The organism is Microbacterium thalli, from assembly GCF_028737325.1.
In the GTDB taxonomy this organism is placed as follows: domain Bacteria; phylum Actinomycetota; class Actinomycetes; order Actinomycetales; family Microbacteriaceae; genus Microbacterium; species Microbacterium thalli.
In genome coordinates this window covers 453,290-1,289,718 of sequence record NZ_JAQZCH010000002.1, presented here as the reverse complement: position 1 = coordinate 1,289,718, position 836,429 = coordinate 453,290, and the positions used below count along the sequence as shown (strand labels likewise).

The following is an 836,429-nucleotide window of genomic DNA, read 5'->3' as shown; positions in this document are numbered from 1 at the left end:
AAGCTAAGCCTCACAGCGCCGATGGTACTGCAGGGGGGACCCTGTGGGAGAGTAGGACACCGCCGGACTTCTTTCGTGAATTGGCCACCCAGTGTTGGGTGGCCTTTTCTCGTTTCCGGACGAAAGGAACGTCGTGACTGAAGAAGACCGCCCGAGATCAGAGCGCAAGCCCCGATACAACGCCGCGGATTCCAGCGCACGGCGCGCACGTCGCGACGACGGCTCCCGTCCGGAGGGCGCGAACGATTCTCGTCCGCGCCGCGACAACAACGAGCGCCCCCGCCGAGACGGCGATGAGCGTCCGCGTCGCGATGGGGATTCGCGTCCACGTCGAGATGGGGATCGTCCGTCGTACCCGCGTCGGGATGGTGACGCGCGCCCCGCTCGCGATGGCGATTCGCGGCCCCGTCGCGACGGCGACCGGCCTTCGTACCCGCGCCGTGACGGTGACCGTCCCTCGTACCCGCGTCGCGACGGTGACGCGCGCCCCGCTCGTGATGGTGAATCGCGCCCCCGTAGTGACGGTGATCGTCCGTCGTACCCGCGCCGCGATGGTGACCGTCCCTCGTACCCGCGTCGCGATGGTGATCGTCCGTCGTACCCACGTCGCGACGGTGACGCGCGCCCCGCTCGTGATGGTGAATCGCGCCCCCGTCGTGACGGTGATCGTCCCTCGTACCCGCGTCGCGATGGTGACCGTCCCTCGTACCCGCGTCGCGATGGTGACCGTCCCTCGTACCCGCGTCGTGACGGTGATGCGCGCCCCGCTCGTGATGGTGAATCGCGCCCCCGTCGTGACGGTGATCGTCCGTCGTACCCGCGTCGTGACGGTGATCGTCCGTCGTACCCGCGTCGCGATGGTGACCGTTCCTCGTACCCGCGTCGCGATGGCGATCGTCCGCGCCGCGACGGCGACCGGCCCGCCTACTCGCGCCGCGATGACCGCGACGGGGGCGAGCGCGCCTCGCGTCCGCCGCAGGGCTCGGAGCGCCGTGACATCCCTCGTGGTCCCGAGATCCCAGACAGCGTCACCGCTCGTGATCTGCCCGGTGCCGCGCGCAACGAGTTGAAGACCCTGAGCAAGGAGAATGCGGAGCAGGTCGCTCGTCACCTCGCGATGGTCGCGCAGCTGATCGAGGACGAGCCGGAGCTGGCGCATGAGCACGCGCTGGCGGCATCCCGTCGCGCCGGCCGCGTCGGCGTCGTGCGCGAGACCGTCGCCATCACCGCCTACGCCGTGGGTGACTACGCACTCGCGCTGCGCGAACTGCGGACCTACCGGCGGATCTCCGGCAGCGACGACCAGATCGCACTCATGGTCGACAGCGAGCGGGGCGTTGGTCGACCCGATCGTGCGCTCGAGGTCGGGCGCGCAGTGGACCGTTCGACGCTGCCGGTCGAGGTCCGCGTCGAGCTTGCCATCGCGATGTCGGGTGCGCGACTCGACCGCGGCGAGACCGAGCGCGCGCTGCAGGAGCTCGACATCCCCGAGCTCGATCCCGACCGGGCGTTCTCGTGGAGCCCCGCGCTGTTCGCCGCTCGTGCCGCCGTGCTCGAAGACCTGGGCCGCAGCGGCGAGGCCGCTGTCTGGCAGCGCCGCGCGTTGGTGGCCGAAGAGGCGCTCGGCGCCAGCGAGGCGGACCGGGAGCTGATCGTCGTCGACGACATCGACGAGTCGGACGGCGAAGACGAGGTGCCCTCCGAGAATTCGTCGGACACCGACCACGCGTCGGACACGGAAGACGCCTCGGACGCCGAGCACGACGCCGATGCGGAGAACGCTCCGGACGCTGATGACGACGCCGATGCGGAGAACGCGCCCGACGCCGAGGAGGCGCCGGCCGCCGGCATCCACGAGTCGGATGCCGCAGACGAGTCGGATGCCGAGGAGGGTGAGTCTTCGGCGCCCGAGGAAGGGGAAAACCGCTGATGGGACTGTTCTCGCGCTCCGGAGCGACGCCGCTCGACGGCGTCGACGCTGTGCTCGCGGACCTGGACGGTGTCGTGTACGCCGGGCCGGGCGCGCTGCCGCATGCGGTCGAGAGCCTGAATCGCGCGGGGGAGTCCCGCCGGTTGGGATACATCACCAATAACGCGTCGCGTCGCGATGCCGTCGTCGCCGAGCACCTGCAGCAGCTGGGTCTCACCGGCACGCGACCCGATGATGTCATCACGAGCCCGCAGGCGGCGATGCGACTGCTCCGCGAGCGGGTGCCGGCCGGCGCGACGATCCTCGTCGTCGGCGGCGACGGCCTCGTCCACGAGCTCGAGAAGGCGGGCTACGTTCCGACGCGATCTGCTGAAGACGCGCCGGCCGCGGTCGTGCAGGGCTTCGCGCCCGAGGTGGGCTGGGCGCAGCTCGCCGAGGCCGCTTATGCCCTGGCCCTGCCGGAGGATGAGGGCGGGATTCCCTGGATCGCGACGAACACCGACTGGACGATCCCGCAGGCACGCGGGATCGCTCCGGGCAACGGCACACTCGTGTCCGCGGTCCACACGGCGGTCGGTCGTCTCGCGACCGTGGCGGGCAAGCCCGAGCGGCCCATCTTCGACGAGGCCGTCGCGCGCTTCGGCGCCGCGAACGCGCTGTTCATCGGCGATCGGCTCGATACCGACATCGCGGGCGCGCAGGCTGCCGGTCTGCAGTCCGCGCTCGTGCTGACGGGCATCGACCGACCCAAGCACGTGCTCGCAGCCCCGGCGAACTCGCGGCCGACGTACATCCTCAGCGATCTGCGCGAGCTGCACGAGCCGTACCCCGAGACCCGAACGAAGGGTGACACGACGACCGTGGGTCGGGCGTCGGTGCGGATCGACGGCGCTGACATCGTCGTGCTCGACGAGGGGGATCGTCCGATCGACCTCGTGCGCGCGGGTGCCGCCGCGATCTGGGCGACGGGGCGAGCCATCTACGGCTTCCGGGTACCGGAGCGGCTGTACGCCGATCCGTTCCACCGGCCCTGATCCGTTCCGCCGGCGCCGGCGCCGCGTATCGTGGGAGTCATGTCGATGGATGCCGCTGACCCCGCCGACGGCGCTGCACGTTCCGCCGACACGTCGACCGAGGCGATCGCGGAGCAGTGGCGCGACGACCTCGTGTCGGCTCTCGACGTGATCGAGGACCAGCCGCTGAGCGAGCGTGCCGCGTCGTACGCAGCGCTGCACGACGAGCTCGCCCGACGCCTCGACTCCGGTCCGACCGGAGCCGCGTGACCTCGCGACTCGACGCCGCGCTGGCCGCTCGCGGCCTCGCACGCTCGCGTACCCATGCCGCAGGCCTCATCACTGCGGGGCTCGTCTCGGTCGACGGGCGCGCGGTGGTCAAAGCGTCCGCCCCGGTCCGCGACGACGCCGAGATCACGGTCGCCGGCGCCGACCACTACGTCAGCCGCGCCGCGCACAAGCTGATCGCGGGGCTCGACGCTTTCCACATCGCCGTGGACGGGCGGCGTGCCCTCGACATGGGCGCTTCGACGGGCGGTTTCACGCAGGTGCTGCGCGAGCGCGGCGCGCGGCCGGTCGTCGCGGTCGACGTCGGTCACGGTCAGCTGGCAGCCGAGATCGCGGCCGACCCCGAGGTCGTCGCGGTCGAGGGGTTCAACGTGCGCAGCCTCAGCCCGGTCACCCTCGCGGAGCTGTCGGGCAGCGATGAGCGCCCCGGCATCGTCACGGGCGACCTATCGTTCATCTCGCTCGGTCATGTGCTCGCTCCGGTGGCGAGCGTGTGCGCCGCCGACACCGACGTCGTGTTGCTGGTGAAGCCGCAGTTCGAGGTCGGGCGCACGGCGGTCAAGGGCGGCCTCGTGACCGACCCCGGGCTGCGTGCGGACGCGGTCGCCGGCGTGCTGTGGACGGCCTGGGACGAGGGGCTCGGCACTCATGGCGTCGTCTCCTCCCCCCTCCCCGGAACACACGGCAATCAGGAGTACGTCATCCACCTGCGACCTCGCGTCGACGACGCGGGCAATCCGACAGAATGGATGCGAACCGTGGACGAATTGGCGGGAGCCCGATGATCGACGCGCAGCGCAACATCCTCGTCGTCGCGCACGCGCGCCGACCGCATACGGTCGCCGCCGCCGAGCGGGTGCTCGGCGCCCTGATCGCCGCCGGAGCGACCCCGGTGCTCGCGGCCGACGACCGCGACGAGCTGGTCGCCGCGCTCGGTGAGCTGGAAGGCGTGCTGACGCTCGACCGCGATGTGACGGTCGCGCAGCTGGAGCTCGCGATCGTCCTCGGCGGCGACGGCACGATCCTGCGCGCCGTCGACCTCGTCCGCGGCGGCACCGCGCCCGTGCTCGGCATCAACATGGGACACGTCGGCTTCCTCGCCGAGATCGAGGCGGACGACATGGACGACGCCGTGCGCCGGGTGATCGCCCGCGACTACGAGGTCGAGGAGCGGATGGCGCTGTCGGTGCGGGTGAAGGACGAGACCGGCGCCGTCGTCTACGAGACCTGGGCGCTCAACGAGGCGACCGTCGAGAAGGCGAGCCGCGAACGCATGCTCGAGGTCGTGCTCGAGGTGGACCGGCGGCCGCTGTCGGCCTTCGGCTGCGACGGCGTGGTCATCGCGACCCCGACCGGCTCGACCGCGTACAACTTCTCCGCCGGCGGCCCCGTCATCTGGCCGACGGTCGAGGCGGTCGCTGTCGTCCCCTTGTCGGCCCATGCCCTCTTCGCACGGCCGCTCGTGATCAGCCCCGAAGCATCCGTGGCGATCGAGGTCGTCGCCGGCACCAACGGCACCGGCATCCTGTGGGCGGACGGACGGCGCTCGCGCGACCTGCCGCCGGGCGCCCGCGTCGTGGTGCGCCGCTCCAGCACCCCCGTGCGCCTCGCGCGGCTGCATCCGGCGGCGTTCACCGACCGCCTCGTGCAGAAGTTCCGGCTGCCCGTCGTGGGCTGGCGTGGACCGGCCATCGAGCAGCGCGAGGGTTCGTCGTGATCGAGGAGATGCGCCTGCGCGGTCTCGGCGTGATCGCCGAGGCCACGCTTCCGATGGGCCCCGGTTTCACGGCCATCACGGGCGAGACCGGCGCCGGCAAGACCATGGTCGTGACCGGGCTCGGGCTGCTGCTCGGCCAGCGCGCCGACTCGGGTGCGGTGCGGGCGGGGGCGGCGCAGGCCTCGGTCGACGGCGTCTGGATCGTCGACGAGAACGGGCCCGTGGCCGAGCGCGTGCGCGAAGCCGGGGGAGACGTCGAGCCCATCGGCGGCGGACGCTCGGAGCTCTACCTCGGCCGCGTGCTCTCGAGCGAGGGCCGCAGCCGCGCGAGCGTCGGCGGTCGTCCGGCGCCCGCCGCGGTGCTGGCCGATCTCGCCGAGCAGCTCATCGTCGTGCACGGTCAGTCGGATCAGCTGCGGCTGAAGTCGGCGGTGGCCCAGCGGGACGCGCTCGACCGGTTCGGCGGCGCCGACCTGGTCGCCGTGCGCGAGCGCTACCGCGCGGCCTTCGACGCGTGGCGGGCCGTCGACGCCGAGCTGTCGCAACTGACGGCCGACCGCGACGCCCGGCGCCGCGAGGCCGACGAGCTGCGCGCTCGCATCGCCGACATCGAAGAGGTCGCCCCGCAGCCGGGCGAAGACCTGGCGCTCGCCGAGCGCGCCGAGAAACTCGCGAACGTCGAGGGGCTGCGCGCGGCGGCGGCCACCGCGCACGACGCGCTGTCGAACGACGACGACCTGCCCGACGCGGTGTCGTTGCTCGCCGAGGCGCGGCGGGCCATCGAGCGTGCCTCGACAAGCGACCCCGCGCTGGCGGAGTTCGTCGAACCGCTCGCCGACCTCGGCTACCGAGCCGCCGACCTCATGACCGGCCTGAGCGCCTACCTCGCCGATCTCGATGAGGGCGGTCCGCAGGAGCTCGCCGCGGTGGAGGAGCGGCGTGCCGCCCTCGGTGGGCTGCTGCGCGTGCACGGCACGCTCGACGAGGCCCTCGCCCTGCTCGAATCGGGCTCGGCGCGGCTCGTCGAGCTCGACGACGACGGCGACCGGATCGACCGCCTGACCGCGCGGCGCGACGAGCTGGCCGCCGAACTCGACGCTGCAGCCGGCGCCCTCACCGCAGCGCGCACCGCCGCGGCGGAGAGCCTCGGCACCGCGGTCACCGCCGAGCTGCGCGAGCTCGCGCTGCCGGATGCCCGTCTCGTCGTGCGCGTGGAGCCCGGCACCCCCACGGCCGCGGGGCGCGACGACGTCACGATTCTGCTGGCACCCCACCCCGGCGCCGACCCGCGCCCGGTGGCACGCGGCGCGTCGGGCGGAGAGCTCAGTCGCGTGATGCTCGCGATCGAGGTCGTGATCGCGGGCACCGACCCCGTCCCGACGTTCGTGTTCGACGAGGTGGATGCCGGTATCGGCGGCGCCGCCGCGATCGAGGTCGGTCGTCGGCTGGCCCGGCTCGCCGAGACGAGCCAGGTCATCGTCGTGACCCACCTGGCGCAGGTCGCCGCCTTCGCCTCGAACCACCTGACGGTCGTGAAGTCGAACGACGGCTCGGTGACGGCATCCAGTGTCCGCCGGCTGGAGGGCGCCGATCGCGAGGCCGAGATGGCCCGGTTGCTGTCGGGTCTGCCGGATTCGGATGCCGCGATCGAGCATGCGCGCGAACTGCTCGGCCTCGCCCGCTCCTGACTGATAGAATAGAAGCCCGTGACGGACACTCATCGCGCGGCCTCTTCCCAGAACACCACCAAGCAGATCTTCGTGACCGGTGGTGTGGTCTCTTCTCTCGGTAAGGGACTGACAGCCGCCAGCCTCGGCAACCTGCTCACCGCCCGCGGTCTGCGCGTGGTCATGCAGAAGCTCGACCCGTATCTCAACGTCGATCCGGGCACGATGAACCCCTTCCAGCACGGTGAGGTCTTCGTCACCGACGACGGCGCCGAGACCGACCTCGACATCGGTCACTACGAGCGCTTCCTCGACATCGAGTTGAGCCAGGCCGCGAACGTGACGACCGGGCAGATCTACTCGCAGGTCATCGCGAAGGAACGTCGCGGCGAGTACCTCGGCGACACCGTGCAGGTCATCCCGCACATCACCGACGAGATCAAGCGCCGCATGCGCTTGCAGGCGACCGAGGAGCCCCGCCCCGACGTCATCATCACCGAGGTCGGCGGCACCGTCGGCGACATCGAGTCGCAGCCCTTCCTCGAGGCCGCGCGGCAGCTGCGGCACGAGCTCGGCCGCGACGCCGTCTTCTTCGTCCACGTCTCGCTCGTGCCGTTCATGGGCGCCTCGGGTGAGCAGAAGACGAAGCCGACGCAGCACTCCGTCGCCGCCCTCCGCCAGGTCGGCATCCAGCCCGACGCCCTCGTGCTGCGCAGCGACCGGCCGGTCAGCGAGAGCAACCGCAACAAGATCGCGCTGATGTGCGACGTCGACGTCGAGGGTGTCGTCAACACCGTCGACCTGCCGAGCATCTACGACATCCCCTCCACGCTGAACGACCAGGGCCTCGACGCGTACATCGCCCGTCGCCTGGGTCTGGCCGAGAAGGCCGAGGAGGTCGACTGGACGCGTTGGAGTAAGGTGCTCGACGCCGTCCACAACCCCAAGCACGAGGTCACGATCGGCCTGGTCGGCAAGTACATCGATCTGCCCGACGCGTACCTGTCGGTGACCGAGGCCCTCAAGGCCGGCGGTTTCGCGCAGGAGACCAAGGTCAACGTCACCTGGATTCCGTCGGACCTGTGCGAGACGCCCGAGGGCGCCGCGAAGGCGCTGGCCGTCGTCGACGGCATCGTGGTCCCCGGCGGGTTCGGCATCCGCGGCATCGAGGGCAAGCTCGGTGCGCTGAAGTTCGCGCGCGAGCAGGGCATCCCCACCCTCGGCATCTGCCTCGGCCTGCAGTGCATGGTCATCGAGTACGCCCGCAACATGGCCGGCCTCGCCGGCGCGTCCTCGAGCGAGTTCGACCCCGAGACGGAGTTCCCGGTCATCGCGACGATGGCCGAGCAGGTCGACATCATCGCCGGCGGCGACCTCGGCGGCACGATGCGTCTGGGGCTGTACGAGGCCGACCTGGCCGAGGGGTCGCTCGCGGCCGAGGTCTACGGCGCCACGAAAGCGTCGGAGCGTCACCGCCACCGCTACGAGGTCAACAACCGGTACCGCGACCAGATCGCCGAGGCGGGCCTGGTGTTCTCGGGCCTGTCGCCCGACCGCAACCTCGTCGAGTACGTCGAGCTGCCGCGCGAGGTGCACCCGTACTACATCGCCACGCAGGCGCACCCCGAGCTGCGGTCGCGCCCGACCGAGGCGAACCCGCTGTTCCGCGGGCTCATCGCCGCCGCCCTGGACCGGCACCGCGCAAGCGAGCTGTTCGAGGTCGAGGATGACTGAGCTGCGTGACGAACCGGTCGACCCGGACGTCGTCTCGAGCGAGCTCGTCTACTCGGGCCACGTCTGGGACGTGCGCAGCGAGACGGTGCGCTTCGGCGAGGGGGAGATCACCCGGCAGTTCGTCGACCACCCGGGCGCTGCGGCGGTCGTGGCGATCGACGACGACGAGCGCGTCGTGCTCATCCAGCAGTACCGCCACCCCATCCGGCACCGCGACTGGGAGATCCCGGCGGGGCTGCTCGATGTGGCCGGCGAGCCGCCGATCGAGACGGCTCGCCGCGAGCTGGCCGAAGAGGTCGACCTCGTCGCCGCGTCGATCGAGCCGCTGCTGAGCATCTACACGACCCCCGGCGGCAACGACGAGATCATCCACATCTTCCTCGCGCGCGGACTGAGCCCCGCTCCGGACGCATACGAGCGCGAGGACGAAGAAGCCGACATGCGGGTCGAACGGGTGCCGCTGACCGAGGTCATCGACGGCGTGCTGGCCGGCCGCCTGCGCAACGGCATCCTGGCCTCCGGCGTGCTGGCTGCGGCCGAACGGCTGCGTCGGGGCTGAGGTGCGCCTCGAGCGTGCCGTCACGGCGTACCTGCGCCACATCTCCGTCGAACGGGGGCTGTCGGCGCACACGGTCGCGGCGTACCGGCGCGATCTCGACGCCTACACGACCTGGCTCGGTGAGCAGGGTATCGACGACGTCGCGGCCGTGACCATCGAGGTCGTGACGCGGTTCGCCGAGCAGGCTGCGGCGGCCGATCCGCCTCCCGCCGCCACGTCGCTCGCGCGCCTGCAGTCGTCGCTGCGCGGCCTGCACCGGTTCCTCGCCCGCGAGGGGCTGGCCGAGGGCGACCCGACGCAGCGGTTGCGGCCCCCGAAGACGCCGCGCCGACTGCCGAAGGCGCTGACGATCGATCAGGTGGAACGGCTGCTGGATGCCGCGGGCCCGGCGCCCGGCGATGCCGTCGACACCGATCTCGCGGGCCTGCGCGACCGGGCCCTGCTCGAGCTGCTCTACGCGACCGGGGCGCGGGTGTCGGAGATCGTGCAGCTCGACGTCGACGACCTCGCCCTCGGCGACGTCCTGCGCGTGCGCGGCAAGGGGGCGAAGGAGCGCGTCGTGCCGGTCGGGTCGTACGCGCGGGCCTCGGTCGACGCGTACCTCGCGCGGGCACGCCCGGAGCTCTCGCGCCGCGGCCGCGCGACGCCGCGTCTCTTCCTCGGCGTGCGCGGGGCGCCGCTGTCGCGCCAGAGCGCGTGGCTCATCATCCAGCGGGCGGCCGAGGGCGCCGGCCTGACCGCCCACGTGTCGCCGCACACCCTGCGCCACTCGTTCGCGACCCACCTGCTGCAGGGAGGCGCCGACGTCCGCGTCGTGCAGGAGCTGCTCGGCCACGCCTCGGTCGCGACGACGCAGATCTACACGCACGTGACCGTCGACGCTCTGCGCGAGATCTACGCGACATCCCACCCGCGAGCGCGCTGAGGTCGCCCGGCGCGCTGACGGAGCCACCCCGGACGCGCTGTCCTGCGGGGTTCCTCCGGGGCCGGTTTTTCCCGGTGATCGGGCGGATGCCGCCGGAGCGCCGCGACGGAGGATGGCAGCATGACCCCCGGCCGCGCGGTGCGCCCCGGTCGTGCGCTCGCGATCGGGTGGACCGTGGCGGGCGTGCTCGGGTGGGTCGTGTCGTTCTTGCTCTACCACGAGTACATCGGCCAGCTCAGCGGCGCGGACGCGCTGATCGCATGCGACATCAGCCCCATCGTCACGTGCGGGCCGAACCTCCTCAGCCCCGGCGGAAACCTCCTGGGCTTCAGCAACGCGATCATCGGCATCGTGCTGTTCCCGGGCGCCGTGTTCGCCGGCGTCTCGGCTCTCGCTGCACCGACGGGCCTGCGCCCCTGGTACTGGCGGGTGTACGGGGTGTTCGTCGCGGGCGCGTTCGTCTTCGTGCATGTGCTCGCGTTCCGCAGCATCGTCGAGTACGGCTCGCTCTGCCCGTGGTGCATGGTCGTGTGGCTCGTCACCATCCCGCTGTTCTGGTCGACCTTCGGCTGGAGTCTGCGCGAGGGGCTGTGGGGAAGCGCCGTCGAACGCGCCGGTGCCGTGCTGCTGGCGTGGACGCCGCTCGTCGTCGTCGTCGACTACCTTGCGATCGCCGTGGCGGCGCAACTGCGCCTCGATGTGCTGGGGAGCCTCTGATGCTCGGGGGACGCCTGCGCCGCCGCGCCGATCCGCAGCCGCCGCGGGCGCTGCCGGATGCCGCTGGTGCACGCGCATCCGCGCGGCGCGAGGGGTTCGCTCACGTGCCAGCGACCCGGCTGGCGTTCGACTCCGCGTGTCAGACGCTGCGTCCGCAGCCCGTGCTCGACGCCGTCCTCGCGCACGACCGTGACGGCGGCGCGTGCGGCGGCCGCGTGCAGTACGACGCCGGGCGCCGCGTCGACGCCGAGATCGCCGACGTCCGCCGTGCGGTGCTCGACGCGTTCGCCCTGTCGCCGCGCCGGTACGCGTGCGCCTTCACGGCCAACACCACCGCCGGCCTCAACGCCCTGCTGCACCAGCTGCCCGCCGGTCGTTTCACCCGCGTCATCACGACGCACACCGAGCACAACGCCGTGTTCCTCTCGACGATGACCTTCGCGCGTCGCGCCGGCATCCCGCGGATCGTCGTCGACCGGGCGTCCGATGGGTCACCGGTCATCGGCGACATCGACCTGACGGACGCCCTCCTCGTCGTGTCGGCGATGGACAACGTCGACGGCACCGTCGCGGCGGGGCTCGCCGACCTCGTCGAGCGCGCGCATCGCCGGGGCGGGGTCGTCATCGTGGATGCCGCGCAGGCGGCGCCCCACGCGCTCTCTCGCCTGCGCGGGGTCGCGGCCGACGCGTTCTGCTTCTCGTCGCACAAGATGTACGGCCCGACGCTCGGGCTCGTCGTCGCGACATCCGCGCTGCTCGACACGCTCGAGCCGATGTTCCTCGGTGGCGGACAGGTCGCCCGCGTGGGCGAGGACGACTACGAGCTGCTGCCCGACCTGCACACCCGCCTCGAGCCCGGATCGCTGCCCGGCAGCGCGATCGTCGGGTTCGGCGCTGCGCTGCGGTGGTTCCTGCCACAGCTGTCGGCGATCGAGGCCGACGAACGGGCGCTCGCCGAACGGCTCGCCGCCGGTCTGGAACGGATGCCGAACCTGACGCTCGAAAGCCCCGCTCCATCGCCCGTGATGTCGGTGCGGCCCCACCGTGTCGACGCCCACCGGCTCGCGGTGTTCCTCTCGCGTGCGGGGGTCGAGGTGCGCAGCGGCCACTTCTGCGCGCACCACTGGCTCGCCGAGCGCCGCGGGCTGCCGCCGCTCGTCCGCTTCAGCCTCGGCGCGCACAACACCGCCGACGATGTGGACGCCGCCCTCGCCGCGCTCGAGCCGATGATGCGGGGTCTGTGACGTGGTCTGCATCGTCGCGTTCGTGGTCGTGCTCCTGGGCTCGGCGGTCTCGGCGCGATACCGGCGCCTGCTGCGCCGCGCCTGGGGCTGCACGTGGCGGCGCGTGACGTTCCGGGCGTGCGACACGACGTTCCGCGACGACGTGAAGTCGTCGATCCTCGCGCCGCTCGCGACCCGGGCGCCGCGGCTCGTGCGCCCTGCGAGCATCGCGATCGAGGTGGTCGCGTGGCTGCTCGTCCTGTCGATGATCCTCAGCGTCTATCTGCTCGGCCGCAGCGGCCTGAACCTCTACGTCTACGGCACGTGCGACAAGCAGAGCGCGCAGTCGTGCTCGCTCGCCGCCGAGATGTGCTCGATCGACACCGCGCCCGGCTTCGCCGAACTGCTCGGCCGCGGCGACGTGATCGGGGCGGTGGGGGCCGAGGTCTCGTCGCTCGCCGAGACGATCGCCGCGGTGCCGAGCCGGCTGCGGACCTGGGATGCCGCCGACTTCACGCCCGTCGCGCCGACGTACCTCGGGGGCTACCGCGCCGGTCTGCCGACCGCCGTCGAGATCATGGACCCCGGATGCCGCTTCTGCGCGCAGCTGCTCGAGAACGTCCACGCATCGGGGTTCACCGAGGCCAACAACCTGACCTACCTCGTGTATCCGATCGAATCCGAGACCGGCCCGCGGTTCGCGAACTCGCCGCTCGTCGCGCGGGTGCTCACCGCGGTTCGGCTGCACGAGCAGGACCGGGCGGCCCTCGTTGCGGCAGCGGCATCCGTTCAGACCCCCGACTGGTTCGTGATCGAACGCCTCTTCACCGGCACCGTCGCGGACGGGACCGCCGCGCAGACCTGGATGAACGCCGCCGACCCGGTCGCAGCGCAGCGCCAGCTCGACGCCTGGCTCGTCGAGGCCGGCTACACGCCCGACGATCTCGCCGCCGTGCACGCCCTCGCCGACTCGCCGGCCGTCGCCGCCGAGCTCGAGCGGGTGCGGGACGTGGTCGAGAACGACATCCGCACGCTCGCGATCCCGAGCCTCATCGCCGGCGGTTCGCTGCGCTCGGGGCTCGTGGACGTCGACACCCTGCGCGGCATCCGGTAACGCCGCGCCCGGAAGGTCTCCCCGCGGGGCGTGCATGCCTGTGCGAGAATCGATCGCACGCTACGGAAAGCAGGAGTCTCGGTGACGGACAAGTCGCGGAAGGCCGGGAAGGCCCCCACGGAAGACACCCCGATCGGACCCACCGGTCGCCCCTACCGGGGTTTCCCGACCCCGCCGAAGCTCAACGGTCACGGTCCGGCGCGCATCATCGCGCTGTGCAACCAGAAGGGCGGCGTCGGCAAGACCACGACGACGATCAACCTCGCCGCCGCGCTCGCCGACTACGGGCGCCGTGTGCTCGCCGTCGACTTCGACCCGCAGGGCGCGCTGTCGGCGGGTCTGGGCATCGCGACCCACGACGTGCCGACGATCTACGACCTGCTGCTGGACACCAAGCGCGACCCGCACGAGGTGATCGTGTCGACCTCGGTGCCCGGGCTCGACGTCATCCCCGCGAACATCGATCTCTCGGCCGCCGAGGTGCATCTGGTCAACGAGGTCGCGCGCGAGACGATCCTCTCGCGCGTGCTGCGCAACGTCTCGGCGGACTACGACGTGATCCTCGTCGACTGCCAGCCGTCGCTCGGACTGCTGACCGTGAACGCGCTGACGGCGAGCCACGGCGTGCTCATCCCGCTCGAGTGCGAGTTCTTCGCGCTGCGCGGCGTCGCGTTGCTCATCGAGACGATCGACAAGGTGCGCGACCGACTGAACCCGTCGATCGAGCTCGACGGCGTCCTCGCGACGATGTACGACCCGCGCACCCTGCACTCGCGCGAGGTGCTCGAGCGCGTCGTCGAGGCCTTCGGTGACGACGTCCTCGAGACGGTCATCGGCCGCACCGTCAAGTTCCCCGACGCGTCGGTCGCCGGCGTGCCGATCATCACCTTCGCGCCGGAGCATCAGGCCGCGCAGGCCTACCTGCGCCTCGCGCGGGAGCTCGTCGCCCGTGGCGCCGTCGCCTGACGGATTCGCCGACGCGGTCGCCCCGACCGAGCCCGACCCGACCCGCGCCGATCGGAACGACGCTGCTCGGAACGACGCCGAACGGATCAACGCCGGCGCGGAGGCTTCCGGGGCGGATGGCGTCGCCCCGACCGAGCCCGACACGATCGAGCCTGACACGACCGAGCCTGACACGACCGAGGCGAACGGGCCGGGGTTCCGCGTCTCGCTGACGAACTTCGACGGGCCGTTCGACCTCCTCCTGAACCTCATCGGCAAGCACGAGGTCGACATCACCGAGGTCTCGCTCAGCAGGGTCACCGACGAGTTCATCGGGTATCTCCGCGGGCTGGAGCCCGAAGAGCTCGACGCGGCGTCGGAGTTCCTCGTCGTCGCCGCCACGCTGCTCGACATGAAGGTCGCGGGGCTGCTGCCGCAGGGCGAGCTCATCGACGCCGAGTCGGTGGCGCTGCTCGAGGCACGCGACCTGCTGTTCGCCCGCCTGCTGCAGTACCGCGCGTTCAAGCAGGTCGCCGGGTGGTTCGCGGAGCGCGTGGTGGCCGAGGACCGGCGCCACACCCGCTCGGTCCGCCTCGACGAGAAGTACCGGGCCGCCGTGCCCGAGCTGAAGTGGACGCTCACCGCCGACGACTTCGCCGCTCTCGCGATGATGGCCTTCGCCCCGAAGGAGATCCCCGTCGTGGGGCTCGATCACCTGCATGCGCCGCTCGTGTCGATCCGCGAGCAGGCGGCCGTCGTCGTGACGCTGCTGCGAGGCGCGGGTACCCTGAACTTCCGCGAGCTCGTCGCCGGGGTCGCGCAGCCCGGCATCGTCGTGGCCCGTTTCCTCGCCGTCCTCGAGCTGTACCGGCACGCGGCGCTGTCGTTCGAGCAGCTCGAGCCGCTCGGCGAGCTGACGCTGCGCTGGACCGCCGAACGCTGGTCCGAGGAGAACCTCGCCACCCTGGGAGCCGACTATGACCGATGACACGACGTTCGCCGTCGCCGACGTGGCGCGACGCCTCGAGGCGATCCTGCTCATCGTCGACGAACCGCAGAGCCTCGTCGCCCTCGCCGCCGCCGTCGGCGCGCCGGTCGCGGCGGTGCGTCAGGCCGTCGCCGGTCTCGTCGCCGACTACGACGGCGAGGCGGGCGGACCGCGTCGCGGGTTCGAGCTGCGCGAGGTGGGCGGCGGATGGCGCATGTACGTGCGCGGCGAACACGACGCGCTCGTGAGCGAGTTCGTCAACACGCAGGCGCCGTCGCGACTGTCGCAGGCAGCGCTCGAGACGCTCGCGGTCATCGCGTACAAGCAGCCGGTGTCGCGCGGCCAGGTCGCGTCGATCCGCGCCGTCAACGTCGACTCCGTCGTACGCACGCTGCTCTCGCGCGGCCTCGTGACCGAGGTCGGCCAGGACTCCGAGACCGGAGCGATCCTGTACGGCACGACCGACGCGCTGCTGGTCAATCTCGGCATCAACTCGCTCGACGAGCTGCCGCCGATCTCGCCGTTGCTCGACGACGGCACCGCTGGGTTCGAAGGAGAGGGAGTCCGATGACGGATGCCGAGGGCGTACGCCTGCAGAAGGTGTTGGCGAACGCGGGGGTCGCGTCGCGACGGGTGTGCGAGCAGCTGATCGTCGAGGGACGCGTGCGGGTCAACGGCACGGTCGTGACCGAGCTGGGCAGCCGCATCGACCCGGAGAACGACCGGGTCGACGTCGACGGCACCGCGGTGCAGCTGGACACGACCAAGCGCTACGTCATGCTCAACAAGCCGACCGGCGTCGTCAGTTCGATGAAGGACGAGAAGGGCCGGGCCGATCTCCGCCGGTTCACCACGGACTGGGACGAGCGCCTCTACAACGTCGGGCGGCTCGATGCCGAGACGAGCGGTCTGCTCGTGCTCACCAACGACGGCGAACTCGCGCACGTGCTCGCGCACCCCTCGTTCGGTGTCACCAAGGTCTACATCGCCAAGGTGCGCGGCCGCGTCACCCCGCAGACGATCGCTCGGCTGACGAAGGGGGTCGACCTGGAGGACGGCCCGATCGCGGCCGATAAGGCGCGGCTGCTCGACACCTCGGGCGACACCAGCCTCGTCGAGCTGACGCTGCATTCGGGGCGCAACCGCATCGTGCGGCGCATGATGGCCGAGGTGGGGCATCCGGTGCTCGAGCTCGTGCGTCGGCAGTTCGGGCCGCTGCACCTGGGAACCCTCCCGGCCGGCCGGGCACGCGAGTTGACTACAGTGGAGCGAGGTGCGCTGCTGACGCTTTCGCGCAGCGCCGATGGTGCCGCCCCGCACCCGACTTCTCCGGAGACCCCGTGACCGATCTTTCGCCCGCGCCCGTGCGCCCCGGCCGTGCTGCGCGCACGGCCGGCACCGTGCGCATCGTGGGCGCGGGTCTGCTCGGCTCGAGCATCGGCCACGCGCTGCGCCTGCTGGGCGTCGACGTCGTGCTCGACGACGCCTCCCCGGCGCAGCTGCGGCTCGCGGTCGACTACGGCGCCGGTCGGCTACCCGCCGGCGACGATCGGCCCGTGCTCGTCGTCGTCGCCGTGCCACCGGATGTCACCGCCGACGTCATCGAGCGCGAGCTGGCGGCTCACCCGGGCGTCGTGGTGACGGATGTCGCGAGCGTCAAGCTCGAGCCGTACCGCGAGCTGCGTGCGCGCGGCGTCGACCTCACGCACTACATCGGCTCGCATCCCCTCGCGGGCCGTGAGCGCGGCGGCGCCATCTCGGCGCGCGCCGATATCTTCGTCGGGCGCCCCTGGGTGGTCTGCCGCGACGACGAGACCCTGTCCTCCGACCTCGCGATCGTCGAGGGCCTCGCGCTCGACCTCGGTGCGATGCCGCTGGAGATGACGCCGCAGGAGCACGACGAGGCCGTCGCGCTGACCTCGCACGTACCGCAGCTCGTCGCGAGTCTGCTCGCCGGCCGTTTCGTCGCCGCCCCCGAGGGCTCGCTGCGGCTGACGGGTCAGGGCGTGCGCGACACGACGCGCATCGCGGCATCCGCCCCCGAACTGTGGGTGCAGATCCTCGGTGCCAACGCGGCCCCGGTCGTCGCTGTGCTCGACGCGCTCGCCGACGATCTGCGCTCCGTCTCGGACGCTCTGCGCGAGCCGGGTGCGCCGGGAGCCCGACGGGCCGTGGCCGACACCATCCGCCGCGGGAACGAGGGCGTGGAGCGGCTGCCGGGCAAGCACGGACAGAACCGCCGCTTCGAGCAGGTCGTCGTCCGCGTCGACGACACCGCGGGCCAGCTCGGACGCCTGTTCGGCGACCTCGGCGAGCTCGCCGTGAACGTCGAGGACTTCCGTCTGGAGCATTCACCGGGAGCACAGTTCGGGCTGGCCGAGCTGAGCGTCGATCCCGGGGTCGTCCACCAAGCCGTCGCCGGGCTCGAGCAGCGCGGCTGGAAGATCGCGAGCGTGCCGCATGCCTGATACCCCGTTCGCCGAGACCGGCGTGCCCACGACCGAGGCCCCGGTCACCGTCGCGATCGACGGTCCCGCCGGCAGCGGCAAGTCGAGTGTCTCGAAGCAGGCGGCGCGCGTGCTCGGCTACGGCTTCCTCGACACCGGTGCGGCCTACCGCGCCCTGGCCTGGCGCGTGCTCGAGCAGGACCGCGACACGGCGGACGCCGACGCGGTCGTCGCTGCGCTCGACGGCTTCGATTACGCGATCTCGCTCGACCCCGACGACCACTGGGTGCGCGTGGGCGACACCTTCGTCACCGATCAGATCCGCGAGCCGCGCGTCTCGGCCGCTGTCAGCGGCGTCGCGCGCGTGCCCGCGGTGCGCGAGCGGGTGAACCTGCTCTTCCGCGCGCTCGTCGCGGCGTCCGGCGCGGCGGGGGTCATCGTCGAGGGGCGCGACATCACCACCGTGGTCTTCCCGGATGCGCCCGTGCGCATCCTGCTGACCGCCAGTCCCGAGGTGCGCGCCGCGCGCCGCAGCGCCGAGCTCACGGGAGAGGATGCCGCGGCTGTCGCCGAGGCGCTTCACCGCCGTGACGCGTCGGACTCGCAGGTCGTCGACTTCCTCACCGCCGCGCCGGGCGTCGTGGTGGTCGACTCGACGGATTTGGACTTCGATCGGACCGTGGACGCCGTCATCGACGTCGTCCGCACCGCGACAGGAGAGAACTGATGGCTACGACCGAAGACGAGTACGAGGGCGGTCCCGACCAGCTCGAGGAGAAGCTCGCGAATCTCGACGAGGAGCTCGCCGACCAGCGGGCCGCCGCGCTGCGCGCGACGCTCGCCGACTACGAGCTCGACGATGAGGACGCCCACCTGCTCGCGGGCCTGACCGCGGGTGGGGAGGTCGTCGAGGTGCTGCCGGCGCTGCCGGTCGTCGCCATCGTGGGGCGCCCGAACGTCGGCAAGTCGGCGCTGGTCAACCGCATCCTGGGGCGGCGCGAAGCCGTCGTCGAGGACACCCCGGGTGTCACGCGCGACCGCGTCAGCTACAAGGCCGAGTGGATGGACCGCCGCTTCACGCTCGTCGACACCGGCGGCTGGGAGCCCGACGCGCGGGGCATCGACCGTTCGGTCGCCGCGCAGGCGGAGGTCGCGATCGACCTCGCCGACGTCGTGCTCTTCGTCGTCGACGCCATGGTCGGTGCCACGGCGACCGATGAGGCCGTCGTCCGGCTGCTGCGCAAGACGAGCAAGCCCGTCTTCCTCGTCGCGAACAAGATCGACGACGCGCGCCAGGAGCCCGAGGCTGCTGCGCTGTGGAACCTCGGTCTCGGTGAACCGCATCCGGTGTCGGCCATCCACGGACGTGGCGTCGCCGACCTGCTCGACGCCATCATGGAGATCCTGCCGGAGATCTCGGCAGTCGCGAAGAACGAGCTCGGCGGTCCGCGCCGGGTCGCGATCCTCGGTCGACCGAACGTCGGCAAGTCGTCGCTGCTGAACAAGGCGGCCGGCGAGGAGCGCGTCGTCGTCAACGATCTGGCCGGCACGACCCGCGACCCCGTCGATGAGGTCGTCGAGCTGGGTGGCAAGCTGTGGCGACTGGTCGACACCGCCGGCATCCGTCGCCGCGTGCACCTGCAGCAGGGCGCGGACTTCTACGCGTCGCTGCGCACGTCGGCCGCCCTCGAAAAGGCCGAGGTCGCCGTCGTCGTCCTCGACGTCACCGAGTCGATCAGCGTGCAGGACCTCAACATCATCGACCTGGTGTTGGAGTCGGGCCGCGCTCTGGTGCTGGCGTTCAACAAGTGGGATCGCCTCAACGACGTCGACATGGACAACGCCGACCGTCGTCGGTACCTCGAGCGCGAGATCGAGCAGGACCTGGCGCACGTCACGTGGGCGCCGCGGGTGAACCTGTCGGCACGCACCGGGCGGCACCTCGACAAGCTGGTGCCCGCGCTCGAGACGGCGCTGGAGTCGTGGGATCAGCGCATCCCGACCGGCAAGTTCAACGCGTTCCTCGCCGAGCTCGTCGCGGAGCACCCGCACCCGCTGCGCGGCGGTAAGCAGCCCCGCATCCTGTTCGGCACCCAGGCGTCGACGCGTCCGCCGACATTCGTGCTGTTCACGACCGGCTTCCTCGACCCGGGCTACCGGCGCTTCATCCAGCGGCGCCTGCGCGAGATCTTCGGGTTCGAGGGCACGCCGATCGTCACGAACATGCGCGTGCGCGAGAAGCGCCAGCGCTGATTCGGCCGCCGGCGGCGGCGATCCCGTCGCCGCCGGGTCCTGCCACCGCCGGGTCGTGCCTGGGTGTCGGTCGCGCCTCGGCGCCGGTCATGCCCCGCGGGATCGCGGCGTCGTCGGTGTCACCTCGTCGCGCTGGCGTCGATGGTCGGCTTCGATCGTCGGCTTCGCCCGTGCGCGGGCGGGCGACGCCGGTGCGATCCGGCGATCAACGTGCGGGCGGACGAAAGCGTCAGAACGGCGGCGACTCGTCTGGTGGTGCAGCGCCGGATGGGCCGGCTACGGTGAAGGCGACCACGGGCGGTGGCGCGTCTTCGCGGTAGACCCTCCCGGTGGGGGAGGTCCACACGAGCAGTCCTCCTGCCAGCTGTCTGACGCGCCAGCGGGTGTGGTGTTTGACGTCGTGGTGGCGTTTGCAGAGGTGGGCGAGGTTGCCGACGCAGGTGGGTCCGCCGTCGGATGCCGCGTGGGTGTGGTCTATCTCGCAGCGGATGGCGGGCTGCCGGCATCCGGGGAACCGGCAGTGCCGGTCCCGTGCCCGGAGCAGGCGTCTCATTGCGGCGGTGGGTTGGTAGGCGTCGCACTCCAGCACCGTCCCGGTGACGGGGTGGGTGAGGAGTCGGTCCCAGGCGGTGTTGTCACCGGCGAGTTCGCGGGCGGTGGCGGCGTCGATGGGGGAGCGGCCCACGAGGTCGGCGGGCCCGTCGTCCTGACCGGTGAGGGTGAGTGCCGAGACGACGACCTGTACCTTCGCGCGGATCGCCCCGAGCGCACCATTGCCATCACCGTCAGCGGTGGGGTCGAGCGCGGGTGCCCCGGCGAGGAGGAGGTCGGCGAACACGTCGGCGCGGACCTGGTCCATCGTGCGGGTGTCCGCCGCGAACGACGAGCCGTGCGGCGCGTCTGCGTCTGCGTCGGCTTCCGCTCCCGCCGCGTCCGCCTGCGGGCGGGCGTCGATGATCTCGCGTGCCTGTCGCGTCAGCCGGTCGACCACGCCCTCGGCGATCACGGTCGGGAGCGTCGCGATCAGGTCCGACATCCCGTCCGGCCCCGGTTGCACGCGCACGCACCGCCCCGCGGCCGCCTGCTCGTGCCGTTCGCTGAACGAGCGCGGATGCAGTCTCGCCGCGAGATGCACCAGCGCATCCCGCACCCGGTTCGGCGTCTCACCGTCGCACCGCTCGATCGCGACCCGCTCGAACTCGCCCCGCACCTCGGCCGGCACGACGCATCCGGTGTCCTGAATCACCCGGACGTGCCCTCGCGCGATGCGCCCCGCTTCCCAAGCGTCCATCGTCGCGGGGTAGTGCTCGACCAGGTCTCGCGCTTCGTCGATGCGGCGTTGCAGCGTCCGGTCCGTCGTGACGAATACCCCCGCGAGCTCGGCCGCGATGCTCCGCAGCGTCATCTCGCGGGCCGTGACCCGCTCGTCCGCCCTCGCCGACTGCTGCTCCGCCAGCCGCCCCGCCGCGGCGAGCACGCGCACCTCGTGGATCTGCGCGGCGCGCGCGGCATCCGTCGCCCGCTCGGCGTCGGCGACGAGTTGCGCGAGCGCGGCGACATCCGCGTCGCTCCCGCTCCCGACCCCGCCACCAACCGCGCCATTCGAAGACATGTTCGAATAATGTCACGGACCTCCGACATGGCGCCGCGACCATCCACAGCCCGGCGAACTCAGCGCTTGTCGGGCGCAGCGCGGCGCACCATGGCAGTCTCGTCCGGCGTCTCGAAGCCGAACTCGGCGTACAGGCTGTGCGCGTCGCGGGTGAACAGCGTCCAGCGGAAGTCGTGTCCCGGTCCCTCGTCGATCATCCGTCGCAGGATGCGCCGCGCGACCCCGTGGCCCTGGTGTTCGGCGACGACGAAGACGTCGGCGAGGTAGGCGAAGCTCGCCCCGTCCGATGCGGCACGCGCGAATCCGACCTGCTCCCCGGTGTCGACGCGGTACGCCCCGACGAGACGCCAGGCCGCGTCGAGTTGCGCCTCGAGCACGGCGCGCTCGCGCCAGCGCCCCCAGTACGCCTCGGACGACAGCCAGCGCCACACCACCTCGCGTTGGATGCGGGCGGGGGCGTCGTCGATCTCGTACTCCACATGCCCAGTGTGAGGGCGATCCATCCACAGCCCCGCTGGTAACACGATGCCAATCACGGCCGCGTGGACCCGGGCTATGTCAGGCTGTGGGGATGACCGATCCCGCCTCCGCCGCACCGCGCCCGCCACATGGCCCGCGCGATCCCGGTGACGCCTGGGTCGTCGCGCCGACGGGCGAGCGGTACTGGGGGCGCTTCGGCGCCGCGGGTCTGCTGGCCGTCGATGCCGAGCGGGGGATCCTGCTGCAGCACCGCGTGTCGTGGAGCCACTTCGGCAACACCTGGGGGCTGCCCGGCGGTGCGCGCCACGCGGGGGAGTCCGCTCGTGACGGCGCCCTGCGCGAGTCGGCCGAGGAAGCCGGTGTGCCCGCCGACGCCGTCACACCTCGCTTGTTGAGCATCCTCGACGTCGGTGTCTGGACGTACGGCACGCTCGTCGCCGATGTCACGACGCCGTTCGAGCCGGTGATCAGCGATCCCGAAAGCCGCGAGCTCGCGTGGGTGCCGCTCGACGACGTCGATGCGTATCCGCTGCACCCCGGGTTCGCTGCCTCGTGGCCGCGCCTGCGCGGGCTGCTCTCGGTGCGCCCGACCGTCGTCGTCGACGTGGCGAACGTCGTCGGGTCGGTCCCCGATGGATGGTGGCGCGATCGCGCCGGTGCATCGTCGCGCCTGCTCTCCGAGCTGGCCGCGCTCGCCGCGGAGGGAGTGGATGCCGCGGGGCTCGGGCTCGACGAAGACATCTGGTTCCCGCGGTTCGTCGCCGTCGTCGAGGGTCAGGCCCGAGGGGTCGACGACGTCGATGCCGTCGGCCTCGTCCGGGCGACCGGGTCGGGCGACGACGCGATCGTCGCCGAGGTCGCGCGGGCCGTCGCCGCGGGCGAGCGCGTGAGCGTCGTGACGGCCGACCGCGAGCTGCGCGCGCGGATCGAGGCGCTCGGCGCCGCATCCCTGCCGCCCTCGTGGCTTCGCGACCGGCTGTGAGAGCGCACTCCACCGGCCGGCCCGTTCCCTCGCCCACGCGGCGTCGTGTCGCGGCGCTGATCGCGGCCGCGGTCACGGTCGCCGCGGGCCTTCTCGTCCATCGTGCACTGCCCGACTCGGCGGCATCCGACATCGCCGGCGACGCCCTCTACGCCCTGCTCATCTACGCGCTCGCCGTCGGGGTGGCGCCGCGGGCGCGGGTGGGGGTCGTCGCTGCCGCCGCGATCGGCTGGTGCGTCGCCGTCGAACTGCTGCAGCTGACCGGCATCCCCGAGCGTGCGGGGGCGGTGTTCCCGCCCGCGATGCTCGTGCTCGGCACGGCCTTCGACCCGCGTGACCTCGCCGTGTACGCCGTGACGGTGGTCGCCGCGGCAGGAGCGGATGCCGCGCAGCGCAGCATCCGCTCGCGGTTCACCGCACGACGACCTCGCTGAACCGGTCGCGGGGCACCGCGTCGAGGTTCGGCGGCTCGGCTCGGGCGGGGCCGCACCGGGTGCCGGTGGCGCGGAAGCGTTGCAGCGCCCACCGGCGCACCCCGCGCTCGGCGAGCAGGTCGCCGAGGGTCGCGAGGCGCGCCTCGTCGATGAGGTCGGGGTGGACGGTCGTCCGCACCTCGACGTCGAGTGGGTGCGCCGTCGTCGCTCGGCGTCGCTGCTCGGCGAGCACGAGGTCGAGCGAGCGCAGCGCGCCCGCGCCACTCGGGCCGCGGCCGGTGACCTCCTCGTAGTCTTCGGGCAGGGCCTTGATGTCGAGCCCGATCCACGACAGCCCGGGCAGCAGCGGAGCGAGCAGCGTCGGGTAGGCGCCTCCGGTGTGCAGCCCCACTGCGAAGCCGAGCCCGCTCACCCGCGCGATCGCGCCGGCGAGGCCGCGCTGCATCGTCGGCTCTCCGCCCGAGAACACCACACCGTCGAGCAGTCCGACCCGGCCGCGCAGGAACGCCGCGACCTCGTCCCACGCGATCCGCCCGGGCTCGCGCGGATCGATGAGCGCGGGGTTGTGGCAGTAATGGCACTCCCACGGGCAGCCCTGCAGGAAAACGGTGGCCGCGAGGCGCCCCGGCCAGTCCACCGCCGAGAACCGTGAGAGTCCCGCGATGCGCAGCTCCTCCGGCGGATGCGGCCGGGTCGCCGCGCCCATCAGACCGCGCCCATCAGACCGTGACCGGCTCGGACCGGCCGTACGAGAAGGGCACGCGCTCGGCGGCTTCGCCCTTCTTGCCGATGTTGAACGACGCGACGGGGCGGAAGTACCCCATGACCCGCGTCCAGACCTCGCACTCCGCGCGGCACTGCGGGCACAGGGTGTGGTCGCCGGAGAGGTAGCCGTGCTGCGGGCAGATGGAGAAGGTCGGCGTGATGGTGATGTACGGGATGCGGTAGCCCGCGAGCGATCGCCGCACGAGCGCTTTGCACGCCGCGGCCGAGGGGGCTGCCTCGCCCATGTACAGGTGCAGCACGGTGCCGCCGGTGTATTTCTGCTGCAGCGGCTCCTGCAGGCCCATCGCCTCGAACGGGTCGTCGGTGAACGCGACCGGCAGCTGCGACGAGTTCGTGTAGTACGGGTTCGCGCTCGTGCCGGCATGCCGGATGCCGTTCCCGTCGCCGTTGCGCTCGCCGAACCGAGCGATGTCGCTGCGGGCGAAGCGGTAGGTCGCCGATTCGGCCGGGGTCGCCTCGAGGTTGTACAGGTGCCCGGTCTGCTCCTGGAACTCGACCATGCGGGCGCGCACGTGGTCGAGCAGGTCGGCGGCCAGCCGCATCCCCTCGTCCGAGGTGATGTCGTGCCGGTCGTCGGTGAAGTTGCGCACCGCCTCGTTGAGCCCGTTCACCCCGATCGTGGAGAAGTGGTTCGCGAGCGTGCCGAGGTAGCGCCGGCTGTAGGGGAAGAGCCCGGCGTCGAGATGCCAGCCGATGACCGCGCGCTTGGCCTCGAGACTGTCGCGGGCGATCTCGAGCAGGCGGTCGAGCTCGGCGTACATGCCCGCGCGGTCGCCCGCGTGCACGAATCCTAGTCGGGCGCAGTTGATCGTCACGACGCCGATCGAGCCGGTCTGTTCTGCCGAGCCGAACAGGCCGTTGCCGCGTTTGAGCAGCTCGGTCAGATCCAGCTGCAGGCGGCAGCACATCGAGCGGATCATGCCCGGGTCGAGGTCGGAGTTCACGAAGTTCTGGAAGTACGGCAGGCCGTACTTCGCGGTCATCTCGAAGAGCGCGTCGACCTCGGGGGTGTCCCAGTCGAAGTCCTTCGTGATGTTGTAGGTCGGGATCGGGAAGGTGAACGCGCGGCCGTCCGCGTCGCCCTCGGTCATCACCGCCAGGAACGCCCGGTTGATCATCGCCATCTCGGGCGCGAGGTCGCCGTAGGTGAAGTCGGCGATGCGTCCGCCGACGAGGGGGCGCTGGTCGGCGAGATCGTCGGGGCAGGTCCAGTCGAAGGTGAGGTTGGTGAACGGCGTCTGCGTGCCCCAGCGCGACGGCACGTTGAGATTGAAGACGAGCTCCTGGATGCCCTGACGCACGGCCGCGTCGTCGAGTCCGTCGAGGCGTACGAACGGTGCCAGGTAGGTGTCGAACGAGCTGAACGCCTGCGCCCCGGCCCATTCGTTCTGCAGCGTGCCGAGGAAGTTCACGATCTGGCCGAGCGCGCTCGAGAAGTGTTTCGGCGGACGCGACGCGATGGCCCCGGGAACGCCGTTGAAGCCCTGCTCGAGCAGCGTGCGCAGAGACCATCCCGCACAGTAGCCGGCGAAGACGTCGAGGTCGTGGATGTGGATGTCGCCGTCGCGATGCGCCGCGCCCGCCTCGGGCGCGTAGACCTCGTCGAGCCAGTAGTTGGCGATGAGCTTGCCGGAGGCGTTGAGGATGAGCCCGCCGAGGCTGTAGCCCTGGTTCGCGTTGGCGTTGACGCGCCAGTCGCGGCGCTGCAGGTATTCGTCGACGGTCGCGGCGACGGGGATGGACCGGGCGGGGGTGGGGGTGGTCATTCATGTCCTCTCGAGTCGTCACCAGATGTTGTGGTGTGAACTCGATTCAGGCACTACATGCTGTACGGCCCGCCCCCGCCGCGCCGGAATTAATGCGTGCTCAGCGAGCGAAGCGAGCGCCGCCAACCGGTCGGCGAGGCCGTGACACGACGAAGGCCCGCCCGGCGAACCGGGCGGGCCTTCGTGAATGACAGGTGGCGTCAGTTGTTGCCGCGCAGGATCGCGATGATCCGCAGGATCTCGACGTACAGCCACACGACCGTGACCATGATGCCGAACGCGCCGACCCAGCCGAAGACGCGGGGAGCGCCGTTGCGGACACCCTGCTGCACCTGGTCGAAGTCGAGCACGAGCGAGTAGGCCGCCATGATGACGACGAGGACACCGATGATCAGACCGAGCGGGATGCCGGCGATCGTGGCGCTGTGCAGACCGAACATCATGTTGCCCGGGATGACGTTGAACAGCATGAGGCCGACGTTCAGCAGCGAGAAGACGAGGTAGCCGACCATCGCGATCATGAAGATCTTGGTGGCCTTGGCCGACGCGCGAACCTTGCCGCTGGCGAAGAGGGCGAGCGTCACGCCGACCACCGAGACGGTGGCGAGCGTCGCCTGCATCACGATGCCGGGCCAGATGAACTCGAAGTAGGCCGAGATGCCGCCGACGAAGAGGCCCTCGAAGGCCGCGTAGGCGAAGATCAGACCGGGGCGGACCTTCTTGCGCGAGGTGAAGATGACGGCCATCGCGAGGACGAAACCGCCCAGGCCGCCGATGATCCACGGCATCATCGTCGGGTTGGGGTTGGCGACCGACACCGGCGAGAGCGTCCAGATCCAGCCGACCACCGCGGTGGCGAGGAGGATCGCGAACAGGCTCAGCGTCTTGACGACGGTGTCTTCGGTCGTCATGCGGTCGGTCTGGTGGGCGCCGGCTGCCGGGGCCGCGTACAGGCCCTCGAGCTGAGCCTGCGTCGCGGCATCCATCGACGCGTGCTGCGCCGATGCGGTCTGGGCACCGGCGGGCGGCGGCGTCAGACCCGGCCGCTGCTCCTTGAAGGCCGGGCTGTCGAATGCGGGGTTATTGAGGGCCACTGCTCTCACACTCCAAGTCGAGGGGTCGACACAGCTAGATGCCGTGTCTCCCCAGCCTACGGGAACCGGTTCCTCGCGGGTATGCGCGGCGCTGTGAGCAGACTATGAAGGCGATCGCCCTCAGCGGAATCTCCCCGCTCGGCCCTAGCCTGAGGGGCGTGACTCGCCCCCTCGTGATCGGTCACCGGGGTGCGCCCGGCTATCGCCCGGAGCACACCCGGTCGTCGTACCTGCTCGCGCTCGACGCGGGGGCGGATGCCGTCGAGCCCGACATCGTGTTCAGCCGCGACGGCGTCGCCATCGTGCGGCACGAGAACGAGATCGGTTCCACCACCGACGTCGCCGAACACGAGCGGTTCCGCGAACGCCGCACGACGAAGACGATCGACGGCGTCGCCGTGACGGGCTGGTTCGCGGAGGACTTCACGTGGGACGAGCTCGCGCAGCTGCGCTGCCGTGAGCGCGTGCCGCAGCTGCGCCCCGACAGCGCCCGCCACGACGGTGCCGAGCCGATGCTGCGGCTGCGCGACGTGCTCGATCTCGTGGCGCACGAGCGGGAGCGGACCGGACGCGCGGTCGGCGTCGTCCTCGAGATCAAGCATGCGACCTTCCTCGCGAGCGTCGGCTTCGACGTCGCGGCCCTCGTCGCCGCAGAGCTGCGCGACGCCGGGTGGGACGCCGGGCAGCACCCGCTGTGGATCGAGTCGTTCGAGCTCGACATCCTCGACCGGCTCGGCGCGTCGGGCGTCGCCGGCACCCGCGTCTTCCTGCTCGAGGCCACCGGCGCGCCATTCGACCGCGTCGCGGCGGACGGGGCGCAGGCCCGCACATACGACGACTGGGCGTCCCCCGCCGGCCTGGCCGAGCTGCACGGCCGTGTGGACGGGATCAGCGTCGACAAGCGGATGATCCTCGCGCCCGGCCGATCGCGGCAGGGTGGATCGGTCGTCGCGGACGCGCACGCGCGGGGCCTCTCGGCCTTCACGTGGACTGCGCGCCCGGAGAACGCCTTCCTCGTCCGCCGCCATCGCCGGGCGGGCGGTCCGGCCGCCTGGGGAGACTACGCCAGCGAGTGGGCCGAGCTGGCGGCATCCGGGATCGACGGCGTCTTCGTCGACCACCCCGACCTCGGCGTCGCGGTCTTCGGTCGAGAGGCCTGAGGCGAAATGCTCAGCAGACCCCAGATCCAGCCGTACGCCCAGTTCCTGATGGGAGCGTCGGCCGGGATGATCACGGCCACCGTGGCCATCGTCGAGCCCGCGCGGATCACGCCGGCCTACCTCGTCGGCTTCGCGGTGATCGTGGTCAGCTGCGTCGTCATGGCGCTCGTCTGGCGGGCGCAGCCGACGGTCGCGACGGAGTGGATCTGCATCGTCCCGCTCGTGACGATCCTCGCGTGCGCGCCGCTGCGCAGCAACGCCATCGACGTGCTGCCGGTCACGGGGATGCTCGTGATCTTCCCCGTCGCCTGGCTCGCCTTCGCCTTCCCCCCGGCGGTCGCGGCGCTCGGGGTCGTGGTCGCGGGCTCGCTTCCGCTCGCGACGTCGCTGCCGCGCACGCCGGGGGAGTGGATGGCCCTGCTCACGGTGCCGGCGCTGCTGGGCATGTTCGCCGCCGCGAGCCGTTTCGTGGCGGTCGACCTCGGACGCAATCGCAACCGGGCGCAACGTGCGTCGCACCGCCTCGCCGCGGCGCTCGACTCCTCGACGCGAACGGATGCCGCCCTGCGGCAGCTGCTCGACACGACGCCCGAGGCCGTCGTCGTGTTCGGCGACGACGACGCCGTGCTGCTCGCGAACGCCCCGGCGCGCGAGATCGCCCGCCGCGGCGGCATCCGCATCTCGCTCGAGCAGGACGGCACGACGCACGTCTACGGCGAGGATCGGGTCACGCCCGTCGCGGTCGGGCCGGGTCTGCGCGACGCCACCGTGGCGGGCGCCTTCGCCGAGCCGCGGCGCGTGTGGGTGGGCGAGCCCGGCGACCAGGTGGCCCTGCGGTTCGTCGCGCGCCCGATCGTGCTCGACGACGAGCCCATCGGCGTCATGGTCGTGGCGCAGGACGTCACCGAGCTCGTCGACGCCGTGGACGTGCGCGACCGCTTCCTCGACACGGTGGGTCACGAGCTGCGCACGCCCCTGACCGTCATCCTCGGCAACGCCGAGCTCGCCGTCGCCGGCGCGATGCCCGAGCACCGCGAACGGTGGGAGACGGTGCAGCGCGCCGCCGAGCGGCTCGAGCACACCGTCGAGTTGATGCTCGCGACCGGCCGCGCACACCTCACACCCCGCCCCGGCCGCAGCGATGTCCGGGCTGTCGTCGACGAGGCGGTGGCCGGGCTCGAGGACGACCGCGGCGTCTCGATCTCCGTGACCGGCGATGCGGCCGCCGTCGAGGTCGCACGCGACGACCTGCACGCGGTCGTCGCCGAGCTCGTGCGCAATGCCGTCCAGGCCTCGCCCGACGGCGGTGCCGTGTCCGTCGACATCCGGAGCTCCGCGGATGCGGTCGAGATCGCCGTCACCGACTCGGGCCCGGGCATGACCGCGGCCGAGCGTCGCCAGGCCTTCGACCGCTTCTACCGCACGGCGCGCGCGCGACGCGGCGCGGTGCAGGGGCTCGGGCTCGGCCTCGCCCTCGCTCGGGCCCTCGTCGAGGCGCACGGCGGCACCGTGCAGCTTCACCCGCACGCACCCGGCGGGACGAGCGCGATCGTCGCGCTGCCCCGGGCGACGACCCTCCCCTAGGGTGTGGGCATGGTCCCCGCAGGTATCGCCGCCGTCGACGTCCGCCGATCCTTCGGGGGCGTGCACGCGGTCCGCGGCGTGACCCTCGAGGCCCCGGCCGGAGCGGTGACGGGGCTGGTCGGTCCCAACGGCGCCGGCAAGACCACGCTGCTGTTGATGCTGGCGTCGCTGCTCGCGCCGGACGGCGGCAGCATCCGCATCGCGGGCGTCGATCCGGTGGCCGATCCTGCGGGCGCGCGTTCCCGCCTGGGCTGGATGCCCGACAGCCTCGGCGCCTGGCCGTCGCTCAGCGTCCGCGAGACGCTCGAGACCACGGGCCGGCTGTACGACCTCGATCGCGCGGCCGCCGCCCGTCGTGCGGAGGAGCTCATCGACGAGGTCGGGCTGCGCGATCTGGCGGACGCGCACGCGCGCGTGCTCTCGCGCGGTCAGAAGCAACGTCTCGGGCTCGCGCGCGCGCTCGTGCACGAACCGTCCGTGCTGCTGCTCGACGAGCCGGCATCGGGCCTCGACCCGCAGGCGCGCGTCGACCTGCGCGTGCTGCTGCGCCGCTACGCCGCGGCCGGCAAGACGGTGCTCATCTCCAGTCACGTCCTCGCCGAACTCGAGGAGGTCGTCGACGACGCGGTGTACATCGTCGCGGGTGCCACCGTGAGCGCTGACCGTGTGGCGATGGCCGCGGGGCGCCGGCGGCCGTGGCGCATCCGGGTCGCCGACCTCGACGCCCGTGCGGTCGCGCTGCCGGTGGCGACGGCCCTCGGACTCGACGTCGCCGGGGTCGGCGTCGATCGCCGCGACGTGCTCGTGCCCTTCGCCAGCGAGAGCGACGCCGCCGCAGGGCTGCGCGCGCTCGTGGACGCCGGCATCGCGGTCGCGGAGTTCTCCGCCGCGACCGGACTGCTCGAGCACACCTTCCTCGATCTCGGCACGTCGGACGGAGCCCGCTCGTGAACATGGCCCGGCTCTGGACGGTCGCCCGTCTCGAACTCCTGCAGCGCATCCGCACCGTCTCGTGGTACGTCCTGCTGGGAGTCTTCGCCGTCGTTCTCATCGGTGTCACGGCGCTCGCCTTCCCCGCGTTCGGAGGCGTCGTGTCCGACTCCGGTCAGCGCGGGTCGGGCATCTACTCCACGATCGTGGTGATCACGCTGCTGCTGGTCGTGCTGGTGTCGCCGACGCTCAGCGGCAACTCGATCAACGGCGATCGGGATGCCGCGACCCTCGCTCCCGTGCAGGTCACGCTCGCCCGCACCTCCGAGATCCTCCTGGGCAAGGTGCTGGCGGGGTGGATCACCGGACTCGCGTTCGCGGCGGTCGCCGCCCCGTTCCTCGTGATCGCGACGTTCGCGGGCGGTGTGGATGCCGCCGTGGTCGTGGTCTCGCTCGTCGTGCTCGTCATCGAGATCGGGGTCATCGCGGCCGTCGGCGTCGGGCTCAGCGGCATCCTCGCCCGCCCCCTGTTCTCGGTGGCCGCGACATATCTCGTCGTCGCGGCGCTGGTGTTCGGGACGCTCATCGCCTTCGGCCTGGGCGGCGCCGCGCTCTCGAGCGAGACGACGACGACCTATCGCGGGCTGCAGTACAACGTCGACGGGACGCCGGAGTGCCGGGGCGGCTCGTCGGACTGCGCGAACGACCCGAGCCGGATCGCGTGCGCCGAGCCGGTCGTGACGACGAACACCGTGCCGCGCTTCGATCGCGTCTGGTGGATCCTCGCGGCGAACCCCTTCGTCATCCTGGCCGACGCCACGCCGGCCGAGTACGACCGCAACGGCTATCCCGTCGACCTGTTCGGGCAGATCACGGCCGGCGTCCGCGCCGCGCAGATCGCACCGGACCTGGAGACGTCCTACGACGACTGCGACGGGTCCGCGATGACCTACGACGGCGGGCCCACCGCCCAGGAGATCCGCGCCCAGACGGTGCCGAGCTGGTTCGTCGGCCTCGGAGTGCAGCTCGTGCTCGCGGCGCTGCTGCTGGTCGCCGCCGGATCGCGCACGCGGACGCCCGCACGAGCCCTGCCCCCGGGAACCCGGATAGCGTGAGAGGACCATGGTCTCTCAGCTCGACATCACCCGCCGCGAAGCCATCGACGCGTACCACGTCATCGGCGAGGCTCCCGCACCCGACCTGCAGGGCATCGTCCGCCTGGCCGCGACCGTCTGCGGCGTCGACACCGCGGTCATCAACATCATCGACGACCGCTCGCAGCACCAGATCGCGGCCGTCGGCATCGAGCCGGCCGTCTGCTCGCGCGAGGACTCGATGTGCGCGGCGGTCATCGCCCGCCCCGGTCGGGTCGTCGTCCCGGACGCGCGCCTCGACGAACGGTTCGCGCAGAACCCGTTCGTGACCGGCGAGATCGCCCACGTCCGGTTCTACGCTTCGAGCCCCCTCATCACGCCGTCGGGCGTCGCGATCGGCACGCTGTGCGTGTTCGACGAGGCGGTCGGCGACCTCGACGAGTCCAAGCGTGAGGCTCTCGACCTGCTCGCGCACCAGATCGTCGACTTGCTCGAGCTGCGCCGCATCGGTCGTGCGCTGAGCGCGTCGAACGACCAGCTGTCGCGGTTCGCGGGGCAGATCAGCCATGATCTGCGGAACCCCCTGACCGCGCTGACCGGGTTCCTCGAGCTCGCGATCGACAGCCCCGACATGGCGAACGCCCCCGACGCCGCCCGCGTGCTCGCACGCGCCGAGTCCGCGGCGGAGCGCATGGATGACATGATCTCCGACATCCTGGCGTATGCCCGCGCCGGTGGTGCCCGGCCGCAGCAGGCCCGCGTCGACCTCGCCGCGGTGATGAGCGCGGTCACCGACGACCTCGACGCGCAGATCACCGCCTCGGGCGCCGACATCCGCTCCGACGTCGACATCGAGCCGGTCGGCGACCCCACGCTGCTGCGCGCGGTGCTGCAGAACGTCGTCGCGAACGCGCTGAAGTTCACCGCGGTCGCCGACCGCGCGCCCGAGGTGCACGTCGACGCCCACGCCGTACCCGGCGGCTGGCGCATCACCGTCGACGACAACGGCCCGGGTGTGCCCGAAGCCGACCGCGAACGCGTCTTCCGGCTGATGGAGCGCGGGAACTCGGATGCCGACGGCCTGGGCATCGGGCTCTCGACCTGCCGTCGGGCGGTCGAGGCGCACGGCGGGCGCATCGGGATCGACGAGTCGCCGAGCGGCGGCACGCGCGTCTGGATCCTGTTGCCCGATCCGGCGGCGGCCGGCCTCGACGACTGACCCGGGGAACGGCATCCGCCGCCGCGTGCGTCAGCGGCGCAGGGTGTGCGACGGGTGCTCGCCGTACATCGCCGCGTACAGCTGAGCGAAGCGGCCGGTGTGGGCGAAGCCCCAGCGCTGGGCGACGTCCCGCACCGTCGTCGAACCAGGGTGCGCGGCACGCAGCTCGTGGTGCGCACCCTCGATGCGCAGGCGTCGGAGGTACGTGCTCGGCGGGATCTCGTACGCCTTGTGGAAGGCGCTCTGCAGCGCCCGCACGGAGGTGCCCGCGGCGACGGCGATGTCGGTGATGCTGATGGGGTTGCCGACGTTCTCCTCCATGAACGTCACCGCTCGCCGCACGGTGCGCGCGGTGGGACGCCGCTGATCGGTGTCGTCGACGTCGATGATCGGAAACGCCGTGATGAGCGAGGCGATCGCCTGATGCATCAGTTGCGTGCGCATGAGCGGCGAGGCGGCGACCGACTCGTCGGCGAGCACTGTGGCCTCGAGGAACCGCAGCGTCTCGGCGATCAGGCGGGGGTTGCCCGCGCGTCGGTTCAGGCCTGAGAACTGCAGCCGGCGGGGCTCGTCGCCGAGCAGCGCTCGAACGACATGGTCGATCGTCTCGGTCGCGACACTGAAGGTGCGCAGGTGCAAGTGCCCGAACTCGGCCACGAACTCGGTGTCCGGGGGGACGACGAAAGGCGTGCGCCCGTCGCCGGACTCGCTGCCCACCTGCCACCGGTGCTGGCCCTGTGCGGCGTGCGCCACGATTAGCCGCGGGAAGGAGCGGGCGGTCGAGCGCATCGTGCCCGTGAAGCGCACCGCGGCAGCTGCCGCCGCGGGGTGGGCGACGGCCGCCATCTCGTACTTGAAGGTCGTCGGCGAGTCGACCGACAGCGACATCGGTGTCTCGTACAGCGAGCTGACCGACTCCTCCGCGCGGCGGGGGTCGTCGGTCCGCAACCCTCGCCGGACCGGCTGGCTATTCAATAACCAGCTTGTCGGTCGGGGACTCCGCGGGCTCGGGGACGACGTACAGTCCGGTGGGCGAGTTGGCGGTGTACATCAACGCTTCGAGCCAGGCGCGGTTGATCGCGGGCGTGCGGCTGCCGTGGAACGTGAACACGAGGGACGCGCCGGCGTGCATCCACACGGTGGTGCGTCCCTTGCCCACGCTCACGTCGTCCTTCCACGTGAAGAAGAACGCCTCACCGCGACGGAGCTTGGCCCCGATCGTCATCTGGAGGTGTGCGAGCGTACGGTCCTCGATCTCCAGCCGATTGCTGCCGTCGTAAACGAACCTGCCCAACATTCCTCCTCGCGCCCTGACACAGGCGATCACCAGCCTCTGCGATCCGATCGCGGGCCCGCGCGGAAGAGTCCGTTCCGCGCGCGGACGATCCGCGACGCGCACAGCCGTGCTGTGCTTCGGCAGGATCGAGCGAGTGATTCAGGTTGGGGAGGGGGTTGACTTTGTGGCGTAGTTCCGATCCCTCCGGCTCTCAGCCCTCCGGGAGAGCCGCCAGAGTGACATCGACGCCGTGCGTGATCAGCAGCTCGGTGCCCTGCGCGACGCCTTCGCCGTCATTGACCGACAGCCATCCGTGGCCCGACTCGAGTGCGTCGGCGATCTCAGCGCGTACGTCCTCGAGGTCACGACCACCGATGGTGTACGCCCGCCCGCCGTAGAAGACGTCGATCCGTTTGGCCATGGCGTTCGCCCCTTCGTCGCACAGACGCGGCCGCGTCCTGCGCAGCGACACTACCCGCCGTGCGCGGACGCGCAAGGGCTTAAGGAAAGCGCTGAGCTTCACTAGAGTCGCCACGGAGCAAGGGGAGGACCCATGGGTCGGTTCATCTATGAGAATCAGGTGCGCGCGGACTTCGAGGACCGGACGCTCGCGCACCTCCAGACCGTCATCACCGCCAAGCTGCGCCGCGGCGAATCGTTCACGCTGACATGGAAGGACGACGTCACGATCGGCGATGGCCGCACCACGGTGTGGCTGCATCCCGGATGCGGGCTCGTCTTCAAGTTCTACGGCAGCCGCCAGCCCGCGCTGAATCGCGCCTGGCTGGAAGCTCTGACGTACACCGCCAACTCACCGACCGGGCTCTACGTGGTGCCCGAGCCACCCGACGTGCCGCGCCCGAGTCCCGTGCTCGACGGCGTTCACGAGGGCTGACACCTGACCATCGGCTGAGCGAAACCCTTGCATCGTCCGTGCAGTCGGTCATATGCGCCCAGGGTGATCCGAGCCTCCGTAGTGTGAGCCACAGCGAGCGGTGATCACCGCTAGCTTCCGGCCCCCGGGCCTCGACCGAACAGCAGGTACTCCCATCGCTTCAACCGCTGTCGAGCCGCGTCTCGGCCCCGTCCGCACCACCTATGCCGGGACCGCCGACTTCCCGCCGATGACAAAGGCGTTCACCGACGTCTCGCGGGTCGTCCGGGAATCCGGGCTGCTGCGCCGCACCCCGTGGTTCTACAGTCTCGTCGGCCTCGCCCTGATCCTCGCGATCGGCGGCTGCGTCACCGGGTTCGTGCTGCTCGGCGACAGCTGGTTCCAGCTGCTCATCGCCGCGGCCCTCGGCATCGTGTTCACCCAGGTCGCGTTCCTCGCACACGAGGCAGACCACCGCCAGGTGCTCGCCTCCGGCCCCGGCAACGACCGCCTGGCGCGCTTCCTCGCGGTCGGCGTCGTCGGCATGAGCCTGTCGTGGTGGACCTCGAAGCACGCCCGGCACCACTCGAACCCGAACAAGGTGGGCAAGGACCCCGATATCGAGATCGACACGATCTCGTTCATCGAAGAGGACGCAGCCACCGCCCGCGGCATCCGTCGCTTCATCACGCAGCGGCAGGGATGGCTGTTCTTCCCGCTGCTGCTGCTCGAAGGCCTGAACCTGCACGCCCTGTCGGTGCGACACCTCGTCAGCCGCGGCCCGGTCAAGAAGCGCGCGCTGGAGATCACCCTCATCCTGGCTCGGTTCGCGATCTTCGTCGCCCCGGTCTTCATCTTCCTGCCGATCGGCATGGCCTTCGCGTTCTTCGGCGTGCAGGTCGCCGTGTTCGGTCTGTACATGGGCGCGTCGTTCGCTCCCAACCACAAGGGCATGGCGATCATCGCGCCCGACGCGAAGATCGACTTCTTCAGCAAGCAGGTGCGCACGTCGCGCAACATCGGCGGCGGCTGGTGGGCGACGTGGCTCATGGGCGGCCTGAACTACCAGATCGAGCACCACCTGTTCCCCAACATGCCGCGCCCTGCGCTGGCCCGCGCCCGCGAGATCGTCAAGGAGCAGTGCGCGTCGCTGAACGTGCCGTACACCGAGACGAGCCTGTGGCGCTCGTACGCCATCGTCATCGACTACCTCAACCGCGTCGGCCTCGCGGCCCGCGACCCGTTCGACTGCCCCATGGTGTCGGAGTATCGCCGGGCCTGACCCGCGTATCCGTCCACATCGGCTACGGCTCATACTGAGTCCGTGGCCGATGTCGATTCCGAGCGCTGGCTCGTCATCGACGGGCGCCGCTGGCGGCGTACCGACCCGTCGCTTCCAGCCGAGCTGGTCGCGGCCCTGAAGTCGCATCTCGGGCGCGGGCGTTCGGCGGTGGGCGCGGCGAAGCGACGCGCGGACGACGACGCCGTCGCGGCGGCACGCGAGCGCGTGGGCCTGGCCAAGCACGGGCTGGGCGAGCGGGGGCCCTACTGGTGGGACGAGCCCGAGGCGGATCGCCTCGCGCGCGCCGAGGACGCGCTGCGCCGACTCGACGAGCTCGACGCGGGCTGAGCCGGCAGCGACGACTCGAGGGTGGACGCGACGGCGGGAGTCGAACCCGCAACGCACTCGGGTATGAACCGATGCCCGGGACCGCCCGGATCGCCGCGATGACCTCACGCTACGGGCCGCATCGGCCGGACGCGATGACTGTGAAGGCACGGGTCGCCGTGCTACCGCGTGTGACGCTTCGGCGTCACGAGAGGTCGCGCGGACCGGTGTCGGTGGGCGAACGTAGAATCGTCAGGTCATGCCAGACCCCATCAAGCCCGTCATCGTCGGCTCCGCCGCATCCGTGCGCCCCGGCGCCCCCGCAGGCGAGCGTCCCGACGCCGACCTGCTCGAGGGGCTCAACCGGCCCCAGCTCGAGGCGGTCACCTACCGGGGCCCCGCTCTGCTCATCGTCGCGGGCGCCGGTTCCGGCAAGACCCGCGTGCTCACGCATCGCATCGCGTCGCTGCTGCGCACGCGCGAGGCGTACCCGAGCCAGATCCTCGCGATCACCTTCACCAACAAGGCCGCCGGCGAGATGCGCGAACGCGTGCAGCACCTCATCGGCGACAGCGCGCAGGGCATGTGGATCTCGACCTTCCACTCCGCCTGCGTGCGCATCCTCCGCCGCGAGGCGCAGCAGTTCGGGTTCACGAAGAGCTTCACGATCTACGACTCGGGCGACTCTCGCGCGCTCATCAAGCGGCTCGTCAAGGAGCACGAGGCGGATGCCTTCGGCCTGACGCCCGCGGGTGTGCAGAGCCGCATCTCGAAGCTCAAGAACGAGCTCGCCGACGCCGACTCCTACGCGCGGCAGGCGAACATGTCCGACCCCGCCGAACGGGTCTTCGTCGAGATCTTCGGCGCCTACCAGTCGGCGCTGCAGCGGGCGAACGCCTTCGACTTCGATGACCTCATCGCGCAGACGGTCTACCTGTTCCGCGCGTTCCCGCACGTCGCCGACGTCTACCGCAAGCGGTTCCGCCACATCCTGGTCGACGAGTACCAAGACACCAACCACGCCCAGTACGCGCTCATCCACGAACTCACGCGTCCGGTGCAGGGAGGGGGCGGCGATTCGTTCTCGTCCGGCGGCATGATGATCTTCGAGCCCGAGACCACGCCCGAGATCGCGGGCGCCTCGCTCACGGTGGTCGGCGACTCCGACCAGTCGATCTACGCCTTCCGCGGCGCCGACATCCGCAACATCACGGAGTTCGAGCGCGACTATCCCGGCGCGAAGGTCGTGCTGCTCGAGCAGAACTACCGCTCGACGCAGACCATCCTCTCGGCCGCGAACGCCGTCATCGCCAACAACTTCGACCGCAAAGACAAGAAGCTGTGGACGGATGTCGGTGCGGGCGAGGCGATCGTCGGGTTCACCGGCTACTCGCAGCACGACGAGGCCCAGTTCGTCGCCGACGAGATCGAGGCGCTGCACCGCGCCTCGGTGCCGTACTCGCAGATGGCCGTGTTCTACCGCACCAACTCGCAGTCGCGCGCGCTGGAGGAGATCTTCATCCGCGCGGCCATCCCCTACAAGATCATGGGCGGCACGAAGTTCTACGACCGTGCCGAGATCAAGGATGCGCTCGCCTACGTCGTCGCCGTCGCGAACCCTGCCGACGAGCTCGCGGTGCGCCGCATCCTGAATCGTCCGCGCCGGGGGATCGGTGACGTCACCGAGACCTCCATCGCCCGCTTCGCCGCCGAGCGGGAGATCACCTTCCGCGACGCGCTCGGCCACGCGCCCGAGCTGGGCGTCGGGCCGAAGATCCAGGCGGCGATCGCGCAGCTCGACGCCGTCCTGACCGAGGCGACCGAGATCATGCTGCCGAGCTCGGGCGAGATCGCCCCGCCCACCTCGGTCACCGAGGGACTCAGCCTGCTGCTGAACAAGTCGGGCTACATGGATGCGCTGCGCATGAGCCGCGATCCGCAGGACGAGGCGCGGCTCGAGAACCTCGACGAGCTCATCGCCGTCACGCGAGAGTTCGCGCGCAACAACCCCGACGGCACGATCCTCGACTTCCTCACCGAAGTGGCGCTCGTCGCCGATGCCGACGACCTCGACGACGCGTCGGGCACCGTATCGCTCATGACGATGCACACGGCGAAGGGCCTCGAGTACGACGCGGTGTTCGTCACCGGCGTCGAGGAAGACCTCATCCCGCACCGCATCTCGGCCAACGAGCCGGGCGGGCCGCAGGAGGAGCGACGACTGTTCTACGTCGCCCTCACGCGGGCGCGCAAGCGCCTGCACCTGTCGCTCGCCATGACGCGGGCACAGTTCGGCGAAGTCTCGGCGGCGATGCCCAGCCGGTTCCTGCAGGAGATCCCGCACGACCTCATCGACTGGCGGCAGTCGCCCGGCGACGTCAACTCGCGTGGCGGCATGCAGTCGCGGGCGCTCAACTCGCGGCGGCCGGGTGGCGGACCCGGTGGCTCGGGCAAGCGCTACGGTGACGACCTCGTTCCGCTGCCGCGCCGCGAGAAGACGGGCGACATCGCGAAATTCGCCAACCGCATCCCGGCGAAGGTCCGCGACAACGGCGACCTCGTGCTGGCTCCCGGTGATCGCATCCGGCACGACGACTTCGGCGAGGGACGCATCGACGCAGTGACCGGCGAGGGCGCCAAGCGCGTCGCGCATGTCCGCTTCGACTCCGCCGGTGCGAAGAAGCTCCTCATCAAGATCGCTCCGATCGTCAAGCTCTGAGATCGGCCCGCCCGGCGGCGGGCGTGCGGGTTAGGCTCGACGCATGGCGATCTTCAAGCGCTCTGCGCGAGACACCACGAGCCAGCCCGCGGAATCCGGCCCGGTCGACGACGAGGTCGCCGGCGCCACGGAGTCGGATGCCGTCGCGTCGGGGGATGCCGCTGCGACGACGGACGCCGCCGCGCCCGTGCCCCACGTGGGCATCTCGGTGTCGACCTTCGGAGCCTCGGCGCCCGCCGCCGCTCAGCCCGCCGCCGCCCAGCCGGGGCGCGCGGTCACGCGGCCGCCGGCGGAGGCGCCCGAACGCACCGAGACGGTCGCCGGCATGCCTGACAACACCCTCGTGCAGGCGGCGCTCGCGTCACTTCCCGAGAAGCCCGGCAACGTCGACGTCATGAACGTCATGCGGCAGAGCATGCAGGGCACGATGTACGTGCGGGTCCGCGGCGACGCGCGTGCGCTGACGGCCGAGGGCAAGCCCCTCACGCTCGCGGTGTCTCAGGTCGACGGTGCCCGGTTCCTTCTCGCCTTCACCGGCGGAGCGTCGCTGCGCGCCAGCGTCGAGTCCGACGGCGACCGCGACACCTCGGCGCTCGGCCTGCCCATGGTGAACGTGTTCCGCAACGCGATCGAGGGTCCGTACGAGGGCCTCATCATCGACCACGCGGTGCCCGGTTCGCGCATCGTGCTTCCCGCGCCGCTCATCAAGAAGGCCTTCGAAGAGGGCGATCCCGCGTTCGCGATCAAGAACCTGCTGGCCGGCCCCCGCGACGAAGACACGGCGGCCGCGGTCGGCGCGGCGCTCGCGACGGCGCCGCTGTGGGTTGCTGCCGGTCCCGCGGGCGACGGCGGTCAGCTCGGCCTCGCCGAGTCGCGTACGACGTCGGGTGAGCGCCGGCTCGAGGTGTATTCGCACCCGCTCGAGGTCCTCGTGCTGCAGCGCGGCGACCGGCCGGTGCCGGTGACCGCGGCGCAGATCGCGCGGGCGCTGGTGGCGAACCCCGCGCTGACGGGCGTCATCGTCGACCCGGGCGGCCCCTGGATCCACGTCGACCGCGCCGACCTCGGCCCGGTGCTGGCGCGGGCCGACGAGCCCGACGACGCGGCCCCGGCGGCAGCTGCCACCGCCACCGACGCCGACGGCGATGCCGGAACCGAGGCGGCACCGGCATCCTGACGGCCTCGCCGTCGTCCCGGTCGCGCCGGACGATCCGGCGGGTTGTCCAGGGGCTGTGCGATCGGGGCGCCGCGCCCTAGGGTCGGGGCATGGCGAGCGAGCGCATCACCCTGACCGTTGCCGGACCGGACGGCGACCGCGAGGTCGGTCTGTCGAGCCCGAACCGGGTGCTGTGGCCCGAGCTCGGGATCACCAAGCGCGAGTACGCCGATTACATGCTCGCCGTCAGCGATCCCTTCCTGCGGGCGAACGGCCACCGCCCCATCTCGCTCGAGCGGTTCCCCGACACCGTCGAGGGGGAGCGCTTCTTCTCGAAGAACCCGCCCAAGGGGGCTCCCGGCTTCGTGGGGCAGGTCGTCTGCACCTACAACAGTGGTCGGCGGCATCCGCAGGTCGTGCTGGATGAAGCAGCCGCGCTCGTCTGGGCGGTGCAGATGAACACGGTCGTGTTCCACCCGTGGGCATCGCTCGCGCAGAACACCGACAATCCCGTCGAGCTGCGCATCGACCTCGACCCGCAGCCGGGCACCGACTTCGGGGACGCCGCCGAGGTCGCGCCGGTGCTGCGCGACATCCTCGCCGAGGCGGGGCTGACCGCCTTCCTCAAGACGAGCGGCAACCGCGGGCTGCACGTGTTCTGCCCGATCGAGCCCACCCACGAGTTCCTCGACGTCCGTCACGCCGTCATCGCCGCCGCCCGCGAGCTCGAGCGACGTCTGCCCGAGCGCGTCACGACGAACTGGTGGAAGGAGGAGCGGGGCGAGCGGGTCTTCGTCGACTTCAACCAGGCCAACCGAGACCGCACGATGGCCGGGGCCTACAGTGCCCGCGCGCTGCCGGCTGCCACGGTCGCGACGCCGATCACGTGGGACGAGCTGGATGCCGGCGTCGACCCGGGATCGTTCACCGTCCGGACGGTGCCGCGGCGTCTGGCGGACGTCGGTGACCCCTGGGCCGACCTGCAGGCAGCACCGGGCCGCATCGACACCCTGCTCGAGTGGTGGCAGCGCGACCTCGACGCCGGTCTCGGCGAGCTGCCGTTCCCGCCCGAGTTCCCCAAGATGCCGGGCGAGCCGCCCCGCGTGCAGCCGAGCCGCGCGCGGCATCCCGAGGACTGAGCGCCCGGGTCAGCGTGCCGAGGGGCGCTGCCACTCCCGCTCGGTGACGACGCGGGCGACGGTCAGACCGACCGCGAGCGCGACCACGACGAAGACCGCTGTGACGCCGTACTGCACGGCGCTGATCGTGTCGCCCTCGATCGTCCCGACGATCGCGCGGTAGGCGGAGGCACCCGGCACCATGATGAGGACGGCCGGCACCGTCAGCGTGATGCGCGGCGACCGGACGAACCGTGACACGGCGAACGCGCCGAACCCGACCGCGACGCCGGCGGCGGCTGCGGCCACGGGCTGCATCGCACCCTGGTCGATCATCAGCAGTCGGCCGACGTTGGCGATCGTCCCGATCGCGGCCGCCGCCAGCGCGGTGCGCCACGGTGTCGAGAACAGCAAGGCGAAGCCCATCACGCCGACGAATCCGGCGATGAGGCGTCCGAGCGACAGCAGCGGTTCGGCGAGGGCGGGTGCGGCGACGGCGACCGCGCTCGTCTGGAAGATCGCCGCGACCGCCCAGACCGCGCACCCGGTCGACAGCAGCACGAGCCCGGCGTAGACGACGCGGTTCACGCCCGCGTTGAGGTCGAGGCGGGCGAGGTCGAGGGCGCCGGTGACGAGCGGGAAGCCGGGCACGAGGTACAGCACGGCGCTCGTCAGAGCTGCACCGTACTGCGGCGACGGGGCGCCGAGCAGCTCGATCAGGTGCGAGACCCCGAGGAAGGTCAGCAGCGCCGTCGCGGCCGACAGGAACACGAGCAGGAACTCGTTGACCTGCAGGCGCGCGCCGCGGATCCGCACGTACTGGCCGAGCGCCACCGCGATGGCGACGCTCAGGCATTCGGCCCAGCCGCCGTTGTTGAGGAACGCGAACGCGGTGCACGCGGCAGCAGCGGCAGCCACGCGCACGGCGGCGGGGTAGCGCGGCGGCATCCGTTCGATGCGGTCGAGCTCGCGCTGCAGTTCGTCGGCGGTGACCCCGTCGGCCACCCGGTGCGACAGGTGCATGACCTCGGCGATGCGCTCGGAGTTCACGACCGGATGCCGCACCTCGGCCACACGGGTGCGGAACAGCTGCCCGCGCTGGGCCGTGATGACGATGTCGGTCATTCCGACGCGCGACTCGAGCCGTTCGAGGCCGAGGGCCCGCGCGGTGCGGTCCATCGTGTCGCGTACGCGCGCGGAGGATGCCCCCGCTCCGAGCATGAGAGTGCCGAGCCGCAGCACCGCGTCGGTCCGGGCGATGAAACGGACCGGTTCGAGGTGCAGCTCGGCGGTGCCGTCGGGCACGGCTTCGCGGGGATCGTCGTGCATGCTTCGATCCTCCCACCCGGACGCCGGGCCCGGGCGGGAGGTCGCGCCGGACGAATCGCCGGCGCGCCGAGGCGTCAGCGCCGCGCGGGCCGGCGCGAGAGGAGCACGACGCTGCCGCCGGCGGCCAGCAGGAAGCCGCCGATGAGCAGGCCGGTGGGCGATTCCTCACCGCCCGTGCGGGCAAGGCGCTGGGCCGTCGCGCTCGGAGCGGGAACCGCACCGGGCAGGGTGCCGGGCGCGGTGCCGGGCTCAGCGGGCACGACCGGCGGCTCGGCGCCGACCGGCGGCTCGACCGGGGCGGCGGCGGGGACGAGGTACACGCCGTCGGCGCGGTAGTCGAGCGCCCCGGCGAACCCGGCGGCGGCGTCGACGATCTCGACGCTCGAGAAGGTCGATCCCGCCTCGGTCGCGCCGACGGCGATGAGGCGCTGCGGGGCGTCGGGTGCCGCGCCGCCCAGGTCGACGCGCAGGGTGCCGCCGAAGGTCGCCGAACCCGCGACGGTGAGCGCGGGGGCGTCGCCCTCGACGGACAGCTCGAGCGTCGCGCCCGCCTTCTGCGCGAAGTCACCGCCGACGAGCAGGCCCTCGGTGGTCTCGACGAGCGCGCCGGCCGCAAGGGTGACGTCGCCCGTTCCCAGGGCTGCGGGGGTCGCGGCGACGAGGGCGCCGCCGTCTACGACGGTGCCGCCGGCGTACGCGTTGTCGCCGGCGAGGGTGAGGGCGCCCGAACCCGCCTTCGTCAGCGAGCCCGCGCCGTCGATGTCGTTGCGCCACGTGTCCGCGGCCGAGGCGCCGCCGGCGGCGGCATCCATCGTCACGGTGACATCGGTGTCGAAGGCGCCGTACCCGTTCGAGGCCTCGAACAGGTTCAGCCGGCCCCAGCCCTCGGCGTCGTCGAGCACGGCGTGACCCGAGGCGATCGCCGTCGAGTGCAGCACCCACCGTCGCTGCTGCGCGTCGAGGTAGGGCAGCCGGTGCTCGAGCAGCACCTCGGCGCCGGCGGGCACGCGCGCCGGCCGCGTGGTGTCGCCGGTCGCGGGCAGGCCGTAGGTCATGCGCTCGCGGTACGCGGCGGCGAGCGCGTCGTAGTCCTGCTCGCTCGGGGCGGGAAGCGTGGCGAGCAGCCCCTGCGCCTGCGAGAACGCGCTGTCGCGCAGTGCCGCGTTGGCGGGGTCGTTCAGCGCCGCGGCAGCGAGGGCCGTCGCGAGCACCCGGCCGCCGATCACGTCGAGCGGCGAGTGCATGCCGGCGACGATGCGGCTGTCGCCGATCTCAGCGGCGTTCGCGATGAGCTGCGCCTGATACTGCGGAGCGGCGTCGGCGAGGGCGAACGAGGCCAGGAACGCCGCGTTGGTGTGGCCGCTGGGGAAGCCGCCGTCGCTCGCGGCCTCGGCGTCGGGCTTTCGCACCGGCAGCAGCGACGGCACGATGATCGCGTCGTCGACCCAGCGGAACGGGCGCTTGTAGGCGTAGAAGTTCTTGGACGGGTTGGAGGATGCCGCCGGCCCGCGCACCGCGTCGACGAGCCCGACGACCGCGCCGAGCGCAGACCCGGCGTCGGCCCAGCGCCCCGCAGCGTTGCCGCCGTCGTCGTACTTCACGGTCGTGGCGTCGGCGGGAACGACGTCGGGGATCGTCGTGCCGGCGTTCATCGCGTCGCGGAAGGCGGGGGCGGCGGCGCCGAGGCCGTCGATCGCGCTGTAGCTCTGGTGGCGGCGGTCGAAGACCCACGCCGCGGTCTCGTCGGCCGCGGTGCGAGCCTCGGCGACGCGGACGTTGTGGGCGATGTTGGCCTCGAGCACGGCGGCCCCCTCGGCCGTCGCCTGACCGGAGTCCCACGTGGCGCCGGGCTGCCACAGGTCGAGCATCCCCGACAGCACGCCGATGCCCGGGTTGGTCGTGGGCGAGGTGTTCGACGAGGTGTTCGCCGTGTACGTGTCGATGAACCTGCCGTAGGCGGCCGTCGGGGGAGCGATCGCGCTGTCGTCGAGCAGAGCGTCGCCCGGCGCGGCGGCGGCGGGCGCGGCGGCACCGAACCCGGCGGCACCGACAGCGATCGTGACGGCCGTCAGGGCGGCCAGCGCAGCGGTCGGGACGACGGGACGTCGGCGAGACGGGCGGGAGCAGGGGGCAGCGGCGGGCATGCGCGTCCTTCGAGTGGGGGAGGGATGTCGCGCACCGGCGGGGGCAGGGGTCCACCCCGCGATGCGACCTCCGAACGCTAAGAAGGCACGAGCAACGGCTCGTGTCCGCGACGTGAACGCGGGGTGTCGGCCTGCGGGTCAGTCGAGGACGTCGGCGAGGTCGTACGCCGCGACCGTCTCGAGCTGCCCGAAGGTGCACGAGCGGGCGTCGCGGTCGGGGCGCCACCGCTCGAACTGCACCGTGTGACGGAAACGCCGGCCCTCGAGCTGGTCGTAGCGAACCTCGAGCACGAGCTCGGGCCGCAGCTTCACGAACGAGACGTCCTTCGACGCCGCGAAGCGCGAGCGGTCGGACTCACCGGTGACGGCGGCGCCCGCGGCGTCGCGCTCGACGAGCGGCTCCAGCTCGGCGACGAGTTCCTGCCGGCGCTTGTCGCTCCACGCCGCGACGCCGCCGACACCGTGCAGTTCTCCGTCGTCGTCGTAGAGCCCGACCAGCAACGAGCCGACGCCCGAACCGGACTTGTGGATGCGGTACCCGAGCGCCACGACGTCCGCCGTGCGGGCGTGCTTGATCTTGAACATCGTCCGTTTGCCCGGCGCGTAGGGCTGCGCGAGGGGCTTGGCGACGACACCGTCGAGGCCCGCGCCCTCGAACTCGGCGAGCCAGCGACGGGCGGTGTCGACGTCGTCGGTCGCGCGTGTCACGTGAACCGGGTCGGGGACGCCCTGCAACAGGTCGACCAGCTCGGCTCGACGCGCCGCGAACGGTTCGTCGCGCAGATCCCGCTCGCCCCGCGCGAGCAGATCGAACGCGATGAACATCGCCGGCGTCTGTTCGCTGAGCAGAGCCACCCGCGACGCCGCGGGGTGGATGCGCTGCGACAGGGCCTCCCATTGCAGGCGCTGGCCGTCACCGGCATCGGTGGCCACGACGATCTCGCCGTCGATCAGGCACGGCTCGGGCAGCAGCCGCGAGAACGCGTCGACCAGCTCGGGGAAGTACCGCGTCAGCGGCTTCGAGCCGCGGCTGCCGATCACGACATCCGCGCCATCCCACGACACGAGCGCGCGGAAGCCGTCCCACTTGGGTTCGAACGACAGCCCGCCCGGCGTGCGGGCCGGATCGGGGACCGCGGACACCGACTTCGCGAGCATCGGGGCGGGGATGTCGTAGGACATGGTGCTCCGCTCAGGCGTCCTGCAGCCGCTCGTCCGGCTGGACGACCGCCCGGCGGGGTCGCGCCCAGCGGGCCGGCAGGTTCGGTCCGTCCCAGACCTGCACGATGCCCCAGGCCACGGCCGTGACGGGAACGGCGAGCAGGGTGCCCAGGATGCCGCCGATCGCGGTGCCGGCGGCGAGGGCGACCAGCACGACGAACGAGTGCAGCTTCATCGTGCGACCCATGAGCACCGGCTGCAGGAAGTTGCCCTCCAGCTGGTTGACCAGCACGACCGCGCCGACGACGAAGAGGGCATTGACCGGCCCGTTCGCGACGAGCGCGACGAGGGCGGCGAGGATGCCGGCCAGCGTCGCACCCACGATCGGGATGAATGCCAGCAGGAACACCAGGACCGCGAGCGGGATGGCGAGGGGCACCTGGAAGATCAGCAGGAAGATGTAGATGCCGATCGCGTCGACGGCGGCGACGGTCGCGGTGCCGCGGATGTACGAGCCGAGGACGACGACCGTCTTGTCGCCGATGCGGCGTGCGCGCCGCTCGTCGTCGCCGCGGAAGGGGCGCAGGAGGAACTCCCACATGCGCGGGCCGTCCTTGAGGAAGAAGAACAGAATGACGACCATCAGCACGGCGCCGGTGATGAAGGTCGCGACGGCGCTCACGCCGGCGAGCGCGCCCGAGCCGAACTGGGCGCTCGTGACGAAGTCGCCGAGGGCCGCGAGCCACTCGTCGATCTGAGCCTGATCGATCGCGAACGGCAGCGTCTGGGCCCAGGTGAGCAGCTGCTGGAAGCCCTCTTCCGCCTGCGAGTACAGGTCGTCCCACTGGTCGCGGACCGCCCACACGATGAGCCACGACAGCCCGGTCAGCAGCACGACGATCGTCAGCAGGGTGATGATCGTCGCCAGCACCGACGGAACCCCGTGTCGCCGCATCGCGTTCATCGCGGGGGCGAACGCGCACGCGAAGATCAGCGCGAGGATCAGCGGGATGGCGACGACCGACACCTGGCGCAGGACGTAGACGACGCCGATCGCGACGATCACCAGGATGATGATCTGCATCGACCGGATCGCGAGGCGGCCGAAGCCGTCGGCCCACAGATTCGTCGGGGGGCGCTCGGCGTCCCGCTGCACGGCGGCGGCCAGGACGGTCTCGGGCGCAGGACGGCGGCGGAACAGGCTCATGCTCCGACGGTAGCGGACGCGCCTGTTTCCAGACGGGGGTTGCGCTCGGAGGTCCGGGCGGCAATGCCTCGGTGCGGCGGCTCGCGTCACCGGGGTGCTCGCGGCCGTTCACCGACGCGTTTCCTGCCGGTCGCGGCGTCGTCACCGAGGGCGGCGAGCGTGGAAGGGCCGCTGGCTCAGCGGCATCCGATCGATCCCCCCCCCGATACGAAAGAGGATTCTCCATGCCTCGGAGAGCACACGCGCGCGCCTGCGCACTGACGGCCACGAGCGTCGTCGCCGGACTGGTCGTCGCCGCGGTTCCCGCCGTCGCGGCCACCGCCGCCGACGACGCCCCGGCCACCCCGAAGAACGTCATCCTGCTCATCTCGGACGGCGCCGGCTACAACCAGTTCGATGCCGCCAGCCTGTACGAGAGCGGCACCAGCGCGCATCAGGTGAGCGTCGACCCCGCCACCGGCGGCGTCGCCCACGCTCCGGCGACGCCCGGCCAGGTGTACGAGACCTGGCCGGTGCAGGTCGCCCAGTCGCACTACTCGGCCTCGGGGCGGGCGGAGTACGTCACCGAGAAGGCGTGGGGCGACTTCGGGTGGGTGGCCTCCGGTGCGACCGACTCCGCCGCCGCCGGCACCGCGCTCGGCACCGGCGTGAAGACGAACAACGGCATGCTCGGCATCACCCCGGGCGGCGACGAACTGCTCACCGTCGGACAGCAGGCGCAGGCCGTCGGCAAGAAGGTCGGCCTGGTCACCTCCGTGCCGTTCAACCACGCCACCCCTGCCGGCTTCATCGCCCACAACGCCGACCGCAACGACTATCAGGGTCTGGCGACCGAGATGATCGACAGCGGCGTGGACGTGCTCATGGGCGGCGGGCACCCGCTCTACACCGACGCGCACCAGCCCCGCGAGGCGAACTGGACCTGGATCTCGCAGCACGACTACGAGCGGGTCTCGACCGGCGCCACGCCCTACAGCTTCGTCGACGACACGGCCGACTTCGAGGCGCTCGCCGCCGGCACGGCCGTTCCCGACAAGGTGTTCGGGCTCGCGCAGGTGGCCGAGACGCTGCAGTACAACCGCCCCGGCCTCGCCAACGACGAGGTGCTCCCGCACACCGACCCCGCCAACGACGTCGCCGACCTCGACACGCTCGCGCTCGGCGCCCTCAACGTGCTCGACAAGGGCGACGAGGGCTTCTTCCTCATGGTCGAGGGCGGCGCGGTCGACTGGGCCGGGCACGCCAACCAGACGACGCGCCTCATCGAGGAGCAGATGGCCTTCAACGAGTCGGTCGAGGCCGTCGAGGCCTGGGTCGAGAAGAACAGCAGTTGGGACGAGACGCTCGTCATCGTCACCGCCGACCACGAGACCGGCTACCTCGCCGGCGCCGGCGCGGGACCCGAGGTCGGCTGGACGCCGATGACGGGCACCGCGGGTCAGCTTCCCGACCTCACCTGGCACTCGGGCGGCCACACCAACGCCCTCGTGCCGGTGTTCGCGAAGGGGGCGGGCGCCGAGGTCCTCGACGCGCGCGCCGACCAGTGGGACCTCGTGCGTGGCGCCTACCTCGACAACACCGCCATCGGCGAGACGCTCTTCGACTTCCTCGGTCATGGCGAGCGCAGCTCGGCGGATGCCGTCGCCCTCGAGGCCACGGTCGCGGGGCAGCAGGCCGACGGTGCGCTGAGCCTGAGCGTCGCGCACTCGGGTGAGCGGGTGGCCTTCGCCGGGTCGGGCGCCGACCTCGACGCGACCCTCCCGCTCGTGACGGTGGCCGACACCCGCAACGAGGTGCGTGCGCAGGGTCGAGGCTGGACGCTGGCCGGATCGGCGAGCGAGTTCGTCGCCGGCAACCGCACGCTCGAGGCGAAGAACCTCGCCTGGACGCCGCGCATCGTGCGCTCGGAGTCCGGCGCCGCCGCGGGCGGACGCGCGACGCTCGAGGGTCCGGCGACGCTCGCCGCAGCCGACCGCATCTCGCGCCTGGGGTCGACCGTCGTTGGGGCCGACCTCGACCTGTCGATCCCGGCCGAAGCGGCCGGCGGTCGTTACGGCAGCGAGATCACCCTCACCTTGTTCGCGCAGGACTGACGTACCGATGGGGGCGGGCCGCCGTGCCCGCCCCCATCCTCGACTCGGAGATCCCCCCATGTTCCGCTCTCGTTCCCGTCGCGCCGTGCTGCCCGCAGCCGGCGCTCTCGCCCTCCTGGCCGCGCTCGTCGTCGGCGAGGCGGCCCTGCCTTCCGCGGCGGCCGTCGCGGCGCCGGCATCCCTCATCCTCGCTGCGGCCCCCGCGTCGTCTGCCGCTGTGGTCACCGAGGCGGTCGAGCCGCCCGCCGTCGAGTGGGGCGTCGTCCCGGCCGACGACGCCGGACCCGACGGGCGCGTGTCGCTGCGGCACGTCGTCGACCCCGGCACGAGCGTGCGCGACGCCATCGCGGTGACGAACCACTCCGCCGAGGACGCCGCCTTCGCCGTCGCGACCGGGGACGGTGTCGTGGGCACCGACGGCGCCTTCGACGTCCGCACCGACGACCCCGCCGCGGGTGGAGCCTGGCTGCAGGTCGACGGCCTCGACGGCGGGGCGCTGACGCTCGCGTCGGGCGAGACCCGGGTGCTGCCGGTGACCATCGCCGTGCCCGCCGACGCGACGCCGGGCGATCATCCCGCCGGCATCGTCGTCGCGCTCTCGACCGAGGACGCCGGGGTGACGCTGACGCACCGGGTCGGCGTGCGCGTGCACCTGCAGGTCGCCGGCGAGATCGCCCCCGCGCTGCGCGTCGACGCGGCGACCGCGAGCTACTCGCCGTCGTGGGTTCCGTTCGCCCCGGGCACACTGACGGTGGAGTACCGCGTGACCAACACCGGCAACGTGCGGTTCGGCGCGAGCGCCGCCGCCGACGCATCGGGTCCGCTGGGGCTGATGCCCGGCGCGGGAACCGGCGAGGCGTTCGAGGTGCTGCCCGGCGGCACGGCGACGCAGCGCATCGAGGTGCCGCTCGCGCCGATGTTCTTCGCCGCCGGCGAGGTCACCGTCACCCCCGTGTCGCTCGGCGACGACCGGGTGCCGTTGCCCGAAGCGGCATCCGCGGGGTTCTCGACTCCGGCCGTGCCGTGGTCATCGCTCGCCGTCGTCATGCTCGGTGCGGGAATCGCCGCGCTCGTGGCGATGCTCGTCGTGCGCGGGCGAGGCCGCACGCAGCGCCGCATCGACGCGGCCGTCGCCGCTGACCGCGCCGGTCGCTGACGCGATCGGGCGCGGCTCAGGTGAACGCGCCGACGCCGGTGATGTCGCGGCCCAGCAGCAGGGCCTGCACGCTCTCGGTGCCCTCGTAGGTGTGGATCGCCTCGATATCGGCCATGTGCTGCATCACCCCGTTCTCGAGCAGGATGCCGTTGCCGCCGAGCAGGTCGCGCGCGGTCTGGGCGATCCGTCGCGCGGCGCGGGTGTTGTGGTACTTCGCCAGCGAGGCCTGGGTCGGCCGGAGTCCGCCGGAGGTCTCGAGCTCGGCGAGGCGGCGGCAGTACAGCTGCATCGCGGTGAGTTCGTCGAGCATCTGGGCCAGCCGCTCCTGCACCATCTGCGAGCGCGCCAGCGGACGACCGAACTGCACCCGCTGCATCGCGTACTGCAGCGCGGCCTCGTAGCAGGCGGTGGCGTGGCCGAGCGCCGACCACGCCACTCCCGAGCGGGTGGCGTAGAGCACGGTCGACGCGTCGCGGAACGAGCGGGTGCCCTCGAGCACCGCGTCGAGCGGCAGGCGGACATCCCGCAGGGCGATGTGGGCCTGATGGATGCCGCGCAGCGACGCCTTGCCCGTGATCACGGTGCCGGTGTATCCGGGGCGATCCTGCTCGACGAGGAAGCAGCGCACCGCGCCGTGCAGCTCGTCGCCGTCGTCGTCGACGCGCGCCCACACGAATGTGATGCCGCCCGAGGCGCCGTTGCCGATCCACTTCTTCGTCCCGCGCAGCACCCACTCGTCGCCCTCGCGCCGGGCGACGGTCTCGAGCGAGACCGAGTCGGAGCCGTGGTCGGGTTCGGTGAGGGCGAAGCTGCCGAGCACCTCGCCGGTCGCGAGCGGTCGCAGCCATCGCTTCTGCTGCGCGGGCGAGCCGTACAGCGCGAGCGTGCGCACCGAGAGGCCGCCCTGCACCGCGAGGATCGTGCCGAGCGAACCGTCGCCGCGCGAGATCTCCATGTTCACCAGGCCCGCCCCGAGCGGCGAGATGCGCGTCAGCGCGGGGTGATCGACGCCGTCGACGTAGAGGTCGAGTTCGCCCATCCGGCGCACCAGGTCGACCGGGTACGTCGCGGTGTCCCAGGCGTGCTGCATCCGGGTGTCGACCTCGTCGACGAAGGCGCGTGCGCGATCCCACGCCGCCCGGTCGGCGGCGGGCACGTCCGCGAAGATGCCGTAGTAGTCGGTGTCGCGACGGCCGGTGACGTCGTACGACGCCACGCTCTCGCCGGGCAGGAGGTCATCACGGTGGGCATCGGTGCTCATGACATCCAGTATCACCCGCGGCGACACCCAGTGTCACCGGTTTCACGATGCCGATCAGGGCAGGTCGTCGCGCAATCGGCGGGCGACCTCGGCGAGCGGCATCCGGCGGGGGAAGACCGCCACGACGAGGTCGTCGGCGGCCGGCGGTTCGCCGTCCGGGTGCACGCCGAACCGGTGCAGCAGGTCGTCGAGCGCGCGGGCGAGGGTTGTGCGCGAGACGCCCGGCTCGTCGCGGATCAGCCGGCGCAGCACGTGGTTGTGCACGGCGGTCACGGCGGCCCCGAACGCGACGGCGTCGACCGGTTCGAGCCCGGGGGCGCGTTCGCGCAGGTGATCGGCGAAGAGGCGCTCGTACCGGAACACCGTCACGATCTCGCGGTCGCGCAGCGCCGGGATGCCGCGCACGACGCGGTATCGGCGGCGGGCCAGGTCGAGGTCGCCCGCGAAGTGGTCGAACGCCGCGAGCGCCGCCGCGCACACCGCACGCCATGGGCTGTCGTGCGGTGCATCGAACACGGCGCGCAGCGCGCCGAGCACGACCTCGTGGTCGGCGAAGACCACGTCGTCCTTGCCGCCGTACTGCCGGAAGAAGGTCGAGCGCGAGACCCCGGCTGCGCGTGCGATGTCGTCGACCGAGGTCTGGTCGTACCCCCGCTCGTCGAACAGCGCGACCGCTGCCGCGACGACCGCGTCTCCGGCGGTGCGGGAAGCGTCGGTCATGGGCACCGAGCCTAGTGTCAAGTCGTTGTCGCGCCGGGTGCGGACGCGTTGACTGCGGAGCATGACGCCCCTCTGGAAGACCGACTCGCCCGCCGTCGCCGGAATGCCGCTCGAGGCCGGGCGTCGTCACGACGTCGTCATCGTGGGCGCCGGGCTCACCGGTCTGGCGACGGCCCTCGAACTCGTCCGCGCGGGAATGGATGTCGCCATCGTCGAGCGCGGCGGCATCGGCGAGCTCGCCTCGGGGTCGAACACGGGCAAGATCTCGCTGCTGCAGGGCACGACGCTCTCGTCGCTGCGGCGGCACCACCCCGCGTCGCTCGTGCAGGCCTACGTCGAGGCCAACCGCGACGGATTCGAGTGGGTGACGAGCGCCGCCGACGAGCTCGGCGTCGCCACGACCGAACGCACCGCGTACACCCACGCCGCCGGCGCCGACGGTGTCGCCGCTGTGACCGAGGAGTACCGGGCGGCCCGGGAGGCGGGCCTCGACGTGCGGCTGGCCGACGCCGACGAGCTCGCCGCCGGTCCCGTCCGCATGACCAGCGCCGTCGCGCTGGACCGGCAGCGCGCGATCGATCCGATGAGCCTGTTGACGGCACTGGCAGGAGCCTTCGTCGCGGCCGGCGGGCGCCTGCACCTGCACACCGCCGTGAGTCGCGTGCGCGTGCTGCCCCGTGCCCGCGTCGACACCGACGCCGGCCCTCTCTTCGCCGACCGGGTCGTCCTGGCGACCGGCACCCCGATCCTCGACCGCGGACTGTCGTTCGCGAAGGTCAGCGGAATGCGCTCCGCCTGCGTGTCGTTCGACCTCGAGGGTGCGGTACCGGGCGGGATGTACCTCTCGGCCGACAGCCCGACTCGTTCGGTGCGCACCGTGAGCGCCGCCGACGGCCCCGCGGGACGACCGCAGCTGATCGTCGGGGGAGCCGGGCACCCCGTCGGGCGGGCCGACAGCGAGCGGGCCATGCTCGACGAACTCGTAGCCTGGGCCCGCGAGACGTTCCCCATCGGTGCCGAGACCCACCGGTGGTCGGCGCAGGACTACACCTCGCACAACCTCGTGCCCTTCATCGGAGCCATGCCGCGCTCCCTGGGGCGGGTGCGCTTCGCGACCGGGTACGCCAAGTGGGGGCTCACCAACGCGCCCGCTGCCGCGCTGCGCATCGCGAGCGAGCTGCGCGGCGAGAAGTCGCGCGAGAAGCCGACGTGGATGACGGTGATCGGGACGCGACTCACGGTTCCCGCCGACCTCGCGCGGGGTGCGGTCGAGAACGCCAAGGTCGGCGCCGTCGCGGCGCGCGGCTGGGCCGGCGCGCTCACCCGCTCGACGCCGGTGCCCCGGCCCGCGGAGGGCGCCGGCACCGTGGCCCGCAGTCACGGGCTGCCCGTCGGGGTGTCGACGGTGGGCGGCGAGACCCGTGCCGTCAGTGCCGTCTGTCCGCACCTGGGCGGGGTGCTCGAGTGGAACGACCTCGAGTGCACGTGGGACTGCCCGCTGCACGCATCGCGATTCGCTCCCGACGGCGCGCGCATCGAAGGCCCCGCCTCGACCGGGCTGCGACGTCTGGGCTGATCCGGATCAGTCGGCGAGCAGCTGCTCGCGCACCTGGCGGCGCAGCACCTTGCCGATGAGCGAGCGCGGCAGCTCGTCGACGGCGACGATCCGGCGCGGCACCTTGTACGCGGCGAGACGCGTGCGACAGAAGTCGCGCAGGCCTTCGACGTCGAGCTCGGCGCCATCGCGCAGCACGACGGCGGCGACGACCTCCTCGCCGCCCGAGCTGCGCGGAGCGGCCACGACGGCCGCACCCTCGACATCCGGGTGGGCGTGAAGGGTGTCCTCGACCTCGCTCGGCGAGACGTTGAAGCCGCCGGTGATGATGAGCTCCTTGAGGCGATCCACGATCGTGACGAATCCGTCGGGGGAGACCACCGCGATGTCGCCCGTGCGCAGCCAACCGTCCGGAAGCAGCACGTCGGCCGTCTCGGTCGGTCGTCGCCAGTAGCCCGAGAAGACCTGGGGACCGCGCAGCAGCAGCTCGCCCTCCTCACCCGGTCCGCGGTCGACGGAGGGGTCGTCGGGATCGACGACGCGGATCTCGGTGCTCGGGAACGGCACGCCGACCGTACCCGGGCGCCGCGACGGTCCGATGGGGTTGCCGAGCGCGACGGGCGAGGACTCCGTCATCCCGTAGCCCTCGACGAGCAGGCCGCCGGTGGCCTCCTCCCAGCGCGCGACCGTCGCAACGGGCAGGCTCATCGCACCCGAGATCGCGAACCGGGTGCGGGACAGGTCGATCGTGCCGCGCGCGGCAGCCCGGGCGAGCTGGTCGTAGATCGGCGGCACGGCCGGCAGGAAGGTCGGCGGGCTCGTGCGGGCGGCATCGGCGAGCAGGCCGACGTCGAACTTCGGGAACAGCACGAGCTTGGCCCCGATGCTCATCGCGAACGTCAGGCACAGCGTCATGCCGTAGGCGTGGAACAGCGGCAGCACACCGTAGAAGGTCTCGTCGCCCGGGGTCAGACCGGGCACCCACGCCCGCCCCTGCATCGCGTTCGCGCGCAGGTTGCGATGCGTCAGGACGGCACCCTTGGGCAGCCCCGTCGTGCCGCTGGTGTACTGCAGCAACGCGGTGTCGTCGAGGCTCGGACCGGCGACACGGTCGGAGATGCGGCGCCGGTCGAGCAGCTTCGACCAGGGCAGGGCGTCCTTCGTGCGGGGCTTCGCCGTCAGCTGCGCACGCGAGGCGCGGGCCTTCGCGATCGGCAGACGCAGCAGCATCCGCTTGCCGCGGGGCAGCGCCTCGGTGACGTCGACGCTGATGATGCGCTCGACCCGCAGATCGGTGGGGAAATCGGCGATCGTGTCGACGATCTTGTCCCAGACGATCGCGAAGCGGGCGCCGTGGTCTTCGAACTGGTGACGCAGCTCGCGTGCCGTGTAGAGCGGGTTGTGCTCGACGACGATCGCGCCCAGCCGCAGCGCCGCGTAGAAGGCGACGACGTGCTGCGGGCAGTTCGGCAGCACGATCGCGACGCGGTCGCCGGGGGCCACGCCGATCCGGCGCAGCCCCTCGGCGGCTCGGTCGATGCTCTCGCCGAGCTCGCGGTAGGTCGTGGTGGCACCGAAGAACTCGAGGGCGACGCGCGGACCATGCTCGGAGACGCTCGCGGCGATCATCTCGGGCAGGGTCTGGGTCACCTCGTCGATCTCGGCGGGGACACCGTCGGCATAGGCCGACAGCCACGGGCGGGACTCGAGCGCGCTCATGCACCCATCCTGCATCCCGTGGCATGCCGGCCGCCGAATACGGCGCGGGGGTTGCGCTCAGAGGGCGATGTAGAGCACACCCGTGATGAATAGGGTGATGAGGGTCGTCCACAGGACGATCGCCGCGCCCTGCCACGCGAGCACGCGACGCGGCGGCACCCCGGTCGCCGTCAGCGCCGCCGCGGTGAACTGCGTGGGCAGCAGTAGCGGTCCGAGCAGGCTCACTCCGGGTGTGCCGTACCGGTGGTAGGCCTTCTGGAACTTCTCGTTGCGCGCGGACTTCGGCTTCTCGGCGGCGCCGCCGCGGGTGGTCACGGCGGTGCGCACGCGCGAGGCCACGAGCACGACGACCGCGACGCACAGGAAGTTGCCGATCGCGCCGGCGACGGCGGCGACGGCCGGATGAATGCCGCCGACGATGCCGATCGCGGCGGCGCCCTCGCCCTCGATGAAGGGGACGGCGCCGGCGAGGGCGACGATCACGGGGCGGAGAAGGTCGGGCATCTGCGTGACGAGGTCTTGGAAGCCGAGGACGAGGTCGGAGAAGGGATTGGACATGACTCCATCCCAGCGCCGGGGCGCGGCTCGCGGCAGTGTCGCGACGTCACCCGTGGACGGGAGCTTCCGCGGGCCGGGGCATGACAAACGTCATGGCCGTACTCTGGCGGCGTGAACAACCCCGAGCCCCGCCCCGCGTCGGTGTCGAGCCCCGCCGTGCTCGCCCGCGAGGTCGTGGCCACCTCGTGGTACATCGCCGTCTCGATCGTCTTCTTCACGGCATCCGCCCTCGCCGTCTGGGGTCTGTGGGTGCTCGTGATGACCCGGCGCCTCGACCAGCCGCTGCTCGCGGCGGGTTACGCCGTGGGCGCCGCCGTGGTGCTCGTCGCGACGATCGTGCTGCTCGCGCGCTATCGGCGAGACGGCGACGTCAGCGACGCCGACCGCGTGCCCCGCCTGCGCCGTTTCGCATCGTGGCCCGTGGCCCTCGGGATCGTCGGGTCGGTCGTGCTGAGCGTCACGACGATGTCGTTCCTCTTCGGCGCCGCGGTGCTGGCGACCGTGCTGTGCCTCGTGCGCTGGGGGCCGGGCGTGCGCTGGCGGGGCGTCGTGCTCGTCGAGATCGCCCTCGTCGTGCTCTGGTTCGCCGAGCGGGCGCGGCTCGACGCGGCCGTGCCCGGGGGCGCTTCCATGGGGTTCGCGCTCGCGACCTTCAGCATCGCCCTGCCGGGCGCGATCGCGCTGTCGCTGTGGTCGTGGGACGTGGTGCTCGAACTCAACCGCGCCCGCGCCGTCGAGTCCCGTCTCGCGGCGACGCAGGAACGCTTACGCCTCGCCGGCGAGCTGCACGACCTGCAGGGCCATCACCTGCAGGTGATCGCGCTGCAGCTCGAGCTGGCCGAGCGCATGCTTCCGCGCGATCCGGATGCCGCGGCCGAGCAGATCCGCCTCGCCCGGGCATCCGTCGACGCGGCGCGGACCGGCACGCGCGAGCTCGCCGGGAGGTTCCGCGGTGTGCCCCTGCCCGACGAGCTCGCCAACGCCGCCGACCTGCTGCGCGCCGCGGGACTGCGCGTGCGCCTGGACGTCGCCGCCGACGCGGTGCTCGCGCCCGCCGACATCCTCGGTCCCGTCGTGCGCGAGTGCACGACGAACGTGCTCAAGCACGGCGGCGGGACGTGGGCCGAGCTGAGCCTGGGGCGGGACGGCGGATTCTGGCGGATGAGCGTCGCCAACGACCGCGGCGCGGAGTCGGCGCTCGGCTCCGGAGCCGGTCTCGAGGGCATCGCCCACCGCATCGGCGCCGTCGGCGGCAACCTCACGACCCGCCGCGACCCCGACCGCTTCACCGTGGTCGTGACCGTCCCCGCGGCTCCGGCGCGCGACGGCGGCGCATCCGCGGACACCACCGCCGAGGGGATGCCGCGATGATCCGGGTGCTGATCGCCGACGACGAGGACATGATCCGCTCGGCCCTCGCGGCGCTGCTGCGGCTCGAAGAGGACCTCGACGTCATCGCCGAGTGCCGGGACGGCGAGAGCGCGGTGGAGCAGGCCCTCGCCCTGCGCCCGGACGTCTGCCTGCTCGACCTCGAGATGCCGGGCATCGACGGGGTCGAGGCGGCCGCCCGCATCCGCCAGCGCGTGGCGTCGCGGTGCGTCGTCGTCACGCGGCACGCCCGGCCCGGGGTCCTGCGCCGCGCGCTGAGCGCGGGAGTGGACGGCTTCGTGCCGAAGTCCCGCCGCGCCGACGACGTCGCCGCCGTCATCCGCGAAGTCGCGGCGGGACGGCGCTACGTCGACCCCGAGATCGCCGCCGACGCGCTGAGCGATGAGCGCAGCCCCCTCACCGACCGCGAGCTCGACGTGCTGCGCGCCGGCGCCCGCGGGGAGACGATCGCCGAGATCGCGGCATCCCTGCACCTGTCGGCCGGGACCGTGCGCAACCACGTCTCGTCGGTGCTCGGCAAGCTCGGCCTGGCGACGCGGCAGCAGGCGGCGATCATGGCGCGCGAGCGCGGCTGGATCTGATCCGGACCCCTCCATCCGGCGGGATCCGGGCACGGGCCCGTCAGGCGCGGGTAGTAGGCTTTCCGATCGGGCGATATCTCGACATCGAGATTGTTCCCGCCCCTCACCCACCGTCGCCCAGCGAAGGATTGCAGTGGATCTTTACGAGTACCAGGCCCGAGACCTGTTCGAGAAGTACGAGGTGCCGGTACTCGCCGGCATCATCGCCGACACCCCTGAGGAGGCGAAGGCGGCTGCCGAGAAGATCGGCGGTGTCGTGGTCGTCAAGGCTCAGGTCAAGACCGGAGGCCGCGGCAAGGCCGGCGGCGTCAAGGTCGCCAAGACCCCCGACGAGGCTTACGCCGCTGCCGAGGCCATCCTGGGCCTCGACATCAAGGGTCACGTCGTCCAGCGCGTCATGGTCGCCCAGGGCGCCGACATCGCCGAGGAGTTCTACTTCTCGGTGCTGCTCGACCGCGCCAACCGCTCCTACCTGAGCCTGTGCTCGGTCGAGGGCGGCATGGAGATCGAAGAGCTCGCCGTCGAGCGTCCCGAGGCGCTCGCGCGCGTCGAGGTCGACCCGCTGCAGGGCATCGACAAGGCGAAGGCCGTCGAGATCGCCCGTGCGGCGAACTTCCCCGACGACCTCGTCGAGAAGGTCTCGGACGTGTTCGTCAAGCTCTACGCCGTCTACACCGGCGAGGGCGCCACCCTCGTCGAGGTGAACCCCCTCGTCCGCACCGGCGCCGGCGACATCGTCGCGCTCGACGGCAAGGTCTCGCTCGACGAGAACGCCAGCGAGGTGCGTCACCCCGAGCACGAGGAGCTCGAGGACAAGGGCGCCGCCGATCCGCTCGAGGCCAAGGCCAAGGCATCCGGTCTGAACTACGTCAAGCTCGACGGCCAGGTCGGCGTCATCGGCAACGGTGCGGGACTGGTCATGTCGACGCTCGACGTCGTTGCCTACGCGGGTGAGAAGCACGGCGGCGTCAAGCCCGCCAACTTCCTCGACATCGGCGGTGGGGCGAACGCGCAGGTCATGGCCTCGGGCCTGGACGTCATCCTCGGCGACGAGCAGGTCAAGAGCGTCTTCGTCAACGTCTTCGGCGGCATCACGTCGTGCGTTGCCGTCGCGGAGGGCATCGTCAAGGCGCTCGAGATCCTCGGCGACTCGGCCACGAAGCCGCTCGTCGTGCGCCTCGACGGCAACCAGGTCGACGAGGGCCGCGCGATCCTCGCCGACGCGAACCACCCGCTCGTCACGCTCGCCGCCGGTATGGACGAGGGCGCCGACAAGGCCGCCGAGCTGGCCAACGCCTGAGCCCCGGACGCGAAAAGGACCAACGACATGTCTATCTACCTCAACAAGGACTCCAAGGTCATCGTCCAGGGCATCACGGGCGGTGAGGGCACCAAGCACACCGCGCTGATGCTCAAGGCGGGCACCAACATCGTCGGCGGCGTCAACGCGCGCAAGGCCGGCACCACGGTCTCGCACACGGATGCCTCCGGCAACACCGTCGAGCTGCCCGTCTTCGGCTCGGTCGCCGAGGCCATCGAGAAGACCGGCGCGGACGTGTCGGTCGCGTTCGTGCCGCCGGCCTTCACGAAGGACGCCATGGTCGAGGCCATCGACGCCGAGATCCCGCTGCTCGTCGTCATCACCGAGGGCGTGCCCGTCGGCGAGTCGGCCGAGGCGTGGGCCTACGCGAAGTCGAAGGGCAACAAGACCCGCATTATCGGGCCGAACTGCCCCGGCATCATCACCCCAGGTGAGGCGCTCGCGGGCATCACTCCCGCCAACATCACCGGCAAGGGACCGATCGGCCTCGTGTCGAAGTCGGGCACCCTGACCTACCAGATGATGTTCGAGCTGCGCGACCTGGGCTTCTCGACCGCCATCGGCATCGGCGGCGACCCCGTCATCGGCACGACGCACATCGACGCCCTGGCGGCGTTCGAGGCCGACCCCGAGACGAAGGCCATCGTCATGATCGGCGAGATCGGCGGCGACGCCGAGGAGCGCGCGGCCGAGTACATCAAGGCGCACGTCACCAAGCCGGTCGTCGGCTACGTCGCGGGCTTCACCGCGCCGGAGGGCAAGACGATGGGCCACGCCGGCGCGATCGTCTCGGGCTCCGCCGGAACCGCGCAGGCGAAGAAGGAGGCCCTCGAGGCCGCCGGCGTGAAGGTCGGCAAGACCCCGAGCGAGACCGCCGCGCTCATGCGCGAGATCATCGAGAAGCTCTGACGCTTCCCGGACACGACGGAGGGGCGGATGCTGCGGCATCCGCCCCTCCGCTGTATCGGGAGCTGCGCGGGCGGCGTCAGACGCCCAGCAGCGCCTCGAGCGGACCGCGCGCGAAGAACACCACGAAGCCGGCCGCGACGACCCACAGCAGCGGGCTGATCTGCTTCGCCCGGCCCGACAGCGCGTTCACGAGCACCCAGGCGATGAAGCCCGCGCCGATGCCGTTGGCGATCGAGTAGGTCAGCGGCATGACGGTCGCGGTGAGGAAGACCGGCAGCAGCACGCGGAAGTCGGTCAGGTCGATGTGCGCGATCTGCGACAGCATCATCGCACCGACGATGACGAGCGCCGCGGCGGCGACCTCGGTCGGGACGATGGACGTCAGCGGCGTGAAGAACATCGCCAGCAGGAACACCAGACCGGTCACGACGTTGGCGAGGCCCGTGCGGGCGCCCTCTCCGATGCCCGATCCCGACTCGACGAAGACGGTGGCCGACGACGAGCTCGTCGCACCGCCGGCGATCGCGCCGACGCCCTCGACGATCAGGGCCGACTTGATGCGCGGGAAGTCGCCCTTCTCGTCGGCGAGGTTCGCCTCTTTCGCAAGGCCCGTCATCGTGCCCATCGCGTCGAAGAAGTTCGAGAAGACGAGCGTGAACACCAGCATGACGAGCGTCACGATGCTGACCTTGCCGAGGTCGAAGCCGAAGTCCACGGCGCCGATGAGGCTGAGGTCGGGGACGCTCACCGGCGATCCGGTGAGCGCGGGCACCGTCAGGCCCCAGCCGCCGGCGTTGTCGGTCGCCGGGCCGAGGTGCCAGATCGCCTCGACGACGACCGACAGCACGGTGCCGGCGACGATGCCGATGAGCATGCCGCCCTTGACCTTGCGCGCGACGAGGATGCCGGTCAGCAGCAGGGTGATGACGAACATGAGGGTCGGCACCGAGGCGACCGATCCGCCCACGCCGAGGCCCACCGGGGGCGAGGCCTGGCCGGTGGCGGTGACGAAGCCGGAGTTGACGAAGCCGATGAAGGCGATGAAGAAGCCGATGGCGACGGTGATCGCGAGCTTGAGCTGCACCGGCACGGCGTCGAAGATCAGCTTGCGCAGGCCCGTGGCCGCCAGCAGCACGATGATGACGCCGTTGATCATGACCAGCGCCATCGCCTCGGCCCACGTGACCTCGCCGACGACGCCGAACGCGACGAAGGCGTTGATGCCGAGGCCGGCCGCGAAGGCGAAGGGCAGGCGGGTGATGAGGCCGAACAGGATCGTCATGACACCGGCGGTCAGGGCCGTCGCCGCGCTGACGGCGGCGAACCCGAGCGTCGTGCCGTCCACGTCGGGCTTACCCGACAGGATGATCGGGTTCAGGATGACGATGTAGGCCATCGTCACGAAGGTGACGAGACCTCCCCGCACCTCGGTGCCGATGGTCGAGCCGCGACGGCTGATGTCGAAGAAGCGGTCGATGGCACCCTGCGGCGCGCGGTCGTGCGTAGTGTTCACAAAATCCTCCGAGAAGACGGTAGCGCCCCGCGCGCGTCCCGTCCGACACGCACAGGCTCGCTGGGTAGGGTCGATCAGGCATGAATCGCCTGCTTGTCGCCCTCCTCTCCGCCGTCGACGCCCTCGTCGCGGTGGCCGTCGGCGTTGTCGCCGCGCTCGCTCCGCTCACCGTGCTGTGGGCCGTCGCCTTCGGGGCGGGAGCGGACTGGTCCGCGCTGTGGCCGGCTGCCGTGCGCCTCTGGCAGTTCGGCAACCTCGTCCCGCTCGAGATCACGCTGCCGCAGGAGTACACGGTGGCCACGGGCATCGCGCCCGACGCCGTCACGATGCCCCTCTCGCTCGCTCCGCTCGCCGTCGCGGGCCTCATCGCGATGTTCGCCGCGCGTTCGGGCGGCCGGGCCGCCGCGTCGGGAGCGGGGTTCACGGGCGTCGCCGTCGGAGCCATCACCGTCGCCGCGCTGTCGGCTGTGCTCGCGACGACCGCCCGCACCCCGTTCGCCGCGGTGATGCCCTGGCAGGCGGTGCTCTTCCCGGTGCTCGTCTTCGCGGTGCCGGCCCTCATCGGCGCGCTGGTACGAGCGTGGCGCGACGGCGACGACGGACCGGTCGACTCCCTCTTCGTCCGTCTCGACCGCAGCGGATACGCCGCCGCGGTGTCGGCAGCCGGTCGCGCCCTCGCCATCAGCGCCCTCGGGTTCGCGGCGGTCGGCGCGCTGCTGGTGGGCGTCGCGGTGCTCGCCCGCGGCGGCGCCATCATCTCGCTCTTCCAGGCGGCCAACGTCGACGCGCTCGGCGCGACGGCGTTCACCATCGCGCAGTTGGCCTACCTGCCCACCCTCATCGTCTGGGGCGCGGCCTTCGCCGCCGGGCCGGGGTTCGTCGTCGGTGCGGGGTCGACCGTCGCGGCATCCGGGACGCAGCTCGGCGTCATCCCGAGCATCCCGGTCCTCGCCGCGATCCCGCCCGCGACGCCGTCCTTCGCCCTGCTGCTCGCCCTGCTCTTCGTCGCGGTCGGCTTCGTCGCGGGGCTGGCGGCGCGACGCCGTCTGCCCGCTCCGGCCTCGCCTCTCGCCGCCGAGCCGTTCGGACCGCGGCTCGCCGCTCTCGCCGGCCTGGTCGTGACCAGCGGGCTCGTCGCGGCGTCGCTCTCGGCGCTCGCCTCCGGCGCGCTCGGTCCCGATCGGTTGACGCAGGTGGGTCCGGCCGCCGGTGCGGTCGGTCTCGCCTTCGCCCTCGAGATCGGCGTGGGGGCGGCGATCGCGCTGCTCGGCCCGCGTGCGTCGCGGTCGACCGATGACGTCGAAGCCGACGACCGTGACCGCGAACGCGCGGGGGCTCGGGACGCCGATGCGCCGTGGGTAGAGTAGGACGGTGCTGACGGTCGCGGTCCTCATCTCCGGTGGCGGCTCCAATCTGCGGGCGCTGCTGGATGCCGCGGCCGAGCCCGACTTCCCGGCCCGCATCGTCGTTGTCGGTGCCGACCGTCCGGCCGACGGGCTCGCCCACGCCGACGCTTACAACATCCCGACGTTCGCGGTGCCGTACCGCGAGTACGCGACACGCGAGGAGTGGGGCGAGGAGCTCGCCCGTCAGCTCACGGCGTGGCGTCCCGACCTGATCGTCCTCAGCGGCTTGATGCGTCTGCTGCCGGCCGCCGTCGTCGCGGCGTTCGCGCCCCGCATCATCAACACCCACCCGGCCTACCTGCCGGAGTTCCCGGGTGCCCACGGCGTCCGCGACGCCCTCGCTGCCGGAGCCGCGCAGACCGGTGCGAGCGTCATCGTCGTCGACGACGGCGTCGACACGGGGCCGATCCTCGCCCAGGAGCGGGTGCCGGTCCTGCCCGGTGACGACGAGTCGTCGCTGCACGATCGCATCAAGCCCGTCGAGCGCCGCCTGCTGATCGACGTCGTCCGCCGCATCGCCGACGGCGAGCTCGACCTCGCCGCCCCCGCATCCTCGACCCCACCCGCTGCCACCGCCTGACCCGCACCACAGGCCCACACCCGCACCAGGAGTATCGACATGGCCGGACCGAGCCACGACCCCGCCCTCTACCGTTCGCGCGACCTCGTGGGCGTGCGCCGCGCGCTCATCTCGGTGAGCGACAAGACCGACCTGCTGCCGCTCGCGCAGGCGCTGGCCGGGGCCGGCGTCGAGATCGTCTCGACCGGCGGCTCGGCCGCGCTGCTGCGAGACGCGGGCCTGACCGTCACCGACGTCTCGGAGGTCACCGGCTTCCCCGAGTCGCTCGACGGCCGTGTCAAGACGCTGCATCCCGCGGTCCACGCCGGTCTGCTCGCCGACCTCCGGCTCGAGAGCCACGAGAGCCAGCTTGGCGACCTCGGCATCGCGGCGTTCGACCTCGTCGTGGTGAACCTGTACCCGTTCGTCGAGACCGTGGCCTCGGGCGCGACCGGCGACGACGTCGTCGAGCAGATCGACATCGGCGGTCCCGCGATGGTGCGGGCGTCGGCGAAGAACTTCGCGAACGTCGCGATCGTCGTCTCGCCGACGTCGTACCCGGCGATCATCGAGGCGGTGCAGGCGGGCGGCACGACGCTCGCGCAGCGCCGCGACCTCGCGGCTCGCGCCTTCGCCCACACCGCCGAGTACGACCGGGCCGTGGCGACCTGGTTCGCCGAGTCGACGCTCGAAGGCGACGAGCTGCCGCAGCACCTCACCATCCGCGCGGAGCGCCTGGCGACGCTGCGCTACGGCGAGAACTCGCACCAGCGTGCCGCGATCTACACGCGCGCGGGTGGCCGCGGCATCGCTCAGGCCGAGCAGCTGCAGGGCAAGGAGATGTCGTACAACAACTACGTCGACGCCGATGCCGCGCTGCGCGCCGCGTTCGACATGGTCAAGCCCGCCGTGGCGATCATCAAGCACGCCAACCCCTGTGGCATCGCCGTCACGGCTCCCCAGGCGCTCGACCCCATCGCGTCGGCGCACCTGCGCGCCCACGAGTGCGACCCCGTGTCGGCCTTCGGCGGCGTGATCGCGGCCAACCGCACCGTCACGCTGAAGATGGCCGAGAACCTCCGCGACATCTTCACCGAGGTGATCGTCGCGCCCGACTTCGAGCCCGAGGCGCTCGAGGTGTTCAAGCTGAAGAAGAACCTGCGTGTGCTGCGCCTGCCCGCCGACTGGCGACAGGAGCGCATGGACGTCCGGCTCGTGTCGGGCGGACTGCTGCTGCAGGATGCCGACCGGTTCCCCGACGACATCGAGTCGGTCGCCACCAACTGGCAGCTCGTCTCGGGCGAACGCCCCGACCCCTCCGAGCTCGAGGGCATGATCTTCGCGTGGAAGTCATGCCGCGCCGTCAAGTCGAACGCGATCGTCCTCGCGCAGGGGTCGGCCACGGTCGGCATCGGCATGGGACAGGTCAACCGTGTCGACTCGTGCCGCCTCGCCGTCGAGCGGGCCGGCGATCGCGCGGCCGGATCGGTCGCGGCATCCGATGCGTTCTTCCCGTTCGCCGACGGTCCGCAGGTGCTCATCGACGCCGGGATCAAGACGATCATCCAGCCCGGCGGATCAGTGCGCGACCAGGAGGTCATCGACGCGGCGCGAGCGGCCGGAGTCACGATGTTCTTCACCGGCGAGCGTCACTTCTTCCACTGAGGCAGCGCGTGTCCCGGCGGGGCGGCTGCGAGCGATAGGGTCGCTTCGGGGAACAGCCGGTTCGGGGAGGAACGTGTGATCTGGGAGATCGATGAGCGCGCTCGTACGATCGAGGGGCTCGACGGTGCCGGGCGACCGAGGCCGGAGTACGCCGCCTCTCTCGGCCTGATCCGCGCTCCGTACGGCCGGCGCGTGCTCGCGACTGTCATCGAGGCGCTCGTTCTGCTGCTCGTGCAGCTGCCGATGCTCCTCGTCGTCCTGCCGGCGGTCACCGGCGCAGCCCTCGACGCCGATCCCGTCGCAGCCCTCGCCGGCCGCGACGACCTCGTGCTGCTGATCGTCCTGGGGGCCGCGAGCTCGGTGCTGTCGACGGCCTTCGTGCTCGTGCAGCTCATCCTGCTCGGGCGTCGCGGCGTCACCCTCGGCAAGGCCCTCACCGGCCTGCGCACGGTCAACGTCCGCACCCTCGAGCGCCCCGGATTCTGGCGGGGCGCCGTGGTGCGATACCTCGTGATGGGGGCGAGCATGCTGGTGCCGGCCGTCGGCCCGCTCCTCGTGATCGCCCTCTCGCCGCTGTTCGACCCGGCCCGCCGGGGACGCAGCTGGGCCGACCTCGCCGCCGCGACGTGGCTCGTCGACGCGCGGCGCGGGCTCAACCCCTACGACGAGAAGCGCATGCGCATCGCGCGCAAGACGGTCGCCACCGACCTGCTCGACGTCAAGACCGAGCTGCCCTCGCTCGCGACCCCGGTCGCCCCGACGGGGGCCGGCGCCTACGTGCCGCTCGCGCGCAATAAGGGCGGCGTTCTCGGAGCGGTCCGCTCGACCCCCGGCAACGTCGTCATCGGCGAGACGGATGCCGCCGACGACGAGCCCCGTTCCGGCATCCCGACCATGGTCGCCCCGGCGCCCTTCGCCACTCCCGACCCGGCGCCCGCGGCCGAGCCGCCGCTGCCGGCCGGCGTGCCCGCGCCCGCGGCCGTCGCCCCGGGAGCGATCGTGGCTCCGGCCGCCGGTGCCGCCGCGTGGTCGCCGCCGCCGCTGCTCGAAGAGCCCGCCGCTGCGCCGCCCGCGCCGGTGGCCCCGGCGGCGCCGCAGGCTGCGGCATCCGTCCCGCCGATGGCCACACCCCCGACGGCCTCGGATGCCGTCGCGCTCACGCTCGACTCCGGCGACACGATCGCCGTCTCGGGCGGCGGGGTCGTGCTCGGTCGTGCTCCCGCCACCGGGCCCGGCGACGTCGACGTGCTGCCGGTGCCGGTCGTCGACCCGACCCGCTCGATCTCGAAAACGCACTGGGCGCTGCTGCGGCAGGACGGGCGCGTCGTCGCGCTCGAACGCGGCTCGACCAACGGCAGTGTCCTCGTCCGCGGCGGCGCGGAGCAGGCGCTCGAGCCGGGTCGCCCCGTCGAGGTCCGCGACGGTGACACCATCCGCTTCGGCGACCGCCACGCGGTCGTCGCCATCCGCTGACGCCGGCACACCCGCTGACAGGAGCCCTCGTTGAGACTCAAGCTGACCCTCCAGCGCCGTGACCACACCGGCACCGACATCGTCGTCACGTCGGACTCGACCGCCACCGTGCAGGACGTCGCCCGGCGCATCGTCGACAGCGACCCGCGGCGCGAAGTCGCCGCCGGACCGAACGACGTGCTGACGCTCACCGTCGCGCCGCCGACCTCGCCCGACTTCGTGATGCTCGACCCGCACATGCTGGTGGGCGATGCACCGGTCGGGTCGGGCTTCGTCGCGTCCGTCACGAACCTCGGTGCCGACTACGTCTCGAGCCGGGGCGCCGGTGGCCCGGTCGCCGCGCTGCTGCACGTCGTGGGCGGCCCGCTCGCCGGGCGCGAGTTCTCGCTGCCGCAGGGCCACTTCACGATCGGGCGGTCGCAGGGCAACGACATCGTGCTCGACGACCGTCTGGTGTCGAAGCGCCACGCTCGCATCGAGATCGGCGCGTCGGTCGAGCTCGTCGACCTCAACTCCGCCAACGGCATCGTGATCGACGGCGGCCTGGTGCAGCGCCTGCGCGTCATCCCCGGGCAGCGCTTCCAGCTCGGTGACACCGAACTGGTCATCTCGATGGCCGAGAGCTTCGCGCCCGTCGAGCAGGACCCCGTGCTCGAGCGCGGCGGCAGCCTGCTGTTCAACCGCAGCCCGCGCGTCGAGGCGCGGTACGTCGGCGAGGAGCTCGACGAGCCGCGGATGCCGAAGGACCCGGTGTCGCGGCTCTTCCCCTGGCCGATGCTCGTCGCGCCCCTCATCCTGGGCATCGCGCTGTTCTCCATGACCAATCAGCCGCGCACGCTGCTCATCGTCTTCATGACGCCGATGATGCTCCTCGGCAACTTCATCTCGCAGCGCACCCAGCTCGGGCAGAAGCAGCGCAAGGAAACCGAGATCTTCGAGCGCACCTTCGAGGAGCTCGAAGAGAAGCTGTACCGGCTGCGACCGCGCGAGCGCGAGGTGCGCAACGCCGAGGTGCCGCCGGTCGCCGTGGTGTTCGAGCAGTCGATGCAGCTCGGCCCGATGCTCTGGACGCGGCGACCCGAGCACTGGAACTTCCTCGCGGTGCGGATGGGAACCTCCGAGGCGCCCTCACGGACGAGCGTCAAGCGGGCCGAGAATCCGGACGCCCTGCAGGAGTACGTCGAGCGCGTCGACCGGTTGCGCGACCGCTACCGGATGATCGACGGCGTCCCCGTCCTCGAGTCGCTGCAGAGCGTGGGCGTCATCGGTGTCGCCGGCGGCGCCCGCGAGGCCGCGGATGCGCTGCGCGGTCTGGCCGTGCAGCTGTTCGGGCTGCACTCGCCGAACGACCTCGCCGCCGTCGCCCTCACCGAGCCGGAGTGGGCCAAAGAGCTCGAGTGGCTCAAGTGGCTGCCGCACACCTCGAGCGAGCGCAGCCCGTTCCGCGAGATGCCGCTGTCGGACTCCGCGTCCACCGGTGCCGCGATGCTGTCGGGCCTCGAAGAGCTCGTCATGCGCCGGTCGAAGGCGGCGGCGGCCCCGCGGCTTCCCTTCGACGACGACTGGGACCCGATGCGTTACGGCACCGATGTGCGTCGCGCCGCCGAAGAGGCGACGTTCCCCGGGCAGACCGCGGTGCTCGTCATCGTCACCTCCGATGCGCCCGTCGACCGTGCGCGCCTGACCCAGGTGCTCGAGCGCGGCGCGGACGTCGGCGTCTACGGCATCTTCGTCGCTCCCGTCGTCGACGCGCTGCCGGCGGTCTGCCGCACCTTCGTCGACGTCACCGACGGTCTCGACCGCGCGCGCGTGGGCACCGTCCGCAGCGGTGTCGAGTACGCCACGACGGAGGTCGAGGGCGTGTCGAACGAGCTCATGACCGTCCTGTCGAAGCGGCTCGCGCCGGTCGCCGATGCCAGCACGATCATCGAGGACTCGTCCGACATCCCGAACTCGGTCATGTTCCTCTCGCTCGTGGGCTCGGAGCTGGCCGCCGATCCGTCGTTCGCGATCGACCGCTGGCGCGAGAACAACACGATCCTCGACCGCAGCGGGGGAGCACTACCGCGCCTGAAGAAGGCCGGCAACCTGCGCGCGATCGTGGGTCAGGGCGCGACCGACGCCATGACGCTCGACCTGCGCACGCAGGGTCCGCACGCCCTCGTCGGCGGTACCACGGGCGCCGGCAAGTCGGAGTTCCTGCAGGCGTGGGTGCTCGGCATGGCGGCGGCGCACAGCCCCGACCGCGTCACGTTCCTCTTCGTCGACTACAAGGGCGGATCGGCATTCGCCGACTGCGTGGAGCTGCCGCACACCGTCGGGCTCGTGACCGACCTCAGCCCGCACCTCGTGCGCCGCGCGCTGACGAGCCTGCGCGCCGAGCTGCACCACCGCGAGCACCTCTTCAACCGCAAGAAGGCGAAAGACCTGCTCGAGCTCGAGAAGCGTCGCGACCCCGAGACGCCGCCCGCCCTCGTGCTCGTCATCGACGAGTTCGCCGCGCTCGCCGGCGAGGTGCCCGAGTTCGTCGACGGCGTCGTCGACATCGCCCAGCGCGGTCGCTCGCTCGGCATCCACCTGATCATGGCGACGCAGCGTCCCGCCGGCGTCATCAAAGACAACCTCCGCGCCAACACGAACCTCCGTGTCGCGCTCCGCATGGCCGACGAGTCGGACTCGAAGGATGTCGTCGACGATCCCGTGGCGGCTCGGTTCGATCCCAGCATCCCCGGCCGCGGTATCGCGAAGACAGGGCCGGGCCGTCTGGTTCCCTTCCAGTCCGCGTACGCCGGTGGCTGGAGCAGCGACGAGGTCATCGCCGCGGATGTGAGCGTGGCGGAGCTGCGGTTCGGATCGGTGCAGCGCTGGGAGGTCGACGAGCAGCCCGAGGATCCGGCCGCCGAGGTCGACCCGGGGCCGAACGACCAGAAGCGCATCGTGGCGACCCTCGTCGCGGCGGCGAACCAGGCGCGCATCCCCGAGCCCCGCCGGCCGTGGCTCGACGACCTCGAGACCACCGTCGACATCCGGTCGCTGCCGTCCGGCCGGGCCGGCGCCATCCTCATCGGCAAGAGCGACATCCCCGAGCGGCAGCTGCAGGAAGCCGTCTACTTCGAGCCCGACCGCGACGGGTCGCTGCTCGTGTACGGCACGAGCGGTTCCGGCAAGTCGACCGTTCTGCGGACCATCGCGATCGCGGCGGCCACGACCGGTCGGCGCGCCGAGAACATCGAGGTCTACGGGCTCGACTTCGGGTCGGGGTCGCTCAAGAGCCTCGAGATCCTGCCGCACGTCGGCTCGGTGATCCCCGGCGACGACGCCGAACGCGTGCAGCGCATCATGCGCTCGCTCGGAAAGGTGCTCGACGACCGCGGCAAGCGCTTCAGCGCCGCCAACGCCTCGACGATCGGGGAGTACCGCGAGCTGACCGGCCGCGACGAGGCGCGCATCGTGCTGCTGCTCGACGGGCTGCCGCAGTTCCGGGCCGAGTGGGAATCGACCACGGCGCGGATGCCGTTCTACCAGGCCTTCATGCGGATCCTCGGCGAGGGTCGCCCGCTCGGCGTCCACGTCGTCGCGACCGCCGACCGCTCCGGCTCGGTTCCGACGGCGGTCAGCTCGAACATCTCGCGCCGGGTCGTCCTGCGCCTCTCGGACGAGAACGCCTACGGCCTGCTGAACGCGCCGAAGGACGTCCTCGACGAGCGCTCCGCGCCCGGACGCGCCATCGTCGACGGCTTCGAGACGCAGATCGCCGTCCTCGGCGGAACGCCCAACGTCGCCGAACAGACCAAGCTGCTCGGTCAGCTCGCCGACGAGCTGCGCTCGCGCGGTGTGCGCGAGGTCGCCGAGATCGGTTCGCTGCCCACACGTCTCGCCCACGCGGACCTTCCCGACCGGATCGGCGAGTTCCCGGTGCTCGGTGTCGCGGAGGACACCCTGGCCGCGCGCGAGTTCGACCCCGTGGGGACCTTCGTCGTGGCAGGCCCGCCGATGGCCGGCAAGACCACCGCGATGAAGGCCCTCATCACGTCGATGACGCGCCTCGACCCCGAGGTGACGCTGTTCCACTTCGGCGGGCGCCGGTCGCAGCTGCGCGAGTTCGCGCCCTGGGTGCGCAGCGCCACGACGCCCGACGACGCGAAGGAGCTCGCCACCGAGCTCGCCGAGCTCGTCACGGACGAGACGCTGGGGCGCCGCATCCTCATCGTCGTCGAGGATGTGCCGCAGTTCGCCGACTCGCCGGCGGAGCGTCCGCTGAAGGCTCTGTTCCAGGCGGTCAACCGCAGCGACCACCTGCTCATCGGCGACGCCGACGTCACTCAGGTGACCAGCGGATTCGGCCTCGTGGGCGACTTCAAGGGCGGTCGCAAGGGCATCATCCTCAAACCGGATGCCTTCGACGGCGACGCCGTGTTCAAGGTGCCGTTCCCGAAGGTCAAGCGCAGCGACTTCCCCGAGGGCCGCGGCATCTTCGTGCAAGCGGGTCGCGCCGTCACGGTGCAGATGCCGCTCGTCGAGTCCGAGACCGTCGCGGCATCTGTTCCTGCCGCGGCCAGCGCCGCGGAGGCCGTGTCGACCGACACCGTCACCGAGACCATTCGCTGAGCGGGATGTCGTCGGGGCGAGGGCGTGCCTCGCGGGCCACTGCGGGCGGGCAGTGGTGGGCCTGGGTCGCGGGCATCGGGATGTCTTCCGCGGTGGTCTCGGCTGCGGTCATGTACCCGCCGCTCCGCGGCTTTGCAGACGGAACACCCCGGACGGTGATCGACCAGCAGATCGTCGCCCGCTGCCCCGCTCACGCCCTAGGTTGCATGAGATGGTGGACGCCACCGGGGAGGACGTCGCGGCATCCTCGCTCGTCCGGGCGTCCGTGAGGAGAAGCACGTGAGCACACGCACCGTTCGGCTGGCAGGTGACGATACCGCGGTCGTCGCCGTGGCGCGGGCCGCCCGCGATGCAATCGCCGTGGATCGCAATCTGTCGAATCGACTCGTGCCCGCGGTCATGCGCCTCGCTCGGGATCGGCAGGCGTTCATCGCCGTCCCGCCTGACGCCGCGGAGAGCCGTCCCTCGCCGAAAGCGACGGGCTCCGCCAGCGGGGATTCCTCTCGTGAGGTGTGGCCGTGGATTCTCGGCGTCGGCCTGCTCGCCGTGAGCGCATCCGCATCGATGTTCCTCCCACCCGTGCGCGGGGTGGTGGTCGAGGTGGAGATTGCCCTGCCTATTGTCGTGGTCGCCACGTCGCTCGCTGTGGTGCTCCTTCCGGTCGCCGCGTTGCTCGCGCGACGAGCCAGAACATACCCCGCGTATGTCGGAATGGTGATATCGGCGATCGTGGCCACCATCCTGGCGGCGATGGCGGTCTATCGGATGATCGTCGGCACGGCGTCGCGCGGGGTGCCGTTCTCGGAAGAGCAGCTGCGTCTGTGGTTCATCGCCGCGGGTGTCATGCTCATCGAACTCGTCGTGCTGATCGTTGTGCTCCGGCGCCGTCACGCGGCCGGCGCGGTACGCACTCGCCCCCGTGCAATCGTGGCCGGTCGTCGCCGGACGGACATCGAGTTGCGTCGAGAGGCCGCACGACTGGCCTCGATGACCCCTCGCACCGCGGCGGACGCCGCCGCGGTCGAACGTCATTGGCTCGACGCGATCGCGGCCATCGCTCCGCCGCCGGAGACCCTCGAGCAAGCGCGCCGTCTGGGGCCCGTAGCCTGGTTCGTCTGGACGCACTTCGACGGCGACATCGACGTCGCGGCGTTGCGCGGTGGGTGACGGGGGCCGCGGCCGGGGACGAAGAGGGGAGACGGGGCCGGCGGCGCGGTACGCGGCCACGCGGCGCACGTGGGAGCCGATCGACTGGTGGCGTCTCGAGGCGCGTGCTTGGCAGGAGGCGCCCGCGGTGCGACGGGTTCTTGCTCGGTTCGCGCCGACGGCGGTCTTTCGCGAGCTCGCCGGCCGCTCCGGGCGGAACCCGGTGGTGACGGTGTTTCTGCTGGTCTGGAACCTCATCGGGCTCGGCGCTCCCGTCTTCGGTGCCGCGATGTTGCTCGGCTGGGTGTTCGGGCGAGCGGATGCAGCGGCTGTCGGTGCCGCGGGGATCGCCTTCGCGGCCGGCGCGGTCGTCGCCGGCGCCGGCCTCGTGACAAGCGGTCGTGATGCCGGTCGTGTCGACGCCGGGTCCGCGCACGCGATCGGATGGGTTCATGTGCTGGCTGCCGGAGCTGCGTTGGTCGTGTCGATACTTGCCGTGCTCCAGAGTCAGGCGACGGGTGCTTGGGGCTGGGGTTCATCGTGCTCGATCTTGTCGTGGGTGCGCTGTACTTCGTGGTCTTCCGGCGGAAGCCGACCGACGGTTCGAAGCGTTGGAGGCGAGCGGTGGATCAGCTGGCAGCCGCCGTGTCGGCGCTCGACGACGACACCCGCGCCCGCATCCTGGCCGACATCGGCGACGCTATCGATGAGCTCGAGACCGCCGGTCGCATCCCGGAGTCCGTGGCCGCCGAGGCCCGGCAGGCACCGCCCGGTATGCTCGGCGCCCGCTTCGCCCCGCGCGAAGCCTGACGCCTACCGGAGAGCGGTTGCCTGGCAGATTCCGAGATGGGGAGTTCCTCCCATCTCCTTTCCCGCGACTCGGAGTCATTCCGTAAATTTGCGAGCATCGTGGCGAATGGTGAGGTGCTGCAGTGAGCATGCGGAGAAGTCTGTTCGGTGCGACGGCGGCCGCGTTCGCGGTCACCGTTCTGACGGGATGTGGGGCGACGGTGGCAGAACCGACAGGTGAGGAACTGTTCGAGCGGGCGGAGAGCCTGTATCTGGATTTCCGGGAGACGACGAACGGAGTGCTTGCGGCGGTCCACGACGGGCCCTGGGAGGTGGGGACGTACGGGATGCTGCCGTCGGGAGTCGGGTGCGGCGACGGGTGGAAGTTCGATCTGACCCGGACGGTGAGCATCGATCCGGCGGAGATCCTGGGCAAACGGGAGGCGGTGTCTCAGCATCTGGTCGAGGCAGGTTTCGAGGTCGAGGGTATGGATCTCGCGTCCGGGACGGTGTCGTCGGGTGATGTGATCGTGCGCAAGCAGGGGGTGTACTCGCTGTTGACGGTGACGTTGATCGACAACGGCAACGTGGTGCTGACCGCGACCTCGCCCTGCCAGCCCGGCGACATCGAGGAATTGGATCGGATGATGTATGGCGACGATCCGATTCCGGATTGGCCGGTCCCAAAGCAGGAGGCGCCCTCCGACCCGATTTTCTTCGGCATCGCCGATGGTGAGCCGCGGCTGCCCTCTTCCCCGCCGCCCGCAGACTGAGCGGGCCTCCGAGGCCCGCGGCACCCGTCTGTGTTCGCCCCGGCCGTCGTTCTGACGGAGAGCGATTGCGTAGCAGATTCCGAGATGGGGAGTTCTCCCCATCGCCCTAGACCTCAGGGTTCAGTAAGTTCTTCAGTGTCGGCTCCGGAGGGGGGTCGGGAAGCGAATTCTTGGGAGGGCCGTCATGGCTGATTTCGGTGCGTCTTATGGCGAGATGGAGCAGGTTGCGAGCTCGCTGTCGCAGGCTCGTGATGACATTCAGGGGCAGCTGGACACCCTGAAGTCGCAGGTCGACACGCTGCTGGGTGATGACTTCAAGACGCAGCACGCGTCGGGCAAGTTCGGTGAGGGGTACTCCGAGCTGACGACGGGTCTGAAGAACGCCGTCGATGGCATCAACGACATGTCCGAGTCGCTGCTGGGCATGATGCGCGCGATCCAGGACCTCGACCAGCAGCTCGCCGGCAGCTGATTCACATTCGAGGCGTGGCGGATACGGCATCCGCCACGCCTCGATCATGATCAGGTCGAATCCGGAGGAGGGGAATCATGGGTAACGGGGTCAAGGTCAACTACAGCGAGCTGGAGCCGCTGACGGTCGCTCTGGACGACATCATCGAGGAGTTCAACCGCGCGGGCAGCCGCAGTGACGCGCTCCGCGACGGAGTGGCACGTCCATACGGGTTGAGCGACCTGTACGACGCTGCAGACAACTTCGAGGGTCGGTGGGACGACCGTCGTAATCGTCTGATGGGCAACTGCCAGAAGGTCCGCGATCACGCTCAAACCGTGATCGACGGTTTCCAGGAATTCGACAGCGAGGCGTCAGCCTCATTCGAAGAAGCGTCCTGAAGGGACCCGCCACATGAGCATGATGATGCCTTCGTCTCCGCGAGGACGCGAGATCGACTATCTCGACGGCAACCCCGGCGACGTTCTGGCGCGAGGATCGGAACTGACCTCGCTTGCTGAGGCCATGGCTACCTCCGCGGACTTGCTGGACCGCTTGGCCACTGATGGATCTGACATGGAGGGCGACGCGATCGACAAGCTTCGCGAGCTCTCGGAAGAGGTCTACTCGGAGCTGCGGCGCGCAGCTAATCTCTACCAGGCAGTCGGGCCTCATATCTCTGCCTACGGGTCGCAGCTTGAGTCATCGCAGCCGCGCATCCGCGACCTGGTCGACGAGCTCGAAGAACTGTGGGCCGCCTACACGCAGGCACAGCAGTCTGCGGATCAAGTCGCTGGATCTACTCCCTCGTACCCCCGAGGCGAGGACGCGGACGACCCTGTTCTTCGGCAACAGGCCGAGGACGCATACGAGAGCGATCGGGCCTCAGCGGCCGCCGCAGCGGCGAATGCGCGTGGCGATTGGGACGCTCGAGCAGCGGACTTCGACGCCGAGTACGACACGTGGTACGACGCCTTCTCGTCAGCGGCAGCCGGTATCCGCGAGGACACGAGTGACGCGATCGAGGACACGTGGGACGACAACGTCCGCGGGTTCCTTGAGACGGCATCGGCCGTGCTCGCCGTCGCCGGCATGGTTCTCGCGGTCCTCGCCATCGTCGTCGGTGGGCCGATCATCGCGCTCATCGGAACGATTGTCGCAGTGGCAGCTCTCGTCGTGACCATCGCCCAGATGACGTACGGCGATGCCGACGGGTGGGACCTGGCCTTCGCAATCATCGGAGTGATTCCCTTCGGGTCCATTCTCGGCAAGTTCTCCGGCGCAGCCGGGGAGAGCATGACCTTCGCTCAGGACGCAGCGCGCTGGAGCGGTCGCGGCGCAACGAACGCGGGCGAGTATTTCGCGGGACTGAACGCGTTCCACGGCATGTCGTTCGTCGAAGGCGCTGGCAACTTCGCCTCGCAGCTTCTGAGTGGCAAGACAATCGACGAATGGTCCCGTGTACCGGGCACCGCAATCGGCGCCGTCGACACGCTTGTGAGTACGGCGCATGCCCAGTACACCGTCGTGTCCGACGTCGTGGGATGGGCAAGCGGCTCACACGTCAGCACCATCAAAGACGCGACCGATTGGCACCGTCTATTCTCGTGAGTGCGCGTATCAACAGTGATGACGATGAGTACGACGGAGGCTGATGTGGTGGGGCTGCGGTCAGCGATTCTCGGCGAGGTCGAGAGCGGTCGACGGTTCAGGATGATGCTTCCCCCGGGATGGGAGACACATGACCTGAGCGAGAAAGCGCGGGATGCATTGCTCGAGCGCGCCGGCGCGCGTTTCGCCCGACATCACCGACCGGACTTGTTCGCGTCTCTCAGTGCGCAGGTCGAACGGGCCGTCGAGGAGATGCGCTCGCAGCAGGCGGTGGCATTGGCGTTCGCCGGCGACGAGTCGCCGACCTGGTCGCTCGGAACCGCCAGTCTGCTGGGTACGGTGCGTGTTGGTACGCCCGAGATGCCGCTCGACAGCATCGTGCGTCGCGCGATTGACCGGGGCGGGGTCGCGATCGACGAAGACTTCCGCATCGTCCGGTGGACGGAGCGACGTGCGGTCTCCATGGATGGCGTGGATCTCGACACGACGATGGTGAACTACCTGATCCCGGTGCCCGGCACGCAACGCGGCAAAGCCGTGCAATGGACCCTCACTATCCCGCATGAACAGGACCTTCCGGTGGATGACCCGCGGCTCGAGATGTGGGTGGAATTGATGGATGCTCACGTTGCCACATTCCAATGGGACGCCAAACAATGAACGTTCGATACCGCTACGACCGCGATCGAGTGATCCCCGTGGCGGTTAAAGGTGAGGACGACGAGGCGCGGCGTTCCTGGGCTTTGAACGCTGCCGCATCGTACGCCGAGCACATTCGCACCGAGGTGGACCTCGATGCGACGGCGGTCGCGCGGGTAGCGGACCTGGCCGCGGAGCTGGCTCGTGTCGCGGGGGGCTCGCGCGCAGCAGCGCTTCTGTTTCTGCCGGAACCGCAGATTGCCGCGCCGATGACGATCATGTTCTCGCCGGAGCAGCCGACGAAAGCGGACCAGGAGGATTTCCTCTGGCCTCGCTCCTCTCTGCTACGTCCCACTCACCGGAAGATCTCGACGGATGGTCTCGGCGCGGGCTCGACCGTGGCGATCGTTCACCGTGAGCACCATCGCGCCGTGGCCGAGCGCCGCTGGCTGTTCCTCGGTGAACACGGGTCCGTGGCGGTCGCCCTGGGACCGATGGCGGTTCCGTTCCTGGCTCTCGTCGAGCCGGTGAGCGATCTGATCATCGACTCGCTGTCCATCGACGGGTACGTCGCGGACCCGAGCGGCCGCGCCGCGACCGAGATCGCCGACGCCTTCCAACAAGACGAGGAAAGATGGGCGGTATGACGGCACGTCCTCTCGAACCTCTGATCGATGAAGCGACCACGTGGGACGCGGTGCTTTGGTGGCGCTTGGAATTGCGGTCTTTGGATGACGCCCCCTTCACGCAGCGCACCGTTGCGGTGCTGGGTCCGAAGGGTGCGTGGGAGAAGGAGTACGGGCGGCCGTCTGTGGGCGGGTGTCTGCAGACCCTGCTCTACGTTCTTTCTCTGGCCGCTCCGACGGCGGGCGCGGGGTGGATGCTGCTGTGGGCGCTCGGGGGCGGGGGCGGGGAGGCGCCTGTTGATGTCGCCGGTGTCGCGTCGCTGTTGAGCGTCGTGATCACTGTCGTTTCGGAGTTTGTGTACCGGAATCGTCCGCGGGCGACCGCGATGGCCGCGGTTCGGAAGGTCTACTTGGCTCACATCGTGCCGGGTCTCATCACGATCGGCATCGCCGTTTCGGGGTCGCTTGCCGACCCGGAGGTGGGCGGGTCGTTGTGGTGGTTGATCCCGGTTGTCGCCGATGTTCTCGTGCACGTCGCGCTGTGGGTGAGGCGTGTCACGGTCAAGACCGGCCCGCGCAACCCGATCGAGAACGTGGAGCAGTCCGTCCGAGAGCTGACGCCGGCGGTGCGAGAGCGAGTGCTCGCGAGCAGGAACGCCGCCGTGGATCGTCTACTGGGGCAGGGCAAGATCGACGCAGAAACGGCGTCGCGTGCCAAGCTCAGCGCTCTCGGGATGATGTCGTTGACGGTCGCCGGAGAGGCGCGTTCGTCGTACTACCCGGAAGCGCACGAAGGTATAGATCCTCGCTGATGCAGAACCGCACCGATCGAACACGATGGGTCGCATGAGCGATCGGACGGTGCGCGCGCTGCTGGATGAGTCCGGCGAGTGGGACGCGGTGAAGTGGTGGCGGCTCGAGCAGAGGGCGTTCGCCCGGGAGCCCTTCGTGCATGCTTCGATCGCGACCCTGGGGCCGCAGGAGGCACGGCGCCCGGAGACGCGGGTCACTCTCGGCAGCTTCCTGAAGAGCCTCGCCATCCTGCTCAGCATCGCGCTGCCGACACTCGCCGCCGGGATGATGATCCAGTGGGCCACCCGGGGGCAGAGCCCGTGGGACATGCCGCTCGGCTACGCCGGGCCGATACTCGCCTTCGCCTTCGTCGTCAGTCTCTTCGGAGCGTTCGAGTCTCTGCGGCGCCGCCGCGCGAGCGCCTGGGGTTCGCTCATCGTCATTGCCATTGTCAACATCGTTCCCGCCGCGATCGTCCTCATCATCGGTCTCACGGCTGCCGCCCCCTACCTGGAGGGCACCGGATACTGGCTGGCCGTGGCCGCGGCTCACATAGCCCTGCATGTGTTCCTGCTCGCGCGCGGTCCGATTCCGCGGGGTGGCCCGCGCAACGAGGTCGAGAACGTGGATCAGGCCCTGACGGAAGTCCCCGAGACTCGCCGTGAGGAAGCGCGGGCGGAGCGGGATGCGGCGATCCGGGAGCTGGTCGCGCGCGGTTCGATCTCGCCCGATGAAGCGGAGCGCGCCTCGGCGGCTCCGCTCGGAAAGCTCGGGATGACGATGGCGCCGGAGGCCATGTCGCCTCGGGCGAAGGCCGCGCTCGCGGGCGTCGGCCACCTCAGCTGAGGCGGCCGACCGTCAGGATGGTCGATGTGGGTGATCGGTCCGTGCGAGCTCTCCTCGACGAGTAGGGCGACTGGGACGGCGTGAAGTGGTGGCGACTGGAGCTGCGCACGCTGGTAGACGCCGCGCCCGCTCAGGCGAAGGTCGCACTGGTGGGTCCGCGCGAGGCTTGGCGCGCAGAGGTGCCCAAGTTCGCGGCGGGGAGTTGCTTGCAGAGTCTCGCCTTCATGCTCGCGCTGGCGCTGCCGACGCTGTCGGCGGCGACGATGGTTCAATGGCTGGTGATTCAGGGCGCTAGCCGCTGGGACATGCCATTGATGTATGCCGGCCCACTGACAGCGTTTGCGCTGCTGGTGAACGCACACGGCGAGGTGCAGGAGCTCAGGACTCCGCGGTACCCCGGTGCGACCATCACGTGGACCCTCGCGCTGTGGAACATCATCCCGGGCGTGCTGGTCTTGGGTATCGGTCTGACTGCTGCGCGGCCGTTCTGGGATGGGAGCGAGGTGTGGCTGTGGGCGGTCGCCGCGAATGTCGCTCTCGCGGTGTGGACGGTGATTCGCTTGTCGTGAGCAAGAGCGGGCCGCAGGACGACCTCCAGAATGTCGACCAGGCGGTCAGCGAGATGCGCCCCGATGCCCGCGCGACGGCGTTGCAGGAACGGGATGCCGCGATTCGCGAGCTCCTCGCTCAGGGCCGCATCACGCCCGAGGCCGGCGAGATGGCGCTCGCGGCCCCGTTGGGCCATCTCGGGCGCACGGTTGCGCCCGAGATGATGTCTCCCTTCGGTCAGCGCGCCGTGTCACAGGCCGGGTCGGGGCGAGCCTGACGCGTCGGGCTCGTAGCATCCTGTCCATGGCGTTCGCTTTCATTCGGGCCGCGTCCCGCCCGCTTCTCACCGCAGGCGAGGCGGGGGAGCCAGCGGCATCTGTTCCGCCCGCTGAGGCCGATCGTGCCGCGGCCGCGTTGCGCGCCGACTACGAGCGGTGGTCGCGCTGGGCACTCGGTGTCGTCGGTTTCGTCGCCGCCGCGGGGGCAGGCTTCGTCGCCGCGGGAATGGTCGCGGCGATGGCCGCCGCCGGATGGGTAGGCACCGTCGATGTGATTGCGACCCTGATCGCCATCGTGATCGCACTGGCGGGTTCGACGTTGCTTGTCGCCCTGTGGCGGACCGGTCGCGCGCTCACGCGCGCCGCCTCGTTCTGGCTCCGCGCCCCCTACGCCAACGGCCGGCGCAGCCCGCGTGCCGCCGGCTGGGTACAGGCGCGCACCGTCAACCTCGAACCGCGCATTCTCGTCCGCCTGATCACGGCATCCCTCGCCCTGCTGGTCGCCGTGGGCGGACTCGCGCTGTTCATGCGCGATCTCGATGCCGGCGTCACCATCTTCACGGCGCCATCCCTGGTCGTCGGTGTGTGCGGCGCCCTCAGCGGTATCGGTCAGATCGGCGGCGTTCTGCGCATCGTCAGTGGTCTGAGCGCGGGGGACCCGCTGAGGTCGAGGCTGACGCGCTCAGCACGCGCTCGGTGACGCGGCTACCCCCGTGCTGCGTACGCTGAGCCCGTGATTCTGCTCGGCGGTATCGCCGAACCGCGTGCACGCGATCGTCACGCGTGCCTCTGCGATCGGCGCTGTGCTTCTGCTGGAGCAAGGCAAGATCGACGCCGAGACGGCGTCGCGCGCCAAGCTCAGCGCCCTCGGGATGATGTCGTCAACGGTCGCCGGAGGAGCGCGTTCGTCGTACCGCCTCGAAGCGCACGAAAGTATCGCTCCCCGCTGAGCTCGTCGACGTTGGTCTGAGCTGTTGTGAAGTGGGGAGTTCTCCCCATCGACCTCGGGTGGTGCTGGTCGATAGGTTCTGTGTGTCGGCTCCGGAAGGGAGTCGGAACACCAACTTTCAGGAGGGCCGTCATGGCTGATTTCGGTGCGTCTTATGGCGAGATGGAGCAGGTTGCGAGCTCGCTGTCGCAGGCTCGTGATGACATTCAGGGGCAGCTGGACACCCTGAAGTCGCAGGTCGACACGCTGCTGGGTGATGACTTCAAGACGCAGCATGCGTCGGGCAAGTTCGGTGAGGGGTACTCGGAGCTGACGACGGGTCTGAAGAACGCGGTCGATGGCATCAACGACATGTCCGAGTCGCTTTTGGGCATGATGCGCGCGATCCAGGACCTCGACCAGCAGCTCGCTGGCAGCTGATCGCACTGGAGACATTCCCGGGGACTGTGGCGCCGGCGGTGAGGATGAAGCTGCATCCTTCTCTGCCGGCCCATCCCCGGGGAGAAGCCGCGCCCCCCCCGGGACGGTTCCTCCTCGACGCCGAGCGGCACGCGTGGCGCAGCGGGCGAGGCGATCTCCGGGTCAGGTGGTCGGGCGGCCGTAGGTCTCGAGGAAGCGCAGCCAGATCTCGCTGAGCGTCGGGTAGGACGGCACCGCGTGCCACAGCCGGGCGAGCGGAACCTCACCGACGACCGCGATCGTGGCGGCGTGCAGGAGCTCGCCGACATCCGCCCCGACAAAGGTCGCCCCGATGAGGATGCCGCGATCCTCGTCGACGATCGCGCGCGCCTGACCGGTGTACGCGTCCGAACGCGTGGACGCTCCGGCGACCGCCGAGAGGTCGTAATCGAGGACCCGGATGCTGCGCCCCGCAGCGCGTGCCGACGCCTCGGTCTCGCCGATCGACGCGACCTCGGGATCCGTGAAGGTCACCTGCGGCACGGCGGCGTGGTCGGCGGTCGCGACGTGCGCGCCCCAGGGAGCATCGTCGACGGTGCCGCCGGTTGCGCGTGCGACGATGACGTCGCCCGCAGCCCGCGCTTGGTACTTGCCCTGGTGGGTCAGGAGTGCGCGGTGATTGACATCGCCGACCGCATACAGCCAGTCGGAACCGCGCACGAGCATGGTGTCGTCGACGTCCAACCAGGAGCCGGGCTCGAGGCCGACGGCATCCAGTCCGAGATCCTCCGTGCGGGGCACGCGGCCGGTCGCGACGAGCACCTCGTCGGCGCGGACGTGCGTGCCGTTCGACAGCTCGAGCTCGACCTGGCCGTCATCGACCCGTCGCGCCGAGACAAGGTCGGTGTGCAGCAGCACCCGCGCGCCGTGGTCGGTGAGCGATTGCCCGACGAGGTCGCCGGCGAAGGGCTCCATCGGTCCGAGCAGCCGGCTGCGCGCGATGAGCGTCACGTCGCTGCCGAGATCGACGAACGCCGTGGCCATCTCGGCCGCGACGACACCGCCGCCGACGATCGCGAGCGAGCCCGGGACTTCTTGCACAGCGGTGGCCTCGCGACTCGTCCACGGCGACACGTCCGCCAGGCCGGGAACGCCGGGCAACAGGGCCGCCGAGCCGGTGCACACCGCGACGGCGTGACGCGCGATGAGCGTGGTGACCACGCCATCGGCATCCGTGACGCTCACGCGCTTCTCACCGGCGAGGCGTCCGTGTCCGCGCACGAGGTCGACTCCGGCGCCCTGCAGCCACTCCACCTGTGACGCGTCGTTCCAGTCCGACGTCAGCGTGTCGCGGCGGCGCAGCACACCCGCGACGTCGATGTCGCCGGTGACGGCTTGCTTCGCGCCGTCGACGGCCTTCGCCGCCCGGATCGCCGCACCCGCCCGCAACAGCCCCTTCGACGGCATGCATGCCCAATACGAGCACTCGCCGCCGACCAGCTCGCTCTCGACGATCGCGACGCTCAGGCCGCCCTGCACAGCTCGGTCGGCGACGTTCTCTCCGACGGGACCGGCTCCGATGACGACGAGGTCGTAGGTGCGTTCGCTCATGCCGCGACGCTAACCCGGCGAGGGGCGCGGACGCCAGCGCTTGCGCGGCAGGGGAGGGGAGATCTCCCCATCGACGCGGCGGTGGCGCCCTCGATAGCGTGTCACCGTCGGCCGGAGCGAGTCGGCTTTCGAGAGAGGGCGTCATGTCGGATGTCGAGATCTACTACCACGCGCTCACGAGCGCGGCGGATGCCATTCAGACGCGCGTGTCGAGCGCGGTGATGGACAACGCCGACATCCAGGGCGACGACACCGGTGTCGAGAACCCCGCGCACCGCGTGGCGCTGCGCCTCGAGATCAACCGGCGTCTGACCGGCCTGCATCAGGCCGTGCTGGACCGCACGGGCGCGGCATCCGGGGTCGGAGCGTCCCTGTCGGAGATCGCGGCGCGCTACTCGGATCTCGATGTCGAGCTGACGGGCAGGAACCAGCCGTGAGCCTCACCTCGCCCAACCGGGGCTATCCGCTCGAGCGCCTCGAAGGCAGCGCCGGGTCGATGAGCTGGTGGAGCGGCGCTTTCAGCCGCGTGGCCGGCTCGCTCGGCGACCTTCGCACCACGGTCCAGTCCGCGACCGACCTCGACGGTGTCGGCGCCGCGATCACCGCGGCCCGTGCCGACGCGCAAGAGGTCGCCAACGGGCTCGCTGCGGAGATCGCCGAGGCCGAGCTGCTCGCCGGGGTGCTGCAGCGCTATGCCGACGCGTTCTCGTCGTCCGCGGAGGCGGCGAACCGGCTCATCGACGACATCGAGTCCGCCCATGCGGCGTGGAGCTCAGCGGCCGCGGACGCAGAGGAAGCTGCGCTGAGCGCGCTGTCGACCTCTCGCTCGGGTGAGCCGGCCGACGTCCGCCGCGCGAACGACGCGGCGCAGGATGCCGTAGCCACACGGGATGCCGCCGCCGGCGACCTCGCGGATCTGTGGGAGCAGTTCGAGAACCACTACTCCGCCTGGGACACCGCCTACGACGCCGCGCTCGCCGAGCTCGCCGGCGGAGCGGGGCCGGCGCTGACATCGGAGGCGCGGAGTCTGCTCGATCAGCTGCTCGCGGCGGATACCCCGCAGGCGGTGCTGGAGCTGTGGCTCGCGCATCCCGAACTGCACGACGAGATCGCCCGCGCGCACCCGGACATCATCGGCAACCTCGACGGCATCCCGTACGACGTGCGCGCGCGGGTCAACCGGGAACGCCTCGAAGCGCTGCGCGCCACGAACCCGGGCGGCGCGCTCGGCGACGACGTCGCGGCGCTCTGGGAGGAGCTGACGGACGGTCCTCCCTTCCCGCTCCTGATCTCGTTTGACCCCGGCGGTTCGGCGCAGACCACCGCAGCGCTGGCGTACGGCGATCTCGCTTCTGCAACGGACATCAACGTGCTCGTTCCCGGTATGAATTCATCCGTCGCGGGCATCGGCGAATGGGGAGACTCGGCTCGCGCGCTCAACAACGCTGGACCGGGCCTGGCGACGATCGCATGGTTCGGCTACGACTCTCCCAACGAGCTCGAAGAGCCCGGGATGGACAGGGCGCGCCACGGCGCGGCAGCGCTCCGCTCGTTCCTGCTCGGCATCGACGCGGTGCACCCTACCGCGGAGAAAGCCGTCATCGCGCACTCCTACGGCAGCACGACCGCTGCCCTCGCGATCGGGTCCCGCCCGGACGCGCTCGGCGTCGACCAGTTCATCGCGGTGGGCTCGGCTGGCTTCCCGAGCGATCCGCAGGTGCTGTCAAACCTCCAGAACGCCGACGACCTGCGCATGTACGCGACGCTGTCGGAGAACGACGCATGGGCCCGCATCGGCCGTGACACGAGCTGGGGAGGCGCGCACGGCACCGTGCCCGAGACGCTCCCGGGGGTGACCGAGTTCGGCAGCGACGGCGGTTACGCGGGCGGCGAGCAGCTTGCGCCCACGCCCGGACACGGCGCTCACGAGGGCGGCAACGGGCCGCTTCCATCGGGGGACGGGGAAGGGTACCTCGTGCAAGGATCGGAATCGTTCTACAACATCCAGCAGATCATCCTGACCGGCGAGCCCGGGACCGAAATGGACGGCGACGGCAGTGAGCGCGGCTTCTGGGACCTGCCCGATTGGCTGGAATGGCTTCCCGTTGACCCCTACCGGACGTGACTGATGAGATCGACCTCGCGGATGACAATGACGGCCTTCGCCGTCGGATTGGTGTTGATGATGAGTTCGTGTGCGGCGACGCCGGGTGACGAACAGCCGGCCGCGGATCAGTACACCGAGGCGCGGGAGCAGTTCGCGGCAATGGCCGACGAGTTGCATACGGTGATCATGGCGATCGAGCCGACCGACTGGCGGGTCGACCAGGGACAGTACGGAGCCCGCCCGAGCGGATGTCAGCTGGGCGTCAGCGCGGACACGGGGTATTCGTTCACGGCAGTGCGCGCAATCGAGCTGCCGGGACGGGATGCCGGGGAGATCGCGGCTGCGGCATCCGAGGGTTTCACCGAGCTCGGAATAGACGCGGAGACCGTGCAGCGGGGCTCCGGGGAGGCAAGGGAGGTTACCGTCGTGGGTGAGAGCGAGGCTGCCCGCACCGTGGTGGTCATCCGTCCCGTCGATGGCCGTGTGCTCGTCTCCAGCGAGACCGCCTGCACGGCCGGGTCGAGTTCAGACATCCTCACCGCGATGTTCGGTGAGGAGCTGTACCCGGATGATGTCTGGCGACGGCTCCCCGCGACGGAAGGCCCGTCGTCCGTGCCGCAGTTCTACTTCCCGCCCGACGGCCCTGTCTACTACAACGAAGACGGGACGCCGGTCCAGCCCCAGCCGCTCGTGACGGACGCGCCGGTCCCGCCTCGGTGAGTCCCGACCCGCGCGCAGATGATTCGGAGGACGAGCACCGGCCGTCTCGGCTTCGCCGCCGGCGCGCTCCTGATGATCCCGCTGCTGCTGGTGAGCGGATGCGGAGACCCGGGCAGGCTCGGTGACGGCGAGACGTACGCGCAGGCGCGGGAGCGCTTCTCCGCATTTGCGGCCGGTGTGCACTCGGTGATCATGGCCATCGAGCCGACCGAGTGGAGCGTCGTCGACGGGGCCTACGGCGCGCACCCGACCGGATGCCAGCTGGGGCTCAGCGAGGAAGGCGGGTACCGTCTCGTCGCCGTCCGCGGTCTCGAGCTGCCCGGTCGCGATCCGCTGGATGTCGCCGCCGCGGCGTCGGAGGCGCTCGCCTCGCTCGGTATCGAGAGCGACACGACGGAGCGGGGTCAGGCGGACGCGCGCGAGGTGACCGTCGTCGCCGAGGGCGGCGTCGCCGAACGCACCGTCGTGACCATCCGTCCCGCGACGGGGCAGGTGCGCGTCTCGTCCGAGACGGAGTGCGCGCCCGGCTCGGCCCACGACCTCGCCACCGAGGTGTTCGCCGAGGAGCGGCTGCCCGCGGACATCTGGCGCCGGCTCCCCGCCACCGAGGGGCCGTCGTCGGTGCCGCAGTTCTTCTTCCCGCCCGACGGCCCGGTCTACTACGACGAGACCGGCGTTCCCGTTCAGCCACAGCCGCTCGTGACCGACCCTCCGATGCCGGCCGGCTGATCGCGGCATCGTCGAGTCTCCGGAATCTAGGGACCTGGGAGGGGCGGCATCGGCGCCACGCGGCGAGTCGACCGGGGGAGGACAGCCGGGCAGAGTCGTGTCCGATTTCCGCGAGCCGGTGTCGGTGGGGCGTGTCAGGGTGGAGGCATGACGATCGCTGCGATGGGCTTCGACGAGCGCTACCGCGCCATCGACGCCCGCGACACCCGTTTCGACGGGCAGTTCGTCACCGCCGTGCGTTCAACCGGGATCTACTGCCGGCCGAGCTGCCCGGCCCGCACGCCCAAACCCGCGAACGTCACGTTCTATCCGACGAGCGCGGCCGCGCACGAGGCCGGTTACCGCGCGTGCAAGCGCTGCCTGCCCGAAGCGACGCCCGGATCGCCGCAGTGGAACCTCCGCGGCGACCTCGCCGCGCGGGCGATGCGCCTCATCGCCGACGGCGTCGTCGACCGCGACGGGGTGCCCGGACTGGCATCCCGTCTCGGCTACTCGTCGCGGCACCTCACCCGGCTGCTGACGGCCGAGCTCGGCGCGGGACCGCTCGCCCTCGCGCGAGCCCATCGAGCGCACACCGCGCGCACCCTGCTCGTCGAGACCGACCTGCCGATCGCCGACGTCGCCTTCGCATCGGGCTTCGCGAGCGTGCGGCAGTTCAACGAGACGATCGGCGAGGTCTTCGCGCTGCCTCCCGGCCAGCTGCGCGCACGCCGGCAGACGGGGGAGCGCGCGCCCGGCCGCATCGACCTCGTGCTGCCGGTGCGCGAACCGTTCGACGCCGCGGGCCTGTTCGGCTGGATGCGGGCCCACGCGATCCCCGGGGTCGAGTCGGGCGACGAGCGGTCGTTCGCACGCGTGATCCGTCTCGCCGGGGGACCGGCCTGGTTCGAGGTGCGCCTGGATGACGCGGGCCGCGTGCGGCTGCGCGCCGAGCTCGCCGCGCTGTCGGATCTCTCTGCCCTCATCACGCGGGTGCGGAGGCTGTTCGACCTCGACGCCGACCCGACCGCGATCGATGAGGCGCTCGCCCAGCATCCCGAGCTCGCGCCGCTTGTCGCGCGGATCCCCGGGGTGCGGCTTCCCGCCGCCATCGACCCCGATGAGATGCTCATCCGCGCCATGATCGGGCAGCAGATCAGCGTCGCCTCGGCCCGCACCGTGCAGGGGCGGCTGACCGCCGAGCTCGGTGACCCCGTCGAGACGGCGGCAGGCCCGGCCACGCTCTTCCCGACGATGCCGGCGATCGCCGAGCACGGCGCCGACGTCCTGCGCGGCCCCGGCGCACGAATCCGTGCGATCGTCGGGGCCGCCACCGCGCTGGCCGACGGATCGCTGCGCCTGTCGCCCGGCGACGACACCCACGAGCAGCGCGCCGCCCTGCTCGCCCTGCCCGGCATCGGCCCGTGGACCGCCGACTACGTGCGGATGCGGGTGCTCGGCGACCCCGACATCCTGCTGCCCGGCGATGTCGCGGCGCGAGCGGGGGCTGCCGCCGCCGGCATCCCCGCCGGGCCCGCCGAGCTCGTCGCGTGGGCCGAGCGCGCGGCGCCGTGGCGCAGCTACCTCATGGCGCACCTCTGGTACGCCGCCCCCGTCACGCAGGCCTGGCGCGAAAGCGCGACCGAGCCGACCCTCACTCCGCCGCGAAAGGCCCGAGCATGACCGACATCGTCGACGTTCCCCCCGTGACCGGCACAGCCCTCATCGAGACCGTGACCACCCCCGACGGCCCATTCACGATCCTCGAGGCGAACGGTGCGGTGCTCGCTTCGGGCTGGACCTCCGACCCCGCCGCGATCCTCGACCGCCTACGCCCCGCGGCCCGTCCCACGCGCGTCATCGACGGACGTACGGATGCCGCCGCGGCCGTCACCGCGTACTACGCCGGCGACCTCGCCGCGATCGAGGCCGTCCCGGTGCGCCAGACCGGTACGGCGATGCAGAGCGCCGGTTGGCAGGCCCTGCGGCGCATCGCGCCCGGCGAGCCGCTGACCTACACCGGCTTCGCAGCGGCACTCGGGTCGCCCGGAGCCGTCCGCGCGGCGGCATCCGTCTGTGCCCGCAATGCCGCCGCGCTCTTCGTGCCCTGCCACCGGGTTCTCCGCACGGGTGGGGCGCTCGGCGGCTTCGCGTGGGGGACCGAGGTGAAGCAGAGCCTGCTGGCGCGTGAGGCCGAGCTGCGCGGATGACGCTGCCATTGCTCTTGCACTCAGCGAAATCTCAGGTATAGCCTGGAGGGCTCCCGTGCGTGCAGGGGGCGCTCTTTCCTCCCCTCGGGCCCCGGCCCACCTCGACGCGCTCGCGCGCGTCCCGCGCCGCGCCACCGCGGCATCCGCTCGACACACCTCAGGATCATGACCTCCTCGACGCCTCCCCGTCTGTCCACGCCGCGCGCGCTCGCGCGACTGCTTCCCTTCGCCAAGCCCGTCCTGCCGCGCCTGAGCCTCGGGTTCGTCAGCGCGCTCATCGCGAGCCTGCTCGCGCTCGGCATCCCGCTCGTGCTCGAGGTGATCGTCGGCCCCGAGGGCCCGATCAACTCCGGCGACCCGTGGCTCATCGTGCTCGGCGCCGGCGCCGTGCTCGCGCTCGGTCTCTTCGAAGCGCTCATGGTCTGGGCCCGCCGCTGGTTCGTGCTCGCGCCCGCGACGAAGGTCGAGTACGAGCTGCGCACCGACTTCTACGCGCGCCTGCAGCGCCTGCCCGTCGCCTTCCACGACCGGTGGCAGTCGGGGCAGCTCCTCAGCCGCATGATGCAGGACATCAGCCTCATCCGGCGGTGGCTCGCCTTCGGCATCGTGCTGCTGGTCGTCAACATGGTGACGATCGTCGTCGGCTCGATCATCCTCTTCCGCTGGCACTGGCTGCTCGGCACGATCTTCGTCGTCGTGTCGGCGCCGCTGTGGATCGCCGGCTTCGTCTTCGAGAAGCGCTACGGGATGCTGTCGCGCCAGAGCCAGGACCAGGCGGGCGACCTCGCCACCGCCGTCGAGGAGTCGGTTCACGGCATCCGTGTACTCAAGGCGTTCGGTCGGGGCGGTCACGCGCTGCAGAAGTTCGCCCGCCAGGCCGAGACGCTGCGCGAGACCGAAGTGCAGAAGGCGCGCGCCGTCGGTTGGATCTGGTTCTGGCTCGTGCTGCTGCCCGACATCGCCTTCGCGCTGTGCCTCGGCGCCGGCATCTACCTCGTGCAGGCGGGGGAGCTGGGCGTCGACTCGCTCATCGCGTTCTTTGCGATGGCCACGATCCTGCGCTGGCCGGTCGAGTCGATCGGGTTCCTCTTCTCGTTCCTCGTCGATGCGCGCACCGCGACCGACCGCATCTTCGAGGTCTTCGACGAGCAGAACACCATCGTCGACCCCGAGAACCCGACGACCATCGCGCAGCCGCGCGGCGAGCTCGTCTTCGCGGGCGCGCGCTTCCGCTACCAGGACGCTCCCGAGACCGAGCGTGACCTGCTCGACGGCATCGACCTGGCCCTGCGGCCCGGCGAGACGATGGCGCTGGTGGGTCTGACCGGCTCGGGCAAGACCACGCTGACGACGCTGCCCGGCCGCCTATACGACGTCACGGGCGGCGCGGTGCTGCTCGACGGCGTCGACGTGCGGGAGCTGCGGCTGAGCGAACTGCGCCGTCACGTCGGCATGGCCTTCGAAGACGCGACGCTGTTCTCGCAGACCGTGCGCGAGAACATCCTGCTCGGACGCGAAGACCTCGACCGCGGCAGCGCCGAAGCCGAGCGGGTCCTGCGCGAGGCGCTCGCGGTGGCTCAGGCGAGCTTCGTCGACGACCTGCCGAACGGCGTCGACACCGTGATCGGCGAAGAGGGACTGAGCCTCTCGGGCGGTCAGCGCCAGCGCCTGGCACTCGCGCGTGCCGTGGCTGCCCGCCCGGCGGTGCTCGTCCTCGACGACCCCCTGTCGGCCCTCGACGTCGACACCGAGGCGCTCGTCGAAGACGCGCTGCGCGAGGTGCTCGCCGACACGACCGCGCTGATCGTGGCGCACCGCCCCTCGACGGTGACGTTGGCCGACCGCGTCGCGCTGCTCGAAGACGGCCGCGTCACGGCGGTGGGTACGCACTCCGAGCTGCTGCGCACGAGCGAGCACTACCGACACGTCATCTCGAGCCTCGAAGACGAAAACGAACGACGCGACGAAAGGGAGGTGACCCTGTGAGCACCGTCACCGGGACGAGCGGCGAGGACCGCTCCGACTACACCCGCGACGAGAGCCGCGAGATCCGGCGCCGTTCGCTGCGCCTGCTCGGGTCGCTCGTGACGCCGCTGCGCATGCAGTTGGCGCTCGCCGCCGTCGTGCTCGTCATCTCGACGGCGCTGCGCGTGGCCGGTCCCGCGCTCGTCGGCTGGGGCATCGCCAACGCGCTCCCGGCCGTTCAAGCCGAGGCCGACTGGATGCCGACGATCCTCGTGGTCGCCGTCTTCCTCGCCACCGGCATCGGCGGCGCGGCGCTCATCGGCTGGTACGCCGTCGTCGCGGCGCGCCTGACGCAGGCGGTCATGATCGACCTGCGCAAGCGCATCTTCCGCCACACGCAGCGCCTGAGTCTCGAGTTCCACGAGTCCTACACCTCGGGCCGCATCATCTCGCGGCAGACGAGCGACCTCGACACGATCCGCGAGCTGCTCGACGGCGGTCTGAACGAACTGGTCTCGGGCCTGCTGTACGGCGGGTTCACGCTCGTCGCGCTGCTGCTGCTGGACTGGCAGTCGGGCCTCATCCTCGCGGTCATGGGGCTGCCGCTGTTCCTCCTCATGCGCTGGTTCTACCTGCGCTCGCAGGTCGTCTATCGCGAGTCGCGTGTGATCAGCGCGAAGGTGATCGTCAAGTTCGTCGAGTCGATGACCGGCATCCGCGCCGTCAAGGCATTCCGCAAGGAGCCGGCGAACGACGAGGAGTTCGGCGTCCTGTCGAGCGACTACCGCGACGTCAACATGCGCTCGATCCGCCTGTTCGGCACCTTCGAGCCGGCGCTCATGGCCGTGGCATCCGTCTCTCTTGCCCTCGTACTGGCGTGGGGCGGCTTCCGGGTGGTCGAGGGGTCGCTGAGTCTCGGCTTCCTGCTGTCGGCGGTGCTGTACGTGCGGAACTTCTTCGCGCCTATGCAGGAGGTCGCGTTCTTCCTGAACTCGTACCAGTCGGCCACCGCCGCACTCGAGAAGGTGTCGGGCGTGCTGGAGGAGGAGCCGACGGTTCCCGACCCCGACGACCCCATCGAGCTGCGCGACGCCCGCGGCCACCTGCGGTTCGAGGACGTCACGTTCGGGTACTCGGACGACCGCGTCATCCTGCCGGACTTCGCCCTCGACATGCCGGCGGGGCAGACGATCGCGCTGGTCGGCACCACGGGTGCGGGCAAGTCGACGCTGGCGAAGCTCGTCGCCCGGTTCTACGACCCCACGCGAGGCCGAGTCACCCTCGACGGCGTCGACCTGCGGCGCCTCGACCCGCGGGATCTGCGCCGCGCGATCGTCATGGTCACGCAGGAGGCGTACCTGTTCAGTGGGACCGTCGCCGACAACATCGCCCTCGGCAAGCCCGACGCGACGATGGACGAGATCCGGTCCGCCGCGCAGGCCGTCGGTGCCCACGAGTTCATCGAGCGCCTGCCGGACGGGTACGCCACCGACGTCAACAAGCGCGGCGGCCGGGTCTCGGCAGGACAGCGTCAGCTGATCTCGTTCGCCCGCGCCTTCCTCGCCGACCCCGCGGTGCTCATCCTCGACGAGGCGACGGCGTCGCTCGACATCCCGAGCGAACGGCAGATCCAGCAGGCGCTGGGGACGCTCCTCGCCGACCGTACGGCCATCATCATCGCGCACCGTCTGTCGACGGTGGCGATCGCCGACCGGGTGCTCGTGATGGAGCACGGCCGCATCATCGAGGATGACACCCCCGCCGCCCTCATCGCCGGCACCGGCAAGTTCGCGCAGCTGCACGCCGCCTGGCGCGAGTCGCTCGTCTGAGGCGGGCTAGCCGCCGAGAACGCACCGACGGTGCGCTCTCGGCGGCTGCCCTCAGCCGGTGACGTCGGCGAGGTCGACCGTGAAGGTCTCGGTGCGGCCCTCCGGGGTCGTGACGGTGACGTCGCGCGTGCCGGAGCCGCCGGCGAACACCCGCAGCGTCAGGCCGTCGAGATAGTCGTAGTCCGGGCGGTCGGCGCGGGCGCCCCACGGGATGACCGCGCCGGGTCGGGCGTACAGCGGCAGCGAGAAGACGTCGTGGGTCTCGCGCCGCCAGCTGCCGCCCTCGACCGTCTCACCCGTCAGCAGGCTCGTCCATATTCCGGTGGGCAGGTAGAACTCGACCTCGCCATCGGCGGACATCACCGGGGCGACCATCAGTTCGGACCCCAGCATGAATTGGCGATCGAGGTAGGCGGTCGCGCGGTCGTGGGGGAACTCGAGCTGCACCGGCCGGAAGACCGGGATGCCGGTGGCCGCGGCGTCGCGCCCGGCCTGGTACAGGTAGGGCATCAGCTGCAGCTTCACCTGCGTGAATCGGCGGGTGACCGCCACCGCCTCGTCGTCGAAGTTCCACGGGACGCGATACGAGCTCGACCCGTGCAGACGGCTGTGGGTGCTCAGCAGGCCGAACGCGGTCCAGCGCTTGTAGACGAGCGGGTCGGGCGTGCCCTCGAACCCGCCGATGTCATGGCTCCAGTGGGCGAACCCGCTGAAGGCGAGTGACAGGCCACCGCGCAAGGTCTCGGCCATCGACGGGAACGTCGAGGTGTTGTCGCCGCCCCAGTGGACGGGCATCTGCTGGCCCCCCGCCGTCGCCGATCGGGCGAACAGCACCGCCTCGCCCGCGCCGCGCGCAGCCACGAGCACGTCGTGCACCGCCCGGTTGTAGAGCTGCGTGTAGAGGTTGTGCATCCGCTCGGGGTCCGAGCCGTCGGCCCAGGCCACGTCGACGGGGATGCGCTCGCCGAAGTCGGTCTTGAAGCAGTCGACGCCCTGATCGACGAGGGCACGCAGTTTGCCCTGGTACCAGCCGGTGGCATCCGGGTTCGTGAAGTCCACCAGCCCCATTCCCGCCTGCCATTTGTCCCACTGCCACACCGTGCCGTCGGGGCGCCGCACAAGGTATCCGGCCTCGGCCGCCTCGGCGAACAGCGGCGACCGCTGGGCGATGTAGGGGTTGATCCAGACGCTGACCCGCAGATCCTTGGCGTGCAGACGCTCGAGCATGCCGTCGGGGTCGGGGAAGACCCGCGGGTCCCACTCGAAATCGCACCAATTGAACTCGCGCATCCAGAAGCAGTCGAAGTGGAAGACCGAGACGGGCAGCTCGCGCCGCGCCATCTCGTCGATGAACGAGGTCACCGTCGCCTCGTCGTAGTCGGTCGTGAACGACGTCGACAGCCACAGGCCGTACGACCAGGCCGGCACGATCGCGGCGCGCCCGGTGAGCTCGGTGTACCGGGCCAGAACGTCCTTCGGCGTCGGGCCCGCGAACACGAAGTACTCGAGCGCCTCGCCCGACACGGCGAACTGCACGCGCTCGACCGCTTCCGAGCCGACCTCGAACGAGACGTGCCCGGGGTCGTTCACGAGCACGCCGTAACCGCTGCTCGTCAGATAGAACGGGATGTTCTTGTAGGCCTGCTCGCTCGAGGTGCCGCCGTCGGCGTTCCAGATGTCGACGGTCTGTCCATTCTTCACGAGCGGTCCGAACCGCTCGCCGAGCCCGTAGACGAGTTCGCCGACACCCAAGTCGAGCTGTTCGCGCACGTAGCTCGCCGCGCGGGGCAGGTTCATGCCGCTGACGGTCTCGCCCGGCATCCCGGGGTCGACCTGTGCGTCGTCTGCGATGCCGAACCACGCCGGCGCGCGGAAGCCGCTGCCGGTGATGCGTCGCCCGTCGACGTCGAAGTCGAGGCTCCACGGTGCGCCTCGGCGGATGCGGGCCCTGAGCGGTCCGCTCTGCAGCATGCCGTCATCGCGGGTGACGGACGCCGCACCGGCGCCGCCGGAGACGGCTCCCGGCAGCGCGAAGCCGTCGTGCCGACGCCCGCCGACGTGACGCTCGATGCGCACCCGGACCACCCCCTCGAGGGGAGAGGACAGCGTCACGGTGAGCACGGGCCGGTTGAGGGTGTCGCCGCGCTGGCCGATGATCGCCGTCGTCGCCGAGACGACGACGGCCTCACCGTCGGTCGGATGCGAGCCGGGGTCGATGTCGTAGGCCTCTTGCGCGTAGAGCGGGCTGACGCCCGGACGCAGCTGCCAGAAACCATCGGTGAACTTCATTACTTGACTGCTCCTGCGGTGATGCCCCGGGTGAGGGTGCGTTGGAAGACGAGGAAGAAGATGAGCGTCGGGATGATGCCGAGCAGCGCCGACGCGCTGGTTGTCGTCACATCCATCAAGCGGTCGCCCTGCAGCACGCTGATCGCCACGGGAACCGTCTGGTTCGCGTTCGAGGCGAGGAAGGTCAGCGGGATGAGGAACTCGTTCCACGTCCAGATGAAGAAGAAGATCAGCAGCACCGACAGGGTAGGGCGGCTGATCGGGAAGATCACCCGCCACAGGATCTGCCACCGGCTCGCGCCGTCGAGGGATGCCGCTTCGAGCACCTCTTTCGGAAAGGTGCCGTACACCGCGCTCAGCAGGTACGTGCCGAACGCCGCCTGCACCACGACGAAGATGATGATGACCGACCACACGTTGTCGTAGAGGCCGACCTCCTTGAACATGTAGTAGAGCGGGTACAGCAGCGCCTCCTGCGGCAGCAGGTTCGCGAGCAGGAACAGCAGCACGATCGAGGTGCGGTACTTCACGCGGCCGATGCCGATCGCGAAGGCGTTCAGCATCGAGATGAGCACAGCCAGGACGGCGACCACACCCGAGATGAAGATCGAGTTCCAGACCTTCTCGGGGAAGTTCACCCGCTCCCAGAACCGGCCGAGCCCGGTGAAGTCGAGCGCTTGCGGCAGCGCGAGCGCGCCCGAGGTGGCGTAGTCGGTGGGGGACTTGAAGGAGTTCACGACGACGAGGTAGAACGGCGCGAGCACCGCGAGGGCGCCGAGCCCCACGAGGGCGACGACGATCCAGTCGCGTCCGCGGGGCTTCGTCATCCCGCCACGGGGGCGCGTCCGCCGCGGTGCGGTGCGTGTCGCGGCCGGGGGAAGCAGAGTGGAGGTCGCCATCACAGGCCCGCCCTTTCTTTGCGCTCGAGCGAGTTCTGCACGCGCACGAAGATGATCGACACGATCACGACGAGGATCGTGAGCACGGTGGCGATCGTCGCGCCGTAGCCGACGTCTCGCTTGGTGAAGAACTCCTGGTAGGCGTAGTACGCCGGCACGAGCGTCGAGCCGGCCGGTCCGCCGCGGGTGATGACGTAGACCGGGCCGAACACCTTCAACGCCGCGATCGTGCACGTGAGGGTGACCACGAAGATCTCGGGCCGGATGATGCTCATCGTGATCGCGACGAAGCGCTGGCCCCAGTTCGCGCCGTCGAGCTCGGCGGCCTCATAGAGCTCGGGGTCGACGCGTTGCAGTGCGGCCATGAACACCACGACGGGGTAGCCGATCTGCACCCAGACGAGCACGACCATGAGCACGATCAGCGCGGAGGGCATCTGCCCGAGCCAGTCGATCGGCCCGATGCCGACGGCCCCGAGGATCTGGTTCAGGGCCCCGTCGCCGCCGGGTCGGACGATCCAGCCGATGACGATGCCGGCGACGGCTGCCGGAAGGATCTGCGGCAGGTAGTAGGTGGCGCGGAGGAAGCTCGCGACCTTGCCGCCGAACTTGCGTCCGATGACGTCGAACAGCGCGGCGGCGACGAAGAGGCCGACGACGGTGGGCACCACGACCATCGCCAGCACCATCCACACGGAGTTGGCGAACGAGGTCCAGAAGTCCTCGTCGACGAGGATGGCCGCCCAGTTCTCGAGACCGATGAACTCGGGGGTGCCGACGCCGCGCCAGTCGGTGAAGGTGAGCACCAGGTTCCAGACGAGCGGGACGATGATGATGACGATGAGCAGGGCGAAACCGGGCAGCAGGTACGGCCAGTAGCCGCCGCGGCCCGAGCCGCGCTGGGGGATGGACGGCTCCTCGGGCGGGAGCGCCGTGCGCAGAGCGCGCGTTTCGGTGACGGTCATGAGTGACTCCGGGGTCGGGGGAGGGACGGATGCGGCATCCGTCCCTCCCGATCGGATCAGCGGTAGTCCGCCGTGCCTTCGTCGTACTGTTCGCCGAGGTTGGTCGCGGTGGTCGCGGCATCCTGGGCGCCGGTCACGAGCCCCTGGAGCTCCTGAACGAGGACGTCGTAGAAGCCGGGCGCGGGCCAGTCGGGGTAGAACGAGAGGCCGTCGTCGTCGAGGATGCCGTTGAAGGTCTCGATCAGTGCCGCACTCTTCTCGTCGGTGATGTCGGCCGCGTCCGCCGCCACCGGGACACCGCCGTTGTTGCCGATGATCGCCTGGATCTCGGGGCGCATCGTGATGTCGATGAACTCGTAGGCGAGCTCGGCGTTAGCAGCGTTGGCCGGGACGACCCACAGGTTGCCCGACGACCCGAGCGAGAGCTGCGACTCGGGGAACGACTCCAGCGACCAGTCGAATGCGCTCGCCTCGCTGACGAAGCGGCCGTACCACCACGAGCCCGACACGAAGATGGGAGACGTGCCGTTGATGAACGAAACGCCCGCGTCTTCGGCGACGACGGAGGAGACGTCCTTCGCGATGTAGCCCTTGTCGACGTACTCCGCGAGGGTCTCGGTCGCGTAGGTGACCTCGGGGCCCGACCAATCGACAGGGTTCTCGTAGAGCTGGTAGTCGTCGACGAACGACCGGTCTGCCTGCGACAGCGCCAGTTGGTACCAGAGCTGTCCGAGCGGGTATTCGGCCCCGGCTTCGGCGAGGGGCGTCACGCCGCGCGCGACGAATGCGTCGAGCACGCTGACGAACTCGTCGTAGGTGGTGGGGACCTCGAGCCCCGCCTCGGCGAACATGTCGAGGTTGTAGTACACGCCCACGAACTCGCCGTAGTTCGGGATGCCGTACCAGGCGTCGCCGCCCATCACGCCGTCCTCGGTGTACTTCGCGGTCGTCTGCAGCGAGGGCGCGAGCTTGTCGGCCCAGCCGTACTCGTCGACCGCGTCGGAGATGTCGGAGATCAGCCCCGTGCTGGCGAGGAACCCCGCTGTCGCGTTGCCCTTGTTGAACTCCATGAGGTCGGGCGCCGCGTCGGTGTCGAGCACCTGGCTGGCGGTCTTCTGGATCTGCTCGAAGGACTTCTCCTCGAACTCGACGGTGGCGCCGGTCTCCTCTTCGAAGATGCGGATCGCCTCGTCCCAGGCTTTGCCCATCGCGCTGTCGGCGCTCTCGTAGTGCCAGAGGCGCAGGGTGTCGCCGTCGCCTCCGGCGTCGCCGCCGCCGCCGCTGCAGCCCGCCAGCGCGAGGCCGGCGGTGGAGAGGGCGGCGACCGCGGAGAGGGTCGCGGCGCGTCGTGTCGTGCGTGCCATCGTTGGCACTCCTTTCTCGGTGACCAGGACGGTCGGTACTTCGGATGGGTGGTGCAGGGGGTCAACGGATCCACGCCATGGTCGAAGCGCTTCGACGATGGGCGTGAAAGAGCAGCCGCCGTGCGGGCCGTCAGGCGGGTGCGGGAGCGACGGATCCCGCCGAGCGGTACTCCGGTGGGATCAGGTGGAGGACGGGAGCGCGACTCGCGTCGTGCAGTCGCGCGATGGCGAGGTCGACGGCGGCGTCGCAGGACACCGCCGGCACCAGGGGGATCGTGTCGAGCGGAGTCGACAGTCGAGTGGCGTCGAAGACCGACGCCACGGAGACGAGCGAGACGTCGCGGCCGATGACGAGCCCGCGCTCGGCGATGGTCTCGAGGACGACCTCGTGGGCGTCTTCTGCGGCGTGCAGCACGAATGCGGTCGTGCCCTCGTCGAGCGCACGCGCGGTCGCGGCGCGGACGACGGCCGGTTCGGTGGCCGTCGCACCCGCTGCCGTGAATGCGAGACGGATGCCGCGGGCTGCGGCGCGGGCGGCGGCTGCCGCCCGGACGCGCGGCGGGAAGTTCGACGCGCGGTAGGCGATCTGGCTCTGCCCGATCATCGCGACGTGGCGGTGGTCCGCATCCGCGAGGCGGTCGACGGCGAGCTCGGCCGCGGCTTCGAAGTCGAGGTCGACGCAGTCGAGGCCGGCGTGGTCGTCGGGGATGCCGATGAACACCGTGGGGATGCGGATCGACCGTGCGATCGCGACCCGCGCGTCGTCGGGGGCGACGTCGAGCACGAGGATGGCGTCGACCAGATCGCTCGCGGCGACGCGGCGCATTCCCGTCGAGGCCTCCTCGTCGGTCAGGAGCAGGATGTCGTAGTCGCGGCGACGCGCCGCCACCGACGCGGCGAGCACGAAGGCCATGTGCGTCGGCGCGTGGGTGTCGGCACGCAACGGCTCGGTGAGCGCGAAGATCTGCGTCCGGCGTCCGGCCAGCGCCCGGGCGCCGGCGTGGGGCTCGTAGCCGAGTTCGCGCGCGGCCTCTTCGACCCGGCGCCGCGTCTCGGCCGAGATCGACCGCTTGCCGCTGAGCGCATAGGACACGGTCGAGATCGACACGCGGGCAGCGGCTGCCACCTCGTCGATACGAGCCATGTCCACCTCTTCGTCGATCGCGGATCAGAACGCCGAGCCCATTCTCGAAGCGTTTCGACAGCGAGTGTACGTCCGCGCTTTCGGTTACCGCAAGCTTTTTGTCGTCGCCTTCAACAAACGGCGGCGCATACCGGAAACGCGGTGCGATCTCGGCGTCGTCAGCGGGCGAGCCCGGCCCGGTGCACGAGGGCGCCGAGCGGGTGGGTGTCGGTGAGATCCGCGAGGGCGACAACGCCGTCGATGCCGACGCCGACCGGGTCGACGAGGCGGACGGAGTCGTCGCTGCCGTGCAGGTCGGCGACGAAGTCGGCGTGCAGCAGGGGCGACCCGAAGACGCCGCCGAGGGCGCAGACGGGGAAGGTCGCCTCATCCGTGCGCACCTGCGCAATCGATGCGCGCACGCTTCCGGCGAGTTCGTGCGCCGCCCGCGCCGTGATGCCGCGGGCGACGGCGTCGTCGGCAGCCGCGGCGCGCGCCACGACGGCGGCGAAGCTCGCCACGATGCGCACGCGATCGGGGTCGGCCTGCAGGCTCATATACGCCTGCGACAGATCAGGCCACCGATCGGATGCCGCGGCCGTGAGCATCGTGCTCGGCCCACGGCCGTCGTACGCCCGCATGATCGCGTCGAGCGCCTCGCGCCCGATCCAGTAGCCGCTGCCGGCGTCGCCCATGATCCAGCCCCAGCCGTCGACGCGCGCGGTCGTCTCGGCGCCGACGGCCAGGATGACGGAGCCGGTGCCGGCCGCCACGACCGCTCCGGCGCGATCGCCCAGCGCGCCGAGGAACGAGGTCGTCGCGTCGTGCGCGAGCAGCACGTCGCGGACGCCGAGGTCGCGGACGAGGTCGAGCATCGCCGCGGCATCCGCGTTCGCGTCGGTCAGCCCCGAGATGCCCGCCGCGACCGTGTCGACCGGGGTGCCGGTGCGCTCGCGCGTGGCCGCGACGACGGCCGCGAGCTGGGGGAGCAGCGGCTCCCCGGTGCGGATGCCGTCGAAGACGAGGTCGTCGCCGCGGACGCCGTGCGGCAGGCGCACCTTGATGCCGCTCTGGCCGGCATCGATCGCGAGGACCGCCGGGGTGCTCATGCGGACACCTCTGCGGCGGCGTCGCGCTCGAGCAGGCGTGCCAGGAAGGCGGCCTGCACCTGCCATTGATGTCCGAGCCCGCCCTCGTGCTCGTTGAAGGGGTAGACCGTGATCGCCTTGTCGGGCCCCGTGTACGCGTTGAATGCCGCGTACACGGTCGAGGGCGGGCACACCGGGTCGAGCAGTCCGACCGAGAAGAGCGCCGGCGCGGTCGCGCGGCGCGCGAACGAGACGCCGTCGAAGTACGACAGCGTCTCGAAGACCTGGTCCTCGGCGCCGCGATGCACCGCGAGGTAGCGCACGACCTCCTGGTACGGGTCGCTGCCGGTGAGACCGATCGCGCGCTCGAAGTGACAGAGGAAGGGGACGTCCGGCATGACCGCGACGAGGTCGTCGCTCAAGGCCGCCGCCGCCAACGCGATGCCGCCGCCCTGGCTGCCGCCGCACACCGCGACGCGGTGGGCGTCGATCTCGGGCAGTCCGCGGACGGCATCGATCGCGCGGACGGCATCCGTGAACACCCGCCGGTAGTAGTAGGTCTCGGGGGAGTCGATGCCCCGGGTGAGGAACCCCGGCACCGCCGGACCCGAGCCGTGCGGATCGGGGGTCTCGCCGCCGCTGCCCCACACGCTGCCCTGGCCGCGCGTGTCCATGACGAACGAGGCGTACCCGGCGGCCGCCCACGAGAGGCGCTCGGCGGGCAGTCCGCGCCCGCCGCCGTAGCCGATGAACTCCACGACCGCGGGCAGCGGCCCCTCACGGTGGGCCGGCAGGATGAGCCAGGCCTTGACCGGCTCGCCTCCGAACCCGGGGAAGGTGACGTCGTGGACGTGCACCGTCGAGAACAGCTCGGATGCCGCCGACACGGTCACCTCGCCGGCCGCCTGCCGCGAGCCGGCGAGCGTGGCAGCCCAAAAATCGTCGAAGTCACGGGGTTCGCTCACCGTCGGGCGATAGGCCTCGAGTTCGGCGAGCGGCAGGTCGAAGCGCGGCACGCGCTCACCCTAGCGCGAAGGATCGTGACCCCGAGAGATATCTCGACATCGAGAGATATGCCCCCGTGCGATACGCTGAGCACCGACCCTCGACGCGCTTTTTGGAGAGACGACACGTGCCCGACTCGACCATCATCTACACGTACACCGACGAGGCGCCGGCACTGGCCACAGCCTCCTTCCTGCCGATCGTCGAGGCCTACGCGGGCAAAGCCGGCGTGGCCATCGAGACCCGCGACATCTCGCTCGCGGGCCGCATCCTCTCGGCTTTCCCCCAGAACCTGACGCCCGAGCAGCAGGTGGGCGACGCCCTCGCCGAGCTCGGCGGCCTCGCGACCCTCCCCGAGGCGAACATCATCAAGCTGCCGAACATCTCGGCGTCGATCCCGCAGCTGAAGGCCGCGATCGCCGAGCTGCAGGCCGCCGGCTACGACATCCCGGACTACCCGGACGAGCCGCAGAGCGACGCCGACACGGATGTCCGCGCCCGCTACGACCGCATCAAGGGCTCCGCCGTGAACCCGGTGCTGCGCGAGGGCAACAGCGACCGCCGCGCGCCCCTGTCGGTGAAGAACTACGCCCGCAAGCACCCGCACCGCAACAAGCCGTTCGCCGACGGGTCGAAGACCCGCGTCGCGACACTCGGACACGACGACTTCAGGTCGAACGAGGTCTCGACGGTCATCGGTTCGGACGACGTCCTGTCGATCCGTTTCACGGCCGAGGACGGTGCGACCACCGAGCTGAAGTCCGGCCTGAAGGTGCTGCCCGGCGAGGTCGTCGACGCGACCTTCCTCTCGGCTGCCGCGCTCGACGCCTTCCTCGCCGACACCGTGGCGCAGGCCGCTGAGGAGGACGTGCTCTACTCGGTCCACCTCAAGGCGACGATGATGAAGGTCAGCGACCCGATCATCTTCGGTCACGTCGTGCGTGCGTTCTTCGCCGACGTCTTCGCCCGGTTCGGCGACGACCTCGCCGCGGCGGGCCTGACCTCGAACGACGGGCTCGGCGCGATCCTCGCGGGTCTGCCGCAGCTCGAGCGCGGCGACGAGATCCGGGCCGCCTTCGAGGCCGCGATCGCCGCCGGCCCGCGCCTGTCGTACGTCAACTCCGACAAGGGCATCACGAACCTGCACGTGCCGTCGGACGTCATCGTCGACGCGTCGATGCCCGCACTGATCCGCAACGGCGGCAAGCTGTGGGGCGCCGACGGCGGCGAGGCCGACACGATCGCCGTCATCCCCGACTCGTCGTACGCCGGGGTCTACCAGGCCACGATCGACGACGTCATCGCCCACGGTCCGCTCGACCCGGCGACGATCGGCTCGGTGCCGAACGTCGGCCTCATGGCGCAGGCGGCCGAGGAGTACGGCTCGCACGACAAGACGTTCGAGATCGCCGCGGCCGGCACCGTCGAGGTCGTCGACTCGTCGGGTTCGGTCCTGCTGTCGCACCGGGTGCAGCCCGGTGACATCTGGCGCGCGACGCAGACGAAGGACGTCGCGGTGCGCGACTGGGTCAAGCTCGCCGTGACCCGCGCCCGCGCCACCGGTGTGCCCGCCGTGTTCTGGCTCGACGAGAACCGAGCGCACGACGCGAACCTCATCGCGAAGGTGCGCGAGTACCTTGCCGAGCACGACACCGACGGGCTCACGATCGAGATCCTCGCCCCGGCCGACGCCACGCGCTACTCGCTCGAGCGCATCCGTCGCGGCGAAGACACCATCTCGGTCACCGGCAACGTCCTGCGCGACTACCTGACCGACCTGTTCCCGATCCTCGAGGTCGGCACGAGCGCCAAGATGCTCTCGATCGTTCCGCTGCTCGCCGGCGGTGGACTGTTCGAGACCGGCGCCGGGGGATCGGCTCCCAAGCACGTGCAGCAGCTGGTGGCCGAGAACTACCTGCGCTGGGACTCGCTGGGCGAGTTCTTCGCCCTCGCGGCCTCGTTCGAGCACCTTGGCGACTACACCGGCAACGCCCACGCGAAGGTCCTCGCCGACACGCTGGATGCCGCGACCGGCACCTTCCTCGAGCAGGACAAGTCGCCGGGCCGCGCACTCGGCACGATCGACAACCGCGGCAGCCACTTCTACCTGGCGCTGTACTGGGCCCAGGAGCTCGCGGCGCAGACGGTCGACGCCGACCTCGCCGCTGCGTTCGCCCCGATCGCCGAGGCGCTTGCCGCGAGCGAGACGACGATCGTCGACGAGCTCATCGCGGTGCAGGGATCGCCGGCCGAGATCGGCGGCTACTACCGACCGGACGCCGCCCTCGTGGCATCCGTCATGCGTCCCTCCGCGACGCTGAACGGCATCATCGACGGGATCTGACGCCCCGCACGACGAACGCCCCGGCCGCTCGCGCGGTCGGGGCGTTCGTGCGTGCAGAGCGGGGTGTCAGAAGCGGATCTCGGCGATGACCTCGCCGTACTCCGTCTCGCCCACGGGCGTGAAGCCCACGCGCGTGAAGAAGGCCTCGGGGCCGCCCTCGCCCGCCTCGTAGATGACGTCGAGGCAATCGAAGCCATGCGTCCGGGCCTGCTCGACGAGCTTCTCGACGGCGAACCGTCCGACGCCGCGGCCCTGGTCGTCGGCGTCGACGTTGATACGCCACAGCACGGAGCGGAAGTGCTCCACCGGAGCCTCGGGGTCGAACCCGGCGCTGACGAAGCCGACGACCTCCTCGCCGTCGAGGATCACGCGCTGCCACGTCGTCGCGGGGTTGACGACGGTCGCGGCGATCGCGTAGCTCTCGGGCACGACGAAGCGTTCCTGGCCCGGCTTGAGCGACAGGTTGTTCACGGCGACGATCGTCGACGCCGACAGTTCTTCTACGCGGAGGTCAGCCATGGTCACAGGCTAACGGTCGCGCATCCGGAACGCACGGGTCGATCCGCGAGGCGTCAACGACCCGCCGCGCGCGCGAACCGCGAGCTCAGGAGTGGACCCACACGTCGGTGCCGGCGACAGCCCATTCGTAGATCTGCGCCGCGCGCGAGTCGGGCATGCCGACGCAGCCCGCGCTCATCCGGGTGCCCCAGTTGCTGTGCCAGTAGACACCGTGGAAGGCCTGGTCGCCGTTGAAGTACATCGCCCACTTCACGTCGGGCTGGACGTAGGCGACACCCGAGTCGGGGGCCGTGCCGCGCATGTTCTGGCGGGGCGTCTTCCAGCCGATCGTGTAGCGGCCGGTCTGGGTGTCGGCGCCGGGGCGGCCGGTCGAGACGAGCCACGAGTCCACGGTGACGCCGTTCTCCTTGAGGTAGAGACGCTGCTCGCTGAGGTTGACCTCGAGAAGGCGCGTGATGGTCTCGGTCGTCACCGGCACGACGTCGACGGGCAGCCGGTAGGCGGCATCCCCGTTCGCGAGCTGCTCGGCGAAGCCGGCCGCGATGCCATCGGTGGACGGCAGCGCGCGTCCTTCGACGCCCGCGTCGGAGTCGTCGATGATCGTGCCCGCGGCGTTGGCGAAGACGACGCCGTTGACGGGTGCGCGGTTGACCAGGTCGGGCAGCGTGTCGACGACGGGCTGGATCAGCGCCGGGTCGGCGGCGACCGAGAACGACCCGTCCTCGGCGGTGGTCACCGTCATCCAGCTCGCGGCGACCGCGCGGTCGACGGGCACGGTGCGCTCGTCGCCGACGTAGAAGCCGACCCATTCGAGCATGCCGTTGAGCGAGGCGGCCGTCTCTTCGGCGGCCGCGGTCGTCGTCGCGGAGGTCACGGGCGCGATCTGCGGCTCGATGACGGCATCCGTCTCGCCGGAGTCGAAAGCACTCTGCAGGGCGCTGCGCGTCGCCTCGACGTCGATGCCCGAGCCGGGCACGTCGGGCGTGACGACGAAGTTCGAGCCGTCGAAGGCGATCGACGATGCGACCGGCTCGACGTAGAGGTCGGGCGCTGCGTCCCGAAGCGCCGAGGCGGCCCCGGCGTCATCGACGGTGACCGGCGCCGCGATGGGGTCGCCGAACCACTGGGTGACGTTCCACGCCGGGCGGGCGTCGAACGCGGATGCCGCGAGGGCGGTGCCATCGACCTGGGCGCCGAGGTCGGCTCCCGACACGCGGGCGCCACCGTCGCCGAAGGTCACCGTCGTGTCGTCGAGGCGGTCCTGCACGGCGGCGGCCGCGGCGCCGGGGGTGAGGAAGCCGACGGGAACGCCGCCGATGGTCGTTCCCGGAGCGATCAGGAAGAGCGAAGCTGCGGCGGCTCCGAGGGCGACGAGACCGACGGGGATGCCGATCCACAAGCCGAGGCGCCGCTTCTTGCGCGCCGGCTCGGTCGGAGCCCATTCGACCCGCTGGTCGGCGTCGGCCGACGGCGCAGCCTGCTCGGCCGCGCTCGCGTGATCGTGCTTCGAAGCGACATCCGTCACCGCTCTACCCCCGTCTGTGCGCGTGCGCACTCGCGGTTCATGGTACGCGACCCATCGCCGGGAGCGGCCTGAGTGAAATCAGAGCGTTATCTCCGGCGCGATTCGGCTCGCGAACGTCGGATCAGTTGCCGCCGCAGAGCTCCGTGTAGCTCTCGATGCTGCCCTGGACGTCGGTGAGCGCCGTGTTCAGCTCGGTCGCGCGCTCGGTGTCGCCGGCTGCGACGGCCTCCATCGACTCGGCGGCGGACGAGAACGCGGTCTGCAGATCGGGCAGGATGCCGGAGACCTCGGCGTTGGTGACCTCGCCCGCAGCGTCGCCCATGCCCTCGGCGATGGTGCGCAGGGCCTCCGCCGCGGTCGCGGGGTCGGAGGGGTCGATCTCCTGCAGGCCGGCGGTCGCCTCGGTCATGACGTCGTCGACCTGCGTGCACGCGTCCTCGACGGACTGGTTGCTGGCGGCGGCGTCGCCGCCGTCGGCGCCGCCCGCCGTGCAGCCGGTCAGGGCGAACAGGGCGACCGCGGTCACGGTCAGGGTCAGGGCGGTCAGGCGGCGGTTCATGGTGGTCTCCTCGGTGCGACGACGCTCCCCACCTTAGGAGAGGCGGCGCCGGCACGTTCGCCCTTGACAGCGAGCGCTGTCCGGTCGTGACCGTGTAACGAGTTTGTAAACACTGCTTGCAAAACCCGATCCGAGTCTTGTCGAGATACGGTTCGTAAGGTCTACTAACAAACATGACGAGCACCGAGACCGACGGCGGTCGCCGCGCGATCCGCACGCGACGCCCGGGGGCGAAGATCCTCCCCGAGCATGCTCGCGCCCACAATCGGTCGCTCGTCCTGCAGAGCCTCTTCCACGGGGGCGCCATGAGCCGTGCCGACCTCGCCCGCGAGACGGCGCTGACCCGCGTGACGATCTCCGACCTCGTGTCCGAGCTCATCGCCGACGGCTTCGTCGCCGAGCAGGGTGTGCGCGAGGCGTCAGGCCCGGGCAAGCCGGCCATCCTCGTCGATCTCGCGCGCGACGGCCACCGGATCGTCGGGCTCGATCTCTCGGGCAGCGAGAGCTTCACGGGCGCGGTCCTCACGCTCGACGGCGACATCGTCGCGCGTCACGACATCGCGGTGCCGGCCGAGCCCGGTGGCATCCTCGAGGCGGTCATCGGTCTCGCGCGGGTCCTCATCGCCGACGCGCACGCCCCGGTCCTCGGTGTCGGCGTCGGCACGCCCGGTGTCGTCGACGACGCGGGCGTCGTGCTGGCCGCTCCCGGACTCGGCTGGGAGCACCTCGACCTGAGCGGCATCCTCGGCGACGCACTGGGCGTCCCCGTACTCGTGGCCAATGACGCCAACGCGGCGGTGCTCGCCGAGCACACCTTCGGCGGCGCCGGCGATGACATCATTCTCGTCAAGGTCGGTCGCGGCGTCGGCGCCGGTCTGCTCACCGGCGGCGAGCCGCTGCGCGGAGCACGATCGGCCGCCGGTGAGATCGGTCACGTGACGGTCGGGACCGACGGTGGCCCCGTCTGCGCCTGCGGCAAGATCGGATGCCTCGAGGCCTGGCTGTCGATCCCGTCGCTGTCGTCGCGGATCGACAGCGGTGCGGTGGCCGACCGCGAGGGGCTGCTGCGCGACGCCGGCGAGCGACTGGGCATCGCCCTCGCTCCGATCGTCGGCGCCCTCGACCTGTCGGAGGTCGTGCTCTCCGGCCCTTCAGAACTTCTCGACGGCACGCTCGCGAGCGCCGCCGCCGAGACGGTGCGCACGCGCACGCTCGCCACGTTCCACGACGAGCTGCAGGTGCGGATGACGGAGCAGGGCCAGGACATCGTCCTGCGCGGTGCGGCCGTCATGGTCCTGTCGGGACGCCTCGGCGTCTCCTGACGAAGCTCCACAGCTCCACAGCTCCACAGCTCCACAGCTCCACCGCTCCCACCCGACCGAGCCATCCGACTCGTCGACACCAGAGAAGAAGGAATGACCATGAAGAAGAGCCTCGGAGCACTGTCGCTCCTCGGTGTCTCCGCCCTCGTGCTCGCCGGCTGTGCGAGCGGGGAAGCGGGACAGTCCTCGGCCACCGGTGACCTCACCGTGTGGCTGGTCGGCACCGACACCCCGCAGGATGCACGCGACTACCTCGTCGAGACGTTCGAAGCCGAGAACGAGGGCTGGACGCTGACGATCGAGGAGAAGACCTGGGCCGACACCGCAGACAACTACGTCGCCGCGCTGTCGTCGAACGATGCCCCGGATGTCGTCGAGATCGGAAACACCCAGTCCGCCGGCTTCATCGCGCAGGGTCTGTTCTCGGACCTGTCGGGCATCGAGTCCGAGCTGGGCGGCGACGAGATGCTGCAGAGCTTCGTCGAGCTCGGCTCGGAGGACGGCACGCTCTACGCCGCTCCGTACTACGCGGGCTCCCGCATCGTGTTCTACTCGCCCGCGTCGTACAGCGGCGCGGTGCCGACGACGCTGGAGGAGTACGTGGCAGCCGGGGTCGCCGCGACCACGCCCACCAAGTCCGGCATCTACGCCCCGGGCAAGGACTGGTACAACGCCCTGCCCTACGTCTGGGCCAACGGCGGCGAGATCGCGACGCAGGAGGGCGGCACGTGGACGGGCGGCTTCTCGAGCCCCGGCGGCATCGCGGGCCTCGAGATGCTGCAGGACGTCTACGAGAACGCCACGATCGCGCCGGCCGACGCCGACGAGACCGACCCGCAGGTCCCCTTCTGCGCTGGAGAGGTCGGGTTCCTCTCGGCGCCCGCCTGGGTCAAGTGGTCGATCCTCGCGCCCGCGGATGCCGCCGAGGCACCCGGATGCCCCGACACCGTCGGCGCCGACCTCAAGGCGTTCGCGCTGCCCGGCATGACCGCCGGCGAGGTCGCGCCCGTGTTCGCCGGGGGATCGAACATCGCCGTGGCGGCGAAGTCGGACGCGCCCGACAAGGCGGAGGCCGCCCTGAAGATCATCCTGTCGGAGGGATACCAGAAGATCCTCGCCGAGAACGGCCTGATCCCCGCCCTCACCTCGTTCGCCGACTACCTGCCGGACGACGAGATCACGACCGAGGCCGCCAAGGCCGTCGCCTCGTCGAAGGCCGTGCCCGCGAGCCCGCAGTGGTCCGAGGTCGAGTCGTCGGGGGTCATCAAGGACGCCCTCGTGAAGATCGCGCAGGGCGGCGACGTGACCGAGATCGCGACGGAGCTCGACGGTCAGATCGAGGCCATCCTCAACAAGTAGTCGTCGGGTGGAGCGCGGGGTCACTGCCCCGCGCTCCACCGCGACGCAGAGAGGACAGGACGATGACAGACCTCCTCACGCGGGAGCCGCGGCAGCACCGTCGGCCCGACCGGCCCGCACTCACCGCGCGCGAACGCTCGCGCCGCCGGCGCGACGGCGGCAGCGCCCTGACCCTGCTCGCCCCCTCGCTGATCATCCTCGGGGTCATGGTGCTCTACCCGGCCGTGTCGATGCTGGTGCAGTCGTTCACCGACTACTCGATCCGCAACAAGGTGCAGGGCACGCTGCCGAACCTCGTCGGGATCGAGAACTACCTCGAGGTCTTCACCCAGTCCGACTTCCCGGCCGTGCTCGTGCGCAGCCTCGGGCTCATGGTCGCCATGACCGTGCTCATCGTCGGACTCGGAGCGCTCATCGCGGTGCTCATGACGCGGCTGCGACGCGGCTGGCGCATGCTCGTCTCGCTGGGGCTGCTGCTCGCCTGGGCCATGCCGCCGCTGGCCGCGACGACCGTGTGGGGCTGGATCTTCGATTCGCAGTACGGGATCGTCAACTGGGCGCTCAACACCGTCTCCGGCTCGGGCGACTGGACCAATCACTCCTGGCTCGCCAACCCGTGGTCGTTCTTCTTCGTCCTGACCGTCATCGTGGTGTGGCAGGGCATCCCGTTCGCGGCCTTCACGCTGTACGCCGCGCTCGGCCAGGTGCCCGGCGAGGTGCTCGAGGCGGCCTCGCTCGACGGCGCCGTCGGATGGGCGCGGTTCCGGCTCGTCGTCTTCCCGTACCTGCGTAACGTCGTGACGGTCGTCGTGGTGCTGCAGGTCATCTGGAACCTGCGCATCTTCACCCAGGTCTACGCGCTCCAGCAGCGCGGCGGCCTCGTATCCGAGACGAACGTGCTGGGCACGTACATCTTCCGGCAGGGGCCCGGTGAGTTCGGCGTCACCAGCGCCATCGGCGTGCTCACCGTGGCGCTGCTGCTGGCGCTGTCGTGGGGGTACATCCGCACGACCCTCAAGGAGGAGGAGCTGTGAGCACCCAGGTCACCCCGGCCGTCCAGCTCGGCACCGTCGGTGTCGAAGAGGTCGTCGGCGACGGCGGCCGGCTGCCGCGTCCGCGCCCGCGCTCGCTCGCGGCCCGGCGGCCGCCGCGGCGACGGCTGTTCTCCCGCGCCGCGCTCAACCTCGCGGCTCTGATCGTCTTCGTCTGCTCGGTGTTCCCGGTGTACTGGATGCTGAACATGTCGTTCACGCGCGGCGAGAGCATCATCAGCCGGACGCCGAGCTTCCTGCCGTTCGACTTCACGCTCGGCAACTACGCGACCGCGTGGACGCGCGAGGCGGCGCCCGGGCAGACGGACTTCGTGCACGGGCTGGTGTCGTCGACGCTCGTGACCGTCGGCGTGCTGGTGGTGACGCTGCTGTTCGCGTTCTTCGCGTCGATCGCCGTCGCCCGGATCCGGTTCCGCGGGCGCCGCTCGTTCATCGTCGCGGTGCTGATCGTGCAGATGGTGCCCGGCGAGGCCATGATGTTCACGATCTACGGGATGATCGACGACTGGCGTCTGATGAACACCCTGCTCGGACTCGGCATCGTCTACGTCGCCGCCGTCATCCCGTTCACGATCTGGACGTTGCGCGGCTTCGTCGCCGGCGTTCCCGCCGACCTCGAGGAGGCGGCGATGATCGACGGCTGCACCCGTACGCAGGCCTTCTGGCGGGTGACCTTCCCGCTGCTGGCGCCGGGCCTGGTCGCGACCGGCATCTTCGCGTTCATCCAGTCGTGGAATGAATTCACCATGGCTCTGCTGCTGATGAAGGGGTACAACCTCACGCTGCCGCCGTGGCTGCTGTCGTTCCAGTCGGCGACCGCCGCGACGAACTGGGGCGCCGTGATGGCCGCCTCGACGCTCATCTCCATCCCGGTGGTCATCTTCTTCCTGATCGTGCAGGGGCGGATGTCGGGCGGCCTCGTGGCCGGCGCGGTGAAGGGATGACGCTGCGCATCGGCGTCGACGTGGGCGGCACCAAGATTCTGGGTGTCGCCGTCGACGAGACGGGGCGCGAGACCGCGAGCGTCCGACGCCCGACCGGCTGGGGCCCGGATGCCGTCGCCGACGGGATCGCGGTCGTCATCGACGAGCTCGCCGCTTCGGCCGGCAGCGTCAGCGTCGGGATCGGCGTACCCGGACAGATCCTGCCGGGAAGCGGTGTCGTCGAGCACGCCCTGAACCTGGGGATCGAACGGAGCGATCTCGCCGCCGCGGTCGCCGCGCGCACCGGCATCCGTCCCGCCATCGACAACGACGTGCGCTGTGCGGCCGTCGGTGCGCGCGCCCTGCTGCCGGCGCTCGGGTCGCTCGCGTACCTCAACCTCGGGACCGGGATCGCCGCCGGCATCGTCGACGCCGCCGGCCCCCGCCGCGGAGCCCGCGGTGCAGCGGGTGAGATCGGCCACGTCTCGATCGATCCGGCCGGACCGTCGTGCCGCTGCGGCCAGCGCGGGTGCATCGAGGCGCTCGCCGGTGGTGGCGCTGTCGCGCAGCGATGGGGGCGCCCCGCCGACCTGCCCGTGCGCGACGTCTTCGACGCCGCCGACGGCGGTGACGTCTGCGCTGTCGCGCTGCGCGCGGACCTCGTGCGCGGTGTCGCGGGCGCCGTGCAGCTGCTCGTGCTGACCACCGACGTCGACGCCGTCGTCCTCGGCGGGGGTGTGGCCGGACTCGGCGACCGGCTGCTGGCGCCCGTACGGACCGCGCTCGCCGCGTCGGCGGCCGCTTCGCCGTTCCTGCGGTCGTTGCGCCTCGCCGACCGCGCGGTGCTCGTCCCGGCCGGGGCTGCCGTGGGCGCGCTGGGGGCGGCCCTCACCCCGGATGCCGTACCGCACGACCTCGCCGCACGCCGCGCCGCGGTGGGCTGACCCGCGCGGTGACGCGAGCGACCGCGTGGCTGCGTCAGCGCCAGGCGAGGGGCAGCAGGTGCTCGGTGCTCAGTGGCGCAAGCGGCAGCTGAGCGGCCTCGTCGGCGGTGAGCCAGCGGGCCTCGGCGATCTCGGCCGCCGCCTCGACGCCTGACGGATCGAGGCGGACCGCGAACGCCTCGGCGACGACCCGGAAGCCCGGCTCGTTCGCCGCCTCGGACTCGAATCGTCCGAGGTAGTCCAGGTCGGATGCCGCGACGTCGACTCCGAGTTCCTCGTGCAGCTCGCGTGCCAGAGCCTCCGCGGCGGTCTCGCCCGGCTCGGGCTTGCCGCCGGGCGCCATGAAGCGCTCGGTGCCCCGCTTGCGGACGAGCAGCGTGCGCCCCGAGCCGTCGGTCACGACCGCGGCGCTGACGTAGACGATGCGCGGCTGCGCCGGAACGGTCACGGGGCGAACACCTTTCCCGGGTTCAGGATGCCGGCGGGATCGAAGACGCGCGCGATCCGGCGCTGCAGCTCCCACTGGTCCTCGCCGAGCTCATCGGCCAGCCACCGCCGCTTGAGCACCCCGACGCCGTGCTCGCCCGTCAGGGTGCCGCCGAGACGGAGCGCCGACTGGAAGAGATCCTCGGCGGCATCCCAGACGAGATCGGGCACCTCGGTGCCGTCGAAGACGAAGTTGGGATGCAGGTTGCCGTCGCCCGCGTGACAGACGGTCGGGATCGTCAGGCCGAAGCGCTGCTCGATCCGCGCGATCTCGTCGAACATGGCCGGCAGCGCGCTGCGCGGCACCGACACGTCCTCGATGAGGGTCGTTCCGAGCGTCTCCATCGCCGGGTGCATCGACCGGCGGACCGTCCACAGCTGCTGCGCCTCGGCGTCGTCGGCCGCCAGACGCACCGTGCCGCCGGCCTCGGTGAGGACGGCGACGATCGCCTCGGCCTCCGCGTGCGCCGCGGGGCCGTCGGTCTGCACCGTCAGCTGCGCAGCCCCGGGAGTGGGCGCGGGCAGCCCGAGCAACCGGTGCGCCGCCGCGAGCGAGGTCGCGTCCATCAGCTCCATGATCGCCGGCTGCACGCCGGCCGCGGTCACCGCCGACGCCGCGACGGCGGCCGCGCGGACGTCGCCGAACGTGGCGGCGATCGTGCGGGTGTCGCCCGGAACGAGCCGGCGCAGCTTGAGGGTCGCGCCGACGACGACGCCGAGGACGCCCTCCGAGCCGATGACGAGCGACGTCAGGTCGAGCCCCGTGACCCCCTTCACCGTGCGATGCCCCAGGCGCAGCAGACGCCCGTCGGCCAGGACCAGGTCGACGCCGAGCACCGCGTCGCGCACGACGCCGTACTTCGCGCACAGCAGACCGCCGGCGCCGGTGGCGATGTTGCCGCCGACGGTCGAGATGTCGCGGCTGGCGGGATCGGGCGCCCACCACAGGCCGTGCGGGGCGAGGGCGGCGTTGAGGTCGGCGTTGAGGATGCCCGGCTCGACGACGGCGATCAGGTCATCGGGGCGCACCTCGAGGATGCGGTCCATCGCTCGCAGTGACAGCGCGATCTCACCGGCGCCGGTGTTGGCGCCGCCGGCCAGACCCGTGCCGGCTCCGCGCGGGACGACCGGGGTGCCCGTCTCGGATGCGATGCGCATCGTCGCCTGCACGTCGGCCGTCGAGCGGGCCGTCACGACCGCGAGCGGAGACCCGGATGCCGCGTGGCCCGACTTGTCGGCGCGGACCGCCGTGCGAGCGGCATCCGACACGTCGACGCGATCGCCGAGCTCGGCGACGAGGCGCGCGACGACGTCGGGATCGGTCATGCCAGGCGGCGGCGTCCGGAGAGCAGGCCGAAGGTCACCGCGACGACCCCGAAGACGAGGCCGATCCATGCCTGGCCCATGCTCCACCACGCGATGGTGGCCGAGGCGTAGACGAGGAGCTCGACGAGCGCCCGCACGAACGGGTGCACGACGAACACGGCACGCGGCGAGACGAACAGCGCCCACAGCAGGATCGCGGCGACCGGCGCGGCGATGCCGGCGACGATGTTGCCGGGGAAATCCCAGGCCGCGAAGCCCCAGATCGCGAAGGTCACGAACGCGAAGAGCTGGCAGACGAAGGCGAGCAGCTCGATCGCCGACAGGGCGGGCCGCGTGCCGGGCGCCTGCTGCGGCGCTTCGGGCTGAGCGGGACGCACGTTCGGCAGATCGGACATGACTCCGATTCTAGGCGCCCGCCGGCGCCGTCCCGGCGGCGGTCAGGCTCGCCCGGTCCAGACCCGGCTCACCCGCAGCGCCTCGTCCAGCAGCACGGCGTCGGCGGGGGCGCCGGGCTGCAGCGAGCCCAGGTCGGGGCGGCCGATCGCGCGCGCCGGCGTCGCGGTGAGCGCGCGGACCGCCTCGGGCAGGGGTACGCCCGCGGCGACCGCAGTGCGCAAGGCGGCATCCTGGGTCAGGGTCGAGCCGGCAATCGTGCCGTCCGCCAGGCGGGCGACGGTGTTCTCGACCTGCACGCGCAGCGCGCCGAGCAGGTACTCGCCGTCGGCCGATCCGGCCGCCGCCATCGCGTCGGTCACGAGCGCGACGCGGCCGGGGGCTGCGGCGAACACGATCCGCAGGATGTCGGGGTGCAGGTGCACCCCGTCGGCGATGACCTCGACCGTGACCCGGGGGTCGCCGGTGGCCGCGCCGACGGGACCGGGTGCACGGTGGTGCAGCCCGGGCATCGCGTTGAAGGCGTGCGTGAGGATCGTGGCGCCGGCGTCGAAGGCGCGTCGGGTGACGTCGGCGTCGGCGTCGGTGTGGCCGACCGCGGCCGCCGCGCCCGCCGTCGTGATCCGCTCGATCGCCGCGAGCGCGCCCGGCAGCTCCGGGGCGATCGTCACCTGCCGCACGGTGCCGCGCCCGGCCTCGAGCAGGCGGCCGACGGCGTCGGGCGCCGGGGCGGCGAGCAGATCGGGATCATGCGCGCCGTGGTGGCCGGGATCGAGGAACGGGCCCTCGAGATGCGACCCGAGCACGCCGGGGTCCGTCTCGATGAGGTCGGCGATCATCGCCACGCGGCGCGCGAGGTCGTCGAGCGACGCGGTGACGAGCGAGACGACCGCGCGGGTCGTGCCGTGCGCCCGATGCAGAGCCCGCGCGGTGCGGATCGCCTCGGCACCGTCGTCGTACGCGGCGCCGCCGCCACCGTGACCGTGGATGTCGACGAACCCGGGGGCCAGCACGGCGCGCGGGCCGGCCGCCGCGGCGGCATCCGTGATCTCATCGGCCGCGGTGACGTGGGCGCGCCACCCGTCACCGGTGCCGCGCTCGGCGACACGGCCGTCCCGGACGAGCAGCCACGCGTCGGCGATCTCGTGCCCGTCGTCGACGAGCCGGGCCGAGTGGACGAGGTGGTTCACAGGGTCCACGAGACCTCCGGGGAAGCGGGGAAGCGGATGTCGAGCGTCGTCCACAGCGGGCCGAGTCCGCCCACACGCGAGCGGAACGAGTCCCACGTGCGACCCGGCGCAGCACCCGACCGCGGCGACCAGGCCGCCTCGGCCGCGGCGGCGATGCGCGGGAACATCAAGGCGTCGATGTCGTCGAGCGTGCGCACGGTCTCGGTCCACAGCGGCGCCTCGACTCCGAGGATGTCGTCCTCCGACAGGCCATCGATGACGTCGGCGGGCTCCCAGCGGTAGGCGCGCTCGAGGATCGTCGGCCCGTTCGCCCACGTCAGGCCGAGCGTGGCCGTCTCGTCGGGCTTCATGTCGAGGTAGACGGCATCGGCGGGGGAGAGGATGACGCGTCCCCCGGCGGCCGTGAACGCGCGGGTCTTCTCGGCGGCGCCCTCGGCGGGGCGGACGAAGCTCCAGTACTGCCCGACGGTGCCGCGCGCGAGGCCGCCCGCCGCGCCGGCCTCGTGCCAGGCGACCGGAGTCTTGCCGAGGCGCGCGATCAGCGCCGAGGTGCGCTCGACGAACGCGGCGAAGTCGGCCGGGGCTGTGCCGTGCGCCTCGTCGCCCCCGAAGTGCAGGTACGGGCCGGGGGTCAGGGTCGCGAGCTCGGTGAAGACGTCCGCAACGAAAGCGTCGGTCGCCGCGTCGCCGATTCGCAGCGACGAGAAGCCGACGCCGATGCCGGTGTAGGGCTCGCCGGCGACGGGCGTCGGGCCGCCCGCGTTATCCCATTCCTCGAGCGCCGGGGCCGCGGCGACCGCGGGGTACGCGATCCCGACCGCGTGGGTGTGCCCGGGCATATCGAACTCGGGCACGACCGTCACGTGGTGCGCCGCGGCGTGGTCGATAATCCGGCGGTAGTCGTCCTGCGTGTAGAAACCGCCCGGGTCGCCGCCGACAGCGTTCGCCGCGGTGCGGGCTGTGAGCTCGGGCCGGCTGCGCAGCTCGAGCCGCCAGGCCTGGTCGTCGCTCAGATGCAGATGCAGCACGTTGAACTTCAGGCTCGCCGCGCGCTCGAGGAACGCCGTCACGGTCCCGACATCGTGGAAGTGCCGGGCGACGTCGAGCATGACGCCGCGGTAGGCGAAGCGGGGAGCGTCGTCGATGTCAGCCGCGGGCACGGTCCAGCCCGTGGCGGATCCGGCGACGAGCTGGCCGAGCGTCTGGATGCCGTAGAAGAGGCCGGCCGCGTCGGCGGCGCGGACCTCGATGCCGTCATGCCGCACCGCGAGCCGGTACGACTCCGCGGGGCCGGAACCGTCGACGGTGAGCGCGATGCGAGCGGCATCCGGTGCGGCGCCGTCGTCGGCGTGACCGAGATGCAGTCCCGTGCGGGTCGCGACGAGGCGGCGCAGGACCCCGGCGGCCACCGCGTCGCCGCCGATGCGGACGTCGGCGTCCAAGACGAACGGCGGACCACCCGGGGCGCCGACAGCGGCGGGCAGAGGCACGAGCGGCAATGTCGTCATGGCGTACCCATCTGTAAGGAAACCTAACAAACTGATTCGGGCCAGCGTACCAGCGCGGCATCCGTTATGCTCGGACGCGTCGCGACTGGCGTTGAGGTGGGCCACCACCGGGGAGCGACCGACACGGCATTCGACCGCACGCCTGGGCCGATGCGGAACCTTCTCTGCTTGTGAAATCCGTCCCGAAAGCCGTCGTCTGGAGATCGTCATGACCGATTCGTACTTCAACGCCCCGCTCGCCGAGGTCGACCCCGAGATCGCCCAGGTGCTCGAGCGTGAGCTCGACCGCCAGCGCGGTTACCTCGAGATGATCGCCTCCGAGAACTTCGTGCCCGTCTCGGTGCTGCAGTCGCAGGGCTCGGTGCTCACGAACAAGTACGCCGAGGGCTACCCCGGCCGTCGCTACTACGGCGGCTGCGAGGAAGTCGACGTCGCCGAAGAGCTGGCGATCTCGCGGGCGAAGGCGCTGTTCGGCTCGGAGTTCGCGAACGTCCAGCCCCACTCGGGTGCGACCGCCAACGCCGCGGTGCTGCACGCGATCGCCCGTCCCGGCGACACGCTGCTCGGCCTCTCGCTCGACCACGGTGGTCACCTCACCCACGGCATGAAGATCAACTTCTCGGGCCGGCTGTACGACATCGTCGCCTACGGCGTCGACGCCGAGACCTCGCTCATCGACATGGACGAGGTGCGCCGCCTCGCGCTCGAGCACAAGCCGAAGGTCATCATCGCCGGCTGGTCGGCCTACCCCCGCCAGCTCGACTTCGCCGCGTTCCGCGCGATCGCCGACGAGGTCGGCGCGTACCTGTGGGTCGACATGGCGCACTTCGCCGGCCTCGTCGCCGCGGGCGTGCACCCCTCGCCGGTGCCCCACGCGCACGTCGTCTCGTCGACGGTGCACAAGACCATCGGCGGCCCGCGCTCGGGCATCATCCTGACCAACGACGCCGATCTGGCGAAGAAGATCAACACCGCGGTCTTCCCCGGCCAGCAGGGCGGCCCGCTCATGCACGTCATCGCCGCCAAGGCGACGGCGTTCAAGCTCGCCGCGACGCCCGAGTTCAAGGAACGCCAGGAGCGCACCGTCCGCGGCGCGTCGATCATCGCCGAGCGCCTGACGCAGCAGGATGTCGCGGATGCCGGCATCGCCGTCCGCTCGGGCGGCACCGACGTGCACCTCGTGCTGGTCGACCTGCGCGACGCCGAGCTCGACGGCAAGCAGGCCGAAGACCTGCTGCACGAGATCCACATCACGGTCAACCGCAACGCGGTTCCCAACGACCCGCGCCCGCCCATGGTCACCTCGGGTCTGCGCATCGGCACGCCCGCTCTCGCCACGCGCGGTTTCGGCGACGCCGAGTTCACCGAGGTCGCCGAGATCATCGCCCTCGCGCTGCAGCCGGGCGCCGACCTCGAGGCTCTGCGCGCCCGTGTCGCGACGCTGGCCGACGCCTTCCCGCTCTACCCCGACCTGCAGCAGTAACCCGGCCGTCGCCGGTCGCCGAGCGCGCACCCTCGCCGCGAGCACGCACCCCGAACGGCGCGTGCCCGCGAGAGCCCTGCGTTCTCGGCGACCGCGATCCCCTCGAACGGAGAACGACATGACCGCGCAGAAGCTCGACGGGCGGGCCACCGCCGCTGCCATCAAGACCGAACTGGCCGAGCGCGTCGCCGCGTTGACGGCGAAGGGCGTGACCCCCGGCATCGCGACGGTGCTGGTGGGAGCCGACCCGGCATCCCAGCTGTACGTGGGGATGAAGCACCGCGAGTCCGAGGCGATCGGCATGAACTCGATCCAGATCGAGCTGCCGGCCGAGTCGACGCAGGCCGAGGTCGAGGAGGTCATCGACCGCCTCAACGCCGACCCGACGTGCCACGGCTACATCGTGCAGCTGCCGCTGCCGAAGCACCTCGACACCGACCGCATCCTCGAGCGCATCGATCCCGCGAAGGATGCCGACGGCCTGCACCCCGTCAACCTCGGACGCCTCGTGCTCAACGTCAACGACCCGATCACGACGCCGCTGCCCTGCACGCCGCGCGCCGTCATCGAGCTGCTGCAGCGCAACGGCTACGACCTCGCCGGCAAGAACGTCGTCGTCGTGGGCCGCGGCGTCACGATCGGCCGGTCGATCGGCCTGCTGCTGACCCGCCGCGAGATCAACGCCACGGTGACCCTGACCCACACCGGCACCGCCGACCTCGGCGCGCACCTGCGCGAGGCCGACGTCATCGTCGGAGCGGCGGGTGTGAAGCACCTCGTCACGGCCGCCGACGTCAAGCCCGGCGCCGCCGTCCTCGACGTGGGCGTCACACGCGAGAGCGACCCCGAGACCGGCAAGTCGAAGGTCTACGGCGACATCGCACCGGATGTCGCCGAGGTGGCGGGCTTCCTCTCCCCGAACCCCGGCGGCGTCGGCCCGATGACCGTCGCCCTGCTGATGACCAACGTCGTCGAGGCCGCCGAGCGCGCGACGGCCTGACCCCGCGCCTCGCCTCGGCGAATCGGCGGAGGCTCAGAGGAAGCGGGAGAGGAACGCCCGGGTGCGGGCCTCGCGCGGGGCGCCGAACACCTCAACCGAGCGGCCCTCCTCGACGATTGTGCCCTGATCGAGGAAGACGACACGGTCGGCGACATCCCGGGCGAACGCCATCTCGTGCGTCGCCATCAGGATCGTCGACCCGCCCTCGGCCAGGTCGCGCACGAGCTCGAGCACTTCGCCGACGAGCTCGGGGTCGAGCGCCGAGGTGATCTCGTCGAGCAGCAGCACCTCGGGGTCGGTCGCGATCGCGCGGATGATGGCCGCGCGCTGCTGCTGTCCGCCCGACAGACGGTCGGGGTGCTCGCCGGCCTTGTCGGCCAGCCCGATACGTGCGAGCAGCTCGCGCGCCCGAGCCTCGGCCTCGCGCCGCGGAACGCGGTGCACGACCCGCGAGGCGAGGGTCACGTTGTCGAGAACCGACAGGTGCGGGAAGAGGTTGTAGCTCTGGAACACCGCTCCCAGGCGCGCGCGCACGGCGTTCGCGTCGACCCGGGGATCGGAGATGTCGTCGCCGGCGAGCAGGATCTGGCCGTCGTCGATGGGCTCGAGCAGACCAAGGCAGCGCAGGAGCGTCGACTTGCCCGAACCGCTCGCCCCGATCAGCGCGACGACCTGGTGCCGGGCGAGCGACACGTCGACCCCGCGCAGCACCTCTTTGTCGCCGAAGGACTTGCGGATGCCGCTGGCCCGCAGGACATGGCCGGGGACGGTGCCGCGCTCGTCGGTGCTCACAGGATCGATCCCGTCTGCTCGCGGCGTCGGAGCCTCGCGGTGTACCAGTCCGTCAGGCGGATCGTCGGGATCGCGAGCAGCACGAAGAGCACGCCCGCCACGACGTAGGGCGTGAAGTTGTAGGTCGTCGCGACGACCCCCTTGGCCTCGGCGATCGCGTCGAACGCGGCGAGGATCGAGATGAGACCGACATCCTTCTGCATCGAGATGAAGTCGTTCATGAGCGGGGGCGTCATCTTGCGCAGCGCCTGCGGCAGCACCACGCGGCCGAGCGTCTGCGGGTAGCTCAGCCCCAGCGCCCGCGCGGCGAGCCGCTGCGAGGGATGCACCGACTCGATGCCCGCGCGCACGACCTCGGCGACGTAGGCCGAGTAGGTGAGCGTGATGGCGAGCACGCCGAGCACGACGGGGTCGATGCGGGTGTTCAGGATCGTCGGCAGCCCGAACCCGACGAGGTACAGCACGATGACGAACGGCAGTCCGCGGAAGAGGTCGGTGTAGGCGGCGGCGATCAGCCGCAGCGGGAAGAACACCGGTCCGCGGAGGGTGCGCAGCAACGCCAGCACCAGGGCCGCCGCGCTGACGGTGACGACCGAGAACGCGAGCACGCGCAGGTTGACCAGGAAGCCCTTCCACACCTCGGGGAGCGCCTGCAGGGCGACCTCGGGGTCGAAGAAGCCCTGCTGGACGGTCGCCCACCCCTCGGTGTTGATGACGGTCACCCAGACGACCGCCGCGAACGCGATCGTCGAGGCGACGGCGATCAGCACGGATCGGCGTTCCCGGCCGCGCCGGTAGGCGCGGCGTTCGAGCTCGAGCGCGCTCGGAGTGAAGGTGGTCACGGATAGACGCTAGCCCGCTCTCACTGGAGGAGCGTCACGCCCTCCGTCAGCCCCGACAGCCACTCCTTCTCGAGCTCGGCCAGGGTGCCGTCGGCGCGCAGTTCGTCGACGGCTTCGGTCACGGCGGGGGTGAGCGGCGAGTCCTTCGCCAGCAGCAGACCCCATTCGTCCTGGATGCCGGCCGGGGGCAGCTCGCCGACGAAGAACGAGTTCTCGATGTAAAAGTTCACCGCGAGGTAGGCCGTCGGGGTGTCGAGCACGATGGCGTCGATCTGACCGGCGCCGAGGGCGGCGACGGCATCCTCGTTGGAGTTGTACAGACGTTCCTCGGCGTCGGGGGCGACCTGCTCGAGGGTCTGGGCGCTCGTGGAGTTCGCCATCGCGCCGATCGTGAGGTCGGCGAGGCCTGCGATGTCGCTGACGCCGTCGGCGGCACCGCCCTTCAGTGCGACGACGGACTGGCTCGCGGAGTAGTACGGCGACGAGAAGTCGACGCCCTGCTTGCGCTCGTCGGTGATCGTGTACTGCTGGATGTTGACGTCGAAGCTCTTCGGTCCCGGTGCGATCGCGGCCTCGAAGCTCGTCCGGACCCACTCGACGTCCTCGGCCGCGAACCCGAGCTTCTCGGCGACGGCGTACGCCACGGCGGCCTCGAAGCCCTCGCCGGACTCGGGGTCGTCGTCGATGAAGTACGGCTCGTACGCGGTCTCGCCGGTGGCGATGGTGAACGTGCCCGGCGTGACGTAGTCCTCGGCGGCGGGCCCGCCGGCGGCGTCGCCCGAGGCGGCGGGTGCGGGTGAAGACGAGCAGCCGGCGAGGACGAACGCGAGGGCGGCGACACCGACCGAAGCGGCGCGGACGAGGGAGCGGGACATCGGGGACCTCCGGGTGCGGATGCCGCACATCGGCGTGCTGTCACCGGCGGCTGCATCCATTCTCTCCCGGTCCGGATGACGATCGTGTTGCGCGTCCCCGTGTTACGGGTGACCGATGCCGCGACGCGGGCCCCGCTATGCGGCTCGGCGATGCGGCAGGATGAGCGGCATGCCGACGGTGGAGTTCGCAGCGCAGCGGATGCGTTCGCACCTGCTCGGCGAGCCCGCGCCGACGCTGGCCGGTGCCGCCGGGCACATGCTCGCCGTGCAGGCTCAGGAGTTCTGGGCCGGTCGCTGGGCGCTGGCCGTGCGCACCGCGGGCGATCCGGTGCTGCGCGAGGTCGACGCGGCCTTCGAGGACGGCACGCTCGTGCGGTCGTGGACGCAGCGCGGAACGCTGCACATCGTGCGCTCGACCGACCTGCCGGCGCTGCTCGCGGTCACCGCCGACCGTCAGCAGCGCGCGGCGGCCGGCATCCTGCGCGGGCTCGCGGTCGACGACGCGGTGCTCGCGCGGGCCGAACGCGCCGCACGGAGCGCCCTGTGCGGCGGCGGCCGGCTGACCCGCGAGGCGTTCGCCGACGTCCTGCGGGGTGCGGGCATCGACCCGGCGGCGTCGCGCGGCAACCACATCCTCTCGGCGCTCGCGGTGCGCGGCGTGCTCGCGTTCGGGCCCGTCGTGCCCCGGGCGGGTGGACCCACCCGCGAGCAGTTCCTCGTCGCAGTCGACGAGCTGCCCGCGGCGCGAGGCGTGGCGGATCCGCTGGCCGACATTTTCGCGGGCTACGTCCGTTCGCACGGGCCCGCGCGGGTCGAGGACTTCCGGTGGTGGGCGGGCCTGCCGATCGGTCTGTCGCGCCGGGCGGCGGAGACCGCGGGGGACCGCGTGGTCGAGCTCGAGCCCGGGCTCTTCGCCGCACGCGAGCCCGCGGCAGAGGTGCCGGTTCCCCGCCCGTCCGCCATCGTCGCGCTGCCGCCGTTCGACGAGTACTACCTCTCGTACGCCGACCGCACGACGCTCTGTACCCGCGAGCTCGCGCAGCGCATCGGTCCGACGCTGAACGGACAGGTCGCGCCGGTCCTCGTCGCCGGGGGCCGGGTCGTGGGTGTCTGGCGTCACTCCGTCGCCCTCGGCCGGCACCATCTGCCGCCCGAGCCGGTGGTGGTGACCGATCCGGAGGTCGCGGCATCCGAGGTCGCAGCCGCGCTGGCCCGCGTCTCCCGCTTCCTGACCGGCTGAGCCCCGGCCTGCCGGGCTCACCCGGCGGCGTGGCGGTCGAGGAAGGCGTAGACCTCGCTGTCATCGACGCCGGGGAAGGCGCCGCGGGGGAGCGGGGAGAACATCTGCATGTGCACGCGGGCGCTGGGCCAGGCCTTGCCTTCCCACCGCGCCGTCAGGTCGCGGTCGGGGCGGCGGCAGCACGCTTCGTCGGGGCAGGTCGACACGGCGCGCTTCTGCGTCTCACGGCCGCGGAACCAGCGGGCGTCGTCGAACGGCACCCCGACGGTGATGGAGAACTCGCCCTCGGCGGTCGTCCCGGTCTGGCTCGAGCACCAGAAGGTGCCGCCGGGGGTGTCGGTGTACTGGTAGTGCTCGACCGTGCGGTTCTGCTCTTCGAACGCCGAGCGCGCCGAGAACGCGCGGCACACGATCTGCCCCTCGACGCTGCCGGTGACATCCATGGGCAGGGGCAGGCCGTCGTTCTCGTAGACGCGGGTGATCGCCCCGGCGCCGTCGACGCGCAGGAAGTGCAGCGGGATGCCGAGGTGGGTCGTCACGAGATTGGTCATGCGCATCGCGGCGGCCTCGTGGGTGACGCCGAACGCGTCGCGGAAGTCCTCCACGGCGAGGTTGCGGTCTCTCTTCGCCTGCGACAGGAACGCCACGGACGCCGTCTCGGGCATGAGGCAGCACGCGGCGTAGTAGTTGATCTCGAGGCGCTGCTGCAGAAAGTCGGCGTAGTCGCTCGGGGGCGTGTGGCCGAGCAGCCGGTGCGCCATGGCCTGCAACGCCATGGACCGCAGGCCGTGGCCGCCGGGGATCGAGGCGGGCGGAAGGTAGATGCGGCCGTTCTCGAGGTCGATCACCGATCGGGCGGAGTGCGGCAGATCGGCGACGTACAGCAGCTCGAAGCCGAGCTGCTCGGCCATGATGCTGACCGTCCGGTGGGTCAGGGCACCCGAGGTGTGGCCCGCCGCCTTCAGCTGCTTCTCGGCGAGGCGCTCGATCTCGGGCAGGTAGTTGTCGGCGTCGCGCATCCGCAACCGCAGCTCGGTGTTGGCGCGGCGGGCCTCTTCGGGCGTGGCGATGGCCTCGCGTTCGCGGCGCTGCAGCTCACGGTGCAGCCCGAGGATCGACTCGAGGGTCTCGTCGCTCATCGTCTTGCCCGCTCGCACGGGAGCGATCCCGAGGCGCCGGAACACCGAGCTGGCCTGCGCCCGCTCGAGTTCGAGCTCGAGGGCGGCACGCCTGTTCGGCGGCTCGGGCGAGAGAAGATCGGCGACGTCGGTGCCCGTCGCCGAGGCGATCGCCTGCAGCAGGGAGAGCTTGGGCTCGCGCCGGCCGTTCTCGATCAGGCTGAGCTGGCTGCCGGCGACGCCGACCCGCGCGCCGAGCTCGTCGAGCGTGAACCCGCGGGCCAGGCGGTGGTGGCGGATGCGATGCCCCAGCGTCGCGAGTTCGATTCCGGATGCGGCCATTCCTTCACCATACGAAAAGATTCGGTCTTCTTGAAGACCCGGATGCCCACAAGAGGCGGGTTTCGTGCGATGGAATCGGAAAACGAACCGACCTCACCGCCGACGGAGGAGACCGACATGGCCATCGCCGACCTGTTCACCCGCCCCGCTGCGGGCAGCGCGCCCGCCCGCCCCGCCCGCCCCGCCCGTGCCGCTCACGGGACACCGCCCGCGCCGACCGGAGCGCTCGCCGACCTCGTCGCCTGGGTGGACAAGATCGCCGCGCTCACGCGGCCCGACCGCGTCCACTGGGTCGACGGCTCGGCGGCCGAGAACGACGAGCTGCTGCGGCAGATGGTCGACGAGGGCAAGCTCATCAAGCTCAACCCCGAGTGGCGGCCGGGCTCGTACCTCGCGCGCTCGCATCCGAGCGATGTGGCGCGCACGGAAGCGCGCACCTTCATCGCCTCGCGCGACGAAGCGGATGCCGGTCCGACGAACAACTGGGCCGACCCCGACGACATCCGAGCGACGATCACCCCGCTGTTCGCCGGCTCGATGCGCGGGCGGACGATGTACGTCGTGCCGTTCTCGATGGGGGCGGTCGGCGGTCCTCTCTCGCACATCGGCGTGCAGGTCACCGACAGCGCGTACGCGGTGGCATCCATCGGGATCATGACCCGCGTCGACTCGGCGGTGCTCGACGAGATCGCGGCGGGCAAGCCGTGGGTCAAGACCGTGCACTCCGTCGGAGCGCCGCTCGAGGCGGGCGAGGCCGACGTCGCGTGGCCGTGCAACGACGAGAAGTACATCGTGCACTTCCCCGACACCCTCGAGGTGTGGTCGTTCGGATCGGGCTACGGCGGCAACGCGATCCTCGCCAAGAAGTGCTTCGCGCTGCGCATCGCCTCGGTCATCGGACGCGACGAGGGATGGCTGGCCGAGCACATGCTGCTCATCCGGGTCATCGACCCGCGGGGCCGGGCCTACCACGTGGCGGCGGCGTTCCCCTCGGCCTGCGGCAAGACCAACCTCGCGATGCTGCGCCCGACGCTGCCGGGCTGGCGCGTCGAGACCCTCGGCGACGACATCGCGTGGCTGCGTCCCGGAACGGACGGGCGGCTGTGGGCCATCAACCCCGAGGCCGGCTTCTTCGGCGTCGCACCGGGAACCGGTGAGTCGACGAACGTCACCGCTGTCGAGACCCTGTGGGGCAACACGATCTTCACGAACGTGGCACTGCGTCCCGACGGCGACGTCTGGTGGGAGGGCCTCACCGACGAGGCGCCCGCCGAGCTCATCGACTGGCGGGGCGAACCGTGGACGCCGGAGTCGGGCCGGCCCGCGGCGCACCCGAACTCGCGTTTCACCGTGCGCGCCGCCCAGTGCCCGCAGATCGCGCCGGACTGGGATGCCGCCGAGGGCGTGCCCCTCGACGCGATCCTCTTCGGCGGAAGGCGCGCGACCAACGTGCCGCTCGTGGTCGAGGCGACCGACTGGACCCACGGTGTCTTCATCGGGTCGAACATCTCCTCCGAGCGGACGGCCGCCGCCGAGGGGACCGTCGGGGAGCTCCGCCGCGACCCCTTCGCGATGCTGCCGTTCTGCGGCTACAACATGGGCGACTACTTCGCGCACTGGTTGAAGGTGGGCCAGAAGCTGCGGTTCGACCGCGCGCCCCGGGTGTTCCAGGTCAACTGGTTCCGCAAGGGCGCCGACGGGCGGTTCCTGTGGCCCGGGTTCGGCGACAACGCGCGCGTGATCGACTGGATCGTCCGGCGCCTGAACGGGGAGGCGGGGGCCATCGACACTCCGATCGGCCGGGTGCCGCGCACCGACGAGCTCGACCTCACCGGCCTCGACCTCCCGCAGCGCGACCTCGACGAGCTGTTCGCCGTCGACCCGCAGTCGTGGCTGCGCGAGGCCGACCTCACCGAGGAGTTCTACGGCACCTTCGGCGATCGCTTGCCGGCCGCGCTGCGTGCCGAGCTCGAGGCGCTGCGCTACCGGCTCGGGCGCCGCGGCTGAGGCTGGCCGGCGGGTGGCCGAGCGGCGCGGCGGGGTCAGACGAGCAGCTGGTGCTTCGCGAGGTCGCGGTACAGCGGCACGGATGCCACGAGCTCGGAGTGCGTGCCCTGACCGACGACCCGGCCGTGGTCGAGCACGACGATCACGTCGCTGTCGACGACCGTCGACAGGCGGTGGGCGATCACCACGAGCGTGCGACCTGTCGCCACGGCGTCGATCGCCTCGCGCATGCGCTGCTCATTGAGCCCGTCGAGCGACGAGGTCGACTCGTCGAGCAGCAGGATCGGCGGGGCGGCCAGCAGGGCACGGGCGATCGCGAGCCGCTGACGCTCGCCGCCCGAGAGCATGACGCCGGCCTCGCCGACGGGCGCCTGCAGGCCCAGCTCGCTGCGCTCGAGCACGTCGCCGAGGTTGACGGCGCGCAGCACGCGCTCGCATTCGGCATCGGTGGCGTCGGGCGAGGCGAGGCGCAGGTTGTCGGCGATGGTGCCCGCGAGGGTCGGGGCGTCCTGCTCGACGTAGCCGAGCCGGGCGCGCAGGTCGGCGCGGGGGATCGACCGGATGTCGCTGCCGTCGACCAGCACGCCGCCGCCGGTGACGTCGTAGAAGCGCTCGATGAGCGCGAGGGTCGTCGACTTGCCGGCCCCCGACGGGCCGACGAGCGCGACACGCGCCCCGCGCGGCACCCGGAAGCTGACCCCGCGCAGCACCTCGCCGTCGGCCGCGACAGCGGTGGGGTCGTCGACGGCGGCGTCCATCCGGGCGTCGGCGAGGGTGCGCTGCGCCTCGTCCGATGCGGATCGACGGGCGGCGACGACGGCTTCGGGATAGCGGAAGCGCACGTCGCGGAACTCGATCGCGGCGTCCGTGTCGCCGGCGCCGGTCGCCGCCGTAGCGGCATCCGTGTCGAGCGCGTCCTCGGTGGGGAGGTCGAGCACCTCCTGAATACGGCCGAGGGCACCGAGAGCCTGGTTGACCGACGTCACGGCGCCGAGGAACGACGCGAGCGGCTGCACGAGGAAGAACAGGAACATCACGAACGTCACGAGGCTCGCGATCGAGATCGCGCCCGCCGCGACGCGGTATCCGCCGACGCCGAGGACGACGAGCAGCGACAGCTGCAACGCGATGCCGGCGACGGGCACCACGAGCGCCGACGCCTTCGCGACGCGCACGCCCGCGTCGTAGGCCGCGCGCGCGGACCCGGCGACCGCCGCTTCCTCACGCTCGGTCGCCCCCGCGGCGCGGATGGTGCGGATCGAACCGATCGCGCGCTCGACGCCCGACGCGAGCTCGCCGACGCGCTCCTGCTGTTCGCGGGTCGCCCGGCGGATGCGGGTGCTGAGGGCCACCACGACGGCGACCGAGGCGCCGATGACGATGACGATCAGCAGCAGCAGAAGCGGGTCGATGAACAGCATCGCGACGATGGCGCCGACGAAGATCAGGGCGTTGCCGACCGAGTCGGCCAGGCCCTGGGTCAGCACGGCGTACAGCAGCGTCGTGTCGGTGCCCACGCGCGAGACGAGGTCGCCGGTGCGGCGCGCGTCGAACTCCGAGATCGGCAGCCGCAGCAGGCGGGCGATGAGCCGGCGGCGGCTCGAGAGCACGACGGCGGTGCCGGTGCGCTGCAGCAGGTAGTGCTGGAAGGCGCCGATGGCCGACGAGACGACGACGAGGATGACGAGCGCCCAGACGAGGATGCCGAGGGTGTCGCCGGCCTGCACCCGCTCGATGACCTGCCCGACGACGAGCGGCTGGCCGAGCGTCGCGACGGCCTCGATCACGCTGAGCACCGCGACGGCCACGAGGACGCCCTTGTGCTCGAAGAGGTAGGGGAGCAGCTGCGACAGTCGCGCGCGCGGCCCCTCCTCGGTGCGGCGGCGTCCGCGCGAGCGCGTGCGGGTGTCGGACATGCGGTCCCCTCGGTTCTGCGATGGTGTCACCTTCGACGGTACTTCGTCCGAGCGGTGCCCCCGCGCGGCGGCCGGAGTCAGGCGCCCGTGTCGACGGGCCGGTCGGGATGCTGCGACCACTGGCTCCACGAGCCGGGGTAGAGCACCGGCTCGTACCCGGCGAGGCTGAGGGCGATGGCCTCGTGCGCGGCAGTGACCCCGGACCCGCAGTACACACCGACCGCCGCGCCGGGCTGTGCGCCGAGGGCGGCGAAGCGGGCGCGCAGCTCGCCGGGGCTGCGGAAGCGCCCGGCGTCGTCGAGGTTGCCGGCGGTGGGCGCCGAGACGGCGCCCGGGATGTGGCCGGCGCGCGGGTCGATCGGCTCGACCTCGCCGCGGAACCGCTCGGCGGCGCGTGCGTCGAGCATCAGACCGTCGCGGGCGTGGTCCAGAACATCGTCGATGCCGAGCGCGGGCAGCGTGCCGGGAGAGACGACCGCGGAGCCGGGGCGGACGGTATCCCCGTCGCCCTGTTCGAGGGCGAAACCGGCGTCGGTCCACGCCGCGAGGGCCCCGTCGAGGACGCGCACGTCGGCGATGCCGGCATCCCGCAGCACCCACCAGGCGCGGGCGCTCGAGAGGTTGTTCACGTCGTCGTAGACCACGACCGTGTCGCCCGCGTCGATGCCCCACTCGCGTACCGCGGCCTGCAGCCGCGAAGCCGAGGGGAGCGGATGCCGCCCGGCAGTGGCTTCGCCGTGCTGGGCGAGCTGCGTGTCGAGGTCGGCGTAGCGGGCCCCGGGGATGTGTCCCGCCCGGAACGCGGGGCGCCCGTCGGGTCGATCGAGCCGCCACCGCACATCGAGGACGCGCACGGGGCCGCCGTCGGGGTAGCGTCCCGCCCCGAGGGCGGCGTGCAGGGCGGCGGCAGTGGTGAGGATCGAGGCCATGCCCCGATTCTGCCGCGGGCAGCACCCGGACGCGGCGCCGGAAACGACGGATGCCGCGAGCCCGAGGGCCCGCGGCATCCGTTCGTCCGGCGTCGGGATCAGCGCGAGAGCGCCGCGTCGCCGACGTTGGTCTCGTACTCGGTGTCCTTCGTCTCCTTCGACAGCCACAGGGCGATGAAGGTCAGGACGGCCGAGCCCGTGAGGTACACGCCGACGAGCCAGGTCGAGCCGTCCGCGAGCGCCCACAGGGTGGTCGCGATGCTGGGCGCGACGGCGGCGCCGAGGATCGAGGCGACGTTGTACGAGATCGCCGAGCCGGTGTAGCGGACGTTCGTCGGGAACAGCTCGGGCAGCAGCGCACCCATCGGCCCGAACGTGGCGCCCATCAGCATGAAGCCGAGCACCAGGAAGGCCTGGACGAGCGCGCCGGTGAACTTCGGGTCGAGCTGCGGCGAGAGGAAGACGGCGAAGAGCAGGCCGAACACCGCGATGACCCCCGTGACCCACAGCAGCAGCTTGCGGCGGCCGATCGAGTCGGCGACGGGACCCGAGAGCAGCGTGAAGATGCCGAAGAAGACGACGCCGACGATCTGCATGATGACGAAGTCGGTGAAGCCGAACCCGAGGCCGGGCACATACGCGGCGGCGTCGAAGGGGGCGCCGGTCGACTCGGCGGTCGCCTGCGCCGCCTCGAGCGTCGGCTTGGTGCCGTAGGCGAGCGTGAAGCTCGTCATCAGGTAGAAGAGCACGTAGGTCGCGAGCATGATGAACGTGCCCAGGATCAGCGCGCGCCAGTGTCCGCGGATGACCGATCCGAGCGGGAACTTGCGGATGGCGCCGGTCTTCTCGGCCTTCGAGAAGGTCTCGCTCTCGACGAGCTTGAGTCGCACCCACAGGCCGACGATGACCATGACAGCCGAGAACAGGAACGGCACGCGCCAGCCCCAGGCGAGGAACTCCTCGGAGCGCTGGGCGGGACCGTCCGGATGCGGCAGCGCGAAGTAGATCGCGAGGAACACCGAGTTGGCGATGATGAAGCCGATCGGAGCGCCCAGCTGCGGGAACGTGCCGTACCAGGCGCGCTTGCCCTTGGGGGCATTCTCGGTGGCGACGAGCGCCGCGCCCGACCACTCGCCACCGAGGGCGAAGCCCTGCGCGAGGCGGAGGACGAGCAGCAGGAGGGCTGCCCACCAGCCGATGTCGTTGAAGGTGGGGAGGCAGCCGATGAGGACGGTCGCGATGCCCATCGTCAGCAGCGACGCGACGAGGGTCGCCTTGCGGCCGAACTTGTCGCCGAAGTGCCCGAACACGACGGCGCCGATGGGGCGGGCGATCATGGCCGCGCCGAAGACGGCGAACGACGCCAGCAGCGACGCGGTGTCGTCGTCGCTGGGGAAGAAGAGGATCGGGAAGACCAGCACCGCGGCGGTCGCGTAGACGTAGAAGTCGTAGAACTCGATCGTGGTGCCGATGAGGCTGGCGGTGATGACGCGGGAGCGGGGGTTCGCGGGCGCGGCGGGCGCCGCGGTGGCGGAGGACATTGCGAAGGGGTGCCTGTCTGGGAAAACGGGGAGCGCCCTCGTGGGAGCGCGCCGGTGGGCGGGCGTCCGGGGCGGGGGTGGTGCGGCGGGCGTCCTGCGCGGGTGATTCACCGGCGGCGTCGGCGGTGTCGACGACGCACGATCGTCCATCCTACGCGCGGATGCCGCGGCCCGATGTTCCGAGCCGCGGCATCCGCGTGGAGGGAGTCGTCGAGATCAGCGCCAGAGGACGGCGATGGCGACGTTCGCGACGGTCGCGGCTCCGATGAGCCAGAAGATGGCCGCGGGCAGCGTCTTCGTGCGCTTCTGGCGCGCCGACCCGATCCCGAGCAGGGCGCCGATGGCGAGCAGCACGATGAGCTTGACCGCGATCTTCGCGTAGTTCAGATCGTGGTCGATGCCCCACGGCGCGGCCAGGGCGAGGCCGGCCACCCCCGCGACGAGCAGTCCCCAGCTCATGATGCGGGTGATGCGACGGGCGCCGAGAGCTTCGACCGCCCAGGCGCCGAAGAGCACAGCGAACCCGATGAGGTGGACGATCAGGACGATTCCGCGCAGTGTTTCCATACCCTCAGCCTAACTGAAGGTGTGGAATCCGTCAGCCGCGCAGCGAGCGGAGAGTCAGCGCGGTGCGCAGCGCCGCGTCGGCGGCCTCGGCCCCCTTGTCCTCCTTCGACCCGGGCAGCCCGGCGCGGTGGATGCCCTGCGCCTCGTCGTCGAGCGTGAGCACACCGAACCCGACGGGCTTGCCGGTGTCGAGCGCGACGCGGGTGAGCCCGTCCGTCGCCGCCGCCGAGACGAAGTCGAAGTGGGGCGTTCCGCCGCGGATGATCACCCCGAGGGCGACGACCGCGTCGGCGCCGGCGTCGAGCGCCGCCTTGGCCACGACGGGCAGCTCGAACGAGCCGGGGACGCGCACCAGCCGCCACGCGGCGCCGGACTCCTCGAGCACGCGCTCCGCGCCGGCGATCAAGCCATCGGTGATGACGTCGTGCCACTCGCCCGCGACGACGACGACCTTCAGGTCGCCGGCGTCGATGCGCTGCCGATCGGGGGCTCCGTGTCCGCTCATGCGATGTTCTCCGAGTTCTGTCGGTCGTCGGTGGTGTGGTCGTCGGCTACCGCGCCGCGGGCGAGGGCGGCGTCGAGCGCGGCCTCGTCGATGATGTGCCCCATGCGGGCGCGCTTGGTGGCGAGGTACTGGTGGTTGTTCGCACCCACACCGACCAGCAGCGGCACCTGCTCGGCGATGTCGAGCCCGAGCGCGCGCAGCTGCGACACCTTGTCGGAGTTGTTCGTCAGCAGCCGGATGCTGTCGACGCCGAGATCGGCGAGGATGCCGGCGGCGGCCGCGTAGTCGCGGGCGTCGGCGGGCAGGCCCAGCGCGAGGTTCGCGTCGAGCGTGTCGAGGCCGCGCTCCTGCAGCTGGTACGCGCGCAGCTTGTTGATCAGGCCGATGCCGCGGCCCTCGTGTCCGCGCATGTAGATCACGATGCCGCCGTCGCGGTCGATCGCGTCGAGCGCCGCATCGAGCTGCGGGCCGCACTCGCACTTGAGCGACCCGAAGGCCTCGCCGGTGAGGCACTCGGAGTGCACGCGCACGAGCGGGGCGTCGCCCGTGAGATCGCCCGAGACGACGGCGATGTGGTCGGTGCCGGTGACGCGGTCCTTGTACGCGAGGAAGCGGAACGTGCCGTGGGACGTGGGCACCTGGGCTTCGGCGCGCAGGCTCACGCGCCGGCGGTGCACCGCCTCGGCGCTCGTCGGCCGGGGGTCGACCTCGTTCAGGTGCGCGATGAGCTGTTCGATCGTGATCACCGGGATGCCGTCGCGCGCGCCGAGCTCGAGCAGGCCCGGCATCCGCATCATCGAGCCGTCCTCGGCGACGATCTCGGCGATCGCACCGACCGGCTCGAGGCCCGCCAGCTGCATGAGCTCGACCGCGGCCTCGGTGTGGCCGCTGCGCTCGCGGACGCCGCCGTCGACGGCTCGCAGCGGCAGGATGTGGCCGGGGCGGAGGACGCTGCTCGGCGTCGAGGCCGGGTCGGCCAGGACCGTCAGCGTCCGCGCGCGGTCGGCGGCGCTGATGCCCGTCGTCACGCCCTCGGCGGCGTCGACCGACACCGTGTATGCGGTGCCGCGGGCATCCTCGTTCGTCTCGACCATCGGCGGCAGGTCGAGGCGATCGGCCCACTCGGCGGGCATGGGCGCGCAGATGAAGCCGCTCGAGTGCCGCACGGTCCAGGCGATCCACTCGGGGGTCGCGAGAGCGGCCGAGAGGATGACGTCGCCTTCGTTCTCGCGGTTCTCATCGTCCGCGACGATGATCGGCTTGCCGGCCCGCAGCGCGTCGAGCGCGTCGGAGAGGGGAGAAAGGCTCATCGCGAGCCTCCTTCGTTCGAAACGGGTGAGGTGAATGCCAGCAGTCGCTGGACGTGACGGGCGAGGATGTCGGTCTCGAGGTTCACCGTGTCGCCGGCGGCACGGTCGCCGAGGGTCGTCGCGGCGAGGGTCTCGGGGATGAGCGACACCTCGAACCACTGCTCGGGGGCGTCGGCGGGGCTGACCGCGCTGACGGTCAGCGAGACCCCGTCGACGGTGATGGAGCCCTTGTCGACGACCAGCGGCGCCAGGTCGGCGGGCAGCGAGACGCGCAGCACACGCCACTGCTCGCCGGGACGGACCTCGAGCACGCGGCCGAGTCCGTCGACATGTCCCTGCACGATGTGGCCGCCCAGGCGGGTGTGCGCGGCGAGGGCACGCTCGAGGTTCACCGCCCGGCCGGGTGCGACGCCGGCGAGGCTCGAGACATCGAGCGTCTGACGCATGACGTCGGCGGTGAACCAGTCCGCACCCTGGTCGACGACGGTCAGGCAGACGCCGCTGACGGCGATGGAGTCGCCGTGGGCGGCATCCGACACCGCCTTCGGCGCGCGCACGGTGATCCGCACGCCGTCGCCGGACGGGTCGGTGGCGATGACCTCGCCGAGCTCTTCGATGATTCCGGTGAACATCAGGCGTCTCCTTCTGCCGGGGATGTCGCGGGGGTGGCGACGATCAGCAGATCATCGCCGAGCGTCTGGACGGATGCCACGCGCAAGCGGCGCTGCTGCGCGATCGTCTGCACGCCGAGTGAGCGCAGAGCGGGACGGTCGGTGCCGTCGGGGCCGAACCCGAGCAGGGTCGGCGCGACGTAGGCGAGGATCTCGTCGGCGAGTCCCGCGCGCAGGAACGCGCTCGCGATCGTCGGGCCGCCCTCGACGAACACGCGCTGCACGCCGGCGTCGCGCAGTTCGGTCATGAGCGACGGGGCGTTCGGGCTCTCTCCGCCGAGGTTCTCGCCGTCGCGGTGCAGGAGGGGGCGCGGATGCCGTCGCACGAGCGCATCGTCGGGGATGCCGCGGGCTCCGAGCACGACCGGCATCGGCTGGTCATCGTAGAGCGAGCCGTCGGGGCGCCGCGCCGTAAGGGCGGGATCGTCCGAGAGCAGGGTGCCCGTGCCCACGACGATGGCGTCGGCCTCGCTGCGCCGCCGGTGCACGTCGGCGCGGGCGGCAGGACCGGTGATCCACTGGCTCGTGCCGTCTGCGGCCGCGGCCCGGCCGTCGAGCGACTGCGCCCACTTGACCGTCACGTGCGGCCGCCCGAGGCGCTGCACCGTGAGCCACCCGTCGATGAGCGCCAGGCCCGCGGCTTCGAGGGCGCCGCCGACGACGTCGACTCCGGCCTCGCGCAGGCGGCGGGCGCCGCCCGACGACGCGTCGCCCGGATCCGACACGGCGTAGACGACGCGCGCGATGCCCGCCTCGAGAAGGGCGACGGCGCACGGGCCGGTGCGGCCGGTGTGGTTGCAGGGTTCGAGGCTCACCACGGCGGTCGCGCCACGGGCGTCGCCGGGCGCGATGCGTGAGAGCGCGTCGACCTCGGCGTGCGCGGTGCCGGCGCCCCGGTGCCAGCCCTCCGCGAGCACGGTGCCGTCCGCGCGCAGCAGCACGGCGCCGACCTGCGGGTTCACGCCGCGGGGACCGCGCCGCGCGAGCTCGAACGCACGCTGCATCGCCGCGGCCTCGCGATCGGTGATGCCCGGCATCCTTCGTCCTTCGGTCAGTCTCCGGGGACGCGGGCGGGCGCGCGCAGCGCGAACGCTGCCGTGCTGCCTCTCATCCGGACTCGCGACTCGCGTCGCATCACCGTCGGTCCCGGAATTTCACCGGATCAACCTCTCGGCCCGAGGGCCTGGAGGGTCGCGGACTCTCACCGCCGGTTCGGATTCTCACCGACCCCGGAGCACGTTCAATACTCCGATCGTACTCAACGCGGCGGGGTCGGCCGCATTCCCGACTTCCGCCGCTCACTTGAGCAGGCGCGACAGGCGGCGGTCGGCGAGCAGCTTGCCGCCGGTCTGGCAGGTGGGGCAGTACTCGAGGCTGTTGTCGGCGAAGAAGACGCTGCGCACCTCGTCGCCGCAGACCGGGCACGCCTCGCCGCGGCGCCCGTGCACGCGCATGCCGCGACGCTTGGCGTCCTTCAGATCCGCGGGGGGCTTGCCGGATGCTGCAGCGACGGCCTCGGCCAGAGTGGCCGAGAGCGCGGCATACAGGCGGTCGATCTCGCCGTCGTCGAGGTTCGCCGCCAGCGCGTACGGCGACATCTTCGCGGCGTGGAGGATCTCGTCCGAGTAGGCGTTGCCGATGCCCGCGATGACCGACTGATCGCGGAGCACGCCCTTGATCTGGGTGCGGCGGCCGGACAGCAGCCCCGCGAAGGCCGCACGGTCGAAGGCCGGGTCGAGCGGGTCGGGTCCGAGGCGGGCGATGCCCGGCACCTCGGTGATGTCGCGGACGACGTACACGGCGAGTGACTTCTTCGTGCCGGCCTCGGTGAGGTCGAAGCCGGAGTCGTCGTCGAAGCCGATCCGCAACGCGATCGGGGTCTTTCCGGGGCGGATGACGGTCGCCGGCAGCGCGTCGTACCAGCGCAGCCAACCCGCCTTGGCGAGGTGGAACACGAGGTGCGTGCCGGCGTCGGTGGTCAGGTCGACGAATTTGCCGTGCCGGGAGGCCGCGACGACCGTCGCGCCCTCGAGCGACTCGATCGGCGGGTCGTAGGTCTTCAACGCCGAGATGGCGCTGACGCGGGCCTTCGTGATGCGGCGACCGGCGAGGCGCTCGCCCAGGTAGTCGACCAGTCCCTGCACTTCCGGCATCTCGGGCATGGCGTCATCCTGTCACGCGCCGCCCCCGCGCGGCACCGGGCTTGCATCGTCGCACCAGACCAGCCACGGCTGCGGGACACGGTCATCGGAGCGGAGGATCGCGGCGATCCAGCCGTCGTGGCGCCCCCGCGCATCCGACAAGCCCTGGCGGAGCAGGCCCTCGTAGCGGAAGCCCAGGGCGCGCGCCGTCCGCGCGGACGCGACGTTGCCGACGATCGCACGCCATTCGATGCGCGCGAGCGACAACGGCTCGGCGAACCCGAACGCGATCACCGCGCGAGCAGCCTCGGTCACGTAGCCGCGACCTCGCGCTGCGGCATCCAGCCAGAACCCGATCTCCGCGGCCCCACCCGGGGTCGCCGCGTGCAATCCGATCATGCCGACCCAGGCTCCGTTCGCGCGGATGCCCCACGTCAGCTCCCTCTGTTCCTCCCACCCGGTCGCCGCTTTCGCGATGAACTCCTCGGCATGTGAACGGTGGTAGGGCGAGGGCAGGGTCGTCCAGCGCGGCACCTCGGGGTCCTGCGCGGCCGCCGTGATCGCGTCGACGTCGGCGCTCGTCGGGATCGAGAGCTCGAGCCGGGCGGTTCGCAGGGTCGCCGGTTGCATGTGCCGACCCTATCGAGCCGGGGGATGCCGGTCAGGCGGGGTTCCGCTGTGGCAGGCGCCGGGTGTGCCGTCCGCAGGCTCAGCGCCCGATCAGGGCGGGAGGTTCGGTGGCGGGTGGCGTCGATGGTCGTCGGCCGAGCTGCGCGCTGACGGCCTACGGAACCGCGACATCGCCGAGGCGTTCGCCGCGGGGCGGCTCCTCCGTCCGCGTCGCGGGTCGTACGTGACCGCTGACATCCCGGAGCCCGTGGCTGCGGCCGTCTCGCTCGGAGCTGTGCCGTGCACAGGCTCAACGCGGCGTAGGCGCCGCAACGGGCGACCAGTCGGGCGCTCAGCCTGTTGGCGGGACATCTCCGTTCGGGCACAGCACCACGACCGACCCTCTCGAGCCGGGGGATGCCGGTCAGGCGGGGTTCTGCGAGATGTAGACGGCCATCGCCGCGAGGTTCGCCAGCGGAGCCATGGCACCGTTGCTGGGCGCGTCGAAGACCATCGCCTCGACGCCGGACTCGGCATACGAGGCGACCCACGCGGCGGCGCCCGGCAGCGGGACGGCGAGCATCCGCGCGGCCTCGTCCTCGGGCAGGCCGAACTCGAGCGCGGCGGCGTGAGCGCGGTCGGCGGTCGAGAACGCGAAGATGACGGCGCCCTCGTCGGTGCGCAGCGCGAACGGCGTGGGCTCGTCGTCGGAACCGCGCGCGAGGAACAACCACCGATCCAGCGCGAAGGCCGCGCGCCAGAGACGCTCCTGCACCGCGGCGTCGGACGGCGCGCTCTTCGACGCCGCGGCGGCCGCGTCGAGCTCGGCGACAAGCTCCGGCGCGGGCTCGGCCGGAGGCGCGACGACCTGGGGTTCGACAGGCTCGAACGTCCCGGACTCGGATGCGGCGGACGCGGATGCCTCGGGCTCAGACACGGCGCAGGAGTCCCATCTTGTCGTAGACGTCGGCGAGGGTGCGGTCGGCCACCGCGTCGGCACGGGCGGCGTTGGTCGCGAGGACGCGGTCGAGCTCGGCGGGGTCGTCGAGCAGCTCGAGCGCGCGTTCGCGTACGGGGCCGAACTCGGCGACGACGACCTCGGCGAGGCCCTTCTTGAAGTCGCCGTACCCGCGGCCGGCGTACTCGTCCTCGATGGCGGGGATCTGCCGGCCGGTCAGGGCGGCGTAGATGACGAGGAGGTTCGAGACTCCCGGCTTGTTCTCACGGTCGTAGCGCACCGAGCCCTCGGAGTCGGTCACGGCGCGCATGATCTTCTTCGCCGACACCTTCGGGTCATCGAGCAGCCACAGCACGCCGGCATCCGACTCGGCGGACTTCGACATCTTCGACGTCGGGTTCTGCAGGTCGTAGATGCGGGCGGTGTCCTGCTGGATGACCGGCATCGGCACGTGGAAGGTCTCGCCGTAGCGGGCGTTGAATCGCTCGGCGAGCGTGCGGGTCAGCTCGACGTGCTGCTTCTGGTCGTCGCCGACCGGGACGATATCGGTCTGGTAGAGCAGGATGTCGGCGGCCATCAGCACCGGGTAGGTGAACAGGCCCACCGATGTCGCCTCGGCGCCGTAGCGCTGCGACTTGTCCTTGAACTGGGTCATGCGGCCGGCCTCGCCGAATCCGGTGAGCGTCGACAGGATCCAGGCCAGCTCGGCGTGCGCGCGCACGTGCGACTGCACGTACAGCGTCGACCGCGACGGCTCGATGCCCGCGGCGATGTACTGCGCCGCCGTACGACGGGTCTTCGCGCGGAGCTCGGCGGGGTCGTTCGGCTGGGTGAGGGCGTGCAGGTCGACGACCGAGAAGAACGCGTCGTAGGTCTGCTGCAGGTCGCGCCACTGCATGAGAGCCCCGATGTAGTTGCCGATCTGGAGCGAATCGGCGGACGGCTGCATTCCGGAGTACAGGCGGGGCTTGGTCACCACACGAGTCTACGGGCGGGCCGGGCGGCTGCGGGGCGGGCCGGGAGCCGGCGCGCTCGGCCGGTGCGGGCCGTCAGCCCGGGAAGACGTAGTCCGCGACGACGGGAGCGTGATCGCTCCATCGCGTGTCCCACGAGGGTGCGCGCACGACGCGGTAGTCGGCCACGCGCTCAGCCAGGGCGGGAGTCGCGAGGTGGTAGTCGATCCGCCAGCCGGTGTCGGTGTCGAACGCCTTGCCGCGGTTCGACCACCACGTATACGGACCGTCGACTTCGCCGGCGAACCGACGGCCGACGTCGATCCAGCCCAGGCCCGTCCCGGTCTCGCCGTCGACCGTCGCGACCGGCTCGCCCGCCGGTCCTGTGAACCGGTCGAAGTACGCGCGCTCGCGCGGCAGGAACCCGGCCTTCTTGCGGTTGCCGCGCCAGTTGCGGATGTCGAACTCGCGATGCCCGACGTTCAGGTCGCCCGTGATGACGGCGAGCGGGCCGAGGTGCGGCATCCGGCTCTCCATCGCGTCGAGGAACGCGTACTTCGCCACCTGCTTGTCGGTGTCGGCCTCGCCTGTGAACACGTAAGCGCTCACCACGGTGAGGTGCTCGCCCGCGACCTCGATGTCGGCCTCGACCCAGCGTCCCTTGGAGTCGAGGTCGTCGTCGCCGAGCTCGATGCGCCAGACGTCGAGAGGTTCGCGGGCGGCGATCGCGACACCCGCGCGGCCCTTGGCGAGGGCCTCATCGGCGACGAAGTGCCAGCCGGGCAGCGCCGCGGCGAGGTCGGAGGCCTGCGCCCGGACCTCCTGCAGCGTCAGGATGTCGACGTCGGCCGTCTCGAGCCACTCGTGCATGCCTTTGCGGGCGGCGGCGCGGATGCCGTTGACGTTGACGGAGGCGATGCGGAGCTGGCGAGACACGCGTGTCAGCGTATCCGGGGCCGGCGACACCGCCGATTCCGGCGCCTCAGCCGGGCGTGCCCGCTTCGTGCTCGTCGAGCCGCGCGAGCAGGGCGCGAGCCTGGCGGACGGCACGGCGGGCCGACGCGCGTCGCCACCACCGGGCGTCCGCGAGTGCGCGCTCGGCGTCGCGCACCTGTGCCTCGGCGATCAGTCGCAGCGCGCGGCGTTCATCGGCCCGCCGTTCCGCGTCCGTCTTGATGACGAGCGGGATGCCGTCGTCGGCCGCCGACACGGCCACCCACGACGCCGCGACGAGCATGACGATGCCCGCCAGCCGCAGCCACAGGAGGAAACCGATCAGCACCGAGAACGTCGCCAGCAGCGGATTGGTGGGGGAGTAGACGGCGAGAAAGCCGGCACCGAGCTGCAGGAGGCTCAGCGCCACGCCGCCGAAGAGGGATCCCGGCATGATCGTGCGCCACGGCAGCGACGTCCCGGTGAGGAACCGGATGAGCCCGGTGAGAGCCGCGGCGTTGAGGACGATCGCGACCAGCACCGACGCCAGTCGGCTCAGGACGTCGATCGTGGTCGACTCGTACGGCACGTCGAAGAAGTCGAAGAGCTCGCGGACGACACCACCGGCGACCAGACCCAGCGCAGCGCCCAGGACGAGCGCGAGACCGAAGAGGATCGCGGCGCCGAAGTCTCCCAGCTTCAGCAGGACGTAGTTGCGCGTGTCGAACGGCAGCCCGAAGATGTCGCGCACCGCCCGGCGGGTGAACGTGACGAACCCGATCGTGGTCCAGATCGCGACCGCGAGCGCCACCGCACCGGTGACGGCGAGCACATTGCCGCTGTCGCGCGCGATCGCGGCGACGTCGTCGGGCGAGACGGGACCGCCGGTCGAGATCAGCTCGGGGATGTAGGAGTTGACGACGCGGATGAGTGCATCGATGGCCATCGACGAGCCGCCGAGCCAGAGGCCCACGACCGCGAAGGCGGAGTACAGCGTCGCGAAGAGCGCGAACAGCGACTGATAGCTGATGCTCGCGGCGAGCAGGAACCCGTTGTGGCGCAGGAAATGCCGCCAGACACGGATCGGGAACCAGCCGAGCGTGCGACGGGTGATCGTCGTCGCACGCTCGATCGGCTGGTCGAGGCGCTCGCGCAGCCGCGAGGAGTCCCACCGGTCACGCAGCGCTTCTGCGCTCGGTGGATCGGTGGTCACACCTCGAATGTACCGGCCGCGAGGCGCGGCGACGGGTGGCCTCGATGGGCCGGGCCCGTCACCGGCCGCGCAGAACCGCCTGCTTGACCTCGGCGATGGCCTTGGTCACCTCGATGCCGCGGGGGCATGCCTCGGTGCAGTTGAAGGTCGTGCGGCAGCGCCAGACGCCTTCCTTGTCGTTCAGGATGTCGAGACGCACATCGCCCGCATCGTCGCGCGAGTCGAAGATGAAACGGTGCGCGTTGACGATCGCGGCGGGTCCGAAGTACTGCCCGTCGGTCCAGAACACGGGGCACGACGACGTGCACGCAGCGCACAGGATGCACTTGGTCGTGTCGTCGAAGATCTCGCGGTCGGCGATCGTCTGGATGCGCTCCTTGCCCGCCTCGGGCTTGGAGTTCGCGATGAGGAAGGGCTGGACGTCGCGGTAGGAGGCGAAGAACGGCTCCATGTCGACGACGAGGTCCTTCTCGAGCGGCAGGCCCTTGATCGCCTCGACGTAGATCGGCTGCGAGATGTCGAGATCCTTGATCAGGGTCTTGCACGCGAGCCGGTTGCGGCCGTTGATGCGCATCGCGTCCGAGCCGCAGATGCCGTGCGCGCACGAGCGGCGGAAGGTCAGCGAGCCGTCGACCTCCCACTTGATCTTGTGGAGCGCGTCGAGCACGCGGTCGGTCGAGTACAGCTCGACGTCGTAGTCGACCCAGCGCGGCTCGCTATCGACCTCGGGGTCGAAGCGACGGATGATGAAGGTGACGAGGAACGACTGGATGCCGGTGTCGTTCGTGACTTCCGTCTCGGAGGCGACGAGGGTCATCAGTACTTCCTTTCCAGCGGCGGGTAGCGCAACTCGCCCGCCTCGTTCTTGGTGAAGACGACGGGCTTCCAATCCAGACGGATGTGGTCCTCGGCGTGCGACGAGTGCGGGTCGCCCGAGAGGTAGGCCATCGTGTGCTGCATGTAGTTCTCGTCGTCGCGCGAGGGGAAGTCGTCGCGCATGTGACCGCCGCGGCTCTCCTTGCGGTTGCGCGCGGCGACGACGACGACCTCGGCGATGTCGAGCAGGAAGCCCAGCTCGACGGCCTCGAGCAGGTCGGTGTTGAACCGCTTGCCCTTGTCGTCGACGTGGATGTTCTTGAACCGCTCGCGCAGGTCGGCGATGACGTCCATGACGTGCAGCAGCGACTCCTCGGTGCGGAAGACCTGCGCGCCCTTGTCCATCTCGTCCTGCAGCGTCTTACGCAGCACGGCGATGCGCTCGGTGCCCGCGTTGTTGCGCACGCCCTCGATGAGGTCGCGCACGCCCGCCGCGGGGTTCTCGGGAAGCGGCACGAAGTCGGCCGTCTTGACGTACTCGACCGCGTTGCGGCCGGCGCGCTTGCCGAAGACGTTGATGTCGAGCAGCGAGTTGGTGCCGAGGCGGTTCGAGCCGTGCACCGACACGCAGGCGCATTCGCCGGCGGCGTACAGGCCGGGAACGACCGTGGTGTTGTCGGAGAGGACCTCGGCCTTGACGTTGGTCGGGATGCCGCCCATGGCGTAGTGCGCCGTGGGCATCACCGGCACCGGCTCGACGACGGGGTCGACGCCGAGGTAGGTGCGGGCGAACTCGGTGATGTCGGGGAGCTTCGTCTCGAGCACCTCGGCACCCAGGTGGGTGCAGTCCAGCAGCACGTAATCGCGGTGCGGGCCGGCGCCGCGCCCCTCGGCGACCTCCTGCTGCATGCAGCGCGAGACGATGTCGCGCGGCGCGAGGTCCTTGATGGTCGGGGCGTAGCGCTCCATGAAGCGCTCTCCCGAGGCGTTGCGCAGGATCGCGCCCTCGCCGCGCGCGCCCTCGGTGAGGAGGATGCCGAGTCCGGCGAGGCCGGTCGGGTGGAACTGGAAGAACTCCATGTCCTCGAGCGGGAGGCCCTTGCGCCAGACGATGCCGACGCCGTCGCCCGTGAGGGTGTGGGCGTTCGAGGTCGTCTTGTAGATCTTGCCGAACCCGCCTGTGGCGAAGATGACGGCCTTCGAGTGGAACACGTGCAGGTCGCCGGTGGCGAGGTCGTATGCGACCACACCGGCCGTCTGCGTGCTGCCGTCAGGGGCGGTCACGGTGATCAGGTCGAGCACGTAGTACTCGTTGAAGAAGTTGATCCCGAGCTTGACGCAGTTCTGGAAGAGCGTCTGCAGGATCATGTGGCCCGTGCGGTCGGCCGCGTAGCAGGCGCGGCGGACGGGGGACTTGCCGTGGTCGGCGGTGTGTCCGCCGAAGCGACGCTGGTCGATCTTGCCCTCGGGCGTGCGGTTGAACGGCAGGCCCATGTTCTCGAGGTCGATGACCGCGTCGATCGCCTCTTTCGCGAGGATCTCCGCAGCGTCCTGGTCGACGAGGTAGTCGCCGCCCTTGACGGTGTCGAAGGTGTGCCACTCCCACGAGTCCTCTTCGACGTTGGCCAGCGCCGCCGCCATGCCGCCCTGCGCCGCACCGGTGTGCGATCGCGTCGGGTACAGCTTCGAGATCACCGCGGTGCGGGCGCCCGGACCGGCCTCGATCGCGGCACGCATGCCGGCGCCGCCGGCGCCGACGATCACGATGTCGAACTGGTGGTAGTGGATGCCGTCCTTGACGACGACCTCAGGGGTCTCGGTGCTCACTCGGCGAGCCTTTCGTTGCTGTGATTCACGTCGTCGGTGCGCGGGCTCAGCCCTGGCACATCTCCCAGAGCATGCTGTCCGCGGTGACGCCCAGGCAGGGGTCGAAGGTGAACACGACGAGCGTGCCCAGCAGGATCAGCAGCGCGGCGGAGAGCCCGATGGCCCAGACGAGGACCTTGCGGGCGGTCGCGCCCGTGACGTAGTCGTTGACGATCGTCCGCATGCCGTTGGCGCCGTGGATGAGGGCGAGCCACAGCATCAGCACATCCCACCACTGCCAGAAGGGGCTGGCGAACTTGCCGGCGACGAACGCGAAGTCGATGCCCTTGATGCCCTCGCCGAGCATCAGGTTGACGAACAGGTGTCCGAAGATCAGGACGACCAGCAGCACGCCGGAGGCGCGCATGTAGACCCAGCCCCACTTCTCGAGGTTGGTGCCCTTCTTGCGGACCTGCGGGCTGCGCGGTGCGGCCAGGGTGTCGGCGGTCATCAGTGACCCCCTCCAATCTCCGAGAGAACGATCGGCACGTGGCGAGCAGCGAAGCCGAGGACCGTGACGGCCCATACCGCGAGCACGCCCCACCACAGCTGACGCTGGTGACGGGTCGCCCACGGCCACAGGTCGACCGCGATGATGCGGAGGCCGTTGAACGCGTGGTAGACGATGGCGGCGACGAGCGCGACCTCGCCGAGACCCATGATCGGGTTCTTGTAGGTGCCGATGACGGCGTCGTAGGCCTCGGGCGACACACGGATCAGCGCGGTGTCGAGCACGTGGACCAAGAGGAAGAAGAAGATGGCGACGCCGGTGATGCGGTGAAGCACCCACGACCACATGCCCTCGTTGCCGCGGTAGAGCGTGCCGCGCGGCGTCTTGGAGGTGGTCTGAGCCACCGACGGTGTGACGCGTGCTGGTGCAGACACGGTCGTCCTCCCTGGATCGAACACGGTTCGTTGGGGGCGATCGATGCCCCGGTGGGGTTGTGGCAACCCCCGGCGTCACATGGGCGCACCTCGATTCTAGGCCGGGAAAATCGAGGGGGGCGACGAAGGGCACCCTAAAGAAACGAGGTTCTTGCGCCGGGGGTCGCTCGCGCGCGCCGGTACTCTCGGAGCATGGTCGATGAGATTCAGGACTTCTATGCCGTCATCCCCGCCGGTGGAGTGGGCAGTCGGCTGTGGCCGCTTTCGCGCGCCGACGCCCCGAAGTTCCTGCACGACCTCACCGGGTCGGGTCACTCGCTGCTGCGCGACACATGGGACCGTCTCGCCCCGCTGGCCGGTCCCGACCGCATCGCCGTGGTCACCGGCCGTGCGCACCGCGCGGCCGTCGAGGCGCAGCTGCCCGGCATCCCCGACAAGAACGTCTTCCTCGAATCCGAGCCCCGCGACTCCGCCGCCGCGATCGGTCTGGCCGCCGCGATCCTGCACCGCCGGCATCCCGACGTCATCATCGGCTCGTTCGCGGCCGACCACGTCATCCGCGGCAGCCGGGTGTTCGAGTTCGCGGTCCGCGACGCGGTCGAGGTCGCGCGCGAGGGCTACATCTGCACGATCGGGATCACCCCCTCCGAGCCCGCGGTCGGCTTCGGCTACATCAAGCGCGGCGGCGAGCTGATCGTCGAGGGCGCCCGTGACGCCTCTCTCGTGGAACGCTTCGTCGAGAAGCCCGACCTCGAGACCGCACGCGCATACGTCTCCGACCGGTCGTACCTCTGGAACGCGGGCATGTTCATCTCGCGCGCCGACGTCCTGCTGGCCGAGATCGAGGCCAACAGCCCCGAGCTGCACGCCGGCCTGCTCGAGCTCGCCGAAGCGTGGGACGACCGGGACCGCCGCGGCCCCGTCGTCGACCGCATCTGGCCGAAGCTGAAGAAGATCGCGATCGACTACGTCGTCGCCGAGCCGGCCGCGGAGAAGGGCAAGCTCGCCGTCGTCCCGGGGCACTTCGACTGGGATGACGTCGGCGACTTCGCCAGCCTCGCCAAGCTCAACTCCAACGGCCGCAAGAACGACCTCGCGATCCTGGGCGAGAACGCACGCATCCTCTCCGATGCCGCGAGCGGCATCGTCGTCAGTCACACCTCGCGCGTCATCAGCCTCATCGGGGTCAAGGACATCGTCGTCGTCGACACCCCCGATGCGCTCCTGGTGACCACGAGCGAGAACGCGCAGCGGGTCAAGCACGTCGTCGACGCCCTCAAGCTGACCGGTCGCGGCGACGTTCTGTGACGCGCACATTGCGTCTTTGTAACCATTCGCAAGGCGGAGGCCCTCGGAGGTACGCCCTCGGCGAAACACTGGGTAACTTCATTGCAGCCGCCGCGAAGTCCGCGGCGCCTTCAATGTGGAGGCTGCATTGACTCTCTCGACCCCTCAGAAGCTCGTCGGCATCACCGCCGCCGCGGGCCTTCTCGTCGCTCTCGCCGGATGCGGATCCGCACCCGAGGCGAGTTCGACCGGCGACGCCGCCGGCGAAGCCGTCGACGGCTTCACCCCCTGCCTGATCTCGGATGAGGGCGGCTGGAACGACAAGTCGTTCAACCAGTCGGCCAAGGCCGGTATGGATGCCGCTCTGGAAGAGCTCGGCGTCGAGGGCATCGAACTCGAGTCGACCACCCCCAACGACTACGCGCCGAACCTCGAGCAGCTCGTCGCCGAGGGTTGCACGTTCATCGTGTCGGTCGGCTTCAACCTCTCGGCCGCCACGGTCGCGTCGGCACTGGCGAACCCCGAGATCGACTACGCGATCATCGACGACCTCGCCGACAACGACTTCGACGGCGAGACCGATGCCCCGAACATCAAGCCCCTCGTGTTCAACACGGCCGAGGCGGCATACCTCGGTGGCTACGCCGCCGCCGCATGGTCGGAGCAGAGCGGTGTGAACAAGGTCGGCACCTTCGGCGGCATGCAGATCCCGTCGGTCGCCGTGTTCATGGACGGCTTCCAGCTCGGCGTCGAGAAGTACAACGAGGACAAGGGCGGCTCCGTCGAGGTCCTCGGTTGGGACATGGGCACCGAAGAGGGCCTGTTCACCGGTGGCTTCGCGGCCAACGACACGGCGAAGCAGACGGCGCAGAACCTGCTCGACCAGGGCGCGGACGTCATCCTGCCCGTCGGCGGCCCCGTCTACCAGAGCGCGGCCGCGGCCATCACCGACGGTGGCACCGACACCCTCATGCTCGGTGTCGACACCGACCTGGCCGTCGCCGACGAGACCGTCGCCGACCTGGTGCTCGTCTCGATCATGAAGGCCATCGACGTCGCCGTGCGCGACGCCACCATCGAGGCCGCCGGTGGCGACTTCGAGGTCGAGCCCTACGTCGGAACCCTCGAGAACGAGGGCGTGAAGCTCTCCAGCTTCCACGACTTCGAGTCGCAGCTGCCCGAGGGCCTGGCCGACGAGCTCACCGCGCTGCAGGAGTCCATCGTCTCCGGTGACATCACCGTGGAGTCGCCGAACTCCCCGTGATCCGGTTCTGAGGTCGGGGCCGGGAGACGATCGTCTCCCGGCCCCGATTCCTGTCCGCGGTACTCCCAACGTCGCATAGATTGGCGAACATGAAGCTCGAACTCCGGGGCATCACCAAGCGCTTCGGCACCCTCGTCGCGAACGACCACATCGACCTCGTGGTCCGCCCCGGCGAGATCCACGCCCTGCTGGGCGAGAACGGCGCGGGCAAGTCGACCCTGATGAACGTCCTCTACGGCCTGTACCAGGCCGACGAGGGTCAGATCCTGCTCGACGACGCCCCCCAGAACTTCCGCGGCCCCGGCGACGCCATGGCCGCCGGCATCGGCATGGTGCACCAGCACTTCATGCTCATCCCCGTCTTCACCGTCGCCGAGAACGTCATGCTCGGGCACGAGGACACGAAGGGCATCGGCGCCCTCGACCTCGCCAAGGCGCGCCGTCACGTCCGCGAGGTCGCGGACCGCTTCGGCTTCCAGATCGACCCCGACGCCGTCGTCGGCGACCTTCCCGTCGGCGTGCAGCAGCGCGTCGAGATCATCAAGGCGCTCTCGCGCGACGCGAAGGTGCTCGTGTTCGACGAGCCGACCGCCGTGCTGACCCCGCAGGAGACCGACGAGCTCATGGCGATCATGCGCCAGCTGCGCGACGAGGGCACGTCGATCGTGTTCATCACGCACAAGCTGCGCGAGGTCCGCGAGGTCGCGGACCGCATCACCGTCATTCGCCTGGGCAAGGTCGTCGGCGAGGCCTCGCCGACCGCGACCAACGCGGAGCTCGCCTCGCTGATGGTCGGACGCGCCGTCGAGCTCACCGTCCGCAAGGACGCGCCGCGGCTGCGCGAGGGCGGCCTCGCCGTGCGCGACCTGCGGGTGCTGACCCCCGGTGACGCCGTCGTCGTCGACGGCGTGAGCTTCGACGTGCGACCGGGCGAGATCCTGGGCGTCGCCGGCGTGCAGGGCAACGGACAGACGGAGCTGGTCGAGGCCATCGTCGGGCTCGCGAGCAAGATCGAGGGCTCCATCCGCCTCGGCGACACCGAGCTGGTCGGGCGCAGCGTGCGCGGCATCCTCGATGCGGGTGTCGGTTTCGTGCCGGAAGACCGCAAGGAGGACGGCCTCGTCGGCGGATTCTCCGTCGCCGAGAACCTCATCCTCGACCGTTCGAGCGACCCCGCGTTCGTGCGCGGCGGCACCGTCCGGCGCGCCGCGCTCGAGTCCTTCGCCCGCGACCGCATCGCCGAGTACGACATCCGCACGCAGGGGCCGCACACGCCCGCGGGGACCCTCTCGGGCGGCAACCAGCAGAAGGTCGTCATCGCTCGCGAGATGAGCCGCGAGCTGCGTCTGTTCGTCGCGGCGCAGCCCACCCGCGGCGTCGACGTCGGCTCGATCGAGTTCATCCACAAGCGCATCGTCGAGACGCGGGACGCCGGCGTGCCCGTCGTGGTCGTCTCGACCGAGCTCGACGAGGTCACCGCCCTCGCCGACCGCATCGCGGTGATGTACCGCGGCACGATCATCGGCATCGTCCCCGCCGACACTCCCCGCGACATCCTCGGCCTCATGATGGCCGGCGAACCCCACCCGGAGGTGGCCGCATGAGCGACTCGACACCCGGAGCGCACGAGAACGCCCGCAGCGGCGCTCCCGAGCAGCTGCCCGCCGCGTCGGGCCCGCTGACCGGACAGCCCGAGGTGGCCCCGCCGCCGCGCTCGAACGTCTTCCTCAAAGAGCTGCTGCGCGGCAGCACCGTCACCACGATCCTGGCGATCGTGCTCGCGATGATCGCCGGTGGTGTGCTCATCGCCTTCACCGACGACGACGTGCAAGAGGCGGCCGGCTACTTCTTCGCGCGTCCCGGTGACACCCTCGCGGCGATCTGGACCGCCGTCTCGGGCGGCTACGAGGCGCTCTTCCGCGGTGCTGTGTTCAACCCCCGCGGCGACTCCTTCGCCGCGCAGATCCGGCCCCTGACGAACTCGCTCGGCTTCGCCGCGCCGCTCATCGCGGCCGGCCTCGGCGTCGCCCTGGCCTTCCGTGTCGGCCTGTTCAACATCGGTGCGCGCGGGCAGATCCTCGTCGGAGCCGGCTTCGCCGCGTTCGTCGCCTTCGGGCTCGACCTGCCGATGTGGATCCACCTGCCGCTGACGCTCCTCGCCGGCATCGCGGGCGGTGCGCTCTGGGGCGGCATCGTCGGTGTGCTCAAGGCGCGCACCGGCGCGCACGAGGTCATCCTCACGATCATGCTCAACTACGTCGCCTTCTACTTCGTCACGTGGATGATCCGCACCCCGGGCCTGCTGCAGAAGCCGGGCACCAACCAGCCGATCACCTCCGAGACGCCGGCATCGGCGCAGTTCCCCGAGCTGCTGGGGGCGGGCTTCCCGTCGCTGGACTGGGGCTTCGTCATCGTCATCGCCGCGACCGTGCTGGTGTGGTGGATCATCGAGCGCTCCAGCCTCGGTCTGCGGATGCGAGCGGTGGGTGAGAACCCGCACGCGGCGCGCGCCGCGGGCATCGGCGTCGAGCGCATCTACGTGTACGCCATGCTGTTCGCGGGCGGGCTCGCCGGCCTCGCGGCCATGAACCAGATCCAGGGCTCGATCACCACCGGCTTCAGCAACACCATCGACGCCGGCATCGGCTTCGACGCCATCACGGTGGCGCTCCTCGGGCGCAGCCGCGCGTGGGGCGTCTTCGCCGCCGGCATCCTGTTCGGCGCCCTCAAGGCGGGCTCGTTCTCGATGCAGGCGCAGGGCATCCCGGTCGACATCGTGCTCGTGGTCCAGGCCCTGATCGTGCTCTTCATCGCGGCGCCGCCGCTGCTGCGCACGGTGTTCTTCCTTCCCAAGACCGACCTCGAGAAGGCGGCGAAAGCGCGAGCCAAGGCCGCGAAGAAGGCGGTGACGGCATGACGACCCTCAGCCCCACGGCATCCGACGACGGAACCATCCACCTGGCCACCGTGAAGCAGCGGCACCTCAAGGTTCCGATCACGCTCGCGGTCGTCACGCTGCTGCTCGCGGCGCTGTTCGTCTTCGCGCCGCGCGACGGCGAGAGCACCTTCCGCCTCGGCGACGCCTCCGCGGCGGTCGGGCTGCCCGACGTCTCGGTGCCGACCGCTTTCACGGCGTGGACGGTGCTCGTGCTCATCGCGCTGCTCGCGGCCACCGCCTCCTGGCTCGCCTGGAACTATCGCGCCGTGCCGCTGTGGCTGACGCTGGTGTTCGGCATCCTGGGCGTCTTCGCTTTCCTCACGTGGGCTGCCGCCGGCGGCCTCGTGCCTGTCACGGGCCTGCTCTTCGGCGCCGTGTCGCTGTCGGTGCCGCTCGTGTTCGGCGCGCTCGGCGGCGTCATCGGCGAGCGGGTCGGCGTCGTGAACGTCGCAATCGAGGGGCAGCTGCTGCTCGGCGCGTTCTCGGCCGCGCTGCTGTCGAGCATCACCGGCAACCCGTTCGTCGGTCTGATCGGCGCGATGATCGGCGGCGTCCTGGTGTCGTTCGTGCTCGCCGCGTTCGCGATCAAGTACCTCGTCGAACAGGTCATCGTCGGCGTCGTGCTGAACGTCCTCGTCACCGGCCTCACCGGATTCCTTTACGGCGCCCTGCTGGTGCCCAACGAGAGCGAGCTGAACCGCCCGGTGCGGTTCACCCGGCTGGAGATCCCGGTGCTCGGCGACATCCCGATCATCGGTCCGGTGCTGTTCAACCAGACGATCATCGTGTACCTCATGTTCGTCACGGTGGCCGTCGTCACGTGGGCGCTGTACCGCACGCGGTGGGGCCTGCGCCTCCGCGCCGTCGGCGAGCACCCCCAGGCCGCCGACACGGTGGGCATCAACGTCAACCGCACGCGGTTCTGGAATGTCTCGCTCGCCGGCGCCATCGCCGGCATCGGCGGCGCCTACTTCACGCTCGTCTCGGTGCCGCAGTTCGGCAAGGAGATGACCGCCGGCCTCGGCTTCATCGCGCTGGCCGCCGTCATCTTCGGTCGCTGGGACCCGCTGCGCGCGGCCCTCGCGGGGCTGCTGTTCGGGTTCGCCACGAACCTGCAGAACCTGCTCACCGTGCTGCGGACGCCGATCCCCAGCGAATTCATGCTCATGCTCCCGTACGTGGTGACGATCCTCGCGGTGGCCGGCTTCGCCGGTCAGATCCGTGGACCGGCCGCGGCGGGCAAACCGTACATCAAGGGATGACCACCGACGTGACCGATATCGACTGGGACGAGCTGCGCGCCGTCGCCACCGACGCCATGACCCGCGCCTACGCGCCGTACTCCCGTTACAAGGTGGGAGCGGCGGCTCTCGTCAGCGACGGCCGCATCGTCTCGGGATGCAACGTCGAGAACGCCTCGTACGGGGTCGGGCTCTGCGCCGAGTGCGCCCTCGTCGGCGACCTGCACATGTCGGGCGGCGGACAGCTCGTCGCCTTCGTGTGCGTCAACAACGACGGGCAGACCATCATGCCGTGCGGCCGGTGCCGGCAGCTGCTGAACGAGTTCGCCCTGCCCGGGATGCTGCTCGAGACTGTCTCGGGCATCCGTACCATCGATGAGGTGCTGCCCGACGCCTTCGGGCCCCGCGACCTCGAGGAGACCGTCCGATGAGCGCCGAATCCGCCGTATCCGCATCCGCCGTCGAGGCGTTCGACGCCGTCGACGTCATCCGCACCAAGCGCGACGGTGGCGCCGTCCCCGAGGACGCCCTGCGCTGGATGATCGACGCATACACCCGCGAGTACGTCGCCGACTCGCAGATGGCCGCGTTCGCGATGGCCGTGCTGCTCAACGGCATGGAGCGCGACGAGATCCGGGTCATGACCGACGCGATGATCGCCTCGGGCGAGCGGATGAGCTTCTCCGGGCTCGGCAAGCGCACCGTCGACAAACACTCCACCGGCGGTGTCGGCGACAAGATCACCCTGCCCCTCGCGCCCCTCGTCGCGGCGTTCGGCGTCGCCGTGCCGCAGCTGTCGGGCCGCGGCCTGGGGCACACCGGCGGCACGCTCGACAAGCTCGAGTCGATCCCCGGCTGGCGCGCCGCGCTGTCGAACGACGAGATGTTCGCGCAGCTGCGGGACGTCGGCGCCGTGATCTGCGCCGCCGGCTCGGGCCTCGCCCCCGCCGACAAGCGCCTCTACGCGCTGCGCGATGTCACCGGCACCGTCGAGGCCATCCCGCTCATCGCCTCGAGCATCATGTCGAAGAAGATCGCCGAGGGCACCGAGTCGCTCGTGCTCGATGTGAAGTTCGGCTCGGGCGCGTTCATGAAGGATGTCGACAAGGCGCGCGAGCTCGCTCGTACGATGGTCGCGCTCGGCGCCGACTCGGGCGTGGCGACCACCGCCCTGCTCACCGACATGAACGCCCCGCTCGGCCTCGCGATCGGAAACGCCAACGAGGTGCGCGAGTCCGTCGAGGTGCTCGCCGGCGGCGGCCCCGCCGACGTGGTCGAGCTGACCGTGGCGCTCGCCCGCGAGATGCTCGCGCTCGCGGGCCAGCCCGACGCCGACGTCGAGGCAGCACTGGCCGACGGACGGGCCATGGACGTCTGGCGCCGCATGATCCAGGCGCAGGGCGGAGACCCGGATGCCGCGCTGCCGACGCCCCGCGAGACCCACACCGTCACGGCGCCGACCGCGGGTGTGCTCTCGCGCCTCGAAGCCCTGCCCTTCGGCATCGCCGCGTGGCGGCTCGGGGCCGGCCGGGCCCGCGCCCAGGATCCCGTGATCCACGCCGCGGGCATCGACCTGCACGTCAAGCCCGGCGACGAGGTCGCGGCCGGTCAGCCGCTGTTCACCCTGCTGGCCGATGATGGTGCCCGGTTCGACCGCGCCCTCGACGCGCTGCACGGCGCGTGGGAGATCGACGACGACGCGCCGGCCGCGGGCCCGCTGGTCCTCGAACGCATCACCGCCTGACGCCCACCGGCACCCGTCCTCCGCCACCGCGACACATCAGCCCCGCCCGCACGACCCGAAGGAGCCGCCATGCCGATCGAACAGCACGCCGACACGAAGCTGCAGGGCGTCTCGGTGCGCTCGCTGCCGAAGGTGTCGTTGCACGACCACCTCGACGGCGGCGTGCGCCCCGCGACGATCGTCGAGCTGGCGGATGAGATCGGGTACGCGCCGCCCGAGGCCGATGCGGACGACCTCGCCGACTGGTTCGAGGAGCAGAGCGACTCCGGTTCGCTCGTCGACTACATCGAGACGTTCGAGGTGGCGTTGGCCGTCATGCAGACGCGTGACGGGCTCCGCCGGATCGCGCGCGAGTTCGTCACCGACCTCGCCGCCGACGGCGTCGTCTACGGCGAGGTGCGTTGGGCGCCCGAACAGCACCTGCGGAGCGGAGTGTCGCTGCAGGACGCCGTCGACGCTGTGCAGGAAGGCATCGAAGAGGGCGAGGATGCCGCGGAGTCCGACGGCCACGACATCCGAGTCGGGCAGATCCTCTCGGCGATGCGGCAGGAGGGGCGCTCGCTCGAGATCGCGCAGCTGGCCGTCGCCAACCGCGCGAACGGCGTCTCGGGCTTCGACATCGCCGGGCCCGAGGACGGGTTCCTGCCCGCGCAGCACCGCGCCGCGTTCGACTACCTCGCGTCGGAGTTCTTCCCGGTGACGGTCCACGCCGGCGAGGCGGCGGGCCTCGACTCGATCCGCTCCGCCATCATCGACGGCCGGGCCCTGCGCCTCGGGCACGGGGTACGCATCGCCTCGGACCTCAACGTCGTCTCGCGCGCGGGCGAAGAGGTGCTGGTGCAGTTCGGCGACCTCGCTCGCTGGGTGCGCGACCGCGAGATCCCGCTCGAGCTGTCGCCCTCGTCGAACCTGCAGACCGGCGCCATCGAGGCCTGGGGCACGCAGTGGGAGGACCACCCGTTCGACCTGCTCTATCAGCTCGGGTTCTCGGTCACCGTGAACGTCGACAACCGCACGCAGAGCCGCACCTCGCTCACCCGCGAACTCGCGACGCTGGCCCAGACGTTCGAGTACGATCTCGACGATCTGCAGGCCTTCCAGCTCAACGCCGCCGCCGGCGCGTTCCTCTCCGTCGAGGAGCGCGAGGAGCTGATCGAGATCATCGCCGAGGGCTTCGCCCGCTGACCGCCGGCACCGGTGCGGGGCGCCCGCCTACTCGGGGGCACGCCGCGGCTGTCGGCCGGTGGCGAGCCGATGCTCGGTCTCTCGGCAGCGCCAACTCCTCAGAAACCGACGGCCGAAGCCCGTATGCCGCCCGATTGGCGGCGACTCCCTGGGGATTTGAGGAGTTGGTGCCGGCGCGAGCCACCGCCCGGGCTCAGGCCGCCACCGCCCGGGCTCAGCGGGGCAGAGTGGCGACCAGGTCGGCGAGGGCGGCGGTGACGTCGGCGCGCATGTCGGCGTCCGAGATCGTCGGGGTGCCGTCTCCGGCCTGGGGACCGTAGTCGCCGAACGACGCGTGGCTGGCGCCGGGGATCTCGATCAGCGCGGCGTCCGCCGGAAGCAGGCCGCGGTTGTCGTCGACCTTCTGCGGCGTGGTCAGGCCGTCCTCGGAGCCCGAGAGGCTGAGAACGGGCAGATCCGCTTCGGCGAGGTCGTTCGCGCAGTACGACGCGAACAGCACCAGGCCGTCGGCGTCGGGGGCCAGCTGGCAGGCCCGCACACCGCCGAGGGAGTGCCCGCCGACGAGCCAGGTCGACACGTCCGGCACGAGGTCGGTGAACGACGTCAGCGGTCGCGGGTCGAAGAACGCGAGGTTCAGCCACGGGCGGGCGATGACGACGGTCACGCCCTCGTCCGCGACGACGCCCGCCAGGATCGCGGCATAGGCCTCGGCTTCGACCTTCGCGCCGGGCACGAACACCAGCCCGACCCCCGACGTCTCGGCCGCGGGCGTGATGACGATGCTGCCGTCGACCTCGGACATCGCGACGCGGTCGTCGCTGCGCACGTCGTCGAGAGGTCCGGGCTCGGCCGACATGACGCCGACCTGACTCCAGATCAGGATGCCGATGATGCCGGCCAGCAGCAGACCGACCACCACGCTGAGCGCGATGAGGAGCAGCCGGCGCGCACGCGGGCGACGCCGGGTCTCCGCCGTCGAACCGGCGTCACCGGTCGCGGGGGAGCCCGGCGTCGCGTCGCTCATCGAGCGTCGGTGCCCATCGCGGTCTGCCGCGCGGTGACGGCGGCCTCGACGCGGGCGAACAGCGGGTGATGCGGCTCGAGACCCGTGACGGATGCCGTGAGGGTCGCGGCATCCTCCGTCCGCAGGCGTTCCTGCAGCTCGACGGACTGCGGGTCCTCGGGCTCGTCGAACGCGAGCGCGGCGCCCACGGCTGCCACCAGGGCGTCGACGGAGAGGCCGAGCTCGGCTGCTTCGGCCGCCGGTCCGATGAAGCGTTCGTGTCGCGAGAGCTTGCGCAGCGGCTGGCGTCCGACGCGGCCGACGGTGTCGGGCAGCTCGGGGTTCGCGAAGCGGCGGAGGATCGTGGCCCGGTACGCGGCGAGCTCGGCGGGGTCGAGGCCGTGCTTGCGCTCGAGCAGCGCCGAGGTCTCCTCCAGCGCAGCGGCGACGGAGGCGGCGATCTCGGGCACCGCGAGCGACTCGGCGATGGTGCTCGTGCCGGCCTGCGCGCCGAAGTACGCGGTGGTGGCGTGCCCGGTGTTGACGGTGAACAGCTTGCGCTCGATGTAGGGCTCGAGGTCGTCGACGAAGTGCGCGCCGGGGATGCGCGGCAGTGCGTCGCCGAACGGTCCCGCCTCGATGGCCCACTCGAAGAACGGCTCGACGGTCACGTCGACGCCGCCGTCCGCAGGCTGGGCGGGGACGATGCGGTCGACCGCGGTGTTGGCGAAGACAGCCCGGCCCGAGACGGCCTCCCATGCGTCGCCGGCTTGAGCCCGGATCTCGTCGCGCAGCAGGTCGGTCGCGCCGATGGCGTTCTCGCACGCCATGACCGCGAGGGGAGCGGCGGCGGGGTCGCGCAGCGCGAGCCCGGCGAGGATGTGCGGGGCGATGAACTTCAGGACCGTGGGACCGACGGCGGTGGTCACCACGTCGGCGGTGGCGACGGCGTCTGCCACGGCTTGGGGGTCGGCCGCGCTGTTGAGCGCGCGGAACCCGGTCACGACCTTGTCGACACCTCCGTCGCCGACCTCGTGCACCGTGTACTCCGACGCGGCGTTGATCGCGTCGACGAGGGGAGCGGCGACGTCGGAGAAGACGAGGTCGTAGCCGCCCTCGTGCAGCAGCAGGCCGACGAAGCCGCGCCCGATGTTGCCCGCGCCGAAGTGGACCGCGGTGCTCACTGGTTCACCGACGAGAGGAGGTCGAACAGCTCTTCGGGGGTCTGCGCGGCCTTGAGGCGCGCGACGTCGTCCTCCTCCGAGAAGAGCAGGGCGATCTGCGACAGGATGTCGAGGTGCTCGTCGCCCTTGCCGGCGATGCCGACCACGAAGGTCACGGCCTCGCCGTTCCAGTCGACCCCGCCGTCGTAGCGGACGAACGACAGTGCCGAGTCGAGGATCGCGTCCTTCGTCTCGTTGGTGCCGTGGGGGATGGCCAGCTCGTTCCCCATGTACGTGGAGACCGTCAGCTCGCGCTGCTGCATGGCGTCGAAGTACGCCGAGGTGACCGCGCCGGCGGACTCGAGGATGTCGGCCGCCTCCTGCATCGCCTCCTCGCGGGTGGCGCTTCCGGAGTGGATGCGGATCTGACCGATGTTCAGGACCTCACGTGCCATGTCTGTCTCCTCTGAGGGGTGGTGCTGGGGGGTATGACTCGGGGCCGGAGCGGACGGACCGCTCCGGCCCCGAGTCTGGGGTTCGAGCCTACGCGTCGGCGTCGTGCTGCTTGCGGACCATCTCCACGACCTCGTCGTACTTCGGCGAGTTCATGAAGTTGTCCACCGACACGTGAACCGCTGCGGGGTTCTGCGCCTTGGCGCGGTCGGTCAGCTGCTGCTGCGTGATGACCAGGTCGGCGGTGCCATCGAGGTTCGCGATCGCCTTGTTGACGACCGTGACGTCCTCGATGCCGGCCTTCTTGAACTTGTTGCGCAGGACGCTCGCGCCCATCGCCGACGAGCCCATGCCCGCGTCGCACGCGAACACGATCGACTGGATCGGCTTGGTCGCCGTCGTGGTGCCGGTGCCGGTCTCGGCGGCCGCGCCGGTGGCGGCGGCGGCGCCCGATGCGCGCAGACCCGAGAGGGCCTCCGAGCTCTTGCCCTTGTTGGCCTCGGTGCGTGCGATGGCGTCCTGGAAGTTGCCTTCACCAGCCTGCTCGCGAGCGAGGTCGCGCTTACGGCTGGCCAGCAGGATCGCCGCCGAGACGGCGAAGGTCACACCGGCCGAGATGATCACCGAGAGGATGACGCCGAGGTGGCTGCCCGGCGCGGTCTGGATGAGCACCGCGAAGATCGATCCCGGCGAGGCCGCCGCGACCAGGCCGGAGCCGAAGATGGCGTTGGTGGCCACACCACTGGCGCCACCGGCGATGAGCGCGACGATCAGGATGGGCTTCGCCAGCACGTACGGGAAGTACACCTCGTGGATGCCGCCGAAGAACTGGATGATGAACGCACCCGGTGCGGTGCCGCGCGCGATGCCCACGCCGAAGACGGAGATCGCGAGCAGGAGGCCGGCACCCGGGCCGGGGTTCGCCTCGACGAGGAAGAGCAGGCTCTTCCCGGTCTCGAGCGACTCCTGGGTTCCGAGCGGGGTGAACACGCCGTGGTTGATGGCGTTGTTGAGGAACAGCACCTTCGCGGGCTCGACGATGATGCTCGCCAGCGGGATCAGGCCGCGGTCGACGAGGAAGCCGACGGCGCCGCCGAGCACGTCGGTGACGAACTTCATCACCGGGGCGAGCCAGAAGAAGGCTGCCAGTGCCGCGAAGAACGCCACGAAGCCGGCGCTGAAGTTGTCGACGAGCATCTCGAAGCCGGCGCGGACCTTGCCCGCCCAGAGCTTCTCGATCCACTTCAGTGCCAGGGCGGTCAGGGGACCTGCGACCATGGCGCCGAGGAACATGATCGTCCCCGAGGCGCCCACGATGACGCCCATGGCCGCGACTGCGCCGACGACGCCGCCGCGGACGCCGAAGACCATGCGGCCACCGGTGTATGCGATCAGCGTGGGGAGCAGGTAGGTGATGATCGGACCGACGAGGCCGGTCCACTCGGTGCCGTCGGGGGTGATCCCGCCGCCGAGCATGCGGGAGTCGGCCCACTGCCAGGCCCCGATGGGGCCGTCCTGGCCGACCCACCCGGTGTCGATGAACAGGGCGGTGATCAGACCCCACGCGATGAAGGCCGCGATGTTGGGCATGACCATTCCCGAGAGGAAGGTTCCGAACCGCTGAACGCGGACCCGGACCCCACCTCCCGAGGTTGACGTTGACGTCGTTGTCATTTCTGGTTTCTCCTTCTGGTGCGGGTCAGATGCCGGCGGCCTGCTGGGCGGCCGCTCGTGCGGATGCCGCGTCGGTCGCGGTCAGAGCCGCTTCGGCGATGCGTCGGGCGTCGTCGAGGCTGTGGTTGAGCAGGGTGGCGCGGACGTCGGCGAGCGCGGTGGGCGCCATCGACAGGCTCGTGGCGCCGAGGCCCACGAGCACGACGGCCAGCAGCGGGTCGGCTGCGGCTTCGCCGCAGATGCCCACGGGCTTGCCGTTGGCCTGGCCCGCCTTGCCGGTCTCGTGGATGAGGCGCAGCACGGCCGGGTGCCAGGGGTCCTGGAACGACGACACCGAACCGAGCAGCCGGTCGGCGGCGAGGGTGTACTGGGTGAGGTCGTTGGTGCCGATCGAGGCGAAGTCGGCGATCTTGAGGACGTGGTCGGCCAGCAGCGCCGACGAGGGCACCTCGACCATCACACCGGCGGTCTTGACGCCGTACTCGCGGGCGATCGAGACGAAGTACTCGGTCTCCTCGACCGTCGACACCATCGGCGCCATGACCCACAGGTCGGCGTCGGTCGCGGCGTCGGCTTCGGCAAGGGCGGTCAGCTGCTCGCGCAGGATGTCCTCGCTGGCGCGCAGGGCGCGCAGGCCGCGGAGGCCGAGCGCGGGGTTCTCCTCGTGCGCGTCGTTGAGGAACGCGAGGGGCTTGTCGGCACCGGCATCCAGGGCGCGGACGACGACCTTCTGGCCGGGGAACGCCTGCAGCAGCTTCGTGTACGCCTCGCGCTGCTGCGCAACGGTGGGCGCCTGCGACGAGCTGAGGAAGAGGAACTCGGTGCGGAAGAGGCCGACGCCCTCGGCGCCGAGCTCGACGGCCTGCGCCGCGCCCTCGGGCTTGCCGAGGTTGGCCAGCAGCGGGATGGCGGTGCCGTCCGACAGCGCGCCGGGAGTGATGGGCGCGGATGCCGCCGACTTGCGCTCGTCGGCGCGGTTCTGCGCCTGCGCGAGCTCGTCGTCGCTGGGGTCGGTGGTGACGACACCCTTGGCGGCGTCGACGATGACGGTCTGTCCGTCGGCGAGCGCGGCGGCTTCGGTGACGCCGACGACGGCGACGATCGACTTCTCGCGGGCGAGGATCGCGGTGTGCGAGGTGGGGCCGCCCTCGGAGGTGACGAGCGCGAGGACCATGTCGAGGTCCAGCAGCGCGGTATCGGCGGGGGCGAGGTCCTTGGCCACCAGGACGAAGGGGTGGCCGGGCTCGGGCACGCCAGGGGCGGGGACGCCGCGCAGGTGGGCGATGACGCGCTGAGCGACATCGTCGAGGTCGGCGGCGCGCTCGCCGAGGTAGCCGCCCATGGCGGAGAGGGTGTCGCGGAACGAGGCGAAGGCGTCGTAGACGGCGAACTCGCCGGTCTTGCCGGCCTGCAGGCGCGAGGCGACCTCGGCTTCGAGGCTCGGGTCCTCGGCCATCATGGCCTGGGCCTCGAGGACGTCGCGGGCGGCTCCGCCGGCCTGCGCGCCACGCTGTTCGAGTTCCCGTGCCACGGCGGCGACGGCATCCTTGACGCGCGTCGTCTCCTCGTCGAGGGTCCGGGTGGATGCCTCGTCCTTCGGCGCCGGAAGCGGCTCCGCCATCCGCGCGATCGGTCCCTGTGCGACACCCAGGCCGATGCCCACTCCGCGAAGCTCACTCATTGCTCGATCTCCTTCGTCTCGTCCGTTTTCGTATCAGTAGTCGTTCGTCGTCACTCGTCGTGGTCGGTGGCGAGCAGATCGGCGAGTTCGTCCAGGACGTTCTCGGCGTTCTCGCCACCGGCGGTCAGGGTCACGTAGTCGCCGTACTCGACGCCGAGTGCGATGACCCCGAGGATGCTCGCCGCGTTGACGGGCGAGCCGGATCCCTTGGCGATCGTGACATCCGCGCCGGACTGCTTGACCGCCTGCGCGAACAGCTTGGCAGGTCGGGCGTGCAGCCCGTTGGACGATCCGATGCGGACGGTGCGCGATGCCTCGCTCATGAGGAGGTCCTCTCCGTTGAAGGGATGTCGGTGCTGGAACGGGGGTGAGGAGGAGCCGGCTCGGTGACCAGCGCGAGCGTCCGGGTGCCGTCGAGATCTCGGAAGATGTCGCTGGGCATCAGGATGACGCGCGTTCCGCGAGCAGCCGCGGCCTCGGTGATCCGGTCCAGCTTCGGGATGAGCTGGGGTCCGACGAGAACGACATCCGCCGCGTCGAGATCGATCGGCAGTGACTGCTCGGTTCCGGCGGTGGCGGTGATGTCGAGGCCGCTCGCCTGCGCCGCATGGCGAACCCGCTGTGCGACGAAGGTACTCGACGCACCAGCGCCGCATACGACCAGGATCCTCATCGACCCGCCTCCTCCTCCGACAATTCTTGTGAGAGACCTGGGAGGAGACAACCCATTCCTGCTTCCGCGGGGGCGGAAGACAGGCCCGGCCATGATGGAATGGGAGCGTGACCAGGAGCCGGCAGGATCGCGTACTCGCGATCCTCGTGCGCGACGGCGATTGGGTGACCGCTTCGGGGCTCGCCGACGCGATCGGGGTGACCCCGCGATCGATCCGCAGCTACGTCACGGCGCTCAACGCACGGGTGCCCGACGGTGTCGTCGTGGAGTCGGGGCCGCAGGGGTATCGCGCCGGCCCTGACAGCGGTTCGGCGGTGCACGTCGGCGACGGCGGCACGCCCCGCGAGCGGCTGCACCGGCTCGTGCGCTCGCTGCTCGATGCGCCCGACGGTATCGACGTGTTCGAGACCGCGGATGCCTTCTTCGTGAGCCCCGCGACGATCGACGCCGACCTCGGACGCGTGCGCGGCCTGCTGGGCGGCACCGAGCTCAGCCTTGAGCGCACCGCGTCGCGGGCTCGCCTGCGAGGTACGGAGACGGCGCAGCGGCGGCTGCTCAGCCGCCTCGCCCACGAGGAGACCGACGACGGCTCGTTCGACCTCGACAGTCTGCGCCGCACCCTCGGCGAGAGATCGGTCGGCGCGGTGGCCTTCGGGCCGTTCAAGGACGACCTCGTCGCCGAGCTGACCGAGCTCGGCTACTTCGTCAACGAGTTCGGCATCGGCGACGTCGTCATGCACATCGCGATCGCGGCCGACCGGATCACGCGGGGTCGCGCGCTCGACGTCGCCGAGGCCGACGATGCCGCGTTCCGGGCCGAGGTCGGCGACATCCTCGACCGCCTCACCCGTCGTCACCTGGGCGTCGTGCTCGGCTCGGGCGACCGTCAGCACCTCGCCGCGCTCGTGCTCACCCGGGTCGTCGCACCCGGCGCGACCGAGCCCGCCGCCCTCATCCGCGAGCGGATCGATTCCGATGTCGCGACCGCGGTGCGCGACGTCGTCCGCCGCGCGGCCGCGGAGTTCCTCGTCGACATCGACCAGGAGGACTTCGTGCTGCGCCTGTCGCTGCACGTGCAGAACCTGCGACACCGCGCACGCGAGCAGGCGTGGTCGCGCAACCCCCTGACTCGTTCGCTCAAGACGACCTACCCGATGATCTTCGAGGTGGCGGTGTACATCGCCGACGCGTTGCGCGGACTGCTCGGCATCCCGTTGCTCGACGACGAGATCGCCTACATCGCCATGCACGTCGGCGGGCGCCTCGAGCGCAGCCGGCTCTCGGCGCAGGCGCTGACGGCGACGATCGTGTGCCCCGGGTACTACGAGCTCCACGAGCTGCTGCGCTCGAGCGTCGACCGCTCGCTCGGGCAGGCCCTCGACGTCGTCGGCGTCGAGACCCGGGTCGACCCCGACTGGGCCTCGATCGACACCGACCTGATCCTCTCCACGATCGCGCCGCCGGTGATGAGCGATCGCATCGTGCACATCCAGCCGTTCCTCACCGACGCCGACATCGACCGCGTACAGGCGGCGGCCGGCCGGGTGCGCCGGGCGCGGCGCCTCGCACGCCTGCGGGCCGAGCTCGAGCGCTACTTCGACCCCGCGGCATTCGTGCGCGGTCTCGACGGCGCCGGCGGCGAGGACGCGGTCATCCGGCAGCTCGGCTCGCTCCTCGTCGACGGCGGCATCATCGACGACGACTACATCGAGCGCACCATCGAGCGCGAGAAGCTCTCGTCGACGGCGTTCACCGACGCCCTCGCGGTGCCGCACGCGATCGGCATGACCGCGACCCGCACCGCGATCTCGCTCGGGATCGCCGACCCCTCGATCGCGTGGGGCGACGGCCGCGTGCAGGTCGTCGCGATGGTCGCGTTCTCGGAGTCCGATCGCGCGGCGTTCCAGACCGTGTTCGAGCAGCTGGTCGAGGTCTTCAGCGAGCGCGAGAGCGTGCAGCGGCTCGTCCGCCGCGGCACGAGCTTCGGGGCGTTCCTGGACGAGCTCGCCGCCGTCGTCGACGGCTGACGCGAGCCGGCCCGGGTCAGCCGGCGAGGCGCGCGTCGAGCCCCAGCTTCACCGCGGGCCACTCGTGCGGGAGGATCGAATAGACGACGGTGTCGCGCAGCGTCCCGTTCGGCCCGATCCGGTGGTTGCGCAGGACGCCGTCCTGCTTCGCCCCGAGTCGCTCGATAGCCGCGCGCGACTGCCGGTTGTGCCACGACGTGCGGAACTCCACGGCGATGGCGTCGCAGGCCTCGAAGGCGTGCCCGAGCAGCAGACGCTTGGCCGCCGTGTTGACCGCTGTCCGCTGGACGGTGGGCGAGAGCCACGTGTGACCGATCTCGACGCGGCGATGGGACTGATCGATGTTGCAGAACGTCGTCATCCCGACGGCGACACCGTCGCGCACGACCGCGAACGGGTTCATGTGCCCCTCGTCGCGCCAGGCGAGTCGCTGCGCGATGTCGTCGGGCACGGACGCGGGGGCCGACGTGTACCAGGCGTACTCCAGCCCGACGGTGGCCCGAGCGAGGTCGTCGGCGTGCTCGGCCGCGAGCGGCACCAGGCGCACGTGGTCGTCGGCCAGCTCGATCGGGTCGGTCAGCAGCATCCCCGCAGCCTAGCGGCGCCCGACGGCCGAGCCGGGCGCCGTCCGGCTCAGCCGATCGCGGCGAGTAGCTCGCGGACGCCCGCCTCGAGGGCAGCGAGACGGGATGCCGCATCAGCCGGTGACGCCCCGCGGACGTCGAGGTACAGCTTGAGCTTGGGCTCGGTGCCGCTCGGGCGGACGAGGATGCGGGCGTCGCCGGCGACCTGCAGGCGCAGGATGTCGCCGACCGGCGGGCCGTCGACGGGAGCTGCGAGGTCTTCGAACGACACGACGTCGGCCTCGCCGATCCGCACCGGGGGAGCGGCGCGCAACGCGGTCATCACGCGCCCGATGACGGCGAGGTCGTCCACGCGCACCGACACCTGGCCGCTCGCGAAGCTGCCGAACTCCGCGTCGAAGTCCGCGAGGAGGTCGCCGAGGGTACGGCCCTGCTCGCGAGCCTCGGCTGCCAGCCCGAGGATCGCGACGGCGGCGGAGATCCCGTCCTTGTCCTTCACGGTCTCGGGGTTCACGAGGTAGCCGAGCGCCTCTTCGAACCCGAACACGAGGTTCGGCGCGCGCGAGATCCACTTGAAGCCGGTGAGTGTGGCGTGGAAGGCGAGGCCGTATCGCTCGGCGACGACCTGCAGCGCCGGCGACGACACGAGCGAGCACGCGAGGGACGACTCCGCGGCCACGCCCTGTTCCGCCGCGCGGCGGGCGGCGCGCCAGCCGAGCAGCAGGCCGATCTGGTTGCCGGTGAGGCGGCGCCAGCCGCCGTCGGCAGCAACATCCGGGATCGCCACGGCCAGCCGGTCGGCGTCGGGGTCGTTCGCGAGGATGAACTCGGCGTCGTGGGCCCGTGCCGTCTCGAAGGCCAGGTCCATCGCGCCCGGCTCTTCCGGGTTGGGGAACGCCACGGTCGGGAACCGGCCGTCGGGCTCGGCCTGCGCGGCCACCGGCACGGGGTGGGGATAGCCCGCCGTGTCGAGGATGCGCAGCAGCGTCTCGGTGCCCACGCCGTGCATCGCGGTGTAGACCCAGCGCATGCCGTTCGCTCCCCCGGGGGCGGGGGCCACCGTCGCCGTCGCCGAGACATACGCCTCGACGACCGCGTCGTCGGCGGTCTCGTACGCCTCGGAGCGGGGGAGCGCGGCGATGTCGCCGACGTCGGCGACGCGCTGGATGTGGGCGGCGATCTCGCCGTCGGCGGGGGGAACGATCTGCGAGCCGTCGTCGGCGCCGCCGAGGTACACCTTGTACCCGTTGTCGTCGGGCGGGTTGTGGCTTGCGGTGACCATCACACCGGCGTCGGCGCCGAGGTGGCGCACGGCGAAGGCGAGCACGGGGGTCGGCAGCAGCCGCGGCAGCAGGATGGCGCGCAGGCCCGCTCCCGCGAAGACCTCGGCGGAGTCGCGCGCGAAGCGCTCGGAACCGCGTCGACCGTCGTAGCCGATGACGACGACGGGAGGGGCGTCGGGGCCGGCCTTCTCGAGCAGGTAGCCGGCCAGGCCTGCAGCGGCCTGGGTCACGAGGACGCGGTTCATGCGGTTGCTGCCGGCGCCGAGGCGCCCGCGCAGACCCGCGGTGCCGAAGGCCAGGCGCGTGGCGAAGCGATCGACGAGGTCGGCCTCGGCCGCCGGGTCGCCCGACTCGGCCGCCGCGATGACCGCGCTCAGCTCGTCGCGGGTGTCGGGGTCGGGGTCCTGCGCGAGCCAGGTCCGCGCGGCCTCGAACGGCACGACCGGCGCCGGAGCCTGTGCCGAGATCTCCGGCCCGCGGTCACCGTCGGGAGCCGACCCGGTCGGCTGTCCCACGTCGCCGCTCACAGCGCCTCGATCACGCGGGCGAGCAGGGCCGAGATGACGGGCTCAGCGTCGCGGCCGGCCTCGATGACCTCCGCGTGGCTGAGGGGCGTCTCCTGGATGCCGGCGGCGAGGTTCGTGATGAGCGAGAAACCGAGGATCTCCATGCCTGCCTCGCGGGCCGCGATGGCCTCGAGCGCCGTCGACATCCCGACGATGTCGCCACCCAGGGCGCGCGCCATGCGCACCTCGGCGGGCGTCTCGTAGTGCGGGCCGCGGAACTGCGTGTACACGCCCTCGTCGAGGCTCGGGTCGATCGACCGCGCGATGTCGCGCAGCCGCGACGAGTACAGGTCGGTGAGGTCGATGAACGTCGCGCCCTCGAGCGGCGAGTCGGCCGTCAGATTCAGGTGGTCGCTGATCAGGACCGGCTGACCGGGGTGCCAGGTCGGCTTGACGCCGCCCGCGCCGTTGGTCAGCACCATGATCTTCGCGCCGGTCGCGGCGGCGGTGCGAACGCTGTGGACGACCCGCCGCACGCCGTGGCCTTCGTAGTAGTGCGTGCGGGCGCCGATCACGAGGATGCGCTTGCCCTCGGGGGTGAGGATGCTGCGCAGGGTGCCCACGTGTCCCTCGAGCGCCGGCTTGCTGAAGCCGGTGACGTCGGTGGCGGGGATCGTGGCCGTCGTCTCGCCGATGAGCTCGGCGGCGCGACCCCAGCCGCTGCCGAGGGTGAGGGCGATGTCGTGGCGCTCGACGCCGCTGATGCGGGCGATGTCGGCCGCGGCCTGCTGGGCGACCTCGAAGGGGTCGGCAGCGGGGTCGTCGAGCGGGTGCGCGGAGGTGTCGGACATTCCTCCACTCTAGGACGCGGCGAGCCCGCCGCCACAGGCGTGCGCGCGGCCCGCGGACCTGAGCAAGAATGGAGATCATGTCGCCTCTCAGCTTCGAGCGCACCCAAAGCGTCGCCGTCCTCGGCGGCGGTCCCGGCGGATACGAGGCGGCCCTGGCCGCCGCGCAACAGGGCGCCGAGGTGACGCTCGTCGAACGAGCCGGCGTCGGCGGTTCGGCCGTCATCACCGACGTCGTCCCCTCGAAGTCGCTCATCGCCACGGCCGACGCGGCGGTGGCCATCAGCGAGGCGTCCGACCTCGGCGTGCAGCTGTTCGCGCGCTCCGACTCGGGCACGCCGCTCAAGCCCGAGGTCGCAATCAACCTCGCCGCCGTCAACCGTCGGCTGCTCGCGCTCGCGCGGCAGCAGTCCGACGACATGCGGGCCCAGCTGATCGAGGCGGGCGTGCGCATCATCTCCGGTCACGGTCGCCTCGACGGCCCCCACGCGATCATCGCGGCCACCGGCCCCGGCGGCACGGACTTCGACCGCGTCGAGGCCGACACCCTCGTGGTCTCGGTCGGTGCGTCGCCGCGCGAGCTGCCGAGCGCCAAGCCCGACGGCCAGCGCATCCTCACGTGGACCCAGCTGTACGACATGAAGTCGCTGCCCGAGCACCTCATCGTCGTGGGCTCGGGTGTCACGGGGGCCGAGTTCGCCTCGGCGTACATGAACCTCGGCGCCAAGGTCACGCTCATCTCGAGCCGCGACCAGGTGCTGCCGGGTGAGGACGCCGACGCAGCGGCCGTCATCGAGAAGGTGTTCAAGCGCGGCGGGATGACGGTGCTGTCGAAGTGCCGCGCCGAGAAGGTCGAGCGCACCGACGACGGCGTCGTGGCGACCCTGTCGGACGGACGCACGGTCGAGGGCAGCCACTGCCTGCTGGCGGTGGGATCGATCCCGAACACCGCGGACATCGGTCTCGAGGAGGCCGGCATCCAGCTGACCGAGTCGGGGCACATCCAGGTGAACCGCGTGGCCCGCACCTCGGTGCCGAACATCTACGCGGCGGGCGACTGCACCACCTTCGTCCCCCTCGCCTCGGTCGCCGCGATGCAGGGGCGCCAAGCCGTCTTCCACGCGCTGGGCGACACCGTCATCCCGCTCGAGCGGCGTCGCATCACCGCGAACATCTTCACCGCGCCCGAGATCGCGACCGTCGGCCAGCAGCAGAAGGACATCGAGTCCGGGCTGGTCAACGGATACGTCCACAAACTGCCGCTCGCCGCGAACCCGCGCGCCAAGATGATGGGCGTCAAGGACGGCTTCGTGAAGATCATCGCGCGCGAGGGCTCGGGCACCGTCATCGGCGGCGTCATCGTCGCCCCGCGTGCGTCGGAGCTCATCTACCCCATCGCGATCGCCGTCGAGCGCCGCCTGACCGTTGACCAGGTCTCGCGTGTGTTCGCCGTGTACCCCTCGCTGACCGGCAGCATCACGGATGCCGCTCGCGCGATGCACCTCGTCCAGCGCGACGAGGACCCGCTGGCCTGAGCCGCGCCCCGCGGCATCCGCTCGGCTGAGCCGTGATGCGGTGCCGCGGAGCGGGCCTGGAGGGCGCTGTCGTCAGGAGATCGTCAGCAGGGCGTGGCCCGCGCCGACGGTCGTGCCGGGGGCTGCGTCGATCGCTCCGACGACGCCGTCCTTGTGCGCCTGGATCGGCTGCTCCATCTTCATCGCCTCGAGCACGACCACGAGGTCGCCCTTGACGACCTGCTGGCCCGCCTCGACGGCGACCTTGACGACCGTGGCCTGCATGGGCGACTTCACCGCGTCGCCGGATGCCGCGGCGCTCGCCGTCGCCGCGTGCGAACGACGCGACGGCGGCACCTGGGCCGGGCGCCCCACGGCCACCGGGGCCGAGGCGACGCGGTCGGGCAGGCTGACTTCGAGGCGCTTGCCCGAGACCTCGACGACGACCGTGTGGCGGCCGGCGGGCTCGGCGGGGGCTTCGAGCTCGCCGTCCCAGGCGGGGATGTCGTTGACGAACTCGGTCTCGATCCAGCGGGTGTAGACGCCGAAGGTTCCATCCGCAGCGGTGAAGGCGGGCTCGCGCACGACCTTGCGGTGGAAGGGGAGCACGGTGGGCATGCCCGCGACCTCGAACTCGTCGAGGGCGCGACGCGAGCGCTCGAGGGCCTCTTCGCGCGTGCGACCCGTCACGATGATCTTCCCGAGCATCGAGTCGAAGGCGCCCGAGACCGAGTCGCCGGCGGTGACGCCGGAGTCCAACCGGATGCCGGGGCCGCCGAAGGTCTTGAAGACGTGGATGTTGCCGGGCTGCGGCAGGAAGTTGCGGCCCGGGTCCTCGCCGTTGATGCGGAACTCGATCGAGTGACCGACCGGGGTCGGGTCGTCGTAGTCGAGGACGCCTCCTTCGGCGAGACGGAACTGCTCGCGGACCAGGTCGATCCCGGTGACCTCCTCGGAGACGGGGTGCTCGACCTGCAGGCGCGTGTTGACCTCGAGGAACGAGATCGTGCCGTCGGCGCCGATGAGGAACTCGCACGTGCCCGCGCCGACGTACCCGACCTCGCGCAGGATCGCCTTCGACGCCGAGTAGAGGATGTCGTTCTGCTCGGGGGTCAGGAAGGGGGCGGGTGCCTCTTCGACGAGCTTCTGGTGGCGTCGCTGCAGCGAGCAGTCACGGGTCGAGACGATGACGACGTTGCCCTCGGCATCGGCGAGGCACTGCGTCTCGACGTGGCGCGGCTTGTCGAGGTACTTCTCGACGAAGCACTCGCCGCGCCCGAAGGCCGCGATGGCCTCACGGGTGGCGGACTCGAACAGCTCGGCGACCTCGTCGAGCTCGCGCGCGACCTTGAGGCCCCGGCCGCCGCCGCCGTAGGCGGCCTTGATGGCGATCGGCAGGCCGTACTCCTGCGCGAAGGCGATGACCTCGTCGGCGCCCTGGACCGGGCCGGGGGTTCCCGGGGCGAGGGGTGCGCCGACCTTCTCGGCGACGTGCCGCGCGGTCACCTTGTCGCCCAGCGCCTCGATCGCCGCGGGGGAGGGGCCGATCCAGGTCAGCCCCGCCGCGATGACCGCGCGGGCGAAGTCGGCGTTCTCGGCGAGGAAGCCGTAGCCGGGGTGCACGGCGTCGGCACCGGAGCGCCGGGCGACCGAGAGGATCTTCTCGATCGACAGGTACGTGTCGGCGCTCGTGGCGCCGTCGAGGGCGTACGCCTCGTCGGCGAGGCGGGTGTGCAGCGCGTCGCGGTCCTGGTCGGCGTAGACGGCGACGGACGCCTTCCCGCTGTCACGGGCGGCGCGCACGATACGGACGGCGATCTCGCCGCGGTTCGCGATCAGGACCTTGGCGATCTCAGGCATGACTGCCAGCCTAGCGAGCCGAGGGCCGCCGCTTTTGGATCTCCCGCACAAACTGAGCAGCGGAACGTCGGTGAAAGGCTACGAAACGAGCTCGCGGTTCCAGAGATCGGTCCACTCCACGCCGAGTTCGCGCACGAGCCGGCGCAGGGTCGACAGCGACATCCCGACCACCGTCGAGGGGTCGCCCTCGACGCGCGTGATGAACGCCCCGCCGAGGCTGTCGACCGTGAACGCCCCGGCGACGTGCAGCGGTTCGCCCGACGCGACGTACGCCGCGATCTCGGCCGCCGTCACGTCGTCGGCGAACGTGACGGCCGCCTGGGCGACTGCGTGCGCTTCGCGCGCGTCCTGTCCGGGAGCGACGCGGTACACCGAATGGCCCGAGTGCAGGATGCCGGTGCCGCCGCGCATGTCTTCCCAGCGGGCGGTTGCGACGGCGGGCTCGAGCGGCTTGCCGAGCACCTCGCCGCCGAAGGCGAACATCGAGTCGCCGCCGATCACGATGCCGTCGAAGTCCGGCTCGAGCTGCGCGAGGGTCGCGACGACGTCGGCGGCCTTGCGGCGGGCCAGCAGCAGGACGTGCTCGTCGGGAGGCAGCATCCGTCCCTCGGTCGCCTCGACGGCGGCGACGACGGCCTCTTCGTCGACCTGCGGCGAACGGGTCACGGGTTCGATGCCGGCCTGTCGCAGCAGCATGAGGCGGGCGGGGGAGGTCGAGGCGAGGCACACGCGCATGCCGCTCACGCTACCGGGGCACCGCCGTCGCGCGTCCCGGCGTATGGGACCATCGAAGGATGCAGCCCGGCGACACCATCGACCTCGACGTCACCGACGTCGCCCACGGCGGCGTGTTCGTCGCGCGCCACGAAGGACGCGTCGTGTTCGTCCCCGACGCCATCCCGGGCGAGCGGGTGCGGGCGCGCCTGACCGACACGTCGAAGTCCTCGTTCTGGCGGGCCGAGGCCCTCGAGGTCCTCGACGCCTCGCCGCACCGCCGGCCCCACGTCTGGGCGCCCGCCGACATCGGCACGCCCCCCGAGCGTCGCCCGGGCGGCGCCGACCTCGGTCACATCGAGCTCGGGCACCAGCGCGAGCTGAAGTCGCGTGTCATCACCGACGCGCTGCACCGCTTCGGCGGCCTCGACACGACGGTCTCGGTCGAGCCGGCCGGAGCCGACGAGACGGCCGACGGCACGGGATGGCGCACGCGCGTGAGCCTGCACGTCGATGACGACGGGCGCGTGGGCCCGTTCGCCGCCCGCTCGCACCGGGTCGTCGAGGTCGACCACCACCCCCTCGCGACGCCCGCGATCGCCGAGGCCATCGCCCGCGGCCGCTCCGCGGCGCCGGGGCGGCTCGACCTCGTCCAGCCCGCCGACGGCCGCGTGCGCGTCCTGCCCCGCGCCGAGACGGCGCGCCGGAACGCTCGGGGTCGCGGACGGCCGCGCACCGCGCCCGATCCCGCGCTGCGCGAGGTCATCGTCGAACGGGTGGGCGACCGGGAGTTCCGCGTCGACGCCGGCGGGTTCTGGCAGGTGCACCGCCTGGCGGCGGCAGCGCTGACGGATGCCGTGCACCGCGGGCTGCGCGATGCGGGACGGGCCGAGCTCGATCCCGAGGCGTGGCATCTTGACCTCTACGGCGGCGTCGGCCTCCTCGCCGCGTCGCTCGGCGAGCTCGGCGGACCGGCCACGCGCGTCACGAGCGTCGAGTCCGACGAGCGGGCGACCGACCACGCGGGCGAGAACCTCGCCGAGTGGGTCGGGGCGCGTGCCGAGACCGGCCGTGTCGATCGGTGGCTGACCCACCTCGAGCAGTCGGCGTCACCGGCCGAGCGCGCGCGGCTGCGCTCCGGCGTCACCGTCCTCGACCCGCCCCGCTCGGGTGCCGGGCGCGAGGTCGTCGATGCGCTCCTGCGTCTGCAGCCCGCAACCCTCGTCTACGTCGCCTGCGACCCGGTTGCGCTCGCCCGGGACGTTGCGCAGCTGCGCTCGGGCGGGTACGAGCCGCTGTCGCTGCGCGGCATCGACCTGTTCCCGAACTCGCACCACATCGAGACCGTCGCGGTACTGACCGCCCCGGGTGCCCTGTCCTAGGCTGAGCCCATGACGCGGGTGGCTCTCATCGACGATCACGAGTCCGTGCGGCTCGGGCTCGCCGCGGCCTGCGCGCGTTCGGGTGTCGGCGAGGTCGTCTTCGCGGGCAGCACCGTGGCGGAGTACCTGCGGTGGCGCGGCGATTCCGGCGAGCCGCCGGCGGATGTCGTCGTGCTCGACCTCATGCTGGGCGACGGAGCGACGGTGTCCGAGAACGTCTCTCGCCTGGTCTGGAACGGCTCGCAGGTCATCATCCACAGCGTCGCCGACCGGCCCGCCGCCGTCCGCGAGGCGCTGGCGGCGGGAGCACTCGGTGTCATCAGCAAGTCGGCGCGGACGGATGACGTCGTCGCCGCGATCGCGACGGTCGCGCGGGGCGAGCATCTCGACAACGTCGAGTGGGCGAGTGCCGTCGACGGCGATCGCGCGTTCGCCGACGCGCAGCTCTCGGCGCGCGAGCGCGATGTGCTCCGGCTCTACGCGGCCGGGCTCCCGCTGAAGTCGGTCGCGGAGCAGCTGGGCATCGCCTACTCGACCGCCAAAGAGAACATCACGCGTGTCCGCGTGAAGTACGTCGAGGTGGGGCGGCCCGCGCCGACGAAGGTCGACCTGCTTCGCCGCGCGATGGAGGACGGCCTCGTCTCAGAGACGTCCGATGCCCGCTGAACCCGCGGGGCCCGCCGTCACCCGACCGCGCGGGCCCGCCGAGTTCCGCGAGGCCCTCGCGCAGACGCAACGCTTCACGCAGTCGCGCATCGACCGCATCCTCGGTCTCGTCGTCGGATCGGGCAGCGCCATCATCGGTGTGCAGTCGCTCGTCGGCGCGCTCAGCGCCCCCGTGGGCGATCCTTTCTGGAACACCGTGCTGCTGGTCGTGGTCCTCGGGTCTCTCCTGATGATGTGCGTGGCGCTGCTCACCTCGCGCGGCGTGCGCGCCTTCTCGGGGCTCGTCGCGGGCGTCTTCCCGGTCGCCATCGTGCTGTGGCCCCTCGCCGCGGGGGACACCACGACGCTGGATCAGCAGCCGTGGCTGTGGTTCCTCATCAACATCGGCACCGTCGCGGCCGTGTTCTGCTTCCCGCTGCCGCTGCAGATCGTGTGGGCGTTCCTGCTGCCCGTGCTCTACGGCGTCGTGCGCCTCGTGCTCCTCGGCCTGCACCGGGCGACCCTCGTGGACGTCGCACTCGACACGGTGTTCGCGATCATCCTCGCGAGCGTCCTCATCGTCGTCGGCTGGATCCTCCGCTCGCTCGCGGCGAGCATCGACGCGGGTCGCGAGAGCGCGGTCCGCTCATTCGCCCAGGCGGCATCGGCCGAAGCCGTCGAGAAGGAGCGCGTCGCCGTCGCAGCGCTCATGCACGACAGCGTCCTGGCCGCCCTCATCGCCGCGGAGCGCGCCGAGACCGATCGCGAGCGGGCGCTCGCGGTATCGATGGCCCGCGACGCGCTCACCCGCCTGGCGAACGTCGATCAGGAGGCGGGCGAAGGACCCGATACGCCCATCCCGGCCGAGGTGATCGCCGCGGATCTCGCCGCGACGACGGAGCGCCTGCATCCCGCGGCGCAGTACACCAGCCGTATCGATCCGGGTGCCGGCGCGGTGCCGGGTCGGGTTGCCCGGGCCCTGCAGCTGGCGGCGGCGCAGGCGGTGACCAACGCGGTCGAGCACGCGGGCGGAGCCGACGTGCGGGTGTCGTTCCGCGCGGGCCTCCGGGGTGTCGAGATCCGGGTCCAGGACGACGGCCCCGGCTTCGAGGCCGATCGTGTCGCCGAGGACCGGCTCGGCATCCGCGCCTCGATCGTGGCCCGGGTCGCGGCGGTCGCCGGCACGGCGACGGTGACGTCGGGACCGACCGGCACGACCGTGGCCATCGTGTGGGAGGAAGCGTCGTGAACCGCTCGGTCCGGTGGGTCCTCTCCGCGCTCGGCGTCGCCTTCACCGCCTACCTCGCCGTCGGCGGAATGTTCTGGACGCGGCCGGTCGATGCGCCGGTGGTCCTCGTGCTCACCCTCGTCGTCTACCTCGCCGTCGCCGGTCTCTGCATCTTCTGGCCCACGCGGCCGATGGCCGCCACGCCCGCCCGCCCCGCGGCCGGCGGAACGGCGACAGCCATGAGCGCCGTGACGGCCGGGCTGAGCCGCCCGGCACCGCTGCCGCTGTGGATCGCCCTGCTCGCACTCGCCGTCACGGCCGTCATCCCCTCGGCGACGTGGTGGGCCGCCGGCGAGGAGGGGCGGCTGCAGACGTTCGCGACCTGGAGCCTGGGCGGTCTCGGCGCGCTGCTGGCGATCCTGGTCGTGCGCCGCCGTTCGCTCATCGCCTGGACCGGGGTGGCGGTGATGTTCCTCGGGTCGGTGCTCTGGATCGGCATCGGACCGACGCTGTCGCTCGGAGCCGTGGGGTCGGCGATCTGGGTCGGCGGGGCGCAGATCATCGTGCTGCTGATCGACCGCGCCGCCGTCGAGACGGCCGAGCTGACGAAGCTGCAGCGGGATGCGTCGGAGTGGCTCGCGACGCAGGAGGGGCGCCGCCGCGAGCGTCGCGTGCGGGTGCAGCGAGCGCTGGCGGTGGCCGGTCCTGTTCTCTCGCGCACGATCGCTGCCGGGGGAGCGCTCGACGACGACGAACGCCTGCAGGCCCGTCTGGCCGAGGGACGGCTGCGCGATGAGCTGCGCGGTCCCCGGCTGCTCGACGACGCGGTCCGTCGCGTGCTCGAGGATGTGCGCCGCACGGGTTCGCACGTCACCTTCCTCGACGAGGGCGGCCTCGATGGACTGGACGAGCGCGAGCTCGCCGCCATTCGCGCCGAGCTGGCCGGCATCCTGGACGGAGCGCGATCGGAACGTCTCTACATCCGCACGTCGACGCATCCCGACACCGCCGTGACGGTGGTCGGGCGGTCGCGCCACGGCGACGCGGACGAAGAGACCGTCGACCTGTGGCGCGAGATCGCCCGGCCGAGGAAGTAGCGGACCGAGCCGCTCGCTGGGGGCGAGGGGCGGCGAAGCCGCCCGCCCCTCGCCATGCGAGTGGTTACCCGAAAACCGACCCGCAGCAGTCGCCGGCGTTGAAGCTCGGGCGACCGAACGCAGAAGCGTTCCAGCGGTCCTAGTCTGCTCGACGTGTGTCGCGGCTGTCTGTAGGTATTTCGGGGGACACCGTTACCCGGTGAATCGGCCCCACCCGTAGCCGCGGCGCAGGGGCGTGCGCAGCGCCCGCGCCGATCGGCGCCAGGCCGACTCGGCCGGAGCGTCGTCCGCGATCGCCTCGGCCGCCTCCTGCGCGTACGACTCGCTGACCACGGCGACCACCGCCGCGAGCTCCTCGGGGGTGGGATCGCCCCGGCGCACGTCGATGCGCACGGGCTCGCTGTCGTCGCTGCTCACAGCGGGATGTTCCCGTGCTTCTTGGCCGGCAGCTCCGCCCGCTTCCCGCGTAGCGCTCGCAGCGACTTGGCGATGTAGACGCGCGTCTGGGCGGGCTCGATGATGCCGTCGAGCTCGCCGCGCTCGGCCGCGAGGAACGGTGAGGCGACGTTGTAGGTGTACTCGGACGCGAGGCGCGAGCGCACCGCGGCGACATCCTCACCCGCCTCTTCCGCGCGCTTGATCTCGCCGCGGTAGAGGATGTTGACCGCTCCTTGACCGCCCATGACGGCGATCTCGGCGGTGGGCCACGCGAGGTTGACGTCGGCGCCCAGCTGCTTCGAGCCCATCACGATGTAGGCGCCGCCGTAGGCCTTGCGCAGGATGACGGTGACGAGCGGCACGGTGGCCTCGGCGTAGGCGTACAGCAGCTTCGCGCCGCGGCGGATGACGCCGGTCCACTCCTGATCGGTTCCCGGAAGGTACCCGGGGACATCGACGAGCGTGACGATAGGCACCGAGAACGCGTCGCAGAACCGCACGAACCGGCTCGCCTTCTCGCCCGCGTCGATGTTCAGCGTGCCGGCCATCTGCGACGGCTGGTTGGCGATGATGCCGACCGTGCGGCCTTCGACGCGGCCGAATCCGATCACGATGTTCGGGGCGAACAGCGGCTGGACCTCGAGGAACTCGCCCTCGTCGACGATGCCGGCGATCACCTGGTGGATGTCGTACGGCTGGTTGGGCGAGTCGGGGATGATCGTGTTGAGCGTGCGATCGCCGTCCGTCGTCTCCCACTCGAAACCGGTCTCGTACACGGGCGCGTCCGACATGTTGTTGTCGGGCAGGAAACCCAGCAGCGAGCGGGCGTAGTCGATCGCATCGTCCTCGTCCTCGGCGAGGTAGTGGGCGACACCCGAACGCGTGTTGTGGGTGTGCGCGCCGCCGAGCTCCTCCATGCCGACATCCTCGCCGGTCACGGTCTTGATGACGTCGGGACCGGTGACGAACATCTGGCTGGTCTTGTCGACCATGATGACGAAGTCGGTGAGAGCGGGGGAGTAGACCGCGCCGCCCGCGGCGGGACCCATGATGAGCGAGATCTGGGGGATGACGCCGGACGCGGCCGTGTTCAGGCGGAAGATCTCGCCGTACTTGCCGAGCGCGACCACGCCCTCCTGGATGCGGGCGCCGCCCGAGTCCAGGATGCCGATGACGGGCATGCCGCCGCGCAGGGCGAGCTCCATGACCTTGATGATCTTGTCGCCCGCCGACTCCCCGAGCGAGCCGCCGAAGGTCGTGAAGTCCTGGGAGTACACCGCCACGGTGCGGCCGTGGATCGTGCCGACGCCCGCGACGACCGAGTCGCCGTAGGGGCGCGAGCGGTCCATGCCGAACGCCGTCGTGCGATGACGCACATACTCGTCGAGCTCGACGAACGACCCCGGGTCGACGAGCATCTCGATGCGTTCGCGGGCGGTCAGCTTGCCCTTCTTGTGCTGCTTCTCGCGCGCGACGGTCTCGGCGTCGACGACGGCCGTCTGGTAGCGGGCGCGCAGGTCGGCGATCTTGCCGGCGGTCGTGGACAGGTCGGGCTGGTCGGTCACGCGTTCCACCCTATCCAGCACGGTGGCGCAGCCGTTGGAGCCCGGCCACAACGAGGAGCGGGATCGTCTGTCGGATTCCGTTGATGCAAGCCCTCGCCCATGACGGATGCCGCGCCGTAGAGTGCCGGCATGACGATCCCCGAGAGCGGCTACCCGCGCGCCGCAGCCGTGACGCCCCGCCTGCACGTCGTCGAGCAGAGCGACTCGACCAACGCTCAGCTGCGACGCGACGTCGAAGCCGACCCGCAGGGGCATCCGCACCTGTCGGTGCTCCTCACTCGGGACCAGCGGGCCGGTCGTGGTCGGCTCGACCGCAGCTGGACGACCCCGCCGGGCACCGCGCTCGCCGTCTCGGTGCTGCTGCAGGTCGCGGCGGTGCCGGTGGCGGCGCGGGGCTGGATCCCGCTGATCGCCGGGGTCGCCATGAGCGAGGCCGTCGCCGCACAGCTGCCGAAGTCGGACGTCGGGTTGAAGTGGCCGAACGATGTGCTCGTCGACGGCCGGAAGATCAGCGGCATCCTGGCGGAGGTCCTGCCGGGCGAGGCGGGGGACGTCGTCCTGGGCGCCGGGGTCAACACGACGATGGCGGAGGTCGACCTGCCGGTCTCGACCGCGACGTCCTTCGCCGCGATCGGCACCGACGTCGACGAGGACCGGCTGCTCGCGGACTTCCTCACCGGCCTGCGCGACGGCATCGCCGAGCTCGCGGTCGAGGGGGCCGCGCCCCGACTGCGCGAACGCGTGTCGGCCGCCTGTCGCACGCTGGGAGAGCGGGTCACCGTGTCGCTGCCCGGCGGAGAGCTTCTCGCCGGCACCGCCCGACGCCTCGACGAGGACGGACGGCTCGTGGTCGACACGGGCGCGAACGAGGTCGCGGTCGGCGCCGGCGACGTCGTGCACGTCCGGCGCGTCGACTGAGCTCGACGCGCGCGAGAACTCTCGCGGGCGTGCCGTCGCCGGGTTGCGCCGGCGGCGGGTGAAGATGGAGTCGTGAGTCAGCCCGCGGCATCCTTCGGCCGCCCCGTCGCGCCCGCGCCGGGGGCAGCCGCTCCCGAGCTGCGCATCGCCCGCGTGCGCCCGCAGGCGAGGGGCATGGTGTGGCCGGCGGTCTTGCTGATCGCGCTGGCCGGTGCCGTGGGGTACTTCTCGGGCAACCTCCCCGAGCCGTTCACCGACCTGATGCTGTGGTCGGCGGCGGGGATCGTCGTGCTGCTGCTCGTGGTGCTGCCCTACCTGCGGTGGCTCGCGCACGCGTACACGATCACGACGCGCCGGGTCATCGAGACCTCGGGGCTGCTGGTGCGGCGCCGCGGCGAGCTCAGCCACATCCGCGGCTACGTCATCAGCGAGACGCGTGGACCCCTGCAGCGCATGGGGCGCAGCGGCACGCTGACGCTCTCGAACGGGGTCGACCCCTCGTTGCGCCTGCGCAACATCCCGAACGTCTCGCTCGTGCACGAGGTGCTCGCCGACCAGGTCGAGGTCAGTCAGATCCTCGCTCACCGCGACTCGCACAGCATGCCGACGATCCCGCCCGAGTCCTGAACCGGCGCGTGAATCGCTCGCGCATGCGCGCGGCGGCGCGCGTGCGCGAAGATGGAAGGCGAAACCCGGAGGAGGCGCCATGTCGTTGCGAGTCGGAATCGTCGGCGGAGGGCAGCTCGCCCGCATGATGATCGCCCCCGCGGTCGAGCTGGGCCTCGACGTGCGGGTGCTGGCTGAGGAGCCCGGCATGGCGGCGGGGCTCGCCGCCACCGCCACGGGCGACTACCGCGACCTCGAGACCGTGCGCGCCTTCGCCCGTGACGTCGACGTCATCACCTTCGACCACGAGCACGTGCCGCAGGACGTCCTGCGTGCCCTCGTCGCGGACGGGATCGCCGTTCACCCCGGCCCGGACGCCCTCTTCTATGCGCAGGACAAGCTGCGGATGCGCGCCAAGCTCGCCGAGCTCGGCATGCCCCAGCCCGAGTGGGCCGCGATCTCGGATGCCACCGGGCTGCAGGCCTTCCTCGACGCCAACGGCGGCCGGGCCGTGGTGAAGACCCCGCGGGGCGGTTACGACGGCAAGGGCGTGCGGGTCGTGTCGACGGCCGCCGACGCCGTCGATTGGATCGACGCGCTCGAGCCGGGCGGCCAGCTGCTCGTCGAGGAGCTCGTCGACTTCACCCGCGAGCTCGCGCAGCAGGTCGCCCGTCGCCCGTCGGGGTCGTGGCGCGCCTACCCGGTCGTCGAGACCGTGCAGCGCGGTGGCGTCTGCGCCGAGGTCATCGCGCCGGCGCCGCGGGCCGGCCAGCGACTGACGGATGTCGCCGAGGGCATCGGCGTCGCGATCGCCGAGGGTCTGGGGGTGACGGGCATGCTCGCCGTCGAGCTGTTCGAGACCGCCGACGAGCGCCTGCTGGTGAACGAGCTGGCGATGCGCCCGCACAACAGCGGCCACTGGAGCCAGGACGGCGCGGTGACCGGACAGTTCGAGCAGCACCTGCGCGCTGTGCTCGACCTGCCGCTCGGCGACACCGAGCCGCGGGCGCCGTGGTCGGTCATGATCAACATCCTCGGGGGGCCGGTCTCCGACAGTCTCGAGTCGCGCATCCCCGGCGCCCTCACGGGGCACCCCGGCGCGAAGGTGCACACCTACGGCAAGGCGCCGCGGCCCGGCCGCAAGGTCGGTCACGTGAACCTCACGGGGTCGGATCTGGATGCCGTCGTCTCGGACGCACGCGGAGTGGCCGCCCACTTCGACGACTGAGGCTGTCGGCCCCGTGCCGCTCCGGGGTTTCCCCAGGCTCCCCGCCTAACCTGGGTCGGTGACATCCTCGCCGCTGCATTCGTCGGACGCGCCCCTCGTCGGCGTCGTCATGGGTTCGGACTCCGATTGGCGCGTGATGAGCGACGCCTCGCAGGCGCTCACCGAGCTCGGCATCCCGCACGAGGTCGAGGTCGTCTCGGCGCACCGCACTCCCGACAAGCTGCTGCGCTACGGGCGAGAGGCGCGTAGCCGCGGCCTGCGGGTCATCGTCGCCGGCGCCGGGGGAGCGGCGCACCTGCCGGGCATGCTCGCCTCGCTCACGCCGCTGCCGGTTGTGGGCGTCCCCGTCCAGCTCGCGACGCTCGACGGCCTGGACTCGCTGTTGAGCATCGTGCAGATGCCCGGCGGCATCCCGGTGGCGACGGTGTCGATCAACGGCGCCAAGAACGCCGGCCTGCTCGCCGCACGGATCATCGGCGTCGCCGACCCGCAGGTCGCCGACCGGCTCGAGGACTACGCGCGCGAGCTCGAGCAGCAGGTCGACGAGAAGAACCGCCGGTTGAAGGAGTCCCTGTGAGCCTGACCGCGCCGCCGCGCGGGTCCGCGCGCCCGCGCGGTCGCAACCTCGTCGAAGAGCGGCCGCTGCGGCATCCCGACGCGTCGTCGCCCGAGATGATGGGTCGCCGGGGCTGGTGGCTCGTCGTCATGAACTTCCTGCTGCCGGGGTCGGCACAGGTGCTCGCCGGCAACCGTCGCCTCGGTCGTTTCGGCCTCGGCGCGACGATCGTGATGTGGCTGCTCGTGCTCGTCACCGTGCTGACCGGCCTGCTGTGGCGCCCGCTGCTGCTCTCGCTGGCGACGAACTGGTTCGTGCTGCTGCTCGTGCAGGGCGTCATCGCGTTCTACGCCGTGCTGTGGATCGTGCTGACCGTCGACACGCTGCGCCTGGTCAGACTCGTGCGGGCCGGCACGATGGCGCGCATCGGCGTGCCGCTGCTCGCCATCGTGCTCGCGATCGCCTCGACCTCGGCCGCCGCCTGGACCTTCGACCGCGTCAACTCGGTGCGCGAGACGCTCAGCAGCGTCTTCGGCGCCAGTGGCCCGAGCGTTCCGCCGTCGGACGGCTACTACAACATCCTTCTGCTGGGCGCCGACAGCGGCGACGGCCGCGACTCGATGCGTTTCGACTCGATCTCGGTCGTGTCGGTCAACGCCGAGACCGGTGCCACCACGATCACCGGCATCCCGCGCGACATGGGCCACTTCCCGTTCGCCGAGGGACCGATGCGCGACCTCTACCCCGACGTGCACGAAGGCCGCGTCGACCCCGACTGCGGGTGGAACAGCGGCATCAACCAGCTGCGCACCGAGGTCGAGGTCTGCCGCGACGGTGATGCGCTGTACCCCGACGCCGTCGCCGGCGGGTCATCGCCGGGTGTCGAGGCCACGAAGGATGCCGCCGAGGGGATCCTCGGCATCACGATCCCGTACTACGTCTTCCTCGACATGAAGGGCTTCGCCGACCTCGTCGATGCCCTCGGCGGCGTGGACATCAACGTGATCGAACGCCTGCCCAAGGGCGGCGGTCCCCAGTACGAGGGCCAGAGCGCCGAGGACTGGGCCGAGGGATGGATCGAAGCCGGGCAGCAGCACATGGACGGCGATACCGCCCAGTGGTACGCCCGCTCGCGCTACACCACGAGCGACTTCGACCGCATGCGCCGCCAGCGCGAGCTGCAGCAGGCGATCCTCGCGCAGATGACGCCGCAGAACGTGCTCGACCGATTCACCGAGATCGCCGACGCCGGCCAGGTGCTCGTGCAGACCGACATCCCCGCCGATCTGCTGCCGTTCCTCGCCGACATCGCGATGAAGGCCAAGGAACAGCCCGTCACCACGATCGAGCTCACGCCCGAGAACGGCATCGAGGAGCGCGAGCCCGACTTCGCCCTCGTTCAGGAGATGGTGCGCAACGCCCTGCACCCGCCCACCCCGGAACCGGAGGCCGAGGGATGACCACCGTCCTCAAGCTCGTGCTCGACCAGCTCGCCGACGTCAGCGACGCCGACACGGCGGAGGCGTCGCTCGAGGTGGCGCGGGCGCTCATCGCCACCGCCCCCGCACGCTGCGAGGTGGCCGGCGTCATCGCCTCCGACGCGGGGGGCGCCGCCGCCGGCATCGCCGGTCTGGCGCAGACCATCCGCGCGCCGTTCCCGCGCACGGGACTGCTCGCCTCGTGGCCGATGGGCATCACGGGGGGAGTGGCCGGCGGACTGCTGCACGCCCCCACGATCCTGGCCCCGCTCGTCAAGCACGACCGTGCTCACGATCTCGAGCAGACCGTCGTGACGGTCTGGGACCTCGCCGCGTGGGAGACGCCCGCCCTGCTGCCCAAGGCCGCGGTGCTGGCCCAGCGCGCACTGCTCAAGCGCGCTGAGAAGCACGCGGATGCCGTCGTCGTCCCGACGCACGCGCTCGCCGACCGCCTCGCCGAGATCGCCCCGCGGCTGGGCGCACGCGTGCGCGTCATCCCGGGCGCCGCGCCCGAGGGCTTCCGTGTGCCCACCGACGCGATCGGTCGCCGCCGCGAGCTCGGGGTGCCCGACCGGGTCGCGGTCGTCGCCGGCGGCACCGAGGACCGCCTGCGTGCCGTGCTGACATCGATCGCGGGGGAAGAGACCGTCAGCGTGGTGATCTTCGACGAACCGGCCGATATCGCCGGCGTGATCGAGCAGGCGGGGATCTCCCGCGACCGCGTGATCATCCCCGGACGATTGGATGCCGCCGACCGTGCGGCCGTCCTCGACGCCGCGGTGCTGCTGATCGCGCTCTCCGAGCAGTCGGCGTTCCCCTGGCGCGCGGTCGAGGCGATGGTGCTGGGCGTTCCGGTCGTCGCGGCCGACTCGTCGGTGCACCGCGAGGTGCTGCTCGACGGGGCGCGCATCGCACCGTTCGCCGAGCTGCGCGACGCCGCGGGCGAGGTGCTGGCCACCCCCGACGAGCTGCACCGTTGGGCGGTGCGGGCCGGCGATCGCGGGCGGGCGTTCTCGTGGCGTGATCACGCCGAACGCGTCTGGGCCCTCCACGCCGAGCTGTGACGCGGTGTCCGATCGCTCCTCCTAGGGTGGACCTATGCCCGCACGCGTAGGAGTCGTCATCCGCACGGCTGATCGGCCCGAGCTCCTCGCCCGGGCGCTCGCCGACGTCGCCGCCCAGACCTTCGGCGATCGGCGAATCATCGTGGTCAACGATGGCAGTGATCGGGCCGCCGTCGATGCGGTGGTGGCGGCGTCGGCCGTCGCCGACACCGTGACAGCGCTCGACTCACGAGCGCCGGGCGGCCGGTGCGCCGCAGCGAACACGGGCGTCGACGCTCTGGACACCGAGTTCATCGTCCTCCATGACGATGACGATCTCTGGGCGCCGGAGTTCCTCGAGCGCACCGTCGCCTTCCTCGACGAGCACCCGGACGACTCTGGGGTCGGGGTCGCGACGGCGATCGTCTACGAGGAGAAGCGCGCCGGACGCTGGGTCGAGACGGGACGTGCGCCTTTCTGGGCGGATCTGACGGCACTCCGCTTCATCGATCTGCTCGAGGTCAACCGTGCGGTCCCCATTTCGCTGCTCTACCGCCGCGCGCTGCACGAGCGGGTCGGCCCCTACGACGAGTCGCTCGAAGCCGTCGAGGACTGGGAGTTCTACCTCCGCGTCCTCGCGGTTGGGACGCTCGGCTTCATCGCGGGCACGCCGTTGGCCTTCTGGACTCAGCGTCCGAGCGCGTCGGGTGCCGAGGGGAACAGCATGTTCGCGCTCGAGCACCTCCATGACCGCGACGACATGATCGTTCGCGACCGCGAGCTCCGTTCCTGGGTGGCGGACAACGGTGCCGGGCTGCCGCTCTACCTGGGCGCCATGGAGCGTCGCATCGTCGCGGAGCTGCGGAGCGAGGTCGAGTCGCTGCGGCGCGAACAGCGCGAGCAGCGAGCCGCCATCCGCGCCGACATCGACGCGCATCAGCCGATCTGGTCGAGGCTGCGCCGTCTGCGCCGCCGCATGTCGCGCTGACCACCGCTGTAACGGACGGATGACGAATCGGCGTGGAGTCTGTGTGACCGGAGCGATGGCAGCAGAATGATTGCGTGACCTCTCCCCGTGCGCGCAGAACAACGACCTCGATAACTGCGACGAGCTTCCGCCTCTTCGGCGGTCTCGTCGTCGGGATGCTGGCCCTGAGCTCTTGCGCCACCCCCGCCGGCGGTGCCATGACCCCGACCCCGACGGCGACACTCGAGACGCCGACACCTGAGCCGACGCCGGAGTCGACCCCGACGCCCGAGGACACCGCCACCCCGGACGTGCCGACCCCCACCGAGACGGTAGAGGTCGACACGCCCTATAACGGCGAGGTGCTGATCGTCACCGCGGAGCAGCGGGGTGCGACGCTCGAGGTAACGGCGATGATCCCGGGCGTCAGTGAAGACGACGGTACCTGCACGCTCCGCATCGACGGCGTCGGTGCGGCGACCATCACCAGCACGGCCGGCAACGGCGTGACGTACTGCGGCCTCATGTCGGCCGCTGTCGCATCAGACTCGGCGGCAACGGGCTTCGATGTGCAGTACGAGTCCTCGTCGACGCGGGCGCGTTCCGCCGACTCGAGCGTCGAGTCGAGCCAGTGAGCGCGCGCCGCAGCATCCGCTCGTCCGTCGCGGTCCTCGCCGCATGGGTGTGCGCCGTCGCCCTGCTCGTCGCTGCACCGGTGGCGCTGTCGTCGTCGATCGCTCCGGCTCCCGCCGCCGCGGCCGCATCGGGCTCGGACTTCAATCCCGGCAACATCATCAGCGACGCCGCGTTCTACGACTCCAACGCGATGGGCTCACCCGAGATCCAGGCCTTCATGGAGCGCCAGGTGCGGTCGTGCTCCTCGGGCTACACGTGTCTGAAGGACTACCGACAGAACACCGACAACCGTCCGTCCGACCGCTACTGCAACGGGTACGAGGGTCGCGGCAACGAGAGCGCGTCCACGATCATCGATCGCGTCGCCCGCTCGTGCGGCATCAGCCAGAAGGTCATCCTGGTGCTGCTCGAGAAGGAGCAGTCGCTCGTCACGTCGACTGCGCCTTCCGCGGGAGCGTATGCCGCGGCAACGGGGCAGGGATGTCCCGACACGGCTCCGTGTGATTCCGCGACGCTGGGCTTCTTCTACCAGGTCTATTACGCGGCCCGGCAGTACAAGATCTACAAGGCCTTCCCGCAGGACTTCGGCTACCAGGCCGGCCGGTGGAACAACATCCTCTACTCGCCGTACGCCGATCGGAACTGCGGCACGCAGCGGGTGTTCATCGAGAACCAGGCGACCGCTGGCCTGTACATCTACACGCCCTACGTGCCGAACAAGGCTGCGCTGGACAATCTCTACGGAACGGGTGACCGTTGTTCCGCCTACGGCAACCGCAACTTCTGGCGGCTCTACACCGACTGGTTCGGCTCGACGCAGCCTCCCGCGAACCCGTCCGGACCGTTCGGCAGCGTTGACGCCGTACAGGCGCGGCCGGGGTCCTTCCAGGTCTCGGGCTGGGTTGCAGACCCCGACACCAGCAATCCCATCGCAGTCCACGTGTACGTGAACGGCGTCGGTCACGCCTTCACCGCAGATGCCGAGCGTCCCGACGTCGGCGCTGCGCTTCCTCACCTCGGTTCCCGTCACGGGTTCTCCGTGACGGTTCCGGCGGCGGCAACGGGCGTCAACGACGTGTGTGTCTACGGCATCAACGTGGGACCAGGGGGAAATGCTCAGATCGGGTGCTCGAAGGTCACTGCTCTGACGGGGTCTCCGAACGGGAACCTCGAGGCGGTCACCGCGACCGCGGGCGGTGTGTCCGTCGGCGGCTGGGCACTGGATCCCGACACCCGCGATCCCATCGACGTGCACGTCTACGTGGGCTCGACGGGAACGGCTCTGCGCGCCGATGCCAACCGACCTGACATCGCCTCCGCCTATCCGCTCTACGGCGCTGCCCATGGTTTCGGAGCGACCTTGCCCGCCGCCCCAGGCACCTACGACGTGTGCGCTTACGCCATCAACACCGGCTTCGGCGGCAACGTCCTTCTCGGGTGTCGTAACGTCACCGTCACGGCACCTAGTGACCAGGGACGGGCGCCGTTCGGCGTCTACGAGGGCCTCTCGGCGGAGGGCCGGACATTGACGGTGAGCGGCTGGGCTATCGACCCGGACACGATCGCGCCGATTCGCGTCCGGGTGGATGCCGGAGGCGTGGTCACGACTGTCACCGCCGACAACGCACGAGCGGACGTGGGAGCGGCGTATCCCTCATCCGGCGCGCGGCACGGGTTCGTCGCGAAGTTGGAGGTGCCGGTCGGAGAGACGCGTGTGTGCGTCACCGCGTTGAACAATGGACGCGGCGGTGACACTTCGCTCGGTTGCAAGACCATCACGGCACGGTTGCCCGATCTCGGACGTGCGCCGGTCGGCGTTCTCGAGGGCGTGACGGTGCGCGGCACCACCGTTGCTGTGAGCGGATGGGCCTTGGATGAGGACACCTCGGACCCGATCTCGGTGCACCTGTACGTTGGGTCTCGGGGTGTGGCATACAACGCTGACCTGCCCCGCGCTGACGTCGGCGCTGTGTATCCGGCTCAGGGACCGAATCACGGCTTCTCGCAAGTCATGGACGCACCGCCGGGGCGCTCGGAGGTGTGCGCCTATGCCATCAACAACGGGGCGGGCGGGAATAGCTTGCTGGGCTGCAAGACGATCGTCGTGGGGACGAACGAGAAGCCGCCCTTTGGCAATCTCGAAGCGGTGACGGCGACGGGAAGGAACATCGTCGTCGATGGATGGGCCATCGACCCGGACACTCCTGACCCCATCGCGGTTCATGTCTACATCAGCGGAGTCGGGACTGCGCACACGGCCGACCGAACCCGTGCCGACGTCGCCGGTGCCTACCCCGGGCTGGGAGCCCAGCACGGATTCTCAATCAACAGGCCGGTCTCACCTGGGACGTATGACGCCTGCGTCTACGCCATCAACAACAACGGCAGCGGGCCCCACACGCTCTTGGGATGCCGTCAGGTGCGAGTACCGTGATGACGGCGCTGATCACCTGTGGGTGGTCAGCGCCGCCAACGGTTCAACCGCGGAGGTATCGGTTGAGAGCTGCGCGCCAGTCGTCGCCCGATAGCGCAGGGTCCTCCTGCAAGGTCCCGTTCAGAGGGCGTGGCGAGACGGCAGCCGCCGCGTCGGCGAAGTACTCCGCCGTGGTCACGGCGGACACGCGATCCGCCTCGTGTCCCGTCAGCGTGAACACCGCCGCGGCGACCTCGCGCCAACTCGCCGGAGTGCCGCTCGACGTGACATGGTGAACGCCGTAAGGGGCACCGCTTCCGAGGAGGTGCCGGATGCCGCGGGCGATGTCGTCGGTGAACGTCAGGCGCCCGATCTGATCGTTGACGACCTTCGGATCGATGCCACGCTCGGCGAGCGAGGCCATCGTGCGGACGAAGTTGTCGCCGTCGCCGATCACCCAGCTGGTGCGGACGATGTAGTGCCGGGGAACGACCGACACGACGGCATCCCCAGCCGCCTTCGTCTGCCCGTACACGCCGAGCGGTGACACGGGATCGTTCTCGGTGTAGGCGCCGTCCTTCGTTCCGTCGAACACGTAGTCGCTCGAGACATGAACGAGCGTGATGCCGTTCGCCGTCGCGATGCGTGCCAGGGCGGCTACAGCGGTCACGTTGGCGGCCCAGGCCTGTGCGCGGCCCTCGGGCGTCTCGGCGAGGTCGACCTTCGTGTACGCGGCCGCGTTGATGATTGTGCTGTAGTCGCGCCACCGGCGTGCGGAGGTCAGGTCGGGCGACGTCAGGTCGAGGTCGTCTCGCCCGGTGTACTCGATCCACGGCTGGTCGCCGTACTCGGCGCGTAGCGCCCGGCCGAGCTGCCCGTTCGCGCCGGTCACCAGGATGCGCTTCGGCGGCATCGGAACCACCTCGGAAAGACGCGGGTGGTTCTTATCCTTCTCGCTGATCTCGACCTGATCGAGCGGGATCGGCCACTCGATCGCGGCGGTCTCGTCGGCGAGGTTCAGGAACGTGTAGGTCGCGTCGGGCGACCAGTGGTCGTTCACGAGGTACGTGTAAGCGGTGTCGGGCTCGAGCGTCTGATACGAATTCCCGACGCCCCGCGGGACGAAGATCGCGCGAGAGGGATCGAGCTCGGCGGTGTAGACGGCGCCGAACGTCGGACCCTCGCGGAGGTCGACCCAGGCACCGAAGATGCGACCCGTGGCGACCGAGACGTACTTGTCCCAGGGCTCGGCGTGGATGCCGCGGGTCGTGCCGACCGCGTCGTTGAACGAGATGTTGTTTTGCACCGGGCCGAAATCGGGCAGGTCGATGCCTGGCGCGGTCATCTTCTCGCGCTGCCAGTTCTCCTTGAACCAGCCGCGTGAGTCACCGTGCACGGGCAGGTCGAGGACGATGAGTCCCGGGATCGGGGTCTCGGTGACCGTGAGCGCCTTACCGAAATCGATCGACACGGGTCACTGCCCCTTCGAGGCGTAGAAGGCCTCGACGCCGTCCTTCGCGGGCGCCCACCAGTGCTCGTTCTCGCGGTACCAGTCGATGGTCGCCTTCAGGCCGGCCTCGAAGTCCTGGTAGCGAGGCGTCCAGCCGAGTTCCGTGCGGAGCTTGGTGGAGTCGATCGCGTAGCGCATGTCATGGCCGGGGCGGTCGGTGACGTGATCGTACGCGTCGGTCGGGTTGCCGGTGACAGCGAGGATGAGTTCGACGACGGTCTTGTTGTCCTTCTCGCCGTCGGCGCCGATGAGGTAGGTCTCACCGATCACGCCCTTGTCGAGGATGGTGAGGACAGCGGAGGAGTGGTCGTCCGCGTGGATCCAGTCGCGGACGTTCTCGCCCTTGCCGTAGAGCTTGGGGCGGATGCCGCGTAGGACGTTGGTGATCTGGCGGGGGATGAACTTCTCGACGTGCTGGTACGGCCCGTAGTTGTTCGAGCAGTTGCTGATCGTCGCCTTCACCCCGAACGAGCGCACCCACGCACGCACGAGCAGGTCGGAGCCGGCCTTCGTGCTGCTGTAGGGCGAGGAGGGGTTGTACGGCGTTGACTCGGTGAACCGTGCCGGGTCGTCGAGTTCGAGGTCGCCGTACACCTCGTCGGTGGAGATGTGGTGGAACCGCTTGTCGTGCTTCCGCGCGGCCTCGAGCAGCGTGTAGGTGCCAACGATGTTCGTGTCGAGGAAGGGGCGCGGGTCGTGCAGCGAGTTGTCGTTGTGCGACTCGGCCGCGTAGTGAACGACGGCGTCGACCTGGCCGAACAGCTCGTCCACGAGCGCCGAGTCGGCGATGTCGCCCTGCACCAGCCGCACCCGGTCTTCAGGCAGGCCCGCGAGGGACGCGGCGTTGCCCGCATAGGTGAGCTTGTCGAGCACGATCACCGAGTGATCGGTGTTGCCGATGACGTGGTGAACGAAATTCGAACCGATGAACCCGGCGCCGCCGGTCACAAGAAGCGTGGACACGCCTTCAAGGCTAATGGGCGGGCGCGTGGTTTGGCGGGCCGGACAGCGTGGGGGAAACTTGTCCCATGCGCGGCATCATTCTGGCAGGCGGCACGGGGTCACGTCTGCACCCGATCACCCAGGGCGTCTCGAAGCAGCTCGTGCCGGTGTACGACAAACCGATGATCTACTACCCGCTGTCGACGCTCATCCTCGCGGGCATCCGAGACATCCTCATCATCACCACTCCCGACGACGCTCCGCAGTTCGCTCGCCTCTTGGGCGACGGCTCGGCGTTCGGTGTCTCCATCACCTACGCGCAGCAACCCCAGCCCGACGGGCTTGCGCAGGCTTTCGTTCTCGGCGCGGACCACATCGGCGGCGACTCCGTCGCGCTCGTTCTGGGCGACAACATCTTCTACGGTCAGGGGATGGGCACACGCCTTCGTCAGTACAACGACGTTCGCGGAGGGGTGGTCTTCGGCTACTGGGTCGACGATCCCTCCGCTTACGGTGTCGTCGAGTTCGATGACACCGGCCGGGCGATCTCCTTGGAGGAGAAGCCCGAGTCGCCGCGAAGCAACTACGCCGTTCCCGGTCTCTATTTCTATGACAACGACGTGGTGGCCATTGCCCGCGACCTCCGTCCCTCCCCGCGAGGGGAGCTGGAGATCACCGACGTCAACAGGACCTACCTCGAAGCCGGACGTCTCACTGTCGAGATCCTCCCGCGAGGCACGGCATGGCTGGATACGGGAACGTTCGATTCGCTCAGCGAAGCCACAGAGTTCATTCGGACCGTCGAGAAGCGACAAGGACTCTCGATCGGGTGTCCCGAGGAAGTCGCGTGGCGGATGGGGTTTCTGTCGGACGATGAACTGCGTGACCGGGCGTCGAAGCTCGCGAAGAGCGGTTACGGCGCATACCTGCTCAAAGCGCTCGCACAGGGAACAGGTGCCCCGCATTGAGCCGCGCAAGTGTTCCGGCCGCGTTTCCGGTCGGCGGCAGGCGCGGCGTCGTCTACAGTGTCCCTGCTCGGCGAGGACGGATCGCGGAAGCTGCGGTCTACGCCCTAGAACGCCTGCGCCGCGAGTCAGATGAGATCATCCTGGTTACGGGACGACTCGACGATGACGCGCGAGCGCGCGTGAGAACCCTCGTTGACGACGTCGTGGAGGACACCGGCCCCGTCACGGGCTTCTGGGGCGCGCGGGTCGGCCTCGCCCGGTGGGGCCGCCGCGTGGAGGATTTCGACGAGATCATCGTGACAGGCGACCGTTGGTTCGGTCCCGTGGGCGACCTCGGTCCGACTTTCGAGCGCATGGATCGGCGCGCGCTCGACGTCTGGTCGATCACCGACCGTCGCGATCCTCGGCGATCCGACCGCTCGGAGGGGCGGGACGGCATCGTCGAACTGAGCACTTACTGGCTCGCCGTTCGCCGCCGAGCGCTGAACTCCTCCGTGTGGCGCTCGTTCTGGGATACCTTGCCAGCGATGCCCGAGACGTCTCACGATGCTCGTCGTGTCGAGTCGGGACTGTCGCACCTTCTCACGAGGTCGGGGTTCCGCGGGGGCGCCGCGTTCCCGAGCGACGACTATCCCGCCGAGCATCCTGAGATGTTCAACGCCGAGCTGTTGATCGCCGACGGTTGTCCCGCTGTGGTCCGGGATGTCTTCGACGGCTATCCCCTGTTCTTCGATCAGCACGCCATCGTCGGAAGGCGTATCGCGGCAGCGATGGCCGACCACGGCTATCCCCTGCACCTGCTGTGGCAAGACCTGGTGCGCACCATGCCGCCGAAGTCGCTGCACACCCAAGCGGCGATGATGGAGGTCCTGCCGGAATCCAATTCGAACGCCGAGCCCTCGGAGCTCGCGGTCGTCGGCGTCGTGCAGGTGGTAGAGACCGCCGGGCTCGCCGAGATATTCAGCCGTCTTGCTCCGGTGCCAGGCCTTCGGCGCATCGTGTGCAGTTCTCCGGACGAGGCGGCCGCCCGGGCGATCGACGAGGCGTGGCGAGTCCACGGAGTCGACGGGGTGATTCTGACGGTCGTGCCGGCGCCGGGACGTGTGTTCGATGACGTTTCTGTCGTCTTCGACCTTTGTCGAGAAGACGTGTTCAACGGCGAGGCGGACGTCGTCATCGCGCTGCACACCGGGAGTCGCGCCGAGCACGCGATGAACGTACGGCGCTATCTCCGTATGCAGCAGCTCGACTGCCTCGTGGCCGGGCCGGCCTACGTGCGGAACGTGCTCGATCTTTTCCGCCGGGAGCCAGGGCTGGGGATGGTCTTCCCGCCGACTCCGCACATCGGCGTCTCGAGCCTCGGGTCAGGTTGGCTCGGCCTTCGCGACGGAGCGCGGCGTCAGCTCCGCGACATGGGCGTCGATGTGCCGCTCGACTGGGCCTCGCCCCATGCGCCGCTGGGCGGCATGTGGGTCGGGCGGCCGGACGCCCTGCGGCGCCTGGCGGGTCGCCCCTGGATCTCGGGGCAGGATGGGAGCGACCTCCATCGGAGGATGCTGACTTACGTAGCCGCCGAAGCGGGCTACCACACTCGTACCGTCGCCACGGCCGAACACGCGGGACTCAGCCACGGGTCGTTGGAGTACGTCGCGGATCAGATGGCGACGACCTCCTACGGATATCCGGCTGGCTACACCTCGATGCTCCACCGGGCCGGGGACGTCGGCGCGGGTCGGGGACGCGACTTCGCCCGGATGTATCTTCGCTATCGAGCACCGCGGATGCTGACGCTGGTTCATCTCGCGGGACGAGTGTTGCGCCCGGCCCGACCGATCGTGCGCGCGATGCGGCAGAAGATGAGGAGAAACTCGTGACGGATGTGGCTGAGCCGCCGAGCGTGCCGACGCGATTCCTCGACGGTGATCGACGCGCGGTCGTGTACGTGATCTACGACAAGCGCGGGCGCGTCGACGACTTCGTTCTTTATGCGCTGCGGGCCCTGCGCGAGCACGCGCACTACATCGTCGCCGTCGTCAACGGGGAACTGCTCGCCGAGGCTCGCGCGGCGCTCATGGATGTCGCGGACGACGTTCTGCAGCGCGAGAACACCGGGCTCGATATCTGGGGGCAGAAGGCGGGACTCGACCTGCTCGGCGATCGCCTCGCGGAGTTCGGGGAAGTCGTGCTGACCAACGACACCTGGTTTGGTCCGGTTCGGCCGTTCGCTCCGATCTTCGAGCGTATGGACGCCACCGCGGTCGACTTCTGGGGCCTCACCGATCACCCTCGGGTCGAGGTCGATGCGTCGTGGACGGGCGAGGTGATCCCTTACCACCTCCAGTCGTTCTGGATCGCTGTCAGGCGACGCATGTTCTCGTCCGGAGCGTGGCAGGGATACTGGCGCGACCTTCCCGTCCTCGACGATTGGCGGGAGGCCGTCACCCGACACGAAGTGACTTTCACCGAGCACTTCGCATCGCGTGGATTCACGCATGAGGTCGGGTTCCCGTACGCCGACTACGACACCGAGAATCCCTCGATCTTCAACGCCGCCGCGATGCTCGATGCAGGGTGCCCGGTGGTCAAGCGCAAGCCGTTCTTCTTCTGGCCGATCACCATGGACCACAACGCTTCCATAGGGCGGTGGGCTCTGGAGAAGGTGGAGCAGTACGGATACCCGCGGGAACTGATCCTCCCGAATCTCGCCCGGAACTCGCCCCCTCGGGACCTGGCGACCGACATCGGGGCCTTGGAGATCCTGCCGGATCAGGCCGTGCTGCACGACGAGTCGTCCTCCCTCAGGCTGGCCGTCGTCGCGCACATCTATTACGTGGACATGGCAGAGGACATGCTGCGGCGCGCGGACCTGATGCCGGGCCCGTACGATCTCATCGTCACCACTCCGGACGCGGGCCGCGCTGACGCGATCGCCGCCGTCATCGCCAAGTTCCCGCGGGAGGGGCGTCGCGTCGACATCCGTGTCCTGCCCTCGAACAACGGTCGTGATCAGAGCGCGTTCCTCATCGCCTGTCGTGACGTCATCATGGATGACAGGTACGACGTCCTGGTGAAGATCCACACCAAGCGGACGCCGCAACAGGGCTACGCCGTCGGCCAGCACTTCGCGTCTCAGCAGCTCGACAATCTGCTCCCGAACGCCGGCTACGTGTCGAACCTCATCGGCCTGTTCCAGCGCGAACCGACCTTGGGCCTTGTCTACCCGCCGATGATCCACATCGGTCACGGCACCCTCGGCCATGCCTGGTGGGGGAACCGTGAAAGGTTCAGCGAGGTCGCCGAACAGCTCGATATGCGCGTTCCGCTCGACAACGGATCGCCGCTTGCCCCGTTCGGATCGATGTACGCTGCTCGTCCCCGCGCACTCAGGAGATTGGCCGAGCACCCCTGGCGCTACGAAGACTTCGGGGGAAAGGACGCGTACCGGGATGGCGGTCTGGCACATGTGCTGGAGCGCATGCCGTCTTACGTCGCGGCCGAGGACGGGTATCACACACGCCACGCGCTGACGGCCGAGTATGCGGCGCTGAGTCACACGTCGCTCGAGTTCAAAGTGGACGAGATGGCTGCGACGATTCCCGGCTCGCTGCGAGACAAGGTGATCTTCCTCCACCGCGCGGGTTGGATGGGAACCGGCCGACTCAGCGACTTCATCGCGATGTACCGGCGATACCACGGTCTTGATCGCGACCCCGAGACGGGACGACTTCGACGGCTCGACCGCGTTCTGCGCTGGCTGAGCGACCGCGCCATTCGCTCAGCCGAAGCCGCGTAGAATCTGAAGCTCCCGAAGGGCGAAGGCAGTTTGGATACATCGGCTAGATTCGCGCGCTTGACCGCGCTTCCGTTCGCCACCGTCACGGCGAACGGCATGACCGTCCCGGGCCGAGGTGGGAAGATCCGCGAGGTGCTCGCGCGGCGGGACCTGCTGTTCCTCCTCGTACGCCGTGACCTGCAGGTTCGTTACCGCGACAGCTTCCTCGGCTTTCTGTGGACCGTGATTCGTCCCCTCATCCAGTTCCTGATGTACTTCATCGTGCTGGGGCAGTTCCTGCGTGCCGCCGAGGGCATCCCGAACTTCGCGGTCTATCTATTCGCGGGCCTCACGCTGTACATGTTCTTCAACGACACCGTTTCGGGTGCCACAGGCTCCATCCTCGCGAACGGTGGCCTGGTCAAGAAGATCTACCTTCCGCGCGAGATCTTTCCGTTGGCCAGCGTCGGGGGCGCGGGGTTCATGTTCTTCGTGCAGCTCGCCGTTCTCCTGACCGCAGCAGTCTTGTTCCGTGCACTGCCGGCGCCGGTCGAGATGCTCTGGTTCTTCCCTTCGTTCGCCTTGGTACTCCTCTATGCCACCGCGGTGGGGTTGCTGCTGTCGGCGATCAACGTCTATCTGCGCGACATCCAGTACCTCACCGAGGTGGTGCTGATGCTCGCCATGTGGGCGTCGCCCATCGTCTATTCGTGGCGGATGGTGAGCGATGTCATCAGTCGCTTCTCTCTCCCGTCCTGGGGGATCGAGCTCTACCTCGCGAACCCGCTGACGATCGCGATCCTCGGGTTCCACAAGGCTTTCTGGGGTGCCGGAGCGCCAACCGACTATCCTGCGAACCTCGAACTCAGGATGCTCATCGCGGCCGCCGTCGGAGCGGTGCTGCTTCTCGTCGCCCACCGGGTCTTCACCCGCTTGCAGGGCAACTTCGCCCAGGAGATCTGATGCCAGGCACCGATACCCCGCCTGCTGTCGTACGCGTCAACAGCGTGCGTAAGCGCTTTCGAGTCCGACGCGACAACAACCTGAAGGATCGCATCGTTCATTTCGGGCGGCAGGGCAAGCAGCATCGCGAGGACTTCGTCGCCGTCAAGGATGTGACGTTCGAGATCGAAGCGGGAACCACCGTGGCGCTCATGGGCGCCAATGGGTCGGGCAAGAGCACTTTGCTCAAGCTCATCGGCGGCATCGTGTCGCCGTCGAGCGGATCCGTGGAGACGCGCGGCCGTATGGCGGCTCTCCTGGAGCTCGGCGCGGGTTTCCACCCGGACCTGAGCGGGCGGGAGAACATCTACCTCAACGCCTCCATCCTCGGTCTCACTCGCGCGGAGATCGACGATCGATTCGACGACATCGTCGAGTTCAGCGGTATCGGCGATTTCATCGAGACTGCTGTGAAGTTCTACTCGTCCGGGATGTACGTGCGCCTCGCCTTCTCGGTCGCCATCCACACTGACCCGGACATTCTCCTGGTGGATGAAGTCCTTGCTGTGGGTGACGAGGCGTTTCAGCGCAAGTGCATGGACCGCATAGCGCGGTTCCGTGCGGAGGGCTGCACGATCATCCTGGTGAGTCATTCAGCACAACAGGTGGCGGAGCTTTGCGACCGTGGCATCGTCTTGCGCCAGGGTGCTGTGGTGCACGACGGCGATGTGGACGAAGCGATCGGCGTTCTCCGCGATGTGTTGGACGGACGCGACGCCGCCACCGTCGCGGAGTCTGCGGAGTCCGCGCCGATCACGGTGGCGAGTGTGGAGGTCCTCGACGCCGATGGTTCCCGCCGTCGCGCTTTCGCCTCGGCCGAGACGATCACGGTGAGGCTCGAGCTACAGGCCGGACATGAGATCGATCTGTGGGCGGCGGGCTTCAGCGTCAACACGCCCCTGGGGCACATGGTGTTCGCGTCGAACACCGACCTCCTTCGCTCCGAGCTTCCGACCCTGTCCGGAGCGGCGACGGTGGACTTCCGGGTTGAGGCTTTGCATCTCGGAGCGGGCACCTATCACGTGCACGGAAACGCTGTGGCGCCCGACGAGGGTGGGGTCCACGGGATCGCACACGGAGCAACGTTCACCGTTCACACCGAGCAGCAGACGCTCGGCACGACGACGGCCGACGTGGCGGTCGTCGTGCGGACTCACTGACGCAGTTCGATCGCTGTCCGCAGCAGCGTGCGCGCGCGGGCATCGAACGAATGGTGCACGCGCACCTGCGATGCAACCTCGCGAAGCCTTTCGGGCGACGGGAAGATCGTGTCGAGATCAGTGCGTAGCAATGAAATCAGTTCGGGAACGGACTCGTATGTCACGACCGCGCCGCCGAACAAGTCATCGATGCCGGCGACGGTATCACTGACCGCGCGTCCCCCAGCGGCGACCACGTCGAAGAGGCGGTTCGAGACGAAGCCGTGACGCTGCATCGCGGGCCAATGATCGTTCATCACCGCACGCGCGCTCTCATAGAGCGGCGGCAGCGCGGAGTTCGGAACGCCGGTAGCGACGATGGAGGCGGCGGGGATGTAGCCACGCCAGTCGGGACCATAGACATCGATGGGGATGCCGGCGCGAATGGGCTCGACGACGGACGGTCGGGCGATACCGCGAGCGGTCCCGATGAAGACAAGGCGGTCGGTTCGGGGGAGCCCGGCGGGAAGGAAGCGGCGGGCGTCTGTGCACTGGAGCAGTGGGGTCACAGTCACCCCGAAGCGCCGCTCGGTGTTCCGCGCCCAGGCCTCCGACGCCGCGAACACCTTGTCGAAGCTCGACAATTCGTCGTACTCGATCTCGTCAGGATGACTGATGACCCAGAGGAGTGACAGAGCGCCCCTTTGCCCGCGAAAGGGCTCAGGACCGCGGAGCGCGAGGACCACGTCGTCGAGGTACCCCGTCGAGCGCATCCGCGCGTCATATGCGTCGATGACCACTTCCTGACCGAGCCTACGGAGAGCCTCCGCGAGACCCCGAGCGAAGTGCGTGTCTCCCCAAGACTCGCCGGGCTTGCCGGGGGGAGCAGCTATCTTGATGGCCCAGCGAAGGCATGGGACGGTCTCCCCGTCCTCCGTCTCGGCCGTTCGTGGCGCGCGGGACAGCGTGGGAGATCCAGCCGTACCCGGCTCGACGCGGAGCCCGGCTCGCGCAACGAGGGTAGCCATGTCTGCGCCCCCCGCCACGGCGCTCGACTCGACAACGCCGGTGCGGATGACCGGCGCCCGAACCACGACGCCGGTCAGCGTGCGGGCACCCGACGCGGGTGACGTCGCCGGTGCGGCGTAGGTCTCGCCGGCGACGCTCGCGACGTCCAACACAGCCCCCAGGGCGAGCGCGTCTTCGGCCGGATGGTCGCGGAGCAGGTGTTGCGGGCGGCCTTCGTGCACCACGACGCCTGCGGACGCGACGGTTCCGTCCCACCCGAGCCACAGAGGCGCAACGGGCCCGTTCCTGCCCTCGTCGGCCAGAGTAGCCAGAGCCTCCGCATCGATCTCGGCATGAGGTCCGCGGACGACCACCGTGGCGGCGCGGGACCGAGCGATGCGATCAAGAAGATGGGGCTGGTCTCGCACGATCTGCGTCCGCGGCAGCCACAGCGCGAGGATGCACGATGCGATCCGCGCTTCGCCGCCCGCCGAGTTCAGCGCGATCACGGTAGCGACGTCTGGCTCCTCCGCGAGCTTCGCGGCCTCCATGAGGGGGCGTGCAGGGATACCCTCATCGTCGGCGAGACGGCAGACATACACGATGCGCGTGTCGCTGAGCGCGGGCTCGGCCGCCGGCGCGCAGCGTGCCGCGGTGAGCACGTCGCTCCAGGCGACGCGTTGCTGCAGGGCCGGAGACGACCCGAGCATGACGGAGCCCTCCGCGCGGGCCGCCCGCCACGCGTGCCCGAGGGGGCCGCCAGGCTCATCGGCCGATTCGGGGTGCCGCTCGACGTACCCAGGCGCGTCCCAATTCACGCTCACCGCGACCGAGCGAGGGTCGTTGACGAGGTAAGCGTAGAGGGCGGGGACGCGTCCCGCGTCCGGAAGCTGCGATGCGACGAGACGTTCCATGAAAAGCGGGTTCAACGACATACCATCGCGGAAGCCGGCGCGCACGTACCGGCGGACGGCGCGGCGGACCGAAGCGGGACCACCCTGGCCGACGACGAAGTCGATGTCGACGACGTGGGCGCGCCGGATGGTGTGAGCCCACCACGCGCGGTCCACCGCTTCCATGACCGGCCGTACGGCGGAGGCGCGGCGCATGCCCCGCCAGACGGCTCGAGCGTGTCTCAGCATCGTCCGATTATATGAAGTCGCTTTCGGCCCCGTCGGGAGCCCAGACCTCTGCGCGATACACTTGAGGCGCCATGTCGGACTTGAGTGAACGCGTCCTCGTCATCGTGCCCGCGTGGAACGAGGAACGGAACGTCGCCCACACGGTTCGCGAGATCCTCGCCGCCGACGCGCACTACGACGTGGTGGTGGTAGACGACGGATCGACCGATGCGACCGCCTCCGAGGCGCGGGCGGCGGGAGCAGAGGTGCTCCAGCTTCCCTTCAACCTCGGTGTCGGCGGAGCCATGCGTACCGGATTCACCTTCGCCCAGCGTCGCGGGTACGCCCGCGCGATCCAGGTGGACGCGGACGGGCAGCACAACCCTGAGAATATCGCCGCGGTTCTGCGCGGACTCGAGACCGCCGACATCGCCATCGGCGCACGCTTCGCGGACGCGGGTAATTATGTCGTGCGCGGCCCTCGACGGTGGGCGATGGTCTTTCTCGCCGCCGTTGTCTCGCGAGTGGCACACGTGAAGCTCACCGATGTGACGAGCGGATTCCGGGCCGCCAATCAGCGAGCCATTGCGCAGTACGTGCGCTACTACCCCGCGGAGTACCTGGGGGATACGCTCGACTCTCTCGTCGAAGCACTCCACGCGGGTCTGCGGGTGGTCCAGGTCCCCGTCGCGATGCGTCCGCGGATGCACGGAAGACCCAGTCAGGGTGTCGTCGGATCCACCGTTTATCTCGTCAGGTCCGTATTCGCGATTTCGCTCGCGCTCATGCGCGGCGCGCTCCGAAGGAGGCCCCGCGCATGATCGTCCCGATCGGCATCGCGTTCGCCGTTGTGATCCTCGCCATCATCGTGACGATGCTCATGCGGCGTCACCTGCGCGAGAAGTATGCCGTGATGTGGCTCGTCATCGGAGTGGCGATGCTCGCACTCGCCCTGTTTCCCGACCTGCTCGGTGCCCTTGCCGGGGTCCTGGGCGTGATCGTTCCGTCGAATCTCCTGTTTGCGCTCGCGGTTGCGCTTCTCATCGGTGTGGCTCTGCATCTCTCGTGGGAGCTGTCTCGTGCCGAGGAGGAGATCCGCCGCATAGCCGAGGAGGTCGCGATCCTGCGCGTGGAACTCGACGAGTTGCGCCTCGCCCAGCGCTCCGATCTCGCACCGGGGGAGAAGCGGAACGCTGGAGCTGCTTCGTGGGATGACTCTGACGACGCGGTCTGATCAGGCGGTGCCGTGGCCGCGGTTGATGAGGTCCTCCACGATGATGTCGGAGGGTGAAGCGGACTGATCGTCGGCTGCAGCGCGGAGCGAGTCGGCCTCGAGGAAGAACCGGCGGAGAACTTCCGGGTCCCACTTCGACAGAACGGCGCTAGTGCCGAGCCCCTCGTTCCGTTCCGTTGCCATGCGATGGATCAACGTAGGGATGCCGAAAACGGCAGACTCCTCTTGCACGCCCCCGGAATCAGTCACGACGAGCTGCGCGCGTCGCAACGTCTCGACGAAGATCGAATGCTCCTGTTTCGGCATGATTGTGAGACGTTCGAGGCGCATCGACCGGATCACACTTTCGATCGCGTCCCGCGAATACGTGTCGACCATCACACGCAGGTCTACAGGGCTGAACTCATTGAGCGCAGACAACGTGCTGCGCACGAGTGACGGGTTCGAGATGAACTCGAAGCGGTGGAGGAGGACGAGACCATACTTCTCCGCCGACGCGTTCTCGGCGTCCACCGAGACCGAGGCTCCGTCGCGCACGGCATCCTTCACCGTGTTGCCGTGGGTCACCACCACGTTGCGTCGGCCGGCGAGATTGGCCGCGGTCTCAGCGGTGGGGGCGTAGTGCACTTCAGCAAGGCGCCCGACGATCCTCCGGTCGAGTTCCTCGGGGAACGGGTGACGCCAGTCCCCTGAGCGAAGCCCCGCCTCGACGTGAGCGACCGGCACACCCGCGAGACGGCCGATGATGGTGCCGAGCACAGTCGTCATCGTGTCACCGTGAACGATCACCACGCTCGACCGAGGGGCCCGGCGCAGGGAGCGCATGTTCTTCAGCGTCCAGCATCCGACCGACACCATCCACCCGAGCATGTGAACAGGCTTCTTGAGCGGTTTGCCCCGCCAGCCGTTCGCGATAACCCGGTCGGGTTCGCGCAGACCGAGCTGAGGCATTGCCTTGCGCAGTGCGTCGGTGTGCTGGAAGGTGACCCACTGCTGGTAGCGCATACCCCGAGCATCGAGCCGCCGCATGACCGGCGCTAGTTTGATGGCCTCGGCCGTCGTTCCATAGATGAACACGATCATGAGCTCACTCCTTGCAAAACGACATCGAGAAAGACCGGCGGTGCACGATGACACCACGGACGAGCCCGGCCCAGAACGGACCGACGAACGGGAGAAAGTAAAGAAGGTAGGCGAGGGCGGATCGGCGCGACGCTCCTCGCGCTAGCGCAGCGGGAGCCGAAGCAGCGGCCAGAGCGGCCGCGATGATACCGAGCGCTTGAACGCCGCGACCTCGTCCGAGGAGGACGCTGATGATTCCGACGGTTACGGCGGGAGCAGCAGCGAGCGCCAGCAGCACGATCGACCGGGTAGGAGAGGTGCCCGCGTAGGAATCGACGAAAAGCGTTCCGCGATCGAAGGCGTGCCGGAGGAACGCCTTGACGGTCGTGCGCGGGCGGTAGAGGGCCCGGAAAGCCGGATCCAGCTGAATGCCCTCTTGCTCGGCAACCCAGCGAAGGATCTTGGTGTCATCCGACACAAGCTGCGAAGCGACCGTCGGCCTCGCATGGGAGAACGCCGCCATCAGAACGGAGCGCGGTGCGAGCAGCATCGTCGTCCCCTTGGGGCCGGAGTCGAAGTTCCGAGACGTGAGAACGAGTGGGCGAGGACGACGGAGGTAGCCCCCCCAGAAGAGACGTGTGGGTACCTCCCAGAACTGCCCGACCAGCGGGGCGGTGGGGTCGGTATCGATGTGGCCGTTCCACACGGGTGTGGAAGAGGAGTTTCGCCGGGGCCACACATGCGCGAGGCTGCCCGGGTCGATCAGCACGCGGGAGTCCAGTAGGAGCACCGTCTCGCAGGATGCTGCCTCGAGCCCGCGGAGCCGGGCGGCGAAGCGCCCCGAATTGGGCTGCCGAATCAGGTCGACCGTGCCCGGGAAGCGCACCGACGCTGCACTCACAACCGCGGCCGTGTCGTCCGTCGAGCCATCGTCGACCACGATGAGCTCGGCCCGGAGTCCGCCCTTCTCGAGCGCGACACCGAGAGCCGCCACGGTCGACGAGAGCCACGGGGCGGAGTTATAGGACGGGATCACCACCGTTAGATCGGAACCGGACGCGACCGACGACGTCGTCATGGCAGAGCTGGACCTCCGAGGGGGTGGATGGTGCTCCCAGGATCACGACCCGGTGCCGGATAGCATGATCGGGTGGGGCGGGACACTCGTCCAGAATAGTCCGTGCCGCGCGGCCCCCCTTTCGGTGGAGCCGCTCGAGTGTCTCGACCGAGGAGCCTGGATTGAACGATTTGCGTCACGCCGCACGGTTCGCGCGCCCGATTGCTATCCTCGCCGCGCTGGTGATAGCCCTCCTGAGCTGGGCGGTTTCCTCGCCCCCCGGATCGAGTCCGGATGACGACTACCACATGGCGAGTATCTGGTGCGGTACTGCCGCGCCGACGGATCTGTGCGCCGAGACGGGGTCGCCGGAGGAGCGAGTACTCCCGGCGGATGTCCTGGACGCAGCGAGCTGCTTCGCCTTCGATCCCGACGCTGCCGCGTCGTGCGCCCTCGATGAGGACGGGACTCGCGTGAGCACTCGCGGCAACTGGAACGGCGAGGCTTACCCACCCGTCTACTACGCCGTCACTCACCTGCTCGCGGGAGGCGATCTCTCGGTCTCGGTCGTCCTCATCCGCGCGGTCAACGTCCTGATCTACGTCGGCTCTCTGGCCGCCCTGTTCGTGCTCACCCCTCGAGCCGGTCGGAGCCCTTTGATCTGGGGCGCTCTCATCACGTCGATTCCGCTGGGCATGTTCATCGTCGCGAGCGTCAATCCGAGCTCGTGGGCTGTGACATCTGCGTCGACGCTCTGGATCGCGGTCTGGGGCTTCCACTCGCAACGGGGGGTGCGAAAAGTCCTTCTTGCTGTGCTCACGGTCGTCTTGGTGGTCCTCGGCGCCGGTGCTCGAGGAGACTCCGCGGCCTATGCCGTCCTCGCCCTCATCGCGGGGAGCGTGCTCGCGTTCCGTCGCGACAAGAGGTACCTGCTCGAGCTCCTCCTGCCGGTGGGACTCATTGCAGCGTCGGCGGCGCTGTTCCTCAGCGCGGGGCAATCGGCTGTCGTCGGCGGCGCGACCGTCGTCGAGAATCAGACCTACACCTTCACCGAGCTCCTCTTCATCAACCTCAAGCAACTGCCCCAACTGCTCGTCGGTTTCCTGGGGACCTGGGGCCTCGGCTGGCTCGATACCTACATGCCCGGGATCGTCTGGGTCCTCGCGATGACCGTGTTCGGCGGCGTCCTGTTCTGGGGGCTCGGGCGTGGCGACGGGAGGAAGTGGCTCGCGCTCGCCGGAGTCGGCGCGGGCGTCATCGCCGTGCCGCTCTACATCCTGATGCACGACGGAGTCGTCGTCGGCAATGGGGTTCAGCCCCGGTACGTCTTCCCGCTGATCATCATGTTCGCCGGCATCGCTGTCTTCGGCCATCGGGAGCCATCGCTCGGACTCAACCGACTGCAGCTGACGGTGGTGGCGATCTCGCTGGCCGTTGCGAACAGCGTCGCTCTGCATGTCAACCTGCGACGGTACGTCACGGGTCTGGACGTCGTCGGAATCAATCTCGACCGCGATGTGGAGTGGTGGTGGAACGCGCCCATCTCACCTCTGGGCCTGTGGGTGCTCGGAAGTGTGGCTTTTGCTGCGCTGCTCGGACTTCTGTTGTCCCTTGCCTGGCCGCGCCGCCGAGCAATCGCTCTCGAAGAGGCGGACGATGAGTACGCCGCGCCCGCACCGGCGCGGGCGACGGAGGTCGAGAGGTGAGGGCCGCGGCGGGCGGGCATTTCAGAACGCACGCAATGGCCCTCAGCGCAGTGGCGGTGGCAAGCGCTGTCGGTGCGGTCGCCGCATTCGTCTTCCAGATCGTCACGGCCCGTTCGCTCGGAACCGCAGACTTCGGCCTGCTCGCCGCGTTCTTCTCCATCGTCAACGTGGCTGCCATCGGCAGCTCGGCGATGCAGAACTCGGTTGCGGTCGAGACCGCCGCGGCTCCCCGGCCTGACGCGACGAGAACCCGCCGTCGGATTCCCACCGATGCGCTCGTGATAGGCGTCGGCGGCGGCCTCGTCGTCGCGGCGCTCGCGCCGTGGATCGCGGACGCTCTCGGCGCGAACCCGGGCATCGTGTTGATGGCAGCCGGGACGATCCCGCTGAGCTTCCTTTTCGCGTCTTTCGTGGGTCGCATTCAGGGGTCGGGCCGTGCGGACGTGGCGGTGGGCTGGTCGACGGCGTCGCTTCTTCTGCGGGTTCTGTTCGTCGCGCCGCTGATGGCGCTCGGAGTCGGGGTCGGTGGCGCCGCGGGTGCGGTGCTCGCCGCTACCTGCCTTGCGACGATCGGGGCCGCACTCGCCGCACGGAGCGTGCCCGGGCCCGCCCGGACGATCTTCACACTCGACGGCGCGACCATCGTCACGATCACTGTCGCCCTTGCGTGGCTCACCAGCGCGGATGTCTTCTTCTTGAGGATGCTGGCGCCCGCGGATATCGCCGGGTCGTACGCCTCGGTAGCCGTGCTCGTGAAAGCCGCCTTCATCCTCCCTTCGACCTTGTCGCTCTACCTCCTTCCGAGGTTCGCCCGCAATCGTGGCCGCTCGCGGCTGACATGGCTTGGCGTGGGTGTGTCCGTGCTCGCGTCCGCCGGCGTCGCTGTCCTGCTGCTGGGCGTCTTCGCTGTAGCGGGAGGGCCGATCATCAATCTCCTCTACGGCCCCGCCTACGCGAGAGCAGCGTCTCTCCTCGTTCCCGTCGTCGCGGCGTACGTGCCGTGGATCATCCTGCAGGGACTGCTCATCCAGCTCATCGCCGACGCCTCGCGTCTCGCTGCGATCAGTCTGAGCGTCGCGGTGATCGTCCAGGCTGTCCTGTTCGTCTGGTTCCTGCCGGATGTCGCCGCCGCGCTGATCGCATTCGGTGTGCTCGGATGCGTCCTGTGCGTCGTCCTCATCACCGTGGTCGTCGCCAAAATCAATCGGAGCGGAAGGAGCGTCATTGATGAACAGTCGTCGTGACGGCATCACTGGGTACATCGCGGGCGGACTGGGCAATCAGCTGTTCATCCTCGGGGCCGCCTGGGAACAGGCCGAACGGCTCAGGTGCCCGTTGTATCTGGATGCCTCGCATTTCCGAGTGGAGGGAACGCGCGGCTTCGAGATCGACGCGCTCGCGACGCCGGCGCGCATACTCGATCCCTCGGAGAGCTGGCGTTCGCTGCGGATCAACAGCGAGCGGGTGCTGCCGTTGCCCAACCGTCTCGGCCGCGTCTATCTCGAGCGTGACGCCGACCGCTTTACGGAAACCATCGATCAGGTTCGTTCTGGCACGACCTTGGTCGGCTACTTTCAGTCGCGCAAGTACTTCCCTACCATCGCACCGCGGCTCATCGACGCCATGCTCGAGATGCCGGAGACGGCGCAGGAGTCGCGTATTCTCGACCGTTTGCGCGCAGAACCTGCGATCACGCTCCACCTGCGGCGTGGTGACTACCTCGCGGTGCCCACCGAGCGTCAGTTCATCGCGTCCGTCGACTACGCCAAACGGGCACTCGCGCTGACGCGCAGCCTGGGTCTTGATCTGCCGGTCCGAGTCTTCTCGGACTCCGTCGACCTCGTTCGCGATGAGCTGGCGGGCGTGGAGGCTCCCATCCAGTTCATGGAGGACGACGGGTCTCTGAGTATCTGGAACACGCTCAAGGCCATGGCCGCGGGAACAGCGATGATCATGAGCAATTCGAGCTTCAGTTGGTGGGCGGCGACCCTCATGGCGCACCGCGCGCAGACGCGGCCGGTCGTCATCGGTCCGCGTCCGTGGACCTCGAGCGGAACGGCGAAAGCCGATCTGCTCGAGGCCGAATGGATCACCCTCGACGCGAGGTGAGGGGCGAAGCTCGCCCGCGGTGTCACATCAGCGCTGCGCGGTGCGCAGCCCTCAGACGGCGAGCACGCCGCGGAAGTAGTCGATCGTCCGCTCGAGACCCGCGGTGAGCGCGACCGACGGCTTCCAACCGAGCTCGCGCTGGGCGATGTCGATATTGGGCTGCCGTTGCTTCGGGTCGTCCTGCGGGAGCGGGCGGTGCTCGATCTCGGAGGTGCTTCCCGTGATGCGCAGCACCTCGTTGGCGAGCTCGAGCATCGTGAACTCGCCCGGGTTGCCGACGTTGATCGGCCCCGTGACCCCGTGGTCGGTGTTCATCAGGCGCACCATGCCGTCGACCAGATCATCGACGTAGCAGAACGATCGGGTCTGCGATCCATCACCGTAAATGGTGATGGGCTCGCCGCGGAGGGCCTGGACGATGAAGTTCGACACGACCCGGCCGTCGTTCGGGTGCATCCGAGGCCCGTACGTGTTGAAGATGCGGATGACCTTGATCGACAGGTCGTGTTGACGGCGGTAGTCGAAGAACAGGGTCTCGGCGGCGCGCTTGCCCTCGTCGTAGCAGGAACGGGGCCCGATGGGGTTGACGTTTCCCCAGTAGTCCTCGGTCTGCGGGTGGATCGCAGGGTCGCCGTAGACCTCCGACGTCGACGCCTGGAGGATCGGCACGCGCAGGCGCTTCGCGAGACCGAGCATGTTGATGGCGCCCATGACGCTCGTCTTCGTCGTCTGCACCGGGTCGTGCTGATAGTGCACCGGCGACGCGGGGCACGCGAGGTTGTAGATCTTGTCGACCTCGAGGTACAGCGGGAAGGTCACGTCGTGGCGGATGACCTCGAAACGCGGGTTGTCGAAGAGGTGCTCGACGTTGCGGCGCGATCCGGTGAAGAAGTTGTCGACGCAGATGACCTCATCGCCCTCGGCGAGAAGGCGCTCGGACAGGTGGGACCCGATGAACCCGGCTCCGCCGGTGATGAGAACTCTCGATGACACTTCGGAAGCCTATCAGCGCGGCATCCTGCGACTCAGCGGGTTGTCGAGACCATCCGTGCCTGGCCGAAGGTGCGACCGAGCTGACCTTCGAGGCGTCCGACGAACATCGGCCAGCCGTCGCCGATGGTGATGGGTGCGGGATTGCGCACTCCGTAGAGCAGCCCGGCGCCCGTGAAGGCGAACCGCCACCACAACGGGTAGCCGTGCACCCCGAGAATGCGGGCGGTGCCGCGGCCGTAGGCCCGGAGCTTGCGGCGTCGTTCGGCGGTGGTCAGTCCGAAGCCGGTCGAGATGCCGTCGACGTGGACGTCCGCAGGCAGCCAGCGGAAGTCGTGCGTCAGGCGCGGCTCATGCGCGAGCGCTCGCAGGAGGAGGTCGGTGCCCTCGGCGACCTGCCACGGGGTGGCGGCGCCCGGGCCGAGCCGCTCGTCGAAGCCGCCGACGGCGTCGAAGAGCGATCGGCGCATGAGGATGCCCATCTCGATGACGGCCCAGACGTTGAACCGGTCGAGGGGCGTCCCCGGCGCGGGCAGCGTGGTCTTCGGGCCCCGCTCGTCCCACGACGTGAAACCGCCGGCGAGGAAGTCGTCTCTGTCGACCGCGGCGTGCAGCGCGTCCACCGTCCCTGCCGGGTAGACCGTGTTGTCGTTGGGGAACGTCACGACCCGTTCGCCCGGGGGCAGTGCCGCCACGCCGGTGTTCCGGCCGAGTGAGGCGCCACGGGCGGAGGTGGCGGCGGTCACGGCCATCCCGCGGCCCGCGTATTCGGCGACGAGGGTGGCGACCTCGTCCTGTTCGCCCTGAGCAACGATGGCGACCGCGTCACCGTCGCTCAGTTGCGGCTCGAGGGAGTCGAGCAGGGTACGGAGCGGGCCGAGGCGGCCCAGGGTCGTCACGACGAAGCCGAGGTTCACGCTTCCGATTGTCTCCTGTCGGCGGGGTCGATACGCAATCCCACCGAGCTCAGCTCCGGTTCTCGTCCAGCAACGCGTTCCACGCGGTCGTCGTGGACGCCCAGGTGAATCGTTCTGCGTTGCGTCGGCTGCGTTCGCGCAGGTCGGTCCGACGGGCAGGGTCCCGAACGAGTTCCATCATGAGCGCGCCGAGGGCGGCAGGCTCGGCGGCGGGGAAGTAGAGGGCCGAGTCCTGCAGGATCTCGCGGTTGATGGGGATGTCGGAGGCGACGACGGGAGCTCCATAGCTCTGCGCTTCAAGAGGCGGCAGCCCGAACCCCTCGTGGAAGGACGGCCACACGAACCCGTCGGCGTCGGCGAAGACTCCCGCGAGTTCGGAGTCGGACACCGGGCCGCGCCAGCGGATGCGCTGCGGCGGGATGCCCTTCTCAGCCGCGTAGGGTTCGAGGTCAGGATCGAGCCTGCCGACGAACTCGACGACGATCGGTGCATCGTCATCGACGTGGCTGAGCGCGTCGATGACGGCGCGGGTGTTCTTCGCGGCGCCGTGGCGTCCGAAGGCGACGAAGCGGAGCTCGGCGTCGTCGGGCCTCGGGCGCGTCGCATCCGGCGATCCCAGACTGTCAGCTCCCTCGTAGACCACATCGATCGTCTCGGGCGGCACGCGGAACCGTCCGGCGATCTCGCGCTGCGACGCATGACTCACCGTCACGAGCCGCTGGCCTCGGCGCAGCATCCCGAAACGCACGGCGAGGTGCCATTGCGCCCGGAAGAGGAACGTGAAGTCCTGGGGGCGAATCGTCGGGGCGATGTCGTGGAGGACCGTGAACTGGTTCCGATACGCCACGGGGGCGATGTTCGCCAGGTTCAGCAGGACGGGGGAACCGTGCCGGCGAAGCCAGCGGGGGAGTTCGAGCTGTTCCCAGACGGGTCCTGCCGATCGGCCAACGGTCTCGATGCGGACGCCGTCGATGCCCGAGACATCGGCCGACGCGGGAACCAGCAGCACGACATCGTCGCGTGACTGCGCAAGATGCTCGGTGAGCTCCGTGGCGAAGCGGCGCACGCCGCCGAATGAGTCGATGAGGAAGCGGCCGTTAACGGCGATGGTCATCGTGCGGTCCTTTCGGATGAAGCCGCGCGAGCGGCGCTCACGGCGCCGGCTCGAGGGGAGTGTGGCGAAGATCGCGCAGAACGTTCAGGCACCGGCGGATGAGGAGAGCTGCGGCCGCTCCCTCGGTGACGGCGTAGCCCAGTGCCGCGCCGACCGGGCCCCAGGCGATGCCGAGCCCGATCATCAGCGGGATCCCGAGGGCGGTGGCGATCAACGTTGCGCGCATGACCGCGCCCGCCTGCCCGGCGGGGAAGAGCACCAGGCGAGCCACGGCCGTGCGGATCGAGAAGAAGAAGAACACAGCGCCCAGCACGACGAGAATCTCGAACGGTGCCGGTGCGTTGGGCAGGTACACGCTCGTCAGCCAGGGGCCGACCAATGCGAGGCCAGCCCATCCGGCGATACCTGTGGCGGTCGCCAAGCCGATCGCAATCGTCATCCGGCGGCCCCGATCGCTGCCATGCGCCTCGCCGACCCACGCCTGCAGAGCATTCGCCAGCGTCATCGGGATGAACTGTCCGAGCTTCATCATCTTGTCGCCCGTGGCGTAACCAGCCGCGGCGACGGGCGCCGCCGTGACGTTGACGATCGGGGCCGGGACGCTCGAGTAGCCGCTCAGCCCCGCATCGTTGAGAGCGACGGACAGGTTCGAGCGCAGGAGGCGCGGCAGATCTCGGGGTCGCGGCCAGGGACCGGGATGCCTGCGGAGCAGCCGAACCGTGAAGATGGAGGTGCCGACCAGCGTGACGAGGATGCCCGCGAGGGGATAGAGCACCACAGTGCCCGTCGAGAGCACGAGGCCGGCCGCCGCGAGGTTCGCGAGCAGGCGTGGTGCCGCGTCGTAGACGACGATGGTGCGAGGGTCCCCCACCCCGGCGCAGAACCAAGTGAAGGACAGGGCGATAAGCGCACCCTGCATCCCCATCAGGATCGTGAGCCATTCGGAGCCCGGCGTCGCGATCAGCCAGCAGATGACCGCCAGGGCGGGCAGAGCCAGGATCGAGATCGACAGGCGCACCGCGATCGACTCGCGATAGAGCTTGGCGCGCTCGTCGTCGCCCGCCGCGACCGAGATCAACGCGGGGCCGATCGTGGCCCACCCCCACCCGATAGCGATGGCGGCGAACGTGCCGATGGACTCGCCCGCGATCGCGCTCGCCCACCCGCCGGGCCCCGCGATCGTGGTGACGGCCGGAAGGGCGATGATCGGAGAGAGGGCGGCGATCGCCGGCACGAGAAGGAAGCCGAGCAGACGGCGCTTCATCGAGGGCGCAGCACTCACCGTGAGGTCCCCGCGAGAGTCGCCTCGAGGACGGCGGCCGTCGCGTCCGCCGCATCGTCCCACGTGAATCGTGCGGCCCATCCCTTCGCGGCCGCGCGTGCGGCGGCGTCCGCGGGCTCGTTGAGGGCCCTGGTGATCGCGGTGCCGAACTGCTCCGGACTCGTTGCGTCTGCATATCGGGCGGCATCGCCGCCGACCTCGCGCAGCACCGGTACGTCGTTGGCGAGGACAGGGACATCACGTCTCAACGCATCGATCACCGGCAACCCGAATCCTTCGACAAGGGAGGCGCAGACGTAGAGGTCGGCGACTTGGAACAGTGCTTCGAGCTGGTTGTCGCTTACCCACCCCGGCAGGAGGACGTCGCCGTCGAGCCCGAGTCGCGAGACGTCGTCCGTAAGCGGGTCGGGGAGCCGGCTTCCGGCGATCACGGTCAGCGGACGCGCCTGGGCGGGAAGCGTCGCAAGCGCCTCCAGCAGTCCGACGAAGTTCTTGTGCGGCATCCGATTGCCAACGCTCAGAATGACCGGTCGGTTCTTCGGGAGGTCGAGTGCGATCAAGGCGGCCCGCGGGTCGTCGACGGGGCGCGGATCGGTGCTGCCGTTATGGACCACGGCGATGCGCTCGGGGGCGACCCCGAGATGGCGTTCGATGCTCGCGGCTGCAGCATGAGACACCGTCAGCACGCGGTCGGCCGTCTGTGCGGATCGGCGCATGAGCGTCGACGTGACCGTGCGTTGCGCGCGCTGCACGAAAGTGCCCGGCACCTCGTCGTAGATGGCGTCGTGCACCGTGACCAGGCGCGGCGCCCCGCGGAAGATCGGGCCGAAGTTCGCCGGGGCCCACACGAGGTCGGCGCGCCCACGGCGTGCGACGACCGCAGTCGCCGCGACAGCCCCCAGTGCCCAGGTGCCGGGGTCGGGACCGACCCAGGTGAGGGACTGCACGTGCCCGGGGAAGAATCCGCGGACCTTGTCGGCTCCGACCCGTCCGGTCAGCGCGGCGAACCGAACGTGGGGGAGGCGCTCGGCCAGTCGAGGTGTGAGTTCACGCACGTACGTCTCGGTGCCGCCGCGCGACCCGGTGAACCCCAGCAGGTCGACGAGCACCCTCCGCGGCGGCATCAGCTCTCGATGACGGCTTCGGGGCGCTGTTCGCGCCGCGGGGTCGTCAGAACGCCCGAGAAAAAGCTCATCATCATGGTCTGGAAACCGAGGATGATCGTCAGCGCGCTCGGCACGGCGATCCGGACCGCCTGCGCGGCATCCTGCTGGCCGAAGTCGGCGCTGCCCCACACACTGACCTGCACGATTCCGATGACGATCCCGAGCAGGAACAGTGCGACGCCGGTGAGTAGGCCGCGTTCGGCCGACCATTTCGCGACGATTCGCCGGTACCGTTCGCTGGTCGGGAGGAAGCCCTCCTGTGTCGCATACAGCTTCGTCAGCCAGAAGAACAGCAGCGCCTGGAAACCCGTCACACACAGCGCGCTCGCATAGACCATCGTGGTGACGTCGAAGCCGATCCCTCCGATCTCCACGCCCCCGAAGGCGAGGACCGCGACGGCGATGGCGCCGAGGAAGAAAGCTACCAGGCCGGGGTACACGAAAAGCCAGCGCGGTGCAAAAAGGAGGAGAAACCGCAGGTGACGCCAGCCGTCGTGCCAGCTGCGCAGGTGCGGCGGACGAGATCGCCCGTCCTTCTTCAGAGTCGTCGGTACTTCTTCGATGCGGTACTTCGCGAGCGAGGACTTCACCACCATCTCGGACGCGAATTCCATGCCCGTCGTCTGCAGATCCAGCGCGCGCATCCGGTCGCGGTTGAAGCCGCGGAGACCGCAGTGGAAGTCGCGGACGTTGGGGCGGAAGAAGAGCTGACCGATGGTCGACAGCACCGGGTTGCCCAGGTATTTGTGCAGCGGAGGCATGGCTCCCGGCGCGATGCCTCCGGCGAAACGGTTGCCCATCACGAGGTCGGCCCCCGCTCTGAGCCGCTCGACGAACGGCTCAAGATTCTCGAAGTCGTAGCTGTCGTCGGCGTCGCCCATGATGATGTAGCGCCCGCGGGCGTTGTCGATGCCGTTGATGAGCGCTGCGCCGTAGCCGCGGCGACTGGCCGACGATACGCGGGCGCCGAGGCGGAGCGCGATCTCCTGCGAACCGTCCGTGCTGCCGTTGTCCGAGATGAGGACCTCGCCGGAGATGCCGGTTCGGGCGAGGAAGCCCTGGGCCTTGCGGATGCAGACCTCGAGCGTCTCGGCCTCGTTGAGGCACGGCATGAGGATCGTCAGTTCGACCTCGGTGGACGGGGATGCAGCAGTCACGGAGTGTCTTCTTTCGTGGTCCGGGCGATGCGCCCCGGGGGTTCGAGGGCTTCGAGGATTCCCTCGACGGTACGGCGGATTGTTCGGTTCTCGATGGCGGAGTCGTACCAAGCGCGCGCGTTGCGACGGAGCTCGTCGCCCCCGTCCGCGACGGCGCGGATGGCGGAGGACAGGTCTCCCGCCGACGCAGAGTCGGCGACCACGCCGTTGACCCCTGCTTCGACGAGCTCGGTAGCGGCATTGCCGGGGTCGGCGACGAGGACGACCGGTGTGCCGTGTGCGTTGGCCTCGACCACGACGAGGCCGTATCCCTCGCGGCGCGACGGATTGACGACGCACAGGGCGCCGTGCATCAGTTCGGCGAGACGTTCCTCGTCCACGAATCCCGGGAACGCAGTCCACTCGTCGCCATGGGACTCCGCAACGGCAGCACGGACCGCATCGCCGCTCGGGCCTCGCCCGAGCACGACCAGGCGCAGACCGGCGACGTGTTGACGCGCCGCGGCAACCGCAGCCGGGAGGGTCTCGACCCGCTTATCGGGGATGTGGCGCCCCACGTAGAGGACGTAAGGCGGCTGCGACGCCGAGGCGACCGGCCCCGCGTCCACCGTGGCGTCGATCAAGCCCGGGCTGACCACCGGCATCGAGCGCAACCCCTCGCTTCGCAGCCGGGTAGCGCTGAGCTGAGAGTGGCAAGTCGCCAGCGGGGTCATCGCGATCGCGGCGCGTTGGAGCACCCAGGCGATGGTGCCGGTGACGGTCCCCGAGTACTCGACCCATTGGTGCCGCGGCCAGACCTCGAGGTAGTCGACGACCACACGCGTGCCCGATCCGAGCAGGGCGAGGCGAGCCGCGAACACGTTGAAGATCGGTAGCCCGCTCACGATGACCGCGCTGTATCGCCGGCGCCGGCTCACGAGGGCTCGGAACAGGCCGGCGGCGAACCGGAGGGCTGCGGGTATGCGCCGCACGCCATCGCGCGAGTACAGGGACAGACGTCCGGTGACGGGAATCACGGCGAAGGACTCCGGCAGCTTCTCGTCGTCGTCCCACTGACGCGCCGTGAGGTAGTCCACGTCGTACCCGAGCTTCACGATCTCACGCGCGAACGCGGCATATTGACGTTCCCCGCCTCCGGTCGTGAAGGGGAAGAGGCAGTCGTAGGCGACCGCGAGAGGCCGGCGCGACGCCACGCTCAGCATCCTTCGATGCGGAACAGGCGTGCGTCAGGACCTTCCGAGTCCACGAGCACGAGATGGCGACCCGGGGTCAGGTCTTGGACGCCGTCGTACGTGACGGCCTGCTCCTGGTCCATGACGTCTTGGCGCCCGAAGTCCAGCACATAGTCGATTCCGAGGTCGTCGACGGTCGAGCAGACGTCCGGATCGCTATCGATGTTGCGCAGGTGGGAGTTGAGGTAGACGAGTTCGGGAGCGGGCGACCCGAAGATGTGGCGCTGGGTCACTTCGCGATCGGACAGAGCGAGCGCCAGCGACGCGCCGGTCCGCGGGCTCCCGATGATGAGCGCGTCCTCGTCGGTCTTTTCCGGGAGCCGGTCGAGCAGGGCTCGTTCGTCCGAGGTGAGAAGGCTTGCGTCGTCGGTGTACGCATATGCCTCTCGAACCTGCGAGAGCGAGATGCGGGTGTTCGGCCCGATGGCTACGGAGAAGACCGTCATCGTCGCGATGACGAGCGCCGCGATGCGTGTCCAACGCGGCGCGGAGAGCCGCGTTGAAAAGCGCCGTCCCGCGTCGTAGATCCCGAGGGCGCCGAGGACGGCGACCGGGATGGCGGCCATCGGGAGCAGAGCGGCAAGACGGTTCGAGTCGTTGTACCAGGGGTTGGTGAGGAACTCGCGCAGCGGGTGATCGATCCGCAGACCCGAGGCCACGACGAACAGCAGCACGGCCACGGCGAAGGGAGCGAGCAGGGGGAGCGCCCTCGGTCGTCGCACGGCCACGACTGCTCCCGCCACGAGAAGGACCGCGATCACAATGGTCGGTGTGTATCCCCGCGGCGAGGCCAGCGCAGCTTCCCCGAACGCTTGCGCGAGATTCTGCCAGGGCTTCCATCCGGAGTGCTCCGCCGATGTCCGGAAGACCGACCACGTCACGACGCAGACCAGCGCGAAGCCCGCCGCGCTCGCCGCGAGCGTCCACCAGTCGCGCCGTGTCCGTCGAGCGATTGCGCGAGCGAGAAGCGTGCTCAGCACTGTCGCCGCGGAGAAAGCGAGGAGGGCCAGGAAGGCGTTCGGATGTCCGAGGAAGACACCGCCCGCCAGGAGCGCCACGAGAAGCACGCCGCGGACGATCCCCGCGGGCCGGCTCTCGCCGAGCGCGAGGACGACGGCGGCAAGCCCAGCGGGCACCATGGCGTAACCGACGAGGTTGGGGTACAGCACTCCCCAGTTGAGGAAGAGCGCGGGGAACGCGCCGAAGCCCATCGACAGGGCCGCCGCGACGACGTAAGCGGCTCTGCGGCGGTGGAACATCGCGCCGACGAGGACCATGATCGAAGCCGGCCACAAGATGGCGACGAAGCCAAGGTTCGCAGCGTTGATCCCCGCGGGCACGGAGGCGCCTGTCAACTCCACGACGAGCGTGGTGATGGCATGCCATGCATTGGGGTAGCCGCCGATGTCCGAGGTGGCACCGATCTGGAACGGCGAGGCGTTGCCGTTCTTCACAGCGAGGGCGATCGCATTCAGGTGAACGATGTTGTCGAACCGCTGAGCGATGTTCTCAGGACCGCCGAAAGCTCGCGCGAACAGGATGCCGAGTCCGCCCGCCGCCGCGATCAGCGCGCCGACTGCAGCGAGCAACGTGCCTCGGGACGACGACGCGTCGTCGGTTCCGGCGAAGCGTCGCAGCACGAGGCCGATGCCCGCGACGATCGCCGTGACGATCGCGAGCGGGACCAGCCCCCAGCGCAGACCGACGAGCGGAGCGATCGTCGCGGCGACGGCGGCGATCGTGACGGAGACAGCCGGAGCGAGGAGCCAGCGAGAAGGGTTACGCGTGCTCCAGCCGGCGGCCATCACAATGCCGCCTGGGATGAGCAGGAGGAGCGTCGCGACGAGGATCGACGGAAATGTGCTGATCCAGCTGTCCATTCGATCCCGACTCCGTCACTGCGACAATTCGACATGTCATCGTAGCCGACGCCCTCATCGGGCTTTCCCACGGTTTCCTCAGGCCCGCGAAACGCGTCGCGTAGGATCGATGACGCCCCGTGCGGGGGCGCCCACTTCGCTTGTCCCGAAACGAAAGCCTTCGCCCATGGACCTCCTCATCGTCGGCTCCGGCTTCTTCGGCCTCACGATCGCCGAGCGTGCCGCGGCATCCGGTCGCAAGGTGACCGTCATCGACCGCCGTCATCACATCGGCGGCAACGCCTACACCGAGAACGAGCCGACCACCGGCATCGAGGTTCACAAGTACGGGGCCCACCTGTTCCACACCTCGAACGCGACCGTGTGGGAGTACGTCAACCGCTTCACGCAGTTCACGAGCTACGTCCACCGCGTCTACACGACGCACAAGGGCGTCGTGTACCCGCTTCCGATCAACCTCGGCACGATCAACCAGTTCTTCCAGGCCGCCTACACGCCCGGCGAGGCACGAGATCTCATCCACGAGCTCGCTGGCGAGTTCGACCCGAAGCAGGCGGGCAACCTCGAGGAGCGTGCCATCGGCCTGATCGGGCGTCCGCTATACGAGGCCTTCATCCGCGATTACACCGCGAAGCAGTGGCAGACGGACCCCAGGGAACTCCCGGCCGAGATCATCTCGCGGCTTCCGGTGCGCTACACCTACGACAACCGTTACTTCAACGACACGTGGGAGGGTCTCCCCGTCGATGGCTACACGGCCTGGCTCGAGCGTATGGCCGATCACCCGAACATCGACGTGAAGCTCGACACCGACTTCTTCGACGAGTCCCAGCCCCTCAACAAGAAGACGACCGTCGGTCAGCTGCCGATCGTCTACACCGGTCCCGTCGACCGCTACTTCGACTACACCGAGGGTGAGCTGTCGTGGCGCACGCTCGATTTCGAGCAGGACGTCCTCGACATCCCGGATTTCCAGGGAACGAGCGTCATGAACTACGCCGACGCCGATGCGCCGTACACCCGCATCCACGAGTTCAAGCACTTCCACCCGGAGCGTGCGGACCGCTATCCCACCGACAAGACCGTCATCGTACGGGAGTACTCGCGCTTCGCGACCCGCGCCGACGAGCCGTACTACCCCGTGAACACGGCCGACGATCGTGCCGGTCTGCTGGCGTACCGCGACCTCGCCAAGGGCGAGCAGGACGTGCACTTCGGCGGGCGACTGGGCACCTACCAGTACCTCGACATGCACATGGCCATCGGCTCTGCGCTGTCGATGTGGAACAACCAGCTCGCGTGATGAGGTCGCCGTGGGTTCGGTGACGACGCGCCTGCGTAGCAGCGGTCGCCCGGCGACGGATGCGGACCGCTGGGGGTATCGCGCCGACATCGACGGCCTCCGCGCCGTCGCCATCCTGCTCGTCGTGACTTACCACGTCTGGCTGGGGCGGGTTTCGGGTGGCGTCGACGTCTTCCTGATGCTGTCCGCCTTCTTCCTCACGCGCACGTTCCTGCACCGTATCCACACCGGTGCCTCACCGGCTATCGCGCGTCGGCTCGTCGGCACGTTCCGGCGCCTTCTCCCCGCCGCGGCGGTGACGCTCCTGCTGGTCCTCCTGCTGGCCCGCGTGTTCTACCCGGGCACGATGTGGCGGTCCATCTGGGAGCAGACCTGGGCGTCCTTGCTCTATGTCCAGAACTGGATTCTGGCCGCCGACGCGGTGGATTACTACAACCGCGGCGAAGCGCCCAGCCCGCTGCAGCATTTCTGGTCGCTTTCGGTGCAGGGGCAGGCCTTCGTGCTGTGGGCCGCGCTCTTCACCATCTGCCTTCTGATTGTCAGGCGATCCCGGCGGTCGCCGGACGCCGTCGTCGCGATGGTCTTCGGAACGGTCTTCGTCGTCTCGTTGGGGTACTCCATCATCCGGACGGATGCCGCCCAGCAGCTGGCGTACTTCGACACGGGCGCTCGGCTCTGGGAGTTCGCTGCGGGATCGCTGCTGGTCGTCGCGCTCCCTCACCTGCGGCTCGGGCCGATCCTGAGCGCGGTCCTCGGCTGGGCGGGCATCGCCGGGCTTCTCGCGTGCGGCGTCGTGCTCGACGTCGAGGGCGGATTCCCCGGGTACCTCGCGCTGTGGCCGGTGGCCTGCGCGGCGATGATCGTCCTCTCGGGAACCGGCGACAAGGGTTTCGGACCCGCCCGATTCCTCGCGTCGCGCCCGCTCCGGCTCGCCGGACGCGACGCCTACGGTCTCTACCTCGTGCACTGGCCGATCCTCGTCACGTGGCTCGTCGTTCGCGAGCGCACCGAAGTCGGCCTGATGGGCGGCCTCGTGATCGTCGTCGCCTCCGCGGTCTGCGCGCGACTGCTGACGTTCGCCGTGGACCACCCCGTGCGACAGTGGCGGCGGGCCGAACGAGGCGTTATGCCGTCGGTCGCCGTCGTCGCCATCGCGGCGCTTGTCGTCATCGTCCCGCTCGCGTCGTGGCAGGGCCTGACCGCGCACCGTGAGCAGACCGTCGCGGAGCAGCAGCGGATCGCGAACCCGGGGGCGCAGGTGCTCTTCGACGAGGATGTATCCGAGCCCGATCCGGCACTTCCCATGATCCCGCTCGCGACCGCCATCGAGGACGAGTGGCTGCAGCTCGAACTCGAGTGCAGCGGCCCGCGGGCCATCACCGACGACATCCTGCACGGCTCGTGCTCTGAGATGCCCGGCACCCAGCGCGCGACCGAGGTCATCGCCGTGATCGGGGATTCGCATGCGCAGCAGATGACGGCGGCCCTCGTGCCGATCGCGGAGCAGCGCGGCTGGGGGGTCATCACGCTCGTGCGCGGCGGCTGCGCCATGGGCCTCGACGATCCCGGTTTCGACCCCGACTTCTGCCCGCAGTGGCGGGAAGCGGCCATCCGCCACGTGGAAGCGATTCAACCGTCCGCGGTCATGACCATCGTCACCGCCGCGGACGCGGGCGACGAGGACGAGCGCCTCCGACCGGGCATCGAGCGGTTCATCGACCGTATGGACGCAGCGGACATCCCGATCATCGCCGTGCGCGACAATCCGCGATTCGGCTACGACATGTTCGGTTGCGTCATCGAGTCGGACGACCCCGACGGTTGCTCCATGCCGCGAGGCAGCTCGTTGGCGGACGCGAACCCGGCACGCATGTTGCAGCGCGAGAGCATCACTCATGTGGACCTGACGGAGTGGATCTGCCCGGATGACGTCTGCCCCGCCGTCGTCGGTAACGTCGCCGTCTATCGCGACGACAACCACCTTTCCAGCTCCTACGCGCGCACGCTCGCGCCGGTGCTGGAACGTCAGCTCGCGCGTCTGCCGTGACGTCCGGGACAGAGTCCGACTCTCACGGGACCGTAGGATCGAACGCGTGAGTCCCGCCGTCGTCGGCGCCCCCGGATCGCCGCGGCGCTACCTCCACTCGCTGTGGCTGCTATCGGCGCGCGACCTGAGGGTGCGCTACTCCACGAGCGCTCTCGGCTACCTGTGGTCGGTCCTCGACCCGCTCGTCATGAGCGGCATCTACTGGTTCGTGTTCACCCAGGTGTTCCACCGTGATGTCGGCGAGAACCCGTACATCGTCTTCCTCATCACCGCGCTGCTGCCCTGGGTGTGGTTCAACTCGGCCGTGACGGATTTCACGCGCGCGTTCAATAAGGACGCGCGACTCGTCCGCTCGACGTCCATCCCGCGCTCGATCTGGGTGGGCCGCATCGTCCTGAGCAAGGGGATCGAGTTCCTCTTCTCGCTCCCGGTGCTCGCGGCGTTCGCGATCTTCGGTGGAGCGACGGTGAATTGGGCGCTGTTGTTCTTCCCCGTCGCGGTGCTTCTGCAGATCATCCTGCTGTTGGGACTCGGGCTCATCGTCGCTCCTCTCTGCGTCCTGTGGGGCGACCTCGAACGCACGACCCGGCTGATACTCCGTGCCCTCTTCTACGCGTCGCCCATCATCTACGGCGTCGCCGATCTCCCGGGCGCGTTCAAGGAAATCGGCGCTTTCAATCCGCTGGCGGGCGTCTTCACGCTCTACCGCGTCGGGTTCTTCCCCGACCAGTGGGACACGCTGTCGGTGATCGTCGGAGCCGTCACCAGCATCCTGATCTTCGGGGTCGGCCTGCTCGTCTTCTCACGCCTCGAGCGTCCGGTGCTGAAGGAGTTGTGATGAACGGACTTGCGATCGAGGTGCGCGACCTGGGCGTCCGCTTTCGCCGCAACAGGCGTGGCCGACGCAGCCTTAAGGATCTGTTCGGCGGCGCTTCCCGCCGTAGCAGACCGGGCGAATTCTGGGCGCTTCGCAACGTCTCGTTCTCCGTTGAGCCGGGCGAGTCGATCGGCGTCGTCGGGCGCAACGGGCAGGGCAAGTCCACGCTCCTCAAGCTCGTCGCCGGCGTCCTGCTGCCGGACGAAGGTCGTGTCGTGGTGCACGGCGGGGTGGCGCCGCTGATCGAGATCACGGGCGGCTTCGTGGGCGACCTGACGGTGCGGGAGAACGTACGTTTGACGGCGGGTCTGCACGGGATGTCGAAGGCCGAGGTCAACCGGCGCTTCGACGACATCATCGATTTCGCCGAGATCGCGGACTTCGTCGACACCCCCTACAAGCACCTTTCGAACGGCATGAAAGTGCGACTGGCGTTCTCTGTGGTGTCGCAGCTCGACGAGCCGATCCTTCTCGTCGACGAAGTGCTCGCCGTCGGCGACCGCGCATTCCGCGCGAAGTGCTACAAGCGCATCGACGAACTGCTCGCCGAGGGCCGGACGCTGTTCTTCGTGAGCCACAACGAGAAGGACCTGCGCCGTTTCTGCACGCGGGGCCTGTACCTCGACAAGGGTGGGCTCGTCCTTGATGGAGCGATCGGTGACGTACTCGACCGCTACAACGAGGACCACAACGGCGGCGCCTGAAGGTCAGCGCTTCGCGGGATCGAAGATGCGCTCCCACGACTCCGGGGAGGTCAGCTGCCCCATAGCGCGACGATAGCCCCGCGACAGCTTGGGCCAATCGCGCTTGAGTCGCGCGTGAAGACGCACGCTCTCGAGCAGCATCCGGCGGTACGCAGCCCGATCACGGGTGTAGATGTTCTTGCCCGAACCGTCGGCGGCGCTCACCAGAGCGCTGTCGTAGCGCGGGACGCGCCACCAGTTGGCGTCGCCCTTGCCGAACTCGACCTCGGGCTGCGCGACGTTCTCGGGCTTCGGGGCGTGAAGCCAGTGCGACACGAGCGTCGACAGCGTGAACCAGCGGAGCGCGAGGCCGGTCGGGCTGTCGAAGGTGTGACGCGCGAGACGCTTGAAGACCTGCCGGCCCTTGCGTGAGCGTAGCGGGACGCCGGTGTCGCGGTGCACGATGGTCTCGGGGAACTCCTTCTGCAGGGCGCGCGCGGCCGGCATGGCCGTCGCGATGCCCGCTGCCATGTGCGCGGGCCCGGAGAGGACGTCGCGCAGGGCGCGATGGCGCAGTTCCACGGGGTAGTACTGCATCATCATGAGGTGCTTGAGGTCGAGCCGTCGGCTGTGGCGCAGCAGGGTGCCAGCCCGCGGGCTGTTCGAGTGCAGCAGCGCGGCGACGATGCGATTGCGTGCGTGGAAGTAGGCCTGCCAGTCGATGGAGTCGTCCTTGCCGACCCACGACACGTGCCACAGCGCGACCCCGGGCATCGAGACGGTCGGGAACCCCGCGTCGCGGGCTCGCAAGCAGTATTCGGCGTCGTCCCACTTGATGAAGGCGGGCAAGGAGAGGCCCACCTGACGGATGACCTCCACGGGGATGAGGCACATCCACCACCCGTTGTAGTCGGCGTCGAGCCGCATGTGCAGCTCGGGGGACTGCCGGAGGTTCGCGACTGAGAAGTCGTGCGGCATCTTCTCCTGTTGCAACGTGCGCCACATGAACGGCTCGTCGTCGACGACCTCGGCCCAGGCATGCAGCTTCGGGCGATCGAGCAGGTCGAACATGTGGGCGCCGACGATCGTCGGTGTCGTCGCGTACCGACCGAAGACGATCGACCGGCGCAGCGACTCGGGCTCGATGCGCACGTCGTCGTCGAGGAGCTGTACGAAGTCGCTCTCGGGACGCTGCAGGGTCTCGTGCATGGCGCGCGCGAAGCCGCCCGACCCGCCGAGGTTGGGCTGCGTCACGATCCGGAGCGTCTCGCCCAGGCTTTCGGCGACCTCGGCGAAGTCGTGCTGTGCGTCGACGCGATCGGTGCCCTGGTCGATCAGGAAGATGCGATCGACCAGCTCGAGCACGTCGGGCGCTGCGTCGAGGGCACGCAGAGTCGCGACGCAATAGTCGGGCTTGTTGTAGGTCGTGATGCCGAGCGACGCCTTGCCTGATCGGGCCGGCTCCTGCTCCGTCGTCCATTCCGCCCCCAGGAACCGGGCGTCTTCGCGGTCCGCGGCGATGTCGAACCAGATCCATCCGCCGTCGCTGTACTGGTTGAGGGCGAGTTCGAACGTGCTCGTCGCCTCACCGGTGACCTCGCGGGTCTCCAGCCGCTGGCGGGTCCCGCCGCCGTTCGATCGGTAAACGAGGACCGTGGCCGGGCCATCGGTGCGCACCGTGAGGGTCACCTGTCGCACGGGCGTCCAATGCTGCCAGTACGACGCCGGGAAGGCGTTGAAGTAGGTGCCGAAGGACACCCGACGACCACCGACGATCCGGGCTTCCGACCGGCCGAGGATGTTCGACAGCTGAGCGCGCGACGAGACGCGCACGGGCTCTTCGTCGATCTCGGTCCACGTCTCGGGGTCGACGTAGAGCGGAAGGAGGTCGGGGTCGTGCTCGAGGGGGAGGACGGCGCGCTGCAGAAGATGAGGCATGGTCTGTCTTTCGTCGATTACGCGGCCGGCTGGTCGATCAGCGGCTGCATCGGCTGCCACGACCGGTCACGGGCGATGCGACGCCCGTCGCGCAGGCCGCGGAAGAGGTGCGAGGTCCCGCGGACGGTGCGCTCGACGGCGAGGAGGCGGATGAGCTCCTTGCCGAAGGTCAGCGTCGTGCCCAGACCGAACAGCACCGGGTTGTAGGAATCCTTCGCCCGGTAGTACTGCTTGATGTGCGCGCGGTTTCGCATGATGTAGTACCGGTAGGCATCGCTCGATGCGTTCATGTGGCGGATGCCCATGTCCCACTGCCGGATCTCGCGCGTGCGCCGCAGCACGAACTCGTCGACGATCACCGACGTGGTGATGCGCGAGGCGAGCCAGCCGTACAGCTGATCGTCCCAGTAGATGAAGAAGCGCGGGTCGGGCAGACCGATGCGGGCGACGATGTCGCGATGGATGAACATGCCCTCGAAGCACCCGGAGTTCATCTCCTTGTACCCCGAGGCGTCGAAACCGGCGGGGGCGAACGGGATGGGGATGCCCATGCGCTCGGCGATGCGGTACTGCCAGTAGAACTCGCTGCCGTCGTAGTCGTACCGGCGGCCCTGGATGCTGCGGAAGCGTGGCGCCCAGCGCCCCATCTTGGCGAGTCCGTCGGGGATGACCTCGACGTCGTCGTCCATGAGCCAGATCCACTCGGAGCCCAGTTCGTAGGCGACGCGGACGCCTTCGCTGAATCCGCCGGACCCGCCCGTGTTGGTCTCGAGGCGCCGGTACACGAGCTCGGTTCCCAGGCGCTCGCGGAAGGACTCGACGACTTCGGTGGTGTCGTCGATCGAGGCGTTGTCGATGACGATGACGCGCCCGGGCCGGGGCTCCATGCCGATGACGCTCTCGAGCAGCCGCGACAGGAGCGCGGAGCGGTTGTAGGTGACGACGACGATGGCTGCCGAAGTCGGGTCGAAAACCTGCGCGCTCACCGGCCCGATCCTACCGTGCGATGCGGTGAGTTCCCGTCGCGGTGTCGTCCGGGCCGCCCGCCGCGGCGCCCGGCGAGCGCGGCACGTCGCCGATGCGCTCGCGCCACGACTTCGATTGACCGGCGCGCAGGGCGCAGAGCACGAGCATGAGCCAGCCGTAGCCGTGCAGCGTGAAGCTCTCGAAGAGCGAGTCCACGAGCAGCGTCACCAGGATCAACGGCGTCCAGGCGTAGAGGATGGAGCGGCGCTCGCTGGCGACCAGCCACGCCCGGCCGAGCGCGAGACCGGCGAAGACGATGAAGATCAGCAGGCCGACCCATCCGAGCTGCAGGACGACGTCGACGTAGGCGCTGAGCGCCGACGTGTGCCGATCGTTGAGGGCGTAGTTGACGGCGTTGAACGGGAAGTCGACGCGGGACCAGGGACCGAACCAGCCCCAGCCGCGCACGGGTTCGAACCGGACGAAGGATGCCACCTGCGCCCACAGCTCGGCGCGGATCGAGAAGTCGGTGCCCGCCCCGATCCACGCGATGATGCGTTCGCGCAGCAGATAGCCGGCCATCGCGCCGACGACGACGGTCGCGCCGAGCGCGAGCTGCACCGAGCGGCGGACGCGGCGCGGTGCGCGTCGGACGGCGCCGAGCGCGGCGGTCGCGACGGCGGTCGCCACGGCGAGCACGAGGACGGTGGGGGAGTCCGAGAAAGCCGCGAGGAGCGCCGCGAGTCCGGCCGAGTACAACGACAGTCCCGGGCGCACCGACACGGTGCGCCACTCGACGTAGAAGGTGATGAGCGCGAGGACGGCGATGAATCCGAGCGCGTTGCGGGTGCCGAAGATGCCCTGCACGGGTCCGAAGAAGGCGATGTTGCCCTGGATGCCGAGGAAGGTGAAGGGGATGTCGAAGAAGATCCCCGACAGCAACTCGAGGCCGAGCGAGAGGGTCAGCAGCATCCGGAACACGTCGGCGAGCGCGCGCACGGTCTGCAGGGTGTCGCGGGTGTTGCCGATCACGACGGCGAGGAAGGCGATCGCGGCGAGCTCGATCCAGCCGCCGAGGGTGCCGCGTGTGTCGGTGCTCCAGGTGACACTGGCGAGCGCCCAGCCGAGGAAGAGCAGCAGCGTCGTGGGCGCGACCCGCACGAGCGTGAGCTCGCGGCGGCGCACGACGAGCACCGCCGCCCCGATGAGGCAGAGCCCGGTGACGACGGCGAGGTAGGTGACCCGGCCGGCGGTGCGCTCGATGAGGTGCTCCGCGAAGACGGCGGCCAGAGCGGCGTGGGCGAACGACTGCGCGAAGGCCGCGGAGTCGAGCGTCCGCACGAGCCACGAGCCCGAGAGCGCCGGCGGTGTGCTCACGACCGGGTCTCGCCGGCCGCGACGGAGTCGAGCGACACGGCGCCTTCGAGCGGCCAGGCCGCCGCGAGCGTCGAGCGTCGCCGCGGCGGGGTGCCGCGCACCGATGCCGGGGCCTGCTTGATCGCGAAGGCCAGCATGACGAGCAGGAACCAGCCCCAGTTCAGCAGCGGCGAGGACTCGGTGATGCTCTGGACGAGCAGGATCGTGGCGACGAGGGCGGGGATCAGCAGCAGGCGCGAGCGGGGCTCCGGGCTGTCGCCGGGCTTCGGCACACGCCCGAGAGCGAGGAACCACGCGCGCCAGGTGAACACCCCGAGGGCGACGGCGAAGAAGAGCAGGCCGACCACGCCGAGCTGCATCGCGACGTCGTACCACGTGCTGTGGGCCTGCATGACGGTCACTCCACGATCGATGATCCACCCGTCGAAGAACGGATCGGTGGGCACCCACGGTACCGAGTAGCCCCAGCCGATGAGGGGGCTCTCGGCGAATCGGGCGCCGACGGTGGCCCAGATCTCCTTCCGACCGCTCAGATCGGACGAGCGGCCGAGGAGTTCGAAGAGGTCGTCGCGGAGCACCCATAGGGTCGCGATGATCGCGGCTCCCGAGAAGGTGAAGACGACGTAGAGGATGCGTCGCGTCCGCGCGGTGCGCGCCCGGCGCATGAGCAGCACGACGACGATGACGATCACGATCGCGAGCGCGCACATCGCGGCGGTGGCCGACGAGCCGCGCCAGAAGCAGAACGCCGCGACGGCGGTCCAGCCCAGCAGGGGTCCGCGCCGGGCGGCGCGGGTGTTGAGTTGCAGACCGAACACCACGATGCCGAGCAGGGCGATGTAGGCGAGCGAGTTCGCGTTCCCAAAGATGCCCTGGATGCGGTCGTCGGTGAACAGCTTGTCGCGCGACCAGAACATGATCGGGTCGCCGTCGAAGTCGGGCCCCGGCCGCACGAAGTGCGGGAGGATCGGGCCGCTCCAGACGAGCGACACCCACAGCTCGAAGGCGACCGACAGCCCCAGCATCCATTTCACCGCGGTGGCGATCGCCTCGATGATCTGGCGTCCCGTCAGCACCGATGCCACGAACAGCGCCTGAGCCGTCGTCGCCAGCAACAGGGCGAGGGTCGTGAGGGTCGCCGCCGGCCATTCGGTCCAGAGCAGCGACGCGACGGCCCAGGCGACGTACGCGAGGGCGAACCACGGCAGTCGACGCCAGGGGCGGCGGGGATGCAGCACAGCCCACATGCCCGCCGATACGAGCGTCGTCGCAGCGACGACGAGAGCGGAGCCCGTGACGCCGACAGCCATGAGCCACGCGGTGCCGGCCATGGAGGCGGCGATGAGGAAGGCGCACCATGCCCGTACGACGCGCACGGGGATGCGGCGTCGCGGTGCGGGAGGGAACACGTCGGCCCCGGCCCGCGAATGCGTGTGAGAGGCCATGATGCTTTCAGGGTAGCCGTGCGGTCGCCGCAAGCCCGCTGGGTGCGGTCTCAGGAGGAACGCTCGGGGAAGCCGTCGCCCTGCTCCATGTCGAGACGCTGCTCGGCGGGGCCGCGTCCGACGAGCGGGGCCTGCTTGATCTTGAAGGCGAACAGGACGATGAGGAACCAGCCCCAGTTCAGCAGGGGCGCAGACTCGGCGATTCCCTGCACGAGCAGGACCGTCGCGACCAGCGACGGCACGAGGGTGAGCGCGGAGTACGGGCGGTCGGCGACGAGGTCCCACCGCGGCCGGTCGACCGCGAAGAACCACGAGCGCCAGATGTAGGCCAGCACGGTCAGCGCGACGAGCGCGACACCGACGGAACCGAGTTGCAGCGCGACATCGAGCCACATGTTGTGGGCCTGCATGACGCTGACCCCGTGATCGACGATCCAGCCGTCGAACGCCGGATCCGAGGGCACCCAGGGTGTGGAGTAACCCCAGCCGATGATCGGGCGCTCGGCGATGCGCTCGCCGACGGCATCCCAGATCCGCTGACGACCGGTGAGGTCGGACGTGCGTCCGAGCATCTCGAAGACGGTGTCGCGCCCGAGCCACAGCACCGCGCCGCCGAGCCCCGCGACCGCGGCGTACATGACGTAGAAGCGGGTGCGCTCGCCCGGCCGCCGCGCCGTGCGCATGAGCAGGATCGTGACGAGGACGACGCCGACGGCGACGGCGCAGACGAGGGCGGTCGCGGATGCCGCACGCCAGAACAGGAAAACCGCCAGCGCGGTCCACAGCGTCAGCAGGAACTTCCGTGGCGCCCCGGAGGCGAGGCGCACGAGGAAGACGATGATCGCGAGGAGCGCGACGTAGGCGAGCGGGTTCGCGTTGCCGAAGATCCCCTGCAGCCGCCCACCGGTGAAGAGGTTGTCGCGCGACCACAGGGTGATGGGGTGCCCGTCGTAAGACGGGTCGGGGCGGACGAAGCCGGGCAGCATGTCGCCGCGCCAGATGAGCGAGACGAAGAGCTCGAACAGGATCGACAGGCCCAGCATCCACTTCAACGCCGCTGCCAGGACGCGAAGGATCTCGCGCCAGGTGAGCACAGCTCCGATGAACATCGCCTGCACGGTCGTCGACACCAGCAGCAGAAGGGTCAGCTCCGTCGCTCCGAGCCATTGCGACCAGAGCATCGACGCGATCGCCCAGACGACGTAGGCGAGGGCGAACCAGGGGAGGCGCCGCCACTGCACGCGCGGGCGCAGCACGACCCACAGGATCGTCGAGACGACTCCCGTGCCGACGACGACGGCCGCCGAGCCGACGGGGCCGACGGCCATGAGCCAGCTCGTCCCGGCGATGGACGCCGCGACGACGAACACGCACCAGGCCCGCAGCAGGAGGTGGCCGGTGGACTCCCGCACGGGGGCCGAGGGCGGCGCCGAGACGGGGTGACGGGAGTGGACGGCCATGGTGCAGACAGGCTATCGCGCGGGGTCCGCCTTCCCGGGGCGCTCCCGGCATCCGCGGGGTCGGGCGTCCTAGGCTGGTGGCGTGCTGATTCCGATCTCGAACTCCGCCCGGGACTACGCCTGGGGTTCCGACACGCTCATCGCCGAGCTGCAGGGGCGCGAGCCCTCGGGCACCCCCGAGGCGGAGATCTGGTTCGGTGACCACCCCGGCAGCCCGTCGCGCGTCGACGACGGCACCGGGCGGCCGCTCGACCGCGCGCTCGCCGAGGTCGGCGTCGAGCCGCTCCCTTACCTGCTCAAGCTGCTGGCGGCCGGGATGTCGCTGTCGATCCAGGCCCATCCCTCGCGCGACCAGGCTGCCGAAGGGTTCGCCCGTGAAGAGCAGGCGGGCGTTCCCCGGGATGCCGCCGAGCGTCTCTATAAGGACGAGAACCACAAGCCCGAGATCATCGTCGCGCTTTCGGAGCGGTTCCGCGCGCTGGTCGGGCTCCGCCCCCTTGCCGAGACACGTCGCCTGCTGTCCTCGCTGCCGGGTCGGCCCGGCGTGCGAGCGCTCGCGGCGGCGTTGGACGAGATCGACGACGAGGATGACGCCGCCGTGCTGCATCGCGTCATGGGGTGGGTGCTCTCGGGCGAGGCGACCGAGGTCGTGGACGACCTCGCCGCGGCACTCACCGGCGCAGACGCGGACGACGCGGCATCCGGTTTCGCCGCGGAGCGCGCCGTGCTGCGCCGCATCGCCGAGCAGTTCCCCGCCGACGCCGGCCTGGTCGTGGCGACACTCATGAACCTCGTCGAGCTCTCACGCGGAGAGGCGCTGTTCGCCCCCGCGGGCGTGCTGCACGCCTACCAGGACGGACTCGGCGTCGAGCTCATGGCCGCGAGCGACAACGTCCTGCGCGGTGGTCTCACCCCGAAGCACATCGACGTCCCCGAGCTCATGCGCATCGTCGACACGGGCACGGGTCCCGCCCCGATCGTCGAGCCGGAGGAGATCGCGCCGGGCGTCTTTTCGTACGACGCCGGGGTGCCGGACTTCCGGCTCGTGCGCGTCGAGGCGACCTTCGAGGCCGTCACCGAGATCCCGCTCACCGGACCCGCGATCGTGCTCGCGACGACCGGCGATGTCGTCGTCGAGGCCGGCGGCGACCGCGTCGAGCTCGTGCCGGGAACCGCTGCCGTCGTCATCGCCGCGTCGGTCGCGATCGGGGGAGCCGGCGAGGCGTTCGTCGCCCAGCCGGGGCGCCGCTGATATCCGCGACACGCCGACGAGCGCTCGCAAAGGTTAAACACCCGCTTGAGGGTTTACGATCCGCGACTTGACCGGAGCGAATCACACGGGTGTAATTAATGCGAGACACGCGGTCCGCGTGCCGGCCGACGAGGAGGGAACACGATATGACGGCATACCGTTCGGGCGTTCCCGACAACTGGTTCGTCGATCCGGTCAACCTGGGTGTTCCGGGCGTTCGCCGCGCCGACCCCACCGACGACGACAACGCGCTCGGGTGGCAGAGCGATGCGCTGTGCGCCCAGACCGACCCCGAGGCGTTCTTCCCCGAGAAGGGCGGCTCGACCCGCGACGCCAAGCGGATCTGCACCTCGTGCGATGTCCGGGGCGAGTGCCTCGAGTACGCCCTGCAGAACGACGAGCGTTTCGGCATCTGGGGTGGCCTGAGCGAGCGCGAGCGTCGCAAGCTCAAGCGTCGCGCGGTCTGACGACAGCGGGCGCCGCCGGCGGTCTTTCTCGACGAACCGCGCGCTCACTGTCCCCGACCCGCAGGTGGTCGGCTTAGGCTGGGGCCCGTCATGCCCGCCCGAGTACACGCGCTTCTTGTCGTGCGTCCCGATGGACGCGCACCCGCGGCCTACCATCTCTCGCGCACGCTCGCCGCGCTGCGCGAGCAGACGCGCGCCGTCGACGCGCTGACGATCGTGCTGTGCGGCGCCGACGACCGGCTGCGCACGCTCGCCGAGGAATCGGGCGCAGAAGCGGTCATCGCGGCTCCGGCCCGCACAGGATTCGCCGCTGCGCTGCGGATGGCATCGCGCCGCATCGACGGCGACGCCATATGGCTTCTCGCGCAGGATGTCGCACCGGAGGCGCCCGCCCTCGAGCGCCTCGTCGCCGCGCTCGAGACGGCGCCGTCGGTGGCCGTCGCCGTCCCCAAGCTCGTCGAATGGGATGACCGCAGCCGCATCGTCTCGCTCGGTCGGTCGCTCACGCGGCTCGGAGCCGCCGTGGGCCTCGCCGACGGCGAGCACGACCAGGGCCAGCACGATGCCGCGGACGACGTCCTCGGCGGAGACGTCCGCGGTCTGCTCGTGCACACGGCGGCGTGGCGCGAGCTGGAGGGCGTCGACGACGCGCTCGGCGGCGCCGACGAAGGCCTCGATCTCGGCGTCCGGGTGCGTCTCGCGGGCGGTCGCGTCGTGCTCGCCCCCGGCGCCCGCATCGCCGTCGCCCACGACGGCGTCGCGGGCGCGCCTGCGCCGCACTCGACGCGTGCTCGCGCCCGCGCGGCGCACGCGGCCCGCGTCGCCCAACTGCACCGCCGGCTGGTCTATGCCGCGCCGCCACTGGTGCCGCTGCACTGGCTGTCGCTGCTGCCGCTGGCGCTGTGGCGCTCGATCCTCCACCTCGTGGGCAAGCGTCCCGCTCGCATCGGCCCGGAATGGTCCGCGGCGTTCACCGTGCTCGTGAGCCTCGTTCCGGTCGTGCGCGCCCGCTCGCGCATCGCCCGTCACCGACGGGCCTCGTGGGCGCAACTCGCCCCGCTGCGGGTGAACACGCGCATCATGCGCCAGCGCCTGATCGAGGACGAGCCCGCCGGCACCGGGCCGCGGCGCACGGACCTCGGCTTCTTCTCCGGCGGCGGGGCGTGGGCGGTGCTCGCCGCGCTCGTCGTCTCGATCGCGGCCATGCCGGCCGCCCTCAGCTGGCCGTCGATCGGCGGGGGAGCGCTCGCCCCGCTCGCCGCCACCGTCGGACGGCTGTGGGACGAGGCCACGGGCGCCCAGCGGCCACTCGGGTGGGACACGGTCGGGCCGGCAGACCCGTTCAGCGCCGTCGTCGCCGTCCTCGGCACGTTCTCGCCGGGGGATCCGTCGCGGGCGCTCGTCGTCCTCTGGATCCTCGCGCTGCCGCTCGCCGTCCTGGGCGGCTGGTTCGCCGCCACCCGCCTGACGGAGCGCCCGGCGCTCCGCATCGTCGGCGCGGTGCTCTGGGCGCTCGCGCCGGCGTTCCTCGTCGCGCTCGGCGACGGCCGGCCGACGGCCGTCATCGTGCACCTCGTGCTGCCCTGGCTCGCCTTCACCGCCGCGGCGGCGCACCGCTCCTGGGGCAACGCGGGAACGGCATCCATCCTCCTGGCCGCCGTGCTGGCGTGCTCACCCGTGCTCGCGGCGCCGGTCGCGGTGATCTGGGTGTGCGCGGTGGTGCTGGCCCTGGCGCTGCGCGGCCGCCGCGCCGCCTTCCGGTGGCTGTGGATCCTCGTGCCCTCGCTCGCCCTGTCGGCACCGCTCGTGGTGACGCGGCTGCTCGCTCGCGACCCGTGGTCGCTGCTCGCCGACCCCGGCGTGCCGTGGAACGGCCCGCGCGTCGGCGACGACGTCGGCGGCCGCGTGCTGCTGGCCGCCGGCTTCCCCGCCGATGCCGGATGGTCAGCGTTCACGGGCGCGGGCGGCACGATGTGGTGGCTGCTGCTGCTCACCGCCCCCATCGTCGTGCTGGCGCTCGCCGCCGGCGCCTCGTCACGCCGTTTCGTGGGCGTCGTGCTGCTCGTGGTCGCGGGGCTCGGCGTCGTCACCGCGATCGTGACGACCGGTGTGTCGGTCTCGATCGACACGACCACGCCGATCTCGCTCTGGCCCGGAACGGCTGTGAGCCTCGCCTGGGTGGGGCTGGCCGGAGGCGCGCTGCTCGCGCTCGACAGCGTGGTTCCGGTGCGCGCGATCCGAACGGTCGCGGCGAGCATCGCCGTCGTGGGCCTCGTGGTCGCGGCGGTGCCGACGCTGCTCGGGCAGGCGCGCGACATCGCGATCGTCAGCCGCGGCGAGACGAGCACGCTGCCCGCGTTCGTCGCCGCCGAGGGCGCCGGACGGCCGGGCCTGGGCACGATCATCCTGACGCCGACGAGCGGTGGTGTGGCCGTCGACGTCGTCTGGGGCGGCAGCGCGACCCTCGGCGGGCAGTCGACGCTCGTGACCGCGCGCACGCAGCTGACCGAAGGCGACGAGGCGGCCGCACAGATCGCGGCCGATCTGGTCACCGACACCGCGAACGACGTCGTCGGCGAGCTCCGCGAGCACGGGGTAGCGTTCATCCTCGTCGCCCCCGAAGTCGCCGGCGAGTCTCCGGACGCGCGCACGACGCGCCTGGCCGCAGCGACCGCGCTGAACAGTCGGGACGGATTGGATGCCGTCGGCGCGACCGATCGCGGCGAGCTCTGGCGTCTGTCGGGCGACGTCCCCCCGCGTTCCGAGGCCCCGGCGTCGGCGCGGACGGTCTCGAATACGGCGTGGACCGGCATCGCGGCAGTCTTCGCGATCGCGCTGCTGCTGGCGTTGCCCACCCGGGGGAGCCGCTCCGCCTCGCGGGCCGTGCCGCGTGTTGTCGGGACGCGGGATCTTCGAGGGAGAGAGCGATGAGCGTACGTCTGACCGTGACCCGCTCGGTCGTCGGCGCGGCTGCGGCCGTGGTCGTGGCCGGCGGCATCGGGCTCGCCGTCGTCGGCCCCTGGCCGACGACGGCGCGCGAGCCGATCGGGCTCGACGTCGTCCCCGAGGCGGCCCGGTCGGTCGCCGCGTGCGACGGACCGTTGCTGGTACTCGGACGTGACGAGAGCGCGCCGGGGGCGATCACCGAGGCGGCGGCCGCCACCGTCGTGTCGGCCTCCGCCGGCGCCGCGCCTACCGAGACATCGCTCGCGACGCCCGACCGCGCCGACACGGGAACCGCTCCGTCCGCCTTCGTCGCCGAGCCGTCCGACGGGCGCCCGACCGACCTCGCGGCGGCATCCGCTTCCGTCCTCGATGCGGCCGACCTGCGCGGCCTGAGCGTATCGGCCTGCACCCGGCCCGCCATGGAGTCCTGGCTCGTGGCCGGCTCGGCGGCAACGGGCGCGAGCGACATCGTGCTGCTGACCAACCCCGGCGACGTCCCCGCGACGGTCGACCTGCGGGTCTACGGAGCCGAGGGCGCCGAGGACCCTGTGGCGGGGCAGTCGGTCGTCGTGGCCGCGCGCACGCAGCGCGCCGTGCCGCTCGCCGCCCTCCGACGCGGCGAGGAGAGCCCGGTCGTCCGCGTCACGGCCGCCGGTGCGCCGGTACGCGCGTCGCTGCAGTCCGCCCTGACTCGCACGCTCATCGCGGGCGGCGTCGACCAGGTCTCGGCGGCGGCGCCGCCGGCGACCACTCAGATCATCCCGGCCGTCGATGTGACGGTGGCGCCCGATTCCGGCTCGTCCGCCGGGGGCCTGTCGGTGCGCCTGCTCGCGACGGCCGCCGACACGACCGCGAGCGTCGTCGTGCGCTCCGTCGCCGACGGCTCCGTGGTGTCGCAGCAGGACGACATCGCGTTGACCGCCGAACAACCGCTCGAGCTCGAGGTGACGGGCATGCCGATCGGCGACTACACCGTCACCGCGACCGCCGCGCAGCCGCTCGTGGCGTCGGCGTGGACGTCGACCGACATCTCCGCGCCCGCCGATTTCGCGTGGGCCGTCGGAGCGCCGGCGATCGATGCGCCGACGCTCGTCGCGGTGGCGCAGGCCCCCGGGCCCACCCTCACCCTCGCCGCCGCTTCCGACGCCACGGTGACGGTCACGCCGCTCGCGGGCGGCGATGCGCAGACGCTCGAGCTAAGGGCGGGGGAGTCGCGGACGGTCACCGTCGCCGCCGGCCAGACCTATCGCGTCGATCCCGGCTCGGGCATCGTGCACGGATCCGTGGGCTTCGCAGCGGCCGGGCAGATCGGCACGTATCCGGTCTTCGGCTCGGCGGCCGCCGCGGCGGAGCTGACCGTCTACCCCTGAGCGGGCGTGGGGTCAGAGGAAGCGGAAGCGGTCCGGGCCGAGGTCCCAGGGATCGCGGTCGAGGTACTCCGCCGCGGCCCGGAAGACGCAGCTCTCGACCATCATGCGTCGGTGCAGATCGTCGTTGCGGTGCAGGTGATTGAGTCGCTCGATCGGCAGCCGGTACAGGATGATGCGCTTCTCGTCCGACAGCACGCGCCACCGCGGGATGCCGTCCTCGTCGCTCGCCGCGGGCATCCCCGCGACCTCGAAGCGGACGTCGCGCAGTTCGGGCCACGCGCTGCGGAGGAACTCGGCAGCGGTGCCGACCGAGAGGTCGAAGCGCTCCGCCCGCGTCTCGAGCGCCGGCAACGGCGGACGGACGACCGGGCTGCGGTCGTCGCGGCCGTGACGACCGTGCCGCGAGGGCCGGCTCCGGCGAGGCGGAATCGGGCGGGAACGGCGCCGGATCATGACGCCCATCCTATGCGCGCCGGCGCGATGCGGACGGCGCGGGCCGCACCGCGCGGCGCGGCATCCCGTCGTCGTCGCATCGCGGGTCTACCGTGGAGCAAATGCGCGAGAGACTGTGTTCGAAGGTGGGCTGCGCCCGCGAGGCCGTGACGACCCTGACCTTCGACTACGGCGACCAGATGGCGGCGCTCGGTCCGCTCGGCGGCGGCACCGACCCCCACGCGCACGACCTCTGCGCGATCCACACCGACCGGTTGTCGGTGCCCAAGGGATGGGTCGTCATCCGGCACGAGACGCTGCGCGTCTGAGCGTCCCGGTCTCGGCGGTCATTCCGGCGGAGTGACCGAGCCCCGCACGGGAAAGCCCCGCGGCGTCTCTCCCGCGGCGTTCGCGAGGGCCGAGGCGCGCTCGTCGATGCGGCGCAGTGCGGCGTACTCCCGATCGCGGCGCAGCGCCACCACCGCCCGGACGAAGGTCTCGGGGTCGGCGGCCGGCACGGGCGACACGAACGGACGCACCTCCGCCGCGACCGCTCCCGCCGCACGCACGCGCGCAGCAGGGTCCATGGCGGCGGCCGACCGGGCGAACTGTCCGGCGCGGCGAGCGACGCGGTCGGGCAGACGGGCGACGTCGGCGACAGCCGCCCATTCCTCGAGCTCTGCGGGTACCGGGCCGGCGGGCGCGGGCAGCTTCGGCGCGCGCGTGCGCTCGCAGTACGTGCCGGCGACCATGTCGCCGAGTCGCGTCGAGCGCGGGGTGAAGGTCGCGACGACGCCGGCGAGAGCCCCGAAGGTGAACCAGACCTCGAGGACGCCCAGCAGAGCCCGGATGAACGCCTGACGGAACCCGGTGGCGCCGCCGTCGTCCCGGACAATGCGGCCGCCGACGGCGAGCTTGCCGAGGCTGCGACCCCGCGAGAACGTCTCGACCGCCGTCGGGATCACCACGAGCACGAGGACGAGCATCGTGATCGTCACGATCGGCGAGAGCGCATCGAGCTGCAGACCCCCGACGATCCGGTCGCCGACGAGGAAGAAGAGCACCAGCAGGGCGATGCCGCACAGCACATCGATGAGCGCGCCGAGGGCGCGCAGGAAGAATCCCAGCGGCTGGACATCGAGCGCGACCGCCTCGCCCGTGAGGATCTCGTCCTGGCGGATCTCGACCGTGGCCGCGGGCGTCGTCATGGGTACAGTTAAGCAAATGGACCTCGACGCCCTGGTCGCCGCCCGCCGCGCCGAATGGGACCGGCTCGACGCACTGAGCCGCACCCGGCGTCTGACGAGCGATGACGTCGACGAGCTCGTGGCCCGCTACCGCGCGGCATCCGCGGATCTCGCCGACATCAAGACCTCGGCCGGCCGAAGCGTCGAGGGAGATCGGCTGTCGATGATCCTGTCGCGGGCTCGTCTGCGACTGACCGGGGCGCCCGAGAACGTGCTGCGGCAGATCCCGCGCTTCTTCCTGCAGCAGCTGCCGGCGGCGCTGTACCGCGTGCGGTGGACGACCCTCGTCGTCGCGCTCGTGTTCATCGTGATCGCGACCCTCGTGGCCTTCTGGGTCTCGGGCGACCCGGCGGCCGTCGCCGCCCTCGGATCCCAGGCGCAGCTCGAGCAGTACGCCGAGAACGACTTCACCGCCTACTACAGCGAGAATCCGGCGGCTGTGTTCGCCGGCACCGTCTGGACGAACAACGCGTGGATCGCGGCGCAGTGCGTCCTGTTCGGCATCACCGGCCTGTGGCCGGCGATGGTGCTGATGCAGAACGCCGTGAGCATCGGGCAGGCCGCCGCCATCCTGATCTCATTCGACCGGGGCGACGTGTTCCTCCTGCACATCGCGCCCCACGGCCTGCTGGAGCTGACGTGCATCTTCGTGGCCGGTGCCACGGGATTCCACATCTTCTGGGCGTGGATCGCTCCGGGCCGGCGCAGCAGGGGAGAGGCGCTCGCCGCGGCGGGTCGCTCGCTCGCGACGGTGGCGATCGGGCTGATCATCGCGCTCGCGCTGGCGGGACTCGTCGAGGGGTTCGTGACGGCGCAGCCGTGGCCGTGGCCGGTGAAGATCGGCATCGGCGCGCTCGCGCTGGGCGTGTTCCTGGCCTACATGCTGGGCCTCGGCCGCGTCGCCGCGCGCAGCGGCGAGACCGGTGATCTCACCGAGTACGAGGCCGGCACGCCGCGTCTCGTCGTCGGCTGACGGGATGCCGCATCCGGCCCTTTCCCTGGCTTCGTTTTGAGCGAATCAAAATAAGCCGCTAGGCTGGGGGCATGACGATCGCGACCGCTTCCGAGGCCATCCGCGCCTCCGGGCTGCGTGTGACCGATTCCCGCACCGCGGTGTACGGCGCCCTGCGCTCGCGTCCCCACGCCAGTGCCGACGAGATCTTCGCGGACGTCGCCGGCGACCTGCCGCACGCCAGCCGCCAGTCGGTCTACAACGCGTTGAACGATTTCGCCGACGCAGGTCTCGCGCGGCGCATCGAACCGGCCGGACGCTCCATGCTGTTCGAGCTGCGCGTGGGCGACAACCACCATCACCTCGTGTGCACCGGATGCGGCCGCGTCGAGGACGTCGACTGCGCGGTGGGCCACGCCCCCTGCCTGCATCCCTCCGACGGCCACGGCTTCGAGCTCGTCTCGGCCGAGGTGACCTACTGGGGACGCTGCGCCGACTGCGCAGCGGCATCCCGCGCCTCCTGACTCCGGTCGACCGACCGATCCCGACCTGACCCGACCCTCTCTCCCGAAACCCCTACGGAAGGATCTCCATGAGCGATCGCGACCCGCAGTCCGCACCGATCGGTGCGGACGTGACCGAGACCGATCAGGCCGTCACGCCGATCGATACCCCCGTCGACGAGCGCGCCGACGGTGAGACCCGTCCGCGCCCCAACGACGCCGGCGGCTGCCCCGTCATCCACGGCGGCGCGGAGCAGGGCTCCGGGCACGGCTCGCACGGCGGCCAGCCGCACCCCACGGTGGGCAACGCCAACCACGTGTGGTGGCCGAACCAGCTCAACCTGCGCATCCTCAAGAAGAACCCCGCCGTCGGCAACCCCGTCGGTGAGGACTTCGACTACGCGGCCGCCTTCGAGTCCCTCGATCTGGCCGCGGTCAAGAAGGACATCGAGGAGGTCATGACCACCTCGCAGGACTGGTGGCCGGCCGACTTCGGGCACTACGGCCCGCTCATGATCCGCATGGCCTGGCACTCCGCCGGCACCTATCGCGTCACCGACGGCCGCGGCGGCGGCGGCGCCGGACAGCAGCGCTTCGCGCCGCTGAACAGCTGGCCCGACAACGTCAACCTCGACAAGGCCCGGCGTCTGCTGTGGCCGGTCAAGAAGAAGTACGGCCAGTCCATCTCGTGGGCCGACCTCATGATCCTCGCGGGCAACGTCGCGCTGGAGTCGATGGGCTTCTCGACCTTCGGCTTCGCCGGCGGTCGCCCCGACGTCTGGGAGCCCGACGACGACGTGTACTGGGGCCCCGAGACCACGTGGCTGGCCGACGAGCGCTACTCGGGCGACCGCGACCTCGAGAAGCCCCTCGCCGCCGTGCAGATGGGCCTCATCTACGTCAACCCCGAGGGCCCGAACGGCGAGCCCGACCCGCTGAAGTCGGCACGCGACATCCGTGAGACGTTCGGTCGCATGGGCATGAACGACGAAGAGACCGTCGCTCTGATCGCCGGTGGACACACCTTCGGCAAGACCCACGGCGCCGCACCCGACTCGAACCTCGAGGACAACCCCGAGGCCGCGGGTGTCGAGATGCAGGGCCTCGGCTGGAAGAACAACCACGGCACCGGCCACGGCGACGACACCATCACGTCGGGCCTCGAGGTGACGTGGACCTACCACCCCACCCGGTGGGACAACGAGTTCTTCCACATCCTCTACGCCTACGAGTGGGAGCTCATGCGCAGCCCGGGCGGCGGCCACCAGTGGCGTCCCATCAACGGGGGCGGCGCCGACATGGTGCCGATGGCGCACTCGAACGGCCGTCGCGAGCCGCGCATGCTCACGAGCGACCTGGCGCTGCGCATGGACCCCGCCTACGACGAGGTCTCGCGCCGCTTCAAGGACGACCCGGTCGCCTTCGGCGACGCGTTCGCCCGCGCGTGGTTCAAGCTGACCCACCGCGACATGGGCCCCATCGCCCGCTACCTCGGCCCCGAGGTCCCGCAGGAGGAGCTCATCTGGCAGGACCCGGTGCCCGCCGTCGACCACGAGCTGATCGATGACGCGGATGCCGCTGAGCTGAAGTCGCGCATCCTCGCGACCGAGCTCACCGTCAGCGAGCTCGTCGCCACCACGTGGGCTGCGGCCTCGACCTTCCGTGGCAGTGACAAGCGCGGTGGCGTCAACGGCGCCCGCATCCGTCTGGCTCCGCAGAAGGACTGGGAGGCCAACAACCCCGCCCAGCTGCAGCGCGTGCTCGGCGTGCTCGAGCGGGTGCAGGCATCGTTCAACGACGCACGCACCGACGGCAAGAAGGTCTCGCTGGCCGACCTGCTCGTGCTCGCGGGCAACGCCGGGGTCGAGAAGGCCGCGCGCGACGGCGGCGTCGAGGTGACGGTTCCGTTCCGTCCCGGGCGCACCGACGCCACGGCCGACCAGACGGACGAGCGCTCGTTCAGCCACCTCGAGCCGGTGGCCGACGGGTTCCGCAACTACTACGGCCCCAACGCCGTGCTGCCCGCGGAGCACCACCTCATCGACAAGGCCAACCTGCTGACCCTCAGCGCACCCGAGATGACGGTGCTCGTGGGTGGTCTGCGCGCCCTCGGCGCGAACTACGACGGATCGGCCTTCGGTGTGTTCACCGACCGACCGGGTGTGCTCACGAACGACGTGTTCGTCCGCCTGCTCGACCTCGGTGCCACCTGGAAGCCGCTCGACCCCGGCGCGCACGCGTTCCGCGGTGTGAACGCCGACGGGTCCGAGATCGGCATCGGCACGCGCGTCGACCTGCTGTTCAGCTCGAACTCCGAGCTGCGCGCCATCGCCGAGGTCTACGCCTCCGACGACGCGAGCGAGAAGTTCGTGCGCGACTTCGTCGCCGCCTGGACCAAGGTCACCGAGCTCGACCGGTTCGACCTGCGCTGAGCCCCGCGGCATCCGTGTGAAGGCCCGTCCCCTCGTGGGGCGGGCCTTCCTCGTTCCCGCGGAGCGGTGGGGCGGGGACGAGGGTGCGGTGGGTCGGGTGGGCAGGTGCCGCCGCTTCGCGCGGATTCGGGGGCGCGGGGTGCCCGGTGAGTGGTGGGGGCTGAGCCTTGGCTGGCAGGTGGTGCCGCGTCCAGCTCCGTGTGCGGGCGCGAGCTGCCAGGTGACGGCCCGTGCTGCCAGGCGAAGGCCCAGCGCCAGGTGACGGCCCCGCACGGCGACAGGCAGAGGTCCGGCCCGGCGCCATGTGAAGGCCCGGGGCCGGGGCGGGGTCAGAGCCGGCCGGCGGCCTTGAGTGCCAGGTAATGGTCGGCGATCGCGGGAGGAAGCGCCTCGGGCGTCGCGGTGAGGGCCTCGCCGCCGGCACGCCGCACCGCTGAGGCCACGCGCTCGGCGTCGCGATCGGCGTGGGCGATGGCCGCCTCGCGGTAGACGTCCTCGGCGAGACGACGCGCGGGGCCAGAATCCGGCACGTCGCGGGCGGCACCCACGAGCACCGTGGTCCGCTCGGTCAGCGAGGGCAGCGCGCCGAGGAAGCCTCGAGCCGCCTCGGGCGAGTCCTGCGCGGTGAGCAGCACCACCAGCGAGGGGCGCGAGGTGAGCGCGCGCACCTCGGTGACGACCGCGCTCCAGTCGGTGTCGATGAGCGTCGGCTCGACGGGCGCCATCGCGTCGACCAGTGCCGGCAGCAGCCGGGCGCCGGCCACGCCGGTGACGCGGGCGCGGCGGGCTCGGTCGAAGATGACGAGGTGCACGTGATCACCCGCTCGCGCCCCGAGCGCGCTCAGCAGCAGAGCGGACTCCATCGCGGCATCCAGGCGCACGCCGTCGCCCACGCGGGAGGCGCTGGTTCGGCCGGAGTCGATGACGATGACGACGTGACGGTCTCGTTCGGGGCGCCAGGTGCGCAGCATGGTGGTGCCGGCCCGGGCGGTGGCGCGCCAGTCGATGGAGCGCACGTCGTCGCCGCGGACGTACTCGCGCAGGCTGTCGAACTCGGTGCCGCGGCCGCGCACCTGCACGCTCGTGTTGCCGTCGAGCTCGCGCAGGCGAGCGAGGCGCGAGGGCAGGTGTCGTCGCGAGGCGAAGGGCGGCAGCACGCGCACCGCCCCCAGTGCGGGGACCACCCGTTGCCGGCCGGCGAGCCCCAGCGGACCGCGGCTGCGGATCGCGACGAAGCCCGAGCGCAGTTCGCCACGACGACGGGGGAGCAGCGGGATCGGGATGCCGCGGCGTTCGCCGGCCGGCACATCGAGGTCCGCCCGCGCCTCACCCGCGCCGGCCGTGGGCTGCCAGCCGTCACGCAGACGGCCCCGGATGCCGCGGGGTCCGCCGTTGTGGATGAGCACGGTCGTCGCGACAGGTTCGCCCAGGCGCGCCCGGGCCGGGATGCGGCGCTCCACCGTCACCCGGTGCAGCGGGCCGGCGGCGAGCACGTCGACGACGGCGACCACGATGCACAGTGCCGCCCACGCGAGCGCGGTCCACGCGGCATCCCATCCGGCGGCCGGGGCGAGGACGACCGGCACGATGCCGGCCGCGACGAGCAGGGCGAACAGACCCGACAGATACACGGGAGCTCAGATCGGGACGCGGGTCTGCTGCAGCACGGACGTGAGGATCGTGTCGGCGGAGACGCCCTCGATCTCAGCATCCGGGCGCAGCTGCAGGCGGTGCCGCCACGTCGGGACGAGCATCGTCTGAACGTGGTCGGGGGTGATGGCGGGATAGCCGCCGAGCCAGGCCCAGGCCTTGGCCGCGGCGAGCAGCGCCGTGGCGGCGCGCGGGCTGGCGCCCAGCTGCACCGACGGCGACTCGCGGGTGGCGCGGGCGAGGTCGACGACGTAGCCGAGCACGTCGTCAGAGACCTCCACCGCGGCCGCGGCCTGCTGAGCCGCGCGGATCTCGGCAGCGGTGACGACGGCGGCGAGGCCGGCCGTCTCGAGCGAGCCGGGGCGGAAGCCGTCGGCGTGGCGGCGGAGCACGGCGACCTCGTCGTCGCGGCCGGGCACATCGATCAGCAGCTTCAGCAGGAAGCGGTCGAGCTGCGCCTCCGGCAGTGTGTAGGTGCCCTCGTGCTCGACGGGGTTCTGCGTCGCGGCGACGAGGAACGGGTCGGGCAGCGGGCGCGAGACGCCGTCGGCCGAGACCTGGCGCTCCTCCATCGCCTCGAGCAGCGCCGCCTGCGTCTTCGGCGGGGTGCGGTTGATCTCGTCGGCCAGCAGCACGTTCGTGAACACCGGGCCGGCGCGGAACTCGAACTCGCCCGCGCGGGCGTCGTACACGAGCGAGCCGGTGACATCGCCCGGCATCAGGTCGGGCGTGAACTGGATGCGGGTCGTGTCGAGCCCGACCGCGCGGCTGAACGCACGCACGAGCAGGGTCTTGGCGACACCGGGCACGCCTTCGAGCAGCACGTGGCCGCGGCCGAGCAGGGCGATGAGCAGGCCCGTAACGGCCCCGTCCTGTCCGACGACGGCCTTGCCGACCTCGACGCGGACGCGGTTCATCGCCTCGCGGAGGTCGCCGGTTGCGGTCTCGCTCATGGGGTGTTCCTTTCGGGACGGACGGTTCGGTGCACGGCCGTTTCGAGCTCGCGCAGGCGGTCGGCGGCGTCGACCAGCTCGCGGTCGGTTCGCGGCAGGTCGTCGAGCAGGATGCCGCGCACGCGGGCGCGGTCGGTATCGAGTCGGGCGGCCGCGGCGTCGGCGATCGCGGCGGCATCTGCTGCACCGAGACCCAGCAGTCGGGCGAGGCGACGCAAGGTGTCGCGTCGCAGCTGGTCGAGGGCATGGACGGGCTCCGCGGCCGCGGCGTAGAGCCGTGCGCGCCCCTCCGTCGTCTCGGACGCGCGCACGGTGACCGGCAGGTTCTCCGCCACGAGCGGGCCGAAGCGCCGTCCGCGCCACAGGCCCGCGGCGACGACCGAGCCCAGCAGCAGCAGGATCGCGGGTGTCACCCACGGCGGGGTGAGCTCGCCGAGGCTCGGCACCGCCGTCAGCGAACCGTCGCCGAGCGCGGGCAGATACCAGACGACGCGCCCGGTGCCGCCCAGCAGGTTCAGACCGAGCGCGGCGTGGCCGTCCTCGGCGAGGTGGCGGTTGACCAGCACGGATGTCGCATCGAGGGCGACGACCCGGTCGGGGCCGGAGCCCGTTCCGACGAGACCGAAGCCTTCGCCGGCGGGGTAGCACGCGATCTCGAGTCCGTCGGCGGTGAAGACCTCGCCCGGGCGCGCAGAGCCGCTGACGGCGGCATCCGGGAATGCGCAGTCGGGCGCGACGAGCTCGTCGGCGAATCCGGCGGACTGCGCGCCGCCGAGCAGCAGGCGGAGATCGCGCGTCCGGGGCTCGAGCAGGATGGTGCCCGCGGACGCCGACGCGAGCTCCGTGAGGTCATCGTCGTCGAGCGGGGCGGTGTCGGCGATCGCCAGCGTCGCGTCGCCGTCGCCGAGCGCGGCGAGAGCGCTGGTGCGGTCGCGCGCGACGTCGACCTCGACCCCGCGATCGCGGAGCACCTCGACAAGGGCGCGGGATCCTTCGGGCCCCGCGGCTTCCGGGTCGAGCAGGCCCTGCGCGGGCATCGTGCCGATCCCCGAGATGGCCGCGACGCCGAGCCCCGCGGCGAGCACGCCGGCGGTGATGCCGGCCCAGCCGAGCACCGACCGGGTGCGCCCGGTGCGTGCAGTGACGGTCGTCACGAGGCGAACACCTCCGCGCGGGCCGAGGCGAGCCGCTGATCGAGCGAACGGACGGCGGCGTATGCCTCCGCGGATCCGGGCCGCCGCAGGTAGCGGACGTCGTCGAAGCTGCGCGCGACGGCGGCGAGGTCGTCGCGGGCGGCGGGGAAGGCGCGTGCGGCATCCGCGGCGAACCGGTGCACGGTCGCTCCCGGCTGCGGGTCGACGATCGTCCGCTCGGCGAGCCCGCGCGCGAGGGCCCGCACGCGCAGCACGATCGCGGCGTCCCAGTCCGATCGGGCTGCGGCCGCCTCGGCGTCCGCGCGCAGTTCGTCAGCGGTACGGGCCTCGTCCTCGCCGAACAGGGCGATCGGTGCGCGGGAGCGCGCCGCGCGGCGCGGCCGACCCCAGATGAGGATCGCGATCAGGATGAGCACGACGACGACGGCGATCGCACCGGCGGCGAGCCAGGGTCCGAGCGTCTCGGGCACCTGTCCGGTGAAGATCGACCCGAGGAACTCGGCGACACCGCGCGCGAAGCGGTCGATCGGCGTCGGCTCGGCCTCGCGGTAGAGCGCGCCCGACAGCTCCTCCTCGGCCCAGCGGCGGGCCTCGTCGGGATCGGGCGCGATCGGCGCGGCGAGGATCGTCATGGACGCGGCGAACCCGGCGCGGTCCAGTCCGTCGCGGACGGCGGTGCCGCCGGCGGAGCAGCGGGCTGATCGGAGGGCGCGGCGTCGCCGGGCTGCGGAGCGGCCGCGGGCGCGGCGAATCCGCCGGGGGCCGGAGGACCGTACCCGCCGGCCACGGGAGCGCCGTACGCGCCGGGGGCGGGCGGGCCGTCACCACCGGGAGTCGCGGGCGCATACCCGCCGGGGACGGGGTATCCGCCGGGGACGGGGTATCCGGCGGGGACGGGGTATCCGGCCGGTATCCCGTACGCCGGCGGCTGCTGCCACCGCGCCGCCAGGTCGCGGCCGATGTGCTGGCGGTACGGGTCGGGCAGGTCGCGCTCGCCGGCGTCGCGCCGGTCGACGTAGGACGACAGATCCAGGTCGAGGCCTTCGTGACGCATGCGGCAGTCGACGTACACGAGCGCGCCCGCGGTCGACTGCACGATCACCGCGATCGTCTGGATGAGGGTGACGAACGCCTGAGCGAGCAGTGTGCCCGCCAGCAGCGCGATGATCTCGCCCGGCTCGGGGTCGCCGGTGGGGGTGATCACCGAGGTGAGCCCCATCGTGACGAACGAGAACGGGATGCTGACGACCTGCGCCAGGACGCTGAAGCTCAGCGAGATGACGACGATGATGCCGAGCGTCGGCCAGAACCGCCCGCGCGTCAGTCGCCACGAGCGGGCGACCGCACCGAACACGGTCGCCCGCTCGAGCACGATGGCCGACGTCACGAGCAGGAGTTTCGTGCTCAGCCACAGGCTGAGGGGGATGGCCGAGAGCACGAGGAGGATGGTGAGCACGATGGCGAGCGGCGCCACGCTCAGCGCGAGCAGGACGATGCCGGTGGCGAGCACACCGAGGACGACGGTGACGATGAGCGAGACGAGCGCGGTGTATCCGATCAGGCGCCAGGCCACGGGCTTGACCCGTGCCCAGAGCGTGCCCAGTGTGTGCTTCTCGGCCACGACCGCCTGGGCCACCTCGCTGACGACGATGCCCTGAACCAGCACCCCGAGCGCCCCGGCGGCGAGCGAGAGCACGAGGGCGGTGACGCCGCTGATGGCGATCGACCCGGCCAGCACCGTCTCGAACTCCTCGGTGCCGGGACGCAGCGACGCCAGTCGGCCGAACGTCGCGAACCCGACGGCGACCACGCCCGCGGTCGTCACCAGGATGGCGAGGGTCTGCACGACGAGCGCGAACCCCAGCAGCACCCGGGGGTTCTGGCGCAATGCCGAGAACGAGCGGCCGAGGATGACGCCGAACGACAGCGGATGCAGCGGGATGATTCCGGGCCGCGGGGCGGGGGTCCACGAGGGGTAGGCCGTCACGATGCACTCCTGGAACAGTCGGCTCGGTCCACCCCATCGTGTCACACGTGCACGGCGGCATCCGGAGTCGAGCGCTCGGGCGTCCGGTACGGTGAATACGCGCACGTCGCGCGCGAGCCCGAGCCGAAAGACGAACGCCGCCCATGACTTCTCGCATCCTGGTGGTCGATGACGACACCGCGCTAGCGGAGATGATCGGCATCGTGCTGCGCACCGAGGGATTCGACACCGCCTTCTGCGCCGATGGCGCAGCGGCCGTCGAAGCCTGGCGCGTCGAGAAGCCCGACCTGATCCTGCTCGACCTGATGCTGCCCGGCGTCGACGGCATCGAGATCTGCACGCAGATCCGCGCGGAATCCGGCATCCCGATCATCATGCTGACCGCCCGCACCGACACGGCCGATGTCGTGCGCGGGCTCGAGTCGGGGGCGGACGACTACATCGTGAAGCCCTTCAACCCGAAGGAGCTCGTCGCGCGCATCCGCACCCGTCTGCGGCCCGCGGTCGCCGCGGCCTCGGATTCGCTGCGGATCGGCGACCTGGTCGTCGACGTCGAAGGGCACGAGGTGCGCCGGGGGAGCGACATCATCGGCCTGACCCCGCTCGAGTTCGAACTGCTCGTCGCGCTGGCGTCCAAGCCGCAGCAGGTCTTCTCGCGCGAGATGCTGCTCGAGCAGGTGTGGGGCTACCACTACAAGGCCGACACGCGCCTGGTCAACGTGCACGTGCAGCGGCTGCGCGCCAAGGTCGAGATCGACCCGGACAACCCGCGGATCGTCACGACCGTGCGCGGCGTCGGCTACCGCGCCGGCGCCGTGATCTGACGCCACCATGCCGATCCGCACCGTCACGACGGCGACGGTCGCGACGCGGGGTCTGCGGTCGTGGCCGCGGCGCGTCTCCCGCGCCTGGCGCCGCTCGTTGCGATTCCGCACGGTCGCGGTGACGCTGGGCGCGACAGCGCTGACCATCACGGTGGCGCTGGTGTGGATGTCGCTGGCGATCCAGAACGACATCTTCGACTCGCGCACGTCGCAGCTCATGGCCGAGGCCCAGCGCGCCACGCTGTCGGCACAGTCGACGCTCGATGCGGCGGAGGTGGGCGGCGATGTGGTGGCGATCGACAACCTCATGGAGAGCGTGCGCACGTCGGTGCAGCGGCAGTCCTCGACCGAGCGCATCGCCGCGTTCCGTATCTCGTCCGATCCCTCGCCCATCGCGCCGCAGGACTTCGATTCCGCGGGGCTTCCGGCCGACCTCATCAGTGACGAGCTGCGCGAACAGGTGCAGAGCGATACCGAGCTGCAGTGGTGGCAGCCCGTCGGGTTCATGGAGCCGGGCGGCGGCGAGGAACCGGGCATCGTCGTCGGCCAGCAGATCATCCTGCCCGAGGTCGGCGCCTACGAGCTGTACCTCGGATACGACCTCTCGAGCGAAGCGCAGACCCTGCGCTTCGTGCAGATCACCCTCTGGATCGTCGGCGTCGGGCTCGTCATCCTCATCGGCGCGATCTCGTGGATCGTGCTGCGGTCGGTGACCGAGCCCATCGCGCAGGCCGCCGAGAGCAGCTCCCGGCTCGCGGCCGGAGACCTGGCCGTGCGCCTGCAGGTGCGCGGCGAGGACGAGTTCGCGACCCTCGGTCGATCCTTCAACGCGATGGCCGACAGCATCGAGGCGCAGATCAAGGAGCTCGCCGAGCTGTCGCAGGTGCAGCAGCGGTTCGTCTCGGACGTCTCGCATGAGCTGCGGACCCCGCTCACGACGATCCGGCTCGCATCCGACATGCTCAACGATCGGCGCGATGAGTTCGACCCGGTCGCGGGCCGCGCGGCGGAGCTGCTGCACGACCAGGTCCACCGCTTCGAGGTGCTGCTGACCGACCTGCTCGAGATCAGCCGCTACGACGCGGGCTCGGTGCAGCTCGAGAACGAGCCGACGAGCATGACCCAGTTGGCCGAAGACGTCATCGCCTCGATGGCGCAGCTGGCCGAGCAGCACGGCAGCGATGTGCGGCTCGTGGCGCCGGGCGGATACTCGCCCGTCGAGATGGATCCCCGTCGCGTGCGGCGCATCGTGCGCAACCTGCTCGGCAACGCCATCGAGCACGGCGAAGGGCGGCCGATCGTCGTCACGGTCGACAGCGACGCCCGTGCCGTCGCGCTGGGCGTGCGCGACTACGGCCTGGGCATGCGACCCGAGGATGCCGAGCGGGTGTTCGACCGGTTCTGGCGGGCCGACCCGTCGCGCAAACGCACTATCGGCGGCACGGGCCTCGGCCTTTCGATCGCCCTCGGCGATGCGCGACTGCATGGCGGCACCCTCGCGGTCTGGTCCGAGCTGGGGCGGGGCACGAACTTCGTGTTGACGATCCCGCGCCGCAGTGAGCCGCTGGCCGGCCATTCGCCGGTCCCGGTCGATCCCGGGGATGATGGCGTACCCTTCGACGACCTGGGCCTGACCCAGCCGATCTCGCTGCCCCGCTCGTCGAAAGGCGCATCGTGACCCGCTTGCGTTCCATCGCCGCCCTGCTCGGGCTCGCGCTGGCCGTGCTGCTGGCCGGCTGCACCGGGCTGCCGACATCCGGTCCGGTGGTCGCGGGGGAACGCATCGACGAGCAGGCGGGCTCCGTCGACTTCTCCTTCCTCCCCGACGACCCGCCCCCTGGTGCGACACCCGAGCAGATCGTGTCGGGCTTCCTCGCGGCCGGTTCGGGCCCGCGGGACGACTGGGGCACGGCGCGGCAGTTCCTCGCGCCCGACTTCCGCGCGCAATGGCAGCCGACGGCCCGAGCGACCGTCGACCTGCCGGGCGAGCGTGTCTTCTCGTCGGCCGCCGACGGGTCGGTGTCCGTCTCGGTGACGCCCGAGGCGACCGTCGACGCGACCGGCGCGCTGTCGATGGCCGACGGCGGATCGATGCCGCTGGATTTCCGACTCGTCCAGGTCGAGGGGGAGTGGCGCATCTCCGAAGCGCCCGACGGTGTCGTGCTCGATCGAGCGCGCTTCCGGGCGGTCTTCCGCGAGTACTCGGTGATGTACTTCGACCCGTCGTGGTCGTACCGGGTCCCCGACCGGCGGTGGTTCCCCGCGACGAACGCGGCGACCCACATCACCGAGGCGCTCGTCGACGGCGAGCCCAGTCCCTGGCTGGCGGGCTCGGTCGTGACGGCGTTCCCGAACAGCCTCGAGCTGGCCACGCGTGCCGTGCCGCTCGAGGCGGGTGTCGCGCAGGTGCCGCTCTCGCAGTCGGCGCTGGCGATCGTTCCCGACACGCGCAATCGGATGCAGGCGCAGCTCGAGGCGAGCCTCCAGTCGGCCGGCATCCTCGGCGCGCAGATGTCGGTGGACGGCGAACCCGTCGCGGCGCAGGCCGTCGACGTCCGGACGATCCGCGTCGACGTCCGCCCCGTCGTGCTCGTCGACGACGCCTTCGGGTTCCTCTCGGGATCCGAGATCGAGCCGCTGCCGGGACTGTCCGCATCGGTCTCCAACCTCGATCCCGTCTCGGTGCAGGTGGCAGCCGACCGCACCGCCGCCGCCCTGCGCACCGCGACGGGAGCGGTCGTGCGCGTGCGCGCCGACGGCACGTTCGAGGTCGTCGACGAGCGGCCCGGTCTCGTCGACCCGACGATCGATCCGAACGGTTTCATCTGGACCGTGCCGGCGGGGGCGCCCTCGCAGCTCACGGCCACCGGGCCCGAGGGGACGGCCGTCGCGCTGACGGACGCGTGGCCGGGGGCGTCGCAGATATCCACTCTCGAGGTGTCACGCGACGGCACCCGACTCGCCGCGCTCGTGCGGGACGGCTCGCGCCCCGCGCTGTGGGTCGCCGGCATCCTGCGTGACGAGGCCGGCGTGCCCGTGGGGCTCGGCGACCGCGAGATCGTGGCGGCTCTGCCGGGCACGGGCCTCGACGCGAGCTGGGTCGACGGCTCGACGATCGCCGTCCTGGCCGAGGACGGCGACGGCGAAGTGGTGATCTCGCAGTCCGTCGGCGGCTTCGGCGAGACGATCGCGGCCCCGGCCGGCGCGCGTGCGATCGCTGCAGCGAATCAGCTGCAGGCGGTGCACCTTGTCGACGACGACGGCACGCTCTTCACGCAGAAGGGCCAGACGTGGCCGACCGTGGCGCGTGGCGTCCGGCTGCTCGCGACCCAACAGGGCTCGCCGCGCTGACTCCTCCCCAGTGGCGTACCCGCGCGATGTCTTCCCGGCCAGGTGCTGACGACGCCGCGCTCGCCGGGCCGAGCGGAAGGCTGACGGCATGGAGGAGTCCTCGTCTGCATGGTCGTCGTGGAGCGATGCGTTCGCTGATGCGCTGTCGTTGCTGCTTCCGGTCTGGTGCGCCGGGTGCGACAGGCCCGATCGGGCGCTGTGCTCCGTGTGCGTCGCCGCGTTCGACGGGCCGTACCGTCGCCCGCTCGCGCCGGGGCTGACGCTGTGGAGCGCCGGACGTCACGACGGCTCCAACGCGCGGGCGATCCGCGCGCTGAAAGAGGAAGGGCGAACCGGCATCGCGGGCCCGCTCGGTCGCCGACTCGCGAGTGCGCTGGATGCCGCGGGTTGGGGTGAGGCGTCCCTGGTCCCGGTCCCGACGTCCCGGGCGGCGCTGCGTCGACGGGGATATGCCGTACCCGAGCTCCTCGCGTCTCGCACGGGGCACCCCGTCCACCGCATGCTGCGTGTCAGCGGTCGCGCCGCCGACCAGCGCGACCTGGGGCGACGCGAACGCGAGCGCAACGTCGCCGGGACCCTCGCCGCCCGGCCGGCACGACACGCCCGGGTGCCGACGGCGGTCGTGCTCATCGACGACGTCGCGACGACGGGGGCGACGTTGCGCGAAGCGCACCGTGTTCTCGCGGCCACCGGGGTGGTGGTCCTCGGCGCCGTCAGTGCGACCGACACGCCGCGGCGTGCTTCCCCGGCGCTTCCTGGGTGACTTTCAGCAGCAGCGGCGCTAGCGTGAGGGAGACCAAGGTGAACGAAGGTCCGCCCTTGAACCGGGCGGACCGGAGCAAGGAGGTCAGGATGGAAACCAGCATCGTCGGCGTGGGAGTCGGGATCACGGATCGCTTCCGCACGGTGGCTGAAGAGAAGTCCACTCGTATCGAGACATTCGCGCCACGCGCGCTGCGTCTGGACATCAAGGTCACGCATCGCGCGTATCGAAACGGCCGGATGGATGACGAGACCGTCGAGCTCACGCTCACCGGCAAGGGACCGTTGGTCCGTGCCGAGGCCACGGAGGCCGACAAGTTCGTCGCCCTCGATCAGGCGGTCGACAAGCTCGTCGAGCAGCTGCGCCGGGCCAAGGAGAAGCGCGTCGACGCGCGGAACCACCCGCGCGGTGCGAAGCTCGACAAGGGCACCGGCTCACTGGCCGGTATCGACGTCGAGCCCGCCTCGGTCGACGTGCTCCGCGCGGTCGCCACGGGCGAGGTGCCTGTCGTCGGGGAGTCCGTTGAAGAAGAGGAGTACACGCCCGTCGTCATCCGCACCAAGGAGTTCGGTGCGGAGTGGATGACGGTCGAAGAGGCCGTCGACCGGATGGAACTGGTCGGACACGACTTCTTCCTCTTCATCAACGCCCGCACCGACCACCCGAGCGTCGTGTACCGCCGCAAGGGATGGGACTACGGTGTGATCTCCCTGGCGGCGGCCGCGCCGCCCGAGGCCGAGCTGGCGTCATGATCTGACGACGAGGGGCGGATGCCGTAACAGCATCCGCCCCTCGTCATGTCCGGGTGGTCAGTCGAACATGCCGTCGAGCATGCTGCCGATGACGAGGCCGCCGAGGATGCCGCCGACCATGTTGCCGCCGCTGCTGCGTCCGCCCCAGCCGCCGCCGCCGTATCCTCCGGGTCCGCCCCAGCCGTCGTTCGGACGCGAGCCGTCGATGTCGCGCTGAGCGAGCTGCAGCGCCTCGCCCGCGAGGGCGGCGCAGCGTCGTGCGTCGGCGAGAGCCTTCTCCCGATCGTCTTCGTCGATCGGGCCGCTCGGTGCCAGTCCGAGGCGCAGGCTCTCGGCTTCGGCGAGGCGGGTGCGGGCATCCGCACCGATCCAGCCCCGGTGACCCGCGATGACGCTGCGGGCGACCGCGAGCTGGCGGTCGGCGTCGTCGATGGCGTGACGCACGTGCGACTCGGGCGGCACGGGACGCGCGGCCCGCTCGCGGGCCTTGTCGACGGCGACATCCAGTGCGGCGTTCTTCTCGCGCAGCATCGACAGCTCGGCGAAGGGGTCGCTCTTCGATCCGGCCGGGCTGACACGGCCGAGCGCCTGCTGCAGCTGGGCCATCGCGGTCGTGACGGCGGGTGTCTGCGGCGCGGTGCGCGCGGTGACGAGGTCGTCGCGCGAGTCGGCGACGACGTCGGCGAGCGTCGACTGTGCGCGCAGGGCCTCGACCTCGAAGTCGTCGACGGCGTCGAGCAGGGTGCGGGCGCGGCGGACGGCCTCGGTCGCGGTCTCGAGCGCGATGTTCGCGGGGCCGCGCTCGCCGGCGGCGCGGCGGCGCTCGGCGACATCCGATCCGTGCTGGGCGAACTCGAGCAGTCCGCCCGCCTCGTCGGCATTGCCGCTGATGCGTCCCACGGCGTCGGGGTGATAGCGACCCGAGACCCGATCGATGACGGCCCGTGCGGTCGGCAGGCGCTGCTGCAGCGTCTCGACCTCGGCCCGGATGCCGCTGAGGATCTCGGGAGCGCGCCGCGCACGCTCGATCGCCGCAGCGAGGGCGGAGGTGCGATCATCGAGCAGCTCCTCGGCCCACTCGCACAGCTGAACGATGCGCGCGTTGCGCGTGCGCACCTCGTCGGGGGTGTCGGGGATCTCGTCGTGGTTCAGCTGCTTGAGGTGGAACGCCTCGCCGAGGTGGTGGCGCACCGCGTCGACCGCCTCACGCAACGGCGCCGTGGCCTCTTCGCCGAGCTCGGCTTCGGCGAACGCCATCTCGTCGTTGGTGACCCGCAGTCGCTCGTCGGCGCCGACGAGGGCGATGTCGGCCTCTCGGGCGAGGTTCGCATCCGCTTCCGCGACTTCCTGCTGTTCCCGCTTGCGCTTGCCCCAGAATCCCGCCATGTCTTGATCCTAGGTCTCGCCGCGCCGGCCGGGAGCGGCAATGACGGCCACTCGCAGGCGACGCAAAGGTCACGGCCCGATAACATGGCTCCGTATGCCCGTGCGTCGCGCGCGGGCGCGGCCGGCGGTGGCGTCGGCGCACCCGACAGATGGAGATCCTCCGTGGCCAATCCTCTCGAGAAACTGCTCCGCGCCGGAGAGGGCCGCGTGCTGCGTCGCCTCCAGCAGGTCGTGAAGGCCGTGGGCGCTCTGGAAGAGGACTACGCCCACCTCTCCGACGACGAGCTGCGCGGCGAGACGGCGGAGCTGCGCGCCCGTCACGAGGCGGGCGAGACCCTCGACCGGCTCATGCCCGAAGCCTTCGCCGCCGTTCGCGAGGCAGCGAAGCGCACGCTCGGACAGCGCCCCTACGACGTCCAGGTCATGGGTGGTGCGGCCCTGCACCTCGGGAACATCGCCGAGATGAAGACCGGTGAGGGTAAGACCCTGACGGCGACGTTCGCTGCATACCTCAACGCGATCGCGGGCCAGGGCGTGCACGTCATCACCGTCAACGACTTCCTCGCCTCGTACCAGGCCGAGCTCATGGGGCGCGTCTACCGAGCGCTCGGCATGACCACCGGCACGATCGTGTCGGGGCAGACGCCCGAGGTCCGCCGCGAGCAGTACGCCGCCGACATCACCTACGGAACGAACAACGAGTTCGGCTTCGACTATCTGCGCGACAACATGGCCTGGCGCCGCGAAGACCTCGTCCAGCGCGGTCACTTCTTCGCCGTCGTCGACGAGGTCGACTCGATCCTCATCGACGAGGCGCGGACGCCGCTGATCATCTCCGGCCCGTCCTCGGGGGAGGCGAACCGCTGGTTCGTCGAGTTCGCGCGCGTCGCCACGACGCTCGAGCCCGGCGTCGACTACGAGGTCGACGAGAAGAAGCGCACCGTCGGTGTGCTCGAGCCCGGCATCGAGAAGGTCGAGGACTACCTCGGCATCGACAATCTCTACGAGTCGGCGAACACCCCGCTCATCTCGTTCCTGAATAACTCGATCAAGGCGCGCGCCCTGTTCAAGCGCGACACCGACTACGTCGTCATGAACGACGAGGTCATGATCGTCGACGAGCACACCGGCCGCATCCTGGTCGGACGCCGCTACAACGAGGGCATCCACCAGGCCATCGAGGCGAAGGAGGGCGTCCCGGTCAAGGCCGAGAACCAGACCCTCGCGACGGTCACGCTGCAGAACTACTTCCGCCTGTACGACAAGCTCTCGGGCATGACCGGTACCGCCGAGACCGAGGCGGCCGAGTTCATGTCGACCTACAAGCTCGGCGTCATCCCGATTCCGACGAACAAGCCCATGGTCCGGAAGGACCAGCCCGACCTCGTCTACAAGAACGAGACGGCGAAGTTCGCGCAGGTCGTCGAAGACATCGTCGAGCGCCACGCGAGCGGGCAGCCGGTGCTCGTGGGAACGACGAGCGTCGAGAAGAGTGAATACCTCTCGCGTCTGCTCGCCAAGAAGGGCGTCAAGCACGAGGTGCTCAACGCCAAGAACCACGCGCGCGAGGCCGAGGTCGTGGCCCGTGCCGGCCGCCTCGGTGCCGTGACGGTCGCCACGAACATGGCCGGTCGCGGTACCGACGTCATGCTCGGCGGCAACGCCGAGTTCCTCGCGGTGCAGGAGATGAAATCGCGTGGTCTCGACCCGGTCGAGACGCCCGAGGAGTACGAAGCAGCGTGGGACGAAGTCTTCGGTGCTGTGCGTGAGACCGTGGCAGAAGAGGCGGCGAAGGTCGTCGAGGCCGGCGGACTCTACGTGCTCGGCACCGAGCGTCACGAGTCGCGTCGTATCGACAACCAGCTGCGCGGACGATCGGGACGCCAGGGCGACCCCGGTGAGAGCCGGTTCTACCTGTCGCTGACCGACGACCTCATGCGCCTGTTCCAGTCCGGTGCCGCCGAGGCCATCCTCGCCCGCACGAACTTCCCCGAGGACGTCGCGATCGAATCGTCGATGGTGTCGCGCGCGATCAAGAGCGCACAGGCGCAGGTCGAGGCGCGCAACGCCGAGATCCGCAAGAACGTCCTGAAGTACGACGACGTGCTCAACCGTCAGCGCGAGGCCATCTACGCCGACCGCCGCCAGGTGCTGCACGGCGACGACCTCTCCGAGCGCGTCCAGCACTTCATCGAGGACGCCGTCAGCGCCGTGATCGATGACCACACGTCGTCCGGTCACACCGAGAGCTGGGACTTCGACGCGCTCTGGACCGAGCTGAAGACGCTGTACCCCGTCGGGGTCACGATCGACGAGGTCGTCGCCGAAGCCGGGAACAAGGGCCGCATCACCGCCGAGGTTCTCAAGCGCGAGCTGCTCTCGGACGCGAAGATCGCGTACCGGCAGCGCGAGGAGACCCTCGGCGAGCCGGCGATGCGCGAGCTCGAGCGGCGCGTCGTGCTGCAGGTGCTTGACCGCCGCTGGCGCGACCACCTCTACGAGATGGACTACCTCAAGGACGGCATCGGCCTGCGTGCGATGGCCCAGCGCGACCCGCTCATCGAGTACCAGCGCGAGGGCTACGAGATGTTCCAGTCGATGATGTCGCAGATCAAGGAGGAGTCGGTCGGCTTCCTCTACAACCTCGAGGTCGAGGTGCGCTCCGCCGAGACCGGCGACGTCGACGCCAAGGGCCTCGGGCCCGCGCCGGTCGAGAACCAGAAGCTCGAATACTCCGCGCCCAGCGACACCGGATCGGGCGAGGTCGAGGTGCGCAACGACCGCGGTCAGGTGCAGAAGGCCGCGACGGCCAAGGCGCGTCAGCAGTCGGCCGAGCAGGAGGCGCCGGCGGATGCTGCGCGCGGAGCGTTCGGTCAGACGGTCGGGGCCGGCGACGGTGCCGCCGCGGGAAACCGGGCCGAGCGCCGCGCTGCGGGCAAGAAGAAGTGACGACCCGAGCGGGCCACGCATCGTCGATCGGCCCGCTCGGCCCCCGGATATCCTGATCGGATGAAGCGCCGTACCCTCGATCAGTCATCCAAGCTCAAGGACGTCCTCTACGAGATCCGTGGCAGCGCCCTGGCCGAGGCCGACCGACTCGAGGCCGACGGTCACCGCGTCCTCAAGCTCAACACCGGCAACCCCGCGATCTTCGGGTTCGAGGCGCCGTTCCAGATCGTCCGCGACATGATCGAGTCGGTGCCGCATGCGCACGGGTACAGCGACAGTCGCGGCATCCTCTCTGCGCGGCGCGCGGTCGTGTCGCGCTACGAAGAGGTTCCGGGCTTCCCCCACGTCGACCCCGACGACGTCTACCTGGGCAACGGCGTCTCCGAGCTCATCACGATGACGATGCAGGCACTGCTCGACGAGGGCGACGAGGTGCTCATCCCCGCGCCGGACTACCCGCTGTGGACGGCCATGACCAGCCTCGGCGGCGGCAAGCCGGTGCACTACCTCTGCGACAGCGATCAGGGCTGGGAGCCCGACCTTGACGACATCCGGGCCAAGATCACCCCGCAGACCAAGGCGATCGTCGTCATCAACCCCAACAACCCCACGGGCGCGGTGTACAGCCGCGAGGTTCTGCAGGGCATCGTCGAGATCGCCCGCGAGCACTCGCTGCTGCTGCTCTCGGACGAGATCTACGACCGGATCCTCTACGACGAGGCGACCCACATCCCGCTCGCGACGCTCGCGCCCGACCTGCTGTGCCTGACCTTCAACGGCCTGTCGAAGACCTACCGCGTCGCGGGGTATCGGTCGGGCTGGCTTGTCATCACGGGGCCGAAGGCCCACGCGAAGGGCTTCCTCGAAGGCATCCAGCTGCTCGCCTCGACGCGTCTGTGCCCGAACGTCCCGGCCCAGTACGCCGTGCAGGCCGCGTTGTCGGGCGTGCAGTCGATCGAGGGGCTCATCGCCCCGACGGGTCGGTTGCACGAACAGCGGGATGCCGCCTGGCGCGGGCTCGAGAGCATTCCCGGGGTCACGTGTCACAAGCCCGCGGGCGCGCTCTACGCCTTTCCGCGGCTCGATCCCGAGGTGTACGAGATCCACGACGACGGCAAGCTCGTCTACGACTTCCTCGTCGCGGAGCACGTGCTGCTGGTGCAGGGGACCGGGTTCAACTGGCCCGACCCCGACCACCTGCGCATCGTCACCCTGCCCGAGGCGCGCGTGCTGAGCGAGGCGATCGAGCGCCTCGGCAACTTCCTCGCCTCGTACAAGCAGTAGGTCGCGGGCTCCGGAAGCCTCACAGCAGCGCGAGCGAGGTCGCGCGCCAGCGACCGTCACGACCCTCGAGCCGGACGGCCACGGCCCGGGTGCGGGTGGGCGTCGTGACGACGACGGCCGACTCGACGACGCCGTCGGCGGGCTCGCACATGCGCACCGAGACGATCGAGTACACCGGTCGCGCCGGCGCGACCTGCCGGGCGCTGCGAGCGCGGGCCGAGAGGTTCGCCCGGGTGACCAGCACCCGGTAGGCGTCCTCGCTGAGCCACCGCGCGAGCTGCTCGATCTCGCGCACCCCGGCCAGTACCTCGAGGACCCCGCGCGTCAGGTTGCGCACGAGGGGCTCCGGGTCGGGCAGGTCGGCGGTCGCCGTCGGCTGTGGGGCGAAGTACTCGGCGATATCGAGCGACGAGGTGATGCGACGGAACCGGTGGTTGTCGCGGGCGGGGATCGACGTCATCGCGCGCTCCTCCTCTCGTCAGGTCTGTCGACGCCGATGAGTGAAGCACACTGCCGAATGTGGCCGGATGAGAATCCTCCAACATGTGGATAGACCCGGCCGCATCCCCGCCCGATCGCTAACCTCGCTGCGTGCGGTGGGAGAGACTCTTCGAAGACCTGGAGCACCAGCTCGACTCGGAGTGGGAGGCCGAGCGCGCCGCCCTCGACAGCGAGGCCGAACGCCTGCGGATGTCGCGGCTCACGCTCCGCGACCGCCTCACCGTTCTCGCGGACCAATCCGACGAGGTCGCCATCGATCTCGTCGGCCCGACGGCGACGCTGCGAGGGCGCCTCACCGGCGCGGGCGCGGATTGGTGCTCGGTCGAGCTCGGTGCCGATGCCCACGTCGCGCTCATCCCGCTCGAGGCGATCGCGGCGCTCGGCGCAGCCCGACCCGCCCTGGCACGAAGCGTCCGCCCGGGCGGACCGCAGCGGATCTCCGACCGGATGACGCTCGGGTTCGTGCTTCGCGATGCCGCTCGTCGGCGCGGCGGCGTCCGGGTGCATACGATCATCGGCGGCGTGCACATCGGCACGATCGATCGCGCCGGCGCAGATCATCTCGACCTCGCGTTGCACGAGGCCGACGTCCCGCGTCGAGAGGCGGCGGTGGCCGGCATCCGCCTCATCCCGTTCCACGCCGTGAGCTGGGTGCAGCTCCTCGGCACCTGACACCGCGTGACCGCCCGTTCGGGGGACACGGGCGCTCAGCGCTCGGGTGGTCGCTGCCCCCAGAGCTCGGGGAAGCTCGCGAGCTGCGACTCCTGCCACAGCGCCGATCGACGAGCGTCCTCGACCTGTGCGGCGAGGTAGTCCTCGATGCTCGCCGCTTCGATCCGCCAGCGTGGCGGCGACCCCACGCGCGCACCGCTGAGGCGGCCTTCGACGACGAGGGCGACGACTTCGTCGACCTCGATCTGGAGCATCTCGGCGACCTGCGAGGGCGCGAGGAAGCGCGCTCGGTCGGAGGAGGCGGGCATGCGCCCATTATCGAGGGAGGGAGGCGTGCCCGACAGTGCTCTTGACAGCCTGTGGACAACGATTCCCGCCTCTGTGGCGAGAGGGGCAGCATGAGGCCCATGACCTTCGCAGCCGTCGCACGTCCGCGGGCCTTCTGGGCCGACATCCGCTTCCTCCTCGGCGTCGTGCTCGTGATCGTCTCGATCGTCGGTGTCTGGCTCGTCGTCGATGCCGCACGACACACCGTCCCGGTCCTCGCGGCGGACCGCACGATCGTGGTCGGCGAACCGCTGCGGGCCGATGACCTCCGCGTGGTCGACGTCGCGCTCGGGTCGCAGGTCGAGGCTTACGTCCCCCCGGGCTCGCTGGCGCCGGGCGCGGTCGCGGCCCGCACGATCGGCGACGGCGAGCTCCTGCCCGCCGCGGCCGTGGCGGCTCCGGACGATCTCGGCGTGACCACGATCGTGGTGACCGTGACTCAAGGACTACCGGCGGCGCTCGCCGAGGGGGCGAGCGTCGAGGTCTGGCATGCACCGCAGAGCGAGAGCGGGGTCTTCGACAATCCCCGCGTGCTCGTCGGCGAGGCGACGGTGCGTGCCGTTCATGAACCGGAGGGCGTGATGGCCGCGGGCTCGGCCTCGGTCGAGCTGGTGCTCGACCGAGGCGACGTCGCCGCCGCCCTCGGGGCGATCGCCCGTGGCGACAGCATCTCGGTCGTCCCCACGGGTGCCCTGTGATGCGCGTCGCCTTGGCGCTGCCGGACGCACAGCGCGTCGCTCAGCGGTTGCGCTCCGCCGGTGTCGAAGTGGTGTTCGCCGCGGGACCGCGCGCTGCGGCGCTCGTCGCGGCCGACGCCGCCGCCTCGGGGCACGACCTGACCCGGGCCGACGTGCTCCTCGTGTCGGGCGACCGCGACAGCCTGACCTCCGACCTCGTGACGATGTGCGACCGTTCGGGCACACGGATCGTGGCGCGGTGCCGACGTGATCTCGATCGGCGCTTCGCCGAGTCGCTCGGTGTCGCCACGGTCGACGCCGACGCCGATCCCGTCGACGCTCTCCATGCCACGCCGGCGCTGCCGGGCCCGCTCACGCGCGGGCGGGCAATCGTCGTCTGGGGACCGCACGGCGCTCCCGGGCGCACCACCGTATCGATCGAGCTGGCCTACACGCTCGCCCGCGGCGACCGCCGCGTCGCGCTGGCCGATGCCGACACCCACGCGCCGTCGGTGGCGCTCGCGCTGGGCGTGCCCGACGAAGGTCCGGGCCTGGCGGCGGCCTGCCGTCAGGCGGCGCGAGGCGTGCTGACGCCGGCGGAACTGACCCGCATCGCCGTGCCGGTCGAGGACGTCGAGGTGCTCACCGGCATCAACCGGCCGAACCGCTGGCCCGAGCTGAGCGCGGATCGCGTCACCGGCGCCCTCGAGGCCGAGCGGGACTGGGTCGACGATCTCGTGGTCGACGTCGCCGCCGGGCTCGAACGCGACGAAGAGATCGTCAGCGACCTGGACGGCCCGCGGCGCAACGCCGCCGCGCTCGCCGCGCTCGCGACGGCCGATCTCGTCGTAGGCGTCGTGGCCGCCGACCCGGTCGGGGTGTCGCGCTTCGTGCGCGCCTACCCTGAGCTGCGGGCCGCCGCCGGCGACGCCCCGATCCGCGTTCTGGTCACGAAGCTTCGCGGTGGCCCGCTCGGCATCGACGCCCGCGGACAGGTGCGGCGCACGCTCGAGCGCTACACCGGAGCCGATCGGAGCTGGTTTCTGCCGTGGGAGCCTCGGGCGACGGATGCCGCGCTCCTTGCGGCACGCCCCCTCGCGCGCCTCGCCCCGCGCGGCCCCCTTCCGGCGGCGATGCGGCGCTTCGTCGACGAGGCCGTGGCCCCCGACCCCGCGAGACGCCGCGGTCGTTCCGCGCGCACCGCGGTGGCGGCATCCGCCCCCTAGTCTGGGAACGTGTCGACCCTCAGCGATCTCGTCTATGCCCAGGGGCTGTCCTCGGACGCCGACGTCGAGTGGCTGCACCGTCTCGCCGGCGACGGTCAGCTGCTGGCCGACCTCGCGTTCGCCGACATCGTGATCTGGGTGCCGACCTCCGACGACTCGTTCATCGCCGTCGCGCACACGCGTCCGGGCGGAGCGGCGACGCTCTTCTACCGCGACATCGTCGGTGACCGCGTCCGGCCGCAATGGCGCACGCAGGTCAACGATGCGTTCACGCAGGCCCGCATCGTCGACTCGGCCTCACCGGACTGGTTCGAAGAGACGCCCACGCGCGTGCGCGCGGTCCCGATCGTCCGCGAGCGCGCGGGGGAGGGGCGCCCGGCGCGCGTCGTGGGGGTGCTGACCCGTCACACGAACCTGGGCGAGGCGCGCACCCCGTCTCGTCAGCAGATCACGTTCAACGACTGCGCCGACGACCTTTTCGGCATGGTGGCGTCGTCGGACTTCCCGGACCTGAACGCCCCGACCGCACCGCGTCGCGGCGCGCCCCGTGCGTCTGATGGACTCATCCGCCTGGATGTCGACGGCATGACCACCTTCGCGAGCCCCAACGCTCTCTCGGCCTTCAACCGGCTGGGGTTCGAGGACGAGCTCGAGGGCGAGCCGCTCATCGATGTCGCCACCGCGATCCTGCCGACCAAACGCGAGTTCGACGAGTCGCTGCCGATCGTGATGGCCGGCCGGGCGCCGTGGCGCGCCGACATCGAGGCGCGCGGAGTGACGGTCTCGCTGCGCACCATCCCGCTGCGAGACCACGGCACACGCATCGGTGCGATCGTGCTGTGCCGCGATGTCAGCGAGATCCGCCACCAGGAGCAGGAACTCATCACCAAGGACGCGACGATCCGCGAGATCCACCACCGCGTGAAGAACAACCTGCAGACCGTGGCCTCGTTGCTGCGGATCCAGGCGCGCCGCACGCACTCGGAAGAGGCGCGCGACGCGCTCACCCAGGCGATGCGCCGGGTCTCGGCGATCGCCGTCGTCCACGACACCCTCTCGGAGGGGCTCGCGCAGAACGTCAATTTCGACGAAGTGTTCGCCCGGGTGCTCAAGCTCGTCGCCGAGGTCGCGGCCGCGCCGAACACGCGGGCGCGCACGCGGTCGTCGGGGGAGTTCGGCACTCTGCCCAGCGAGTACGCGACCCCACTGGCGCTCGCGTTGACCGAGCTCGTCACGAACGCGGTCGAGCATGGTCTGGCGGGCACCGAGGGGGATGTCGAGATCGTCGCCGATCGCTCCGACGAACGTCTCGAAGTGAAGGTCCGCGATTCCGGTATCGGCCTGCCGGAGGGTCAGGTCGGTCGCGGGCTCGGCACCCAGATCGTACGCACCCTCATCCAGGGTGAACTCAGCGGCACGATCGACTGGCACACGCTGGTCGGCAGCGGCACCGAGGTGACGATCGAGATCCCGCTGCGCTACATCGAGCGCGAGGCAGGCTGAGCCGGAGCCGGCTCAGCCGCGGCTCACGAGGCGCGGCGGGCGCGGGCGGCGCGGCGCTTCAGCGCGCGGCGCTCGTCTTCGGACAATCCGCCCCACACGCCCGAGTCCTGGCCGGTCTCGAGGGCGTACTGCAGGCAGATCTCGGTGACGGTGCAGCGGGCGCAGACGGCCTTGGCCTTCTCGATCTGATCGACGGCCGGACCGGTGTTCCCGACGGGGAAGAAGAGTTCGGGGTCGACGGTCAGGCAGGCAGACTTGTCGCGCCAATCCATGTGGTGCTCCTTGAGGGGTGGTGATTCTGTCGGGCCGGACTCGGGTCGTCCGGTACCCTGGTTAAGTGTGCGAGCGCAAGCTCGCCCCACTTCGCTGTGGGAGCACACGGCTTGATCTATCGTCCCATAGCCCTGACAGATGAATCAAGGGTGAACTGTGGATTCGCTCGCGGGTCGGCCGTGGAAAAGAACCGCGACGCGTCGCCCGAGCAGAAAGCCGCACGCCATGGCGTCCTCCACCGTCGAACGATTCGCCGGCGCCGTCCTGGCCGCCGAAGCCTTGACACTGCTGATCGTCCTCGGCTGGCAGGTCGTTGCGCTCATCGGTGGTGACACGCTCGATGTGCCGAGTTCCCTCGCCCTCATCGTGCTCACCGCGATCGCCGTCGCTGCGCTGGCTGCTTTCGCGGTCGCGGTGTGGCGCCGCGTGTCGTGGGGTCGGTCGGGCGGCATCGTGGCTCAGCTGCTGATCCTCGCCGTCGCACTGGGAGCGGCGACCGGCCAGTACGGCGAGCCGGGCACGGCCGTGCTCATCGCCGTGCCCGGGCTCGCCGGCTTCATCCTGCTGCTGGCCGCCACGCGCCGCGCCGCGCCCGATCGCGACGACCGCTGACGCGGGCTGCGCCCGTCGGGCCTCAGCCGAGGCCGAGCAGCGTGCGCACGCGGGCGACGTGCCCCGTGGCCTTGACGTTGTAGAGCGCGTGCTCGATGCGGCCGTCCGCGCCGATGACGAAGGTCGAACGGATGACGCCCTCGACCGTCTTGCCGTAGTTCATCTTCTCGCCCCACGCGCCGTACGCCTCGTGGACCGAATGGTCGGGGTCGCTGAGCAGCGGGTAGGTGAGACCCTCCTGCTCGCGGAAGCGCTGCAGCTTCGCCGCGTCATCGCGCGAGACGCCCAGCACATCGAACCCGGCGGCGCGCAGGCTCTCGACACTGTCGCGGAAGTCGCAGGCCTCGCGGGTGCAGCCCGGGGTCATGGCGGCGGGGTAGAAGAACAGCACGACCCGCCGACCGCGCAGCTGGGTGAGCGAGACCGCCGCGCCGTCCTGATCGTCGAGGGTGAAATCGGGAGCGAGGGAGCCGGGCTCGAGACGGGTCATGTCACCAGCCTACGGCCCGGGCCGGCGGCATCCGGTGTCAGGCGAAGGTGCTGAGCAGACGCTGGAGCGAATCGAGGCGCGCCGCGCCCCGCTCGCCCAGGCGGCCGTCGGCGACGGCTTCGACGATGGCGCAATCGGGCGCGTCGGGCAGGTGGGTGCACCCGCGTGGGCACTCCTCGGCGACGGCGGCGAGGTCGGTGAAGGCCGCGAGGATGTTCTGCGGCTGCACGTGGCCGAGGCCGAAGGAACGCACACCCGGGGTGTCGATGACCCAACCGCGCCCCTCCGCACTCACGTAGCGCAGCGACACCGTCGAACTCGACGTGTGGCGACCGCGCCCGGTGACCTCGTTGACGTGACCGGTGGCACGTGCCGCGGTGGGCACGAGGGCGTTCACGAGCGTCGACTTGCCGACGCCGGAGTGGCCGACGAACACGCTCGCGTGCCCCACCAGCTTCGCGCCGAGTTCGTCGACGGGCATCTGTCCGCGCCCGCTCAGCAGCACATCGAGGTCATCGACGCCCTCGAAGTGCGCGAGGAACTCCGCCGGATCGGCGAGGTCGGTCTTGGTCACCACGAGCAGCGGACGGATGCCGGCATCGAGCGCGGCGATGAGGTAGCGGTCGACCAGTCGGGGGCGCGGTTCGGGATCCGCCGCGGCGACGACGATGACCATCTGGTCGGCATTAGCGACGACGATGCGTTCGACCTGGTCGGTGTCGTCTGCGCTGCGCCGGAGCAGCGTCGTGCGGGGCTCGATGCCGACGATGCGGCCCAGCGTGCCTTCGTCGCCCGACACGTCGCCGACGACGCGGGCACGGTCGCCCGTGACGATCGGCTGGCGTCGCAGCTCGCGCGCGCGGACCGCGAGCGTGGAGTGCTCGTCGGGTCCGTCCTCGTCGATCAGGACGGTGTAGCGGCCGCGGTCAACGCCGAGCACGCGAGCGATGCGCGCGTCGGCGTGCGCCGGGCGGCGCTTGGTGCGGGGACGGTTCGCCTTGGGGTTCGGGCGGGTCCGGAAGTCGGCCTCGTCGTACTGCTCGTCGAGCTCGTCGTCGCCTCCGTCGAGCCAGCTCACCCGGCATCCCGGACGTCGGCGCCGAGCATTTCGTCCCAGAGGCGGGGGAACTCGGGCATCGTCTTCGCCGTCGTGCCGATGTCGTCGACCTCGACGCCCGGGACGCGCAGACCGATGATCGCACCGGCAGTGGCCATCCGGTGGTCGTGGTGGGCGCGCCAGAGGCCGCCGCGCAGGGGCACCGGGGTGATGCGGATGCCGTCCTCGAGCTCTTCGGCCTCGCCGCCGAGTGCGCGGAGGTTGCCGACGAGCGCCGCGATGCGGTCGGTCTCGTGGCCGCGGATGTGTCCGATGCCGTGCAGCGTGCTCGGAGCGTCGGCGAAGGCCGCCAGGGCGAACAGCGACGGGGTGAGCTCGCTCGCGGCTGTCAGATCGAGGTCGACGCCTCGGATCTCACCGGTGCCGGTGACCGACAAGACGCCGCTGCGACGCGTCACGCGGGCGCCGATCTCGGTGAGGATGTCGGCCAGCAGGGCTCCGGGCTGCGTCGAGTGGACGGGCCAGTGCGGGATCGACACGCGCCCGCCGGTGAGCACCGCGGCGGCGAGGAAGGGGGCGGCATTGGACAGATCGGGCTCGATCGTCAGCTCCTTGCCGCGCAGCGGACCGGCCGGCACGAGCCACTCCCGCTCGCTCGGACGCTCGACGTGCACGCCGCGGTGCGCGAGGGCTTCGACCGTCATGTCGATGTGCGGCAGGCTCGGCAGACGCCGTCCCTCGTGCACGAGTCGCAGGCCGACGTCGAACCGCGGTGCCGCGAGGAGCAGGCCCGAGACGAACTGGCTCGACGCGCTGGCGTCGATCGTGACCTCGCCACCGCGCACATGGCCGTGGCCGTGCACGAGGAAGGGCAGCATCCATCGTCCGCCGTCGTCGATGTCGACGCCGAGCTCGCGCAGGCTGCGGATCATCTCGCCCATCGGGCGGTGCAGGGCGCTCTCGTGCGCCGTGACGGTGACCTCGCCGCGGGCCAGACCCGCCAGCGGGGTGACGAAGCGCATGACCGTGCCGGCCTGGCCGCAGTCGACGACCGCGTCGGCGGCGTCACCGGAGAGCGGGGTGACCACCAGGTCGGGACCGAATGGGCCGTCGCCGGGCACCGCCTCAATCTGCGCTCCCAGGGCGCGCAGCGCGTCGATCATGCGTGCGGAGTCGTCGGAGTGCAGGGGCCCGACGAGCCGCGACGGCGACTCGGCGAGGGCGGACAGCACGAGCTCGCGGTTCGTCAGGGACTTCGATCCGGGCACCGAGACCTCGGCGCGAACCGGACCGTCGGCCACCGGCGCGCGCCACGTTTCGCCGTCGGCGACGGAACCAGGGGAATACGCGGCGGGGCTCATCGGTTCCCACAGTATCGAACGCGTTCGCCGTCTGTGAGGAAAGGAGCCCATGATCGCCACGATCGAGCCCGTGATAGCCCCCTGGGACGCCGACGTAGACTGGCCGCTGATGGAAGAGCAAGCGGTCACGGATCCGAGTGTCCAGTTCGAGGAGCAAGCGCTCCCGTTCATGGACCAGCTGTACGCGGCTGCCATGCGCATGACGCGCAATCCGGCCGACGCCGCCGACCTGGTCCAAGAGACCTTCGTCAAGGCGTTCGCCTCGTGGTCGTCCTTCACCCAGGGCACCAACCTCAAGGCGTGGCTGTACCGGATTCTCACGAACACGTACATCAACACCTATCGGAAGAAGCAGCGCGAGCCCTATCAGGGCACGATCGACGACCTCGAAGACTGGCAGCTGGGCGGTGCGGAGTCCACCACCGCGTCGAGCAGCCGGTCGGCCGAAGCCGAAGCGATCGACCACATGCCGGCATCCGCCGTCAAGGACGCGCTGCAGTCGATTCCCGAGGATTTCCGGCTGGCGGTGTACCTCGCCGACGTCGAGGGCTTCGCCTACCAGGAGATCGCCGACATCATGAAGACCCCGATCGGCACGGTCATGAGCCGTCTGCACCGTGGCAGGCGGCTGCTGCGTGACCTGCTGGCCGACTATGCGAAAGAGCGCGGCATCGCGATGCCCGCCACGAGGAGCAAGAAATGAGCGACTGCGGCTGCGACAAAGCACGACGCGACCTGGAGGAGTACCTGCGCGACGAGGTCTGCAAGACCGAGCACGCTGAGATCCGCGAACACCTCGAATCATGCCCGGCCTGCCGTGACGAGGCACTCGTGTCGCGCACGCTGACCGAGGTCGTCGCCCGGGCTTGCCGTGAGACGGCGCCCGAGGAGCTGCGCGATCAGGTCCTCGCACGGCTGCGTGCGGCGCAAAGCGCGGCGCACGCCTGACGCCCGTTCCTCTCGCGGCTCGATGAGCCGCCGGCGACGCGGAGAACGCGGAAGGGCCGGATGCACGGCATCCGGCCCTTCCGCGTTCCGCGGCGACGTCAGAGCGTCAGCGCCTGCTCCATGAGCTTGGCCTGCTCGGCAGCATGCACCTTCGGCGAACCGGTGGCCGTCGACGCGGCCGCCGACCGCGCGACGGTGCGCACGCCGCGACCCTGCAGCTGCGGGGCGACCTCGAGCGCGAAGAACGGCCACGCGCCCTGGTTCTCGGGCTCGTCCTGCACCCAGACCAGCTCGGCGTTCGGGTAGCTCGCGATGACGCGGTTGAGCTCGTCGACCGGCGCCGGGTAGAACTGCTCGAGGCGCACGAGGGCGATCGCGGGGTTGGGCTTCTTGTCGAGCTCGGCCTTGAGATCCCAGTGGACCTTGCCCGAGTGCAGCAGCACACGCTTGACGGCAGCCTTGTCGGCGATCGTGCGGTCGTCGAGCACGGGCTCGAAGCGACCGGTCTGGAAGTCCGCCACGGGGCTGGTCGCCCCGCGCAGACGTAGCATCGCCTTCGGCGTGAACACCACGAGCGGGCGCCGCGGGCGCGCGTACGCCTGACGACGCAGCAGGTGGAAGTACGACGCCGGGGTCGACGGGCGCGCCACGGTCATGTTGTCCTGCGCGCACATCTGCAGGTAGCGCTCGATGCGAGCCGACGAGTGGTCGGGGCCCTGGCCCTCGTAGCCGTGGGGGAGCAGGAGCACGACGCCCGACTGCTGCGCCCACTTCTGCTCGGCCGACGAGATGAACTCGTCGATGACGGACTGGGCGCCGTTGGCGAAGTCGCCGAACTGCGCCTCCCACAGCACGAGGGAGTCGGCGCGTTCGACGGAGTAGCCGTACTCGAACGCCATCGCCGCGTACTCGCTGAGCAGCGAGTCGTAGACGTAGAAGCGGCCCTGGTTCTCCGACAGGTTCGCCAGCGGCAGCCACTCCTGGCCGTTCGCGCGATCGTGCAGCACGGAGTGGCGCTGCACGAACGTGCCGCGTCGGGCATCCTGACCGGCCAGGCGGACGTTGGTGCCCTCCATCAGCAGCGACCCGAACGCGAACAGCTCGCCCATGGCCCAGTCGATGTTGCCGTTGCGGCTCATGTCGTGACGCTTGTCGAGCAGCTGCTTGAGCTTGCCGTGCACCGTGAACTGGTCGGGAGCGTTGACGAACGCGTCACCGATCTGGTGGATGACGTCCTCGCCGACACCGGTGGTCTCGGGTGTGCCGACGGCCTGATCGATCGGGCCGGAGAGACCGACCGGGCCCGACGCGCCGGTCTCGGCGGCGTGGGTCTCGGCGAACGCCACCTCGAGGCGGTCCTGGAAGTCGCGCTTGGCCTGCTCGTACTCTTCCTCGGTGATGTCGCCGCGGCCGACGAGCGACTCGGTGTACAGGCGGCGCACGGAGCGCTTCGCCTCGATGAGGTTGGTCATGAGCGGCTGCGTCATCGACGGGTCGTCGCCCTCGTTGTGACCGCGGCGGCGGTAGCAGACGAGGTCGATGACGACGTCGCGCTTGAACTCCTGGCGGTAGCGGAACGCGAGCTGCGCGACGTGGACGACGGCCTCGGGGTCATCGCCGTTGACGTGGAAGATCGGCGCCTGGATCGTCTTGGCCACGTCGGTGGCGTAGACGGAGGAGCGCGCGTCGAGCGGGAGCGTCGTGAAGCCGACCTGGTTGTTGACCACGACGTGCACGGTGCCACCGGTGCGGTAGCCGCGCAGCTGCGACATCTGCAGCGTCTCGACGACGACGCCCTGGCCGGCGAAGGCGGCGTCGCCGTGGACGAGGATCGGCAGCCAGGCGAACGACCCGATCGGGCCGCGGTCCTGCTTGGCGCGCACGATGCCCTCGAGCACGCCGTCGACCGTCTCGAGGTGGGACGGGTTCGCCGCCAGGTAGACGGGAAGCTCGTCGCCCTCGTCGCCGACGAAGGTGCCCTCGGTGCCGAGGTGGTACTTCACGTCGCCCGAGCCGCTCTTCGAGCCGATCGCGACGGAGCCCTCGAACTCGCGGAACACCTGGCCGTAGGTCTTACCGGCGATGTTGGTCAGCACGTTCAGGCGGCCGCGGTGCGCCATGCCGATCGCGGCGCCCTCGAGCCCGGTGCGCGCCGCGCCCTGCAGCACCTCGTCGAGCAGCGGGATGAGCGACTCGCCGCCTTCGAGGCTGAAGCGCTTCTGGCCCACGTACTTGGTCTGGAGGAACGTCTCGAAGGCCTCGGCCTGGTTGAGCTTGCCGAGGATGCGCAGCTGCTCGTCGTGCCCGGGCTTCTGGTACTTGACCTCGACGTTGTCCTGGAACCACTTGCGCTGCTCGGGGTCCTGGATGTGCATGTACTCGATGCCGATCGTGCGGCAGTACGAGTCGCGCAGAACGCCCAGGATCTCGCGCAGCTTCATGACGCGCTTGCTGCCGAAGCCGCCCGTGACGAACTCGCGATCGAGGTCCCAGAAGGTCAGCCCGTGCTGCTCGATCTCGAGGTCGGGGTGGGTGCGCTGACGGTACTCGAGCGGGTCGATGTCGGCCATGAGGTGGCCGCGCACGCGGTACGAGTTGATGAGCTCCTGCACGCGGGCGGTCTTGTCCACGCGCTCCGCGAGGTCGACGTTGATGTCCGTCGACCACTGAATCGGGGCGTACGGGATGCGCAGCGCGGCGAAGATGTCGTCGTAGAAGCCGTTCTTGCCGATCAGCAGCTCGTGGACGGTCTTGAGGAACTCGCCCGACCCGGCACCCTGGATGACGCGGTGGTCGTAGGTGCTCGTCAGGGTGATCGTCTTGCCGATACCGAGGTTGACGAGCGTCTTCTCGCTCGAGCCCTGGAACTCCGCCGGGTAGTCGAGGGCGCCGGCGCCGATGATCGACCCTTGTCCCTTCATGAGGCGCGGGACCGAGTGCACGGTGCCGATGCCGCCGGGGTTGGTCAGCGAGATCGTGGTGCCCTGGAAGTCGGCGGCCGTGAGCTTGTTCTTCCGCGCCCGAGACACGAGGTCTTCGTAGGCGGCGAGGTACTCGCCGAACGACAGTGACTCGGCGCGCTTGATGCTCGGCACCATGAGCGCGCGGGTGCCGTCGGGCTTGGGCAGGTCGATGGCGATGCCGAGACCCACGTGCGCATGCGCGATGACCGACGGCTTGCCGTCGACCTCGGCGTACGAGACGTTCTGACTGGGGAAGGCCTTCAGCGCCTGGATGAGCGCCCAACCGATGAGGTGAGTGAAGCTGATCTTGCCGCCGCGGGTGCGCGACATGTGGTTGTTGATGACGATGCGGTTGTCGATCATCAGCTTCGCCGGGATCGTCCGCACGCTCGTCGCGGTGGGCACGGTGAGCGAATCGTCCATGTTCGCGGCGAGGGTCTTCGGCATGCCGCGCAGCGGCGTGACGACGTCCTCGCGCTGCTCGACCTCGGCCGACGGGGCGGTGGGGGCCTGAGCCGGGACGGGCTGCGCGGCGGCGGGACGCGCGGTCGTGCGAGCCACCGGCTGTGCGCCGACCGTGGGGATCGGGGCCGTCACGGGATGCTGCGGAGCAGAGGCCGGCGCGGGCTTGTCAGCGGCGGGTGCGGCAGCAGGCTGCGCCGGCTGCGCGGCAGCGGCATCCGTGCTTCCGCCGATGTGGGTGGCGTAGGCCTCGAGCGTGGGCCACCACTCCTTGTCCACCGAGTTCCGGTCTTCGCGGAACTGTTCGTACAGTTCCGCGACGAGCCATTCGTTCGCTCCGAACTCTCCGTCGTTCGAGGTTCCGATTCCGGTCGCCTGGCTGGACACGGCAGATCGCCTGCTTTCATCGGTGAAGATCAGTTCTCACGGCGATGGTCAGCCGCCGTGCACAGTCTCCTAGGGTAGCCCAGATCACCGGACCGGATGCCGCCTTGCGCGGCCCCCGCGTGAGGGTGCAGTGTCACCGCGATGATCCCCGCGCGCGCTCGGAGCCGGGCGCACGCGGGCGGCGTAGCGTGAGGGTCATGCGTTTCTCCGGTGCCCAGCCCACGGTCGATCTGACGTACTCCGACGTCTTCCTCGTCCCCCGCCGGTCGGCGATCACGAGCCGGCTCGACGTCGACTTGTCGCCCGGCGACGGCACCACGGCGACGATCCCGATCGTCTCGGCGAACATGAACTCGGTCACGGGGCCGCGACTGGCGGCGACGCTCGCCCGCCGCGGCGGACTGGGCGTGCTGCCCCAGGACATGCCGCTCCAGGACCTCGATGCGGCGATCCGGTGGGTCAAGGATCAGCCGGTGGCCTGGGACACGCCGATCGTCCTCTCGCCCGACACCACCGCGGCCGAGGCATCGCGCATCCTCCCCGCGCTCGACGGGCACGGCATCGTCGTCGCGGACGCGAGCAGCGCCGCGCTGCGCTTCGACGACATCGTCGGGATCGTGCCGGCCGGACGTCTCGCGACGGCGCTGCCCGACGCCCGCCTCGGCGATCTCGTCCGGGGCCGTGCCACCGCGATCGACGCCGACGACGTGCCCGACCCCCGTGCCGCGTTCGACCTCATCGACGCCGCGGGCGTCCCCGTGGTGGCCGTCCTGCACCAGGGCGCCCTCGTCGGCACGCTCTCGCGACGCAGCGCGCTGCGCACCGCGATCTATCGGCCCGCGGTCGATGCCGACGGGCGCCTCATCGTCGCGGCGGCCGTTGGCATCAACGGCGACGTCGCGGCGAAGGCCCGAGCGCTGGCATCCGCCGGTGTCGACGTGCTCGTCGTCGACACCGCTCACGGACACCAGGAGGGGATGCTGCGCGCCCTGCGCGAGGTGTCCGCGCTCGACCTCGGACTGCCGATCGTCGCGGGCAACATCGTCACCGCCGACGGCGTCGCGGACCTCGTCGACGCGGGCGCCACGATCCTCAAGGTCGGCGTGGGACCGGGCGCGATGTGCACGACCCGCATGATGACCGCGGTGGGGCGGCCGCAGTTCTCCGCCGTGCTCGAGACCGCGCAGGCCGCCGCGGAGCGGGGAGCCCACGTCTGGGCCGACGGCGGGGTGCGCTACCCGCGGGACGTCGCGCTGGCGTTGGCCGCCGGTGCGGCATCCGTCATGATCGGCTCGTGGTTCGCCGGCACGATCGAGTCGCCCGGCGAGGTGCAGGTCGATGACGAGGGCCGGGTGTTCAAGGAATCGTGGGGGATGGCCTCGACGAAGGCGGTCGTCGGCCGGTTCGGCCGGCTCGACGCTTACGAGCGGGCCCGCAAGGAGCTGTTCGCCGAGGGGATCTCGTCGTCGCGCATCTACCTCGACCCGCTGCGTCCCGGTGTCGAGGACCTGCTCGACATGATCACCTCGGGCGTGCGGTCGTCGTTCACCTACGCGGGTGCCGCGACCGTCGCCGAGTTCCACGACCGTGCGACCGTGGGTCTGCAGTCCGCAGCCGGGTACGAAGAGGGCAAGGCTCTGCCCGTCAGCTGGTAGGAGCGGCGTCATCCGGCCGTCCCCGGGGTGGTGTCGGGCGCAGTTCGGGCGATGGCGCGGTTCGAACTGCGCTGGATCAATGAAGCGTGGGGGCGGGGAAGCCGAGCCGGTCGATGAGCACACGGCTCTCGGACTCGCGGACGCTGTCGGCGAGGTCAGTGTCGATCAGGGTGAGTCAGCGCCGCCCACACCTCCGCCGGTGCGTACGGGGCCTGCCCGTTCGATGTCGACGGTGCACGTCGGACGCAGTTCTCCGCGTGCAGCGCGGTTCGAACTGCGCGCGGTGCGCCGAAGTGCGCGCGAAGCGGCGCCATCCGGCCCCCGGCCCAGCGTCGGACAGGCGTAAGATCGACCGCACGATGGACGACCCTCCCAGTTGCCGACCCTCGCCCCGCCGACCCCGTGGAAACGGGGGTGACGCCTGATGGATTACGTCATGCTGGGCGTGGGGCTCCTGCTGACCGTCGGCACCGGTCTGTTCGTTGCGAGCGAGTTCGCGCTGGTCAACCTCGACCGCGCCGACCTCGAAGCGCGTGAGGCCGCGGGTGAGTCGCGCCTGTCGATGACGATCGCCGCGCTGCGCATCACCTCGACCCATCTCTCGAGCGCGCAGCTGGGCATCACGCTCACGACGCTGCTGACCGGTTACACGATGGAGCCGGCGATCTCGAACCTGCTGGCGCCCGTCTTCAACGGGTGGGGGTGGCCCGAGACGGTGTCTCGCCCCGTCGCCGCCGTCGTCGGCGTCTCGGTGGCGACGGTGTTCTCGATGATCCTGGGCGAGCTCGTGCCCAAGAACTTCGCGCTCGCGATCCCGCGTCAGACCGCGAAGCTCGTGATCCCGTTCCAGTCGCTGTTCACGACGGTGTTCCGTCCCGCGATCATGGTGCTCAACGGCAGTGCGAACGGTGTGCTGCGTGCGATGGGCGTCGAGCCGAAGGAGGAGCTCTCGGGCGCTCGCTCGGCCGAGGAGCTGTCGAGCCTCGTGCGCCGTTCGGCCAGCGCCGGCGTGCTCGAGAAGGACACCGCGTCGCTGCTCGACCGATCGCTCACTTTCGCGCGTCTCACGACCGCCGACGTGATGACCCCGCGCCCCAGCCTGCATGCGGTCGCGGCCGGAGACAGCGTCGAAGATGTCGTCCAGCTCGCCCGCCGCACGGGCCACAGCCGGTTCCCCGTCTACGACGAGTCGATGGACGACATCACCGGCATCGTGCACGTCAAGCAGGCCGTGAGCGTGCCGCGCGAGCGACGCTTGGACGTGCCGGCCGCCGCCATCGCCGAAGAGCCGCTGCGCGTGCCCGAGGCGGTGCACCTCGATGCCGTCCTCGCCGAGCTGCGCGCCCGCGGCTACCAGATGGCCATCGTCGTCGACGAGTACGGCGGCACTGCCGGCGTGGTGACGCTCGAGGACCTCGTCGAAGAGATCGTCGGCGAGGTGCTGGACGAGCACGACCGCAGCCGCGCCGGCGTCCTCCGCGTGGCCGGCGGCATCGTCTTCCCCGCAGAACTGCGCCCCGACGAGGTGCGCGACCGCACCGGCATCCGGGTTCCCGAGGGCGACGTCTACGACACCGTCGGAGGTTTCATGATGAGCGTCCTCGAACGCATCCCGGTCGTGGGTGACACCGTCGAGGTCGAGGACGGCACGTTGACCGTGCAGCGCATGGACGGACGCCGTGTCGACCGCGTCCGCTTCGAGCCCACGCCCCTGCCCGAGTCCGCTACGGCGGACGCGGGTGCGGCGGCCGGGGCCGACCGCCGCGACGGGGGTGAGCGTCGATGAACGATTGGGCTGGACTGGCTTGGCTGGTCGTTCTGCTGGCGTTCAACGCCTTCTTCGTCGGCAGCGAGTTCGCGGTCATCTCGGCGCGTCGCTCGCAGATCGAGCCCCTCGCTGAGAAGGGCTCCCGCCCCGCCAAGACGGCGCTGTGGGCCATGGAGCACGCGACGCTCATGCTCGCGACCTGTCAGCTGGGCATCACGATCTGCTCGCTGGTGATCCTGAACGTCTCCGAGCCGGCCATTCACCACCTGCTGGCCGTGCCGCTGGGGCTGACGGGATGGGGCGAGGCGGCCGTCGACGTCGTCGCCTTCATCGTCGCGCTGATCATCGTGTCGTACCTGCACGTCGTGTTCGGCGAGATGGTGCCGAAGAACCTCGCGTTCTCGCTGCCCGACCGAGCCGTGCTGCTGCTCGCGACCCCGCTCATGTGGGTGTCGCGGCTGTTCTACCCGGTGATCGTCGTGCTCAACTGGATCGCCAATCACGTCGTGCGGCTGTTCCGCGTCGAGCCGAAGGATGAGGCGACCTCGACCTACACGCTCGATGAGGTCGCCACGATCGTCGCGACCTCGCGCATCGAGGGCGTGCTCGACGACGCGTCGGGCACCGTGGCGGCGGTCATGGAGTTCACCGACAAGAAGGCGAAGGACGTGGCCGTGCCGCTGGGCGACCTCGTCACGCTGCCCGAGACGGCGACCCCCGAGGATGTCGAGCGCGCCGTGGCGCGCCACGGCTTCTCGCGCTACGTGATCGTCGACGACACCGCCCAGCCCGTCGGGTACGTGCACCTGAAGGACGTGCTGCGCGAGGCCGAGGTCGACGACGACGCCGCGTCGCGCCCGATCAAGGCCAAGCGCATCCACCTCATGGTGCCCGTCGCCGAGACGACCGATCTCGAGGACGCGCTCGCGTTGATGCGGCGCTCGAGCCGTCACCTCGCCCAGGTGCGCGACGCCGAGGGGCGTACGACCGCGGTGCTGTTCCTCGAGGACATCATCGAGGAGCTCATCGGCGAGGTCCACGACGCGACGCGTCGTGGACCGCACGGCCGCCCCGGCCGCTGAGACCACGAATGCCGGACGCGCAGCCCCGAGGGGACGGCGCGTCCGGCATTCGTCGCGGGATCAGCGTCGGCGTGCGCGCACGTACTGCGGCGGCCAGATCGCGGCGTCCTCGCCGAGCTCGACCGAGGCGCGCAGCCCGAAGTGCGGGTCGCGCAGCCACTCCCGACCGGCCATGATCGCGTCGGCGTGCGCGGCGGCGAGGATCTCCTCGGCCTGCGTGCCCGTCGTGATCTCGCCCACGGCGCTGACGGGAACGCCGGTCGTGTCGCGCACCTCGCGGGCGAACGGCACCTGGTAGCCCGGACCGGTCGTGATGCTCTGGTGCGCGACGTTGCCGCCGCTGGAGATGTCGACGAGGTCGACGCCGCGCTCGGCGACCCAGGTGGTGACCGTCGCGGTGTCGGCGACATCCCAGCCGCCCTCGGCCCAGTCGGTGGCTGAGAAGCGGACGAAGAGCGGGGCGTCGGGGGCGACGGCGCGAACCGCCTCGACGATGCGCAGCAGCACGCGCGCGCGGTTCTCGAGCGATCCGCCGTACTCGTCGGTGCGGAGGTTCGACAGGGGCGAGAGGAACTCGTGCAGCAGGTAGCCGTGCGCGGCGTGGATCTCGAGCACCTCGAAGCCCGCGTCGAGCGACCGCTCGGCCGCCGCGGCGAAGGCCGCCACCAGCTCGTCGATCTGCGCGAGGTCGAGCGCCGCGGGTCGGGCGTATCCGTCATAGGCCTCGGCGGAGGGGGCGAGGGCCTGCCAGCCGCCCTCGCTCGCCGGCACGGTGCCGTTGGCATCCGCGAACGGCGACCAGGTCGAGGCCTTGCGTCCGGCGTGCGCGAGCTGGATCGCGGGCACGGCGCCGCGTGCGCGGATCGAGGCGACGATGGGCTTCCAGGCGTCGCGCTGCTCGTCGTTCCAGATGCCGGTGTCGTCGGGGGTGATGCGCCCTTCGGGCACGACGGCGGTGGCCTCGGCCATGACGAGCCCGGCGCCCCCGGAGGCGAACTGGGCGAGGTGCACGTGGTGCCAGTCGTTGGGCATGCCGTCGACCGCCGAGTACTGGCACATGGGCGCGACCCACAGGCGGTTGGGCACCTCGACGGCGCGGATGGTCAGGGGGCTGAACAGCTGGCTCACGCCGGGCTCCTTATCGGCGCCGATAGGGTGGCGCCATGGTCGAGATCCACGAGTGGGATGCGGGCGACACGGCCGCGCTCCTGCGGGAGCCAACTGCCGAGGACCACAAGTATTCCCGGGGAGTGCTCGGTGTCCGCACCGGCTCGCAGGAATATCCCGGAGCCGCTGTCCTGGGCGTCGAGGCGGCGTGGCGCACCGGGCTCGGCATGGTGCGCTACCTCGGGCCCGATCGGGCGTCCGATCTCGTGCTGCAGCGCCGGCCCGAGACGGTGACGATGCCGGGCCGGGTGCAGGCCTGGCTGATCGGATCCGGCACGGATGCCGCGACGCGGCCGCCCGCCGAGACGGCGCGCCTGCAGGAGCTCATGCGCGGAGAGGTGCCCGTGGTCGTCGACGCCGGGGCGCTCGACCTCGTCGCCGGCGCCACAGCCCCGACCGTCGTCACCCCGCACCAGAGCGAGCACGCCCGGCTGCGCGAGCTGCTCGGGTTGCCCGAGCGCACCGCGACGACGCTCGACGAGCGTGCGGATGCCGCGCGCGACACGGCACGCTCGAGCGGGACGACCGTGCTGCTCAAGGGTGCCGAGACGATCGTGGCCGCGCCGGACGGCTGGACCGCGGTGGTGCGGGCCGGCACCGGATGGCTGGCCACCGCGGGCACGGGAGACGTGCTCGGCGGCATCCTCGGTGCGATCGTCGCCGCGCGTGGCGCCGACCACGACCTGGATGCCGCCGCGCTCGCGCCTCTCGCCGCGGCCGCCGCTTTCGTGCACGGGCACGCCGGGCGGGCTGCCGGCGCCGGCCCGCGCACGGCGCTCGATGTCGCCGAAGCCGTACCGGGTGTCGTGGCAGCCTTGCTGGCCGGAGACCACGCCGCATTCTGACCCCGCGAAGGGCCGGTCGTAGGATGTGACGGTGTCGAGACGGGGAACGCTGTGGATCGCGTTCGCGCTCGTGCATCTGCTCGTCTCGGTGCTCGGTTTCGTCCTGCCCAACCAGCCGATGGGCGATGTCTACCTCGTCTACGAACCGTGGTCGCGGGCCGCGCTGAGCGGCGGCGAGATCGTCGGTATCGACCAGGACTGGGTCTACCCGCAGCTGGCCCTCGTGCCGATGGTGCTCGCTCACGGGTTCGCCTGGATCGCGGGCTACACGGTCGGATGGGCGGTCCTCGTCGCGGTGGTGGACGCCATCGCCTTCGCCGTGCTCATCGGTGACGCGCGCTCGCGCGGGCGTGTGACGGCGGCAGGGTTCTGGCTCGCCGCCATCATCCTGCTCGGCCCGGTCGGGCTGTACCGCCTCGACGCGATCACCGTCGCGCTCGCCGTGATGGGGTGCGTGTGGCTGCGCGGCCGGCCCGGGCTCGCCGGCATCCTGCTCGCCGTCGCGACGTGGATCAAGGTCTGGCCCGCCGCGCTCATCGGGGCCGCCGTCATCGTGCTGCGTCGGCGCGGTGCCCTCATCGTGTCGGGCCTGGTGGTCTCGGCGGCGACCCTGGCGGTCGTCATCGCCGCCGGCGGTGCCGCCCACGCGCTCGGCTTCGTCGGCGATCAGACCTCGCGCGGACTGCAGGTCGAGGCGCCGGTGAGCACGTTCTACGTGTGGGGCACCATGCTCGGCATCCCCGGCTTCTCGGTGTACTACGCCAGCGACATCCTCACCTTCCAGGTCACCGGCTCCGACATCGACCCGGTCATCGCGATCATGACGCCCGTGCTCATCGCGGGCGTCGCGGCCGTCGCGGGGCTCGCCGCCGTGCAGACCTGGCGCGGAGCGGCCGTGCGCCACGTTCTGCCGACGGCGGCGATGGCGCTCGTCGTGACCTTCGTCGCCCTCAACAAGGTCGGGTCGCCGCAGTACCTGTGCTGGCTGGTGCCTGCGGTGGTGCTCGGTCTGGTGCTCGACCGGCGGGCGTGGTCGCGACCGGCGGTCGCCGTGCTCGTGCTGAGCGGCCTGACCCAGCTCATCTACCCGGTGCTCTACAACGACGTCCTGACCGCCCAGCCGCTCGGCGTCGCGGTGCTCACCGTCCGCAATGTCCTGCTCGTCGCGCTGGGGGTGTGGATGGTCGTGCGCCTCGCGCGCGTGCCCGTGCCCCGGCCGGCATCCGTTCCCGCCTGATTCGGAGGCTCCCATGCTCGTCGCTTTCTCCGTCGCTCCCAGCGGCACCGGTCGGTCGGACGGTTCGGTCCACGACGCTGTGGCCGCCGCCGTCGCCGTCGTGCGGGCCTCGGGCCTGCCGAACCGGACGACGTCGATGTTCACCGAGATCGAGGGGGAGTGGGACGAGGTGATGGATGTCGTCAAACGAGCGACCGACGCGGTGCTGCCGTTCGGATCGCGGGTGTCGCTCGTGCTGAAGGCCGACATCCGCCCGGGCTACACCGGTGAGCTCGACGCGAAGATCGACCGGCTCGAGCGGGCGATCGACGACGACGGCGCCTGAGAGCGTCGCACCGCCTCGCCAACCGACCGGTCGGTCGGTTGATCGGCTAGGGTCGGATCATGCGCGAACGGATCCTGGCCGAGGCTCGTCGACTGACCCTGCAATCCGGAGCGGTCCCGTCGCTGAACGCGGTGGCCGCTGCGGCCGAGGTGTCCAAGGGCGGCCTGATGCACCATTTCGCCTCGCGCTCAGCGCTCGTGTCGGGGCTCGCTCGGCAGGCGCTCGACGAGGTGGATGCGGTAATGGCGGATGTCGTCGCGCGGGGGAATGCGGCCGAGACCTGGCTGCGCCTGTCGGCAGCCGACGCGGACGAGCGGGGCCTGCTCCGCGCTTTGGCGGGAGGCTTCCGACCCGAGGCGGGCGAGGCGTCGGCGCTCCTCGCCGATGCGCGTGACGCCCTCGCGCGGTGGGAGCGCGCCATCGCGTCCGAGGTGGGCGACCCCGTCCGGGCGCGTGTCATCCGGCTCGTCGGCGACGCGCTGGTCGCGAACGCGATCGCCGGAGTCGAGGCAGCGGACGGCATCGACGACCTCGTGCGCCACCTCGTACCCGAATCCGGCGCGACGCGATGAGCGGGGCGCTGCTGCTCGGCATCGCGGGCCTCGCGCTGCTCGACTCGTTGAACCCGGCGACGATCGTCGCCGTGACGCTGATCCTGGTGGCGGCGCCGCGGCATCCGGGTCTGCTCGCCGGCGCGGCCGTGGCGGGTGCCGCAGCCACGGTCTTCGTCGTCGGAGCGGCCCTGTTCCTCACGGCAGGGGCTGCCGCGGGTGCGGTGACCGGTATCAGCGTCGCGCTCCGTTTCGTCGCGTTCGGCGCGGCGGGTGTCGCGCTCGCCGTGGCGGGACTGCGGCGGTTCCGCGAACGGCCGCGGCGGGCCATCGTGCTGCCGCCGTGGTTCACCGTCTGGACCGCCGTCCCCTTCGGCGTGCTCCTGACCGCGGCCGACCTGCCGAACGCGTTCCCGTATTTCGTCGCGATCGAGCGGCTGGTGTCCTTCGGCGTGGGAATCGGGACCGGGCTGGCCGTGCTCGCCGGATACGCGGTGGTCTACTGCCTGCCGTGTCTGGTCCTGCTGGTGGCGGGCATGGTGGCGCGGGACCGGATTCGCCTACGCCTCGAATCCCTCGTCACACGGCTCGGTACGGGCGTGGTCGCCCGCTCGGTTCCGATCGCCCTCATCCTCATCGCTCTCGGCATCACCGTGGCGTCGGTGCCGTTCTGGCTCGCGTGACCGCCCGTATCCACTCCGGTTCGAATCGATTCGACCCGGCGGCGGCGCAGGGTTAGGCTCGCTCGGTGACCACCCCCGCGCTGCCCCGCTCCGCTGCCCGCTGGGCGCTGTTCGCCCTCGCGATCGGCAGCTTCGGCATCGGGATGACCGAGTTCGTCGTCATGGGGCTGCTTCCCGAGATCGCACGCGAGCTCACCCCCGGCGTCTACGCGGACGACCCCGAGGCGGCCATCGCCCAGGCGGGGTGGCTGATCACGCTCTACGCGGCGGGAGTCGTCGTCGGAGCGCCGACGATCGCGGGAACCGTCGCGAAGTATCCGCGGCACCGGGTGATGGTGTTCCTGGCCCTGGCGCTCACGGTGTTCACCGCCCTCACGCTCGTGCTTCCCACGTTCGAGCTCGTCGCCGTCTCGCGCTTCCTCGCCGGGCTGCCGCACGGAGCTTACTTCGGCATCGGCGCGCTGGTCGCGGCGGACGTCCTCGGCCCGGGCAAGCGCGCGCAGGGCGTGGCGTTCGTGCTGACCGGCCTGACGATCGCGAATGTCGTCGGCGTGCCCTTGGGCACCTTCCTCGGCCAGCAGTTCGGCTGGCGAGCGGCCTTCCTCGTGGTCGCCGTCATCTTCGCCGCCGCGACGATCGCGATCGCGGCGACGGTGCCGCACCACGCCGGGGAGCCCTCGCGCACCCTCCGCGCCGAGCTGCGTGTGTTCCGCATCGGGCAGGTGTGGTTCGCGCTGGGCATCGGCGCCGTCGGGTTCGGCGGGTTCTTCGCCGTGTACAGCTACATCGCCACACTCGTGACCGAGGCGGCGGGCTCGCCGCAGTGGGTCGTGCCGATCGTGCTCGTCGTCGCCGGGCTCGGGATGACGACGGGCAATCTCGTGGGCGGACGGCTGGCCGACCGCGATCTGCGCCGCAGTCTGGTGGGCGGGCTCGTCGCGCTCGCCGTCGTACAGGCGCTGCTGGCGCTCACCGCGGGGTCGATCATCGCCGTCGGCATCTTCGTCTTCCTCGTGGGGTTCTTCTCGGCCGCTCTCAGCCCCACGATCCAGACGCGGTTGATGGATGTCGCCGGCGACAACCAGTCGATCGCCGCAGCGCTGAACCATTCGGCCCTGAACATGGGCAATGCGATGGGCGCCGCCCTCGGTGGTGCCGTGATCGCGGCGGGACTCGGGTTCGTCGCTCCGGTCTGGGTGGGGGTCGTCCTGGCCCTCGGTGGTCTGGTGATCGCTGTCGCGAGCTTCTCGGTCGAGACCCGGGTCGGTCGCCGCAGCTCGGCGACGGCGCGCTGAGCGTCAGAAGGCGAGCAGACGGCGCAGGTGCGCGCCGACGAGAGCGGTCTCGATGAGGAAGGCGTCGTGCCCGAAATCGCTCGAGATCACGACGGCCTCGTCATCGATGGTCGAACGGATGCCGCGCGCGATGCGGCGCTGTCCCTCGACCGGGAACAGCCGGTCGGAGTCGACGCCGAGCACGAGGGTGCGCGCCGTCACCCGACCGAGCGCATCCTCGACCCCGCCGCGGTCGCGACCGACGTCGTGGGAGTTCATCGCCTCGACGAGGGTGATGTAGCTGTTGGCGTCGAAGCGCCTCGTGAACTTGTTGCCGTGGAAGTCGAGGTAGCTCTCGACGGCGAAGCGGCCGCCGTGGCCGATGGGGCTCTTGCCCGACTGCCAGGTGCGCTGGAAGCGCAGATTGAGTTCCGTCGGGCTGCGGTAGTTCAGCAGCGCCATCCGCCGCGCGAGTGCCAGCCCGCGGTGCGGTCCGTCGCCGTCGCCGGCGTCGTAGTAGTCGCCGTCCTGGAAACGGGGGTCCATGCGGATCGCCTCGACCTGGACGGAGTTGAGCGCGATCTGGTCGGCGGTGTTGACCGGCGGCGCCGCCAGCACGGCGAGTCGCTCGAGCCGGTCGGGAAGGCCGACGCCCCATTCCAAGGCGTGCATGCCTCCCATCGATCCTCCGACGACGGCCGCCCACACGTCGATCCCGAGGGCGTCGGCGAGCCGCGCCTGCGCGGCCACCTGGTCGCGGATGGTCAGGTGAGGGAAGCGCCCGCCCCATTCCGAGCCGTCCGCGGCGATCGATGACGGTCCCGTCGACCCTTGACACCCGCCGAGCATGTTCGGGGCGACGACGAACCAGCGGTCGGTGTCGATCGGCGCGCCGGGGCCGACGATGTCGTCCCACCAGCCCGCGGTGGCGTGGCCCGGGCCCGCGTCGCCGCGCACGTGGCTGTCGCCGGTGAGGGCGTGCAGCAGGAGGATCGCGTTGTCGCGGGCAGGGGAGAGCTCGCCCCACGTCTCGTAGGCGAGGCGGAAGGCCGGCAGGTCGCGGCCGCTCTCCGTGGGCAGTGCGCCGAACGTCGCGAAGCGCCGGTGGCCGACGGGATCGCCGTCGCGCCACGCCCCGGTCGCGGGCGGCCGAGCGCGCAGCAGCCGGGCGTCAGCCTCCGTGATCGGCGCGCTGGGCACCGTGTCTTCGGAGGTCTGCCAGTCCATGTCAGACATTCTCCCGCGGGTCGGGCGCCGCCGACGGACTGTTACGCCATCGGGGCGTGACGCCAGCTCGTCCACGCTAGTGCTTCGGTCGCCGACGGGCGGACCGAGGGGCCGTCAAAATCCCGTAAGATACCGCGAAGCAAGGGGAGTACTTCCGCCTGCGGCGATCTCGTCATTACGAACCCGACGTTGAGTTCCGGGACGCCGGTCCCTCCGGGGATGAAGGAGACCTGGCCGTTCGCTTCCGTCGACCCCTTGGAGACCTTCTTGGATATCACTCCGCTCGTCTGGCTCATCACCATCGCGGTGACGATCGCCTTCTTCGTGTACGAGTTCTTCGCGCACGTGCGCACCCCGCACGAGCCCACGATTGCCGAATCGGCGCGCTGGTCCGCGTTCTACATCGGCCTCGCCCTGATCTTCGGCGTCGTCATCGGGCTCGTGCCCGGCTGGGGCTGGGTGTTCGCGGGCGAGTACTTCGCCGGATACCTGACCGAGAAGGCGCTGTCGATCGACAACCTCTTCGTGTTCCTCATCATCATGACCGGCTTCGCGGTGCCCAAGAAGTACCAGCAGAAGGTGCTGATGATCGGCATCGTGATCGCGCTCATCATGCGTGGCGCGTTCATCGCCATCGGCGCCGCGCTCATCGACAACTTCTCGTGGATCTTCTACATCTTCGGTGCGCTGCTGCTGTTCCTCGCGTACCGCCAGGCGTTCGCGCACGGCGACTCCGATCCGGCCAACGGCAAGTTCATGCGCTTCGTGCGCCGGCACCTGCCCGTCTCGGACGAGTACAACGGCGACAAGCTGACGGTGAAGAAGAACGGCAAGCGCTTCGTCACGCCGATGCTGCTGGTGATCATCGCGATCGGCTTCATCGACCTGGTCTTCGCGGTCGACTCGATCCCGGCCATCTACGGCCTGACCAACGAGGCGTACATCGTCTTCACCGCCAACGCGTTCGCCCTGATGGGTCTGCGTCAGCTCTTCTTCCTCATCGGCGGGCTGCTCGAGCGCCTCGTGTACCTTGCACAGGGTCTCGCGGTGATCCTCGCGTTCATCGGTGTGAAGCTCGTCTTCCACGCGCTGCACGTCAACGAGCTGCCCTTCATCAACGGCGGCGAACCGCTGCTGTGGGTGCCCGAGATCCCGATCTGGTTCTCGCTGCTCTTCATCGCGGCGACGGTCGCCGTCGCGACCGTCGCGAGCCTCGCCAAGACGCGCGGCGACAAGCAGAAGAACGACCGCGACCAGGTCCAGGGCGAAGAGATCACGACGGCCGCCGACGCCGACTGACCTCCCCGGCTGCGCCGCAACGACGGATGCCCCGGCCCCACCGATCGGTGGGCCGGGGCATCCGTCGTCCTGAGGAGGGATCGTTACGCGCGCGCGGCCTCCGCTACGGCACGGGCGGCGGCGAGAGCCTGCTCGAGGTCGGCCTTGAGGTCGTCGATGCTCTCGAGCCCGACCGACAGGCGCACGAGGCCCGGTGTGACACCCGTCGTGAGCTGCTGCTCGGGCGTCAGCTGCGAGTGCGTCGTCGAGGCGGGGTGGATGACCAACGAGCGGACGTCGCCGATGTTGGCGAGGTGGCTGAACAGCTCGAGTGCGTCGACGAACGCGCGGCCGGCGGCGACGCCGCCCTTGAGCTCGAACGACAGCACTGCGCCGACGCCCTTCGGGGCGTAGCGGTTGGCCGCGGCGTACCAGGGCGACGTCGGCAGGCCGGAGTAGTTCACCGACGCGATGTCGTCGTGGTTCTCGAGCCACTCCGCGATCTCCTGCGCGTTCTGCACGTGCCGCTCGATGCGCAGCGACAGGGTCTCGATGCCCTGGATGAGCAGCCATGCGCTCTGCGGCGAGATGGCGGCGCCGAGGTCGCGCAACAGCTGCACCCGCGCCTTGATGACGTAGGCGAGGCCGTCGCCGACTGCTTGCGTGTAGACGGCTCCGTGGTACGACGGATCGGGGGTCGTCAGGCCCGGGAACCGCTCGGAGTGCTCCGACCAGGCGAAGCGTCCGCCGTCGACGATCACGCCGCCGATGACCGTGCCGTGACCGCCGAGGAACTTCGTCGCGGAGTGCACGACGATGTCGGCGCCGTGCTCGAAGGGACGGATGAGGTAAGGGGTGGCGATCGTGTTGTCGACGATGAGCGGCACCCCGGCCTCGTGCGCGACATCGGCGACGCCGCGGATGTCGAGAACGTTGATCTGCGGGTTGCCGATGGTCTCAGCGAAGAACAGCTTCGTGTTCGGGCGCACCGCACGGCGCCACTCCTCGAGGTCATCCTGGTTCTCGACGAACGTCACCTCGATGCCGAGCTTGGCGAGCGTGTACTTGAAGAGGTTGTAGGTGCCGCCGTAGATCGAGCTCGAGGCGACGAAGTGGTCTCCGGCCTCGGCGATGTTCAGGATCGCGAACGTCTCGGCTGCCTGACCCGAGGCGACGAGCAGGGCACCCGTGCCGCCCTCGAGAGCGGCGAGGCGCTGTTCGACGACATCCTGGGTCGGGTTCTGGATCCGCGTGTAGATGTTGCCGAACTCGGCCAGGGCGAAGAGGTTGGCCGCGTGGTCGGAGCTGTCGAACACGTACGACGTCGTCTGGTAGATCGGCGTCGCGCGGGCCTTCGTGACCGGGTCCGGTGCGGCACCGGTGTGGATCTGCTTGGTCTCGAAGCGCCAGTTCTCGGATGCGGACATGCGGGCCTCCATCGGGTCGGACGGCGGGCGGCAGGCGCCGTCCCCGGATCGAGCGTACGGAGGGTGTCCGCGGCCGACAACGCGCGGGACATGCGACGTAACCTCCCGGCAGCGCCGCCGCCGCCGTCGCTGCCGGGCGGAGGGCGCGCGGCGGCTACGGTGGGACCATGACGCGACGGGCAGTGGTGACGGGTGCGAGTTCCGGTATCGGCGAGGCCACGGTGCGCGTGCTGCGCAGCCGCGGCTGGGATGTCGTCGGGGTCGCGCGCCGCGCGGACCGGCTCGAGGCCCTCGACGCCGAGGTCGGCTCGACCTCCTTCGCCGCCGACCTGAGCCGCGAGGCCGATGTCGCCGCTCTCGCGGCGCACCTCCAGGCTTCCGGCGGCGTCGACGCCCTGGTGCACGTCGCGGGCGGAGCTCGCGGAAGTGACCGTGTCGAGGACGGACGGCCCGAGGACTGGCGCTGGATGTTCGAGGTCAACGTGCTGTCGGCGCAGCTGCTCACCGCCGCCGTGCTGCCGCTGCTGCGCGAGCGCATCCGCGCGGGCGCGGGCCACGCCGACACGGTCTTCGTGACCTCGACGGCGGCCCAGACCGCCTATCCCGGTGGAGCCGGCTACAACGCCGCGAAGGCGGGGGAGTCGATGCTCGTGCACGCCCTGCGCCTCGAACTCAACGGCGAGCCGATCCGCGTGGTCGAGATCGCCCCCGGCATGGTCCACACCGAGGAGTTCTCACTCAATCGGCTCGGCGGTGACCGCGGCGCCGCGGACGCCCTCTACGCCGACGTCGAGAACCCGCTGACCGCGGCCGACGTCGCCGACGTGATCGCGTACGCGATGGACGCCCCCGGCCACGTCAATATCGACCTCGTCACGATGCGACCCGTGGCGCAGTCGGCGCAGCATCTGCTCGCGCGCGGACCGCTGCGTCCGCGGCCGACCGCGAGCTGACCCGCTCCGCGAGCCCCGACCGGCGCCGCCTACGCTGGAGACGTGACTGCTCGCTCGCTTCCCGAACTGGCCGCGGACGGACGGATGGCTCCGGACTGGGCCGACGCGCTCGCACCCGTCGCCGATGACATCGCCGCGATGGGCGAGCGGCTGCGCGCGGAGACCGCGGCCGGCCGCGGCTACCTGCCGGCCGGAGACCATGTGCTCCGGGCGTTCGAACGGCCGCTCGCCGATGTGCGCGTGCTCATCGTCGGTCAGGACCCGTACCCGACCCCGGGGCACCCGATCGGGCTGTCGTTCGCGGTGGACGCCGACGTGCGCCCCGTGCCGCGGAGCCTGGCCAACATCTACCTCGAGCTCGAGGCCGACCTCGGCATCGCGCCGGCCGTCCACGGCGACCTGTCGGCGTGGAGCGACCAGGGCGTGCTGCTGCTGAACCGAGTGCTGACGGTGTCGCCCGGGGCACCGGCATCCCATCGCGGGTGGGGGTGGGAACGCGTCACCGAGCACGCCATCCGCGCGGTCGTCGCGCGCCGCCGCCCGCTCGTGGCGATCCTGTGGGGCCGGGATGCCGCGACGCTGCAGCCGCTGCTCGGCGACACGCCCGTCGTCGCGTCGGCGCACCCGTCCCCCCTGTCCGCGAGCCGCGGTTTCTTCGGCTCGCGGCCGTTCTCGCGCGCCAACGCCCTGCTGCAGGAGCGGGGCGGCGAGCCGGTGGACTGGCGGGTGCCCCCGGTCGGCTGAGCCGGTGCGTCACGGGGTGGAAACGTCCGCCGCGTAGAGTTGCGGCATGCTCGAGGAGGACCTCAACCGCGATCGCCGGCGTCTGCCACGACACCTGCGACGCGCCCCCGACACGGAGCGTCCGTTCACGTTCGAGATCCGGCCGGCGCGGGCGGGCGACCTGCCCGACATCCGCGAGATCTACAACTACTACGTCACGAACTCGGTCGTCACCTTCGATGAGAAGAAGTGGTCGCAGGCGCAATGGCGCGAGAAGTACGACTACCTCACCAAGCTCAAACTGCCCTTCCTCGTGGCGGTGTCGCCGTCGGGCCAGATCCTCGGCTACGCGCTCGCCTCGCCCTGGAACGGCAAGACGGGGTTCCGCTACACCGTCGAGAGCTCGATCTACCTCGGCCAGGCGGCCACCGGCAAGGGCCTGGGGCGCGCGCTGCTGTCGGCGCTGATCGAGGCCTGCCAGCAGCTCGGCCTGCGCGAGATCGTCGCGGTCGTCAGTGACAAGGGTGCCGAGGCATCCATCGCCTTGCACGAGCGGTTCGGCTTCGTCGAGGTGGGTCGCATGGGCCGGGTCGGGCACAAGTTCGGGCGCTGGCTCGGCACCATCTATCTGCAGAAGTCGCTCGAACACGAGAAGAAGGGGCTGCGCAAGCTTTTCGCGCAGCGCTCGGACTGATTCAGCGCGTCGTGCGCCGGCCCGGAGCGGCGGGCGCTCGCCCCGCGCGCACGGCGTCGATCAGCGCACGCCACGACGGCGCGAGGTCGTCGCCCAGCTCGGCGTGCCGGGTCGATGCGGCAGCCTCGACCGTGACCCGCCACTGGAACCGGTCGGCGCCGCCGGTCGCCCGGGGTGGCGCCGCGTCGTTCCACGGGCATCCCTCGACGAGGTCGAACCAGGCGGAGCGATCGGCCGGTGCGGGCTCGACGCGCCACGTCCGGGTGAGCCCGGCGAAGCCCCCGCTGCGCTCGACCACGATGAGCAGTTGCCCCGTGGTCGAGGCGTCATCGTCCGGTCGTGGCATCCTCGAGCACGCCGACGTCGCGCCAGGCGGCGCTCACCGCGTCGGCTTCCTCCGACCTCTCACCGTACTCCTCGGCGGCTGCGGATGCCGTGGCCCGGGCGAAGGCCGTGAAGTCGGCGGTGGGCGAGAGCGTGCCCGCGGTGAGCGTGCGGTACCAGATGAGACCAGCGCGTTCCCACGCGTAGCCGCCCAACCGCATTGCGGCGAGGTGGAACGCGCGATTGGGGATGCCGGAGTTGATGTGCACACCGCCGTTGTCGCTCGTCGTGTCGACGTAGTCGCGCATGTGTCCCGGCTGGGGGTCGCGTCCGAGCACGTCGTCGTCGTAGGCCGTGCCCGGGGCGGCGAGGGATCGTAGCGCGCGGCCCTGCACGCCGGCGGCGAAGATTCCCGCGCCGATGAGCCATGACGCCTCGTCGGCGCGCTGCCGTCGCTGGTGCTGCTCGGTCAGCGCGCCGAAGACATCGGAGAGCGACTCGTTGAGTGCGCCGGACTGACCCGCGTACTCGAGCCCGCCCGAGAACTCCGTGACCCCGTGGGCCAGCTCGTGCGCGATGACGGTGAGCGATCGTGTGAAGCCGGTGAAGACCTCGCCGTCGCCGTCGCCGAAGACCATGCGATCGCCGTTCCAGAACGCGTTGTCGTAGTCGACGCCGTAGTGGACGGTGGCGGCCAGCGGACCGCCGCGACCGTCGATCGAGGCGCGACCGAAGGCTTCGAAGAAGAAGGCGAACGTCGCACCCAGGCCCGCGAACGCCTCGTCGACCGCGCGATCGCCGGTCGGCGGGTCATCCTCGGCGCGCACGAGGGTGCCGGGCAGCTCTTCGCGCTGCTCGGCGTCGGACACCGCACGGTCGGGCGCCGGGACGCGCTCGGCGACCAGGGTGTCGCCGCCCTCGATCGTCAGCCGCAGCTGCGAGCGGCCCGCGAGGTCAGCCGGACGCGCCGCCAGGGTGGCGCGTGCGGCGACCGCGGCGCGCGCCAGGTGCGGCTCGCGCGCCGAGGCGACGCGGGCGAGGATGTACGGGGGGATGATCGCGCGCATGGCCTCACGGTAACGCCGGGTGCCGACACCGGCCAAGGAATCGGCGCCGACGCGTCAGTCCGCGGCGCGGTGGGGATCGATGACCGGCACCGAGGCGAGCAGCCGGCGCGTGTACGCCGCCTGCGGCTGCAGCAGCACCTTCTCGGTCGGACCCTCTTCGACGATCCGTCCCTCGGTCATCACGACGACCTCGTCGCACAGGTTCTGCACCACGCCGATGTCGTGCGAGACGAGCAGCAGCGTCATCCGGTGGCGTTCGCGCAGCTCGCGCAGCACGTCGAGGATCTGCGCGCGCACCGTCACATCGAGCGCCGACAGGGGCTCGTCGCCGACGAGGATGTCGGGGCCGTGCACGATCGCGCGGGCCAGGGCGATTCGCTGCCGCTGTCCGCCCGAGAACTCGTGCGGGTAGCGGTCGGCGGCCTCGGGGTCGAGCCCGACGTCGGTCAGCACCTCGCGCACGCGCGCACGTCGGTCGCCGTCTACCCCGAGCGCCCACAGCGGCTCGCCGACGATGCGGCCGACGGACATGCGGGGATCCAGCGACGCGTAGGGGTCCTGGAAGACGATGCCCGTCCGCCGGCGCAGCCAGTGGAGGCTGCGGGCGGACGCGCGGGCGTCGACGGAGCGGCCGTCGATCGTGACGCTTCCGGCGCTGGGGGTGTCGAGCCCGAGCAGCAGACGCACGAGCGTGGACTTGCCCGACCCCGACTCGCCGATGATCCCGAGCGCCGACCCGGGTCGCACGTCGACGTCCACGTCGTCGAGCGCGACGGTCTCGCGGCGGGGCGCCCACGGGCCCGAGCCGCGGGTGCGGTAGCGGCGCGTCAGCCCGCGGGCCGTGATGAGCGGTTCCGTCGTCATGACCGTCCCTCCGGCCGCCACACCGTCGCCGTCGCGTCGCGCAGCAGCGCGCGCGTGACGGGCGAGCGCGGAGCGGTCAGCAACTGCGTCACGGGGGCGGCTTCGACCACCCGGCCGCGTTCGAGCACGACGGCATCCGTCGCCACCTGCGACAGCACCGCCAGGTCGTGGGTGATGAACAGCAGCGACATGCCGTCGTCGTCGACGAGCTCGCCGAGCAGATCGAGGATCTCGGCCTGGATGGTCACATCGAGGGCGGTCGTCGGCTCGTCGGCGATGAGCAGGCGCGGCCGGGCGGCGATGGCCATCGCGATCGCGACGCGTTGCCGCTGTCCGCCCGACAGTTGGTGCGGGTACCGGCGCAGCGCCCCCTCGGGCAGCCGCACCCGGTCGGCATCGGCCTGGGCACGCGCGAGCGCCTCGCGCCGGCCGGCCTGGGCGTGGATGCGCAGCGGTTCGGCGATCTGCCGCCCGACGGTGCGCAGGGGATTGAGCGCCGTCTGCGGCTCCTGGAAGACGATGCCGATCGCATCGCCGCGCAGCGACGCGAGGTCGCGGTCGCGGCGCCCGATGAGCTCCGTCCCGTCCCAGCGGATGCTGCCGGAGACCTCGGCACCGTCGGGCAGCAGGCCGAGCACGGCCAGCGCGGTGAGCGACTTGCCCGACCCCGACTCGCCGATCAGTCCCATACGCGCGCCGTCGGGCACCGCGAACGAGACACCGTCGACGACGCGGCGTCCGTCGAGGTCGATCGTCAGGTCGGTCACCTCGAGACTCATGCGACCACCGCCGGTGTGTGGGATGCCGCGGGGGAGCGGCGTCGCGACAGGGTCGGGTCGGTCGCCTCGCGCAGCCCGTCGCCGAGCATGTTGAGCCCGAGCACGGTGATGGTGATCGCCGCGCCCGGCCACACCACGCTGAGCGGGTGGGCGGTGAGGTAGGTCTGCAGCTCGCTGAGCAACAGCCCCCACGAGGGCTGCGTGGTCGGTGCGCCGAAACCGAGGTAGCTCAGTCCCGCCTCCGCCAGGACGGCGACCGCCATGCCCCATGACAGCTGCACGATGAACACCGGCGCGACGTTGGGCAGGAGATGCCGGATCGCCGTCTGCACGGGCGTCAGGCCGCTGGCGCGCGCCGCGAGGACGAAGTCGCTGTGCAGGATCCGCCGCAGCTCGGGCCGGGTGACCCGCGCGATGTTGACCCCGAACCCGATCCCCACCGAGATGATGACGACCCAGAGCGACCCGCCCCACACCGCGGAGATCATCATGGCGATCAGCAGCACGGGGAAGGCGATGAGGATGTCGACGAGCACCGCCACGACCTCGCGCGTCCACCGCCCGGTGAGAGCGCCGAGGCACGCCAGCGCTATGCCGAGCAGCGTGGCCACGGCGCCCGCGCCCAGGGCGACCAGCACGGTCGTGCGGGACCCGGCGATGAGGAGCGAGAGGATGTCGCGCCCCGACGCGTCGGTGCCGAGCAGGTGCGGCCACCCGGGCGGCGACCAGCGCGCGGGGATGTCGACCCGCTGCGGGTCGAAGGGCGTCCACACCAGCGAGACCGTCGCGATGACGGCGATCGCGACGACGACGATCAGGCCGAACCGGCCGGTGGGCAGCGCCCAGAGTCGGCGCAGCCACGACGGACGTCCGGTCATGATGCCTCCCGCTGACGGGGGTCGAGTCCGCGGTGCACGAGGTCGACGACGAAGCCCACGACCAGGACCACGGCGGTCAGCGCCAGGAGCTCGCCCTGCACCTTGGGCAGATCGCGCAGTCCGACGTCGGCGACGAGCATCCGCCCGATGCCGGGCAGCGTGAACAGCTGCTCGATCACCACGGCACCGACGACGATGCCGGCTACCTGCAGACCGAGGACGCTGATGATCGACAGGCCGACGGTGGGAAGTCCGTGCCGCAGCAGCGCCGCACGCCGGGTCAGGCCCTTCGCTGCGGCGGTGCGCACGAAGTCCTGGCCCATCGCGGCGAGCGTGGCGCTGCGCACGAACCGCATGAGCATCGCCCCCTCGACCACGCCGATGGTCACGGCGGGCAGGATGAGGGCGGCGAAGGCCCGCCCCGGATCCCGCCAGCCATCACGGGGGAATCCCTGAGCGGGGAGGAGGTCGAGCCAGACCGCGAAGACCACGACGAGCATCATCCCGGCCCACACGACGGGAACCGCGGCGATGGCCTGCGCGCCGAACGAGAGGATGGTGCCGTCAGCACGGCCGCGTCGCAGGGCCGCGAGGATGCCGAACGGCAGCGCGATCAGCACCGCGACGAGCATCGACATGAGCCCCAGAGGGACGGTGATCTGCGCCTTGGCGGCGAGCTCCTCGGCGACGGGCGTCCCGGTGACGAGCGAGGTGCCCAGGTCGCCGCGGAGCAGGCCGCCGATCCACTCGGCGTACTGGACCGGCAGCGGGACGTCGAGCCCCAGCTGTTCGCGGATCGCCGCGACCCGCTGCGGAGTCGAGTTGGTGCCGGCGATCTGCTGCGCGACATCCCCGGGCAGCACCCGCAGGGTGAGGAAGATCAGCACGCTGGCCACGACCAGCCCCAGCAGCAGCAGGGCCAGTCGCGTCAGCGCGTAACGGATCACCCGTCGCTCTTGGCGATCTCGGCCAGGTTGATGCGCGCGTTCACGTTGTCGACGGGCATGCCCGAGACGTTCGTGGCGACGGCGATGACCGAGGCCCAGTTGTACAGCCAGTCGGCGGGGTGGTCCTCCGACACGATGCGCGCGGCCTGTCGCAGCAGCTCGGCGGCCGCGGCGTCGTCGGTCGCGGTGAGCGACTGCGCGTAGAGGCTCTGCACCTCCGGGTTGTCGTACGTGAAGTAGTAGTCGGGGTCGGCCCAGTTCTCGAAGTCGCGGGGCTCGGCGTGGTTCACGACGCTGAGCTCGTAGTCCTTGTTGGTGTAGACATCGCTCAGCCAGGTGCCGAAGTCGACCCGGTCCACCTTGAGGTCGATGCCGACGTCGTTCAGGTTCGACACGAGGATCTGCGAGAGCGTGGTGCTGTATGCCGACGGGATGGTCAGGGTGAGCGACAGCTCCTCGACCCCGGCCTCGCCGAGCAGCGCCCGCGCGGCCGCGGGGTCGTAGGAGACGACATCCGAGAGGTCTTCGTAGCCGGGATCCGACTCGGGGATCGGGCCGTACAGCGTCTGGCCCGCGCCGATGGCCTCGACGATCGCGTCGTGGTCGATCGCGGTGCGGATGGCCTCGCGCACGCGCACATCGGCCAGCGGGCCGGTGGTGGAGTTCATCGCCAGCACGCTCTTGTCGGTCGCGCTGCCCGTCTCGACGACGAAGTCGCCGCTGCCCTCGACCTGGTCGGTCATATTCGCGTCGAAGCCGACCAGGACGTCGACCTCGCCGGCGAGGGCCGCGTTGATGGCCGCCTGGTTGTCGGGGATGAAGTCGAAGGTCACGTCGGCGACCTGCGCCGCGTCGCCCCAGTACTCGTCGTTGCGCTCGAGGGTGAGGCTCGCGCCCTGCCGCCAGTTCGCGACGCGGAACGGGCCGGTGCCGTTGGCCGCCGTGTTGTAGTCGACCGCGTCACCCTCCTTGACGATGATCCCGGCGCGGCCGGTGAGGTTCCACAGCAGGCTCGAGTCCGGCTGCGTCAGAGTCAGGGTGATCGTCTGCCCCTCGGCGGCGATGGATGCCACGTTCGCGAGTCGCTCGGAGTCGGCCCATTCGGGCGTCGCCTTCCGCGTCGTGAGGGAGGCGACGACATCCTGCGGCGTCAGCGGCTGGCCGTCGTGGAACACCACGCCCTCACGCAGGGTGAAGGTGTAGGTCAGGCCGTCGGTCGAGACCTCGTGCGCGCTCGCGAGCGCGTCGACGATCTCGCCCGCGGCGCTGCGCGCCACGAGCCCCTGGTACACGTTGTCGATCAGCGTCTGGTCGAGCGAGATGCCGGCCGTCTGCCGGATGTCGAGATTCGACGGCTCGAGGACGAGGCGGATGTTGACGCTCGCGTCGGGGTTGGGCTCGCCTGCGCTGGCGGAGGTCGACGGGTCGGACGCGCCCGAGCAGCCGGCGAGGATCAGCGTGCCGGCGGTGACCAGCGCGGCAGCGGAGAATGCGGTGCGGCGAAGCATGTGGAGGAGGTTCCTTTCGCAAGGGCGGGGCATCGTTGCTGTCCGATGCGGTTCCGCGAACTCAGTGCGGCATACAGCCTAGGGTCCGCGATGACCCCGGGGCGCATCCGGGGCCGCGACGCGGCGCGCGGCGTCTCATCGGTCAGCCCTGTTCACGTCCTGCAAGGCCCGCGTCCCGGACTAGGCGGGCGAGCTCCGCGGGCAGCTCCTCCTGCACGTTGTGGCCGCTGTCGACCTCGACGATGCGCGCGTGCGGCAGCCGAGTGCGGTAGGCCTCGAGGTCCGCCGGCGCTAGGTAGCCCCGCTCTCCTCTGACGAGCGTGATCGGAGCCGTGACCGCCGCGAGATCGTCCCAGCCGGATGCCGCGAGCACGGCGGCCAGCGCATCCTGGCGCTCATCGGCGACGGCCGCGGCGTCCGGATCGGCGGCCAACGCATTGGCGATGCGCGCGAAGTGGTGCTTCCATTCCACGCGGCCGTCGGCGCGGACGCGGGAGTTCAGCAGCACACCGCGCTCGGCCGCGGTGCGGTCGCCGCCCAGACCGAAGGCGAGGGCGCGATCGACGAGCTCCGCCCGCGACGACCAATCGGTGGGGCCGGCGAAGAAGCGCCGGATCTGAGCGGCGCCGCCGGCGGGATCGAGTCCCGGCGCGATGTCGACGATCACGAGCGCCCGCACCAGGTCCGGTCGCTCGGCCGCGATCGCCGCGGCGGTGAGGCCGCCCAGCGACTGCCCGACGAGCACCTGCGGTTCGGAGGTCCACTGCTCGAGCGCCGGGATGAGGTCGGCGGCGAGCGTGCGTGCGGTGTAGTCGGCGTCGGCGCGCCAGCCGGAGTCGCCGTGACCGGGGAGGTCGACCGACAGGGCCGGGCGTCCCAGGGCCAGCACGGTGCGATCCCAGGTGTGGGCGTTCAGTCCGGCGCCGTGCAGCAGCGTCACCTCGGGCGCCTCCGTTCCGAAGCGCAGTGCGCTGAGGTCGCGGCCGTCCGCGGTGCCCGCGCCGAGGCGTTCGGCAGCGGGGACGGGGACCCCGATTTCGGCGGCTTGGACGGGCAGAAACGAGAACTCGTCGAACGGGGCGGCGGTCACGGGTGTCCTTCGGTCGGGGTGCCTCTCATTCTCACCCGCCTTCCGGAGGCCGTGGGTAGTGTGAAGCCATGAGTCCGGAGCACCGCATCCACCTGTCGAAAGCGGCTCGCCCGGCGTACGACGCCCTCGACGCGTTCGCGCGCACGGTCGGTCGTCTCGCCGCCGATGCGGGCATCGGCGAGCGCCTCAAGGAGCTCGCGCTCATCCACAGCTCTCAGCTCAACGGCTGCGCATACTGCGTGCGCGTGCACGTCGACCGCGCCGTCCGCGTCGGGGTCACCGCTGACGAGATCGCGCAGCTGGCGACCTGGCGCGACTCCGGCGTCTTCGACGAGCGCGAGCGCGCGGCCCTCGAACTCGGGGAAGCGTACGTGCACATCTCCGACGAGGGCGTCTCGGATGAGCTCTACGATCACGTCGGCGGCGTCTTCTCCGAAGAGGAGTACGTCGCGCTGAGCTGGCTGTTCGTGTCGATCAACGCCTTCAACCGCATCACGATCGCCGGCCGCTATCCGGTTCCGCCCCTGCCGAAGCGCGACGCGTGAGCGACGACATCCCCCTCGTCGTCTCGGGCGCCGTGAACTTCCGCGACACCGGGGGACTGCCCGCCGGTGACCGCGTCACCCGCTCGGGTGTGCTCTTCCGCTCGGGCAACCTCTTCCGCGTCGACGAGGCCGGACGCGAGGCGCTGCGGCGGGTCGGGCTGCGACGCATCATCGACCTGCGCGATGATGACGAGGTCCGCTCCGAGCCCACCGTGCTCGACGGGTTCGGGCATCAGACCCAGCGCGTGCCGCTGCTGCTGGGTTCCGTGGCCTCCCTCTTCCGCGCCGACATGTCGCTGGCCTCGATGTACCGCGCGATCGTGGACGAGTCGGGGCCGCGCGTCCTCGAGGTCGTCCGGGGCGTCCTGGCCGACCAGCCGGTGCTCGTCCACTGCACGATCGGCAAAGACCGCACCGGCGTCACCGTCGCCCTGATGCTGGCCGCGGCCGGCGTCGACGATGACGCGGTGGTCGCCGACTACGCGCGCACCGAGACGTTGCTGCCCGCCGAGCGGAACGCGCCGATCGTCGCCTACCTGCAGGCCCACCACCCGGATGCCCCGCACCTCGTGGATCTCGCGACGCGTTCGCCGGCGCCGGTGATGCGCTCGCTGCTCGACGACCTGCGAGAGCGATACGGCTCACCCGTCGACTACCTGCGGGCACAGGGGCTGGGCGACGACGAGATCGTGGAGCTCCGCCGCATCCTGGTCGGGTGACTGCTCCCCGGTATAGGTAAGGCATGCCTACACCGGGGTATAGTGGAGTCATCATGACCGTCCACAGTGACTCCGCGTGCCGTGCCTCGAAGCACGCCCGCGTGCAGCAGCTGATCACCGCCGACGAGAACTCGCTCGCCGAGCTCGGCGCCCTCGTCGCGACGCTGCCGCTGTGCTCGACGGGCCGCCTCTTCATCGAGGTCCCCGACGCGACCTGGATCGGTTCCGTGGCGGTCCCCGCGCGCATGATCGTCACCTGGCTCGACCGGTCGGCGCGCACCGGCGCGGCGGGTTCCGGCCGGGCCTGCGCATCGGGCGAGGCGCTCGCCCGCGCGGTCACGGCGTGGGCCGACGAGATGCTGTGCACGGATGCCGCGCGCTCGACGCGCGTGCACCTGCTCGGGGGCTTCCTGGGCACGGCCGACATCGTCGACCACCTCACCGGTCGGCTCGGGATGGCCGCCGACGCGATCCACACGCCGGAGCGTTTCGGTCTCGCGACCGCCCGCTGACCCGGATCAGTCCCGGTCGCCCCGCCGCGGGATGTAGTTGCCGTCGGCCAGGCCCGCCTCGATCTCGAAACGATTGCGCAGCGGGTCGCGGCCGGCGATGAGGTAGAGCACCGGCATCAGCAGCCCGTACCGGCGCCACTGCTGCGCGTGGACCGCCTCGTGCGCCAGCACGCGTTCGTCGGGTTCGCGCTCCCCGGTGAGGAAGCACGAGCCCACACAGACGCCGCCGCGACCGAAGGTCCATGCGGGCATGCCGGTGAACACCCACAGTCCTGAGCGGCGGCGCACGCGCCCCGTCGACCACAGCGTGCCCCACACGAGACCGAAGGCCGTGCCGGCGACCGCGCCGAGGCGGCTGAACGGCGAATCGAGTAGCGGCGCGGGAATCCAGCGGTCGAGGGCCGCGCCGCGACGCACGGCTCGGTCGGCGCGTTCGCGCCAGCCCGTCGGCGGTGTCGCGGGGCTCACGCGACGGCCCCGATGATCCGGAGTACCGAACCCATGTCGTCGACGGCGGCGTCGGGGTGCGCGGGGGCGAAGCCCGAGATGGATGCCCCGACCAGAGGGATCCGCTCGCGCAGCGCACCGATCGCGGCGGTGAGGGCGGGGACGTCGAGGCCGAACGGCACGGGCGCGCCGACCCCGGTGATCGCCGCCGGGTCGAGGACGTCGAGGTCGACGTGCACGTAGACCGAGCCGGCGCCGGTCGCGGCGACCGCATCGGCCAGGGCGGCCGGGTCGGCGAGGTCGTCGACGCTCACGGTGCGCAGGTCGACCGTATCGATGAGCTCGGCTTCGGCGTCGTCGAACTCCCGCGCGCCGGCCAGGATGACCCGGTCGGCCGAGACAGCGGCATCCGTCGTCAGCGGACCGCGGCCGAAGACCGCCTGCAACGCCATGCCCGCGAAGGCGCCGGACGGCGACGAGGCCGGCGTGTGCAGGTCGGCGTGGGCGTCGAACCAGACGACGGCCAGATCCGGGTGCGCGGATGCCGCGTGAGCCACCGCCGGGACGGCGACGCCGCAGTCGCCGCCGATCACGACCGTGGGGGAGGTCTGCGCCGCGGCGGGCGCGGACGGCTCGGCCGAACCCGCCAACGCGTCCGCGATGAGGTCGCGGGTGCGCTGCAGCGAACTGAAACGACGGATGCCGGTGTCGAGTGCCTCGCCCGCCTCGACCGGCACATCGACCCGCACGGTCGCGCTGCGCGGCAGGTCGCCGGCGATCGCTTCGGCGCCGTCGATCAAGGTCATCGAGCGGGCGGAGGGAGAGCCCTGCCACTGCGGCACCACGATGAAGCGGGTCATGTCGTCATCCTTCGTTCACGCGAAACGAACAGCGACGTCCGGGCGGCATCGCCGGCCCGGACGTCGCTGATCGTGATCAGACCGGTCTCAGCGCTCGATCGCGCCGGCAGCGCCGCCGGACTTCAGGGCGGCGAGGCGCGCCTCGACCTCGGTCAGCTGACCGACGTCCTCGAGGCTCTCGAACTGCGCGTCGAGGCTCGACGCGGCGAGCTCCTGCTTGCCGGCGGCCAGTGCCTCCTGACGGCGCACCTTGTCTTCGAAGCGGCCGAGCTCGCTCGTGGGGTCGAGCACGTCGATCGACTTGACGGCGTCGTGCACGCGGCTCTGCGCCTCGGCGGTCTTCGCGCGCGCGAGCAGCTCGGAGCGCTTGGCCCGCAGCTGGTCGAGCTTGACCTTCATGCCGTTGAGCCCGTCCTTGAGCTTCTCGACGACCTCGGTCTGGGTCGCGATGGTCGGCGCGATCGTGCGGGCCTCGTTCTCCTCGCTGATCTGACGCTGCAGCGCGACCTTCGCCAGGTTGTCGAACTTGTCGGCGTCGGCCGTGTTGCCCACGCCGCGCAGCTCGTCTGCCTTGCGGCTCGCCGCGAGCGCCTTGTTGCCCCACTCGGCGGCGGCCTGCACGTCCTCCTGGTGGTCGCGCTCGAGCAGGCGCAGGTTGCCGATCGTCTCGGCGATCGCCGACTCGGCGTCGGCGATCGAGTTGGTGTAGTCCCGCACGAGCTGGTCGAGCATCTTCTGCGGGTCCTCGGCCTGATCCAGAAGCGCGTTGATGTTCGCCTTCATGAGGGTGGAGATACGACCGAAGATGGACTGCTTTGCCATCGGGGTTCCTTTCATGGGTGGTCTGGGTAGGAGTTCTGAGTCAGAAGCGGCCGCCGCCGCGGCGCGAACGACCGCCGCCGCCGAAGCCGCCGCCGCCGCTGCGGCCGCGGGAGCCGCCGCCGAAACCGCCGCCGAAGCCGCCGCGCGAGGGGCCGGCGAATCCGCCGAACCCGCTTCCGCCGAAGCCGGAGGAGCGTCGGCCGGAGGACCCGCCGCCCAGGAGCGAGTTGAGCACCATGCCGCCGATCATGGCACCCATCATGCCGTTCGACCCCGAACCGGGGGCGGACTGTGCGAAACCGCCGACGTCGCCGCGGGCGGCCTCGACGGCGAGTGCGCCGAGCTGCGCCGCGCGGGTCGCATCAGCGAGGGCCCGCTCGGGGTCGATCTGCGCCGTGGCCTCCGCGCGGTCGAGCGAGGCGCGGGCTTCGGCGACGCGGGTGCGTGCGGTCGCGCCGACCGCGCCGCGCCGGGTGGCGATGTAGTCCTCGGCGGCCGAGACCTGCGCGCGCGCCTGCTGCAGCTGCTGGCCGAGCGTCTGACGCGCACGTTCCGCGCGCTGCGCCGCGCCGCGCGCGCCGGCGAGAGCGGCGTCGATCGCCGCGTTCGCACCGAGCAGCACCGACAGGGCCGCCTGCGGGCGGCGCTGTGCTCCCGTGAGCTGTGCCCGAGCGGCGTCGATCTGCTGGCGAGTGGCGGCGACGACACCGGCGAGGGCGCCGTCCGCATCGGGCACCCCGACCGCGCCCGCGAGGTCGCCCTCGAGGTCTGCCAGGAGGGCAGCTGCGTCGCGCTCCGCGGTGGCGAGGGTGGCGGCGACCTTGTCGACGGATGCCTCGAGCTGAGCGGCCTGCGCGATCGCGCTCTCGGCCGCGCGGAGCGCAACGGCGGCCTCCGCCCCGTCGCCGGCGGCGATCGCGCGCTGCGCGGCGGCCAACTGCTCGTCGGCAAAGGCGAGGCGCGAGCGCGCCTGGTCGGGATTGTCGTCGACCGTCGCGAGCTCTTCGGCGGCGTACACGGCTGTCAGACGTTCCAGCGAGGTGGTGGCGGCATCCAGACCGGATGCGGCCGCCGCGCGCTCCTGCTGGATGCGCACGAGGGCCTCGGGTGCGTTCTGCTCCAGTGCGCGCAGCCCGTCGAATTCCTCGGTGCGCGCGTCGAGCTCGGCGTCGGCGTGAGCGCAAAGCTCGAGGATCCGCGTGTGGATCGCACGCACCTCATCGTCGGAGTCGGCCTGGTCGTCGTCGAGTCGCTGCTGCAGCCCGAACGCCTCGTCGAGGTCGCGCCGCGCCTGGGCGAGAGTGTCGGCGAAAGCGCTCGCCGCCGCATCGCCGAACTGCGCCGTCGCGAACCCGAGCTCCTGCTCGCTCGTGCGGATAGCGTCATCGGCGGCGACGAGAGCGGCGGCGGAGCGACGGGCGAGCTGCTCGATCGGCTCCCCGGCCGGAGCTGCGCCCCCGCGGGTCCCGCCGGCTCCAGTGCGCCGACGTCGCATCACGACGACGATCACGGCGATGACGGCACCGACAGCCACCAGCCCGAGCACGATCGTGAGGCCCGAGAAGCCGCCGCCCGCGGCGCCGGGCTGGCTCGGAGAACCGCCGCCAACGGCATCCGCCATGGCTCCGGCCGCGGCGAAGGCCGCGCCGCTCCAGTCGCCGGCCTGCAGCTCGGGGAGGATGTTCTGCGTCTCGATGCGGCCGAGGGTGTCGGCGTCGATCGGACCCGCCGTGTCGCCCGAGAGGTAGAAGTTGCGCTGCTCCGTCGCGACGGCGAGGACGTACTGGTTGACGCCGAGCCCGCCGCGGTCGGCGACGGCGTTCGCCCAGTCGGCGGCATCGGACGGGTTCGAGAACGCGTCGACGTAGACGACCCACAGGTCGACACCCGCCTCACCGCTGAGCGCAGTCAGCCGTTCGTCGAGGGCGCGTTCCTCTCCGGCCGAGAGCGCCCCGGCCCCGTCGACGACCCGACCGGCGCCCAGGTCGACCGGTTCTGTGGCGACAGCCGCGGCGGAGCCGCCCACGACGAGGGCGAGGCTCGCCACGATCGAGAGCGTCAGTGCTCGGAGCGCGCGCATCCGTTCCCCTTCCGAGGACGGAGGACCGGCCTCGGTCCCACTCTATTGAGGGGCCCGGGTGCGAGCCTATGCGGCGACTGAGAATCAGCGGGCAGCGGAATCGCGGCGCAGATGCCGTGCGTCGCGCCCCGCGCCGCTTATGCTGACCGGCGGTCCGAGGGGTCGCGACGCGGGAGGTTCGATGGACGACAGGTACGGCACCGACGTGCTCGCTGCGGGATGGCGCGATGTCGGGCGCAAGGTGGTCCCCGAGGTGCCCGCCGATCCCGGCCTGGTCGTCGAGGTCGCCGCCGACGGGTACTGCGGTGCGGTCGTCGCGGTGCGCGGCGGGAACGTGGAGCTCGAGGACCGCCTCGGAAAGGTCCGTCTCTTCCCGCTCGGCGGCGGGTTCCTCGTCGACGGCGAGCCCGTGCGGCTCGTCGCGCCGAAGGCTGCCGCTCCGCAGGGTCGGCTGCGCACGGCATCCGGATCGTTCGTCGCGCCGCAGCAGCGTGCCCGCGTGGCCCGAGCCTCGCGCATCCTCGTCGAGGGGCGGCATGACGCCGAGCTCGTCGAGAAGGTGTGGGGCGCCGACCTGCGGGTGGAGGGCGTCGTGGTGGAGTACCTGCAGGGCATCGACCTGCTCGACGACCTGCTGCGCGACGAGCCGCCCTCGGCGGAGCGCCGCTACGGGGTGCTCGTCGACCACCTCGTCACCGGCTCGAAGGAGACGCGGATCGCGCAGCAGATCCTGCGCGGACCGCACGGCAAGCACCTGAAGATCGTCGGGCACCCGCACATCGACGTGTGGCAGTGCGTGAGGCCCGAGGCCGTCGGGATCGCCGCCTGGCCGCAGGTGCCGCGCGGAATCGACTGGAAGACGGGCGTCTTGCAGGCACTCGGCTGGCCGGCCGACGACCAGGCCGACATCGCGCACGCATGGCAGCGCATCCTCGGGTCGGTGCGGACCTACCGCGACCTCGACCCCGCGTTGCTGGGGCGCGTCGAAGAGCTCATCGACTTCGTCACGACCTGACCCGTCCGGCGCGGGGCGGGAAGCGACGCCGGGGCTCGATACCCTGGAGACATGCAGAACGACGTGCCCGACACCGGCGACGAGCCGCGCTACCGCGACCGGCCCGTGTCGTTCGCTCGTCGCAGCGGGCGCATGAGCGACGGGCAGGAACGCGCATGGAATGAGCTCGGCTCGTTCTACCTCGTACCGGTCGAGCGCGATCAGGCCGTCCTCAGCGTCCGCCCGGGGTCGGCCGTCGACACCGAGACCCTGTTCGGCCGCTCGGCGCCCGTCATCGTCGAGATCGGTTCGGGACAGGGCCACGCCATCGTCTCGGCGGCGCAGAACGCCCCCGAGGTCGACTTCCTGGCCGTCGAGGTGTTCCGGGCCGGGCTGGCCCGCACCATGCTCGACGCCCACCGGGCCGGGGCCCGAAACCTGCGGCTCGTCGAGGCGAACGCGCCCGAGGTGCTCGAGCACCTGCTGCCGGCGGCATCCGTCGACGAGCTGTGGATCTTCTTCTCCGACCCCTGGCACAAGAACCGCCACACCAAGCGGCGTCTCATCTCGCCGGACTTCACCCCGCTCGCGGCGCGCGTGCTCAAGCCCGGCGGCGTCGTGCGGCTCGCGACGGACTGGGAGGACTACGCCCTCCAGATGCGCGAGGTGATGACGGATGCCGCGGGCTTCGAGCCCGGCTTCGACGGGGCCTGGGCGCCGCGCTTCGAGGGGCGCGTGATGACCGCCTTCGAGCGCAAGGGCATCGCCAAGGGGCGCGACATCCGCGATCTCGTCTACGTCCGCACCGACGACGCGCGCTGACGCCATGAAGCCGCACGCCGAACTCGGGAGCCGTCCGTACCTCTCGGTCAGCACGCTGCCGGCGCTGCTCGTGTGCCTCGCCGCCCCGGCGTTCTTCGTGCTCCTGCAACCTTGGTTGGGCTGGGTGCTGCTGATCGTCGGGCTGGTGATCGCCCTCGGCGTGGACCGCTGGCGGGTGAGCGAGGCGCGCCCGTCGCTGACCCGAGACCTCTCGCTCATCGCGCTCGGCATGGTCGTGGTGAGTCTCATCGACCTGAAGGCGGAGCTCGACAACCTGGCGATGCTGCGGTTCACGCTCGCCCTCGGCGGCGCCGTCGTGCTGCCCTACCTCGTGTCGCGATACGTCTACCGTGACCACGCCATCCGCTTCCCGTGGCGCGGGGGAGGGCGGTGGTCGACCTTCCAGTGGGTGTGGCTCGCTGCCGTCCTGGTGCTCGGCTGGCTGATCCTGCCGTTCTACTTCATCACCTCGGGCGTGTACACGAACTGGCCGGTGGTCGACACTCCCGAGCTCATCGTGCGCCTCTTCATCGGCGTCGGCGCAGTCGGCATCTGGGACGAGCTGTTCTTCATCTGCACGTGCTTCGCGCTGCTGCGCCGCCACTTCGCGGACGTCTCGGCGAACGTCCTGCAGACGATCGTGTTCGTGTCGTTCCTGTGGGAGCTCGGGTACCGGGCGTGGGGGCCCGCGCTCACCATCCCCTTCGCCCTGCTGCAGGGCTACATCTTCCTGCGCACCCGCTCGCTGGCCTACGTCGTGACCGTTCACCTGCTCTTCGACGCCGTGGTGTTCGGTGTTCTCGTGCACGCCCACAACCCGGGCCTCATCGACGCACTGTTCCTCGTCCCGTCGCCCTGACCGTCCGCCCGGCCGGCCGAGTGCCGGACGACGCGGCTAGGGTGGATGCGGGGCCCGACGGCGGGCCCGCGGACGAGGGAGCAGTACCCGCACACGACAAGACTGACTCAGACAGGTCTGTCATGGCATGGGTCATTCTGATCGTCTCGGGGATGCTCGAGGCGGTGTGGGCCGCCGCGCTCGCGGCATCCGACGGGTTCACGCGGAAGCGGCCCGCGATCCTGTTCGTCGTCGCGCTCGCCGCCAGCATGGCGGGCCTCGCCATCGCGATGACCGAGCTGCCGACCGGTACGGCGTACGCGGTGTGGGTCGGCGTCGGCGCGACCTTAACAGTGGTCTGGGCGATGGTGACGCGACAGGAGCGGGCATCGATGGCGCGGATCCTTCTCATCCTGCTGCTCGTGGCTTCGGTCATCGGGCTGAAGGCGGTGAGCTGAGTGGCGTGGATCGTGCTGCTGCTCAGCGCCGTCTGCGAAGCGGTGTGGGCGACCGCCCTCGGACAATCCGCCGGCTTGACCGCGCCCGTACCGACCGCGGTGTTCGCCGTCGGATTGACCCTCAGCATGCTCGGACTCGGCTGGGCCGTGAAGCAGATCCCCATCGGCACGGCGTACGCGGTGTGGGTCGGTGTCGGAGCTGCGCTGACGGTCACCTGGGCGATCCTCAGCGGCGCCGAGGCGTTCTCGGCCGGAAAGGTCGTGTTCATCGCCGGCATCGTGGTGGCGGTCATCGGGCTGAAGCTCGTTCCTCATACGCCGACGGATGTCGCGAAGCGCCCCGACGATCCCGCGACGTCAGCCCAGCCGTGACAGCAGCGCCGAGCCGAAGGTCAGGGCTGCGGCGACGGGGACGACGAGGGCGGCGAGAACGACGACGCCGAGGATGACGATGTTGCCGGCGATCGCCCCGACGACGGCGGATGCGCGGTCCGCGGCGGAGCGAAGACGGTGCGGTGCGGAAAGCGGTGCGGTGGTCATAGCTCGACGCTAGGGACGGGGTGGCCCGCACCGCGTCGGCCCGGCGGCGGACGTCGATCCGTCTCGGGGATGATTCCCCGCTCGCGTGTGTCAATGCCCTGGGGAGCCGTCCGGGGCGGGCGTAGCGTCGCGTACTCCACGAACGAGGAGGACTGCACGATGAGCGATCCCGACAACCACGCATCGCACGACGACGTCGACGTCCCGGGTAACGACGTCGAAACCGGCACCGCGACCGGCGGCGCGTCCGCGTTCCCGGGCGCGCCCAGCGCCGCCCCCGCCGATGACGGCGACCCTGAGACGACGACCGACGACGAGGGTCTGCCGCTCGACAACCCGTCGGGTGGGTGAGCGCGAACCCCGCACTGTCAAGTGAGCGCGGCGAGAGCCCGCGCGGTGCGACGGTGGACCCACGCGTCGCACGGACGTGAACCACGACAAGGAGAGACGATGAGCGACGACAACGAAGACCCCCGCAAGACCCTCGCCGAGCTTCTGCCGGACTTCCGGTTCGCGATGGTGACCTCCGTCGACCCCGACGGCAAGCTGACGTCCCGTCCGCTCACCGTGCAGGAGGCGGAATTCGACGGCGACCTGTGGTTCGTCATCAGTCGCGACAGCTCCATCGCGGCGCACATCGCGTCGCGTCCGGGCGTCGGTGTCTCGCTCAGCAGCTCCGACGCATGGGTGTCGCTGGCCGGCACGGCGACGATCGTCGATGACCGCGCCCGGCTCGAGGAGTACTGGTCGAGCACGCTCGAGGCGTGGTTCCCGGACGGCCCCGACGACCCGCGCGTGACGCTGCTGCGCATCGACGCGATCTCGGGGGAGTACTGGAGCAGCGCGGGCGGCCGCATCGCGACGGCCATCGGCCTCATCAAGTCGAAGATCACGGGTGAGACGTACGACGGGAAGAACGAGAAGCTCGACCTCTGACCGTTCGCGAACGCGCACAGGGCCGCCTCGTTTCGACGAGGCGGCCCTGTGCGCGTGTGGCGGGTTACGTGTCGAGGAAGGTCAGCAGCGCCTCATTGAACTCGCGAGCATGGCTGACGTTCAGCCCGTGGGGGGCGTCCTCGATCACGACGAGCTCGCTTCCCGGCAGCGCCTCGTGCGTGCGCTTGCCCGATCCCTCGAACGGGACGGTCGCGTCGCTGTCGCCGTGGATGATGAGCGCGGGGACCGTGACCGCCGCGAGGTCGCGACGGAAGTCCGTCGTGCCGAAGGCTTCCATCGCCTTCAACGCCGCGTGGTGATCAGCCTGGCGCGTGAGGGCGATGGCCTGCTGCCGCTGCTCTTCCGTCACCTTCAGCTCGCCGTTCGCGGAGAAGAACTGGGTCGTGAAGCCGTCGTAGAAGGTCGACTCATCGTCGCGGAGGCCACGCTCCATGTCATCCGCCGCCTCCTGCGTCAGGGGGCCCTCGGGGTTGTCGGGCGTCTGGGCGAGATACGGCGGCACCGCGGCGGCGAAGACGACGCTGCGCAGTCGGTCCTGCCCGTGGTTCGCGATGTAGCGGGCGACCTCGCCGCCGCCCATCGAGAAGCCGACGAGGGTCGCGTCGCGCAGGTCCAGGGTGTCGAGCACCGCCGCGAGGTCCGTCGCGAACGTGTTGTAGTCGTAGCCCGAGCGCGGCTTGTCGCTGCGCCCGAACCCGCGGCGGTCGTACGCCACGACGCGATACCCCGCCGCGGTGAGCGCGGGGATCTGCTCCGACCACGACTCGGCCGCCAGCGGCCATCCGTGGATCAGGACGACGGGGCGACCCGACCCGCCGGTGTCGTCGACGTGCAGCTCGATGTCGTTGAAGAGGCCCTTGTGTGCGGTGATCTCGCTCATGCGGCCATGATCGCCGCAGGCCGGGACGATCTCGAACGGTTGACGGATGACGGGCCGCGGTCTAGAGGCCGCAGGCAGACTGGGGGCATGACGATCGCACGCGAGGAGCAAGACGCGGATGCCCGAGGGTGACAGTGTCTTCCGCCTCGCGGCGCGCTTGCGGCGAGAGGTGTCGGGGCGGTCGATCGTCGACGGTGAGCTGCGGTCCGGAGCCGCAGCGGGAACGTCTCTCGCGGGCTGGACGCTCAGCGGGTTCGAGACCCACGGCAAGCACCTGGTGACGCAGCTGTCACCGGGATGGGCGCTGCACACCCACTTGCTGATGCAGGGCTCGTGGTCGATCACCGGTCCGGGGCGGCGGCTGCCGGCATCCGTCGCCGCTCGCGCGCGCGTGCGAGCGCAGCTCGACGACGAGCGGACGCTCTGGGGGATCGACATGCCGATCGTCGAGCTGATGCGAGAGACGGACGTCGCCGGGGCCCTCGCGTACCTCGGGCCGGATCCGCTGCGGCCGGACTGGGATGCCGCCGAGGCGGTCGCCCGGCTCGGGCAGCATCCCGATCGCACCGTCGTGGCGGCCCTTCTGGATCAGCGCAATGTCGCCGGCCTGGGCAATCTGTGGGTCAACGAGCTCGCCTTCCTCTCGGGCGCGCACCCGTTCGCCCCCATTGGTTCGGTGGATGCGGGCGCGCTGGTCTCGCGCGCGGCCCGAGCCCTCCGTCTCTCCGCCACGGTGCCGGGGATGTACCAGGTCACGACCGGCGATGCGCGACGCGGCCGCTCGCATTGGGTCGCCGGCCGGGCGGGGAAGCCCTGTCTTCGCTGCGGCACCTCGATCCGGGTGCGCGCGGAGGTCGTCGACGATCCGGAGCGCCGCCGGACGTGGTGGTGCCCGCGGTGTCAGCCGCCGGTTCGGTGAGACCCGTTTGGTGACATCGCCTCAGCGGCGGAGTACGGAGGCGGGCTCGACCGAGTCGACAGCTTCCTGCATGCGTGTGAGGAAGTCGATGACCGCTTCCGTCGCTTCCGGCGACGTTTCGGCTGCGACCTGGTGCATCCGGTCGTGCATCGTCGACAGCGTCGCCCGCACTTCGTCGTCGGCGCGTTCCGTCGGCTCGAGATAGACGCTGCGCCGGTCGCTCGGGTGCGGGACGCGGCGGAGGTAGCCGGCGCTCTCGAGACGATCGAGCAGGCTGGTCGTGCTTGCGGTCGAGATGCCCAGGTACTTTGCAACATCGCCGGGTTTCACCTGCTGCCCGCGCGACTGGGCCCGAAGCAGCTGTCGGACGACGAGCAGTTCGTTCTCGCCCATCGACATGGACTCTCGTGTCCGGCGTCGCATCGCGGCTTCCGCCGCCTGATACAAGCGCAGAGCTTCGAGCGCGCTGGTCGCACGCTGACGGTCGTCGTCGTAAAAGAACCCGGTCATGAATGCACCTCCGCTGTTTTCGCGATGTTCATACCTTACCAGATATCTAACTTGACGAGATACTTTCACAACTAGTAGCGTTGCGAACAAGTCATCCAGCGTCTTTGAGGAGTCACCATGGGCCAGCTGTTCTACGGCAACGCGTCCGAGTCGATCGAAATCCCCGACCGGCTGCTTGCACACATCAAGGTGCTCGCGGCGACGAAGCTGCGCCGTTCCGAGAGCTTCACGCTGACGTGGAAGCACCCGGCGGGGGAGGCATCCGGCCGCTCCACCATCTGGCTGCAGCCGTCCATCCCGCTGCGGTTCGTCTTCGACTCCGCCGAGTCCGAGAAGCTGGACTCGGCGCTCCTGACAGAGATGGCGAAGTCGGCCAGCTCGTCGGCCGGGCTCGTCGTCGACCTCGAGCACACGGCTGCCGTCACCCCTGTAGCGGCGCCCGTCCGTGCGACGCGCACGCTGGCTGCAGCAGCATGACCTCCGTCATGGAGGCGCCCGCGGCGCCTCGCGTCCTCACCGCGCGACGGATCACCTGGTCCACCGTCGCGCCCGGCTTCTACGTTGCCTCCACCGACGGTGAGTTCATCGGTTCGATCGACACCTCGTCGGACGGTCACTTCATCGCCCTCGACGGTCACGCGACGCCGATCGGCCGCTACGCGACGCTCAAGGAGGCTCAGCACTCGCTGCTGACCACCGACGCGCCGGGCAATCGTGCACGCAAGAGCGTGATCCGTCGCAACATCCGGACGGCGGCTACCGCATCCGGTGCCCTGGCGGGAGCCCTCGCGCTCACGGCGGGTGCTCTGGCACCCTTCATCTGACCGGACGGCGCATACGCCGTCACTCACCGAGGAGAGGAATGACATGACCTCGAACGAATCGCACCGCGACACCGACGACAACGCCTACGAGGGCCCGGACGTCGAGGTCCCCATCGGCGAGGACGACAGTGAGGGCACGCGCGAGCCCGGCGGTCTGGGCAAGGACGGCACGATCCCCGCCGCTCCCGACGGTGTCGCCGCCGGTCACACCGGCACCGCATCGACCTTCGAGCCGGAAGAGGACGAAAAGTCCTCCTGAGCCCGACGTACCGGCTCGCAGCCGGATGACTGCAGAGACGCCCGAGACGAGTTGTCGTCCCGGGCGTCTCTGTGTGTTCGAGCGGGTCAGGGACCCTGCTCAGGCTCCGTAGCCGTGGCCCACTGGTCGAAGTCGTCGACCTCGGGTGCCACTCGAGCCCAGGTCGAGTCCAACGCGAGGTCCGAGGTGAGGAGGCAGGCATACTCCACGCGGAGATCGACTGTCGGGTCGCTGATCGGTACGACGACATAAAGAAGGTCGTCCGGGCGTAGCGCGGATCGTGCTTCGGAGCGAAGAACAGTAGAACGGCTCAGCTGTTGGGCGGCAGCGTCATTCGTGGCGACGATCTCGAGGCATGCGTCCAGCAGTGCGGCGGTCGAGGGCGACGAAGCTTCCACCGCGGGATCCGGGGTTGCTTCGCGCCCGGGTGTCGGTGTGGGACTGGAGGGCGACTCCGAGGGAGAGGTCGCTGCAAGGGGTGTTGGAGCCAGCGCGCCAGGCGCGGTCGTCGCGCACCCGGCAAGAATCAGGGCGACCGCCCCGCCGAGGAGCGGCATGAACGCTTCCCGGCGGCGAGCAGGAGAAATCGCTGTCATGATCGGGGCTCCATCTCGCTGTTCATGAGGCGACACCGCTCGCTGGAACGCGGAAATTGTCGCCTTCGTACTGCCAAACGTCGGGCCAGCGGGACATCACGCCATCTCGCTCGGCTGCGCTCGCAGTGTAGAAGTGGTGCCGCGTCGAAGCGCTCCAGAATCGCGCGACGGTCACGGTGTTCGCGATGACTGCGTCTACCGGGTACACGTAGTACGCGACTCCCTCGTATGACCAGATGTCTGGCCAACGCGCGATGACTGCATCTCGTTCATCAGCACCCGTTGTGTAGAAGTGGCTGTTGTACTGGGCGCTCCAGAACCGGTAGAGCGGCACCGTTCCAGCGACCTGGGTTGCGAAGGCGGTGTAAGCCTGGCCCTCGTAGGACCAGATGTGGGGCCATCGTGCGGCGACGGCATCGCGCTCCTCGGCGCTTGCGGTGTAGAAGTGGCCCGCATATGTGGCGCTCCAGAACCGATACACCGGAGTTGGCTGAGTCGGTGATGTCGTGGGAAGCGGAGCGCCTTCGATGAGCCACGCCGGGTTCCAGACTGTTCCGGTTCGGTGGGGTCCCGAGAAAATGGCGAGGTGCAGGTGGGCATTCGCAACTGTGCGTGGGCGCACATCGCCGGTGTTTCCGGTCAGTCCGAGCGGTGTCCAACGGAAGACGCGCTGCCCGACGCTCACTCGCGGGCTTCCTCGCTGCATGTGCAGGTACTCCGACCGCACGCCGGCGGCGTGCTGGACGACGACGAACACACCTCGGCTCACGTCGCCGTCATCGCCAACTGCCGTCACCGTGCCGTCCGCGACAGCGAGGATGGGGGTCCCGATGCGCGGATCGACGTAGTAGTCCGCGCCGATGTGCCCGCCATATGTGGGGCCAGGGTATCCATCCACACCCGAGCCGCGGTTTGCACGCACCGCGAACGGGTATCCCCACGTAATAGGGAGGGCGGCGTGCTCGGCGGGCGTCTTGACGGAGTATGTGAGCGCATGTGCGGTCTTCGAACTCGCGAGGACGAGGCAGCCGGCTGCGAGGGAACCGAGAAGGATCGACCGTCGGCTCAGAGCGGCCGATGGCTCCGGGGTACGTTCGCGATCGGTCGACACGAGAGAAACCTAACAGGCCGTGGAGCTCGAGCCGAGGCTCGGGTGGCGTCCCACCACCTCCTGACAAACTACCATTGGTAACTTGACGGGGAGGTCGGGTGGACGATACGACGCAACGGCGACGGATGCCGCGCAGTGAACGGCGCGCGCAGCTCTTGGCGGTGGCGCGCGAGCTGATCCGCGAAGCGGGGACGGACGAGTTCGCCCTGGGACGCCTCGCCGAGCGCGCCGGCGTGACCAAGCCCGTCGTCTACGACCACTTCGGCGACCGGGCGGGCGCTCTTGCCGAGCTCTACCGAGCGTTCGAGGAGCAGCAGCGATCGACCCTCATCGCCGCGCTCGCCGACACCGATCCCGACCTGGACGGCGTGTGCCGAGCCGTCGCGGGCGCGTACATCGACTGCTCGCTCGCCGAGGGGCGCGAACTGGCCGATGTCGTCTCGGCGCTCGACGGCTCGGCGACGCTAGTGGAGGTGCGGCGCGAGGCCGAGGCCGCTTACCTCGCGCTCTGCGACGAGGCCCTCGCGAGTTGCGGCGCGCGACTCGACGGCGCCGGGGCGCAGGCGCTCGTCGGCGCCGGCGACTCCCTGTCGCGAGCCGCCCTCGACGGGCGCATCAGCGCCACATCCGCTCGAGCCGTTCTCACGCGCGTGCTGCAGGCCCTGACCGATCCGACAATCACCCGACCGGAGGCATCATGACCATCTCGCACGAGCCGACGCCGAACACCGCCCACTGGGTGTTCGCGCACCCGCGTTCGACCTCGTTCAACGCCCGCCTGTTCGGTGAAGGTGTGACCGAGCTGACGCGGACGCACCGCGTCGCGACATCCGATCTGTACGCGCAGGGCTTCTCGCCCGTGCTCCCGGACGCTGAGCTCGACGTCACGCTCGGGACCGCGTCGGGCCCGGCGGGAGGCGCGTACGGGCGCGTCCCGTTCCCGGACGACGTACTCGAGGAGCAGCGCAAGCTCGCTGCCGCCGAGCTGCTCGTGCTGCAGTTCCCGCTGTGGTGGTACGGGCCGCCCGCGATCCTCAAGGGCTGGATCGACCGTGTGTTCACCAACGGCTTCGCGTACGGCGACATGGATCCCGAGCTCGGCGTTCCGCGGCGCTACGGCGACGGCGGACTCTCCGGCCGTCGCGCGCTCGTCGTCGTGACGGTGGGGGAGGACGAGCGCTCGATCGGGGAGCGCGGCATCAGCGGCGACCTCGACTCGCTCCTGTTCCCGCTGACTCACGGCGCGCTCTGGTACGTGGGCATCGAGACGCTCGATCTGCACGTGGTGTACGACGCCGACGGATTGGATGCCGCGGGCGTCGACCGCGAGGCCGAGCGGTTGCGTACGCGCATCGCGGGGCTGAGCGACGAGACGCCGCGCCGCTACCGCGCCCTCCGCGACGGCGACTACCGCGGAACCCGCGCGCTGCGCAGCGACATCCATCCCGGCCGGACGGACCTCGGCATCCACCTCGCCGGCTGAAAGCGGGCGGGTATGCCGAAGGGGCAGTCGATCACTCGACTGCCCCTTCGGCGTATGGGTGCCCCCGACTGGAATCGAACCAGCGACCTTTGGTACCGGAAACCAACGCTCTATCCCCTGAGCTACGGAGGCGTGCCGATCGAGACTATCACCGCGCGGCGCGCGGACTCGACCATCCCGGTCAGGGGACGAGGGGCTGCGGCGCGGGCTCGGCGGCCACGGCCGGGGCCTCGGTGATCGCGGCGAGGTCCGCCGCGAGACGGTCGGCGAGGTAGGCGTGTCCCGCGGTCGAGGGGTGGTCGCGGCCCGTGGCGCTCGTGTCGATGACGTCGCGGTAGTTGGCGTCGGTGATCCACTGCTCCGCGATGGGGGAGAGGTACCACCAGCCGCGCGCGGCGGCGAGGTCGGCGAGGTCGCGGTCGATGCGGGCTGTTTCGGCCTCGATCGGCAGCACCTGCGGCGCCGGGCCGAGGATGACGATCCGGGCCTCGGGATAGGTGGTGGCCAGGTCGTCCCACGCCGCGTCGACGGCATCCCGATAGCCGGCGGCGCCTTGCTTGCGGTCGTTGATGGAGCCCTGCACGATCACGAGGTCGGGGTCCAGCGCCGGGTCGAGCGCGGCGATGCGGTCGCCGAACGACGGGCCGTCGATGCCGGGCTTGAGGTAGCCGCTGCCACGGACGCCGTTGACGATGGTGGTCCAGCCCGTGCGTTCGGCCAGGACGTAGGCATAGCCCTCGGTCGGGGTGTTCGCGGCGGAGCCGTAGGTCCACGAGTCGCCGAAGACGAGGACGCGCGCACCCGCGGGCAGGCTCAGCGGTGCGGCATCCGTTGCGACGACCGCCGATCCGGCGGCAGCCGCAGGGGCGGCGGGAGCCGGTGCGGGGCGCCACACGGCGGCGAGAGCGATCGCGACGGCGGCGACCGCGACAGCCGTGACGGCCCACGTCAGACGGCGGCGGGGGAGTGCGATTCGGGTGTGCACACGCTGAGGGTACGTCATGCGGGCGCGGTGCAGCTCGGGCCCGGTCGAACCGGGTCGTACGCGTGCGAGGATTGCCCGGTGCAGCGCATCCTGACGGCCGAGCTCGATCTCCAGATGACCGGTCCCGTCGACGTCATCCTGCAGGTCGCGGCCGCGCGCGCGGTGCCCTTCGCCGAGGAGAGCCTGACGGTTACGCTCGGCGGCCGCGAGCTCGCGACCACCGAGATCATCGATCCTGCCGGATCCGCCGGCGGCAGCCGCATCCACCGTCTCGCGGGTGAGGCGGGCACGGTGTCGGTGCGGTACCGCGCGGTGGTCGCCGGGACGGCCGCCCCGGCGCCGACCAGCGAGCTCGAGACCATCGCGTACTTGCGGCCCAGCCGCTACGCGCAGTCCGACGAAGTGTTCGCGCAGGCTCGGCGGCAGTTCCGCGGGCTGCACGGGCGAGAACTGATCACGGCGGTCAGCGACTTCGTGGCGACGAACACCACCTACGCGCCCGGGCTGAGCCTGGGCACCGACTCGGCGGTCACGACCCTCGCCAGCGGGCAGGGCGTATGTCGCGACTACGCGCACCTCGTGATCGCGCTGCTGCGGGCGATGGACGTTCCCGCGCGGTACGTCGCTTGCTATGCGCCCGGCCTGCGACCGATGGACTTCCACGCGGTGGCCGAGGCCTATGTCGACGGCTCCTGGTACGTCGTCGACGCGACCCGGTTGTCGAACCGGCGCGGTCTCGTGCGTATCGCGACGGGTCGAGACGCCGCCGACTGCGCCTTCCTCAGCTACTACGGCGGCAACATCGCGCTGACCCATCTGCGGGTCGACGCCGCCATCGCGGACGGAGACGGCTCGGTCGCGGATCCCGTGGCCGACGATCACGTCGCGTTCGTCTCGATCGCCTGATCCGCACGGACGGCGATCACCGGCGGCCCGCCTAGAATCGGAGGGCTATGAATCCCGATGCCCTCGCCGAAGCGCTCCTGTCCGTCGTCGCCCCGCTCGCCGAGGCGCGACGCCCCGGGTCGAGCGAGGGACTGACCGCCGCCGACTTCGTGTTCGAGCGGCCCAAGAACCGCGACCACGGCGACTGGGCGTCGAACGCGGCGATGAAGCTGGCCAAGCGCGTCGGTGCCAACCCGCGCGAGTTCGCCGTCGAGATCGCCGCGGCGCTCGCCGAGACCCCCGGCGTTGCCTCGGTCGAAGTGGCCGGTCCCGGGTTCATCAACATCCGACTGGATGCCGCCGCCGCCGGCGCCCTCGCGCGCCGGATCGTCGAGGCGGGCGAGGCGTTCGGTCGCAACGACAGCCAGGCCGGCAACAGCATCAACCTCGAGTTCGTCAGTGCGAACCCCACCGGCCCGATGCACATCGGCCACACGCGGTGGGCCGCGCTCGGCGACGCCATCGCGCGCCTGCTGCTGGCCAGCGGTGCCGAGCTGGTGCGCGAGTTCTACATCAACGACGCCGGCGCGCAGATGCAGCGCTTCGGGCGTTCGGTCCTCGCCAGCGCGAAGGGCGAGCCCACGCCCGAGGACGGCTACCCGGGGGCGTACATCGACGACCTCGCCCAGCGCGTGCTCGGCGCCCGTCCCGACCTGCTCGAGCTGTCGCCGGACGAGCAGGAGCAGGTCGCCCTCGACCTCGGGTACGAGCTGCAGATGGCCGACCTGAAGCAGTCGCTCGAGAAGTTCAACGTGCACTTCGACGTGTACTTCAGCGAGCGCCTGCTGCACGCCACCCCCGCGGACGGAGGGCCGAGCCTCGTCGATCAGGCCGTCGACCGGCTGCGCGCGCAGGGGCATGTCTTCGATCAGGACGACGCCGTGTGGGTGCGCACGACCGACTTCGGCGACGACAAGGACCGCGTCATCCGCCGCTCCAACGGCGAGTACACCTACTTCGCCGCCGACGCCGCGTACTACCTCAACAAGGGCGACCGCGGTTTCGCGCACAAGATCTACCTGCTGGGCGCCGACCACCACGGCTACGTGCACCGTCTCAAGGCGCTCGCGGGTGCGGCCGGTGACGACCCCGAGAAGGACATCGAGGTGCTCATCGGACAGCTCGTGTCGGTCAACGGTGCGCGTCTGTCGAAGCGGGCCGGCAACATCATCGAGCTCGACGATCTGCGCGACTGGCTGGGAACGGACGCGCTGCGCTACTCGCTCGCGCGCTATCCCGCCGACTCGCCGCTGACGCTCGACCCCGAGATCCTGCAGAAGCGCACGAACGACAACCCCGTCTTCTACGTGCAGTACGCCCATGCCCGCACCCACAACGTCGCGCGCAACGCCGCCGACTCGGGTGTCACCCGCGACGCGTTCGCGCCGGAGCTGCTCGACCACGAGACCGAGTCGGCTCTCCTCGGGGCGCTGCAGGAGTTCCCGCGCGTCGTCGCCTTCGCCGCGGAGCTGCGCGAGCCGCACCGCGTCGCGCGGTACCTCGAGGAGCTCGCGAGCCTCTACCACCGCTGGTACGACAACTGCCGGGTGACCCCGCTCGGCGACGAGGCGGTCACCGACCTGCACCGCACCCGCCTGTGGCTCAACGACGCCACGGGACAGGTGCTGCGCAATGGGCTCGACCTGCTCGGCGTCAGCGCTCCCGAGCGGATGTGACCCGGTGAGCGGCGAGACGCAGCCCACGCTGCCGTTGCCCGAGGCGACGGCGTCCGCTCCTGCGCCGAGCCGTCGCCGTCGCCGTCGTCGGGCCCTGCCCTGGATCATCGCCGCGGTCGTGGTGATCGGACTCGCGATCACCGCGTGGTTCGTCGCCGAGCACATCACGCGCGAGATCGTCACGAGCACGGTGCGCCAGCAGGTCATCACGCAGCTCGCCCTGCCCGAGGACCAGCAGGTGGATGTCGGTGTCGACGAGCCGGTGCTGCCGCAGGTGCTCGGCGGAACGCTCGACCGGCTCGACGTATCGAGCGCCGACGTCCCGCTCGGCGATGTCGTCGCCGATGTGTCGGTGCGCGCCCGCGAGGTCCCGATCCGCACGGACGGGGGCGACATCGGTTCAGCCGAGGCCACCGTCGTGTTCTCGGAGGACCAGCTGCAGACCCTGCTCGCCCAGGTCGAGGGCGTGCCCGACACCGGCATCGTGCTCGCCCCGCCCGACGTGCAGGTGGAGGTCGAGCTGTCCCTTTTCGCGCTGACGGTGCCGCTCGGCCTCGACCTGCGACCGAGCGTGACCGACGGAGACATCGTGCTCTCACCCGAGGCCGTGCGCCTGGGCGGCGCCGAGCTGACGGGCGATGCGCTGCGCGAGCGGTTCGGCTCGGCCGCTGACGCGGTGCTGCGGTCGTATCCGATCTGCGTGCGCGACCGCCTGCCCGCGGGCCTGACGGTGCGCGAAGTGCGCGTCGAACCGGGTGCCCTCGTGGCGGAGGTCGACGTCGACGGCGCGATCATCCGCGATCCCGCCCTGCAGGCCAACGGGACCTGCGCCTGACCGCGCCGAGTCGGGGGATGGGATGACCGAGGATGCCGCGACGCCGGCCGAGCCGTTGATCGTCGCCGACGCCGCCGCGTGGCGCGCCTGGCTCGACGCTCACGAAGACACCTCGGACGGCGTGCAGCTCGTGCTCGCCAAGAAGGGCGTCACCGCGCCGACGTCGCTGACCTACGCGGAAGCGCTCGACGAGGCGCTGTGCAGCGGATGGATCGACGGCCGGCGCAACGCCCGCGACGACGCGACGTTCCTGCAGCTGTACACGCCGCGACGTGCGCGGTCGGTCTGGTCGCAGCGCAACGTCGAGATCGTCGCACGCCTCATCGCCGACGGCCGGATGCGGCCGCGCGGCCACGCCGAGATCGACCGGGCGCGCGCGGACGGCCGGTGGGAGCGGGCCTACGCCGGACAAGCCGCCGCAGCCGTTCCGGACGACCTCGCCGCCGCCCTCGCCGCATCGCCGGCAGCGGCGGCGGCGTTCGCCAGCCTGCGGGCCGCCGAAAGGTACTCCGTGCTGCATCCGATCCTCACGGCGGCACCGGGCGCGACCCGGTCGGCACGCATCCGCCGCGCGGTAGAGCGCCTGACGACCGCGCCCGCCGACGAGGGCTGAGCGGCTGAGCGCAGCGGCACCCGACCCGACGCCGGGCGTCATGCGAACGGGGGCGTATGGGCTGTGTCCTAGACTGGCGGCACCGTCGCGGCCCCGTCTGCCGCACGGTCAACGCTCCTCCCGATTGGTGTTCCCGTGTCCGCGTCCGACGTCCGCCCCGCCGTGCCGGAATGGCTCCACGCTCCCACTGATGCGAACGAGCTCGTCGCGGCGATCTGGCCGCCCGCTGCGGACCGCACCGCCGAGGGCGTTCTGACCGTCGGCGGGGTGCCGGCCACCGACCTCGCCGAGCAGTTCGGCACGCCCCTGTACGTGCTCGACCAGGATGCCGTCGTGGCGCAGGCTCGCCGCGTGCGGCAGGCGTTCGACGCGGCGACCGCGCGGCACGGCACGACGGCACGCGTCTACTACGCCGGCAAGGCGTTCCTCAGCACCGAGGTCGTGCGCTGGGTGACCGGAGAAGGGCTGGCGGTCGACGTCGCGACCGGCGGCGAGCTCGCCGTCGCCCTTGCCGCCGGTGCCGACCCCGCTCGCCTCGGCCTGCACGGCAACAACAAGTCGCCGCTCGAACTGGCCCGTGCCGTCGAGCTCGGCGTCGGCTCGGTCATCGTCGACAGCCTCATCGAGATCGACCGGCTCGCCGACATCGCTGCCGCGCGCGGCGCGGTGCAGCCTGTCCTGGTGCGGGTCAACAGCGGCGTGCACGCCGAAACCCACGACTTCCTCGCGACCGCCCACGAGGACCAGAAGTTCGGGTTCGCCCTCGCCGACGCCGAACGCGTCGTCGCGCGCATCCGCGAGCTGCCGTCGCTGCGCTTCCTCGGGCTGCACTGCCACATCGGATCGCAGATCTTCGGCACCGCCGGGTTCGCCGAGTCGGCCTCGCGCCTGGTCGACGTGCACGCGCGCCTGCTCGCCGGGGGAGACGTGCCGCTGATGAACCTCGGCGGCGGCTTCGGCATCGCGTACACGAGCGTCGACGACCCGACCGACATCGAAGAGCTCGCCGACGGCATCGTCGGTGCCGTCGCGCGGGAGTGCGGCGCACGCGGCATCCCGCTGCCCGCCCTCGCTTTCGAGCCGGGGCGTTCGATCGTCGGCCGCGCCGGCGTCACGCTCTACGAGGTCGGCACCACCAAACCCGTCCGGGTCAGCGACGAGCTCGAGCGTCTCTACGTGAGCGTCGACGGGGGGATGAGCGACAACGCCCGCCCGGCGCTGTACGGCGCCTCATACTCGGCCCGCGTCGCCAGCCGCACGAGCGACGCCGCGCCGACCCTGGCCCGTGTGGTCGGTCGCCACTGCGAGTCCGGCGACATCGTCGTCGACGCCGAGTATCTGCCCGGCGACGTCGCTCCGGGCGACCTGCTCGCCGTGGCCGCGACCGGCGCCTACTGCTTCTCTCTCGCGAGCAACTACAACTACGTCCCGCGCCCGCCCGTGGTCGCCGTCTCGAACGGTGCGGCCCGGGTCATCGTGCGCGGCGAGACGATCGACGATCTTCTCGCCCGCGACGCGGGCATCCCCATCGAAGGAGCCGAATGACGGACTACCGCCGCCTGCGCGTGGCCCTGCTCGGAGCCGGCGCCGTCGGCTCGCAGGTCGCCGCGCTGCTGCTCAAGCACGGAGACGAGCTGGCCGATCGCGCCGGAGCCGCCCTCGACCTCGTCGGCATCTCGGTACGCGACCTCGACGCGCCCCGCGACGTCGACCTGCCGCGCGAGCTGCTGACGACCGATCCCGAGCCGCTGCTCGTCGGGTCCGACATCGTCATCGAGCTCATGGGCGGCATCGAGCCCGCGCGCACCAGCATCCTGCAGGCCATCGGGGCCGGCGCCGACATCGTCACCGCCAACAAGGCGCTGCTGGCCACGCACGGCCCCGAGCTGTTCGAAGCGGCCGACCAGGTGGGTGCCTCGATCTACTACGAGGCGGCGGCGGCCGGCGCCATCCCGATCATCCGCCCGCTGCGCGACTCGCTCGCCGGCGACCGCGTGCAGCGGATCATGGGCATCGTCAACGGCACGACCAACTACATCCTCGACCGGATGGACCGTGAGGGCTCCGACTTCGCCGACGTGCTCGCCGACGCTCAGGCCCTCGGTTACGCCGAGGCCGACCCGACCGCGGATGTCGAAGGGTACGACGCGGCGCAGAAGGCGGCCATCCTCGCTTCGCTCGCGTTCCACACCGCCGTCCCGCTGAACGCGGTGCACCGCGAGGGCATCACCCAGATCGACGCCGACATGATGGATGCCGCCCGCAAGGCCGGCTACGTCATCAAGCTGTTGGCGGTGTGCGAGCGCCTGTCCGACACCGAGGTCTCGCCGTCGGGCGAGACGATCTCGGTGCGCGTCTACCCGGCGCTCGTTCCGCGCGATCACCCGCTCGCGAGCGTGCACGGCGCCAACAACGCCGTCTTCGTGCAGGCCGAGGCGGCGGGCGACCTGATGTTCTACGGCGCCGGCGCCGGCGGCGTGCAGACCGCCTCCGCCGTGCTCGGCGACGTCGTCTCGGCGGCCCGCCGCCACATCGCCGGTGGCGTCGGGGTGGGGGAGTCCACCCGGGCGAACCTCCCGGTGGTGCCGATCGGGCACGTGACGACGCGCTACCAGATCACCCTCGAGGTCGAAGACCGTCCCGGCGTGCTCGCCGCGGTCGCCGGCCTCCTCAGCGACGGGCGCGTCTCGATTGCGACCCTCGAACAGACCATCGTCACCGGGGACGACGTGCACACCGCACGCCTGGTGATCGGAACGCACACGGCACGCGAGCAGGACCTCAGCGACACCGTCGGCACGCTCAGCGCGAGCGGCGTCGTCACCCGGGTCGTCTCGGTGCTGCGGGTAGAAGGAGACTGACATGGCACATGTTTGGCAGGGAGTCCTGCGCGAGTTCGCCGACCGGCTCGACGTCACGGACGCATCGACGGTCGTGACCCTGGGTGAGGGGGGCACGCCGCTCGTGCCCGCACGAGAGCTGTCGCGATTGACCGGCGCCGACGTGTGGGTCAAGTTCGAGGGAATGAACCCCACCGGTTCGTTCAAGGACCGCGGGATGACGGTGGCGCTCTCGCGCGCCGTCGAGCACGGCGCGAAGGCCGTCATCTGCGCGTCGACCGGCAACACCTCGGCATCCGCCGCGGCCTACGCCGCCCACGCCGGCATCACCGCCGCCGTCCTGGTGCCCGAGGGCAAGATCGCGATGGGCAAGCTCAGCCAGGCCGTCGCGCACGGCGGAACGCTCATCCAGATCCGCGGCAACTTCGATGACTGCCTCGAGATCGCCCGCGAGCTGGCGGACCACTACCCGGTCCACCTCGTGAACTCGGTCAACCCCGACCGCATCGACGGTCAGAAGACGGCGGCCTACGAGGTCGTGTCGCAGCTGGGCGACGCCCCGGACTTCCACTTCATCCCCGTCGGCAACGCGGGCAACTACACGGCGTACTCCCGCGGCTACCGCGAGGAGGCCGCCCGCGGCGTCGCGACCCGGGTGCCGCGCATGTTCGGCTTCCAGGCCGCCGGCTCGGCCCCGCTCGTCCGCGGCGAGGTCGTGAAGAACCCCGACACCATCGCCACCGCCATCCGCATCGGGAACCCGGCGTCGTGGGACCTCGCGCTCGAGGCTCGCGATGCCACGGACGGCTGGTTCGGCGCCATCGACGACGACCGCATCCTCGCCGCGCAGAAGCTGCTGGCCAGCACCGCCGGCGTGTTCGTGGAGCCGGCTTCGGCGATCTCGGTCGCGGGCCTGCTCGATCGTGCCGAGGCGGGGGCCATCCCGGCCGGGGCGCGCGTCGTCCTGACGGTCACCGGCCACGGTCTCAAAGACCCGCAGTGGGCGCTGCGCAACCCCGACGGCACCGACGCCGAGCCCATCGTCGTCGATGCGACGACGAGCGAGGTCGCCTCGGTGCTCGACCTGGCGCCGCAGGCGTCCGCGTGACCCGATCGGTCGCGGTCCGGGTTCCCGCCACGAGCGCGAACCTCGGGCCGGGGTTCGACACGCTCGGGCTCGCCCTCAGCGTCTACGACGAGCTCGTCGTGACGGAGCTCCCGGGTCCCGGACTCGAGATCTCGGTCTCGGGCGAGGGCGCTGCCGACGTCCCCACCGACGCATCGCACCTCGTCGTGCGTGCGATGGCGTACGCGTACGAGGCTTTCGGACGGACGATGCCGGGCGTCCGGCTCGAGGCGGTCAACGCGATCCCGCACGGTCGGGGGATGGGCTCATCCGGCGCGGCCGTCGTCGCCGGCCTGCTGGCCGCGAAGGGACTGCTGGCTGGCGACGTCGAGATCGGCGAGGACGCGCTGCTGCGGCTGGCCACCGAGCTCGAGGGGCATCCCGACAATGTCGCCCCCGCGCTCTTCGGCGGCCTGACGATCGCGTGGGTCGACGAACGCGGCGGCCCGCAGCACAAGAAGCTTCTCGTGCACCGCGGCGTCGCGCCCCTGGTCTTCGTGCCGCAGTTCACGATGTCGACCTCGGTGGCGCGCGGCCTCGATCCGCTGCAGGTGCCGCGCGAGGACGCCGTCTTCAACCTGTCGCGCTCGGCGCTGCTCGTCGCAGCGCTCACGCAGAGCCCCGATCTGCTGCTCGCAGCGACCGAAGACAAGCTGCATCAGGCGTACCGGGCGCCGGCGATGCTCGAGACCGACAAGCTCGTGCGTGCGCTGCGCGCCGAAGGCTTCGCCGCCGTGATCTCGGGTGCGGGACCGAGCGTGCTCGTCCTCGCGGACGGCCCGGGGCGCCGCCTCGAGGCGGCGAAGATCGCCGCCGTTACCACAGACACCCCGTGGGATGCCCGGATGCTGGCCGTCGATGTGCGTGGTGGTATGGTGAGGGACCATACGGAGGGTTCCACAGCCACTGTGATCTGAGCCTCCGTCGCGATTCTGCGAATCACCGCGAACACCCCTGATCCACGCCCCGCGCCGCCGGCCGGAAGAGCGTGTCAGGTGGAGGGCGCCCGCCGTGGACGGCGTCGGATGCGGTTCTGTCATATCCACCGTGTAAGAGGAGAGCTCGTGGAGTCCAACTCCGAGAACCTGACCATCGACGAGAGCGTCGAGAGCGTCACCGACATCACCACCGACCCGCAGACGGCCGTCGACGACGCGACCGTCGAGGAGACGCCGGTCGCCGAGCCCGAGGCTGCGCCCGCCGCCGAGGTCGAGCCGGAGGCCGTGGCCGAGCCCGCCGCCGCGCCGGCAGCGGGCTCGGCACCGGCAGACGCCGCGCCGGTCGTCGCCGACGAGAAGCCCGTCAAGGCGCCGCGCAAGCGTGCGCCGCGCCGCGCGAAGAGCACCGACGTTCCCGCCGTGCCCGCGGAGAACGCCCCGGCCACCGCCCCCGAGGCCGCCGCCCCCGAGGCTGCAACCGCCGAGGCTGCTACCCCCGAGGCGCCGGTCGAGGCCGCCTCCGAGGCCCCCGCTGCCGAGGTCGCTGAGCCCGCAGACGAGAATGCTCCGGCCGCCGACACCACCGACGGTGCCGAGGCCACCCCCGAGGCTCCCGCCGCCGACGAGGCGCCGAAGAAGCCCGCTCGTGGCCGTGGCCGCGGCCGCGGTGCGAAGAAGGACGTCGCCGACGAGCCGTCGGCCGAAACCGCGCCGGGCACCCCCGCAGCCGGCGAGAAGGATGCCGCGGATGCCGCAGACGCGCAGCCGGCGGCATCCGACGACACCGCCGAGGGCACCGACGCCGACGACTCGGCCAAGTCCGAGTCCGGCGACGCCGAGGGCGAGTCGACCGGCCGCAGCCGCAGCCGGAGCCGCAACCGCAACCGCAATCGCAACAAGGAGAACGGCGCGAACGGCAACGGTCAGGCCAACGACCAGAACGCCAACGGGAACCAGAACGCGAACGCGAACCGGAACGCGCCCGCCGCGGCGAGCCCGTCCGAGGACGACGACAGCGCCGCGGGCCAGAACGGCCGGGGGCGTCAGCGCAACAACAAGCGCCGCGGCCAGGCCGGTGGCGGCGACGAGTTCGAGACGGAGATCGGTGAGGACGACATCCTCATCCCGATCGCGGGCGTGCTCGACGTCCTCGACAACTACGCCTTCGTCCGCACGACGGGCTACCTGCCCGGCACGCAGGACGTGTACGTCTCGCTCGGACAGGTCAAGAAGTACAACCTCCGCAAGGGCGACGCGGTCGTCGGCGCGATCAAGCAGCCGCGTGAGGGCGAGCAGTCGAGCCGCCAGAAGTACAACGCGCTCGTGAAGGTCGACTCCATCAACGGTCTGTCGGTCGAAGACGCCGCCACGCGCGTCGAGTTCGGCAAGCTGACGCCGCTGTACCCGCAGGAGCGCCTGCGCCTCGAGACCGGTCCCGAGAAGCTGACGCAGCGGATCATCGACCTCGTCGCCCCCATCGGCAAGGGTCAGCGCGGCCTCATCGTCGCCCCGCCCAAGGCCGGCAAGACGATCGTGCTGCAGCAGATCGCCAACGCCATCGCGCAGAACAACCCCGAGGTGCACCTCATGGTCGTGCTCGTCGACGAGCGGCCCGAAGAGGTCACCGACATGCAGCGCACGGTCAAGGGCGAGGTCATCGCCTCGACGTTCGACCGTCCCGCCGAGGACCACACCACCGTCGCCGAGCTCGCGATCGAGCGCGCCAAGCGTCTCGTCGAGCTCGGTCGCGACGTCGTCGTGCTGCTCGACTCGATCACCCGTCTCGGCCGGGCCTACAACCTGTCGGCGCCGACCTCGGGTCGCGTCCTCACCGGTGGCGTCGACGCCTCGGCCCTCTACCCGCCCAAGCGCTTCTTCGGCGCGGCTCGGAACATCGAGAACGGCGGCTCGCTGACCATCCTCGCGACCGCGCTCGTCGAGACGGGGTCGAAGATGGACGAGGTCATCTTCGAGGAGTTCAAGGGCACCGGCAACAGCGAGCTGCGCCTCTCGCGCCAGCTCGCCGACAAGCGCATCTTCCCCGCCGTCGACGTCAATGCGTCCTCGACGCGGCGCGAGGAGATGCTGCTCTCGTCCGACGAAGTCAAGATCACCTGGAAGCTGCGCCGCGCACTCGCCGGTCTCGACCAGCAGCACGCGCTCGGCGTCATCCTCGACAAGCTCAAGGAGACGCAGTCCAACGTCGAGTTCCTCGTGCAGATGCAGAAGTCGATCCCGGCGCCCGGCGGGCACAGCAACGGGCACGAGAACAGCATTCGCTGATCGTGTTCGAGTCCGTCCGTGGGCTGATCGACGAGCACCGCGCGGTGCAGGAGGAACTCTCCGATCCCGCGGTGCACGCCGACGCGGCGCGTGCCAAACGGGTGAACCGGCGCTACGCCGAGCTGTCGCGGATCGTCGCGGCCCACGACGCGTGGGTCGCGGCCTCCGACGACCTCGAGGCGGCGCGGGAGCTCGCTCGCGAGGATGACGCGTTCGCCGCGGAGGTGCCCGCGCTCGAAGAGCAGCTGCACGCGACGCAGGAGCGGCTGCGGAGGCTGCTGATCCCGCGCGACCCCGACGACGCCCGCGATGTGATCATGGAGATCAAGCAGGGCGAGGGGGGAGCGGAGTCGGCGCTCTTCGCGGCCGACCTGCTGCGCATGTACCTCCAGTACGCCGCGTCGCAAGGCTGGAAGACCGAGCTGCTCGAACGCAACGAGTCAGACCTCGGCGGCTACAAGGATGTCCAGGTCGCGATCAAGGGGTCGTCCACCGACCCGTCGCAGGGAGTGTGGGCGCACCTCAAGTACGAGGGCGGCGTGCACCGGGTGCAGCGCGTGCCCGCGACGGAGTCGCAGGGACGGATCCACACGTCCACGACGGGCGTGCTGGTCTTCCCCGAGGTCGATGAGCCCGAAGAGATCCACATCGATCCCAACGACCTCAAGATCGACGTCTTCCGCTCGTCCGGCCCCGGCGGGCAGTCCGTCAACACGACCGACTCGGCGGTGCGCATCACGCACGTCCCGACGGGCATCGTCGTGTCGATGCAGAACGAGAAGAGCCAGCTGCAGAACCGCGAGGCGGGCATGCGCGTGCTGCGCGCGCGACTGCTCGCCAAGCAGCAGGAGGAGCGGGATGCCGCGGCATCCGATGCCCGTCGCTCGCAGATCCGGGGCATGGACCGCTCCGAGCGGATCCGCACCTACAACTTCCCTGAGAACCGCATCGCCGACCACCGCACCGGCTACAAGGCGTACAACCTCGACCAGGTCATGGACGGCGCGCTCGGCCCCATCATCGCGTCCGCCATCGCCGCGGACGAGGAAGCCCAGCTCGCCGCTCTCGGCCAGGACTGACTCCTACCGGTCCGCTCGCTACGATTCGCGGGTGCGAGCGGCCCGGTGTCCGCGCTTTCCGGTGACTCGACGCCCGGGGCGGGGGCCGTCAGATGTGGTACTCGGGGGCGGTCAGCACGGCGCGGGTGTCTTCGCCGGCGTGGCGGGCACGCGGGCGCGCGGGGACGCCGACGAGGATCGAGTCGGCCGGAGCGTCCTTCGTCACGACCGCGTTCGCTCCGACCACGCTGTGCGCGCCGATCGTGATCGGGCCCAGGATCTTCGCGCCCGCGCCGACGGCGACGCCGTCCTCGAGCGTGGGATGCCGCTTGCCGGCGTGACGCGTACGGCCGCCGAGCGTCACCCCGTGATAGAGCATGACGTCATCGCCGACGACGGCGGTCTCGCCGATGACGACCCCCATGCCGTGATCGATGAAGAAGCGACGGCCGATCCGCGCACCGGGATGGATCTCGATGCCGGTGAGCATGCGGGTCAGCTGCGACCCGGCGCGCGCGAGGAAGCGCGCGCGCCGGAGCCACAGTCGATGCATGATGCGGTGAGACCACACCGCGTGCAGCCCCGGGTACAGCAGCGCGATCTCGAGGCCGCTGCGCGCCGCGGGGTCGCGGAGCTTCGCGGCGGCCAGGTCTTCGCGCAGGCGTGCTCGGAGCCGGGTCATCAGTCCTCGTGCAGGTCGGCGAACAGCGGCGTCGAGAGGTAGCGCTCACCGAACGACGGGATGATCACGACGATGTTCTTGCCCTCGGCCTCGGGACGCGCAGCGACCTGCAGCGCCGCCCAGACCGCCGCACCGGACGAGATGCCGACGAGGATGCCTTCTTTCGACGCGACCTCGCGGGCGACGCGCACGGCATCGTCGAAGGTCACGTCCTGCACCTCGTCGATGACGCTCTGGTCGAGGATCGGGGGGATGAAGTTCGGTCCGATGCCCTGGATCTTGTGCGGGCCGGGCTTGCCCTCGGTCAGCAGCGGCGAGTCCTTCGGCTCGACGGCCACGACGCGGACATCGGCGACGCGCTCCTTCAGCACCTGGCCGACACCGGTGATCGTGCCGCCCGTGCCGATGCCGGCGACGAAGTAGCCGATCTCGCCGTCGGTGTCGCGCAGGATCTCCTCGGCCGTGGTGCGCCGGTGCACGTCGGGGTTGGCCTCGTTGGCGAACTGCTTCGCGAGGACCGCGCCGGGCGTCTCGGCGGCGATCTTCTCGGCCTCCGACACGGCGCCCTTCATGCCGAGCGACGGGTCGGTCAGCACGAGCTCTGCGCCGTAGGCCTTCAGCAGCAGTCGACGCTCGGTCGACATCGAGGATGGCATCGTGAGGATGACGCGGTAGCCGCGGGCGGCGCCGATCATCGCGAGGGCGATGCCGGTGTTGCCGCTCGTGCCCTCGACGATCGTGCCGCCGGGCTGCAGCGCGCCGGCCTTCTCGGCGGCGTCGACGATGGCGATGCCGAGGCGGTCCTTGACCGACGATGCGGGGTTGTAGAACTCGAGCTTGGCCAGCACGGTGCCGGGCAGGCCTTCGCTCACACGGTTCAGGCGCACGAGAGGGGTGTTGCCGTACGCGGTGGTGATGTCGGGATGGATGCCGTGGGTGACCGGGTCGGACATGTCTGCCTTTCGAGATTCGAACGGATGCCGCGACGCGGCGGAGTCGTCGCCCAGCCTATTCTCGCGGCCCGAGCCCGGCTCGGAATGTGACGAATCGGAACGCCTGGCTAGGCTGGTCCGCGGCCATGAGCACCTCACCCGCACCCGCATCCGCGCCGCGTCTCGACGAGACCCTGCGCGCCGCGGCGATGCAGCTCGCCGCGGCATCCGTCCCGACGCCGCAGGTCGACGCCGAGCTGCTCGCGGCGCACGTGCTGGGTATCGGCCGGGGAGAGCTCTCGGCGGCCGTGTTCCGCGGCGCCGCCTTCCCCGCCGACGCCGCGGCCCGCTTCGCCGAGCTCGTCGCCCGCCGCGCCGCGCGGGAGCCGCTCCAGCATCTGACCGGCTCCGCGCCCTTCCGGCACCTCGACCTGCGCGTCGGGCCCGGCGTCTTCGTTCCGCGGCCCGAGACCGAGACGGTGGCGCAGATCGCCATCGACCTCCTCCGCGCCGCCGCGAGTCCCGAGCCCGTCGCGGTCGACCTCGGCACCGGATCCGGGGCGATCGCCCTCGCCCTGGCCACCGAGGTGCCGCACGCACGCGTGCACGCGGCGGAGAACTCCGTGGACGCCTTCCTGTGGACGAAGGAGAACTTCGCCCTCGTGGGGGCGCCCAACGCCCGCCTGGCCTTCATCGATCTCGAGCGCGCATTCCCCGAGCTCGACGGCACCGTCTCCGTGCTCGTTTCCAACCCGCCGTACGTGCCCGATGACGCGATCCCGCGCGATCCCGAGGTGCGGCACTGGGATCCGCCGGCTGCGCTGTACGGGGGACCGGATGGGCTCGACGTCGTCCGGACGCTTTCGCGCGTAGGGCTGCGTCTGGTGCACCCGGGCGGCAGCATCGTGATCGAGCACGGCGAGCTGCAGGGAGCCGCGATCCGCGACATCCTCGCGGCGGACGGGTGGTCGGCCACGGCGACGCACCCCGATCTGACGATGCGCGACCGGACGACCACCGCCGTCCGCTCCTGAGCGCTCAGCCTGTCCGCCGTAGACTGGACCGGTCATGTCTCCCGTATTCGACTGCCGCGATGAGACCCAGGTTCTCCCCGGCATGCGTCAGGCGCGTCAGGCCATCGGTCGCGGCGACCTCATCGTCATGCCCACCGACACCGTCTACGGCGTCGCCGCCGACGCGTTCAGCGCTTCAGCGGTCGCGAAACTGCTGGCGGCGAAAGGCCGGGGCCGGCAGTCGCCGCCACCGGTCCTCGTCGCGGGGATCGCGACGATGCGTGCGCTCGTCGCGGAGGTACCCGAGCCCGTCGAGCGTCTGGTCGAGGCCTTCTGGCCGGGCGGCCTGACCATCGTGCTGCCCGCCCAGCCGTCGCTGTCCTGGGATCTGGGCGAGACACGGGGCACGGTCGCGGTGCGGATGCCCGCTGACCGCATCGCCCTCGAGCTGCTCGAGGAATGCGGACCGCTCGCCGTCTCGAGCGCCAACCTGACGAAGAAGCCGGCGGCCGTCTCCATCGACGACGCCCTCGGGATGCTGGGCGACAGCGTCGCGGTGTACCTCGACGGGGGACCGGCGGCGACCGGCGTGGCCTCGACGATCGTCGATGCCACGGCGCTCGTGGGCGCCGAGCCCGGTCCGGTGCGGGTCCTGCGCGACGGCGCGGTCAGCCGCGAAGCGCTGCGCGCCATCCTCGGCGACCTGCTCGAGCCCGACACCGAGCCCGAGCACGCCGAGGCGGCGAACCGCACGCCGATGGAGCAGGGCTCCGGGGGCGATCCCGACGCGCCTGCCGGCGGCAGCGGCGCGTGAGGCTGTACCTGGCCACGTTCGTGGTCACGGCGCTCCTGACCTTCGGCCTGACCTGGCTGGTCTGGAAGCTGAGCCTGCGCTACAAGCTGTACCCCGCGATCCGTGAGCGCGACGTGCACAAGACCCCGACGCCCCGGCTGGGCGGCGTGGGCATGTTCCTCGGCGCGGCGGCAGTCATCCTCACTTCCTCGCAGATCCCGTTCTTCTCGATCTTCTGGGCCAAGCCCGAGCCCATCTGGGCGATCCTGGGCGCCACGGCCCTGATCGTGGTGGTCGGCGTCGCTGATGACCTGTGGGATCTCGATTGGCTCATCAAGCTGGGCGCCCAGTTCCTGGCCGCCGGCATCGTGGTCGGGTTCGGCGGGGTGCAGCTGTACTCCCTCCCGCTCGGCGGGCAGACCGTCGTCTCGAGCGCCGCGAGCTTCACGATCTCGGTGTTCTCGATCGTGGTGGTCATGAACGCGGTCAACTTCATCGACGGGCTCGACGGGCTCGTCGCCGGTGTCGCACTGATCGCCAACGGCGTGTTCTTCACGTACACCTACCTGCTGGGTCGCGACTTCGGCGCGAGCAGCTACGCCAACCTCGCCTCCTTCCTGGCCGTTGTGCTGCTGGGCGTGTGCGCGGGCTTCCTGCCGCTGAACTGGAACCCCGCAAAGTTGTTCATGGGCGACTCGGGAGCCCTCATGATCGGGCTGCTCATGGCGTGCTCGGCGATCCTCGTGACCGGCAGCCTCGTGCCGCCCACGGGCGACAACGACGTGTTCGGCCGCTCGCAGCTGCTCGGTGCGTTCATCCCGATCCTGCTGCCCGTCGTCGTCGTGCTGCTGCCACTGCTGGACTTCGGCATGGCGGTCATCCGGCGGATGTCGCGCGGCAAGTCGCCCTTCTCCCCGGATCGCAAGCACCTGCACCACCGCATGCTCGACATGGGCCACAGCGACCGCGACGCCGTCCTGGTGTTCTACTCGTGGACGACGATCGTCAGCTTCTCGGTGCTGCTGATGTACATCGGCACCACAGCCGCCTGGCCGGGGGATTACCTCTTCGGCCTCGTCTTCCTCATCCTCGGCGTCGCCGCGTGCCTCGTCGTCACCTTCATCCCCGCCCGACCGTCGCGCCCCGCCGCACCCCAGAAAGAGCTCTCCCTGTGACCGCGAACACCCCCGACCCGACCGCTCGCCGCCGCATCTCGAGCACCCCCGTGCTGCGAGCCGCCCTCGTGTGGGGCCTGCTGGTCGGCCTGCTCGTGGCGGGCGTGTTCGCGCTCGTCGGCGGCCTCCTCGCCGGAGCGGACGGAGCGTGGAGCGGTGTGCTCGGCGCGCTCGTCGGCATCGTCTTCCCGGCGTTCACGGCGCTCAGCATCCTGCTCGGCAACCGCTGGTACGGCCACCCGCAGTGGCTGCAGATCTTCTTCGCCGTCGTCCTCGGAACCTGGCTGCTGAAGTTCGTGCTGGTGATCATCGCCCTGCTGCTGCTGTTCCAGGTGGAGTGGCTCGACCGCGGCATCTTCGCCCTCGCCGTCATCGTCGCCGCGGTGGCATCCCTCGTCGTCGATCTCGTCGTGCTGAGCCGGATGCGGCTGCCGGGAGCCTCGGACGTCGAACTGCCGACCGCGGACTCGATCGACGATTAGGTCGAGGCGGAACCTTTGGTAGTGTGGGTCTACACTCTGCGGCCGGTGTGCAGTGGCGACACTGAGGCCCCGCTGGAGTTGTTCCCCTTCTGACCCTCACCGAGCTAGTCCAGGCTGGCCCGAGAAGCTGGAGCCAATACGTTGACTCAAGCGACGACGATTGTCGCAGCGGCGGCATCGGACAATGAGTTCCACCCGCCGTCCATCTCCGACTTCTTCCCGCCTGCTCTGCTGTTCGAAGGCACGCCCTTCGAATTCACGCGGATCAGCATGGTTCAGGTCATCGCCACCGTGCTGCTGGTACTCTTCCTCGTGTTGGGAACGCGCCGACTCTCGGTCGTCCCCGGACGCTTCCAGAGCATCGTCGAGTTCGGTTTCGGGTTCGTCCGCAACCAGGTCGTGTACCAGGTGCTCGGCGAGAAGGACGGTCGCCGGTTCCTCCCGCTGCTGACGGCGATGTTCTTCACGATCCTGTTCATGAACCTCACGGGCGTGATCCCCGGCATGAACATCGCGGGAACCTCCGTGGCCGGTGCGCCGCTGGTGTTCGCCCTCGTGGCGTACGTCATGTTCATCTACGCCGGCATCAAGCGCCACGGCGTGGGGCACTTCCTGAAGAACTCGCTCGTTCCGAGCGGCGTTCCGGTGTACCTGCTGCCGATCATCGCGCTCGTGGAGCTCATCTCGACCTTCATCGCCCGGCCGGTGTCGCTCTTCCTGCGACTTCTGCTGAACATGATGGTCGGGCATCTCATGCTCGTGCTGTTCTTCGCGGCGACGCAGTTCTTCCTGCTCGGGCTCAACGCCTTCACGCCGCTCGCCGCGGGCACGCTCGCGATGGGCTTCGCCTTCACCCTCTTCGAGATCTTCGTCTCGATCCTCCAGGCTTACGTCTTCACGATCCTCACCGCGGTCTACATCCAGCTCGCGGTCGCGGAAGAGCACTGACGAGCAGCTGACCGGCTGCTCGCCCTACGAAAGGAATACAACCAGTGGACGCAACGACGGTTCTCGCCCAGGTCACCGGCAACATCGCGACCGTGGGTTACGGCCTCGCGGCCATCGGCCCCGCCATCGGCCTCGGCATCATGATCGGCAAGACCATCGAGTCGACCGCCCGTCAGCCCGAGCTCGCCGGCCGCCTGCAGAGCACCATGTTCATCGGTGTCGCCTTCATCGAGATCCTCGCGCTGATCGGCATCGTCACGCCGTTCATCTTCAACGCGCTCTGATCCCGAACGCGACCCACAGATAAGGAGACAGGATGCTGAACGCTCTTGTCACGCTTGCGGCGGAGGAGGGATCCAACCAGGTCCCGATCCTCCCGGCCGTCTACGACATCATCTGGTCGGCCGTCTGCTTCGTCGTCATCATCTTCGTCGTGGTCCGCTACGCGATGCCGCGACTCAACACGGTGCTCGACGCGCGCAGCGCGGCCATCGAGGGCAACATCGCGAAGGCCGACGAGGCTCAGCGCAAGGCCGAGGCGGCACTCGAGGAGTACAGCGCCCAGCTGGCCGAGGCCCGCAAGGAGGCCGGCGAGATCCGCGATGCCGCCCGCGAGGACGGACGCAAGATCGTCAGCGAGGCCAAGCAGAACGCAGTGACCGAGGCCGAGCGTCTCACGGCCGCCGCGCACACGCAGATCGAAGCGGAGCGTCAGGCTGCCGCCGTCTCGCTGCGCGGAGAGGTCGGCACACTCGCGCTCGACCTCGCCGGTGGCGTCATCGGCGAGACCCTGTCGGACGACGAGAAGGCGAAGGCCGTCGTGGATCGCTTCCTCAGCGAGCTCGAGGCCTCCGAGAAGGCGTCGAACTGATGGGCAGCGCGACCACTCAGGCACTCGCTGCGACGACGGCGGCCATCGCACAGACGCCCGGGCTCACGCTCGACGTGTCGGGCGAGCTGTTCGTCGCCGCGCGGGCTCTGGCGGACTCGCCGCATCTGAGCGGCGCGCTGACGGACAACGCCGCGTCGCAGCAGTCTCGCGACCGGGTCGTCACCCAGGTCTTCGGCTCGACCTTCGCGCCGCAGACCGTGGCGCTGCTGCAGGTAGCCGCCGAGCAGCGCTGGTCGTCGGCCGACGACTTCGTCGATGCGGTCGAGGAGATCGCGATCCGCGTCGCAGCCGTCTCGGACACTGGCGACATCGAGAACGAGCTGTTCGGTGTGCTGCACGCCATCGCGGGCAACCCCGAGCTCGAGCTCGCGCTCGGCAGTCGCCTCGGCGAAGCGTCCGCGAAGGGCGCGCTCGTGGACCGTCTGCTCGAGGGGCGCGCGGGCGCCGGCGCACGTCTCGTGGCATCGGCGATCGTGCAGCGTCCGCGCGAGCGTCGCGTGCGCCAGCTGCTCGAGCGTGCGATCCGCATCGTCTCGAGCCAGCGCGGCCGCGTCGTCGCGAGCGTGCGCACGGCGACGACGCTGAACGACCAGCAGCGCTCGCGTCTCGCCGAGACGCTCTCCAGCCGCTACGGCACGCCCGTCTCGCTCAACCTCATCGTCGACCCGGCGGTCGTCGGCGGGCTGCGCATCGAGATCGGCGACGACGTGATCGATGCGACCGTCGCCTCCCGTCTCTCCGATCTCCGCCAGCGCCTGGCGGGCTGACCCACCTCACCGCCCGCAGGGGCGTACCGGCCGGACGCATCCGGACCCACAGACTCAGGACCGAAGGAACACCATGGCAGAACTGTCCATCAGCCCGGATGTCATCCGTGACGCGCTGAAAGACTTCGTCGCCGCGTACGAGCCCACCGGGGCCGCCGCGACCGAGGTCGGCACCGTCGTCGACGCGGCCGACGGCATCGCCCACGTCGAGGGTCTGCCCGGCGTCATGGCGAACGAGCTCGTCCGCTTCGAGAACGGCGTCGAGGGCCTCGCACAGAACCTCGACGAGCACGAGATCGGTGTGGTCGTCCTCGGTGACTTCGCCGGGATCCAGGCCGGTCAGAAGGTCACCCGCACCGGTGAGGTTCTGTCGGTCGGCGTCGGCGAAGGCTACCTCGGCCGCGTCGTCGACCCGCTGGGCAACCCGATCGACGGTCTCGGCGAGATCGCCACGACCGGCCGTCGTGCCCTCGAGCTGCAGGCGCCCGGCGTCATGCAGCGTAAGAGCGTGCACGAGCCGATGCAGACCGGTATCAAGGCCATCGACGCCATGATCCCCGTCGGGCGCGGCCAGCGCCAGCTGATCATCGGCGACCGCCAGACCGGCAAGACGGCGATCGCGATCGACACGATCATCAACCAGAAGTCCAACTGGGACTCGGGCGACGTCAACAAGCAGGTCCGCTGCATCTACGTCGCGATCGGTCAGAAGGGCTCGACCATCGCCTCGGTGAAGGGCGCGCTCGAGGACGCCGGCGCGATGGAGTACACGACGATCGTCGCCGCTCCGGCATCCGACCCCGCGGGCTTCAAGTACCTCGCTCCGTACACCGGCTCGGCCATCGGTCAGCACTGGATGTACGAGGGCAAGCACGTCCTGATCATCTTCGACGACCTGTCGAAGCAGGCCGAGGCCTACCGCGCCGTTTCGCTGCTGCTGCGCCGCCCGCCGGGCCGCGAGGCGTACCCCGGCGACGTGTTCTACCTGCACTCGCGTCTGCTCGAGCGTTGCGCGAAGCTGTCGGACGAGCTCGGCGCAGGTTCGATGACGGGTCTGCCGATCATCGAGACCAAGGCGAACGACGTCTCGGCGTACATCCCGACCAACGTCATCTCGATCACGGACGGCCAGATCTTCCTGCAGTCCGACCTGTTCAACGCGAACCAGCGTCCCGCGGTCGACGTCGGCATCTCGGTGTCGCGCGTCGGTGGTGACGCTCAGGTCAAGTCCATCAAGAAGGTGTCGGGAACGCTCAAGCTCGAGCTGGCCCAGTACCGCTCGCTCGAGGCGTTCGCGATGTTCGCGTCGGACCTCGATGCCGCGTCGCGTCGCCAGCTGGCCCGTGGTGCGCGTCTGACCGAGCTGCTCAAGCAGCCGCAGTACTCGCCCTACCCGGTCGAGGAGCAGGTCGTCTCGATCTGGGCCGGTACGAACGGCAAGCTCGACACGATCGAGGTCGAGGACGTGCTCACGTTCGAGCGCGATCTGCTCGACTACCTCAAGCGGAACACCTCGATCCTCGACACGCTGCGCGAGACGAACGTGCTGGGCGATGACACCGTCGCCGAGCTCGAGAAGGTCGTCGACGCCTTCGTGCTCGAGTTCCGGGGCGGAAAGGGTCAGGCCATCAACAAGCCCGGCCACGAGGAGACCGCAGCAGCCGCCGCCGACGACGTGAACCAGGAGCAGATCGTCAAGGGCCGCCGCGGCTGACGCGGAGGACGACACACTTATGGGCGCACAACTCCGGGTCTACAAGCAGAAGATCAGCTCTGCTCAGACGACCAAGAAGATCACGAAGGCGATGGAGCTCATCGCGGCTTCGCGCATCCAGAAGGCGATGGGACGCGTTCGCGCGTCCTCTCCCTTCGCGCGGGCCGTGACGCGCGCCGTCTCCGCGGTCGCGACCCACTCCGACATCGAGCACCCGCTCACGACCGAGCGAGAGACGATCCGCCGCTCCGCGGTGGTCATCTTCGCCTCCGATCGCGGCCTCGCCGGCGCGTTCAACTCGCAGATCCTCCGTGAGGGTCTCGAGCTGGCCGAGCTGCTGCGGTCGCAGGGCAAGGAAGTGGACTACTACCTCGTCGGCCGCAAGGCCGTCGGGTACTTCCAGTTCCGTCGTATGCGGGCTGCGGGGGAGTGGACGGGTGACACCGACACGCCGCACTTCAGCACGGCCGAGCAGATCGCCGGCGCGCTTCTCGACGCCTACGCGCAGGGTGGCGAGGACGATGGCGTGGACGAGATCCACCTCGTCTTCAACCGCTTCGTCAGCATGATGACGCAGACTCCCGAGTCGGTCCGTCTGCTGCCGCTCGAGGTCGTCGAGGCCGACGTCGCCGGAGCCGACCAGGCGCCGGTGTACCCGCTGTACGAGTTCGAGCCCGACGCCGAGACGGTGCTCGATGCTCTGCTGCCGGTGTACGTCCAGAGTCGCGTGTTCAACGCGCTGCTCCAGTCGTCGGCCGCGAAGCACGCCGCGACCCAGAAGGCGATGAAGTCGGCCAGCGACAACGCCGACAAGCTCATCACCGACTACACCCGCCTGCGCAACAACGCTCGCCAGGCCGAGATCACTCAGCAGATCGCCGAGATCGTCGGCGGCGCCGACGCTCTGGCGTCGGGCAAGTAAGACCAACCGAAAGAGACAGACATGACTAACGTCACTGCCGAAGCCACGTCGGTCGTCGGCCGCGTTGCGCGCGTCACCGGCCCCGTCGTCGACATCGAGTTCCCGCACGACTCGATCCCCGACATCTACAACGCGCTCAAGACCACGATCACGGTCGACGGCGAGTCCACCGAGATCACCCTCGAGGTCGCGCAGCACCTCGGCGACGACCTCGTCCGCGCCATCTCGCTGAAGCCGACCGACGGCATGGTCCGCGGCCAGGAGGTGCGCGACACCGGCGGCCCCATCACGGTCCCCGTCGGCGACGTCACCAAGGGCAAGGTCTTCAACGTCACCGGCGACGTGCTGAACGCAGCCGAGGGCGAGACCATCGAGGTCACCGAGCGCTGGGGCATCCACCGCCAGGCGCCGAGCTTCGACCAGCTCGAGTCGAAGACCCAGATGTTCGAGACCGGTATCAAGGTCATCGACCTGCTGACCCCCTATGTCCTGGGCGGCAAGATCGGGCTCTTCGGTGGTGCCGGTGTCGGTAAGACCGTCCTGATCCAGGAGATGATCCAGCGCGTGGCGCAGGACCACGGTGGTGTGTCGGTGTTCGCCGGTGTCGGTGAGCGCACGCGTGAGGGCAACGACCTCATCGGCGAGATGGAAGAGGCGGGCGTCTTCGACAAGACCGCCCTCGTCTTCGGCCAGATGGATGAGCCGCCGGGGACGCGTCTGCGCGTCGCCCTGTCGGCCCTGACGATGGCGGAGTACTTCCGCGACGTGCAGAAGCAGGACGTGCTGCTGTTCATCGACAACATCTTCCGCTTCACGCAGGCGGGTTCCGAGGTGTCGACGCTGCTCGGCCGCATGCCCTCCGCGGTGGGTTACCAGCCGAACCTCGCCGACGAGATGGGTGTGCTCCAGGAGCGCATCACCTCGACCCGTGGCCACTCGATCACCTCGCTGCAGGCGATCTACGTCCCCGCCGACGACTACACCGACCCGGCGCCGGCGACCACGTTCGCGCACCTCGATGCCACCACGGAGCTCTCGCGCGAGATCGCGTCGAAGGGTCTGTACCCGGCCGTCGACCCGCTGAGCTCGACCAGCCGCATCCTCGACCCGCGCTACATCGGTGAGGACCACTACCGCGTGGCCACCGCCGTGAAGCAGATCCTGCAGAAGAACAAGGAACTGCAGGAGATCATCGCGATCCTCGGTGTCGACGAGCTCTCCGAAGAGGACAAGATCGTCGTGTCGCGTGCACGTCGCATCCAGCAGTTCCTCTCGCAGAACACCTACATGGCCAAGAAGTTCACCGGCGTCGAGGGCTCCACGGTCCCGATCAAGGAGACGATCGAGTCGTTCGACGCGATCGTCAAGGGTGACTTCGACCACGTCGCCGAGCAGGCGTTCTTCAACGTCGGTGGCATCTCCGACGTCGAAGAGAAGTGGGCCAAGATCCAGAAGGAGAACAGCTGACATGGCTCTGACGGTCACGCTCGTCTCCGCCGAGGCGGAGGTCTGGTCCGGCGAGGCGACCCTCGTCGTGGCCAAGACCGTCGAGGGCGAGATCGGCTTCATGGCTGGTCACGAGCCGGTCCTGGCGATCCTCGCCGAGGGACAGGTCCGCATCACCCGGCCGGGCGGCGAGAAGATCGTCGCCAATGCGCAGGACGGCTTCCTGTCGATGGAGGGCGATGAGCTCACCATCGTCGCCGGAAACGCCGCCCTGGCCTGACACAGAACGATCCAGAGACCACACCCCGTCCGGGGCCGCGCACGTCGCGGCATCCCGGACCGGGTGTGGTCTCTCGCATGAAGGGGACGATCCGGATGCTGGTGCTGCTGCCGCCCTCCGAGACGAAGCGCGCCGGCGGCACCGGCGCGCCGCTCGACCTCGGCACGCTCGCGCTGCCGCAGCTGACTGACGAGCGCCGCGCGGCGGTCGCGGCTCTGGTCGCGCTGTCGGCCGATCCCGAGGCTGCCACGCGGGTGCTCAAGCTGAGCGTCAGGCAGGCCGGTGAAGTCGCCGTCAACGCGGCGTTGTCGACGGCGCCGACGATGCCCGCGATCGATCGCTACACCGGCGTTCTCTACGACGCCCTCGACGCGGCGACACTCGAGCCGGCCGCACGCGGCTGGACCGGCGAACACGTCCTGATCCAGTCGGCCCCGTTCGGCCCGGTCGGTGCGCTCGACGCCGTTCCCGCTTACCGGCTGGCAGCCGGCACCGCTCTGCCCGGCATCCCGCCCCTGCGGCGGCATTGGGCAGCGCCGTCGACGGCGGCTCTCGCGGCGACCGACGCCCCGTTCGTGCTCGACCTGCGTTCGGAGGCGTACGTGGCGCTCGCGCCGGTGCCGGCATCCATCCCCTCGGCGTTCGTGCGGGTCGTCACGGCGGGAGTCGACGGCACGGTGCGGGCGCTCAATCACTTCAACAAGCACGCCAAGGGGCAACTCGTCCGGGCGATGGCGCGCTCCGTCGCCGAGATGACCTCGCGTGCGGACTTCTTCGCCTGGGCGGCCGACGCGGGTTGGGACGCGCGCGACGGCGCGGTCGCGGGGGAGCTGCAGATCGTCGTGTGACCGGGCCGGGCACACCGCTGCCGGATGCCGCTGCAGAATGCCGCACGCGGCAGGGCGGTCTTCGCTAGCATGAGCGGCGACCGTCGGCGCGAGCGCGCCGGATCAGGTCACGACTGAGGAGGTCGTTCATGCCGGATACCTACGACGGCGGTGGTGCGGGCGTCGGCGCGTTCCTCGCCTTCTTCTTCCTGATCCTGCCGATCATCCTGATCCTCGCCCTTGCGGGGTACCTGATCAGCTCGTTCTTCTACATGAAGATCTTCGAGAAGGCCGGTGTGCAGGGTAAGTGGCGCGCCTGGGTGCCGGTGTACCGCGAGCTGGTGTTCGCCAAGCTCGGCGACCTGTCGCCGTGGGTCATGCTCGGTGCGTTCCTCGTGACCGCGGTGCTCAGCAACATCCCGGTGATCGGTCCGATCCTCGGCTACGTGGCGATCGTCGCCCTCGCGCTGGCGAGCTGGCGCGTCGGCCTGAAGCTCGGCAAAGACTGGCCGCTCGTGCTGCTGTACATCATCCCCGGCATCGGCGGACTGATCTGGCTCGGCATCGTGGCGTTCTCGAACGCGCCCTGGAACCCGAACGTGCAGCCTTCGCCGTGGCGCACCTCCTTCCTGCGCGACACCACCGTCTGGCGCGGCGTCCCCGTCCAGCCCGACGGGGGCGCAGCACCCGCAGCCGGCTACGGGGCACCGGGTGCGGGCTATGTCCCGCCGGCCGGCGGCACCCCGTCCTCGCCTGCAGGCGCCTACCCGCCGCCGACGACGCAGACCCCGCCGCCGTCGACCGAACCGCCGGCACCGGGCGCACCGCGTCCCTGACCGATCCGGAGCCCTCGCCCTCGTGGCGGGGGCTCCGTCGTCGTTTCCGGGTTAGCGTGGGGGGATGGTCGAAGCAGTGCCCACGCGCAGACTCGGTTCCTCCGGACTCCTCGTCTCGGCCGTCGGGCTGGGATGCAACAACTTCGGGCGTCGGGGCACCGCGACCGAGAGCATCGACGGAACGGTCGCCGTCATCGACGCCGCGCTCGACGCCGGCGTGACGTTCTTCGACACCGCCGATATCTACGGCGGCGAACCCGGCCTCTCCGAGACGCTCATGGGCGAGGCGCTGCGGGGTCGCCGTGACCGGGTCGTGCTCGCGACGAAGTTCGGACACAGCGCGGTGGACCTCGGTCTTCCCGGGGCGAAGGGATCCCGAGCGTACATCCGCCGCGCCGTCGAAGCCTCGCTCGAACGGCTGCAGACCGACTGGATCGACCTCTATCAGCTGCATACGCCCGACCCCGGGACGCCCATCGAAGAGACCCTCGACGCGCTCACCGAGCTCGTGCGCGAGGGCAAGGTGCGCTACATCGGGCACTCGAACCTCTCCGGCTGGCAGATCGCCGAGGCGGAGGCCGTCGCGCAAGCGCGCGGAGACGTGCCGTTCGTGTCGGCTCAGAACCACTACAGCCTCCTGGCCCGCGCCGCGGAGCGCGAGGTGCTCCCCGCGGTCCGGCGGTACGACCGCGGCTTCCTGCCCTACTTCCCGCTGCACAACGGCCTGCTCACGGGCAAGTTCACGCGCGATCACGTGCCGGCGGACTCGCGTGTCGCCCGCGAGCGGCGCCACCTCTGGGAGAAGGCGCCCTGGGACGCGCTCGACGCCTACCGCGCCTTCTGCGACGAGCGTTCGATCACGATGCTCGAGGCGACGATGGCCTGGCTGCTGGCCCAGCCGGCGCTGAGCAGTGTCATCGCGGGTGCGACCTCACCGGAGCAGGTGCGGACGAATGCGGCGGCGGCATCCGTGTGGCGTCCCACGCCGGCCGAGCTCGACGCTATCGACGGCTTCTTCCCGCTGCCGGTCGACCCCGCTGCGGGCTGACGAACCCCGCGTATCGGGCGCGTCTACTAGAGTGTGACACGCCGACCCGTCGACGAAGGAAGAGTGACAGCGTGCCCGAACCCACGACCCAATCCCGGATCGTGGACGCCCCGTCCGGTGCGATCGAGCTCCGTTGGGCGGCTGCGACCGACACCGGACGCCGTCGAGACAGCAACCAGGATGCCGTCCTCGCGGAGTATCCGCTCTTCATCGTGGCCGACGGCATGGGCGGCCACATCGGTGGCGAGATCGCCAGTGCGAGTGCCGTCGACCGGCTGCGGGCCGTCGCCGAGCGCGGCGTCGTGACGCCCGAGGACATCGAAGAGGCGCTCGAACGCGCGGTGGGCGATATCGCCGACCACCCCGAGACGACCGATGACGGCACCGGTACGACGGTCACGGGCGTGTACCTCGACATCGTCGACGGTGAGCCGCAGTGGATCACCCTGAACATCGGTGACTCCCGCGTGTACCTGCTTCGCGACGAGGCGATCGCGCAGGTCACGACGGATCACTCCGTCGTGCAGGAGCTCGTCGCGGCTGGACGCCTGAGCCCGGAAGAAGCCGAGCAGCATCCCTACGGCAACGTCATCACGCGCGCGGTCGGCCCGAGCGACGGCGTCACGCCCGACTACGTGCGCCTCGATGTCGTCGACGGTGATCGTTTCGTCATCTGCAGTGACGGGCTCACCAAGGAGCTCACCGACTACGGCATCCTGCACTTCCTGCTCGAGAACGCCGACCCCGCCGCCGCGGTGACCGCGATGATGCACGCGGCGCTCGAGAACGGCGGACGCGACAACGTCACGGTCATCGTGCTCGACGCGCACTTCGCCGCGTCCGCGGGCGCGTCCTCCGAGGGTGAGGCCGCGGCCGCGGCATCCGGCGAGTCCTCCCCAATCGCGGACTGACGGCGTTCGTCCACGGCTGCGCCGCAGGGCGCAGGTCCGCGGTGGTATCGGCGGTTGAGTGGATGCCGTGCAAACGACGGCTGAGCTCGATGACCCCATCCGCCTGCCCGCGCCCGCGCCCGAGCCTGCGCGCCCCGGGTTCCCGCTCTGGGCCGCGCTCGTGCCCGCCGTGGGAGCCGCCGTCCTCTGGCAGGTGACCGGTTCACCGACCGCGCTGTGGTTCGCCGCGATCGGACCGCTCGCGGCCGTCGCGGCCGTGCTCGACGCCGCGCGGGTGCGGCGCCGTCACCGCCGCACCGCGCGGCGAGAGACCGCGTCGGCGCTCGCGGCAGCTCGGGCCGATGTGGCGCGGCGGCACGCGATCGAGCGCGCCGCGCGCTGGCGAGTCACGCCGGACGTGGCGGGGTACCTCGCCCGCCCCGCCGAGATCTGGCGCCCGGTGCCGGGGCGGGGCAGCGTGGTCGTCGTCGGTTCGGGAATCGCGCCCTCGACCATCCGCATCGACGGCGAGTCCGAGCCCGCGCGCGACCTCCGCCGCGAGGCGGCACGGCTCGACGACGCCCCCGTCGGTGTGCCGTTGACAGCGGGGATCGCCGTGGTCGGTCCCGGGGTCGCGGCCGCCGCCGTCGCGCGAGCCCTGATCGCGCAGGTGTGCCTCACGCATCCTCCCGACCGCATGCGGGTCGATGGTGCGCCCGAAGACGAAGCGGCCCGGATGCCGCACGCGGGCGGCCGCGGAGATCTCCGCCTGTGGGCCGGTGCCGCGTCGGCGATCCCCGCCGACGCGGACGCTCCGATCGTGTGCATCGACGCGGGAGCACCGCCTCCGCGCTGCGCGGCCGTCATCCGGCTTCAGGCTGCCGACGACGCCGTGCTCGAGTACGACGGCGCGGCCGTGCCGCTTCGTCCAGAGGTCCTCGGGCGGGATGCCGCCGACGCGGTGTACGCGCTGATGCGCGAGCAGCAGGCGGCGCTGACCGCCCCTCCGGCGGGGCCGGCCAACTTCGGCGACCTTGCCGCGGCTCCGTCGGGCGGACTGCGCGTCGCGCTCGGATCGGGGGTGACGGGGCTTGCCACGGTCGATCTGGTCGACGACGGGCCGCACGCGATCGTCGTCGGCGTCACGGGGTCGGGCAAGAGCGAACTCCTGGTGACGTGGGTCGCGGCGCTCGCGGCCCGGTTCGGTCCCGACCGCGTGGTCTTCCTGCTGGTGGACTTCAAGGGCGGCAGGTCCTTCGACCCGCTGACGCGCCTGCCGCACGTGACGGGCGTCGTCACCGACCTCGACGAGTCGGCCGCGCTGCGCGCCATCGACAGTCTGACGGCCGAGGTGCGGCATCGCGAGCGCCTGCTCGCGGAGCACGGTGCACGCGACGTGAGCGAGACCGACGGGGCGATGCCGCGGCTGGTGGTCGTCGTCGACGAGTATGCGGCGCTCACGACCGCGCATCCCGCCCTGCATGCCGTCTTCGCCGACATCGCCGCCCGGGGCCGTGCGCTCGGGATCCATCTCGTGCTGGCGACGCAGCGTGCCGCGGGCTTCCGCGAGGCGGTACTCGCCAACGCTCCGCTGCGCATCGCGCTGCGGGTCAGCGACCCCGGCGAGTCGCGCGCCGTGATCGGCTGCATCGATGCGGCGGCCATCCCCGGAGGTCCGTCCGACCGGGGCACCGCGCTCGTCCGCGGCGCGGCAGACAGCGAGCCCCGGCTGCTGCGCGTGACGCGCTGCCCCGGCGAGGCGATCGACGAGATCGCGACCGTGACGCGCGCCGCCGGGTACGCCGAGGTGCGTCGCCCCTGGCTCCCACCGCTCCCGAGTACGGTGCCGCTCGAGCAGATCGGACAGCCGGGGCGGATCGTGCTCGGTCTCGCGGACGAGCCGGCCGAGCAACGCCAGCGCGTCGTTGTGCTCGACGATGATGCGCCGGGTCTCGTGGTCGTCGGGCGCTCCGGTGCCGGACGGTCATCCATCCTGCGGGCTGTCGCGTCGCAAGTCTCGCCCGAGCGACGCTGCTGGGTGCCGGCGGACCCCGAGAGCGCGTGGGATGCCGTGACCGCCCTGGCTGGCGCTGACCCCGGCACGGTCGTCGCCATCGACGACCTCGACCTGCTTCTCTCCCGGCTGCCGGGGGACCACGCCGCCGAGGTCGCCGCCCGTCTCGAGCGTCTCGCCCGCGAGGCCCGCGGGCGCGGCATCCGGCTGGTCTGCTCTGCTCAGCGCGTGAGCGCGGCGGTCGGGCGCATCATCGACCACATCCCGGACCGGGCCGTGCTGGCCGCCGCGTCGCGGGCCGAGTACGTGTCTCTCGGCGGCGAAGCGCAGCATCACTACGTCCGTCTCCCGCCCGGTCGGGGAAGGTGGGGCGGCAGCCTCGTGCAGTTCGCCCGCACGAGCGCCGAGGACGGGGTCGTGCCGGCATCGCCCGATCAGCCGGTCACATTCTGGCCCCGGCATGCGACGGGCTTCGTGGCACCCGCCGTCGACCGCACCTTCGCCGCCCTCGAGGCCTGGCGCCGTCGCGGCGCGGAAGTCGTCGAGCTCGGCGCGGCCACACCGCTGCGTGCCGGATGCGTCGTGTGGGGGACGCCGGACGCCTGGGTCGGACGCTGGCGGGGCGCGGGCTCCGACGGAGCGCGTCGGCAGCTCGTCGTCGACGCCGCGTGCGGGCCCGATGTCCGCTTGATCACAGGCAGCCGAGAGCTGCCACCCTATGCGGCACCGGGAAGGTCGCGGGCGTGGCTGTTCGACACCCGGAGCGAACGGGTGCGCCGCGTCGTCCTTCCCTGTGCGCAGCAGACGTGACGGCGTCAGACGAGGACGTCGGCGGTGTCGGTCAGGTCGATACCGTGAGCGGTCGCGACGCCGTCGTTGACGACGCGGCCGGCCGTGGTGTTCAGGCCCGCCGCCAGAGCCGCGTCGGCGCGCAGAGCATCGCGCCAGCCGCGCCGGGCGATCTGCCGAATGTACGGCAGGGTCGCGTTGGTGAGGGCTGCGGTCGAGGTGTTCGGCACAGCGCCGGGCATGTTCGCGACGCAGTAGAAGACCGTGTCGTGCACGGTGAAGGTCGGATCGGCATGGGTCGTCGCCCGGGTGTCCTCGAAGCAGCCGCCCTGGTCGACCGCGATGTCGACCAGCACCGAACCCGGGCGCATGCGTGCGACCGTCTCGTTCCGGACCAGCTTGGGGGCCTTCGCCCCCGGTATCAGGACCGACCCGATGACCAGGTCCGAGCCGACGACTGCGCGGTCGAGGTCGAGCGGGTTCGACGCCGCGGTTTTCACGCGACCCTGGAAGTGGTCGTCGAGGAAGCGCAGTCGCTGGATGTTCGTGTCGAAAACGGTGACATCGGCGCCCATGCCCGCGGCCACGTACGCCGCGTTCGCACCGGCGACGCCGCCGCCGATCACGGTGACGGTCGCGGGACGCGTGCCCGGCACTCCCGACATGAGCAGCCCGCGCCCGCCCGCGGAACGCAGCAGCGTCGAGGCCCCCACCATGGGCGCCAGGCGCCCGGCGACCTCGCTCATCGGCGCGAGCAGTGGCAGCCCGCCGCCCGCGACCTGCACCGTCTCGTAGGCGATCGCGGTCACCCCGTCGGCGACGAGTCGCTCGGTCAGGGCGCGGTCGGCGGCGAGGTGCAGATACGTGAAGATCACGAGGTCGTCGCGGAAGCGGTGATACTCGCTGGCGATGGGCTCCTTCACCTTGAGCAGCAGCTCGGCACGGGCCCAGACCTCGTCGGCGTCGTCGAGGAGCACGGCCCCGGCCTCGACGTACTCGGTGTCGGGCAGCGAGGAGCCCGCTCCCGCTCCGCGCTGGACATAGACCTCGTGACCGGCGGCGACCAGGTCGTGCACGCCGGCGGGCGTGAGGGCGACCCGGTACTCGTTGTTCTTGACCTCGCTGGGAACGCTGATGCGCATGGCAGTCCTTTCCGCGCTCCCTCGTGAGGAGCGGCTACACCGTCGGCCGGATGATGCCGACATCCTGTCCGCCGCCGAACACCGTCAGCGGAAGCTTCGCGATCACCGGTGCGACCTGGGCGGCCTCGAGGGCGCCCGCCCGCACGAGCAGGGTCAGCGCGATCGCGCTCGCAGCGCGGCCGTTGCCGTCGAGCACCTTCAACGCGGCGGTCGTCCCATCGGGTGCGACCATCACCATCACGCCTTCGGCGCCGGTCTTGGTGAACACACCCAGCCGCTCGATCGCGACGGTGTCGGGGCGGCCGGGGCCGTCGATCGTCCAGGGGTTCTCCCGCACCGCGCGCACGAGCGCTCCCGCCATGCGGTGCAGCGCGAAGGGCGAGCGCTCGCTCGCCGTGCCGATGCGCTGGATCGCGCGTCCGAGCGCGACCAGGCTCATCGCGTAAACCGGTGCACCGCATCCGTCGATCGCCATGGCTGCGGCCTTCGCGCCGGTGAGGCGCTCGATGACGTCGCGCGTGTGCACCTGCAACGGGTGGTCCGGAGACAGGTAGGTGGCGGTGTCCCAACCGCTTGCGACGCACGCCGCGAGCATGGCCGCGTGCTTGCCGGAGCAGTTCATGCGAATACGGGTGGGGGAGCCCAGCTCGCGAACGAGCTCGTCGCGCGTCGCCGTGTCACCGGGCCACGCCGGCGGGCAGCCGAGGTCGTCCTCACCGAGTCCGACGGAGTTGAGGATGTCGCGCACGACGGCCACGTGACGGTCTGTGCCGGAGTGGCTGGCCGTCGCAAGACCCAGGCTCTCGCCCTCGAGCACGGCGCCGGCGGTCAGGCTGGCGAGCGCTTGCAGCGGCTTCAGCGTCGAGCGCGGCAGGATCGGCGCATCGACATCGCCGAGCGTGCGCAGCAGCGCACCGTCGGGGCCGAGTACGACGGCGGCCCCGGCGTGACGCGACTCGATGAAACCGCTGCGCTCCACGACCGCGAGTTCGACAGCGGCGGAAACGGGGAGGGTCTGCGGCACCCCGCCAGCCTACCGTCGGCGGGCGGCGATCGCCGCGTGTCAGACTGTGCGCATGTGGGGTGAGCACCGGTACGCCGTCCGTGCCGAATGGACCGGAAGCCGCGGCGCCGGCACGAGCGGATACCGCGACTACGACCGGTCCGTCACCCTCAGCATCGCGGGCAAGCCCGATCTCGCCGCCTCGAGCGACAAGCCGTTCCGGGGCGACCCCGCGCGGTGGAACCCCGAAGACCTGCTGGTGTCGGCGCTCGCCGAGTGCCACCTCCTCTCCTACCTACACGCGTGCGTGTCGGCCGGCGTCGTGGTCGTCGGCTACAGCGACGACGCGACGGGTGTGATGCGCGAGGACGGTCGCGGCGGCGGTGCCTTCGTCGAGGTCGTGCTGCGTCCCCGCGTCGTCGTCGCCGACGCATCGATGGTGGATGCCGCGCAGCGCGCGCACGCGCAGGCGCACGAATGGTGCTTCATCGCGAACTCGGTGAACTTCCCGGTCCGGCACGAGCCCACGATCGTCGTCGCCGGCTCGGAGTGATGTCGACGCGCCGCGTTCAGCGGCGCTCGTGGGGGAGTGCCTGCTTGATGCGTTCGACGGCGTTCTGCGGCGGAGCCTCGTTGTAGGTGCCCGCCAGCTCCTGGCCCGACAGGGCGTGGATCGCCGCCATGATCTCGTCGGTCGCGCCGCGGCGGGCTCGCCCCGAGTCAGCGGAACCGTGGTGGCTGAGGTCCAGGGGCGCGCCGAAGCGGACCGTCACGCGGGGCCGCAGCCGGGGGAACTTCGCGCCGACGGGCATGATCTCGCTCGTGCCGATGAGGCCGACCGGGATGACGGGCGCGCCGGTCTGCAGGGCCAGGAAGGCCACGCCGGTGCGTCCCTTGTAGAGACGACCGTCGAGCGAGCGCGTCCCCTCCGGGTACAGCGCCGTCGACCAGCCGGCATCCAGCATCTTCTTCTGCTGGTCGAGGGCGTCGAGGGCGGCCTGGCCGGCGCCGCGACGCACGGGGAAGGCGCCCGCGGCGAAGAAGAACTCGCGCGAGAGCCAGCCGCGGAAACCCGTGCCGTCGAAGTAGCTCGACTTGGCCAGGAACCGGACGGGGCGGGGCGAGGCCATCGGGATGACGAACGAGTCGATGAACGACAGGTGGTTGCTGGCCAGAATGACGGCGCCCTTGCGCGGGAAGTTCTCGCGTCCTTCGATGCGCGGGCGGTAGAGCATGCGCGCCAGCGGAGCCAGCACCCAGCGGCCGATGACGTAGGTCAGGCCGATGCCCGGAACCGTCTCGACCGCGTCGTGCTCGCTGTCGACGGGCTCGTCGCTCTTCGGCTCGGTTGCGTCGGAGTTCACCAGACGAGGCTACTGCGCTTTCCATAACCGGTCCGACATGTCCGGTGCCGACGACGGGCCGACCAGACCGGAGAAAACAGCCTCTCGGTGGTGGGCGCGGACTCGCGCGCGAGGCCGTCACTGATAGGCTGGTGCAGGTTGCCGTCCGGCATCCGCTCAATTACACACTGAGCTCATGGAGCGGATCCGGCAGGAAGCTGGTCCCCTGTGGTGGGTTCCCATCCCGGTCGGGTCTCGACCGCGGAGATGGTGATCTTCGACTGGTGACCAGCGCAGGCGGTTCTCGCGGCTCTGACCGCGCGCCCATATCTGCCCCGCTCCTTTGCACGATCTCGTGCGCGAAACGCGCGTGCGAGTCTAAACAAAGAAGGAGAGACCTCTTGGAAGGTCCAGAAATCACCGCAGCCGAAGCCGTCCTCGACAACGGCCGCTTCGGCACCCGCACCGTCCGGTTCGAGACCGGACGTCTGGCACAGCAGGCGCAGGGCGCCGTTGCCGCCTACCTCGACGAGGAGACGATGCTCCTCTCGGCCACCAGCGCCGGCAAGCACCCGCGCGAAGGCTTCGACTTCTTCCCGCTGACCGTCGACGTCGAGGAGCGCTCGTACGCCGCCGGCAAGATCCCCGGTTCGTTCTTCCGCCGCGAGGGACGGCCCTCGACCGAGGCGATCCTCGTCTGCCGTCTCATCGACCGCCCGCTGCGCCCGTCGTTCGTCGACGGTCTGCGCAACGAGGTCCAGATCGTCATCACGGTCCTCTCGATCGCTCCCGGCGAGTACTACGACGCTCTCGCGATCAACGCCGCATCGGCGTCGACCCAGATCTCGGGCCTGCCGTTCTCCGGCCCCATCGCCGGCGTGCGCCTCGCGCTCGTCCCGGGTCATGGCCAGCACGAGGACCAGTGGGTCGTCTTCCCGAACCAGAAGACCGTCGAGGAGTCCGTCTTCGACCTCACCGTCGCCGGCCGTGTGCTGCCCGACGGTGAAGTGGCCATCATGATGGTCGAGGCCGAGGCGACCGAAGGCAGCTGGGACCTCATCAAGGGCGGCGCCGTCAAGCCGAGCGAAGAGATCGTCGCGCAGGGCCTCGAGGCGTCGAAGCCCTTCATCAAGCAGCTCGTCGAGGCGCAGGCCTCGATGGCCGCGTCCGCGTCGCGTGAGCCGGGCGTCTACCCCGTCTTCCCGCCGTACGCTCCCGAGGTCTACGACTTCGTCGCCGAGCGCGCCTACGGTGAGCTGTCCGGGGTCTACCAGATCGCCGACAAGCAGGAGCGCCAGAACGCCGACGACGCCATCAAGGAGCGCGTGAAGGGCGAGGTCGCCGCTGCGGTCGAGGCCGAGCAGCTGCCCGCCTCGGCGCTGGCCGAGTTCTCCGCGGCGTACAAGTCGGTGACGAAGAAGATCGTGCGCGGCCGCATCCTCAGCGAGGGCGTGCGCATCGACGGTCGCGGTCTGGCCGACATCCGTCCGCTCGACGCCGAGGTGCAGGTCATCCCGCGCGTCCACGGCTCGGCGATCTTCCAGCGCGGTGAGACCCAGATCATGGGCGTCACCACGCTGAACATGCTCAAGATGGAGCAGCAGATCGACTCGCTGTCGCCCACGACGAGCAAGCGCTACATGCACCACTACAACTTCCCGCCCTACTCGACCGGTGAGACCGGTCGTGTCGGCAGCCCGAAGCGTCGCGAGATCGGGCACGGCTTCCTGGCCGAGCGCGCGCTCGTGCCGGTGCTGCCCAGCCGCGAGGAGTTCCCGTACGCGATCCGTCAGGTCTCCGAGGCCCTCGGGTCCAACGGCTCGACCTCGATGGGTTCGGTCTGCGCCTCGACCCTGTCGCTGCTGAACGCCGGTGTGCCGCTGCGCGCACCCGTCGCCGGCATCGCGATGGGCCTGGTCACCGATCAGGTGGACGGCGAGACGCGTTACGCGGCTCTGACCGACATCCTCGGTGCCGAGGACGCGCTCGGTGACATGGACTTCAAGGTCGCCGGAACGAGCGAGTTCGTCACGGCGATCCAGCTCGACACGAAGCTCGACGGCATCCCGTCGTCGGTGCTCACGGCTGCGCTGACCCAGGCCAAGGAGGCGCGTCTGACGATCCTCGGTGTTCTGAACGCCGCGATCGACAGCCCCGACGAGATGGCGCCGACCGCGCCGCGCGTCATCAGCGTCCAGATCCCGGTCGACAAGATCGGCGAGCTGATCGGCCCCAAGGGCAAGACGATCAACTCGATCCAGGACGAGACCGGCGCGCAGATCTCGATCGAGGACGACGGCACCGTGTACATCGGTGCGGTCGACGGACCCTCGGCCGAGGCGGCTCGCGCGCAGGTGAACGCGATCGCCAACCCGACCAACCCCGAGGTGGGCGAGCAGTTCCTCGGAACCGTCGTCAAGATCGCGACCTTCGGCGCGTTCGTCTCGCTGCTGCCCGGCAAGGACGGCCTGCTGCACGTCAGCGAGGTCCGCAAGCTCGCCGGCGGCAAGCGCGTCGAGAACGTCGAGGACGTCCTGGGTGTCGGCCAGAAGATCCTCGTGCGCATCACGAAGATCGACGACCGCGGCAAGCTGTCGCTCGAGCCGGTCGTCGAAGAGGCCGCAGCCCCGGCTGGCGAGGCCACGGAGGCTCCCGCCGAGGCTTGAGACGCCCGAACGGCCGGATGCCCGTCCCCGACTGGGGGCGGGCATCCGTCGTATCCGCCGCCGTGTCGAAGAGGGCGGCGCGCCGTGATGAAACAGTTATGCGATATTCACGGCGCGTTCCCGGGAATCCGCACTGACCGGCACGCCGTGACTTAATCTCGTAGTGCGCGCCGAGGTTCACTGACTCGACATCTCGGCGCCGACGCGGAGGTGTGCGATGGCGGGGGAGCGGGTGACTCAGGTCGCTCCCGGCACTGCGCCCGACATGCACCCGTCGAGTCCCATCCCGGTGCATGGTCGCCCGCTCGGGTCGCAGGTGCGTGTCGCCGTCGGCGAGACCGGGATGCGGATCTTCCCCCTGATCCTCGGCGGCGCAGAATTCGGCTGGACGATCGACCTCGCGGCCAGCCATGCGGTGCTCGACGCTTATCGGCAGCGCGGCGGCAACGCCGTCCACACCGCCGACGGTTACGCCTCGGGCCGCAGCGAGCACATCATCGGGCGGTGGCTCGCCAGTCGCGGCATCCGTGACGACGTCGTCCTCGCTGTTCGCATCGGCGGTCATCCCGACAACCCGGGGCTCGGGTCGGTGAACCTCGTCCGTTCGGTCGAGGCATCGCTCCAGCGGCTGGGAACCGACCGCATCGACGTGCTGTACCTGGATGCCGCCACCGACGGCACGACCGCGCTCGAAGACACGCTGGCGACGGCGGAATGGCTCGTCGACAGCGGCAAGGTCCGCGCCCTCGGGGCCAGCGGCTACACCGCGATGCAGCTCGTCGAGGCACGGATCCTTTCGTCGGCGGGCTACCCCCGGCTCGCGGCGCTCGACGTGCCCTACAACCTGTTGCACCGCTCGGACTTCGACGGCGACCTGCGCCTCATCGCCGGAGCGCAGGGCCTCGCGGTCACGCCGTCGCAGGCGCTCGAACACGGCTATCTCACGGGCGCTCATCGCGACCGCACCGGGCTGTCGGCGAGCGTGCGGGGCTCGCAGCTTGCGGCCCGCATGAACCGCCGCGGCACCCGTGTCCTGAAGGCACTCGACCGCATCACCGACGAGCTGTCGGTGCCGACCTCCGCCGTCGCGGTGGCCTGGCTGCTGGCGCAGCGCATCGTCACGGCACCGATCGTCAACGCGAGCCTGCCCGGCCACGTCGATCAGCTCGCTCAGGGCGTGGGGGTCAAGCTCGGCCGCTCGCACCTCGCCGACATCGCTCGCGCCGTGGAGTGACACGCGCTCGACGTGACGGCCCGTGACCGCGGGTTCCGGACCATCGGGCCGCCTGTCAGGACCGTGTCGTAGGGTGGATCACGCCCTGTTCATCGTTTCGAATCGAGCTTCTGTGACGCAGTATCTCTACCTCGTGCGCCACGGAGAGCATCAGGACGCCGAGCACGGACTCGAGGACGGCCCGCTCTCTCCGCGTGGCCGCCGCCAGGCCGAACTCCTCGCCGACCGTATCTCCGGGGTGCCGCTCGACGCCGTCTGGCACTCGCCCCTCGAGCGGGCGCAAGAAACCGCGCGCGCCGTCGCCAAGCGACTTCCCGCGCTCTCGCCGCAGGCTTCGTCGCTGCTGTTCGACTGCGTGCCGACCGGGATGACGCCCGACACCCCGCCGGCCTACGAGTCGTTCTTCGGCTCGTACACCGAGGCGGAGATCGAGGCCGGCGCCGCGCAGATGTCCGATGCGGTAGGTGAATTCCTCGCGCGCAAGCCCGAGACGCATGAGCTCCTCATCACCCACAACTTCGTCATCGCCTGGTTCGTGCGCGAGGTGCTCCAGGCACCCGACTGGCGCTGGCTGACGATCAACCAGGCCCACTGCGGACTGACGGTGCTCGCGCAGCGCCCGGGCCGGCCCTGGACGCTGGTGTCGCACAACGACCTCGCCCACCTTCCGGTCGAGCTGCGCACCGGTCTGCCCGACATCCTGCTCGTCTGACCCGCGTGACCTCGGGTCCGGACAACCCCGCGCGGCTCTCGCCGCACGATCCCACGTGGGCTGAGACAGCGCAGTCGCGGCTCGACGATGTCAGTCGGGCCCTTGCGGGCCTGCCGGGCGCCGACCGAGCTCACTTCGACCACATCGGGTCGACGGCCGTGGCCGACCTCGATGCCAAGCCGATCATCGATCTTCAGGTCCGCATCGTGCCGTTGCCGTCCGAGGAGGAGCTGAGCTTACGGCTCGGTGCCGCAGGCTTCCGGCGCGCTTGGGGCTCCCGGCCCGACTCGCCGGGGGTCTTCCGAGACATCCCGCGCGGGGGCGAACCCGTTCCCGACGAGGTCTGGGAGAAGCGGCTGTTCGTGTCGGACGGCGGCGGCGTGATCCTCCATATCCGTCGCGCCGATTCGCCGTGGGGTCGGGCGACCGTATCGTTCCGAGACCGCCTGCGTGCGGACCCCGTCGCCCGCGAGCGTTATCAGCAGCTGAAGCGGCGCCTTTCCGTCGAGAACGCCGGCAAAGCGGACTACGACGACTACACGCGCGCCAAGACCCGTTTCTTCGACGACCTCGGCGCGTAGCGCGGGACATCGCGCACCGGATCGGCGGATTGGACGGGGAGGCGCCCGAGCCGGAGAATCGACCGGTGTTCGATGGTCCCCTCCTCGCCGACTGGCTGCCGGTCTCGGTCTCCGCGCTCGTCTTCCTGGTCGTCGCAGCGGGGGTCGCCGGGTGGGTCGACGCCGTGGTCGGCGGGGGAGGGCTCATCCAGCTCCCCGCCCTCGTGATCGGTGTTCCCCGGGACGTGGCGACGCCGTTCATCCTCGGAACGAACAAGCTGTCGTCCTTCGCGGGCACTCTGTCGGCCAGCTGGGTGTACCTGCGCCGCATCCGCGTGCAGCTCGTGCTGCTCCTGCCGCTCGTGGGCGGCGCATTCGGCGGGTCGGCGGTCGGAGCGGCGCTGTCGCGCTACGTCCCGCGCGAGCTGCTGACCCCGATCGTGCTGGTGGCGGTCGTCGCCGTCGCGATCTACACCTTGCTCAAACCCAAGATGGGCCTGACGCACGAGCCGCGCCACGAGAGGCGCGGGGCGATCATCGGGCGCTCGAGCCTCATCGGAGTGAGCGTCGGGTTCTACGACGGCATCCTCGGTCCCGGTACGGGATCGTTCTTCGTGATCCTGCTCGTGGCGGTGCTCGGGTACGGGTTCCTGCAGGCGAGCGTCAACGCCAAGATCGCGAACCTCACCACCAATCTCGCCGCGCTGCTGGTGTACGGCGTGCACGGCGAGATCCTGCTGGTGCTCGCGCTGGTGATGGCGGCGGCGAACATGACGGGCGGGTTCATCGGGGCGCGCATGGCCACGAAGAACGGCAGCGGTTTCGTCCGGATCGTGTTCCTCGTCGTGCTGTCCATCCTCGTCGTCAAGCTCGCCTGGGACACGGTCGTCCAGTTCGCTCCGGCGTAGGCTGAGAGCCATGACCACGCGCGTGGCCCTGGTGGGCGGAACCGGAAAGCTCGGCGGCATCATCCGCGATGTGATCGACCGCTCCGACGGCTTCGAAGTCACCGCTGTGCTGACGAGCCGCAGCGGGCTCGATGAGCTCGACGGCGCCGACCTCGTCGTGGACGCGTCCACGCCCGCCGTCTCGGTCGACGTCGTCCGGGCGGCGATCGAGCGCGGCATCAACGTGCTCGTGGGCACCTCGGGCTGGTCCGAGGAACGCATCGCGCAGGTGCGTCCGCTGGTGGATGCCACCGGCACCGGCGTCGTCTTCATCCCGAACTTTTCGCTGGGCTCCGTCGTGGGCAGCGCCATCGCGGCCGCGTCGGCGTCGTTCTTCCCCTCGATCGAGATCATCGAGGCGCACCGCGACACGAAGGTGGACTCGCCGAGCGGCACGGCCGTGCGGACCGCTGAGCTGATCGCCGCCGCGCGCGCCGATGTGGGCCCCGTCGAATCGCCCCACGCCGATCAGCGTGCCCGCGGTCAGAAGGTCGCGAGCGTGCCGATCCACTCGCTGCGCCGCCCGGGCGTCATCGCGCGGCAGGAGACGATCCTGTCGGGTCCCGGCGAGTCGCTGTCGATCGTCCACGACACCATCGAGCCGGCCCGGGCCTACGAGCCCGGCATCCGCATCGCGCTCGATGCCGCGCGGGAGGCGCACGGCATCGTCGTCGGGCTCGACAGCTTCATCGACATCGGCATCAGCCGCACCGTTCCCGTCGCCGAGATCGGCGGTACGGACGAGAACGACGTCACCGGCCAGGTCGCGCGCGTCACCGGCGCATGAGCGCGCGCATCCTCGCCGTCGTGATGTCGGTGCTGCTGGCGCTGTACATCGTCCTGATCGCGCAGCGCGCCGTGCTGCTGCTGACCTCGGGCGACCCCGTCGGCGTCACGATGGGGGCCGCGCTCGTGGTGCTCCCGGCCATCGCGACCTGGGCGCTGTGGCGCGAGCTCAGCTTCGGGGTAGGCGCGTCGCGTCTCGCGAAGCGGCTCGAGGCCGAGGCCGACCTTCCGAGCGAACAGATCGACCTGGCTCCCAGCGGGCGCCCTGACCGTGCCGAGGCGGACGCGCTCTTCCCGCGCTACCGCGACGCCGTCGAGCAGGCGCCCGAGGACTGGCGTGCCTGGTTCCGATTGGGCCTCGCGTACGACGGCGCCGGCGATCGACGACGCGCCCGCCAGGCCGTCCGCACCGCGATCGGGCTCGAACGCGCCGAGCGACGCGCCTGACCGCGTCCCGCTGACCGAGTCCCGCCGTCACCGCGGCGGGACGACCGCCGCGATCGCGTCCTGCACGCGGGTGTGGGTGAACGAGAACCCCGACCGCTCGAGGACGGCCGGTGCCACGTCCGTGTCGTTCGTCAGCAGCGCGTCCGTCGCATCGCGGCCGAGGACGAGGCGCAGGCCCCACTCGGGGGCGCGCACGAGGTAGGGCCGGTTCATCCGCAGGGCGAGGCTGAACCCGACATCGTTGGCCGTGGCGCGCGTCGGCCCGGTGAGGTTCACCGGCCCCGCGACATCCGTCTCGATGAGGTGACGGATGGCGGCGACCTCGTCGACGAGAGAGATCCAGGGCCAGACCTGCGTGCCGCGTCCGATCGGACCGGCCAGGCCCGCCCGGGTCAGCAGGATGAGTGGTTTGAGGACCGCCTCGGGATGCACCACCGGTGCGGTGCGCAGCAGCATGACCCGGGCGTGATCCCGAGCGGTGAGCGCCGCGGTCTCCCATTCGCCGCACAGATCGGCCAGGAAGGTGTCGCCGCGCGGGGCGGTCTCGGTCATCCGGACGCCCGGACGTGAGGGGTAGTACCCGACGGCCGACGACGACAGGAAGGCGGGGGCGTCGGAGCCGAGTGCGCGGATGGCGCGGGCGAGCGTCTCGGTGGGCAGCAGCCGCGACCACACCAGCTCGTGCTTGTACGAACGCGTCCACGGGAAACGGCCGATGCTCGCGCCGTTCAGGCCGACGACGGCGCGGGCTCCCGCGAGCACGTCGGGGTCGAGGGGGCGCTCGCCGGGGGACCATTGCACCTCATCGGGCGCGGCGGCCGGGCGGCGCACGAGTCGCGTGACGGCGATGCCGTCCGCACGCAGGCTGTCGACCAGGGCACGTCCGATCAGGCCGGACGCGCCCGCGACGACGACTCGTCCGGGTGCGGCTGCGTCAGCCAAGCGTCGCCTCGAGGGTGATCTCGATGCCCGCGAGTGCTGCCGAGACGGGGCAGCCGCTCTTGGCCTCCTGGGCGAGGCGGTCGAAGTCCTCGGCTGACAGGCCCGGAACCACGGCGTTGACGTTCAGGTGGGAGCCCGTGATGCCGGTGCCCGGGATGAACGTCACCGATGCGGTGGTCTCGACCGACTCCGGCGGGGTTCCGTTCTCGGTGAGCGCGTGCGACAGCGCCATCGAGAAGCAGGACGAGTGCGCGGCAGCGATCAGCTCTTCCGGCGTGGTGACGGCGCTCGACCCCTCGCTGCGGGCCTTCCAGTTGACCTCGAACGGGCCCTGGTTGGAGCTCTCCAGGGCGATCTGCCCGGATCCCTCGGCGAGACTGCCCTTCCAGCTGGTGGTTGCTTCGCTCGTGACGCTCATGACTCTCCTCCTCGCGGGACGGCGCGGTGTGCGCTCGCCGATGAGCCTAGATCGCGTCGTCGTGGACCGGAACGCCTTGACAGCGTGGAGACCGCAGGGGTCAGACTGCGGCCGTCTCGGAGCGCAGTCGGAGGATCTCGAGCTGTACGACATCCCGGCGCGGCGCGCCGCCGAAGCGCGTGCGGACCACGCCGCGCCCGTCGAGGACGAGCGTCGTCGGGGTCTGCGCGATCTGAAAGCGCCGGGCGATGTCGGGGCGGTCGGTCACGTCGATGTCGAGGTGCACGACGTCGTCGCAGGCATCCGCGACCGCCGCGAGGGTCCGGTGGGCGCCGGGGCAGCGGTGGCACGTCTCGGTGCTGAACTGCAGCAACGTTGCGGTGCGGCCGAGCGCATCAGGCTGCGCGCCGAGTCGGCGGGGATCGACGACGTCGAACCGTGGCGCGGGGTAGGGGCGCGAGGCGCGCCATCGCAGCGCGAGGCCGATCGCGCCTGTTACCGCTAACAGCACGGCCAAGACGACGGCCACCGCCAGGAGTTCCACAAGACCCCAGGTTAGACCCATCCCGACGGCCCGGCGCTCGCGCCTGCCCGAGGTAATCTGAAGCCGTGAGCGACGCCGAGCAGACCCCGACCACGCCCGAGATCGAGTTCCGCAGTGATGTGACGGTCGAACTGATCCGCTCCAGCGCCGCCGACGCCGACGTCTTGTTCGCGGCCCGCGTCTCGACGCAGGGCGAGCAGACGCTCGATGCGGCGGCAGCGGGCACCGAGGCATCGAGCCGTGACCGCGGGCTGATCAACTACCTCATGCGCGACCGCCACGGGTCGCCGTTCGAGCACAACTCGATGACCTTCTACGTGCAGGCGCCGATCTTCGTGTTCCGCGAATTCATGCGACACCGCATGGCCTCGTACAACGAGGAGTCGGGCCGCTACCGCGAGCTGCGTCCGGTGTTCTACGTCCCCGCCCGGGAGCGCAACCTGAACCAGGTGGGCAAGCCCGGCGCCTACGAGTTCCTGCCCGGCACCGACGAGCAGTTCGCGCTCGTCGACGAGAGCACCCGCGCGGCATCCACCCAGGCGTACGACGCCTACCAGCGGATGCTCGCGGCGGGCGTCGCCCGCGAGGTCGCGCGGATCGTTCTGCCGCTGAACATCTACTCGTCGATGTACGTCACGATGAACGCCCGCGCGCTGATGAACTTCCTCTCACTGCGCACCAAGGTCGAGGGCACGCACTTCCCCTCGTTCCCGCAGCGCGAGATCGAGATGTGCGCCGAGAAGATGGAGACGGCCTGGCGCGAGCTCATGCCGCTCACTCACGCGGCGTTCAACGCGAACGGCCGCGTCGCCCCCTGACGACGTCGCGCCCGGCCGGCGTCTCGATCAAGCGAACCGGCCGAGGCGGATGCCTGCGTAGGCGAGGGCCGCGACGGTCTCACCGTCGGTGATCTCGCCGGCGGCGACCTGGCGCAGAGCTTCGGCGAACGGCATCCAGAGCACCCGTTCGATCCCCTCTTCGCCCTGCGAATCAGAGGCGTCCTCGGCGGGGGAGAGCCCCCGCGCGAGGAAGACGTGCTCCGGTGCGACGGCGATGCCGTTCAAGGCATTCATCGTGCCGATGTGCTCCCACGTCTGCGCGACGAGTCCCGTCTCTTCGCGCAGCTCGCGCCGCGCCGCGACGAGGGCCTCCTCGCCGTCGCTGCCGCCGGCGGGCACCTCGATCGAGCGGCCCGTCGTGTAGCGGTCGACCTCGACGAAGCAGATGCGGTCGGCATCATCGAGCGCGACGACGAACACGGCCGGATGCCGCATCTCGACGACCCCGTAGATGCCGTCGCCCGCCGGTCCGGTGACCTCGTCCTCGCGCACCGAGATCCACGGGTTGTCGTACACCGCGCGGGTGCTTCGGGTCGTCCACGCCATGGCGCCACCCTACGTCGGAGACGACACGGCGCCGAGGCGGAACCGATACCCTGAGACCATGACGCACACGGGCAATCCCTTCGGACAGGTCCTCGTCGCGCTGGTCACTCCGATGACCGCCGACGGTGAAGTCGACTGGCCCGCCGTCGAGAAGCACATAGACGACGTCATCACCGCCGGTGCGGACGGCGTCGTCGTGACCGGCACCACGGGCGAGACCAGCACCCTGACCGACCCCGAGAAGCTGCGGCTCGTCGAGGTCGGCAAGTCCGTGTCGGCCGGCCGCGCCAAGATCATCACGGGCGGCGGGTCGAACGAGACCGCGCACGCGATCGAGCTGTACAAGGCCAGCGAGAAGGCCGGCGCCGACGGCATCATGATCGTCACGCCGTACTACAACAAGCCCACTCAGGCCGGCATCCTGACGCACTTCCGGTTGGTCGCGGACGCGACCGACCTGCCCGTCATCCTGTACGACATCCCGGGCCGTACCGGCGTGCCGATCAAGTACGAGACGATCCTGCGTCTCGCGAAGCACCCGAACATCCTCGCCATCAAGGACGCCAAGGGCGACTTCAGCGAGGTCAGCCGCGTCCTGAACCAGACCGACCTCATGTACTTCTCGGGCGACGACGCCAACGTCCTGCCCCACCTCTCGATCGGGGCGAGCGGCCTGATCGGTGTCACGGCGAACATCACCGCGACGCCGTATCGCACGATCGTGGATGCCGTGAACCGCGGCGATCTCGCCGCCGCGACCGCCGCGCACAAGAGCCTCGAGCCCCTCGTCCGTGCGGTCATGACGCACGTGCCCGGCACCGTGAGCGCGAAGTACATCCTCCACGGCCTCGGCCGCATCTCCAGCCCGCGCGTGCGTCTGCCGCTCGTGGGGCCGGAGGAGTGGGAGGCCGCGATCATCGAGGACGAGCTCGCCCTCGTCTCGGGCGTGCCCGGGGCCGACTTCTCCAACTTCCGTCCCGACCGAAACGCCGCCGCCGGCGGTGCGCTGCCCAAGGTGCACGGGACGACCCGCTAGACGACAACGATGAGGATGCCGCACACGCGGGCATCCCGAGGAAGCGTGCCAATGCCCACGAACGTCTTCAGCCCGCCCGCTCTCGAACCCGGGACGCTGCGGGTGTACCCGCTCGGTGGCCTCGGCGAGGTCGGTCGCAACATGACCGTCTTCGAATACGACGGCAAGCTGCTCGTCGTCGACTGCGGTGTGCTGTTCCCCGAGGAGCACCAGCCCGGTGTCGACCTCATCCTCCCCGACTTCGAGCCGATCCGTCACCGCCTCGACGACATCGTGGGCGTCGTGCTCACGCACGGCCACGAGGACCACATCGGAGCCGTCCCCTACCTTCTCAAGCTCAAGCGCGACATCCCCCTCATCGGGTCGGGGCTCACGCTCGCCCTCATCGAGGCGAAGCTCAAGGAGCACCGCATCCGTCCGTTCACCCTCACGGTGACCGAGGGGCAGCGCGAACAGGTCGGTCCGTTCGACCTCGAGTTCATCGCGGTGAACCACTCGATCCCCGACGCGCTCGCCGTCGCGGTGCGCACCCCCGCCGGCCTCGTGCTGGCGACCGGTGACTTCAAGATGGACCAGCTGCCGCTCGACGGGCGCATCACCGACCTCCGCGCCTTCTCGCGCCTGGGCGAGGAGGGCGTCGACCTGTTCCTGGTCGACTCCACCAACGCCGACGTCCCGGGGTTCACCCCGACCGAGCGCGGCATCGGGCCGGTGCTCGACCAGGTCATCAGCAAGTCGCCGCGCCGCGTCATCGTCGCGAGCTTCTCGAGTCACGTCCACCGTGTGCAGCAGGTCGTGGATGCCGCCGCCGCGAACGGTCGCCGCGTCGCCTTCCTCGGCCGCAGCATGGTGCGCAACATGACCATCGCCGAGAACCTCGGCTACCTGAACGTGCCCGACGGCGTGCTCATCGACTACAAGAAGGCCCAGGACCTGCCGGACGACCGGATCGTCTACATGTCGACCGGTTCGCAGGGCGAGCCCATGGCCGTGCTCTCGCGCATGGCCAACCTCGAGCACGCGATCGAGCCGGGGGAGGGCGACACCGTCATCCTCGCGTCGAGCCAGATCCCGGGCAACGAGAACGCCATCTACCGCGTGATCGACGGGCTCACCAAGCTCGGTGCGAACGTCGTGCACAAGGGCAACGCGAAGGTGCACGTCTCTGGCCACGCCGCCGCCGGTGAGCTGCTGTACTGCTACAACATCCTGCGCCCCCGCAACGTTCTGCCCGTGCACGGCGAGTACCGCCACCTGATGGCCAACGCCAAGCTGGCCCAGGACACAGGCATCCCTGCCGAGCGCACGATCCTCGCCGAGAACGGCACCGTCGTCGACCTCAAGAACGGGGTCGCCGAGGTCGTCGGTCAGCTCGACATCGGGTTCGTCTACGTCGATGGCTCGACCGTCGGCGAGATCACCGACGCCGACCTGAAGGATCGTCGCATCCTGGGCGAGGAGGGCTTCATCTCGGTCATCGTCGTCGTCGACGGCAAGACCGGGCGGGTCGTCAGCGGCCCCGACATCCATGCGCGCGGCGTCGCCGAGGACGACTCGGTGTTCGAAGGCGTCAAGCCGAAGATCGCGGCAGCGCTGGCCGAGGCCGTGCAGTCGGGCACGCGCGACAACCACGCCCTGTCCCAGGTCGTCCGCCGCACCATCGGACGCTGGGTCAACCAGTCGTTGCGGCGCCGGCCGATGATCGTGCCGGTCGTCATCGAGGCCTGACCCGCGTCGTTCCGCGGGAATGGGGTCACCCCCGCGTACCGTGGAGCGTATGGCCAGGAGCACGAACGCGCCCTCCGGACGCCGCGCACCGGCGAAGACCCCGACCTCGCGCGCCCGCAAGAGCGAACCCACCCCCAAGCGGTACGTCGACGAGGCGGAGCACCCGCCGGTGCTCGCGCGTGCCTGGATGGGCCTCGCGCACGCGACGGGCGGGATGTTCCGCGCCTTCGGGCCGGAGACCCTCGAGAAGGATCAGCGCCGCGACGGCCTGCCCTTCCTCCTCGTGCTGCTCGCCATCGCAGGCGCGGCGGTCGAGTGGTTCCTCATCGGCACCGAGGCGGGCACGCTCGTCAGCGCCTACACGGTCGGGTTCCTCATCGGCCGTGAGGCGTTCATCATGCCGGTGCTGCTGCTCTTCCTCGCCGGCTGGCTCTTCCGTCACCCGGCCTCGGTCAACGACAACGGTCGCATCGGGATCGGCTTCGGCCTGTTCGTGCTGTCGATCGCCGGCTTCTGCCACGTCTTCGGCGGCCGACCCGAGCCGAAGGCCGGTGCCGTCCAGCTCAGTGCCGCCGGTGGTCTGTTCGGCTGGGCCGTCGGCGAGCCGCTGACGATCCTGACGTCGTACGGCGCGGCTGCCGTGCTGGGCCTGGTCGCTGCGCTGAGCGTGCTCATCCTGACCAAGACCCCGCCCAACCGGATCGGCGCCCGTCTGGGTGATCTGTACGCGTGGATGTTCGGCGCCGAGCGTGCCGTCGCCGACCCCGATGGCGAGGCCCCGACGGTCGCCTTCACGCCGAAGAAGGGCAAGAAGGCCGCTCCCGCCGACGACGAGACCGACGAGGACGACGACGACGTCCTTCCCTGGTGGCGTCGCAACAAGAGCGGACGCGAGGAGGATCCCGACGACGGCATCGGATCGCAGGACCTCACCGAGTTGCTCGGCCCGTCGATCGACGGCGGCTTCGAGCAGGCGGTCGCGCCGCCGCCTCCGCTGCCCGAGGCGCAGACCGAGGTCATCGACCCGTCCGTCATCGAACGCGCGGCGACGGCCGTCCGCGCGAGCCGCCCCGCCGACACCGCCGTGCGCGACGACAGCGACACGGGCGAGATAGAAGAGCTGCCCGGCTTGACCGGCCTCGGCGGCGACTCGCACGGCCAGCCGCCGACGACTCCGTACCGTCTGCCTGCCGTCGCGGCGCTCGGCGCCGGCACCCCGGCCAAGACACGGTCCGAAGCGAACGATGCCATCGTGCGCGCCATCACCGGCGTCTTCGAGCAGTTCTCGATCGACGCGAAGGTCACGGGGTTCTCCCGTGGCCCGACGGTGACGCAGTACGAGATCGAGGTGGGACCGGGAACCAAGGTCGAGAAGATCACCGCGCTGACGAACAACATCGCCTACGCGGTTGCCTCGAACGAGGTCCGCATCCTCGCGCCCATACCCGGCAAGAGCGCCATCGGCGTCGAGATCCCGAACACGGATCGCGAGATCGTCACGCTCGGAGACGTGCTGCGTTCCAACGCGGCGACGTCGTCGACGCACCCCATGACGATCGGCGTCGGCAAGGACGTTGGCGGCGGGTTCGTCGTGGCGAACCTCGCGAAGATGCCTCACCTCCTGGTGGCCGGCTCGACCGGTTCCGGTAAGTCGAGCTTCGTCAACTCGATGATCACGAGCCTGCTGATGCGCGCTAAGCCGACCGACGTGCGCATGGTCCTGATCGACCCCAAGCGCGTCGAGCTCACGAGCTACGCCGGCGTGCCGCACCTCATCACGCCGATCATCACGAACCCGAAGAAGGCGGCCGAGGCGCTGCAGTGGGTCGTCAAAGAGATGGACATGCGCTACGACGACCTCGCGTCGTTCGGCTTCCGTCACATCGACGACTTCAACAAGGCGGTCGTCGCCGGCGAGATCCAGCTCCCGGCCGGCAGCGAGCGCGTGCTGAAGCCCTACCCCTACCTGCTCGTGGTCGTCGACGAGCTCGCCGACCTGATGATGGTCGCCCCCCGAGACGTCGAGGACTCGATCGTCCGCATCACCCAGCTCGCCCGCGCGAGCGGCATCCACCTCGTCCTGGCGACGCAGCGACCGTCGGTCGACGTCGTCACGGGTCTGATCAAGGCCAACGTGCCCTCCCGCCTCGCCTTCGCGGTGACGAGCGTCACCGACTCGCGGGTCATCCTCGACCAGCCCGGCGCCGACCGGCTCATCGGGCAGGGCGACGCGCTGTTCCTGCCGATGGGCACCTCGAAGGCCATCCGCGTGCAGGGCGCCTGGGTCGCGGAGTCCGAGATCGAGAAGGTCGTCTCGCACGTCAAGGGCCAGGCTCAGCCCGAGTACCGGTCGGATGTCGCGGCGGTGGCGGAGAAGAAGGAGATCGACGCCGACATCGGAGACGACCTCGAGCTGCTGCTGGCTGCCGCCGAGCAGATCGTGTCGACCCAGTTCGGCTCGACGTCGATGCTCCAGCGCAAGCTGCGCGTCGGCTTCGCGAAGGCGGGCCGGCTGATGGACCTGCTCGAGTCGCGCGAGATCGTCGGGCCGTCGGAGGGCTCGAAGGCCCGCGACGTGCTGGTCACCCCCGAGCAGCTGCCCGCGGTGCTGGCCCGTCTGCGCGGAGAGGACCCGCCGACCTCGGCGCCCGCCGCACCGGCCGCCGACCCGGTCGAGGCTCAGTTCGACGGACTCGAGGTCGTCGACGGCGACAACGGTTCCGAGGACGCCTGGGGCCTCACGGGCCGGGACTGACGGTTAGGCTCGCTCCGTGGCGATCCCCAGGCAACTGCCCAACACCATCACGATCGTGCGCATCCTGTGCGCACCGGTCTTCCTGTGGATGCTGCTGGCGGATGCCGGTGCCGACGGCGCTCTGCGCTGGTGGGCGGCCGTGCTGTTCATCGTCGCGATCGCGACCGACGGCATCGACGGCTACCTCGCGCGTCGCTACCGCATCGTCACCGACCTGGGGAAACTGCTCGACCCGATCGCCGACAAGGTCCTGACGGGTCTGGCGTTCGTGGGGCTGTCGATCCTCGGCGAGCTGCCCTGGCTCGTGACGATCGTCGTGCTCGTTCGTGAGCTCGGCATCACGGTGCACCGGCTGATGGTGGCGGGTGACCACGTCGTGGCCGCGGCGTGGATGGGGAAGCTCAAGACCGTCGCCCAGGCGGTCGCGCTCTCGTTGGCGCTGCTGCCGCTGTGGACGGTCTTCGGCGACGGCATCCACGTCGTCAACGCCGTCGCGATGTGGATCGCCGTTCTGCTGACGGTCGCGAGCGGCATCGACTACGTCATCACGGCGATCCGCGGCGCCCGGCGGGATCGGAGCGCATCGTGACCGCGCGGGAGTACGTGCACGAGCTGCCGGACGAGGTGGAATCCACGCTCGTGTCGTCGGGGCGCCGGACGGATGCCGAACGTCTCGTCGAACGACTGAGCGAGCTGGGCTGGACCGTCGGCGTCGCCGAGTCGCTCACCGGCGGGCTCGTCGTGTCCGAGCTGGTCGCCGTCTCGGGAGCGTCGGCAGTGGTCCGCGGCGGGATCGTCGCGTACGCCACGGAGATCAAGCAGCGGTTGCTCAACGTGGATGCCGCCCTGCTGGAAGCCCACGGTGCGGTGCACCCGCGCGTGGCCCGCCAGATGGCGGAGGGCGCGCGTGAGGCTCTGGGGCCCGGGGCCGCTGCAGCCGATGTCGGCATCGCGACGACGGGCATCGCGGGCCCGGAGTCGCCCGATGGGCAGCCGGTCGGCACGGTGCACATCGCCGTGTCCACCGCACTCGGTGTGCGCACCGAAAGTCTCGTGCTCGAGGGTGATCGAGCCCAGATCCGTGCGGAGGCGACGGCTCGCGCGATTCGTCTCGCGATCGACGCCCTCTGAGGGAATAGCCGCGCGCGACGCTGGGTTGTTGCCATCGTGCGCCACGCATGTCAACTCTCATCCGACCCACAGCGCGGCCGGGTTAGTGTGACGTGCTGATGAGATACCGTTGTCCACCCAGGACGGGTGCGCACCATGACGAAGGAGGGGGTCCGAGATGATCTTGGTTCGACAGGAGATCGGCGACGTTCTGCGTGACCTCCGCCTGCAGAAGGGGCGCACGCTGCGCCAGGTCGCGAGCCGCGCCAGCGTCGCTCTCGGGTATCTGAGCGAGGTCGAGCGCGGTCAGAAGGAAGCGTCGAGCGAGATCCTCGCTGCCGTCGCCGAAGCGCTCGATGTGCCGATCTCGACGATCATGCGCGAGGTCGGCGACCGCATCTCCGTGCTCGAGGGTCTTCCGGTGCTTTCGGATGTCGTCCCCGACGACATCGCGGGTCTGGACGACGACCTCGTCACGCCCGAGCTCTCGCTGCGCTGACCGCGTCCGTTCTGCATGCGACGAAGTGAGTTCGACCGCGCCGTCGACGCCGAGTTCGGTGTGCTCGGATCCGCGCTGATCGACGACCTCGGTCTGCCGCGGCTGGGCAATCGCACGGCTCGGCAGGCGCTACGCGACGGCGAGCCGCCGCGCGACGTCTGGATCGCGCTCTGCATCGAAGCGGATGTGCCCGAGGCGCGGCGCTATGGCGTGGGACGGCTCGACCCGCGCGACCGGTGATCTGCGGCGCGACGCGCGGCGTGTCGTCGAATATCCGTTCGAACGGCGCGTAGGCTCCTGCACAGGTGGTCGATTCCGGACTCACCTCACGAGAACGGGAACGTCTCCGGCCGATGTCGGAGGCCCTCCGTAGCGTGAGGGGAGTCGGAAGACACCCCATGCCTTGTCGCAGCATCCCGGCACCGAGTCGGGAGCGCGACAGCCTACAGGCGTCGGAAACGCGAGCATAAGGAGCACGCCATGCCATCACCCGCTGACCGCGAGAAGGCCCTCGAATCGGCCCTCGCCCAGATCGACCGGCAGTTCGGAAAGGGCTCGGTCATGCGCCTGGGCTCCGACGAGCGCGCACCCGTCGAGGTCGTCCCGACGGGCAGCATTGCCCTCGACGTCGCCCTCGGCATCGGCGGACTCCCGCGCGGCCGCATCATCGAGATCTACGGTCCCGAGTCCTCGGGTAAGACGACGCTCACGCTCCACGCGATCGCCAACGCCCAGCGCGCCGGCGGCATCGCCGCGTTCATCGACGCCGAGCACGCGCTCGATCCCTCGTACGCAGAGAAGCTCGGTGTCGACATCGACGCCCTCCTGGTGTCGCAGCCCGACACCGGCGAGCAGGCGCTCGAGATCGCCGACATGCTTATCCGTTCCGGCGCGATCGACCTCGTCGTCATCGACTCGGTGGCCGCGCTCGTGCCCGAGGCTGAGATCAAGGGCGAGATGGGCGACTCGCACGTCGGTCTGCAGGCGCGACTCATGTCGCAGGCGCTGCGAAAGCTCACCGGTGGGCTGAACCAGACCAAGACGACCGCGATCTTCATCAACCAGCTGCGCGAGAAGATCGGCGTGTTCTTCGGCTCGCCCGAGACGACGGCGGGCGGTAAGGCCCTGAAGTTCTATGCGTCGGTCCGCCTCGACATCCGCCGTATCGAGACTCTGAAGGACGGCACCGACGCCGTGGGTAACCGCACCCGCGTCAAGGTCGTGAAGAACAAGATGGCGCCGCCGTTCAAGCAGGCCGAGTTCGACATCCTGTACGGCGTGGGCATCTCCCGCGAGGGAAGTCTCATCGACTTCGGCGTCGAGCACGGCATCGTCAAGAAGTCGGGCGCCTGGTACACCTACGACGGCGAGCAGCTCGGTCAGGGTAAAGAGAACGCCCGTAACTTCCTGATCAAGAACGCCGACATGGCTGCCGACATCGAGAACAAGATCAAGCAGAAGCTCGGCATCGGCCAGCCCGCTGCGCCCGCCGCGGCCGAGAGCGATGAGCTCGCCGCCCGTCGGCCCGCGTGACCGTGAGTTCTGACGACGGGGGCGAGGCCGACCGCCTCGCCCCCGTGATTCCGCTCTTCGGCGGAGGGGCGCGGCCCGCCGGTCCGTCGCGAGAGGCGCCGTCCGATGAACCGGTTCGCTTTCGCGACGGGTGGACGGCAGCGGGCGGGAGAGCCGACGCCGGTGCGCGAGGTGACACCGCTGCCGAAAATGGCGGGCGCGCGGAGCGCGATGCATCGCAGCGGTGGCACACGACCTGGACGGGCGACACCGCGCGGGGCTCGGCCGGGAGCCACCGGTCCGACGCCCCGGTGTCTCTGCGCCCGACGTCAGCACCGCGCAACGGGGACGTCGCGGGTCCCGGTGACCGGGACGGCTCCGGCGACGGGGACGATGACCGCCGCGACCGGGCGGAACGGATGCTGCTGCGGAAGCTGCGGACGAGGTCTCTTTCGATTCGCGAGGCGCGAACCGCGCTGCGCGACGCGGAGGTGGACGGCGACGTCGCGGAGCAGGTCATCGCCGCCTTCGAGCAGAACGGTTACCTCGACGACGCACGCCTGGCTGAGCAGCTGCTCGACGGCGCGCTCGGACGCAAGGCGCAGGGCGCCACCGCGATCGCGCAGACCCTCTCGCGTCGCGGGCTCGATCGCGAGGTCATCGACATCGCGCTGGCCTCGCTGCCCGACGACGAGGCCGAGCGGGCCGAGGAGTTCGCCCGTCAGCGGGCGCGGGGGATGTCCGGTCTCGACCGTGACGTGGCCCTGCGTCGTCTGCATGGTCAACTCGCGCGGCGCGGGTTCTCCGGGACGGTCGCGCGAGACGCCGCGCGGCGGGCGCTCGACGAAGCTGCCGACTGACCGCTGGCGAACGGCGATGCGCGGCGGCGCGGTGCGTGTCGTGACAGCGGTCGGAACGGCGGGGGCGATCGTAGAATGAGGGGATCATGTCGACTCCTTCGAGCGCTCCCACTCTGATCGCGCCGTCCACCGCCGCGCTGTCGGCCGACGGCCGCTCGCGCACGTACGAGGTGCGCACCTTCGGTTGCCAGATGAACGTGCACGACTCCGAGCGCCTGTCGGGATCCCTCGAGAGCGCGGGCTACCTGCCCGTCGAGCCCGGGGGCGAAGCGGACGTCATCGTCATCAACACGTGCGCCGTGCGCGACAACGCCTCGGGCAAGCTCTACGGCACGCTCGGGCACCTGAAGTCACGCAAAGACAAGCACGACGGCATGCAGATCGCCGTCGGCGGATGCCTCGCCCAGATGGATCAGGCGGCGGTCCAGCAGAAGGCCCCGTGGGTCGACGTCGTCTTCGGGACGCACAACATGGGGTCCCTTCCCGGCCTGCTCGAGCGCGCGCGCCACAACGGCGAAGCCGAGCTCGAGATCCTCGAAGCGCTCGAGACCTTCCCCTCAACCCTGCCGACCAAGCGCGACTCGGTCTCGAGCGGGTGGGTGTCGATCTCGGTCGGCTGCAACAACACCTGCACCTTCTGCATCGTCCCGCACCTGCGCGGCAAGGAGAAGGACCGTCGCCCCGGCGACATCCTGAACGAGATCCGGCTGCTCGTCGACGACGGAGCCGTCGAAGTCACCCTCCTCGGCCAGAACGTCAACAGCTACGGGGTCGAGTTCGGGGACCGACAGGCCTTCGGCAAGTTGCTGCGCGCCGCGGGGGAGATCCCGGGGCTCGAGCGCATCCGCTTCACCAGCCCTCACCCCGCCGCCTTCACCGACGACGTCATCGACGCCATGGCCGAAACACCCGCGGTGATGCCGCAGCTGCACATGCCGTTGCAGTCCGGCTCGGACCGTGTCTTGAAGGCGATGCGCCGGTCGTACCGCAGCTCGAAGTTCCTCGGCATCCTCGACCGGGTGCGCGAGCGGATCCCGCACGCCGCGATCTCGACCGACATCATCGTCGGGTTCCCCGGCGAGACCGACGAGGACTTCGAAGACACGCTGCGCGTCGTGGAGCAGGCCCGGTTCGCCAGTGCGTTCACGTTCCAGTACTCGATCCGCGCGGGAACGCCCGCGGCGACGATGCCCGATCAAATCCCGAAGGCCGTCGTCCAGGAACGGTACGAGCGCCTGGTCGCGCTGCAGGACCGCATCGCGCTCGAAGAGAACCAGAAGCAGCTCGGGCGCGAGGTCCAGGTGCTGGTGTCGTCGTCCGAGGGCAAGAAGAACGCCGAGACGCACCGGCTGACCGGGCGCGCCGAAGACAACCGGCTCGTCCACTTCGAGGTCCCGGCGGGCTCCGCTGCCCCCCGCCCCGGAGACGTGGTCACGGTGCGGGTGACCCACGCCGCCCCGTTCCACCTGCTCGCCGACAGCCTCGACGGCGCGCCCTTGCGCATGCGGCGGACGCGGGCCGGGGATGCCTGGGACCGCTCGCAGGCCGAGTCGTGCGGCGTCCCCGCCTCCGCCGGCTCGGACGGTCCCCGCGCCGTGTCGCTCGGCCTGCCTACCCTGCGCATCGGGGTGTGACCACCGTCGACGGGTCCGGCGGCCCGCCGCCGACGCTGTGGGCGGTGGTCGGCGCGACAGGAACCGGCAAGACCGGGCTCTCGCTCGACCTGGCCGACGTCCTCGCGGTGCGCGGACGACCCGCCGAAATCGTCAATGTCGATGCGATGCAGCTGTACCGCGGCATGGACATCGGAACCGCCAAGCTTCCCGAGGCGCAGCGGCGCGGCATCCCGCATCACCTGTTCGATGCGCTCGCCGTGACCGACGAGGCGGCGGTCGCCTGGTACCAGGATGCCGCCCGGCGCACGATCGGTGAGATCCACGAACGCGGTGCCGACGCGATCCTCGTCGGTGGCTCGGGGCTCTACGCTTCGAGCGTCCTGTTCGATTTCCGGTTCCCTCCGCGCGACGAGGGGCTGCGCGCGCAGCTCGAGGACGAGCTCGAGCGCGACGGCGCCGCCGCGCTGTTCTCGCGCCTTCGGGCCGCAGATCCCGTTGCGGCCGAACGGATCGACCCGCGCAACGGTCGGCGGATCGTCCGGGCCCTCGAGGTGCTCGCACAGGGCGGCGCGACGCACGGCGGGGCCCTGCCCGATTCGCCTGTGCTGTGGGATCCGTCGACGCGCATCATCGGCACCACGATCGCGCGGGACGAGCTCGTGCCGCTGCTGGATGAACGCGTCGAATCGATGTGGCGAAACGGCCTGGTCGACGAGGCCGCAGCGTTGCGCCGCGTGGGCCTCGAGCGCGGGCCGACGGCCGGCCGCGCGATCGGCTACGCCCAAGCACTCGCCCAGCTGCGTGGCGAGTTGACGTCCAGCGAGGCGATCGCCGAGACTCAGGCCCTCACCCGGCGTTACGCGCGCCGGCAGGTGTCGTGGTTCAAGCGCTACGAGCACGTGCAGTGGGTCGACGTGCGCGAGACCGATCCCTCATGGCTGGTCGACGCTCACGCCCCCGACGATGCCGAGGACGGACGATGACGATCGTCCTGCGCGGGTACGCGCCCGGCGACGAGGACGCGGTCGTCGCTCTCTGGCACGAGACCGGACTGACGCGGCCGTGGAATGATCCGCGTGCCGACATCAGGCGGAAGCTCACCGTGCAACCTGAACTGTTCCTCGTCGCCGTCGAGCAGCCTGTGGACGGGACGGCGGAAACGGTCGTCGGTACGGTCATGGCCGGCTACGACGGTCATCGCGGCTGGCTGTACTACCTTGCTTCGGCCCCGTCGCACCGCGGGCTCGGCGTCGGGCGCATGCTCGTGACGGAGGCCGAGCGTCTGCTCGAGGCGATGGGCTGTCCGAAGGTGCAGCTCATGGTGCGGCCCGAGAACGAAGCGGTGCGCGGCTTCTACGACGAGCTCGGCTACGAGCCGTTCACGGCGTGGACCGCGGGCAAGCGCCTCATCGTCGATGGCCCCGGCAGCCCCGCTTAAGCTGGGCTCATGGCGACTCTCGCGTTCACCAAGGGACACGGCACCGGCAACGACTTCGTGATCCTGGCCGACCCGGATGGCGCGCTCGAGCTCAGCGACGCTCAGATCGCCGCACTCTGCGACCGTCACGTCGGCATCGGTGCCGACGGTCTGCTGCGGGTCGTGCGCTCGTCCGCGATCCCCGAAGGGGCGGATGCCGCTTCCGCCGGGGCCGAGTGGTTCATGGACTACCGCAACGCCGACGGCTCGAAGGCCGAGATGTGCGGCAACGGCACGCGCGTGTTCGCCCGCTACCTCGCCGACGCCGGGCTCGCCTCGCTCGACGCGGGTCTGCGGATCGGCACGCGCGCGGGCGTCAAGACGATCACCCGCGCCGAGAACGGCTTCGAGGTCGACCTCGGACTCTGGCGTGCCGAGGACGGCGACGTCCTCGTCCGGGCGCGCGGGCTCGGTGTCGCTCGCCCCGGACAGGGGATCGACGTCGGAAACCCGCACGTCGTGGTCGCCCTCGCCGGCGAGGCCGAGCTCGAAGGCCTGGACCTCTCGGTGCAGCCGGTGCTCGAGCCGCAGCCGGCCGCGGGGGCGAACGTGGAGTTCGTCGTACCGGCCGAGCCGCTCGTGCAGGCGGGGACCGGAGTGCTCCGCATGCGTGTCTTCGAGCGCGGGGTGGGGGAGACGCTTTCGTGCGGGACCGGCGTGGCCGCGTCGGCGCTCGCGGTGCGGCACTGGGCCGGAGCCGCCGCCCCGGATCGCTGGACCGTCGACGTCCCCGGCGGCCGCCTCGGGGTGCGTGTCGTGGCGCAGGCGGACGGCGAGCACGTCCTGCTGTCGGGCCCGGCGACCCTGGTGTTCTCGGGACAGGTCACCCTCGCCGACTGACGGCGGCCGACGCGGTGCGGGTCAGGGCAGCTCGATGGCTCCCGTGGGCGGCACGCCGTGCTTGCGCACCCGCAGGACGCGGAAGCCCCGGCCGGTGGCGGCCCGCGAAACGGCGTAGCCCCGGTCGAACGACGCCGCGAGCCAGCGCTGCAGCGAGTCCGATCCGAGGTTGCGCTGCACGACGAGCCACGCGTCGCTGCGCTCCGACAGGCGCGGGATCCATCGGCGCAGCATCCCGTGCAGCTCGTTCTTGCCGACGCGGATCGGCGGGTTCGAGCGGATGGTCCGGAATGCGACGTCGTCGGGAACATCGTCGGGCAGTACGGCGTTGATGTTGTCGAGTCCCAATTCAGCGGCGTTGCGTCGCACCAGGTCGAGAGCCCGCTCGTTCACATCCACGGCCCAGACGGTGGCGCGGGGCGACTCCATCGCCAGCGACAACGAGATCGGTCCCCAGCCGCAGCCGAGGTCGAGGAAATCCCCACCGGACGGTGCCGGCGGGGTATTGGCCAGCAGAACACCCGTGCCCGAGTCCACGTGGTCAGGGCTGAACACCCCGCCCGCGGTCATGACTTCGACGTCGCGGCCCGCGAGGGTCACGCGGATGCGGCGGAGGTTCTGTTCGCTGGACGGGGACGCGCTGAAATAGTGATCGTTCCCCATGCATCCGAGCGTATCGGAGCCGGACGTACCGGCGGGAGACTAGAATTCACGGATGCTCGGGCACGGGCATCCCGGGAAGAGAAGGTATGACGCACACCACCACCCCCGACGGCGACGACGACATCGCGGTGGACCCGATCGATCGCGTTCTCGCGAGCGCGGAGGCACGCTCCGGCGTCCGGGTCTTCGGTTCGGCGCAAGCGCTGCAGGACGCTTCGACGGTCGCGTACGGCGACACCGACGGCGACCAGTGGGACCGCGAGGAGCGTGCCGCACTGCGGCGTGTGCCGGGACTGTCCACGGAGCTCGAAGACGTCACCGAGGTCGAGTACCGCCAGCTGCGACTCGAGAACGTCGTGCTCGTCGGCGTGTACCCCCAGGGTTCGCAGGAGGACGCGGAGAACTCGCTGCGCGAGTTGGCCGCGCTCGCCGAGACGGCCGGCGCGGTCGTGCTCGACGGCGTGCTCCAGCGCCGCCCGCACCCCGACCCGGCGACCTACATCGGCCGGGGTAAGGCCGCCGAGCTGCGCGACCTCGTCGCCGCGGTGGGCGCCGACACGGTGATCGCCGACACGGAGCTGGCACCGAGCCAGCGACGCGCTCTCGAGGATGTCGCGAAGGTCAAGGTGATCGATCGCACCACGGTCATCCTCGACATCTTCAGCCAGCACGCCAAGAGCCGCGAGGGCAAGGCGCAGGTCGAGCTCGCGCAGCTCGAGTACCTGCTGCCGCGCCTGCGCGGCTGGGGCGAGTCCATGAGCCGTCAGGCCGGTGGCCAGGTCGGCGCCGGCGGCGCGGGCATGGGGTCGCGCGGACCGGGTGAGACGAAGATCGAGCTCGATCGTCGGCGCATCCGCACGCGCATGGCGCTGCTGCGCAAGCAGATCCGCGAGTTCGCCCCGTCGCGCGAGGCCAAGCGCGCCGAGCGCCGTCGCAACACGATCCCCTCGGTCGCGATCGCCGGCTACACCAACGCCGGCAAGTCGAGCCTGCTCAACCGCCTGACCAGCGCCGGCGTGCTCGTCGAGAACGCCCTGTTCGCGACGCTCGACGCCACGGTACGCCGCGCCGAGGCAGCCGACGGCCGCGTCTACACGCTGACCGACACCGTCGGGTTCGTGCGCAACCTGCCGCATCAGCTCGTCGAGGCGTTCCGGTCGACCCTGGAAGAGGTCTCGGGCGCCGACGTCATCGTGCACGTGGTCGACGGATCGCACCCCGACCCGGCGGCACAGCTCGCGACGGTCCGCGATGTGATGGGCGATGTCGGCGCGCGCGCCACGCGCGAGCTGGTCGTCTTCAACAAGGCCGACCTGGTCGACGACGATGCTCGCCTGCTGCTGCGCGGTCTCGAGCCGACGGCGCACTTCGTGTCGTCGCGCACGGGCGAGGGCGTCGACGAACTGCGAGCCGCGATCGAGGACGCCCTCCCGCTGCCCGCGGTCGAGGTGCGGGCACTCGTGCCGTACGACCGCGGTGACCTCGTGGCTGCCGTCCACGAGAGCGGGCACATCGTCGCCACATCGCACGAAGAGGCGGGCACCGCGGTGCACGCTCACGTCTCGGAGCGCCTCGCGGCCGAGCTCGCGCCCTTCGCCGTCTGAGCCCCGCCGACGGTCGGTTCCCCCGATCGTCGGCGGCAGCTCGCTCAGTCGAGCGTGATCGGCGCGACACCCGGGGTGTCGAACCCGAACACTTGGCCGAGGAAGGCCAGCTCGGCCTCGAGCGCGTGCACGATGGTCTCGCTCCGGCGGAAGCCGTGCCCTTCGCCCGCGTACAGCACGTAGGCGTGGGGCACGTTCTGCGCGACCAGGGCGTCGCGGATCGCCTCGGCCTGCGCGGGTGGCACGACGGCGTCCTCGTCACCCTGCAGCAGCAGCAGCGGCACGCGGAAGCGCTCGCGGCGACTGAGCGGCGAACGCTCGATGTATACCTGCTCGGCCTCGGGCAGCGGGCCGATCAGGCCGTCGAGGTAGCGCGCCTCGAAGTCGTGCGTGTCGGCGGCCAGGGCGCGCGCGTCGCCGACGCCGTAGCGCGACACACCGGCCCCGAAGACGTCGGTGCCCACCAGTGCGGCCAGCACGGTCCATCCGCCGGCCGAGCCCCCCTCGATGGCCAGGCGGCGGCTGTCCGCGAGCCCGTCGTCGACGAGACCGCGGGCTGCGGCGGCGACGTCGTCGACGTCCACGACGCCCCACTGGCCCTTCAGGCGTTCGCGGTAGGAGCGACCGTAGCCCGTCGATCCGCCGTAGTTGACATCGAGCACGCCGATGCCCCGGCTGGTGAAGAAGGCGACCTTGCTGTCTGCCGTGCCGCCGACGTGAGCGGTGGGTCCGCCGTGCACCCAGACGAGGTACGGCGGGAGCTCTCCCGCGGGCGCCGTCACCTCGGGGTGCGTCGGAGCGTACGCGAACGCGTGCACGGGGCCGTGGGGTCCCTCGACGGTGAGCTGGCGCGCGTGCGGGATCCACACATCGTCGACATCCGGCATGCCGCCTCGCACCGCGGTCACCTCGCCGTCGGCGACATCCACGATCCACAGACCCGAGGCGCCCGGGGCCGCACCACTGACCAGGGCGCGTCCGGCGCGGACGTCCTCGATCTGCAGCCGGGCGGTCGCGGGGAACGGGAGCGGGATGCCGCCGCCCTCACGGTCGACGAGCACGAGCTGGTCCGCGCCGTGCGTGCGTACCGCGAGGATGCGGCCGTCGTCCAGCGGCGCGTACCATCGCGACCCGAGCACCCAGAGCCCGCCGCCGGTGTCGGCGTCGGCGGGAGCGATCGGTTGCGGCGGGGTCGGCGCGGTGGGATCCGCGCGGTGGAGGTTCCAGCGGCCCGTGGGCTCGTCGATCAGCAGAAGCTCGCCCGAGGGCAGCCACTCGGGCTGGAGCGCGGCCGTCGAGCCGTCTGTGACGTCGAGGACGTGCGAGGGGTCCGCGACGCGCGTCACCCGGATGCGGGTGCGGTCCCAGGGCATGTCGGGGTGGTCCCACGCGACCCAGGCGAGCTGTTCGCCGTCGGGTGAGATCGCCGGCTGTGCGACGAAGTCGCTGCCGCCGGCGAGCACGGTGATGCGATCCGCCGACGCGTCTCCGCCCGGGGCATGGTCGATGCGCACGATGTGACGCTCCGGGGTCGCGCCCGCCCGTGCGCGCTCACGCACGGCCAGCAGCGTCCCGTGCTGCCAGCGCAGACCGCCGTAGCTCGTGTCGTCGTCCTCCGGGGTCAGCGCCTCGGGTGCGCCGCGGTGCAGCCGACGCACACGCTGATCGCCCTTGTCGACGAAGAACAGGATGCCGTCGTCCGTGACCGTCCACGCACCGCCGCCGTACTCGTGCACACGCGAACGGGCGTTCCACGGGCTCGGCAGCATCGTCTCGACCTCGCCGGCTGCCGTGCGGCGCAGCACGGCGACGCGCCCGCCCTCGTCGGGCAGCGACTCTCCCCACCAGATCTCGTCACCGACGAAGGCGGCACCGTCGAGCCGGAGCGACGACGCGCTCGCCCATGCGGCGGTGAGCGGCGAGGGCCAGGAACCGTACGGCAGCTGCGAGGACATGAGGCCACCGTACGCGAGCACCACCGGGGCGGGCGCGGCGGGAGAGGGTCGCCCCGCCACAGTCATGGACACCCCGCCGGCGGTGGCCTCAGACGGCTCGCAGGACCGCAACGACCTTGCCGAGGACGACGGCGTCGTCGCCCAGGATCGGCTCGAACGCCGAGTTGCGGGGGAGCAGCCAGGTGTGGCCGTCGCGCTGGCGGAGCGTCTTGACCGTGGCCTCGCCGTCGAGCATCGCCGCGACGATCTCGCCGTTGTCGGCCGTGGCCTGCGACCGCACGACCACCCAGTCGCCGTCGCAGATGGCGGCGTCGATCATCGAGTCGCCGACGACATTGAGCATGAACAGGTCGCCCTTGCCCACGAGCTGGCGGGGGAGGGGGAAGATCTCTTCGACCTGCTGGTCGGCCGTGATCGGCACGCCCGCCGCGATGCGGCCGACAAGGGGCACCAGTGCTGCGTCGCCGAGGGCGGGCGCAGCGTCGGCGGGATTCTCGGCCGCGGTGCCGGGCAGGTCGATCAACACCTCCATGGCGCGGGTCTTGCCGGGGTCGCGGCGGAGGTAACCGCTCAGCTCGAGCTGGTTCAGCTGGTGCGTGACGCTCGACAGGGACTTGAGGCCGACGGCATCGCCGATCTCTCGCATGCTGGGCGGGTACCCGTTGCGGGCGATGGCGCGCTGGATCACCTCGAGGATCGCGAGCTGCTTGTCGCTCAGATTCTTGCGTCTTCGCGTCTGCGGTTTCTCGCTCATACCGCCGGTCTCCTGTCGTCGCGCCTCGTCCCCGACCCGATGTCGGAGGTTCGTGGTGGGCTCTCGCTGTCGAAAACGTAGCCCGATACGCAGCAGACGCCGCGGAACCGTCCGCGTGTCTCTTCGATCGGTCTCCGATTTCGACGAGTGGTTGACACCACACAATATCGAAGATACGTTCGGAAACGAAGTTCGCACCCGGCCCTCCCGGCCGAGGGTCGGGCGCGAATCTTCTTACCGCTCCGGAGGAGAGACCATGACCACCATCGATGTCCGCCCCACGCCGTCACCCCGTACGCGCCTGCGTCTGACGCGGCGCGGCCGCCGCGCGCTCGCCTCGGTCACCGCATTGCCGGCCGTCGTCGCCGTCAGCATCGCGGTCATCTCCGGCGGCGGTGCGCTCGCATCCTCCGAGGCTGGAGCGCCCCAGGGGTCGTTCACCTCTGTCACGGTCATGTCCGGTGACTCGCTGTGGACGATCGCCGAAGAGGTGGCCCCGCAGGCCGACCCGCGCGACGTCGTCGACGCGATCATCCGCCTCAACGCTCTCGGGTCGGGCCAGCTCGACGCCGGGCAGACGCTCGCGATCCCGGCGGAGTACGCCACCGAGAGCTGACCGAGCGCAGATGACCGCGCGGAGCGATGGAGCGATGGAGCGATGGAGCGATGACATGACGCTGAGGTCGCCGCTTGTCCCGAATGCCCCGAATGACGACGGGGCGTCACCTCTCTGCGCTGCCGCCTAGCATGGGTGGGATGAGCCCGAGTCTGGATGATCTGCCCCTCAGAGACGATCTGCGGGGCCTCACCCCCTACGGCGCGCCGCAGGCTCCGCTGCCGGTCGCGCTGAATGTGAATGAGAACACCCACCCGGTTCCCGAAGAGGTCGCGGACGACATCCTGGACGCGATCGCGCGGGCTCTGCGCGAGGTGAACCGCTATCCCGACCGGGAGTTCACGCACCTGCGGGAGGCGTTCGCCGAATACCTCGGCCACGGCCTCACCGCCGATCGCATCTGGGCGGCCAACGGCTCGAACGAGGTGCTCCAGCACCTGCTGCAGGCTTTCGGTGGACCCGGCCGCACGGCGATGGGGTTCGGCCCGACGTACTCGATGTACCCGCTCCTCACGCGCGCGACGGGTGCCCGCTACCTCACCGGCACGCGCGGCCCCGACTTCGCGCTCGACCCGGCATCCGCCGCGGCCCAGGTCGCCGAGATGCGGCCCGACGTCGTGTTCCTGTGCGCACCGAACAACCCCACCGGCACGCCCCTCAGCCTCGATGTGATCGAAGCGGTGTACGCCGCCAGCGACGGCATCGTCATCGTCGACGAGGCCTATCAGGAGTTCGCGCCCCGCGAATCACCCTCGGCCATCACGCTCCTCGGCGGGCGTCCGCGGCTCGTGGTCTCGCGCACGATGAGCAAGGCCTTCGCCTTCGCCGGCGCGCGCGTCGGCTATCTGGCGGGCGACCCGACCCTGATCGACGCGCTGCGCCTCGTGCGCCTGCCCTACCACCTGAGCGCACTCACGCAGGCGGCGGCGACTGCCGCGCTCTCGCACTCGTCGACGATGCTGCGCATGGTCGACGAAATCGTCTCGCAGCGCGACCGGATGTCGGCGACGCTCGATGCGCTCGGCTACCGGGCGTACGAGAGCTGGACCAACTTCGTGCTCTTCGACGGCGTCGACGATCCTGCCGCGACGTGGCAGGCGCTCTACGACCGCGGCATCCTCATCCGCGACGTCGGCATCCCGCACTCGCTGCGTGTGACGGCGGGCACGGAGGACGAAACGACCGCGTTCCTCGAGGCCCTGGCCTCGATAGACTCGAGGGCATGACCAGCTCCCGAACGGCCCGTATCCGTCGCGCGACGAGCGAGTCGTCGGTCGAGCTCGACCTCGACCTCGACGGCACCGGCGTCAGCACGATCGAGACGACCGTTCCGTTCTTCGACCACCTCCTCACCGCGTTCGCGAAGCACTCGCTGACCGACCTCACGGTGCGCGCGACGGGCGACACGCACATCGACGCGCACCACACCGTCGAGGACGTCGCGATCGTGCTCGGTCAGGCGCTGCGCACGGCCCTCGGCGACAAGTCGGGCATCTCGCGGTACGGCGACGCGCTCATCCCGCTCGACGAGGCGCTCGCGCAGGCCGTCGTCGACATCTCGGGTCGGCCTTACCTCGTGCACACGGGTGAGCCCGAAGGGTACGAGTACCACCTGATCGGTGGGCACTTCACCGGCTCGCTCGTGCGTCACACTTTCGAGGCGATCGCCTTCAACGCGGGGCTGACGATGCATGTCCGCGTGCTCGGCGGTCGCGACCCGCACCACATCGCCGAGGCCGAGTACAAGGCGTTCGCTCGCGCGTTCCGCCAGGCCAAGGCCCTCGACCCGCTCGTGCAGGGCATCCCCAGTACGAAGGGCGCGCTGTGACCGAGGCGTCGGACGACGGTCGCACCGCACCGCTGGTGGCCGTTCTCGACTACGGCTCGGGCAACGTCCACTCGGCGGTCAAGGCGCTCTCGGCCGCGGGAGCGGACGTCCGGCTGACCTCCGACCGCGGTCTCATCCAGGATGCCGATGGGCTGCTCGTCCCCGGCGTCGGGGCCTTCAGTGCGGTGATGTCGGCGCTGCGCGCGAGTCGGGGTGACGAGCTCATCGAGCGGCGCCTCGCCGGCGGTCGTCCGGTCCTGGGGATCTGCGTCGGGATGCAGGTGATGTTCGAGCTCGGCGTCGAGCGCGGGCACGACGCCGAGGGCCTCGGCCAGTGGCCGGGCGCGGTGACCGAGCTCGACGCGCCCGTGCTGCCCCACATGGGATGGAACACCGTCCGGGCGGGGGAGGGCTCCACCCTGTTCGCCGGCCTCGAGGACGAGCGCTTCTACTTCGTCCACTCGTACGCCGCGCAGCAGTGGAGCCTCGAGGTGATGAAGCCCTTCGCCGAACCGGTCGTGACGTGGTGCGACTACGGCACGCCGTTCCTCGCCGCGGTCGAGAACGGCCCCCTGTCGGCGACCCAGTTCCACCCCGAGAAGTCGGGGGACGCCGGCATCCGTCTGCTCTCCAATTGGATCGGCGCCCTGCCGCGCCACTAGTCTCCTCCGTGGCGTCCTCGCACGGACGAGTGCGCTTCCCCTCACCATCTGGAATGTGATGAACGACTTCGCGTCCACCCCCGAACTGATCCTCCTCCCCGCTGTCGACGTCGCCGGCGGCAAGGCCGTACGCCTGACCCAGGGCGAGGCCGGCAGCGAGACCACCTACGGCGACCCGGTCGAAGCCGCGCTGGCATGGGCGAAGCAGGGGGCGCAGTGGATCCACCTGGTCGACCTCGACGCCGCCTTCGGCCGCGGTAACAACACCGCGGTGCTGCGCAAGGTCATCAAGCAGATCAAGGGCGTCCAGATCGAGCTGTCGGGCGGCATCCGCGACGACGCGACCCTCGAGGCCGCGCTCGAGAGCGGTGCCTCGCGCATCAACCTCGGCACCGCCGCTCTCGAGAACCCGGAGTGGGCCGCCGACGTCATCGGCCGGTACGGTGATGCGATCGCGGTCGGTCTCGACGTGCGCGGCACGACCCTCGCGGCGCGCGGCTGGACCCGCGACGGCGGCGACCTGTGGGACGTCCTCGAGCGCCTCGAGGACGCCGGGTGCACCCGATACGTCGTCACCGACGTCACGAAGGACGGCACCCTGCAGGGCCCCAACCTCGACCTGCTGCGCGAGATCACCTCGCGCACCCCGAAGCCGGTCGTCGCCTCGGGCGGCATCTCGAGCCTCGACGACATCGCCGCGCTGCGCGAGCTTGTGCCGCTGGGCGTCGAGGGGGCCATCGTGGGCAAGGCGCTCTACGCCGGCGCCTTCACACTGGCCGAGGCGCTGGATGTCGCCGGAGACTGACGACGGCAGCGGCCACGCCGCCGACTCGGCCGGCGTCCCGTGGGAGGGCCGGAGCTTCGAGTCCAACCCCCACTCGGGTGACGACGGCTCTGCCGACCCCGCGCTGCTCGCTGCGCTCCGCGCCTTCCGGTCGGGATCGGGCGACGCCGTCGCGGTCGTCGAGGCTTACCGTTCCGCGCGTCTGCTGATCCCGCTCGTGCCCGAGAAGGGCGACGAGGGCGTGGGTCCGACGGGGCTGCGTGTCGACAAGACGCAGGAGCTGTCGATCGTCACCGTCGCGGCGCCCGACGGTCGGCGCGTGCTGCCGGTGTTCACGTCGGTCGAGACGCTGGCGCGCTGGGATGCCGTCGCCCGCCCGGTGCCTGCCGACGGTGTGCGAACGGCCATGGCCGCGGCATCCGACGACACCGACCTCATCGTCATCGACCCCGGGTCGGAGACCGAGTTCGTGCTGCGCCGGCCCGCGGTCTGGGCGATCGGCCAGGGGCAGGCGTGGGAGCCGGCACCGACGTCGCCCGAGGTGTTCACGGCGCTGCAGGCGAGCATCGGGGGAGAGCTGGCGGTCCTCGACCTGTCGGTCGCGGCCGGCGACCCCGACGCCCGCATGCGCGGGCCCGAGCTGATCGTACGGCTGCACCTCATCGACGGACTGGATGCCGCTCAGCTCGACGCCGTGCTGTCGCGGCTCGCCGCCCGCTGGGCCGCGGACGACCGCATCGCCGTGCTCGTGGATTCGCTGACGGTCAAGCTGGTCCGCGGCTCCTGACCCGGCTCAGGTGACGGGGCCGGTGAACTTCTCGCCGGGGCCCTTGCCGATCGGGTCGGGGATGGTCGACGCCTCGCGGAAAGCGAGCTGGAGCGAGCGCAGGCCGTCGCGCAGCGAGCGCGCGTGCATGTCGCTGATCTCGGGAGCGCCGGCGGTGATGAGCCCAGCGAGCGCGTTGATGAGCTTGCGCGCCTCGTCGAGGTCGATCTGCATCGTGGGATCGTCGGCGAGGCCCACTTTGACGGCGGCGGCGCTCATCAGGTGCACGGCGGCGGTGGTGATGACCTCGACGGCGGGCACGTCGGCGATGTCGCGCGTCGCGGCGGAGGCGGCGCGCTCCTGCTCCTCCCACCGCTGGCGGCGGGCCTCGTCGTCGGTGTACGTGCTGTTGTCGGCGGGGTTGGTGTCCACGTGTCGCTCTCTGCTAGACTGTGCGGGCACCGGAGTGTTCTACTCCGGATCGAAAGAGGATCACATCCCACCCGCGCTTGCCGTTCCAGGCTACCGGGTCATGCACTCCGCTCCGTCCGTTTCACCGCGGTCGGGGTAGCCAGGGTGTAGAACACGAAAGCCGGCGCTCACGCGTCGTGCGGGGTGGATGCGATGCTCTTCCGCCCGGGTCGCGTCCTCGCGTCCCGGTGGCCACCACCGCACGAACAGGAGTTCCGCACATCAGCGATCCCCGCACCAACGACCGCATCCGCGTCCCCGAGGTTCGCCTCGTCGGCCCCGCTGGAGAGCAGGTCGGCGTCGTCCGTATCGAGGTCGCCCTGCGTCTGGCGCAGGAGGCCGAACTCGACCTCGTCGAGGTCGCCCCGAACTCGAAGCCGCCCGTGGTCAAGATCATGGACTACGGCAAGTTCAAGTACGAAGCGGCTCAGAAGGCGAAGGAAACGCGTCGCAACCAGGCCAACACGGTCCTCAAGGAGGTCCGTTTCCGTCTGAAGATCGAGGCGCACGACTACATCACCAAGCTCAAGCGCGCCGAGGGCTTCCTCCAGGCGGGCGACAAGGTCAAGGCGATGATCCTGTTCCGCGGTCGCGAGCAGTCGCGTCCCGAGCAGGGTGTGCGCCTGCTCCGTAAGTTCGCCGAGGATGTCGCCGAGCTCGGCACCGTCGAGTCGAACCCGACCATCGACGGCCGCAACATGGTGATGGTCATCGCGCCGCACAAGAACAAGTCCGAGGTGAAGACCGAGCAGAACGCGCAGCGTGCCGCCAACAAGGAAGCGGCGCGTCAGGCCCGCTCCGGCGCCGATGCTGACGCGGACGCTCCCGACACCGAAGACGCCGCTCCCGCCGCCGCGGAGTAGCCCACAGACTCCCGCCTCGCGGGATACACAACGAAGGAAGAGACATGCCGAAGCAGAAGACCCACTCGGGTGCCAAGAAGCGCTTCAAGGTCACCGGCAGCGGAAAGATCAAGAAGCAGCAGGCGAACCTCCGCCACAACTTCGAAGGCAAGCCCACCAAGCGCACGCGCCGCCTGTCGGCCGACAAGATCCTGGCTCCCGGCGACGCAAAGGTCGCCAAGAAGCTCCTCGGCATCTGAGCGCTGCTGCGCACGAATAGGAAACAAACGAAATGGCTAGAGTCAAGCGGGCAGTAAACGCCCACAAGAAGCGTCGCGTCATCCTCGAGCGCGCCTCCGGTTACCGCGGACAGCGTTCGCGTCTGTACCGGAAGGCGAAGGAGCAGGTCACCCACTCGCTCGTCTACGCGTACCGCGACCGTCGCAAGCGCAAGGGCGACTTCCGTCGTCTGTGGATCCAGCGCATCAACGCCGCTGCCCGTCAGAACGGCATCACGTACAACCGCTTCATCCAGGGCCTCGGCCTCGCGGGGGTGCAGGTCGACCGGCGCATGCTCGCCGAGCTCGCCGTGAACGAGCCCGCGGTCTTCGCGTCGCTCGTGGCGACGGCCAAGGGCGCTCTGCCGGCCGACGTCAACGCTCCCAAGGCCTGACCGGTCCGCAGCGTTCCACGCACCGCACGAAGGGGCGTCCTCCGCAGGGAGGGCGCCCCTTCGCCGTATGCTGAAACGGTGCTGGAGAACCCCCGATCACCGCGCGTCCGCGCCGTCGCCAAGCTGACCAAACGCAGCGCACGCCACGAATCGGGGCTGTTCCTCCTCGAGGGTCCGCAAGCGGCGCGCGAGGCACTGGCCTACCGCCCCGACACGCTCGTCGAGGTCTTCGCGACCCCGGCCGCGGTGGAGCGGCATCCCGAGCTGCGCGCCGCCGCCGAAGACGCCGGCCTCGACATCGTGTTCGCGAGCGAGGCCGTCCTCGGCGCGATGGCCGACACGGTCACACCGCAGGGGATCGTCGCGGTCGCCCGCCAGTCGGCGACCTCGGTGCGCGACGTCTTCGCGGGTGCGCCGCGCCTCATCGCGATCTGCGAGGAGGTGCGCGATCCCGGCAACCTGGGCACGATCATCCGGGCCGCGGATGCCGCCGGCGCCGACGCCATCGTGCTCACGGGCCGCACCGTCGACCCCTACAACCCGAAGGTCGTGCGCTCCACCACGGGGTCGCTGTTCCACCTGCCCGTGGCCGTGGGAGTCGAGCTGGAGACCGCGATCGAGCGGGCGCATGCCGCAGGCATGCGCGTGGTCGCGGCCGACGTGAAGGGCGAAGACTTCCTCGAGCATCGCGCGACGCTGTCGGAGCCGACGGCGTGGCTGTTCGGCAACGAGGCGCACGGCCTCGACGACGACGCGCTGTCGCGCGCCGATCTGGCTCTCCGCCTGCCGATCTACGGCGCCGCGGAGTCGCTGAACCTCGCGACCGCCGCGAGCGTCTGTCTCTACGAGACGGCGTTCGCTCAGCGCGCCGGCTGAGGTGCCCCGCGCTCCACGCCGCGCCGTGTATTCCGATTCTGTTACAGATCGGAGACTTGACGCCGATTGGCGGGCGCGAGCGGGGGAGTGCTCTTAGTGTGACTTCCTATGACCACTCCCGAAAACCCGGCGCCGCCGACGTCGAACATCAGCGTGCGTCGCGGTGACCCGCTCGTCGTTATCGAGGGCGTGCAGAAGCACTACGGCTCGTTCCAGGCGCTGAAGGACATCGACCTCACGGTGAACCGCGGCGAGGTCGTCGTGGTCATCGGCCCCTCGGGCTCGGGCAAGTCGACGCTGTGCCGCACGATCAACCGGCTCGAGACCATCAGCGAGGGCACCATCTCGATCGACGGCGAGAAGCTGCCGTCCGAGGGCAAGGCGCTCGCCGCCCTGCGCGCCGATGTGGGCATGGTCTTCCAGTCGTTCAACCTCTTCTCGCATCTGACGATCCTCGAGAACGTCACCCTCGGCCCCATCAAGGTCAAGGGACTGAAGAAGGCCGAGGCCGAGAAGCTCGCGCGTGAGCTCCTCGACCGGGTCGGCGTCGGACACCAGGCCGACAAGCTGCCCGCGCAGCTCTCCGGCGGTCAGCAGCAGCGCGTCGCCATCGCGCGCGCTCTCGCGATGAAGCCCAAGGTCATGCTGTTCGACGAGCCCACCAGTGCGCTCGACCCCGAGATGATCAACGAGGTGCTCGACGTCATGGTCGGCCTCGCCCAGGACGGTATGACGATGATCGTCGTCACGCACGAGATGGGCTTCGCCCGCAAGGCCGCCGACCGCGTCGTGTTCATGGCCGACGGCCAGATCGTCGAAGAAGCCGTTCCCGAGCAGTTCTTCACCTCGCCGCGCAGCGACCGGGCGAAGGACTTCCTCTCGAAGCTGATCACCCACTGACATCACTGCTTCCGCACCCTGCACCGGGCGCGGATGACCCCCAAACCCAGGAGGACCACATGCGCAAGACCCGCATCACCGGCGCGTTCGCCGGTGTCGCCATCGCTGCGATCGCCCTGACCGGCTGCAACAGCGGTTCGCCCACGTCGCCCGGCGCCGCCGGCGGCGGCGAAGAGGAGAGCACCGGCGCTCTCTGGGAGGTCGCCTCCGACGTGTCGCTCGAGGGCAGCCCCACGTTCGACGCCATCTCCGAGCGTGACAAGGTCATCGTCGGTGTGAAGGAGGACCAGCCCGGTCTCGGCTTCCTCGACGCCACCACGAACGAGCGCACCGGTTTCGACGTCGACATCGCGCGCTGGATCGCCGCCTCGCTCGGCTACGACGAAGACAAGATCGAGTACAAGGCGATCGCCTCGGCGAACCGCGAGCAGGCGATCGTGAACGGTGACGTCGACTACTACGTCGGCACCTACTCGATCAACGATGCGCGCAAGCAGCAGATCGACTTCGCCGGCCCGTACTTCATCACCGGTCAGGGCCTGCTCGTCGCCGCCGACAGCGAGATCGCCAGCGAGGAAGACCTCAACGCCGACACCCGCGTGTGCTCGGCGACGGGTTCGACCCCGATCCAGAACATCAAGGCGAACTACCCCGAGGTCCCGACCGAGGAGTTCGACCTGTACTCGGCTTGTGTCGACGCGCTCATCAACGGCACCGTCGACGCCGTCACCACCGACCAGGCGATCCTGATCGGCTACGCCGCCCAGTACCCGGACGACATCAAGGTCGTCGGCGAGCCCTTCAGCGAGGAGCGCTACGGCGTCGGCCTGGCCAAGGGCGATGACGCGCTCCGCGCGCACATCAACGAGCTGCTGACGGACGGCGGCGACGTGTGGCAGGGGATCTTCGACAAGAACCTCGGCGAGTCGGGCATCACGGTCGAGCAGCCGGCCGTCGACGCCTACTGAGTCGCACTGACACCATGACCACGGGGCGGGGGCGCAAGCGCTCCCGCCCCGAACCAGCCAAGGAGACCATGTGGGCGTCATCACCGACAACCTCGACCTATGGGGCGAGGCGCTCGGCAACACCCTGTTGCTGTTCTTCGCCGGAGGAGCGATCGCCCTCGTCCTCGGCACCCTCGTGGGTGCCATGCGCGTGTCGCCGATCCCCGTGGCCCGGGCCTTCGGCACGGTCTACGTCAACACGATCCGCAACACCCCGCTGACCCTCGTCTTCTTCTTCTTCGCCTTCGGCTACCCGCAGCTCGATCTGCCGAACCCGGGCTTCACGGTGCTCGGCATCTGGGCACTCGGCATCTACACCGCGACCTACGTCGCCGAGGTGATCCGCGCCGGCATCAACACCGTCCCGGTCGGCCAGGCCGAAGCCGCCCGTGCGATCGGCCTGCCCTTCGGCCAGGTCATGACTCTCGTGATCATGCCGCAGGCCTTCCGCTCGGTCGTGCCGCCCATGATGAGCGTGTTCATCGCCCTGCTGAAGAACACGACCGTCGCCGCCGGGTTCTCCGTCGCCGAGCTCGGCGTCATCCGCTCCAACCTCAGCGAGCGCGGCGAGAACGCCCTCATCGTCCTGCTCTGGGTGGCCCTGGTCTTCGTCGTCCTGGTGCTCCTGCTGAGCGCGCTGCAGCGCCGCCTCGAGAACAAGTGGAGGATCGCACGATGACTTCCGTCCTGTACGACGTCCCGGGTCCGCGCGCGATTCTGCGCAACCGCATCCTCGGGGTCGTCACGATCCTGCTCGTCGCGGCCGCGATCGGCTTCGTCGTCTACCGCTTCGCCGTCAGCGGTCAGTTCTCGGCCGACAAGTGGTACGTCTTCAGCTTCGGCAACGTGTGGCTCGGCATCATGCGGGCGCTCGGCAACACGCTCGCCGCCTTCGGACTCGCCGCCATCGGATCGCTCGCTCTCGGATTCATCCTCGCGATCGGCCGCCTGTCGGACCACGCCTGGGTGCGCGTGCCGTTCGGCGTCGTCATCGAGGCCTTCCGTGCGGTCCCCGTCCTCATCTTCATGATGCTCATGTACTACGGCCTGCCGACCCTCGGCATCCGGATGGAGCCGTACTGGGCCGTCGTCATCGCGCTCGTCGCCTACAACGGGTCGGTGCTCGCCGAGGCGCTGCGTGCCGGCATCGAGTCGCTGCCGCGTGGACAGAAGGAGGCCGGCTACGCGGTCGGTCTGCGTAAGAGCGGCGTGATGCGCCTCATCCTGCTGCCGCAGGCGGTGCGGGCCATGCTGCCCGTCATCGTCGCGCAGCTCGTGGTCACCCTCAAGGACACCGCGCTCGGCTTCATCATCACCTACCCCGAGCTGCTGTACTACGCGAAGCAGCTCACCTCGCAGCCCGGGCGTCCGATCCTGCAGGCCGGCATCGTCATCGGCGCGATCTACATCGTGATGTGCCTGCTGCTGTCGTGGTTCGCGAACTTCCTCGAGAAGCGCCTCTCGCGTTCGCCGCGCACCACCGGGACCGCCGGCGGGGCCGCAGCCGTCGATCCGCTGCACCACCCGGTGGCCCCGACTACCGACACCGAGCTCATCGCTCTGCAGAAGGGGATCGGGAAGCACGATTCCACCAGCGGCGCAGGCGGCGTCTGACGCGCCAGCACGATACCGACGGGCCCCTCACGCGGAAGCGGAGGGGCCCGGTCTGTTGTGTAGGTGACATTCACTAGACTCGACTCCCGTGTCCGACGCACCCGAGATCACCCCCGACGCGGTCGCCGCGGCGGTGGATGCGGCCCTCGCCGCCATCGCCGCCGCCTCCTCGACCGCGGACCTGAAGTCCGCCCGCAACGCCCACACCGCCGAGGGGTCGCCGCTCGCGCGCCTCAACGCGCAGCTGCGGTCGGTGCCCAATGAGAAGAAGGCCGAGTTCGGCAAGCTCGTCGGGCAGGCGCGAGGCCGGGTCAACCAGGCGCTCGCCGCTCGCGAGCAGGAGCTCGCCGCCGCTGAGACGGCTGCGAAGCTCGAGGCGGAGGCGCTCGACGTCACCGCCATCGCCCCGCGGGCGCGCGTCGGCGCGCGGCATCCGATCTCGCTCCTGCAGGAGGAGGTCGCCGACCTCTTCGTCGGGATGGGGTGGGAGATCGCCGAAGGCCCCGAGCTCGAGCACGAGTGGTTCAACTTCGACGCGCTGAACTTCGATGTCGACCACCCGGCGCGCCAGATGCAGGACACGTTCTTCGTCGATCCCGTGGCGCGCCACCTCGTGATGCGCACCCAGACGAGCCCCGTGCAGATGCGCTCGATGCTCGAGCGCGACATCCCGATCTACGTGCTCTCGCCGGGACGGGTGTTCCGCACCGACGAGTACGACGCGACCCACCTGCCGGTGTTCACGCAGTTCGAGGGCCTCGTCGTCGACAAGGGCATCACGATGGCTCACCTCAAGGGCACGCTCGACCACGCGGCGCGTGAGCTGTTCGGTCCCGAGGCGAAGACGCGTTTCCGCACCAACTACTTCCCGTTCACCGAGCCGAGCGCCGAGCTCGACCTGTGGCACCCGACCTTCGCCGGCGGTGCCCGCTGGATCGAGTGGGGCGGCTGCGGCATGGTGAACCCCAACGTGCTGCGCGCCGCCGGCATCGACCCCGAGGTCTACTCCGGGTTCGCCTTCGGCATGGGCATCGAGCGGACGCTGATGTTCCGCTCCGACGTGAAGGACATGCGCGACATGGCCGAAGGCGATGTGCGCTTCAGCGAGCAGTTCGGGATGGTGGTCTGATGCGCGTTCCGCTGTCGTGGTTGCGTGAGTACGTCGATGTGCCGGCGGATGCCGCACCCGAAGACATCCTCGCGGCGCTGGTGTCGGTCGGCTTCGAAGAGGAGGACGTCCACGGTTTCGACCTGACGGGCCCGATCGTCGTCGGCCGCGTGGTCTCCTTCGAGCCCGAGCCGCAGTCCAACGGCAAGACCATCCGCTGGTGCCAGGTCGACGTGGGCGAGGCCAACGGCGGCGTGCGCGGCATCGTCTGCGGTGCCGGCAACTTCTTCGAGGGCGACAAGGTGGTCGTGACGCTCCCGGGCGCCGTGCTGCCCGGGCCGTTCCCGATCGCTGCGCGCAAGACGTACGGGCACGTGTCGGACGGCATGATCGCCTCGGCGAAGGAGCTCGGCCTCGGTGACGAGCACAACGGCATCCTGCGCCTGACCGAGCTGGGCCTCGACCCCGAGGTCGGCACCGACGCCATCGCGCTGCTGGGCCTCGACGACGCCGCGATCGAGGTCAACGTCACGCCCGACCGCGGCTACGCGCTGTCGGTGCGCGGCATCGCCCGCGAGTACTCGCACGCCACTGGCGCGGCGTTCCGTGACCCGGCGCTGCGCGACTTCGACGAGCTCGAGCACCCCGCGGCGGGCTTCGACGTCGCGGTTGACGACCGGGCGCCGATCCGCGGCCGCGTCGGCGCGACGGAGTTCGCGGTGCGTGCCGTGTCGGGCGTCGACCCGTCGCGGCCGACGCCGCCGTGGATGGTCGCGCGCCTGACCCTCGCCGGCATCCGTTCGCTCGGCATCCTGATCGACATCACCAACTACGTGATGCTCGAGCTCGGCAACCCGATCCACGGCTACGATCTCGATACGCTCACCGGTGGCATCACGGTGCGCCGCGCGACACCGGGCGAGAAGCTGACGACGCTCGACGGCAAGGAGCGCACGCTCGACAGCGAAGACCTGCTCATCACCGATGCGTCGGGCCCCATCGGTCTCGCCGGCGTCATGGGCGGCGGAACCACCGAGATGACCGATGCGACCCGCAACGTGCTCATCGAGGCCGCCGTCTTCGACACCGTCACGATCGCCCGCACCGCCCGCCGGCACAAGCTTCCCAGCGAGGCCTCGCGTCGCTTCGAGCGCGGTGTCGACCCGCTGCTGCCGTTCGTGGCCGCCCGCCGCGTCGCCGACCTCATGGTCGAGCTCGCCGGGGGCACGCTCGAGCCGGTCGGCGGTGCCCTCTTCAGCGAGGTCTTCCTCGAGGCCATCGATCTGCCCCGCGGTTTCGTCTCGGGGCTCATCGGCATCGACTACACCGACGACGAGGTGTCGTCCGCCCTCGAGACGATCGGCGCCGAGGTGACCGACACGGATGCCGGCTGGGAGGTCATTCCGCCCTCGTGGCGGCCCGACCTGACGGACAAGTGGACCTTGGCCGAAGAGGTGGCTCGCATCCACGGGCTCGACCGCGTGCCGTCGGTGCTGCCGACGGCGCCGTCGGGCCGCGGACTCACCGAGGAGCAGAAGGGGCGTCGGCGCGTCTCGAACGCGCTCGCCGCCGCCGGTTTCGTCGAAACGCCGTCGTTCCCGTTCACGACGAGCGAGCGCAACGACCTGCACGGCTCGCCGTCCGGCGAGTCGCTGCCCTCCGTCAAGATCGCGAACCCGCTCGACGGCCAGGCGCCGTACCTGCGCCGCTCGCTGATCCCGGGGCTGCTGCAGGTCGCGCACCGGAACGTCTCGCGCGGCCTCACCGACCTCGCCCTGTTCGAGGTCGGCGCCGTGTTCCTGCCCGAGGCGGGGGTCAGCTACGGCACCGCGGCGGTCCCGCCGCTCGCAGTGCGGCCCGACGACGACACGCTCGCGGCGCTGCACGCCTCGATCCCGCCGCAGCCCCGCCACGTCGCGGTGCTCGTCGCCGGCAACGCCACCCCGAAGACGCCGGGTCACCCGGCCGTCCCGGCCGACCTGAGCGACGTCCTGAGCGCGGTGCAGGTCGTCGCGGCCGCCGCTGGCGTCCAGATCTCGGTCGCCCAGACGCGCCGCGCGGCGCTGCACCCGGGGCGCGCCGCCGCGCTGACCGTCGGCGGTGTCGAGATCGGGTACGCCGGCGAGCTGCATCCCGAGGTGTCCGCGGCAGCCGACCTCGCCGGTCGGGTGCTGGTCGCCGAGCTCGACCTCGACGCGCTCCTGACCGGCGCGGCCGATCGCGTCGTCGTGGCCTCGCTGTCGGGGTACCCCGCGGCGACGCAGGACGTCTCGCTGGTCGTTCCCGCCGACGTCACCGCGGGAGCGCTCGCCGCGGCGCTCGCGGAGGGCGCCGGAGAGCTGCTCGAGTCGCTGCGCCTCGTCGATGACTACCGCGGTGCGGGTCTTCCCGAGGGCGCGACGAGCCTGACGTTCGCGCTGCGGTTCCGTGCGGGCGACCGCACGCTGACGGCCGCCGAGGCGAGCGAGGCCAAGCTCGCGGGAGTCGCCGTCGCGACGGAGCGCTTCGGCGCCAGCATCCGCGACTGATCCTCGCCATCGGGCGCAGTTCTGACCGTCGATCGCAGCAACACCTGCGCTCGACGTCCGGAACTGCGCCCGACGCGTTCCCCGGGGCGGTCGGCGTCAGCGCGAGCCCCAGTTCCAGGCCGGCACGTCGAGGAACCCCTGGCCGTCGACGACGGTCTCGGCCTCCGAGCGCCGCAGCTCGACGCGCGCCGAGTCGGGAAGCGCCGAGACCAGGTCGTCGGCGTGCGACACCGTGATCACCTGCGTGCGCTCCGACGCGACGCGCACGAGCCGGGCGAGCGGCCCCAGGAGCGACGGATGCAGGCTCGCCTCGGGCTCGTTCAGCACCAGCAACGGAGCCGGGCGGGCGGGCAGCAGTGCCGCGCACAGCAGCAGGTAGCGCAGCGTGCCGTCCGACAGCTCGGCGGCCTCGAGCGGTCGCAGCAGTCCGGGCTGCTGGATCGTCAACCGGAACAGACCGTCGGATGCCGTGATGCGCACGCGGCTGCCGGGGAACGCCTCATCGACGGCGCGGTCGAGCGCGTCGCCCTGCCCCGCCTCGACGATCGTCGCCCACGTCGCGGCGAGGTCGGCGCCATCGTGCGCGAGGGTGTGGCTGCGCGTGCCGACCTGCGGCATCCGCGCCGGTGCGTCGAGATCGACGCGGAAGTGATCGTAGAAGCGCCAGGCGTCCATGGTGCGGCGCAGCGTCAGCAGCTCGGGCGCCGCGTCGCCGTCGACGAGGTCGGTCACGATGCTCTCGTCGGGGGAGAGGCGCTGGTCGAGCACCGTCCACGCGTCGTCTCGCACGCGCGTGCTCTGCCGCGTGCGGTCGATGAGCAGCGTCGACGGCTTGGCGACCCGTCCGGCGAAGACCTGCTCGCGCTTGATCTCGGGGTCACGGGCGAACATGCTCTCCTGGCTCGCCTGCGGGATGCCGAGGTCGACGAGGTACCCGAGCTCGTCCGAGGCGTAGCCGAGCTGAACGGCGAGGGGTCGGCGTCGGACGGTGCCCTGCATGCCGCCGCCGTCCTCGGGTCCGGCCCACAGCACCGACGGCAGTCCGCCCTCGCGGGCCAGCGTGCCGATGACGTCGCCGCGCGAGGTCGCCGCGAGCAGGCGCAGAGCCCGATAGAGGTTCGACTTGCCCGAGCCGTTCGGGCCGGTGACGACGGTGAGTTCGCCCAGCGGCACGACGACGTCGCGAAGTGAGCGGTACCCGGAGACGGCCAAGGTGCGCAGCATGCCCCCACTGTCGCAGGTCCGTCCGACACGGCGGCATCCGTTCCCGATAGGGTCGGGCCGTGAGCGAGATCCCTGCCAGCGTGACCCCGGTGCGCGAACCCACCGCCGTGCCCGCCCTCGAGCTGTCCGGGCTGGTGAAGCGATTCGGTCAGAAGACCGCGGTGGACGGTATCGACCTCACGGTCCCGTCGGGGTCGTTCTACGGGCTCGTCGGCCCCAACGGCGCCGGCAAGACCACGACGCTGTCGATGGCGACCGGCTTGCTGCGGCCCGACGCCGGCGGCGCGCGCGTGCACGGCATCGACGTCTGGCGCGACCCCGTCGCCGCCAAACGCACGATCGGCAACCTCGCCGACGGCGTGCGGCTGTTCGACCGCCTCACCGGCGAGCAGCTGATCACCTACACGGCGATGATGTTCGGCCTGCCGCGCCCCGAGATCGCGCCGCGCGTGTCGGACTTGCTCGACCTCATGGACCTGCGCGGAGCCGCGGGTACGATCGTCGCCGATTACTCCGCGGGCATGACCAAGAAGGTCGCCCTGGCGTGCGCGCTCGTCCACGCGCCGCGTCTGCTGGTGCTCGACGAGCCGTTCGAGTCGGTCGACCCGGTGTCGGCGGCCAACATCGAGGATGTGCTGCGCAGCTACACCGTCTCGGGCGGATCGGTCATCGTCTCGAGCCACTCGATGGACCTCGTGCAGCGGATGTGCGACCACGTCGCCGTCATCGCCGCCGGAAAGGTGCTCGCCGCCGGCACGATCGACGAGGTCCGCGCGGGTGAGAGCCTGCAGGACCGCTTCGTCTCGCTCGTCGGTGGCCGCCACCAGTCGGAGGGACCGCAGTGGTTGCGACAGTCCTGAAGCTCCGGTACCGCGTCCTCGGCAACACCCTCGCCCGCCGCCCCTGGCAGCTGGTTGGCTTCATCCTCAGCTCGCTGTGGGGCCTCGGCGTCCTCGGCGGTCTCGTCGCGGGGTTCATCGCGCTCGCCGTCTTCCAGGACCTCGAGGCCGCGACCGTCGTCGCCGTGCTGGGCGGCTCGCTGCTCATCCTCGGCTGGCTCGTCGGACCGATCATCATCGCCGGCGTCGACAGCACCGTCGACGCGACGCGCCTCGCTCCGTTCCCGCTCACCCGCCGGCAGGTCATGCTCGCCCTCGCCGGGACCGGGCTGACCGGCATCCCCGGGATCGTCACGACGATCGCCGCCCTCGCGACGCTCATCGTGTGGGCGCGATGGCCCCTCGCCGCGGTCATCGCCGTGCCGGCCGTGCTGGCCGGCGTGCTGACGTGCGTGCTCGCGTCGCGGCTCATGGCGGAGCTGTCGGGTGGAATGGGCGGACGACGCTCGCGCGAGATCATCGGCACCGCCGTGCTGATCGTGCTCATCATGACCGGCCCGATCCTCACCGGCATCGTCGCGCTGCTCGACCAGGCCGGCGGCGACCTGTGGACGCGGCTCCAGCAGGCGGCGGACATCCTCGCCTGGACTCCGCTCGGAGCCGCGTGGGCGGTGGCGCCGAGCGTTGCGGCGGGCGATGCGTGGGCCGCACTCACGAGCGCTGGGATCGCGATCGCGACTCTCGTCGTGCTGTGGGTGGTCTGGGATCGTGTCCTCGAGGCGGCGGTCTCGTCGCCTCGCCAGCGAGCGACGCGCGCGGTGGCCGCCGGCAAGCTGGGGCTGTTCGGCGTGATGCCGACCGGCGGCGTCGGCGCGACGTGGGCGCGGTCGCTCTCCGCGTGGCTGCGCGACCCGCGGTATCTGCGCCAGCTCATCGTCATCCCGCTCTTCCCTGTGCTCTTCGCCTTCACCGGCGGCACCGACGGCTTCATGTTCCTGGTGTCGCCCGTCCTCGCCGCATTGGTGATGGCGGCGGTCGGCTACGCCGACGTGTCGTTCGACGGCACCGCGTTCGGCACCACCCTGGCCACGGGTATCTCCGGACGCGCGGATCGCCTCGGCCGCCTGCTCGGCGCCGCGTGTGTCGGCATCCCGCTCATCGTGCTGATCGCGGTAGCGACCGCGGTGTTCTCCGGTGACGCGGCGCACCTGCCGGCCGTGCTGGGCGCCTCGCTGGGCGTGCTGCTGGCCGGATACGGTGCATGCGCCGTCTCGTCGGCCCTCATCGTCACGCCCGTGCCGTCGCCGGGCGACAGCCCCTTCAAGAGCACTCCCGGTCAGAACTCCATCGTGGGTCTGCTCGTCTTCGTCGTGTGGGCCGTGGTGCTCGTGCTCTCGCTTCCCGCGATCGTCCCGGCGATCGTGAATGCGGTGACGGGTGAGCAGATGTGGGGCTGGATCGCGCTGGCTGCCGGCGTCGTCTTCGGTGCGGTCGTCGTGGTCGTCGGCATCCTCGTCGGAGGTCGCACGCTCGAACGGACAGGTCCCGACCTGCTCGTTCGCATCAAGTCGTTCCCGACCTGATCAGCGGTAGCGGCGGCCCTCGTCGCGGCATCCCGTCACCGGGATTTGCCGGATGCCGTGCGGGGCCGCTACTGTCGGCGCATGTCCTCGGCCCCGCAGCGCACCGTCACGGTGTTCCGCGCGCGCCGACGTCTGGGCGACCGCCGACGTTAGGCGACCCCGTGCGCTCCCGCTTCCCGCGGTCGAGCGCGTGGTGTCGCCGCCGCCGGTCCCCGTTGCCGAAGAGGCGACGCCATCCCAGACAATAAGGTGGAACCCATGCCCCTCTCCGTCGCCGTCTCCGGCGCTTCCGGCTACGCGGGAGGCGAGATCCTGCGCTTGCTCGCCGCCCACCCCGAGGTCGAGATCCGCACGGTCACCGCGCACTCCAACGCCGGTCAGCCGCTCATCGACCATCAGCCGCACCTGCGGTCGCTGCGGCACCTGACGCTGCAGCCCTCGACGCCCGAGGTGCTCGCGGGCCACGACATCGTCTTCCTGGCGCTGCCGCACGGACAGTCGGGCCAGTACACCGAAGCGCTCGCCGACACCGCCCTCGTCATCGACGCGGGCGCGGACCACCGGCTGACCTCGTCCGAGGACTGGGATGCCTTCTACGGCGGCGACTTCCACGAGCCCTGGGCCTACGGCGTGCCCGAGCTGCTGATCGGCTCCGACGGTGGCAAGCAGCGCGACAAGCTCGTCGGCGCATCGCGGATCGCGGCCCCCGGCTGCAACGCCTCGACGGTGGCGCTCAGCCTCGCGCCGGGTGTGGCCGCGGGCGTGATCGATCCGGGTGACATCGTCACCGTGCTGGCGGTCGGCCCCTCGGGTGCGGGCAAGAGCCTCAAGACGAATCTGCTCGCCGCCGAGATCCTCGGGTCGGCGAACCCGTACGCCATCGGCGGCTCGCACCGCCACATCCCCGAGATCCGCCAGGCGTTGCGCGGAGCGGGCGCGTCCGGCGACATCCGCATCTCGTTCACCCCGGTGCTCGTGCCGATGTCGCGGGGGATCCTCGCCACCTCGACGGCGCCGATCGCCGCCGGTGTCACCGATGCGCAGATCCGCGAGGCATGGCAGGCCGCCTACGCCGACGAGACGTTCGTGCAGCTGCTGCCCGAGGGTTCCTTCCCCCGCACGGCCGACGTGGTCGGGGCGAACACGGCCCTCATGGGGCTCGCGATCGACCGGGCGGCGGGCCGGGTCGTCGTCGTCACCGCGGTCGACAACCTCGCCAAGGGCACCGCCGGCGCCGCCATCCAATCGATGAACATCGCCCTCGGTTTCGCCGAGACCACGGGCCTGAGCGTGAACGGAGTCGCCCCGTGAGCGTCACCGCCCCCCAGGGTTTCGAAGCCGCCGGCGTCGCCGCGGGACTGAAGTCGACCGGAAAGCCCGACGTCGCCGTCGTCGTCAACCGCGGCCCGCTCAAGGTCGGCGCGGCGGTCTTCACGTCGAACCGCGCGAAGGCGAACCCGATCATGTGGTCGCAGCAGGCAATCGCCGACGGCGTCGTCGAGGCCGTCGTCCTCAACTCCGGCGGCGCGAACTGCTTCACCGGCAGCTTCGGATTCCAGACGACGCATCAGACCGCCGAGAAGGTTGGCGAGCTGCTCGACGTCAGCTCCGGCGACGTGCTCGTGTGCTCGACGGGTCTCATCGGAACCGGCGACGAGGTCTTCCGCGCGAAGGTGCTCGAGGGCACGGCCGCTGCGGTCGGATCGCTCAGCGCCGACGGCGGCGAGGACGCCTCGCTGGCCATCATGACGACGGACTCGCGTCCCAAGCGTGCCGTCGTGTCGCGGAACGGGTGGACGGTCGGCGGCATGGCCAAGGGTGCGGGCATGCTCGCGCCGGGTCTGGCGACGATGCTCGTCGTCATCACCACCGACGCCGTCCTCGACAGCGCCCAGGCGGACGCCGCTCTGCGCGCGGCCACCCGGGTGAGCTTCGACCGCCTCGACTCCGACGGCTGCATGTCGACCAACGACCAGGTGACCCTCATGGTCAGCGGCGCCTCGGGCGTCACCCCCGACGCCGACGACTTCGTCGCCGCGCTCGCCGAGATCTGCCGCGACCTCGCCGAACAGCTGCAGGGCGACGCCGAGGGGGCGAGCCACGACATCGCGATCGAGGTGGTCGGTGCGGCATCCGAGGAGGACGCGGTCGTCGTCGGACGCTCGGTCGCCCGCAACAACCTCTTCAAGGCCGCGATCTTCGGCAACGACCCCAACTGGGGCCGGGTGCTCGCGGCGATCGGCACCACCGACGCGGCCTTCGACCCCTACGACGTGGATGTGTCGTTCAACGGCGTCCGGGTGTGCACGGCGGGCGGGCCCGACCGTCCGCGCGAGGAGGTCGATCTGACGCCGCGCGCCACCCGCATCCTCATCGACCTGAAGTCGGGCGACGCGACGGCGACGATCCTGACCAACGACCTGACGCACGACTACGTCCACGAGAACAGCGCTTACTCCTCATGAACGACATCGACCTCCAGCACACGACCCCCGAAGAGGCGGCGGCCAAGGCCGGCGTCCTCATCGAGTCGCTGCCGTGGCTGCAGCGTTTCCGCGACCAGATCATCGTCATCAAATACGGCGGCAACGCGATGGTTTCTGAGGAGTTGCAGGAGTCGTTCGCCCAGGACATCGCGTACCTGCGCTTCGTCGGCGTCAAGCCCGTCGTCGTCCACGGCGGCGGCCCGCAGATCTCGCGGATGCTCGACCGCCTCTCGATCGACAGCGAGTTCAAGGGCGGCTACCGCGTCACGAGCACCGAGGCGATCGACGTCGTCCGGATGGTGCTGACGGGTCAGATCAACCCGCAGCTCGTGGCCCGCATCAACGCGTACGGACCGTTCGCAACGGGGCTGTCGGGCGAGGATGCCGGCCTGTTCGGCGGTCGGCGCCGCGGTGTGGTCATCGACGGCACCGAGCACGACCTCGGTCATGTCGGCGACGTCGTCGAGGTCGACCCGCAGCCGGTGCACGATCAGCTCGACGCCGGCCGCATCCCGGTCATCTCGTCGATCGCACCGGATCTCGACAACCCCGGGCACTCGCTCAACGTCAACGCGGACGCCGCAGCCGCCGCCCTTGCGACGGCGCTCGGGGCGACGAAGCTCGTCGTGCTGACGGACGTACCGGGGCTCTTCGCCGACTGGCCGAACCGCGACTCGCTCGTCTCGCACCTGACCTCGACGGATCTCCGCGCGATGCTGCCCTCGCTCGAGTCGGGCATGATCCCCAAGATGCAGGCGTGCCTCGATGCGGTCGACGGGGGAGTGGAGACCGCCGCGATCATCGACGGACGGCAGCCCCACTCGGTGCTCGTCGAGGTCTTCACAGCTCAGGGAATCGGCACGGAGGTGGTGGCGGGATGACGAACCCGACGATCCAGCAGACAGCGCCCGCGTGGGCGGACGACGTCGATCGCGATCTGGTGCGCAGCGCCGGCGCGCGCCTGGCGCTGCTCGAGCGCGGCGAGGGGGCGTACGTCTGGGATGCCGACGGCAAGCGGTACCTCGACTTCCTCGCGGGCATCGCCGTGAACTCGCTCGGCCACGCCCACCCGGTGTTCGTCGAGGCGATCACGCGTCAGGCGGCGACGCTCTCGCACGTGTCGAACTACTTCGCCACCCCGCCGCAGCTCGCGCTCGCCGCGCAGCTCAAGCGGCTCGCAGGCACCGGCGAGGGCGGCCGCGTGTACTTCGGCAACTCCGGCGCCGAGGCAAACGAGGCCGCCTTCAAGCTCGCGCGGCTGCACGGCGGCGCCGAGCGCCCCCGCATCCTGGCGCTCAAGGACGCCTTCCACGGGCGCACGATGGGAACCCTCGCGCTGACGGGCAAGCCGCACATGCAGCAGCCCTTCGAGCCGATGGTGCCCGGCGTCGAAAGCATCGACTCGACCGTCGAGGCGCTCGAGGCGGCCATGGACGACCGCGTCGCGGCACTGTTCGTCGAGCCCATCAAGGGCGAGGCGGGCGTCGTGCCGCTGCCCGAGGGCTACCTCGAGGCAGCACGCGAGATCACCGCCCGCCACGGTGCGCTGCTCATCATCGACGAGATCCAGACGGGTGCCGGGCGCACCGGTGCGTGGTTCGCCTTTCAGCACGCGGGCATCGAGCCCGACGCGATCACGGTGGCCAAGGGCATCGGCGGCGGGTTCCCCATCGGGGCGCTCATCACCTTCCCCGCCGCGAGCGATCTGTTCTACCCGGGCACGCACGGCTCGACCTTCGGCGGCAACCCGCTCGGCACCGCCGTGGCGGCGGCCGTGCTCGGCGAGATCGAGAACGGCGGCCTCGTCGAGGCTGCGGCCACCCACGGGGAACGCCTGCGTCAGGTGCTGGAGGGTCTCGACTCGACCCTCATCGAGGGCGTGCGCGGCCGCGGCCTGCTGCTGGGCGTCGCGCTGCGGCATCCGGTCGCCGGCGCCGTCGTCGCCGCGGCTCAGGAGCACGGCCTCATCGTCAATGCGGCCAACGACCGCACGGTGCGCATCGCGCCGCCCCTGACCATCGGCGACGTCGAGATCGACGAGTTCGCCGACCTGTTCGCCGCCGCTCTGCACACCGTCGAGTCGGCCCTGCTGCTCGAAAACACGACCACGGAGGAATCCGCATGACCCGCCACCTGCTCCGCGACGACGACCTGAGCCCGGCCGAGCAGGCCGAGGTGCTCGAGCTGGCGCTCGAGCTGAAGAAGGACCGTTGGAAGCTGAAGCCCCTCGAGGGCCCGCAGACCGTCGCGGTCATCTTCGACAAGTCCTCGACCCGCACGCGGGTCTCGTTCGCGGTGGGCATCGCCGACCTGGGCGGCTCGCCGCTGATCATCTCGACGGCCAACAGTCAGCTCGGCGGTAAAGAGACGCCGTCCGACACGGCGCGGGTGCTCGAGCGTCAGGTCGCCGCGATCGTCTGGCGCACCTACGCCCAGGCCGGTCTCGAAGAGATGGCGCGCGGCACCCGGGTGCCCGTCGTCAACGCGCTGAGCGACGACTTCCACCCGTGCCAGCTGCTCGCCGACCTGCTCACCATCCGCGAACACAAGGGCGAGCTCGCCGGGCTGACGCTGTCGTTCTTCGGCGATGGCCGGTCGAACATGGGTCACTCGTACGTGCTCGCCGGCGTCACGGCCGGCATGCACGTCCGGGTCGCCGCGCCCGAGGGCTACGGCCCGCGCGAAGATGTCGTCGCCGATGCGCAGCGCATCGCGGCGCAGACCGGCGGATCGGTCACGATCCTCGTCGACCCGCTCGAGGCCGCCGCCGACGCCGACGTCGTCGTGACCGACACCTGGGTCTCGATGGGCAAGGAAGAAGAGAAGCTCGCGCGCATCCGCGACCTGGGTGCGTACAAGGTGACGCAGCAGACGATGGATGCCGCCGCCGACGGCGCCATCTTCATCCACTGCCTCCCCGCCGACCGCGGCTACGAGGTCGACGCCGACGTCATCGACGGACCGCAGAGCGTCGTGTGGGATGAGGCCGAGAACCGTCTGCACGCTCAGAAGGCGCTCCTGGTCTGGCTGCTACGGCAGCAGTGACGACGCGGTGACGGCGGGGTGAGGGCAGCGTGACGAGGTCAACGGGCGGCGCCCCGCGGAGCGCCGGTGTCCGCGGCTTCGTGCGGCGGCGGTCGCTGTTCGCTCCGTCGCGCATCGACGGCGTCGACCTCGCCCGCGGCATCGCGGTCATCGGGATGCTCGCGGCGCACCTGCTGGTGATCCCCGACCTCGACTGGACCGATCCCTCGACCTACGACGGCCTCGTGCACGGTCGCTCCTCGATCCTGTTCGCCACGCTCGCGGGCGTGTCGATCGGGCTCGTCAGCGGCGGCCGCACGCCGGTGCGGGGTCCGCGGCTCGAGACGGTGCGGTCACGTCTGCTCGTGCGCGCCGGCGCCGTCTGGGTCATCGGGGTGCTGCTGCTGTTCCTCGCCGTGCCGGTCTACGTGATCCTCCCCGCGTACGCGATCCTCTTCGTCCTCGCCGCCGCCGTTCTCCCACTGCGCGCCCGCACGCTGTTCATCGTCGCGGCGGCGGTCGGACTGATCGCGCCGTTCCCGCAGGCGGCGATCGACGCACTGACGTTCTGGTCGACGCCCGTGGGGGCCGACCTGGCGAACGCGATCGGGTGGCACTACCCCTTCCTCACCTGGTTCGCCTTCGTGCTCGCGGGCATGGGCGCCGCGCGCCTCGACCTGCGGGCGCGCGCCACACCGGTACTGCTGGCGCTCGTCGGCGCCGTGCTCGCCGCCTTCGGCACTGCCCTCGACCTCGTCTTCGGGCAGTCGGAGCAGTTCGGGCAGACGCCCTGGACGGGTGAGGCCCATTCGTCGGGGCTGTTCGAGGTGATCGGCTCGGGCGGCTTCGCCCTGCTGGTCATCGGGCTGTGCGTGCTGTTGTGCCGGACGCCGCTGACCTGGGTCGCACTGCCGCTGCGGGCGGTCGGGTCGATGCCGCTGACGGCCTACTCCGCGCAGATCGTGGTGTGGGCGCTGACGCGGCCCGCAGCGGAGCCCGGTACGTTCGAGCTGGACGTCTACCGCGGCCTCGAGCCCTTCTGGCCGATGACGCTCGGCATCATCGGAGCCTGCACCGTCTGGGCACTGCTCGTGGGACGCGGCCCCCTCGAAGCGGCTGTCGATGCGCTGGCCCGCGTCGCCGTGCGCGGCGCCCCGACCGATGCCGACGGTGCGCCGGCCGCCCCGGGCGCGGGAGAGCGCCCCGATAGGCTGGAGCGATGAACGCAGACACGTCAGGCGGCACGAACTCCGGGGCGCTTTGGGGAGCCCGCTTCGCGTCGGGCCCCGCGCCCGAGCTGGCCCGCCTGAGTCGTTCGACCCATTTCGACTGGGCGCTCGCCGGCTATGACATCGCCGGTTCGCACGCGCACGCCAAGGCGCTCGCCGCCGCCGGGTACCTCGACGCCGACGAAGAGGCCCGGATGCACGCGGGCCTGGATGCGGTGCTCGCCGCGGTCCAGGACGGCTCGCTGCAGCCCGCTGAGTCCGACGAAGACGTGCACGGCGCGCTCGAGGCCGCGCTCATCGCGACCGTGGGCGCCGAGCTCGGCGGCAAGCTGCGCGCAGGGCGCAGCCGCAATGACCAGATCGCGACGCTCGTCCGCCTGTACCTGCTCGATCACGCAGCCGTCATCGCCCGCGACATCCTGCGGGTCATCGACGCGATCGTCGGCCAGGCCGAGGCGCATTCGCGCGCCATCATGCCCGGCCGCACGCACCTGCAGCACGCGCAGCCCGTGCTGCTGGCCCACCACCTGCAGGCGCACGCGTGGCCGCTGCAGCGCGACCTCGAGCGGCTGGCCGACTGGTCCAAGCGTGCGCGCGTCTCGCCGTACGGCGGGGGAGCGCTCGCCGGCGCCACGCTCGGGCTCGACCCGCAGCTGGTCGCGAGCGAGCTCGGACTCGAGCGCCCCGCCGAGAACTCCATCGACGGCACCGCGTCGCGCGACGTCGTCGCGGAGTTCGCGTTCATCACGGCGATGATCGCCGTCGACATCTCTCGCTTCGCCGAAGACGTCATCATCTGGAACACCCGTGAGTTCGGGTTCGTCACCCTCGACGACGGCTACTCGACCGGGTCGAGCATCATGCCGCAGAAGAAGAACCCCGACATCGCCGAGCTCGCGCGCGGCAAGGCCGGTCGAGTGATCGGCAACCTGTCGGGTCTGCTCGCGACGCTCAAGGCGCTGCCGCTGGCCTACAACCGTGACCTGCAGGAAGACAAGGAGCCGGTCTTCGACTCGATCGAGACGCTCGAGGTCGTGCTCCCCGCCTTCGCCGGCATGATCGCGACGCTGCGCTTCGACCTCGACCGGATGGCCGAGCTCGCCCCACAGGGTTTCTCGCTCGCGACGGACGTCGCCGAATGGCTCGTCAAGCGAGGCGTGCCTTTCCGTGAGGCGCACGAGATCTCGGGCTCCCTCGTGCGACTGTGCGAGCAGCGCGGAATCGAGCTGCACGAGGCATCCGATGACGATCTGGCATCCGTGTCGGCTCACCTCGAGCCCGCCGTGCGCGAGGTGCTTTCGCCCGAGGGGTCGGTCGCAAGCCGTGACGGCGTCGGCGGCACCGCGCCCGTTCGCGTCGACGAGCAGCGCGTGGAGCTCATCGCGCGAGCGCAGCAGGCCATCGCGATCTGGCAGCGCTGAGATCAGCTGTCGACTTATCCTTCGATTTCATCAGCCTGAGACTTATATCGTTCGAATATCAGTGATAGGCTGATCGGCATGACGGTCGCCGTGATCGCGGACATCGTCGGGTCGCGCCGACTCGACGACCGCAGCCGCACGCAGCGGCAAATCGAGGAGACCGTCGAACAGGTCGACGCCGTGCTCCCCGTCGCGGTCTCGCCGATGCGGGCAACGTTCGCGGATGAGTTCCAGGCGGTCTTCGACGACCTCGACGACACGCTCGCGTGGCTGCTGCTGCTGCAGCTCGGTTTGCCCGAGGGCGTGGCGTTGCGCTTCGGCGTGGGCGTCGGCGAGGTCGGCGAGGTCGACTCGGCGACGGCGGCGATCGCGGACGGCCCGGGGTGGTGGCGGGCACGCGAGGCGATCGACGAGGTGCACGCGCTGCAGGATCGCGCGGTGCCGCGCGCGCGTACCCGGATTGTCGGTGGCCACGACGAGGATGTCGCCATGGCCGACCGCATCCGCTTCGCCAACGCGTACCTGCTGGCCCGCGACGAGCTGGTGGGCGCCATGTCCGAGCGCGCACGCCGACTGACCTACGGGCGCTGCCTCGGCCGCACCCAGGGCTCGCTCGCCGCCGACGAGGGCATCACACAGTCCGCGGTGTCGCAGCTGCTCGCCTCATCGGGGGCACCGTCGATCATCGCCGGCTACACCGCGCTGACCGAGGCATCGCGGTGATCGCCGCGGGGCTCATCCTCCTCGCCGTCGGCGCGCTCGACCTCGCGCGGAGCCGCCTGACCGGCGTCCGGCTCGGCATCGCGCTGGTGCTCCTCGGCGGCGCGCTGCTGCCGCTCGCGGCGTGGGCCGGCGCCGCTGCCTGGTGGTTCGCCGCCGTCGGCGCAGCCGCCGTGTGGGCGGCGACGACTTCGATCCGTGAGCCCACGCGGTGGGGTCTGTGGCCGGCTGCCCTGCTCGGGCTCGTGACGGCCGTGGCCGTAGCGCTGATCGGCGTGCGCGAGGGGCAGGGTCCGCTCGAACGCATCTGGCCGATCGAGTCGCCGCTCGGGGTCGTCAGCCTCGACCTCGCCGTCGCCCTCGTCGGGTCGCTCGTGTTCCTCGTCGAGTCGGGCAACGTCATCGTCCGCGCGTCGTTGCGCGGCGGTGTCGTGGCCGCCGCGGCGACGAATGCCCTTCGGGGCGGCCGGCTGATCGGGCCGCTCGAGCGCATCCTCGTCTTCGCCCTCACGCTGACCGGCGCCTTCACGCTGCTGGCGGCGGTGCTCGCGGCGAAGGGCATCGTGCGGTTCCCCGAGATCTCACGCGATGATGAGGGCGGCGACCGCGCCGAGTATTTCCTCGTCGGCAGCCTCGTCAGCTGGGTCGTCGCCCTGGCGGCGGCATTCCTGGTGTGGTGGGGAAGCGCCGCCTGACCCTTGTTCCGTCCGCGTCGGTGCGTCATGCTCGCCGCATGGCGAAGATGGAGAACTTCGAGATCCCGGCCGACGACATCGAGCGCGCGCGGGCCTTCTACCGATCGGTCCTCGGGTTCGAGTACGAGCCGTGGGGCGACGAGATGGGCATGCTGCGGCAGCCCGACGGCGACGGCGTGGACGGCGATCTGCACGTGAGGGGTCCGGTGCCGCATCCGACCGTGGTCTTCACCGTCGAGAGCATCGAAGACACCGTCGCGGCGGCCGTCGCTGCCGGGGGTGAGCAGGTCGGCGACATCCAGCCGCTCGGCGAGGCAACGCGGTGGGTGTACCTGCGCGATTCCGAGGGCAACGTCATCGGTCTGTTCGATGAGGGCGGCACCGCAGCCTGACCGTCATGAACGCGGGGCGCCCGGCGGGCCGCTGATAGCCTGGAGCGCGTGTCTGATCAAGCCCTGACGACCGCCCCCGTGGCGCTCGACCCCGCGTTCGAGAACGTGTGGGACGAGCTGGTGTGGCGCGGTCTCGTGCACGTGTCCACCGACCAGGAAGCGCTGCGTGAAGCGCTCGGCGGCGACCCGATCACGTATTACTGCGGCTTCGACCCGACGGCGGCATCCCTGCACCTCGGTCACCTCGTGCAGCTGCTCACGCTTCGCCGACTGCAGCTGGCCGGACACAAGCCGCTCGGCCTGGTCGGCGGCTCGACGGGTCTCATCGGCGACCCCCGGCCTACCGCCGAGCGCACGCTCAACTCGCGCGAGACGGTCTCGGAGTGGGTCGACCGCCTGCGCGGTCAGATCGAGAAGTACCTCAGCTTCGAGGGCGAGAACGCCGCCCGCATGGTCAACAACCTCGACTGGACGGCGCCGCTGTCGGCGATCGACTTCCTGCGCGAGATCGGAAAGCACTACCGCGTCGGCACGATGCTGAAGAAGGATGCCGTCGCCGCGCGCCTGAACTCCGACGCCGGCATCAGCTACACCGAGTTCAGCTACCAGATCCTGCAGGGGCTCGACTTCCTCGAGCTGTACCGTCAGTACGGGTGCACGCTGCAGACCGGCGGATCGGACCAGTGGGGCAACCTCACCAGCGGCACTGACCTGATCCACCGCGTCGAGGGCACCTCGGTGCATGCGTTCGGCACGCCGCTGATCACCAACAGCGACGGCACGAAGTTCGGCAAGAGCGAGGGCAACGCGATCTGGATCGACGCGGAGCTCACGAGCCCGTACGCGTTCTACCAGTTCTGGCTCTCGACGGCGGATGCCGATGTCGCCGAGCGCCTGAAGGTGTTCACGTTCCTCTCGCGCGACGAGATCGCCGAGTACCAGCGCCTCGTCGCCGACGAGCCGTTCCGCCGCGCGGCGCAGAAGCGACTCGCGTTCGAGGTCACCGCGACGGTGCACGGTGTTGACGCGACGGCGAAGGTCGTGGCGGCATCCGAGGCTCTGTTCGGCCAAGGCGACCTGACCGCGCTGGATGCCGCGACGTTGCGTTCGGCCCTCGTCGAGCTGCCCCACGCGTCGGTGCCGAGCGGCACCGGGGTCGTGCAGCTGCTTGTCGACACAGGCCTGGTCGGCAGCTTGTCCGAGGCGCGGCGAGCGATCGCGCAGGGCGGGGTGTCGGTCGACGGCGAGAAGGTCGCCGACGAGTCGGCCGTCGTGACCGGCGGTCTGCCCGGGCGTGTGTCGGTGCTGCGACGCGGCAAGAAGACGCTCGCCGGCGTCCTCATCGAGGACTGACCGGTACCGGATGCCGTTCACCCCGAGCCATGCGGTCGTCGCGCTGGCTGTCGTGCGGACGCCGCTCGTGCCCGCGGCGGTCGCCGTCGGGGCGATGGCACCCGACCTGCCGCTGTTCGTTCGCGGGATCGGCATCAGCTACGCGCAGACGCACGCGTATCCGTGGCTGACCGTGGTGATCGCCGGCGTGCTGCTGCTCGCGTGGTGGCTGCTGCTGCGGCCCGCGGTGCGCGAGCTCGCGCCGGGATGGGTCGCCGGCCGGCTGCCGTCGGAGTGGGATGCCACCGGCGGTGGCGCGCTGCGGACGGTGCAGCGGATCTCCGGTCGGCGCCGGTCGGTGGCGTTGACGGTCGCGCTGGTCGTGGTGTCGCTGGCGATCGGGGTGCTGAGCCATATCGCGTGGGACGCGTTTACGCACGAGGGCCGGTGGGGTGTCGAGCTGATCCCGGCGCTGGCGGAGCGGTGGGGTCCGCTGCACGGCTACCGCTGGTTCCAGTACGCGTCGAGCATGTTGGGTCTGTTGGGGCTGGCCGTCGCCGGCGCGGTGTGGCTGCGCGGACGTGCCCGCGGCCCGGTGCGTCGGGTGCTGCCCGGGCTCGTGCGGGTGGTGTGGTGGGCGTCGCTGCCGCTCGTGCTCGTCGTCGCGACGGTGTTCGGTCTGGTCGTCTACGGCCCGCTGACCCCCGAGTGGACGGCGCAGCACCTCGCGTATCGCGTGCTGCCGCCGGCGTGCGCGATCTGGGGCGTGGCGACGGTGGTGCTGTGCGTCATCGTGCAGGTCGCGCGGCGACGCACCACGCGCTGAGCTCACGGCTGGGGCTGTAGCCGCTGGCTGAGGCGCGGGTGGTCAGTCGAAGCCGCGAAGGCGGTCAATCTCGCGACGTTCGCGCTTGGTCGGTCTGCCCGCGCCGCGGTCGCGGACGGCCAGCATCGCTGTCGGTTCGCGCGGGGGAGTGCGGTCTTCGAGGGCCGTCGCGGCGACCGGAGCACCGACCCGCTTCGTGAGCGTCTGTCGCACGACGAGGATGCGGTCGAAGCCCGCGATCCGCACGCGCAGTTCGTCACCCGGCTTCACCGACTGCGATGCCTTGACCTTCTCGCCGTTGACCCGGACGTGCCCGGCACGGCAGGCCGTAGTCGCCGCCGAGCGCGTCTTGTAGATACGCACCGCCCACAGCCACGAATCCACGCGAACGGGGGCGACGGATGCGGTCATGCGTTCCATTCTCTCCGACGCGTCAGGACGGGTCTCCGGCGGAAGATCGGTTCGACCCGGCGAGGTCGAGCGAGACGAGAGCCACGTGCGGCTTCGGCCGCGACACCTCGCGGAAGCCCGCGGCCAGGAACGTCGAGAGGGCCCCGTGGTACAGCTCGTTCGAGGTGACTTTGCGCCCCGCGTCGGGATCGACCGGATACGCCTCGACGACCCGAGCCCCGTTCTCGCGAGCGAAGGTGATGGCCGCGTCGAGCAGCGCCGCGTTCAACCCGGTGCGGCGGTGTTCTTTGCGCACGGCGAAGCAGCTGACGGCCCAGACGTCCGCGTCATCCCAGGGCTCTTCGGTCGCTCCGGCGTACGCGCGCGTCTTGCCGAGCCTCACCTGGCGTGTGCGCGGACCGACGCGAACCCAGCCGGCCGCGTCACCGTCGACGTACGCGACGAGGCCCGGCGAGGGTGCGGCATCCACTTCGCTGCGGAATGCCGCTGCCCGGCCCTCGACGTCGGTCCGCTGGAACTCGGCGTTCGTCATCGTCCACCATTGGCATTGACACTCACGTCCATCACCGCCGCCGCTCATCGCATGCTGGGCGTCGCTGAAGCTGCCAGGCGTCACCGGCACGATCGTCGTCTCGGTCATGGGCCGACCGTAGCGCTCGCCACCGACACGGGCAACGCGCCCGGGTGCACCGGTTCGCGAGCGGGCCGCGGACCCGTTAGGATAGGGGAGTTGTCCGCGTGCGGACAGCGGACCGGGATGTGGCGCAGCTTGGTAGCGCACTTGACTGGGGGTCAAGGGGTCGCAGGTTCAAATCCTGTCATCCCGACGGTTCGAAGCCCTCCGCGGAGACGCGGGGGGCTTCTTCTGTTCCGCCTCAGGCGGCGTCGGCTACCGTCGGACTCTGCCGTAAGAGAGGGACGACGACATGACGATCATCGAGCGCACGACGCACTTCGAGAAGCAGTTCACCGTCAGTGGCTACGTCGTGAACGGGGCCGGAGACAGGGTGCTGCTCGTTCACCATCGGAAGCTCCTGAAGTGGCTTCCTCCCGGGGGTCATGTCGATCCGGACGAGACGCCTCAGGTGGCAGTCGTTCGAGAGGTGCGTGAGGAGACGGGGATCCGCGCCGCGCTCAGGCCGCGCCCGGGCATCGATCTCGAGGTGGATGGCACGAAAGAAGCTCAGCTCGACCTGCCCCTCAGCATGAGCTACCAGCTGATCCCGGAGCGGCCGGGTGAACCGGCGCACATCCACATGGACATGGCTTTCGCGCTCGACGTCGTGGGCGACGAGACCATCGACGCCGCCGAGGCCGAGGTCCACGCGGCCGGGTGGTTCTCCCTCGACGAGCTGCAGGAACTCGACACCTTCCCCTCGGTGCGGGCGATCGTCCGTTCTCTGATCGGTGACCGCGTCCCGATCCGCGGGTAGCGTCCGACTCCGATCCAGCTCGCGCCGCCCATTACCTGGGTCGAACGCGCGAGGTTCGCGTCAGGGAATCAGGCGTTCGGCGCGGTAGCGGTCGAAGAGGTCGGCGAAGGCCCGCTCTGTGCGCCGGTAGGCGAGGAACCCGGCATCCCGACTCTTGCCCATGTCGGTGACGACCTCCATGTCGCGGCCGAGGTCCGCGTCGGTGTGCCACCACGAGGCGATGCGGCTCAGGTCGGACTCGGCGAGCCCGTACTTGCGGGCGATGTCGGGCCAGGCCCCCTCGTGCGCAGCCATCTGCTGCTCGAGCGGTCGCGGTGCACCCTCGTACCCCTTGACGCGATCCGGGTCGACGCCGAGGTGCTCGGCCAGACGCGGCCACATCCAGCGCCACCGGAAGACGTCTCCGTTGACGATGTTGAACGCCTCGTCGGCGCCTGCCGGATCCGTCGCGGCCCACACCATCTGCTCGGCGAGGACACCGGCGTCCGTCATGTCGGTCAATCCGTTCCACTGCGTCTCGCTGCCGGGGAAGACGAAGTCGAGGTCGAGCTCCTTCGCGATCGTCGCCTGCGCGGCGATCGTCAGCCCCATGTTCATCGCGTTGCCGACGGCGTACCCGATGACGGTGTGCGAACGGTGCACCGACCAAGTGAAGCCCTGCGCCGCTGCCGCGGCGAACAGCTCGTCCTCCTGCGCATAGTAGAAGTTCGGGGTGTCGAGTCGCTCCTCCTCCTCGTGGAACGGGGTGTCGGGCATCTCACCCGCGGCGTACGCCTCGAACGGACCCAGGTAGTGCTTTAATCCGGTCACCAGAGCGACGTGCTCGAGGGGCGCGTGGGTGAGCGCCGCGAGGAGATCGCGCACCATCGCGCCGTTGACCGCGATGTTCTCCGCCTCGGTCGCCTGTCGCTGCCAGGCCGTGAAGAACACGTGGGTGGGATGCTCGTCGGCGAGGGCGGCCGTGAGGCTGCTCGGGTCACGCAGATCGGCCGCGATGCCTCGCACCCCTCCGTCGGTCGACGCGCGCCGCGAAAGAGCGAGCACCTCCCATCCGTCCTTCACCAGCTGGTCGACGAGCGCCGATCCGGTGATGCCCGAGGCGCCGACGACGAGAGCGCGGCGGATGGGGGAGTCGGGGGCCTGCGTCGAAGTGGTCATCCTGACGACAACACCTCACGCCCAGCGGCATTCCTCACGTCGCCGGGGTGGCCAGACGCCGGGGTGGCCAGACGCCGTGCGAGGTAGGGCGCGGTCCGGCTCTCCGCCACCTGCGTCACGTCCTCCGGCGTCCCCGCCGCGACCACGCGTCCGCCGGCGTTCCCTCCCGAGGGCCCGAGGTCGATGACCCAGTCGGCGGAGGCGACGACATCCATGTCGTGTTCGACGACGACCACGGTGTTGCCGGCGTCGACGAGCGCGTGCAGCTGCGTGAGCAGCAGGCGCACGTCGGCCGGATGCAGCCCGGTGGTGGGCTCGTCGAGCAGGTACAAGGTGTGGCCCCGCCGGGCCCGCTGCAGCTCGGTCGCGAGCTTGATGCGCTGCGCCTCGCCGCCCGACAGCTCCGTCGCGGGCTGCCCCAGTCGCAGATACCCGAGGCCGACCTCGCGCAGGGTGCGCAGGCTGCGGGATGCCGCGGGCACCGGCTCGAGGAAGTCGGCGGCCTCTTCGACGGTGAGGGCGAGCACCTCAGCGATGTTCTTGCCGCGGTAGGTCACCTCGAGCGTGTTGTCGTTGTAGCGTGCGCCGTGGCACGTCGGGCACTTTCCGTAGCTGCCGGGCAGGAAGAGCAGCTCGACCGAGACGTAGCCCTCTCCCAGGCACGTCTCGCAGCGACCTCCCGCGACGTTGAACGAGAAACGTCCGGCGGTGTAGCCGCGCTCGCGAGCCAGGTCGGTGCCGGCGAACACCGCGCGCACGGCATCGAACAGGCCGGTGTAGGTCGCGAGATTCGAGCGCGGGGTGCGGCCGATCGGCTTCTGGTCGACGCGCACGAGCCGGTCGATGTGCTCGAGGCCCGCGACCGTCCGCACGGTGAGGGCACCGGCTCGCGCGTCGGGGAGCGTCGCTTCGGCCAGCCCCGCGGCATCCGCCGTCTCGTCGGCCGGCTCGTCCGCGGCGTCGCCTCCGCGCAGGTAGCCGCGCACCACGTCGCGCAACACACCGCCGACGAGCGACGACTTGCCCGACCCCGACACCCCCGTCACCGCGACGAACGTCCCGAGCGGGAACGCCGCGCCCACATCCGCGAGGTTGTGCAGTGATGCGCCTTCGAGCGTCAGCCACTCCGTCGGGGCCCGCACAGCGCGCGGTGCCGCTGCGTCGGCGTCGGCGTCGGGGAACAGGAAGGGTCGCGTCACCGACTCCGCGACCTCGGCGAGCCCGTCGACCGCTCCGCTGTACAGCACGTCGCCGCCGCCCTCGCCCGCTCCAGGGCCCACGTCGACGATCCAGTCCGCACCGCGCACGACGTCCATGTTGTGCTCGACGACGAACACCGAGTTGCCCGCCGCGGTCAGCTGCTCAAGCACCTCCAGCAGCGGTTCCACGTCGGCGGGATGCAGGCCTGCCGACGGTTCGTCGAGCACGTAGACCACGCCGAACAGGCCCGAACGCAGCTGGGTGGCCAGGCGCAGACGCTGCATCTCGCCGGGGGAGAGGGTGGTGGTGACGCGACCGAGCCCGAGGTAGCCGAGACCCAGGTCGACGAGCACCTCGATGCGGGCGACGAGGTCGGTCGCGATCGCCACGGCGACATCCGTGCGTTCGCCGGATGCCGAGGTGGGCAGTGCGGGCGCGGCATCCGTCAGCTCCGTTGTGGGGCGCAGGATGTCGGCGAGCTCGCTCATCGGCAGGGCGTTGAGCTCCGCGATGGTGCGGCCGGCGAAGGTGACGGCGAGCGCTTCACGGCGCAGCCCCGAGCCGCCGCACAGCGGACAGACCCCCGTGCGGACGAACTGCAGCACCCGTTCGCGCATCTTCGCGCTCGCCGAGTCGGCGAGGGTGTGGAAGACATACTTCTTCGCGCTCCAGAACATGCCCTTGTAAGGCTTGGCGACGCGGTCGCGCTGCGGCGTGATCTCGACGACGGGCTGTTCGTCGGTGAAGAGGATCCACTCGCGGTCGGCGGGGTCGAGGTCGCGCCAGGGGCGGTCGACGTCGTATCCGAGGGCGATGGTGATGTCGCGCAGGTTCTTCGCCTGCCAGGCACCGGGCCACGCCGCGATCGCGCCGTCGCGGATGCTGAGCGACGGGTCGGGGACGAGCGTCTCTTCCGTGACGGTGTGCGCGACGCCGATGCCGTGGCATTCGGGGCACGCTCCGGCGGCGGTGTTGGGGGAGAAGGCGTCGGAGTCGAGTCGGGTGGTGAAACCGTCGGGAAAGGTGCCGGCGCGCGAGAACAGCATCCGCAGCGAGTTCGACAGCGTCGTGACGGTGCCGACGCTCGAGCGCGAGCTGGGCGCGCCACGGCGCTGCTGCAGCGCGACCGCCGGCGGGAGCCCCGAGATGGACTCGACGTGCGGGTTGTGGCCCTGCTGGATGAGGCGCCGCGCGTAGGGGGCGACCGACTCGAGGTACCGGCGCTGCGCCTCGGTGAAGATCGTGCCGAACGCCAGCGACGACTTGCCCGACCCCGACACCCCGGTGAAAGCGACGATGACGTCGCGCGGCACGTCGACGTCGACGTTGCGGAGGTTGTTCTCGTTCGCTCCGCGCACACGCACGAAGGCATCGGGGGTCGTGCGGCGGGTTTCGGGCATCGTGCCAGCCTAGGCGTCGGTGAGGGAGTCGGCCGCGATTCCTAGCACGAGCCAGGGGTGTACCGAGAGTGACTGCCCGGCCCGCGGGAGTCCGTCTAGCGTGGACACCGCCCACGGGCACACCCCGCCTCACGTCACACCCGGCTCAGCTGAGCCGAGGAAAGGAGCGCCATGCTCACCGTCAACGCCTTCGCCGCGACCTCTGCCGACGAGCCCCTCGTCAAGACGACGATCGAGCGCCGCGATCTCGGTCCGAACGATGTGCTGATCGACATCGCCTACGCGGGCATCTGCCACTCCGACATCCACACCGTGCGCGGCGAATGGGGACCGATCGCCTATCCGCAGGTCGTCGGTCACGAGATCGTCGGCCACGTCACCGAGGTCGGCTCGGCGGTCACCAAGCACCGCGTCGGCGACCGCGTCGGTGTCGGCTGCATGGTCAACTCCTGCGGCGAGTGCGTTCAGTGCGTCGCCGGCAAGGAGCAGTACTGCTTGAAGGGGAACATCCAGACCTACGGCGGTGTCGACCCCGCCGACGGGACCATCACCCAGGGCGGGTACTCGGAGGCCGTCGTCGTGAACGAGGACTTCGTGCTGCGCGTCGCCGAGAATCTCGACATCGAGAAGGTCGCACCACTGCTGTGTGCGGGGATCACGACCTACTCGCCGCTTCACCGTTTCCACGCGGGCCCCGGCACCCAGGTCGCCGTCGTCGGCATGGGCGGCCTCGGGCACATGGCCGTCAAGATCGCGGTGGCGATGGGCGCCGACGTCACCGTCCTCTCGCAGACGACCTCGAAGCAGGACGACTCGCTGCGCTTCGGCGCGAAGGCGCACTACGCCACGAAGGATGCCGACACCTTCCGCAAGCTCGCGGGCTCGTTCGACCTGATCATCAACACCGTCTCGGCCAAGATCAACGTCGGCGACTACCTCGGCCTGCTGCAGGCGGAGGGCGCGATGGTCAATGTCGGCGCGCCGTCCGAGCCGCTCGAGGTTCCCGCCTTCGCGCTCATCGCCGGCGGCCGCACCTGGGCCGGATCGATGATCGGCGGCATCGCCGAGACGCAGGAGATGCTCGACTTCTGCGCGGAGCACGGCATCCTGCCCGAGATCGAGCTCATCTCCGCCGAGCAGATCAACGAGGCCTACGAGCGCGTGCTCGCCTCCGACGTCCGCTACCGCTTCGTGATCGACGCCAAGACGTTCGCCTGACGCCGGATGACGGGTGGGGCGGCGCAGACGCAGCGCCGTCCCACCCCGCCGGGGCGGGCCGCAGATCGATGTCGCCGCCGCGCCCTAGGCTCGTGCGGTGGGTATCGCAGAGTGGGTTGCGCCGCGCCGGTTGGGGCGCGACTTCCGGTGGCTGTTCGCCTCGTCGGTGACGAGCAACATCGGCGACGGCATCGCGCTCGCCGCGGCCCCGCTGCTGATCGCCTCGATGACGGACTCGCCGGTCCTCGTCGCCTCCGGCGCCATCATGCAGTACCTGCCGTGGCTGCTGTTCGGACTGCACGCCGGTGCCATCGCCGACCGGGTCGACCGCCGCCTGCTGATCATGGTGGCCAACGGCATCCGGGCGCTCGTCCTGATCGGACTGTGCGTCTTCCTCGTCACCGGCATCGCCAGCATCTGGATGGTGCTGATCGTGGCGTTCCTCTACGGCACCGCCGAAGTGTTCGTCGACACCACCAGCAGCACGCTGCTGCCGATGATGGTGCGCACGTCCGATCTCGGCATCGGCAACGCCCGTCTGCAGGCGGGGTTCCTCGTGGCGAACCAGCTCGGCGGGCCGCCGCTGGGCGCCTTCCTCTTCGCGCTCGGCTCGTTCTGGCCCTTCGCGGTGCAGGGGCTGTGTGTCGCCCTGGCGATCGTCCTCATCTCGCGGATCACCGCGACCCGTCGCATCGAGCTGGCGGACGGCCCACGCGAGCGGACGCCGGTGCACACCGACATCCTCAGCGGTATCCGGTGGCTGTGGCGCAACCCGCCGGTGCGGACGCTCGTGATCATCATCCTCGCGTTCAACGTGACGTGGGCGGCGCCGTGGGGCGTGCTCGTCCTGTACGCGACGGACTACCTGCAGATGGGGCCTGTCGGCTACGGCGCCCTGACCACGGCGTCCGCGATCGGTGGGCTGGCGGCGACCCTGCTGTTCGGACGGCTCGAACGGCGGTTCTCGTTCGCAACGCTCATGCGCGTGTGCCTGTCGGCCGAAGTGCTCATGCACCTCGCCTTCGCGCTCACGACGACCGGCACCGTCGCGTTCGTCATCATGATCGCGTTCGGCGCGTACGCCTTTGTGTGGGCGACGATCTCGACGACCGTCCGCCAGCGCCTCGTGCCGCACGAGCTGCAGGGCCGCATCGCCTCGGTGAACATGGTCGGTGTCTTCGGCGGCCTCGTCATCGGTCAGGCCCTCGGCGGCGTGATCGCACAGGTGTGGGGTCCGACCGGTCCGTGGTGGTTCGCCTTCGTCGGGGCGGCGATCACGCTGGTGCTCGTCTGGCGCCCGATCACCCACATCGCCGCCGCGAAGCCGGTCGACGACGACGAGGACGCCGCTGCCGCCTGACGGCCTGCGCCTTTAGGTGGAGATCGCGAAGTGCCCTCGTTCGGACGTCGAGCCGGATGCCGCCGCCTTCCTACAGTCGACGACGACCCCGTTCCCCGGGGCTCGACGACAACGGAAGGAATCACGCATGTCTGCCATTCGTGAAGGCACCAGCTCGCACGCCGGGATCGCCGGAGTGATCCGTCGCCGACCGCTCGTGTCGTTCTTCGTGCTGGCCCTCGGCCTCAGCTGGGTGGCCTGGACCCCCTGGATCCTCTCCCGCGACGGCCTCGGCGTCTGGGACTACGCCTTCCCGCAGATCTTCGGGACGTCGCAGTTCACCGGCATGCTCTTCGGCGCCTACGTGGGGCCGCTCGGGGCGGCCTTCATCGTCACCGCGCTGACGGGCGGCCGCGCGGGCCTGCGCGTCTGGGTGGGGCGCCTGCTGCGCTGGCGGGTCGCGCCCCGGTGGTACGCGGTCGCGCTGCTCGCCGTGCCGATCGCAGTGCTGCTGCTGGGCACGATCGCATCCGGCGGGCAGGTGCAGGCGCCGAGTCTCGTCGCCCTCGCGCTGTACGTCCCCGCGCTGCTGCTGCAGATGCTGACCACGGGTCTCGCCGAAGAGCCGGGCTGGCGCGACTTCGCGCTGCCGCCGCTGCAGGAACGCTTCGGGCCTCTCGGCGCCGCGGCGATTCTCGGACCGCTGTGGGGTATCTGGCACCTGCCTCTCTTCCTCACCGAGTGGGGCTCGTGGCCCGACGTCACGTGGCTGAACGTCGTCGAGTTCGTCGCCTTCAGCGCGTTGTTCAACGTCGTCATCATGTGGCTGTTCAACCGGTCGGGCCAGAGCCTGCCGATCGTGATGCTGTTCCACGTCAGCCTCAACAACACCGTCACCGTGTTCTGGTCCGAGATGTTCCCCACGGTCGGGGCGGATCAGCTGCAGCACGTGCTGCTGATCGGTGCGACGGTGGCCGCCGCGATCACGATCGCACTCACCCGCGGACGCCTCGGCCTGCCGCGCACGACACCCCTCGTCGGACGCCCCGCCCCGGAAGCCGCGAAGATAGCGGCATGAGTTCCCCACGGCGGATGCCGAGCGTCACGGATGTCGTCGTGGCGCTCGGCACGGGCGCGGCGACCCTCGCGGCGCTGATCGCGGCCCCTCAGCTGTTCGCCGGCGATGCGACCGTGACGGTCGACATCGCTGCCTGGTGGATATCGGGCGCGGTGCTCGCGTCCCAGGCGATCGCCCTGTGCTTCGCCCGGCGCGCGCCGGTCTCCGTCCTGTTCGGCACCTCCGTCGGGGCCCTGCTGGTCGGGGTTCTCGCGCCGACGGGGCTCGGCAGCCTGGCGGATGCCGCGGTGCTGGTCGCCGTGCTCCGCACCACCCTGCTCGTGCCGCCGCGTCGGCTGAAGGTGCTGCTGCCGCTCGCCGGAGTGCTCGTGGCGGGCGGCCAGACGGCGGACATCCTGGGGTCGAGCGCCGTCACGGTGCCGGGCGCGCTCGGTGCCGCTCTGCTGCAGGCCGTGGCGATCGTCGCCCTGCCCGCGGCGGGAGTGCTGGCCGTGACGGCGCGGCGCGACGCGCACCGGGCCCGGGTGGGGGAGACCGAGGCGATGCGCCGCGAGCGCGCCGCCGTCGTCGAGGCCGCCGTTGCGCGCGAGCGCACCGCGATGGCCCGTGAGCTGCACGACATCGCCGCCCACCACGTGTCGAGCATCGCGCTCATGGCCGGTGTCATCGAGCGCCAGATCGCGACCGACCCCGATGCCGCACGGGTCGCCGTCCGCCAGGTGCGCGAGCAGAGCCGGGTGCTGCTCGACGACCTCCGCCAACTCGTCGGGCTGCTGCGCCGCGACGGCGATGAGCGCGATGCCGTCGAGACGCTCGAGACCGTGACCGCCCTCGTCGAGTCGGCCCGAGCCACGGGCCGGGTGGTCGACCTGACGACGGCAGTCGGCGGTGGCCAGGTCGGGCCGCTCGGGCAGCTCGTGATCTATCGCATGGTGCAAGAGGCGCTGGCGAACGCGGCGCGCCACGCACCCGGAGCGTCGTGCGAGGTGCACCTGGACGGCACCCGACCCGACGTCTTCATCGCGACCGTGCGCAACGCGCCTGCGGCATCCAGCATCCCGTCGTCCGACGACATCCCGGCGCGTGAGGGCTTCGGTCTGCTCGGGATGCGTGAGCGCGCCGGTCTGGTGGGTGGCACGCTGGAGGCGGGACCGGATGCCGCCGGCGGCTGGGTGGTCCGCCTCACCGTGCCGGCCGAGCCGACGAACACCCCGGGAGGGCCGACATGATCCGTGTGCTCGTCGCCGACGATCAGCCGCTCGCGCGCGCGGGCCTCGCGGCCTTGCTCGCGGCCGAACCCGACGTCGAGGTGGTGGCGACGGCGCCGGACGGCGTGCAGGCCCTCGAGCTGGCGGCATCCCTGCGTCCGGACGTCGCCTGTCTCGACATCCGGATGCCGGGCCTCACCGGCATCGAGGTGACCCGGGCCCTCGGCGACCGCGACGACGGCCCGAGCGTGCCGGTGCTGATTCTGACGACCTTCGACCTCGACGAGTACGTCTTCGAAGCGCTCGAGGCGGGGGCCTCCGGCTTCTTGCTCAAGGACGCCGAACCCGAAGACATCGTGCGCGCGGTTCGCAATGTCGCTGCCGGCAACGGCACGCTCGACCAGGCCGTCACACGCCGGGTGCTGCGCGAGTTCTCGCGCCGGCGCGCGCTGCAGCGGGTGTCGACGTCGGCCGAGGCGGCGGGCCACCTGACCCCGCGCGAGCGGGAGATCCTCGAGCTGCTGGCACAGGGCATGTCGAACGACGCCATCGCCGCCGCGCTCACCGTCGAGGTCAGCACGGTGAAGTCGCACATCGTGCGCATCCTGCCGAAGCTCGGCGTGCGTTCGCGCCTGCAAGCGGTCGTCTGGGCGTATCAGAACAAGGTCGTCACGCCACAGGACTGACGCCCTGCCGGTGCAGCGACCCGCGAACGGGAACGACGAGGGGGATGCAGAGTCGGTTGGTCGAAAGCTGATCCATCCGCGCGATGGTGATCCGCGTTGCCGCTGACCGGATAACGTCGAGGCGTGTCACCTCAACCTGCGGGGCTCCGGATCGATGGGGCGCGCATCCACGACATCCCCTCGCTCTACGCGGAGCTCGATCGCGTCCTCATGCCTGATGAGGACTGGACCCTCGGCGAGAGTCTCGACGCGCTCGACGACCTGCTGTACGGCGGGTTCGGCGTGCTCGCCGGCTCCGCGTCGGCCTGCATCTTCTGGGACGATTCCGAGCTCTCGCGGCAGGCGCTCGGCATCCCGCTCACCCGTTCGTACTACGCCGCGAAGCTCGCGCGTCCCAACGTGTTCGCGGCCGGACCGGCGCGCGCCGCGCTGGAACGGTTGGAGCGCGGTACGGGTAAGACGTACTTCGAGCTGGTCGTGCAGGTGTTCGCTGGTCACCCCGAGATCGAGCTCGTCCTCGCCTGAGTCGCCGCCGGACGTGCGGCGGCGGGAACGACGAAGGGGCCGGCCCGATGGGCCGACCCCTTCTGTGCGTCGAACGCTCAGAGAGCGCGGATGTTCGTCGCCTGCAGGCCCTTCTGGCCCTGCTCCACGTCGAACTCGACCTTCTGGTTCTCGAACAGGTTGCGGTGTCCAGTGCCGGAGATGGCGCTGAAGTGCGCGAACACGTCCGCGGTGCCGTCGTCCGGAGCGATGAAGCCGAACCCCTTCTCCGAGTTGAACCATTTGACGGTGCCAGTGGCCATGTCGTCATTTCCTTCTGTGTTCTGGGACCACCGCTGTGATGATCCGGGTTACCGCGGCGATCGAGTCGCTGCGGAATCTGTGGGTGCGAACCGTGTTCGCAGAATATTGACCGACGCTGAGATGGTCGGTTGGGGGCCGAGAGCAGGGCCCGAATGCGTGAGTTAGGCGGTGAAACTGAGGACGTGCACATCGACGCGAAGCCGACGGAGGGGTGCGTTGATACGCACCGACTCTCGAATGCTACGCGAAATCCGGGCTTTTGTGGGCCGAAGTGTCATACCGAGGCCCGATTCGGCGTCATTTCCCGTCATCGGGCGCCACTTCCGGCCCTATGCCGGCGAACCTCTCATCGAAGGCCGCGAGTCGCCGTGCGCACTCGGCGACATCCTCCGGCGTGCCGGCGAGCTCGAACTCGAAGATCACCGGACGCCCCGACACCCGAGACAGCTCGCGGGCCGCTGCCTGGTAATGCTCGCCGAAGTTGCGATTGCCCGACCCGATGATGCCGACGAGGCGCCGCCGGGTGATGGGGGAGCGGAGGAAACTCCGGACGGGCGCGGGCAGCGTGGCGTGGGCGTCGTTGCCGGCCTTGTACGACGGCGTGAGCAGAACCCACGGTCCGACGGGCTCGTTCGCGCGGTTCTCCCGCTCCGAGAGGTCGAGCACGGGGCGCCCGTCGGCCGCGGTGAGGTGGGTGGCGAAGCGACGGATCAGGTTCGACACCGACGAGTAGTAGTAGACCGGCAGCTGCCTCACCGTTCCAGTGTCCGGCGGTTCGGCCCGCGCGGCCACCGTCGCTCGACGGGGAAAACGCCCCGAATAGTTCCGGCCCGGTGCCCACTGTGGTCAGACCACATAGGGCACACTGAGCACACGGGGTCGAGGTCCCTCCATCCCGGATCGGACAAGGATGCGGACGCGGTCCGCGCCGGGAAGGCACATGATGTCCAGCGCCATCGACGCTCTCGTCACTCGGGCTCAGCGCGCCCTCGACGAGTACGCGGATTTCACCCAGGAGCAGATCGACCACATCGTCCGGAAGGCATCGGTGGCCGCGCTGCATCACCACGGCGATCTCGCCGTCATGGCGGTCGAAGAGACCGGGCGCGGCCTGTTCGAAGACAAGGCCGTGAAGAACATGTTCGCCTGCGAGCACGTCACGCACTCGATCATCGATCAGAAGACCGTCGGCGTCATCGCCCACGACGAGCTCACGGGCATCACCGAGATCGCCGATCCCGTCGGTGTCATCTGCGCGCTCACGCCGGTCACGAACCCAACCTCGACCGCCATATTCAAGTCGCTCATCGCGCTGAAGACGCGCAACCCGATCGTGTTCGGTTTCCACCCGTCCGCGCAGCGGTGCTCGTCCGAGGCGGCGCGCATCGTGCGGGATGCCGCCGTCGCGGCCGGCGCCCCCGAGGACTGCATCCAGTGGATCGACGAGCCGTCGATGGAGGCATCCGGTGAGCTCATGAACCACCCCGGCGTCGCGCTCATCCTCGCCACGGGCGGCAACGCGATGGTCCGCGCTGCGTATTCGTGCGGCAAGCCCGCCCTCGGCGTCGGCGCCGGCAACGTGCCGGCGTTCATCGAGCGCACGGCCGACGTGGGCCGCGCCGTCAACGACATCGTGCTGTCGAAGTCGTTCGACATGGGCATGGTGTGCGCGAGCGAGCAGGCGGTCATCCTCGATGCGCCGATCGCCGACGACGCGCTCGCCGAGTTCGACCGGCTGCACGCCTACCGGGTCTCGGCAGCCGAGAAAACCTTGCTCGAGGAGTTCATCTTCGGGGTCACGGCCGACAGTGCCAACTGCGCCGAGGCGAAGCTCAACGCCCGCGTCGTCGGTCAGTCCCCGGTGTGGATCGCCGAGCAGGCCGGCTTCACCGTGCCCGCCGACACCTCGATCCTGCTCGCCGAGGTCAGCGGCGTCGGCCCGCACGAACCCCTCACGCGCGAGAAGCTCGCCCCCGTCCTCGCCGTGCTGCGCGCGGCCACGCCGACCGAGGGCATCGAGCTCTCGCGTCAGATGGTCGCCTTCGACGGCCTCGGGCACTCGGGTGCTATCCACTCGAACGATGCCGACGTGATCGCGCGCTTCGCCGAGGTCGTGAAGGCCGTGCGCATCATCGAGAACTCGCCGTCCGCCCTCGGCGGCATCGGCGACATCTACAACGCCTTCCTCCCGTCCCTCACGCTCGGATGCGGGTCGTACGGGCACAACTCGGTCTCCAATAACGTCTCGGCGGTGAACCTCGTGAACGTCAAGCGCGTCGGACGACGCAACAACAACCTGCAGTGGTTCAAGATCCCGGCCAAGACCTACTTCGAGCCGCACGCCATCCGCTACCTCGCCGACATGCGCGGTGTCGAGCGAGTGACGATCATCACCGACGAGACGATGGCCTCCCTCGGCTACGTCGACCGCATCACCGATGTGCTGAACCGCCGCGAGAACCGGGTCCAGCTGCAGGTGATCAGCAGCGTGCGTCCCGAGCCGAAGGTCTCCGAGGTGACGGCGGGCGCCGAGCAGCTGCGACAGTTCCAGCCCGACACGATCATCGCGCTCGGCGGAGGATCGCCGATGGATGCCGCCAAGGTCATGTGGCTGTTGTACGAGAACCCCGAGATCGAGTTCTCCGACATGCGCGAGAAGTTCTTCGACGTCCGCAAGCGCGCCTTCACGTTCCCCGAGATGGGCAAGAAGGCCAAGCTCGTGTGCGTGCCGACGACCTCGGGCACCGGGTCCGAGATGACGCCGTTCGCGGTCATCACCGACGACGCCACGGGCATGAAGTACCCGCTGGCCGACTACGCGTTGACGCCGTCGGTCGCGATCATCGACCCCGAGCTCACCCGCGTGCTGCCCGGGTTCCTCGTCGCCGACGCCGGGTTCGACGCCCTCACCCACGCCACCGAGGCGTACGTGTCGGTCTACGCGAACGACTACACCGACGGCCTGTGCCTGCACGCCATCAAGCTCATCTTCGAGAACATCGAACGCAGCACGAAGGCGCAGCCGGGATCGACGGATGCCGCAGACCGTCGAGCCCGCGAGAAGATGCACAACGCGGCATCCATCGCCGGTATGGCGTTCGGCAACGCGTTCCTGGGGATCGTGCACGCGATGGCGCACGTGACGGGTGCCACCTACAAGCTGGTGCACGGCCGGACCAACGCGGTCTACCTGCCGCACGTCATCCGCTACAACGGCACGGTGCCGACCAAGCTGACCAGCTGGCCGAAGTACGAGCGCTACATCGCCCCCGAGCGTTTCCAGCAGATCGCGCAGCACCTGGGGCTGCCGGCATCCACTCCCGAAGAGGGGGTCGAGAGCTACGCCCGAGCGGTCGAGGAGCTGCGCGACCGCGTGGGCATCGAGCGTTCGTTCCAGGCCCAGGGGGTCGACGAGGCGCGATTCCTCGACAACCTGCACAACCTGGCGATGGCCGCTTACGAAGACCAGTGCGCGCCCGCGAACCCGCGCATGCCGATGATCGACGACATGAAGACCCTCATGGAGGCGGCGTACTACGGCACCTCGTTCGCCCAGGTGCGTGCGACGCGCGCCGGTGCCGTCGCGGCAGCCGACACCGTCGCGGGAGCGCCGTCCGCCGCGAAGAACGCGGGTAAGGCGAAGGCCAAGGCCGCGCGCGACGCCTGACCGCGCATTCTGGAGGGCCGGACCTGCGGGTCCGGCCCTCCGCCTACGCTGGAGCCATGCAGCAGCGTCGCCTCGCGTCCACGTCCCGTTCCGTCTCGGCCATCGGCCTGGGCACCTGGCAGCTCGGAGCGGACTGGGGGGATGTCGACGAGGCGCAGGCCTTCGCCGTCCTCGAGGCCTCCGCTGACGCCGGCGTCACCCTCTTCGACACCGCCGACGTCTACGGCGACGGCCGCAGCGAGAGCATCATCGGACGGTTCCTCGCCGAGCGACCCGGGCACGGCGTCACCGTCGCGACGAAGATGGGCCGCCGTCTCCCGCAGGAACCCGAGAACTACACGCCCGAGAACTTCCGCCTGTGGACCGACCGGTCGCGGCGCAACCTCGGTGTCGACACCCTCGACCTCGTGCAGCTGCACTGCCCGCCGAGCGCGGTCATCGAAGCCGACGCCACGTACGACGCCCTCGACGACCTGGTCGCCACCGGCGCCATCGCCGCCTACGGTGTCTCGGTCGAGACCACCGCGCAGGCGCTCGCCGCGATCGCGCGCCCGAACGTGACCAACGTGCAGATCATCGTCAACCCGTTCCGACTCAAGCCGCTCGACGAGGCGCTGCCCGCCGCAGCCGCCGCCGAGGTCGCGATCTTCGCGCGCGTGCCGCTGGCCTCCGGCCTGCTCAGCGGCCGGTACACCGCGCAGACGACCTTCGCCGCCGACGACCACCGCACCTACAACCGTCACGGTGAGGCGTTTGACCGCGGCGAGACGTTCTCGGGGGTCGACTTCGAGACCGGCGTCGCGGCCGCACGTCGGCTCGCCGACACGCTTCCCGACGGCGTCTCGCTGCCGGCGGCCACCCTCGCCTGGATCGCGTCGCGACCCGGCGTCACGAGCGTCATCCCCGGCGCGCGGACGCCCGACCAGGCTCGCGCGAACGCGGCGGCGGCCGCTCTGCTCGACGACGGCACCGACCTGACGGCGTTCGCCGACACGGTCGTCGCCGTCTACGACGAGCTGCTGCGCGCCGACATCCACCCGCACTGGTGATGAGCTGCGATCCCGCGCGACTCTTCGTGCGTCGTCCCTTGCGTCGTCGCGCCGGGCAACCGAACATGGGCGTATGAGCCGTCGTCCCCACCCCGCCGCGGTCGTCGCCGTCATCGCGGTGGGGACCATGGCCGTCGCCGGCTTCTGGGCGCTCGCTCCGCTGCGCGATCTCGCCTCGGTGCGGGAGGCCGCGCCCGTCGCCGCCGTGGCGGATGTCGAGCCCGCCGCCGCGACGACCGACCCCGCGATGGATGCCGCTCCCGCGCCGCATCCGCGCAATGACGCGGTCTACGACATCTCGACGCTCCCGCTCATCGACGTCCGATCGGTCAACCCGGCGATCCCGGTCGACGACGACCCCACCGGTCCGGCGACGTCGTCGCAGGCGCGCCCGCTCGGGGCCGGTGCCCCGGTGTTCGCCGACCCTGCGGGGCAGCCGGTGGGATACCTGCCGCGTGAGCACCACTACGGCGGCACGACCGTCCCGGTCGTGGTGGCCGAGGCCGACTGGGTGAAGGTGCTGCTTCCGGGACGCCAGGGCGTGCCGCCCGAGGGCAACGGCGGGCAGACCGTCGGCTGGCTGCGTGCCGCCGATGTCGAGCTCGCGATCACCACGGAGTTCGTCGAGGTGCACCTCACGGCCAACACGATCGACATCGTCAGCGCGGCCGGACGCGAACGCGTGTCGGACCAGTTCGCCTGGGGTAAGGAGTCGACGCCCACGCCGGCCGGACGCACCTTCGTCATGTGGACGACGATCGTGCCCGAGTTCCGCTATACCGATGGTCACCCGATGGTCTATCTCGGCGTGCAGTCGCCGGTCATGGCGGGCTTCGACGGGGGAGACGTCGCCGTCACCGCCTTCCACTACTACCGGATGCGCGAGGGCGCGACCTCGTTCGGCTGCATCTACCTCGACGGACCGGCGACCGACCGCCTCGCCCAGCTGCCCGAAGGCACGCCCGTCCTCATCCGCCCCTAGCGGCCGCCCTGTGGAGACCCGGCGTCGCACCGGGTCGCGGCGTCGTACCGTGAGCGGGTGATGTTCGGATTCGCCGCGGTGCTGCTCGGGTCGATGGCTGCACTCGGCATCGCGCTCACCGTCGTCGACCTGCGCGAGCACCGGTTGCCCAACCGGCTCGTGCTCCCCCTGTACCCCCTCGGACTCGGGTACGCCGCCGCGCTCGCGCTCGGGCGCAGTTCGCTGGCGCCGGTCCTCGGCGCGGCCGCTTCCGCCGCCGTCCTCTTCGGGGCGTTCTACCTGCTCTATCGCGGCGGTGGGGGCCTCGGTGGGGGCGACGTGAAGCTCGCCGGCGCCGTCGGCGTCGTCTCGGGAGCGCACGGGTGGGAGGCGGCGATCGCCGCGAGCGTCGTGGCGGTGCTCGCGGGCGGCCTGTGCGCGCTGGTGCTCATCGCCGTGCGGCGGGCCGGCCGACGCACCCGCATCCCGATCGGGCCGTTCCTCGTGGCGGGCGCCACCGTCGCCATCGGGTGGGGCCTGCTCGGCGGCTGAGCCGGTGTCAAGTGTCCGCGGGCGGCGGGGGACCGCCGCTATCGTGGCGACATGGCCGACTCCACGTTCATCTCGCGCTCGATCGCCTGGGCCCTGGAGCGCAAGCCGGTCCGGGCGTTCCTGCTCTACAGCGAGCACCGCGGGCCGGTCCTCGCCGACAGCGTCACGTACCGCACCCTGTTCAGCGTCTTCGCCGGTGTGCTGCTGGGTTTCTCGGTGGCGGCGCTGTGGCTGGCCGGTGACCCCGTCGCCTGGCAGGCGCTCATCGACGCGGTCAACCGCGTTATCCCGGGGCTCGTCGGTGAGGACGGGCTGATCAAGCTCGACGACATCACCGCCCCCGCCGGGCTGACCATCGCGGGCGTCATCGCCACCGTCGGTCTGCTCGGCGCCGCGATCGGCGCGATCGGATCGCTGCGCACCGCGATGCGCGCGATCGCCGACGAGCTGGCCGACGACGTCCTGTTCATCTGGGTGATGCTCCGCAACCTCGCTCTCGCGATCGGCATCGGCGGGGCCCTGGTCGCCGCCGCGGGCGTGACGTTCCTCGGCACCGCCGGCGTGGGCCTGCTCGCCGATCTGCTCGGGTTCGCCGAGTCGAACCCGCTGGTGCAGTTCGCCGGCTGGGCGGTCTCGCTCGTGGTCGTGTTCGCACTCGACACCATCGCCGTGGCGGTGCTGGTCCGCGTGCTGTCGGGCGTGAAGGCCCGCAAGCGTGCGCTGTGGAGCGGCGCCCTGCTCGGCGGTGCGGGTCTCACCGTGCTGCAGCAGCTGTCGGGGCTGTTCGTCGGCGGAGCGACATCCAACCCGCTGCTGGCGTCGTTCGCCTCGCTCATCGCGCTGCTGCTCTGGCTCAACTTGTCGTCGCAGGTCATCCTCATCGCGACGGCGTACATCGTCACCGGTGCGCGCGAGCAGGAAGATCGCGTCCGCGCCCGCTATGGAGCGCGCACCTTCTTGCAGCGCCGCGTCCAGCGAGCCGAGGACGCCGTCTCGGTCGCCGCGCGCGAGCTCGACAAGGCTCGCGAGCTCGAGGCCGGGGAACGCGCGAACGCCAACGCCTGACGGTCCGCCGGGCCCCTGCCCGTGCCTGCGCTTCAGCGGGCGTAGCGCTCGACGAACGACCTCAGGATGGATGCCGTGTGGGTCACGGCGGCGCGGCGCACGGCACTCAGCGTGAGGTCGAGCTCGTCCGGAGCGAAGTAGCCGTGGTCGGCGTAGGCGTGGATGCGCGTCGTGATGCCCTCGAGATCGAGCTCAGGGTGGAACTGCGTCGCGTACACGTTGGCGCCCACCCGGAACATCTGCACAGGGCATCCCGCGGATGACGCCAGCAGCGTGGCCCGCGACGGCAGCACCGAGATCGCTTCCTTGTGACCGACGAACGCCGGGAAGGTCGTCGGCATCGCGGCGAGGAGGGGGTCATCGCGCCCCGCGGCCGTCAGCTCGACATCGACGACGCTGATCGGCTCGCCGAAGCGTCGGTCGATGCTCGCACCGAGGAAGGCGCCGACGGTGCCGATGCCGTAGCAGGCGCCGAGGAACGGCGCATCGGCGGCCACGACGCGAGCGAGCAGATCCGCGAACTCGGACTCGACGCGGCGCTGCACGTCGGATTTGCGCTCCCACGGGTCGGAGGAGTTGAACGGGCCGCCGCCGACGAAGATGCCGGAGATCTCGTCGAGATCGATGGCGGGCATCGGACCCGCCTCGAGGCGGATGCGGCGCAGCGACGCGGGCTCGAGCCCCGCGTGGCGCAGGAAGAGCTCGTACTCCTCGTCGGCGGGGAGGTCCTCGGCACGGGTGGCCAGAAGGACGAACGGCTTCACGCCGAACCTCGCCGTAGTGCGATCCGAGCCATGATGCAAGCGTATCGGCCCGCCCGCGGGGCCCGGGTAGGGTCGGGATCAGGAGGTCAGAACATGGCTATTGCACGACTGCACGGTGGCCCGCTCGACGGGCAGACCCTTCCGCTGGACGACGAGACGTCGGACCGGCTCATCCTGCCCTACAGCGAGACGCAGGTCGTCTACGAGCGCGCGGGCGACGCCGAGAACACCGGCGAGGGCGACGGACCCACGTCGTCGGAGTTCCACTTCGTCGAGACCGAGGGCGACATCGACCCCTCGGCTGACGAGCGCGACGACCGCGTGACCAGTGACGACTGAGCCTCGCAGCTCGCTCGAGGTCGAGCGCAAGTACGACGTCGACGCCGAGACTCCGGTTCCCGACTGGTCTGCGCTTCCCGGCGTCGCCTCGGTCGGCGAGCCGGAGTCGCGCGAGCTCGACGCGCGATACCTCGACACCCCTGACGGCCGCCTCGCCGAAGCGCTGACGGCGCTGCGGCGACGCACGGGCGGTCCCGACGAGGGCTGGCACATTAAGCGGTCGACCCCCGAGGGCAAGCTCGAGACGCAATGGCCGTTGGATGCCGCCGGCGCCGACGACCCCATCGAGGTGCCCGCACCGGTTCTCGACGCCCTCGCTGAGATCTCCGGCCCGCCATTCGACGTCATCGCGCGCATCCGTAACTCGCGGACGGCGTACGCGCTGCGGGACGTCGACGGCGGCCTGATCGCCGAGTTCGTCGATGACCGGGTGACCGCCGTCGACGAGCGGACGGGTCGCTCGAGTTCGTGGCGGGAGTGGGAGATCGAGCTCGGACCCGCGGCACCGCCGCGCGCGGCCGACATCGCCGGCCTCTTCGACACGGCCGACGAGCTCGTCCGGGCGGCCGGAGGCCGCCCGGCGGCATCCGATTCCAAGCTCGCCCGCGCTCTCGGCCTCTGACCGGGACGCGGCCTCACGTCGCGTCCGAGAGGCAGCATCACAAAGACGAACGCACCGCCGGCTGAGCCGGGCGGTGCGTTCGTCTTTCCGACGCGAGCGTCAGAGGTTGATCATGTGACCCGCGAGGCCGTGGAACGCCTCCTGCAGGCCTTCCGACAGGGTCGGGTGCGTGTGCACGTTGCGGGCGGCCTCGAGTGCGGTGAGGTCCCACTTCTGCGCGAGGGTCAGCTCGGGCAGAAGCTCCGACACGTCGGGGCCGATGAGGTGGCCGCCGAGGAGCTCGAGGTGCTCGGCGTCGGCGATGAGCTTGACGAAGCCGACGGGCTCGCCGAGGCCGTTCGCCTTGCCGTTGGCCGAGAACGGGAACTTCGCGACCTTGACGTCGTAGCCGGCGTCGCGCGCCTGCTGCTCGGTCAGGCCGAACGACGCCACCTGCGGCGAGCAGAACGTCGCGCGCGGCATGTTGCGGTAGTCGCCCAGCGTCTGGGTCTCGGCGCCGCCGATGGTCTCCGCGGCGACGACGCCCTGCGCCTCGGCGACGTGCGCGAGCTGCAGCTTGGCGGTGACGTCACCGATGGCGTAGATGCCCTCGACGTTGGTGCGCATGTGGTCGTCGATGTCGATCGCGCCGCGCTCGGTGAGCTTCACCCCGGTGTTCTCGAGACCGAAGCCCTCGACGCGAGGGGCGAAGCCGATCGACACGAGGACCTTGTCGGCCTCGATCTGGCCCTTCGTGCCGTCGGCGTTGGCCGAGTACGAGACGGTGACCTTGTCGCCGGAGTCGTCGATCTGCTCCACCTTGGTCGAGGTGAGGATGTCGATCCCGTACTTCTTGTACTGCTTCTGGATCTCCTTCGAGACCTCGACGTCCTCGTTGGGGAGGGCGCGGTCGAGGAACTCGATGATCGTGACCTTGACGCCGTAGTTCGACATGACGAACGCGAACTCCATGCCGATGGCGCCGGCGCCGACGATGACGATGGAGTTCGGCAGGTCGCGGGTGAGGATCTGCTCCTCGTAGGTCACGACGTTGTCGCTCAGCTGCACGCCGGGCAGAAGGCGGACGAACGAGCCGGTCGCGATGATGACGTTGTCGAACGTCACCGTCTCCTGCGAGCCGTCGGTCTTGGTCACCTGGATCGACTTGGCGTCGACGAACGACCCGCGACCCTCGTACTCGGTGACCTTGTTCTTCTTCATGAGGAAGTGGATGCCCTTGACGTGCGTCTCGGCCACCTTGCGGCTGCGGTCGAACGCGGTGCCGAAGTCGAAGTGCACGTCACCGCTGATGCCGAACATGTCGGCCTTGTGCTTGAAGGTGTGCGCGAGGTCGGCGTTCTTGAGCAGGGCCTTCGAGGGGATGCAGCCGACGTTCAGGCAGACGCCTCCCCAGTACTTCTCTTCGATGATCGCGACGGACTGTCCGAGCTGCGCAGCGCGGACAGCTGCGACATACCCGCCGGGGCCCGCGCCGAGGATGACGACGTTGTAGTGAGGCATGTTCCCAGCCTAGTCCTCGGTACGACGCCGGGAAGCCGCGACGAGGGCGACGACGAGCGCTGCGACACCGGCGACGACCACGATCGCGACGACGATCCAGAAGACCGCCGGAAGGCCCTCCGCGGCGGCGTCGGGCTCGCTCGGCTCGGCCGGTCCGGTGGGTGCCGCAGCCGGGTCTCCCGCGGTGAACGAGAACTCGCCCGAGACAGGATGCCCGTCACTCGACACCACGCGCCAGCGCACGGTGATCGGGCCCTGGCTGTCGCCGGTCAGGGCCTGCGACACCGTCGTACCGTCGAGCGTCGGCGTTCCCTCGGCCAGCTCGGTGCCGGCCGCGTCCGTCACCGAGATGGCGTTGACGCCGGGCTCGTCGATGAGTACGCCGCTGTAGGTCAGCGTGACCGCATCGGGCAGCTGCGCGACCTCGCTGTCGGCGGCGGGGTCGGAGGCGAGAAGATCGTCGTGGGCGACGGCGGGTGCAGCCACGGCGGTGCCGGCGAGGCCGAGGACGAGCCCCAGGACGGCGAGCAGGCGGGGGCGGCGGGAACGGGTGCGCATGGACATCGCTCCGACCCTATCGACGCCGGATATGACGTGGGTGGGAAAGCGGGGGACCGGCGTTCGCGAGCGGCCCCCGATCCGTTAGGCTGGCCCGGAAGAGGAGGACACTGTGGACGAAAAGGATCGAGACGTCGACGACATCCGACGCGAACCCGACCGCACGCCGCACAGCGGGTCCTCGGACACGACGCAGACGTTCGGGCACGACCTCGACCTGTCGTTCGTGCCGTTCGGGGCGGATCTGACGGCCGTCGAGCGCGACGCCATCCAGTCGCTGCCCGAGCGGGCCGCGTTGCTGCTGGTGCGTTCCGGTCCCACCGCGGGCGCACGCTACCTGCTCGACACCGATGTGACGACCGTGGGCCGACACCCCGAGGCCGACATCTTCTTCGACGATGTCACCGTCTCGCGCCGTCACGCCGAGATCACCCGCACCGGCTCGGTGTTCGAAATCGTCGACCAGCGCTCGCTCAACGGCACGTACGTCAACGGCGAGCGTGTCGACCGCGCGGTGCTGTCGGACGGTGCCGAGCTGCGGGTCGGCAAGTTCCGCCTGAACTTCTTCGTCTCCCCGTTCGACCGCGCCTCGGCGTCCGGGGCGTGAGCCCCGCTTCCGCAGCCCGCAGCCGCTCCGCGGCGGCGGGTCATCTGAGCATCGGTCAGGTGCTCGCGCGGCTGAATCCGGAGTTCCCCGCGCTCAGCTCGAGCAAGCTCCGCTACCTCGAAGACCAGGGCATCGTCACCCCGACGCGCACCGGCTCGGGGTACCGCAAGTTCTCGGCATCCGACGTCGAGCGGCTCCGCACCGCCCTCACGCTGCAGCGCGACCACTACATGCCGCTCGCCCGCATCCGCGAATACCTCGACACCCCCGGTGCCGAGCCGATGCCGCCGGCGTTGCCGTCGTCGATCGTGGCTCACCGTCGCTACCGGCGCGACGAGCTGCTCGAGAAGGCCGAAGCGAGCGCGCCGCTGCTCGGCGACGCGGTCTCGGCGGGCCTCCTGCCGGCCGCGGACACCTACGACGAGCGCGCCCTGGCGCTGCTGCGGACCCTCGTCGCGCTCGACCGTCACGGCATCGGACCCCGCCACCTGCGGACGGTTCGGCAGGCGGCGGAACGCGACGTCGCGCTGGTCGAGACGGCGCTCGCGCCGCTCCTGCGCCGCACCGACTCGACGTCCCGCGGCCGCGCCCACGAACTCGCCCCCGAGCTCGTGCGGCGTCTCGATGAGGTGCGATCGGCGTTCGTCCAGAGCGCGATCGACCGACTCGCGCGGTGACCGCAGAGCGACACGCCGCGCCTTCGACCGGATGTCGTTGCCGCACCGGCATCCCTCATCTAGCGTGGAAGCAACCCGACCGTCCGGCAGGAGGACCAGATGACCGCGCATGATTCGCTCGGCGAGATGCGGTTCACGACCGACCTCCTGTTCACCGACGGTTTGCCGCAGATGGACGACGAGGTCGGCTATCGCGGAGCGCAGGCCGCACGCGCGGCCGGCATCACCTACCGCCAGCTCGACTACTGGGCGCGCACCGAGCTCGTCGAGCCCACCGTGCGCGGCGCGAGCGGTTCCGGTTCGCAGCGTCTCTACGGCTTCCGCGACATCCTGGTGCTCAAGCTCGTCAAGCGACTGCTCGACACGGGCATCTCGCTGCAGCAGATCCGCATCGCCGTCGATCAGCTGCGCGCCGCGGGCATCCGCGATCTCGCCGGCACGACGCTCATGAGCGACGGCGCCTCGGTCTACCTCTGCACGTCGAACGACGAGGTCATCGACCTCGTCAGCCGCGGTCAGGGCGTGTTCGGCATCGCGGTGGGCAAGGTGCTGCGCGAGGTCGAGTCGACCCTCGTCGAGTTCGACCCGCAGGCGCCGGACCCGGTCGACGAGCTCGCCGCCCGTCGCTCGGTTCGCAGCGCCTGAGCAGCGCCCCGCAACAACAGCCCCGTACGCAGAGAACCCCGGAGCGGTCGCTTCCGGGGTTCTGTCATATCTGCGGGCCGTTCTACGTCGCGGCGGGAGTCTCACCGGCGACGGCGATGCGACCGGTGCGCAGCACGCGGTCCAGCAGGGCGTCGAAGTCGGACGCTAGCTCCTGGGCGGAATCGCCGGGCCAGATGTGCAGCGGCTTCGCGGCGCCCTGCGCCTGCTGCAGCGACGTGCGCTCGGGCAGCTGAGGCGACAAGACGAGCGGACCGAACATGTCGCGCAGCTCCTTGATGCGGAACTGGTGCTCGATCGACTGCGGTCGCACGCGGTTGACGACGATCCCGAGAGGTTGCAGCCGGGGGGAGAGGCCGCGCCGGATCTCTTCGATCGCTCGCAAGGCACGGTCGGCTGCGGCGACGGAGAAGAGGCCGGGCTCGGTCACCACGACGACGCGGTCGCTCGCGGCCCACGCGGTGCGTGTCAGCGCGTTGAGCGAGGGAGCGCAGTCGATCAGCACGAGGTCGTAGTCGGCCTCGATCGTGGCGAGAGCCTCCTCGAGCTTCCAGACGTCGCGGACGCTGGGGTGCGGCCCGTCGAAGTTGATGGCCGACGGGCTGCCGATCAGGACGTCGATCGTGCCGGGGTGCACCTTCGCCCAGCCACTCGAGGTGATGGCCTGACGAACCACCTTCTCCTTGGGATTGGCGAGGACGTCGGCGACGTTGAGGCGACCGGCGACCTGGATGTCCATCCCCGTCGACACGTCGGACTGCGGATCGAGGTCGACGACCAACGTCCGGACACCGCGGGCGAACGCGGCGGATGCGAGCCCCAAAGTGACCGTCGTCTTGCCGACCCCGCCCTTGAGCGAGCTGACGGAGAGTACGTGCACGAGACCCTACGTTACCGTCCCCTAGGCTGAGAAGGTATTCGAGCCCTCGCGCGGCACCGTCGCCGCGCGTCTCACTCCTGCGAGGTGAGCATGTTCCGAAAGATCCTTGTCGCCAATCGCGGCGAGATCGCCATCCGAGCTTTCCGTGCGGCGTTCGAGCTGGGAGCGCGCACGGTGGCGGTCTATCCGCACGAGGACCGCTACTCGCTGCATCGGTTGAAAGCCGACGAGGCGTACGAGATCGGGACGAAGGGGCACCCCGTGCGGGCCTACCTCGACGTCGACGAGATCATCCGCGTCGCGGTGGAGAGCGAGGCCGACGCCATCTATCCGGGCTACGGCTTCCTGTCCGAGAACCCCGAGCTCGCCGCCCGTGCGGCCGCGGCCGGCATCGCGTTCATCGGGCCGTCGGCGGATGTTCTCGAGATGGCCGGCAACAAGGTGACCGCCAAACGCCACGCCTCGACGGCGGGAGTGCCGGTGCTGCGCTCGACCGAGGCATCCGACGACATCGACGCGCTCGTCGCCCAGGCCGCCGACATCGGGTTTCCGGTCTTCGTCAAAGCGGTCGCCGGCGGTGGCGGTCGCGGTATGCGGCGCGTCGGCTCCGAACACGAGCTGGCACCCGCCCTCTCCGAGGCGATGCGCGAGGCAGGCAGCGCGTTCGGCGACCAGCGCGTGTTCCTCGAGCAGGCCGTGCAGCGCCCGCGGCACGTCGAGGTGCAGATCCTCGCGGATGCCACCGGCGAGACGGTCCACCTTTTCGAACGTGACTGCTCGGTGCAGCGTCGCCACCAGAAGGTGATCGAGATCGCCCCCGCGCCCAACCTCGACGACACCACCCGCTCCGCCTTGCACCGGCACGCCATCGCCTTCGCGCGATCGATCGGCTACGTCAACGCCGGCACGGTGGAGTTCCTGCTCGAGACCGCCGGTCCGCGCGCCGGCGAGGCGGTCTTCATCGAGATGAACCCGCGCATTCAGGTCGAGCACACCGTCACCGAGGAGGTGACCGACGTCGACCTGGTGCAGTCGCAGATGCGGATCGCGGCGGGGGAGACGCTGAGCGAGCTCGGCCTGGCGCAGGAGGACATCCGGTTGCGCGGGGCCGCGCTGCAGTGCCGGATCACGACGGAGGACCCCGCGCAGGGCTTCCGGCCCGACACCGGAAAGATCACGACGTACCGGTCGCCCGGCGGCGCCGGCATCCGTCTGGACGGTGGCACGACCGCCGCCGGCTCGCAGGTGAGCCCCCACTTCGATTCGATGCTGGCGAAGCTGACGTGTCGAGGTCGCGACTTCGCCGCCGCCGTCGTGCGCTCGCGGCGCGCCCTGGCGGAGTTCCGCATCCGCGGCGTCTCGACGAACATCCCCTTCCTGCAGCGCGTGCTCGACGACCCGGCGTTCGAGCGCGGCGACCTCAGCACCGCGTTCATCGACGAGCGCCCGGAGCTCCTCGAGGGCCGGCCGTCGAAGGACCGGGGGTCGAAGGTCCTCGGCTGGCTCGCCGACACGACGGTCAACCGGCCGCACGGCTCGGCGCCGACGACCGTCGAGCCGCGCGCGAAGCTGCCGCGGATCGACGTCTCGGCCGCGCCGCCGGCGGGGTCGCGGCAGCGTCTGCTCGAGCTCGGCCCCGAGGGCTTCGCCCGGGCGCTGCGCGGGCAGACGGCACTCGCGGTGACCGAGACCACCTTCCGCGACGCGCACCAGTCGCTGCTCGCGACGCGGGTGCGGACGAAGGACCTCGTGGCGGTCGCGCCCGCGGTGTCGCGGCTGACGCCGCAGCTGCTGTCGGTGGAGGCATGGGGTGGGGCGACCTATGACGTGGCCCTCCGCTTCCTCGGCGAAGACCCCTGGGAGCGGCTCGACAAGCTGCGCGCCGCGTTGCCGAACATCGCGATCCAGATGCTGCTGCGCGGGCGCAACACGGTGGGCTACACGCCCTATCCGACGGCGGTGGCCGAGGCCTTCGTGCGCGAGGCGGCCGACTCCGGCGTCGACATCTTCCGCATCTTCGACGCGCTGAACGACGTCTCGCAGATGCGGCCCGCCATCGACGCGGTGCTGGCCACCGGCACCACGGTCGCGGAGGTCGCGCTCTGCTACACAGGCGACCTGCTCGACCCCGCCGAGGATCTCTACACCCTCGACTACTACCTGCGCCTGGCCGACCAGATCGTCGGCGCGGGCGCTCACGTGCTGGCGATCAAGGACATGGCCGGTCTGCTGCGGCCGGCGGCGGCATCCCGTCTGGTGGCGGCTCTGCGCGAGCGCTTCGACGTCCCCGTCCATGTGCACACGCATGACACCGCCGGGGGGCAGCTTGCGACGCTGTTGGCCGCGAGCGCCGCGGGCGCGGATGCCGTCGACGCGGCGGCTGCGCCCATGGCCGGTACCACGAGTCAGCCGTCCTTGTCGGCCCTCGTCGCGGCGCTCGCTCACACCGAGCGTGACACGGGGCTCGACCTCGCCGCGGTCTCGGACCTCGAGCCGTACTGGGAGGCCGTGCGCCATCTGTACCGTCCGTTCGAGTCGGGCCTTCCGGGGCCCACCGGACGCGTCTACCGGCACGAGATCCCCGGCGGTCAGCTGTCGAACCTGCGGCAGCAGGCCATCGCACTCGGTCTCGCCGACGATTTCGAACTCATCGAGGACATGTACGCCGCGGCGAACGACATCCTGGGCCGCGTTCCCAAGGTGACGCCCTCGTCGAAGGTGGTGGGCGACCTGGCGCTGCATCTGGCCGCGGTCAAGGCCGATCCCGCGGCTTTCGCCGCCGACCCCGGCGCGTACGACATCCCGGACTCGGTCGTGGGCTTCATGGCGGGTGAGCTCGGCGACCTGCCGGGCGGCTGGCCGGAGCCGTTCCGTTCGAAGGTGCTCGTAGGTCGCACCGTGCGACCGGGGGTCGCCGAGCTGTCGGATGCCGACACCACGGCCCTCGGGTCCGACTCCGCGACACGCCGGCGCACACTCAACGCGCTGCTGTTCCCCGCGCCCACGCGCGAGTTCGACCGTGTCCGCGAGATCTACGGCGATCTCAGCGTGCTCGACACCGCTGACTATCTCTATGGGCTCGTGCCGGGTGCCGAGCACGTCGTCGAGATCGAGCGGGGCGTGCAGCTGTACGTCGGGCTCGAAGCCATCGGTGAGGCCGATGACAAGGGGATGCGGACGGTCATGGCGACGCTGAACGGTCAGCTGCGCCCCGTCTTCGTGCGTGACCGCGCGATCAGCGTCGAGGCCCGCGCGGCCGAGAAGGCCGACACGTCGGTACCGGGTCAGGTCGCGGCGCCGTTCTCGGGCGTCGTCACCGTCAAGGCGACCGTCGGCGACACCGTCACGGCCGGTCAGCCGGTCGCCTCGATCGAGGCGATGAAGATGGAAGCGGCGATCACCGCACCCGTCGACGGCCGTGTCGAGCGGCTCGTCGTGGGCGGCACCGCGCAGGTCGAGGCCGGGGACCTTTTGGTCGTCATCCGGCCCGGCGAGTAGCCTAGGGGGTCGGGCGCGAGCTCGAGACCTGGAGTGGACGCAGCGAGACATGCCTGAGCGCAACGAGAATCAGCACGATGAGAACGACCCCGCGGTCCTCATCGACAGCGAGAGCATTCATACGACCGCGATCGGAATCATCGGTGGCACGGCCCAGGTCGACGTGACCCTTCCGCCGACCGACGAGGACGACTTCGACGATGCCGACGTCGTCGACGGCGAGGTGTTCGACGACCAGCTCAGCACCGGCGACATCCCGTTGGGCGCTCTGAGCGCGGCCGGCAACGAGCAGGATGCCGCGACCGACGCGGCAGCAGACGGCGACGCGTCGTCAGACGTGGATGTGCCCAACGAGATCGGTTCCCCTGAAGACACGGATGCGTCGGACGACACGGATGCGCTCGGCGACACGGATGCAGCCGAGAACGCCGCGGCCGTCGACATCGATGCCGCCGCGGGGGAGCCGGCCGACGAGCACGAGACGGATGACGACGTCATCACCGCGACCGTCGACGACGACGGCACCGAGGACTCCTCCGAGGTACCGACCGACGAGGTCGCCGAAGCGAGCGATGAGGTCGACGCCGCCGCCGTGGTGCCCCGCACCGGCGAGATCGTGACCGTCGAGGACCGGGCCGAGGCCGCCCCCGTCGACGACGAGCGTGCCGCAGCGGCGTCCTCGACGCGCGCACCCGTGGCCGAGACCGTCGTGGCGACGGTCGTGCCCACGACGACGGTCATCACCGGCTCCGTGCCCACCACCCGCCGTGAGGCCCATCAGGCCGCCGAGCAGGTCCGCCACGCGACCGAGCGTGTCCAGGTCGTCCGTCCCACCGAGCCCGTGCTGCAATCGCGCCGCATCGGCGACCTCGAGCCGGGCCGCGAGTCGTCCGACCTGCTCACCGCCGAGCGGCTGCTCGACCCGTCGCAGGTCGTCCGCGCCGAGCCCGAAGGGCGCTGGCAGCGCCTGGTGTACGCGGCATCCGGCCGCCGCATCAACCTCGGCGACAGCAAGCGCGCTCGTGCACGCAAGGAGCTGGACCGCCGCATCACGGCACCGCTGGTCGGCGGGGCGAAGTTCGTCCCGGTGCTCTCGCGCAAGGGCGGCGTCGGCAAGACGACTGTCACGACGCTGCTCGGCATGGCGCTTGCGGATGCCCGGGACGACCGCGTCATCGCGATCGACGCGAACCCCGACCGGGGGACGCTCGCCGACCGGATCGGCCGCACGAGCGGCAAGACCGTCCGCGACCTCGTCCGCACCAGCGGCGACGTCGTCGGGTTCAACGACCTGTCGTCGATCGTCGCCCGCGACGAGACCCGGCTGGACGTGCTGGCCTCGGACACCGACCCGCACGTGTCGGAGGCGTTCAGCGACCACGACTACGAGAACGTCGCCGCGATCGCCGCCCACTACTACTCGATCGTGCTGACCGATACCGGAACCGGCATCGTGCACTCGGTCATGGGTGCCACGCTCGGCCTTTCCGACCAGATCGTCGTCGTCGCCGGGATGTCGGTCGACGAGGCGCGCCTGGCCTCAGAGACCCTCACGTGGCTCGAGTCGAACGGGTTCGGCGAGGCGGTCAAGAGCGCTGTCGTCGTGCTCAACACGTCGCGTCCGGGGACGCCGATGGTGCGCGCGGACGAGCTCGAGACGCACTTCAGCTCGCGCGTGCGCGCGGTCGTCCGCGTGCCGTACGACCCGCACCTGGCCGCGGGCAGCGCTGTGACCTTCCGCGACCTCGACCCGGCCACCCGAGAGGCAGCCCGCACGCTCGCCGCGAGCGTGGTCGAGGGGCTCCGACGGAACGCGTCGGTCGCGTGACATGACGGTTCGCGCGATCCGGTTTTTCGGCGACCCCGTCCTGAAGTCGCCCGCCGCCGCCATCGACACCATCGACGACGGCGTGCGCTCGCTCGTGCGCGATCTGCTCGACACGGTCGAGCTGCCCGGTCGCGCCGGGGTCGCGGCGCCGCAGATCGGCGTGGGTTTGCGCGCCTTCAGCTACAACGTCGACGGCGTCATCGGCTACATCCTCAATCCGCGACTCGTAGAGGTCTCGGGCGACCCCGCGCTCATCGGAGAGGGATGCCTGTCGGTCCCGAACCTCTGGCACGACACGCTCCGCCACCCGTACGCCCGCGCCGTGGGAATCGATCTCGATGGGAACGACATCACGCTCGAGGGGGAGGGCCTCATGGCACAGGCGCTGCAGCACGAGTGCGACCACCTCGACGGCATCCTGTACCTCGACCGGCTCTCACCGGCCGAGCGCCGCGTGGCGATGCGTGAGGTGCGCGAGTCGTCCTGGTTCTGAGGCGGGGCGTCGCACCCCGCGATGCCGACGAGAACGGCCCGGCGGATGAGCGATCATCCGCCGGGCCGTTCTCGTCGGGCCGTCAGCCCAGGGGCACGTTGCTGGTCTTGACCGGCTCGTCGTAGATGTCGGAGATCTCGTCGGCGAAGTCGGTGAGGATGACGTTGCGCTTGATGCTCATCTTCGGAGTCAGGTGCCCGCTCGCCTCGGTCCACTCGGTGTCGAGGATCGTGAACTTGCGGATCGATTCGGCGCGCGAGACACCGCGGTTGGCCTCGTCGATGGCGCGCTGCACCTCGGCCCGCACGACGTCGTGCGTCGCGGCATCCGTCAGCGTCATGTCGCCCGCCAGGTTGTTGTTGGCCAGCCACGTCGGGAGCATCTCAGGGTCGAGCGTCACGAGAGCCGAGATGAACGGCTTCTGATCGCCCACGACGACGACCTGACCCACGATCGGGTTGGCGCGGATCGGATCTTCGAGCACGGCGGGGGCGACGTTCTTGCCTCCGGCGGTGACGATGATCTCCTTCTTGCGACCGGTGATCGTGAGGAAGCCGTCGTCGTCGAACGAGCCGATGTCGCCCGTCTTGAACCACCCGTCGTGGAACGCCTCGGCCGTCGCCTCGGGGTTCTGCCAGTACTCCGCGAACACGTTGATGCCGCGGACCTCGACCTCGCCGTCCTCGCCCAGGCGCACGCCGACACCGGGCAGCACCGGGCCGACCGTGCCGATCTTCGCCTTGGTGGCGAGGTTGACCGTCGCCGGAGCCGTCGTCTCGGTCAGGCCGTAGCCCTCGAGGATCGTCACGCCGAGACTGTGGAAGAAGTGTCCCAGGCGCGGGCCGAGCGGCGCCGAGCCCGAGACGGCGTACTGCACGCGTCCGCCCATGGCGGTGCGGAGCTTGCTGTAGACGAGGCGGTCGAACAGGCGGAACTTCACCTTCGTCAGCAGGGGGATCTTCCTCCCCTCCTGCAGCAGCCGCGAGTGCTCGATCGCGACGTGCGCGGCGGCGCGGAAGATCTTCCCCTTGCCGCCCGCCTCGGCCTTCTGCTCGGCCGAGTTGTACACCTTCTCGAACACGCGCGGGACGGCGAGCAGGAACGTCGGCTGGAACGATCCGAGCGCCGGCAGCAGCTGCTTCGTGTCGGGCTGGTGCCCGGTCTTGACCCCCGCGTGGACGTTGAGGATCGAGATGAAGCGCGCGAACACGTGGGCGGTCGTGATGAACAGCAGCGTGGAGGCGCCGCCCGGGTGGTTGACGACCTCCGTCAGCGCCTCGCCGGAGTTGCGGGCCAGTTCGACGAAGTTGCTGTGCGTGAGCACGCATCCCTTCGGGCGCCCGGTCGAGCCGGACGTGTAGATGAGGGTGGCGATGTCCGAGCCGACGGCCAGATTGCGTCGGCGCTCGATCTCGTCGTCGGCGACACCCCGTCCGCCCGCGCGCAGGGTGTCGAGGTCGCCCGCCCCCATCGTCCAGACCTCGCGGACGAGCGGCACGGTCGCGCGGATCTCGGCGATGCGGTCGGCGTGCTCGGACGATTCGGCGATGACCGTCGTCGCGCCCGAGTCGGTGAGGATCCACGCGATCTGCGATGCCGAGCTCGTCTCGTAGATGGGCACCATCACGGCCCCGGCGAAGAAGAGCGCGAAGTCGACGAGCGTCCAGTCGTAGGTGGTGCGGGCGATGAACCCGACCTTGTCGCCGGGCTCGACACCGGCCGAGACGAATCCCTTCGCGAGCGCGATGACCTCGCGCTGGAAGTCGGCGGCGGAGATATCGCGCCAGCCGCCGTTCTCCGGCACGGCGAACAGGGCGCGCGAGGGGCTGGCTTTCACACGGTCGACCAACAGGTCGGTGATGTTCGCGTCGGGGTCGGCGGGTACGACGGCAGGGACTTCGAACTGGACGGCGCTCATGGGCGGCAACTCCTTCGGTACCGGAAGCGTCTGGCAGGGTACAGACACTCTAGCGGCGACCCCGGCCCTCGACCCCGCGGTGGCGAAAGCGCGCCACTAGACTTTGCGGGGCGCCGCCGAACGGTCGGCGGAAAGGGACGACGAGTGCTCAACATCGGCATCGACATCGGCGGCACCAAGATCGCCGGCGGCGTGGTCTCCGCGGACGGCACGATCGTCGACCGGATCCGCGTCGACACCCCGACCGACACCGACGCCCTGGCGGATGCCGTTGCCGACATGGTCCGCCACTTCCGCGATTCGCACGACGTGACCGCGGTCGGTGTCGCTGCGGCCGGGTTCCTCGACCGCACGCGCTCGATCATGCGTCACGCCCCCAACATCGACTGGGTCGAGCACCCGCTGCGGGCCGAACTGGAGTCGCGCGTCGGCGTGGCCGTCGTCCTCGAGAACGACGCGAACGCCGCCGGCTGGGCGGAGTACCGCTTCGGCGCGGGCCGCGGCAGCGCGAACATGGTCATGCTGACCCTCGGCACCGGCGTCGGGGGAGCGGTCGTGATCGACGGCCAACTGCTCATCGGCGGACGCGGCGCCGCCGGCGAACTCGGGCACGTGCGCTTCGAACGCGGCGGACGCCTGTGCGGGTGCGGCCTGTACGGCTGCCTCGAGCAGTACGCCTCCGGTCGCGCGCTGCAGCGCGAAGCGATCGCCATCGCCGACGACCCCGAGCTCGGATCCGCACTGGCGCAGGTGCGCGACGAGCGCGGCTCCATCCCGGGCGACGCGATCTCGCGGCTGATCCTCGCCGACGACCCCGGCGCCATGGAGGCGCTGCACCGCGTCGCGACCGCTCTCGGCGAGTCCGCGGGCGGCTTCCAGGCGACGCTCGACCCCGAGATCTTCGTCATCGGCGGCGGTGTCGCGCAGCTCGGCGAGACGCTGCTCGCCCCGGTCCGCGCCGCCTACCGCGGTGCGCTGCCGGGCGGCGAGAACGCCGCACCCGCAGACTTCGCCATCGCCACGCTGGGCAACGACGCCGGGCTCATCGGTGTCGCCGATCTCGCCGGGGGGCGGTGACCGGTGTTCTACTGGCTGATGAAGTACGTCTTCATCGGACCGATCGTGAAAGCGGTCTTCCGACCGTGGATCGTGGGCCGACGCAACGTCCCCGCCTCCGGTGCGGCGATCTTCGCCAGCAACCACCTGTCGGTGAGCGACTCGGTCTTCCTGCCGCTCATGATCGACCGCCCGATGTCGTTCCTCGCCAAGAGCGACTACTTCACCGGGTCCGGCCTCAAAGGCTGGGCCACGCGTGTGTTCATGAAGGCCACCGGCCAGATCGCGATCGACCGCACGGGCGGCAAGGCCTCGGAGGCCTCCCTCAACACCGGTCTCCAGGTGCTCGGCCGCGGCGACCTGCTCGGCATCTACCCCGAGGGCACCCGCAGCCCGGACGGCAAGCTCTACCGGGGCCGCACCGGTCTTGCTCGCATGGCGCTCGAGGCGCGCGTGCCCGTGATCCCCGTGGTCATGGTCGACACCGACGCCGTCATGCCCATCGGGCGCAGCATCCCGCGCGTCGGGCGCGTCGGCATGGTCATCGGCGAACCGCTCGACTTCTCGCGCTTCCAGGGGATGGAGAGCGACCGGTACGTGCTGCGCTCGGTGACCGACGAGATCATGGTGGCGCTGCAGCGTTTGGGTGAGCAGCAGTACGAAGACGTCTACGCGTCGTCGGTCAAGGAACGCGCGGCGCAGCAGCAGCAGCAGGGCTGAGCGTCACACGGCCGAGGCGCCCGTCGCCGCGGACTAGACTTGCCCCGTGCCTACGCTGGATTCACTCGACACGTGGCGCGATCTTCCCATCAAGCAGCAGCCGGCGTGGAACGACCCCGACGCCGTCGCTGCGGTGTCGGCTGAGATCGCGACGCTCCCGCCCCTCGTCTTCGCCGGAGAGGTCGACATCCTCCGCGAACGCCTCGCGCGCGCGGCATCCGGAGAAGCCTTCCTGCTGCAGGGCGGCGACTGCGCCGAGACCTTCGCCGGCGCGACGGCCGAGAAGATCCGCAACCGGATCAAGACGGTGCTGCAGATGGCGGTCGTGCTGACCTATGGCGCCTCGATGCCCGTCGTGAAGATGGGCCGCATGGCCGGGCAGTTCGCCAAGCCGCGCTCGAGCGACACTGAGACCCGCGGCGACATCACGCTGCCGGCCTACCGCGGCGACATCGTCAACGGCTACGACTTCACGGCGGCCTCGCGCCAGCCCGACCCCGCGCGGCTGCTCAAGGGCTACCACACGGCGGCCTCGACGCTGAACCTCGTCCGCGCGTTCACGCAGGGCGGCTTCGCCGATCTGCGCGAGGTGCACTCGTGGAACAAGGGCTTCGCCTCGAACCCCGCGAACGCCCGGTACGAGGGCCTCGCCGGCGAGATCGACCGCGCGATCAAGTTCATGGAGGCGGCGGGAGCCAACTTCGACGAGCTGCGCGGCGTCGAGTTCTACACGGGCCACGAAGGCCTGCTGATGGACTACGAGCGTCCGATGACGCGGATCGACTCGCGCACGAACACGCCGTACAACACCTCGTCGCACTTCCTCTGGATCGGTGAGCGGACGCGCGAGCTCGACGGCGCCCACGTCGACTACTTCTCGAAGATCCGCAACCCCATCGGCGTCAAGCTCGGCCCCACCACGAGCACCGACACGGCGCTCGCGCTGATCGACAAGCTCGACCCCGAGCGCGAGCCGGGCCGTCTGACGTTCATCACGCGCATGGGTGCCGGAAAGATCCGCGACGCGCTGCCCCCGCTGCTCGAAGCGGTCAAGGACTCGGGCGCGACGCCGCTGTGGGTGACCGACCCGATGCACGGCAACGGCATCACGACGCCCACCGGCTACAAGACGCGTCGCTTCGACGACGTCGTCGACGAGGTGCGCGGCTTCTTCGAGGCCCACCGCGCGGTCGGCACCTTCCCCGGCGGCATCCACGTCGAGCTCACCGGAGACGACGTCACGGAGTGCCTGGGCGGCTCGGAGATGATCGACGAGGCGAGCCTTGCGACCCGCTACGAGAGCCTGTGCGACCCACGCCTGAACCACATGCAGAGCCTCGAGCTGGCCTTCCTCGTCGCCGAGGAGCTCGAGAAGCGCTGACCCGGGCCCCGCCCCCACGAACACTGCCCTGCACGCGGATCACCGCGGAGCAGGGCAGTGTCGTGTCGGCCGGCGGCCGGAGGGGCGTCAGCCGGTCGCGGTGATCTGCAGCGTGATCGTGGTGCCGCGAACGTGCATGCTGCCGCCCGCCGGATCCTGGGCCGTCACCTTGGTCAATCCGTCGGGCCAGATGTTCCACAGCGCCGAGTACGACACCTCGAACCCCGCGCCGCGGAGCGTCTCGGCGGCGGCGTCGCGCGTCTGACCGACGACATCCGGCACCTCGAAGAGCGGGGGACCGGTCGAGACGATGAGGGTGACGACGTCGCCGGGCCGCCAGTTTCCGTCCTCGTCCCGACCGAGGATGCCGATGACGTCGCCCTGGGCGATGCGGGTGCTCGCGTCCGTGCGGTTCTCTTCCGAGACCTCGAGTCCCGCGTCGGTGAGCGTCCGCGTGGCGCGCTCGACGCTCATGCCCGACACCTCCGGCACGGCGCCACGCGAGACGAGCAATGTGGCGGCGTCTCCCTGGCGGACGAGGCATCCTTCGGAGCAGTCGACCGGGTCACCACCGGCAGCGGGCTGCACGGATGCGCGGATGACGGTGCCCGCGGCGACATCCGGATCGAACTCCGCCTCGGCCTGGTCGGCCACCGCTACGACGTTCTGTCGCAGAAGCTCGCGTGCCGCCTCTTCGGTCTGACCCGAAAGGGCGGGGATCGACACCTCGGCGGGGCCACGCGAGACGTAGACCGTCACGACCGCCTCGCGATCGAGCCGCGCGCCCGGATCGGGATCGGTGCGGATCGTGAGCCCCTCTTGGACGTCGAGACTGCTCTCGCCCGACTCGGTGGCCTGCAGGCCCTGCGCGACGAGGGCGTCCTGCGCCTCGACGAAGCTGAGCCCGCGGACGTCGGGAACCGCGACGAGCGATCCCGGCCCGGAGCCGAACCACCAGCCCGCGCCGCCGGCGAGGGCGGCGAGGGCGATGACGAGCATGACGAGCCACGCGCCGCGCGTGCGGTTGCGACGCGACTGGCGGCGTAGCCGTGTGGCGTTGTCGACGTCCGTCGTGACGGGGGGCGCCGTGAAGGTGCCCGGCATCAGCTTGGTCACCTCGCCCGAACCGGAACCGTCGTCGTCGGAGACGATCTCGTGCGCGCCGGCCGGCGCCGTGCGCACGACCTGCGGGTATACGCCGAGCTCGCGCTCGATCTCGCGCAGGCGGTCGAGCATGACCTTCGCGTCGAGCGGGCGTTCGTCGGGTTCGCGCTCGGTCGCCCACAGGACGAGCTCGTCGAGCTGCTCGGGCACGCCGGGGTTCTTGGCGCTGGGCCGGGGAACCGAGTCGGTCGCGTGCTGATAGGCGATCTGCATGGGCTGTTCGCCCTTGTACGGCTGCTCGCCGGCCAGCATCTCGTAAAGAAGGATGCCGAGTGCGTAGATGTCGCTGCGGGCGTCGGCCGTGCCGCGAGTGACGAGTTCAGGGGCCAGGTAGGCGATCGTGCCGAGCAGCATCTGGCCGGTCGCGGTGTTCGCGGTCGTGGCGCGGGCGAGGCCGAAGTCGCCGATCTTGATGCGTCCGTCCTCGGCGAGCAGGACGTTCTCGGGCTTGACGTCGCGATGCACGATGCCGGCACGGTGCGCCGCGGCCAGTCCCGACAGGATCGCGTCCATGATCGTGATGGTCTGGGGGATCGTGAGGCGCTTCTGCTCGCGGAGCAGCTCACGCAGCGTGATGCCCGGCAGGTACTCCATCACCAGGTAGGCCATCTCGCCGTCCTGGCCCTGGTCGAACACGTTGACGACGTGCGGGTCGGCCAGGCGCGCGGCCGATCGCGCCTCCTGGATGAACCGGCTCTGGAAGACCGAATCGTCCGACAGGTGGCCGTGCATCACCTTCAGGGCGACGCGGCGCTCGAGCCGCAGGTCGGTCGCGACGTAGACCGTCGCCATGCCGCCGCGGGCGATGCGAGCACGGACGCGGTACCGCTGGTCGACCAGTCGGCCGATCAGCGGGTCGGTCTGCTGGCTCATGCTCACGGAGTGATTCTACGGAGCGGATGCCGCGAGCCCGGGCAGCGGCTCACCCTCGGGGCACCCGGGTTCGCCGGGTATCACCCGAGTGCGGCCAGCCAGAGATATGCCTGCTGTTCCCACTGGCCGTACCGCTCGGGGTGAGCCGACACCTGGACGGCCTGCGCCGCGTCGGTGAAGGGCAGGGACTCCCAGCCGGGGATGTCGAGCAGCCCGCGGGTGTCGGCGCCGTTCGGGTCACCGGCGCCACCGAAGAACGTCGCGGTCGATCGGACGGGGTCGCGCACCTGGTCGGGGGTTCCCCAGCCGGTGCTCGGTCGCTGCTGGAACAGGCCCAGCGAATCGCGGTCGCCCCAATCGAGGTTGCGGATCCAGGACTCCACCATGGCCGTGGCCAGGGCGATCGCGATGCCGCGGTCGGGCACCCCGCGGTCGCGTCCGACCTGAATGATGAGGCGGGCATTCGCGATCTGTTCGGCGTCCAGCCCGAGGTCGAGGGCCGGGGTCACCACCGCGGCGGGCGCCGCGGCAGCGCCGGGGATGACGAGGGACTGTCCGGGGTAGATGATCGAGGACCGGTCGAGAGCGTTGGCGGCGAGGACGGCGTCCAGGCCGAGGCCGTGCTGCGCGGCGATCGCCGACAGCGTGTCGCCCGCACCGACCGTGTGCGACCCGGCGGCGATGGGCGCCGCAGCGGGCACGACCGCGACGTCCGCCGCGGGAGTCGCCGGGCCGCTCCCGGGGACCGTCAGGGTCTGACCCGGGAAGATCACGGCGTCACCGGCGAGCCCGTTGGCTCCGAGCAGCTCGTCGACCCCGACCCCGGCGGCGTGGGCGATGGACCACGGCGTCTCACCGGCCGCGACGGTGTGCGAGCGGCCGGTGCCGCCCGGGGCCGCGGCGGTGGTGCTCGGGGCGGAACTGCCGGACAGACGGATGACGTCGCCGGGACGAATGACGGCGGACCAGTCCAGACCGTTCCAGGCCAACAGGTCGGCGGTGCGCAGCCCGTGCTGAGCGGCGATGCGGCTGACGGTGTCGCCGAGGCCCACCACGTGCTCGTCGGGCCGGCTCGCCGGCTGGACCGCGGTCGGCGCGGCCGGCCGCAGGGCCCGGGCGTCGTGACCGAACGGCGTGTCCCGCTGCTGAGGTTCCGCGGCGACCGCGGGCTGAGCACTCAGGCTCAGCGCGATCGAGCCCACGACGGCGGGCGCGACGACGCCGGTGAGTCGTTGCCGGACGCGGCGGGGGTGGCGGATCGGCTCGCGATGCACGGGGGTCCCTTCTCGGAGGTCTCCGAAACGCTGACACGGGCCTGTGAGAGGTGTCAACCGAAGTGACTGCTGTTACTGATGTGAAAGCTGCGGGCCGTCGTCATTCCGGCCCGCCGGGAAGGTGGGATAGTGAAGAGGTGAGCGATGCCGAAAACCCCGTCATTCCCGTGTCCTGGCTGAGCCTGCCCGAGGTCGTCGAGCTGACGGGGGAGTCGCTGAGCCGGGTCCGTCGCCTGCTGGATGAGAATCACCTCATCGGAAGCCGCCAGGACGGCGTCTTCCGCATTCCCGCTGCGTTCTTCATCGACGGCGCCCCGTTGTCGTCGCTGCGCGGAACGATCACCGTTCTGCACGACGCCGGCTTCTCGGACGACGAGACGATCGAGTGGCTGTTCGCTCGTGAGGAGTCCATCGGCATGGCCCCCATCGAGGCGCTACGCGCTGGACGCAAGACCGAGGTGCGGCGCGTCGCGCAGACGCTCGCCTGACCCGCCGATCAGGCGGAGCGCTGGATCGCTGCGTGCGCCAGTTCCCGGAGCGCGCTGATTCCTGTTGCCGTCAGCGGAGCGTCATCGAGCGCCGTCTCCGCCTCGGCGGCGAAGCGGGCGATGTCGCTTTCCAGGCGTTCGACGGCGCCGCTGGAGCGGATGAGCTGTTGCAGTCGCGCGATGGCGGCAGCATCCAGGCCGCGGTCGCCGAGCGCATCCTCGAGCTCGCGCCGGGACTCGGTGTCGAGGGTCTCGCACGCGTAGGCGATCAGGACCGTGCGCTTGCCCTCGCGCAGATCGTCGCCCGACGGCTTGCCCGTCACCGCGGCGTCGCCGAAGACGCCCAGGATGTCGTCGCGCAGCTGGAAGGCGAGACCCACGGCGTGTCCGAAGCTGCTCAACGCCTCGCGCTGCGCGTCGTCCGCTCCGCCCAGAGCCGCGCCGATGAGGATCGGCTGCTGCACGCTGTACCGCGCCGACTTGTACGACGCGATGCGCAGCGCCCGCTGGGCGTGCGAGCCCTCGGGGGCGGACGCGAACGCCGCCTCCTCGGCGACGTCGAGGTACTGCCCGACGGTCACATCGCGACGCATCGTGGCGTACTGCCGGCGCACGTCGGCGGCGCGTCCGTCCGTCACGATCGACTGCTCGAGCAGATCATCCGACCAGGCCACGAGCAGGTCGCCGAGCAGGACGGCCGCAGCGCGCCCGAACGGCTCGGCATCGCCGGCCCAGGCGGAGCGGCGGTGGTGGTTCTCGAGTGCGCGGTGCGCGGCGGGCCGGCCGCGGCGGGTGTCGGAGTTGTCGACGAGGTCGTCGTGGACGAGCGCCGCCGCCTGGAAGACCTCGAGCGAGGCGGCCACGCCGGCGACATCCTGGGTGCCCGTGGTGTCGCCGCCCACGGCCGCGAATCCGGCTGCCAGGAACCGAGCGCGCAGGCGTTTGCCGCCGTGGAGGCACGCGAGCGCCGCCTCGACGAAATCGACGGCCTCGTCGCCCAGGCCGGCGACCTCGGCCCGTCGATCCGCGGCAAAGCTTTCCAGTCGCTGGGAAACGGCGGAAATCGGGTCGGGCGAGGTCGTCACGGGCCTAGCCTAGTTCTCGTCAGCGCGCGTAGAATCGGCGCACGGGTACCCGAACAGAGGGGGATGCATGCCACTGTCAGAGCAGGAGCAGCGGCTGCTCGATGAGATGGAACGCCATCTCATGCGCAACGAGGCCGACGTGGTGAGCGCGCCCCGAGACGGGCAGTCCCTCAGCTACCGGAACATCGTCTACGGCGCGCTCCTCGTGCTGCTGAGCCTCGGCGGTCTCATCGTCGGCGTCTCGACCGGCATCATCGCGATCGGCGTCGTCGCCTTCGTCGTGATGGTCGCCGGAGTCGTCCTCGCGCTGACCCCGGCCCGCAACGGCACCGTGGGTCGATCGGCAGGCACGGCCGGCACGAAGAAGCCCACGAACTCCTCGGCCAACTTCATGGATCGCATGAACGAGCGCTGGGACCGTCGCAACGGCGAACGCTGACGACGCACCTCGACTGAAGAGCACCGACCTCCGGGTCGGTGCTCTTTTTTGTGCCTCGGGGGAGGGAGTGGCGGCGAACCCATAGTGGAGTGGAGGAAAGTGGAGTAAAGTGGCGTGTACCGACGGGCCGGGAGGGGGTGGTGGAGCACCATGCTTCTCGGCACGCACACCCCCAAACTCGACGAGAAGGGCCGCGTCATCCTCCCCGCCAAGTTCCGCGACGACCTCGGTCCCGGTGTCGTCGTGACCCGTGGCCAGGAGCGGTGCCTCTACGTCTTCAGCACGGTCGAGTTCGAGCGCGTCTACGAGCGCATCCGTGAGGCGCCGCTGACGAACAAGCAGGCGCGCGACTTCCAGCGCATGTTCCTCTCGGGCGCGAGCGCCGAGAAGCCCGACAGCCAGAACCGCATCACTGTGCCGCCGCACCTGCGTACCTACGCCGGCCTCGGGCGGGAGCTCGTCATGACCGGTGTCGGCGCACACGCCGAGATCTGGGACGCCGACGCATGGAACGCCTACGCCGCCGGCAACGAGGACGCCTACTCCGACATGCAGGAGGAGGTGATCCCGGGACTCTTCTGACCCGTGGCCGTGATCCTCAGCCGCTGGCCCTGACGCACTTCCCCGGTGTCAGGTCGCAGCGGAGGGGGATCAGGGCTCCGGATCGGACCCGCCGCATCATGACGAACTCCGACATCCACACTCCCGTCCTGCTCGAGCGCTGCGTCGAGCTGCTCGCCCCCGCACTCCAGCGCGAGGGCGCTGTCGTCGTGGACGCGACCGAGGGAATGGGCGGTCACTCCGAGGCCCTGCTCGAGCGCTTTCCCGACGCGCGGCTGATCGGACTCGACCGCGACACCGACGCCCTGCGCATCGCCGGGGAGCGGCTCGCGCGTTTCGGCGACCGCGCGCACCTCGTCCACACCGTCTACGACGGCATCGCCGATGCCCTGGCATCCGCCGGCGTCGACCGCGTCGACGGCATCCTGTTCGACCTCGGCGTCTCATCGTTCCAGCTCGACGAGGCCGGCCGGGGCTTCGCCTACGCGCAGGACGCGCCCCTGGACATGCGCATGGATCAGACCGCGGGCACGACCGCGGCCGAGATCATCGCGACGTACAGCGAGGGAAACCTGCGCCGGATCTTCGAGCGTTACGGCGAAGAGAAGCTCGCGGGCCGTTACGCTCGCGCCATCATCGAGGCGCGCGGCCGAGCTCCGCTCACGCGATCGGGCGAGCTCGTCGACGTCCTCGTGGCCGCGACCCCCGCGGCAGTGCAGCGCGAGCGTTCAGGGCACCCGGCCAAGCGCGTGTTCCAGGCGCTGCGCATCGAGGTCAACGCCGAGCTCGCGGTGCTCGAACGAGCCCTGCCGGCGGCGCTCGACGCGCTGAACGTCGGCGGACGCATCGTCGTGATGTCGTACCAGTCGCTCGAGGACCGCCTGGTCAAACGCGTGTTCGCCGACGCCTCGGCGTCGACGGCGCCCAGCGGCCTCCCGGTCGAGCTGCCCGAGCACGCACCGCGGTTCCGGCTGCTGGTGCGGGGCGCCGAGATGGCCAGCGACGAAGAACGTGAACGCAATCCGCGAGCGAAGCCGGTGCGGCTGCGCGCGGCAGAACGGGTGAAGGAGGCACTGTGAACGGCGACAACACCGCCCGCATCGAGTCGCAACTCGGTGACGACTTCTTCTCGGCCGTTCCCGGCCGCCTTCCGCGGGAGCGCGGGCGGGACGGCGAGCTGCGGCTCGTCTCGGCCGCGGCTCCACGTCGGCGTCCGCGCATGCTCTACGGAGTCGTCGCGGTCTCCGGTGCCGTCCTCATCGGGGCGGTGCAGATGGGACTGTCGATCCTCACCACGCAGACGTCGTACGAGATCTCGTCGTTGACGCAGCAGCAACGGCAGCTGACCTGGCAGAAGCAGATCCTCGAAGACGACATCGCGGGCCTCGGATCGCCGCAGTTCCTCGCCGCCAACGCCACCGCGCTCGGCATGGTGATCGCCGAAGCGCCGAACTACCTCCGGCTCAGCGACGGGGCCGTTCTCGGCACGTCGGCCGCAGCGGGCGGTGACTCCAACGTCGACGCGCTCGGCCGCGCCGCGGTCGGCAATTCGCTCGTGGCGGGGGTGCCGCTCATCACGGATCCGGCCGCGAGCCTCGAGACCGGCACGAGCGTCGACGAGATGGTCGGCGCCGATCGCGCGACACCCCCGCCCATCGCCGACGGCCTGCCCGCCCCGACCACACACTGAGACCCATGACGACACGAGCCACCCGCAGTCCGCGCCGCCGCACGGTGGTCGCGCTCCTGATCGTCCTCATCATCCTCGTCGCGTTCATCGTGCGCCTCGTCGACATCCAGGTCGTGAACGCCGACGACCACGAGACCGACGCCCGGAACCTCGCGATGGAGGTCGGCGCGAAGCTCTACGGCACGCGCGGTGACATCACCGACACGAACGGTGCGACGCTCGCCACCACCACGTCGGTGTACGACGCCAAGATCGATCCGAAGCTCGCCGTCGAAGGCATCAAGCGCAAGAACGACGCCGGCGAGACCGTCGTGGTCACGTGGTCGGAGCTGGCGACCGAGATCGCCGCGGTGACCGAACAGGATGTCGCCGAGGTCGAGGCGATCGTGACGACCGCCGTCGCCGCCGACCCCGAGTCGCGGTTCGCGTACCTCGACCGCGGCCTGTCCACGGAGCAGTACCGCGCGCTGGCGGACCTCAACCTGCCGTTCATCGGCTTCGACGCGCACCCGCACCGCACGTATCCCGACGGCGCGGTCGCCGGCAACGTCATCGGATTCGTCGGGTCGGACGAGACCCCGCTCGAGGGCGTCGAGGCGCTGCAGGACTCGTGCCTCGAGAGCAGCGACGGCTCGATCCGCTACATGCGCGGGCTCGACGGCGTCGTCATCCCCGGTACGCAGGTGCAGGATCCCGCCCCGGTCAACGGCGGCACCCTGCGGCTGACGATCGATCGCGACCTGCAGTGGTACATGCAGCAGCTGATCGCCGAGCAGACCCAGAACCTCGGCGCCGAGAGCGGGTCGATCCTGGTCGTCGAGGTCGCGACGGGCAAGATCCGCGCAGCGGCGGAGTATCCGAGCGTCGACCTCAACGACATCGCGAGCTCCGACCCCGCCGATCGCGGCAGCCGGCTGTTCCGCGACTCCTACGAGCCCGGCTCGACGTTCAAGCCCGTCACCGCGGCCACCGCGATCGAGGCCGCCGGCCTGACGCCGCTGTCGACGGCCTGGAGCCCCGACCGCATGGAGTTCCCCAACGGCGCGGTCGTCAACGACTCGGAGCACCACGCGGCCCAGAACCTGACCCTGACGGGCGGTCTCGTGACGTCCTCGAACGTCGCTCTGTCGCAGTTCGGCGCGCAGGTCGACCCCGCGACGCGGCTCGAGTACCTGAAGAAGTTCGGTGTGGGCGAGGGGACCGCGCTCAACTGGTCGGGGGAGCCCAAGGGCACCTACATCCCCACCGAGCAGTGGGACAACCAGACCTACTACACGACGACCTTCGGTCAAGCGTTCACGACCACCGCTCCGCAGGTCGCCAGCGTCTACCAGACGATCGCGAACGGCGGCGTGCGCCAGCCGCTGAGCCTCGTCGAGTCGTGCACCGCCTCCGACGGCACGGTGACCGAGCCCGAGCTTCCCGAGCCGCAGCGCGTGATCCAGGAGAGCACGGCCGAGCAGGTGAGCGTCATGCTCGAGAACGTGTTCACGCAGGGCACGCTCGCCGAGGACATCGCGGTGCCGGGGTACCGCATGGCGGGTAAGACCGGTACGGCTCAGAAGGTCGACCCCGAAACCGGCGCCTACAAGGACAACCTCTACTACACCTCTTTGGTCGGCTACGCGCCGGCGGACGATCCGAAGTATGTTGTCCTGACCGCATTCGATGAGCCCAAGACGCTGCGACTGTCCGCCGCGAACCGTCCCGCCTTCCAGAAGGCGATGACCCAGGTGCTCAAGCACTACCGGATCATGCCCTCGGACTCGCAGACGCCGTTGCTCCCCGTTACCCAGTGATGCGCCACCGCGCGTCCGAGGACTGAATCATGATCTCGCTGCCCCTGTCCGACATCGCCTCCGTGCTCTCGGGCACGCTCCATCTCTTCGGCGACGCCACCCCGCAGACGCAGGTCGCGGGCACCGTCGACACGGACTCGCGCAATATCGGACCCGGTGACGTCTTCGTCGCGAAGCCGGGCGACGCCACCGACGGCCACCTCTTCGTGCCGGCGGCCGCCGAGGCGGGCGCGGCAGTCGCGATCGTCGAGCACACCGTCGACGCCCCGATCACGCAGATCGTGGTCGCCGATGCGGTGACGGCGCTGGCCGACCTCGCCCGCGAGGTGGTGGCCCGCGTCCGGGCAGGCGGCGAGCTGCGTGTCGTCGGCATCACGGGCTCGAACGGCAAGACGACGACGAAGAACCTGCTCGCGCGCATCCTCGAGGACGAGGGGCCGACGGTCGCGCCGCGCGCCTCGTTCAACAACTCGGTCGGCGCGCCGCTGACGATGCTCCGCGTCGCCGACGAGACCCGTTTCCTCGTAAGCGAGTTCGGCGCCGACGGCTCGGGACAGATCGCGCGTCTGGCCGGGCTCGTCACGCCGGACGTCGGGGTCGTCCTCATGGTGGGCATGGCTCACGCGGGCGGTTTCGGCGGGGTCGAGGCGACCCTGCGCGCCAAGACCGAACTCGTGGAAGCGGTGCGCCCGGGCGGCGTCGCGGTGTTGAACGCCGACGATGCCCGCGTGGCGACGATGGCCCCGGTCGCTGCGGCTCGCGGCGTGCGGGTCCGGTGGTTCGGTCGCGGACCGGCCGCCGAGGTCCGGGCGGAGGACGTCGAGGTCGATGCATCCGGCACGACCTGCGTGGTCGTCGCGGGCGACGAGCGCGTTCCGATGCGCCTGCGCGTGCTCGGCGAGCACCACGTCATGAACGCCCTCGCCGCGATCACCGCGGCGATCGAGCTCGGTGTCTCGCTGACCGACGCTGTCGCGCGCCTCGAGACCGTCGAGCTCGCCGAGCGCTGGCGCATGCAGCCGCTGGGATCGGACGCCGTCCGCATCATCAACGACGCGTACAACGCCAGCCCCGACTCGATGGCCGCCGCGCTGCGGACACTCGCCCAGATCACCGGGCCCGACCAGCGCAAGGTCGCCGTCCTGGGCGCGATGAGCGAGCTCGGCGACTACGCCGGCGAGGAGCACGACCGAGTCGGCCTGCAGGCGGTCCGTCTGCGCATCGAGCGCATCGTCGTCGTGGGCGCCGAGGCGCGACGCCTGTACCTCGCCGCGGTCGGCGAGGGCTCGTGGGACGGCGAAGCGGTCTTCTTCCCCGATGCGGATGCCGCCTACGACTACCTCGTCGGCGAGCTGCGGGCCGGCGACCGCGTGCTGGTGAAGTCGTCGAACTCGGCGGGTCTGCGGCACCTGGGTGATCGTCTGGGAGAATTCTTCTCGTGAGATCCCTGCTGACGGCCGCGACGATCTCGCTCGCGTTCACCCTGTTCCTGACCCCGCTCTTCATCCGGCTCTTCGAGAAGCTCGGTTGGGGTCAGGTCATCCGCACCCCCGACGACGCGACGAACCCGAGCCACCACGCCAAGCGGGGCACGCCCACGATGGGCGGGATCATCTTCATCGTCGGCGCCGTCGTCGGCTATCTCATCGGAACCTTCACCGGGGGAGCGCCGCCGACCATCTCCGGCCTGCTCGTCATCTGGATGATGGTGGGCCTCGGTGTCGTCGGTTTCATCGACGACTACATGAAGGTGCGGCAGCAGCGCAGCCTCGGGCTCTCGGGATGGCGCAAGGTCGCGGGGCAGATCATCGTCGCGGTGCCGTTCGGCATCGCCGCGCTCATGTTCCCCAACGCCAGCGGTGAGACGCCCGGCAGCGCGTACATCTCGTTCTTCCGCGACATCGACTGGCTGTCGTTCATGACCCTCGGCGTGGTGATCGGCTGGGTGCTCTATCTCGCGTGGATCTCGTTCCAGGCGGTGGCGTGGTCCAACGCGACCAACCTGACCGATGGGCTCGACGGCCTCGCGACCGGCGCGGGCATCTTCACCATCTCCGCGTACAGCCTCGTCACGTTCTGGCAGTTCCAGCAGCGCTGCGCGAGCGGCGCGCTCGTTCCGGCGTACGAGGCCGCGTGCTACACGACACGCGACCCGATGGACCTCACGATCATCTCGGCGTCGTTCGTCGGCGCCCTCGTCGGCTTCCTGTGGTGGAACGCCCCGAAGGCCAAGGTCTTCATGGGGGATGTCGGCTCGATGGCCATCGGCGGCGTCATCGTCGCGATGGCGGTGCTCTCGCACACCGAACTGCTTGCGGTCATCATCGCGGGTGTCTTCATCATCGCTCCCGGCTCGGTGATCCTGCAGCGCTACTACTTCAAGGCGACGGGCGGTAAACGACTGTTCCTCATGAGCCCGTTCCACCACCACCTCGAGATGCGTGGGTGGCCCGAGGTCACGATCGTCGTGCGCATGTGGATCATCGCGGGGATGCTCGCGGTGGGCGGCGTCGGCCTCTTCTACGTCGCATGGCTGGCGGCGGTATGACCGCGCGAGTCGACTCCCTGACGAGCTGGAACGCCGACTGGACGGGCCTGCGCGTCGCGGTGCTCGGCCTGTCGGTGACGGGCTTCTCCGTCGCCGACACGCTGACCGAGCTGGGTGCACGTGTCCTGGTCGCGACGGAGGGCGCAGACGCCGAGTACGCCCGGCTGCTCCCGGTCATCGGTGCGACGCTCTACGACGGCAGCCTCCAGACGGTCCCCGACGCGCTCGTCGCTCACGCGCCCGAGGTGATCATCGCCTCGCCGGGCTTCCCCCCGCATCATCCGGTCATCCGCTGGGCGCGCGAGAGCGGCGTCGCCGTCTGGGGCGACATCGAGCTCGCCTGGCGCGTGCGCGACAAGGTCGTGCGTCCCGACGGGCGTCCCGCCGACTGGGTGCTCATCACCGGGACGAACGGCAAGACGACGACGACGCAGCTGACGGCATCCATGCTCGTCGCGGGCGGGCTGCGCGCTGCTCCGTGCGGCAACATCGGTGTGCCGGTGCTCGATGCCGTGCGCGACCCCTCGGGGTTCGACGTGCTCGTCGTCGAGCTCTCGAGCCACCAGCTCTGGTATCTCGGCCTCGCCGCCGAGGCCGGGCAGCCGTCGCCTCACGCGAGCGTCTGCCTCAACCTCGCGGACGACCACCTCGAATGGCACGGGTCCTTCTCGGCCTACCGCGACGCGAAAGCGCTCGTGTACCGCAACACGCGTATCGCGTGCGTGTACAACAAGTCCGACGTCGCGACCCGCGAGATGGTCGAAGAGGCAGAGGTGATCGAGGGATGCCGCGCCATCGGCTTCGACCTCGGCGTCCCCGGCCCGAGCGATGTCGGCCTCGTCGACGGCATCCTCGTCGATCGCGCGTTCCACGGCGAGCGGCACACGTCGGCGCTCGAGCTGACGACCGTCGACGAGCTCGCCGCGCGCGACCTGGCCGCGCCCCACGTCGTCGCCAACATCCTCGCGGCCGCCGCGCTCGCGCGATCGCTCGATGTCGAGCCCGCGGCGATCCGCGACGCGCTTCTCGCGTTCCGTCTCGATCCCCACCGCATCGAGGTCGTCGCACGGGCGGCGGGAATCACCTGGGTCGATGACTCCAAGGCCACCAACCCGCACGCGGCGTCCTCGTCGCTCGCCGCCTTCCCGGGCGCGGTCTGGGTCGTCGGCGGCCTGCTGAAGGGCGTCGACATCTCGGCGCTCGTCGCGGCCCGCGGGGGAGCCTCCAAGGCCGCCATCGTCATCGGCGAGGACCGGGCCGCTGTCGTGGCCGCGTTCGAGCGACACGCGCCCGCGGTGCCCCTGTTCGAGGTCGACGCGACTCAGACTGAGGATGTCATGGCTCGGGTCGTCGAACTGGCGGTCGGAGTCGCCGGCGAGGGGGACGTCGTGCTCCTCGCTCCGGCGGCGGCATCCTTCGACCAGTTCGCCTCCTACGCCGACCGCGGCCGCCGTTTCGCGCAGGCCGTACGGGAACGGATCGGAAGGGGAGACGGTGACCACGACACCGAGCAGCCCGATGGGTCCGACGGCGGACACTGACACCGCTTCGTCCGGGCGGGGGGGCTTCGCCGCGCGAGTGTCGCTCGGCCGCGTCTTCGCGCCCGTCCCGAGCGAGTTCCTGCTGCTGGCCTCGACGGCGCTGATCCTGACCGGCTTCGGTCTGGTGATGGTGCTGTCGGCCACCATGGCGACGGCCAACGCGAGCCCCTTCGACACCTTCCTCAAGCAGGCGGTCTTCGCCGCGGTGGCGATCCCGATGATGTTCATCGCCAGCCGGATGCCGGTGAGCTTCTGGAAGCGCATCGCGTGGCCGGCCCTGATCGTCGGCCTCCTGCTGCAGCTGCTGGTGTTCGTCCCGGGGCTGGGTGTCCACAACGACGGCAACACGAACTGGATCTCGATCGCCGGGTTCCAGGCGCAGCCGTCGGAGTTCCTGAAGCTGTCGCTCGCGGTCTGGCTCGGCTTCGTGCTGTACCGCAAGCGCACGCTCCTCACGAAGTGGCAGCACGTGTTCATCCCCGTCGTCCCGGTGGGCGCGCTCGTGATCGGCACGATCATGGCCGGCCACGACCTCGGCACGGCGATGATCGTCATGGCGATCCTCCTCGGCTGCCTGTTCTTCTCCGGCGTCAAGCTGCGCCTGTTCCTGCTGCCCCTGATCGGCGTGGTGGCGGCGGCGGCGGTGTTCGCGGTCACGAGCCCGAACCGCATGGCGCGCATCATGAGCTTCCTCAACGTCGACTCGACCGACTGCTACTTCGCCGACGCAGGCTCGTGCTATCAGCCGCTGCACGGCATCTGGGCGCTCGCGAGCGGCGGGATATTCGGGCTGGGGCTCGGCAACTCGCGCGAGAAGTACCAGTGGCTGCCGGCCGCCGCGAACGACTACATCTTCGCCATCGTCGGCGAAGAGCTCGGGCTCATCGGCTGCGCGGTCGTGCTCGCCCTCTTCGCCCTGTTCGCCGTCGGGGCCTTCCACGTCATCCGCAAGACCGACGACCCGTTCGTCCGCATCGTCTCGGGCGGCATCACCATCTGGATCGTCGGCCAGGCGCTCGTGAACATCGGCGTCGTGCTTCGGGTGTTCCCCGTGCTCGGTGTTCCGCTGCCGTTCATGTCGCAGGGAGGCACCTCGCTCATGTCGGTGCTGCTGGCCTGCGGCGTACTGCTGTCGTTCGCGCGGACGCTGCCGGTCCGCTCGCCGCTGCCCGGTGCGCCGGCCGGGGCAGTCGCGCGCGTCGAGCCCATCCGGGCCGGTGCCGCGCGCCGGTAGGCTCGATCGGTGACCACGTACCTCCTGGCCGGCGGCGGGACCGCTGGGCACGTCAATCCGCTCCTCGCTGTCGCCGACGCTCTGCGTGAGCGGCGCCCCGACGACACCGTGCTCGTGCTGGGAACCCGTGAGGGCCTCGAGTCCCGCCTGGTTCCCGAACGGGGCTACGAGTTGCTCGTGGTCGACAAGGTGCCCTTCCCGCGCCGGCCGAACGCGGCGGCGGCGCGCTTCCCCGTCCGGTGGCTGCGCGCCGTCGCCCAGGTGCGGGCGCACATCCGACGACACGGCGTCGACGTCGTCGCGGGCTTCGGCGGGTACGCCGCGGCGCCGGCCTACGTCGCCGCCAAGCGGGAACGGGTGCCCTACATCGTGCACGAGGCGAACGCCCGCCCCGGACTCGCCAACGTCCTCGGCGCCCGCGGCGCGGTCGCAACCGGCATCGTGTTCCCCGGCACGCCCCTGCGCGGGGCGCGTGTGGTCGGGATGCCGCTGCGACGCGAGATCGTCGACCTCGACCGGCGAGCACGCCGCGCCGAGGCCGCCGAGGCGTTCGGCCTCGACCCCGCCCGCCCCGTCGTGCTCGTCTTCGGCGGCTCGCTGGGCGCGCGCCGTCTGAACGAGGCGCTCGCGGGATCCTGGCGAGACCTCGTGGCCGCCGGCTGGCAGGTGCTGCACGCGACGGGGGAGCGGAACGAGACGGCGGCGCCGGCGGCATCCGACTACCGCGTCGTGCCGTACCTCGACCGCATGGACCTCGCATTCGCGGTCGCCGATCTCGTCGTCTCGCGCTCGGGCGCCGCGACGGTGAGCGAGGTCAGCGCGCTCGGCATCCCGGCGGTCTACGTCCCCTACGCGGTGGGTAACGGCGAGCAGGCGCTCAACGCCGCCGACGCGGTGCGTGCGGGGGCCGCGCGCATCATCGCCGACGCGGAGTTCACTCCCGAGCGGGTGCGCTCCGAGATCGTGCCGCTGCTCGCCGACGCCGCCGCGCTCGACGAGATGCACCGCGCGGCTGAGGCCGTCGGCACGCGTGAGGGCGCGGCGAACGTCGTCGCGATGCTCGACGAGGCGTCCGCCCGCTGACGGCGTCGCGACGGGCGTGGCGGGCGGGCGTCCGGCTTCGGCGACCTAGACTTGACGGGTCATGATCAGACCCGATTTGAGCCTTCCCATCCCCGCCGACATCCGTGCCGCGCACTTCATCGGCATCGGTGGATCGGGGATGTCCGGTCTGGCCGGCATGTTCCTCGATCGCGGCATCCGCGTGTCGGGCTCCGACCGAGCCGACAGCCCCACGATGCGCGCGCTGGCCGCACGCGGCGCGACGGTGCATGTCGGCCACGACGCCGCTCACCTTCCCGACGATGCCGACACCGTCGTGCACACGGGGGCGATCTGGCCCGAGAACCCCGAGTTCCTGCTCGCCAAGGAGCGCGGCCTGCACGTCATCCACCGGTCGCAGGCGCTGCACTGGCTCATCGGCGGGCGCCGGCTGGTCTCGGTCGCCGGCGCGCACGGCAAGACGACCTCGACCGGGATGATCGTCACGGCCCTGCGCGGGCTGGGGACGCGACCGACCTTCGTCAACGGCGGCGTGATCGCCGACCTGGGCGTGTCCAGCGGCACCGGCGACGACGACCTCTTCGTCATCGAGGCCGACGAGTCCGACGGCACCTTCCTGCTGTACGACACCTCCGTCGCGCTCATCACCAACGTCGACCCCGACCACCTCGACCACTGGGCGACGCGGGACGCCTTCTACGAGGGCTTCGTCACCTTCGCCGAGCGTGCGCGCGAGGCGGTCGTGATCTCGGCCGACGACCCCGGCGCGCGCCGCGTGGCGACAGGCCTGACGCATCGGAACGTCGTCACCTTCGGGGAGGATGCGTCGGCCGATCTGCGCCTGACATCGATCGTGACCGATGGACCCGTCGCGTTCTCGCTGACGTACGGCGGGCGGACGGTCGAGGCGCGCCTCGCCGTGCCCGGCGCCCACAACGCCGTCAACGCCGCCGGTGCGGTCGCCGTGCTCGTCGCGCTCGGCCACGACCTCGAGCGCGCCGTCCGAGCGGTCGAGGGCTTCGGCGGCACCGCGCGCCGGTTCGAGCTCCACGGCGTCACGCGCGGCGTCAGCGTGTACGACGACTACGCCCATCACCCCACCGAGGTCGCCGCCGCCCTGGCGGCAGCGCGGACGGTCGTTGGCTCAGGCCGCATCATCGCGTTGCACCAGCCCCACACGTACTCGCGCACGCAGGAGATGTTCCGCGAGTTCGCCGATGTCCTCGAGTCGCACGCCGACCACACCGTGGTCCTCGACGTGTACGGGGCCCGCGAGGACCCGGTTCCCGGCGTCACGGGCGAGTTGGTCAGCGGGGCGTTCGCCGACCCCGCGAACGTGCACTTCGTGGCCGACTGGCAGGCCGCCGCCGACTACACCGCGACGGTCGCGCGCGACGGCGACTTCGTCGTGACCCTCGGATGCGGCAACGTCAACCTCATCATTCCGCAGGTCCTGCAGTCGCTGGCGCGGACGGGGGAGTAGTCCGTGCGCCGGCCGAGCCCGCTCCCGCCGCCGTCGCGGCCGAACGGAACGCGCACGCAGGGGAGGGGTGACGCGGATCGGTCCGCGCTGACGCCTCGTCGCGTCGATCCGCCGCGGCGGGACGCGTCGCCGGCGGATGCGGGCGATCAGGCGCAGACGCAGCCGATCGAGGAGTTGTGGCAGCAACGCGGTCGTGACTACGGCATCGCTCCGATCATCCCGTTCGACCCGCCGACGCGGCCGGCCGACGCCGCGACGCCATCCGACTCCGCCGTCTCCGGTGATGCCGGCGACACGGCCACACTGACACCCCGCGATGTCTGGAGCGCCGCGCGCGAACGGCGCCGGGCGCTGCGGCGCGAGGTGCGTCGGTTCACGGCCCGGCAGCGTCGCCGCCGGCGCGTGTGGATCGTGTCGCTCTCGATCGTGGCGGCGCTCGTCCTCGGCTCGGTCGGGGCCGCGTACAGCCCGCTCTTCTCCGTCGAGCGGGTCACGGTGGTCGGGACGAGCCAGCTCGACGCGGGCGCCGTGCAGACCGCTCTCTCCGACCAGCTCGGCACGCCGATGCCGCTCATCGACGAGAGTGCGATCAAGGCTGCCCTCGTTTCGTTCCCGCTCGTCGAGTCCTACAGTCTCGAGGCGCGTCCGCCGCATGAGCTGATCGTACGGATCGTGGAGCGCACGCCCGTCGGGGCGGTGCAGGGCGATGCGGGATACACGCTCGTGGATGCCGCAGGGGTCGCACTGTCCACGACGCCGGAGCCCCCCGCCGGCCATCCTCTGATCGAGGTCGAAGGCGGGCTGACGTCCCCGACATTCACCGCGGCGGGGCAGGTGTTCCGGGCGCTTCCCGAAGACCTGCGCCCTCAGGTGACGACGATCTCGGCGACCACGCCGAACGACGTGACTCTGACCCTCGCCGACGGTCGCTCGGTCGTGTGGGGCGGTCCCTCGGAATCGGGCAAGAAGGCGGTCACGCTCGCGCAGCTGATGACCGTCCGCCCCGACGCGTCGGGGTACGACGTGTCGTCGCCGCAGGCCGCCGTCGTCCGCTGACACGCCTCGATCCGGCCGGCGTCGTCGGAGCCTGAGCGCGGTCCGGGAATCCGGTCATCCCGGGATGTCGCGACACGCCGCCCGCATCCCGGCGGGGAGTCGTGCAGTGCGTAACTTCAACTCAGGAATTGCATACTCGGCAATTCTTTAAACCTCTACATGAGGTTGAAGGTTTAAGAGCACGGGTTCGGGACAAGATGGAGGCCGGCATGAGCCAGAACCAGAACTACCTCGCGGTGATCAAGGTCGTCGGTGTGGGCGGTGGCGGCGTCAATGCCGTCAACCGGATGATCGAGCTGGGGCTGCGGGGTGTGGAGTTCATCGCGGTGAACACCGACGCCCAGGCGCTGCTCATGAGCGACGCGGACGTCAAGCTCGACGTCGGCCGCGAGCTGACGCGCGGCCTCGGGGCCGGCGCCGATCCCGAGGTGGGCCGCCGCGCCGCCGAGGACCACGCCGAAGAGATCGAGGAAGCGCTGGCGGGCGCCGACATGGTGTTCGTCACCGCGGGTGAGGGCGGTGGCACCGGAACCGGTGGCGCACCCGTCGTCGCGCGGATCGCGAAGTCGATCGGTGCTCTCACCATCGGTGTCGTGACCAAGCCCTTCTCGTTCGAGGGCCGTCGTCGTCAGAGCCAGGCCGAGGCCGGCGTGTCGAAGCTCAAGGAAGAAGTCGACACCCTCATCGTCGTCCCGAACGACCGCCTGCTCGAGATCAGCGACCGCGGCATCTCGATGGTCGAGGCCTTCGCGACCGCCGACCAGGTGCTCCTCGCGGGTGTCCAGGGCATCACCGACCTCATCACGACCCCCGGTCTCATCAACCTCGACTTCGCCGACGTCAAGTCGGTCATGCAGGGAGCCGGCTCCGCTCTCATGGGCATCGGCTCCGCCCGCGGTGCCGACCGCGCGATCAAGGCGGCCGAGCTGGCCGTCGAGTCGCCGCTGCTGGAAGCCTCGATCGAGGGCGCGCACGGCGTGCTGCTCTCGATCCAGGGTGGGTCGAACCTCGGCATCTTCGAGATCAACGACGCGGCCCAGCTGGTGAAGGAGGCCGCGCACCCCGAGGCCAACATCATCTTCGGCACCGTGATCGACGACACCCTCGGCGACGAGGTCCGCGTCACCGTCATCGCTGCCGGCTTCGACGGCGGCGAGCCCCAGACCCGCATCGAGCCGATCGCGGCGGCTCGTCCGTCGGCACCGCCGGTGCTGCCCGAGGTTCCGGCCGAAGATGCCGTCAAGCCCGAGCCGGTCGAGCGTCGCGAGACCAAGGACGCCGTGCCCGTCGCTGCCAAGAACGACTCGTACGACTCGGTGTTCGGTGACGACGACCTCGACATCCCCGACTTCCTGAAGTAACCGTCCCGTCCATGTCGGATCTTGCCGAACGGCTCGCCGACGTCGACGCCCGCATCGCCGCCGCGGTGCGGGCGTCGGGTCGTGCGCCCGACGATGTCACGCGCATCGTCGTGACGAAGTTCCATCCGCCCGAGCTCGTCGCTCGGCTGCACGCGCTCGGCGTGCGCGACGTCGGAGAGAACCGTCAGCAGGAGCTCACGGCCAAGCGCGCCGTCCTCGAGGGAGCGGCGGATCTGCGCTGGCACTTCGTCGGGCAGGCCCAGACGAACAAGGCACGCGCTGTGCGCGCCGCCGCGGATGCCGTCCACTCGGTCGACCGCTCCCGGATCGCCGACGCCCTGCATGCGGCCGATCCCGAGGGCGAGCCGCTCGACGTGCTGCTGCAGGTCAATCTGACCGACGACCCCGCGCGGGGCGGCGCACGCCCCGACGAGGTCGAGGCGCTGGGCGAGCACGTCCTCACGTCGTGCCCCTCGCTGCGCGTGCGCGGCGTCATGGCCGTCGCTCCCCTCGGGGAGGAGCCGGCCGACGCGTTCGCTCGGCTGGCCGCGGCCTCGACGGCCCTGCGCTCGGTCGCGCCCGATGCGACCTGGATCTCCGCCGGAATGACCGGCGATTTCGTCGACGCGATCGCCGCAGGTGCGACACACCTGCGGATCGGGTCGGCAATCACGGGACCGCGCCCGGACCGCGGATAGCCTCGGAACAGACGAGCAAACGGAGGATGCGATGTCGAACCCGCTGAAGAAGACCATGGTGTACCTGGGCCTCGCAGATGAGGAAGAAATGTACGAAGAGCCGCAAGCCGAGCAGCAGCAGGCCCGCCGTGACAAGCCCGTCGAGAAGCCGGCCGCGCCCGTCACGCCCCTGCACCGCCCCGCCGTCGTGCGTCAGCCGACGACGGGCACCGTCAGCGAGATCCTGACCGTTCACCCGAAGCAGTACCGCGACGCTCAGGTCATCGCCGAGAACTTCCGCGAGGGTGTCCCGGTCATCATCAACCTGTCGCAGATGAGCGACGCGGACGCGCGCCGTCTGATCGACTTCGCCAGCGGTCTGTCCCTCGGTCTCTACGGCCGCATCGAGCGTGTGACGAGCAAGGTCTTCCTGCTCTCGCCCGAGAACATCGCCGTCTCCGGCGACGGCGCCGTGGCTCAGGCTGAGCCCGAGGCGGCGCCGTTCGCTCAGTGATCTGACGTGGATGTCGTCGGCCTGATCGCTTCGATCGTCTACTTCGCACTCCTCGTCTACATCCTGATCCTGTTCGTCCGGCTGATCCTGGAGTACATCCCGCTGTTCAACCGGGAATGGCGCCCACGCGGCGTCATCCTCGTGGTGGCGGAGGTCGTGTACACCGTGACCGACCCGCCGATCAAGACCCTGCGCCGCGTCATCCCTCCGATCCGACTCGGCGTCATCGCGATCGACCTGGCATTCCCGTTGACCATGCTGGGTTGCTTCATCCTGCTGTCGATCACGCGCGCGATCGCAGCCGCCTGACCCGCTCCTGCCGGCGTCGTCGCGGCTGCGAAGGCGTCGGACTATGCTGGTCGGGTACGGCCCGCTGCGGCGGGTGCCGGCTGACCGGCCCGCGTCGTGAGCCCTGAAAGAGGACAACACCATGGCTTTGACCCCTGAAGACGTCGTCACCAAGCAGTTCCAGCACGTGCGATTCAAGGAAGGCTTCGACCCCGATGAGGTCGACGACTTCCTCGACGAGATCGTCGTCGAGTGGCGCAAGACGATCGCTGAGAACGACGAGCTCAAGGCGAAGCTCGCCGCGTACGAGTCCGGCGAGACCCCGGCCGCATCCTCGAACGACGAGAACGTCGTCGAAGAGGTTCCGGCGCCCGTCGCCGCTGTCGAGCCGGCTCCGGCTCCCGCGTCCGACCCGGCCCCCGCTGCCGCGTCGGCGGGCATCATCGAGCTCGCCCAGCGCCTGCACGACGAGCACGTCGCCGAGGGTAAGGCCCAGCGCGACAAGCTGATCTCGGACGCTCAGGCTCAGGCCGCGTCGATCATCTCCGAGGCCGAGGCCCGGGGCCGCGACGAGGTCGCCCGTCTCGAGGCCGAGCGCGTCTCGCTCGAGGGTCGCATCTCCGACCTGCAGCAGTTCGAGAAGGACTACCGCGGTCAGCTCCGTGGCTTCATCGAGAGCAAGCTCCGCGACCTCGACACGACCGGCGTCTCGGCCGGCGCGTAATCCTTGGCGTCGCACACACGACTGAACGGTCCGGCGGCCGGTACCCTCGTCGCGGTTCTCGCGGCAGTGGTGCTGGCCGCCGACCAGTTCACGAAGCATCTGGCACTCGAGGGTCTGCCGTATCAGCGCGAGGTCCCGGTGCTGGGTGAGTTCTTCCAGCTTTACCTGACGAAGAATCCCGGGGCCGCCTTCTCGCTGGGCACCGGGGTGACTTGGGTGTTCACACTCGCCCTCGCTGTCGTCGCCGCCACCGTGATCGTCCTGGCGGTCCGGAGCGTCCGCACCCGGTCGTGGGCGATCGTGCTCGGCCTCCTCCTCGGCGGCGTGCTCGGCAACCTGACCGACCGGCTGTTCCGCGCGCCCGGGTTCCCCGAGGGGCACGTCATCGACTTCATCCACACGCCCTGGATGTGGCTGTGGTTCCGCCCCGCGATCTACAACGTCGCTGACATCTTCATCGTGACGATGATGATCTCGGTCGCGATCCTCGTCGTCATCGGCATCCGTTTCGACGGGACGCGCGACCGGCCGGCGGCGAAGGATGACGCCGTCGAGACTGCCTCCGCGGAAGCCTGACATGCCGCAACGTGCGCTCCCCGTCCCCGACGGCCTCGACGGCATCCGGGTCGACGCCGCGCTGGCGAAGCTCCTCGGGTTCTCGCGGACCTTCGCCGCCGAAGTGGCGGCCGCCGGCGGCGTCACCCTCGACGGGCGCACCCTCGGCAAGTCCGACAAGCTGACGGCCGGCGGATGGCTCGACGTCTTCTGGGAGGAGCGCGCCGAGGCGCAGATCGTCCCGGTGGCCGTACCCGACCTCGGGATCGTGCACGACGACGACGACATCGTGGTGGTCGACAAGCCCGCCGGGGTGGCCGCGCATCCCTCTCTCGGCTGGGACGGACCGACGGTGCTCGGCGCCCTCGCGGCCGCGGGCTACCGCATCGCCACGACCGGCGCAGCCGAGCGGCAGGGCGTCGTGCATCGCCTCGACGTCGGCACCAGCGGGCTCATGGTCGTCGCGAAGAGCGAGCGTGCCTACACCGCCCTCAAGCGCGCGTTCAAGGAGCGCGAGGTCGAGAAGATCTACCACGCCGTGGTGCAGGGGCATCCCGACCCGCTCGCGGGCACGATCGACGCGCCGATCGGGCGGCACCCCTCGCATTCCTGGAAGTTCGCGGTGACGCCGACCGGTAAGGACTCGGTCACCCACTACGAGACGCTCGAGGCATTCCCGGGGGCGTCGCTGCTCGAGATCCATCTCGAGACCGGCCGCACCCACCAGATCCGGGTGCACATGGCGGCGCACCGCCATCCGTGCGCGGGCGATCCGCTCTACGGAGCTGATCCGACGCTGTCGGCCCGGCTGGGGTTGACCCGGCAGTGGCTGCACGCGCACCGGCTGGCCTTCGCGCACCCGGTCACGGGGGAGTGGTCGACCTTCGCGGCGGCCTACGCCCCCGACCTCGCCCACGCGCTCGAGGTGCTGCGCGGCGACTGACCGGGCGTCGCGAGACCGCGCGCCGTCAGGGCTCGCCGAGCCGTTCGGCCAGCGCGCGGGCCTCGCGCCGGGCGTCGAGCAGACGTTGCGCGAGATCGTCGTGCGCGTCGTGGAGCGCCCTCGCGTCGCCGTGCGCCGCGGCGAGCGTCAGCCCACCGCGGAGGTTGGTGGCCGCTGCGCCCAGTCCCGCCGCGACCGCGTCGAGGGCGACGGCGACATCGGCCAGGAGATGACGGTTGCCGAGGGTCGACAGGTCCGTCAGCTCCGAAAGCACGGCGAGCGCCACGCGGCCGAGCTCGGCCGAGGTCTGGACGGCGTCGGTGACTGCGGAGACGATCCGCCGATCGCGGTCGTCCTCGGAGCCGTCCTCGGCTGGGCGCAGCGCCGCGCCCAGCGCGCCGGACGCCTCGCCGTCGCGCTCGGCCGCCGCGAGCGCTCGGGCTCGAAGCGAACCCAAGCGCTCGTTCAGGCCCGCCGCCTCGGCGACATCCGAGCTGTAGCGGGCCACCATCTGTCCGAGGGCGGCGCCGATGGCGGTGATGACGCCTCCGGCGGTGCCGCCTCCGGGGTTGCCCCGGTCCGCCGCGAGACCCTCGAGCAGGGCGTCCAGCGCGGTGTCGGGCATCACCGGCCGCCCCGGAAGGTCGCGGGGTCGTCCTCGGGGATGGCGAGCGCGACCTTGCGGACGTGCTCGGGGGTCACGTCCGTCATGGCGCCCAGGTCGTAGAAGCCGACCTCCGTCAGCTCGCCGTCGGCCGGGTGGGGGTCTCCCGCGACCCAGGTGCAGCGGAAGACGAGATCGAGGTAGTCGACCTGGTCGCCGTTGTCGTAGGTGATGCGCGGGATCTGGTGGACCAGGGCGAGTCGGTCGACGCGCACCGTGATCCCCGCTTCCTCGAGGCATTCGCGCACCGCGGCGTCGGCCGGCTCCTCGCCGGGATCGACGATGCCCGACACCGGCTGCCAGCTGCCGTTGTCGGCGCGTTTGCCCAGCAGCACCTTCTCGTCGCGGAACACCACCGCCGTCACACCGACGAGGGGCAGGGGAGCGGTGCCGATCTTCTCGCGCAGGTCGAGGACGAACTCGGGAGTAGCCATGCGCCCAGCCTAGGTCGCGTGTCCGAGGCCGAACGTAGACTCGGGGGGTGGCATCCGACTCCTTCGTACACCTGCACGTGCACAGCGAGTACTCCATGCTCGACGGTGCGGCCAAGATCGCGGCGATGACTCAGGCGGCGTCCGAATACGGGATGCCGGCGATCGCCGTCACCGACCACGGCAACACCTTCGCCGCGTTCGAGTTCTATCGCGCGGCTCAGGCTTCGGGCATCAAGCCGATCATCGGCCTCGAGGCGTACGTGACGCCTGGCACGCACCGCAGCGACAAGTCGCGGGTGGCTTGGGGCTCACCCGAGCAGAAGAGCGACGACGTCTCGGGCTCCGGCGCCTACACCCACATGACGATGTGGAGCGAGAGCACCGAGGGCATGCACAACCTGTTCCGGTTGAGCTCGCTGTCGAGCATGGAGGGCTACTACTTCAAGCCCCGCATGGATCGCGACCTGCTGCAGACCTACGGCAAGGGACTGATCGCCACGACGGGCTGCCCGTCCGGCGAGGTCCAGACCCGGCTGCGCCTCGGGCAGTACGACGCCGCGCGCGCCGCCGCCGCCGAGTTCCAGGACATCTTCGGCAAAGAGAACTACTTCGCCGAGATCATGGACCACGGGCTGTCGATCGAACGGCGCGTGATGACCGACCTTCTGCGCCTGGCGAAAGACCTCGACATCCCGCTGGTCGCGACGAACGACTCGCACTACACGCACCAGCACGAGGCCGACGCGCACGCCGCCCTGCTGTGCGTGCAGTCCGGCTCGACCCTCGACGACCCCAACCGATTCAAGTTCGACGGCGACGGGTACTACATCAAGACCGCGCAGGAGATGCGTCAGCTCTTCCGCGACCACCCCGAGGCCTGCGACAACACCCTCCTCATCGCCGAGCGCTGCGAGGTCGAGTTCAACACCTCCGCCAACTACATGCCGCGCTTCCCCGTTCCCGACGGCGAGACCGAGGACAGCTGGCTGGTCAAAGAGGTCGAGGCCGGCCTGCACTACCGGTACCCCGGCGGCATCCCCGACAAGGTGCGCAAGCAGGCCGAGTACGAGACCGGCATCATCCTGCAGATGGGGTTCCCGGGCTACTTCCTCGTCGTCGCCGACTTCATCAACTGGGCGAAGGACAACGGCATCCGGGTCGGCCCCGGGCGCGGCTCGGGAGCCGGCTCGATGGTGGCCTACGCGATGCGCATCACCGACCTCGATCCCCTCGAGCACGGCCTCATCTTCGAGCGGTTCCTGAACCCCGACCGCGTCAGCATGCCCGACTTCGACGTCGACTTCGACGACCGTCGTCGCGGCGAGGTGATCGAGTACGTCACCGAGAAGTACGGCTCCGAACGCGTCGCGCAGATCGTCACCTACGGCACGATCAAGTCGAAGCAGGCGCTCAAGGATGCCGGCCGCGTGCTGGGCTTCCCCTTCAGCATGGGCGAGAAGCTCACCAAGGCCATGCCTCCGGCCGTCATGGGCAAGGACATGCCGCTCGACGGCATGTTCAACAAGGAGCACCCCCGGTACAAAGAAGCCAGCGAGTTCCGGGCGCTCATCGACACCGACCCCGAGGCCAAGACCGTCTTCGACCGTGCGCTCGGGCTCGAAGGCTTGAAGCGGCAGTGGGGCGTGCACGCCGCCGGCGTCATCATGTCGTCCGAGCCGCTGCTCGACATCATCCCGATCATGCGCCGGGAGCAGGACGGTCAGATCGTCACGCAGTTCGACTATCCGTCGTGCGAGACGCTCGGTCTCATCAAGATGGACTTCCTCGGGCTGCGCAACCTGACGATCATCTCGGACGCCCTCGACAACATCCGCATGAACCGGGGCGAGGAGCTCGATCTCGAGCATCTCGAGCTCGACGACCGTCCGGCGTACGACCTCCTCACCCGAGGCGACACCCTGGGCGTGTTCCAGCTCGACGGCGGGCCGATGAGGTCGCTGCTGCGGCTCATGAAGCCCGACAACTTCGAGGACATCTCGGCCGTCATCGCGCTGTACCGTCCCGGCCCCATGGGCGCGAACTCGCACACCAACTACGCGCTGCGAAAGAACGGGCTGCAGCCGATCACGCCCATCCACCCCGAGCTCGAAGAGCCGCTCCGCGACATCCTCGACACGACCTACGGCCTGATCATCTATCAGGAGCAGGTCATGGCCATCGCGCAGAAGGTCGCCGGGTTCTCGCTCGGACAGGCCGACATCCTGCGTCGCGCGATGGGCAAGAAGAAGAAGTCCGAGCTCGACAAACAGTACGAGGGCTTCTCGGGCGGTATGAAGGAGCGCGGGTTCGGCGACGCCGCGGTCCAGGCGCTGTGGGACATCCTGCTGCCCTTCTCGGATTACGCCTTCAACAAGGCCCACTCCGCCGCGTACGGGCTCGTCTCCTACTGGACGGCCTACCTGAAGGCGCACTATCCCGCCGAGTACATGGCGGCGCTCCTCACGAGCGTCGGTGACTCGAAGGACAAGATGGCCGTCTATCTCAACGAGTGCCGCCGCATGGGCATCCGGGTGCTCCCACCCGACGTCGGCGAGTCGATCCGGTACTTCGCGGCCGTCGGTGAAGACATCCGCTTCGGCCTCGGCGCGGTGCGCAACGTCGGCGCCAACGTCGTCGACGGCATCATCAGCGCGCGTGCCGACGACAATTACGTCAGCTTCCACGACTTCCTCACCAAGGTGCCGCTGCACGTGGCCAACAAGCGCACGGTCGAGTCCCTCATCAAGGCGGGCGCGTTCGACTCGCTCGGATCGACCCGTCGTGCCCTGATGGAGATCCACGAGGATGCCGTCGAGGCCGCCGTCGACGCCAAACGCAAGGCGGCGACCGGCGCCATCGGGTTCGACTTCGACAGCCTGTACGACGAAGCCGAGGAGATCATGCCGGCCAAGGTGCCGGAGCGGCCGGAGTGGACGAAGAAGGACAAGCTCGCGTTCGAGCGCGAGATGCTCGGGCTCTACGTCTCCGACCACCCGCTCGCCGGGCTCGAGATTCCGCTGGCCAAGCATGCTTCGACGTCGATCCACGACCTGCTGGCGTCTGAGGACATCCAGGACGGCGATCAGGTCACCGTGGCCGGCCTCGTCACCAGCGTCCAGCATCGCGTGGCCAAGCAGAGCGGGAACCCGTACGGCATGATCACCGTCGAGGATTTCGATGGCGAGGTCACCGTGATGTTCATGGGCAAGACCTACACCGAGTTCCAGAGCATGCTCGTGGCCGACTCGATCCTCGTCGTCCGCGGCCGGGTCTCGCGGCGGGACGACGGGTTGAACCTGCACGGGCAGTCGGCGTTCTCGCCGGATCTGGGCTCGTTCGACGCGTCCGGACCCCTCGTGCTGCTGCTGCCGGAGCAGCGGGCGACCGAGTCCACGATCGGTGAGCTCGCGGCAGTGCTCCGACGTCACAGCGGAGACACCGAGGTGTCGCTGAAGCTGCACCGCGGCGGTGCGGCGAAGGTCTTCGAGGTGCCGATGCCCGTCCGGGTGACGCCGGATCTCTACGGCGAGCTCAAGGGTCTGCTCGGCCCGCAGTGTCTGGGTTGAGCCCGGTAGGATCACACCGCAGCGCAACCGCCGCGACGAAGGGAACATCGTGACCGACGAGAAGCAGAACGACGTCCACGCCGACCGCGCCGACAACGCAGCGCCGATCGGCGACGGCGTGTCCGCCGAGCCGATGACACCGGCCGCGACCGAGGGCGCTGTCTCGACGGACCCCGCGGTCGCCCCGGATGCCGCCGTCGACGACGCGGCTCGCGCCGACGATGCGTTCCGCGACGGCGACGCCTCCGTCACCCCCGACGATTCGACGCATCGGGAGCTCGACGGCGCGGGCTCCGCGTCGACGACCGGGGTCCCGCCCCAGTACGGCGTCGGCCCGCTCTCGATCCGCGAGACCGCCCTCGTGGGCGTGTGGGCCCTCGCGTTCATCTTCTCGTTCTTCCCGGTCTACGGGCGTTTCGGCTCCGGTTCCTCGGTGTGGGCGGCCGGGATCGATTGGGTGCTCACGATCGGCGTGCCCACCGTCGCGGTCTTCCTCGTCGTGCTGCGGCGCTTCTCGCCGCAGGGCATCCGCCGGGTCGGTTCGCTGGGCATCGACCAGTTCGCCTCGGTCGCCTTCTCGGTGTCGGCCACCGTCTGGCTCGGCATCGTCTGGAGCTCGTTCGTCGCGCTCGCGCAGACGCGCGTCTTCGTCGCCAGCTGGGTCGTCTGGGTCGAGCTGATCCTCATGCTCGCCGGCGTCGTGCTGACGGTCGTCGCACCGCACCTCCCCGTTCTGGGCGAGGACTTCCGCCACCGTCCCGAGTCGCCCGCACACCGCCTGGCCCGTGCCGCACGCCCGGTCGAACCGCGACCGCTCACCGCGCGGCCCGCTCCCTCTGCGCCGGCCACACAGGGCCCGGCCGGGCACGCCGCACCGACCCAGGCGTACGGCGCGCCCGCTCACGTCGACGGCGCACCCGCTCACGTCGACGGCGCATCCTCCGGAACCGGCTCGTGGGAGGCCACCGCGGCCGATGCGGCGGAACCGTTCGACGCGAACGCCACGACCGTGATCGATCAGCAGCCGACGCAGCAGGCCTTCTGGGCGCTCGCGCCCGAGGAGCGCGACGTCCTCGATGAGACCGGCGCGCCGCTGTTCCGCATCGGCCCGACGGCCTGGGCACTGGTGATCGAGGACCGCGGCGAGGTGTTCGTCGTGCGTCACGAGGACGGTCGCGTGGGGTACCTCCACGAAACGCGCGACGTCACCCGCGGCTGAGGGCCGCGCGTCGAGCGCTAGCCTGGAACGATGCGCACCATCGACCTGCGCGGCCGTCAGCTGACGGCCGCCGAGCTGCTCGCCGCCGTCCCTCGCGCCGAGGCGGCACGCGGTCTGGCCCTCGCCACCGCGGCGGAGATCGTCCACGACGTCGCGTCGCGCGGCGAGAGCTCGCTGCGCGAGCAAGCCGCGCGCTTCGACGGCGTCGAAGGCCACGCCGTTCGCGTCCCCATCGAGCACCTTGACGAGGCGCTCGACGGCCTCGACCCGATCGTGCGCGCCGCCATCGAGGAGTCCATCCGTCGCGTGCGCCTCGCCTCCGCGGCTCAGGTTCCGCCCGACCGGGTGACCGAGCTCGGGCCCGGCGCCCGCGTCGAGCAGCGGTGGCGTCCGGTACGACGCGTCGGCGTCTACGTGCCGGGTGGAAAGGCCGTCTATCCCTCGAGCGTCGTGATGAACGTCGTCCCCGCTCAGATCGCGGGCGTGACGACCGTCGCACTCGCGTCGCCGCCGCAGCGCGATCACGACGGCCGCGTGCACCCGGTGATCCTCTCCGCGGCCCGCCTGCTCGGCGTCTCGGAGGTCTACGCGATGGGCGGAGCCGGTGCCATCGGCGCCTTCGCCTACGGCGTGCCGGCGATCGGGCTCGACCCCGTCGATGTCATCTCCGGCCCGGGCAACAACTTCGTCGCGCTCGCGAAGCGGGTCGTCGCCGGCGTCGTCGGCACGGACTCCGAAGCCGGCGCGACCGAGATCCTCATCGTTGCGGACGAGACCGCCGACCCCGAGCTGGTGGCGGCCGATCTCGTCAGCCAGGCGGAGCACGACGAGCAGGCGGCGGCCGTGCTGGTCACGGCGTCGCCCGAGCTCGCGGCATCCGTCGCCGAGCGTGCCGCCGAACGGGCGTCGCGTACCCGCCACGCCGAGCGCGTCGCGGTCGCGCTCGCGGGTCCGCAATCGGCGATCGTCCTCGTCGACGACCTCGCCGCGGCCACCGCATTCTCGAACGCGTACGCCCCGGAGCACCTCGAACTGCACCTCGCGGATCCGCGTCCCGACGAGTTCGTGAACGCCGGGGCGGTCTTCGTCGGGGCGCACACACCCGTGAGCCTGGGGGACTACCTCGCGGGAAGCAACCACGTTCTGCCGACGGGAGGCCAGGCGCGCTACGCCGCCGGTCTCGGGGCGGCGACCTTCCTGCGGTCGCAGCAGGTCGTGTCGTACGACCGCGAGGCGCTGCGCGAGGTGCACGACGGGATCGTCGCTCTCTCGGCATCCGAGCAGCTGCCGGCGCACGGCGAGGCCGTATCGGCCCGGTTCGACGCGTAATCTGGGCTGGCCATGCATTGCCCTTTCTGTCGCAACCCCGACTCCCGCGTCATCGACTCCCGCACGAGCGATGACGGCCTCAGCATCCGTCGACGCCGTCAGTGCCCGAAGTGCGGCGGGCGGTTCTCGACGATCGAGACGGCCAGCCTGAACGTCATCAAGCGCTCCGGTGTCATCGAGCCCTTCAGCCGCGAAAAGGTGATGTCGGGGGTTCGCAAGGCCTGCCAGGGGCGGCCCGTCACCGAAGCCAACCTCGCGCTCCTCGCGCAAGAGGTCGAAGAGACCGTCCGCCAGACCGGATCGTCGCAGATCGACACCAACGAGATCGGACTGGCCATCCTCGGCCCGCTGCGCAACCTCGACGAGATCGCGTACCTCCGTTTCGCGAGCGTCTACCAGGCGTTCGACACCCTCGAGGATTTCGAGGCGGCGATCGAGCAGCTGCGCGCAGATCACCGGGCCACCCGCTCGGCGGAGGACGCGACCTCGCTCTAGGCTGGACGGCGATGTACCCGTTCATCTTCCGCACCGTCTTCTCCCGCATGGACCCCGAGACGGCCCATCACCTCGTGGTGCCGGTCATCCGCGTCCTCGGCGTCCCGCCGTTCTCGGCGATCACTCGCCGGCTCACCGCGCCCGACCCGTCGCTGCGCGTCGAGGCGCTCGGGCGCGTGTTCGACTCCCCGTTCGGCGTCGCCGCCGGCTTCGACAAGAACGCCATCATGGTCAGCGGTCTCGGCGCCCTCGGATTCGGTCATGTCGAGATCGGCACCGTCACCGCGGTGCCGCAGGAGGGCAACCCGCGACCCCGGCTGTTCCGCCTCGTCTCGGACCGCGCGCTCATCAACCGGATGGGCTTCAACAACCGTGGCGCCGCCGCCGCGGCATCCCGGCTCCGTCGGCTGCGGCGGGCCCGTCGCCGTCCGGTCATCGGGGCGAACATCGGCAAGAGCCGCATCGTCGATGTCGAGCACGCCACGTCGGACTACGTGACGAGCACGAAGCTGGTCGCTCCCGAGGCGGACTACCTCGTCGTCAACGTGTCGTCGCCGAACACGCCCGGCCTGCGCGGACTGCAGGCGGTTGACACGCTGCGGCCGCTGCTCGAGGCGGTCCGGGATGCCGCCGGCTCGACGCCGCTGCTCGTGAAGATCGCTCCCGACCTCGACGACGACGAGGTCACGGCCATCGCGTCGCTCGCCGTCGAGACGAGGCTCGCGGGTCTCATCGCGACGAACACGACGATCGCGCGCGACGGTCTGCTCGCCGACGACGAGCGCATCGCGGCCATCGGCGCCGGCGGTCTGTCGGGTGCTCCGCTGCGCCGCCGGTCACTCGAGGTGCTGCGCCTCGTGCGTGCGGCGGTTCCGCGCGAGTTCTGCGTCATCGCGGCCGGGGGCGTGGAGACCGCGGCCGATGTCCAGGAACGCCTGGACGCCGGTGCCGACCTCGTTCAGGGGTACACCGCGTTCATCTACCGCGGACCGTTGTGGGCGCGGCAGATCAACCGTGGGCTGGTTCAGCTCAGGCGGGGCGCTGGCCGCGCTTGACCTGCGGCTTCGGTAGACGCATGAAGCGCATCTGGATCGAGCGCATCGCGCCGTACCAGCCGAGGCCCTTCTCCATGCGCTCGACACCGAACTTGGCGCGTGCAGCCTTCTTCACCCGGACGCTCGTGATGACCATGTCACCGATGACGAGCAGGATGAAGGCCCACAGCGCGATGAACGCGTAGAAGGTGACCGCGTTCGAGCCGAGGAAGGTCACGATGATGACGAGCACCATCGCGCCCATCACGAGCTCGCCCAGGTGCCAGCCGGCGTCGACGTAGTCGCGGACGAAGCGGCGCTGCGGCCCCTTATCCCGGACGGGGAGGTACCGCTCGTCACCGTTGGCCATGCCGATGCGGGCCTTGTCGCGTCGCTCTGCCAGCTCGGCGCGAGCGCGCGCCTTCGCTTCCTTGGTGTCGGGCACCAGGGGGCGCTTGCGAGCCGCCTCCTGGGCGGCGCGGCTCGGGGTCGGACGGTTCTTGCCGAAGCCCGTCGACGCCTGAGCGGCGTCGTCCGGAGCGGGGACGGCGGGAGTTTTGGCCACGGGGATCCTCGGGTTCTGCGACGAACGTGCCTCATAAGATTACCCGCATGACCTCCGAATCTCCTCGGTCCGCCGCCGTGCGCGACGCCGCCCTCTCCGCCGTGCCCGCCGCCCTCGCCGACCTCGGGTCGCTCGTGCGCATCCCGTCCGTCGCTTTCCCCGGCTTCGAGCGGGCCGAGGTCGAGCGCAGCGCCGCGGCCGTCGCGAGCCTGGCGGAGGGGCTCGGCATCTTCGAGCGCGTCGAGGTCGCCACCGCGGCCATCCCGTCGACGGGGGAGCAGGGGATGCCGGCGGTGCTCGCGACCCGCGCCGCACGCAACGGTCGGCCAACGATCCTCCTCTACGCGCACCACGACGTGCAGCCCGTCGGCGACGAGAGCCTCTGGGAGTCGGCGCCGTTCGAGCCCACCGTCCGCGACGGCCGCCTGTACGGCCGGGGCGCCGCCGACGACAAGGCGGGTGTCATGGCGCACATCGGCGCCCTGCGCGCACTCGTCGAGGCAGCCGGTCCGGACTTCGATCTCGGCGTCAACCTCTTCATCGAGGGGGAGGAGGAGGCCGGGTCGGCCTCGTTCGCGTCGTTTTTGTCGCACAACGCGGATGCGCTGCGCGCCGACGTGATCGTCGTGGCCGACTCGGGAAACTGGGACGCGACCACGCCGGCCCTGACCGTCTCGCTGCGCGGCAACGCACGCTTCACCATGACCGTCCGCACCCTCGAGCACGCCTCGCATTCGGGCATGTTCGGTGGAGCGGTCCCCGACGCGATGCTCGCGACGGTCAAGCTGCTCGCCACCCTCTGGGACGACGACGGTGCCGTCGCTGTCGACGGCCTGCGCGAGCGAGACGCCGACACGCCCGCCTATTCCGAAGAGACCCTGCGCTCGGAGGCGGGTCTTCCCGCCGGTGTGTCGCCCATCGGCACGGGATCGATCCTGTCGCGCATCTGGAACAAGCCGTCGATCACGGTCACGGGAATCGACGCACCCAGCGTCCGCAACGCGTCGAACACGCTGAGCCCCGAGGTGTCGGTCGTCATCTCGGCCCGTGTGGCGCCGGGCCAGTCGGGCGACGAGGCGTACCGCGCGGTGGAGGCGCACCTGCGCGCTCACGCTCCCTTCGGAGCCGAGGTGACCTTCCGCGATATCGAGACGGGCAACCCGTTCCTCGTCGACACCAGCGGCAGTGCCGTCGCGCACGCCCGTGCGGCGTTGGCCACCGGGTACGGCGTCGAGCCCGTCGACATCGGGGTCGGAGGATCCATCCCGTTCATCGCGGACCTCGTCCGCGAGTTCCCCGCGGCGCAGATCCTGGTGACCGGCGTCGAGGACCCCCACGCGCGTGCGCACAGCCCGAACGAGTCGCTCCACCTCGACACGTTCCGCCATGCGCTGGTGTCGGAGGCGCTCCTGCTCGAGCGGCTGGACGCATCGCAGCTCTGAGCCGGTCGCGGATCGCTCGGGAAGAGCGCCCCGCGGGCCGGTGCCGCGCGTAGAATCGTGGCACCGGCCGCCTGTCCGCGGCCCGACACCTCGGGAGAATCATGACCGACATCGCCACGTCCGAAACCGTCCGTGCACACGGCGTCTCGCTGACCGATGAGGCGGCGCTCAAGGTGAAGAGCCTGCTCTCGCAGGAGAACCGCGACGACCTGCGTCTGCGCGTCGCCGTCCAGCCGGGCGGATGCAGCGGCCTCATCTACCAGCTCTACTTCGACGAGCGTTTCCTCGACGGCGACCAGGCTGTCGACTTCGACGGCGTCGAGGTCATCGTCGACGACATGTCGGTTCCGTACCTCGACGGCGCGACGATCGACTTCAAGGACACGATCTCGGAGCAGGGCTTCACGATCGACAACCCCAACGCCGCGGGCTCTTGCGCGTGCGGGGACAGCTTCCACTGACCCGCCCCGAGCGACGTCCTGCGTCGCCGACATCCTGAATGGATGGCCTGAATCGGGTGAAAGCTTGCCCTAGACTGAAGGTCGAACCATTCGTCCCGGAAAGGTGCACTGTGCGCTTCAAACGCCGCCTCCGCTGGGCCGTGATCCCTCTCGGGATCGTCACGGCAGTCTCCCTCGCAGCTTGTACACCGACGGAGCTGAACGGCTACCTCCCGGGCTTCACCGACGACGGTACCCAGGCGACGAACCGCACCGAGATGGTGTCGGGTCTGTGGGTCAACTCCTGGATCGTCTTGCTCGCCGTGGGTGTGCTGACATGGGGCCTCATGGCGTTCGCCGCCATCGCCTACCGTCGTCGCCGCGGCCAGACCGGTCTTCCCGTGCAGCTGCGCTACAACATGCCGATCGAGATCTTCTACACGATCGTGCCGCTCATCCTCGTGATCGGGTTCTTCGCCTTCACCGCGCGCGACCAGTCGATCATCGAGACGCAGTACGAAGACCCCGATGTCTCGATCACCGCGATCGGCAAGCAGTGGGCCTGGGACTTCCAGTACAACGGCGAAGAGGAAGACAACTCCGACGCCGTCTGGACCATGGGCGTCCAGGCGCAGCCCGCCGCCAACGGCGACCGTGACGAGGCCGAGCTGCCCACGCTCGTCCTGCCCGTCGACAAGACGGTCAAGATCAACCTGCAGTCGCGCGACGTCATCCACTCGTTCTGGGTCATCGACTTCCTCTACAAGAAGGACATGTACCCGGGCCGCGACACCAACTCGTGGTCGTTCACCCCCACTCGCGAGGGCACCTACGCCGGCAAGTGCGCCGAGCTCTGCGGCGAGTACCACTCGATGATGCTCTTCAACGTCGAGGTCGTCTCCGAGCAGGAGTACGAGGACTACCTGGCCTCGCTGCGCGCCGCCGACCAGACCGGCGACATCAACGACGCCTATGACCGCCAGCAGAACCTCCCGGGCACGGGAGCGGTCACCGAATCAGCCGAGGGAAGCCACTGATGGCGACGACACTTCCGCTCCAGGGCGAACAGCCCTCGGGCCGCCCCACCACCCTTCCGCCGCGTCAGGCGGCGCTGCTCAGCGCTTCGCGCGTCGAGCAGAAGGGCAACATCATCGTCAAGTGGATCACCTCCACCGACCACAAGACGATCGGGTACATGTACCTGATCGCCTCGGTGCTGTTCTTCCTCCTCGGCGGCGTGATGGCGCTCATCATCCGCGCGGAGCTCTTCGAGCCGGGCATGCAGGTCGTTCCGACCAAGGAGCAGTACAACCAGCTGTTCACGATGCACGGCACGATCATGCTGCTGATGTTCGCGACCCCGCTGTTCGCCGGCTTCGCGAACGCGATCCTGCCGCTGCAGCTCGGTGCGCCCGACGTGGCCTTCCCGCGTCTGAATGCGTTCGCGTTCTGGCTGTTCCTCTTCGGCTCGATCATCGCGATCTCGGGCTTCCTCACCCCCCAGGGTGCGGCGTCCTTCGGATGGTTCGCCTATCAGCCGCTCGCCAACGCGACGTTCTCACCCGGCGCCGGCGGCAATCTGTGGATGCTCGGCCTCGGCATGAGCGGTTTCGGCACGATCCTCGGTGCCGTCAACTTCATCACCACGATCATCACGATGCGCGCGCCCGGCCTCACGATGTGGCGGATGTCGATCTTCTCGTGGAACACGCTCGTCACCAGCATCCTGATCCTGATGGCGTTCCCCGTGCTCGCCGCGGCGATCTTCGCGGCGGCATCGGACCGCGTGCTCGGCTCGCACATCTACGACCCGGCAAACGGCGGCGTCCTCCTGTGGCAGCACCTGTTCTGGTTCTTCGGGCACCCTGAGGTATACATCATCGCGCTGCCGTTCTTCGGGATCGTCTCCGAGATCCTGCCGGTGTTCAGCCGCAAGCCGATCTTCGGCTACAAGACGCTGATCTACGCGACCATCGCGATCGCGGCCCTCTCGGTCGCCGTGTGGGCACACCACATGTACGTCACCGGAGCGGTCCTTCTGCCGTTCTTCGCGCTGATGACGATGCTGATCGCGGTGCCGACGGGCGTGAAGATCTTCAACTGGATCGGCACCATGTGGCGGGGCTCGGTCACGTTCGAGACGCCGATGGTGTTCACGCTCGGCTTCCTCGTGTCGTTCGTGTTCGGTGGCCTCACCGGCGTCATCCTCGCCTCGCCGCCGCTCGACTTCCACCTATCGGACTCGTACTTCGTCGTCGCGCACTTCCACTACGTCGTGTTCGGCACCGTCGTGTTCGCCATGTTCGCTGGTTTCTACTTCTGGTGGCCGAAGTGGACGGGGCGGATGCTCAACGAGCGTCTCGGAATGGTGCACTTCTGGATGCTGTTCATCGGTTTCCACATGACGTTCCTCATCCAGCACTGGCTCGGCGTGGACGGCATGGTCCGTCGCTACGCGGACTACTCGGCAGCCGACGGCTGGACCTGGCAGAACCAGGTCTCCACGATCGGTGCGATCGTCCTCGGCGCCTCGATGATCCCGTTCTTCCTGAACGTCTGGATCACCTCGCGTACGGCACCGAAGGTCACGGTCAATGACCCGTGGGGTTACGGCGCATCGCTCGAATGGGCGACCAGCTGCCCGCCGCCGCGCCACAACTTCACGTCGATCCCGCGTATCCGCAGCGAGCGTCCCGCGTTCGACCTGAACCACCCCGAGGCCGCCATCCCGGTCGGCGTGGGCCCCGCGAAGGACGCCCCCGATGCGCCGGTTGTGGATGTCGCCGATGGAGAGGTGAAGTAAGCCGTGAAGACCAACATCAACCTCTGGTGGGTTCTCACCTGGTTCTTCTTCGCCGTGTTCGTCACGTACACGGTGTGGAACCTTCTCGCCAACACCAGCCAGGGCGTCTGGTGGCATCGCATCGAGTGGGTCGGATCGACCGCGCTGCTGTTCACCGGCTTCATGGGCGCGATGATCGCGTTCTACGTCTCGCGCGTGCACAAGGCTCAGGGCGGCGAACTGCCCGAGGACTCGCTCACCGCCGACATCGACGACGGAGACCCTGAGATCGGCGAGTTCAGCCCGTGGTCCTGGTGGCCGCTCGTGCTGGCGTTCGCGGCATCCGTCTTCATCGTCGGCCTCGCGGTCGGGCAGTTCCTGCTCCCGATCGGTTTCGCGCTCTTCGTCGTCGCGATCGTCGGTTGGGTCTACGAGTACTACCGCGGCTACTTCGCGCGCTGATCACCCGCACGCCTCACGACGGACGGCCATCGCACTTCGGTGCGGTGGCCGTCCGTCGTTGTGAGTGGCCTCGTGCCGGCAGACGCCGCTGTGGGCTGCGATTCAATGAACCAGATCCGACGCCCCACGAGAGAAGCGCGTGCGGGTGGTCAAGTGAAGTTCCTTGCGCCGGGGTGCCCGTAGCGGCGTCCACTGGCCCCAGCGGGTGAAGCACCGCCGCTGCGCGCCGCAGCCGGCCCGCCGCCCGGTCAGGAGCGTACGAGGGCGACGAGGGGGTCGTAGATGCGGGGGAGCGGGCCATGCGCATTGGCCACAGGGTAGCCCTCCCGCGCCCAGTACTCGTAGCCGCCGATCATCTCTCGGACACGGTAGCCGAGCTTGACGAACTCGATCGCCGCGCGGGTGCCACCGTTGCACCCGGGGCTCCAGCAGTACACGACGACGTCGACGTCGCGATCGATCTCGGCGGCCGCTCGCGCGGCGATCTCTCGATAGGGGAGGTGGATCGCGCCGATGGCGTGGCCCTGGGCCCAGGCATCCGAGCTGCGGACGTCGACGAGAGCGAAGTCGTCGCCGGCGCGCTGAGCGTCGAACACGTCCGAGGCATCCGTCTCGTGCTGGAGCTTGGTGGTGAAGTAGGTGAGTGCATCGGTCATGCGTCACACGCTACGCAGACGAACGAAAGGCGGGGTGTGACCGATCGGTCACACCCCGCCGTAATCCGGACAGTCCGGGATCAGCTCTTCCGCGATCCCTTACCGTCGGCGTCCGTGTCGTCGTCCTCATCGGGGACGATCACGTTGGAGGGGCGATTCGCCGTCTCCACGCCCTTTCCGTCCTCGATGGGGTGCAGGGGTGCGTCCGGCACGCCGGCGCGTTCGTGGGCGCCCTGGAGCTCCGCCCGCTCTTCCTCAGCGATGTGCTCGAGGTCGTGCTGGGCGTGGCTGCGTGCGGCAGCCAGCTCCGCCTGCGTGAGCGGGGTGAGGCGGTCCTCGAAGAACCAGCGCGAGAGGCCTGCGCGCAGGTTCTCGTGCCACGGGATGCGGCCCTTGTCGTTCGGACGCACGACGAGGGGAGCGTTCGTGGTGTAGTCGACCAGCTTCACGAGCTCGTACTCGTCGACGGGCTGGTGCACCTCGATGTACTCACCCCCGGGCAGGCGGACGATCCGACCGGACTCGAAGCCGTGCAGCGCGATCTCGCGATCCTTCTTCTGCAGCGCGATGCAGATGCGCTTGGTGACGAAGTATGCGACGACCGGGCCGAGGAACAGCATGGCCTGGAGCGCGTGGATGACACCCTCCATCGTGAGGTGGAAGTGCGTGGCCACGATGTCGGAGGATGCCGCTGCCCACAGCACCGCGTAGAACGTCACGCCGGCGGCGCCGATGGCGGTCCGGGTGGCTGCATTGCGCGGACGCTCGGCGATGTGGTGCTCGCGCTTGTCGCCCGTGATCCACGCCTCGATGAAGGGGTAGACCATGACGAGGACGATGAACACGCCGAGGCCGACGAGCGGCACCAGGATGTTCAGTGACCAGGTGCGGTCGAACAGCACGAACTCCCAGTGCGGCGGGATGAGGCGCAGCGCGCCGTCGGCGAAGCCGATGTACCAGTCGGGCTGGGTACCCGCAGACACGGGGGAGGGGTCGTACGGGCCGTAGTTCCAGATCGGGTTGATCGTGAACAGCGCCGCGATGAGGACGAGCACGCCGAAGACGAGGAAGAAGAAACCGCCCATCTTGGACATGTAGACCGGCATCATCGGGTAGCCCACGACGTTGTTGTTCGTGCGGGCGGGGCCGGCGAACTGCGTGTGCTTGTTGACGATCATCAGCATGAGGTGCAGGGCGAGCAGCGCCACGAGGATCGCCGGCAGGAGCAGGATGTGCAGTGCGTAGAGGCGACCGACGATCTCGGTCCCCGGGAACTCGCCACCGAAGAGGAGGAACGAGGTCCAGGTGCCGATCAGCGGGATGCCCTTGATCATGCCGTCGATGATGCGGAGGCCGTTGCCCGAGAGAACATCGTCGGGCAGCGAGTAGCCGGTGAAGCCTTCGGCCATCGCGAGGATGAACAGGATGAAACCGATCACCCAGTTGAGCTCGCGCGGCTTGCGGAACGCGCCCGTGAAGAACACGCGCAGCATGTGCACGCCGATGCCGGCGACGAAGACGAGTGCCGCCCAGTGGTGCAGCTGGCGGACCAGCAGGCCACCACGTACATCGAAGGAGATCTCGAGCGTCGACGCCATGGCGGCCGACATCTCGAGGCCGCGCATCGGAGCGTAGGCGCCGTAGTAGTGGGTCTCGGCCATCGAGGCCTCGAAGAAGAACGTCAGGAACGTCCCCGAGAGCAGGACGACGACGAAGGACCACAGTGCGATCTCGCCGAGCATGAACGACCAGTGGTCGGGGAAGATTTTGCGGCCGAGCTCCTTGACCAGGCCCGAGATGCTCGTGCGCTCGTCGAGGTAGTTCGCCACGCCGCCGACGAACTTGCCGCCGAGCGGCTTGTCCGCCGGGCGGGTCGGTCCGTCAGCGTGGACCGCGGGAGCGGTCGTGACGTTCTCCGTGGGGTGGGTGGAGGTGCTCAATGACGCTCCCAGAAGCTCGGGCCGACGGGTTCGGTGAAGTCGCTGCGTGCGATCAGGTAGCCCTCGTCGTCGACGGTGATCGGGAGCTGGGGCAGCGGACGTGCGGCCGGGCCGAAGATGACGGCGGCGGCGTTGGTCACGTCGAACTGCGACTGGTGGCACGGGCACAGCAGGTGGTGGGTCTGCTGCTCGTACAGCGCGACGGGGCAACCGACGTGCGTGCAGACCTTGGAGTACGCGACGATGCCGTCGTAGGACCAGTCCTTGCGCTCGTCCGCCTCGTTGAGCTGCTCGGGAAGCAGACGCATGAGCAGGACGATCGCCTTGGCCTTCTCCTCGAGGTAGCCGTCGTGGTGCGAGAGCGTGGCGAGCGACTCGGGGATGACGTGCACGGCGGAGCCGAGCGTCAGGTCCGCAGCGCGGATCGGCTTGCCGGTCGGGTCGTGCGCAAGGCGCATGCCCTCTTCCCACATCGTGTGCTTGAGCAGGTACACCGGGTCACCGGCGTGGGGGTGCTCGGGCGAGCTGTGCGGGGCCAGGCCGCGGAACAGCGTGACACCGGGGAGGATCGACGCCGCCAGGGCGACGAACAGCGAGTTGCGCACCATCGTGCGCCGGCCGAAGCCCGATTCCTCGTTCGCGTCGGCGAACACCTGCACCGCCGCGGCGCGCGTGTTGTCGCTGCCGCGCGTGGAGTGACGGTCCTCGATGAACTCGGTGTCGCGCATGACGGCCTTCGACCAGTGGATCGCGCCGATGCCGATGGCCAGGAGCGCCGTGGCGATACCCAGACCGATGAAGAGGTTGTTCCGTCGGATGTCGGCGATGAGGCCGCTCTCGATCGGGAAGATCAGGTACGCCGCGACCGCCCAGATGCTCGCTGCCGCCGAAAGGTAGAACAGCGTGTAGACGGTGCGCACGGCGCGCGTCATGGCCGCCGGGTCCTGATCGGTCATGCGCTTGCGGTGGGGTGCGAGCCCGGGGTTCTGCACCGGGTCAGACACCGCGACGGCGAGCCCCGATGAGGGCACCAGGGAAGCAGGAACCTGCTCGGGCGCCTTCTCGTCAGCCATTTTGCTCCTTGTGCGTTGCTTCGATCGTCACGGTTCTCAGTTCGATTTCGCGGTGATCCACACCGAGATCGCGACGAGGGCGCCGATGCCGAAGATCCAGATGAACAGACCCTCCGAGACGGGGCCGAGGGAACCGAGCGAGAAGCCGCCGGGCGAGTTCTCGGTCGGGCGGATCATCAGGTAGCTGATGATGTCGCGCTTCTCCTCGGTGGTGAGGGTCATGTCGTTGAAGACGGGCATGTTCTGCGGCCCGGTGACCATGGCTGCGTACATGTGCAGCGGCGACGTGGTCGTGAGCGGGGGAGCGTACTTGCCCTCCGTGAGCGCGCCACCTGCACCGGCGACGTTGTGGCACATCGCGCAGTTGATGCGGAAGAGCTCGGCGCCGTGCGACACGTCGCCCTCGCCGTCGAGGACCTCGGACTCGGGGTAGGTCGGGCCGGGGGCCTCGGACTGGACCCAGGCCGCGATGGCCTCGATCTGCTCCTGCGTGAACTGAACCGGCTTCTGCGGAGCCTGGGGGCCCTGCATCTGCAGCGGCATACGGCCCGTCGCCACCTGGAACTCGACCGACAGCTCGCCGACGCCGTACAGCGACGGTCCGTCGTTCGTGCCCTCGAGGTTGAGTCCGTGGCAGGTCGCGCAGTTCGCCTGGAAGAGCTTCTTGCCGTCTTCCACGGTGAGCGTGGAGGCGGTCTGCGTCGTGTTGTCGCCCGCGGCCATCGCGGCGGAGGCGCCGGCGTAACCGCCGCCGGTGACGAGCAGGCCGATGCCGATCAGTGCGGCGGCCGCCCACTTGCTGCGGCGGCCTCCGTTACGGCGCGGGTTCTTGGATGCCATGAGTGATTCAGCTCCGGTTACTTCAGGAAGTAGATGACGGCGAACAGGACGAGCCACACCACGTCGACGAAGTGCCAGTAGTACGACACGACGATCGCGGAGGTCATCTCTTTCCGGCCGAAGTTCTTGACGGCGAAGGCGCGCCCGATGACGAGGAGGAATGCCACCAGACCGCCGGTGACGTGCAGCGCGTGGAAGCCCGTGGTGATGTAGAACGCCGAGGCGTACGCGTCCGCCTGGATAGGCATGCCCTCAGCGATGAGGGTCGCGTACTCCCACACCTGGCCCGAGACGAAGATCGCGCCCATCACGAAGGTGAGGAAGAACCACTCGACCATGCCCCACTTGCGCAGGTTCCAAATCGAACCCGAACGGTAGGGGCGGAAGTGCTCGGCGTTGTGGACACCGATCTGCGCCGTCACCGACGACAGCACCAGGACGAGGGTGTTGACGAAGGCGAACGGAATGTTCAGCAGTTCCGTACGGTCGGCCCACAGCTCGGGGGAGGTGTTGCGCAGAGTGAAGTAGATCGCGAAGAGGCCCGCGAAGAACATCACCTCGCTGCCGAGCCACACGATGGTGCCGACAGCGACCGGGTCCGGCCGCTTGACCGAGCGCAGGGCCTGGGAATACGTCGCTGGAGTGGTCGTCACGGCATCCATTATGGCCGATTCTGGGGGTGGTTTCTGCATCGCTGAAGGTCGATCCGGACGCGGCGAGGGTTAGGGCAACCTAAGAGTCCGCCGAAAAGCGCCTCAGAACCGGCCGATAGGATCGTGTGCCATGGCTCAGCACGCGTGGCGCGACATCCTGACGGACCTCCTGGAAGGACGCGATCTCAGCGTGTCGGATGCCACATGGGCGATGCGCGAGGTGATGGCGGGCCGGGCGACCGACGCGCAGTTGGCCGGGTTCCTCGTCGCGCTCCGAGCCAAGGGCGAGACGGTCGATGAGATCGTCGGGTTCCGCGACGCGATTCTCGAGGCTGCGCTGCCGCTGCCGGTTCCCACCGACGCGCTCGACATCGTGGGCACGGGCGGCGACAGATTCGGCACGGTCAACGTCTCGACGATGGCGTCGATCGTCGCTGCTGCCAGCGGCATCCCCGTGGTCAAGCACGGGAACAAGGCGGCGAGTTCGAAGTCCGGCTCGTCGGACGTGCTCGGTGCCCTCGGCATCGACCTGTCCCTCGAACCGGCCGATGTGGCGCGGGTGCTCGACGAGGCGGGCATCACGTTCGCTTTCGCCTCGGCGTTCCACCCCGGATTCCGCCACGCGGGCGCGAGCCGATCCGAGCTCGGCATCCCCACCGTGTTCAACTTCCTCGGCCCCCTCTGCAACCCGGCCCGGGCCGAGGCGAACGCCGTCGGCGTCGCGCACCTCGACCGCGTGCCCCTCATCACGGGCGTCTTCCGGACTCGCGGCGCGACCGCGCTGGTGTTCCGTGGCGACGACGGGCTCGACGAGCTGACGACGACCGGCCACAGCCGCATCTGGGAAGTGAGCCGAGGCGACACCCACGAGCACGACCTCGATCCGCGCGACCTGGGTCTGCCGCTCGCGCGCATCGAGGACCTGCTCGGCGGCGACCCGGATCACAACGCGCAGGTGGTTCGTCGCGTGCTGGAGGGAGACTCCGGCCCCGTGCGTGACATCGTGCTGCTCAACGCCGCAGCCGGCATTGTGTCCTATCGCCTGTGGCGGGATGCCGCGCAGGTGCAGCGCCCCATTCTGGAGCGTCTTGCCGAGGCGATGGCGACGGCGGCCGAGGCGGTTGATTCCGGGGCCGCAGCGGGCACGTTGGAACGGTGGGTGCGCGCCACCCGAGGATGAGGTCAGACCACATCGATTATTCACGGCGTCCGCCCGACGGGCGTTGTCTCGGGAGGCATAGCGTGAGGCGCAACGCACCCGAGGAGGAACCGATGTCCACTACCCCCAGCCCCACCGCCGACACGGTGGAGGCTCCCGTCCGCCGCACCGGCCTGGTCAAGATCCTCGGCATCCTGGGCATGCTTGGGGGAGTCGTGCTGATCATCGGCGGCATCGTCGTGTGGTCGCTCGTGTCGTCGCAGCTCCGCGCCGAGAACATCACCGTGCCCGACGATGCGGCGGCGTTCCAGGGGCAGACGGTCGCGGGCCCGCTCACCGCGTACGTCCAGGCCGACATCATCCAGCACCATGCCCTGGAGGCCTCCGGCGGCAAGACCTACGCGGAGCTCGGTCAGGACGACCCGATGCGCGCGACGATGATGAACGCGTCGTTCCTCCGGGCGTCGCTGTTCACCTCGGTCGTCTCGTTCGGCGTGGCCGCCTTCGCGATGGGGGTGGGTATCCTGTCGATCATCTTCGGCTTCGCGACCCATCGCCTGGCCTCGGCTCCGGTGGTCGTCCGCCGTACGGCGGTCACCTCCGGCTAGATCGGAGAGGACGGGGCCCGTGCTTCGGCACGGGCTTCCGGCGTGTGTGCGCATGAAACCCATCGATGCCCTGACCGAGATCGCGGAGCTCCTCGAGCGTGAGCGGTCATCGCGCTACAAGTCGAAAGCTTTCCGAGCCGCGGCCGAGGCCATCCGCGAGCTGACCGACGCGCAACTCGATGACACCGCGTCACTGCGACGACGTCCGGGCATCGGCGACCGGACACTCGCCGTCGTCGTCGAAGCGCGAGCTGGCCGGGTGCCCGACTATCTCGCCGACCTGCGCGAGCGTCGTGGCGTCGTGCCGGCGGGCGACCTGCGCAAACGGCTGCGCGGCGATCTGCACAGCCACTCGGAGTGGTCGGACGGGCTCACCCCGATCGACGAGATGGTCGCCGCGGCCCGGGCGTTGGGTCACGAGTACCTCGCCCTGACCGACCACTCGCCGCGGCTGCGCGTGGCGCGCGGCCTCTCGCCCGAGCGCTTGCGCGAACAGCTCGAGGTCGTCGCGGCGATGAGCGGTGACGGTTTCACCTTGCTCAGCGGCATCGAGGTCGACATCCTCGACGACGGATCACTCGATCAGGAGGACGAGCTGCTGCGGCGGCTCGACGTGGTCGTCGCGTCGGCGCACTCGAAGCTGCGGATGCCGAAGCCGGCCATGACGCGGCGTCTCGTGGCGGCGGCATCCGATCCGCGTGTCGATGTCCTCGGGCACGTGACGGGCCGATTGGTCGAGGGCAGCCGGGGGACCCGACCGCCGTCCGAGTTCGACCCCGCCCCCGTCTTCGCGGCGTGCGCGGCGGCGGGGGTGGCGGTGGAGATCAACTCCCGGCCGGAGCGTCAGGATCCTCCCGACGAATTGATCGCGCAGGCGTTGGAGGCCGGCTGCCTGTTCAGCATCGACTCGGATGCGCACGCCCCCGGCCAACTGTCGCTCATCGACTACGGGGCGGAGCGGGCCGAGCGGCTCGGTGTTCCCACCGACCGGATCGTGACGACCTGGCCTCTGGAACGATTGCGCGAGTGGACGGGGCGCGACCGGGGCTGATCGCGGCGGGTCGCCGTCAGGTGCGAGCGCGCAGCGCTTTCGCCGCCCGCGTCGCCGCGGTGCCGAGTCCCCAGCGAGCGGCCAGATCGTCGACGGCATTCTGTTCGGTGGCGCGGATGCGCGCATCGACGGATCCCAGGTCGAGGTCGCGCACGACCCGCACCACGCGTGGGGCCACGGCGAGGTAGTCGGAGGCGGCGGTGATCTTCGCCCGCACGCCGGCCGTCATGCCGTCTCCGCGTTCGGCCGCGGCCAGGATGCCGTCGAGGTCGCCGTGGGCGGCGAGGAGGGTGGCGGCCGTCTTGTCGCCGACTCCCGCGACGCCCGGCAAGCCGTCGGATGCGTCGCCGCGCATCGTCGCGAAGTCGGCGTACTGGTTCGGGCGCACGTTGTACTTCGCGATGATCGCGTCGTCGGTGAGGACATCGAGGTTGCTCATGCCGCGACCGGTGTAGATGACGCGGATGCCGCGGGCGTCGTCGACCAGCTGGAAGAGGTCGCGGTCGCCGGTGACGACGTCGACCGGCATGGCCGACTGCGTCGCGAGGCTGCCGATGACGTCGTCCGCTTCGTGCTCCGCAGCGCCGATGATCGGGATGCCGAGGGTCTCGAGCGCCTCGCGGATGACCGGCACCTGCGTCTCGAGCGGGTCGGGGACGACCTCGACGTCGGGGCCTGCGACGACGGGCTCGGCGACCCGGTGCGTCTTGTACGTGGGGATCAGGTCGACCCGCCACTGGGGCCGCCAGTCGTCGTCCCAGCAGGCGACGAGCTCGGTCGGCTCGTACGTCGTGACGAGTTTCGCGATCATGTCGAGGAAACCCCGCACCGCGTTCACCGGCCGGCCGTCCGGGGCCTTGACGGTGTCGGGGACGCCGAAGAACGCGCGGAAGTAGAGAGATGCGCTGTCGAGCAGCATGAGGCGGTCGCTCATCGCATCATCCTGGCACGGTCGGATGCCGACGCGTCAGCAACCTGGTCCTCGCGGGCCCTCGTTGCACGTCCGCTCGACGAGGGTGCTGCGGGCTTCGAGGACTCGGACGAGGTGCGGACCGGTCGCGATGTCGAGGGTGCCCGGCACGGGCCGCCACCCCCGGCCGAAGTCGACCTCGGCTCGGTAGTGGATGACGGCCGAGGCGCTGTAGGTGCCGCGTTCGGTGTACGAGTGGCTCGTATCGGTGGGGGTGAACTGCGGCGCGCCGAGATCACCCCAGCTGCGTCCGCCGAGTCCGCTGGAGATGGTCGAACCGTCACCCGGCGCGATGGTGACCTCTTGCGGGGTGAAGCGCACCGTGACCGGGAGGTCGAACAGGGTGCCTGTCGCGGTGTGTTCGGCCGCGCGCACCACGAAGTTCGTCGGGAGGCCCACCACACCCAACCCGGCCGGTTCGCTGACAATACTCGTCGGCGCGGGCGCGAACGACGCGACATCGGCGATCCTCGCCTGCGGCAGCAGCGAAACGGTGAAGTCCTCGCATCGGTTGAGCGGTCCGCAGTCACGGGGCTCGGGCGACGGCGCGACCGGTTCGCGGGATGCGACCGCACTTCCGGCGCCCGAACCGGGCCCAGCCTCCAATCGAGAGCCGTAAAGATCGAGGCGCTCGCCGTCAACGATTTCGGTTCGCCAAGCTGTGGACAGGGTGGCTTCCTCCTCAGGAGGCGGAGCTGCGGATACGGCGGTGGCTCCGGCGAGCACAACCGCGGCGAGGGTCAGCACGCGGGGCCGTGGCTGTACGCGGCCATTGCAGCGACCTTCAGCTGATCGTCAGCTTCGGCGCGCGCCAATCGCACGCTGAATTGCTGCCTATCGGAGCGCGTCGCATCGACCATGCTGGAGCCATCCGCAGCCGTGACCAGCACGCCCGAGAGGTCCATGCACACGAAGACCGTCGCTACCACGTTGTCCGTTTGATCCGGGATGACGTCGATGACCTCGGCCTTGCCGGTGCGCCTCGCATTCTGCAAGTGATAGCTCATGAGGCTCGCTTCTTCGCTCGACCTGAGCTCCCCGGTGGTCAGCGCGAAGACCGGCTCGAACGTCGCGGGGTCGGCCAGGTCGACGGCGTTGAGCGCGTCGACGTAGGCGCGGTAGGCGGCTTCCGCTTCACGGAACACGGCTTCGTCGCTCGCGGTCTCGGTCGGCGCGGCGGTCTTCGCGGGTGCGGTGGGCGATGCGGCGGGGGCGGGATCGCTGCACCCGGCCGTCAGGAGAACCGAAGCGAGGAGCAGCGCAGCGAGGCGATGGCGGACGAGCATGGCACGACGGTAGCCAGCATCCGGAGAATGCGTTCGAGTTGTCCACAGGTGCACTCCTAGGCTGGCCGGATGCGACATTCGGATGCGGGGAAGAGTCATGTCGTTCGGTGAGGCGACGGGCACGCGCCGGCCCAACGGCGCGGCATCCTGTCCGTGCGGGAGCGGCGCGCGGTTCTCGGCATGCTGCGGCCCGCTGCTCGACGGCGTGGCTGCGGAGACGGCGGAGCAGCTCATGCGCTCGCGGTACACCGCCTTCGCGCTGCGGGACGAGCCGTATCTGATGCGGACGTGGCATCCGGAGACGAGACCTCGCAGCGTGGACCTCGATCCCGCGACGCGGTGGGTCGGATTGACGATCGAACGGGCGCGCGGCGGCACCGACGACAACGCGGGAGTCGTGGAGTTCCGGGCGCGGTGGCGCGCGGGTGACACCGCGGGAGAACTGCACGAGGTGAGTCGCTTCGAACGGCGACGCGCTCGCTGGGTGTACGTGGACGGGGTCACGGACGAGAAGCCGCTGTGACGACCGCGTCCCACAGGTAGGCGAGGACGCCGTACCCGCCGAGGACGGCGACAACCGTCATCGCCAGCGCCGACGACACCAGCCCGGCGCCGGCGAACGCCATGACGACGACGTCTCGGCGGCCCACGCCGACCGCTCCGGCGACGAGCGCCGCCGCTGCCCCGAGCGGCGCGAGCGGGATGACCGGAAGCGCGAACACCCCGCCGGCACCGAGACCCTGCGCTGCGTCGAACACGGCCACCACGCTCGGCACCAGGAGGAGAAGGCAGCCGAATCCCGAGACGGATGCCGCGACGGCGGCGATGCGCCATCCTTCCGGTTGCGCGGCGGGGACGTTCGATCGGGATTCGCTATCCATGCTTCGATCGTGTGAGCGCGACGAGGCGATCGGAGCTGATTCCGCATGCCTGGGGAAGAAGCGAGGGATCGCGGTTGTTGTGGAGGAAACGCGGCGTCATTCGGCCGCTGGATGACTGGAATCTCGCGGGTGCGCTCTGATACCCTGGATCGTCACTCGTGTGGCTTCATCGCCATGCGTCGGACGCATCATCCACAACCACTCGCCTGGACCGGGCCGCCATGTGTTGGCGGCGATCTCGTTCCTGGCCCGACACCCTGACCCAACAAGGACAACCCACTACATGACTAACGCAACGACCGCCCCGGCCACCAAGCAGGTCGCTATCAACGACATCGGATCTGCTGAGGACTTCCTGGCCGCGGTCGAGAAGACTCTGAAGTTCTTCAACGACGGCGACCTCATCGAAGGCACCGTGGTGAAGATCGACCGCGACGAGGTCCTCCTCGACGTCGGTTACAAGACCGAGGGTGTCATCCCCTCGCGCGAGCTTTCCATCAAGCACGACGTCGACCCCAACGAGGTCGTCAAGGTCGGCGACGAGGTCGAAGCCCTCGTTCTCCAGAAGGAGGACAAGGAAGGCCGCCTCATCCTCTCCAAGAAGCGTGCGCAGTACGAGCGCGCCTGGGGTGATGTCGAGAAGATCAAGGAGAACGACGGTGTTGTCACCGGTTCCGTGATCGAGGTCGTCAAGGGTGGCCTCATCGTCGACATCGGCCTCCGTGGCTTCCTCCCCGCGTCGCTCATCGAGCTCCGTCGTGTCCGCGACCTCACGCCGTACCTCGGCCAGGAGATCGAGGCCAAGATCCTCGAGCTCGACAAGAACCGCAACAACGTCGTGCTCTCGCGCCGCGCCCTGCTCGAGCAGACGCAGTCCGAGTCGCGCACCACGTTCCTCAACAACCTGCACAAGGGTCAGGTTCGCAAGGGCGTCGTCTCGTCGATCGTCAACTTCGGTGCGTTCGTCGACCTCGGTGGCGTGGACGGTCTCGTTCACGTCTCGGAGCTCTCGTGGAAGCACATCGAGCACGCGTCCGAGGTCGTCGAGGTCGGCCAGGAGGTCACCGTCGAGATCCTCGAGGTCGACCTGGACCGCGAGCGCGTCTCGCTCTCGCTGAAGGCGACGCAGGAGGACCCGTGGCAGGTCTTCGCCCGTACCCACGCGATCGGCCAGGTCGCACCGGGCAAGGTCACCAAGCTCGTCCCGTTCGGCGCGTTCGTCCGCGTCGCGGACGGCATCGAGGGCCTCGTGCACATCTCGGAGCTGTCGGGCAAGCACGTCGAGCTCGCTGAGCAGGTCGTGTCGGTCGGCGAAGAGGTCTTCGTCAAGATCATCGACATCGACCTCGAGCGTCGCCGCATCTCGCTCTCGCTCAAGCAGGCGAACGAGTCGGTCGACCCCTTCGGCACCGAGTTCGACCCCGCCCTCTACGGCATGGTCACCGAGTACGACGAGAACGGGGAGTACAAGTACCCCGAGGGCTTCGACCCGGAGACCAACCAGTGGAAGGAAGGCTTCGACGAGCAGCGTCTGGCCTGGGAGGCCGAGTACGCCGCTGCCCAGGGTCGCTGGGAGGCGCACAAGGCTGCTGTCGCCAAGGCCCTCGAGGCCGAGGCTGCTGCTCCGGCCGACAACGGCTCGTCGTTCTCGTCGGACGTTCAGTCCGCGAGCACCGGCGGCGGCGGCACGCTGGCCGACGACGAGGCTCTCGCCGCTCTGCGCGAGAAGCTGTCGGGTCGCTGAGTCGAATCTGATCGACGGAAGGGTCGGAGCCTGGTGCTCCGGCCCTTCCGCCGTTTCCGGGCACCGGGCGGCTCGCATGCGGGGACGCGCACGCCGAGGCCGCAGACGCGATAGTTTCGGACCATGGACATCGAAGCGCCCGAGCGCACGCGAGCGACCTATGTCCTTCCGAATTCGCCCCGCTGGATCGACGCCGTTCTGAGCGACGGTGATCGGGCGCGATCGGCGATGCTGAACCAGATCGTCATCACGAGCGTCGTGCTCATCGTGGCGCTCGTCGGTCTCGCGGTCGGCCTGCAGGGCGACTCCGGCCTGTTCTTCCTCGCGGTCGCCGGCGTCTTCGTGCTGACCGGCGTCGCCATCGTCGTGCCGTGGGCGAGCATCCCGCCCCTCTGGGTCGCGGCGATCCCGATCGGCGACATCATCGCCATCGGCCTCATGCGCACCGCGGAGCCCACCGGGGGGTTCGGTCTCCTGTGGGTGTTCCCGGTCATCTGGTTGGCGAGCGGATTCGGCACCGCCGGCTGGATCGGCGGCATCGTCCTCTCGCTCGCCGCGTACGCCACCGTCGAACTGATCACGCGCGCGGCACCGTCGTCGTTCGGTTTCGTGCTGCTGCCGTTGCTGCTGATCGCGGTGAGCACGTCGACGTATCTCAGCAGCCGGCGAGCAAGCGCCCAGCGGCTGCTGCTCGACCGGCAGGCGGCCGTGCTCACGCAGTCGCTCGAACGCGCCCGACGCCATGAACAGGTGCTGACGGAGGCCCTCGACCGTGTCGACTTCGGCGTCGCGCGCATCGAGACCGACGGGTCGGCATCGATCATCAACGATGCCCACGCACGCCTGCAGCGTGGGTCGCGCTCGAGTGCGGCGCCCGAGGTGTTCACGGCCGATGGCGCGGCGGCGATCGACCCGGAGGAGCACCCGATGGCGCGGGTGCGCCGCGGCGAGGCGTTCACGGATGCGCGCATCCAGGTCGGCACCGGAGAGACGCGGCGGGTGCTCAGCGTCTCGTCGCGACGGGTCATCGAGCCCGACGGGCGCGACTCGGGCGCCGTCGTCGTCACGCGCGACGTCACCGCCGAGACGGACGCGTCTCGCGAGCGCGACGCCCTCGTGTCGTCCGTGTCGCACGAACTGCGCACGCCGCTGACCTCGATCCTCGGCTACCTCGAGCTCGCAATGGACACGCCGGGAGTGCCCGAGGCCGCGCTCGAGAACCTGCGCGTGGCCGACCGAAACGCCGATCAGCTGCTGCGGCTCGTCGGGGACGTGCTCGCCGCCTCGAGCCAGAGCCGGTCGGCCGCCCAAGTCACCGTTGTGCCGGAAGACGTCGACCTCGTCGAGCATGTCAACGCCGCCGTCGAGTCGATCCTGGTGAGCGCCAGCGAGCGCGGCATCGCCATCGACGTCTCGCGCGTCGAGCCCGCCCGCGCCTACGCCGACCCGGTGCGGATCCGGCAGGTTCTCGACAACCTGCTCTCGAATGCCGTCAAGTACAACCGGCCGGGCGGTCGGGTTTCGGTGGCGACATCCGTGGGCGATCAGTGGTCCATCATCGCGGTCCAGGATTCCGGCGTCGGGCTCAACGAGGAGGATCTCGGTTCGGTGTTCCAGCGTTACTACCGCGGCGTCGCGGTCCGCGATTCGGCGGTCACGGGTAACGGGCTCGGGCTCGCCATCAGCCGTGACATCGTGCGCCGTCACGGCGGCGACATCACCGTCAGCAGCGTCCTGGGTGTCGGTTCCACCTTCACGGTGACGCTGCCCACACGCCGACCGGGTGGAGCGGGCGCATGATCGACCAGTTCTCCGTGTCGCTCGTCACGGCCGTCGTCGTGCTCGTGTGCGCGGTGCTGTTCGTCTTCGACACCCTCCTGCGGCGGCCCGATCAGAGCGGTCGGTTCTGGGCGGCGGGATTCCTGGGCGCGGTTCTGACCACGATGTTCTACCTCGTGTGGGCAGCCGAGCCCGACACCGCGTGGGCGGTCATCGGCGGCAACACGTCCGCCGTGGTGGGCACGGGAATGATGTGGCTCGGATGCCGCGGCTACAACCGCCGTCCGGTGCTGCTGCCCGGTGTCGTGATCGCCGCCGGCGGCGCGGCGACCGCAGCCGCCGCGGGTGTGGAGTTCGGGGCGGGCGGTGACGACTGGTCCGGCGCCTTCGTCATGTTCATCGGGCTGAGCGTCTTCGCCGCGGCTGCGGCCGTCGAGTGCTTCCGCGGCGCGCTGGGCGCCTCGCGCACGGCGCTGCCGCTGGGGATCGTCTTCGCCCTCGAATCACTGTTCTATGCCGCACGTGTCGTCATCGTCGCCATCCAGGGCTACGGCGAGACGTTCCACACGTGGGTGGGCACGGTCGCCACCAGCATCCTCACCGTGGTCCTCTCGATCACCGCCGTCGTCACGGCTTCGATCCTCCGGGCGAGCCGCGTCGGGCTCCGCGGCAGCGGCCGCTCCGAAGAGGGAGTCGGCGCCGTCGGCGGCATCCTGCCCGAGGCCGCTTTCGCCGCTGCCCTCACGAACAATGCGCGACGGGCCGAAGCGCGCCGAGAGCTGCTGGCGGTGTCGGTGATCGAGCTGGAGGGGCTCGAGTACATCTCGACCGCGTTCGGACTCGACGTGCGCGACGAGGTCGTGCGCACGTGGCGCTCGACGATGACCGAGAACGCCCCGACACTCGCCGTGATCGGTGAGACCGGGACGGAACGGATCGGCGTCATCACCGTGGTGGCATCCGCGCTCGACGCTCGCCGCCAGGCCATGACGCTGTACCGCTCGCTGTTCCAGTCGCTCGCCTCCGTCGAGGGAGGCGTGCTCCCAGCGATCGGCATCGGTGTCGCGCTGAGCGACGTCGGCGGTTACGACCCCGACCGGCTCGTCGATCTCGCCTCGTCCGCGGCCGTCCGCGCGTCGTCGGGCGTCGCGTCGGCGGTCCTCCTGGCCGAATCGGTCTGAGCCCGAGTCGCGGAGCGGACCCGCGCGTGGACTCAGCCCGCGACGAGGCGGTAGCCGGTGCCCTGATCCGACGCGATCTGCGTCGTCGATCCGGCGGCGCTGACGGCGCGACGAAGACCCTCGACGGCGCGCTCGACGGCGCGGACCTCGTCGGCATCGGCCGCGTCCCCGCGGGAGCGCGCGCGCAGGGCGAGCGCGATCTCCTCCTTGGTGCGGGCGCGTCCGTTGGCGGTCACGAGCTGATGCAACACCGACGCCTCGACGGGGGCGACGCCGATCTCGAGGTCGGCGACGCGCAGCACGCCGTGTTCAACGGCGAGATCGGCGAAACTCACGCGCGCCGGCGCAGCGGGCGCGGTCGCGGTCAACGGGTCGGTGACCACGGGGGATCCTTCGCGTCGGCGGTGCGACGGGATGGCGGCCAACCGGGCTTTGAGGTCTCGCGGTCGGAACGGCTTGCCGAGGTACTCGTCCCCGCCGGCGGCCCGACCGCGCTCGGCATCGCCGGTTTCGACGAACGCCGAGATGAAGATGATGTAGGTGTCGCTGAACTCGCGGACGCGACGAGCCACCTCGAACCCGTCGATGCCGGGGATGTTGACGTCGAGGGTCGTGACGTCCGGCGATACTGCGCGGATGAGCTCGACAGCGTCGAGACCGTTCTCGGCGCCGTGCACGGCGTAGCCGCTCGACTCCAGGATCGCCGTCAGCAGACTCCGGATATCGGCCTGGTCTTCGACGACGACGGCGGTGCGCTCCACGGTGATCCCACCTTCCGCAGGTCTTTCGTTCGTCTCATCGTATCCACAGCGCGGGATCGCGGCGGGGCGGACGCGCGTGGCATCCTCGGGGTATGCCCTTGATCGCACTGACCGGCGGGATCGCGTCGGGGAAGTCCACCATCGCCCGGCGGCTCGAGGAGCACGGGGCTGTCGTCGTCGACGCGGACGCGATCGTGCGCGACGTGCAGCGACCGGGGTCGGAGGTGCTCGAGCGCATCGCCGCGGAGTTCGGCCCGCAGGTCGTCGCGTCGTCGGGAGAGCTCGACCGCGCGGCGCTCGCGGCCGTGGTGTTCTCGGATGCCGCCGCACGCGAGCGACTGAACGGCATCGTTCATCCGGCGGTGCGGGCGGAGTCGCAGCGACGCTTCGACGCGGCGCTCGCGGCGCGGGAGGACGCGGTGGTGGTCTACGACGTGCCGCTGCTCGTCGAAGCCCGTGTCGACGACCCCTGGAATCTCATCGTGGTGGCCCATGCTCCTGCCGCGGTGCGGGCGGAGCGGCTACAGCAGCTCCGCGGCATGACGGCGGCGCAAGCGGCGGATCGCATCGCCGCTCAGGTGCCGGACGAGCAGCGGCTCGCGATCGCCGACATCGTCGTCGACACCTCCGGCTCGCTGGACGACACCCGCTCGCAGGTCGATGCCCTGTGGCAGCGGCTCGACGGCTGACGCGGGGGCGCTGCACGCTCTGAGCGAAGCCGGGCCGCCGTGTCGGTGGCCCCGCCTACGCTGGAGACATGCAGACGACGCGCTCCGTTCGGCCCTTCGAGGTCGTCAGCGAATACGTTCCCAGCGGTGACCAGCCCCAAGCCATCGCCGACCTGGCAGCACGCATCAACGCGGGTGAAACGGATGTCGTCCTGCTCGGCGCGACGGGTACGGGAAAGTCCGCGACGACGGCGTGGCTCATCGAGCAGGTGCAGCGCCCGACGCTCGTCATGGCCCACAACAAGACCCTCGCGGCCCAGCTGGCCAACGAGTTCCGCGACCTGATGCCGAACAACGCGGTCGAGTACTTCGTCAGCTACTACGACTACTACCAGCCCGAAGCGTACGTCCCGCAGACCGACACCTTCATCGAGAAGGACTCGTCGATCAACGCCGAGGTCGAGCGTCTGCGCCACTCGACGACCAACTCGCTGCTGAGCCGACGCGACGTCGTCGTGGTCAGCACGGTCTCGTGCATCTACGGCCTCGGTGCGCCCGAGGAGTACCTGCGCGCGATGGTGGCCCTGCAGGTGGGGGAGCGCTACGACCGCGACGCCCTCATCCGCAAGTTCATCGCGATGCAGTACAACCGCAACGACGTCGACTTCTCGCGCGGCAACTTCCGCGTTCGCGGCGACACGATCGAGATCATCCCCGTGTACGAGGAGTACGCGATCCGCATCGAGCTGTTCGGCGACGAGATCGAGGCGCTGTACATGCTGCACCCGCTCACCGGCGACATCGTGCAGAAGCTCGACAGCGTGCCGGTGTTCCCCGCATCCCACTACGTCGCCGGCACCGAGACGGTCCAGCGCGCCATCGGCACGATCGAGCACGAGCTCGAGCAGCGGCTGAAGGAGTTCGAGAGCCAGGGGAAGCTGCTCGAGGCACAGCGCCTGCGCATGCGCACCACCTTCGACCTCGAGATGCTCCAGCAGCTGGGGTTCTGCTCCGGCATCGAGAACTACTCGCGGCACCTCGACGGCCGCATGCCCGGTGACCCGCCGCACACGCTGCTCGACTTCTTCCCCGACGACTTCCTTCTCGTCATCGACGAGTCGCACGTCACCGTGCCGCAGATCGGCGCGATGTACGAGGGCGACGCCTCCCGCAAGCGGACCCTCGTCGACCACGGCTTCCGCCTTCCCAGCGCGATGGACAACCGACCGCTGCGGTTCGACGAGTTCAAGGAGCGCGTCGGCCAGGCGGTGTACCTCTCGGCCACGCCAGGCCGGTACGAGATGGGTATCGCCGACGGAGTGGTCGAACAGATCATCCGCCCGACCGGTCTGGTCGACCCCGAGATCATCATCAAGCCTTCCAAGGGGCAGATCGACGACCTGCTCGAGGAGATCCGCGTGCGGGTCGAACGGGACGAGCGCGTGTTGGTGACGACGCTGACCAAGAAGATGGCGGAGGAGCTGACCGACTTCCTCGGCGAGCACGGCGTGCGCGTCCGGTATCTCCACTCCGACGTCGACACGCTGCGGCGCGTCGAACTGCTGACCGAGCTGCGCCAGGGCGTGTACGACGTCCTCGTCGGCATCAACCTGCTGCGCGAGGGACTCGACCTGCCCGAGGTCTCGCTGGTCGCGATCCTCGACGCCGACAAGGAGGGCTTCCTCCGCTCGGGTACGTCGCTGATCCAGACGATCGGTCGTGCCGCGCGAAACGTGTCCGGTCAGGTGCACATGTACGCCGACAAGATCACCGATTCGATGAGTGCGGCGATCGACGAGACCGAGCGCCGGCGAGAGAAGCAGATCGCGTACAACACCGAGCACGGGATCGACCCGCAGCCCCTGCGGAAGAAGATCGCCGACATCACCGACGCGCTCGCGCGTGAGGCATCCGACACCCGCGACATGCTCAACGGCAAGGCCAGCGCACGCAACAAGTCGGGCAAGGGGAAGAGCCCGACGCCGCAGCTGCGACGCGAGGGAATAGCGGCGGAGGGAGCACAGCAGCTCGAGGCGACGATCGAGGACCTGTCGCAGCAGATGCTGGCTGCCGCCGCCGAGCTGAAGTTCGAGCTGGCCGGCCGCCTGCGCGACGAGGTCCAGGACCTCAAGAAGGAACTGCGGGCGATGGAGCGTGCCGGACACGCGTGACAACGCGGGCTGTCGGGTCGACGGAACGGGTGAGCCCAGCAACGGGTGAGCCCGGGAGCCCGTCAGCCCGGCCGGGTCAGCGGGGGCAGTGCAGGAGCGGCTTGGGTCCCGAGCGGTCGACGTCGTGCTCCGACATGGGGTGACCGCAGAGCGGACAGGCGCGCCCCGTGCGGATCGGCTCGGGGTCGGTGTCGTAGGGGCCGACCGACGCCGGACCCGCGGCGCGGATGAGGCGCGCGTTGAGATAGGCGTACCAGCCCCCGGCTTCCCGCACGCGCGTGCGCAGCGGAGGGCGTCGTTCGGGGTCGGTCATGGTCATCAGTGTACTAATGATTAGCCCGTATAGGATCGGTGCGTGGACTCTCCCGACGATCTGCTCGCGCTCGACAACCAGCTGTGCTTCGCGCTGGTCACTGCGGCGCGCAACGTGGTCGGGATCTACCGGCCGATCCTGGAACCCCTGGGGCTGACGCATCCCCAGTACCTCGTCATGCTGGCGCTGTGGGAGAGCTCGCCGCAGGCACTCGGCGAGCTCGCCGCCGATCTCGCGATGGAGCCGGCGACGCTCTCGCCGCTGGTCAAGCGACTCGAGGCGCAGGGCCTCGTCACGCGCGGGCGCCGAGCGGACGACGAGCGCGTGCTCGAGATCGGTCTGACCGATACCGGCCGCCGGCTGCGCGAGCGCGCCCTCGAGGTCCCGGCGCGTGTCATGGCAGCCGTCGGAATGACCGTCGACGAGGTCACTGCCCTGCGCGACGCGCTCGCACCTTTCGCCGGCCGTCGCGCGCGCTGACGGTCGCGAGCGCTGACGCCAGCTGTCCCCGACGGTCTGCCCAGGGCGAACCACGGAGCCCGTGTCGGAGGCCCCACCTAGACTTGTGCGGTGCCCATCGTCCCCGTCGCTTCCTCCTCCAAACTCAGCGTCCGCGGTGCCCGCGTCCACAATCTGAAGGACGTGGATCTCGACATCCCCCGCGACAGCCTCGTCGTCTTCACCGGCCTGTCCGGCTCCGGCAAGTCGAGCCTGGCCTTCGACACGATCTTCGCCGAGGGGCAGCGCCGTTACGTCGAGTCGCTCAGTGCCTACGCTCGTCAGTTCCTGGGACAGGTGGATCGTCCGGACGTGGACTTCATCGAGGGACTCAGCCCGGCGGTGTCGATCGATCAGAAGTCGACGAACCGCAACCCGCGCTCGACGGTCGGGACGATCACGGAGATCCACGACTACATGCGACTGCTGTGGGCGCGCATCGGCGTGCCGCACTGCCCCGAGTGCGGGGAGCGGATCCAGCGTCAGACGGTCCAGCAGATCGCCGACCAGCTCATGGAGCTGCCCGAGCGCACGCGCTACCAGGTCGTCGCCCCGGTCGTCACGCAGAAGAAGGGCGAGTTCGTCGACCTCTTCAAGGAGCTCAGCGCGAAGGGCTACGCGCGCGCCGTCGTGGACGGCGACGTCATCTCGCTCGCCGAGCCGCCGACGCTGAAGAAGAGCTACAAGCACGACATCGCGGTCGTCGTCGACCGTCTCGTCGCCGGACCCGACCTGCTCACCCGCGTCACCGACTCGGTCGAGACCGCGCTCGCGCTCGCCGGCGGTGTCATCAAGATCAACTTCGTCGACGAAGAGGGCGACGACGCGTGGCAGAGCTTCAGCGAGAAGCTCGCGTGCCCGAACGGTCACGCGCTGCAGCTCACCGAGATCGAGCCGCGGACGTTCTCGTTCAACGCGCCCTTCGGTGCGTGCCCCACCTGCTCGGGTCTGGGTACGCGCATGTCGGTCGACGCCGAGCTGATGCTGGGCGACGAGGACCTCTCGATCGCCGAGGGGGTGCTGCTCCCGTGGACCACGCAGGGCAAGGGGCTGTTCCAGTACTACGAGCGACTGCTCGAGGGTCTCGCGTCCGACCTGAAGTTCTCGCTCAAGACGCCGTGGCGCAAGCTGCCGGCCGACGTGCAGGATGCCGTCCTGCGCGGCGAGAACTACAAGGTGACGGTGAAGTGGAAGAACCGGTACGGCCGCGAGATGCGGTACGCGTCGGGCTTCGAAGGCGTCATCCCCTACATCGAGCGGCAATACCTGCAGGCCGAGACCGACACGCAGCGCCAGCGCTGGGCGGAGTACCTCCGTGAGGTGCCGTGCCCCGCGTGCGACGGAGACCGCCTGAAGCCCGAGGTGCTCGCGGTGCGGGTCCACGACCACTCCATCGCGCAGGTCGCGCGGCTCAGCCTCGCCGACGCGCAGGCGTACTTCAACCAGCTCGAGCTCACCGAGCGCGAGGCTAAGATCGCCGCCGCGGTGCTGCGCGAGATCCGTGCGCGCCTGGACTTCCTCATCGAGGTCGGGCTGAACTATCTCAGCCTCGGGCGCGCCGCCGGCTCGCTGTCGGGCGGCGAGGCCCAGCGCATCCGGCTGGCCACCCAGATCGGCTCCGGCTTGACGGGCGTCCTGTACGTCCTCGACGAGCCGTCGATCGGCCTCCACCAGCGCGACAACCGCCGTTTGATCGACACCCTCGTCAAGCTCAAGAGCCTCGGCAACACGCTGATCGTGGTCGAGCACGACGAAGAGACGATCGCCGCCGCCGACTGGGTGGTCGACATCGGCCCGCGCGCCGGCGTCGAGGGCGGCAACGTCGTCCATTCCGGTCCCTACGACGCGCTGCTCGCCGACACCAACTCGATGACGGGCGACTACCTCTCCGGGCGCCGTTCACTCGAGACGCCGAGCAAGCGACGCAAGATCGACAAGAAGCGGATGCTGTCGGTCGTGGGCGCCCGCGCGAACAACCTCAAGAACGTCACGGCGGAATTCCCGCTCGGTGTGCTCACCTCCGTCACCGGCGTGAGCGGCTCCGGCAAGTCGACCCTCGTCAACGGCATCCTCTACGAGGTCCTCGCGACCCGGCTCAACGGAGCCCGACGTGTGGCCGGCAAGCACACGCGTGTCACCGGGCTCGACAACCTCGACAAGGTCGTGCACGTCGACCAGGCCCCGATCGGCCGCACGCCGCGCTCGAACCCCGCCACCTACACCGGCGTGTTCGACCGCATCCGCACGCTGTTCAGCGAAACGCCCGAGGCGAAGGTGCGCGGCTACCTTCCCGGCCGGTTCTCGTTCAACGTCAAGGGTGGCCGCTGCGAGGCGTGCTCCGGCGACGGCACGATCAAGATCGAGATGAACTTCCTGCCCGACGTGTACGTCGATTGCGAGGTCTGCCACGGCAAGCGCTACAACCGCGACACCCTGGCGGTGCACTACAAGGGCAAGAACATCGCCGAGGTGCTCGAGATGCCGATCTCGGAGGCCGCAGACTTCTTCGAGCCCATTCAGGCGATCCACCGCTACCTCCGCACCCTTGTCGAGGTCGGCCTGGGCTACGTCCGCCTCGGCCAGTCCGCCACGACGCTGTCGGGCGGAGAAGCGCAGCGCGTCAAGCTCGCCACCGAGCTGCAGCGCCGCTCGAACGGCCGCAGCATCTACGTGCTCGACGAACCGACCACGGGTCTGCACTTCGAGGACGTCCGCAAGCTGCTCGAGGTGCTGAACGGCCTCGTGGACAAGGGCAACACCGTCATCACGATCGAGCACAACCTCGACGTCATCAAGGCATCCGACTGGATCATCGATCTCGGTCCCGAGGGCGGTGCCGGCGGCGGAACGATCGTCGCGACGGGTACCCCCGAGCAGGTGGCGGGCGTCGCGGAGAGCCACACGGGCCAGTTCCTCGCGGAGATCCTGGGGGCACCGGCGGCGCGCAAGGCGGGCTGAGATGGCGAACGTCCTGCCGTACCGCCCGAAGGCGGGCGAGATCCCGACGGATCCGGGTGTCTACCGGTTCCGCGACGCGGACGGACGCGTGCTGTACGTCGGCAAGGCCAAGAACCTGCGGGCGCGGCTGTCCAACTACTTCGCGCCGCTGCACACGCTCCACGAGCGCACGCGGCGGATGGTGACGACCGCCGCATCCGTGGAGTGGACCGTCGTGGCGACCGACGTCGACTCGCTGCAGCTCGAGTACATGTGGATCAAGGAGTTCGATCCGCCGTTCAACGTCCGGTACCGCGACGACAAGTCCTACCCCTTCATGGCGATCACCCTCGGCGACGAAGCGCCGCGCGTGATCGTGACGCGCAACCGCCGCATCCCGGGCGCCAAGTACTTCGGGCCCTATCCCAAGGTGTGGGCCGTGCACGAGACCATCGATCTGATGATCAAGGTCTTCCCGATCCGCACGTGCAGCGACTCGTCGTACAAGAAGGCCATGGCCTCGGGGCGCCCGTGCTTCCCCGGACAGATCGGTCGCTGCGGCGGTCCCTGCTCGATGAAGGTGACGATCGAGGAGCACCGTGCGATCGTCGACGATTTCGTCGCGTTCATGGCCGGTGGCGACCAGCGCTTCGCACGCGAGCTGACGACCCGCATGCGCGAGTCCGCCGCCGCGATGGACTACGAGTCCGCCGCCGTGTACCGCGATCGGCTGCAGGCGATCGACGCGGTGCTGAACAAGAGCGCCCTCGTGCTCGAGGACGACATGGACGCCGACCTCTTCGGAATCGCCGAGGACGAGCTCGCGGCCGCCGTGCAGCACTTCGTCGTCCGCGGTGGCCGCATCCGCGGTGTCCGGGCCTCGACGATCGAGAAGGAGATCGACATCGCGGGAGCCGATCTCGTCGATCAAGTTCTTCAGCGCGCCTACGGGGATGCCGCTGCCGGCGACATCCCGCGCCATGTCTTCGTGCCGACGCTGCCCGACGACTCCGGCGAACTCGAGCAGTGGCTGCAGAATCGCCGGGGGCGTCGGGTGACGATCCAGGTGCCGCAGCGAGGCCGCAAGGCCGACCTCATGAAGACCGCGAGCATCAATGCACAGCAGGCCCTCATGCTGCACAAGACCCGCCGCACGAGCGACTACGTCGCCCGTAGCCAGGCGTTGACCGATCTGCAGGAGGCGCTCGGACTCGACGAGGCGCCGCTCCGCATCGAGTGCTACGACGTGTCGCATCTGTCGGGCACGAATGTCGTGGCATCGCTCGTCGTGTTCGAGGACGGGCTGCCCCGCAAGGACCAGTACCGCATCTTCGGCGTCAACGAGACGACGGATGACACCGACTCGATGTATCAGGTGCTCACGCGGCGCCTGGCGCATCTCGACCATCCCGACGAGGACGACGAGCCCGTGCCCGATGCGACCGCCGACGGCGAGGTCGTCACCGCTCGCAAACGCCCGCGGTTCGCGTATCGACCCCAGCTGCTCGTCGTCGACGGCGGGAAGCCGCAGGTCGAGGCGGCGGCGCGCGCTCTCGCCGACGCCGGACACAGCGAAATCGCCCTGTGCGGTATCGCGAAGCGCCTCGAGGAGATCTGGCTGCCAGGGGAGGAGTACCCCGTGATCCTGCCGCGCACGTCCGAGTCGCTGTACCTGCTGCAGCGTCTGCGCGACGAGGCCCACCGTTTCGCGATCGTGCATCAGCGCAAGCGCCGCAAGCGCGACATCTCCTCCGTGCTGACCGAGGTGCCGGGGCTCGGGGCGGCCCGGATCAAGGCGCTGCTGCGACATTTCGGCTCGGTGACGGCGTTGAAGCAGGCCACGCCCGAGCAGATCCAGGAACTACCCGGCATCGGGCCACGATTGGCCGAGGCCATCCATCGCCACCTCGCAGCCGGATAGGCTGGAAGTCGGCGGAGGACAGGGGTGATGACGGTGGCGGACGAGGTCCCGGCGGGCGAGATTCTGATCGTGACGGGCATGTCCGGTGCCGGGCGCACAACCGCGGCGAACGCTCTCGAGGATCTCGGCTGGTACGTCGTGGACAACCTCCCGCCCCAGATGCTGCGCCCGCTGCTCGAGCTGAGCGAGCTCGCCGGGAACGCGCTCCCGCGCGTCGCGGCCGTGGTCGACGTGCGCGGCGGCGACCTGTTCACCGCGCTGCCCGAGATCACCCGTGCTCTGCGACACGGTCGCGCTCTGCGCGTACTGTTCCTCGACGCCGCCGACGAGGTGCTCGTCCGCCGCTTCGAGGCCGTCCGGCGCCCGCATCCGCTGCAGGACGACGGCACGCTGGTCGACGGAATCCGCCGCGAGCGCGAGCGGTTGGCGCCGATCCGCGAGAGCGCCGACGTGATCGTCGACACGTCGCTGCACAACATCCACCAGCTCGCGACCTACATCGCGGATCTCTTCCGCGCCGACGAGAGCGCCCGCCATACGGTCACCGTCATGAGCTTCGGCTTCAAGTACGGACTGCCGCCCGACGCCGACCTGGTCGCCGACATGCGGTTCCTGCCGAACCCCTTCTGGAATCCCGACCTCAAAGCGCTGACGGGCGAGGACCCGGCCGTTCGCGCGGAGGTGCTCTCGCACGCGGGGGCGGGGGAGTTCATCGACGCCTACGCCGCTGCGCTGCAGCCGGTGCTGCGCGGCTATCAGGAGGAGAACAAGCGTCACTCCGTCGTGGCCGTGGGCTGCACCGGCGGCAAGCACCGGTCGGTCGTGACGGCCCGCGAACTCGTCGAACGACTGCGCGGGCTGCCCGGCGTCGCGGTGCGACTCAGACACCGCGACCTCGGTCGCGAGTAGGCTATTCCTTCGTCCCCCGAACCCCTGCCGAAGGAGCGCCGTGCCGCTGACCGCTGACGTCAAGACCGAGTTGGCTGCGATGCGCGACCCTCGACCCGCTGCCCGGGTGGCGGAGGTGACCGCGATCCTGCGTTTCGCCGGCGGGCTGCACTCGATCGCCGGCCGCGTCGCCGTCGAGGCCGAGGTCGACTCCGAGATCCTGGCGCGCCGCGTCGCGCGGGAACTCGTCGAGATCTACGGCGTGCGCCCCGAGCTGGCTCGGATCCAGGCCTCCGGTGGCCGGGACGGCGCCACCTTCGCCGTCCGCGTCCGCGAGGGCGGCGAGACGCTCGCCCGCCAGACCGGCCTGCTCGATCAGCGGCGCCGTCCCGTGCGGGGACTGCCGAACCGCCTGACGACGGGCTCGCGCCCCGACCTCGCGGCGCTGTGGCGCGGAGCCTTCCTCGCCGCCGGCTCGCTGTCGGACCCCGGCCGGTCGGCCGCGCTCGAGATCTCGTGCCCGTCACCCGAGGCTGCGATGGCGCTCGTGGGCGCTGCGCACCGACTCGGCATCGCCGCGAAGGCTCGCGAGGTGCGCGGTATTCCGCGCGTCGTCGTCCGCGACGGCGAAGCGATCCGTCAGACCCTCGCCGAGATGGGCGCGACGCGCACCGCCGACACATGGGACCAGATGCGTCAGCGCCGCGAGGTGCGGGCGGGCGTGAACCGCCTGGTCAACTTCGACGACGCGAACCTCCGCCGCTCCGCGCAGGCTGCCGTCGCCGCCTGCGCCCGCGTGGAGCGCGCTCTGGAGATCCTGGGCGACGAGGTGCCCGATCATCTCAAGCAAGCCGGAGACCTCCGCCTCGCGCACCGCGACGCGAGTCTCGACGAGCTCGGCCACCACGCCGACCCGCCGCTGACGAAGGATGCCGTAGCCGGCCGCATCCGGCGGCTCCTCGCGATGGCCGACAAGAAGGCCGCCGCCGAAGGGCTGCCCGACACGGAGTCCGCGGTCCCGGCCGGACTCGCCGACTGACCGGCAGGATCGTTACACCGCATTCCGACAGGGAAGCAACGGGGTGTATCTCGCGTTGCCCCTCAATAGGATGAAACCGTCCACGAGGTGCGCGCTCGCGCGCCTTCGACAGCAATAGCCGCGCACGGCGCGGTGCTGACAGGAGATACAGAATGCCGAAGTACACCCTTCCCGAGCTTCCCTACGACTACGCGGCCCTCGAACCGCACATCAGCGGCAAGATCATGGAGCTGCATCACTCCAAGCATCACCAGACCTACGTCACCGGAGCGAACACCGCTCTCGAGCAGCTCGCCGAGGCGCGCGAGACCGGCAACCTGGCGAACGTCAACAAGCTCGAGAAGGACCTCGCGTTCAACCTCGGCGGTCACGTCAACCACTCGATCTTCTGGACCAACCTGTCGCCCGAGGGCGGCGGGGAGCCCGAGGGCGAGCTGCGCGCCGCCATCGATGAGTTCTTCGGTGGCTTCGACAAGTTCCAGGCGCACTTCACCGCTGCCGCCACCGGCATCCAGGGCTCCGGCTGGGCCGTGCTCAGCTGGGACCCGATCGGCGCGCAGCTGATCATCCAGCAGCTGTTCGACCAGCAGTCCAACACGGCGCAGGGCACGATCCCGATCTTCCAGCTCGACATGTGGGAGCACGCCTTCTACCTCGACTACCTCAACGTCAAGGCCGACTACGTCAAGGCCGCGTGGAACATCGCCAACTGGCAGAACGTGTCGCAGCGCTTTGTGACGGCTCGCGAGAAGACGGCCGGCCTGCTCGCGTAGTAGGGTCATAAACAGGTGAGGATGCCGGGTCCCGCCCGGCAACGGGAAGCGATCCGGCATCCTCTTCTTTTCCAACTGATCGCGTTTCGGTCACCCAGCACGGGCTTCGCCGGCGCGACGAGAAACGGGAGACATCGTGTCTGTCAAGATCGGCATCAACGGCTTCGGCCGCATCGGACGCAACTACCTCCGCGCCGCCCTCGCTCAGGGCGCGGACCTCGAGATCGTGGCGGTGAACGACCTCACCGACAACAAGACCCTCGCGCACCTGCTCAAGTACGACTCCATCCTCGGGCGTCTCGACGCCGAGGTCACGTACTCGGAGGACTCGATCACGGTCGGCGGAAAGACCATCAAGGTCTTCGAAGAGCGCGACCCCGCGAACCTGCCCTGGGGCGAGCTCGGCGTCGACATCGTCATCGAGTCGACCGGCCGCTTCACCAACGCCGAGGACGCCAAGAAGCACATCGCCGGCGGCGCGAAGAAGGTCCTCATCTCGGCTCCCGCGAAGGGCGAGGACGGCACGTTCGTCATCGGTGCCAACGAGGACCTCTACGACCCCGAGAACCACAACGTCATCTCGAACGCGTCGTGCACGACCAACTGCCTGGCCCCGCTGGCCAAGGTCCTCAACGACCAGTTCGGCATCGTCAAGGGCCTCATGACCACGGTCCACGCCTACACGGCCGACCAGAACCTGCAGGACGGCCCGCACAGCGACCTCCGCCGCGCCCGCGCCGCCGCCCTGAACATCGTCCCGACCTCGACCGGTGCGGCCAAGGCCATCGGCCTCGTGCTGCCCGAGCTCAAGGGCAAGCTGGACGGCTTCGCACTGCGCGTTCCGGTCCCCACCGGCTCCGCCACCGACCTGACCGTCGAGCTCGAGCGCGAGGTCACCGTCGACGAGATCAAGGCTGCCTACAAGGCTGCCGCCGAGGGCCCGCTCAAGGGCATCCTGAAGTACACCGAGGACGAGATCGTCTCGAGCGACATCGTCACCGACGACCACTCCTGCATCTTCGACGCCGGCCTGACCCGCGTCATCGGCAACCAGGTCAAGGTCGTCGGCTGGTACGACAACGAGTGGGGCTACTCGAACCGCCTCGTCGACCTCACCGAGCTCGTCGCCAGCAAGCTCTGACGGTCATGGCTCTGCGCACCCTCGATTCGTTGGGTTCGCTCGCAGGCAAGCGCGTCATCGTCCGTGTTGACTTCAACGTCCCCCTGAAGGACGGCGTCATCACGGACGATGGCCGCGTGCGCGCGGCGCTGCCGACGATCGACCACCTCATCGGCCAGGGAGCACGTGTCATCGCGTGCTCGCACCTCGGACGTCCCGACGGGGCTCCCGATCCGAAGTACTCCCTCGAGCCCGTGGCTCAGCGCCTGTCCGAGCTCCTCGGCAAGCCCGTCGCCTTCGCCGGCGACACGGTGGGCGAGTCCGCGGAGCAGGTCGTCGCGGCCCTCGCCGACGGTGACGTCGCGGTGATCGAGAACCTCCGCTTCAACCCGGGTGAGACGGCGAAGGATGCCGGTGAGCGGCGTGCATTCGCCGAACAGCTCGCCTCGCTGGGCGACGCGCTCGTCTCGGACGGGTTCGGTGTCGTGCACCGCAAGCAGGCGTCGGTCTATGACCTCGCCGAGCTGCTGCCCTCGGCTGCGGGGTACCTCATCGAGAAGGAGGTCGAGGTCCTCGACCGCCTGACCGAGAACCCCGAGCGCCCGTACGCGGTCGTGCTCGGCGGATCGAAGGTCAGCGACAAGCTCGGCGTGATCGAGCACCTCCTGCCCCGTGCCGACAAGATCCTCGTCGGCGGCGGCATGCTCTTCACCTTCCTCGCCGCTCTCGGCCACAAGGTGGGCAAGAGCCTGCTCGAGGCGGACCAGCTCGAGACGGTCAAGGGCTACATCGCCACGGCCCAGGAGCGTGGCGTCGAGCTCGTGCTCCCGGTCGACGCCGTGATGGCGTCGGGCTTCGCCGCGGACGCCGACCACGTCGTCGCCGCCGCGGACGCTCTCGAAGACACTGCGTTCGGTGCGGAGGGCATGGGCCTGGACATCGGTCCGAAGTCGGCCGAGCTCTTCGCCGACGCCATCCGCTCGTCGCGCACGGTGTTCTGGAACGGGCCGATGGGCGTGTTCGAGATGCCGGCGTTCGCCGCTGGCACCCGTGCGGTCGCGCAGGCGCTGACCGAGGTCGACGGGCTGTCCGTCGTCGGTGGCGGCGACTCCGCCGCAGCCGTGCGCCAGCTCGGTTTCGACGACGCGGCGTTCGGTCACATCTCAACCGGCGGCGGTGCGTCGCTCGAATTCCTGGAGGGCAAGAAGCTGCCCGGTCTGGAGGTACTCGGATGGGCGTGAACCGTCTGCCCCTCATCGCGGGCAACTGGAAGATGAACCTCGACCACCTGCAGGCGGTCGCGTTCGTCCAGAAGCTGCACTGGACGCTGAAGGACGCCAAGCACGAGGAGGACTCGGTCGAGGTCGCGGTGTTCCCGCCCTTCACCGACCTCCGCACCGTGCAGACGCTTCTGGACGCCGACAAGATCCCGTTCGCCCTCGGCGCGCAGGACCTGTCGACGAAGGACTCGGGCGCCTACACGGGCGAGATCTCGGGTGCGTTCCTGGCGCAGCTGGACTGCCGGTACGTGATCATCGGACACTCCGAGCGACGCGAGTATCACGCCGAGACCGACGAGGTCGTGGCCGCCAAGGTCCAGGCGGCCCTGCGGCACGGCCTGGCTCCGGTCATCTGCGTGGGCGAGACGGCGGAAGACCTCGAAAAGCACGGCGCCGCTGCGGTACCGGTCGCGCAGCTCGAGGCCGCCCTCGCGGGCGTGGCGGCCGACGCCGACATCGTCGTGGCCTACGAGCCGGTCTGGGCCATCGGCTCGGGCCAGGCGGCCACCCCGCAGCAGGCGCAGGATGTCTGCGCCAAGCTGCGCGAGGTCGTGGGCTCCGCTCTCGGAGCCGACGCCGCAGCGCGCACCCGTGTGCTCTACGGCGGCTCGGTGAAGTCGGCGAACATCGCCGGTTTCATGCGCGAGCCGGATGTCGACGGCGCCCTCGTGGGCGGCGCGAGCCTGGTCGCGGACGAATTCGCTGCGATCATCCGGTACCAGAAGCACGTCGGCGTGTGACGTCGAACGGCCCGGCGCTCACCTGAGCGCCGGGCCGTTCGCGTCCCCGTCGGGCGGCTCGATATACTTGACCCTCGTGCGATCGGAACGGTCGCCGGAAAGGTGACGACCACCGTGGAGATCCTCGAGTTCGCGCTGCAGGTGGTGTTGGGCATCACCAGCCTGCTCCTCACCCTGCTGATCCTGCTCCACAAGGGGCGTGGGGGAGGCCTCTCCGACATGTTCGGCGGCGGCATGAGCTCCGCGATGGGCTCGTCGGGCCTCGCCGAGCGCAACCTCAACCGGTTCACGATCGTCCTCGCCCTCGGCTGGTTCATCTCGATCGTCGCGCTCGGCCTCATCACGAAGTTCTCGGTGCTCTGATGGCGACCGGAGGCAACGCGATCCGCGGCACCCGCGTCGGCGCGGGTCCAATGGGCGAACAGGACCACGGCCACCACGCCGACCGCGTCGCGATCTCGTACTGGGACGCCCTCGGCAACGAGACCGTTCGCTATTTCGCTGCCGGCATCACGGACGAAGAGATCCCTGAGACGATCGACTCGCCGCACTCGGGCCTGCCCGCGGGACGCGACAAGGAGAACCCGCCGGCGGTCGCCAAAGCCGAGCCGTACAAGACCCACCTCGCGTACGTGAAGGAGCGCCGCACCGACGACGAGGCGGCGCAACTCCTCGACGACGCGCTGCAGCAGCTGCGGGAGCGTCGCGGCCTGAACTGACCGACGTCGCCCCAACGCAGAAGAGCGGATGCCGAGGCATCCGCTCTTCTGCTTTCCCGGATTCGAATGCCGGGAACGACGATCAGTACTGGTCGTCGATGAGCTCCGGCGGTACCTGCGCGGCCGTCGCCTCGTCGGTGAAGAGGATCGTGCGCCGCGTACCCTTCGCCCCGGCTGCCGGGACGCTGTGGTAGCTCGCTCCGGCCAGCGCCAAGCCGAGCGCCGCGGACTTGTCGGGTCCGACGAGGACCATCCACACCCGCTTCGACGCGTTGATGACGGGACGCGTGAGCGTGACCCGGTCCGACGGCGGCTTGGGGGAGTCGTGGACCGCTGAGGCCGCGCGGTCGGTGAGCGTGATCTCGGGCCGATCGGGGAAGAGCGAGGCGATGTGACCATCGGACCCGACGCCGAGGAAGCAGATGTCGAACTCGGGCCAGGCGACGTCCTCGGACCCGAAGGCGGCGAGCTCGCCCGCGTATGCCGCAGCCGCCGACTCGGCGTCATCCGTCTCGTCGGACGCCGCGACCGCGTGGATGTTGCCGGCGGGGACGTCGATCCGGTCGAGGAACGCTCGTCGGGCCAGGGCGTCGTTGCGTTCCTCGCTGCCCTTCGGGACGAAGCGCTCGTCGACCCACCAGAAGTGCACCCGCGACCAGTCGACAGCGCCGACCTGAGGGTGCTCGCCCAAACGGGTCAGGACGTCGCCGATGATGCCACCGCCGGCCAGGCCGACGTGGACGGTGCGGCCATCCGCGCCCCAGGTTCCCACCCGGTTGAGGAATCGATCGGCGACGGCCTGCGTCAGGCTCTCGGGGTCGGCACTGATGACGACGCGTTTCTCTGCCGTCGCCACCTCAGGCGCCCTGCTCCGGAGTGCCGTGCAACTGCTGCCAACCCTCGGTGATCACGCGGCCGTAGAGCACGTCCGGGCCGAGGCGGCGCAGCTCCTCGGCGAGGCACTCGCGGAGCGTGCGGCGCGGTAGGACGAGGTCATGGGACGGCTGCCCGGACTGCGTCAGCGTGGCATCCACCGGGGTCGAGCGCTCGAGCAGCACATCGCCGCTCGGTCGCTTGAGGCGGACGCTGCGGATGCCGTGCTCCCACTCGTCGCCCGGCGCGTACCGCCACTCGACGGGGACGTCGAGCATGAGGCGCAGCCACGCGGCGAGCAGGCCGGTCGAGGGCGAGCTGCCGCTGCCGACGACCTCCACCGCCGTCACCGGCTCATACGGCGGCTGGTCGAGCACCGCCGCGAGCTGTTCGCGCCAGTGCGTCAGACGCGTCCACGCCAGGTCGGTGTCGCCGGGCGCGTAACCGTCGCCGAGGGCGGCGAGACGCCCGCTGTCGTAGGGCAGGGTCGATGCGTCGGTGATGCGGCGCTGCGCGATGCGGCCGATCGGCGACTGCGACGGCCGAGCCGGCGGGTGGTCGGGCCACCACGCCACGACGGGTGCGTCGGGCAGCAGCAGGCCGGTGATGAGCGCCTCGTCGTTGCTCGCGGCGCCGCCGCTGGCACGGAGTACGACGACCTCGCTCGCGCCGGCGTCTCCGCCTACGCGGATCTGAGCGTCGAGCTTCGACTCGCCGTCGCGCTGCGTGATCAGCACGATCACGCGCATCGGGTGCTCGCGCGAGGCGTCGTTCGCCGCCTCGATGGCGTCCTCCTCGAGCCCCTGGGATGTCGCGATCACCAGGGTCAGCACGCGGCCGAGGGCGACGGCGCCGCCCTCCTCGCGCACGTTGACCAGCTCACGGGCGATCTTCGACACCGTGGTGTCGGGCAGATCGACGATCATGGACGCCTCCAGACGCGGCCGTCGCGGGCCAGCAATTCATCTGCGGAAGTGGGACCCCACGAGCCGGGGGCGTACTGCTCGAGCGGTCCGCCCTGCTCGGCCCAGAACTTCTCGACCGGATCGAGGATGCGCCATGACAGCTCGACCTCTTCGTGCCGGGGGAACAGCGGCGGGTCACCCAGCAGCACATCGAGGATGAGGCGCTCGTACGCCTCGGGGCTGGACTCGGTGAAGGCGTGGCCGTAGCCGAAGTCCATCGTCACGTCGCGCACCTCGGTGGCGGCACCGGGCACCTTCGACCCGAAGCGGATCGTGACGCCCTCGTCGGGCTGCACCCGGATGACGAGAGCGTTCTGTCCCAGCTCGGTGGTCTGATTGCGCAGGAAGAGGTGCTGCGGGGCGCGCTTGAACACGACCGCGATCTCGGTGACGCGACGTCCGAGCCGCTTACCGGTGCGGAGGTAGAAGGGCACGCCGGCCCAGCGACGCGTGGCGATGTCGACCTTGATGGCCGCATAGGTCTCGGTGGTCGACGCGGGGTCCATGCCGTCCTCGTCGAGGAAACCGGTGACCTCTTCGCCGCCCTGCCACCCACCGGCGTACTGTCCGCGCGCCGTGGCGCTGGACAGGTCCTCCGGCAGCTGAACGGCGGCGAGGACCTTCTCCTTCTCCGCCCGCAGGTGGTTGGCCTCCATCGAGATCGGCTCTTCCATCGCGGTCAGCGCCAGCAGCTGCAGCAGGTGGTTCTGGATGACGTCGCGTGCTGCGCCGATGCCGTCGTAGTAGCCCGCGCGACCGCCGACGCCGATGTCCTCGGCCATCGTGATCTGGACGTGGTCGACGTAGTTCGCGTTCCAGATGGGCTCGAACAGCTCGTTGGCGAATCGCAGCGCCAAGATGTTCTGAACCGTCTCTTTGCCGAGGTAGTGGTCGATGCGGAAGATCGAGTCGGCCGGGAAGGCGACTTCGAGCGCGGCGTTCAGCTCGCGCGCGGTCTTCAGGTCGCTGCCGAACGGCTTCTCGATGACGACGCGGCGCCATGTGTCGCTGTCGGCGTTCTCGTCGACGAGGCCCGAGTCCTTGAGCTGCTTCGCCACGATGGGGAAGTCCTTCGGCGGGATCGAGAGGTAGAACGCGTGATTGCCCATCGTCCCGCGGTCGACGTCGAGCTTCTCGACCGTCTCACGCAACCGGCTGAATGCGTCGGCGTCGCCGAATTCGCCGGAGACGAAGCGGATGCCCTGCAGCAGCTGCTTCCAGGTCTCTTCGCGGAACGGGGTGCGCGCGTACTGCTTGACGGCGGCGTGCACCACCTCGGCGAAGTCCTGGTCCTCCCAGTCGCGGCGTGCGAAGCCGACGAGCGCGAAGCCCGGTGGCAGCAGCCCGCGATTGGCGAGGTCGTAGACGGCGGGCATGAGCTTCTTCCGCGACAGGTCGCCGGTCACCCCGAAGATCACGAGGGCGCTGGGCCCCGCGATGCGGTTCAGGCGGCGGTCGTCGGGATCGCGCAGGGGATTGTGGGCGCGCGAGATCTCCACGGTCATGGGAGGGTCTTCCTACTGGGCTGCTTCGAAAAGGGTGAGGACCTCGGTGGCGGGATCCGTGAGGGTCAGCGTCACGACGGGGCGGCCGCGCTCGGCCAGCACCGCGGCGTCGCCGGATGCCTGCGCCTCGATCAATCGACCGAAGGTGAAGGGGCGACCGGGGATCTCGAGGTCGACGTCGGTGCGCTCGGTGATCTGGAGGAACACGCCGTTCGCCGGTCCGCCCTTGTGGTACTGACCGGTCGAGTGCAGGAACCGAGGTCCCCAACCGAACGTCGTCGGACGGCCCGCGTCGGCGGCGATGAGCTCGCGCACGCCGGCCAGCTGCGGCACGGAGCCGCGGTCGACGTACGCCTGGACGGCGACGTAACCGTCGGCGGGTACACGCTGCCAGAGCGCGGACAGGACGCCGGCGAGGGTGCCGTCGGCGGCCAGCGACGGGTCCGAGACACGCACCTCGACGCCGTCCTCGACGAACGCCGGTGCCGTCGGCGCGGGCTGCACGTCGAGCAGTCCGCGCGCAGCGGCCTTGGCCGCCTCGACGTCGGGCTGATCGAACGGGTCTATGCCGAGCAGTCGTCCCGCGATCGCCGTCGCGTACTCCCAGACGAGGAACTGCGCCCCGAGGGATCCGCTGACGAGGACTTCGCCCGGATGCTGCTCGAGGATCTGGAAGTGCACGGCATCGCCCACGAGGCGGACGACCTGCAGATCGTCGGGCAGCAGGTCGAGCTCGGGCGAGAGCGGAGTCATCACGACGGGCAGGATGCCGGTACCGGCCTTGCCGGTCGACTCCGCGATCAGCTGCTCGATCCAGTCCGGCAGGCCCACGATGTGCGTGCCGTCGCTGATGAGCGCGAGCTTGTCGCGGCGGGGGCGGCCGCCCGCGATCGCCGCGGCGAGGACGAGCGCGGGGTTGCGCGGATCGTCGACCGCGACCTCGAGAAGCGTCGCGTCGGCCTCGTCGAGCAGCTGACCGATATCGGCCCCGGCGAGGCCCGCGGGCACGAGACCGAACGCCGTGAGCGCGGAGTAGCGCCCGCCGACGTTCGGGTCGGCTGTGAACACCCGGTGGCCGGCCGCGCGCGCCTCGGCCTCGAGCGGCGAGCCCGGGTCGGTGACGACGACGATGCGGTCGGTCGGATCGATGCCGAGATCGCTCCATGCCGCGGCGAACGCGCGCCGGGCGGCATCCGTCTCGATCGTGGAACCGGACTTCGACGACACGACGAGCACGGTCTGCTCGAGGCCGCCCGTCTCGGGGTCGCCGTCGATCGCTGCCAGCACCTGGCCGGGAGCGGTGGAGTCGAGGATCGTCAGCGGCGCACCGTGGGTGCGTGCGATGACCTCCGGCGCGAGCGACGAGCCGCCCATGCCCGCGAGCACGACGCGCGTCACGCCACGCGCGACCAGGTCCGCGCGGAGCGCCTCGATCTCGGCGACCAGCGGTCGCGAGACCGTGACGGCCTGCACCCACCCGAGCCGGCGAGACGCCTCGTCGGCGGCATCCGGTCCCCAGAGCTCGGAGTCTCCGGCGGTGATGCCGCTCGCGACGAGATCGGCGACCAGGCCGGGCACCGTCTGCTCGACGACGTCGGCGACGTGACCCGAGACGTGGATCTCGAAGCTCACCGTGCGCTCTCCAGGGCCGCGGTCACCGTGCCCTGCAGGTCGTGCCACGACGCGATGAACTTGTCGACGCCCTCATCCTCGAGCAGCTGGGTGACCTCGTCGAGGTCGACTCCGACGGCGGCGAGGTCGGCGAACACCTTGTGCGCGGCTTCGTAGCCACCGGTGACCGTGTCGCCCGAGACCACACCGTGGTCGAACGTCGCCTCGAGGGTCTTCTCGGGCATCGTGTTGACGGTGCCGGGAGCGACGAGCTCGGTCACGTAGAGGGTGTCGGGCAGCGTCGGGTCCTTGACGCCGGTCGACGCCCACAGCGGACGCTGCAGGTTCGCGCCGGCGGCGACGAGGTCCTGCGCGCGCTGCTCGGCGAACTTCTGCTCGAACAGCTCGAACGCCAGACGAGCGTTGGCGACACCGGCGAGCGAGGTCAGCTCCTTCGCCTCGTCCGTGCCGATGGCCTCCAGGCGCTTGTTGACCTCGGTGTCGACACGCGACACGAAGAACGACGCGACCGAGTGGATCCCGCCCAGGTCGATGCCGGCTTCGCGAGCGCGCTCGAGACCCGTCAGGTAGGCGTCGATGACCTCGCTGTAGCGCTCGAGCGAGAAGATCAGCGTGACGTTGACGCTGATGCCCGCGGCGATGACCTCGGTGATCGCCGGGAGGCCGGCCTTGGTCGCGGGGATCTTGATGAGCACGTTCGGGCGGTCGACGGCTGCGGCCAGCTTCTTCGCCTCGGCGACCGTGGCCTCGGTGTCGTGCGCGAGGTCGGGGGAGACCTCGATCGACACGCGACCGTCGACTCCGTCGGTGGCGTCGAAGATCGGGCGGAAGATGTCGGATGCGTTGCGCACATCCGTCGTCGTCAGCTCGAAGATCGTGTCGTCCGTCGACGCGCCGGCCTTCGCCTGCGCCTCGATCGCCTCTTCGTAGCCGACGCCGGCACTGATGGCGGCCTGGAAGATCGACGGGTTCGTCGTCACCCCGACGACGTTGCGCGTGTCGATGAGCTCCTGGAGGTTGCCGGTCGTGATGCGCTGGCGCGACAGGTCGTCGAGCCAGATGCTGACGCCGGCGTCGGAGAGGGCCTGGGTGGGGGTGCTCATGCGTTGTTCTCCTCAACGGTTGCGCGGGCGGCCGCGACGACGGCCTCGGTGGTGATGCCGAACTTCTCGAACAGGGTCTGGTAGTCGGCGGATGCGCCGAAGTGGTCGATGCCGACGGAGCGACCGCGGTCGCCGACGAGCGAGCGCCACAGCGGGGTGGCGCCGGCCTCGACCGACACCCGCGCCCGGACGGCGGCGGGCAGCACGGACTCGCGGTAGGCCTCGTCCTGCTCCGCGAACCACTCGAGGGAGGGAGCCGAGACGACGCGCACCTGGATGCCGTCGGCGGCGAGCTGCTCGCGGGCCTCGACGGCCAGCTGCACCTCGGAACCGGTGGCGATGATGATGACGTCCGGCTCTCCGCCCTCGGCGTCGACGAGCACGTACGCGCCCTTCGCGACGCCCTCGGTGGTGGCGAAGCCGTCCTCGCCGCGCGGGAACACGGGGATGTTCTGACGCGTCAGGGCGATACCTGCGGGGCCGGCCTGGCGACGGAGCAGCTCGTGCCACGCCGCCGCCGTCTCGTTGGCGTCCGCGGGACGGATCACCGTGAAGTTGGGGATGAGGCGCAACGACGAGATCTGCTCGATCGGCTGGTGCGTGGGACCGTCCTCGCCGAGTGCGATGGAGTCGTGGGTCCAGACGTAGATCGAGGGGATGTTCATGAGGGCGGCCAGACGCACCGCGGGGCGCATGTAATCGCTGAAGATCAGGAACGTGCCGCCGAAGGCGCGCGTCTTGCCGTGCAGCACGATGCCGTTGACGATGGCGCCCATGGCGTGCTCGCGGATGCCGAAGTGCAGGACGCGACCGTACGGGTCGCCCGACCACTCGTGCGTCGACCACTCGGCGGGGATGAAGCTCTTCCCCGACTTGATCGTCGTGAGGTTCGACTCGGCGAGGTCGGCCGAGCCTCCCCACAGCTCGGGCAGCTGGTCGGCGAGAGCGTTGATGACCTGTCCGCTCGCGGCGCGCGTCGAGACGGCCTTGCCCGCTTCGAACGCGGGGACGGTGACGTCGGCCGGCAGTTCGCCGGACTCGAGGCGGTCGAGGAGCGCCTTGCGCTCGGGGTTGGCCTCGGCCCAGGCGTCGAACGCCCGCTGCCACTCGGCGCGGTCGGTCGCGGCGCGTTCCGCCAGCGAACGGGTGTGCGCGATGACGTCGTCGGCGACCTCGAAGGTCTTCTCGGGGTCGAATCCGAGCACCTTCTTGGTCGCGGCGAGCTCGTCGGCGCCGAGGGCCGAGCCGTGGATCTTGCCGGTGTTCTGCTTGCCGGGAGCCGGCCAGCCGATGATCGTCTTCAGGACGATGAGCGAGGGCTTGTCGGTCTCGCCCTTGGCTGCCTCGACAGCGGCGAAGAGGGCGGCGACGTCCTCGACGTACTCGCCGGTGCTCTTCCAGTCGACCGTCTGGACGTGCCAGCCGTATGCCTCGTAGCGCGCGGCGACATCCTCGGTGAAGGCGACGTTGGTGTCGTCTTCGATGGAGATCTGGTTCGCGTCGTAGATCGCGATGAGGTTGCCCAGCTGCTGGTGCCCCGCGAGCGATCCGGCTTCGGCCGTGATGCCCTCCTGGATGTCGCCGTCGCTGGCGATCACGTAGACGTAGTGGTCGAACGGAGAGGTGCCGGGAGCGGCATCCGGGTCGAAGAGCCCGCGCTCGTACCGGGCGGCGTAGGCGAACCCCACCGAGGTGGCGAGTCCCTGGCCGAGGGGGCCGGTCGTGATCTCGACGCCCTTCGTGTGGCCGTACTCGGGGTGGCCCGGCGTGAGCGAACCCCAGGTGCGCAGCGCCTTGAGGTCGTCGAGTTCGAGCCCGAACCCGCCGAGGTACAGCTGCACGTACTGCGTGAGCGACGAGTGCCCGGCCGACAGGATGAACCGGTCGCGGCCGAGCCAATCGCTGTCGGTGGGGTCATGGCGCAGGACGCGCTGATAGAGCAGGTACGCGGCGGGGGCCAGGCTCATCGCCGTGCCCGGGTGGCCGTTCCCGACCTTCTCCACCGCATCTGCGGCCAGGACGCGGGCGGTGTCCACCGCGCGCCGATCGATCTCGTCCCAACGAAGTTCCGACACTCGGTCGCCTTTCTCGAGAGGCAGCGCCGGCGCATGCCGCTCCGCAGTCAGGAAGGGAGGGTTTCGGCGCTGGCGCGCGTGTGCCTTCAGCATAGCGAGCACGTCGCGACGCCGGGGCCGCCGCGTCGCCGTGTGACAGACGTGGTAAGCGCCGCCGCGGACGGGAGCCCCGGTGGCGGCATGACGTAGACTGGACAGGTTCACAGCGGTGAGATGCGGGGAGCGATGGACATCACGACGACTGCCGGCTCGCCTTCCGTCGACACCTCTCGCAGCACGTCGCCCCTCGGCGCCAAGGTGCGCGCGTATGTCGCGTTGACCAAGCCGCGAGTACTGGAGCTGCTGCTCGTCACGACGGTGCCGGTGATGCTGCTCGCCGCCGGCGGGGTGCCGAATCTGTGGCTCGTGCTCGCGACCGTCTTCGGCGGGGCGATGAGTGCCGGATCCGCCGCCGCGTTCAACATGTATCTCGACCGCGACATCGATGCGCACATGAAGCGCACCGAGAACCGCCCGATCGTCACCGGCGAGGTCTCGCCGCGCGGCGCGCTCGTGTTCGCCTGGACTCTGGCCGTGGCCTCGACGGTGTGGCTGGCCGCCACCACCAATTGGGTCGCCGCGTCGCTGAGCGTCTTCGCGATCTTCTTCTACGTCGTCATCTACACGATGATCCTCAAGCGTCGCACCGAGCAGAACATCGTCTGGGGCGGCATCGCGGGGTGCTTCCCGGTCGTCATCGGCTGGTCCGCCGTGACCGGTTCGCTCTCGTGGGCCGCGCTCATCCTCTTCGTCCTCGTCTTCCTCTGGACCCCGCCGCACTACTGGCCGCTGTCGATGAAGTACAAGAACGACTACGACGAGGTCGACGTACCGATGCTCGGCGCCACCCGCAACGGCTCGCAGGTCGGCCTCCAGGTCATCCTCTACGCGTGGGCCACGGTCGCGTGCTCGCTGCTGCTGATCCCCGTCGCTCCGATGGGACTCGTCTACAGCGTGTCGGCCGTCGTGTTCGGTGGCTGGTTCCTCTACGAGTCGCACCGCCTCTACAACCGCGCGGTGCGCGGCGAGCAGGCTCGACCGATGCGCGTGTTCCACGCCTCGATCACTTACCTGACGCTCGTCTTCGTCGCGATCGCGATCGACCCGCTGCTGCCCTTCTGACCCACGCCGTCGCGGGAACGGACGACGAGAAACGGCCGCTCTCCGCGTCACCCGACGAGCGGGGGAGCGGAGAACGGCCGGAGGGCAGGACTGCTGAGGCGTCGCCTAGCGGGGGCCCCGTGCTGCTCAGCGGTGCGAAGCGTCCGACGCGTCGGGGTTCGACGAGACGGTGGGCTCGGGCGACGCGGGGACGTCCGAGGTCACGGGCGACGCCGGGGTGTCGTGGGCCTCTCCCGCGGGGACGTGCGCGGGCACGGCCGTCGTCGCGGGGGCGGATGCCGACACCGTGTGCGCCCCGGAGTCGCCGTGCTCGTCGTGAGCGCTCTCGGCGTCGCGACGGGTCAGGCCGGCACGCACCGCCGCGACAGCGAGGGCGAGGGCGAGGCCGAGGGCGCCGGCACCCACGAGGATGCCGCCGAAGACGCCCCACACCTGGCCGACGTAGACGTCGACACCGGTCGCGGTGCCATCGAGGATGGCCGCCTCCATGGTGGTCAGCTTGTCGACGAGGACGTAGACGCCACCGCCGATCGTTGCCACCGAGCCGACGATCAAGAGCCAGAACGGCACGCTGCGGACGAGGCGGGGGTGAACGGTCATGTTGCTCCTTCGTGTTGCGGCCGCCGTCGACGGCCTCGAACACTCTGCGGGGTCGACCTCGGCGTCCCCGATGCGGAACCTATGAGGCGTCTGTGTAGGCCGGCTGCCGGTCTTGAGTCCGGGGTGCAGGCGCGACGGTCGCCTTCAGGCTCATGACGACCGCCACCATCACGGCGACGAGCGCCACCGCGAGCACCATGTGGATGTTCACCAGGACGATCGGCAGGCCCGTCCGCGCCTGCCACAGGCCGACACCGATCTGCACGAGCTCCACGCCCAGGAGCAGTCCCGTCCAGCGGCGGAGCCCGGTGACGCGGGGGAGCCGCAGCGCGCCGATGACGAGCACCAGTGTCAGGGCGAAGGTGGCGTACGCAGGCCAGCTGTGCACGTGCTGCCAGAAGATCGGGTCGAGGCCGTTGCGGGCGGCCGCGTCATCGCCGGCGTGCGGACCCGCGCCGGTGAGCAGGATGCCGACTACGACCGTCACCGTGACGGCGAGGGTCGTCACATGCGTCGCGATCGCGTACCAGCGCGGAACGACCCGCTCACGCGGGCCGGGGGCGGCGTGGAGGCGCGTCAGGAACACGGTCGCGATCGCGACGAGGACAGCGGAGATCAGGTAGTGCAGGCCGACGATGCTCGGGTGCAGGTGCAACCACACGGTGATGCCGCCCACGACGGCCTGCACGATGATGCCGAACCCCACGAGGAAGCTCAGCACGGGCAGCTCGCGGCGGGTCGCGCGCAGTCGGATGACCGAGAGGAACGCCAGCAGGGCGACGATCACGAGCACGCCAGTCAGTGTCCGGTTGCCGAACTCGATGAGCCCGTGGATGCCCATCTCGGGCGTCGGCACCAGGGAATCAGCCGTGCAGTACGGCCAGGTCTCGCAGCCCATGCCCGACCCGGTCAGTCGGACGAGACCGCCCGTGCCGACGATCCCGATGTTGGTGATGACCAGGAGCCACCCCATGACGCGGGTCCAGCGCGTGATGGTGCGCGGCATGACCGTCTCGATCAGTCCTGGGCGGATGCGGACCTGCGACATCGGACTCCTCCGGCGGCGCTCGATCTGCGCCGCGTACGCTCTCGGCAGCCTCGGGTGGGGGCGTTGCCTGTAGAATCGGCTGTGTTCGGGATGGCGGCGCGTGTGCACGTCTTCCCCCCACAGTCTAGGCGCGGTACCCGCGTCCATCAGGCCCGCGAATCGGTATCCCGCCCACGTGACTCCCGCCGGAGTCGGGAATGCCGGGACGGATGACACCGTTGCGGTGCGAAGAGGAGGAAGTCATGTCGGATGTACTCATCGACCGACCGGAACTCGAAGGCCTGGGGGTGTACGAGTTCGGCTGGCACGACACGGATGCTGCGGGCGCTGTGGCGCAGCGCGGCATCAACGAGGACGTCGTGCGCGGCATCTCGGCCCTCAAGAGCGAGCCGGAGTGGATGCTGAAGACCCGTCTGAAGGGCTACCAGCTCTTCGGGCGCAAGCCGATGCCGACGTGGGGCGCCGACCTCAGCGACATCGACTTCGACAACATCAAGTACTTCGTCCGCTCCACCGAGAAGCAGGCGCAGTCCTGGGAAGACCTTCCGGCCGAGATCCGCGAGACGTACGAGAAGCTCGGCATCCCCGAGGCCGAGCGTCAGCGCCTGGTCGCCGGCGTCGCCGCACAGTACGAGTCCGAGGTCGTCTACCACCAGATCCGCGAGGACCTGGAGCAGCAGGGCGTCATCTTCATGGACACCGACACGGCGCTGCGTGAGCACCCCGAGTTCTTCGAGGAGTACTTCGGCACCGTGATCCCGGCCGGCGACAACAAGTTCGCCGCGCTCAACACGGCGGTGTGGTCGGGCGGTTCGTTCGTGTACGTGCCTAAGGGCGTCCACGTCGAGATCCCGCTGCAGGCCTACTTCCGGATCAACACCGAGAACATGGGCCAGTTCGAGCGGACGCTCATCATCGCCGACGAGGACAGCTACGTCCACTACATCGAAGGCTGCACGGCGCCGATCTACAAGAGCGACTCGCTGCACTCGGCCGTCGTCGAGATCATCGTCAAGAAGAACGCGCGCGTTCGGTACACGACGATCCAGAACTGGTCGAACAACGTCTACAACCTCGTCACCAAGCGCGCCGTCGCTCACGAGGGCGCGACGATGGAGTGGGTCGACGGCAACATCGGCTCCAAGGTGACGATGAAGTACCCGTCGATCTACCTGATGGGCGAGCACGCCAAGGGCGAGACCCTGTCCGTGGCCTTCGCCGGTCCCGGTCAGCACCAGGACGCCGGCGCGAAGATGATCCACATGGCGCCCTACACGCAGTCCTCGATCGTCTCGAAGTCGATCGCCCGCGGCGGTGGTCGCGCCGGCTACCGCGGTGAGGTCCGGGTCGATGCGAACGCGCATCATTCCGCCAACACCGTGCGCTGCGACGCCCTCCTCGTCGACACGATCTCGCGATCCGACACGTACCCCGCGATCGATATCCGCGTCGACGACGTGCAGCTCGGCCACGAGGCGACGGTCTCCAAGGTGAGCGAGGAGCAGCTGTTCTACCTCATGAGCCGCGGCATGCCCGAGGACGAGGCGATGGCGATGATCGTGCGCGGGTTCATCGAGCCCATCGCGCGCGAGCTGCCGATGGAATACGCCCTCGAACTCAACAAGCTCATCGAGATGGGCATGGAAGGCAGCGTCGGCTGATGACGAGCGCGACTCAGGCCCCCGCCGCCGGCGAGAAGGGCCACATCGACCCTGCGGCGGCGTTCGTCCCGGTGCAGACCCGTTCCGAGCGGCCGTCGTCGTTCGAACCGGCCGACTTCGGCACGCCGAGCGGTCGCGAGGTGAACTGGAAGCACACGCCGCTCGAGCCGCTGCAGCCCCTGTTCGTCGACGAGCCCGGCGCCACCGGGGTCGTCGCCGTCGAGGTCTCGGCGCCGGCGGGCCTCGAGCAGGCTCGACTGCGCGTCGGCGACGCGCCTCGCGGCGAGGTCTTCCGTCCCGAGGATCTGCCGAGCGCGATCGCGTGGGCACAGGAGTCCGAGGCTCCGCTGCTGCGCATCCCGGCCGGCGTCGAGCTCGACGCACCCGTCGTGGTGACGCTGCGGGGCACCGGCGGTGTCGCGCACGCGCACGTGGTCATCGAGGCGATGCCGAACGCGCGCGGAACGGTCATCCTCCGCCACGAGGGCACCGCCGCGCACGCGCAGAACGTCGAGATCATCGCTCGTGACGGCTCGGCACTCACCGTCGTCTCGCTGCAGCGCTGGGACGACGACGCGGTTCACGCCGCGGCGCACCAGGCACGTGTCGATCGCGACGCCTCGCTCACGCACGTCGTGGTGAGCCTCGGCGGCGGCGTCGTTCGCGTCAACCCGTCGCTCGAGCTCGCCGGCTCGGGCGCCGAGGGGCGGATGTACGGGCTGTCGTTCGCCGACTCGGGGCAGCACCTCGAGAGCCAGGTCTACCTGCACCACAAGGGGCCGCACACGGTCGGCGACGTCCTCTACAAGGGCGCGCTGCAGGGCGGGAGGGCGCACAGCGTCTGGATCGGCGACGTGCTGATCGGACCGGATGCCGTCGGCACCGACTCGTACGAGGCGAACCGCAACCTCGTCCTCACCGACGGAGCCCGCGCCGACTCGATCCCGAACCTCGAGATCGAGACCGGAGACATCCAGGGTGCCGGACACGCCAGCGCGACCGGCCGATTCGACGACCAGCAGCTGTTCTACCTGCAGGCTCGTGGCATCCCCGAGACCGAGGCGCGCCGCCTCGTGGTGCTCGGCTTCCTCGCCGAGATCGTCCAGAAGATGGGCGTCGACGAGCTCACCGACGAACTGCTCGCAGCCATCGAGGCCGAGCTCGCCGCGGGAGCACAGGCATGACCGCTCAGAAAGTCCTCAAGCTCAGCGAGCTGGAGCAGGACACCGCCGTTCGCGTCGTCGTCGACAAGGTCCCCATGGCCGTCGTGCTCGACGGCAACGGTGAGGTCCATGCGATCGGCGACACCTGCACGCACGGCGACATCTCGCTCGCCGAGGGCTTCGTCGAGGACGACACGCTGGAATGCTGGGCCCACGGCTCGGCCTTCTCTCTGCGCACCGGCGAGGCCCTGAATCTGCCGGCCTACGAGCCGGTGCCCGTTTACGAGGTCACGATCGACGGGGACGACATCCTCATCGACCCCGCCGTGACCCGCGAAGTGAAGTGAAGTAAGGAACCCGACATGTCTGTTCTCGAGATCCGCGACCTGCACGTGACGGTCGAGACCGAGGCGGGGCCCACCCCCATCCTCAACGGTGTCACGCTCACCGTGCGCACGGGCGAGACCCACGCCATCATGGGCCCCAACGGCTCGGGCAAGTCGACGCTCGCCTACGCGATCGCCGGCCACCCCAAGTACACCGTCACCGGCGGGTCGATCTCGCTCGACGGCGTGGACGTCCTCGAGATGTCGGTCGACGAGCGTGCCCGCGCGGGCCTGTTCCTCGCGATGCAGTACCCGGTCGAGGTGCCCGGCATCACGGTGACCAACTTCCTCCGCACGGCCAAGACCGCCGTCGACGGCGAGGCTCCCGCGATCCGCTCGTGGACCAAGGACGTCAAGCAGGCCATGGCGAACCTCCGCATGGACCCCAAGTTCGCCCAGCGCAACGTCAACGAGGGCTTCTCGGGCGGCGAGAAGAAGCGCCACGAGATCCTCCAGCTCGAGCTGCTGAAGCCGAAGATCGCGGTCCTCGACGAGACCGACTCGGGCCTCGATGTCGACGCGCTCAAGATCGTGTCGGAGGGCGTGAACCGCGCCAAGGCCGACACCGACCTCGGCGTCCTGCTGATCACGCACTACACCCGCATCCTGCGCTACATCCAGCCGCAGTTCGTGCACGTCATGGTCGCGGGGCGCATCGTCGAAGAGGGCGGACCCGAGCTCGCCGACCGTCTCGAAGAAGAGGGCTATGACCGCTTCCTCGACGCCGGTACGCCGGTCGACGCGTAGGATCGTTACATGACCGCAACGCTCGCTCCCGAGAAATACGACGAGGTCACCGAGGCCCTCAAGGACGTGATGGACCCCGAGCTGGGGATCAACGTCGTCGACCTGGGCCTGATCTACGACCTCGCGTGGGATGACGAGAACGACGCGCTCGTCATCCACATGACGCTGACTTCGGCCGGGTGCCCGCTGACCGACGTGCTCGAAGAGCAGACGGCGCAGGCCCTGGACGACGTCGTCGAGCGGTTCCGCATCAACTGGGTGTGGATGCCGCCGTGGGGTCCGGAACGGATCACGGACGACGGCCGCGACATGATGCGCGCGCTCGGCTTCGCGATCTGACGCGTCACGCGGCGACATGTCGCCGACCTCGTCCGCGGTCGCTGGCTAGGCTCGCGGGATGAACACCCCGCCCCTCGATGCCCTCCCGCTCGAGACGTTGCGGCGCCGGTCGAGCACGAAGTGGCGATCGTATCCGCACGACGTCATCCCGATGTTCGTCGCTGAGACGGACTTCGCCCTCGCTCAGCCGATCACGCGCGCACTGCACGAGGCGGTCGAGATCGGCGACACCGGTTACACCCCGCCGCAGCCGGGCGTGGCCGAGGCCTTCGTCGGCTTCGCCCGCCGCCGGTGGGGATGGGATGTCGAGCCCGAACGCGTCCGCTGGACCGGCGATGTGATGATGGGCGTCGTCGAAGTGCTGCGAGCGACGGTGAACCCGGGCGACCGCGTCGTGGTGAACCCGCCGGTGTATCCGCCGTTCTTCGACACGGTCGCCGAAGCCGGCGCGGTCGTCGAAGAGGTGCCGCTGCGCGACACGGGAGCCGGCTGGGAGCTCGATCTCGCCGGCATCGAGGCGGCGCTCGCGACCGGCGCCCGCGCCGTTCTGCTGTGCAACCCGCACAACCCGACGGGTACGGTGCACTCGCGCGACTCACTCCGCCAGCTGGCCGACGTCGCCGCGCGCTACGGTGCCGTCGTGATCAGCGACGAGATCCACGGGCCCCTCGCCGCCGCCGATACACCCTTCACGCCGTTCCTCAGCGTCTCGACCGCGGCGGCGGCGGTCGGTTACGCCGTGACCAGCGCCTCGAAGGCCTACAACCTCGCGGGCCTCAAGTGCGCGGTGATGGTGACGGCATCCGATGCCACGACCGCCACTGTTCGCGCCCTGCCGTGGGAAGTGGAGTGGCGCACCGGACTGTTCGGCGCGCTCTCATCCGTCGCGGCGTTCTCCGCGGACTCGGATGCCTGGCTCGACGGCCTGCTGGCCCGCCTCGAGCTCAATCGGCGGCTGCTCGCCGACCTGCTCGCCGAGCATCTGCCGCGTGCGCGTTACCGGATGCCGCAGGCCGGGTTCCTCGCGTGGATCGATGTGTCCGACTACGGGTGGGGAGACGATCCGGCTGATCGCGTCCGCGAAGGCGCGGGGGTGGCGCTGCACCACGGACCGTTCTTCGGCACGCAGGGTATCGGCCACGTCCGGCTCAACTTCGGGTGCGGCCCGGACGTGCTCCGCGAGGCTGTCGAGCGGATCGGAGCGTTCGCCCGCGCGACGGCGCCGTTGGCTCAGGTCTCGGAGCGGCCCACGCGCCAGTAGCCCATGAAGGCGACGGCACGGCGGTCGACGCCGACGCTGCCGACGAGGTGACGGCGCAACACCTTGATCGCCGAGGCCTCGCCGGCGAGCCACGCGTACAGCGGCGCCCGCTTCAGCGCGGCGCCGCCCTTGGCAGTGCGCGGCACCTCCCAGAGGATGTCGTGGTCGATGTCGATCTCTTCGACTTCGGCGCCGATGCCGGCAGGAGCGAGGCTTTCGGCGACGGCCTCGACGGCCGCGACGAGGTGAGCGTGGCGGTGCGCCTCGCCGCTGCGCGCGGCCAGGACGAGATCGAAACCGGGGTGGCGGGGAAGGTAGTCGAGGTCCGCTTCGGTGGGGAGCTCCAGGACGACGGTGCCGCGCGCCTCCGGCGGAAGCTGCTCGAGGATCACCGCGATCGCGGGCGCGGCCGTCTCATCGCCGGCAAGCAGGATGGCATCGGTCTCGGCCGGCGGGACGAAGTCGATCCCGTAGCTGACTCCGGTATGCGCCGTGGTGGGGGCGAGGATCAGCACCTCGTCGCCGACCCGGGCCTCGGCGATCCATGCCGATGCCGGCCCGATGACATCGTGGGCGACCATGTCGATGTCGACCTCATGCGCCGAGGCCCGCACGGCGCGCGTCGTGTACGTGCGCATGACCGGCCGCCCCGCCTCGGGCAGCGCACGCCATCGCTCGTACCAGTCGGGCCCGGTGGGCATGTCGTCGAGCGAGGCGGTCTCGGTCGCGAAGATGACCTTCACCCGCTGGTCGAAGCCCGGGTCGCCGTAGTCGGCGAGCGAAGCGTCGCGGAAGGTGAAGCGGCGGAAGCTCGGCGTGAGGTCGGTGATCGCCGCGACGGGCGCACGGAAGAAGCCGAGGGTGGCGAGGGACACGGATCGCTCCAGTTCAGGCGGCGGTGACGCCGTCGGGATCGGACGGGGCATGCGGCGACGGCACGTGGTGCCGCCCGATGGGCAGCACGAGGGGTCGCCCCGTCAGGGGGTCGGGGATGACGCGGCTGTCCAGGCCGAAGACGGCCCGGACGGTGTCGGCGGTGAGGACCGACGAGGGGTCGCCCGCGGCGTAGAGGCGTCCACCGGCCATCGCGACGAGGTGGTCGGCGTAGCGTGCGGCGAGATTCAGATCGTGCAGCACCATCACGATCGTCGTGCCGCGATTGCGATTGAGGTCGGTGAGCAGATCGAGGACGTCGATCTGGTGGCTGACATCGAGGAATGTCGTCGGCTCGTCGAGCAGCAACACGTCGGTCTGCTGCGCAAGGGCCATCGCGATCCAGACGCGCTGGCGCTGCCCTCCCGACAGCTCGTCGACCGAGCGGTCGGCGATCGCGGCCGTGTCGGTGGCCTCGAGAGCGTGCGCGACCGCCTCGTCGTCGGCGCGGGTCCAGCGGGCGAGCGGGCCGTGATGCGGCGTCCGGCCGCGGCTGACCAGGTCGGCGACCGCGATGCCCTCCGGCGCGATGGGCGACTGCGGCAGCAGCCCGAGCTCGCGGGCGAGCTGACGCGTCGGCATCCGGTGGATGTCGCGGCCGTCCAGCAGCACCTGTCCGGTGCGCGGCGTCAACAGCCGTGCCATCGACTTCAGCAGCGTGGACTTGCCGCAGGCGTTGGCGCCGACGATCGCGGTGACCTGCCCGCTCGGGACCGTCAGGTCGAGGTCGTCGACGATGATGCGATCGCCGTAGCCGAGCTGGATGCCGCGGGCCTCGAGGGTGCGGTTCAGAGTCATAGTGAGCCTCCCGAGCGGCTGCTGCGGACGAGCAGGATGATGAGGTACGGAGCCCCGAGCACGCCGGTCACGACGCCGACGGGCAGACGCAGTCCGAGCAGGTACTGGGCGGTGAGGTCGGCCACGAGGACGAGCAGCGACCCGAACAGACCCGCCGCGAGGACGGGGGAGCCCACGGGGCCGAGCAGCCGCGCGGCGATGGGACCCGACAGGAAGGCCACGAACGCGATCGGTCCGGCGGCGGCCGTCGCGAAGGCGAGCAGGGCGACGGCGGCGACGATGAGCAGGATGCGGCGCCGCTCGACGGGCACGCCGAGCGCGGATGCCGCCTCGTCGCCCAACCGCATGAGTTCGAGGTCGCGCGTCAGCCACAGCAGCACCGGAACGACGACGACCATCGCGATCGCGAGCGGCACGACCTGGCTCCAGGAGCCGCCGTTGAGGTTACCCGTGATCCAGCGCATCGCCGCCTGCAGGTCCCACTCCGCGGCCCGCGAGAGCACGTACGACACGACGCTGTTGAAGATCGCCGCCACGCCGATGCCGATGAGGATGAAGCGGGCTCCCGCGCCGCCGTCCTTGTAGGCCAGCAGGTAGATCGTCACGGCGGTCGCGAGCGCGGCCACGGTGGCGAGCAGCGAGACGCCGGTCTCGGTGAGCGACAGGAACACGATCCCGACGACCGCCGCGGCGCTCGCGCCGGCGTTGATGCCGATGATGTCGGGGCTCGCGAGCGGGTTCCGCAGCATCGTCTGGAACACCGCCCCGCCCATGCCGAAGCAGAGGCCCGTCAGCATCGCGAGCGTCGCGCGCGGGAGGCGCAGCTCGCCGACGGTGAAGGACGCGCCCGGGACGGTCTGGCCCATGATGACGCCCCAGACATCCGCGGGGGAGTAGAACGTCTGCCCGACCATGAGAGACACGGCGTACATGACCACGACGGCCGTCAGCAGCGCGCCGATGACGAGACGTCGCCGCCACGCCCGCCGCGCCCGCCCGCGCGCGACGATGTCGAGCGTCGACCGTGACGCCGTCAAGCCGCTCATAGCGCCCGCACCTTCTGGCGGCGGACGATGGCGATGAAGAAGGGGGCGCCGATCAGCGCCGTGACGATGCCGACCTCAATCTCCTGCGGGCGGGCGATCACCCGTCCGACGACATCGGCGACGACGAGGAGCCCCGCGCCGACGAGCGCCGACACCGGCAGCAGCCAGCGGTGGTCGGGCCCCACGAGCAGACGGCAGACGTGGGGGACGATGAGTCCGACGAAGCCGATGGGCCCGGCGACGGCGGTGGCGGCACCGCACAGGATCACCGCGCCCAGTGCGGCGACGAGACGGGCGGTGCGCACGCGCTCGCCGAGACCCGCGGCCAGCTCGTCGCCGAGCGCGAGGGAGTTCAGGGCCGCGCTCGCGGCCAGGCAGATCACCGCGCCCACCGCGAGGAAGGGGAGCACGAGCAGGATCTTCTCGAGGGTCGCGCCGCCGACGCCGCCGATCTGCCAGAACCGGAAGACACTCATGACATCGATGCGCGGAAGCAGGATGGCGCTGATCAGCGAGGTGAAGGCGACGGCGGTGGCCGCGCCGGCCAGGGCCAGCTTGAGTGGGCTCGCCCCGCCGCGTCCGAGAGAGCCGATCGTGTAGACGAAGACCGCGGCCAGGGCGGCCCCGAGCATGGCGAGCCAGATGTAGCCGAAAGCGGAGGAGACGCCGAAGAACGCGAGGCCGATGACGACGGCCAGCGAGGCGCCGCCGTTGATCCCGAGAATCTGGGGGTCGGCGAGGGGGTTGCGGGTGACGCCCTGCATCACGGCACCCGAGACGGCGAGGGCTGCGCCCACGAGAAGTGCGAGCAGCGTGCGGGGCACGCGCTTGGCGACGGCGGCCGCGGAGGCGGTCTCGATGTCGCCGCTGAGGCCGGCGATGATGTCGTCGACCCCGACGGCGCGTGTGCCGAAGGTGACGGAGACCACGCCGGCGGCGATGACCACCGCGACGAGGACGAGAAGCCAGACGACCCGCCGCCGCGAGCCGCGTCGAGGAGACGCGGTCGCGGCGGCGGGGACCGTCGCTACGGACGCGCTCACGGCATCCGGAGAGCGGTGCTGATCACGAGGCCGCCTTCTGCGCGGCCGCTCCGATGAGGTCGATGTACTCCGCCGTGAGGTCGTCGGTGATCGACAGGGGGCTCGGGTTCGCAGCCGCCGAGAGCGGCGCGTTCGCGATGGGCAACACGACGACGGCGCCCGACGCGACAGCGGGGATGCGTGAGAGCAGCGGGTCGGCCTGCATGGCGGCGAGCGTCGCGTCGTCGCCGTAGGTCACGAGGACCTGCAGGTCTTCGAAGCGCTCGATCTCTTCGGTGCTGTTGGTGATCCAGAACTGGTCGGTGTTCTCGGATTGCTCCACGACGGTCGCGGCGGAGGCCAGGCCGAGGTCCTCGAGGAAGAGCGCGCGCGGGTCCTCGAGCGAGTAGAAGCCGAGCTGGCTCAGGTCGGTGGCGTCGAACGAGCTGAAGAGCGTGGTCTTGCCGGCGATGTCGGGGTGGGCGGCGGTGAGCTCGTCCAGGTGCGCCGTCAGGTCGTCGACGAGGGTCTGAGCCTCGCCCTCGAGGCCGAGCGCGGTGCCGTTGATCATCGTGAGGTCCTGCCAGGTGGTTCCCCACGCGACCTCGGGGTAGGCCACGACCGGCGCGATCTTGCTGAGCGTGTCGTAGTCGTCCTGCGTCAGCCCCGAGTACGCCGCGAGGATGACGTCGGGCTGAGTGTCGGCGACGGCCTCGAAGTCTATGCCTTCGGACTCGTCGAAGAGCACGGGGGTCTCCGCGCCGAGCTCGTCGAGCTTGTCTTCGACCCAGGGGAGGATGCCGTTGCCGTCGTCGTCGCCCCACGTGACGGCGGGCATGCCGACGGGCACGACGCCGAGGGCGAGAGCGGCTTCCTGGTTCGCCCACGACACCGTGGCGACTCGTTCGGGCTTGCTCTCGATCGTGGTCTCGCCGAAGGCGTGCTCGATCGTGACGGGGAAGGCGTCGGACGCGGCGCCGCCCGAGGCGGCGGGGGCGTCGTCGGAGGAGGCAGCGGTCGAGCCGCAGCCTGTTAGGAGCAGGGCGGCCGCGACCAGGGTTGCGGCGGCGGTGCGGATTCGGGGCACAGAGTCCTCCAGAGGAGAAGCGAGTAAGGGCAGGCTTACTTTACGTCTCCGGCTCGCTGCGCGCTAATCCGCTGCAGGCCGTCTGAAGGTCCCGGCGAGAACGGCGATGGCCCCGGTGCGGAGCACGCACCGGGGCCATCGCGAGAGAATCAGCGCCGCGAGCGCCGATCGACGGCGCGCACGAGCGCCCACGTGGCGGGGATGAGCAGCGCTGCGGCCGCCGCCTTGAGCAACCCGGGCAGGATGAACGGCCACACGCCGGCGTTCAGGACGCCCGCGAGCGTGACGTCCTGACCGATCACGAGCGCGAGCACGGCCGCCATGTAGGGCACACCCAGGAGGAAGGGGACGATCGACGCGGCGACGAACCCGACGAACGCCAGCACCGGACGGCGGTCCCAGGCGCGTTCGGCGAACCAACCGGCGATCATGGCGGCGGGGATGAAGCCGAGCACGAAGCCGAAGGAGGGTGCGAGCACGTAGGCCGGGCCCGCGACGGGGCCGGCGAACACCGGGAGGCCGGCGAGCCCCACGAGCAGGTACGCGGAAAGGGCTGCCGCGCCGCGCCGAGCGCCCAGGGCTGCTCCGACCACGATGACGCCGAGTGTCTGACCGGTGATGGGGATCGGGCCGATGAAAAACGACACCTTCGCCAGCAGGGCGACGAACGCCACGCCGGTGACGACGAGCGTCGCGTCGACCGCGAGCGCGTGCAGCCGCGTGGAGGGGCGTCCGACGACATCGGCGAGGACCGGGACGCGTGAGGCAGCGAGGGACATGGGGCTCCTTCGAGTCGAGCGGCCCGGTCTGGCGCGGAGCCGCGGGATCAGCCTAGGACGGCTCGTCGCACGGCCGATTGGCCGGGCGCCACAAAGGAACGCGGGATGCGTTGTGCTTGCCCCTGTTCCGCGCGCGACGAAGGCTGCGACCGCACTGAGCACGCCGGGCTAGGATGGGAGGCTGGCCGTTCGGCCGCTTCCCTGTTCTCGACGATTGGACGATCGCTGTGCTCGCCGTGCACGACCTCGAAATCCGCGTGGGTGCGCGCACGCTGATGTCGGACGTGTCGTTCCGTGTCTCGGGCGGCGACAAGATCGGTCTCGTCGGCCGCAACGGCGCCGGGAAGACGACGCTCACCAAGGTCCTCGCGGGTGACCTCCTGCCCAGCGACGGCAGGGTGGACCGTTCCGGCGAGCTCGGCTATCTGCCGCAGGACCCGCGCACGGGTGATCCCGAGATGCTCGCGCGCACCCGCATCCTCGACGCCCGCGGGCTGGGGACGATCGCCGTCGACATGCAGGCGGCGTCGCTCGAGATGGCATCCGACGACGAGAAGGTCGCTGCGAAGGCGATGCGGCGTTACGGCAACCTCATGGAGCGCTTCGAGGGACTCGGTGGCTATGCGGCCGAGGCGGAGGCGGCATCGATCGCCCACAACCTCTCGTTGCCCGACCGGATCCTCGACCAGCCGCTGAAGACCCTGTCGGGCGGTCAGCGTCGACGCATCGAGCTCGCGCGCATCCTGTTCTCGGATGCGCAGACCATGATCCTTGACGAGCCGACCAACCACCTCGACGCCGACAGCGTCGTATGGCTGCGCGAGTTCCTCAAGGGGTACAAGGGCGGACTCATCGTCATCAGCCACGACGTCGAGCTGGTGGGGGAGACCGTCAACCGCGTGTTCTACCTCGACGCGATGCGTCAGGTGATCGACGTCTACAACATGAACTGGAAGAACTACCTTCGTCAGCGCGTCGCCGATGAGGAGCGCCGCAAGAAGGAGCGGGCCAACGCCGAGAAGAAGGCGACGGCGCTGCAGCAGCAGGCCGCGCGCTTCGGTGCGAAGGCGAGCAAGGCCGCGGCGGCGCACCAGATGGTCGCTCGCGCCGAGAAGCTGCTGTCGGGGCTCGACGAGGTGCGGCAGGAGGATCGCGTCGCGAAGCTGCGCTTCCCCAAGCCCGCCCCGTGCGGAAAGACCCCGCTCATGGCATCGGGGCTGTCGAAGTCGTACGGCTCGCTCGAGATCTTCACCGACGTCGATCTCGCCATCGACCGCGGCTCGAAGGTCGTGGTGCTCGGGCTGAACGGTGCCGGCAAGACGACGCTCCTGCGGATCCTCGCCGGCGTCGACCAGCCCGACACCGGAGTCCTCGAGCCCGGACACGGCCTGCGGATCGGGTACTACGCGCAGGAGCACGAGAACCTCGACGTCTCGCGCTCGGTGCTGCAGAACATGATGTCCTCGGCGCCCGACATCACCGAGACCGAAGCGCGCAAGGTGCTCAGTTCGTTCCTCTTCACGGGCGATGACGTGCTGAAACCGGCCGGGGTCCTCTCCGGCGGCGAGAAGACCCGCCTGTCTTTGGCGACCCTCGTCGTCTCGTCGGCCAACATGTTGCTGCTCGACGAGCCGACGAACAACCTCGACCCCGCGTCCCGCGACGAGATCCTCGGTGCGCTCGCGCACTACGAGGGCGCCGTCGTGCTCGTCTCGCACGACGAGGGGGCCGTCGAGGCGCTCAACCCCGAGCGCGTCCTGATCCTGCCCGACGGGGTCGAGGACATCTGGGGACGCGACTACCTCGAGCTCATCACGCTCGCCTGAGCGCGGCGCTCAGCGGCGCGACGAGTCGAGGATGGCGTCCTCGTCCGCCATGTCGCGGTCCCGCTTGCCGTCCCGCCGCCGGCGCAGGCTCGCCGGGACGACCGGGTCGGCCGTGGCGGATGCCGCGACGTCGAGCCCGGCGGCGGCGGCATCCTCCTCGTCCTCCCGGCGGTGCCGGCGCTCGGTCCGGATCATGTACCAGATGAAGACGAAGCCCATGATCGCGAACAGGATCCACTGGATGGCGTACGAGAGGTGCGGTCCCGGGTCCTCCGACGGCGTCGGGAGGGCGCCCAGCGATTCGGCCGGGGCCGGATCCTCCGAGACGAGCAACCCGTAGGCGGAGGTCACGACGTCGCCGGTCAGGTCAGCCTCGGCGGCGACCAGGTCCAGGTTGATGGTGGGAACCTGGCCGTCCGGCGCCGAGCGCCCGGATGTCGGCGCGGCCTCGGCCGGCTTGAGGCGTGCCACCACGGTCACCGTGCCGGTCGGAGGGGCGGCGATGGCGTCGGGCTCGGGGCTGTCGCGCCCCGGGGGCACCCACCCGCGGTTGACCACGAACACCCGGCCGTCGGTCGTCCGGAAGGGCACGAGCACCTCGAAGGCCGAGGTCCCGCCGTGCGGACGGTTGCGCACGAGCACCTGGTCGTCGGCGAGGTACTCGCCGGCCATCGTCACCGGATGCCATTCGTCGGCCGGATCGAGCGCGCCATCGGGCGGGAGCAGCTCGCCGAGCGCGGCGGGCTCGGCGTCGTAGTTCGCCTCAACGAGGGCGAGCTGGGCGCTACGGTCCTCGTTCCGGGTGAACTGCCAGTTCGACAGATAGGCGCAGGCGACCGCGAACGCGATCGCGACGGCGACGTAACCGGCCCACCGCGCGGCCGTCTTGCCGGTCACGTCGTCGCCTCGGTCATCGGCTCGACCTCGACGGGGAAGTCACGCGCCGCGAGGAACTCGCGCAGATACGACACGTGCTCATCGCAGGCCGTCCACACCTTCCGGCGGTCCGCCGTGTGGATCCGTGGATTCCGCCAGACGACGCGCCAATGCGCGCCCGCCCGGCATCCCGCACGCGAGCACTCGATGTCGTTCACTCCGGCCGGGACTCCCGGATCTCGATGACCGTGGGCTTCTCGGGGCGAGGCGCCTCGGTCGACGGCTCGGGGGCCTCCGGGAGGGCGGCCAGCGGCGAGACCGCCGCTGGTTCGCGCACGTCGTCGCCGACGTTCGCCACCACGACCGCGATGTAGGGCAGGAGCACCGCTCCCACCGCGAACGCCGCCGTGTGCCAGCCGTATGGCGTGACGACCGCCATGAGGATGAAGCACAGCACGCGCACCGCCATCATGATGAAGTACTTCGTCATGCGGCGGGAGGAATCGTCGCGCGGTGCTCGCGGCAGCGAGGTCGCCGACGGGGTGGCGGGATGGTGCTTCACGGTGCACCCAGGATACGCCCGCTGAGAGCGGCACGGCCGGGATCAGAAGGTCGAGGAGTAGCTGTTGTAACTGTCCTGCTCGATCGCCCAGCCGATGAACGACGCGAAGACGATGATGCCGATCACGGCGAGCGCGAGGCCGGCGTATCCGACGATGAGGCCCGCGAGCGCCATGCCGCGGCCCTTCTCGTTCGTCCGCTTGATCTGCGACAGCGAGATGTGGCCCATGACGACACCGGCGATGGAGCCGATGATCGGCAGAATCCAGATGAAGCCGACGATCGAGGCGATCATCGACACGATCGCGAGGGTGTTCGTCTTCTCCTGGACGTATCCGCCGCCGTAGCCGTAGGCCGGGGGCGGGTACGACGCGGGCTGGTAGCCGGGGGCCGCCGCCTGGTAGCCGCCCTGCGGCGGAGTCGCGTACGGGGGAGCGGGCGGGGGAACCGGCATGCCGGAGGACGGGTTCTCCGGCTGGGGATTCGGCTGCTGCGGCTGGGTGGGGTCGCTCACATCTGCTCCTCGTCGACGTCGAGCCGCCAGCCTATCGTCCGTCGCCGTCGCGCATGTGGCCGATAGGCTTGCCGGGTCCCCGCCGCCGTCCCAGGAGAGCCGCATGTCCACGTCCCGAGTCGTCCTCATCACCGGAGGCAACCGCGGCATCGGCCGCGCGATCGCCGAGCGATTCGTCGCCGATGGACATCGAGTGGCGGTCACGGCCCGGTCGGGCGAGGGCCCGGAGGGCACGTTGACGGTCCGCGCCGACGTCACCGACGCCGTGTCGCTCGACGCCGCGTTCACGCAGGTCGAGGCCGAGCTCGGCCCGGTCGAGGTCGTCGTCGCCAACGCCGGCATCACGAAGGACACTCTCCTCCTGCGCATGACCGAGGATGACTTCGACTCCGTCGTGTCGACCAACCTGGGCGGCGCGTTCCGCGTGGTGAAGCGGGCGTCCAAGGGGATGCTGCGCGCCAAGTGGGGTCGCGTCATCCTCATCTCGAGCGTGGTCGGACTGTTCGGATCGGCTGGGCAGATCAACTACGCGTCGTCCAAGGCGGCGCTCGTCGGCTTCGCCCGCTCGCTCACGCGCGAGCTCGGCGCTCGCGGCATCACCGCCAACGTCGTCGCCCCCGGCTTCATCGAGACCGACATGACGGCCGCCCTGCCGGAGGACACGCAGGCCGAGTACAAGCGCAGCATCCCGGCCGGACGCTACGGCTCGTCTGCCGAGGTCGCGGGGGCGGTCGCGTGGCTCGCGTCCGATGATGCCGCGTACATCTCGGGTGCCGTCATCCCGGTCGACGGCGGTCTCGGCATGGGGCACTGACCCCGCGCTCTCAGTCCAGCGCGGCCACGATCTCGGCTGCGAGCCGCGCCGGCTGCGAGAACTGCGGCCAGTGGCCCGAGCCCAGCTCGACGACACGAGCCTTCTGGATGGCGGCGAACTCGTCGGCGAACGGCGGCCACTCCGCGAGCATCGCCCGCAGACCGGAGTCGTCGGCCGAACCCGAGAGGACCGTCACCGGAACCCGGTGACGCCGCGCGTCCGTGAGCCGGAGGGGGTCGGTCGGGACGCGGCGGGGCACCGGGCCCACCCTCTCGGCCCATCGGGCGCGCGTGTCGGCGTCCAGGTCGGCGATGTCGGGCTCGTCGAAGAAGTCCCACCCCGGGAACGGCACGACACCGTCGACGACGGGGAACTCCGAGATCTCGGCACCCGCGGGCGGCGGGACGGTGTCGACGAAGACGACGTGCGCGACGCGATCCGGACGGGCGTCGGCGGCGCCCCAGGCGACGTTCCCGCCGCCGCTGTGACCGACGAGTGCCACGGGGCCGGCGAGGTCGTCGATGTGCTCCACCACCGCCGCGATCCAGTCATCCAGCCCGATGTCGGTCGCCCGGGTCGAACCCGCGCCCGGAAGGGTCAGCGGGCGACCGGTGTGTCCTGCCCGCTGGAGCGCAGGCAGCACCTCGTCCCATGACGACGCGTCGAGCCAGAGGCCGGGGATGAGGATGACGTCCATGCCCTGACGCTAGCCCTCGGGCGAGCGCCGCAACAGGTCGCGGGAGCTACGGGCCCGGTCAGGGCAGCAGCGGGATGAGCTCGCGCAGGTCGACCGGATCGATCACGAGGTCCGCCTGGCGCCGGACCGCGGGCTTCGCGTTGAACGCGACACCGAGCCCCGCGGCCGACAGCATCCGCAGATCGTTCGCCCCGTCGCCGACGGCGATCGTGCGGCGAAGCGGCAGGTCTCGTTCCTCCGCCCACCGGCGGAGGGAGTGCTCCTTCGCGGCGGCATCGACGATCTCGCCCGAGACGGTGCCGTCCAGTGCATCGCCCGTGGTGCCCAACCTGTTCGCTCGCCACACGTCGACCTCGAGCCGCGGGGCGACCTCGTCGAGGATCTCGTGGAAGCCCCCCGAGACCACGGCCGCCACCCCGCCGCGCGCGTGGATGGCGTCGATCAGGTCGGCGGCGCCGGGTGTCGGCTCGACGCGCGCGAGAACACGCGCGAACGCCGCTACGGGGACCCCCGCGAGCTGGGCGACCCGCGAGCGCAGGCTCGCGGCGAAGTCGACCTCGCCGCGCATCGCCGCCTCGGTCGCCGCGGCGACCTCGGCGCCCCGACCGGCCTCATCGGCGATCAGCTCGATGACCTCGTTGCGCAGGAGGGTCGAGTCGGCATCGAAGACGACGAGGAAACGCGCATGGGGCATGGACCCACGCTAGCGGGGTCGGACCTCAGCGCTCGACGCGCGCGTTCTTGCCGACGATCGTGATCCCCGTGTCGGTGACGGTGAACCCCCGGGCGAGGTCGCGCTCGCGGTCCACGCCGACCGTCGCGCCGTCCTCGAGGACGACGTTCTTGTCGAGGATCGCCCGGTGCACGCGGGCGCCCGCTCCGACGCTGACGTAGTCGAACAGCACCGAGTCGGTGATCGTCGCGCCGCCGCCCGACAGCGTCCACGGGCCGACGACGCTGCGCTCGAGGTGGGTGCCGGACAGGACCGAGCCCAGCGACACGATCGAGTCGATCGCGTTGCCCATGCGGCCGACGCTGTCGCGCACGAACTTCGCCGGCGGCGAGTTCACCGCCTGCGAGTGGATCTGCCAGTCGGTGTTGTAGAGGTTGAAGATCGGCAGGGTCGAGATGAGGTCCATGTGGGCGTCGAAGAACGACTCGATGGTCCCGACGTCACGCCAGTAGTTGCGATCACGCGGCGTCGACCCCGGCACGTCGTTGCGCTTGAAGTCGTACACGGCGGCCTCGCCGCGGTCGACGAAGTACGGCACGATGTCGCCGCCCATGTCGTGGTTCGAGGTCGGCACTTCGCCGTCGGCCTCGACCGCCTCGATGAGCGCGTCGGTGTTGAAGATGTAGTTGCCCATCGACGCCAGCACCTCGTGCGGCGAGTCGGGCAGACCCGTGGGGTCCTGGGGCTTCTCGAGGAACGCGCGGATGCGGGTCTCGTCGGTCGGCTCGACGTCGATCACACCGAACTGGTTGGCCAGGCTGATGGGCTGACGGATGCCGGCGACGGTTGCGCGTGCGCCCGACGCGATGTGCGCGTCGAGCATCTGGCGGAAGTCCATGCGGTACACGTGGTCGGCGCCGATGACGACGACGATGTCGGGCTTCTCGTCGTTGATGAGGTTCAGCGACTGCAGGATCGCGTCGGCCGACCCGGAGAACCAACGCTTACCGAGGCGCTGCTGCGCCGGAACCGACGCGACGTACGAGTCGAGCAGCGCCGACATCCGCCAGGTCTGTGACACGTGGCGGTCGAGGCTGTGCGACTTGTACTGGGTGAGGACGACGACCTGGCGCAGCCCCGAGTTGATGAGGTTCGAGATCGCGAAGTCGATCAGCCGGTACTGCCCTCCGAAGGGCACGGCGGGCTTGGCGCGGTCAGCCGTCAGCGGCATCAGGCGCTTTCCCTCGCCGCCGGCGAGAACGATTCCGAAGACCTTGGGCGCTGCTGGCATGGGACCACACTAGGCCCGCCGAACGCTCCTGTACTAGCGTTCGAGCCATGCGTGTAGACATCGTCTCGAAGGAGTATCCTCCCGCAATCTACGGCGGCGCCGGGGTGCATGTGACCGAACTGGTGCGCGCTCTGCGCGAGACGATCGAGGTGCAGGTCCGGGCGTTCGGAGCGGACCGCGACGAGCCCGACACGACCTCCTACGCGACCCCCGCCGGGCTCGCCGAGGCCAACCCTGCGCTCCAGACGCTCGGCACCGATCTCGAGATCGTGGGGGATGTCGCGGGCGCCGACGTCGTGCACAGCCACACCTGGTACGCCAACTTCGCGGGGCACGTCGCCTCGCTGCTGCACGGCATCCCGCACGTGATCACGGCGCATTCGCTCGAGCCGCTGCGGCCGTGGAAGGCGGAGCAGCTGGGTGGCGGCTACGCCGTGTCGAGCTACATCGAGAAGACGGCGTACGAGAACGCAGCGGCCATCGTCGCGGTCAGCGACGGCATGCGTCGCGACATCCTGCGCAGCTATCCGTCGCTCGACCCCGAGAAGGTGTCGGTGATCTACAACGGTATCGACGTGGAGTCCTGGCGGCCCGTGGACGATCCCGCCGTGCTCGAGCGCTTCGGCATCGATCCGTCGCGCCCCTCCGTCGTGTTCGTCGGGCGGATCACCCGGCAGAAGGGGCTGCCGTACTTCCTCCGGGCGGCTCGGCTGCTGCCGGATGACGTGCAGGTCGTGCTCTGCGCCGGCGCGCCCGACACCCCCGAGATCATGGCCGAGGTGCAGGGCCTGGTGCGCGAGCTGCAGTCCGAGCGCTCCGGCGTCGTGTGGATCGAGGAGTTCCTGCAGCGCGACGAGCTGTGCGCGATCCTCACGGCCGCGACGACGTTCGTCTGCCCCTCGGTGTACGAGCCGCTGGGCATCGTGAACCTCGAGGCGATGGCGTGCGGCGCCGCGGTCGTCGGCACGGCGACGGGCGGCATCCCCGAGGTCGTCGTCGACGGTGTGACCGGGCGCCTGGTGCCGATCGAGCAGGTCGACGACGGTACGGGCACCCCCCTCGATCCCGACCGATTCGTCGCCGACCTCGCCGCGATCCTCACCGAGGTCGTGACCGACCCGGAGACCGCCGCGCGGTTCGGCGCCGCGGGTCGCGAGCGGGCGGCGTCCGCCTTCAGCTGGACGGCCATCGCCGACGAGACGGCGGCGTTGTACGCGAGGGTCGCAGGGTCCCGGACGCTAGGCTGATCCCATGCCGCAGGTTCTGGATTTCTCCGACGTCGTCGTCCGCCGAAACGCCCGGAACATCGTCGACGGTGTCGACTGGTCGGTCACGGGCGACCAGCGCTGGGTCGTGCTCGGCCCGAACGGTGCCGGCAAGACGACGGTGCTCCAGCTCGCCGCGAGCCTGCTGCATCCGACCTCCGGCGTCGTCGAGATCCTCGACGAGCGCCTCGGCCGCACCGACGTGTTCGAGCTGCGCCCGCGCATCGGCTTCGCCTCCTCGGCGATGGCGCGGCGGGTTCCGCCGGAGGAGACGGTGCTCGACGTCGTGCTCACGGCGGCATACGCCGTCCTCGGTCGCTGGCGAGAGGACTACGAGGACATCGACGAGCGACGCGCGATGCGGGTCCTCGCCGAGTGGAAGCTCGACGCTCTCGCCGACCGGACGTTCGGCACTCTGTCGGACGGGGAGCAGAAGCGCGTGCAGATCGCCCGGGCCGTCATGACCGACCCGGAGCTGCTGCTGCTCGACGAGCCCACCGCCAGCCTCGACCTCGGCGCTCGCGAGGAGCTGCTCGCCCTCCTCGGCGGGTACGCGCAGGCGCCGACGACGCCGGCGATGATCATGGTCACCCACCACGTCGAAGAGATCCCGGTCGGCTTCACCCACGTGCTGCTGCTGCGCGAAGGCCGTGCCGTCGCCGCCGGCCCGTTGGCCGAGACGCTCACGGCCGAGAACCTCTCGACGACGTTCGGTCTGCCCATCACCGTCACCTCCGACGGCGGCCGTTACGCGGCTCGCGCGGCATCCTGAACCTGGTAAGATCGCTCTTTGGTGCAGACGCACCGCAGACTTCCCTCGCCCTGGCAAAATCCAGGGCACCACGTAAGGAAACCCATGAAGACTGACATCCACCCCGAGTACCGCGCCGTCGTTTTCCGCGACCTCGGCTCCGGCGAGACCTTCCTGACCCGTTCGACGGTCTCGAGCGACAAGACGATCGAGCTGGACGGCGAGACCTACCCGGTCATCGACGTCGAGATCTCGTCCGCTTCGCACCCGTTCTACACGGGCAAGCAGCGCATCATGGACTCGGCCGGCCGCGTCGAGAAGTTCAACCAGCGCTTCAAGAACTTCGGCTCCAAGTAAGCCACACCGCAACGGCCCCGCTTCGGCGGGGCCGTTGTCGTTTCCCGGTGCGGTCGTCTCCGGGTGTCGTGGTGTCCGGTCAGTCCCGGACGATCGGGATGGCGGACGTCTCGACGGCCACTTTGCGACGGTGCAGCGCGCGCTGCTCGGGCAGCGAGATGTCGAACACGACGGCGAGCAACCGGATGATCGTCGTCACGACGATGCCGATGATCGCCGCGACCACGAGCGGCGCGCCGAAGGTGACGGTTCCCGCGAGGACTGCGCAGCCGGCGGCGGCCGCGACGGCGTAGAGCGAGCCCACGTGCATGATCGCGACGGGGAGCCCCAGGATGACGTCGCGCAGGATGCTGCCGCCGACGGCGGCGCACGAGCCGATGAAGATCGCCGGCACGATCGGCAGTCCCAGCGACAGCGCCTTGCTCGTGCCGAAGGCTCCGAACAGCCCGATGACGACGGCATCGAGGCCGATGATGACGGCGTTCAGGCGCTGGAAAACGTTCGACAGCAGCATCCCCACGAGGGCGGCGGTCGTGGCCGTGATCAGGTACCAGTTGCTCTGCAGCGTGACCGGGGGAACATTCAGCAGCAGGTCGCGGATCAGACCGCCGCCCATGCCGATGAGGATGCCGATGATGACCACGCCGAGGGGATCGAGACGGCGTTTGCCGACGAAGCCCGAGGCGAAGAGCGCTCCCTGCACGCCGCCGAGTCCGACCGCGGTGAGATCGGCCCACAGCGGGATCACGAACTGAGTCTGCGTCACGGATCCATTGTCGTGGGTCGGCGGGATAATCGATGGGTGCCCACCTACCGCGACGAGGTCGTGATCCTCCGTACCCACAAGCTGGGCGAGGCCGACCGCATCGTGACGATGCTCAGCCGTCGCCACGGCAAGCTCCGCGGCGTCGCGAAGGGCGTACGGCGCACCTCGTCGCGCTTCGGCGCGCGGCTCGAGCCGTTCATGGTCGCGGACGTGCAGATGTACAAGGGCCGCTCGCTCGACATCGTCCAGCAGGCCGAGTCGCTCGGCTCCTACGGCGCCGACATCGCGGCGGACTACGACCGCTACACCTCGGCCTCGGCGATGGTCGAGGCCGCCGACCGGTTGAACGAGGCCGAGACGACGCCGCAGCAATACCTTCTGCTGGTCGGGGGACTCCGGGCACTGTCCCGCGGCGAGCACGACAGCCGCGCGGTGCTGGACTCGTACCTGCTGCGCGCGATGGCCCTCTCGGGCTGGGCGCCCTCGCTCGACGCCTGCGCCCGCTGCGGCCGCACCGGCCCGCACCCGGGCTTCGTCGCCCCCCTCGGCGGGTCGGTGTGCGATGCCTGCGCCCCCGCCGGGTCGGCGCGCATCGCCCCCGAGACGGGCGACCGGCTGCGCGCGCTCATCGCCGGCGAATGGGATGTCGTCGACGCGGGCAGCCCGCACGCGGCGGCATCCGCGTCGGGACTCATCGCGGCGTACGCGCAGTGGCATCTCGAGCGCGGCATCCGGTCGCTCGGCCACATCGGCGTCGGGCGGTGAGGGCGAGCGCGTCGCCACACCGCGCCGCCAGCCGGGGGCTCTAGGCTCGAACCGATGAGTCCCCAGCCGTACACCCACCGCGACGCCGTGCCCTATCGTCCGCTCGACTGGACCGGCGTCTACCCGCCCGCCTTCCCGCGCGGCGGCGTGCCCGCTCACGTGGCCATCGTGATGGACGGCAACGGGCGCTGGGCGAACCGCCGTGGCCTCACGCGCATCGAGGGCCATCGCGCGGGTGAGGAAGTGCTGCTCGACGTCGTCGCCGGCGCGATCCAGGCCGGGGTGAAGCACCTGAGCGTGTACGCGTTCTCGACCGAGAACTGGTCGCGTTCACCCGACGAGGTGCGCTTCCTCATGGGCTACAACCGCGATGTGCTGCACCGTCGTCGCGATCAGCTGAACGAGTGGGGCGTGCGCGTGCGTTGGGCGGGTCGCCGGCCGCGGCTGTGGGGTTCGGTGATCTCCGAGCTGCAGTTCGCCGAGAAGCTGACCCGCGACAACGATGTGCTGACCCTCACGATGTGCGTGAACTACGGCGGCCGCCACGAGATCATCGACGCGATGCGCGCGATGGGCGAGCAGATCGCCGCGGGACGCATGAAGCCTTCGGCGATCACCGAGAAGACGCTGCGTCGACACCTCTACGTGCCCGACATGCCCGACGTCGACCTCTTCATCCGCTCCAGCGGCGAACAGCGCACGTCGAACTTCCTGCTGTGGGAGGCCGCCTACGCCGAGATGGTGTTCCTCGACACGCTGTGGCCGGACTTCTCGCGCACCGACCTGTGGGGTGCGATCGAGCTGTATCTCTCGCGCGACCGGCGATTCGGCGGCGCCGTCGACGCGCCGACGGCCTGAGCCGCACCGGCACGAGGGAATAGCGCTCGGTCGCGCGAACGTTGCACCCGACGTGACGGACGCAATCAAGATCGACGTGTGGAGCGACATCGCCTGCCCGTGGTGCTACATCGGCAAGCGCAACCTCGAGGCCGGACTGGCCGCGACGGCGGAGGATGACGACGCCCCGCGCGTCGAGGTGACCTTCCACTCGTTCGAACTCTCGCCCGACACCCCCGTCGACTTCGACGGCGACGAGCTCGACTTCCTCTCGAGCCACAAGGGCATGCCGCGCGAGCAGGTCCAGCAGATGCTGGAGAACGTCACGGGCGTGGCGAAGGATGCCGGCCTGGACTACCACTTCGACATCCTCAAGCACACCAACACGGTCAAGGCCCACGAGCTGCTGCACTTCGCCAAGGCCCAGGGGCGTCAGCACGAGATGACCGAGCGCCTGATGGCGGCCTACTTCACCGAGGGACGCCACGTGGGCCGTGTCGACGAGCTCGTCGAGCTCGCCGCCGAGGCAGGGCTCGACGCCGACGCCGCCCGAGACGCGCTCGAGACGGGGGAGTACCTCACCGCCGTGCGAGCCGACCAGGACCAGGCCCGCTCCTATGGGATCAACGGGGTGCCGTTCTTCGTCATCGACGGCAAGTACGGCGTCTCGGGCGCCCAGCCGGCGGACGCGTTCGCGCAGATCGCACGCCAGGTGTGGGCCGAGCGCGACGCGGTCGCCGTCGCCGAGTAGACGAGCGTCAGCGGGGCAGGTTCGCCTCGATCAGGGCGACGATCTCGGGTGCGTCGGGCTTCGTCTGCGGGCGGAACCGGTGCACCTCACCCGCCGGGGTCACGACGAACTTCTCGAAGTTCCACATGACCGGCCCCTTCGCGCCCTCGGCGTTGCGGATCTTCTTCAGTGCCTTGTACAGCGGAGCGGCGTGCGACCCGTTGACGCGGACCTTGTCCATGATCGGGAAGCTCACGCCCCACGTCATCGCGCAGTAGTCGAGGATCTCGTCCATCGACCCCGGCTCCTGCCCCATGAACTGGTTGCACGGGAACCCCACGACCTGCAGGCCGCGCTCGCCGTAGGTGCGCTGCAGCTGTTCGAGCTGCTCGTACTGGGGCGTCAGGCCGCATTTCGATGCGACGTTCACGACGAGCAGCACGCCGTCGCCGAGATCGCCCAGGGTCGTGGCGGCGCCGTCCGCCGCCGAGAAGGGAATCGAACGGATGTCGGTGGTCGCCTCGGTCACACCCACAGGCTACGCCCGGCCGCCTTCGCCCGCCCGTCCTTCTGGGAGAATGATCCGGTGAGTACCGTCCTGTCCGCCCCGCCGCCCCTGCGGATCGGCCCCATCGCGCTGGACGCGCCGGTCGTGCTCGCCCCCATGGCGGGCATCACCAACACCGCCTTCCGACGTCTGTGTCGCGAGTACGGTGCCGGCCTGTACGTCAGCGAGATGATCACGACGCGCGCGCTGGTCGAACGCAACGCGACCACGATGCGGCTCATCACCCACCACGAGTCCGAGACGCCGAGATCCATCCAGCTCTACGGTGTCGATCCGGCCACGACCGAGGCGGCTGTGCGGCTGCTGGTCGACGAGGACCGTGCCGACCACATCGACCTGAACTTCGGCTGCCCCGTGCCCAAGGTCACCCGCAAGGGCGGGGGAGCCGCGCTGCCCTGGAAGCTCGATCTGTTCCGTGACATCGTCACGCGCGCGGCCCGCGCCGCCGGCGACGTTCCGCTGACGGTCAAGATGCGCAAGGGCATCGATGCCGACCACCTCACCTTCCTCGACGCGGGTCGCATCGCCGAGGACGCCGGGGTCGCCGCCATCGCCCTGCACGCGCGCACTGCGGCGGAGTTCTACTCCGGCCACGCCGATTGGGACGCCATCGCGGCGCTCAAACAGGCCGTCACGAGTGTTCCGGTTCTCGGCAACGGCGACATCTGGTCCGCTGACGACGCCGCCCGGATGATGGCCGAGACCGGCTGCGACGGCGTCGTCGTCGGTCGCGGCTGCCTGGGCCGTCCCTGGCTCTTCGGCGATCTCGCGCGCGCCCTTGGCGGTCCGGGTTCCGCCGGGCCCGAGGTCGACGCGACGCTCGGGTTCGTCGCGGCGGCCTTCCGACGGCACGCCGAGCTGCTCGTGGAGTTCTTCGACGACGAGGGGCGCGGATGCCGAGACATCCGCAAGCACGTCGCCTGGTACTTCAAGGGCTACCCGGTCGGCGGCGACACACGCGCCCGGCTGGCGACCGCATCGAGCCTGGCCGAGATCGACGAGATTCTCGCGACCCTCGACGCCGCGGCGCCGTACCCCGGTGCCGCGGCGGAAGGCCAGCGAGGACGCGCGGGCACCCCGAAGCGGCCGGCACTGCCCGATCGCTGGCTCGAGTCGCGCGACGTCGATGCGGCGGAGTCGTCGGCCATCGCAGCAGCGGAGATCGAGAACAGTGGCGGCTGACGCGACGAGCGGCGTGGGGGTCTCGGCGGGACGCCCCACCGGTTACGACGACCACGACGCCGCCCGCTACCACCGCGAAGAGCACCGCTCGCGTCGCGACAGCTTCGCGCGCGACCGCGCCCGGGTGCTGCACTCGGGAGCGCTGCGCCGCCTTGCCGCGAAGACGCAGGTGCTCAGCCCGGCGAGCCCCGCCGACTTCGCCCGCAACCGGCTGACGCACTCGCTCGAGGTCGCGCAAGTCGGACGCGAACTGGCGATCGCCCTGGAGCTCTCGCCCGACGTGGTCGACACCGCGTGCCTGTGCCACGACCTCGGGCATCCGCCGTTCGGGCACAACGGCGAACGCGCGCTCAACGACTGGGCCGAGGACATCGGCGGCTTCGAGGGCAACGCGCAGTCGCTGCGCATCCTCTCGCGCCTCGAGCCGAAGGTCGTCGACGCCTTCGGGCAGAGCGCGGGGCTGAACCTCACCCGCGCGAGCCTCGACGCGACGTGCAAGTACCCGTGGACGGTCGAACACGCCATCCCGGACCCCGGCGGGCGCCAGAAGTTCGGCGTCTATCCCGAGGACGAGGCGGTGTTCCGCTGGATGCGCGAGGACGCCCCGGGGCGGCTGCGCTGCATCGAGGCCGAGGTCATGGATCTCTCCGACGACATCGCCTATTCGGTGCACGATTTCGAGGACGCCGTGCTCAACGGCTACCTCGACCCGCGCCGCCTCGCCGACCCGCGCGAGCGCGAGGCACTGCTGACCGCGATCCAGAGCTGGGTCGGGTACGGATTCACGCGCGACGAGCTGGGCGACGCCCTGTACCGGCTCACGCGGCTGCCGGAGTGGCTGACGTCGTACGGTGGGTCGCGCGCCGACATGGCCCGGCTGAAGAACCTCACGTCCGATCTGATCGGCCGGTTCGCGCGGGCGGCGACCGCGGCGACTCGCGAGCACTACGACATCCCCGTTCTCACCCGGTTCCGCGGGCGCGTGATCGTCCCGCGGGTCATCGAGGTCGAGATGGCCGTGCTCAAGGGCGTGATCGGTGCCTTCGTCGTCTCGATCGAGGGACGCAAGGGCCTCTATCACGAGCAGCGGCGCGTGCTGCGGCGTCTCGCCGACGCGCTGTGGGACCGCCCCGAGCACCTCGATGTGCTCCACGCCGAGGACTTCGCCGCCGCGACGACCGATGCCGAACGCCGACGCGTCGTCGTCGACCAGGTCGCCACACTGACCGACCGGTTCGCGATCGAATGGCACGGCCGGCTCGTGGGTCCCGTCGACCTGCGCGAGCTCGGCCTGTGGTCGTCCGACCCGCGCGCGACGGCGCCCAGCCACTTCGCGCTGCCCGAGCCGCTCGAAGGGCTCTGATGGCGCGCATCCGGCAGACAGACATCGAAGAGGTCAAGGCGCGCACGAACATCGGTGACATCGTCGGCGAGCGTGTCGCGCTGAAGTCCGCGGGCGTCGGATCGCTCAAGGGCCTGTGCCCGTTCCACGACGAACGCAGCCCGAGCTTCCATGTCCGGCCGCAGGTGGGCTATTACCACTGCTTCGGCTGCGGTGAATCGGGCGACGTCTACTCGTTCCTGCGCGCGATGGATCACCTGTCGTTCACCGAGGCGGTCGAGCGGCTCGCGGCGCGGATCGGGTACTCGCTGCACTACGAGGACGGCGCGGCGGCCCCCGAGACGAGTGGCCGCTCGCGGCTCTACGCCGCCCACACGGCGGCGGCGGAGTTCTACCGGTCGCAGCTGTCATCGCCTGACGCGCAAGCGGCCCGGCAGTTCCTCGGCGAGCGGGGGTTCGACGCCGGGGCTGCTGCGCACTTCGGCGTCGGGTACGCCCCGCAGGGGTGGTCGGCGCTGCGCGATGCGCTGCGTTCGCAGGGCTACACCGACGACGAGCTGCTTGCCGGCGGCCTCGTCTCGAAGGGGCAGCGCGGTGTGTACGACCGGTTCCGTGGGCGCCTCGTCTGGCCGATCCGGGATGTCGCCGGGCAGACGATCGGGTTCGGCGCCCGCCGGTTGTACGACGACGATCAGGGTCCGAAGTACCTCAACACCCCCGAGACGCCGATCTACAAGAAGGCGTCGGTGCTGTACGGCCTCGACCTTGCGAAGAAGTCGATCTCGCGCGAGCACCGCGCTGTCGTCGTCGAGGGTTACACCGACGTGATGGCGTGCCATCTGGCCGGTGTCACCGGCGCGATCGCATCGTGCGGCACGGCGTTCGGCTCGGAGCACATCACCGTGCTGCGCCGCGTCATGGGTGACAGTGAGGGCAGTTCGGGCGAGGTCGTCTTCACCTTCGACCCGGATGCCGCCGGACAGAAGGCCGCCCTGCGCGCCTTCGGTGAAGAGAAGCGGTTCGCGGCGCAGACCTACGTGGCGGTCGCGCCCGAAGGGCTCGATCCGTGCGACCTGCGGCTGCACCGCGGAGACGCCGCCGTTCGTGCGCTCATCGACGCGAAGGCGCCGATGTTCGAGTTCGTCATGGATCAGCGGCTCTCGACCTACGACCTGTCGACGGTGGAGGGGCAGATCGGGGCGCTGCGTGCCGCGGCGCCGATCGTCGCCGACATCCGGGATGCCGCGCTCCGGCCGGGGTACACCCGCGTGCTGGCTCGCAAGCTCGGGCTCGACCTCGCCGAGGTCCAACCCGAAGTGGAACGAGCCGCCCGCCGGGCTCCGGCGACATCCCCCGGGGCGGCGTCGCAACGGGCGGATGCCGCAGCGTCCGCCCCCGGCCCATCGGCGGGCGAGTCGGCGGCGTCGGTTCGAGTCACCCTCGCGTCGCTGCCGCCCGCGCTCGAACTCGAGAAGCGCGCGCTCATGGGGGTGCTGCAGTACGGGCATCTGCTCGAGAAGCAGGCCGTGGACATCGCACTGGGGCTGCCCATGCCGCATCCCGCGCTCGAGGCCGTCCGCCAAGCGGTGTCGATGCAGCCCGACCTGACGAAGCCCGGGTGGACCTCCGCCGCCGTCGACGCGACGCGGGAGCCGTACCGCACGCTCACCATCGAGCTGCTGACAGCGGACTTCCCCGCGGGCACCGAGCGGATCGCCCAGACCACGGCCATGGAGTCGCTGCGCAAGCTCCGCCTGCGCGCACTCGAACGCGAGAAGGCGGAGCTGCGGAGCGCGCAGCAGCGCCTCGAGCCGGGCTCGGCGGAGTTCCGCTCGATAGGCATGGCCATCCGTGACCTCGATGTGCGTGTGCGGCGCCTCATGGAGACCGAATAGCGACGGTGACGCGAGTGGCGCGCGTCCGCCGAAACAGGCAGGATGAACCGCATGTCCCGACGACCCGACGCGGAGATCGCGGTGCGCTGCGACGATCTGTCGATCGCACGCACCGGAGACGCCGATCGTGTGGTCGAGGGGGTCAGCTTCACGGTGCGCGCGGGTGAGGCGCTCGCCGTGATGGGGGCGACCGGTTCGGGCAAGTCGACGCTGCTGTCGGTCCTGGCCGGTACGGCGCCTGCGGACGTCGGCGTCGTCGGGGGTCTGGCCGAAGTCACCGGGATCTCGGCACGCAAGGGCGGACGGTCTCGCCGGATGCTCACGTACTACGCGGGACACATGCCGCAGGCGGCCGGCGCCGCGCTGCCCGCGCGTCTGACGGTCTCCGAGGTGATCGCCGAGCCCATCACGGCCCGTGACCGACGCGTCAGCCCGCGCGCCCTGTCGCTACGTGTCGCGTCGCTGCTCGACGAGCTGCACCTGCCGCTCGGTGCGGCCTCGCAGTACCCGTACGAATTGAGCGCGGGCATGCGGCAACGCGTCGCCCTGGCGCGCGCTCTCGTGCTCGACCCGAAGGTCTTCATCGGCGACGACCCCTACGCCAACCTCGACATCGAGGTGCGCATCGCCGCGCGCGAGGCCCTGCTGTCGCGGCGGGACGACACCGGCATGGCGATCGTCATCGCGACCAACGACGCCGAGACGGCCGACGAGTTGGATGCCGCCGCGCTCGTGCTGCACGCGGGGAGACCGGTCGGCTATGGACCGAGCGCGTCCGAGGTGGCGTGGACCCCGGACGGACGTTCCCGGGCCTCGTGACCCGCCGACCCGCCCGGCGGTCGGACGATGTCGTCAGCACGCCCAGAGCTTTGCTAATATAGAGGGGTTGCCCAGCGCGAGCGGGTGACTGATCCTCGGTAGCTCAATTGGCAGAGCAATCGGCTGTTAACCGATAGGTTCTTGGTTCGAGTCCAAGCCGGGGAGCGAGAGATTCGCGTTATCTACCGCGGCTCTCACCGAAGGCCCGGGCTTCCACCCCGGGCCTTTACCTTTGCCCGGATGATGTCGCCGGTATCGCGCGGCGTGACGCGGCGCGTCAGAGCGGCCCCGGCTGGGACGGCGAGCTGTGGGCGGTGCGCTCGGGAATGCGCGCTCAGAACGGTGGCGGTGGCGGTGGCGGTGGGCCGGGAAGCGCACCGTCGGCCGCGGGAGCGAATGCGACTAGCGCTGGTGGTGCGTCTTCGCGGTAGACCCGCCCCGTGGGGGAGGTCCACACGAGCAGTCCTCCTGCCAGCTGTCGGACGCGCCAGCGGGTGTGGTGTTTGACGTCGTGATGTCTCTTGCAGAGGTGGGCGAGGTTGCACACGTGGGTGGGTCCGCCGTCGGATGCCGCGTGGGTGTGGTCTATTTCGCATCTGATGGCGGGTTGCCGGCATCCGGGGAATCGGCAGTGCCGGTCCCTCGCCCGGAGCAGTCGCCGCATGGCGGCGGTGGGTTGGTAGGTGTCGCATTCCAGGACGGTTCCGGTGACGGGGTGGGTGAGGAGTCGGTCCCAGGCGGTGTTGTCGCCGGCGAGTTGCCGGGCGGTGGCTGCGTCGATGGGGGAGCGTCCGACGAGGTCGGCGGGCCCGTCGTCCTGGCCGGTGAAAGTGAGTGCCGAGACGACGACCTGTACCTTCGCGCGGATCGCCCCGAGCGCACCGTTGCCGTCCCCGTCAGCGGTGGGGTCGAGCGCGGGTGCCCCGGCGAGGAGGAGGTCGGCGAACACGTCGGCGCGGATCTGGTCGATCGTGCGGGTGTCGCCCGAGAACGACGAGCCGTGCGGCGCGTCTGCGTCTGCGTCGGCCGCGCCGCCCGCGCCCGCTTCGCCCGCTTCGCCCGCTTCGCCCGCGTCGCCCGCGTCGCCCGCGTCCGCTCCGGCCGCGTCGGCCTGCGGGCGGGCGTCGATGATCTCGCGTGCCTGCGGCGTGAGCCGGTCGACCACGCCTTCGGCGATTGCGGTCGGGAGTGTCGCGATCAGGTCCGACATCCCGTCCGCCCCCGCCTGCACGCGCACGCACCGCCCCGCCGCGGCCGCTTCGTGCCGTTCGCTGAACGAGCGCGGATGCAGTCTCTCCGCGAGATGCACCAGCGCATCTCGCACCCGGTTCGGCGCCTCACCCTCACACCGTTCGATCGCGACCCGCTCGAACTCGCCTCGCACCTCGGCGGGCACGACGCATCCGGTGTCCTGGATGACTCGCACGTGCCCCCGCGTGATGCGTCCCGCTTCCCACGCCTCCATCGTCACCGGGTAGTTCTCGACGAGGTCTCGCGCTTCGTCTATGCGTCGTTGCAGCGTCCGGTCCGTCGTGACGAACACCCCCGCGAGCTCGGCCGCGATGCTCCGCAGCGCCATCTCGCGGGCCGTGATCCGCTCGTCATCCCTCGCCGCCTGCTGCTCCGCCAGCCGCCCCGCCGCGGCGAGCACGCGCACCTCGTGGATCTGCGCGGCGCGCGCGGCATCCGTCACCCGCTCGGCGTCGGCGACGAGTTCCGCGAGCGCGGCGACGTCAGCGTCGCTCCCGACCCCGCTACCAACTCCATCATTCGAAGACATGTTCGAATGATGTCACTGACCTCCGACATCCCGCCTCGCGGGCGGGGCCGAAAGCCGTCGGCTCAGCCGAAGACGTGGAGTCCGAGGTCGGCGCTCAGGGTCTCGGCGGTGATCCGTCCGCGCACGCTCGTGCCCTGCTCGTCGAGCGGCGGACTCACGACCGCGGCACCCACCGTGCCGGGGGCCGACAGCACGATGGCTCCCGAGACGCTCGACTTCGCCGGAACGCCGACAGCCCGCATCCACCGGCCGGAGCCGTCGTAGACGCCGCAGGTCGCCATGACCGCGACGACGTCGCGGGCGATCTCGGGTGACACCACACGTTCGCCCGTGATCGGGTTCACGCCGCCGAACGCCAGCGTCGCGCCCATGACGGCCATGGTCTCGACGTCGACGGTGACGGCGCACGCCCGTGCGTAGACCGCGACGGCGTCATCCGCCGAATCGTCCAGGGTCCCTTCGGCGCGCATGAGGTGCGCCAGCGCGTGGTTGCGGTCACCCAGCAGATGCTCGCTGTGCGCAACGTCATCGTCGACGGTCAGCGTGCGTCCGGCGAATCGCGACAGGCCGTCGCGGATGCGCTCGGCCCGGGCCTCCGGGTCGTCGCCGTCGACCAGCGCGCAGGTCAGGATAGCTCCGGCGTTGACCATCGGGTTCGGCGGACGCCCCGTGTCGCTCTCGAGCTTGATCGCGTCGAACGCCTCGCCGGTCGGCTCGATGCCCACCCGATCGAGCGCGCCGCCGTCGGTGTCGGCGAGGGCGAGGGCGAACAGGAACGGCTTGACGGCCGATTGGATGCTGAACGGCGCCCGGGCATCGCCGCTCGACCTCACCGTGCCGTCCGGTAGTGCGAGAGCGATGCCGAAGAGATCGGGGTCGGCCTCGGCCAATTGGGGGATGCTGTCGGCGCGGGTCCCCGCGCTCTCGGGCAGCACGCGCTCGCGCAGCGCGTCGAGGTCGTAGTCCTGCAGCGTGCGCGTGGCGCTCATGCGCTCAGGCGTCCAGATCGTCGACGCCGGGCAACCACGCGTTGCCGGGGCGCCCCCAGCCGCGCTTGCGCGCGATCTTCTGCGTGGTTTTCCAATCGGAGTCGTCGAGACGATCGATGTAGAGCACGCCATCGAGGTGGTCGAACTCGTGCTGCATGATGCGAGCGCGCCAGCCGTCGACGCGCAGCTCGACGGGCGAGCCCGCGAGGTCGATGCCGGTGACGAGCGCCTCGTCGGACCGACGCAGCGGGAACCGTTCACCCGGGAACGACAGGCACCCCTCCGACTCCTCATCCGGGTCGGGCGCGCCGGGCTCGAGCGGACGGATCCAGAGCTCGGGGTTGATGATCTCGCCGCGCCAAGGATTGCCGTCGTCATCCTGGTAGGTGTAGACGTAGATCCGCAGCCCCACGCCCACCTGGGGGGCCGCGAGACCCACCCCCGGAGCGGCATCCATCGTCTCGTACATGTCGGCGACGAGCTGACGGATGTCGTCGGTGATCTCGGAGACGGGAGCGGCGGGGGCGTGGAGGACGGGATCGCCCATGATGCGAATCGGAAGAACGGGCACGTTTCGAGCCTAATCGAGCGGTCTTCGACGTTAGGGTCAAGAGGTGATTCCGTTTGTCGCGTCCCTCGATGACGTCACCGATCAGCTGATCGGCGTCTTCCGCGAACCCAGAATCCTCATCGGCATCCCTCTCGCCCTCCTCGGCGCCGTCTTCATGTCGTTCGGAGCGCTGTACCAGCACCGCGGGGTGCAGAAGGTGGAGCGACTCACGAACTCGTCCGGCAGCGCCGGACTGAGCGGCGCACAGCTGTTCAGCCTGCTGAAGCGACCCTCGTGGGTGGTCGGCACGGTCATGCTCGGACTCGCGATCGTGTGCCAGCTCGCCGCGCTCACGTTCGCGCCGCTGATCCTCGTGCAGCCGCTCGGCGCGATCTCGCTCGTCATCACGACTCTGCTGAACGCGCGCATCACGGGCGTGAAGCCGACGCGGCGCTCGGTACGGTCCATCATCCTGTGCGTCGGCGGCATCCTGGCGTTCGTGACGGTGGCAGCCCTGGTGGCGACCGAGGAGCCGATCGACCAGACGCAGCTGATCACGATCCTCGCGCTGCTCGCCGGTGTGCTCCTCATCTCGGGCGCCGTGTGGATGCTTGTCCGCAAGGGCGCCAAGCCGCTGTTCTACATCGCGGCGTCGGGCATCATCTACGGCTTCGTCGCGACGCTCGCGAAGGTCGTCATCTCGCGGATCCAGAACGGCGACTTCGAGTGGCTGACCCTGCTCTGCCTCGTCGGGCTCATCACCGCCACGGCAGTCGGCGCCTACTTCGTGCAGACCGCATACTCCGTGGGTCCGCCTGACCTCGTCATCGCCGGCCTGACCGTGATCGACCCGATCGTCGCCGTCATCATCGGCATCGCGATCCTGCGCGAGGCCGCCACCGCACCGTGGCCCGCGTTCGTCGGCTTCATCATCGCGGGTGCCGTCGCGGTCTACGGCGTCACCTCGCTGGCGCGAAACCATCCGCAGGTCGTCCTCGACAGCCAGCAGCTGCCGATTCCACGCGGCAGCAAGGGGCGGGCCGCGGACGACTGACGTCCCCGCGCGTCCTGGCGTCACGCGATAGGCTCGAACCCCCAGGGGGCGGTGGCCAAGCTGGTCAAGGCAGCGGGCTCATAACCCGACGATCGTGGGTTCAAGTCCCACCCGCCCTACAAGCCCTCGGATCAGGTTCCCCCCTGATCCGGGGGCTTTTTTTGTGCCCTCAGGAGGCTCGGAATCCGAGTTCTGCCCACACTTTGCCCACATCTGCGGCGGCCGTCGCGCGTGCGTCGAGCTTCGTCGCCACCTCGTCGAGGTCCTCGTCGAAGAGATCGGCGTACGTGTCGAGTGTCATCGCGGCGGACTTGTGGCCGAGCATGCGCTGGATGACCTTCACGTTCGCGCCGGACGAGACGGCGAGGGATGCGGCGGTGTGCCGGAGATCGTGTGGCGTCATCCGCTCAAGGCCCGCGACGCGCAGAGCGGTGAGGAACCACGACTTCGATGTATGGGGCTGGCGGATGTAGTTCGGGCCGTCGGAGAACACCGTGTCGTCGGGGCCTTTGCCGGCGCAGAGCGCGGAGAGCGCGACGTCGAGGAACGCGGGGAACGCGACGGTGCGGCGCTCCCAGTTCTTCGGCTCACCTTCGTGGAAGATCCCGTCGATCTCGACGACAGGTCGGCGCACGTGCAGCCGTCGGCGGAGCATGTTGAGATCTCGGACGCGCAGCCCGACGGCTTCGCTCCACCGGATGCCGGAGTACGCGAGCAGCACGATCAGGGTCGACCGCATCGGGTCGGCGATCGCGGCGGCTAGGCGCATGACCTCGGCGTCGGTGAGGTAGCGGCGTGCTTTCGCGCTGCTCTTCTTCGGTAGGTTCTCGGTGCCGCGTGCGGGGTTCGTGTGGATCCGGCCGTCACGCTTCGCGTCGTCGAGGATGCCGGCCAGCACCCCGACAGCGCGGAGCACGCTCGACGCTGAGAGGGGGCGTCCGTTCGAGCGGCCACCGAGACGCGCAGCCGGAGCCTTCCCGGCGGAGAGCTGCGTGATCCACGCCTCGACGTCGGACGCCTTCACATCGACCGCGGCGACCCGACCCCACCGTGGCTCGACGTACACGCGCCAGGCGAGCTGCATCGGCTTGATGGTCGAGGGCTTGAGCCCCGACTTCTTCTCGAGCCACGTCGGACCGAGCTCCCCGATCGTCGCCTTCCCTTTGCTCGGATCGACGTACAGGCCGCTCGCTTTCGAGACGGTGACGGATGCCAGGAACAGCTCCGCGTCGCGCTTCGTCTTGAAGCCGCGCTTGTCGGTCTGCTGCTTGTCGGGCTTCCGATAGCGGACCCGGTAGCGCCGTCCTGCGGCGGTTTCGTAGGGCTTGATGGACCCGGCCATCAGGCGACGTCCTCGCGGTGCGTCCACATGCCGGCGCCCATCCGGGGCTGCACGTACACGGTGTCGCCGAGACGTTCGAGGACGTTCTGGAACGCCACGACGATGCTTCGCATGACGCCGAGGTCGACCGCGATCGCGCCCGGGTGTCCGGCATGGACGGCCTCGAGGTGACGATAGTCGTCGAGGTCGACCAGGCGCAGCGCGGCCCATTCCTCCGCGCGCCGTTCCTGCTTCGCGTGCACGGGCCCGAACTCTGTCGGGCGGTCGGCGAAGGCGGCGTGGCCGAGTTCGTGAGCGAGTACGGACCGGTGGTGCCGGGTCGACATCCCTCGGCGCAGTTGGATGAGTCGCTGGTCGTGGACGTAGCGGCCGTCGCGGTCGTCGGGGAGGTCGACGTACTCGATGCGGACGCCGATCATCTCGGCATAGTCGAGGAGCTGCTGGTCGATGGGAGTCACGGTGTCTCGGGTTCTTCGCCGGGTTCGGTCTCTCGGGGGCGGGCAGCGTCGCGCAGACCATCCTCGGTGAGGGGTGCGACACGACGTCGCGAGGCGAGGTCGATCGGCTCCGGCGCGGGCAGGTCACGCTCGATGCGCTGGACGAACTCCTCGGGGGAGTAGCCGCAAAATCGGGCGAACGCCTCGATGTCGTTCAGCGTGAAGGAGAGCACGTCAGCGAGGCGCTCGCGCACGTACTTCTCTGACTTCCCGATCTCCTTCGCGATCTGCCGCCCGGACAGACGACGGTCGCCCTGCTCCCTCCGGAACTCCCGCGACACGGCCTTCGCGAACTCGCCCGGCTCAGATTCTGCTTGTCTTCCCACGACCCCGAAGGTATCGCGCGAGACGCAAAACGTCAACGGGAGACGCATCTGCGTCTATGTGGGACAGCTTGCGTTTATCTGGTGTTGCTTCCCGCGTCTAAATAGACGCATACTGTCGGCATGAGTCAGGAACTGGTTACCTCGGGCCGCAAAGCGACGCTTGCGGACCACGTCGCGGCGAACCTCCGAGCAGAGCTCGCAGCCCGCCGCCTGAACGCGAACGACCTCGCCAAGGTGCTGAACGTCGGTGTTCGTGCGGCGTCGCGTCGCATGTCCGGCGACATCGAGCTGTCGCTCAACGAGCTGGACATCGTCTCGCGCTGGCTCGGCGTCGCGCGGTCGCAGATGATGACGGAGCGTGCGCAGGAGCACAGCATGGCGGTGGCGTCGTGAGTGCGGCCAACGTGGTGCAGCTGCACGCGAAGGGGCAACCCGCGGCATCCGGTCGGTATCTCTCGCCTGCTGAGGTCTGCGAGATGGTTCCGGGGATGACCGTCGGAACGCTCAAGGCGATGCGTGCTCGCGGCACTGGCCCCCGATTCTCGAAGCCGACCGGCACCCGCGGACACCTGACTCTCTACGCGGAGACCGACGTCGTCGCCTGGATCGAGGCCGCGAAGGTCTCCACTCGGGAGCAGCCGTGATCACCCGCGTGGTTCTCGCCGCCGCCGTCGTCCTCCTCGCCGTTCTCGTGACGCCCGAGATGCTCGAGCCCGTCGTCAACTCCGCTGACTTCATCGTCGCCCTCGCACCCCTTGCCGTCGTCGCGATCTTCGCTGCACGGCGACCCCAGACCCCCGCCGGGGACCTCGCGTCCCCCAGCGCCTCGGCTTCCCCCAACGCCGAGTCCCCGGCGGGTTCCCCCCAGTAGCGCGCACCGCAGCGCCCCACTTCCCCCCCTCATCTCGGGCGGCATCCGCCGTCACCGATGTTTCGTCGCGCCTCCGCGCATCTCCAACACCTCTCGAAAGCCCAACCATGAAGCTGTCCACTGCGTCGATCACCGACGCGAAGCACGTCCTGTTCTACTTCGGAGACGACCGACTCGGCGAGGCGCCGACGAACTTCCGGATGCGTCTGCTGCACGCCGCGATGGCGGCGACGCCGGCCGAGCGCGAGACGCTCGTGCCCGTCGCGCCCGGTCTGATCGAGGCGTTCACCGTCGCGAAGACCCACGTGAACGGGGTCGAGCAGCTGCGCTCGATCGTGAAGGCCGACCTCGACAAGCGCGACGCCGCGCTCGACCTGACGGCGGTGCGCGCATGAGCGGCATCCGTCCCGTCATCAGCGGCCGCGAGCGCAGGCTCCTCGTCGTCGCCACCGTCGCGCTCGTCGTCGCCGTCGCAGCGCTGTGCTGCGGGCTGGCGGTGATCGCATGACCGGGTTCTTCGTCGCCGGCGTCCCCGTGCAGCAGGGCTCGAAGACCGCCTTCGTGGTGGGTAAACGCGCCGTGCTCACCGACAGCAACAAGGCGCAGCTGAAGCCGTGGCGCGCCGGGGTGGCTCGCGTCGCGCAGTCGGCGTGGTGGGCCGAGCAGCCCCTCGACGGTGCCGTGCAGGTGTCAGCGGTGTTCGTGATGCCGCGCGGGAAGTCGGTCACTCGTGAGCTTCCCTCGGTGACTCCCGACCTCGACAAGCTCATCCGCGCCCTGCTCGACGGGGTCACGGACGCCGGGAACGTCTGGCGCGACGACGCGCAGGTCGTCCGCCTGGTCGTCGAGGAGGTCTACGGGCCGGAGCCCGGCGTCCATGTCGACATCGCCCCAATCCAGAGGGTCGCGGTGCTCGCGGCTCTCACCACTAACGCGGCGACCGCCGCTCTGAAAGGAATCGCATCATGACCGAGATCAAGCCCGCCGCGTTCAACCGCGCATACCCCGCCGGCGACTCGAACTCCTTCTACGGGATCGAGGACGAACTGGTCGAGCTGCCTGCAGGAGAACAGTTGATCACGATCAGCACGTGGGTCGTCGAAGACGTCCCGACGAAGCAGCGCGGGGAGCAGACCTACCCGCTGTTGAAGCAGGTACACATCGAGCTCCTGCACGTGCCGGACGCGATCACGGCAGCGCTCAAGTTGCGCGACGCCGCGTACAAGAAGCGCACCGGGCAGGACGCGCTGGCGATCGTCGACGGCGAGGACAGCGAGTGAGCGCCGTTACCCTCCCCGCCGTCCTCGCCGACCTCGAGGCCCGCGCCGGCGCATCCGACAAGAACCGTGAGGCGTGGCTCGCTGAGCGCCGCGCCGGTGTGACCGCGACGGAGATCCGCGACCTGTACCTCGGTGCGATCACGGTGCAGGACCTCGTCGACCTGAAGCTCGGGCGCAAGACCGACACCTTCACCGGCAACCGCTACACCGACTGGGGCAACGCCCGCGAGCCGATCATCGCGGCCGAGCTCGCCGGCGAGGGGTTCGTCGCCGAGTCGCGTGTCTTCCACCACCCGGAGAACTCCCGGCACCTCGCGTCGCCCGACGGCATCCGCGTCACGTGGGACGAGGAGATCGAGATCGCCGAGATCAAGACGGCGGCCTACGACCTCCCGCCCGGCTCGCCGATCCTGGCGAAGAAGGGCTACGTCCCGCAGATGCAGTGGCTGATGCACGTCACCGGTGGCGTCCGCGGGCGGCTCGCGGTCGAGGAGCGGATCGAGATGCCCGACCGGACCTTCGAGCCGGGCACGCTGCACCGCCACTGGATCGAACGCGACGACGCTCTGATCGCCGAGCTGACCGAGATCGCGGACGCCTTCCTCGCCGAGCTGGACCGTCAGCGCGAGCACGGCGCCCCGGTCATCGACGAGGACGTGGACACGCACGCCGTGAACTACCTCCGCGGCCTGGCCGCCGAGAAGGAGGGCAAGGCGCTGAAGGAGTCGGCGTACCAGGCGCTGATCGCCGCCGGCGTCTGGCAGGAGTCTCCGCTCGCCCGGGTGACCTTCACGCCGGGGAAGCCGGATACCGAGTTCGAGGACGTCGTGGTCGACCTCGACGCTGCGGCGGCCGCTCACCCGAAGGAGACGGCGGCGCTCGAGCGGGCGAAGGCCCGGGTGCTCAAGCTGCAGGCCGCATGGGACGAGCTCGCGATGCAGCACACCGTGACGCTCACGCGCACCAGCAAGGGAACAGCACCGCGGATCACTGTGACCGCGGGGAAGGGGACGAAGAAGTGAGCACCGCTCTCGCATTGCCCACGAACGGCGACCAGAACTCGTGGTCTCCGCAGGAGTCCGCGCTCGTCGAGGCGGCCGGCCTCGTCGCCGGGCACGGCAACAACCGCCACCTGGCACCGCGACCCGTCGTCGAGGCGTTTCTCGCGCACTGCCGCCGGACGGGGCTCGACCCGATCGCCCGCCAGATCTACGCGATCGAGCGTGGCGGCAAGTGGGGCATCCAGATGTCGATCGACGGCGCCCGGCTCGTCGCTGAGCGCTCGGGCGAGTACGAGGGTCAGACCGCCGCGCAGTGGACGGCGGACGGCATCACCTGGGTGGACGTGTGGCTCGACGACACCCAGCCGCCCGCAGCTGCTCGGGTCGGCGTCTACCGCCGGTCGTTCCGTGAGCCGCTTTTCGCGGTGGCGACGTTCAAGGCGTACAGCGCAGGCGGCCCGATGTGGTCGAAGATGCCGGCGCTGATGCTCGCGAAGTGCGCGGAGGCGCTGGCGCTGCGGAAGGCGTTCCCGCAGGACCTCTCCGGCCTGTACACCTCCGAGGAGATGGACCAGGCTGCGCCCACCGGCTCGCGTCCTGCAGCAGACGCTCCCGTGTCCTCGGACGCGCGCCGAGCGGGCACCCAGCCCGACAACCCGCCCACGGCCGCCGAGGTGCGCGCGCCGTCGAAGGACTGGCTCACGCCTGCGAACGCTGCGAGGTCTCGTGCCGAGCTGCGTCCCGTGTTCAACGACGCTGCGGCGGCAGGCGATCTCGACATCGCGATCGCCGACGGCCGCACGCTGAAGGAGTACCTCTGGGCGCTGCGCGAGCAGCTTCCCGAAGAGACCCCGACGGCTGAGGACATCGTCGAGGGCGAGATCGTCGAGGACGGCGAGCCCGTCAACGAGTGGCCGACCGCGACCATCCCGAACGGCGACGCAGCATGAGCGCCGAGTCCGCCCCGCTCGAGCCGTGGGTCGCGCAGTTCCTGCGCCGCGTCGGCATCGACACGCCTCAGCCCGACGTGCGCCTGCACCGACGCCTGGTCGCTGGTCTCCGAGACGTCGGCCCCGGCCGAACCCTCGGCCAGCAGCTCGCGGCCGTCCGGTACGTGGTGCGCGACGAGCACGGCATCGCGGGGCGGGCTCTGGCGCAGGCGCGCGCCGACCACGAGGAGAAGGTGCTCAACCGACGGATCGAGCTGCTGCGAGGCGAGGAGAAGATCACGGTCGCTCTCGCGAAGGACATGGCGGAAGCCGAGGCGGTCGACGAGCGCCGTGCATGGCTGGTCGCCGAGCAGGAGGAGCGCACGCTCCGGGAGTTCCTGAAGGCGATCGCCGACGACCTCGAGAACCACCGCACGGACCGCGCCGACCAGCGCGCCGGCGACCGGACCGAGGCGCAGGGCCACGGAGGCGGACTGTGAGCGCCGAGTTCAGCCCTGTCCAGGTGCAGGCCATGTTTCAGCGCGAGGGCGGCGCGTGCTTCTACTGCCGTCGCCCCCTCGCGTGGGAGCACCGTGCCGCGCCGTTCGCCGGCGGCTGGTCCGCGCATCACCGCATCGACCGCGGCAACGGCGGCCGCGGCAAGAAGGCCACGGTCACGTGCGCCGACGGCTTGATCCTCTGCGGCACCGGCACGACCGGATGTCACGGGGCGGTCAGCCACGACAAGACCCGAGCGATCGAGCTCGGCCTCAGCATCCCGCGCCTCGCGCGCGGTCCCGAGTTCGACCCGCTGAACGTGGCGGCGACTCGGAAAGACGGAACGAAGGTGGTGCTCACCGCCGACGGCGGAGCAGTGGAAGTGGAGCAGAAGACATGGGCGTGACGAGGTCACGGCTCTCGATCGATGAGCAGTTCACCGCGGTGCCGAACGAGTGGGCGCGCGATGCGCGGCTGTCTCGTCGGGCGCGGGGCCTGCTGGTTGAGGTGATGTCGCACCGCATCGGCTGGCACATCACCATCCGCTCGCTCGCTGCAGCGGGCAAGGAGGGGAAGGACGCGATTCAGTCGGCACTGCAGGAGCTGGTCGAGCACGGTTACGTCCGGCGTTCGCAGGCCCGCGCGCTGGCGGGGAAGTTCGGCGAGATCGAGTACGAGCTGTGCGACCCGCCGACCGTGTCCGGGTTTTCCGGATCCGGTTCAGCCGTGTCCGGTTCAGCCGGATCCGGTGAATCCGCCACAAAGAAGAACATCAAGTCAGAAGACCATCTGGAAGAAGACCAGCCGGAAGATCTTCTGTCGGCTCTCGCCGACGATGCGGGAGCGGTCGACTCCGTTCCTCTGCAACTCGACGCGATCTGGGAGGTATGGCCGACCTCTCGTCGGGCGACGCGGAAGGTCGCCGAGAAGTCGCTGCGCTCCGCGCTGAAGGTGGCGGACTGGACGACGATCATCGAGGCCGCGCGCGCTCACGCTGCCGTGTGGGCGACGTGGGCGCGCGTCGATCACAAGTACATCCCGCAGCTGCCGACGTGGCTCAACCAGGAGCGCTGGACGGGCGCCACACCCGAACCGCGCAACGGCAACGCTTCGACGGTTGATGCGGGCCGGCAGGCTGACGCGATCCTCGCGGCGCAGGAGCAGCAGCGTCTGGCGGTGTCCGCATGACCGCCCGGAAGGTCAACGTCCTGACCTGCGACGCCGACGGCTGCCGCGAGCAGATCGCCGCGCGCGACGCCGAGAACGCCTTCGAGCTTCGACTGCGGGCGGGCCGTGAGAACGGCTGGGTCTCGACGCCCTCGTTCGCGCAGGGCGGGCACACGGACAAGTGCAGGTGGCACGGATGAACGCCCGCGAGGTGAATGTGTTGCTCACGCAGGCGGCGCTGCTCGATGGTCGTCTCCGTCGCGACCCGCAGGAGCGCGCCGACATGGCGACCGCCTGGTCCCGGGTGCTTGCCGACGTGTCGCTTCCCGCGGGGATGGATGCGCTCGCCGCCCACTACCGGGAGGAGTCCCGTGCCGTGATGCCCGCGGACATCGTCGCCCGGGCGGGGGAGTCGGAGACGTGGAAGCCCGCGCCGAGTTCTGTCGCGCTCGCTGACGGCCCGGAATGGCTGCGGAGTAACGGGGTAGACCCCGACGAGTTCCAGCGTCGCCTGGACGCCGGGGAGCGTCCGACCCGTGTCCTGCGCGAGCTGGGGGTGATCGAGCCGTGAGCGAGATCCCCGTCCCCTACGACCTGTCGGCCGAGGCGTCCGTGCTCGGCGCGGTCATGCTGTCGACGAACGTCCTCGACGAGGTCCTGTCGATTGTCGAACCCGGCGACCTGTACGACCCGAAGCACCAGACGATCTACGCCGCGGTGCGCCGCCTGTACGAGGCCGGCTCGCCGACGGACCAGGTCGCGGTGGTCGACGAGCTGATCTCGGCCGGGCAGCTGGTCGGGTCGCTCGACGCGAACTACGTGCACGGCCTGATCGACAGCGTGCCCACGGTCTCGAACGGCGGCTACTACGCCGGCATCGTGCACGAGCACGCCGTGCGCCGCCGGCTCCTGGACGTGTCCGCGTCGATCGGTCAGCTCGCGACGAACCCCGGCATCGACGCGCTCGAGGCGATCGAGCTCGCCCGGGAGAAGGTCGACGGCATCGACGCGACGACGGCGCCGGCGGTGGAGTCGTTCGGCAGCGCCGCGTTCGCGTCGTTCGTGAACGGGCTCGGTGAGAAGCCGCGGTACGTGCCGACGCCGTGGTGGGACATCAACCAGCACCTGGGCGGGTTCCGTCCCGGCGGGCTCTACGTCGTCGGCGCGCGGCCCGGTCAGGGCAAGTCGATCGTCGGCCTGCAGGCGGCGCTGCGTCTCGCGAAGGAAGGGCCGGTCGCGTTCGTCTCGCTCGAAATGTCCCGCGACGACCTGATGGCACGTCTCGTCGCGCAGCTCGCGCAGGTGTCGCTGCACTCCCTCGTGAACCACGAGGTGTCGAGCTCCGCGTGGCAGAACATCTCGATGGTCCGCCAGCAGATCGAGCAGCTGCCGCTGTTCGTGTCGACGTCGGACGAGGTGTCGACGATCACGCAGGTGCGGGCGTTCGCTCGGACGATCGCGCGCCGCGCGCCGAAGGGGCAGAAGCTCGGCGGGATCGTCGTCGACTACCTGCAGCTGCTCACGTCGGGGGAGAAGGTCGAGTCCCGTCAGGTCGAGGTCGCGATGTTCTCGCGGTCCCTGAAGCTCCTGGCGCAGTCGCTCGGCACCCCCGTGATCGCGCTGTCGCAGCTGAACCGCGGATCCACGCAGCGCCGCACCCCGCGGCCGTCGCTCGCCGACCTGCGCGAGTCCGGCGCGATCGAGCAGGACGCCGACGCCGTGCTGCTGCTGCACCGCGACGAGAAGAACTCCCCGAACCGGCTCGACGTGGACATCGCGAAGAACCGGCAAGGGCAGCAGGGCCGCGTGTCACTGCAGTGGGAGGGCACCTTCTCCCGCGTCGTGTCCCGCGCATGGCAACCGTCGGCAACCCTGCCGGCATTCAACGAAGGAGAGAACTGAGATGGGAAACAAGACGATCGTCGGCCGGCTGGGGCAGGTCCCCGAGGTCCGCGCCGCTGGGAACGGGCACGTCGCGAAGTTCAGCGTCGCGGAGACGAAGCAGAAGTTCGACCGCGAGCAGGACAAGTGGGTCGACGACTTCACGATCTGGCACGACGTCGAGTCGTGGCGCGCCGCTGACGCCCTCGCGCAACTCCCGCAGGGCACCCTCGTCATCGTCGAGGGCGAGGAGATCGACGGCTCGTACACGTCGCGGGAGACCGGTAAGACGGTGCGCCGCATCGTGCTGAAGGCCCGCAACGTCGGCACCGTCATCGTCGCGCCGCGTCAGCAGCAGGCACCCGCGGGGCAGCCGTGGGGTCAGCAGTCGAGCCCGGATCCGGTGTTCTGATGGCCGTCACGAAGCGCACACAGGTGCAGGCGATCGACGACCTGACCGAGCAGCTGCGGATCGCGAACCTGCTCGTCGCGGTCGCGCTCCCAGCAAACGCGCTCGCGCACGACCCGGGCACGCGCGCCCAGACGGCCGCCGCGAAGGCGAACGTCGCGCGCCGTAACGCGATCCGCGCTGAACTGCGCGCCGCGCTCGGCGACGAGGAGGTGCAGTCGTGACTGAACGCATCGACCGCGCCGCCGAGGCGCAGCGACTGGTGACCTACGCGAAGGGCGCGAGCGTGCCCGGCTCGGGCGCGTTGTACCTCGCGGAGGCACAGGTGCACGCGACGCTCGCGCTCGTCGAGCAACAGCGCATCGCCAACCTCATCGCGCTCGGCAGCAAGAAGCCCGATCTCGCCGACGGCGCCACCATCCGACTCCCGCTGTTCGACCCGCGGATGGGCACGCTGCTCGACGAGGTACGTGTAGGGCTGGGGCTGTCATGAACACCGAAGCCCTCGCCCGCATCGACGCCGCGATCGCACGGCACGAGTCTCAGAACGCGGGCGATCCGTTCCACTTCGACCTGACGAACCACCTGTACGTCGCGCTGGTCGAGGCCCGTGCGCTGATCCCCGAGCCGCCCACCGACGACGAGCGGGAAGCGCTGGCGGATCACCTCGGGGCGCAGCTGTTCGCACGTAACGTCCGCGACTACACCGACGAGACGACGACCGTCATCGAAGCGACGGTGGAGGACGTCGTGGATGCTGTTCTCGTCTCCGCCCCGTGGCGCAACCGTGGGCGCGGACCGATCACCGACGACGGCGCGTCGCACACCAACACGGAGTACGCGCTTGAGGTCGGCCACACCGACGACACCGAGGGTGTGTACGTCGCCGAGACGTTCGACGAGATGGCGACGCCCGGCGAGCTGCTCCCGTACGTGCCTGGTGCCCGTCTGGTGAAGCGCGAGTGGTCCGTCACCGACTGGGTGCCCGTCCCCGCCGACGAACTCGACGACGACGAAGCCGCTCGCGATGCGGAGGTCGGCCGATGAGCATCCTCCGCCCCCGTGACCCTGCGGTGATCGCCGCCGTCGAGGTGAACGACGAGTACCGGGTCGAGCTGCGCACCGACCGGAAGCTGACGGACTACACGCCGGACGAGGCGGAGAAGCTCGCCGACGAACTGTGCGACGCCGCATCCGAGGCACGCCGGAAGCACGCCACCGACATGCGAATCGAGTACATCGGCCGGGCCTTCGAGCACGGCTTTGATCAGGACGAAGGTGACGCGGCATGACCCGTTCATGCGCGATCGAGGGTTGCGACAAGGCCTACCGAAGCCGCGGGCGCTGCTGGACGCACCGCGTCGAAGCGCTGGCATCGGGCGTCCCGCTTCCCGACTACCGGGAGGCGCAGCACCGGCCCGCCGCCGAGACGGTCCCGTGCAGGCTCGACGGCTGCGATAACGTCGCGACCTACAAGGGCGAGCGGCTCTGCATGGCTCACTACCTCCGCAGGCTCGTGCACGGCACCTTCGAGCTACCCGCGAAAGTCACTGCGGCCGACCGCATTGAGGCCGAGGTCGAGCAGCGCGACGGGTGCTGGATCTGGACCGGCGCCGTCTCGACGAGCGGGTACGGCCGGCTGGGTGACGACTACGCCCACCGAGTTTCCTACGTCCTGGCGAAGGGTGCGATCCCGGCCGGATTGCAGATCGACCACCTCTGCTTCCAGAAGCTCTGCATCAACCCGGAGCACCTCGAAGCCGTCACGCAGGCAGAGAACCTGCGCCGTCAGAACCTTCGGATGCAGCGTGCTGCTGACGGTACCTGGCGGGCCAACACCGAAGGAGCAGCAGCATGAGCATCGCCGTGAAGGCCATCGAAGCGCAGCGCGACAAGCTGCTGCACGACCTCGAGGAGTACGACCGCGACGACGTTCGCCGCCTGCAGGACAAGACCCGAGACGCCAGGAAGGCCCTGGCGGACGCTGAGGCCCTCGAGCGCACGGCACGCGACAAGGTCGCAGCGAAGGAAGCTGACGTCGCCGAGCTGAACGCGGCGATTCACCGACTCAACGGCACTCGCCCCATTGCAGATCGGCCGCAGGCATGAGCGCGCCCGTGCTCTCGCCCGCGGAGCATGCGGAGGTCAACCGCTTCGGTGCGCACGACGAGGAGATCCTTGCCCATCTGGAAGAGCACGTCGACGACGAGCCGGAGTGCCAGGTCGCGCGGTGCGAGGACACGGCGACGCACGTCCTCGTCTGCGAGTACTGCGGGAAGCAGGCGGGCCTCGTCTGCGGGACGTGCTCGAAGCGGATCGGCAACTCGCTCACCCGCGCCGAGCACACGCCGTGCCACGCCGTCGACATGGTGTGCCTGCTGCTTCGGTCGGTGCCGTTCTGAGCACCGAGACCGCGCACGCCGACGGACGTGCGCTGCACCACACCACCGGCCGCGCCTACTGCGGCCGCAAGACCAAGAACACCGAGAAGGACTGGAACCGGGTCACCTGCGTGGACTGCCACGCCGCCCGACGAGCAGACGAGGAAGCACGATGACCGCTCTACTGACACTCAACACCGGGAACGATGGTTCCCTCGACTACGAAGCGTTCCTGCGCGAGAAGGTCGCGTTCGACCGTGCGTTCGGGTTCGAGGTCACCGACGACCAGCTCTCGCCGATCATGCGCGAGGGCCACCCCGACTTCAAGCCGCACCAGGCCGCGATCGTGAAGTGGGCCGTCGCCGGCGGCCGACGCGCGATCTTCGCCCGCTACGGGCTCGGCAAGTCCGTGATGCAGCTCGAAGTACTCCGCCTCATCGTCGAGCACGCCCACGAGCACGGCGAGCGGAACGCGCTGGGGCAGCGGATCCGCCGCGGGCTCGTCGTCGCGCCGCTCGGCGTCCGCTTCGACATCATCCGCGACGGCCGAAAGCACCTCGAGACCGAGGTTCGCTTCATCCGCCACTCCGACGAGATCGACCCGGACTGGTCCGGCCTCTACGTCACGAACTACGAGTCCGTGCGCGACGGCAAGATCGACGTCGACCGGTTCACCGCCGTCTCGCTCGACGAAGCCGCGATCCTCCGCTCGTTCGGCTCCGAGACCTACCAGCGGTTCCTGCCGATGTTCGCCGACGTCGCGTTCCGGTTCGTCGCGACCGCCACGCCGTCGCCGAACCGCCACAAGGAGCTGATCCACTACGCCGGGTTCCTCGGCATCATGGACACCGGCCAGGCGCTGACGCGGTTCTTCAAGCGCGACTCGACGAAGGCCGCGAACCTCCAGCTGTACCCGCACAAGCGTCGCGAGTTCTGGCTGTGGCTGAACACCTGGGCGTGCTTCATCCAGCGGCCCTCCGACCTCGGCTTCTCCGACGCCGGCTACGACCTCCCCGAGCTGCGCGTGCACTGGGACCAGGTGCAGACCGAGCTGCTCTCCGACCAGGTCGAGAGGGACGGGCAGGGCGTCCTCGTCCGCGGTGGGGCGATGTCGACCGTGGACGCCGCACGCGAGAAGCGTCACACCATGGACGACCGGATCGCGCGCGCCATGAGCATCGTCACCGCCCACCACGCCGGATCCGTCGACGGGCTGCACCAGATCATCCTGTGGTGCCACCTCAACGACGAGCAGGCCGCGCTCGAGGCTGGGCTCGCCGCCGAGGGCCTGACGTTCTCATCGATCCACGGGTCCCTCACCGACACCGAGATCGAGGAACGCCTCCGGGCATGGCTCGACGGCGAGACGTACGCGCTCATCGGGAAGCCGATCCAGCTCGGCCGCGGACTGAACCTGCAGCAGGCGAGCACCTCGGTGTTCGTCGGCATCACGCAGAAGTTCGAGGAGACGATCCAGGCGGTGCACCGCATCTACCGATTCGGACAGCTCAACGCGTGTGACGTGCACCTGATCTACGCCGAGACCGAGACGGCCATCCGCGACACACTTCAGGAGAAGTGGGCGGAGGACGAGCGCCTCACCGACACGATGTCCGAGGTCCTCCGCGAGTTCGGCCTCTCGGCATCCGCGATCTCACTCGCCCTCGTCCGGGCGATGGGCGTCGAGCGCGAGGAGCACTTCGGCGACGCGTGGACGATCGCGCTGAACGACTCCGTCGCCGAGGCCCGCGACCACCTCGAGGAGAACAGCGTCGGCCTGATCGTCACGTCGATCCCGTTCGGCAACCACTACGAGTACTCGCCGAACTACGCCGACTTCGGCCACACCGACGACAACGCGCACTTCTGGTGGCAGAACGACTACCTCACCCCGTCGCTCTACCGGGCCCTGATGCCCGGCCGGATGCTCGCGGTGCACGTCAAGGACCGGCTGCTGTTCGGCTCGGTCACCGGCCGTGGTGTCTACACCGTCAGCGAGCTGCACGCCGAAGCGATCGCTCACTACCGCCAGCACGGGTTCGACTACTACGGCATGATCACCGTCACCACCGATGTCGTGCGCGAGAACAACCAGACCTACCGGCTCTCGTACACGAAGATGCTCCGCGACCACACGCCGATGGGCGTCGGCTCGCCCGAGTACGTGCTGCTGTTCCACAAGCCCCAGACCGACCGGTCCAAGGGGTGGGCTGACGAGCGCGTCGTGAAGGACCGCGACGAGTACTCCGTCGGCCGGTGGCAGATCGATGCGGCCGCGGACTGGCGGGCATCCGGCGACCGGCTCCTGTCGATCGACGAGCTCGCAGTACTCGACCCTGGCACCCGCTCCCGCCTGTTCACCCAGCAGACGCAGCTCTCGGTCTACGACTACGAGCAGCACGTCGCCCTCGCTGAGCGCCTGGCCGCCGCCAACGCCCTCCCGGGCACCTTCGCGTCGCTCGTGCCTGGATCTGCCCGCCCCGACGTGTGGACCGACATCCTCCGCATCGAGACGCTGAACTCCGCGCAGCGCCGCCGCAACGTCGAGCAGCACATCTGCCCGTTCCCGCTCGAGATCCCGCGCCGCCTCATCGCGCAGTACTCGAACCCGGGCGAGCTGGTCTACGACCCGTTCAGCGGGCTCGGCTCCACCGTGCTCGAGGCGGTGCGCCAGGGCCGCCGCGGGTATGGCTCCGAGCTGAACCCGGCATCCGTCGCTGACTCGCTCGTGTACCTCCGTCAGCACGACGCCGCCGAGACGACGCCGACGCTGTTCGACTTGCTCGACCTCGAAGGGACCGCAGCATGAGCGCCACGGCGGGGCGGTTCTTCGAATCGCTCGATCGGGATACCACCGTCGATCACGTGGAAGTGCTCAACGAGAGCACCGCGATCGTCAACTATTACGACGGGGAGCGCATCCTCGTGCGGGCCGAGGAGATCCGATGACCGGCCGCCAGCTCTCGACTGAGGACCGCGCGCGTGTCGTCGTTCTCCGCACCGAGGGCCTGCCCGCCCGGTGGATCGCGGAGGACCTCGGGACCACCGAGAACACCGTCACGAACGTCTGCCATGCGCGGCCAGAGGAGGTCGCCGAGTGGCGGGCGGTCTTCCAGCAGATCCGCCGTGACCCGGAGCTCTTCAAGCTCCACACCGAGATCGCGCCGAAGCGCAAGAGAGGGGCATCCCGATGAGGATTCTCACCGTTCGCCAGCCGTGGGCGTGGGCGATCATCCACGGCGGCAAGGACATCGAGAACCGGACTCGCAACATCGCGGGCGGCTACCGCGGGCCCGTCGCGATCCACGTCGGCCTGGCCTACGCGCACGGATGGCAGTCCGACGCGCTCGCCAGAGAGATGAACCGCAGCGGCGCCGCGCACGAGGACCCGCAGCCCTGGCATGCGAACGCCGGCCACATCATCGGCGTGGTCGACCTGGTCGACGTGCACCACGAGAGCGCAGGCAGCTGCGGCGACAGCGCCGGCATGTGCTCCGACTGGGGGGAGCCCGGCGCGCATCACCTCGTGCTCGCGAACCCGCGCGCCATCGTCGGCGACCCGATCCCGTGGCTCGGTGGTCTCGGCCTCCGCCGTTCGCGACTGGACGTCTATGGCGACTCGATCATCGAGCGGGCTGAGGGGTGCACATGCGGCGCCGGCCGGATCTCCTACCAGCACGAGCCGATGTGCGGCTTCGAGCTCGTCTCGCACCTCACGGCGGTGGCGCGATGACGACGTACGAGATCCCCGCCGACGCGATCGACCCCGAGGCCGGCTACCGGCTGTGGGTCGACTCGTTCCTCTGGCACGTCGACCAGCTGCCCTACGTCGTGGAGACGACGGTGACCCTCGTCGTCGCGTCACGCGGTCTGCAGGCGCAGCAGCTTCGGGAGCGTGTGTCGGGCGGCGGGTTCTACGACAACATCCCGATCGCGGACGGCCCCGAGGGCAGGAACGCGGCGGCCGTGTGGCAGGCCCTCCGCGCCTACCTCGTGGCCGCGGCGTCCCGCATCGGCATCGAAGCGCCCGAGCTGCCGCCTGCGGTGCCGGGGGAGTCGGACCTCGCCCGCGACTGGGCGTACGCCGCGAACGAGTGGCTCGCCGACCAGGTGCACCACATCGTTGAGCACCCCGAGCTCGGCGAGGCGGAGGAAGCCCTGTTCCGCCTGATCCGCCGTGCACGCCGACAGCAGGGCGAGCACCGCACCGTCCGCCGCGCAGCCCCCGAGGCGTGCGACACGTGCGGGGCCGAGGAGGTCCGCATCGACTGGGTTGACGGCCCGGACGGGCAACGGGTCCTGGAAAAAGCCTGCGCAACCTGTGGAGAGAGGTTCACAAGTGACTAGGTGGGACGTCGGTGGATGCCTCCGACGGGTGAATCTGGGACGCGTCGATGAGCCCACGCTCAGCGAGGAAGGCACGGCGCTCGGTGAGGTCCCCCTCGGGGTATGGCAGCTCGCTGAGTGGCTTCAAATTCTGCCACCAGAGACCCTGGCGATAGTCCATGTGGTCCGCGAGGCTCTCGGTCGCAGAGGCGATCTCATCGATGATCAATGGGGTCTTCGCCTGGGGATCGTGTGCCCAATCTCGGATCCTGCCAAGCATGCGACGCCGTCGGAAGTTCGCGACATCGACGCTCAGCGCCTGGCTGTGAGGATCGCCGTGAGTACCCACGGGAACAACCGCGTCCGGCATCCAGCCCGCGTACGGCAGGAAGTTTCGATGATTCTCCAGCTCCATCTTTGTTATCGCATAGATCTCGTGCGCACCGGGGACGAGGGACTGGCCAAGCTCTACGACCACTCTCCGGCGCAGGGTGGGTACGTGCTTGTCGGGACCCACCTCGGCGAGCGTCCGCTTCTCTGCGTTCGGGTCATCCAGGAGGGTGAAAGCCCAGGCAGCCAGGGTGCGAGCCTCGCCGACCGCCATCCCGCGCAGGTATCGCAGACTTTCCTCGCGAGCCCTCGCCGACTCTGCCTCAACGCGCTGCTTGTCGACCTCGCTAGCGAGGCGTGTTGCCCGGCTCGACGAAATCAAGGCGACAGCGGAAATCAGAACGGTCGCCGCGCCCATTATCGACGGCAGAACAATCTCTGCCCACCACTCGAAAGCGTCTCTCTCTACGCTGTCGCGAAACCGGAGCGACTGCCCCCCGACAACGACAAGGACGAGAGCGAGCAAGACCGCTATGGTCATCCAGCGCGCGAATGCAGGGCTAGGGCGCTGTCGATCTTCCACGGGCCGAGCCTACTGATGCTTCTCCCACCTCGGAGTCAGGGGCCGTCCTCGTGCCTGCGCTGACCTATCGGGAGGCCGCGAGGCGCGTGCACCGCACCCACCGTGCCATCCGGTACTGGCGGGCCGAGGGCATGCCGATGACGTGGGAGGTCCGTGACGGCCAGCGGTGCCGTGTCGTCGAGGAGAAGGTGCTGCTCGCGGAGTGGCGACGCCGCATGAAGAACGACCCCGTTCACCAGGGGAAGCTGCGGAAACAGCGTGCTGCACGACTCGCCGAAACTCAGGTTTGACAACCAGTCGGTTTCATATCCTAAGTTCATGGTTAGACAGTTCTCACAGAGAGAACGAAGGCCCCAAAGACCAACACGGTCCGGGGCCTTCGTCATGTCTAGAGGCTCCCTCGGCCGGGAGTTCGAGACCACAGGCGCGACGCGGAGTTAAGGGGCCGCTCGCCCTCACTCCTCCCGGCCGGGCGGGCACTCGTCATGACCGCGACGCGAGATCCAGACCGAGGAACACGATGCCGACGATGGCGCCGACGATCAAGATGAGCTGGCGCGTGACTTCCGACCAAGGGAGGGTGTTCCCGACGACCAGATCCGCTGTCCACTCGCCGAAGCTCGGGTCGTGGAGTCGTTTCGGGTTGACTCCCGCAGCTCGTAGCAGCTCCTCGTACTCGACCTTCGCCTCCGCCTCCGCATCCTCGTACTCAGCCGGCGGCCGACCATCGCGATGCCGCGCGTAGATCGCGTCGCGTTCCCCAATGAGACCGACGAGGCGTCCGCGCCGGATCTTCCTGTCGATCTGTTCGATGAGTAGCCACGCACCGACGAGGAGCGCGGCGGCGGATGGGATGGCCGAGGCGAGGAACGCGTACACGTTCCGAGAGTAGGGGTCTGCACGCATGGCGACGAAGGTGTGCCTTGAGCCCGGATGCCCGGTCCTCGTCCGCGACGGCTCACGCTGCCCCACGCACGAGAAGGACCGAGAGCGATCACGGGGCCGACGCCAGTCCCGCGGGTACGGCGCCGAGCACGACCGGCTCCGCGCCGAGTGGGAGCTGAAAGTCGCGACCGGCACGATTCGCTGCGGCAACCCCAACTGCCGGCGGGTCATCGCACCCGGCGAGCGCTGGGACCTCGGCCACACACCAGACCGTCGCGGATACCGCGGACCGGAGCACGAACGCTGCAACCGCTCAGAAGGCGGACGCGCAGCGCACAGGTGAAGGAGATCCCGTGACCGCCCTCAGCTTCGCCCTCTCGATGGCCGCGCTGTCCGCGGCCATCGCATCCGTCGCGCTCGGGATCCTCGCCGGCTCGCTCATCGCAGACCGCGCACCTCGACCCGCACGCAGCGTCCGCATCACCCTCACCGCACAGGTGCGGGACTACATCCAACCGAAGGAGAACCGAGCATGAGCACGAAGACGAACACCGAGACCCACTACGGCGTCGCACGCGGCGAGAAGCTGCTGTTCAACGCCCCCATCCTGTCGGTCGCGCAGGACCAGCTGCCCCTGTACGAGGAGCAGATGACCGCGCTCGGCATCGACCCCGACGTCCGCCTCGTCGAGTACGACGTCGAGACGACGGTGAAGACCAGCCGTCTCCGCGCGTACAAGGAGCCCGAGGTCGAGCCGACCCCCGCGCCCGCTCCCGACGCCACAGCCGCTGCCTGATCTCGGCGAGTGTGTGCCACGCTGTCGGCGTGGCCGGTGAGATCGGGATTGGAAACGTGGGAGCACGAGAGCGCGAGACGGCGCATTACCTGAGCGTCACCGAAGTGGCGGAGCGGGTGGGCCTGTCGGTCAACACGGTGAAGAGCTACCGGACGAAGGGCATGCTTCCGACGCCGGATGCGACCGTCGGCGACGTCCAGGGATGGCTCCCCGTCACCATCGACGAGTGGGTGGCGTCGCGACCACGTGCGGGCGGGACCGCGTGATGCCTCGACAGTGTGCGTGACCCCCGCACGAACCCATCAGAGGGGAGAGGAGGTGTCATGCCGTACTCACCCGAGAAACGCCGAGCGTGGGAGGCCGACAACCTCCGCCGTGCAGCCCTGACGGTCGAGCAGTACAAGCTCACGCAAGGGTGCTACGACTGCGGATATCGCGCGCACCCCGCAGCACTCCACTTCGACCACCGCGACCCGGACACTAAGCGTCACGACCTCGGCTGGCGCGACGACCGCACCAAGCTGATCACCCACACCCGGTTCGCCGCCTACATGCACCACGTACGCACCTACTGCAACGTGCGCTGCGCCAACTGCCACGCCGTCCGGACCTCCGAGGCAGGGCACTACACCCACCGTCGCCCAGCCACCCTGACCACCTTCTAACCCCCTGGGGGGATACCCCCAAACCACCAACCCCAGCGGACCGCCGGGGAGGTGGCTCCGATTCGCGACGGGTTAAGACCTTTTTCTGGGAGGGCCGATGCAGAGACGCTCAGGGGCTGGACCGGCGCCCGATCCCGGGTCTCTCCGGGAGGTGCAACGGCAGGAAGCGGGCCTAGTCCGCACGCTGCCGAAGTCGCGGACGGGCCGTGTTCCCGCGTGGCCGTTGACGACCAAAGCGACGACCGACGAGAAGGAGCTCTGGGCGAAGCTGTGGAAGCTCCCTCAGGCGATCGTCTGGGAGGAGCAGCACGTCGAGCGCGCGGTAGCCCGGTATGTCCGGATGTCCCTGCTCGTCGAGTCCGGCGATGCGAATGCCGCGAAGGTGAAGTCGGTACTCGACCAGGAGAGGACGCTGCTGCTCGAGCTGGGCTCGCTGATGAAGGCGGGGTTCCGCATTACGACGAATCCGACTCCGGCCGCCACAGTCTCGTCGACCAAGGCGGCGGCAGCGAAGCGTCAGGTGCCGTCGTCGAGGGGAAGGCTGAGGGCACTGCCGAATGTCGGAGACGATTCCACCTGAGTTCGAGATCGCGTGGCCGACGCTCGGGTATCTGCAGGCCGACTGGATGGCGTGGCATCTTCCGATCCCGGACGGGTGCAAGAAGGGGCAGCCGTTCCTGCTGTCGGACTGGCAGCTGTGGTGCACGGCCAACCACGGGCGTGTGCGTCCGGGGACGCCGTGGCGGCCCGAGGATCCGATCAAGAACCAGGCGTTCGAGTACCGGCGTTCGCTGATCGTCGGCCCGCAGAAGTACGGCAAGTCGCCGATGGGCGCCGGCTGGACATCTGTGATGGCGCTCGGCCCGGACCTGTTCGCAGGGTGGGCGGAGGGGCCCGGCGAGGTTTACGACTGCGCGCGCTACGGCTGCATGTGCGGCTTCGTCTACGAGTACGAGGTCGGCGAGCCGATGGGGATGCCGTGGCCGACGCCACTCATCCAGCTCATGGCGACCTCCGAGGACCAGGTGAACAACACGTGGCGCCCGTTGCAGCAGATGATCCTCCGCGGACCGCTCAGCGAGCGTGTCCGCGTCGGTGAGAAGTACATGCGCATCGGCGACGAGGGCGTGATCGAGAAGGTCACGTCGGCCGAGTCATCGCGACTCGGCAACCCGACGACCGGGTTCGTGCAGGACGAGACGGGGATCTACACGAAGACCAACGGCCTGATGGGCACGGCGCAGACGATGCGTCGAGGCACGTCGGGCATGGGCGGTCGCGGGATCGAGCTCACGAACACGTGGGATCCGGCGGAGGAGTCGACGGCGCGGGCGACGTACGAGTCGCGCGCGAAGGACATCTTCCGGTTCTACCGGGAACCACCGAAGAACCTCAGCTACAAGAACAAGCGCGACCGCCGCAAGATCCACGCGTACGTGTACTTCGGTGCCGCCCACGTCGACCTCGACGGCATCGAGGCCGAGGCGTACGAGCTGCTCGAGCAGGACCCCGCGCAGGCGGAGCGGTTCTACGGCAACAAGCTCGTGCGCGGTATGGGCTCGTGGCTCCCGGACGGGCTCTGGGAGGACGCCTACGCGAAGCCGACGGCAGTCGCCGCCTGAACGTCCCCGCGCACGGCGGGGCGACCCAACAGAGGAGATGAGCATGGCAGAGTCCACGCTTCCCGAACCGACCGCCCGTGATCGCATCGAGGAGCGCTTCTTCACCGCCGCCGCGGGGCAGCCGCCCACGGAACAGCAGAAGCTCGGCGTCGCGAAGCTCCGCGAGCTCATCATCGACCTGGCAACCGCGATCGAGGACCGCGTGCCGAATGGTCGGAACAAGTCGCTCGCTCTCACCGGGCTCGAGGACGTGCAGATGCGCGCCAACCGCGCAATCTTCGCCACGGGGCCGAGCGCATGATCCGCCGCGCGCTGATCGCGCTCTCTACCCGCCGCTGCCGCGGCTGCGACGACACATGCGCGCCCACTCGCACCACCTGACGTGGCTCGGGCGACGGCGGTACGCGCTGAGCGGCGCCTGACAGACCAGGGAGGGGCGTCAACGCGAGGTAGCCATTCCCGCGAAGGACGCTCACGACGCCGCAGCTTTCCGGCAGAGGCGCACCTGCGCCCCTCCCAACACCTCGACGGGAGGCAGCGGATGAGCGCACAGCGCCCCTGGCTGCCGAACCCGCCGAAGGGCACCCCGATCGGTCTCGCGTTCGACGGGTCGGTGAACAACGACTTCACCGTCCTGCGCGCGCAGACGATGACCGGGTTCTCCTTCACGCCGCGCTGGGGGCCGACGCCGGACACCCCGACGATCTGGAACCCGCGCGAGCATGGCGACCGCATCCCGCACACCGAGGTCGCGACCGCGATCGACGAGATCTTCGACCGCTTCCTCGTCGTCCGGTTCTACTACGACCCCGAGGACTGGACCACCGACGGCGAGGCGTGGGCGGCGAAGCACGGCGAGGAGAAGGTCATCGCGTGGCCGACGAACCAGGTTGCCCGCATGTACCCCGAAATCCGGCGCTTCGAGGCCGACCTCCGGGAGGGCTTGATCACGCAGGACGGATGCCCGGTCACGACCGCGCACATGGGCAACGCGAAGAAGGTCGCGAAGCCCGGCCAGAAGTACATCCTCGGCAAGCCGAACGAGACCCAGAAGATCGACCTCGCCATGACGAGCATCCTCGCGAACGCCGCCGTTCGTGACGCGCTCGCCGCCGGCTGGGAACCGCCGAGCAATCGGCCGAAGGTGCGCGTATGGCGCTGAGAGGAGACGGGACGTGACCGATCTCGACGAAGCGCTGCGACTGAGCCGGCTGCTATCCCGTGAGCGGAAGCCGCTCGAGAAGAACGACCAGTACCTCGACGGCGAGCAGCCGCTGCGGTTCGTGTCGCACGAGCTCGAGCAGCAGCTCGGCTATCGGCTCTCGCCGATCGTGCTCAACCTCGCGCTGTTCTCGGTCGACGTCTACGACAACCGCCTCGACATCGAGGGCTTCCGCGTCCAGTCGAGCCAGCGCACCATCGTCGGACCGGACGGCGCATTCACCCGCGACGTCGTCGGCAACTCCTCGGCGGACGCGGACGTGCGCGACGCATGGCAGGAGAACGAGGGCGCCTTCATCTCGCAGCAGTCCCACCGCGAGAGCCTCGCGCTCGGCCGCGCGTACGCGATGGTCGGAGGCGGTGACACCCGAGACGACGCCCCGGTGATCACGATCGAATCGCCCTTCGACGCGATCCACGAGGACGACCCCCGTACCCACCAGGTGCGCCACGGCCTGAAGCGCTGGACCGATCCCGACAAGACGAAGTGGATGACCTACCTCCGCGGCGACGGCTCGTCGGTCACGTGGCGGCAGAAGGGCCGCGACTGGACCGAGGAGAGCGCGGACGCGACCGACGCGAACGAGCAGAAGCTGTGTGCGCTCGTCCCGCTGCTCAACGACCCGCGGGTGCTCGGCCGCTACCGCACCGGCAAGACGGACCAGCGGCTCGGGCGCTCCGTGTTCCACCCGATCCTCAGTCCGCTCGACGCGCTGAACAAGATCGCCAGCGACATGATGGTCTCCGCCGAGTTCCACGCCCTCCCGCGACGGTGGGCGACCGGACTCGACGAGACCGACTTCATGGACGACGACGGCAAGCCGATCAGCACGTTCTCCCTCGTCTCCGGCCGCCTGTGGGGGACTGAGTCGAAGGAAGCGAAGTTCGGGCAGTTCCCCGAGGCGGAGCTGACGAACTTCCACAACACGATCAAGCTACTGATGCAGATCGTCGCGATGCAGCTCGGCCTGCCGTCGCACTACCTGCTCTTCCAAGGCGATAACCCGCCGTCGGCCGACGCGATCCGCTCGTCGGAGGCGCAGCTGGTGAAGCGTGCGGAGCGGAAGCAGACGTCGCTGTCGACCCGGTGGGAGCAGGTGCAGCGCCTGGCGCTCATGGAGATGGGCCGCGCGGCGGATGCCCGTCCGAAGATGATCGAGACGATCTGGCGTGACCCGTCGACCCCGACGATCGCGCAGAAGGCCGACGCGATCGTGAAGCTCGTGCAGGCCCGCGACAACTCCGGCCGTTCGGTGCTCCCGATCGAGCAGGCGCGCGAGGACCTCGGCTACACGGACATCGAGCAGGGCCGGATGCGCGACTGGGATCAGAACGCGATCCAGGATGCGCAGCTCGCCGCGGCGATGAGGGACCTCGACGATGCTGCCGGCGACAGCGTCTGAGCAGTACCGGCTGCAGCAGGGAATCGCGACGACGACGACCGCCGCGGTCGGGAAGATCTGGCGCGGCCTCGGCGACGACTTCGACGCGGCGTACGAGCGCATCGGCCCGCAGCTGCTGAACGTGGTCGAGAAGGGGCGCGCGGCGGCCGTCGCGCAGGCGATCCCGTACACCGGGGCCGTGCTGCGGGAGACCGGGCAGCGCGCGGATCCCGTCGGCGAGCTGTCGGCTGCGGCGTTCCTGTCGGCGGCGCCGGACGGCCGCGACATGGAGTCGCTGTACGCGCAGTCGGTCGTCCGAGCCAAGACGGCAGTCGCCGGCGGTGCGACGTCGGGGGAGGCCCTGGCGCAGGCCGCCCGGTGGCTGACGATGGTGACTCTGACGACCCTCGCCGACACCCGGCGGATGGTCTACGGGGCCGACATCATCCAGCGGCCGGCGATCACCGGCTACACGCGGATGCTCAACCCGCCGTCGTGCGATCGCTGCATCGTGCTCGCGGGTCGCTGGTATCGGTGGAACGAGGGCTTTCAGCGGCACCCGCGCTGCGACTGCCAGCACATCCCCGCCGTCGAGAACGTCGGCGGCGACGCCCGCACGGACCCGTACCGGGCGTTCCAGGATCTGGACCCTGAGCAGCAGGAGAGGGTCTTCGGGCGCTCGGAGGCACGCGCGATCCGGGAGGGTGCCGACATCTTCAAGGTCGTGAATCAGCGGACTCGCAAGATGGCGACCGCTCGCTCACCGATCGACGAGATCTACCGCACGGCCGGCACTCGCACGAACGCGGTCCGGATGCTCCGCGAGCGCGGGTACATCCTCGACCGTGGACAGGTCGCACCACCGCTGGCCCCTGGCGTCCGCACAGACGCGCAGATCCTCGCCGCAGGGCGTGGCAGGGGAGCGGTCACGATCGGCGGCCAGCGAGTCACGACGGGCCGCGCAGCACGATTCGACGCCGCGGCCACCGGTCAGCGCGACGTCCTGAACCGTTCGACGATGACCGTCGCCGAGCGTCGCCTATACGACGCGAACTACCGCCTCGAATACGCGCTCCGCACCGGCACCGTGCCGCGCGCGATCGGCCCCTCGTCGGCGGACCGGTTCGCGAACCCGATCCCCGCCACCCCCGAGCGCATCGCCGAACTGCGTGCAGCGCTCCGAAACGAGCTCGCGGTCCTGGACCGTACGAGCACCCCCGAGTCCGTCCGCCGCCTCGCGCGAGCGCTCGGACTCTGAGGCGGCGCCCGCCGGAATCTTCCCCGGTCTACGGGCGCCGCCCCCTCGAACTCCCCGCCGCCCGGCGGGAACGTCACGCGAACGTGTCGCGGTGCCCGACGGGGCCTAAACGGTGATGGCCGACGGGCCGAAAACGGAGAGGAACATCATGAAGCGCAACGCCTTCGGACAGCTCATCAGCCAGCCCCCCTTCCTTCGCTTCGCGGATGAGGGTGGAGACGGCGGGGGCGGTGATGGCGGCTCCGGCGGAGACGGCGGTGCCCGCACGTTCACCCAGGAGGACGTCGACCGTATCGTCGCCGATCGCACCGCACGAGCCGAGCGCAATGCTCGGGCCGACGAGCGGCAGAAGATCGAGAACGCGGCGAAGGGGCCGAAGGACGGCGCCGGTGACGGCAAGCCGGCCGACGGTGGCGGTGAGGGGAAGCCCGCGGGCGTCTCCGCCGACGACGTGCAGCAGCGCATCGATGACGCCCTCGCAGCAGAGCGGAAGGAGCTCGCCCTCGAGCGAGTCACCGACCAGCTCGAGAAGGCCCTCGACGGCCGGAACTACCCGGCGTCGAAGCTCTTCGCGCTCGACCGCTCGCAGTTCATCGGCGCCGACGGCAAGACCGTCGACACCGAGAAGCTGCAGAAGTGGGTCGATGACAACTCGGAGGAGGGCGCCGCCCCCTCCCGTCGTCTCCGCGCGCAGGGCACCCGCGACGCCAACGCCACCGGCGGCAGCGTCTCGGCGGGCCGAGACCTGTTCGCATCCGAGAAGACCCCCAAGAAGAAGGACTGATCCTCATGCCCAAGCTCCGCACGGAGAACTTCGGCAGCGGTGACCAGACGTGGCTCGGTTCGACGCACGGCATCCGCAATGCGCGCACCGAGATCCTCGACGTCTCCACGTTCACCGCCGCCGACCACTACCCCGACGGCTACATCCCGTCGGGCACCCCCGTCGCCAAGGTCGGCGGGAAGCTGGTGCCGTACGACCCCACCGCGGGTACGACCACCGGCGCCGGCGTTCTCGCCGGCCACATCCTCACCGACCAGAAGGTCGTGGGGAGCGCCGACTTCGGCGTCCCGCTGTTCGATCACGGCCGCGTCATCGCGTCCAAGGTCGCCGGCATCCTGTCCGCCTGGTCGTCCTTCGTCGCCCCCGCCGGCGCGAAGAACGGCTCGAACATCCTCTACGTCTGACGGGGAAGGAGTAAGACATGGCCCTCTGGACCGACATCATCGACCCCGCTGAACTGACCGGATACGTCCGCGCAGCTCAGGAGGACTACGAGGCAGCGCAGGGAACCCTCGCGCGCTACCTCCCCAACCGCGAGGTGCCCGACATCGTCGTGCGCTTCCGTGCCGGCGCGAACGGTCTCGTCGCTGAGGCGAGCTACCGCGCGTACGACGCCGAGCCGAAGGTCGGCAAGCAGCCCGGCGGCAAGCGCGTCACGCTCGAGCTGCCGGCGCTCTCCGAGGAGATCCCCGTCTCGGAGTACGACCAGCTCCGCACCCGCGGTGCTTCGGACGACACGCTGCGGCGTTCGATCCTGAGCACGGCCCGCCAGGTGGTGCGCGCGATCTCCGACCGCGCTGAGCGCCTGCGAGGCATCGTGATCAACACGGGCGTCGCGACGATCCCCGAGATCGGCGCCGCCGACAGCTTCGGCCGTTCGGCGAACCACGACGTCACGGCTACGAGCCTGTGGGCGGACCCCGACGCGGACCGGATCGAGTTCCTCGAGGGACTCATCGACACGTACTCCGAGACCAACGGCGCTGAGCCGGGCCGTCTCGTGATGACGCGTCGCGTGTACCGGGCCCTCGCCGCCGGCACGCAGTTCCGCACCTCGCTCGTCGGTGGCGGCAGCCGTCCCGCGACCGAGGAGCAGGTGCGCGCGGTGATCTCGGGAGCCGGCCTGCCGGAGATCGAGATCTTCAACCGCCGCACCGCCTCTGGCCGCGTCCTCGACGACCGGAAGCTCTTCCTGCTCCCCGAGCCGGTCGAGCCGACGGACTGGCAGGGCACGCAGCTCGGCGCGACGTTCTGGGGTCAGACCCTGACGTCGACCGCCGAGGAGTACGGCATCGAGGAGTCCGAGCAGCCGGGCATCGTCGCGGGCGTGTACCGCGGCGAGAAGCCCCCGATGATCGCCGAGGTCGTCGGTGACTCGATCAACCTGCCCGTGCTCGCCAACGCGAACCTGTCGCTCGCCGCGACGGTGCTCGCCTGACCTGACCCCATCTGGTGGGGAGCCGACTACTCCCGGCTCCCCACCACGGGAGAGAGAGGAGCCTCGCATGAGCAAGGTTCGTGAAGACCTCGAGGGCACCGTCCACGCCATCAACCAGGCGCGCGAGCGGGTCATCCTCAAGGCGGGCGACAAGATCCCCGCTGGCTACTTCGTCGGCGGTCACGCCGTCGAGGGCGGCGACGTGAAGAATCAGACCCCGCCGTGGACGTCGACCGGCACCACGGCATCCGCCAGCGCGGCGTCTACCGAGCAGGGCGCCGGCCGTGAGCCGGAGTCGCTGCCCGACGTCCTCGACCGCCTGGTCGCCGACGGCGCCGAGCCGCAGGAGCTGCTCGAGCAGGTCGCCGCGCACTTCGAGATCGAGCTGCACGGCGCACCCGAGGGTGACGGCGGCGGCTCCGACGAGGACGCGCCGTTGGTCGTTCCGCCGAAGGCCGGCGCGGGCTCGGGTGCGGACGTGTGGCGCGCCTACGCGGTCGAGGCGGCCAAGCGCGCCGGGCTGAAGATCGCGTTCGATGACGCGGCGTCCCGCGGCGACATCATCGCGGCGCTCGACGACGCGAAGATCGCGACGGAGTAAGCCGATGTGGCCTCCCGTCACCGTCGCCGAGCTCTCGTCGCGGTGGCGGGAGCTCACTGCCGAGGAGCGGGCCGTCGCCGAGAAGCGGCTCGGGGATGCCGTAGCTGAGGTGCAGTACGAGCTGCAGCAGCGCGGTGTCGTCGTGCCGCCGACCGATGCCCTCTGGCAGACGCTTTACGTGAGCACCGTCGTCGAGATGGTCCGCCGCTACCTCGTGAACACCGAGGGGTGGCTCGAAGAGTCGACCGCGATCGACGACTACCGGGAGACGCGGCGGCGTGACAGCTCCGTGTCGTCCGGCCGGGTGTACGTAACCGAGGACGAGATCGCGAAGCTCGTCCCGCGCACGCGCCGCCGGCGTGGCGCGTTCAGCATCGTGCTGGGGTCGACGTGATCGGGAAGGCGTTCCTCGAGCGCGCACGCGCACGCACCGAGGAGCGCTTCTCGGAGACCGTCGAGATCGGCACGTTCGAGGACGGCTACGACCGTCCGACCGGGAAGGCGACACGCGTCCTGGTGGAGGAGCAGTACAAGGGCCCCGCGCAGCTCGTTTACGCCTCGCTGACGGTCTCAGATCGCGACAGTGGGTCGCAGGACCTGGCGGAACAGTCGCCGGTCCTGAAGCTGCCCTCGGGCACCGTGCTCACCCGTGACGCCGAGGTGCACATCACCGCGTCGGAGGCGAGCACCGCGCTCGTCGGCCAGAAGTTCACGGTCGACGGGCAGCCGGAGGACGGTCAGACGACCGCCGCCCGGTATCCGCTGAAGATCCTGACCTGATCGGAGGGTGCCGTGGCCGATGACAGCTTCGACGGGCTCATCCGCGACCTGAGTGGCATCCAGGGCCTCGTGCCGAACAAGGCTCGCCAGGCGGTGCAGCAGACGCTCATGCGCACCCGCGACGGGTGGCGGAGAGATGCCGCCGGCAACCCCCTCGGCCGCCAGTACACCGCGACGATCGACTACACGATCGGGTCCAGTGCGGGCGTGATGGGCGGCGCGGCCTCGGCCAGCATTGAGGGCGAGGTCGGCCCGAACCTCAGCCGCTACGGCGGGAGGACAGGCCGCGGCGGGCTCGTGCCCTCCGCTGGCATCTTTGACGACCCGCGCAGCTCGGTGTCGCGGCCTCCGGACCGGGCTCGGCGCGCGGCCGAGAAGTTCGCTGCCGAGGAGCTCGAGCGCGGCGTCGATATCGCGGTGGAGCAGTCGCTGAGGGAATCGGGGTTCTGATGTCCCTGAACGACCACCACGACGCCGCGGTCACCCGCCTGTCGGAGCACTCGCATCTCGCGGGCATCATCCACGACACCGTCCGCAAGACCAAGACCGGCGAGGTCGTCCGCGAGAACCACATCGTCTTCGGCCTGACCATGCCGCAGCTCGAGAAGGAACGCCTCACCGGCACCCCCGGGCCTGACGGCGACTCCGACATGGAGGTGTTCGTGCGCGTCGTCGCATCGACCCGGTTCGGCGCGAACGATCTCACGGATGCCGTGCACGACCAGCTGCAGGGCTGGTCCATGGCTGTCCCTCACCGGTCTTGCACACCGTTCCATCGCGACGAGCTCGGCGAGCTCGACCACGACAACACCACGGACCTCTTCCACCGCGACCTGTACTACGTCGCGCGCAGCTCTCGCGCCGCGTGACCCACTGACCCCCTCGACTCCCCGAGGGTCCACCGATACCCCGGCCACCGGGGAGACGAAAGGAGATGCGATGGCCGATGTCATCGAGCCGCAGAACGGCCCCCCGGCCGTAGACCAGACCGGCAACCTCACGATCTGGGTGATCCCCGCGAGCACCCCCGGGATCAATCTCGACCAGATCACGGTCGCGGACCTGTCCGCGGCGACCGCGAAGCGGGTCACGTACAGCTTCCTGCCCGACGGCTGGAACCTGACGATGCCGCAGGAGAAGAACGACGACCCGCGCCTGACCGCCCGACAGCGCCGGCAGTCGCTCGGCCGCGTGAACCCGGAGCTCGCCGACCTCGGGTACGTCGACTCCGACGACCCCTCTTCGGCGTCCGAGATCCTTAAGGACGGCGGCGCCTGGATCTTCGTGGAGCGCCGCAAGGTCGCGAACTCGAAGGTCGCGACGGCCGGCGACAAGGTCCGCGCGCTGAAGGTGTCGCTCGGCGAGCAGAACGGCGCCGCACCGAACGGCACCGGCAAGTTCACGAAGACGCAGCCCGTCGTCGTGGACTACGTGTCCCGCGAGCACGCGCTCACAGCGGGAGCCTGACCCAACCCCTGTGGGGGCGTGCCGCCGCGCGCCCCCACAGGTCCCCTCACACGGCGGAGAACACGGCGGAATCATGACCACCCCTCACGAGCGCCTCGCAGCAGCGAAGGCCGCACCCCGACCCCACAAAGACGTGACTGTCTGCCTCGATACCGACATCGCCGCGCGACGCGACGAGCTCATCCAGCAGCTCGAGCAAGCGGAGCAGCAGGACGCCGCGGACCAGCGCCTCTCCGGCCCCAACGACGAGCGTGCCGCCGCAGTGCGCGCGCAGGTCGACGCGATCGATGCCGAGGCCACCAGCTCGCTCGTCACGGTCCGCGTGACACGCCTCCCCGGCGACGCGTGGGCCGAGACGATCTCCCACCACCCGAGCCGCCCCGACGTCCCGCTCGACCTGCACTACGGCTACAACCTCGACGCCGTATGCGACGCGGTCGCGAAGTACCGGCACCGGCTCGACGACCGCAGCATCGATCCGAACAGCGCCGTCTACGCCCACTTTGTCGATGGCGAGGACACGACCCCGATCGAGCCGGGGGAGTGGGACGACCTCGTCTCCGTCCTCGCCGGCAGCGAGGTAACCCTGCTGCGCGACGCGATTTGGACGCTCAACGACTACGAGCCCTCGGCCCGCCTGGACCTGCTCGTAAAAAGCTCCGGAGTAGCGACGCGCTCCGACAGCAAGTAGCTCTCGCCGCGCGCCTCGGAGTCGCCCCCCGGCGGCTCTGGGGGTGGGAGCCTCGCACCTTCTATGAGTACGACGGCGACCGCCTCGTCTCATCACGACCTGAGCCCGAGTACGACGACGAGCAGGTCACGCTTCTGCTCGCCGAGGAGTACATCAGGGTGCGCACCGGCCGGCACGGCGAATGGCTACCCGATGCGACGAGCGACGGCGCCGATCCCAACGTCGACTCCGGGTACGGATACATGCCTCGCGGGCCGTTCACCAACTGGGCCGAGCGCGCCGAACAGAACGCCCTTGCCGCGCATCGCAAGCAGGCAGGCGAGGACGCGAACCTCAACGGCGTGTATTTCACCGTCGAGCGGGTCGACTACACGCGCCCGGAGGGCGGCTGACCGCCTGCGGGCACAGATCACCCGGGAGGTGCGATGGAACGCGTCATCCGGGTCTCACTGGCCGCGCAGGTCAACGGCTTCGTCAACGGCATGAACCAGGCCGAGCAGGCCGCACGCCGAGCGAAGGCCGGCTCGGAGGACGCGACCGCCGCGTACGAGCGACAGAAGCAGGCGATGAACGAGGCCGGTATCGCGCTCGGCACCGTCGGTGCTGTCGCGATGGCGACCACGGCGCTCGCGGTCAAGGCAGCGATCGACTGGGAGTCCGCGTGGGCGGGCGTGACGAAGACGGTCGACGGCAGCGTGACCGAGATGGCGCAGCTGCAGACCGAGCTGCGCGGTCTCGCGACCAACCTGCCCGCGACCCACCAGGAGATCGCAGCCGTCGCGGAGGCGGCCGGACAGCTCGGTGTCGAACGGCAGAACGTCGCCGCGTTCACCAAGACGATGGTCGACCTCGGCGAGACGACCAACCTCACCGCCGACCAGGCGGCGACCAGCCTCGCGCAGCTGATGAACGTCATGCGCACCGCACCGGAGGACGTCGAGCGGCTCGGCGCGACCCTCGTCGCGCTCGGCAACGACGGCGCTTCGACGGAGGCCGAGATCCTCGAGATGGCGCAGCGCATCGCTGGCGCCGGAAAGCTCATCGGCGCCAGCGAGGGCGAAGTCCTCGGACTGGCGAACGCGCTCGCATCGATGGGTGTCACCGCGGAGCTCGGTGGTGGCGTCGCGTCGCGCATCCTGCAGGACCTCTACTCGGCAGTGCAGTCCGGCGGCGAGCAGCTGCAGGGCTTCGCGAACGTCGCCGGGGTCACCGCGCAGGAGTTCGCGGCGCAGTTCCGCGCCGATCCGGTGCGGGCGCTCGACACCTTCGCGAAGGGCTTGAACGGGGTCGAGACCTCCGGGGGCAACGTCGTGGCAACCCTCGCGGATCTCGGCTTCCGGTCCTCCGAGGAGCAGCGCGTGCTGCTTCAGCTGAAGGGCGCTGGCGACCTGCTCGCGGAGTCTCTCGATCTGCAGGCGGTCGCGTGGGAGCAGAACACCGCTCTCGCGGAGGAGGCCGAGAAGCGATACGCCACGACCGAGGCTCGCCTGCAGGTCATGGCGAACCGTGTGAACGAAGCCGCGATCGAGTACGGCGACGTCTTCCTGCCCGCGGTGCAGGCCGCGGCCGAGGTCGTCGGCCAGCTCGCGCTCGGGTTCGCGCAGCTGCCCCAGCCCATCCAGACCACCATCGCTGTCACGGGCGCGCTGGTCGGCGTCGTCGGTCTCACAGGTGGCGCGTTCCTCCTCGCCGTCCCGAAGATCGCGGAGTTCCGCATCGCCCTCGCGACCCTGTCGAACTCGACCATGCCGGCAGTCGCAGGCGCGGCGAACGGCATCACGACCGCGGTCGGGAAGACCGCCACCGGCCTGTCGGCCGCAGCGCGCTTCATGACCGGCCCGTGGGGGCTGGCGCTCGCCGCAGCCGGCGTCGCAGCTGTCGCGCTGCAGCAGCAGCTCGAGAAGCTCGCGGCGACGTCCGAGGAGATGCAGAACAGTCTCAAGCTCGCCGACGGCGCTGCGATCCTCGACACCGCCCGGGTCAGCCAGTTCACCGTACTCGACGGCGTGCTGACCAACTCGAAGCAGCAGCTGCAAGACCTCGACGAGACCCTCGCGCAGCTCGAGGTATCCGCCCGCGGGTTCACCAACGGCAGCTGGTGGGAAGAGGGCTTCTGGAACCCCGCCAACAAGGCAGCGCTCGCCGGGCCCGAGGACGCCCTGAAGCGAATCGGTGACGAGCTCGCCTCGCTCGCCGCCACGGACGGGCCCGGCGCGGCATCCGCGTTCCAGCGCGTCGCGGAGCAGACCGACGGCAGCGAAACCTCGCTGCGGCGACTGCTGACGCAGATGCCGGCGTACGAGCAGGCGCTCATCACGCAGGCGACCGCGCAGGGCATCAACGTCTCGGCGATGACGGACGCTGAGCGCGTCCAGGCGCTGCTGAACCTCGCGACCGAGGAAGCGGCGCCGGCGATGCAGTCGTCGAGCGACGCCTACCTGCTGGCCGCCGAGCAGTCGAAGGCGCTCACCGACAGCCTCAACCAGCTGATCGATGTGACGCTCGAGGCGAATGGGGTCGCGCAGGATGCCGAGACCGCGAACGCGCGGTGGCAGGAAGCGCTCGCGGGGATCACCGCCGACGTCGAGCGGCAGAAGGAGGTCTACGAGGAGGCGAACGGCACGCTCGACGGCTTCAATCTCTCGCTGGACCGCAACACTGTCGCCGGCTCCGCGAACCGAGCGAGCCTGACGGACGTGGCGCGGGCGGCTGAGGAGGCCGCTACCAAGCAGCGAGACCAGGACACCGCGACGATGGGTGCGGAGGGGTCGACCCGGAAGTACATCGACACCCTGAACTCGCAGCGGGACGCGTTCATCAGGACCGCCACCGAGGCGGGATACAACGCCGACGAGGTGCACGCGCTGGCGGACGAGATCTTCCGTGTGCCGGACTCGAAGACCACGCAGATGCTCGTCGAGACCGCGCAGGCCACGGACGCGCTCCGAGGGTTCATGACGACCCTCGACCGTGTGCCGTGGGTCAAGAACGTGCGCATCCAGACGACGGTGGCCGCCGCGGTCTCGCAGGACTTCGTACTGCCTGGCCGTGCGGGTGGCGGCATCATCCCGGGCGCCCCGTCGAACCGAGACAACCGGGTGTATGCCGTCGCGACGGGCGAGTACATCGTCAATGCTCGCCATACAGCGATCCCCGAGAACCGGGCCGCGCTCGAGTACATGAACGCGGGCGGCACGATGCGCCTGCCGGGATACGCGATGGGCGGGTTCGTCAACGGTGCAGCGTCGCCGTTTGCGGAACGTCCCGTCTATGCCAGCAGCTGGGGCGCGGCTCCCGCGCCGGCAGCAGCTCGGACTGAGACGGTGCCGCAGGTCGTCATCCAGAAGGTGATCGGCACGAACGAGCAGCAGCTCGCACGCGAGATCCAGAGGCAACAGGCGCATGCGCTCGCGGTCAGCGGCGTGCTCAGAAGGGATGGTGACTGATGTCCTCACCTTTGGTTCTCTCGACCGGGCCGAGCACGCCCGCTCCTGTCCCCGTCGACCAGTGGGAGTCGATCAGCGTCGAGTGGTTCGGCGCTGACGGCTCCTACTGGGACCTCGCGGACGGACTCGAGGGGGTCGTGCTGCAGGCGTTCGGCACGGAGGGAATGCACGACCCGGAGCTGACGAAATACGCCTCGAAGGGGCGCGCAGTCCCGGGGAAGCGTCAGCGCGGGTGGCGAGCTGAGGAACGGAAGGTGTTCTGGCCGGTCCTCGTCTACGCCGATGGGTCACCGGAATGGGTCGACACCTACGGGCGTTTCTTCGGCTCGATCGACCCGGAACGTCCCGGCCGCTGGCGCGTCGGATTCCGCGGGGTGTATCGCGAGCTGCTGCTCACGGGCGTCTACGAACGACCGCACAGCTTCGAGACCCACCCGACCGTATTCGGTTGGGGCCGGTTCGGCGTCGAGCTGGAAGCAGCGCAGCCCTTCTGGATCGGCACTGCGATCGAGACTCCGGCGTTCGGCGCGCCGGCACCCGTGCCGTTCATACAGCCGCCCGGTGCCCCAGACTTCCACGTCAGCGCCGCCGAGAACTCGAGCACGGCGACCATCGACAACCCGGGCAACGTCGAAGCCTGGCCCAAGTGGGAGATCGTCGCTTCGGCGTCCGTCCCCGGGGGCGTCATCACCCTCGGCACGGGCGGCGTCACTGCAACGATCCCGTTCGCGCTCGCCGAGGGCGATGTGCTTCTCATCGATACCGATCCTCGCAACGTCACAGCAACGCTGAACGGTGAGGACGTGACGCAGCCACTCGGGCTGGTCCCGTGGTCGGCCGTCGCACCTGGTGAGTCCGTCGCGCTGAGCATCGACATTCCGCAGGGGGTCACCGTTCAGGCAACACTGCGCCCGCTCTACTTCCGGGCCATCGGATGAGCGGCCTTTCCTTCATCGTCCGCGACAAGACAGACACCTTTGTCCAGAAGTGCATTGGCGGAGACGCGTCCGCCGACCTGCTCTGGTCAGTCCCATCGATCGCGAGCTTCACGATCGACGACGACGACCGCGCGGTCGCCGCGCTCATCGCGCCGGGCGCGCGCTGCAGCGTCATGCTCGGCCCGGATGAGCTGTTCCGCGGGCGCGTCGCGCGCACCCCTGGGCATGGCCCGAAGGGCCAGATTGAGGTGCACGTCGAAGACGACCGTCGGAAGTTCAACGATTGGCTGGGGTGGCCGAAGACCACCGCACCGATCACGGGGCAAGACGTCGAGTACGACGTGTACACGGGGCCAAGCGAGACGATCTTTAAGGCAGCGCTGGCCGCCAATGTTGCGCGCCTGGGCGTGCCCTGGACGGTCGTAGCCACGCAGGGTCGAGGCAGCAGCGCCCGCGTCGAGCTTCGCTTCCACAAGCTCGCCGACAAGCTGATCCCTCTCCTCGTCGCCGACCGGCTCGGTGTCGTCCTCGCCTACCCCGAGAACGGCGGAGTGGTCGTGGATGTCCGGTCACCGCGCGTGGTCGACGGTCTGCTCGACGCGCCGACCGGAATCGTGGATGAGTTCGACTTCGACCGGTGGGCATCCTCCGCCACCCGGGCCGTGGTCGGTGGAAGAGAGCAAGGCACCGAGCGCATCCTCGCGTACGTCATCGACACGGCACGGGAAGCTGAATGGGCCGACATCATCGAGGTGTTCCGCGACGCCCGCAACACCGAGCCCGGCGCCGACCTCACACTCGAGGGCTGGCAGACGATCGCTGACGGCGCCCCTGGCGCCTCTGTCTCGATGGACCTCATCGAGACAGACCGGTTCCGGTTCCGCGAGCACTACGACGTCGGCGACATCGTGCCGTTCAACATCGGCGGCGCCCCCGGTACCGAAGTCATCACCCGCGTGACGATCTCCGACACCGTGCGCGGTGGACTCACGATCACGCCCCACATCGGGGACGTGAACACCGACCCGCTGGCGCAACTCGGCGCCCGGGTCGCCGAACTCAAGGCGCGCGTGCGCGACCTCGGAAGGAGCTGAGATGCCGATCACATCCGTGGGCTACACCGGCTCGGTCGACTATAAGGGCTGGGGCGAACTGCTCTCTTACGGAGGCGGCGCAGAGTACGGCGTGCGCAGTCCCGACGACTGGCGCGCGAGCATCGGGGGAGCTGACCGTGAAGTCCGCCTCACACCCGGGCAGGGGCACGGGTGGGGAGTTCTCGACCGCTCCACCAACGAGGAATCGATTCTGCTCCCGCCGACCACATCGGGATCACGCTTCCATCTGATCTCGATCCGCCGGTCGTGGCAGACCAGCACCTCCGCCTTCGTGAGCGTGCCGGGTACCAACAAAACGGCAATCCCACCCCGCGAATCGACACCGTTCGCACTGGATGATCAGCCTCTGTGGCTCGCCCGTGTGGACGCCGGGAAATCACAGGTGCAGCAGCTCATCGACTTGCGCCTTTGGTCCGGCCCAGGCGGGGCGCTCGCGGTCGACGAGCTTGTGCTGCAGTACCTCAATCGCCTCGGCACTGTCGTTGACATCAACGGTCGCAGCTGGCGGAGGAGTCTTTCCGCGCTCGGTACGCCCGAGTGGGTGGCGAGCGGGTCCGAAGCTGGTATGTACAACGCTGTTGGCGGCGGCGGAATCATCCTGCCGGGAGCGACCGGAGGGGCCGGTAGCTTCCAGGCCGCCGAACGAGTGCCGGTCGGGTCGCTAATCCAAGCCTCGTTCTCGTGCGCCATCTACCTGCCGGGCCCCGTGGGGCGTCCGGGATCGGATGCGCTGAACTACGCCGGGTTCTTGACCCTCTTCCAGGGCGCGGCGGAGAAGGGCCGCAGGCGCTGGCACAACCACGGCGTCAGCGGCCAGATGCGCGACGTCTCCGCCGTCTTCCAGTGGGTCACGACCGAATCGATCCCCGCTGGCACCTCGCTCAACTTCGCAGTGACCACCGACCCGCTCTCAGCCGGCGGAGTCGAGCTGTGGGACGTGCACGCGTCCTGGTCGATCCGACGCCCCTGAACGGAAGGACATCATCATGACCACCCCTCACGAGATCCGGATGTTCGTCGGGACGACTCGGCCGAAGAGCTGGTACGGCCAGTGCGCCGGCCTGACGTACCGGACGATCGATGACTGCGGCGGGTACGCCCCCGACATCTACGGGTCCGCGTTCGCCGCATACCTCGCGGCCGAGATCGAGTCCCGGAACCCGCGGAACGCCCCGCCCGGAGCGATCCACTACTGGGACTACGCCGGCACTGACGACCGCGGCCGCGTCGCCCGTTGGGGGCACGTTGCGATCGACATCTACGGCGGCGGCCACCAGGTACTTTCCGCCACCGGCTACGCGCACGAGTGGTGGGGCGAGAAGGCGGGCCTGATCACCGTGGAAGCGCAGACCGCACGCGGGATGCCGTACCTGGGCTGGTCGCGCACCTACGGGCGCCGGAACCGCCTGACGATCACCATCCCGCAGCCGGCCGGCGGCGGGAAGCCTGCCGCATCTCTGCCGGCCCCCACCCCCGCTGTAACGACCAAGTCCGAGGAGGACGACATGACGACCCTCATCCGCATCATCGACGGCCCGCACGCCGGCACGAGCTTCACTCTCGAACCGTTCCGCGGTATCAAGGCCCACGCGAACGTCATTGGCGCCCGGCTCGCCCTGCGTGGCCGGAACAAGGTGTGGCCGCCCGACGGCGACCACTTCGAGGCTTACCGGAAGAACGAGACCAACGGCGAGCTGCAGTGCACGCACGACCACGCCCACTGGCTCGCCGACGTCCTCGGCCTGGCCGAGCTCCTACCGTTCCCGGCGCCCGGCGGCGTCAAGCGGTTCTGACAATGGATCGCGCACCGGTCGCACCGGAGAAGCGCCGAGTCCTCGAGGCGCTCATTCGCGTCATCGACCTCATCATCTACGCGGCGGTCGGCGTCGCCGGAGTGTTCGCCATCGTGGCCCCGCCACCGTCCGTCCAGACCGAACTCGCCGGTTGGGAATGGCTCATCACCGTGTGGGGAGCCCTGCTCATCCTCGGCGGCGCCGGTGGCTTCGCGGGGCGCCTCAGCCGCTACTGGATCGTGGAAGTCCCCGCGCTCCCGTTCGCCGGCATCGGCATCGGTGTCTACTTCCTGATCCTCGGGACCACGGCCACCGTCACGCCCTTCACGACCGTCGCGGCGATGATCGTCCTCGCCGCCATGCTCAACATGCTCCGTCGCTACCTCGAGCTGCAGATCTTCGCGTCCGAACCCGGCGACCAGGACATCCGCACGCTCGTCGCCGCGATTCTCAGCCGGCGAACCCGCGACGTCGTGCGCCGCGACGCGTAGGGGGCCGGGTGGAGAACTGGATCGCCATCATCACCGCGCTCGGCGGACTTGGCGCGCTCGCTCTCTTCTTCCGGGAGATCGTCGCCATCGTGAAGCTGCTCCGCAACGGAGTCGCCGCGCGCGAGTCGCGTCGGAGGAACGACATCATCGCGCAGCGCGACGCCGCGATCGCCGAGCGCGACGCAGCCAACCTGCGTGCCGCGGCCGCGGAAGCTCGCACCGACCGGGAGCGCGAGAACCGCCGCCTGGTCGAGGGTCTCGCCGCGCGCCTCGAGCGGAAGCTCATCCTCGCCGGCGGGACACCGGACCCCTGGCCCGACATCGACGAAACCACCGAGATCACCAAGACCTGAGGAGTTCACCCGCATGGACATCGCTATCCCCGTCGCCCCGCTGGGCATCATCACCCTGCTCGGCTTCTTCGCCCCGTACGCCGTGGGCGCCCTCAACGGCGTGCTGCCGTTCGTCACCAAGCCCCTGCACCGCAAAGCAGTCTCCGTCGCCGTGGCGGTCATCCTGGCCGGCCTGGTGATGGTGTTCTACTACGCCATCACCCGGGAACCGGTCACCGACTGGTGGCTGTTCACGCTCCTCGCGATCGTCGTCGTGAACGCGTCCTATGCGCTGCTGACCCGTGACCTCGGCGCCAAGCATCTCGAGCACGCCGTCGAGCCCACGCCGGCACGCACCGACGGCGGCACCCCCGACATATCGTCGCTTCCGCCCGAGTCTCGCGGCTCTCACAACATTCACTGACCCGACACGAAGGGACAACGCACATGGCCGAATTCGTCGGCGCCTTCCCGTCCACAGTCGCGATGGATGAGAACAACAACATCGTCCGCGAGGCGGAGGCGTACGTCTACGACGTCAACGACACCAACCTGGCGTCGCCCCTTCCCATCACGGATCTGCAGGGAGTCCCGTTCACTGGCGGCAAGCTCGTCGCGTCGAACGGAATCTTCCCGCAGTTCCGTGCCCCTGCTGGCGTGCTTGAGGTGTACCTCAAGTCGGGGGACCGCGTGACGCAACTCACCGACATCAGCGTTCCGGCGAAGGCGGCTGTCGACGCGGCCGGTGAAGCGGAACAGGCTGCCCAAGAAGCGGCGTCTGCGCGCGCAGGCGCTGAATTCGCGCGAGGCGAGGCCGTCGATGCCGCCGCGCGGGCTGAGGCTGTCGGCGCAACGAGCGACGAGATCAACGCAAATCTAATTGGTACCAAGGGCACCAAGACCGAGGTTGCGCTGTCGGCCTTCTCTGCTGGGCTTGCGACGGCACGGATCGACCCGCTCAACGCGGTAATGGCGACACTCGACATGCGCGACCTCGCGCCGGTTGTGATCGCTTCGGCCGGCGACAGCACGACGAGCCCGTTCTCCACTGGAGCGTTCTCCAACGCATGGAAGGATCTGGCCGAAAACCTCTGGCCGGAGCGCCCCTTCCGAATCTTTTCGTGGGGTAAGGAGTCGAACGCATATCCGGCGAGCCCGACCGTGTGGCAGGACGGCGCAACGATTTCTGACCCGGGCGGAGTCGACGCCGACATCATTGTCGCAGCCGATTCCTTCACCGAGCATCCGGGCGACCTCGTCGGGCGGCCTGGCGAGGTCGGCTCAGGTGTGTGGGCGGGAACGTCAGGATCCTTCATCGTTGCGGACGGCGCCTGCGTCTTCAACCCCGCGTATACCGGCGGAGGCATCCCCGGGGGCATGCTCACCGCCGTCAGTCGAGCGGACAAAGACTTCCACTACGAAGGTGACTGGCGGATCTCGTCGCTCGACACGTCGGGTCTGCAGCGGCGCATCCGTGCTGCCGCACTGGGGACGAGCGAGATCCGCGTCCAGGCCACAGGGGGAACGACGGTCGCTGTGACGGTTTCGAAGATCATCTCCGGCACAACCACTGTGCTCGGGACCTTTCCCGCCGGAACGATTCCGAACAATACTGCAGCGGCTTGGTACGCGTTCGACATCCAACTCGTCGGAACAGCGCTGACAGCCACGCTCAACGGAGCAACAATCAGCGCGACGCTCACCTCCGGAGATGTCGCTGCGCTGGGCAGCACGTTCGGGTTCGCGGACAACTCCGCGAATGCCGGCATCCGTCGGTTCGAGGTGCGAGGCACTGTCACCCGACCCCCGGTGGTCGGGGCGCAGTCACCGCTCGGCTGGGCGACCGTCTACAACGCCGCCGTCGCCGGCTCGACGATCGCCTACCAACAGGCACGCGTCACAGCGATGTACCCCGAGCAGCCGGATGCGGTGTTCATTCATCACGGCCACAACTACGCCAGCGGAACGACTACGCCGGCGCAGTTCTTCGCCGCAGTCGATGGCTTTCTTGCGGTCCTTTTTGCCGTGCACGCGCCGGTGCCGGTGGTGATTTCGTCGCAGAACCCGGAGTTCCTCGCGACGGATGTCGACGCGGCGCGGATCTCTCGGCACCTTGCTATTCAGAGAGCAATCAGGGAGGGTGCGCTCGCTCGAGGCTGGGGTTACATTCCTGTGTTCGAGGCGTTCGCAGCAACCGATGATGGCGGGAAGGGGCTGGTGCAGCCAGACGGCATCCACCCTGTCATTGGCAGCGGTACCAGCCTCCAGGCTGGAGTGGTGAAGTCGTGGGTCGCTCGGCAATCGATGCGCCCTTCGTGAGGCGTCCCAGTGGGCGACCGGTGTTTCTACTGGTCCCGGTCCGATTCAAGCCGGGACCAGTAGGAGTCGATCCGTCTGCGGTAATCACGAACCGCGATTGCAACGACGCCAACGAGGAACGTCGGGACGCCGATCAAGGAGACCTGGCCGCTCTGCCAGAGCTCCCCTATGAGGCACATCGCTCCGAATAGTACGAGTGCGCTGCCCCAGAAGTAGGGGTCCGTCAAGCTGAGTTCCAGCCGGCGACCTCTGTTCATGATGCTGCCCGACTCGGTGATGCGGTTGTGCTAGTAACTCCCGCGGACGTCATCGACCCGGCGGGCAGAGTGGCCCAGGCTGCGAGGACGGGCAGCCAGTAATACGGCTGCTCAAAAAATGCCGACGTCAGTGCGTAGCTCATCATCACGACGATCACACCAACCGCGAGACCGTTGTTCCGTGCGGCGACTGCCTTGACTACGAGGACCAAGACGGAGACCAGGATCACAGCAATTGCGATGGCCAGCAGTAAGCCGCCCTGATACCAGGAGCGAAGAAAGACGTTGTGGACAACGGTTCCGAACTCTCGAGCCGCCGCGTTCTCAGCGTCGATCCCGCGGCCGAGAAATGGGTCGCGCTGAATCGATTCCCACGCAGATTCGTAGGTCTCGGATCGGATCTCGAGTGTGCTCGTGTACTGCGTCTGCCCCGTGACCTGGAAGAACCGCTGCACGGGATCGCGCAGAACTGCGGAAACGAACGGCGTGCTGAGAACTGCCCACAGCACTAGCACCGTAAGGGTAGCTGCGAAGAGGATGCGAAGTAGTCGGTACCCATAAACGTACAAGAGCACGATCACGCCTGCCACGCATGCAGACATCGAGCTAAGGCTTCCTGTCGAGATCAGCGCGCCTGCGTTGAGACACAGCACTGTCAGGACCGAAGCCCGACCGAGCCCGCGGGTATGACGACCGAGCAAGACCGACACTGCCACGAGAATGGCCAGCGCGGACATAACGCCTAGGACATTAGGGTGACCAGCCAGGCCGGGCGATCGTTCGTTCACCTGGATCCATCCGAGAACGTCCGCTCCGAATAGTTGCGCGATGCCGGCGATCCCTGAAGCCGTCTGCGTGACCAGGAAGGAGATGCACGCGGCCACAAGCAGTCGCGGGTTCTTCTGGATCAGGCCTGCCACAGCGAACGGGCCGATGCCGATGATAATGAATAACTGAATGGCGACGGGAAGTGTCGCGCTCAGCCCCGAGGCTCCACTCGATGTGACCGATGCGGCGAGAGCGGCGTAGCCGGCATAGACCCAGATCCCGAACCACTTCGGTCGACCGCCCAGGCCGAGAAGTACCGTCGCGACCAGTAGGCCAAGGGTGACGGTGGTCCACAGTCCAGAAATGTTGCCGGGCAGGACTCTGTAGATCGGAATGAACGCCGCCAGCACGACGGACAACGCGCTAGCAACCTTGATGGGGAAGGTGAGGGCGCTGTGGGTCCCTGCTCGTCGAGCCGTGCCCGTTACTGACGCCATGCGACAAAGCGTACACAGCGGTCCGTCCCCGCTACGATGCGACGAGGCGCGCATGGTGCGCGGTCGGGGGAGTGAGGCATGGCCAGCGTTCGCACCAACAGGCAGGCGTGGATGGATGTGCTGCGATGCTTCGCGATCTTCCTTGTCGTCGTTGACCACGCTACGGATCACATCAACAGCCACGCTGTGCACGACATCGTCGGATTAACGACCTTGAACGACGCGGTCGGGCCATTCCGGATGGCGACGCTCATGTTCCTGTCTGGGATGCTGCTTCCGAGGTCACTCGCGAAGCCCGCAACTGAGTTCGCTCTCGGCAAGCTAGGTCGGATCGGCTGGCCCTACGTCCTCTGGTCCTTCATCCTTCTATTCCTGCTCGCGGCGACGAGCTCCATCTCGGGGAACACGAGCGTCGACGCCGGCACCTTCCTGCAGGTCTTCTACGCCCCGCCCACTTACCTGTGGTATCTCGCGTACCTATTGATCTTCTACTTCGTCGTGTTGGTTCTCCGACGAGCTCCGGTGGTGCGCTCTCTGCTCATACCGATCGCGCTCATCGCGTCACAGCTGCTCGTGGCAACGCCACAGTGGCAGCGCATGCTGTTCCTTTTCGCGTTCTTCCTCCTCGGAGACCTGTTGTCACGGCACCGCGCCGTCATGGATCGGTCGCTGACCGCGACACCAATCGTGGTCGTCGCCGCAGCTCTGGCGCTAGCAACCGCTGGCGCCGCCGGCGCGGGCGTCCTCGTCCGTTATCAAGCCGTGTGGGCGATTGGTGTCATCGCAGGCATCATCGTTCTCATCCGCGTCGCTCAGTCGATTCAAGAGTCGGCAGTGGGTGCCTGGATGGGCCGGTACGGTCGAGACTCGATCATCTTCTACGTCACACACTGGGTGTCGTTGCTCGTTACGTACCACGTGCTGGTCCGTTCCGGCATCCGCACCGAGTGGCTACTGCTGCCGCCGCTCCTGCTGGCCGCGTTCGGCACCGGTTTCATCTCCGTGTGGGCGCAGAGGTGGCGAGTGCCCCGTTACCTCTTCGCTCTGCCACTTGGAGCAACATCGACGCGTCGCACACCTGCAAACGTCTGAGAGCGATCGACTCAGCGAGAACAGCCCCAGCCGCCTCGGAAGATGCGACTGGGGCTTATTGACGTTTCGGGCACACCTCGGGGTCGTCCCCGTCAGTGTCAGATTGAGTCCTACTGTCCGTTCGATGGCAGGAGGCCCGCGGATGTCAGCTCGCCCCACAAAGCTTCAGCCAGCGCTTCGCTCGCGCTAGCAGTGATGTGGTGCTCGTCCCTGTAGATGAGTGTGTTGCCGATGATCGGCGGGCACCACTCGGTGCACAGCTTCGAGGTCAAGTCCACGGTCTCGGCACCCATGTCATCGGCCACGCTACGCTCCTCCTCGTGTAGCGAAGTCGGTACCGCCTCGCTGAAGGGGCGGCCGCAGGTGTCGGCGGAATTGAGGCGCTGCGACAAGCAAAATGCCGGTGTCACGGACATGTACGGGCTGTCCGCAATGATGACGGTGGGAGCGCTGATGTGTGACAGTGTCGAACGAAGCCCGTCACCCCATGCTGCCGTCTTGTCACCCTCGAACTCATAGTCGACGTTGCCGTAGTTCGCTAGGACGACGAGCGCCGGCGGCGTTTCGACGGACATCGCGCCGAGGACAGCCTCGCGCCATTTGTCGCAGGATTCGTATGGCTGCTCGTTGCGAATGATGTGCACCTCGACGGACGGGCAGGCGCCTTTGGTCTGCAGCTCTACGCTGTAGCCCTGCTGCGCTGCGATGCGCTGGAGGGCGGGAAGCCACTGCGTGGCATGAGAGTCGCCGAAGAGCACGATCCGCGGGGCGGCTTCGTCGCCATAAACGCATCCCTTTGGCGTCGTTTCGGTCGTGCTGAGGTGACATCCGTCTGCGTACGCCTCGGACTGATCCCTCTCGGCATCTGCCAGGGGGGTAGTGAGATCCGCTGGTACGAACGGTGTCGCCTCGGGTGGCCCGTCGAAGGTTGCCGTCCCGGCGACCCTGGCCGATGACGTTGGCTGGAGGGAGGAAACGCCGTAAGCGCCCACGGAGATCAGAACCACCGCGAGCGATCCGGCCGCCGCCGTGACCAAGGACCGGCGAGGACGGGCGTCGACGAGAAACGCGCTGTTCCGGGCTGGGTTCTCGACCCAGGTGTAGAGCACCCAGGCAACCGGCACGCTCGCCGCGGCAAGCGCGACGGTTGTCCAGAGGGGCAGTGGCTGTTCGAAGCCGATCGCGCCCTTCGGTATCTCGAGTATTGGCCAGTGAACGAGGTACAGCGAGTAGGAGATCGCTCCGATGAAAGTCATCCCTCGGAGCGACAGCACCCGGCCGGGCCCGAATCGAGAGGGACTCTCGCCCGCGACGATTACCAGAGCAGTACAGAAGACGGGCACCGCTGCCCAGTATCCGGGGAACGGTGTCGCGTCGCTGAACAACACCACGCACGCGAGGACGCCCACGAGGCCGATCCAACCCGCGACGCTTCCCACAGCTCCGGGCATGGGCACCGGTCGGTGCGCAACGAGGAACGCCGCGAGGCCGCCGACGCCGAGCTCCCACGCGCGAGTAGGAAGCCCGAAGAATGCCCACGGCTGGTCACTCGCGGTGACGACGACGCATGCCACGAAGGAGAGTAGGACAATGATGCCTACGCCAAGGAACAGCGACCGCCGCGTCTTGAAGAGCGCAAAGCCGGCTGCGAGAAGCAGAGGCCAGAGAAGGTAGAACTGCTCCTCGATGCCCAGCGACCAGTAGTGCTGAAACAAAGAAGGGATCGTTTCAGCTAGATAGTCGGTCCGCTGCCAAGCGAAGAGGTAGTTCGGAACGTAGAGCGCGGTCGCGACCGCGCCCTGCAGAACACTCTTCATGAGGAGAGGCGGGTACCAAATTAGTGCCGCCACGACCGTCAGCGCGACGACCAGCAGGGACGCCGGGAGGATGCGACGTGCTCGCTTGGCGTAAAAGGAGGCCAGGTGAATTCGCCCGTCGCCTCCCAGCCCTCTGAGAAGGTGACTCGTGATCAGGTAACCGCTGATGACGAAGAAGATGTCCACGCCGATGTAGCCGCCGGAGAACCCCGGGACACCCGCGTGGTAGATCACCACCGCCAGCACCGCGATGGCGCGCAGCCCCTGGATATCCATGCGTTGCACGTTGACGTTTGGTCTCGCATGCGCTTGACCCGCCTGCACCGTTCGCGTTGTCATGCGCTCCCCGATCCTCGCGTGAATCCTAGGGGTGAGAGGTAACTGTCATGTAACGACCGCGGTCGCAGCGCGTGCGCACGTGGTCGCGACCACGCCGCCTGGGCCATCGGGGCCTGACATCGCACTTCGAAGTCGAGCGGCCGCTATGTCGTCGCGGGAACCAGCTCGCGCAGGAGAGGCTCGACAGCGTCGGCGATGACCCGATAGCCGTCGTCGTTCGGGTGCACCCCGTCTTCCGAGAGGTATTCGGGGTGCCCCTCGAGCGGCTGTCCGATGTCTACAAAGGCGATGCCGGTCGCGTCCGCGGCGGAGCGAACGGCTTCGGACACGAACGTCATCTCTGCCGGCGCTGGGTCGTCGTCCCACCACGGGTTGGTCGCGATGATGGTTGCCTCCGGCAACGCATCCCGGAGTTGGCTGAAGACCGTGGTTGCGGCCGCTTCCACCTGATCAGCGACGCGCCAGTCGTTGCGTCCTCCGCTGACGATAACCACGTCGGGCGCCGCCGCGATGACCAGGCCCACCCGGTTCGTGTAGCTGTCGCCCTGAACGTAACCCGTGCCGCCTACTGCAAATCGCTCCTCATCCCAGGCGAGCGCGTTCGAAACGATTGTCGTCCAGCGGTTCTCGCTGCCCTCAGACCGTCCAGTTCCGAATGTGTACGAGTCGCCGAGGAAAGCTACATGGGGCGACGTTGTCTCAGGCGGGTCGTCGAACGCGAAAGAGGGGACCGGGGCCGTGGTGCGGTTGGGGTCCGCTGTCGGAGCTGGAGGTATAGAGGCAATCGTCCCGAACGCCATCACGGTTAAGAGAGCGACCGAACCGAGGATGCCCCAAACGGGCATGCCGCCGATCTCCATCTTCCACCATGCGTCCGAAGTGCTCCGGCGACGTCGTTTCCCCATGCGCGGGAGTCTACGTGAGCGCCGGCAAACCAGCCGCCGAGCGGTACGCGCGGCACACCAACGTCACACGATGGGGTCGGCTGCCGGCGGGTCGAACAACTCGATCTCCTGATCCGGCGTCGGGTAGAAGCCCTTGTTGTCGATAGTCAGGTGTACGCCGAAGCCCGAGCTGAACTGGATCCCCTGGAGTTCACCCTTCCAACGCTGGTCCCGAGCGTCCGGTCCGATGAAGAGAACGGTCTTGCCGATGTCTTCGAGCGTGAGGTGCTGAGCTTGCTTCATTGCCATGCGCTGAAGCTAGCAGCGTCTCGCCCCCAGCGCGCGTCGCGGTGCAGCGTCGATCATTCTTGCGCGGAGGGTGTACGCCTCGACGTAGCGCGGCGTACCACGGGTATGACCATTCCTATCGAGCTGGCCGCGTCCGTGGTCTTCGCTCTCGTCATCATGATGAGCATCACCATCCGCGTCCGAGTTCGCATCCGTATCGAAGTCCGCATGAACAGGCGGACTGCGCGACGACGGAGACGCGATCGACGATGAGCACCGAAACTAGTCCGTCTCCGGGGCCGCGGCGGGTAGCTCGTCGCGGCGAATCGGGGCGCCGTGCCGAGGGATGCCGCGCCGGCGCCGACCCTCCGCAACCCACTGTTCGGCACCAGGGAAGCCCCGTAGCGCGCTCGTGAGCATCCGCGTCTCGGCAGCATCGAAGTACCCGGCCCAAATTCCCGCAGCACGTGCGAGGACGTCGTCCCGTCCGTCTGCTGCGGCAGTCAGCTCGGCGATGACCGGCGCGGCGTCGAGGGTGTACTGGTTGCGGGCGCAGATCGCGGACAGCGCCACGTCCAACATGGTGTCCTGGTCGAGCGGTGATCTCATGGCCGGGCATCCTTTCTCCGGCCGAGAGGATGACATCGTACGCCGACATTGATAGGGCTACGCTCGTCCCGTGGGCGCAGCCGGTGAGCAGAGCGGGCGCGAGAGCGCAGAGCGACGATTGACCGACATCTACGGGGAGCTGCAGGCGCTGGTGCAGCCGGCGGGCACTCTGAACGACGCACCACTCGCTCGCCGGGAGGAACTGGAGCGCGAGGCGGCGGCGCTCCGCCAACGATGGAACCTGAGCGATCCCCGCGACCTCGCGCCTGGTGCCCGTAGGCTCCGCGTGAAGCCTGCGATCTTCTTCTTCAGCGTGTTGGGTGTCATCTTCGCCGTGGCGACCGTTTTCAGTCTCATTTCCGGGGCTGAATCTCGACTGCCGGGTGTTCCGCTCTGGGCGGTCACTCTCGTCGGATTCGTGTGCGCGATCGGCGGCATGCTCCTCGTCCTGCGTCAGGCGGCGACTAGAGGCGACCGGTGACCGCGTTCGACGAAGACCTCGACATCGGGTCGGAGCCGCGCTGCGAGGTCTGCGGCACCGTCATGCGCACCGTCGACGGCGGCTACCAGTGCGGCGGCTGCGGGTGGGAGATCGACATCCCGTGGATCGAGCGGCCTGCAGGCGGCGACGACCTCCCCGGCGTCCGCGGCGGCTGAGCGCGCGACGCGATCAAGCCGGCGGGACGTCGTCGGTGCGGCGCTCCGTGCGCAGCTCGGCACGGTGTTCGCGGAGCCCGATGACGATCGCGGCCTTCACCACGAAGAACAGGACGCCGAAGAACAGTGCGGCGCCGAGTACGACGAAGAAGAACCACTCCATGCGGTGAGCGTACTGCTCGCTCTCGCCGCCTCGATATGACGCCCCTACCCAGATAGACGGGGTGGGGGCGTTTCGTGCGTCAGCGGGGCATGAACAGCCCACCGCGGCATGTCGGAGGCCAGGGGGAGAATCGCCGCATGCCCACCACTGCTGAACTGCTCGACTTCGAGTCGAACTATCCCGGGCGGACGGGCCGGCAGGAGGAAGACATCCGCCTCCGGTTCGGCTTCGGACCCGCCCGCTACTTCCAGCTACTCCACCGCGCCGTGGCTTCCCTCGAGGGCCAGGCGCACGACCCCATCACCGCGCATCGCGTGCTGCGTCGAATCGGCGCCGCGGCGCGACCACGTTTGCCCACATTTCGCCCACACCTACCTGCGTCGGACCGTGTCGCTTTGCATCGCTTTGAGCGTCCTGTTCCGCATGATTCCGCGGATCATCGACGACCGCTGAGTGGTGGGGAGAGTTCAAGTCCCACCCGCCCTACACACGCGGAACGGCCGCCTCGAAGGCGGCCGTTCGTGCGTCGGGGGAGCGGATGCCCCACGTCGCAATCGTCAGGGGTGCGTGATCGACGGGTCCTGCGGGAAGGTCTCGTTGTCGTCAGGCCCGTCGAGCTCGGCCTCGGCTCCGGCGCGGGCGGCGTCGGCCTTGACCTCGTCGCTCGCCGCATCGGTGGGGGCGCCGCCGTCGGCGTGCGCGTCCTCGGCGTGGCGGTGATGCGGGGTGTTATCGCTCATGTGTCGTCCTTTCGTCGCGTCCAGAATGCGGGAGGAGTGGCGCGTGCGGAACCGGCTTGACAGCAGGTCGCCGCGGCCCGCACGACATGGTTGTGATTCCCAGGTGGCATGGGCGATAATCGACCCGACAACCGAACACATCGCCGCATCCGGTCTCAGGTCGTAGGGGAAGACGTACCTGACGAAACGGAGAAGTCATGGCGACACCACAAGCGCGTGGAGTGATCTTCATCCACTCCGCGCCACGCGCGTTGTGCCCGCACCTCGAGTGGGCAGCCGGGCGCGCCCTCGGGCGTGCCGTGAATTTCGACTGGGATGACCAGCCGGTGCTCTCCGGAAGTCGTCGCGCGGAGTTCTACTGGGAGGGTCCGGCCGGCACGGGCGCGGCGCTGGCGACGGCGATCCGCGGCTGGGAGCACCTGCGCTTCGAGGTATCGGAGGACCCGACGCCGCGCAGCGACGGCGGTCGCTGGATGCACACACCGAGCCTGGGGATCCACTACGCCCAGACGGATGCCGCCGGCAACGTCGTCATCGGCGAGGACCGGCTGCGCTATGCGATGGAGATCGGGGCGGGAGATGCCTTCGAGCTGCAGCGCGAGTTGAACGTCGCGCTGGGCTCGGCCTGGGACGAGGAGCTCGAGCCCTTCCGTCACGCGGGCGATAACGTCGCCGTCGTGTGGCTGCACAAGGTGGGGTGAGCGCCGCACCGAGCCTCAGACGGACGTGCGCCGGTACCGGACATCGGTGCTTGCCCCCGGAGCCCGAGAACGCGTGCGGACCGTCTGACGAAGAAGAACCCCCGGGGAGCGATCCCCGGGGGTTCCGTCGTTCCCGTCGGATCAGGCCGAACGGAAGGCCACGACGGCGTTGTGACCGCCGAAGCCGAACGAGTTGCTGATGGCGAGCAGATCGCCGCTGCCCAGGTCCTGCGTCTCACCCGAGACGCGGAACGGCACGGCCGGATCCTGTTCGGTGAGATTGATCGTCGGCGGAGCGATCCGCTCGCGGAGGGCGAGGATCGTGAAGATCGCCTCGAGCGCGCCGGTGCCGCCGAGCAGGTGCCCGGTCGACGCCTTGGTCGCCGAGACGGGGATCTCGTCGATGCGGTCGCCGAAGACGGTGCGCAGCGCCTGGTACTCGTTCGGGTCGCCGACCGGCGTCGAGGTCGCGTGCGCATTGATGTGGGCGACCTCGTCGGGGGAGGCGTCCGCCTGCTCCAGCGCCCGGCGGACGGCACGCGAGGCACCGGTCCCCTCGGGGTCGTTCGCCGTGATGTGGTACGAGTCGGCGGTCACGCCGCCGCCGACTGCGTACGCGTAGATCTTCGCCCCGCGGGCCTTCGCGTGCTCCTCGGTCTCGAGGATCAGCACGCCCGCGCCCTCGCCCATGACGAAGCCGTCACGGTCGACGCTCGTGGGACGGGATGCCGTAGCCGGGTCGTCGTTGCGACGCGAAAGCGCCTGCATCGACGCGAACGACGCCATCGTGATGGGGTGGATGGCCGACTCGGTGCCGCCCGCGATGACGATGTCGGCGAGCCCGTCCTGCAGGTGCTCGATGGCGTTGACGATCGACTCGGTGCTCGACGCGCAGGCACTCGCGACCGTGCGGGCGAACGCGCGCGCCTCGAAGTGCAGCGACAGGTTGCCGGCGGCGGCGTTGGGCATGAGCATGGGCACCGTCATCGGCAGGACGCGCCGCGGGCCCTTCTCGCGCAACGTGTCCCACGCATCGAGCAGCGTCCACACGCCGCCGATCCCGGTCGCGAAGTCGACGCCCAGACGCTCGGGGTCGACGTCGGGACTGCCGGCATCCGCCCACGCCTCCATCGCTGCGACCATGGCGAACTGCGACGCCGGGTCGAGACGCTTGGCGACGGGCCGTTCGAGCACGGTGTCGGGGCGCACGATCGCCTCAGCGGCGAAGTGGACGGGGATCTGGTACTTCTCGATCCACTCGTGCTCGAGGGTGCGCGCGCCGGAACGGCCGGCGAGCAGTCCGTCCCAGCTCTCGGGTGCGGTTCCGCCCAGGGGCGACGATGCTCCGATGCCGGTGACGACGATACGCGGGGTGCTCATGGATCTCCTCGGTGGAACCCCGGCGGGGGCGTGTGCCCCCGCCGGTGCGGGTTACGCCTGGTTGGACGTGATGTAGGTGACGGCGTCGCCGACGGTCTTGAGGTTCTTGACCTCTTCGTCGGGGATGGTGACGGCGAACTTCTCCTCGGCGTTGACCACGATGGTCATCATCGAGATGGAGTCGATGTCGAGGTCGTCGGTGAACGACTTCTCGAGCGCGACCTCGTCGGCCGAGATGCCCGTCTCGTCGGTGATGAGCTCAGCGAGTCCGGCGAGGACCTCGTCGTTGCTGAATGCCATGGGTGTTCTCCTTGTTATCTCTGGACCGACCCGGACCCGGGCCGCTGTTCAGTCTAGGTGCGGGGTTGCTGCGGGTCAGGGAAGGACAATGACCTGCGCGCCGAAGACGAGCCCGGCGCCGAACCCGATCTGCAGGGCGAGGCCGCCACTGAGCTCGGGGTGCTCGTCGAGCAAACGGTGCGTCGCGAGCGGGATCGAGGCCGCCGACGTGTTGCCGGTCGTCTCGATGTCGCGTCCGATGGCGACCGTCTCGGGCAGGCCGAGCTGCTTTGCGAACTCGTCGATGATGCGCATATTGGCCTGGTGGGGGATGAACGCGGCGAGGTCGGTCGCCTGGATCCCGGCCTCTTCGATCGCGCGCCGCGCGACCTTCACCATCTCCCAGACCGCCCAGCGGAACACCGTCGGTCCCTCTTGGCGGAGCGTGGGCCAGGGCGCCGTGCCGTCGCGGAACTCGACCAGCGTGTGGTTCATGCCCACGGCGTCGGCCTTCGAGCCGTCGGAACCCCACACGGTCGGGCCGATACCGGGGGTGTCGCTGGGGCCGACGATGACGGCGCCCGCGCCGTCGCCGAGCAGGAACGAGATCGTCCGGTCGGTCGGATCGACGATGTCGCTGAGCTTCTCGGCGCCGACGACGGCGACGTAGCGCGCGGCGCCCGCCCGGACGAGGGCGTCCGCCTGCGTCACGCCGTACGAGAAGCCGGCGCACGCCGCGTTGACGTCGTACGCCGCGGCGGGATTGGCTCCGACGCGATCGGCGACGATCGCCGAGACCGACGGCGTCTGCTTCGGGTTCGAGATCGTCGAAACGATCACCGCGTCGACCTGGTCGGCGGGCACGCCACTGCGCTGGATCGCCTCGGCCACCGCGTCGGCGGCGAGGTCGATGACGCTCGTGCCCTTATCGGCGCGCACACGCGTCACGATGCCGGTGCGCTGACGGATCCACTCATCGCTCGAGTCGATCGGGCCGACGAGGTCGTCGTTGGGGACCGCGTTCTCGCCGCGTGCCGCGCCGTACGCGTAGATGCGGGTGTGAGCGGGGCCGGTGGCCTGGCGGATGGCAGCGGTCATGCGGCACCTCCGGAGATGAGAGCGGATGCGGCGACGAGGTCGTCGGGGGTCTTGACGGCGACCGAGGGGATGCCGCGCAGTGCCCGCTTCGCGAGACCGACGAGGGTTCCCGCCGGCGCGAACTCGATGATGCCCGTGACGCCGTGCTCGGCGAAGGAGGCCATGCACAGGTCCCAGCGCACGGGAGAGGCGACCTGCGCCACGAGGCGATCGAGCGCGTCGCGGCCATCCGTGACGACCGCGCCGTCGCGGTTGGACCACAGCGTCAGCTCGGGGTCGCGGGTGTCGGTCTGGGCAGCAGCGGCCTCGAGCGCATCGACGGCGGGCGCCATGAAGCGGGTGTGGAACGCGCCGGCCACCTGCAGCGGGATCACGCGGGTCGCGGGCACGGGCTCGGCGGCCAACGCACCGAGCGCGTCGAGGGTGCCGGCCGCGACGATCTGGCCGCCGCCGTTGTAGTTCGCGGGCGTGAGGTCGAGCTCGGACAGCCGGGCCACGACGGCATCCTGATCGCCGCCGAGGACGGCGCTCATGCCCGTCTGCTCGCGCGTCGCGGCATCCGCCATCGCCCGTCCGCGCAGGCCGACCAGTCGCAGGCCGGCGTTCTCGTCGACGACGCCGGCGGCCACCAGAGCCGCCACCTCGCCGACGGAGTGCCCGGCGACGCCGGCGGGCGTGGCGCCGGTGCGGGTCAGCGCGTCGTACGACAGCAGGCTGGCTGCCACGATGAGCGGCTGCGCCACGCGGGTGTCACGGATGCGGTCGGCGTCCCACTCGGTGCCGGCGGCGACGAGGTCGACCTCGGCGAGCTCGGAGTACTGCTCCAGGCGCTCCCGTGCACCGTCCAGCTCGAGCCAGGGGGCGAGGAACCCGGGGGACTGAGAGCCCTGACCGGGGAACACGGCGATGATCACGATTCCATCCTTCCAACTTCGATGACGTCGCCGCTGGCGGCAGCATCACAACAATGCGGTGATCCTTTGTGTCGACCGTACAGGCGGCGCGAGGTCAGCCCCGGCGTGCGGCAGGGGCGCGGCGACGCGTGAGGTCGTTGCCGATGGAGCCCAGGATCAGCGCGGTCTGCAGGATCAGCGCCTCGCGCGGCCCCGTGGCATCCCAGCCGATCACATCCGAGACGCGCTTGAGGCGGTACCGCACCGTGTTCGGATGCACGAAGAGCTCGCGGGCGGTGGCCTCGAGCGAGCGACCGTTGTCGAGGTAGCTCCACAGGGTGGCGACGAGGTCGGTGGAGTGCGCCAGCAGCGGGCGGTAGATGCGCTCGACGAGGGTCGCCTTCGCAACGGGATCGCCGGCCAACGCCCGCTCGGGCAGCAGGTCGTCCGCCTCGACGGGCCGCGGCGCGTGGCGCCAGGCCCCCGCGACGGCGAAGCCCGCGAGCGCGGCGCGGGCACTCTGGCTGGCATCGACGAGCGCCGACACCGTCGGCCCCAGGACGAGGTGACCGGCGCCGAAGCCGGGTTCGAGGCGTGCGGCGATCTCGAGGAACGTCAGATCCGGAACGGGCTCGACGCGTCCGGGCAGGTCTGCCCGCCCGATGACGAGGACGAGTCGCAGGCCCTGCACGCCGACGAGGACGTCGACGCCCATCTTCCGCGCGGCCCGACGCAGCTGGTCCACGTCGAACTGCGCGGGGGCGGTACCCACCAGCACCGAGACGGCACCGTGGCCGTGCCAGCCCAACGCGGCGATCCGGCTGGGCAGCTCCTCGTCGGTCTCGCCCGTCAGGATCGAGTCGACGACGAGGGCTTCGAGCCGCGCGTCCCAGAGCCCGCGAGCCTCGGCGGCGCGGGCGTAGACGTCCGCTGCCGCAAAGGCGACGTCGCGCGAGTACTTGAGGATCGCCTCGCGCACATCATCGCCGCGGCCGGCGACGCGCTCCTCCGTGACCTCGACGGTGACCCGCACGAGCTGCAGCGTCTGCGTGAGGCTCACGCTGCGCAGCAGCTCGCGCGGGGCCGCGGCGAAGATGTCGGCGGCGATCCGTGGCGTCGAGGACGGGTCCTCGTACCACTGGATGAACGACGTGATGCCCGCCTGCGCGACCAGTCCGACAGAGGACCGGCGCGCAGGCGGCATCTCGGCGTACCAGGGCAGGGTCTCCTCGAGGCGATTGATCGTGGCCGTGGCCAGATCCCCCGAGATGCGGCGGAGCCACGCGAGCGTGTCCGCCTTCGACCGTGCGTCGGCCACCGACGGGGTCAGCTCTCTCCGCCCGCGTTGCCGCTGGTGCCCGCGGCGACATCGTGCAGCTGGTACCGCTCGATCGCCTGCGCCGAGAGACCACGGTCGACGACGCCGTCGTCGGCCAGAGCCTGCAGGGTTCGCACCACGATCGACGGGCCGTCGATCTTGAAGTAGCGACGCGCGGCCGGGCGGGTGTCCGAGAAGCCGAAGCCCTCGGCACCCAGCGTGGCGAAGCGGCGCGGCACCCACGGGCGGATCTGGTCCTGCACCGCGTGCATGAAGTCGCTGACGGCGACGACGGGACCTTCGGAGTCGTTCAGCTTCTGCGTCACGAACGCCGAACGCGGCTCGTCGGTCGGGTGCAGGAAGTTGTGCTCGTCGGCGGCGAGGCCGTCGCGGCGCAACTCGGTCCAGCTCGTGACCGACCACACGTCGGCGACCACGCCCCAGTCGTCCTTCAGCAGCTTCTGCGCCTCGAAGGCCCACGGCACGCCGACGCCCGAGGCGAGCAGCTGCGCACGGGGGCCGTCGCCCTCGCCGACACTCACGCGGTGGATACCGCGCACGATACCGTCGACGTCGACATCCTCCGGCTCCTTCGGCTGTACCAGCGGCTCGTTGTAGAGCGTGATGTAGTACATGACGTTGGGGTCGGGGTGGTTGCCGCCGTACATGCGCTCGAGGCCCGAGCGGACGATGTGCGCGATCTCGTACCCGTAGGCCGGGTCGTAGGAGATCGTGGCGGGGTTGGTCGAGGCGAGCAGGTGCGAGTGGCCATCGGCGTGCTGCAGACCCTCGCCGGTCAGCGTCGTCCGACCGGCCGTCGCGCCCATGATGAAGCCGCGCGCCATCTGGTCACCGGCTGCCCACTGGGCGTCGCCGGTGCGCTGGAAGCCGAACATCGAGTAGAAGACGTAGACCGGGATGAGCGGCTCGCCGTGCGTGGCGTAGGACGTTCCGATCGCGGTGAACGCCGCGACGGCGCCGGCCTCGTTGATGCCGACGTGCAGGATCTGACCCTGGGGGCTCTCCTTGTACGCCAGCAGCAGCTCGCGGTCGACCGACGTGTAGTTCTGACCGTTCGGGTTGTAAATCTTCGCGGTCGGGAAGTACGCGTCCATGCCGAACGTGCGCGCCTCGTCGGGGATGATCGGCACGATGCGGTGACCGAAGTCCTTCGAGCGCAGCAGGTCCTTCAGCAGACGGACGAACGCCATGGTGGTCGCGATCTCCTGCGTGCCGGAGCCCTTCTTGGGCAGGGCGTACGACTCGTCGCCGGGCAGGGTGAGCGGGACGTGGGTCGTACGACGCTGGGGCAGGAAGCCGCCCAGATCGCGGCGACGCTCCAGCATGTAGCGGATCGTCTCGTCCTCGGCGCCGGGGTGGTAGTACGGCGGGAGGTAGGGGTTCTCCTCGAGCTGCGCGTCGGTGATCGGGATGCGCATCGAGTCGCGGAAGTGCTTGAGGTTCTCGAGCGTCATCTTCTTCATCTGGTGGGTCGCGTTGCGGCCCTCGAAGTGGTGACCGAGACCGTAGCCCTTGATCGTCTTGGCGAGGATGACGGTGGGGCGGCCCTTGTGCTCCATGGCCTGCTTGTACGCGGCGTAGACCTTCTGGTAGTCGAGGCCACCGCGGCGGAGCTTGCCCCAGATGTCGTCGTCCGACCAGTCCTTCACCAGGGCGGCGGTGCGCTCGTCTCGTCCGAAGAAGTGCTCGCGGATGAAGCCGCCGTCCTCGGCGCGGTAGGTCTGGAAGTCACCGTCGGGCGTGGTGTTCATGAGGCGCACGAGCGCGCCTTCCGAGTCCTGCGAGAGCAGCTCGTCCCAGCCGCGGCCCCAGACGACCTTGATGACGTTCCAGCCGGCACCGCGGAAGTAGGCCTCGAGCTCCTGGACGATCTTGCCGTTGCCGCGCACCGGACCGTCGAGGCGCTGCAGGTTGCAGTTGATGACGAAGGTCAGGTTGTCGAGGCCCTCGTTCGCTGCGACCTGCAGCTGTCCGCGGCTCTCGACCTCGTCCATTTCGCCATCGCCGAGGAAGGCCCAGACGTGCGAGTCGGAGACGTCCTTGATGCCCCGGTTCGTCAGGTACTTGTTGTTCATCGCCTGGTAGATGGCGTTGATCGGGCCGAGGCCCATCGACACCGTCGGGAACTGCCAGTAGTCCGGCATCAGACGGGGGTGCGGGTACGACGGGATGCCGTTGGGCGCCTTCGACGCCTCCTGGCGGAAGCCGTCGAGCTGGTCCTCGGTCAGGCGACCCTCGAGGTACGAGCGGGCATAGATGCCGGGGGAGGCGTGGCCCTGGATGAAGATCTGGTCGCCGCCCGAGGGGTGCTCGGGGCCGCGGAAGAAGTGGTTGAAGCCGACTTCGTAGAGGGAGGCCGACGACGCGTACGTGGAGATGTGGCCGCCGACCCCGATGCCGGGGCGCTGCGCGCGGTGCACGGTAACCGCGGCGTTCCAGCGGATCCACCGGCGGTAACGGCGCTCGAGCTCCTCATCGCCGGGGAACTCGGGCTCGTTCTCGGGCGCGATGGTGTTGATGTAGTCCGTCACCGGCACCTGCGGCACGTTCAGCTGCAGCTCGTGCGAGGCCTGAAGCAGGCTCAGCATGATCTCGCGACCGCGACCCGAGCCCTTCGCATCGACGAGCTGCCGCAGCGACTCCTGCCATTCGCCGGTCTCTTCGGGGTCGCTGTCCAGTGCGTCCTGGGAGTAGGGGTCTTGATCGTTGACAGTCACGGGCGACCTTTCTCGTATGGCAGATCGTGCCAGGTAATCACCACGGGCTGTGCGCAGGCGTTGTCGGGCGCGCACAAGCACCGCACGACAGCCTACCCACGCTCAGAGGTCTCGGCGCTCTCGTAGACTGAGAGCAGGGGCCTATAGCTCAGTTGGTTAGAGCACCTCGTTTACACCGAGGGGGTCGGGAGTTCGAGTCTCTCTGGGCCCACATGAATGCCACCCCCGCAGACCAGCTGCTGCTTCTGGATCTCGTCCGGCTCGACGCACAGGCCCGCGGCGCCGAGGCGGCGATGCGCAACCCGGCTCAGGCCAAGCGCGTCCAGGAGCTCCTCGCGCGCCGCCACGAGCTGTCGGTCGAGCTGACCGGCCTGCTCGGCACGCGAGACGACATCCAGGCCGAGCTCGGCCGCATCGCCTCCGACGTCACGGTCGTCGACGCGCGGGCCGCACGCGACGCCGAGCGCCTGGCCGCGACGTCCAGCGCGAAGGACGCGCAGGGGCTCGAACACGAGATCGCCTCGCTCGCGCGCCGCAAGAGCGAGCTCGAGGATGCTCAGCTGGCGGCGATGGAGCGGCTCGAGGCCGCCGAGGCCGCGGTCGCGGCCCAGCAGGCGCTCATCGCCGACGTCAACGCCGAGGGCGGCCGGCTCAGCGCCGACGGCAAGGCCGCGGTGGCCGAGGCGCAGACGCGCCGGGATGCCGCGACGCGCGACCGTGCCGCGATCGCCGCGCGCGTCCCGGGCGATCTGCTCGCGCGGTACGAGTCGCTCGCACAGCGCACGCCGGGTGCCGGGCTGCTCAGCCGTCGCACGTGCGGGGGCTGCAACATGGAGCTGTCGGGCACCGATCTGAAGACGATCGCGCAGGCCGCCGCCGACGAGGTCGTGACCTGCCCGCAGTGCGGGTGCATCCTCGTGCGCACCGACGAATCCGGTCTGTGATCCGACCATGACCGCGACCCGCGCCCGCTGGCGCGCGGTCGGACGCCGCAGCGACGGCGGCGTCGACATCGCGGTCGTGGACGCGACGGGGTCGGTGACCGAGCGCCGCGTCATCCCCACGGCGCAGCTCGCCGACGAGGTGGCGGCCGATCCCGACGCGCGCTGGATCTGGTCCGACACGACCGCGTGGTACCACGGCATCCTCGCCGCGGGCGTCCGCGTCGACCGGTGTCACGACGTGCGCCTGTGTCACGCGATCCTGCGCGACAGCTCGCTCGTGACGGATGCCGCCGACCTGCGCGCCGCGACCGCGTGGGATGCCGCCTCCGCCGACCCCACGGCCGAGCGCGACGTGCTGTTCGCTCTCGAGCCCGCCGCCGACGCCATCCCGCACGGCCTCGATGCGACGCTCACCGAGTTCGCGCGCCAGGCGCGGGCGATCGGCGAGGCGACCGACCCGGGGCGGCTGCGACTGCTGACCGCGGCGGAGTCCGCCGGCGCGCTGGTCGCCGTCGAGCTGCACGCGGCCGGTGTGCCGTGGAGCCGCGACGTGCACGACGCCATCCTCACCGACGTCCTCGGCCCGCGGCCACGCCCCGGCGAGCTGCCGAGCGCGGTGCGCGACCTCGCCGACCGGGTGCGCGCCGAGCTCGGCGACCCGGGAGCGAGTCTGGACTCGCACCCCCGTCTGCTGCGCTCGCTGCACCGGGTGGGAGTCTTGGTGGAGTCCACGAGCAAGTGGGAACTCCGACGCCACGACCACCCCGTCATCGAGCCGCTGCTGGCGTACAAGCGGGCGATGCGGCTGCTCAGCGCCAACGGCTGGGCCTGGATGGACGAGTGGATCCCCGTCGACCGCTTCCGACCGGTGTACGTGCCCGGCGGGGTGGTCACGGGGCGCTGGGCGTCGTCGGGCGGGGGCGCCCTGCAGCTGCCGCGGATGCTCCGCCCCGCCGTGCGCGCCGATGAGGGATGGACTCTCGTCGTCGCCGACGTCGCACAGCTCGAGCCCCGCATCCTGGCCGCGATGGCCGGCGACGTGGCGCTCGCCGAGGCTGCCCGTGGCCGCGATCTCTACGAGGGCATCGTCGCGCGCGGCACCGTCCCGACCCGGCAGGACGCGAAGATGGCCCTGCTGGGCGCCATGTACGGCGCCACGAGCGGTGACAGCGGCCGGCTCGTGCCGTCGCTGCGCCGGGCCTACCCGCGCGCGATGGCGCTCGTCGATGACGCCGCCCGCGTGGGGGAGGACGGCGGGTCCGTCCGCACACTGCTGGGACGCACGAGCCCGGAACCGTCCGCGGCGTGGCGCGAGCTGCAGGCGGATGCGGCTGAGCCGGAGGCATCCGATGCGGTCCGCGCCTTCGCCCGGTCGCGGGCGCGCGAACGCGGCCGCTTCACCCGCAACTTCGTCGTCCAGGGGACGGCGGCCGAATGGGCTCTCGCGTGGCTCGCCGATCTGCGCCGACGCCTTGCCGCGTTCCCCGCCGTCGGCGAGCATCCGGTGACGGGGCGCGCGCACCTGGCGTTCTTCCTGCACGACGAGATCATCGTCCACGCCCCGGTCGATCACGCCGACGCGGCAGCCGAGGCCGTGCGGGAAGCGGCGGATGCCGCGGGCCGCCTGCTGTTCGGTTCATTCCCGCTCGACTTCCGGCTGGACGTGCGCATCGCGGCATCCGCCGACAAGAGCTGACGGCGGAGCCGGCGCGACCCGGCGGCTAGACTCGACGGGCGAATGGGTCGGCTGGACGGTCGCGTGGCGGGCAACCGCACCGAGGAACGTCCGGGCTCCACAGGACAGGACGGTGGGTAACACCCACCCGGAGTGATCCGCGAGACAGTGCCACAGAGAGCAGACCGCCGGCGTTCACGTCGGTAAGGGTGAAAGGGTGGTGTAAGAGACCACCGGGGTCGTGGTGACACGACCCGCACGGTAAACCTCGTCCGGAGCAAGGTCAGACAGGGGATGCAGACGCGGTCCGCCGAGTCCCCGGGTAGACCGCTGGAGCGGCACGGCAACGTGTCGCCGAGAGAGATGGCCGTCCACGGGGCTCACGCCCCCGGACAGAACCCGGCGTACAGGCCGGCCCATTCGCACCTCACGCAGCGCGCGGACCTCACTCCGCGGTCGTGGCGGCGAGGTCCTCGGTCGTCGCGTCGAGCGCACCGGGGCGTTCGCCGGCGAGGGCGAGGGCGGCGGCACCGATGATGCCCGCGTTGTTGCGGTGCACCGCGGGGACGATCGGCGTCTTCAGATCGAGCAGCGGCAGGAACTTGTCGGCGTGCTTCGAGACGCCACCGCCGACGACGAACAGGTCGGGCGAGAAGAGGAACTCGATGTGGCTGTAGTACCACTGCAGCCGCTCGGCCCATTCGGGCCAGTCGAGCTCGTCGCGCTCCATGGCCGAGTAGGCGGCCCAGGCCTCGGCGTCCTTGCCGTGCTTCGCGCGGTGCACGTGGCCGAGCTCGGAGTTGGGGATGAGCACGCCGTTGTAGATCATCGCCGAGCCGATGCCGGTGCCGAGCGTCGTGAGGATGACGAGGCCGTCCTGTCCGCGCGCCGCGCCGTAGCGCAGTTCGGCGACGCCCGCGACATCCGCGTCGTTGGCGAAGTGGATCTGGCGCCCGAGGCCGGACTCGAAGAAGTGCTCGGCTTCGAAATCGATCCAGGTGTCGGCGACGTTCGCCGCAGACAGCGTCCGTCCGTGCTTGACGATGGCGGGGAACGCGACGCCGAGCGGCACGTCGGGGGCGTCGGCCACCTCGAGGCGGTCGAGCACGACCTTCACCGCGGCCAGCACGTCCTCGGGCTCGGCGCCGCGCGGGGTGGGCACCTTGATCCGATCGGTCAGCAGGGTGCCCGTCGAGAGGTCGACGACGGCTCCCTTGATCCCGGTTCCGCCGATGTCCACTCCGACAGCTCGCGTCGCGTTCGCACTCATGCGCCCAGCCTATCGACCGGGCGCCCGCCGGATTAGGCTCGGGCTGAGCGCCGCCCGTGCGCAAGTGAGGAGCCATCATGCCCGCGAGCGACGGAGAGTTCTGGTACAACCTCGTGACGCGTCAGGTGGAGCGGGGCAAACAGTCCCCGGGCGCCGACCGTGCCGGTCCCTTCGCGACCGCGGACGAGGCCGCTCGGGCGCCGGAGATCATGGCTCAACGGGCGCAGGCCTGGCGCGAAGACGAGGCGCGCGCGGACGAGTGGGGCACCCCGCCGTCGGAGGACGCTCACCGCCAGTAGTCTGGTTGCGACCCTGTCTCGGAGAGGACGCGATGGACAAGCAGCGGGACTTCGTACTGCGCACGATCGAGGAGCGGGGCGTCAAGTTCGTCCGGCTCTGGTTCACCGACGTGATCGGCACCCTCAAGTCGGTCGCGATCGCGCCCGCCGAGGTCGAGGGGGCCTTCGCCGAAGGGCTGGGCTTCGATGGCTCGGCCATCGAGGGCCTGACCCGCAGCTACGAGTCGGACCTGCTCGCGCATCCCGACCCGACCACCTTCCAGCTGCTGCCGTGGCGCGGTGAGGTCGACCCGACGGCGCGGATGTTCTGCGACATCACGACCCCCGACGGTCAGCCCGCCGTCGCCGATCCGCGCAACGTGCTCAAGCGCTCGCTCGCGAAGGCCGCCGATGCGGGCTTCACGTTCTACACGCACCCCGAGATCGAGTTCTACCTGCTGAAGTCCTCGAGCTACGGCCCCGAAGGCCCCGAGCCCGTCGACTCGGCCGGCTACTTCGACAACGTGCCCGGCGGCACCGCGCACGACTTCCGTCGCCGCTCGGTGCGGATGCTGGAAGACCTGGGCATCTCGGTCGAGTACAGCCACCACGAGGGCGGTCCCGGACAGAACGAGATCGATCTGCGCTACGCCGACGCCCTCGCGACGGCCGACAACATCATGACGTTCCGCACCGTCATCAAGGAGGTGGCGATCGAGCAGGGTGTCTACGCGACCTTCATGCCCAAGCCCCTCGGCGGCCATCCCGGAAGCGGCATGCACACGCACATGTCTCTCTTCGAGGGCGACGTGAACGCGTTCTACGAGGAGGGCGCGCAGTACCAGCTCTCGCAGACGGGACGCCAGTTCATCGCGGGCCTGCTGCGCCACGCGAACGAGATCTCGGCGGTCACCAACCAGTTCGTCAACTCATACAAGCGGCTTTGGGGCGGCGACGAGGCGCCGAGCTTCATCACGTGGGGTCACAACAACCGCTCCGCTCTCGTCCGCGTGCCGATGTACAAGCCGAACAAGAGCCAGTCGTCGCGTGTCGAGTACCGCGCCCTCGACTCGGCCGCGAACCCGTACCTCGCCTACGCGCTGCTGCTGGCCGCGGGTTTGAAGGGCATCGAGGAGGGCTACGAACTGCCTTCCGAGGCCGAGGACAACGTCTGGTCGCTGACGGATGCCGAACGGCGCGCCCTGGGCTACGCCCCGCTGCCGGCGAGCCTCGATCACGCATTGGAGTACATGGAGGAGTCCGAGCTCGTCGCCGAGACGCTGGGCGAGCAGGTCTTCAACTACGTGCTGCTGAACAAGCGTCGCGAGTGGCAGAACTACCGCGCACAGGTGACGCCGTTCGAGCTCAAGAGCAATCTGGAGATGCTCTGAGGCCATGAACCGGGGACCTCGGGCGGTCGGTCTGACCGGACTCGCGCGAGCGGGCTTCGACGATCTCGGGCGAGCCGACGAGCAGCTCGGCGAGCTCTCGGAGGCCACCGGCCTGCCGCGCGACGAACTCGTCGCGGGCGCCGAGGCCGCCGCCGATCCCGACGGCGCGACGGATGCGCTGCTGCGCATCGCACGGCGAGCACCCGACGCGGTGCGCGCGGCGCTCGATCGACGCCCGGATGCCGTCTGGGGGGTGCTGGGCGCATCACGCGGCTTCGCGGAGTTCTACCTGCGGCATCCGGACGAACTCGCCGACCTCGCCGGCGACGGCGAGGGACTGCCCACGCGTGACGACCTGCGGGATGCGCTTCTGGCGAGCGTCGGCGCGACCGACGGCTTCGCCGCCACGGCCGGCGACGAAGCGTGTGTCGCACTCCGCGTGGGTTACCGGCGGATGCTCGCGCGCATCGCCCGTTTCGACCTGGGCGCGTCCGACCCGGCGCTCATCCTGCACGCGGTCGCGGCGGCGCTCGCGGACGCGGCGGGAGCGGCGCTCGAAGCCTCGCTCGCCGTGGCGCGCAGCCGCCTCGTCGCCGGTGTTCCCGGCACCGGACGGTTCGAGCGTGACGAGGTCGCCGCCACGCAGCTCGCCATCATCGGCATGGGGAAGTCGGGCGCCCGAGAGCTCAACTATGTCAGCGACGTCGACGTCATCTTCGTGGGCGGCTCGAGCGACGAGTCGGTCGTCGCGGAGGCCCGCGCGGTCGACATCGCGACCCGACTGGCGATGCAGACGATGCGCGGGATCTCGGAGGTCGAGGTCGAGCCGCCGCTGTGGGAGGTCGACCCGAACCTCCGTCCCGAGGGCAAGCAGGGTGCCCTGGTGCGCACACTCGACTCGCACATCGCCTATTACGACCGGTGGGCCAAGAGCTGGGAGTTCCAGGCGCTGCTGAAGGCGCGTGCCCTCGCCGGGGACGAGGAGCTGGGCGAGCGCTACGTCGACGCTATGCAGCCGCGGGTCTGGGCCAGCGCCGCCCGCGAGAACTTCGTCGACAGCGTGCAGCGCATGCGCGAGCGCGTGACTGAGCACATCCCCGCCGACGAGGTCGCCCGTCAGCTCAAGCTCGGCCCCGGCGGCATCCGCGATGTCGAGTTCACGGTGCAGCTGCTGCAGCTCGTGCACGGGGCGTCGGACGAGCGGATCCGCGAGCGCTCGACCCTCGACGCGCTCGACGCGCTGGTGTCGCAGGGGTACATCGGACGCGAGGATGCCGCGCACTTCGCCCTCGACTACCGGCGGCTGCGCGTCATGGAGCACCGGCTGCAGCTGCGCGACCTGCGGCGCACGCACCTGATGCCCGAGGACGGCGCATCGCTGCGCGTCCTCGCGCGATCGGCGCGGATCGGCGAGAGCGCCGACCGCGTCGTCGCGGCGTGGGAGGAGATCAAGCGCGAAGTCCGCGAGATCCACGTCCGCCTGTTCTACCGTCCGCTGCTGTCGGCGGTGGCAGCGTTGCCCGCGGACGAGCACATGCTCTCGCCCGAGCAGGCGAAGGCGCGGCTCGCGGCGATCGGATTCCGCGACCCGGCCGGCGCTCTGCGCCACATGGGGGCGCTGACGAGCGGGTTGAGCCGCAAGACGGCGATCCAGCGTCACCTCATGCCCGTGATGCTGCGGTGGTTCGCCGACGGCGTCGACCCGGACTACGGGCTGCTGGCCTTCCGTCGCATCAGCGAGCGTCTCGGCGATACGCCGTGGTTCTTGCGGATGCTGCGCGACTCGGCCGGTGCCGCCGAGAGTTTGACCCGGCTGCTCTCGGGCTCGCGCTACGTCGGCGAGCTGATGGAGTGGATCCCCGAGTCGATCGCGTGGCTCGACTCGCGGGAACAGCTGCGTCCGCGCCCCGGCTACGTGCTGCAGGAGGAGGCGCGGGCGATCCAGACCCGGCACCGGTCGATCGACGACGCGATGTCGGCCGTGCGTGCCCTGCGTCGACGTGAGCTGCTGCGTCTCGCCATGGCTGCGGTGGTGGGCGACCTGTCGATCGAGGAGCTGGCGGAAGGTCTGACGACGATCACCGAGGTGACGATCCAAGCCACGTTGCGGGCCGTGCGTCGCGAAATCGTCCCGCCGGAGGACGAAGGCCTCGACTTCTCGATCATCGCGATGGGACGTTTCGGCGGTGCGGAGCTCGGCTTCGGATCGGATGCCGACATCATCTACGTCTACGCCCCGAACGATGTCGCTCCGCAGCGCGCGCAAGAGCTGGCGCTGCAGCTCGTGCACGGGGTGCGTCGATACTCCGAGGATCACCGGCTTCCGCTCGACCTCGATGCGGGCCTGCGCCCGGAGGGACGCAACGGACCGCTCGTGCGCTCGATCGAGTCGTACGCGGAGTACTACCGCCGCTGGTCGCTGTCGTGGGAGGCGCAGGCGCTGCTGCGCGCGCGGGGTGTCGCCGGCAGCGTGACGCTCATCGAGCGTTTCCTCGCGCTCGCCGACGACGTCCGCTACCCCGAAGCGCCCGACCCCCAGGGGCTGCGTGAGATCCGACGCATCAAGGCCCGCGTCGAAAGCGAGCGTCTGCCGCAGGGGCAGGACCGCTCCCGCCACCTCAAGCTCGGCCCCGGGGGGTTGAGCGATGTCGAGTGGCTCGTGCAGCTGCTGCAGCTCGAGCACGGTCGTCGCGTCGCCGGGCTGCGGACGACGTCGACGATGGCGGCGCTCGACGCGGCGGTGGACGCCGAGCTGCTCCCGCGGGATGCCGCAGACAAACTTGCGGCGGCGTGGCGGCTGGCGAGCCGCCTGCGTTCGGCGAACACGCTGCTGTCGGGTCAGACCAGCGATGTGCTTCCCACCGACCGTGCCCGGCTCGACGGCATCGGTCGATTGCTGGAGTATCCTGCGAGATCGGCCACGATGGTCGAGGAGGACTGGATGCGCGCCGCGCGCCAGGCCCGCCGCGTGTTCGAGAAGCACTTCTATGCCTGAAGGGGAATCATGTCGGTTGGTCTGCTCGCCGTCGTCGACGACATCCTGAGCGCCGCGCTCAAGGCCTCGGCCAAGTCCGCGGGTGTCGTCATCGACGACGCCGCGGTCACACCGCAGTACGTCCAGGGCATCACGCCCGCGCGCGAGCTGCCGGTCGTCGGGAAGATCGCGCTCGGGTCCATCGCGAACAAATTCCTCATCATCATCCCGGTCGCTCTGCTGCTGACCGCGTTCGCGCCGGCCGTACTGCCGTTCCTGCTCATCCTCGGCGGCGCCTTCCTCTGCTACGAGGGCGCCGAGAAGGTGCTCGAGTGGTTCGGTGTGCACCACGGCGCCGCCGACGACGGCCCGCGCGACGAGAAGAAGCTCGTTCTCGGCGCCATCCGCACCGACCTCATCCTCTCGGCCGAGATCATGCTCATCTCGCTGTCGAATCTCGACGACGACATGAGCATCTGGCAGACGCTCGCCGTCCTCGCGGTGATCGCGCTCTTGATGACCGGCATCGTCTACGGTGCGGTCGCGCTGCTGGTGAAGATCGACGACATCGGGTTGCGTATGGCCAAGAACCCGTCGCGCCAGGTGAGGCACACGGGGATGCGGATCGTGCGCTCGATGCCCGCGGTCTTCCGCGTCATCAGCGTCGTCGGCACGGTCGCCATGCTGTGGGTCGGCGGCCATCTGCTGCTGGCGAACCTCGGCGAGGTCGGCGTGCACCCCGCGGCCGACCTGCTTCACGGCATCGAGCACGCCCTGCACGACCTCGGCGGAGTCGTCGTCTGGACGGGGGAGACCTTCGTGTCGGCCATCGCCGGGCTCGTGGCCGGGCTGATCATCGTCGGCGTGCTGATGCTCGTCCGCCGGCTCCGACACCGTGGCGCGGACGCGCACAGCGGTGCCGGAGCGCACTGAGGCGCGTCGCTCGGCGTCAGTCGCGCTCGGGAACGTCCTCGGTGCGCGCGCGCTCCGTCTCGACGGGGTCGCCGGTGAGGTCGGGCACGATCGAGGTGTCGTCCCGGTCGGTCTTCTGAGCGGCGGGGTCGGCGATGGGCTGCTGGTCGTTCGATGCATCGGTCATGGCGTCAGTCCACCGCGCGGCGGCGGGCACGTCACGCCGCTTGACAGCGGCCACGCGCCTTGCATCGGCCGCCGGCACGAAGTCAAGCGCGGTGCGACTGGCATCGGACGCGGACTACGCTGACGCGGTGCCGACTCGTATCCCCGCCCTCCGCCGCGTTCCCTGTGCCGGATCGCCCCGCGAATGGACCATCGACGGGCTCCGGTTCCGGAGCTGGAGCAGCGTTGCACGCCCGGATGCGCCGACGTACGTCTTCATTCACGGTGTCGGGATGTCGCACCGTTCGTACCTCCATCTGCATGGCGGCCTCGCCGGGGCGGCGACCGTGCACAGCCTCGACCTCCCGGGGTTCGCGGGTCTGCCGGTGCCCCGCGACGACGTGACGGTGACGCGGATGGGCACCGCGATCGCGGAGCTGATCGGCGAGCTGTCGTCGAGCCCGGTGATCCTCGGGGGGCATTCCATGGGTGCGCAGTGGGTCGCGGCGGCGGCGCTGCGGCGGCCGGCATCCGTTCGAGCAGTCGTCCTGATGGGCCCCGTCACCGATGACCGTCACCGCACCCTGTCCGCGCAAGCCCGCGCGCTCGCCCTCGACGGCCTCCTGGAGCCGCCCCGCGTCAACGCGGTGGTGCTGGGGGACTATCTCCGCTCCGGGCTGCGCTGGTTCTTCGCGCAGGTGCGGCACATGGTGGCGTATCCGATCGAGCAGCGCGTCGAAGAGCTATCGGTTCCCGTGCTGGTGGTGCGCGGCTCGCGCGACCCGATCGCGGGCGACGACTGGGTGCACCGGCTCGCAGGGCATGCGGCGGCGGGCGAGGTCCTCGTCATCCCCGGATCGGCGCATCACGTCGAGCGCACCGACGCCCGAGCCGTGGCGAGCGGCATCACGGCCTTCCTCGCGCAGCGATCAGTGCGGCCCGCATGACTCGACATCTGATCCGGGATGCCGCCTGGTGGATCGCGGACTACGCGTACGCGGTGACCTGGCAGGCACGGGCGGTGTTCTCGCGCACCGACCCCGGCGACTTCGCCAGCGGCGATGGCACGCCCGTGGTGGTGCTGCCCGGCATCTACGAGACGTGGCGGTTCCTGCAGCCCCTCATCACCGAGCTGCACGAGCGCGGGCACCCCGTGCACGTTATCGCGGCGCTCGGACGCAACCGCTGGCCCGTTCCCCGGGGCGCCCGCCATGTCGCCGCCTATCTGCGCGAGCAGGATCTGCGGGACGTCGTCCTGGTCGCGCACAGCAAGGGCGGGCTGATCGGCAAGCAGGTTATGTCGGATTCCGAGACGGGGGAGCGCATCCGCGGGATGGTCGCGATCGCGAGCCCGTTCGCCGGATCCGTGTACGGCCGGGTCATGCTGCTGCCGTCGCTGCGGGCGTTCTCGCCGAACTCGGCCGTCATCCGGGCTCTCACGCGCGAGCTGGCGCCGAACGCGCGCATCGTGTCGGTGTACGGCGAGTTCGATCCGCACATCCCTGGCGGCAGCGAGCTCGCGGGGGCGCGGAACGTGCGCCTCGAGACGGGCGGTCACTTCCGGGTGCTGGCGCATCCGCGGGTCGTGGCCGAGGTCGAGCGCCTCGCGACCTGATCGCGGGTCCCGTCGGTGATACGACGGACCCCGCCGCCCGGCTCCCGAAGGAGCGGACGGCGGGGTCGCGTACGCAGGATGCGCCTCAGACGCCGAAGTACAGCTCGTACTCGTAGGGGTGAGGGCGAGCGTTGATCGGCTGGATCTCGTTCTCGATCTTGTACTCGATCCAGGTCTCGATCAGCTCGGGCGTGAAGACGCCACCGGCCAGCAGGAACTCGTGGTCGTTGCGCAGCGCCTCGAGGGAGTCGAGCAGCGAGTTCGGAACCTGCGGGATGTTCTTGGCTTCCTCGGGCGGCAGCTCGTAGAGGTCCTTGTCGACCGGCTCGTGCGGCTCGATGCGGTTCTTGATGCCGTCGAGGCCGGCCATCATCTGCGCGGCGAAGGCGAGGTACGGGTTGCCCGAGGCGTCCGGCGCGCGGAATTCGATGCGCTTGGCCTTGGGGTTCGTGCCGGTGATGGGGATGCGGATCGCGGCGGAACGGTTACCGGCCGAATAGACCAGGTTGACCGGAGCCTCGTAGCCCTTGACCAGACGCTTGTACGAGTTGAGCGTCGGGTTGGTGAAGGCCAGCACCGCGGCAGCGTGCTTGAGCAGACCGCCGATGTACCACCGCGCGATGTCGGACAGGCCGCCGTAGCCCTTCTCGTCGTAGAACAGCGGCTCGCCGTTCAGCCACAGGGACTGGTGCGTGTGCATGCCCGAGCCGTTGTCGCCGAACAGGGGCTTGGGCATGAAGGTCGCGACCTTGCCCCACTCCTCGGCGGTGTTCTTGACGATGTACTTGAACTTCAGGATGTCGTCCGCCGAGTGCACCATGGTGTCGAAGCGGTAGTTGATCTCCTGCTGACCGCCGGTGCCGACCTCGTGGTGGGCACGCTCGAGGACGAGGCCCGACTCGATGAGCTTGAGCGAGATGTCGTCGCGCAGGTCGGCCGTCTTGTCGACGGGGGAGACGGGGAAGTAGCCGCCCTTGTACGGGGTCTTGTTGGCGAGGTTGCCGCCCTCTTCGACGCGGCCCGTGTTCCACGCGCCCTCTTCGGAGTCGACCGAGAAGAAGCTCGAGTTCTGCTTCACTTCGTAGCGGACGTCGTCGAAGATGTAGAACTCCGCCTCGGGGGCGAAGAACGCGGTGTCGGCGATGCCGGTCGAGGCCAGGTACTTCTCGGCCTTCTTGGCGACCTGACGCGGGTCCTTCGCGTAGATCTCACCGTTGCGCGGGTTGTAGATGTCGAAGATCATGATCAGCGTCTTCGCCTCGCGGAACGGGTCGAGGTACGCCGTCGACACGTCCGGGATCAGCTGCATGTCGGACTCGTGGATGTTCGCGAAGCCGCGGATCGACGAGCCGTCGAAGAGCTGTCCGACCGTGAAGAACTCCTCGTCGACGGTCGAGGCCGGGATGTTGAAGTGCTGCTGCACGCCAGGAAGATCCGTGAAACGGATGTCGAGGAACTTGACGTCCTCGTCCTGGATGAACTTGAGCACCTCGGAAGAATCTTTGAACATGGAGTCTCCAAGATCGGGTGAGGAACAGCCCGGGATGATCCAGGCCTCTTCGAACCTATCGGCATCCAGTTGCCCGGCAGTATCTCGGGTGTTTCGGGGATGTTACGCCGACGGCCCCCTTTAGGCTGGTCTGGTGCCCGATCACCTGCGCGAGAACAGCTATCCCGGCGAGCGACTGGGGCGGCCCGCACAGGGACCGGGCAGCGTCGGCCGGCTGGGACGGCGCATCGGCGGTCTCGCCATCGACTATGCCGCGGCGACTCTGCTGGCGACGGCCTTCCTCGGCTTCAACCAGTTCGCGCTGCCGGGTGAGGCGGGCCTGACGCAGTTCGCCCCGATCACCGTGTTCGCTGCGCTGCAGGTGATCTTCATCCCGCTCATCGGCGGCAGTCCGGGCCATCGGATCGTCGGCTTGCGCCTCGAGCTGCTGAACGGCGGCTGGACCGGTCTGTGGCGACCGATCGTGCGCACGCTGCTGCTGGTGCTCGTGCTGCCGGCGGTCGTGTTCGATGCCGATCAGCGAGGGCTGCACGACAAAGCGGCCGGCACGATCCTCGTTCGCGCCTAGGAGCGCGGAGGTCGCCCGGCCGCGGCCGATTCAGCGCGGGCGCTGAGCGCGCGCCTTCATCGGGTCGACGCCCTTGGGGATCGGCAGCGAGGTGACCGACTGCGAGACCGAGTCGATGCGCTTGATGACGGCCGACATGGTGGTGCGATCGATCGCCTTCGGGAACGCCTTGATGGTCGGTGCGAGCTTCGCGATGGGCACGTCACCCTCGCCGTGACCGACGTACAGGATGTGGACCGGCACGCCCGACGCCACGCGCTGCACCTTCGCCCGCTCGTCGTTGATCAGACGGGTGAGGCGGCCGCGCGCCCCCTCGCCGACGATGACGACACCGCCGCGACCGACCGCGCGGTAGACGGCTTCCTGCGTTTTCGGGTTCACGCCGACCGGCATCTCGGACGCCTGCCACTTGCGCCCGAGGTTCGTCGAAATGATGTGACCCGTGGCGCCCGGCATGCCGTCGATCCGCTTGTACATGGCGCGCGTGGCGAGACGGGTCATGAGGATCATCGCACCGAGGATGCCGAACAGCAGACCCGTCACGGCCCACAGGATGATGCTCCAGATCGCGGCCGGCGGAATCAGGAAGCCCACCAGGACGCCGAGCCCCACCCCGACGACGACGACCGCGGCGAGGACCCACGGCAGCCAGCTGAAGTACTCCTTCGTGAAGGTGAACAGGGAGCGGAGCTGGGAGAAGAATCCGGGTCGCTTCTCGGGTGCGGTGCTGCGGGACGACATGCTCACAGCCTACCTTTCCGGCGGGTCGCTCACGCCTGCACAGGATCGTGGTCGCAGCGGCCGTCCCCACCTTCTCGCCGCTGTGGGGATGCGGCGAGCGGGTCGTCTCAGACTCGGAGGATGACCCTCGCCCCGGACTCCGCGCCGCCCGCCCTCCGCCGCGTCCGTCCCCCCGAAGCGCCCTTCGAGGGGGAGCTGGTCGAAAACGGCGGCGAGGTGCGGTACCGCGTCGCCGCGGCCGACGCTCCGCTGGCGGTGTGGGAGGCCCAGCCCGGCGGTCACCTTCTCGCTGCGGTCGACCTCGACCGGGTGGACGGATCGACGGTGCTGGTGCTGCCGCGGCTCGTCGGCCGCGTGCGCACGGGCGATGACGCGGATGCACCGACGCCCGGTCAAGCGGTTACGCTCGCCGTCAGCGTGCTGCGCGGTGCACGGGCCGCGCACGCGGCGGGGTGGGACACGGGCGAATGGTGGCTCGCCGACGACGGACGGCCCGTCGTCGTCCCGGTCGGGACCACCGCCGCGACCGAGGCGAGCATTCGCGTGCTCGAGGGCATCCCCGCGGGAGCGCTCGGTTCCGGGATCATGCAGCGGGCGGTCGACGCGCTCCGCGACGGAGACGCCACGGAGCTCGCAGCAGCGGAGGACGCGCTGTTCGCGTCGGCGATCCCCGAACCGCTCGGAGAACGACTCGTGCGTGCGGCGCTGGACGACCGGACCCGGGCCTCGGCAGTGACACCGGAGCGACGGACGCCGACCGGCGAGGCGGTGCGACCCCTGATCGAGCGCCTCGTCGACGCCGACCTCGCCGAGCGCATTGCAGGCGCGTGGGCCGCCGTGCGCGGGGCTCTCGGCCCGTCGCGGGTTCGGCCGGTCGCCGGAGCGGGCGCGTCGGCGAGACGACGGATGATGGTCGTCGCGGGCGTCGTCGCGACGGCGACCCTCACGCTCGGTCTGCTGTGGCCGCAGTCGGATGCCACCGAGGCGGCCACGGCTCCTTCCGCGTCGGCGCCGACGGCGAGTGCTTCCGGGTCCCCGACGGCGGACGACGTGACCGACTCCGCGCAGTCATTTCCGGGAACGGGGGGAGCTTCATCGCCGCCCGCCAGCGCACCGCCGGACGGCACAGCCCCGCCGACAGAACCCTCTCCTCCGGGAGAGGCCGCGCCGCCATCCGAGGCTGCGGGCGAGGGGATGTCGGCCACCGCGACGGTCGAGGCGCTCGCGGCGTGCTGGCGCGACAGCGATCCGGCCTGTCGGATGGAGCTGCTGGAGCGCCCGGATGCCGTCGTGCCCGAGGGGATCGCGACGGCGGAGGCGCGGCGCGACGTCGTGCCGCTCGACGATCTCGGTGGTGTCGAGGTGGTGCGGGTCGACGATCCCACGGGGGAGAGGCGGTCGCAGATCGTGGTCTTGGTCGTCCGGGACGACAAACGGCTGGTCCGCGACGTCTATGACGTCGCGGACCAGCCGTGATGAGGGTCAGCCGGTCAGATGCCGAGGTTGCCCTCGAACTGCGCGCCCTCGAGGCGGGCCTTCATGGTGCTGAGGAAGCGCGCCGCGTCGGCTCCGTCGATCGTGCGGTGGTCGTACGACAGTGCCAGGTACACGTACGAGCGCACCGAGATCGCGTCCTTGCCGTCGACCGTCACGACGCCGGGGCGCTTGTAGACGATGCCGGTGCCGAGGATCGCGGACTGCGGGAGGAACACGACCGGGGTGTCGAACAGTGCGCCGCGCGAACCCGTGTTGGTGATCGTGAACGTGCCGCCGGCGAGCTCGTCGGGCTTCAGCTTGTTGTCGCGGGTGCGCGCGGCGAGGTCGGCGATGTCCTGGGCGATCTGCGCCAGGTTCTTCGCACCGGCATCCCGCAGGACGGGCGTCAGCAGGCCGCGCTCCGTGTCGACGGCGATCGAGATGTTCTCGGTCGCCGGGTAGACGATCTCTTCACCGTCGACGGTCGAGTTGACGATCGGGAAGGTCTGCAGCGCCTCGGCGGCGGCCAGCGCGAAGAAGGGCAGGAACGACAGCTTCGCGCCGCTCTTCTCGTTGAACTCGACCTTGACCTTGTCGCGGAACGCCGACAGCTTGGTCACGTCGACCTCGACGACGGTCGTCAGCTGAGCGGTCTGCTGCATCGACTCGACGGCGCGCTTGGCGAGGACCTTGCGCAGACGCGACATCGGCGCGCGCGTGCCGCGCAGCTCCGAGACCTCGACGGCAGCCGGAGCGGCGGCCGGTGCGGCGGGTGCCGCTGCCGCGGGGGCCGCCGATGCCGCCTCCGCCGCCTTCAGGACGTCTTCCTTGCGGATGCGTCCGCCCACGCCGGTGCCGGTGATCGAGGCGAGGTCGACGCCCTGCTGCTGGGCGAGGCGACGCACGAGCGGGGTCACGTAGGTGACGCCGTCGTTGCCGGACTCGGCCGGAGCGGATGCAGCGGCGGGTGCCGACGGCTGGGCGGCGGGCGCGGCCTGCTGCGGAGCCGGGGCGGCCTGCTGCGGGGCGGGAGCCTGCTGCGGAGCAGGCGCGGCCGGCTGCGGGGCGGGAGCCTCCTGCTGCGGGGCCGGGGCCTCTGCGGCGGGCGCGGGCTCGGCGGGAGCCGCGGCGGGTGCGGGGGCGCCGGAACCGATGCGCGCGAGTGCCGATCCGACCTCGACGGTCTCGTCCTCCTGGACGAGGATCTCGACGAGCGTGCCGGCGAACGGGGCGGGGATCTCGGTGTCGACCTTGTCGGTCGAGATCTCGAGGAGCGGCTCGTCGACCGCGACATCGTCGCCGACCTGCTTGAGCCAGCGCGTCACGGTGCCCTCGGTCACGCTCTCGCCCAGCTCGGGCAGCACGACGTCCTTGGCGTCGCCCGAAGCGGCGGGAGCGGCCGGTGCCTGCTCCTGCGGAGCGGCCTCAGCGGCGGGAGCCTCCTGCGCGGGGGCGGCGGGCTCGTCGGCCGGAGCCTGCTCGGTGGGGCTGTCGCTGGCGGGGGCGCCGGATCCGTCGCCGATCTTGGCGAGGACGGCGCCGACCTCGACGGTCTCGTCTTCCTGCACCAGGATCTCTTCGATGACGCCGCTCACAGGCGACGGGATCTCGGTGTCCACCTTGTCGGTGGAGATCTCCAGCAGGCCCTCGTCCTCCTGGATGGTGTCACCGACCTTCTTGAGCCAGCGGGTGACCGTTCCCTCGGTGACGCTCTCTCCGAGCGCGGGGAGGACCACGGAAGTGCTCATGAATCTGTCTCCTTCAAGAAATGCCGATGTCCGTCTAGCTTACTGATCCGCATCGGCCGACCGGTCAGAGCGCGTGCAGCGGTTTGCCCGCCAGCGCCAGGAATGCTTCTCCGAGAGCCTCGCTCTGAGTCGGATGGGCGTGGATGAATGGTGCGATGTCCTCGGGGTGGGCTTCCCAACCCACGACGAGCTGGCCCTCGGTGATCAGTTCGCCGACGCGGTCGCCGACCAGGTGCACCCCGACGACCGGACCGTCCAGACGGCGGACGACCTTCACGAGACCCGCGGTTCCGAGGATCTCGCTCTTGCCGTTGCCGGCCAAGTTGTATTCGCGCACGACGACGGCCTCGCCGTGTGCGGCGCGTGCCTGCTCCTCCGTCAGCCCGACCGAGGCGACCTCGGGGCTGCTGTAGGTGACGCGCGGGACGAGGCTGTCGGGCACGACCGTCGGACGCAGCCCGGCGATCTCCTCGGCGACGAAGATGCCCTGCTGGAAGCTGCGATGGGCCAGCTGCAGGCCCGGGACGATGTCGCCCACCGCCCACACGCCGGCGCGCGTCGTGCGCAGCCGCTCGTCGACGCGCACGAAGCCGCGGTCGAGTTCGACCCCGGCGTCCTCGAGGCCGATGCCCGCGGTGACGGGGCCGCGTCCGACGGCGACCAGAAGCACATCGGCATCCAAGGTCGATCCGTCTTCGAGCGCGACGGTCACGCCCCCCGCGGACGACTCGGCTCCCGCGAAGCGGACTCCCGTGCGGGCCGTGATGCCGCGCTTGCGGAAGGCGCGCTCGAGGGCCTTGCTGAGGGCCGCGTCCTCGGTGGGCAGCAGACGGTCGAGCGCCTCGACGATCGTGACCTCGGCGCCGAACGAGCGCCAGATGCTGGCGAACTCGACGCCGATGACGCCGCCGCCGAGGATGACCGCGCGACGGGGGACCTCGGGCAGAGCCAGGGCCTGTTCGCTCGTCAGGATGCGTTCGCCGACCTCGAGACCGGGGATCAGGCGACTGGACGAGCCGGTGGCCAGCACGACGTCCCTCCCGCGGTAGCGGTCATCGCCCACGGCCACCGAGCCGTCGTCGAGCAGTCGGCCGGCACCCCGCACGACGGTGATCTTGCGGGCGGCGATGAGGCCCTCGAGTCCCTTGTGCTTCTTCGCGACGATGCCTTCGCGGTAGGCGTGGACCGCCGCGATGTCGATGCCCTCGAACGAGGAGCGGACGCCGACGTGCGCTGATCCGCGGATGCTGTCGGCGACCTCGGCCGAATGCAGCAGCGCCTTCGTCGGGATGCAGCCGCGGTGCAGGCACGTGCCGCCCAGCTTGTCCTTTTCGACGAGCGCGACCGACGATCCCAGCTCGGCGGCCCGCAGGGCTGCGGCGTAGCCGCCGCTGCCGCCGCCCAGGATGACCAGGTCGAACGAGTGATCGGTCATCGGACGCTCCCGCGGAGGAACTCGATGAGGGAGCGTACCGTCGCGGCCGTCGGGCCCTTGTCGGTCGCCCCGTACGGGGTCTTCGTGGTGCCCGAGCCGGCGATGTCCAGGTGGATCCACGAGATGCGCGGAGCGTCGGCATCCTCTCCCGTCCGCCCGACGAAGCGCCGCAGGAACAGGCCCGCGAAAAGCGACCCCCCGGCGGGATCGCCGATCTTCGCGTTCTGGAGGTCGGCGATGGGGGAGTCGAGCTCCTCTTCCATGTGCGCGGGCAGCGGAAGGTGCCACGCGGCCTCGCCGGCACGCTCTGCCGCGGCCAGATACCGGGCGACGGCGTCGTCCTCGCCCATGACGCCGGTGTGGCGGTTGCCGAGGGCGACGATGATGGCCCCCGTCAGGGTCGCGACGTCGACGATGGTGTCGGGCTGCGTCCGGCTCGCCGCGACGAGCCCGTCCGCGAGGACCAGGCGCCCCTCGGCGTCGGTGTTGAGCACCTCGACGGTCGTGCCGTCGAGCAGGCGCAAGACGTCGCCCGGGCGCGTCGCGCGTCCGGACGGCATGTTGTCGGCCACGCAGAGCCAGGCCGACACCCGGACAGGCAGGTGCAGTGCGGCGGCGGCCTGGACGACGCCGAGCACCGTGGCGGCCCCGGCCATGTCGTACTTCATCCCCACCATGCTCGCCGGCGGCTTGAGCGACAGGCCGCCCGTGTCGAAGGTGATGCCTTTGCCGACGAGGGCGACATGGCGCTCGGCGTCGGCGGGGGCGTAGTCGACCCGCACCACGCGGGGCGGGCGGTCCGAGCCCTGTCCGACGCCGAGAACGCCGCCGAAGCCCTGCGACTCGAGCGCCGCCTCGTCGAGGATCTCCACCTCGACCGGTAGGCCGGCCACGGCGTCGACGGCGCGTTCGGCCAGGTCGGCCGGCGACAGCCATTCGGCCGGGATGCTGACGAGGTCCTTCACGAGGGCGATCGCCCGGCCCAGCGCGGTGACGGCGGCGACGTCGTCGGCGGTGGCGGCGGCATCCGTGTGGATCGTCACGCGTTCGGCGCGAGGCTTGGGCGCCTCACGCTTATAACCCGCGAACCGGTAGCCGCCGATGACCGCGCCCTCGGCGAGGGCGCTCCAGTCGTCCGCCGCTGCGAACGGGGCCGCGACCGCGAGCGAGGCGAAGCCCGTCGTCATACGCACGGCCGCGCCGACCGCGTCGCGCAGGGCGTTCGCGTCGGGTTCGGGGCCGGTGCCCACGACGATCACGGGAACGGCGGCGACCGCCGGCAGGAACACACGGTGCACCGAGCCTCGCGCGCCGGTGAAGCCGACGGCCTGCAGCATCTCGCCGATGCCGGGCCACTCGGCGGGGGCGGCCACGGTGTCTCCGAGGGGCGGGAGCGCCAGCACGAGGGCGTCGGCATCGGATTCGGTGACGGGCGCGCTGCTGTGCGCGATCTCGGGGAACGGCATTCCTCCATCCTAGGTTCGCCGCCCGCGGGGCGTTCGCTGTCAGCGAGTCGCAGGCCGCGCCCGGCGTCGGACCGGCCTCGTAGAGTTGAGGCATGCCGCTGTCCGGACCGCTCTACGCTCGTGCCGCCGGGTCCCCGCCCGTCCCGACGGGGCTGCCGCTCGTCATCGCCCTCACCGGATTCACGGATGCCGGTGGCGCGGTGTCACGCATCATCGACTACTTCCGCAACGAGCTCGACCCCACGACGGTCGTCGCCTTCGACAACGACGTCCTCTTCGACTACCGTGCACGCCGGCCCGTTGTGACCTTCGCCGAGGATCACCTGACCGACTACCGCACGCCGCGCCTCGAGCTCTCGCTCGCGCACGACTCGCTCGGGCAGCCCTTCGTGCTGCTTTCCGGCTACGAGCCCGACTTCGCCTGGGAGGCCTTCGCCGAGACCGTCGTCGGTCTGGCGGAGGGGATGCAGGTGGCGACGGCGACCTGGGTGCACGCGATCCCGATGCCCGTCCCGCACACGCGTCCGATCGGCACCACCGTCAGTGGGACCCGCGGCGAGCTCACCGCTGCGCACTCGGTGTGGCAGCCGCGGACGCAGATCCCGGCGACGGCCGGCCACCTGCTCGAGATGCGACTGGCCGAAGCCGATGCCCAGGTGGCGGGCTTCGCCCTGCTCGTGCCGCATTACCTCGGTGAGACGGAGTACCCGGCGGCCGCGATCGCCGGACTCGACAGCCTCAGCGTCGCGACGGGGCTCGTCTTCGACAGCGACACCCTCCGCACCGAGAACCGCGAGTACCTCGACAAGGTCGAAGACCAGGTCACGGGCAGCGACGAGCTCACCACGATGATCCACACTCTGGAGGAGCGCTACGACTCGTACATGGCGGGCTCGGCGCTCGGGCAGCCCATCATCCATACGGGTGATCTTCCGAGCGCGGACGAACTCGCGGCCGAGCTCGAGCGGTTCCTCGCCTCGCGCCCTCCCGGCGACGACGACAAGCGCGGTCTCGGCTGACGCCTGCCGTCGACGATGCGCCGCGGGAATGCGGCGGGCCCGGTCGGCGTTCTCATAGCAATGAATGCTTGCGCAGGAAGAGCGCACGAGATATGAGACAATGAAGGACCTGACCCGTTGTCGATCCTGTGCACCTCGTTCGTTCGAGTCGTACGGAGACTTGACAAGGGTCTTACTAGTGTCCGAGAACCCGGTGCATTCGCATCGGTGAGAGGCTAACCGTGACGTCAGGCACGAAGACCACACGCACCCGCGCGAGCGAGGACACCGAACTCGTCGATGAGGCGCCCGCCACGGGCGCGAAGACCACCGCCGCGAAGACCACTTCCGCGAAGGCCCCCGCGAAGAAGACGGCGGCGAAGGCTCCGGCGGCGAAGGCGCCCGCTAAGAAGGCTCCGGCCAAGAAGGCTGCACCGGCGAAGGCGTCGAAGGCCAAGGCGAAGGCCTCCGAGGACGAAATGGACGAGGAGGGCGTCGAAGAGGACGTCGAGCTCGAGACCGTGGATGCCGCTGACGACGACACCGCGGCGCCCGTCGCAGATGCCGCCAAGGCGGAGGACGACGAAGAGGACGCCGAGCCGAAGAAGCCGGCGTTCACCGAGGCTCTGCCCACCGGCGCGATCGTCATCTCGACGAGCGACGAGGAAGACGTGCCGGTCTACTCGACGCAGATCACCGGCGCTACCGCCGACCCGGTCAAGGACTACCTCAAGCAGATCGGCAAGGTTCCGCTGCTGAACGCGGCGGAAGAGGTCGAGCTCGCGATGCGCATCGAGGCGGGCCTGTTCGCCGAAGAGAAGCTGTCGCACATGTCCGCCGCCGAGAAGTCGAACCAGCTCGGTCTCGACTTGCAGTGGGTGGCCCGCGACGGCCAGCGTGCCAAGAGCCACCTCCTCGGGGCGAACCTCCGTCTCGTCGTCTCGCTCGCCAAGCGGTACACCGGCCGCGGCATGCAGTTCCTGGACCTCATCCAGGAGGGCAACCTCGGTCTCATCCGCGCGGTCGAGAAGTTCGACTACACCAAGGGCTTCAAGTTCTCGACGTACGCCACCTGGTGGATCCGTCAGGCGATCACCCGCGCCATGGCCGACCAGGCCCGCACCATCCGCATCCCGGTGCACATGGTCGAGGTCATCAACAAGCTCGCGCGCGTGCAGCGTCAGATGCTGCAGGACCTCGGTCGCGAGCCCACGCCCGAGGAGCTCAGCCGCGAGCTCGACATGACCCCCGAGAAGGTCATCGAGGTTCAGAAGTACGGTCGCGAGCCCATCTCCCTGCACACGCCGCTCGGCGAGGACGGCGACAGCGAGTTCGGCGACCTCATCGAGGACACCGAGGCGGTCGTGCCGGCGGACGCGGTCGGCTTCACGATGCTGCAGCGCCAGCTGGAGTCGCTCCTCGACTCGCTCAGCGAGCGCGAGGCGGGCGTGATCCGCATGCGCTTCGGTCTCGGCGACGGTCAGCCCAAGACGCTCGACCAGATCGGCGACACCTTCGGCGTGACGCGTGAGCGCATCCGTCAGATCGAGTCGAAGACGATGGCGAAGCTGCGTCACCCCTCGCGGTCGCAGTCGCTGCGGGACTACCTCGAGTGAGCGGGGCCGCGAACGAGGGGAAGGCGCTCGAGGTCGTCATCGACGGCGCCTCGTACGCGCGGATCCCGATCCGCACGCGCGTCGTGATGCCGGGCGATGACCTGGATGCCGTCATCGACGAGTACGCCAAGCCGGTCGTTGCCGCGGGCGACATCCTGTTCGTGACCGAGAAGATCGTCGCGATCACGCAGGGCCGCTCGTACACGCTCGACGAGATCCAGGTCCGCCCGTTGGCGCGCTTCCTGTCGAAGTACGTCACCCGCACGCCGTACGGCATCGGCCTCGGCATGCCCGAGACGATGGAGATGGCGCTGCGCGAGTGCGGCACGCCCCGCATCCTCTTCGCGGCCGCCGTGAGCGCCGTGACGAAGGTGATCGGTCGTCGCGGCGACTTCTACCGCATCGCCGGCGATAAGGCGCGCGCGATCGATGGTCCGACCTCGGGCACGATCCCGCCGTACAACAAGGCCGTCGTGCTGGGTCCGACCGACCCGTCCGGCGTCGCCGCGCGCACGAAGGCGCGCCTGGGCGGCGTCGCCGAGGTCGCCGTCGTGGACATCAACGACATCGGCGGGAACATCCTCGGATCGACCCTCGACCGTGCCGGCGAGCAGCGTCTCGTCCGCATCCTGCGCGACAATCCGCTCGGCCAAGGGCACCAGTCCACGCCGCTCGGCGTCATCCGCGAGGTCTGACGTGGGTGCTGTGAACCGGCTGTACCGCCGCGCCCGCTTCTTCGTCCGCCGCGTCGTGTCGTTCGACCGCGAGCGCGTCCTGCAGTTCGCCCGTCAGTCGGCCGTGCTGTCGAAGGCGCCGGTCTGGTGGGTCGCGCTCGACATGGCCTGGTGCGCCGTGCGGTACGAGACGACGTTCGAGAACTACTCGGAATGGGATTTCCGCATCCTGCGGGGCCGCGAGCGTCGGACCTACATGACCGACCCGAAGTCCTTCCACCTCTCGCGGCGTCTCAACGACGATTCCGTGCGCGGCGTCTTCGACGACAAGCTGCAGTTCGCCCGGCGCTTCGGCGACGACCTCGGGCGCGCATGGCTCGACGTGACCGCCTCGGACGAGGCGGCCCTGAGCGCATTCCTCGCCGGCCGCGAGCGGGTCATCACCAAGAACCCCGGTGGCGTCGGCGGAAACGGCATCACGATGCGCCACGTCCGCGAGATCGACGACGTCGCGGCGTTGCGCGCTGAGCTGCTCGCGTCGGGCGAGACGCTCGTCGAAGAGGTGCTGGTGCAGCACCCCGAGATGGCGCGGCTCTACCCGGGCAGCGTCAATTCGCTGCGCGTCGTGACGTACCGCGACCCCGACGATGTCGTCCACGTGCTGGCGTCGGTGCTGAAGGTCGGCAACGGGGGAGTCATCGACAACTTCTCCAACGGCGGCATGTACACGATGCTCGACGAGGCCGGGCGCGCGCTGCATCCCGCCAGCGACGAAGAGGGACGGCCCTTCGCGACGCACCCGATCACGGGCGTCGAGATCACCGGCTACCAGGTTCCGCTCTACAGCGAGATCCTCGAGCTCGTCGACCGCCTCGCGCGCCGCGTGCGGGAGATGCCGTACATCGGTTGGGACATCGCCATCACCCCGGAGCGCCCGGTCGTGATCGAGGGCAACCACAACACGGGCGTGTTCCAGTCCAAGCCATCGGTGTCCGGCATCCGTCACGGGCTGCTGCCGCGCTACCGCGCGGCGATGCGGTTCTGACGCCCCGGCACGCCACCGACACAACCCCGGGAGACAACGAGCTATGGGTCGATCACGCGTCCGACTGGGCTACCTCCTCGACCGCGCTCGAAACGTGCGCGTGGGCAACCTGATCGAGTTCGGCCGTCAGGTGCAGAAGGTGTCGAAAGCGCCGCTGCCCGTCATCATCGCCGACATGCTCTGGTGCTCGGTCAAGTACGACATGGGATTCCGCGACTACGCGGTGTGGGACATCCGACTCCTCGACGCGCGCGAGCGCGCCACGTGGATGACGCACCCGAAGTCGTTCCGCATCACCCGCATGCACAACACCCCCGAGGGTCGGGCGAAGCTCGAGGACAAGCGGCGGTTCGCCCGCGAGTACGCCGACCTCCTCGGCCGAGAGACGCTCGACCTGCGCGACGTCGACGACGCCGAGCTCGGCGCATTCCTCGCTCGTCACCCCAAGGTGCTCGCCAAGCCTCTCGACGGACACGGCGGTGGCGGGATCACCCTGCACGAGAACGTGACGGATGCCGCCGCGTTCCGCGCCGACGCCACGGCCGCCGGGCAGTCGATCGTGGACGAGTTCATCGTGCAGCATGCGGAGATGGCGTCGCTGTACCCCGACAGCGTCAACACGGTGCGCATGATCACCTTCCTCACCCCCGAGGGGCAGGTACGCCTCCTGGCCGGCGTGCTGCGCATCGGCAACGGCGACGTCATCGACAACTTCGCCTCGGGCGGCATGTTCACGATGCTCGACGAGCACGGCGTCGCGCTCTACCCCGGCGTGGACAAGAACTCCAACGTGTACCGCGAGCACCCCGTGACCGGAACGCCGATCGTCGGGTTCACCGTTCCGCTGTTCGACCAGGTCCTGGCCCTCACCGAAGCGCTGGCCAAGCGGACGCCCGAGGCGCCGTACGTCGGGTGGGACCTCGCGATCACCCCGAACGGCCCCGTCGTGATCGAGGGCAACCACAACTCGAGTGTCTTCCAGCCCAAGCCCTCGGCCTCCGGGGTGCGCACGGGTCTGCTGCCGGTCTACCAGGCGGCGGTCGGCTTCTGACCCGCAGCGCCGCCGCACGCGGAGCGCACACGAGAGAAGCCCCGAGCATCGAGCTCGGGGCTTCTCTGTCGTTGCGCGGCGGTCAGCCGGCGGCGACGAGCCGTGCGGTCTCGTCGTGCCAGCTCGTGGCCACGGCGCGGAGCTTCTCTTCGTACTTGCGACCGTGGTGGGCGCAGAAGAGCAGCTCGCTGCCGTTGACCTCGGCCGCGATGTAAGCCTGGGCGCCGCACGAGTCGCAGCGATCGGCCGCGGTCAGACGGTGCTCGAGGACGGCGGTGTTCTCTGTGGTGGTAGACGTGGTCATGGGGGTGCCTCCTCGGTCGATCGGGTCGTGCAACTGAGTGCCTTCGATACAACCACGCGCAGCCGGGGGTATGCCCCGTTTGACGCGCATTTCGCTCTACGCGTACGCTTCCCGCCCGCCACATGGCGGGTCCGGCCCCGACGTGTGTGTCCTGCGTCCCGTGTCGGCGCCCACGGATACGCTTGGAGATCGTGACTGCTGAGTATTCCGCCCATCATCTTCAGGTGCTCGAGGGGCTCGAAGCCGTCCGCAAGCGCCCGGGCATGTACATCGGCTCCACCGACTCCCGAGGCCTCATGCACTGCCTCTGGGAGATCATCGACAACTCCGTCGACGAGGCGTTGGGCGGACACGGATCGCGGATCGACATCGTTCTCCACTCCGACGGCAGTGTCGAGGTGCGCGACCGCGCCCGCGGCATCCCCGTCGACGTCGAGCCGCGCACCGGGCTGACCGGCGTCGAGGTCGTCTTCACCAAGCTGCACGCCGGCGGCAAGTTCGGCGGCGGGTCGTACGCCGCGTCGGGTGGTCTGCACGGCGTCGGCGCGTCCGTCGTGAACGCGCTGTCCGAGCGCCTCGACGTCGAGGTCGACCGCGCGGGCAAGACCTACGCGATGTCGTTCCACCGCGGTGAGCCCGGCCTGTTCGCCGGCGATACCCCCGACTCCGGCTTCACCCCGTTCGAGCGCTCGTCCGAGCTGCGCGTCGTGGGCAAGGCACCGCGCGGAACCACGGGCACGCGCATCCGCTACTGGGCCGACCGGCAGATCTTCACGAAGGATGCCGCCTTCCACCTCGACGAGCTCGAGCAGCGGGCGCGTCAGACGGCCTTCCTCGTCCCCGGCCTCGAGATCGTCATCGCCGACGAGCGTGCCGAGGAGCGGGTGGAGACGACGTACCGGTACGACGGCGGCATCTCGGAGTTCGCCGAGTTCCTGGCCCCGGACGCGCCGATCACCGACACCTGGCGCCTGACCGGCTCGGGCACGTTCACCGAGACGGTCCCCGTGCTGCAGGCGAACGGTGCGATGGTGCCGACCGAGGTCGAGCGCTCGTGCGAGGTCGACATCGCGCTGCGGTGGGGGACCAGCTACGAGACGGTCACCCGGTCGTTCGTCAACATCATCGCGACGCCCAAGGGCGGCACACACCAGCAGGGCTTCGAGCAGGGCCTGATGAAGGTCATCCGCGGACAGGTCGAGCAGAACGCACGGCGTCTGAAGGTCGGCAACGACAAGCTCGAGAAGGACGACATCCTGGCCGGCCTCACGGCCGTCCTCACGGTGCGCGTGCCCGAGCCGCAGTTCGAGGGCCAGACGAAGGAGATCCTGGGAACGCCCGCCGTGCGTCAGATCGTCGCGAACGTCGTCACCCGCGAGATGACCGCGCGCTTCACCTCGCCCAAGCGCGACGACAAGGCGCAGACCGGGCAGCTGCTCGAGAAGGTCGTGTCGGAGATGAAGGCGCGCATCTCGGCGCGCACCCACAAGGAGACGCAGCGGCGCAAGACCGCGCTCGAGTCGTCGTCGCTGCCGGCGAAGCTGGCCGACTGCCGGACCAACGATGTCGCCGAATCCGAGCTGTTCATCGTCGAGGGCGACTCGGCGCTCGGCACCGCCAAGCACGCGCGCAACAGCGAGTACCAGGCGCTGCTGCCCATCCGGGGCAAGATCCTCAACGTGCAGAAGGCCTCGGTCAGCGACATGCTCTCGAACGCCGAGTGCGCCGCCATCATCCAGGTGATCGGCGCCGGGTCGGGACGCTCGTTCGACCTCAATGCCGCGCGCTACGGCAAGGTCATCCTCATGAGCGACGCCGACGTCGACGGCGCGCACATCCGTACCCTTCTGCTCACGCTCTTCTTCCGCTACATGCGGCCGCTCATCGAAGAGGGCCGTGTGTTCGCGGCGGTGCCGCCGCTGCACCGCGTCGTCGTGATCAACCCCGGCTCGAAGCCGAACGAGACGATCTACACCTACTCCGAGGCCGAGCTGCATGGCCTGCTGGCGAAGCTGCGGAAGTCCGGGCGCAAGTGGCAGGAGCCGGTGCAGCGTTACAAGGGTCTCGGCGAGATGGACGCCGACCAGCTGGCGACCACGACAATGGATCGCGCGGGTCGGACGCTCCGCCGCGTGCGCGTCGAGGATGCCGATGCGGCCAACGCGGTGTTCGAGCTGCTCATGGGCAACGAGGTCGCGCCGCGCCGGGACTTCATCGTCACCTCGAGCGACCGGCTGTCGCGCGAGGCCATCGACGCCTGACGCGCACGTCGGCCTGACGCGCACGTCGGCCTGACGCGCACGTCGGCCTGACGCGCGCGTCGGCTGACCGCGCGTCAGGCGACGACGGTGCCGATCGCGCCGATGACGCCGTCGAGCGGCTGGCCCGAGGCGTCGCGCTTGGCGCCCCGCTCGGGCAGCGTGCGTGTCGCGCCGTCGGGTCCGACCGCTCGCGGCGCATCGCCGACCCATGCGATGGTGAGCGTGTCTTCACCGCGCAGGAAGCGCTGCGCGCGGACGCCGCCCGTGGCGCGACCCTTCGCGGGGAACTCCGAGAACGCCGAAACCTTGCCGCTGCCGGCGTCGGCGCCGACGAGGGACTGCGTCGAGCCGGCGATCGTCACGACCACGGTCTCTTCCGAGGCCGTGACAGCGGTGAACGCGATGACGCGCTCTCCGTCGGCGACGCGCACGCCCGCCATCCCGCCCGCGGCTCGGCCCTGCGGGCGGACGGAAGCCGCATCGAAGCGCAGCAGCTGGGCGTCGGAGGTGACGAAGACGAGCTCCGCGCCGTCCGCCGCGGGGGCGGCACCCACGACCCGGTCGCCGGGCTTGAGCGCGATGATCTCGGCGTCGGGCTTTCCGGGAGCGAGCTCGGTTGCGCTCACGCGCTTGACGACGCCCTGCGCCGTGCCCAGGGCGATGGGCGGCTCGCCGGTCAGCGGGACGATCGCCACGACATGCTCCTGCGCGGCGAGCCCCAGGTACTGGTCGGCCTTCGTGCCGGCCGCCAGCTGAACGCTGTTGCCCGGGACGGAGGGCAGGTCGACGGGGGAGAAGCGCACGAGGCGGCCGGTGCTCGTGACGGCACCGAGATCACCGCGGACCGTCGCGTCGACGGCCGAGCGGATGGCGTCGTGCTTGCTGCGCCGCGCGGGTGGCACGATGCCGCTGCTGAGCAGGTCCTCGCCCAGCTCGGCGCGCACCATCCGGCCGGTCGCCGAGAGGAACACCCGGCACGGCGCATCCGCGATCTGCAGGTCGACGCCGGCCTTCTTGCCCGAGCGCGCCGTGACGGGACCGCCGTTGAGCAGCAAGGTGCGGCGCGGCGTTCCGTAGGTATCGGAGGCCGCTTCGAGCTCACGCGCCACCTGTGCGCGCAGCAGGATGTCGCTCGCGAGCAGCTCTTCGAGGTGGGCGATCTCGGCCTTCAACTGGTCGCGCTCGGTCTCGAGCTCGATGCGTGAGAACTTCGTCAGGCGGCGCAGCCGCAGCTCCAGGATGTACTCCGCCTGCGGCTGCGACAGGTCGAAGACCTCGATCAGGCGTCCGCGTGCCTGCTCGCCGTCATCGGAGGAGCGGATGACCTGGATGACCTCGTCGATGTCGAGGATCGCGATGAGCAGGCCCTCGACGAGGTGCAGGCGCTCCTGCTTGCGCGCGAGGCGGTAGCGGCTGCGCCGCGTGACGACCTCGAGCCGGTGGTCGAGGTAGACGCGCAGCAGTTCTTTCAGACCGAGGGTCTGCGGCTGCCCGTCGACGAGCGCGACGTTGTTGATGCCGAACGAGTCCTCGAGCGGAGTGAGGCGGTACAGCTGCTCCAGCACCGCGTTCGGGTCGAAGCCCGTCTTGATCGTGATCACCAGACGCAGACCGTGATTGCGGTCGGTGAAGTCCTGGACGTCCGCGATGCCGGTCAGCTTCTTCGCGTTGACGGCGTCCTTGATCTTCTCGATGATCCGCTCGGGACCGACCATGTACGGAAGCTCGGTCACGACGAGGCCGGTGCGGCGCGGTCCGAGCGACTCGACGGACACCTTCGCGCGGGTGCGGAACGTGCCGCGGCCGTTCGTGTAGGCGTCCTTGATGCCGTCGAGGCCGACGATGACGCCGCCGCCGGGCAGGTCGGGGCCGGGGACGAACTCCATGAGCTCGTCGAGGGTCGCGTCGGGGTTCTCGAGCAGGTGCACGGCGGCCGCCACGACCTCGATGAGGTTGTGCGGCGCCATGTTCGTCGCCATGCCGACGGCGATGCCGGTCGTGCCGTTGACCAACAGGTTGGGGTAGGCGGCCGGCAGGACCGCGGGCTGCTGGAACTGCCCGTCGTAGTTGGGGATGAAGTCGACGACATCCTCGTCGAGGTTCTCGGTGAGCGCGAGCGCGGAGGGCGCGAGGCGCGCCTCGGTGTACCGGGCGGCGGCCGGGCCGTCATCGAGCGAACCGAAGTTGCCGTGCCCGTCCACGAGCGGCACCCGCAGCGCGAAGTCCTGCGCCAGGCGCACGAGGGCGTCGTAGATGGCGGAGTCGCCGTGGGGATGCAGCTTTCCCATGACCTCGCCGACGACGCGGGCGCTCTTGACGTGGCCTCGATCGGGACGCAGCCCCATGTCGGCCATCTGGTACAGGATGCGTCGCTGCACGGGCTTGAGACCGTCGCGGGCGTCGGGGAGGGCGCGCGAGTAGATGACCGAGTACGCGTATTCGAGGAACGATCCCTGCATCTCGGCCGACAGGTCGACGTCCTCGATGCGCTCCGGCTGGTCGGGGACGGGGGATGCGGTGCGGGATGCGGCCATGAAGCTGTGCGGACCTCGATCGGGGATTCGGGGGCGGACGCTCGTGTGCGAGACTGTCCGCGATGCCCTCCAGCCTACCGATCGACCCGCCGTCGGCCCGGAGCCTCACCGGTGTGCTGCCGCAGCTGATCGGGTCGCTCTCCGGCACCGGGGACTGGTTCGCGCCGGTGACGTCCGCGATCGTCATCGTCGCCGACGGTCTGGGGCGCGGCAACCTCGCGATGCGCGCCGCGTACGCGCGGTTCCTCACCGAGCGGATGACCAAACGGGATGCCGCCCGTACGGTGTTCCCCGCGACCACGTCGGCCGCGCTGACGAGCCTGTTCACCGGGGCCATGCCCGGGCAGCACGGCATCCTCGGTTACCGCGTCCGGATACCGGGCACCGACCTCGCCCCCAATCAGCTGACGGGCTGGGAGAGCGACGGGCTGGACCCGCTCACGTGGCAGCGCCTGACCCCCATCTTCGAGCGCGAGGCAGCCGCCGGCCGGCCGTGCTTCGTGGTCAGCCGGCCCCAGTACGCCGACACCGGGTTCACGCGCGCGACCGTGCGGGGCGCGCGGTTCGTCGGCGCGAAGAGCGTCGAAGAGCGCCTCGCGCTCGCGGAGGCGCTGGCAGCGCAGCATCCCGGTGCGCTGATCTACGTCTACATCCCGGAGCTCGACGTCATCGGGCATGCGGAGGGGTGGGAGAGTGAGCGGTGGTCGGCGGAGCTCGAGTCCATCGACGCCATGCTGCGTCGATGGGACCGGCAGCTGGGTCCGGGCATCGGCGCCGTCCTCACAGCCGACCACGGCATGGTCGACGTCGCCGCGCACCGACACGTCCTGCTCGAGGCGGGTGACGCGCTCGTCGACGGCGTCGAGATGATCGCGGGCGAGCCTCGGATGCTGCACCTGTACGCCGAGCCGGGAGCTGCGGACGCCGTCGCGGCTCGCTGGCGCGACAGTGAGAGCGAACGCTCATGGGTGCTCTCGCGCGACGAAGCCGTCGCCGCGGGCGTGTTCGGACCGGTGGACACCGACGTGGCGCCGCGCATCGGTGACGTGCTCGTCGCGGCGCGGACTGCGGTGGCGTACTACGACGATCGACTCAGCGACAAGAAGGCGCAACGCATGGTCGGCCAGCACGGGTCGCTCACCGATCAGGAGCGCATCGTCCCGCTCGTGCGCCTGGGCGCCTTCGCCTGACCTGAACCGGCGTCGAGTTCGCCGGCGTCAGGCGTCTTCGCTGCGGGCGCCGAAGACGATCTCGTCCCACGACGGCATCGAGGTGCGGCCGCGGCGACGGGTCTCGGGCTGAGCCGACTCGTCGGTCGCCTCGGGCTGAGGCTCGGGCTCGGGGGCCGGCTCGGGCTCCTGGTAGCCCGGCTCGAGCGCGTCGAACAGGGCGACGGGGGTGCGCTCACGGGTGTCGCTGCGCTCGTCGCTCGGCATGGGCTCGCGCTGCCCGCGCCGACGACGCAGCGCCTCGAGCAGGTCGGCCGTCTCGGACGAGGTCACCACGGGCTCGGGAGCGCGCTTGATCGCGGCATCCTGCGCTGCCGACGCGGCGCCGCGCGGGTTCGTGGGCGACGCCGTCTCGGGGTCCAAGAGGGCGGGATGCCGCGGCCCGAACGCGCCGCTGTCGAAGCGGGAGTCGTCCTTGGGCTGCGGGGTGTCGAGCGCGCGCAGGCGGGGGATCAGGCCTTCGGGCAGCGACCCCTGGCGGGACAGCTGCGTCGCGTCCGAGTTCAGCGGCGATAGCGACGACCGGCGCGGATCGAACGACCACCGGGCGTCGTGCTCGACCTCGCTCACGGTGAACTCGAGCTTGACGACCCAGCCGTCCGCCTCGCGCCAGCTCGTCCATCGTTCGCCGGTCGCGCCGGCCTCGCTCAGCTTGGTGCGCACGGCGGTGCCGAACGTCGGCTGCGCGTCGGGTTCGAGCTCGCCCGCGATGAGCACGGGCACGGCGAGGGCCTGACCGACGATGTGTTCGCGCTCGGCGATGATCGGCCGCTCGTACCGGGTGACGTCCTCGACGCGGACGCCGAGGAGGGTCGCGACGTCTGCCGCGCTCATCCCGGCACGGATGTGCGCCTGGATCTCGCGGGGGCTCGGCCGTGCCGCGCGGGGCTCGTCGGAGGGGCGGGCCGTGCGCAGCTGAGCGCGCAGGGTCTCGTTGACCGGCAGCGCGAAGCGCTCCCCGGACTCGGTGGCGAGGACGAGGATGCCCTCCTCGGTCCCGATGACCTTGAGCTGTTCCATGCGCAGAACCCTCCCAACGGATACGTGTGCCGTCATGGTGTCACAGCGTTCCGAGGACGGCGGGAATATCGCGGGCGCGCCGTCGGTTTCGGGGGTCGAGCCGGCGGATCCCGCCCGATCGCGGAATCGTCTTCCGCGACGTTTTGCGAAAACTGCGCCGGTCATGCAAACTATCGCCGCCCCACTCGGCGCGGCAACCGGCAACACCTGGAAGTAGAGGCCTTTCGACATGGCTACGGATTACGACGCACCCCGCAAGACCGAGGACGACAGTGAGTCGATCGAGGCCCTCAAGGAGCGCGTCCCCGACAAGTCCTCGGGGTCGATCGACAACGAGGACGCCGACAACCCCTCCGGGTTCGAGCTCCCCGGCGCCGATCTGTCCGACCTCGAGCTGGACGTCGTCGTGCTGCCCCCGCAGGAGGACGAGTTCACCTGCATGGAGTGCTTCCTCGTGAAGCACCGCACGCAGATCGACCACGAGACGTCGGTCGGCGCTATCTGCACCGAGTGCGCCGCCTGACGACCACCGACTCTCCGGCCCTCGACGCTTCGGCGTCGGGGGCCGGTGTCGTATTCGGGGTCGGCGCGATCGCGCGGGTCAGCCCCGCGCGCTTCGGATGATCGCGGCGACCCGCTCGGGCGTCCGCGACGAGAAGACCCAGTGGCTCACCGGGTCGTCGGCATCGCGCACCTCCACCCGCACGACGCCGTCGATGCCGCCGCGCAGCAGGTGCCACGAGGACGGCGAGAGGCCGGGGCCACGCGCTTGCCGGGCGTCGTCGCCCGTGAACGTCTCGATGTCGCCGAGGTACGCGAGCTCGATGCGCGCGCGGCCCACCCGCAGCCAGCCGTCCGAGACGGTCACGACCGGCGAAAGCAGAACGAGAGCCGCGACGACGGCCGCCCCGACGACGATGCCGGCGATGAGACCGAGGACGGAGTCGAGCGGCGCGAGCACGAGCGCGACCATCGGGCCGCAGACGGCGGCGCTCACGAGCACCCACAGCGACGGGCTCATCCGCTCGCGATAGCTCGCGTCGGGCAAGGTGGCGGGGGCGGAACTGTGCATTAGCCTCGTGGGGTGACCGAATCCGTGGACGTCCCCATTATCGCTGCAGACGTTCCCGCCTACGCCCACCCGGGCGATGCAGGTGCGGATCTGACGTCTGCCGAGTCGGTGCGCCTCGAGCCCGGGCAGCGCGCCCTCGTGGGCACCGGTGTACGCGTCGCGCTGCCCGAGGGGTACGCGGCGTTCGTGGTGCCGCGCAGCGGCCTGGCCGCGAAGCACGGCATCACCGTGGTGAACTCGCCCGGAACCGTCGACGCGGGCTACCGGGGCGAGATCAAGGTCGCGCTCCTGAACACCGACACCTCCGAGGCCTACGAGATCGCCCCCGGCGACCGCATCGCCCAACTCATCGTCATGCCGGTCACCCGGGCGAGGTTCCTTCCCGTCGACGCGTTGCCCGAAAGCGTGCGCGGCGAAGGCGGCTTCGGCTCCACCGGCTACCAGAAGGCAGGAATCCCCACATGAGCGACGACGTGAAGACCGCGCCCGCCGACCGTGCATCCAACGGACCCTTCGACGAGTCCGAGGCGAATCCGGTCCGCCCCTACATCGACCTGGGCGGCATCAAGGTGCTGCCGCGCGAAGGCCTGAACCTCCGCCTCGAGGTCGAGGAGCAGACCAAGCGCATCGTTGCAGTCGGACTCGACTACGCCGGCTCGACGCTGCAGGTGCAGCCGTTCGCGGCACCGCGCTCGACCGGGCTCTGGGAGGAGACCCGGGAGCAGATCCGGCAGCAGGTGCGCCAGCAGGGCGGCCGGGTCGAGGAGCGCGAGGGCCCGCTCGGGCCGGAGCTTCTCGCCGAGGTCCCCGTCATCGCCGGAGCGGACGGCAGCGGCAAGCGCCTCGCTCGCTTCGTCGGCGTCGACGGCCCGCGCTGGTTCCTGCGCGGCGTCATCGGGGGCGCGGCGACCAGCGACATCGAGGCCGCGGCCCAGGTCGAAGACCTGTTCCGCTCGCTCGTGGTCGTGCGCGGCGGATCTCCCATGCCGCCGCGCGACCTCATCCCGCTGAAGATGCCCGCGACCCCCGGCTCGGCGTGAGCGACGAGGAACGCCCCGCGGCATCCGATCGGCGCCCGAGCGACCTCACTCCTCCGGAGCCATCGGCGTCGGGAGTGCTCGGCGCCGCGCTCGGCGAGGCGGCGCGCAAGGCGGGCTTCGACCCGTCGACGGAGGCCTCCACGGGCGGCGTCGTGTGGCGCGCCATGGGCGGGTTCCGCGGTGTGCTCGAGGCGGTGCTGCCCGGGCTCGTCTTCATCGTCGTCTTCACCTTGACGACCGACCCCGAGACGCGCGAGGCCGACCTGTGGCTCTCGCTCGGCCTGTCCGTCGGTGTCGCGGCGGTCTTCACGCTCATCCGCCTCGTGCAACGGGGTCCTGCCGGCGCCGCGTTCGGCGGGCTCATCGCGACCGCGGTGGCCGCGGGCCTGGCGCTGTGGACGGGGCGTGGCCAGGACAACTTCATCCCCGGGCTGATCACCAACGCCGCCTACGGCACCGCGTTTCTCGTCTCCGCTCTCGTCGGGTGGTCGCTCATCGGTCTCGCCGCCGGGTTCCTCATGAACGAGGGCGTCGCGTGGCGTCGTGACCGACGCAAGCGCCGCGTCTACTTCTGGCTCGCCATCGCCTGGGCCGGCCTCTTCTTCGCCCGGCTCGCCGTGCAGCTGCCGCTCTACTTCGCCAACGAGGTCGCGGCACTGGGCACGCTCAAGCTCGTCATGGGACTGCCCCTGTTCGCGCCGCTCGCGGCGGTCACCTGGCTCGCGGTGCGCACGCTCTACCCGCGCCGCCCCGAGTGATATATTTATCTTGACGTCAAGATAAATTCCCCCCGATCCGACTAAGGGTCGCCTCACTAGATCGACCGGTGCGGCGAGGGGATGATGGGACAGTGCGCGCGAGCGTGCGGCCCGCCGATGAAGGAGAGCAGACGTGTCCACTGTTGACAGCTTCGGAGCCAAGAGCACCCTGACGGTCGGCAGTACCGACTACGAGATCTTCCGGATCGACACGGTCGAAGGCTTCGACCGCCTTCCCTTCAGCCTCAAGGTGCTGCTCGAGAACCTCTTGCGCACCGAGGACGGCGCGAACGTCACGCAGGAGCAGATCCGTGCGCTGGGATCGTGGGACGCGGCCGCCGAGCCCGACACCGAGATCCAGTTCACCCCCGCCCGCGTCGTCATGCAGGACTTCACGGGCGTTCCCTGCATCGTCGACCTCGCCACGATGCGCGAGGCCGTCACGGCGCTCGGGGGAGACCCGAGCCGCATCAACCCGCTCTCTCCGGCCGAGATGGTCATCGACCACTCGGTCATCGCCGACCTCTTCGGCAGCGAGAACGCCCTCGAGCGCAACGTCGAGATCGAGTACGAGCGCAACGGCGAGCGTTACCAGTTCCTGCGCTGGGGCCAGGGCGCCTTCGACGACTTCAAGGTCGTCCCCCCGGGCACCGGCATCGTGCACCAGGTGAACATCGAGCACCTCGCGAAGGTCATCTACGACCGCAACGTCGACGGCGTGCTGCGCGCGTACCCCGACACCTGCGTCGGCACCGACTCGCACACCACGATGGTTAACGGCCTGGGCGTGCTCGGCTGGGGCGTCGGCGGCATCGAGGCCGAGGCGGCGATGCTCGGTCAGCCGGTCTCGATGCTGATCCCGCGTGTCGTGGGCTTCAAGCTCACGGGGGAGATCCCCGCCGGCGTGACCGCGACCGATGTCGTCCTGACCATCACCGACATGCTGCGCAAGCACGGCGTCGTCGGCAAGTTCGTCGAGTTCTACGGCGCCGGCGTCGGCTCCGTGCCGCTCGCGAACCGCGCGACCATCGGCAACATGAGCCCCGAGTTCGGCTCGACCGCGGCGATGTTCCCGATCGACGACGTCACGCTGGACTACCTGCGCCTGACCGGTCGCGACGAGCAGACCGTCGCCCTCGTCGAGGCGTACGCGAAGGAGCAGTCGCTCTGGCACGACCCGGCCAACGAGCCCAGCTACAGCGAGTACATGGAGCTCGACCTGTCGACCGTCGTGCCGTCGATCGCCGGCCCGAAGCGTCCGCAGGACCGCATCCTCCTGTCGGAGTCGAAGCAGCAGTTCGCCAAGGACATCCTCAACTACGCCACGCCCGCCGACGAGGCGGTCGAGGTGGAGGGCACCTTCCCCGCCTCCGACCCCGGCAACTCCCCGGGCGTCGAGCACGAGACGCTCTCCGACGACACGATCTCTCACCAGCACGAGCACGCCCACGCGGGACTGCTCTCGAGCGGCGCGCGTCACGCAGCCTCGAAGCCGGTCAAGGTCACGCAGCCCTCGGGTGACAGCTACCTCCTCGACCACGGCGCGGTGACCCTCGCGGCCATCACCTCGTGCACGAACACGTCGAACCCGTCGGTCATGATCGCGGCGGGCCTGCTGGCTCGCAAGGCGGCCGAGCGCGGCCTGACGCGCAAGCCCTGGGTCAAGACGACGCTCGGCCCCGGCTCGAAGGTCGTCACCGACTACTACGAGAAGTCCGGGCTCGACAAGGACCTCGAGAGCCTCGGCTTCTACACCGTCGGCTACGGCTGCACGATCTGCATCGGCAACTCCGGCCCTCTCATCGAGGAGGTCTCGGAGGCGATCAACGAGAACGACCTCGCCGTCACCGCCGTGCTCTCGGGCAACCGCAACTTCGAGGGCCGCATCAGCCCCGACGTGAAGATGAACTACCTCGCCTCGCCGCCGCTCGTGGTGGCCTATGCCCTCGCCGGCTCGATGAACTTCGACTTCGAGACCGACGCGCTGGGCAAGGACTCCGAGGGAAACGACGTCTTCCTGAAGGACATCTGGCCCGCCACCGACGAGGTGCAGGAGATCATCGACTCGTCGATCTCGCGCGAGCAGTTCATCAAGCAGTACGCCACCGTCTTCGACGGTGACGAGCGCTGGAAGAACCTGCCCACCCCCACCGGCCCGGTCTTCGAGTGGGACCAGGACTCGACGTACGTCCGCAAGGCTCCGTACTTCGACGGCATGCAGATGGAGCTGACCCCGGTCACCGACATCACGGGCGCGCGCGTCATGGCGACGCTCGGCGACTCGGTCACGACCGACCACATCAGCCCGGCGGGCAACATCAAGGCCGGCACGCCCGCCGCGCAGTACCTGACCGAGCACGGCGTCGCGCAGAAGGACTTCAACTCCTACGGCTCGCGTCGCGGCAACCACGAGGTGATGATCCGCGGTACGTTCGCGAACATCCGCCTGAAGAACGAGCTCACCGCGGCGGTCAACGACGGCAAGGTCGTCGAGGGCGGTTACACCCGGGACTTCACGCAGGAGGGCGGTCCGCAGTCGTACATCTACGACGCGAGCCAGAACTACCAGGCCGCGGGCACGCCGCTGGTCATCTTCGGCGGCAAGGAGTACGGCTCGGGCTCGTCGCGCGACTGGGCCGCGAAGGGCACCAACCTCCTCGGCGTCAAGGCCGTCATCACCGAGAGCTTCGAGCGTATCCACCGCTCGAACCTCATCGGCATGGGCGTCGTCCCGCTGCAGTTCCCGGCCGGCGAGAGCTGGAAGTCGCTGGGCCTGGACGGCACCGAGGTCATCTCGATCACGGGCCTCGAGCAGCTCAACGAGGGCGTCACCCCCAAGACGGTGAAGGTCGTCGCCGAGCCGAGCGAGTTCTCGCCCGAGGGCAAGCAGACGATCGAGTTCGACGCGATCGTTCGCATCGACACCCCGGGTGAGGCGGACTACTACCGCAACGGCGGCATCCTGCAGTACGTGCTGCGCTCGCTCGTCTGAGCGAGCCCGCCGCGACAGCGACCGAGAGGCCGGAGCGTCCCGCTCCGGCCTCTCGTGCATCCGGCTGATTAGACTTACCGCCACCGACGGAAGGAGGAGCAGGATGTCGTTGCTCTCCTCGATCTCGCACCCGCGCGACCTCGACGCCCTCTCGATCACCGAGCTCGAGACGCTCGCGAGCGAGATCCGGGCCTTCCTCGTCGAGAACGTCGCGCGCAGCGGCGGTCACCTCGGTCCGAACCTCGGCGTCGTCGAACTCACGCTGGCGATCCACCGCGTGTTCGACTCGCCGAACGACCCGGTGGTCTTCGACACGGGTCATCAGTCGTACGTGCACAAGCTGCTGACCGGGCGTCAGGACTTCTCGCGGCTGCGCTCGCGGGGTGGCCTCGCCGGGTACCCGCAGCGCAGCGAGAGCCCCCACGACGTCGTGGAATCCTCGCACGCATCGAGCTCGCTCAGCTGGGCCGACGGCATCTCGCGCGCCTTCGCGCATACGGGACGCACGGATCGCCACGTCGTGGCCGTCGTCGGCGACGGCTCGCTCACGGGCGGGATGACGTGGGAGGCACTCAACAACATCTCCGACGACAACGACCGCAATCTCGTGATCGTCGTGAACGACAACGGCCGGTCCTACGCACCGACGATCGGCGGCATGGCGCGCTTCCTCAACAAGGTGCGCACCGGCGACACGTACCGCTCGCTGCACGAGGGGTCGGCGTCACTGTTCGGCCGGCTCGGCCCGGCCGCGCGCGCGGTGTATCGGGGCCTTCGCGGCGGCACCCACGGCTTCCTGTCGCGGTTCGCCAACAACGAGGCCCTGTACTCCAACCTCGACATCAAGTACCTCGGGCCTGTCGACGGCCACGATCTCGAGGCCATGATCGAGACGCTGCGCCTGGCGAAGGCGTACGGCGCGCCGGTCATCGTGCACGCCATCACCGAGAAGGGTCGGGGCTTCGAGCCGGCGCGGCTCGACGAGGCGGACCAATTCCACGCGGTCGGCAGAATCGATCCCATCACGGGTCGGCCGGTGGCATCGAGCGCGTCGACGAGCTGGACCGACGTCTTCGCGTCCGAGCTCGTCGCGGCCGGCGAGCAGCGATCCGACGTCGTCGCGATCACCGCGGCGATGCTGCGACCGACGGGTCTGCTGCCGTTCGCGCAGCGCTTCCCCGAGCGCGTGCTCGATGTGGGCATCGCCGAGCAGCACGCGGCAGCGGCATCCGCGGGTCTTGCCTTCGGCGGACTGCACCCGGTCGTGGCGATCTACGCGACCTTCATGAACCGGGCGTTCGACCAGGTGCTGATGGATGTCGCGCTGCATCGTGCCGGCGTCACGTTCGTGCTCGACCGCGCCGGGGTGACCGGGCCGGACGGCCCGAGCCACCACGGCATCTGGGATCTCGCGATGCTCCAGCTCGTGCCGAATATCCGCATTGCGGCTCCGCGTGACGGGGAGCGTCTGCGCGAGGTCTTCCGCGAGGCGCTCGACGTCGAGGACGCCCCGACGGTCGTCCGCTACCCGAAGGGGAGCGTCGGAGCCGAGCTGCCGGCCCTTGAGCGACGCGCCGACGGCACCGACGTGCTCGTGCGCGGCGAATCGGACGACGTGCTGATCGTAGGAATTGGCCCCATGGCGCGTCTCGCCCTCGATGTCGCCGACCGCCTGCGCGCGCAGGGGATCGGTGCCACCGTCATCGACCCCCGGTGGGTCGTGCCGGTCGCGCCGTCCGTCGTCGAGCTCGCCGCGAGCCACCGGCTCGTCATCACGATCGAGGACGGCATCCGCGTCGGCGGCATCGGTACCCGCATCCGCCAGGTGCTCCGCGAGGCGGGCATCGACACGGCCGTCGACGAGCTCGGTCTGCCCGACGCCTTCATCGATCATGCCGAGCGCGACGAGATCCTCGAGGATGCCGGGCTCACGGCGGCGAAGATCGCCCACGACGTCGTGTCGCAGGTGCTGGGCACGCGAATCCCGATCGCTCGACCGCACACCGGGGCCGAACCGGACTGGGTGGATGCCGCCGACGCGCCGGTCCGCTCGGAGGCGACCGACGGTGAGCCTCAGGCCCGCGGTCGCTGACGCCGACGCGGATCCGGGTCGATGACGCGGTAGCGGTCGTCGAGGTCGTCTTCGACCGCCGCGTCCGCGTCACCCGGCGACGTCGGCGGTGCGAACGCGGCGGGCACGGCCCGCTTCGCCGTAGCGAACCAGGCGTTCGCGAGACCGAACGCGGTCACCGGCACGTTGACGAGGAACATCCACCACGATGCGGAGAGCGCAGCGAGGTCTGCTGTCGCGGTGGTCAGGATGTAGCCGGCGGTGACCACGACCGCGAGCAGCGCGCCGTAGGCGGCGAACGCCGTGACATGCAGGCGCACCCGAGAGGAGGTGCGCAGCCGCCGGCCGATCGCGTAGGCGCCGGGCGCTCCCACCACGATCGCGACCGCCGACGACGGGAGGATGACGAACGTCGCGACGATGCCGACCCCGATGGTAGCCGTAGCCCACACCGCGATGAGCAGCAGCGTGGTGCGCAGCCACGCGCGCCCCGCACCGCGCAGGAACTCAGCCCGGGTGAACGCGAACGGCTCGTCGTCGGTGCGCGGCGACCCCGACGGGGCCAGCGGCTGCGGAGTCGCGGTGGTCACGACCGCGCCTCGGCGATCAGATCGAGCAGCTCGCGCAGCGGCCGGCGCAGCAACGGCAGGCGGGCGAGCGGCAGTGCCAGGGCGAGGAGGCCGAGCCCCTTGTCGAGCAGACGGCGGGTCCGAGCCTGACCGGGGGAGTCGTCGTAGACCCAGTACATCGCCAACAGGAGGTGCGCCAGCACGAGAGCGCTCGGGAGGGCGGTGGCGATGTCGGCGGGGAGCTTGTGGTCGGCGCCCGCGATCGCCTCGCGGAAGAGGTCCTCCACGACGGCGAGCGCGGCGTTCGACTCGGGCGAGAGCGGGTTGATGGACGAGCGGGGTGAGACCGCCGCGGTCAGGAACTCGGGCGCGTGCTCGTGCGTGGGCGTGAGCTGATCCAGCCCGGTGTGGAAGACCGCCGCCAGTCGCTCGCCGAGGTCCCGCGTCTCAGCGAGGCGCGGGGTGGCGGCATCCCGGTGCGCGTGCTGCACCTGGAGATAGAACTCCTGCACGAGCTCGTTCTTCGAGGCGAAGTGGTAGTTGGTCGTCCCGACCGACACCCCCGCCTCGGCGGCGATGTGGCGGATCGTCGTGGCGTCGTAGCCTCGCTCGCGGAAGGAGCGCAGGGCGGTCGCGACGATGACGGCGCGCGTGCGGTCTCGTTTGGAGCCCTCGGGCCGATCAGCACTGAACATGTTCAGATAGTACGACGCCCCGCGGTCGACAGCCAGCCGCACGAGCCGGGCATGGAAGCATGAGGGGATGACCGACGACAACCTCACGCGCTCCGACGCACAGCGGCGCGCCGCCGACCTCCGCGTGCGGACCATCGACGTGGCACTCGACCTGCGCGATGCCCCGGCGCTCGATGTGAACACCTTCGCCACCCGTGCGACGCTCGCGTTCGACGCGGCGGCCGGCGGCGAGACCTGGATCGACTTCCTCGGCGCGTCCGTGGACGCGGTGACCGTCAACGGCGAGTCCCGCGCGGTCGAGTGGGACGGCGCTCGGATCCGCATCGCCGAGCTCGCCGACACCAACGTCGTGACGATCGCGGCCCGAGGCGTGTACAGCCGATCCGGTGAAGGCCTGCATCGCTTCGTCGACCCGGTGGACGACGCCGTCTATCTGTACACGCAGTACGAGCCCGCCGACGCCCGACGCGTGTACCCCTGTTTCGAGCAGCCCGACCTCAAGGCTCGTTGGCGGATGCGGGTGAGCGCGCCGACCGGTTGGCAGGTGCTCTCCAACGGCGCCGAGGCGCGACGCCACGAGGTCGAGGGGGGAGTGGAGGTCGAGTTCGCCGAGACCCGGCCCATCTCGAGCTACATCACCGCCGTGGCCGCCGGGCCGTACCACCGCGTCGACGCCCGGTGGCCGGGACCGGAGGGCGACGTCGCGCTCGGTGTCCTGTGCCGTGCGTCGCTGGCTGCCCACCTCGACGCCGACGAGATCGTCGACGTCACCCGACGCGGACTCACGTTCTTCTCCGACGCGTTCGGGCTCGTCTACCCCTGGGGCAAGTACGACCAGATCTTCGTGCCCGAGTACAACCTGGGCGCGATGGAGAACCCGGGCCTCGTCACCTTCACGGAGGCGTACGTCTTCCGCGGTGCGTCGACCACCGCCCAGCACGAGGCGCGCGCCAACACGATCCTCCACGAGATGGCGCACATGTGGTTCGGCGATCTCGTGACCATGCGGTGGTGGGACGACCTGTGGCTCAAGGAGTCCTTCGCCGACTTCATGGGATCGCACGCCTCGGTCGCGACGGGGCTCTACCCCGACGCGTGGGTGAGCTTCGCGAGTCGTCGCAAGGGGTGGGCGTACGAGCAGGACCAACTGCCCACGACGCACCCCATCGTGGCCGACATCCCCGATCTGCAGGCGGCGAAACTGAACTTCGACGGAATCACCTATGCCAAGGGGGCGTCGGTGCTGAAGCAGTTGGTCGCCTACGTCGGCGAGGACGCGTTCTTCGCGGGCACGCGCCGGTATTTCGCCGATCACGCGTACGGGAACACCACGCTCGACGACCTCCTGCGCGCGCTCGAGCAGGAGTCCGGCCGTGACCTGCGCGACTGGAGCCGTGCGTGGCTGCTGACGACGGGCATGTCGGAGCTGTCGGTCGAACGCGGCGCGGGCGGCCCGGCGACCATCGTGCAGACCGACCCGCGTCCGCACCGTGTGACGATCGGTCGTTACCGCGAGGCCGACGGCCGCATCCAGCGGGAGGACGGCCTCGAGGTCGATCTCGCGGATGCCCGCACCGCGCTGCCCGGCGACGCCGACGGCATCCTCGTCATCCCGAACGACGACGACCGGACGTACGCCAAGGTGCGCCTCGACGACGCCACGACCGAGGCACTCGAGCGGTCGCTGTCGACCCTCGCCGACCCGCTCGCGCGGTCGGTCGTGTGGGCGGCGCTGTGGAACGCGGTCCGGGACGGCGTGCTCGGCGCCGAACGCTACCTCCGGATTGTCGGCCGCCACGCTCGCGGCGAATCGCACGTGGGTCTGCTCGGCGACGCCTTGTCGCACGCGAACTATGCGATCGCGCACTACGCGCACCCCGAGCGGCGCCCGTCCCTCGCGGCCGCGTGGCTCGAGACGGCGTGGGACGCCGTGTTCTCGGTCGCACCGGGCAGCGATGCGCAGCTCGTGTGGGCGCGGACGGTCGGTGTCGCCGCGGCCGCCGACGGCGGGCGCGCCACCGCTCTGCGCGGGTTGCTCGACGGGGACCGCGACGCTCCGAATGGGCTCGTGCTCGACGCCGACCTCCGTTGGAGCTGGGTGTTCGCGCTCGCGGCCACGGGGGCGGCGACCGTCTCTGACATCGACGCCGAGCTGACCCGGGACGACACGGCGAAAGGGCGGACGGCGCACCGGGCGGCTCTCGCCGCGCGACCGGATGCTGCGATCCGGCGAGACGCGTGGATGGCCGCCTGGACAGATGAGACGCTGTCGAACGACGAGCTCGACGCGACGATCGCGGGGGTGCGGGCCGGCGGGCGCCGCGACCTCGTGGCGACCCTCGACGCCGACTACTTCTCACGCATCGAGACGGTGTGGCGATCCCGCAGCATCGAGATGGCCCGGCGGCTCGTGCGCGGGCTGTTCCCCGCCGGCGACGACCTCACCGCATCGACGCAGTGGCTCGAAGCGCACGCGGATGCACCCGCGGCGCTGCGCCGCGTCGTCATCGAGCAGCGCGACATGCTCGCGCGGGATCTGCGCGTGCAGCGTGCCGCGGGCGACGCGGCCTGAGCGTCGCCCGCGATGACGAAGAGCCCCGCGGCGCACAGGCCGCGGGGCTCTCCGCTCGAGGAATCGGTCAGCGGTGCGCGATACCGCGGATCGGGGGGTGGTGGAAGGTGTCGCCGAACGCGCGCTCCGATGCGCCCTCGCGGTCGAGGTAGGGCGAGGCGCCGCCGTCGATGAACGGCCACCCGGCGCCGAGGATGAGGCACAGGTCGATGTCCTCCACCTCGGGCACGACGCCCTCGTCGAGCATGAGCTTGATCTCCTGCGCGAGGCCGTCCTGGACCCGGCGGAGGATCGTGTCGGCCGAGGCGGGGGTCTTGCCCGTCGCCTTCTTCGCGATCTTCTCCGCTGCCTTCGTGAAGCCGGTGACGCGGCCGCCCTTGTCCTTCTCGACGACCTCGGGCAGTTCAGCGAGCTGGTGGAAGTTCTCGTTCGCGTAGAACCGCTCGGGGAACGCCGACGTCATCGTGTCCTGGACGTGCGCCGCGACCTTCCACCCGACGAGATCGATGAGCTGGAACGGTCCCATGGGCAGTCCCAGCGGCGCGAACGCTCGCTCCACATCGGCGACGGGGGTGCCCTCGTAAACAGCCCGAGCCGCCTCGCCCATGACCTTCGCCAACAGGCGGTTGACGACGAAGCCGGGTGCGTCGGCCGTGAGCACGGCGTTCTTGCCGAGACCCTTCGCGACCACGAAGGCGGTCGAGAGAGCGGCATCCGTCGTCTGCGGAGTGCGCACGATCTCGATGAGCGGCATGACCGCCACCGGGTTGAAGAAATGGAACCCGACGAGGCGCTCGGGGTGGGCGAGCTTCGCCCCGATCTCTTCGACCGAGAGCGACGAGGTGTTGGTCGCAAGGATCGCGTCGTCGGCGACGATCCCCTCGATCTCGCCGAAGACCTGCTGCTTGACGCCGACCTCTTCGAAGACGGCCTCGATCACGAAGTCGCAATCGGCGTACTCGGCCTTGTCGACGGTGCCGTGCACGAGCGAGCGCAGCTTGCCCGCGGTGTCGGAGTCGAGCCGGCCCTTCGCTTCGAGCTTGCCGATCTCCTCGTGGATGTAAGCGATGCCCTTGTCGACCCGCGCCTGATCGAGGTCGGTGATCAGCACCGGCACCTGCAGCTTGCGCACGAACAGCAGCGCGAACTGGCTGGCCATGAGGCCGGCGCCGATGATCCCGACCTTCGTGACCTTCTTGGCGAGGGACTTGTCGGGAGCGCCGACGGGGCGCTTCGCCCGCTTCTGCACCAGATCGAAGGCGTACATCGACGCGGCGAACTGGTCGCCCGAGATGAGCTCCGCGAGCGCGTCGTCCTCGCGGGCGAAGCCCTCGTCGCGGCTGCCGCTTCGGGCTTTGTCGAGCAGATCGAGCGCGATGTACGGCGCGCGCGGCACCGTGCCGATCTTCGACTCGAGCATGCCGCGGGCGACCTTGATCGCGATGGGCCACTTGGTGAGCCGCTCGATGCGTCCGGGTTCGTTCCTGCGGTCGACCTTGACGGCGCCGCCGAGCACGCCGTCCGCCCAGCGCAGCGAGTCCTCGAGGTAGCTGACGGCCGGGAAGATCGCATCCATGATGCCCAGGTCGAACGCCTGCTGCGGCTTGAGGACGCGGTTCTGCTTCAGCGGGTTGCTGATCACCACCTCCAGGGCGTTCTCGATGCCGATGAGGTTCGGCAGCAGATACGCGCCACCCCAGCCCGGGATGAGGCCGAGGAAGACCTCGGGCAGCGCGATCGCCGCTGCGGAGGAGTCGACCGTGCGGTACGTGCTGTTCAACGCGATCTCGAGGCCGCCGCCGAGGGCGAGGCCGTTGACGAACGCGAACGAGGGGACGCCGAGTGTCGACAGCCGGCCGAGCACCTGGTGTCCGCGCTGGGCGACGAGCCTCGCGATCTCGGGCGAGGGCAGGCGCGACACGTCCGACAGGTCGGCGCCGGCGGCGAGGATGTACTTCTTCCCCGTGATGCCGACCGCGTCGATCTCGCCGGCGCGGCCCCGCGCGGCGAGGGTGTCGAGCACGCCCCCGAGCTCGGCGAGCGTCGCGGGTCCGAGCGTGTTGGGGCGGGTGTGATCCCGCCCGTTGTCGAGCGTGATGAGAGCGAGCGTGCGTCCCGACGCGAGACGGATGTCGCGCACCAGCGCGTGCGTCACCACCTCGTCGCCGGTCAGCGCGTCGAGCGGGGAGAAGTCGATGTCGTCGTAGCTCATGTCGGCGCGCCTTACTTCTTCTTCTTGCCGGTGTAGTGCGGGTTCTCCCAGATGACCGAGCCGCCCTGGCCGAGTCCGACGCACATCGCCGTGAGGCCGTAGCGGACGTCGGGGCGCTCGGCGAACTGCGCCGCGAGCTGGAGCATGAGCCGCACACCGGATGCCGCGAGCGGGTGGCCCACGGCGATCGCGCCGCCCCACGGGTTCACCCGGGGGTCGTCGTCGTCGATCCCGAAGTGGTCCAGCAGCGACAGCACCTGGATCGCGAACGCCTCGTTGAGCTCGAACAGCCCGATGTCGTCGATCGTCAGTCCTGCCTTCGCCAGCGCCTTCTCGGTCGACGGGATCGGGCCGATGCCCATGACCTCGGGCTGCACTCCGGCGAAGCCGAAGGACACGAGGCGCATCTTCGGGGTGAGCCCGAGCTCCTTCACGGCGCGCGAGCCGGCCAGCAGGCTCATCGTCGCCCCATCGGTCAACGGCGAGGAGGTGCCGGCGGTGACGCGTCCGTGCGGACGGAACGGCGTCTTCAGCTGAGCGAGGCCCTCCATCGTCGTCTCGGGGCGGCGGCCCTCGTCCTCGGTCGCGAGTCCCCACGCGCCGTCGGCCGACGTGACGGCGACAGGCACGAGGTCGGGCTGGATCTTGCCGGCGTCGTACGCCGCCTGCGCCCTGTGCTGGCTGCGCATGCCGAAGCGATCCGAGCGCTCCTTCGTCAGGGCGGGGAAGCGGTCGTGCAGGCGCTCGGCCGTGATGCCCATGTTCAGGGCGTCGGCGCTCACGAGCTTCTCGGTGAGGAAGCGCGGGTTGGGATCGGCGTCACTGCCGCCGAGCGGGTGCCGACCCATGTGCTCGACACCGCCGGCCAGCGCGAGGTCGTACATGCCGACGCCGATCGAACCGGCCATCGTCGTCACGCTCGTCATCGCGCCCGCGCACATACGGTCGATGGCGAAGCCGGGAACGCTCTGCGGCAGGCCGGCGAGGATCGCCGCCGTGCGGCCGAGCGTCAGGCCCTGATCGCCCTGCTGTGTCGTCGCGGCGATCGCCACGTCGTCGATCCGATCGAGCGGAACGCCGGGGTTCCGCTCGAGGACCCCGCGAATCGCCTTGACGACGAGGTCGTCCGCTCGCGTGTTCCAGTACATGCCCTTCTCGCCGGCGCGCCCGAAAGGCGTGCGCATGCCGTCGATGAAGTAGACGTCCGAGATCTCGGCCACTTTGCCTCCAGAAGATGGGATCCCCACCAGCCTAGAGACCCCGGAGGGCCGGGAAAATCGCTTGGGTCGAACCTACGAAGCGGTCGACGGCTGCGCGGGAGGCTCGTTCACGGAATCCACAAAGGCTTGCGCGATCACCTGTGCGGTCTGCTCAATCTGCCACGGGCGCGCGCCGAGGGCGGCCAGCGCTTCGCCGACCGTCTCGACGGTGACCTCGGCCGGCGGGGCCCAGGCGACCCGGCGGAGGAGGTCGGGCGTCAGCAAGTTCTCCGTGGGCATCGCGAGCTCTTCGGCGCGCTGCTCGACCAACGGCTTGGCCGCCTTGAGTCGAGCGTCGGCGGGAGGGTTGCGCTCTGCCCACGCGCGGGGCGGCGGCAGGCCGTCGCCGGGCAGGCGGTCCGGCGGCAGCGTCTGCTCCGCGCGGCCCGCCTCGATCGCGGCCCACCAACGGTCGAGCTGCGACCGGCTGGCGCGGCCGGTGAAGTCCTTGACCCGCGCGAGGTCCTGCTTCGACTGCGGATCGGCGATGAGGGCGGCGACGAGCGCGCGGTCGGGAACGAGGCGCCCGGGGGCGACATCCTGTTCGCGGGCGTACTCCTCGCGCGCCGTCCACAAGGCGCGGGCGACGGCGAGGGCACGCCGGCCGCGTACGGCGTGGAGACCGCTGAGGCGACGCCACGGATCCTCGCGCGGCGGCTTCACGGGGCGGTCGAGGACGGCCCGGAACTCCTGCGCTGCGATCTCGACCTTGTCCTGCGCCTCGAGCTCCTGCGCCAGGGCGTCGCGGACGTCGACGAGGTGCTCGACGTCGAGTGCGGCGTATTCGAGCCACGACTGCGGCAGCGGCCTCGTCGACCAGTCCGCCGCCGAGTGCGCCTTGGCGAGCACGATGCCGAGGGTGTCCTCGACGACGGCGCCGAGGCCGACCCGGGCGTGCCCGAGGAGGCGTGCCGCGAGCTCGGTGTCGAAGATCGAGACCGGGTCGAGCCCGACCTCGCGCAGCGACGGGAGGTCCTGGCTTGCGGCGTGCAGCACCCACTCGGCGTCGCCGATGGCGGCCTGCAGCGGCGCGAAGGTCGACAGGGTCGGCGGGTCGAACAGGAAGACCCCGGCGCCACGCCGGAACACCTGGATCAGGTAGGCGCGCTGCGAGTAGCGGAAGCCGGATGCGCGCTCGACGTCGACGGCTACCGGTCCGGAGCCGGATGCCAGCTGCGCCGCGGCGCGTTCGAGTTCGGTGTCATCCGCGATGACGGTGTATTCAGCCACGGTTCCCTCGGCGTGCTCCGAAGACGGCGACGCCCTCCGACCCCGGAGGAAGGCCGGCCAGCATGCAGGTCAGTTCCGCCCAGGCGTCGATGTGGGCGGTGATGTCGCCCGCGGGCGACCAGGATGCGCGGAGCTCGATCTGGGCGCCGTCGCCCTCGTCGGACAGGGATCCGAAGCCACGGGACAGCGTCTTCGTGGCGGTGCCCGAAACCGAGTGGAACGACGCCGACCGAGCCTCGAGGGCGTCGATCAGCCACGACCACGCGACCTCCGCCAGCAGGGGGTCGACGCCGATCTCGGGCTCGAGCGGAGCTTGAGCGAACGCCACGATCCGCCACGGGCCGCCCCAGGCGTCCGGCTCGTCGGCGTCGTGCAGCACGACGATGCGCCCGGTGCCGTAGGGCGAGTCGACGCCGTGATCCTCGGGGCGGACGTCGCCCGCGAGCGCGAGGCTCTCGGGCGCGAGCCCGGAGGGCGCGGGGATCTCGCGCACGACGAGGTCGTCGCGGAACGCCATCGCCAGGACCGCCTCACGAGCGGCGGCGAACGGCGCCGCGTCAGCTGGAGGACGGGGATCGGCCACGTCGACAGACTAGAGTGAGGCCTCGATGATGGGTTCCAGGCGCGCCGGAGCTGCGGGCGCATCTCCAGCAGCAGCGGCAGTGATCAAGACCTCGATCGCGGCGCTCGCCGGGGCGCTCGGCTTGACGCTCGCAGCGCTCGGCACGGTATCGATGCGCGTCGCCCGCAAGGTCGTGACGCCCGCCGGCCGGGTGCCGGACACCGAGCTGCTCGCGGTGGATGTCGCCGCGCAGACCGTCACACTCTCGCGCAACGACGACACGCAGCTGCCCGGGCGGTACGGGCTCTTCACCACCGGAACCGCCTCGTACGTCAAGGTGGGGGCGGTGCTCTCGCTCGACGACACGTCGGTCAAACGCAAGCTGCTCACCCAGATCACGCCGGAGGACCGGCTCTCGGCCGCGGCCGCGTTCAGCGGCTGGTACTACGACGCCCCCGAAGAGCTGCACCTGTCCTTCCAGGTCGAACTCGTCGGGTCCCCGTTGGGGCCATGCCCCGCGTGGTTCTTCCCGGCCGACGGCCCGACCGGTGCGCCCAGCGACACGTGGGTGATCCAGGTCCACGGTCGCGGCACGACGCGCGCCGAGGCCCTGCGCGCCGTTCCGGTCTTCCACGCCGCAGGCATCTCGTCGCTGCTCGTGTCCTACCGCAACGACGGCGAGGCGCCGCGCAGCCGGACGGGCACCTACATGCTCGGCGCGACCGAGTGGCGCGACGTGGATGCCGCGCTCGGCACCGCTCGGCGGCGCGGCGCGAAGCGCGTGTTCATCATGGGCTGGTCGATGGGCGGCGCCATCGCGCTGCAGCTGGCATTGAACTCGGCTCACCGCGATCTCATCGCCGGCGTCATCCTCGAGTCGCCCGCGATCGACTGGCGCATTGTGCTCGACTACCAGGCGGACCTGCTGCGCATCCCCGCTCCCGTCGCGACGACCGCCGTCCGCGCGCTCGACAGCGACTGGGGTTCGCGGCTGCTCGGGCTCAACGCGCCGATCCCGTTCGAGACGCTGGATGTCGTGGCGCGGGCGGCGGAGCTGCGGCATCCGATCCTCATCCTGCACAGCGATGACGACGGTTTCGTCCCCGCCGACGCGTCGTACCAGCTGGCGGCGGCGCGTCCCGATCTCGTCGAACTCGAGGTGTTCCAGGTCGCGCGGCACACGAAGCTGTGGAACTACGACCCCGAACGGTGGACGCGCGTCATCCGCGACTGGCTGGATCGACGGGCCGCAGGCGCAGGTAGCTGAAACCCGCCTCGTCCATGAGCGCGCCCGCAACGGCGAGCTTCCTGTCGCCGCCGATCGACAGCAGTGGGCGCTCCACCGGTGTGATGCGCGGCGCGACGGTGATGCAGTACTCGTCGATGAGGCCGGCGGAGGTGAAGGCCGAGGCGAGCGTCGGTCCGCCCTCGCACACGAGGCGCGACAACCCCCGCGCCTGCAGTGCCGCGACGATCTCGGCGGGGGAGAGGTCGGGACCGGGACCGGCGTGCACGACGTCGACGCCCGCGGGTGCCTCGGGCGCCACGGTCGAGGGCACGACGAGCACGACACGGCCGACCGCCGCGGGGTCGAGCCGATGGCCGTCGAGGCGGCCCGTGCGCGAGACGATCGCGAGGGCCGCGGTCCGCGGCACGACGTAGCCCTCGGCGCGAACGCTCTCGGCCCCGACGACGACGATCTCGGCGTCGCGGCGGATCATGCCCAGGATGGTCCGGTCGGTCGGGCTCGTGATGCTGTCGCTCGTCCCGTCTCCGCCGACGGCAGCGCCGGTGAGCGTGGTCACCATGTTGAGTCGGACGTAGCCGCCGGCGGGCCGCCGGTAGCGCTCGGTCAGCCAGGCGCGACCGGCGTCGGTGGTGATGTCGGCGCTCTCGCCGGTGGTCGGACGCAACTCACTCACTCGCACGGCGTCATCCTCGCACGCGGTTAGGGTTGACCCGTGACGAGCACATCCGCCGGAATCCTGCGCCTCAGCGACCGCCGTCCGGAGGTGGGCGGAGCCGAGGTGCTCGCCGCGCTCGTACCCCCGCCGCAGTTCGACGGCGCGACCTTCGACTCGTACCGGGCCGACCCGCAGTACCCGTCGCAGCAGGACGCGAAGGACCTGCTCGAGACGTTCGCCGGTGGTGGCGCTCCGGCGGCGCGCGGCGGTCTGTTCCGGCGCGCGAAGAAGGCGCCGGCAATGAAGCCCGGCGTCTACCTCGACGGCGGGTTCGGCGTCGGCAAGACCCACCTGCTCGCCGCGATCTACCACGCGATGCCAGCCCGGCGGAAGTACTTCGGCTCGTTCATCGAGTACACGGCGCTGGTGGGTGCCGTCGGCTACCAGAACACCGTTCAGCTGCTGCGCGGCTCAGATCTCCTGTGCATCGACGAGTTCGAGCTCGACGACCCGGGCGACACCATGGTCATGACCCGTCTGCTGGGCGAGCTCGTCGCCTCGGGGACGCGCCTCGCCGCGACCTCGAACACCCCGCCGAACGCGCTCGGCGAGGGCCGCTTCGCGGCGCAGGACTTCCTGCGCGAGATCCACGCCATGTCGGCGAGCTTCGAGACGATCCGCATCGACGGCACCGATTACCGTCAGCGCGCCGTCGACGGTCACGCCGTCGCGCTCAGCCCCGAAGACTACGAGCGGACCGTATCGGATGCCGCCGCCACGACCGCTGTGTCGGACGACGCCTTCGCCGACCTCGTGGCGCACCTCGCCACCGTCCATCCCTCGCGCTACATCCGCCTCATCGACGGCGTCTCGGTCGTCGGCCTGCGCGACGTCGTGCAACTGACCGACCAGTCGGCGGCGCTGCGCTTCGTCGCCTTCATCGACCGTGCCTACGACGCCCAGCTCCCCATCCGGGCCACGGGGCGACCGCTCGACGAGGTCTTCGGCGACGAGATGCTCGCGGGCGGATACCGCAAGAAGTACCTGCGCGCCATCTCGCGCCTGGTCGCTCTCACCCACTCCTGAGGCGACGCGCAGGGCGCACGCGGCGCCGGGAAACCTGATGTTTACCGGGGAAGCGTTCGCGTAACCGACCGGAAACACGAGTGCGCCGTCGGGGGAAACTGGGCACCTCGACACTGAGGGGACCCGACGCTACACCTGCGTCCCTGCAGAGAGGTTTCCCTCGAGATGGATCAAGGCAACACCGCATTCATACTCATCGCGGCCGCGTTCGTCCTGCTGATGACGCCTGGACTCGCGTTCTTCTACGGCGGCCTCGTCAAGGCCAAGAGCGTCATCAGCATGATGATGATGAGCTTCGGAGCGCTCGGGCTCATCGGCGTCCTGTGGGTGCTCTTCGGGTACGCGATCGCCTTCCCCGGCGCTGAGGGCACTGTCGCGCCCTGGGCGATCGATTGGAGCGCGATCGGGCTGACCAGCCTGCTCGAGACCCCCGAGGACGCCGCATACCCGCCGATGGCGTTCGTGTGCTTCCAGGCGACCTTCGCGATCCTCACCGTGGCGCTCGTGTCGGGCGCCATCGCCGACCGCGCGAAGTTCGGCGCCTGGATGCTGTTCGCCGGCGTGTGGGCCACGGTCGTCTACTTCCCCGTGGCCAGCTGGGTCTTCAACTTCGGCCTCGCCGACGACGGCTCGTTCGAGTACGGCGGCTGGATCACCAAGGGCCTGCAGGACGTCTTCGGCGTCGGCGCGATCGACTTCGCCGGTGGCACCGCCGTCCACATCAACGCCGGCGCCGCGGCGCTCGCCCTGGCCCTGGTGCTCGGCAAGCGCGTCGGGTTCCAGAAGGGCGTCCACGTCCCCCACAACCCGCCGTTCGTCCTCCTCGGCGCCGGTCTGCTGTGGTTCGGCTGGTTCGGCTTCAACGCGGGCTCCGAGCTCGCCGCGGACGGCACGGCCGCGCTCGCGTTCATCAACACGATCGCCGCTCCCGCCGCCGCCCTGCTCGCCTGGCTCCTCGTCGAGAAGATCAAGGACGGCAAGCCGACGTCGGTGGGTGCCGCTTCGGGCGCCGTCGCCGGTCTCGTCGCGATCACCCCCGCGTGCGCCTCGGTCGACCCGATCTGGGCGATCGTCCTCGGCTTCATCGCCGGAGCCGCCTGCGCCCTGGCGATCGAGCTGAAGTACAAGCTCGGCTTCGACGACTCGCTCGACGTGGTCGGCATCCACCTCGTCGGCGGTCTCATCGGAACGCTGTACCTCGGCTTCTTCGCCAACGGCACCGGCCTGTTCATGGGTGGCGACGCCAGCCAGCTGATCGTCCAGGCCATCGCGGCGCTCGCCGTGCTCGCCTACTCGTTCGTGCTCGCCTTCGTCATCGGTCTCGCGATCGAGAAGACGATCGGCTTCCGCGTGAAGAACGAGGACGAGATCGCCGGCATCGACACGGTCGTCCACGGCGAGGTCGGCTACACGCTGTCCGACGCCAAGGTCTGACACCGATCGCTGGAAGGGCGGGGTGTCGCGGAATCTTCCGCGGCACCCCGCCCTTCCTCGTGTCCGACGTGTGGCGTCTTCGGTTGACCGGGCGGCTGTGGCCCCGTCGCGCGCAGGTGCGGCGCGAGCAGCCCGGTGAACCACGCCGTGCGGTCTCAGGTGGCAGCTCCAGCCCCTTCGCTACCGATGAACCGGCGCGATGTGCCCGGTGAAGCGCGGGCGGCGCTGAGCGCGGCCGCACCCGGCACCGGCGATACCGGCCACGGGGGACTGCGTTAGCGTGGCGTGATGGGTGTGTTGGCGCGCGTATGGGATCTGCTTCGACCGCGGAAAGCGCCCGCTCCGCCGTCGCGGACCCCGTCCCCGTCGCCGTATTCCACGCGCGAGCGCGGGGCCGAGGCGAGCCGAGCGGGCGCGGCATCCGTCGCCGAGGTTCCGCTGCCGCCGAAGCGAGGCTTGCGCTTGGCGTATGAGCCGCGGCCGGACGCGTTGCCGGATCCCGGCGAGATCGTGTGGGCGTGGGTGCCGTATGCCGAAGACCCCTCTCGCGGCAAGGACCGCCCGCTGCTCGTCCTCGCGCGGGCGGATGCCGGTCGCAGCTGGGCGATGAAGTTGACGAGCAAGTCGCACGAGGGCGAGCGCGACCACCTGCCCCTCGGGACGGGGGACTGGGACCGGCAGGGGCGTCCGTCGTGGCTCGACGTCGACCAGATCTACCTCGTGTCCGCGCAGGGGATCCGGCGAGAGGCCGGCGGGCTGGGTCGGGAGGGCTTCCGCCGCGTCGCCCGTGCGTTGTCGCAGCGCTACGGCTGGACCGACGCCGGCTGATCCCCGCGTCCAGCCGCGCCCGTGGTGGGCGCGGCGCGGGCGAGTGGTTTCATGGTGCGCATGACCGCATCATCGCCGGATGCCTCCGGCGCTCACCCCGACGAGCCGCACATGGCATCCATCGCCGGCCGGCTCAATTGGCTGCGAGCGGGCGTGCTCGGCGCGAACGACGGCATCGTGTCGACGGCGGCGCTGGTGGTCGGGGTGGCCGGAGCCACGACCGCGACCGCCCCCATCCTCACCGCCGGTGTCGCGGGCGTCGTCGGCGGCGCGGTCTCGATGGCGCTGGGGGAGTACGTGTCGGTCAGCAGCCAGCGCGACAGTCAGCGCGCGCTGATCTCGAAGGAGCGGAGCGAGCTCGCCGCGGACCCGGACGCCGAGCTCGCCGAACTCGCGGGGTTGTACGAGCAGCGCGGGCTGACGGCCGAGACGGCACGTCGCGTCGCCGAGGAACTGACCGAGCACGATGTGCTCGCGGCGCACCTCGAGGCCGAGCTCGGCCTGTCGGAGGGGGCGGTGGTGAGCCCGTGGGCGGCGGCGGGTGCGAGCGCCCTGGCCTTCACCGTCGGCGCCCTACTGCCGCTTGCGGCGATCCTCCTGCCGTCACCGGGAGCGCGGGTGCCCGTCACCGTCGCCGTCGTGCTCGCCGCCCTCGCGCTGACCGGTTACGCCGGCGCGCGCCTGGGCGGCAGTCCGGCGCTGCGGCCCGCCGTCCGGGTCGTTCTGGGCGGAGCGGTCGCGCTGGCCGCGACCTTCGGCATCGGATCGCTGCTGGGTGCCACGGGCGTCGTCTGACGGCTCCGTCATCCTGTCGCACATACCGAAAAGCCCCGCTCGACGATGCGAAGCGGGGCGGATGGTGGGCGATGCGGGACTCGAACCCACGACCTCTTCCGTGTGAAGGAAGCGCGCTAACCAACTGCGCCAATCGCCCGTGCTGACCCCGAAGGGCCGAGACACGAGCATACCGGATGCCGCGGCGGTTCCCGAACGCGTGGGCGAGACACGCGCGGGCTGCCGCCGGTTTTGCACTCCCGCGATCGTCGGCTAATGTTTAACAAGTGCCGGAGCGATCCGGAACGAAATGCGGATGTAGCGCAGTGGTAGCGCATCACCTTGCCAAGGTGAGGGTCGCGAGTTCGAATCTCGTCATCCGCTCGAGTGCGAGGATTTCCCGTCAGGGAGGTCCGGCACGTGGGTCAGAACCACACACGGTGGCGTGGCCGAGCGGCTAGGCACCGGCCTGCAAAGCCGTTTACACGGGTTCGAATCCCGTCGCCACCTCGCCTCACAACTGAACAGCCTGTATAGGCGCGATTGGCGCAGCGGTAGCGCGCTTCCCTGACACGGAAGAGGTCACTGGTTCGATCCCAGTATCGCGCACCGAATAAAACCCCCGGTTCTCCGGGGGTTTTGTCGTTTCCGGGCACCGTCGCGGCGGTGTCGGTCGATCGTGGCAGGCTCTCGGCCGGGGGAGAGGACGCCGGCCACGTGGGAACGAACAAGCGGTACGCCGACGCCATCGACCGGCGATCGGCGGAGCACCTGCAGCGAACGCTCATGCGCATCCCGCCATGCACGATCCCGATGCAGGCGTACGGTCCCCGTGAACTGGAGTGGCCGACGGACTGGCCGACCGTCTGGGCGTGGATCTCATGGCCGCACAAACCCGCCGAACGTGTCGCCGCCGTCGCGCGGGGCTGGAACGACCGGGTGGTCGTCGTCTTCTGGATGAGCGAGGCCGGCGAGCTCAACACGGTCGTGTGGCGCAATGCGGTCACGCGACGCGCGGCGTGAGCGCCGGGAAGCGGATGCCGCCGCGCGGTGGCCCCCGCTAGGCTCGGCGCCATGACCCGCCTCGTGCTCACCGTCGTCGGCGACGACCGCGTCGGACTCGTCCGCACCCTCGCCGACACCGTCGCCGCACACGGCGGCAACTGGGAACGCAGCGAGCTGGCCGAGCTGGCCGGCGCGTTCGCGGGCATCGTGCTGGTCGAGGTGCCGGACGATCGAGAGGCCGGGCTCGTCGCGGCCCTCGAACGTCTCGACGGGCTGCTGCGCATCACGACGCATCAGCCGCTCGCGCCCGTGCCCGCGACCGGTCAGGCGCTGCGCTTCACCGTCCTGGGCAACGACCGGCCGGGGATCGTGCGCGAGGTGAGCGACGCCATCGGGGTGCATGCCCTCAGCATCGATGCGCTCACGAGTCGGACGGTCGAGGCCCCAATGTCGGGCGGCACGCTGTTCGAGGCGACGATGGTGGTGCGGCTGCCCGTCGGGTTCGACGCCGACGAGGTCATCGTCGATCTCGAGCGTCTCGCGGCCGAGATCCAGGTCGACCTGACGCTGGTCTGACCTCGTCCCCGCGCGTCGCGTCGGGTCAGCGGAGCGCGAGGGGCAGCACCGACAGCCCGACGATGACGGGCGCCGCCACGAGCCCCCACGCGATGAAACGCCGCCACGGCACATCGACGCCGACTGCGTGCAGCCGCTCGTGCCACAGCAGCGTCGCAAGCGATGCCCAGGGCGTGATGAGCGGCCCCGCATTGACGCCGACGAGCAGGGCGCCGAGACGCTCCGGGGTGCCGGCGGCCGGCTCCAGCAACAGGTAGGCCGGCAGGTTGTCGACGGCGTTCGCCGCGACGAGCGCGGTGCCGGCCATGCGCCAGAGCTCGAGGGGACCGCCCGGCTCGCCGGCGACGGCCGCGGCGATGGCGGCCGATCCGAGCGACTCGAGCGCGGCCATCGCCGTGAACAGGCCCGCGGCGAACACCAGCAGCGACCACGGCACGAGCCGCACCGAGAGCGCGCGCGGCGAGCGCCACGCGAACAGCGCGATGAGCAGGGCTGCCGCGAGGGATGCCGGTATCCACGGTTCCCATCCGCTGACCAGCGCCGGCATCAGCACGATCACCACGACGGACGCCGCGACGAGTTGGATCCGGTCGGCGATGCGCGGCGGGGGAGCGGGCTCGAAGCGACCGCGCAGACTGCGGTGATGGATGACGAAGAGCAGCCCGACCGTGACGACGATCGCGACCCCGGCGGTGGGACCCATCAGGGCGATGAAGCCGAGCGCACCGCCCGCCGGCAGGTGATCGAGCGCGAGGAGGTTGGTGAGGTTCGACACCGGAAGGACGAGCGACGCGGTGTTGGCCAGCCATACCGTCGTGAAGGCGAACGGTAGCGGCGGCAGTCCGTTCGCGCGCGCGACGGCGACGACGACCGGGGTGAGCAGCACGGCGGTCGTGTCGAGCGACAGGAAGGCGGTCGAGACCACCGCGAGCGCCACGACCAGCAGCCAGAGGACGACCGTGCGGCCCCGCGACATCCGTGCCAGCCGACCGGCGGCGACGTCGAAGACGCCGGCTTTCGCGGCGAGCTCGGCCACGATCGTCACCGCGACGACGAAGGCCAGGATCGGGATGACACGCTCGGCGATCTCGACGATCTCGCCCGGGGGCAGGATGCCTCCGGCCACCGCTGCCGCCGCCAGCAGCAGCAGTGCGGCTCCGGCGATGGCGAGCTTCACGGCATCCATCATGCTCCCTGCCGCGCCCGCCGAGTCGCGGGAAGCGCCGCGGGTAGGATCGATCCGACCCACCACCTGGAGATGTTCCCTTGACTGACGCCGCTCTTCCGTCGGACGTGTCGTACCCCGCCGACGGCTTCGCCCTCTTCCCCGATCGCTCCGTGGTCGCCCTGCGCGTCAACGGTGAGCTGAAGGACCTCGCCACGGTCGTCACCGAGACGGATGCCGTCGAGCCCGTGACGTCCTCGAGCCCGGACGGCCTCGCCATCCTGCGGCACTCCACCGCGCACGTCCTCGCGCAGGCGGTGCAGCGCATCCGCCCGCAGGCCAACCTCGGCATCGGCCCGCCGGTCGAGAACGGCTTCTACTACGACTTCGGCGTCGACGAGCCCTTCACCCCCGAGGACCTCAAGTCGATCAAGAAGGAGATGGAGCGCATCGTCCGCGAGAACCAGCGCTTCGTGCGACGGGTCGTGACGGAGGACGAGGCGCGCGCCGAGCTCGCCGACGAGCCGTTCAAGCTCGAGCTGGTCGCCCTCGCCGGCGGCCCCGGATCGGGTGCCGACGCGGCCGAGGGTGCCTCGGCGGAGATCGGTGCGGGCGAGCTGACGATCTACGACAACGTCACCCGCGACGGCGAGACCGCCTGGAAGGACCTCTGCCGCGGACCGCACGTTCCCGGCACGCGCCTGATCGGCAACGGGTGGGACCTCACCCGAGTTGCGGCGGCCTACTGGCGGGGCAGCGAGAAGAACCCGCAGCTGCAGCGCATCTACGGAACCGCGTGGCCCTCGAAGGACGAACTGCGCGCCTATCAGGAGCGCCTGGCCGAGGCTGCGCGTCGCGACCACCGCAAGCTCGGCGTCGAGCTCGACCTGTTCTCGTTCCCCGACGAGATCGGGCCCGGACTGTCGGTGTTCCACCCCAAGGGCGGCATCATCCGCTACGAGATCGAGCGGTACATGCGCGAGCGCCTGCTCGCGAACGGGTACGACGTCGTCAACACCCCGCACATCACCAAGGGCGACCTGTTCATGACGAGCGGTCACCTGCAGTGGTATGCCGACGGCATGTACCCGCCGATGAAGCTCGACGAGGTCGTCGACGCGGAGGGCAACGTCACCCGTCAGGGCCAGGAGTACTACCTGAAGCCCATGAACTGCCCGTTCCACAACCTGATCTTCCGTTCGCGCGGACGCAGCTACCGCGAACTGCCGCTGCGGCTCAGCGAGTTCGGCTCGGTCTACCGCTACGAGAAGAGCGGAACGCTCTCGGGGCTCACCCGGGTGCGGGGCATGACGCAGGACGACACCCACATCTACGTCACGGCCGACCAGGTCGAGGCGGAGCTCGTGCACAGCCTCGAGTTCGTGCTGCAGACGCTGCGCGACTACGGCCTGAACGACTTCTACCTCGAGCTGTCGACGAAGGAGGAGGGCAACCCGAAGTTCATCGGTGACGACGCCCTCTGGCAGCAGGCCACCGACACGCTCCGTCGCGTCGCCGAGGGCTCGGGGCTCGAGCTCGTGCCCGACCCGGGCGGGGCGGCGTTCTACGGCCCGAAGATCTCGGTGCAGGCCCGCGACGCCATCGGCCGCACCTGGCAGATGTCGACGATCCAGCTGGACTTCAACCAGCCCGAACGGTTCGAGCTCGAGTACACCGGCCCGGACGGCGAGAAGCACCGTCCGGTCATGATCCACCGCGCCCTGTTCGGGTCGATCGAGCGTTTCTTCGCGATCCTGCTCGAGCACTACGCGGGCGCCTTCCCGGTGTGGCTCGCGCCCGTCCAGGTCGTCGCGATCCCTGTGGCGGAGGATTACGCGCCCTACCTGCACGAGATCGTCACGCGGCTGCGCGAGGCCGGTGTGCGCGCCGAGCTCGACCGTTCCGACGACCGGATGCAGAAGAAGATCCGCACGCACACGACGCAGAAGGTGCCGCTGCAGCTCATCGCCGGCGAGCAGGACCGCGCCGCGGGCACCGTCTCGTTCCGGTTCCGCGACGGGTCGCAGACCAACGGCGTGCCGGTCGACGAGGCGGTCGAGCGCATCCGCGCGGCCATCGCGCAGCGCACGCTCGTCGACACCGCGGAGCACCTGGCGTGAGCGACGCGTCGGATACCCCGCGCCCGGTTGAGGACGCCGCGCACCTGGCCGGGGTGCCCGACGAGTTCCAGCGGCTGTGGACGCCCCACCGGATGGCGTACATCCAGGCCGGACCCGACCCGCTGGTCGAGGAGTGCCCGTTCTGCGCCGCGCCGGAGAAGTCCGACGCCGACGGGCTGATCGTCGCGCGCGGGCGGACGGCGTTCGTGCTGCTGAACCTGTTCCCGTACAACTCCGGTCACCTGCTGGTGTGCCCGTACCGGCACATCGCGACCTACGACCTGGCCACCGCCGAGGAGGTCGCCGAGATCGGAGCGCTCACGCAGACCGCGATGCGGGTACTGCGCGAGGTGTCGCGCTGCGACGGATTCAACCTCGGCATGAACCAGGGGGCCGTCGCCGGTGCCGGCGTGGCCGGTCACCTGCATCAGCACGTCGTGCCACGGTGGGCCACGGACGCGAACTTCTTCCCGATCATCGCGAAGACGAAGGCGCTGCCGCAGCTGCTCGGCGACGTGCGCGAGGCGGTCGCGACCGCCTGGCCGCGCGGTTGACGGCGGCTTCCTCGTGCTCGACCCCGAGCGCAAGCCCCCGCGCGGGGTTCGAAGCGGGAGATAGCCTGGCCGCTCACCGAGGAGGCACCATGTCGATCACCGCTCGTCCCCGCACCGCGACCCTCGCCGCGCTGGCCGTCGTCGGCGCCCTGGCGCTGACCGGCTGCACCGCGGCGGGCTCTTCCGACGCGACCCCGGCCCCCGCAGCCTCCGCGCCGGAGAAGAGCGCCACCCCGACGCCGGATGCCGCCGAGGGCGACGCCGCGCTCGAGGGCGACGTGCTCGCCGAGCGCGAGGCGTTCATCGCGGAGCAGCAGCAGCCCGTGGGGCAGCCGGTGTTGACGGCGAAGACACCGGCGCAGCAGGACCTCGTCGCCCAGCAGCGTGCGCACGTCGAGGCCAACGGCGGGCAGTGGTCGGAGCAGGCCGAGACGGTCACCCTCGCTCTCGCCCTCGACGCGTGCGAGACCTCGATCCTCAACGCCCACGAGATCGACGTGGCATCCTTCCGCACGCACGTCGTGTCGTCTCCGCTGATCGGCAGCCTCGCCGTCGACGATGCGTCGCGCGAGGGCGCCGTGAGCATCATGGTCTTCGGAACGCGCTTCCTCTGCCCCGACGACGCCCCGCAGTGGGAGCAGGCCTGGACCGAGGCGGGCGGTCAGTACTGACCCCTCAGCGCACCTGCTCGACGGTGAACTGCATCCGCGGGTGCGCGTAGGACTCCTGGCTCTCGACGAGCTGCAGCTCGCGCTGACCGGACGCGTGCGTGCGGGTCAACAGGTCGAAGACGCTCGATGTCGTGCGCGCGAGCGCCTCGGCGGCGGAAGCGGTGCGGCGGTAGTGCGCGGTGAACAGCGCGGCCGTCACGTCGCCCGACCCGTTCGCCTTCATCGGGATGTGCGGGGTGCGCACGATCCACGCGCCGTCGTCGTCGACCGCGAGCATCTCGATCGTGCCCGCGGGGCGGTCGGGACGCTGCACGCTCGTGACGAGCACCGTGCGCGGACCCATCGCCCGTGCCGCGTCGACCGAGGCCAGGGTCGAGTCGAGGTCGGTCGGCTCGGTCTCGGTCAGGAAGCCGAGCTCGAACTGGTTCGGGGTGATGATGTCGGCGGCCGGCACGACCCGGTCGCGCAGCAGGATCGGGATGGCCGGGGCGACGAAGCAGCCCGACGTGGCGTTGCCCATGACGGGGTCGCACGCGTAGACGGCATCCGGGTTGGCTGCCTTCACACGAGCGACGGTGTCGAGGATGACGTCGGCGATGCCCTCGCCGCCCTGGTAACCCGAGAGCACGACGTCGATCTGCGGGAAAACCCCGCGCTCCTCGACGCCGGCGATCACGGCGCTGACCTCGTCGGGGCTGATCATCGGTCCGCGCCAGGCGCCGTACCCGGTGTGGTTGGAGAAGTTGACGGTGTAGACCGGCATCACCTCGACGCCGATGCGCTGCAGCGGGAAGACGGCGGCGGAGTTGCCGACATGGCCGTAGGCGACGGCGGACTGGATCGAGAGGACCTTCATCGGGTCATACCTTTCGCGTGGGGGTGAGGGCCGCGGCGAGGAGGTCGCGGGAGAGCGTGTCGGCCTCGTCATCGTCGAGGTCGTGGACGGTGAGCCGCAGGTGCCGTGAGGGCTCGTCCGCGGTGAGGCGGAACTCGTCGCCGGTGCGCGCGAGCCACCCGCGGCGCATCAGCGCGTCGACGACCGCGCGCGCCGAGCCGGGCACCTCGACCCACAGGCTGAGCCCGTCGCCCGGCGCGCAGGGCAGGCCCCCGCGGCTGAGCCGGTCGGCGAAGGCGGCGTTACGCGCGGCGTAGTGCGCGCCGGCGGCGGCGATGGTCGCGGCGGCCGCCTCGTCGGTGACGAGCGCGTGCGTCAAGCGCTGCAGCAGGTGGCTGACCCAGGTCGTGCCCGACCCCAGACGCAGCGACATCCGCTCCGCCGTGACGGGATCGGATGCCGTGACGGCGAGGCACATGTCGGGACCGAGGAACTTCGACACCGATCGCACGCGCGCCCACCGGCGATGTCCCGGACCGATGATCGATCGGTACGGCTGGGTCGACAGCAGCGAGAAGTGGTCGTCCTCGATGACGAGAACGTAGGGGTGCGGAGCCAGGACCTCGCGAAGCGCGGCCGCACGCTCGGCCGACAGGCTGGCGCCGGTGGGGTTCTGCGCGCGGGGGGTGATCACGATGGCGCGGGCGCCGGCCTCGAGCGCCGCCTCCAGCCCGGCGACGGTCATGCCCTCGGCGTCGACTGGAACCGCAAGGGCGCGGTAGCCGGCCAGACGCACGGTGTGGATGCTCGCGAGGAAGCAGGGGTCTTCGAGCGCCACGGCGTCGTCACGTGTGAGGGCCTGGGCCAGCAGCCGCTCGACGGCGTCGACGGCGCCGCCGGTGATCGTGAGGCCGGCCGAGGCCGGGTCGCCGTCGGCATCCGCGGCGAACCAGTCGCGCGCCCAGGCGGCCAGGCCGCGGTCGAGGACGGGCTCGCCGTAGAGCACAGGGCGGCCCGTGACGCGTGGCAGCAGGGGAGTCGGGTCGGGGATGCGGGCGGGGTCGGGATTGCCCGAGCCGACATCGCGGAGCACGGTGTCGGCCGCGACGCCCTCCGCGGCGATCGGGGCGACGTCGGTGATGCGGGTGCCACCGCGCCCGCGGGCCACGACGATGCCGGCCTGCGCGAGCAGACGGTACGCGGCGACGACGGTGTTGCGGTTGACGCCGAGCTCGTCGGCGAGCGCGCGCACCGGTGGCAGGGCGTCGTCCGCGCGCAGGAGCCCGCGCTCGAGCAGCATCCGCACGCTGTCGGCGATCTCACCGGCCGTGTGCCCGGTGATCGTGTCACGGGAAGTCATCGCATCGATCTTATGACGGATGCCATGTTAGCTTTTGGCCTAGGCCGTATGACCGTCCCGATGTCACGGCCCAGAACGGAGCCCGTCGTGTCGACCGACCAGACCGCCACCGGAACCGCCCGCGTCAAGCGCGGCCTCGCCGAGATGCTGAAGGGCGGCGTCATCATGGACGTCGTCACCGCCGACCAGGCGCGGATCGCCGAGGATGCCGGCGCCGTCGCCGTCATGGCGCTCGAGCGCGTCCCCGCCGACATCCGTGCGCAGGGAGGGGTGGCCCGCATGAGCGACCCCGATCTGATCGACGAGATCATCGCCGCCGTCTCCATCCCGGTCATGGCGAAGGCGCGCATCGGGCATTTCGTCGAGGCGCGCGTGCTGCAGGAGCTCGGCGTCGACTACATCGACGAGTCCGAGGTGCTCTCGCCCGCCGACTACGCCAACCACATCGACAAGTGGCGCTTCACGACGCCGTTCGTCTGCGGCGCGACCAATCTCGGCGAAGCGCTGCGGCGCATCACCGAAGGGGCGGCCATGATCCGCTCGAAGGGCGAGGCCGGAACCGGCGACGTCTCGGAGGCGACGCGCCACATCCGCACCATCACGTCCGAGATCCGGGCACTCGCGTCGCGCGCGCCCGACGAGCTCTACGTCGCGGCGAAGGAGCTGCAGGCGCCGTACGAGCTCGTCGCCGAGGTCGCCGCCACCGGCGCGCTGCCGGTCGTGCTGTTCACCGCGGGCGGGGTGGCCACGCCGTCCGACGCCGCCATGATGATGCAGCTCGGCGCCGACGGCGTGTTCGTCGGCTCGGGGATCTTCAAGTCCGGCGACCCGGCGCGCCGCGCTGCGGCGATCGTGAAGGCCACCACCTTCCACGACGACCCGGCTGTGGTCGCGGCGGCCTCGCGCGGGCTGGGCGAGGCCATGGTCGGCATCAACGTGTCCGACCTCGCGGCACCGCACCGTCTGGCCGAGCGCGGCTGGTGACCTCGCTGCGACCCCGGGTCGGGGTACTGGCGCTGCAGGGCGACGTGCGCGAACACGTCCGCATGCTCGACGGCCTCGGCGCCGATACCTCGCTCGTGCGCCGCCCCGCCGACCTCGCCGCCGTCGAGGGGCTCGTGCTGCCGGGCGGGGAATCGAGCGTCATCGACAAGCTCGCGCGGGCGTTCGGGATGCAGCATCCGATCCGAGACGTCGTCGCGCAGGGACTGCCGGTGTTCGGCACATGTGCGGGCCTGATCCTGCTCGCCGACCGCGTCGAGGGAGCCATCGCCGGGCAGGAGACGTTCGGCGGGCTCGACGTCACCGTTCGTCGCAACGCCTTCGGTGGCCAGAACGAGTCGTTCGAGACGGCGCTCGCCGTCGACGGCTTCGCCGGACCGGTTCCGGCGTCCTTCATCCGGGCGCCGCTCATCACCGAGGTCGGGCCTCGGGTGCGCGTCCTCGCGCGCCTGTCCGATGGCGGCGTCGTCGCGGTCGAGCAGGGGCGGCTGCTCGCCACGGCGTTCCATCCCGAGGTGTCGGGCGAACGACGCTTCCACGACCGGTTCCTCGCGCGGGTCCGCGAGGCGTCGCTGTCGTCCCGGTAGGATTGCGCGCATGTCCGGTCACTCCAAATGGGCCACGACCAAGCACAAGAAGGCCGTCGTCGACGCGCGTCGTGCCAAGTCGTGGGCCAAGCTCATCAAGAACATCGAGGTCGCGGCGAAGCTGGGCGGCCCCGACCTGCAGGGCAACCCCACGCTCTTCGACGCCGTCCTGAAGGCGAAGAAGACCTCGGTCCCGAAGGACAACATCGACCGCGCGGTCAAGCGCGGCGCGGGAATCGGCGGCGAGTCCGTCGAGTACACCTCGATCATGTACGAGGGGTACGGGCCCAACGGCGTCGCGTTGCTCATCGAGTGTCTGACCGACAACAAGAACCGGGCCGCGGCCGAGGTGCGCACGGCGCTCTCGCGCAACGGCGGCACCCTCGCCGACCCCGGGTCCGTGGCCTACAACTTCAGCCGTAAGGGCGTCATCGTGGTCCCCGCCGAGGGAACCACCGAAGACGACGTCATGCTCGCGGTCCTCGAGGCCGGAGCCGAAGAGGTCGAGCCGCACGGCGACGGCTTCGGCGTCATCACGGAGGCTTCCGACCTGGTCGCGGTGCGCAGCGCGCTGCAGGACGCTGGGATCGAGTACGACTCCGCCGACGTCGAGTTCGTGCCCTCGCTCAAGGTCGAGGTCGACGCCGACACGGCGCGCAAGGTCTTCCGTCTCATCGACGCGCTCGAAGACAGCGACGACGTGCAGAACGTCTACAGCAACTTCGACCTCACCCCCGAGGTGCAGGCCGAGCTCGAGAACGACGAAGAGTAAACCCCGCGGCATCCCGCACCGTTCCCGGCATCGCGCGCAGTTCTTTCTGCGCCGGATGCCGGGAACTGCGCGTTTCACGGGTTGTCGTCGCGCCGCCAGGCGACGGCGGCCGTAGCGTGGGGGAGTGACCTCCCCGCTGCGCGTCCTCGGCGTCGACCCCGGCCTGACCCGTTGCGGCGTCGGGGTCGTCGATGTGGCGCGGGACCGTTCCGCCCGCCTCGTGCACGTCGGTGTGGTCCGGTCGGCCCCCGACCTGCCGATCGAACGCCGGCTCGCGACGATCGCCGCGGGGCTGCGCGAGGTCATCGCGGAGCATCGCCCGCACGTCGTGGCTGTCGAGCGCGTCTTCGCGCAGCACAACCGCAGCACGGTCATGGGCACGGCGCAGGCCAGCGGCATCGCTCTGCTGGTGGCCGCGGAGAACGGACTGGATGCCGCCACGCACACCCCCTCCGAGGTCAAAGCGGCCATCACCGGATACGGCGCCGCCGAGAAGCTCCAGGTGCAGACGATGGTCGCCCGGGTGCTGCGCCTCGACGCGCTGCCGCAGCCCGCGGACGCCGCGGACGCGCTCGCGCTGGCCATCTGCCACGCCTGGCGGCGCGGGGGCACCGCAGCCGCGGGAACGTCGGCGGCCTTGACCCCGGCGCAGCGGGCGTGGGCCGACGCCGAGCGCCTCTCGCGCCGCTGAAGTGCGGGGCCGCGGTGGCCGCTCAGGGGCGACGAAGCGTGTCGGTCGAACATACCTGCGAAGCCGCGCTTAGGCTCGGAGCATGATCTCCTCCCTGCGCGGCAGCGTGCTGCACCTCGAAGCCGACAGTGTCGTGATCGACGTGGGTGGCGTCGGGTTCTCGGTCGCGGTGACCCCCGACATCCCGCGTTCCTTCCACATCGGCGACGAGATCGTGCTGCACACGAACCTCGTCGTGCGCGAGGACGCGCTGTCGCTGTTCGGCTTCGAGACGCGTGAGCAGCTCACCGCGTTCCTTCTGCTGATCGGCGTGACCGGGGTCGGTCCGAAATCGGCGCTGGGCGTCCTGTCGTCGCTGAGCGTCGACCAGATCGCGCAGGCCGTGACGGCCGAGGACGACGCGCCCTTCCGGCGGGTCTCGGGCATCGGGCCGAAGACCGCGAAGCTCATCGTCCTGCAGCTCGCCGGCAAGCTGCAGGCGGCGCCGGCCGCCGCTCCGACGTCGGGCGCCGCGGGAGCGCGCTCGCTGGCCGGCCAGGTCGTCACCGCACTCGTCGCGCTCGGCTGGAGTGAGCGGGTCGCGGCCGATGCGGTCGCCCAGGTCACCGCCGCGGAGGGCGCCCCGACGTCGGTGCCGGGCCTGCTGAAGCTCGCGCTCGCCCACCTCGGCCCCGCCCGCCCGGAGCAGACCGGTGTCTGACGCCCACGGCCTGGCCGCCGACGAGACCGAGCTCGCCGTCGAGGGGGCGCTGCGTCCGACCTCGCTGGCGGAGTTCGTCGGACAGCAGAAGGTGCGAGGTCAGCTCGAGCTGCTGCTGCAGGCCGCGAGCATGCAGGACCGCCCCGCCGACCACATCCTGCTCTCGGGTCCGCCGGGCCTCGGAAAGACCACGCTCGCGATGATCGTCGCGCACGAGAGCGGCCGGCCGCTGCGGATGTCCAGCGGACCCGCGATCCAGCATGCCGGCGACCTCGCGGCGCTGCTGTCGAGCCTCGTGCCCGGCGAGGTGCTGTTCATCGACGAGATCCACCGCATGGCCCGGTCCGCGGAAGAGATGCTGTACCTCGCGATGGAGGACTTCCGCATCGACATCATGGTCGGCAAGGGCGCGGGCGCGACCAGCATCCCGCTCGAGCTGGCTCCGTTCACCCTCGTCGGGGCGACGACGCGGTCGGGTCTGCTGCCCAACCCGCTGCGCGACCGGTTCGGCTTCACCGCCCACATGGAGTACTACGAGCCCGACGAGCTCGAGCGGGTGATCGCGAGGTCGGCGAGCGTGCTGGCTGTCGATGTCCCGCCCATCGCGCGCGCCGAGATCGCTCGCCGCTCGCGCGGCACCCCGCGAATCGCCAACCGGCTGCTGCGCCGTGTGCGCGACTTCGTCGTCGTGCACGGCGACACGGCCGTGGGGGCGACCGAGGCGGATGTCGCGGCCGCGCTCGACCTGTACGACGTTGATGCCATCGGCCTGGACCGCCTCGACCGCGCGGTTCTCGAGGCTCTCGTGCGGCGCTTCGGGGGAGGGCCGGTCGGGCTCAACACCCTCGCCGTCACGGTGGGCGAGGAGGGCGAGACGATCGAGTCGGTCGTCGAGCCCTATCTCGTGCGCATCGGCTTCGTCGGCCGGTCGCCGCGCGGACGGGTGGCGATGCCGGCCGCGTACCGGCACCTCGGGGTGCCCCGCGCCGATGGGGCGCTGGAGATCGATGACCTATAATCCTTGAAGGCTTCTCGCCGACGAATCCCGAGGCTGCGCATTCTTCGCGTGCCGACCCGTGAAAGGTGCTCCCACCTCCATGCTCTTCTTCGCCACCACCCCGGCCGACGCTCCTCCCGCGAACCCGGCAGTGCAGTTCTTCGCCGAGTACGGCCTTCTGATCATCCTCGCGCTGCTCATCGTCTTCATGTTCTGGAGCCAGCGGCGTCGCGCGCAGCGGATGAAGGCCGAGCAGGAGGAGAAGTCGCGTCAGCTGATGCCCGGCGCGAAGGTGCTGCTCCAGGGCGGCTTCTACGGCACGATCGTCGAGTACGACGGTGAGGACCTCTCGAAGTCCGCGCGCGTCGAGCTCGCACCGGGCGTCGAGGTCGAGGTGCACAGCCAGGCGGTCCTGCGGGTCGTCGACCCCGCCGAGGGCACCGTCACCGAAGACGAGTACATCGAGGCCGAGGAGCACCACGACGAGTACGTCGCGGACGTCGAGCAGGGCCTGATCACCTCGGCCAGCGACGACGCAGCCCGGGCGAAGGCGGCCGACGCTGCGCCCGAGGGTGCCGGCGACCGCGACGACAAGCCCCGCGCCTGACCCGCCGGTTCCTCCGGCGCTCGCACGACGAAAGCTGATCTCCCCGTGGCGACTTCCACTCCTGTGCGCCGTGCCTGGCGCGCGCTGACCGGACTCCTCGTGCTGACGGCGCTGCTGTTCGGCGTCAACGCCCTCGGCGTCTACGTGTTCAAGGGGAGCTCGTGGACTCCCGAGCTCGCGCTCGACCTCCAGGGCGGGACGCAGATCATCCTCGAGGCGCAGTCCGACGGCACCACCCCGTCGTCGGAGCAGATGCAGCAAGCGGCCTCGATCATCCGTCAGCGCGTCGACGCGTCGGGCCTCGTCGAGGCCGACATCGCGACGCAGTCGGGCAACCAGATCGTCGTGCAGCTGCCGGGCGAGGTCGACGACGAGACGCGCGAGCGGATCGAGGCGTCGGCTCAGCTTCAGCTGCGCGCCGTGCTGTACACGGGGTCACCGGCGACGACGTTCGTCGGCGAGGACGGACAGCAGACGCCGTACCCCACTCCCGATCCGGCGCTGCCCGCGACGCCGTCGGTGGCTCCGACCAACGGCAGCGACCCGGCCTGGATCACCGAGGCGCTGCAGGCGCAGTTCCTCGCGTACGACTGCGCCAACCCGACGAACGACCCGGCCGACGCGCCGGCGGACCAGCCGCTCATCACCTGCGACGGCACCGGCACGGCGAAGTACATCCTCGGCCCCGTCGAGCTCGACGGCTCCGCGATCTCCGACGCCACGAACGGTCTCGAGCAGCAGACCGGCCGCTGGGCCGTGAACATCACGTTCAACCGCGAGGGCACGGAGACGTTCGGCAAGATCAGCCAGCGCCTCTACGGCCAGCAGCCGCCGCTGAACCAGTTCGCCTTCGTCCTCGACGGCAGCGTGCTGTCGGCGCCGTCGATGGATGCCGTCATCCTCACCGGCAAGCCGTCGATCACCGGCTCGTTCGACCAGGACAGCTCGAAGGTCCTCGCCGATCAGCTGAAGTTCGGCGCCCTGCCGCTGAGCTTCGAGGTGCAGAGCACGAACACCATCTCGGCGACCCTCGGCTCGCAGCAGCTGCAGATCGGTCTCATCGCAGGCCTGATCGGACTGGCGCTCGTCGCGATCTACTCGCTCGTCGTGTACCGCGCGCTCGGCACGGTGATCATCGCCTCGCTGGTCGTGATGGCGGTGCTGACGTATGTCGCGCTGGCGATCCTCGCGTGGCGGATGGGCTTCCGCCTCTCGCTCGCCGGTGTCGCCGGCCTCATCGTCACGATCGGCTTCACGGCCGACTCGTTCATCGTCTACTTCGAACGCATCCGTGACGAGTTGCGCGACGGCAAGTCGATCACGAGCGCCGTCGAGGACGGATGGTCGCGGGCGAAGCGGACGATCTACATCTCCAAGTCGATCAACATCCTCGCCGCGGTCGTGCTCTACATCCTGGCCGACTCCACCGTGAAGGGCTTCGCCTTCACCCTCGGTCTGACGACGGCGATCGACATCCTGATCTTCATCCTCTTCACCCACCCGGTCCTGCAGCTGCTCGTCCGCACGCGCTTCTTCGGCTCGGGTCACAAGCTCTCGGGCCTCGACCCCGAGGCCCTCGGCGCGGTCTACCGCGGCCGGGCGCAGTTCCGGGCTCCGGTTGCCGCCGGTGCCAAGACGAGCGCCGGACGGCGCGCGGCGAAGTCGCGCGGCGAAGCCGAGCGCAGACAGACGATCGCAGAGCGCAAGCGCGCCGAACAGGCCGCGGGCGATACGCGCGGTGCGACGGGGGACAACGACTGATGCGTTTCTTCAACCAGTTCGGAAACGACCTCTACACCGGCAAGCTCTCCTTCCCGTTCGTCGCGCGCCGCACCCTGTGGTTCATCATCGCGGCGGCACTCGTGCTGGCCTCGGTGCTCGTGCTCGTCGTCAAGCCTCCGCAGTTCTCGATCGAGTTCACGGGCGGCTCGCAGTTCACCGTGACCAACGTCGCCAACACCGACCAGCTGCTGGCCACCGACGCCGTGCAGTCGGTCGTGCCCGGGGCCGGCACGAAGGTGACGACGATCGGCGAGGACGCCGTGCGCGTGCAGACCGACCAGATGTCGGATGCCGAGACGCGCGAAGTCACCGCGGCGCTCGCGGAGATCTACGAGGTGCCGACCGCCGAGGTCAGCTCGTCGTTCATCGGCCCGAGCTGGGGCCAGGACGTCACACGGCAGTCGCTGTGGGGCCTGGCGATCTTCCTCGCCCTGACGTTCCTCATCCTCGCGCTGTACTTCCGGACCTGGAAGATGTCGGTCGCGGCGATCGTCGGCCTGATCGACGTGCTCGTCGTCACCGTCGGCGTCTACTCGCTGTTCGGGTTCGAGATCTCGCCCGCGGCGGTGATCGGCTTCCTGACGATCCTGTCGTACTCGCTGTACGACACCACCGTCGTGTTCGACAAGGTGCGCGAGAACACCTTCGAGGACGGCGAGAAATCGGGGCGGACCTTCGGTGAGTCGGTGAACCTCGCGGCGAACCAGACGCTCGTGCGCTCGATCAACACGACGATCGTGGCGGCTCTCCCGACCGGCGCCATCCTGTTCATCGGCGCCCTGTGGCTCGGCGCGCAGACCCTGACCGACATCTCGTTGTCGATCTTCGTCGGCACCCTCGTCGCCGCGTACTCCACCCTGTTCGTCGCGGTTCCGCTGTTCGCGCTCATGCGCGAGAACGAGCCGGCCATCAAGGCGAACGACACCCGGGTGCGCGAGTCCCGCGAGCGCGCCGCGGTCGCGGCCTGACCGGCTCGGGCACGCGTAGAATCGTGGTCTGGATGGCGGAGGTGAAGGCATGACCGAGATCACTCCGCCCCCTGCCCAGAGCTCCCTCCGCCGGCTCGTGCCGCGGATCTTCTCGCGGGCAGCGCCCCGCGAAGGTCTCGAGCAGCTCGTCCGCACGGTGCGCGCGCACCACCCGAAGGGCGACATCGCGATCATCGATCGCGCGTATCAGGTCGCGGCCCGCGCGCACGCGCAGCAGAAGCGGCAGAGCGGCGAGCCCTACATCACGCACCCCCTCGCGGTCGCTCAGATCCTGGCGGAGCTCGGGCTCGGCCCGCGTGCGATCGCCGCCGCTCTGCTGCACGACACCGTCGAGGACACCTCCTACGGTCTCGACCAGCTGACGGCGGAGTTCGGCGACGAGGTCGCCATGCTCGTCGACGGGGTGACCAAGCTCGACAAGGTCAAGTACGGCGACGCCGCCCAGGCCGAGACGGTGCGCAAGATGATCGTCGCGATGTCGCGTGACATCCGAGTCCTCCTGATCAAGCTCGCCGACCGCCTGCACAATGCGCGCACGTGGGGCTTCGTGCCGCCCGAGAAGGCGGCGAAGAAGGCGACCGAGACCCTCGAGATCTATGCGCCGCTGGCGCACCGACTCGGCATCCAGGCGATCAAGAGCGAGCTCGAAGACCTGTCGTTCGCGGTGCTGCACCCCAAGCTCTACGCCGAGATCGACAGCCTCGTCAAGCAGCGCACGCCGCAGCGCGAGCAGTACCTGCAGACCGTGATCGACGCCGTCGAGAGCGACCTGCGCGAGCTGCGGATCCGCGGGCGCGTCATGGGCCGCCCGAAGCAGCTGTACTCGGTGTACCAGAAGATGGTCGTGCGAGGCCGTGAGTTCGACGACATCTACGACCTCATCGGCATCCGCGTCCTGGTGACCACCGTGCGCGACTGCTACGCGGTGCTCGGGTCGATCCATGCGCGATGGACGCCGCTGCCCGGGCGGTTCAAGGACTACATCGCGACGCCGAAGTTCAACCTGTACCAGTCGCTGCACACGACGGTGATCGGACCGAGCGGCCGGACCGTCGAGATCCAGATCCGTACGCACGAGATGCACCAGCAGGCCGAGTTCGGCGTGGCGGCGCACTGGAAGTACAAGGAGCGGATGACGGGCGGCAAGTCCGACGCCAAGGCGCTCGACAACGACATGGCGTGGCTCGCGCACATCTCCGACTGGCAGGCCGAGACGGCCGACCCCGGCGAGTTCCTCGACTCGCTGCGGTTCGAGATCGGCGCGAAAGAGGTCTATGTCTTCACGCCGAAGGGCCGCGTCGTCGGCCTGCCGGCAGGAGCGACCCCCGTCGATTTCGCCTACGCCGTCCACACCGAGGTCGGTCACCGCACCATGGGAGCGAAGGTCAACGGCCGCCTGGTGCCACTGGAGTCGACGCTCTCGAGCGGCGACGTCGTCGAGGTCTTCACGTCGAAGAACCCGGATGCCGGTCCGAGCCAGGACTGGCTGGGCTTCGTCAAGAGCACGCGGGCGCGCAACAAGATCCGCGGGTGGTTCACCAAGGAGCGCCGCGAAGAGGCGGTCGAGCAGGGCAAGGACGCCATCGCGCGCGCCATGCGCCGGCAGAACCTGCCGCTGCAGCGCCTGATGGGACAGGACGCGTTCACCGAGGTCGCGCACCAGCTGCGCTACGAGGACGTGACCGCGCTGTACGCCGCCGTCGGCGAGGGACACGTCTCGACCCAGTCGGTCATCGAGAAGGTCACCGCGCTCGTCCGAGCCGAGGAGGACACCTCGACGGGGCCGATCGACCTGCCGGCGGTGGGCCGTTCGCGTCAGAAGCGCGACAGCGACTCGGGCGTCCTCGTCCGCGGCGCTCCAGACATCCTCGTCAAGCTCGCGAAGTGCTGCACGCCCGTCCCCGGCGATGAGATCGTCGGCTTCGTCACGCGCGGCAGCGGAGTGTCGGTGCACCGAGCGGACTGCACGAACGTCGAGTCGCTCATGCGCGACCCGGAACGCCTCATCGAGGTGACGTGGGCCCCCACGACCAAGAGCCTCTTCCTCGTGCAGATCCAGGTCGAGGCGCTCGACCGCTCCGGACTGCTGAGCGACGTGACCCGGGTGCTCAGCGAGCATCACGTCAACATCCTGTCGGCGTCGGTTCAGACCAACAACGACCGACTCGCGCTGAGCCGCTTCGTGTTCGAGATGGGCGACACCGTCCACCTCGATCGGGTGCTGAACGCGGTGCGTCGCATCGACGCCGTCTACGACGTCTATCGGGTCACCTCCTCCTGAGCGGCGTGCCGTCGTAGCCACTCGAGCGCCGGCCGTTTGAACGAGACCGGCCCGGCCGCGACGAGGGCGGCAGTGGCACGCTCGCAGAGTGCGGGATCGAGCGCCATCATCGCGACGGCGGCAGCAGGAGGCTCGGCGCCGCCGGAGAGGGCGCTGCGGACGAGGTCGCCGAGGGTGCGGGCAGGTGTCGTGACGGGGACCCCGCCGATGAGCGAGAGGTCACCGGGCGGAACGCGTCGGTCGCGATAGTGCAGGCGGATGTCGATGACGTGGTGCAACCGGCGCGCGCTGCAGCGTTGCACGGTGTGGCGTGCCGGCGGGTCGGCCACCGCGCCGTGAACCCAGGCCGCCGACAGATGAGTGACGGCGAGGCCGAGGGACAGCAGCGGGCGCAGCGATGCGGCGCGAAGCTCGGCGGTCTCGACGGCGTCGGCGGGGATGAACGCCTCGCCGACCTCGACCACGTCGCCGTCCAAGCGGGCGGCCGCGAGTTCCGTCGCCGACAGCGTCTCGCCGGGGAGGTAGAGGAAGGGCCAGTGCATACCCGCAGTCTGACCGACCCGCCGCCCCGACGACCGCGGGCGCCCTCCACTTGTGGAGAGCGCCCGCGGTGGTGCGACGGGGGAGAGCCTCAGCCGCCGAGAGCGGTGAGCCAGGCCTTGCGTGCGCTGAGGGCTTCACGCGCCTGCGCGATGGCGCGCTGATCACCCGAGGCCTCGGCGGTGGCCAGGTCGGCCTCGAGCTTGCCGATGGCGTCGTGCAGCTGCGAGAGCATGTCGCCCTGGCGTGCCTTCGTCTCGGGGTTGTTGTTCTTCCAGTCGGCATCCTCGCGGGTCCGGACGGACTGCTCGATCTTGCGCAGCTCGTCGTCGAGGGCACGCTCCTGCTCGCGGGGGAAGATCCGACCGATCTCGTCCCAGCGGCGCTGGATGCCGGTGAGGAGGGCACGCGCGGCGGCGGTGTCCTTCTCGGCGCCGACGGCGGCTGCCTCGTCGAGCAGAGCGCGCTTGGCGACGATCTTCTCCTTCGAGGCCTCGGCGTCCGCCTGCTCGCGGTCGGCGCGGGCGCCGTAGAGCGCGTCGCCGGCAGCCTTGAACCGCGCCCAGAGCGCATCGTCAGCCTTCTTGCCCGCACGGCCGGCCAGTTTCCACTGATCGAGCAGCTCGCGGTAGGCGCCGATGCCGTCCTCGCCGCGCGGCGCGAGGGCCTCGGCGCGCTCGATCAGGCGTTGCTTGGCGTCGCGCGCGCTCTTGTGGGTCTCGTCGAGGCTCGCGTAGAACTCACGGCGGTGCTTGTCGATGATCGAGCGGGCGTCGCGGAACCGCTTCCACAGCTGCTGGCCCGTGCTGCGCGGCAGACGAGGTCCGTCCGCCTGGTGCCGCTGCCAGCGGTCGAACAGGTCGGTGACCTCGGCCGAGGTCTGCTTCCACTGGATCGACTTGGGGTCGCGGGCGGCGATGGCCTCGATGGCATCGACGAGGGCGGTGCGTTCAGCGATCGCGGCCTCGAGAGCCTGCTTGGCCTCGGCGGCCTCGGACTCGGACGCGGCGTTGAGCTCGGTCTCGAGGGCAGCCAGACGCGCCTCGAGGGCGGCGAGGTTGCCGACGGCGGCCGCGCCGGCGATGCGCGAACGGAGCGTGCCGACGGTCGAGCGCAGGTCGGAGGCGGATGCGCCGCCGCGACGGTGGCGCACCTCGACGAGCGTGACCTCACCGGCGAGGTCGGAGAACTTGCGCTGGTAGTAGGCGAGGGCCTCGTCGGGCGTGCCGTCGGGGTACTGGCCGACGACGCGCCACTGGTCGCCCTCGCGCACCGAGACGGTGCCGTCGTCGTCGACACGACCCCACGGGGCGTCGTCGGCGGGAGTGGTCGTGGAGTCAGGGGTGGAAGTCACGGAAGGCACCTCGTCGCGGCTCTCGCCGCCTGGGGGTCAGGTCGCTCGACAGCCTAGTACGCAGGGCGTCAGGGAGTCGGCTCCGATGACGGAGCGGCGTCGCTGGGTGACGGGGTCGGGGATGCCGGAAGCGTGGCGGACGGTGTGGGTGCGGGAGTCTCGGCGGGCTCGGGGGCGCCCGGGCCGGCGGTGAAGTAGGCGGCCTGGGCTGCGAGCAGTCCGATGAGCAGCACGCCGCCGCCGACGGCGGCGATGAGGTTGTCGCGCGAACGGCGGCGCGTCAGGCCCTCGTGATACTCCCGGCGTGCGGCGTAGACGCGAGCGCGCTCCTGCGCTGCACGGTCATCCCGGTTCCTGCCTCGAGCTGCCACGTTTCCTCCTCCGACGCCCCCGATCCGGCGGGGGGCCTTCAGCCTACGGCGCGGGCGATCGGGGCGACAAAGCCCGGTGTCGCCGGTCGCGGCTAGCCTGAGGGGATGACCGATTCGAGCGCGCTCTTCACCGGGCAGACGCCGCTCGCGGTGCGGATGCGCCCGACCTCGCTCGACGAGGTCGCCGGCCAGGGGCACCTGCTCCGACCCGGTTCGCCCCTCGTGGCCCTCGCCTCGCCGGACGGTAATCGCGCGGGTGCCGTGTCGGTCATCCTCTGGGGTCCGCCGGGAACCGGCAAGACCACGCTCGCGCAGGCCATCGCGCGATCATCCGGGCGTCGCTTCGTCGAGCTGTCCGCCGTGACGGCGGGTGTCAAGGACGTCCGCGAGGTCATGCAAAAGGCGATGACGCAGCGCGACCTGTACGGCGTCTCGACGATCCTGTTCCTCGACGAGATTCATCGCTTCACCAAGGCGCAGCAGGACGCGCTGCTTCCCGGCGTCGAGAACGGGTGGGTGCTGCTGATCGCCGCGACGACCGAGAACCCGTCGTTCTCGATCGTCGCTCCGCTGCTGTCGCGGTCGCTGTTGCTGACGCTGCAGCCCCTGAGCGACGACGACCTCGGCGGCCTCATCGACCGCGCCGTCACCGACGCCCGTGGGCTGGCGGGCAGCGTGAGCCTCGACGACGAGGCACGTTCCGCGCTCGTACGCCTCGCGTCGGGCGACGCCCGACGTGCGCTGACCTCGCTGGAGGCGGCGGCGACGATGGCCGAGCCGGTCGACGACGAGACGCCCCGCATCACCGCCGATCACGTCGCGCAGGCGGTCGACCGGGCGCTGCTGCGCTACGACCGGCAGGGCGACGAGCACTACGACGTCATCAGCGCCTTCATCAAGTCGATCCGAGGCTCGGACGTCGACGCCGCGATGCATTACCTGGCGCGGATGATCGAAGCCGGCGAGGATCCCCGCTTCATCGCCCGCCGACTCGTCATCTCCGCGTCGGAGGACATCGGATTGGCCGACCCCCAGGCGCTGTCGATCGCCGTGGCCGCCGCCGATGCCGTGGCGTTCATCGGCATGCCGGAGGGGCGCATCCCTCTCGCCGAGGCGACGGCGTACCTCGCGACCACCGCGAAGTCGAACGCGGCGTACAACGCGATCAACGCCGCCATCGCGGATGTCCGCGCCGGTGGGTTCGGGCGTGTGCCGAAGCATCTGCGCGATGCGCACTATCCGGGCGCGAAGCGGCTGGGGCACGGCAAGGGCTACGTCTACCCGCATGACCTCGACGTGGGCGTCGCGACCCAGCAGTACCTGCCCGACGAGTTGCGCGGGCGGCGGTATTACGAGCCGACGAACCGCGGCGTCGAACGGGAGATCGGCGCGCGCGTCGAGAAGCTGCGGAAGATCCTGGGGGAGTGAGCTCGATGGGCGAGCAGGGGACGGATCGCGACCGCGTCGACGTCGCGCTGCGGGAGTTCTGGGCACGCGCCGACGACACCGCGCCGGAGGGACTCGCCGCCGACCTCGACCGCGTACTCGCCTCGCTGCCCGCCGACGACCCGGTGGCTCTGTTCGAACGGGCATCCTTGTCGGACTATCTCGGACGCGAGGCCGAGGCGATCCCGGTCTATCGCGCCGCCCTCGCTGCCGGGCTGACCGAGCCTCGTCGCGGCGAGTGCCTGATCCAGCTCGCCAGCTCGCTGCGCAACATCGGCGATCCGTCCGGTGCGATCGCGCTGCTGCACGGGTATCCCGCGGACCACCCGTTGGCGGAGGCGGCGCGGGCGTTCGAGGCGCTCGCCCTGTTCGACGATCAGAAGCCCGCCCCGGCGCTGCGGACGGCGTTGCGTGCCCTGGCGCCGCACCTGCCCCAGTACGGGCGATCGGTCGAGCGGTATGCGCGCGGGCTCGTCGCGTCGCCGCGCATCCGAGCCATCGCCGTGGCCGTCATCGTGAAAGACGGCCACGTCCTCGCCGAGGAGTACGCCGCGGGGACGGATCGTCCGGCGTTCCTGCGAGCGCCCGGTGGGGGCATCGCGTTCGGTGAGGAGGCGTCGTCGGCGATGAGGCGCGAGCTGCGCGAGGAGCTGGCGGCGGACGTCGACGATCTGCAGCTGCTCACGGTGGCCGAGAACATCTTCGACGACGGCCGCAAACGCGGTCACGAGATCGCGTATGTCTTCGCCGTCCGCAGCGCGTCGCTGCAGGCCGTGCCGCTCGACGAGCGGCTGCGGGTGCTCGACGGCGACAACACCGTCGGCTGGTATCGCATCGACGACCTCCGGTCCGGCGCGACCCCCTTCTATCCGGCCGCCGCACTCGACCTCGCCGCAGCGCTCTCGCACGAGGACGTCTGTTAGACTCGATCGGCTCGAAGCCCAGTTTTCGGGCATCCCTCTCCTCTGACACAGACCTCTCGGCGTGCCCCGGCGTGCAGTCCGAGACGGGCGAGGAGATGGAGATACGTCCGTGAGTCGTGAGCGTCACGACCACGTCATCGGAAGGAGAGCTTCGTGACCACGAAGTCTCAGGACCGCCGCAAGGTCCGTCTGTCGCGTGCACTCGGCATCGCGCTGACCCCGAAGGCCGCCCGCTACCTCGAGAAGCGTCCTTACGCTCCGGGTGAGCACGGTCGCACCAAGCGCAAGGCCGACAGCGACTACGCCGTCCGTCTGCGCGAGAAGCAGCGTCTGCGCGAGCAGTACGGCATCCGCGAGAAGCAGATGCGTAACACGTTCAACGAGGCCCGCCGCAAGGACGGCCTGACCGGTGAGAACCTGGTCGAGCTGCTCGAGATGCGCCTCGACGCCCTCGTCGTGCGTGCCGGCTTCGCCCGCACCACGGCACAGGCTCGTCAGCTCGTCGTGCACCGTCACATCCTCGTCGACGGCCAGCTCGTCGACCGCCCGTCGTTCCGCGTGAAGCCGGGTCAGCTCATCCACGTCAAGGAGAAGAGCGAGTCGCTCGAGCCGTTCCAGGTCGCAGCCGCCGGCGGTCACGCCGACGTCCTGCCCCCGGTCCCGGGCTACATCGAGGTCGAGCTCGACAAGCTGCAGGCGCGCCTCGTGCGTCGCCCGAAGCGCGCCGAGGTGCCCGTCACGTGTGACGTGCAGCTCGTCGTCGAGTACTACGCCGCGCGCTGACTCTTTCAGCACCGCCACGAAGGGCGTCGGGGTCTCCCGGCGCCCTTCGTGCTTTGCGCCTAACATGGATGCCATGAAGAACGCGCTGTGGTTCGTTTTGGGCGTCGCCGGCGGATTCGTCGCCGCGCACGTGATCAATAAGGATCCGCGCGGTCACGAGATGCTCGCCGAGGTCGACGCCCGTATCACCGAGTTCGCGGACCGCATCGGCGATGCCTACCGCGATCAGGAGGCCCGGATCGAGGGCCTCGCCGCCGACGTCAAGGGCGTCGCGGCCGACGCGCTCCAGTCCGCCATCGATGCGGCATCCGACGTCGTCGACGACACCCGGGAAGCCGTCGTCCCGGCGACGCGCACCGCCGACGAACGAACCCCCTGACCCACGATCCGATCGCGGCGTCGCGTCCGATGGGCGCGGCGCCGACGCCTGCCTGCCGAAGGAACCCGATGAAGACCGCCGAGATCGCCCAGCGCTACCTGGACTACTTCGAGAAGAAGGGGCACACGATCGTGCCCTCCGCCTCGCTGGTCACCGACGACCCGGCCCTGCTGTTCACCGTCGCCGGCATGGTCCCGTTCATCCCGTACCTCTCCGGTGACGTCCCCGCACCCTACGCGCGCGCCGCCGACGTGCAGAAGTGCATCCGCACGAACGACATCGAAGAGGTCGGCAAGACGCCGCGTCACGGCACCTTCTTCCAGATGCTGGGCAACTGGTCGTTCGGCGACTACTTCAAGGAGGGTGCGATCTCGTTCGCCTGGGAGCTGCTCACCGCTCCCGAGGCCGACGGCGGGCTCGGATTCGACCCGAAGGACCTGTGGGTCACCGTCTACGAAGAGGACGACGAGGCGCGCGAGCTCTGGCTGAAGCACTCCACTCTTCCCGACGAGCGCATCCAGCGTCTCGGCAAGGACACCAACTACTGGAGCACCGGTCTGCCCGGTCCCGCCGGCCCCTGCTCCGAGATCTTCTTCGACCGGGGTCCCGCGTACGGCATCGACGGCGGTCCCGTGACCGACGACGACCGCTACGTCGAGATCTGGAACCTCGTGTTCATGCAGTACGAGATCACCGACGTGCGCTCGAAGTACGACTTCACGATCGTCGGCGAGCTGCCGAACAAGAACATCGACACCGGCATGGGTCTCGAGCGCGTCGCCTTCATCAAGCAGGGCGTCGACAACATGTACGAGACCGACCAGGTGCGCCCCGTGCTCGACAAGGCCGTCGAGCTGTCGGGCAAGACGTACGGAGCAGACCACGAGGATGACGTCCGCTTCCGCGTCATCGCCGACCACGTGCGGTCCTCGCTCATGCTGCTGTCCGACGGCGTCACCCCGTCCAACGACGGCCGCGGCTACATCCTGCGCCGCCTCATGCGCCGCGCGATCCGCTCGATGCGACTCCTCGGCGTCGACGGCCCGAGCTTCGCCGAGCTCTTCGCCGCCTCTCGCGACGCGATGAAGGAGGCGTACCCGATCGTCGAGACCGACTACGCACGCCTCTCGCAGTACGCGCTGGCCGAGGAGGCCACGTTCCTGCGCACCCTCGCCGCGGGCTCCGAGCTGCTCGACGAGTCGGTGGCGCAGACCAAGGCGAACGGCGGTGCTCAGCTGAGCGGGGCCCAGGCGTTCCTGCTGCACGACACCTACGGCTTCCCGATCGATCTCACGCTCGAGATCGTCGAAGAGGCGGGGCTGACCGTAGACCGCGGCGCGTTCGACGGCCTCATGCGCGAGCAGCGCGATCGGGCCAAGGCGGATGCGCGCTCGCGCAAGGGGCAGCTGGCCGACACCAGCGTGTACCGCGACTTCCGTGCCCAGGGCGAGACGGTCTTCACCGGGTATACCGAGCTCGAGACCGGGACGAAGGTTCTCGGCATCCTGGTCGGCGGCGTCTCGGTCGACCGCGCGACGCAGGGTCAGATCGCCGAGGTGATCCTCGCCGAGACCGCTCTGTACGCCGAGTCGGGCGGTCAGGTCGCCGACAAGGGCGTCATCGTCGGGCCCGGGTACGAGCTCGAGGTGCTCGACGTCCAGAAGCCGGTCGCCGGGCTCGTCAGCCACACCGTCGAGGTCACGACCGGTGAGGTCGCCGTCGACGAACCCGCCACCACGGTGGTGGATGCGGCGAACCGCCGTGCCGCCCAGCAGGCGCATTCGGCGACCCACCTCGTTCACGCCGCGCTGCGCGACACGCTCGGCAAGAGCGCGACGCAGGCCGGCTCGCTCAACCGTGCCGGCTACCTGCGCTTCGACTTCTCGTGGGGCCAGGCGCTCTCGCCCGAGACGCGTACCGAGATCGAGGAGATCGCGAACAACGCGGTGCGTGACAACCTCGAGGTCACGACCCGTGTGCTGACGCTCGACGAGGCCAAGGCCGCGGGCGCGATGGCGCTGTTCGGCGAGAAGTACGGCGAGACGGTGCGCATGGTCGACATCGGCGGCCCGTGGTCGCGCGAGCTGTGCGCCGGCACGCACGTCGCATCGAGCGCCGAGGTCGGCCTGATCAACCTCGTCGGCGAGTCGTCGGTCGGCGCGTCGAACCGCCGCGTCGAGGCGCTCGTGGGGCAGGACGCGTTCCGCGAGCTGGCTGCCGAGCGTGCCATCGTCTCGCAGCTCACGAGCTCGCTGAAGACGCCCCGCGAGCAGCTGCCCGCCCGGATCGCCGAGCTCGCCGCGAGCCTCAAGGCGGCCGAGAAGCGCATCGCCCAGTTCGAGGCACGTGCGCTGGCCGACCGCCTGCCGCAGCTCGTGGCCGCCGCGTCGCCGAGCGGCTCGTTCCAGATCGTCGCGGAAGCGCTCGGGGCGGCCGGGTCGGCCGACGACGTGCGCACGCTGGCCCTTCAGGTGCGCGACCGGCTCGGTGCCGACGCGGCCGCCGTCGTCGCGCTGGGCGCCGTCGTGGGCGAGCGCCCCGTCGTGGTCGTCGCGACCAACGAGACCGCGCGTGCGGCCGGCGCCAAGGCCGGCGTGCTGGCCAAGGCCGCGGCATCCGCTCTGGGCGGTGGCGGTGGCGGGCGCGACGACGTCGCGCAGGGCGGCGGAACGGATGCGGCTGCGCTGCCGGCCGCGCTGAGCGCGGTGCGTCAGACGGCGGGCGGCCTGTGAGCGGATTCCGTCCCGGCGTCCGACTCGGGATCGACGTCGGCACGGCACGGATCGGGGTCGCGCGCAGCGACCGCGACGGTCTGCTCGCGGTGCCCGTCGAGACGGTCGCGCGCGGCGAGGGAGACCTCGCCCGCATCACCGCCCTCGCGGGCGAGCACGACGCGTTCGAGCTCGTCGTCGGACTGCCGGTCGCCCTCAGCGGGCGCGAGACCGCGTCGACGGCCGATGCGCGGGGATTCGCTCAGGCTCTGGCCGACGCGGGCCACCGCGTGCGGCTCATCGACGAACGGCTCAGCACCGTGAGTGCGCAGGGAGCTCTGCGCGGATCGGGCCGTTCGCAGAAATCGTCTCGTAGCATTGTTGACCAGGTCGCCGCCGTAGTGCTCCTCCAGCAGGCACTCGACGTCGAGAAGGGCACCGGAAACCCGGCCGGTGCTTCCGTCGGACCCACGCAGGAGCATCCCTGACATGACTGACCGCCCGCCGCACGACGGCTCTGCCCCCCTGAGCCGTCGCGCCGCCCGCGTGGCCGCGCAGCACTCGCCCCCGGCCGACGCCGCGGGCCGCCCGGCGGGGGAGCAGCCGGTCGCACCGCCCGAGGTCGCACCGCCGGTGTCGGCCACGCCCGCCGCCGCGCCCGTCTCCGCGCCGCGCGTCGAGTCGCGGTCCGGGGCGGGGGTGGGAACGCTCGACGCCCTCTTCACCGGCGAGCTCAGCACGCACGACGTCGGGCACGTGCCGAGCCGGCACGACCGCGACCGCAAGAAGAGCCGCATCGCCAAGTGGGTCGTCCTCCTCGTGATCCTCGCGATCGTCGGCGGCATCGGTATCACCGCAGCGTGGGTCTGGGGCACGTACGAGAATCAGATCCGCGCGGTCATGGGCTGGGAAGAGCCCAAGGACTACGAGCCCGGCGAAGCGACGGGCGAAGTCCTCGTGACGGTCGTCGCGGGAGACACCGGCTCGAGCATCTCCGAGACGCTGCACGATGCCGGCGTCACCAAGACGCCGAGCGCTTTCTACGACCACCTCATCGCCACCGCGCAGAACCCGAGCTTCCAGCCCGGCGTCTACGCGCTGCAGGAGCGGATGACGTCCGAGGCAGCCCTCGAGCGCATCCTCGATCCCGCGAGCAAGCGGCAGAACGCCGCGCAGCTGCCCGAGGGACTCACGCTCGACCAGTCGCTTCAGACGCTCGCCGACAGCACCGCGCTCCCGATCGAGGAGTTCCAGGCCGCCGCGGCCGATCCGGCGGCGTACGGCGTCACGGCCGCGGACCTCGAGGGATGGCTCTTTCCGGCGACGTATCAGTTCGACCCCGGCGTGGCGCCCGCCGACATGATCCGGACCATGGTCGACCGCACCGTCGAATCGCTCGACTCCGCCGGTGTTCCGGCCGAGCGTCGTCAGGAGATCCTGACGATCGCCTCGATCGTCCAGCGCGAGGCGCGACTGTCGGACGACTTCTACAAGGTGTCGCGGGTCATCCAGAACCGTCTGTCCGACGGCATGCGGCTGCAGATGGACTCGACCGCGCAGTTCGGATACGACGAGATGCACGACGGCACCGCCAGCTCGTCGGCGGCAGCCCTCGAGGACGACAACGCCTGGAACACGTACGTTCGCGACGGCCTGCCCGCCGGGCCGATCGCGAACCCGGGCGATGTGGCGATCGACGCCGCGATGAACCCGGCCGAGGGGCCGTGGCGCTACTTCGTCACCTGGAACATGGACACCGGCGAGACCATCTTCTCCGAGACGTTCGGGCAGCACGAGGCCGGCATCGCCCAGTGGAACGAGTGGTGCGAGGCGAATGACAACCGCGGCTGCTGAGTCGCCGACCGCTCGACCCCACCGCTTCGCGGTGTGGGGAGACCCCATCGACCACAGCCGGTCGCCCGCCCTGCATGGAGCGGCCTACGCGTTGCTCGGCTGGCCGTGGGAGTACGGGCGGCGGCGCGTCGACGAGGCGTCATTCTCGGACGAGCTGGCCGCGCTGCCGGCATCCGTCCGCGGTCTGTCGCTGACGATGCCGCTGAAGTCGCTCGCTCACCGCGTCGCGGTGCGTCGCGATGCCGACGCCGAGGCGACGGGCGCTGCGAACACGCTCGTCCGGGTGGACGAGGGGTGGGCCGGATTCAACACCGACGTCGGCGGGCTCGCCCGCGCGCTCGTCGAAGCCGGTGCTGCGGGCGCGGAGCGTGCCCGCGTCGTCGGTGCCGGGGCGACGGCGACGTCCGCCCTGCTCGCGCTGCATCGCCTGGGCGTCGTGGACGTCGAGGTCGCCGCGCGGCGACCGGAGTCCGCCCGGCCGCTCGTCGAGCTCGCCGAGCGCCTCGGCATGGTCGCCGAGGTCGCACCCCTGGGTCGTCCCGGCGACTCTGCCGACCTGACGGTTTCGACGCTTCCCGGCGACGCCCCCGTCGCAGAGCCCGACGCCGACCGCCTCGCGGCGGCGGGGGGAGTCTTGTACGACGTCGTCTACGGCACGTGGCCCACCGGGCTCGCTTCGGCATGGCAGCGGGCGGGGCGACCGGCCCACCCGGGTGGGACGATGCTCCTGCACCAGGCGGTGCTGCAGATCCGGATCTTCGCGACCGGGGACGCCGACCAGCCGCTGCATGACGAGGAAGCCGTGGTCGCCGTCATGCGGCGAGCTCTCGTGGGAGGATAGACGAATGCTCCGCGTGCTCACGGCCGGCGAATCGCACGGCCCCGAACTCGTCGCCCTCATGGAGGGCCTGCCCGCCGGCGTGCCCATCTCGCGCGCCGCCATCCAGGCCGACCTCGCCCGCCGCAAGCTCGGCTACGGCCGCGGGTCGCGGATGAAGTTCGAAGAGGACGAGCTGACCATCTCGACCGGTGTGCGCCACGGCTTCAGCCTCGGCAGCCCGATCGCCCTGCGCATCGGCAACACCGAGTGGCCCAAGTGGGTCGAGGTCATGAGCCCCGAGCCGGTCGAGCTCACCGAGAAGTCTCGGGGACGCGGTGCAGCCCTCACCCGGCCCCGCCCGGGTCACGCCGACCTGGTCGGTATGCAGAAGTACGGTTTCGACGAGGCCCGGCCGATCCTCGAGCGCGCGAGCGCACGAGAGACGGCGGCGCGCGTCGCCCTCGGTGCCGTCGCGCGATCGTTCCTCGGCGAGCTCGGCATCCGTCTGGTGAGCCACACGCTCTCGATCGGCCCCGTGCGGGTGCCCGCCGGCGCGACGCTGCCTAGCCCCGACGACGTCGACGCCCTCGACGCCGATCCGCTGCGCTGCTTCGACCCCGAGACGTCGGCCGCGATGGTGGCCGAGGTGGATGCCGCCAAGAAGGACGGCGACACGCTCGGCGGCATCGTCGAGGTGCTGGCGTACGGCCTGCCGCCGGGCCTCGGCTCGCACGTGCAGTGGGACCGCCGTCTCGATGCGAAGCTCGCGCAGGCGCTCATGGGGATCCAGGCCATCAAGGGCGTCGAGGTCGGAGACGGCTTCGAGACGACGCGTCGCCGCGGTTCGGACGCGCACGACGAGCTGTTCGCCACCGACGGCGGCATCGCGCGGGCCAGCGACAAGGCGGGCGGCACCGAGGGCGGCATGTCGACCGGCACCGTCCTTCGCGTGCGCGCCGGGATGAAGCCGATCGCGACCGTGCCGCGCGCGCTGCGCACCGTCGACGTGGTCTCGGGCGAGTCGGCGACCGCCCACCACCAGCGCTCGGACGTGTGCGCCGTGCCGGCAGCCGGCGTCGTGGCCGAGGCGATGGTGGCGATCGTGCTCGCCGAGTCGGTGCTCGAGAAGTTCGGCGGCGACAGCGTCCCCGAGACGCGTCGCAACCTCGAGGGCTACCTCGCGGCGATCCCCGACACGCTGCGCTCGGCCGCCGCCAGCGACGACGCGATCGGATGACCGAGCCCGCCATCGTGCTGATCGGCCCGATGGGGGCCGGCAAATCGAGCATCGGCAAGAAGCTCGCGCGCGTGGTCGGCGTGCCCTTCACCGACAGTGATGCCCTCGTCGTGCGCGAACACGGGCCCATCGACGCCATCTTCGCTGCCCACGGCGAGCCGCACTTCCGCGAGCTCGAGCGACGAGCCGTCAGCGCGGCGCTCGCGGTCGGCGGCGTCGTCGCCCTCGGCGGGGGAGCCGTGCTGCATCCCGAGACGCAGCGCGACATCGCGGCACACCGTGTCGCGCTGCTGACCGTGTCGGAGCAGACCATCGCGTCGCGCCTGCGCGGCACCACCCGGCCGCTGCTGCAGGGCGACGACCCCGTCGCGCGGTGGCGCGAGGTGGCCGAGAGTCGCCGCGAGCTGTACGAGCGGCTCGCCGACGCCCGCTTCGACACGTCGACCGGGCACATCCAGGACATCGTCGACGCCATCGCGGCGTGGACGCGGGAGGGAACGTCATGACCGATACCACCGTCATCCCCGTCGGCGGCCCGTCGCCCTACGACGTCACCGTCGGCCGCGGCATCCTGTCGCTGATCGGCGACGCGCTGCCCGAGTCGGCGCGCAAGGTGCTCGTCGTCCACCCCCCGACGCTCGCGCCGCAGGCCGAGCGCCTGCGTGAGCTGCTCGGGGCCGACCGGCAGGTGCTGCTCGCCGAGATCCCCGACGCGGAGCAGGGCAAGCGCATCGAGGTCGCGGCCTTCTGCTGGCAGGTCATGGGTCAGGCCGACTTCACGCGAACGGATGCCGTCGTCGGCTTCGGCGGCGGAGCGGTGACCGACCTCGCCGGCTTCGTCGCCGCGACGTGGCTGCGCGGCATCGCCATCGTGCAGGTGCCGACCACCGTGCTGGGCATGGTGGACGCCGCGGTGGGTGGAAAGACCGGCATCAACACCGCCGAGGGCAAGAACCTCGTCGGCGCGTTCTGGACTCCCGCGGCGGTCGTCTGCGACCTCGACCTGCTCGACGGCCTCTCACGCAACGAGCGGGTGGCCGGCTTCGCCGAGGTCGCGAAGGCGGGATTCATCTGGTACCCCGAGATCCTCGACCTCATCGAGGCCGATCCCGAGGCCGCCGTCGACCCGCACAGTGCCGCCTTCCGCCGCAGCATCGAGCTCGCGATCGACATGAAGGCCCGCGTCGTCGGCGAGGATCTGCGCGAGGCGGGACTGCGCGAGGTCCTGAACTACGGCCACACGCTCGGGCACGCCATCGAGCACGCCGAGCGCTACCAGTGGCGTCACGGTGCCGCCGTGTCGGTCGGCATGATGTTCGCCGCCGAGCTGTCGCGTCTGGCCGGACGCCTTCCGGATGCCGCGGCGCAGCGCCACCGCGACGTGCTCGAGACCCTCGGCCTGCCGACCTCGTACCGCGCCGGAGCCTGGCGCCAGCTGCTCGCGACGATGCAGCGCGACAAGAAGACCCGCGGGTCGATGCTGCGCTTCATCGTGCTCGACGACATTGCCAAGCCGACCGTGCTGCAGGCGCCGGACGAGTCGTTGCTCTTCGCCGCCTACCAGGAGGTCGGCGCCTGAGCCGTGCGGCGCTGGATAGGGTGGGGCGGGTGAGCACCCCGCGCCGTCTGCTGCTGGTCAACGGACCGAATCTGAACCTGCTGGGGACGCGCGAGCCCGACGTTTACGGCCACGACACCCTCGCCGATGTCGAAGCGCTGGTGGTCGCGACCGCCGCGGAGCGCGGCTTCGAGGTGCGCGCGGTGCAGAGCAACCACGAGGGCGTCCTCATCGACGCGATCCACGACGCACGCACGGACTGCGCGGGCATCGTCATCAACCCCGCCGGCCTCACGCACACCTCCGTCGTCCTGCGCGACGCCCTCGCGGCCGTGGCGCTGCCGGTCGCCGAGGTGCACATCTCGAACGTCGCCGAGCGCGAAGCATTCCGCCACCACTCGTACGTGGCTGATGTCGCCTCGGTGCACGTGATCGGTCAGGGCGTCGCGGGGTACGCCACGGCGACGCAGCAGCTGCTCGACAACCTCACGTAGAATCGATCGTCGGCCCGCCGGCCGCCCGACCTCACGAACGGAACTCCACACTCATGGCATCGACCGCAGACATCAAGAACGGCGTCGTCCTCAGCATCGACGGTCAGCTCTGGAACGTCATCGAGTTCCAGCACGTCAAGCCCGGCAAGGGTGGTGCGTTCGTGCGCACCAAGCTGAAGAACGTCGTGTCGGGCAAGGTCGTGGACCGCACGTACAACGCCGGCGCGAAGATCGAGATCGAGAACGTCGACCGTCGCGACTTCACCTACCTCTACAACGACGGCGACAACTTCGTCTTCATGGATGTCGCCGACTACGACCAGATCACGGTGGCGGCCGCGACCGTGGGCGACGCGAAGAACTACCTGCTCGAGAACCAGCAGGTGCAGATCGCGCTCAACAACGGCAACCCGCTCTACATCGAGCTGCCCGCGTCCGTGGTGCTCGAGATCACCTACACCGAGCCGGGCCTGCAGGGCGACCGCTCGTCGGCGGGCACGAAGTCGGCGACCCTCGAGACCGGTCACGAGATCCAGGTGCCGCTCTTCGTCGATCAGGGCACGAAGGTCAAGGTCGACACCCGCACGGGTGACTACCTCGGCCGCGTGAGCTGACACCGGCCTCCGCCCGATGAGTGCCCGGTCCAAGGCGCGCAAGCGCGCCCTCGACATCCTGTACCAGTCCGACGTCCGCGGCGACGATCTGAGCGTCACGCTGGCCGCCGAGGCCAAGCGTGCCGCGCTCGAGCCTGCCCGTGAGGCCTCGTGGCTCTATGCGCGCGAGATCATCGACGGCGTCATCGACAACCGCGACGACATCGACGAGCAGATCACCACGTTCGCCAAGGACTGGTCGCTCGCCCGGATGCCCGCTGTCGACCGCGCCATCCTGCGCCTGGGGGTCTGGGAGATCCTCTACAACGACGGCGTGCCCGCCGCGGTGGCGATCGACGAGGCCGTGGAGCTCGCGAAGGAATTCTCGACCGACGGGTCGAGCGCGTTCGTGCACGGCGTCCTCGGTCGCGTCGCACGCGCCTCCTGAGTCCGGCGTCTACCGTGCGCGGGACGTCGGACGCGTGAGGGGCTGGACGTGACCGACCCGCGCGGTCCGTCGTGGCGAGCCGTGCTCGCGCCGGCGTCCGCCGCGGACGGCGCGATCGCGCTCGGTGTTCAGCTCCGGCAGCGCGAGAGCGCGGAAGAGGCGCACTGGGGTCCGCGCCGCGTGGTGCCGGCGACCGCGCGGAGCGTCGAGACCTCATCCGGCGACTTCCGCCTCGCGGTGAGACCCCTCGTGCGCAGTCCGGCGAGCGGCCGTTGGGTGCAGGGCGACGAGACCTGGGACTCGCTGCGCCGCGGCGCGTGGCGCATCGACCCGGCGCGCATGCGCTGGTTCGCCACGCTGTACGGCATCGCGCACGACGCGCGCCTGCTGGGCGGCTTCGGCGACTCCGATTGGCTGACGCTCGACGGTGCCGATTCGGACCTGCTGTGGCCGCACCTGCGTGCTGCTGCCGATCTCGGCATCCCGCTCGTCTCGACGCGTCCGGACCAGGAGATCCTGCTGGGGGATGCCGCTTCCGTCGAGGTGCGCGTCGAGTCGCGCGGTCGCGACCTGCAGCTCACTCCGGTGGTGGCTGTCGACGGCGGCGAGGCCGCGACGCAGGTCCGCCCGCTCGGCCACGTCGGCGTGTACACGATCGAGCGCCTCGGTGCGGGGCTCGGCGTCGCACTCGCGCCCGTCGAGTTGGGGCCGGGCGTGCGCGCGTTGATCGCGGCGGGCGCGCCGGTGCCGATTCCCGCCGCCGACATCGAGGACTTCCTGAGCGAGGCGTACCCGCGGCTCGCCCGTGAGACCTCTGTGGTCGCGGGCGCGGGTGTCCGACTGCCGCCACCGGAGCGCACCGTGGCCGTCGTCGCGGTCGAGCAGCGCCCCGACGACGTGGTCGACTACGCCGTCACGTGGCGGACGCCCGGCGCCGCCCCGTCGGCGTGGGCGACCGGACACGAGCGCGACCCGGAGCGCGCCGACGTCCGCGCGGCGGTCGAACGCGCGTGGGCGGGCGCGACCGACGAACCTTTCACGCCGGAGGGACGTCGCAGCGGTGCCGATGCGGCGGACTTCGTCGCGCGCGTGCTGCCCGCTCTCGAGCGGGTGGATGCGGTGCGCGTCGAGGTGTCGGGGTTGCGGCGGTCCTATCGCGAGCTGTCGGGTGATCCCCGCATCACGGTCCGCACGGTGGAGACGACCGACGCCGATTGGTTCGAGCTGGGGGTCCACGTCGAGGTCGACGGCCGCCGCATCCCGTTCCGTCCCCTGTTCGCGGCGCTCGCGCAGGGGCGCAAGCGGATGCTGCTGTCGGACGGCGCCTACTTCCCGCTCGCGCATCGCTCGCTCGACCGCCTGCGCGACCTGATCGAGGAATCGCGCGACCTCGTCGAATGGGAGACGGGCGCGCGGATCAGCCGCTATCACCAGCACCTGTGGTCGGAGTTCGAGGATCTCGCCGACCAGAGCGAGCCCGCCACCCGCTGGCGTCGTGCCGTCGACGTGCTGCGCGCCGCGGATGCCGACGTCACGGGAATTGCCCGGCCCCCTCTCGTCCCGCCCATGGGATTGGCCACGACTCTGCGCCCCTATCAGCGCGACGGCTACGCCTGGCTCTGCACGCTGCGCGACGCGCGCCTGGGGGGAGTCCTCGCCGACGACATGGGCCTGGGCAAGACGGTTCAGCTGCTGGCGATGCTGCTGCGCACGCGCGAAGCCGGCGAGACCCGTCCGGCGCTGGTGGTGGCGCCGACCTCGGTGGTGTCGGCCTGGGGCGACGAGGCGGCCCGGCACGTGCCGGGCCTGCGCGTGCGCGTGGTCGAGACGACGGGCCAGCGATTCGCCGGGGACGCTGACGAGGACGACGGCCGGGCGGACATCGTCGTCACCTCCTACGCGCTGCTGCGCCTGGATGCGGCGGCCTACGCCGCGCGTGATTGGTCGACCGTCGTGCTCGACGAGGCCCAGTACGTCAAGAACCCGCGCAGTCAGGTTCACCGAGCCGTCCTCGGGCTGCGGGCCGACGTCGTCTTCGCCGCGACCGGCACGCCGCTCGAGAACAGCCTGACCGACCTGTGGGCGATCCTCTCGCTGACCTCGCCGGGGCTGTTCCCCTCCGCCCGGCAGTTCCGTCAGGAGTACGTCCTGCCCATCGAGCACGGCCGGGTCGACGAGAACCTCGAGGGCGGCCCGGCCCGCGAACGACGACTGGCGCGGCTGCGCGGCCGCATCCGTCCGTTCCTGCTGCGGCGCACGAAGGATCTCGTGGCGCCCGACCTGCCGCCGCGTCAGGAGCAGGACGTGTTCGTCGAGCTCTCCAGCGGCCATCGCGCCGTCTACGAGCGGGTCCTGCAACGCGAGCGGCGCAAGGTGCTCGGTCTTCTGGACGATCTCGACAGTCAGCGCTTCATCGTCTTCCGCTCGCTCACGCTGCTGCGGCTGCTCGCGCTCGCGCCATCGCTGGTGGATGCCGGTGGCCCGGGGCTCGCCTCGAGCAAGCTCGAGGCGCTCCGCGACCGGCTCGGCCCCGTCGTGGCCGAGGGGCATCGCGCGCTCGTGTTCAGCCAGTTCACCTCGTACCTCGACATCGTCGAAGCCGACCTGCGCGCGCATGGCATCGGGGTCGTCCGGCTGGACGGCTCGACGACGCGGCGAGCGGCGGTCGTCGACGCGTTCCGCCAGGGCGACGATCCTGTCTTCCTCATCAGCCTCAAGGCGGGCGGGGTGGGGCTGACGCTGACCGAGGCGGACTACGTGTTCCTGCTCGATCCGTGGTGGAACCCGGCCGCCGAGCAGCAGGCGATCGACCGGACGCACCGCATCGGCCAGGACCGACCCGTCACCGTGTACCGGCTGATCGCGGCGGGCACGATCGAAGAGAAGGTGATCGATCTGCAGCGGCGGAAGGCACGGTTGTCGAGCGCTCTACTCGACGCCGACGGCGCGTTCTCGACGGCACTCGACGCCGACGACATCCGCGGCCTGCTCGGCTGAGCGCCGCGCCGCCCGCCCACGGAACTGACACGGCCCGCCCCACGGCGGCGGCGCACGGGCGCTCACGTAGACTCGACCAGTCGTAACAGGAGGTCATCGTCATGCGGATCACAGGGCTGGGACACGCCGGGATGTTCATCGAGACGGCCGGGGGCAGCATCCTCTGCGACCCCGTCGTGGGGCCGAGCTTCTTCGGCTCGTGGTTCCCGTTCCCCGACAACCGCGGTCTCGACTGGGAGCGGTTCGGGCGCGCCGACTTCTTGTACATCTCGCACCGGCACCGCGATCACTTCGATCCGGCGCTACTGAAGGCCCACGTCTCCACTGATATCCGGGTGCTGCTGCCCGACTACCCGACGGATGATCTCGAGCGCGATCTGCGCGCGCTCGGGTACGAGAACATCATCTACACGCAGGCCGGTGTGCCCCTCGAGTTCGGCGACCTGAAGCTCATGGTCACGCCGCTGCGCGCCCCCAGCGACGGGCCCATCGGCGACTCGAGCCTGTCGGTCGACGACGGCACCGGATCGGTGCTGAACCAGAACGACTCGCACCCGCTCGATCTCGAGAAGCTGTTGTCGTTCGGCACCCCCGACGCGTACTTCACGCAGGTCTCGGGCGCCATCTGGTGGCCGATGGTCTACGACCTGCCCCAGGACGCGAAGCAGAACTTCGCGCAGCTCAAGCGTGACGCGCAGAACAAGCGGGCGATGTACTACATCGACAAGGTCGACGCGCCGCACGTGTTCCCCATGGCGGGGCCCCCGATGTTCCTGCGTGAAGAGCTCTTCCGCTACAACGGCTGGGGCGAGCAGGACGACTCGATCTTCACCGACCAGGCGCAGTTCCTCGCGCACATGGCCGCCGAACGCCCGGAGCAGAAGGGCTACCTCTTCGTGCCCGGCACGCAGGTCGATCTGAACGGCGGCGTGCTCGAGGTGACCCAGACCCTGTACACCGAGGCCGAGATCGAGCGCATGTTCTCGGACAAGTGGGCATACCTGGCCGAGCAGCGCGACAGCCGCCAGGACGAGGTCCGCGCCGAGATCGCCACGCGTGCCGCGGTGCTGCCGCCCGACGAGATGCTGCAGGCGATCAAGCAGTGGTGGGAGCCGCTCCTGCGGCGCGCACGCACGATCCGCAACGGTGTCGGCGGGCTGGTGCGCTTCCGCATCGGCGAGCTCGACATGGTCGTGGATTTCCCCCGCGCCAAGGTGCGCGAGTACGCCGGCGAGGACTGCATCTACTGGTACACGATCCCCGCCGACCTCGTCTCGACCAACATCCGCGACCATGAGATCGACTGGTCGAACTCGATCTTCCTGTCGATGCAGTTCGAGGTCGGCCGCAGTGGCAAGTTCAACGAGTTCCTCACGACCTTCCTCAAGTGCCTCTCGCGCGACCGCATCGAATACGTCGAGAACTGGTACGCCGAGCAGTCCGACCAGACGGAGGACGCGGAGCTGGGCGACTGGACCGTGCAGCGGCGGTGCCCGCACCTGCGCGCCGACCTGACCAAGACCGGCAAGATCGAGGACGGCGTGCTCACCTGCTCGCTGCACGACTGGAAGTGGGACCTGGCGAGCGGTCGCTGCCTCACGACGCAGGGTCACCCGATCCGTGCCAGCCGCACCGACGAGGTCACCCCGGCCGCGTCGCCCGCCGCCTGAGCCCGGCGTCGCCGGAAACCCCGCGCGCCCGGGCCGCTGCGTGCGGCCCGGGCGCTGCGGCATGCGTGGGATCAGGCGGTGAGCAGCCACCACCAGGCCAGCAGCAGCGTCACGAGGAACCCGCCGAGCTGGTTCAGCCACAGGAAGCGGTCCCATCCGGCGGTGGCGCGCTCGCACGTGGCGTCGGTGATGGTGCGGAAGGGCCAGAGTGTGACCAGGTACGGCACGACGACGAGGGCGGCGAGCGGCCCGGGCCATGTCGTGGGGAGCATCAGCACGCCCGCGAGGACGTAGCAGCCGAGCGCGAACCGCACCGTCCAGCGCGCGCCGCGCACCGTCGCGATCGAGGCGATGCCGGCTTCGCGGTCGGCGCCGACATCCTGCACCGCCCCGAAGGCGTGCGATGCAACGCCCCAGGCGGCGAATGCGAGCACGATGAGGGCCAGCTGCCAGGTCCAGGTCGTTCCGGCGAGCACGAAGCCGTACACGGCCGGTGAGAAGAAATGGATGCTGCTGGTCACCGAGTCGGCGAACGGCCGTTCCTTCAGCCGCAGCGGCGGCGCGCTGTAGAAGACCACGAAGAAGAGGCTGACCGCGAGGACGAGCCACGACAGCGGCGACCCGACGACGACGAGATACACCACGAACGGCAGGCACGACAGCGCCGCCGACCAGAGGGTCGCGCGGTGCACGCCGCGATCGAGGATCGCCCCGTGAGCGCCGCCCTTACGCGGGTTGCGCAGGTCGGACTCGTAGTCGAACACGTCGTTGATGCCGTACATCGCGAGGTTGTACGGCACGAGGAAGAACAGGGTGCCGATGACGAGCGTCAGGTCGATCTCGCGGGTCGTGAGCACGTACGCGGCGGCGAACGGGAACGCGGTGTTGATCCAGCTCACGGGGCGCGAGGCGAGCAGCAGCTGACGAGGCAGGGCGGCGGCGGTCATCGTTCCGGTCTCTCCAGGAGGGTCGCGACGGCGGGTACGAGGAACGCCGCGCAGAGGGGATAGGCGAAATCCTCGATGGGGGCCAGGCCCACGCGGATGCCGCTGAGGTGCGCCTCCGGGTAGGTGAACAGCCCGACGGCGATCATGACGTTATCGAAGACGGCGGTCAGCGCGAGGAGTCCCACGGCAGCGAGCGCCGACCAGCCCATTCGGCGTCCGAAGCGCGGGCGTCGGGCGGTCGCCAGCGTGACGATCAGGGTCACCGCGACGAACGGGATGAGGATGAGCGGATAGGTCGTCACGACGCGCCCTCTCTCCTCGACCGCATCCGCCCGGCGGCCCCGTACAGCACGAGGGCGAGGTAGCTGAGGAAGAGGAGGAAGACCGGCTCCTCGACGGGCAGGTGCGGCGCGAGGTCGAGTCCGAGCAGCAGCGCGCTGTCGCCCTTGACGAAGACGCCCGTCGCGATGCCGACGGCGTCCCACGCGAGGAAGAAGACGGTACCGATGACCGTCGCGATCACGGTGGTGCGGCGGTCGCGCCACAGTGCGAGCCCGAAGCGACGGTCGAGCAGCCCGACCCCGACGAGCGAGGCGAGCAGAGCGAGCAGATAGAGTCCCGGCACCGCTCAGCGGGGCGGAGCGGTGGGCTCGGGAAGCGGGCCGGCGGTGGTGTCGCCGCGGAGGCGCTTGACGACGAGCTCCGCCGAGATCAAGCACATCGGCAGCCCGATGCCCGGCAGGACCGACGCGCCCGCGTAGAACAGGCCCGGCACCTTCTTCGACGCGTTCCCCGGACGGAACAGCGCGCTCTGCCCGAGCGTGTGGGCCAGTCCCAGCGCGTTGCCGCGCCACGCCCCGAGATCGCGGGCGAAGTCGCCCGGAGCGATGGTGCGGCGCACGCGGATCCGCTCCGCGAGGTCGGGGATGCCGGTCCAGTCCGCGATCTGAGCGATCGCCTGGTCGGCGGCGGCCTCGATCCCCGGGTCGCCGGCGCCCGCCACGCCGCCGCGACCGAGCTCGGGATCGGCGGGGATCGGCACGAGGACGAAGAGGTTCTCGGACCCCGCGGGGGCGACGGTGTCGTCGGTCGCGCTCGGGCGGCACACGTAGAGCGACGCGGGGTCGGGGATGTGCGTGTCGCGGCCCGAGATCGCCGCGAAGTTCTCGCGCCAGCCGTCGGTGAACAGCAGCGTGTGATGGGCCAGCTGCGGCAGCTCGCCCTCGACACCGAGCAGGAGCAGCAGCGCACCGAAGCTGGGGGTGCGCTTGCGCCACCACTTCTCGGGGTACGACCGCTGGTCGGGCGGGAGCAGCACGGTCTCGGTGTGGTGCAGATCCGCCGTCGACACCGCGAGGTCAGCGGCGATCTCGGTACCGTCGGCCAGACGAACGGCGGCGGCGGCGCCCGAGGCATCCGTCAGGATCTGTGCGACAGCCGTCCCGGTGCGCACCGTCACGCCGCGGGCGACGGCGAGGCGTTCGATGGCGGCGATGACCTCGGTGAAGCCGCCGCGCGGGTAGAGCACGGCGTCATCCAGATCGAGGTGGCTCATCAGGTGATACAGGCTCGGCACGTCGTACGGGGAGGAGCCGAGGAACACCGCGGGGTACTCGAGGATCTGCTGCAGCAGACGATCGGAGAACCGGCTCTCGACGTGTCGCACGAGCGACCGCGACAGCAACGGCGCCAGCTGGGGGAGTCGGCGCACCAGCTCCGGGTCGCGCAACCCCTCGCTCGTGGCGTAGGTGTCGTATAGGAACTTCGACACAGAGAGGTCGTACGCGTCGGCAGCGGAGTCGAGGTATGCGTCGAGCTCGGCGCCCGCGCCCGGTTCACGGCTCTCGAACAGTGCCGTCGCCGCCGAGCGCCCCGAGACGACATCGACGTGCTCACCGGGGCCGTCGCCGTCCGGCTCGGCGTAGACGCGGTAGGCGGGAACGAGGGGCACGAGGTCGAGCTCCGCGGCGGCGGTCGTTCCCAGCAGGGCGAAGAAGTGGTCGAACACCTCGGGCATGAGGTACCAGCTCGGGCCCGTGTCGAAGCGGAAGCCCTCGTGCTCCCACGATCCCGCTCGCCCGCCGGTCTCGTCGCGCGCCTCGATCACCGTGACGTCGTGCCCGTCCTCGGCCAGCAGGGCGGCGGTGGACAGTCCCGCGATCCCCCCGCCGACGACGACGACGCGCTGTCCGGATGCCACCGGCGTCGGGCGGCTCATGAACCGGCTCGCAGGGGAGCGGCGCCGACGGTGGCGCGAGCGGCGAGACCGAGCTTGACGGTGTTCGGCACCCGCACCCGCTCGGTCGTGCTGCCCGCGCGACGCAGGCGGCGCGAGAGCGCCGTGAACAGGTCGTGGGCGGCGGTGACGGCGCGCCGGCAGTCGGCGGGCAGACGCGGGATGATCGCGCCGGCGGCATCCAGGTCGGCGTCGATGCGGTCGAGGACGTCGACGCGCGAGACGCTGCCGGTCTCGTCGGAGCCGGTGCCGGTGTCGACGGTGCCGACACCGAGGTAATCGCGGCCGAGTGAGCCGACGTCGTGAGGAAGATCGCGCAAGAAGTTCACATCCTGGAAGGCGGCGCCGAGGCGGCGGGCGCCGTCGACGAGGTCGGGGTGGGCGGGCTGAGGTCGGGCGGCGCCGGCGTTGACGAAAGTCTGGAGGCACATCAGGCCGACCACCTCGGCCGAGCCGTAGACGTAGGAATCATGCGACATCGCGTCGTGCGCCGTGACGTCGAGGTCGGTGCGCATGGACGCGAAGAACGGGCGTACGAGGTCGGCGCCGATGCCGCACTCGCGCGCGGTCCGGGCGAACGCGTGGACGATCAGGTTGGCGCTGAAGCCTTCGTCGACGGCCGTCAACGTCTCGGTCTCGAGCGCATCGAGCACCCGCCGTTGAGCCGCGGCCGACAGGCCCGCCTGGGCTGCCGAGCCGTCGACGATCTCATCGGCCACCCGGACCAGGGCGTAGATGTTGCGAACGTGCGGCCGCACCCGCGGGCCGAGGAGCCGGGCGGCGAGCCCGAAGGACGTCGAGTACGCCGAGATGACGACAGCCGCGGCATCACGCGCGGTGCGGTCGTACAGGGTGATGCCGGTGGTCTCGTCACTCACGGGATGCGTCCTTCAATGCCGGTGGCCAATCGTTCGATGAGAGCCCGCGGCTCGGCCGGCAACTCGGCCGCGCGGCGCCGCACCGACGCGAGAGTCTGCCCGATGAGGGCCACGAGCCGGTCGCGTGCGCCGCTCTCGTGCAGCTCGCGCTGGGCGGCGCGGACCGCGATCGGGCCGGTGGGGGCCAGGGCGAGTGCCGACGAGATCTGGGGCCAGGCAGCGGTCTCGCGTGCGAGGGAGATCAGGGGCGTGCGCTTGGCTTCGCGCAGGTCGGCGCCGGCGCCGCGTCCGGCTTGGGCCTCGCTGCCGAAGGTGCCGATCAGGTCGTCGACGAGCTGGAACGCGAGACCGAGGTCCGCGCCGACGGTCAGGAGGACGGCGCGATCGCCCGCGTCGGCCCCGGCCAGCACGGCTCCGGCCGTCAGGGGAGCGCAGAACGAATAGACGGCGGTCTTGTCGTGCGCGGTGCTGAGCAGCTGCGTGGTCTCGGGCTCGCCGGGAACGACGGCCTGCTCGACGTCGGCCAGCTCGCCGATGGCCGAGACGAGGACGGCGTCGTCGAGCAGGCCGAACAGAGGCACCCGCTGGTCGCCTCCGATGTCGGCCACCGCGACGAGGCGGGCGGCCTCGTAGAGCAGGATGTCGCCGGCCAGCACGGCCGCCGCGTCGCCGATACGCTCCGCGCCCTCGTCGCCGACGCCCAACGAGCGAGCGCGCGAGCGGAAGGCGCCGCCGACGTTGGGCATCCCGCGCCGCTCGAGGTCGCGGTCGATCAGGTCGTCGTGGATGACGAAGGCGGTGTGCAGCAACTCGAAGGCGGCAGCGACATCCCACAGGCCGGGAGCCGCGTCCCGGTCGCCGTCGAAGGCGTCGAAAGCGGCGACGACGAGAGCGGGGCGGAACCGCTTGCCGCCGGTGGTCGCCTCGGATGCGGCCCGGATGAGGGCGAGCGCGGACGCGCCGCGGGGGATGGCCCGTTCGGCGAGACGGGTGAGCACGGCGTCCAGCGCGCGATCGACGGCGGTCGCGCTGTCGTCGGGCAAGGAGATCATGTCCACCATCCAGGGTCTGCCATTCGGCCAGCCTTTTTGCTAGCTTAACTAGCGTTTGAGCCGATGATAACCGCGGCCGAGAGGTGGTGTCCACATGGCTGTCCCGGATTCCATAACGGAGAGAAGTGGTGTCGTGCGCGCCGCACTCGAGGGGGTGCGCGCCTTCAGCGACGCCATGGACCGGATGCACACGGGCCTGCGCGGCGACATGGACATGAACGCCACCGATCTCTCGGCGCTGCGCATGCTCAGCATCCGCGAGCAGCGGGGCGAGCTGGTCAAGCCGCACGACCTCGCCCGGCACCTGGGTATCTCGAGCGCCTCGACGACGAAGCTGATCGACCGCCTCGCGAAGGAGGGCTTCGTGGTGCGCGAGCCGCACCCGAACGATCGCCGAGCGCTCGTGATCTCGTTGACCGACGAGTCCCGTGCCGACTTCCGCCGGCACTTCTCCGCTCGCATGGCGCGCATGCGCGGCGCGCTGGAGCCCTTCACCGACGCCGAGCTCAGAACGATCATCCGTTTCCTGGATGAGATGGGCGACGCTCTCGTCGACGCGTGAACGGCCGGATGCGCGCGGGTCGCACCACCGCCCCGGCGTGATGGGGCGTCGGACATACGACGAAGGCCCCGCCGATTGGCGGGGCCTTCGTCTTTTCTGTTGCGGGGACAGGATTTGAACCTGCGACCTCTGGGTTATGAGCCCAGCGAGCTACCGAGCTGCTCCACCCCGCGGCACAAGAGATAAAGCTAGCACGGGTTTCGGAGGTCGTCCAATCGAGCCCCCTCCGACCCGCTGTCCGGGCGTGTCGTCGGCGTCCTGCGCCGCCGTGTTGCCTCGCGCGGCTGTCGGCGGGAGGATGGCGCCATGACCTCCGCCGCCTCGATGTCCGCGAAGTCGGGCGACGTCGCCGACGACGGCCGCGACGAGTCGGCGGACGAGCGCGCGGACCGCAACTGGAACGAGCTCCTGCAGGAGCTGCGCGTCCTGCAGACGGGCACGCAGATCCTCACCGGCTTCTTGCTGGCTCTCGCGTTCCAGCCCGCGTTCGCCGACCTCGACGGGATGCAGCGCGCGTTCTACCTCGTGCTCGTCGTGCTCGCCGCCCTCAGTGCCATCGTCGCCCTTGCGCCCGTCGCCCTGCACCGAGCCCTGTTCCGGCACCGGGCGAAGCCCGTCGTCGTCGCGTACGGGCACGTCGCCCTGCTCACGGCGCTCGTGACCGTCTCGTTGCTGCTGGTCGGGGTCGTGGTGTTCGTGTTCGACGTCGTCGTCGGCGACGCGGCTTCGTGGGTCGTCGGCGCTGTGCTCGCGCTGCTGATCGGCGCGCTGTGGATCGTCTCGCCGTTGGTTTTCCGGCGTCGGGGAACGGAGGAGCCGTGACCGCCGTCGCCGTCGCACAGTTCGCCCCGGCCGCCGACACCGAAGCCAACCTCGGCGAGATCCGCCGTCTCGTGGCACGAGCGGCGGACCGCGGGGCGGATGTCGTCGTGTTCCCGGAGTACTCCAGCTACTTCATCGACCCCTTCGACGGCACGCTGGTCGAGCACGCGCAGACGATCGACGGGCCGTTCGTGTCGGCGCTGCGCGATCTGGCGGGCGAGCACGGCGTGCACGTCGTCGCCGGTCTGCTCGAAGCCGCTGCCGACGGCGAGCACGTGCGCAACACCGTCGTCGCCGTCGGGCCGGCGGGGCTCACGGCGGCGTATCGCAAGCTGCACCTGTACGACGCCTTCGGTCAGCGGGAATCCGACTGGGTCGAGCCGGGGGAGATCATGCCGCCGGAGACCTTCGAGGTGGGCGGCATCCGGTTCGCCCTGATGACCTGCTACGACCTGCGATTCCCGGAGGTCGCGCGCACGCTCGCCGACACCGGTGCGCACGCGCTGCTGGTCCCCGCCCAGTGGGTGCGGGGTCCACTCAAGGAGCTGCACTGGCACACCCTGCTCCGGGCGCGGGCGATCGAGAACACCCTCTACGTCGCCGCCGCCGATCATCCGCCGCCGCTCGGCGTGGGCAACTCGGCTGTCATCGATCCGCAGGGAGTCGACATCGCCGCGGTCGGAACGGCGACGGACGTCGTGATCGCGCACCTCGAGGTCGAAGCGGTCGAGCGCGTCCGGCGGGTCAACCCGGCGCTGCGCCTCCGGCGTTTCGCCGTCGTCCCGCGCTCAGAAGGCGGCGGCGAGCCGGGCTGAGGCGTCGGCGAGCACCTCGGGACGCTTGCAAGCGGCGAAGCGCACGAGCGTGCTGTAGTGGCGACGGTGCGCGTCGGAGGCGAAGGCCGTCAGCGGGATTGCCACGACGCCGGCGCGGTCGGCCAGCTCGCGGCAGAACTCCGCCGCGTCGGTCGCGCCCAGCGGTGCCGCGTCGGCGACCGTGAAATACGACCCGGACGGGGTGGACACGTCGAAGCCGGCCGCACGCAGCCCGGCGCCGATCGCGTCGCGTCCGGCTCGCAGTCGCCCCGTGATCGCCGCATAGGCTTCATCGGGCAGGCGCAGGCCGACAGCCACGGCGGGCTGGAACGGCCCGGCGTTGACGTAGGTGAGCCACTGCTTGACGGCCAGCACCGCCCCCACGAGCTCGCGGGGGCCCGAGATCCAGCCGACCTTCCATCCGGTGGCGGAAAAGGTCTTGCCGGCCGACGAGATCGTCAGTGTGCGCTCGAAGGCTCCGGCGCGACCGGCGAGCGGTACGTGGGGCCGATCGAACGTGAGGTGCTCGTACACCTCGTCGGTCACGATGATCGCGTCGTGACGGTGGGCCAGACGGATGATCTCCGCGCCGACTTCGGGATCGAACACGGCCCCGGTCGGGTTGTGGGGGTCGTTGACCAGGATGATGCGGGTGCGGTCGGTCACGGCGGCGCGCAGCTCATCGAGGTCGGGCTGGAACGCCGGCCAGCGCAGCGGCACGGTGATCAGTCGCGCGCCCGACAGCGCTGCCAGCGCGGCGTAGGCGTCGTAGTAGGGCTCGAAGACGACGATCTCGTCATCGGGGCCGTCGACGAGGGCGAGGACAGCGGCGGCGAGGGCCTCGGTCGCTCCGGCGGTCACCAGGATCTCCGCATCCGGATCGAGTCGGATGCCGTACCACCGGGCTTGATGGTCGGCGATGGCCGCGAGTAGCTCGGGCTCGCCCCGCCCCGGAGGGTACTGATTGCGCCCCGACGCGATCGCCGTGTGAGCCGCCGCGAGGACGGGGGCCGGCGGGTCGTCGTCGGGGAAGCCCTGACCCAGGTTCAGGGCGCCGGTACGAGCCGCCAGGGCGCTCATCTCGGCGAAGATGGTCGGGACGGGTACGCCCTCGTCGGTGAGCAGGCCGGCGCCGCGGGCGGCGCGACGCCAGGCGCCGGGAACCTCGTGCATCCGGCACAGGCTACACGCATAGCACGGTCCCAACCCCGCCATAGGCAAACCACAGCATGGCGCGGCAATCTGGTCTCGCTTGGACAAAGGAGCAACCTCGATGAGCGACCCGCAGAACCCCGACGACCGCACTCCCGACGCGCAGAGCGCCGCCGAGCAGCCCGCCGACCGCACTTCGATCCCCGAGACCCGACCGGAGGCCGCCGCGGCACCGACGCCGCCCAGCGACGCGGTCATCCCGCCGCGCCCGCCGCTGCCGGGCTATGAGGCAGCAGCCGGCTCGGGCTTCCACACGCAGCCGACCCAGCCGTACGGCGCCGGCTTCGGACACGCCTCGCCCGCCGCGACGGCCGAACACCACGACAAGCAGAGAGTCGGCGGCGGCAAGGTCGCGGCGATCCTCGTCGCCGCCGCCCTCGTCGGCGGGGCGGCCGGCATCGGCGGGGCGGCGGCCGTGGGCTCGTCGTTCGTCGCCGCCCCCGCATCGCAGAGCGGCGGCCCCTCGTCGATCACGGTGAACAACCCTGATTCGGTCAACGCCACGACGGCCATCGCCTCGAAGGTGCTGCCGAGCGTCGTGACGATCTCGGCGTCGTCGAACAGCTCGGGCGGCACCGGCTCCGGCGTCATCCTCAGCGAGGACGGCTACGTCCTCACCAACACCCACGTCGTGACCCTCGACGGCGCCACGGGCGACCCGCGACTGTCGGTGACGATGTCCGATGGCCGCGTATACGCGGCGACGATCGTCGGCACCGACCCGACCTACGACCTCGCGGTCATCAAGCTCACCGACGCGTCGGGCCTCACACCGATCGAGTTCGGCGACTCGAGCAAGCTCAACGTCGGTGACCAGACGGTCGCGGTCGGCGCTCCGCTCGGATTGTCGAACACCGTGACCACCGGCATCGTGAGCGCGCTCAACCGGTCGATCCAGATCGCCTCGTCGGCGGCGCCGGAGTCCGAGGCCGAGCCCGAGCAGGGATCGCCGGGTGGACGCACACCCTTCGAGTTCGACTTCGGGCAGGGACAGCAGGAGCAGCGCCAAGCGACGTCGTCGATCGCCATCTCGGTCATCCAGACCGACGCGGCGATCAACCCCGGCAACTCCGGCGGCGCGCTGGTCGACGGCAAGGGACGCCTCATCGGCATCAACGTCGCGATCGCCAGTGCCGGTGGCACCTCGACCGAGGCCGGGTCGATCGGCGTCGGCTTCGCGATCCCGTCGACCGTGGCCGAGCGCGTCGCGAACGAGATCATCGAGAACGGATCGGCCAGCCACGGTCTCCTCGGTGCCACCGTCGGCGACGCCGCTGCGGCCGAGGGCGCGACCCGCGCCGGTGCCCTGATCGACGAGGTCAGCCCCGGCGGCGCTGCGGCAGAGGCCGGACTGCAGAAGGGGGATGTCGTGACGCGATTCAACGACGTCGCCATCACCGACCAGGTCGACCTCACGGCTCAGGTGCGAGCGCTCGCCGCCGGCAGCGACGCCGAGATCACCTACATCCGCGACGGACGCGAGCAGACGGCCACCGTCACGCTCGGCGAACTGCAGCAGTAAGCGGCATCCCGGTTCGGACGCCACCCCGCGATAGGCTCGCGGGGTGGCGTCTTTCTCGTTCGGCGCGGGCAACGTGGGGAAGCTCCTGCGCATCCCGCTGTACCTGGCCGGACGCATCGCCACCGCGCTCATCCCGCGCAGCCGGGGCGACTGGGTCTTCGGGTGCGCCGTAGGCATCGCCGACGGTGCCCTCGCCGTCTGGCAGGCCGCGCCGCGGGCACGTGCGGTGTGGTTGGTGTCCACCCCGCAGCAGGCCGAAGACGCCCGCCGGCGCGGCATCCCGACGGCGCCCCGCGACTCGCTCCGGGGCTTCTGGCTCACCGCCCGGGCTCGGGTCGTCGTCGTCACGCACGGACTCGGTGACGTCAGCCGGTACGGGGTGCACGGTGCATACATCGTCCAGCTGTGGCACGGCATCCCGCTCAAGCGCATCGGTCTCGACTCGCCCGTCACCACCGACCCCGGCCGGCTCGGCCGCATCCCGGGCGTGCGGGCCCTCCTCACCGCCGCCTACCGGCGCGCCCAGCGGCAGATCGCGCTGCTCCCAGCGGCATCGCACCTCGTCCGCGGACGGCTCGAGAGCGCGTTCGGCCTGCCCGACGATCGCGTGCCGGCACTGGGGGAGCCCCGGGTGGACGTGCTGTCGCCGGACGACCGGGATGCCGCACGCGCCGGCGCCCGCGAACGGCTCGAGCACCTCGTCGGCCCCCTGAGCGGCGCACGCGTGGTGCTGTACGCGCCGACCTGGCGTGACGGCGCGCCCGACCCGGCGATCCCCGGCCCCGCCGACTGGGCGGCGCTCATCGCGGTGCTCGAGCGCGCCGACGCCGTGCTGCTCGTGCGCTCGCATCCCCTCGGCGGCGGCGCCTACGCCCCCGAGCCGGCGCATGACCGAGTCCGCTCGCTCAGCAGTGCGGTCGTCGCCGATGTGACTCCGCTGCTGCCCGCTCTGGACGTGCTCGTGACCGACTACTCCTCGCTGGCGTATGACGCGGGGCTCGTGCCGCTCGGCACGCTCTTCCTCGCCCCCGACGTCACGCTGTACGCCCTCACGCGCGGTTTCTACGGCGCGTACTCCGCGGTGGCGGGGGATGACCCCGCCGCATCGTGGCGTGAACTCATCCCATCGCTCGAGAGCGTGCTCACCGACCCCGTCGAGGCGCAGCGTCGGCGAGACCGTGCGGCCGCGCTCAGCGCCCGTGTCCACGCGTGGCGTGACGGCGGCAACGCCCGTCGTGTGCACGACGCGATCGTCGCGGCCGTTCCCGCGGCCGGGAAGGAACCCGCATGATGCGCCTGCGATTCGAGCTCGCCGACGGCGACCCGGTACTGGTCGTCGCGGCGGACGGTCCGGCGCCCGAGGCGGTCGAGGTGGCGGGTGCGCGCGCGCGTGCCGCCGCGGCTGCCTCGCGGGTGTCCGACGGCTGGGAGGCGCGGGTGGTCCTGCATGCGTCGCGTTGGAACGGTCCCGAGCTGCCCCTGCCGTCCGGCGCCTACACGATCGTCGTCGACGGTCGCCCGCTCGACGAGCAGGCGGCGCCAGGGCCGCAGCCGGCCGTCGTACTCGGCACCCTGCGCGCGGGCTGGGACGGCCGGCGCATCGTGATCGGTCCGCCCGTGGACCCGGCCCTGACTGCGAGCGAAGGGCAGATCGCGCTCGAACAGCGCTACGCCGCACGCCGCGACGTCCTCGAGAACGCGGTCTTCTTCGAGAGCTTCTACGGGCGCAGCTCGGGGGACAACCCCCGCGCGATCGACCGTGAGCTCGCGCGGGTCGCTCCCGGGGTGACGCGTTACTGGAGCGTCGTCGACCTCTCGGTTCCGGTGCCCGACGGGGCGGTGGCCGTGGTGGAAGGGAGCCCGGAATGGTGGCGGGCGCGCGGTGCCGCGCGGCTGCTGGTGGTCAACGACTGGCTGCGACGGCGATTCGTTCGCCGCCCGGGACAGGTCGTGCTCCAGACGTGGCACGGCACTCCGTTGAAGCGACTGGCGCTGCACCGGCCGGGCTTCGACCCGCGACGCGCTCTCGCCGTCATCCGCGAGAGCCGGCGGTGGAACGTGCTCCTCGCGCAGAACCCCTACGGCGCGCGCGTGCTGCGCAAGGCCTACGCGTTCCTGCGCCGCCCGCTCTGGGTCGAGGGCTACCCGCGGACCGACGAGCTGCACACGGGCGACCGGGCGGCAATGCGCTCGGCGCTCGGCATCGACGGGGACGACCGGGTGCTGCTGTACGCGCCCACCTGGCGCGACGACCGTGAGACGATCGTCGACTTCCTCGACCTCGCGGCTCTCGCCGAACAGACCGGCGCCGTCGTGCTCGTGCGCGGGCACTCCCGCACGCTGCTGCCCGGAGCGGACGCGCGCGGCGCGCGGGTGATCGACGTCACCGCGCACCCCGACCTCGCCGCCCTCCAGCTCGCCTCCGACGCGCTCATCACCGACTACTCCTCGGTGATGTTCGACTACTCGGTGACGGGCAAGCCGATGTACTTCTTCGCGCCCGACCTCGAGCGCTATCGGGGCGAGCTGCGCGGGTTCTACTTCGACCTGGCCGAGCGCGCGCCCGGCCCGCTCGCCCGCACCCAGGACGAGCTCGTCGCGGCGCTCGGCGCCGACCCGGGGGCGTTCGCCGACCGGTACGACGACTGGCGTCGACGGTTCAACGGGCGCGACGACGGTCACGCTGCCGAGCGCGTGGTCGCCCGCATCCTCGACCAGGGGTTCGTCTCGCGGGACTGAGAGCCGCGGGCCGCCGGCTAGGGGAGCGGCGTGTTCCGTGCGAGACGGGACGTGTCGACCGTGCCGCGTGCGCCACGCAGAACGCCCTGGAGGAAGCCGGTGCCCCAGGCCAGATGCATCGACGGCAGGACCGCGAGCGTCCACAGGCGGTCGCGCGTCCCGCGGCCGCCGCCGCGTCCGGCGCTCACGGCCGCGATCAGGAGGGCGTACGCGGCGACCGGCAGATAGACGATCGACGCGAGAACGCTGGGCCACCCGCTGAGCAGGCGCGTCAGCTGCAGCACGCCGACCACGAGTGCGGCCGCTACCGACAGCACGAGGGCGGGCGGGGCGAAGAACCGCATGCCGTTACGACGCCCGAACCGCCGCACGAGCTCGCCGCGCCAGGAACCCGTCGCGCGGAACTGGCGCACGAGGCGCGCCCAGCTCTCGCGGGGCCAGTACGTCACCTCGAGCCGAGGATCGAACCAGACGCGGTACCCGGCCTGGCGGATGCGCAGGTTCAGCTCCCAGTCCTCGCCCCGGCGGATGCCCTCGTCGAACAGGCCGACCTCGTCGAGCACCGCACGACGCATGACGCCGAGGTAGGCGGACTCGGCAGGACCCTCGGCGGTGCCGCCGTGATACGCGCCGCCGCCGAGCCCGATCCGAGAGTTGTAGGCGCGCGCGACGGCCCGCTGGAACGGGGTGCGCCCGTCCGCGCGCATCACGCCGCCGACGTTGGCGGCCTCGAGGCGGGCGAGGGTGGCGAGGGCCTCGGCGGTGTAGCCGGGCTGCAGCTCGGAATGGGCGTCGACGCGCACGATCGTCGGGAAGCGGGCGGCGCGGATGGCGATGTTGAGCCCGACCGGGATGTGCGCGGCGGGATTGCGGACGAGGCGGATGCGCGGGTCGGTGTCGGCGAGACGTTGCGCGACCGCTTCCGTGCCGTCCGTCGAGGGCGCGAGCGCGAGCAGGATCTCGGAGGGACCGGAGATCTCTTGCGCGAGAACGCTGCGCACGGCGTGCTCGAGGTAGTCGCGCTCGTTCAGGACCGGCATGACGAACGACACCCCGGCATCCGCACCCGGTACCGGGGCCGGCCGCCAGCGGTGTGCGTCGTCGTGCATCCGTCGATCATCCCATGCGTCCCGCGCCGGGCTGCCACCCTCGTACCCTGGAGGGGTGGCAATCATCACCGACGCACGCAAAGCCGTCCATCTCGTGCGGCGCGCCATCGCCAATCGGTCGGCCCACCTCGACGTGCGCCGGACGCTGGCGAGGCTGCCCCGTCCGCCGCGCAAGCACTATCGCGTCGCGGTGTACTTCGCGGACGGCGACGTGAACATGTACCAGATGCGCCAGTGGTACAAGCCGCTGCAGAAGCTGGCGGAGACCTGGCCCGTCGTCGTCATCAGCCGCAGCGCCACAGGCGCTCAGGCGCTGCTCGCCGATGGGGAGCTGCCGGTCGCGTTCGCGCCGTCGGTGCGCGCCCTCGAGCAGGTCGTCGCCGCGCAGGACATCCGCGTCGTTCTGTACGTCAACCAGAACACCCGGAACTTCCAGATGTTCCGGTACGGGCACCGGTGGCACGTGTTCATCAATCACGGCGAGTCCGACAAGATGTACATGACCACGAACCAGTTCAAGGCCTACGACTACGCTCTGATCGCCGGCGACGCCGCGCGCGAGCGCCTCGGCCGGGTGCTATGGGACTACGACCTCGAGGCGCGCACCATCGAGATCGGCCGTCCGCAGGCGGACCACTACTCCGGCACACTGCCCTATCCGCAGGACGATCGGACGGTCGTGCTCTACGCTCCGACGTGGGAGGGCGATCGGCCCGCGGCCCACTACGGCTCCATCGCGACACACGGAGAGGCGATCGCCGCCGCCGTCCTCGCTTCACCGCGTCACCGTCTCATCTATCGTCCGCATCCGCGCTCGGGTGTCGTCGATCGTGCCTACGGCGAGGCGAACCGCCGGATCATCGCCGCCATCGCGGCCGCGAACGCCGCCGACCCGACCGCGCATCACGTCTTCGACGATGGCCCCGACCTGGGCTGGCAGCTCGCCGCTGCCGACCTGGCGATCGTCGACATCTCGGCGATGGTGTACGACCGGCTCGCCGCCGACAAGCCGCTTCTCGTGACGCGTCCCGCCGACCCCGCCGCCCTGATCGACACCGGCGGATATCTGGCGGATGCCGAGTGGCTCGACGCCTCGGACGCCGACAGGATCATCGACGTCGCCGATCGCATCGCCGCGGACCCTGAGGCGACGTCGCGCCTGCAGGGGTGGTCACGCCACTACTTCGGCGACACGACTCCGGGCGCCGCGACGGCGCGCTTCCACGGGGCCATCGAGCTGCTCATGCAGCGGTGGAACGAATGGGACGCGCGAACGGTGACGGTCGCCGACGAAACGGACGAAGCCGAGTTCGACGACGCCTGAGCGGGCGTCTCTCGCGTCAGGCCGGGGCGGTCAGCAGGAGCACCGCGCCCAGGACGAACAGCGCCGCCAGCAGGAGCGCGATCACCACGAGCACGAGGTGCACGGTGTAGAAGCGCGTGCGCCGGCCGGCGGCATCCGTCGCGCGGGGGTCGCGGGCGACCCGTCGCAGGAACGTCGGCCACGTGATGACGTTGAAGGCGGCGCCCACGATGAGGATCGCGATGAGGAACGGGGTCATGACTCTCTCTCGTCCACGTCGGTCTCGGCCCGCTTCTCGTCGCGGCGGAACAGTCGCGTCGCTATGCTGCCGACCTGCCGTCCGGCTCCCGTCACGACACCGCCGACACGCCGGGCGATCGAGCCCGGGCTTCGTCCGATCGGTTGATTTCCGGGGCGCGGATCAAGGTCGGCCGGGAAGCCCGCGGGCACGATGCCGAAAGCGCGCCGCGCACCCGCGACGATGCGTCGTCCGAGGATGTGGTTGCCGGTGCCGCCGATGACCGCGCCGATGCCGAAGGGCATGGCCTTGCCCACGATGGATGCACCACCGGCCGCCGCGAAACGACGCAGGAACGTATGGGTCAGCCGGTCGAGAACCGGTCCGACGGCGGCGCGGGGGAGCGAGGCGGTCACCAGCTCACCCCAATAGGTGCTCAGCGGTCCGCCGCGGCCGGTGGCCTGTCGGGCGAACTGGCCGACCAGGTCGGCGCCCTCGCGCCCCAGCATGAGGGCGAGCACGAGTGCGCGGGCACGGTCGGGATTCTCCACCGGGATGCCGTGCAGTTCGGCGAGCGACTGGGCGAACAGCGCCGTCGCCTCGAGGAAGCCGGCGGTCTCGACGCCGCTGAGCGCCAGGGTCGTCGCCGTTCCGATGCCGGGGACCACGGCGGTCGCACCGACGGCGGCGCCGCCGGTGGTGACGGCCGTCAGATATCTGCGCTCGAGCATCTGCGCGACCTGCGCCGTCGAGGCCGTGGGGTGGTGCTGCCGGATGCTGCGCAGGTGCGCCAGGACGACGGGGCGCTGCACCGCGAGGAGGCGATCCAGCGTACGCACCGTCAGTGGGTGCCCCGCGTTATCGGGTGATCCGGCGTCGCGTCGCGGCGCGTCGTCGGGGAGCGAGTCGATGCGGTGCACCTTGCGAGCCATGACACCCATCCTCTCGCGGCCGGAGGGCCCGCGGACGTCAGACGAACAGGTTCGCGCGTTCGAGGTCCTCGGCGAAGTCGACCTCGACCGCGTACAGGTCGGAGATGTCCATCGGCTCGAGCAGTACGCCGTTCTCAGCGATCGCCAGTTCGAGGCCGCGCTCGAAGTAGTCCTGGTCGTCGACGCGGCCGAGCTGCGCGATGAGGGCCTTCTTGTCGCGCGAGGAGATGTAGTTGATCCCGACAGCCTCGCCGATGCCACCGCGGACGGTCTTCGACAGCTCGTTGATGTAGCCCTCGGCGGTGACGGTGTACTTGACCTCTTCGTCGCTGACCTTCGCGGTGTTGACCGTCACGAACGACTGGTCGCGCTCGATGAACGCGACAGCGCGGCCCAGCACCCGGGGGTCGAAGACGACGTCGCCGTTCATCCACAGCACGCCGCCGCGGCCGCTCGCCTTGAGCGCGCGCAGGAGACTCTGCGACGTGTTCGTCTGGTCGTAGCGCGCGTTGTAGACGTAGTCGACGTCGGGGAAGGCATCCACGATCGTCTCGGCGCGGTAGCCGACGACCGTGGTGATGCGGGCATCCTCGCCGAAGGCGGAGCGGATGTTGTCATGCTGCTGCTGCATGATGCTGCGTCCGTCGCCCAGCTCCGTGAGCGGCTTCGGAAGCGAACGGCCCAGGCGCGAGCCCATCCCGGCGGCGAGGATCACGATCTGAAGGCTCACGACATCTCCTGAAGTTACGATTTAGAGCAGGGTTCACCGGGACGACACCTGGCTCACCGATCCTTCATGGTAGCGATGACTCCTGTGAGGTCGCAGTAACCCGTCGTGCCGTTGTGCTTTCGTGACCTTGCTGGTAGCGCAGTTCACAGCTACTCCCGATGACGACGCGCCGGGGCAAACACGGCCCCCTTGATAGGTTGGTCGAGTGACAGCCGAGCCCCCCGCCCCCCAGGATCGACGGCCCGTCACCTCTGTGGTCGATGCCCCCGCACCCCCGCTCCCGCCGGTGCCCGCCGAGGTCGCGGCCGCGGGTCTCGCGGGTGCGCCCCAGGCGACTGCCGCGGTGCCGCCGACGCCCAAACCCCGCCCGCCGCGGAAGCCCGCCACCGCATCGTCCGGCGCGGTTTCCACTGGCTCGGCCGCCAAGAAGCCGCGCAAGCCTCGGAAGCCGCGGCCGGCCACGGCAGCGCCTCCCCTTCCCGAGGTTCCTGCCGCGGTCGCCGCAGCTGCCTTCGTCGCACCGCCGAGCGAACCGACCGATCCCGCCGTCGCGGAGGAGTACGACGACGCGACCGCACCGCCGCAGCCGGAGTCCGACGCGGGCACGGCGCCGGAGCCGGTCGTCGAGCCCGAGCCCGAGCCGGTCGTCGAGCCCGAGCCCGAGGCGGTTGTCGAGCCCGAGCCCGAGGCGGTTGTCGAGTCCGAGCCCGAGCCGGTCGGTGAGCCCGAGCCGGTCGTTGCGCCCGAGCCCGAGGTGGTTGTCGAGCCGGAGCCGGAGCCCGAGCCCGTCGTTGAGCCCGAGCCGATCGTCGAGGCCGAGCCGGAGCCCGAGCCGGTCGCCGAGCCCGAGCCCGAGCCGGAGGTGGTTGTCGAGCCGGAGCCCGAGCCGGTCGCCGAGCCCGAGCCGGTCGCCGAGCCCGAGCCCGAGCCCGAGCCGGTCGCTGAGCCCGAGGCCGACGTCGTCGCGCCCGCGGACACCGACGACACGGCGATCCTCGCGGCCACGAGTGCGCTCGTGGTCGAACCGGACACCGACGCCGGTGACGTATCGAAGCCGGCCGCCGAGGCGCCCCCCGTCGCTCCGGCGTTGCGTCTGCGCGGCGTGACGAAGATCTACGGCGAGACGCGCGCCGTCGACGGCGTCGACCTCGAGATTCCCGCGGGATCGTTCTACGGGCTCGTCGGTCCCAATGGCGCCGGAAAGACGACGACGCTCTCGATGATCGCCGGCCTGCTGCGTCCGGACCGCGGATCGGTCGAGATCGCGGGCATCGACCTCGCGCGCCGACCGTCCCTCGCGAAGCGTCAGATGGGCATCCTCCCCGATCGGCTGCGCACCTTCGACCGCCTGTCGGGACGACAGCTGCTCTACTACTACGGCGTGCTGCGCGGGCTCAAGCCTGCGGTGGTCGAGAACCGTATCGGTGACCTCGCGCGCGCGTTCGACCTCACCGATGCGCTCGGACGAAGCGTCGCGGACTACTCGGCCGGTATGACCAAGAAGGTCATGCTCGCCGGCGCGATGATCCACTCGCCGCGTCTCCTCGTGCTCGACGAGCCCTTCGAGTCGGTCGATCCCGTCTCGAGCGCCGTCATCCTCGACATCCTGCAGAAGTACGTCGCCCACGGCGGCACGGTCATCCTCTCGAGCCACGGCATGGAGCTGGTGCAGCGCGCCTGCTCCGGGGTCGCGGTTCTCGTCGGCGGACGGATCCTCGCGTCCGGGTCGGTCGACGACGTGCGCGACGGTCGCACGCTCGAAGAGCGTTTCCTCGAGCTCGCGGGCGGAACCAGCGCGGTGGAGGGGCTCGAGTGGTTGCACACGTTCTCCGACTGAGACTCGCGCTCCTGGTGGGCGCGCTGCGATATCAGCGCGGTCGCGCCCTCGCCGCCGTTGCGGCAGCGCTGCTGCTCGTGGCGGGTGCGAGCTTCGCCCTGGTCCGCCTGCAGGACGCCCCTATGACGAGCACGCTCGTCGTGCTCGGTATCGGCGGGTCCGCCGTCACGCTGTGCTTCGTCCTGGTGCCGCTCATCGCCCCGGTGCGCGACCCGCTCGATCCGCGCCGCTTCGGCGTGACCGGTCGCGGGTGGCGCTCCGTGGCGGCCGCGACGGCCCTCGCATCGCCCATCAGCCTCCCGTCGGTGGCGTTCATCGCGGTCGCGGTGTCGGCCGCTCGCACCTGGTCGGCGCACGGGGTCTCCGCCACGGCATCCGTATTCGCGGCTGCTCTGCTGGTCGTCACGCACCTGCTGTTCGCGCGGGTCGCCCTCGGGGTCGCCGCCCTCGTCCTCGCCGATCGGCGTTCGCGTGAACTGACGTCGTTGCTGCTCTTGGGGCTGGCCGTCATCGCGATCCCCGTCGCGGTCTTCCTCGCGTCGCTGAACTGGGCGGACGGCGTGCCGCCGGCGCTGCAGTCGGCGGTCGATGCGCTGTCGGTCACGCCGCTCGGAGCCGCGTGGGTGCTGCCGCTCGCCCCGACTCCCGCCGTCGTGGCGGTCGCGATCCTCACCCCGGTCGCTCTCGGGGCCGCGTGGGCGCTCATCGTGCGCCACATGCTGACGCGGACGGAACGGCCGGTCTCGGTGCGCGAGCGTCGTGGTCTCGGCTGGTTCACGGTGACGCCCGGGACGCCCGGGGGCGCCGTCGCCGCCCGCTCGCTCATCTACTGGCTGCGCGACCCCCGTTACCTCGTCGACATCGCCATCATCCCGATCGCCGCGGTCGCCGTGGTGGTCCCGCTCGTGATCGTGGGGGTCTCCCGCGAGACGGCGGCGCTCATCCCGGCGCCGGTCATCGCGCTGTTCCTCGGCTGGCTGGTGCACAACGACCTCGCCTACGACGGCTCGGCGGTCTGGCTGCACATCTCCAGCGCGGTGCGCGGCGTCTCCGACCGCGTCGGCCGTCTGGTTCCGCTGTTCCTCGTCGCGCTGCCGCTCCTGGCGATCGCGATCCCCGTGGGCGTCGGCATCCACGACGACTGGTCGGTGCTGCCGGTCATGGTGGGTGTGTGCAGTGCACTGCTGCTGGGCGGCCTCGGACTGTCGTCGATCGCCTCCGTCGTGGCGCCGTACGCCGTGGCACGGCACGGCGACAGTCCCTTCCAGCAGCCGCAGCGCACGGGCGGAGGGGTGTCGCAGGGCTTCGTGCTGCTGGGGGCGATCCTCACGTCCGTGCCGGCGTTCTGGTGGGGCTGGCGCTTCCTGCAGGGTGTCGCAGACGCGCAGTGGTGGGCCCTCGGGGTCGGTCTCGGCACCGGCATCCTGGTGCTCGTCGTGGGCATCCTCATCGGCGGAGCCGTGTTCGATCGGCGGGGCGACCGGCTGATGGCTTTCGCCGAGACCACCTGAGGGTTCGCGGATAGAATTCCGGCATGAGCACTCCTCTCGACTCTCCCGACCAGGGCGGTCTCGCGACCCTCGACCGTGAGCTCGAGGAGCTCATCCGCGAAGAGTCGATCGAGCCCGGCGACCACGAGCGTTTCTCGCATTACGTCAAGAAGGACAAGATCCTCGAGTCGGCGATGACGGGCAAGCCCGTGCGGGCGCTGTGCGGCAAGAAGTGGACGCCGGGCCGCGATCCCGAGAAGTTCCCCGTCTGCCCCACGTGCAAGGAGATCTACGAGTCGATGATGCGCTGACGCGCCCCGACCCGTTGTCGCGTTCGAGGACACGCGCGTCAGTCGGCGTCGCGGTACACCGTGGGAATCGCGGGCTCGGACCGGCTGAGCGCGAGGGCGCGAACGGGCATCTCCTCGATCACGCGGGCGTGGTGCTCGCGGGCGGCGCGCACGCCGGCCGCGCCGGTCCAGTCGGCGACGGGCCCGCCTGCGGTGAAGAGCTCGGTCTGCAGCGGGCGGGCGTCGGGGTGCTCGGCGGGGGTGTCGAGCGGCTCGAACCCGTCCGAGACGACGACGACCTCTTCCGATGCGGTGCCGTTCGCCAGGACGCGAAAGGCGGATTTCCGTCCGCCGTGCGACACCTTGTCGGCCGACGCCTTGGCGACAGAGAGCCACGATCCGTCGTCGTTCTGGCGTGCGACGAGCTTGTAGACCATGCCCGCCGTGGGGGTGCCCGAGCCGGTCACCAGCGAGGTGCCGACGCCGTACGCATCGACGGGGGATGCCGCCAGCGCGGCGATCGCGTACTCGTCGAGGTCGCTCGTGACGGTGATGCGCGTCCCGTGCGCACCGAGGTCGTCGAGCTGAGCGCGCACGTCCGCGGCGACCGTGGGCAGGTCGCCCGAGTCGATGCGCACGCCGCCGAGGCCCGGCCCGGCGACGCGGACGGCGGTGGCGACACCCTCGGTGATGTCGTAGGTGTCCACGAGCAGGGTGGTGTCCACACCGAGCGCATCGACCTGGCTGCGGAACGCCTCTTCCTCGCTGTCGTGCAGCAGCGTCCAGGCGTGCGCGGCGGTGCCCATCGTCGGGATGCCCCACGTGCGGCCCGCCTCGAGGTTGCTCGTGGCACCGAACCCGGCGATGTGCGCGGCACGGGCGGCCGCGACGGCGCTGCGCTCGTGCGCGCGGCGCGAGCCCATCTCGGCGAGCGGACGGTCGCCGGCGGCGATGGCCATACGGGCCGCGGCGGTGGCGACGGCGGAGTCGTAGTTCAGGATGCTGAGGACCAGCGTCTCGAGCACGACGGCCTCGGCGAAGGTGCCCTCGACCGTGAGAACGGGCGAGCCGGGGAAGTAGAGCTCGCCCTCGCGGTAGCCCGTGATGGTGCCGGTGAAGCGGTAGTCGGCGAGCCAGCGCCGCGTCCGCTCGTCGATCGCACCGTGCTGCTCGAGGTAATCGAGCTCGTCGTCGCCGAAGCGGAAGCTCTCGATCTCTTCGAGCAGACGCCCGGTCCCGGCGACGACGCCGAACCGCCGGCCACCGGCGAGCCGGCGTGCGAACACCTCGAAGACGCATTGGCGGTCGGCCGTGCCGTCGCGCAGTGCCGCCTGCAGCATGGTGATCTCGTACCGGTCGGTGAGCAGAGCGCTGGAGGCCGTCATGTCTGCCACTGTAGCGACGCGGGGTAGGCTCGATGATCGTGAACGACGCGCCCATCGGCATCTTCGACTCGGGCGTCGGCGGGCTCACGGTGGCGCGGGCGGTCTCGCAGCTGCTGCCGCGGGAGTCGCTGCTCTACATCGGAGACACCGCCCACTCGCCCTACGGTCCCAAGCCCATCGCCGACGTGCGTCGGTACGGCCTCGAGGTCCTCGACACCCTCGTCGACGAGGGCGTGAAGATGCTCGTGATCGCCTGCAACACGGCGTCCTCGGCGCTGCTGCGCGATGCCCGCGAGCGCTACGACGTCCCGGTCGTCGAAGTCATCAACCCCGCCGTCCGCACGGCCATCTCGACGACCCGCAACGGACGCATCGGCGTCATCGGGACCGTCGGTACGATCGCGTCCCGCGCCTACCAGGACATGCTCGAGGTGAACGAGCGGCTGTCGGTGTTCGCGGCATCCTGTCCGCGCTTCGTCGAGTTCGTCGAGGCCGGCATCACGCAGTCACCCGAGGTGCTCGCGGTGGCCGAGGAGTACCTCGCACCGCTGCGCGAGGCCGGGGTCGACACCCTCGTGCTCGGCTGCACCCACTACCCCTTCCTCGAGGGCGCGATCAGCTACGTGATGGGGCCCGACGTGACGCTCGTCTCGAGCGACTCCGAGACCGCGAAGGACGTCTACCGCCAGCTCGTCTCGCGGGGGCTGCTCGCGAGCCCGGACGCCGTGCCGCGCCATGTCTACGAAGCGACCGGCGACTCCGCCGACGACTTCCTCGCCCTCGCCGACCGCCTCATGGGCCGGGGCGTGCCCTCGGTGCGTCTCGTGCAGACGGGCGCGATCACCCTGCCGAAGCCGGCTGCGACGCCGCCGGCATCCTGACCCTCATCCGCCGTTCGATCGGAGACACCCCATGACCGATTCCCTGCGCGCCGACGGGCGCACCGCCGACCAGCTGCGCATCGTGACGATCGAGCGGGGCTGGAGCGCCCACGCCGAGGGTTCCGCGCTCGTCAGCTTCGGCGGCACCAAGGTGCTGTGCACGGCGTCGTTCACCAACGGCGTTCCGCGGTGGCTCACCGGTAAGGGCAAGGGCTGGGTCACGGCCGAGTACGCGATGCTGCCCCGCGCCACGAACAGCCGTAACGACCGCGAGTCGATCAAGGGCAAGGTCGGCGGCCGCACGCACGAGATCTCGCGCCTGATCGGACGCGCCCTGCGCGCCGTCGTCGACACCAAGGCACTCGGCGAGAACACGATCGTCATCGACTGCGACGTCCTGCAGGCCGACGGCGGCACCCGCACCGCCGCCATCACCGGCGCGTATGTTGCGCTGGCCGATGCGATCGAGTGGGGTCGCTCGCAGAAGTTCGTCGCGCAGCGCGCGACGCCCCTCGTCGACTCCGTGTCGGCCGTGTCGGTGGGCATCATCGACGGCACCCCGATGCTCGACCTCGCCTACGTCGAGGACGTGCGCGCCGAGACCGACATGAACGTCGTCGTCACCGGCCGCGGCCTGTTCGTCGAGGTGCAGGGAACCGCCGAGGGCGCTCCCTTCGACAAGCGGGAGCTCGATGCCCTCCTCGAGCTCGGTGTCAACGGCTGCGCCGAGCTGCGCGGCATCCAGGCGGCGACGCTCGCATGACGGCCCGCATCGTCCTGGCGACCCACAACCCCCACAAGGTCGAGGAGTTCCACGCCATCGTCGCGGCGGTGCGCCCCGACCTCGCGGTGGTCGGGTACGACGGACCGGAGCCCGTCGAGGACGGCGTCACCTTCACCGAGAACGCCCTGATCAAGGCCCGCGCCGCGGCGGCTCACACGGGGCTGCCGGCCCTGGCGGACGACTCCGGCATCTGCGTCGACGCCCTCGGCGGCGCACCGGGCGCCTTCTCGGCCTACTGGGCGGGGCACCAGAAGGATGCCGCAGCCAACACGGCCCTGCTGCTCGACCAGCTCTCCGACATCGCCGACCCGCGTCGCACGGCGCAGTTCGTGTCGGTCATCGCCCTGGTCGACGGTGAGACCGAGCACGTCGTCGAGGGCGTCTGGCCCGGACGGCTCGCGACGGCTCCGGCGGGCGAGGGCGGCTTCGGCTACGACCCGGTGTTCGTTCCCGACGAGCAGCCCGAACCCGCCCGCACGGTCGCACAGTGGTCGCCGGCCGAGAAGAACGCCGCCTCGCATCGGGCACGTGCCTTCGTGGCCCTGACGGAGCTGCTGCGCGCGCTCTGACCGACCGGCGACGGCCCCTCGGCCGCGGTGTCTACGCCTCGCGCCGCACGTCCTCCGGTGCGCGGTCGGGCCGCAGGCCGCGCCACCGCGCGTGGCGCAGCGTGCCGCCGGGGGTGAACTCGGCGAACTCGACCTCGCCCACGAGCTCGGGTCGCACCCACAGGGCATCGGACGCGTCCGCCGACGGCACCCCTACGAAGGGGTTCCGCTGCGACCGCCGGGGCGAGAGGGCGCCATCGAGACGGGTCAGCTCGGCGTCCGAGAAGCCCGACCCGACGCGGCCGACGTAGCGCAGACCGTCCTCGTCCGGGATGCCGAGCAGCAGCGACCCGATCCCGCCGCGGCGCCCGCCCTTGCCCGGACGGATGCCGCCGACGACGACGTCCTGCGTGCGCGAGAGCTTGACCTTCAGCCATTCCTCCGAGCGGATGCCGGTGCGGTAGCGCGATCCGGGATCCTTCACGACGGCGCCCTCGAGGTCGAGCTCGCGCGCCGCGGTGAGGGCGGCGTCCAGGTCGTCGGTCCGCGGGGGCACCGTCAGCGGGGCGCGCGATCCCGCGGTGGCCTGCTCCAGCAGAGAGCGGCGCTCCCGCAGGGGGCGCGAGGTGAGGTCGAGGTCCCGGCGCCGCAGGAGGTCGAACACGAAGTAGTCCACCGGGGTGCGCTCGCGCTCGCGGGCGATGTCGCGAGCCTTCGTGAGGTGCATGCGGTTCTGCAGCAGCGAGAAGCTCGGACGCCGCGCGCCGTCGAGGGCGACGATCTCGCCGTCGAGGGTCAGCGGCTCGGGTCCGAGGCCCAGGTCGGCGTCGGTGAGCTCGGGATAACGGTCGGTGATGTCGGTGCCGCTGCGCGCGTAGAGCCGCAGCCGCTCGCCGTCCCACTGCGCGATCGCGCGGACGCCGTCCCATTTGAACTCCACCCACGCACCCCAGCGCTCCGCTGCCGCGCGGCCGATGCTCGGCGAGGCCGACACCGCGAGCATCGGCGCCACGGACCCCGTCGCGGGCGTCGTCGCCGTCGTCGGTGCCGCCGCCTCGGCCGAGGCCCGGCCGGCGACCGGGGGCGCAGCGGCATCCGATTTCATCCGGTGCAGCAGCCACTGCGACTTCTCGCCTGCGCCGTTCGTGCGGATGAGCACGAGCCGCGGGGTCTCCTCCGCGCCGCCTCGTCTGCCGTGCAACGTGAAGATGATCTCGTCGTCGCGCCACTTCTCGAGCTCGTAGGTGCCGGTGTCCCAGATGCTCATCGTGCCGGCGCCGTACTCGCCCGCGGGGATGTCGCCCGCGAAGGTGAGGTACTCCAGCGGGTGGGGCTCGGTCATGACCGCGAGGTGGTTGCGATCGGACGAATCGGGGATGCCGCGCGGCACGGCCCAGCTCACGAGCACGCCGTCGCGCTCGAGCCGCAGGTCGTAGTGCAGCCGACGTGCGTGATGCTCCTGGACCACGAACCGTGGCGCCTCGCCGGCGCGGACGGGCGCCGCCGTCGTCGGCATGGGCTCGGGGGTGCGCTCCGCCGAGCGCTTGGCGAGATAGGGCGCGAGCGGTGCCGTGCGCTGCGCCGCCAGGGGAGCGAGCAGATCGCCGACCTGATCGGCGCGCTCGAGCATCTCGTCGAAGCTCAGGTGCCGCAGGGCGGGGTCGTCGAGCTCGTCCCAGGTGCGCGGCGCCGCGACGGTCGGCTCGGCACGCCCGCGCAGCGAGTACGGGGCGATCGTGGTCTTCGACCCGTTGTTCTGGCTCCAGTCGAGGAAGACCTTGCCCGCTCGTGCGCTGCGTGTCATCTGGCTGATGACGAGGTCGGGATGATCGGCCTCGAGGGCGCGCGCAAGCTCCTTGGCGAACGCCGAAGCCTGGTCGCTGGTCTGCTCGCCCGCCAACGCGGCGTAGAGGTGGATGCCCTTGCTGCCGCTGGTGACGGGGAACAGTTCCATCCCCATGCCGGCGAGGATGTCGCGCACCCAGCGGGCCACTTCGGCGCACTCGGCCAACCCGACGCCCGGCCCCGGGTCGAGGTCGAGCACGAGCCGGTCGGGGGCGCCGCGCTCACCGACATCCGTGAACCGCCACTGCGGCACGTGCAGTTCGAGGCTCGCGACCTGGGCGAGGTAGACGAGCGAGGCCACCTCTTCGACGAGGGGGTAGTCCTTCGAGCCGCTCGAATGGTCGATCGGCAGGCGGGGGAGCCATGACGGCGCCCCGCGCTCGAGGTCCTTCGCGAAGAAGTCGGACTGCTCGACGCCCTCGGGCCACCGCTTGCGGGTGACCGGTCGCCGGTCGAGGTGCGGCAGCATCAGCGGCGCTATGCGGGAGAAGTACTCGATGACCTCGCCCTTCGTGGTGCCGGTGGCGGGGTAGAGCACCTTGTCGAGGTTCGACAGGCGCAGGCGACGGCCGTCGACCCGCACCGTCTGCTCTCCTGCCACGACGACAGGCTATTGCGCCACCCGCTGGTCGCGGAGGGTGGTTGCGGTGTGTACTGCTCTCATGAGATCGATCTGGAAAGGCGCCCTGACGTTCGGGCTCGTCAACGTGCCGGTGAAGGTCTACTCGGCGACCGAGGACCACGACGTGTCGCTGCACCAGGTGCACAACGCCGACGGCGGCCGCATCCGGTATCAGCGCATCTGCGAGATCGACGGCGAGGTCGTCCCGTACGCCGACATCGACCGGGCCTACGACGACGGCGACCGGACGGTCGTGCTCACGAAGGATGACCTGGCCTCGCTGCCGTCCGAGCGCAGCCGCGAGATCGACGTCGTCGAGTTCGTCCCGAGCGAGCAGATCGACCTGCTGACCCTCGACAAGGCGTACTACCTCGAGCCCGACTCGTCGTCGCCGAAGTCGTACGTGCTGTTGCGTAAGACGCTCGAGCAGACCGACCGCACCGCGATCGTCCGCTTCTCGCTGCGACAGAAGACGCGATTGGCGGCCCTGCGCGTGCGCGGCGACGTCCTCGTGCTGCAGACGCTGCTGTGGGCCGACGAGGTGCGCGAGGCGGCGTTCCCCTCGCTCGACGAGTCGGTGCGCATCTCGGCGAAGGAGCTCGAGCTGTCGGCATCCCTCGTCGAGAGCTTCTCGAGCGACTTCGACCCGGCCGCGTTCACCGACGAGTACCAGGAGGAGTTGCGCACCCTCATCGAGGCCAAGCTCGAGAAGGGCGACGCGCTCGACACCTCCGAGACCTTCGGCGAGCAGGCCGACACGGACGGTGGCGAGGTCATCGACCTGATGGAGGCACTGCGGGCGAGCGTCGAGCGCAGCCGCGCGGCGCGCGGTGGCTCGTCCGGCGGCGGTGGATCCGCCTCGCGATCATCCGACGACGCTGACGAGGACGGCGGGTCGGAGAAGAGCAGCGCGAAGAAGTCGGCGAGCACGTCGACCGCGAAGAAGTCTCCGACGAAGAAGCCGGCCGCGAAGAAGAGCGCGAAGGCGTCCTGATCAGACGCGCGGCGGCTCGTGCCGGTCCGCGGGAGGACCGACGCGACCCGCCTCGGAACGACCGTGCGGGTGCGGGTGCTGCTCGAAGATCTCGGAGTCGAGGACGAGCTCCTGCGCCTCGTCGGCGTCGGTGAAGTTGTCGGGGCCTGCGGCCATCGCCTTCTTCGACTTCCGCTTCTCTGCGAAGTAGTGCCAGACGATGAAGACGAGGGTGCCGGCGACGGCGACCAGCAGGATGACGTCGATGTACTGCGCGACGAAACTGCCGACGCCGGGGATGAGGCTGACGAGGTAACCGATCATCGTCAGGCCGAAGCCCCAGAGCACGGCCCCGATCAGGTTGTACAGCGTGTAGCGGTGCCAGGCCATCTTCCCCACGCCCGCCGCGACGGGCGCGAAGGTGCGCACGATGGGCACGAAACGGGCCAGGATGACGGTGACCCCGCCGTAGCGCTCGAAGAACGCGTTCGTCCGCTCGACGTTGCGTCGGCTGAACAGCCCGCTCTCTTTGCGCTCGAAGACGGCGGGACCGCCCTTACGTCCGATGACGTAGCCGACCTCACCGCCGAGGAAGGCCGACAACCCGATGAGCAGCGCCACGAGCCACACGTTGATGCCGAAGACGCCGTGCGGTGCGTGCGTGACGGGGTTCGACAGCAGCCCCGCCATGATCAGCAGCGTGTCGCCCGGCAGCAGGAAGCCGACCAGCAGGCCGGTCTCGGCGAAGACGATGAAGCACACCACGAGCAGAGCCCACGGCCCGGCCGCGCTGATGATGGTGGCGGGGTCGAGCCAGGGGATGAGAGCGATCTGATGCACGGTTTTCCCGTCGGGAGAGGATGACTCCGGTACGGGCGAACGCCCGATCCGTGCGGAAGGTGGGACTTGAACCCACACGCCGTGAGGCACAGGAACCTAAATCCTGCGTGTCTGCCAATTCCACCACTCCCGCGGACGGCTCAGTCTAACCAGCCGAGGTCTCTCGGATCTGCGCGCGGGGGGCAGAATTCGGGACATCCCGAACCCGTGGCGATCCGCCCACGAGCCAGTAGCCGGCGCCGACGATCAGCGCGCCGCCGACGAGGTTGCCCGTGCCGACGAGGAGGAGGTTCAGAGCGAAGCCGGGGAGGGTCGCCGACGGGTCGCCGGTCAGCAGCCCGATCGTGAAGGTCGTCATGTTCGCCACGACGTGCTCGAAGCCCGAGGTGATGAAGGCGAGGATGGCGGCGAAGACGACGAGGATGCGGGCGCTCTCGCTGCGCAGCCGCACCGTCATCCAGACGGCGGCGCACACCAGCACGTTGCACAGGATGCCGCGGGCGAACAGCTCGACCGGCCCCTCGTGCGCTTTGGCGGCGAGCATGTCGCTGACCATGGCGCCGGCGGCGGGGTTGCTGTGGAGGACGCCCGACGCGACGATGAGCGCGGCGAAGAGGACCGAGCCGACGAGGTTGGCGCCGAACGTCCAGAGCATCGCCGCGGTCGCCCGGCCCGGACCGACCGCCCGCATCAACGCCGCCTGCGGCAGCGTCATCATCGACGAGGTCACCAGCTCGCCGCCGGCGACGAGGACGATCGTCAGCGCGACACCGAAGACGAGCCCCGACACGAGCTTCGCCCAGCCCGAACCGGCGTCCGCCAGCGGACCGGCGGCGCTGACCATCAGCACGACCCCGACGCCGATGTAGGCGCCGGCGAGCATGCCCGAGACGGTGAACCGAGCGGGGGAGCCCATACCCGCCACCTTGTGGATGCCGTTGTCGGCCTGGGCGTTGAGGGCTGCGGGGATCGAGATCACGGGACGACCGTCCTTCCGCCGCCAGTCTGCGCCGGTCAGAACCGGGAGGAGGGGCGGCGGACCGGGGATAATCGCCAGGCGTGGCGGCCCCCGGCCGTCAGCGCACGGTGGCCACGGCCGATCCCGCGAGCTCTGCGCGCACGATTCCGGTGCCCGCCGCGAGCGCGCTGAGCTTGTCGAAGGCCACCTGCCGGGGGAGGGGGGCCATGCCGCAGTTGGTGCTCGGGATCAGCTTGTCCGCATCGACGAACTCGAGCGCTCGCCGGAGGGTATCGGCGACCTCCTCGGGCGTCTCGACGTTGTGGCCGGCGACGTCGATGGCCCCGAGCATCACCTTCTTGCCGCGGATGAGCTCGATGAGATCGAGCGGTACGTGCGAGTGGTGACTCTCGAGCGACACGACGTCGATGGTGGAGCGCTGCAGGAGCGGGAACGACTCCTCGTACTGGCGCCACTCCGAGCCGAGGGTCGCCTTCCAGGCGTTGTTGGCCTCGATGCCGTAGCCGTAGCAGATGTGGACGACCGTCTCGGCGCGCAGGCCCTCGGCGGCGCGCTCGAGCGCGGCGATGCCCCAGTCCTTCATCTCGTCGAAGAACACGTTGAACGCGGGCTCGTCGAACTGGATGATGTCGACTCCGGCGGCCTCGAGCTCGCGAGCCTCCTGATTGAGGATGATCGCGAACTCCCAGGCCAGCTTCTCGCGGCTGCGATAGTGGCGGTCCGAGAGCGTGTCGATCATCGTCATCGGTCCGGGGAGCGCCCACTTGATGGGCTGGTCGGTCTGCCGGCGCAGGAACGCCGCGTCGTCCACGAAGACCGGACGCCGGCGGCTGACCGCACCCACGACGGTCGGCACGCTCGCGTCGTAGCGGTCGCGGATGCGCACCGTCTCGCGGTTCTCGAAGTCGACGCCGTCGAGGTGCTCGATGAAGGTGGTGACGAAGTGCTGGCGGGTCTGCTCGCCGTCGCTGACGATGTCGATGCCGCGTCGGCTCTGCTCGTGGACCGCCGCGCGCAGGGCGTCGTGCTTGCCCTCGGCCAGGGTGGCGCCCTCGAGCTCCCACGGCGACCAGAGCACCTCGGGCCGGGCCAGCCACGACGGCTTGGGCAGGCTGCCGACGATCGAGGTCGGCAGAAGCGTGTTCGTCATCGCTGATCCTTCCCGGCTCATCGTGCGCTCGCCGGGAAACGCGCGGCCCACCGGGTAAGCGCCTGACGATGAGGTGCGACGAGGTGCTCTTCGGCGTACTTCCCCTGGGCGCTCGCGAGCTGACTGCGCTCCACGCGGTCGTAGGTGATCTCCGTGGGGGTGAAGTCGGCGCGTTCGAGCGAGGGGCGGTAGACGTCCCCCGCGGGTGAATCGGCGTTGTAGATCTCGGGGCGGTAGATCTTCTGGAACGTCTCCATGGTGGCGATCGTGGCGATCAGTTGCAGATCGGTGTAGTCGGCGAGCAGATCGCCACGATGGTAGAACGCGAGCGGCGCAGCGCTGCCGCGCGGCATGAAGTACCGCACCTGCAGGCCCATCTTCGCGAAGTACTCGTCGGTGAGCGAGAACGCGTCCTGCTCGTACTCGACACCCAGGACGGGGTGCCGATTGCCGTTCCGCCGGTAGGTTCTGCTCGTCGAGACGCTGATGCACACGACGGGGGACGGGGCGAAACGCTCACGGTAGGCATCGGAGACGAGGAAGTGCTGGAAGAGCTTCCCGTGCAGGTCGCCGAAGTCCTCCGGGACGACGAACTCGCCGGGCGTCTGCTGTGCCGACGGCAGCAGAATGCTGAAGTCGTAATCGCGCAGGTACGACGAGAAGTTGTTGCCCACGATTCCCGGGTGGCGCTCGCCGGTCACGCGGTCGAGGATGTGGATGTCGAGCACCTCGAGCAGCGGGAACTCGCGATCATCGCCTGCGTCGGCGAACCGCAGGTGGGCCGAGACGATGTCGAGCTCGGCGGTGTACCGGTCGCCCCGCGGGTTGTCGGCACGGGCGAGATCGTTGAGACGGCCGTCGATCATGGCGAGGGCGCCGCGGAGGTTCTCGCGTCGGCGCTCGCCGCGGGCAAGGTTGGCGAAGTTGGTCGTGATGCGCGAGCTCTCGGACGGGGCGTAGTCCTCGTCGAAGCGCGTGGTGGTGATGCGGAACGTGAACTCGTTCGCCATGAGCAGCCAATCAAGCGGAGCCCCGGAGGAGCCGTACGGAAGGTCGTGGCTCCATCGTGCGGTCGCCGCGGTGTCATCGGGTAATTCGCCGTCGCTATCCGGTGCCATAGTCTGTGGCTATGGCCGGCCGTCGAAGCGGAATCACATTGCAGCAGCTGCAGTACTTCATCGAGGTCGCGGCCGAGGGCTCGATCTCGGCGGCATCCGACCTGCTCTACGTCGCGCAGCCCACCATGTCGGCGGCGATGAAGGACCTCGAGAGCCGTGTCGGGCGCGACCTGCTGGTCCGCTCGGCGCGCGGGGTCACTCTCACCCCCGATGGTGTCGAGTTCCTCGGGTATGCGCGTCAGGTCGTCGAGCAGGCCGAGCTGCTCGAGCAGCGGTACCTCGGGCGGCCGCCGTCGCGCCGGCTGCTCGGCGTCTCGACGCAGCACTACTCGTTCGCCGTCGACGCGTTCGTGCGCATGGTCAAGAGCACGGGCGCGCCCGAGTACGAGTTCTCGCTGCGTGAGACCCGGACGTGGGACATCATCGAGGACGTGCGGACTCTCCGCAGCGAGCTCGGCATCCTCTTCCGCAACGATTTCAACCGCCACGTCATCGACAAGCTCCTGCGCGATTCGACCCTGGCGTTCCACCCGCTGTTCGTCGCCGAGCCGCACATCTTCGTCTCGCGCCGCAACCCGCTCGCCTCGCGCCCGCGCGCGACCCTCGACGACCTGGCCGGTCTCCCGCGGCTGACGTTCGATCAGGGCGCGAACAACTCGTTCTACTTCGCCGAGGAGATCCTCTCGACCCGCTCGAGCACGCAGGAGATCCGGGTGTCCGATCGCGCGACGATCTTCAACCTCATGATCGGCCTCGATGGCTACACGATCTCGACGGGCATCATCAGCGACGACCTCGATCCCGAGATCGTCGCGGTGCCGCTCGATGTCGATGAGCGCATTGAGATCGGCTGGATCGGGCACGCCGCGATCCCGCTGACCGAGCAGGCCCAGCGCTACCTGGCGGAGGTGCGGGCCGTCGTCGCCGGGTTCGGAATCGAACTGCTCGGCTGAACGGACGGCCCGCGCCCCGTCAGCGCGCGGTGCGGGCGAAGGCGACGGATGCCAGTGCCGCGGCCTGATCGCCGAGCACCGCGTCGTCGAACACGACGCGGGGGGAGTGGTTCCACTCGGCCGTGCGCAGGTCGGTGTCCGGCGGCGACGTCATCAGGGCGATGAACGTGCCGGGAACCTCGGCGAGGACGAACGCGAAGTCCTCCGACCCCATCATCGGCGAGGGCATGACCACGACCCGCTGCTCGCCGAAGGTGTGGCGCAGCTCGGCGAGCGTCGCGTCGGTCTCGGCGGCGTCGTTGACCGTCACGGGGTACATCGTCTCGAACTCGACGTCCGCGCTCAGCCCGTGGGCCGTCGCGATGCCCTCGATCAGCCGCGGCAGGCCCTCCCGCAGGATCGCCAGCGACGCGGTGGACATGTGGCGCACGGTCGCGGCGATCTCGACCCGCTCGGGGATGACGTTGACGGCGCCCTCGCCGGTCGACAGCCGCGTCACCGACAGCACGACCGGGTCGAAGGCGTCGAAACGGCGCGTGACGAAGGCTTGCAGCGCGAGCACGATCTCGGCGGCCACCGGCACCGGGTCGAGCGTCTGGTGCGGCTGCGACCCGTGGCCGCCGCGGCCCTGGACGGTGACGAACAGCTGGTTCGATCCCGCGGCCACGGCGCCGGTCCGCGTGGCGAACACACCGCGGGGGCCCGGCGCGACGTGAACGGCGTAGGCGGCGACGGGGCGCTCGCCGGCGGCATCCAGCAGCCCCTCGTCGAGCATGATCTTCGCCCCGCCGTGTCCCTCCTCGCCGGGCTGGAACATGAACACGACCGAGCCGTGCAACTCGTCGCGTCGCGCGGACAGCAGCTTCGCGGCGCCCACGAGTCCGGCTGTGTGCAGGTCGTGTCCGCACGCGTGCATGGCGCCGTTGGTCGAGGCGTACTCGAGCCCGGTCGCCTCGTCGATCGGCAGTGCGTCCATGTCGCCGCGCAGCAGCACGGTGGGTCCGGGCAGCGCGCCACGCAGGACCGCGACGATCGAGGTGGTCTTGTCGCCCGTCGAGATCTCGAGGGGCAGACCCGCCAGGGCGTCGAGCACGCGCCGCTGCGTGCGCGGCAGGTCGAGGCCGAGCTCGGGGTCGGCGTGGAGCGACCGGCGCAGGGCGACGAGGTCGGGGAGGATCGCGACGGCGTCCGCCGTGAAATCGGGGGTCATGGGTCAGCCTTTCGTGACGGGTTCGGCGGCGCGCGGGATGCGCATGAATGACAGGGCGACGGCGGCCACCAGGAACGCACCGGCGCCGACGCCCCAGATGGTCAGGTAGCCCTGAATGGATGAGTGCAGTGCGCCCGATGCGGTGAAGCCCGCGAGCAGGACGGCGAAGACGGCACCGGCCGTCGAGCCTCCGAGCGTGCGGAGGGAGTTGTACACGCCGGTCGCGATGCCCGTCGAGTCGCTGGGTGCGAGCTCGGCCACGAGCGCCGGCAACGCGCCGAGCAGGAAGCCCATGCCGATGCCGTTGATCGCCGAGACGAGGAAGATCTGCCACAGGTGGTCGTGGAAGGCGATCTGGATCAGGAAGCCGGATGCCGCGGCGAGCGCTCCGGTGATGAGCACGGTGCGGATGCCGACCCGGCGGGCGATCGGCGCGAAGGTCGCCGCCCCGAGGGTCGCGAGGATCGTGACGACGGCGGTCACGGCCGAGGCGGTTCCCGCCGTGGCCGCGAAGCCGTAGCCGGTCTCGACCGGATCGGCGGTGAGGAACGTCGTCGTGGGCGCTTGCATGCCGAACATGACCATGCCGAACAGGAACGCTGTGAGATACACCGGCCCCAGGCGCGGTGACACGATCAGCCGGACGTCGATGGCGGGCGAGGGCGAGCGCAGCTCCCACAGCACCCAGAGGACGAACACGACGAGCGCGGCGCCCAGGGTGGTGATGGTGGCCGGCGCCGCGAATCCGTCGCTCGAGGCGAGGCGCAGACCGAACAGCAGGAGCACCATCGCGAGGCCGATGCCCACGAAGCCGAGGACGTCGATCCGGGCGTCGGTGCGCGAGGTGGACTCGGGCACCTTGAAGAACACGGCGTAGACGCTGACGGCCACGAAGACGACGGGGATCAGCAGCACGAGCGTGAGGCTCGGCAGGATCGCCGAGAACAGTCCGGCTGAGATCGTTCCCAGGATGGCGCCGCCGGTGAGGCACGACACGAGTAGGCCGATCGAGGTGCGGGCCGTTTCGCCTTTGATGCGGTTGTGCACGAGGGCGATCTCGAGCGGCAGCCAGACCGCGAGCGGGCCGACGAGGATGCGGGCGATCAGCACGATCGGGTAGCTCGGCAGGAACGCGGTCACGAGGGTGCCGACCAGTACCGCGATGACCGCGATGCGCAGCATCCGGCGGTGTCCGAAGATGTCGCCGAGTTTCGACAGCAGCGGCACGCAGACGGCGGCGGCGAGCGTCTGCACGGTCAGGAACCAGGTGATGTCGGCATCCGACACCTGCAGATGGCCGGCGATTTCGCCGAGGAGCGGGGCGTAAAAGCCCTGCACGAACCCGCTGGCGAGTTCGCAGAAGACGAGGAAGCCGACGACGGCGCGGACGCTGACGTTCGGCATGGATTGGGTGAGAGGCGGGGAATCAGGGGACATGCGAGACCTGTTCATCGGCGTCGGGCAGTCGACGGGGCGGGGTGGTGACGAGGGCGTCGATGATGTCGACGTAGTGGCGCTGATCGAGGTGGATCCGCTTCACCGACTGCCGGTACAGGGTGAGTCCGGCGATGGTGTCGAGGAGGATGTCGTGGTGGACGTCGGCGGGCAGCTCGCCGCGCGCGACGGCGCGGTCGATGATGTGGACGCCCTGCTGGCGGCGGTGCTGGAAGAACGACTCCCACAGAGCGGGGAAGACGTCGGGCTCGAACATCGCTTGCAAGCCGTTGCGGTGCTCGGGCGACAGTTCCTGGTTGCGTTGGTTCTGGAGGGCGTGTTCGAGCAGATCGGCGCGGACGTCGCCGTGGTCCGGGGTCTCGCCGACATCGACCTGCGCGCGCAGCGCCGCCGCGACGAGCGCGCCCTTGTCGGGGTAGCGGCGGTAGATCGCGGTCTTACCGCATCCGACGGTCTTGGCGACCCGCTCGACACTCAGCTGCTGATAGCCCTGCGCGCCGAGAAGGTCGGCCGCCACCGCGAGGATGCGCCGCGTGAGGTCCTCGTCGGTCGGCCGGCCCTGCTTGTCCGTCGCTGGTGACATGACACCACGATACGAAACGGGGTGTTTCGTAAGTGTTACGAATCACTCACGATCCGAGCGCGGTGCCGGTGCGCCCCGCCTGTGGACAACCGCCGACGTCCGTCGCGCCCGCCGAGCAGGATGCTGCGAGTGAGCTTCCCGCAGTCGTTCCCGTCGTCCCCGGTCGCGTCGGCGTCGCCGGTGCTCGCCCTCGTCGCTCGGGTGCGTGACCGGCTGCGGGCCGAGGGGATCGATCCGAGGCAGCATCCGGATGCGGCGGAGCAGGTGACGGCTGCCGAGGTGCGCCATCACAACGACTTCGCCCTCGCTCGCGGCGCGGCTCCGGTGGATGACGAGGCGGCGATGGTGCGGCAGGTCCTCGCGACGTTGTCGGGGTACGGGCCGCTGCAGGCGCTGTTGGACGACCCGAGTGTCGAGGAGCTGTGGATCAACGCTCCCGACCGGATCTTCGTCGCGCGGGGCGGGCGGAGCGAGCGCGTCGCGTTGACGCTGACCGACGCGCAGGTGCGGGACCTGGTCGAGCGGATGCTGCACGCCACGGGTCGCCGCGTCGACCTGAGCCAGCCGTTCGCCGATGCGTCCCTCCCCGACGGTTCCCGCCTGCACGTCGCGATTCCCGACATCACTCGGCGCTGGGCGGTGAACATCCGGAAGTTCCTGCGCAGCCATCGGACCCTCGACGATCTCGTGGCCATCGGGTCGCTGCCCCAGCGCGAGGCGGACATGCTGCGCGCGGCCGTCGCGGGGGGATGCACGATCGTCGTGTCGGGGGCCACGCACGCGGGCAAGACGACCATGCTCAGTGCACTCGTCGGTGCCAGCCCGGCCGAGCATCGCATCATCACGGTCGAGGAGACGTTCGAGCTCGCGGTCGACCTTCCCGACACCGTCGCGCTCCAGGCCCGTCAGCCGAGCCTGGAAGGCGGCGGCGAGGTGTCGCTGCGTCGGCTGGTGAAGGAGGCGCTGCGAATGCGTCCCGACCGGCTCGTGATCGGCGAGGTGCGCGACGCCGAGGCGCTCGACCTCGTGCTCGCGCTCAACACCGGGGTGCCCGGCGCGGCGACCGTCCACGCCAACTCGGCGTCGGATGCGCTGCGCAAGCTCTCCGCACTGCCGCTGCTGGCCGGCCGCAACATCGACATCGCGTTCGTCCGCGCCGCGCTCGCCGCGTCGGTCGATCTCGTCGTGCACTGCGAACGCCGTTCCGACGGCCGGCGCCGGATCGCCGAGATCGCGGCGCCGACCGGGGCCGTGGTCGACGGCGAGATCGCCGTGAAGCCGGTCTACCGGAGCCGGGCGTGACCTTCGTCTGGGGTGGGCTGCTCGGCGCCGGACTCCTCCTCGGCGGCTCGCCGTGGCTCTGGCCGCGCCGCGAGCCGAGAGTGCGGCCCACCCGGTCCGGGGGCGGCCGGGCCGAGGCCCTCCTCCAGGCCGCCGGTTTCGCGCACGCGCCGGGCGGACGGCTCATCGTGTTCAGCATCGGCGCGGTGGCGCTCGCGGCGGCGACAGCGTGGTTGGTCACCGCGGTGCCGGGGGTCACCGCGGTCGCGGGAATCGCGGGCGCCGTCGCCCCGACCGCCTGGCTGCGCGCGCGAGCCCGCCGGATCCGCCGCGCTCGCCGCGCCCTGTGGCCGGATGTCTGCGATCTGCTCATCGCGTCGGTGCGTGCGGGTATGTCGCTGCCCGACGCCGTCGCCTCCGTCGCCGACAACGGCCCTCCGCCGCTACGCGCGGCGTTCCGCGGATTCGCCCGCGATGTCGCGGCATCCGGTCACTTCGACTCCAGCGCGGCACGCCTGCAGGCGGCTCTGGCCGACCCGGTCGCCGATCGCATCATCGAGACGCTGCGGATGGCGCGCCAGGTGGGCGGCACCGAGCTCGTCCCGGTCGTGCGTGCACTTGCGGCATCGGTCCGCGCCGAGTCGACGCTGCGGTCCGAGATCGAAGCGCGCCAGTCCTGGATCCACGGCGCCGCGGTGCTGGGACTCGTCGCCCCGTGGGTGATCCTCACCCTGCTCGCCCTGCGGCCCGAAGGCGCCCGGGCGTACGGGAGTCCCGAGGGCGGCGTCCTCATCCTCGTGGGGGCCGCGGTGTCGTTCGGCGCGTACCGGATGATGCTGCGGATCGGTCGCCTGCCCGAGCCCCGGCGGTGGACGCGATGACCGCCGCGACCGACGCGGCGGTATCGGTGGTGCTCGGAGCCACGATCGCGTCGGGCGTTCTGCTCGTGGCCACGCGGATGCCGCGCTGGGCGGCGCCGACGCTCGCGCGACGCATCGCGCCGTACGTGCGCGACATCGCCGACCCGCGCGGGCTCACGCCGCTGCAGCCGGTCACGGCATGGTCATCGGGCTGGACGAGCGGACCGAGGCGATGGATCGCAGATGTCGGCGACACCGCCTCGGCGCAGCGGCTGCTGCGCCAGGCCGGGTGGTCGGTATCGGTGACGGGGTTCCGGATGCGGCAGCTGCTCGCCGGGCTCGCCGGTCTGCTCGGGGGCGCCGGAGTGGTCGTGGCTCTCGCCGTCGCCGGACAGGCCTGGGCCGGCACCGCCCTCCTGCCCGCCGCGACCGCCGGCGGCGCGGTGCTCGCGGTGCACCTGTTCCTCGCCGCGGCCGCGCGCCGGCGACTGCGACGCATCCGCGAAGACGTGCCGATGGTGCTCGAGTTCCTCGCGTTGTGCCTCGCCGCCGGAGAGAGCCTGATCGACGCTCTCCGACGGGTGGGTGAGATCGGCGCCGGTGAGCTGACGACGCAGGTGCGCGACGCCGTGCTCGCTACGACGACGGGTTCCACGCTGACCGACGCCCTGCGCGATCTCGGCCGCACCGCCGACGTCCCGAGCGTCGGCCGAGCGATCGACCAGCTCGTCGCCGCGATCGACCGCGGCGCACCGCTCGCCCACGTGCTGCAGGCGCAGGCGGTCGACGCTCGCGAGGACGCCAAGCGCAGCCTCATCGAGCAGGGCGGGCGCAAGGAGATCCTCATGCTCCTTCCGCTGGTCTTCCTCGTCCTGCCGCTGTCGGTCCTGTTCGCAGAAGTCGACTTAGGGGGAGAACCTGCGCGCGAGCGCGAGCCTGAGAGCGCTCGATCGTAGGGGCGACACGCCGCGTGTCGCTGCCGACACGCCGTCACTGAGGCAACCCGAAAAAATCGCGCTCCGAACGTCGGGCCTGTGGATAACTCGCCGGGAGCCCAGGCGTCGCAAGGGATCGCGAGGGTATGGGACTGTGGAAGAAACGGGGGAGAACCTGTGGTCAACCGTGGATAAGTCTCGGGAAACTACAGAGTTGTAACTACTACCCCTTGTGGTGCCCCCCGATGTCGGCACCCATATGTAGTATTGGGCCCGAAGGACAGCAAGGAGCCCCGAATCCGCGGGGTAAGCCGGGGCAGTTCGGGGCTCTACACCTTTTCTTAGCGGGATCCGGTGTGTAGAGACTCTAACACCGCCACGGGTGTGCGTCGCTAGTGACGCCCACCTAACCGGCCGTACCGAACCTGTCGGTTTGGAACAACTGAGATGGCTAGGACGCCTGACCTCAACCCTGGAACCCCGACCCCTCGGTCGGGACAGTACGAGATCGTCGGTCCCCGCGGGGGCCGCACCGGCGAGGAGCGTACTTCCACCCGCGGCAACCCGTTGCCGCCGCCTCCGAAGGCGGGGCAGAACTACCGCCTGGTCGACGCGACGAAGCACGGGAAGCGCTGATGGCCACGCGCCGGGTCAACGGCCCGATCTACTACTCGTGCCCTCGTTGTCGCCGCCAGTACGGCCCGTTCAAGAGCGTGACCGAGGGCTGGACCCGCTGCGCGTGCGGTAACCAGTTCTACGTCAACGTCTGACGGTAGAAGATCCACACGAAGGGGGCGCCGGTTCGCCACCGCGCCCCCTTCTTACGCCCTAGAAGGACGACCCGTGAGCGATGCCTTGGCCGAACGCTATGCCAGATTCCAAGAGGCCCTGCGGGTCAATAGCGATGTCCCCAGTTCCGCTCGGCGTCTCGTCGCGAACACGTTGGAACTGATGGCGAGCTCTACCAGGGCGTTCACTGAGTTTGAACTAGCGCAAGGAAGATCAGACGCGGCTACCCGTCGGCCCGAAGGGATGGAATACCTGGCGGAACTGGACCAACTTCGTCGCCCACTCAAGGACGCAGACGTTGACGGCTTGTTGGTCTGGGCGCGACGCGCCGTTGAAGTAGTTCAGCATTGGCTCAGCCAGTTCATGTCAGCCGCCAGGACGGACCCCCTGTTCTTGAACGAGATGCGGTTGCTTTCAGCGCGGGCCGCTGATCTGCTGGAAGCAGCCGAGCGAGAGATGGATAGCCTCGCCATCGCCTCCTCGCTGCGGCAGAATCTCGAACGCGCAGAGGAGGTCAACGAGGAGCTTGAGAAGACCAGCAGCAACCTCAAGCGGGCATCCGGAGAGGCCGGCCAAGCGTCCCTATCCACCCACTTCGGCACATACGCGACCCGCGAGCTGCGTTGGGCGTGGGTTTTCCGTCTACTCTCCGTGGTCCTCGTCTTGCTTGCGGTCGGCGGAGCGGCGGCGATTCTCACAAACCCGGACTTGCGTGTCAGTCCGAACGACTGGACCGGCCTCACCACGAAGTTCGCACTTCTCGCGGGCCTCGGCTCGCTTGCGGCCTATCTCGCACGCCAGGCCGCGGTCCATCGTCGCACCGGAGTATGGGCAAAGTCACTCGAGATCCAGCTCGATTCCTTCCCGGCGTTTATCGACGGCGTGCCGGAGGATGGGCGCACAGCGGCTTACCTCGCCCTCGGTCAGCGGGTCCTCGGCGTGCCGCCAAATAAGGACGGCGACGTCGCGCCCGACCAGGGAATGCCAACAGCGCAGATCATCGATCTGATCACGGTGGCGCTCAAGAAGAGCTGACGCTCAGCCTTTGGCAAGAAGGCCGAGAGGGACGTGGAGACTTCCTCCTTCGTAATTCTGACTTTGCTATCGCTGATTATCGTCATCACATCGCTGCGTACGTTCGTCCTTTCGTGGACCGCCCGAGTCCGTGACGAAGCCGACCAATTGGTCGTGTGTCACGCGCGTTCGCGACGCGCCAGCCGGGCTCAGCGGACGTCGCCTGAGGTAGGCCTGTGGAAAGTCGGTGGGGGGCCGCCTGCGGTCTCACCAGGATGCTGCGAGTGACCACCACTACCACTGCGTCGTCAACGAACTCGCGTACCTCCGCGCGGGCTCTGAGCCGCCGGGGGAGCACGTAATGCCCGACCGCGTTACCGGGTGCGGTGCGTAAGCCGCGCGCGGGTTGCGGGCCAGGAATGTCATCGTACGGAGGACGCATCGTTTGCGGGACGTTGGCTCGTGCCGCGCTGCGAGCCCGCCGAAACCCGGGACCGTATCGAAACCCAGGTTTCGGGGCGAACGGTTTCGGTAGGGGGTTTTGATTTGCGTTAGGGATGGCGGCGCTCGATGAGGATCGTGTCGCGCCAGGTGCCTGCCCAGGGTCCGTAGGTCATGTATCCGATGTGGTCCCGGTGCCCGATGCGGCGGAAGCCGGCCCGCTCGTGCAGGGCCAGGCTTGCGTGATTCTCAGGGAAGATGCTCGCTTGCACCGTCCAGATGCCGGCTGCGTCGACGTCGCTCAGGAATGCGTCGAGAAGCGCCGAGCCGACGCCATAGCCCTGGGCGTGGCCGGCGACGTAGACGGAATGCTCGACGACGCCGCAGTAGACCTCGCGTGCCGAGACGCGGGATGCAGCAACACAGCCGAGGACGGTGCCGGCGGAATCGGTGGCGACGAGGCGGCCGATGAGGAGCTTGCCGTGGTCGAAGTCGGTCCACAAGGGAGCTTCGCTTTCGAATGTCGCGTTACCCGCGCGCATGCCGTCGCGGTAGATCGTTTCGACCTGGGCCCAATCATTCGCGGCCATCGCCCGCACGGTGACTGCGGTCACGGGCGGAGAAGGGTTGTCTGGATCTTGTCCAAAACTGCCTGGCGCAGGGGACGGACGGCGTCGGCGTCCCAGGACTCGGGGTTGGGGAACTCCCATTCCAGTACATCGCCGCGCGGAGTAGCGGGGAGGGCGAGACCGGGTTTCATGAGGACCACGACGTCGGCGGCATCCAGGTCGGCGGGGGTAACCGCCCGCGGCACACGCGCGCTGATGTCAATCCCCAGCTCCGCAACGGTCGCCGCTATGGCCGGGTTCACCACCTCGGCTGGAGTGAGACCTGCCGAGGTGGCAGTGAAGCGATCTCCAGCGACATGCTCCAGGAGCGCAGCGCCCAGCTGCGATCGGCCAGCGTTGTGCTGGCAGATGAACAAGACGGTCGGCTTCATATCGGGCTCCTCGGTGCGTGTTGCTTGCATCGATCAGGATTGCGGACTGCATAGCTGTCTGTCAATATAGACACATGTCGATTCAAGAGGTTGAGCTGGTCATCGTTGGATCGGGCCCTTCGGGTTACACGGCCGCGGTGTACGCAGCACGGGCAGGGCTCGCTCCCGTCGTCATTGCGGGTTCTGTCACCGCTGGCGGCGCGCTCATGACGACCACGGAGGTGGAGAACTTCCCGGGGTTCGTCGACGGGGTTCAGGGGCCGGAGCTGATGGACACGATGCGCCGTCAAGCCGAGCGGTTCGGCGCCCGCATCCTTCTCGATGACGCAATCCGCGTCGACCTCGCGCCTGAGGTGAAGGTCATTGAGACAGGCGCGGGGGAGACGTTCCACGCCCGCGCCGTCATCCTCACCATGGGGTCGGCGTACCGGAAGCTCGGGCTTCCCGACGAGGAGCGCCTGTCGGGCCACGGGGTGTCCTGGTGCGCAACGTGCGATGGGTTCTTCTTCCGGGACCAGGACATCATCGTGGTCGGTGGCGGGGATTCGGCCATGGAGGAAGCCCTGTTCCTAACGCGGTTCGCGCGGAAGGTCACCGTCGTTCACCGCCGTGATTCGTTCCGGGCATCGAGGATCATGGCCGAGCGTGTGCTCGAGCACCCGAAGATCGATGTCGCATGGAACAGCGAGATCGCCGCCCTCCACGGCGAAGAGAAGGTGGATGGGGTTCGCCTCCGCGACACTGCCACCGGTGCTGAGCATGAGCTTCCTGTGACGGGCGTGTTCGTCGCGATCGGTCACGACCCTCGCTCTGAGCTCGTGACCGGACAGGTAGCCACCGATACCGATGGGTACGTGCTGGTGGACCACCCCTCCACCCGCACCTCACTCACCGGAGTGTTCGCTGCCGGCGACCTCGTTGACCACACGTACCGGCAGGCGATCACGGCCGCCGGGACGGGATGCGCCGCAGCCCAAGACGCGCAGCATTACCTCGCCGCGCTCGATATGCCCGTCCTCGCCTCGGCGGAGGCTTTCGCGTGACCAGCGCAGCGCCCGCAACCCGCCGCCTGTCGACCCTGGACCGGTGGCTGCCGCTGTGGATCGGGTTGGCCATGGTCGGCGGCATCCTCCTCGGCCGGTTCGTCCCAGGCCTATCCGAAGCGTTGTCACACCTCGAGGTGGGTGGGATCTCGATCCCGATCGCGATCGGGCTGCTGGTCATGATGTACCCGGTACTCGCGAAGGTCCGCTACGACAAGGTCGCCGCCGTCACCGGAGATAAGAGACTCCTCATCTCGTCGCTCGCGCTGAACTGGATCGCGGGCCCGGCGTTGATGTTCGCCCTCGCGTGGTTGTTCCTGCCTGACCTGCCCGAGTACCGGACGGGACTGATCATCGTCGGCCTCGCCCGATGCATCGCCATGGTCGTGATCTGGAACGACCTCGCCTGCGGCGACCGGGAAGCGGCCGCCGTGCTCGTCGCGATCAACTCCGTGTTCCAGGTCATCGCGTTCTCACTCCTCGGCTGGTTCTACCTCACCGTCCTCCCCGGATGGCTGGGCCTCGACAGTCAGGGCCTGGACGTGTCGATCTGGCAGATCGCGCTCAACGTGCTCGTGTTCCTCGGGGTACCCCTGATCGCCGGGTTCGCATCCCGTCTCATCGGGGAGCGCCGCAAGGGCCGCGCCTGGTACGAGGGATCATTCCTGCCCAAGATCGGACCGTGGGCGCTCTACGGTCTGCTGTTCACGATCGTGCTGCTGTTCGCCCTGCAAGGCGAACAGGTCACCTCCCGGCCGCTGGATGTCGTGCGGATCGCGGTGCCGCTGCTGGTGTACTTCGCCGTCATGTGGTTCGCCGGCCTCCTCACCGGCAAGACCCTCGGCCTGGGCTACGCCCGCTCGTCGACGCTCGCGTTCACCGCGGCCGGCAACAACTTCGAACTCGCCATCGCCGTCGCGATCGGCACGTTCGGCGCCACGTCCGGGCAGGCCCTCGCCGGTGTCGTCGGTCCGCTGATCGAGGTGCCCGTGCTCGTCGGCCTGGTCTACGTCTCCCTGTGGGCGGCGCGAGCATGGTTCCACATCGACCTTTACGCAACACCCGAACCCGCCCTGGAGAAAACTCGATGATGAGCGCCCCCATCACCACCGCAGATGACACCTGCGCTGCGGCCCCCACGCACGCGATCGGGGATGAGGCGGCCACGGCGATCGCGACCACGTTGAAGGCGCTGTCGGACCCGCTGCGGCTACGGATGCTGTCTGCGATCGCGACCGACGCACGAGGGGAATCGTGCGTGTGCGACCTCGCCGAGCTGGCCGATGTGTCACAGCCGACCGTGTCGCATCACCTCAAGGTGCTCCGCGACACCGGCGTGCTCACTTCTGAGCGCCGCGGCACCTGGGTTTGGTACCGGATCGCGCCCGCTCTCCGCCCAGCCGTGACGACGCTGCTGGACTCGTTCGCTCCCGCCGCGATCGCCCCCGCTCGTGCCGAGCATGCCGGCCTCGAGAACGTCGACGACGCCCTCACCCACCTCGGTGATGCTCTCGCTCAGGACTACCCGCAGCTCGACCGCAGTCTCGTGGCGACTATCGTCCGGGAGTCGTACACATCCCTCGCCAAGAGCGCCCGGGTGAGGAACCACCTGCTGGCCCTCACCGAGCGGTTCGCCCGTCAACGACTCACCGACATCACCCGCGACCGCACCCAAGGGCAGCCGCAGGTCTTGTTCGTCTGCGTCGCGAACGCCGGCAGGTCGCAACTCGCAGCCGCGCTGGTGAATCAACGCTCCGGCGGCGCCGTCATCGCACGCTCGGCCGGATCGACCCCCGCCGCCGAGATCCACCCCCATGTGCAGCCCCTCATCGACGAGCTGACTGCGGGTAACGACGAGCCACGGTTCCCCAAGCCGCTGACCGACGACGCCGTCCGTGCCGCCGATGTCGTCATCACGATGGGATGCGGAGACGTGTGCCCGATCATCCCCGGCGTCCGCTACGAGGACTGGACCGTCGGTGACCCCGCCCTCGCCTCCGCGGAAGGCGTCGCCGCCATCCGCGATGACATCGCCCGACGTGTCGACGTCCTCCTCGCCACACTCACCACCACCCGCTGACCGGAGCCACCATGACCGACACCCAGCCCTCCGTCCTCTTCGTCTGCGTCCACAACGCCGGCCGCTCCCAGATGGCCGCCGGATTCCTTCGCGACATCGCCGGTGACCGTATCGAGGTCCGCTCCGCCGGATCCATGCCCGCCGACCAGATCAACCCCGTGGCGGTGGAGGCGATGGCCGAGGTCGGCATCGACATCACCGCCGAACAGCCGAAGGTCCTCACCACCGAGGCCGTGCAGGCGTCGGACGTCGTCATCACGATGGGATGCGGGGATGCCTGCCCGTTCTTCCCGGGCAAACGCTACGAGGACTGGAAGCTCGACGACCCCGCCGGCCAGGGCATCGACGCCGTTCGTCCGATCCGTGACGACATCCGCGAGCGGATCCAGCAGCTCGTGAGCGAGCTCGTCTGAATCGACGAGCAGCCCCGACGGGCACTGTATGGCTTCGGCTTATCCAGTACGCGCGCCCTTGTTGCGATCCGGGCTGGGGCAGAGGAGTGTTGGCAGTCAAGCGGGTGCGATTCGACGTAGGTTCCTAGCTCTCCCTCTGCAGAGCGACTCGAGATCGTCGGCGCACGCCCGAGTCGGGATGACCTCATGGGTCGCTTCATCTACGGCAGCAGTCATTCGAAGATCGAGATCGAAGACCGTGCCCTCACTCACCTTCAGCACGTCATCGGCAACAAGCTGAGGCGCCGAGAAGGCTTCTTCTTCACCTGGCGGGAAGACGTGTCCGTCGGAGGCGGGCGGCGCACGGTATGGATCCACCCGGAAGCGGACCTCGAGTTCAAGTACCATGGGTCAAGGTCCCCGACCCTGAGCCGGCCGTGGCTGGAAGCTCTCACCTCCGCGGCCAACGCCGCCAGTGGTTTGTACCTCGTTCCTGAACCTGCCGCACAGGCGGGCGCCGGCGAGGAAGCACTCACCGGCTGACGCTTCACGAGAAATCGTCGAAATGTGACCCGAAGGGCTTGTCGAGGTCGCCGTCGTCGCGCGGGTCGAACTGGACAGATTCGACGGAGATGATCACCCGGGTGGTTGGTGTGATCAGTGCCCGAACAGTGCGATTGCCCACAACGGTGAAAGTCACAAAGCGTGCGCCTGAGCGTGATGCCTCTTCCACCTGTGAAGCGAGCTGGTCAACGACATCTCCTTGCGCGAGAGCAAACACATCGCCGTCGATCTCGATCGAGGTTCGAATCATCGTCTTCATCTCGGTCATGCCCGCACGATAACCCGAGCCCCCAGCGCAACGAGACTGGGTTGACAGCGCCGGCAACATTGTCGGTGCATCATTTCGCTGACGATTCCTGGTGCCGTGTGAGACGGGTCTGGTCGAGAGGTCGTCGTGAAGCAGGGAATGAGCTCCGCGATTACCTCGTACGGTCCGCTCCCAGTACTCGAGCTCCCACCCAGCAGACCACAAACGATCGTTTCCGGACTGAGGTTGAACCACGTTGATTCGGGGTTGCCGTAAGACTGCTCCGAAACCGGGTTACGGGACGGGTTTTCGGTAGGGGGTTGCGACCCGCGTTAGGAGTGGCGGCGCTCGATGAGGATCGTGTCGCGCCAGGTGCCTGCCCAGGGCCCGTAGGTCATATGCGCGATCCGTTCCCGGTGGCCGATGCGACGAAACCCAGCACGCTCATGCAGGGCCAAACTGGCGGTGTTCTCGGGGAAGATGCTCGCTTGCGCCGTCCAAATGTCGGCGGCGTCGACGTTGCCCAGGAAGGCGGTCAGGAGTGCTGTACCGACGCCGCAGCCGCGGGCGCGATCGGCAACGTACACGGAGTGCTCCACGACGCCGCGGTAGACCTCGCGGCCCGAGACGCGGGACGCGGCGACCCAGCCAAGAACAGACCCAGCGGGATCGGTGGCGACGAGCCGACCGACGGTGAGCTTGCCCTGGTCGAAGTCATTCCAGGGCGGCGGCTCGGTTTCAAATGTTGCGTTGCCTGCAGTGATGCCTTCACGGTAGATGGCCTCGACCTCTGGCCAGTCCGTCGCGGTCATGGCCCGCATGCGAACGTCGGTCACGGGCGGAGCGCGTGAGATGCGGCAGTGAGGGCGTCGGTGACAACGCGGTAGTAAGCCCATCTGCCGCGCTGTTCGCGGGTGGCGAGGCCGGCGTCGACGAGCTGTTTCATGTGGTGTGAGACGGTCGGCTGCGACAGGCCTACCGGCTCGGTGAGGTCACAGATGCAGGCCTCGCCGTCGGTGGACGCTGCGATCAGAGAGAGAAGGCGCACACGCGTCGGGTCCCCGAGCGCTTTGAAAGTCCGGGCGGTGCGCTCAGCATCCTCAATGGAGATAACGGCGCCCGTCACGGGCGCGCAGCACGGTCCGCTGTCTGTGGGACTCAGGAGCGGGAGCTGGGCGGTCATGCTGCGATCCTCTCACGTCGTATTGACATCTGTCGATGAATCGATGATTCTCTATCCATCGATGGTCGTCAATGGGTGAGTGGAGTTGCTGATGGAGAACGTGTTGCCCGTGGTCGTGATTGGTGCGGGACCGCAGGGGCTTGCTGCGGCTGCGCATCTGGTTGAGCGGGACGTGCCTGTGGTGGTGCTCGAGGCCGGTAGTTCTCCGGCGGCTGCTGTTGCGGAGTGGGGTCATGTGCGGTTGTTCTCTGAATGGCCGGAGCTGATCGACGCTGCCAGCGCCCGTCTCCTCAGCTCCTCGGGATGGCAGGCTCCGACAACCGGCTACCCCACGGGGGCGCAGTGGATCGAGAAGTACCTCGCGCCTCTCGCTGCCGCCCTGGGTGAGCGGGTCCGTTTCGGCGCGCGGGTGACGGGTGTGTCCCGGCTCGGTCGGGACCGGCTCGTTGATGCTGGGCGTGGGGATCAGCCGTTCACGGTTCACGTCTCCCCGGCTGCGGGGGAGGAGTACCGGCTGCAAGCGCGAGCTGTGGTCGATGCGTCGGGCACCTGGTCAACACCCAACCCGGCGGGCGCTGACGGGCTTCCAGCGCTCGGGGAGGCGCTGTCCGCGGACCTGGTGTCGTACCGGATCCCGGACTTCCGCGACCGGGCAGGCTTCGCCGGCAAGCACACGGTCATCATCGGTTCCGGTCACTCCGCGGTGACAGCAGTCCTCGCTCTTGCGCGGATGGCGCGCCGCGACCCGTCGACGACCGTCACCTGGGCGCTGCGCCGCGCAACCGCAGGCAATACCTTCGGTGGAGGAGAGGCTGACGAGCTTCCTGCGCGCGGTGCGCTCGGGGTCAAGGCGAAAGAGTACGTCGACGCCGGCCTGGTGTCTCTTGTCACCGGATTCCGGGTTGAGCGCGTCATTCGTGAGGGTGAGCGCCCGGTACTCGTGTCCGAGGACGGCCGCACCCTCACCGCGGACCGGGTGGTGGTGCTCACCGGGTTCCGCCCAGACCTGTCCTTCCTTTCAGAGTTGCGGCTCGAGCTTGACCCCACCTTGCAAGCGCCCGTTCGGATCGCAGCGGAGGTGGATCCAAACCTGCATTCGTGTGGCTCGGTTGCCGCGACGGGTGCCGCCGACCTTGCCCAACCCGAACCCGACTTCTACCTCGTGGGAGCGAAGTCGTACGGCCGGGCGCCGACGTTTCTCGCGCTCACCGGGTACGAGCAGGTTCGCAGCGTTGTGGCGGAGCTTGCGGGTGACCACGAGGCGGCGCGCCGTGTCGAGCTGGCACTGCCCGACACCGGTGTCTGTGGCGGTGCGGGGCTGTTCGATGCGTCCGGGGTGTCGCTGGGCGGGGCGTGCTGCGCGCCTCCGGTGTTGCAGATCGGGCGATCATCGGTGACGGCGTGAGAACAGGAGAGGGGGCAGGCCGATGGCCTGCCCCCTCTCCTGTTCAGATCAGCGGCTGAGGAGAGTCGCCTTGATCTTGTCCGACACCGCTTCGCGCAGGGGTCGGACGGCGTCTGCATCCCAGGACTCCGGGTTAGGGAACGACCACTCGAGCACCTCGCCGCTCGGGGTGGCGGGGAGCGCCAGGCCCGGCTTCATGAGCACCACAACGTCCGCAGCGTCGAGATCGGCGGGTGTGACGGCCCGCGGCGTCCGCTCGGCGATGTCCATGCCAAGTTCAGCAACCGTCGCCGCGATTGCCGGGTTCACTTTCTCGGCTGGAGCGAGCCCCGCCGAGACCGCATCGAAGCGGTCCCCGCCGAGGTGCTCGAGGAGGGCGGCACCCAACTGGGAGCGGCCAGCGTTGTGCTGACAGATGAACAGAACGGTCGATTTCATGGGACTCCTCGATGCGGCGGGTTCTCGATGATCAGGATTGCGTGCTGGATAGGTATCTGTCAATATAGACGCATGTCGATTCAAGAGGTTGAGCTGGTCATCGTGGGCTCTGGCCCGTCAGGGTACACGGCTGCGGTGTACGCGGCGCGAGCGGGCCTCGCCCCCGTCGTCATCGCCGGTTCTGTCTCCGCTGGCGGCGCGCTGATGACGACAACCGAGGTGGAGAACTTTCCCGGTTTTGTCGACGGTGTCCAGGGGCCGGAGCTGATGGACACGATGCGCCGTCAAGCCGAACGTTTCGGCGCCCGCATCCTGCTCGACGACGCGATCCGCGTCGACCTTGAATCCGAGACGAAGGTCATCGAGACGGGCGCGGGCGAGACGTTCCACGCTCGCGCGGTGATCCTCACCATGGGGTCGGCGTACCGGAAGCTGGGGCTTCCCGACGAGGAGCGCCTGTCGGGCCACGGTGTGTCTTGGTGTGCGACGTGCGATGGGTTCTTCTTCCGGGACCAGGACATCGTGGTCGTCGGTGGTGGGGATTCTGCCATGGAGGAAGCCCTGTTCCTGACGCGGTTCGCGCGGAAGGTCACCGTCGTTCACCGCCGTGACTCGTTCCGGGCATCAAAGATCATGGCCCAGCGTGTGCTCGAGCACCCGAAGATCGACGTCGCATGGAACAGCGAGATCACCGCCCTGCAGGGGGAGCAGAAAGTGCATTGCGTTCGACTGCGCGACACCGTCACCGGCCTCGAGAGTGACCTTCCCGTGACGGGAGTCTTCGTGGCGATCGGACACGACCCACGCTCAGAACTCGTCGCCGGACAAGTCGCCACCGATCTCGATGGCTACGTACTGGTGGATCACCCGTCCACGCGCACTTCTGTTACCGGGGTGTTCGCAGCGGGGGACCTGGTTGACCACACCTACCGGCAGGCGATCACGGCAGCCGGTACCGGATGCGCGGCAGCGCAAGACGCGCAGCACTACCTCGCCGCGCTCGATATGCCCGCCCTCGCCACTGCGGAGGTCTTCGCATGAGCTCGCTCCTCTCTGTCACTGACGCCACGTTCCAAGATGAGGTGCTGAACTCCGACGTCCCCGTGGTCGTAGACATCTGGGCGACGTGGTGCGGCCCATGCCGTCAGGTCGCGCCGCTCCTAGATCAGCTCGCGGAGGAGTACGCGGGGCGGGTGAAGATCGTGAAGGTCGATGCCGACCAGAACCCCGACACCGTGGTTTCCGCCGGAGTGACGTCCATCCCCACCCTCGGGTTTTACCGTGACGGGGTGCGCACCGATCTCCTCATCGGCGCGCACCCCAAGCCCGTCATCGCCGACAAGATCGAAAGCCTCCTCGCATGACCGCCACAGCTTCCACTCCCGTCCTCCCCGCAACCAAACGCCTGTCGACCCTCGACCGGTGGTTGCCGCTGTGGATCGGGTTGGCCATGGCCGGCGGCATCCTCCTCGGCCGGTTCGTCCCGGGCCTGTCCGAACTTCTCTCGCACCTCGAGCTCGGCGGGATCTCGATCCCGATCGCGATCGGGCTGCTGGTGATGATGTACCCGGTGCTCGCCAAGGTCCGCTACGACAAGGTCGCCGCCGTCACCAGCGACACGAAGCTCCTCATCTCGTCGTTGGCGCTGAACTGGATCGCCGGCCCGGCGTTGATGTTCGCCCTCGCGTGGGTGTTCCTGCCGGACCTGCCCGAGTACCGGACCGGTCTGATCATCGTGGGCCTCGCCCGCTGCATCGCCATGGTCGTGATCTGGAACGACCTCGCCTGCGGCGACCGGGAAGCGGCGGCCGTGCTGGTCGCGATCAACTCGGTGTTCCAGGTCATCGCGTTCTCACTCCTCGGCTGGTTCTACCTCACCGTCCTCCCCGGCTGGCTCGGCCTCGACAGCCAGGGCCTCGACGTCTCGATCTGGCAGATCGCCCTCAACGTGCTCGTCTTCCTCGGGGTACCCCTGATCGCCGGGTTCGCATCCCGTCTCATCGGGGAACGCCGCAAGGGCCGCGCCTGGTACGAGAACTCGTTCCTGCCCAAGATCGGACCGTGGGCGCTGTACGGGCTGCTGTTCACGATCGTGCTGCTGTTCGCCCTGCAAGGCGAACAGGTCACCTCCCGGCCGCTCGATGTCGTGCGGATCGCGGTCCCGCTGCTGGTGTACTTCGCCGTCATGTGGTTCGCCGGCCTCCTCACCGGCAAGACCCTCGGCCTGGGCTACGCCCGCTCGTCGACGCTCGCGTTCACCGCGGCCGGCAACAACTTCGAACTCGCCATCGCCGTCGCGATCGGCACGTTCGGCGCCACGTCCGGGCAGGCCCTCGCCGGTGTCGTCGGTCCGCTGATCGAGGTGCCCGTGCTCGTCGGCCTGGTCTACGTCTCCCTGTGGGCCGCGCGAGCATGGTTCCACACCGACCCCTACGCGGCTCCCGAACCCGCCCGAGAGAGGACTCAATGATGAGCACCACAACATCCACCACCGCAGACGACGCTTGCGCCCCGTCCACGACCCTTGCGATCGGCGATGACGCAGCGGCGGCGCTCGCGACCACGTTGAAGGCGTTGTCAGACCCGCTGCGGTTGCGAATGCTCTCTGCGATCGCGACCGACGCGCGCGGAGAATCGTGCGTCTGCGACCTCGCGGAACTGGCGGACGTGTCGCAGCCGACCGTGTCGCATCACCTCAAGGTGCTCCGCGACACCGGGGTACTCACCTCCGAACGCCGCGGCACCTGGGTGTGGTACCGGATCACGCCCGCTCTCCGCCCAGCCGTGACGACGCTGCTGGACTCGTTCGCCCCCGCAGCCATCGCCCCGCCCACACGGAGCGAGCACACCGGGCTCGAGAACGTCGACGACGCCCTCACCCATCTCGCCGACCGTCTCGGCCAGCAGCACCCGACCCTGGATCGCAGCCTCATCATGACGATCGTCCGGGAGTCCTACACCTCGTTGGCCAAGACGGCCCGGGTGAAGACGCATCTGCTGTCCCTCACCGACCGGTTTACCCGGCAGCGACTCGCCGACATCACCCGTGACCGCTCGCAGGGACAGCCGCAGGTGCTGTTCGTCTGCGTGGCCAATGCGGGCCGCTCGCAACTTGCTGCCGCGCTGATGAACCAGCGGTCCGGGGGATCGGTCATTGCCCGTTCCGCAGGGTCGACCCCGGCGGCAGAGATTCACCCGCACGTGCAGCCTCTACTTGACGAGCTCAATCCCGATGGCGATCAGGAAACACGGTTCCCCAAGCCCCTGACCGATGATGCCGTCCGCGCCGCCGACGTTGTCATCACCATGGGATGCGGGGACGTGTGCCCCATCATCCCCGGCGTCCGCTACGAAGATTGGAACGTTGGCGATCCCGCTCTCGCCTCGACCGACGGCGTTGCTGCGATCCGTGACGACATCGCCCGCCGCGTCGACAATCTCCTGAACACACTCACCACCACACGCTGACCGGAGCCATCATGACCGAAACCAAGCCTTCCGTTCTCTTCGTTTGCGTCCACAACGCCGGCCGCTCGCAGATGGCCGCAGGATTCCTCCGCGACATCGCCGGCGACCGCATCGAGGTCCGCTCCGCCGGGTCCATGCCCGCCGACCAGATCAACCCCACTGCCGTCGCGGCGATGGCTGAGCTCGGGATCGACATCACCGCCGAGCAGCCCAAGGTCCTCACCACCGAGGCCGTGCAGGCATCCGACGTCGTCATCACCATGGGATGCGGCGACGCATGCCCCTTCTTCCCCGGCAAGCGCTACGAGGACTGGAAGCTCGACGACCCCGCCGGCCAGGGTATCGACGCGGTTCGTCCCATCCGCGACGACATCCAGGCGCGAATCCAGCAGCTCGTGAGCGAGCTCGTGTAACCCTTTCGCGAATAGAACGGGCCTATTGCGGCGGCCACAGCTCTCTAGAAAGAGCTGTGGCGCACCGGATCGTCCACGCCTCCCGGAAGCTGACTTATAGATAAAGGTCTATCGGATATCGTTGCTGGATGATCTCCTCGGTGCCCGGCCCCTCGAGCGACGGTGCGCCGCTGAAGCGGTCCGCTGCCGAGGAGCTGGCGCGAACGTTGCGAGCGGTGGCTGACCCCACGCGACTACAGCTCTTGAGCGTGATCTTGGACTCGGAAGATGGGCGCGCCACGGTGCAGCAGCTCACGGAGGCTCTGAAACTTCGACAGCCCACTGTGACCCACCATGTGCGGATCCTCGTCGAAGACGGACTGCTCACACGTGAACCTCAAGGAAAGTACGTGTGGCTGTCCCTCGAACCGTCGCGCCGCGCAGCCATAGAGGATCTTCTGCGATGACCGAGAGGGGCAGCCACCGTGTGGGGCGCCCCCTGGGTGCCGAGGACGCACAGGCGCGCGCCGCACAAGCAGCCGTGCTCGGTGACCTGCTCGCACTGCGAGTCTTGAGTGCCGTCGCAGCCAATGCGCCCCTTGCGCACATCCCCGCTCTGCTCCACATTGCCGCCGGCGACATGCAGGATGCTTTGAACCGACTCCAAACGGTAGGGATCGTTCGGAAAGAGGCCGGCGAGTACCTCCTCCCTGCCGAGTCGTGGGTGCGTTTCGGGCGGCTACTCGGGGATGGCGTCCCGGCCCTCCCCAACACACGCCCCGCTCAGCCGGCGCTAGCGGCACTGCCCACGCAGATCGCGACGGTCGCCCGAGACCTGTCCTATCGGTTCGCATCGACGTTCAGCGAAGAAACAGTGTCGCAGTACGTGGTGGAGAGCTACCTGCTGCTCAGCCAACGCGCCCGGGTACGTACCCACCTCCCCACCCTGACAGCGCGATACGCAGCGGACCGGCTGGACGCCCTCGCTTCGGCGACCGGCCTGACGCTGCGAGGCACTCCGGAAGTGCTCTTCGTATGCGTTCAGAACGCCGGACGATCACAGATCGCCGCAGCGTACCTGCGGCACCTCGCTGGTGATGCTGTGCATGTCCGCACGGCCGGATCAGCGCCCGCGGACGAAGTCCATCCGCGAGTGATCGAAGCCCTGGCCGAGGTTGGGGTGCCGCTCGTAGACGACTTCCCGAAGCCGCTGACGGATGAGGTGGTTCAGGCAGCTGACTTTGTCGTCACGATGGGGTGCGGCGACGCGTGCCCGGTCTACCCCGGCCGCCGCTACATGGACTGGAGCCTCGAGGACCCTCTCGCGCTCGATGACGATGGGTTGCGGCAGGTGCGAGACCGGATCCGCGGGCACGTGGAGCGGCTGCTGAACGAGATGGGCGTCGGCGCTCACGCGGCCAATCGGTAGCCGATACCGCGTTGCGTTGCGATCACCGACTCACGGGGCACGCCTGCCAGCTGCGCAAACCTCGTTCGCAGCCGGGCGATTACGACGCGCACCGACGCGTACGGGTCGGCGCCGCTACCGTGACGGTCGGCGAGTTCACTCAGACTCACCATCCCCGGGTACGAGGTCGCCAATGCCAGCAGCACATCGAACTCGCGGGGCGTGGTGGGAACCACAGCGTCGCGTAGCTGTACAAGATGGCGGCCCACGTCGATCCTGAGGTCACCCACCGAAACCTCGCCGGGAGCATTGCTGGGCGCGGTGGGGACGGAGCGAAGAGTGTGAGTGAGTCGTTCAGGCGTGACGGGCAGCTCGATCACGCCACGGACACCCGCGGTTAGCGCCCTCGATACTGCAGCGGTCGGCGTGGACGGGTGCAGGCCGAACAGGACGGCGGACCTGCACGTTGCGACCGCGAGATCGAGCACGTCGGCGGTGTCTTGGCAGGGGATCTCCGATGAGACGACGATGACAGCCATCGGGTCATGAACGAGTTCCGTCAGCGCGGCGAGGATGTCGGTCTTCACCACCAGGCTCACCCCGAAGTGGCGGAACTCGGCCATCGTGCCGCGGACCGCGGTCGTGTCGGGTGCGAGCACGATCACCCGCATACTCCCCACGACCGCCCCTGCCGGGGTCGTCATCCGAACCTGCCGCTGATGTAGTCCTCGGTGCGCTGATCTTTCGGGTGTTCGAAGATCTGAGAGGTGGGTGCGTACTCGACGAGCACCCCGGTGCGGTCGCCCGTCGTGTCATCGGCGAGGGCGGTGAAGAAGGCCGTGCGGTCGGCCACACGTGCAGCTTGCTGCATGTTGTGCGTGACGATGATGATCGTGTATTCGCGGCGTAGGTCGTTCATCAGGTCTTCGATGCGCATGGTCGCGATCGGATCGAGCGCGGAGCACGGCTCGTCCATCAGGATCACGTCGGGTTTAACGGCGATTGTGCGTGCGATGCAGAGACGCTGTTGCTGTCCGCCGGAGAGACCGAACGCGGACTGCTTGAGCTTGTCTTTGACCTCGCCCCACAAGGCTGCTTTGGTGAGCGCTTCTTCGACCAGATCGTCCATGTTTGACACCTTCATGCCAGTGACCCTCGGCCCGTAGGCGATGTTGTCGTAGATCGACTTGGGGAAGGGGTTGGGCTTTTGGAAGACCATTCCGATTCGCCGGCGCACCTCGATCGGGTCGACGTTTTTGGCGTAGATGTCGTCGTCTTGGAACAGCACCTGCCCGTCGACGCGTGCACCGTCGACGAGGTCGTTCATGCGGTTCAGCGATCGCAGCAGCGTCGACTTCCCGCAGCCGGAGGGACCGATGAGCGCGGTGATCTCGTTCTTACCGAAACTGAGGTTGACGTCGGTGACGGCTCGAAAGTCGCCGTAGTAGACGTCGACGTTCTCGCACCGGAGCAGCCCGGTCGGGGTGTCAAACACGGGGCGGCGGCCAACTTGCGGGTGGAACTGGGGGTGCGGGGTGTCGTTGGACGCGGCAACGGGAGGGGTGCTCATGGCTACCACCGTTTCTGGTACTTGTTGCGGATGAAGATGGCTAGGGCGTTCATGAGCAGCAGGACGCCCAGCAGCAGCACGCTGGTGGCGGCTGCCAGTTCGTGGAACCCAGCCTGGGGGCGGCCGGTCCAGTTGAAGATCTGAATCGGCAAGGTGGTGTACCCGCTCATCAGCCCGTTCGGGTCGAAGGTGATGTAGACCAGCGCGCCAAGCACCAGGAGCGGTGCCGCCTCACCGAGTGCGCGGGAGAGGGCGAGGATGGAGCCCGTTGCGATGCTTGGAACCGAGGCAGGCAGCACTTGCCGCCACACCGTTTGCCACGGCGTCGCGCCCAGCGCTAGGGATGCGTCCCGGATCTCGCGCGGGACTGAACGCAGCCCTTCGCGTGTGGAAATGATGATGACGGGCAGGATCAGCAGCGAAAGTGCCAGTGCGCCGCCGATGACGATGTTCTTGTTCTGCACCTGCAGCAGGCTGAGGAACCCCAACGCCAGGAGGCCGTAGATGATCGCCGGTACCGCGGCCAGGTTCTGCACGTTGAGTTCGATGAGGCGGTTGAACCACCGCTTCTTATCGGCGAACTCTTCCAGGTGGATGGCCGCAGCGATCCCCAACGGGAGGGTGAGTACCGCGGTTGCGGCGATGACCCACGCCGATCCGAGGATCGCCGGCCGGGCGCCTGCTGTTTCGGGTGTGGCGGACGGGTAGTTGGTGAACAACTGGATCGACAGCTTTCCCCATCCGTCCATCAGGATCGTGACGATAAGGGTGGCCAGCACGCCGAAAGCGATGAGCAGTGACAGCCACAGCAGGATGAGGAAGATGAGGGGGCCGGGCTTGCGATCGCCCGGGGTGCCCGTTGCCAGCGGTACCGCGGGCTTCACATGGGGCCTGGGGTTGATCGGTGTGGCGGTCGACATCAGTAGGCCTCCCGGAAACGGCGGACGAAGCGGATGCTGATGAAGTTCATCAGCAGGGTGACCAGGAACAGCAGCAGTCCAACGGCGAACAGCGTGTTGTACTCGAGGCTCCCGACGCGAGAGTCGCCGAGCGCGGCGTTCGCGATGAAGCCGGTCATCGTCTGCCCTTGCTCGAGCGGGTTGGTCACAATGCGGGCTTGGCTGCCGGCGGCGATCGCGACGATCATCGTCTCGCCCACAGCGCGAGAGACGCCTAGGACGATTGCCGCGACGATGCCGGAGAGCGCGGCGGGGAAGACGACACGCAGGGTGGTCTGCATGCGGTTCGCGCCCAGTGCCGCGCTGCCTTGGCGCAGAGAGGTCGGCACAGCAGACATGGCGTCTTCGGAGATGGACGCGATCGTGGGGATGATCATGACCCCCATGACGAGACCTGCCGCTAGCACGCTGAAGGCTCCAGTCGGCAGTTGCAGCCATTCGCGCAGCACAGTCGCCTGCACGAACTGGAGCGCGAAGAATCCGTAAACGACGGTGGGAACCCCAGCAAGAACTTCCAAGACTGGCTTGAGCACCTTGCGGGTCCGAGGCTTCGCGTACTCGGCCAGCATGATGGCCGCTCCGAGCCCGAACGGCACGGCCACCAGCAGCGCGATCACGGTCGTCCATGCGGTCGCGGTGACCAAGGGCAAGACGCCGAAAGAGGCGTCAGCGAATCGGGGCGCCCATCGGTCTCCGAAGAGAAAATCCATCACCGGGACTTCGGCGAAGAACGACAGCGAGGGGATCAGGAGAGCGACGAGGATGCCGGCCGTGGTGATGATCGTGAGCGTCGCCGCCAGTCGCAGCACCAGCTTGATGATCGATTCCCCGACGCGTCGCTTGCCAGCGAACTGGGTGCGGGGCGGGGGGCCCGAGGTTACCCTCGAACCCCCCACCTTCTCAGTGACAGCGGTCATGAAATGACTCCGCAGAAGCGGGTCTCGCTCAACCGAGCGAGGCGAGCTCTTCCTGCGCGGTGGTGATCTGCTCCTCGGTCAGCGGCACGAACAGAGCAAGCTCGGAGATCTTCGCCGAGTTCGCGACGTAGAAGTCGACGAACTCCTTCACCTGGGGCTTGTCGGTGTACGCCGCGTTCTTCACGTAGATGAACAGCGGGCGACCCAGCGGGGTGTACGTGCCGTCCTGCACGGTCTCCGTGCTGGGGTACACACCGTCGATCGACGCGGCGACGATGGCGCCCTCGTTCTCCTCGACGTAGCTCAACCCGAGGAACCCGATCGCGCCCTGGTCGCCGGCAACGCCCTGGATGGTGATGTTGTCGTCCTCTGACGGGCTGTAGTCAGTGCGGATGGCGCCGGTCTCCCCGTTGACCTCTTCAGTGAAGTAGTCGAAGGTGCCCGAGTCGGTGCCCGCCCCGAACAGGGTGAGCGGCACGTCGGGGAAGCTGGGGTCCACATCAGCCCAGCTCGTGACGACGCCCTCGGATTCCGGCGCCCAGATCTTCGCGACCTGCTCCAGCGTCAGATCGGTAGCCCAATCGTTCTCCGGGTTGATGATCACCGAGAGGCCATCGTTCGCCGCGACGATCTCGGTGAACTCAACACCGTTCGCCTCGCACTCGGCCGCTTCCTCATCCTTGATCGGGCGGGAGGCGTTGGAGATGTCAGTCTCGTCGGCGCAAAACGCCTTGAACCCACCGCCGGTGCCTGAGGTGGCGACGGAGACGTTGACGGAGGAGTCTTCCTCCCGAAACAGGTCCGCGGCGGCTTCCGTCAGCGGAGCGACAGTGGACGATCCGTCGGTGATCACCGAGCCGCCGGCGCCACCAGCGCCGCCGCTCTCAGTGGATCCGCCCGCTGCGGGTTGCCCGCCGCAGGCGCTCAGAGCGATGGCCGCGGCTGCGAGGGTCGCAACGGCAGCGAACTTAGCTGTGGTCTTGGTCACGGGTGCGCTTTCCTTCGTGCCCGACGAGGGGCAACGGGACCGCCCGGTGCGGGGCAGGTCAGATAGATGGGTCTCTATCCGATACACATAGAAGACGCTCTATGTGAACGCTGGGTGAACGCGAGCCAGCTGATGATGCGAAGGCCCCCAAACGATCGTTGTCGGGAGGGGCTCCGCGGGTACGAGCTACATCGAAAAGGCGTGCCGCGCCGCCTATTGGTTCACCAGCTCCACGTCGTTCGCGAACCCCGCCGTGATCATCGTCTGCATGGTCACCAACAAATTCGCCGGCATTGCGCCCGCATCCGTGGCCCCGTTCATCCTCGCGCCACTTGTCGGCGCCAGTATGGGGCTCGCTCTGCTCCTCGTGTTCTACCCGGCCGCCGCCCGCACCGCGGGCGAGGTCGTGGTCCTCACGTAACCCGAAACCACGTCCTGAAAGGCCCCCATGCACCTCGTAGCAATCGGCGGAAGCGACGCCGGAATCTCCACCGCCCTACGCGCCCGCGAACTCGACCCCTCTGTCGACGTCACCGTCGTGGTGGCCGACTCCTATCCCAACTTCTCCATCTGCGGCATCCCGTACTACTTCTCCCGCGAAGTGCAGCCCTGGCAGTCCCTCGCTCACCGCACGCACGCCGACCTCGAAGCCGCCGGCATGAACCTGCACCTGGACACCCTGGCCACCGACATCGACGTCGACGGCCGCAAGCTCACCGTCCGCGCCGCCAACGGCACCGAATCAACGATCGCCTACGACGAACTCATGGTTGGCGCCGGAGCTTCGCCCTCGACTGCCGGCATCGCGGGCCTTGACCAGCTCGGCCCAGCCGACGGTGTGCACTTGCTGCACTCGATGGGCGATACGTTCGCGTTGGAGCGCTACCTCGACGCGCACCAGCCCGAAACCGCGATCATCGTCGGCGCCGGCTACGTCGGCCTCGAAATGGCCGAAGCGCTCACCGTCCGTGGCCTCCACGTCACCCAGCTCCAGCGCGGCGCCGAAGTTCTCTCCACCCTCGACCCCGAACTGGGTTCCCTCGTCCGCGACGAACTCACCCGCCACGGCGTCGACGTCATCACGAACACTTGTGTCGAGGCCGTCACCCGTGACGCCGGCCGGCTCACCGTCACCGGCAGCCGCGACGGTGACGCCTTCTCCCGTAGCGCAGACCTCGTGCTTGTCGTGGTCGGCGTCCGCCCGAACACGAGCCTTCTCACCGCCGCGGGCGCGAGCACGGGAGCCGGAGGTGCGGTCGTCGTCGACGAGCAGATGCGCACCGGCCTGCCCAACGTGTGGGCAGCTGGCGACGGAGTGGTCACCCACCACCGCCTCCTCGGAGTCACCTACCTCCCGCTCGGCACGACCTCGCACAAGCAAGGACGCGTCGCCGGAGAGAACGCCATCGGCGGCGACGCCCGGTTCGCCGGCAGCCTCGGCACCCAGGTCGTGAAGGTGTTCGACGTCGTGGCCGCCCGCACCGGCCTCCGCGACCACGAAGCCATTGCCGCCGGCCACGCCCCGCACAGCCACACTGCGATCGCGGACGACCACAAGCGCTACTACCCGGGCGCCACCCCGATCAGCATCCGCATCACCGGAGACAGCCGCGACGGCCGCCTCCTCGGCGCGCAGCTCGTCGGCACCCGCGGCGCGGAGATCTCCAAGCGCGTCGACACCTACGCCACCGCCCTGCACCACGGCATGACCGTCGCCGCGATGAGCGATCTCGACCTTTCCTACACGCCCCCGCTCGGCTCCCCCTGGGATGCCGTGCAGATGGCAACGCAGGCGTGGGAGCGCGAAGCGCGTTCGCTGACGCCTGCGGTCATCTAAGCCACTACCGGGCCGTTCTTGTAGGTTCCCGCAAACGTTCAAAACTGATGGCTGGGTGAGAGTGCCCTGATCCATTCGAACGGGGTGGATTCGATGCGCTCAAAACTATCTCTCGTTACCTATTGTTCTGCGAGTTGAGTTATGAGAGTATCGACCCATGACTAAGTTCGCCTACGTCCGCACCAGCACCCGTGATCAGAACGCTGACCTCCAGCGAGACGCAATCGCGAAGGTGGACGGCATCAAGCGCGTGTACGCCGATGAGGGCATTTCCGGCACCCTGGCCTCGCGTCCCCAGTGGGATGCCCTACTCGACCGCCTCGAACCCGGCGACGAAGTTGTTGTCTGGAAGTTCGATCGCATCGGGCGCAGCACGATGAACGTGCTGGAGGCTGTGCAGCGGATCACTGAGAAGGGCGCGACGCTCCACTCGCTCACCGAGAAGATCGACACCAGCGGACCGATGGGTCAGGCCATGCTCACGATTATGGCGGCGTTCGCGCAACTCGAACGCGACACCATCGTGGAGCGCACTCGCGCCGGACTTGACGCTGCCAGGGCTAAAGGGAGGGTGGGTGGGCGTCCTTCGGTCGTGGACGCCAAGAAGCTCGCCACGATCAAGAAGCTCCTTGCATCCGGCGATCACAGCCGCGCGGACATCGCTCGCATGACACACATCTCGCAAGCGACCCTGTATCGGGTGCTCTCGACACTATGAGCGCCCATGGGGGCGCGGCTTCAGCGATAGGTCGTCATGCCCCCGCGTGCGAACCCCACGACCACAGATGGCTTCTCCGCTCGGTAGCCTGAGAATGTGGATGTAGAGCGCGCGATCGAGGTTCTCGAATGGTGGGTCGACACGGCGAAGCGGGCGTCGGGCGGTTACGATGGTGCCCTCTCGCCGCAATCGCCCGGGTTCAAAGCACTGCAAGCGCGGGAGGACCAGACCCGACGTGTCCTCGCAGCCGTACAGGGTTCGAGCGTGCTTCCCGACCTGCTTGTCGGTGCCTTGTATGAGGATGAGTACTACGTCGGTTCGGGCATACGTGAGGCAGAGTATGCACTCGGAAAGCTTCGGACGGACTCTGAGACGCGAGCGATCTTGGGGAGCCCGGCACCCACGATGAAGGCGGACGCGCTGCACCCGATCATCTGGCAGGCAGCGTCGAAGCACTGGGAAGTTGGGCACTTCTCCGCAGCAGTGCAGCGCGCAGCCACGATGCTCAACGCCGACATCCAAGATCGCGTCGGGAGGCACGATGTCTCCGACACAGTGCTCATGCAACAGACGTTTTCAGAAAAGGCTCCTGAGCCAGATAAGCCCCGCCTTCGGTGGCCTGGGGCGGACTCCGACCTCACGGTGAAGGCGATGCGTCAGGGCATCCTCAACCTGAGTCAGGGTGTCTTCCTGGCAATTCGCAACCCTGCAACGCACTCGACTGAAGACATGGAGCGTCAGGAAGCGCTGGAGCAGCTTGCGACGCTGAGCATCCTTGCTCGGTGGATTGACCGCTGCGAATTGGTGAGCGTCTAGGTGGGTCGCGTGGGAGGCGGTCCGCATCTTCTTTGTGTCGAAACTCCTGCGTGGTGTCCTTCGGGATAAGGAAGGAGTACTCGGCGGGCTAGCGGTCTACAGAGTCGCAATGTTCCTGCTCTCGCCTCAGTAGGGCGTTGTCCGTAGGCACCGCGTTGGGTGTAATCCTTCGTAGGGCATCACGCGTGTAACCACCTCCGGCGTTCCTAGCGCCGTTCGCGGCGGAATGATCAGTGAAGCGCGTATCGCTGGCGTCCTGATCTGCCTGGGGCGGCCCTATTCCTGCGCGTGTATCCATTATATAAACGCGCGCAAGAGTGCGGCCACCAAAGAAGTGGCCTCAATATCTACATGCACTAAGGCCGTGACGGCTGTGACGGCGCTTGTCGTTCCTCTGTTCAGGGAGACGCTATAGATGGTCAACGAAGGTGCCCGTCACACCCGTCACGCCGCCCGCGCCGCTCAACGCGACGAGTTCCTGGGGTATATGTCGCAATTCGACCGCTACATATAGTGAACGACGATCTGTGGTAACATTAAGGCCTCCGGTCCGCATTAACCTTACGGTGACATTCCGACCTAATCTCCTGGTCCAGGGTCGTCACGTCTGTTACAATGTAGATGAGACATTTTACCTTCTCTAAACGAGGCCCCTCAACTTCCCTGGACCGGACAGAGGGGCCTCGGTGCATTTATAAGAGGACCATGAAATGTCAACTCCTGATGACCTACCCGTGCGGATTGAGCCCGCGTGCACGAGTGCAACCGCCGCGATAGGCGCGCACGAGACGGCGCTACGCGCCACCGCCTCAACCGCTCTCGCGCGCCTGTCTGCGCAGTCATACGACGACGCCGTACTTGCTGAGCATCTTGCGCACGGCGGAATCGTAGATGGGCTTGAGATCGCATACACCGGCACCGGTAGGCCCGCGCTAGACACGTTTGTCGCGTACGTCGAAGGCGAATGGCTGATCTGGGATGAGCGAGTATGGGCGCGTAAACGCGAACCCGATGCGGTCGAGGTCGTCCGTCAAGAACTGCGTGCCATCTTCACCCACGACACCGCGGATCCGAACCTCAAAGCGGAATCGGTGAAGCGGGCCGTAGTTCTGCTCCACAAGCAGAAAGCTGCGAACGTCCTTTACTTCCTGCGGGGCCTGCTCGCGGTGGATTCGTCGACCTTCGACGCGCACCCGGATCTGCTCAACGTGCAGAACGGAATCGTAGATCTACGCACCGGCACCCTGCGCGATCACGACCCGCGATACCGGTTCACTAAGTTCACCGATGTTGATTTCAGCCTGACGGCTCGCTCAGATGATTGGAGCGCGGCCCTCGAGGCGGTGCCTGAGGACGTGCGCGAATGGCTCCAGGAAAGATATGGACAGGCTGCGACAGGCCACATGGCCCCCGACGACTTGCTCGTGATCCAGCAGGGCGGCGGCTCGAACGGGAAGTCCACCCTGGAAAACGGGATCAAGTCAGCGCTTGGTGACTATGCGGGGCTCATTCCCGAGAAGGCGCTAACAGGCAACTCGTCCGATCACCCGACCGACCAGATGACCCTGCGCGGTCTGCGGCTCGCGGTGGTTGAGGAACTGCCCGAGGGGAAGCACCTTCCCACGAAGCGCCTCAAGGATCTTGTGGGAACGGAGCAGATCACTGCGCGGCCTATGCGGGGAGACTTCGTAACGTTCGATGCCACGCACTCGCTGTTCGTCAACTCCAACTACGTGCCCCAGGTCGCTGAGACCGATCACGGCACGTGGCGCCGCCTCGCATTGGTGCGTTTCCCATATCGATTCATCGGTCCGGGGGAGCGCGTTCTCTCGATCCATGATCGCCCGGGGGACCCCGGTCTGCGCGAACGCCTAAAGAGCCCCGAGAATCGGCGAGCTGTTCTGGCCTGGCTCGTGCGCGGCGCGATGCGCTGGTACGGACGAGACCGCACCTTCACGGGCATGCCCGCGTCAGTCGTAGCGGACACGCAGGCATGGCGTGAGGACGCCGATCTGATCCTCGCGTACGCGAATGCTCGCCTCGTATTTGACCCCGCCGCGGCGGCACTTTCCAAAGAGGTGTACGAGGACTTCTCGGGCTGGCTCGCGGACAGCGGTCGCCAGACGTGGACGGATGCCACGTTCTCGGCTCGGCTCGGCGCACACGAACTCGCTGAGAAGAACGGCGTCAAGAAGGAGAAGCGCCGCACCCAGTCGCTCACGCTCTCGCACCGCTTTGGGGCTAACCTCACGGCCGCCGTGCCGGCGCAGGCGAACGTTTGGCGCGGTCTTCGTTTCAGGATGCTCGCGGACGATGCTTGAGGTTGAGGAAGTCAGGTGCGCTGGATGGGCCACTGCATCACTACCCCACAACAGACGCGAAACCCGAGAGGGGCACGATGAGTTCTCTCGAACTCAGAGCATGGGCCGCGCGTACTCGGTTCGCCGCGATCCGCTGCGACCTCGACGGCCTGCGGAAGCTCCGCGTGCTGCGGGCACTACGGTTCTGATTCCTCTGTGGAGTTGTCGAAGAAAAGGGCAAGGCCCCGGGCAGGGAGTCCCGGGGCCTCGTCATCGGATCATGGGAGCCGATCCGGCGACAAGCTCCACAGTAGGGCACGCCCCGCACCATGTCAATAAGAAAAGTCCCGGTCAGCCGCGGAAATTGTATCGCAAACAATGCCCATTTCCGTGCGAACTATTCGAGAAGATCGGCACCCTTGAGGACGCGGATGCTCGGGCGGGGCTCGCGCGGCGGGAGGTGCGTCCCGATCTTCGCGGGATCGAGGTAGGGATGCCCGGGGATGTCCACCCGACCAGGCCCCTTGCCGCCCGAGCGGACGGTAATCGTCGGTAGGGCGCGGGCGAGGTCGCGCTTCTCCTCGACCGTGAGCGAGCCGAAGTAGTCGATCCAGGCTCCGGTGAAGGTGTTCCCTGAGAGGTCGCCCTGCATGAGTTCGGCGATGCGTGCCGCTTCGCTGGAGGCCGTGCGGTTCTCGATGCGCGCCCGCTCAAGCGCGGTGATGGTGCTGTCAAGCTCCGCGAGGCGCGCCTCGACCATCCGGCGGTCTACGCCCTTCACGAAGAGAAGCCCCGTGAACTCTGCGCGGTCCTGCTGGGCTTCGAGAAGGTCAGCCTCGATCTGCCGGACCTTCGCCACGTCTGCGGGCTCCACGCCGCCCGCACGGGCGCGCTCGTTCGCCTCCGCGTACAGCGCCATCATGACCTGGTGCTCTGCGATGCTCTTCTTCACAGCGCAGTGACGAGCGGTGTCGCTTGCGGCCCGTTTGCGCTCAGTCGAAACGGAGCATTGGTAGTAGTCCTTCCTGGGGAGCATCTTCTCGCCGCACACCTCGCAGACCAGGACGCCGGAGAGCCACGACTTCGCGAGCGGTCGCCCGGTGTCGGAGGGCTGTAGTTCGAGCTTCGCGCGCACGGCTTCGAGGTCCGCGCGGGAGACAATCGGGGTGATCTGCGAGGGGCCGTCGAGAGGTTCCCCGTTCGATTCGAGCACACCGGCGTTCCGCCACCGCCGCAGGGTCTTCTTCACCGAGGCGGTAACCCACGGCTTGGACACCTTCTCCTCGTCGGTGTCGTCCTCGCGCTTATCAACGCGCCCGAACCGCTCAAGCTGATTCCACTCCCGGGCAATCGAGGTCACGGATGCACCGCTCAGTAGGGCGGCGACGCCTTCGGCCACGAGCGCCGCCTCGGCGGGTTCGAGTTCGAGCCCGCCCCGCTTCCACCCGAAGGGGGTCCGCCCGCTGATCGGCTTCCCGTCGAGGATGCGGTCACGGTGTGACGCCTTGATGCGGTCGCTCTTGTGCTCCGACTCGTGCGCCGCGACATCGACCTTGATGCGCAGAAAGAGGCGACCGTTCGCGGTGGTCAGGTCGATGGACTCGCTGACCGTGCGGATGTTGATACCCGCCTGCGAGTTGAGGTCGATCAGCTTCTCACCGTCCGCGGGAAGGCGGATGAGGCGGTCGAGGTCCCACGCGAGGAGTACGTCGAACTTGCCCGCCTCCGCGTCGGCGAGCATGCGCTTGAACTCGGGGCGGTGACGGGTGGCGTACCGTGATGCCGAAATGTCGTTGTCCTCGTAGGACGCGACGATCTTGATCCCGAGCCGGTCGGCAAGCTCGGTGCACTCCCGGCGCTGCCGTGCGACGCCCTTCCCGACCTTCTCAGAGTCCCGGGAGATACGCGTATACAGCGCGGCAGTCGTCATGCCCGTAAGTGTACTTCTGCGTTCGCCGTCTTCCCCGGCATCGTCATGCTGCGCCTGGGGATCTGACCCTGAGAGAGAGGAGAAGCATGCGTGCTTCCCGCCAGGCGGCCCATGCCGCCATCCGCCGAACCCTCCGTGAGGACGATCGCGGTGACGTCCCCGGCTGGGTGCTCGTGCGCAAAACCTCGTATAGGGGATTTCTGAGTGTCGCCCTAGACAAGGCGGCGCACAACGCGGTGGACATCGTTCGCGCATAGCGCGCACTTCCTCCGGCAGGCAGCGTTGCTGGGCATCGATCCCGGGTCGCAGGGACAACATGTTCGGGTAGTGGCTGATCTCAGCGTGGTCAGAAAGTCAACGCCGCATATGACGAGTGCGACATACTCAGGGAGTGACGACGCGCTCGATCTTTGTGATCTCTCCGATTGGTTCTCCGGGCACTGCCGAGCATCGGCGGTATCGGCACACGCTCGACTACATCGTGAAGAAGGCGTTCACCGCGCCCGATTGGGAGGTAGTGCGGGCGGACGAGGAGACGTCGCCAGACTCGATAACGACCCAAGTGATCGGGCGCATCGTGGAGTCGGATCTCATCGTTGCCGACCTCACGGACCACAACCCGAACGTGTTCTACGAACTCGCCGTAGCGCACGGGTATCAGAAGCCTGTGATCCACCTCATGCAGGAGGGACAGAAGGTACCGTTCGACGTGGTCGATCAGCGGGTGATCTTCTACGACCTTTCTGATCCGGAGTCGGTTGACAAGGCTCGGAGCGGCCTAGCCAAATCGGCGGCATGGTTAGACGAGAACCCAAATCAGTCTCGCAACCCGCTGTCTGCGTATGGTCAGTTCTCGGTGATCTCATCGGCTTCGGGCGGCGGCGAGCGGGGCGAGGCTGTGGCGGAAGCAATCGACCAATTGAGTCGTCAGGTCGCGCGAATAGACGCACGGATGAGGAACGGGGCACCCGTTGGGTTCTCCAAGAAGACGCGACTGAGCGATCTCCAAGCGCGTCATCTTTTCCTCACGAGAAGGCGGAAGGAACTACTCCACTCCGATCACGGCGAGGACGTCGAGGACGAGCTGACAGCGATCATCCGCGAGATTGAGGCGGTAGAAGCTGAGATGGAGCACTTCGGGATTCGTTTCATAGGGGAGTGAGACCTGCATGACCACCAACGCGGCCCCGGGGAGAACGCTGATCACAGCGTTAGCGCGTGACGCGCACTAATAAACCCCAGGTCAGCGGCCGTTCTCAACCTGAGGTACGATCTGCTCATCCGTCCGGGGCATGAGAAGACCGCCCCGTCCTGGCAGGGACTGAGGCGGTCATAGGAATGTCTCTCGATGAGCGTACTCGACGACCTCACCCTCGACGAACTCCTCGCCTACCCGGACCCGACGCCGGTTACCGCGCGACGTTCACGGAAGCTCACGCTGGCCGAGATGCGCGTCTGGCCGGGTAGTGCGAACGCGTCAGATAAGCGCACATCGGTTAGCGCGACTCAGTACCCGCTGAGCACGTCAGATAACCTACGACCTTCCAGGGCGTATAGGGATGAGGAGATCGACGCCCTCGTCGTGGACCTTGTGGCAGCTCGTGCGGCCCGACGCAACCGCAAGGCGATGCGTCGCCCCTTCCGCCGTCGTGGACAGGCCGACCTCTTCGACGTGGTTCGGCTCCACCTCCGTCGCCTTAGCCGCCGTGTGCTGAACGACCGATGCCGTGACGGCCTGGAGCCTCCCGAGCACGATCTGCTCGTGCTGGCGCTGGAGCGCTACTTGGAGCAGCAGTGCTGGCCTCTCGTCTACGTCCAGGAGTACGGCGACGTGCGCGAGCCCTCCCGAGTGCGCCAGACCTACTTGGACGGCGAGCGGGCGATTGAGAGTGTGGCCCGATCTTGTGCGCGTTACGCGCTAGACAACTGGTCTCCGGATTGGATTCTGGAAATGAGGCGGCGCGGGGCCAAGGGAGGCCGTACGTCCAAGCGCCGCCCCTCGTGGACCGACCATGATCTGGACGCACTTGCAGCACTGGACGGGCTGACCGTGGCCGCGCAGGCTCGGACACTGGGCCGCTCCCCGAGCACCGTGGATCGGATGAGGCGAGCTCTTCGGGAGCGCGGTTAGCGCGTAACGCGCCCCACCTGGACTCTCTCCAGCACGTTCCGACGCTGGATCGCGTCGAACGCCGGTAGCGGTCGATATCCCTGATATGACCGACGCACCCGCCCGCCGTGGACGCCCTTGCGCCGTCTGCGCACTGCCGTCGCCGCAGCGCACCGCGGTCGAGAGCGCGTTGGCCAGCGGGACGCCGATTTCCCGCATTGCCCGACAGTCCGGGGCACCTGGCAGGGATTCGCTCCGCCACCACATCCAGGCAGGCCACCTCCCAGCGCAGCTCCAGGATGCCGTGGAGCGCGTGACGGGCCTCGACGCCACCACAATCGCCGCACGCATCGTAGACGCAGCCCAGCGGGCGAGGGAGACGGCCCTGGCCGCGCTGGCGAGCAGCGACCACACCGTCGTCATCCGAGCCGGGGACGCCGAGGTGAGGGCGCTGGGCATGCTTACCGCCATGGGCGAGACCAGCGAGGCCGAGGTTCAGCTCCGGGCGGCGTTCCGGGACGTGACCGCAGCCGTCTACCGCCTAGCTCGTCACGATCCCGAGGTGGCCGAGCGCATCGCCGCTGAGCTGGACCGGATGCACCGCCCTTTGGTCGCCGACGACCTCCGAGCCCAGGCCCGAACCGATTCGAGAAATGAGATCGCATCATGAGCACCGAGACCATCGGCGAGCGCCGTCTGCGCGAGGCGCGCGAGGCCGTGGCCGCCCTGGACACCTCGACCCCCACGACGCCGAGCGCCGCCTCGTCGGCGCCCCTTCGTCTGCCTCGTGCCGGTGAGCAGGTGCACGCGCTCGTCACCGGTACAACCCTCGCCACAGGTGGACCCTACGGCGGCACCGTCCTCACGCGCGGCCAGACGTTCACGATCACAGACGCGATGCTGGAACTGTCGAAGAATCGGTTCGGCCAGTACTCCGGCGTCGCGCTCGTGCACGACCCCGAGGCTCAGATCGAGAAGTATGGCGAAGTCAGATTCGCACCCGGCCCCGCGCCCGCCGACCTCGACCCGTGGACCTACGGCTCGGCGGAATGGCGCGTCGCCCGCGAGCAGGCTCGTCGCGAGGCGTGGGCGCTCCCGACCGAAGACGCACGCCGTGCCGCGCTCGCTGAGGTACAGCGCCGGTTCGGTGCCGCGCCGGACACGGCGACGACACTGAACAAGGCGACTGATCCCTCCGTGCGCGCCGCCGAGGAGCAGCAGGGCCGGATTCGTGCGGCTGGAGTCCGGCAGGCCTCGACGTACGCACCCCAGGAACGCGGCGGGTATAGCGAGGGCCGCGAATGAGCGGCGCGGCGGGGAACCGCAATCGAGCGATTTCGCACGCGGTGCGCAACCTCGTGAGTGGCTACCTGGGGACCGAGGGGTTCGAGACGACGCCGAAGCCGTACGCGGGCCGCATCAGCGACTCGTTCGAGACCGCGCTGGAGCCCGACATCCAAGGGCTGCCGGGCGTACATCTCGACGTGAGCAGCCGCCTACAGCACCGCCTGGCCGACGACCTCGACAGCGCCCGTCGCGCGGGGGCGGTGAACGGCACCGAGGTGAGCGCGTTCGTGCAGTACCGCGCCGAGCGGCCCATCCCCGAGAGCTACGTCATCGTGGGCCTCGACCACTTCGCCAAGCTCCTCCGCGCCGCTCAGGCGTCCCCCTGAACCACCGCGGTCCTACAACTACACAAAGCCCCGCGGCAGGTGATCGGTCTCCTCACCGCGGTCCGTTGGCCGAGGGTTTAGGTCCCCGACGCCAGCACCCCGGGGCGGCGGTTCAGTTCCCGCCGCCCCGGCCTTTCTACGACCGACCGGGCGCACCTAACCAATGGGCTGGTGTCAAGGAATCCGCGCCCGGTCGGTCCCTTCCACTGACAGGACGACGACCATGAGAACGAAGCACGCTCGCACAATCCACCCGTTCAGAAGCAGCGGGCTGAACGCGCCCGGGTACTCACGGGCGCCGCAGCAGTCGCAGCCGGTCCCCACCGCAGCCCCCGCTCAGCAGCCCTCAGCGCCCCGCTCAGCGCCGCGCCGACCTCAGGACGCCCGGACGCCCGCCGAAGCACTGGAGGGCCTTCTCCGGGCGGGCGAGCCCAAGCTGGTTGCCCCGCGGTTCACTGACACGAGCGGACCCTGGATCAGGGTCGGTGACGACGAGGTGCGCGTTCCCCGGGATGTGATCGTGCGCACCTCTCGCGCACGTGACGGTCGCCACGTGGCCGTCGTCGCTCACCTCGATGCCAGCGACCACGCCGGTCACGTCCAGGTGCTCGTGTCCTCCGAGCGCGGGGTGCTGGAGCTTGTCGGCCTACCGGCGTCACAGCTCCGCGAGCTACGCCAGGCCTTCGTTGGACGATGAGCGCGGCGAACGCATGGGCGGCTCTCCAGGACGCCCTGGCCACGACGACACCGTTGTGTGCAAACGACAGCAGGTTCATCAGCGACGGGCGCAGCGTGGCACTCACCAGGCAGTTGCAGAATGTGTGCAGCGCGTGCCCCATCCTCGACACCTGCCGCGACTATGCGACGACGGCGAGACCCCACACCATGGCGGGCTACTGGGGCGGGGCCTGGAGGGGGAAGCCCATGCGGGGCATCTGATCCCGACAGCAAGCTGGACCGGACGCCAATAACGATCAGTTGTTGAGAACCGCAGCGAGTGACTGATCGACCGCGACACGCCGAGGATAGACCTCTCAAAACTCGTATCCGGAACTTGACGCGGGCGGTTGCTTGCGTAACACGAGTATTGATAATCTCGACACATGCCCGAGACCACCGCACCGACCACGACCGGCACCGTTGTGGGTTACGCCCGCGTTAGCACGGACAAGCAAGACGAGGCCCGTCAGCTCACCTCACTCCACGGGCAGGGCATCAATCGTCACGCGCTCTACATCGACCATGCTCAGAGCGGAGCGAAGCGCAGTCGCCCCGAATTCGACCGCATGATGACAAACCTCACCGAGGGCGACGTGGTTGTGGTCTCCGAACTCGACCGGCTGGGTCGAGACGCTGGACACGTCATTATGACCATCGCAGATCTTCGCGCCCGTGGCATCCACGTGCGAGCCTTGGCCGACAACGTGGACAGCACCACAGACGCTGGAGAGATGATGATGGGTGTCCTCGCGATCTTCGCTCAGATGGAGCGCCGCTTCATCCAGCGACGCACCAAAGCGGGGCTCGCCGAGGCCAAGGCGCAGGGACGCGTGGGGGGCCGTCCTCGCGCCCTGGACGACAAGAAAGCGGCGCTGGCCGTGCGCCTCTCCGACGAGGGCGAGAAGGTCGCTGATATCGCCAAGACGCTGGGCGTCAGCGCCCCGACCGTCTATCGCTACATCGCCGCCGCGAAGTGAGACCCGGCTACAACCGAGCGTGACGTTCGATCAGCAGAGAACAGTCATCCCGCCTGTGTGGCACAGGACAACAAGCTGATCCCCGGTCTCGATGACGTGAAAGCCACGAGCGAGAGCCCCATCCACCACTTCCTGCACCGATGCGTACTGATGCACGGACGCGAGAGAGCGCCGAACTACGCCGCCGTTCGCCGCAGCCGCCGCGTTGAAGATGTCGTCTACCCAAGTCATGACCAGGAACGTACCGGAACGATCCGTCGTACCGATAGGTCGGCATGCGGATTCTGGATGAAGGCGGCGAGCGCTTCCCCGGATCCTTTCTCGGACCGCTAGATTTCCAGAATTAGCGCCGTACACGACTTGGGGGAGCCTTGCCGGAACTTGTAACTATCGAGTGGGATGATCTTGCGGATCTGGACCTCGATCCCGACAACCCGCGACACGAGTCCGGCATGGCACGCCGCGACATCATCAAATACCTCGTGGAGAAGGAAAGCGTGCTGGCCTTGGCCAGGGACATCGCTTCCAACGGACTGAGCCCGCTCGACAAGTTCGGAGCCATCGCAGCGCCGGAGGGTGGCTACACGATCTTGGAGGGAAACCGTCGCTTGTGCGGACTGATCCTCCTCCACGATCCGAGCCTGGCTCCCTCGAAAGAACGCAAGTCGTTTGATCGACTACACAAGACCTTCAACCCCGACAACGTCAGCATCGAGCTAATCGTCTTTGAGGATAAGGAAGAGGCCGATCTGTGGATCGACCGCAAGCACGCCGGTCCTGGCAATGGGGTCGGTCCGCGCCCCTGGAACACGGTGCAGCTCGCGCGTCGGTACGGCGACAAGACGGGTAACGGCTTGGCCTTGGCGCTCCTGGAGTATGCGCAGGACAAGGGGATCGTCACCAAGGCGGACTCCGAGGGGATCTTGACGACCATCACCCGGTTCGTCTCGAACCCCTTCGTTCGCTCGCACGGGCTCGGAATCACCACGGGCAGGGCGGACGAGGAGTTCAAGTTCCTGGGAACGCAAGCTCTCTTCGACCGCCGCCTCGCGCAGCTTCTCCAAGACATCATCAGTCACTCGAACGGGGCTACGTCGCGGACCAGTAGCAGTGAGCGGAAGACGTACGCCGAACAGCATCTCGTGACCATCACGGACGCTGATCTGGATGATGATGGCCAAAACGAGCCTGCCGGACAGGAAGGTGGCGGCACGGGTAGTGGCGGCACTGGTGGCGGAGGCTCGACCACGGAAGATCCCGACGACGAGGATGGGGGATCTAATGAGCCACCCAAGCCCGGCGCGAAGCCGCCTCATCCCAGCAAGCGACCCAAGCTGATCCCCGACACGTTTACGCCGAGTCTGCGGAGCAACCGGCTGCGTCGCGTTCTTGATGAACTGCGCAAGGCCCGGAAGGACTCACCCCTGTCCGCCGCGCTCATGGTTCGTGTGTTCCTCGAATCCGTCACCGTTGCTTACCTGGAGACGCGAGAAGAGAAGATCTCGCACCACGACAAGCTGCACCTACTCGTCCATCGAGTGCTGACCCGGATCGAGAAGGACAAGAAGGCCGGTGATGTTTCCCTGACGAAGGCGGAGAACAGCTCGCTGGGCTTGCTGAAGAGCCAAGTTTCCGAGGCCGGGTACGTCTACAGCGCGTTCTACCTGGGCCTTGTCGCGCACGGATCGGCCTTCCCGGAGTGGGAGACTTTGACTATCAAGTGGGACGAGATCGAGCCCATCTTGGCCTTCATCGCCTCCAACGCCGAGCCCCCGATCAGCCCAGTCTGACCCCGCGGCTCCAGACGGAACTCATAGCTATGCCTTCTACTCCCTCACCCCTTCGATACCCGGGCGGCAAGACGGCTCTCTTCCGCCTCGCGCAGCCCCTACTCATGGACAACGGTCTCCGTAAGACCACGTACGCCGAGCCGTTCGCTGGCGGCGGCGGCTTGGCGTTGTCATTGCTGTTCGAGGGCGTCGTGCGCCGGATCGTACTGAACGACATAGACCCGGGGATCTACTCTCTGTGGGATGCGATGCTCAATCGCACCGACGAGCTTGTGCGGCTCGTCGATGACACCCCCATCACCATGGATGAGTGGTTCGCACAGCGCGAGAACTATCGCGCGATGAAGGATGAGCCTTCCCTGGAGTTGGCGTTCGCCACGCTGTTTCTCAACCGCACCAACCGGTCGGGCGTGATCAAGGGCGGCGTCATCGGCGGTATGAGCCAAGAGGGCGACTACAAGCTCGACTGCCGGTTCCAGAAAGAGGTCATCATCGAGAAGATCGAGCGCATCGCACGGTACAAGCGCTCGATCTCCATCACTCGCGAGGACGGACAGGATTTCCTCCGCGGCATGGCCGAGCGTACCGACCGGGTTGTGCACTTCATCGATCCGCCGTACTTCGGCAAGGGGTCGGGGCTCTATACGAACTTCTACACTGCCGAGGATCATGCAGCGCTGGCCACGGTCGTGCGAGGACTGGAACAGCCTTGGGTACTCACCTACGACCTCGTTCCTCAGATCGAGAGCCTCTACGAGGGCTTCCCTCAGTACTCGTTCGACTTGAACTACACCGCCGCAGTCAAGCGAGTCGGGACAGAACTCATGGTGACTAGCCGGGGCATCTCGATTGCTGGCATTCCCCAGCTTCGGTCGAACACAGCCGCCTAGCCGGGACAACGGCGCGCAGCGCCGGGCGAGCGGGCCGCGATAGCTACAACGCACCTCTGGACATGCGCCGTCTCGCGGCACGGGCCTTCGCCGCCTTCGCCCGCGCCGCCCTCCCCTCGACCGCCTCCCATCCGGCCTTGGCCATGTCGATGGAGTACGACACATCGGTGCGGAACGCATGGTCGGCCACGACGGCGAGCGTTTGCAGCCGTTGACGCCGCCGCTCCTCCTGCGAGTCGAGAGCGCCGCCCGCTACTAGGGCGTCCAGGTCGAGCTCGTCGCTCACAGTTCCTCCTGGTAGTCGTCGTTCAGATGGGTGACCACGAGATGCCGCAGGCGAGCCCGTTTCGCGCCGTAGCCCCGCTCGACGCGGATCTCCAGCAGTGCCCAGATGAGATCCCGTTTCTGGTCGAAGCTCAGCGCGTCGTAGCGGAGGCCCATCTCCTGGCGCACCCCCGCGACGCTCTCGAAGCTAACGCGCTGACCGGGCCGGAACAGGCCGCGTCGGATATCCGCGAACCGTCCGGTCGCAGCCCGCGCCTGGGCTTCTGTGACCACGGCGAGCGCCGCAGCTTCCTCTCGGTGAAGACCGGCCATCCTGGACGCTGCACGGCCCTTCTGCATCGTCCCAGCCTCAATGGCATCTTCGACTCGACCTATCCGTTTCCGCACCTCTTGGAGGCGCACAGACGCCTCTGCGACGCCCCCGTCGTCGCTTCCGGGGAACAACTCAGCAGGACCGTAGAGGAACGCCTTCACGACCTCCTCGCGGACGCGTGCCTCCAGGATGTGGGCGCGGATCGTGGGGTGCACCTTGCCGTCGCTCTCGTGGGTGCGATTGATCCGGCTGTTGCACACGTAGTACGGCTCGCGCTCTCCGGCGTTTCGCGATTTGAGGCCCTTGGCGCCCATGCGTCTCTCGCAGATCGCGCACGTCGCGAGTCCAGAGAGGAGATGCTTCTCAGGCTTGCGACCGGGCTGGGCGCGACCGGCGATGATGGCCTGGGCTTGCTCGTGCTCGTCCTTGGAGACGATGGGTTGAATGAGGCTCGTGGGCTGCTCAACGCCGTAGCGCAGCAGCGCCCCGTAGTTGCGCTCGCGGTCGATGACCTGGCGCAGCTTGAACGCCGTCCAGGGCGTGCTCTGAGGGCTGGGCACCTCGCGGGCATTGAGGTCTCGCACGAGTGCACGCAGGCTATCCCCGGACAGCACGGCGCTGTAGATGGACCGCACCACCTGGGCCTCGTCTTCGCGAAGAGTAACGCCGTCCTTTTCCCAGCCGTAGGGGCGCCGTCCAGGGGCCGGACGACCCGCCGCTACGGTCTGTTCGTTCGCTCGCTTACGGCGAGCGCCCATGCGCTCCACTTCAGCTTTGGCGACGCTTACCTTGATCCGCGCGAACAGGCGCCCGTCGTCGTCGCCTAGATCGGCCTCACCCGTCAGCGTGACGATGCGGAGACCAGTCTTCTCGGAGCGCTCGATCCACTCTTCTAGCTGGGAGGGCTGGCGGGTGAGCCGGTCCAAGTTGTAGCAGACGATGATCGAGAACCGACCCGCCTCGTAGTCACGAACCATCCGGTCGTAGTGCTCGCGCTTCTTTTCGCGTCGTGACGCGCTAACCGAGTTGTCCTGGTAGATGTCGTGCAGCACCCAGTCGTCGCGCTCGTGCTCCTGGATGAGCTTCATCGCGTCCTGACGTTGGCGCTCGACGGCGCGCTCTTCGCCGGTCTGATCGAGCGAGATGCGTAAATACACGGCCACACGTTGCATACCCCTAAAGCTACTTTGCTAGTCACCCTCATGACGGCAGGGCTCGTCGTCGTCATCTGGGCGCTCGCCGGACCGGCGCTGTCGAACCTGTTCGAGCAAGCGATCGCGCGGGTGTCGGGGCTGTGACGTGAGGCTCGCTGCGGACGAGCGGGGCTCCGCGGCGGCGGAGTTCGTGATGGTCGGCGCGCTGCTCACTCTCCTCACCCTCGGCGTCCTGCAGGTCGCGCTCGCCGTCTACGTGCGAGCAGTCGCACACGACGCTGCGCTCGATGGGGCTTACCACGCGGCGCTCGCCGACGTACCCGACGACGCGGGCGGCGACCGGGCACGCGAGGTCGTCGCCCGCACGGTCGGCGCGGACCTCGTCCAGGGCGCCGACGTGCGCCGGACCTCATCGCACGGCTACCCCGCGATCGAGGTGTCGCTCCGGGTCACGGTGCCGCTCGTCGGTCTCCTGGGTGTGCCCGGCGGGTGGGAGGTGACGGCCCATGCCCCGGCAGACGACCCGGTCTGACGCCCGGCCGGCGCGGACGCTGGGCCCCGCCGACGAGGGCTCGGCCTCGCTGGAGTTCCTCGTCGCCGGGCTGATCCTCCTCGTGCCCATCACCTACCTCGCGGTGGTGCTGGGCGTCGTGCACACCCATGCCCTCGCCACCCAGGCCACCGCGCGGCACGTCGCTCGCGCGATCGCCGTCGCGAGCGGACCGGATGCCGCCGACGGCAGCGCCGCACGGATCGCCCAAGCCATCGCCGACGAGTACGGCGTCGAGCCGGGCACCATCGACCTGCGCGTCTCGTGCCCGGGCGCGGGCGTCTGCCCGCAGGCCGGGGGCCTCGTCACCGTGACGGCACGCACCGAGGTGCCGTTGCCGCTGCTGCCGCCGGTGCTCGGGCTCGACCGCTGGGCCCGTGTTCCCGTCGACGCGGTCGCGGTGCAGCGCATGTCCCGGCTATGGGGAACGCGATGAGCGGCCGCATGCGCGGCCTGAGCGGGGCTCTGCGGCGCGATGAGGACGGCAGCGTCCTGATCCTCGCGCTCGGATATGCGGCGCTCGCCGTCGTGCTGGTGCTCGTGACGATCGACGCGTCGAGCCTGTACCTTGCGCGCAAGCACGCCGACACCGTGGCGGATGCCGCTGCCCTCGCCGCCACGGATGGCTTCACCGTCGTGGTCGACGGGGGTGCGGCATCCGCTCGTCTCGATCCCGACGCGATCGGTGCGCTGGCGCGCCAGGTCGTCGAGGCGACGCCGGATGCATCGCTCGTGAGTGCGAGGAGCCCCGACGGCCTGTCCGCGCGCGTGACCGTGGCAACGACCTGGCATCCGCCGGTGTCGACGCTCTTCGTCCCCGCGGGGGTGCGGATCGAGGCGACGGCGACCAGCCGAACGCTGCTGCGATGACGCGCGCGAATTGATCCGGAACGCGCCCATCCCCTCGCCGGGTGCGTCACGATGGATAGGGTCGAACAACGGTAGATGCGTGGAGGGGGAGCCCACTCATGACTCAGCAGATCGCAGCGAACGACGAAGCCGTCGTCCGGCTCGGACTGATGGACAGCCCGCCGGAGGAGCGATTCGACCGCATCACGCGGCTCGCGCGCGAAAGGTTCCAGGTCGACTTCGCGGTGATGAACGTCGTGAACTCCGAGACGGTGTTCACGAAATCGCAGCCGTCCACCTCGAACTTCCGGCACACGCCCATCGAGGACTCCTTCTGCGGTGAGGCCGTCAAGCAGCCGGCCGTGCTCGAGGTCCGGGATGGCCGCGAAGACCCGCGGTTCGCGGACCGGGCGATCGTCGCCGAGCACGGCATCCGGTTCTACGCCGGTTATCCGATCCATACCGAAGCCGGCGAAACGGTCGGTACCCTCTGCCTGCTCGACACGTCCCCGCGCGAGCTGACGGACTCCGACCGCGAGGCCTTCGAGCAGCTCGGGCTGTGGGCGCAGGCCGAGATGCGGATGGACGACCCTGCCGATGACCCGGATGCCGTCGCCCCGGGCGACCCCGCGGCGGTGGAGCGCGACCCCGCCGCCGCGCCGACGGCGCACGCGGACCAGCTCGCGGGCGGCGAGGTGCGCCTGGCGTCGCTGGCGATCCCGTACGGCCGTGTCAGCGGCGACCGCAGCAGCTGGCAGCAGCTAGGCGACCGCGTGATCGTGACGCTGGCCGACGTGATGGGCAAGGGCGAGGTCGCCGGCAGCTTCGCCGAGGAGCTCATCTCGGCGCTGCAGGACCGCGCGCACCTCGAGCCCGTCGCAGCGATGCTCTCGGTCGAGGAATTCGCGCGCCACGAGCCGCGCTACCGCGAGACGTTCGCGACCCTCTTCCACGCGGTCATCGACCCGCGTTCGGGCCGCGTCTCGTACGTCGACGCCGGCCACGGCCTCACACTGCTGCTGCGCCCGGACGGCTCGACGGAGCGACTGAGCTCACGCAACCTGCCACTCGGGCTCCGGCCCGTCGACGCGGACTGGGAGGCGGGGGAGACGACCGTCGCTTCCGGTGACCTGATCGTGAGCGTCTCGGACGGTGCGCTCGACGCCTACGACTGCACCCTCGAGAGCCTCCGCCTCATCGGCGAGGACCTGCGTCGGGCCCGCGAGGCGGAGGCGTTCTTCGACCGGCTCGCCATCCGCGTCTCCGAGCACGTCGTCGACGACGACGTCACCGCCGTCGTCGTCTCGGTGCGCTGAGGCCACGGGCTCGGGACGCCGCGCACCGAGACGCCCCTCAGCGGGGGATCACCGAGAAGAGGAACTTCCGCTTCACCATCAGCAGGATGATGGCGATGACAGCCGTGTGGATGAGCGTTCCCTGCCAGAAGCTCTGGCGGTCGAGGCCGGGGATGTTGGCGACGGCGAGCACGAAGAACACGTGCACGATGAAGACGTACAGGCTCGCCTGACCCAGCGGGATCCACAGCCAGCCCATGATCCTGTCGATCGGCTTCCACGCGACGGTCAGCACCGCGTAGCTGCTGACGAGGACCAGCGGCAGGTCGATGAGCCGGCCCCAGTTGAGGTCGATGCGCTGGTAGCCCGAGTCGTACAGCATTGCGTACAGGTCGGCGGGGAACGGCGTGGGCGTGAACCCGTACCGGTCGCCCGCCCAGAGGTAGACCAGGAACCCGGCGTACGCGACGACGAACACGCCGACGAGGATCTTGCCCGGCCGCGAGGTGAGTGCGGCGATGATCTGGCGGCGGTAATACCCGATCACGAGTCCGTGGGTGAAGAGCACCTGCCAGGCCAGCAGCGGGAACACCGCGTTGAACTGCGACGGCAGCGGCGCGAAACCGGGGACGAATACGTGCACGGCGTACAGGCCCCAGCTCAGGGCGAGCACGAGCCACCACATCCGCCGCTTGATCAGCCACATGATCGCCGGGTAAGCGAGGCTCAGGACGACGAACAGGCCCATGATGTTGAAGGGCCATGGCCCCATCTCGAGCAGCAGGAACTGGCGCACCGCGTACCACGGCGGCGGGTAGTCGAGCAGGCGGTCGGCGTTCGGGTACAGGTCGTAGACCCGGCCCGTCGTGGCCTCGCCGTCGGCGCCCGTGCCCCGGTCGGTGAACGTCGTGACCGGGGTGGCGTCGATGAACGGCACGAAGCTGAGGATGAAGACGATCAGGATGACGGCGAGCGCGACGAGGTATTGCTTGCGCGCTCGAGCCCAGGCGCCGACGGCGGCGGCCCATTCGCCGCCGCGTCTGACGGCCGCCGGGAAGACCATGCCCAGCACGATGCCGCTGAGCAGGACGAACAGCTCGGCACCGGTGATCGCGCCGATGACGTTCAACGACGCGAGGGAGTACGGACTCAGCACCTCGATGTGCGTGACGACGACGACGATGATGACGAAGCCGCGCACCATGTCGATGCGGAGGTCGCGCGTGGCCGAGTCGTCGGGGTAGCGCCACGCGGGACGCAGCCGCCCGATGACGCCCGAGAGCAGGAAGGCGATGGCCAGGACCGCGGCGCTGCCGGTGATCCAGTTCATCTCGTCGTTGCCCTGCCGCACCTGGACGGTGCTCGCGGAGCCCTCCTGCGGCGTGATGACCTGCGTGATCGGACCCCACCGCACGCCCGCGGCGTCGAGGTCGGTGCGCAGCGCGCCGGCCAGTTCGCTCGACGCGGTCACCCGCCAATCGACCTCTTTCGCGCCCGCCTCGGCCTCGGTCCGGACCGTCTCGAGCCACGTGATCGCGTTCAGGCGGGGATGGGATGCCGCTTCGGCCAGCACCTGCCGCCACCAGCCCTGCTTCACCGCGAGCTCGGAGTCTCCGGTCAGGGCGAAGTCGTACAGGGCGCCGGTGTCGAGCAGCAGCGGCCGGTCCTCGTCGACGGCGAAGCGGTCGTAGAACGACGCCGGTTGGGGCACCGTGTAGCCCCACCGTTCCGCGAAGCGCTCAGCCACCTCGCCTGGCTCGGGGGCCTCATTGCCCTGCAGGGGAACATCTCGGCCGGCGGCGGCACCGGCCTCGCCCTTGCCGAAGTAGAACATCGTGAGCCCGACGCGGTCGACCGCATCGGGGTCGGGGAAGTAGGGGCCGTACGGGTCGTCGGCCTCGGTGAGCAGGCCGTCGCCGTCGGTGTCGAGGAGGCGCCGATCGGTCGCGGTGAGTTCCTCGAGCCGCCCGTCCGCCCGCTCGAACGGGTAGCCCGCACCGTACGAGGGAGCCCACACCATCTCGGCATCCGAAGCACCGTCGTGAACGACGTCGGCGACTGTCTCGAACGCGCGGACGAACTCTCGCGGCTGCTGGCCCCACTCCTCCCACGACCCGTTCATCTCGGGCGCGAAGCGGACGAGCTGGTGCGTGTCGTAGTCGCGGTTGATGCGCTCGAGCATCTCGTTGAACGCGATGGCGTCGTCGCGGGTGAGATCGCCGAGGATGGTCCGCGGTTCCATGCTCAGCACCAGGACGGCGCCCTGAGCCGAGGCGGACGTCGCCGCGCGCATCCAGTCCTGACGCGCCCGCTCATCGAGGGGGTACGACAGCCGGATCGAATACATCGCGGGGGTCTCGCCGAGCCGGTCGGCGTACCCGTCGGGCCCGTCGGCGCCCCAGTCGAGTTCGGCGCCCCACCAGAGCCCGTCGTCCGCGGAAACGTCCGCGGGGTCGTCGGCGGCCGCCTGGGCGGCGGGAGCTGCGATGAGCATCACCGCGACGGCCAGGCCGATCGCCGACAGCATCCCGCCGATGGCGCGCTTCAGCCTCGCCGGCACTCGATGCTCCAGATGTTCCGCCCGCCCTCGTGGCGGTACTCCAGCCGGTCGACGCTGGCGAGCGCGAGGGCGAGCCCGCGGCCGTCCTCGGCGCCCTCTTCCGCCATCGTCACCGCGCTGAGGTCGAGCTCGGCGGGCTGAGCGTCATCCTGGAACGTGGCCGTCAGCATCGCCTCGTCGGCGACGAGCTGGACCGTGAAGTGGCGCCCTTCGGCACCGCGAGCGGCAACGGTGTGCTCGACGATGTTGCCCGCGATCTCGACCACGGCGGTCTCGAACGCGAAGCGGACACGGGGGTCGACGTCGCCGGCCTCCTCGAACCACTCCAAGAGCAGGTCGTGGACCGCCTCGACGCTCTCGAGCGAGACGTCCGCGAGGAGCGAGCGCTCGATCTTCTCAGTCAACGAGCGCCTCCTCGACGGTCGCGCGGGGCCGCAGCACGCGGTCGAGGTTGGTCAAGCCGAGCACCATCGTGATCTGCTCGGTGGGCGCCGCGAGCCGCAGGTCGCCGCCGGCTTGGCGCGCGGACTTCAGGCAGGCCACGAGCGCGCCCAGCCCCGACGAGTCGATGAACTGCAGATCTGACAGGTCGACGACCACCAGGGCGTCGGGCGCGGCGCTGATCTCCTCGTTGACCCGCTCGCGGAACTCGCGCGCCGACACCATCGTCAGGCGGCCGTGCGGTCGCACGACCCGACCGTTGTCTCGCACGTCGATATCGAGATCGATCATGGGTCAGTTCTCCTTCAGTTCGAGGTCCGAGGGCGGCGTGTAGAGCACGGCGCGGATGATGATGCTGAACACCATGAGGTCGTACAGCACCCAGACGATGTTGATGAGCGGGGCGATGCCTTCGGCCTGACCCACCGCGTAGCGGATGGCGACCGCGACGAGCGAGAGCACCAGTGCGGCCATCGCGATGAGCTGCGGTCGCACGAGATCCCAGCGTGGGCGTCCCTCGGTCGCGCGGGTCTTGGGCGTGACAGAGAAGCCGAGCGCGCGGCCCCGGTACACGTTGCCGAACGCCGTGGTGACGGATTGAATCCACACCGGGAACAGGGCGAGCGAGTACTGGGCGCCGCGCCATGTGGGCCTGCCGTTGGCCACGACGAGGAACAGCAGCTGGTTGAGGACGAAGAACGGGATGAAGCGGGCGAAGAAGTCCACGCTCCAGGCCTGCACCGGCATGACGCCGAACGAGAGGTACAGCACCGGCGCGGCGATGTACACGATGCCGGCGAAACCGGCCAGGTAGCTCCACATGGTGCCGAAGTACATGATGCGCTGACCCCAGCTGAGGCCGCGCTGCACGAGCGGGTTCTCGCGGAACATGACCTGCATCGTGCCCTGCGCCCAGCGCAGTCGCTGCGTGAGCATGGTCGGCAGGTCTTCGGGCGCGAGGCCCACCGCGAGCACCTCGTCGTGATAGACCGACTTCCAGCCCAGGCCGTGCAGCCGCATCGACGTCGCCATGTCTTCGGTGACCGAGATGGTGGCCAGCGGCATGATCGCCTGCGCCTCTTCGTCGCGGCCGACCTCGAACGACGAGACCAGCATGCTGATGGATTCCAGCGCTCCGAGCGGTGAGAGGCTGCGGTCGCCGAGCGCGTCGAGGGTCACCTCGTCGATCACCGCCAGCGCCTCGGTGTCGCCGGTGATCTCGGCGAGGGCGCGCAACTCGTCACGGACGCTCGCCATGTCCTGATCGGTGAGTTCGCGGCGCACCCGATCGATGCGTGCCTGGAAGGCGTAGGTCACGTCCGCGAGCGCATCGCCGCGGGCGATCTCCACCTTGACCTCGTCGAGGGCCGCGCCGACCGCGTCGAGCGCCGACGCGATGCGCGGGTCGCCGCCGTGCTCCTGGCGGGCGCGGTTGAGAATGCGGCGCGAGGACCGCACGCCGCGGTTGACGGCGAGAGTCACCTCGTCGACGTAGCGGGAAACGCCCAACTGCATCAGGGCCTCGCGGCGCAGGATGGCGTTCGAGCCGCAGAAGAACGCGGCGTTCCAACCGTCCTTCGACTGCTGGATGGGGCCGTAGAACAGCGGCGCCTGGCTGCCGAGCGGGTCACTGGGGGGAACGTTGACGAACCACTGCGGCGTCTGCACCAGTGCGACGCCGTCGTCCTCGAACCACCCCAGCGTCCGGTCGAGGATCTGCGGCTTGGGTACCTGGTCGGCGTCGAGGATGAGCAAGAACTCGCCCTCGGTCACCATGAGCGCGTTGTTGAGGTTGCCCGCCTTCGCGTGCCGCGGGCGGTCGCTCCAGGCTTGCGAGCGCGTGATGACGCCGATGCCCTCGGCCTCGGCCAGCGCGCGCAGCTCGGGGCGGTCGCCGTCGTCGAGAATCCAGGTCTGATGCGGGTAGCGGATGTCGAGGGCCGCGCGTGCTGTGCGCATGACGAGGTCGAGGGGCTCGTTGTACGTCGTCACCAGGACGTCGACGGTGACGGGCCGCGTGATCGGCGGAGCCTCGTGGCGCTCGCGCAGGCGCCACGCTCCGAGCGCGAAGATCAGCGAGTCGATGAGGCTATAGGTCTCGGCCACGACGAGGGGGACCGCGATCCACCACGCCTCCCAGTTCACGGAGGCGAGCCAACGCCAGGTGACGTAGTTGATGCCCGAGACGGCCGCGAGCACGATGACGAGTCGGATCAGCGCCATCCGGCGCGTCGCCGAGCGCTCGCGACGCGCGCTCTCGCGTCGCGTCTCGTGTCGATGCACGGTCGTCTCGAAGACCATCGATCTCCCTCGGTCGCTCAGCAACTTATCCGGCAGCCCAGAGTGGCATGAAATGGCTTGCGCGGCGACGACGAGTCAGACGAAGATGTGCCTCAGCAATGCCTGGCGATGTGCTGAGGATCGCTTTCGACGGTCAGGTCGCGGTCGCGCAGCACGACGGATCGCGGTGTCGCCGGGTCGGCGCAGATGGTCGACCAGGAGCGCGGCAGGTTGTCGGTGTACTCGATATCGACCACCGCGTCGCCGTACACGGCGGTGTACTCGCCGCACTCGGCGTAGGCCGCGCACTCCTCGACGACGGCGAAGTCGAATCCCGCCTCTTCGCGCAGGCGCGCGGCGTACTCGGCGGCGTTCTTCTGTCCGGCCGCAAGCCCTGCGTCATGGGCCACCCCGACGAAGGCGCTCGCGAGGGCGAGGTTCGCCTCGACATCGAGCAGACCCTCGGAGCGGGTGAACGAGTCGAGGTTGTCGAACTCCACCGCGTCGAACCCCGCCTCCGCGCAGCCGCGGATCCACGGCTCGACGCGGGAGAGGATGCGGTCGCGCTTCTGCGTCGTCGAGGTGTCGAGCAGGATCTCGTCCGGCCAGTCCGGGTCGGCAAGCGGCTCGCCGGCGACGGTCAGCATCAGATCCGGCTCCCACAGCTGCTGTTCGTTCGGCTGGGTCTGGAACCCGTTCACGTAGCAGATCGAGTAGCGGCCCTCCGCGGGTTCGGCTTCGCGGTCGCGTCCCACGATCCCCACACCCGCGGCCGGCTCGTATGCGCCGCCCAACTGGTAGTCCGGGCGCGCGCCGGCGGGCGGCGGAACCACCGCGCCTGCCGGCGATGTGTCGGCGGTGACCTCGCCGGCGTCCGGGACAGGCGGGGGAGCGGCATCCGTTTCGATGTTCGAGCAGCCGACCAGCGCGGTGAGCCCGACGAGCATGGCACCGGTGGCGAGAGTCGTCGCAACGTGCGCGGCGGAGCGGCGGGTGCGCGACCGTGTCATGGTCGGTCCTCGCTCGGACGCCGCGGCACGAACCGCGGCACCCAGCGGATGAACCCGAGCGCCCCCACGAGCCCCAGGCCGCCCATGACCACCGCCGCGACCGGCAGCGACGCGACCGCGGTGATGCCCGAGACCAGCAGGGGAGCGGCGGCGCCGCCGGCGTCGGTCAACGTGCGCCACGAACCAAGGAACGGCGCCGGATTCGCGGTGGGAGCGACATCGGCGCCGAGGGTCAGCAAGATGCCGCTCGAGAGGCCGTTGCCGACACCGAGAACCGCGGCGAAGAGCGCGAACCACAGCTCCGGCTGCGCGCTGGCCGCCGTCAGCCCCAGCGCGATGAGGCCGGAGCCCATCAGGAGCATCGCCGGCAGAGCGGCCCACAGCCGTCCGAACCGGTCCATCACCTGACCGCTGGCGTAGAAGAGCGCGAAGTCGATCGCCCCCGAGACGCCGACCACGAGGGCGATCGTCGACCCGTCGAGGCCGATCGCGACGCCCCACAGCGGCAGCAGGACCTGGCGGGTCGAGCGCAGCGCCGACAGCGATGCCGCCGCCACGCCGAGGCGCGCGAGCACGTCGCGGTTGCGCCACGCGGTGCGCACGACGCCGGTGCCGGGTGTCCGGCGGGTGCGGACGGGGGCGGTCGTGATCGCTTCGCCGTCGACGGTGCGGGCGATGGCGGGCGGGGGCCCGAGCCGCTTCTCGGGCTCCGGCCCGAAGGCGACGAGGACGATCATCGCGATGAGGCAGACGCCGAAGAACCAGATCGTCGCGTGCTCGTCGCCGAAGATCCACAGCAGCGCCGCCGCGATGAACGGGCCCACGAACATTCCGAGCCGGAAGCTCCCGCCCAGCAGCGACAGGGCGCGGGCGCGGAAGGTCAGCGGCACGCGCGTCGTCATGAACGCGTGCCGGGCGACGCCGAACGCGGCCGCGCAGATGCCGATGAGGAAGACGGATGCCGCGAACACGCCGAGCGCGGGGGCGAGGGCCATCGCGCCGACGCCGACGAGAGCGAGCAGTCCGGCGATGATCATCGTCGCGCGTTCGCCGATGCGGGCCACGGCCCACCCCGCGGGGATGTTGCCGCAGAGCTGGCCGACGACGAGGGCCGAGGCGACGAGTGCCGACGTGGCGACGTCGGCACCGAGCTGCACCGCGATGACGGGGATGAGGGGGATGACCGCTCCCTCGCCGAGACCGAACAGGGTGGTGGGCCCGTAGATCATCGGAGCGAGTCGCCAGAGAACCCGACGGATCGGCTCGTTGTCGTCGCTGGCTGGCATCTGTTCCACGTTACTCTGGAGTGCCATGCTCGAATTCGATATCTCCGCCGACATCCAGGCCTTGCGCTCCACGTTCGCCGACATCCAGGCCGTGGTCGACGTCGAGGCACTCCAGGCCGAGATCGCTCGCCTGTCCGACGAGGCCGGTGCCCCCGACCTCTGGGACGACGTCGAGAAGGCGCAGAAGGTCACCAGTGCGCTGAGCCACCGGCAGGCCGAGCTCAAGCGCGTCAAAGACGTCGAGCGTCGCCTCGACGACCTCGACGTCCTCGTCGAGCTCGCGCTCGAGATGGACGACGAGGAATCCGCCGACGAGGCGCGCAAGGAACTCGCTCAGCTCGAGGACGTCATCGGCCAGCTCGAGGTGCAGACCCTCCTCGACGGCGAGTACGACGAGCGCTCCGCCGTGGTGACGATCCGCTCGGGTGCGGGCGGCGACGACGCGACCGACTTCGCCGACATGCTGCTGCGCATGTACCTGCGTTGGGCCGAGCGCCACAAGTACCCGGTCAAGATCATGGACACCTCGTACGCCGAGGGCGCGGGCATCAAGTCGGCCACGTTCCAGGTCGACGCGCCGTACGCCTACGGCACGCTGTCGGTCGAGGCCGGAACGCACCGCCTCGCGCGCATCAGCCCGTTCGGCTCGGCCGACAAGCGCCAGACGAGCTTCGCCGCCGTCGAGGTCATCCCCGTGATGGAGGAGGCCGTCGAGGTCGACGTCCCCGAGAACGACATCCGCGTCGACGTGTTCCGCTCCTCCGGGCCCGGCGGTCAGTCCGTCAACACCACCGACTCGGCCGTCCGCATCACCCACCTCCCCACGGGCATCGTCGTGTCGATGCAGAACGAGAAGTCGCAGATCCAGAACCGCGCCGCGGCGATGCGCGTCCTGCAGACCCGCCTCATGCTGCTGCAGCGCGAGGAGGAGGCCGCGAAGAAGAAGGAGCTAGCGGGCACGATCACCGCGAGCTGGGGCGACCAGATGCGCTCGTACTTCCTCTACGGGCAGCAGCTTGTGAAGGACCTGCGCACCGGGCACGAGGTCGGGAACCCCGCCACTGTGTTCGACGGCGACCTCGACGGATTCATCGCCGCCGGCATCCGGTGGCGCAAGCGCAAGGACGACGACGCCTGATCGTCCCCTGACGTGCGGATGCCGCGGCGCGCGGGTGTCGCGTTCGGCTTCCGCGGCACCGCCGCTTAGGCTCGTCGAGTCATGATCCGGTTCGAACACGTCAGCAAGCGGTATCGCGGCACCTCGAAGCCCGCGCTCAGCGATGTCGACTTCGAGATCCAGCGCGGCGAGTTCGTCTTCCTCGTCGGCGCCTCCGGGTCGGGCAAGTCGTCGTGTCTGCGGATGATCCTGCGCGAGGATGTCGCGAGCGAGGGGCGCGTCGTCGTCCTCGGCCGCGACCTGCGGGGTCTGTCGACGCGGAAGGTCCCGTACTTCCGCCGGCACATCGGCGCCGTCTTCCAGGACTTCCGGCTGCTGCCGAACAAGACCGTCTTCCAGAACGTCGCGTTCACGCTGCAGGTCATCGGCTCATCGCGCGCGTTCATCTCGCAGGCCGTGCCCGAGGCGCTCGCGCTCGTCGGTCTGGCCGGCAAAGAGAAGCGTCTTCCCCACGAGCTGTCGGGTGGTGAGCAGCAGCGCGTGGCGATCGCCCGCGCCATCGTGAACCGTCCGCAGGTGCTGCTTGCCGACGAGCCCACCGGAAACCTCGACCCCGCGACATCCGTCGACATCATGCAGTTGCTCGCGCGGATCAACGCCAACGGTACGACGGTGGTCATGGCCACGCACGAGGCCGGCTTCGTCGACCAGATGCAGCGCCGCGTCATCGAGCTCAGCGGCGGCGTCATGGTGCGCGACGAGGTGGGCGGCGGGTACGGCGACACCTCGGCTCTTCCGAGCCTGAAGCCGGAGCCGGTCAGAGGCGCCGCGGCCGTCGCGGCGCTGACGGCGGTGCTCGAGTTGCAGCGCGAGATCGCCGAGACGCCGCCGACCGCGCATGTCCCCGACGAGCCCGACACCGTCTCGGAACCGCCCCCGCCCGTCGGTGAGTCCACGCGTGCGATCCCGATCGTGGCGCCGGACATCGACCTGGCGGGGCTCGGGCTGCCCGACGTCGCCAAGAAGCTGGGTCTCGGTCAGAGCGATGACCGGCGCGACGAAGTGGGGCCCACGTCATGAGAGTCGGTCTGATCCTCGGCGAGGCCCTGACGGGACTGCGCCGCAACGCCTCGATGGTGATCTCCGTCGTGCTCGTGACATTCGTGTCGCTGACCTTCGTCGGCGCCGCGATGCTCATGCAGATGCAGATCGGCAAGACGAAGGACTACTGGGTCGATCGCGCTCAGGTCGCCGTCTACATGTGCCGCGAGGATGCATCCGTTCAGAACTGTGCCGACGGCGCGGCCACGGAGGAGCAGCTCGCAGCCGTCGCCGAACGGCTCTCGTCTCCGGCGCTCGAGGGTGTCGTCAGCGGCGTCCGGTTCGAGAGCAGCCAGGAGGCGTACGACAACGTCCTGAATCTCATGGGGCAGGACTACTCCGAGTTCGTCAGCGCCGAACAGCTCAACAACACGTACTGGGTCAATCTCGTCGATCCATCGCAGAGCGACGTGATCAGCGAGGCCTTCAAAGACTTCGACGGTGTCGAAGAGGTCGCGAACCAACTGCAGTACCTCGATCCGCTCTTCTCGGCGCTGACCGTCGCCACCTATGTCGCGATCGGTATCGCTGGGCTCATGCTGATCGCCGCGGTGCTGCTGATCGCCACGACCATCCGACTGTCGGCCTACGCGAGGCGCCGCGAGCTCGGCATCATGCGCCTCGTCGGAGCATCCAACCGGTTCATCCAGACGCCATTCATCCTCGAGGGCGTCTTCGCGGCGCTCATCGGATCGGCGCTCGCCAGTGTCGCGATCGTCGCGATGGTCCAGTTCGGCGTGGGGCAGTACCTGTCGTCGCAGATCGACTTCGTGACGAACTGGGTGAATCTGGGCGATGTGGCGCTCGTCGTCCCGGCCGTCATCGTGCTCGGTGTTCTGCTGGCGGCGGTCTCGGCGGGCTTCGCGATCCGTCGGTGGCTGCGCGCCTGACTTCGCGGCGGCGTGAGGTCATGCGGTGGCCGCGTGGCCGCTGCTGCCCGTAGACTGTAGGGCTGCGCCCGTGCAGCACAGGAAGGAGGCGCGCCATGCCGAGGGAACAGGGTGAGAAGCTCGTCGCGAGCAACAAGCGCGCCCGCCACGACTACGCGATCGAGAAGACCTACGAGGCCGGCCTCGTGCTGACGGGCACCGAGGTGAAGTCGCTGCGTCAGGGGCGCGCCAACCTCACCGACGGGTATGCCTACATCGACAACGGGCAGGCCTTCCTCGACGCGGTCAACATCCCCGAGTACTCGCAGGGTCACTGGACGAACCACGCCGCCAAGCGCACCCGCAAGCTGCTGCTGCACAAGGAAGAGATCATCAAGCTGTCCCACGCCGTCAGCGCGGGCGGTTACACGCTCGTCCCGCTGCGCCTGTACTTCTCGGACGGACGCGCGAAGGTCGAGATCGCGGTGGCGAAGGGTAAGCGCGAGTTCGAGAAGCGTCAGACCATCCGCGAGCGCGAGGACAAGCGCGAAGCCGAACGCGCTATGCGCTCGCGCAACCGCCTCGGCGACTGATCCGGTCGCCCCGTCACGTCGGCCGCTTCGCGGCGGCCATCAGCGGGTCGGCCTCGCCGTCACCGGGCGATGAAACGACCCTCGACGGCTGCTGAGACGACGATCTCGGTAGGGCGTAGATCGATGCCGCCGCTGGCGCCGTCTGCCGCCAGCAGGGCAGTGCGGGTGAACGCGGACGCCGGGGGCGCGGCATCCGCACCGCTGAGCAGCCCGACGTCGGCGATCTCGGTCGGCTCGACGGATCCGAGGCCGAGGGCTGCGGCGTAGGCCGAGGCGCGCGAGACGGCGACCCCGACGGCGGTGGTCGCCAGCTCGCGCTCGATGCGCGTGCGCGTGGCGGGGGAGAGGTGCCACTCGACGTGAGCGATCCGCACCGTCGCGTCGTCGGCGAGCGTGCTCACCCACTCGCCGAGGGCCGCCACGTCTGCGAAGGTCGCGGTGAACGCGATCGTCGCCTGGTGGCGCAGCTCCGGCGCACGGCCGTCGGGTTCCCACGGGCGGTCGGACCAGACCGAGGTCGTACCGCTCGACCAGGCCGTCACCGCGCCGTGGCCGTGAAGTACGTCGAGCCGCTCGCGCATCGAGGCGGCGGAGGCGCTGGCGCGGGCCACGACGTCCTCCCGCTCGGCGCCCTCGGTCGCCACGCTCGCGGACACCTGGGCGAGCTCGGGAGCCGTGCGCTGCTCGGCTTCGCCGCGGACGGAGATGAGGATGTCGGCCATGAGCCGACTCTAGGGCGCGGCCCCGGGAATGGCGTGGGAACACGATCGGTTGTAGTCTGTAGTGCTTGGGTGCTGCGGCATCCGAGGGAACAACTCCACAGTGCGACAGCGGCCCTTCACACGAAGGCTCATGGGGATGATCGGTTTCGACATCGCCTGTGTGTCGGCGAGAAGCGGGCCGAGGATGCAGAGTTATCTCGTTAACGATCTCTGTAAACCAATAAGTGCCGAATCCAAGCGCACTGACTTCGCTCTCGCTGCCTAAGCGAGCCCGATAGTCCGTCAGACCGTGTGTGATCCCGCCACGGACCCTGGCGTCATCTAGGGATCTTGCTGCGTGACGGCGTCCGGACGTCACGCGGGACTCTTCCCGGACTGGGCCCGTCGACTTATGTGTCTGTACTGAAAGTCGGGGCCGAGCAGAACGCCTCTACAGACTGCGCCCGGAGAAGACGCCGTATCTCAGCGATGGACGGGGGTTCGATTCCCCCCATCTCCACCATTGCCGCTGTCGCAGCAGAAGAAGGGGCCCGAGGGTCGCGTGATCGCGATTCTCGGGCCCCTTCGTCGTTCGTGCGGGTCAGGTCTTGTTGCGGATCGAGCGCATCAGCCAGGCGATGACGGCGAGGACGATGATCGCGATACCGACGAACAGCAGGAACTTCACCGCCTCGACGAAGATTCCGGTGAACAGCAGCGCGATGCCGATGATGATGAGGATGATCGCAAGTGCAGGCATGTTCTGATTCTGCCTTCGCCGACCGAACGGCGCACGTCCTTGACCTCGACCCTCGCGGGCTCTAGGGGCGGGTTCCGTCCGAGAGATCCGTGCCCTGGTGGAAGCGCAGGGTGGGCGCGTCGCCGGTCGTGTCCCAGATCGACGAGTGGCGGCTGATCCGGCTGCCGGCGATCACCCGGAACGTCACCAGCACGGCGTCGGCACCCAGCGGCTGGAATGTCCATTCGTCGGTGTCGGGGGTCGGCCGCGTCGGTTCTTCGACGAGGTCGACGAGCAGGTCGGCACGCGTCCAGAGCCGGCCGGATCGACCGATCTCGGTGAAATCGGGATGCAGCAGTTCACGCAGACGTCGCGCGTCCTGGCGGACCGAAGACGTGAGCAACGCGATCTCGGCGTCGCGGATGCGGTCGGCCACGTCGGTGATGGTCTCGATCATCTCAGCGCCGCTCGATCACGACGAGGCCCTGCTTGACGTCCGCGACCTGCACATACCCTTCGCCGAAGAAGTAGGTCATGCCGTAGCCGTCGGCGTCGATGTTCAACGCGAACGCCGGGTCTTCCGTGAGGTAGACGCCGTCGGTGCCCTCTTCGCGGATCCAGCCGGCGGCCTCGAGCGACTGCTCGGCGTCGGTGGTCTCTTCCGCGGTGAGCGGCGCCCACCCGAACTGCAGGATGTTGCCGCCCGGCTCGGCCGGGTTCGTCCACAGGCACGACACCCCGTCCTCGATCGGCATCTCGCCGATGAGGAAGGGCTCCTGCTTGTACTCCCAGCCCTGCGATTCGAGCTCCTCGAAGCTGGCCGGTCGGATGATGTTCTCGCACGTCGGGTCGGGAAGAGCCGGCGTGGATGCGGTGGCTTGCGGGGTCGCGACCGGCGACGACGGGGCCGCTTCGGCCGGCGGGGTGGTCTGGGCGGGGTCGGGAGCACCGCAGCCGGCCAGCAGTCCGAGCCCGGCGATGAGGCCGAGCGCGGCGGCGGCTCGGCCGTGTGGGCGGGTCACGCGTCGGCTCCGACCGCGCGGGTCTCGCGCAGCAGCTCGAGGTAGGTGGCGTGCAGGGTGCCGTTGGTGGCGAGCGACGAGCGCGTCGACAGGGTCTCGTTACCGTCGATGTCGGTGAAGCGGCCGCCGGCCTCGGTCACGATCGGCACGTGGGCGGCGATGTCGTACTCCTTGACGCCGAACTCCGCGACGAACTCGAGGCGCCCCTCGGCGAGCAGCATGTAGGGCCAGGCGTCGCCGTAACCGCGGTCGCGCCACACGCGGCGCGAGAGTGCGAGCAGCTGGTCCGCGCGACCGACCTCGTCCCACTGGCGCAGGCTCTGGAAGCTGATGCTGGACTGTTCGATGTCGTCGACGGCGGAGACGAAGATCCGTCGCGGCGCGGTGTCGCCCGGAACGTTCGTCCACGCGCCGTGGCCCGTGGCGGCCCACCAGCGCCGCCCGATCGCGGGCTGGCTGGCGACGCCGACGCGCGGGACACCGTCGATCGCCAGCGCGATGAGGGTCGTCCACATCGGGATGCCCTTGAGGTAGTTCGCAGTGCCGTCGATGGGATCGATGATCCACTGGCGGCGCGTGTCTCCGGAGGTGCCGTACTCCTCGCCGAGCACGCCGTCGTCCGGCCGTTCGGCCGCGAGGAGCTCGCGGATGGCCCGTTCGGTGGCGAGGTCGGCCTCGGTGACATGCGAGGCGTCCGCCTTCACCTGGATGTCCAGGTCGGACGCGTCGAAGCGGGCCATGCTGACGGCGTCCGCTGCATCGGCGAGGCGCAGGGCGAGCGCAAGATCCGCGCTCAGGTCATCGACGATCGGGTCGGTCCGATCCGGGGTGGTGGGGGTCACGGGTCCAGGATACGACGCGCGCGGCTTTCCCCCGATTCGCGAGAGCAGTCGCGAGGTGGTAACGTTTCTCCTCGGTTCGCTTCACTGCGAACAGCCTGCACCTCTAGCTCAATCGGCAGAGCAACTGACTCTTAATCAGTGGGTTCTCGGTTCGAGTCCGAGGGGGTGCACCAGCACGAAGGCCCTGCAACTCTCGCCAGTTGCGGGGCCTTCGTGTGTTGAGCCCTCGTGGGCGCGCAAGGACACCGGTGGTGTCTGTGTCCGTGTCTGCGTCGGATGCTGCCGGGTCCCGGTCGTCGTCAGAACGGCGGGGTGGTGCCCGGCGACACGCCCGAGCGCGGGATGCCGTCTCGACGGGACTGCCCGATATCGATCGCGAACGCGACCAGCGGCGGTGGTGCGTCTTCGCGGTAGATCCTCCCGGTGGGGGAGGTCCACACGAGGAGTCCGCCGGCGAGCTGTTTGACGCGCCAGCGGGTGTGGTGTTTGACGTCGTGGTGGCGTTTGCAGAGGTGGGCGAGGTTGCCGGCGCAGGTGGGTCCGCCGTCGGATGCCGCGTGGGTGTGGTCTATCTCGCAGCGGATGGCGGGTTGTCGGCATCCGGGGAATCGGCAGTGCCGGTCCCGTGCTCGGAGCAGTCGCCGCATGGCGGCGGTGGGTTGGTAGGTGTCGCATTCCAGGACGGTTCCGGTGACGGGGTGGGTGAGGAGTCGGTCCCAGGCGGTGTTGTCGCCGGCGAGTTTCCGAGCGGTGGCGGCGTCGATGGGGGAGCGTCCCACGAGGTCGGCGGGCCCGTCGTCCTCGCCGGTCAGGGTGAGCGCCGAGACAACGACCTGTACCTTCGCCCGGATCGCCCCGAGCGCGCCGTTGCCGTCCCCGTCAGCGGTGGGGTCGAGCGCGGGTGCCCCGGCGAGCAGCAGGTCGGCGAACACGTCGGCGCGGACCTGGTCCATCGTGCGGGTGTCCGCCGCGAACGACGAGCCGTGCGGCGCGTCTGCGTCTGCGTCTGCGTCGGCTTCGGCGGCCGCGCCGCCCGCGCCCGCTTCGCCCGCGTCGCCCGCGTCCGCTCCGGCCGCGTCGGCCTGCGGGCGGGCGTCGATGATCTCGCGGGCCTGTCGCGTCAGCCGGTCAACGACCCCTTCGGCGATCACGGTCGGCAGCGTCGCGATCAGGTCCGACATCCCGTCCGGCCCCGCCTGCACGCGCACGCACCGCCCCGCTGCAGCCGCTTCGTGCCGCTCGGTGAACGAGCGCGGATGCAGCCTCTCCGCGAGGTGCACCAGAGCGTCCCGCACGCGGTTGGGCGTCTCACCTTCGCACCGCTCGATCGCCGCCTGCTCGAACTCGCCCCGCACCTGAGCCGGCACCGCGCACCCCACGTCTTGGATCACTCGGACGTGTCCGCGGGTGATGCGTCCGGCCGCCCAAGCCTCCATCGTTGCCGGGTAGTTCTCGACGAGATCCTGCGCTTCGTCGATGCGGCGTTGCAGCGTGCGGTCGGTCGCCGCGAACACCCCGGCGAGCTCCGCGGCGATCCCGCGTAACGCCATCTCGTGGCTTTGCACCCGCTCCGACGCCCCCGCGGCTTGCTCTCGCGCGAGTCGGCCCGCCGCAGCCAGCACCCGCACTTCGCGGATCTGGCCCGCGCGGACCACGTCGACCGCGCCCTCGGCATCCGCCACGAGCGCGGCCAGCACGGCGGCATCCGCGTCGCTGCCGAATCCCGCACTCGAAGACATGTTCGAATCGTGCCATGGGCCTCCGACATCGCGGGATCACTTTCCCCCGCCGGTCGTGCGGCCGCCCGCGCCCCGCAACCCGCCGTGGCTGCAGCGCTCGTAGGCTGGGGGGATGGCCACTCCTGAGATCGTCATCGTCGCCGCCGCCCGCACGCCGCAGGGCCGCCTGCAGGGCGCGCTGTCGAGCGTTTCCGCCCCGGAGCTCGGCGGCACGGCGATCGCTGCTGCCCTCGATCGCTCGGGCGTTCCCGCGGGATCGGTCGACGCCGTGATCATGGGGCAGGTGCTGCCCGCCGGCAACGGCCAGAACCCGGCTCGCCAGGCTGCGCTGGCCGGCGGGATCGGGTGGGACGTCCCCGCGTCGAGCGTCAACAAGGTGTGCCTCTCGGGGCTGACGGCGATCATCGACGGCATCCGCATGATCGCGCTCGGCGACGCCGACGTCGTCGTCGCGGGCGGCATGGAGTCGATGAGCCGCGCGCCGCACCTGCTGCCGGGCTCCCGTTCGGGGTGGAGCTACGGTTCGGTCGAGGTGCTCGACCACGCGGCCTTCGACGGCCTCACCGACGCATACGACCGCGAGAGCATGGGAGCGTCCACCGAGCGCCTCAACCCCCGTTTCTCGGTGTCGCGCGAGGACCAGGACGCTGCGGCCGCCCGATCGCACCAACGCGCCGCAGCCGCCGCCGGAGAGGGACGATTCGACGCCGAGATCGCCCCGGTCACGGTGCCGCAGCGTCGCGGTGAGCCGGTGCTCGTCGACACCGACGAGGGCGTGCGGCCCGATACGACGGTCGAGACCCTTGCGCGCCTGCGCCCCGCCTTCTCGGCGGACGGCTCGATCACCGCGGGCAACGCCTCGCAGATCTCCGACGGCGCCGCCGCGGTCGTGCTCACCACCCGCGAGCGCGCGGAGCGCGAAGGGTGGGCGGTACTCGCTGCGGTCGGGGCGAACGGACAGGTCGCCGGGCCCGACAACTCGCTGCACGAGCAGCCCGCTGCGGCGATCGAGCGAGCCCTCGCGAAGCAGGGGATCGCGGCATCCGATCTCGACCTGATCGAGATCAACGAGGCGTTCGGCGCGGTCGTCGCGGCATCGGTGCGCCGGCTCGGCGTGTCGGACGACGTCGTCAACGTCGACGGCGGCGGGATCGCTCTCGGGCACCCGATCGGTGCGTCCGGAGCGCGGCTCGTGGTCCATCTCGCGCACGAGCTCGCGCGCCGCGGGAGCGGCACGGCCGCGGCCGGACTCTGCGGCGGCGGCGGTCAGGGCGAAGCGCTCATCCTCACTCGCTGAGGTCTCGCGCAGTCGCGGGGGATGAGCGCCGCGGCCTCAGCGGTTGCCCTTGACGCGCTTGCGGAACAACTCGTCGCGGTCGACGCTCGAGTCGCCGTCGATGAGGCGGCCGCGGGCACCCCGGTAGCTGTCGACGACGGCGCCGATGGCGAGGGCGAACGTGATGCCCCAGCTGAGCCACGCCAGCGCCGTGCGCCAGGTGAAGGGCTCGTCGCTGCGAGCGGCGCGCAGCAGCGTGATGCCGCCGGTGATCGACGAGAGGAGACCGGTGCCGAAGAGGTACTTGCGCATAGCACAAACGTAGTCGCCCGCAGAGGTGGGAGGGTGCGCCGCTAGGCTGTGCCTACCGCCGATCGCAGCCTGGAGGCATGCATGAGCACCGCTGATTTCGTCGTCGTCGCCAACCGCCTGCCGGTTGACCGGAACACGGATGGTGGTGACGGAGGCGAGTGGCGTCGCTCGCCGGGAGGACTCGTCACCGCGCTCGAGCCGGTCATGCGCAGCACCGAGGGCGCGTGGGTCGGATGGCCGGGCAAGGCCGACCTCGAGTTCGATCCCTTCGACTTCGACGGGATGCACCTGGTGCCGGTCCCGTTGTCCGCCGATGACGTCGCCGACTACTACGAGGGCTTCTCGAACGACACGATCTGGCCGCTCTACCACGACGTCATCGCCGCGCCCCGCTACCGCCGCAACTGGTGGGAGGCCTACCAGCGCGTCAACCTCCGCTTCGCCGAGGCGACCGCCGCCGTCGCGGCGCAAGGCGGCACGGTCTGGGTGCAGGACTACCAGTTGCAGCTGGTGCCCAAGCTGCTGCGCGACATGCGACCCGACCTGACGATCGGGTACTTCCACCACATCCCGTTCCCCGCCTACGGGCTCTACTCGCAGCTGCCCTGGCGCAAGCAGGTGCTCGAGGGGCTGCTCGGCGCCGACGTCATCGGGTTCCAGCGAGTGGCCGACGCCGGCAACTTCGCCCGCGCGGTCCGTCGCCAGCTGCGGTACGAGACCCGGGCGAGCGGCATCCGTGTTCCCACCTCGGACGGCGGGCACCGGACGGCGCTGGCGAAGGCCTTCCCGATCTCGATCTCGACCGACGACTACATCGAGCTCGCGCAGCGCCCTGACATCCAGGCGCGCGCCGCGGAGATCCGCGAAGACCTCGGCAACCCGAAGAAGGTGCTGCTCGGCGTCGACCGCCTCGATTACACCAAGGGCATCCGTCACCGGCTGAAGGCCTTCGGCGAGCTCATCCAGGACGGTCGGTTGAGCGTCGAGGACGTCACGCTCGTGCAGGTCGCGAGCCCCAGCCGGGAGCGCGTGGAGTCGTACGTCCAGCTGCGCGACGAGATCGAGCTCACGGTGGCCCGCATCAACGGCGACAACGACACCTGGGGTCACAGTGCCATCCGGTACATGCACCAGGCCTTCCCGCGCGAAGAGATGGTCGCGCTGTTCCTCGCCGCCGACGTGATGCTCGTCACCGCGTTGCGCGACGGGATGAACCTCGTCGCCAAGGAGTACGTCGCCAGCCGCATCGACAACAAGGGGGTCCTGGTCCTCAGCGAGTTCGCCGGCGCCGCGGACGAGCTCGCGAGCGCGGTCCGGATCAACCCGCACGACATCGACGGGCTCAAGGACGCGATCGTCCGCGCCGTCGAGATGCCCACCGCCGAGCAGGGGCGCCGGATGCGTGCCCTCCGCAAGCGGGTGCGCGAACACGACGTCGACGACTGGTCGCGGTCCTTCCTCGAGGCGCTCACAGCCGCCGCGGGCGGGCACGGCATCACGAACCGTTCGGTCTCGACCGTCGACGAGCAGCAGGAGGAATCATGAGCGACGCATCGTCCCGCCCCACCGAAGACCTGGCGACGGCGGTCGCCCGCGGCACCGACGCGCGTCACCTGCTCGTGGCGCTCGATTTCGACGGCACCCTCGCGCCCCTGGTCGATGAGCCCATGTCGGCGCGGATGCTGCCGGCGGCGCGCGACGCACTGACGCGCCTGGCGTCGCTGCCCGACACGACCGTCGCGCTGGTGTCCGGTCGTACGCTCGCCCACCTCGCCGAGATCTCGGAGCGCGAGCCGGACTCGCGCATCCACCTGGCGGGCTCGCACGGGGCCGAGTTCTGGCACCCGGGCGGCGCGGACGACGCGGATGTCGACGACGCGGGCACGCTGCGTGACTCGCTGGCCGACCGCGCCGAGGCGATCATCGCCGATACGGCGGGCGCCTGGATCGAGCGCAAGCGGTTCGGGTTCGCCCTGCACACACGCCTCAGCGATCCGCAGCGAGCAGCCGATGCCGCCGCGCGGATCGATGAGCTCGTGCGCGCCGAGGCGCCCGAGTGGCGTCGCCGAACGGGCCAGGACATCCTCGAGTTCGCCTCGCGTCACGAGGGCAAGGACGCGGCGGTGCGCCGTCTGCGCGAGCTGGTCGACGCGGACGTCGTGCTCTTCGCCGGCGATGACGTCACCGACGAGGACGCTCTCGCTTCACTCGGGGCCGGTGACATCGGCATCCGAGTCGGCGGGGGAGAGAGTGTGGCGGCCTACCGGGTGGCGGATGCCGCTGAGCTCGCGGCGCTGCTGGGCCGGCTCGCCGAGGCCCGCGCGGGCCGATGAGCCCGGGGCGTCGGGCATAGAATTCGAGCATGCCCGACAGCTCCGAGACCATCGACATCAAGCCGCGCAGTCGTGCCGTCACCGACGGCATCGAAGCCACGACCTCCCGAGGCATGCTGCGTGCCGTCGGCATGGGCGACGAGGACTGGGACAAGCCCCAGATCGGCATCGCCTCGAGCTGGAACGAGATCACCCCCTGCAACCTGAGCCTCGACCGGCTTGCGCAGGGCGCCAAAGAGGGCGTTCACGCCGGCGGCGGCTACCCCCTGCAGTTCGGCACCATCTCCGTCTCGGACGGCATCTCGATGGGCCACGAGGGCATGCACTTCTCGCTCGTCTCGCGCGAGGTCATCGCCGACTCGGTCGAAGCCGTCATCATGGCCGAGCGCCTCGACGGCACCGTGCTGCTCGCGGGCTGCGACAAGTCGATCCCCGGCATGATGATGGCCAGCGCGCGCCTGGGCCTCTCGAGCGTCTTCCTCTACGCCGGCTCGACGATGCCGGGCTGGGTCAAGCTCAGCGACGGCACCGAGAAGGACGTCACGATCATCGACTCCTTCGAAGGCGTCGGCGCCTGCCGCGCCGGCAAGATGAGCGAAGCCGACCTCAAACGCATCGAGTGCGCCATCGTCCCCGGTGAAGGTGCCTGCGGCGGCATGTACACCGCGAACACGATGGCCTCCGTCGGTGAGGCGCTGGGTCTGAGCCTGCCGGGCTCCGCCGCCCCGCCCTCGGCCGACCGGCGCCGCGACTACTACGCGCACCGTTCCGGCGAAGCCGTCGTCAACCTCCTGCGCCAGGGCATCACGACGAAGGACATCCTGACGAAGGAGGCCTTCGAGAACGCGATCGCCCTCGTCATGGCCCTCGGCGGGTCGACCAACGCCGTCCTGCATCTCCTCGCCATCGCCCGCGAAGCCGAGGTCGACCTGAGTCTCCACGACTTCAACCGCATCGGCGACAAGACGCCGCACGTGGCCGACATGAAGCCGTTCGGTCAGTACGTCATGAACGACGTCGACCGGCACGGCGGCATCCCCGTCGTCATGAAGGCGATGCTCGACGAGGGGCTGCTGCACGGCGACGCACTCACCGTCACGGGCAAGACCCTCGCCGAGAACCTGCGCGAGCTCGACCCCGAGCCGCTCGACGGCAAGGTCATCCACACGTTCGACAACCCGATCCATGCCAGCGGTGGCATCACGATCCTGCACGGCTCGCTCGCCCCGGAAGGCGCGGTCGTCAAGACCGCCGGCTTCGACGCCGCCGTGTTCGAGGGTCCGGCCCGCGTGTTCGAGCGCGAGCGTGCGGCGATGGATGCCGTCGCCGCCGGCGAGATCGAACCGGGCTCGGTGATCGTCATCCGGTACGAAGGCCCCAAGGGCGGCCCCGGCATGCGCGAGATGCTGGCGATCACCGCCGCCATCAAGGGCGCTGGCCTCGGAAAAGATGTACTACTCTTGACGGACGGACGATTCTCAGGCGGCACAACCGGCCTGTGCATCGGCCACATAGCACCCGAGGCGGTGGACGCAGGTCCCATCGCATTCGTGCGCGATGGTGATCTGATACGGGTCGATATCGCGGCTCGCTCCCTCGACCTACTCGTCGACGAGGCTGAGCTGAACGCTCGCCGAGACGGCTGGGCACCTCTTCCCCCGCGCTATACCCGTGGCGTTCTGGCCAAGTACTCCAAGCTCGTGCGTTCCGCCGCGGAGGGCGCGACCACCGGCTGACTTCGGCTCCGACATCGACTCCTCTTCTTCAGCGAGGTTCACCACCATGTCCACCGACATCTCCGCGGCCATTCCCCGGCCGCCGTCCCGCACCCCCTCTGCTCCCGTCCTCACGGGCGCCGAGGCGGTCGTCCGCTCGCTCGACAACCTCGGTGTGTCCGATGTCTTCGGGCTGCCCGGCGGCGCGATCATGCCCGTCTACGACCCGCTCATGGACGACGAGGCGGTCCGCCACATCCTCGTCCGTCACGAGCAGGGGGCCGGTCATGCCGCCGAAGGCTACGCCGCGGCATCCGGCCGTACCGGTGTGGCCATCGCCACCTCCGGTCCCGGCGCGACCAACCTCGTCACCGCGATCGCCGACGCCTACATGGACTCGGTGCCGCTCGTGTGCATCACCGGTCAGGTGTTCTCGACCCTCATGGGGACGGATGCCTTCCAGGAAGCCGACATCGTCGGCATCACGATGCCGATCACGAAGCACTCGTTCCTGGTGAAGACCGCCGAGGAGATCCCCGGCGCGATCGCCGCCGCGTTCGAGATCGCCTCGACGGGGCGTCCCGGCCCGGTGCTGGTCGACATCACCAAGGACGCGCAGCAGGCCTCGGCTCCGTTCGTCTGGCCGCCGAAGGTCGACCTGCCGGGTTACCGTCCGGTCACGAAGGCCCACGGCAAGCAGATCCAGGCAGCGGCCCAGCTGCTGGCTGAATCCCGCAAGCCCGTGCTGTACGTCGGGGGCGGCGTCATCCGCGGTGGCGCCTCCGACGAGCTGCTGACGCTCGCCGAGGCGACGGGTGCGCCGGTCGTCACGACTCTGATGGCGCGTGGCGCGTTCCCCGACTCGCATGCACAGCACCTGGGCATGCCCGGCATGCACGGCACGGTGCCCGCCGTGCTGGCGCTGCAGGAGTCCGACCTCATCATCGCGCTGGGTGCACGCTTCGACGACCGCGTCACCGGTAAGGCGGCGCTGTTCGCACCCCACGCCAAGGTCGTCCACGTCGACATCGATCCCGCCGAGATCTCGAAGATCCGGTTCGCCGACGTGCCGATCGTGGGCGACGTCCGCGACGTGCTCGTCGATCTCGAGGCGGCGTTCCGCGGCGTGATCGGCGACGGTCAGCCCGACACCGCCGAGTGGTGGGCGTACCTCGATGGACTGCGTGAGGAGTTCCCGCTCGGCTACGCACCGACCACCGACGGCCTGCTGTCGCCGCAGTACGTCATCCAGCGCATCGGCGAGCTCACCGGACCCGAGGGCGTCTACGCCTCGGGTGTCGGTCAGCACCAGATGTGGGCGGCGCAGTTCATCAAGTACGAGCGTCCGAACTCGTGGCTCAACTCCGGCGGCGCCGGCACGATGGGCTACGCCGTTCCCGCGGCGATGGGCGCGAAGGTCGCGCAGCCCGAACGTGTCGTCTGGGCGATCGACGGCGACGGCTGCTTCCAGATGACGAACCAGGAGCTCGCCACCTGCGTCATCAACCAGATCCCGATCAAGGTCGCGATCATCAACAACTCCTCGCTCGGCATGGTGCGGCAGTGGCAGACGCTGTTCTTCGACGGCCGTCACTCGAACACCGACCTCAACACCGGTCACGGCACCGCGCGCATCCCCGACTTCGTCAAGCTCGGCGAGGCGTACGGCTGCCTCGCCATCCGGGTCGAGACCGAGGACCAGATCGACGATGCCATCAAGCTCGCCCTCGAGACGAACGACCGCCCCGTGGTGATCGACTTCGTCGTGAGCGCCGACGCGATGGTGTGGCCGATGGTCCCGCAGGGTGTCAGCAACAGCTACATCCAGTACGCCCGCGAGCACGCGCCCGCATTCGACGAGGAGGACTGAGATGTCACGCCACGTGCTGAGCCTCCTGGTCGAGGACAAGCCGGGTCTGCTCACCCGCGTCGCCGGGCTCTTCGCCCGTCGCGGCTTCAACATCGAGTCCCTCGCCGTGGGCGTGACCGAGGTGCCGGGCCTTTCGCGCATCACGGTCGTCGTCGACGTCGAGGAGCTGCCGCTCGAGCAGGTGACCAAGCAGCTCAACAAGCTCGTCAACGTCATCAAGATCGTCGAGCTCGACTTCTCGTCGTCGGTGCAGCGAGAGCACATCCTCATCAAGGTGCGCGCCGACAACCAGACCCGGTCGAACGTCATCGAGGTGGCGAACCTGTTCCGCGCCGCGATCGTCGACTACGCGCCCGACGCGCTCGTCGTCGAGGTCACCGGCGACCGGGGCAAGATCGACGCCATCCTGCGAGCCTTCGAGCCGTTCGGCATCAAAGAGCTCGCGCAGTCGGGCCTGCTCGCCATCGGGCGCGGCGGCAAGAGCATCACCGAGCGCGTCCTGCGCGGCTGACCCTACGAACCACGAATCAAGGAGAAACACACGAACATGGCTGAGATCTTCTACGACGCCGACGCCGACCTGTCCATCATCCAGGGCAAGAAGGTCGCGATCGTCGGCTACGGCTCGCAGGGACACGCGCACGCTCTCAACCTCCGTGACTCGGGCGTCGAGGTCGTCATCGCCCTCAAGGACGGCTCGTCGTCGGCCGCCAAGGCACAGGACGAGGGCTTCGAGGTCAAGAGCGTCGCGGATGCCGCCGAGTGGGCCGACCTGATCATGATCCTCGCTCCCGACCAGCACCAGCGTGCGATCTTCGCGGACTCGATCAAGGACAAGCTCACCGCGGGCAAGACCCTCGCCTTCGCGCACGGCTTCAACATCCGCTTCGGCTACATCGACGCGCCCGAGGGCGTGGACGTCATCCTCATCGCGCCGAAGGCTCCCGGGCACACGGTGCGTCGCGAGTTCGTCGCGGGCCGCGGCATCCCCGACATCATCGCCGTCGAGCGCGACGCCTCCGGCTCGGCCTGGGCGACGGCGCTGTCGTACGCGAAGGCGATCGGCGGCACCCGCGCCGGCGTCATCAAGACGACCTTCACCGAGGAGACCGAGACCGACCTGTTCGGTGAGCAGGCGGTGCTCTGCGGCGGCGTCTCGCAGCTCGTGCAGTACGGCTTCGAGACCCTCACCGAGGCCGGCTACCAGCCGCAGATCGCGTACTTCGAGGTGCTCCACGAGCTCAAGCTCATCGTCGACCTCATGTGGGAGGGCGGCATCGCGAAGCAGCGTTGGTCGGTCTCCGACACGGCCGAGTACGGCGACTACGTCTCGGGCCCGCGCGTCATCGACCCGCACGTCAAGGAGAACATGAAGGCCGTTCTCGCCGACATCCAGAACGGTGCGTTCGCGCAGCGCTTCATCGGCGACCAGGACAACGGCGCGGCCGAGTTCCGCGAGCTGCGCGAGAAGGCGGCGGCGCACCCGATCGAGTCCGTCGGCAAGGAGCTGCGCTCGCTCTTCGCCTGGAAGCAGCAGGACGCCGACTACACCGAGGGCAGCGCAGCGCGCTGATCCCGACGCGCGCCTCATCGAGGTGCGCTCCGATCCTCGGCGACACCCCGCCGAGCCCGGCCTCGGCCACGGAAGCCCGGTCCCCATCAGGGGCCGGGCTTTCGGCTTGCCCTCGTGCGTGCAGGTTTTACGATGGGACGTATGCCCTCCCCGACGAAGCAGTCCGCTCGCGTGCGCCTGCGCGCCGCCGGGCTGACGGCCGCGGTGCTCGCGGGAGGCGGGGTCGCGGCGTTGCCCGGCGCGGTGGCCTGGGGCCACACCGGGCCCGAGACGACGCTGTCCGCTCCGGACCCCGACCCCACCGCGCCGCAGCCGGCGCCCGCTCTGCCTGCCGATCCCGCCGACGACGAGCCGCAGCCGGGGGAGTCGCCCGACCCGGTCCCGACAGAGCCTGTCACGCCCGCTCCGGTGCCGACGACGGTCCCTCCCGTGACCCCCGAGCCCGCACCCGAACCGGTGCCGACGGTGGGCGTGCCGCCCGCGCCGCCCGTCCCGGTCCCCGACGTCCCGGTGAACGAGACCATCCCGGTGCCGGACATCGAGCTGCCGCGGGTCGAGGCCGGCACGCAGGTCGCGGCGGGTGCCGCGGCCCGGGTCGGAGCCCTGCTGCGCCTCGGCCGCGCGGCCGTCGCACCCGCTCCCGCGCCCCAGCCGACCGAGACGGTGCACGTCGACGGCGGGCCGGACGTCGGGGGATCGGCCGAGCTCAATGCCGCCATCGCGCCCGACGGGGCGACGGGAAGCACGGATGCCGTACAGGTCGGCGCGCTGAGCAACGGGGCAGGCAGTTCGCTGACGCGTCCGATCGTGTGGGCGCCCTGGGCGGGAGCACTCGGCATCGCGACCACCGCGGTCGTCGCCGTCGGCGCGGGCCTGCGCTTCGGTCACCGCATCGGTCGGTGACGAGCGCGGTGCCCGGCCCGTGGGCGCAACGCCGCGCTACCCTGAACGAGTGACCACCCGCGACGACGACGCTTTGAGCTGGGCCGGAGACGACGACCCGACACTCGTGTCAGCGCCCCCGGCGGACGAGCCCGCCGCGCCGCGCCGATCGAACACCGACGTGTCGGCGATCACGACGACGCCGGCCGCGGCGTCGGTACCGTCCGGGAACGCCTCCGAGCCCGACGACACCCACGGCGACCGCGCGGCCGGGATGAGCAGTGCTGCGCTGGTCTCGCTCGGCGTCCTCGGCGGCATCTATCTGCTGTACACGATCGGCTGGATCGTGGGCGGGCTGCGGATGAACGGTGTCGTGGGGTTCCTCGTCGCACCGTCCTCGTTCGTGCCGGCTGCCATCGTGGCCGTCTTGGCACCCGCGATCTGGTTCGGAGTCGCCTTCCTGCTGACGCGCGAGCGCCCGTCCTGGCAGCGTTTCGCCTGGCTTGCCGCGGGCGTGGTGCTCCTCGTGCCGTGGCCCTTCGTGATGATCGGAACGGGGCTGTGATGACGACGGGATCCGTGCCGGCGACCCGGCACCGCACCCCGACGTGGCTCGTCGCCACCGTCGCGGGCGCCTTCGGCCTCTTCTACGCCTACGCCGTCTGGGTGGCGGTCGGGCACCTCGTGACTCAGGCGACCGGTGTGCAGGGACTCAACGGTGCGGGGTGGGCCGTCCTGGGGTCGGCGATCGTCTTCCCGATCCTCGTCTTCGCGGCGGCGTTCGCGCTCGGGTACCGGCGCCGGGCCGGCGCGTTCGCGCTGCTCCTGCTCGCGGGGCTCGGGCTCGTCGCGGTGTTCTGGCTCAACATCCTGTCGTACTCGATCACCGCGGGCGGCTCCCTGCTGGGTGGATGACGCGAGCCGACGAGCCCGGCGTCACATGGTCGGTGGGCCCGAACGGGCCGCGCTAGGCTGAAACGACCCGCCGCACCGCCGTCGGCCGTCGCGGCGACCACCCATTCCGCGCTCTGCGCTCGCTCCAGAGGATCGCCCGTGCCCCAGCCCGTCGTGCTCATCGCCGAAGAACTTTCGCCCGCCACGATCGATGCCCTCGGTCCTGATTTCGAGATCCGCTCGGTGGACGGCGCCGACCGCGCCGCCCTGCTGCCGGCCCTCGCCGACGCCCACGCGGTGCTCATCCGTTCGGCGACGAAGATGGATGCCGAGGCGATCGCCGCCGCGCCGTCGCTCAAGGTCATCGCGCGTGCCGGCGTCGGACTCGACAACGTCGACATCAAGGCGGCGACCGCCGCCGGCGTCATGGTGGTCAACGCCCCGACCTCCAACATCATCTCGGCTGCGGAGTTGACCGTCGGTCACATCCTCAGCCTCGCCCGCCACATCCCCGCCGCTCACGCGTCGCTGGCGACGGGGGCGTGGAAGCGGTCGTCCTTCACCGGCACCGAGCTGTTCGAGAAGACCGTGGGCATCATCGGTCTCGGCCGCATCGGTGCGCTCATCGCTGCCCGCCTGCAGGCGTTCGGTGTGACCGTCGTCGCGTACGACCCGTACGTCACCCCGACGCGCGCCCAGCAGCTCGGTGTGCAGCTGCTGAGCCTGGACGAGCTGCTCGCGCAGAGCGACTTCGTCACGATCCACATGCCCCGCACGCCCGAGACGACGGGCATGATCGGCACCGCGCAGTTCGCGCTCATGAAGAAGAGCGCGTACGTCGTCAACGTCGCCCGTGGCGGGCTCATTGACGAAGAGGCGCTGTACGTCGCCCTTACGACCGGTGAGATCGCCGGCGCCGGACTCGACGTGTTCACGACCGAGCCGCCGAAGGAGGACGGCACGGCGTACCCGCTGCTGTCGCTCCCCAACGTCGTCGTCACGCCCCACCTCGGCGCGTCGACCGACGAGGCGCAGGAGAAGGCGGGCGTCTCGGTCGCGAAGTCGGTCAAGCTTGCGCTCGAAGGAGACCTCGTCCCCGACGCCGTCAACGTGGCCGGGGGCGTCATCGACCCGTTCGTGCGTCCCGGCATCGCGCTCGTCGAGCAGCTCGGCCAGATCTTCACGGGGCTCGCGCCCAGCGCCCTGACGAGCCTCGACATCGAGGTGCGCGGCGAGCTGGCCGACTACGACGTGAGCGTCTACCGTCTCGCGGCGCTGAAGGGCATCTTCACCAACATCGTCAGCGAGAACGTCTCGTACGTGAACGCGCCGCTGTTCGCCGAGCAGCGGGGGATCGAGACCCGTCTCATCGTCGAGTCCGACAGCCCGCTGTACCGCAACATCACGATCCTCCGCGGCACGCTGGCCGACGGCACGGTGCTCACGGTCGAGGGCACGCTCGCCGGCACCCGCATGGTGCCGAAGGTCGTGGGCATCAACGGGTACGAGGTCGAGGTGCCCATCGAGCGTCACCACGTCGTCATGCGGTACGCCGACCGTCCGGGTATCGTCGCGATCTACGGTCAGAAGCTCGGCGAGGCGGGGATCAACATCGCCGGTCTGCAGGTCGCGCGCCCCGATTCGTCGGGCCGTGCGCTGTCGGTGCTCACCGTCGACTCGCCGGTGCCCGATCACCTGCTCGACGAGATGCGCGAAGCCGTCGCGGCGGATCTGTTCCGCCAGATCGAGCTCACCGAGGTCTGACCGGCAGCACGTCGATCGACGGCGGCGGTACGGGGCGACCCGGCCGCCGCCGTCGTCGTCGGCGCCCGTCCCGCGCCCGGCGGTGCGGTCAGCGCGATGCCGCGCCGAGGACGAGTCGGACGAGGGCTTCGAAGTCCTCGCCTTGGGGGAGCGGTCCGACGACTGCGCCGGCGCCGAGCGCGTTGTTGAAGTAGAGGCCGTCGCCGACGAGCAGCACGAGCTGCAGCGCGGTCTCGTCGCGGGTGTGCGGACGCAACGCCTCCTCCCACAGGGTGCGGACGTCGCGCAGTGCTGCGCTCGCGCCGGCGTGGCCGCTCTGGGCCAGTCGTGACCCGGCGAGAAGGGCACGGTCGAGCGGGCTGTCGTCCATCACCGAGGTCCGCAGGTACGTGGCGACGATGCCGTCGGGGTGGCCGGCCATCTCATCGACGTCGAGCCGGGCGAGCTCCAGCATGCGGTCCAGCAGCGCCGTCTCGAGTGCCTCCTTCGAGGCGTAGTGGTAGAGCAGGCCGCCTTTCGAGACGCCGGCCGCCGCCGCGACGGCATCCATCGTCGCTCCGCGGGCGCCGTCGCTGATCAGCAGTTGCTCGTAAGCGTCGAGGACGCTCCCGCGTGCTCGAGGGGGACGACTCATGCCTTCCATCCTCTCCCGTCAGGCTCCACGGAGTGTTACTATACCGGCTGGACGGTGAATAAATGACGTTGACTGAAGAGATCGCAATCGCTGACGGACAGGGCCGACGGGCCGACTGGCGCGGGTGGGCAGCGCTCGGTGTGCTGATGCTGCCGGTGCTGCTGGTGTCGGTGGACAACACGGTGCTGAGCTTCGCTCTGCCCGAGATCGCCCGGGCCCTCAGCCCCTCGAGCGCGCAGCAGCTCTGGATCATCGACGTCTATCCGCTCGTGCTCGCGGGTCTGCTCGTGACGATGGGCTCGCTCGGCGACCGGTTCGGTCGCCGCCGGCTGCTGCTCATCGGCGCGACCGGGTTCGCGACGGTCTCCGCGCTCGCGGCGTTCGCGCCGAGCGCGGAGTGGCTCATCGCCGCCCGTGCCTCGATGGGCGTCTTCGGCGCGATGCTGATGCCCTCGACCCTGTCGCTGCTGCGCAGCATCTTCACCGACCGTGATCAGCGGCGCCTCGCAATCGCGGTGTGGGCGTCGATGTTCTCCGCGGGCGCCGCCCTCGGACCGATCGTCGGCGGACTGCTGCTCGAGCACTTCTCGTGGGGGTCGGTGTTCCTGATGGCGGTGCCGGTCCTGGTCCCGCTCCTCCTCCTCGCTCCCTTCCTCGTGCCCGAGAGCCGTGACCCGCACCCGGGACGCATCGACCCGATCAGCATCGCGCTGTCGATGCTGACGATGGTGCCCATCGTCTACGCGATAAAGGAGTTCGCGGTGAAGGGCTGGGGCGTCCTGCCTCCCGTGCTCGTGGCGATCGGCGTCGTGTTCGGGTGGCTGTTCGTGCGCCGGCAGCTGCGCCTGAGCTCGCCGATGCTCGACATGCGGCTGTTCACGCGCGGGACGTTCAGCGGCGCGCTGCTGGTCAACCTGCTCAGCGTCGTCGCCCTCGTCGGGTTCCTCTACTTCGTGACGCAGCACCTGCAGCTGATCGTCGGCCTCTCGCCCCTCCAGGCCGGCCTGGCGCTGGTTCCGGGACTCGCGATGATGATCATCTCGGGCCTCGGCGTGGTGCCCATCTCGAGGCGGGTCTCGCCTCGCATCGTCATCCCGGCGGCGCTCGTCCTGTCGACGGCGGGCTACATCGTGATCGCCACCGCGACCGACCCCGACAGCATGATCGAGCTGGTGCTCGCCTTCGCGCTGCTGGGCATGGGCATCGGCGCCGCCGAGACGGTGTCGAACGAGCTCGTGCTCGCGAGCGCGCCTCCGGCCAAGGCGGGAGCCGCCAGCGCTGTGTCCGAGACGGCGTACGAGCTCGGCGCCGTGCTCGGGACCGCCGTGCTCGGCGGCATCCTGACCGCCATGTACCGCTTCGGAATGGTCGTACCGGCCGGCGTGCCCGCCGAGGCCGCCGATGCCGCGCGTGAGACGCTCGCCGGTGCGGTCAACGTCGCCCAGGATCTGCCCGCGCCCCTCGGAGCGGAACTGCTGGATGCCGCCGCGCACGCTTTCGACGCGGGCGTCGCTGTCACCGCGACCATCGGTGCCGTGCTGGTCGTTCTCGCAGGCGTCATCGCGGCCACTACGCTGAAAGGATCCCACTCGCGGCGCGCCGATCATTGATCGAGGGACGCGCCGCTCCGCCGAGAACGAGGAGAGCGATGTCACGCGTCGTGAAGCTTGCCGTCATCCCGGGCGATGGAATCGGACCCGAGGTCGTCGCCGAGGCCGAGAAGGTCCTCGACGCCGTGGTCGCCGGGTCGGACGTCACGTTCGACAAGACGCGTTTCTCCCTCGGGGCGGGACGGTTCCTCGAGACCGGCGACACCCTCACCGACGACGACCTCGGCGCGATCGCCGCCCAGGACGCGATCCTGCTGGGCGCGGTCGGCGGCGTGCCGGGCGACCCCCGGCTGCGCGATGCCAACATCGAGCGCGGACTGCTGCTGAAGCTGCGCTTCGAGCTCGATCACTATGTCAACCTGCGCCCGTCGAAGCTCTACCCGGGCGTCCCCGGGCCGCTCGCCGACCCGGGCGATATCGACTTCGTCGTCGTCCGCGAGGGTACCGAGGGCCCTTACGTCGGCAACGGCGGTTCGATCCGGCGGGGGACGCCGCAGGAGGTGGCGAACGAGACGTCGGTCAACACCGCTTTCGGTGTCGAACGCGTCGTCCGCTACGCCTTCGCGCTGGCCGAGCGCCGGGGGCAGAAGCTCACGCTCGTGCACAAGACGAACGTCCTGGTGCACGCGGGCGGCATCTGGAAGCGCGTCGTCGACGAGGTGGCCGCGGAGCACCCCGATGTCGCCGTAGACTACCTGCACGTCGACGCGGCGACGATCTTCCTGGTCACGAACCCGGGCCGCTTCGATGTGATCGTCACCGACAACCTCTTCGGCGACATCCTGACCGACTTGGCCGGCGCCGTCACCGGAGGCATCGGCCTCGCCGCATCGGGGAACATCAACCCCGACGGCGCGTTCCCGTCGATGTTCGAGCCCGTCCACGGATCGGCGCCCGACATCGCCGGCCAGCAGAAGGCCGACCCGACCGCGGCGATCCTCTCGATCTCGCTGATGCTCGATCACCTCGGGCTGCGCGAGCACGCCGAACGCGTGACCCGAGCCGTGGAAACCGACATCGCCGGCCGCGGCTCGGACGCCCGCACCACCGCACAGATCGGCGACGCGATCGTGGCACGCCTGCAGGCGTAGCCTGGACATCGCCTCGCCTCACACCCCGCTTGGACGACAGATGACTCTCCTGGAAAACGACCCCGACGCCGGACTCGAGCCGCTCGACTTCGCCGTGACCCGCAACCTCGCCGCGGCGTCGCCCGCCCGCCGCGAGGAGATCCTCGCCAACCCGGGCTTCGGCACGCACTTCACCGACCACATGGTCGACGTCTGCTGGTCCGTCCGCGGCGGGTGGCACCGTCCGCGCGTCCAGCCCTACGGCCCGATCTCGCTCGACCCGGCGGCTGCCGTGCTGCACTACGGGCAGGAGATCTTCGAGGGCATCAAGGCCTACCGTCACGCCGACGGATCCGTGCACACGTTCCGCCCAGACCAGAACGGGCGCCGGCTGCAGCGCTCGGCTCGCCGCCTCGCGCTGCCCGAGCTTCCCGTCGAGTGGTTCGTCCAGTCGCTGCGCGAGCTGATCGCCGTCGACGGCGACTGGGTGCCCTCGGGCGCCGACCAGTCGCTCTATCTGCGGCCCTTCATGTTCGCGAAGGAGGCGTTCCTCGGTGTCCGGCCCGCGAACAAGGTCGCGTACTACCTGATCGCGAGCCCCGCCGGCGCCTACTTCACCGGCGGAGTGAAGCCCGTCTCCATCTGGCTGAGCGAGGACTACGCGCGTGCCGGCAAGGGCGGCACGGGCGCGGCCAAGACCGGCGGCAACTACGCGTCGAGCCTGCTGCCCCAGGCCGAGGCGTATGAGAACGAGTGCGACCAGGTCGTCTTCCTCGACCAGGACCGCAACGTCGAGGAGCTCGGCGGCATGAACGTGGTGTTCGTCTACAAGGACGGCACGATCGTCACGCCGCAGTCCGAGTCGATCCTCGAGGGCATCACGCGCGACTCCATCCTCCAGCTCGCGCGCGACCGCGGACACAAGGTCGAGGGTCGGGCCGTCTCGCTCGACGAGTGGCGCCAGGGGGTGGCATCCGGCGACATCGTCGAGGTGTTCGCCTGCGGCACCGCCGCGGTCGTGACGCCGATCGGTGTGCTCAAGGGTCGTGACTTCTTCGACGAGCAGCCCGTGGGCGAGCTCGCCCTGTCGCTTCGCGAAGAGCTGACCGACATCCAGTACGGTCGCCGTGAAGACAAGCACGGCTGGCTCGTGCGGTTGGACGGCTGACCGTGAAGATCGTCCGCTTCTCGCACAACGAGAGCATCCGTTACGGCATCCTCGACGGCACCGAGCTCGTCACGCTCGCCGGTGATCCGATGTACGCCGGCTACGACACCACGGGCGAGCGCGTGGCGCTCGGCGACGCGGTGCTGCTGGCTCCGGTCATCCCGCGGTCGAAGATCATCGCCGTCGGACGCAACTACCGCGACCACGCCGCGGAGTTCGGCAACGAGGTGCCCGCCGAGCCGCTGCTGTTCTTCAAGCCGAACACCTCGGTGATCGGCCCTGGCGACGCGATCGTCCGCCCGCCCCAGTCGCAGCAGGTCGACTTCGAGGGGGAGCTGGCCGTCGTCATCGGCACGGTCACCCGCAACGTCTCGGCGGACGACGCGCTCGAGCACGTGTTCGGCTACGCGATCGCCAACGACGTCACCGCGCGCGACCTGCAGCGCAGCGACGGGCAGTGGGCCCGCGCGAAGGGCTTCGACACGTTCTGCCCGCTCGGGCCCGCGATCGAGACGGAGTTCGATCCGGCCCAGGCCCAGCTCGTGGCCCGTGTCAACGGCGAAGAGAAGCAGCGCGCGCCGCTCACCGACATGGTGCACGGCATCGCCGACCTCATCGCGTACGCCTCGGCGGCGTTCACTCTGCTGCCCGGCGACGTCATCCTCACCGGAACCCCGGCGGGTGTCGGTCCGCTCGTCGCGGGCGATGTCGTGGAGGTCGAGATCGACGGTCTCGGCATCCTCCGCAACATCGTCCGGGATGCCTGAGCGCTCACCCGTCCCGCTGACGGATGCCTCGCGAGAGGCTGTTCGGCGCCGCGCGCTCCTGGTGCTGTCGCTCGGCCAGGTGCTGGGTGGCATCGGCTTCGGCTCGACGATCTCGCTCGGCGCCGTCATCACCGAGCGCATCACCGGCGATGAGACGTGGGCGGGTCTGCCCACGGCGGCCGTGACGCTCGGGGCGGCGCTGCTCGCGGTACCGCTCGCGTCGTTCGCCTCGCGGGCGGGCCGTCGCCCGGCGCTGACGCTCGGGATGACACTCGCGCTGGCCGGGGTGGTCCTCGTAGTCGTCGGAACGGGGCTCGGCGTCTTCCCGATCCTGCTGGTCGCCTTCGCGCTGATCGGTGCGGGCCAGGCGGCCAATCTGCAGTCCCGCTTCGCGGCGACCGATCTCGCGACCGATCGCACGCGCGGTCGCGACCTGTCGATCGTCGTCTGGGCGACGACGTTCGGCGCTGTCCTCGGTCCGAATCTCGTGGGTCCGGGTGAGCGGCTCGGCGACGTCCTCGGGATGCCGGCGCTGACCGGCCCGTACGTGTTCACCGCCGCGGCGCAGGTGCTGGCGATCGGGCTGTACCTGATCGCGCTGCGCCCCGACCCGCTGCTGGTGGCGCGTGCCGCGGTCGCGAGCCACGATCGCGGCGCGGCTGCCGCGGGCACGCCGGAGGACCGTCCGCGGATGGCGCGCTATGCCGTGGTCTCGATCGCGGGGTCGCACGGTGTCATGGTCTCGGTCATGGCGATGACGCCGCTGCACCTCGTCCATCACGGGGCTGACCTGTCGGTGGTCGGACTCACGATCAGCCTGCACATCGCCGGCATGTACGCCCTCTCGCCGGTCTTCGGGCTCGTGGCCGACCGCATCGGCCGGGTGGCGACGATCCTCCTCGGGCAGGTTCTGCTGGCGGCGGCGCTCGTCGTGGCGGCGTGGGGAGCCGATGCGGCGTCCGCGGTGACGGTCTCGCTGATCCTGCTGGGACTGGGCTGGAGCGCTGCCACCGTCGCGGGCTCGGCGCTGCTGACCGAAGCGTCGTCACCACGGCGCCGGACGATCCGGCAGGGACGCAGCGACGCCGTCATGAACGTCGTCGGGGCGGCGGGCGCGGCTGCGGCCGGGGGCGTGCTGGGAATGATCGGCTACGGGGGCCTCGCGGTGTGTGCGATGGCGGTCGTCGCCGCGATCGCGGTCGGAGCACTCTTCGCGCGGCGGTCGCCGAGCGCACACGCCCTCCCGACGGAGCGGGCGAGCACCTAGCCGCTCCCCGCGTGCGGGGCAAGCATTTGGATCCGGGCGAGAAGCCTGTCACGGTGGTCTCATGAGTCCCCGATCACAGCTGATCATCGCCCTCGTCTCGAGCGCGATCCTCTTCGTCTCGATCGCGCTGATGTTCGTGCTGGTGATCATCAGCTTCGTCACGGACGGCATCGACTTCGGCGGCGAGCCCCACATCGCCGACGCCCTCGCCTCGACCGGATGGTCGCTCACCGCCTGACGCGCACCGCCTGACGCGCACCGCGGAGACGCGACGCGCTCAGCCGAGCAGAGCGCGCGCGGCGAGCTCGACGTCGTCCTCGTCGTTGAAGACGTGGAACGCGACCCGAGCGTTGCCTCGCCGGCCCGAGGCGATGATGCCGCCCGCCGTCAACCGTGCCAGGTCGACGCCGTCGGCGTCGGGCCAGGTGACGATGGGCGTGGAGATCAGCGGCTCCGGAAGACCGAGCCGCGTGCGGAACGCCGTGGCGAGTTCCGTCACCCGCGCGTGGAGTGCGCGCGCGTCGGCATCCGCGAACATCGCCAGCGCCGGCTCCGCGCCCACCATCGCCTGCCAGACGGGCGAGACGTCGAACCGGCGTGCCGAGCGCGCGAGCGAGGCATCGGTTCCGTAGCAGGAGGCCCAGGGGTTCTCACCGGCGTACCAGCCGGCGTGGACGGGACGGAGCGTCGCGGCGAAGTCGTCGCTCAGCGTCAGGAATGCGATACCGCGCGGCGTGCAGAGCCACTTGTACGTGTGGCAGACCAGGGCGTCGAACGCGTCGGCCTCGACGGGCAGCCAGCCGACCGCCTGGGTCGCATCGCACAGGGTGCGCACGCCGTGACGCCGTGCTGCCGCGCCGATGGCGCGGGCATCGGCGACCTCGCCCGTCGCGGACTGCACGATCGAGAACGCGACCAGGTCGACGCCCGGTCCGATCGCGTCGGCGAGGTCGGCCAGGGAAACGCTGCGAACGTGGATGCCGCGGCCGGCGTGGACGAAGGGCAGCACGAGCGACGAGAACTCACCGTCCGGGCACAGCACGGTCGCGCCGTCGGGCAACGAGGCCGCGATCATCCCGACCATGACCGAGGTCTGGGAGCCCAGCGCGACACGGTCGACGGTGGTCGAGACGAGCCGCGCGATGTGTGCGCGGCACCGCTCCACGACGGCCGCGTAGTGCACGAGGTCGGGGCGGGCGTCGAGGTCGGCCACGACGGCTGCGCGGGTCTCGCGCGTCGGCAGACCCGTGCTGCATGCCGCGAGGTACCCGGTCGCGTCCGAGAAGGCGCCGTGGAGGTCGTCGGGCGAGAGGGTCGTCGTTCGCATGCATCCAGAGTCGTCGCTCGCGACCTATTGCTCTACGGCAGGACTTGCATGGAAAGCATCATCTGAAGTTATCTGTCGGTATGGGGGCACCGGACTACCGACTCGACATCGCCGAGCTGCGCATCGTGCGTGCCATCGCGGACGGCGGCTCGATCACGGCGGCTGCGGCGGCGCTCGGCTACAGCCAGCCCGCCGTGAGTCAGCAGGTCAAACGTCTCGAGCAGCGGTTGGGGGTTCCCGTCGTCGAACGCGTCGGACGGCGGATGCGGTTGACCGAGGCCGGTCGCGTCATCGCCCGGCACGCCGCCGCCGTCGCGACCGTCATCGAGGCGGCATCCGGAGAGCTGGCGGAGCTGGCCGGGCTGCGCTCGGGCACCGTGCGCATGGTCGGATTCCCCTCGGCATCGCCCACGGTGCTGCCGCGTCTGATGGACCGGCTCGCCCACGCCGAGCCCGGGCTGACTCTGACGTACGTCGAGGCTGAGCCGCCGGAGGCGATCGCCGATGTCCGCGCCGATCGCGCGGACATCGCCCTCACCTTCGGCTATCCGGGCGATCGCAGCGACCCCCACGGGGAGAACGCGCGAGGCCTCGACACCGAGGTGATCGGGTACGACGACCTGCTCGCGGTGCTGCCCGCGGGCCACGCCGCCGCCCGTCAGAGCGGTCCGATCGAGATCGCTCCGCTCGCGCACGAGGACTGGATCGCCGGATGTCCGCGCTGCCGTGGGCACCTGCTCGAGGTGTGCGGCCGCGCCGGCTTCGTCCCGGCGATCCGCTTCGAGACCGACAACTTCGTCGCCGTCGAGCAGCTCGTCGCGCAGGGCATCGGCGTCGCGACGCTACCAGGCCTCGCCGTGTCGTCGTTCCCGGTGCTGCCGGGCGTCGTGACACGGCCGCTGCCGGCGAGCGAGCGCCGCGCGATCCACGCGGTCTCGGCTGGGGGAGCGGGGCGCGTTCCCGCGGTGGCATCCGTCCTCGGCCATCTGCGCGCTGTGGTGGGGGAGCTCACCGGGACCGGTGCGCGCGAGAACTAAGCTGGAGGCGATGTCCAGCGCACCCCACCCCGCCACCACGACCGCCACCGGATCCGACATCCGGGTGCGGTTCTGCCCCTCGCCGACCGGTCTGCCGCACGTCGGCCTCATCCGCACAGCCCTGTTCAACTGGGCTTACGCGCGCCACAACGGCGGCAAGATGGTCTTCCGCATCGAAGACACCGACGCCGCGCGCGACAGCGAGGAGAGCTACCAGCAGCTCCTCGAAGCGCTGCGCTGGCTCGAGATCGACTGGGACGAGGGTGTCGAGAAGGGCGGCCCGCACGCGCCGTACCGTCAGTCGCAGCGGCACGAGCTGTACCGCGGCGTCCTCGACAAGCTCATCGCGGCAGGCGTGGTCTACGAGTCGTACTCGACGGCCGAGGAGATCGACGCGCGCAACGAGGCCAACGGGCGAGCCAAGCAGCTCGGCTACGACAACTTCGACCGCGACCTCACGGACGAGCAGAAGGCCGCGTTCCGCGCCGAAGGCCGCGAGCCCGCGTGGCGCTTGCGCGTGCCGGACCACGACTTGACCTATGTCGACCTCATCCGCGGCGAGGTGACCTTCCCCGCCGGGTCGTTCCCCGACTTCGTGATCGTGCGCGCCGGCGGCATCCCGCTGTACACCTTCGTGAACCCCGTCGACGATGCCCTCATGGGCATCACGCACGTGTTGCGCGGCGAGGACCTCATGCCGTCGACAGCACGCCAGCTCGCCCTGTACGCGGCGCTCATCGAGGCCGGCGTCACCGACTTCGTGCCGCGCTTCGGCCACATGCCGCTCGTGCTCGGCGAGACCGGCAACAAGAAGCTCTCCAAGCGCGACCCGAAGGCCGATCTCTTCCTGCAGCGCGAAAAGGGCTTCATCCACGAGGGCCTGCTCAACTACCTCTCGCTGCTCGGCTGGTCCATCGCCGCGGACCGCGACGTCTTCACGCGCGACGAGCTCATCGCCGCGTTCGACATCGCCGACGTGAACCCCAACCCGGCCCGCTTCGACCAGAAGAAGGCCGAGTCGATCAACGGCGACCACGTGCGGATGCTCGCGCCGGCCGACTTCGCCGAGCGCCTCGTGCCCTACCTCGCGGGCGCCGGCCTGATCGAGAACCCGCCGACGGCGGGGGAGCGCGAGATGCTCGAAGCATCGGCACCGCTCGTTCAGGAGCGGATGCAGCTACTCGGCGACGCTCCCGGGCTGCTGGGCTTCCTGTTCCGCGCCGACGTGTCGTATGACGACGACGCGGTGTCGGGCCTTCCGGCGAACGCCGGCGAGGTGCTCGTCGCCTCCGTCGGTGCGCTCGAGCTCGTTCCTGAGCAGGGTTTCACGGCTGCCGCCGTGCAGGATGCGCTCGCACCCGCGCTCATCGAGGGACTCGGGCTCAAGCCGCGCGTCGCCTACGGCCCGCTGCGCGTCGCCCTCAGCGGTCGCCGCGTCTCGCCGCCGCTGTTCGAGTCGATGGAGCTGCTCGGCAAGGCCGAGACCGTCCGCCGGCTCGACGCCCTCGTGCAGCGCATCGGCTGACGCGCCCGGGCGGGGCTCGGTTTGGCCGCATCCTCTCCGTCAGGTAGAGTTGTTCCTCGGTGAGGCTGCGGCTGAACCCCCATGGGGTATGGTGTAATTGGCAACACGGCGGTTTCTGGTACCGTTGTTCTTGGTTCGAGTCCAGGTACCCCAGCTTTGAGAAAGCCCCGCTTCGGCGGGGCTTTTCGCATTGCGCGCGCCCATCGATCGTGGCCGTGAGCACCGCGATCAGGGCGACAATGGGCGCATGGGACTCTTCATGCAGCGACCGGAAGAAGCGAGCGAGTGGGCAGGCCTGCCATCCGAGCCTGTGCGCCGGAAGTCGGACGCCGAACTGCTGCCCGATGAGCCGCCCGCCGCGGCGCCCGCGGGCGATCTGCTCGGCGGGGGCGGCATCGCCTCGATCGCGATTCCGATCACGATCCCGACGGCGCGAGAGGGTCAGGATGTCGATGGCGAGGGGGGCTCGACGTCAGATGGCGAGCCGCCCACTGTCTGACATGTGTCGGATAGGCTGACAGCATGGACCCGCGGTCGATGCGCAGCAGAGAGGCGCTGCGTCGCGCTGCGCTCGATCTCGCCGCCGTCCGCCCGCTCACCGACCTCTCCGTGTCCGAGATCTGCCGCGCGGCCGGGGTGACCCGCGACACGTTCTACCGACACGCGGACGCACCCGTCTCGCTCGTCGCCGACGCGCTGAGCGTCGAACTCGCCGCGGTGCGCACCGCGGTCGCCGACCTCGATTCGCTCTCCACAGCCGAGGTGGTCCTGCTGGAGCATGTCAGACAGCGCGCCGATGTGTATCGCGGCGCGCTGCACCCCACGCTCGCGGCGCCGATCCGCGCCGTGCTCGAACGGGTCGTCGCTGCGGGACTCGAAGAATGGCTCGAGCGGCATCCCGAGATCGAGCCGCCGGCGATCGATGATCTGCCGTCGCGAGAGATCGCTGTGGCGTACGCGGCGGGCGGGACGGTCGCGGCGATCGAGGTCTGGCTGCGCTCCGGCGCGGACGACGTGGCGTGGGCGACGAGGGCGATCCTCGCCGCATCACCGGAATGGTGGCTGCGGTGACGCAGCCGAACGAGAGGAGATCACGATGAAGGCAGCAGTGTTCCACGCGAAAGAAGACCTGCGCGTGGAGAACGTCGACGAACCGACCGTGGGCGCGGGACAGGTGAAGCTGAAGAACGCCTTCGCGGGTATCTGCGGCTCCGACCTGCACGTGTACTACGCTCCGGAAGCCGCGGGCCTCACGCTCGACGAGCCGCACCCCGTGACGGGCGCGCAGCTTCCGCAGATCCTCGGTCACGAGTTCGCGGGAACCGTCGTCGAGATCGGCGAGGGGGTCGAAGGCATCTCGGTCGGCGATCGCGCCGCCGTCTGGCCTGTCTACTACTGCGGCGCATGCCCCGCGTGCGAGAAGGGCATGTTCAACGCCTGCCAGAAGATCGGCTTCCACGGCCTCAGCTCCCACGGCGGCGGCATGGCGGAGTACACGACGGTTCCGGCCTCGATGCTGCACCAGCTTCCCGAGAACGTGGATCTGCGCATGGGCGCACTCGTCGAGCCGATGGCGGTCGCGTGGCACGCGGTCGAGCGCTCGTTCGTGAAGGCGGGGCAGACCGCGATCATCGCAGGTGCCGGTCCGATCGGCATCGGCGTCTGGTTCGCCTTGAAGGCGCAGGGCGTGGACAAGGTCCTCGTCTCGGAGCCGAGCGCCTCGCGGCGAGAGACGATCGCCGCCCTCGGGGCGACCGTCGTCGACCCCGTCTCGGGCGACCTCGCCGCTGCCGTCGCCGAGCTCACCGACGGCCGTGGTGCCGACGTCGCGTTCGACGCCGCCGGAGCCGGACCCGCCATCACGTCGGGCCTCGCCAGCCTCGTCCCCGGCGGGCGCCTCGTCGTCGTGGCGATCCACGAGCGAGCGATGGAGTTCGCGCCGACCCAGCTCGTGATGGCCGAGACCGAGATCGCCGGCGCCCTCGCCTATCTGCCGGCCGACTTCGACGCGGTCATCGACGCGATGTCCCGCGGCGTCTACGACACGACCGGGTGGGTCGAAGAGGTTCCGATCGACGGCGTCGTGGGGGCTATCGAGAAGCTGCGGGGCGGCGCCGGCGCGAAGATCCTGGTGCGCGCAGACGCCTGACGCGTCAGACACACGCAACGCCCGCGAGCCGGTGATCTCGGCTCGCGGGCGTTTCGTGTGTCTGAGCGTCGGCCCAGACGACCACCGATGACGCCGCCCTGCCGACGCAGGTGCTGCGGCGGTCCTACGGAGAGCAGACCACCCGGTACGGGGATGCGCCTCGGTCGTTGCTGATCATGTTCGTTCCGCGCGGCGGCCTGCCACCGCTGGCCCTTGACTGTCGAAGGGGAACCGAGCGCCGAGATGCAGATGTCGGTGTTCCCGGTGCCCGAGATGTCAGCAGCCAGGGAGTTTCGCGATGAGCATGAGATCGGTGGATGTGGAGCGCGGGTTGCGTCGCAGGCGCAGCAGGAGACGCGCTGCGGTCGGATCGGCGGCCGCTGCGATCGCGGTGTCGCTGACCGTCGTCCCCTCGGCGACGGCAGCGGGGAACAACCCGATCGGGGCGATCACGCAACCCTCCTACTACGGCGTCAGTGATCCCGTCACCTGGGACGATCAGACCCTCTACATCGCGGGGGTCGGCGTGCCGCGGGTGCAGACGGAGGGCGGAACCAACCTGACGGCGTCCGGCTGGTCCGGTCGGTTCACGACCGACGCGGACGGCAACGTGGCCTCGTCGCGGGTCAGCATGCAGCAGGGGTGGACCGTCGCGTCGACGGGCGCCCTCACGTCGGGTGACTCGCAGATCACCACGATGGCGGTCGACGCCGGGAACTTCACCGGGCAGAGCCGGGCTTACTACTGGTCGTGGGCGGCCGCCAACGGCGTTCAGGCCCCGGGCGTACAGCTTCCGCCCCGGCCCGCCGGCGCCGCCGGGAGTTGGAAGGCCGTCCGTGCTTTCGACGCGGGCGAGACCACGGCCACGCAGTTCGTGGTGCCCAGCCCCTTCCTCGCCGCGACTCACCCCGATCACCCCCAGGAGTCGGACCGCCCGCGCGCGTACGACTACTGGTCCGGCGGTGAAGTGTTCCAACGCACCGGCGAGCTCTACTTCGGCGGCGGCGAGTGCGCCGGGCTGGGTCGCGACTACCGGATGATGATCTTCGATCCCTCCGACGGTAGCTACCTGCCCTCCGGGAAGATCGAGCCGGCGACGCCGTCGGACGCGATCTTCGGAACGGCGAACGGATGCGGTGGCCGTCTCGGCTACGTCGGCTCCGACTTCGCTCTCGACAGCGCGGGGAACGCCTACCTGCTCGTGCTCGGCCGTGCTCCGGCAACGGGGGATGGGTCCCAGTGGGCGCCGCTGTCCACCGCAGGCGCCCCCGTCTCTCAACTGCGGGGCTACGTCGTGCGCGTCGTTCCGGGCGACCACAACTCGGGCTGGACGTACAACGTCGTCACGATGCTGTCCGCGGATCCGAACGAGACGTCTTCGGCTGTGCGGACATTCGCGGGAAGGTTCGGCGACGGCAGCGGTGCGCCGACCGCAGCCACCCTCGCGAACCTCTACGGTGCGGCCTTCTTGAACGGCAAGCTGTACGTCGGCGCGATGAACGCCGGCGCGAACCTCTACGCCATCGACACGATCTCGGGCTACACGACGCATGTGCGTGACTCAACGGGCTCGACCATCAGCCCCGTGTCGGACGTGCGCGATCTCGCGAGCGGACAGACGGCGTCGGTCATCCAGGGGGTCGTGTACGACTCCCCGGATGGCACGTCGAAACGCGACGCCCGCGGCGTGAGCGGTCAGACCATCGCCCTCTACCGCGAGAACGCGGACGGGTCGCTCGTTCTTGCGGGTACCCGGCTGACCGACGGCTCGGGAAACTACTCCTTCCTCACGGGCGGTCCCGGCACCTACATCGTGCGACTCGTGCAGCCGCAGATCGGTGGCGTGAACGCGGTCCAGACCTATGCTTCCGCAGGGCACGTCGCCGAGGGCGCCAGCGGTGACGCGATCACGGTCACGGCAGCCTGCTTCGTGGACGGGCACAGCACGGCCATGACCACTTCCGGACCCTGCGCGGGCAATCTGCCCATCGACGCCTATGTCGACCCGAACCTCGGCCCGATCGGATCGACGATCGCGGCAGCGGAGACCGCACGGTTCCCGGTGCAGTCGCGTGCCGTCGTCACGGGGACGTCGGCCATCTTCGATACGAACTTCGGGATCAGCGCCGTCAGCTCCTTCGGCGATGCACAGAACCCGCCGTATCGCACCACGATCGACCAGCAGGGGCCCCGGCTCACGTCGGCCGACCCGTCCCATCTGCATCTCGGTGAGCTTCCGGGTCGCTACCTCGACGGCACACCCGACGCGAACGCGTCAGCTCATCCCTCGGACGACGGGATCTCCCTCCTCACCGAATCTGCCGGGCCGCGAGATCTGCAGGGGGAGGCCCTCGCGTCGGGCAAGAGTTACCCGGTGCGCGCTGACGTCCGGGGAACGCTCGCCGACCGCGCGCATGTCCGAGGCTGGCAGGCCCGCTCCACCGACACCGCGGTCACAGGTGGTCCGGTGTTCTCCGCGAAGGCGGTGGAGGGCGTCGCGGACGGGACTCTGGTCGCCCCGATTCTTCCGAGCGGGATGGAACAGATCCAGGCGCGGTTCATCGCTGCTCCCGACACGGTGGAGTTGGATGCCAACGACAACCTCAGCGGCCTCTTCAACCCGGCTCGTGGTTCGCAGGCAGCGGATACCCGGCCCTGGGCCGTCCCGGGCGAGGTGGAGGATGTCGCCTACCACGTCGCTCCCGCGATCGTTCGCGTCGGCGTCGACATGGAGCACGGCGAGACGCCGGTCACATTCGAGTTCTCGCTCGACAACGTCATCCAGTCCGACGTGTCCTCGAACACGGCCACCATCACCGTGGAGAACACCGAGACCAGCGCATTCTCCACCGCCGTCCACGCGGTGAGCTCGGTCGGCTCACCGGTCGGCATCACGGGCGTGAATATCCCGGAGAACGTCGTGCTCCTCGGCGCGGCGTGCACCGACACCGTCACCGGTGAGGTGAAGGAGACGGCGGTCGATGCGGATTCCGCGACAGTGACGCCGCAACTCGGTGACGACGTCACGTGCCGGTTCAGCTTCAGCACCCTCGAGCCGACTCTGCCGATCACGGGCGAGAAGACGGTGGCACCGGTTGCGGGAGATCTGATGACCGTGGAGACCCCGTCGCCCGACAACTGGGAGATCACCGTCGCCGACGCAGAGGCGATCCAGGTCATCAACGGGAACGGCGAAGTGCGTGTGGATCGCGACGTCACCTACACCCTCGGCGAACGACTTCGCAGCGAGCCGGCACCGGAGGCGAGCGCGGCGCTCTACGCGCAGAAGGGCCCCGCGGTCTGCACCGACGCGCACGGCGATGCACTGCCGGGCAATGTGTTCGATGCGGACCGGCAGACGCTCACCGTGGGCGCTCGTGATGCGATTGCGACGCCGATCAGGTGCCGCATCACCAATCAGAGTGCTCACGTCGGCCTGTTCGTCAAACAGGTCGGTGGCCCCACCGAGTCTCCCGCCGAGGGGTGGGCGCTGACCGCTGCGCACGCCGGCGGACAGTTCGACTTCGCCCTCGACGCCGACGTGAACGCCCGACAGGCGCTTCCCGCGGAGTACGCCCTGACTGCCGCGACCCCGGACGGGCTGTCGATCGTCGCTGTCCAACGGCTCGACCTCGACCGGGGTGGGTGCCGGGCCGGTGTCACGGATCCCGACGGGGTCGACGACTCCTGCTGGTCACCGGCGACCCTCTCGGAGCCCGAGACCATCCGACAGGGGCACGAACACGTGTTCCGCATCCTCGCGGCATCGCCGCGGGACGTGCCCGGGCTTCCGCTGACCGGAGGAATCGGCAGCTGGATCTTCCTGGTGTCGGCGGCGGGCGTCCTGATCGCAGCCGCGATCACACAGCTGATCCGTCGGCGCGGTACGCACTCCTGGCTCCTGCCCGGCATCTCCGAGTAGGAGGCCTGGTCGGACCTTGCACAGGACCGATCTGATCTCACGATGTCCCCCTAATGAAAGGAAATCCTGTGACAGTCACAGCATCACGCCGATCTCGAGCGGTAGCTCTGTTCTCGGCGACGACACTCGCCGCAGTCGGGCTGACGATGGTCGCGACGCCGGCCACCGCAGCGCCGGGCGAGGGAGGCGAGGGATCCATCACGGTGTTCAAACTCGAGCAGCCCGATGGCGACTTCGGCCCCAATGACGGCTCGATCCTCGACACGACGGGCGCCAGTCCCGTGGTCGCTGGCTTCACGACGTGCTCGATCGACGACGTCGACCTCAGCATCCCGTCCGACTGGGACCGCCTGAAGAACATCACGATCACGCTCACCGCGGACGGCACGCCTGTCGTCATGGAAAGCGGGACCGCCCTGTCGACGTCCTGCGGGGCGGAACAGGCCACGGATGCCGCGACGGGCGGCACGACGTTCGCATCGCTTCCCGCTGACAGAGCATATGTCGTCTACGAGTCGACGAAGCCGGCGAACGCCGTCGCCGTCGCCGAACCGACTCTGCTGACCGTTCCGTATCCGGGAACGGGCACGGGCGACGTCTGGAACTACCACCCGGCGATCTACCCCAAGAACGTGCTCGCCGGCTCGGGGGCCACGAAGAACGGTTCGATCGTCGGAGATCAGGTCGCCTTCGACGTCACGGTTCCGATCAACCCGCTCGCCGCGGGCGAGACCTACACTCAGTTCCGGATCCGGGACGCCCTGTCGGCGTCGCTGCAGTACACCGCGGCTTCCGTGACGCTGCGCGATGCGGCGGGCCGGGACGTGCCGCTGGCCGAGGGAACGGACTACACCCTCACCGCACCGTCGGGCAACGGCGGCGATGTGATCGTCTTCGAGATGACCACCTCCGGTCTCGCGGCCCTCGACGCCAACATCGGCGGGGTGCTCGTCCTCACGATCAACGCCGACGCGATCGGAACCGGTGACACCTCGAACACGGCCGAGATCACCGTCAACGGCGCGACGGGCGACACCTCCGTCGTCGACCCGGATGAGTTCTTCGCGGGCGCTCGCATCATGAAGGAAGCCCAGAACCGTGGCGCGACCTCGAACGTCCCCCTCGCCGGTGCGCAGTTCGACGTCTATGCTGCCGACGCTTCGGCGACGTCCTGCCCTGCCGAGCCCGCGGCAGACGCGGAGCGCGTGCTGAGCGGTGAGACGTCGGGTGCTGACGGCCTCACCCCGTCGCGCGTCCTCGCCGCCGGTGCCTACTGCGTGTACGAGACCGTGGTGCCCGCCGGTTACCGCGGCCTTCAGGGCGGTCTCCTGTTCGAGGTCGCCGGCGCTGACTCATCGGTCACCGTCGTCAACGAGCAGATCGGTTCTGCCGAGGGCGACCTCCCCTCGCTGCCGCTGACCGGTGGGTCGGGAACGGCTGTGCTGCTCGGAGCGGGTGCGGCCCTCGTCGCCCTCGGTGTGGGCGCGTACTTCCTGCTCGCGGCTCGTCGACGCCAGCAGGAAGAGGGAGAGGCCGCAGGAGTCTCGAGCCTCTGATCGCCCTCCGGGAGGTCGGCCACGTCTGATCCGGCTGACGCCCGATGCCGGATGGGGTGGGGAACCTTGGATTCCCCACCCCATCGTTCGTTCCTCCATGCCCCCTCGAAACAGGTGAATGATGAGCCCACGGAGACGACGCCCCACCGCGACGGGCACCCCTGCGTTGCGCCACCCGTGGAGATTCAGCGCATTGAGTCTGACGGTCGCTCTTCTCGTGCAGGCCGGCATCACGCTGTTCACGTATCCCACGGCGGCGAGCTGGGTGTCGCAGTACAACCAGTCCAACGTGACG

The 836,429-nt window shown here is 70.1% G+C and carries 821 protein-coding genes, 14 tRNA genes, 1 rRNA gene, 2 other RNA genes, 2 pseudogenes and 3 riboswitches (1 of these 843 cut by a window edge); of the genes and pseudogenes, 554 read left to right on the top strand and 286 right to left on the bottom strand.

The genetic code is table 11. The features are described from left to right. The 21 genes from rrf to der all read left to right on the top strand — a co-directional run. Positions 1 to 68 (top strand): 5S ribosomal RNA (gene rrf / locus PUW82_RS15140); the annotation flags it as partial. Positions 69 to 293: 225 nt separating this feature from the next. Beyond that, a complete protein-coding gene (locus PUW82_RS14220; protein ID WP_274222923.1) occupies positions 294 to 1,070 on the top strand; it encodes a hypothetical protein in 777 nt (258 codons plus the stop codon). Next, the gene (locus PUW82_RS14215; RefSeq protein ID WP_337994560.1) at positions 1,067 to 1,930 is read left to right on the top strand and encodes a tetratricopeptide repeat protein; all 864 of its coding nucleotides are present in this window, start codon (positions 1,067 to 1,069) and stop codon (positions 1,928 to 1,930) included. The genes PUW82_RS14220 and PUW82_RS14215 overlap by 4 nt, the downstream gene beginning before the upstream one ends. Further along, the gene (locus PUW82_RS14210; RefSeq protein ID WP_274222922.1) at positions 1,930 to 2,964 is read left to right on the top strand and encodes an HAD-IIA family hydrolase; all 1,035 of its coding nucleotides are present in this window, start codon (positions 1,930 to 1,932) and stop codon (positions 2,962 to 2,964) included. The genes PUW82_RS14215 and PUW82_RS14210 overlap by 1 nt, the downstream gene beginning before the upstream one ends. Before the next feature lie 39 nt (positions 2,965 to 3,003). Next, the gene (locus PUW82_RS14205) at positions 3,004 to 3,213 is read left to right on the top strand and encodes a hypothetical protein (RefSeq protein ID WP_274222921.1); all 210 of its coding nucleotides are present in this window, start codon (positions 3,004 to 3,006) and stop codon (positions 3,211 to 3,213) included. Next, positions 3,210 to 4,016, top strand: a complete 807-nt coding sequence (locus PUW82_RS14200; RefSeq protein WP_274222920.1) for a TlyA family RNA methyltransferase — start codon at positions 3,210 to 3,212, stop codon at positions 4,014 to 4,016. Before PUW82_RS14205 ends, PUW82_RS14200 begins: the two co-directional genes overlap by 4 nt. Next, the gene (locus tag PUW82_RS14195; protein WP_274222919.1) at positions 4,013 to 4,948 is read left to right on the top strand and encodes an NAD kinase; all 936 of its coding nucleotides are present in this window, start codon (positions 4,013 to 4,015) and stop codon (positions 4,946 to 4,948) included. The genes PUW82_RS14200 and PUW82_RS14195 overlap by 4 nt, the downstream gene beginning before the upstream one ends. Continuing rightward, positions 4,945 to 6,636 (top strand): DNA repair protein RecN, encoded by a 1,692-nt coding sequence (recN, locus tag PUW82_RS14190; RefSeq protein WP_274222918.1) that lies wholly within the window; start codon positions 4,945 to 4,947, stop codon positions 6,634 to 6,636. The genes PUW82_RS14195 and recN overlap by 4 nt, the downstream gene beginning before the upstream one ends. Before the next feature lie 18 nt (positions 6,637 to 6,654). Further along, positions 6,655 to 8,349 (top strand): CTP synthase, encoded by a 1,695-nt coding sequence (gene pyrG / locus PUW82_RS14185; protein ID WP_274222917.1) that lies wholly within the window; start codon positions 6,655 to 6,657, stop codon positions 8,347 to 8,349. Continuing rightward, entirely contained in the window at positions 8,342 to 8,908 is a 567-nt protein-coding gene (locus PUW82_RS14180; RefSeq protein WP_274222916.1) for an NUDIX domain-containing protein, read from the top strand. The genes pyrG and PUW82_RS14180 overlap by 8 nt, the downstream gene beginning before the upstream one ends. A gap of 1 nt (position 8,909) precedes the next feature. Further along, positions 8,910 to 9,833, top strand: coding sequence for a site-specific tyrosine recombinase XerD (gene xerD / locus PUW82_RS14175; RefSeq protein ID WP_274222915.1), 924 nt, complete (start codon positions 8,910 to 8,912; stop codon positions 9,831 to 9,833). Positions 9,834 to 9,953: 120 nt separating this feature from the next. Then, positions 9,954 to 10,550: a vitamin K epoxide reductase family protein gene (locus tag PUW82_RS14170; RefSeq protein WP_274222914.1), complete on the top strand. Its 597-nt coding sequence runs from the start codon at positions 9,954 to 9,956 to the stop codon at positions 10,548 to 10,550. Next, positions 10,550 to 11,794: an aminotransferase class V-fold PLP-dependent enzyme gene (locus tag PUW82_RS14165; RefSeq protein ID WP_274222913.1), complete on the top strand. Its 1,245-nt coding sequence runs from the start codon at positions 10,550 to 10,552 to the stop codon at positions 11,792 to 11,794. The genes PUW82_RS14170 and PUW82_RS14165 overlap by 1 nt, the downstream gene beginning before the upstream one ends. A gap of 1 nt (position 11,795) precedes the next feature. Continuing rightward, positions 11,796 to 12,887, top strand: coding sequence for a hypothetical protein (locus PUW82_RS14160; RefSeq protein ID WP_274222912.1), 1,092 nt, complete (start codon positions 11,796 to 11,798; stop codon positions 12,885 to 12,887). 81 nt (positions 12,888 to 12,968) lie between these two features. Continuing rightward, a complete protein-coding gene (locus tag PUW82_RS14155; RefSeq protein WP_274222911.1) occupies positions 12,969 to 13,853 on the top strand; it encodes a ParA family protein in 885 nt (294 codons plus the stop codon). A 145-nt stretch (positions 13,854 to 13,998) separates the two neighbouring features. Then, positions 13,999 to 14,820 (top strand): segregation and condensation protein A, encoded by an 822-nt coding sequence (locus tag PUW82_RS14150; RefSeq protein WP_274222975.1) that lies wholly within the window; start codon positions 13,999 to 14,001, stop codon positions 14,818 to 14,820. Further along, complete coding sequence (gene scpB, locus PUW82_RS14145; RefSeq protein WP_274222910.1) at positions 14,810 to 15,391, top strand: SMC-Scp complex subunit ScpB; 582 nt, start codon at positions 14,810 to 14,812, stop codon at positions 15,389 to 15,391. Before PUW82_RS14150 ends, scpB begins: the two co-directional genes overlap by 11 nt. Further along, entirely contained in the window at positions 15,388 to 16,164 is a 777-nt protein-coding gene (locus PUW82_RS14140) for a pseudouridine synthase (RefSeq protein ID WP_274222909.1), read from the top strand. The genes scpB and PUW82_RS14140 overlap by 4 nt, the downstream gene beginning before the upstream one ends. After that, positions 16,161 to 17,288 carry a prephenate dehydrogenase gene (locus PUW82_RS14135; RefSeq protein ID WP_274222908.1) on the top strand — a complete coding sequence of 376 codons (1,128 nt, stop codon included), beginning with the start codon at positions 16,161 to 16,163 and terminating at the stop codon, positions 17,286 to 17,288. Before PUW82_RS14140 ends, PUW82_RS14135 begins: the two co-directional genes overlap by 4 nt. Beyond that, positions 17,281 to 17,994: a (d)CMP kinase gene (gene cmk / locus PUW82_RS14130; RefSeq protein ID WP_274222907.1), complete on the top strand. Its 714-nt coding sequence runs from the start codon at positions 17,281 to 17,283 to the stop codon at positions 17,992 to 17,994. Before PUW82_RS14135 ends, cmk begins: the two co-directional genes overlap by 8 nt. Next, on the top strand, positions 17,994 to 19,520 hold the full coding sequence (der, locus tag PUW82_RS14125) for a ribosome biogenesis GTPase Der (protein WP_274222906.1): 1,527 nt from the start codon (positions 17,994 to 17,996) through the stop codon (positions 19,518 to 19,520). The genes cmk and der overlap by 1 nt, the downstream gene beginning before the upstream one ends. A 229-nt stretch (positions 19,521 to 19,749) precedes the next feature. On the opposite strand, the gene PUW82_RS14120 is transcribed toward der, so the two are convergent. Together PUW82_RS14120 and PUW82_RS14115 are read right to left on the bottom strand one after the other, a co-directional pair. Then, positions 19,750 to 21,132: an HNH endonuclease signature motif containing protein gene (locus tag PUW82_RS14120; protein WP_274222905.1), complete on the bottom strand. Its 1,383-nt coding sequence runs from the start codon at positions 21,130 to 21,132 to the stop codon at positions 19,750 to 19,752. Between the two features lie 59 nt (positions 21,133 to 21,191). Further along, entirely contained in the window at positions 21,192 to 21,611 is a 420-nt protein-coding gene (locus PUW82_RS14115; protein WP_274222904.1) for a GNAT family N-acetyltransferase, read from the bottom strand. Positions 21,612 to 21,697: 86 nt separating this feature from the next. Here PUW82_RS14115 and PUW82_RS14110 point away from each other — a divergent pair, with 86 nt between their 5' ends. Both PUW82_RS14110 and PUW82_RS14105 read left to right on the top strand, forming a co-directional pair. Beyond that, positions 21,698 to 22,594 (top strand): NUDIX domain-containing protein, encoded by an 897-nt coding sequence (locus PUW82_RS14110; RefSeq protein ID WP_420792761.1) that lies wholly within the window; start codon positions 21,698 to 21,700, stop codon positions 22,592 to 22,594. Next, the gene (locus PUW82_RS14105) at positions 22,591 to 23,028 is read left to right on the top strand and encodes a ribosomal maturation YjgA family protein (RefSeq protein WP_274222901.1); all 438 of its coding nucleotides are present in this window, start codon (positions 22,591 to 22,593) and stop codon (positions 23,026 to 23,028) included. The genes PUW82_RS14110 and PUW82_RS14105 overlap by 4 nt, the downstream gene beginning before the upstream one ends. Here PUW82_RS14105 and PUW82_RS14100 read toward each other — a convergent pair. The 3 genes from PUW82_RS14100 to PUW82_RS14090 form a co-directional block, all read right to left on the bottom strand. Beyond that, complete coding sequence (locus tag PUW82_RS14100) at positions 23,006 to 23,734, bottom strand: anaerobic ribonucleoside-triphosphate reductase activating protein (RefSeq protein ID WP_274222900.1); 729 nt, start codon at positions 23,732 to 23,734, stop codon at positions 23,006 to 23,008. The genes PUW82_RS14105 and PUW82_RS14100 overlap by 23 nt on opposite strands. Positions 23,735 to 23,747: 13 nt before the next feature. Continuing rightward, positions 23,748 to 25,580, bottom strand: coding sequence for a ribonucleoside triphosphate reductase (locus PUW82_RS14095; protein WP_274222899.1), 1,833 nt, complete (start codon positions 25,578 to 25,580; stop codon positions 23,748 to 23,750). Positions 25,581 to 25,780: 200 nt separating this feature from the next. Then, positions 25,781 to 26,674, bottom strand: a complete 894-nt coding sequence (locus tag PUW82_RS14090; RefSeq protein WP_274222974.1) for a Bax inhibitor-1/YccA family protein — start codon at positions 26,672 to 26,674, stop codon at positions 25,781 to 25,783. 104 nt (positions 26,675 to 26,778) lie between these two features. Between PUW82_RS14090 and PUW82_RS14085 the strand changes: the two genes are divergently transcribed. Genes PUW82_RS14085 through PUW82_RS14065 form a run of 5 tightly spaced genes read left to right on the top strand, consistent with a single transcriptional unit; the run spans position 26,779 to position 32,661 of the window. After that, entirely contained in the window at positions 26,779 to 27,834 is a 1,056-nt protein-coding gene (locus PUW82_RS14085) for a glycerophosphodiester phosphodiesterase family protein (protein ID WP_274222898.1), read from the top strand. Between the two features lie 6 nt (positions 27,835 to 27,840). After that, positions 27,841 to 29,418 carry a sensor histidine kinase gene (locus tag PUW82_RS14080; protein ID WP_274222897.1) on the top strand — a complete coding sequence of 526 codons (1,578 nt, stop codon included), beginning with the start codon at positions 27,841 to 27,843 and terminating at the stop codon, positions 29,416 to 29,418. Between the two features lie 9 nt (positions 29,419 to 29,427). Then, on the top strand, positions 29,428 to 30,369 hold the full coding sequence (locus PUW82_RS14075) for an ABC transporter ATP-binding protein (RefSeq protein ID WP_274222896.1): 942 nt from the start codon (positions 29,428 to 29,430) through the stop codon (positions 30,367 to 30,369). Positions 30,370 to 30,371: 2 nt separating this feature from the next. Continuing rightward, positions 30,372 to 31,463, top strand: coding sequence for an ABC transporter permease (locus PUW82_RS14070; protein WP_337994561.1), 1,092 nt, complete (start codon positions 30,372 to 30,374; stop codon positions 31,461 to 31,463). Between the two features lie 7 nt (positions 31,464 to 31,470). After that, a complete protein-coding gene (locus PUW82_RS14065; protein ID WP_274222894.1) occupies positions 31,471 to 32,661 on the top strand; it encodes a sensor histidine kinase in 1,191 nt (396 codons plus the stop codon). A gap of 30 nt (positions 32,662 to 32,691) precedes the next feature. On the opposite strand, the gene PUW82_RS14060 is transcribed toward PUW82_RS14065, so the two are convergent. From PUW82_RS14060 to PUW82_RS14050, 3 genes are all read right to left on the bottom strand, one after another. Further along, entirely contained in the window at positions 32,692 to 33,549 is an 858-nt protein-coding gene (locus PUW82_RS14060) for a helix-turn-helix transcriptional regulator (protein ID WP_274222893.1), read from the bottom strand. A 79-nt stretch (positions 33,550 to 33,628) separates the two neighbouring features. After that, a complete protein-coding gene (locus PUW82_RS14055) occupies positions 33,629 to 33,955 on the bottom strand; it encodes a DUF7882 family protein (RefSeq protein WP_210006062.1) in 327 nt (108 codons plus the stop codon). A gap of 193 nt (positions 33,956 to 34,148) precedes the next feature. Continuing rightward, positions 34,149 to 34,358, bottom strand: coding sequence for a hypothetical protein (locus tag PUW82_RS14050; protein WP_274222892.1), 210 nt, complete (start codon positions 34,356 to 34,358; stop codon positions 34,149 to 34,151). 132 nt (positions 34,359 to 34,490) lie between these two features. Here PUW82_RS14050 and PUW82_RS14045 point away from each other — a divergent pair, with 132 nt between their 5' ends. The 3 genes from PUW82_RS14045 (at position 34,491) to PUW82_RS14035 (ending at position 36,441) form a co-directional block, all read left to right on the top strand. Then, positions 34,491 to 34,832 (top strand): DUF7882 family protein, encoded by a 342-nt coding sequence (locus tag PUW82_RS14045; protein WP_274222891.1) that lies wholly within the window; start codon positions 34,491 to 34,493, stop codon positions 34,830 to 34,832. A 229-nt stretch (positions 34,833 to 35,061) separates the two neighbouring features. Next, positions 35,062 to 36,093 carry a fatty acid desaturase family protein gene (locus PUW82_RS14040; protein WP_420792760.1) on the top strand — a complete coding sequence of 344 codons (1,032 nt, stop codon included), beginning with the start codon at positions 35,062 to 35,064 and terminating at the stop codon, positions 36,091 to 36,093. Between the two features lie 42 nt (positions 36,094 to 36,135). Continuing rightward, the gene (locus PUW82_RS14035) at positions 36,136 to 36,441 is read left to right on the top strand and encodes a biopolymer transporter Tol (RefSeq protein ID WP_274222890.1); all 306 of its coding nucleotides are present in this window, start codon (positions 36,136 to 36,138) and stop codon (positions 36,439 to 36,441) included. A gap of 22 nt (positions 36,442 to 36,463) precedes the next feature. On the opposite strand, the gene PUW82_RS14030 is transcribed toward PUW82_RS14035, so the two are convergent. After that, a tRNA-Met gene (locus tag PUW82_RS14030) sits at positions 36,464 to 36,539 on the bottom strand. Positions 36,540 to 36,679: 140 nt separating this feature from the next. Between PUW82_RS14030 and PUW82_RS14025 the strand changes: the two genes are divergently transcribed. The 3 genes from PUW82_RS14025 to ligD all read left to right on the top strand — a co-directional run bounded on the left by PUW82_RS14025 (position 36,680) and on the right by ligD (position 41,434). Then, positions 36,680 to 39,139, top strand: coding sequence for an ATP-dependent helicase (locus PUW82_RS14025; RefSeq protein WP_274222889.1), 2,460 nt, complete (start codon positions 36,680 to 36,682; stop codon positions 39,137 to 39,139). A gap of 43 nt (positions 39,140 to 39,182) precedes the next feature. Then, complete coding sequence (locus PUW82_RS14020) at positions 39,183 to 40,316, top strand: SseB family protein (protein ID WP_274222888.1); 1,134 nt, start codon at positions 39,183 to 39,185, stop codon at positions 40,314 to 40,316. Between the two features lie 89 nt (positions 40,317 to 40,405). After that, positions 40,406 to 41,434 carry a non-homologous end-joining DNA ligase gene (gene ligD / locus PUW82_RS14015; RefSeq protein ID WP_274222887.1) on the top strand — a complete coding sequence of 343 codons (1,029 nt, stop codon included), beginning with the start codon at positions 40,406 to 40,408 and terminating at the stop codon, positions 41,432 to 41,434. A 9-nt stretch (positions 41,435 to 41,443) separates the two neighbouring features. Here ligD and PUW82_RS14010 read toward each other — a convergent pair whose 3' ends face one another. The 4 genes from PUW82_RS14010 to PUW82_RS13995 all read right to left on the bottom strand — a co-directional run bounded on the left by PUW82_RS14010 (position 41,444) and on the right by PUW82_RS13995 (position 47,254). Beyond that, a complete protein-coding gene (locus PUW82_RS14010) occupies positions 41,444 to 42,742 on the bottom strand; it encodes a threonine/serine exporter family protein (protein ID WP_274222886.1) in 1,299 nt (432 codons plus the stop codon). Between the two features lie 74 nt (positions 42,743 to 42,816). Further along, positions 42,817 to 44,886: a phosphatase PAP2 family protein gene (locus PUW82_RS14005; RefSeq protein WP_274222885.1), complete on the bottom strand. Its 2,070-nt coding sequence runs from the start codon at positions 44,884 to 44,886 to the stop codon at positions 42,817 to 42,819. A 138-nt stretch (positions 44,887 to 45,024) separates the two neighbouring features. Then, the gene (locus PUW82_RS14000; protein WP_274222884.1) at positions 45,025 to 46,068 is read right to left on the bottom strand and encodes an ATP-dependent DNA ligase; all 1,044 of its coding nucleotides are present in this window, start codon (positions 46,066 to 46,068) and stop codon (positions 45,025 to 45,027) included. A gap of 10 nt (positions 46,069 to 46,078) precedes the next feature. Beyond that, a complete protein-coding gene (locus tag PUW82_RS13995) occupies positions 46,079 to 47,254 on the bottom strand; it encodes an AI-2E family transporter (RefSeq protein ID WP_274222883.1) in 1,176 nt (391 codons plus the stop codon). Positions 47,255 to 47,478: 224 nt separating this feature from the next. On the opposite strand from PUW82_RS13995, the gene PUW82_RS13990 reads away from it, so the two are divergent. Both PUW82_RS13990 and PUW82_RS13985 read left to right on the top strand, forming a co-directional pair. After that, on the top strand, positions 47,479 to 49,347 hold the full coding sequence (locus PUW82_RS13990; protein WP_274222882.1) for an alkaline phosphatase: 1,869 nt from the start codon (positions 47,479 to 47,481) through the stop codon (positions 49,345 to 49,347). 58 nt (positions 49,348 to 49,405) lie between these two features. Next, complete coding sequence (locus tag PUW82_RS13985) at positions 49,406 to 50,503, top strand: COG1361 family protein (protein ID WP_274222881.1); 1,098 nt, start codon at positions 49,406 to 49,408, stop codon at positions 50,501 to 50,503. 16 nt (positions 50,504 to 50,519) lie between these two features. On the opposite strand, the gene PUW82_RS13980 is transcribed toward PUW82_RS13985, so the two are convergent. Beyond that, entirely contained in the window at positions 50,520 to 51,764 is a 1,245-nt protein-coding gene (locus PUW82_RS13980) for an acyl-CoA dehydrogenase family protein (protein WP_274222880.1), read from the bottom strand. Between the two features lie 54 nt (positions 51,765 to 51,818). After that, positions 51,819 to 52,484, bottom strand: coding sequence for a TetR/AcrR family transcriptional regulator (locus PUW82_RS13975; protein ID WP_274222879.1), 666 nt, complete (start codon positions 52,482 to 52,484; stop codon positions 51,819 to 51,821). 61 nt (positions 52,485 to 52,545) lie between these two features. Between PUW82_RS13975 and PUW82_RS13970 the strand changes: the two genes are divergently transcribed. Then, positions 52,546 to 54,060: an FAD-dependent oxidoreductase gene (locus PUW82_RS13970; RefSeq protein ID WP_274222878.1), complete on the top strand. Its 1,515-nt coding sequence runs from the start codon at positions 52,546 to 52,548 to the stop codon at positions 54,058 to 54,060. A 6-nt stretch (positions 54,061 to 54,066) separates the two neighbouring features. Here the strand turns inward: PUW82_RS13970 and PUW82_RS13965 are convergent, their stop codons facing one another. Continuing rightward, positions 54,067 to 55,758 carry a long-chain-fatty-acid--CoA ligase gene (locus tag PUW82_RS13965; RefSeq protein ID WP_274222877.1) on the bottom strand — a complete coding sequence of 564 codons (1,692 nt, stop codon included), beginning with the start codon at positions 55,756 to 55,758 and terminating at the stop codon, positions 54,067 to 54,069. A gap of 57 nt (positions 55,759 to 55,815) precedes the next feature. Beyond that, positions 55,816 to 56,316 carry a small multidrug efflux protein gene (locus PUW82_RS13960; RefSeq protein WP_274222876.1) on the bottom strand — a complete coding sequence of 167 codons (501 nt, stop codon included), beginning with the start codon at positions 56,314 to 56,316 and terminating at the stop codon, positions 55,816 to 55,818. A gap of 111 nt (positions 56,317 to 56,427) precedes the next feature. Here PUW82_RS13960 and PUW82_RS13955 point away from each other — a divergent pair, with 111 nt between their 5' ends. The 4 genes from PUW82_RS13955 to sucD all read left to right on the top strand — a co-directional run bounded on the left by PUW82_RS13955 (position 56,428) and on the right by sucD (position 60,516). After that, positions 56,428 to 57,687 (top strand): sensor histidine kinase, encoded by a 1,260-nt coding sequence (locus tag PUW82_RS13955; protein WP_274222875.1) that lies wholly within the window; start codon positions 56,428 to 56,430, stop codon positions 57,685 to 57,687. Continuing rightward, positions 57,684 to 58,286, top strand: a complete 603-nt coding sequence (locus PUW82_RS13950) for a response regulator transcription factor (RefSeq protein ID WP_274222874.1) — start codon at positions 57,684 to 57,686, stop codon at positions 58,284 to 58,286. The genes PUW82_RS13955 and PUW82_RS13950 overlap by 4 nt, the downstream gene beginning before the upstream one ends. Before the next feature lie 133 nt (positions 58,287 to 58,419). Then, complete coding sequence (gene sucC, locus PUW82_RS13945; RefSeq protein ID WP_210006043.1) at positions 58,420 to 59,586, top strand: ADP-forming succinate--CoA ligase subunit beta; 1,167 nt, start codon at positions 58,420 to 58,422, stop codon at positions 59,584 to 59,586. A 27-nt stretch (positions 59,587 to 59,613) separates the two neighbouring features. Beyond that, positions 59,614 to 60,516: a succinate--CoA ligase subunit alpha gene (sucD, locus tag PUW82_RS13940; protein ID WP_274222873.1), complete on the top strand. Its 903-nt coding sequence runs from the start codon at positions 59,614 to 59,616 to the stop codon at positions 60,514 to 60,516. 76 nt (positions 60,517 to 60,592) lie between these two features. Here the strand turns inward: sucD and PUW82_RS13935 are convergent, their stop codons facing one another. Then, positions 60,593 to 62,029, bottom strand: a complete 1,437-nt coding sequence (locus PUW82_RS13935) for an NCS2 family permease (protein WP_274222872.1) — start codon at positions 62,027 to 62,029, stop codon at positions 60,593 to 60,595. Positions 62,030 to 62,109: 80 nt separating this feature from the next. Between PUW82_RS13935 and PUW82_RS13930 the strand changes: the two genes are divergently transcribed. The 20 genes from PUW82_RS13930 (at position 62,110) to PUW82_RS13835 (ending at position 81,609) form a co-directional block, all read left to right on the top strand. Further along, the gene (locus tag PUW82_RS13930) at positions 62,110 to 63,396 is read left to right on the top strand and encodes a cell division protein PerM (RefSeq protein WP_274222871.1); all 1,287 of its coding nucleotides are present in this window, start codon (positions 62,110 to 62,112) and stop codon (positions 63,394 to 63,396) included. Positions 63,397 to 63,400: 4 nt separating this feature from the next. Continuing rightward, positions 63,401 to 64,015, top strand: a complete 615-nt coding sequence (purN, locus tag PUW82_RS13925; RefSeq protein WP_274222870.1) for a phosphoribosylglycinamide formyltransferase — start codon at positions 63,401 to 63,403, stop codon at positions 64,013 to 64,015. 39 nt (positions 64,016 to 64,054) lie between these two features. Further along, positions 64,055 to 65,659, top strand: a complete 1,605-nt coding sequence (gene purH, locus PUW82_RS13920) for a bifunctional phosphoribosylaminoimidazolecarboxamide formyltransferase/IMP cyclohydrolase (RefSeq protein ID WP_274222869.1) — start codon at positions 64,055 to 64,057, stop codon at positions 65,657 to 65,659. A gap of 75 nt (positions 65,660 to 65,734) precedes the next feature. Beyond that, positions 65,735 to 67,132 carry an RDD family protein gene (locus tag PUW82_RS13915; RefSeq protein WP_274222868.1) on the top strand — a complete coding sequence of 466 codons (1,398 nt, stop codon included), beginning with the start codon at positions 65,735 to 65,737 and terminating at the stop codon, positions 67,130 to 67,132. Positions 67,133 to 67,162: 30 nt separating this feature from the next. Next, positions 67,163 to 71,740 carry a type VII secretion EssC family protein gene (locus PUW82_RS13910; protein ID WP_274222867.1) on the top strand — a complete coding sequence of 1,526 codons (4,578 nt, stop codon included), beginning with the start codon at positions 67,163 to 67,165 and terminating at the stop codon, positions 71,738 to 71,740. Positions 71,741 to 72,019: 279 nt separating this feature from the next. Further along, positions 72,020 to 72,907, top strand: coding sequence for a hypothetical protein (locus PUW82_RS13905; RefSeq protein WP_274222866.1), 888 nt, complete (start codon positions 72,020 to 72,022; stop codon positions 72,905 to 72,907). A 519-nt stretch (positions 72,908 to 73,426) separates the two neighbouring features. Beyond that, positions 73,427 to 73,696, top strand: a complete 270-nt coding sequence (locus PUW82_RS13900; protein ID WP_274222865.1) for a hypothetical protein — start codon at positions 73,427 to 73,429, stop codon at positions 73,694 to 73,696. Positions 73,697 to 73,818: 122 nt separating this feature from the next. Next, a complete protein-coding gene (locus PUW82_RS13895; RefSeq protein WP_274222864.1) occupies positions 73,819 to 74,448 on the top strand; it encodes a hypothetical protein in 630 nt (209 codons plus the stop codon). Positions 74,449 to 74,632: 184 nt separating this feature from the next. After that, complete coding sequence (locus PUW82_RS13890) at positions 74,633 to 74,920, top strand: WXG100 family type VII secretion target (RefSeq protein ID WP_023953920.1); 288 nt, start codon at positions 74,633 to 74,635, stop codon at positions 74,918 to 74,920. A 77-nt stretch (positions 74,921 to 74,997) separates the two neighbouring features. Then, a complete protein-coding gene (locus PUW82_RS13885) occupies positions 74,998 to 75,300 on the top strand; it encodes a hypothetical protein (protein WP_274222863.1) in 303 nt (100 codons plus the stop codon). Positions 75,301 to 75,313: 13 nt separating this feature from the next. Continuing rightward, positions 75,314 to 76,510 carry an AAA family ATPase gene (locus PUW82_RS13880; RefSeq protein WP_274222862.1) on the top strand — a complete coding sequence of 399 codons (1,197 nt, stop codon included), beginning with the start codon at positions 75,314 to 75,316 and terminating at the stop codon, positions 76,508 to 76,510. Positions 76,511 to 76,534: 24 nt separating this feature from the next. Beyond that, positions 76,535 to 77,170, top strand: a complete 636-nt coding sequence (locus PUW82_RS13875) for a hypothetical protein (RefSeq protein WP_274222861.1) — start codon at positions 76,535 to 76,537, stop codon at positions 77,168 to 77,170. Continuing rightward, a complete protein-coding gene (locus tag PUW82_RS13870; protein ID WP_274222860.1) occupies positions 77,152 to 77,796 on the top strand; it encodes a hypothetical protein in 645 nt (214 codons plus the stop codon). Before PUW82_RS13875 ends, PUW82_RS13870 begins: the two co-directional genes overlap by 19 nt. Positions 77,797 to 78,029: 233 nt before the next feature. Next, a complete protein-coding gene (locus tag PUW82_RS13865; RefSeq protein WP_274222859.1) occupies positions 78,030 to 78,587 on the top strand; it encodes a hypothetical protein in 558 nt (185 codons plus the stop codon). Positions 78,588 to 78,621: 34 nt separating this feature from the next. Next, positions 78,622 to 79,413 (top strand): hypothetical protein, encoded by a 792-nt coding sequence (locus PUW82_RS13860; RefSeq protein WP_274222858.1) that lies wholly within the window; start codon positions 78,622 to 78,624, stop codon positions 79,411 to 79,413. An 80-nt stretch (positions 79,414 to 79,493) separates the two neighbouring features. Further along, positions 79,494 to 79,982 carry a hypothetical protein gene (locus tag PUW82_RS13855; protein ID WP_274222857.1) on the top strand — a complete coding sequence of 163 codons (489 nt, stop codon included), beginning with the start codon at positions 79,494 to 79,496 and terminating at the stop codon, positions 79,980 to 79,982. Then, on the top strand, positions 79,979 to 80,239 hold the full coding sequence (locus PUW82_RS13850) for a hypothetical protein (RefSeq protein WP_274222856.1): 261 nt from the start codon (positions 79,979 to 79,981) through the stop codon (positions 80,237 to 80,239). Before PUW82_RS13855 ends, PUW82_RS13850 begins: the two co-directional genes overlap by 4 nt. A gap of 26 nt (positions 80,240 to 80,265) precedes the next feature. Beyond that, the gene (locus tag PUW82_RS13845; protein ID WP_274222855.1) at positions 80,266 to 80,940 is read left to right on the top strand and encodes a hypothetical protein; all 675 of its coding nucleotides are present in this window, start codon (positions 80,266 to 80,268) and stop codon (positions 80,938 to 80,940) included. Positions 80,941 to 81,004: 64 nt separating this feature from the next. After that, complete coding sequence (locus tag PUW82_RS13840) at positions 81,005 to 81,190, top strand: hypothetical protein (protein WP_274222854.1); 186 nt, start codon at positions 81,005 to 81,007, stop codon at positions 81,188 to 81,190. A gap of 131 nt (positions 81,191 to 81,321) precedes the next feature. Next, the gene (locus PUW82_RS13835; protein ID WP_023953920.1) at positions 81,322 to 81,609 is read left to right on the top strand and encodes a WXG100 family type VII secretion target; all 288 of its coding nucleotides are present in this window, start codon (positions 81,322 to 81,324) and stop codon (positions 81,607 to 81,609) included. Between the two features lie 162 nt (positions 81,610 to 81,771). On the opposite strand, the gene PUW82_RS13830 is transcribed toward PUW82_RS13835, so the two are convergent. Beyond that, positions 81,772 to 83,199 (bottom strand): dihydrolipoyl dehydrogenase family protein, encoded by a 1,428-nt coding sequence (locus PUW82_RS13830; RefSeq protein WP_274222853.1) that lies wholly within the window; start codon positions 83,197 to 83,199, stop codon positions 81,772 to 81,774. A gap of 143 nt (positions 83,200 to 83,342) precedes the next feature. Here PUW82_RS13830 and PUW82_RS13825 point away from each other — a divergent pair, with 143 nt between their 5' ends. From PUW82_RS13825 to PUW82_RS13790, 8 genes are all read left to right on the top strand, one after another. Further along, on the top strand, positions 83,343 to 83,636 hold the full coding sequence (locus PUW82_RS13825) for a hypothetical protein (RefSeq protein ID WP_274222852.1): 294 nt from the start codon (positions 83,343 to 83,345) through the stop codon (positions 83,634 to 83,636). Beyond that, the gene (locus tag PUW82_RS13820) at positions 83,633 to 85,324 is read left to right on the top strand and encodes an alpha/beta hydrolase (RefSeq protein WP_274222851.1); all 1,692 of its coding nucleotides are present in this window, start codon (positions 83,633 to 83,635) and stop codon (positions 85,322 to 85,324) included. Before PUW82_RS13825 ends, PUW82_RS13820 begins: the two co-directional genes overlap by 4 nt. 60 nt (positions 85,325 to 85,384) lie before the next feature. Continuing rightward, positions 85,385 to 86,026 carry a hypothetical protein gene (locus PUW82_RS13815; protein ID WP_274222850.1) on the top strand — a complete coding sequence of 214 codons (642 nt, stop codon included), beginning with the start codon at positions 85,385 to 85,387 and terminating at the stop codon, positions 86,024 to 86,026. A gap of 18 nt (positions 86,027 to 86,044) precedes the next feature. Then, on the top strand, positions 86,045 to 86,755 hold the full coding sequence (locus tag PUW82_RS13810; protein WP_274222849.1) for a hypothetical protein: 711 nt from the start codon (positions 86,045 to 86,047) through the stop codon (positions 86,753 to 86,755). Positions 86,756 to 86,902: 147 nt separating this feature from the next. Continuing rightward, entirely contained in the window at positions 86,903 to 88,417 is a 1,515-nt protein-coding gene (locus tag PUW82_RS13805) for an AlkA N-terminal domain-containing protein (protein WP_274222848.1), read from the top strand. After that, complete coding sequence (locus PUW82_RS13800) at positions 88,414 to 88,944, top strand: methylated-DNA--[protein]-cysteine S-methyltransferase (RefSeq protein WP_274222847.1); 531 nt, start codon at positions 88,414 to 88,416, stop codon at positions 88,942 to 88,944. The genes PUW82_RS13805 and PUW82_RS13800 overlap by 4 nt, the downstream gene beginning before the upstream one ends. Positions 88,945 to 89,109: 165 nt before the next feature. Next, complete coding sequence (locus PUW82_RS13795; protein ID WP_274222846.1) at positions 89,110 to 90,930, top strand: ABC transporter ATP-binding protein; 1,821 nt, start codon at positions 89,110 to 89,112, stop codon at positions 90,928 to 90,930. After that, positions 90,927 to 92,738 carry an ABC transporter ATP-binding protein gene (locus tag PUW82_RS13790; RefSeq protein WP_274222845.1) on the top strand — a complete coding sequence of 604 codons (1,812 nt, stop codon included), beginning with the start codon at positions 90,927 to 90,929 and terminating at the stop codon, positions 92,736 to 92,738. Before PUW82_RS13795 ends, PUW82_RS13790 begins: the two co-directional genes overlap by 4 nt. A gap of 51 nt (positions 92,739 to 92,789) precedes the next feature. Here the strand turns inward: PUW82_RS13790 and yicI are convergent, their stop codons facing one another. The 7 genes from yicI to PUW82_RS13755 form a co-directional block, all read right to left on the bottom strand. After that, a complete protein-coding gene (gene yicI / locus PUW82_RS13785) occupies positions 92,790 to 95,027 on the bottom strand; it encodes an alpha-xylosidase (RefSeq protein ID WP_274222844.1) in 2,238 nt (745 codons plus the stop codon). After that, complete coding sequence (locus PUW82_RS13780; RefSeq protein WP_420792759.1) at positions 95,027 to 95,926, bottom strand: carbohydrate ABC transporter permease; 900 nt, start codon at positions 95,924 to 95,926, stop codon at positions 95,027 to 95,029. Before PUW82_RS13780 ends, yicI begins: the two co-directional genes overlap by 1 nt. Further along, the gene (locus PUW82_RS13775; RefSeq protein ID WP_274222842.1) at positions 95,926 to 96,891 is read right to left on the bottom strand and encodes a carbohydrate ABC transporter permease; all 966 of its coding nucleotides are present in this window, start codon (positions 96,889 to 96,891) and stop codon (positions 95,926 to 95,928) included. The genes PUW82_RS13780 and PUW82_RS13775 overlap by 1 nt, the downstream gene beginning before the upstream one ends. Positions 96,892 to 96,947: 56 nt before the next feature. Beyond that, entirely contained in the window at positions 96,948 to 98,255 is a 1,308-nt protein-coding gene (locus PUW82_RS13770) for an ABC transporter substrate-binding protein (protein ID WP_274222841.1), read from the bottom strand. Between the two features lie 130 nt (positions 98,256 to 98,385). Then, positions 98,386 to 99,399 carry a LacI family DNA-binding transcriptional regulator gene (locus tag PUW82_RS13765; RefSeq protein WP_274222840.1) on the bottom strand — a complete coding sequence of 338 codons (1,014 nt, stop codon included), beginning with the start codon at positions 99,397 to 99,399 and terminating at the stop codon, positions 98,386 to 98,388. A gap of 158 nt (positions 99,400 to 99,557) precedes the next feature. After that, the gene (locus PUW82_RS13760) at positions 99,558 to 100,487 is read right to left on the bottom strand and encodes an N-acetylglucosamine kinase (RefSeq protein ID WP_274222839.1); all 930 of its coding nucleotides are present in this window, start codon (positions 100,485 to 100,487) and stop codon (positions 99,558 to 99,560) included. Beyond that, complete coding sequence (locus tag PUW82_RS13755; RefSeq protein ID WP_274222838.1) at positions 100,484 to 101,482, bottom strand: acetylxylan esterase; 999 nt, start codon at positions 101,480 to 101,482, stop codon at positions 100,484 to 100,486. Before PUW82_RS13755 ends, PUW82_RS13760 begins: the two co-directional genes overlap by 4 nt. A gap of 116 nt (positions 101,483 to 101,598) precedes the next feature. Here PUW82_RS13755 and PUW82_RS13750 point away from each other — a divergent pair, with 116 nt between their 5' ends. Continuing rightward, on the top strand, positions 101,599 to 103,815 hold the full coding sequence (locus PUW82_RS13750) for an NADP-dependent isocitrate dehydrogenase (RefSeq protein ID WP_274222837.1): 2,217 nt from the start codon (positions 101,599 to 101,601) through the stop codon (positions 103,813 to 103,815). 66 nt (positions 103,816 to 103,881) lie between these two features. Here the strand turns inward: PUW82_RS13750 and PUW82_RS13745 are convergent, their stop codons facing one another. The 3 genes from PUW82_RS13745 to PUW82_RS13735 all read right to left on the bottom strand — a co-directional run bounded on the left by PUW82_RS13745 (position 103,882) and on the right by PUW82_RS13735 (position 106,418). Continuing rightward, complete coding sequence (locus tag PUW82_RS13745) at positions 103,882 to 104,334, bottom strand: GNAT family N-acetyltransferase (protein WP_274222836.1); 453 nt, start codon at positions 104,332 to 104,334, stop codon at positions 103,882 to 103,884. Between the two features lie 85 nt (positions 104,335 to 104,419). Then, a complete protein-coding gene (locus tag PUW82_RS13740; RefSeq protein WP_274222835.1) occupies positions 104,420 to 105,859 on the bottom strand; it encodes a L,D-transpeptidase family protein in 1,440 nt (479 codons plus the stop codon). Positions 105,860 to 105,980: 121 nt separating this feature from the next. Continuing rightward, a complete protein-coding gene (locus PUW82_RS13735) occupies positions 105,981 to 106,418 on the bottom strand; it encodes a hypothetical protein (protein ID WP_274222834.1) in 438 nt (145 codons plus the stop codon). Between the two features lie 173 nt (positions 106,419 to 106,591). Here PUW82_RS13735 and PUW82_RS13730 point away from each other — a divergent pair, with 173 nt between their 5' ends. From PUW82_RS13730 to PUW82_RS13710, 5 genes are all read left to right on the top strand, one after another. After that, positions 106,592 to 107,740, top strand: a complete 1,149-nt coding sequence (locus tag PUW82_RS13730; protein WP_274222833.1) for an ROK family transcriptional regulator — start codon at positions 106,592 to 106,594, stop codon at positions 107,738 to 107,740. A 99-nt stretch (positions 107,741 to 107,839) separates the two neighbouring features. Continuing rightward, positions 107,840 to 109,099, top strand: a complete 1,260-nt coding sequence (locus tag PUW82_RS13725; RefSeq protein WP_274222832.1) for an extracellular solute-binding protein — start codon at positions 107,840 to 107,842, stop codon at positions 109,097 to 109,099. A 62-nt stretch (positions 109,100 to 109,161) separates the two neighbouring features. Continuing rightward, positions 109,162 to 110,133, top strand: coding sequence for a carbohydrate ABC transporter permease (locus PUW82_RS13720; RefSeq protein WP_274222831.1), 972 nt, complete (start codon positions 109,162 to 109,164; stop codon positions 110,131 to 110,133). Further along, positions 110,130 to 111,095: a carbohydrate ABC transporter permease gene (locus PUW82_RS13715; protein WP_274222830.1), complete on the top strand. Its 966-nt coding sequence runs from the start codon at positions 110,130 to 110,132 to the stop codon at positions 111,093 to 111,095. Before PUW82_RS13720 ends, PUW82_RS13715 begins: the two co-directional genes overlap by 4 nt. Positions 111,096 to 111,097: 2 nt before the next feature. Beyond that, on the top strand, positions 111,098 to 112,018 hold the full coding sequence (locus PUW82_RS13710) for an ROK family protein (RefSeq protein ID WP_274222972.1): 921 nt from the start codon (positions 111,098 to 111,100) through the stop codon (positions 112,016 to 112,018). A gap of 34 nt (positions 112,019 to 112,052) precedes the next feature. Here PUW82_RS13710 and PUW82_RS13705 read toward each other — a convergent pair whose 3' ends face one another. The 5 genes from PUW82_RS13705 to PUW82_RS13685 are packed head-to-tail and all read right to left on the bottom strand — an operon-like array spanning position 112,053 to position 116,921. Then, complete coding sequence (locus PUW82_RS13705) at positions 112,053 to 112,466, bottom strand: NUDIX hydrolase (RefSeq protein WP_274222829.1); 414 nt, start codon at positions 112,464 to 112,466, stop codon at positions 112,053 to 112,055. After that, positions 112,463 to 113,830, bottom strand: a complete 1,368-nt coding sequence (locus tag PUW82_RS13700; RefSeq protein WP_274222828.1) for an FAD-binding oxidoreductase — start codon at positions 113,828 to 113,830, stop codon at positions 112,463 to 112,465. Before PUW82_RS13700 ends, PUW82_RS13705 begins: the two co-directional genes overlap by 4 nt. After that, on the bottom strand, positions 113,827 to 114,225 hold the full coding sequence (locus tag PUW82_RS13695) for a YrdB family protein (protein ID WP_274222827.1): 399 nt from the start codon (positions 114,223 to 114,225) through the stop codon (positions 113,827 to 113,829). The genes PUW82_RS13700 and PUW82_RS13695 overlap by 4 nt, the downstream gene beginning before the upstream one ends. A gap of 42 nt (positions 114,226 to 114,267) precedes the next feature. Then, positions 114,268 to 115,413, bottom strand: coding sequence for an N-acetylglucosamine-6-phosphate deacetylase (locus PUW82_RS13690; protein ID WP_420792770.1), 1,146 nt, complete (start codon positions 115,411 to 115,413; stop codon positions 114,268 to 114,270). Next, complete coding sequence (locus PUW82_RS13685; protein WP_274222825.1) at positions 115,410 to 116,921, bottom strand: beta-N-acetylhexosaminidase; 1,512 nt, start codon at positions 116,919 to 116,921, stop codon at positions 115,410 to 115,412. Before PUW82_RS13685 ends, PUW82_RS13690 begins: the two co-directional genes overlap by 4 nt. Positions 116,922 to 116,992: 71 nt before the next feature. Beyond that, a riboswitch (ZMP/ZTP riboswitch) is annotated at positions 116,993 to 117,076 on the top strand. A 53-nt stretch (positions 117,077 to 117,129) separates the two neighbouring features. On the opposite strand from PUW82_RS13685, the gene glyA reads away from it, so the two are divergent. Further along, complete coding sequence (glyA, locus tag PUW82_RS13680) at positions 117,130 to 118,404, top strand: serine hydroxymethyltransferase (RefSeq protein WP_274222824.1); 1,275 nt, start codon at positions 117,130 to 117,132, stop codon at positions 118,402 to 118,404. Positions 118,405 to 118,522: 118 nt separating this feature from the next. Further along, positions 118,523 to 119,404: a bifunctional methylenetetrahydrofolate dehydrogenase/methenyltetrahydrofolate cyclohydrolase gene (locus PUW82_RS13675; protein WP_274222823.1), complete on the top strand. Its 882-nt coding sequence runs from the start codon at positions 118,523 to 118,525 to the stop codon at positions 119,402 to 119,404. A 33-nt stretch (positions 119,405 to 119,437) separates the two neighbouring features. Here PUW82_RS13675 and PUW82_RS13670 read toward each other — a convergent pair whose 3' ends face one another. From PUW82_RS13670 to PUW82_RS13660, 3 genes are read right to left on the bottom strand one after another with little or no spacing between them, the layout of a single operon-like run. After that, on the bottom strand, positions 119,438 to 120,196 hold the full coding sequence (locus tag PUW82_RS13670) for an amino acid ABC transporter ATP-binding protein (RefSeq protein WP_274222822.1): 759 nt from the start codon (positions 120,194 to 120,196) through the stop codon (positions 119,438 to 119,440). Then, positions 120,193 to 121,038 (bottom strand): amino acid ABC transporter permease, encoded by an 846-nt coding sequence (locus PUW82_RS13665; RefSeq protein WP_274222821.1) that lies wholly within the window; start codon positions 121,036 to 121,038, stop codon positions 120,193 to 120,195. Before PUW82_RS13665 ends, PUW82_RS13670 begins: the two co-directional genes overlap by 4 nt. Before the next feature lie 20 nt (positions 121,039 to 121,058). Beyond that, positions 121,059 to 121,913, bottom strand: a complete 855-nt coding sequence (locus PUW82_RS13660; RefSeq protein WP_274222820.1) for an ABC transporter substrate-binding protein — start codon at positions 121,911 to 121,913, stop codon at positions 121,059 to 121,061. A gap of 169 nt (positions 121,914 to 122,082) precedes the next feature. Here PUW82_RS13660 and PUW82_RS13655 point away from each other — a divergent pair, with 169 nt between their 5' ends. After that, positions 122,083 to 123,153, top strand: coding sequence for a winged helix DNA-binding domain-containing protein (locus PUW82_RS13655; protein WP_274222819.1), 1,071 nt, complete (start codon positions 122,083 to 122,085; stop codon positions 123,151 to 123,153). 17 nt (positions 123,154 to 123,170) lie between these two features. Here PUW82_RS13655 and PUW82_RS13650 read toward each other — a convergent pair whose 3' ends face one another. Then, complete coding sequence (locus PUW82_RS13650) at positions 123,171 to 124,613, bottom strand: XRE family transcriptional regulator (protein ID WP_274222818.1); 1,443 nt, start codon at positions 124,611 to 124,613, stop codon at positions 123,171 to 123,173. Positions 124,614 to 124,730: 117 nt separating this feature from the next. Here PUW82_RS13650 and PUW82_RS13645 point away from each other — a divergent pair, with 117 nt between their 5' ends. Next, positions 124,731 to 126,620, top strand: a complete 1,890-nt coding sequence (locus PUW82_RS13645) for a phosphoenolpyruvate carboxykinase (GTP) (protein ID WP_274222817.1) — start codon at positions 124,731 to 124,733, stop codon at positions 126,618 to 126,620. A 35-nt stretch (positions 126,621 to 126,655) separates the two neighbouring features. On the opposite strand, the gene PUW82_RS13640 is transcribed toward PUW82_RS13645, so the two are convergent. From PUW82_RS13640 to sdhC, 18 genes are all read right to left on the bottom strand, one after another. Next, positions 126,656 to 128,536: an ABC transporter ATP-binding protein gene (locus tag PUW82_RS13640; RefSeq protein ID WP_274222816.1), complete on the bottom strand. Its 1,881-nt coding sequence runs from the start codon at positions 128,534 to 128,536 to the stop codon at positions 126,656 to 126,658. Positions 128,537 to 128,613: 77 nt separating this feature from the next. Then, entirely contained in the window at positions 128,614 to 129,465 is an 852-nt protein-coding gene (locus PUW82_RS13635) for a sulfurtransferase (protein WP_274222815.1), read from the bottom strand. Positions 129,466 to 129,563: 98 nt separating this feature from the next. After that, positions 129,564 to 131,006, bottom strand: a complete 1,443-nt coding sequence (locus tag PUW82_RS13630) for an MFS transporter (RefSeq protein WP_274222814.1) — start codon at positions 131,004 to 131,006, stop codon at positions 129,564 to 129,566. 216 nt (positions 131,007 to 131,222) lie between these two features. Beyond that, entirely contained in the window at positions 131,223 to 131,573 is a 351-nt protein-coding gene (locus PUW82_RS13625) for a Fe-S protein (protein ID WP_274222813.1), read from the bottom strand. A gap of 31 nt (positions 131,574 to 131,604) precedes the next feature. Further along, positions 131,605 to 132,078 carry a 6,7-dimethyl-8-ribityllumazine synthase gene (ribH, locus tag PUW82_RS13620; protein ID WP_274222812.1) on the bottom strand — a complete coding sequence of 158 codons (474 nt, stop codon included), beginning with the start codon at positions 132,076 to 132,078 and terminating at the stop codon, positions 131,605 to 131,607. Further along, positions 132,075 to 133,388: a GTP cyclohydrolase II gene (ribA, locus tag PUW82_RS13615; protein ID WP_274222811.1), complete on the bottom strand. Its 1,314-nt coding sequence runs from the start codon at positions 133,386 to 133,388 to the stop codon at positions 132,075 to 132,077. The genes ribH and ribA overlap by 4 nt, the downstream gene beginning before the upstream one ends. Next, positions 133,385 to 134,020, bottom strand: coding sequence for a riboflavin synthase (locus PUW82_RS13610; RefSeq protein ID WP_274222810.1), 636 nt, complete (start codon positions 134,018 to 134,020; stop codon positions 133,385 to 133,387). The genes ribA and PUW82_RS13610 overlap by 4 nt, the downstream gene beginning before the upstream one ends. Next, positions 134,020 to 135,096 (bottom strand): bifunctional diaminohydroxyphosphoribosylaminopyrimidine deaminase/5-amino-6-(5-phosphoribosylamino)uracil reductase RibD, encoded by a 1,077-nt coding sequence (gene ribD, locus PUW82_RS13605; RefSeq protein ID WP_274222809.1) that lies wholly within the window; start codon positions 135,094 to 135,096, stop codon positions 134,020 to 134,022. Before ribD ends, PUW82_RS13610 begins: the two co-directional genes overlap by 1 nt. A gap of 57 nt (positions 135,097 to 135,153) precedes the next feature. Further along, a riboswitch (FMN riboswitch) is annotated at positions 135,154 to 135,300 on the bottom strand. A gap of 57 nt (positions 135,301 to 135,357) precedes the next feature. Continuing rightward, a complete protein-coding gene (locus tag PUW82_RS13600) occupies positions 135,358 to 136,221 on the bottom strand; it encodes an Fpg/Nei family DNA glycosylase (RefSeq protein WP_274222808.1) in 864 nt (287 codons plus the stop codon). A gap of 12 nt (positions 136,222 to 136,233) precedes the next feature. Continuing rightward, positions 136,234 to 136,830: a GNAT family N-acetyltransferase gene (locus tag PUW82_RS13595; RefSeq protein ID WP_274222807.1), complete on the bottom strand. Its 597-nt coding sequence runs from the start codon at positions 136,828 to 136,830 to the stop codon at positions 136,234 to 136,236. Positions 136,831 to 137,233: 403 nt separating this feature from the next. Further along, complete coding sequence (locus PUW82_RS13590; RefSeq protein ID WP_274222806.1) at positions 137,234 to 137,746, bottom strand: hypothetical protein; 513 nt, start codon at positions 137,744 to 137,746, stop codon at positions 137,234 to 137,236. Beyond that, positions 137,739 to 138,743 (bottom strand): tryptophan--tRNA ligase, encoded by a 1,005-nt coding sequence (trpS, locus tag PUW82_RS13585; RefSeq protein WP_420792758.1) that lies wholly within the window; start codon positions 138,741 to 138,743, stop codon positions 137,739 to 137,741. The genes PUW82_RS13590 and trpS overlap by 8 nt, the downstream gene beginning before the upstream one ends. Before the next feature lie 73 nt (positions 138,744 to 138,816). Then, positions 138,817 to 139,656, bottom strand: coding sequence for an exodeoxyribonuclease III (locus tag PUW82_RS13580; RefSeq protein WP_274222804.1), 840 nt, complete (start codon positions 139,654 to 139,656; stop codon positions 138,817 to 138,819). A 46-nt stretch (positions 139,657 to 139,702) separates the two neighbouring features. Next, positions 139,703 to 140,866, bottom strand: coding sequence for a YihY/virulence factor BrkB family protein (locus PUW82_RS13575; RefSeq protein ID WP_274222803.1), 1,164 nt, complete (start codon positions 140,864 to 140,866; stop codon positions 139,703 to 139,705). Positions 140,867 to 140,924: 58 nt separating this feature from the next. Beyond that, a complete protein-coding gene (locus PUW82_RS13570) occupies positions 140,925 to 141,683 on the bottom strand; it encodes a succinate dehydrogenase iron-sulfur subunit (protein WP_274222802.1) in 759 nt (252 codons plus the stop codon). Continuing rightward, complete coding sequence (gene sdhA / locus PUW82_RS13565; protein ID WP_274222801.1) at positions 141,683 to 143,509, bottom strand: succinate dehydrogenase flavoprotein subunit; 1,827 nt, start codon at positions 143,507 to 143,509, stop codon at positions 141,683 to 141,685. Before sdhA ends, PUW82_RS13570 begins: the two co-directional genes overlap by 1 nt. 46 nt (positions 143,510 to 143,555) lie before the next feature. After that, positions 143,556 to 143,999: a succinate dehydrogenase hydrophobic membrane anchor subunit gene (locus PUW82_RS13560; protein ID WP_274222800.1), complete on the bottom strand. Its 444-nt coding sequence runs from the start codon at positions 143,997 to 143,999 to the stop codon at positions 143,556 to 143,558. Beyond that, positions 143,999 to 144,433, bottom strand: coding sequence for a succinate dehydrogenase, cytochrome b556 subunit (gene sdhC / locus PUW82_RS13555; protein WP_210005936.1), 435 nt, complete (start codon positions 144,431 to 144,433; stop codon positions 143,999 to 144,001). The genes PUW82_RS13560 and sdhC overlap by 1 nt, the downstream gene beginning before the upstream one ends. Positions 144,434 to 144,625: 192 nt before the next feature. Between sdhC and PUW82_RS13550 the strand changes: the two genes are divergently transcribed. From PUW82_RS13550 to PUW82_RS13515, 8 genes are all read left to right on the top strand, one after another. After that, entirely contained in the window at positions 144,626 to 145,741 is a 1,116-nt protein-coding gene (locus PUW82_RS13550) for a mannose-1-phosphate guanylyltransferase (RefSeq protein WP_274222799.1), read from the top strand. 127 nt (positions 145,742 to 145,868) lie between these two features. Then, on the top strand, positions 145,869 to 146,984 hold the full coding sequence (locus PUW82_RS13545) for a BMP family lipoprotein (protein ID WP_274222798.1): 1,116 nt from the start codon (positions 145,869 to 145,871) through the stop codon (positions 146,982 to 146,984). A gap of 89 nt (positions 146,985 to 147,073) precedes the next feature. After that, positions 147,074 to 148,588 carry an ABC transporter ATP-binding protein gene (locus PUW82_RS13540; RefSeq protein ID WP_274222797.1) on the top strand — a complete coding sequence of 505 codons (1,515 nt, stop codon included), beginning with the start codon at positions 147,074 to 147,076 and terminating at the stop codon, positions 148,586 to 148,588. Beyond that, on the top strand, positions 148,585 to 149,901 hold the full coding sequence (locus tag PUW82_RS13535) for an ABC transporter permease (protein WP_274222796.1): 1,317 nt from the start codon (positions 148,585 to 148,587) through the stop codon (positions 149,899 to 149,901). The genes PUW82_RS13540 and PUW82_RS13535 overlap by 4 nt, the downstream gene beginning before the upstream one ends. Continuing rightward, complete coding sequence (locus tag PUW82_RS13530) at positions 149,898 to 151,184, top strand: ABC transporter permease (RefSeq protein WP_274222795.1); 1,287 nt, start codon at positions 149,898 to 149,900, stop codon at positions 151,182 to 151,184. Before PUW82_RS13535 ends, PUW82_RS13530 begins: the two co-directional genes overlap by 4 nt. 8 nt (positions 151,185 to 151,192) lie before the next feature. After that, a complete protein-coding gene (locus tag PUW82_RS13525; RefSeq protein ID WP_274222971.1) occupies positions 151,193 to 151,594 on the top strand; it encodes a cytidine deaminase in 402 nt (133 codons plus the stop codon). Next, positions 151,591 to 152,907: a thymidine phosphorylase gene (locus PUW82_RS13520; RefSeq protein ID WP_274222794.1), complete on the top strand. Its 1,317-nt coding sequence runs from the start codon at positions 151,591 to 151,593 to the stop codon at positions 152,905 to 152,907. Before PUW82_RS13525 ends, PUW82_RS13520 begins: the two co-directional genes overlap by 4 nt. A gap of 69 nt (positions 152,908 to 152,976) precedes the next feature. After that, a complete protein-coding gene (locus tag PUW82_RS13515; protein WP_274222793.1) occupies positions 152,977 to 154,092 on the top strand; it encodes an adenosine deaminase in 1,116 nt (371 codons plus the stop codon). 214 nt (positions 154,093 to 154,306) lie between these two features. On the opposite strand, the gene PUW82_RS13510 is transcribed toward PUW82_RS13515, so the two are convergent. The 7 genes from PUW82_RS13510 to PUW82_RS13480 form a co-directional block, all read right to left on the bottom strand. Then, positions 154,307 to 155,116, bottom strand: a complete 810-nt coding sequence (locus tag PUW82_RS13510; RefSeq protein ID WP_274222792.1) for an alpha/beta hydrolase — start codon at positions 155,114 to 155,116, stop codon at positions 154,307 to 154,309. Beyond that, positions 155,113 to 156,279: a mannitol-1-phosphate 5-dehydrogenase gene (locus PUW82_RS13505; RefSeq protein ID WP_274222791.1), complete on the bottom strand. Its 1,167-nt coding sequence runs from the start codon at positions 156,277 to 156,279 to the stop codon at positions 155,113 to 155,115. Before PUW82_RS13505 ends, PUW82_RS13510 begins: the two co-directional genes overlap by 4 nt. Beyond that, a complete protein-coding gene (locus PUW82_RS13500) occupies positions 156,276 to 156,713 on the bottom strand; it encodes a PTS mannitol transporter subunit IIA (RefSeq protein WP_274222790.1) in 438 nt (145 codons plus the stop codon). The genes PUW82_RS13505 and PUW82_RS13500 overlap by 4 nt, the downstream gene beginning before the upstream one ends. 88 nt (positions 156,714 to 156,801) lie before the next feature. Next, entirely contained in the window at positions 156,802 to 158,385 is a 1,584-nt protein-coding gene (locus PUW82_RS13495) for a PTS mannitol transporter subunit IIBC (protein WP_274222789.1), read from the bottom strand. A gap of 25 nt (positions 158,386 to 158,410) precedes the next feature. Continuing rightward, a complete protein-coding gene (gene ptsP / locus PUW82_RS13490) occupies positions 158,411 to 160,066 on the bottom strand; it encodes a phosphoenolpyruvate--protein phosphotransferase (protein WP_274222788.1) in 1,656 nt (551 codons plus the stop codon). A gap of 50 nt (positions 160,067 to 160,116) precedes the next feature. Next, the gene (locus PUW82_RS13485; RefSeq protein ID WP_274222787.1) at positions 160,117 to 160,389 is read right to left on the bottom strand and encodes an HPr family phosphocarrier protein; all 273 of its coding nucleotides are present in this window, start codon (positions 160,387 to 160,389) and stop codon (positions 160,117 to 160,119) included. Next, positions 160,386 to 160,739 (bottom strand): PTS sugar transporter subunit IIB, encoded by a 354-nt coding sequence (locus PUW82_RS13480; protein WP_274222786.1) that lies wholly within the window; start codon positions 160,737 to 160,739, stop codon positions 160,386 to 160,388. Before PUW82_RS13480 ends, PUW82_RS13485 begins: the two co-directional genes overlap by 4 nt. 107 nt (positions 160,740 to 160,846) lie before the next feature. Between PUW82_RS13480 and PUW82_RS13475 the strand changes: the two genes are divergently transcribed. Further along, on the top strand, positions 160,847 to 162,766 hold the full coding sequence (locus PUW82_RS13475) for a BglG family transcription antiterminator (protein ID WP_274222785.1): 1,920 nt from the start codon (positions 160,847 to 160,849) through the stop codon (positions 162,764 to 162,766). Between the two features lie 16 nt (positions 162,767 to 162,782). Here the strand turns inward: PUW82_RS13475 and PUW82_RS13470 are convergent, their stop codons facing one another. From PUW82_RS13470 to PUW82_RS13460, 3 genes are all read right to left on the bottom strand, one after another. After that, positions 162,783 to 163,352, bottom strand: coding sequence for a GNAT family N-acetyltransferase (locus PUW82_RS13470; RefSeq protein WP_274222784.1), 570 nt, complete (start codon positions 163,350 to 163,352; stop codon positions 162,783 to 162,785). A 47-nt stretch (positions 163,353 to 163,399) separates the two neighbouring features. Further along, positions 163,400 to 165,073 (bottom strand): phospho-sugar mutase, encoded by a 1,674-nt coding sequence (locus PUW82_RS13465; protein WP_274222970.1) that lies wholly within the window; start codon positions 165,071 to 165,073, stop codon positions 163,400 to 163,402. Positions 165,074 to 165,156: 83 nt separating this feature from the next. Then, on the bottom strand, positions 165,157 to 165,990 hold the full coding sequence (locus PUW82_RS13460; RefSeq protein ID WP_274222783.1) for a purine-nucleoside phosphorylase: 834 nt from the start codon (positions 165,988 to 165,990) through the stop codon (positions 165,157 to 165,159). A 68-nt stretch (positions 165,991 to 166,058) separates the two neighbouring features. Here PUW82_RS13460 and PUW82_RS13455 point away from each other — a divergent pair, with 68 nt between their 5' ends. Then, positions 166,059 to 167,522: an NAD(P)H-quinone dehydrogenase gene (locus PUW82_RS13455; RefSeq protein WP_274222782.1), complete on the top strand. Its 1,464-nt coding sequence runs from the start codon at positions 166,059 to 166,061 to the stop codon at positions 167,520 to 167,522. A gap of 72 nt (positions 167,523 to 167,594) precedes the next feature. Here the strand turns inward: PUW82_RS13455 and PUW82_RS13450 are convergent, their stop codons facing one another. Then, entirely contained in the window at positions 167,595 to 169,361 is a 1,767-nt protein-coding gene (locus PUW82_RS13450) for an acetyl/propionyl/methylcrotonyl-CoA carboxylase subunit alpha (RefSeq protein ID WP_274222781.1), read from the bottom strand. A gap of 78 nt (positions 169,362 to 169,439) precedes the next feature. After that, positions 169,440 to 170,096 carry a Maf family protein gene (locus tag PUW82_RS13445; RefSeq protein WP_274222780.1) on the bottom strand — a complete coding sequence of 219 codons (657 nt, stop codon included), beginning with the start codon at positions 170,094 to 170,096 and terminating at the stop codon, positions 169,440 to 169,442. Positions 170,097 to 170,155: 59 nt separating this feature from the next. On the opposite strand from PUW82_RS13445, the gene PUW82_RS13440 reads away from it, so the two are divergent. From PUW82_RS13440 to PUW82_RS13425, 4 genes are read left to right on the top strand one after another with little or no spacing between them, the layout of a single operon-like run. Next, positions 170,156 to 171,457: a class I SAM-dependent RNA methyltransferase gene (locus PUW82_RS13440; protein WP_274222779.1), complete on the top strand. Its 1,302-nt coding sequence runs from the start codon at positions 170,156 to 170,158 to the stop codon at positions 171,455 to 171,457. Between the two features lie 9 nt (positions 171,458 to 171,466). Next, positions 171,467 to 172,123, top strand: a complete 657-nt coding sequence (locus PUW82_RS13435) for a response regulator transcription factor (protein WP_274222778.1) — start codon at positions 171,467 to 171,469, stop codon at positions 172,121 to 172,123. Continuing rightward, positions 172,113 to 173,351 carry a sensor histidine kinase gene (locus PUW82_RS13430; RefSeq protein ID WP_274222777.1) on the top strand — a complete coding sequence of 413 codons (1,239 nt, stop codon included), beginning with the start codon at positions 172,113 to 172,115 and terminating at the stop codon, positions 173,349 to 173,351. Before PUW82_RS13435 ends, PUW82_RS13430 begins: the two co-directional genes overlap by 11 nt. After that, positions 173,348 to 174,427 (top strand): DUF8320 family protein, encoded by a 1,080-nt coding sequence (locus tag PUW82_RS13425; RefSeq protein WP_274222776.1) that lies wholly within the window; start codon positions 173,348 to 173,350, stop codon positions 174,425 to 174,427. Before PUW82_RS13430 ends, PUW82_RS13425 begins: the two co-directional genes overlap by 4 nt. 192 nt (positions 174,428 to 174,619) lie before the next feature. On the opposite strand, the gene PUW82_RS13420 is transcribed toward PUW82_RS13425, so the two are convergent. Beyond that, positions 174,620 to 174,844, bottom strand: a complete 225-nt coding sequence (locus PUW82_RS13420) for an acyl-CoA carboxylase subunit epsilon (RefSeq protein ID WP_274222775.1) — start codon at positions 174,842 to 174,844, stop codon at positions 174,620 to 174,622. Then, on the bottom strand, positions 174,841 to 176,430 hold the full coding sequence (locus PUW82_RS13415) for an acyl-CoA carboxylase subunit beta (RefSeq protein ID WP_274222774.1): 1,590 nt from the start codon (positions 176,428 to 176,430) through the stop codon (positions 174,841 to 174,843). Before PUW82_RS13415 ends, PUW82_RS13420 begins: the two co-directional genes overlap by 4 nt. 129 nt (positions 176,431 to 176,559) lie before the next feature. Here PUW82_RS13415 and PUW82_RS13410 point away from each other — a divergent pair, with 129 nt between their 5' ends. From PUW82_RS13410 to PUW82_RS13370, 9 genes are all read left to right on the top strand, one after another. Next, entirely contained in the window at positions 176,560 to 177,348 is a 789-nt protein-coding gene (locus tag PUW82_RS13410; RefSeq protein WP_274222773.1) for a biotin--[acetyl-CoA-carboxylase] ligase, read from the top strand. A 72-nt stretch (positions 177,349 to 177,420) separates the two neighbouring features. After that, positions 177,421 to 177,975: a PH domain-containing protein gene (locus tag PUW82_RS13405; protein WP_274222772.1), complete on the top strand. Its 555-nt coding sequence runs from the start codon at positions 177,421 to 177,423 to the stop codon at positions 177,973 to 177,975. Between the two features lie 79 nt (positions 177,976 to 178,054). Next, positions 178,055 to 179,182, top strand: a complete 1,128-nt coding sequence (locus PUW82_RS13400) for a 5-(carboxyamino)imidazole ribonucleotide synthase (protein ID WP_274222771.1) — start codon at positions 178,055 to 178,057, stop codon at positions 179,180 to 179,182. Between the two features lie 109 nt (positions 179,183 to 179,291). Next, the gene (gene purE / locus PUW82_RS13395; RefSeq protein ID WP_274222969.1) at positions 179,292 to 179,759 is read left to right on the top strand and encodes a 5-(carboxyamino)imidazole ribonucleotide mutase; all 468 of its coding nucleotides are present in this window, start codon (positions 179,292 to 179,294) and stop codon (positions 179,757 to 179,759) included. Then, entirely contained in the window at positions 179,756 to 181,198 is a 1,443-nt protein-coding gene (locus PUW82_RS13390; RefSeq protein WP_274222770.1) for an LCP family protein, read from the top strand. The genes purE and PUW82_RS13390 overlap by 4 nt, the downstream gene beginning before the upstream one ends. Beyond that, complete coding sequence (locus PUW82_RS13385; RefSeq protein ID WP_274222769.1) at positions 181,195 to 182,280, top strand: glycosyltransferase; 1,086 nt, start codon at positions 181,195 to 181,197, stop codon at positions 182,278 to 182,280. Before PUW82_RS13390 ends, PUW82_RS13385 begins: the two co-directional genes overlap by 4 nt. A 34-nt stretch (positions 182,281 to 182,314) precedes the next feature. After that, entirely contained in the window at positions 182,315 to 183,247 is a 933-nt protein-coding gene (locus PUW82_RS13380) for a glycosyltransferase family A protein (protein WP_274222768.1), read from the top strand. A 74-nt stretch (positions 183,248 to 183,321) separates the two neighbouring features. After that, a complete protein-coding gene (locus PUW82_RS13375; protein WP_274222767.1) occupies positions 183,322 to 183,861 on the top strand; it encodes a hypothetical protein in 540 nt (179 codons plus the stop codon). Beyond that, positions 183,858 to 186,296: a hypothetical protein gene (locus PUW82_RS13370; protein WP_274222766.1), complete on the top strand. Its 2,439-nt coding sequence runs from the start codon at positions 183,858 to 183,860 to the stop codon at positions 186,294 to 186,296. The genes PUW82_RS13375 and PUW82_RS13370 overlap by 4 nt, the downstream gene beginning before the upstream one ends. Before the next feature lie 43 nt (positions 186,297 to 186,339). Here PUW82_RS13370 and PUW82_RS13365 read toward each other — a convergent pair whose 3' ends face one another. Together PUW82_RS13365 and rfbB are read right to left on the bottom strand one after the other, a co-directional pair. Continuing rightward, a complete protein-coding gene (locus tag PUW82_RS13365; protein WP_274222765.1) occupies positions 186,340 to 187,746 on the bottom strand; it encodes a sugar nucleotide-binding protein in 1,407 nt (468 codons plus the stop codon). Between the two features lie 3 nt (positions 187,747 to 187,749). Beyond that, complete coding sequence (rfbB, locus tag PUW82_RS13360; protein WP_274222764.1) at positions 187,750 to 188,748, bottom strand: dTDP-glucose 4,6-dehydratase; 999 nt, start codon at positions 188,746 to 188,748, stop codon at positions 187,750 to 187,752. A gap of 65 nt (positions 188,749 to 188,813) precedes the next feature. Here rfbB and rfbA point away from each other — a divergent pair, with 65 nt between their 5' ends. Genes rfbA through PUW82_RS13335 form a run of 5 tightly spaced genes read left to right on the top strand, consistent with a single transcriptional unit; the run spans position 188,814 to position 195,629 of the window. Next, positions 188,814 to 189,695 carry a glucose-1-phosphate thymidylyltransferase RfbA gene (rfbA, locus tag PUW82_RS13355; protein ID WP_274222763.1) on the top strand — a complete coding sequence of 294 codons (882 nt, stop codon included), beginning with the start codon at positions 188,814 to 188,816 and terminating at the stop codon, positions 189,693 to 189,695. Continuing rightward, positions 189,692 to 191,569: a rhamnan synthesis F family protein gene (locus PUW82_RS13350; RefSeq protein ID WP_274222762.1), complete on the top strand. Its 1,878-nt coding sequence runs from the start codon at positions 189,692 to 189,694 to the stop codon at positions 191,567 to 191,569. The genes rfbA and PUW82_RS13350 overlap by 4 nt, the downstream gene beginning before the upstream one ends. Beyond that, a complete protein-coding gene (locus PUW82_RS13345; RefSeq protein WP_274222761.1) occupies positions 191,566 to 193,488 on the top strand; it encodes a rhamnan synthesis F family protein in 1,923 nt (640 codons plus the stop codon). The genes PUW82_RS13350 and PUW82_RS13345 overlap by 4 nt, the downstream gene beginning before the upstream one ends. A gap of 57 nt (positions 193,489 to 193,545) precedes the next feature. After that, positions 193,546 to 194,430 carry an ABC transporter permease gene (locus PUW82_RS13340; protein ID WP_274222760.1) on the top strand — a complete coding sequence of 295 codons (885 nt, stop codon included), beginning with the start codon at positions 193,546 to 193,548 and terminating at the stop codon, positions 194,428 to 194,430. Beyond that, the gene (locus tag PUW82_RS13335; protein ID WP_274222759.1) at positions 194,430 to 195,629 is read left to right on the top strand and encodes an ABC transporter ATP-binding protein; all 1,200 of its coding nucleotides are present in this window, start codon (positions 194,430 to 194,432) and stop codon (positions 195,627 to 195,629) included. Before PUW82_RS13340 ends, PUW82_RS13335 begins: the two co-directional genes overlap by 1 nt. On the opposite strand, the gene PUW82_RS13330 is transcribed toward PUW82_RS13335, so the two are convergent. Then, positions 195,623 to 197,758 carry a glycosyltransferase family protein gene (locus PUW82_RS13330; RefSeq protein ID WP_274222758.1) on the bottom strand — a complete coding sequence of 712 codons (2,136 nt, stop codon included), beginning with the start codon at positions 197,756 to 197,758 and terminating at the stop codon, positions 195,623 to 195,625. The two genes, PUW82_RS13335 and PUW82_RS13330, sit on opposite strands and share 7 nt — an antisense overlap. Positions 197,759 to 197,829: 71 nt before the next feature. Between PUW82_RS13330 and PUW82_RS13325 the strand changes: the two genes are divergently transcribed. Both PUW82_RS13325 and PUW82_RS13320 read left to right on the top strand, forming a co-directional pair. Next, entirely contained in the window at positions 197,830 to 198,558 is a 729-nt protein-coding gene (locus tag PUW82_RS13325; protein WP_274222757.1) for a glycosyltransferase family 2 protein, read from the top strand. Beyond that, on the top strand, positions 198,555 to 198,971 hold the full coding sequence (locus tag PUW82_RS13320; RefSeq protein ID WP_274222756.1) for a DUF2304 domain-containing protein: 417 nt from the start codon (positions 198,555 to 198,557) through the stop codon (positions 198,969 to 198,971). The genes PUW82_RS13325 and PUW82_RS13320 overlap by 4 nt, the downstream gene beginning before the upstream one ends. Here the strand turns inward: PUW82_RS13320 and PUW82_RS13315 are convergent, their stop codons facing one another. Together PUW82_RS13315 and PUW82_RS13310 are read right to left on the bottom strand one after the other, a co-directional pair. Then, entirely contained in the window at positions 198,972 to 200,054 is a 1,083-nt protein-coding gene (locus PUW82_RS13315; protein WP_274222755.1) for a UDP-N-acetylglucosamine 2-epimerase, read from the bottom strand. 4 nt (positions 200,055 to 200,058) lie between these two features. After that, on the bottom strand, positions 200,059 to 201,111 hold the full coding sequence (locus tag PUW82_RS13310) for a glycosyltransferase family 2 protein (RefSeq protein WP_274222754.1): 1,053 nt from the start codon (positions 201,109 to 201,111) through the stop codon (positions 200,059 to 200,061). Between the two features lie 221 nt (positions 201,112 to 201,332). Here PUW82_RS13310 and PUW82_RS13305 point away from each other — a divergent pair, with 221 nt between their 5' ends. The 3 genes from PUW82_RS13305 to PUW82_RS13295 are packed head-to-tail and all read left to right on the top strand — an operon-like array spanning position 201,333 to position 204,905. Next, a complete protein-coding gene (locus PUW82_RS13305) occupies positions 201,333 to 202,796 on the top strand; it encodes a DUF2142 domain-containing protein (RefSeq protein WP_274222753.1) in 1,464 nt (487 codons plus the stop codon). Between the two features lie 35 nt (positions 202,797 to 202,831). Then, positions 202,832 to 204,040: a lipopolysaccharide biosynthesis protein gene (locus PUW82_RS13300; RefSeq protein WP_274222752.1), complete on the top strand. Its 1,209-nt coding sequence runs from the start codon at positions 202,832 to 202,834 to the stop codon at positions 204,038 to 204,040. Continuing rightward, positions 204,024 to 204,905, top strand: coding sequence for an alpha-1,2-fucosyltransferase (locus PUW82_RS13295; protein ID WP_274222751.1), 882 nt, complete (start codon positions 204,024 to 204,026; stop codon positions 204,903 to 204,905). Before PUW82_RS13300 ends, PUW82_RS13295 begins: the two co-directional genes overlap by 17 nt. 51 nt (positions 204,906 to 204,956) lie before the next feature. Here PUW82_RS13295 and PUW82_RS13290 read toward each other — a convergent pair whose 3' ends face one another. From PUW82_RS13290 to PUW82_RS13255, 8 genes are read right to left on the bottom strand one after another with little or no spacing between them, the layout of a single operon-like run. Next, positions 204,957 to 205,898: a UDP-glucuronic acid decarboxylase family protein gene (locus tag PUW82_RS13290; protein WP_274222750.1), complete on the bottom strand. Its 942-nt coding sequence runs from the start codon at positions 205,896 to 205,898 to the stop codon at positions 204,957 to 204,959. A gap of 32 nt (positions 205,899 to 205,930) precedes the next feature. Continuing rightward, positions 205,931 to 206,812 carry a glycosyltransferase family 2 protein gene (locus PUW82_RS13285; protein WP_274222749.1) on the bottom strand — a complete coding sequence of 294 codons (882 nt, stop codon included), beginning with the start codon at positions 206,810 to 206,812 and terminating at the stop codon, positions 205,931 to 205,933. Between the two features lie 49 nt (positions 206,813 to 206,861). Next, the gene (locus tag PUW82_RS13280; protein WP_274222748.1) at positions 206,862 to 207,926 is read right to left on the bottom strand and encodes a glycosyltransferase family 4 protein; all 1,065 of its coding nucleotides are present in this window, start codon (positions 207,924 to 207,926) and stop codon (positions 206,862 to 206,864) included. 37 nt (positions 207,927 to 207,963) lie between these two features. Next, the gene (locus PUW82_RS13275; RefSeq protein ID WP_274222747.1) at positions 207,964 to 209,208 is read right to left on the bottom strand and encodes a lipopolysaccharide biosynthesis protein; all 1,245 of its coding nucleotides are present in this window, start codon (positions 209,206 to 209,208) and stop codon (positions 207,964 to 207,966) included. Next, entirely contained in the window at positions 209,205 to 210,332 is a 1,128-nt protein-coding gene (locus PUW82_RS13270; protein WP_274222746.1) for a glycosyltransferase family 4 protein, read from the bottom strand. The genes PUW82_RS13275 and PUW82_RS13270 overlap by 4 nt, the downstream gene beginning before the upstream one ends. Further along, the gene (locus PUW82_RS13265) at positions 210,332 to 211,531 is read right to left on the bottom strand and encodes a glycosyltransferase family 2 protein (protein ID WP_274222745.1); all 1,200 of its coding nucleotides are present in this window, start codon (positions 211,529 to 211,531) and stop codon (positions 210,332 to 210,334) included. The genes PUW82_RS13270 and PUW82_RS13265 overlap by 1 nt, the downstream gene beginning before the upstream one ends. Next, positions 211,528 to 212,724 (bottom strand): glycosyltransferase family 4 protein, encoded by a 1,197-nt coding sequence (locus PUW82_RS13260; RefSeq protein ID WP_274222744.1) that lies wholly within the window; start codon positions 212,722 to 212,724, stop codon positions 211,528 to 211,530. The genes PUW82_RS13265 and PUW82_RS13260 overlap by 4 nt, the downstream gene beginning before the upstream one ends. A 2-nt stretch (positions 212,725 to 212,726) precedes the next feature. Then, positions 212,727 to 214,643, bottom strand: coding sequence for a DUF6541 family protein (locus tag PUW82_RS13255; RefSeq protein WP_274222743.1), 1,917 nt, complete (start codon positions 214,641 to 214,643; stop codon positions 212,727 to 212,729). 166 nt (positions 214,644 to 214,809) lie between these two features. Between PUW82_RS13255 and glf the strand changes: the two genes are divergently transcribed. Genes glf through PUW82_RS13235 form a run of 4 tightly spaced genes read left to right on the top strand, consistent with a single transcriptional unit; the run spans position 214,810 to position 219,574 of the window. Beyond that, positions 214,810 to 215,946, top strand: a complete 1,137-nt coding sequence (gene glf / locus PUW82_RS13250) for a UDP-galactopyranose mutase (protein ID WP_274222742.1) — start codon at positions 214,810 to 214,812, stop codon at positions 215,944 to 215,946. A gap of 10 nt (positions 215,947 to 215,956) precedes the next feature. Continuing rightward, positions 215,957 to 217,993 carry an acyltransferase family protein gene (locus tag PUW82_RS13245; protein WP_274222741.1) on the top strand — a complete coding sequence of 679 codons (2,037 nt, stop codon included), beginning with the start codon at positions 215,957 to 215,959 and terminating at the stop codon, positions 217,991 to 217,993. A gap of 46 nt (positions 217,994 to 218,039) precedes the next feature. Continuing rightward, positions 218,040 to 218,831 carry an ABC transporter permease gene (locus PUW82_RS13240; RefSeq protein ID WP_274222740.1) on the top strand — a complete coding sequence of 264 codons (792 nt, stop codon included), beginning with the start codon at positions 218,040 to 218,042 and terminating at the stop codon, positions 218,829 to 218,831. After that, on the top strand, positions 218,831 to 219,574 hold the full coding sequence (locus PUW82_RS13235) for an ABC transporter ATP-binding protein (RefSeq protein ID WP_274222739.1): 744 nt from the start codon (positions 218,831 to 218,833) through the stop codon (positions 219,572 to 219,574). Before PUW82_RS13240 ends, PUW82_RS13235 begins: the two co-directional genes overlap by 1 nt. 3 nt (positions 219,575 to 219,577) lie before the next feature. Here the strand turns inward: PUW82_RS13235 and PUW82_RS13230 are convergent, their stop codons facing one another. From PUW82_RS13230 to PUW82_RS13210, 5 genes are read right to left on the bottom strand one after another with little or no spacing between them, the layout of a single operon-like run. Continuing rightward, a complete protein-coding gene (locus PUW82_RS13230; protein WP_274222738.1) occupies positions 219,578 to 221,491 on the bottom strand; it encodes a glycosyltransferase in 1,914 nt (637 codons plus the stop codon). Between the two features lie 17 nt (positions 221,492 to 221,508). Further along, positions 221,509 to 222,477 carry a glycosyltransferase gene (locus PUW82_RS13225; RefSeq protein WP_274222737.1) on the bottom strand — a complete coding sequence of 323 codons (969 nt, stop codon included), beginning with the start codon at positions 222,475 to 222,477 and terminating at the stop codon, positions 221,509 to 221,511. A 10-nt stretch (positions 222,478 to 222,487) separates the two neighbouring features. After that, positions 222,488 to 223,834, bottom strand: coding sequence for an O-antigen ligase family protein (locus tag PUW82_RS13220; RefSeq protein WP_274222736.1), 1,347 nt, complete (start codon positions 223,832 to 223,834; stop codon positions 222,488 to 222,490). After that, the gene (locus PUW82_RS13215; protein ID WP_274222735.1) at positions 223,831 to 225,279 is read right to left on the bottom strand and encodes an O-antigen ligase family protein; all 1,449 of its coding nucleotides are present in this window, start codon (positions 225,277 to 225,279) and stop codon (positions 223,831 to 223,833) included. Before PUW82_RS13215 ends, PUW82_RS13220 begins: the two co-directional genes overlap by 4 nt. A 50-nt stretch (positions 225,280 to 225,329) precedes the next feature. Next, on the bottom strand, positions 225,330 to 226,739 hold the full coding sequence (locus PUW82_RS13210) for an O-antigen ligase family protein (RefSeq protein WP_274222734.1): 1,410 nt from the start codon (positions 226,737 to 226,739) through the stop codon (positions 225,330 to 225,332). An 82-nt stretch (positions 226,740 to 226,821) separates the two neighbouring features. Between PUW82_RS13210 and manA the strand changes: the two genes are divergently transcribed. The 4 genes from manA to PUW82_RS13190 all read left to right on the top strand — a co-directional run bounded on the left by manA (position 226,822) and on the right by PUW82_RS13190 (position 232,774). Next, positions 226,822 to 227,991 (top strand): mannose-6-phosphate isomerase, class I, encoded by a 1,170-nt coding sequence (manA, locus tag PUW82_RS13205; protein WP_274222733.1) that lies wholly within the window; start codon positions 226,822 to 226,824, stop codon positions 227,989 to 227,991. A 146-nt stretch (positions 227,992 to 228,137) separates the two neighbouring features. Beyond that, positions 228,138 to 228,458 (top strand): WhiB family transcriptional regulator, encoded by a 321-nt coding sequence (locus PUW82_RS13200; protein WP_274222732.1) that lies wholly within the window; start codon positions 228,138 to 228,140, stop codon positions 228,456 to 228,458. Positions 228,459 to 228,548: 90 nt separating this feature from the next. Beyond that, positions 228,549 to 231,389 (top strand): glycosyltransferase, encoded by a 2,841-nt coding sequence (locus PUW82_RS13195; RefSeq protein WP_274222731.1) that lies wholly within the window; start codon positions 228,549 to 228,551, stop codon positions 231,387 to 231,389. Next, a complete protein-coding gene (locus tag PUW82_RS13190) occupies positions 231,386 to 232,774 on the top strand; it encodes a DUF5719 family protein (RefSeq protein WP_274222730.1) in 1,389 nt (462 codons plus the stop codon). The genes PUW82_RS13195 and PUW82_RS13190 overlap by 4 nt, the downstream gene beginning before the upstream one ends. A 12-nt stretch (positions 232,775 to 232,786) precedes the next feature. Here the strand turns inward: PUW82_RS13190 and PUW82_RS13185 are convergent, their stop codons facing one another. After that, positions 232,787 to 233,227, bottom strand: coding sequence for a metallopeptidase family protein (locus PUW82_RS13185; RefSeq protein ID WP_274222729.1), 441 nt, complete (start codon positions 233,225 to 233,227; stop codon positions 232,787 to 232,789). Positions 233,228 to 233,328: 101 nt separating this feature from the next. On the opposite strand from PUW82_RS13185, the gene PUW82_RS13180 reads away from it, so the two are divergent. Further along, entirely contained in the window at positions 233,329 to 233,535 is a 207-nt protein-coding gene (locus PUW82_RS13180) for a DUF3499 family protein (RefSeq protein WP_178013449.1), read from the top strand. A gap of 18 nt (positions 233,536 to 233,553) precedes the next feature. Here PUW82_RS13180 and PUW82_RS13175 read toward each other — a convergent pair whose 3' ends face one another. After that, entirely contained in the window at positions 233,554 to 234,414 is an 861-nt protein-coding gene (locus PUW82_RS13175) for an RDD family protein (RefSeq protein ID WP_274222728.1), read from the bottom strand. A 16-nt stretch (positions 234,415 to 234,430) separates the two neighbouring features. Here PUW82_RS13175 and PUW82_RS13170 point away from each other — a divergent pair, with 16 nt between their 5' ends. The 3 genes from PUW82_RS13170 (at position 234,431) to katG (ending at position 238,340) form a co-directional block, all read left to right on the top strand. Then, positions 234,431 to 235,426, top strand: a complete 996-nt coding sequence (locus PUW82_RS13170; RefSeq protein ID WP_274222727.1) for a stage II sporulation protein M — start codon at positions 234,431 to 234,433, stop codon at positions 235,424 to 235,426. A 71-nt stretch (positions 235,427 to 235,497) separates the two neighbouring features. Then, the gene (locus tag PUW82_RS13165) at positions 235,498 to 235,929 is read left to right on the top strand and encodes a Fur family transcriptional regulator (protein ID WP_274222726.1); all 432 of its coding nucleotides are present in this window, start codon (positions 235,498 to 235,500) and stop codon (positions 235,927 to 235,929) included. A 68-nt stretch (positions 235,930 to 235,997) separates the two neighbouring features. Further along, positions 235,998 to 238,340, top strand: a complete 2,343-nt coding sequence (gene katG, locus PUW82_RS13160; protein WP_274222725.1) for a catalase/peroxidase HPI — start codon at positions 235,998 to 236,000, stop codon at positions 238,338 to 238,340. 329 nt (positions 238,341 to 238,669) lie between these two features. Here the strand turns inward: katG and PUW82_RS13155 are convergent, their stop codons facing one another. Genes PUW82_RS13155 through PUW82_RS13135 form a run of 5 tightly spaced genes read right to left on the bottom strand, consistent with a single transcriptional unit; the run spans position 238,670 to position 244,084 of the window. Beyond that, positions 238,670 to 239,971: a DUF58 domain-containing protein gene (locus PUW82_RS13155; RefSeq protein ID WP_274222724.1), complete on the bottom strand. Its 1,302-nt coding sequence runs from the start codon at positions 239,969 to 239,971 to the stop codon at positions 238,670 to 238,672. Between the two features lie 6 nt (positions 239,972 to 239,977). Next, positions 239,978 to 240,943, bottom strand: coding sequence for an AAA family ATPase (locus PUW82_RS13150; RefSeq protein WP_274222723.1), 966 nt, complete (start codon positions 240,941 to 240,943; stop codon positions 239,978 to 239,980). Beyond that, positions 240,940 to 242,097 (bottom strand): DUF4350 domain-containing protein, encoded by a 1,158-nt coding sequence (locus PUW82_RS13145; RefSeq protein ID WP_274222722.1) that lies wholly within the window; start codon positions 242,095 to 242,097, stop codon positions 240,940 to 240,942. The genes PUW82_RS13150 and PUW82_RS13145 overlap by 4 nt, the downstream gene beginning before the upstream one ends. Then, on the bottom strand, positions 242,094 to 242,729 hold the full coding sequence (locus PUW82_RS13140) for a DUF4129 domain-containing protein (RefSeq protein ID WP_274222721.1): 636 nt from the start codon (positions 242,727 to 242,729) through the stop codon (positions 242,094 to 242,096). The genes PUW82_RS13145 and PUW82_RS13140 overlap by 4 nt, the downstream gene beginning before the upstream one ends. Further along, positions 242,726 to 244,084 (bottom strand): DUF7847 domain-containing protein, encoded by a 1,359-nt coding sequence (locus PUW82_RS13135; RefSeq protein ID WP_274222720.1) that lies wholly within the window; start codon positions 244,082 to 244,084, stop codon positions 242,726 to 242,728. Before PUW82_RS13135 ends, PUW82_RS13140 begins: the two co-directional genes overlap by 4 nt. A 143-nt stretch (positions 244,085 to 244,227) precedes the next feature. On the opposite strand from PUW82_RS13135, the gene mtrA reads away from it, so the two are divergent. The 5 genes from mtrA to hpf all read left to right on the top strand — a co-directional run bounded on the left by mtrA (position 244,228) and on the right by hpf (position 249,774). Further along, positions 244,228 to 244,908: an MtrAB system response regulator MtrA gene (mtrA, locus tag PUW82_RS13130; protein WP_274222719.1), complete on the top strand. Its 681-nt coding sequence runs from the start codon at positions 244,228 to 244,230 to the stop codon at positions 244,906 to 244,908. A 7-nt stretch (positions 244,909 to 244,915) separates the two neighbouring features. Continuing rightward, positions 244,916 to 246,586 (top strand): MtrAB system histidine kinase MtrB, encoded by a 1,671-nt coding sequence (gene mtrB / locus PUW82_RS13125; protein WP_274222718.1) that lies wholly within the window; start codon positions 244,916 to 244,918, stop codon positions 246,584 to 246,586. After that, positions 246,583 to 248,259 (top strand): LpqB family beta-propeller domain-containing protein, encoded by a 1,677-nt coding sequence (locus tag PUW82_RS13120; RefSeq protein ID WP_274222717.1) that lies wholly within the window; start codon positions 246,583 to 246,585, stop codon positions 248,257 to 248,259. Before mtrB ends, PUW82_RS13120 begins: the two co-directional genes overlap by 4 nt. 88 nt (positions 248,260 to 248,347) lie before the next feature. Continuing rightward, a complete protein-coding gene (locus PUW82_RS13115) occupies positions 248,348 to 249,022 on the top strand; it encodes a ComF family protein (protein WP_274222716.1) in 675 nt (224 codons plus the stop codon). Between the two features lie 89 nt (positions 249,023 to 249,111). Next, on the top strand, positions 249,112 to 249,774 hold the full coding sequence (gene hpf / locus PUW82_RS13110) for a ribosome hibernation-promoting factor, HPF/YfiA family (protein WP_274222715.1): 663 nt from the start codon (positions 249,112 to 249,114) through the stop codon (positions 249,772 to 249,774). Between the two features lie 57 nt (positions 249,775 to 249,831). Here hpf and PUW82_RS13105 read toward each other — a convergent pair whose 3' ends face one another. After that, a complete protein-coding gene (locus tag PUW82_RS13105; RefSeq protein ID WP_274222714.1) occupies positions 249,832 to 251,160 on the bottom strand; it encodes a hypothetical protein in 1,329 nt (442 codons plus the stop codon). 162 nt (positions 251,161 to 251,322) lie between these two features. Here PUW82_RS13105 and secA point away from each other — a divergent pair, with 162 nt between their 5' ends. Then, positions 251,323 to 254,109 carry a preprotein translocase subunit SecA gene (secA, locus tag PUW82_RS13100; RefSeq protein ID WP_274222713.1) on the top strand — a complete coding sequence of 929 codons (2,787 nt, stop codon included), beginning with the start codon at positions 251,323 to 251,325 and terminating at the stop codon, positions 254,107 to 254,109. A gap of 60 nt (positions 254,110 to 254,169) precedes the next feature. Next, complete coding sequence (locus PUW82_RS13095) at positions 254,170 to 255,393, top strand: pyridoxal phosphate-dependent aminotransferase (protein WP_274222712.1); 1,224 nt, start codon at positions 254,170 to 254,172, stop codon at positions 255,391 to 255,393. 19 nt (positions 255,394 to 255,412) lie between these two features. On the opposite strand, the gene PUW82_RS13090 is transcribed toward PUW82_RS13095, so the two are convergent. Continuing rightward, positions 255,413 to 255,853 carry an Rv3235 family protein gene (locus PUW82_RS13090; protein ID WP_274222711.1) on the bottom strand — a complete coding sequence of 147 codons (441 nt, stop codon included), beginning with the start codon at positions 255,851 to 255,853 and terminating at the stop codon, positions 255,413 to 255,415. Between the two features lie 131 nt (positions 255,854 to 255,984). On the opposite strand from PUW82_RS13090, the gene PUW82_RS13085 reads away from it, so the two are divergent. Beyond that, the gene (locus PUW82_RS13085; protein ID WP_274222710.1) at positions 255,985 to 256,566 is read left to right on the top strand and encodes a hypothetical protein; all 582 of its coding nucleotides are present in this window, start codon (positions 255,985 to 255,987) and stop codon (positions 256,564 to 256,566) included. A 35-nt stretch (positions 256,567 to 256,601) separates the two neighbouring features. Here PUW82_RS13085 and PUW82_RS13080 read toward each other — a convergent pair whose 3' ends face one another. Continuing rightward, entirely contained in the window at positions 256,602 to 256,874 is a 273-nt protein-coding gene (locus PUW82_RS13080) for a helix-turn-helix domain-containing protein (RefSeq protein ID WP_274222709.1), read from the bottom strand. A 99-nt stretch (positions 256,875 to 256,973) separates the two neighbouring features. Here PUW82_RS13080 and PUW82_RS13075 point away from each other — a divergent pair, with 99 nt between their 5' ends. From PUW82_RS13075 to PUW82_RS13065, 3 genes are read left to right on the top strand one after another with little or no spacing between them, the layout of a single operon-like run. Beyond that, positions 256,974 to 257,591, top strand: coding sequence for a CpaB family protein (locus PUW82_RS13075; RefSeq protein WP_274222708.1), 618 nt, complete (start codon positions 256,974 to 256,976; stop codon positions 257,589 to 257,591). Further along, positions 257,591 to 258,796, top strand: a complete 1,206-nt coding sequence (locus PUW82_RS13070; protein WP_274222707.1) for a P-loop NTPase — start codon at positions 257,591 to 257,593, stop codon at positions 258,794 to 258,796. Before PUW82_RS13075 ends, PUW82_RS13070 begins: the two co-directional genes overlap by 1 nt. 9 nt (positions 258,797 to 258,805) lie before the next feature. Beyond that, positions 258,806 to 260,299 carry a sensor histidine kinase gene (locus PUW82_RS13065; RefSeq protein ID WP_274222706.1) on the top strand — a complete coding sequence of 498 codons (1,494 nt, stop codon included), beginning with the start codon at positions 258,806 to 258,808 and terminating at the stop codon, positions 260,297 to 260,299. A 23-nt stretch (positions 260,300 to 260,322) separates the two neighbouring features. Here the strand turns inward: PUW82_RS13065 and PUW82_RS13060 are convergent, their stop codons facing one another. Then, positions 260,323 to 260,571 carry a WhiB family transcriptional regulator gene (locus PUW82_RS13060; protein ID WP_023955350.1) on the bottom strand — a complete coding sequence of 83 codons (249 nt, stop codon included), beginning with the start codon at positions 260,569 to 260,571 and terminating at the stop codon, positions 260,323 to 260,325. A gap of 226 nt (positions 260,572 to 260,797) precedes the next feature. On the opposite strand from PUW82_RS13060, the gene PUW82_RS13055 reads away from it, so the two are divergent. Next, positions 260,798 to 261,184, top strand: a complete 387-nt coding sequence (locus tag PUW82_RS13055; protein WP_274222705.1) for a histidine kinase — start codon at positions 260,798 to 260,800, stop codon at positions 261,182 to 261,184. Between the two features lie 22 nt (positions 261,185 to 261,206). On the opposite strand, the gene bcp is transcribed toward PUW82_RS13055, so the two are convergent. Genes bcp through aroA form a run of 3 tightly spaced genes read right to left on the bottom strand, consistent with a single transcriptional unit; the run spans position 261,207 to position 264,092 of the window. Beyond that, complete coding sequence (gene bcp / locus PUW82_RS13050; RefSeq protein ID WP_274222704.1) at positions 261,207 to 261,674, bottom strand: thioredoxin-dependent thiol peroxidase; 468 nt, start codon at positions 261,672 to 261,674, stop codon at positions 261,207 to 261,209. Between the two features lie 37 nt (positions 261,675 to 261,711). Continuing rightward, positions 261,712 to 262,752, bottom strand: coding sequence for a ribosome small subunit-dependent GTPase A (gene rsgA / locus PUW82_RS13045; protein ID WP_274222703.1), 1,041 nt, complete (start codon positions 262,750 to 262,752; stop codon positions 261,712 to 261,714). Beyond that, the gene (gene aroA, locus PUW82_RS13040) at positions 262,749 to 264,092 is read right to left on the bottom strand and encodes a 3-phosphoshikimate 1-carboxyvinyltransferase (RefSeq protein WP_274222702.1); all 1,344 of its coding nucleotides are present in this window, start codon (positions 264,090 to 264,092) and stop codon (positions 262,749 to 262,751) included. Before aroA ends, rsgA begins: the two co-directional genes overlap by 4 nt. 49 nt (positions 264,093 to 264,141) lie before the next feature. Between aroA and PUW82_RS13035 the strand changes: the two genes are divergently transcribed. Further along, positions 264,142 to 264,795, top strand: a complete 654-nt coding sequence (locus PUW82_RS13035; protein ID WP_274223283.1) for a sigma-70 family RNA polymerase sigma factor — start codon at positions 264,142 to 264,144, stop codon at positions 264,793 to 264,795. Beyond that, positions 264,792 to 265,040: a zf-HC2 domain-containing protein gene (locus tag PUW82_RS13030; RefSeq protein ID WP_274222700.1), complete on the top strand. Its 249-nt coding sequence runs from the start codon at positions 264,792 to 264,794 to the stop codon at positions 265,038 to 265,040. Before PUW82_RS13035 ends, PUW82_RS13030 begins: the two co-directional genes overlap by 4 nt. Before the next feature lie 98 nt (positions 265,041 to 265,138). Here the strand turns inward: PUW82_RS13030 and PUW82_RS13025 are convergent, their stop codons facing one another. Continuing rightward, positions 265,139 to 268,852, bottom strand: coding sequence for a multifunctional oxoglutarate decarboxylase/oxoglutarate dehydrogenase thiamine pyrophosphate-binding subunit/dihydrolipoyllysine-residue succinyltransferase subunit (locus PUW82_RS13025; RefSeq protein ID WP_274222699.1), 3,714 nt, complete (start codon positions 268,850 to 268,852; stop codon positions 265,139 to 265,141). A gap of 197 nt (positions 268,853 to 269,049) precedes the next feature. Here PUW82_RS13025 and guaB1 point away from each other — a divergent pair, with 197 nt between their 5' ends. From guaB1 to PUW82_RS13010, 3 genes are all read left to right on the top strand, one after another. Then, positions 269,050 to 270,507, top strand: coding sequence for a GMP reductase (guaB1, locus tag PUW82_RS13020; RefSeq protein WP_274222698.1), 1,458 nt, complete (start codon positions 269,050 to 269,052; stop codon positions 270,505 to 270,507). 424 nt (positions 270,508 to 270,931) lie between these two features. After that, on the top strand, positions 270,932 to 272,293 hold the full coding sequence (locus PUW82_RS13015) for a hemolysin family protein (RefSeq protein ID WP_274222697.1): 1,362 nt from the start codon (positions 270,932 to 270,934) through the stop codon (positions 272,291 to 272,293). Further along, the gene (locus tag PUW82_RS13010; protein WP_274222696.1) at positions 272,290 to 273,357 is read left to right on the top strand and encodes a hemolysin family protein; all 1,068 of its coding nucleotides are present in this window, start codon (positions 272,290 to 272,292) and stop codon (positions 273,355 to 273,357) included. The genes PUW82_RS13015 and PUW82_RS13010 overlap by 4 nt, the downstream gene beginning before the upstream one ends. A gap of 60 nt (positions 273,358 to 273,417) precedes the next feature. On the opposite strand, the gene PUW82_RS13005 is transcribed toward PUW82_RS13010, so the two are convergent. After that, positions 273,418 to 274,485 (bottom strand): NADH:flavin oxidoreductase/NADH oxidase, encoded by a 1,068-nt coding sequence (locus tag PUW82_RS13005; RefSeq protein WP_274222695.1) that lies wholly within the window; start codon positions 274,483 to 274,485, stop codon positions 273,418 to 273,420. A 35-nt stretch (positions 274,486 to 274,520) separates the two neighbouring features. Between PUW82_RS13005 and PUW82_RS13000 the strand changes: the two genes are divergently transcribed. From PUW82_RS13000 to PUW82_RS12975, 6 genes are all read left to right on the top strand, one after another. Beyond that, positions 274,521 to 275,369: an ADP-dependent NAD(P)H-hydrate dehydratase gene (locus tag PUW82_RS13000; protein WP_274222694.1), complete on the top strand. Its 849-nt coding sequence runs from the start codon at positions 274,521 to 274,523 to the stop codon at positions 275,367 to 275,369. A gap of 31 nt (positions 275,370 to 275,400) precedes the next feature. Further along, complete coding sequence (locus PUW82_RS12995; protein ID WP_274222693.1) at positions 275,401 to 276,606, top strand: glycosyltransferase 87 family protein; 1,206 nt, start codon at positions 275,401 to 275,403, stop codon at positions 276,604 to 276,606. A 13-nt stretch (positions 276,607 to 276,619) separates the two neighbouring features. Next, the gene (locus PUW82_RS12990) at positions 276,620 to 276,931 is read left to right on the top strand and encodes a thiamine-binding protein (RefSeq protein ID WP_274222692.1); all 312 of its coding nucleotides are present in this window, start codon (positions 276,620 to 276,622) and stop codon (positions 276,929 to 276,931) included. 59 nt (positions 276,932 to 276,990) lie between these two features. Next, entirely contained in the window at positions 276,991 to 277,503 is a 513-nt protein-coding gene (locus tag PUW82_RS12985) for a TetR/AcrR family transcriptional regulator (RefSeq protein ID WP_274222691.1), read from the top strand. Then, complete coding sequence (locus PUW82_RS12980; RefSeq protein ID WP_274222690.1) at positions 277,500 to 278,165, top strand: GAP family protein; 666 nt, start codon at positions 277,500 to 277,502, stop codon at positions 278,163 to 278,165. Before PUW82_RS12985 ends, PUW82_RS12980 begins: the two co-directional genes overlap by 4 nt. Positions 278,166 to 278,230: 65 nt before the next feature. Next, on the top strand, positions 278,231 to 279,460 hold the full coding sequence (locus tag PUW82_RS12975) for an MFS transporter (RefSeq protein ID WP_274222689.1): 1,230 nt from the start codon (positions 278,231 to 278,233) through the stop codon (positions 279,458 to 279,460). 3 nt (positions 279,461 to 279,463) lie between these two features. Here the strand turns inward: PUW82_RS12975 and metX are convergent, their stop codons facing one another. Then, positions 279,464 to 280,666 carry a homoserine O-acetyltransferase MetX gene (metX, locus tag PUW82_RS12970; protein WP_274222688.1) on the bottom strand — a complete coding sequence of 401 codons (1,203 nt, stop codon included), beginning with the start codon at positions 280,664 to 280,666 and terminating at the stop codon, positions 279,464 to 279,466. Between the two features lie 267 nt (positions 280,667 to 280,933). Between metX and PUW82_RS12965 the strand changes: the two genes are divergently transcribed. Continuing rightward, positions 280,934 to 281,965: a TerC family protein gene (locus tag PUW82_RS12965; protein ID WP_274222687.1), complete on the top strand. Its 1,032-nt coding sequence runs from the start codon at positions 280,934 to 280,936 to the stop codon at positions 281,963 to 281,965. 83 nt (positions 281,966 to 282,048) lie between these two features. Here the strand turns inward: PUW82_RS12965 and PUW82_RS12960 are convergent, their stop codons facing one another. Then, complete coding sequence (locus PUW82_RS12960) at positions 282,049 to 283,371, bottom strand: bifunctional o-acetylhomoserine/o-acetylserine sulfhydrylase (RefSeq protein WP_274222686.1); 1,323 nt, start codon at positions 283,369 to 283,371, stop codon at positions 282,049 to 282,051. Between the two features lie 167 nt (positions 283,372 to 283,538). Here PUW82_RS12960 and PUW82_RS12955 point away from each other — a divergent pair, with 167 nt between their 5' ends. The 3 genes from PUW82_RS12955 (at position 283,539) to PUW82_RS12945 (ending at position 285,741) form a co-directional block, all read left to right on the top strand. Beyond that, on the top strand, positions 283,539 to 284,324 hold the full coding sequence (locus PUW82_RS12955) for an SDR family oxidoreductase (protein ID WP_274222685.1): 786 nt from the start codon (positions 283,539 to 283,541) through the stop codon (positions 284,322 to 284,324). Positions 284,325 to 284,408: 84 nt separating this feature from the next. After that, a complete protein-coding gene (locus PUW82_RS12950) occupies positions 284,409 to 285,068 on the top strand; it encodes a uracil-DNA glycosylase (protein ID WP_274222968.1) in 660 nt (219 codons plus the stop codon). A 46-nt stretch (positions 285,069 to 285,114) separates the two neighbouring features. Next, positions 285,115 to 285,741 carry a GNAT family N-acetyltransferase gene (locus tag PUW82_RS12945; protein ID WP_274222684.1) on the top strand — a complete coding sequence of 209 codons (627 nt, stop codon included), beginning with the start codon at positions 285,115 to 285,117 and terminating at the stop codon, positions 285,739 to 285,741. Position 285,742: 1 nt separating this feature from the next. Here the strand turns inward: PUW82_RS12945 and PUW82_RS12940 are convergent, their stop codons facing one another. The 8 genes from PUW82_RS12940 to PUW82_RS12905 all read right to left on the bottom strand — a co-directional run bounded on the left by PUW82_RS12940 (position 285,743) and on the right by PUW82_RS12905 (position 293,198). Then, positions 285,743 to 286,087: a protealysin inhibitor emfourin gene (locus PUW82_RS12940; protein WP_274222683.1), complete on the bottom strand. Its 345-nt coding sequence runs from the start codon at positions 286,085 to 286,087 to the stop codon at positions 285,743 to 285,745. Further along, complete coding sequence (locus tag PUW82_RS12935) at positions 286,068 to 287,132, bottom strand: M4 family metallopeptidase (protein WP_274222681.1); 1,065 nt, start codon at positions 287,130 to 287,132, stop codon at positions 286,068 to 286,070. Before PUW82_RS12935 ends, PUW82_RS12940 begins: the two co-directional genes overlap by 20 nt. A 54-nt stretch (positions 287,133 to 287,186) precedes the next feature. Next, on the bottom strand, positions 287,187 to 287,996 hold the full coding sequence (locus tag PUW82_RS12930; RefSeq protein ID WP_274222680.1) for an ABC transporter ATP-binding protein: 810 nt from the start codon (positions 287,994 to 287,996) through the stop codon (positions 287,187 to 287,189). After that, entirely contained in the window at positions 287,993 to 288,775 is a 783-nt protein-coding gene (locus PUW82_RS12925) for an ABC transporter ATP-binding protein (RefSeq protein ID WP_274222679.1), read from the bottom strand. The genes PUW82_RS12930 and PUW82_RS12925 overlap by 4 nt, the downstream gene beginning before the upstream one ends. Then, the gene (locus PUW82_RS12920) at positions 288,772 to 289,653 is read right to left on the bottom strand and encodes an ABC transporter permease (protein ID WP_274222678.1); all 882 of its coding nucleotides are present in this window, start codon (positions 289,651 to 289,653) and stop codon (positions 288,772 to 288,774) included. Before PUW82_RS12920 ends, PUW82_RS12925 begins: the two co-directional genes overlap by 4 nt. Beyond that, the gene (locus PUW82_RS12915) at positions 289,650 to 290,600 is read right to left on the bottom strand and encodes an ABC transporter permease (RefSeq protein ID WP_274222677.1); all 951 of its coding nucleotides are present in this window, start codon (positions 290,598 to 290,600) and stop codon (positions 289,650 to 289,652) included. Before PUW82_RS12915 ends, PUW82_RS12920 begins: the two co-directional genes overlap by 4 nt. After that, entirely contained in the window at positions 290,597 to 292,108 is a 1,512-nt protein-coding gene (locus tag PUW82_RS12910; protein ID WP_274222676.1) for an ABC transporter substrate-binding protein, read from the bottom strand. Before PUW82_RS12910 ends, PUW82_RS12915 begins: the two co-directional genes overlap by 4 nt. Before the next feature lie 142 nt (positions 292,109 to 292,250). After that, positions 292,251 to 293,198: an alpha/beta fold hydrolase gene (locus PUW82_RS12905; RefSeq protein ID WP_274222675.1), complete on the bottom strand. Its 948-nt coding sequence runs from the start codon at positions 293,196 to 293,198 to the stop codon at positions 292,251 to 292,253. Between the two features lie 68 nt (positions 293,199 to 293,266). On the opposite strand from PUW82_RS12905, the gene PUW82_RS12900 reads away from it, so the two are divergent. From PUW82_RS12900 to PUW82_RS12890, 3 genes are read left to right on the top strand one after another with little or no spacing between them, the layout of a single operon-like run. Continuing rightward, positions 293,267 to 293,743 carry a carboxymuconolactone decarboxylase family protein gene (locus tag PUW82_RS12900; RefSeq protein ID WP_274222674.1) on the top strand — a complete coding sequence of 159 codons (477 nt, stop codon included), beginning with the start codon at positions 293,267 to 293,269 and terminating at the stop codon, positions 293,741 to 293,743. After that, on the top strand, positions 293,740 to 294,462 hold the full coding sequence (locus PUW82_RS12895) for a tyrosine-protein phosphatase (protein ID WP_274222673.1): 723 nt from the start codon (positions 293,740 to 293,742) through the stop codon (positions 294,460 to 294,462). Before PUW82_RS12900 ends, PUW82_RS12895 begins: the two co-directional genes overlap by 4 nt. A gap of 53 nt (positions 294,463 to 294,515) precedes the next feature. Next, a complete protein-coding gene (locus tag PUW82_RS12890; RefSeq protein ID WP_274222672.1) occupies positions 294,516 to 294,974 on the top strand; it encodes a ferredoxin reductase domain-containing protein in 459 nt (152 codons plus the stop codon). A gap of 6 nt (positions 294,975 to 294,980) precedes the next feature. On the opposite strand, the gene PUW82_RS12885 is transcribed toward PUW82_RS12890, so the two are convergent. The 4 genes from PUW82_RS12885 to PUW82_RS12870 all read right to left on the bottom strand — a co-directional run bounded on the left by PUW82_RS12885 (position 294,981) and on the right by PUW82_RS12870 (position 299,183). Next, positions 294,981 to 295,442, bottom strand: a complete 462-nt coding sequence (locus PUW82_RS12885; RefSeq protein WP_274222671.1) for a Fe-S oxidoreductase — start codon at positions 295,440 to 295,442, stop codon at positions 294,981 to 294,983. Then, positions 295,439 to 296,281 carry an arginase family protein gene (locus PUW82_RS12880; protein ID WP_274222670.1) on the bottom strand — a complete coding sequence of 281 codons (843 nt, stop codon included), beginning with the start codon at positions 296,279 to 296,281 and terminating at the stop codon, positions 295,439 to 295,441. Before PUW82_RS12880 ends, PUW82_RS12885 begins: the two co-directional genes overlap by 4 nt. Positions 296,282 to 296,368: 87 nt before the next feature. Next, positions 296,369 to 297,103 (bottom strand): PspA/IM30 family protein, encoded by a 735-nt coding sequence (locus PUW82_RS12875; protein WP_274222669.1) that lies wholly within the window; start codon positions 297,101 to 297,103, stop codon positions 296,369 to 296,371. A gap of 40 nt (positions 297,104 to 297,143) precedes the next feature. Further along, positions 297,144 to 299,183: a TPM domain-containing protein gene (locus tag PUW82_RS12870; protein WP_274222668.1), complete on the bottom strand. Its 2,040-nt coding sequence runs from the start codon at positions 299,181 to 299,183 to the stop codon at positions 297,144 to 297,146. A 181-nt stretch (positions 299,184 to 299,364) separates the two neighbouring features. Here PUW82_RS12870 and PUW82_RS12865 point away from each other — a divergent pair, with 181 nt between their 5' ends. The 5 genes from PUW82_RS12865 (at position 299,365) to PUW82_RS12845 (ending at position 302,667) form a co-directional block, all read left to right on the top strand. Beyond that, on the top strand, positions 299,365 to 300,198 hold the full coding sequence (locus PUW82_RS12865) for a DUF3097 domain-containing protein (protein ID WP_274222667.1): 834 nt from the start codon (positions 299,365 to 299,367) through the stop codon (positions 300,196 to 300,198). Positions 300,199 to 300,249: 51 nt separating this feature from the next. Continuing rightward, positions 300,250 to 300,999 (top strand): tRNA (guanosine(46)-N7)-methyltransferase TrmB, encoded by a 750-nt coding sequence (gene trmB, locus PUW82_RS12860; protein ID WP_274222666.1) that lies wholly within the window; start codon positions 300,250 to 300,252, stop codon positions 300,997 to 300,999. Between the two features lie 4 nt (positions 301,000 to 301,003). After that, entirely contained in the window at positions 301,004 to 301,858 is an 855-nt protein-coding gene (locus PUW82_RS12855) for a CPBP family intramembrane glutamic endopeptidase (RefSeq protein ID WP_274222665.1), read from the top strand. Between the two features lie 47 nt (positions 301,859 to 301,905). Beyond that, positions 301,906 to 301,970, top strand: a riboswitch (guanidine-III (ykkC-III) riboswitch). Between the two features lie 10 nt (positions 301,971 to 301,980). Then, positions 301,981 to 302,295, top strand: a complete 315-nt coding sequence (locus tag PUW82_RS12850) for a DMT family transporter (protein WP_274222664.1) — start codon at positions 301,981 to 301,983, stop codon at positions 302,293 to 302,295. Then, entirely contained in the window at positions 302,296 to 302,667 is a 372-nt protein-coding gene (locus tag PUW82_RS12845) for a DMT family transporter (RefSeq protein ID WP_274222663.1), read from the top strand. Here PUW82_RS12845 and PUW82_RS12840 read toward each other — a convergent pair. Further along, on the bottom strand, positions 302,653 to 302,835 hold the full coding sequence (locus PUW82_RS12840; protein ID WP_274222662.1) for a hypothetical protein: 183 nt from the start codon (positions 302,833 to 302,835) through the stop codon (positions 302,653 to 302,655). The two genes, PUW82_RS12845 and PUW82_RS12840, sit on opposite strands and share 15 nt — an antisense overlap. Positions 302,836 to 302,994: 159 nt before the next feature. Here PUW82_RS12840 and PUW82_RS12835 point away from each other — a divergent pair, with 159 nt between their 5' ends. After that, entirely contained in the window at positions 302,995 to 303,186 is a 192-nt protein-coding gene (locus PUW82_RS12835) for a hypothetical protein (RefSeq protein ID WP_274222661.1), read from the top strand. Positions 303,187 to 303,285: 99 nt separating this feature from the next. Further along, entirely contained in the window at positions 303,286 to 303,771 is a 486-nt protein-coding gene (locus PUW82_RS12830) for a pyridoxamine 5'-phosphate oxidase family protein (protein WP_274222660.1), read from the top strand. A gap of 64 nt (positions 303,772 to 303,835) precedes the next feature. Here the strand turns inward: PUW82_RS12830 and PUW82_RS12825 are convergent, their stop codons facing one another. Continuing rightward, the gene (locus PUW82_RS12825) at positions 303,836 to 304,672 is read right to left on the bottom strand and encodes an alpha/beta fold hydrolase (RefSeq protein ID WP_274222659.1); all 837 of its coding nucleotides are present in this window, start codon (positions 304,670 to 304,672) and stop codon (positions 303,836 to 303,838) included. Positions 304,673 to 304,790: 118 nt separating this feature from the next. On the opposite strand from PUW82_RS12825, the gene PUW82_RS12820 reads away from it, so the two are divergent. Continuing rightward, positions 304,791 to 305,591, top strand: a complete 801-nt coding sequence (locus tag PUW82_RS12820; protein WP_274222658.1) for a DNA-formamidopyrimidine glycosylase family protein — start codon at positions 304,791 to 304,793, stop codon at positions 305,589 to 305,591. A 21-nt stretch (positions 305,592 to 305,612) separates the two neighbouring features. Here PUW82_RS12820 and PUW82_RS12815 read toward each other — a convergent pair whose 3' ends face one another. Beyond that, entirely contained in the window at positions 305,613 to 306,101 is a 489-nt protein-coding gene (locus PUW82_RS12815) for a MarR family winged helix-turn-helix transcriptional regulator (protein WP_274222657.1), read from the bottom strand. A 117-nt stretch (positions 306,102 to 306,218) separates the two neighbouring features. Between PUW82_RS12815 and PUW82_RS12810 the strand changes: the two genes are divergently transcribed. From PUW82_RS12810 to PUW82_RS12800, 3 genes are read left to right on the top strand one after another with little or no spacing between them, the layout of a single operon-like run. Beyond that, positions 306,219 to 306,578 carry a DUF7882 family protein gene (locus PUW82_RS12810; RefSeq protein ID WP_274222656.1) on the top strand — a complete coding sequence of 120 codons (360 nt, stop codon included), beginning with the start codon at positions 306,219 to 306,221 and terminating at the stop codon, positions 306,576 to 306,578. Then, positions 306,575 to 306,925 (top strand): peptide ABC transporter permease, encoded by a 351-nt coding sequence (locus PUW82_RS12805; protein WP_274222654.1) that lies wholly within the window; start codon positions 306,575 to 306,577, stop codon positions 306,923 to 306,925. The genes PUW82_RS12810 and PUW82_RS12805 overlap by 4 nt, the downstream gene beginning before the upstream one ends. Before the next feature lie 43 nt (positions 306,926 to 306,968). Continuing rightward, a complete protein-coding gene (locus PUW82_RS12800; protein ID WP_274222653.1) occupies positions 306,969 to 307,184 on the top strand; it encodes a hypothetical protein in 216 nt (71 codons plus the stop codon). Positions 307,185 to 307,802: 618 nt separating this feature from the next. Here PUW82_RS12800 and PUW82_RS12795 read toward each other — a convergent pair. After that, positions 307,803 to 308,678 carry a peptidoglycan DD-metalloendopeptidase family protein gene (locus PUW82_RS12795; protein WP_274222652.1) on the bottom strand — a complete coding sequence of 292 codons (876 nt, stop codon included), beginning with the start codon at positions 308,676 to 308,678 and terminating at the stop codon, positions 307,803 to 307,805. 311 nt (positions 308,679 to 308,989) lie between these two features. Between PUW82_RS12795 and PUW82_RS12790 the strand changes: the two genes are divergently transcribed. Together PUW82_RS12790 and PUW82_RS12785 are read left to right on the top strand one after the other, a co-directional pair. Then, positions 308,990 to 309,592 carry a TetR/AcrR family transcriptional regulator gene (locus PUW82_RS12790; protein ID WP_274222651.1) on the top strand — a complete coding sequence of 201 codons (603 nt, stop codon included), beginning with the start codon at positions 308,990 to 308,992 and terminating at the stop codon, positions 309,590 to 309,592. Beyond that, complete coding sequence (locus tag PUW82_RS12785; RefSeq protein ID WP_274222650.1) at positions 309,589 to 310,374, top strand: NAD(P)H-dependent oxidoreductase; 786 nt, start codon at positions 309,589 to 309,591, stop codon at positions 310,372 to 310,374. Before PUW82_RS12790 ends, PUW82_RS12785 begins: the two co-directional genes overlap by 4 nt. A gap of 59 nt (positions 310,375 to 310,433) precedes the next feature. Here the strand turns inward: PUW82_RS12785 and PUW82_RS12780 are convergent. Beyond that, positions 310,434 to 310,506, bottom strand: a tRNA-Arg gene (locus tag PUW82_RS12780). A 49-nt stretch (positions 310,507 to 310,555) separates the two neighbouring features. Continuing rightward, a complete protein-coding gene (locus tag PUW82_RS12775; RefSeq protein WP_274222649.1) occupies positions 310,556 to 311,359 on the bottom strand; it encodes an SGNH/GDSL hydrolase family protein in 804 nt (267 codons plus the stop codon). A gap of 78 nt (positions 311,360 to 311,437) precedes the next feature. Here PUW82_RS12775 and PUW82_RS12770 point away from each other — a divergent pair, with 78 nt between their 5' ends. The 10 genes from PUW82_RS12770 (at position 311,438) to prfA (ending at position 323,694) form a co-directional block, all read left to right on the top strand. Continuing rightward, positions 311,438 to 312,265 (top strand): transglutaminase-like domain-containing protein, encoded by an 828-nt coding sequence (locus tag PUW82_RS12770; protein ID WP_274222648.1) that lies wholly within the window; start codon positions 311,438 to 311,440, stop codon positions 312,263 to 312,265. 47 nt (positions 312,266 to 312,312) lie between these two features. Then, entirely contained in the window at positions 312,313 to 313,980 is a 1,668-nt protein-coding gene (locus PUW82_RS12765; RefSeq protein WP_274222647.1) for an arginine--tRNA ligase, read from the top strand. A gap of 4 nt (positions 313,981 to 313,984) precedes the next feature. After that, positions 313,985 to 314,815 (top strand): LmeA family phospholipid-binding protein, encoded by an 831-nt coding sequence (locus PUW82_RS12760; protein ID WP_274222646.1) that lies wholly within the window; start codon positions 313,985 to 313,987, stop codon positions 314,813 to 314,815. A 22-nt stretch (positions 314,816 to 314,837) separates the two neighbouring features. Next, positions 314,838 to 315,428, top strand: coding sequence for a YdeI/OmpD-associated family protein (locus PUW82_RS12755; RefSeq protein WP_274222645.1), 591 nt, complete (start codon positions 314,838 to 314,840; stop codon positions 315,426 to 315,428). A 135-nt stretch (positions 315,429 to 315,563) separates the two neighbouring features. Beyond that, positions 315,564 to 316,973, top strand: coding sequence for a diaminopimelate decarboxylase (gene lysA / locus PUW82_RS12750; protein ID WP_274222644.1), 1,410 nt, complete (start codon positions 315,564 to 315,566; stop codon positions 316,971 to 316,973). Next, positions 316,970 to 318,289, top strand: coding sequence for a homoserine dehydrogenase (locus PUW82_RS12745; protein WP_274222643.1), 1,320 nt, complete (start codon positions 316,970 to 316,972; stop codon positions 318,287 to 318,289). The genes lysA and PUW82_RS12745 overlap by 4 nt, the downstream gene beginning before the upstream one ends. Before the next feature lies 1 nt (position 318,290). Continuing rightward, positions 318,291 to 319,376, top strand: coding sequence for a threonine synthase (gene thrC / locus PUW82_RS12740; RefSeq protein WP_274222642.1), 1,086 nt, complete (start codon positions 318,291 to 318,293; stop codon positions 319,374 to 319,376). Continuing rightward, positions 319,373 to 320,311: a homoserine kinase gene (gene thrB, locus PUW82_RS12735; RefSeq protein ID WP_274222641.1), complete on the top strand. Its 939-nt coding sequence runs from the start codon at positions 319,373 to 319,375 to the stop codon at positions 320,309 to 320,311. Before thrC ends, thrB begins: the two co-directional genes overlap by 4 nt. A gap of 108 nt (positions 320,312 to 320,419) precedes the next feature. Then, positions 320,420 to 322,615, top strand: a complete 2,196-nt coding sequence (gene rho, locus PUW82_RS12730; RefSeq protein WP_420792756.1) for a transcription termination factor Rho — start codon at positions 320,420 to 320,422, stop codon at positions 322,613 to 322,615. A gap of 2 nt (positions 322,616 to 322,617) precedes the next feature. Continuing rightward, positions 322,618 to 323,694, top strand: coding sequence for a peptide chain release factor 1 (prfA, locus tag PUW82_RS12725; protein WP_274222640.1), 1,077 nt, complete (start codon positions 322,618 to 322,620; stop codon positions 323,692 to 323,694). 88 nt (positions 323,695 to 323,782) lie between these two features. On the opposite strand, the gene epsC is transcribed toward prfA, so the two are convergent. Further along, a complete protein-coding gene (gene epsC, locus PUW82_RS12720; RefSeq protein ID WP_274222639.1) occupies positions 323,783 to 324,355 on the bottom strand; it encodes a serine O-acetyltransferase EpsC in 573 nt (190 codons plus the stop codon). Beyond that, positions 324,355 to 325,308, bottom strand: coding sequence for a cysteine synthase A (cysK, locus tag PUW82_RS12715; protein WP_274222638.1), 954 nt, complete (start codon positions 325,306 to 325,308; stop codon positions 324,355 to 324,357). The genes epsC and cysK overlap by 1 nt, the downstream gene beginning before the upstream one ends. 125 nt (positions 325,309 to 325,433) lie before the next feature. On the opposite strand from cysK, the gene prmC reads away from it, so the two are divergent. The 17 genes from prmC to PUW82_RS12630 all read left to right on the top strand — a co-directional run bounded on the left by prmC (position 325,434) and on the right by PUW82_RS12630 (position 342,144). Continuing rightward, complete coding sequence (prmC, locus tag PUW82_RS12710; RefSeq protein ID WP_274222637.1) at positions 325,434 to 326,321, top strand: peptide chain release factor N(5)-glutamine methyltransferase; 888 nt, start codon at positions 325,434 to 325,436, stop codon at positions 326,319 to 326,321. 34 nt (positions 326,322 to 326,355) lie between these two features. Next, positions 326,356 to 327,114, top strand: a complete 759-nt coding sequence (locus PUW82_RS12705) for an L-threonylcarbamoyladenylate synthase (protein WP_274222636.1) — start codon at positions 326,356 to 326,358, stop codon at positions 327,112 to 327,114. Further along, positions 327,111 to 328,268 carry an MraY family glycosyltransferase gene (locus PUW82_RS12700; RefSeq protein WP_274222635.1) on the top strand — a complete coding sequence of 386 codons (1,158 nt, stop codon included), beginning with the start codon at positions 327,111 to 327,113 and terminating at the stop codon, positions 328,266 to 328,268. Before PUW82_RS12705 ends, PUW82_RS12700 begins: the two co-directional genes overlap by 4 nt. Continuing rightward, a complete protein-coding gene (locus PUW82_RS12695) occupies positions 328,265 to 328,750 on the top strand; it encodes a Cg1360 family ATP-synthase-associated protein (RefSeq protein WP_274222634.1) in 486 nt (161 codons plus the stop codon). The genes PUW82_RS12700 and PUW82_RS12695 overlap by 4 nt, the downstream gene beginning before the upstream one ends. Before the next feature lie 141 nt (positions 328,751 to 328,891). Further along, positions 328,892 to 329,698 (top strand): F0F1 ATP synthase subunit A, encoded by an 807-nt coding sequence (gene atpB, locus PUW82_RS12690; RefSeq protein WP_274222633.1) that lies wholly within the window; start codon positions 328,892 to 328,894, stop codon positions 329,696 to 329,698. Positions 329,699 to 329,742: 44 nt separating this feature from the next. Then, positions 329,743 to 329,982: an ATP synthase F0 subunit C gene (atpE, locus tag PUW82_RS12685; RefSeq protein WP_023955203.1), complete on the top strand. Its 240-nt coding sequence runs from the start codon at positions 329,743 to 329,745 to the stop codon at positions 329,980 to 329,982. 32 nt (positions 329,983 to 330,014) lie between these two features. Further along, positions 330,015 to 330,569, top strand: a complete 555-nt coding sequence (locus PUW82_RS12680) for a F0F1 ATP synthase subunit B (protein ID WP_274222632.1) — start codon at positions 330,015 to 330,017, stop codon at positions 330,567 to 330,569. Further along, entirely contained in the window at positions 330,569 to 331,357 is a 789-nt protein-coding gene (locus PUW82_RS12675) for a F0F1 ATP synthase subunit delta (RefSeq protein WP_274222631.1), read from the top strand. The genes PUW82_RS12680 and PUW82_RS12675 overlap by 1 nt, the downstream gene beginning before the upstream one ends. A 73-nt stretch (positions 331,358 to 331,430) precedes the next feature. After that, positions 331,431 to 333,071, top strand: a complete 1,641-nt coding sequence (gene atpA, locus PUW82_RS12670; protein ID WP_274222630.1) for a F0F1 ATP synthase subunit alpha — start codon at positions 331,431 to 331,433, stop codon at positions 333,069 to 333,071. Between the two features lie 19 nt (positions 333,072 to 333,090). Then, the gene (locus PUW82_RS12665) at positions 333,091 to 333,993 is read left to right on the top strand and encodes a F0F1 ATP synthase subunit gamma (protein WP_274222629.1); all 903 of its coding nucleotides are present in this window, start codon (positions 333,091 to 333,093) and stop codon (positions 333,991 to 333,993) included. A 21-nt stretch (positions 333,994 to 334,014) separates the two neighbouring features. Beyond that, entirely contained in the window at positions 334,015 to 335,460 is a 1,446-nt protein-coding gene (gene atpD / locus PUW82_RS12660) for a F0F1 ATP synthase subunit beta (protein ID WP_274222628.1), read from the top strand. A 1-nt stretch (position 335,461) separates the two neighbouring features. Further along, positions 335,462 to 335,719 carry a F0F1 ATP synthase subunit epsilon gene (locus tag PUW82_RS12655; protein ID WP_274222627.1) on the top strand — a complete coding sequence of 86 codons (258 nt, stop codon included), beginning with the start codon at positions 335,462 to 335,464 and terminating at the stop codon, positions 335,717 to 335,719. A gap of 95 nt (positions 335,720 to 335,814) precedes the next feature. Further along, positions 335,815 to 336,567: a YaaA family protein gene (locus tag PUW82_RS12650; RefSeq protein WP_274222966.1), complete on the top strand. Its 753-nt coding sequence runs from the start codon at positions 335,815 to 335,817 to the stop codon at positions 336,565 to 336,567. Positions 336,568 to 336,695: 128 nt separating this feature from the next. Next, positions 336,696 to 337,382, top strand: a complete 687-nt coding sequence (locus PUW82_RS12645; protein ID WP_274222626.1) for a large exoprotein — start codon at positions 336,696 to 336,698, stop codon at positions 337,380 to 337,382. A gap of 64 nt (positions 337,383 to 337,446) precedes the next feature. Continuing rightward, positions 337,447 to 338,430, top strand: a complete 984-nt coding sequence (locus tag PUW82_RS12640; protein WP_274222625.1) for an aldo/keto reductase — start codon at positions 337,447 to 337,449, stop codon at positions 338,428 to 338,430. Positions 338,431 to 338,501: 71 nt separating this feature from the next. Beyond that, positions 338,502 to 339,341 (top strand): PP2C family protein-serine/threonine phosphatase, encoded by an 840-nt coding sequence (locus tag PUW82_RS12635; protein ID WP_274222624.1) that lies wholly within the window; start codon positions 338,502 to 338,504, stop codon positions 339,339 to 339,341. 67 nt (positions 339,342 to 339,408) lie between these two features. Continuing rightward, entirely contained in the window at positions 339,409 to 342,144 is a 2,736-nt protein-coding gene (locus PUW82_RS12630; protein ID WP_274222623.1) for an FtsK/SpoIIIE domain-containing protein, read from the top strand. A gap of 5 nt (positions 342,145 to 342,149) precedes the next feature. On the opposite strand, the gene ald is transcribed toward PUW82_RS12630, so the two are convergent. Continuing rightward, on the bottom strand, positions 342,150 to 343,265 hold the full coding sequence (gene ald / locus PUW82_RS12625; RefSeq protein ID WP_274222622.1) for an alanine dehydrogenase: 1,116 nt from the start codon (positions 343,263 to 343,265) through the stop codon (positions 342,150 to 342,152). A gap of 34 nt (positions 343,266 to 343,299) precedes the next feature. After that, on the bottom strand, positions 343,300 to 344,289 hold the full coding sequence (locus PUW82_RS12620; protein ID WP_274222621.1) for an asparaginase: 990 nt from the start codon (positions 344,287 to 344,289) through the stop codon (positions 343,300 to 343,302). A gap of 52 nt (positions 344,290 to 344,341) precedes the next feature. Between PUW82_RS12620 and PUW82_RS12615 the strand changes: the two genes are divergently transcribed. Further along, positions 344,342 to 344,821 (top strand): OsmC family protein, encoded by a 480-nt coding sequence (locus tag PUW82_RS12615; protein WP_274222620.1) that lies wholly within the window; start codon positions 344,342 to 344,344, stop codon positions 344,819 to 344,821. A gap of 16 nt (positions 344,822 to 344,837) precedes the next feature. On the opposite strand, the gene PUW82_RS12610 is transcribed toward PUW82_RS12615, so the two are convergent. Next, the gene (locus PUW82_RS12610; RefSeq protein ID WP_274222965.1) at positions 344,838 to 345,554 is read right to left on the bottom strand and encodes a lysophospholipid acyltransferase family protein; all 717 of its coding nucleotides are present in this window, start codon (positions 345,552 to 345,554) and stop codon (positions 344,838 to 344,840) included. 458 nt (positions 345,555 to 346,012) lie between these two features. Between PUW82_RS12610 and PUW82_RS12605 the strand changes: the two genes are divergently transcribed. From PUW82_RS12605 to PUW82_RS12575, 7 genes are all read left to right on the top strand, one after another. After that, positions 346,013 to 348,277, top strand: a complete 2,265-nt coding sequence (locus tag PUW82_RS12605; RefSeq protein WP_274222619.1) for a polyribonucleotide nucleotidyltransferase — start codon at positions 346,013 to 346,015, stop codon at positions 348,275 to 348,277. Positions 348,278 to 348,494: 217 nt separating this feature from the next. Beyond that, positions 348,495 to 349,511 (top strand): aldo/keto reductase, encoded by a 1,017-nt coding sequence (locus PUW82_RS12600; protein ID WP_420792755.1) that lies wholly within the window; start codon positions 348,495 to 348,497, stop codon positions 349,509 to 349,511. A 112-nt stretch (positions 349,512 to 349,623) separates the two neighbouring features. Then, the gene (locus PUW82_RS12595) at positions 349,624 to 350,223 is read left to right on the top strand and encodes a histidine phosphatase family protein (RefSeq protein WP_274222617.1); all 600 of its coding nucleotides are present in this window, start codon (positions 349,624 to 349,626) and stop codon (positions 350,221 to 350,223) included. A 5-nt stretch (positions 350,224 to 350,228) separates the two neighbouring features. Beyond that, positions 350,229 to 350,804, top strand: coding sequence for a GrpB family protein (locus PUW82_RS12590; RefSeq protein WP_274222616.1), 576 nt, complete (start codon positions 350,229 to 350,231; stop codon positions 350,802 to 350,804). 65 nt (positions 350,805 to 350,869) lie between these two features. After that, positions 350,870 to 351,691 carry a TSUP family transporter gene (locus PUW82_RS12585; RefSeq protein ID WP_274222615.1) on the top strand — a complete coding sequence of 274 codons (822 nt, stop codon included), beginning with the start codon at positions 350,870 to 350,872 and terminating at the stop codon, positions 351,689 to 351,691. A 10-nt stretch (positions 351,692 to 351,701) separates the two neighbouring features. After that, positions 351,702 to 352,517 carry a 4-hydroxy-tetrahydrodipicolinate reductase gene (gene dapB / locus PUW82_RS12580; protein ID WP_274222614.1) on the top strand — a complete coding sequence of 272 codons (816 nt, stop codon included), beginning with the start codon at positions 351,702 to 351,704 and terminating at the stop codon, positions 352,515 to 352,517. Further along, positions 352,514 to 352,963, top strand: coding sequence for a tetratricopeptide repeat protein (locus PUW82_RS12575; protein ID WP_274222613.1), 450 nt, complete (start codon positions 352,514 to 352,516; stop codon positions 352,961 to 352,963). Before dapB ends, PUW82_RS12575 begins: the two co-directional genes overlap by 4 nt. Positions 352,964 to 352,990: 27 nt before the next feature. Here PUW82_RS12575 and PUW82_RS12570 read toward each other — a convergent pair whose 3' ends face one another. The 3 genes from PUW82_RS12570 to PUW82_RS12560 all read right to left on the bottom strand — a co-directional run bounded on the left by PUW82_RS12570 (position 352,991) and on the right by PUW82_RS12560 (position 354,867). Further along, the gene (locus PUW82_RS12570) at positions 352,991 to 353,905 is read right to left on the bottom strand and encodes a TIGR01777 family oxidoreductase (protein ID WP_274222612.1); all 915 of its coding nucleotides are present in this window, start codon (positions 353,903 to 353,905) and stop codon (positions 352,991 to 352,993) included. Next, positions 353,898 to 354,323, bottom strand: a complete 426-nt coding sequence (locus PUW82_RS12565) for an OsmC family peroxiredoxin (protein ID WP_274222611.1) — start codon at positions 354,321 to 354,323, stop codon at positions 353,898 to 353,900. Before PUW82_RS12565 ends, PUW82_RS12570 begins: the two co-directional genes overlap by 8 nt. Positions 354,324 to 354,423: 100 nt before the next feature. Continuing rightward, positions 354,424 to 354,867: a TlpA family protein disulfide reductase gene (locus PUW82_RS12560; protein ID WP_274222610.1), complete on the bottom strand. Its 444-nt coding sequence runs from the start codon at positions 354,865 to 354,867 to the stop codon at positions 354,424 to 354,426. Between the two features lie 65 nt (positions 354,868 to 354,932). Here PUW82_RS12560 and thyX point away from each other — a divergent pair, with 65 nt between their 5' ends. Further along, complete coding sequence (thyX, locus tag PUW82_RS12555; protein WP_274222609.1) at positions 354,933 to 355,685, top strand: FAD-dependent thymidylate synthase; 753 nt, start codon at positions 354,933 to 354,935, stop codon at positions 355,683 to 355,685. Positions 355,686 to 355,712: 27 nt separating this feature from the next. Here the strand turns inward: thyX and PUW82_RS12550 are convergent, their stop codons facing one another. Beyond that, entirely contained in the window at positions 355,713 to 356,252 is a 540-nt protein-coding gene (locus tag PUW82_RS12550) for an NUDIX domain-containing protein (protein ID WP_274222608.1), read from the bottom strand. 58 nt (positions 356,253 to 356,310) lie between these two features. Between PUW82_RS12550 and dapA the strand changes: the two genes are divergently transcribed. From dapA to dapF, 13 genes are all read left to right on the top strand, one after another. Further along, a complete protein-coding gene (gene dapA, locus PUW82_RS12545) occupies positions 356,311 to 357,288 on the top strand; it encodes a 4-hydroxy-tetrahydrodipicolinate synthase (protein ID WP_210005575.1) in 978 nt (325 codons plus the stop codon). A gap of 51 nt (positions 357,289 to 357,339) precedes the next feature. Further along, the gene (locus PUW82_RS12540) at positions 357,340 to 359,016 is read left to right on the top strand and encodes a ribonuclease J (protein WP_274222607.1); all 1,677 of its coding nucleotides are present in this window, start codon (positions 357,340 to 357,342) and stop codon (positions 359,014 to 359,016) included. Between the two features lie 49 nt (positions 359,017 to 359,065). Further along, positions 359,066 to 361,771, top strand: a complete 2,706-nt coding sequence (locus PUW82_RS12535; RefSeq protein WP_274222606.1) for a DNA translocase FtsK — start codon at positions 359,066 to 359,068, stop codon at positions 361,769 to 361,771. Positions 361,772 to 361,787: 16 nt separating this feature from the next. Further along, on the top strand, positions 361,788 to 362,360 hold the full coding sequence (gene pgsA, locus PUW82_RS12530) for a CDP-diacylglycerol--glycerol-3-phosphate 3-phosphatidyltransferase (protein WP_274222605.1): 573 nt from the start codon (positions 361,788 to 361,790) through the stop codon (positions 362,358 to 362,360). Next, positions 362,357 to 362,902, top strand: a complete 546-nt coding sequence (locus tag PUW82_RS12525; RefSeq protein ID WP_420792754.1) for a CinA family protein — start codon at positions 362,357 to 362,359, stop codon at positions 362,900 to 362,902. The genes pgsA and PUW82_RS12525 overlap by 4 nt, the downstream gene beginning before the upstream one ends. A 157-nt stretch (positions 362,903 to 363,059) precedes the next feature. After that, positions 363,060 to 363,380, top strand: coding sequence for a helix-turn-helix domain-containing protein (locus PUW82_RS12520; protein WP_210005565.1), 321 nt, complete (start codon positions 363,060 to 363,062; stop codon positions 363,378 to 363,380). A gap of 15 nt (positions 363,381 to 363,395) precedes the next feature. Beyond that, on the top strand, positions 363,396 to 363,620 hold the full coding sequence (locus PUW82_RS12515; RefSeq protein WP_274222604.1) for a DUF3046 domain-containing protein: 225 nt from the start codon (positions 363,396 to 363,398) through the stop codon (positions 363,618 to 363,620). Positions 363,621 to 363,860: 240 nt separating this feature from the next. After that, positions 363,861 to 364,913, top strand: a complete 1,053-nt coding sequence (gene recA, locus PUW82_RS12510) for a recombinase RecA (protein ID WP_274222603.1) — start codon at positions 363,861 to 363,863, stop codon at positions 364,911 to 364,913. A gap of 398 nt (positions 364,914 to 365,311) precedes the next feature. Then, entirely contained in the window at positions 365,312 to 365,752 is a 441-nt protein-coding gene (locus PUW82_RS12505) for a regulatory protein RecX (RefSeq protein ID WP_274222602.1), read from the top strand. 86 nt (positions 365,753 to 365,838) lie between these two features. Next, positions 365,839 to 367,386 carry a tRNA (N6-isopentenyl adenosine(37)-C2)-methylthiotransferase MiaB gene (gene miaB / locus PUW82_RS12500; RefSeq protein WP_274222601.1) on the top strand — a complete coding sequence of 516 codons (1,548 nt, stop codon included), beginning with the start codon at positions 365,839 to 365,841 and terminating at the stop codon, positions 367,384 to 367,386. Next, positions 367,383 to 368,351: a tRNA (adenosine(37)-N6)-dimethylallyltransferase MiaA gene (gene miaA, locus PUW82_RS12495; protein WP_274222600.1), complete on the top strand. Its 969-nt coding sequence runs from the start codon at positions 367,383 to 367,385 to the stop codon at positions 368,349 to 368,351. Before miaB ends, miaA begins: the two co-directional genes overlap by 4 nt. Next, complete coding sequence (locus PUW82_RS12490; RefSeq protein ID WP_274222599.1) at positions 368,348 to 368,806, top strand: GNAT family acetyltransferase; 459 nt, start codon at positions 368,348 to 368,350, stop codon at positions 368,804 to 368,806. The genes miaA and PUW82_RS12490 overlap by 4 nt, the downstream gene beginning before the upstream one ends. A 9-nt stretch (positions 368,807 to 368,815) precedes the next feature. Beyond that, the gene (gene dapF, locus PUW82_RS12485) at positions 368,816 to 369,685 is read left to right on the top strand and encodes a diaminopimelate epimerase (protein WP_274222598.1); all 870 of its coding nucleotides are present in this window, start codon (positions 368,816 to 368,818) and stop codon (positions 369,683 to 369,685) included. Positions 369,686 to 369,706: 21 nt separating this feature from the next. Here the strand turns inward: dapF and PUW82_RS12480 are convergent, their stop codons facing one another. Next, entirely contained in the window at positions 369,707 to 370,348 is a 642-nt protein-coding gene (locus PUW82_RS12480; protein WP_274222597.1) for a class I SAM-dependent methyltransferase, read from the bottom strand. A gap of 86 nt (positions 370,349 to 370,434) precedes the next feature. On the opposite strand from PUW82_RS12480, the gene hflX reads away from it, so the two are divergent. Beyond that, the gene (gene hflX / locus PUW82_RS12475; protein WP_274222596.1) at positions 370,435 to 371,952 is read left to right on the top strand and encodes a GTPase HflX; all 1,518 of its coding nucleotides are present in this window, start codon (positions 370,435 to 370,437) and stop codon (positions 371,950 to 371,952) included. Between the two features lie 44 nt (positions 371,953 to 371,996). On the opposite strand, the gene PUW82_RS12470 is transcribed toward hflX, so the two are convergent. Next, entirely contained in the window at positions 371,997 to 373,907 is a 1,911-nt protein-coding gene (locus tag PUW82_RS12470; protein WP_274222595.1) for a prolyl oligopeptidase family serine peptidase, read from the bottom strand. An 88-nt stretch (positions 373,908 to 373,995) separates the two neighbouring features. Further along, the gene (gene lexA / locus PUW82_RS12465) at positions 373,996 to 374,661 is read right to left on the bottom strand and encodes a transcriptional repressor LexA (protein ID WP_274222594.1); all 666 of its coding nucleotides are present in this window, start codon (positions 374,659 to 374,661) and stop codon (positions 373,996 to 373,998) included. 256 nt (positions 374,662 to 374,917) lie between these two features. Here lexA and PUW82_RS12460 point away from each other — a divergent pair, with 256 nt between their 5' ends. From PUW82_RS12460 to PUW82_RS12435, 6 genes are all read left to right on the top strand, one after another. Then, a complete protein-coding gene (locus PUW82_RS12460) occupies positions 374,918 to 375,277 on the top strand; it encodes a LysM peptidoglycan-binding domain-containing protein (protein WP_274222593.1) in 360 nt (119 codons plus the stop codon). Positions 375,278 to 375,408: 131 nt separating this feature from the next. Further along, on the top strand, positions 375,409 to 376,503 hold the full coding sequence (locus PUW82_RS12455; RefSeq protein ID WP_420792769.1) for a histidinol-phosphate transaminase: 1,095 nt from the start codon (positions 375,409 to 375,411) through the stop codon (positions 376,501 to 376,503). Beyond that, on the top strand, positions 376,500 to 377,105 hold the full coding sequence (gene hisB, locus PUW82_RS12450) for an imidazoleglycerol-phosphate dehydratase HisB (protein WP_274222591.1): 606 nt from the start codon (positions 376,500 to 376,502) through the stop codon (positions 377,103 to 377,105). The genes PUW82_RS12455 and hisB overlap by 4 nt, the downstream gene beginning before the upstream one ends. Continuing rightward, positions 377,102 to 377,767, top strand: a complete 666-nt coding sequence (hisH, locus tag PUW82_RS12445; RefSeq protein WP_274222590.1) for an imidazole glycerol phosphate synthase subunit HisH — start codon at positions 377,102 to 377,104, stop codon at positions 377,765 to 377,767. Before hisB ends, hisH begins: the two co-directional genes overlap by 4 nt. 58 nt (positions 377,768 to 377,825) lie before the next feature. Then, positions 377,826 to 378,572 carry a bifunctional 1-(5-phosphoribosyl)-5-((5-phosphoribosylamino)methylideneamino)imidazole-4-carboxamide isomerase/phosphoribosylanthranilate isomerase PriA gene (gene priA / locus PUW82_RS12440; protein WP_210007667.1) on the top strand — a complete coding sequence of 249 codons (747 nt, stop codon included), beginning with the start codon at positions 377,826 to 377,828 and terminating at the stop codon, positions 378,570 to 378,572. Continuing rightward, complete coding sequence (locus PUW82_RS12435; protein WP_274222589.1) at positions 378,556 to 379,338, top strand: SseB family protein; 783 nt, start codon at positions 378,556 to 378,558, stop codon at positions 379,336 to 379,338. Before priA ends, PUW82_RS12435 begins: the two co-directional genes overlap by 17 nt. A 6-nt stretch (positions 379,339 to 379,344) precedes the next feature. Here PUW82_RS12435 and PUW82_RS12430 read toward each other — a convergent pair whose 3' ends face one another. Further along, on the bottom strand, positions 379,345 to 379,749 hold the full coding sequence (locus PUW82_RS12430) for a DUF1844 domain-containing protein (RefSeq protein WP_274222588.1): 405 nt from the start codon (positions 379,747 to 379,749) through the stop codon (positions 379,345 to 379,347). Between the two features lie 227 nt (positions 379,750 to 379,976). Here PUW82_RS12430 and infC point away from each other — a divergent pair, with 227 nt between their 5' ends. The 10 genes from infC (at position 379,977) to pheT (ending at position 389,336) form a co-directional block, all read left to right on the top strand. Beyond that, complete coding sequence (gene infC, locus PUW82_RS12425) at positions 379,977 to 380,651, top strand: translation initiation factor IF-3 (protein WP_274222587.1); 675 nt, start codon at positions 379,977 to 379,979, stop codon at positions 380,649 to 380,651. 44 nt (positions 380,652 to 380,695) lie between these two features. Further along, positions 380,696 to 380,890 carry a 50S ribosomal protein L35 gene (gene rpmI / locus PUW82_RS12420; RefSeq protein WP_005048908.1) on the top strand — a complete coding sequence of 65 codons (195 nt, stop codon included), beginning with the start codon at positions 380,696 to 380,698 and terminating at the stop codon, positions 380,888 to 380,890. Positions 380,891 to 380,922: 32 nt separating this feature from the next. Then, positions 380,923 to 381,303, top strand: coding sequence for a 50S ribosomal protein L20 (gene rplT / locus PUW82_RS12415; RefSeq protein WP_023951735.1), 381 nt, complete (start codon positions 380,923 to 380,925; stop codon positions 381,301 to 381,303). A gap of 78 nt (positions 381,304 to 381,381) precedes the next feature. Then, positions 381,382 to 382,179: a TrmH family RNA methyltransferase gene (locus tag PUW82_RS12410; protein ID WP_274222586.1), complete on the top strand. Its 798-nt coding sequence runs from the start codon at positions 381,382 to 381,384 to the stop codon at positions 382,177 to 382,179. A gap of 108 nt (positions 382,180 to 382,287) precedes the next feature. After that, positions 382,288 to 383,079, top strand: a complete 792-nt coding sequence (locus PUW82_RS12405) for an amino acid ABC transporter ATP-binding protein (protein WP_274222585.1) — start codon at positions 382,288 to 382,290, stop codon at positions 383,077 to 383,079. A gap of 59 nt (positions 383,080 to 383,138) precedes the next feature. After that, positions 383,139 to 384,047, top strand: coding sequence for a glutamate ABC transporter substrate-binding protein (locus PUW82_RS12400; protein ID WP_274222584.1), 909 nt, complete (start codon positions 383,139 to 383,141; stop codon positions 384,045 to 384,047). 70 nt (positions 384,048 to 384,117) lie between these two features. Beyond that, complete coding sequence (locus PUW82_RS12395) at positions 384,118 to 384,765, top strand: amino acid ABC transporter permease (RefSeq protein WP_274222583.1); 648 nt, start codon at positions 384,118 to 384,120, stop codon at positions 384,763 to 384,765. Further along, positions 384,762 to 385,700, top strand: coding sequence for an amino acid ABC transporter permease (locus PUW82_RS12390; protein WP_274222582.1), 939 nt, complete (start codon positions 384,762 to 384,764; stop codon positions 385,698 to 385,700). The genes PUW82_RS12395 and PUW82_RS12390 overlap by 4 nt, the downstream gene beginning before the upstream one ends. A gap of 88 nt (positions 385,701 to 385,788) precedes the next feature. Next, positions 385,789 to 386,829, top strand: a complete 1,041-nt coding sequence (pheS, locus tag PUW82_RS12385; protein ID WP_274222581.1) for a phenylalanine--tRNA ligase subunit alpha — start codon at positions 385,789 to 385,791, stop codon at positions 386,827 to 386,829. Next, complete coding sequence (pheT, locus tag PUW82_RS12380) at positions 386,829 to 389,336, top strand: phenylalanine--tRNA ligase subunit beta (RefSeq protein WP_274222580.1); 2,508 nt, start codon at positions 386,829 to 386,831, stop codon at positions 389,334 to 389,336. The genes pheS and pheT overlap by 1 nt, the downstream gene beginning before the upstream one ends. A 96-nt stretch (positions 389,337 to 389,432) precedes the next feature. Here the strand turns inward: pheT and PUW82_RS12375 are convergent, their stop codons facing one another. Next, entirely contained in the window at positions 389,433 to 390,560 is a 1,128-nt protein-coding gene (locus PUW82_RS12375) for an AAA family ATPase (RefSeq protein ID WP_274222579.1), read from the bottom strand. A 59-nt stretch (positions 390,561 to 390,619) separates the two neighbouring features. On the opposite strand from PUW82_RS12375, the gene PUW82_RS12370 reads away from it, so the two are divergent. The 14 genes from PUW82_RS12370 (at position 390,620) to PUW82_RS12305 (ending at position 405,107) form a co-directional block, all read left to right on the top strand. Then, positions 390,620 to 391,420 (top strand): ABC transporter ATP-binding protein, encoded by an 801-nt coding sequence (locus PUW82_RS12370; RefSeq protein WP_420792753.1) that lies wholly within the window; start codon positions 390,620 to 390,622, stop codon positions 391,418 to 391,420. Further along, the gene (locus tag PUW82_RS12365; protein WP_274222578.1) at positions 391,402 to 392,982 is read left to right on the top strand and encodes a hypothetical protein; all 1,581 of its coding nucleotides are present in this window, start codon (positions 391,402 to 391,404) and stop codon (positions 392,980 to 392,982) included. Before PUW82_RS12370 ends, PUW82_RS12365 begins: the two co-directional genes overlap by 19 nt. Positions 392,983 to 393,240: 258 nt before the next feature. Continuing rightward, on the top strand, positions 393,241 to 394,293 hold the full coding sequence (gene argC, locus PUW82_RS12360; RefSeq protein ID WP_274222577.1) for an N-acetyl-gamma-glutamyl-phosphate reductase: 1,053 nt from the start codon (positions 393,241 to 393,243) through the stop codon (positions 394,291 to 394,293). Then, positions 394,290 to 395,447: a bifunctional glutamate N-acetyltransferase/amino-acid acetyltransferase ArgJ gene (gene argJ, locus PUW82_RS12355; RefSeq protein ID WP_274222576.1), complete on the top strand. Its 1,158-nt coding sequence runs from the start codon at positions 394,290 to 394,292 to the stop codon at positions 395,445 to 395,447. The genes argC and argJ overlap by 4 nt, the downstream gene beginning before the upstream one ends. Further along, a complete protein-coding gene (gene argB / locus PUW82_RS12350) occupies positions 395,444 to 396,349 on the top strand; it encodes an acetylglutamate kinase (RefSeq protein WP_274222575.1) in 906 nt (301 codons plus the stop codon). The genes argJ and argB overlap by 4 nt, the downstream gene beginning before the upstream one ends. Continuing rightward, positions 396,346 to 397,593 carry an acetylornithine transaminase gene (locus tag PUW82_RS12345; RefSeq protein WP_274222574.1) on the top strand — a complete coding sequence of 416 codons (1,248 nt, stop codon included), beginning with the start codon at positions 396,346 to 396,348 and terminating at the stop codon, positions 397,591 to 397,593. The genes argB and PUW82_RS12345 overlap by 4 nt, the downstream gene beginning before the upstream one ends. Next, complete coding sequence (argF, locus tag PUW82_RS12340) at positions 397,590 to 398,513, top strand: ornithine carbamoyltransferase (RefSeq protein WP_274222573.1); 924 nt, start codon at positions 397,590 to 397,592, stop codon at positions 398,511 to 398,513. Before PUW82_RS12345 ends, argF begins: the two co-directional genes overlap by 4 nt. 29 nt (positions 398,514 to 398,542) lie before the next feature. After that, entirely contained in the window at positions 398,543 to 399,715 is a 1,173-nt protein-coding gene (locus PUW82_RS12335; RefSeq protein ID WP_274222572.1) for a heparan-alpha-glucosaminide N-acetyltransferase domain-containing protein, read from the top strand. Further along, positions 399,712 to 401,142 carry an argininosuccinate lyase gene (argH, locus tag PUW82_RS12330; RefSeq protein ID WP_274222571.1) on the top strand — a complete coding sequence of 477 codons (1,431 nt, stop codon included), beginning with the start codon at positions 399,712 to 399,714 and terminating at the stop codon, positions 401,140 to 401,142. Before PUW82_RS12335 ends, argH begins: the two co-directional genes overlap by 4 nt. A 78-nt stretch (positions 401,143 to 401,220) precedes the next feature. Further along, positions 401,221 to 401,865 carry a SatD family protein gene (locus PUW82_RS12325; RefSeq protein WP_274222570.1) on the top strand — a complete coding sequence of 215 codons (645 nt, stop codon included), beginning with the start codon at positions 401,221 to 401,223 and terminating at the stop codon, positions 401,863 to 401,865. Then, positions 401,862 to 402,557, top strand: coding sequence for a hypothetical protein (locus tag PUW82_RS12320; protein WP_274222569.1), 696 nt, complete (start codon positions 401,862 to 401,864; stop codon positions 402,555 to 402,557). Before PUW82_RS12325 ends, PUW82_RS12320 begins: the two co-directional genes overlap by 4 nt. A gap of 38 nt (positions 402,558 to 402,595) precedes the next feature. Further along, positions 402,596 to 402,949, top strand: a complete 354-nt coding sequence (locus tag PUW82_RS12315; RefSeq protein ID WP_274222568.1) for a VOC family protein — start codon at positions 402,596 to 402,598, stop codon at positions 402,947 to 402,949. Between the two features lie 48 nt (positions 402,950 to 402,997). Next, positions 402,998 to 404,302, top strand: a complete 1,305-nt coding sequence (tyrS, locus tag PUW82_RS12310) for a tyrosine--tRNA ligase (RefSeq protein WP_274222567.1) — start codon at positions 402,998 to 403,000, stop codon at positions 404,300 to 404,302. 10 nt (positions 404,303 to 404,312) lie between these two features. After that, on the top strand, positions 404,313 to 405,107 hold the full coding sequence (locus tag PUW82_RS12305) for a DUF4184 family protein (protein ID WP_274222566.1): 795 nt from the start codon (positions 404,313 to 404,315) through the stop codon (positions 405,105 to 405,107). Positions 405,108 to 405,149: 42 nt separating this feature from the next. Here the strand turns inward: PUW82_RS12305 and PUW82_RS12300 are convergent, their stop codons facing one another. After that, positions 405,150 to 405,518 carry an RNA-binding S4 domain-containing protein gene (locus PUW82_RS12300; protein ID WP_274222565.1) on the bottom strand — a complete coding sequence of 123 codons (369 nt, stop codon included), beginning with the start codon at positions 405,516 to 405,518 and terminating at the stop codon, positions 405,150 to 405,152. Between the two features lie 22 nt (positions 405,519 to 405,540). After that, a complete protein-coding gene (locus PUW82_RS12295; protein WP_274222564.1) occupies positions 405,541 to 406,158 on the bottom strand; it encodes a GNAT family N-acetyltransferase in 618 nt (205 codons plus the stop codon). A 113-nt stretch (positions 406,159 to 406,271) separates the two neighbouring features. Between PUW82_RS12295 and PUW82_RS12290 the strand changes: the two genes are divergently transcribed. Continuing rightward, positions 406,272 to 406,345, top strand: a tRNA-Pro gene (locus PUW82_RS12290). A 99-nt stretch (positions 406,346 to 406,444) separates the two neighbouring features. Beyond that, on the top strand, positions 406,445 to 406,951 hold the full coding sequence (locus tag PUW82_RS12285; protein ID WP_274222563.1) for an NUDIX hydrolase: 507 nt from the start codon (positions 406,445 to 406,447) through the stop codon (positions 406,949 to 406,951). A 60-nt stretch (positions 406,952 to 407,011) separates the two neighbouring features. On the opposite strand, the gene PUW82_RS12280 is transcribed toward PUW82_RS12285, so the two are convergent. Further along, positions 407,012 to 408,109, bottom strand: coding sequence for an SDR family oxidoreductase (locus PUW82_RS12280; RefSeq protein WP_274222562.1), 1,098 nt, complete (start codon positions 408,107 to 408,109; stop codon positions 407,012 to 407,014). Then, positions 408,106 to 410,709, bottom strand: coding sequence for an excinuclease ABC subunit UvrA (locus tag PUW82_RS12275; RefSeq protein WP_274222561.1), 2,604 nt, complete (start codon positions 410,707 to 410,709; stop codon positions 408,106 to 408,108). Before PUW82_RS12275 ends, PUW82_RS12280 begins: the two co-directional genes overlap by 4 nt. A gap of 171 nt (positions 410,710 to 410,880) precedes the next feature. Between PUW82_RS12275 and PUW82_RS12270 the strand changes: the two genes are divergently transcribed. From PUW82_RS12270 to PUW82_RS12245, 6 genes are all read left to right on the top strand, one after another. Beyond that, positions 410,881 to 411,927 carry an NAD(P)-dependent alcohol dehydrogenase gene (locus PUW82_RS12270; RefSeq protein ID WP_274222560.1) on the top strand — a complete coding sequence of 349 codons (1,047 nt, stop codon included), beginning with the start codon at positions 410,881 to 410,883 and terminating at the stop codon, positions 411,925 to 411,927. 97 nt (positions 411,928 to 412,024) lie between these two features. Continuing rightward, positions 412,025 to 413,287, top strand: a complete 1,263-nt coding sequence (locus PUW82_RS12265) for an MFS transporter (protein ID WP_274222559.1) — start codon at positions 412,025 to 412,027, stop codon at positions 413,285 to 413,287. Between the two features lie 127 nt (positions 413,288 to 413,414). Next, positions 413,415 to 414,344 carry a CPBP family intramembrane glutamic endopeptidase gene (locus PUW82_RS12260; RefSeq protein WP_274222558.1) on the top strand — a complete coding sequence of 310 codons (930 nt, stop codon included), beginning with the start codon at positions 413,415 to 413,417 and terminating at the stop codon, positions 414,342 to 414,344. Further along, on the top strand, positions 414,341 to 415,573 hold the full coding sequence (locus PUW82_RS12255) for a sensor histidine kinase (RefSeq protein WP_274222557.1): 1,233 nt from the start codon (positions 414,341 to 414,343) through the stop codon (positions 415,571 to 415,573). Before PUW82_RS12260 ends, PUW82_RS12255 begins: the two co-directional genes overlap by 4 nt. Next, a complete protein-coding gene (locus tag PUW82_RS12250) occupies positions 415,570 to 416,238 on the top strand; it encodes a response regulator (RefSeq protein WP_274222556.1) in 669 nt (222 codons plus the stop codon). The genes PUW82_RS12255 and PUW82_RS12250 overlap by 4 nt, the downstream gene beginning before the upstream one ends. Positions 416,239 to 416,361: 123 nt before the next feature. Continuing rightward, complete coding sequence (locus PUW82_RS12245; protein ID WP_274222555.1) at positions 416,362 to 416,763, top strand: barstar family protein; 402 nt, start codon at positions 416,362 to 416,364, stop codon at positions 416,761 to 416,763. A 77-nt stretch (positions 416,764 to 416,840) separates the two neighbouring features. Here PUW82_RS12245 and PUW82_RS12240 read toward each other — a convergent pair whose 3' ends face one another. Next, positions 416,841 to 417,044 (bottom strand): cold-shock protein, encoded by a 204-nt coding sequence (locus PUW82_RS12240; RefSeq protein WP_091499607.1) that lies wholly within the window; start codon positions 417,042 to 417,044, stop codon positions 416,841 to 416,843. Between the two features lie 298 nt (positions 417,045 to 417,342). Then, positions 417,343 to 417,801 carry a class Ib ribonucleoside-diphosphate reductase assembly flavoprotein NrdI gene (nrdI, locus tag PUW82_RS12235; protein ID WP_274222554.1) on the bottom strand — a complete coding sequence of 153 codons (459 nt, stop codon included), beginning with the start codon at positions 417,799 to 417,801 and terminating at the stop codon, positions 417,343 to 417,345. Between the two features lie 187 nt (positions 417,802 to 417,988). Here nrdI and adhE point away from each other — a divergent pair, with 187 nt between their 5' ends. From adhE to PUW82_RS12210, 5 genes are all read left to right on the top strand, one after another. Then, complete coding sequence (adhE, locus tag PUW82_RS12230) at positions 417,989 to 420,712, top strand: bifunctional acetaldehyde-CoA/alcohol dehydrogenase (RefSeq protein WP_274222553.1); 2,724 nt, start codon at positions 417,989 to 417,991, stop codon at positions 420,710 to 420,712. Positions 420,713 to 420,768: 56 nt separating this feature from the next. Further along, positions 420,769 to 421,761 (top strand): aldo/keto reductase, encoded by a 993-nt coding sequence (locus PUW82_RS12225; RefSeq protein ID WP_274222552.1) that lies wholly within the window; start codon positions 420,769 to 420,771, stop codon positions 421,759 to 421,761. A 73-nt stretch (positions 421,762 to 421,834) separates the two neighbouring features. Next, complete coding sequence (locus PUW82_RS12220; RefSeq protein ID WP_274222551.1) at positions 421,835 to 422,743, top strand: L,D-transpeptidase; 909 nt, start codon at positions 421,835 to 421,837, stop codon at positions 422,741 to 422,743. 60 nt (positions 422,744 to 422,803) lie between these two features. After that, entirely contained in the window at positions 422,804 to 423,274 is a 471-nt protein-coding gene (locus tag PUW82_RS12215; protein WP_274222962.1) for a prepilin peptidase, read from the top strand. 51 nt (positions 423,275 to 423,325) lie between these two features. After that, positions 423,326 to 424,339, top strand: coding sequence for a YihY/virulence factor BrkB family protein (locus tag PUW82_RS12210; RefSeq protein ID WP_274222550.1), 1,014 nt, complete (start codon positions 423,326 to 423,328; stop codon positions 424,337 to 424,339). Positions 424,340 to 424,371: 32 nt separating this feature from the next. Here the strand turns inward: PUW82_RS12210 and PUW82_RS12205 are convergent, their stop codons facing one another. Beyond that, positions 424,372 to 425,103 (bottom strand): glutamine amidotransferase, encoded by a 732-nt coding sequence (locus tag PUW82_RS12205; protein ID WP_274222549.1) that lies wholly within the window; start codon positions 425,101 to 425,103, stop codon positions 424,372 to 424,374. Between the two features lie 93 nt (positions 425,104 to 425,196). On the opposite strand from PUW82_RS12205, the gene PUW82_RS12200 reads away from it, so the two are divergent. Both PUW82_RS12200 and PUW82_RS12195 read left to right on the top strand, forming a co-directional pair. After that, positions 425,197 to 425,442, top strand: coding sequence for a response regulator (locus PUW82_RS12200; protein ID WP_274222548.1), 246 nt, complete (start codon positions 425,197 to 425,199; stop codon positions 425,440 to 425,442). Beyond that, complete coding sequence (locus PUW82_RS12195; protein ID WP_274222547.1) at positions 425,432 to 426,064, top strand: CYTH domain-containing protein; 633 nt, start codon at positions 425,432 to 425,434, stop codon at positions 426,062 to 426,064. The genes PUW82_RS12200 and PUW82_RS12195 overlap by 11 nt, the downstream gene beginning before the upstream one ends. 99 nt (positions 426,065 to 426,163) lie before the next feature. Here PUW82_RS12195 and lpdA (PUW82_RS12190) read toward each other — a convergent pair whose 3' ends face one another. Then, positions 426,164 to 427,564 carry a dihydrolipoyl dehydrogenase gene (gene lpdA / locus PUW82_RS12190; protein WP_274222546.1) on the bottom strand — a complete coding sequence of 467 codons (1,401 nt, stop codon included), beginning with the start codon at positions 427,562 to 427,564 and terminating at the stop codon, positions 426,164 to 426,166. A 9-nt stretch (positions 427,565 to 427,573) separates the two neighbouring features. Next, entirely contained in the window at positions 427,574 to 428,128 is a 555-nt protein-coding gene (locus PUW82_RS12185) for a copper resistance CopC family protein (RefSeq protein ID WP_274222545.1), read from the bottom strand. Positions 428,129 to 428,234: 106 nt separating this feature from the next. Between PUW82_RS12185 and PUW82_RS12180 the strand changes: the two genes are divergently transcribed. The 3 genes from PUW82_RS12180 (at position 428,235) to PUW82_RS12170 (ending at position 430,051) form a co-directional block, all read left to right on the top strand. Beyond that, positions 428,235 to 428,729, top strand: a complete 495-nt coding sequence (locus tag PUW82_RS12180; RefSeq protein ID WP_420792752.1) for an FHA domain-containing protein — start codon at positions 428,235 to 428,237, stop codon at positions 428,727 to 428,729. Then, a complete protein-coding gene (gene ftsR / locus PUW82_RS12175) occupies positions 428,726 to 429,406 on the top strand; it encodes a transcriptional regulator FtsR (RefSeq protein WP_274222544.1) in 681 nt (226 codons plus the stop codon). The genes PUW82_RS12180 and ftsR overlap by 4 nt, the downstream gene beginning before the upstream one ends. Positions 429,407 to 429,505: 99 nt before the next feature. Next, entirely contained in the window at positions 429,506 to 430,051 is a 546-nt protein-coding gene (locus tag PUW82_RS12170) for a MerR family transcriptional regulator (RefSeq protein ID WP_274222543.1), read from the top strand. A gap of 82 nt (positions 430,052 to 430,133) precedes the next feature. On the opposite strand, the gene PUW82_RS12165 is transcribed toward PUW82_RS12170, so the two are convergent. Further along, the gene (locus PUW82_RS12165) at positions 430,134 to 430,949 is read right to left on the bottom strand and encodes a ParA family protein (RefSeq protein ID WP_210005307.1); all 816 of its coding nucleotides are present in this window, start codon (positions 430,947 to 430,949) and stop codon (positions 430,134 to 430,136) included. A gap of 90 nt (positions 430,950 to 431,039) precedes the next feature. Between PUW82_RS12165 and PUW82_RS12160 the strand changes: the two genes are divergently transcribed. Genes PUW82_RS12160 through PUW82_RS12150 form a run of 3 tightly spaced genes read left to right on the top strand, consistent with a single transcriptional unit; the run spans position 431,040 to position 436,768 of the window. Then, the gene (locus tag PUW82_RS12160; protein WP_274222542.1) at positions 431,040 to 434,447 is read left to right on the top strand and encodes a pyruvate carboxylase; all 3,408 of its coding nucleotides are present in this window, start codon (positions 431,040 to 431,042) and stop codon (positions 434,445 to 434,447) included. A 49-nt stretch (positions 434,448 to 434,496) separates the two neighbouring features. Continuing rightward, positions 434,497 to 436,275, top strand: a complete 1,779-nt coding sequence (locus tag PUW82_RS12155; protein WP_274222541.1) for a MinD/ParA family ATP-binding protein — start codon at positions 434,497 to 434,499, stop codon at positions 436,273 to 436,275. 1 nt (position 436,276) lies between these two features. Then, on the top strand, positions 436,277 to 436,768 hold the full coding sequence (locus tag PUW82_RS12150) for a peptide deformylase (protein ID WP_274222540.1): 492 nt from the start codon (positions 436,277 to 436,279) through the stop codon (positions 436,766 to 436,768). 82 nt (positions 436,769 to 436,850) lie between these two features. Here PUW82_RS12150 and PUW82_RS12145 read toward each other — a convergent pair whose 3' ends face one another. After that, positions 436,851 to 438,686 carry an AMP-dependent synthetase/ligase gene (locus tag PUW82_RS12145; protein ID WP_274222539.1) on the bottom strand — a complete coding sequence of 612 codons (1,836 nt, stop codon included), beginning with the start codon at positions 438,684 to 438,686 and terminating at the stop codon, positions 436,851 to 436,853. Between the two features lie 144 nt (positions 438,687 to 438,830). Here PUW82_RS12145 and PUW82_RS12140 point away from each other — a divergent pair, with 144 nt between their 5' ends. Genes PUW82_RS12140 through PUW82_RS12130 form a run of 3 tightly spaced genes read left to right on the top strand, consistent with a single transcriptional unit; the run spans position 438,831 to position 441,843 of the window. Beyond that, positions 438,831 to 439,763 (top strand): ROK family protein, encoded by a 933-nt coding sequence (locus PUW82_RS12140; RefSeq protein WP_274222538.1) that lies wholly within the window; start codon positions 438,831 to 438,833, stop codon positions 439,761 to 439,763. A gap of 3 nt (positions 439,764 to 439,766) precedes the next feature. Further along, positions 439,767 to 440,462 carry a lysophospholipid acyltransferase family protein gene (locus tag PUW82_RS12135; RefSeq protein WP_274222537.1) on the top strand — a complete coding sequence of 232 codons (696 nt, stop codon included), beginning with the start codon at positions 439,767 to 439,769 and terminating at the stop codon, positions 440,460 to 440,462. A gap of 46 nt (positions 440,463 to 440,508) precedes the next feature. Beyond that, positions 440,509 to 441,843: a class II 3-deoxy-7-phosphoheptulonate synthase gene (locus tag PUW82_RS12130; RefSeq protein WP_274222536.1), complete on the top strand. Its 1,335-nt coding sequence runs from the start codon at positions 440,509 to 440,511 to the stop codon at positions 441,841 to 441,843. An 87-nt stretch (positions 441,844 to 441,930) separates the two neighbouring features. On the opposite strand, the gene pknB is transcribed toward PUW82_RS12130, so the two are convergent. Together pknB and PUW82_RS12120 are read right to left on the bottom strand one after the other, a co-directional pair. Continuing rightward, positions 441,931 to 443,886 carry a Stk1 family PASTA domain-containing Ser/Thr kinase gene (gene pknB / locus PUW82_RS12125; protein ID WP_274222535.1) on the bottom strand — a complete coding sequence of 652 codons (1,956 nt, stop codon included), beginning with the start codon at positions 443,884 to 443,886 and terminating at the stop codon, positions 441,931 to 441,933. Between the two features lie 74 nt (positions 443,887 to 443,960). Continuing rightward, positions 443,961 to 445,154, bottom strand: a complete 1,194-nt coding sequence (locus tag PUW82_RS12120; RefSeq protein ID WP_274222534.1) for a LysM peptidoglycan-binding domain-containing protein — start codon at positions 445,152 to 445,154, stop codon at positions 443,961 to 443,963. A 137-nt stretch (positions 445,155 to 445,291) separates the two neighbouring features. On the opposite strand from PUW82_RS12120, the gene PUW82_RS12115 reads away from it, so the two are divergent. After that, positions 445,292 to 445,642 (top strand): Rv2175c family DNA-binding protein, encoded by a 351-nt coding sequence (locus tag PUW82_RS12115; RefSeq protein WP_274222533.1) that lies wholly within the window; start codon positions 445,292 to 445,294, stop codon positions 445,640 to 445,642. Positions 445,643 to 445,650: 8 nt separating this feature from the next. Here PUW82_RS12115 and PUW82_RS12110 read toward each other — a convergent pair whose 3' ends face one another. Next, positions 445,651 to 446,727, bottom strand: a complete 1,077-nt coding sequence (locus PUW82_RS12110) for a polyprenyl synthetase family protein (RefSeq protein ID WP_274222532.1) — start codon at positions 446,725 to 446,727, stop codon at positions 445,651 to 445,653. Between the two features lie 67 nt (positions 446,728 to 446,794). Between PUW82_RS12110 and PUW82_RS12105 the strand changes: the two genes are divergently transcribed. From PUW82_RS12105 to PUW82_RS12015, 19 genes are all read left to right on the top strand, one after another. Then, positions 446,795 to 447,166 (top strand): DUF3040 domain-containing protein, encoded by a 372-nt coding sequence (locus PUW82_RS12105; RefSeq protein ID WP_274222531.1) that lies wholly within the window; start codon positions 446,795 to 446,797, stop codon positions 447,164 to 447,166. Between the two features lie 150 nt (positions 447,167 to 447,316). Beyond that, positions 447,317 to 447,748, top strand: coding sequence for a division/cell wall cluster transcriptional repressor MraZ (gene mraZ / locus PUW82_RS12100; RefSeq protein WP_274222530.1), 432 nt, complete (start codon positions 447,317 to 447,319; stop codon positions 447,746 to 447,748). Between the two features lie 98 nt (positions 447,749 to 447,846). Beyond that, the gene (gene rsmH, locus PUW82_RS12095; protein WP_274222529.1) at positions 447,847 to 448,806 is read left to right on the top strand and encodes a 16S rRNA (cytosine(1402)-N(4))-methyltransferase RsmH; all 960 of its coding nucleotides are present in this window, start codon (positions 447,847 to 447,849) and stop codon (positions 448,804 to 448,806) included. Further along, the gene (gene ftsL, locus PUW82_RS12090; RefSeq protein ID WP_274222528.1) at positions 448,803 to 449,417 is read left to right on the top strand and encodes a cell division protein FtsL; all 615 of its coding nucleotides are present in this window, start codon (positions 448,803 to 448,805) and stop codon (positions 449,415 to 449,417) included. The genes rsmH and ftsL overlap by 4 nt, the downstream gene beginning before the upstream one ends. Before the next feature lie 5 nt (positions 449,418 to 449,422). Then, positions 449,423 to 451,216: a peptidoglycan D,D-transpeptidase FtsI family protein gene (locus tag PUW82_RS12085; RefSeq protein WP_274222527.1), complete on the top strand. Its 1,794-nt coding sequence runs from the start codon at positions 449,423 to 449,425 to the stop codon at positions 451,214 to 451,216. A 29-nt stretch (positions 451,217 to 451,245) separates the two neighbouring features. Beyond that, on the top strand, positions 451,246 to 452,658 hold the full coding sequence (locus PUW82_RS12080; protein WP_274222526.1) for a UDP-N-acetylmuramoyl-tripeptide--D-alanyl-D-alanine ligase: 1,413 nt from the start codon (positions 451,246 to 451,248) through the stop codon (positions 452,656 to 452,658). Beyond that, on the top strand, positions 452,655 to 453,764 hold the full coding sequence (gene mraY / locus PUW82_RS12075; RefSeq protein ID WP_274222525.1) for a phospho-N-acetylmuramoyl-pentapeptide-transferase: 1,110 nt from the start codon (positions 452,655 to 452,657) through the stop codon (positions 453,762 to 453,764). Before PUW82_RS12080 ends, mraY begins: the two co-directional genes overlap by 4 nt. After that, positions 453,761 to 455,305 (top strand): UDP-N-acetylmuramoyl-L-alanine--D-glutamate ligase, encoded by a 1,545-nt coding sequence (gene murD, locus PUW82_RS12070; protein WP_274222524.1) that lies wholly within the window; start codon positions 453,761 to 453,763, stop codon positions 455,303 to 455,305. The genes mraY and murD overlap by 4 nt, the downstream gene beginning before the upstream one ends. Further along, the gene (gene ftsW, locus PUW82_RS12065) at positions 455,259 to 456,539 is read left to right on the top strand and encodes a putative lipid II flippase FtsW (protein WP_420792751.1); all 1,281 of its coding nucleotides are present in this window, start codon (positions 455,259 to 455,261) and stop codon (positions 456,537 to 456,539) included. The genes murD and ftsW overlap by 47 nt, the downstream gene beginning before the upstream one ends. 9 nt (positions 456,540 to 456,548) lie before the next feature. Then, a complete protein-coding gene (murG, locus tag PUW82_RS12060) occupies positions 456,549 to 457,622 on the top strand; it encodes an undecaprenyldiphospho-muramoylpentapeptide beta-N-acetylglucosaminyltransferase (RefSeq protein ID WP_274222523.1) in 1,074 nt (357 codons plus the stop codon). Positions 457,623 to 457,683: 61 nt separating this feature from the next. Further along, positions 457,684 to 459,084: a UDP-N-acetylmuramate--L-alanine ligase gene (gene murC, locus PUW82_RS12055; RefSeq protein WP_274222522.1), complete on the top strand. Its 1,401-nt coding sequence runs from the start codon at positions 457,684 to 457,686 to the stop codon at positions 459,082 to 459,084. Between the two features lie 3 nt (positions 459,085 to 459,087). Further along, positions 459,088 to 460,140 carry a cell division protein FtsQ/DivIB gene (locus PUW82_RS12050; protein WP_274222521.1) on the top strand — a complete coding sequence of 351 codons (1,053 nt, stop codon included), beginning with the start codon at positions 459,088 to 459,090 and terminating at the stop codon, positions 460,138 to 460,140. A 209-nt stretch (positions 460,141 to 460,349) separates the two neighbouring features. After that, positions 460,350 to 461,501, top strand: a complete 1,152-nt coding sequence (gene ftsZ / locus PUW82_RS12045) for a cell division protein FtsZ (protein ID WP_274222520.1) — start codon at positions 460,350 to 460,352, stop codon at positions 461,499 to 461,501. A gap of 11 nt (positions 461,502 to 461,512) precedes the next feature. Then, positions 461,513 to 462,199, top strand: a complete 687-nt coding sequence (locus tag PUW82_RS12040; protein WP_274222519.1) for a YggS family pyridoxal phosphate-dependent enzyme — start codon at positions 461,513 to 461,515, stop codon at positions 462,197 to 462,199. Between the two features lie 31 nt (positions 462,200 to 462,230). Then, the gene (locus PUW82_RS12035) at positions 462,231 to 462,692 is read left to right on the top strand and encodes a cell division protein SepF (RefSeq protein ID WP_112613960.1); all 462 of its coding nucleotides are present in this window, start codon (positions 462,231 to 462,233) and stop codon (positions 462,690 to 462,692) included. A gap of 6 nt (positions 462,693 to 462,698) precedes the next feature. Next, entirely contained in the window at positions 462,699 to 463,001 is a 303-nt protein-coding gene (locus tag PUW82_RS12030; protein WP_274222518.1) for a YggT family protein, read from the top strand. A gap of 121 nt (positions 463,002 to 463,122) precedes the next feature. Continuing rightward, positions 463,123 to 463,704 carry a DivIVA domain-containing protein gene (locus PUW82_RS12025; RefSeq protein ID WP_274222517.1) on the top strand — a complete coding sequence of 194 codons (582 nt, stop codon included), beginning with the start codon at positions 463,123 to 463,125 and terminating at the stop codon, positions 463,702 to 463,704. 3 nt (positions 463,705 to 463,707) lie between these two features. Continuing rightward, on the top strand, positions 463,708 to 464,280 hold the full coding sequence (gene lspA, locus PUW82_RS12020; protein ID WP_420792750.1) for a signal peptidase II: 573 nt from the start codon (positions 463,708 to 463,710) through the stop codon (positions 464,278 to 464,280). Position 464,281: 1 nt separating this feature from the next. Next, positions 464,282 to 465,202 carry an RluA family pseudouridine synthase gene (locus PUW82_RS12015; protein ID WP_274222516.1) on the top strand — a complete coding sequence of 307 codons (921 nt, stop codon included), beginning with the start codon at positions 464,282 to 464,284 and terminating at the stop codon, positions 465,200 to 465,202. 25 nt (positions 465,203 to 465,227) lie between these two features. Here the strand turns inward: PUW82_RS12015 and PUW82_RS12010 are convergent, their stop codons facing one another. Together PUW82_RS12010 and PUW82_RS12005 are read right to left on the bottom strand one after the other, a co-directional pair. After that, positions 465,228 to 465,827: a cyclodeaminase/cyclohydrolase family protein gene (locus PUW82_RS12010; RefSeq protein WP_274222515.1), complete on the bottom strand. Its 600-nt coding sequence runs from the start codon at positions 465,825 to 465,827 to the stop codon at positions 465,228 to 465,230. Continuing rightward, the gene (locus PUW82_RS12005) at positions 465,827 to 466,300 is read right to left on the bottom strand and encodes an NUDIX hydrolase (protein ID WP_274222514.1); all 474 of its coding nucleotides are present in this window, start codon (positions 466,298 to 466,300) and stop codon (positions 465,827 to 465,829) included. The genes PUW82_RS12010 and PUW82_RS12005 overlap by 1 nt, the downstream gene beginning before the upstream one ends. Positions 466,301 to 466,347: 47 nt before the next feature. Between PUW82_RS12005 and dnaE the strand changes: the two genes are divergently transcribed. From dnaE to PUW82_RS11980, 5 genes are read left to right on the top strand one after another with little or no spacing between them, the layout of a single operon-like run. Further along, entirely contained in the window at positions 466,348 to 469,866 is a 3,519-nt protein-coding gene (dnaE, locus tag PUW82_RS12000; protein WP_274222513.1) for a DNA polymerase III subunit alpha, read from the top strand. A gap of 49 nt (positions 469,867 to 469,915) precedes the next feature. Further along, on the top strand, positions 469,916 to 471,085 hold the full coding sequence (locus tag PUW82_RS11995) for a hypothetical protein (RefSeq protein WP_274222512.1): 1,170 nt from the start codon (positions 469,916 to 469,918) through the stop codon (positions 471,083 to 471,085). A 30-nt stretch (positions 471,086 to 471,115) separates the two neighbouring features. Further along, the gene (hisD, locus tag PUW82_RS11990) at positions 471,116 to 472,414 is read left to right on the top strand and encodes a histidinol dehydrogenase (RefSeq protein ID WP_274222511.1); all 1,299 of its coding nucleotides are present in this window, start codon (positions 471,116 to 471,118) and stop codon (positions 472,412 to 472,414) included. Between the two features lie 12 nt (positions 472,415 to 472,426). Then, positions 472,427 to 472,909 carry a transcriptional regulator NrdR gene (gene nrdR / locus PUW82_RS11985; RefSeq protein WP_274222510.1) on the top strand — a complete coding sequence of 161 codons (483 nt, stop codon included), beginning with the start codon at positions 472,427 to 472,429 and terminating at the stop codon, positions 472,907 to 472,909. Positions 472,910 to 472,920: 11 nt separating this feature from the next. Then, positions 472,921 to 473,964, top strand: a complete 1,044-nt coding sequence (locus PUW82_RS11980) for a quinone-dependent dihydroorotate dehydrogenase (protein ID WP_274222509.1) — start codon at positions 472,921 to 472,923, stop codon at positions 473,962 to 473,964. Here the strand turns inward: PUW82_RS11980 and PUW82_RS11975 are convergent. Beyond that, positions 473,939 to 474,508 (bottom strand): DUF3043 domain-containing protein, encoded by a 570-nt coding sequence (locus PUW82_RS11975; RefSeq protein WP_274222508.1) that lies wholly within the window; start codon positions 474,506 to 474,508, stop codon positions 473,939 to 473,941. The two genes, PUW82_RS11980 and PUW82_RS11975, sit on opposite strands and share 26 nt — an antisense overlap. A gap of 47 nt (positions 474,509 to 474,555) precedes the next feature. Between PUW82_RS11975 and PUW82_RS11970 the strand changes: the two genes are divergently transcribed. The 5 genes from PUW82_RS11970 (at position 474,556) to PUW82_RS11950 (ending at position 479,634) form a co-directional block, all read left to right on the top strand. Then, positions 474,556 to 475,950, top strand: a complete 1,395-nt coding sequence (locus tag PUW82_RS11970) for a dipeptidase (protein WP_274222507.1) — start codon at positions 474,556 to 474,558, stop codon at positions 475,948 to 475,950. A 101-nt stretch (positions 475,951 to 476,051) separates the two neighbouring features. Then, positions 476,052 to 476,411, top strand: a complete 360-nt coding sequence (gene erpA, locus PUW82_RS11965; protein ID WP_274222506.1) for an iron-sulfur cluster insertion protein ErpA — start codon at positions 476,052 to 476,054, stop codon at positions 476,409 to 476,411. A gap of 110 nt (positions 476,412 to 476,521) precedes the next feature. Then, on the top strand, positions 476,522 to 477,427 hold the full coding sequence (gene ctaC, locus PUW82_RS11960; RefSeq protein ID WP_274222505.1) for an aa3-type cytochrome oxidase subunit II: 906 nt from the start codon (positions 476,522 to 476,524) through the stop codon (positions 477,425 to 477,427). Then, positions 477,427 to 479,193 (top strand): aa3-type cytochrome oxidase subunit I, encoded by a 1,767-nt coding sequence (gene ctaD, locus PUW82_RS11955; RefSeq protein WP_274222504.1) that lies wholly within the window; start codon positions 477,427 to 477,429, stop codon positions 479,191 to 479,193. Before ctaC ends, ctaD begins: the two co-directional genes overlap by 1 nt. 3 nt (positions 479,194 to 479,196) lie before the next feature. Beyond that, complete coding sequence (locus PUW82_RS11950) at positions 479,197 to 479,634, top strand: cytochrome c oxidase subunit 4 (RefSeq protein ID WP_274222503.1); 438 nt, start codon at positions 479,197 to 479,199, stop codon at positions 479,632 to 479,634. A 248-nt stretch (positions 479,635 to 479,882) separates the two neighbouring features. Here PUW82_RS11950 and PUW82_RS11945 read toward each other — a convergent pair whose 3' ends face one another. From PUW82_RS11945 to ctaE, 5 genes are all read right to left on the bottom strand, one after another. Beyond that, positions 479,883 to 480,290, bottom strand: coding sequence for a rhodanese-like domain-containing protein (locus PUW82_RS11945; RefSeq protein ID WP_274222502.1), 408 nt, complete (start codon positions 480,288 to 480,290; stop codon positions 479,883 to 479,885). 80 nt (positions 480,291 to 480,370) lie between these two features. After that, positions 480,371 to 482,119: a cytochrome bc1 complex cytochrome b subunit gene (qcrB, locus tag PUW82_RS11940; protein ID WP_274222958.1), complete on the bottom strand. Its 1,749-nt coding sequence runs from the start codon at positions 482,117 to 482,119 to the stop codon at positions 480,371 to 480,373. Between the two features lie 107 nt (positions 482,120 to 482,226). Continuing rightward, the gene (gene qcrA / locus PUW82_RS11935; protein ID WP_274222501.1) at positions 482,227 to 483,303 is read right to left on the bottom strand and encodes a cytochrome bc1 complex Rieske iron-sulfur subunit; all 1,077 of its coding nucleotides are present in this window, start codon (positions 483,301 to 483,303) and stop codon (positions 482,227 to 482,229) included. Between the two features lie 36 nt (positions 483,304 to 483,339). Further along, positions 483,340 to 484,143, bottom strand: coding sequence for a cytochrome bc1 complex diheme cytochrome c subunit (gene qcrC, locus PUW82_RS11930; RefSeq protein WP_274222500.1), 804 nt, complete (start codon positions 484,141 to 484,143; stop codon positions 483,340 to 483,342). A gap of 17 nt (positions 484,144 to 484,160) precedes the next feature. After that, a complete protein-coding gene (gene ctaE, locus PUW82_RS11925) occupies positions 484,161 to 484,805 on the bottom strand; it encodes an aa3-type cytochrome oxidase subunit III (RefSeq protein ID WP_274222499.1) in 645 nt (214 codons plus the stop codon). Between the two features lie 121 nt (positions 484,806 to 484,926). Here ctaE and trpD point away from each other — a divergent pair, with 121 nt between their 5' ends. From trpD to PUW82_RS11910, 3 genes are all read left to right on the top strand, one after another. Then, complete coding sequence (gene trpD, locus PUW82_RS11920) at positions 484,927 to 485,976, top strand: anthranilate phosphoribosyltransferase (RefSeq protein WP_274222498.1); 1,050 nt, start codon at positions 484,927 to 484,929, stop codon at positions 485,974 to 485,976. 92 nt (positions 485,977 to 486,068) lie between these two features. Beyond that, entirely contained in the window at positions 486,069 to 486,563 is a 495-nt protein-coding gene (locus PUW82_RS11915) for an aromatic ring-opening dioxygenase LigA (RefSeq protein WP_274222497.1), read from the top strand. 52 nt (positions 486,564 to 486,615) lie between these two features. Next, positions 486,616 to 487,614, top strand: a complete 999-nt coding sequence (locus PUW82_RS11910; protein ID WP_274222496.1) for a PHP domain-containing protein — start codon at positions 486,616 to 486,618, stop codon at positions 487,612 to 487,614. A 16-nt stretch (positions 487,615 to 487,630) separates the two neighbouring features. Here the strand turns inward: PUW82_RS11910 and PUW82_RS11905 are convergent, their stop codons facing one another. The 3 genes from PUW82_RS11905 to PUW82_RS11895 all read right to left on the bottom strand — a co-directional run bounded on the left by PUW82_RS11905 (position 487,631) and on the right by PUW82_RS11895 (position 489,870). Further along, on the bottom strand, positions 487,631 to 488,548 hold the full coding sequence (locus PUW82_RS11905; protein WP_274222495.1) for a 5'-3' exonuclease: 918 nt from the start codon (positions 488,546 to 488,548) through the stop codon (positions 487,631 to 487,633). A 33-nt stretch (positions 488,549 to 488,581) separates the two neighbouring features. Beyond that, positions 488,582 to 489,190: a hypothetical protein gene (locus PUW82_RS11900; protein ID WP_274222494.1), complete on the bottom strand. Its 609-nt coding sequence runs from the start codon at positions 489,188 to 489,190 to the stop codon at positions 488,582 to 488,584. A 134-nt stretch (positions 489,191 to 489,324) separates the two neighbouring features. After that, positions 489,325 to 489,870, bottom strand: coding sequence for a hypothetical protein (locus PUW82_RS11895; RefSeq protein ID WP_274222493.1), 546 nt, complete (start codon positions 489,868 to 489,870; stop codon positions 489,325 to 489,327). A 97-nt stretch (positions 489,871 to 489,967) separates the two neighbouring features. Here PUW82_RS11895 and PUW82_RS11890 point away from each other — a divergent pair, with 97 nt between their 5' ends. After that, a complete protein-coding gene (locus PUW82_RS11890; protein WP_274222492.1) occupies positions 489,968 to 490,393 on the top strand; it encodes a YchJ family protein in 426 nt (141 codons plus the stop codon). On the opposite strand, the gene PUW82_RS11885 is transcribed toward PUW82_RS11890, so the two are convergent. Beyond that, positions 490,371 to 490,751, bottom strand: coding sequence for a hypothetical protein (locus PUW82_RS11885; RefSeq protein WP_274222491.1), 381 nt, complete (start codon positions 490,749 to 490,751; stop codon positions 490,371 to 490,373). The two genes, PUW82_RS11890 and PUW82_RS11885, sit on opposite strands and share 23 nt — an antisense overlap. Before the next feature lie 283 nt (positions 490,752 to 491,034). On the opposite strand from PUW82_RS11885, the gene rpsA reads away from it, so the two are divergent. The 3 genes from rpsA to PUW82_RS11870 all read left to right on the top strand — a co-directional run bounded on the left by rpsA (position 491,035) and on the right by PUW82_RS11870 (position 495,455). Beyond that, on the top strand, positions 491,035 to 492,495 hold the full coding sequence (rpsA, locus tag PUW82_RS11880) for a 30S ribosomal protein S1 (protein ID WP_274222490.1): 1,461 nt from the start codon (positions 491,035 to 491,037) through the stop codon (positions 492,493 to 492,495). Positions 492,496 to 492,618: 123 nt separating this feature from the next. Continuing rightward, on the top strand, positions 492,619 to 494,295 hold the full coding sequence (locus PUW82_RS11875) for an ATP-binding protein (RefSeq protein WP_274222489.1): 1,677 nt from the start codon (positions 492,619 to 492,621) through the stop codon (positions 494,293 to 494,295). Continuing rightward, positions 494,292 to 495,455, top strand: coding sequence for a hypothetical protein (locus PUW82_RS11870; RefSeq protein WP_274222488.1), 1,164 nt, complete (start codon positions 494,292 to 494,294; stop codon positions 495,453 to 495,455). The genes PUW82_RS11875 and PUW82_RS11870 overlap by 4 nt, the downstream gene beginning before the upstream one ends. Positions 495,456 to 495,487: 32 nt before the next feature. On the opposite strand, the gene PUW82_RS11865 is transcribed toward PUW82_RS11870, so the two are convergent. Next, positions 495,488 to 496,216 carry a response regulator transcription factor gene (locus tag PUW82_RS11865; RefSeq protein WP_274222487.1) on the bottom strand — a complete coding sequence of 243 codons (729 nt, stop codon included), beginning with the start codon at positions 496,214 to 496,216 and terminating at the stop codon, positions 495,488 to 495,490. Between the two features lie 92 nt (positions 496,217 to 496,308). Between PUW82_RS11865 and coaE the strand changes: the two genes are divergently transcribed. Both coaE and uvrB read left to right on the top strand, forming a co-directional pair. After that, entirely contained in the window at positions 496,309 to 496,905 is a 597-nt protein-coding gene (gene coaE, locus PUW82_RS11860) for a dephospho-CoA kinase (protein WP_274222486.1), read from the top strand. Between the two features lie 68 nt (positions 496,906 to 496,973). Further along, a complete protein-coding gene (gene uvrB, locus PUW82_RS11855; protein ID WP_274222485.1) occupies positions 496,974 to 499,055 on the top strand; it encodes an excinuclease ABC subunit UvrB in 2,082 nt (693 codons plus the stop codon). A gap of 76 nt (positions 499,056 to 499,131) precedes the next feature. Here the strand turns inward: uvrB and PUW82_RS11850 are convergent, their stop codons facing one another. Continuing rightward, positions 499,132 to 499,368: a hypothetical protein gene (locus tag PUW82_RS11850; RefSeq protein WP_420792749.1), complete on the bottom strand. Its 237-nt coding sequence runs from the start codon at positions 499,366 to 499,368 to the stop codon at positions 499,132 to 499,134. Positions 499,369 to 499,410: 42 nt separating this feature from the next. Between PUW82_RS11850 and PUW82_RS11845 the strand changes: the two genes are divergently transcribed. The 11 genes from PUW82_RS11845 to PUW82_RS11795 all read left to right on the top strand — a co-directional run bounded on the left by PUW82_RS11845 (position 499,411) and on the right by PUW82_RS11795 (position 511,283). Continuing rightward, the gene (locus PUW82_RS11845) at positions 499,411 to 499,848 is read left to right on the top strand and encodes a MarR family winged helix-turn-helix transcriptional regulator (protein ID WP_274222483.1); all 438 of its coding nucleotides are present in this window, start codon (positions 499,411 to 499,413) and stop codon (positions 499,846 to 499,848) included. Between the two features lie 90 nt (positions 499,849 to 499,938). Further along, positions 499,939 to 502,824 carry an excinuclease ABC subunit UvrA gene (uvrA, locus tag PUW82_RS11840; protein ID WP_274222482.1) on the top strand — a complete coding sequence of 962 codons (2,886 nt, stop codon included), beginning with the start codon at positions 499,939 to 499,941 and terminating at the stop codon, positions 502,822 to 502,824. A 1-nt stretch (position 502,825) separates the two neighbouring features. Continuing rightward, positions 502,826 to 504,724, top strand: coding sequence for an excinuclease ABC subunit UvrC (uvrC, locus tag PUW82_RS11835; protein ID WP_274222481.1), 1,899 nt, complete (start codon positions 502,826 to 502,828; stop codon positions 504,722 to 504,724). Between the two features lie 27 nt (positions 504,725 to 504,751). Then, positions 504,752 to 505,633 carry an RNase adapter RapZ gene (gene rapZ / locus PUW82_RS11830; RefSeq protein WP_274222480.1) on the top strand — a complete coding sequence of 294 codons (882 nt, stop codon included), beginning with the start codon at positions 504,752 to 504,754 and terminating at the stop codon, positions 505,631 to 505,633. A 40-nt stretch (positions 505,634 to 505,673) separates the two neighbouring features. Further along, positions 505,674 to 506,651: a DNA-binding protein WhiA gene (whiA, locus tag PUW82_RS11825; protein WP_274222479.1), complete on the top strand. Its 978-nt coding sequence runs from the start codon at positions 505,674 to 505,676 to the stop codon at positions 506,649 to 506,651. 152 nt (positions 506,652 to 506,803) lie between these two features. After that, on the top strand, positions 506,804 to 507,424 hold the full coding sequence (locus tag PUW82_RS11820; protein WP_274222478.1) for a superoxide dismutase: 621 nt from the start codon (positions 506,804 to 506,806) through the stop codon (positions 507,422 to 507,424). 136 nt (positions 507,425 to 507,560) lie between these two features. After that, positions 507,561 to 508,565: a type I glyceraldehyde-3-phosphate dehydrogenase gene (gene gap / locus PUW82_RS11815; protein WP_274222477.1), complete on the top strand. Its 1,005-nt coding sequence runs from the start codon at positions 507,561 to 507,563 to the stop codon at positions 508,563 to 508,565. A 5-nt stretch (positions 508,566 to 508,570) separates the two neighbouring features. Beyond that, positions 508,571 to 509,785, top strand: a complete 1,215-nt coding sequence (locus PUW82_RS11810; RefSeq protein ID WP_274222476.1) for a phosphoglycerate kinase — start codon at positions 508,571 to 508,573, stop codon at positions 509,783 to 509,785. Next, complete coding sequence (gene tpiA / locus PUW82_RS11805) at positions 509,776 to 510,564, top strand: triose-phosphate isomerase (protein ID WP_274222475.1); 789 nt, start codon at positions 509,776 to 509,778, stop codon at positions 510,562 to 510,564. The genes PUW82_RS11810 and tpiA overlap by 10 nt, the downstream gene beginning before the upstream one ends. A gap of 114 nt (positions 510,565 to 510,678) precedes the next feature. Beyond that, complete coding sequence (secG, locus tag PUW82_RS11800; RefSeq protein ID WP_274222957.1) at positions 510,679 to 510,927, top strand: preprotein translocase subunit SecG; 249 nt, start codon at positions 510,679 to 510,681, stop codon at positions 510,925 to 510,927. After that, the gene (locus PUW82_RS11795) at positions 510,927 to 511,283 is read left to right on the top strand and encodes an RNA polymerase-binding protein RbpA (RefSeq protein WP_274222474.1); all 357 of its coding nucleotides are present in this window, start codon (positions 510,927 to 510,929) and stop codon (positions 511,281 to 511,283) included. Before secG ends, PUW82_RS11795 begins: the two co-directional genes overlap by 1 nt. A gap of 82 nt (positions 511,284 to 511,365) precedes the next feature. On the opposite strand, the gene pgl is transcribed toward PUW82_RS11795, so the two are convergent. Genes pgl through tkt form a run of 6 tightly spaced genes read right to left on the bottom strand, consistent with a single transcriptional unit; the run spans position 511,366 to position 519,436 of the window. Then, on the bottom strand, positions 511,366 to 512,139 hold the full coding sequence (gene pgl / locus PUW82_RS11790) for a 6-phosphogluconolactonase (protein ID WP_274222473.1): 774 nt from the start codon (positions 512,137 to 512,139) through the stop codon (positions 511,366 to 511,368). Position 512,140: 1 nt separating this feature from the next. Continuing rightward, on the bottom strand, positions 512,141 to 513,082 hold the full coding sequence (locus tag PUW82_RS11785; protein WP_274222472.1) for a glucose-6-phosphate dehydrogenase assembly protein OpcA: 942 nt from the start codon (positions 513,080 to 513,082) through the stop codon (positions 512,141 to 512,143). After that, positions 513,079 to 514,626 carry a glucose-6-phosphate dehydrogenase gene (zwf, locus tag PUW82_RS11780; protein WP_274222471.1) on the bottom strand — a complete coding sequence of 516 codons (1,548 nt, stop codon included), beginning with the start codon at positions 514,624 to 514,626 and terminating at the stop codon, positions 513,079 to 513,081. The genes PUW82_RS11785 and zwf overlap by 4 nt, the downstream gene beginning before the upstream one ends. 12 nt (positions 514,627 to 514,638) lie before the next feature. Beyond that, entirely contained in the window at positions 514,639 to 516,258 is a 1,620-nt protein-coding gene (locus PUW82_RS11775; RefSeq protein WP_274222470.1) for a glucose-6-phosphate isomerase, read from the bottom strand. Further along, entirely contained in the window at positions 516,255 to 517,361 is a 1,107-nt protein-coding gene (gene tal / locus PUW82_RS11770; protein ID WP_274222469.1) for a transaldolase, read from the bottom strand. The genes PUW82_RS11775 and tal overlap by 4 nt, the downstream gene beginning before the upstream one ends. Next, positions 517,358 to 519,436 (bottom strand): transketolase, encoded by a 2,079-nt coding sequence (tkt, locus tag PUW82_RS11765; protein ID WP_274222468.1) that lies wholly within the window; start codon positions 519,434 to 519,436, stop codon positions 517,358 to 517,360. Before tkt ends, tal begins: the two co-directional genes overlap by 4 nt. A gap of 225 nt (positions 519,437 to 519,661) precedes the next feature. On the opposite strand from tkt, the gene PUW82_RS11760 reads away from it, so the two are divergent. Then, positions 519,662 to 520,597, top strand: a complete 936-nt coding sequence (locus tag PUW82_RS11760) for a heme o synthase (RefSeq protein ID WP_274222467.1) — start codon at positions 519,662 to 519,664, stop codon at positions 520,595 to 520,597. A 126-nt stretch (positions 520,598 to 520,723) separates the two neighbouring features. On the opposite strand, the gene PUW82_RS11755 is transcribed toward PUW82_RS11760, so the two are convergent. Together PUW82_RS11755 and PUW82_RS11750 are read right to left on the bottom strand one after the other, a co-directional pair. Further along, positions 520,724 to 521,197 carry a dinucleotide-utilizing enzyme gene (locus PUW82_RS11755; RefSeq protein ID WP_274222466.1) on the bottom strand — a complete coding sequence of 158 codons (474 nt, stop codon included), beginning with the start codon at positions 521,195 to 521,197 and terminating at the stop codon, positions 520,724 to 520,726. Positions 521,198 to 521,276: 79 nt separating this feature from the next. Then, positions 521,277 to 522,245: a COX15/CtaA family protein gene (locus PUW82_RS11750; protein ID WP_420792748.1), complete on the bottom strand. Its 969-nt coding sequence runs from the start codon at positions 522,243 to 522,245 to the stop codon at positions 521,277 to 521,279. A 242-nt stretch (positions 522,246 to 522,487) separates the two neighbouring features. Between PUW82_RS11750 and sufB the strand changes: the two genes are divergently transcribed. Genes sufB through PUW82_RS11720 form a run of 6 tightly spaced genes read left to right on the top strand, consistent with a single transcriptional unit; the run spans position 522,488 to position 527,802 of the window. After that, complete coding sequence (sufB, locus tag PUW82_RS11745; protein WP_091499415.1) at positions 522,488 to 523,906, top strand: Fe-S cluster assembly protein SufB; 1,419 nt, start codon at positions 522,488 to 522,490, stop codon at positions 523,904 to 523,906. Then, entirely contained in the window at positions 523,906 to 525,090 is a 1,185-nt protein-coding gene (sufD, locus tag PUW82_RS11740; protein WP_274222465.1) for a Fe-S cluster assembly protein SufD, read from the top strand. The genes sufB and sufD overlap by 1 nt, the downstream gene beginning before the upstream one ends. Continuing rightward, entirely contained in the window at positions 525,087 to 525,416 is a 330-nt protein-coding gene (locus PUW82_RS11735) for a non-heme iron oxygenase ferredoxin subunit (protein ID WP_274222464.1), read from the top strand. Before sufD ends, PUW82_RS11735 begins: the two co-directional genes overlap by 4 nt. Positions 525,417 to 525,431: 15 nt before the next feature. Beyond that, positions 525,432 to 526,202: a Fe-S cluster assembly ATPase SufC gene (sufC, locus tag PUW82_RS11730; protein WP_274222463.1), complete on the top strand. Its 771-nt coding sequence runs from the start codon at positions 525,432 to 525,434 to the stop codon at positions 526,200 to 526,202. 9 nt (positions 526,203 to 526,211) lie between these two features. Next, a complete protein-coding gene (locus PUW82_RS11725) occupies positions 526,212 to 526,541 on the top strand; it encodes a metal-sulfur cluster assembly factor (RefSeq protein WP_120228536.1) in 330 nt (109 codons plus the stop codon). A gap of 58 nt (positions 526,542 to 526,599) precedes the next feature. After that, a complete protein-coding gene (locus PUW82_RS11720; RefSeq protein WP_274222462.1) occupies positions 526,600 to 527,802 on the top strand; it encodes a MalY/PatB family protein in 1,203 nt (400 codons plus the stop codon). On the opposite strand, the gene PUW82_RS11715 is transcribed toward PUW82_RS11720, so the two are convergent. From PUW82_RS11715 to PUW82_RS11690, 6 genes are all read right to left on the bottom strand, one after another. Next, on the bottom strand, positions 527,772 to 528,677 hold the full coding sequence (locus tag PUW82_RS11715) for a siderophore-interacting protein (RefSeq protein WP_274222461.1): 906 nt from the start codon (positions 528,675 to 528,677) through the stop codon (positions 527,772 to 527,774). The genes PUW82_RS11720 and PUW82_RS11715 overlap by 31 nt on opposite strands. 13 nt (positions 528,678 to 528,690) lie before the next feature. Further along, positions 528,691 to 529,533: an ABC transporter ATP-binding protein gene (locus tag PUW82_RS11710; RefSeq protein ID WP_274222460.1), complete on the bottom strand. Its 843-nt coding sequence runs from the start codon at positions 529,531 to 529,533 to the stop codon at positions 528,691 to 528,693. After that, entirely contained in the window at positions 529,530 to 530,579 is a 1,050-nt protein-coding gene (locus tag PUW82_RS11705) for a FecCD family ABC transporter permease (protein WP_274222458.1), read from the bottom strand. The genes PUW82_RS11710 and PUW82_RS11705 overlap by 4 nt, the downstream gene beginning before the upstream one ends. Next, entirely contained in the window at positions 530,576 to 531,622 is a 1,047-nt protein-coding gene (locus PUW82_RS11700) for a FecCD family ABC transporter permease (protein WP_274222457.1), read from the bottom strand. The genes PUW82_RS11705 and PUW82_RS11700 overlap by 4 nt, the downstream gene beginning before the upstream one ends. 22 nt (positions 531,623 to 531,644) lie before the next feature. Continuing rightward, positions 531,645 to 532,688, bottom strand: a complete 1,044-nt coding sequence (locus tag PUW82_RS11695; RefSeq protein ID WP_274222456.1) for an iron-siderophore ABC transporter substrate-binding protein — start codon at positions 532,686 to 532,688, stop codon at positions 531,645 to 531,647. A gap of 149 nt (positions 532,689 to 532,837) precedes the next feature. Next, complete coding sequence (locus PUW82_RS11690; RefSeq protein ID WP_274222455.1) at positions 532,838 to 533,467, bottom strand: biotin transporter BioY; 630 nt, start codon at positions 533,465 to 533,467, stop codon at positions 532,838 to 532,840. A 227-nt stretch (positions 533,468 to 533,694) separates the two neighbouring features. On the opposite strand from PUW82_RS11690, the gene PUW82_RS11685 reads away from it, so the two are divergent. Continuing rightward, positions 533,695 to 535,293 (top strand): ABC-F family ATP-binding cassette domain-containing protein, encoded by a 1,599-nt coding sequence (locus PUW82_RS11685; RefSeq protein ID WP_274222955.1) that lies wholly within the window; start codon positions 533,695 to 533,697, stop codon positions 535,291 to 535,293. A 9-nt stretch (positions 535,294 to 535,302) separates the two neighbouring features. Here PUW82_RS11685 and PUW82_RS11680 read toward each other — a convergent pair whose 3' ends face one another. The 4 genes from PUW82_RS11680 to PUW82_RS11665 are packed head-to-tail and all read right to left on the bottom strand — an operon-like array spanning position 535,303 to position 537,244. Next, positions 535,303 to 536,190: an SURF1 family cytochrome oxidase biogenesis protein gene (locus PUW82_RS11680; RefSeq protein WP_274222454.1), complete on the bottom strand. Its 888-nt coding sequence runs from the start codon at positions 536,188 to 536,190 to the stop codon at positions 535,303 to 535,305. Continuing rightward, positions 536,187 to 536,387 (bottom strand): hypothetical protein, encoded by a 201-nt coding sequence (locus PUW82_RS11675; protein WP_274222453.1) that lies wholly within the window; start codon positions 536,385 to 536,387, stop codon positions 536,187 to 536,189. The genes PUW82_RS11680 and PUW82_RS11675 overlap by 4 nt, the downstream gene beginning before the upstream one ends. Beyond that, on the bottom strand, positions 536,384 to 536,731 hold the full coding sequence (locus PUW82_RS11670; protein WP_274222452.1) for a DUF3099 domain-containing protein: 348 nt from the start codon (positions 536,729 to 536,731) through the stop codon (positions 536,384 to 536,386). The genes PUW82_RS11675 and PUW82_RS11670 overlap by 4 nt, the downstream gene beginning before the upstream one ends. Positions 536,732 to 536,773: 42 nt before the next feature. After that, entirely contained in the window at positions 536,774 to 537,244 is a 471-nt protein-coding gene (locus PUW82_RS11665) for a DUF4190 domain-containing protein (protein WP_274222451.1), read from the bottom strand. 103 nt (positions 537,245 to 537,347) lie between these two features. On the opposite strand from PUW82_RS11665, the gene fabG reads away from it, so the two are divergent. Continuing rightward, a complete protein-coding gene (gene fabG / locus PUW82_RS11660) occupies positions 537,348 to 538,058 on the top strand; it encodes a 3-oxoacyl-ACP reductase FabG (protein ID WP_274222450.1) in 711 nt (236 codons plus the stop codon). A gap of 10 nt (positions 538,059 to 538,068) precedes the next feature. Here fabG and PUW82_RS11655 read toward each other — a convergent pair whose 3' ends face one another. Genes PUW82_RS11655 through glgC form a run of 3 tightly spaced genes read right to left on the bottom strand, consistent with a single transcriptional unit; the run spans position 538,069 to position 540,719 of the window. Beyond that, positions 538,069 to 538,755, bottom strand: a complete 687-nt coding sequence (locus tag PUW82_RS11655) for an alpha/beta fold hydrolase (RefSeq protein WP_274222449.1) — start codon at positions 538,753 to 538,755, stop codon at positions 538,069 to 538,071. 58 nt (positions 538,756 to 538,813) lie between these two features. Next, on the bottom strand, positions 538,814 to 539,449 hold the full coding sequence (gene serB / locus PUW82_RS11650; protein WP_274222448.1) for a phosphoserine phosphatase SerB: 636 nt from the start codon (positions 539,447 to 539,449) through the stop codon (positions 538,814 to 538,816). Positions 539,450 to 539,474: 25 nt separating this feature from the next. Next, positions 539,475 to 540,719, bottom strand: coding sequence for a glucose-1-phosphate adenylyltransferase (gene glgC, locus PUW82_RS11645; protein ID WP_274222447.1), 1,245 nt, complete (start codon positions 540,717 to 540,719; stop codon positions 539,475 to 539,477). Between the two features lie 47 nt (positions 540,720 to 540,766). Between glgC and glgA the strand changes: the two genes are divergently transcribed. The 3 genes from glgA (at position 540,767) to PUW82_RS11630 (ending at position 543,092) form a co-directional block, all read left to right on the top strand. Beyond that, entirely contained in the window at positions 540,767 to 541,966 is a 1,200-nt protein-coding gene (gene glgA / locus PUW82_RS11640; RefSeq protein WP_274222446.1) for a glycogen synthase, read from the top strand. A 4-nt stretch (positions 541,967 to 541,970) separates the two neighbouring features. Beyond that, positions 541,971 to 542,756: an ABC transporter ATP-binding protein gene (locus tag PUW82_RS11635; RefSeq protein WP_274222445.1), complete on the top strand. Its 786-nt coding sequence runs from the start codon at positions 541,971 to 541,973 to the stop codon at positions 542,754 to 542,756. An 84-nt stretch (positions 542,757 to 542,840) separates the two neighbouring features. After that, on the top strand, positions 542,841 to 543,092 hold the full coding sequence (locus PUW82_RS11630) for a type B 50S ribosomal protein L31 (RefSeq protein ID WP_018186539.1): 252 nt from the start codon (positions 542,841 to 542,843) through the stop codon (positions 543,090 to 543,092). A 79-nt stretch (positions 543,093 to 543,171) separates the two neighbouring features. Here the strand turns inward: PUW82_RS11630 and PUW82_RS11625 are convergent, their stop codons facing one another. After that, the gene (locus PUW82_RS11625) at positions 543,172 to 543,858 is read right to left on the bottom strand and encodes a trimeric intracellular cation channel family protein (protein ID WP_274222444.1); all 687 of its coding nucleotides are present in this window, start codon (positions 543,856 to 543,858) and stop codon (positions 543,172 to 543,174) included. A gap of 36 nt (positions 543,859 to 543,894) precedes the next feature. Here PUW82_RS11625 and recO point away from each other — a divergent pair, with 36 nt between their 5' ends. From recO to PUW82_RS11610, 3 genes are read left to right on the top strand one after another with little or no spacing between them, the layout of a single operon-like run. Next, positions 543,895 to 544,623, top strand: a complete 729-nt coding sequence (gene recO / locus PUW82_RS11620; protein ID WP_274222443.1) for a DNA repair protein RecO — start codon at positions 543,895 to 543,897, stop codon at positions 544,621 to 544,623. A gap of 54 nt (positions 544,624 to 544,677) precedes the next feature. Next, positions 544,678 to 545,481: an isoprenyl transferase gene (locus tag PUW82_RS11615; RefSeq protein ID WP_274222442.1), complete on the top strand. Its 804-nt coding sequence runs from the start codon at positions 544,678 to 544,680 to the stop codon at positions 545,479 to 545,481. A 52-nt stretch (positions 545,482 to 545,533) separates the two neighbouring features. Beyond that, positions 545,534 to 546,211 (top strand): DsbA family oxidoreductase, encoded by a 678-nt coding sequence (locus tag PUW82_RS11610; RefSeq protein WP_274222441.1) that lies wholly within the window; start codon positions 545,534 to 545,536, stop codon positions 546,209 to 546,211. A 7-nt stretch (positions 546,212 to 546,218) separates the two neighbouring features. Here the strand turns inward: PUW82_RS11610 and PUW82_RS11605 are convergent, their stop codons facing one another. After that, positions 546,219 to 546,719 (bottom strand): glutathione peroxidase, encoded by a 501-nt coding sequence (locus tag PUW82_RS11605; RefSeq protein ID WP_274222440.1) that lies wholly within the window; start codon positions 546,717 to 546,719, stop codon positions 546,219 to 546,221. A gap of 57 nt (positions 546,720 to 546,776) precedes the next feature. Here PUW82_RS11605 and dusB point away from each other — a divergent pair, with 57 nt between their 5' ends. The 5 genes from dusB (at position 546,777) to PUW82_RS11580 (ending at position 552,161) form a co-directional block, all read left to right on the top strand. Further along, positions 546,777 to 547,940, top strand: a complete 1,164-nt coding sequence (dusB, locus tag PUW82_RS11600; RefSeq protein ID WP_274222439.1) for a tRNA dihydrouridine synthase DusB — start codon at positions 546,777 to 546,779, stop codon at positions 547,938 to 547,940. Beyond that, complete coding sequence (locus tag PUW82_RS11595) at positions 547,930 to 549,303, top strand: deoxyguanosinetriphosphate triphosphohydrolase (protein WP_274222438.1); 1,374 nt, start codon at positions 547,930 to 547,932, stop codon at positions 549,301 to 549,303. The genes dusB and PUW82_RS11595 overlap by 11 nt, the downstream gene beginning before the upstream one ends. Continuing rightward, on the top strand, positions 549,303 to 551,177 hold the full coding sequence (gene dnaG / locus PUW82_RS11590; RefSeq protein ID WP_274222437.1) for a DNA primase: 1,875 nt from the start codon (positions 549,303 to 549,305) through the stop codon (positions 551,175 to 551,177). Before PUW82_RS11595 ends, dnaG begins: the two co-directional genes overlap by 1 nt. 51 nt (positions 551,178 to 551,228) lie before the next feature. Then, the gene (locus PUW82_RS11585; protein ID WP_274222436.1) at positions 551,229 to 551,996 is read left to right on the top strand and encodes an ATP-binding cassette domain-containing protein; all 768 of its coding nucleotides are present in this window, start codon (positions 551,229 to 551,231) and stop codon (positions 551,994 to 551,996) included. Between the two features lie 92 nt (positions 551,997 to 552,088). Beyond that, positions 552,089 to 552,161: transfer RNA gene (locus PUW82_RS11580), tRNA-Asn, on the top strand. 169 nt (positions 552,162 to 552,330) lie between these two features. Here the strand turns inward: PUW82_RS11580 and PUW82_RS11575 are convergent. The 3 genes from PUW82_RS11575 to def form a co-directional block, all read right to left on the bottom strand. Next, entirely contained in the window at positions 552,331 to 553,776 is a 1,446-nt protein-coding gene (locus PUW82_RS11575) for an HNH endonuclease signature motif containing protein (RefSeq protein WP_274222435.1), read from the bottom strand. Between the two features lie 62 nt (positions 553,777 to 553,838). Beyond that, positions 553,839 to 554,765, bottom strand: a complete 927-nt coding sequence (gene glsA, locus PUW82_RS11570) for a glutaminase A (protein WP_274222434.1) — start codon at positions 554,763 to 554,765, stop codon at positions 553,839 to 553,841. A 4-nt stretch (positions 554,766 to 554,769) separates the two neighbouring features. Then, positions 554,770 to 555,336, bottom strand: coding sequence for a peptide deformylase (gene def / locus PUW82_RS11565; RefSeq protein WP_274222433.1), 567 nt, complete (start codon positions 555,334 to 555,336; stop codon positions 554,770 to 554,772). Between the two features lie 43 nt (positions 555,337 to 555,379). Between def and PUW82_RS11560 the strand changes: the two genes are divergently transcribed. Together PUW82_RS11560 and PUW82_RS11555 are read left to right on the top strand one after the other, a co-directional pair. Further along, positions 555,380 to 556,369, top strand: a complete 990-nt coding sequence (locus PUW82_RS11560) for a DMT family transporter (protein WP_274222432.1) — start codon at positions 555,380 to 555,382, stop codon at positions 556,367 to 556,369. Positions 556,370 to 556,414: 45 nt separating this feature from the next. After that, positions 556,415 to 556,488, top strand: a tRNA-Ile gene (locus PUW82_RS11555). 50 nt (positions 556,489 to 556,538) lie between these two features. Here PUW82_RS11555 and PUW82_RS11550 read toward each other — a convergent pair. The 3 genes from PUW82_RS11550 to PUW82_RS11540 are packed head-to-tail and all read right to left on the bottom strand — an operon-like array spanning position 556,539 to position 558,534. Continuing rightward, positions 556,539 to 557,711 (bottom strand): site-specific integrase, encoded by a 1,173-nt coding sequence (locus PUW82_RS11550; protein WP_274222431.1) that lies wholly within the window; start codon positions 557,709 to 557,711, stop codon positions 556,539 to 556,541. Next, entirely contained in the window at positions 557,711 to 558,169 is a 459-nt protein-coding gene (locus PUW82_RS11545; protein ID WP_274222430.1) for an ImmA/IrrE family metallo-endopeptidase, read from the bottom strand. The genes PUW82_RS11550 and PUW82_RS11545 overlap by 1 nt, the downstream gene beginning before the upstream one ends. Next, positions 558,166 to 558,534: a helix-turn-helix transcriptional regulator gene (locus tag PUW82_RS11540; RefSeq protein ID WP_274222429.1), complete on the bottom strand. Its 369-nt coding sequence runs from the start codon at positions 558,532 to 558,534 to the stop codon at positions 558,166 to 558,168. Before PUW82_RS11540 ends, PUW82_RS11545 begins: the two co-directional genes overlap by 4 nt. 120 nt (positions 558,535 to 558,654) lie before the next feature. Here PUW82_RS11540 and PUW82_RS11535 point away from each other — a divergent pair, with 120 nt between their 5' ends. The 28 genes from PUW82_RS11535 (at position 558,655) to PUW82_RS11400 (ending at position 573,298) form a co-directional block, all read left to right on the top strand. Then, a complete protein-coding gene (locus tag PUW82_RS11535; protein ID WP_274222428.1) occupies positions 558,655 to 558,927 on the top strand; it encodes a hypothetical protein in 273 nt (90 codons plus the stop codon). Continuing rightward, positions 558,924 to 559,178: a helix-turn-helix transcriptional regulator gene (locus tag PUW82_RS11530; RefSeq protein WP_274222427.1), complete on the top strand. Its 255-nt coding sequence runs from the start codon at positions 558,924 to 558,926 to the stop codon at positions 559,176 to 559,178. Before PUW82_RS11535 ends, PUW82_RS11530 begins: the two co-directional genes overlap by 4 nt. Further along, positions 559,175 to 559,405 carry a hypothetical protein gene (locus PUW82_RS11525; RefSeq protein ID WP_274222426.1) on the top strand — a complete coding sequence of 77 codons (231 nt, stop codon included), beginning with the start codon at positions 559,175 to 559,177 and terminating at the stop codon, positions 559,403 to 559,405. The genes PUW82_RS11530 and PUW82_RS11525 overlap by 4 nt, the downstream gene beginning before the upstream one ends. A gap of 107 nt (positions 559,406 to 559,512) precedes the next feature. Further along, the gene (locus tag PUW82_RS11520; RefSeq protein ID WP_274222425.1) at positions 559,513 to 559,800 is read left to right on the top strand and encodes a hypothetical protein; all 288 of its coding nucleotides are present in this window, start codon (positions 559,513 to 559,515) and stop codon (positions 559,798 to 559,800) included. Positions 559,801 to 559,909: 109 nt separating this feature from the next. Next, positions 559,910 to 560,374, top strand: a complete 465-nt coding sequence (locus PUW82_RS11515; RefSeq protein ID WP_274222424.1) for a RusA family crossover junction endodeoxyribonuclease — start codon at positions 559,910 to 559,912, stop codon at positions 560,372 to 560,374. Then, a complete protein-coding gene (locus tag PUW82_RS11510; protein WP_274222423.1) occupies positions 560,371 to 560,685 on the top strand; it encodes a hypothetical protein in 315 nt (104 codons plus the stop codon). Before PUW82_RS11515 ends, PUW82_RS11510 begins: the two co-directional genes overlap by 4 nt. After that, positions 560,682 to 561,707: a YqaJ viral recombinase family protein gene (locus tag PUW82_RS11505; RefSeq protein ID WP_274222422.1), complete on the top strand. Its 1,026-nt coding sequence runs from the start codon at positions 560,682 to 560,684 to the stop codon at positions 561,705 to 561,707. The genes PUW82_RS11510 and PUW82_RS11505 overlap by 4 nt, the downstream gene beginning before the upstream one ends. Further along, complete coding sequence (gene bet, locus PUW82_RS11500) at positions 561,704 to 562,636, top strand: phage recombination protein Bet (protein WP_274222421.1); 933 nt, start codon at positions 561,704 to 561,706, stop codon at positions 562,634 to 562,636. Before PUW82_RS11505 ends, bet begins: the two co-directional genes overlap by 4 nt. Next, positions 562,633 to 563,115 (top strand): hypothetical protein, encoded by a 483-nt coding sequence (locus PUW82_RS11495; RefSeq protein ID WP_274222420.1) that lies wholly within the window; start codon positions 562,633 to 562,635, stop codon positions 563,113 to 563,115. Before bet ends, PUW82_RS11495 begins: the two co-directional genes overlap by 4 nt. Then, the gene (locus tag PUW82_RS11490; RefSeq protein ID WP_274222419.1) at positions 563,112 to 563,519 is read left to right on the top strand and encodes a hypothetical protein; all 408 of its coding nucleotides are present in this window, start codon (positions 563,112 to 563,114) and stop codon (positions 563,517 to 563,519) included. Before PUW82_RS11495 ends, PUW82_RS11490 begins: the two co-directional genes overlap by 4 nt. Beyond that, positions 563,510 to 564,301 carry a helix-turn-helix domain-containing protein gene (locus PUW82_RS11485; protein ID WP_274222418.1) on the top strand — a complete coding sequence of 264 codons (792 nt, stop codon included), beginning with the start codon at positions 563,510 to 563,512 and terminating at the stop codon, positions 564,299 to 564,301. The genes PUW82_RS11490 and PUW82_RS11485 overlap by 10 nt, the downstream gene beginning before the upstream one ends. Further along, positions 564,298 to 564,480 carry a hypothetical protein gene (locus PUW82_RS11480; protein ID WP_274222417.1) on the top strand — a complete coding sequence of 61 codons (183 nt, stop codon included), beginning with the start codon at positions 564,298 to 564,300 and terminating at the stop codon, positions 564,478 to 564,480. The genes PUW82_RS11485 and PUW82_RS11480 overlap by 4 nt, the downstream gene beginning before the upstream one ends. Beyond that, complete coding sequence (locus PUW82_RS11475) at positions 564,477 to 564,851, top strand: hypothetical protein (protein WP_274222416.1); 375 nt, start codon at positions 564,477 to 564,479, stop codon at positions 564,849 to 564,851. Before PUW82_RS11480 ends, PUW82_RS11475 begins: the two co-directional genes overlap by 4 nt. After that, positions 564,848 to 566,182, top strand: a complete 1,335-nt coding sequence (locus tag PUW82_RS11470; protein ID WP_274222415.1) for a replicative DNA helicase — start codon at positions 564,848 to 564,850, stop codon at positions 566,180 to 566,182. Before PUW82_RS11475 ends, PUW82_RS11470 begins: the two co-directional genes overlap by 4 nt. Before the next feature lies 1 nt (position 566,183). Beyond that, positions 566,184 to 566,573: a single-stranded DNA-binding protein gene (locus PUW82_RS11465; RefSeq protein ID WP_274222414.1), complete on the top strand. Its 390-nt coding sequence runs from the start codon at positions 566,184 to 566,186 to the stop codon at positions 566,571 to 566,573. After that, on the top strand, positions 566,573 to 566,794 hold the full coding sequence (locus tag PUW82_RS11460; RefSeq protein ID WP_274222413.1) for a hypothetical protein: 222 nt from the start codon (positions 566,573 to 566,575) through the stop codon (positions 566,792 to 566,794). The genes PUW82_RS11465 and PUW82_RS11460 overlap by 1 nt, the downstream gene beginning before the upstream one ends. Further along, positions 566,791 to 567,063, top strand: coding sequence for a hypothetical protein (locus PUW82_RS11455; protein ID WP_274222412.1), 273 nt, complete (start codon positions 566,791 to 566,793; stop codon positions 567,061 to 567,063). Before PUW82_RS11460 ends, PUW82_RS11455 begins: the two co-directional genes overlap by 4 nt. After that, positions 567,060 to 567,617, top strand: coding sequence for a hypothetical protein (locus PUW82_RS11450; RefSeq protein WP_274222411.1), 558 nt, complete (start codon positions 567,060 to 567,062; stop codon positions 567,615 to 567,617). Before PUW82_RS11455 ends, PUW82_RS11450 begins: the two co-directional genes overlap by 4 nt. Before the next feature lie 26 nt (positions 567,618 to 567,643). Beyond that, complete coding sequence (locus PUW82_RS11445) at positions 567,644 to 567,862, top strand: hypothetical protein (protein WP_274222410.1); 219 nt, start codon at positions 567,644 to 567,646, stop codon at positions 567,860 to 567,862. After that, on the top strand, positions 567,859 to 568,428 hold the full coding sequence (locus tag PUW82_RS11440; RefSeq protein ID WP_274222409.1) for an HNH endonuclease signature motif containing protein: 570 nt from the start codon (positions 567,859 to 567,861) through the stop codon (positions 568,426 to 568,428). Before PUW82_RS11445 ends, PUW82_RS11440 begins: the two co-directional genes overlap by 4 nt. Then, positions 568,425 to 568,679 (top strand): hypothetical protein, encoded by a 255-nt coding sequence (locus PUW82_RS11435; protein ID WP_274222408.1) that lies wholly within the window; start codon positions 568,425 to 568,427, stop codon positions 568,677 to 568,679. The genes PUW82_RS11440 and PUW82_RS11435 overlap by 4 nt, the downstream gene beginning before the upstream one ends. Beyond that, positions 568,676 to 568,972, top strand: coding sequence for a hypothetical protein (locus PUW82_RS11430; RefSeq protein WP_274222407.1), 297 nt, complete (start codon positions 568,676 to 568,678; stop codon positions 568,970 to 568,972). Before PUW82_RS11435 ends, PUW82_RS11430 begins: the two co-directional genes overlap by 4 nt. Then, positions 568,942 to 569,127, top strand: coding sequence for a hypothetical protein (locus tag PUW82_RS11425; RefSeq protein WP_274222406.1), 186 nt, complete (start codon positions 568,942 to 568,944; stop codon positions 569,125 to 569,127). Before PUW82_RS11430 ends, PUW82_RS11425 begins: the two co-directional genes overlap by 31 nt. After that, positions 569,124 to 571,760, top strand: a complete 2,637-nt coding sequence (locus tag PUW82_RS11420; RefSeq protein WP_274222405.1) for a DNA methyltransferase — start codon at positions 569,124 to 569,126, stop codon at positions 571,758 to 571,760. Before PUW82_RS11425 ends, PUW82_RS11420 begins: the two co-directional genes overlap by 4 nt. Next, entirely contained in the window at positions 571,757 to 571,900 is a 144-nt protein-coding gene (locus tag PUW82_RS11415; RefSeq protein WP_274222404.1) for a hypothetical protein, read from the top strand. Before PUW82_RS11420 ends, PUW82_RS11415 begins: the two co-directional genes overlap by 4 nt. Continuing rightward, entirely contained in the window at positions 571,897 to 572,145 is a 249-nt protein-coding gene (locus tag PUW82_RS11410; RefSeq protein WP_274222403.1) for a hypothetical protein, read from the top strand. The genes PUW82_RS11415 and PUW82_RS11410 overlap by 4 nt, the downstream gene beginning before the upstream one ends. Beyond that, on the top strand, positions 572,142 to 572,684 hold the full coding sequence (locus PUW82_RS11405; protein ID WP_274222402.1) for an ASCH domain-containing protein: 543 nt from the start codon (positions 572,142 to 572,144) through the stop codon (positions 572,682 to 572,684). The genes PUW82_RS11410 and PUW82_RS11405 overlap by 4 nt, the downstream gene beginning before the upstream one ends. Next, positions 572,681 to 573,298 carry a hypothetical protein gene (locus tag PUW82_RS11400; protein WP_274222401.1) on the top strand — a complete coding sequence of 206 codons (618 nt, stop codon included), beginning with the start codon at positions 572,681 to 572,683 and terminating at the stop codon, positions 573,296 to 573,298. Before PUW82_RS11405 ends, PUW82_RS11400 begins: the two co-directional genes overlap by 4 nt. On the opposite strand, the gene PUW82_RS11395 is transcribed toward PUW82_RS11400, so the two are convergent. After that, a complete protein-coding gene (locus tag PUW82_RS11395) occupies positions 573,285 to 574,190 on the bottom strand; it encodes a hypothetical protein (RefSeq protein ID WP_274222400.1) in 906 nt (301 codons plus the stop codon). The two genes, PUW82_RS11400 and PUW82_RS11395, sit on opposite strands and share 14 nt — an antisense overlap. A 50-nt stretch (positions 574,191 to 574,240) precedes the next feature. Between PUW82_RS11395 and PUW82_RS11390 the strand changes: the two genes are divergently transcribed. Continuing rightward, positions 574,241 to 574,480, top strand: coding sequence for a hypothetical protein (locus PUW82_RS11390; RefSeq protein WP_274222399.1), 240 nt, complete (start codon positions 574,241 to 574,243; stop codon positions 574,478 to 574,480). A gap of 193 nt (positions 574,481 to 574,673) precedes the next feature. Here PUW82_RS11390 and PUW82_RS11385 read toward each other — a convergent pair whose 3' ends face one another. Further along, a complete protein-coding gene (locus PUW82_RS11385) occupies positions 574,674 to 575,069 on the bottom strand; it encodes a hypothetical protein (RefSeq protein WP_274222398.1) in 396 nt (131 codons plus the stop codon). Positions 575,070 to 575,428: 359 nt separating this feature from the next. On the opposite strand from PUW82_RS11385, the gene PUW82_RS11380 reads away from it, so the two are divergent. From PUW82_RS11380 to PUW82_RS11235, 30 genes are all read left to right on the top strand, one after another. After that, positions 575,429 to 575,611, top strand: a complete 183-nt coding sequence (locus tag PUW82_RS11380) for a hypothetical protein (protein WP_274222397.1) — start codon at positions 575,429 to 575,431, stop codon at positions 575,609 to 575,611. Next, positions 575,608 to 575,871 carry a hypothetical protein gene (locus tag PUW82_RS11375; RefSeq protein WP_274222396.1) on the top strand — a complete coding sequence of 88 codons (264 nt, stop codon included), beginning with the start codon at positions 575,608 to 575,610 and terminating at the stop codon, positions 575,869 to 575,871. Before PUW82_RS11380 ends, PUW82_RS11375 begins: the two co-directional genes overlap by 4 nt. Positions 575,872 to 575,927: 56 nt before the next feature. Next, on the top strand, positions 575,928 to 576,137 hold the full coding sequence (locus PUW82_RS11370) for a helix-turn-helix transcriptional regulator (RefSeq protein WP_274222395.1): 210 nt from the start codon (positions 575,928 to 575,930) through the stop codon (positions 576,135 to 576,137). Positions 576,138 to 576,194: 57 nt separating this feature from the next. Further along, positions 576,195 to 576,536 carry a hypothetical protein gene (locus PUW82_RS11365; RefSeq protein ID WP_274222394.1) on the top strand — a complete coding sequence of 114 codons (342 nt, stop codon included), beginning with the start codon at positions 576,195 to 576,197 and terminating at the stop codon, positions 576,534 to 576,536. 223 nt (positions 576,537 to 576,759) lie between these two features. Beyond that, the gene (locus tag PUW82_RS11360; protein WP_274222393.1) at positions 576,760 to 577,116 is read left to right on the top strand and encodes a hypothetical protein; all 357 of its coding nucleotides are present in this window, start codon (positions 576,760 to 576,762) and stop codon (positions 577,114 to 577,116) included. Continuing rightward, positions 577,094 to 578,158: a terminase large subunit domain-containing protein gene (locus tag PUW82_RS11355; protein WP_274222392.1), complete on the top strand. Its 1,065-nt coding sequence runs from the start codon at positions 577,094 to 577,096 to the stop codon at positions 578,156 to 578,158. The genes PUW82_RS11360 and PUW82_RS11355 overlap by 23 nt, the downstream gene beginning before the upstream one ends. Positions 578,159 to 578,201: 43 nt before the next feature. Continuing rightward, positions 578,202 to 578,459 carry an Acb2/Tad1 domain-containing protein gene (locus tag PUW82_RS11350; protein WP_274222391.1) on the top strand — a complete coding sequence of 86 codons (258 nt, stop codon included), beginning with the start codon at positions 578,202 to 578,204 and terminating at the stop codon, positions 578,457 to 578,459. 240 nt (positions 578,460 to 578,699) lie between these two features. Then, positions 578,700 to 579,320, top strand: coding sequence for a terminase large subunit domain-containing protein (locus PUW82_RS11345; protein ID WP_274222390.1), 621 nt, complete (start codon positions 578,700 to 578,702; stop codon positions 579,318 to 579,320). Between the two features lie 13 nt (positions 579,321 to 579,333). Further along, a complete protein-coding gene (locus PUW82_RS11340) occupies positions 579,334 to 580,782 on the top strand; it encodes a phage portal protein (protein WP_274222389.1) in 1,449 nt (482 codons plus the stop codon). Continuing rightward, positions 580,760 to 582,019: a hypothetical protein gene (locus PUW82_RS11335; protein ID WP_274222388.1), complete on the top strand. Its 1,260-nt coding sequence runs from the start codon at positions 580,760 to 580,762 to the stop codon at positions 582,017 to 582,019. The genes PUW82_RS11340 and PUW82_RS11335 overlap by 23 nt, the downstream gene beginning before the upstream one ends. A gap of 148 nt (positions 582,020 to 582,167) precedes the next feature. Then, positions 582,168 to 582,803 carry a hypothetical protein gene (locus tag PUW82_RS11330; protein ID WP_274222387.1) on the top strand — a complete coding sequence of 212 codons (636 nt, stop codon included), beginning with the start codon at positions 582,168 to 582,170 and terminating at the stop codon, positions 582,801 to 582,803. Between the two features lie 5 nt (positions 582,804 to 582,808). Then, on the top strand, positions 582,809 to 583,207 hold the full coding sequence (locus PUW82_RS11325; RefSeq protein ID WP_274222386.1) for a head decoration protein: 399 nt from the start codon (positions 582,809 to 582,811) through the stop codon (positions 583,205 to 583,207). Positions 583,208 to 583,224: 17 nt separating this feature from the next. Further along, positions 583,225 to 584,241, top strand: coding sequence for a major capsid protein (locus tag PUW82_RS11320; RefSeq protein WP_274222385.1), 1,017 nt, complete (start codon positions 583,225 to 583,227; stop codon positions 584,239 to 584,241). Positions 584,242 to 584,308: 67 nt separating this feature from the next. Further along, a complete protein-coding gene (locus PUW82_RS11315) occupies positions 584,309 to 584,842 on the top strand; it encodes a hypothetical protein (protein WP_274222384.1) in 534 nt (177 codons plus the stop codon). Positions 584,843 to 584,846: 4 nt separating this feature from the next. Further along, positions 584,847 to 585,236, top strand: a complete 390-nt coding sequence (locus tag PUW82_RS11310) for a Gp19/Gp15/Gp42 family protein (protein WP_274222383.1) — start codon at positions 584,847 to 584,849, stop codon at positions 585,234 to 585,236. After that, on the top strand, positions 585,233 to 585,622 hold the full coding sequence (locus tag PUW82_RS11305; protein WP_274222382.1) for a DUF6093 family protein: 390 nt from the start codon (positions 585,233 to 585,235) through the stop codon (positions 585,620 to 585,622). Before PUW82_RS11310 ends, PUW82_RS11305 begins: the two co-directional genes overlap by 4 nt. Positions 585,623 to 585,634: 12 nt before the next feature. Then, entirely contained in the window at positions 585,635 to 586,072 is a 438-nt protein-coding gene (locus PUW82_RS11300; protein WP_274222381.1) for a hypothetical protein, read from the top strand. Next, positions 586,072 to 586,491: a hypothetical protein gene (locus PUW82_RS11295; RefSeq protein ID WP_274222380.1), complete on the top strand. Its 420-nt coding sequence runs from the start codon at positions 586,072 to 586,074 to the stop codon at positions 586,489 to 586,491. Before PUW82_RS11300 ends, PUW82_RS11295 begins: the two co-directional genes overlap by 1 nt. Positions 586,492 to 586,561: 70 nt before the next feature. Beyond that, positions 586,562 to 587,089 (top strand): phage tail tube protein, encoded by a 528-nt coding sequence (locus PUW82_RS11290; RefSeq protein WP_274222379.1) that lies wholly within the window; start codon positions 586,562 to 586,564, stop codon positions 587,087 to 587,089. Positions 587,090 to 587,162: 73 nt separating this feature from the next. Beyond that, on the top strand, positions 587,163 to 587,780 hold the full coding sequence (locus tag PUW82_RS11285; RefSeq protein ID WP_274222378.1) for a hypothetical protein: 618 nt from the start codon (positions 587,163 to 587,165) through the stop codon (positions 587,778 to 587,780). A gap of 158 nt (positions 587,781 to 587,938) precedes the next feature. Next, on the top strand, positions 587,939 to 588,172 hold the full coding sequence (locus tag PUW82_RS11280) for a hypothetical protein (protein ID WP_274222377.1): 234 nt from the start codon (positions 587,939 to 587,941) through the stop codon (positions 588,170 to 588,172). 33 nt (positions 588,173 to 588,205) lie between these two features. Continuing rightward, positions 588,206 to 591,226 carry a phage tail tape measure protein gene (locus tag PUW82_RS11275; protein ID WP_274222376.1) on the top strand — a complete coding sequence of 1,007 codons (3,021 nt, stop codon included), beginning with the start codon at positions 588,206 to 588,208 and terminating at the stop codon, positions 591,224 to 591,226. After that, positions 591,226 to 592,164: a phage tail family protein gene (locus PUW82_RS11270; protein ID WP_274222375.1), complete on the top strand. Its 939-nt coding sequence runs from the start codon at positions 591,226 to 591,228 to the stop codon at positions 592,162 to 592,164. The genes PUW82_RS11275 and PUW82_RS11270 overlap by 1 nt, the downstream gene beginning before the upstream one ends. After that, complete coding sequence (locus tag PUW82_RS11265) at positions 592,161 to 593,258, top strand: Gp37-like protein (protein WP_274222374.1); 1,098 nt, start codon at positions 592,161 to 592,163, stop codon at positions 593,256 to 593,258. The genes PUW82_RS11270 and PUW82_RS11265 overlap by 4 nt, the downstream gene beginning before the upstream one ends. 1 nt (position 593,259) lies before the next feature. Continuing rightward, entirely contained in the window at positions 593,260 to 594,249 is a 990-nt protein-coding gene (locus PUW82_RS11260) for a hypothetical protein (protein WP_274222373.1), read from the top strand. Between the two features lie 16 nt (positions 594,250 to 594,265). Then, positions 594,266 to 595,072 carry a hypothetical protein gene (locus PUW82_RS11255; protein WP_274222372.1) on the top strand — a complete coding sequence of 269 codons (807 nt, stop codon included), beginning with the start codon at positions 594,266 to 594,268 and terminating at the stop codon, positions 595,070 to 595,072. 2 nt (positions 595,073 to 595,074) lie between these two features. Next, positions 595,075 to 595,563, top strand: a complete 489-nt coding sequence (locus PUW82_RS11250) for a hypothetical protein (RefSeq protein ID WP_274222371.1) — start codon at positions 595,075 to 595,077, stop codon at positions 595,561 to 595,563. Between the two features lie 8 nt (positions 595,564 to 595,571). Beyond that, on the top strand, positions 595,572 to 595,916 hold the full coding sequence (locus PUW82_RS11245) for a hypothetical protein (RefSeq protein ID WP_274222370.1): 345 nt from the start codon (positions 595,572 to 595,574) through the stop codon (positions 595,914 to 595,916). Between the two features lie 13 nt (positions 595,917 to 595,929). Continuing rightward, entirely contained in the window at positions 595,930 to 596,319 is a 390-nt protein-coding gene (locus PUW82_RS11240; RefSeq protein ID WP_274222369.1) for a hypothetical protein, read from the top strand. Between the two features lie 23 nt (positions 596,320 to 596,342). Continuing rightward, positions 596,343 to 598,214 (top strand): SGNH/GDSL hydrolase family protein, encoded by a 1,872-nt coding sequence (locus tag PUW82_RS11235; RefSeq protein ID WP_274222368.1) that lies wholly within the window; start codon positions 596,343 to 596,345, stop codon positions 598,212 to 598,214. 253 nt (positions 598,215 to 598,467) lie between these two features. On the opposite strand, the gene PUW82_RS11230 is transcribed toward PUW82_RS11235, so the two are convergent. Further along, entirely contained in the window at positions 598,468 to 599,736 is a 1,269-nt protein-coding gene (locus PUW82_RS11230) for an O-antigen ligase family protein (protein WP_274222367.1), read from the bottom strand. A 78-nt stretch (positions 599,737 to 599,814) separates the two neighbouring features. Here PUW82_RS11230 and PUW82_RS11225 point away from each other — a divergent pair, with 78 nt between their 5' ends. Beyond that, complete coding sequence (locus PUW82_RS11225; RefSeq protein WP_274222366.1) at positions 599,815 to 600,828, top strand: acyltransferase family protein; 1,014 nt, start codon at positions 599,815 to 599,817, stop codon at positions 600,826 to 600,828. Between the two features lie 110 nt (positions 600,829 to 600,938). Here the strand turns inward: PUW82_RS11225 and PUW82_RS11220 are convergent, their stop codons facing one another. The 4 genes from PUW82_RS11220 to PUW82_RS11205 all read right to left on the bottom strand — a co-directional run bounded on the left by PUW82_RS11220 (position 600,939) and on the right by PUW82_RS11205 (position 604,765). Next, on the bottom strand, positions 600,939 to 602,921 hold the full coding sequence (locus tag PUW82_RS11220) for an acyltransferase family protein (RefSeq protein WP_274222365.1): 1,983 nt from the start codon (positions 602,919 to 602,921) through the stop codon (positions 600,939 to 600,941). A gap of 206 nt (positions 602,922 to 603,127) precedes the next feature. Continuing rightward, positions 603,128 to 603,889: an SGNH/GDSL hydrolase family protein gene (locus tag PUW82_RS11215; RefSeq protein ID WP_274222364.1), complete on the bottom strand. Its 762-nt coding sequence runs from the start codon at positions 603,887 to 603,889 to the stop codon at positions 603,128 to 603,130. 63 nt (positions 603,890 to 603,952) lie between these two features. Next, entirely contained in the window at positions 603,953 to 604,177 is a 225-nt protein-coding gene (locus tag PUW82_RS11210; RefSeq protein ID WP_274222363.1) for a hypothetical protein, read from the bottom strand. Positions 604,178 to 604,438: 261 nt separating this feature from the next. Beyond that, positions 604,439 to 604,765: a hypothetical protein gene (locus PUW82_RS11205; RefSeq protein ID WP_274222362.1), complete on the bottom strand. Its 327-nt coding sequence runs from the start codon at positions 604,763 to 604,765 to the stop codon at positions 604,439 to 604,441. 118 nt (positions 604,766 to 604,883) lie between these two features. Here PUW82_RS11205 and PUW82_RS11200 point away from each other — a divergent pair, with 118 nt between their 5' ends. Next, positions 604,884 to 605,246, top strand: coding sequence for a hypothetical protein (locus PUW82_RS11200; protein ID WP_274222361.1), 363 nt, complete (start codon positions 604,884 to 604,886; stop codon positions 605,244 to 605,246). After that, the gene (locus PUW82_RS11195; protein ID WP_274222360.1) at positions 605,243 to 605,422 is read left to right on the top strand and encodes a hypothetical protein; all 180 of its coding nucleotides are present in this window, start codon (positions 605,243 to 605,245) and stop codon (positions 605,420 to 605,422) included. The genes PUW82_RS11200 and PUW82_RS11195 overlap by 4 nt, the downstream gene beginning before the upstream one ends. Positions 605,423 to 605,435: 13 nt before the next feature. Here the strand turns inward: PUW82_RS11195 and PUW82_RS11190 are convergent, their stop codons facing one another. Beyond that, positions 605,436 to 605,585 carry a hypothetical protein gene (locus PUW82_RS11190; RefSeq protein WP_274222359.1) on the bottom strand — a complete coding sequence of 50 codons (150 nt, stop codon included), beginning with the start codon at positions 605,583 to 605,585 and terminating at the stop codon, positions 605,436 to 605,438. A gap of 89 nt (positions 605,586 to 605,674) precedes the next feature. On the opposite strand from PUW82_RS11190, the pseudogene PUW82_RS15135 reads away from it, so the two are divergent. After that, positions 605,675 to 605,902, top strand: a pseudogene (locus PUW82_RS15135) (DUF3263 domain-containing protein); the annotation flags it as partial. 240 nt (positions 605,903 to 606,142) lie between these two features. Here PUW82_RS15135 and PUW82_RS11185 read toward each other — a convergent pair. Next, on the bottom strand, positions 606,143 to 606,325 hold the full coding sequence (locus PUW82_RS11185; protein ID WP_274222358.1) for a hypothetical protein: 183 nt from the start codon (positions 606,323 to 606,325) through the stop codon (positions 606,143 to 606,145). Positions 606,326 to 606,522: 197 nt separating this feature from the next. Here PUW82_RS11185 and PUW82_RS11180 point away from each other — a divergent pair, with 197 nt between their 5' ends. Then, positions 606,523 to 607,026 carry a DUF3145 domain-containing protein gene (locus tag PUW82_RS11180; protein ID WP_274222357.1) on the top strand — a complete coding sequence of 168 codons (504 nt, stop codon included), beginning with the start codon at positions 606,523 to 606,525 and terminating at the stop codon, positions 607,024 to 607,026. Between the two features lie 141 nt (positions 607,027 to 607,167). Here the strand turns inward: PUW82_RS11180 and PUW82_RS11175 are convergent, their stop codons facing one another. From PUW82_RS11175 to aceE, 6 genes are all read right to left on the bottom strand, one after another. Continuing rightward, complete coding sequence (locus PUW82_RS11175; RefSeq protein WP_274222356.1) at positions 607,168 to 608,406, bottom strand: beta-ketoacyl-[acyl-carrier-protein] synthase family protein; 1,239 nt, start codon at positions 608,404 to 608,406, stop codon at positions 607,168 to 607,170. A gap of 51 nt (positions 608,407 to 608,457) precedes the next feature. Then, the gene (locus tag PUW82_RS11170; RefSeq protein WP_274222355.1) at positions 608,458 to 608,706 is read right to left on the bottom strand and encodes an acyl carrier protein; all 249 of its coding nucleotides are present in this window, start codon (positions 608,704 to 608,706) and stop codon (positions 608,458 to 608,460) included. Between the two features lie 75 nt (positions 608,707 to 608,781). Beyond that, positions 608,782 to 609,783 (bottom strand): beta-ketoacyl-ACP synthase III, encoded by a 1,002-nt coding sequence (locus PUW82_RS11165; protein WP_274222354.1) that lies wholly within the window; start codon positions 609,781 to 609,783, stop codon positions 608,782 to 608,784. After that, positions 609,780 to 610,697 carry an ACP S-malonyltransferase gene (locus tag PUW82_RS11160; RefSeq protein ID WP_274222353.1) on the bottom strand — a complete coding sequence of 306 codons (918 nt, stop codon included), beginning with the start codon at positions 610,695 to 610,697 and terminating at the stop codon, positions 609,780 to 609,782. Before PUW82_RS11160 ends, PUW82_RS11165 begins: the two co-directional genes overlap by 4 nt. 94 nt (positions 610,698 to 610,791) lie before the next feature. Beyond that, positions 610,792 to 611,994, bottom strand: coding sequence for a PucR family transcriptional regulator (locus PUW82_RS11155; protein ID WP_274222352.1), 1,203 nt, complete (start codon positions 611,992 to 611,994; stop codon positions 610,792 to 610,794). A gap of 8 nt (positions 611,995 to 612,002) precedes the next feature. Continuing rightward, positions 612,003 to 614,732, bottom strand: a complete 2,730-nt coding sequence (gene aceE / locus PUW82_RS11150; RefSeq protein WP_274222351.1) for a pyruvate dehydrogenase (acetyl-transferring), homodimeric type — start codon at positions 614,730 to 614,732, stop codon at positions 612,003 to 612,005. 137 nt (positions 614,733 to 614,869) lie between these two features. On the opposite strand from aceE, the gene PUW82_RS11145 reads away from it, so the two are divergent. The 4 genes from PUW82_RS11145 to rnpB all read left to right on the top strand — a co-directional run bounded on the left by PUW82_RS11145 (position 614,870) and on the right by rnpB (position 617,774). Then, positions 614,870 to 614,943: transfer RNA gene (locus PUW82_RS11145), tRNA-Val, on the top strand. A 1-nt stretch (position 614,944) separates the two neighbouring features. After that, the gene (locus tag PUW82_RS11140; protein WP_274222350.1) at positions 614,945 to 615,676 is read left to right on the top strand and encodes a zinc ribbon domain-containing protein; all 732 of its coding nucleotides are present in this window, start codon (positions 614,945 to 614,947) and stop codon (positions 615,674 to 615,676) included. A gap of 7 nt (positions 615,677 to 615,683) precedes the next feature. After that, positions 615,684 to 617,372, top strand: a complete 1,689-nt coding sequence (locus PUW82_RS11135) for a bifunctional 3'-5' exonuclease/DNA polymerase (protein WP_274222349.1) — start codon at positions 615,684 to 615,686, stop codon at positions 617,370 to 617,372. Between the two features lie 43 nt (positions 617,373 to 617,415). Next, positions 617,416 to 617,774, top strand: an RNA gene (gene rnpB / locus PUW82_RS11130) — RNase P RNA component class A. A 22-nt stretch (positions 617,775 to 617,796) separates the two neighbouring features. Here rnpB and ppgK read toward each other — a convergent pair. Further along, complete coding sequence (gene ppgK / locus PUW82_RS11125; RefSeq protein WP_274222348.1) at positions 617,797 to 618,621, bottom strand: polyphosphate--glucose phosphotransferase; 825 nt, start codon at positions 618,619 to 618,621, stop codon at positions 617,797 to 617,799. 77 nt (positions 618,622 to 618,698) lie between these two features. Here ppgK and PUW82_RS11120 point away from each other — a divergent pair, with 77 nt between their 5' ends. From PUW82_RS11120 to PUW82_RS11105, 4 genes are read left to right on the top strand one after another with little or no spacing between them, the layout of a single operon-like run. Then, positions 618,699 to 618,920 (top strand): SPOR domain-containing protein, encoded by a 222-nt coding sequence (locus PUW82_RS11120; RefSeq protein WP_274222347.1) that lies wholly within the window; start codon positions 618,699 to 618,701, stop codon positions 618,918 to 618,920. Positions 618,921 to 618,952: 32 nt separating this feature from the next. After that, positions 618,953 to 620,290, top strand: a complete 1,338-nt coding sequence (gene glnA, locus PUW82_RS11115; RefSeq protein ID WP_274222346.1) for a type I glutamate--ammonia ligase — start codon at positions 618,953 to 618,955, stop codon at positions 620,288 to 620,290. 4 nt (positions 620,291 to 620,294) lie between these two features. Next, entirely contained in the window at positions 620,295 to 623,285 is a 2,991-nt protein-coding gene (locus PUW82_RS11110) for a bifunctional [glutamine synthetase] adenylyltransferase/[glutamine synthetase]-adenylyl-L-tyrosine phosphorylase (RefSeq protein ID WP_274222345.1), read from the top strand. Between the two features lie 9 nt (positions 623,286 to 623,294). Beyond that, positions 623,295 to 624,197 carry a DUF808 domain-containing protein gene (locus PUW82_RS11105; RefSeq protein ID WP_274222344.1) on the top strand — a complete coding sequence of 301 codons (903 nt, stop codon included), beginning with the start codon at positions 623,295 to 623,297 and terminating at the stop codon, positions 624,195 to 624,197. A 16-nt stretch (positions 624,198 to 624,213) separates the two neighbouring features. Here PUW82_RS11105 and PUW82_RS11100 read toward each other — a convergent pair whose 3' ends face one another. Beyond that, positions 624,214 to 624,363: a hypothetical protein gene (locus tag PUW82_RS11100; protein WP_274222343.1), complete on the bottom strand. Its 150-nt coding sequence runs from the start codon at positions 624,361 to 624,363 to the stop codon at positions 624,214 to 624,216. Between the two features lie 139 nt (positions 624,364 to 624,502). Between PUW82_RS11100 and PUW82_RS11095 the strand changes: the two genes are divergently transcribed. Further along, positions 624,503 to 625,288 (top strand): alpha/beta fold hydrolase, encoded by a 786-nt coding sequence (locus PUW82_RS11095; RefSeq protein WP_420792768.1) that lies wholly within the window; start codon positions 624,503 to 624,505, stop codon positions 625,286 to 625,288. Next, positions 625,285 to 625,956: an esterase/lipase family protein gene (locus PUW82_RS11090; protein WP_274222341.1), complete on the top strand. Its 672-nt coding sequence runs from the start codon at positions 625,285 to 625,287 to the stop codon at positions 625,954 to 625,956. The genes PUW82_RS11095 and PUW82_RS11090 overlap by 4 nt, the downstream gene beginning before the upstream one ends. A gap of 85 nt (positions 625,957 to 626,041) precedes the next feature. Here the strand turns inward: PUW82_RS11090 and glnA (PUW82_RS11085) are convergent, their stop codons facing one another. Then, complete coding sequence (gene glnA, locus PUW82_RS11085) at positions 626,042 to 627,466, bottom strand: type I glutamate--ammonia ligase (RefSeq protein ID WP_274222340.1); 1,425 nt, start codon at positions 627,464 to 627,466, stop codon at positions 626,042 to 626,044. Between the two features lie 133 nt (positions 627,467 to 627,599). Between glnA (PUW82_RS11085) and PUW82_RS11080 the strand changes: the two genes are divergently transcribed. Next, positions 627,600 to 628,034, top strand: coding sequence for an RDD family protein (locus tag PUW82_RS11080; protein ID WP_274222339.1), 435 nt, complete (start codon positions 627,600 to 627,602; stop codon positions 628,032 to 628,034). Between the two features lie 30 nt (positions 628,035 to 628,064). Here PUW82_RS11080 and PUW82_RS11075 read toward each other — a convergent pair whose 3' ends face one another. Further along, a complete protein-coding gene (locus PUW82_RS11075; RefSeq protein WP_274222338.1) occupies positions 628,065 to 628,775 on the bottom strand; it encodes a DUF4191 family protein in 711 nt (236 codons plus the stop codon). A gap of 120 nt (positions 628,776 to 628,895) precedes the next feature. On the opposite strand from PUW82_RS11075, the gene PUW82_RS11070 reads away from it, so the two are divergent. Then, positions 628,896 to 630,251 (top strand): hypothetical protein, encoded by a 1,356-nt coding sequence (locus PUW82_RS11070; RefSeq protein WP_274222337.1) that lies wholly within the window; start codon positions 628,896 to 628,898, stop codon positions 630,249 to 630,251. A 14-nt stretch (positions 630,252 to 630,265) separates the two neighbouring features. Here the strand turns inward: PUW82_RS11070 and sucB are convergent, their stop codons facing one another. The 3 genes from sucB to PUW82_RS11055 all read right to left on the bottom strand — a co-directional run bounded on the left by sucB (position 630,266) and on the right by PUW82_RS11055 (position 634,900). Continuing rightward, on the bottom strand, positions 630,266 to 631,999 hold the full coding sequence (sucB, locus tag PUW82_RS11065) for a 2-oxoglutarate dehydrogenase, E2 component, dihydrolipoamide succinyltransferase (protein ID WP_274222336.1): 1,734 nt from the start codon (positions 631,997 to 631,999) through the stop codon (positions 630,266 to 630,268). Positions 632,000 to 632,063: 64 nt separating this feature from the next. After that, complete coding sequence (gene lpdA / locus PUW82_RS11060; protein WP_274222335.1) at positions 632,064 to 633,434, bottom strand: dihydrolipoyl dehydrogenase; 1,371 nt, start codon at positions 633,432 to 633,434, stop codon at positions 632,064 to 632,066. Beyond that, positions 633,431 to 634,900, bottom strand: a complete 1,470-nt coding sequence (locus PUW82_RS11055) for a leucyl aminopeptidase (protein ID WP_274222334.1) — start codon at positions 634,898 to 634,900, stop codon at positions 633,431 to 633,433. The genes lpdA (PUW82_RS11060) and PUW82_RS11055 overlap by 4 nt, the downstream gene beginning before the upstream one ends. Before the next feature lie 92 nt (positions 634,901 to 634,992). On the opposite strand from PUW82_RS11055, the gene PUW82_RS11050 reads away from it, so the two are divergent. From PUW82_RS11050 to PUW82_RS11030, 5 genes are all read left to right on the top strand, one after another. Then, positions 634,993 to 635,919 (top strand): proteasome assembly chaperone family protein, encoded by a 927-nt coding sequence (locus tag PUW82_RS11050; protein ID WP_274222333.1) that lies wholly within the window; start codon positions 634,993 to 634,995, stop codon positions 635,917 to 635,919. A gap of 221 nt (positions 635,920 to 636,140) precedes the next feature. Then, complete coding sequence (locus tag PUW82_RS11045) at positions 636,141 to 637,514, top strand: RNA polymerase sigma factor (RefSeq protein ID WP_274222332.1); 1,374 nt, start codon at positions 636,141 to 636,143, stop codon at positions 637,512 to 637,514. Then, a complete protein-coding gene (locus PUW82_RS11040) occupies positions 637,511 to 638,209 on the top strand; it encodes a coenzyme F420-0:L-glutamate ligase (protein WP_274222331.1) in 699 nt (232 codons plus the stop codon). The genes PUW82_RS11045 and PUW82_RS11040 overlap by 4 nt, the downstream gene beginning before the upstream one ends. Before the next feature lies 1 nt (position 638,210). Then, the gene (locus PUW82_RS11035; RefSeq protein WP_274222330.1) at positions 638,211 to 639,233 is read left to right on the top strand and encodes a sugar-transfer associated ATP-grasp domain-containing protein; all 1,023 of its coding nucleotides are present in this window, start codon (positions 638,211 to 638,213) and stop codon (positions 639,231 to 639,233) included. 43 nt (positions 639,234 to 639,276) lie between these two features. Continuing rightward, on the top strand, positions 639,277 to 640,284 hold the full coding sequence (locus tag PUW82_RS11030; protein WP_274222329.1) for a sugar-transfer associated ATP-grasp domain-containing protein: 1,008 nt from the start codon (positions 639,277 to 639,279) through the stop codon (positions 640,282 to 640,284). An 82-nt stretch (positions 640,285 to 640,366) separates the two neighbouring features. On the opposite strand, the gene PUW82_RS11025 is transcribed toward PUW82_RS11030, so the two are convergent. Next, entirely contained in the window at positions 640,367 to 640,588 is a 222-nt protein-coding gene (locus PUW82_RS11025) for a DUF7455 domain-containing protein (RefSeq protein WP_274222328.1), read from the bottom strand. Between the two features lie 191 nt (positions 640,589 to 640,779). Here PUW82_RS11025 and PUW82_RS11020 point away from each other — a divergent pair, with 191 nt between their 5' ends. Continuing rightward, entirely contained in the window at positions 640,780 to 642,849 is a 2,070-nt protein-coding gene (locus tag PUW82_RS11020; protein ID WP_274222327.1) for a DNA gyrase/topoisomerase IV subunit B, read from the top strand. 74 nt (positions 642,850 to 642,923) lie between these two features. Here PUW82_RS11020 and PUW82_RS11015 read toward each other — a convergent pair whose 3' ends face one another. Continuing rightward, positions 642,924 to 645,383, bottom strand: coding sequence for a DNA gyrase/topoisomerase IV subunit A (locus PUW82_RS11015; protein ID WP_274222326.1), 2,460 nt, complete (start codon positions 645,381 to 645,383; stop codon positions 642,924 to 642,926). A 62-nt stretch (positions 645,384 to 645,445) separates the two neighbouring features. On the opposite strand from PUW82_RS11015, the gene PUW82_RS11010 reads away from it, so the two are divergent. After that, positions 645,446 to 646,573, top strand: coding sequence for an alkaline phosphatase family protein (locus PUW82_RS11010; protein ID WP_274222325.1), 1,128 nt, complete (start codon positions 645,446 to 645,448; stop codon positions 646,571 to 646,573). A 27-nt stretch (positions 646,574 to 646,600) separates the two neighbouring features. Here PUW82_RS11010 and sepH read toward each other — a convergent pair whose 3' ends face one another. Beyond that, positions 646,601 to 647,632: a septation protein SepH gene (gene sepH / locus PUW82_RS11005; protein ID WP_274222324.1), complete on the bottom strand. Its 1,032-nt coding sequence runs from the start codon at positions 647,630 to 647,632 to the stop codon at positions 646,601 to 646,603. Between the two features lie 229 nt (positions 647,633 to 647,861). On the opposite strand from sepH, the gene PUW82_RS11000 reads away from it, so the two are divergent. Beyond that, entirely contained in the window at positions 647,862 to 648,155 is a 294-nt protein-coding gene (locus PUW82_RS11000) for a DUF4193 domain-containing protein (RefSeq protein WP_091499152.1), read from the top strand. A 78-nt stretch (positions 648,156 to 648,233) separates the two neighbouring features. On the opposite strand, the gene PUW82_RS10995 is transcribed toward PUW82_RS11000, so the two are convergent. Next, positions 648,234 to 648,704, bottom strand: a complete 471-nt coding sequence (locus PUW82_RS10995; RefSeq protein WP_274222323.1) for a DUF3093 domain-containing protein — start codon at positions 648,702 to 648,704, stop codon at positions 648,234 to 648,236. Positions 648,705 to 648,716: 12 nt separating this feature from the next. Here PUW82_RS10995 and dut point away from each other — a divergent pair, with 12 nt between their 5' ends. From dut to dxs, 5 genes are all read left to right on the top strand, one after another. Beyond that, positions 648,717 to 649,169, top strand: a complete 453-nt coding sequence (dut, locus tag PUW82_RS10990) for a dUTP diphosphatase (protein ID WP_210004996.1) — start codon at positions 648,717 to 648,719, stop codon at positions 649,167 to 649,169. Beyond that, entirely contained in the window at positions 649,166 to 649,744 is a 579-nt protein-coding gene (locus tag PUW82_RS10985) for a DUF3710 domain-containing protein (protein ID WP_274222322.1), read from the top strand. The genes dut and PUW82_RS10985 overlap by 4 nt, the downstream gene beginning before the upstream one ends. After that, complete coding sequence (locus tag PUW82_RS10980; RefSeq protein WP_274222321.1) at positions 649,741 to 650,502, top strand: DUF3159 domain-containing protein; 762 nt, start codon at positions 649,741 to 649,743, stop codon at positions 650,500 to 650,502. The genes PUW82_RS10985 and PUW82_RS10980 overlap by 4 nt, the downstream gene beginning before the upstream one ends. A 133-nt stretch (positions 650,503 to 650,635) precedes the next feature. Then, on the top strand, positions 650,636 to 653,494 hold the full coding sequence (locus tag PUW82_RS10975) for an aconitate hydratase (protein ID WP_274222320.1): 2,859 nt from the start codon (positions 650,636 to 650,638) through the stop codon (positions 653,492 to 653,494). 103 nt (positions 653,495 to 653,597) lie between these two features. Continuing rightward, entirely contained in the window at positions 653,598 to 655,586 is a 1,989-nt protein-coding gene (dxs, locus tag PUW82_RS10970; protein ID WP_274222319.1) for a 1-deoxy-D-xylulose-5-phosphate synthase, read from the top strand. Here dxs and PUW82_RS10965 read toward each other — a convergent pair. Together PUW82_RS10965 and PUW82_RS10960 are read right to left on the bottom strand one after the other, a co-directional pair. Continuing rightward, positions 655,568 to 656,155: a hypothetical protein gene (locus PUW82_RS10965; protein WP_274222318.1), complete on the bottom strand. Its 588-nt coding sequence runs from the start codon at positions 656,153 to 656,155 to the stop codon at positions 655,568 to 655,570. The two genes, dxs and PUW82_RS10965, sit on opposite strands and share 19 nt — an antisense overlap. Beyond that, positions 656,152 to 656,829, bottom strand: a complete 678-nt coding sequence (locus tag PUW82_RS10960) for a TetR/AcrR family transcriptional regulator (RefSeq protein ID WP_274222317.1) — start codon at positions 656,827 to 656,829, stop codon at positions 656,152 to 656,154. Before PUW82_RS10960 ends, PUW82_RS10965 begins: the two co-directional genes overlap by 4 nt. Before the next feature lie 67 nt (positions 656,830 to 656,896). On the opposite strand from PUW82_RS10960, the gene pepN reads away from it, so the two are divergent. Then, complete coding sequence (gene pepN, locus PUW82_RS10955; protein WP_274222316.1) at positions 656,897 to 659,401, top strand: aminopeptidase N; 2,505 nt, start codon at positions 656,897 to 656,899, stop codon at positions 659,399 to 659,401. 67 nt (positions 659,402 to 659,468) lie between these two features. On the opposite strand, the gene PUW82_RS10950 is transcribed toward pepN, so the two are convergent. The 4 genes from PUW82_RS10950 to PUW82_RS10935 form a co-directional block, all read right to left on the bottom strand. Continuing rightward, complete coding sequence (locus PUW82_RS10950) at positions 659,469 to 661,613, bottom strand: 3-hydroxyacyl-CoA dehydrogenase NAD-binding domain-containing protein (RefSeq protein ID WP_274222315.1); 2,145 nt, start codon at positions 661,611 to 661,613, stop codon at positions 659,469 to 659,471. A gap of 11 nt (positions 661,614 to 661,624) precedes the next feature. Beyond that, positions 661,625 to 662,833, bottom strand: coding sequence for a thiolase family protein (locus PUW82_RS10945; RefSeq protein ID WP_274222314.1), 1,209 nt, complete (start codon positions 662,831 to 662,833; stop codon positions 661,625 to 661,627). 72 nt (positions 662,834 to 662,905) lie between these two features. Then, complete coding sequence (locus PUW82_RS10940) at positions 662,906 to 664,102, bottom strand: ribonuclease D (RefSeq protein WP_274222313.1); 1,197 nt, start codon at positions 664,100 to 664,102, stop codon at positions 662,906 to 662,908. Then, on the bottom strand, positions 664,095 to 664,685 hold the full coding sequence (locus tag PUW82_RS10935) for a DUF3000 domain-containing protein (RefSeq protein ID WP_274222312.1): 591 nt from the start codon (positions 664,683 to 664,685) through the stop codon (positions 664,095 to 664,097). Before PUW82_RS10935 ends, PUW82_RS10940 begins: the two co-directional genes overlap by 8 nt. 25 nt (positions 664,686 to 664,710) lie before the next feature. Here PUW82_RS10935 and PUW82_RS10930 point away from each other — a divergent pair, with 25 nt between their 5' ends. Continuing rightward, positions 664,711 to 665,931 carry an alpha/beta hydrolase family protein gene (locus tag PUW82_RS10930; protein WP_420792747.1) on the top strand — a complete coding sequence of 407 codons (1,221 nt, stop codon included), beginning with the start codon at positions 664,711 to 664,713 and terminating at the stop codon, positions 665,929 to 665,931. Here the strand turns inward: PUW82_RS10930 and PUW82_RS10925 are convergent. After that, the gene (locus PUW82_RS10925; RefSeq protein WP_274222310.1) at positions 665,885 to 666,592 is read right to left on the bottom strand and encodes a dihydrofolate reductase family protein; all 708 of its coding nucleotides are present in this window, start codon (positions 666,590 to 666,592) and stop codon (positions 665,885 to 665,887) included. The genes PUW82_RS10930 and PUW82_RS10925 overlap by 47 nt on opposite strands. Before the next feature lie 33 nt (positions 666,593 to 666,625). Between PUW82_RS10925 and zapE the strand changes: the two genes are divergently transcribed. From zapE to PUW82_RS10905, 4 genes are all read left to right on the top strand, one after another. Continuing rightward, positions 666,626 to 667,654, top strand: coding sequence for a cell division protein ZapE (zapE, locus tag PUW82_RS10920; protein ID WP_274222309.1), 1,029 nt, complete (start codon positions 666,626 to 666,628; stop codon positions 667,652 to 667,654). A 165-nt stretch (positions 667,655 to 667,819) separates the two neighbouring features. Continuing rightward, a complete protein-coding gene (locus PUW82_RS10915) occupies positions 667,820 to 669,088 on the top strand; it encodes an ammonium transporter (protein ID WP_274222308.1) in 1,269 nt (422 codons plus the stop codon). A 462-nt stretch (positions 669,089 to 669,550) separates the two neighbouring features. Beyond that, on the top strand, positions 669,551 to 669,916 hold the full coding sequence (locus tag PUW82_RS10910) for a type II toxin-antitoxin system PemK/MazF family toxin (RefSeq protein WP_274222307.1): 366 nt from the start codon (positions 669,551 to 669,553) through the stop codon (positions 669,914 to 669,916). A gap of 60 nt (positions 669,917 to 669,976) precedes the next feature. After that, positions 669,977 to 670,711, top strand: a complete 735-nt coding sequence (locus PUW82_RS10905; protein ID WP_274222306.1) for a VIT1/CCC1 transporter family protein — start codon at positions 669,977 to 669,979, stop codon at positions 670,709 to 670,711. Positions 670,712 to 670,773: 62 nt separating this feature from the next. On the opposite strand, the gene PUW82_RS10900 is transcribed toward PUW82_RS10905, so the two are convergent. Continuing rightward, positions 670,774 to 670,850 (bottom strand) — tRNA-Val (locus tag PUW82_RS10900). 152 nt (positions 670,851 to 671,002) lie between these two features. Here PUW82_RS10900 and PUW82_RS10895 point away from each other — a divergent pair. The 5 genes from PUW82_RS10895 (at position 671,003) to PUW82_RS10875 (ending at position 672,271) form a co-directional block, all read left to right on the top strand. After that, a tRNA-Gly gene (locus PUW82_RS10895) sits at positions 671,003 to 671,074 on the top strand. A 55-nt stretch (positions 671,075 to 671,129) separates the two neighbouring features. Beyond that, a tRNA-Cys gene (locus PUW82_RS10890) sits at positions 671,130 to 671,200 on the top strand. A 27-nt stretch (positions 671,201 to 671,227) separates the two neighbouring features. Next, positions 671,228 to 671,299 (top strand) — tRNA-Val (locus PUW82_RS10885). Between the two features lie 57 nt (positions 671,300 to 671,356). Continuing rightward, positions 671,357 to 671,713, top strand: a complete 357-nt coding sequence (locus PUW82_RS10880; protein ID WP_274222305.1) for a hypothetical protein — start codon at positions 671,357 to 671,359, stop codon at positions 671,711 to 671,713. A gap of 51 nt (positions 671,714 to 671,764) precedes the next feature. After that, on the top strand, positions 671,765 to 672,271 hold the full coding sequence (locus PUW82_RS10875; protein ID WP_274222304.1) for a glycine cleavage system transcriptional repressor: 507 nt from the start codon (positions 671,765 to 671,767) through the stop codon (positions 672,269 to 672,271). Between the two features lie 25 nt (positions 672,272 to 672,296). On the opposite strand, the gene PUW82_RS10870 is transcribed toward PUW82_RS10875, so the two are convergent. Further along, on the bottom strand, positions 672,297 to 673,457 hold the full coding sequence (locus PUW82_RS10870; RefSeq protein ID WP_274222303.1) for an SLC13 family permease: 1,161 nt from the start codon (positions 673,455 to 673,457) through the stop codon (positions 672,297 to 672,299). An 80-nt stretch (positions 673,458 to 673,537) separates the two neighbouring features. Between PUW82_RS10870 and thrS the strand changes: the two genes are divergently transcribed. The 3 genes from thrS (at position 673,538) to PUW82_RS10855 (ending at position 676,781) form a co-directional block, all read left to right on the top strand. Next, positions 673,538 to 675,556, top strand: a complete 2,019-nt coding sequence (thrS, locus tag PUW82_RS10865) for a threonine--tRNA ligase (RefSeq protein ID WP_274222302.1) — start codon at positions 673,538 to 673,540, stop codon at positions 675,554 to 675,556. After that, on the top strand, positions 675,553 to 676,110 hold the full coding sequence (locus PUW82_RS10860; RefSeq protein WP_274222301.1) for an HIT family protein: 558 nt from the start codon (positions 675,553 to 675,555) through the stop codon (positions 676,108 to 676,110). Before thrS ends, PUW82_RS10860 begins: the two co-directional genes overlap by 4 nt. A gap of 89 nt (positions 676,111 to 676,199) precedes the next feature. Next, a complete protein-coding gene (locus PUW82_RS10855; protein ID WP_274222300.1) occupies positions 676,200 to 676,781 on the top strand; it encodes a hypothetical protein in 582 nt (193 codons plus the stop codon). A gap of 4 nt (positions 676,782 to 676,785) precedes the next feature. Here the strand turns inward: PUW82_RS10855 and pdxY are convergent, their stop codons facing one another. Both pdxY and PUW82_RS10845 read right to left on the bottom strand, forming a co-directional pair. Then, positions 676,786 to 677,637 (bottom strand): pyridoxal kinase PdxY, encoded by an 852-nt coding sequence (gene pdxY / locus PUW82_RS10850; RefSeq protein WP_274222299.1) that lies wholly within the window; start codon positions 677,635 to 677,637, stop codon positions 676,786 to 676,788. A gap of 4 nt (positions 677,638 to 677,641) precedes the next feature. Further along, entirely contained in the window at positions 677,642 to 678,976 is a 1,335-nt protein-coding gene (locus PUW82_RS10845) for an aminotransferase class I/II-fold pyridoxal phosphate-dependent enzyme (protein ID WP_274222298.1), read from the bottom strand. A gap of 87 nt (positions 678,977 to 679,063) precedes the next feature. Here PUW82_RS10845 and pdxS point away from each other — a divergent pair, with 87 nt between their 5' ends. From pdxS to PUW82_RS10795, 10 genes are all read left to right on the top strand, one after another. After that, on the top strand, positions 679,064 to 679,960 hold the full coding sequence (gene pdxS, locus PUW82_RS10840; protein ID WP_420792767.1) for a pyridoxal 5'-phosphate synthase lyase subunit PdxS: 897 nt from the start codon (positions 679,064 to 679,066) through the stop codon (positions 679,958 to 679,960). Next, positions 679,954 to 680,565, top strand: coding sequence for a pyridoxal 5'-phosphate synthase glutaminase subunit PdxT (gene pdxT, locus PUW82_RS10835; protein WP_274222954.1), 612 nt, complete (start codon positions 679,954 to 679,956; stop codon positions 680,563 to 680,565). The genes pdxS and pdxT overlap by 7 nt, the downstream gene beginning before the upstream one ends. Before the next feature lie 10 nt (positions 680,566 to 680,575). Further along, entirely contained in the window at positions 680,576 to 681,337 is a 762-nt protein-coding gene (locus tag PUW82_RS10830; RefSeq protein WP_274222296.1) for a YebC/PmpR family DNA-binding transcriptional regulator, read from the top strand. Positions 681,338 to 681,461: 124 nt separating this feature from the next. Then, a complete protein-coding gene (gene ruvC / locus PUW82_RS10825) occupies positions 681,462 to 682,028 on the top strand; it encodes a crossover junction endodeoxyribonuclease RuvC (protein WP_274222295.1) in 567 nt (188 codons plus the stop codon). An 82-nt stretch (positions 682,029 to 682,110) separates the two neighbouring features. Then, on the top strand, positions 682,111 to 682,728 hold the full coding sequence (ruvA, locus tag PUW82_RS10820) for a Holliday junction branch migration protein RuvA (protein WP_274222294.1): 618 nt from the start codon (positions 682,111 to 682,113) through the stop codon (positions 682,726 to 682,728). Further along, positions 682,721 to 683,746 carry a Holliday junction branch migration DNA helicase RuvB gene (ruvB, locus tag PUW82_RS10815; RefSeq protein ID WP_274222293.1) on the top strand — a complete coding sequence of 342 codons (1,026 nt, stop codon included), beginning with the start codon at positions 682,721 to 682,723 and terminating at the stop codon, positions 683,744 to 683,746. The genes ruvA and ruvB overlap by 8 nt, the downstream gene beginning before the upstream one ends. A gap of 79 nt (positions 683,747 to 683,825) precedes the next feature. Next, positions 683,826 to 684,332, top strand: a complete 507-nt coding sequence (locus PUW82_RS10810; protein WP_274222292.1) for a preprotein translocase subunit YajC — start codon at positions 683,826 to 683,828, stop codon at positions 684,330 to 684,332. 45 nt (positions 684,333 to 684,377) lie between these two features. Beyond that, a complete protein-coding gene (gene secD, locus PUW82_RS10805; protein ID WP_274222291.1) occupies positions 684,378 to 686,093 on the top strand; it encodes a protein translocase subunit SecD in 1,716 nt (571 codons plus the stop codon). Further along, positions 686,093 to 687,082, top strand: coding sequence for a protein translocase subunit SecF (secF, locus tag PUW82_RS10800; RefSeq protein ID WP_274222290.1), 990 nt, complete (start codon positions 686,093 to 686,095; stop codon positions 687,080 to 687,082). Before secD ends, secF begins: the two co-directional genes overlap by 1 nt. Positions 687,083 to 687,131: 49 nt before the next feature. Next, a complete protein-coding gene (locus tag PUW82_RS10795) occupies positions 687,132 to 689,384 on the top strand; it encodes a RelA/SpoT family protein (protein ID WP_274222289.1) in 2,253 nt (750 codons plus the stop codon). Here PUW82_RS10795 and PUW82_RS10790 read toward each other — a convergent pair. The 3 genes from PUW82_RS10790 to PUW82_RS10780 all read right to left on the bottom strand — a co-directional run bounded on the left by PUW82_RS10790 (position 689,363) and on the right by PUW82_RS10780 (position 691,649). Further along, positions 689,363 to 689,926, bottom strand: coding sequence for a type IV toxin-antitoxin system AbiEi family antitoxin (locus PUW82_RS10790; RefSeq protein WP_274222288.1), 564 nt, complete (start codon positions 689,924 to 689,926; stop codon positions 689,363 to 689,365). The genes PUW82_RS10795 and PUW82_RS10790 overlap by 22 nt on opposite strands. Before the next feature lie 89 nt (positions 689,927 to 690,015). Next, positions 690,016 to 691,278 carry a DUF349 domain-containing protein gene (locus PUW82_RS10785; RefSeq protein WP_274222287.1) on the bottom strand — a complete coding sequence of 421 codons (1,263 nt, stop codon included), beginning with the start codon at positions 691,276 to 691,278 and terminating at the stop codon, positions 690,016 to 690,018. A 68-nt stretch (positions 691,279 to 691,346) separates the two neighbouring features. Continuing rightward, on the bottom strand, positions 691,347 to 691,649 hold the full coding sequence (locus PUW82_RS10780) for a dioxygenase (RefSeq protein ID WP_274222286.1): 303 nt from the start codon (positions 691,647 to 691,649) through the stop codon (positions 691,347 to 691,349). 105 nt (positions 691,650 to 691,754) lie between these two features. Here PUW82_RS10780 and PUW82_RS10775 point away from each other — a divergent pair, with 105 nt between their 5' ends. The 16 genes from PUW82_RS10775 to PUW82_RS10700 all read left to right on the top strand — a co-directional run bounded on the left by PUW82_RS10775 (position 691,755) and on the right by PUW82_RS10700 (position 709,562). Then, on the top strand, positions 691,755 to 693,077 hold the full coding sequence (locus PUW82_RS10775) for a replication-associated recombination protein A (protein WP_274222285.1): 1,323 nt from the start codon (positions 691,755 to 691,757) through the stop codon (positions 693,075 to 693,077). A gap of 5 nt (positions 693,078 to 693,082) precedes the next feature. Continuing rightward, positions 693,083 to 694,018 (top strand): tetratricopeptide repeat protein, encoded by a 936-nt coding sequence (locus tag PUW82_RS10770; RefSeq protein ID WP_274222953.1) that lies wholly within the window; start codon positions 693,083 to 693,085, stop codon positions 694,016 to 694,018. 153 nt (positions 694,019 to 694,171) lie between these two features. Next, positions 694,172 to 694,801, top strand: coding sequence for a 30S ribosomal protein S4 (rpsD, locus tag PUW82_RS10765; protein ID WP_274222284.1), 630 nt, complete (start codon positions 694,172 to 694,174; stop codon positions 694,799 to 694,801). A gap of 73 nt (positions 694,802 to 694,874) precedes the next feature. Further along, on the top strand, positions 694,875 to 695,180 hold the full coding sequence (locus PUW82_RS10760; protein WP_274222283.1) for an ATPase: 306 nt from the start codon (positions 694,875 to 694,877) through the stop codon (positions 695,178 to 695,180). Positions 695,181 to 695,248: 68 nt separating this feature from the next. Then, the gene (gene alaS, locus PUW82_RS10755) at positions 695,249 to 697,912 is read left to right on the top strand and encodes an alanine--tRNA ligase (RefSeq protein WP_274222282.1); all 2,664 of its coding nucleotides are present in this window, start codon (positions 695,249 to 695,251) and stop codon (positions 697,910 to 697,912) included. After that, complete coding sequence (gene ruvX / locus PUW82_RS10750; RefSeq protein WP_274222281.1) at positions 697,909 to 698,379, top strand: Holliday junction resolvase RuvX; 471 nt, start codon at positions 697,909 to 697,911, stop codon at positions 698,377 to 698,379. Before alaS ends, ruvX begins: the two co-directional genes overlap by 4 nt. A 1-nt stretch (position 698,380) precedes the next feature. Next, positions 698,381 to 699,745, top strand: coding sequence for an endolytic transglycosylase MltG (gene mltG / locus PUW82_RS10745; RefSeq protein WP_274222280.1), 1,365 nt, complete (start codon positions 698,381 to 698,383; stop codon positions 699,743 to 699,745). Further along, positions 699,726 to 700,586, top strand: a complete 861-nt coding sequence (locus tag PUW82_RS10740; RefSeq protein ID WP_274222279.1) for a shikimate dehydrogenase — start codon at positions 699,726 to 699,728, stop codon at positions 700,584 to 700,586. The genes mltG and PUW82_RS10740 overlap by 20 nt, the downstream gene beginning before the upstream one ends. Positions 700,587 to 700,590: 4 nt before the next feature. After that, a complete protein-coding gene (gene aroC / locus PUW82_RS10735) occupies positions 700,591 to 701,802 on the top strand; it encodes a chorismate synthase (protein WP_274222278.1) in 1,212 nt (403 codons plus the stop codon). Next, entirely contained in the window at positions 701,799 to 702,308 is a 510-nt protein-coding gene (locus tag PUW82_RS10730) for a shikimate kinase (RefSeq protein ID WP_274222277.1), read from the top strand. The genes aroC and PUW82_RS10730 overlap by 4 nt, the downstream gene beginning before the upstream one ends. Then, positions 702,305 to 703,381, top strand: coding sequence for a 3-dehydroquinate synthase (aroB, locus tag PUW82_RS10725; RefSeq protein WP_274222276.1), 1,077 nt, complete (start codon positions 702,305 to 702,307; stop codon positions 703,379 to 703,381). The genes PUW82_RS10730 and aroB overlap by 4 nt, the downstream gene beginning before the upstream one ends. Positions 703,382 to 703,410: 29 nt before the next feature. Further along, positions 703,411 to 703,854, top strand: a complete 444-nt coding sequence (gene aroQ, locus PUW82_RS10720) for a type II 3-dehydroquinate dehydratase (protein ID WP_274222275.1) — start codon at positions 703,411 to 703,413, stop codon at positions 703,852 to 703,854. 53 nt (positions 703,855 to 703,907) lie between these two features. Further along, complete coding sequence (gene efp, locus PUW82_RS10715) at positions 703,908 to 704,468, top strand: elongation factor P (protein ID WP_210004915.1); 561 nt, start codon at positions 703,908 to 703,910, stop codon at positions 704,466 to 704,468. A 16-nt stretch (positions 704,469 to 704,484) separates the two neighbouring features. Beyond that, entirely contained in the window at positions 704,485 to 704,895 is a 411-nt protein-coding gene (gene nusB / locus PUW82_RS10710) for a transcription antitermination factor NusB (protein WP_274222274.1), read from the top strand. Positions 704,896 to 704,943: 48 nt separating this feature from the next. Beyond that, complete coding sequence (locus PUW82_RS10705; protein WP_274222273.1) at positions 704,944 to 707,892, top strand: DEAD/DEAH box helicase; 2,949 nt, start codon at positions 704,944 to 704,946, stop codon at positions 707,890 to 707,892. A gap of 101 nt (positions 707,893 to 707,993) precedes the next feature. Further along, a complete protein-coding gene (locus tag PUW82_RS10700) occupies positions 707,994 to 709,562 on the top strand; it encodes a Rieske 2Fe-2S domain-containing protein (protein ID WP_274222272.1) in 1,569 nt (522 codons plus the stop codon). Between the two features lie 71 nt (positions 709,563 to 709,633). Here PUW82_RS10700 and PUW82_RS10695 read toward each other — a convergent pair whose 3' ends face one another. The 6 genes from PUW82_RS10695 to PUW82_RS10670 are packed head-to-tail and all read right to left on the bottom strand — an operon-like array spanning position 709,634 to position 714,675. Next, entirely contained in the window at positions 709,634 to 710,509 is an 876-nt protein-coding gene (locus PUW82_RS10695) for a prenyltransferase (RefSeq protein WP_274222271.1), read from the bottom strand. Then, the gene (locus PUW82_RS10690; RefSeq protein ID WP_274222270.1) at positions 710,506 to 710,811 is read right to left on the bottom strand and encodes a lycopene cyclase domain-containing protein; all 306 of its coding nucleotides are present in this window, start codon (positions 710,809 to 710,811) and stop codon (positions 710,506 to 710,508) included. Before PUW82_RS10690 ends, PUW82_RS10695 begins: the two co-directional genes overlap by 4 nt. Next, positions 710,808 to 711,134, bottom strand: coding sequence for a lycopene cyclase domain-containing protein (locus PUW82_RS10685; protein WP_274222269.1), 327 nt, complete (start codon positions 711,132 to 711,134; stop codon positions 710,808 to 710,810). The genes PUW82_RS10690 and PUW82_RS10685 overlap by 4 nt, the downstream gene beginning before the upstream one ends. A gap of 3 nt (positions 711,135 to 711,137) precedes the next feature. Continuing rightward, positions 711,138 to 712,727 (bottom strand): phytoene desaturase family protein, encoded by a 1,590-nt coding sequence (gene crtI, locus PUW82_RS10680; RefSeq protein ID WP_274222268.1) that lies wholly within the window; start codon positions 712,725 to 712,727, stop codon positions 711,138 to 711,140. After that, complete coding sequence (locus PUW82_RS10675) at positions 712,724 to 713,623, bottom strand: phytoene/squalene synthase family protein (protein ID WP_274222267.1); 900 nt, start codon at positions 713,621 to 713,623, stop codon at positions 712,724 to 712,726. The genes crtI and PUW82_RS10675 overlap by 4 nt, the downstream gene beginning before the upstream one ends. After that, entirely contained in the window at positions 713,620 to 714,675 is a 1,056-nt protein-coding gene (locus PUW82_RS10670) for a polyprenyl synthetase family protein (RefSeq protein WP_274222266.1), read from the bottom strand. Before PUW82_RS10670 ends, PUW82_RS10675 begins: the two co-directional genes overlap by 4 nt. Positions 714,676 to 714,808: 133 nt before the next feature. Here PUW82_RS10670 and PUW82_RS10665 point away from each other — a divergent pair, with 133 nt between their 5' ends. Beyond that, positions 714,809 to 715,237, top strand: coding sequence for a MarR family winged helix-turn-helix transcriptional regulator (locus PUW82_RS10665; protein ID WP_274222265.1), 429 nt, complete (start codon positions 714,809 to 714,811; stop codon positions 715,235 to 715,237). Between the two features lie 99 nt (positions 715,238 to 715,336). Here PUW82_RS10665 and PUW82_RS10660 read toward each other — a convergent pair. Beyond that, positions 715,337 to 715,410, bottom strand: a tRNA-Met gene (locus tag PUW82_RS10660). A 133-nt stretch (positions 715,411 to 715,543) separates the two neighbouring features. On the opposite strand from PUW82_RS10660, the gene PUW82_RS10655 reads away from it, so the two are divergent. After that, positions 715,544 to 716,059: a DUF6328 family protein gene (locus tag PUW82_RS10655; protein WP_274222264.1), complete on the top strand. Its 516-nt coding sequence runs from the start codon at positions 715,544 to 715,546 to the stop codon at positions 716,057 to 716,059. After that, positions 716,056 to 716,874, top strand: coding sequence for a carbon-nitrogen hydrolase family protein (locus PUW82_RS10650; protein WP_274222263.1), 819 nt, complete (start codon positions 716,056 to 716,058; stop codon positions 716,872 to 716,874). Before PUW82_RS10655 ends, PUW82_RS10650 begins: the two co-directional genes overlap by 4 nt. Here PUW82_RS10650 and PUW82_RS10645 read toward each other — a convergent pair. Further along, positions 716,848 to 718,047, bottom strand: a complete 1,200-nt coding sequence (locus PUW82_RS10645; protein ID WP_274222262.1) for an aminotransferase class I/II-fold pyridoxal phosphate-dependent enzyme — start codon at positions 718,045 to 718,047, stop codon at positions 716,848 to 716,850. The two genes, PUW82_RS10650 and PUW82_RS10645, sit on opposite strands and share 27 nt — an antisense overlap. A 100-nt stretch (positions 718,048 to 718,147) precedes the next feature. Between PUW82_RS10645 and PUW82_RS10640 the strand changes: the two genes are divergently transcribed. From PUW82_RS10640 to PUW82_RS10630, 3 genes are read left to right on the top strand one after another with little or no spacing between them, the layout of a single operon-like run. Next, entirely contained in the window at positions 718,148 to 719,608 is a 1,461-nt protein-coding gene (locus tag PUW82_RS10640) for a S1C family serine protease (protein WP_274222261.1), read from the top strand. Between the two features lie 43 nt (positions 719,609 to 719,651). Beyond that, the gene (locus tag PUW82_RS10635; protein ID WP_274222260.1) at positions 719,652 to 720,899 is read left to right on the top strand and encodes a CDP-glycerol glycerophosphotransferase family protein; all 1,248 of its coding nucleotides are present in this window, start codon (positions 719,652 to 719,654) and stop codon (positions 720,897 to 720,899) included. Beyond that, on the top strand, positions 720,896 to 722,347 hold the full coding sequence (locus PUW82_RS10630; RefSeq protein WP_274222259.1) for a CDP-glycerol glycerophosphotransferase family protein: 1,452 nt from the start codon (positions 720,896 to 720,898) through the stop codon (positions 722,345 to 722,347). Before PUW82_RS10635 ends, PUW82_RS10630 begins: the two co-directional genes overlap by 4 nt. 17 nt (positions 722,348 to 722,364) lie before the next feature. Here the strand turns inward: PUW82_RS10630 and PUW82_RS10625 are convergent, their stop codons facing one another. Further along, the gene (locus tag PUW82_RS10625; protein ID WP_274222258.1) at positions 722,365 to 723,456 is read right to left on the bottom strand and encodes a glycosyltransferase family 2 protein; all 1,092 of its coding nucleotides are present in this window, start codon (positions 723,454 to 723,456) and stop codon (positions 722,365 to 722,367) included. A gap of 55 nt (positions 723,457 to 723,511) precedes the next feature. Between PUW82_RS10625 and PUW82_RS10620 the strand changes: the two genes are divergently transcribed. Continuing rightward, positions 723,512 to 724,780 carry a CDP-glycerol glycerophosphotransferase family protein gene (locus PUW82_RS10620; protein ID WP_274222257.1) on the top strand — a complete coding sequence of 423 codons (1,269 nt, stop codon included), beginning with the start codon at positions 723,512 to 723,514 and terminating at the stop codon, positions 724,778 to 724,780. Positions 724,781 to 724,796: 16 nt separating this feature from the next. Here PUW82_RS10620 and PUW82_RS10615 read toward each other — a convergent pair whose 3' ends face one another. The 3 genes from PUW82_RS10615 to PUW82_RS10605 are packed head-to-tail and all read right to left on the bottom strand — an operon-like array spanning position 724,797 to position 726,659. Next, a complete protein-coding gene (locus PUW82_RS10615) occupies positions 724,797 to 725,018 on the bottom strand; it encodes an SCO4848 family membrane protein (protein WP_274222256.1) in 222 nt (73 codons plus the stop codon). Next, a complete protein-coding gene (locus tag PUW82_RS10610) occupies positions 725,015 to 725,929 on the bottom strand; it encodes a hypothetical protein (protein ID WP_274222255.1) in 915 nt (304 codons plus the stop codon). Before PUW82_RS10610 ends, PUW82_RS10615 begins: the two co-directional genes overlap by 4 nt. Before the next feature lie 37 nt (positions 725,930 to 725,966). Next, entirely contained in the window at positions 725,967 to 726,659 is a 693-nt protein-coding gene (locus tag PUW82_RS10605) for a phosphocholine cytidylyltransferase family protein (protein ID WP_274222254.1), read from the bottom strand. Between the two features lie 205 nt (positions 726,660 to 726,864). Between PUW82_RS10605 and PUW82_RS10600 the strand changes: the two genes are divergently transcribed. From PUW82_RS10600 to PUW82_RS10590, 3 genes are read left to right on the top strand one after another with little or no spacing between them, the layout of a single operon-like run. Then, a complete protein-coding gene (locus PUW82_RS10600; protein WP_274222253.1) occupies positions 726,865 to 728,496 on the top strand; it encodes an ABC transporter ATP-binding protein in 1,632 nt (543 codons plus the stop codon). After that, complete coding sequence (locus PUW82_RS10595) at positions 728,472 to 730,007, top strand: hypothetical protein (RefSeq protein WP_274222252.1); 1,536 nt, start codon at positions 728,472 to 728,474, stop codon at positions 730,005 to 730,007. Before PUW82_RS10600 ends, PUW82_RS10595 begins: the two co-directional genes overlap by 25 nt. A 23-nt stretch (positions 730,008 to 730,030) precedes the next feature. Beyond that, on the top strand, positions 730,031 to 730,297 hold the full coding sequence (locus tag PUW82_RS10590) for a DUF3039 domain-containing protein (protein ID WP_274222251.1): 267 nt from the start codon (positions 730,031 to 730,033) through the stop codon (positions 730,295 to 730,297). A gap of 38 nt (positions 730,298 to 730,335) precedes the next feature. Here PUW82_RS10590 and PUW82_RS10585 read toward each other — a convergent pair whose 3' ends face one another. Then, positions 730,336 to 731,661: a nicotinate phosphoribosyltransferase gene (locus tag PUW82_RS10585; protein ID WP_274222250.1), complete on the bottom strand. Its 1,326-nt coding sequence runs from the start codon at positions 731,659 to 731,661 to the stop codon at positions 730,336 to 730,338. Between the two features lie 38 nt (positions 731,662 to 731,699). Here PUW82_RS10585 and murI point away from each other — a divergent pair, with 38 nt between their 5' ends. Genes murI through rdgB form a run of 3 tightly spaced genes read left to right on the top strand, consistent with a single transcriptional unit; the run spans position 731,700 to position 733,895 of the window. Beyond that, on the top strand, positions 731,700 to 732,542 hold the full coding sequence (gene murI / locus PUW82_RS10580; RefSeq protein ID WP_274222249.1) for a glutamate racemase: 843 nt from the start codon (positions 731,700 to 731,702) through the stop codon (positions 732,540 to 732,542). 31 nt (positions 732,543 to 732,573) lie between these two features. Further along, positions 732,574 to 733,305: a ribonuclease PH gene (gene rph, locus PUW82_RS10575; protein ID WP_274222248.1), complete on the top strand. Its 732-nt coding sequence runs from the start codon at positions 732,574 to 732,576 to the stop codon at positions 733,303 to 733,305. Continuing rightward, a complete protein-coding gene (rdgB, locus tag PUW82_RS10570; protein WP_274222247.1) occupies positions 733,302 to 733,895 on the top strand; it encodes an RdgB/HAM1 family non-canonical purine NTP pyrophosphatase in 594 nt (197 codons plus the stop codon). Before rph ends, rdgB begins: the two co-directional genes overlap by 4 nt. Positions 733,896 to 733,926: 31 nt before the next feature. On the opposite strand, the gene PUW82_RS10565 is transcribed toward rdgB, so the two are convergent. Further along, entirely contained in the window at positions 733,927 to 736,320 is a 2,394-nt protein-coding gene (locus tag PUW82_RS10565; RefSeq protein WP_274222246.1) for an ATP-dependent DNA ligase, read from the bottom strand. 61 nt (positions 736,321 to 736,381) lie between these two features. On the opposite strand from PUW82_RS10565, the gene ku reads away from it, so the two are divergent. Continuing rightward, positions 736,382 to 737,335, top strand: coding sequence for a non-homologous end joining protein Ku (gene ku, locus PUW82_RS10560; RefSeq protein WP_274222245.1), 954 nt, complete (start codon positions 736,382 to 736,384; stop codon positions 737,333 to 737,335). On the opposite strand, the gene PUW82_RS10555 is transcribed toward ku, so the two are convergent. The 5 genes from PUW82_RS10555 to PUW82_RS10535 all read right to left on the bottom strand — a co-directional run bounded on the left by PUW82_RS10555 (position 737,336) and on the right by PUW82_RS10535 (position 741,293). Beyond that, positions 737,336 to 738,154: a DedA family protein gene (locus PUW82_RS10555; protein WP_274222244.1), complete on the bottom strand. Its 819-nt coding sequence runs from the start codon at positions 738,152 to 738,154 to the stop codon at positions 737,336 to 737,338. It lies immediately after the preceding gene. A 51-nt stretch (positions 738,155 to 738,205) separates the two neighbouring features. Then, positions 738,206 to 738,287: transfer RNA gene (locus PUW82_RS10550), tRNA-Leu, on the bottom strand. Between the two features lie 12 nt (positions 738,288 to 738,299). Further along, on the bottom strand, positions 738,300 to 739,133 hold the full coding sequence (locus PUW82_RS10545; RefSeq protein WP_274222243.1) for a formate/nitrite transporter family protein: 834 nt from the start codon (positions 739,131 to 739,133) through the stop codon (positions 738,300 to 738,302). 97 nt (positions 739,134 to 739,230) lie between these two features. Next, complete coding sequence (locus PUW82_RS10540; protein ID WP_274222242.1) at positions 739,231 to 740,283, bottom strand: methionine synthase; 1,053 nt, start codon at positions 740,281 to 740,283, stop codon at positions 739,231 to 739,233. Between the two features lie 17 nt (positions 740,284 to 740,300). Beyond that, positions 740,301 to 741,293, bottom strand: a complete 993-nt coding sequence (locus tag PUW82_RS10535; protein WP_274222952.1) for a putative oxygenase MesX — start codon at positions 741,291 to 741,293, stop codon at positions 740,301 to 740,303. 119 nt (positions 741,294 to 741,412) lie between these two features. Between PUW82_RS10535 and PUW82_RS10530 the strand changes: the two genes are divergently transcribed. Beyond that, on the top strand, positions 741,413 to 742,354 hold the full coding sequence (locus PUW82_RS10530) for a LysR family transcriptional regulator (RefSeq protein WP_274222241.1): 942 nt from the start codon (positions 741,413 to 741,415) through the stop codon (positions 742,352 to 742,354). 19 nt (positions 742,355 to 742,373) lie between these two features. Here PUW82_RS10530 and PUW82_RS10525 read toward each other — a convergent pair whose 3' ends face one another. From PUW82_RS10525 to PUW82_RS10515, 3 genes are read right to left on the bottom strand one after another with little or no spacing between them, the layout of a single operon-like run. Then, complete coding sequence (locus tag PUW82_RS10525; RefSeq protein WP_274222240.1) at positions 742,374 to 743,564, bottom strand: M20 metallopeptidase family protein; 1,191 nt, start codon at positions 743,562 to 743,564, stop codon at positions 742,374 to 742,376. Between the two features lie 3 nt (positions 743,565 to 743,567). Continuing rightward, positions 743,568 to 744,968 (bottom strand): MFS transporter, encoded by a 1,401-nt coding sequence (locus PUW82_RS10520; protein ID WP_274222239.1) that lies wholly within the window; start codon positions 744,966 to 744,968, stop codon positions 743,568 to 743,570. A gap of 22 nt (positions 744,969 to 744,990) precedes the next feature. Continuing rightward, positions 744,991 to 745,602, bottom strand: coding sequence for a TetR/AcrR family transcriptional regulator (locus tag PUW82_RS10515; RefSeq protein WP_274222238.1), 612 nt, complete (start codon positions 745,600 to 745,602; stop codon positions 744,991 to 744,993). Positions 745,603 to 745,731: 129 nt separating this feature from the next. Between PUW82_RS10515 and PUW82_RS10510 the strand changes: the two genes are divergently transcribed. The 4 genes from PUW82_RS10510 (at position 745,732) to PUW82_RS10495 (ending at position 750,502) form a co-directional block, all read left to right on the top strand. Then, a complete protein-coding gene (locus tag PUW82_RS10510; protein ID WP_274222237.1) occupies positions 745,732 to 746,904 on the top strand; it encodes a TadA family conjugal transfer-associated ATPase in 1,173 nt (390 codons plus the stop codon). After that, positions 746,901 to 747,764 (top strand): type II secretion system F family protein, encoded by an 864-nt coding sequence (locus tag PUW82_RS10505; protein WP_274222236.1) that lies wholly within the window; start codon positions 746,901 to 746,903, stop codon positions 747,762 to 747,764. The genes PUW82_RS10510 and PUW82_RS10505 overlap by 4 nt, the downstream gene beginning before the upstream one ends. After that, the gene (locus tag PUW82_RS10500; RefSeq protein WP_274222235.1) at positions 747,761 to 748,699 is read left to right on the top strand and encodes a type II secretion system F family protein; all 939 of its coding nucleotides are present in this window, start codon (positions 747,761 to 747,763) and stop codon (positions 748,697 to 748,699) included. Before PUW82_RS10505 ends, PUW82_RS10500 begins: the two co-directional genes overlap by 4 nt. Before the next feature lie 822 nt (positions 748,700 to 749,521). Then, the gene (locus PUW82_RS10495; RefSeq protein WP_274222234.1) at positions 749,522 to 750,502 is read left to right on the top strand and encodes a hypothetical protein; all 981 of its coding nucleotides are present in this window, start codon (positions 749,522 to 749,524) and stop codon (positions 750,500 to 750,502) included. A gap of 530 nt (positions 750,503 to 751,032) precedes the next feature. On the opposite strand, the gene PUW82_RS10490 is transcribed toward PUW82_RS10495, so the two are convergent. After that, positions 751,033 to 751,536, bottom strand: coding sequence for a GNAT family N-acetyltransferase (locus PUW82_RS10490; RefSeq protein WP_274222233.1), 504 nt, complete (start codon positions 751,534 to 751,536; stop codon positions 751,033 to 751,035). Continuing rightward, complete coding sequence (locus PUW82_RS10485; protein ID WP_274222232.1) at positions 751,533 to 751,922, bottom strand: arsenate-mycothiol transferase ArsC; 390 nt, start codon at positions 751,920 to 751,922, stop codon at positions 751,533 to 751,535. The genes PUW82_RS10490 and PUW82_RS10485 overlap by 4 nt, the downstream gene beginning before the upstream one ends. A 74-nt stretch (positions 751,923 to 751,996) precedes the next feature. On the opposite strand from PUW82_RS10485, the gene trxB (PUW82_RS10480) reads away from it, so the two are divergent. From trxB (PUW82_RS10480) to PUW82_RS10460, 5 genes are all read left to right on the top strand, one after another. Beyond that, on the top strand, positions 751,997 to 752,965 hold the full coding sequence (gene trxB / locus PUW82_RS10480; RefSeq protein ID WP_274222231.1) for a thioredoxin-disulfide reductase: 969 nt from the start codon (positions 751,997 to 751,999) through the stop codon (positions 752,963 to 752,965). Positions 752,966 to 752,991: 26 nt separating this feature from the next. Further along, positions 752,992 to 754,056, top strand: a complete 1,065-nt coding sequence (gene arsB / locus PUW82_RS10475; protein WP_420792766.1) for an ACR3 family arsenite efflux transporter — start codon at positions 752,992 to 752,994, stop codon at positions 754,054 to 754,056. Continuing rightward, complete coding sequence (locus PUW82_RS10470; protein WP_274222229.1) at positions 754,056 to 755,045, top strand: metalloregulator ArsR/SmtB family transcription factor; 990 nt, start codon at positions 754,056 to 754,058, stop codon at positions 755,043 to 755,045. The genes arsB (PUW82_RS10475) and PUW82_RS10470 overlap by 1 nt, the downstream gene beginning before the upstream one ends. 11 nt (positions 755,046 to 755,056) lie before the next feature. Further along, positions 755,057 to 755,458, top strand: a complete 402-nt coding sequence (locus PUW82_RS10465) for an arsenate reductase ArsC (protein ID WP_274222228.1) — start codon at positions 755,057 to 755,059, stop codon at positions 755,456 to 755,458. A gap of 186 nt (positions 755,459 to 755,644) precedes the next feature. Next, the gene (locus PUW82_RS10460) at positions 755,645 to 755,980 is read left to right on the top strand and encodes a DUF7882 family protein (protein WP_274222227.1); all 336 of its coding nucleotides are present in this window, start codon (positions 755,645 to 755,647) and stop codon (positions 755,978 to 755,980) included. A gap of 4 nt (positions 755,981 to 755,984) precedes the next feature. Here the strand turns inward: PUW82_RS10460 and PUW82_RS10455 are convergent, their stop codons facing one another. The 3 genes from PUW82_RS10455 to PUW82_RS10445 form a co-directional block, all read right to left on the bottom strand. Beyond that, entirely contained in the window at positions 755,985 to 756,269 is a 285-nt protein-coding gene (locus PUW82_RS10455; protein ID WP_274222226.1) for a hypothetical protein, read from the bottom strand. A 311-nt stretch (positions 756,270 to 756,580) separates the two neighbouring features. Continuing rightward, the gene (locus PUW82_RS10450) at positions 756,581 to 757,060 is read right to left on the bottom strand and encodes a GNAT family N-acetyltransferase (RefSeq protein ID WP_274222225.1); all 480 of its coding nucleotides are present in this window, start codon (positions 757,058 to 757,060) and stop codon (positions 756,581 to 756,583) included. A 20-nt stretch (positions 757,061 to 757,080) separates the two neighbouring features. Next, a complete protein-coding gene (locus PUW82_RS10445; RefSeq protein WP_274222224.1) occupies positions 757,081 to 757,431 on the bottom strand; it encodes an ArsR/SmtB family transcription factor in 351 nt (116 codons plus the stop codon). A 91-nt stretch (positions 757,432 to 757,522) separates the two neighbouring features. Here PUW82_RS10445 and PUW82_RS10440 point away from each other — a divergent pair, with 91 nt between their 5' ends. After that, the gene (locus PUW82_RS10440; protein WP_274222951.1) at positions 757,523 to 758,836 is read left to right on the top strand and encodes an NAD(P)-binding domain-containing protein; all 1,314 of its coding nucleotides are present in this window, start codon (positions 757,523 to 757,525) and stop codon (positions 758,834 to 758,836) included. Between the two features lie 48 nt (positions 758,837 to 758,884). On the opposite strand, the gene PUW82_RS10435 is transcribed toward PUW82_RS10440, so the two are convergent. Further along, positions 758,885 to 759,274, bottom strand: coding sequence for an arsenate-mycothiol transferase ArsC (locus tag PUW82_RS10435; RefSeq protein WP_274222223.1), 390 nt, complete (start codon positions 759,272 to 759,274; stop codon positions 758,885 to 758,887). A gap of 72 nt (positions 759,275 to 759,346) precedes the next feature. Here PUW82_RS10435 and trxB (PUW82_RS10430) point away from each other — a divergent pair, with 72 nt between their 5' ends. From trxB (PUW82_RS10430) to PUW82_RS10400, 7 genes are all read left to right on the top strand, one after another. After that, positions 759,347 to 760,315, top strand: a complete 969-nt coding sequence (trxB, locus tag PUW82_RS10430) for a thioredoxin-disulfide reductase (protein WP_274222950.1) — start codon at positions 759,347 to 759,349, stop codon at positions 760,313 to 760,315. After that, on the top strand, positions 760,312 to 760,638 hold the full coding sequence (gene trxA / locus PUW82_RS10425; protein WP_274222222.1) for a thioredoxin: 327 nt from the start codon (positions 760,312 to 760,314) through the stop codon (positions 760,636 to 760,638). The genes trxB (PUW82_RS10430) and trxA overlap by 4 nt, the downstream gene beginning before the upstream one ends. Continuing rightward, positions 760,635 to 761,744, top strand: a complete 1,110-nt coding sequence (gene arsB / locus PUW82_RS10420; protein WP_274222221.1) for an ACR3 family arsenite efflux transporter — start codon at positions 760,635 to 760,637, stop codon at positions 761,742 to 761,744. Before trxA ends, arsB (PUW82_RS10420) begins: the two co-directional genes overlap by 4 nt. Then, a complete protein-coding gene (locus PUW82_RS10415) occupies positions 761,744 to 762,742 on the top strand; it encodes a metalloregulator ArsR/SmtB family transcription factor (protein ID WP_274222220.1) in 999 nt (332 codons plus the stop codon). Before arsB (PUW82_RS10420) ends, PUW82_RS10415 begins: the two co-directional genes overlap by 1 nt. Before the next feature lie 11 nt (positions 762,743 to 762,753). Further along, positions 762,754 to 763,155: an arsenate reductase ArsC gene (locus PUW82_RS10410; RefSeq protein WP_274222219.1), complete on the top strand. Its 402-nt coding sequence runs from the start codon at positions 762,754 to 762,756 to the stop codon at positions 763,153 to 763,155. A gap of 128 nt (positions 763,156 to 763,283) precedes the next feature. Continuing rightward, on the top strand, positions 763,284 to 763,601 hold the full coding sequence (locus tag PUW82_RS10405) for an ArsR/SmtB family transcription factor (protein ID WP_274222218.1): 318 nt from the start codon (positions 763,284 to 763,286) through the stop codon (positions 763,599 to 763,601). After that, on the top strand, positions 763,598 to 764,563 hold the full coding sequence (locus PUW82_RS10400) for an arsenate reductase ArsC (protein ID WP_274222217.1): 966 nt from the start codon (positions 763,598 to 763,600) through the stop codon (positions 764,561 to 764,563). Before PUW82_RS10405 ends, PUW82_RS10400 begins: the two co-directional genes overlap by 4 nt. Here the strand turns inward: PUW82_RS10400 and PUW82_RS10395 are convergent. The 5 genes from PUW82_RS10395 to PUW82_RS10375 form a co-directional block, all read right to left on the bottom strand. Next, complete coding sequence (locus PUW82_RS10395) at positions 764,545 to 765,207, bottom strand: winged helix-turn-helix domain-containing protein (RefSeq protein WP_274222216.1); 663 nt, start codon at positions 765,205 to 765,207, stop codon at positions 764,545 to 764,547. The two genes, PUW82_RS10400 and PUW82_RS10395, sit on opposite strands and share 19 nt — an antisense overlap. A 35-nt stretch (positions 765,208 to 765,242) precedes the next feature. Further along, complete coding sequence (gene pstB / locus PUW82_RS10390) at positions 765,243 to 766,016, bottom strand: phosphate ABC transporter ATP-binding protein PstB (protein ID WP_274222949.1); 774 nt, start codon at positions 766,014 to 766,016, stop codon at positions 765,243 to 765,245. Between the two features lie 98 nt (positions 766,017 to 766,114). Further along, positions 766,115 to 767,032 carry a phosphate ABC transporter permease PstA gene (pstA, locus tag PUW82_RS10385; protein WP_274222215.1) on the bottom strand — a complete coding sequence of 306 codons (918 nt, stop codon included), beginning with the start codon at positions 767,030 to 767,032 and terminating at the stop codon, positions 766,115 to 766,117. Further along, entirely contained in the window at positions 767,032 to 767,988 is a 957-nt protein-coding gene (pstC, locus tag PUW82_RS10380) for a phosphate ABC transporter permease subunit PstC (RefSeq protein ID WP_274222214.1), read from the bottom strand. The genes pstA and pstC overlap by 1 nt, the downstream gene beginning before the upstream one ends. A 28-nt stretch (positions 767,989 to 768,016) precedes the next feature. Continuing rightward, entirely contained in the window at positions 768,017 to 768,976 is a 960-nt protein-coding gene (locus tag PUW82_RS10375) for a PstS family phosphate ABC transporter substrate-binding protein (RefSeq protein ID WP_274222213.1), read from the bottom strand. Between the two features lie 268 nt (positions 768,977 to 769,244). Between PUW82_RS10375 and PUW82_RS10370 the strand changes: the two genes are divergently transcribed. The 5 genes from PUW82_RS10370 (at position 769,245) to PUW82_RS10350 (ending at position 774,668) form a co-directional block, all read left to right on the top strand. Beyond that, on the top strand, positions 769,245 to 769,397 hold the full coding sequence (locus PUW82_RS10370; RefSeq protein ID WP_274222212.1) for a hypothetical protein: 153 nt from the start codon (positions 769,245 to 769,247) through the stop codon (positions 769,395 to 769,397). Positions 769,398 to 769,424: 27 nt separating this feature from the next. Continuing rightward, positions 769,425 to 770,813, top strand: coding sequence for an FAD-dependent oxidoreductase (locus PUW82_RS10365; RefSeq protein ID WP_274222211.1), 1,389 nt, complete (start codon positions 769,425 to 769,427; stop codon positions 770,811 to 770,813). Positions 770,814 to 770,970: 157 nt separating this feature from the next. Continuing rightward, a complete protein-coding gene (locus tag PUW82_RS10360; RefSeq protein WP_274222210.1) occupies positions 770,971 to 771,531 on the top strand; it encodes a recombinase family protein in 561 nt (186 codons plus the stop codon). Positions 771,532 to 771,627: 96 nt separating this feature from the next. Then, positions 771,628 to 772,347, top strand: coding sequence for a TIGR02391 family protein (locus PUW82_RS10355; protein ID WP_274222209.1), 720 nt, complete (start codon positions 771,628 to 771,630; stop codon positions 772,345 to 772,347). Between the two features lie 710 nt (positions 772,348 to 773,057). Beyond that, on the top strand, positions 773,058 to 774,668 hold the full coding sequence (locus tag PUW82_RS10350) for a DNA primase family protein (protein WP_274222208.1): 1,611 nt from the start codon (positions 773,058 to 773,060) through the stop codon (positions 774,666 to 774,668). Between the two features lie 376 nt (positions 774,669 to 775,044). On the opposite strand, the gene PUW82_RS10345 is transcribed toward PUW82_RS10350, so the two are convergent. Then, positions 775,045 to 776,577, bottom strand: a complete 1,533-nt coding sequence (locus tag PUW82_RS10345) for a recombinase family protein (protein ID WP_274222207.1) — start codon at positions 776,575 to 776,577, stop codon at positions 775,045 to 775,047. Positions 776,578 to 776,968: 391 nt separating this feature from the next. On the opposite strand from PUW82_RS10345, the gene PUW82_RS10340 reads away from it, so the two are divergent. The 9 genes from PUW82_RS10340 (at position 776,969) to PUW82_RS10305 (ending at position 784,737) form a co-directional block, all read left to right on the top strand. Further along, on the top strand, positions 776,969 to 777,739 hold the full coding sequence (locus PUW82_RS10340; RefSeq protein WP_274222206.1) for a hypothetical protein: 771 nt from the start codon (positions 776,969 to 776,971) through the stop codon (positions 777,737 to 777,739). A gap of 186 nt (positions 777,740 to 777,925) precedes the next feature. Then, positions 777,926 to 778,708 (top strand): helix-turn-helix domain-containing protein, encoded by a 783-nt coding sequence (locus PUW82_RS10335; protein WP_274222205.1) that lies wholly within the window; start codon positions 777,926 to 777,928, stop codon positions 778,706 to 778,708. A gap of 283 nt (positions 778,709 to 778,991) precedes the next feature. After that, positions 778,992 to 779,357 carry a cytochrome P450 family protein gene (locus PUW82_RS10330; RefSeq protein ID WP_274222204.1) on the top strand — a complete coding sequence of 122 codons (366 nt, stop codon included), beginning with the start codon at positions 778,992 to 778,994 and terminating at the stop codon, positions 779,355 to 779,357. Next, entirely contained in the window at positions 779,354 to 779,992 is a 639-nt protein-coding gene (locus tag PUW82_RS10325; protein WP_274222203.1) for a hypothetical protein, read from the top strand. The genes PUW82_RS10330 and PUW82_RS10325 overlap by 4 nt, the downstream gene beginning before the upstream one ends. Further along, positions 779,989 to 780,360 (top strand): hypothetical protein, encoded by a 372-nt coding sequence (locus tag PUW82_RS10320; protein WP_274222202.1) that lies wholly within the window; start codon positions 779,989 to 779,991, stop codon positions 780,358 to 780,360. The genes PUW82_RS10325 and PUW82_RS10320 overlap by 4 nt, the downstream gene beginning before the upstream one ends. 693 nt (positions 780,361 to 781,053) lie before the next feature. Continuing rightward, on the top strand, positions 781,054 to 781,299 hold the full coding sequence (locus tag PUW82_RS15130; RefSeq protein WP_420792746.1) for a WhiB family transcriptional regulator: 246 nt from the start codon (positions 781,054 to 781,056) through the stop codon (positions 781,297 to 781,299). Between the two features lie 164 nt (positions 781,300 to 781,463). Continuing rightward, positions 781,464 to 782,057 carry a recombinase family protein gene (locus tag PUW82_RS10315; protein WP_274222201.1) on the top strand — a complete coding sequence of 198 codons (594 nt, stop codon included), beginning with the start codon at positions 781,464 to 781,466 and terminating at the stop codon, positions 782,055 to 782,057. A gap of 452 nt (positions 782,058 to 782,509) precedes the next feature. Next, positions 782,510 to 783,847 (top strand): hypothetical protein, encoded by a 1,338-nt coding sequence (locus tag PUW82_RS10310; protein WP_274222200.1) that lies wholly within the window; start codon positions 782,510 to 782,512, stop codon positions 783,845 to 783,847. 29 nt (positions 783,848 to 783,876) lie between these two features. After that, positions 783,877 to 784,737, top strand: a complete 861-nt coding sequence (locus PUW82_RS10305) for a DNA adenine methylase (protein WP_274222199.1) — start codon at positions 783,877 to 783,879, stop codon at positions 784,735 to 784,737. Between the two features lie 43 nt (positions 784,738 to 784,780). Here the strand turns inward: PUW82_RS10305 and PUW82_RS10300 are convergent, their stop codons facing one another. Continuing rightward, positions 784,781 to 785,023 (bottom strand): hypothetical protein, encoded by a 243-nt coding sequence (locus PUW82_RS10300; RefSeq protein ID WP_274222198.1) that lies wholly within the window; start codon positions 785,021 to 785,023, stop codon positions 784,781 to 784,783. Further along, the gene (locus PUW82_RS10295; protein WP_274222197.1) at positions 785,020 to 786,492 is read right to left on the bottom strand and encodes a recombinase family protein; all 1,473 of its coding nucleotides are present in this window, start codon (positions 786,490 to 786,492) and stop codon (positions 785,020 to 785,022) included. Before PUW82_RS10295 ends, PUW82_RS10300 begins: the two co-directional genes overlap by 4 nt. Positions 786,493 to 786,634: 142 nt before the next feature. On the opposite strand from PUW82_RS10295, the gene PUW82_RS10290 reads away from it, so the two are divergent. The 4 genes from PUW82_RS10290 (at position 786,635) to PUW82_RS10275 (ending at position 789,204) form a co-directional block, all read left to right on the top strand. After that, the gene (locus PUW82_RS10290) at positions 786,635 to 787,021 is read left to right on the top strand and encodes a TadE/TadG family type IV pilus assembly protein (protein WP_274222196.1); all 387 of its coding nucleotides are present in this window, start codon (positions 786,635 to 786,637) and stop codon (positions 787,019 to 787,021) included. Continuing rightward, entirely contained in the window at positions 786,996 to 787,475 is a 480-nt protein-coding gene (locus PUW82_RS10285) for a TadE family protein (protein ID WP_274222195.1), read from the top strand. The genes PUW82_RS10290 and PUW82_RS10285 overlap by 26 nt, the downstream gene beginning before the upstream one ends. Continuing rightward, positions 787,472 to 787,909: a pilus assembly protein TadG-related protein gene (locus PUW82_RS10280; RefSeq protein WP_274222194.1), complete on the top strand. Its 438-nt coding sequence runs from the start codon at positions 787,472 to 787,474 to the stop codon at positions 787,907 to 787,909. Before PUW82_RS10285 ends, PUW82_RS10280 begins: the two co-directional genes overlap by 4 nt. Positions 787,910 to 788,007: 98 nt before the next feature. After that, positions 788,008 to 789,204: a SpoIIE family protein phosphatase gene (locus PUW82_RS10275; protein ID WP_274222193.1), complete on the top strand. Its 1,197-nt coding sequence runs from the start codon at positions 788,008 to 788,010 to the stop codon at positions 789,202 to 789,204. 37 nt (positions 789,205 to 789,241) lie between these two features. On the opposite strand, the gene opgC is transcribed toward PUW82_RS10275, so the two are convergent. From opgC to PUW82_RS10245, 6 genes are all read right to left on the bottom strand, one after another. After that, positions 789,242 to 791,743, bottom strand: a complete 2,502-nt coding sequence (opgC, locus tag PUW82_RS10270) for an OpgC domain-containing protein (RefSeq protein WP_274222192.1) — start codon at positions 791,741 to 791,743, stop codon at positions 789,242 to 789,244. After that, positions 791,728 to 792,147 carry an ATP-binding protein gene (locus PUW82_RS10265; RefSeq protein WP_274222191.1) on the bottom strand — a complete coding sequence of 140 codons (420 nt, stop codon included), beginning with the start codon at positions 792,145 to 792,147 and terminating at the stop codon, positions 791,728 to 791,730. Before PUW82_RS10265 ends, opgC begins: the two co-directional genes overlap by 16 nt. After that, positions 792,140 to 792,475 carry an STAS domain-containing protein gene (locus tag PUW82_RS10260; protein ID WP_274222190.1) on the bottom strand — a complete coding sequence of 112 codons (336 nt, stop codon included), beginning with the start codon at positions 792,473 to 792,475 and terminating at the stop codon, positions 792,140 to 792,142. The genes PUW82_RS10265 and PUW82_RS10260 overlap by 8 nt, the downstream gene beginning before the upstream one ends. Positions 792,476 to 792,478: 3 nt before the next feature. Next, positions 792,479 to 794,407 carry a glycosyltransferase family 2 protein gene (locus PUW82_RS10255; RefSeq protein WP_274222948.1) on the bottom strand — a complete coding sequence of 643 codons (1,929 nt, stop codon included), beginning with the start codon at positions 794,405 to 794,407 and terminating at the stop codon, positions 792,479 to 792,481. A gap of 170 nt (positions 794,408 to 794,577) precedes the next feature. Beyond that, positions 794,578 to 795,474 carry an endo alpha-1,4 polygalactosaminidase gene (locus PUW82_RS10250; protein ID WP_274222189.1) on the bottom strand — a complete coding sequence of 299 codons (897 nt, stop codon included), beginning with the start codon at positions 795,472 to 795,474 and terminating at the stop codon, positions 794,578 to 794,580. Beyond that, entirely contained in the window at positions 795,471 to 796,760 is a 1,290-nt protein-coding gene (locus tag PUW82_RS10245) for an MFS transporter (RefSeq protein WP_274222947.1), read from the bottom strand. The genes PUW82_RS10250 and PUW82_RS10245 overlap by 4 nt, the downstream gene beginning before the upstream one ends. 25 nt (positions 796,761 to 796,785) lie before the next feature. Here PUW82_RS10245 and prfB point away from each other — a divergent pair, with 25 nt between their 5' ends. From prfB to smpB, 4 genes are all read left to right on the top strand, one after another. Further along, the gene (gene prfB / locus PUW82_RS10240) at positions 796,786 to 797,898 is read left to right on the top strand and encodes a peptide chain release factor 2 (protein ID WP_274222188.1); all 1,113 of its coding nucleotides are present in this window, start codon (positions 796,786 to 796,788) and stop codon (positions 797,896 to 797,898) included. 81 nt (positions 797,899 to 797,979) lie between these two features. Beyond that, positions 797,980 to 798,957, top strand: coding sequence for a cell division ATP-binding protein FtsE (ftsE, locus tag PUW82_RS10235; protein WP_274222187.1), 978 nt, complete (start codon positions 797,980 to 797,982; stop codon positions 798,955 to 798,957). Further along, positions 798,954 to 799,868 carry a permease-like cell division protein FtsX gene (ftsX, locus tag PUW82_RS10230; protein WP_274222186.1) on the top strand — a complete coding sequence of 305 codons (915 nt, stop codon included), beginning with the start codon at positions 798,954 to 798,956 and terminating at the stop codon, positions 799,866 to 799,868. Before ftsE ends, ftsX begins: the two co-directional genes overlap by 4 nt. 95 nt (positions 799,869 to 799,963) lie before the next feature. Continuing rightward, positions 799,964 to 800,440 (top strand): SsrA-binding protein SmpB, encoded by a 477-nt coding sequence (smpB, locus tag PUW82_RS10225; RefSeq protein WP_274222185.1) that lies wholly within the window; start codon positions 799,964 to 799,966, stop codon positions 800,438 to 800,440. A gap of 59 nt (positions 800,441 to 800,499) precedes the next feature. Here smpB and PUW82_RS10220 read toward each other — a convergent pair whose 3' ends face one another. Further along, positions 800,500 to 801,162, bottom strand: coding sequence for an SIMPL domain-containing protein (locus PUW82_RS10220; protein WP_274222184.1), 663 nt, complete (start codon positions 801,160 to 801,162; stop codon positions 800,500 to 800,502). A 132-nt stretch (positions 801,163 to 801,294) separates the two neighbouring features. On the opposite strand from PUW82_RS10220, the gene ssrA reads away from it, so the two are divergent. Then, positions 801,295 to 801,664: a transfer-messenger RNA gene (gene ssrA / locus PUW82_RS10215) on the top strand. 78 nt (positions 801,665 to 801,742) lie between these two features. Here the strand turns inward: ssrA and PUW82_RS10210 are convergent. The 4 genes from PUW82_RS10210 to PUW82_RS10195 all read right to left on the bottom strand — a co-directional run bounded on the left by PUW82_RS10210 (position 801,743) and on the right by PUW82_RS10195 (position 803,744). Further along, positions 801,743 to 801,901: a hypothetical protein gene (locus PUW82_RS10210; RefSeq protein WP_274222183.1), complete on the bottom strand. Its 159-nt coding sequence runs from the start codon at positions 801,899 to 801,901 to the stop codon at positions 801,743 to 801,745. A 61-nt stretch (positions 801,902 to 801,962) separates the two neighbouring features. Further along, positions 801,963 to 802,337, bottom strand: coding sequence for a nuclear transport factor 2 family protein (locus PUW82_RS10205; protein ID WP_274222182.1), 375 nt, complete (start codon positions 802,335 to 802,337; stop codon positions 801,963 to 801,965). 1 nt (position 802,338) lies between these two features. After that, positions 802,339 to 802,902 carry a hypothetical protein gene (locus PUW82_RS10200; protein ID WP_274222181.1) on the bottom strand — a complete coding sequence of 188 codons (564 nt, stop codon included), beginning with the start codon at positions 802,900 to 802,902 and terminating at the stop codon, positions 802,339 to 802,341. After that, positions 802,899 to 803,744, bottom strand: coding sequence for an inositol monophosphatase family protein (locus tag PUW82_RS10195; protein WP_274222180.1), 846 nt, complete (start codon positions 803,742 to 803,744; stop codon positions 802,899 to 802,901). Before PUW82_RS10195 ends, PUW82_RS10200 begins: the two co-directional genes overlap by 4 nt. A gap of 97 nt (positions 803,745 to 803,841) precedes the next feature. On the opposite strand from PUW82_RS10195, the gene PUW82_RS10190 reads away from it, so the two are divergent. Beyond that, a tRNA-Lys gene (locus PUW82_RS10190) sits at positions 803,842 to 803,917 on the top strand. Positions 803,918 to 804,043: 126 nt separating this feature from the next. Here PUW82_RS10190 and PUW82_RS10185 read toward each other — a convergent pair. Further along, positions 804,044 to 805,483 (bottom strand): HNH endonuclease signature motif containing protein, encoded by a 1,440-nt coding sequence (locus tag PUW82_RS10185; protein WP_274222179.1) that lies wholly within the window; start codon positions 805,481 to 805,483, stop codon positions 804,044 to 804,046. Positions 805,484 to 805,595: 112 nt separating this feature from the next. On the opposite strand from PUW82_RS10185, the gene PUW82_RS10180 reads away from it, so the two are divergent. After that, the gene (locus PUW82_RS10180) at positions 805,596 to 806,780 is read left to right on the top strand and encodes an acetyl-CoA C-acetyltransferase (protein WP_274222178.1); all 1,185 of its coding nucleotides are present in this window, start codon (positions 805,596 to 805,598) and stop codon (positions 806,778 to 806,780) included. 36 nt (positions 806,781 to 806,816) lie between these two features. Here the strand turns inward: PUW82_RS10180 and PUW82_RS10175 are convergent, their stop codons facing one another. Further along, positions 806,817 to 807,071 (bottom strand): hypothetical protein, encoded by a 255-nt coding sequence (locus PUW82_RS10175; RefSeq protein ID WP_274222177.1) that lies wholly within the window; start codon positions 807,069 to 807,071, stop codon positions 806,817 to 806,819. Positions 807,072 to 807,152: 81 nt separating this feature from the next. Between PUW82_RS10175 and PUW82_RS10170 the strand changes: the two genes are divergently transcribed. From PUW82_RS10170 to serA, 10 genes are all read left to right on the top strand, one after another. After that, positions 807,153 to 808,616: an alpha,alpha-trehalose-phosphate synthase (UDP-forming) gene (locus PUW82_RS10170; protein WP_274222176.1), complete on the top strand. Its 1,464-nt coding sequence runs from the start codon at positions 807,153 to 807,155 to the stop codon at positions 808,614 to 808,616. Next, positions 808,613 to 809,404, top strand: a complete 792-nt coding sequence (otsB, locus tag PUW82_RS10165; RefSeq protein ID WP_274222175.1) for a trehalose-phosphatase — start codon at positions 808,613 to 808,615, stop codon at positions 809,402 to 809,404. Before PUW82_RS10170 ends, otsB begins: the two co-directional genes overlap by 4 nt. Before the next feature lie 29 nt (positions 809,405 to 809,433). Beyond that, positions 809,434 to 811,140 (top strand): dihydroxy-acid dehydratase, encoded by a 1,707-nt coding sequence (ilvD, locus tag PUW82_RS10160; RefSeq protein ID WP_274222174.1) that lies wholly within the window; start codon positions 809,434 to 809,436, stop codon positions 811,138 to 811,140. 46 nt (positions 811,141 to 811,186) lie between these two features. After that, the gene (locus tag PUW82_RS10155; protein ID WP_274222173.1) at positions 811,187 to 812,989 is read left to right on the top strand and encodes an acetolactate synthase large subunit; all 1,803 of its coding nucleotides are present in this window, start codon (positions 811,187 to 811,189) and stop codon (positions 812,987 to 812,989) included. Between the two features lies 1 nt (position 812,990). Then, the gene (ilvN, locus tag PUW82_RS10150) at positions 812,991 to 813,500 is read left to right on the top strand and encodes an acetolactate synthase small subunit (protein WP_071918201.1); all 510 of its coding nucleotides are present in this window, start codon (positions 812,991 to 812,993) and stop codon (positions 813,498 to 813,500) included. A 36-nt stretch (positions 813,501 to 813,536) separates the two neighbouring features. Continuing rightward, positions 813,537 to 814,562, top strand: a complete 1,026-nt coding sequence (gene ilvC, locus PUW82_RS10145; RefSeq protein ID WP_274222172.1) for a ketol-acid reductoisomerase — start codon at positions 813,537 to 813,539, stop codon at positions 814,560 to 814,562. Between the two features lie 141 nt (positions 814,563 to 814,703). Further along, positions 814,704 to 815,465, top strand: coding sequence for a hypothetical protein (locus PUW82_RS10140; protein ID WP_274222171.1), 762 nt, complete (start codon positions 814,704 to 814,706; stop codon positions 815,463 to 815,465). A 49-nt stretch (positions 815,466 to 815,514) separates the two neighbouring features. After that, on the top strand, positions 815,515 to 816,009 hold the full coding sequence (locus tag PUW82_RS10135) for a DNA polymerase III subunit gamma/tau (RefSeq protein WP_274222170.1): 495 nt from the start codon (positions 815,515 to 815,517) through the stop codon (positions 816,007 to 816,009). After that, positions 816,009 to 816,359, top strand: a complete 351-nt coding sequence (locus PUW82_RS10130; RefSeq protein ID WP_274222169.1) for a hypothetical protein — start codon at positions 816,009 to 816,011, stop codon at positions 816,357 to 816,359. Before PUW82_RS10135 ends, PUW82_RS10130 begins: the two co-directional genes overlap by 1 nt. Before the next feature lie 138 nt (positions 816,360 to 816,497). Beyond that, positions 816,498 to 818,102 carry a phosphoglycerate dehydrogenase gene (gene serA / locus PUW82_RS10125; protein ID WP_274222168.1) on the top strand — a complete coding sequence of 535 codons (1,605 nt, stop codon included), beginning with the start codon at positions 816,498 to 816,500 and terminating at the stop codon, positions 818,100 to 818,102. An 88-nt stretch (positions 818,103 to 818,190) separates the two neighbouring features. On the opposite strand, the gene PUW82_RS10120 is transcribed toward serA, so the two are convergent. Then, a complete protein-coding gene (locus tag PUW82_RS10120) occupies positions 818,191 to 818,736 on the bottom strand; it encodes a TetR/AcrR family transcriptional regulator (protein ID WP_274222167.1) in 546 nt (181 codons plus the stop codon). A 62-nt stretch (positions 818,737 to 818,798) separates the two neighbouring features. Here PUW82_RS10120 and PUW82_RS10115 point away from each other — a divergent pair, with 62 nt between their 5' ends. The 6 genes from PUW82_RS10115 to PUW82_RS10090 all read left to right on the top strand — a co-directional run bounded on the left by PUW82_RS10115 (position 818,799) and on the right by PUW82_RS10090 (position 824,856). After that, positions 818,799 to 820,346 (top strand): MFS transporter, encoded by a 1,548-nt coding sequence (locus PUW82_RS10115; RefSeq protein ID WP_274222166.1) that lies wholly within the window; start codon positions 818,799 to 818,801, stop codon positions 820,344 to 820,346. A gap of 38 nt (positions 820,347 to 820,384) precedes the next feature. Further along, positions 820,385 to 821,437 carry a 3-isopropylmalate dehydrogenase gene (locus PUW82_RS10110; protein ID WP_274222165.1) on the top strand — a complete coding sequence of 351 codons (1,053 nt, stop codon included), beginning with the start codon at positions 820,385 to 820,387 and terminating at the stop codon, positions 821,435 to 821,437. Positions 821,438 to 821,477: 40 nt separating this feature from the next. Continuing rightward, entirely contained in the window at positions 821,478 to 822,584 is a 1,107-nt protein-coding gene (locus tag PUW82_RS10105) for a branched-chain amino acid aminotransferase (RefSeq protein ID WP_274222164.1), read from the top strand. 2 nt (positions 822,585 to 822,586) lie between these two features. After that, complete coding sequence (locus PUW82_RS10100) at positions 822,587 to 823,351, top strand: fumarylacetoacetate hydrolase family protein (RefSeq protein WP_274222163.1); 765 nt, start codon at positions 822,587 to 822,589, stop codon at positions 823,349 to 823,351. Then, the gene (locus tag PUW82_RS10095) at positions 823,344 to 824,618 is read left to right on the top strand and encodes an MFS transporter (RefSeq protein ID WP_274222162.1); all 1,275 of its coding nucleotides are present in this window, start codon (positions 823,344 to 823,346) and stop codon (positions 824,616 to 824,618) included. The genes PUW82_RS10100 and PUW82_RS10095 overlap by 8 nt, the downstream gene beginning before the upstream one ends. 61 nt (positions 824,619 to 824,679) lie before the next feature. Beyond that, entirely contained in the window at positions 824,680 to 824,856 is a 177-nt protein-coding gene (locus tag PUW82_RS10090; RefSeq protein ID WP_274222161.1) for a hypothetical protein, read from the top strand. A gap of 39 nt (positions 824,857 to 824,895) precedes the next feature. Here PUW82_RS10090 and PUW82_RS10085 read toward each other — a convergent pair whose 3' ends face one another. Continuing rightward, positions 824,896 to 825,945: an aminotransferase class V-fold PLP-dependent enzyme gene (locus tag PUW82_RS10085; protein WP_274222160.1), complete on the bottom strand. Its 1,050-nt coding sequence runs from the start codon at positions 825,943 to 825,945 to the stop codon at positions 824,896 to 824,898. An 80-nt stretch (positions 825,946 to 826,025) separates the two neighbouring features. On the opposite strand from PUW82_RS10085, the gene PUW82_RS10080 reads away from it, so the two are divergent. The 9 genes and pseudogenes from PUW82_RS10080 to PUW82_RS15125 form a co-directional block, all read left to right on the top strand. Beyond that, complete coding sequence (locus PUW82_RS10080; RefSeq protein ID WP_274222159.1) at positions 826,026 to 826,982, top strand: LysR family transcriptional regulator; 957 nt, start codon at positions 826,026 to 826,028, stop codon at positions 826,980 to 826,982. Between the two features lie 10 nt (positions 826,983 to 826,992). After that, positions 826,993 to 828,507 (top strand): glutamate--tRNA ligase, encoded by a 1,515-nt coding sequence (gltX, locus tag PUW82_RS10075; protein ID WP_274222158.1) that lies wholly within the window; start codon positions 826,993 to 826,995, stop codon positions 828,505 to 828,507. Between the two features lie 82 nt (positions 828,508 to 828,589). Next, positions 828,590 to 828,661 (top strand) — tRNA-Gln (locus PUW82_RS10070). Positions 828,662 to 828,754: 93 nt separating this feature from the next. Further along, on the top strand, positions 828,755 to 829,006 hold the full coding sequence (locus PUW82_RS10065) for a hypothetical protein (RefSeq protein WP_274222157.1): 252 nt from the start codon (positions 828,755 to 828,757) through the stop codon (positions 829,004 to 829,006). Between the two features lie 23 nt (positions 829,007 to 829,029). Then, complete coding sequence (locus tag PUW82_RS10060; RefSeq protein ID WP_274222156.1) at positions 829,030 to 829,578, top strand: TetR/AcrR family transcriptional regulator; 549 nt, start codon at positions 829,030 to 829,032, stop codon at positions 829,576 to 829,578. Between the two features lie 25 nt (positions 829,579 to 829,603). Further along, positions 829,604 to 830,656, top strand: coding sequence for a 2,3-butanediol dehydrogenase (locus tag PUW82_RS10055; protein WP_274222155.1), 1,053 nt, complete (start codon positions 829,604 to 829,606; stop codon positions 830,654 to 830,656). Positions 830,657 to 830,954: 298 nt separating this feature from the next. Beyond that, on the top strand, positions 830,955 to 834,578 hold the full coding sequence (locus tag PUW82_RS10050) for a hypothetical protein (RefSeq protein WP_274222154.1): 3,624 nt from the start codon (positions 830,955 to 830,957) through the stop codon (positions 834,576 to 834,578). Positions 834,579 to 834,646: 68 nt separating this feature from the next. Next, positions 834,647 to 836,134 (top strand): SpaH/EbpB family LPXTG-anchored major pilin, encoded by a 1,488-nt coding sequence (locus PUW82_RS10045; protein ID WP_274222153.1) that lies wholly within the window; start codon positions 834,647 to 834,649, stop codon positions 836,132 to 836,134. A 118-nt stretch (positions 836,135 to 836,252) separates the two neighbouring features. Next, a pseudogene (locus tag PUW82_RS15125) lies at positions 836,253 to 836,429 on the top strand (class C sortase) (its annotated part continues 585 nt past the right edge of the window); the annotation flags it as partial.

Excerpts from the sequence above, each read along its gene's own strand:
- PUW82_RS14220 (WP_274222923.1), top strand. The coding sequence starts at position 294 with ATGAGCGTCCGCGTCGCGATGGGGATTCGCGTCCACGTCGAGATGGGG.
- PUW82_RS14210 (WP_274222922.1), top strand. The coding sequence starts at position 1,930 with ATGGGACTGTTCTCGCGCTCCGGAGCGACGCCGCTCGACGGCGTCGAC.
- PUW82_RS14205 (WP_274222921.1), top strand. The coding sequence starts at position 3,004 with ATGTCGATGGATGCCGCTGACCCCGCCGACGGCGCTGCACGTTCCGCC.
- PUW82_RS14195 (WP_274222919.1), top strand. The coding sequence starts at position 4,013 with ATGATCGACGCGCAGCGCAACATCCTCGTCGTCGCGCACGCGCGCCGA.
- PUW82_RS14180 (WP_274222916.1), top strand. The coding sequence starts at position 8,342 with ATGACTGAGCTGCGTGACGAACCGGTCGACCCGGACGTCGTCTCGAGC.
- PUW82_RS14170 (WP_274222914.1), top strand. The coding sequence starts at position 9,954 with ATGACCCCCGGCCGCGCGGTGCGCCCCGGTCGTGCGCTCGCGATCGGG.
- PUW82_RS14165 (WP_274222913.1), top strand. The coding sequence starts at position 10,550 with ATGCTCGGGGGACGCCTGCGCCGCCGCGCCGATCCGCAGCCGCCGCGG.
- scpB (WP_274222910.1), top strand. The coding sequence starts at position 14,810 with ATGACCGATGACACGACGTTCGCCGTCGCCGACGTGGCGCGACGCCTC.
- PUW82_RS14140 (WP_274222909.1), top strand. The coding sequence starts at position 15,388 with ATGACGGATGCCGAGGGCGTACGCCTGCAGAAGGTGTTGGCGAACGCG.
- cmk (WP_274222907.1), top strand. The coding sequence starts at position 17,281 with ATGCCTGATACCCCGTTCGCCGAGACCGGCGTGCCCACGACCGAGGCC.
- der (WP_274222906.1), top strand. The coding sequence starts at position 17,994 with ATGGCTACGACCGAAGACGAGTACGAGGGCGGTCCCGACCAGCTCGAG.
- PUW82_RS14120 (WP_274222905.1), bottom strand. The coding sequence starts at position 21,132 with ATGTCTTCGAATGGCGCGGTTGGTGGCGGGGTCGGGAGCGGGAGCGAC.
- PUW82_RS14100 (WP_274222900.1), bottom strand. The coding sequence starts at position 23,734 with ATGGGCGCGGCGACCCGGCCGCATCCGCCGGAGGAGCTGCGCATCGCG.
- PUW82_RS14095 (WP_274222899.1), bottom strand. The coding sequence starts at position 25,580 with ATGACCACCCCCACCCCCGCCCGGTCCATCCCCGTCGCCGCGACCGTC.
- PUW82_RS14085 (WP_274222898.1), top strand. The coding sequence starts at position 26,779 with ATGAAGGCGATCGCCCTCAGCGGAATCTCCCCGCTCGGCCCTAGCCTG.
- PUW82_RS14080 (WP_274222897.1), top strand. The coding sequence starts at position 27,841 with ATGCTCAGCAGACCCCAGATCCAGCCGTACGCCCAGTTCCTGATGGGA.
- PUW82_RS14075 (WP_274222896.1), top strand. The coding sequence starts at position 29,428 with ATGGTCCCCGCAGGTATCGCCGCCGTCGACGTCCGCCGATCCTTCGGG.
- PUW82_RS14070 (WP_337994561.1), top strand. The coding sequence starts at position 30,372 with ATGGCCCGGCTCTGGACGGTCGCCCGTCTCGAACTCCTGCAGCGCATC.
- PUW82_RS14065 (WP_274222894.1), top strand. The coding sequence starts at position 31,471 with ATGGTCTCTCAGCTCGACATCACCCGCCGCGAAGCCATCGACGCGTAC.
- PUW82_RS14060 (WP_274222893.1), bottom strand. The coding sequence starts at position 33,549 with ATGTCGCTGTCGGTCGACTCGCCGACGACCTTCAAGTACGAGATGGCG.
- PUW82_RS14050 (WP_274222892.1), bottom strand. The coding sequence starts at position 34,358 with ATGGCCAAACGGATCGACGTCTTCTACGGCGGGCGGGCGTACACCATC.
- PUW82_RS14045 (WP_274222891.1), top strand. The coding sequence starts at position 34,491 with ATGGGTCGGTTCATCTATGAGAATCAGGTGCGCGCGGACTTCGAGGAC.
- PUW82_RS14040 (WP_420792760.1), top strand. The coding sequence starts at position 35,062 with ATGACAAAGGCGTTCACCGACGTCTCGCGGGTCGTCCGGGAATCCGGG.
- PUW82_RS14025 (WP_274222889.1), top strand. The coding sequence starts at position 36,680 with ATGCCAGACCCCATCAAGCCCGTCATCGTCGGCTCCGCCGCATCCGTG.
- PUW82_RS14020 (WP_274222888.1), top strand. The coding sequence starts at position 39,183 with ATGGCGATCTTCAAGCGCTCTGCGCGAGACACCACGAGCCAGCCCGCG.
- ligD (WP_274222887.1), top strand. The coding sequence starts at position 40,406 with ATGGCGAGCGAGCGCATCACCCTGACCGTTGCCGGACCGGACGGCGAC.
- PUW82_RS14010 (WP_274222886.1), bottom strand. The coding sequence starts at position 42,742 with ATGCACGACGATCCCCGCGAAGCCGTGCCCGACGGCACCGCCGAGCTG.
- PUW82_RS14005 (WP_274222885.1), bottom strand. The coding sequence starts at position 44,886 with ATGCCCGCCGCTGCCCCCTGCTCCCGCCCGTCTCGCCGACGTCCCGTC.
- PUW82_RS14000 (WP_274222884.1), bottom strand. The coding sequence starts at position 46,068 with ATGTCCTACGACATCCCCGCCCCGATGCTCGCGAAGTCGGTGTCCGCG.
- PUW82_RS13995 (WP_274222883.1), bottom strand. The coding sequence starts at position 47,254 with ATGAGCCTGTTCCGCCGCCGTCCTGCGCCCGAGACCGTCCTGGCCGCC.
- PUW82_RS13990 (WP_274222882.1), top strand. The coding sequence starts at position 47,479 with ATGCCTCGGAGAGCACACGCGCGCGCCTGCGCACTGACGGCCACGAGC.
- PUW82_RS13985 (WP_274222881.1), top strand. The coding sequence starts at position 49,406 with ATGTTCCGCTCTCGTTCCCGTCGCGCCGTGCTGCCCGCAGCCGGCGCT.
- PUW82_RS13980 (WP_274222880.1), bottom strand. The coding sequence starts at position 51,764 with ATGAGCACCGATGCCCACCGTGATGACCTCCTGCCCGGCGAGAGCGTG.
- PUW82_RS13975 (WP_274222879.1), bottom strand. The coding sequence starts at position 52,484 with ATGACCGACGCTTCCCGCACCGCCGGAGACGCGGTCGTCGCGGCAGCG.
- PUW82_RS13970 (WP_274222878.1), top strand. The coding sequence starts at position 52,546 with ATGACGCCCCTCTGGAAGACCGACTCGCCCGCCGTCGCCGGAATGCCG.
- PUW82_RS13965 (WP_274222877.1), bottom strand. The coding sequence starts at position 55,758 with ATGAGCGCGCTCGAGTCCCGCCCGTGGCTGTCGGCCTATGCCGACGGT.
- PUW82_RS13960 (WP_274222876.1), bottom strand. The coding sequence starts at position 56,316 with ATGTCCAATCCCTTCTCCGACCTCGTCCTCGGCTTCCAAGACCTCGTC.
- PUW82_RS13950 (WP_274222874.1), top strand. The coding sequence starts at position 57,684 with ATGATCCGGGTGCTGATCGCCGACGACGAGGACATGATCCGCTCGGCC.
- sucD (WP_274222873.1), top strand. The coding sequence starts at position 59,614 with ATGTCTATCTACCTCAACAAGGACTCCAAGGTCATCGTCCAGGGCATC.
- PUW82_RS13930 (WP_274222871.1), top strand. The coding sequence starts at position 62,110 with ATGAATCGCCTGCTTGTCGCCCTCCTCTCCGCCGTCGACGCCCTCGTC.
- purH (WP_274222869.1), top strand. The coding sequence starts at position 64,055 with ATGGCCGGACCGAGCCACGACCCCGCCCTCTACCGTTCGCGCGACCTC.
- PUW82_RS13890 (WP_023953920.1), top strand. The coding sequence starts at position 74,633 with ATGGCTGATTTCGGTGCGTCTTATGGCGAGATGGAGCAGGTTGCGAGC.
- PUW82_RS13885 (WP_274222863.1), top strand. The coding sequence starts at position 74,998 with ATGGGTAACGGGGTCAAGGTCAACTACAGCGAGCTGGAGCCGCTGACG.
- PUW82_RS13880 (WP_274222862.1), top strand. The coding sequence starts at position 75,314 with ATGAGCATGATGATGCCTTCGTCTCCGCGAGGACGCGAGATCGACTAT.
- PUW82_RS13875 (WP_274222861.1), top strand. The coding sequence starts at position 76,535 with ATGAGTACGACGGAGGCTGATGTGGTGGGGCTGCGGTCAGCGATTCTC.
- PUW82_RS13870 (WP_274222860.1), top strand. The coding sequence starts at position 77,152 with ATGGGACGCCAAACAATGAACGTTCGATACCGCTACGACCGCGATCGA.
- PUW82_RS13865 (WP_274222859.1), top strand. The coding sequence starts at position 78,030 with ATGCTGCTGTGGGCGCTCGGGGGCGGGGGCGGGGAGGCGCCTGTTGAT.
- PUW82_RS13860 (WP_274222858.1), top strand. The coding sequence starts at position 78,622 with ATGAGCGATCGGACGGTGCGCGCGCTGCTGGATGAGTCCGGCGAGTGG.
- PUW82_RS13845 (WP_274222855.1), top strand. The coding sequence starts at position 80,266 with ATGGCGTTCGCTTTCATTCGGGCCGCGTCCCGCCCGCTTCTCACCGCA.
- PUW82_RS13835 (WP_023953920.1), top strand. The coding sequence starts at position 81,322 with ATGGCTGATTTCGGTGCGTCTTATGGCGAGATGGAGCAGGTTGCGAGC.
- PUW82_RS13830 (WP_274222853.1), bottom strand. The coding sequence starts at position 83,199 with ATGAGCGAACGCACCTACGACCTCGTCGTCATCGGAGCCGGTCCCGTC.
- PUW82_RS13825 (WP_274222852.1), top strand. The coding sequence starts at position 83,343 with ATGTCGGATGTCGAGATCTACTACCACGCGCTCACGAGCGCGGCGGAT.
- PUW82_RS13815 (WP_274222850.1), top strand. The coding sequence starts at position 85,385 with ATGAGTTCGTGTGCGGCGACGCCGGGTGACGAACAGCCGGCCGCGGAT.
- PUW82_RS13810 (WP_274222849.1), top strand. The coding sequence starts at position 86,045 with ATGATTCGGAGGACGAGCACCGGCCGTCTCGGCTTCGCCGCCGGCGCG.
- PUW82_RS13805 (WP_274222848.1), top strand. The coding sequence starts at position 86,903 with ATGACGATCGCTGCGATGGGCTTCGACGAGCGCTACCGCGCCATCGAC.
- PUW82_RS13800 (WP_274222847.1), top strand. The coding sequence starts at position 88,414 with ATGACCGACATCGTCGACGTTCCCCCCGTGACCGGCACAGCCCTCATC.
- PUW82_RS13795 (WP_274222846.1), top strand. The coding sequence starts at position 89,110 with ATGACCTCCTCGACGCCTCCCCGTCTGTCCACGCCGCGCGCGCTCGCG.
- yicI (WP_274222844.1), bottom strand. The coding sequence starts at position 95,027 with ATGAAGTTCACCGATGGTTTCTGGCAGCTGCGTCCGGGCGTCAGCCCG.
- PUW82_RS13780 (WP_420792759.1), bottom strand. The coding sequence starts at position 95,926 with ATGGCGACCTCCACTCTGCTTCCCCCGGCCGCGACACGCACCGCACCG.
- PUW82_RS13775 (WP_274222842.1), bottom strand. The coding sequence starts at position 96,891 with ATGACCGTCACCGAAACGCGCGCTCTGCGCACGGCGCTCCCGCCCGAG.
- PUW82_RS13770 (WP_274222841.1), bottom strand. The coding sequence starts at position 98,255 with ATGGCACGCACGACACGACGCGCCGCGACCCTCTCCGCGGTCGCCGCC.
- PUW82_RS13765 (WP_274222840.1), bottom strand. The coding sequence starts at position 99,399 with ATGGCTCGTATCGACGAGGTGGCAGCCGCTGCCCGCGTGTCGATCTCG.
- PUW82_RS13760 (WP_274222839.1), bottom strand. The coding sequence starts at position 100,487 with ATGAGCACCCCGGCGGTCCTCGCGATCGATGCCGGCCAGAGCGGCATC.
- PUW82_RS13745 (WP_274222836.1), bottom strand. The coding sequence starts at position 104,334 with ATGGCTGACCTCCGCGTAGAAGAACTGTCGGCGTCGACGATCGTCGCC.
- PUW82_RS13735 (WP_274222834.1), bottom strand. The coding sequence starts at position 106,418 with ATGAACCGCCGCCTGACCGCCCTGACCCTGACCGTGACCGCGGTCGCC.
- PUW82_RS13730 (WP_274222833.1), top strand. The coding sequence starts at position 106,592 with ATGACGAGCACCGAGACCGACGGCGGTCGCCGCGCGATCCGCACGCGA.
- PUW82_RS13725 (WP_274222832.1), top strand. The coding sequence starts at position 107,840 with ATGAAGAAGAGCCTCGGAGCACTGTCGCTCCTCGGTGTCTCCGCCCTC.
- PUW82_RS13720 (WP_274222831.1), top strand. The coding sequence starts at position 109,162 with ATGACAGACCTCCTCACGCGGGAGCCGCGGCAGCACCGTCGGCCCGAC.
- PUW82_RS13700 (WP_274222828.1), bottom strand. The coding sequence starts at position 113,830 with ATGACCGATCCCGACGTCGTCGCGCGCCTCGTCGCCGAGCTCGGCGAT.
- PUW82_RS13695 (WP_274222827.1), bottom strand. The coding sequence starts at position 114,225 with ATGTCCGATCTGCCGAACGTGCGTCCCGCTCAGCCCGAAGCGCCGCAG.
- PUW82_RS13685 (WP_274222825.1), bottom strand. The coding sequence starts at position 116,921 with ATGACGACATTGCCGCTCGTGCCTCTGCCCGCCGCTGTCGGCGCCCCG.
- glyA (WP_274222824.1), top strand. The coding sequence starts at position 117,130 with ATGACCGATTCGTACTTCAACGCCCCGCTCGCCGAGGTCGACCCCGAG.
- PUW82_RS13675 (WP_274222823.1), top strand. The coding sequence starts at position 118,523 with ATGACCGCGCAGAAGCTCGACGGGCGGGCCACCGCCGCTGCCATCAAG.
- PUW82_RS13660 (WP_274222820.1), bottom strand. The coding sequence starts at position 121,913 with ATGTCCCGCTCCCTCGTCCGCGCCGCTTCGGTCGGTGTCGCCGCCCTC.
- PUW82_RS13655 (WP_274222819.1), top strand. The coding sequence starts at position 122,083 with ATGCCGACGGTGGAGTTCGCAGCGCAGCGGATGCGTTCGCACCTGCTC.
- PUW82_RS13650 (WP_274222818.1), bottom strand. The coding sequence starts at position 124,613 with ATGGCCGCATCCGGAATCGAACTCGCGACGCTGGGGCATCGCATCCGC.
- PUW82_RS13645 (WP_274222817.1), top strand. The coding sequence starts at position 124,731 with ATGGCCATCGCCGACCTGTTCACCCGCCCCGCTGCGGGCAGCGCGCCC.
- PUW82_RS13640 (WP_274222816.1), bottom strand. The coding sequence starts at position 128,536 with ATGTCCGACACCCGCACGCGCTCGCGCGGACGCCGCCGCACCGAGGAG.
- PUW82_RS13635 (WP_274222815.1), bottom strand. The coding sequence starts at position 129,465 with ATGGCCTCGATCCTCACCACTGCCGCCGCCCTGCACGCCGCCCTCGGG.
- PUW82_RS13630 (WP_274222814.1), bottom strand. The coding sequence starts at position 131,006 with ATGTCCTCCGCCACCGCGGCGCCCGCCGCGCCCGCGAACCCCCGCTCC.
- PUW82_RS13625 (WP_274222813.1), bottom strand. The coding sequence starts at position 131,573 with ATGGAAACACTGCGCGGAATCGTCCTGATCGTCCACCTCATCGGGTTC.
- ribH (WP_274222812.1), bottom strand. The coding sequence starts at position 132,078 with ATGAGCGGACACGGAGCCCCCGATCGGCAGCGCATCGACGCCGGCGAC.
- ribA (WP_274222811.1), bottom strand. The coding sequence starts at position 133,388 with ATGAGCCTTTCTCCCCTCTCCGACGCGCTCGACGCGCTGCGGGCCGGC.
- PUW82_RS13610 (WP_274222810.1), bottom strand. The coding sequence starts at position 134,020 with ATGTTCACCGGAATCATCGAAGAGCTCGGCGAGGTCATCGCCACCGAC.
- ribD (WP_274222809.1), bottom strand. The coding sequence starts at position 135,096 with ATGCCGGGCATCACCGATCGCGAGGCCGCGGCGATGCAGCGTGCGTTC.
- PUW82_RS13600 (WP_274222808.1), bottom strand. The coding sequence starts at position 136,221 with ATGCCCGAGATGCCGGAAGTGCAGGGACTGGTCGACTACCTGGGCGAG.
- PUW82_RS13595 (WP_274222807.1), bottom strand. The coding sequence starts at position 136,830 with ATGCAACCGGCGACCCTGCGAACCGCCCGGCTCGAGCTCTCGATCCCG.
- PUW82_RS13570 (WP_274222802.1), bottom strand. The coding sequence starts at position 141,683 with ATGACCCTCGTCGCCTCCGAGACGGAAGTCACGAACGACACCGGCATC.
- PUW82_RS13560 (WP_274222800.1), bottom strand. The coding sequence starts at position 143,999 with ATGACCGCCGACACCCTGGCCGCACCGCGCAGCCCGCAGGTCCGCAAG.
- PUW82_RS13550 (WP_274222799.1), top strand. The coding sequence starts at position 144,626 with ATGGTCGATGAGATTCAGGACTTCTATGCCGTCATCCCCGCCGGTGGA.
- PUW82_RS13540 (WP_274222797.1), top strand. The coding sequence starts at position 147,074 with ATGAAGCTCGAACTCCGGGGCATCACCAAGCGCTTCGGCACCCTCGTC.
- PUW82_RS13535 (WP_274222796.1), top strand. The coding sequence starts at position 148,585 with ATGAGCGACTCGACACCCGGAGCGCACGAGAACGCCCGCAGCGGCGCT.
- PUW82_RS13530 (WP_274222795.1), top strand. The coding sequence starts at position 149,898 with ATGACGACCCTCAGCCCCACGGCATCCGACGACGGAACCATCCACCTG.
- PUW82_RS13520 (WP_274222794.1), top strand. The coding sequence starts at position 151,591 with ATGAGCGCCGAATCCGCCGTATCCGCATCCGCCGTCGAGGCGTTCGAC.
- PUW82_RS13515 (WP_274222793.1), top strand. The coding sequence starts at position 152,977 with ATGCCGATCGAACAGCACGCCGACACGAAGCTGCAGGGCGTCTCGGTG.
- PUW82_RS13510 (WP_274222792.1), bottom strand. The coding sequence starts at position 155,116 with ATGAGCGACGCGACGCCGGGCTCCCCCGCGACCGGTGACGCCGGTTCG.
- PUW82_RS13500 (WP_274222790.1), bottom strand. The coding sequence starts at position 156,713 with ATGGCACGTGAGGTCCTGAACATCGGTCAGATCCGCATCCACTCCGGA.
- PUW82_RS13495 (WP_274222789.1), bottom strand. The coding sequence starts at position 158,385 with ATGACAACGACGTCAACGTCAACCTCGGGAGGTGGGGTCCGGGTCCGC.
- ptsP (WP_274222788.1), bottom strand. The coding sequence starts at position 160,066 with ATGAGTGAGCTTCGCGGAGTGGGCATCGGCCTGGGTGTCGCACAGGGA.
- PUW82_RS13485 (WP_274222787.1), bottom strand. The coding sequence starts at position 160,389 with ATGAGCGAGGCATCGCGCACCGTCCGCATCGGATCGTCCAACGGGCTG.
- PUW82_RS13480 (WP_274222786.1), bottom strand. The coding sequence starts at position 160,739 with ATGAGGATCCTGGTCGTATGCGGCGCTGGTGCGTCGAGTACCTTCGTC.
- PUW82_RS13470 (WP_274222784.1), bottom strand. The coding sequence starts at position 163,352 with ATGCTGCTGACCGACCCGATCGAGCTGGCCGACGACCACGTGCGCCTG.
- PUW82_RS13460 (WP_274222783.1), bottom strand. The coding sequence starts at position 165,990 with ATGTCCGACACCTCCGCGCACCCGCTCGACGACCCCGCTGCCGACCCC.
- PUW82_RS13455 (WP_274222782.1), top strand. The coding sequence starts at position 166,059 with ATGGAGATCATGTCGCCTCTCAGCTTCGAGCGCACCCAAAGCGTCGCC.
- PUW82_RS13450 (WP_274222781.1), bottom strand. The coding sequence starts at position 169,361 with ATGCCTGAGATCGCCAAGGTCCTGATCGCGAACCGCGGCGAGATCGCC.
- PUW82_RS13445 (WP_274222780.1), bottom strand. The coding sequence starts at position 170,096 with ATGCGCGTGTGCCTCGCCTCGACCTCCCCCGCCCGCCTCATGCTGCTG.
- PUW82_RS13440 (WP_274222779.1), top strand. The coding sequence starts at position 170,156 with ATGCAGCCCGGCGACACCATCGACCTCGACGTCACCGACGTCGCCCAC.
- PUW82_RS13435 (WP_274222778.1), top strand. The coding sequence starts at position 171,467 with ATGACGCGGGTGGCTCTCATCGACGATCACGAGTCCGTGCGGCTCGGG.
- PUW82_RS13430 (WP_274222777.1), top strand. The coding sequence starts at position 172,113 with ATGCCCGCTGAACCCGCGGGGCCCGCCGTCACCCGACCGCGCGGGCCC.
- PUW82_RS13410 (WP_274222773.1), top strand. The coding sequence starts at position 176,560 with ATGACGATCCCCGAGAGCGGCTACCCGCGCGCCGCAGCCGTGACGCCC.
- PUW82_RS13400 (WP_274222771.1), top strand. The coding sequence starts at position 178,055 with ATGTCGTTGCGAGTCGGAATCGTCGGCGGAGGGCAGCTCGCCCGCATG.
- purE (WP_274222969.1), top strand. The coding sequence starts at position 179,292 with ATGGGTTCGGACTCCGATTGGCGCGTGATGAGCGACGCCTCGCAGGCG.
- PUW82_RS13385 (WP_274222769.1), top strand. The coding sequence starts at position 181,195 with ATGACCACCGTCCTCAAGCTCGTGCTCGACCAGCTCGCCGACGTCAGC.
- PUW82_RS13380 (WP_274222768.1), top strand. The coding sequence starts at position 182,315 with ATGCCCGCACGCGTAGGAGTCGTCATCCGCACGGCTGATCGGCCCGAG.
- rfbA (WP_274222763.1), top strand. The coding sequence starts at position 188,814 with ATGCGCGGCATCATTCTGGCAGGCGGCACGGGGTCACGTCTGCACCCG.
- PUW82_RS13335 (WP_274222759.1), top strand. The coding sequence starts at position 194,430 with ATGCCAGGCACCGATACCCCGCCTGCTGTCGTACGCGTCAACAGCGTG.
- PUW82_RS13330 (WP_274222758.1), bottom strand. The coding sequence starts at position 197,758 with ATGCTGAGACACGCTCGAGCCGTCTGGCGGGGCATGCGCCGCGCCTCC.
- PUW82_RS13325 (WP_274222757.1), top strand. The coding sequence starts at position 197,830 with ATGTCGGACTTGAGTGAACGCGTCCTCGTCATCGTGCCCGCGTGGAAC.
- PUW82_RS13320 (WP_274222756.1), top strand. The coding sequence starts at position 198,555 with ATGATCGTCCCGATCGGCATCGCGTTCGCCGTTGTGATCCTCGCCATC.
- PUW82_RS13315 (WP_274222755.1), bottom strand. The coding sequence starts at position 200,054 with ATGATCGTGTTCATCTATGGAACGACGGCCGAGGCCATCAAACTAGCG.
- PUW82_RS13310 (WP_274222754.1), bottom strand. The coding sequence starts at position 201,111 with ATGACGACGTCGTCGGTCGCGTCCGGTTCCGATCTAACGGTGGTGATC.
- PUW82_RS13300 (WP_274222752.1), top strand. The coding sequence starts at position 202,832 with ATGGCCCTCAGCGCAGTGGCGGTGGCAAGCGCTGTCGGTGCGGTCGCC.
- PUW82_RS13295 (WP_274222751.1), top strand. The coding sequence starts at position 204,024 with ATGAACAGTCGTCGTGACGGCATCACTGGGTACATCGCGGGCGGACTG.
- PUW82_RS13280 (WP_274222748.1), bottom strand. The coding sequence starts at position 207,926 with ATGACCATCGCCGTTAACGGCCGCTTCCTCATCGACTCATTCGGCGGC.
- PUW82_RS13270 (WP_274222746.1), bottom strand. The coding sequence starts at position 210,332 with ATGCCGCCGCGGAGGGTGCTCGTCGACCTGCTGGGGTTCACCGGGTCG.
- PUW82_RS13255 (WP_274222743.1), bottom strand. The coding sequence starts at position 214,643 with ATGGACAGCTGGATCAGCACATTTCCGTCGATCCTCGTCGCGACGCTC.
- glf (WP_274222742.1), top strand. The coding sequence starts at position 214,810 with ATGGACCTCCTCATCGTCGGCTCCGGCTTCTTCGGCCTCACGATCGCC.
- PUW82_RS13235 (WP_274222739.1), top strand. The coding sequence starts at position 218,831 with ATGAACGGACTTGCGATCGAGGTGCGCGACCTGGGCGTCCGCTTTCGC.
- PUW82_RS13230 (WP_274222738.1), bottom strand. The coding sequence starts at position 221,491 with ATGCCTCATCTTCTGCAGCGCGCCGTCCTCCCCCTCGAGCACGACCCC.
- PUW82_RS13215 (WP_274222735.1), bottom strand. The coding sequence starts at position 225,279 with ATGGCCTCTCACACGCATTCGCGGGCCGGGGCCGACGTGTTCCCTCCC.
- PUW82_RS13210 (WP_274222734.1), bottom strand. The coding sequence starts at position 226,739 with ATGGCCGTCCACTCCCGTCACCCCGTCTCGGCGCCGCCCTCGGCCCCC.
- PUW82_RS13200 (WP_274222732.1), top strand. The coding sequence starts at position 228,138 with ATGACGGCATACCGTTCGGGCGTTCCCGACAACTGGTTCGTCGATCCG.
- PUW82_RS13195 (WP_274222731.1), top strand. The coding sequence starts at position 228,549 with ATGCCCGCCCGAGTACACGCGCTTCTTGTCGTGCGTCCCGATGGACGC.
- PUW82_RS13190 (WP_274222730.1), top strand. The coding sequence starts at position 231,386 with ATGAGCGTACGTCTGACCGTGACCCGCTCGGTCGTCGGCGCGGCTGCG.
- PUW82_RS13185 (WP_274222729.1), bottom strand. The coding sequence starts at position 233,227 with ATGATCCGGCGCCGTTCCCGCCCGATTCCGCCTCGCCGGAGCCGGCCC.
- PUW82_RS13180 (WP_178013449.1), top strand. The coding sequence starts at position 233,329 with ATGCGCGAGAGACTGTGTTCGAAGGTGGGCTGCGCCCGCGAGGCCGTG.
- PUW82_RS13175 (WP_274222728.1), bottom strand. The coding sequence starts at position 234,414 with ATGACGACGCCCGCGGCCACGGTCGAGATCCGCCAGGACGAGATCCTC.
- PUW82_RS13170 (WP_274222727.1), top strand. The coding sequence starts at position 234,431 with ATGGACCTCGACGCCCTGGTCGCCGCCCGCCGCGCCGAATGGGACCGG.
- PUW82_RS13165 (WP_274222726.1), top strand. The coding sequence starts at position 235,498 with ATGACGATCGCGACCGCTTCCGAGGCCATCCGCGCCTCCGGGCTGCGT.
- katG (WP_274222725.1), top strand. The coding sequence starts at position 235,998 with ATGAGCGATCGCGACCCGCAGTCCGCACCGATCGGTGCGGACGTGACC.
- PUW82_RS13150 (WP_274222723.1), bottom strand. The coding sequence starts at position 240,943 with ATGAGCGAGACCGCAACCGGCGACCTCCGCGAGGCGATGAACCGCGTC.
- PUW82_RS13140 (WP_274222721.1), bottom strand. The coding sequence starts at position 242,729 with ATGACGATCCTCGCCGCGCCGATCGCGCCCGATCCCGACGAGGCCCGC.
- mtrA (WP_274222719.1), top strand. The coding sequence starts at position 244,228 with ATGACTTCTCGCATCCTGGTGGTCGATGACGACACCGCGCTAGCGGAG.
- mtrB (WP_274222718.1), top strand. The coding sequence starts at position 244,916 with ATGCCGATCCGCACCGTCACGACGGCGACGGTCGCGACGCGGGGTCTG.
- PUW82_RS13115 (WP_274222716.1), top strand. The coding sequence starts at position 248,348 with ATGGAGGAGTCCTCGTCTGCATGGTCGTCGTGGAGCGATGCGTTCGCT.
- hpf (WP_274222715.1), top strand. The coding sequence starts at position 249,112 with ATGGAAACCAGCATCGTCGGCGTGGGAGTCGGGATCACGGATCGCTTC.
- PUW82_RS13105 (WP_274222714.1), bottom strand. The coding sequence starts at position 251,160 with ATGGCGGGATTCTGGGGCAAGCGCAAGCGGGAACAGCAGGAAGTCGCG.
- PUW82_RS13095 (WP_274222712.1), top strand. The coding sequence starts at position 254,170 with ATGAAGCGCCGTACCCTCGATCAGTCATCCAAGCTCAAGGACGTCCTC.
- PUW82_RS13090 (WP_274222711.1), bottom strand. The coding sequence starts at position 255,853 with ATGACGTCGATCCCCGCCCGCGACAACCACCGGTTCCGTCGCATCACC.
- PUW82_RS13080 (WP_274222709.1), bottom strand. The coding sequence starts at position 256,874 with ATGCCCGCCTCCTCCGACCGAGCGCGCTTCCTCGCGCCCTCGCAGGTC.
- PUW82_RS13075 (WP_274222708.1), top strand. The coding sequence starts at position 256,974 with ATGACCTTCGCAGCCGTCGCACGTCCGCGGGCCTTCTGGGCCGACATC.
- PUW82_RS13070 (WP_274222707.1), top strand. The coding sequence starts at position 257,591 with ATGCGCGTCGCCTTGGCGCTGCCGGACGCACAGCGCGTCGCTCAGCGG.
- PUW82_RS13060 (WP_023955350.1), bottom strand. The coding sequence starts at position 260,571 with ATGGATTGGCGCGACAAGTCTGCCTGCCTGACCGTCGACCCCGAACTC.
- PUW82_RS13055 (WP_274222705.1), top strand. The coding sequence starts at position 260,798 with ATGGCGTCCTCCACCGTCGAACGATTCGCCGGCGCCGTCCTGGCCGCC.
- bcp (WP_274222704.1), bottom strand. The coding sequence starts at position 261,674 with ATGACCCGTCTCGAGCCCGGCTCCCTCGCTCCCGATTTCACCCTCGAC.
- aroA (WP_274222702.1), bottom strand. The coding sequence starts at position 264,092 with ATGAGCCCCGCCGCGTATTCCCCTGGTTCCGTCGCCGACGGCGAAACG.
- PUW82_RS13035 (WP_274223283.1), top strand. The coding sequence starts at position 264,142 with ATGATCGCCACGATCGAGCCCGTGATAGCCCCCTGGGACGCCGACGTA.
- PUW82_RS13030 (WP_274222700.1), top strand. The coding sequence starts at position 264,792 with ATGAGCGACTGCGGCTGCGACAAAGCACGACGCGACCTGGAGGAGTAC.
- guaB1 (WP_274222698.1), top strand. The coding sequence starts at position 269,050 with ATGCGTTTCTCCGGTGCCCAGCCCACGGTCGATCTGACGTACTCCGAC.
- PUW82_RS13015 (WP_274222697.1), top strand. The coding sequence starts at position 270,932 with ATGGATTACGTCATGCTGGGCGTGGGGCTCCTGCTGACCGTCGGCACC.
- PUW82_RS13010 (WP_274222696.1), top strand. The coding sequence starts at position 272,290 with ATGAACGATTGGGCTGGACTGGCTTGGCTGGTCGTTCTGCTGGCGTTC.
- PUW82_RS13000 (WP_274222694.1), top strand. The coding sequence starts at position 274,521 with ATGGTCGAGATCCACGAGTGGGATGCGGGCGACACGGCCGCGCTCCTG.
- PUW82_RS12990 (WP_274222692.1), top strand. The coding sequence starts at position 276,620 with ATGCTCGTCGCTTTCTCCGTCGCTCCCAGCGGCACCGGTCGGTCGGAC.
- PUW82_RS12985 (WP_274222691.1), top strand. The coding sequence starts at position 276,991 with ATGCGCGAACGGATCCTGGCCGAGGCTCGTCGACTGACCCTGCAATCC.
- PUW82_RS12980 (WP_274222690.1), top strand. The coding sequence starts at position 277,500 with ATGAGCGGGGCGCTGCTGCTCGGCATCGCGGGCCTCGCGCTGCTCGAC.
- metX (WP_274222688.1), bottom strand. The coding sequence starts at position 280,666 with ATGGACTGGCAGACCTCCGAAGACACGGTGCCCAGCGCGCCGATCACG.
- PUW82_RS12960 (WP_274222686.1), bottom strand. The coding sequence starts at position 283,371 with ATGTCCGCATCCGAGAACTGGCGCTTCGAGACCAAGCAGATCCACACC.
- PUW82_RS12955 (WP_274222685.1), top strand. The coding sequence starts at position 283,539 with ATGACGCGACGGGCAGTGGTGACGGGTGCGAGTTCCGGTATCGGCGAG.
- PUW82_RS12950 (WP_274222968.1), top strand. The coding sequence starts at position 284,409 with ATGGCTCCGGACTGGGCCGACGCGCTCGCACCCGTCGCCGATGACATC.
- PUW82_RS12945 (WP_274222684.1), top strand. The coding sequence starts at position 285,115 with ATGCTCGAGGAGGACCTCAACCGCGATCGCCGGCGTCTGCCACGACAC.
- PUW82_RS12940 (WP_274222683.1), bottom strand. The coding sequence starts at position 286,087 with ATGCCACGACCGGACGATGACGCCTCGACCACGGGGCAACTGCTCATC.
- PUW82_RS12935 (WP_274222681.1), bottom strand. The coding sequence starts at position 287,132 with ATGCGCGCGATCATCCCCCCGTACATCCTCGCCCGCGTCGCCTCGGCG.
- PUW82_RS12930 (WP_274222680.1), bottom strand. The coding sequence starts at position 287,996 with ATGACGACGGAACCGCTCATCACGGCCCGCGGGCTGACGCGCCGCTAC.
- PUW82_RS12925 (WP_274222679.1), bottom strand. The coding sequence starts at position 288,775 with ATGAGTCTCGAGGTGACCGACCTGACGATCGACCTCGACGGACGCCGC.
- PUW82_RS12920 (WP_274222678.1), bottom strand. The coding sequence starts at position 289,653 with ATGACCGGACGTCCGTCGTGGCTGCGCCGACTCTGGGCGCTGCCCACC.
- PUW82_RS12910 (WP_274222676.1), bottom strand. The coding sequence starts at position 292,108 with ATGCTTCGCCGCACCGCATTCTCCGCTGCCGCGCTGGTCACCGCCGGC.
- PUW82_RS12900 (WP_274222674.1), top strand. The coding sequence starts at position 293,267 with ATGAGTCCGGAGCACCGCATCCACCTGTCGAAAGCGGCTCGCCCGGCG.
- PUW82_RS12890 (WP_274222672.1), top strand. The coding sequence starts at position 294,516 with ATGACCGTCCACAGTGACTCCGCGTGCCGTGCCTCGAAGCACGCCCGC.
- PUW82_RS12880 (WP_274222670.1), bottom strand. The coding sequence starts at position 296,281 with ATGACCCGCTTCATCGTGGTGCCGCAGTGGCAGGGCTCTCCCTCCGCC.
- PUW82_RS12875 (WP_274222669.1), bottom strand. The coding sequence starts at position 297,103 with ATGGCAAAGCAGTCCATCTTCGGTCGTATCTCCACCCTCATGAAGGCG.
- PUW82_RS12870 (WP_274222668.1), bottom strand. The coding sequence starts at position 299,183 with ATGCGCGCGCTCCGAGCACTGACGCTCTCGATCGTGGCGAGCCTCGCC.
- PUW82_RS12865 (WP_274222667.1), top strand. The coding sequence starts at position 299,365 with ATGGACGACAGGTACGGCACCGACGTGCTCGCTGCGGGATGGCGCGAT.
- trmB (WP_274222666.1), top strand. The coding sequence starts at position 300,250 with ATGCAGAACGACGTGCCCGACACCGGCGACGAGCCGCGCTACCGCGAC.
- PUW82_RS12855 (WP_274222665.1), top strand. The coding sequence starts at position 301,004 with ATGAAGCCGCACGCCGAACTCGGGAGCCGTCCGTACCTCTCGGTCAGC.
- PUW82_RS12850 (WP_274222664.1), top strand. The coding sequence starts at position 301,981 with ATGGCATGGGTCATTCTGATCGTCTCGGGGATGCTCGAGGCGGTGTGG.
- PUW82_RS12840 (WP_274222662.1), bottom strand. The coding sequence starts at position 302,835 with ATGACCACCGCACCGCTTTCCGCACCGCACCGTCTTCGCTCCGCCGCG.
- PUW82_RS12835 (WP_274222661.1), top strand. The coding sequence starts at position 302,995 with ATGAGCGATCCCGACAACCACGCATCGCACGACGACGTCGACGTCCCG.
- PUW82_RS12830 (WP_274222660.1), top strand. The coding sequence starts at position 303,286 with ATGAGCGACGACAACGAAGACCCCCGCAAGACCCTCGCCGAGCTTCTG.
- PUW82_RS12825 (WP_274222659.1), bottom strand. The coding sequence starts at position 304,672 with ATGAGCGAGATCACCGCACACAAGGGCCTCTTCAACGACATCGAGCTG.
- PUW82_RS12820 (WP_274222658.1), top strand. The coding sequence starts at position 304,791 with ATGCCCGAGGGTGACAGTGTCTTCCGCCTCGCGGCGCGCTTGCGGCGA.
- PUW82_RS12815 (WP_274222657.1), bottom strand. The coding sequence starts at position 306,101 with ATGACCGGGTTCTTTTACGACGACGACCGTCAGCGTGCGACCAGCGCG.
- PUW82_RS12810 (WP_274222656.1), top strand. The coding sequence starts at position 306,219 with ATGGGCCAGCTGTTCTACGGCAACGCGTCCGAGTCGATCGAAATCCCC.
- PUW82_RS12805 (WP_274222654.1), top strand. The coding sequence starts at position 306,575 with ATGACCTCCGTCATGGAGGCGCCCGCGGCGCCTCGCGTCCTCACCGCG.
- PUW82_RS12800 (WP_274222653.1), top strand. The coding sequence starts at position 306,969 with ATGACCTCGAACGAATCGCACCGCGACACCGACGACAACGCCTACGAG.
- PUW82_RS12785 (WP_274222650.1), top strand. The coding sequence starts at position 309,589 with ATGACCATCTCGCACGAGCCGACGCCGAACACCGCCCACTGGGTGTTC.
- PUW82_RS12765 (WP_274222647.1), top strand. The coding sequence starts at position 312,313 with ATGAATCCCGATGCCCTCGCCGAAGCGCTCCTGTCCGTCGTCGCCCCG.
- PUW82_RS12755 (WP_274222645.1), top strand. The coding sequence starts at position 314,838 with ATGACCGAGGATGCCGCGACGCCGGCCGAGCCGTTGATCGTCGCCGAC.
- PUW82_RS12745 (WP_274222643.1), top strand. The coding sequence starts at position 316,970 with ATGACGGACTACCGCCGCCTGCGCGTGGCCCTGCTCGGAGCCGGCGCC.
- thrC (WP_274222642.1), top strand. The coding sequence starts at position 318,291 with ATGGCACATGTTTGGCAGGGAGTCCTGCGCGAGTTCGCCGACCGGCTC.
- rho (WP_420792756.1), top strand. The coding sequence starts at position 320,420 with ATGCGGTTCTGTCATATCCACCGTGTAAGAGGAGAGCTCGTGGAGTCC.
- epsC (WP_274222639.1), bottom strand. The coding sequence starts at position 324,355 with ATGACCCGGCTCCGAGCACGCCTGCGCGAAGACCTGGCCGCCGCGAAG.
- cysK (WP_274222638.1), bottom strand. The coding sequence starts at position 325,308 with ATGTCCGACCCGGTCACCCACGGCATCCATCCCGACATCACCACCGCG.
- prmC (WP_274222637.1), top strand. The coding sequence starts at position 325,434 with ATGAGCACCTCACCCGCACCCGCATCCGCGCCGCGTCTCGACGAGACC.
- PUW82_RS12705 (WP_274222636.1), top strand. The coding sequence starts at position 326,356 with ATGTCTCCCGTATTCGACTGCCGCGATGAGACCCAGGTTCTCCCCGGC.
- PUW82_RS12680 (WP_274222632.1), top strand. The coding sequence starts at position 330,015 with ATGCTGAACGCTCTTGTCACGCTTGCGGCGGAGGAGGGATCCAACCAG.
- PUW82_RS12675 (WP_274222631.1), top strand. The coding sequence starts at position 330,569 with ATGGGCAGCGCGACCACTCAGGCACTCGCTGCGACGACGGCGGCCATC.
- atpA (WP_274222630.1), top strand. The coding sequence starts at position 331,431 with ATGGCAGAACTGTCCATCAGCCCGGATGTCATCCGTGACGCGCTGAAA.
- PUW82_RS12665 (WP_274222629.1), top strand. The coding sequence starts at position 333,091 with ATGGGCGCACAACTCCGGGTCTACAAGCAGAAGATCAGCTCTGCTCAG.
- atpD (WP_274222628.1), top strand. The coding sequence starts at position 334,015 with ATGACTAACGTCACTGCCGAAGCCACGTCGGTCGTCGGCCGCGTTGCG.
- PUW82_RS12655 (WP_274222627.1), top strand. The coding sequence starts at position 335,462 with ATGGCTCTGACGGTCACGCTCGTCTCCGCCGAGGCGGAGGTCTGGTCC.
- PUW82_RS12650 (WP_274222966.1), top strand. The coding sequence starts at position 335,815 with ATGCTGGTGCTGCTGCCGCCCTCCGAGACGAAGCGCGCCGGCGGCACC.
- PUW82_RS12645 (WP_274222626.1), top strand. The coding sequence starts at position 336,696 with ATGCCGGATACCTACGACGGCGGTGGTGCGGGCGTCGGCGCGTTCCTC.
- PUW82_RS12640 (WP_274222625.1), top strand. The coding sequence starts at position 337,447 with ATGGTCGAAGCAGTGCCCACGCGCAGACTCGGTTCCTCCGGACTCCTC.
- ald (WP_274222622.1), bottom strand. The coding sequence starts at position 343,265 with ATGCGCATCAGCGTTCCCAGCGAGGTCAAGAACAACGAGTACCGGGTC.
- PUW82_RS12615 (WP_274222620.1), top strand. The coding sequence starts at position 344,342 with ATGTGGGGTGAGCACCGGTACGCCGTCCGTGCCGAATGGACCGGAAGC.
- PUW82_RS12600 (WP_420792755.1), top strand. The coding sequence starts at position 348,495 with ATGGCGGGGGAGCGGGTGACTCAGGTCGCTCCCGGCACTGCGCCCGAC.
- dapB (WP_274222614.1), top strand. The coding sequence starts at position 351,702 with ATGACCACGCGCGTGGCCCTGGTGGGCGGAACCGGAAAGCTCGGCGGC.
- PUW82_RS12575 (WP_274222613.1), top strand. The coding sequence starts at position 352,514 with ATGAGCGCGCGCATCCTCGCCGTCGTGATGTCGGTGCTGCTGGCGCTG.
- PUW82_RS12565 (WP_274222611.1), bottom strand. The coding sequence starts at position 354,323 with ATGAGCGTCACGAGCGAAGCAACCACCAGCTGGAAGGGCAGTCTCGCC.
- PUW82_RS12550 (WP_274222608.1), bottom strand. The coding sequence starts at position 356,252 with ATGGCGTGGACGACCCGAAGCACCCGCGCGGTGTACGACAACCCGTGG.
- dapA (WP_210005575.1), top strand. The coding sequence starts at position 356,311 with ATGACGCACACGGGCAATCCCTTCGGACAGGTCCTCGTCGCGCTGGTC.
- PUW82_RS12540 (WP_274222607.1), top strand. The coding sequence starts at position 357,340 with ATGCCCACGAACGTCTTCAGCCCGCCCGCTCTCGAACCCGGGACGCTG.
- PUW82_RS12535 (WP_274222606.1), top strand. The coding sequence starts at position 359,066 with ATGGCCAGGAGCACGAACGCGCCCTCCGGACGCCGCGCACCGGCGAAG.
- PUW82_RS12520 (WP_210005565.1), top strand. The coding sequence starts at position 363,060 with ATGATCTTGGTTCGACAGGAGATCGGCGACGTTCTGCGTGACCTCCGC.
- PUW82_RS12515 (WP_274222604.1), top strand. The coding sequence starts at position 363,396 with ATGCGACGAAGTGAGTTCGACCGCGCCGTCGACGCCGAGTTCGGTGTG.
- recA (WP_274222603.1), top strand. The coding sequence starts at position 363,861 with ATGCCATCACCCGCTGACCGCGAGAAGGCCCTCGAATCGGCCCTCGCC.
- PUW82_RS12505 (WP_274222602.1), top strand. The coding sequence starts at position 365,312 with ATGCTGCTGCGGAAGCTGCGGACGAGGTCTCTTTCGATTCGCGAGGCG.
- miaB (WP_274222601.1), top strand. The coding sequence starts at position 365,839 with ATGTCGACTCCTTCGAGCGCTCCCACTCTGATCGCGCCGTCCACCGCC.
- PUW82_RS12490 (WP_274222599.1), top strand. The coding sequence starts at position 368,348 with ATGACGATCGTCCTGCGCGGGTACGCGCCCGGCGACGAGGACGCGGTC.
- dapF (WP_274222598.1), top strand. The coding sequence starts at position 368,816 with ATGGCGACTCTCGCGTTCACCAAGGGACACGGCACCGGCAACGACTTC.
- PUW82_RS12480 (WP_274222597.1), bottom strand. The coding sequence starts at position 370,348 with ATGGGGAACGATCACTATTTCAGCGCGTCCCCGTCCAGCGAACAGAAC.
- hflX (WP_274222596.1), top strand. The coding sequence starts at position 370,435 with ATGACGCACACCACCACCCCCGACGGCGACGACGACATCGCGGTGGAC.
- PUW82_RS12470 (WP_274222595.1), bottom strand. The coding sequence starts at position 373,907 with ATGTCCTCGCAGCTGCCGTACGGTTCCTGGCCCTCGCCGCTCACCGCC.
- lexA (WP_274222594.1), bottom strand. The coding sequence starts at position 374,661 with ATGAGCGAGAAACCGCAGACGCGAAGACGCAAGAATCTGAGCGACAAG.
- PUW82_RS12460 (WP_274222593.1), top strand. The coding sequence starts at position 374,918 with ATGACCACCATCGATGTCCGCCCCACGCCGTCACCCCGTACGCGCCTG.
- PUW82_RS12455 (WP_420792769.1), top strand. The coding sequence starts at position 375,409 with ATGGGTGGGATGAGCCCGAGTCTGGATGATCTGCCCCTCAGAGACGAT.
- hisB (WP_274222591.1), top strand. The coding sequence starts at position 376,500 with ATGACCAGCTCCCGAACGGCCCGTATCCGTCGCGCGACGAGCGAGTCG.
- priA (WP_210007667.1), top strand. The coding sequence starts at position 377,826 with ATGAACGACTTCGCGTCCACCCCCGAACTGATCCTCCTCCCCGCTGTC.
- PUW82_RS12435 (WP_274222589.1), top strand. The coding sequence starts at position 378,556 with ATGTCGCCGGAGACTGACGACGGCAGCGGCCACGCCGCCGACTCGGCC.
- rpmI (WP_005048908.1), top strand. The coding sequence starts at position 380,696 with ATGCCGAAGCAGAAGACCCACTCGGGTGCCAAGAAGCGCTTCAAGGTC.
- rplT (WP_023951735.1), top strand. The coding sequence starts at position 380,923 with ATGGCTAGAGTCAAGCGGGCAGTAAACGCCCACAAGAAGCGTCGCGTC.
- PUW82_RS12405 (WP_274222585.1), top strand. The coding sequence starts at position 382,288 with ATGACCACTCCCGAAAACCCGGCGCCGCCGACGTCGAACATCAGCGTG.
- PUW82_RS12400 (WP_274222584.1), top strand. The coding sequence starts at position 383,139 with ATGCGCAAGACCCGCATCACCGGCGCGTTCGCCGGTGTCGCCATCGCT.
- PUW82_RS12390 (WP_274222582.1), top strand. The coding sequence starts at position 384,762 with ATGACTTCCGTCCTGTACGACGTCCCGGGTCCGCGCGCGATTCTGCGC.
- pheT (WP_274222580.1), top strand. The coding sequence starts at position 386,829 with ATGCGCGTTCCGCTGTCGTGGTTGCGTGAGTACGTCGATGTGCCGGCG.
- PUW82_RS12375 (WP_274222579.1), bottom strand. The coding sequence starts at position 390,560 with ATGCTGCGCACCTTGGCCGTCTCCGGGTACCGCTCACTTCGCGACGTC.
- argC (WP_274222577.1), top strand. The coding sequence starts at position 393,241 with ATGCCCCTCTCCGTCGCCGTCTCCGGCGCTTCCGGCTACGCGGGAGGC.
- argB (WP_274222575.1), top strand. The coding sequence starts at position 395,444 with ATGAACGACATCGACCTCCAGCACACGACCCCCGAAGAGGCGGCGGCC.
- PUW82_RS12345 (WP_274222574.1), top strand. The coding sequence starts at position 396,346 with ATGACGAACCCGACGATCCAGCAGACAGCGCCCGCGTGGGCGGACGAC.
- argF (WP_274222573.1), top strand. The coding sequence starts at position 397,590 with ATGACCCGCCACCTGCTCCGCGACGACGACCTGAGCCCGGCCGAGCAG.
- argH (WP_274222571.1), top strand. The coding sequence starts at position 399,712 with ATGAACGCAGACACGTCAGGCGGCACGAACTCCGGGGCGCTTTGGGGA.
- PUW82_RS12325 (WP_274222570.1), top strand. The coding sequence starts at position 401,221 with ATGACGGTCGCCGTGATCGCGGACATCGTCGGGTCGCGCCGACTCGAC.
- PUW82_RS12315 (WP_274222568.1), top strand. The coding sequence starts at position 402,596 with ATGGCGAAGATGGAGAACTTCGAGATCCCGGCCGACGACATCGAGCGC.
- PUW82_RS12305 (WP_274222566.1), top strand. The coding sequence starts at position 404,313 with ATGCCGTTCACCCCGAGCCATGCGGTCGTCGCGCTGGCTGTCGTGCGG.
- PUW82_RS12300 (WP_274222565.1), bottom strand. The coding sequence starts at position 405,518 with ATGACCGCATCCGTCGCCCCCGTTCGCGTGGATTCGTGGCTGTGGGCG.
- PUW82_RS12295 (WP_274222564.1), bottom strand. The coding sequence starts at position 406,158 with ATGACCGAGACGACGATCGTGCCGGTGACGCCTGGCAGCTTCAGCGAC.
- PUW82_RS12285 (WP_274222563.1), top strand. The coding sequence starts at position 406,445 with ATGACGATCATCGAGCGCACGACGCACTTCGAGAAGCAGTTCACCGTC.
- PUW82_RS12280 (WP_274222562.1), bottom strand. The coding sequence starts at position 408,109 with ATGACCACTTCGACGCAGGCCCCCGACTCCCCCATCCGCCGCGCTCTC.
- PUW82_RS12275 (WP_274222561.1), bottom strand. The coding sequence starts at position 410,709 with ATGCCCGAAACCCGCCGCACGACCCCCGATGCCTTCGTGCGTGTGCGC.
- PUW82_RS12270 (WP_274222560.1), top strand. The coding sequence starts at position 410,881 with ATGCTCACCGTCAACGCCTTCGCCGCGACCTCTGCCGACGAGCCCCTC.
- PUW82_RS12260 (WP_274222558.1), top strand. The coding sequence starts at position 413,415 with ATGTCTGCCATTCGTGAAGGCACCAGCTCGCACGCCGGGATCGCCGGA.
- PUW82_RS12255 (WP_274222557.1), top strand. The coding sequence starts at position 414,341 with ATGAGTTCCCCACGGCGGATGCCGAGCGTCACGGATGTCGTCGTGGCG.
- PUW82_RS12250 (WP_274222556.1), top strand. The coding sequence starts at position 415,570 with ATGATCCGTGTGCTCGTCGCCGACGATCAGCCGCTCGCGCGCGCGGGC.
- PUW82_RS12240 (WP_091499607.1), bottom strand. The coding sequence starts at position 417,044 with ATGGCCACTGGCACCGTCAAATGGTTCAACTCGGAGAAGGGGTTCGGC.
- adhE (WP_274222553.1), top strand. The coding sequence starts at position 417,989 with ATGTCCAGCGCCATCGACGCTCTCGTCACTCGGGCTCAGCGCGCCCTC.
- PUW82_RS12225 (WP_274222552.1), top strand. The coding sequence starts at position 420,769 with ATGCAGCAGCGTCGCCTCGCGTCCACGTCCCGTTCCGTCTCGGCCATC.
- PUW82_RS12220 (WP_274222551.1), top strand. The coding sequence starts at position 421,835 with ATGAGCCGTCGTCCCCACCCCGCCGCGGTCGTCGCCGTCATCGCGGTG.
- PUW82_RS12215 (WP_274222962.1), top strand. The coding sequence starts at position 422,804 with ATGTTCGGATTCGCCGCGGTGCTGCTCGGGTCGATGGCTGCACTCGGC.
- PUW82_RS12210 (WP_274222550.1), top strand. The coding sequence starts at position 423,326 with ATGGCCGACTCCACGTTCATCTCGCGCTCGATCGCCTGGGCCCTGGAG.
- PUW82_RS12200 (WP_274222548.1), top strand. The coding sequence starts at position 425,197 with ATGGCTATTGCACGACTGCACGGTGGCCCGCTCGACGGGCAGACCCTT.
- lpdA (WP_274222546.1), bottom strand. The coding sequence starts at position 427,564 with ATGCCTCACTACAACGTCGTCATCCTCGGCGCGGGCCCCGGCGGGTAT.
- PUW82_RS12185 (WP_274222545.1), bottom strand. The coding sequence starts at position 428,128 with ATGTCCATGCGCACCCGTTCCCGCCGCCCCCGCCTGCTCGCCGTCCTG.
- PUW82_RS12170 (WP_274222543.1), top strand. The coding sequence starts at position 429,506 with ATGACCGCGCATGATTCGCTCGGCGAGATGCGGTTCACGACCGACCTC.
- PUW82_RS12160 (WP_274222542.1), top strand. The coding sequence starts at position 431,040 with ATGTTCCGAAAGATCCTTGTCGCCAATCGCGGCGAGATCGCCATCCGA.
- PUW82_RS12155 (WP_274222541.1), top strand. The coding sequence starts at position 434,497 with ATGCCTGAGCGCAACGAGAATCAGCACGATGAGAACGACCCCGCGGTC.
- PUW82_RS12150 (WP_274222540.1), top strand. The coding sequence starts at position 436,277 with ATGACGGTTCGCGCGATCCGGTTTTTCGGCGACCCCGTCCTGAAGTCG.
- PUW82_RS12145 (WP_274222539.1), bottom strand. The coding sequence starts at position 438,686 with ATGAGCGCCGTCCAGTTCGAAGTCCCTGCCGTCGTACCCGCCGACCCC.
- PUW82_RS12105 (WP_274222531.1), top strand. The coding sequence starts at position 446,795 with ATGCCACTGTCAGAGCAGGAGCAGCGGCTGCTCGATGAGATGGAACGC.
- mraZ (WP_274222530.1), top strand. The coding sequence starts at position 447,317 with ATGCTTCTCGGCACGCACACCCCCAAACTCGACGAGAAGGGCCGCGTC.
- rsmH (WP_274222529.1), top strand. The coding sequence starts at position 447,847 with ATGACGAACTCCGACATCCACACTCCCGTCCTGCTCGAGCGCTGCGTC.
- PUW82_RS12085 (WP_274222527.1), top strand. The coding sequence starts at position 449,423 with ATGACGACACGAGCCACCCGCAGTCCGCGCCGCCGCACGGTGGTCGCG.
- PUW82_RS12080 (WP_274222526.1), top strand. The coding sequence starts at position 451,246 with ATGATCTCGCTGCCCCTGTCCGACATCGCCTCCGTGCTCTCGGGCACG.
- murD (WP_274222524.1), top strand. The coding sequence starts at position 453,761 with ATGACCGCGCGAGTCGACTCCCTGACGAGCTGGAACGCCGACTGGACG.
- murC (WP_274222522.1), top strand. The coding sequence starts at position 457,684 with ATGATCAGACCCGATTTGAGCCTTCCCATCCCCGCCGACATCCGTGCC.
- ftsZ (WP_274222520.1), top strand. The coding sequence starts at position 460,350 with ATGAGCCAGAACCAGAACTACCTCGCGGTGATCAAGGTCGTCGGTGTG.
- PUW82_RS12040 (WP_274222519.1), top strand. The coding sequence starts at position 461,513 with ATGTCGGATCTTGCCGAACGGCTCGCCGACGTCGACGCCCGCATCGCC.
- PUW82_RS12035 (WP_112613960.1), top strand. The coding sequence starts at position 462,231 with ATGTCGAACCCGCTGAAGAAGACCATGGTGTACCTGGGCCTCGCAGAT.
- PUW82_RS12025 (WP_274222517.1), top strand. The coding sequence starts at position 463,123 with ATGGCTTTGACCCCTGAAGACGTCGTCACCAAGCAGTTCCAGCACGTG.
- PUW82_RS12015 (WP_274222516.1), top strand. The coding sequence starts at position 464,282 with ATGCCGCAACGTGCGCTCCCCGTCCCCGACGGCCTCGACGGCATCCGG.
- PUW82_RS12010 (WP_274222515.1), bottom strand. The coding sequence starts at position 465,827 with ATGCCCGACACCGCGCTGGACGCCCTGCTCGAGGGTCTCGCGGCGGAC.
- PUW82_RS12005 (WP_274222514.1), bottom strand. The coding sequence starts at position 466,300 with ATGGCTACTCCCGAGTTCGTCCTCGACCTGCGCGAGAAGATCGGCACC.
- hisD (WP_274222511.1), top strand. The coding sequence starts at position 471,116 with ATGCGCACCATCGACCTGCGCGGCCGTCAGCTGACGGCCGCCGAGCTG.
- nrdR (WP_274222510.1), top strand. The coding sequence starts at position 472,427 with ATGCATTGCCCTTTCTGTCGCAACCCCGACTCCCGCGTCATCGACTCC.
- PUW82_RS11980 (WP_274222509.1), top strand. The coding sequence starts at position 472,921 with ATGTACCCGTTCATCTTCCGCACCGTCTTCTCCCGCATGGACCCCGAG.
- PUW82_RS11970 (WP_274222507.1), top strand. The coding sequence starts at position 474,556 with ATGACCTCCGAATCTCCTCGGTCCGCCGCCGTGCGCGACGCCGCCCTC.
- erpA (WP_274222506.1), top strand. The coding sequence starts at position 476,052 with ATGACCGACATCGCCACGTCCGAAACCGTCCGTGCACACGGCGTCTCG.
- ctaD (WP_274222504.1), top strand. The coding sequence starts at position 477,427 with ATGGCGACGACACTTCCGCTCCAGGGCGAACAGCCCTCGGGCCGCCCC.
- PUW82_RS11945 (WP_274222502.1), bottom strand. The coding sequence starts at position 480,290 with ATGACCGATGCACTCACCTACTTCACCACCAAGCTCCAGCACGAGACG.
- qcrA (WP_274222501.1), bottom strand. The coding sequence starts at position 483,303 with ATGGCTGACGAGAAGGCGCCCGAGCAGGTTCCTGCTTCCCTGGTGCCC.
- qcrC (WP_274222500.1), bottom strand. The coding sequence starts at position 484,143 with ATGGCATCCAAGAACCCGCGCCGTAACGGAGGCCGCCGCAGCAAGTGG.
- ctaE (WP_274222499.1), bottom strand. The coding sequence starts at position 484,805 with ATGGATGCCGTGACGACCACTCCAGCGACGTATTCCCAGGCCCTGCGC.
- trpD (WP_274222498.1), top strand. The coding sequence starts at position 484,927 with ATGGCTCAGCACGCGTGGCGCGACATCCTGACGGACCTCCTGGAAGGA.
- PUW82_RS11915 (WP_274222497.1), top strand. The coding sequence starts at position 486,069 with ATGTCCACTACCCCCAGCCCCACCGCCGACACGGTGGAGGCTCCCGTC.
- PUW82_RS11910 (WP_274222496.1), top strand. The coding sequence starts at position 486,616 with ATGAAACCCATCGATGCCCTGACCGAGATCGCGGAGCTCCTCGAGCGT.
- PUW82_RS11905 (WP_274222495.1), bottom strand. The coding sequence starts at position 488,548 with ATGAGCGACCGCCTCATGCTGCTCGACAGCGCATCTCTCTACTTCCGC.
- PUW82_RS11895 (WP_274222493.1), bottom strand. The coding sequence starts at position 489,870 with ATGCTCGTCCGCCATCGCCTCGCTGCGCTGCTCCTCGCTTCGGTTCTC.
- PUW82_RS11890 (WP_274222492.1), top strand. The coding sequence starts at position 489,968 with ATGTCGTTCGGTGAGGCGACGGGCACGCGCCGGCCCAACGGCGCGGCA.
- PUW82_RS11885 (WP_274222491.1), bottom strand. The coding sequence starts at position 490,751 with ATGGATAGCGAATCCCGATCGAACGTCCCCGCCGCGCAACCGGAAGGA.
- rpsA (WP_274222490.1), top strand. The coding sequence starts at position 491,035 with ATGACTAACGCAACGACCGCCCCGGCCACCAAGCAGGTCGCTATCAAC.
- PUW82_RS11875 (WP_274222489.1), top strand. The coding sequence starts at position 492,619 with ATGGACATCGAAGCGCCCGAGCGCACGCGAGCGACCTATGTCCTTCCG.
- PUW82_RS11870 (WP_274222488.1), top strand. The coding sequence starts at position 494,292 with ATGATCGACCAGTTCTCCGTGTCGCTCGTCACGGCCGTCGTCGTGCTC.
- coaE (WP_274222486.1), top strand. The coding sequence starts at position 496,309 with ATGCCCTTGATCGCACTGACCGGCGGGATCGCGTCGGGGAAGTCCACC.
- uvrB (WP_274222485.1), top strand. The coding sequence starts at position 496,974 with ATGCAGACGACGCGCTCCGTTCGGCCCTTCGAGGTCGTCAGCGAATAC.
- PUW82_RS11850 (WP_420792749.1), bottom strand. The coding sequence starts at position 499,368 with ATGACCGACCCCGAACGACGCCCTCCGCTGCGCACGCGCGTGCGGGAA.
- uvrC (WP_274222481.1), top strand. The coding sequence starts at position 502,826 with ATGGCGAACGTCCTGCCGTACCGCCCGAAGGCGGGCGAGATCCCGACG.
- rapZ (WP_274222480.1), top strand. The coding sequence starts at position 504,752 with ATGACGGTGGCGGACGAGGTCCCGGCGGGCGAGATTCTGATCGTGACG.
- PUW82_RS11820 (WP_274222478.1), top strand. The coding sequence starts at position 506,804 with ATGCCGAAGTACACCCTTCCCGAGCTTCCCTACGACTACGCGGCCCTC.
- PUW82_RS11810 (WP_274222476.1), top strand. The coding sequence starts at position 508,571 with ATGGCTCTGCGCACCCTCGATTCGTTGGGTTCGCTCGCAGGCAAGCGC.
- tpiA (WP_274222475.1), top strand. The coding sequence starts at position 509,776 with ATGGGCGTGAACCGTCTGCCCCTCATCGCGGGCAACTGGAAGATGAAC.
- PUW82_RS11795 (WP_274222474.1), top strand. The coding sequence starts at position 510,927 with ATGGCGACCGGAGGCAACGCGATCCGCGGCACCCGCGTCGGCGCGGGT.
- PUW82_RS11785 (WP_274222472.1), bottom strand. The coding sequence starts at position 513,082 with ATGATCGTCGATCTGCCCGACACCACGGTGTCGAAGATCGCCCGTGAG.
- zwf (WP_274222471.1), bottom strand. The coding sequence starts at position 514,626 with ATGACCGTGGAGATCTCGCGCGCCCACAATCCCCTGCGCGATCCCGAC.
- tal (WP_274222469.1), bottom strand. The coding sequence starts at position 517,361 with ATGAGCACCCCCACCCAGGCCCTCTCCGACGCCGGCGTCAGCATCTGG.
- PUW82_RS11760 (WP_274222467.1), top strand. The coding sequence starts at position 519,662 with ATGGACATCACGACGACTGCCGGCTCGCCTTCCGTCGACACCTCTCGC.
- PUW82_RS11755 (WP_274222466.1), bottom strand. The coding sequence starts at position 521,197 with ATGACCGTTCACCCCCGCCTCGTCCGCAGCGTGCCGTTCTGGCTCTTG.
- PUW82_RS11750 (WP_420792748.1), bottom strand. The coding sequence starts at position 522,245 with ATGTCGCAGGTCCGCATCCGCCCAGGACTGATCGAGACGGTCATGCCG.
- sufB (WP_091499415.1), top strand. The coding sequence starts at position 522,488 with ATGTCGGATGTACTCATCGACCGACCGGAACTCGAAGGCCTGGGGGTG.
- sufD (WP_274222465.1), top strand. The coding sequence starts at position 523,906 with ATGACGAGCGCGACTCAGGCCCCCGCCGCCGGCGAGAAGGGCCACATC.
- PUW82_RS11735 (WP_274222464.1), top strand. The coding sequence starts at position 525,087 with ATGACCGCTCAGAAAGTCCTCAAGCTCAGCGAGCTGGAGCAGGACACC.
- sufC (WP_274222463.1), top strand. The coding sequence starts at position 525,432 with ATGTCTGTTCTCGAGATCCGCGACCTGCACGTGACGGTCGAGACCGAG.
- PUW82_RS11725 (WP_120228536.1), top strand. The coding sequence starts at position 526,212 with ATGACCGCAACGCTCGCTCCCGAGAAATACGACGAGGTCACCGAGGCC.
- PUW82_RS11720 (WP_274222462.1), top strand. The coding sequence starts at position 526,600 with ATGAACACCCCGCCCCTCGATGCCCTCCCGCTCGAGACGTTGCGGCGC.
- PUW82_RS11710 (WP_274222460.1), bottom strand. The coding sequence starts at position 529,533 with ATGACTCTGAACCGCACCCTCGAGGCCCGCGGCATCCAGCTCGGCTAC.
- PUW82_RS11705 (WP_274222458.1), bottom strand. The coding sequence starts at position 530,579 with ATGAGCGGCTTGACGGCGTCACGGTCGACGCTCGACATCGTCGCGCGC.
- PUW82_RS11690 (WP_274222455.1), bottom strand. The coding sequence starts at position 533,467 with ATGTCCCTCGCTGCCTCACGCGTCCCGGTCCTCGCCGATGTCGTCGGA.
- fabG (WP_274222450.1), top strand. The coding sequence starts at position 537,348 with ATGTCCACGTCCCGAGTCGTCCTCATCACCGGAGGCAACCGCGGCATC.
- PUW82_RS11655 (WP_274222449.1), bottom strand. The coding sequence starts at position 538,755 with ATGGACGTCATCCTCATCCCCGGCCTCTGGCTCGACGCGTCGTCATGG.
- serB (WP_274222448.1), bottom strand. The coding sequence starts at position 539,449 with ATGCCCCATGCGCGTTTCCTCGTCGTCTTCGATGCCGACTCGACCCTC.
- glgC (WP_274222447.1), bottom strand. The coding sequence starts at position 540,719 with ATGCCAGCAGCGCCCAAGGTCTTCGGAATCGTTCTCGCCGGCGGCGAG.
- glgA (WP_274222446.1), top strand. The coding sequence starts at position 540,767 with ATGCGTGTAGACATCGTCTCGAAGGAGTATCCTCCCGCAATCTACGGC.
- PUW82_RS11635 (WP_274222445.1), top strand. The coding sequence starts at position 541,971 with ATGCCGCAGGTTCTGGATTTCTCCGACGTCGTCGTCCGCCGAAACGCC.
- PUW82_RS11630 (WP_018186539.1), top strand. The coding sequence starts at position 542,841 with ATGAAGACTGACATCCACCCCGAGTACCGCGCCGTCGTTTTCCGCGAC.
- PUW82_RS11615 (WP_274222442.1), top strand. The coding sequence starts at position 544,678 with ATGAGTCCCCAGCCGTACACCCACCGCGACGCCGTGCCCTATCGTCCG.
- dnaG (WP_274222437.1), top strand. The coding sequence starts at position 549,303 with ATGGCGCGCATCCGGCAGACAGACATCGAAGAGGTCAAGGCGCGCACG.
- PUW82_RS11585 (WP_274222436.1), top strand. The coding sequence starts at position 551,229 with ATGTCCCGACGACCCGACGCGGAGATCGCGGTGCGCTGCGACGATCTG.
- PUW82_RS11575 (WP_274222435.1), bottom strand. The coding sequence starts at position 553,776 with ATGTCTTCGAATGATGGAGTTGGTAGCGGGGTCGGGAGCGACGCTGAC.
- glsA (WP_274222434.1), bottom strand. The coding sequence starts at position 554,765 with ATGAGCGCCACGCGCACGCTGCAGGACTACGACCTCGACGCGCTGCGC.
- PUW82_RS11550 (WP_274222431.1), bottom strand. The coding sequence starts at position 557,711 with ATGGCCGGGTCCATCAAGCCCTACGAAACCGCCGCAGGACGGCGCTAC.
- PUW82_RS11535 (WP_274222428.1), top strand. The coding sequence starts at position 558,655 with ATGAGTCAGGAACTGGTTACCTCGGGCCGCAAAGCGACGCTTGCGGAC.
- PUW82_RS11520 (WP_274222425.1), top strand. The coding sequence starts at position 559,513 with ATGAAGCTGTCCACTGCGTCGATCACCGACGCGAAGCACGTCCTGTTC.
- PUW82_RS11515 (WP_274222424.1), top strand. The coding sequence starts at position 559,910 with ATGACCGGGTTCTTCGTCGCCGGCGTCCCCGTGCAGCAGGGCTCGAAG.
- PUW82_RS11510 (WP_274222423.1), top strand. The coding sequence starts at position 560,371 with ATGACCGAGATCAAGCCCGCCGCGTTCAACCGCGCATACCCCGCCGGC.
- PUW82_RS11495 (WP_274222420.1), top strand. The coding sequence starts at position 562,633 with ATGAGCGCCGAGTCCGCCCCGCTCGAGCCGTGGGTCGCGCAGTTCCTG.
- PUW82_RS11485 (WP_274222418.1), top strand. The coding sequence starts at position 563,510 with ATGGGCGTGACGAGGTCACGGCTCTCGATCGATGAGCAGTTCACCGCG.
- PUW82_RS11480 (WP_274222417.1), top strand. The coding sequence starts at position 564,298 with ATGACCGCCCGGAAGGTCAACGTCCTGACCTGCGACGCCGACGGCTGC.
- PUW82_RS11475 (WP_274222416.1), top strand. The coding sequence starts at position 564,477 with ATGAACGCCCGCGAGGTGAATGTGTTGCTCACGCAGGCGGCGCTGCTC.
- PUW82_RS11465 (WP_274222414.1), top strand. The coding sequence starts at position 566,184 with ATGGGAAACAAGACGATCGTCGGCCGGCTGGGGCAGGTCCCCGAGGTC.
- PUW82_RS11460 (WP_274222413.1), top strand. The coding sequence starts at position 566,573 with ATGGCCGTCACGAAGCGCACACAGGTGCAGGCGATCGACGACCTGACC.
- PUW82_RS11450 (WP_274222411.1), top strand. The coding sequence starts at position 567,060 with ATGAACACCGAAGCCCTCGCCCGCATCGACGCCGCGATCGCACGGCAC.
- PUW82_RS11440 (WP_274222409.1), top strand. The coding sequence starts at position 567,859 with ATGACCCGTTCATGCGCGATCGAGGGTTGCGACAAGGCCTACCGAAGC.
- PUW82_RS11435 (WP_274222408.1), top strand. The coding sequence starts at position 568,425 with ATGAGCATCGCCGTGAAGGCCATCGAAGCGCAGCGCGACAAGCTGCTG.
- PUW82_RS11430 (WP_274222407.1), top strand. The coding sequence starts at position 568,676 with ATGAGCGCGCCCGTGCTCTCGCCCGCGGAGCATGCGGAGGTCAACCGC.
- PUW82_RS11420 (WP_274222405.1), top strand. The coding sequence starts at position 569,124 with ATGACCGCTCTACTGACACTCAACACCGGGAACGATGGTTCCCTCGAC.
- PUW82_RS11415 (WP_274222404.1), top strand. The coding sequence starts at position 571,757 with ATGAGCGCCACGGCGGGGCGGTTCTTCGAATCGCTCGATCGGGATACC.
- PUW82_RS11410 (WP_274222403.1), top strand. The coding sequence starts at position 571,897 with ATGACCGGCCGCCAGCTCTCGACTGAGGACCGCGCGCGTGTCGTCGTT.
- PUW82_RS11405 (WP_274222402.1), top strand. The coding sequence starts at position 572,142 with ATGAGGATTCTCACCGTTCGCCAGCCGTGGGCGTGGGCGATCATCCAC.
- PUW82_RS11400 (WP_274222401.1), top strand. The coding sequence starts at position 572,681 with ATGACGACGTACGAGATCCCCGCCGACGCGATCGACCCCGAGGCCGGC.
- PUW82_RS11375 (WP_274222396.1), top strand. The coding sequence starts at position 575,608 with ATGAGCACGAAGACGAACACCGAGACCCACTACGGCGTCGCACGCGGC.
- PUW82_RS11365 (WP_274222394.1), top strand. The coding sequence starts at position 576,195 with ATGCCGTACTCACCCGAGAAACGCCGAGCGTGGGAGGCCGACAACCTC.
- PUW82_RS11355 (WP_274222392.1), top strand. The coding sequence starts at position 577,094 with ATGTCGGAGACGATTCCACCTGAGTTCGAGATCGCGTGGCCGACGCTC.
- PUW82_RS11350 (WP_274222391.1), top strand. The coding sequence starts at position 578,202 with ATGGCAGAGTCCACGCTTCCCGAACCGACCGCCCGTGATCGCATCGAG.
- PUW82_RS11345 (WP_274222390.1), top strand. The coding sequence starts at position 578,700 with ATGAGCGCACAGCGCCCCTGGCTGCCGAACCCGCCGAAGGGCACCCCG.
- PUW82_RS11335 (WP_274222388.1), top strand. The coding sequence starts at position 580,760 with ATGCTGCCGGCGACAGCGTCTGAGCAGTACCGGCTGCAGCAGGGAATC.
- PUW82_RS11330 (WP_274222387.1), top strand. The coding sequence starts at position 582,168 with ATGAAGCGCAACGCCTTCGGACAGCTCATCAGCCAGCCCCCCTTCCTT.
- PUW82_RS11325 (WP_274222386.1), top strand. The coding sequence starts at position 582,809 with ATGCCCAAGCTCCGCACGGAGAACTTCGGCAGCGGTGACCAGACGTGG.
- PUW82_RS11320 (WP_274222385.1), top strand. The coding sequence starts at position 583,225 with ATGGCCCTCTGGACCGACATCATCGACCCCGCTGAACTGACCGGATAC.
- PUW82_RS11315 (WP_274222384.1), top strand. The coding sequence starts at position 584,309 with ATGAGCAAGGTTCGTGAAGACCTCGAGGGCACCGTCCACGCCATCAAC.
- PUW82_RS11310 (WP_274222383.1), top strand. The coding sequence starts at position 584,847 with ATGTGGCCTCCCGTCACCGTCGCCGAGCTCTCGTCGCGGTGGCGGGAG.
- PUW82_RS11295 (WP_274222380.1), top strand. The coding sequence starts at position 586,072 with ATGTCCCTGAACGACCACCACGACGCCGCGGTCACCCGCCTGTCGGAG.
- PUW82_RS11290 (WP_274222379.1), top strand. The coding sequence starts at position 586,562 with ATGGCCGATGTCATCGAGCCGCAGAACGGCCCCCCGGCCGTAGACCAG.
- PUW82_RS11285 (WP_274222378.1), top strand. The coding sequence starts at position 587,163 with ATGACCACCCCTCACGAGCGCCTCGCAGCAGCGAAGGCCGCACCCCGA.
- PUW82_RS11275 (WP_274222376.1), top strand. The coding sequence starts at position 588,206 with ATGGAACGCGTCATCCGGGTCTCACTGGCCGCGCAGGTCAACGGCTTC.
- PUW82_RS11270 (WP_274222375.1), top strand. The coding sequence starts at position 591,226 with ATGTCCTCACCTTTGGTTCTCTCGACCGGGCCGAGCACGCCCGCTCCT.
- PUW82_RS11265 (WP_274222374.1), top strand. The coding sequence starts at position 592,161 with ATGAGCGGCCTTTCCTTCATCGTCCGCGACAAGACAGACACCTTTGTC.
- PUW82_RS11260 (WP_274222373.1), top strand. The coding sequence starts at position 593,260 with ATGCCGATCACATCCGTGGGCTACACCGGCTCGGTCGACTATAAGGGC.
- PUW82_RS11255 (WP_274222372.1), top strand. The coding sequence starts at position 594,266 with ATGACCACCCCTCACGAGATCCGGATGTTCGTCGGGACGACTCGGCCG.
- PUW82_RS11250 (WP_274222371.1), top strand. The coding sequence starts at position 595,075 with ATGGATCGCGCACCGGTCGCACCGGAGAAGCGCCGAGTCCTCGAGGCG.
- PUW82_RS11240 (WP_274222369.1), top strand. The coding sequence starts at position 595,930 with ATGGACATCGCTATCCCCGTCGCCCCGCTGGGCATCATCACCCTGCTC.
- PUW82_RS11235 (WP_274222368.1), top strand. The coding sequence starts at position 596,343 with ATGGCCGAATTCGTCGGCGCCTTCCCGTCCACAGTCGCGATGGATGAG.
- PUW82_RS11230 (WP_274222367.1), bottom strand. The coding sequence starts at position 599,736 with ATGGCGTCAGTAACGGGCACGGCTCGACGAGCAGGGACCCACAGCGCC.
- PUW82_RS11225 (WP_274222366.1), top strand. The coding sequence starts at position 599,815 with ATGGCCAGCGTTCGCACCAACAGGCAGGCGTGGATGGATGTGCTGCGA.
- PUW82_RS11220 (WP_274222365.1), bottom strand. The coding sequence starts at position 602,921 with ATGGATATCCAGGGGCTGCGCGCCATCGCGGTGCTGGCGGTGGTGATC.
- PUW82_RS11215 (WP_274222364.1), bottom strand. The coding sequence starts at position 603,889 with ATGGGGAAACGACGTCGCCGGAGCACTTCGGACGCATGGTGGAAGATG.
- PUW82_RS11210 (WP_274222363.1), bottom strand. The coding sequence starts at position 604,177 with ATGGCAATGAAGCAAGCTCAGCACCTCACGCTCGAAGACATCGGCAAG.
- PUW82_RS11205 (WP_274222362.1), bottom strand. The coding sequence starts at position 604,765 with ATGAGATCACCGCTCGACCAGGACACCATGTTGGACGTGGCGCTGTCC.
- PUW82_RS11190 (WP_274222359.1), bottom strand. The coding sequence starts at position 605,585 with ATGGAGTGGTTCTTCTTCGTCGTACTCGGCGCCGCACTGTTCTTCGGC.
- PUW82_RS11185 (WP_274222358.1), bottom strand. The coding sequence starts at position 606,325 with ATGAGCGATAACACCCCGCATCACCGCCACGCCGAGGACGCGCACGCC.
- PUW82_RS11180 (WP_274222357.1), top strand. The coding sequence starts at position 606,523 with ATGGCGACACCACAAGCGCGTGGAGTGATCTTCATCCACTCCGCGCCA.
- PUW82_RS11175 (WP_274222356.1), bottom strand. The coding sequence starts at position 608,406 with ATGAGCACCCCGCGTATCGTCGTCACCGGCATCGGAGCATCGTCGCCC.
- PUW82_RS11170 (WP_274222355.1), bottom strand. The coding sequence starts at position 608,706 with ATGGCATTCAGCAACGACGAGGTCCTCGCCGGACTCGCTGAGCTCATC.
- PUW82_RS11165 (WP_274222354.1), bottom strand. The coding sequence starts at position 609,783 with ATGACCGCTGCCATCCGCCAGGCCACCGGCCCCGCTCACACCCGCATC.
- PUW82_RS11140 (WP_274222350.1), top strand. The coding sequence starts at position 614,945 with ATGAATGCCACCCCCGCAGACCAGCTGCTGCTTCTGGATCTCGTCCGG.
- PUW82_RS11135 (WP_274222349.1), top strand. The coding sequence starts at position 615,684 with ATGACCGCGACCCGCGCCCGCTGGCGCGCGGTCGGACGCCGCAGCGAC.
- ppgK (WP_274222348.1), bottom strand. The coding sequence starts at position 618,621 with ATGAGTGCGAACGCGACGCGAGCTGTCGGAGTGGACATCGGCGGAACC.
- PUW82_RS11120 (WP_274222347.1), top strand. The coding sequence starts at position 618,699 with ATGCCCGCGAGCGACGGAGAGTTCTGGTACAACCTCGTGACGCGTCAG.
- glnA (WP_274222346.1), top strand. The coding sequence starts at position 618,953 with ATGGACAAGCAGCGGGACTTCGTACTGCGCACGATCGAGGAGCGGGGC.
- PUW82_RS11110 (WP_274222345.1), top strand. The coding sequence starts at position 620,295 with ATGAACCGGGGACCTCGGGCGGTCGGTCTGACCGGACTCGCGCGAGCG.
- PUW82_RS11105 (WP_274222344.1), top strand. The coding sequence starts at position 623,295 with ATGTCGGTTGGTCTGCTCGCCGTCGTCGACGACATCCTGAGCGCCGCG.
- PUW82_RS11100 (WP_274222343.1), bottom strand. The coding sequence starts at position 624,363 with ATGACCGATGCATCGAACGACCAGCAGCCCATCGCCGACCCCGCCGCT.
- PUW82_RS11090 (WP_274222341.1), top strand. The coding sequence starts at position 625,285 with ATGACTCGACATCTGATCCGGGATGCCGCCTGGTGGATCGCGGACTAC.
- glnA (WP_274222340.1), bottom strand. The coding sequence starts at position 627,466 with ATGTTCAAAGATTCTTCCGAGGTGCTCAAGTTCATCCAGGACGAGGAC.
- PUW82_RS11075 (WP_274222338.1), bottom strand. The coding sequence starts at position 628,775 with ATGTCGTCCCGCAGCACCGCACCCGAGAAGCGACCCGGATTCTTCTCC.
- PUW82_RS11070 (WP_274222337.1), top strand. The coding sequence starts at position 628,896 with ATGACCCTCGCCCCGGACTCCGCGCCGCCCGCCCTCCGCCGCGTCCGT.
- sucB (WP_274222336.1), bottom strand. The coding sequence starts at position 631,999 with ATGAGCACTTCCGTGGTCCTCCCCGCGCTCGGAGAGAGCGTCACCGAG.
- lpdA (WP_274222335.1), bottom strand. The coding sequence starts at position 633,434 with ATGACCGATCACTCGTTCGACCTGGTCATCCTGGGCGGCGGCAGCGGC.
- PUW82_RS11055 (WP_274222334.1), bottom strand. The coding sequence starts at position 634,900 with ATGCCGTTCCCCGAGATCGCGCACAGCAGCGCGCCCGTCACCGAATCC.
- PUW82_RS11050 (WP_274222333.1), top strand. The coding sequence starts at position 634,993 with ATGCCGCTGTCCGGACCGCTCTACGCTCGTGCCGCCGGGTCCCCGCCC.
- PUW82_RS11030 (WP_274222329.1), top strand. The coding sequence starts at position 639,277 with ATGGGTCGATCACGCGTCCGACTGGGCTACCTCCTCGACCGCGCTCGA.
- PUW82_RS11025 (WP_274222328.1), bottom strand. The coding sequence starts at position 640,588 with ATGACCACGTCTACCACCACAGAGAACACCGCCGTCCTCGAGCACCGT.
- PUW82_RS11015 (WP_274222326.1), bottom strand. The coding sequence starts at position 645,383 with ATGGCCGCATCCCGCACCGCATCCCCCGTCCCCGACCAGCCGGAGCGC.
- PUW82_RS11010 (WP_274222325.1), top strand. The coding sequence starts at position 645,446 with ATGCCCTCCAGCCTACCGATCGACCCGCCGTCGGCCCGGAGCCTCACC.
- sepH (WP_274222324.1), bottom strand. The coding sequence starts at position 647,632 with ATGGAACAGCTCAAGGTCATCGGGACCGAGGAGGGCATCCTCGTCCTC.
- PUW82_RS11000 (WP_091499152.1), top strand. The coding sequence starts at position 647,862 with ATGGCTACGGATTACGACGCACCCCGCAAGACCGAGGACGACAGTGAG.
- PUW82_RS10995 (WP_274222323.1), bottom strand. The coding sequence starts at position 648,704 with ATGCACAGTTCCGCCCCCGCCACCTTGCCCGACGCGAGCTATCGCGAG.
- PUW82_RS10985 (WP_274222322.1), top strand. The coding sequence starts at position 649,166 with ATGAGCGACGACGTGAAGACCGCGCCCGCCGACCGTGCATCCAACGGA.
- dxs (WP_274222319.1), top strand. The coding sequence starts at position 653,598 with ATGTCGTTGCTCTCCTCGATCTCGCACCCGCGCGACCTCGACGCCCTC.
- PUW82_RS10960 (WP_274222317.1), bottom strand. The coding sequence starts at position 656,829 with ATGTTCAGTGCTGATCGGCCCGAGGGCTCCAAACGAGACCGCACGCGC.
- pepN (WP_274222316.1), top strand. The coding sequence starts at position 656,897 with ATGACCGACGACAACCTCACGCGCTCCGACGCACAGCGGCGCGCCGCC.
- PUW82_RS10950 (WP_274222315.1), bottom strand. The coding sequence starts at position 661,613 with ATGAGCTACGACGACATCGACTTCTCCCCGCTCGACGCGCTGACCGGC.
- PUW82_RS10930 (WP_420792747.1), top strand. The coding sequence starts at position 664,711 with ATGATGGGTTCCAGGCGCGCCGGAGCTGCGGGCGCATCTCCAGCAGCA.
- PUW82_RS10915 (WP_274222308.1), top strand. The coding sequence starts at position 667,820 with ATGGATCAAGGCAACACCGCATTCATACTCATCGCGGCCGCGTTCGTC.
- PUW82_RS10905 (WP_274222306.1), top strand. The coding sequence starts at position 669,977 with ATGACCGCATCATCGCCGGATGCCTCCGGCGCTCACCCCGACGAGCCG.
- PUW82_RS10875 (WP_274222304.1), top strand. The coding sequence starts at position 671,765 with ATGACCCGCCTCGTGCTCACCGTCGTCGGCGACGACCGCGTCGGACTC.
- PUW82_RS10870 (WP_274222303.1), bottom strand. The coding sequence starts at position 673,457 with ATGGATGCCGTGAAGCTCGCCATCGCCGGAGCCGCACTGCTGCTGCTG.
- PUW82_RS10855 (WP_274222300.1), top strand. The coding sequence starts at position 676,200 with ATGTCGATCACCGCTCGTCCCCGCACCGCGACCCTCGCCGCGCTGGCC.
- pdxY (WP_274222299.1), bottom strand. The coding sequence starts at position 677,637 with ATGAAGGTCCTCTCGATCCAGTCCGCCGTCGCCTACGGCCATGTCGGC.
- PUW82_RS10845 (WP_274222298.1), bottom strand. The coding sequence starts at position 678,976 with ATGACTTCCCGTGACACGATCACCGGGCACACGGCCGGTGAGATCGCC.
- PUW82_RS10830 (WP_274222296.1), top strand. The coding sequence starts at position 680,576 with ATGTCCGGTCACTCCAAATGGGCCACGACCAAGCACAAGAAGGCCGTC.
- ruvA (WP_274222294.1), top strand. The coding sequence starts at position 682,111 with ATGATCTCCTCCCTGCGCGGCAGCGTGCTGCACCTCGAAGCCGACAGT.
- PUW82_RS10810 (WP_274222292.1), top strand. The coding sequence starts at position 683,826 with ATGCTCTTCTTCGCCACCACCCCGGCCGACGCTCCTCCCGCGAACCCG.
- secF (WP_274222290.1), top strand. The coding sequence starts at position 686,093 with ATGCGTTTCTTCAACCAGTTCGGAAACGACCTCTACACCGGCAAGCTC.
- PUW82_RS10795 (WP_274222289.1), top strand. The coding sequence starts at position 687,132 with ATGACCGAGATCACTCCGCCCCCTGCCCAGAGCTCCCTCCGCCGGCTC.
- PUW82_RS10790 (WP_274222288.1), bottom strand. The coding sequence starts at position 689,926 with ATGCACTGGCCCTTCCTCTACCTCCCCGGCGAGACGCTGTCGGCGACG.
- PUW82_RS10775 (WP_274222285.1), top strand. The coding sequence starts at position 691,755 with ATGACCGATTCGAGCGCGCTCTTCACCGGGCAGACGCCGCTCGCGGTG.
- PUW82_RS10770 (WP_274222953.1), top strand. The coding sequence starts at position 693,083 with ATGGGCGAGCAGGGGACGGATCGCGACCGCGTCGACGTCGCGCTGCGG.
- PUW82_RS10760 (WP_274222283.1), top strand. The coding sequence starts at position 694,875 with ATGAAGAACGCGCTGTGGTTCGTTTTGGGCGTCGCCGGCGGATTCGTC.
- alaS (WP_274222282.1), top strand. The coding sequence starts at position 695,249 with ATGAAGACCGCCGAGATCGCCCAGCGCTACCTGGACTACTTCGAGAAG.
- mltG (WP_274222280.1), top strand. The coding sequence starts at position 698,381 with ATGACTGACCGCCCGCCGCACGACGGCTCTGCCCCCCTGAGCCGTCGC.
- PUW82_RS10740 (WP_274222279.1), top strand. The coding sequence starts at position 699,726 with ATGACAACCGCGGCTGCTGAGTCGCCGACCGCTCGACCCCACCGCTTC.
- aroC (WP_274222278.1), top strand. The coding sequence starts at position 700,591 with ATGCTCCGCGTGCTCACGGCCGGCGAATCGCACGGCCCCGAACTCGTC.
- PUW82_RS10730 (WP_274222277.1), top strand. The coding sequence starts at position 701,799 with ATGACCGAGCCCGCCATCGTGCTGATCGGCCCGATGGGGGCCGGCAAA.
- aroB (WP_274222276.1), top strand. The coding sequence starts at position 702,305 with ATGACCGATACCACCGTCATCCCCGTCGGCGGCCCGTCGCCCTACGAC.
- efp (WP_210004915.1), top strand. The coding sequence starts at position 703,908 with ATGGCATCGACCGCAGACATCAAGAACGGCGTCGTCCTCAGCATCGAC.
- nusB (WP_274222274.1), top strand. The coding sequence starts at position 704,485 with ATGAGTGCCCGGTCCAAGGCGCGCAAGCGCGCCCTCGACATCCTGTAC.
- PUW82_RS10700 (WP_274222272.1), top strand. The coding sequence starts at position 707,994 with ATGCGGATCACAGGGCTGGGACACGCCGGGATGTTCATCGAGACGGCC.
- PUW82_RS10695 (WP_274222271.1), bottom strand. The coding sequence starts at position 710,509 with ATGACCGCCGCCGCCCTGCCTCGTCAGCTGCTGCTCGCCTCGCGCCCC.
- crtI (WP_274222268.1), bottom strand. The coding sequence starts at position 712,727 with ATGAGCCGCCCGACGCCGGTGGCATCCGGACAGCGCGTCGTCGTCGTC.
- PUW82_RS10670 (WP_274222266.1), bottom strand. The coding sequence starts at position 714,675 with ATGATCTCCTTGCCCGACGACAGCGCGACCGCCGTCGATCGCGCGCTG.
- PUW82_RS10655 (WP_274222264.1), top strand. The coding sequence starts at position 715,544 with ATGACCTCCGCCGCCTCGATGTCCGCGAAGTCGGGCGACGTCGCCGAC.
- PUW82_RS10645 (WP_274222262.1), bottom strand. The coding sequence starts at position 718,047 with ATGCACGAGGTTCCCGGCGCCTGGCGTCGCGCCGCCCGCGGCGCCGGC.
- PUW82_RS10640 (WP_274222261.1), top strand. The coding sequence starts at position 718,148 with ATGAGCGACCCGCAGAACCCCGACGACCGCACTCCCGACGCGCAGAGC.
- PUW82_RS10630 (WP_274222259.1), top strand. The coding sequence starts at position 720,896 with ATGATGCGCCTGCGATTCGAGCTCGCCGACGGCGACCCGGTACTGGTC.
- PUW82_RS10625 (WP_274222258.1), bottom strand. The coding sequence starts at position 723,456 with ATGCACGACGACGCACACCGCTGGCGGCCGGCCCCGGTACCGGGTGCG.
- PUW82_RS10615 (WP_274222256.1), bottom strand. The coding sequence starts at position 725,018 with ATGACCCCGTTCCTCATCGCGATCCTCATCGTGGGCGCCGCCTTCAAC.
- PUW82_RS10610 (WP_274222255.1), bottom strand. The coding sequence starts at position 725,929 with ATGGCTCGCAAGGTGCACCGCATCGACTCGCTCCCCGACGACGCGCCG.
- PUW82_RS10590 (WP_274222251.1), top strand. The coding sequence starts at position 730,031 with ATGAGCACTCCTCTCGACTCTCCCGACCAGGGCGGTCTCGCGACCCTC.
- PUW82_RS10585 (WP_274222250.1), bottom strand. The coding sequence starts at position 731,661 with ATGACGGCCTCCAGCGCTCTGCTCACCGACCGGTACGAGATCACCATG.
- rph (WP_274222248.1), top strand. The coding sequence starts at position 732,574 with ATGACCGATTCCCTGCGCGCCGACGGGCGCACCGCCGACCAGCTGCGC.
- rdgB (WP_274222247.1), top strand. The coding sequence starts at position 733,302 with ATGACGGCCCGCATCGTCCTGGCGACCCACAACCCCCACAAGGTCGAG.
- ku (WP_274222245.1), top strand. The coding sequence starts at position 736,382 with ATGAGATCGATCTGGAAAGGCGCCCTGACGTTCGGGCTCGTCAACGTG.
- PUW82_RS10540 (WP_274222242.1), bottom strand. The coding sequence starts at position 740,283 with ATGACGAACACGCTTCTGCCGACCTCGATCGTCGGCAGCCTGCCCAAG.
- PUW82_RS10535 (WP_274222952.1), bottom strand. The coding sequence starts at position 741,293 with ATGGCGAACGAGTTCACGTTCCGCATCACCACCACGCGCTTCGACGAG.
- PUW82_RS10530 (WP_274222241.1), top strand. The coding sequence starts at position 741,413 with ATGGCCGGCCGTCGAAGCGGAATCACATTGCAGCAGCTGCAGTACTTC.
- PUW82_RS10525 (WP_274222240.1), bottom strand. The coding sequence starts at position 743,564 with ATGACCCCCGATTTCACGGCGGACGCCGTCGCGATCCTCCCCGACCTC.
- PUW82_RS10520 (WP_274222239.1), bottom strand. The coding sequence starts at position 744,968 with ATGCCGAACGTCAGCGTCCGCGCCGTCGTCGGCTTCCTCGTCTTCTGC.
- PUW82_RS10515 (WP_274222238.1), bottom strand. The coding sequence starts at position 745,602 with ATGTCACCAGCGACGGACAAGCAGGGCCGGCCGACCGACGAGGACCTC.
- PUW82_RS10500 (WP_274222235.1), top strand. The coding sequence starts at position 747,761 with ATGACCGCCGCGACCGACGCGGCGGTATCGGTGGTGCTCGGAGCCACG.
- PUW82_RS10485 (WP_274222232.1), bottom strand. The coding sequence starts at position 751,922 with ATGAAGCCGACCGTCTTGTTCATCTGCCAGCACAACGCTGGCCGATCG.
- trxB (WP_274222231.1), top strand. The coding sequence starts at position 751,997 with ATGTCGATTCAAGAGGTTGAGCTGGTCATCGTTGGATCGGGCCCTTCG.
- PUW82_RS10470 (WP_274222229.1), top strand. The coding sequence starts at position 754,056 with ATGAGCGCCCCCATCACCACCGCAGATGACACCTGCGCTGCGGCCCCC.
- PUW82_RS10465 (WP_274222228.1), top strand. The coding sequence starts at position 755,057 with ATGACCGACACCCAGCCCTCCGTCCTCTTCGTCTGCGTCCACAACGCC.
- PUW82_RS10460 (WP_274222227.1), top strand. The coding sequence starts at position 755,645 with ATGGGTCGCTTCATCTACGGCAGCAGTCATTCGAAGATCGAGATCGAA.
- PUW82_RS10455 (WP_274222226.1), bottom strand. The coding sequence starts at position 756,269 with ATGACCGAGATGAAGACGATGATTCGAACCTCGATCGAGATCGACGGC.
- PUW82_RS10450 (WP_274222225.1), bottom strand. The coding sequence starts at position 757,060 with ATGACCGCGACGGACTGGCCAGAGGTCGAGGCCATCTACCGTGAAGGC.
- PUW82_RS10445 (WP_274222224.1), bottom strand. The coding sequence starts at position 757,431 with ATGACCGCCCAGCTCCCGCTCCTGAGTCCCACAGACAGCGGACCGTGC.
- PUW82_RS10440 (WP_274222951.1), top strand. The coding sequence starts at position 757,523 with ATGGAGAACGTGTTGCCCGTGGTCGTGATTGGTGCGGGACCGCAGGGG.
- PUW82_RS10435 (WP_274222223.1), bottom strand. The coding sequence starts at position 759,274 with ATGAAATCGACCGTTCTGTTCATCTGTCAGCACAACGCTGGCCGCTCC.
- trxB (WP_274222950.1), top strand. The coding sequence starts at position 759,347 with ATGTCGATTCAAGAGGTTGAGCTGGTCATCGTGGGCTCTGGCCCGTCA.
- trxA (WP_274222222.1), top strand. The coding sequence starts at position 760,312 with ATGAGCTCGCTCCTCTCTGTCACTGACGCCACGTTCCAAGATGAGGTG.
- arsB (WP_274222221.1), top strand. The coding sequence starts at position 760,635 with ATGACCGCCACAGCTTCCACTCCCGTCCTCCCCGCAACCAAACGCCTG.
- PUW82_RS10415 (WP_274222220.1), top strand. The coding sequence starts at position 761,744 with ATGAGCACCACAACATCCACCACCGCAGACGACGCTTGCGCCCCGTCC.
- PUW82_RS10410 (WP_274222219.1), top strand. The coding sequence starts at position 762,754 with ATGACCGAAACCAAGCCTTCCGTTCTCTTCGTTTGCGTCCACAACGCC.
- PUW82_RS10405 (WP_274222218.1), top strand. The coding sequence starts at position 763,284 with ATGATCTCCTCGGTGCCCGGCCCCTCGAGCGACGGTGCGCCGCTGAAG.
- PUW82_RS10400 (WP_274222217.1), top strand. The coding sequence starts at position 763,598 with ATGACCGAGAGGGGCAGCCACCGTGTGGGGCGCCCCCTGGGTGCCGAG.
- pstA (WP_274222215.1), bottom strand. The coding sequence starts at position 767,032 with ATGTCGACCGCCACACCGATCAACCCCAGGCCCCATGTGAAGCCCGCG.
- pstC (WP_274222214.1), bottom strand. The coding sequence starts at position 767,988 with ATGACCGCTGTCACTGAGAAGGTGGGGGGTTCGAGGGTAACCTCGGGC.
- PUW82_RS10370 (WP_274222212.1), top strand. The coding sequence starts at position 769,245 with ATGGTCACCAACAAATTCGCCGGCATTGCGCCCGCATCCGTGGCCCCG.
- PUW82_RS10365 (WP_274222211.1), top strand. The coding sequence starts at position 769,425 with ATGCACCTCGTAGCAATCGGCGGAAGCGACGCCGGAATCTCCACCGCC.
- PUW82_RS10360 (WP_274222210.1), top strand. The coding sequence starts at position 770,971 with ATGACTAAGTTCGCCTACGTCCGCACCAGCACCCGTGATCAGAACGCT.
- PUW82_RS10350 (WP_274222208.1), top strand. The coding sequence starts at position 773,058 with ATGTCAACTCCTGATGACCTACCCGTGCGGATTGAGCCCGCGTGCACG.
- PUW82_RS10345 (WP_274222207.1), bottom strand. The coding sequence starts at position 776,577 with ATGACGACTGCCGCGCTGTATACGCGTATCTCCCGGGACTCTGAGAAG.
- PUW82_RS10335 (WP_274222205.1), top strand. The coding sequence starts at position 777,926 with ATGAGCGTACTCGACGACCTCACCCTCGACGAACTCCTCGCCTACCCG.
- PUW82_RS10325 (WP_274222203.1), top strand. The coding sequence starts at position 779,354 with ATGAGCACCGAGACCATCGGCGAGCGCCGTCTGCGCGAGGCGCGCGAG.
- PUW82_RS10320 (WP_274222202.1), top strand. The coding sequence starts at position 779,989 with ATGAGCGGCGCGGCGGGGAACCGCAATCGAGCGATTTCGCACGCGGTG.
- PUW82_RS15130 (WP_420792746.1), top strand. The coding sequence starts at position 781,054 with ATGAGCGCGGCGAACGCATGGGCGGCTCTCCAGGACGCCCTGGCCACG.
- PUW82_RS10315 (WP_274222201.1), top strand. The coding sequence starts at position 781,464 with ATGCCCGAGACCACCGCACCGACCACGACCGGCACCGTTGTGGGTTAC.
- PUW82_RS10310 (WP_274222200.1), top strand. The coding sequence starts at position 782,510 with ATGGCACGCCGCGACATCATCAAATACCTCGTGGAGAAGGAAAGCGTG.
- PUW82_RS10305 (WP_274222199.1), top strand. The coding sequence starts at position 783,877 with ATGCCTTCTACTCCCTCACCCCTTCGATACCCGGGCGGCAAGACGGCT.
- PUW82_RS10285 (WP_274222195.1), top strand. The coding sequence starts at position 786,996 with ATGCCCCGGCAGACGACCCGGTCTGACGCCCGGCCGGCGCGGACGCTG.
- PUW82_RS10280 (WP_274222194.1), top strand. The coding sequence starts at position 787,472 with ATGAGCGGCCGCATGCGCGGCCTGAGCGGGGCTCTGCGGCGCGATGAG.
- PUW82_RS10275 (WP_274222193.1), top strand. The coding sequence starts at position 788,008 with ATGACTCAGCAGATCGCAGCGAACGACGAAGCCGTCGTCCGGCTCGGA.
- PUW82_RS10260 (WP_274222190.1), bottom strand. The coding sequence starts at position 792,475 with ATGATCGATCTCGATATCGACGTGCGAGACAACGGTCGGGTCGTGCGA.
- PUW82_RS10255 (WP_274222948.1), bottom strand. The coding sequence starts at position 794,407 with ATGGCGCTGATCCGACTCGTCATCGTGCTCGCGGCCGTCTCGGGCATC.
- PUW82_RS10250 (WP_274222189.1), bottom strand. The coding sequence starts at position 795,474 with ATGACACGGTCGCGCACCCGCCGCTCCGCCGCGCACGTTGCGACGACT.
- PUW82_RS10245 (WP_274222947.1), bottom strand. The coding sequence starts at position 796,760 with ATGCCAGCCAGCGACGACAACGAGCCGATCCGTCGGGTTCTCTGGCGA.
- prfB (WP_274222188.1), top strand. The coding sequence starts at position 796,786 with ATGCTCGAATTCGATATCTCCGCCGACATCCAGGCCTTGCGCTCCACG.
- ftsE (WP_274222187.1), top strand. The coding sequence starts at position 797,980 with ATGATCCGGTTCGAACACGTCAGCAAGCGGTATCGCGGCACCTCGAAG.
- ftsX (WP_274222186.1), top strand. The coding sequence starts at position 798,954 with ATGAGAGTCGGTCTGATCCTCGGCGAGGCCCTGACGGGACTGCGCCGC.
- smpB (WP_274222185.1), top strand. The coding sequence starts at position 799,964 with ATGCCGAGGGAACAGGGTGAGAAGCTCGTCGCGAGCAACAAGCGCGCC.
- PUW82_RS10220 (WP_274222184.1), bottom strand. The coding sequence starts at position 801,162 with ATGGCCGACATCCTCATCTCCGTCCGCGGCGAAGCCGAGCAGCGCACG.
- PUW82_RS10210 (WP_274222183.1), bottom strand. The coding sequence starts at position 801,901 with ATGCCTGCACTTGCGATCATCCTCATCATCATCGGCATCGCGCTGCTG.
- PUW82_RS10205 (WP_274222182.1), bottom strand. The coding sequence starts at position 802,337 with ATGATCGAGACCATCACCGACGTGGCCGACCGCATCCGCGACGCCGAG.
- PUW82_RS10185 (WP_274222179.1), bottom strand. The coding sequence starts at position 805,483 with ATGTCTTCGAGTGCGGGATTCGGCAGCGACGCGGATGCCGCCGTGCTG.
- PUW82_RS10180 (WP_274222178.1), top strand. The coding sequence starts at position 805,596 with ATGGCCACTCCTGAGATCGTCATCGTCGCCGCCGCCCGCACGCCGCAG.
- PUW82_RS10175 (WP_274222177.1), bottom strand. The coding sequence starts at position 807,071 with ATGCGCAAGTACCTCTTCGGCACCGGTCTCCTCTCGTCGATCACCGGC.
- PUW82_RS10170 (WP_274222176.1), top strand. The coding sequence starts at position 807,153 with ATGAGCACCGCTGATTTCGTCGTCGTCGCCAACCGCCTGCCGGTTGAC.
- otsB (WP_274222175.1), top strand. The coding sequence starts at position 808,613 with ATGAGCGACGCATCGTCCCGCCCCACCGAAGACCTGGCGACGGCGGTC.
- ilvD (WP_274222174.1), top strand. The coding sequence starts at position 809,434 with ATGCCCGACAGCTCCGAGACCATCGACATCAAGCCGCGCAGTCGTGCC.
- PUW82_RS10155 (WP_274222173.1), top strand. The coding sequence starts at position 811,187 with ATGTCCACCGACATCTCCGCGGCCATTCCCCGGCCGCCGTCCCGCACC.
- ilvN (WP_071918201.1), top strand. The coding sequence starts at position 812,991 with ATGTCACGCCACGTGCTGAGCCTCCTGGTCGAGGACAAGCCGGGTCTG.
- ilvC (WP_274222172.1), top strand. The coding sequence starts at position 813,537 with ATGGCTGAGATCTTCTACGACGCCGACGCCGACCTGTCCATCATCCAG.
- PUW82_RS10140 (WP_274222171.1), top strand. The coding sequence starts at position 814,704 with ATGCCCTCCCCGACGAAGCAGTCCGCTCGCGTGCGCCTGCGCGCCGCC.
- PUW82_RS10130 (WP_274222169.1), top strand. The coding sequence starts at position 816,009 with ATGACGACGGGATCCGTGCCGGCGACCCGGCACCGCACCCCGACGTGG.
- PUW82_RS10120 (WP_274222167.1), bottom strand. The coding sequence starts at position 818,736 with ATGAGTCGTCCCCCTCGAGCACGCGGGAGCGTCCTCGACGCTTACGAG.
- PUW82_RS10115 (WP_274222166.1), top strand. The coding sequence starts at position 818,799 with ATGACGTTGACTGAAGAGATCGCAATCGCTGACGGACAGGGCCGACGG.
- PUW82_RS10110 (WP_274222165.1), top strand. The coding sequence starts at position 820,385 with ATGTCACGCGTCGTGAAGCTTGCCGTCATCCCGGGCGATGGAATCGGA.
- PUW82_RS10105 (WP_274222164.1), top strand. The coding sequence starts at position 821,478 with ATGACTCTCCTGGAAAACGACCCCGACGCCGGACTCGAGCCGCTCGAC.
- PUW82_RS10095 (WP_274222162.1), top strand. The coding sequence starts at position 823,344 with ATGCCTGAGCGCTCACCCGTCCCGCTGACGGATGCCTCGCGAGAGGCT.
- PUW82_RS10090 (WP_274222161.1), top strand. The coding sequence starts at position 824,680 with ATGAGTCCCCGATCACAGCTGATCATCGCCCTCGTCTCGAGCGCGATC.
- PUW82_RS10085 (WP_274222160.1), bottom strand. The coding sequence starts at position 825,945 with ATGCGAACGACGACCCTCTCGCCCGACGACCTCCACGGCGCCTTCTCG.
- PUW82_RS10080 (WP_274222159.1), top strand. The coding sequence starts at position 826,026 with ATGGGGGCACCGGACTACCGACTCGACATCGCCGAGCTGCGCATCGTG.
- gltX (WP_274222158.1), top strand. The coding sequence starts at position 826,993 with ATGTCCAGCGCACCCCACCCCGCCACCACGACCGCCACCGGATCCGAC.
- PUW82_RS10065 (WP_274222157.1), top strand. The coding sequence starts at position 828,755 with ATGGGACTCTTCATGCAGCGACCGGAAGAAGCGAGCGAGTGGGCAGGC.
- PUW82_RS10060 (WP_274222156.1), top strand. The coding sequence starts at position 829,030 with ATGGACCCGCGGTCGATGCGCAGCAGAGAGGCGCTGCGTCGCGCTGCG.
- PUW82_RS10055 (WP_274222155.1), top strand. The coding sequence starts at position 829,604 with ATGAAGGCAGCAGTGTTCCACGCGAAAGAAGACCTGCGCGTGGAGAAC.
- PUW82_RS10050 (WP_274222154.1), top strand. The coding sequence starts at position 830,955 with ATGAGCATGAGATCGGTGGATGTGGAGCGCGGGTTGCGTCGCAGGCGC.